This is a genomic window from Methylovulum miyakonense HT12 (assembly GCF_000384075.1).
Taxonomy (GTDB): Bacteria; Pseudomonadota; Gammaproteobacteria; order Methylococcales; family Methylomonadaceae; genus Methylovulum; species Methylovulum miyakonense.
In genome coordinates this window covers 1,271,713-2,194,458 of record NZ_KB913025.1, presented here as the reverse complement: position 1 = coordinate 2,194,458, position 922,746 = coordinate 1,271,713, and the positions used below count along the sequence as shown (strand labels likewise).

Genomic DNA, 922,746 nt, shown 5'->3' with positions numbered 1-922,746 from the left:
TTGCTGCTCGGCAATTTTACCCAGATAGTAACTCGCTTGCGCTTGCCACTCGGGCTCCTTCAGTAACTGGGTAAAAACGTCTTCCGCGTCATCCAGATTGTCCTTTTGCAAATACACCAAACCTAAGGCCATACGGCTGTCATTTTCTTTGGGGTTCGCCTTTAGGATAGCCTGATAAATCCCGACCGCTTCATCATACGCCTTGGCCTTAATCAGAACCTGTGCCAATAATTTTTTAATTTTATTATCTTCAGGAAACCTAAGCGCCGCTGTTTTTAACACCTCTTTAGCTTTGTTAAAGTCACCCGAATACATGGCCAACTGGGCTTGCAGCATCAACGCCCTATCCCAGCCCGGCTGTATCCGCAATGCTTGCCCGACCTTGGCCTCCGCCAACTCTGGCCTGTTCATCTGTGTCGCCAGCAAGGCCTGGACAAAATAGACCGTCGCCTGGCCAGGATTCTGGCTTGAAACATCATCCAACACGTCAAAAATCAGCGTGGCCTTATTGTCCTTCTGCAGCACGGTGGCCAATTCGAGTACGGATTTTTCAAAACCCGCCGGATCATTTTTTAACAATGACCCGATATGGCTGGCCGCCGCTGCTTTATCCCCGGCTTTTAAGGCGGCCAATGCGGCGAATTTCCTTGCCGTGATATTATTGGCATCCTGCCGTAACCATATTTTTACCGCCTCGTTAAGCTTGCCCCCGTCTTTTAGGTACATCGCAATCATGGCTGCCCGCTCGGCAAACCGCGGATCATGGACCCGTTTTGCCGCTTCCATATAGCCTTCCAAAGCAATATCATATTGGCCTCGTTGGCCTGCGAGCTCGGCAGTCAACAACATAAACAGCACGTCGGGATCAATTGATGTGGCGGCTTCTTTCGCCTTGCTTTTCTGCTTGACGTCAGCGGGCTTGACAGAGACGGGTGATGTGTCGGGTTGCTGCGGCTTTTCCGGCGAACCGGCACAGCCGTAAAGCAAAACCAGCGTTATTACTGCGGGTAGTCTAATAATCGGTTTAAGAATTAACACTCACAATCCTATTTTAGGTCTCAAAGATAGTCTTAATAGATTAGCAGAAAAAGCTGTTGATTTAGAGAGCTCATTACGCCATTTTCATTAAGCTATTCTATTTCTTGGCATACAGCGGGATAATATAAAGCTATTTTGAATAAAAGCCACTCGTGAAAGGCAAGCCAAACTTGCCTGGACCCCAATAATTCCCTTAATCTAACCGCCAACATCCATTGACTGCACATACCATGACACTACTTGCCGTAGGGATCAATTACCAAACAGCCCCGGTTTCGATCCGTGAAAGGCTGTCATTCCCTACCGAAGTTTTGCAGCCCGCATTACAGGAATTGCACCACATCAAGGAGATCAGCGAAGCGGCAATATTGTCCACCTGCAACCGCACGGAATTCTATTACGCCGCATCCACCACCAACCAGCAAATCCTGATTGACTGGGTTGCGCGAAACAAACACCTCAATGCCGCCGACTTTACGCCCTACCTTTACAGCCATACTGACAGCGGATCCATCCGCCACATGTTCCGGGTAGCTTGTGGCCTAGATTCCATGATTTTAGGCGAACCGCAAATCCTCGGGCAAATGAAAACCGCCTATCAAGCGGCATACGATGCTGGCACCCTAGGCAAACATCTGGGCAAATTGTTCCAACACACGTTTACCGCCGCCAAAAAAGTCCGCACCGACACCGCCATCGGCTCCAGCCCCGTTTCAGTCGCCTTTGCGGCGGTGCAGCTTGCCCAACAAATTTTTGACAAACTTAGCCAACAAACGGCATTGCTGATCGGCGCGGGCGAAACCATAGAACTGGCGGCTAGGCACCTTACCCAGCAAGGCATAGGCCGCCTGATTATCGCCAACCGCACTTACGACAAAGCCCATAGCTTGGCGGCACAATTCAATGGTTATGCGATCGCTTTGTCAGAATTGCCCAACCATCTGGCCGAAGCCGATATTGTCATTTCCTCAACGGCCAGCTCCTTGCCCATACTGGGTAAAGGCAGGGTTGAAAGCGCGTTAAAAATACGCAAGCATAAACCCATGTTCATGGTCGACTTGGCCGTGCCGCGTGACATCGAGGCCGAAGTCGAACAACTGCCTGATGTTTACTTGTACACCGTAGATGATTTACAAAACACCATAGACCAGAACATGAACTCGCGCCGGCTGGCCGCCCAACAGGCGGAAGAGATTATCGACACCCAAGTCGAGCATTTTTTGGCTTGGCTGCGTGCCCAAGGGGCGCAATCGACTATCCGCGACTATCGCCTGTCGGCAGAACAAATCCGTGATGAAACCTTACAAAAAGCCTTGCTGGCCTTACAAAACGGCGCATCCGCCGAAGACACCCTGAACCGGCTCGCCCATACGCTCACCAACAAACTGATACACACGCCCAGCACCCAAATCAGGGCCGCCGCTGAAAACGAGCGCCATGATTTAATTGCCGCTGCCCGCGAAATTTTTAAACTAAGCAACCCCCAATGAAAAAATCCATACAAACCAAGCTCGAAAACCTGTGTGAACGCTACGATGAAATCGCCGCCTTACTTTCCGAACCCGAAGTGCAAAGCAACCAAAACCGTTTCCGCTCCTTAAGCCAAGAATATTCGCAAATCAATCCCTTGGTGGAGTGCTATAAACGCTATGAACAAGCCCTGGAAGCGCTTGCCTCGGCCAAAGAAATGACCCATGACAACGACCCGGAACTGCGTGAACTGGCCAAAGAAGAAGTGAGGGATGCGGAAGACCGGCTGGAAGCGCTTGACCATGAGCTGCAATTATTGCTGCTGCCTAAAGACCCCAACGATAACCGCAACATTTTCTTGGAAATACGCGCCGGGACTGGCGGCGACGAAGCCGCGATATTCTCCGGCGATTTGTCACGGATGTACCAACGCTATACTGAAAGGAAAGGCTGGCAAACCGAGATCATTAGCGAAAGCCCCGGCGACCATGGCGGTTACAAAGAAGTCATTTTGCGCATCTCGGGCCGCGACGTTTATTCGCAACTGAAATTTGAATCGGGGGCGCACCGTGTCCAACGCGTCCCCGAAACCGAATCCCAAGGCCGCATCCACACATCGGCGTGCACGGTCGCCATCATGCCGGAAGTCGAAGAAGTCGACGCCATCGACATCAATCCGGCGGATTTGAAAGTCGACACCTACCGTTCTTCGGGTGCAGGTGGCCAGCACATCAACAAAACCGAATCGGCGATACGCATCACCCATATCCCGACGGGCGTGGTGGTTGAATGCCAAGACGAACGTTCGCAACACAAAAACCGCGCCCGGGCCATGTCATTGCTGGCTTCACGGCTATTGTCCGCCGAACAGGAGAAACACCAGGCCGAGCAATCGCTAACGCGCAAGCTCCAAGTCGGCAGCGGCGACCGTTCCGAACGCATCCGCACTTACAATTACCCGCAAGGCCGCCTCACTGACCACCGTATCAACCTGACCCTGTACAAACTTGACGACATCATGCAAGGCGGATTGGAGCAAGTCATCCAACCGCTGATCAGCGAACATCAAGCGGAATTGCTCACGCAATTGGGCGATGATTAATTTCTCCACATACTGGGCGGGACGGGGTTTGCAGCCCATGCCGTTAAGTTAAGCATGCAGGCTGGGATGGAGCGATAGCGTAATCCCAGCAAATAGGTGTTGCAAAGTGCTGGGATTCCTTACGTCATCCCAACCTACGCACTTCCATGCGCCCACATTAAGTTTTTGTGGACGGCACCCACTTGTCAAACACCAAACACCCCATGCCCACTATCAAATCCCTCCTTGCACAAGCCGCTGATAGCCTTGCCACCATCAGCAGTTCGCCTACATTAGATGCGGAAGTTTTGCTTTGCCAAGTGCTTGGCAAAGCCCGCCCTTACCTGCGTGCTTGGTGCGACCAAGCGGTCAGCGAAGCACAGCTTCAAGAATTCCAACAGTTATGGCAACAACGCCTGCAAGGCCGACCCATCGCTTACCTGACTGGCCAGCGCGAATTCTGGTCACGCGACTTCCTGGTAACACCCGACGTCCTGATCCCTCGCCCGGACACCGAATTATTGATTGAACTCGGCCTAAAACTGATACCCCCAGGTGCGGAGTGGAACATTATCGACCTCGGCACGGGTTCGGGAATTATCGCCATCACCATTGCCGCCGAACGGCCCAATGCCCGGCTGACCGCAGTCGACCGCAGCCTAGAGGCTCTCCAAGTCGCCCGACAAAACGCCGGACGCCACCACATCCAAAATATCCAATTTCATCAAAGCGACTGGTTCAGGCAAGTGCCTGCGCAACGCTTCCAACTCGTCATCAGCAACCCGCCCTATATCGCAGAACATGACTGGCACTTACAACATGGCGACGTACGCTTTGAACCCCAATCGGCGCTCATTGCCGGTGACCAAGGGCTAAGCGACATTAAGGCCATCGCTGAAACCGCCAAAAATTGGCTGGTGGCCGGTGGTTGGCTGCTAATCGAACATGGCTATGACCAAGAAACCGCTGTCCAGGCAATTTTTACCGCCTCGGGCTACCAACAAGTGCAAACAGAACGGGATTTATCAGGGCAACCTAGGGTGACGTGCGGGCAATTGCAAACCTGATAGGCGTAGCTGTAGGCTTTCCTAAGAACGTGTTTTAAAAGCGGCTACGCGGCTCGGTTGCGGCGTTGCGTGGTGCCCGAAACCCTCATGAGGGAGGGTTTATTTGATAGTGGGCCATCACTCCATTTGAAAGCAATCCACCTGCAAGGCGGGCCTATCAACCACTACCGCCCCGCAAAGCATGTCTCCCCCTGACTTTGCCACCAATTCCAAACCCACTATCCCCCATCCCTCGACCGCACCATAAGCGTCCGGCAGGCGTAAGAATTGGCCAGGCTGTTGGGGGTTAACCACACACTGGTTTAGGCCCAGGGCAATACCACGCCCGGTGGCTTTGACAAAAGCCTCTTTTATTGTCCAAAATTGGTAAAAGGCGGATTGTTTCTGGTTGTCCGGCAAGCCATGCCAATATTCGGCTTCCTCTTCGGCGAAACATTTATCCACCAAAGCGGCAAGGTTGGCGCGGGGCCGACAGCGTTCAATATCAACCCCAAGCTGGCAGTCCCGGGCGATGGCGATGGCCAAATAGTTGGCGGCATGGGAAATATTGAAAACCAGCTGCGGATGGTCGGGCAAGTACGGTTTGCCTTCCCCGGTGCGGGCAATGCGCAATTGTGCGGGATGTTGCTGGAGGGCGTCCGCAAGCAGCATCCGCAATCGCCCGCGCACTTCGATATGGCGCAACCTCATCAGCGGATTGGACAGGGACTCCGCGCGGGCCAATTCATCAGCGGACAACAGCGGCACATAATGCCGGCTTAGCGCATCATCGTCCGCCAGTTGGCCATGCCATAAGCCGATGGTGTTTTTAGCTTCGGGCAATGGCGGTTTTTCCACGGCTGCTTGGGCGGCATTGGGATAGCCAGTTTTTATTTGAATTCAAAGGCATTCAGCAAATCCCCGGTGTTCTCCCTAACGCCAGGCAATGCTTCCAAGCCATAACGCCGGGTGATGAATTTGATGATGGAGGTGGTGTCGTAAAGGCTATGGTCGACAAAGCCGCGTTTGGCGAACGGCGAGATGATGATCGCCGGAATGCGTGAACCAGGCCCCCAACGGTCACCTTTGGGGGGCGGGACATGATCCCAAAAACCGCCATTTTCATCGTAGGTGACGATGATGGCCATATCCCGCCATTGCCGGCTATGGCGCAGGCGTTCCAGCAAACCGGCAATATGTTGGTCACCGCTCAGTACATTGGTATAACCGGGATGCTCGTTCACCCCCCCAGCAGGTTTGTAGAATGACACTGGCGGCAAGGTGCCGTTAGCAATCGCTTGCAGGAAATCCTCACCATCTTTTAAATGTTGCCCGCGGTCTTGCGTGCCAGGTGCAAAACGTGCGTAATAATTGAATGGTTGGTGATGGGGCTGGAAATTCAACGCGCCAGGAGCTTCGGCATAAATCACGCTACGTTTCCCTTGCGCCCCATCAATGACCGCCTTGTCCCAACCACCGGCATACCACGCCCAGCCAATGCCTTTGGCGGACAAGGTGTCGCCTATGGTTTTCGCGGTTTGGGGCGGCAAATGGTAACGGGCTCCGGCCAAGCGCGTGTCGCCACCTTTGACGGGCGGCACACCCGATGGCTGGTACGCCGGTTGCACGCTATTGACACTGTAACCATCCGGCGTGAACGCGCCGTCAAAGAATGCGGGCGGGGCTTGCAGGGCCGAAGCTTTTGCTCCGGGCTTGTGTTGCAACCGCCCCTTCCCGTCCAGTTGGGCACGAAGTTCCTGCGGCGCGTTGTTGTCTTGTGGCGTACAAGCACAGACCAGCCACTGGTGGTTTAAATACGAACCGCCAAACGCCCCCATGAAAAAATTGTCCGCCAGCACATAATCCTTAGCCCATTGCCATAATGGGAGCTTAGCCCCATTGTAATACCCCATGGCCAAACCGCCCGCATCGGAAATGGCGGCAAAACGGTTGTTAAGCCCGCCGTTGATTTGTTCGATGTGCTGGTAATAGCGGTGGACAAGGTCGCGGGTCTGCACGGACAGCGGTAAATTGACTGGCGGGCTGTCAATTTGGAAAGGTTGGTTGGGCAATTTAGCGTCAATCAGAGGCGTGTGTTTGCTGGCCCAAATCGGCGGCAAGTGTTTGAACGGCTTGCCGTCCAAATCCATTTGCGTGTATTGCGCGGCACTGGCTTGCTTGACCCCGTCCGCCCTTGGAAACAACCCGTAAAGGTTATCAAAGCTGCGGTTTTCCGCGTAGATGACGACAATATGCCCGATGGCTTGGAGCGGACCGGGCGTTTTGCCGGTAGTTTCAGCCATTGCGTGGTGTATGGAACAAAAACAGGCCAGCAACCCGACTGCATAAATGGAAGGCGTTTTATTCATAGAGATAAGCACCAGGGCGGGATTGCAGAAAGTTATCGGGTCAGTTTTAAATATTTCTGATACAACGCTTCTTGGCTTTCAACGTGCAGGGCGTCTTTGTCGATACATTCGACCGGGCACACTTCCACGCATTGCGGGGTGTCATGATGGCCGACACATTCAGTGCATAAGGCCGGATTGATGACGTAAATGTCCTCTCCTTGGGAAATCGCCCCGTTCGGGCATTCGGGCTCGCAAACATCGCAATTGATGCAAGCGTCATGGATAATAAGGGCCATGTTTACTCCTGGGAAAATTTTTCGATTAAGGTTTGCCGGACCAGCTCAGGGACAAAGCTGGACACGTCGCCATGAAGCTGGGCAATTTCCCTAATCATGCTGGAAGAGATAAATTCATATTGTTCGGCAGGCGTCAGGAACATAGTTTCCAGTTGCGGAGCCAAACGCCGGTTCATGCCAGCAAGCTGGAATTCATATTCAAAATCGGAAACCGCCCGCAGCCCCCTTAGGATCACATTCGCGCCTTGTTCCCGTGCGCAGTCCACCAATAAGTTGTCAAAGCCTATCACTTCGACATTGGGGAATTCCGGCGTGACGGCTTTTGCCAAAGCCACTCGTTCGGCAAGCGAAAATAATGGGGCTTTGCTGCGGTTGACGGCCACAGCGACGATCACTTTATGGTAAAGCCTTGACGCCCTGGCGATTAAGTCCAAGTGCCCGTTAGTGATTGGATCAAACGTACCTGGATAAATGGCGATAATTTGCATAATTTCTGGTTTAAAATAACGGCATTAGGCCGAAACACAGGGTAAACTCTTATTATAACTGTATTTGCCGATAAGGGCGCGTCCGGCAGTACCACACATTACGCCTTTGTTAAAAAAGAAGTTATTGGCACGGTTTGTCATTTAACTTTAATCTTTCCGTCATTAAGCTGACATTTTCCTTAATTATTCTTTCAAGCTGAAACCCTTGGACACATGGATAATTATGAGAAAAGACACTGCAGAAGTACTCATCAAGCCAGCGAAACGCTTGGAATGTTTTGTCGCCAATTCAGAAGCATTAATTAAAGAAGCGCAAAAATTACGCTATCGTGTTTTTGCCAAAGAAATGGGTGCGAAACTGAAATCGGAATCGGAAGGGCTGGATTACGATGACGTTGACCCATACTGTGACCATCTGGTGGTTTTTGACAATGCCACCCAAAAAGTTGTCGGTTACACGCGCTTGCTGACCCAGTACCAGGCGGAAAAATTGGGGCGCTTTTATTCCCAAAGTGAATTTAAGCTGGATCAAGTATTGGCATTGCCCGGACGTTTTCTGGAAATCGGCAGGACTTGCGTCGACCCTGACTTTCGCGGCAGCGCAGTCCTCACCACCCTATGGTCGTCGTTGGTGGAATACGCCTTAAAAGGCCAATTCAATTATCTTCTGGGCTGTGCCAGCATCACCCCTGGCCCTAGCGGTTTTGCGGTTGATGCCGTTTATCGGAATATTGACCCAAAAAATATCGCCCCCTTATCATTGGACGTGGCACCCACTATCCCCGTCCCCTACAGCTTGCGGTGCAACCGCGATGAATCCGGTATCCCGCCTTTACTAAAAGCTTATTTGCGTTTCGGGGCATTAATTTGCGGTGAACCTTGTTGGGATGAAGACTTCAATTGCATGGACCTGTTCGTGTTGTTGCCTTTAGACCAATTACAAGAACGTTACAGCAAACACTACATGCGGGATTACCAGGCGAGCAATGAAATCGAAAAGTCGGCTGTATTATAGGTTACTGCTTGTCGCCCTGCTGGCAGTTGCCGGTTGCTTTATCGCCGGAGTCATTTTCCCTTCGGTCAATCTGCTATGTACGGTGAAAACGGCCAGAAACCATCGCGATGCCCTAAAAAAACGCTGGTTATGCTGGTTTAGCAGCATCGTGAACTTAAATGTGATCAAGGAAGGCGATTTTTCCGGGCAACCCGGGCTGATTGTCAGCAACCACGTTTCTTGGCTGGACATTATTTTAATCGGGCAATACCTGCCTGCTTATTTCGTCGCTAAAAGTGACATTGCCAGCTGGCCGGTCTTCGGTTTCATGTCCAGGCAAGCAGGTACGGTATTTATCCGGCGCGGTGAAAAAAAGCACATTTTCGAAACTGCCGAAAAAATGGTCTGGCTGTTAAAGCAAAACCGCAACATTATTGTTTTCCCTGAAGGCACCACCACCCGGGGTGAGGAGGTCCTGCATTTCCACGCCTCCCTGTTCCAACCCGCCTTGCTGACCAAGGCAACGATCTTTCCGGTCGCCATCCAATATCTGGGGGACGCCAAACACCTTGCCCCTTTTGTTGATGATGATGACCTGCTGCCCCATCTTATCAATATGCTGAGCTTGGACAGGATAGACGTGCGCTTAAGCGTTTTGCCCATGATTGACGGCACGGGCAAAAGCCGCCACGCCGTTAGCCATGAAGCCCGCGAACTGATTCTCTCGCGTATCTCCCCTGATGTTGCGGACATTGCCAAGTCCGCCCATTCTTAACACGCCGTATCTATGGTACCGTTACGCTTTTCTCGCCTAGAAAAGCGTACCCATGCTTGCTTCACCAACCTCTAACACCGCCATGACTGGCTTTAAATTCCCTGAACTTGAGCAACTCGAACGCCTGATCGGGCAATTTGGTGCACGCGCCCGTACTGAAGTGATAGACCGCATCCGTTACAAACACCTGGAATTCCCCATTTACAGCCTGACGCTAGGGACCACCAAACCCGATGTGCCCGTGCTGGCATTTTTTGGGGGCGTGCATGGGCTTGAGAAAATTGGCTCGGAAGTGATTTTGTCCTATTTGCAAACAATTTTGCAATTGCTGGATTGGGATGAAGAATTGTTGCACCGGCTTGAACATTCCCGGCTGGTGTTTGTGCCTATCGTCAATCCGGTCGGTGTCTATCTGGGGCGGCGGTCCAATGGCAATTGTGTGGATTTGATGCGCAATTCCCCGGTAGAAGGTGAAGGCATAGGAGCAAAGAAAATTTACAGCGGCCAACGGATGACGCGCTACTTACCTTGGTTTCGTGGGGATTTGGACAAAATGGAAAAGGAATCATTGGCCTTGTGCAAAGTTGTCGGCGACCAGTTGTTCAGTTCGCCTTTGTCCATAGCCCTAGATTTGCATTCTGGTTTTGGTATCAAAGACCGTTTGTGGTTCCCTTACGCCTCCAGGCAAACCCCTTTTACTTACATCCCCCAAGCACTGGCGCTTAAGGAATTGTTTGACCGTTGTTACCAAAACCACGTTTATAAAATTGAGCCGATGTCACAGGAATACGTCATCAACGGTGATTTATGGGATTTCCTGTTTGACCAATTTGTCAGCCAATTTGGCGAAAAAAAATTGTTTTTGCCCCTGACCTTAGAAATGGGGTCTTGGTTATGGTTACGCAAAAACCCCATGCACTTGTTTTATCGGCACGGCTTGTTCCACCCCATGTTGCCCCACCGCCAACAACGCGTATTGCGCCGCCATTTCGTGCTGTTTGATTTTTTGCACCGTAGCTTGCTTTATCCGTCACTTTGGGCACGGCTCACGCCAGAACAAAAAACCGCAAACCAGCACAAGGCCGAGGCTTTATGGTATGGGCAGTAAACATGGGCGACATTGGGTTTTACTGCGGGGCTTGGCACGCGAATCTGCACATTGGGGTGATTTCGTCCCCCAGCTTAAAGCACAATTCCCGTCGTCCACGGTAACCACGCTGGATTTGCCAGGGACCGGGCGTTTTTTTCAACAAACCAGCCCTAACCGCATCCCCGCGATCACCGAACACGTCCGTTCCCAGGCGCAAGCCCTGGGCTTGCTGGAACAACCCGTCACCTTACTGGCTGTGTCGCTAGGCGCGATGGTAGCGTGGGAATGGCTGCAACATTATCCCGATGATGTTTGCTCGGCGGTGCTAATGAACACCAGTTTCGCCAATTTAAGCCCGTTTTACCAACGCTTGCGCTGGCAATGTTACGGCACCTTTTGCCCATTGCTTTGGTGCCGGGATGCCTATCGGCGCGAATTAGGGGTTGTGCAATTGGTGAGCAACCGGAAAGCCGGTTATCAGCAAACAGCCCAGGAATGGGCGCACATCCAGCATACAAGGCCATTGAGCGTAAAGAACACCTTAAACCAACTCATAGCAGCGGCAAGTTACCGCCCGGCCCGTACCCCACCCAAACCGCCCGTGCTCTTGCTTAATGCCAAAGGTGACCGTTTAGTGTCGCCTTTTTGTTCGGAAGCGATCCAAAAACGGTATTCATTAGAACTGCACACCCACCCTTGGGCCGGGCATGATTTAACGCTGGACGACGGGGATTGGGTGATTGCACAATTGCGGCAATGGCTCCTGTGCAACTAACCTTTGGCCAAACCCGTGGCTGGCCTTGCGGCTAAATTGTCGGGTATACCGGTCTCCCCAACACTGATAAGACTAGGGCCAATCTGCAGGGGATTGGCTGGCGGCAAGCCCGAAATCAGATATAAAGCGGAGCCATCCGCCGCCAATAATAGCCACTATGCGCCCGCTCGTCCCAAAGGATCAATTGGTGTGGAATGCCTTTTTTCGTTAACGTTGAACTCAGTTGTTGGTTGTTTTCCAAGAACGGGTCTTCATTACCGATGACCAGAATAATATCCATTGCCTTCAATTTGCTTAACAAATCGTCCCGTTCCAAATTAGGCAGAAAGTGTGACGGGGTATGGAAATACACGTCATCGTTGTAAAAACCATCCAGCAAATCATTAAAGGATTCGACATTTAAGGTCAGGTCATAACGGCCTGAAAACGCCACCAGTTTTTTAAACAAATCCGGATGGCGGAACGCAATCGTGGCGGCATGGAACGCCCCTAAACTCAGGCCATGTGAGATGATACACTCATGGGGGTTCTTGCTGTTCATAAAGGGGATGACTTCTTCCAGCACGTATTCCTCAAAAGCGATATGGCGTTTGATCCGCCCCGAGGGATGCGCCCACCAACAATAAAAACTCTCCGCATACACCACATCAATACAGTACAGCTGCAACCAGCCTTGGTCGATTTTGTGCTGCAATGCCTTCACCATACCCAACTTTTCATATTCGTCAAACCGGCCGTCACGGGTTGGGAAAACCAACACCTTTGCACCCGCATGACCAAAGACCAGTAACTCCATATCGCGTTGTAACTTATCACTCCACATCTTGTGATACTCGCGGTTCATCGCACAACTCCTGATTAATTGTGTTGGGTTATGTGGTTAAAATCTATTTTGCTAGTGGTGCAAAAAATGCTTCCAGCTCATCGACTAGCTGGCGCTGCTGATGTGCTTGGTTAGGATAGTCGTAGTGCCCTGCTTCCAAGACAAACAACTGTTTTTCTCCAGGCAAGGCGTTATAAACCGCAAATTGTCCAGGTGGGGCCACGCATGGGTCAAAGGCTGCGCAGGCACAATGCACAGGGATGTTGATGTATTGGGCTGCTGTCGCCGCATCATAATACTTCAATACTTTCAGGGTCTGCTTTTTGTGTTCCCGGTAATATTGCTGCACACTGTTGGCGCTGCCTTGTGAAGGCAGCCTTAAACGCATAGGTTGGTCACCGAATGTCGGCACATTAAAATGCGCCCTGGCAATACGCGGCTCGACCGCTAAGGCAAGCGCCCCAATACCTCCAGCAAAACTGATGCCTAAATACCCCAGATGCCCGCTTAAATATGGAAATAAATCCAGCAACGCACTAACCGCCAGCCATATATCCTCAACACAACCACCCAGCACATACCGGCCCACATCTTCAATATGATGCCGCACATGCCAAAAAGGGTCGGCTGAAATGTCAGCTTCCCTACTCAAACCTAACCCCCGAAAACAGGGGAACAGCAAAGCCGCATCATGAAAAGGCAGGTGAAAATCCGGCGCATCGCGCCCCCCATAACCATGGCCGATGACAAAGCCCCGTTTGACGACACCGTATTTTGGCAACAACAACCAACAACGGATTTCCCGTTGGTCGGTTGACGTGTAGCGGATATTAAAAACCTGCCAGCCAGATTTATCTGAGCTTAAGAAAGTTGCCTTTGGCAAAGGCGCCACCCGCAACGCTTGTTGGTACCGTTGTTGCCAGTACAGCAAAAAATCTTTGGGCGCTTTAGGTGCGCCCACTTCTAACAAGCGCCCCAAGGAATAACCATAACTGGGGTCAAAACCATATTCGTTGTTGCTGATCACGTTACAACTGTCGTCTGACATGCACTTCCTCAATGACATATTTATACATTTTGTCCATGACAGAAATATTGACAGGGACAAAAGATTTTAAGGACAAACCCAATGGAAAGCCTGGCTGATACAAGCACTGGCTTATAATAGCGGCAATAGAGGGACAGGGCATAGGTGGCAGGGAGATGGCCGGGGTATTGGCAGCAGCAAGCAAAGCCAGTTTGGTGGAACACCAGACAACCTTAGGTTTTGCCCCACCCTGCCATGCTGAAACCATTTAGCGCAGAATACGCAGCGCGCCATAAAGCAACACCGCAACATTGACACGGCTTACCCACACCCTATTTCGCTTAGCGTGCGCCGGGTTTTTTGGCCATTATGCCGGAGTATCCGGCTTAGCACTAGGTACGCGCCGTTTACCGATATTTTTCTTGTCCCGATGGCGGATTTTCACTTTCACTGCCGGTTTTTTTGTCTCTTCATCTTTCTTCTTTTTAGCCCCTACCGCTTTACCGGACGATTTGACTTTTTTCGGGCCCGTATAGCTGCCTTGCAGTTCTTTGATGGTGCGGGGGGTAAACGCTTGTTTCAAAAACCGTTGGATGCCGGACATCAGGTTCCATTCGGTGCTTTTGACCAATGCAATGGCAACGCCCTGTTCATCAGCGCGGCCTGTGCGCCCTATACGGTGGATGTAGTCGATGCCGTTCCTTGGGACATCAAGGTTGACGACGAGGTTGATCCCTTTGACGTCCAAGCCACGTGCCGCCAAATCGGTGGAAACCAAAATATTAACGATGCCGTCGCGGAATAAGTTCATCACGCGTTTGCGTTCGTAATGTTCCATTTCGCCGTGCAGCACGCCGACACGCAGGCCTTGGTTACGCAAAGGGTTTTCCAGCCCAATGGCCTTATTGCGGGTGTTGGTGAACACCAAGGCCTTATCGTAAGTGTCATTGAGCAACAGCCACGCCAATAGGCGTTGTTTATGGTCGTCATCATCGGCCAGGACAATTTGCTGCTCAATGTTGCTATGCCCGTCATGCAGGGTGTTGAGGGCAATGACCTGATGCTGTTTTAAAATCCGGTCGGCGATTTTTATCACGCCGTAATGGGTCAAGGTCGCTGAAAATAGCAACGTTTGCCGGTCAGGGTTACAACGGGCGGCAATCGCCAACACATCGTCACTAAAGCCCATGTCGAGCATCCGGTCGGCTTCGTCGAGTATCAGCACTTCCAGATGGGTGAAATCGGAGGATTGCTGCCTGATCTGTTCCTGCAAGCGGCCAGGGGTGGCGATGATGACATCGGCATTTCTGCGCAACACGCCTTGTTGCTGTTTAAAATCTTCGCCGCCAGTAATCAGGCCAATCTTTAGCCCGGTGAATTCGGCGAGTTGTAGGCATTGTTGGTAAATTTGGCTGGCAAGTTCGCGGGTTGGTGTCAAGATCAGGGCGCGGGTGCCAAATAGGGAAGTGGGTTTGTTGAGCAGGTTCTGGAAAGTCGGCAATAAAAACGCGGCGGTTTTGCCGCTACCGGTTTCAGCACTGACCAGCAAGTCTTTTCCCGCCAGTGCAGGGGTTATGGCATGTTGCTGCACCGGGGTAGGCTGGCTGAAACCCATTTTGGCAATGGCGTCCTGTAAGGCTTTATCCAGGGCTAACTGGGCAAAAGCGGGTGGGTTTTCGATTGTATTTGCGTGCATGAATGGAATAATTGGTGCAGGATGGAATGAAACACGGGCAAGGTTTCTTTGCCGTCATTATAAACGCTTTAGCCAGTAAGCCTCGCTTAATTGTCCGATTGCCAATCGGCCTTAAAATGTTAAGCTTAGGCGACAATCACAATAAAGGGCAATATCATGATTCCAATTCGAGACACCGCACCCTGTTATGCCAAACCGTTGGTCACTTGGGGGATGATCGTGCTGTGTGTGGTGATTTTTGTCACCATGTACTTTATGCCGGAGGCTGAAAGTTATCGGCTGATCAACCAGTTTGGGATGGTGCCGATGCGTTATGCGCACGGTTGGTCTAGTTATAACGGGATAGCATTTGACGGTTATTTCTCGTTTATCAGTAATTTGTTCATCCATTCCAGTTGGACTCACTTGCTGATGAACATGTGGTTTTTATGGATATTTGCCGATAATGTCGAAGACCGCATGGGACGATGGCGGTTTTTGTTGTTTTATCTGATCTGCGGGGTATTTGCGACGGCCTTGCAATGGTATTTTGACCCGAACCTGACGATCCCGGTGGTTGGTGCGTCGGGGGCGATTGCGGGCGTATTGGCGGCTTACTTTTTCTTGTATCCTCTGGAACGCGTAATCGTTTGGATACCCTTGTTTTTCTTGCCTATAGTCATCCACGTCCCGGCCATTTCATTTTTGGGTTTATGGATATTGTTGCAATTGCACAATGCCACCACCTCGCTGGTGTTTGACAATGTCACCGTCGATGTCGCGTGGTGGGCGCATTTGGGCGGCTTTATCGCAGGCTCGGTTTTATACCGTTTCTTTTTGCGTAAGGATTATTTTGACGGGCGTTGAACAGACTCCCTACCCCATAAACCACAAAGCCCTCGGAGATACAAATGACAGCTTCGTGCTTTTCGTGGCTATGTGAAATTATGATTTTTTGAATAGCCGCCATTCATTTGCGCTTTTGTTTTTTTAACAATTTTTTAGCGGCTTTTTCAGCACGGATGATTTCCAATTCTGCCAGTTCTTCAACCATCATTTCAGGTGTTTCCATCGTCATCCGACCTAAAGTGCCCGCTCGGAATTCCGAGATGACGATTTTGGCGACCCGATCATTATCAACCATTCCACCCGCACGTAAACAGCCACGTTGTTTACCTATCAACTCCAATAACTCCGCTTCCCGCCCAGGCAGTTGCGCTAACTGGAAACGTGTTTTAAGCTCATCGGGGTAGTGTTCCAATAAAAACTCGGCAAGAAAAGCGGCTATGTCATCATGTTGTATCGCGGTGTCCTTTATCGCACCCGTAGTCGCCAAACGGTAACCGCTGTTTTTATTGTCAAGGTTAGGCCAAAGCATCCCCGGGCTATCCATCAGGATGATGCCATTGCCAATGTCTATCCGTTGTAGGAATTTGGTGATGGCCGGCTCATTACCCGTTTTGGCAATGGTGCGCCCGGCAAGGATGTTGATTATCGTTGATTTGCCTACGTTGGGTATGCCCATAATCAAAGCATGCAGCAACTGCCCTTCTTTTATATTGACCATTTTGTGGCATAAAGCAGGCAGTTGGCGGATACGCTCCGGTTGGTCGGCGGTGAGCGCCAACGTTTTGACACCTTGCTCCTGTTCCAGATATGTTTGCCACTGTTGCGTCCGCTCAGGGTCGGCAAGGTCGCTTTTGTTCAGGACTTTAATGCACGGCTTGTCACCGCGCAAACGGGCAAGCATGGGATTTTGGCTGCTAAAGGGAATCCGTGCGTCGAGAATTTCGATAATCAGATCAATTTCGGAAAGGATGGCTTTGATTTCTTTACCGGCCTTGTGCATATGGCCGGGATACCACTGAATGAGCATGTTGTTTTTAAACTTTGGAAAGATGGCTACAAGCTGACAAGATAACAGATATGGCTTTAATTCGCTGGACAATCACTTTATCATGACCGTTTATTAGTATTAATTTGAACGTTATGGAAAAAAACACCGTATCCAGCAGTTTTTATGCTTATTTGACACGCTTAAGATGGATTAAGCGATGGGGGTTAAAGCGCAATGCCCATGAAGAAAATGTCATGGAACATAGTTGGGAAGTGTCGGTGATTGCGCATGCTTTGGCGTTGATAAAAAACCGTTATTTTAACGGCACTGTTGACGCCAACGCGGTGGCAACGGCGGCTTTGTACCACGACATCACCGAGGTGATTACTGGCGATTTGCCAACGCCCATCAAATATCACTCTGAAGAAATCCGCAATGCATATAAGGAAATTGAAAAACAAGCTGAAATTGAGTTATTGAACTTATTGCCTTCAGCAATTCGCGCAGATTTTGAAGGGCTCATTTGCCATGACAAAATCCCCGAAGAACATTTACAAATTATCAAATCTGCCGATAAAATTTCGGCTTATCTTAAATGCCAAGCTGAATTAAAAGCTGGAAACTTGGAATTCGAAGTCGCCGCCACACAGTTGGCATTAAAAATAGCCGAATCGAAACAGGAAGAAGTGATTTTCTTTATGCAGGCTTTTGCGCCTAGTTGTGGGTTAACTTTGGATGGCTTGATGAAAACTTATTGAATTTGCCTTTCCATTGGCAAGCCCTGAATTTTTCTCAAAAAAAAGCCGATGTTTTACATCGGCTTTTTTGTAGTGCATCCTTGTTATTACAGACTGTTAACAGCGTTCAAATCCTGAAATGCTTGCTCTAGGCGGGCGACCATACTGACTTCACCAGCACGTTGCCAAACCCGTGGGTCATAATACTTTTTGTTTGGCTTGTCGGCCCCATCTGGGTTACCGATTTGGCCTTGCAAATAACCTTCATTTTTTAGGTAATATTGCCTAATACCGTCCCAAGCAGCCCATTGGGTATCCGTATCAATGTTCATTTTGATCACGCCATAGCTGATGGATTCGCTAATTTCTTCTGGAGTCGAACCTGAACCACCATGGAAAACAAAATTCAATGTATTTGCCGGAACACCGTATTTTTCGGAAACATACTTTTGAGAGTTATCCAAAATTTTGGGGGTCAATTTAACGTTACCTGGCGAATAAACACCGTGTACGTTACCAAATGAAGCGGCAATGGTGAAACGGTGGCTGATTTTGCTCAGATGTTCGTAAGCATAAGCAACATCTTCTGGCTGTGTGTACAACATGGAATGATCCATGCCGCTGTTGTCAACACCGTCTTCTTCACCACCTGTTACACCTAATTCAATTTCCAGAGTCATACCCATTTTGGACATGCGTTCCAAATACTTGCCGCATATTTCGATGTTTTCTTCCAAGCTTTCTTCTGACAAATCCAACATATGTGAACTGAACAGCGGCTTACCTGTTTGGGCGAAATGCTTTTCACCCGCATCCAATAAACCATCAATCCAAGGCAACAAATTCTTAGCGGCATGATCAGTATGTAAAATCACTGGCACACCATAAGCTTCGGCAAGACCATGCACATGTTGGGCACCAGAAATCGCGCCTAAAATAGCAGTTTTTTGGCCTTCCAATTTAAGCCCTTTACCCGCAACATATTGCGCACCACCGTTAGAAAATTGGATGATGACGGCTGATTTAACTTTAGCAGCAGCTTCTAATACGGCGTTGATTGAACCCGTACTGATTACATTAACGGCTGGCAACGCGAATTTATTTTCTTTAGCAATTGCGAATATTTTTTGCACATCATCACCAGTCACCACACCTGGCTTGACGACATCTAAAATTTTTTGTGACATTTAAGTAAGTGTCCTAAATATTGATAAATAATACCGAAGGGATAAAACCTGCCCGGACATGGGATCAAGCCCAGGCATAGCATCAAATTTTTTAACCTTCTAAAGTCGCCAAACGCTCAGCCAACAGTTTTTCCAATGACTCTAATGCAACAGTAAAGCCGTTGATGCCTTCTGCCAACTTATCAGTTGCCATACGGTTTTCCTTATGCATCGCATCGAACACTTCTTTGGTCACATCGATCTTTTGGATGGATAATGTCGCAGCGTGATCGGGATCTAATTTGCGTGGCAAATCACCTTCCGTCGCTTGCAATTCAGCCAACAAGGATGGTGCGATAGTCAACAAATCAGAACCAGCCAATTCGGTAATTTCACCAATATTACGGAAGCTTGCGCCCATAACTTCAGTTTTATAACCAAATTTTTTATAGTAGTTGTAAATTTCTGTCACAGACAAAACACCTGGATCTTCTGCGGCCGGATAAGAATCACGACCAGTATCTTTCTTGTACCAATCAAGGATACGGCCAACAAAAGGGGAAATCAAAGTGATGCCGTTTTCTGCGCAAGCAATCGCTTGGTGCAAACCAAACAATAAAGTCAGGTTACAGTGGATACCTTCTTTTTCCAATACGGCTGCAGCTTGGATCCCTTCCCAAGTAGCGGCAATTTTAATTAAAACGCGCTCACGCGAAATGCCAGCAGCTTCGTACTGCGCAATCAGCTCACGGCCTTTGGCGATAGTTGCATCAGTGTCAAAAGACAGGCGTGCGTCAACTTCTGTAGAAACTCGACCCGGGATGATCTCAAGGATTTTAAGGCCGAAAGATACCGCCAAACGGTCAAACGCCAGAGATACAACTTGGGCTGGAGCCGAATCAGCGCCTAAAGCTTCTCTCGCACCTTTCAAAGTGCCATCAACAATATCTTGATATTGGGGCATTTGTGCAGCCGCAGTGATCAAAGAGGGGTTTGTTGTCGCATCCTGAGGTTTAAAAGTTTCAATCGCTTGAATGTCTCCGGTATCTGCTACAACAACAGTAACCTCTCTAAGTTGTTCAAGTAAATTTTTTGCCATAAACAGTGCCTTCTTATAATAGTAAAAATTTTTTAAATAGCCGGATTGAGGGGATAGTTCGTTGCATCATCATTTAAATCCGACGACACAAACAATAAACAGCATCTGAGATGCTGTTTATTCGTTCCACACATCAAAAATTTGGATCTTAAAAAACTAAGCGCGATTTCTCATATATTTATCGACACCCGTTTCAATAACTTCAATTTTTTGTTTGTTTGCCAAGGTTTGTCTCGCCATGTATTTAGTCACCCGGCTAATTTTTGGCAGACTTTCTTGGTTTTGTAAATATTTGGCAACACCTGTCAATTCAGGCTTTACGACAGCTGGTTTTTCCATTTTAGCAAGCAAAGCTTGCTTCTTCATATACTTAGCAACCCTGCTCAACTGCGGCAAACTTTCCTGCTGTTTCAGATATTTCTCCACACCCGTTAGTTCAATATGCGCTACAACCGGCTTTGCCTGCTTGGCGGCAATAGCTTGTTTAGCCATATATTTAGCCACTTTAGTCGCTTTAGGTAAACTATCTTGGTTTTTCAAATATTTTGCCACGCCACTAAGGACAGGCTTTTCTTTTTGGTTGCTCAAATACTTGGCGACGCCTGTAACTTGCGGTTTACTGGCTGTTTTGGGCGCATTTTTTTCAGCCAGTGATTTTTTCAGCATATACCGGGCGACACCACTGACCGGATTTTGCCGAGTTTTTTCTACATATTTAGCAACGCCCGTAATCACTTGAGTATTTCTTTGATCTTCGAGTGACTCCGCTTCTTCTTTACTCGCCTCTAAAATCTGTCTCTGATTTTCCAAATACCTTGCAACACCAGTCAAACCACTCGCATCGCAAGAATAGGTCGGCAATACTATATGAGTTTCCTCATGCGTCTCATCATGTCTTTTCATAAAAAAGAATAAGCCAGCCACTGCGGGAGGGAGAAAGCCACTCAAGTAATTTTGGTCCATTGCTTATCCCCGGTTACGCATATATTTTTCAACGCCAGTCGCTGCGCCAGCCGCAGTCGATTTGGCGACCGAAACTTGTTTGGCAATATATTTAGCAACACCAGTAGAAGGCAAAGCACCTGCTGATTTGACTTGTTTTTCCAAATACCTGGAAACGCCTGTTCCAGAAACCTTATTTAAATACCTGGATACCCCGGTCAAACCACTTTTTGAAACAGGAACCGTTTTACTTTCCGGTTTTTTAGCGCCACACTTAAACTGGCTCTTAAACAGAAAAGCCCCCACCAATCCCAACGCTATCAAACCGATCAAGTAGTTTGATTGAGATTCTGCTTTTGCTGTCGTAGCAACACTGCTATTCTCAATTGCAACACTAGCATCGTTTTCGTTAGTGACCTTTTCAGAACTGGCTGCGCTTGAAGAAACACTAGGTTTATAGTTAGGGTCACTATAAACAACTTGCGGGCTAAAGTTAGCAGCAGGATATTTCGGATCCACTTCTGAAGAACCTTGCTCCACTTTTGTATCTAATTTGGCCGTTTGGTTATTTTTAGCTATATAGTCGTTATCCTGGAAAACGACTTGAGGCTGAAAATCCGCCGCAGGGTATTTCTCATCTGCCCCTGCTATCGGGCTAGCAATCAATAAGGTTGCAAACAAACCATTTATAAGATTATTTTTTTTCACGTTGTTCACCTTTAAGTCGGAAGAAATAGAGAGAAATCGGTTTACCTAACAAATTGCCTATTTATACAAGTAATCTTTTCTCTCCATAATTAATCAATGCAAATATCCTAAAATTTTAGTCTTGGAGTACCGCTTCTACATTCAGAATTACATTTTCAACAGTAAAACCGAACTCCTTAAATAGTTGCCCTGCTGGAGCTGATTCACCAAAATGATCAATACCAACAATTCTTCCATTAGTGCCTACATATTTCCACCAACCTTCGGTCACACCCGCTTCAACGGCTATGCGATTAGTGATTGTTGAAGGCAATACCGACTCTTTATAGGCAACATCTTGGGCATCAAAAATATTTGTTGACGGCATAGAGACAACACGAATATTTTTGCCGCTGGCTTTTAATTGTTCCGCTGCTTTCACAGCAAGCTCAACTTCTGAACCTGTCGCGATGATGATGGCATCCGGAGCGCCTTCGCTTTCGACTAGAACATAGCCACCACGTGATATAGCACTAATTTGCTCGTCACTACGGGGGACATGCGCTAAGTTTTGACGTGAGAACACCAGAACTGAAGGGCCATCTTTGCGTTCAACCGCCGCCCGCCAAGCAACAGCAGTTTCAACCGCATCACAAGGACGCCAAACGTGCATACCTGGGATTAACCTCAGGGTAGCTGTTTGCTCGATAGGTTGATGGGTCGGGCCGTCTTCTCCTAAACCAATAGAATCGTGGGTATAAACAAAGATAGAGCGGATCTTCATTAAAGATGCCATTCTAACCGCATTACGGGCATATTCGGAGAACATCAGGAAGGTCGCGCCAAAAGGAATAAGGCCGCCATGCAAAGCGACACCATTCATAATTGCGGACATGCCAAACTCACGGACACCGTAATTGACGTAGTTTGCATCTGGCTTATCGGCACGCATGGGCTTATAGCCTGACCACTCGGTCATGTTAGAACACCCTAAATCAGCTGAACCACCAAATATTTCTGGCAATAGCTTCGCGTAGCCCTCAATAGTAGCTAACGACGACAATCTCGTTGCAGTCGTTTTGCCTTCTGCATTGACCGAACTGACGAACGCGTCAGCCCCTTCAGTCCAGCTCGAAGGCAAATCACCCTTCATACGGCGTTCGTATTCTGCAGCCAATTCTGGATAAGCTTCTTTATAGGCCTGGAATTTTCCGCTCCACGCTTGTTCTGCTTTAGCACCTTTTTCTTTAGCATCCCAGCCAGCATAGATTTTTGATGGAACCTCAAACGCGCCATGATCCCAGCCCAATGCCGCTTTGGTCAGATTAATTTCCGCTTCGCCTAAAGGTGCCCCATGGCACGCATGGGAACCTGCTTTGTTCGGTGAACCAAAACCTATTGTCGTTTTACAGCAAATCAATGTGGGTTTGTCTGTAATAGCTTTTGCCATTTCTATTGCTTTATGGATTGCATAAGAATCATGTCCATCAACATCGGCAATGACATGCCAGCCATAAGATTCGAAACGCATTGGCGTATTATCGGTAAACCAGCCATCTACATGACCGTCGATGGAAATACCATTATCGTCCCAAAAAGCAATGAGCTTACCTAAACCCAAAGTACCTGCTAATGAGCAAGCTTCGTGGGAAATGCCCTCCATCAAACAACCATCGCCCATAAACACATAGGTGTTATGGTTTACAATAATATGTCCATCTTTATTGAATTGGGCTGCTAATGCTTTTTCAGCAATGGCCATGCCGACCGCATTAGTGATACCTTGCCCTAAAGGGCCGGTCGTAGTTTCTATACCAGGTGCATAACCATACTCAGGATGCCCAGGTGTTTTTGAATGTAGTTGGCGAAAACGTTTCAACTCTTCGAGGGGCAGATCATATCCTGTCAGGTGCAACAGCGAATAAATCAACATTGAGCCATGACCATTTGAGAGAACAAAACGATCACGATTTGACCATTTGGGATTGGTCGGATTATGGGACATGAAGTCATTCCAGAGAACTTCGGCGATATCCGCCATTCCCATTGGTGCCCCTGGATGTCCAGAGTTTGCTTTTTGTACAGCATCCATGCTTAAAGCGCGTATGGCGTTCGCTAATTCTCGGCGCGAAGTCATATAGTTCTCCTTCCTATTTTTTAATTACTGACCATTGACAACTATCATTTGTATGAGTTTGTCAGAAAATATTTTATTGTTGCCATACAAATAAACCAGGAACGGATTATTTCAATAACCCGTTCCCTTGATATTATTCTAAATTGGCGTGCCTTTCTCTCATTATCTCTTCAGGAATACCTTTCTCATGAATCACATGAGAGATCGTTGACTCCAAAAACAACAATGTAGACAGCTCAAAAACGGTACCCATTGGCATGCCATACACCTTTCCATATTGCTCTGACCGACCAATTTGAAATACGGCATCTGACATATCACCAATTGTAGATTCGCTTTTCGCAGAGATTAACACAATGTTGGCACCTACTTTTTTGGCACTCTTTGTAAAGGCGATTAATTGTTCAGTTTCACCCGAACCGGAAATTATAATTAACAAATCCCCAGCTTTTATACTTGGTGTAACAATTTCACCAACGACACTTACATCGTAACCAGCATGCACCAATCTCATAGCAAAGAAATTGCCTACAAGCTTTGAACGCCCAGCACCCGCTATAAATATACGCTTGGCACTGTCAAGTAATTGCGTCAACTTTACATCATATGTGTCATCTGTTACTTCAAGAATGCTAGCAATCTTTTCAATAACAAGTTGCTGATGCATTTTTATACCTCAGTTGCATCAACCAGTTCACGAATTTCGCGAGCAGCTTCAGCAGGAGATGGTGCACCGTATATAGCCGCGCCAACAACGATAATGTTAGCACCTGATTTAACAACGTCTTGGACAGTTGCAGCTTTGATGCCGCCAGCTACTGAAATCCTGACGTTCAAGCCCAATCTGGCGATGTCATTCAAATCAGAAAATGGAGTGTGGCCAGCAGCTTGTGCATCCAAGCCAGTGTGAATACCCATGATGTGGGCACCTGCTTCAGCAGTTGCACGGGCACAGGCCACTTTGTCTTCGACATTGATCAAATCGATTTGTGCTTCAGCACCAAAAGCGTTAGCGGCTTTGATAACGCCCGCACAAGTTGCAAGACCAGATACACCCAGAACTGTACAAATATCTGCACCAGCAGCATAAAATGGAGTCGCTTCGTATTCACCAGCATCCATGGTTTTAAGGTCAACCAAAATTAACTTATCTGGGAATTTTGCTCTCAGCGTTTTAACCAGATTGACTCCGTTGTGTTTGATGCATGGAGTTCCGATTTCAAAAATGTCAACGTGTGGAGCTACTTGCTCTGCAAGTGCAACTGTTGCGTCGAAATCTAATGAATCCAATGCCATCTGAATTAATGGTCTAGCCATGATATGTGCTCCGAAGGGTTATTAATATTATAGTTGGTTGCATAATTGTTTTGCGGACGTAACTGTAAAGTAGAAAGGGGACTTGTGTCAATGCCCAATGCTCAATGCGCAACAGCCATCACTATCCGTCAAATACAACCGTTTAAAAATATCATAAAAAATCAGATTGTTATAACGAAATCAATCTCACCCTCCCTAGCAGGCTCTTAATTGCCTGGATGCTTTAGCAAATTCACAATTTCCTCCTGATACACTAAGTACGTTTGACCCGGCACCAATATCTTAAAATCCACTGGAGAATTTTGGCGCCCCCGTTTACTGATGCCAAGTCACCGTAAACCTTTTATACTAGGCCGGACTTTTGAAAGCCTCTACTTGAGAACCGTATGGAACCATTTACAAATATTCGCGCACTCATCATCGACATGGATGGTGTTTTATGGCATGGCAACCAGGCCATAACTGGGCTAACCGATTTCTTTCAGACACTCCGCTCACAAAACATCCGCTTTATCCTTGCCACTAACAATGCCAGCCTTACCCCTACACAATACGTCAGTAAACTTGCAAAAATGGGGGTGACGGTTACTGAAGACGAAATCCTTACCTCTGGCATAGCCACCGCGCTATATTTGAGCCAACATGAAAATCCGGCAACAACGAAAGTGTATGTCCTTGGTGAAGAAGGGGCGAGTGAACCGCTAAGCAAGCTTGGCTTTACCTTGACGGGACTGTATGAAATCAATAGCAGCAAAACGCCTAACCAAGGCGCCGACATCGTGGTTTGTGGCAAAGACCAAACGCTCACTTGGGATAAGTTGGCAACCGCGACCCTAAACATCCGCGCAGGGGCTAAATTTATCGGCACCAATGCCGACACCACGTTACCGACTGAACACGGCATCACCCACGGCAACGGTGCGATCTTAGCGGCATTGCAAGTAGCAACTGGCGTAGAACCCACCATCATCGGCAAACCTGAACCCATCATCTATCAACAAGCCATGGCTTTGCTGGGCACGGACGCCTCTGAGACCATTGCCATTGGTGACCGCTTGGAAACAGATATTCTCGGTGCAGTGCGCACGGGCATCCGTAGCCTAATGGTCCTAACCGGCGTATCCACGGAAGAAGACCTCAAAAACTCAGATTACCAACCTACCTGGGTGATGACGGATATCCGCGACGTCACAGCCGCCTTGAAAAACCTAGCCCATTAATAAACCCCGGTTGCCACGCCATGAAAAAATTCATTAATTCAGTTGACACCCTACTTGAAGAAAGCCTGAGTGGTTTCGCAAAAGCCCATGCGGATATTGTGCAACTTAACCGCCAACCGTATTTTGTTAAGCGCAAGCAGATAACGCCTTCAGGTAAAGTGGCATTAATTTCTGGCGGAGGCTCAGGGCACGAACCTTTGCATATTGGCTTTGTTGGCACGGGCATGCTGGACGCCGCTTGCCCAGGCCAAGTCTTCACCTCCCCTACCCCCGACCAAATGTTGGCGGCGGCGCAAGCGGTGGAAAACGGCGGGGGCGTACTTTTTATCGTCAAAAATTACGCAGGCGATGTGATGAATTTTGAAATTGCCGCTGAAATGCTGGAATGTGCCAATGCATCAATCCTTATTGATGATGATGTTTCCCTACCCAAAAACCACAGTACCGGCAGGCGAGGCGTGGCAGGCACGCTGATAGTCGAAAAAATAGTAGGGGCGGCGGCGGAGCGGGGTGCGGATTTGGCGAGCTGCAAGGCTTTAGGTGAAAGGGTAACCCGCGCCACGGCCTCTATGGGGGTTGCGCTTAGCAGCTGCACCGTACCCGCTTTAGGGTACCCCACTTTTGCCATCAACGACGACCAAATGGAAATGGGCGTTGGCATCCATGGTGAGCGGGGTCATGTCACCCTGCCATTAACCAATGCCAAGGAAATTGTTGCGCAGTTGGTTAACGCCATAAAAGAAGAACTGGCGCCCCAAAAAGGCCAAACCGCCCTGTTGCATGTCAACGGCTTCGGCTCAACGCCATTATCGGAATTGTATTTGATGTACGAACTGGCCGCGCAGCAATGGGAAAATCATGGTGTAAAAATAGCCCGTTCCCTAGTCGGCAACTACACCACCTCGCTGGACATGGCGGGTTGCTCAATCACACTCAGCCTAATGGACGACGAATTATTGGCGTTGTGGGACGCCCCCGTGCATACAGCCAACTTACGCTGGGGTTGCTGACAACACTGTGCAAATGGCGCAAATTACCAGTTGGGATGTTTTCGCACCCGCATCAATATGCCCGCGGGTGCGTTCTTCCAAATATGAAGCACGCCCTTTGGTCGCCAACATATCGCGGGTAGACTCCATACCCGCAATGGCGACTTTGCCAGTGTCCTCCAATACATCCGCCATAGCCGGCGGATTACCGGCAACCTGGAGCAAATAGCCCGCCACTGGAACCAAGACATCCAGCATCGTCTTATCACCCGCATCAGATTTCCCGCGCAATTTCACGGACTCCACACCCTGCCCAAAAGCAGTGGCGAAGCCTTTCAAATTTAATGGTTGCCCCTTAGCGGCTTTCGCCATCGCCACAAACAACGTCCCCAGTAAAGACCCTGAAGCCCCACCTACCGTGGACATCAAAATCATCCCTATTTTTTGCCAAGCTTCGGCCCATTCAAGTTGGCTTAACCCGTCGCGTTGCGCCATCAAGGCCTGGATGCCGCGCTGTAAATTAACCACATGGTCGCCATCACCAATCGCCTGGTCCAGCTCGGTCACCGCGTCGGCATTTTGGTTAATGGCATCGGCAACCGCTTCGATTAATTGCGGCAATAGTGCTGGGGAATAAGTCATGGCAACCCTCGGTTTTGGCGTGCAAGCAACCCACAAGAAATATTGAACAAACCAACCGGGACATCGATTTCATAACGCAATCTGGATGCGGTATGGATGCCAGTTGGCAATATATTGCAGGGCCTCGTCCCCTGCACTTTAATGCGCCTTAACAAAGCGGGGCGTCTTCACTGGCAGTGACCCGCCCCGCTTAGCAGGCTAACTTTTCCAAAATAAACAGGCTACTTGTCTATCTTAAGCGCCAAAAATGCAGGGCTGCCCCGGCGCTGTATCAGCACCGCAACCGATTTGCCTACAGACAGATTTTTTACCGCATGCTCAAAATCATCAAGCGTACGGATGACCGTATTTTGGATCCGTAATATCACATCGCCCCGCTGGATACCGGCATCTTTAGCGGCGCCTTTGCCAACCTCCTCAACCACCACACCACCGGCCGGCATTTGCAAGGCTTCCTTTTGTTCGTCGGTCAAGGCATTGACGGTGACCCCGATTTTGTTCATCGGTTTGGTTTCGGCCTTCGCTTCCGCCAACTTTTCTGGCTGGTCGGGCAACAAGCCGATTTTGAAACTGACGCTCTTAGTTTCACCTTGACGGATGATTTTCAAGGTCGCTGTACTATCAATCGCGGACATCCCGACCAATGGTGGTAAATCACCGGAGTTATCAATGGCCTGCCCGTTAAACTCGACAATCACATCGCCCAATTGCAAATCGGATTTTTCTGCAGGGCTGCCAGGCATCACCTTGGAAACCAATGCACCTTGCGGTTTCTTCATGCCGAACGACTCCGCCAACTCACGCGTGACATCTTGGATTTGCACGCCCAACCAACCATGCGACACCTTGCCTTTGGTTTTGATTTGGTCGACGACATTCATGACCACATCAATGGGAATGGCAAAAGACAGCCCCATAAATCCGCCCGTACGGCTATAAATTTGTGAATTGATACCGATAACCTTGCCATCCATGTTAAACAACGGCCCGCCAGAGTTGCCCGGGTTGATGGCGACATCGGTTTGGATAAACGGCACATAGTTGCCGCCTGGCAAGCTACGGCCTTTGGCGCTGACGATACCTGCCGTGACGGATTGCTCAAAACCAAACGGCGAACCGATGGCCAACACCCATTCGCCGACTTGTAATTTTTCTGGTTCACCAATGGCGACGGCAGGCAATTGGGTGGCCGCAACCTTAAGCAAGGCGACATCAGTACGTGGGTCGGAACCAATAAGCTTAGCCACCAATTCACGCCGGTCTGAAAATTTGACCACAATTTCATCGGCATCCTTGACCACATGATGGTTGGTAAGGACATAGCCATCCGGCGAAATGATAAAACCCGAACCTAAGGACTGGGTGTCGCCGGAATCGTAACCGTCACCGTTGCCTTCCGGATTATTGTAAAAATGCTTGAACAGCTCTTCCATTTCTGGCGGCATACCTTCCGGTAGCTGTGGTTTGGCTGCGCCGTCAGGGCTGGGTTTGGCTTTTTGTGTCGTGCTGATATTGACAACGGCAACGCCATTGGTCTTGACCATTTCTGTAAAATCCGGCAGTTGGGCCAATACATTTTGGCTCACCAATACCCCCAAAAACATACACAAACTCACGATTCTGAGCATATTATCTCCATTTCAGGCAATTAAAATTAAGTGGTCAATCAAAAAGTTTTAACACAGGATGGGATACGGTTGAAAAACCGTTCCGACTACGGGCGTTTACGCAATACCAAGTTAGCTATGGCCGGATGGCGCCTGGCCTTTACCGCACCCGCAGCTTAGCATTATCAGCAATCAGCCGGATGGTCTCAGAGGGAACCTCACCCATCACGGTCAATTGGAAATCACCCAGCGAATGGCTGAAGAAGTTGACTGCATCTACTGATTGCACACCATTTGTGTCATTGTTTACTAGTGGCTGGGCGCTATTTTTGTGTTCCATATAAACGGAAACGGAAGCAAGGCCATCACTTAATAATAAATGGTCAACAGGTTGCTCAGATTCATGCATCGGTTTACGGTCGAAGAACACTTCCTTGAAACCCTTAGGAATGGCTGCCATCACAAAGGCGGCCTGTGCTGACGAACCCGAAGGGCTTTTTTGAGATGGCAGGGCACCGTCGGCAAGTGGCTTCATATCAATAAAGGGTAGCGCATCCTTGACGTCAAGCTCGGTGAACACCAGCTCTTCGAGCACGGCACCCTCCAAATCATAAACGACAACCTTAAGCGGCAAAAACCATTGCCGGCCCAACCACACTTTTCGCGCATATCTCAGATTGTCTTTTGGTTTTATGGCAATGACATAAGCGGGTAACATGGCGACATTTTCTTCGCCCACCATCTCGATACCGTAAGCGGCATCTAATTGGTTTATGTCATTCGGCATATCAATCAGAAACGAGCGTTCAAACGGGCGTTGGTCAATGACAAGCTGTTGGGTAGCCTTATAGAGGCAGCTAACTTCCCCCGTTTCCCGCACCACCTCGCGTAGCGGGGAATTCAGGGACAGCAGATGTTCCTGTTCGCGCCCACGGTTAGCCGCATGGGAATATTTCATAGGCTCCAATTTGCCGTCGCGTAGAAATGCCACGGTACCTTGATAATTCAGTGTCTGCATGGCATGTGCCATTTTTGCCAGGGCTTGCTTGCCATCCACCGCCTGCCAGGCTGGGCGTGCTTTGGTGTTAGTGGGGAGGGCGTTTTCTGCCGATACAGTGACCGTTAAAAAAACGGGAAGGATAAGAAAAAACCACTTTACCACAATCATTTTTGGTTATAAGTCGTTACGCGGGTCATGGATTGGAGGTTCGGATTATTGACATAGACACTGCCGTTATGTGCCTGAAGATAATCATTGATACGCGCATTCAGGGGTTGTTCCTCTGGATTTGGTTTTTTGGCTTCAACGGGGGAATTCGGTAACGCTTTTGGGGGTTGCTGTTGGGCGACTTGTAGGCTGGCCGGGGCTGTTCCATAAATATGCGGCAGGGAACGCACGGCAACCACCGACACCACCGCGAGCGATGCCGCTAACGCCAACCATTGATAACCTCGGTTCATCGGCTTTTTGGATGGCAATAAATAGATGGGTTCGTGCTCCAATTGGGCAGCTATTTTTGCCGAAAAATCGGCTCCCAAAGTTATAAATTGGTCAGATTTCATCGCATGGCTGATAGCTTCAAAGCGGCCCATTTTCTGTGCCAAACTTGTATCGGAGCGCATTTTTTGCAATAAATCCAAGGCCTCGTCATAGTGCAGTTCATTATCAAGAAATTGGGAAATTTTCTGATTTAACTCTTCTTTCATCAAAAGTCACCGTGTGTAAGCAAGGGGTTTAATTTATTATCAATAGCTTCTCGCGCCCTGAAAATGCGTGACCTGACCGTCCCAACGGGACAATCCATCGCTTCAGCAATTTCTTCATAACTCATGCCTTCAAATTCACGCAGCATAATGGCCGTGCGCATTTCTTCAGGCAGGTTATCAATGGCAAGTTTGATTGCTTTAATGATTTCTTCGTTTAACAACAATCTTTCGGGTGTATCGGTGCCTTGCAATTGAGGGGCATTTTCCATTGCTTCAGCGTCTTGGATATCAACTTCATATTGGCTACTGCGTCTGGAACGCGACACCAGATAATTTTTTGCGGTGTTGATGGCAATCCGATACAGCCAAGTGTAAAAGGTGGAATCACCGCGAAAACTGCCTATTGCACGATAGGCTTTGATGAACGCTTCTTGGGCGACATCTTGCGCCTCACTAGGGTCTTTAAGATACCGGTTAACTAATTGGACAATTTTATGTTGATATTTGACAACTAAAAGGTCGTAAGCTTTTTTATCGCCTTGTTGTACACGCACGACCAACTCTTCATCGAGTTGTTCGCTAGTCCTCTTTTGACTGTTCACTACGGCTCTTTAATGTTGGGATAGACAGGATTAATCTGAATAAGTTCTTTTGTGACAAAATTGTGTTATCACTTTAAAAGAAGGTATTATCGCTAATCTGCGATAACTAAGCCACTCCCATGAGCTGGCTAATCCTACCTTTTATTTTGTTTTATGCTGCCTTATTCAAAAAGTTTTGCAAGATGTTTTGATGTTTTAATTATTGGTAGTGGCGGGGCTGGACTGAGTTTGGCCCTTAAACTCGCAGGCCATGGCACCCAAGTTGCCGTGTTGTCGAAGTTCGCGTTGACCGCAGGCAGCACTTATTACGCACAAGGCGGCATTTCTGCCGTTTTTGATGCCGAAGATTCCATTGAGTCGCATATCGAAGACACCCTTGATGCAGGTGCGGGTTTATGCAACCCTGAAATCGTCAGACTGACGGTCACCCATGGCAAAAGTTCCATAGAGTGGTTACGCCAGCAAGGGGTCGCCTTTACCGAAGACGTTACCCCGACGGGCGAAAAAATCCTGCATCTCAACCGCGAAGGCGGGCACTCCCACCGCCGCATTGTCCACACGGCGGACGCCACCGGTAAGGCGGTGTCATTGTCGCTGATTGAGCGTGCCCAGGAACATGAAAACATCCATTTATTTGAACACCATAATGTGGTCGAACTGATCACCGGAAACGCGGACAATAACATCGGCAAAAAAATTATTGGCGCTTATGTCTTGGATTCACAACAACAAACCGTGAAGACTTTCACCGCGAAAGTGGTGGTGTTGGCGACGGGCGGAGCCAGCAAGGTGTATTTGTACAGCACCAATCCGCAAAGCGCGACCGGGGACGGCATTGCCCTGGCTTGGCGGGCAGGCTGCCGGGTCAGCAATATGGAGTTCATGCAGTTCCACCCGACCTGCCTGTTCCACCCCAAAGCCCAATCCTTTTTGATCAGCGAGGCGGTCAGGGGCGAAGGGGGCAAATTAATTTTGCCGGATGGCTCGCCGTTTATGCATAATTTCGACCCACGGGCCGAATTGGCTCCGCGTGACATTGTCGCCAGGGCCATAGACCACGAAATCAAAAAACGCGGGATTGATTGTGTCTATTTGGATATCAGCCATAAATCTGAAGAATTCATCCTGAAGCATTTCCCAACCATCCATAAAAAATGCCTAAAATTTGGCATAGACATCACCAAACAGCCTATCCCTGTCGTGCCCTCCGCCCATTACACCTGCGGTGGCGTGTTGACCGACAGCTACGCCCGTACCGACATAGGCAACCTCTACGCAATTGGCGAAGTCGCCAGCACGGGTTTGCATGGCGCAAACCGCATGGCGAGCAATTCCCTGTTGGAGTGCCTGGTGTTTGCCGACCGGGCCAGCCAGGACATTTTGGCAAAATTAGACAGCATCCCCTTCCCCCCTAGCGTGCCGGACTGGGATGATTCGCAAGTCAGCGACTCTGATGAAGAAGTCGTAGTCTCCCATAACTGGGACGAATTGCGCCATTTTATGTGGGATTATGTGGGTATCGTCAGGACTGACAAACGCTTATCCCGCGCCATGAGCCGCGTTGAATTGCTAAAACAAGAAATCAATGAATATTACCGCTATTTCCGCGTCACCAGCGACTTGCTGGAATTGCGCAACCTGGTGATAGTTGCCGAATTGATCATACGCTGCGCTATGCAACGTAAAGAAAGCCGGGGATTACATTACACCTTGGATTATCCGGATACGGACAACAGCAAACCGCCACAAAATACAATTTTGATACCTTAGCGGGGCATTGATGGCTATATAATTCGGCTATTTCGGGTGTATACTTCGCCCACTCCTACACTATAAAAATTAAAAAATACGGGGATCTTCTGATGACTGAAAAGACCACTAGCAAATACCTGCTCAACTTAGAAAAACAATTCGCCCATGACAATCCGGTCTTGCTCCAAGCCTTAAAAGTCTTTCAAGAAGTCGACCAACTCGAATATGAGCTAGGCCTTATCCAAGCAGATGAAACGACTGCCAGCAAACATTCCTGGTGGCCTATCGTCAGCCTGGTTGGCGGCAATTCCAACGCCAAATCCCGCTTTATCAACAGCTATCTGGGCACAGGCCAGTTGGTGTCGGGATTGCAAACCTCCAGCCACAAATTCACCCTCCTGATGCATGGCAACCAAGCCAATTCCAGCACCTTACCCGGCACAGCCCTGGACGTCGACCCGCGCTACCCGTTTTACAAGATCAGCAGCAAGATCGAACAGCAACAGGAAGGCGAAGGCGGCCGCATCAATTCTTATCTGGAGCTAATAACACTACAAAGCGATCATTTAAAAGGCAAGTTGTTCATTGACGCGCCGAACGTCGCCACCGCAATGGCGACGCCAGTCATTTCAATGCTGACAAAGCATACCATCGAGACCTCTGATTTGGTTTGTGTGTTCAGCGACATATTTGATACCGATAACGAGTTGGCCAAAGAGCTTATCGGCCTGCTCGTCCTGTATCAGGACACCAATAAATTCGTGTACCTGATCGACGAGCCAACCGCCAACTTAAGCACCACCAACAACAATGCCATCATTTCCTTATGGCAACGCAAATTATCCGAACTTGGCCTTAACACCGGACAATTTATCGTATTGACCAACCAACAAAATTCGGCAAACCCTTCAGGATCAGGCTATTTTGCCGAAATTGACCACCGGATGGCCAATGTCGCCCATGGGCGTTCGTACCGTGTCTTAGACGCCTTGGAAAAAAATATCAATGACATCCAGGACGTGGTGATACCTGAAATCCAGAAAGGCATTTCCGCATGGAAAGACCGCGTCAACATGTCAACCCTGGTCATACTTAGCTTTATTGGCTCCCTGGCGGTATTAGCTGAAATCCAAATGGGGATTTTGGAATTTCTAATAGACCCGATTATCGGCCCCATCATTGCCGTGGTGTTGTTTGTCGTCATGATCCCCTTACACCTGATTGGCAGCAAATTGCAGGCAAAGTTAATTAGCCTCAGACTGGTGGCCCGGCAAAAAGAGCTGCATTTGATGGAAAATTTGAGCAATTTATTTGAAAAGAACCTGACATTTGGACGTATGCTGTTGCCCGCCAAAGACCCGGTCGGTTGGAATAAAAAGACCAAAGCCCATTTGCTGCAACTGCGCGAAAAAACTGAGGAACTGGTGCAATCCTTGAACGACAATTTCAGCAACTATCAGGAACCCGCCAAGAATAACCAACCAGCAAGTTTTAAAGAGTTTCCATAACACGCCTGGCCACTATCACCATAACAAGGGCGAAATTATTCTATAGCAGCAAATCAACGGCATTCATTGCTAAAAACTAACTATGGAAACTTTAAAACATTATCTGCCGCTATGCTGGTTTAGATCAAACCCCATCGAGCTAGTAAGATCCGTCAGTTTTTTAAAACAAAACATCATCTTTTACTTTGTCGTAGAATTCTTTTTGCAAGCGAACATGACTGATGACCCGGTAGAGTCATTTTATGAAGTCAGCTTCGAAACGCTTTTGACCTTGTTGTTTATCTGGGTCATGCTCGCCCTTAACCGTTCCCTATACGGTTTCATCCAGGTCGCGAGCGCTATCCTTTTTTGTTCCAATGCCGTTTCATTTCTAGTGATACCCGTCCTGATCTGGTTGACCATGAGTGAAAACACCATCAGCTATTACCTTGTCGGCATATTGCTGGCCTGGGATTTTACGTTAACCACTTACGTCATCAAACGGGTGTTGGTACTTAATGTCGCCGCCAGTGCAGTTGTCTCGCTGTGTTACGCCGCATTTACTTATTTTGGCGCGTATACACTAGGGCAGCTCATCCAATAAGCGGCTTCCCATACAGTTAAAAAACCATTCAACCCCCACAAAACGCGAAGCCCATAGCGCGCCGTCACCCCCCCATAACCTCGTGGGCTTCTTGTTAAAATGGACAAACTTAAGCAAGTCCTTCCTAGTGCCCAGTCATTGATTTTTTGTCGGGCCAGTCTAAACGCCTTTTTTATGGCCTGTGCCAACATCCGTAGCGGTCAGGCGGGCAACCGCCCGCCCCTACGAAAATTATACTGACAATTCAACATTGACTGAGTATTAGACTGTTTCCCATCGCCTGCAAAAACGCCGCGTTTTCCTCAGGCGTCCCGACCGTGACCCGCAAACAATCGGCCAACAAACCGCCTTGTGGGTTCAGGTTTTTGATTAAGACGCCTTGCGCTTTCAGCGAAGTAAAAATAGCATCCGCCTGCCCTGGCTTAGTTCTGAACAAAATAAAGTTTGCGGCGCTAGGGTAAGCGACGAGGCCATCCATCGCATTGAGCCCTGCCAAAAGCGCTTCCCGTTCCGCACAGATCCGTTGGGTTTGGGAGTCAAACAAGGCCTTATGGCGCAAGGCAAAATCTGCGGTAAGCTGCGTCAAGCTATTGATGTTATAAGGCAAACGTATTTTATTAAGCTCTCCTATCCACTCCGGCTTGCCCACCAGATACCCCAAACGCAGGCCCGCCAACCCCAACTTGGATACGGTACGCATCACCAATAAGTTGTCATATTCCGCCAGCCTGCCCATAAAACTGGCGTTGGCAAAAGGCGCGTAAGCTTCGTCTATCACCACCAAACCGTTGGCCGTTTTGATGATGCCGTCAATCGCCTCACCACTAAACAAATTGCCGGTCGGGTTATTCGGGTAGGCAATAAAAATCACCGAAGGCTGGTGCCCAGCAATCACCGCGAGCATCGCAGGCAAATCCAGCCCAAAACCCTCCGCCAATAACGGGACGGCATGGTAGCGCAAACCTAAGCTGTCACTTAATTGCTTGTACATGACAAACCCCGGGGCAGGGGCCAACACGCTCGCGGTCGGTGGCAAGGCCATCAGCAGCATCTGGATGATTTCATCGGACCCGTTACCCAGCAACACCTCAAACTGTTCGGGGATAGCCTCCAACTCCCTTAGGGCCCGCACCAATTGGCGCCCTTCCGGGTCAGGGTAGCGGTTTAAGGGACAATCCTTAAGCGTGTCCAACCAACTGGATTGTATATCCAAAGGCCAGCCATAAGGGTTTTCCATCGCATCCAATTTGATCATCCCGGCTGCGTCGGCCACTTTATAAGCGGATAGGGCTAAAACTTCTTTGCGGAAAATTGAGGCAGGTAAATCGCTAGGTATCATGGGCGGATAATTTTTAAGTAAGGTGCAAGTTTGGCATCGCGGCCATTAGATCCATAAACTAGAGCGATAAAAACTTGGCGATTGTAACGTGGGGGTTTTATGAGTGGCATGATAACCGAATCGGTATTGAAACGCACAAAAAAGCCCGGCCTTGCGGCAAGGCCGGGCTTGGTATGCCTTGCACCTTAGTGCAAGGCTTTCTTCCTAGAGCCTAGGCCATCCAAAGGGAATCCGTCCCAGCCAAGCTGCCCAAGTTTGTCACCTGGAAACCGGCGGCGCTGGCATCGTCTGCGGAGACATTGAAATAAACATCGGTCATGTCAGCCGCCGAACCGTCGGCAAGCGTCACGTTGCTGCGCTCCAGGTGCAAATTGCCTTGGCCGTCAATGAAGGGCAGTTCAATGAAGCTGGCCTTCAAACTAACCACACCGGCCTCTGCCAAATTGACCAGCTCCCCCGCATCAGTTTGATGGTTGCCGTTGGCGTCTTGCCAAATCCTCAAATTAGCAAAATCTGCATCATTAAGGTTTACCAAGCCATCGCCATTGCTGTCGAAGCTACCCAGTTTGGCAAAACCATCACCTTTGTTTTGGCCACCAAACAGTTCCGAAATGCTGTCAATCTTGCCATTACCGTTGTTGTCGATGGCCAAAAAACCATCTTGGCTGGACAGCCAGCCAGATTGGATTGCCGTGCCATTGCCGAACCAGTCAAAGCTGCCTGTAGATGCCGAGCGGGCAACGGTGTGGACGCCATCACCATTCAAGTCAATGACAATCGGCGTGATCCCGGCATCACGGGTCATGTCGTTTTGGCCTGACACTAGCGTGAATGCGCTGGTTTTTGTGACATTGGTTGTCGATATGGCGTTTCCGGCAACATCAGAATCGACGCTGTCGTTGCTGCCAGTATCTTTGACCGCCCATTTCCAACCGTTCATATTGTACCAAGCACCATAGTTGTAATGCATGACATTGGTCTTATCGAACTGCAAGACATAAGTGCCAGGATCTAAGTTGGCGAATAAATAATTGCCGGAGCTATTGGTGGTCGTCGTAGCCAGCACATTCGTTCCGGTGGCGTCCATCAGCTTGACAGTAATGTTGCCAATACCTGGCTCGCTAGCATCTTGGATATTGTTATGGTTCATATCGTCCCACACCTTATCGCCTACCGAACACTTGCTATAGTAACCCGCATCCAGCGTGGTGTTGTTCTCGCCCGAACCCAGCGTGACCACTTGGCTCTTAGCGGTGACGGTGTTGGCATCCGAATCGCTGGCATCATTGCCGATGTTGGCCTTAGTGAAAACGCTACCCGTTGGTTTACTGAACAACACTTGGTACTGCATACCAGGGGTCAAACCTGTAAACGAATAGATGCCATTGGTGCCTGTGGTGGTCGTGGCCGTGGTGTCGCCCACCCCATTGATGACACCATCAGCTCCGCCACCAATCAAGGTGACCAACAAGCCTGAAGTTCCGGTTTCACCGCTGTCTTGCTGGCCGTTACCATTCTTGTCCAACCAAATCCGGTCACCCAAACAGGCGGCAGTGTAATAACCCGCATCAAGTGTGGTGTTGTTCTCGCCCGAACTCAGCGTGACCACTTGGCTCTTACCGGTGGCGGTGTTGGCATCGGAATCGCTGGCATCATTGCCGATGTTGGTTTTAGTGAAAATGCTACCAGCTGGCTTGCTGAACAGAACTTGATACTGCGTACTTGCCGCCAATCCCGTAAATGCGTAGATACCATCCGCACCCGTAGTAGTAGTGGCCATGGTGTCGCCCACGCCGTTGATGACCCCGTCGGCTCCGCCGCCAATCAAAGTGACCAACAAGCCTGATGTACCAGTTTCGCCAGCGTCTTGCTGGCCGTTACCGTTTTTGTCCAACCAAATCCGGTCACCCAGGCTGGCGGTGGCCGCTTGCACTATACCGGCATCAAGCGTCACATTGTTCTCGCCTGAACTGAGCGTGACCACTTGGCTCTTGCCAGTGGCAACATCCGCATCGGAATCACTGGCATCATTGCCAATGTTCGCACTTGTGTACGAACTGCCAGTGGGTTTGCTGAACTGCACTTGGTATTCCACACCCGGGGTCAGGGCGGTGAACTGGTAGAAACCGTCCGTGCCAGTTGTCGTCGTGGCGGTGGTGTCGCCGACGCCGTTGATGACGCCATCCGCACCGCCACCGATCAGGGTGACCAGCAGGCCGCTGACGCCCGTGGCGCCGTCATCCTGTTGCCCGTTGGCGTTGGTGTCCAGCCAAATCCGGTCACCTAATGCCGCAGTACGATAAAGGCCGGCATCCAAAGAAAGGTTCACTTCACCATCAGTAATCGTTACAGCGGCAGTCGTCTTTGTGGTGGCGTCAATATCACTATCGCTAGCATCATTCCCGCCCTTATCTTTTGACGTGACCAAATAGCTGCTTGGCGTTACCACGGTTACGCTATAAACACCCGCCACCACATCAAAAAGATAGTTACCATTAACGTCGGTTGTTGTCGTTTTAAGGACATTGCCAAAATTGTCATTCAATTGCACAGTGACGCCGGCAATACCATTTTCCCCGGTGTCTTGTGTGCCATTGGCGTTGGTATCCTCCCAAACCTTGTCACCTAAAACCGCAAAGCTACCCACCGAATAGTGGGCGGCATCGCTATCCGTGACACTTGGCCCTCCAGCAACAACCGAAGTGCCGGTCACCGTGCCAATATTACTAATTTCACCCGTCGTTCCCGCCACTGTTTCAGTCGCGGTATAAATCCAGGTTTCATTCAGATCAAGCAAACCATCGTGGTCAACATCCCCCCCCACAAAAGTCACGTTTGCAAGACGGTCATCAGTAACCACAACATTACCTATCGCACTGTCCCCCGTATTGGTGACAATATAAGTAAAGACAGCCTTATCGCCAGCACCAATGGTAGGCCCGCTTCCAGGCAAATCGGCATCCATATCGGCGCCGTTAATCACGGTCGTGGACGAGGTCGCCAAATCCGTCAGGTCGGCACCCAATTCATTTTGTGTTGCGAATAGGTCCTTGGTTGTCTCGAACGTGCCATTGGCAAAAGCGGCCTGGGTCATTGCAATAACTTGGGCGGCACTATAAGCGTAATCTACGTAAGCATCCGAGGCATTCAGCAATGCCGCTGCCGAGTGGCGTAACAAGGCGCTTTCGCCACCACCGTTCATACCCAACGCTTCAAGCAATGTTGGATTGCTTCCTGAAACATTGACCCCAAAAATCGCTTCATAGCTAGCGTCAGGGCTAAAACCTGTTTCAGGCCACCCTGTCAACGGCGCCGGGCCATAACTGGAATGGTTTTTCCAGAAACCGGGGGTCAAACCTTCTCCGCCACCAGGATTTTCAACAGTAGATTGGCTATGCACCCATTTTTCAATGTCGATCCCTACCTTAAAGAACCCGGCATCAATTGTTTGGTTAAATTCCCCAGATGCTAAAGTGATTTCATCCGATAGAACCCCATCAGAATCAATCGCCGGATTAACGCCTTGTTGACGTGGGCTGGTACCGTTAAAACCGTCTGGTGTAGAAAATGCGACTTGGTATTGTGTGCCTGGCGTCAAACCATCAAATAAATACGATCCGTCCAAACCTGTCGTAGTGGTTGAAACGGTATTGTCGGCCAAAGTACTAAGCAAACCATCAGCCCCGCCGCCAGCCAGTGTGACGGTTACGCCGCCAATACCGGTTTCACTAGCGTCCTGGATACCATCAACATCTTTGTCGTACCAGACATAGTCGCCCAGGCTGGCGGTCTGGTAGAAGCCCGCGTCGGCGGTGGTGTTGTTCTCGCCGGGAGCCAGCTGGTAGCAGCCGGTCAGTCCGGTCACGCCGTCCGCATCGGAATCGAGCGCGTCATTGCCGGCGTTGGCGGTGCTCAGCACGGAGCCATCGGCAGCGATAAATTTGACGAGGTAGTCACCAGGGACTAGGCCGGTGAAGCTGTAGGCGCCATCACTGCCAGTGGTCACGCTCGCCAGGGCGGCGCCAGAGGGGGCATCGTTGACGCAGGCGTAGAGTTCGACGGTGACGCCGGCCTTGCCGGTTTCGCCGCTGTCTTGGACGCCGTTGGCGTTGCTGTCTTCCCAGACATAGTCGCCGATGCTGGCAAGCTTGACCACGCCCGCATCCCAGCCCAGGTCGTTCTCGCCGGACACCAGGGTGGTGGTGACGGTCACGCCGGACGCGTTGGCGTCGCTATCGGCGCCGTCGTTGCCGCCTTGGTCCTGTTGGGCAAAGGTGTAGCCGTCGGGCTTGATGAACTTGACGCTGTAGTCGCCAGGGACGAGGTTGCTGAACAGGTAGTAACCCGCATTGCCGCCGCCGTCGTTGGCGGTCACGGTGCTGCCGACCAAGGCGCCCGCGCCGTTGTACAGCTCGACGGTGACGCCGTTCAGGCCGCTTGCCGCGCCGTCGTCTTGCAGGCCGTTGTGGTCGCCGTCCACCCAGACGTAGTCGCCCAGGCTGGCAGTGCTGTAGAAACCCGCGTCGGCGCTGGTCTCGTTTTCGCCAGGGCTGAGCTGGTAGCAGCCGGTCAGTCCGGTCACGCCGTCCGCATCGGAATCGAGCGCGTCATTGCCGGCGTTGGCGGTGCTGAGCACGGAGCCGTCGGCGGCAATGAATTTGACGAGGTAGTCTCCAGGGACGAGGCTGGTGAAGCTGTAGGCGCCATCACTGCCAGTGGTCACGCTCGCCAGGGCGGCACCGGATGGAGCATCGTTGACGCAGGCGTAGAGTTCGACGGTGACGCCGGCCTTGCCGGTTTCGCCGCTGTCTTGCACGCCGTTGGCGTTGCTGTCTTCCCAGACATAGTCGCCGATGCTGGCAAGCTTGACCACGCCCGCATCCCAGCCCAAGTCGTTCTCGCCGGACACCAGGGTGGTGGTGACGGTCACGCCGGACGCGTTGGCGTCACTGTCGGCGCCGTCGTTGCCGCCTTGGTCCTGTTGGGCGAAGGTGTAGCCGTCAGGCTTGATGAACTTGACGCTGTAGTCGCCAGGGACGAGGCCGGTGAACAGGTAGTAACCTGCATTGCCGCCGCCGTCGTTGGCGGTCACGGTGTTGCCGACCAAGGCGCCCGCGCCGTTGTACAGCTCGACGGTGACGCCGTTCAGGCCGCTTGCCGCGCCGTCGTCTTGCAGGCCGTTGTGGTCGCCGTCCACCCAGACGTAGTCGCCCAAGCTGGCAGTGCTGTAGAAGCCCGCGTCCAGGGTGGCGTTATTCTCGCCGGAGCCGAGCGTGACGACCTGGCTTTTGCCGGATGCGTCCGCGTCGGAGTCGGTCGCGTCGTTGCCGATGTTGGTGCCGGTATACACGGCCCCGGTTGGTTTGCTGAAGTGGACTTGGTACTCCATGCCCGGGGTCAAACCAGTGAACTGGTAGTAACCGTCCGCTCCGGTCGTCGTCGTGGCGGTGGAATCGCCGACGCCGTTGATAACACCGTCCGCGCCGCCACCGACTAAGGTGACCAACAGGCCGCTGACACCGGTGGCGCCGTCATCCTGCTGCCCGTTGGCATTGGTGTCCAGCCAAATCCGGTCACCCAGGCTGGCCAGCCGCACAAGGCCAGCATCCCAGCCCAGGTCGTTCTCGCCGGACACCAGGGTGGTGGTGACGGTCACGCCGGACGCGTTGGCGTCGCTGTCGGCGGCGTCGTTGCCGCCTTGGTCCTGTTGGGCGAAGGTGTAGCCGTCGGGCTTGATAAACTTGACGCTGTAGTCGCCGGGAACGAGGCCGGTGAACAGGTAGTAACCCGCATTGCCGCCGCCGTCGTTGGCGGTCACGGTGCTGCCGACCAAGGCGCCCGCGCCGTTGTACAGCTCGACGGTGACGCCGTTCAGGCCGCTTGCCGCGCCGTCGTCTTGCAGGCCGTTGTGGTCGCCGTCCACCCAGACGTAGTCGCCCAGACTGGCCAGCCGCACAAAGCCTGCGTCCCAACTCAGGTCGTTCTCGCCGGACACCAGGGTGGTGGTGACAGTCCAACCGAAGCTATCGGCATCGCTATCGGTGTTCGTCCCTGTACCTTTTGTAGTAAAGGCGTAACCGCTAGGTAAAATGAACTTAACCCGGTAATCGCCGGGGCTGAGGTTTTGGAACAGGTAGTAGCCAGTGCTGTTGGTGACGGTGCTGGCGACCCAACCCGTGCTGTTATAAAGTTCGACGGTGACGCCGGCGAAGCCGCTGGCGGCGCCATCATTTTGTTGTCCGTCGTTATTATTGTCGAGCCAAACATAGTCGCCTAAAGAGGCCGGTTGAGGTATGACAGCCATGATTATTCCTTTCTTCTTGGGTTTGGAAGCATTAAGTTTATTGTTGTTTTTTTCGAAAAAATGAAATTTGCCAGAACATCAAGAAAGAATATTTGTGATGCACATCACAAAAAACTTTTTTGGCATTTTACACACAAACAAAAACGACACAACAAATTTTTTCCTAACTAAAAAGCCGTCAAAAAACCTGACAATCCATAAAAGAATATAGTTTATTTATTTTAAATCAATAATTTAAATTTAACGCACCGATATTCTCAAACCAGGACATTATCCCTTGAAAATAAGGGCATGGCAGTTGTTGGCCCATTATCCCGTGGATTCCAGGGCATATTTGGTAATATTTGACGCATTAATTGCGCTACCGGCTAAAAAGTTGGCGCCGTCAGATAAACGCCCTGGCTAGGTATTGACAAGGGATTGGTGAAGGGGCGGAGATGTTTTTCCTACCGCTCAAATGGAAGGGATGGGGCATGGGTAAGCAACCGGAGAGGATAAAAGCGTAAGGCAAAAACGGTTGCCCTAAAACGGGGCCAGACTATTGCGGGCAGCCTCCCTGAGGAACAGAAGACCGCAGGATAGGATGGCACAACGAAAAAACGCCAGCCGTTATCACTAACTGGCTGGCGTTTTCAAAGCGTTTTTGGCATTTAGCTGGACTGGGTGCCGATCCAATGCCCAATCAGTGACAAACTAAACGCTAGTCCCGCCTACGGTCAAACCATCAATTTTCAACGTGGGTTGGCCGACCCCAACGGGCACGCTTTGCCCGTCCTTGCCGCAAGTGCCGACGCCGCTGTCCAGTTCCAAATCGTTCCCGACCATAGACACTTTGGTCAAGACATCGGGGCCGTTGCCAATTAAGGTCGCACCGCGCACGGGACGGGTGATTTTGCCGTCTTCGATCAAATACGCTTCGCTGGCGGAAAACACAAACTTGCCGGACGTGATGTCCACTTGCCCGCCTGCGAAATTTTTTGCATACAAGCCTTTTTTCACCGACTTGATGATTTCTTCCGGGTCATGCGAGCCCGGCAGCATGTAGGTGTTGGTCATGCGCGGCATCGGCAGGCTGGCGTAAGATTCGCGGCGCCCGTTGCCCGTAGGTTTTACGCCCATCAGGCGGGCATTGAGCTTGTCTTGCATATAGCCCTTGAGGATGCCGTTTTCAATCAGCACGGTCTGCTCGGTGGGCGTGCCTTCGTCGTCTATGCTCAACGAACCCCGCCGTCCCGCCAACATGCCGTCATCGACCACCGTGCATAGTTCCGAAGCGACCCGCTCGCCGACACGCCCGCTAAAAGCGGATGTGCCTTTGCGGTTGAAATCCCCTTCCAAACCATGGCCTATGGCTTCATGCAACAGGATGCCGGGCCAACCCGGGCCTAAGACCACGGTCATATTGCCCGCCGGGGCTTCGCCCGCTTCCAAGTTGACCAAGGCCAAACGCACGGCTTCGCGCCCATAGCCAACGGCCCGGTCCTGTTCGAGAAAATACGGGTAACCGGCCCGTCCGCCGCCGCCCATGCTGCCTTGTTCACGGCGGCCGTTTTCGACCACAATGACCGTGACGTTCATGCGCACCAAAGGCCGGATGTCCGCCGCCAGAGTGCCATCCTGGTTGGCGACCAGGACGCTTTCATGGACGCCCACTAGGCTGACGATGACTTCTTCAATGCGGCTATCCAATTTGCGGGTCTCGCTTTCAACCCTTTGCAGCAGGGCAATTTTCTCCGGATCGGATAGGGATTTTAAAGGGTTGGCAAATGGATAACGGCGCACCGGATTGGCGGCGAGCTTCAAGTTGACTTGCGCATCCTGGCCTTGTTTGAGGATGGCGTTGACGTTGGTCGCCGCTTCCAGCAACACGGGCAATTCCAGGCGGTCACTGTAGGCGAAGCCGGTTTTTTCGCCCGCCACGGCGCGTACCCCTGCGCCCTGTTCGATGTTATGGCTGCCTTCTTTGATAATCCCGCCTTCCATCACCCACGACTCGGAGTGGGTGGATTGGAAATAAATGTCAGCGGCATCAACAGGCACGCTGAGCAAACGGCTCATGATCTTTTCAATATCACTGTCCTGTAAACCGACAGGGGTCAGGATGGCTTGTTTGGCAAGGTTTAGTAAATTCATAGGTGATCCGCGCCTGATCTTGTGATCAAAATCCGGCGATTAGTGTTAAGGATGTTAAGGGATTCTAGGCCTATCCCCACGCGCCGCGTCCCTGCCATTAATGACCTGAAGGCCATTACGCCCTTTAGCTTGTGTACAAGGGTGGGCCGGGAGCATGGACAAGCATCCAGAAATGCCCGCAGGTTTTAAATGCCCTCCGGGGCACAAGGACTTGCAAGGCCTTATTCTGTTATACCGTCAACAAATCATCACGCAAGGTTTCAAACAATTGGTACAACAACGCTTCCGCGTCATCATCGGCTTCCCGGTCAATGTTGTTGGATTCCAGCGAGCTGCTTTGTTCGGAAGCACTGGCTTTTTTAATGCTGACACGGGTCTCTTGGCCGTTTGGTTCAACCGTCAGCACATAAATGACTTGTTTTTCTTCTTTCGAGAGGAGCGAATTGACCACGCCAAACAAAGATTTGGGGTTGTAGGAGACAAAATACAAACCCTTATCTTTCTCCTCATCGGTGATTTTGATTTCGCTTTGGGTCAAGGCCAGTTTCAGTGTGTTCCAGGCCTCACCAAAAGTTTGTTTAATGTTAATCGCAGGCGGCTTTGAAGCCGTCAAATAAACATCATCTTCCAAACCTTTTTTATGTTTTTTCTTCGTGATGACGCTGTCATCTTCCAAAATGGCCGCATCGGTAGGCGACGCATGCGTCACCAATACGGGCGGACGTTCCAGCATTTCCGTATTCCGGTAACGGGGGTCGTCACCGCCACAAGCGGTCAAAGCTAAGGCCAGTAAAAAACTTCTAACAATTTTCATATCACTCACAGTTAAAACGCCGATGATTCAAAACGGGGAATGCGCCGCGCACTTGATCGAGGCGGTTAGGGTCGATCCCGGCAATGGCAAAACCCTGGCCTTGTTCAACGCAAGCCAACACTTGGCCCCACGGGTCGATAACCATGCTATGCCCGAAGGTCTTACGCCCGTTGCCATGGACGCCGCCTTGATTGGGCGCGATGACATAACACAAGTTCTCGATAGCCCTCGCCCTCAGCAAGACTTCCCAATGCGCCGCCCCCGTTTCAGCGGTGAACGCCGCCGGAAACACCAAAATATCCACACCTTGTTGGCTCATGGTGCGGAAAAACTCCGGGAAGCGCAAATCATAACAAACCGCCAAGCCGATGCGGCCAAATGGGGTGTCGACAATCACCCGCCCCTGCCCTGCTTCAATGGAAGCGGATTCACGGTAAACCTCGTCTGTCCCGGGCACGCTGACATCAAACAAATGGACTTTGTCATAACGGGCGACCCGCCCGCCGTTATCGTCGTAAACCAGACAGGCCGCCCTGACTTTGTCATCGGCATCGCCCGCAACCGGTATCGTGCCGGCTATGACCCAGACGGACCACTGTTTCGCCACCGCCGCCAGGAAATCCTGGATCGGCCCGGTGCCATCAACCTCTTTAACCTTTAGCTTGTCCAGCTCATGCAGCCCCATCAAGGCAAAATTTTCGGGCAACACCACCAGTTTCGCACCGGCTTTTGCCGCGTCGGCTATCAATTGCCCTGCGGCAAGCAGATTGGTCTCGACATCGGGACTGGAAACCATCTGGATAGCTGCACATAAATTCATACTTGCCCTCTTTGTTTATTGTTTGTTTGGGTTGTTGTTATCGGCTTGCCCTAGCCACGAAAAATCAGTCAATCCGCTCCATATTTTCGGGACGACACCATCATTGTCATGCTGTGGTATCACCTGCACCGACGCCCACTGGCCTTTGAGCTGATACTGTGATCCTAGCAAAAAGCCGTCTTGGTCATCGCCTGTTAAGGTGTGCATGACCAAGCTGGTGAGTTTGTCGACAATTGTACCAGCAATGGGCAGCGCATCGGCACTTTTGGGGATGACATTGGCTTGCTGGTCTAGGGTTTTACTGATGAAATCCGTTGTTCCGGTTATCGTGATCCGGGCGGGGATCGCATCCACCCGTAAGTCGCGGGTCATGGCCTTGCCGTCGCTTAGGGTGAAATGGCCTTTAATGGAATTAAACGCCAAGCCTTCTTCGTAAAGGTCACGGAAATCCAGTTGTAAGCGTTTGACCCATTGTTCCATCGCCAAAATGCCCAGGACGCGTCCAAACCCAGGCTCGATGCTTAAAATCCGCCCTTCGCTAAAACTGAGGTCGACGTCACCCTTCACCCCGGCCATTGAAAATTGATGGGGGGCGCCGCGCCAGTGCCCGGAAAAATCAACGGTGGCGTCGGTGTCGGCCAAGTCGTGGCTAATGTCGAGTTGCGCGAGCGTCCGTCCGGCATTGGGCATTTCCAAATGGCCACGCAATTGGGTCTGCGGCTGTTGGTTTTTAACCGTCCAATCACCTGACAACTGTAATTTCTGCGCCGCCCCGTCCAATTGCATGGTTTTAATGGCCATACCATCCGGCACATGTTCGGTTTCTAAGGTCAGTTTCCCCAAATCCAGCGATTGCCATAAGGTCTTTTCACTGCCCATCACCAACGAAGGGAGCGACTGGGGGAGCAATGGGGTTTCCGGATCATTGCCTTGGCCATGCAGGTGTTTGATGACGGACAAATCCAGTAATGACATATCCAAACGCACCGTGCTCTCCGGGGTGGCCACCATTGGCGCATGCAGTTCGCCGACCGCAAAGACGCTATTGAGATGCCCCAACCACTGCTTGCCGTCCGGTTTCAAGGTCAGGTCAAATGCGCCCAATGGCGTGTGCGCCCAAGAGGCGTGCCCGCTATGGAGATTGATTTCCCTGATGGCGGGCCCGCCGTTTTGTCCCTGCCCTCCCGCTGTCCAACTCAAGGCGTCTTTTAAATCCAATTGCTTACGGTTAATTTCCAGCTTAAGTCCAGGCTGCCGTTGCGCTATGGCTTCCCCCTCCCCAAATAGGATGTGCCCCGACACGATGCGCTGTGTGGCGGTTTCAAATTGCAAAGCCGCTTTCAGCTCATTGCCATAATTGACGGCAATCGGCATGGACAGCTTATCGTTCAAACCAAAAACAACCTTGAAGGCTTGCTGCCCATCGCGGGGTTTGCTCAACAATCCAGGCAAGGCCAATTCGACACCTGCCAAATCCGATTCAATCACCAAATCTGACGGCTTATCATCCAAAGGCAAACGGAAGGTCAAATGGTAATCCAGCCCGCCATCGGCGATGTCTGTATGGGGCAAATTAAATTGCCTTTCAAGATCAACAAGCTTGGCGTGCCCCTCGGCTTGCAAGGTCGTCTGGCCGTCCTTGCTGGCAATTTTAATCTGCACCGGATGCTTTAACGCGACCGCTTTTATCGTATCGCTGTAAATCCCGTGTTCATTAAACTTCAATAGGCCCTGGATGCGGTTCACCGGCAAATCCAGCGCCAAGACTTTTAAGCTGGCCTGGTCCAAGGTCGCTTCGCCATCGACTTCGGGGAGCACGCCATAAGCCAACGGCACCACCAAATCCAAACTGACTTGCGTCGCCCCTTTAGTGCTGATGGCATCGGCGACCATACCGATACGGTCACGTAAGGGGGTGTTTTTTAAGAATTCCAAGGCGTCGGTGATTTCCCCGTCCACTAGCCCTTGCACCAGCAATTTTGGGCTCACGCCTACCGCCGGATTAATCACCGTCACCTTGCTGGCTTTTAGATGGTTGCTGGAGCCTTCATCAGCGGACACGACCATCCGGCCCTGTAAAAACCTCAGCTTACCCTTAATGTCCGTGATCTGCGGCCAACTGGGGGCGTAATCCAATTGCAAATGTTCGACATCCATCAAGGCCTCGAAAAAACCGCCCCCCATAGGCTCGCGCGATTCGGCCGCCAGCGCGTCCGCCTCTGGCGGCAACGCTTGGACAGCCGGTTTTTGTGGTGGTTTTGTCGTTTCACCGGCTTCGAAATCGCGGACATGGCTTGCCAACGGCTGTCCCAATTTGCTGATGTAGACCAACTGGCCATTGTGGATTTGCCCTTGCACAAAAGCCCTGTCCAGCCAAGCAATATCTGCTGGCCTCATCACGCCGACCGGGAAATAATGCTTTAACTGGCTGGCGTCATCACACTCCAGTGCAGTCTGCAAATCCAAAAAGGGCGGCCCGAGATGTTTGGGGACTATGAATTGCACACGGCTGAGGGTTTGCACCCCCAGTAAATCCATCGCCATGCCCTGGCTGAAGAGCTCCCAAGCCGTATCCTGTTGCCGCCATTGCAAATGGCCTTGTAGGCGTTTGATGGGCAATGCCTCACGAAACAATGACGGCAATGTGAGATGGGCATTGTGGGTGGCCAATGCCACCCTGCCGGTTTTATGGGTGCCTTGGATATGCCCGCTGAGATTATCAACGCCAGGGATGCTGGCAACCGGCGCTATGCTAAGGTTGTTGAAATCGCCATTGATGGCGGCGGTACCGTCTTTGATATTGGCCAACAGCGACAGTTTACCCAGTGTCCCTTTTGCGTAACCTGGAATGGGCACAGCCAATTTGCCCTCCGGTGCGAAAAATTGCACCGTGCGCAAAGCGTGTTGGACATCAAGCAACCCGATGTAAGCCGCGATTTTTTGCACCTCATAGTTATTATCCGGCTGTTGGCCGGATAACCTGAACACCCCATCCGCTGGGTGCTTGCCGTCCGTTTTTATAGACAAATGGGTGACATCCAATTGCCAGTCACGGTTGCTTGGGTCTTGCCGCCACGCGAAAGCGGTTTGTATCGAGTCTAATGCGAATTGCCCCTGATCCTGCCGGGACAGCTTTAAGTCGTGCAGGCCCACCTCGCCCATCACCGCCGCCAGCTGTGAATGTTGCAAACGGCTCCAGACCCGAAGGTTCGCATAGCCGGATGCCACCATGAAACCATGTGTTTTTGCCAAGCCGTTAAAGGGTCGGGAAGCAACCTTGATTTGCCTTGCTTCTATAAACGCCTTGCCCGCCACTGCACCCGCTGTAAACGGGTCACCGGTAAAATCAACTGAACCCAGCAACGCTTGGCCGTAATAGTCAGGCAATTTGGCCAAAAAATTAACCCGGTGCTGCTGGCCGTCATTGATGACCGCCAAGTCAACGGCTTGCAGGGTGATGGGGTGTTGTTGGTTGGGATGTTCATTCCAGACCACTTCGCTTTGCAAAATCTCAAACTTACGGCCTTGCCATAACCAGTTGGGTTGCTCCCCGCCCGCCCGCAAACCCACGATGGCGAAGCTGCCATCGTCTTTGCGGTAAACCGAGAATTTCGCCCCGACCAAGGTCAACCAAGCCGATGACAACAGGTCATGGCTGGCCAACATCCCTAGCAAATTTAAACCGATGCGGACTTCCCGCAGCGCTACTGGCGATTCTTTGGAGGGCGCTTGCGGGCGCACCGCAATATCGGCCAACACCAGCTCAGGGTTGAAGCCGCGCATTTTAGCCCTCAGCTGGCCGATACTGACCGGTGAGCCGACCAGTTCACTGATGTGCTCCGCCAAATAGGCTTTGTAGCTGTCTATCCCGGACAAGACCAGACGCAAGCCCGTCAGGCCCACCGCAACAGTGAGCAACGTCCAAAAAACAAGATGCCGCGATACCCGCGTAATGTGGTGGATCATTTCAAAAGGCGCTTAACCTGTGAGGCGTTTTTGTCCACAGTGCCGATAGCCGCACATCCAAAATTTACAGCAACACGACATCGTATTGCTCCTGATTATATTGCGACTCCGCCCGAAACTTGATTTGCACGCCCAGGAACGTTTCCAGCTCGGCAAGCATATTGGCCTCTTCATCCAGCAACATTTCCACAACGGCGTTTGAAGCCAACACCAGCAAGGTCTGCACTTTGTATTGCCTGACTTCACGGATAATTTCACGGAAAATTTCCAGGCACATGGATTCCGGTGTTTTTAGCACCCCGCGCCCGCCACAAGCGCTGCAAGGTTCGCAAAGGATATGCTCAAGGCTTTCGCGGGTGCGTTTGCGGGTCATTTCCACCAACCCCAGCACCGACACTTCGGTGATTTTGGTTTTGGCACGGTCTTTTTCCAGATGCCGCTCCAAAGCCTGCAGCACTTGCTTTTTATGCTCTTCGCTTTTCATGTCGATAAAATCAATGATGATGATACCGCCCAGATTGCGCAGGCGCAGTTGCCGCGCGATGGCTTGCGCCGCTTCCAAATTGGTTTTGAAAATGGTCTCTTCCAGGTTGCGACCGCCGACATAGCCCCCGGTATTGACATCGACCGTGGTCATCGCTTCGGTTTGGTCAAACACCAGATGCCCGCCGGATTTTAGTTTGACCTTGCGTTCCAAAGCTTTTTTGATTTCGTCTTCGACGCTGTAAATGTCAAATACCGGGCATTCCCCGCTGTAATGCTCCAATACGGGGACGATTTCAGGGACAAAAATCTGGGCAAAATCAACCATGAGATGGAAGGTTTCGCGCGAATCCACCCGCACCCGGTCTATACCTTCCTTATATAAATCACGCAAGGTGCGGACACTGAGCGGCAGGTCTTTATGGATAAACTCCTTGGGCTTGGCGGTGCTGATCTTGGCGGAAATGGATTCCCACAATTTCAGCAGGAACATCATATCGGCAACCAGGACGGGTTCTTCGGCACACTCGGCGGCCGTCCGGGCGATAAAGCCGCCGCAATTGTGCTCTTTCCTGAAACCATCAAGGCAAGCCCTTAAACGCACCCGCTCGGATTCGCACTCGATACGTTGGGACACCCCCGAATTTTGCGAATAAGGCATGTACACCTGGTAACGCGAAGGGATGGCTATTTCCGTCGTCAAGCGTGCGCCCTTGGTGCCAAGCGGGTCTTTCACCACCTGGACGACAATAGGCTGGCCTTCATGCAGATAATGTTCGATATTTTCCGAACCTTTTTTTTCCAGTTCTTTGCTGCATAAATCCGACAGATGCAGGAACGCCGCCCGGTCCAGGCCAATATCGACAAACGCGGCTTGCATGCCCGGTAAAACCCGGCAGACTTCGCCTTTATAAATGTTGCCGACCAAGCCGCGTTCACGGCTGCGTTCAATGATCAGTTCCTGCAACACGCCATTCTCTATCACCGCCACCCGGGTTTCCGGCGGCGTCACATTGATTAAAATCTCTTCACTCATTAGAAAATTGTTATACCTTGTTGGGCTAAAAGTTGGGCGGTTTCAAACAACGGCAAACCGACGACACCGGAAAAGCTGCCTTTGATGGACTCGACAAAAACGCCGCCCCGGCCTTGTATGGCATAGGCCCCGGCTTTGTCTTGAGGTTCCCCGCTTTCCCAGTAAGCCACTATTTCTGCGTCCGTCAAACAGCGGAACGTCACGTCGGTGATGCTCACCGCCTCGCCATGTTGCCGCCCCCGCAAAGACACCGACGTGAAAACCTGATGGCGGTTGCCGGACAATAACCGCAACATCGCCAACGCGTCTTCCTTATCTTTAGGCTTGCCCATAATCACATCCCGCAACACCACCGTGGTGTCGGCGGCCAAGACCGGAAACGCCGCACCGTACCGGGCCATACCGGCCGCAGATTTTTCCGCGGCCATACGCCGGACATACGCCAACGGGGCTTCATTGGGCAAAGGGGTTTCGTCTATATCAACAGGGCAAACTTGGTAATTGACGCTAATTTGGTCTAAGAGTTCGCGGCGGCGCGGGGAAGCGGAGGCTAAAATAAGCTGTATCGTCATTAGCGATGGTAAGGATGGTTGTTTAGCAGGCTCCAGGCGCGATAAAGCTGTTCGGCAACGATAATGCGCACCAAAGGATGCGGAAACGTCAGTTTTGACAGGCTCCAGGATTCATGCGCCTTTTGCTTGGCTGCTTCGGCCAGGCCTTCCGGCCCGCCCACCAGCAAGGCCACCGACTGGCCGCCAGCCAGCCAGCGGTTCATGGCGTCAGCCAGTTCAGGTGTCGTCCACGGCTTACCAGGAATGTCCAAGGTGACAACATGCGCACCGGATGGGATCGCGGCAACCATGCGTTCGCCTTCGTCACGGACTATCCGCGCCACATCGCTGTTTTTGGTGCGCTTGCCAGGGGCGACCTCCTTCAACACCAGTTCGCATTCGCGCGGCAAGCGTTTGGCATATTCATCGTAGCCCGCCAGCACCCAGCTTGGCATACGGTTTCCGACAGAAATTAGATTTATTTGCATGGGTGTGCAGGATACAGGCTAGCCATGGTGGATGCAATGCGGGGGGCTAAACGTTAGGGTAATTTTGTGATGATAGCCTTTCGTTCGTCCCCAAGCCGGAGATTGGGGACGAACACAAAATAGCACGCCCCTTTGGTGTTGGCGCAGCGGTAGCTGGGCATGATTTAAGCTGTTTGTGGTTTTGGAAGGTAGGGTGGGCAATGCTTTTCTGCCCACCATTCGCCGCCTAATCGGTGGGCAGAAAAGCATTGCCCACCCGGCTACACGGCTTTATCAATCATTTTAAAATTAGACATTTTTACCTCAATTCCAAATTTCCAATAAAAAAGCCCCGATTGTAAAAACAACCGGGGCTTTCCATTTTTAAAGCAAAGCGCTTAAAGCCAAAGGCTTCAAGACAACATGATTACATCATGCCGCCCATACCACCCATTCCGCCCATGCCACCCATATCGTGACCGCCACCTAAACCGCCTTTGTCTTCGCTAGGGGCATCAGCGATCATGACTTCGGTGGTCAGCATCAGGCCAGCGACAGAGGCTGCGTTTTGCAGTGCGGTGCGGGTCACTTTCGCAGGGTCTAAGATACCCATTTCGATCATGTCGCCGTAGATGCCAGTGGCGGCGTTGTAGCCGAAGCTGCCAGTGCCTTTTTTGACTTCGTTGAAGACCACGGATGGCTCGTCGCCAGCGTTAGAAACGATTTGACGCAGTGGCTCTTCCATCGCGCGGCGCAGGATGTTGATGCCGACGGTTTGGTCGTGGTTTGCACCTTCCAAACCTTCCAAAGCCGACAAAGCGCGGACCAGGGCGGTACCGCCGCCAGCAACGACGCCTTCCTCAACCGCAGCGCGGGTTGAATGCAATGCATCTTCAACGCGGGCTTTCTTTTCTTTCATTTCGATTTCAGTAGCCGCACCGACTTTAATCACGGCAACACCGCCGGCCAATTTGGCCAAACGTTCTTGCAGTTTTTCTTTGTCGTAGTCAGAAGTGGCGTCTTCAGCTTGGGCGCGGATTTGTGCAACACGGGCTTTGATTTGTTCTTCTGAACCGGCACCATCAATGATAGTGGTGTTTTCTTTGCTGATTTGGACTTTTTTCGCAGTTCCTAATTGGTCTAATTCGGCTTTTTCCAAGCTCAAACCGACTTCTTCGGAAATGACAGTACCGCCAGTCAATACCGCGATGTCTTCCAACATGGCTTTACGGCGGTCGCCGAAACCTGGGGCTTTTACCGCGCAGACTTTCAGGATGCCGCGCATGGTGTTGACCACCAAAGTTGCTAAGGCTTCGCCTTCAACGTCTTCAGCGATAATCAATAAGGGACGGCCTGATTTGGCAACGCCTTCCAATACTGGCAACATTTCGCGGATGTTGGAGATTTTTTTGTCGTAAATCAGGATCATCGGGTCTTCCAACTCGACGCTCATGTTTTCTTGTTTGTTGATGAAGTAAGGCGACAAATAGCCACGGTCGAATTGCATCCCTTCAACGACGTCTAAGGAGTTGTCCAGACCTGAACCTTCTTCAACGGTGATGACGCCTTCTTTACCGACTTTTTCCATTGCTTCAGCAATGATTTCGCCAACAGATGAATCTGAGTTGGCAGAAATAGTGCCCACTTGGGCAATGGCTTTGTTGTCAGCGCAAGGAATGGCCGAAGCAACAACCGCTTCAACCACTTTGGTCACGGCTAAATCAATACCGCGTTTCAAGTCCATTGGGTTCATGCCAGCGGCAACGGCTTTCAGGCCTTCGTTGACGATGGATTGAGCCAATACGGTGGCGGTGGTGGTACCGTCGCCAGCCACGTCAGAAGTTTTTGAAGAAACTTCTTTGACCATTTGTGCGCCCATGTTTTCGAATTTGTCTTTCAATTCGATTTCTTTTGCAACCGATACACCATCTTTGGTGATGGTGGGTGCGCCGAAGCTTTTGTCTAAAATTGCGTTACGGCCTTTAGGGCCTAAAGTCACTTTAACTGCGTTTGCCAGGATGTTTACACCACGCGCCATACGGACACGAGCGTCATCACCAAATAATACGTCTTTTGCTGCCATTTTTTTATCCTAAATTCGTTTGTGTGTGATTGGTTTCTAAAAGGGGAAGGGATTAACCCAAGATGCCCATGATGTCTTCTTCACGCATCACGATGACTTCTTCACCGTCAACTTTCACTTCGTTGCCTGCGTATTTGCCGAACAATACTTTGTCGCCGACTTTTACTTCCAATGCGCGGAGTGTGCCGTTGTCTAAAGGTTTGCCTGCGCCAACTGCCAAAATTACGCCTTGGCTGGGTTTTTCAGCAGCAGAACCTGGCAATACGATGCCACTAGCGGTTTTGGTTTCTTCTTCAACACGTTTGACAATGACTCTGTCGTGTAACGGACGTATATTCATCTAACTCTCCTAAGATTAAAGACAAGGTTTAAAAAATTTTTGGCACTCGCCAGTAATGAGTGCTAATGATAATGAGCTTTTGCAGTGTGTCAAGTTCTTTGGCATCATCTTCCATCACCCGAACATAATTACCCTGACTTATGAATGACAACCAACTATTACGTTATAGCCGTCAAATCATGCTGCCGAAAATTGAAGTGGATGGGCAACAAAAACTCCTTGCCGCCAAGGTATTAATCGTCGGCGCCGGGGGGTTAGGCTCACCTGCATCAATTTATTTGGCTGCTGCCGGTATCGGCAATATCACTATTTATGACGATGATGTGGTGGATTTATCCAATTTACAAAGACAGATTGCTCATCACACACCTGATATAGGGATGGATAAAGCAATTTCAAGCCAGCAAACCCTGAATAAATTAAACCCTGACGTAAATGTAAACGCGGTCAAGCAACGGTTGGCAGGGGAGCAGCTTGATGTGGAAGTGGAAAAAGCCGATGTGGTCGTGGATTGCAGTGACAATTTCGCTACCCGTTTCGCCATTAACACGGCGTGCGTCAGGCACAAGACACCACTTGTTTCGGGTGCCGCAATCCGGTTTGAAGGCCAAGTGTCCGTATTTACCCCAGGACGTGACAATAGCCCTTGCTATAACTGCTTATACCAAAGCGACGGGGAAGAATTGGTCAATTGTGCGACTAATGGCGTGGTTGCCCCGATTACTGGCATAGTTGGCAGTATTCAGGCATTGGAAGCCATGAAGCTGATCCTGGGCATCGGCGAAACCCTAGTGGGCAAATTATTGCTGATAGATGGTTTGTCGATGGAAATCAATTCGATGAATTTGAAAAAGAACCCGACCTGCCCTAGCTGCGGGGGGATGGGGGTAACTTGAAAAACGGGGGCTTGGCAAATTCAAGCCCCCATCCTGATCATGTCCGTGTTATTTTTTCGATAAACGGGTTTTAAAAAAATGAATGGCCGTCTCCGCCAAATCATTCACAAAAGACGGGCTGTCACCATGCGGCTCGGTTTCACCAAAAGGCTTGCCATTCTTTTGCGTATACTTATAGATAAAGTAGCCTAACGGCGCGAACGCCAACGCGGCAATAACCAACATAAAAAAAAACAACTCACTTACTCCACCCATGATTCCTCCTCATAGTTTAAAATCAATTTCTCTTATTATTTTTAGGTGAATCGAGATAATACACTTATTTTTTAAGCAAAAAAACATCCTATCAGGACATCTTCTATGGGTGGGCGCCATCCCTTAGCTCCAGTGCCTAAATGATGGGCAAACTCAAATTTATTTATCGCAAAATTTCCTGTAGCAGCGGGGCAAATGCGGCCATTTTGTTCGGAAGTGTGACCTTATCCTAGCTGGCAACACGTAATAACCCATCCAAAAAATTAGCCACCGCTTGTTTCCTAATATTTTGGGTTTCGCGGCGGTTCACAGATAGATAGGCCGCTGATGCCTCAAACTTTGTGCCCCCTCCCCAGCAGAGCTGGTGATAAATTATCCATAAATACCATGTTAAAGTTTCATCCTGAGGTTTGAGTGCCTATAATCTACTTATAATTCCAAACTTAGGAGCAATGTCCATGCAGCAAGAAGCATTATTAGGTTTAAAAAAAATCGCATTTCTTTCTTTGCTTCCTGACGATGCCATAGAGTCACTGGCGTTGAAAGCCAAATGTTGCACATTCCCCAAACATACCATCATCATTACTGAAAAAGACGAAACCGATTCGCTCTACATTATAGTTTCTGGAAAAGTGAGGATTTTCACTAGTGATAATACGGGGCGGGAAGTGACTTTGATGACCCAGGATTCGGGATCTTATTTTGGCGAACTGGCTTTATTGGGCAACGAGCCGCGTTCGGCGTCGGTGATAACCTTAGAAAAAACGGTTTGTGGCATTATTTCCAAAACCGATTTTAAAGTCTGGCTGACTGAGCATCCTGATGTGACCCTAAACTTATTGAATGATATGTCAGAGAAAATCAGGCAACTCACCCAATCAGTAAAAAACCTCGCGCTGTCCAATGTCCATGAGCGGACCGTACAGGTCTTGTATAAATTAGCCTGTAAAGATCAAAATGGTAATTTGATCATCTATGACCGCCCCACCCAACTGGAACTCGCCAGCATGATCGGCGCATCCCGTGAAATGATCAATAAAGTCCTGAGGGAGCTAGAAAGGAAAGGCCATGTCGAAATCCATGATAAAACCATGCACCTTAAAATTCCGCCCCCCGTCAGGTTGTAATTCAGTCCGCTTCATGGCCTTCGTCCTCATGGTTTTCGCCACCAACCCCGTCGCCTACCTCACCGGCAAAATCAAATAGGGTTTTAAGGTAGCGGTATAACAGGCGCGAAGACTTTGGAGGCTTACCTGTTTCCGCTTCTTTTTGCGCATTGCGGATCAATTGCCTTAAGTGCTGCCGGTCTGCCTGGGGATATTCATCCAGCAACTCGCCCAAAGCTTCATTCGTTTCCGCCAGCAAATGGTCACGCCAACGCTCAACAATGTGATGCTCCCTAACCCCGTGGGCGCTTTTGTTTTCTATGCGGGCAAGTTTTTCCATAAAACCTTCGACATCAATTTTATGGAGTTGCCCGGCGATATATTTCAATAGCCGTTTCCTGGCGCCCTTATGCGGCATCCCTGACACTTCTGTCACTGCCTTATGGATGTTTTCAGGCAATTCCAAAGTGCCCAATTGCGTTGGCGACAATTCTGCCATTTTTTCAGCCAAGTCAAAAAGTGCCGATATTTCTTTTTTTATCTTCGTCTTGTTCGGGCGGACCGCATAATAAACAATTTCGCCATCATCGTCATATTCGTACTCGTAATCGTATTCTTCATTCATAACAAACCAAAAAGTAACCCAACTGCCAGCCTGTGCCAGCTAAAAACGCCCTACTTTATCACAGTCTATTTATCCGCCACCCCTTTAATCACCTCCCATGCGGCGATTTTTTGCGGCACGGTCAATGAGGCGTATGCCGGGCTGGTCGACGGCAAACGTTGGTAATGCAGATGGAGGAAATGTTCTTGTAAGGCGGGCAACACATGCAGGCGGTACATTTTTTCCGCCATGCCGCCGTTAAAATAGACCCTGGAAATGCCTGGATGGCGCGTGTAAAAACCATCAAAATCATTTATTTGAATGCTCTTCATGTCAATATTGGCATCAAGGCTGCCGGGGCGATAACAACTTCGCAAAACATCCCAAAGCGCAATATGGTTTGCCAACAAAAGTTGTTGGCGCTGCGGATAACCCAATCCGCCGCCCCCACCAAGCAACGCCCCCATGATGGGCCAAAAGGCATTTCTGGAATGGGCATAATATTCTTGCGCCTGTAATGACGCGACACTGGGCATTGACCCTAAAATCAGTACGGAGGCCTTATCATCGGCAATCGGCCCAAACCCATCATTCATCATCAACACCTTCCGGTTTATAAATTTTCATTTTTGCAGATTTAAATTTGCGATAATACCGGGTCATTATTTTTACAGGATATTAGTCTCGCCATGTGGTTTAAAAATCTTAGCATTTTTCGTCTTACTGAAGCCTTTACATTATCGCCCGAAGAACTGGAGCAAAAACTCGCCGCCCTATCATTCCGCCCATGCGGCCCCCATGAGGAATCATCTTTCGGCTGGACTTCGCCAATAGGCAAAAATGGGCAGCAGTTGGTGCATAGCAGCAACGGTTTTATGATGCTGTGCGGTAAAAAAGAAGAACGGGTACTGCCATCGTCAGTCCTGAATGAAATGGTTCAAGAAAAAATTCTGGATACAGAGGAAAAACAGGGACGGAAACTAAGCAAAAAGGAGCGTACAGCGGTTAAAGACGAACTGATTTTTGAATTATTACCCAAAGCTTTTACTTTTTCCCGAAGAAGCTATGCCTACATAGATCCCAAAGGCGGCTGGATTATTGCCGATGCGGCTTCGTCGAAAAGCGCCGAAGACCTATTGAGCCTGTTGCGCAAAGCCTTGGGTTCACTGCCCGCCGTCCCGCCCAATACGCTCAACAAACCCATCGCCACCATGACGCAATGGTTAAACACACAGCAAACACCCGATGATTTAACGATTGAAGATGAATGTGAATTGCGCTCGCCAGAAGAAGCGGGGGCGACTATCCGCTGCAAACGCCATGATTTGGCGTTGCCGGAAATCAAAAACCATCTCGATACAGGCAAAGAGGTGATTAAACTGGCGGTCAATTGGGCCGACCGCCTCGCGTTTATTGTTGACGAACATCTTGCCATTAAACGCTTACGTTTTTTGGATTTGGTCCAAGATCAAGTCGCCGAGATCGAAACCGACAGCGACGCCGAAAAGTTCGACGCCGATTTTTCAATCATGTCACTGGAGCTTAGCCATTTTCTTCCCCGGTTAATGGAATTGTTCGGCGGTGAACAGCAAACGTAAAAATACGGCATAAAAAAAGCCCGATGGATAACCATCGGGCTTTTTTATTAGTTCAATAATTAATGACTTATTTCATCATTGATTTTTTGAACATGCTGTCCAATTTGCTGCTAGTTTCTTGGGCATATTGGGCGGCACGGTTAGCAGCAGACTCAGCAGCAGCAGCTCTTGATGCAGCATCGTTAGCGGCACTTTGTGCACTTGCAGCGTCAGAAGAAGCTTGTGCAACAGAAGTTTTCAAGCTGTCAATTTGTGATTGCAGATTGTCAATATCTGAGCTGCTTGCGCAACCAACAACCATGCTAACAGCCAATGCTATCATTGATAATTTCACTACTCTTTTCATATCATTTTCCTAAATTTAAAGTTATTACAACAAAAAAAACTTACACCTGAGTGTAATTTTATCACCGATTACTGCATTTTCCAGCTTTATTTTATCTTTACTACTGTTCCTGTATCGACAAGCTGGCTTAAATGATCAATCTGACCATTAGTCAGAGCGATACAGCCGTGCGTCCAATCAAAGGATTTATGGACTCTTTCATCCGCACGCCCCAGTCCGTGGATACCAATTTGCCCTCCTAAAGGCGTGTTTTGCGGCGGTATTTGATTATTTACGTGTGCAGACACAATTCGATAATAAGTAGGCTCGTCGATGATATGGTGTGCAAATGCTTTTTGTGCATCGTCAACCGAGGGATAGGTTAAACCAAAAAAGCGGCGAAAAGAAGATTTTTCACCTATCCAGCCTATTTTGTAACTCCCATGGGGGGTAATATTGTCACCCCGATGCGACTTCAATCCAGCCCCCCCCCGACCAATGGCTATGCTCTCCAGCGTTTCGATGGTTTGCTCGCCTTTTTTGACTTCGATTTTACGGGCTTTAGTATCCACCAGCAACCAAACGTCATTACTTGCAGAGACCGCGACGGAAAAAAAACTACAACACAGTATTGAAAATATTCGTAACATATAACTTCTACTAACGTTTACACTCGAAAAAAAAATTTTAGTGTACTTAAGACACCAGGCAACAACCGAAAAGGGTTCATTATGAAAATAGAAACGATCACAACGCATCCCTATAGTGACCAAAATCCCGGGACATCAGGGCTACGAAAAAAAGTAAAGGTCTTTCAACAGCCGGGATATTTGGAAAATTTTGTACAGTCAATCTTTGACTCTTTAGAAGGTTTCGCCGGAAAAACCCTAGTACTAGGCGGCGATGGACGTTATTTTAACCGGGCCGCCATACAAATCATCATAAAAATTGCTGCGGCCAATGGTTTTGGAGAATTGATTATAGGCCAAGGGGGGTTATTATCAACACCTGCGGCATCAAATATTATCAGAAAATATCAGGCCTTTGGCGGCTTAATTTTGTCGGCAAGCCACAATCCAGGCGGCCCTGACGAAGATTTTGGCATTAAATACAACGTCGGGAACGGTGGCCCCGCCCCGGAAAAAGACACCTTGGCATTTTATCAGCGTAGCCAATCTATTAACAATTATAAAACAATAATCATAGATGACATTGATTTGGATAATATTGGCGAACAACACATTGGCGACCTGAAAATCAATATCATTGATCCGGTCAGCGACTACGCCGAACTGATGCAAAGCATTTTTGACTTCCCCTTGCTTAGACAAAGCATTAGCGCCGGCTACATCACTTTGCTGTTTGATGCGATGCACGCCATCACCGGCCCCTATGCCAAACGCATCCTAGTGGACATGCTCGGCGCCCCGGCGGAATCGGTCATTAACGCCCAACCGTTGGAAGATTTTGGCGGCCATCATCCTGACCCCAACCTCGCCCATGCGCATGAACTGGCTGAAATCATGTTCAGCGACCACGCCCCAACATTTGGGGCCGCCTCGGATGGTGACGGTGACCGCAACATGATTACTGGCAGCCAAATTTTCGTCACCCCCAGTGACAGCCTTGCCATTATGGCGGCGAACGCACACTTGATCCCCGCTTACGCCCAAGGCTTAAGCGGCGTCGCCCGTTCCATGCCGACTAGCCAGGCGGTTGACCGGGTGGCGGCAAGTTATGGTATCCCGTGCTACGAAACCCCAACGGGCTGGAAATTTTTTGGCAATCTTTTGGACGCTGGCAAAATCACCCTATGCGGCGAAGAAAGCTTTGGCACAGGTTCCGACCATGTCCGCGAAAAGGATGGCTTATGGGCGGTTCTGTTTTGGCTAAACTTAATTGCCAGAAGACGGCAACCCGTGGCTGACATTGTCCACGGACACTGGCAAAAATTTGGCAGGGACATCTATTGCCGCCATGATTACGAAGCCGTGGAAACACCGATTGCCAACGCCCTTGTTGAGCATCTGCGCGAGCAATTGCCGAAACTGCCGGGTCAGGAATTCGGCGAATATACGGTCAAATTTGCCGATGAATTTTGTTACGAAGATTCTGTAGATGGCAGCATCAGCCGCAACCAAGGCATACGGGTAGGTTTCACCAACGGCTCGAGGATAGTGTTCCGTTTGTCCGGCACCGGCACGGTAGGCGCCACCTTAAGGATCTATATCGAGCGCTTTGAACCCGACGCAAGCCGTCAAGACCAAGACGCGCAAGTGGCTTTGGCGGAATTGATCGGACTGGCCGAACAGTTTTGCGAAGTGAAAAAACGGACCGGCAGGGACGCACCTAACGTTATAACCTGATACGGCACTGTGGGGCATAGGGTAGAGGCGTAGCATCCCCTACCCTAAACGCCACAATACTTATAACTTGGCAGCCCAAACTACGGAAACACCAACCGCCCCATCAAGACAATGGTTTTTTAACCAGCATCCGCATTTACGTAAGTTAGGCAAATAGCTTTTCAACTTTTTCCGCAGCCTCCCATGAAATCCAGATTACGGTACAACTTTATCTATTTAATGTATTGTTTATACGAATTGCGTTACGGCAAAATTTTGCTAAACAATTACGGCTATTTCCCAACAGCCATAACCGAAGAAAATGCCCACCAACTGCAATTTTATGTTGAATTAATGAAAGCGGGCGGGGTGCCCCGTACCGAAGCTTTAAACTTATGTGAAATAGGTTGCGGGCAAGGGCATGGCAGTATGTACTTATTGCGCAACTACTTGGATGACGGATGCCATTTTAACGGCTTGGACGCATCCGAAGCCGCGATTTTTTATTGCAAACGCAAACACCGTAAACTAAAAAACGCCGTATTTAAGGTTAACCGGCAGGGCATGCCCTTTGCCAACGATACGTTTGACGTCATTTTGAGCGTGGAAACTGGCGTGCCGCGTTTCAACGACCAATTGCGGGAAATCTACCGTAGCTTAAAACCTTCCGGGTCATTCATTTTTTATGAAACCTATGACATGGAGAATAACCCGGCCACGGACGCCCAACTCAGCCGTAACGGGTTCATTATCATAAAAAAAATTAATGTCACCCCGAATATCGTTGAATCATTGATACACGATAACGAAAGGAAATTAAAGCTTCTGCGCAAATTATGGTTTTTGCCCAAAAGAGTGATGGCTTATTTAAACAACTATAGCTGTATGGTGGGATCGAAAAGGTTTGAACGCTATTACAGTAACCGTCGGAACGGTTTCATTTATGTCTTGGGCAAATTGCCCGAATTGGTCATCGGCCACATTGAAATGTGGGATGGGCAATATTTAAAGGGCTGGGCATATTGTTCCAACCAGAACGGGCCTGCGGATTTGCGTATCCTCGTCAATGGAATGGTGGCGACCGAAACTGTCGCTGGCTTATCGCGTAGTGATGTGGCCGCTGTCTATGGCCCCAAAGGCTTAAATAGCGGCTTTGCCGCCCCATTAGACTTGACCCAGGGTGTAACTTATAGCGTACGGGTCATTTACCCGGAAACTGGCCAAGAAATTTCCAACAGCCCTTTCACGATAAATGCCTAGGAAAACCTGCCGTCCGTATGACCCCTTCGCCTATCCCTGTAGGGTCTTGTCGAAGCACGGGTGGCAGAGCCATAAAATCAAAAACACAAAAATCGTCTTCAAAAAACATCACCATGGCGGCCCCTATGGGCAAACGGACGTAAGGTGCTGAAAACAGCATTAACCCGCCGACTCAAAATGATGGACAACATTATGCAAATAGCTGATCAACAACACGCCCGCCGCGATCAAAGCAATTTGCTCCAATGAGGCTTTCATATCGGTTTTTTTATGCAGTGACGGGATCAAATCCGCCACGGCAATATAAATGAAGCTGGATGCCGCCAAGGCCAGAAAATACGGCAAACTGTCGTGTAAATTTTCCAGGCTATAATACGCCAACACGCCACCCAAAACGGTGGTCAAGCTCGCCAAGATATTGTAAAAAAGGGCTTTGCTTTTGGAATAGCCGCTTTCCAACAAAATGGCAAAATCCCCTACCTCCTGCGGGATCTCGTGCGCCGCCACCGCAAGGCTAGACACTATGCCCAATTGCACATCGGTCAAGAACGCCGCCGCGATTAAAATGCCATCAACAAAGTTGTGGATACCGTCACCTAAAATGATCAGCACGCCTGCCGATTTTGCGCCATGCCCATGATGATGGCCGTGGCCATCATCATGATGCGGCTCTTCATCACCATGCGCTTCACAACTGCCGTAATGGCAATGCCGCCAAATCAATAATTTTTCCAGCACAAAAAAGCCCAATATCCCCGCCAAAATCGTGGCCGACAAGGGTTGGAACATTGCCGGACTAACTTCCGCAAAAGCTTGCGGGATCAGGCCGTAAAAGGCCACGGTCAATAACGCACCAATCGCAAAGCTAATGCCATGCGGCAATACCGCCGCCCTCTGTTTATCGGGCAACAGCAGGAAGACCGCTGCCGCCAATACGCTTAACAAACCGCCGATGGCGGTAAATATGACAATCAATAACAATAAATTCACTACTGTCAGGTTCTCCAAATGAGTGTCGCCATGCGTCCAGTGGCTGGGTCACGGCGATAAGAAAAAAAGCGTTCCTGCTCAGCGACCGTACAAAAACCACCACCATAAACCTGGGCAATACCCAATCCCGCAAGCTCCAGACGCGCCAGCTGATAAATGTCGGCCAACCATTTGCCGTTTCCCCGCGCCTTAAAGGCAAGACAGTAGCTATCGGATTTTGCAGTGAACGCCTCACGCACTTCCGCACCGACTTCAAAACTTGAAGACCCTATCGCAGGCCCCAACCAAACCAGCACATCATGGGTTCTCATGGCAGCGAGGGTGTTACCGATAATGCCTGCCAATAATCCGCGCCATCCCGCATGGATGGCGGCAATTTTCTGCCCATCACGGGAGCACACCAGCACGGGCAAACAGTCGGCGGTCATCACGGCACAAACAATCCCGGCTTGGTCGGTAAAACTGGCATCGGCAGGCTCGGGCAAATCCACGCTGGCGGCATCAACAACCCGGTCACTATGGATTTGTGCCAACCATTTCGGCTCGCCGGGCAAATTCAGCATGGCCTTAACCAGACTGCGGTTTTGCCTGACCGCCTCCTCTTGGTCACCAACATGCAAGGCAAGATTCAAGCTTTCATAAGGGGCAAGGCTCGAACCGCCGCCACGCAAGGTAGTTGCGGCAAATACGTTGTCCGGAGCTGGCCAATCGGGAGCCAACCAAGAGCTATTCTTGTTCATTGTCGGCCAAAGCCTCCAGCAGCTCGACCATATCATCCGGCAATGCTTGCTCCCATTCCATATACTCGTCAGTCACAGGATGCACCAAACCCAATTTCGCCGCATGCAACGCTTGCCGCTTGAAGCCGCGCAAGGCATTTTCCAGCCGTTCACTGCAATCGGGGGGCATCTGGAAACGTCCGCCATAAACCTGATCGCCCACCAAAGGAAAGCGGATATGCGCCATATGCACCCTGATCTGATGGGTACGGCCAGTTTCCAGCTTCACCTGAACCAAGGTATGGCGGGTGAAGCGTTTCACCACCCGATAATGCGTCACCGCAAACTTGCCGGATTCCCTGACCACATAACGCAAACGGTCTGACGGATGCCGGCCTATCGGCTCATCGACCGTGCCGCCAGCCGTCATACGCCCACGCGTAATCGCCAGATATTCGCGATGGATTTCCCGCTCTTGTAATTGCCCGGTCAGGCTATTGTGCGCCTGCAAGGTTTTGGCAATCATCAACAAACCGCTCGTATCTTTGTCGATACGATGGACAATGCCCGCACGCGGCAGGGTGTCCAAGCCCGGCTCGTGGTGCAACAAGGCGTTCACTAAAGTGCCACGCCAATTGCCTATCGCCGGATGCACCACCAAGCCCGCCGGTTTATTGACGATCAGCAAACTATCATCTTCATAAACAATGTCGAGCGGGATATTTTCCGGCTCCGAAGTGATCACCACTTCCGCTTCTGCATCCAAGGTGATTTCCTCGCCACCTTCCAGTTTATCTTTTGCCTTAAGTATCAATCCATTAACTTGCACACGACCAGATTTAATCCAACTTTGTAACTTACTTCGCGAATATTCGGCAAACAATTCCGCCAATATCTGATCAAGGCGCATGCCCGCCATTTCGTATGGCACTTCTGCCGTTAATTTTGTCATAACAAATCTTCTGAATAACCTTTTGTTAAGTTATACTCACGGATTACCTAGACTACTCCACACTATCGCAGCCAATCCAGCGAGAAAAACCCCCAATATTACAACGTGTCGTTAGAACTATGCGATTAATTTTAATAAAATTTTTTATCATCTTCAGTTTAGGGCTATCCTTACAAGGATGCGGGGTATTCGGAGATTCGGCCGATGAGGCCAATCCAGAAAATGAATATGCGGGCTGGAATACTGAGAAATTCCGCACCGAAGCCCAAAAAATGGTGGATGCCGGAAATTACGAAAAGGCCATTAAGCTATACGAAGCCTTGGAATCCCGTTACCCTTTCGGTGAATCATCCGCACAAACCCAGTTGGATATAGCCTACGCTTATTTTAAAAATGCCGAACCCGAATCGGCAATCGCTGCCGCCGACCGATTCATTAAGATGAATCCGCGCAACCCCCATGTCGATTACGCGTATTATTTAAAAGGCTTGGTAAATTATAACCGTGATATAGGTTTTATTGACCGGTTTTTACCAACGGACACCTCGCAACGGGATCCAGGCAGTGCCCGCGAAGCCTACCGTAATTTTGAAGAACTCATCCGCCGTTACCCAGGCAGCCGATATTTGGCTGACGCCAGATTACGGATGATAGCGCTTAAGAATAATCTGGCGATGCACGACGTGCATGTGGCACGCTATTACATGAAAAGGAAAGCCTATATCGCCGCAGCCAACCGCGCTTCCGGTGTCGTTGAAAATTACCAGCGGACACCTGCCGTGCCTTATGCCTTGCAAGTTTTAATGGAAGCCTACACCGAGCTGGGCATGAAAGAACTTGCCGATGACACGAAGCGGGTTTATGAACAAAATTATCCAGACGGCCCGCCTGTGCCTGAATTCAAAAACATGACTTTCTCCCACAGGCTTTGGGATTTTATTGGTTTTGACAAATAACCGCCAACGAAACAAAAAAGGCAAGAAATGTTAAATCTCTTGCCTTTATTTTTTAGCTATAAAAAACCAATTTCTTGTTATTTAAGGGTAGCCATGATTTTGCTGACAATTTTCGCTGGCAGTGGGATATAACCGTCTTTTATGACTACTTTTTGCCCTGCTTTAGACAACACCATTTTAATGAATTCGTTTTCTAACGGCGGCAAGGGTTCGTTAGGTTTCTTGTTGACGTAAACAAATAAATAACGGGTCAATGGATAGCTGCCGTTAATTGCGTTCTCTGGAGTTGCTTCAACAAAAGGCTGCCCGGCTTTTTTAGCCAAAGGCACCATTTTGACCCCGGATGTGCTGTAACCCATGCCGGAATAACCGATACCATTTGCGGATGATGTCACAGACTGCACAACCGAAGCAGATCCTGGCTGTTCGTTGACGTTGCTTTTGAAATCACCTTTGCAAAGCGCATGCTCCTTAAAGTAGCCGTAGGTTCCAGAAACTGAGTTGCGCCCATAGAGCTGGATAGTTTTTGTGGCCCAGGCCGCCACTCCGGCATCGCCCCAGTTTTCAATATCCTTTTCATCCCCACATTTGTGGGTGCTGGAAAAAATGGCATCCACTTGTTCAATCGACAGGCCTTTGATAGGGTTGTCTTTGTTGACCAATACCGCTAAGGCATCTATTGCGACGGGGACGGCGGTCGGTTTGTAACCGAACTTATCTTCAAACGCTTCCAGCTCATCCTCCTTCATTTCCCTGCTCATTGGCCCTAAATTGGCTGTGCCTTCCGTCAAAGCCGGAGGTGCTGTCGAAGAGCCCGCCGCTTGGATCTGAATATTGACATTAGGGTATTCACGATTGAATTCTTCTGCCCAAAGGGTCATTAAATTTGCCAATGTGTCAGAACCGACACTGGATAAGTTACCGGAAATCCCAGTGGCTTTCTTATATTCAGGTAACCCGTCGTCAACTGACTGCACGGCATTCGCCGTAGCGCTAGCCAATGTAAAACACGCAAAGCCCATCGCAATCACCAAGGACTTCGTTTTAAAAAATACTGTCATCATCAACTCTCAAAAGTAATATAAATGTGGAATACAGGCACAAGCATAGAGACTTAATATGACAAAATTATGACAACTTTTTTGCCAATAACAACAAAATACAAATATATAATAATCAATTAGTTAAATAACAGAAATAGAAAACATCAACCACTAAACTATATATGTTAATTTATTTAAAAATCAATAAATTATAAATAATTCCTTTATTTTTGAAATTTATTGCCGATCAGAAAAAAATATATCTTACTGTTATTATTGAATAATATTTTTCATAGGCAGACCCACCCACAAAATGTCATAAAACTGTAATATATTAGTAACATTAATGTCATATTTACCCCATATTCTTGCTCAAATTTTTTGATAACCACCAAGAGCAAAACATGACATTATCTAAACTAACTTTGGCTGTAGTTACTGCATTAGGTGTCGGCGCATCTTTTCAAGCAAAAGCACTGGATCTGTATATGGATAACAAAACCAAACAACTTTACGCAGAACCGGGAGCCAACCGCACTAAGTTAGGCTCATTCATCAAAGTCGAAGACAACGCCCCTCCCGCAACAGATAAAGCCGCATTAGACGAGATGCGTCAGGATTTGGAGAAAAAGACCAACGAAATTGAAGTCCTGAAAGAACACGTCTTTGAACAGAAAAAAGATGCGGCAGAAGTCAAACTAGGTGAAAAAGGCTTGGAATTTGAAAGCAAGGACGGCAATTTTAAAGCCGCCATTAATGGCCGTATGCAAGTTGATTCGCAGGTTAACGTGGATGGCAACAACCCCGCACCCAATGCGGCGACCGCTACCACCAACCAATTGGCCGACAGCACGAATATACGCCGCGCCCGTTTAGGTATTGAAGGGACTTTTTTCAGAAATTACGACTATAAGTTTGAATATGACTTTAGCCGTGGCAATGGTACGGTGGCGGCTGGCATTACTGATGCGTACATCAACTGGAAACTGTTTGAGCCTTTCGGGGTCAAGGTCGGCCAGTTTAAAGAACCTTTTAGCTTGGAAGAAGCCACAAGCAACCGCTTCTTGACATTTATTGAGCGTAATATGTCGATCAATACTTTTTCTGACAACCCCAACGCCTATAAAGTGGGTCTTGGCGCCAATTACAACCATGAGCGGTTTGCATTGATGGGGGCCGTGCAAACTGAACCTGTGGGCGGCGGCTGGGCTTACAACACCTCAGTCAATAGCAATAATACCAACACATCAGGTACAAACAGCGTAGGCAATGGCAACAACAACCGCAACAATGGCAGCGGGGACACGGGCTGGGATGTAACCGGACGCATAGTGGGCCGCCCTTGGCTACATAGTGAAAGGAAATTCCTACATGTTGGCGCTTCTGGGTCTTACCGCTCGGTGAACAATAATTACTTGGGCGATGGCAGCTTTAGCAACGGCGGCATGAATTTCACATCGACCCCAAATGCCAATGTAGACCGCACCGCAATATTGAATACCGGCAATTTGACTAACGTCAAACTGGGCACGGAAGTCGACGACATCACGCGCTTTGCCTTGGAGTCGGCCTTGGTCTACCGTTCATTTTCAGCCCAAGCGGAATATTTGCAAACCAATATTTCAGGAAAAGGCTACGGGAGCGGGGAAACCTTAGATGGCTATTACGGTTATGTCAGTTATTTCCTGACTGGTGAATCTCGCGCATATAAAGCAAAAACGGGGGCATGGGATAGGATCAAACCTACCCATAATTTCGATATGAAAAATGGTTGGGGAGCCTGGGAATTGGCTCTAGGTTATGATTACTTAAATTTAACCGATAAGCTAATCAAAGGCGGTGAAGCCGAAACCATTAAAGCGGCTTTAAACTGGTATCCCAATTCACACATGCGTCTGATGGCTAATTTTGTGCACGTTTTGGATATTAATACGGCAAGCACGAGCAACTCAAGATCTGCCGCATTTAATGGCGCTGACCTTGACATGCTGGAAGTACGGGGACAGGTGGATTGGTAAAAATGAGGGGATACAAAACATCTTTTTGTGCCCCCCAATGGACACTAGAACAGAAACTGTTTTAAAGCCTTTTGTAGACCGGATTCGCTTCGCGGTCTACAGCCCCGACAATCCAGCCGGGAAACGGCGGTTTCAAGCAGAACAGCTGTATATAACCGCCACCTAAAGGAGGCCTAGCCTTTCATTTTTTGTTCCAGCTCTTGTTGGCTCAAATGCCTGACAGCCTCACCTTTGACCATAAAAACCAAATGTTCACAGATATAACAAGCATGGTCGCCAATGCGCTCCATAGCCCGGACTGTCCATAATACATTTAAAGTCCGCGTGATGTTTCTTGGGTCTTCCATCATGTGGGTGATCAACTGCCTGACAATGCTGGCGTATTCGCGGTCTACATTCTCATCTTTGCCCGTTATCATAGTGATGTCGTCAATGGACATCCTCGCAAAAGCGTCCAATGCGCCATGCAGCATCTCTTTGACCAAATCAGCCATGTGCTGAAGTTCGTAATACTGGTCATTCCTACCTTCCGTGTCAGAAAGCTGGATCGCCATTTTTGCGATCCTTTCAGCCAAATCACCAACAATTTCCAATTCGTTGATGACCTTAATGACGGTCAATAATAACCGCAAGTCAAAAGCGGTAGGCTGCCGTAATGCCAAAATCTGTGTGCATTCAATATCCACTTCCATTTCCATGGCATCGACTTGGTTATCTTGTTTGATAACCAATTCGGCCATTTCCATGTCATTGGTGGTGAATGCCTGAATGGCCAACTCTATCTGTTGCTCAACCAATCCCCCCATCGTCAAGACTTTATTGCGTATGTCTTCAAGTTCCCTATTGAATTGTCCGGATATATGATGGCCGATTTTGCTATTATCCATAGTTATGCTCCTGATTAACCGTAGCGACCGGTAATGTAATCTTCGGTCTGCTTCTTTTTGGGGTTAGTGAACAATTCACTGGTAGTGCCCATCTCGATCAATTCCCCCATATACATAAACGCCGTATAATCAGAAACACGGGCGGCTTGCTGCATATTATGGGTAACGATGACAATCGTATATTTTTCTTTCAATTCGTTAATCAACTCTTCAATTTTGAGCGTTGAGATCGGATCCAGAGCAGAAGCGGGTTCATCCAATAACAAAACCTCCGGTTCGATTGCTATCGCCCTGGCTATGACCAAACGTTGCTGCTGGCCACCCGACATCCCTAAGGCGTTGTCATTAAGGCGGTCTTTCATTTCATCCCAAAGCGCCGCACCCCGCAAGGCATTTTCGACGGTTTCTTCCAATATCCGCTTATCGTTAATACCTTGAATACGCAAACCATAAGCAACGTTTTCAAATATGGACTTTGGAAATGGATTGGGTTTTTGGAACACCATGCCAACCCGTCTGCGCAATGCCGCAACATTGACGCTTTTGTCGTAGATATTCTCATTATCCAGCAAAATTTTGCCTTCTATCGTCACATGGTCGACCAAATCGTTCATGCGGTTAATACAGCGTAACAGGGTCGACTTACCGCAACCACTGGGGCCGATGTAAGCCGTGACTTTTTTCTTGGGCATTTCCATGTTAATGCCATGCAACGCCTGTTTTTCACCGTAAAAAAGCTTTAAGTTTTCTACCCTAATACTGACATCATGTGTTTCATTATGTTTGACACGATTGTTCAAAACTGAATTGATGTCAATCGCATGAGTGCGTACTTCTTGTGCTGTCATTTTTTAACCTTCCAATGCTCGGTATTTTTCACGGAGATGATTTCTAATGAGGATCGCTGACAAATTGAGCCCCAAAATCACCACGACCAGTAATAATGATGTTGCATAGACCAAAGGCCGTGCCGCTTCCACATTAGGGCTTTGAAAACCGACATCATAGATATGAAAGCCCAAATGCATAAATTTTCTGTCCAAATGTAAGAACGGAAAGTTGCCGTCAAGGGGCAGGGTCGGAGCCATCTTTACAACACCAACCAGCATCAGCGGCGCAACTTCGCCCGCTGCACGCGCCACGGCCAAAATCAACCCTGTCATCATAGCCGGGCTAGCCATCGGCAAAACCGTCAACCATAAAGTTTCAATTTTTGTTGCGCCCAACGCCAAGCTACCTTCGCGGATAGATTTGGGGATACGCGCCAAGCCCTCTTCCGTTGAGACAATAACAACCGGTAATGTCAATAAAGCCAATGTGATTGAGGCCCATAGCAAACCTGGCGTACCAAAAACGGGGGCGGGGGCGGCTTCCGGAAAAAACAACTGGTCTATGTTGCCGCCAAGTATGTAGACAAAAAACCCAAGGCCGAATACCCCGTATACAATTGATGGGACACCCGCCAAATTGTTGACGGCAATTCTGATCACGCGGGTTATAAAACCTTGCTTGGCGTATTCACGTAAATAAACGGCGGCGATGACACCGAACGGCGTGACAATGACCGACATCATCATCACCATCATAACTGTGCCAAAAATAGCCGGAAAAATACCGCCTTCAGTGTTTGCTTCACGCGGGTCATCAGCGAGGAACTCCACTAATTTGCTCCCATAATGCGCTATCTTAGCAAAGAGGCCCATATTATTAGGTTGGTAAATCCTGACCACCTTGGACAAGGATATGTCAACTTCATTACCACCATCTGTTTTTAACGCTAGGCTATCTTGCCTGATTTTTTGATACAAGGCCTGCAATTTTGCCTGGTAGGATTTATATCGCTCTTCATAAGTTGCAGTTTCAATGGTCAAGCTTTTTTGTGCCCCGGCGTCCAGGCTATTTGTTAATTGCAAACTTTTTTGCTTCAGCCTCAAGCGCTCCAATTGATAATTTACCGCACCAATCTCTTTTTTCTCGATATACGTAATTTCTTTAAAAACAGCCAACGTAGACTCAAGTTTTTGCAGGGCAACAGCGACGGCGTTTTCACCCGAAGCCACCACTTTGCCATTTTCTTTTACACTGACCAGTTGCCCATAAAAATTGCCCCATTCACGCCGCTCTATGACCAATATTGCCATAGGCGTTTCCTGTTGCTTGATTTTACGCGCTTGTATCCAACGGAAGTCAGTCCCTGTCACGTCCCGGTTACCGGTCTTGATCAAATACTGCACCAGGGCATCTTCGTTATCAGCCATAACGTGTCCGGTGGCTTTTGCCATAGCGGCGGGCGTGACACTGCTGTCGACTTGTTCGCCAATGATCGTCTCCAATCGCCCTTCATCATTCTGATAGCTAAATTGGATAACCTCCGATGGCCAAAAGTGGCCGATACCACGCACGGTAATCAATCCCAGCACGGAAATAATCATAATCAGACAAATACTGACTGCGGCGGCATTCAGCCATATCCAAGGCGCCCCTGTTTTGAACCATTCTTTAATCATAATGAACTATATTTTTCGCGTAATCGCTGACGGACAACTTCCGCGAGCGTATTAAAAACAAAGGTGAAGGCAAACAATACCAAAGCCGTCAAAAACAGCACCCGATAATGGGTGCTGTCAACTTCGGATTCTGGCATTTCTACGGCGATGTTAGCCGCCAATGTCCGCATACCCTGGAAAATGCTCAAATCCATCACAGGTGTATTGCCAGTCGACATTAACACGATCATAGTTTCACCCACCGCCCGTCCGAAACCAATCATGACCGCAGAAAATATGCCTGGGCTAGCGGTGAGCAACACCACTCTGGATAAAGTTTGCCAAGGGGTTGCCCCCAATGCCAGGGAACCAACGGTCAAATGTTTAGGGACACTGAAAATGGCGTCTTCAGCAATGGAAAATATCGTCGGAATAACCGCAAACCCCATAGCGACACCCACCACCAAAGCATTCCGTTGATCGTAACCAATGCCAAGTTCGTCTTTAAACCATTCCCGTAAACTACCGTGAAAAAGAGCGGCTTCAAGAGGGACGCTGATGGAAAAAGCCAACATACCGGCCATCAATATGAGGGGGATTAACAATACGGCATCTGAGCCGTCAGGGATTTTTTCAAGGATAGATCTTGGCACAAACTGCCAAAAATAAGCAAATAGCATGATCGCCAACGGGACAACCAAAAACAACGAGAAAAATCCCGCCAAATGCTCTTCAATAAACGGCGCCAACCAAAGGCCCGCCAAAAACCCCAAAATCACTGTCGGCAGCGCGCCCATCAATTCAATGATAGGTTTTACATACTGGCGCATCTGTGGGTTCATAAAATAAGCGGTATAAATTGCCCCCATCAAAGCCAGTGGCATTGCCACCAGCATGGCGTAAAACGCCGCCTTTAATGTTCCGAAAACTAACGGGATCAAGCTGTATTTTGGTTCGAAATCATTGTTTGATGCGGAGGATTGCCAAATATAATCGGGCTTTGGATAACTTTCGTACCATACCTTCTGCCACAAAGCTTTTAATGAAACCTCAGGATGTTCGTTCTCAACCGCCCAGAAATAAATTTTGTCATCTGGCGACTGCATCAACAAAGCATTGGCGCGCGGGGACATCGCAACATCCGTTAAAGAATCGGCGACATGCTCCTTAATCAGCTCTTTCTCTGCCGTTGAATGGTATATGCCAATATTACCGGCAGCGTCTACCGTTAAAAAGCCTTTACGGCGTTGTTCAGATTTTAGGGCAACGATTGCTTTATCTGAAACCTTGAAAACCCTTATTTTTTGCATGGACGAATGGTTGGAACTGTCCCTTACCATGCTCCATTGCGAGACTAAGCCAGTGGAATCACCCATCATGAGCGAAAGGTCACCGTTTAAAAAGGCTATGCTGGTAATTTTCTGTCCCGCTCCGACCACATTCTGTGCTTGTTTAAGGACAGGGGTGCTTTTGTCGCTAATATCATAAAAGTCCAAACGGCCTTGGCTACCAAGCAAATAAAGGTAGCTACCATCTTTGTCGATCAAAATATCCTGGACACCCGTGTCGGGCGGGTTTAATACCGCGTCGCTACGGGTCAGCGTGGCTTCATCCGCAAACAAAGCCTGTTCTTTCTGGAAACTACTTAGGAGAATTTTAGCCGCGGTTTTAGCAACAACAGTCGTCGAGCCGTCGCTGACCTGGGCGGCAATTGTTTCCAATGCCGCATGGCCGTCATCAAGCACCAACGGCTGTTCCCCCATGGGATAAGCCAATGACGGGGTAATGACTTTTTGATTGTTTACATAAGTGACTTTATATTGGTGCTTAACAAGAACCGCACGCCCGTCAGACAACCCATAAATGACCACCCCTTCATTGAGCGGGGTGGCTTGTGCAAAACTGGTGATTTGGCTCCCTGCAGGAATCGCCACCGTTTGGTTGGTAATCGTCTTACCGGTCGCCACGTCAAAAAAGACGATATGCCCGGTCTCCGTAAAGCGGGCGGCAACTTGATTTTGCTCCTCCATGTCCAGCAACAAGGTCTTGCCTAATGTTTTTTCAGGGAGCGCATATTGGCTGACCGGCTCGGCGGTGGCGGACAAAAACAGCGGGAACACCACATACAGCAAATAAAAGAAAATCATGACAACAGCAACAATAACCCCCATACCGCCGGCTATCACACCATATCGCGCCAAGTTATCTTTTATTAAACGCCATTGCTGGTAATAGGAGCCGGATGATTTTTGCATAACGGAGGTGGGAATATTTGTGTTTATTTCAGACATGTTATGACGATTATAGGAACAAAATGTGACAATGATATAACAAACGGCATAAAAAAATGGCTGGCGCTTTGTCAAACAAAGCCCAGCCGCCTTTTTCCATTAGCCCTTATTTTAAAACAACCTAAAGCTATTGTCTTTGAAATCGTAAGCTTAATTATATGCCAGATCTTTCAATTATTTTAATGTTGCCAAAACCTTTTTGATCACTTTGGCAGGTAAAGGGATATAACCGTCCTTTATAACAACTTCCTGGCCCGTTTTCGATAACACCATCTTTATAAATTCATTTTCTAATGGCGCCAAGGGTTGGTTAGGTTTTTTGTTGACATAAACATACAAATAACGGGCTAGCGGGTATTTGCCAGCCAAGGCGTTTTCCGGTGTGGCGGCGACAAATGCCTTAGTGCCTTTTTTCGCCAACGGTACGGCTTTAATGCCTGAAGTGACATAGCCTAGGCCGGCATAACCGATGCCGTTGACCGAAGTGGTCACTGATTGGACGACCGAGGCTGAACCTGGCTGCTCGTTCACGTTATTTTTGAAGTCACCTTTACATAAAGCGTGTTCCTTAAAGTAACCATAAGTCCCGGACACTGAATTACGCCCATACAACTGGATGCTTTTACCTTTCCAGCTAGCCACCCCCGCGTCGCTCCAAGTAGCAATATCGGTGCCGTGGCCACATTTACGGGTTGATGAAAAAATGGCATCCACTTGATCCATCGACAACCCTTTAATGGGATTATCTTTGTTGACAAAAACCGCCAAGGCATCAACGGCGACTGGAATGGCGGTCGGCTTATAACCATATTTGCCTTCGAAAGCCTCAAGCTCGTCATCTTTCATTTCACGGCTCATAGGCCCGAGGTTTGACGTGCCTTCCGTCAACGCAGGTGGTGCGGTAGACGATCCTGCGGCTTGGATTTGGATATTGACATTAGGGTAGAGGCGGTTGAACGCTTCCGCCCACAATGTCATTTGGTTCGCCAAAGTGTCAGAACCCACACTGGACAAATTGCCCGAAACACCACTGGCTTTTTGGTATTCTGGAACACCCGCATCAACCGATTGGACAGCATTGACGGCACTGGCAAACAGCGCCGATACGAAACCCATCGCCAAAACCAGCGACCTTGCCTTAAAAGATAAATTCATTATCGACTCTCTAGTAAATTAATATGCATTAACACTTTATATAAATACCTGTGCAGCATATTGACTTTATATGACAAGAATATGACCATCAAACGCTTACTTTCAACTTAATGAGCTTGCGTGGGTCATCGCAAGCAACTGCGCACAATTGGCGGGCAAGTGGCTCCAGTCCGCGGGCATATGCAACCTCACTAGCGCGGCGGTAGGCATCATCGGCCCGGCACTAGCGGGCAAGTGGCCAATACCAACAAGATAAGCCAAAAGATCTTCAAAATCCGGGTTATGCCCCACTAACAGCACACACCCCGGCGATACCGGAATATCCGCCAACACTTTTTTTAAGCCGACAATGCCTTGGAAATACAATCGCCCGTCTTGTTGTAATGACGGTTTTTTCAAACCCAGCGTATCCGCAATAATGCCCGCAGTACCTAAAGCCCGCTTGGCTGGTGAGGAAATCAAAATATCCGGGCACAGCCCTTCTTGTTTAAGCCATAAGCCCATGCGCTTGACATCCCGCTCACCTTTGGCGGTCAAACAACGGTCAAAGTCTGCAATATCACCGTTGTGTTCGGCCTTACCATGCCGTAATAGCCATAATTCCCTATTCATGACATCCCCCGTTCCGCATTCAACAACTCAATCAAGGCATGTGTGGATGGCCTGACCCCGCGCCAAAGATAAAACGCGGCGGCGGCCTGTTCGACCAACATACCCAAGCCATCAAGGCTATAGAACGCGCCATTTTCCCTACCCCAACGGACAAAAGCGGTAGGTTGGTCGCCATAGGCAAGGTCGTAACACACCCCTTGCGTGGCCAGCACCCCCTGAGGCAAAGGCGGCAACTCCCCGCTTAGGCTCGCCGAAGTCGCATTAAGGATTATGTCGAAAGCCTGTCCGCCTAAATCGGCGTAGCCGCAGCCGCTGATTACCCCAATATCTTGAAACTCCGCCGCCAACTCAACCGCTTTTTCAACAGTACGGTTGGCAATCACCACGGTTTGGGGCGAATACCCTAGCAATGGCGCGATGATGCCGCGGCTTGCCCCGCCCGCCCCCAGCAATAAAATCCGGCTGCCTTTCAAATTAAAGGCATGGTTATCAAGCAAATCCGTCACCAAACCACAGCCGTCAGTATTGTCGCCCAGTACCGAACCATCCGCTTCCAATTTCAGTGTGTTGACGGCTTTTGCGCGTTGTGCGCGTATTGTTTTTGTGTCCGCGAACGCAAACGCCAGTTCTTTTAACGGCACGGTACAATTTAAACCTAAGCCACCTTGGGCAAAAAAGGCCTTGACACTGCCAACAAATTGCTCGGGTGCGACTTCCTCAGCCGTGTAGCTAAGTTGCTGCCCGGTCTGTCCGGCAAAAAACTGGTGGATACGAGGGGATTTGCTGTGCCCGATAGGTTGACCGAAGACGGCATAACGGTCGGTCATGATCCATCCCTGAGCCATTGGGCGACGGCTTTGGCAAAGTAGGTCAAAACCGCATCGCTGCCCGCCCGTTTAAAGGCAAGCAAGGATTCCATCACCACGGCTTTTTCGTCCAGCCAGCCATTCATCGCCGCGGCCTTTATCATGGCGTATTCGCCACTGACCTGATAGGCAAAGGTAGGTACGCCATAGGTTTCTTTTACGCGGCGGATGATGTCCAGATACGGCATCCCGGGCTTGACCATGACCATATCCGCGCCTTCTTGCAAGTCCAATTCAATTTCACGCAGGGCTTCGTCAGTATTGGCGGGATCCATTTGGTAGCTGTATTTGTTGCTTTTGCCCAGATTGCCCGCCGAACCAACGGCATCCCGGAACGGCCCGTAAAAAGCTGAAGCATATTTGGCGGAGTACGCCAAAATCAGGGTATTGATAAACCCCCCAGCTTCCAAAGCTTCCCGGATCGCGCCAATACGCCCGTCCATCATATCGGACGGGGCGACGATATCCGCCCCCGCCTCAGCATGGGATAACGCTTGCTTGACCAGCACGGCGACGGTTTCATCGTTGGCGACATAGCCGCTACCATCCAACAGGCCATCTTGCCCGTGGACGGTAAAGGGGTCGAGAGCGACGTCGGTGATGATGCCCAACCCAGGTACAGCCTGCTTTAAGGCGCGGACACTTCGCTGCACCAACCCGTCGGGATTATAAGCTTCCGCCGCGTCCAGGGATTTTTTGTCAACGTCAATCACCGGAAATAAAGCGATGGCCGGTATGCCCAAACCATAAATTTCCTGAGCTTCTTGCAGCAACACGTCCAGCGACAAACGCTCCACCCCTGGCATGGACGCGACACTTTCACGCAGGCCATTGCCTTCACGGACAAACAGGGGATAAATAAGGTCATCCGTGCATATCCGGTGCTCGCGCATCAAGCGTCTGGAAAAATCGTGATAACGCATTCTTCTCATACGGGTGGGAATTGTAATGTTATTATAGGCCATCTGATCAGCTGCTCTTCGGGTTGATAATATTTTCAAGAAACTAAATTCGTTTTAAATTGACTTAAGTTTTCACGCTGTATTTTAGAGGATTTTATGAAGGCTAAACACACTATATTATTTACGTTATTGGCATTATTGTTGACGGTTGCCCCCCTGGACAGATTGATGGCGGCGGATTTGTTGCCTCCGCAACAGGCGATAGAAACGGCTTCCGCACAATTACAATCCCAAATGCAGGAAAAAGGCTTCACCAAGGATTTTGCCAAAATCAACCAATTTGTAAACCAAGTCATTTACCCTCGTGTCGATTTTGACCGTATTGCCGCATTAGTGCTGGGCAAATTATGGAAAACGGCCAGCGTTGACGAACGCGCCCGTTTCAAACAAGAATTCCAAACCTTATTGGTGAGGACTTATTCCCGCGCTTTTGTTGAGTTTAAAGAATGGACCGTGCGCTTCTTGCCGCTGGACATGGAATCTGGTGCGACCAAAGTGGTCGTCAAAACGGAAGTGTTGCAACCTGGCATGCAGCCTATCGCCATTGATTACCGCATGGCGTTGCATGAAGGCCAATGGAAAGCCTATGACATCATGATTGAAGGCGTAAGCTTGGTCACCAACTACCGCACCACCTTCAATAACGAAATGCAAACCAAAGGCTCGTTGAATGCCGTCATCGACAGCTTGGCAAAACGCAATATCGAAGCATTGTCTGCAAAACCCGAAAAAAATTCCTGATTACGTAGCGCCTAAAACTTTCAGGGCCATACGCCCTGAAAGTTTGAACAATCCCGCCATAGTTAACCGTCATGCCAGACTATCAAGCCTTATTCCATGACCTGCAAGAAGCCAAAGCCGAAGCTTGGGCCGCGGCACTGGCGCAGCAACTACCCGATGCATTCGATGCCAGCAAGCATGGGGATCTGGTAAAGTGGCAAAACGTCATCAATGCAATTCCTGAATTGCCGCATAGCCATATCCGACTCAATGCCGATGCCATCCAAATAGGCTGCGCCGGGGATTTGACATTATGGCAACGGCAAGAACTGGAAAAACAGCTAAAAGCCTTGCACCCTTGGCGTAAAGGCCCCTATCAACTGTTTGACATTTATATTGACACCGAATGGCGTTCCGATTGGAAATGGCGGCGCTTACAAGACCATATCACGCCGCTCGCCTATCGCCGCGTCCTAGATGTCGGTTGCGGCAATGGTTATCACTGCTGGCGGATGCTGGGGGCGGGTGCGAAAATGGTGGTTGGCATAGACCCGATGCTGCTGAATGTCATGCAATTCCAAGTGGTCAAAAAATTGCACGGTACCGCCCCGGTTTATGTCCTGCCCTTGGGCATAGAAGACCTCCCCCCCAACCTGCAACTGTTTGACAGCGTTTTTTCCATGGGGGTGCTGTATCACCGCCGATCACCCATCGAGCACCTGCTCGAACTGAAAGCCTGCCTACAAAAAGGTGGTGAATTGGTCTTGGAAACGCTGGTGATAGACGGCGGCTTGGGTGACACCTTGTTACCCAAAGACCGCTATGCAAAAATGCGCAACGTCTGGTTTTTGCCCAGTTGCGACACCTTGGTGAGCTGGCTGCAACGTTGTGGCTTTATTAATGTCCGTGTGGTGGATGTCACCGTCACCAGCACCGATGAACAACGCAGCACCGAATGGATGCGCTTCCATTCATTGCAAGACTTCCTTGACCCGGACAATCCGCAATTGACCATTGAGGGGCTGCCCGCCCCTAAACGGGCGATTGTTATTGCCAACAACATTTAGACTTGCCCCCTACCCTGCAACCAAACCAACTGATATAGGAGCCACCATGTATCCCAGCCTAGGCTATGCAGCCCACACCCACACTTCACCTTTGGTGCCATTCCAGTTCAAACGCCGCGAACTGCTACCTACCGATGTCCATATCGACATACTCTACTGCGGCGTTTGCCATTCGGACATCCACCAAGTCCGTAACGAATGGGGCAATGCCTCCTTCCCGATGGTGCCAGGACACGAAATTGTCGGCAAAGTCATCAATATCGGCAGTGCCGTGACCCGGTTTAAAGCCGGTGATACGGTCGGCGTTGGCTGCCTAGTCGGCTCCTGCCGCACTTGCCCGGAATGCCAAGAGGATTTGGAGCAATATTGCGACCATCCGGTGTTCACTTACAACAGCCCTGACCCGCACAGTGGCGGAAACACTTATGGCGGCTATTCCGACAACATCGTTGTTGACCAACATTTTGTCTTAAAAATTGCCGCCAACCTCAATCTGGCCGCCACCGCCCCCCTGTTATGTGCAGGCATAACCACCTATTCGCCATTGATGCACTGGCAAGTTGGGGCTGGCGATAAAGTCGGCGTCGTCGGTTTAGGGGGTTTGGGGCACATGGCCGTCAAATTCGCCCATGCGCTGGGCGCGGAAGTGGTGCTGTTCACAACTTCGCCGGACAAAATCGCCGATGCCAAACGCCTAGGGGCGGACAGCGTGGTGATTTCAAAAAACCCTGAAGAAATGGCCCGCCATTCGTTGAGCTTTGATTTTATCCTCAACACCGTCGCCGCACCGCATAACCTCGATGCTTACACGGCCTTGCTCAAACGCGATGGCACTTTATGCCTAGTCGGTGTGCCTGACCAACCACATCCCTCGCCCTCTGTCGGCAATTTGATTTTCAAACGCCGTAATATCGCAGGCTCTTTAATTGGCGGCTTAAAAGAAACCCAAGAAATGCTGGATTTCTGCGCCAAGCACAACATCACTTCTGACATAGAAATGATCCCCATCCAACAAATTAACGAAGCCTATCAGCGGGTTTTGAAAAGCGATGTGAAATACCGGTTTGTGATTGATTTACAAAGCCTAAAAGCAGGATAAACGCATTTATCCCTAAGCCACGCACACTGCCGCGCCGCATGGCTGTCCGCTTAAAAAAGAGGCGTACAAAATTCTATTTTGTACGCCCTACCCATCGTAAAACCCGCTAGTCCAATAGCAAGCCATCCACCCGCTGAAAACCACGCGGCAAATGTGAGCCCCGATTCGCCCGTTTGCCCGAATACTGCGCTATATCGGCAGGCTTGAGTGTCAGGAACTGCTTGCCTGACACCACTTTCAAGGCTGAACCTACAGGCAGGACAAGGGCCGCAACCAAGCGGTCCTTACCGCTTTGCACCTCGCTTGTGGTCAGTTGCACCAGCTTATTGCCCTTGCCGCGCGCCAACGCCGGCAAATCCGCCACGGGAAAAATCAACAGCCGCCCTTGTAAAGTGGCCACGGCCAGCAAATCCGAATCATTCTGGACAAAAGCGGGTTTCAGTAACCTTGCCTTATCCGCCAAGGTTATCACGGCTTTTCCGGCCTTGTTTTTAGTCAACAACTCTTTTAATTGCACTTTAAAACCTAGGCCAAAATCGCTGGCCAACACGATCCAGTCATCTGGATTGCCTGCCAACAAATGCGTGAACAACGCGCCTGCCGACGGATTCAGCCTTGCCGTCAGGGGTTCGCCTTGGGTACGGGCGGACGGCAAATCATGCGTAGAGGTGCTGTAAACCTTGCCTGTGGAATCAAAAATATAGATTGGCTGGGTGGAGCGGCATTTAATAGCGTCAAGGAAGCTGTCACCGGAACGGTAACCTAAGGCCGCCACGTCAATATCATGGCCTTTTGCCGCCCGGATCCAGCCTTTTTCCGACAAGATCACCGTCAATGGCTCATTGCTGATCAGGGCGACGGCATCCAAGGCTTGTGCCGCTTCGCGTTCGACGATGGGCGAGCGGCGGTCGTCGCCGTATTTCTCGGCATCGCCTTGCAATTCTTTTTTGATGAGGCGGTTCAGTAAGCGTTCGGAGCCTAAGGTTTTTTCCAGACTGTCGCGCTCTTTCGCCAGTTCATCTTGTTCGCCGCGAATTTTCATCTCTTCCAATTTCGCCAAATGCCGCAGCTTCAATTCCAAAATCGCTTCGGCTTGCACATCGCTGAGGCCAAAACGTGCCATCAGCACGGGTTTGGGTTTGTCTTCGTTGCGGATAATAGCGATGACTTCGTCAATATTCAGGTAGGCTATCAATAAACCATCAAGGATATGCAGGCGCGCCAGCACTTTATCCAACCTAAATTGCAAACGGCGGCGCACGGTTTGGGTACGGAACGACAACCATTCGACGAGGATTCCATACAAGTTTTTCACTTGCGGCCTGCCGTCCAAGCCGATCATATTCAGGTTGATGCGGTAACTTTTTTCCAAATCGGTGGTGGCGAACAGATGCGACATGACCGCATCCACATCCAAGCCGCGTTTGGTTTTCGGGATGATCAGCAAGCGCGTGGGGTTTTCATGGTCGGACTCGTCACGCAAATCCTCAATCATCGGCAATTTTTTCGCCAGCATTTGTGCGGCGATCTGTTCCATCAATTTGTTGCCGGAGACTTGATGCGGCAAAGCGGTGATGACGATCACGCCATCTTCCAGCTCGTATTTGGCACGCATCTTCACCGAACCGCCACCCGTGTTGTAGATTTTTTGGATGTCTTCCGCCGAGGTGATGATTTCGGCCGAAGTCGGATAATCCGGGCCTTTGATGTGCTGGAACACCATTTCCGGCGGGCTATCGGGATCATCCAGCAAGGCGATGCAAGCGTTTGCCACTTCGCGCAGGTTATGCGGCGGGATGTCGGTCGCCATGCCCACGGCAATGCCCATCGTGCCGTTGAGCAGGATATTGGGTAACCTGGCGGGCAACAACGATGGCTCTTTCAAGGTGCCGTCAAAATTGTCCGTCCATTCCACCGTGCCTTGTTCCAATTCGCTGAGCAAGGTGTTCGCGTAGGCGGTCAGGCGTGATTCGGTGTAACGCATGGCGGCGAAGGATTTCGGATCATCGGGCGAGCCCCAGTTGCCCTGCCCGTCGATCAGCGGATAGCGGTAAGAAAAATCCTGCGCCATCAGCACCATCGCCTCGTAACACGCCGAGTCGCCGTGCGGATGGTATTTACCCAACACATCCCCGACAGTACGCGCGGACTTTTTGTATTTGGCGGCGGCGTTCAGCCCCAGCTCGGACATGGCGTACACAATACGCCGCTGCACGGGTTTCAGGCCGTCCGCCAAACTTGGCAGGGCCCGGTCAAGGATCACGTACATGGAATAATCCAAATACGCCTTCTCGGCAAAGTCCTTTAACGGCAGTTGTTCAAAATTCTCTTGTAAGGCCACTTATTCGTCATCCCCGCTGTCATTCATTAACGCCCGGCTTCTTTCCAAGCTTTCCTGGCGTAATTTTTTGCGCATTTCCGCCGCCGCATACAGGCGCCTTTCCTCTTCGGTTTCTAGCTCCAACCTGGGCACTTCCACCGACTTGCCATGCTCATCAATAGCGACCATCGTGAAATAACATGAGGTGGTATGCCTTTTTTCATAAGTGCGCAAATGCTCGGCCACCACTTTCACGCCAATTTCCATTGACGAACGCCCGACATGGTTGACCCGCGCATTAAACGTCACCAACTCGCCGACATTGACGTGCTGTTTGAAGAATACCTGGTCTAACGCCGCCGTAACGACATATTGCTTGCAATATTTCGCGGCACAGGCATAAGCCACCTGATCCAACAGCTTCAACAAAGAACCGCCGTGGACATTGCCGGAAAAATTCGCCATGTCCGGCGTCATCAACACCGTCATGGTTAAGGTTTTCTCTTGTTTGCTCATTCTGCGTGACTTTAATTTATATAAAAACCGTATTTTACCTGACGCATCCGCCCAAGGGCGGGATTAATGCCTGATTTACGAAAACCTTTGTCCGGCCCCCAAATTCTAGTGAATAATACCAGGAGGAAATTTTACTTTTTTATTAGCCAGCCGTTATGCCCAAACCTACCAGACACGCGGCACTAGACGCCGAAAGCCACGCGCGGTTGTTTTTGCAACTGGCCCACACCGAGAAAGCGGGCTTTCCGGCAGCGGAGGCTTTTGGCATGATCGCCAAAAACGACACCACCTTACGCAAGCGCCTCGACACAATGCCGGCACGGTTAAAATCGGGCCAGAAAATAGCGGATGCGGGATTCAAGGCAGGCCTTTTTGACGATAACCATAGGGTTTTGATTGCTGCGGCAGAAAATAGCGGCAAACTGGCCGAACTCTACAAAAAACTGGCGGATTATTACAGCGGCGTCGCGAAACGCCAGCAAAAAATGCGCTCACGCCTGTATTTGCCAGCGTTCATATTGGCCATGGCTTTTTTTGTCCAACCGCTCCCCCAATTAGTGGCCGCAAAAATCAGTTTGGGCAGGTACCTTTATGAAAGCGCCGGCCAACTGCTGACCATGGCGATAGGCATTACGCTGCTGATAAAACTGCCCCGTATTTTGGCTTCAATGAACCTCATGGCGGAATGGCACCACTTGCAATTACGGGTGCCGCCCATTGCAAAGTGGGTCACTGACCGCCAGCTAAACACCTTTTTCTTCATGCTGGCAATGCTGCTGGACGCGGGGCAGCCCTTCACAACGGCATTACCGCAAGCCATCGCCAGCATCAAAAACACACCGCTCAGAAAACAATTTGCCCCAGCCTTGGCCATGATGGAAACCGGTTCGAGTGTTGCCGAAACGTTGGCAAGCGTGGCGCTAATGAAAGCCAACACCTTGCAAATCATCAAGAGCGGCGAACACAGCGGCCAACTGGCCGGAACCTTACTGCATTTTACCGAAATAGACGCCGAAAACCTGGCGTTGCAAGACGAAGCGTTCGCCGAATGGTTGCCCAGGCTGGTCTATACCGCCATCGGCTTATGGATGGCCGCCAGCATCCTGGCGCAAGGCCTGCCGCATTTGGCTTAAACTGATTTCCTGGTCTGCGTCCGCCACAAATTGACAATTTCTTCGACATCCAGATCCATCGCACCTGCCCGCCAGTTAGTATAATAATCAACGTCGTTACTTTTAGGTTCGGGGTTGGGCCGGTAAATTTGCACCCGTGTTGGCAATGGCGCGGCTTCGCCTAACACCAATGCCTCGCCACGGCCCAAGGAACTTAACACATCCGCCATATCGCCTTCCGCTTCCGGCATCAGGCCTTTGATATAAGCCTGGTCGTCAGGGTTGGAGGTGCGCATACAAATAAACGAGCTGCATTGCGCGAGCATGGTTTCTGACAGCTCCGTCGGGCGTTGGCTGACCACACCAATAGAAACCCCATATTTACGGCCTTCTTTAGCGATCCGTTCCATCACTTTTTTAGTGCCGTCAAACGGGCCGCCTTTTTCCCTGGGGATATAGGCATGCGCCTCTTCGCAGATAAGGGTGATCGGAAATTCCCGCCGTTGCGGGTTCCAGTAATTGAACTCATACACCAAGCGCCCCACTTGCGCCGAAATCGCGGGCCTGATGTCGGTTGGCACCGAACTTAAATCGACAATGTTGATATTCGCCTTATGCTCGCCTAGACCGACAAAATGGCGCAACAAAGAGACCATGCTTTCGGAGGTATTGCGTATTTTGGGTTTGAGCAAAAAGTCATAGCGGACATCATTAAAACGGCTTTGCATCCTGATCAGGAATTCATCAAATTGCCCGAATAACGCGCCTTGGACTTTACCAAATTCCCGCCGCTCTTCGTTCGCCGACTTGAAATGCATGTACAGTTCCGCCAACGAAAAATAAATCGGCGTATCGACCGACACCGTCGGCAAACCGATTTTTTGCGCCTCCTTGCGTTTCAGTTGTTGGATCACCTCACGCATATACGACATTTGCATAGTCGCACTTTTATCTTCCCTATCCACAAACAAATCCACCAACTCGGAATAGCTCATCATCCAATACGGCATTTCCAATTCCGTGGCTTCCACATAATTGACCTGGTGGCTGGGAAACGCCGACTTGACTATCCCATGTGGCGTTTTCCAGGCGTATTCACCGTGTAAATCCAGCATGATCATATGGCAATTAGGCATCGCCTTGATCGTGCTTTGGATCAGGCTGGCCACCGTCCAGGATTTACCGGCCCCCGATTGCCCGATAATGGCAAAATGGCGGCCAAAAAACGCTTTTGGGTCTAAACTGACCTGATAATCCTTGTGCGAAGACAATTGCCCGATATAAAACTCGTATTGCCTAAACCTTGCGAAAATCGCATTGATTTCCTTGACCCCCACCGCAAACACTTTCGCGCCCGGAGTCGGGTAATGGCGGACGCCGCGCACAAACGTCCCGTCACCTTGAAGTTCACCGACCGGAATCAACGAAATATAACGGTCGGTCAAGCGCTCATCCTGCTTGTCAAAACGATCCTGTTCCCAGGTTTTAAACACCAGCGCCATCACCGAAATATTAGCCTGGCTGACCACCACGTAGGAACCGACATGCCCGGCGAGGATTTCTTCCTCATCAATTTTGATCAACGGCAAATTGGTGGTGTATTCATCTGTGACCCTGGCATCCATGCCATTACCACGCACTTCAGTTAAATATGCCACTAAATGATTGGATTGTAATTCGGTCATTGGTAATTCAGCTACTATCAAGAGGGGAAAATGAAAAAGCTTATCAGCTTAACCCAATTTCGGGTCGGGTTGAAGCATATCTCTATTTGCTTGTGATTTTTTTCACAAGAAGAAGCTAATTTGTGGGGAAACTGTCTGTATGATGCAGGCTATCCAAGCCGTCCGTAACGCTTTGTGGCGCCACCTATCATGGTTGAAACGCTGGGGACGAAGTTGCTGGAGCTGGAACGAGGTTGTTAATAGTTGGGGCGGGGTTGCAAAACAAGGGTGCCCCGCTCAGGAATTTTAAATTCCCCCTAACGTTTCAAAATAGCCATGGCTACTAAAACGTTACGGGTAGCGAGGTGGCCCGTATGCAGCGATAGCGAAATACAGGGTCTCGAAACTGCACAATGCCCAATTTCAAACACCCGTACCGAATCAACCCGATTAAATACAGCATGGCGGAGTTGGCAAATCCCGTAATCCGGCTTCGCTCCTTACGTGTTACTCGCTTCACTGGATCTTATCCACCCATTCGTACAACTCGGTCAACGTCGGGTCGCATTTGCAGCAACTGCCGCCGCAGTTGGCCTCCAAAGATAATTTGCGCACTTTGCCTTTGCTGATCCATTTGCCTAACATGCCACGTATTGCGTCCGGCTCGACCCCGAAATGGGTCACCAAGTCCTTTAAGGCAACACGGTGCTGTTCCTGCAAAAATTCCCGCATTTCTATGATCATTTCAACACCTCCTGTTGCTGGTTTTTATCCGTATGCCTGCCTGTTAGCCACAACCCCAACCATACCAGCGCAAAAGCCATCAGCAGGCCGTTGATCCAGACTAATGAATAAAAGGGATGCCGGGCGTATGTCATGGTTTGGTAGAAAACCGTGGCCGTCAAATAGGCAATGCCTGTCGTCCAGCAGACGACGAAAATCGTCCACGCCATATTGGTTTCACGGTAGATCGCGGCGGTGGCCGTGACACACGGGGCGTAGAGCAGGATAAACAAAAGATAGGCGAATGCGCCCGCCTTGCCGTCAAAACTGCGCTGCATGGCGGCAAAGGTGGCGGTCTTGACTTCTTGCTCAGTGGCGGCGGCGTTCAAATCGTTGACGTTGCCGATATTCAAACCTAGCGGGTCTAAGGCGTTGTCTGCGACATCACGCAGGTTTTTAGGGATGGTCAGTAGCGCATCCATCAAGGCTTGTTGGAGATTAAACTCGGCTTGTGGTACGGCGGGATTCGTGTCACCGCCAAGTTGGCTATACAGAGCATCTAGCGTGCCAACTACGGCTTCTTTCGCCAGCACGCCCGTGAAAATGCCGACGGTGGCGGGCCAGTTGTTGTCGCTGATGCCCATCGGTTTAAAGGCAGGGGTCAAGCTACGCCCGATTTCACTTAACACCGATTTGTCGCTGTTTTCACGCCCGAAGGTGCCGTCCGTGCCGACGGCATTTAAAAAATTCAGCACCAACACCATTGGCACGATGACTTTCCCGGCATTAAATAAGAAGGATTTGAGCCTGTCCCAAGTCCTGATGCAGACGCCGTTGATGGTCGGCAAATGGTAGGCGGGCAGCTCCATAATGAATGGCGTGGTTTCGCCTTTGAACATGGTGTGGCGCATAATGAGGCCGGTGATGACCGCCACGGCAATGCCTAGCAAGTACAAACCAAAAACTAGGTTTTGCCCGCCGACCGGGAAAAAAGCGGCGGCAAATAACGCGTACACGGGCAAACGCGCCCCGCAGGACATGAACGGGTTCATTAAGTTGGTGAGGATACGGTCGCGCTGGTTTTCTAAAGTGCGCGTCGCCATAATCGCAGGGACATTGCAGCCAAAACCGACGATCATCGGCACGAAGGATTTTCCCGGCAAGCCCATCATGCGCATGAACCGGTCCATGACAAACGCCGCACGAGCCATGTAGCCGGAATCTTCAAGCGCGGACAGGAACAGGAACAGGAAACCGACAATCGGGATGAAGGTGGCGACGACTTGGATGCCGCTGCCTATGCCTTTGGTTATAAGGACGGCCAGCCATTCGGGGACTGGCCAGCTGGCCAACAATACGCCCAAACCATCGACGAGCACTGCGCCAAACGCTTGGTCGAAAAAGTCAATGAACGCGCTGCCAATGTTGATGGTGAACATGAACATAGCGTACATCACCAGCAAGAACACCGGAATGCCCAGGAAACGGTTCAGCACGAAGCGGTCTATCACTTCGGTGGTGTGGCGGCTGACTTCGTTGATTTTACAAACGGCAAGCTGGGTCAGACGGTTGACAAAGCCATAACGGGCATCGGCGGCGAGGATGTCGATTTCATCATCGCTTTCTTCTTCGACACGCCTTTGTAATCCTGACACTTTTGGCAAAATCGCCGCCCCGCCGATTTGTTTGGCTAGCGTGTCATCTTCAAGCAGACGCAGGGCTAACCAGCGCACATCGCAGGGGTAACCCGCCGCTATTTCTTGCAAATCGCCCGACAATTCGCTGACGGCCTGTTCCAAAGTTGGGCAATAGTTAATGACAACGGTTGGCACGGGTTGGGATTGCGCGGCTTTGTTGATCGCGGCTTTTAAAGCTGTTATGCCATGTTTGGCCGATGCCGTAATAGGGATGACTGGGCAGCCAAGTTCAGCGGACAGCGTGTCAATGTCAATTTTTATGCCCCGCTGTTTGACGGCATCCATCATGTTCAGCACCAATACCATCGGCACCCGCATTTCTATCAATTGCGAGGTCAGGTAGAGATTGCGTTCGATATTGGATGCGTCAATGATGTTGATGACCAGATCGGCTTGCCTGGAAGCGACATAATCGCGGGCCACTTTTTCATCTAAAGAGACTTGGTCATCAGCGGCTTCCAATGAATACGTGCCGGGCAAATCCACCAGCTCAATAGTTTTGCCATCATGGGAATATTCACCGGATTTTTTTTCCACGGTGACACCTGGCCAATTGCCGACATGTTGCCTGGCGCCCGTCAACGCATTGAACAAAGTTGTTTTGCCACAATTAGGATTGCCGACCACACCTACAGTAAAATCAGGGTGCATTACAGCTTCTCTATCAGCAGGATCGCCGCTTCGTCCTTACGTAAGGTTAAGGAAAAACCACGTAATTTGATTTCGACCGGGTCACCCATAGGCGCGAAGCGGGTGACACTGAACGGGGTCCCTGGGGTCAACCCCATAGCCAACAGGCGTTTACGGTAAGCTTTGCCGGATTGTTCAAAACCGACTATTTTGCCTAAATCACCAACATGAAGATTTTTTAAATTGAGGGCCATAAAAGCATCCATGATTGTGCATAAAAATTAAACAGAATGAAGATTAATCAATAATCATTCTCATTAATAATGAATATATCACACAATCGGATTCAGTCAAAAGGCATTTCAAAACACCATGAAACTGATAGGGCTAGGCATGATGCAAGCATCTACCAGGGATAGCTAATAGCCAGGAACTGAACGGGAGGAAACCGGGTTTTAAGCGATAATCGCTGGGGGGATGGGGGTATTGCTCAAGACAAATCAACGCAGCCATAGCGAATGGCCGCTGCTAACCTGCGTTGATTCTTTTTCTAGTCAACGATGTTACATTTTTCCCGCGAGGCGTCTACGCGGTCGCGTAGTTCTTTGCCGGGCTTAAAATGAGGCACGTATTTTTTTGACAAGGTTACAGATTCACCCGTTTTAGGGTTGCGCCCAACACGAGGGGGACGCATGTGCAGGGAAAAACTGCCGAACCCTCTGATCTCGATTCTTTCACCAGTAGACAATGCCTCATTCATTTTTTCAATGATACATTTCACTGCCAACTCGACATCCTTCAAAGCAAGATGTGGCTGTTGTTTAGCTAGGGCTTCAATTAATTCGGATTTTGTCACATTCTATCCTATGTTTAAATCCACACCCGCACATCCGATGGTCGAAACACCACCAACATGAATCTGCAAGTGGACTGTCCTCTCCGTCAGCGACGAGGCTACCAAAAACGATGGCACCACTACAGCACCGTCACCTGTCAATAATTCTTCTTAAAGAGAGAAGTTTGTTTCAGTAAGATTACAATTAAAATGATCGGCAAAAGGTATGCTTTTACAGCATACCTTCCGTGATAATTTTATTTTTCTATTTGCTTAAAGATATCCGCAAAAGTCGGTGAACCGCTTGATTGCTGTGAATGGTCTTTAATGGTATGAGTTTCTTCGTCCTGATCTTTCGCTTTTATGGACAAAGAAATAGATTTGCTCTTTTTGTCAACACCTATGAATTTTGCTTCCAAGGTATCGCCTTCCTTCAGCAAAGTGCGGGCATCTTCTACACGGTCACGTTGAATTTCAGAAGCACGGAGGTAACCTTCAACATGATCCGCCAATGTCACCACAGCACCTTTGGCATCAACTTCTTTAATCGTGCCTTTCACCAAGCTGCCTTTCTCGTGGGTCGCAAGGAAATTTTGGAAAGGGTCTTGCTCCAATTGTTTAATACCTAAAGAGATACGTTCACGCTCAGAATCGACCGCAAGAATAACCGTTTCCAGCTCATCGCCTTTCTTGAATTCACGGACTGACGCTTCCCCGCCTTCTGCCCAAGAAATGTCGGACATATGCACCAGACCATCAATACCGCCATCCAGGCCGATGAAAATGCCGAAATCAGTGATGGATTTGATTTTACCGGAGATTTTGTCGCCTTTGTTATGGGTTGCCGCAAATTCATCCCAAGGGTTGGTTTTGCATTGTTTCATGCCCAAAGAAATACGGCGGCGTTCTTCGTCGATTTCCAAGACCATAATTTCAACTTCATCGCCCAATTGCACCAGTTTAGATGGGTTGACGTTTTTGTTGGTCCAATCCATTTCAGAAACGTGCACCAAACCTTCAACGCCTTCTTCGATTTCAACGAAACAACCGTAGTCAGTCAAGTTGTTGACCTTACCGAACACGCGGGTTCCGGCAGGGTAACGGCGGGCGATGTTTTGCCATGGGTCTTCGTTCATTTGTTTCATGCCCAACGACACACGGTTTTTATCTTTGTCGTATTTCAGAACCTTCACTTTAATTTCTTGGCCGATTTCCACACACTCGGAAGGGTGGCGGACGCGTCTCCAGGCCATGTCGGTGATGTGCAACAGGCCGTCAATGCCGCCCAAATCAATGAACGCGCCGTAATCGGTCAAATTTTTGACAACACCAGTAACAATTGCGCCTTCTTCCAAGGTTTTCAGCAATTCTTCCCTTTCTGCGCTGTATTCCTTTTCAACCACGGCACGGCGTGACAAGACCACGTTATTACGTTTTTGGTCAATTTTGATGACTTTGAAATCAAGGTCACGGTTTTCTAAGAAAGTGGTGTCACGGATAGGGCGGACATCCACTAATGAACCCGGCAAGAACGCCCGTAATGCGCCAACGGCAACAGTGAAACCGCCACGGACTTTACCTGTGATACGACCAACAATTGTCGCTTCTTTTTCAAATGCGGTTTCAAGTTCGAACCAAGCTTTGTTTTTCTTAGCTTTATCTCGGGAAAGAAGGGTAGCACCTAAACCGTCTTCAAATAAATCCAATGCGACTTCGATTTCATCACCAATAGCAACTTCCAATTCGCCATCGTTGTTTAGAAATTGCCATTTTGGGATGACACCTTCTGATTTTGAATGGGTGCTGACGATGACCATATCGTTTTCGATGTCAATTACAGTACCTATCAACATGGCACCAGGACTCATTTTGGTCTTGGTTAAACTTTCTTCAAGTAATGCTGCAAAGCTTTCGCTCATTTTCTATTCCCAAGCTGGTCGGAACAACCTAGCCTTATTTTGTATGTGAAGTTAAAAAAACTGGACAAATTCAGTATCTGGCTTACCCTCATTGGATAAAGTCGAGCACCTTATTAATCACAGCGTCAATTGTCATATCAGAAGAATCAATAAAAAGCGCACCGCTCGCCATTCTAAGTGGCGCGGTTGCCCGCTCCCTATCACGACGATCACGCTCTTCTATCTCTTTTGTTAAGCTTGCTAGATTAGCATCAATTCCTTTTTCTTTCAACTGTTTATATCGGCGCTCCGCCCTTTTTTCACTACTTGCCGTCAAAAACACTTTTTTCTCGGCATTGGGGAAAACCACTGTCCCCATATCCCTGCCGTCAGCAACCAAACCAGGTGCTTGCCTAAAATCCTGTTGCTTTTGTAGCAACACTTCCCTAACTTCTGGCAAGGCAGCAATAATAGATGCGGCATTGCCCGTTGACTCTAACCCTAGCTGCGCAGTTATATCTTCTTTGTCTAATTTGACGACTAAACCCTCGTCGCATTCAAACTCTAAGACCATCGCTTTGGCTATCTTAACGATCATGGCAACATCATCGACACGGACATCCTGTTTAGCCAAGGCAATCGCCAAGGAGCGGTAAATCGAGCCGCTATCCAAATAATGCCAGCCCAATTGTTTCGCCAACAAACGGCTGACCGTGCCTTTACCTGCACCGCTGGGACCATCTATGGTCAATACCGGAGTGCCCATGCCTATTCCTCGGTGCAAACCAAAGCTAAACCTAAGTCTTTCACCAAATCTTTAAATTCAGGGAAAGAAGTATTGACGTTAGCGCAATCTAAAACCGTAATCGGCGCATTGGCACGCAATCCGGCTATAGAAAACGACATCGCGATACGGTGGTCGCCATGTGAAGTCACCACGCCACCGCCGATAGGCCTACCGCCGTTGATGACCATGCCATCCGGTGTTGGCTGGGCATCGACACCCAAAATTTGCAAACCATCCGCCATCACTTGAATACGGTCAGATTCTTTCACGCGCAATTCTTCCGCACCGCTCAAACGGGTTTGGCCTTCCGCACAAGCGGCGGCGACAAACAGCACGGGGAATTCGTCAATCGCCAACGGCACTAAATGTTCTGGAATATCAATACCTTTTAATGGGCTGTAAACCACATGCAAATCAGCGACGGGTTCACCGCCCACTTCACGCGGGTCCAGCACCTCAATATTCGCACCCATCAAACGCAAAATGTCGATAACGCCCGTACGGGTCGGATTGATGCCAACGTGTTTCAAGGTCACATCAGAACCAGGGGCAATTGACGCACCGACCAAGAAAAATGCCGCCGATGAAATATCGCTAGGCACGTCAATGTCCATGGCTTTCAAACTGCCTTCGGAAGAAATGACCGCCGTGCTGCCTTCGCGTTTGACCGGATACGAAAAACCCGCCAACATCCGCTCGGTGTGGTCGCGGGTGGGTGCAGGTTCGGTCACGCGGGTTTCGCCTTGTGCATACATACCCGCCAACAACAAACAGGATTTGACCTGGGCACTGGCAATCGGCATGGTGTAATCAATGGCTTGCAACTGTCCGGCTTTGCCTGTGATATGCAAAGGTGCGGTGCCGTTTTCTGTGGTTTTAATGTCCGCGCCCATCGTTGCCAACGGATCGGTGACCCGTTTCATAGGGCGGCCAGACAAGGATTTATCACCCGTCAACACGCAATTGAACGGCTGGCCTGCCAACAAACCGCTCAGCAAACGCATAGACGTGCCGGAATTGCCCAGATACAGCTCATTTTTGGGTTCTTTCAAACCATGCTTGCCAACACCATGGATGGTCACGCAACCATTAGTCGGGCCTTCAATTTCCACCCCCATATCCCGAAACGCCTGCAAAGTCGCCAACGCGTCTTCAGCTTCCAAAAAGCCCGTGACATGGGTGACACCGTCTGCCAAAGAGCCGAGCATAATCGAGCGGTGCGACATGGATTTATCACCAGGGACACGGGTTTCACCGTGCAGTTTGCCGCCGGGTTGGATATGGAAAGTTATTGATTTTGACATGGTTTTATATGGTTAAATGAAAAAAGTTTGTTAAAAATTAAAGTTTTTACTTCTTAGTTATATCGCATTTTCATAGCTTATTTTTGCGGAAAAATTTTCACATGGAATCCATTCAATTGTAACAATATCACCATCTTTAATATCTGATATGTCTTGGTCTATTTTCGGCAAAACGGATTCCATACTTATCTTCTTATTGGGCAATGTTATTTTTGTGCCAAATAGCTCTATTTGTTCTCTTGTACTTTCTATGAATTCAATAAGAACGGGTTGTTTCATATCCATTAAGAATTCAACATTTTTTGCTTCAGAATCTGCAATTAATTCACAAGTTGCATTTTTAGATAATTTCGTATCAAACTGATTTCCTTGAAAAACTTCCACAACATCTGCCAAATATTCATGTTCCTCGGCTGTAAAACTGACTTTTGATGAATATTGCAATTTTACACCAGTGAATCTCGATACGACCTGGACTCGCTCAATGTACTTAAGAAAACCATAAAATACTTCCATGCTAGAATCGTCAAACTTCTTTTCCTTTGCAACCAATAATCTCTCACCATTAATTTCCAAAGTAGTGTTTAATTTCCATCCAACTATTAGCTTTGAAAAGAAAGATGAGATTTTATTAAAGTAAGGCAAGGAGCAAATATCAATACCTTCCCAACCTTCAGTTAATAACGAAAATTCAATACTTCCATTCAGATTTGAATTCAACGGCATCCTACTTAAGGAAACGTTAAAAAGCCCGTTACAAGCACTGCCTTTAAAAGTAAAAGATTTATTTCCTAATCTAATTTCCCCAACTACATCATCAAATGTTTCGACATTGCCCGTTAATTGTTCTGTAATCCATAATTTCTGTACCGATTGGATTGTTTTACTTGGGGCAATTATTAAACTTCCATCCTCAAATTGAGCAGAAAAATCATCAAAAAATGGAAGTTTTTCAAATTGAATTGCACGAGAATTTACTTCTAACTCTTCTCCATGCTCTAATAAATTGTTAAATTTCCCAAAAAAATCATCTGCATATGTTTTTTCAACATTCAAATTAAATGGAACATTTTGCTTTGCAAAAAACATAAAATGTGTTCCATTTTCAGTGTGAGCAGTTTTAACTTCAAATCTAGGATCAATTGCCTCTAATGATTTTGCAGACGCTTGATGAATATTTGATATGGCATCAGTTATAAAACGTTTTGGAAAACCAGTTAATGCCATTGCTGTAGTATCAATAGCATCTTCTTTTCTTGGGAGTTTTTTGCCCTGCTCTAATTTCGCATTTTCTTCTGCGTGAGATTTCCACTCCAATAGAAGCTGTACGGGATAGGTTTCTTCATCTCGGTCAATTTTTATCGAGCAATTTGCACACAACCAAATGGCATTATCAATTGATTTGCGCTGTTTGTCCGTCATTTCAAGCTTATAGCGCGCTCCGCCTTTTGATGCCGCACATATATGTGCAGCAACTCCAGTGTTATTCACTCCGTCATTCGATTGATTTGAAGGGGCGTGAGTTGGAACTCGGCAATCAGGATTTGAGCAACGCAAAGCCACCCTTTCGCGTAACTTTCTAATAGTGGCTTGAGGGAAATTATCTCTGGGGCATTTAATCTAAATCTTTATTGCAACTGGTTTTGTTGCTTATCAAACTGCTCCAAAAACCGCTGCCGCGCCGTTTTAGCATAAGCAAAAGTAGCAAACAATTGCGAATAATCATCAGCCGCCAATAAATCATGCAACTTTGCCAATTCCATTTGAAGCTGGTCAATTAAAGGCAAAATCTCTTGTTTATTGGCTTCGCAAATTGCAGTCCACATACCTGGATCACTAGAAGCAATACGGGTAAAGTCCTTAAACCCACCCGCCGCGTATTTAAAGATTTCACTTTGCTCGTCTTTATGACCAAGCATATCGACCAGCGCGAAGGCTAGGATATGCGGCAAATGGCTGGTGGCCGCCAAGATTTGGTCATGATGGGTAGCCTCCATAACGGAAACCGCCGAACCCAAGCCTTGCCAAAACCGCTGGATTTTACGTAAAGCCTCGGTATCCGTCGTTTCCACAGGCGTAATGATCAATCGCTTATTGGCAAACAGGCCATCCACCGCAGCCAGCACACCGCTTTGCTCGGCCCCGGCAATCGGGTGGGCGGGGACAAAATTGTCCGGCACTTGCCCAAATACGGCTTGGGCGGCGGCCAGCACGCTACCTTTGGTGCTGCCGACATCGGTATAAACCGTGTTGGCCGACCAGTACGGTTGCAATAACCTCAACACATCAGCAGTGCTCGCTACAGGAGTGGCAATAATCACCAGGTCAGCATCGGCGACCGCTACGGCAATATCCAGATAATACGCATCAATCACTCCTATTTGCCGGGCGGTTTGCAAGTTTTGCACATCGTCTTCACGCCCAAAGCCAACAATCACCGTAGCCAAATTCTGCAAACGCGCCGTTTTGGCGATAGACCCGCCAATTAAGCCTACGCCTATAATGCAAAGCTTGTTGAACATATCAGTCCAGAACTTCGCTTAACGCCTGTAAAAACAGCGTATTTTCAGCTGGCGTGCCGATGCTGATACGAAGGAAACCGGGCATTTCATAATTTGCCACAGGCCGGACAATGACGCCTTTGCGCAACAAGGCTTCATATACAGGCATCCCTTCACGCTTGACGTCCACTGACACGAAATTGCCCGCTGACGGTATCCACGGCAAACCCAAGGCTTTAAAACCATCGGTCAACTGTTGCATCCCTAGGCGGTTGTTACTGATGGTATTGTGTAAATGTTCTTCATCCGCCAAGGCCGCTTCCGCAGCCGCAAGCGCCAAGCTGTTGTTGTTAAACGGTTGGCGGACGCGATTCAAAATATCGGCGATTTCAGGGCAAGACAGGCTATAACCAACCCGCAAGCCAGCCAAGCCGTAGGCTTTGGAGAATGTGCGGGTGATGATCAAGTTAGGGAATTTTTTCAGCCAGTCTATAGAGTTGATGGCGGCAGATTGGCTGACGAATTCAAAATAGGCCTCATCCAAGACGCAAATCACGGTATCCGGCAATGCGCCGATAAACTGCTCCAATTCCGCTTGCGCCAATAACGTTCCGGTCGGATTGTTAGGGTTGGCGATAAACACCAAGCGGGTTTTCGCTGTGACCGCCTGCGCCATACCGGCTAAGTCATGGCCATACTCTTTGGCTGGCACGACCACCGCCGTCGCCCCCACCGCCTGCGTCACCAACGGGTAAACGGCAAACGCATGTTGCGAGAACACCACTTCTAACTCGGGGATCAAAAATGCCCGTGCCACCAATTCCAGCAATTCGTTAGAGCCATTGCCCAAGGTGATTTGGCTGGCATCCAGCGCATATTTCGTCGCCAAAGCCTGTTTTAAATGGAAGCCGCTGCCATCAGGATATAAGGCCAATTCGGGCAAGGCTTTTTGGATCGCCGCTATTGCTTGCTTGCCTGGGCCTAAGGGGTTTTCGTTGGAAGCCAGTTTGATGATTTGCGTCAAACCCAATTCGCGTTCCAGCTCTTCGATAGGCTTGCCGGCTTTGTAAGGGATTAATTTTTGCACGCCTGTTACGGCGAGCTGGTAAATGTTTGTGTTATTCATGGGAATAATAAAGTATCGGTCATTGTTTGCGCCCGTCAATTTAAAGGGCAAGTGTTAATGAATCTGGGATAAATGGCTTGTATGTCGCCGCTTCCAATCGAGCAAGGTGGCGACTACCTTATTTTGATTAGGGAATGGGCCTGAATAAAAACCTACGGACACATCACCCGTTTCGCATTGCTGTTTATCAGCACGGACATATTCATATCTATTTTTTCTTTTATTTTCACCAACAATGACATATCCAAAAAACTGGTTAACTTCTTCAAGTGAAGCATTCACATCTAAAACCGCGCTTTTTGAATAACCGTCAGAATCGCTAATGGTGGCAACCCAAATTTTGGAAATATTCTCCCACGGCACAAAAAGCCACCTATTTTGTGGCTGTTTAACGCCAATGGCCCAAACAACCCGGTTTGAATCACTCAAATACATACCCAGGTGATCAGCCAAAAACAAAGGGTTTGACGCCCAAAAACCCAATCCTCTGGAATGGAATACCCCCAAAAAAATGACAGGTATCAGGACACAAAACAATAGGGACACCCACAATGGCATCATTTGCCAATTCGCAAAAACAACCTTCGCCATGAAAACGCCCAAGCCCAAAAAAACGATCCTTAGCAAATTAATGAACCATTTGGGTATGCAGGGTGCGTAGTGTTCCCATTGGAGCCCGGGCATTTCAGGGAGCATCTTGTTCACAGTTAAGTTGAACGCCGTTTACTTTAAAAAAATTTCTTGCAAATCAATTGATAGCTCTGGAAACAACAAAGGACTGACCCTATCTTGCGGTGAGAGCATTTTAACCAATTGATATTTTTCTTCGGATTCGTCCAGCACAAATTGCGACACGGTGGCTTCATAAGGATAAACCAGCCAATATTCTTTTACGCCCGCTTCTTGGTAGAGCTGGAACTTGGTTTGGGTGTCTTTTTGCGCGGTGCTTTTGGACAAGATTTCGATAATCCAATCGGGGGCGCCTAGGCAACCCCGACTATCCAATTTAGCGTTATCGCAGATGATGCATAAATCCGGCTGCACGACGGTGTAAATATCCGCATTTGCCATCAATGATTTCTTGCGGTCATATAAACGCACATCAAACGGCGCATGAAACACTTGGCAAGATTTGCCTTTCAAATAAAAACCGATCTCCACCAACAAATTTTTTGAAATGCTTTGATGGTTAAAACTCGGCTCAGGACTCATCAGCGATATTTTGCCACGCAACAATTCCACGGTTTCGTCAAACCGCCACGTCAAATAATCGGCATAGGTGTAGGTTTGTTCCAAATCCAAATCAGACAATTGGGTGATTTTCGCCATATCAGAACACCGCTTTCGGATAAGAACCTAATATTTTCAGCATATTGACTTGGCCTTGCAAAGCCGCCAACGCACCAGCGACTTGCGGGTCATCGGCGTGGCCTTGGACATCAATAAAGAACACATAATCCCACAAACCTTGGTGCGAAGGCCGGGATTCAATGTTCACCATATCCACGCCAAACCTCGCAAACGGCTCGAGTGTGCGGTGCAACGCGCCCGGTTTGTTGCCAGTGGACACCACCAAGGACGTTTTGTCCTTGCCTGTCGATGTTGACGTTTGCTGGCCAATAATAATGAAGCGCGTGGTGTTGTTGGCAATGTCTTCGATATTTTTTTCAATGACAGGCAATTGATAAACATCGGCGGCGGCGATACCGGCAATCGCGGCAAATTGCTTATCGCTCGCCGCCAACCGCGCGGCTTCGGCGTTGCTGCTGACGGCGACACGCTGGGGGTTTGGCAAATATTTATCCAACCATTGCCGACATTGCGCCAGGGATTGCTGATGCGAATACACCGTAGTGATGTCCGCCAAATTTTCTGCCAAACCTAACAGGTTTTGATGGACACGGATTTCCACTTCCCCGCAAATTTTTAACGGCGATGCCAGCAACCTATCCAAAGTGTGGCTAATCACGCCTTCGGTGGAATTTTCCACTGGCACAACGCCGAACTGGCACAACCCCGTTTCGACCGCGTTAAAAATCTCGCTAATCGTCGCCGCTGGCACGGTTTTGACGGCATGACCAAAATGCTTAAATGCCGCTTGTTGGGTAAACGTGCCTTCTGGCCCCAAAAACGCCACTTCCAAGGGCTTTTCTAAGGCCAAACACGCAGACATGATTTCTCGGAAAAAGCGGATGACAGTATCATTTGATAACGGCCCTTCGTTCAATTCTTGGATACGCCGCAACACCAGTGATTCACGGTCTGGCCTGTAAAACGTCCCGACTTCACCTTGGGCGATTTTGGTTTTGGCAACTTCCATCGCACACTTGGCCCGCTCATTTAACAAACGCAAAACTTCCGCGTCGAGAGCATCGATTTTTTCCCTTAATTCGGCAAGCGGGGTAACGGTCGTCATAACAAATCCTTTAATGCGTACGTTCAAATTCAGCCATGAACGCAATCAAGGCATCAACACCCGCTTCTGGCATAGCGTTGTAAATACTCGCCCGCATCCCACCGACTGAGCGGTGGCCTTTCAATTCGTACAAACCATTGGCTTCTGCTGCGCTGATAAACGCTTTATCTAAGTTTTCATCCGCCAAAATAAACGGCACATTCATGCGCGAGCGGTAAGGCGTGGCAACGGGGTTACGGTACAAAGCCGATTGGTCTATGGCTTGATACAGCTTCGCAGCTTTGGCAATGTTACGTTGTTCCATCGCGGCAACTCCGCCCTGCCCTTGCAGCCATTTCAACACCAAGCCCACCAAGTACCAGTTATACGTCGCTGGCGTGTTGAGCATGGATTGATTTTTCGCTTGCTCGGCATAATTAAACACGGCGGGCGTAGTTTTAGGCGCATGTCCGATCAAATCATCGCGGACAATGACGATAGTGACACCGGATGGCCCCATGTTTTTTTGCGTACCAGCGTAAATCAAACCGTATTGGCTGACATCAATTGGTCGCGACAAAATATTGGAAGACATATCTGACACCAGCGGCAAGCCTTTGCTGTCCGGCACGTCAGAAAACTCCACACCGTGGATGGTTTCATTGGACGTGTAATGCAAATACGCCGCATCAGTATCAATAACCCAACCGGCAACATCCGGCACATGCGTGTATTTTTCGGCTTCGGAACTGGCGGTCAGCACGACATCGCAGTAATTTTTGGCATCGCTAATGGCTTTTTCTGACCAAGCACCCGTTTTGATATAACAGGCTTTAGTTTTGCCATTTAATAAATTTTGCGGGATAAACGAAAATTGCCCCGACGCGCCGCCTTGCAAAAACAACACCTTATAATTGGCAGGAATTGCCATCAAGCTACGCAAATCGCTTTCCAGCTCTTCGGCGATGATGGCGAAATGCTTGCCGCGATGGCTCATTTCCATCACCGACATGCCGCTATCGTGCCATTCCAGCATTTCTTGTTGGGCTTGCGCCAAAACCGCTTCCGGTAAGGTGGAAGGGCCGGCGCTGAAATTGTAAACTCTGGACATTATTCTTCTCCTGATGGCTGTTCATCATCGGTGTCGGCGACGGTATTTTCGCCCGTTAAATCATCGTCCTCGATACTGCCATCATCATCCCCGGCCAAGCCCGCAATCCGGTCAACCCCAATCACTTTTTCGCCTTTGTCCAAACGGATGATGGTGACGCCTTGGGTGTTACGTCCGACCACAGAAATTTCATCGACACGGGTACGCACCAGTGTGCCGCCGTCGCTAATCAGCATGATTTCGTCGTTATCGTTGACCAACACCGCACCGACCACCGCGCCGTTGCGCTCGGAGGTTTGGATGGCGATCAAGCCTTGGCCGCCGCGTTTGTGGCAGGTGAACTCTTCGAGCTTGGTGCGTTTGCCATAGCCATTTTCGGTGATGTTCAGCACCGTGCCTTCGGTGGCGATAATCAAGGAAATGACTTTATGGCCTTCTTGAAGACGCATCCCGCGCACACCGGAAGCGGTACGCCCCATCGAGCGCACGTCGGTTTCGTTAAAACACACGGCTTTGCCGGAGCTACAGAACAATAAGGCATTTTGCTGGCCGTCAGTGACCGCAACACCCACCAAGGTATCTTCTTCGCGCAAGTCAATGGCGATTTTGCCAGTGCTACGTTGGCGTTCAAATTCGTTGAGCGGGGTCTTTTTGACAGTGCCCGCCGAAGTCGCCATGAAAATGAATTTATTTTCTGAAAATTCCTGGATCGGCAACAGCGCGTTGATTTTTTCGCCGTCTTCCAAAGGCAACAGGTTGACAAACGGCTTGCCACGCGCGGCGCGGCTGGCGACAGGCAATTGGTAAACTTTCAGCCAATAGACTTTGCCCAGCGACGAGAAGCACAAAATCGTATCGTGGGTGTTGGCGACGATCAACTTGTCGATGTAATCGGTTTCTTTCATCGCCGTTGCCGACTTACCACGACCGCCACGGCGCTGGGCCTTGTAATCGGTCAAGGGTTGGGATTTGACATAACCTTCATGCGACATGGTCACGACCATATCTTCAACGGTGATCAAATCGCCATCGGACAAATCCAATTGGTTTTGGACAATTTCGGTACGGCGCGGATCGGCGTATTGGGCATTAATCTCCGCCAATTCTTCACGGATGATTTCCATCAAACGGCTGTCATTGCTGAGGATGTACAAATATCCGTCTATTTGGGTGAGCAATTCTTTGTATTCGGCAACGATTTTGTCTTGCTCAAGTCCGGTCAAACGGTGCAGGCGCAAATCCAAAATCGCTTGGGCTTGGATTTCAGAAAGCTGGTAAATGCCGCCATGAATACCAAAGGCTTCCGGTAAATCATCGGGCCTGGAGCGGCTGGCATCGGCCCGTTCCAACAAAGAACCGACCAAACCTGCATCCCACACTTTCGCCAACAAGCCGTTTTTGGCTTCCTCGCGGCTGGCGGAAGTTTTAATCAGCTCGATCATTTCGTCGATATTCGCCAACGCGACCGCCAAGCCTTCCAAGACATGGGCGCGTTCGCGGGCTTTACGGAGCAAATAAATCGTGCGGCGGGTGATGATTTCGCGGCGGTGGTCAATGAACGCGGCGATGATCTCTTTCAAGCTCATGCAATGCGGGCGGCCATCCAACAAGGCCACCATATTGATACCGAACACGGTTTCAAACTGGGTTTGCTTGTAGAGGTTGTTCAGCACCACATCGGGCATTTCATTGCGCTTTAGCTCGATGACCATGCGCATTCCGTCTTTATCGGATTCATCGCGTAAACCGGAAATGCCGTCGATTTTGCCTTCTTTCACCAATTCGGCGATTTTTTCCAGCAACCGTGCTTTATTGACCTGATACGGCAATTCGGTGACGATAATCGCTTGACGGCTACTGTCGCCAATATCTTCAAAATGGCAACGGGCGCGTAAATAGATTTTGCCGCGTCCGGTGGTGTAAGCACTGTAAATGCCGGACGCGCCATTAATGATCGCGGCGGTCGGGAAATCCGGGCCCGGAATCAACTGCATCAGCTCCATCACGGTGATTTCTGGATTGTCACAAAACGCCAGACAAGCACTGATGACTTCACCCAAATTATGGGGCGGGATATTGGTCGCCATACCAACAGCAATGCCGGATGAACCGTTGACCAATAAGGTCGGCAAACGGGTCGGCAATACCTGCGGTTCGGATTCGGATTCGTCGTAGTTGGGGATGAAATTGACGGTTTCCTTGTCAATGTCCGCCAATAATTCATGGGCTATTTTCGCCATGCGCACTTCGGTGTAACGCATCGCGGCGGGCGCGTCGCCATCGACAGAACCAAAGTTACCCTGCCCGTCGATGAGCATATAACGCATCGAAAACGGCTGGGCCATGCGCACCATCGTGTCATACACGGCCGTGTCACCATGCGGGTGGTATTTACCGATGACATCCCCGACGATACGTGCGGATTTCTTATAAGGTTTGTTCCAGTCATTGCCCAATTCGCTCATCGCGTAAAGCACACGCCTATGGACAGGCTTTAGGCCATCACGGACATCAGGAAGGGCACGGCCCACGATCACGCTCATGGCGTAATCGAGATAAGACTGTTTCATCTCGTCTTCGAGATTGACAGCAATAATTTCTTTAGCGAAGTTTGACATTGATCCCTATATAAACATAAACGCCGGATAACGGATGATACCGACCAGTTTCTTAACGGCTTTGTAATTGGATACCACATCCTCCCGTTGAATCCTTAACAGGGTGCGGACATCAGGTAACAAGCCGGATATTATAGCAAACCGCAAGCAGTGAGTCGAAGCCGTTGTCGCAGCAATTTAACCAGGCCTATAATGGCCGCTATCCTTAAAAATTTGCCAAGCCACCACTTCCCATGACTATCTTATTATTTCCCTTACGCGGCGTGCCTGACGATGAAGCTGATGAAGTGCGGGAACTGCTGGCTGACCAAGACATAGATTTTTATGAAACCTCGGCGGGAAACTGGGGAATTTCGATGCCCGCCTTATGGCTGAGGGATCACGGGCAATTGCAGCAAGCGCGGGAATTGCTGGCACACTACCAACAACAACGGTTTTCGGCCGCGCGGGAAGTTTATTTGCAAAGCCAACAGCTTGGCAAACGCCCAAGCCTATTAACGGCGTTCCGCAAAAAACCGGTACAACACCTCCTTTATTGGTCCGGCAGCTTGCTGGTTGTTTATGTGTCCATCAAGCTATTGTTTGAACTAGGCTTGTAAACCCAAGCGCATAACCGCCCCGACCAACAGACACCAGGACACAAAATGCCCAAACTTAGCTTCATTTCCGATGCCGCACTCACCACAGCGGTCAAACGCCTGCTGGATATTGCCATCCAAGCCCGCACCAAAGCCGATAAGGATTTTGAGCGCAATGTCATCGACCCGTTTGCCGTGTTATTTGAAATGTCCGGCTTTAAGGCCGACGAAGCCGCATGGCTGGCGGGCGAAAAAAACCGCCAGGCGCAAAAATCCCTGCAAAATCATGTCGGCACCTTCCATCAGGCCATTTTAGGGATGATGCAGGGCTGGCAAGATTTGGGGACGGGTAGTGTGGTCGATGCCGTTTGCCCGGAAAAGAAAATCATCGCCGAAATCAAAAACAAGCACAACACCGTCAAAGGCTCTGACAAAGTCAAAGTCTATGACCAAATGGAAACGCTGGTGATGACCAAAGGGCACCAATACAAAGACTTCACGGCCTATTATGTCGAAATCATCCCCAAATCCGGCCTCCGTTATGACAAAGAATTTACCCCGCCGGACAGCGCCAAAGGCCAACCACGCCGCGCCAACCCTTTGATCCGCCAAATTGACGGCTATAGCTTTTACGCCTTGGCGACAGGTGTGCCGGATGCCTTGGAACAATTGTTCACCGCGCTGCCGGACGTGATAGAAGCCTGTTCAGATTACCGTTTTGCCGACCGGGCATTCGCCAATGCATTTTTCCATAAGGCGTTTGGATGATAACGGGGGATTGTTTTGGTTTTTTCACCCGAAAAAACCAAGGTCATCTTCCTGTGTGCCCATTGCTTCGTGGCAAAAATGGACACTATAGGTCGCTAAACTCATCATAAACCGGCATCTCAAAATACTCCGCGCCACTATGCAACCACGCCACCAAGTGTTGCAAAGTCGCCTCCCTTTGCCTTTTCTTCAAACCACACTCCCAAACAATCGCCGCCCGCCAGCCCAACACTTTTAACTGGTAAAGCACTTTTTGGTCACGCGCGACATTACGGGCGAATTTCCGCTCCCAAAAATCCGTCCTGGATTTTGGCAGATGCGACGCCTTGCAGCCTTCGTGCTGGTGCCAAAAACAACCGTTGATAAAAATGACCGCATGGTATTTCCGCAACACCAAATCCGGCGAGCCAGGCAAGGTCTTATTGTGCAAGCGGAACCGGAAACCCTGCTGATGCAATGCCGAACGCACCCATTTCTCCGGCTTAGTATTTTTGCTACGGATAGCCGCCATCGTCCGCGAACGCGCCACCGGGTCAATGCGGTCAGTCATAGCCAATCTGTTTTATAGCCAAGACCCTTACCCTTGTTTATAATGGTAACCATGTATAAGGTTGTTAAAGGTTGTTTATGTATTCCGTAGCACAAATCGCTGATATGTTAGGCGTTTCCAAAGAAACCTTGCGCCGTTGGGATAATAGCGGAAAACTGCCCTCCTTACGCAACCCGATGAACAATTACCGGTTTTATGATAAAGAACAACTCCGGCAATTTGAGGAACTGCATTTCATTTTCGATGATACCCAACGCCCCGACATCACCGCCGCTTATCCTTATCAATCCATCGAACTGTTCGCGGGCGCGGGCGGCCTGGCGATAGGCTTAGAGCGGGCGGGGCTGGACACCGTACTGCTCAACGAACTCGACAAGAACGCCTGCGACACCTTAAAAGCCAACCGCCCGCAATGGAATGTGCAGTGTGGCGATATTGCCCAGTTGGATTTTACCCCTTATTTAGACCAAATAGATGTGCTGACCGGCGGCTTCCCCTGCCAAGCGTTCAGCTATGCGGGCAAGAAAATGGGCTTTGAAGATGCGCGTGGCACCTTGTTTTATGAATTCGCCCGCGCCGTGAAAGAAACCCGGCCCAAGCTGTTTATGGCGGAAAACGTGCGCGGCTTGTTGAACCACGACGATGGCAAAACGCTGGCAAACATCCGCTCGGTCATAGACGAATTGGGCTATACCTTGCTGGAGCCGCATTTGATGAAAGCCATTTTCTACCGCGTCCCCCAAAAACGCGAACGCTTGTTATTAGTCGGCATCCGTAATGATCTGGTAGGTTTGGCGGAATTCCACTGGCCTAGGCCTTACCAAAAAGTCTATACGCTCAAGGATGCGCTGAAAGCAGGCGAATTGTTCCCTTGCGACGTGCCCGCATCCGCCGGGCAAGGCTACCCCGCGAAAAAAGCGGCCATCATGGCGCAAGTGCCGCCAGGTGGCTATTGGCGGGATTTGCCGGAGGATTTGCAAAAAATTTATATGCAAAAAAGCTATTTCCTCAGCGGCGGCAAAACCGGCATGGCGCGGCGTATGCATTGGGACGAGCCTTGCCTGACCCTGACCTGCGCCCCGGCACAAAAACAGACCGAACGCTGCCATCCTGAAGAAACCCGCCCGTTTACGGTGCGCGAGTACGCCCGCATCCAAACCTTCCCCGATGACTGGCAATTCATGGGCGCGTTGACTTCGCAATACAAACAAATCGGCAACGCCGTACCCGCCAACATGGCCTACGAATTGGGTTTGTCGGTGGTGGATTTCCTCAACCGCCTGTGTGCGACGGGGAAAGCAACGCCAGCAGGTGCGCCGGAGCAGCAGGAAGTGCCGTTTGCTTAAGCGGATGTGCGCAATAACCAAACCCACAAACAACATCAATGGGCTAAACCATGCAAATCTGGGTTGACGCGGACGCTTGCCCGAAAGCGATCAAGGACATTTTGTTCCGGGCGGCGGAACGCTTAGCCATCACCACCACCCTGGTCGCCAACCATAAACTGGCAACGCCACCCTCACGCCATATCAAATTCCTGCAAGTGAACGCGGGCTTTGATGTCGCCGACAATGAAATCGTCAAACGTTTGGCTGTAGGTGATTTAGTCATTACCGGGGATATTCCCTTAGCCAATGAGGTGCTGGACAAAGGCGGCCACGCCATCAATCCACGCGGGGAGCTGTACACCGTGGAAACCATCAAGGAACGCTTGAATATGCGGGATTTTATGGACAACTTACGCTCCAGCGGCATCAACACTGGCGGCCCGGCGGCACTAAGCCCGCGTGACATCCAAGCGTTTGCAAACCAATTGGATAAGTTTCTGGTGCGTAAGCGATAACTTGATTTGAAAATTTTTTGTCCACGAAAGACACGAAAAGCACGAAAAGCACGAAAAATGAACGAGGGGAAAATCTTTCCTTGATGAACAAATCCACACATCCTTTTCGTGCCGCCTAATGCGCCTACTGTTGGCTTTCGTGGACAACAACTACAACAAGCCATGCTCGGCAAACGAATACGGCAAACCGTCACCGATAATAAAATGATCCAGCACACGAATATCAAATAAGGCTAAGGCTTGTTTTAATTTATCGGTGATGTGCTGGTCGGCTTGGCTGGGTTCGGCGATACCGGAGGGATGGTTGTGGGCAAAAATGATGGCGGCGGCGTTGTGGTGCAAGGCGCGTTTGGCGATTTCCCTGGGATAAACGCTAGCCCCGTCTATCGTGCCACGAAACAGCTCTTCAAATTGGATGACACGATGCTGGTTGTCCAAAAACAAACAGGCGAACACCTCATAAGTATAGCCACGCAACTGGGCGCTTAGATAAGCACGGGTAATGTCCGGGCTAGTCAGGGCATTGCCACGCTGCAAAATTTCTTGAAAATGCCGTTTTGCCATTTCCAACACCGCTTGGAGCTGGGCATATTTGGCAGAACCTAAACCATTAGCTTTGCAAAAACGGGCTTGGTCGGCATCCAACAAGGCTTTCAAAGAGCCAAAATCGGCGAGCAAATCCCTCGCTAAATCCACCGCCGATTTGCCAGGCGTGCCTGTACGCAGAAAAATCGCTAGTAACTCCGCGTCAGTCAACGCGCCAGCCCCACGTTGCAGGAGCTTTTCACGGGGGCGGTCTTCTTCATCCCAGTCTTTAATGGCCATGCTGTTTGCCTATGAAAGTAAAATCTTAATCATAGGAGAATTTATACAATTAACCATTCGATAGCTGCATCAGAGCGGCGCCCTACCCTAAAATCCAGGAAGCCCATCAAAAACAGGCCAAAAAATTTGTTGCAGTTTTGACAGGGTGGACATTTTTCCTAAAATCGTATCTAGTAGCTGCATGGGGATCTTTTCTTAGTGTCCGTGAGCCAGGAACATCATTCTCCTTTGAATAAGGTCTCCTCCATTTTTTCAAAAACTGTCCGAACTATTGCCGCCCTTATGCTAAAAAAATTGGCCATTGTCATTCCACTGATTTGCGCAATGGCTGTTAAGGCATTGGCCGAGTTAAAACCGCAATCGCTGATGGATGTATATGAACAGGCTTTGGCGCATGACCCCGCTCTGGCGGCGGCTTTAAGCGCAAACCAAGCGGCGCAGGAATTGATCGAACAAGGCAAGGCCTTATACCGGCCGGTAGTTAATTTCAATGCCGGAGTCAATGCGTCCCGTACGGAAATTGCCTTTAACAATCTGGCTTCGCCCTTCAAAGGCGGCGTGCAAACGTTTGAAGGCTACAACTATGGCGTTGAAGCGCGCCAACCCATTTACCGCAAGCAAAATCTCGTGCAAATGGGCCAAGCCCAAACCCAAGCAAGCCAAGCCGACAAGCAATTAAACTTAAGCCAACAAGACTTGATAGTGCGCACCACCCAAACTTATTTCGATGTGCTGATCGCACAAGATAAGATTGATTTGATTAACGCACAGAAAGCGGCGATCTTAAGCCAGCTCGATCAGGCCAAAGCCAATTTCGACGCAGGGCTCAGCACCATTACCGATGTCAACGAAGCCCAAGCCCGTTACGATCTGATCGTGGCGCAAGCAATGGCGGCCATTAACGGGCTCCAGATTGCCGAACGGGCGCTGCAAGCGATTACCGGAGCAATCCCCCAAAAGTTGGCGATGGTAAAACCGGATCTCAAACCCCATAGCCTGGAACAAGGCATGGAAAAATGGCTGGCGGTGGCGGTGCAAAACAATTTGAACCTACAAATCCATCAGGATACCGTCACCTATTCGGAACAGGAAATTGACCGGGCCAAAGCCGGCCATTTACCGACTGTAGATGCGGTGGCGAGTTATAACGACACCTATACCAATGGCGGTCAGTTCGGTTTTGGAAATGACCTTAAAAATGGCACCATAGGCTTACAGCTACAGATTCCGTTGTACCAAGGCGGCGCCACCAGTTCACGCGTCAGGCAAGCCATACTAAATAAACAAAAGGCCTTAGATGATGTGGCGCTTGCCCGCCGTCAGACCGAGTTGGAAACCCAGAGCGCCTATTTAAATCTGAACACCAGTATCGCGCAGGTAAGCGCTTACGAACAGGCCGTCACCAGCAGCCAAAGCCAAGTAGCCTCGACCGGAAAGGGCTACGATGTCGGCATACGGACTAGCATCGACGTGCTCAATGCCCAACAACAACTGTTTTCAGCCAAACGTGATTTGCTGCAAGCACGTTACGATTACCTAGTAAATATCATCCGTTTAAAAGCGGCGGCGGGCGTGGTGACAGAAAGCGATCTGGCGGATATTAACCAGCAATTGGTGCGTTAAATTAAATTAGGCTATCACCCACTTCGGATTGTGCCAATGAGAAAACCTTACCTGATAACCGCCTTGATCCTTGCCGGACTGGTGGCGGGTTATTTTTATAAGCAGCAGCCAAAACCCATCGAGATTGATGTGTATACCGTCGCTAAGGGCGAGGTCAAATCGACGGTGTCCAATACGCGGGTCGGCACGGTCAAGGCGTGCCGGCGGGCGTTCCTGGCTCCGGCGACGGGTGGCCAGGTGGCGAAACTGCATGTTAAAGAAGGCGACCAAGTCCAGCAAAACCAATTGTTGCTGGAAGTGTGGAATAAGGATTTAAAAGACCAGGTCAAACTACAGCAAGCGCAAATCCGCGCGAACCAAGCTTCCGCCGAACAGGCTTGCCAGCTTGGCGCCAGTGCGGGCCGTGAAGCGGAACGGATCAACAAACTGTTTCAGCGCGACCGTTTTGTTTCCGAAGAAATGGTCGATAACAAAGTCTCCACCGCCAAGTCCAAGCAAGCCGCCTGCAACGCCGCACGCGAAAATATCAAGGTCAGCGAACGGAGCCTGGAAGCGGCGCAAGCGGCGGTTGAACGCACCCTGCTCACCGCCCCGTTTGACGGCACGGTGGCGGAGATCAATGCCGAACTCGGCGAGTATGTCACCCCTTCACCACCAGGAATCCCTACCTTGCCTGCAATTGACCTGATGGATGTCAGTTGCCTGTATGTATCCGCCCCGATTGATGAGGTCGATGCGCCGCAGATAAAAACCGGCATGACTGCTTGCGTCTCGCTGGATGCGTTCCCTGAAAAACGCTGTTCCGGTACAGTGTCACGGATTGCCCCGTATGTATTGGAAAAAGAAAAACAGGCGCGTACGGTCGAAGTGGAAGTAAAGCTGACCGACCCGAAAGACCTGAAAGAATTGCTGCCGGGTTACAGCGCCGATATTGAAGTCTTGCTGACCAGCAAAGCGCAAGCGATCCGCATTCCGGCAGAAGCCGTCATGGAAAATAACCGGGTATTGCTGATAAAAGCAGACGGTTTATTGGAAGAGCGCAGCTTTAAACCCGGCTTAAGCAACTGGAATACGATAGAGGTCATATCCGGTTTGGCTGTCGGCGACAAAATCGTCAAATCCATCGGTCAAGACGGCGTGAAGGCAGGTGCTTATGTCCAGGAACGCCGATGATCCGGTTGGAGCATATCCATCGGTATTTCCAAGTCGGCGAGCATACCGTCCACGCCCTGAACGACATTAACCTCACAATAAACAAAGGCGAATACGTTTCGGTGATGGGGCCGTCAGGTTCCGGCAAATCCACGTTGTTAAATATTGTCGCCTTGCTTGACCGGCCTTCTTCGGGGCGGTATGTACTGAATGATATTGATGTGATCCAACGCAGCGACGACGAGCTGGCTAGGATACGTCGGGAAAATATCGGTTTCGTGTTCCAGTTTTTCCACGTCATCCCCCGTTTGACCGCCGCCGAAAACGTCGAAATGCCGATGATATTGGCAGGCATCAACCCCAAGGAACGCAAACAACGGGTGCTGGAAGCACTGGCTGCCGTGAGCTTGCAAGACCGCATCCACCATAAACCGAACCAACTGTCCGGCGGGCAACTGCAACGGGTGGCGATTGCCCGTGCGATGATTATGCGCCCTGAAGTGGTGTTGGCCGATGAACCTACCGGCAACCTTGATAGTAAAGCCGGTTTGGAAATTATGGAATTATTGGAAAACTTGAATCGACAAGGCGTGACCTTGATTATGATTACCCACGATCAGGTATTGGGTAGCCGTGCGCTACGGCGGATTAGGATTGTTGATGGGCAAATCGAATAATGATAGGCGGAATAGCGTTCCAGATTTTTCGCTATTCGGTATTGATAGGTTTGCTTCTTGTTAGCCCTCTATAAAATTTAAGGTGGCTGAATGCCTCCATTCGACCATAACAAGACATTCAAAGCTTTGGCCGTAATAACAAATATATGCTATGTGGCGGCCATTCATTAGCAGCTCATAACAGGCCGTTGATTTACTATGATTTACAGCGGCTATCTTCTATAGATGGTGAAATGATATTGTTTAATTTACTATATATTGTGTTTTTCAACAGCCTGTTAATGTTATGTAATAGATTTAAGACCCGATTCAAAAAGCTTAGCTTCAAGTTCACGTCTTATAACAAGCCCTTTAGCATCCGGATTATTTTCCCAAATACGTTTCATACTACGAATTCTATCTGGAATGTTCTCGAATTTTCGATTTCTCATAAGATTACGAATGTCTAACATTTCTTTACGCCGGTTATTTTGTTTATCAAGATCTGTCCCGCGATTAAAGACTAGAGACACAAGTGCTCCTAAACAATCAGCACTAAGTTCGTCGCAGTGTGGAAAAGTTTTTTCAGTTTGATACGTTACAAATGGAATATAATCAATAAATTGACCGTATGCAGCATCCCAGGAAACCTTGACAACATCGGCTACTGTAGGTAACGAATCTTTAGCTTCATTTCCTTTTTTTTTCAATACCTTCTCAAGAGTGCTTAAAGCTGGTTGTTCAAGCCGATTGCACCAATCTCGGTAAAAGACATTTTTATCTGCATATCCTAAGTCGTATCCTATCCCAATTGTTACGCCAGAATTGGACTTTGGCCAGATAGGGGTTTGATAATATTTTTCATATCTATTTTTACCACCGACCTCAAGTTTTACGATCATATCTATTGCAGTTTCCGATATTTTTCTTGTGGATTTCTGTCCTGTGCCAATGCCTTTTGTTTGGATTATATGTCCTTCTCTAAATTGCCACGAATTTTCTAATAGTTCATCATCATTATTTTCAAATTGACTCAGTAATTGTTCGAAATTGGTACTAGCAAAAACGCTTGTGTATTTTAAAATAAAAGGGGCCATCATAGATAACTTCAAAAACTCTCGTCTTTTCATCACTTAACACTCCAAAATTTATATATAATAATGATTACTTATTTTTTTACCTTACCAACTACTCATTCACTTCGTATAAAAACCACCAAACGTATGGATATGTTAAAATGCTACTTTGTCTCTAAACATTTCCTAATGCCGTGATCCATAGGATTACATTTAGAAAACATACTTTCATCAACTTGGAAATCAACCTTAGGAAGTGGTGACTCATTATTCACATCGAAAACTATACAAGTATTTTTCAGTTGTTCTATTTTAATATTAGTATTTGTAAAATCTGCGCGAGTAACATCGGCACCTGTTAGGTCTGCGCCATCAAACCTGGAATACTTAAAATTGGCTTCAGCTAAAGTAGAGCAAAATAAACTTGCGTTAGAAAAGTCTGATGATGAAAAGTTAGCATGATATAAATTAGACCATTCTACAGATGCATACGGCAGTATGGCGTTATTGGCGGAGGTGTTAGAAAAATCTGCAGAATATAGCGTGACACTATTCAAAGCTTTTCCTTTTTTTACTAATTTTTCTAAAGCTTCACGAGCACCAGCTCCTCTTGTGGTTAGTAATATCATTTCATACAAATCCGAATTGCTATCCGAGGAAGCTTGAGATGGTGGAGTAATATTTTTACATCCTCCGAAACAATACTCTCCATAATATGATGAGTTCATCCATGGTACTTGAGTTTCATTTTTATTAGAAACGTCTCTACCCACCCACTTTAACATTTTCTCAACATCTACTCCTGAATTAAAGTTTTTAAGCAAAGCCCAAGTATATAAACTATTATCTTGTTCTGGAAGATCATCAACAGTATATCCAGGGGCTGTGGCATAAGAAATTATTATCCCAGAACGAGCAATCACAGGAGCAAGACCTGTAGATATAGAGCTAAGACCTTTTGTTCCTTTCGATGGTCTGTCACGACATGCATCTAAAAAAATAATATTAAATAAATTTTGGGCCTCTTGCATCGATTCCAATATTTTGCTCAACTCAAACCCCTTTAATCTTAAATCATTTTTATTTGCGATTTTTACCCCAACAGGAATGAGATAATTTTCATTTTCCAATTGAGCTCCATGTCCCGAGTAATAAACGACACCTACAGTGTCTGGTTTCAATTTTTCCGTAAATTTAGCAACGGCTTCAGCTAATTCCTGGTATGTTGTGTTTTTATAAAAAAAAATTTCTCTGGGATTGATTTTTTCTAATGCAGCCTTAAAGCCATCGGCATCTTTTTCTGGATTAGTAAGCTCGTTTAATGGACTAGTATACTTATTATTGCCAATTATTAAAGCTACTACGTTTTTTTGATCATCGTTAACATCAGAGCTTTCATCACCAATAGTCTTTTCACATATGCAAAAATTTAATAAGAAAAAAATTGCGATAACAAAATATTTTTTTAATAAGGATGGCATTATTCTTGACTCCAAATCAGAGTTACCAAGTTTTTATGGGTAGTCTTTAAAAATATCCAGTCTACATTTTTATCTTGAGCGAAGCCATCAAATAATTAGATAGTCATTCACCAATTACAAAATTTGTCTTACCACAACAAGTTTTTTAGCTTAAGGAATTTCTTATTCCCCAGCATAATTAATCTAAAAGGCATAAGTTATTTAAGTCGTTTAAAAAGGCTATGTCACCGTTAATTGTGGAAGCCTTAAATGACGCGGCTTTCAGCGAAAGCCGCAATCCGCATTAAATAAGGCTTTGCGCCGAACATAAAATTTTTTCAACAACTAACGGTGACATAGCCTTTAAAAAACGTGAAATCAGTAGCTAATGACAGCTATTGAATAAAACAACACCAACGACAGCAACGGGTCGTTTTCTGGCGATCAACTTTACTCTTGATTGGATAATTGCCATTGTTTAAATGTTAAGGTTTGTTTGGACTAGAGAAATTGAACAACTTGTAAGTTTTCTTGCATAAAGATTGAGCAAAACAAGCTAGCCTATTCAGAATGCAAAGCCTGCAAAGGTTCCAAACGGGCCGCCCTAATTGCCGGTATCACGCCTGAAATGATGCCAATCAGTAAAGACAGGATGAAAGCGGCGGCGATGTAACTCCAGGCCAATTCGGTCGGCAGTGCCGGCACTAGCTTGCTGATTAACCCAACGATGCCAATACCTGCCAAAACTCCGATCATCCCGCCCACCGCGCTTAAGCTTAAGGCTTCGAACAAGAATAACTTGAAGATGATGCTCCGTTCCGCGCCTATTGCCCGCAACAAGCCAATCTCGGACACCCGCTCCGATACGGCTATGGTCATAATGGTGATGATGCCGACCGACCCGACCAACAGCGAGATTCCGCCTAAAGCCGCCACCGCCATTGTCAAAATGCTCAGGATGGAATCCATGCTCGCCAACATCTGGTTTTGGGTGATTAAGGTAAAATCTTCAAGCCCATGCCGTGCGATGAGCAACTGCTTAATGCTTTTGAGTACCGAGTCAACCGATACGTTATTGCCATACAGCAAATCAATTTCCATCAAGCTTTCCCTATCAAACAAAGCCAAGGCTTTTGCCGCAGGGATGTAGACTGTATCATCCATATCATAGCCCAGCATTTGGCCTTTTTTTTCCATCACGCCCAATACACGGTATCGGTCTGTGCCAATGCGTATGCGTTTGCCCAAGGGGCTGGTTTGCCCGAACAACTCGCTTGCCAGCTTATCGCCCAGCACGGCGAAAGCGCGGGGATGGGTGTCTTCACCCGAAGGCAAAAATTGGCCTAATTGGGTGCGGATTTGCCAGACTTGGGGGACGGCGGCACCTGCACCGATGACGTTGGTGCGCCGTTGCTTGGTGTCCGTTTCAACCCGCGCATTGCCTTGTACCACTGGCACAACGGCAAGAATTCCGCCTAATTTGCCCAAGCTGGCTGCATCTGCCATGGATAAGGGACGTACTGTGCTGATGGTCGCCCCGGATAACCCAAAAGTGGATTTTTTCCCTGGATGGATGCCAATGATATTCGTCCCAAACTGGGTGAATTCAGCGATCACAAAGCTGTGCAGGCCACGGCCTAAGGAGGTCAGGATAATGACGGCGGCGATCCCGATGATTAATCCTAACGAAGTTAGTGCCGACCGTAATTTATAAGAAATGATCGTCCGGAATGACAGGAGCAATATGTCAAGGAAACTCATGGTCATCGTTTCGCCAACGCGACTATAGGGTCAAGCCTTGCCGCTTTGCGGGCGGGCAGTACGCCAAACAATAAGCCAGTCAGGATTGAAACGCTGATAGCGGACACTAATCCCCAATGAGGAAGGGCAACAGGAAATTTCGGATAAACCAGCTGTATCGCTGCTATGACCAGTTGACCGAATAATAAACCGACCAACGCGCCGACCAATGATAACAGCACAGCCTCCGCCAGAAAAAGCCACTGTACCTGGGCTTGTGATGCGCCCAATGCCTTGAGCAAGCCGATTTCGGCAGTCCGTTGCGTGACACTGACCAGCATGACATTCATGACCAGCACGCCCGCGACAACCAGGCTGATACCGCCGATACAGGCCACGGCGATAGTCAGCGCGGTGAGGATTTTATTGAAGGCATTGACCACGCTGTCTTGGGTGATGACGGTGATGTCTTCCTCGCCTTCATGGCGAAGTTTGATGGTCTTTTTAACTTCATCCACCGTTTTTAGCATCGCGTCCCTGGATCGGGTTTCGATCAAAACCCGGAACAGGGACCGGGTATCAAACAAGGCTTGGGCGGAAGCAACCGGAATAATCACCATCTCGTCAAAATCAACGCCTATGGATTCGCCTTCGGAAGCCAGCACGCCGATAACCCGAAACCGCCTGTCATTTATGCGTAGCCATTGGCCCAATGCCGGCGTGTTGGCAAATAATTGTTCACGAATCATTTGCCCGATGACACAAACGGACAGGGCGTTACCAGCCTCGGTTTTTGGCAAAAAACTGCCTTGCGCCATGGTCAGATGCCGCACCCGCAATAACGCATCCGTGGAACCAAACACATTGGTTTCCCGCTCCAAACCCGCAAAGGTGACCGGAGCGGCCCCTATGGTTAGCGGCGCCACCGCCGCGACATAAGGGATGTGCGCCAATGCCCCGGCATCTTCCAGGGTCAAATCCCTGGGCGTTTCACCGAATAGCGGCGGGGAGCCGCCCGTTGTTTCAGTGCGTCCAGGCAATACGATAACCAGATGCGTACCCAAGGCTTCAAACTCATGCACGATATAACTACGGGCGCTTTCGCTGAGCGCGATCAACACGGTCACGGAAGTCACGCCTATGCCCATCGCCAAGATAATCAGCAATGTCCGCAACCACTGGGATTTTATGGAAATAATGGCTTGTTGGAAGATGTCCCGTAGGAGCATTTCAGTCTCCGAAAACTATTGGGCATTAATTCCTTTCTGATGTTTGTCCCGCCTGCGCCCCAATCCTTTCCTACATTGCAAGAGAACGATACTGATGGCCCATTTATTTCCTTGGCGGTTGGATGCCTTTCAAAACATCGTTGTCCGCTCAGTCTTTGATTGGGCTGGGGGCAAGCACCACTCTCGACCCGTTGGTCTCGGCAGGGCTAACAACACCCGCCGCTTCCATATTTTCAATCAAGGTCGCGGCGCGGTTATAACCGACCTTAAACCGCCGTTGGACGCTGGAAATGGAAGCTTTGCGCGATTCGGTGACAAACTGCACGGCCTCGTCATACAAAGGGTCGTTCTCACCGCTGCTATCGCCGCTGCCGCCACTTAAGCCGGCACTAAAGCCATCGTTGCTGTCGCTGACTTCTTTGGTGATGTCGTCAAGATAATTGGCAGGCGCCGTCTGTTTTAAAAACTCCACCACGCGGTGCACTTCATGGTCATCGACAAACGCGCCATGGGCGCGGATAGGGATGCTCGTGCCGGAGGGTAGGAACAGCATGTCGCCGTTACCCAGCAAGGTCTCGGCACCGCCTTGGTCGAGGATGGTGCGCGAGTCGATGCGGGAAGAAACTTGGAAAGAAATACGTGTCGGCACGTTGGCTTTGATCAAGCCTGTCAAGACATCAACAGAAGGCCGTTGCGTGGCGAGGATCAAATGGATGCCTGCGGCGCGGGCTTTTTGCGCAAGGCGGGCGATAAGCTCTTCGACTTTTTTGCCGACGATCATCATCATGTCCGCCAACTCGTCGATGATGATGACGATGCTAGGCAACGTGGCCAAGACCGGATATTCTTCCTCGAAATCATCGGCAAAGGATTGTCCGGGCTGAAACATCGGGTCGCGGATGAATTCGCCACGGGCGGCGGCATCTTCAATTAGCTGGTTAAAACCCGCCAAGTTCCTGACCCCGACTTTCGACATCAGCTTATAACGCCGCTCCATTTCCCCAACCGCCCAGCGCAGGGCGTTGCTGGCCTCTTTCATGTCGGTGACCACGGGGGTCAACAAATGCGGAATATCGGCGTAAACCGACAGCTCCAGCATTTTCGGGTCTATCATGATCAGGCGCACTTGGGCGGGCGTGGCTTTGTACAGCAAGCTTAAGATCATGGTGTTGATCGCCACCGATTTTCCCGAACCAGTAGTCCCCGCCACCAGCGCATGCGGCATTTTGCCCAAATCGGCAACCAGCGGCGTGCCCGCAATATCCTTGCCCATCGCCAACGTCAGCAACGATTTGGCATGGGTGAAATTGTTGGACACCAACAGTTCGCGCAAACTGACCATTTCCCGCTCCCGATTAGGGATTTCCAAACCCACGACGGATTTGCCAGGGATAATTTCGACGATACGCACGCTAGTGACCAGCAAGGCCCTAGCCAAATCTTTGGACAAGGTGCTGATGCGGCTGACTTTGACCCCGGCGGCCGGTTGCAGCTCGAAACGGGTGATGACCGGCCCCGGATGGAAACCAACCACCGCAACGGTGACATTAAAATCGGCCAAAATTTCTTCCACGCGCCGGGACATGGCTTCCAAGTCGCTTTGGGAATAACTCACCACATGCGACTCACGTTGGTCCAGCAAATCTAGTCCAGGCAAAATGCCGTCATTCATCGAATAAACTGGAACCGATGGTTTTTGCGCAAATTTGCTGATTTTTTCCGATTTCTGCGTAACGTTTTCAACAAACTTTTCGAACGGACGGGAAGGCTCAAGCAGTATGGCGTCGGGTGTTTTTTCAACCGTTTTTTTAACGGGTTTGCTTACCGGTGGCAGGAACATGGTTTGCACCGGCAAAGCGGCAGGCAACTTGGGCGGCTTGACTTGCAATTTGGAGAGGTAGCGGAAGGCGGCCTGGGCTAAGGAAAAGGTTTGCTTGCCTACCCAATCAACCAAAGCCACCCAAGAAACTTCCGTCGCAAGGGTAATGCCCGCCAATAACAGGACGATCAAAAACAGCGTCGCCCCAGAGTTGCCCAGCAAATTGTAGGCGACATCCCCCGTCTCCTCGCCCAAAATCCCGCCCGTGTCACGCGGCAATTCAATATGGACCCGGAGCATATACAGGTGCAACAAAGCCGTACCCGCCGTCAGGAAAGCCACCATCCCCAAGGCGCGGATAAGCGTTTTTTCCCGGCTACGCTTTATCGGCTTAAAGAACAGGTAACTCTGCCAAGCGATCAATGCCGGAAACAAATACGCCGTCAAACCAAAAAAACTCAAGCTAATATCAGCCAACCAAGCCCCGATAACACCGCAGGCATTGGTGACGGTGGGTTTGGTGCCGCTGTGTGTCCAGCCCGCATCTTCAAGGCTAAAGGTAACGAGTGAAATTAAAAAAAACAAAGCGCAGGCAAAAAAACTCAAGACCGCAACTTCGCGTAAGCCACGAAACGTTTTTTCTTCCATTACAGCAGACATAAATAGATTGGATAGGTGATACCCCGCTAAGGGGCTACTTTATAAAGATCCGCAGCATCCGTCTAAATGCGTAGGCAAGGGCTAAAACTCATGCACTTAAATTATGCACACACCGTTGTTTACCCTTCCGGGCTTTATTGGGAGCGGGGTCGCGATGTTAAAAAATTTCTTCGTTATGATTATAGATGAATACGGTTCCATTTTGCATTAATAACAGCCGTGATGGGCCGCGTTTGTTTACATGCCTGCTACGGATGACCAAAATCAACAATAACATTGTCGAAACACGCATTCAGCTGCATAATTTAAAGATTATCCTTTTCTTGTAGAGATTTGTTCATGAGTAATTCAAAACACTGTCGGCTTTTGATTTTAGGCTCTGGCCCTGCCGGTTACACTGCGGCGGTCTATGCCGCCCGCGCAAATTTAAAACCAGTGATGATTACGGGTATGCAGCAGGGAGGGCAATTGACCACGACAACTGATGTCGATAACTGGCCTGGGGATATTGAAGGCCTGCAAGGCCCTGATTTGATGGAACGGATGCGTTTGCATGCCGAACGGTTCGACACTGAAATCATTTTCGACCATATCCACACCGCCGATTTGTCGGCGAAACCCTTTACCTTAACCGGAGATTCCGGGGTTTACACTTGTGACGCGTTGATTATCGCCACCGGGGCTTCGGCACGTTATTTAGGGCTGGATTCGGAAGAGGCATTTAAAGGCCGCGGAGTTTCCGCCTGTGCGACTTGCGATGGCTTCTTCTATCGCAACAAGCCGGTGGCGGTGATCGGCGGCGGCAACACCGCCGTTGAGGAAGCCTTGTATCTTGCCAATATCGCATCAAAAGTTACGGTCGTGCATCGCCGCGACAAATTCAGGTCTGAAAAAATCCTTTCTGACAAATTATTGGAAAAAGCCAAAAACGGCAATGTCGAGATCGCATGGAACCATACCTTAGACGAGGTGCTGGGGGATGACATGGGCGTGACCGGATTACGGATAAAAAATATCGAAGACGGCTCAAGCAAGGATCTGGACGTGCATGGTGTGTTCATCGCTATTGGCCACACGCCTAATACGGGAATTTTTGAAGGCCAGTTGGAGATGGACCATGGCTACATCAAAGTCCGTAGCGGCATCCAAGGCAACGTGACGGCAACCAGTGTTGAAGGGGTCTTTGCCGCCGGGGACGTGATGGATTCGGTTTACAAACAGGCCATCACATCGGCGGGTGCGGGCTGCATGGCGGCCTTGGATGCCGAGAAATATTTGGATGAATTAGCGGGTTGAATGCTGTAAATGCATTCTCATGGCAGGCAAAATCAGTGTTTATCGCTGGCGTAAATTGCGTATTGGATAGATGAAACTGACGATACTGAACCCTAAAAATCCTGACCAAGCATTTCCGTCGGTCAAAAAAGCCTTAAAAGAGCCGGATGGCTTACTGGCTATCGGCGGCTGTTTGTCAAAAAACCGTTTGATAAATGCATACCGCCAGGGGATTTTTCCTTGGTATAACCCTGGCGAGCCGATTTTGTGGTGGTCGCCTGACCCGCGGCTAGTGTTGTACCCTGAAAAGCTTTTCATTTCCCGCAGCCTGCGTAAGACTTTGCGGCAGAGCAACTATTCAGTCACGATTGACCAAGCTTTCGATCAAGTGATCAATAGCTGCGCCGAACCTAGGCCTGGGCAATCCGGCACCTGGATAACAAATGACATTAAACAAGCTTACGGCGAGCTATTCCGTTTAGGGATAGCCCATTCTGCCGAAACTTGGGTTGAAGGCAAATTGGTAGGCGGGCTATATGGCATCGCCTTAGGACAAGTTTTTTTCGGCGAATCCATGTTCCATACCCAAACCGATGCCTCTAAGGTCGCGTTTGCAACCCTGGTGGACAAGCTTAAGTCTTGGGGCTACCGGCTCATTGACTGCCAAGTGCATTCGCAGCATTTGGTGAGCTTAGGTGCTGAAGAAATTTCGCGTGACGATTTTGGGCAACTGTTAGGCCAATATTGCGAAATGACGGCCAGCCCTTCTGCTTGGAAACCAGCATGAAAACGCTGCCATTATTTCTGACCGAAGAACATCCATGCAGTTATCTTGAGGGTGAACTGGCCCGCTCGGTGTTTGTACACCCGTCTTGCACCATGACCACCCTGTTATATGGGCGGCTTATGGAACAAGGCTTCCGCCGTAGCGGCGATGATGTGTACAAGCCGTATTGCCAACATTGCTCCGCTTGTATTCCGGTCAGATTAGCGGTTTTTGAGTTTAAGCAAAACCGTAGCCAGAAGCGCTGCTGGGAAAAAAACCGCGCTACCCAGGTACAAATCAAGCCTGCCGTTTTTGAGCAGGCGCATTATGAAATGTATTTACGGTATCAGACGATTCGGCATACGGACGGTGATATGGCCAGATCCAGCCCTGATGATTATCTCGGTTTCTTAAGCAGTTCCTGGTGCAATACCCAATTTGTGGAATTCTCAATTAACGGGCGATTGGCAGGCATTGCCGTTGTCGACCTATTCGATAACGCATGGTCTGCCGTTTACACGTTCTTTGAGCCGGAATTTTCCGGATACGGCCTAGGTGTTTATGCGGTTTTATGGCAAATTGAACAAGCCAAGTCCGAACACCGCGAATTTTTATACTTAGGCTATTGGATTCAGGCGTGCAAAAAAATGGCGTATAAAAGCAATTATCAGCCCCTGCAATTATTGCTTAATAAACAATGGACTGAAAAATATGCTTGAATTGAACACCTATTTTAGTGCCACACACTTCTATTGTTAAAAGGCGGCTTATGTTATGATGGGCGTTTTAAAATTTACAGGTAATACCCATGGCTAAAGAAGACCAAATTGAAATGGAAGGCAAAGTGATAGATACGCTTCCTAATACGATGTTCCGTGTGCAACTTGAAAACGGCCACATTGTGACCGCACATATTTCCGGAAAAATGCGTAAGCACTATATCCGCATTTTGACTGGCGATAGCGTTAAAGTTGAAATGACACCTTACGATTTATCAAAAGGCCGTATTTCATTCCGTATGCGCTAATCCCAAAGGAATGGGACTAGCGCATAGCCCATGCCAACTAGCTATCTTCAGAGACCACCAGCTCCTTGCCTTCTATGGCAAAGCCCAGTTCGTTGTTTTTCATATAAACCGTCACATGCCCGCCGTTTGCCAGTTTCCCAAACAGCAAATCATTCGCCAAAGGCTTTTTAATTTTTTCCTGTATTAACCTCGCCATTGGCCTGGCGCCCATTTTGGGGTCGCAACCATTCTCAGCCAACCATAACCGCGCCTCAGTTTCCAGCGTTAAGGTAACCTGCTTATCCGCCAGTAAAGCTTCCAGTTCAAAGATAAATTTATCGACAACATGACCGACTATGGAAATGTCCAGCGGCTTGAATTGGATGACCGCATCTAGCCGGTTACGGAATTCCGGCGAAAAAGACTTTTCAATCACTTTCATGCTATCGGTCGCATGGTCTTGGTGGGTAAAACCGATCGACGCACGGCTACCTTCTTCCGCACCCGCATTCGTCGTCATAACCAGGATGATGTTACGGAAATCGGCTTTGCGTCCGTTGTTATCGGTTAATGAGCCATGATCCATGACCTGCAACAACAAGTTAAACACATCAGGATGGGCTTTTTCCAATTCGTCTAGCAACAGCACCGCATGGGGGTGTTTGGTCACCTGTTCGGTAAGCAAACCACCTTGATCGAAACCGACATAACCCGGAGGCGCACCTATCAACCTGGAGACCGTGTGCCGCTCCATATACTCCGACATATCCAAGCGGATCAATTCAACGCCCAACACTTTTGCCAACTGCCGCGTCACTTCGGTTTTACCCACACCTGTCGGCCCGGCAAATAAGAACGAACCAATAGTTTTTTGGGTATCGCGCAAACCCGCCCGGGATAACTTGATCGCCGATGCGAGTGCGGAAATCGCTTCGTCCTGCCCAAAAACCAGCATCTTGAGGTTTTTTTCCAAATTCGCCAGTTTATCCACATCGTTTGAAGACACGGATTTTGCCGGAACCCTAGCGATTTTAGAGACGATTTCTTCAATTTCCGCAACATCAATCAATTGCTTGCGTTCGGCTTCTGCCGTCATGCGCTGTTTGGCGCCCGCTTCATCAATCACATCAATGGCCTTGTCAGGCAAATGGCGGTCAGTGATATAGCGGTCGGACAATTCGGCAGCCAAACGCAATGCATCGGGTGAGTATTTCACGTCATGATGTTCTTCAAAACGTGATTTAAGACCTTTTAAAATCAAAATGGTATCGGCAACCGAAGGTTCCAAAATATCCACTTTCTGGAAACGGCGGGCGAGCGCATGGTCTTTTTCGAACACGCCGCGGTACTCCTGATAAGTCGTTGAACCTATGCAACGCAAATGCCCGGAAGCCAAAGCGGGCTTGATTAAGTTGGACGCATCCATGACACCACCCGATGCCGAACCGGCACCAATAATGGTATGGATTTCATCAATGAACAGAATCGAGTTGGGCTCTTTTTTAAGCTGGTTCATTAACGCTTTCAGGCGTTTTTCAAAATCACCGCGGTATTTGGTGCCAGCCACCAAGGCCCCCAAATCCAACGAATAAATCACGCTTTTTAACAATACTTCCGGGACATCTTCTTCAACGATCTTCTTGGCCAATCCTTCGGCGATGGCGGTTTTACCGACACCCGCTTCACCGACTAGCAAAGGGTTGTTTTTCCGGCGGCGGCACAATGTCTGGATGGTACGCTCAAGCTCAAGTTCCCGGCCAATCAAAGGGTCAATCCGGCCTTTTAAGGCCTCTTCATTAAGATTGGTGGCATACCTGTCCAACGGGCTACCGGATTCGGTATCCGAGCCACCATTATCAGCGTTTTGTTCGCCGTTGCTTTCGTTGCTGTTCTGGTCGAGCTTGGAAATCCCGTGCGAAAGGTAATTCACCACATCCAGGCGTGATATATCCTGCTTGTTTAACAAATAAATCGCATGGGAATCCTGCTCACTAAAAAGCGCAACGAACAGATTGGCGCCAGTCACTTCTTTTTTATCAGAAGCCTGGACATGGAAAACCGCCCGCTGCAACACGCGTTGGAAGCCCAGCGTCGGCTGGGTGTCGCGCTGTATGCCTGGAGGGATCAACGAGATCGTTTCGTCAATAAACTTGGTCAATTGGCTGCGCAATAAAGGCATATTACAACCACAAGCCCGCATGACCGCTTCAGCGGACGCATTATCCAGTAGCCCCAACAATAAGTGTTCAACCGTGATAAATTCATGGCGTTTATCATGGGCATTTTTAAACGCGGTATTTAACGTAATTTCAAGTTCTTTGCTTAACATAAACGCTCCACTTACACTATTTCCATCGAGCACAGCAACGGATGTTGATGCTCGCGTGCATATTCATTGACAATAGTTACTTTAGTTTCAGCAACATCCTTAGTATACGTCCCACAAACGCCAACGCCTTGCGTATGTATTTGCAGCATGACCTGTGTTGCCAACTCTTCGGACATACCAAAAAAATCCATCAGCACTTCAACGACAAAATCCATAGGCGTAAAGTCATCGTTCAACAAAATGACCCTATATAATGGCGGCTTTTGTAATTTTGGCTTGGCTTCCTGAACCGCCAAGCCATCATCGCTATCTTCAAACGGATTTAAATCGGACATAACAAACAGATAAATTAACTCTCTATATGCATTAACATAATGCTAAGTGTAGAGTATTTCAAGCCCGTACACACAACAAATTATCCTGACCCGTTAGACAATAGGGAAGTTGCACCTACAATAAACCAGCTTTAACAACATTCTGCAGCCAAAGCGGGTAAAATACCCCGCTTTACAATTTAGGAGGCCATTGATGGTTTGGAAACCTCACGTTACTGTCGCCGCAATTATCGAACAAAACGGACGTTTTTTGCTGGTTGAAGAAGAAACCGACAACGGCCTGCAATTTAACCAGCCTGCCGGGCATTTTGAAGAAAACGAAGACCTGATTGCCGCCGTCAAGCGTGAAGTGCAGGAAGAGACCGCCTGGCAATTTGAACCGGCACATATCGTGTCCATCCAACTTTGGCGTAGAACCCCCAAAGCCGCGACTTTCCTCAGGGTCTGTTTTGCCGGCTCCTGCCATAGCCATAATCCTGAACAAGCGTTGGACACGGGCATCGTCGGGACACATTGGCTGACCCGTGATGAAATCGCCACGCAACAACACCGCCTGCGCAGCCCTTTAGTGCTGATCGGCATAGACGAATATCTGCAAGGGGAGCGTTACCCCTTAGCTTTATTAAAATCATTTCTCGATCTGGATCATGAGTAAAAACATCATCGTCGGCATGTCCGGCGGCGTCGATTCTTCCGTCACCGCCCTGCTGTTATTGGAACAAGGCCACAACGTCAGCGGCTTGTTCATGAAAAACTGGGAAGAAGACGACGGCACCGAATACTGCACCGCCATGCAGGACCTGGCGGACGCGCAACAAGTTTGCGACAAGCTTGGCATACCCTTAAAAACCGTCAACTTCGCCGCCGAATACTGGGACGAAGTGTTTGAGGTTTTTTTGTCCGAATTCGCCGCAGGGCGCACCCCCAACCCCGACATCCTGTGCAACAAACACGTCAAATTTAAGGCGTTTTTGAATTACGCGATTGAAGACCTGGGCGCGGACCATATCGCCACTGGCCATTATGCCCGTGTCGCCGAACGAGACGGCTCATTCCAATTACTGAAAGGCCTAGACCCCAACAAGGAACAAAGTTACTTCTTGTACGCCATGGGGCAAAAAGCCCTATCAAAAACACTGTTCCCCATCGGGCATTTGCACAAACCGGAAATCCGCGCCTTAGCCAAAAAAGCCGGTTTCGACAACCACAAGAAAAAAGACAGCACCGGCATTTGCTTCATCGGCGAGCGCAAATTTAAAGAATTCCTGCAACGCTACCTACCCACCCAACCAGGTGAAATGCGCACACCAGAAGGGCAAACCATCGGCAAACATCACGGCTTGATGTACTACACCTTTGGGCAACGGCAAGGCTTAGGGATAGGCGGCGTAAAAGACGCACCGGATGAGCCGTGGTATGTCCTGGAAAAAGATTTGGAGAACAATGTGCTGATCGTCGGGCAAGGCCATGACCATCCGCTGATGCTGCACAACACCCTAGAAGCAGGGCAACTGGATTGGTGCAGTGGCAAACCTTTGCTTGAACCGCTACGCTGCGCCGCCAAAACCCGCTACCGCCAACCCGACCAAACTTGTTATCTGGAACCGTTACCGGACGGGCGTTGTAAAGTGACGTTTGATGAACCACAACGGGCGATTACGCCAGGGCAGTCGGTGGTGTTTTATGCTGGCGAGGTTTGTTTGGGTGGCGGGATTATTGAATCAAGAACGGACAATTAATGCCTGGTTCTAAAATCCAATCAAAACGGTCAGGGGGGGGCTTTTATAACTTTCCGCTTTATAAGCAATTAAAAATAGGGTACTTTTTAGAAAAAAGTTGGAGCCGTTAGGAAGCGCATCGCCCTATTGTTCAATGCGCTTCTTTTACCAGCTTACAATATTGGTTTTGGTTTATTTGGCGCAGTAAACTCTTGCAACTCTTGGCGAATAAATCCCAATCGTTACCATTTCAAAGAAGCCATCTAAAAAAGTTTCTTCCGCTTCGACTTTTGCAATGTTACTTGCGCCACCACAAATTTCGGCAGCGCTCGTAATGCGCGTTTGGCCCACGCCACGGACAAAAAATGGCTGCCTAATTTCTTTTGTCGGCACTGATGGTGCAACTGCATTTTGATTAATTTGAAAACTTTGAGTGGCGCAACCTGTACTGACTAAAGCTATTGCCATAAATAATGTTATTTGTTTCATTGAAGTCACCTCTGGTAAATGGGGGGGGATTAACCTGGCACAACTAACAAACTGAGTTTTCACTCTAGCACAATTCGATTTTAACAAAAACCTTTTTCTTTCAATTTTTCTAAGCAGAAAAATATAAAACATTTCATGTATAAAACCCAATTGGCAGGTGTGGCCTACGATTTTAGATCCTTGCGCAATTTGATGGCTAAGGCCTCCCCCGCCCGTTCCGGCGATTATCTGGCTGGCGTCGCGGCGGCCAATAATCTGGAGCGGGTGGCGGCGCAGTGGGTGTTGGCGGATGTGCCGCTGAAACAATTCCTCACCGAAGCCTTAGTGCCTTACGAAAGCGACGAGGTGACGCGGCTGATTATCGACAGCCATGACCGGCAAGCCTTCGCTCCCGTCAGCCATTTGACCGTCGGCGATTTCCGCAACTGGTTGTTGTCGGATCAAACAAATACGGAAACATTGGCCGCCATCGCCGCTGGCCTCACGCCGGAAATGGTCGCCGCCGTGTCGAAAATCATGCGAGTCCAAGATTTGATTTTGGTGGCGAAAAAATGCCACGTCGTCACCCGCTTCCGTGGCACGATAGGTTTGGCAGACCGCCTGTCAACCCGTCTGCAACCCAATCATCCCACCGACCATCCCGCGGGTATCGCCGCCAGTATTTTAGATGGCTTGCTGTATGGCTGCGGCGATGCGGTGATCGGCATCAATCCCGCAACCGACAACCTGGAAGCTACGACGCGCTTGTTGCACCTGCTTAACGATGTCATCGAACGTTATCAAATCCCCACCCAAGCCTGTGTGTTGGCGCATGTCACCACCACCATGAAGGCGATGGAACAAGGTGCACCTGTGGATTTGGTGTTCCAATCCATCGCCGGAACCCAAAAGGCAAATGATAGTTTCGGTGTCAATTTAGCGATGTTGCAAGAAGCCCAGGCAATGGCTTTGAATCTAAACAGAGGTACGGTCGGCGACAACTGCATGTATTTCGAAACCGGACAAGGCAGTGCCTTATCCGCCAACGCCCACGAAGGCTTAGACCAGCAAACCTGCGAAGCGCGGGCGTATGCGGTGGCGCGGCAATTCAAGCCTTTGCTGGTCAACACGGTGGTCGGCTTTATCGGCCCGGAATATTTATACGACGGCAAACAAATCATCCGCGCTGGCTTGGAAGACCATTTTTGCGGCAAATTGCTCGGCCTGCCGATGGGCTGCGATGTCTGTTACACCAACCACGCCGAAGCTGACCAAGATGATATGGACATATTGCTGACGCAGTTTGCCGTGGCTGGCGGCACGTTCATCATGGGGGTGCCAGGCGCGGATGATGTCATGTTGAATTACCAATCGACCTCCTTCCATGATGCCTTGTATGTGCGGCAAGTTTTAGGTTTGCGTCCTGCGCCGGAGTTTGAGCAATGGCTGCAACAGCATCAGATATTTAATGCGGATAACCAATTGATGCGGCAAGGAATTCCTGCGCTATTTGGCGGTACGGGCATTTTGCCTGCGAACGGTTCAAAATAAGGGTGCCAAAAACAAGTTTTTGGCCCCCATTTCAACACTGACAATTTCTACTCCCAGCCAGCCATGAGCGACCCACTGCAAATCACTCCAGACCCTTGGCAATCCTTAAACCAATTCACCGCCGCGCGTATTGCCTTAGGCCGCGCGGGGATGAGTTTGCCGACCCAGGCCTGTTTGGACTTCCAACTCGCCCATGCCTTGGCGCGGGATGCGGTGAATATCCCGCTGGATTTTACCGAACTTGCCGGACGTTTGGCAGCAAACGGCATTGACTCTTTAACTTTACAAAGCCAAGCGGAAAACCAACGCTTGTATTTACAACGGCCTGATTTGGGGAGATTGTTAAGCCCCTCTTCGCAAAAATGCTTAAAAAACCACGCGTTATCACCCGCCGATGCCGTTGTAGTGGTTGCCGATGGTTTGTCATCCACCGCCATCGCCCATCACGCCGGGCCATTTTTAAACTTATTGCTGCCGGAACTGCAAAACAACAACTACCAAATCCCGCCCGTTTGCCTAGTCAAGCACGGGCGTGTCGCCGTTGGCGATGCGATTGCCGAAGCTTTCACGGCACGGTTGTGCATAGTCCTAATCGGCGAACGCCCTGGCCTAAGCTCGCCGGACAGCATGGGCATTTATTTCACCTACCAGGCCAAATCTGGCCTCAGCACCGATGCCGACCGCAATTGCATTTCCAATATCCATCACAATGGCTTAAGTTATGCCCAAGCATTAAAAAAACTGCTCTTTTTAATCGCCGAAGCGGAAAAATTGGAATTGTCAGGGGTAAACCTAAAAGATGAAACGACCGAAACAGAATTAGAGAACTTGCCGCCATTACGTAATTTTCTCCTAGCTCACCGATAGCGCAAGGGCTTTTCCGTCCATTGCCTAAGCCATCCCAACGATTTACCTGTAACACTAACCAATGCCCCCTACCCTACGCTATCTCAACCAACAGCCCTACACCGATACTTGGCAAGCCATGCAAGAGTTCACCGTGCAGCGCAACGCCGATACCCCCGATGAATTTTGGATAGTCGAACATCCGCCCGTTTACACCTTAGGCTTAAGCGGCAAGCGCGAGCATTTGCTAAACACGGCCGACATCCCCGTCGTGCACAGCGACAGGGGTGGACAAGTCACTTACCACGGCCCTGGGCAGCTCGTGATTTACACCTTGCTGGACATTAAACGCTTGCAAATCAACATCCGCGAACTAGTCAGCTTGCTAGAAAACGCCATGATCGCGACCTTGGCGGATGTCGGCATCACCGCTAATGCCAAAGCCGATGCCCCCGGCGTTTACGTGCAAGGCAAAAAAATCGGTTCGATTGGTTTGCGTATTAAAAACCATTGCAGTTATCATGGCCTAAGTCTAAACAACGCTATGGATTTGCGCCCGTTTTCGCACATCAACCCGTGCGGCTATTCCGGTTTGCAAATGACCCAACTGGCAGATTGTGGTGTCGCCATTGACACGAATGATTTAGCCGCCCTAGTTATCGAACACATCACCGCAGCCTTACCGTCATGAATTATCAAGCCCCCTCACGCGCCACCCCCGAATCCCACCAACGTAGCGCGGAAAAACTGGCGCGTATCCCGATTAAAGTCGAGCAACCGGAAACCGTCTTGCGCAAACCCGATTGGATACGCATCAAAGTCACCGCTAACGAAGAAATCACCCGCGTCAAACAATTGCTGCGCGAACATAAACTGCACACCGTCTGCGAAGAAGCCGCCTGTCCGAATTTGTCAGAATGCTTCCAACACGGCACAGCGACCTTCATGATCATGGGCGATTTATGCACCCGCCGCTGCCCGTTTTGCGATGTCGCCCACGGCAAACCCTTGCCCTTAGATGCCAACGAACCACAACACTTAGCCGATGCGATAGCCGCAATGGCCTTGAAATACGTCGTCATCACCTCGGTGGACCGCGACGATTTACGCGACGGTGGCGCCGGGCATTTCGCCGAGTGCATCAGCCAAATCCGCACCCTGACCCCGACAACCAAAATCGAAATCCTCGTCCCCGATTTTCGCGGACGCGTCGAAAAAGCCATCAATATCCTGGTGCAACAACCTTGCGACGTGTTCAACCACAACCTGGAAACCGTGCCACGCCTATACAAACAAGCGCGGCCTGGTTCGGATTACCAAGGCTCTTTGGATTTATTGCGCCAACACCATGAGGCATTGCCGCATGTCCCGACCAAATCCGGCCTGATGATGGGCTTGGGCGAAGAGACCGAAGAAGTGATTGAAGTGATGAAAGATTTACGCGCGCACGGCTGCTCGATGCTGACCTTGGGGCAATACCTGCAACCTAGCAAGGCGCATTTGCCCGTGCAACGCTATGTCACGCCAGAAGAGTTTGCCGACTATGGCAGGGTGGCCAAGGAATTGGGCTTTAAACAAGTGGCTAGCGCACCGCTAGTTAGGTCTTCTTACCATGCGGATTTGCAGGCTAAGGGCGTGATTGAATAAGTGGTTATTCGTGCACTCCGCAAGGCGGATAGTTGTGCATAAAGGGATGACCTAAACGGCATCACAGAAATCAATGCCGCTTGCGGATATTGGCTTCGTCCCTTTCAAATTTCATAAATAGTTTTCTAGCTCGCGTAGGACGCATTTGCGATAGAGACTGTGAAAGTATTGCAAAATGCTCTAAGAATTAATGATTGTCCACATAAAACACGAAACAATTAAATAATAACTTTCAATAACTTATATTTAATCTGGTTTTACACTTTCGTGTTTTTTCGTGATTTTCGTGGACATAAAATAATTCTTTCACAGTCTCGATAGCTTATGCGCCGGATGTTTGAATGCCAATATTCGCTATGCCGGGCTTAGTTGCGCGAGGTTTACGGAAAGGTTCTGAATGATGTTGATACCAATTATTCGATTGTTGCACCGAGTCGATTCTTAAAATAATTTAAAAATTCATTTTGTTTATTTGGGTCAAGCGATAAGACACCTTTTGTTGAAACAAAAACCTCATAACCTCTAATTCTCAATTCATACACAGCGAACAAATCGCAAATGTCCGCGCATACTCCAGTAACTTCTATTTGCGTAGGTTTCATTTTTTCTAAAATATCTTCTAATTGAGTGTTTAAGAAAATACTCAGCGTTTTCTTCTTTAGAACAAGAGATTCTTTTATAAATGGCTTTAGACTATCCACTATCTCAGCCTCGAAAGTGCCTTTCAGGCAATGTGGCGGATAAGGCCTTCCAATTTCTGGGTCGTCCAAAGAATGTTCATCACAAACAAAAATTATTTTACCGTTTTCATTCCGTATTTTAGTAATTCGGGATGCAATGTAACTTTCAATTTCTATCGTTGAATTAGGTAATGAAAGAGGATAACCTTCCCTGCAAAAGCCGTTAAGCATATCAATCACTATCAGTATATTCATTTACACGTTCTCACTTTAAATTGATCCCATCACAATTATCGGATCACCTTCATTACTGCTTAATACCTAAAAACCAAAATTGATACCATCAGGTTTTTTACTTGACAGTTGTAGCAGATCATCAAAAGCATTTTGAGCCACTTCAAAAGCGACACCATGCTTTTGTTGATTTAGCTTATTTTTACTTCCATCCCATTAAAATTGCATGAGTTTTTCGTTGTAACTGATTGTTTAAAAAGTATACCACATTAAAAAATCGCTTCTGGTTTTAGGCTGTTCGGCGTAGGGTGGGCTGATGCCGAACGGTAACCATCTTAGCGTATATAAAATCATTCCCCTGTTGTGATGGCCTCTAAATCATCCGCCACGCCCGCCCAATTCAACGGATAAACCCCCTCAGCCACATAGCGGTGAAAAGTCGAATAAGACCAATCGGCAACCTGTTTGCAATAGCCGTGTTTAACGGGGTTGTAATGGAGGTAATCGGCGTGACGGTTAAAGTCGGATTCGTCACGGATTTGATGTTCCCAAAAGCGACGTTGCCATAGCGTGGATTCCCGATGCTTGCGTTTGGAACTGTTGAGCCAATCGGCGCGGCGGTAATGTTCCCGACACTGGATGCTGACTTGGCGTTTAATCAAGCTCCAACGGCTGGAAAAATCGGCATCGCCTTCGGGCAATGTCCACATGCAATGCAAGTGGTCGGGCAGCAACACCCACGCATTAATGGTGAACGGTTTTTGTTTGCGCACAGAGTTGATCGCTTCCCGCAAAGCCACCCGCACGGTTTCATCACACAAAATCGGCTGGCGGCGGAAAGTCACAACCGTAAAAAAATAACACGCCCCTTGGGTGTTGGTGCGGCGGTAATTGGACATGGTTTAAGCGGTTTTTGGATTGTGGTTTGTAGTATTGGTAGGGTGGGCAACGCTTTTCTGGCCACCTTTTGCGGCATGATTGGTGGGCAGAAAAGCGCTGCCCACCCTACGAATCTTCGCACATTACGAGCTAACTGGAATTAGTTCATGATAAATAAAATCCATAAACTTGGATGCAGTATGCCGTTGATTTTCTATATCGTCACCAACCCAAATATGATGCGTTGGATTTAAAACTTCTCTCCATTCGTGGGATGCCCGTGCAGTAATGTCTGAGATTGCTCCAATTTCTTTAAGCTTATCAATTCTGTCAGAAAGATTATGCTCGTTAACTCCTATTAATTGCTTAGCAAAGCGAAGATTAATTTCATTTTCAAGGAAAACCCTCAAGTCACCTGCATTATGGGTGTTGTTAGTGCGATTGATAAAACAAAAAATGTTCTGTGTTACTTTTTCATGACTTGTTTTAATAAAACGTTCGATTTCTGTGGTTTGGATTTCAGAAGAGCTTCCATTTCGCTCAATTGAAAGCAACTTAATCGGCTTATTATTTCTATAGGTATTTAAAAAATAAGTAACACCTTGCTCAAAATGACTAAGCAAAATAATTTGCCTGACCTCATCTGATAGATTGACGATTTCTTTATACACCATTGTTATTCGATGATTGTCAAATGAGGTGACTGGATCATCCAAAACCACTATGCTTTTTTTCTTTTCATCCACGCTCAATCCATCTAAGTTAGCCCAAAACACAGCAAGTGCTAAAGATCGTCTATCGGATTCACTAAAAACGCGGTCTAAATTTTTATCGGAAATTTTATGCCCATGAAATTTAACTTTTAAGTAATAAATAGGTTTGTCGCCATTGGTGTCCAAACCTTTTTCAAGTTGAAAATCATCGCTACCAAACAAAGGGAAAAATTTATTGAGGCGATCAAAAAAATGTTCAAGAAATTGGCTTTGTTCAATTGCCAATTCTTCTTCTAGTCGAGGTATTTCTTCCTTTAACTGTTTGACTGTATTATCTAAAGTTAAATAATTTGCACATTGTTCTGATAATTCAATTCGTTTTAGTTTTCTTGTTTCGGTCTTGCCATTCAGTGTTATTTGTGAAAGTAGCGTGGTGATTCCGGTATTATTTGAAGAAGCTTTAAATGATTGAAAAATTGAATTAATTTGGGCAATTAGGTGGTTGTATTCAGCAACCTTTTCCGTGATAGCTTTATAAAATAACAATAAGTTATCAAATTCCAAAACCTCTACAGGCTTGTGTGGGGAAGCTAGTTTAATTTTAATTGCCGTATCAATATATTCAATTAAATCAGCAATCTGTCGCGCCCATTGTGAAAGGTCTTCTCCTAACCTTGTTTCCAAATTAGCTATTTGATTTTGCAGAAGCATAAACGTCTGATTATCTTCCAGTAACTCTGGGTAGCTCATCAACGCAACTTTATTACCTTCAATAACAATTTTTAAATTATTGATTCTATCTTTAACTAATTCCGCTTTGCTGTTTTTCAAATCTAGCTGGATCCGCTGGTCATGTTCGTCATACGCGGTATCAAAACTTTGTCGATAAATCTCTAATAAAGCTAGAGCTTCAATACTCAGCGTTTGCCCACAGAATTGGCATGTTTCTGAATTATTTTGGGTTAAGCCTTGCCGTATCCAATTTTCAGTATTTTCCGGTGATTTAAAATTGCTTCTAATATGCTCAGCAAGTTTTTGCTGAGCTTGTTGATGGTGTGATTCCAACGAGGTCATAAGTGAGTCGTTTAGAATAGTTTTTGCTTTTGAAAAATCATCTTTCCATTCAAGAAGCCTACATTCTTTGCGTTGCTCAATTACAGTGGCATTTTTATGCTGCCTGTTTAATTTTTCATACTCAACACGTAATTCATTAATTTTTTGATTGAGAAATTCTTTTGATTCAATTGGAGATAAATTGAGAAACCCCTCCAAATCTTCTATATCCTTAAATGCTGCTTCCAGTAAATCTTTACGTTTTCGGGTGGAATCACGTTTTTGCTTATTTTTATTTTCAATTTCTTGTCTTTTTGCCACACCATGTACGCCAAGAACAAATGAACTGAAATTATCTTTGGTTTCTCTGGAAAATTGCCGTCCTGCAAAAAGGTTTTTGTGGTAGAAACCTTCGTCAAATATTTTTAGCTTAAATCCAGCAGGAACTGAAGAAAGCCAAGTGCCACTTTGATATTTAATTATTTGTTCACCCTGAAACTCATCAGCCGAAAATGAAATTTCGGCTTTTTGTGATTGTTCATCGTTAGGTATTGTTTTCCTTTGTTTTATTCCATCTGTATTTCCACTTTCCAAACTTGATAACAAATCACCCAGCGTTGATTTACCATAAGTATTTCTGCCATATATCAAGGTAATTTCTTTGAATTCAGCTTTGCTTGGTTCGCAAAATTTAAACCGACCAATATTTTGAATTTTCTTTATTCTTTTAAGCATTGTAAGTAACCATAAGATTTAAAAATATATTGAACTTCAACTTAATTGGTAGGGTGGGCAACGCTTTTCTGCCCACCGATCATGTCGCAAATGGTGGGCAGAAATGCGTTGCCCACCCTACAACTACAACTCGTCATCAAGCCCCAAAACCTTCATCTCCAAGCCCTCAATCTCCTGCAAAGATTTCCCCGCTATCCCCTGCAAGTCGCCATACATGCCGACGGTGGCGTTCATTACCCGCTCGATTTGCGTTTGGCGTTTTGCCCATTGCTTCATGATGGCTTTGCGTTCTTTGTCTAGGTCTTCTTGCATGGTGGAGAAGGCTTCGACGATGGCTTCGACGCGTTGTTTGAAGCGCGGGCCGGTGAGGTATTGGTAGACCAGTTCGGTTTTGCCGTGTTGGCCAACGGCTGCGAGGCGGGCAAGGCCGATTTGTTGCAGGGTGTGGCGCAGGATGGTGGCGACGGGGAGCGCGGCGCGGGGGCTGGTGACCCAGATGCCGTCGATTTCTTCGAAGTTTTCCACGCCTTTGGGCAGGGCGTGGCTGACTAGCACGGCGATGTCGGCTTTGGCGTTGCGCTGGTCTTCGCGCAGTTTCACCAGCCAGCCGTCGCTCCAGTTTTTGGTGCGTTTGGTTTCCCATAAAATCGTGCCGCTGGTTTGCCCGGTGGGGCTGATGACGCGTTGCAGGGCATCGCCGCCGAATTCGCCTTTGGCGACGGGTTCGATGCTGTCGTAGGGGAATTTGGCGCGGAGCATGGCTTCCAGCTCCATTTCTTGGACTTCGCCTTGCAGTTGTTGCGAGCCTTGTTCGGCTTTGCGTTTGAGTTCTTCGATTTTTTGCTTCATGGCCGCGATGGTTTGTTCGCGCTCCAGCACTTTGAGGTTAAGGCTGTCTTCGGCTTCGCGTTTGGCTTGGGCGCGGACTTCGCCTAGGCCGTCTTGGATGCGTTTGGCGACGGTCAATTCCAGTTCACGCTTGGCGTCGTCGAGTTCGCGTTGTTTTTTGATGAGTTCGGCTTGGGCTTGTTGGGCTTCGGCAAGTTTGGCGTCGCGGGCTTTGAGTACGTCGTTGAGTTCTGCCAGTTCGCGGGTTTTGCTGTCGATTTCGTTGGCGGCGGCTTGTTTGGCTTTTTGGCTTTCTTCGCGGATGATGCGCTGGCGTTCGCTTTGCAGTTGCGCGGCGACTTGTTGGGCGATTTGTTCGTCTAGCGTGCGTTTGGCATCTTGCAGTTGTTTTTGTTGTTCGCGCAGGCCTTGTTCGCGCTGGGCGATGTCTTGGTCTTTTTGCGCCAGTTGTTGTTCGTAGTGCTGGCGGGTGGCGGCGATCAGCGGTGCGGCTAGTGATTCGGTGAGGCGGATTTCGGTGGCGCAGTGGGGGCAGTGGATGGTGGGTTCGGTCATGTGGCGGTTCTTAGGTTGATGGGGTTTGCCTAAGATCATACACCAGCGGCCATGGAGGTTTTTTAAAAAATCCGCCTAAACCCCATTACCCAAAAACTGAAAACCTGCCCGCCTAGGGTTCAGTTAACCGCTCACTCTATCAACATGCGGTTTAACGCGCTGTTGCTGTCCACCATCAAACGCGTGTCCATGTCTTGGCAATTGCATTGGCCGATCAAGTTGTCGAGTTGTTGGAGTTGCCCGGTATGCCCTTCAGCAAAAGCGGCCAAGGTTTGCAAAACCTCATCCTCCAGCAACCCAAAGGCTTGCCCGATACCTTTGTCCAAGCCTTTCGACGCGCTTTTTTGCAATGAGGGCTGGGCTTTTTTCAGGATAAAAAACGGCACTAACCAAGTGATGGCGATCAATAGGGTGCTGTGCACCGCAAAATCCACCCCCAAATAATGGGTGCTGGTCTGGTTGCTGTGATAAAACCCCATAAACACCTGATAGCCCACCCAGCCCATCGCCGCCAACGGCAGGGTAATTTCCGCCAGGCGCATGGCCTTTAAAAAGCCCCGGTGCAGCAGATGTCCTGGGTTTGCCAACGCCTGGCGGACGCCCAGTTCGGTTTGGGCTTGCAGGGTTTTACCGGCTTTGCCGCGCAGTTCGGCGAGCGCCGTTTTCAAGGGCGCGACGGGCAAGGATTGTTGCGCGACATCCAGGATAAACGTATCCAACGCGTCATCAAAGCGGGCTTGCGCCCAGTGATCCCATAATTCGACGCGGCGGGCTTGCGGGCTGGCCAGCAGGTCAGGCGCGTGTTCGGCGTAATAACTGGCGGCGTTTTTAATGGGCCAGCTAAAGCCTTGCCGCAACACGGCACAGGCTTGTTGCCATTGCTGAAGCCAAAGGTTTTGCAAGTCGGCCAAGGTGGTTTGCGCCGCGAGCCCGGTGCGCACGTTTTCCAGCTGTTGTTGCAGGGCCTTTTTGCGTTGGACTTGCCCGCGCTGTTGCAATTGCTGCACGGTGTGGCCATGCGCCAGGTTCATTATGGTTTCTTCCAGCGCGGCGAATTCATCCTCCTGCCATTCGTCCGTACAAATGGTCTTGAAAATGATCGGCTCAAAAAATCCGGCCTTGTGCAGTTGCTGTTTGAAATCGTCATATTGCTCAGGCTGGCCCCTATCCCATTGGTTGAGGACAAATAGCCAGGCATGTTTTGCACCCTCGGTCAGCAGGATTTGCCAAGCTTTTTCATCACGGTAACGTTCGGGGCTGACCACATAAACCAGCACGTCGATATGCGGCAACCATTGCAACACCAGTTGTTTGTTGCCTTGTTCGGTGCTGTCAAAATCCGGCATGTCGATCCAGATAATCTGCTTTTTGGATTCTTCCTCGTGTTGGGCGATTTTGATGTGGGTGATCGGCAAATGCTCAGGCAATTGTTGGATGGCGACGCTGTGATGGTGGAACAAGGTGACTTCGCGTGAAGTTGGCCGCTCCACGCCGACACGGGCGATGGGCTTGCCCGCCAGGCGGTTCAACAAGGAGCTTTTGCCCACCCCGCTGCCGCCCATGAAAGCGACGATCAAAGGCCGCGCCTCTTGTTGGCTAAACAGGCTATCCGGTGTTTTGGTGTCCAGTTCGGCCAGCGACCCGGCGGTGGCGTGGCTAATCCAACCCGCCGCACTGGCTTGTTCGGCCCACTGCTGGGTGCGCCCTACTACTTCAGAGTAATCGTAAACCATGGCGTTTCTCTGTCAGTTGCTGCTCGATGGCCTGTAGTTGTCCAGGCGAAATATTGAAATGGGTGGTGTTTGCCAATTGGCCGGGCAAGGCGTTAAGTGCTTGGCTTAAACAACCAACAAACAAGGCTTGGTTGACGGCGGTAAACTGTTGCTGCTTGAGGTGGGTTTCGACTTTGTGCATATAACTGCCGATGGCGCTTTCGGCAAGCAGCGACGTGACGGTGAGCATGGCGGGGGCGATCACCAAATCATGCACGCCTATGCCGCCCGTGTGCAAGGTCAGGGCGATCACCGCCGCATCGGCGGTCACGCGGGTGGCGCGTAGGCTGTTCAGCACCATCGGTTGTTCCTGCAATTTATGGTACAGGCGCTGCGCACTTTCTTCCACGTCTTGCTGGAAATCCAAATGGTAATTTTTTACCGCCCCGGCAAATTGCTGCAAAATTTCCGGTTTTTGGCGGCGTAATAAAGTGCTAAGGGCTTGCCACCAATCGCTCTGTTGGCTTTGCCCGGTTTTGTCAAGCAACTGGTCGGCCAATTGGATTAAGGCATGTTCGGCGAGTTGGTTCAGCAGCTTGACTTCTTGGCTGCTGTCGGTGATATGCAAACGTTTGCGCCCCAGCTTCATCATTTGGCGCATAGGCCAAGTCAGGGCCTTACGTACGCCGGTCATGAATCCGGCAAGGCCTGGGATTTCCAGTAAGGTCAACAATTCCGCCATTGCTTGGTGGAAAGTTTCGTAATGGTGCGGATGGTTGAGGTAATCGTGCCGGTAGGTGTCGATAGCTTGTTTTAACAAACCGTCCAGCAGGGTTTGCCAGTCGTCAAATAATTGGTGTTCTTCGCGCACGGGTTCCAGCCATGCTTGCCAATGTTTTTGCAACAAAGCCTGTTCCATCCGCGCATGTTTTGGGTGGCTGACTTTTTTTGCCAGCTGCGCGATAGCGTTTTGGTATTCGCCGGGCCATTGTGGGGAACCCGTGGCTTTTTGATAATACAAAGGGACGACTTCAGGGAAGGCATCGCTACGGGCGTGTTGCCATTTTTCTTTTAACGACGGGACCAATACCGTTTCCGAACCTTCGGTGAGCTTGTTCAGGCAAATCAACGTCGGCTGGTTTAATGCCTCCACTTCCGCCATCATCTCCCAGACCGATTGGTCGGCGTATTTTTCTTTGCTGACCACCAAGACCAGCACATCCGCCAGCGCGATAGCCCTTAACACGCCTTCGCGGTAAGTCTCCGAATCAATGGAATCAAAATCAGGGGTATCCCATAACACGCAAGCGGGCAAATACGGCGATTGGCCTGTGGTTTCACTTAAGGCGTAGCAATCAAAGCGTTGCTTGCCCAGTTGCTCAGGCGGCAAGCACTGGAAACGTCCAAAATAGCGTTGCAAGCCTTGGCAATCGCCACGCTTGACATCATGGCAAAAACCTTGCGGATGCACCGTATACCCCGCCAATGGGCTGACTCCCGCCGACGCCTGGTTCAGCAACACATTCACCAGCGAGCTTTTACCGGCTTGCGTGGGCCCCACCACCGCCACTTGCAACACCTGCTTGTCTTTGGACGCCAGCAACTTGCCTTTGCGGACGAAAGCTTCCGCCAAGGTCAATTGGTCAATCCGTAGCTGGTAATCCAAGTTACCGGAAGGCTTGTGGGCTTGGGCCAGTATGGCTTGATAACGCTGTTTTAATAATTGGATAAATTCCAGCATAGTTGTTTAGCACAGGGTTATAATAACTGACCATCTTACTTTGTTTAAGCGATGCCAAAAAATCAATATACTTGAATGCCTTGGGGGTTTTTCAGGCTTGCACTTGCAACCTAAGCGCCCCATCTTAAGTATCCAATACAATAAAACCGGTAAGCTAAATCTTCCCGTCGGCATTGCTTTCTGTAATCTGGCGTTTATAACAACGACTCCGTATATAAAATATCATCCGCTAAAATATAACAACATCCCTACAATAACAAAAAAGCCGTCATAAACATTGAGGACATCTTTATGAAAAAACTTCCGCTTCTGCTCATCGCATTAAGTTGCACCGCTTTGCTTGCCTGTAGTAAAGGCCAGGAAATCAACGCACAAAACATTAAAACCGCTTACCGTTCAGTCAAAGTATTAAAAGAACGCCTGCCTGCGGAAAGCCGCATCGAATTTGAAGTGTCTTTTTGGACTATCCGCGATGCCAACAGGGACGACAGCAAATTCCTTGATATTGTTGATGGCAAAAAACCCCAAGAAATCATAGAACTGGGCAAAGAAGTCTATGAGCAACGCAAAAATGCGGGTTATAAAGGTTATGAACAGTATTCCAGCTGGGGCGAAATGATCACCAAATTTGGCCGTGAAAGGATTGACCAGGACAACCGAAAAGGCAACAAAAAAGAAGTGGTCAGGGACAAAGCGAACGACATCCTTTATAAGCTCTAAGCCTCATCGGCCGGGCAACACTTTTTGGTCAAGCGATTTTTGCCGGGCCAGAATACCGACGAACTGGTTGGCCTCGGCAATAACCTGCTCCATGGCCTGAAGCAACTGCGAAATGTCCAAACTTATGCCAATAAACTCATTTTGCAGTGCGGCAATCGCCCGGGCATTGAGATTATGCTTAAGGTACAACACTTGATCTTTAAACGCCGCCAACACAGGCTGGATTCTGCTTTCAGCCTTGTGCATCCCTTTAATCAGCCGGGCATAATGCTGCCTGGCTAGTTTTAACTGCTGTTTGCTGCTGTTGCGCAATGTCCGGCTGCTGTATTCGTTAAGTTCCTTTTCCCATTCCTTAAACAAAGCTTCGCTCACTTCCTCTATCCCTCGGATACGCTGGCTCACCGCCTCCGATTTGGCACGGCAAAACTGGTATTGCCGGTTCAGCAAATGGTATTTATGCTCCAACGCCGTGTCCTGGACAGCCACCAGGCTATTGAAACGCTCCAACGCATCCGCAAACGCATCGCGGGTATCCTGCAAACTGCCACAGGCCTGCTCAACCTGGGCAACCACAATCGTCCGCTTGTGTTCACCAATGGATTCACGGGCATGATAGAAAACCGTCTGTAAGCGTTTGGTAAAAAACTTTTTGACCACCCGTATCGACAGGGTGAGCAAATCATTTGAGGCATTTTTATATTCGGCCATTGAACTGCTGGGCGTTAATGATTGTTATGGGAAAATTTGCCTGGTCGGCAAAGCCTTTAAATGCCTTATCAACAATCCCTTGCTTGGCTAAATCCTGCCAATCCATGCGCGTGCCGATGGCGGCGGATTTTACCAGCACCAACGCTTCAGCGGAAAGCCTTGTGGCCAACCAAGCGGCAAGGCTGTCCGAGGTAATATCCCAACTGGCGGCGACGCCAGCTTGGTCAAGTTCGTCCACATCAGGTGACCAAATGGCTACATTTGGCGAAGCGGGCAATTTCAAAATCGCGTCAACGGAATGCGCCAGGACAAACTCATGCTTAAGGCCATGGAACATCAAAGCCATTTGCCGCATCGCCATAATCGCCATCGCGTGGGCCGTTTTGTCATCAAATTGCCAGACTTGTTGGCTTAGGCGTACTTGGTCGGCAAAGCCACCGCCACCCGGCACAATCACCACCGCCCTGCCCTGATAATTTTTCCCGATGGTGTCCAGGCAAGCCAGCAATTGCCGTGACTGCGCCAAACTGCCGCCGATCTTAATCACTATCATCGGGCTTCCTTAACTGTTGTAAGACTCTCAACAAGGCAGCCGCCTTGTCGAAACATTCCTGATATTCCTCGGCCAACACCGAATCATTGACGATGCCGCCACCCGCCCAAAAGCGTATAGTCTCGCCGGATTGTACCAGCGTCCTAATGGCGATATTGCTGTCCATATTGCCGTCAAAGCCGATATAGGCGATGGATCCACAATAAACACCACGGCGGTTGGGCTCCAGTTCTTCTATCACTTCCATGCTGCGGATTTTCGGTGCGCCCGTGATGGAACCGCCAGGGAAACAGCTCCTTAACAAATCCAGCGCGTGTTGGCCTTCGGCGAGTTCGCCCGTCACGGTGCTGACCAAATGATGCACGGTCGCGTAGCTTTCCACCGCAAACAATTTCGGCACTTTCACGGAGCCTTTTTTACAGGTCTTACCGATGTCATTGCGCAGCAAATCGACAATCATCAGGTTTTCGGCGCGGTCTTTCTGGCTGTTTTCCAATAAAGTGATTTGCCCCGCATCCTCGGCGGCGTCCGCTTTGCGCGGCCGCGTGCCTTTAATCGGCTTCGTTTCCACTTTACCGTTTTGCAATTTTAAAAAACGCTCCGGCGAACTGCTTAAAATCCGCACTTCGGGGAAGTTTAAATAGGCGCTGAACGGGGCGGCATTGACTTGCCGCAATAGCTGGTAAGCCGTCCACGGATCGCCCACGCAAGCGGCCGAAAAACGCTGGGTGAGGTTGACTTGATAGCAATCGCCTTCCAACAAATATTGTTTGATGCGCTGGAAGGCCTGGGCATAATAAGCCCTGTCCATATTCGGTTGGATTTCGCCCAGCACCGCAAAAGGGCGATGGGGCTGCGTTTCCGGCAACCTGCTAAAACGGGCGATTAACCGTTGGCAAGCTTGCGCATCCAGGCCTTGCGTGACCAGCGTGCTTTGTCGCTGCTGATGGTCAACAATCACCGCCCAGTGGTAAATCCCCACCGCCATTTCGGCAATCTGCTCGGCATCTTCGGCAATGACAGGCAGTTGTTCCAAACGACGCGCCAGATCATAAGAAAAATACCCAATCGCCCCGCCATTAAACGGCAAGCCGCTGATATTGACGGCACGTCCCGCAAAATCCTGTAGCTTTTGTTTGACCAACAAAAATGGGTCAGCTTGGCTTTGAATGACTTCGCTAGCCGAGGTAATGGTAGTGGTCCCGCCATGCGTGACCAAGGTACACAAAGGTTCGGCGGCGATAATATCATAGCGGCCTTGTTGGCTAGACGGATGCCCGCTATCGAGAAACACCGCCCAAGGCTGGTCTGCCCACGCTGAAAACAGCGCGGCACTGTCCGCAAAATACGGCAATAGGTAAGTAGTTGGATGAGGTACCGGCATTAAAAAGACGTGTAATGGGAGGGACGGACTAAGCTTGCGGAGATGGGTAAGGCGTTAGGCTATGGCAAGATTAATTCGGGAACGGACTTGAATGTGGCGGTATTGTAACATTATTTCTTGGCAAACAGGCCGGGGCGGATCGCCGCGACGGCTTTTTCCTATTCTGGCGTATGCCCATGATAATCCAGCTTGCCTAGCAAACGTTGGTCCAGCAATTGGCTATCCAAATCCAATCGCTTAAAAATCACGCTGACGGGTAATTTCTTTAACTCTTCGATTGGGCCAAAGCGTAAGCTGAACAACTTGTTTTGTTTGGCTTTAGGATAATTGCCCATAATCACCGCACAACGCCCGTCTATCAACCTTCGGGCTTTACGCAATTCCGCCGCGACATCGTCGCTTAATGCCGTGTTGATAGGATTGGCGGGAATAACGACAGGCGCAACTTCCACGCCCCTAGCCCGATCACGCAAGGCCGCCAGCTTGCTGCTTTGCGCGGGTGACACCAATAAACGGGCTTCTTGGACGGTGACTTTGGTGCGGTTTGACGGGGGATTTTCGGACATGGTTAGGGATTGTAGATTTTGAGTAGTGAATATGACGTATTTTATCAAGCAATCGGGGAATCTGATTTTTAGGCTATCACATTTCCAAATAACAAAATGAACCACACCAAAAGGCCAAGTTGCCGCGTGAAAGCGTTTTGGCTAGTTTGTCGGATGTGCATTAATCGTCAGAATGACAGATTTTTGATTAGCGTCATCGGCTTTCGTTTAAATCCACTTCGTCCAATTCCTTATCTTCCGTGCTTGGTAAATCCATGTGCGGCGAGAACAGCCGATACAAAACGGGCACCAGCAACACCGTCATCACCGTCGCGCTGAACAAGCCCCAGACTATCACGGTCGCCAATGGCCTTTGCACGTCCGAACCCAAGCCTGTTGCCAATGAGGCAGGAACCAAGCCAAGTATCGCCACCAAAGAAGCGACCAAAATAGGCCGGACGCAGCGGACAGCCCCTTCGACAATGGCTTGCTCCATGGCTACACCTGCAAGGCGCAGTTCGGTGATGGTGCGCACAATCAACACGCCGTTCATAATCGACACGCCGAACACGGCGGCAAAACCGACACCGGAAGAAACGTTCAAATTCATGTCGCGCAAATACAAGGCGGTGATGCCGCCGACAAAGGCGAAGGGTATCGCCAGCAACAAGACTAGCGATGCCCTGATGGAACCGAAGGTGACTAACAACAAGATAAAAATCACCCCGATGCTGGCGGGGACGAGGATTTTGAAATGCTCCGCCGCCCGTGCCAGATTTTCAAACATGCCCAACCAAGCGACACGATAGCCGTCCGGCACGGTGATTTCTTGGGCGAACATGCGCTGGGCATCGGCGACGAAACTGCCTTGGTCACGCCCGACGATGTCAGTCCTCACGGTCAAGCGGCGGCGGCCGTCGTCCCTGGCAATCAGGGTTTGCCCGTCAATGATGTCGATATGGGCGACTTGCGCCAAGGGAATCGGGATGCCTTCGGCGTTGTATACGGGCAAGCGTCCGATGGCGGCGGGCGAGCGCAGATGTTCTTTGGCAAAACGGGCGACAATATCAATGCGCCGCTCGCCTTCAAACAGGTTGCCTATCGGTGAGCCGCCGATGGCGACATCAATTAGCCGCGTCACGTCCTCGACGCTGACATTGTAACGGGCGCACAAGGAACGTTCGGGGCTGATGACCAACTGCGGCTGCGGGCCTTCTTGCTCGATGCTGACATCGGTCGCCCCTGGCACTTTGCTGAGCAGCTCTTTAGTCTTCCTTGCCAAGCCCAGCAACACATTGGAATCCGCACCGGAAAATTCGACCGCGAGATTGGCGGAAGTGCCGTTGGCGTCTTCGGTGACGCTATCAATGATCGGTTGGGTAAAGTTGAAGCGGGTGGTCGGAAATTCGGAGCGGAAACTATTACCCAAGGCCGCCACCAATTCCTGCTTACGCTGGAATTGCACCCACTCGTCACGCGGTTTGGGGCTGACCAACATTTCCAAACGGCTGGGCGGAAATGGGTCGGTGCCGCTGTCACTGCGCCCTGCCTGCACCACTATGAAAGCCACGTCAGGAAACTTCAGTGCGATTTCGCGCAAGCGTTGCCCGAATTTTGAACTCTGTTGCAAAGAGGTGCCTTCGGGGAAGTTGGCGCGTACCCAAACCACGCCTTCGTCCATGTACGGCAAAAATTCGCTGCCCAGTTTCGGCAAGATCAACACCAACACGCCGACCAATACCGCCACCGCCGCCCCCACCGCTTGCCAGCGCCAATGCAACAGGCGTTTGAGCAAAGCCGAATAACGCGGATACAGCCAGGTCAGCAACGGGTTTTCCCAATCGGTGTAGCCTTTTCTGAACACAAAACTGGCAAAGGTGGGGACGATGAACAAGGCGTAAATCATCGCGCCGACCAAAGCGAACAAAATGGTCAAGGCCATCGGGCGGAATAACAGGCCTTCGATATGCGTCAAGGTCAGTAAAGGCAAAAACGCCCCGACAATCATCAGGATGGAAAAAAACACCGGACGTTCGACTTGCAATGACGCTTGCAATACGGTTTTGGTGACACCTGTCTTTTCCTGTTTGAGCTTGGCATCATGCAGTTTATGGGCGATGTTCTCCGCCATAATGACCGAGCCATCGACGATGATGCCAAAATCTATCGCACCAATCGACAACAAGCCAATCGGGATACCGAAGGCTTTCATCATCACCAATGCGAACAACAGCGAAAACGGGATGGTCAAAGCCACCAACATCGCCAAGGAAGGCCGTCCCAGAAAAACCAGCAATACTAGCGTGACCAACGACACGCCCAGCAACACACTATGGCCTACCGTGTGCAAGGTGTTGTCCACCAATTGCTCGCGGTCATAAAACGGCGCGACACTGACACCTTCGGGCAAATCGACATCATTGAGCCCGTCCAGCACGGTTTTGACGTTTTTCAAGGTGTCCGAAGTGTTTTCGCCACGGCGCATCAGGACGATGCCTTCAATGGTTTCGTCGGTTTGGTCTTTGCTTAAAATCCCCGCCGGAATTTTGGCATCCACTTCGACATCGGCGACATCATGGACGTAAACCGGTGTGCCACCGAAGGATTTGATGAAAATATCGCCGATTTCAGAAACGCTTTGCAAGGAGCCTTTGCCTCGGATCACAAACGACATGCTGCCGCGTGACAAAACACTGCCGCCCGCACTTTCGTTGTTGGTTTGGATGGCGTCGACCACATCATTCAGCGACAAGCCAAAACGCTGCAATTGCGAGGGGTTCATCAGCACGGCATATTGCTTTTCATAACCGCCAAAGTTGGAGACATCGGCAACCCCGGCGGCACGCAACAAATGCGGGATGACAATCCAGTCGTTGATCGAACGCAGCTCAGTCAGGTCATAGCGGCCATCGGACACCAATTCATAACGCAAAATTTCCCCATAAGCCGTTGCCAAAGGCCCCAGTTCGGCGGACGCGCCAGCGGGCAAATCGACGTTCGCCAATTTTTCTTGGACACGCTGCCTGGCCCAGTAGCTTTCCGAACCTTCCTCAAAAGTCAACTGCACCACCGACAAGCCGAAAATCGTCCGTGAACGGATGGTCTGCACTTTGGGGACATTGCGCATTTCAATTTCCATCGGCACGGTCACTTGCCGTTCCACTTCCTCCGGTGCGCGGCCCGGATAGACGGTGATGATCTGCACCATCTGCGAAGAAATATCGGGATAAGCATCAATCTGCATGTTCAGGAACGACCACAAACCCAGTAGGATCACCGCGACCGTACCGCCCAACACCATTAGACGGTGGTGCATGGCCTGACCAAGTAACTGCGGGATCATGGTTTGGTTCCAAAATGCGGACGTTGGCCGCCAACTTCTTCATTTTGCAAGGCTTGCACCAACATCGGTTTTAACAAAATGGCGCCATTGCCAATGATGCGTTCGCCTTCACGCAAGCCTTTGAGGATTTCAATACGGTCATCAATGCTTTCACCCACATCCACTTGGGTGATACGCCATAAGCCATCCTGCGCACCGATCAAGACATAATCGGCATTGCCGCTGTGCAACACGCCGTCGGTGGGGATCATCACCGCATCACGCGGGTCGGTGCCCAAGCCAATTTCCGCATACATCCCGGGCTTGAATTGATCCGCCTTGTCATTCAGTTCAAAAAACACCCGCAAGGTGTGGCGTTCCGCAGACAGGGTCGGTGCCAGACTACGCACTTTACCGGCAAACACCTGGTCGGGCAGGCCGTAAAAACGCGCGGCACACGCTTGCCCGACCGACACCAAACTGATGCGCAGCTCCGGCACATCCGCCATGACCAAAGACACACCTGGAGCGGAGCTTTCCAACAGCAAGGGATCGACACCTTCCTGCAACAATTTGCGTTCCAAGGCGGCGCGGCTACGGCTGGCGACCGTCAATGCGGTTTCCGCTTCATACACGTCTTTTTGCCCGCCTAATTGCACTTCCATCAGTGTGGCTTCGGCGGCGGTCAAATCCCGTATCGCCTCAGTCCCCGTGGCGACCAATTTCCTGAGCCTATCCACCGCCAATTTTTGCGAGTGGTATTGTGCCGAAGTCAGTTCGCGGATTTTTTCCAAACGCTTGGCATTAAAGTCCTTTTCCACCTGCGCCCGCTGCCAGTCGGCATAAACGCCCGACAATTCAATGCTGTTGAACTGCCAACGGTCTTCCTTGGGGGCTGAACCAATGGGCAGACGCGCAACCACCGCCCCCGTGACCACCAGCAGCGGCGTGTTGATGCGTTCTTTTTTGACCGTGGTGATGTTGAATTTTTGCTCCAGCAAACTGCCGGACTTGACGCGGATCAGGCGCGTACCCGCCAATTCGACCACAGGGGCGGAAGCGACATTCTCGGTTTTGGTTTCTGCCCATGAGGCAAGGCTAAACAGCAGGAAAAAAAAGCTTAACCCTGTGCAATGGCGGCGAAAAGAAGGTGGCGTCATCATTGTAATATTTGTTTGCCCATCGCGGCATTGAGTTGATATAGGGAGTGCCAATAACTGGAACGTCCGCTGATATGGACACGGTAAGTCTCCAAATACGTGCGCTGCGCATCCAAGACTTCAATCAAGGTCTTGCCGCCAAGCTCATACGCTTGGGTGATTTTGTCACGGACGTTTTTGGCCGCATCCAATTGCCCGGGGTCATCATTGCTTAAAAATTGGTAAGCGGACGTGAAGGTTTGCACGGCCTGGTCTATTTCTGCGCGCAAATCAACCAACTGGGCTTGTAGGTTTAGCTGGGTTTGGCTGTAAACCGATTTTGCCTTGCCGATATTGCCTTGGTTGCGGTCAAAAATAGGCACACTGACATTCATCCCCGCCATCCATGAGTTGGCATCGGGGAAACCAATGGCCTGCTCTTGGAATTGCCGGGTATAGCCGACCATCGGCGTGACGTTTGGATACGCTTGGCTTTCCGCCAGTTTGATGTCGGCATTGGCCTTATCCAATTGCTTGCGCAAGGAAGCCAAATCAGGGCGGTTTGCTTCCGCCCATTTAAACGCCGTTTCTGTATTGATCGGTTTGACCAAGGATTTGACTTCCAAACTACCTTTGACGTTAACCGGCACAGCATCGGCAATACCCAACAAGGCCCGGAAACGGTTCAAGGCCGCCGCCAATTCCAGCTCACGCGCATGGACATCACGGCGGCCGCTAAAAATGGACAAACGGATGCGGTCGGTTTCAATCGTGCCGACCCCGCCAAACGCCACGCGGTTGCGGATGATATTTTCCATCCTGGCGAGGTTGTCTTGGTTTTCATGCGCCAATTCCAGCATGGCCTGCATTTCCAGCACATCATAAAAAGCTGAAATGGCCGCGGCGATCCTAAGCCTAACGGTATTGGCGAAGTCGGCTTCGGCGACATCCACGCCCTGTTCGCCCGACACCATCGCCGCCGCCCGCTTGCCAAACAAAAACCAGTCGATGGGCATGGCGACGTTAAAATCAAATTGCGGCGGGCCACCTTGCCGGGTCACGGTAAACGTCTGCGTCAACGGCAATAGCTGGATATCCGTGTTGACTTGCGGGTTAGGCAGCAAGCCAGCCGTCAGCAAATCCGCTTGCGCTTGGTTGATGTTTTCAAACGCGGCACTGATGCGTGGGTCAGCTTGCAATACCGTCTGCACCGCTTGGTTTAAGGTGAACTCCTGGGTTTGGCTTGGCGTTTTGACAGGCGGTGTTGGCGCGGGATTGGCTTCTGCCACTACCGGATGGATGGCGGGCAAACCGGCCCCCTGCATGTACAGGGGTAAGGTTGCAGGGCGGTAAGTTTGCGGTGCACAACCGCCCAATATCAGAACAGCAAAAGCGAAGGATTTAAAAACAAAGGTATTCATCGACAAGCCCATCATTACGGTCCGATATTCGGTTCCCAATCAGCAATTCTCATTATGACACTCAGCAGGGGTGACGCAAGGAACCCCAGCAGGGTGGCTGGTGGTGCTGGGATTGCGCTACCGCTTCATCCCGGCCTGCGACACGGGCGTTTTGATAACTGGAGGGTGATCTATCCCCGGAAAAATCCAACTGACCGCCCCCCAAAGCCTGAAATAGGGTAGCTTGAGGTCATAATGAGAATTGCTGGTTCCCCATCGCCTAAGCCAAACAGATTAAAAGCAAACATCGGAGTCCAAAACCAGTGGCCAGCCATTTTTATGATAACGGATAACCTCATCGCGTAGGAGGTTTGTACTCCGATAAGCTATTCCGCTTAAAACGGAATGTCGTCATCATAAGGCTCGTCAAAATTATCATGGCTAGCCGCTTGTGGTTGCGGCGCGTTTGAACGTTGCGAGGTGGTGGAACTGGGGTAGCCCTGTGCGGGCGCAGCACCTTCGTTGCGTTTGCCGACCAAATCCAAAATATTGGCGTTCAGTTCCAGTGTCGTGCGCATGGTGCCATCATTGGCTTTGTATTCGCTCATGGAAAGCTCCCCAGACACAAACACTTGCTGGCCTTTTTTAAGGTAGTTCTGCAAACTGCCCTCGGCGCGTTTGCCGAACAGGGCGACGCGTATCCATAGGGTTTGTTGCTTGTCGCCAAAGCCGATGTTGTTGGCGACGTTGACGTTCAACACCGCCAAGCCGGCGGGGGTGTATCTGACCTCGGCATCACGGCCTACGGTTCCGGTAAAGCTAAAGACATTGCTCATAAAAATCTCTGGTCATTTAAAAAGGGAATTGTGCGGGTTAGGGCTGCAAATAATTTGCCGCACCGCCTAAGCCAGGAAGCAAAGGCCGGATTGGCATCCTAGTAGCCAGCCAACATTGAAACATCAGATTGGGTTGCCGGAACGGCTTTTTGCCCGTCCCGAATAGCTATCAGCATATCGGAAGTAAGGGCGGGGCGGCAACCGCATCCCGCCCTAAAGTATTTGGAACCTGAAATGGCTGGCAGATAAGCGCATTATTCGGCCAGCTCATTTTTATAACGTATCGAGGAATACACCGACAAGCCAATCAACACCGCGCCGATCAGGCCCGTGACAACCTCAGGAATTTCATGTGTCATGCTGACCAACATGATCGCCGCCAAGCTGCCGATGGCATAGTGGGCGCCGTGTTCCAAAAACACATATTCATCCAAAGTGCCTTGGCGCACTAGAAATACGGTCAGGCTCCGCACAAACATCGCGCCTATCGCCAAGCCCAACATGATGATAACGACATCTTGGGTAATCGCAAACGCGCCGATCACGCCGTCAAAGGAGAATGACGCATCCAACACTTCCAGATATAAAAAGCTCATGACGCTGCCTTTTTTCAGCACGTCCGCCAATTCCTCGCCTTCTTCCTCGTCTTCGAACAAGGCCGACAAGCTATCGACGATAACAAACAGGATGACACCGTAAATGCCGGCAACCAAGGCTTCATGGCGGATAGCTTCAGGTAACCAGTATTGGCTCCCCAACAATAAACCCAAGGCCAGAATAATTTCAATCGACTCCAGTTTGCCAAAGCCAGCCATTTTTTGCTCGATATAACCCAGCCAATGCAGCTCCTTGCCTTCATCAAAAATAAAGGAGAAAAATACCATCAGCAGGAACATGCCGCCGAACGCCGCTATTTGCACATGCGATTCGGTCAAATGTTGGGCGTAGGTTACAGGGTCATGCAAGGCCATTTGCGTGACCCCGATAAAATCTATGCCTGTCGCCATTGCCACGATGGTGATAGGGAACAACAGGCGCATCCCGAACACGGCGATCAGGATACCCCAAGTCAGGAAGTATTGCTGCCAGCGTTCGTCCATGCGCTTAAGGATGGACGCATTGACCACCGCGTTATCAAATGACAAACTGACTTCCAGCACACCCAAGATCATGGCGATGGCCGCGCCAGTCAAGCCACCCGCCATACCGCCAGCCAGGCTTCCCCAATAAAAGGCAATCGCCAAGCTAACGGCGGTGACAATAATAGAAAGTCGAAAATGTTGCATAAAATGATCCTTAACGTAATGATTTAACCCGCAACTATAAGTGCATTTATATTTTAATCAATAGCCGCTGGGTAAATGACAACAAATTTAGATGATGGAACATCCAGGAAAAGCCCGAAAGGTTTTATTGTGCATAATTCTTCGTCCGGCTTGTATTTGCAGCATTGCATGCCCCTTTTGTTTTTCGTGCTTTTCGTGAAAATTGGCGGCATACCATCAAGCAAAATAGTGGCAGATGCTCTACAATATTTCTTTCGTTACCGGCTCAATGAGGCGCAAGATGACTGTTTTGACCGTAAAAACATCGGCTGATGCCCATATCATCAGCCTACCCGAAACCATCATGGCACAAGTCGGTTGGCAAAAAGGGGCGTTAATTGATATGTCGATTGAAAACGGCCATATTGTGTTGGCACCCAAACAAACCGGATTGACCTTGAAAACCTTGCTTGCGGGTAGCCCAACGGAAAAGCTCGGTTTATTAGAGGAAGATACAGATTGGCTATCAGCGTCGGCGGTCGGCAGGGAGAACCGCGGTTGAGCGGGTATATTCCAGAGCGAGGCGACATCGTTTGGCTGGATTTTAATCCCAGCAGCGGCATTGAAATTATTAAACGGCGACCCGCTTTTGTCATTTCCCAACAGCTGTTCAATGGACATACGCACTTAGCGGTTGTCGCCCCCATTACCAGCACTATCCGTGGCATCCAGTTGGAAGTGGTGTTGCCAGAATCGCTATCAATTAGAGGTTCGGTGCTGGTACATCAGTTAAAATCCCTCGATTTTCAGGCACGCAACCTACGCCTGATTGAAAAAGCGCCCCAAGAGATCATTGAAAAAGTGACCGAACGGGCCAGACTAATTGTTTCTTAAAAAAATAGATATAGGAATGACTGAGCAGACACCTTTCCACACCGCCGCACAACAACTGATTGCCGCCGGACGTTTTATCGACAGCAAAGGCTGGGTCCCCGCCACCAGTGGCAATTTTTCGGTGCGCTTGCCGGATGGCACGATAGCCATCACCGTGTCCGGCAAACATAAAGGCCATTTGCACCCCGATGACATTATGCTGATTGACGCCGACGCCAATTCATTGGACGGCAAAAAGCCTTCGGCGGAAACGGGCTTGCACACGGGCATTTACCGGCGTTTCCCGGACATCAACGCCGTCCTGCACCCGCATCCTTTAAATACCGTGCTGGTTTCCAAACTGTTTGGCACGGAAATCGTGCTGGAGAACTACGAATTGCTGAAGGCATTCCGCGGCATCAACACCCACGAAAGCCGCATCGTCGTGCCGATTTTCGCCAATGACCAGGATATTCCGCGCTTGGCCACGCAGGCCGATGCCTATTTGGACACCCATCCCGATTGTCATGCTTACATCATCGCCGGGCATGGGCTGTACACCTGGGGGACATCGGTTGAAGAAACGCTACGCTACTTGGAAGCCCTGGATTTTTTATTTGCTTGTGAACTGCACTTACACGGAGCCCAAAAATGAGTTTATTGACTGTTTATGACGACAACCAAGCCCAACAAGGCGAGCGTTACAGCGATTTTGCCGCCATAGAAAACCAACTTAAAGCCATCAATGTCGTGCTTGAACGCTGGACGGCAAACTGCACTTTCGCCGCCGATGCCGACCAGGCCACGATTTTAGCGGCTTATGCCGAACCTATCGCCCGCTTGCAACAGCAATATGGTTTCCAATCGGTCGATGTCATCAGCCTTAACGCCGACCATCCCGACAAAGCCGCCTTACGGCAAAAATTCCTGGCGGAACACACGCACGATGATTTTGAAGTGCGCTTTTTTGTCGAAGGCTGCGGTCTGTTTTATCTGCATGTCGGGGACAAGGTCTATGTGGTGTTGTGTGAACGGGGCGATCTGATCAGCGTCCCTGCCCACACCAAGCACTGGTTTGACCTGGGCGAAAACCCTTGTTTAAAAGCCATCCGCCTGTTCACCACGCCCGACGGCTGGGTCGCTAATTTCACGGGCAGCGGCATCGGCGCATCTTTCCCTACCCTAGCCCAAACCCTCGCCGGATTATCATGATTAAAGCCATCATCACCGATATTGAAGGCACAACCTCATCATTGGCCTTCGTCAAAGATGTGCTGTTCCCTTATGCGCGGGCGCATTTGGCAGGATTTGTCCGCCAACATGCCGAAGAGGCCACCGTCAAGGCCTTGCTGGCGGACACTTGCGCGGCGGCGGACGTGGCGTTTGGCGTGGAAACGGCGATTGCCCAGTTGCTGCAATGGCTGGATGAAGATAAAAAAATCACGCCCCTGAAAGCCTTACAAGGCTTGGTTTGGGAAGCCGGTTACCGGCAAGGCGATTTCCAGGGGCATATCTACGCCGATGCCGCCGGGCAATTACAAAACTGGAAGCAGCAGGGCATTGATTTATACGTGTATTCGTCCGGCTCGGTCCAGGCGCAAAAACTGCTGTTCGCGCACACGGATTATGGCGATTTGACCCCGTTATTTTCCGGCTATTTTGATACCCTGATCGGCGGCAAACGCGAGACGGAATCCTACCAAAACATCATCGCCCGCATCCCTTTTTTGCCTAGGCAAGTGCTGTTTCTATCGGATATTAAAGAAGAGCTGGATGCCGCCAAAGCGGCGGGGCTGGCAACGGTTTGGCTAGTCCGCGAAGGCGGGCTTGACGCCCAAGCGGAACATCGGCAAGTGGCTAGCTTTGCCGAGATTTCTATTGCGCAAATTGGCGGCACCCCTTAGTCATCATCGTCATGGTGATGGCCATAGCCATAACCACCACCATAAGGGCGTTGATAATAACGCGGGTAGCCGTAAACCTTCCGCTCAATGATCACCGGGGATGGTGCACGGTAATAGCCATTGCCCACCACAACCCGGCGATACGTCGGCGCAGAGCCGGGATAAGCGCCGTACGGGTTGGGATATACGGCGCAGGCACTTAACATGCCTAACAACGCAGCGATTATAGTGATTCTGATTAATGCCACCATGACACACCCCTAAAGATAAAAAAGTTTAGGGCATCATAGTGGCATTAAACTGAATAAGGCATTAACCTACAGCCAGCCGCCCGGCGTGGCGTTATTGAAGTTTTTACGCTGATTTACTTGACCTTGAAAATTAAGGAAAAGCCCGCGATATTGATCACGTCACGCACGTTGTCACGCAGGCCCGCTACTGTCAGCACATTGCGCTTGTTTTTAGCCAGCAACAGCAACACCCTAAGGCCCGCGCTGCTAAGGTATTCAAGGCCGGCGCAGTCAAGTGTCACCGGGCCTTTATGGTTTTCCAGCAGCGTTTCCAATTCGCTTTGGGCGGCGGGCGAGGTAATCGAATCCAGCCGTCCAACCAGCGAAACCACTACGCCGTTGCCTGAGGTGTCTAGGGAAATGTCCATGTTTAAGTTTTCTGTAGGTTGGTGTGGGCGTAGCCATTAACTTGGCAAGCCGAAGAAAGTTTATGCCCCATCACGGCCATGGCGGCTGGTGAACATCTCCAGGCCGCCTTGTGGGGGGAACTCCGCCAGATTGAGCCAAAAACGTGTGCCATAATATTGGGATGTACGGTGGACGCTAGGGAAAATACGGTCCAGCAAGCGCCAGATGGGGATAAACGCACGGGCAAGATGGCCTAAATAACGCCACTTTGTTTTCGGAAGGTCCAGCTGCTTGCCCAATACCTCCCCCATCATGGCATAGGACAGCCCCCTGCAAAGCGAATGCATCAAACCGCCCGCCCGGCCTTCCAACCCCAAAACATCCGGCACTGCCGCCAATAAGGCGGAGACCAATTGCCGCGAATCCTCATCCGGTTCCGGTTCCTGCGCCAAAACCAATTCCAGAAAATGCGCCGCTTCCGCATAAGTGGCGAATTGCAATTCAGAATCCACGCCTATCAGATAAGCCGAGTAACGCCATAATTGGATGATGCCCTCCTCTTCTTCACGATCCATATGGAAACCCAGCTTCCGCAGCCCTTCAATCCACTTCATCGACAGCAAGGCGTTCATTGCCGCCATGTAAACTTGGCTGATGGGCAACCCCAGCTGTTCCGCATCCCAATGCCCTGAACGCAGCAGCCCCGCGCGGACATGCGCGTGCATCAGGCGCACCCGCATCGTCACCTTAAAGCCATCGGCGCCGCGTTGGAGATTGTTGGGTAGGCAGGTTTCAATGACAAAGCGGGCGGTTTCCCGGCCCCGCCTGGGGGCGCGCCCTTTCAGTTCGCCCGAAGAGGCCAAGGGCTTGTTGCCTAGCGACAAGGAATAAAACAACGGCGTCGCATAACAACACAGCGAAAAAACGCCTAAGACCCCCGCTTTCAAAAACACCTGCGATGCCTGGTTCATGACTTTCCAGTTGACCCAATAAGGCACATGGTCTGCCTGCCGGAACAAGGCTTTCCAGCTTTCTGGCGCATCGGGCACAGCGTCTATGCCTTCTTCCAGGATTTGGTGCAACAAACGTTCAATACCGCTTTTAGGCAGATGCGCCAAGTCGGCCACGGCGGCGTCTGCGAGCGGGTCACCCATCCGCCGGAAACGTTGCAGGCGCACGGCTTCGCTAAGCTCGGTGGCGGGTTGTTGGAAAGTTGTCATCCGAGCAATCTCCTAAGCCAAACTAATTTGGCGTCTCCTGGTGGGTAGCGCAAGTGGTTGTCCCAGCGCGTCGACTGGCGTAGCACGGCGCGGGCATGGGTGAAAGTGTCAAAGCCATGGCGGCCATGGTAACGCCCGATCCCGCTGTGCGCCATGCCACCGAACGGCAACGCCGGCACACCGGCTTGCATCAGGTGGTCGTTGACACAAACACTGCCTGAACGCGTCCTTTGCAACACGAGGGCCTCGGTATCCCGCCGCCGGGTATGCAAATACATCGCCAAGGGCACGGGCTGCGATTGCAAGGTGTCCAACAGCACGGACAGGTCATCATAAGGCAACACCGGCAGGATGGGGCCAAAAATCTCTTCCCGCATCACCGCCGCATTAGGGACAATATCCACCAACAAGGTCGGCCCGATACGGCGCGCATCGGTGTCATAACGGCCGCCGTGCGCCACGCGCCCTTCTTCTAAATAGCCCAACAGGCGCGCAAAATGCCGGACGTTGACTATCTGCGCCAAATCCGGGCTCAACCAGGGCTGTCCACCGTAAAAATCGCCAACCACTTTCGCCATCTCCAGCAACAGCGCCTCATAGACATCGCGGTGCACATACACATGGTCGGGAGCCAGGCAAGTCTGCCCGGCATTGAAAAATTTGCCCCAGACGATGCGCCGCGCCGCCAAGGCCAAGGGTGCGCTCTCATCGACGATACACGGGTTTTTGCCGCCTAACTCAAGCACACAAGGGATGCCTTTCGCCGCCGCCTTCAGCGCGACTTGCCTGCCAATCTCCGCGCCGCCCGTGAAGAAAAAGAAATCAAACGGCTGTTCCAGCAAGCTACGGGCGGTGTCGGCGCCACCGTTCACCACAGACACCAGTCCGGGCTCAAACAGCCGGGCGATCGCCTGTAACAGCACGGCGGATGCGGGGGCCAGTTCGGAAGGTTTGATGACCACGGTGTTGCCCGCCGCCAACGCCGCCACCAAGGGCATCAATGCCAATTGCAAAGGGTAATTCCATGGCACTAAAACCAGCACCGTGCCAAAAGGCACTTTCCTGATCCAGGAACGCGCGGGCCATAACCACCAAGGCGTAGCCACCGCTTCATCGCGTGCCCAAGCGTCCAGTTTTTTCAGGGACAGGCGCAGCTCCTCCTTGACGCAAAAAATTTCCGACATGTAAGCTTCCATGGCAGGCTTGCCCAAGTCCTGGCGCAAAGCGTCGAACATCAGGCCTTCATTTTCCTCGATGATGCGCAACAAATCCCGTAATGCGGCCTTCCGGAAACGGGTTGGCCGGGTTTTGCCTGAAGCGGACAGGCTTTGCGCGTTCCGGCAAAGCCCGGCGATTTCCTCGGGCGATAATATGGCGCCCCCCCCGCCCCCGGTTTGCCCTAGGCTAATGCGGTAGGATTTTTGCGCACGGCTACGGCGTAAGGACATGCCCAAAGCCACCGCGACCGCCGCCGCCATCAGGACAAACACCAGCCATGCATTTTGCAAGGGGGCGTTGCCGTCGCTGCCAGCAACCCCCAACACCACAGCCGCCGCCGCAGTCCCCAATGATTGGCCAATGAAAGTGGTCGTCCACAACAGCCCGGACACCACCGCGTGATGTTCGCGTGCCACCGAGTGCATGGTGGCCTTGGCGTTGGGTGAACCGAACATGGCGGCACCCAGGCCCATCACCGCCTGGGCCAGCACGACATAACCCAAGACACGGGCATCAGGTTTCGCCACGCCGTCCGGCAACAGCAGGTGTAGCGACACGCCCAAACACAGGCAGGCCAAGCCTATGGAAATGAGCTTACGTGCTTGCCAACGGTCGGCCCAATGCCCCGACAAAGGCCCGGCGATGGCGAACACGGTGACATTCGCCAGCAGCAACATGCCCGCCGCCGCTGGCGACAAGCCTAAATTGCGTTGCAAATAAAACGGCAAAGTAAAAGCCACGCCCGCCCCTGCCATCCGCATGATGATGCGCATGACCGAGCCACGGAAAATCTCCGGGACTTTGAACAGCCAAAGCGGCAAGATCGGGTCAGCCGCCTGGCGTTCGGCACGGACAAAGAGGGCAAACAACAACACCGACAAGGCCGCCAATTTCAAGGACAAGCCCCATTCAACGGCCACTAGGGATTCGACCCCCAGTAACAGGCTGGTCAGCCCGCCCAACAAGAAAATGGCGCCTTGCCAATCCACCGCTTGCCGTCGCCGTTGTTGCGGCCGGCCCAACGCGGCCGGGTCGAAAACCACGGCCCCAGCCGCCAGGGCAACCAAACCGACCGGGAAGTTAATCAGAAAAATCCATTGCCATGTTGCGATATGCAGGATCAGTGCGCCTAAGGACAGGCCTGCGGCGACGCCTAAAGAAAAAACCGTCGCGCCCAAACCCAAGGCCAGCCCGTGCTGCTCTTTTGGGAACACCGAGGTGATGATGGCGTTGCCGCTGGACAGCAGGAACGCCGTCCCCACCGCCGTGAACACACGCAAAGTGACCAGCAGCGGAAAATTGGTGACCAGGCCGCTCGCCAAGGAAGCCGCGGTAAAAATGGCGAAACCGATCAGGTAGGCGTTTTTACGGCCTATCGAATCCGCGCATTTTCCGGCCAATGCCAAGGTGGACGCGCAAGTGATGCCGTAAGCGACGCTCACCCACTGGATGTCGGCGATGCTTTTGCCCAAATCCGCGGCCATGGTCGGCAAGGCCAGGACCACAATGGTCGCGTCGATGGAACACAGCAAGACACCTAGCTCCACCACCGCCAGCACTAGCCATTTGTTGCGGGCGATTTTCATTCTGCTGTCCTGGCGACAATTTCATGCGCGGGTTCGGGCTGCAAAGTCAGCAAGGCGGGTTTGAACTGGCCATGCCGTGCCCCTTGGGTTATCGCGTCGTTGACATACCGGCCAAACCAACCCGCTTGCATCAGGCACACTGTCGATGGCAACAGTTGTTTTTCGTTTATCCATTTGGCGTAGTAGGCGTTGGCGGCTTGTAATGACTGTTCCAGTTCGTCCGCTAATTTGTCCAAGGAATCCACCGGAACGCCCCCTGACAGCTCCAGATAAAAACGGTAACGCATCTGTTGCGGGTCGGCTTGGACACGGAAATGGGCAATGTGCAGCCCTGTCGCTTTTTGCGCCTTGTCCACCGCTTCCAGCAGATGCGCCACGTCCATTTTTTCCCCGGCGAGGTTGGCGTTGTCGCTGCCCTTACGGACAAACTCCAGCATGGGCGTGGCGTTGAATTTTCCGGTGACCCTAACCACGTCATTGATGTTGTAACGGTACAGACCCGCCAGCGTGGTGATGACCAGCACATATTCCGCCCCGACTTCCAATTCCCACGCCGCCAACACGGGAGGGTCGTCCTGGTCGGCATCCGCCACCGGGATGAACTCATAGACATTGCTGGCCACGGTCAGCGGCCCGTAAGGCACGTTATCTTGGATAGGCAGGGTGAACACGCCCTCGCTCGCCGCCAGGCCGACGTCCCGCAAAGCCAGTGACGGGCTGAACCAATCAGGGATCCGCCGTGCCGCCACGCCTACCGTGGAGCCCAACCAGCACCCGAACACCGCGCAATTAGGCCAGTAATCCATCGGGCGCAAACGTCCTGAATTTTGTGCCGCCAAAGCCGCCAAACGGCGGGCGGCTTGCGCGTCAGGCCGACAGAGGCCGAGCAAATCTTCACGCACTCCGGGCGGCAATAGCAAAGCTTCGCTTAACGTCCCCTCATGGATGTCGCGCAACAGCTCGTCTTGCCTGCGTTCCGCCGTTTCCAGCATGGCGAGGACGGTCGCCGGGTTGGTGGAAAACAGGAAGCTCACATCTTGGGAAACCGCCATGCGCATGGCGGCGTATTGTTTGGACTCAGGGTCGGCGATGCGGGCGATGGCATAAGGCAGGGCGTAGCGTTGGCGCAAGGGTTTGGGGCTTTGCAGGAACACCCGCCCCGATAATGAGCCGTATTCTATCCCGCCGGACGTGTTGCCGCCGGAAGCCGCATACACCACCGAAACGGTCTTGCCCGACATCAGCCCCGGATGGGCCCGGGTGGCTAAAGCCCCCCAGGTCATCCGCAAGCGTCCGGTGTCTTGTAGCCATTGGCGGGTGACCGGAATCAGTTTCTGCTTGCCGGAGGTGCCGCTGCTTTGGTTGAAAAAAACCACCGGGTCACGCGTCAAGACGGCTGGCTCCCCGGCTTCAATCCGATCCACCCAAGCCGATAAGCCTTTAAACGTACGGATAGGGACGGATTGCTGATACTCGGCCAAGGATTTTATTGAGGAAAAGCCGTGGCTGCGGCCAAACGCCGTATCGGCATTGGCATGGAGGATGTTAGCCAGCAACCGCCGCTGCACGGCTTCGGGGTTACGGGACGCCCGTTCGAAATTACGCCACAACCACGCCCCATACCAAGCTGCGAGTGTTTGCATCATGTGCGTTTCCTGATAAAACCTGGGCAACTATTGGCCGGACGCAAACTCATGGTCGATTTATACGGCAAAGGCCCGTCAAAAGCGGGTTCAAACCGCCAGCGTTGCAGGAACGAAGCCAAGACAATATTGGCTTCCATCCAAGCGAACTGTTGGCCAATGCAGACCCGCGAGCCGGCACCGAAAGGGTAATAGGCCATTTTAGGCAGGCCACCGCGCTGTTCGGGCCAACGCTCCAGCTTAAATTGCTCGGGATCAGGGAAATAGCGCGGGTCATGATGGTTGACATACGGCGAAACCACAACGGTGGCGTTTTCAGGGATCAAATAATCGCCGATTTGGACGTCCGCCGTGGCGCGGCGCGGTAATAACCAGCCTGCCGGATACAGGCGTATCGCCTCGCTAAAGGCCGCTGTTGCCCGCCCCAGGGCGAGTGACTCGGCAAAACCCGCAGGCCGTCCGCCTAACAGGCCCGCCATTTCATCCACCACACACTGTTCCGCGTCAGGATGGCGTGCGAGCAGGTAAATGCAGGTCGTCAGTGAGGACGCTATCGTGTCGAACCCCGCCACCAACAGTGTGATCACTTGGTCGCGGACTTCTTGGTCGGACAAGCCTTTGCCATCGCCTTCCTCATCCAGCGCCAACACCAACATGGACAGCAAGTCACCCCGGTCTTCGGTATCTTGCCGCCTGGAGGCGATGATGCCATCGACCATCGTGTGCAACAAACGGATAGCCTCCCATTTTTCCTTCTCGGCCTGCCCGGTCCAACGTCGCCACAAGGCCGCAACCGAGTAGGATTTTACGGCGTCCATATAACGTGAGGACAGCCGCATCGCCTGAATAACCGCCGGCCTTTCGGCATCCAAGTTTTCGTCGAACATACAGGCCGTGGCAATCCTAAAGGCGACATCCTCAATGAAAGGCAGCAAGTCGATGGCTTGCCCGTCTTGAAGGCTGGCGCAGGCTTTTTCCGCCTCTTCCTGCATGGTTTGTGCGTAGGCTTCGATACGCTGGCGGTGGAACGCCGATTGCAGCAGCCGGCGTTGGCGCTTATGCACCTCCCCTTCGCTGGTCACCAAGCCATTACCCAACCAAGGGCGGATCCTTTCGAAGCCCAGCCCTTTGACAAATAACTTGTCCTGCGTCACCAACACCTCGCGCACCAATTCCGGGTCACTGACGAAATAAAGGTCAATGCCCCGCAAACGGAATTTGCAAATGTCACCGTATTTCTGCGCCGTCCGCAACAGGAATTCCCTTGCATTTTTGCTCCAGGACAATTCATTTTCGAAAGGGAACCTACTGCAAGGCCCGGTGGGAATGGGTTTCATCATGGCGGCACCAAAATCCAATTGGAAAAGCAAGGATTGTAATTGAATTCCGCCGTTTCGAAAATGGGGACGCGTGCCTCTCCGCCAGCCACTAAAACCCGGTAAATTTTTATAAGCCTGCCCCGCAATCTGGACGCTTGGCGAACACTCCCAGGTGGCGGGCCCATCTAAATCCGTAGGGGCGGACCGGTTATCCGCCTTTTTTATGGCCTGTGCCAACATCCGCAGCGATCAGGCGGGCAACCGCCCGCCCCTACGAAAATCATACTGGCAATTCAACATTGACTGGGCACTAGGTTTACACTACGTCCAGCCCAGCCAATCCGGGCATTTGGCCCATTACCCAAGCCCATGTATCGGCAATGACCCTTGCTAAAGATATTTCCTGTACATGCCGTATTAGGATTAAATGCCCGGACACAGGGTATCCGGCGGATTTTCAGCGATACGGTTCTACCCCCTAAACAGCCACTCAATGCTATAATGCCAGCCACTCCTGTTTAACTTCACAAAGGCCCCCTTTTACATGCTCCCAGCCATCCGTATCAGTCTGCTTGCTTTGCTGGTGCTGCTCCAATTGCTTACGCCCCTAGTCCATGCACATGCAGGACGGGCCGCATTTGCAGATCTGGACACCGGGTTTGGCAAACTGCACATCCCGGGGCTGGAAACATTAAGCCATGCGCCAGATGGCCTTGATGGTTATGTGCAAGCGGCTTTATCCGCCCCTTCCGAAGGGGTGCTGGTGGATGTCGATAGCGGCATGAAGCCCGTCCAACGGGATGTTTTGCCGGATCATGCCGTCGCATATTATCTGCATACGGCTTGGTGGGCGTTTAGCGTTTATCTTGCCGGGTCTGATGAAGTAAAGTGGCTCCCCCATCCGGCAACACCGATAGCCCGCGGTTCTCTCTTCACCCCCCATGCTCCCCGCGCCCCACCTTTTTCCTTCCCGTTTGCTTGGACACACTAGTACTCAGTCAATGTTGAATTGCCAGTATGATTTTCGTAGGGGCGGGCGGTTGCCCGCCTGATCGCTACGGATGTTGGCATAGGCCATAAACAAGGCGGACAACCGCCCGCCCCTACGGATTGACTGACCCGACAAAAAATCAATGACTGGGCACTAGGTTTGCGTTGTAAACCTTAGCAGCGTTTTTTTTCGTAACGGCTAACGTTTTCGAAGATAATTGGTTTACCCCGCCACCGCCCCCTTAGCCAGCTAACACACGGCTTGAGCCGCACTGAGACGACTTTATGACTGATATGACCCCCCACCCCCGCTACGGGTTTAGGCCTGTTTGCCTAGCCGCCCTTTTGGGGACGCTACCACTGGGGCTTGCCGCCTTTGCCTGCATGGCCGCCGACGAAGTTGCCGCCCCCCAAGAACACACCCTCGTCCCCCATCAGGACCCGATCATCGTGGACCCCCATTTAAGCTTAGGCAAGCTGGTTGAGTTGACGATGGAAAAGTACCCCGACACCCATTGGCTAAACGCCTTGGAAGAAGAAGCCACGGCGATTACGCAACGCGGCAAAAGCTGGGTTGCAGGCGCGCCACAAGCGAGCTTGCGCTTTCAGGAAGCAACCAGCGGCACCCTGCATTATATTGACGCGCAAGTGCAAGTGCCGTTGTGGAATGTGGGGCAACGGGAGGCGGAACGGAAAACGGGTACGAAAGCCGAAATGAGCGCGGAAATGCAGATGCAGGCAACCCGTTTGCGTATCGCCGGATTAGTCCGTGCCGCTTTGTGGGACATATCCCTGCAAAAAATCCGTTATGAACAGGCGCAAGCGGAAATTGCGGTTTTTGAGCAGCTATTGGCAAAGATCAAACGCCGTGTGGAGCTGGGCGATTTGCCCCGTGCCGATGAATTGCTGGCACAAACCGAACTGTTGCAAAAACGTACGCTGCTGACGATGGCGGAAGCGGAACTGATGCACTCGCGCAAACGCTATTCCAGCTTGACACAAACCACAAAAATGCCTGGCGCCTTTGCCGAGAAACTGGTGGGGTTGCGGGAAATCCAACAAAACCATCCCGCCTTGCAAGCCATCAACAGCCAAATCGACCGTAAGCAAGCGGAGCTAAACGCGGTGAAACTGATCGGGTCGGGGCAAAGCAACGTGGCGATTGGCGTCAATAGCGACAGCTTAACCAACGACCCGCGCAGTAACAAAACCGAGAGTTTCAACATCGGCGTCAACGTGCCGTTTGGCGGCAGCGCGCATATCCAGCCGCATATCGCCGCGCTGAATGTGGAACTGAACCGCCTGATTGCCGAGCGGGAATTGTTGTACCGCAATCTGGAGCAGCTCCATCACGAGGCCGAGCATAATCTGGAGGTTAACCGGGTGGCATTGGGCATCGCCAATGAATTGAAACAAGTCGCCGAACAGCATTTGACCATGACCCAAACGGCATTTTCGGTAGGGGAAATTGATTTGATTGATTTGCTGAAAATCCAATCACGCACCCAACAAGCCATTTTGAACGCCAAAGAACGCGCCGTGATGTTGGAACGTGACCAGGCATTTTATAACCAAGCCGTAGGAGCCATGCCATGATTACGCCCTTAAACCACACAATTCCCACACACCTATGCACAAAGCCGGAACAACTTTGCAAGCCGTTCCGTAATGTTTTAGATAATTTGTTGGTGGCCGCACTTTTGATGGTGTTGCCGCCATGCCTTTCTCCAGCCCACGCGCTGGACAATGCCATCAAAATTTCTACGGAACATAGCAATAACTTGGGCGTGGCCCTAGGCAAGCCGTCCCCTGCCTCACAAATTCCGGTGCTCTATGCGCCTGCCAAGGTTGTGGTGCCTCCGGCGCATGAATATATCGTCAGCGCCTCGCAAGCGGGCCTGATCACCAAACTGACGGCGGCAATCGGCGATAACGTCAAGCAAGGCGACGTGCTGGCCGAACTCAACAGTTCGGACTTGCTATCCCTGCAACAGCTTTATCTCAAAGCCGCCAGCGATTTGGCCTTAAGTGAAATCAGTTTCCAGCGCGACAAAAAATTGTTTAATGAAGGCGTGACCCCTGAACGCCGCTGGCAAGAAACCCGTAGCCAGTACAATTCAGCAAACTTTGTCGCCCATGAACACCGCCAATTACTGGAAATTGCCGGCATGACCCGAAGCGAGATAGACCGCCTGACAAAAACCCACCGTTTATCCAGTCTGCTGTATATCCACTCACCCATCACGGGCGTGGTATTGGAACGGATGGCGGTCGCCGGGGCGCGTATTGACAGTTTCGCGCCCCTGTACCGTATCGCCAATCTGGAAGAACTTTGGCTGGAGATCAACATCCCGCAAGAGCGTATCGGGCAAATCAAAATCGGCGACAAGGTCTTATTGGAAAAACCCGTCACCGAAACCCAGGAACTGGAACAGCGCAAAACCACCCAAGCCTTGCCGGTAACCGCAAAAATCACCCTGCTAGGCCAAGCGGTCAACCCTGAAAACCAAACTATCCTGGCGCGGGCGGTGATTAAAGGCGGGCAAGCGGATGTGCGTCCTGGCCAGCGCATCAACACGCAGATTATCCAACCCCATAGCACCCAAGCCTTTACTGTGCCGAACACGGCGATTGCCCAACAAGAAGGCAAGGCGTTTGTGTTTGTCCAAACCAACGATGGGTTTGAAGCCAGGCCCGTCACCGTCATCGGCAAACAGAATGACGAATCCACCATCAGCGGCGGGCTCACGGGCGAAGAAACCATCGCCGTCAAAGGCGCGGTCGCGCTCAAAGCCAATTGGTTGGGCTTGGGGAGTGGCGAATAATGGGACATTTGATCAGTTTTGCCTTAAGCCAGCGGCTACTGATGATGATCGTCGTGCTGATGCTGACGGGCGGCGGTTATTACGCCTTCCAGCAAATCCCGATTGACGCTTTCCCCGAAGTGTCACCTACCCAGGTGAAAATCATCGTCAAAGCCCCCGGCATGACCCCCGAAGAAATCGAAGCGCGTATCACCGCGCCGATTGAGGTTGAGTTGCTGGGCATCCCGCACCAAACCATGTTGCGCTCGGTCGCCAAATACGCGTTGACCGACATCACCGTCGATTTCACCGAGGGCACCGACATTTACTGGGCGCGCCAGCAAATCGCCGAACGCCTGAACACCTTGTGGGGCTCCTTGCCCGCCGACGTCCAGGGCGGCATTGCGCCCATGACCACGCCGTTGGGTGAAATGTTTATGTTCAGCATTGAAGGCGGCGGTTTAAGCCTGATGGAACGGCGTAATTTGCTGGATTGGGTGATCCGCCCTGCCCTGCGCACCGTACCCGGGGTCGCCGATGTCAACTCGCTAGGCGGCATGGTCAGGAGTTTTGAAGTCATCCCCGACAACACCCGTTTGTCGGCGCGTGGCATCAATATGGACAAACTGGTCCAAACCCTGAAAAACAATAACCGCAACGATGGTGCAGGCCGGCTCAGTGACGGTGAAGAAGCCCTGATCGTCCGCGCCGAAGGCCGCTTGAAAACGCTGGACGATGTGCGCAGCTTGGTCGTTGACAACAGAAACGGGATTCCGGTGACGGTTGGCGACATTGCCGAGATCAAAATTGGCGCGTTAACCCGTTATGGCGCGGTCAGCAAAAACGGTGACGGCGAATCTGTGACGGGCTTGGTGCTCAGCTTGCGCGGCGCCAATGCGCGGCAAACCATTGTCGGCATTGAAGAAAAACTCGCGCAAATCAGCAAGGCCTTCCCTAAAGGCGTTGAAGCCAAAGTGTTTTACAACCGTGGCAATCTGGTCGATAAGGCCGTGGACACCGTATTGCATGCCTTACTGGAAGCCATCGCGTTGGTCGTGGTGCTGTTGCTGCTGTTTTTAGGCAATTTACGCGCGGCCTTGGTCGTCGCCTTGGCCTTGCCGTTGGCGGCGCTGTTCACCTTCATCCTGATGAACTCCATGGGCATGTCCGCCAACCTGATGAGCTTGGGGGGGCTTGCGATTGCCATCGGCATGTTGGTCGATGCCGCCGTGGTGGTCACGGAAAACCTCATCACCCATCTGGCGCACACCCAAACCGCACAACGTTTGCCACGCCTGCATGTCATTTACCGCGCCACCCGCGAAGTCGCCGCGTCGGTCACGTCAGGCATTTTGATCATCATCATCGTGTTCTTGCCCTTGTTGACCCTGCAAGGCTTGGAAGGCAAGCTGTTTACGCCTGTCGCCCTGACCATCGTGTTCGCCTTGAGCGGCTCCTTAATCTTGTCGCTGACCGTGATCCCGGTGATCGCCTCCTATCTCTTGAAAGAAGTGTCCCATGAGGAACCGTGGCTACCGAGGCATTTGCAGGCGCTTTATAAGCCCACATTGGTTTGGTGCCTGGACAACAGCAAAAAAGTTTTTGTTGGCGCGGGCGTGCTGATGGCGGCAACGGTGGTCGTGTTCATGCAAATCGGCAGCACCTTTATGCCGACCATGGATGAAGGCGACATCATCGTGCAACTGGAAAAACTGCCGTCCATCACCTTGGCGCAATCGGTGATGCTGGATGGCCAGGTACAAAAGAACTTGCTGAAAAATGTCCCCGAAATTGCCACAGTGGTTTCGCGGGTCGGTTCTGATGAACTGGGCCTAGACCCGATGGGGCTAAACGAAACCGACACCTTTTTGGTGCTGAAACCCAAAGAGCAATGGCATACCCCTGATAAAGAGCATCTGATCGAAGACATCCGCAAGGTCATGATGCAAACCCCCGGCATCGCTTTTGGTTTCACCCAGCCGATAGAAATGCGTGTTTCGGAGATGCTCACCGGGACACGCGGCGATGTCGCCGTGAAATTGTTCGGCCCCGATTTGGCGGTACTCAACGAAAAAGGCATCGAAATCGCCGAAACCCTCAGGCACATCAACGGTTCCAGTGATGTCTTCGTCAAACAAAACGCCGGGATGCAGTTCCTGCAACTGACGATCAACAAATCCGCCGCCGGACGTTTGGGGCTGGACAGCGACAGCATCGAGACCTTGTTGCGCGCCCAAATCGAAGGCCTGAACCTGGGCATTATCCAGGAAGGCATCAAGCGTACCCCGTTGATTTTACGGGGCAGCAGCAACACGTCCAATTTTGACAATTTGCAAATCACCTTGCCCAATGGCGGGCATGTCCCGGTCACGGCGATTGCGCAACTGAAAAAAGTCGAAGGCGTGGTGGCGATAGGCCGCGAACACGGGCAACGCTTTACCGTGGTGCGCAGCAATGTCCAAGGCCGGGATTTGGTGGGCTTTGTCGAAGAGGCCAAAAAAGCCGTCGCCGGGCAGGTGGCGTTGCCGATAGGCTACACCTTAGAATTTGGCGGCCAGTTTGAAAACCAGCAACGCGCCGCCGCCACCTTGTCCGTGGTAGTCCCCGTATCGCTAGGCCTGATCTTTTTGCTGCTGTTTTCCACGTTTGGCTCGGTGCGCCAGGCCACCTTGGTGTTGTCCAACATTCCGCTGGCGATGGTTGGCGGCGTGTTCGCCTTGTGGGTGTCGGGGGAATATTTGTCCGTCCCCGCCTCGGTCGGCTTCATCGCCCTATTGGGGATCGCCGTGCTCAATGGCGTGGTGATGGTCAGCTATTTCAACCAATTGCTCGCCACGGGCATGGACATTGCCAAAGTCGTGCTGGTCGGTTCCTCCCGCCGTTTGCGGCCGGTGCTGATGACCGCCAGCATCGCCGCCTTCGGTTTGATCCCCTTGCTGTTCGCCACCGGCCCCGGGTCGGAAATCCAACGCCCCTTGGCGATAGTCGTCATCGGCGGGCTGGTGTCCTCAACATTCCTCACCTTATTTTTACTGCCGATACTCTTCCGGTTATTTGGCCAGGACAAAGCAGAGCTAGCCAACCCAAACGAGGCAACCGTATGACCCACAGTGAATATCTACTCACGCTTAACGTCCCGCCCAGCCTTGAAGAAGCCGTGGTCGACAGCCTGTTGACGCTGGAAGCCGAACACGGTTTCAGCAGCCTGCCGGTCAACGCCCATCACCATGAAAACCAAGGCTTGTCATTGGCCGAGCAAGTCAGCGGGCGGCAGAAGAGGATCCGTTTCCAGATGTATGTCGACGCGCAAGGTTTGGCGGAGTTATTGACGCTGCTGAAAGCGGAGTTTTCTGGTGCGGGGATCCAATATTGGGTGTTGCCCGTAATCGAAAAAGGGGTGATTTAACTTTCAAGGGCCCGTGGGGTAGTGCTTAGTGCCCCACAGGCCCCAGTGCCCAGTCAATAATTTTTAGTCGGGCCAATCTAAACCCGGGGCGGACGGTTGTCCGCCTTTTTTAGGGCCTGTGCCAAAGTCCGCGGCGATCAGGCGGGCAACCGTCCGCCCCTACGAAAATAAGTCTGGCAATTCAACATTGACCGAGCCCTAGGCACTACATTTTTAGGGTTGTTTGTCTTCTAAAACCGGGAGCTTGGGATAGGCCTCCATCTTCGCCTCTTGCCTGGACAAATAGGGCCAATTCAAGCCTTGGACATCCACCTCGTCCTTAGAGACGATGATATTGCCGACGACCCTTAGCGGTATGGGTTCTTTTGCAGGTTTGTCCAACAAGGCATTTTGCCCGTCACGTTCAAGGATAATGACGTTTTTCTTGAGCGTAATGGAATTCAGGCCATATTTTATCCCTTCCAAGCCATAGCCTATCGCCGTGGCGTTGACGCTTTGCGGGCCTTTTTCCAGAACCGAATCGACGACCAGCAATTCCCCGCCGTTTGGGACATCTATCAGGCGGCTATCATCGGCATCCAGCGAGGCAAGCACAGAATTTTTGATGATGGTTTTGCTGGCGCGTGATTTGATCTCATGCCCTTCGGACACCGAAGCCAGGAACAGGCTATTTTCGACCAGCAATTCCCCGCCCTCCCCGACATAGACCCCATGCGCCCTGCCATATTTGCCCAGTTTCTCAAAACGGCTATTGGAAATATGCAGATATTGGTTGTTATTGGCCAAGATGCCCTGTTCGGAATCGTGGAAATACACATGGTCCACCGTCAGGCTACCCCCTTCGGAACGGATGCAAGCACCATTTAGGTCATCAACGGCGATGTTTTTGCATTCAATATTGCTGATAGTGATCTGCTTGCCCTTGGTCACAATGGCCGCCTTGCCTTCGGCTGTGGCGCCATCGAAGGCCACCCGTCCCGAACCGATGATGGTGACATTGTTGGCGGTGACCACCAAAGGCTCCCGATAAGTCCCTGAACCTATCACCAGCAGCTGGCCATCATGGAGGTTCGCCATCGCGTCGCTTAGAGAATTGGACAGGATGCCATCGACGCTGGCCTGTCCGGCGGCAACCGGCTCAAAATGCGGCAATGGCCGCCATTCCCCAAAATTACCCGCTATGTCGTTGGCCAATTGTTCTTTTAGTTGGCCCTGCTTGTTTATAGGCGGATTGCGGGACAAACCCGATTGCAACACTTTTTCCGCCCTTTCATAAACCAAATGGATAAGGGTCACGTCGTAAACATAAAGGCCGATGAGCAGCACATTCAGGCATAGGCCGGAACAAATCAGGTAATCAGCGGCAATAACTTTTATTAGCCTGGTTATTTTCACGATGGACGCCCCCTTAACAAACAACCGTTGCCGTACTAAAAACTAAACCACCCGAATAATCAAGGCAATTTCCTCACATGGGGCTGGGCCCATGCGCTAGGTGTCCGCAGCAAAGCCAAAAACAGCAGCAAAAAAAACAACAGCGTCAAACGGGGCGCATCAAAGGGGCTGTCTACCCAACCAACGACCATAAAACCGCTGAAAGCGGCCAAAGTGATAGCCGCAAACAAATCCTGCCGCCGTAGCTTTCGGTAGCAAGTGAAAAGCCCGTTGGCAAATAACAACACAAACGCGCCCGCCCCCAGCCAGCCTTGGTCAAACAACAGATGCACCCAAAAATTAAAGATATGCCAAGGGTTATGTTTTTCAGTGGCAAAAAACCAAAAATCACCGCCTTTAGAAAAATCACCGTTTGCCACCGCGTTATCCCCGTTTTTATCCAACAATTGCACATTATCGACATCCAGTAATTTACCTGTGGCGTCGCCGTTAAAAAATGCCAACTGGACAGGGCGCTTCAACCAACCGCCAACGACGGGCCCGCCGACATTCCCGCTGTTAAGGGCTTGCTCGACATGCCCCCACCCTGGCTTAGCGGTCACCGTGTCCACTGAGCTGCAGCTGATGGAATACTGTACGGATTTTTCACAAAGCGACGCATTTAAAGTCAAGTGGGCGGTTTCACCCCTGACATCCATCACTAAACGGTAGTCCGTATGGGCTTCGACAGCCACATACTGCCCCATGAACAAGGCATCCCCCCCCCGTAAACGTAAATAATGATTGCCGTTTTCGGTGGCGGTCTCATAAGTGCCAGGACGGATGTTTTCTGTATTCAGCCAAAAAAAAGTCCGGGGATAACTGCCCAAACCCATACCGAACATCCCCGTGCCCAGGTCATCATCCATCATCGCAAGGGCGTCGCGCCAATGGTATTCACGGCTATCACGGTCTTGCCCGACGGCCTCAAGGCGTTGTTGGAACAGGCTACCACGCAAGACCGGCAAGGCCATCAGCACAGCCGCCACCAACAAGGGCACAAGCAACAACAGGCTTTTTGTAAACCGGAAGCGTTTCCGGTAACAAACCAGCAAGGCAAGCAATAACACCACAAAAGCTATGGCAAAACCGATCAAGCCGCCGCGCGAGAAGGTCGCCAACAAGGCATAAAAACCGCCAATAAACAAACCAACACCGGCGCAAATGTTAATGGGCTTAGGCCTTGGTTCCACAAACAAGACTGCGATAAACGGCAAGGCCAGCATTAAATACGATTCAAAATGCCCGCCACCCACATGCATCGTCGAAAACAAACCGTTAATGCGGTAGTCGCTGGCAAAATCCAACAAGCTGACAAAAACCATCCGTTCGATAACCGTAAACAAGGACACGCCAGCCAATCCTAAGAGCACCCCGTAAGCGAAATAATGGGGCGCGTATGGGTAACGCCGTAGCGTGAGCTGCAACAATGGCAGCAACAGCAAACTCCAGAAAAACCCTTTGGCGACGCGCAAGCTATTGTAGTGGCTGTAATAACTGCTGAAGGCATTGGCGTCGATTGCTGGCAAAGGCAACAATCCCTTAAACAAACTCACCGTATAAAACAAGGTGAACGCCACCAACAAAAAAAGGCTTGCAACGGACAATAACGTCCGCGTCCGTGCTTTGGGTTTTTGCCAATAATAAAACGCCAACGTCGCCAGGATCAGCAAATCGAACTCATCAAAAAAAAACCGGCCTGTCCATGGGGTAAAATCCATGACGGGCAACAAGGCCGGGACGACGATTAACCAAGCATAAGGGAAACGCCTAAGCAACAAGGTGTAAGCGATGAAAGCCACCCCCAAAGCGGCAGCAACGGCGGCGATAGGGTAGCCGGACAATTTGACGGCAATCACCCCCCACAACAAAAATGACAGTACCCGCCAATGTTTGTTGGTTTCTTCAGCAGGCAGAACCGTGTCAACTGGCTTTTCTGGAACCGCAACCAAAGGCTCGGCAAAGATCGTTGGCATTACCGTTTTATCGTGGGCCAACCATTGCGGCAAACGATTCAATAACTCATAGCAAACCGCTGCCGCAATAAAAGCCAACCACACATCACTAGGGTCAGCGTGCTTATCCGCTAAAAACAATTTCCCTGCCTCAACCACAAGGGCAAATACGGCCGCCAGCAAGCCCACATAAGCCCAATGCGGGGCATAACTTCCCTCTTCACGGTCCTGCTTAAAAAAAACTACCCAGCACAAAACACCCACCGGCAAATACAAGCCTATGTTGCTTAACAGGCTGACAAAGGCAACGCTTTCAGACGTGTAGTAAAAATAATACAGCGGTAAAAAATGCGTCTCTGATAATTTTTGCAAGGCTTCCTGGGACGATAGCCAGCCACCTGCGAACCAACCGTTAACCGATAGCACCAATAATAAATACGGCACGATGGCCATCCCTACGCCACGCCGTAACTGCCGCATAATGTCGCCAAAATCGTGTTGTTTGGCCCAAGCGAACAGGCTCGCCCCTGCACCCATGCCAACCATGCGGGTCAGCACAGAAAGGCCTTGGGCATTGCCGGATATTAAAAAAACTTGGGTTATTTCAATAATGAGGCCTAGAAAAAACCCGACCAACACCACCACGGCCAAGGGATTGCGCAAATACGGGATGCAACAAAACAGTATGCCTAACGGCATCAGCACCAGCATTTCCACCCATAATTTCACCCCGCAACGCAAGGGCTCCGAGGCACAGGCATCAAACGGCAAAACCACCGCATCATTGCCTTGCTCCAGCTTCACGGACAATTCATCAAAAGACGTGACAAAATCATAAGGGAACAGGCTGAGTGCGATATAAACCAGCAAATAAAAAACCATCGCCGCCTGCGCCGACACCAAACTACCGCGCAACATTTGCGCATAGAGTTTGGCAAAATACGCCCCGAAAAATTGCCAGCCCAAAACGCCTGTTACAGAACCTAAGGTTTCCGCAACCAAATCATTCAAAGAAACGGTGCGTTGCGGGAAATATAATTGAGTGAATTCAATGCCCACCGCCGTCGCCAAACAAAACAGCAACACCAATACCGACAAAAAAGCGCGGACTATCGGGTAACGTATCGCGCCAAAGGATGCGGAAGCGGCAAATGCCAAAGGGATGTAAAGGACAATATTCGCTATCCAGTCGGCTCTGGATTCTGCGCCTAGGGTGAGGTTTTGGATATTAGTGAATTGGCTTAACGCCGTTTCGAAAGGAATGTATTTAAATTCAAGCGGGACAAGGCTACCGTAAATGACAAACAACCAGTAAGCGAAGGTGACGAAGAAAAGGCGACGGTTCATAGGAATATTTGCAATATTTTGTAGAAATTACGCGAATTAATCCTTAATAGCCCAAAAACAATCTGACATAAAAAACCCTTGCGCACATAATTGTGTGGCAAGGGTTTTAAAAAACACCTTTAGCTTAATCAGGTTAAGGACAGACCCGAGTTGTCCCCGTAGTATTAACATAATTAAATGTGCCTACACTAACATTACTGGCATTACAAAAATCAGAGACCCCTGCGTTGATGAAAACTTTGAAAGGCCCAAATGAGCCGCCATCAAAATAATTATATGAAATCGCGGCATTAGTCGTACCATCATTAGATACAGACCACGTACCAACCTGAACCCTTGGATCTACCGGATGGCCGTTACCTAGTTTGTAGTCCCACAATTCACCATTAGCATGATGTTCCTCTTGCGTGCCTTGCCCAACCAAACTACAAGCCGTCCGGCCTAAGGCAGCGTTATTGTTCGTCGCCGCAGCAACTAAGTTCTGCACCTGTGTCCAGCCCCCACCAACACTACAAGCGGCTATTGCCTCGCCAGCCAGGGCATTTGCCAATAAAAATGCCCCCGCAAAAATCATATGTTTCATCATCGCCTTTCCTCGCCTAGTAATCAGTAAAATTAATAATGCTATGTATTGTAACAAAAAACAAATGACTAACCACTACGGCTATTTTATCCACAGCAACTTTTATAGTTGGACACTCCCGTTTACTTTAACAAAAATCGGATAACTTACAGGCAATCTTCCCTATTGCAACGATTCAATTTCTGCCCATAAACATGCCGCCACTGATTTCATATATAATGTCGCTTTTAAACCAGCCCTATTTTTAATCCCCCTGTACATGCCGAAAAAAAAATCTGCGACTTTGTTTGAAGACGCGCTTGCCGAACTCGAACAGCTGGTCAACCGCCTAGAACAAGGCGACATTGCCTTGGAAGAATCATTAAAGTCTTTTGAGCGTGGCGTCGCCCTGACCCGCACCTGCCAACAGGCATTGCAAGAAGCGGAACAAAAAGTCCAGATCCTGATAGAAAAAAACGGCACTCAATCCCTGGAGCCCTTTACCGATGAGCCAAGCGTTAAAAGAATACCTTAGTTTTTGCCAACACCGTGTCGAGCACGCGCTGGAACAACGCTTGCCAAGCGCACGCATTTTGCCGCAAAAGCTCCATCAAGCCATGCGTTATTGTGTGTTGGATGGCGGTAAACGGACACGCCCGTTATTGACATACGCCACCGGACAGACCTTAGGCATTGCTCCGGCAGCCTTGGATGGCGCGGCGTGTGCGGTTGAGTTTATCCATGTCTATTCCTTAATCCATGATGACCTGCCAGCGATGGATGATGACGCTTTGCGCCGTGGCAAACCAACCTGCCATATCGAATTTGATGAAGCGACGGCCATTTTGACCGGTGATGCCTTGCAAGCTTTGGCCTTTGAAATTCTGGCCCATGACCCTAGCATTGTCGCCAGCGATGCCAACCGTTTGAAAATGATCACCGCATTGGCAAAAGCCAGCGGTTCGCAAGGCATGGTCGGCGGCCAGGCGATAGACCTGGATTCGGTCGGCACTATGCTGAGTTTGCCTGAACTGGAAAACATGCATATCCACAAGACAGGGGCATTGATCCGGGCCAGCGTCACCCTGGCGACCTTGTCAAAAAGTGATTTGGATCCGGCAGTGGCGATCAAGCTTGACCACTATGCCAAATGTATCGGCCTGTCTTTCCAAGTGAAAGACGATATTTTGGACGAAGAAAGTGACACGGCGACCTTGGGCAAGACACAAGGCAAAGACAAGGACAACAACAAACCGACATACCCCGCATTATTGGGCATGGCGGGCGCCAAACAAAAAGCCAGGGAGCTGCATGAAATGGCTCTGGACAATTTAAGCATTTTTGGGGACGAAGCGAATTTATTGCGCGATTTGTCGCTTTATATTATTGAGCGTAGCCACTAGGAAAAATACCGGTTCCGCTGACGTGCAAATAAGTACATTATGGCCAATTGCCGTATACATAAATGAGTTCGCGCCCAGCCACCCCCAACCCTGAAAGCCGTAAAAACCGCTAATATCCCTTGTCAGGAAAGCAATAGGCACAAACTCCTGGCAAGGGAATAAAACCAACAACCGTAATACGATTATTTAACTTTAAATATCGTGAATTGAAACTATACTAACCCTAATGATTTGCTTTATATACCTGACGGCAATCTTGCCAAACGGTTTAGCAATTCTTGGGTAAATTGAAAACAAAATGGTGATGGGTTAAATCCGTGCTTTTTAGGGGGTACAAACCTAGCTTTGCGCCCCACCCCATTAAATGAAGCCACGCATTAACGCACTGCCGTTTTCTGCCATATCCCTGCAGGAAAAAAAGTGCAGGTTTGTTGGTGGCAAATAAAATTAACCAGACAACCTTCCATCCACTAATGCACAACAGAAAATCACTGCCCGGCTTTACTCTGGTTGAATTAATGGTAACGCTAGCGGTTGCCTCAATCCTTGTTGGCATCGCCACCCCCAGCTTCCAGACCATGATCAGCAATAGCCGGTTAACGGGCGCAACTAATGAGTTAATCGGCGCATTAAGTTTTGCCAGGAGCGAGGCGGTCAAGCGGGGGATTCAAGTCACCATCTTACGGAAAGACTCTAATTCGGCGGTTTGGGAATCCGGTTGGGATATTTTTGTCGATGCCGATGGTGACAACACCTTTATCCCTGATGTGGCCACACAATGCTTGCCCAACCAAGACTGTCTATTGCGGAGCCACGAAGCATTGCCAGCGGGTTACACGCTGAGAACGGGCAATAGTTACGATGACCGGGCGACTTATTTACCCAATGGCCTCAGTTGGACTCCGATAGGCGACACTTTTACTTTATGTGATGGCTCACATGATGACAACCAATCCCGTAGAATTGTCATAAGCCCAATGGGTCGGGCAAGAATCGACCCATTGGCAGCTCCGCCTGGAACTTGTCCATAATATTTCAATAATATGCACTATGTATAAAGACACCGGATTCACCCTAGTCGAAGTACTGATAGCCATGCTTCTGCTCGCAGGCGGGTTGCTTGGCATGGCGGCCTTACAGGCCACCAGCCTTGGCAATAACCAAGATGCTTACAATCGTAGCCAAGCCACAGAATTCGCCTATGACATTGCGGACAGAATGCGCGCCAACTCCCTTGGAATAGCCACTTACACAACTATCGCACCAGAATCAGCGGTAGAAAATGCTGATTGCCTCATCACGACCGGATGCAGTCCGGCGGACATGGCCCAAACCGACCTTGCCCAATGGAACGCCATGGTGTCCACCCTACCCCTCGGCCAAGGAACCATCGCTATTGCCGGGGGAGTGTACACCATCACCATCATTTGGGACGAAAACCATGATGGTGCTGTTGATGCCAATGACCACAGTTTCCAAACAAGTTTCCAGTTATGAAAAATAAACCTTTGCAAACTGGCATGACCCTCATAGAAATCATGGTTTCCCTGCTGATTGGGGCGTTTTTGCTAGGCGGAGTCTTGCAAACCTTTGTCGGCAGCAAACGGACCAACCAAATGTTGGAAGCACTTTCCAGAATGCAGGAAAATGGCCGGTATGCATTAGATTTTCTTGCCAATGACCTTCGTATGGCTGGATTTATAGGCTGCAACAGGCCAACGTCGCCAATTAACGACATATTGAATATGCCCGCGGCACCAGGAGATTTTTTATACCGTTTTGACAGGGCCATTGAAGGCTTTGAGGCCACCTCGGCAACGGATTGGACACCTGTAATCAATGCCGCAATCACGTCGCCAGTCGGTGGCTCGGATGTCATCACCATACGCCGTGCGGATAACATAAACGCCTTTACGATAGCATCCCATCCGACAGGGGCTTCTCCCATTACCTTAGATGGGACGGCCACCACCGCCAATTTGCAAGCCGCTGGTTTTTTGGACTCCCTCGGCGCCAACAATTGCGCCCTTGCCGTGGCGTCCACTTGCTCGGTTGCTAAGGTATTCCAGATCGCCGCCATAGCGGGAAACAACCTTTCCCATGCTGTCGGTGGCTGTGGTATCGGAAACTCCACGGCTGACTTGGGCGCGCCCTTTCAAGGCGGTCAAGTCTACCCCATCCACACCATCAGTTACTTCATACGGACAAACCCAAATGGCCAGCCCTCGCTTTATCAACGGATTGATGGAAATAATGCCGCAGAATTAGTGGAAGGCATAGAACAAATGCAAGTATGGTACGGAGTGGACACCCCTGACCCCAGCGTTGAAGCCGCTGACGGGACCGCCAACTATTATGTGACCGCAGATCAATTGGACACGGGGAAAAACAAAATCATCAGCGTCCGCATCAGCTTATTGGCAGTGTCACTTGAAAGCGTGGCTTCAGGCCCCGTGCAATTCATCTACAACGGCAACCGCACCCAAACCACTGACGGCCTGTTAAGACGGGTTTTTACCTCAACCATTTCCATCCGCAACCGATGACCCGTTTATTGGAAGGCGAGAAATATGTGCAAACCTTATAAATATCAATCCGGCGCAGTTCTGATCATCAGTTTGGTGATGCTATTGTTGCTGACCTTAATCGGCATTTCCGGCACCCAGAACAGTTCCCTGGAAGAGAAGATGGCCGGTAACCTGCGCGATAAAAGCTTAGCCTTCCAAACGGCTGAATCCGCCTTGATAGTGGCGGAAAACAGCCTGAACTCGCCGGCATTGCCCCCAACTTTTGATGATGCAGGTACGGGCGGGTTTTATTCCGAGACATCGACCATCCCAACCCAATCAGCACTTTCGACTGACCTTTTTTGGACAACTAACCCCGTACGCACATCCACTATCACCGGATTAGCCAGCGGCATCGCCAGACCCCTTTATATCATTCAAAGGTTACCAGCTTGTTTGGATCCCGCTGGCTGCCCGCCCGCAGCCCTTACAACACTTTATAGGATCACGGTCAGGGCCACAGGCGGCTCCCTCAATGCGGTGGTTATTTTACAATCAACATACTTGCCTTCTTAATTCACATTACCTAAGGCTTTTAAGGGCATGACCTGAATAGTTCACCAAAACCATTCCGAATAATGCCCACTAACGACAGCAGCAATCCAATGATTGGAGATTTGCAATGAACACTTTTAACCATATAAGTCATCTAATCCCAAGCACTTGGTTGCACAGGCTGGCACTGAGTTTACTGATAGGGTTTTCAGCCAATGCGGCCCGTGCAGATATTGCGTCATCCCCACTATTCCTTTCCACCAGCGTCCCTCCAATCGTGATGTTGGTCTTGGGGCGGGACCATAGGCTTTATTACGAAGCCTATAATGATGCATCGGACCTAGACGATGACGGTTTGGTTGATGTGGGATATAAGCCAGGAATTGATTATTACGGATATTTTGACTCGCACCGTTGCTATGACTACAACACCTCTTCCGGAGGCTATTTTGAACCCAAAGATGCCACCCTGGATAAAACCTGTTCAAGCGTGGCGGGCTCCGGGGCTTGGAGCGGTGATTTTTTAAATTATGTGACGACGGCCCGGATTGATGCCCTGCGCAAAGTGCTCTATGGGGGATACAGGAGCACGGACACGACTTCACAGACAATGCTAAAACGCTCTTTCATACCGCAAGATGCCCATTCATGGGGGAAAGAATATAACCCTGTCAACAATCCCGGTTACCATATTTCAGACTATACCCCGCTCAACGAACCGGCATTGGGAACCAGCCATCTCTTTGCCAACACATCGCTGAGCTATACCGGACAACCATTGATGCGGATACTTAACGATAGCCAGTACCGGATATGGGAATGGGTGTCTATTGAACGCCCTGTCGCAGGGTCAAAATGCTTGGATGGAAGCTCCGGGCCTGATTGTGTAACAGCGGGCGGTGATTCATGGCCTATCGTACCGAGCGGCGTTTTGAACAACTTGGTGCGCACCACCTACGACCTTTCGGGTTCAGGCGGAACCAATGGCCATCCCAATAACCACACTGATTTTAACAATTGGATCAGCACCTATGCGGTAACGGCCCGGAAGTTTGGCAGCGGTTCGATGTCCACCTTAAATGGCAATGACAACAACCCTTACGGCCCTGATGATTACTACATGACCGTAGTAAAAGGGACCATTACCGTACCCACTACGGGCAGTTATACGTTTTCTGTGGATGGCGATGATGCGGTAGAAGTCATTATTAACGGCACAGTCGTGGCCGGATGGTACGGCGGGCATGGAACCTGTGGCTGTAACACCCATACTGGCTCAATTTCTTTAACCGCGAATACCCCTTATACCATTGAGTACCGCCACGAAGAACAAACAGGAGGGGACAGCTTTGTCTTAAATTGGAAAAAAACATTACCTGCATCTAATATGACTGACTATAGCGTCAACGTCCTAAGCTGCGTACCCGGTAAATTAGAAGCCAATTGCAAAGCCTATAACAACGGGTCTACCACGACTTATAAACCAACCGGTTTATTGCACACTTATGGTGAAAATGACTCAATGGAATTTGGTTTGTTATCAGGGTCATACAAGAAAAATATCTCAGGTGGCATGCTCAGAAAAAATATATCGTCGTTCAAAAACGAAGTGGATTCCAATACAGGCATATTTACCAATGTAAACGGTATCGTAAGCACTATCAATAAATTACGTGTCACTACATTTAACTATGCATGCCCTTATTGCTACGCATCGGGTTGGATAGAAACTCGCCCGATCAATGAGGGGGAAGCGGCCGAATGGGGCGAGCCCATAGCCGAAATGATGTATGAGAGCCTGCGCTATTTCGCTGGAAAAGCCATTCCAACACCCGCCTATTCAATAAATACAAACGATGATCCAGACTTTTCTCTTGGATTGCCTGCGCCCACCTGGCTTGACCCTTACCAATCAGCAGCTTCTGGAGGTGGTGGCTACCTGAGTTGTGCGAAACCAATAGACTTGGTAATTGGGGACATTAATGTTTCTTACGATACCGACCAATTGCCTGGCAGTTTTTTCAATTCATTTTCTGGTGACTTGGGGGGGCTTGATGTGTCTACTATGGCAGACACGATTTGGGCGGGCGAATCAGAAGCAAGCTCTGTATTTATTGGCCAATCAGGTTCTATTAGCAACGGCACGCCCGACCCAAAACCGGTAAGCAGTTTTAAAAATATCCGGGGATTGGCACCTGAAGAGCCAACTAAAATGGGCGGTTATTATGCGGGCAGTATCGCCCTGTTCGGCACGGGCAACGATTTGAACCCCGCAACGAAAGACCAAAAGGTCAACACATTGGCGGTGGCCTTAGCTTCTACTTTGCCCCGTATTGAAATTCCAATTAATGGCAAAATAGTGACCATCGTGCCTTTTGCGAAATCAGTCGGCGGTTCTTTTGGCATTGACCCTGCAGCCAGTTTTCAACCAACCAACCAAATTGTTGATTTTTATGTTGAAACAATTGTTAATACCTCTGAAGACAATAGCAATAGCTCGGTAAATGGTGGCCGCCCTTATGCCGTATTCCGAATAAACTACGAGGACTCGGAGCAAGCCGCAGATCATGATATGGACGCGATCGTCCAGTACACCATCTATGTTGATGCCTCAAACCAGCTCGTCATCAACCTTAATTGCACTTATGCGGCGGGTAGCATTATCCAACACATGGGATACGTTATATCCGGCACAACGCATGATGGCGTTTATTTGGAAGTCCGCGATAAAGATACGGCTGCCGGCACTGACCCGGATTATTTCCTAGATACTCCGCCCGGCCAATTACCTGGTGGCGCTTGGGTTGACCATACAGATTTGCCTTTGAGCACAACCAGGACGTTTACAGTTGGGTCTGCTGCGTCTGCAAGCTTTATCAAACATGACCCGCTTTGGTATGCTGCAAAATGGGGGGTAAATGATAATAATGAAAACGGCATTCTTGATAATGAAGAATGGGATAGCAATAACGATGGTGTACCCGATGGTTATTTTTTAGTGACAAATGCGGGTAAGCTGCCGGAACAACTGGGTAAAGCCTTTGCCAAGGCACTCAATATTGTAAGCTCCGCTTCCGCAGTGGCCGCCAACTCCACACGCTTGGACAGCGGCTCCAAAATCTATCAGGCTAAATTCAACACAACTGACTGGAGTGGTCAATTGATAGCCTACAGCGTTAATATTGCCAATGGGGCGTTATCGCCCGATTGGGATGCGGCCGATTTGTTGCCTGCCGCTGCAAGCCGTAACATTCTCACACTTGCCCCATCAGCCGCAGCCGGTTCACGTGGCATCCCTTTTTTATGGAACAGCCTCGAAGCTTCACAACAGAATTACTTGGACACCTTGTTAGGTGTTAACGACAGTAATGGGGAATTACGTGTTGACTGGTTGCGTGGGGATGATAGCAATGAGCAAAAACGCGCTGGAGGCATTTTTAGGAACAGAACCAAATTCCTGGGAGACATTGTCAATTCCGACCCTATCTTCGTGGGTAGCCAGGATTATGGTTATGCTGCACTACCCGGATCTGAAGGCAGCCAATATACTGCATTTAGGACGTCCAGCACTTATTTAAATCGGCGGCCCATGCTTTATGTGGGAGCCAATGACGGTATGTTGCATGGCTTCGATGCCAATAGCGCAGCAAATAGCGGCAAAGAGGTGTTCGCTTACATCCCCAATGCCGTATTCCCACAATTAAGCAAATTGACATCACCTAACTATGTCCACCAATATTATGTCGACGGCTTATCTGGAGTGGGCGATGTATTTTTTAGCTCGGCTTGGCATACCCTTTTGGCAGGCACTACAGGTGCTGGAGGCAGGGCTGTATTTGCACTGGACGTCACAAATCCGGACGCGTTTGATTCCAGCAGTGTCTTGTGGGAGTTTACCAACGCCAATGATGCCGATTTGGGATATACCTTCGCGCAACCGGCAGTGGTCAGGCTGCAAGATGGCCATTGGGCGGTGATTGTTGCCAATGGCTATAACAGTGATAACGGTCTTGCTGTACTGTTCGTTCTGGATGCCCAAACCGGTACAGTGCTGCAAAAAATAAATACTGGCGTTGGCACTACCGCCAACAAAAATGGCTTATCGTCACCTATTGCCGTGGACACCAACAATGACCACAGTGTGGATACCGTTTACGCAGGCGATTTATACGGTAATTTATGGAAATTTGACCTATCCGGCAATGCCGGAAGCTGGACAGTGCCTGCTAGCCCATTCTTTGTAGCATGTACAACAACAGGCGGCTCTAGCTGTAGCACAGCGGATCGCCAACCTATCACGGGCAAACCTAACGTAGGTGCGGCAGGCGGGACTGGGACTGATCAAAATGGTGTTGGCCGTATGGTCTACTTTGGCACGGGCAAATACTTTGAGACGAGTGACAACATTGTTAATGCAAGCCCCCAAATGCAATCGTTTTATGGCTTATGGGATCAAGGCTCGGCAATCACTGACCGGAACATGTTGCAAGAGCAGACTGTCGATTTTGAAGGGTCGGCACAAACCGTAAGTGGCGATACAACTATACATCCCATCCGGGTGGTGTCTAAAACCCCCGTGTGTTATGCACCTACCAGCGTTGGTTGCACAACCAGCTCGTCATTAAAAACTGGCTGGGCATTAAATTTGATCAGCCCCATTAAAGGGGCGCAAGGCGAACGGGTGGTTAGTTTCCCTCTCATCCGCCGGGGCTTGGTAATTTTTTCAACCCTAATTCCTAGTGCCGATCCATGTGAATCTGGTGGTAGTTCATGGTTAATGGAAATCGATGCGCTTAATGGCGGTGAATTCAACGGAGCGCCTTTTGACACCAATGGGAACGGCGGCAGTGGTGGTGGCGGTGGTGGCGGCGGCGGTGGTGGCGGCGGCGGTGGCGGCGGCGGTGGCGGCGGCGGTGGCGGCGTTGACAATAATGATAAAGTAGTCGTGAATGGTGTCGAACACTTTGCAGCGGGTATCGACCTGGAAGTCGGGATTGTTAAAACGCCTGCCGTAATTGAAGCTACAGCCGTTGATTACAAATATGTCAGCGGCTCCACGGGAGCTATTGGCAAGGCGGTTGACTTTGGTGGCGGTGGCGGTGGCGGTGGCGGTGGTAACAATGGCCGCCGATCCTGGCAGCAACTCAAATAACAAGCAAAACCATCTAATCGCTTGTTATAGGTTGTGAAGCAAAGCGAGACGGGGCTACGGGCCCCGTTGATAACGTAGCAAATATTAAGCACTATCCAAACACTACGGAACGGGTTGCCTATGAAACTAATCTCTTCATACCCCTCCGTCACTAAAAAGTATAGAGTTATATACGCCTACCCAATCGAAATCTCACAATTGGCATTTACCGGAAACGAATACAGTTAAAAATTATGAATGTAGCAAAAAAAAACCAGGGGTTTACACTTGTTGAGCTGATGATTTCAGTGGCCATTGTCGGCATCCTTGCCGGTATTGCCTATCCGAGCTACCAAGAAAATGTCAGAAAATCACACCGGGCCGATGCCCAAGCCGTTTTGATGAATTTGGTAAACATCATGGAGCGTAGGTTTACAGAAACCAATGACTATACCCTGGTGCCCGCGCAAGACCCGACGCCCTATTACAATATAGTCATTAACGCGACTGCAACAACTTATACCTTGCAAGCAGTGCCTATTGATGCTGACACTTGCGGCACATTACAAATAGACAATCTGGGCAATAAATCACCTGCCGGATGCTGGTGATTATGCGGTAGGTGATGCCGTTCAGTGGATAGCATCTGTTGAATGCGCTAAGCGGGATGGTCTACGAAACCCAACGTGATTCCGGCTTGCCCTGCCGCATACAAGGGTTTCCGTTGGCAAGGGTTACCAAGGCATCCCTGCGCTGTGAATGCCCACAATCCCTTTCTGCCTGCAGTCTGCGGCTTACCTCGCACAAGCGCAGGCTACGGTAAAAGGCAAGTTAGGGCATGTGGTTGACCCCAATCACTTACGAGACTGTGAAAGAATTATTTTATGTCCACGAAAATCACGAAAGTGTAAAACCAGATTAAATATAAGTTATTGAAAGTTATTGTTTAATTGTTTCGTGTTTTTTGTGGACAATCATTAATTCTTAGAGCATTTTGCAATACTTTCACAGTCCCTTACGTTTAGCCCTCTTGTTAATTGGCCAAAACGTGCGGGACATTTCCCCTACTACGCCGCTAATGCCCCATTCCAACCTGAATTGAGGCCAGCCTTAACCTATTCACCCACAAAACGCCCTGACCCTGTCCAAGATCCCCCGCACATCCAGCCCGCACACCGCCAGCAGCTCCTCCCGGGTGCCCTGTTCGACGAAGCAGTCGGGCAGGCCGATGGCCAGCACGGGCTTGCCGAGCTTTTGGCCGTGCAGGAACAGGGCAACGTTGCTGCCCGCGCCGCCGGAGAGGACGTTCTCTTCGAGGGTGACGAGGTAGTCATGGCTGTTCGCCAGTTCGAGGATGAGGGCTTCGTCCAGCGGCTTGACGAAGCGCATGTTGGCGACGGTGGCGTCCAGTGCTTCGGCGGCCTCCAGCGCGGGGGCGACCAGGCTGCCCCAGGCCAGGAAGGCGATCTTGTGGCCTGGGCGCCTGATTTCGCCTTTGCCGATGGGCAAGGTGTCCAGGTTGCCCTGGACGGGGACACCGGGGCCTTTGCCGCGCGGGTAGCGCACGGCGGCGGGGCCTTGATGCAGGAAGCCGGTGCTGAGCATTTGCCGGCATTCGTTTTCATCCGCCGGGGCCATGACGACCATGTTGGGGATGCAGGCGAGGTAGCTGTGGTCGAAGCTGCCGGCATGGGTGGGGCCGTCGGGGCCGACGAGGCCAGCACGGTCTAATGCAAACAGGACGTCGAGGTTTTGCAGGGCGACGTCATGGATGAGCTGGTCGTAGCCGCGTTGCAGGAAGGTGGAGTAGATGGCGACGACGGGTTTGGCGCCTTCGCAGGCTTGCCCGGCGGCCAAGGTGACGGCGTGCTGTTCGGCGATGGCGACGTCGAAGTAGCGGTCAGGGTATTGCTTCGAGAATTTGACCAGGCCGGAACCTTCGCGCATGGCGGGGGTGATGCCGAGCAGGCGCTGGTCTTGTGCCGCCATGTCACACAGCCAGTTGCCGAAGACTTCGGTGTAGGTGGGGTGCGGCGAGGGGGTGGATTTGGGCAATCGGTCTTGGCTGGGGTCGAAGGCGGGCACGCCGTGGTAGGCCAAGGGGTCTTTTTCGGCGGGCGGGTAGCCTTTGCCTTTTTGGGTGACGATGTGCAGGAACCTTGGGCCTTGGATGTGCTTGAGGCTTTCGAGGGTGGAGACGAGCATGTCGACGTCGTGGCCGTCGATGGGGCCGATGTAGTTGAAGCCGAGTTCTTCAAAGAGGGTGCCGGGGACGATCATGCCTTTGACGTGCTCTTCGGTGCGCCTGGCCAGTTCCCAGACGGTGGGCATTTTGCTGAGGACTTTTTTGCTTTCCTCGCGGACGGAAGAATATAAACGGCTGGTGAGGATCTTGGACAGGTAGTTGTTCATCGCGCCGACGTTGGGGGAGATGGACATGTCGTTGTCGTTGAGGATGACCAGCAGGTTGGCGTCCAAGGAGCCGGCGTGGTTCATGGCTTCGAAGGCCATGCCGCCGGTGATGCTGCCGTCGCCGATGATGGCGACCATCTGGCGGTTCTCGCCTTTGAGGCGGGAGGCGATGGCCATCCCCAGGGCGGCGCTGATGGAGGTGCTGGAATGGCCGACCCCGAAGGCGTCGTATTCGCTCTCGGCGCGGTTGGGGAAGGCGCAGACGCCGTCACGGCTGCGGATGCTGGTCATCCGCTCTTTGCGCCCCGTCAATATCTTATGCGGGTAGGCCTGGTGGCCGACGTCCCAGACCAGTTTGTCGGACGGGGTGTCGAACACATAGTGCAAGGCCACGGTCAGTTCCACCGTCCCCAGCCCCGCCGAGAAATGCCCCCCGGACACACTCACCGACCGGGTCAGGAACTCCCGCAGCTCCTTCGCCAGCGGCTTCAGCAGCTCTTTGGGCAACCGCCGCACGTCGGCGGGGGTATTGATGTCGTCTAGTAGGGGGTAGTTTGATCTAGTCATAATTAATAAAGGGGTTCGCGATAAAACATCAGAATGATACCAATCTGAAACAAGGCGGCGACGGAAATGAAACCGGCAATGGTTTTACCAGGATTATCGAGTTTTAATTCCAACCAGCGGCCACATGCCAATATTAGCGAAAAAATCCCCATAGTGGTATGGCCGACCTGGATAAGGAAAGCGCTTTTAGCTTGAAAACCAACATGCGAATGGGTAAGGAGCATCAAGCCGCCAAACGCTGACAAGACCGGGAAAACGTAAGGCAGTTTGCTCTGCGGGTCTTGATTTTTTCTGGCCATGAGTTCAAACACGCCCAACACAAACACCAGCAATGTGGCAATCCGGTGCTGTAACACTTCGCCATTATTAAAGGTGCTTTCCCAAAAACCTACCGGCCCCAGCGGCCAAGTTTCCGCATCACTACGGAAAAACAGAAAAATGCCTAACCCGACAAAACCTAATGGCCAATATTTGCTCAGTGCCAACACCTTATTCTCTCTGGCGAATTTCAAGTACGACAACATGGCAAAAAAGCTCATGGTGGTGATGAAAATACCGGCAATATTATGGTTATAATTTGACCATTCCGTAGCGGCCAACGAAGGGACTTGGCCGACAATCGCAACGCGTCCGGCTTCACCTGCTATCAGCGCCGTATGCGTAGGTGAACTGGTCTGGGGCATTTGCGGGCTAAACGTATTTAAAACTTCTTGCCAAGTCGCCGTCAACGTTGGGATGTCGATTGCCGGAGGCTGTGACGCCAAACTCGCTGCCGTGAACAGCAGGATCATCAATATTAAAGCTTCCGCTTCTATATAGTAAGGCACGCTCCTAGTGAGGGCGTCACCGTTCCCATATTGTAGGTACCGGGCAACAGCCGTTTTATTTAACCAAGCAAAACCCAGGGCCAATGCCAACAAAACAACCTTCACCATGAGCAAATTCCCGTAACCGGTGCCGATCAACCCATCCCAAGAATCAATATACTGCAAGGCAATCGGCAACCCCGAAACAAGGATCATCCCGACTGCGGAGAGGCCAAATAAGGAAAAGCGTTTCAGCAATAACGGCCACAGATTGGCCGGCACTTTTTGGCCGCTACGTAAAAACCATAGGTTGATCAGTTGGAAAACCCCTCCAATCCAAGCTGCCGCCGCCAACTGGTGGCCAACAGTCAAAGACATCAGCATAACCTGGTTATCAAACCGCCCCGCCGCGTGCACCAACCAAGCGCCGGAAACAATCATCGGAATGGCGGCAAACCCGGAGTTTACCCAGCATTGTTTGGAAAATGGATGTTTCGCCAAATAACGGTAACAATAAACGGCAAAAAACAGGGTCAGGAGGGTGCGGACGATGCCGCCAATAAACTGCGTGGTTTGCGCAAATTCCGGAAACGGCCATTGTTCCAACACCGCTGTCATTAACCAAATTTTAAGGACTATTTTAAAAGCTTGGGCAAGTGCAAGGAAAAACGCGCCTTTGTAAATCAAAGCAACGGCAGTATCCAGCAAGGCTGAATTGTACTGATAGCCATCCCGCGCCTGCCAGGGCCTCAGGACAAACAACCCCCACAATAAACCGCCAATAGCCAAGGCAAAGCAAATCAGGTCAAAACCACCAATTAAAGAATCCAGAAAATCAGCTATACCAGCCATGATAAACCCTATTTAGCAACCGTAAAGTGGAGGACATCTTCAGTCAAGTGCCCGTCCGCCGCGAAAACCTTTAACCTAAGCGCATAATCGCCAGGCTCCAGGGAAGGCACGTTGATAAGGATCTGCCCTTGCTTATGGCCTTCGGCAATCGTCAACAAAGTATGTTTGTCGCCTTTACTGACTAAAAAAATTTGTGATAATCCTCGCTCAATTTTGGAATTGAAGCTCAATTCCACTTGCGTCGCTTGATGGGCATGAATGGGCGTGGTCTTTAGCGAATCTTCGGTCACTACGGCGTGGGCGAAAGCCTGACCTACCCAAGTTATTGATAATAAAGCGATCATCAATCTTATTTTCATGTTAGCTCCCTTTTTTTCCTTTCAGTGCATGGCTAGCCAAGTTTTTGCCTAAATCCCAGATTGATCCGGGGACTTGATGGGTATCCGCAATGGTTTTGTCAAAAGACGTGACAATATGGTCGCGGTCTTGTTGCGTCAGGTTAAGCGGCGGCAGGAGCTTGACAACATTCATGCCGTGCCCCGCCACCTGTGTCAGGATATGATGTTCCTTAAACAACGGGATCGTGATCATCTGGCAGAACAAGCCTTTGTTTGCCGCTTCCAGCATCGCCCACGCGGCCTTCAGGGTCAAACTTTTCGGAGACTTGAATTCAATGGCGATCATCATGCCCTTGCCACGCGCTTCCTTTAAAAATTCATATTTGCCGCTCATCGCGTTCAGGCTATTGATAATGTCGGTGCCGACCTTAGCGCAATTGTCGACCAATTTTTCTTCGGCAAGCACATGTAAAGTCGCAAGGCCCGCCGCCATGGCCATATTGTTTTTGGAAAACGTCGAACCATGCACGACCGCCCTGTCCATGCGGTTGTAAACCGTGTCCATGATTTTTTGCGTGATCGCCACAGCCCCCACGGGGACAAACCCACCAGACAAGGCTTTCGCCATACAAATCATATCGGGGCTGACATTCCAATGGTCGACCGCCCAGAATTTGCCCGTACGCCCTAAGCCCGTCTGGACTTCATCGGCGACAAACAAGGTTCCGTATTGCTTGCATAAGCGTTCGACTTCTGGCAGGTAGTTGTCATCCGGCAGGTTAACGCCTTTGCCTTGAATCGGTTCAACGATGAATGCGGCGACATCTTTTTGGCTTAATGCGGCTTCCAATGCGCCCAAGTCATTGAAGGGGATTGCGCTACAACCGGGCAGTAACGGGCCGAAGCCTTCACGGAAAATGTTTTCACCGTTTAACGACAATGAACCCATCGTTAGGCCGTGATAGCCATGTTCGCAAAAAACGATCTTTTCGCGTTTGGTCGTATAACGGGCAAATTTAATCGCCGCTTCCACGGCTTCGGTGCCTGAATTACAGAAAAAAATCTTGTTAAGGTTTTCGGGGGTGGTTTTCACGATTTCCTGCCCGAGCAAACCGCTAAGCACGGACACATCCAGTTGCACGAGGTTGGGCAATTCTAGCGTTAAGGTTTCTTGCAAGGCGCTGATAACGGTAGGGTGGTTCCTGCCGATGGCAAAAACGCCGAAACCACTGAGCAAGTCCAAATACTCGGTGCCATTTTGGTCATAAAGATATTGTCCGACCGCCCTTTGGTAATGGCGGTCATAACCTATGGTTTTTAAAACCCTAACCATTTGATTGTTCAAATACTGCTCGTGCAGGTCGAATTTATCGGTGCTATGTTGCGCGAAGAGCTCGGCGATGCTGAAAGTCATTAAATACCTCGAAATTAAGATTACGTCAGATGGGATTGTTAATTCGTCAGCGCGGTTCGAGATTTATTTGCGCTGTTGGTTCCAAGAGGCGTGACCGTGATTGTGCCTGTCATGTTGTGGGATTGGTTCGCTAGCCCAAGCCGCTAAACGGCCTGCTTTTGATTAAAAGCACTCTAGTTGAAGCACTAGCGTTTGCCCGTTTTGGTTTACCGTAAAACACTGGGGGAGTGATAAAACTCACTAATATTGTTGAGGTGTTGCGAGACGGCTTTAAGTGTTTTTTTAGCCGCATTAAACTGCAAACCTAATTTAATGAGCTTTGGCAATTCAAAAGGATGTAGTGCCAAAAATAACAACAGGCGGCTTAAAACAATGTCGCCCTGGTCATTTTCGGCATATTCAATGGCATGTGGTAAATCCATTGTCACGGGATCAACAATCGCGCGGATAGCCAGAAAAGGGACTGCATTGCATTTTGCTATCTTAGCTACCGCAATGCTTTCCATATCTAAAGCTATCGCCCCGGTTATCGACTGCATCTGGAGCTTTTCCTTACTGGACGATACGATAGCCAAACTTTCGGCTAAGCGTCCGGTATGGACAGTCACCGATTGCGCCAATAATGCTTTGCTATAGCGATGCCAGTCACTGTCAATGTCAATTTCAACATCTTGGCTATCAACTAAGGTGTCGGCCAGGGTCAGATCCCCAGATTTCAGCGTTGCGCTCAAGGCGGCGGCACAACCCCAGCTGATCAGCTGGGTCGCCCCTTTCGTGATCAGTAGTTTGGCTGCCGATTGCGCATTTTTAGAGCCTGTCCCTGAATAAGCGACCAATAATTTGTTGGCAATAAAAACGCAATGCCCCTTGTCAATGCGTTTTGATGTCAGCGTCGCCAATTCCTCAGGAAGCGCGACCACAATGCCGGAGATCATTTTTTAGCCAGCTCGTTACGGTATCTTGCCAACGCCCATAACGGGAAAAACTTATCATAGCCATGGTATTTCAAATAAAACACTTTGGGGAACCCAGGGGCGGTAAAACACTTGTCATTCCACATACCATCGGCTTGTTGATGGCGCAAAATAAAATCAATGCCCGCCTTAACTTCGGGGCTGCGCGCCTCGCCTGCGGCCATCAAGCCCAATAAGGCCCAAGCCGTTTGGAACGCCGTGCTGAAACGGTATTTGCCACTATAGCTAAGGTCATGGTAGCTGAAATTATCCTCTCCCCAACCGCCGTCCGCACGTTGCACGCTTTTTAAATATGCGGCGGCTTTAGTGTACATGGCGTCGGTTTTTGGCAAGCCAGTCTGTTCCAAGCCTAACAATACCGACCAAGTGCCGTAGATGTAATTGGTTCCCCAACGCCCAAACCATGAACCATCCGCCTCTTGCTCGGTACGCAGATAAGCGACCGCGCGTTCCAAAGCAGGGACGTATTCTTCATGGTCTTTGGCAACCCGCGCCATCAGCATCGCACAACGCGCACTGACATCAGCGGTGGGCGGATCCAGCAAGGCACCGTGGTCGGCAAAGGGGATTTCGTTCAAATAGTAGTAGGTGTTATCGACATCGAACGCACCATAGCCGCCATTCTGGGATTGCATACCGACGATCCAGCGGGTCGCGCGGTGGATGGATTCATCCAGCTCCGGCAATTGCGAATCCGCCATCGCAAACCCGACAATAGCCGTGTCATCGACATCGGGATAATGCGGGTTGGCAAATTGGAAGGCCCAGCCGCCGCCTTCCAAATCCGGTTTGGCAATACGCCAATCACCGGGTTCGTCTTTCAACTGCTTGGATTTCAACCATTCATAAGCGCGGGTCAATGCCGGATTAACAGCATCCCCAGAACCGCCTTTCACCTTATCCGCTTCCTGTATCGCCAAAGCCGCCAAAGCCGTATCCCAAACTGGCGACAGGCAAGGCTGGCAATAGGCGTCGTATTCGTTGACCACCAGCAATTTGTCGATCGCTTTACGCGCGGTCACCACCAGTTCATGATCCTTCGGATAACCCAATAACAACAAGGCTTCGTAAGAATTGACCATGGCCGGGAAAATCCCCCCCAAACCATCTTCACCGTTCATGCGTTCGACAAACCAGTCCCTGGCTTTTTCAATGGCGCGTTTGTGCATGGCCTTTGGAATCAAAGGACGTGTTATCCGGCCCAGTTGGTCCAAACCTAAAAATATTTTATTCAACAAAGTCCGTTCAGGGAAATAATGCCATTCTTTGTCCGGATGTGTGATGAACAACTCCAGGATATTGACATCATTAGGGTTTTTAGCGGCAGCCTTTAAGGTGCACAGGATAAACAACGGCACCATCACTGTCCGTGACCAATAAGACACTTTATCCAGATGGAACGGGAACCACTTGGGGAACAGCATGATTTCGACCGGGATATACGGCACCCCACGCCAAGGCAGCTGTTTGAACATGGCAAGGGCGATGCGCGTGAACACATTGGCTTTTGCCGCACCGCCTTGGCTGAGGATGTAATGCCTCAAACGCACCATATGCGGCGCATCCATGGCGTCCCCGGCCATTTTTAACGCGTAATAGACTTTGACGCTGCCGCTGAGGTCGCCGACACCGCCCGTAAACAGCGGGTAACTGCCGTCTTCCGATTGCCGTGAACGCAAATAATTGGCGATTTTGGCTTGCAGGACTTCATCAATTTCGCCGATATAATGCATCATCATGATGTATTCGGACGGGATCGTGCAATCGGCTTCCAATTCAAACACCCAATAACCGTCCTTATCCTGAAGGCCGAGCAGCGTTTCTTGGGCTTGGCTAATCGCCTTGTTCAGGTCATAAGCGTTGGAATGGATCGCATTGGACGCGCTAGGCGCATGGCTATGGTCGAGGTAATGGGTAGCATCAGTAAACATAAATATTGTCCTTAAAAATCTAGGTTAGCTTTTAGAGGAGGGCATTGGGTATGACCAGTCCGGCGTGGCAAGCCCACGGCTGGCCAGGTTGAACAGTAATTTGAGCAGCATATTGCTACGGCCTAAAGCCTTAGTGGCAACAATCGTCGCTTTGACGCTGTTGCGGGTAATTTTCACTTGATCGGAATGGTTGAAATTTAGGTTTTGCTTAATTTTGCACAAAGTAAGCACTGCCATCCCTATCGCCCAAAGGCAAAAATTGCGCATACCAGTTTCATGGGCCGGTATCAACAGCGTGTATTCCAAAGCATTGCGCAAATGCCCATGGGCAATGCCGACCAAGTGCTCCAGCCCTTTTCTAAACAAGGCCGAATCAGTGCCGGGGTTTAGGGTTTTAAGGTCAAAACCGGTTTCAGTAAAAATATCCTGTGGCAACCAACAAACGCCGCGCCCGGCATCATCCCAAATATCTTTCAAAATATTGGTCATTTGCAAACCTTGCCCGAATGATACCGATAGCTTGAGCATGGCCTCACGGTGCCGGGCAATGTCCGGTGAATAATGGCAAAAAAGCCGCGTCAACATTTCGCCCACACAACCGGCGACGTAATAACAATAGCGGTCCATATCTGCGAGCGTGGCAAGGCCATTATGTAAATTCTGGGCTTGAAAAATCGGCATGCCTTCGGCCATGGTCTTTACACAGCCCGTCAATGCCGCGACTTGCTCGGCATCAAAGGTATGGGTGATTTGGATGACCCTAGGCAAAACATGGATCAAAGCATGCTCAGCCGCAATCGTTTGGCTGGAAAGCAAGGGGGAAAGCTCAACAGCGAACGGCTCGGAATTTTCCCCGGTTTTGACCACTTCAATGAATTCGCTACAAAAATGGTGTTTTTGCCCGGCGGTCAGTGAAACCTCGTCTTCTATGGTGTCAACGATACGGCATAGCAAATAGGCGTTCGCGACCGCACGGTAAAGTTGGGCAGGCAGTTGCGGGATCGTAAGCGCGAAAGTCCTGGACACGCCTTCAAGCAATACCGCCTGAAAATCATCATCCGAAAGCTGATAAAGCAATTTTGGGTTATCCAGAGATATTCGAGGTGTGCCCATAATTTTACAATTTAACCGTGTTCATTTATGTATAGTCGCTTGGCAACAATAATAGACTGTTTGTTGGTATTTTGCAAAGTAATGTTGTTTTATTACAAACACCCTGATTTAGAAGGCATTGCAAGCCATTTATTGGGAGAAAAAACAGCCATTTATGCAGGACTGTTGTATTTATGCGAAATCCCACTAAAATCTTCCCTATTACAGGAGCTCCTGGAATATTTACCGCAAACACTGGAGTCATTAGCTAAAAGATAGTATTCTAGTCAGTAATAGCTAAGCAATTGTATTATATAAAGCCGCAATCTAATTTGAAGATTTTTTCAGACAAACCCAGCTAGAGGGTTGTTTTTCAGTCACTAGCGTTTTATTGTTGCTTTATTGCCACACGCTTAATATTTTTCACACTTTAGAGCCAGGCCGGTAGCCCGTCATTAAGCTATTGCCAACCATAACAATTTTGGAGGATTTACAATGGGTGTTCCATTACGTCAGCAATTAACCGTTGGCAGCTACCTTATCAAACAAAAACTCAAAGGCGTCAAAAAGTACCCTCTGGTGCTGATGCTGGAGCCTTTATTCCGTTGCAACCTGGCGTGTGCCGGTTGCGGAAAAATCGATTATCCAGATGACATCCTCGACAAACGCCTGTCATTCGAAGAATGCATGCAAGCCGTTGATGAATGCAACGCGCCCATGGTGTCAATTCCTGGCGGGGAGCCGCTGATCCATAAGGAAATGCCGCAAATCGTTGCCGGCATTATCGCACGCAAAAAATACGTTTATCTGTGCACCAACGCACTATTGCTGAAAAAACGCATCGACGATTATACACCATCGCCTTACCTGACCTTTTCCATCCATCTGGACGGCATGCAGGAACGGCACGACACGTCGGTATGCCAAGAAGGCGTTTTCGACCGTGCTGTTGAAGCGATTAAACTGGCTTTAGGCAAAGGTTTCCGGGTCACCATCAACTGCACGCTGTTCCAAGGTGAAAATGCCGAAGAAGTGGCTGAATTTTTAGATTATGCCATGGAACTCGGCGTCGAAGGCGTCACCATCGCACCCGGCTTCAGCTATGAACGCGCCCCGCAGCAGGACGTGTTCATTAAAGGCCGTGATGTCAAAGAATTGTTCCGGGGCATTTTCAAAATCGGCAAAAACCGTAAATGGAAACTTAACCACTCCTCGCTTTATCTTGATTTCCTTGCCGGAAACCAAAAATACGAGTGCACCCCTTGGGGCAACCCCACGCGCAATGTGTTTGGCTGGCAAAAGCCTTGCTACCTGTTGGCTGACGAAGGCAATGCGGCAACTTTTCAGGAGCTTCTCGACACCACACCTTGGGACAAATACGGCAACAGCACCAACCCCAAATGCGCAAGCTGCATGGCGCATTGCGGCTATGAAGCAACGGCTGTTGAAGACATGCTGAAGCACCCGTTAAAAGGCTTGCTGACGGCTATCCGTGGCCCCAAAACAGAAGGTGACATGGTTCCCGAACCGTTGCCACTGCCTTTGGCAGAAACCCAAACACCACGCTTAGCTGGCATCCCAATCAGAGTGGAAATGGCCGATTAACCGCCCACATAGGCCGATGCAAATAGGCTATCGGCCTATGCGATAATCGACAAACTTAACATAACACTATGATTTAGGAGATCCGCGGTGACCGTGTTTAAAATACATTCGTTCAACAAAATAAGGTGCTTGGCAACACTCGTGATGCTGCTGTTAGGCGCGTCGCAAGCTTTTGCCGAAGAAGCCAGCAGCGCCAGACAGATTGTCGACAAATTCCAGGCGCAATTGATCGCAGTCATGAAAGAAGGCAAGCAATTAGGCTACTCAGGACGCTACGACAAACTACAAGACGCCGTCTCGAACAGCCATGATTTGACAAAAATCGCCCGCATCGTCGTTGGCAAAGAATGGGAAAAACTATCCGAAACGCAGCAGCAGCAGCTGGTTGATGTGTTTAGCAAGCTCAGCATCGCTTCCTATGCGCATAATTTTAAGGAATTTACTGGCGAAGCCTTTATTTTTGATTCAGAAGAAGAAACCACAAGAGGCGGTGTCGTCGTCCATGCCCGCCTGACCATCCCTGACGAAAAGGATGTCAAATTTGATTATATGCTGAAAGAAAAAGGCAATAGTTGGCGGATCATCAATATTATTGCCAATGGTGTCAGCGATTTGGCGTTGAAAAGATCGGAGTACACCAGTATTTTGCAACGCGAAGGGTTTGATGCTTTAATAGCAAAAATTAACGAAAAAATTGATAACTATTCAAAATTATAGGTTTTACAAGCAATGAAAGGACACCCTAACGTTGAGCTTCACGCCACCATTAAACAAACCCTTCCCTACTTGCTAATGGGGATATTCGCGTTAAGTGGCTGCGCATCAAGCAACACGGGAGGCCAGCAAAGCGTCTACAGCAAAGCGGACCCTTATGAGCCTATCAACCGCAAGATCTATAATTTCAACGACAAGGTTGACGATTATATTGCCGAACCTATTTCCAATGTTTATAAGGCAATAACCCCCCAATTCTTGCAAACGGGCGTGTTTAACTTTTTTAATAACTTGGATAATATCAACGTCATTTTGAATGACGTTTTGCAAGGCAAGCTTCATCAAGGCGCTGAAGATACCGGGCGTTTTGCCATGAACTCAACCTTGGGGCTGCTCGGCGTGTTCGATGTCGCGAAATCGGTTGGCCTGCAACAAAACAACGAAGATTTTGAGCAGACACTTGCCGTATGGGGCATACCACGCGGCCATTATCTGGTCATCCCTTTCCTTGGGCCTTTGACCGCACGCGGCATTCCCGGCGCCGTGTTTGACACCGCCGCCAACCCGTCATCATATGTCGGGGCGCCCGTACAGCTAGTTTCGCTGCTCAACAAGCGGGCGAACGCCGAGGGCGCCCTAAAATTTATTGACGAAGCCGCCCTAGACCCCTACGTCTTTACCCGTGAATCCTTTTTACAGTGGCGCGCCAGCCTCGCTAATGACGGCAAATCTGTAGAACCGGCAGACTTTGAAGATGAACTTGGCACCGAGGAAGATTCATCATCCCCAAAAGCTCCAAACGTCCTGAAACTAAACTTTAGCTTCAATAGCGGGCAGTTCAAACAAGCTTCCCGGTCTTTTAGCAGCACTTCCGCATCATTTGAAAATACCGCCGAATCTTTTAAAAAATCCAGCGAAAAGCTGGATGATTTGAAGATACGTCACTAAGGAGAAAGCCACAGGGAAGTGGCCTTAAAAACGTATCAAAGAGTGGACTTCATAATCGTACAACTTGTCCCGCCCTTCCAAGAAATCCAGCTCCACCACAAACGCACACGCTTCAACTGTCGCGCCCAATTTTTCCACTAATTCGCAACTGGCTTTTGCCGTACCCCCCGTCGCCAACAAATCATCAATCAGCAATACCCGGTCATTCATGCCAAACGCATCGCTATGCACTTCAAGCGTTGCGGAACCATATTCCAAATCATAAGCAACGTGTTGCACATCATAAGGCAGCTTACCCGGTTTCCTCAACGGCACAAAAGGCAGCCCCAACTCCCACGCAACCAGCGACCCAAAAATAAACCCCCGTGCCTCCATGCCTGCAACCGCCGTTATATCCCGGCCCAGAAACGGATGCAACAGCTGGTATACCGCCAACCTTAAAGCGGCCGGATCTTTGACCAACGGCGTAATATCCTTAAAAACAATCCCTGGCTTAGGGAAGTCAGGGATGTCGCGGATTTTGCTTCTCAGTCTATGCACACTCATCTCCAGTAATTAATAAAACTTTTACAACGGTCACCCACAAAACGCCCTGACCCTGTCCAAGATCCCCCGCACATCCAGCCCGCACACCGCCAGCAGCTCCTCCCGGGTGCCCTGTTCGACGAAGCAGTCGGGCAGGCCGATGGCCAGCACGGGCTTGCCGAGCTTTTGGCCGTGCAGGAACAGGGCAACGTTGCTGCCCGCGCCGCCGGAGAGGACGTTCTCTTCGAGGGTGACGAGGGTGTCGTGGCTGTTCGCCAGTTCGAGGATGAGGGCTTCGTCCAGCGGCTTGACGAAGCGCATGTTGGCGACGGTGGCGTCGAGCTGTTCGGCGGCCTTGAGGGCGGGGGCGACCAGGCTGCCCCAGGCCAGGAAGGCGATCTTGTGGCCTTGGCGCCTGATTTCGCCTTTGCCGATGGGCAAGGTGTCCAGGTTGTCCTGGACGGGGACGCCGGGGCCTTTGCCGCGCGGGTAGCGCACGGCGGCGGGGCCTTCATGCAGGAAGCCGGTGCTGAGCATTTGCCGGCATTCGTTTTCATCCGCCGGGGCCATGACGACCATGTTGGGGATGCAGGCAAGATAGCTGTGGTCGAAGCTGCCGGCATGGGTGGGGCCGTCGGGGCCGACGAGGCCGGCGCGGTCTAATGCAAACAGGACGTCGAGGTTTTGCAGGGCGACGTCATGGATGAGCTGGTCGTAGCCGCGTTGCAAAAAGGTGGAGTAGATGGCGACGACGGGTTTGGCGCCTTCGCAGGCTTGCCCGGCGGCAAGGGTGACGGCGTGCTGTTCGGCGATGGCGACGTCGAAGTAGCGGTCGGGGTATTGCTGGGAGAATTTGACCAGGCCGGAACCTTCGCGCATGGCGGGGGTGATGCCGAGCAGGCGTTGGTCTTGTGCCGCCATGTCGCACAGCCAGTTGCCGAAGACTTCGGTGTAGCTGGGGTGGGGCGAGGGGGTGGATTTGGGCAATCGGTCTTGGCTGGGGTCGAAGGCGGGCACGCCGTGGTAGGCGAGCGGGTCTTTTTCGGCGGGCGGGTAGCCTTTGCCTTTTTGGGTGACGATGTGCAGGAACCGGGGGCCTTGGATGTGCTTGAGGCTTTCCAGGGTGCTGACAAGCATGTCGACGTCGTGGCCGTCGATGGGGCCGATGTAGTTGAAGCCGAGTTCTTCAAAGAGGGTGCCGGGGACGATCATGCCTTTGACGTGCTCTTCGGTGCGCCTGGCCAGTTCCCAGACGGTGGGCATTTTGCTGAGGACTTTTTTGCTTTCTTCGCGGACGGAAGAATATAAACGGCTGGTGAGGATCTTGGACAGGTAGTTGTTCATCGCGCCGACGTTGGGGGAGATGGACATGTCGTTGTCGTTGAGGATGACCAAGAGGTTGGCGTCCAGGGAGCCGGCGTGGTTCATGGCTTCGAAGGCCATGCCGCCGGTGATGCTGCCGTCGCCGATGATGGCGACCATCTGGCGGTTCTCGCCGTTGAGGCGGGAGGCGATGGCCATCCCCAGGGCGGCGCTGATGGAGGTGCTGGAATGGCCGACCCCGAACGCGTCGTACTCGCTCTCGGCGCGGTTGGGGAAGGCGCAGACGCCGTCACGGCTGCGGATGCTGGTCATCCGCTCTTTGCGCCCGGTCAATATCTTATGCGGGTAGGCCTGGTGGCCGACGTCCCAGACCAGTTTGTCGGACGGGGTGTCGAACACATAGTGCAAGGCCACGGTCAGTTCCACCGTCCCCAGCCCCGCCGAGAAATGCCCCCCGGACACGCTCACCGACTGGGTCAGGAACTCCCGCAGCTCCTTCGCCAGCGGCTTCAGCAGCTCTTTGGGCAACCGCCGCACGTCGGCGGGGGTATTGATGTCGTCTAGTAGGGGAAAACTGGCGGGCTTATTCATGTATTCGGGGCTTCCTTTGAAATCGATGCAGAAATTTAGCAAGGATGTGATTATCCAGATTAATTTCTGAGTGATCAAGTTGGGTATTAAAAATCCCCTGCAAAATTAGAAAGGGATGCCCATTAATACAACACTTATTTCAAATGCCGGTTTTTCAACAACACATAATGCGCCGCTGAATATTCCAAAAACTCCCGTTCCGATTCTGTCAATGGGCGCGCCTGTTTCGCTGGCGACCCCACGTACAAAAAACCGCCCGCCAAATGTTTGCCTGGCGGGACCAATGCCCCCGCCCCCAACATGACATAATCCTCCAGCACCGCGCCATCCATAATGACCGCACCGATGCCCACCAGACAATAATCCCCTACCGTGCAAGCATGGACGACCGCGCGATGCCCAATCGTCACACCTTTGCCTATGGTCAGGGGATAACCTTGCGGCGAGAATTTTCCGGCATGGGAGACATGCAGCACCGCGCCGTCTTGGACATTCGTCCCCTCCCCTATCCAAATCCGCTCGACATCGCCACGTATCACCGTGGTAGGCCATACCGACACATCATCGCCCAAGGTGACATCACCGATCACCACCGCACTTTCATCAATGTAAACGGATACGCCCAACTGCGGATATTTGTCCTCAAACGCTCTTACTGGCACACAACCCCCTTTGCTTATGCTAAATTGGCATCATTTATAAACTGGCTATTTTGGCACGGCTAGCCGCTAAACCCTAGCCATACGCCCTGGCAACCCCAACATTAACTATGCTCGCAACCTTAGTCCGCTTTTCCTTACGCTTCCATGGCATCGTCATTGCCCTCGCCTTGCTCATCCTCGTCTACGGCGGTTACCGTTTTGCTGAAGCGGGTTTGGACATTTTTCCTGAGTTCTCGCCCAAACGGGTGATTATCCAAACCGAGGCATCGGGCTTTGCTGCCGAGCAAGTGGAAGTGCTGGTGACACGGACGATAGAAACGGCAATCAGCGGCTTGGCGGGGATGGAATCGGTGCGTTCGGAATCCATCCAAGGTTTGTCGGTGATCACTGCGACCTTCCGTGAAGACACCGATATTTACCGCAACCGCCAACTGGTCAGCGAACGCCTCGCCACCTTGACCACACAACTACCCGCTGGCATCACGCCTATCGCCATCCCCTTATCGTCATCATCGGCGACGGTGTTGACACTGGGCCTGAATTCCGGCCATAAAGACCTGATGGCTTTGCGCAGTTTGGTGGATTGGACCGTCGTGCCGCGTTTGCTGGCGGTGCCTGGGGTGGCTGATGTCAATGTTTTTGGTGGCGAGATTGCGCAATTGCAAATCCAAACCGATCCGGTGCAATTGCAACGCTTTAACCTGACCTTGGACGAAATCATCCAAGCGACAACCTTCGCCACCCAACATCTGGGCAGCGGTTTTATCGAAAACAGCAACCAACGCTTGACCTTGCAAGTGGCGGGAATGCCGCTGACACCGGAGCAATTCGCGAATATCCCGATTCCGCGCGTAGGTTCCGGGCGCAGCTTGGTCTTGGGCGAAATCGCCAAAATCCGTTACGCACCGGAACCACCGATAGGCGCGGCACAAATCAAAGGCAAGACGGGGATTGTGCTGATGGTCATCGGGCAATACGGCGCGAACACGCTGACCGTGTCGCGGCAAGTCGAGCAAGCCTTGCAGGAATTGCAACCCGTGTTCAAGCATGAGGAAGTCACGTTTTATGAACATCTGTTCCGCCCCGCCGATTACATCGAGCGCTCGCTAGCCAATTTATCAGGGCATTTGCTGATTGGCGGCTTGTTTGTACTGGTGGTTTTATATTTGTTTTTGTTTAACGTCCGCACGGCATTGATTGCCGCCGTGGCGATTCCGGTGTCCTTGGCGGGTGCGGTATTGGTATTACTGGCTTTGGATGTGCGCCTGAACATCATGGTGTTGGGGGGTTTGGCAATTGCCTTGGGTGAAGTAGTAGATGATGCGATCATCGACACGGAAAACATTTTCCGGCGTTTGCGGGAGTTTCGCGCGGGACAAGTAGGATGGGCTGACGAAGGAAGCCCGTCGTTAAATAACATAAACAACGTTACCCTCAGGGGCATAAATGGGCTTCCCTTCGTTCAGCCCAACCTACAAACTAAACCATTATCAACGATCGCTACAATCATCTACCAAGCTTCACTAGAAGTGCGTAGCTCCGTAGTCTACGCCAGTTTTATCGTCGCTCTGGTGTTTGTACCGTTATTAACGCTCGACGGTGTCGCTGGACGTTTGTTCGCACCCTTGGGTTATGCGTACATTCTGGCGATACTTGCCTCTTTGCTAGTCGCCCTCACCCTCACTCCGGCCTTGTGTTATGCGTTACTTGGCAACAGTGCAAATACCGCAGAAGAGCCGCCGCTGATCAAACGCCTAAAACCGCTGTACCAACGCGTGTTGCTCGCCGTCAACCAGCATTTCAAAACCATCATGGCAATCAGCTTCATCGGTTGCGCGATTGGTTTCACCGCCTTCTCGCAATTGCATAGCCAATTCTTACCGGAACTGCGCGAAGGCCATTACATGGTGCATACCACCAGCATTCCCGGCACATCGCTGCAAGAATCCTTGCGTATCGGCAGCCGTTTGACCGAGCAGTTCTTACAAATCCCTGGCGTTGAATCGGTATCGCAATGGGCGGGACGGGCGCAACGCGGTGCGGACACTTATGGCAGCCATTACAGTGAATACGAAGTGCGCTTGAAACCGCTGTCCGGCGCGGAACAGCAGAGCATCATGGATAGCTTGCGGGAGATTTTGGCAAGTTTCCCAGGCATTGCTTTCGAAGCCAACACCTTCTTAACCGAGCGCATTGATGAAACCCTGTCCGGCTATACGGCGGCGGTCGTGGTCAATTTGTACGGCAATGATTTGGATGTGTTGGACAGCAAAGCCCAAACCATCGCCGACATCATGCGCGGCATGGAAGGTGCGGCGGATGTCCAATTGCGCTCGCCGCCCGCCACGCCCTTGTTGCAAGTCCGCCTTAACCTCGACCAACTGGCGTTTTACGGCTTGCTGCCCGCCACCGTGGCGGAAACCTTGCAAGCCGCTTACGAAACCCGTGTTGTCGGCAAAAATGTCTTGGGCAACAAAGTCCTGAACGTCGCCGTCACCGTCACTCCGGAACTGCGCCAGCAACCCGAATCCATCGCCGAATTGCCTTTACGCGCCAAAGACGGCAGTTTCATCAAACTGCGCCAAGTCGCCGATATCCGCCACACCACCAGCCGCTATTCCATCCTGCACCAAAACGCAAGGCGGCGGCAAACCGTGACCTGCAATGTCTTGAACCGTGATTTGGACGCGTTCATGCAGGAACTGAAAACCCGTGTCCTGCAAAACATCCCCATCAGCAAAGACAGCTATCCCGAATTCACCGGGGCCGCCGTCGAACAAGCCAAAGCGCGGCAGGCCCTAATCATCCATTCTTTGTTGGCCGGTACGGGCGTGTTGATGTTCATCTATCTGGCAATCGGTAGCGTGCGTCTGATGTTGTTGACGTTATGTAATCTGCCGTTTGCGCTGATCGGCGGCGTGGCGGCGGTGTTGCTCACCCACGCCAGCTTGTCGGTCGGCTCGGTGGTCGGCTTCGTGACACTGTTTGGCATCACCGTGCGCAACAGCATCATGCTCTTGTCGCACTACCGTTATTTGGTCGAGGTGGAAGGCCGGGCGTGGGATTTGGACACGGCTTTGCTAGGCGCACAAGAACGCCTGCCGTCGATCCTGATGACCGCGCTAGTCACCGCCTTGGCGATGTTCCCGATTGCCTTTAACAGCGACAACCCAGGCCGCGAGATCATGGGGCCGATGGCGGCGATCATCGTCGGCGGCTTGGCTTCTTCCACGGTATTGAATTTGTTGTTATTGCCGGGGATTCTGTTGCGGTATGGGCGGTTTGGCAAAGAAGCGTAACTTATCGGGAAGTTTTTTGACCTAACGGCCTAAGCCCGTAGTATATTTACCCCCATCATAAATAAAGAACATTTATATCAGGGCCATAACCCATGAAAAACACCCCGCTTGCCCCAACACAGCTCTACAAGCCTTGCAACATCGGACACTTAACATTTGATTCCACCACCGAACTGGAAGACATAGAAATCACGGTCGGCCAGGAACGTGCCATGGACGCCATCAAATTTGGTATCCGCATCCATAAAAACGGCTACAACATTTTTGCCATGGCCCCCGCCGGCACCGGAACGTTAACCGCGGTGCGGCAATTGGTCGAACACGAAGCCAGCCGGCAGGCTATCCCTTCGGACTGGTGCTATGTCCATAACTTCCGGCAACCGGCAACCCCCCTGGCGATCCAACTCCAAGCAGGGCAAGGCAAAACCTTTAAGGCGGATATGGAGGAATTGATTGATGAATTAAGCGTTGCGATACCCATTGCGTTTGAGGGTGACGGATACCGCTCCCGGGCCGGTGAGATTGAAAGCCAATCCCGGCAACGCGAAATCAATGAATTCAGCGAATTGCGCGATAGTGCGGCTAACGCCCATATCATGCTCTCGGAAACCCCCACGGGCTATTCCTTCACACCCGCCACTGAAGAAAACCAAGAAATTAGCCCGGAAGAATTCAACAAACTGGATAAGGACAAACAACATGAAATACAGCAAGCCATCATCGGCTTGCAGGAACGTTTAACGCAATTGCTAAAAAAATTCCCCACCTGGCGCAAAGAAGCCAAACGCAAGCTGCAAGCCCTTAACCGCGAAACCGCCGAACTTGCCGTCAACCATTCCATAGACGAGCTGATTGAAAAATATGCCAAGCAGCCCGCCGTGTTGGCTTATTTGCAAGCCGTGCAGAAAAACATTATCGACCATGTCGGGGATTTCATACCGCATGGCGAAAAAATGTTCCCTTTTATGGAAATGCCGCAAGAATCCGACCCGTTTAAACGTTATCGCGTTAACTTGATGGTGGATTTAAGCGATAAAAAATCCGCACCCGTAATTTACGAAGACCATCCCAATTACAGCAACCTGCTGGGCCGCATCGACCATCAGGCGTACATGGGCTCATTGGTCACTGATTTCACGATGATCAAACCAGGGGACTTACATAAGGCCAATGGCGGTTACCTTATCCTGGATGCCCGCAAGCTATTGTTCCAGCCGTATGCCTGGGAAACCTTGAAAAGGACTTTGCAAGCCGGGGAAATCCGCGTTGAATCCCTGGAACGTGCGCTTAGCCTGATCAGCACCTCGTCGCTGGAACCCCAGCCCATCCCGCTGAACGTAAAAATCATCCTTTGCGGTGACCCGTTGATTTACTATTTATTGAGCGAGTATGACCCGGACTTCCACGACCTTTTTAAAGTCGCCGCCGATTTTGACCGCGCCGTTGCACGGGAAGATGCCAGCCTGAATTATGCGCGTTTGCTGGCGACCATTGCCCGCAACGAAAAATTACGCCCGCTCAGCCAAAACGCCGTCGCCAGGGTGATAGAGCATAGTTCCAGGATGACGGGCGATGCCGAAAAGCTGTTGATCCATCTGCGCAGCATCAAAGACTTATTGACTGAAGCCGATTATTGGGCGGCGGATAATGGCCATCCCCACATAACCAATAGCGATGTGCAACAGGCGATAGACCATAAAATCCACCGCCTGGACAAAATCCGCGAAAAGCTCTACGAAAATATCCACCGTGGCACAGTGTTGATTGACACCGAAGGCAAAGTGACCGGGCAAATCAATGCGCTTTCGGTGTTGCAATTGGGCGAATTTAGTTTTGGCCAGCCTTCCCGCATCACCGCGACCACCCGCTTAGGCAGCGGTAAAGTGGTTGATATTGAACGCGAAACCGAATTGGGCGGCGCCATCCATTCAAAAGGCGTATTGATACTGTCAAGCTTCATTGCCGCCCGGTATTCCCGTACCAGCCCCTTCTCCATCGCCGCCAGTTTGGTGTTCGAGCAATCTTATGGTTTTGTCGAGGGCGACAGCGCGTCGCTGGCTGAACTGTGCGCCATCTTATCGTCGATCGCCCAGGTTCCGTTAAGGCAAGACCTCGCCATCACCGGCTCGGTCAACCAACTCGGGCATGTGCAGCCGATAGGCGGCGTCAATGAAAAAATCGAGGGCTTCTTCGATATTTGCGTGAAAAAAGGCCTGACCGGAACCCAGGGCGTCATCATCCCTGAAACCAACATCAAACACCTGATGTTGCGCTGGGATGTCGTCCATGCCGCCGAAAACCACCAGTTCAACATCTATGCCGTGGCGACCGTAGACGAGGCGTTGGAATTGTTGACCGGGATGGAAGCGGGTATCGCCAATGAGCAAGGCATTTATCCGCCGGAATCATTTAATGGCCAGATAGCAGCGCAATTGCAGCACTTTACGATGCTTAAAAAGGATTTTGATAAAAAATCGGAGCTGTAGGCTTGCATACGCTGGTTTAGCCCACTTGGCAACCCGCTTTGGCTCCGCGTAATAGTCCGGCGGCTTTGGCGGGGAAGTTGGCTACCGGATGGGGCATTCCGCGCCGTCCGCAAAGTTTATTGCCGCACCCAAGATGGCGGCACCATTGAAACGTTAGGGACGGGGTTTCAAACCCCATCCCGCTCAGAGACCCCGTCCCGCCCAGTTTCAAACCCAGCCCCTCCCAGAAGCCCCTTGCTACAGGGAAAAATCCGTTGCCGCCAAGCTGGCGACCCCGGTGACTTGAATGGAGAACTCGGCCGCATTGTCCGCATCAGTGCTGCCGTATAGGATATGGTTCACATCGTCGAAGCGCAGTTGCTTGCTTGCATTGACGTTACTGAAAGCGGCTGTGCCGATAAAGGTAAACGCGTCATTGGTGCCTGAAGTCGCGCTATTGGCATCTATGGTGGATAGGTCGATTTTGTCCAGTTCGCCGCTTTTGAAATCGGCGATGATGTCACGGTTGCTGTTGAGCGGGCCGCTCTCGGCAACCGCGTCGAAATCAAACCGGTCCGCCCCTAAGCCCCCTGTCAGCGTATCTTTTCCGGTGCCACCGGCCAGCACGTCGTTGCCGCCACCGCCGCCCAAAATATCGTTGCCAGCCAGGCCTTTCAAGACATTATTGACGCCATTACCGGATAAGGTGTCGTTAAAATCGCTGCCCAACAAGTTTTCAATCGTCGCCAAGGTGTCGGAACCGGCATTGACGGTGTTTTGCGCCACGGTAAGGGCAATGTCCACTTTGACACCTGCCGTGGCGCTATCGTAATAAGCCCAATCAATGCCGTCGCCCCCGATAAGGGTGTCGTTACCCGCATCGCCCCGCAGCACATCGTTGCCGCTTTTGCCGTCCAGCTTATCGTCGCCTTGGTTCCCGAACAGGACATTGTTTGCGCTGTTGCCGGTCATGGTGTTGGCCAGTATGTTGCCAGTCCCTTTAGTTGCCGCCGTACCGGTGAGCAACAAGTTTTCAATATTGGCACCGAGACTGAAGGTCACTGCCGAGCGCACGGTATCCGTGCCTTGGCCAGCCAGTTCGACGGCTATGTCGGCGGCATTGTCAACAACATAGACATCGTTCCCTGAACCTCCCGCCAGCAAATCCGCCCCTTTGCCGCCATCCAACAAGTTGCCGGCGGCATTTCCGGTGATGCCATTCGCCAGGGCGTTTCCGCTGCCGTTGATTGCGCCTGCGCCGGTCAGCACCAATTTTTCGACGTTAGCCCCAAGCGTGTGGGTAATGCCGGAGTAGACCGTATCCGTCCCTCCATTAGCCTGCTCGGTGACGGCATCGCCTATGTTGTCGATCACATAGGTGTCGTTGCCCAAACCTCCGGCCATCGTGTCGGCACCTTTGCCGCCATCCAGAAAGTCATTGCCGTCACCGCCATTTAAGTTGTCGTTGCCATCGGTGCCATACAACTTTAAATTTTCGGCCTGGCTAGACAACACCTTAAGCGTGTAGCTTCCCGTATCAGTGATAAACCCTGATGCCCCCAGATAATAGGTATTGCTGCTGAGCGCCGTGTATTCGATTTTAGCGTTTAGCGTGTCGCCATCATCATTAACCCTGATGACGGCCCCCGACGGGCTTAACAGTTGCAAGTAAGGGTCCGCTAAGGTGCCATCATCACTGGGCGCACCGTTAAGCTCAAAGACATAGTGGGTGCCCGCCTGTAAATTGATGCTAAACCAGTCGCTGTCGCCAGGGGCTTGGATCAGCCCTGTCACTGAATGGCCCGCACTAATGCTCCCGGCAGTCGAGGTGTTTGCTAAGAAATCGTCGACAATCGCCGTAGCGGCACTGGTTTTGCTTTCTTGCATACCCTGCCCATCGGTGTAGCTGGCTTTGACCCGTATGGCTTTACCTAGGTCGTCCTGGGTCAGGACATAGCTGCTATTCGTGGCGCCACCGATGAGCTCGTTGCCGCGTAACCACTGGTATTTGATGGCGCCTAGGTTGTCGCTGTCGGCGAGGTCATTGCTGGCGTTCAAGGTTTGCCCCAGGATGGCCTGGCCAGTGATTTGTACACTGCCTGTAGGCAAATGGTTGGTGATGATGCCGATCGTGGAAATATCATCTTTTGGCGAAAAATTGTCGTCCGTCAAATTGTTGGCATTGATATTTTGTAAGCGGACGTTAGTCTGCCAACCATAATTGGTGGCGGCGCCATCCCTATCCCATTGCAGCAGCGTGTCCGCGCCTTCTTGCACTAACCGGAAATAGCCTAGGCTGCTTTGGAACGGGTTGCCGCCGGAGTAACCCACGCTTTGGGACAAAAGGCCATTGACTTTCAGGATGTCACCGCCCGCACCTACCGTAAAATCCGTAGCCACCAATTTGCTGGCCGAATAATAGAGCAAGTCATAAGTGTCCTGGCCTGCACCGCCAGTCACTTTAGTCAGGGAATTGGCGTTATAGCTATAAACGCTTATCTGGTCATCACCAGCCCCTGCATCGATGATATTTATCGAGGCCGCATAATCGCCTTCATAATCGCCAAGGAAATCGTTGCCATCACCGCCAGTCAAGGTGTCGTTGCCGCTATCGCCGTAAAGCGTGTCGTTACCCGCGGTACCGGTCAGCTTGTCGTTACCGGCTTCACCATAAAGATAATTGCCCGTGGTGTCGGTTGTTTCCCCGCCGATCAAAACGTCATTGCCTTGCCCGCCGTATAAATAGTCATATCCGGCACCGCCATCAAGGAGGTCATTAGCGCTATAACCGTATAAACTGTCATCGCCCTCCAAGCCTGACAACTTATCATTGAGCACGCTCCCTTTTAGGGTATCGCCGTTTGCAGTCCCGGTCAGCGTCAGGCCTACCGTGCTGCCATCCATCGGCACGAGTGGCGTAAAGTTTCCGGCGGCCAATGCCGCATTATTGACATTTTTTAACCGGACGAGTGTCTGCCAACCATAGCCTGTTGCCGCCCCATCCCTGTCCCACTGCAATAAACTGTCTGCGCCGTTTTGTAACAGGCGCAAATAACCTTGGCCGGCATCAAATGGGTTACCCCCGGAATAGCCTATGCTATTGGCCAAGATCGCGTCTATATCCAGGATATCGCCCCCGGCACCGGTATCAAAATCCGTGACAACCACCTCCCCATACGAGTTGGGCGATAATTGGTAAGTGTCCTGTCCGGTGCCGCCCGTCACGGTCGTCACCGAGCCGGCATTGTAAGAATACACCCTGATCAGGTCATCGCCCGCCCCGGCATTGATGGTATTGGTGGTCAGCGCCGAGTCATATTCTTCGTCATAGAGATAGTCATTGCCATCGCCGCCTTTCAGCTGGTCACTGCCGGCCCCACCGTAAAGGTAGTCCGAACCGGCAGTCCCCGTCAGCTTGTCATTACCGGCGTCGCCTTGGAGGTTATTCCCGACCATATCGGAGGCATCGCCGCCAATCAGGATGTCATTGCCTAGGCCACCGTACAAAACGTCGTAATCGGCACCGCCATCCAGCAAATCATTGCCGCCATAGCCATATAACGTGTCGTTGCCCGCCAGCCCGCTTAAGGTATCGTCCACGACACCGCCTTTTAGTGTGTCGCCACCCGCCGTCCCGGTAAGGGTTATGCCCACCGAACTGCCATCGGGCGGTGCGGACGGGTTAAAGTTTTCCGCCGTCAAAGCGGTCGTGGTGGTGTTTTTCAAACGGATCACCGTCTGCCAGTTATAGTTGGTTGCCGAACCATCCTTGTCCCATTGCAACAGGGTGTCCGCACCCTCTTGCAACAACCTCAAGTAACTGAGCGAGCCATTGAAGGGGTTGCCTCCCACATAACCCGTGCTTTGATTTAGTAAACCGTCAATATTCAGCACATCACCACCAGCGCCCGTAGCGAAATCGGTGGCGACCAATTGGCCTTTTGAATAATACAGCAGGTCATAAAAATCTTGCCCGGAACCGCCCGTTACCGTAGTCACCGAACTGGCGTTGTAGCTATAAACACTGATCAGGTCATTGCCCGCCCCGGCATTGATGGTGTTGGTTGTCAGCGCCGAATCGCTTTCGGAATCGTACAGCCTATCGTCGCCGCCACCGCCATTCAGGGTATCGTTGTCGGCACCGCCGTACAGGGTGTCGTTACCGGCAGTGCCGGTCAAGGTGTCGTCGCCAGCTTCGCCTTGGAGATAATCCCCCGTGGTGTCGGCTGCATTGCCACCTTTCAAAATGTCGTTACCGAAACCGCCGTACAAATAATCATAGCCAGCACCGCCATCCAGCTGGTCGTTACCACCGAAGCCGTACAGGGTGTCGCTGCCGTCCAGCCCCGATATAGTGTCGTCATTTTCAGTCCCGTTCAAGGTGTCGTTGCCTGCCGTCCCGTCGATTACCGCCAGCAGCTGGTCAAAACTGTCAGTGGCGCTGATGGCGGTGGTTTCGATCACGCCTGTTGAGGCTTCCAAAAGCCAATCGCCCCCTAGGCCGCTGGCTCCTGTCAAGTCATCAGACGCAGCCACGTCCGCCCCTGTCAACTGGCCAATTGCCAATACGCCATGATCGCCCCCAGTAGGCACGCGCTCGCCCTCCTGCTGGCTCCTGTCAAGTCATCAGACGCAGCCACGTCCGCCCCTGTCAACTGGGCCAATTGCCCGATAAAAGCTTGTCCGTCACTGCCTTGGGCGATATTGCACCCGTACAACAACAGGTCGCCGTCGCTGCCCAACGATGCGCCTATGGCGGCTAATTCAGCGGCATAGCTGGCGCTGTTGCCGGTATCCAGATGGGCCGTCCCTAAATTGAGTTGCCCGCTGGCGCCATGCCCAATGACGTGGATCGCATCCAGTCCCGAACGCCCTTTTAAAACGTCCGCCATCTGCTTCAAACCGTCTTCCGTTGGCTTAAGGTAGAAAATTTCGGCATTGGCCGGTATGCCATCCAACAATGCCTGGATGTCGCTTAGGCCGGAATCAATGAAAACAACTTGGGAGGCTGTCAATGCGTTTGCTTGGGACATGGCTCTTGCTCCGATAACAATTAGTTTTAGTGGGGGCACAAGGTAAAAACCTTGATCATTTTATTTTTTACTGGGTGCAAGACTTACATGTGGCTAAGTTTGCTGCGTCGTCGGATGGCGAAATTACCTGTATTGGCCAATAAATAAAAGTAAATAATTACTTGTTTTTATAGAGGTACGGTAATTTTTCATAGCCGGTAAACATCGCCATTCCGGCAACGGCCACTTCGCCTTAAAAAGCTCACAAACACTGTACGCCTGCTTGGCCGTAATGGGCGGACCAGGGGCTGGCGGATCCGGAATGGCAATGGCCAACGCCGCCTTTATGCCTGAACGGCTAACGCCTTTGTGATGTAACTATGTCACAAGGCCTTTGCTTCTTTGAGGCTATACTCGGACAGCCCAGACCCACATGAACCTCATCTGAAAAGCCTCCGCCCCTACCAAAACCACAACTTATTGGAGAAAAAATCATGGCCACCACCGTTTTCCCTTTCCGGCACCGGACCCTCGTATTGGCTTTGACCCTAGCCATCAGCGGCGTAGCCCATGCGGCAACCCTGAATGTCACCGGTGACTGCACCTTAGTGGCGGCTATCAACAACGCCAACAGCGATACCGACACCGATGGCATAGGTTTTGGCTGTAAAGCCGGCAATGGCGCGGATACCCTCAATCTCGGCATCAACACCCTTTACACGTTAACGGCAGCGGCTAACAGCCAAACCGGGCTACCCTTGATCAGCTCCGCCATTACCGTGAATGGCAACGGCTCCACGGTCATCCGCTCCACCGCCCCCAACACCGCTTATTTCCGCCTAGTCCGGGTGACCGCTGGCGGCACCTTGAAATTAAATAAGCTGACCTTAACGGGTGGCAGGTTGTTTGACGCAGACTTCGTCAACGGCGGGGGCATCTTAAACAATGGCAATATGACGCTAAACGATTGCATTGTTTCCGATAACCGGATGGCCGGGTTTGGCGGCGGCATCTCAAATACCGGCACGATGACGCTGAACAATTCGGTTGTTTCCAACAACGGAACTCCCTACTTCGGACTGAACGGTGCTGGCGGGAGCGGCATTTCAAATGACGGGACATTGACATTGAACAACAGCAGGGTTTCCGGCAACGGGTATGCCGACGCTTTCAATCTCTATACCTCACAAGGTGGCGGCATCCTGAACAGAAGGGTGATGGCCATCAATAACAGCACCATTTCGGATAACACCGCCTATAAGGATGGCGGCATCAGCAATAGTGGGAAATTGGCACTGAACAAAAGCACCGTTTCAGGCAACCATTCGACCCAAAACACCCCGTTCAATGGCGCAGGCATTACCAATAGCGGGAACATGACGCTGGACAATAGCGCCGTCACCAATAATTTCACTAGAAACTACTACGGGGAAGGCGGGGTCGGCGGCATTGTCAACAGCGGAAAAATGACCTTAAGCCGTAGTGTTGTTAAAAACAACAAAGGGATACATAACAGCGGAATCAGGAATTCTGCGAGCGGGAGCATGAAATTGGAGAGCAGTTCCGTTTCATCCAACTTTTCTTTTGGTGGCCCCGCCATTGTCAACCTTGGCAATCTGATAGCGGTTGATAGCGCTTTTTCACACAATAGTGGCGAATACTCAGGTAATGGCGGCATCACCAATATTGGCACGATGACCATCAGCAACAGCCGCATCTCGAACAACCATGGCGGAGTCATTGCGGGTAATGGCGGGATCAGCAATACGGGCAAACTCACCATCAGCGACAGCACCATTTCTGGAAACACCAATACCATCAGCCAAGGTGGCGGGATCAGCAACCTCTCCACCGGGACAGCCACCTTAACCAATAGCATTGTTTCCAACAATAATGCTAACGGCGGGGGCGGCATTGCCAACGCGGGCACCATGACGCTGGCCAAAAACCTTATTTCCGGGAATAAGGCCCTCTACAAAAGCAACGGATACGGCTATGCCTATCCTGGCGGTGGCGGCATTTATAACAAGGGCACGATCACGGTGGCCAACTCGACACTTTCGGGCAACAGCACCGACAAATACCTAGGCGGCGGCATTGCCAACAAAGGGGTCATGTCACTCAGCCATATTACGCTTACCGACAATGCCACCACCGTAGCGGCGGGCGGCGGTGGCATCAAAAATTATCTGGGGGCCGAACTGACGCTCAGCAACAGCGTGGTCGCCAATAGCAAAACTGGCGGGGATTGCCATAACGAAGGCGTCCTGAACCTGACAGGCAAAAACCTGATCGAAGATGGCGGTTGCGGGGCTCCCTTAGGCGGCGACCCTAAACTCGCCCTGTTGCTCGATAATGGCGGCCCCACGGCAACCCATGCCTTATTGCCAGGCAGCCCTGCGATTGACGCCGCCGACAAAACCCTTTGCGCCCCCAGCGACCAACGCAATATCAGGCGTCCGGTATTGGCAAGCCCCGAAGCCTGTGACCTCGGCGCATTCGAGCGGCAACCACGGACACCGGCTAGCGTGTCGCCTATCGTAGGTTTTTTTGACCAGCAGGCGGCCAATGGCGCCATCCTAGGCACGGGCCTCAAAACCATCGCCAAAAGCCGTTTGGAAGCCCTGCGCAACCAGCTGCTGGTTGCGGGGTATTATTTTAACCGCGATAAAACCACAGAAGCATGCGCCCAACTTGCGGAATCGCTTAAACGCATAGACACCAAAAACGCCCCGGATGCAAACGATTACGTGACCGGCACCGCCACCGGGGAATTGGCCAATCAAATTAACGCCTTGCGTACTGACAAGCAGTGCCAATAGATGCCGGGGCCGGTTTAACTGAATCCTTGGTTGCCCTTCCTTGTCAGCCTTACGGGCCACATACTAAAAATTACGGTACTGCGGGAACCCGTACCGTAAACTTTGGTAATGGTACAATTAACGCCTACGTACCCATTTATATTACCCACGGTTAGTTTATGCCCCCATTACAAAAATTATCCCCTGCGCTACTGTTAACGTCAGTTTTCATCGCCCACAGCAATCCGGTCCTGGCAGACCACGGCTCCTTAGGTTTTGGTATAGGCACGGCCTCGCCGATCATCACCCAACCCGGCATCACCCTACCCGCCAACATGTGGGCGGCAGGCATCATCACGCAATTTTCCAGTTTTGACCGCGCGTCTGATGACAAATTGTTGGCCTTAAAAAACAGCGGCAACGAAGATGTCCATAGTGTCGATACGTTCTTACAGCCTTCAGTCTTCATCGCCAACGGCATTACCGACGATTTGACTTTCGGCATTAAAATCCCCTATGTGTTGCGCTCAGGCGTCAGGTCACCCGCTGAAAACAGCGTGACTACGCTGGGCGATGCCAACGGTTTTGGTGACATCTCAATGTTTGGCCAATACCGCTTTTTCCATAGCGCCGATAATTTAAACCACGCTGCACTGACTATCGGGTTAAAAACACCCACGGGTGAAACGACCATAAAAACCCAGCAAGGCGATGTGTTCGAAGCCCACCACCAACCTGGCAGCGGTTCTTGGAACCCTTCGGCGGGGGTGTCGTTTACCCGCGTCATGGGTTCGTTCTCGTTTGACACCAACGTGCTGTACACGGTGGCGACAGAAGGCACCCAAGCCACCGACCTAGGCGATAATTTCGGTTATAACTTCGCCTTCTCTTATGCCTTTGGTGCTCCTGCGCGTAACGCCTTTTTCTCCGCCAGCAACAACGCCCCATGGACGGCGGTGCTGGAGCTGAACGGCGAATGGCAGGATTATCAAAAAGCGGCGGGCTTGCAAGACCCCAACTCAGGGGGGCATACCGTGTTCATTTCACCCGGCCTACGCTATGCGGGCGGCAAACATTGGAACACGGCCCTTTCAGTCGGAGCCCCCATTGTCACCGAGTTAAACGGCTACCAAACGCCACCAGACTACCGCATCACTTACCGCTTCGTGGTGGCGTTTTAACATGGCGTTGCAGCCACCTAAACAAGCGCTTGCCGGACACCGCAGTTTATTGCTTATTGCGGTGCTGGCGATAACCGCTTGCAGCACTAGCCATCAGCACCCGCCCAACGCAGGGGCGGCAGACTATCAGCACTATCCCGCTGGCGGCGGGCTGTTTGTGTCGGCGACCTTCGCACCCGACGGCAAGCTGTGGCGGGTCGTGCCGGAAAAACAGCACGTTTATGTTGATTACTCCACGGATTTGGGCAAGAGCTTCAGCCCGCCAGTGCCTGTCAACCCGGAGCCCCAAACCATTAAGGCCAGTGGCGAAAATCGGCCGGACATTGCCGTTGACGGCACAGGGCGGATTTATGTCCTGTACGCCGCCGAAGGCACCCAACCCAGTGCCGTTTATGCCAGTGTGTCCAACGATAACGGGCAAAGCTTCGCCCCCCCCATGCCCGTGAGCGACAAAGCATCTGAAGCCAACACTTACCAAGGGCAATTGGCAACCAGCCCTGCGGGCCAGGTTTACGCATTTTGGCATGATGAACGTGACCGCACAGACTGGAAACAAGCAGGCAATGCGATTTACTTGACAACAGGCAACAGCCAGGCGGGCTTCCGGCCTATCGCGGAAAAACTCGCTGATACGCTATGTGATTGTTGCCGTATCGCCTCGGCATTTGACACCGACGGCCAACCCGTGTGGTTGGCGAGGTTTATTTATCAAGGCCGCATCCGCGACCATGGTTTGATCAAAGCCCATAAAAACTGGCGGGTGACCTTTGATGATTGGGAGATTGAAGCCTGCCCCGAACAGGGGCCGGCACTGGCGATCAGCGATGACGGCCGCTACCATATCGCCTGGTTCACCCAAGGCACAGCCCGCCAAGGTGTGTTTTATGCGTTTTCCGGCGATAAAGGCGGGCATTTTTCCACGCCATTGCCGTTTGGAAACCCTGAAAAATTGCCTGCCCATCCTGATGTCATCGCCTTAGGCCAACAGGTCGCATTGGCTTGGACAGAGTTTGACGGTAACCAAACCCAGCTCATGCTGATGCAATCCCGCGATGGCGGACAAACGTGGCAAGCCGCCAAGGCCATTGCCAGCAGCACCGCCGAAACGGATTTCCCGCTGTTACTGCAACACCGGCAACGGCTGTTTGTGTCATGGAACAGCAAAAATGAAGGGTATCGTTTGATCCCCGTCCAGTAATCCTTATAACAATAATAATTGACTATGCCACGAACCTACCTTGCCCGTTTATTGGGCTTACTTCTCGCCTTATCCAACCAACCCGCACCCGCCGCATCCACCGTTACCGGCTCCACCAGCACTCCGCAAACCCAAGCCTTCATCTCCGGCAGTTACAAACAAATCTTGGCAAACAACACCAAGCAACCGTTTTTATTGGCGATCTGGTCAATCAACTGCGTTTCGTGCATGAAAGACATGGCCTTGCTGCGCGACATCCACAAACAAAAGCCCGCGCTAAAGATCATCTTGCTGGCGGCGGATGATTTATCCGCCAGCGCACAAATCCATGGCATTTTTGAAAAACTGCAACTGACCGACCTTGAAAACTGGGTGTTCGCCGATGACAATGACCGCAAGCTCCGCTTTGAGATTGATCCGAAATGGTACGGGGAAATCCCCAGAACCTACTTTTTTGACGCCGCCCAACAACGGACTGGCGTCAGCGGGGTTTTGCCTAAAGCAAAATACGACGCAATGATCGGGAAGATTTTGAATTAGGCGGGGTGGCAAATCATATTTTGTATGGGCCCGACGATGACTGTAGCCCATCAAACCAACATGGCGGTTTATGGCTTGCATCAACCAGACCCAATTAAGCCATCAATCCATTGTCCAAAAAGTGCCGGATGGCAGGCCTTCCGGCGAACCGGTGTGCTGGTGGCCACTTAAAGCCCCTAACAAAGCATCAATATGTGCAATCGCTTGCCGTTCATGGTCACCCCAGTGGCTGATATTCCCTGCACAATAATGCTGGCGCAAGTTGGCTTGTGTCGCCGGATCATCCGTTTGGGTCAACGGCAAGACATTTTTCCAGGCCGCGTCGGAAACGCATAATTGCTGTTTGGCCTGTAAATTGGCGGCCAAAAAATGCTTGACCGCGGGTTTATGCGCTGCCGCCCAGCTTTGCTTAAACACATACCCTAAGGCCGGTTCGTTTCCGTTAATCCCCAACGCATTTAAAATACCCTTCCCGTCAATAACTTGACGATAACCTTCAGCTTCCAGTCGGGCGGCAAAATGCCAGTAGGTCAGCACGGCGTCAAGCCGGTTTTGGCGGAGTTTTTCGCTGAGCAGCCCCGGTGCGCCCAAGGTTTTTTCCACCGACGCGTCCAAGTCCAGATGTTGTTGTTTCCCCAAGGCTTGCAGCAACAACCAGTTTTTATCCCATTCACCGCCTGCGATGCCCAGCCGTTTGCCGGGCAAATCCTTAATGCTACGGATAGGGCTGCCTTTAGGGACGACCAAGGCGCCTGAGGTGCTGGAATACGGATAAAACGTATAATCAGCGCCGCTAGCCCGCTGCCGCGCCACCCACAGCCAATCCGAAACAATCATGTCCACGTCACCCGCCTGCAAGGCCGCCTTGCCCGCTTCGGGATTGGCGATCTCTTTGACGACCACGTCAAAATCAGTCTCCAGGGTTTGTAACACCGCCAACTCCCAAGCGACCGTGCCCGTGGCTTGGACACCGATGCGGACAGGCGTTTTTTCTGTGGCAAAAGCCAAGCTGGTCAGTAACGAAAGCACGATCAGCAAGCCGTTAATTTTCATAAAATTTTCCTATTCTGTAAGTAATTGTTTCCGCCCGTTCCCAAGCTCCAGCTTGGGAACGGGCGTAACCCTCCATAAACACACGCCACCAACAGCAACGCGGCCAATGCCGCTTGCCAGCGCACATCCACGGCAGTGGTTTTCTGCACGGCAAACTCTGGAATTTGCAAGGCTGTCGCCAAGGCCTCCACATCCGTCATCCGATGATAATGCAAGCCGGCTTCCGTGCTTAAGGCTTGCAAATAACCTTCCTGCAAGGCCGACAAATGCTCGCTGCCCACCGCCGCCTCACTGCCGAAGGGCGCATTGCGGGCGTTATAACCTTGAATTTTTTCCGGGTTCAAATCCGCTTCGCCAAAGGTCGAGCGGTGCGGCACGTCATTGGGACGGTAAAAACCATCCGGCTCGCCTTTATGGTTGAATTTCGGGATAGGCACGGCCTGCAAACCACCTGCACCGATAACCATGCCCTGCACTTTGCCTTTGACGGCGGCAAAATCGCTACGGTAACGCGGGTTGACGGGCGGGGCTTCTTGCCCGTCGGTGATGAAGACAACGTGGGTGTCGAGTTTTTCCAACATCTGCAAGGTGTTCAACAAACCGCTGGCGATACGGCTATCCGCCGCCCAAGCCATGCGCCAATCGACGTTTGCCAAGGCCGCGTCGATGTCGTTAAAACCCTGGCAGACTTCTATCGGCTCGAACAATAAGGTCGAGCGGCGTTCCGTAAACAAGCCCAAGCCAACTTTCGATTGGCAGGGCAGTTTTGCCAACAGGCCGCGCAAGCTGTGTTTGACGTATGCCAAACGGCTGACCGCCTGCCCGTCCAATTGATAATCGGCGGCGTTCATGCTGCGGGTGATGTCGATGATGAAGGTGTAGTTATAGATAGGGCGCGGCTGGTTTTGGGTTGGACGGACAAAAACCATTAGCATGGCAATCAAGGCTAGGCTTAATAGCCAGAAGCGGTAGTTTTTTAAGTAGTTTGAGAACATAGATACGCTCGTTCCCAAGCTCCAGCTTGGGAATGCAGTGTGGGAAGCTCTGGCTTCCTGTCATGAAATTCTCGAAGCTGGAGCTTCGGCTACCGCGTTCCCAAGCTGGAGCTTGGGAACGCGCTGAAATTTTCACCTAGTTTTTTTCGTGATTTTCGTGTTTTTCGTGGACAAATTCCTTAGCTTGAGCGTGTGGGCAATAACCCCCCATTTTGCTTTGTTGTATTAAGGCAAGCCCCTAGGAAACCCCGGCACGGTCGTCCACAACTGTGATTTCTGGTTGACCGGACTCTCATCTTCACTGCTGATCTTGTCCATTTCCGGCAACAAGCGCATGGCGACTTCCAGATTATATTTAGCCTCCCAAAACTGGCTGTCCAAGGCCAAGGCTTGGCGGTAAGCTTGTTTCGCCAAGGCCAGCAAAGGCATGGCTTCATTAACCGCCATCGCTTCGGTTTTGAGCACGGCCAGGTGCAGATAAATATTGCCCAAGTTATAGCGGATTTTCGCCTGCAAGGCCGGATCGGGCGCATCTAAAATCAGGTTCAAGGTCGCCAAGGCTTCGTCATAACGCTGCTGCTTTTTCAACAACATCGCCCGCGCCAAGCGCAATTCTGGCGCGGCAGTGACGATTTTATCCAACGGCACGTCTTTCCCCGCCGTCATATCGGTAATGGCCTGATTGCTTTGATTGATGCCGACCAGCATCCAGATTTGCACCAGCATTGCCGCCGTACCCAAAAGCAACACGCCCCATAACACCCATGCTTTGCTCATCGTTTCACCTCAAAAAATTTCACAGCCAGCAACATCGCCAATAAGCCTGTCGCCCATAAATAACAATCGCCCGACAAATCGCGTTTAGGGATGCGCTCCAAGTAATGCAGCGGTGCGTGTTCCAAACGGTTAATGTCGGCTATAGCTTGCTGCATGGCATCGGGGCTTTCGGCTTGGTAAGCTTGATAGGGAATATTCAGGCTGGAGAAAAACAAATGCAGGTAACGCTCCGGCATCGCCCCGGCGTTATCGTCGCGTGGGTCTTGCGGTTTCTCAAAAATGCCGGGGCTATTGGCGGTGCGTAAAAACAGCCAGTACAAGCGGATGTTTTGCCGTTTGAAAGCCAAACGCAGTTGCAATTCGCTGTCCGGGTCTATCGCCGCCGCACCATCGGACACCAGCAACACAATCCGCGAACCGCTCAAGGGCTGGTCTTTGAACATATCCAAGGCCATACCCAAGCCTTTGCTGACATGGGTGTACGCCAAAGCGGGCGTGGCGGTGGCGTTGATCGCCGCCTGTATCGCCGCTTTGTTGTCAGTCAGCGGCAACACGAACAACGGCGCGGTGCTGTATTCGGCAATGCCCAGCAAATCGTGCGGGCGTTGCCGGACAAAATCGCTTAACAACCGCCGCGCCGCCGTGGCTTTGGATTCGTCCGCGCCATCCGGGGTTTTGCCCGCGAAGGTGTTGTCCATGCTGTTGCTGCGGTCTAACAGCAAGACGATGTTCGCGCCATAACCGATGCGCTCGCGGCTTTGTCCGGTTTGATGCAGACCCGCCAAGCCCAACACCAACGCGGCAATCGCCGCCATCGCGCCCCCCCGCAACAACACGGAAATGGCTTGCGACACCGGGTCGATGGGCAGCATCACCAACCACGGGTAAGCACTGGGCTGGATGCCGTTATTGAACAACGGCAACACCGCCAGCACCAAAGCCGCTAGCCACCACGGCGTATCCATAGCCAATGTCATCGCCAGCCCCGTTCTTTATCCAAACAGGCCGCGCACAGCTTCCGTAAACTCGCCAATGTGTTGGTTTGGTTTGGCGCGGCATCGCTGAAAAAATGCTGGTTAGAGGTTTGGAAAAACCACCGCAGTTGCGCGTCAGCGGTTTGATAAGACGGATGGCGTTGGTAGAAATCCGCCAACTGATGTTGGAACAACGGCGCACCATTGACGGCGTTCAAGGCTTGGTGGAATACGGTCAAGGCTTCGGCTATTTGCGCATCCGGCAATCCGGCAAGCTTTTTCGCCGCCCGCTTAAACACGCGGCGTTTCGGCAAGCCCGGCAGATAGCCGTAGTAATACGCCAAACCGCCCGCACTGCCCAGCGTGACGGCAAACGCCGCCCACAAACCGTAAACCACGCCCGCATCATCGAGCAACGGTGGCGCGGCATCGGGGCGCATATATTGCCCCGATTCGTCTTTTCTAATCGACAACTCGCGCAACGGCGATAAGGTGAAATGCCAAGCGGGTACGGTTTGGCTGGCGTTATTGCCGCCTTGCGCCAAAGGCAAGTCAAAACTGGGGATAGTCAGCATCTTCACTTCCAGCGGCGCGTAAAAGGCTTGATAGACCAGATCAATTTCATAGCGGAAGCCGCCGCTGATTTTACTTTCAAAAACCTCGACCTTGTTTACATTCAGCCATCGGTTGACCGCGCCGCGCTTGGGCAAGCCGCCGCGTTGCAGTTGCACGCCGTTGCGGGTCTCGAGAATGATTTTGTGGCGGATTTCATCGCCGTTGAGATAGCCGAACGGGCGCGGGGTTAAAAATTCAAAATCGCTAACCGGTGTATCCGGCGCATTGCTGCACGCCAGCAAGCACAGCGATAAGCCGACTAATACACAGCTTTTGAAACCATTCGGATAATGATCCTTTAACAAATATAGTCCACGAACGGCACGAATACCCACTGGGGCACAAGAAACACGAAATGACCGCAACACACCATGTTGGTAATTTCGTATCCCGTTGAATATTTTCGTGATTTTCGTGTTTTTCGTGGACGATTGCTGTTTCATGCCACCCTCTGCAAAAAATAAGCTTGAAGCTGCGCGGCCTGGAAATGGTCTTGCAAAAACACCGGTTCACAGCCAAAACGGCGGAAAAAATTTTGCAGATGCCGCCGCCGTTTCTGGAAATTTTGCACGATCTTGCGCCGCAAGGCCGGACGCATGAATAGCGTGCGCGTGGCGCGGCTTTCGCTGTCCTGAAAACTGGCCAAGCCCCATTCCGGCAGGTTTTCATAATCGCCCGTTTGCCAGACGACTAGCGGAATGACATCGTGCTGGCGCAACTGCGGCAAGATAGGCGCAAGGCTAGCCAAATCAAAATGAAAATCCGACAACAAAAACACTAATGACGGACGATTTGGCAAATGCGGCAAAAGCGCTTGCCAAGTTGGGTTTTGCGGCGTGAAACGGGCGGTTTGCAGTTGCTTGCTAAAAGCTTGGAGTGCGCCGCGTTGTTGGCAATGGCTTAGCTGATAACGGGGCGTGGTTTCACCGCCACAGGCGATAAAACTAAAACGGTCGCCATAGCTAAAAGCCGATCCGGCAATGGAATCCAGACTAGCCAGTAACAAAGCCTTGTTTTGGCCCATCGACGCGGACAAATCCGCCAGCAACAACACGTCAATCAGGCTATGTTGCTGGTAAACCCGCACCCGGTATTGCCCGAACACATCCAACACACTCGCCCGCAAATCAATGCGCCGTGGATCGGGATGGGCAATGAACGGCTCGTGTTGTTTGAACAAATGCCCGCTACTGACCCTGCGCCCGACATGTGCGCCCGGATAAACCCGGCTGCTGGGCATGGACAAACGGTATTGGAAGATTGGGGTTGGGTTCATGGTTTGTTTGTTTTCGCTCGTTCCCAAGCTCCAGCTTGGGAATGCCGTTGCCGAAGCTCTAGCTTCGTATGTTCATAATGTCGGGAAGCTAGAGCTTCCGAGACTGTGTTCCCATTTATGCCCAGCGGGTAAGCCGGAGCTTGGGAACAAGATGGAAGTTGAATTTCGTGTTTTTTCGTGCTTCTTGTGCCCCAGAGGGTATTCGTGGACAAGCATTCATTGCTGGTTAACCACCAAAAACACCACCAAGCCCGTAAACACGCCATACGCAGTCCAGGTGTATTTGCCCAATTTTTCAAATAGCCATTGCAACGCGGCGCTGTCCGGTTGGGAGACGGTTTGCGCGGCGCACCACCACAAGCTATTGAGCAAAGGCAAGAACACTAAAACTAAAAAACCGGGCGCATCAAAAAACAAATTGCTCCACGCGGCGGGATACGCGCCATCCGCCAGCCGCAAGATAATTTGCGCCAATAAAATGCCCCAAGCCGTCGCACCTAAGGTAAAGGCCAAGAGGAATAAGCGGTTATTAACAAGACATAAATACTGTGCGGGCTTGGCTAAAACCGGAATGCGTCTGGACAAATACACGACAAGCAAGCTCAGGCACAACAGCAATAAGCTGGTGTCGCTGAGCAAGTCCCAAAATTTCGGGCTGATGGCCTCGTTAACCGCACCGACATAATAGGCGGCGTAGGGCGCGGGTTCTTGGTTGTCCAAGCCTTCGGCAATCAATACGGCAAACAGACCTAAGCCTGCGTAAGCGGCAATCGCTAAACGTAAGGCGGTGAGCTCGAAGGCTAAGTTTATGGCATTTTTTGTAGTGGTATCCATGGTGGTTTTCTTATTTTTATGTTCATTTCTACGCGTAGGGTGGGCAGTGCTGTTCTGCCCACCTCGGATGTTAATAAATGGTGGGCAGAACAACATTGCCCACCCTACATTTACGGCGCGGCAATTTGCGCCAATATCCCTGTTATCAATTGCGGCATCAGCTCGTCTTTCCGGTAAGCGTACAACGGGCTGAAAAATATCCGGTGCGCCATCGTCACGGCGTACACGGCCTGCAAATCTTCCGGCAATAAGTTATCGCGGCCTTCCAGCCAGGCGCGGGTTTTCGCGGCGCGGATAAAATAGCTCATGCCGCGCGGGCTGGCCCCGGCTTGGATCAGTTCCGCCATGTCCACATCAGCCAAGCGGATGCCGAATTTGGCGGGATTATGCGAGGCTTGCCACAAGGCCAAGGCGTAGGCTTTGAGTTTGTCGCTGCTGTGGATGTGCGCTTGGATGCCGGCGGCGACGTCATTAAGCTGGTAATAGGCGATCTGCCCGCTGCCCATTTCCTGCACCAAGCGGTCGGTGTCGTGGTAGCGCGGGTTGAACATCAGCTCTTGCAACACCGCTCCGTCAGTGGGCGTGTCGAGGCTGATTTCAAACATAAAACGGTCTTTGGCGGCGGCGGGCAATTCAAAAGTCTCTTCCCGCTCGACGCGGTTGCGGTCGGCAAAGACTTGCAGATGCGGCAAATGGTAGGTTTGGTTGAATGCGCCGACGCTGCGTTCCGCCATCGCCCGTAATAATAAGGAATGGACTTGCGGGCGGGCGCGGTTGATTTCGTTAAAAAAGAAGGTCGCCAAGCGTTCGCGGTGGCTGAGCAAAGGCCCTGGGTCTACCCGGGGTTTGCCGCTAGCATCTAAATAGGTGTAATAAATCAGGTCGGCTGGCATCAGGTCTATCGTGCCTTCGATGCGCTGGTAATCACCGCCCAAACCGTGGGCGATGGCGCGTAGCAAGGTGGTTTTGCCGACACCGACATTGCCTTCCAGCAGGACATGCCCCCGTGCAAACACCGCCAACAGCAAATGGCGCACAGCGGCGGTTTGGCCGATGACGATTTGGTTGAGCTGGTGTTCAAAGCGCAGGGCTTGGTCGCGGCTGGTGATTAAGTCGGTCATGGTTTTCTGTAAAAAAATCCGGCAAGGAGACTTGCCGGAATTGAGGGGGAATTAGTCTAAAAAATTGCCGGATTCGCTCGTTCCCAAGCTTTAGCTTGGGAACTCAAGTCTCAGAAGCTCTAGCTTCGAGAAAGGCAGGAAGCTAGAGCTTCCAATCCTGCATTCCCAAGCTAGAGCTTGGGAACGAGCGCAACCCGTAGGATGTGCTGAACGAAGGGAAGCGCATCATTGGGCGTAACTGATGGGCTTCCTTTCGTCAGCCCATCCTACTTCTAAAAAACCGCCAAACTTAATTGGCGATTTCATCCACGTCATAAACAAACTTGCCGGTTTTAACGAAATTCAGGCGGCGTTTCTCGTTACGCGCTTCCATTTCCTTAACCGATTGGGCTTGTTTATTCAGTTCGTTGACATCATGCTTGGGATCGTATTTGCTGCCTGCGACTTTGTCGGGATAGCCGGGTTTCGGCTCCCAGCACACGCCGGGTTCTTTGCAGTTGGTGCCATCGTAAGCCGATGCTGATGCGGACAATCCGGCGGCAACCACCGCCAAGCTGAGTAATGCTAATTTTTTCATCGTGTTATCCTCGTTATTGGTTTAACCATTTGGCCTTTTTCGGATCACCCGTGTAGATGTCGCGGATAAAGGCCATGATTTGCAACATTTCATCGGTGTTAAAGTTGACGTACTGCGGCCCCATCATGCCGTTGGCACCGCCGAACAACAGTTCAAACAAGCCTTGGTCGGTGGCGTTGCGCGGGTAGGTCCAATAATCGTCCGCCAGACCGGGGCCGAGCTTGCCTTCCGCCTCATGGCCGTGGCAACCGGAGCAGCCCGTCATGTAGAGGCTTTTGCCTTTTTCCACGATGTCCTTGTTGCCGTTGTAAGGGTTTTTGCCGTCCTGCATAAACTGCTTGAAGGCATCGGTGTTGCCGCCTTTTTTGGCGAAACTCAAATCCAAGGCTTCGCCAGTGATGGCGTTATGCAGGCTGATGTCGGCCTGGGCGGTGCTGAAAAATAGTGCGAACGACGCACATAGGGTGAGGGTTGATAATTTCATGCGCTGGTTTTTTCCTTAATGGGTTGCGGCGACGGCAACGGCTTCCGCGTCCAGCAAGGGTATGCCTTCGGCTTCGAGCAACTGCCGGATTTCCGGTTGTTTCGCTTTAATGACGTGGTTCAGTTGCGCCAGCAGGGCTTCGTTGCCTTTACGCACCGCCATCGAGGTGCTGTAGTGATGGCCAACCTTCTCGCCATCGGCACGCTTATTGGTGTCAGGAATAACGGTCATCGTCAACGGCGTGACAGCAGCTTTGACATAACGCCCCGCCGCCGGCCCCCACAACGCCGCCACTTCGGCATGGCCGGAGGACACTTCGCTGACCAGTTTTGCGGTGTCGTATTTGACGTATTGGTTGCGCCTGGATTTAAAACCGGCCAGCTCCTGTGAATAATTGAACAGGTCGTTATAGCGCCCGATGGCGCGTAGCATCACTTCGGCGGGCGAACCCGGCACAAAGGCGATGCGCCGGGCTTTTTGCAAAGCTTCGCTATCCCAATTTTCGATGTCCAATTGCTCGCTCTGGCGGGTGATGAACACATAGCCGGAACGGTAATACGGCACACTGGTGGACACGCGCGGGTCGCCCGTGTCCACGCCGATCACGGCATCGCACAAACCTTTGTCCAAGGTGTCGCGCAGGTAATAGCGCGGGTCACTCCAATAGACGTACTCGACTTTTTTGTGCAATGCTTCCCCGACTAACTGGGCGAGTTTGTTTTCAAAACCTTCGCCGTTGTTGTTGGAGTACGGCATTTCATCTTCGGCGGCACAGATTTTTAAGGTGCTGTCGTCGGCGTAGGCGGTGGATAGGCTTAAGCCCAGGCAGACAACGGCGAATAAGTGTTTTTTTGTTAATGGCATGTTTTATTTCCAATTTTTGGCAGTGAAGCGAATCTGTGGTTTCTTCGTAGGGTGGGCAACGCTGTTCTGCCCACCTTAGAGCGAATAAATCGGTGGGCAAAACAACGTGCCCACCCTACAGATGCGTTCTACACTACAGCGCAAACACCATCACACCGCCGCCCATTTGCGTGTAATGCGCCAATTCTTTAAACGCACCCACCGCACCTAAGCCCGCTGTCGGGTCTTTCAGGTCAAACACCAAACCTACGCCGGGCCAGCCACCGACCCCGTAATAAATCGCCACATATTGCTTGCCGTTATGCAGGTAAGTGATAGGGTGGCCGATAACGCCGGAAGGCAGTTTGAATTTCCACAGCTCTTCACCGGTTTTGGAATTCAGGGCTTTGATGTAACCATCCAAGGTACCGTAAAACACCAAGTCCCCGGCGGTGGCGGTCGTGCCGCCCCAGACCGCGAATTTCTCTTTCACTTCCCATTCAAACTCGCCAGTGACGGAGTTCATGGCCTTGACTTGGCCTAACGTGCCTTTCGGGCCTGGGTACATGTTCAAGGTCGCGCCGACGAAGAACTGGCCTGCGCGGTACGGCAGCATGAACGGTTCCCAATCCATACAGATGTGGTTGATGCCCATGAAGAACAGCTTTTTCGCAGGGTCGTAAGATTCGATACCTTGGTTGTGGTAGCCCATCGCGGATGGGCAAATGCCTTTGGCCTCGTGATCCATGTGCGTCGAATATTCAGGGTCACGGACTGGCAAGCCGGTTTTCAGGTCGACTTTCTTCACCCAGTTAACGGTGTCGTCAATCTTGAAGGCATTGACCAGATCGCCGTTTTCACGGTTTAGCGTGTACACCAAGCCGTTACGGTCGGGATGGGTCAGCAACTTGGTTTTCTTGCCATCGACCACTTGTTCGGATAGCCCCATGTAATTGACGCCCGCATAGTCCCATTCGTCATGCGGGGTTTTTTGGTAGCCAAATTTCGCTTCGCCCGTGTTGACATCACGCCCCCAGATGGTCATCGTCCATTTGTTGTCACCAGGGCGCATGGTTTCGTTCCACGGCGCCGGGTTGCCGGAACCGTAATAGAGCATGTCCAGGTCAGGGTCAAAGGCGTACCAGCCCCAGTTGGTACCGCCGCCGATTTTCCACGCGTCGCCTTCCCAGGTTTTTAGCCCCAAACCAAACTGCCCGTAATGCGGGTTGGCCTTATTGAAATCTTTCGCCAATTTGATGTCTTCATCCGGGCCGGTGGCGTAAACGCGCCAGGCCTGCTTGCCGTCCTTGATGTTGTAGGCGGTGGCGTAACCGCGCACGCCCAATTCCGCGCCGGAGCTGCCGACGATGACCTTGTCCTTGACGACAAACGGCGCGACCGTTAACGTTGAACCCATGGCAATGTCGGAGTTTTCCATTTTCCAAAGCAGTTCACCGGTCTTGGCATTCAAGGCAACGATATGCCCGTCCAATTGGTTTTGGAAAATGGTCGCCGGATAACCGTTGCCTTCCGGTGCGTAGGCCAAGCCGCGGTTAACCACGTCACAACAGGCCACGGCGCGGGCCGCCGGGTTTTGTTTAGGTTTGAATTCCCAGAGGATTTTGCCCGGCTCGTTCAAGTCGATGGCGAAAATATTGTTCGGGTACGGGGTGTGGACATACATGATGCCGTTGACGACCAAGGGGCCGCCTTCGTGGCCGTTCAACACGCCCGTGGAAAATGACCAGACCGGTTTGAGGTTTTTGACGTTGGTGATATTGATGTCGTACAGCTCGCTAAAATGGGTCGCGCTGTAATCTTTGGTCTGCATCACCCAGCTGGTGTTTTGGCGTGACAGCTTGTCCAGCTCCTTATTCGCCTGCGCGGGTTGCGCCAACGCCAAGAGTATGCCCGCCGCCAATGCAGTGCGTCCTGCATAACCGGCCATTTTCAAAATCCGCATGATTCCTCCAGAATGTTATTTGGTGTGTGTTCAATAGGGCCTAGCCGTGTGTCCCGAAAGTGCTTGGCTTGCTTGATCGAGCAATGGTTGCTTAGGACACCCGGCTATGCTGGACAGGAATGATACGGGAGGAGGCAGGCAGGCCGTTACGGAATAAGCCTCTAAAACAGCCGGGAAAATGGCGGCAAAATTGCGTGAAATATTCCTGTTAATAATTGTCCACGAAAGACACGAAAAGCACGAAAAACGCCGTACATTAACTTAATGGCAGATTTTTACGCTGGTTACCAATGCGGCTTGGTAACCAGCATCAACGCCCTCACGCTTTTTTTCGTGCTTTTCGTGGACAATCTTTTCCAATCAAAACCAAAAAAGGAAATCCTCCTATAGTCCCGGTATCGCAAACACGGCATCATGGGCGTTTTATCGGGAAGGAGGATAAGGTGTCACAAAAAGTCAATGTCTTGTTGGTCGATGACCATGCGGTGGTCAGGGCGGGTTATAAAACCTATCTGTCCTTATCGGAAAACATCGGGCAAATTTACGAAGCCGACCGGGGCGAAACCGCCTGCCAGTTATATAACCAGCATCAACCCGACTTGGTCGTGCTGGACTTGTCGATGCCCGGCATTGGCGGTTTTGAGACTATCCGGCGGCTCATCAGCCGCGATCCCCACGCCAAAATCTTGGTGTTCAGCATCCACAACGAACTGGTCTACGTCACCCGCGCCTTAAAGGCCGGGGCGAAAGGCTATATCACCAAAAACAGCGTCCCCGAAACGTTGATAACCGCCGTCGGCAGAATCGCCCAAGGGGGTACGTTTGTTGACCCTGAACTTGCCCAACAACTGGCAGCCACCATGACTTCAGGCTTGGATGATTCGGAAAAGATAAAATTATTGTCGCCACGCGAATTTGACGTGTTTTGCCTATTGGCAAACGGCTACACCACGCACAAGGCGGCGGAGAAATTGTGTTTAAGCTATAAAACCGTGTGCAACCACGGCACGGCGATTAAGGAAAAGTTGGGGGTGGCGACGATTGCCGAGTTGACGCTGTTGGCGACTAGGCAGGGTTTGATTGGGGCGCAGGATACGCTGCAATAATTGACGTAAAAGGTGGGCAAAACAGCCCACCCCACCCTACCGCTTAGCCTGGTTATTTCTCGACTTGGGCTTTAAGCCCTGCCAAGCCATCCTTAAAAAACCCATTCATCGCTTTCACCGCCGCCTCGTCATTCAGATTTTCGGGTGGCGTATTGCCCGTGTCGCCGCGATAAAAACGGCTTTTTAACACCACGGTGCTATGGCCGGCATCGCTGCCAGGGCTGACTTGTAAGGTCACGGAATAGGAACTCGCCGGAAAGGCTTGGACGTTTTCGGTTTTCAGGCGGTAGCTGTATTCGTGGTCTTTATCGCTGTAAAAATCCAATTCTTCAAGCAATTGCCCGCCGTTTTGCAGCGTGATAGTGCGTGTGCCGCCGGATTCGTGCTTGCCATCGCCTGTGCTGTGTTTGACATCGGGATGCCAGTTGGCGATGCCGTCAAATTGCTTTACTGCCTCCCACGCCGTGGCGACGGGCGCGTTAATAGTGACGCTTTCCTTAGCTTTTTGGGGAGTCGGCCCGTGGGCTAGAGCAAGGACAGGGAATATCAAGAAACTGGCAAACACAAAAGCGACGGGCTTCATAAACAAATTCCTAGAAAAAGGCTTATTATTGATAAACCATGGTAAATCCGCTTGGGGGATATTCCTGATCTTGATTGGAAGAATTCCTGTTTTCACGTCCGTTCCCAAGCCGGAGCTTCATTGCCCACAGTGAAGGATTTTTCCGTTCGTCCTGAGCTTGTCGAAGGATGAATGGAAAAATCCGACTCCCGCAACACAGCCGTTCATGCTTCGACAAGCTCAGCACGAACGGCTGTGTTGCTTAACTGTGGGCAGTGAAGCCGGAGCTTACCCTCTGGGGCAGTGTGGGAACGGGCGTAAAACCTACAACTCAAACCGGTATTCAATCCCCGCCCAATAAGCGCGGGGCGCGCCGGGGCCGATGAGCGTGGTGTTGAGCCAGTCATTGGAATTGTAATTCCAGCCGCTAGAACCAACCGCGCCTTTTTCGGAAGGCGAAAAGGGGTTGATGCCTAAGCGTCCTGCCGTGGCGTATTGGGTATCGAAGACATTGTTGACCATACCAAACACCGAAAAACCTTTCGTTAGGTCGTAACGGCTTTTCAGGTTGAAAATGACATAACCAGGCACAGTCCCCGCATCGGTAAATTGCCGCAGGCGGATCAGTTCCATGCCCGTACCGGTGCTGTTGGGGCGTTCGATATAGTCATACGCGCCTTGGCTATGCCCGTTGTTTTCATTGCCGCGCACAAACGACGAAGAATGTGCCACCATGCCGACACCGAACTCCCACTTTTGGGTAAGATGCAGGTTGGCGTTAACATTGAGGTTATGTAGCGGGATGCCCGGCATTCGGTCACCGGGTTGGATTTGGATCATATCCTGGATGGCTTCCAATGGCCTGCCCGATTCATCGTATTTGGGTTCCAGGGGCGTACTGACGGCGGCGCTGCTATTGTGCGGGCTGACCATGAACAAATTAGATTGGAAAGTCGCTTCGGTCAGGCCGTAATTGGCGCGGAAATCGACGATGCCGACTTTGCCGGAAAAGCCCAATTCCAAGCCTTGCCTGCGGGTGTCGCCGATAGTGTCAAAAAAACTGCGGCTGGCAGTGATGCCGACCAGATAAATATCATCGCGCAAATCGGTGCGGTACAAGCTGGTGTTCCATTCCCAATCCCCAAAGACTTTGCCGCGCATCCCCACTTCATAAGAATTGGCAAAAATTTGCGGCAAATACGGGTCACCGGATAGTGATGTTGGCAAGGTGCAGGCCCCACCAATCGAAGCGACACTTTTCGGGACTTTGGGTGAATTCGGGTCGCCTGGGGTCTGCGGCACCAGCGTACCGTCATAAGCGCAACCCAATTCAACACTGGACGGGGTTCTGGTGCCTTGGCTCCAGTTAAAAAAAACATTCAAGTCTTTCGCCGCCATTTGGCTGTCTTTGAATGGTAAGTAACTGATGCCCAAAGAGGGATTGAAGGCATTGTATTCAAATTGCTCCGCAGTCGGCGTTTCGCTGTATTTGCCCAAACCGTAATACGGGTCTTGTGACAGCAACACGTCCTTATCCCAATTCGCCCGTAAATTGTAGTTAGGCGTATCCCCACACGAAGCCGGATCGGTGCCTTGGCAAACAATCACCGTAGGGCGGTAGGTGTTGAGGTCAACAATATCATGCAGATTTTCAAACCCCGCCCGCGTCCTCGCCCTGAGCTTATTGCTCACTTGGGTATGGTTAAATCGCCCCGAAACGCTCAGATGCAGGTTATTTTTTGGCGAAAAGGTCTCGCTAAAATAGCCGCTGAAGGTGTTGGATTTACCGACAAAAGAATTGTTGTGGATGTCCTCCCGCGCCGCGACAAACAACGGTGCTATCGCTTTGGGGGCGAGGTAGACGCGGTGTGATGCGTCCATCAAGCCTAGGCGTTGGCTGGTGTCAAAATCAGAATCTGACAGATCAGCCGAGCCGCCGACCATGAATTTATGCTGTTCGCTATCCCAGTTTAATTGCATAGATGCGCCATCGGTCATTTGTTCAATAGCGGTGCTGCCCAACACGCCAACCGGCGTGCCTTTCACCCAACCTTTGGACGACAGGCCGGGGCGTTGGTTTTTCGGATCACCCGCTGCACCATTACGCGGCCCGGAATTTTTCCCGACGGGGACATAATTGACTTGATCGCAATCAGCTTCCATCGGCGGCACTAAGGTCACATAATCCTGATTGCGGGCGTTCAATGGTTTGTTAATAGTGCCAGGATCAATCAGGCCATCAAAATTCCTATCCAAACCATAGTCCGGTACGCCATCTTTATTGGCATCCTGGTAACGGCAAACCGGTTGCCCAGTGCGTGTGCCGTTGGCGCGTAGCGGATTGGCCCAGCCACTGTCCATGTCTTGAAAATCTTCATAAATATCGCCTGCAACAGATTTCCGGTTGCTGTCACGGCGGTAGATTTGTCCGGTCAGGCTGAGATGGCCGTTAAAGTAAAACTCACCACCTAAGCTGTATTGCTGCAAATCGTTTTCGGTGCTGTCCGGCGAGCTGAACACGGCGGTGGGGTCTTGCCGGTATAACTCAGTCGGAACCAGGCCATTGCCCAGCAATTGGTTGCCCGCCAGCAAAGTGCTGGCTTTTAAAGAAAACTGTTCGCCACGCCAATCAACACGGGCAAAACCTTGTTTGACTTGTGACGGCGAATTCATCCGCCAGCCTTCTTCGTCAAATCCGGTAAACGCCAAAAATCCACCCAACACGCCATTATTCCATCCCGCCGACACCTCGCCTTTTTTTCTATCCCAAGAACCGCCTTGGAAACTGAGGTTAACGCCAGGGTCTTCAAAACCATTTTTGGTCCGTAGTGACAACGCCCCACCCAAAGTATTGAGGCCAAACAGCGGATTGGAACCCGGAAACACATCCATGCCCGACAACGCGTTCATCGGGATCAAATCCCAATTGACAATATCGCCAAACGGCTCGTTAACCCTGACACCATCGAGAAACACCGACAAGCCTTGCGGCGTGCCGATTTGCGGCGAAGCCGAAAAACCCCGGTAGCTGATGTCCATTTGGAAAGGGTTGCCTTGATAGTCGTTGACATTCACCGATTGCAAACGGGAATTCATCAGATCTCCCAAACTGGTCGCCATGGAATCTTTAATGTCTTGGCTGGTGATGGATTGGACGTTGCCGGGAATTTGTTCTTTGCTTAACTGCAGGCCTTCGCCGGGGCCAAGCTTGGTGTATTTCTGGCCTTCAACAATCACAGTGTCCAACTCGACAGGCGTGTTGTTGCTGGCTTCGGCAAAACAAAGCCGGGCTGGCACTAGCAGCACCAGGAAAAATGCGAGGCGCAAATCCGCCTTGTCGGGCAGGCGATAAACAAGGTTGGGGGTCTGTGGCATAACAACGGCAGCGAAAGGAAACGGGGTCAGGATTTTTGCCCGTTCATGACGGGCAAGGCGGCCGCCATCTTAGAAGCTATCGAAAGCATACGGTGTGGGAAAAATTCCTTAATCTTTCAGGAATTTTTCTTAATGTGTTGGCAGGCATATTCCGCGTGTTTTTTTTTCTATAGAATCCGCCGGAATGTTGGTCCGGCGCGGGAAGCCGGAATATTTTTGGCATGTTGGACACCCGCCCCATTGCCACGAGCACGGGCCATTGAATTACGGATTTAGGTTATCTACTGAAGGCGTGGCAGGCACTCCGCTCCCGTCACACGCGTCCCCAAGCTCCGGCTTCACCGCCGTTAAACTAATAAATAAGTGTTAATATTCATGTTGTTATGATTTTTTAGTATATCAATCGTGGTCGGGTTAGCGATAGCGTAACCCGACGCAATCAGCACCCAAAGTGTCGGGTTACGCTATCGCTAACCCGACCTACAAATTCATAACATATTGTTTTAATTAAATTAAGAACCCGATTTAATGGCAGTGGCGCACCACAGGGGGATGACGGCAAACGTCACTTAAGGCATGGGTAAGAAAAATTGGACACAAAGCGGCTATGGCTAAATTCACCTTGTTAATCACGGCACTGCCCTTGATAGGCTGCCTTGCTTTAGGCTCGACTTATCTGGCCTTGTCTTGGGACAAACCATCAAAAAAGCCTATCCGTCCAACCATCCCGGCACAAAACCGAAAAATTGCCCGGCGTATTCCGCGGCGATTGGGGGGAAACGCCGGTTTACGCGGCGAATGACCGGGTCAATTTCGAAGGCGCGGCTTATCTCAGCTTATTGGACGAAAACCAAAACCAGCCGCCACCCTTAAGCCCTGCCTATTGGCGTATGGTGAAAACAGCGGAGCTTAAAAACCCAGAGGATTGTTTGTCGATCGGCCCTGATGCGCACTTGGATGCCTGTGATTTCACCCAGGAGAACAGCCTGAAAGATAGGGACTTGCAGGGTGCGGACTTATCCCAAGCACGGCTGGGTGGCGATTTGGGTTCGGCGAATCTGAGCGGGGCGAACTTAAGCGGCGCGGCGGTGATAGGGGCGTTGCGCATCAGCCCCAACACCCAAATGGAGCGCGCCAATTTGTCGGGCTTGCAATCGGACGGCAACAACCCGCTGATCGCCGAAGCGGCGACTATGGATAAGGTCAATTTCAGCAACGCCAACCTTTATGGCGCGAAGCTAAAAGCCGCCAACCTCACTGGCGCAAGCTTGACAGGGGCCATACTCACAGGTGCGGATATGCGTTCAAGCCGCATGGAAGGGGCGGATTTGACAGAAGCCAACTTGAGCAAGGCCAATTTTTCGGCGGCGAACCTGCATGAAGCCAATCTGGCGGGCGCCAACCTCGCTGGAACTAATTTGTCAGGCGCAGACCTGCGTGGTGCCAATCTGACAGATGCCCAAGGCACGGCAAGCGCATTGATCGACGGCAACACCCGTTTCATCTCCGCAACCTGCCCTGACGGGGTGGTTGTGGACGGGATGCAAACCACAAGCTGTGTAGGCCACGGGTTCTAGCGCCATCACTTTTTATCAGTGAAGGGCCGTTAATTTGTCTACAGCACGGATTTAGCTGACGGACAAATGCCTGTCCACAATTCAACCATCCACTTAGGTAAACTTATGCAAAAGACGATTCTCTTCAGCACCTTGCTCGGTAGTTTATTGCTGGACACCGTACCGGCCATGGCAGCCGGATTTGTTAATTTACGGCCCGCCGGCAGCACTGTCCCTGGCGGCATATCCGCTTATGCCAGTTGTAACCTCACCGGAAATTTTGGTTCCAACCCCAATGGTTCCACCCCGCCCACTTTTTCCCCTAACGGCGGTGGCAACAACACCTGCGCGGTCCCTAAAGCCACCCCGCCTTTAGCGGGCTATGGCTTAACCGCCAATACCGTCCGCAACATCGTAATGAATAACGCCTATACCCTTAAGCAACCCATCATCGTTGGCACAGTCACTGACCGGGTTTGGCGGAACGGCACAAACTGCATTTATGCCGCCAAAATCAGGATGGACAACGTCGATTATGACCGCAGGCCCGTCAGCCCTGGCGTCCAATATTTCGAAATGAATGACTTCCTCCGCGCTGGCTTTAAAAACCGTGGGCCGGTGGCCGTTGCCTACCATTTCACAACAACCGGTGGCGGCGCATCAGACGACGTGCTGTATCGGGCAGGCCTGACGTTCACATCGGTAGTCCATAAACCTGGGGATAAGGCTAGGCCACTGACCAGTGTTGCGCCACTCAGCCAAAATTGGGTGGATTTCACTACGGACGTCAATTTTCATGACGATGATGGTTCATCGGTTAGGGATTCTTCATGGTTATTGGTTATAAGCACTTGCACCACTGCGGCGCCCACGGCATTGTCAGGTTCTTTACGGCTCCGCCAAATGGGGCAGGAAGATCAACCCTTGATTGAAATCAAAATGGACGGCTACGCCCCGGCAGGTGCAAATATAGCCCGGTAAAGCCAAGGGCAGGTTTGTTGCCCAAAATAATTTTGGGCAACTGCAAGCAACATAGCTTATTTTCCAATCCTCATAAAGCCCCGTCACCAAGCGGGATAAGCCTTCAAGCCCTTGCTACCCCGTCCCCTCATTTCCCCACCGCACCTAACACCATCGCTATATGCGCCAATTCGGCAACGGTGGAGACATTTAATTTATTCTTAATATGGGTACCGTAATTGGCAACCGTTTTGTAACCCAAGCACAATTCTTCAGCGATTTTATGCGCGGTCAAACCTTTTGCCAGCAATAGGAAAATGTCAAATTCCCTAGGCGATAGGGTCTCGACAATGGAACGGTAATGGTCAACCTGAACGGAAGGGGACGCTTTGAGCAAGCCTTGCTCAATATAAATTTCCCCATCGGCAATTTTATGGATGGCTTCCACCAAAATATGCGGCGCGCTGCTTTTCGTGATATAGCCTTTCGCGCCAGCCGCCAGGGCCCGGTTGACGTAGACGCTTTCATCATGGACGCTAAACACCAGCACCTTGGCGTTTTCATCACGCAAGCAAACCCGCCGCAAGGTTTCCAAGCCACCGATACCGGGCATAGACAGATCCAGCACAATGACATCGGGATGGGTTTCCTGGCACAGTTGGAAAACCGCCTCGCCGCGCTCAGCTTCGGCAACGACTTCCACTGTCTCCACGGCCGACAATAGCAAGCGGAAACCGGCACGGACAATCGCGTGGTCATCGACCAAAAGGATTTTTATCGGGCCTTTCATAACAAGGGGATAGCCGCGCTAATGCGTAGCCCCTGTCCAGGGGCGGTAAAGATGGCAAATTCGCCGCCTAAGCTTTTGATACGCTCCCGCATGCCCAACAAGCCAAAACCAGTCTTGATGCTAACGGGCACGCAACCCAGGCCATTATCGGTGACTTCCAATTGCAAACACTGGTTGCCGTCAATACCGAGGCGGATAGTCGCTTCGCTGGCATTGGCATGGCGGACGATGTTCGTAATACCTTCTTGTACCACCCGGAACAATTGGATACTCATTTTGGCATCCAATTGGTCAACTTCGTCAGGACATAGCAACATGATGGACAAATCCGGTTGCCGGCTGGCCCAATGGTTGAGCAAATCTTCCAACGACGCTTTCAAACCCAGCTCCGCCAATACCAAGGGATGCAAATTACGCATCATGGACCTGACCACAGCAATGAGGTGGTCACAAACACCAATGACCGTATCGGTGATTTGCCCGACATCGGCTTGTGGCTTTTTGGCAGTGACCGCCATCACTTTGATGGCGGTCAACGATTGCCCCAATTCATCATGCAGCTCCTGCGACAAATGTTGCCGTTCCGCTTCTTGGATTTGTAAGGAATGTAGGGTCAAGGCACTATTTTCTTTATGGGCGGCGTCCAGGACATCCGTCATGTGGTTGATGGCTTTGGCGATGTGGTCATATTCCTGGGTGGCAAATTCCGGCAATTTTTGCTGGTATTGGCCCTGCTCTATGGCTTTTAAGCTATCGACAATGACGGCAATGGCTTTAAACGCTTTGTTGAACACTAAATTGACCGCCAAAAAAGTCAGCACCGCCATAAAACCCAAGGAGATAAAAAAGGCCTGGCTTTCTTTCCAAGCCTCGCTAATTTCATCCAAAGGGTCGGCTTGTATGAACAGGGTGATATGTTGGCCATCGGCGGTGAGCAATTGTTGTTCAATGGACGGATAGTCGGCTGAAACCAGATCCACAAACCACTGCGGTGGCGCATCGGCTGCTTTGGCCAGCTGTTGTCCGGCAGTAAATTTGACCATTTCGCCGCCCGCTTTCTTTAAGTGGATTTGCAAATGGCGGGTTTGCTCAAGCGACACAAAACGCGGCAACCAGGCGCTCACATCAAAGGCGGTTTGCCGCGCTTGCGGAAAGTTAAGTTGGATCAATTGCGCGGCAAGGTTTAAGGACGAATCAATTTCTTTACTGACCGCACCGCGCGCTTGCCAAACCGCGACCGACCCGCCTAACACTAGGATAATCAAACTGGCCAAGACAATACGCAGGTTGATCTGGAAACGTAAGCTCATGGTCAGCCCTCCCCGCTTTTGACAACCGTCCAGTGGATAAAACCCATGGCTTGCCGCACTGGAACCGTGGAAGGTGCAAGCATGGCTAAAGCCAACGTCGCCGTCAATAGCAACGCCGAGGCGGTAAAGTTTTGGTAATGGAACAATTTCAAGGCCGTACCAAAGGATTTCTTCATGCGTTTATTGCTAAGGTCGACACTGAACAATTCATCCAACAACAAATGGACAACAAAACCCAAACTGATAAAAAAACCATCCAGCCAAGCTTGGATGATTGTCCAGTGTAAAATATAGAAGCTGATACACGTTGCCAACAAGCCAAAAAACACAGCGGCCAATAAGGAATGGAAGACCCCACGATGTTCGGTGAAACGGTTGAACAATCCAAACACGCCATACCGCACCATTAAATAAGCGACAGCCGCCACCCCAAGCACCCAATACGATTCATGCCGTCCATAAAAGGCCTTTGCCGCCGTTATTGCGCTGATTATCGCCAGCACATTGAACAACAAACGTATTGGTTTAGAATTATCGGCATCAATATCTGGCAACATGCCGCCAATTGTACCTAAAAGCACCAACCACACAGTTTGGTCAGCCGTAATCAATTTCAGGTCCGCTGCAAAGCCAGCCGCCGCTGTGCTGGCGGCAACAGCGACCGCAACATGGGTTTTAAAATTTGCCATACTTTATTCACAAAAAATCACAACAACCATAATAATCATTGGTTGCTAAAACGTAGGCAATTATACTAGACGGCGAACTGTCACATTTTTTAATCTTTCCATTCCCTAATGGCTAGCCCGCTAATGAGCATTCCTTTAACCTGTTTTAAAGCCTACGACATCCGTGGCAGAATCCCGGATGAACTTAATCCGGACATCGCTTACCGCATTGGCCGGGCTTATGCCGAAAAAATCCAGCCAAAATCCGTGATCGTCGGCCGTGACATCCGCTTATCCAGCGACGAAATGGCGGCGGCGGTCAGCCGCGGCCTAATGGACGCGGGTGCCGATGTGTACGACATTGGTTTATGCGGCACTGAAGAAGTGTATTTTGCAACCTTTGCCTATCAGGACGCGGGCAAAATGATGGACGGCGGCATTATGGTCACCGCCAGCCATAACCCTAAAGATTACAATGGCATGAAACTGGTGCGCGAGCATAGCAAGCCAGTGAGCGGCGACACTGGCCTGGATGACATTAAACAATTGGCGGAAACAAATGAATTTGCCGCCCCCAGCGGGGCACGCGGCCAACTGAAACACATTACGATAGGTGAGGCATACACCCGGCATCTGCTGGGTTATTTAGGGGCCGAACCTTTAAAGCCGTTAAAAATCGTCGTCAATGCCGGCAACGGTGCCGCAGGCCATGTCATTGATTGGCTGGAGGCGTCATTACCCACCCTCACCTTTATAAAAATCCACCACGAACCAAACGGCCATTTCCCTAACGGCATCCCCAACCCCTTATTGCCCGAAAACCGCGCCAGCACCATCGCCGCCATCCACGCACACAAAGCCGACTTGGGCATCGCTTGGGACGGTGATTTTGACCGCTGCTTTTTATTTGACGAAACCGGCCGTTTTATCGAAGGTTATTACATCGTCGGATTGCTCGCCGCCGCTTTTTTGAAACTGAATCCCGGCGCGAAAATCGTCCACGACCCCCGCCTGACCTGGAATACCGTGGACATTGTCAACAACCTATCCGGTATCGCCATCCAAAGCAAAACCGGACATGCGTTCATTAAAGAGCGGATGCGTAGCGAAGATGCCGTGTACGGCGGGGAAATGAGCGCACACCATTATTTCCGCGATTTTGCTTACTGCGACAGCGGTATGATCCCTTGGCTGTTAGTCGTCGCCCTAATGGGCGACAGTGGCAAACCCTTATCCCAACTGCTGGATGAACGGATGCGCTTGTTCCCCGCCAGCGGCGAAATCAACCGGGTCATTGCCGACCCGGCCGCTGTGCTCGCAAAAGTCCGGCAACATTACCAACACGAAGCCCTGGAAATTGACTTTACTGATGGCTTAAGCATGGAATTTGCCGGGTGGCGGTTTAACTTACGTTGCTCGAACACCGAACCGTTAGTGCGTTTGAACGTTGAAGCCCGTGGCGATGAAACGCTGATGCAGGCGAAAACCGCAGAACTATTGGCTTTACTGGCCGAATAGACGAAGGCCTTGCTGTCCGTAACTCCGGCAAGATAGGGCCATGGCTTTAACTTGAAAGCCTTATTACCCAATAATTGGCACCAAACAGAGGAACCATCATGAGTATCCTGGATGAAATAAGACAAAAAGCGGCGGAAAAAAAAACAGGCTGAATATGAGCAAAGCCTGATTGATAAGCGGCTGGAAGAAACCTACCAGAAAATACTTTTGCCCAAAATGCAGTTCCTATATGACAACCTAAAGGAACTGGTCGAATATTTAAACTTCCTTGAAGAACCGATACCCGTCACCCATTATTGCCGCCACTATCCGCAATTTGGCACCCTATACCAGCAAAACTATAAAATCAATACCGATGGCCGTATGGGGATGGCTGATTACCACCGCTTGATGCAGATCAATGTCAGCTTCTATTGTGAAGCCGAAGGCAACTTTAGCTACACCTTATCGTCCAGAGGATTAATTGACCGGGAATACGCTTTCCTGTTTGACCGGGGCTTACGTTTCCAGCAGAAAAATTACCGCTCCGACAGGGCGCAGTTTGTCGTCGAACGGAAAATTCCGGTGCGTTTTCAGATTTTGCTGGACTATCCTTCATCAAAACTGAAAGTCAATATCTACAATCATGAGAATTTCCTGACATTTCATAAAAGTTTTGCTATCGAGCAACTTGATGATGAGTTCCTGGATTCGTTCCTCAGTTATTTTATGCGCAGGGACAACCGCTTTATCCGCACCACCATTTCAGAAGAAGAAAGGGCGGCAATATTGGATAATATCGCCCTCTTCCACAAAAATGAACAACGGCATACGCAACCCGACCTCTTCAACACCACTTTTGAACAGGACGAGAAACAGGCCTCTGATCCGGTAAGAAGAATATTTAGCAGGTTCAATAAATTATAAAAACACACCTTCGGGGGGTATCGGACAGGGGCGGCCGCCTAAAGGACAGGCGCCACCAACCCCCGCCTTCTGTTTCAGCTGGCCCATACCACCGGCTTATCTAAAATCTCCAGACACCAAGGCGGGGATGCCATCCGCCATCCGCATAGGACAAGATCCCAATATCCCGGCTTAAGCCATACGGCCAAGTATTGCCTTATCCGAAAAGCCCAGTATACCGTTTACATGGGGGCAATAAGCCATGGCCAGCGACGGCAGCGTCTTATTGGTTTTCATGTTACTGCATCTTAAGCGGAATTTATGTAATATTGTCGCCCACTTTAAAATCCACTGAACGACTGAGCCCCTAATGAATAAAGCGATAGTGTTAACAGGTATCACCACCACCGGAACCCCCCATCTCGGCAATTATGTCGGCGCGATACGCCCCGCCATTGCCGCCAGCAAAAATGCCGATGCCCTGCCATTTTACTTTTTGGCGGACTACCATGCGCTGATCAAGTGCCAAGAACCTGAACGGGTCAGGCAATCCAGTTTGGAAATTGCCGCAACTTGGCTGGCATTAGGCCTCGACACCGCTAATGCCGTGTTTTACCGCCAGTCAGATGTGCCGGAAATCCTAGAATTGTCGTGGATGCTAACATGTGTGGCATCCAAAGGTTTAATGAACCGCGCCCATGCCTACAAAGCGGCGGTGGCTGAAAATGAACAAAGTGGCGAAAAAGACCCTGATAAAGGCATTACGATGGGCTTGTTCAGCTATCCGATTTTAATGGCGGCGGATATTTTGATGTTCAACGCCAATAAAGTGCCGGTCGGAAAAGACCAAATCCAACATATTGAAATGGCGCGGGACATGGCCGCACGTTTCAACCATATTTATGGGGAACATTTTGTCTTGCCCGAAGCCTTGCTGGAAGAACATGGCGCGACCTTATCCGGCCTGGACGGAAGGAAAATGAGCAAAAGCTACAACAACACCATCCCGCTGTTCGAGCCTGAGAAAAAATTGCGCAAGCTGATCAACAAAATCAAGACCAATTCGTTGGAACCCGGTGAACCCAAAGACACTGAGGGCTGTACCTTGTTCAGCATTTATCAGGCCTTCGCCTCCCCCCATGAAGTCGCGCATATCCGCCAGCGCTACGCTGAAGGCATAGGCTGGGGCGAAATGAAGCAAGTGCTTTTTGAACATATCAACAACCACATCGCACCGGCAAGGGAGCGTTATGAAGCGTTGTTACAAGCGCCGGAACATATTGAAACACAATTGCAAGAAGGCGCAGAAAAGGCCCGTGACATCAGCATACCTTTTATGCAAAAACTCCGTAAATCGGTAGGCATTTCTAGGATTTCATCGTGAAAACCAGCAAAAAAAAGCTCAAATTCACTGACTTGCTTCAGGAATCACTATGGTTTGTCAAACTGCGGCCAGTGGCATGGTTCGGCTATTGCCTATTCGTAGGCGCCGTACTGGTGTTGGGTAAAATCTCTTTGGCGGCCGGTATTTTTGCCGCCGTGTCGTGTTTGTTTGTCGGTGTCGGGATTGCCAAATATATCGACATGAAAACAACATCGGAACACCCGGTCGGGTTTTACTGGGCGATTAACAAAAGCTTGCCGCTGGCCGTGCTGGCGGCAAGCAGCATTGTCGCCTGCTGGTTTGTGTTTATGCTGGTCGCCAGCCTGATTTCTGGCGAATATTACAAAATCGGCGAATTCTTTTTCCACTGGGAATTGACGCCACACAACCTACATCGGGAAACGGCCCGGGAAGTCTTCAGTTGGATCTATTCTTACGCCAACGTCACGTTGATTTTTGTGCTATTGATGTTGACGACATTTGCCGGCTGGTTTAGCCATCCGTTAATGCTGTTTAAAAATGCCCGCTGGAGCGAAGCTAAGGAACAAAGCGACCGGACTGTGGCCAAGAACCAAAGCGCACTTTATAAAATGCTCGGCTTTGTGTTTTTTGAAGCGGTTTTGTGCACCACCATCACACCTTTGTTGACCCCGGTTTTATACATGCTGGTGTCCACATTGATGTATGTGTCTTACAAAAGTGTTTTTGAAACTGACGACCAAGCTTAACGACCTGGCCAATAGGAAGGGCAACCGTTGGCCTTAAGCAAAAGCCGTAAAGGAAACATTATTATTGATGGGCCATCTCAAATTCGCGCTTTGCCCTTATATATTTGTTGGCGCACTCCACCATTATGTTCTCCTTATACGGTGAATAACATTGCTCAGGCTTGCGATAAAACGCCTTGAAAGCGGCTTCCTTCTTTGCTTTTTCCGCTTCCTCAGTTCTCCTGGCCAATCTTATCGCTTCAAGCTTCCTTTCTTTATCTATTTCTATCCGCGCCTTTTCCCTCAGCATTTTTAATTCCATTTCGTTATAAACATTAGACCTTTCCTTTATGTCCCCGTTTGCAACATTTACCGTCAGCGTAGGCCTGCCTTCAATAGCCCCCATTCTTTTAACAGGGTCGAACAAGTAACTGGTTGCGCCTAAGCCAACAAACAACAACCCTGCCCCAATGGCAAACCCTGCAACAATTCGCCAGATAAGGCCACTGTAACTATAGCTGCTCTTCCCATAGTTACGGTCATCGTAACCCAGTTGGGTTATTTCACTGTCCATGCTTTCAATATTCCACTGACGTTCATCTGCCACATCCTTGTTCCGTTTGTCATCGTTGTATATGCCCATAACTAAGCCTTTACGAATCTAGCTTTAAATAGGCTCCAATTGTATTCACTACTCCCTACAAATAATATGAAGTATTTCACATTCCGGATATTATTCAGCTTCTTTTTATAAGTTGTCCCTTATAAGCCAATATTTTAAAGGCATACTGGTGGCGCAACAGGCATTCATTTGCCAAGCAGAAACAGGTTGGCCAACCCGAGGACAATAAAAAAACCCATAGAATCGGTGATTGAAGTCAGGATGACGCTAGTCCCGACCGCCGGATCCTTACCAAACCGATACCTGACCAAAGGGATGCTGAGCCCGACGATGACCGCCACTAACAGGTTGATGAACATCGCGGTGGCCATGACCCCTGACAACGCCAAGTTCCGGTATAGAAAAAACCCCAGCAAGCCCATAATCAGGCCGATAAACGTGCCATTAAGCAACGCCAGGGTCAGTTCTTTTCTGATCAGCCGTTGCACATTGGCGGGGGTGATTTGCCCCAAGGCCAAGGAGCGGATGATCAACATGCTGGTTTGGTTGCCGGTATTGCCGCCCATGGCCGCGACGATAGGCATGAGCGAAGCGAGGGCCACCAGCTGCAAAATGACATCTTCGAACAAGCCGATGATGCGGGTGGACGCGAAAGCGGTGACGACATTAATCAACAGCCAGCCCCAGCGGTTTTTGGCGCTCTTCCAGACACTGGAAAACAAGTCCTCCTCTTCGGTGACCCCGGCCTGGCTCAACAAATCCTCATCGGATTTCTCACGGATAAAATCCATGATGCTGTCAACGCACAAACGCCCTTGCAGTTCGCCATTTTTATCGACCACGGGCGCGGAAATCAGATCGTAACGTTCAAAGGCGCGGGATGCCTCGTTGGTGTCCTGATCCGTCTGGAACACGACAAAGTCGGTGACCATCACTTGCGCAACATGTAACGACGGCGAGTGCGTCAGTAAACGCTGTAACGGCAGGATGCCTTTGACCTGGTTATGTTGGTCAACGACAAACAGTTTGTCGGTATGGCTGGGCAACTTACCCAATTTACGGATATACGACAAAATGGCTTTCAAGCTCATATCATCGCGGATGGTGATCATGCCAAAATCCATTAATGCGCCGACTTGGTTGTCCTGGTAGGACAAAATTGCATTCAAATGCATGCGTTCGGTGCTGTTCAGCGAACGCAAAATCCTGAGCATCGCCCGTTTGGGCAAATCAGCGGCCAGATCAGCCAACTCGTCGGCATCCATATTGCCGGCGACTGACGCCAACTCTTCCGCTTCCATGCCTGAAATCAAGGTTTGCCGGACAGCATCCGAAACTTCCAGCAACACTTGGCCATCATGGTCTGTCTTAATGGCATCCCAAGCCGTTTCGCGTTGGTCTAGCGGCAGGGATTCTAAGATAAAGGCAATATCGGCGGGGTGCAGCAGGGCGAATTTTTCTTGGAGCCTGGTCTGATGTTGCTTATGCAACACCGCTTCCACCAGTTCATGGTTGGTGGCCGGGCCCCTTTGCACCAGCGACTTTTCCAGTTGTTGTTTGGCCAGTAAGGTGATGACTTCTTGTAGTTGGTGCTGCAAAAACTGTGCAGTGTGGACTTTTTCAGAGGCTTCCATTGTGTAAATCCGGGGTCTTAAGGGATGCGCCGCGCCAACATCCTGTCATCAAATACCGCTTGTCTATAAAGCCGCTCTCATGGGCTAACTGGATCTAACCGCTAATGCTGATCCGAGCCAAAATCTCTTGCCAGAGTTCATTATAAGCCATCGCTGACGGACCCGTTTTGCTATAAGCCCCCAGAGGCTTACGTTCCAATCCCATGCGCTCAATTTCGCTGGAATACGGGATGACGGTTGTCAAGGTGTTGGGGGCAGTATCCAACAAATGCCGCATCATGTCCTTGTGCATTTTTTTGCGCCTGTCGACCATAGAAAAAAATGGCAACACGGTCAATTTTTCAAGTTCGTGGGCCGTCATAAAGGCTTGCAACTGCTCCAGGGTACGCAATGACAAAGTGGTTGGGATAACCGGGGACAATAAGACATCGGCGGCGGCAAAGATGGCCTCGGATAGCAAGGAAATATTGGGGGGGCAATCCAGAAAAATAAAGTCGTAGCTTTCGGCCAACGGTTTTAGGTGTTTTTTCAGTTGCCGGGTAGGTTTTTTTTTGGAATCCAACAACAAATCCAGATTGCGGAAGGCAAAATCTGATGGCAATAAGTCCAGGTTTTCAAAATCGGTGGCTTTAATCAGATTCTCTAGCTCACCATCGCCTGCAATCAGTTGTTTGCTGCTGCCTTTATGCTTTGGTTTAATGCGGAAGTAATAACTGCTTGCCGCTTGCGGGTCAAGATCCCAAACTAAGGTGCGGTAACCGGCACGGGCGGCGATAAAGGCCAGATTAACCGCGCTTGACGTTTTGCCGACACCACCTTTGATACTGTAAACCGCCAATACTTTCATTATGTATTTCCATTGATTGATTGGGCCACATAGCCATCATTGTCGGACAGAAAGGGTTCCTGAAGCCATATCGCCAACCATGATGGCCATTGGTTACGGATAGTTGCAGACCTACCTGGCCTGCGCTTAGCGGGCCGGTTTATAAATCATCCAACTCATTTTTCAGGTGCTGTGGACAAACTGGCACGGTAGGCTTGTATCAAGGCAAGAAAAGCTAAAAAATCATAGAGTGTATGGATAATGATAGGCGTCAGCAGGTTCCTTTCGCCATTGTAGTCCATCGCCAACCCCAGATAGATCCCGACCAATGTCGCGAGGATGGAATACAGTGGCGTCACCGAATGGACGACACCAAACAGCAGGTTGCTGATCAGCAACCCTGCCATCAATCCCCAGGAGGCTTCTAGCCACGGCTGGAGGACACCGCGGAACAGGATTTCTTCGGAGATCCCGGCCACCGCCGCCAGGATAAATAAATTGCCCCAATCATAACGGTGCAGACAAGGGCCTAACGTCCGAAGCAGGAACTGTCGGATCTGGGCGACCGAATGCCTTTCCACCCGTTCCATAGCCAGAAACATCAGGAACAATGGCACCGTGCCGACCACCCCATACAATAGGCTGGCTTTAGCCAAATGGATGTTGGTGAACGGGTCAATATGGGTAAGCCAGCCTAACAGCATCGCAACTAAAATCAGCGAAGCCTCGAAATAACAGGCTTTTTTAAAAAAATCATCGAACTTGAACGGGGCTGTATTCATTGGCATGGCTGGAAAAAATTGAAAGGGGGGCATTCTAAACTACGCGTCAACCGCGTTAATAATGGCGAAAAATCCCACTACGGCTTTGCTTTCAAGCCGGAAAACACTAAAACAGATGGCATTCTAACAAATTTACCAATTAAATTTTACTTGCATCTTCGCCTTCGGGGCAAAACCAGCGGACAATCCTGCTCGCCTTTGGGAAAAAGCCAAGCACTATCTCCCCGCAAAACTATTATTTGCCTGTATAATGGCGGATTAGATTTTAGAAATGAACGGGTTATGTACAAATACGAGGGCTTGCTGGTCTACGAAAGCCATGACGATGACGGCATCTTAGAAGTTGTCGAACTGGATGGCGTCAGGTCACTGCATTTTGGCTCGCATCCTAGGCAAAGCAGCATGTTATTGAAAGCCCCTGGGCGCTTGGCACTGGAATATGTCCGGGCCATGACCAGTTGGCTATTGTTCAAAGAAACCCTGGCTGAAGATGGCCTGATTATCGGCCTGGGCGGCGGCTCCATCACCAAGCATTTGCTGCAGCACTTCCCCGACTGCCGTTTGACCGTCGTGGAAAGCCGCAAGGGGGTTGTCAAAATTGCCCGTAGCCATTTTGGTTTGCCGCTAGACCCGCGCCTAAAAATCATTGTCGACGACGGCGGCCACTATGTACGCAACCGCGCCGAGACCCACCGCGAACGCTATGGCCTGCTGGTTGTTGACGCCTTCGACCATGAGGGCATGGCGGCATCCATCAGCAACCAGGCATTTTTTGATGCTTGCCAGGCCATGTTAAAAGACGACGGCATTTTGGTCATCAATTTGTGGGGCGGCACCAGCAACCCGGCGTTCCAATCAGCGGCCTTATGGCTAGGCCGTGCCTTTGGCTGGAAACTGCTGTTCCTGCCAGTGACCGGACGCGGCAACATCATCGGCTTGGCCTTCAATTCCTCCCTGCCGGCAGTGACAACGACCAAAAGCTTACGTGCCCGCGCCGCCGCGCTTGAGCAACAATTCGACATCGACTTTCCGGCGTTTTTGCGTGACTTAAAAAAACATAACGCCAGCACCCTTAAACAAGTGATAAAAACATGACCGATACCCCATTACCTCCCGCCCCCTATCTATTTGGCCACCGCAAATACTGGGCGCAACGCTTTGGCACCGCGCCGGAACTGCCGATGACCCGCCTCGAGATGGACGCGCTAGGCTGGGACAGTTGCGACATTATTTTGGTGACGGGCGATGCTTATATCGACCATCCCAGCTTTGGCATGGCCTTGATCGGGCGTTTGCTGGAAGCGCAGGGCTTCCGGGTCGGCATACTCTCGCAACCGGATTGGACGAGCGCGGCGGATTTTAAAAAATTGGGCCGCCCCAACCTATTTTTTGGCGTGACTGGCGGCAATATGGACTCGATGGTCAACCGCTACACCTCCGACAAAAAAATCCGCTCCAACGATGCCTACACGCCAGACGGGGCCGCCGGCAAACGCCCTGACCGCGCCGTCAATGTCTATTCGCACCGCTGCCGCGAGGCGTTTAAGGACGTGCCCGTCATCATCGGCGGCATAGAAGCCAGCTTGCGCCGTATCGCCCATTACGATTACTGGTCGGACACGGTGCGCAAATCGGTGCTGCTGGATTCCAAAGCCGATTTGCTGGTATACGGCAATGCCGAGCGGCAGATTGTCGAAATCGCCCACCGTTTGGCAAATGGCGAACACATCAGCGAACTCAAGGGCATACGCGGTACGGCGCATTTCGTCAAACAAATCCCCGAAGGCTTTGCCGCTAAAGATTCCACCGACATCGACAAACCCGGCGCATTAATGCCGCCCGCCAACCCCTACCAGGAAGAACCCGCGTGCGATTTGAAGCCAGCGGATACGGGTAATAGTTTGCTGGAGGCGGGCGAAAAGGCCATCCGCTTCGACAAGCTATTGCTCCGCAACCAACGCGCCAAAACCGTATTGCGCTTGCCCGCGTACGAAGCCGTCAAAGACGACCCTATCCTGTACGCCCATGCCTCGCGGGTGATGCACGCGGAAACCAACCCAGGCAATGCGCGGCCCTTAATCCAGCAACACGGCAACCGCCAAGTCTGGCTCAACCCGCCACCGATCCCGCTGACCACCAAAGAAATGGACGGCGTGTTCGATTTGCCGTATTCGCGTTTGCCGCATAAAGCTTATGGTGGCGCCAATGTCCCCGCGTTTGAAATGATCCAGCATTCGGTCAATATCATGCGCGGCTGTTTCGGCGGCTGCACATTCTGCTCAATCACCGAGCACGAAGGCCGCATTATCCAAAGCCGCTCGGAAGATTCCATCATCAAGGAAATCGAAGCCATCCGCGACACCTCGCCGAAATTCACCGGGCATATTTCCGATTTGGGCGGCCCGACGGCGAACATGTACCGCTTGGCCTGTAAAGATGAAAAAATCGAGGCGGCCTGCCGCAAGCCTTCTTGTGTCTATCCGGGCATCTGCCCTAACCTCAACACCGACCACACGCCGCTCATCAAACTCTACCGCCGTGCACGGGCTTTGCCGGGCATCAAAAAAATATTCATTGCCTCCGGCTTGCGTTACGATTTGGCGGTGGAATCGCCAGAATATGTCAAGGAATTGGTCACCCACCATGTTGGCGGCTACCTGAAAATTGCGCCTGAACACACTGAGCAAGGGCCGTTGTCACGCATGATGAAGCCGGGCATGGGCACCTATGACCGTTTCAAGGAAATGTTCGATAAATATTCCAAGGAAGCGGGCAAGGAACAGTACCTGATCCCTTACTTCATCGCCGCCCATCCGGGCACGACGGATGAAGACATGCTCAACCTGGCGATTTGGCTGAAGCGCAATGGCTTCCGCGCCGACCAAGTGCAGGCGTTTTTGCCCTCGCCGATGGCGACCGCGACGGCGATGTACCATTCCGGCAAAGACACGCTGCACAAAGTCAGCCACAAAGCCCCCGACATTTACATCCCGAAAAGTGTCAAACAGCGCCGCTTGCACAAGGCATTTTTACGTTACCACGACCCCAAAAATTGGCCGCTGTTACGTGATGCCTTAAAAGAAATGGGCAGGGCGGATTTGATAGGCAACGGCAAACACCATCTTATCCCCTCGTTCCAACCCAAGGGCACGATGCCTGTGGCAGGCAAAACCCAAGTGTTCAAAACCAAATATACGGGGCTGGATACGCAAAAAGCGGGTAAAGGCAAAGCTTATGCGGGCAGGAGCAAAGCGAGATGACACGTTTAAAGCCAAGGCAGGCATTGTAAACGCCCAACAGGCTTTAGCCCGGCGGCGCACTATACAATCAATTTGAGGACGCTGTATCATGCGCGCGGCCCATTTACCTTTGAACGAGTCCTTATGAAGAAACTATTTAACAAAAGCTTTATCACCAATTTCATCGCCCTACTGATTATCCTGACAGGCTATATCTGCCCCGTACAGCAACAATTCGTCAAATCCGTCGGTTTTTTTGCCTTATCGGGTGCGATAACCAACTGGCTGGCCATTTACATGTTGTTTGAGAAAGTGCCTTTTTTGTACGGATCAGGCGTGATCCCCGAACGTTTTGAAGAGTTTAAGCTATCCATCAAGCAATTGATGATGGAACAGTTTTTTACCGGGCACCATATCGAACAGTTTATTGAAGCCGAAGAACAACAAGGCGGCACGCTGCTGAATCTGGAGCCTTTATTAAACGCGGTCAATTATGACCAGATTTATGAAGGCCTGGTCTCGTCGATTATGGAATCTTCTTTTGGCGGCATGTTATTGATGATGGGCGGTGCTGAAGCTTTGGCCCCCTTAAAAGAACCGTTCAGCGAAAAAATGCGTGTCACTTTGACTGACATGGTGCATTCGGAAGTGTTCAAGGGCGCGTTACAGCAGGGCTTGGACGCACATAAAATCAGCACGGACATCGTGGCAAAAATTGAAAGCGTGATAGATAAACGCCTGGCTGAACTGACGCCACAAATGGTGAAAGAGATGGTGGAGGCGATTATCCATGAACATTTGGGTTGGCTGGTAGTCTGGGGCGGCGTGTTTGGCGGCGTCTTAGGCGCATTGTTCGGGTTCGCCTAATGGCCGCCGTCGATCTCGCGTTTGAAGTTTTTGGTGAAGTTACCGGGCAACCGCCACTGCTTATCCTGCACGGTTTTTTTGCATCTTCCAGGAATTGGCGGCAGATTGCCGGCAAATTGGCGGAAAAGCATCAGGTTTACTTGCTCGATATGCGTAACCACGGCATGTCCGTGCATCATCCCGTGATGAATTATCCGGTGATGGCGGAGGATGTGTTGCGGTTTATCGGCCAGCAAGGCCTGTCAATGGTCAATTTGCTCGGCCATAGCATGGGCGGAAAAATCGCCATGTGGTTCGCCCTGCACTTCCCTGATTATGTGGACAAGCTAATCGTTGTCGATATTGCCCCCGTCAGCTACGCGCATAGTTTCGTGCCTTTGATCAGCGCGTTAAAATCCCTGCCCCTTGCTGAAATCACCAACCGCAAGCAAGCGGAAACACATCTAGCCGGAGACATACCGGATTTGAGCTACCGGCAGTTCTTATTGCAAAACCTTATCCTCAAAGACGGGGCGTATGGCTGGCGGGTTAATTTGGATATATTTTCCCGCACCGCAGACAATATCGCCGCATTTCCGGAAACCCAGCACTTGCAGCCCTATTCGGGCAAGACATTGTTTCTGGCGGGCGCAGATTCCAATTATGTGCAAGCGGCGCAAATCTCCGCGCTTTTTCCAAAAGCCAGTTTCACCGCAATCGCCAATGCCGGACATTGGCTGCATGTGCAGCAACCTGAAGCCTTTCTGGGTGAAGTCGAATTGTTTTTATAATCCGCCCGTGTTGGGCGGTATTTGCGGACGGTTTGATCTATGTCAAAACCATCCAGTGTGGAGGGTGGCACAATAGCCTCACCCCGAAAACGGGTTTATTCTGTCGTCATCACCCATCTGCGAGAAAATTTATGAAAGTTATCAGTTCTTTAGTTTTGTTAGTTATTGCTGTAGCCACTTTGACCGCTTGCGAATCTGGTAAAGGCCCGGAAAAACCAGCTAGCGCGGCTTCAAGCCAAATCGCGAAATAAAGCAGTGGTCTAAACGTGGGGAGGTAAGCCTCGCCTTCCCTCGTTTAGGCGATTGTGTGCCGATGCGTGACGCACGGTTCGACAATGGTCGTTAACAAAGGCAAGTCGATAATTTCGACGCCGCGCTGTTTCACGATGATGATGCCTTGCTTGCTAAGTTCCGCAAGTTGGCGGCTGACGGTTTCAATCGTAAGCCCGAGGAAGTTGGCAATATCTTGCCTGCGCATGCTCAAATTGAAGGTGGTGCCTGAAAAACCCAATGCGCCATATCGCCTTGACAGCATCAGTAAAAATGTCGCCACCCGCTCTTTGGCGGTGCGGTGTCCCAATAAGACAATCTTGTCATGGTCGGAAGCGATTTCTTTGCCCAAAATCCGCATCATTTGTATCTGTAACCCGGGTATTTCACTGCACAACTCATTCAGCCGTGACAGCGGCACTTCACAGACCGAACCCGTTTCCAAGGCAATTGTCGAGCAACTATAACGGCCCGATTGCAAAGCATCCAAGCCCATGATTTCGCCAGGCAAATAAAACCCGATAGTTTGTTCAAGCCCGTCCGCATTTAAAATAAAACTGCGGAACGACCCGGACTTGACCGCATACAAATGCAGGCATTCGGCACTTTGCAAATACAAATAACCGTCGGTTTGCAATACCCGCTGGTTTTTGACTATCGTCGCAAGCTGCTGGACTTCATTACGTTGCAACCCAAAAGGCAAGCATAACTCTGATAACCTACAATCTGGGCATGAAGCTTTGGTCGGGGCAAATCCCATTAGTTTACCTATCCGTATTGTCGGCAAAGCTGACAGTGTAGCAGAAGATGGCCATCACAAAGTAAATGTTCAGCCCCTGCGAGTTAAGGCTAAAATAGGCCTTTGCCATAACATACCGGACTATGAACCATTCACCCGCTATCTCCGCCACCCGTGCTTGGCTGCAAACCATCATCATCGGCTATTCCTTATGCCCGTTTGCCAAACGGGAACTAGAGCGCAACAGCATCCGCTATTACGAAGAGGCGGAGACCGGCATCGAAAAATGCCTGCTCAACTTGATCGCAGAGTGCGCCCGCTTGGATAACGACGGCAGCATCACCACAACGCTTTTAATATACCGCCACGGCTTCACCGCCTTTGACGGGTATCTGGATTTTCTCGACCTTGCCGAATCGTTATTGCTTGCCCAAGGTTACGAAGGGGTTTACCAGATCGCCAGCTTCCATCCCGATTATTGTTTTGCCGGGGCGGAGCCCGACGATCCGGCCAATTACACCAACCGCTCACCCTATCCGATGTTGCACCTTTTAAGGGAAAGCAGTATAGATTTTGCCGTCAGCAACCACCCTGACGTGGAAGGGATCCCCCAACGCAATATCGGCTTGACCCGCCAACTGGGATTGGAAAAAATGCAGGCATTGCTGGCGGCATGCCACCAACATGAATAAAATAACCGCAGGACTGGACCGGCTTTCACAGGGGCAACCGGCCTGTTTACGGCCAGTGGCGTTTAATTTTCTTACTAGATTGGTGAAACTCTAGTAATATCCAAGAGTCCTTTACACCGTCAATTACCTTAGGAGACTATCATTATGAAAGTAGATACCGTGTTATCGCGCCCAGAAGCAGGCGTTTTGGCAACCAACAAACTGTTAAGAAACACTTATTTGTTGTTGTCGATGACTTTGCTGTTCAGTGCCATGACCGCTGGCGCATCCATGTATCTGAACCTTCCCCATCCGGGGATGATTTTGACGCTGGTCGGTTTTTATGGCCTGCTGTTTGCCATCACTAAATTCCGTAACAGCGCGGTGGGCATTGTGTTGGTGTTTGCGTTGACCGGATTTATGGGGCTGACGTTGGGGCCTATCCTGTCCATGTACATCAAAGCCTTTACGAATGGCCATGAACTGATCATGATGGCCTTGGGTGGCACGGGCGCCATTTTCTTGGGGCTGTCCGGCTATGCGCTGACAACCCGCAAGGATTTCAGCTTTATGGGCGGTTTTTTGATGGTGGGCATACTGGTGGCGTTTTTGGCCGGTATCGGGGCCATTGTTTTCGCCATCCCCGCTTTGTCATTGGCGGTTTCGGCGATGTTCATCCTGCTGATGTCAGGCATGATCCTGTTCCAAACCAGCCTGATGGTCAACGGCGGCCAAACCAATTATATTATGGCGACTGTTGACTTATATGTTTCCATTTACAACTTATTCCTGAGCTTGTTGCAAATACTGGGCATTTTCGGTAGCGACGACTAAACCGTAAAAAGCGGGCGCGGCCCATAAAATCGCGCCCGCTTACCTTTTTAACGGAATTGCCACGTTGACCGGTAAGAAGTTTCCGTATCAAAATCCTGCCAGATATAATCCGGCGTCACAATCGGCTTGGTCGGGATAATAAACGTGGCCAAATCATAAGCCCCGCTCAATGTGCGTCCCATCATATGCACAAGCCCCGTAACCAATCCCGCAGTCGCCGCATAAGCGACACCCTCTTTGCGGTTGGCGATCATGATGGTTTTGGGGATTTCCGCAATGCCCGTCACACTATTAGCAATGCCATTGCCAATTTTCCCGCCTAACCGGGCCGGATAACTGGAAGCGCTGGCGTTGTATGATATCAGCAGCGTTAATATCAAGGTTGTTTTCAAAATTAGTTTCATCAATTACTCCAAAAATAAAAATTAAATCGTTTGCGGCCTATTCAGTCTTTTACCCAACCGTCGCGTAAAGTGACGGTACGGTTGAATACTAGCCCCCCATTTATGCCATCAACAGCATCAAGGCAAAAATAGCCAGTGCGTTCAAACTGGTAACGTTGGACGGTCGTTGCCTGTGCCAAACTGGCTTCAACACGGCAAGCGGTCAGGGTTTCCAAGGAATGGGGGTTTAACGCGTCCAAAAAATTGGCTTCATTATCAGGCTGCGGTACGGTAAACAAGCGGTTATACAAACGTACTTCAGCGGGTAGCGCATGGGCTTCGGACACCCAGTGGATGACGCCTTTCACTTTACGGCCTTCGGGGTTTTTGCCTAAAGTGCCCGGATCATAGCTACAGTGGATTTCAATGACCTCCCCTGCTTCGTTTTTAATCACGGAATCGCAACGGATAACATAAGAACCCCGTAAGCGCACTTCTTCACTGACGACCAGACGCTTGTACTTGGGCGGCGGGTTTTCAGAAAAGTCATCTTGCTCAATCAAAATCACTTTAGAAAACGGCACGGTGCGCTTGCCTAGCTCGGGCCGTTGCGGATGGTTACTAACTTCCAGGTTTTCGACCTGGCCATCAGGATAGTTAGTGATGACAACCCGCAATGGTTCCAAAACAGCCATGACCCGCAAGGCATTTTCGTTCAAATCTTCACGGATGCAGTATTCCAATACCCCCATTTCGATCCAGGAATTCTGTTTGGTCAGGCCGATACGCTCACAAAAATCGCGGATCGCCTTCGGGGTCACCCCGGCCCGGCGCAAGCCCGCCAATGTCGGCATACGCGGGTCGTCCCAACCATTGACATGTTTTTCGGTGACCAATAAATTCAGCTTACGCTTGCTGACAATGGTGTATTCGAGCTGTAAGCGGGCGAATTCGATTTGTTGCGGATGGCTGGGTGTTTGCAGTTGGTCAAGCACCCAGTCATACAAAGGGCGATGGTCTTCAAACTCTAGCGTACAAAGGGAATGGGTGATATTTTCCAGCGCATCGGAAATGCAGTGCGTGTAATCGTACATCGGATAAATGCACCACGCATCGCCAGTGCGTTGGTGGTGGACGCGCCGGATACGGTATATCGCCGGGTCGCGCATATTGATATTGGGCGAAGCCATGTCAATTTTAGCCCGTAACACATATTGCCCCTCGTCAAATTCACCTGCCCGCATGCGCCTGAACAAATTCAAATTTTCAGCAATCGGACGGTTGCGGTCAGGGCTTTCTTTACCCGCTTCGGTGAGCGTGCCCCGGTAAGCACGGATTTCTTCGGCGGACAGGCTATCGACATACGCCAAACCTCGTTCAACCAGCTGTATCGCGTAATCATAGAGTTGCTCAAAATAATCCGACGCATGGCGCAGCTCGCTCCAACTGAAACCCAACCATTGCACATCACGCATGATGGATTGGACATATTCGTCGCTTTCCTTTTCTGGATTAGTGTCATCGAAACGCAAGTTGCAAGTGCCGTTGTTTTCAAGCGCCATACCAAAATTCAGGCAAATGGATTTGGCATGGCCAATATGCAGGTAACCATTGGGTTCTGGCGGAAAACGGGTGGCGACCCGGCCATTGTGTTTGTTAGTGTTTAGATCGTTGGCAATAATCTGGCGGATAAAATTGGCTGGCAATGGGGTATCGTTTGTGGACATGAATTCTATAATGAGTTATTGAAATAATTCAAAAACTTGTAATTGATGGTTAAAGGGAGTGAGCGTTCAGGAAAAGCCTGCGAAACAGAGCATCAATACTACTGGAATTAGTAAAACCAGTAAAGCACCAAGGCCTTTTGTTAAGGTTGCCAGGAAGCTAAGCCGGAATGCCTACTTCCAAGCCTAGCCCGAAATGGGAGGGGGAATAAAAACTCCCCGGCACAGGCCGTGCCAGGGACAAGATGGGGAATTGTTTTGTTACATGAGAGGGGGGGAGTATTAATGGGTAGGGGCATATCGGTTGAATAACATGGCCAGCATTTCACACTCATCTTGGGTGGGCTTGATCCAACCGGGCACCCCCAAATCAGCCAAGACTTGCCGCCCTTGGCTATCTTGGTTCATATCCAACAAGACTTCCGCCAAAACATCCCCGATTTCAGCGTAGTCGGGCGCGACACAAAACATATGGAAGGCAAAGGCGGTTTCACTTTGGTCTATTTCACGGAGCATTTTCCGGGTCAAACTGGACAGGCCTTTGTAAGTGTCACTAAGCATAAACAAAATATCAGCCGAGCCTTTCAATAACATTTGCAACGCTTTAATGTCATGGCCGGAAAACACATATTCCATATCCGCCAAAGAGCTTTCACTTTCTTCCAATAAAAACCGGCCAAGCAGATAAACAAAGTTGTCTTGGGCGGCGGTGACAATTTTGCCGCCTTTAAACTCTTTTAGATCCAGCCGGCTGTCATCGTTACGGACTAGCAGGGTGACTTCATCGGTTTGGTCAATCGGCCTTAGCAAAGGTTTATAGCCGTGCTCCAGCATAAGGTGGGTGGCTTCAAACGGCTTGGTAAAAACAATATTGGTTTCTTCAATTTTTTTCCGCCGCTCAATCATCGCGCCGTGGCTGAGTTCGAGATGGACTTCCCGCCCTAAATGGCGTTGCAAATAGGTATTGAAAAAATACCAGCCATTCATTTGTTGGCTGCTTTGCGCACTGACCCAGAGGCTAAGCTTGTCCCCGTTGTTTTGGATGCCCGCGGAGATTGGCTTATTGACGGCCTTTGGCGCTAGGGAAGCGGCTGTCGGGGTGGTATTGCCTACGGCGGCGTTAGGCTTCGAATCCGCCGGCGTTTGCTCATCGGAAAGGAAACGGGTCAAGCCAGTCATTTTGAACAACACACCGATCATACGGTTAGTGTTGGTCACGCGGACAGAAATATGGCATTCTTGCCAATGTTGGAAGAGCTTGAGCAATTGCGCCAACCCCATGGAATTGACGCGTTGGACCTGCGTAAAATCGAGCGTGACGGAACTGTTTGCCGGCACGACATACAAGGTTTCCAAGGCATGGACTGCATTGACATCAATCATACCATTTAAAAAAAACTGCTGGTTTAGGGAGCTTCCGGAAGGCTGCGGCCGAATTTCCAGGCTTTCCGAGACCGCGGTATTGGCTATGACGGGGCTGGAATGGATGGCCTGGACTGGCGCGGCAGAGGCTGTTTGGATGGATGACGAGGCGGCTTCATGGGCCAGTTCTTCCACCAAAAAACGGGTTAACCCCGTCATTTTGAAAAGTATGCCAATCATCCGGTTGACATGGGTGATGCGGATCTGGTTGCTACGGTTTTGCCAAAGTTCGAACAGTTTAAGGAGCTGTGCCAAACCCATCGAATTGACCCGGTCGACTTGGGAAAAGTCCAGCTCGACCGAACAGTTTGGAGGCAAAATATATAGGGTTTTTAAGGTGTCGACCGCTTCAACATCCACTGTACCAATAAGGAAGAATTGCTGCGCCAGTTTCTCAGGCGATGGTTGCGGCTGAATTTTTAACTTAGACTGGTTCATGGTTAATAGCCTCTAATAATTCAGTATGATAAAGGAATTGGAAACCTTTATCCGATTCCGGGTTAAATGGGTTGATCAAGTCCAAAAACGCGCAGACTTGAGTTTGCTGGTTAGGAAAAACCCGCAATTGTAAATAATCGGACATCCGCCAAATGAGGTACAGGCCGCCGCCGCCTAGGCCAGAGTCCAGGCCAAAACCTTCAATATGCCAAGTCAGGCGGTTTAAAAACACATTGGGGGTCAATGTGCCCCAAGTGTCCGTTAATGAAATCCCTAAAAGGCTGCCTTGGATAGTCAAATCCAAACGTAACTTCTCATCCGCATCCAGTTCCCGCGAAGTGCCCTTTGGGTATAAGGCCCGCCCTTTTGCATCACGGGGCGCGGCGCACAGGCCGTTTTCAATGAGTTCGTCCAGCAAAAAAACGGCGGCATCAATACGTTCCTGGTTAGGGATCCCCAATTCCTGTAGCCAAGCATCCACTTCAGCAATAATAAAGGCCTTATCTTCAGTATGGGTAAGCTCAAATTCCCTACGTTGGTCAGGATACCGCAAGAGCATTGCCAAATCATCCGGGCATTTTTTTTGGTGCTGGTTCAATAAGGTTTCCCAACCCAACAGCTGGTTGATCGGGTGGTCTTGTTGAAGGACTCGCCGGACACCTTGTGTGGACAAACTGGGGATCAGGTCGGAAAAATGGTTTTTTGCCAGGAACACTAGCTCTTGCCGGTTAATGATTGGGGGAATCAGCCTGGGGTCAGAACGGTAATCGGCATCAAATATAAACTTATGGCCCAGTTCATGAGGCTTTGGGGCCGGTGCGCTTTCGGCACTGGTGGTGCCGTAGGTTTTTTCCAGATAGTCTATAGAGAACAGGGTCAGGTCATCATAAAAAACACTGCGTTGCAAATAGCTTGTCAGGGCATGCAGGACTTGGCCATGGAGTGTCGCCATATCACTATCGGCATAATTGACCAACAAGGCTTCCAGGCGCTCATAACCAAAACATTCGTTCTTCGAGTCCTCTTCTTCAACGATGCTGTCCGTGTATAAAAATAGACGGTCACCCAAATCCATTTCTGTAATTTCCTGATCGTACTCGGTATCGGCGTTTTTTCCTAACGGCAAACCACCGATTTCCAATGAGTCCAGGCGGCCCAGCATAGCCCGATATAAATAAGCGAATTGATGGCCGGCATTAGCATAACGCAATTCGCCAGTTTGGGTGTCCAGGCATAATGCAAACATCGTCATCAACAAAGATTGGTGGGCGGTGTTAAAAATGATGTTGCTCAGCCGGGCGAGGATTTTATGTGGCTCTTTGACTTGTTCCGATTCGAGAAAGTTGACAGCCGCTTTGGCGGCGCACACGATGGTTCCGGCGGCGATCCCGTGACCGCTGACATCACCGACCAACATGACCACCCAACGGTTATCAACGAGATAGTAATCATAAAAATCACCTCCCACTTCACTGGATGTCATCATGGTCGACAGCCCCCTAACACCTGGCAACCTAATATCCGCAGGACGCAGCAAGTTCTGTTGCAGGGTGGCGGCATTGGCAACCTCATCATTTAACCGCGCGCTTAATTGTTGCATGGTTTCAATCAGGTTGCCTTGTGATTGCGACATCCTCAGCATCATGTCCGCTATTTTCACCACCCCGACGATTTCGGTTTCACCAATGACAGGCAACGCTTCGTATTGGATGCCGGGGTCGCGGTTCAAGAAATCGGCGATGACCCGGTCAATCCGGTCATGGGTATGCACAAGCATGGGGGCAACAAAAATCTCGGCGTTGCTTTCCAGTAAGGTGTAAAGCGTTTTCCGTGCATAGAGTTCACGCGCAAACGCTTTGGTCATCAGATTCAGGTAATTACGCCGTGAAATGATGCCAAAAAATTGCTTATCGTCATTCAATACCGGTAGCGCAGACAGGGTGGGATTGTCCAGAAACAAACCCAACACATCAAGCACCATCATATCCAACATGATAGGTTTGACTGGCAGCGTCAATTCAAGGACGCTGGGAGCGGTAAACTCAACGGAACCATTGGTGTTGCGTTTGTTATGTGGAAATTCGATCATAATTAAACTGAAATGAGCTATACAACAAAAAAATGTGAATTATTCACCTATCATTTTAGAAAAGGAACATGACAGCTTAATTACACTTGGTGTTTTACAGGATGATTAATTCAGAAATAATTATTTATAATTCAATAAATTATTGAATTAAGCCCGGTTTTTTAGAACCGAGCCACAAAATTTGAACCCAATTGGGCTTTATTGTTGGCGCATTAAGAGCCCGCATCACGGTCACTTTTTTCAAGGTGCTGTAAGCGTTCTTCCAGCCATTTCACTTTTTTCAATAATTCCGGCAACTTAGCCAGAGCCACCTGTTCCTTGTAGGCAACACGCTTGTCTTTGGCGGGGCTGCCAAAGACCTGTGTTTTTGCCGGCACATCCCCCGCCACGCCGGCCCTGGCCATCACCACGGCACCTTGGCCTATATTGACATGGTCGGCGACCCCGGCACTGCCTGCGAGTATGGCGTAATCGCCTATCTTGCAGGAACCCGACACACCGACTTGGCCGCACATGATCACATGGCGGCCTATTTTGTTGTTGTGGCCGATTTGCACCAGGTTATCTATTTTGCTACCCATGCCCAACGTTGTGCTGCCCAAAGCCCCGCGGTCAACACAGGTGTTGGCCCCGATTTCGACATTGTCTTCAATGATGACATTGCCGACTTGGGGGACTTTGACATGCCGGTTATCCCTGAATTTATAACCAAAACCATCGGCACCAATGATGGCGCCGGAATGGATAATGACGTTATCGCCGATGACGACATCATCATAAATCACCGCGTAAGGATAAATCCGGCAGTTTTTGCCAATTTTGACACGGCTGCCGATATAGCTTCCCGCCAAAATGGCGGTGCCGTCGCCAATGCAAGCCTGCCCGCCGATAACGGCATAAGGGCCGACAAAGACACCGCCGCCCAAGCTGACATCATTTTCCAATACGGCTTGCGGGGCGATCCCGGGCAAATAAGCGCGCTCGGGATGCAATAGCCCAATGGCCTTGATAAAGCTCAGCTCAGGGTCTTTGGTAATCAACAATGCCATGGATTGTGGCACATCGGCAACGGCGAAATCCTCGGCAACAAAACAGGCCGAAGCGGCTGAACCTTTTATATATTTGGCGTAGCGGCCGCTTATCAATTGCGTCACTTGGCCTGTGGCCGCCGAGCCTATATCGGCAACCGCATCAATCAGCACTGAACTGTCGCCACCCTGGATCCGGGCATTACACGCATCAGCAAGTTCTTTTAAAGTCATTGGCATAATGGTCTCTTTGGTAAATTAAATGTTGTGGCAAATAGTAAAGCCCCTGGGAGCCAAATTGAAACGTAGGTGGCGAGGTAAACACGGGTTCGCTTAACAGGCCATAAAAACTATAGGGCCTATGTGCCGTAGATTGCCTGCTTTGGTAGATGGCTGGTTATTGGCGTTGCCAATGCCCTGACTTCCCGCCGTCCTTTTCCATCAATTGGACAGCCTGGATGGACATACCACGGTCGACCGCCTTACACATGTCATAAATCGTCAATAAAGCGCATGTTGTGGCGGTCAAGGCTTCCATTTCCACGCCCGTCTGGCCATTGGTCTTTACGGTGGCTTGGCAACGGATATGGTTTTTTTCCAGGTCGTGGCTAAATGCGATGTCCACATGGGTAATCGGCAAGGGATGGCACAACGGGATTAGCTCGGCGGTTTTTTTGCTGCCCATAATCCCGGCAATCCTGGCTATCGCCAGCACATCGCCTTTTTTATGGCCGCCGTCAATGATTAGCTTCAGGGTTTCCGGCTGCATTTGGATAAAGCCTTCGGTGACGGCCACGCGCTGGGTGATGGCTTTGCCGCCAACATCCACCATGTGCGCTTCGCCTGCCTGATTAAAATGGGTGAGCTGCATGATTAGAAGGTAAAATTAGTGGTCTGAAAAATTAGCGGGAACTGTTGATCCGGACAGCCATTATCCTTATTTTTGTATGTGTGAACCAATATGTCTATAAAAGTACGTTATTTTGCCAGCCTGAAAGAAGACCTGGGGCGCTCCGAAGATATTCTTGAAACGGCAAGCCTGTTGACTGTACGCCAAATTTGGCAGTGCGCCAACCCCCAGCAGACCCTGCCCAACCCGATCCTGGTTGCCGTCAATAAAGACTATGCCGACTTGGAAAGCCTTGTCAATGACGGCGATGAAGTGGCCTTTTTTCCGCCTGTCACCGGAGGCTGATGATGACGGTTATCGTAACGGGTTGTGGCTTTGACCCTTGGCAAGAAATCCAAAACTACCAGCAAACCACGGGAATACTGGACGGGCAAGTCGGCGCGACCAATGTGTTTATCGGCACCCTACGTGATTTTAATGACGGCACTGCGGTCAAGGGCATGACGCTGGAGCATTATCCCGGCATGACCGAGCGGCAACTGGAAATCATCATTAGCGAAGCGGCGCGGCAATGGCCGGTGATAGACGCCTTAGTGATCCATCGTGTCGGTGATATTTTGCCGAATGAGCCTATTGTCCTGGTTGCCGTTTGGACATCACACCGTGGCGATGCTTTCGATGCCAGCCGCCACATCATGGAAGCGTTAAAATCAAAAGCCCCGTTCTGGAAAAAGGAACGGCTTGTTTCCGCAGACAGCCGCTGGGTTAAAGAAAACACCAATGGCTATAAACCTGCGCAGTAACCCCCTTTCGCGAATGAAACCAGAACCTACCGCACTTCCTAAAATAGCTTAATCGTGGTAGCGGGAAAGCCTATCATTTGCCCCAAAACGGCCAATGGCATAACTGGATATCCTCACCAAATTGAACAGATTTTCTAACCATCAGTGACCACTAAATTCCAAATATCGCTGACCATTAAAATCAAACCGACCGGGATATAATTATCCAGGAGCAGACGCACGTGACTGTGGATTCGTGTCACGTTAGCGGTTGCCGACCCAGTTCCGACGTTCTGCTATATTGGTCGAATGACTGTTAAGCATCAAGGAACGGACATTCGATTTCAGCTATAAACCAGCGCCTTCGACGAATTGCAAATTTTAATCGACCGCTATGAAGAATAATTCGTAATCAAGGTCGTGGGTTCAACCCCCATCATTGTCTTCATATAAAACAAATAGTTACCAGTTTTTTTGAGTGATAGACTTTTTGTGTAGACGTAATGTAGACGCTGTGCAGCAATTATAGCTAGGTAGATATGTGCGGACATAAACTTAGCTCCTCGCCTTCAACAGTTAGGTAGTCTATAATCATTCGATTGCAGAGTGTAATTGTAAAGATAAATTCAGAGTGGGTTTTTCTATCTCTAGTTAGTAGCTTGTATCGAGAAGTTCATTCGTATTGCTTATGTTATGCTTATCCATTGATCTATCTTTAGATAAAGATTGATATGCTTTATGCAAACATCCTAAAATTTTATGTTCTTTATTTTTGATGAAATGCTTTTATTACTATATTAAGGACCTGATGTGAGCAATTTCCGCATTCCTGAAAAGTACCGACAAGAGTTGCTTGAAATAGCAAAGCTTCCTGACTCAGCGATTGCTGAGTTCATTTCTGTTTTAGAGGCTGTTCCGCCCGCAATCAAGCACCAAGATGCAGTGATGCGCGCATTAAACAATACAACACAGATTCCTCCGGGGGACGCACGCAAAATAGTTACTCTCTTATTGTCTGTTTATTCAGTATTAGCGTATTCCGGTAAATCCGTAGATGATTTTATGGAAGAGCTTATTGAATCGTTAGATGAGGTGCAGGATGAAGAGGCTGTTGCTCCTACTGCCGAGGAAAAAAAATTACTGAGAGATAAGCTCACGAAACTATTAAGTGTTCCTTCGATAAGTTTGATATCGAAGGCAACAGGATTGATGTTTGAGTGTGACAATATTCTTAAACATGCTCGCGTGTTAACAGATATACGGCCCGTTTTTGGGTATGGCGACGATGACTCTATTCTTGGGAGCGTGATTGTCCAAACTTTAAAACTCGAATATGTTAAGGACGACGATGAGGGAAAAGAATTCTTTGTTAATCTTGATAATGAGGATGTTGATAATTTGATAGCAATGTTACAACGCGCAAAACGCAAGGCTGATCAAAGTAAAAAACTTTTAAAAGATGCTAATGTTCCCTATATTCCAATGGTGCAACAATGAGTGCAACAGCAGAACAAGCTTATAAGACATATTTTGGTGGCAACAAAGACTGGTTTACGGATACAAATAAAAATCCGGCTCGATATAACATTGTTGATGACCCTAACCCTTTAATGATAGAGGGTTCCTGGCACAATTGGACGCCTGTTAATAACCAATTCACACACCTTTTTCCAAAAAAGATAGGGCGTATTCAGACTGTAAAGGTATACGTAGGCAAGGCTAAACCAGTTTCTCAGCAACAAAATATCGGTGTGCAGTTTGCTGAACTGGCGTCCGCATGGAAAAATTCTGTGCAAATAATATCGGATTGGAATTTCATGATTCTCCATCCAAGTTATCAAAGAATAATAGGGCTTGGCCCAGATGTAATACCATTCATTCTAAAAGAGTTGGAGCAAAATGGTGGTCATTGGTTCTGGGCGCTTCAAGCGTTAACAGGGGAAAATCCTGTCGCGGACGAAGATGCTGGCAGGGTACGTAAGATGACGGAAGCTTGGTTGAACTGGGGCAGAGAAAAGGGTTACATCTGATCGAATATGGCCAGTCTTGAACAACGATTGAAAAACGACTTTCCAAATCTTCAGGTAAACAATCACAAGGTTACTAGTCCGCAGACAAGCGAATACAATTGCATTGCTTGGGCAGCAGGTGATGATGAGCGTTGGTGGTGGCCCGCCCCGCATCCGATGGCATATTGGCCGCCAGGGTTTCCGCGAACTGAGACAATAGAAAACTTTATTGCTGTCTTTGCAACTTTTGGATATGAGATTAGTGATAACAGTCTTCAAGAACCGGGGTTTGAAAAGGTAGTGCTTTATGCTAATAATGATGGGAAACCAACGCATATGGCGCGTCAGCTTGAAAGTGGAGCGTGGACAAGCAAGCTTGGCCAGGATCATGATATTGAGCATGAAGCGCTAGATACAATCTCTGGCCCAATATATGGTGTCGCGGTAAAGATATTTCGCCGCGCCAAGAAATAATAAGGTTTTATATTAGCCTTTCCGGCCTTTCCTCTTAAGCGTACAGTTAATTATTGACAAAACTCCAAGGCAACTTTGGCTAAAGGATGGTGTAATTGGTTGTATGCCGCTTAGAAACGATAGTTATAAAGTATTAACCAGCCATTCATTAGAATCCACCCCATCTCTGCTCCTAGCCGTTACCGTCCAACCACTCCCCACAATTGCCAACGGCCGCTTTCGTCTGGTAATAATTAAATTTTAACCTAAACCTCATTAGTTCTTGTGGGCAAAAAGATTTCTTTCGGCGGCGGGAATGAAATAGGTTGGTCAACGCTGATAAGAAGGCTGTCCATTTGAGCTGATAAAACTCAATAACCTCAGCATTATTTTTCGTACCGGTAGGCTTCTAACCGTTCCACGCGATTTTAATTGCCGCCATAAACGCCCGAAACTAACCGATAAAATGCCGTTGGCCTGAGCAAGATGATGCCAGAAGCGATGACTGGCGTTACAGGAACCGGCGCGATGTCGAGGATGAACAATCCCAATAAACACAGGAAACACTTTATCCGCGTTTGTTTGGTTTGCCCTTCGGTCTTGGCCGGGCAGTCCGGTAACGGTTCAGGCAGATCGGCATACATATCCGTCACCAACTCCCAAAACCAACGCGGCCTCATCGCCACGACAGCCATACCGATCAAACAGCCGGGGGAAACCGGCCCGAAACCGATGACGGCAAAAACGGCAGACCGCAAGGCATTTAATTTGTGCTGGATTCATAACCAAAGGATCGGTTGATAAGGTGGCCGCCAGTCTAGCAGTTTTGCCTATGGCTTACCAAAGCCCAGGTATCCAGGATGAAAGCGTTGTCACGCTGATGCAACAGTACAGGGAATGCCGGCCTTGGAATCACCCGGAGCACGGACAACTGAAACGGGGAGAAATATAAATGCCCATCGGAACCATAGCATGGGTATGGCTACAAAACATGCCAAGACGGCAAGGCTGGATGCCAACGCCAACCAGATGTTCCAAGTACGGCCTTTACGTTTTTAGGGTTGGTAATGCCCTATAAGCGAAACGAATGCAGCATATACCATTGCTCAAGATTAGCCATAAGCCAGGTTTCCAGCTGATGGTCAAGATTGGCAAACGCTTCCTCAAAAGCATCATCCCCGGCAGCGACAGCCATTGGCGGGCCCAACCTGATGGAATAGCGTGATGGAGCTTCCCGGCGTGTCCAGACAGGGATAATGGCGGCGTTATAACGCTGGGCCAAACGCACGGCAAAGGATAGGTTGCTGTGTCCGGTTTGTGGTTTCCTCCCGAAACTGGGGACATTGACTTGGTTTTTTTTCACTTCATCAATGGCTATCCACAATGCGCCCTTATCGGCCAGATGCTTGCAAATCAGGCGCATAGAGGAGGGCCCGCTGATAATGAGCTTGATGGCGCCACCCATGCGTTCACGGGCGGCGTCGGCGATCCTGCTGGCAAAGCGGTTCCTTACCGGCTTATACAAGCCCATGACATCAAAGCCGTAACCGATCACATAGTTCCCGCAAATTTCCCAATTGCCCGTATGGGCAAAAACAAAAATGACGGCTTGTTTGTGGCCTATGAACGGCTGCAAATAGTCGCCATTAATTATCGAAACCCTATTTTGGGCATAAATCTTATCCAGCAAAGAATACTCGGACATGGATTGGCCTATGTTTTGCCACATCCGGGTGAGCATCTTTTCCCGCTCGGCCACCCCCAAATCGGGGCGCAGGATCGCCAAATTATCCCTGGCGCGTCCATCCGGGATTTTAAAGCGGTATTTTGCCGCCAACGGCCCCAAAAATGCGCCGACGCTGGCGTTTACGCTGACTGGCAGATAACGCAAGACATAATGGCTGAAATAGTCCAGCCCCCCCCAAAACGGGTCGCTGAGCCAGTAGCGCAGCCACTGTTTGCGCCAGGCCTTATCATTGAAAAACCGTAAAAAATTCGTTCTCATCGGCTGGTGATGCGCATCGGCAAATTATCTTTAGGGCGCAACGTCAGACGGCATTCATGGGTCACTTGATGCCCTTCCGGTACCTGCAAACGGAAATGTTTCGCCAAGATAGCCAAGCACAACGTCGTTTCCACCAGCCCGAAAAACTTTGCCACACACACCCTAGGGCCTACGCTAAAAGGGATGTAGATAAACTTATCGGGTTTTACCGGCGCATCATCCAGAAAACGTTCGGGGATGAAATGGTCGGGCTTGTCCCAATAAGCCTTATGCCGGTGCAACAGCCAGGGCACCACCAACATGATAGAACCGGCGGGGATATGGCGTTTACGGATAATGTCATCATCACTGGCTTCGCGTGACAAGATAGGCACGGGAGGGTACAGGCGCATGGTTTCTTCGAGCACGGCGCGGGTATAGCTTAACTTAGAGAAATCGGCGAATGTCGGCGAACCGGAAGCCAAAACCGTGTCGATTTCCTGGTGCAAACGCCGCTCGACGTCAGGGCATTGGGAAATCAAATACCACGCCCATGCCAAGGTGTTGGCGGTGGTCTCATGGCCCGCCATAAACAGCACGATCAATTCATTACGGATTTGTTTTTTGGTCAAGGCGGCCTGGGCCTCTTTTTTATCCTGTATGCGTAAAAACTGCCCCAGCAGGGTATCTTTATTGTCGCTTTTAATGCCTTCGGCAATGACCTTGTCGACGATATCGTGGATGGCTTTGGCGGCCTTGGCGGCTTTAGCCGCCCGCCCCCTGCCTAAGCCTGGAATCCAGCTGGGCAAACCAAAAAACGTGTTCACATCCATTTGTTCAATTGCCGCCTGATACTCCGCAAAACTTTGCACCACTTGCGCCGCCTGCCCTGCACCGAGCTGGTTGCCAAATAGGGTACGGCAAATAATCTCAGCCGTTAACTGCCCCATTTCCGGCAAAACCTGGATGATTTCGCCTTGCTTAAAATTAGCCCATGACCTTACCCGCTCTTCCGTGGCCTTGATCATGACTTCGCTGTATTTGGCGACTTGTTCGGCACTGAAAAGCGGGGTCTCCAGGCTCCTGTGTTTCTGCCAAGTGTCACCGTCACTGATAAACAGGCCATCACCCAACAACGGTTCCAGCGCCTTGCGCATCAACGGGCTCTTTTTTTCATAATTGGCATGGTTCGTTAAAAACACATGACGGACAATATCAGGATGGTTGGCAATAAAGATAGAACGGTTAATGATCTTGATGGACATAAACTGCCGGTTGAACGAATCTTCCGTCCAGATAGACAGCAGGTCACGGCGGGCGTATTTTAGCGTATCAAGCGCCCCCAGCGTTTTCTGGTGCCGGATTGGAAAAGGGGGAATAAAATCAGTCATACTTAATCTGGTTAAAAAAGACGGATGATCACATTGGGTTTGCTTAGGGCTGCTGCGTTTGCATAACCGTTTTGTAAAAAAACGGCCTACCCTTAGCCATAACCAGAGTATATCGTAAGTTACAGCCCGCTATCTAATCATGTGCCTTACCCCGCCCCATTACTGCACTAGGCAACGGCTGTGCGGCAAAATGGAACAGATAATCGCCACGGCTTGCTTTCGGCTCAAGCGTTCGCCATGCCATAGCCCGTAACCCAGCCTGGTGGCCTGTTACGGTGCCAAACAGCAATAACGCCCCAAGCGCGGTAGGCAAATGGATATAAGCATCAGCGCACTGGCCATGATCCGGGCCGTCGTAAAACTCGCCGCATCCATGACCGCGTGTTTCAGCGCTAAACGGCACAGCAAGGAGTTGCCAGCAATAGCCATCATGGCAAGGAACGCCAGGAAGTAGGCGCGTTTAATCAACACCAGGCACGTCCCACAAATTGATTGCGTGGTTTCCATAAGGACATTTATTTACCAACACCAGACACATTCAAGCCGATAATCCCGACCAAAACAAAGCCAATATAGACATATTGCATGAATTGATAGCGCTCCTGGAAAAGCCAGTACCCCAACATGGCGACAATCAAAATTCCGGCCCCCGCCCATGTGGTATTGGCAATAGTCATATCCATACCTTTTAACGCCATTGCAAAAGCAACCATCGCGATGTTGAAAAAAAGCAATCCGCCAAGCAGATATTGCCAATGTCCAACCCCGTCTGATTTATTCAGCAAAGCGACGCCGATTGACTCCAAGACAATGGTGCAGAACAAATAAAAGTAACTCACCTAATTCCCCATAAATATGATTTGACCCTAATAACTCTCCACAAAACGTTGTAAAACACGTAAATCGTTGCCTGCCTTATCGGCACTGACACCCAACTCTTCAAGCGGGGCATTCAGGCGATTGATCCAGACGGTAGGATAGCCAAACCATTTTGCTCCGGCGGCATCCCAGCCACCGAACCCGGCAAACACGCCAATCCCTAAGCCAGAGACAAAGGCCACGCCTCCGCCTACACTCACGAATTGTAAAAATTTTCTTCTGCCGATTAAGTGGGCCATCGCCTTATCCCTATAAAAATTACCTGATGCCAATCGCCACTGGGCTGTTATAAACAACTTTTTGTTGGAAGCATGCCGTCCGTTAATTTTCCAAGCATCGGCCCATTAATAATCGGACAATGTCTTAGGTGGCAGCGCCGCCCGCAAGGCATTCAAGACGGCCAAAACATCAATAATTTCTTGCGCCACCGCGCCCGTGACCGGGCTCAGGTAGCCCAACCCGGCAAACACCATGCCGACTAGGCTCAAGGCCATGCCACCCACCGCGCTTTGCAAGGCAATTTTGCGCATCCTCGCGCCGATGTGGAACAGCTCATCCACTTTGAGCAAAGAACTGTCCATGATCACCGCATCCGCCGCTTCGCCCGTGATGTCACTGTTTTGCCCGAAGGCGATGCCGATGGTCGCGGCGGTCAGCGCGGGCGCGTCATTGATGCCGTCACCCAGAAACACGGTCTTGGCCTTTTGCGTTTCCTCACGGACCAAGGCCAGTTTTTGCTCAGGGCTTTGGCTGAAATAAACGTGCTTGATACCGACTTTTTGGGCCAAATAGCGCACTTCGGATTCCCTATCGCCGGACACCAGCATCACTTTGTCAAACAAGTGGTTGGGTTGCAAATGGTTGATGAACGATGAACTGTCGCTACGCACTTCATCACGGAACTGGAAAGTCGCCGCGTATTGCCCGTCAAGCAAGATGACACATTCCAAACCGCCGCCGGGCGCAGGCAACTCGGCGAGCAAGTCGGGATGCTGTCCGCTAAAGTTTTTGCGGCTCGTGACTTGCACCTGCTGGCCGCTGACCGTGCCTTGCAGGCCCGCACCAGGCAATTCGCAGATGTCCGTCACCTTGAGCAAGGCCAAGCTGGCCGCTTCGGCGGCCTTGAGGATGCTGCCCGCCAAAGGATGCTTGGAATAGCGTTCCAAACTGGCGACCAAGGCCAACACGTCTTGTTGGTTATGGTTTTTGCTGGCCACCACCGCCGTCAACGCAGGCCGCCCATAGGTGAGCGTGCCCGTTTTATCAAAAATGGCGGTACGGCAAGTGCCAATGGTTTCCAGGATCGCCGGATTTTTGATGATGATTTCCCGCCGCGCCGCCAAGGAAATCGAGCTGATAATGGTCACCGGGATACCGATCAGCAAGGGGCAAGGCGTGGCAATGACCAACACCGCCAAAAAACGGATGACTTCGCCGCTATAACCCCAAGCGGCCAATGCCAGAAAAACCGCCAGCGGCGTATACCACGCGCCCAATTGGTCGCCTAACCGGCGGAGATTGGGGCGGTGTTGGTCGGATTCGCGCATGACGGCCATGATTTTGGCGTAACGGGAATCGACCACCAGCTTGTCGGCGCGGATCACCAACAAAGAATCACCGTTAATGGCACCGGACAACACCCTCGAACCACTGATTTTCGACATCAGATATGGCTCCCCGGTCAGGAACGATTCGTCCATGGTGCTGGCCCCTTCCAGCACCGTGCCATCCACCGGACAAATCTCGTGCGGCAACACCGACAAAGTGTCGCCGATGACGACCTGGTCGGTGGCAATGTCCACCAGCAAACCGTCGGCTTTCCGATGCGCGATGGACGGCATCCGGTTGGCCAATGCTTCCAGTACCGACGAGGCCTTGCGCACCGCATAAGCCTCCAGCACCGAGCCACCCGACAGCATCAGCACCACCAACGCCCCTGCCAAATATTCATGCAAGGCCATGGCCGTGACGATGGCGACCCCGGCCAACAAATCAGCGCCCATATTGCCTTGCAAAAGCTTGCTGGCCAGCTGGTAAATCTGGGGGACACCGCCCAATAGCAAAACCGCAAGCAAAGGCAATTCAAGCAAGGTGACGGACAAGCCGAAGCCCCCTTGATGGATTTCCACCGCATCCACCAAAAATGAAGCATGCTCCACCCAGGTATAGGTTTGCTGCTTAATATCAACACCATACCGGAGCAGCAGGTAAGTGGCGATACCTAACAGGCTTAAAATGACAATGTCCTTTTCAAGCCGGGAAGAAGGTAACGATGAGGATTTTGATGCGTTCATGGCGGCTATTCGTCTAATGTTCTTTTACTGCCATGCACCATGGCTTTTGCCAGGTTTTCCTTATGTATAAAACTTTCAACGGCGACCCCGGCAATATGCAAGACGACCAAGACCACCGTCAAATTGGCAAACAGCTCATGCAATTCTTCCCAAAGGTCTTCATTCGCGGGGCCTATGGAGGCTAATGGCCCCGCGCCTTGGTCGGCCCCGTACACGGCAAACCCGGTCAAAACGGTCATAAGCAAACTGGCCAGCAACAACACAATCATTGCCGCACCCGCAGGGTTGTGCCCCAAATAACGCTTAGGCTTTAAGGCCACCACGTCTTTAATATAGGCGATGGATGCCATCGGGCTGCATAAAAAACTGGCGAACCGGGCGTATCGGTTACCGATAAATCCCCAAACCAGACGGAACACGAGCAGGCCAAACACCAGATAGCCGGCCCAGACATGGATATCCAGCAATTCATCTTCGGTCAGGTAAGCGACAAAAAAGCCGATGACCAGCAACCAGTGAAAAACCCTTAAAGGCAAATCCCAAACTTTAGTTAATGTCGGTATGTTCATAGTCAACCCTCATATAAGAATGTGTTTAAAGCAATTTCCAACGGAACCATTTCCATAAGATAAGTAAGTTTTTTGCTTACTATACCCGCACCAAGCGGTAAAAAATATGTTTGGCAATTTCCGCCGTGGCGATATAGGACGCTACGATCAGGCCCAGCAAGCCCAAAAGCGTGGGGGACAAGGGCTGGAACCCTATTAACGTTGCCAGTGGCGTGTACGGCAAAGCCAAGGTCAAGGCGACGACCGCCAGCGTCGCCACCCATAAATATTTTCCGGGCCTGCTTTTGAAAAACGGCTTGCGGCTGCGCACGACAAACACGATCAGCGCGGCGGACACCACCGACTCCAAAAACCAGCCCGTGCGGAACTGCTCGATTGGCACGTCCAACCACAACAGCAAGCCAAAGGTCATATAATCAAAGACCGAGCTGACAATCCCAAAGGTGACCATAAACTTGCGGATGAAGGCGATATCCCAGCGGCGCGGCTGCGAGACCATTTCCTCATCAAGATTATCGGAGGCGATAGTCATTTCAGGGAAATCGGTCAACAAATTGGTCAGCAAAATCTGCTTGGGCAACAGCGGCAGGAACGGCAAAAACAGCGACGCGCCCGCCATGCTGAACATATTGCCGAAATTGGAGCTGGTCGCCATGAACACATATTTTAAGGTGTTGGCGAAGGTGATGCGGCCTTCCTTGACACCGCCGACCAACACTTGCAGGTTCTTTTCCAACAACACGATTTGTGCCGTGTCCTTGGCGACATCGGCGGCGCTATCGACCGAAATGCCGACATCGGCGGCATGTAAGGCCGACACATCGTTGATGCCATCACCCATGTAACCCACGACGAAGCCCGCTTTTTTCAGCGCGATGATGATGCGCTCTTTCTGGTTGGGTTCGATTTCGGCGAATAGATTGACTTCGGCGACGCGGCTCATCAAGGCCGGCCCGCTCATTTGGGCAATTTCCGGGCCGGTAAGGATGTGGCTGCCACCCAGCCCCAATTGTTTGCTGACAGTTTCCGCCACCAGCCAGTTGTCGCCCGTGATGATTTTCAGCGTCACACCCAGCTGCCGCAATTGCCCGATAGTCTCGAGGCAATCGGCTTTCGGCGGATCGAAAAACGTCAGGAAACCTAAAAAGCGCAAGCCGGTTTCGTCGTGGTTGCCTATGCCCGTTTGCAAAGCGTCCATGGGTTTATAAGCCAACCCCAAGGTGCGCAAACCCTGGCGGCTATAATCCTGGAATTTTTGCTGGATACTGTCTTGCACATCGGCAATCGCCACCAGGCTGCCGTCGGGGTTTTCCAAGTGGCTGCACACGGCGAGGATATTAGTTAAGGCGCCTTTGCTGATCAACAATGTCGTTCCTTGATCTACCACCAGCATGCTCAAGCGCTTGCGGTAAAAATCGTAAGGGATTTCGTCCAATTTCCGGCTGTTGCCTAGGTCAAAGCTTTTATATTCCCTGATGGCCGTGTCAATGGGATTGTTAAAGCCAGCTTCATAAACGGCGTTCAGGTACATATAACGGCAAATGCGTTCAGAGCTGTTGCCTAGCACATCGAAAGCCCCCTGCACCTGCACTTTGCCTTCGGTCAATGTCCCGGTTTTGTCCGAACACAACACATTCATGCTGCCCAGGTTTTCGATGGAAGCCAATTGCTTGACGATGACTTTCTGCGCCGCCATACGCCTGGCCCCGTGGGCGAGATTGACGCTGATGATGGCGGGCAACAGTTGCGGCGTCAGCCCCACCGCCAAGGCCAGCGCAAACAGGAAGGAATCCATCACCGGCTTATGCAAATAGACGTTGACGGCGAAAATGATCATCACCAGTATCAGGGTCACTTCCATCAGCAAATAACCAAAGCGCCTGACGCCGCGTTCAAATTCGGTTTCCGGCGCCTTAAGTTTGAGCCGCCCTGAAAGCTTGCCAAATTCGGTGGCCTGTCCGGTTGCGGCAACCAAGGCATCCGCGCTGCCGCTCTCGACATGTGTCCCCATCCACACCGCATTGTTGCGTTGCGCCAATGGCGTATCGGCTGCCAACACCCCAGGGATTTTTTCCGCCGGATAACTTTCGCCAGTCAACGCGGCCTCATCGACAAACAAATTGGCCGTTTTCAACAACAAGCAATCCGCCGGCACAATATCGCCCGCATTGAGCACAATCACATCGCCGACCACCAACTCGTCGGCGGGCAATTCCGTTTCCACCCCGTCCCGCATCACCGCGACTTTGATCTCGACAATCGCGAGCAATTGTTCCACCGCATCGGCCGCGCCTTTTTCCTGCCAAAAACCCAGCAAACCGCTGATCAGGACTATCGTCAGGATAATGCTGGCATCGACATGGTCATGCAAATAAAACGAAATGCCCGTCGCAAACAACAATAGCAGAATGATGGAGCTTTTAAACTGCGCCAGCAGCAAGCCCCAAGAACCCGTTTGTTTTTTGCCGTTCAGCCGGTTAGCGCCATCGCGTTTTAAGCGTGCAATGGCTTCACGCTGCGATAAGCCCTGCCCTGTGCTGTTAAGCTGTGCGAGGCATTCCTTAATGGGCTGGTGCCAAAAAGGCTTGGGGCTTGTGGATTTATCTGTCTGGAGATTCATTGTTGCCCTTATTTAGTTTAGCGATTGGCCATCACCGTTCCTGTGCCATCCATTAGGTGCCCATAGTTGATTTTATAAACATCCTTACCCACTTGCCTTGTTGGGAAGGGGATGTGGCTTTATCCGGCAGCCCTTTAGACCTTACTTACTGATGTTACGCAGATATTTTCTGCGGTTCGAAGTAAATATGAAGAGTCGCTATTGCGACGGTTTATTTAATCGGGTTCTCGCACCCGAAAGCGAGATACTTTCTTTTGCTCCGCCAAAAGAAAGTATCCAAAGAAAAGGCGGCCCGGTTGCCGCTGATGTCTTGCGCTCCTCGCATTTGTCGGGGGGAGGCAGAATGGGCTTCCTGCCCATCTGCCTCCGTGCGGCATCCTTGCCGCACCCCTTTATGCCCTATGGGTATTCGGGCTATTCCCGTCAAATACTGCGGTGCTCGACGCGGCAAACGGGATAAAAACCACGTTACTGCGTAACGTCAATTACTTAAAAACTACGCACAACGCTTTTAAAGCACACCCTTAACTTTAAAAGTTTACAAATAAAACTCAAGCTCCCGGATCTTTTCCTCCAACCGTTTCAAAACCCCTTTCCCGTCCCTCACCCCGTCCATAGCTTCAAAAACGGATGGGCCGCCCCCCAACAATTCCCAACGCGCCAGTTTATTTTTTAACTGCTGTTGTCCGTTAACGCTGAAGTGGTAGCGGCCTAATAACTCATTTAGCCCTTGCGGCCCAGTGACCGCCAAGGATGCGGACAATTTATCCACTTGCCCTAGCACTTGCACAATAACCCCGATATGGGCGGCCAGCATTTCGCTGGCGGCTTGCGCGGTGACTTGCGCAGCCGAATGGTTTTCGTTGTCGGAAACGACCTTTAAAGCCTGTATCAGTTCGCCGGTGGTAAAACGCGCGGCGGTTTCATAAAACGCGGACGCCTCCATATCGCACAGTTCGTCATGGCGATAGGCCAACTGCGGCTTCGCGTAGGTCTGGATGCTGGTGGCCGCACAGGGCGGTTTGAAGACTATCGGCGGATAGTGGCATTTCTGGCTATCGGCATCGGTGATTTTATTGGCCAAAAACACGCTGCCCAAAGGATGATACTTGTGCCCTGCTATACCGGCATTCAGCATCACGGGATAAGCCGGTTCCGCAAACAAGGCCTGGGTGTAGGCAATGCCCGCCGCCATTGCGCTTTTGCCGATTCCGGTTACAGTAAGGCAGATGTTTTCACGTCTGAAAACGGCAAAGGCTTGGACACGCAAGTCTTTTTTCAGGCGGAAATGCCCGATCAGTGGCTGGGCTTCACAAGGCAAAGCCGTGTATATAAAAATGGGTTGCTGCATGTGATGTGGTGTTTGTTGGCCATGAGGTTAACCATCCTGGAGGAATGGCAAAAATGTTCACAACGACCTTACCGATTATTTTTACTTATACGCATCTTTTCAATGTGTTTGAATTGGCGGTGTTTCTCTGCGCCATTTTTGGTTTGGTGTACGTTTACACGCCCGAACCACAACAAACCTTGCAAGACCGGGCAAAAAAAGACTGGTATAAGTTTTTGCAATCGGCTTGGCTTGGCGAATTGGCATTATGGCGGGCGTTCTGGCCATTTTTCCTGTTCATTAATGCCGTCCTGTTTTACGCCGATTACCGGATCGCCAATGTGACGTACACCATAGCCAGTTGGAAAACCGTGCATGGCATGGTGTTCTTACCGATTATCTGGTGGACGGTGTCGGTTTGGCGTTGCTCAACCCATACCCGCTACAAAATCAACGGCGCGGCGGCACGCACCCTAACCATGTTCCTGTTCTTGGAACTGGCATTGCGTTTTTTCATCAGCAGCCAATTGCCTAGCACCCTGTTCGATTGCCGTTTGTTGATCATGCAATATGGCGATTGCCTATGAACCCGGTGTTGATGCCCTGTCCGTTAGCTGCTGATGGACGGATACTGGCGTTACTTTAAAACAATAATATGTATTTAATTAGTAAACAATTACAACTATATTAAAATAATTTGTTACAATTTGACGCATAATTGCACCTCATTGATACACTTCCGTCGCTTCCACCCATCCTTTTATTAACGGCATAAGCCCTAAGGCTAAGAAAAACCTTAGATAAATCAAGCCATTTCCTTGGAAAAGCCATATAAACAAGGCAAATCCCAAGCTATGGCATATCCTTTGCTGCATTAAAACCAAACACTTCATTCAAGCACACCAATCAGGATGGCTTGCCCGACGTACACGGCTTGCTGCCTGCGTCATACGCCTGTCACCCGATCCTTTTATGCTGCCCCTGTCTTGAATGACCGCATCCGTCTTAATGGAGGAAATGCCAATGTTAGATTTAATGACTTTCTTGGACGATTATAACTGGCCTACCGCTTTGTCAGCCGAAGGCGCCTTTGCCATCCTGCTGGTTTTTTTCGGCCTTTTTTCCTGGCTAGAACGTCTCTTCCCACATAAAAAGTGGCCTGAACGCCTGCTGCGCAAATCATTGATGACGAACATCAGCCTATTTGCCGTCAATAACACGCTGATGTCAATCTTGTCAGTATCGGCGTTATTCCTGCTCGCCCAACAACACGCCCAACAAGGCCTGTTGCATTCAATAGAAAACCCTGCCTACCAGTTTTTCGTTTCGTTGTTGGCGTTGGATTTATTGTTATATGTTTGGCACAGGCTGTGCCATCGTTTTGATGCCCTATGGCTGTTCCATCGGGTGCATCACAATGACCCTTATTTAAACACATCGACAGCGTTTAGGATCCACATGCTGGAACTGTTGGTCACCAACCTGTTGAAAGCCGCATACGTCGTTTTACTTGGCGTTGACCAGCTTATGATGCTAGTCAACGAGATAGTGGTCATGCTATTTACGTTGTTCCACCACACCAATATTGCTTTTGCCGGCGAAAAACTGCTTAGTAAAGCGCTTATTGTGCCTTTTTTACACCGGGCCCACCACTCCACCGAACGTCATGAGCATGACAGCAATTACGGCGCGGTGTTTTCCATTTGGGATAGGGTGTTCGGCACACTGAATGAACGCAAACCATTGGCAATCGGCATTAACGGCAACTCACCACAGGAGCTGATCAATTTGCTAAAACTGGGCTTTAACTTACCAACGCCAACATCTAAAGGGCACCCCATCCCTGCCGAGTTAGAATACATGATTGCCGAAGCGGCTTATTACCGTGCTGAAAAACGCAATTTTTCCCCTGGTTATGAATTGCTGGATTGGCTGGAAGCCAAAAATGACATTTTCAGGCAACTCCATAGCGATGGCGCCACCAACCAGAAACCACAGGCAAAATACGGTTTGCTCGTATTGGGCTAACCCTAACGACCAACTCATGGCATGGCTTTGGCTAAAACCCGAGGCCATGCCTTGCCCCGCCTCCCTAAGCATCAATACTGCCGGCTAATCGTGGGAGCCGGATAGCCAAGCCTCCGTATAAGCACATCCTTAACCCGCTTACCAAGACTTACCCTTGGGGCATGCCAAATTTCCTGCGATTATCACCGCCTTTTTATTACAACGGTAATCCAGCGCATAAGCAAAAACTGTAATAAGATAGCCTTTGTTTTAACCTTCTTGGAGGCCAGCCTAATGCGCCGTCTTATACTGATGATTCTTATGACTTTCCCTTTATCCACGCTGGCTGTGGATGAAGCCCCGCCCAAGCTTGAAAACCTTCCGGACGTCCCGGAACCTCCCGAACAAGTGCAAAATGGCGAAAATATGGAACCGGAAATCACCATTTTGCGTAGCGGCAAAAAAATCATCCAGGAATATCGCCGGGGTGGGCGGATTTACATGGTCAAAATCGTCCCTGACATTGGCCCGGCGTATTACTTCCTCGACACCAATGGCGATGGCTTGTTTGATGCCCGTAATAGCGACCCGGACAGGGGCAGCCATGTCAACATGTGGAAAATATTGGAATGGGATTAATAGGCCTGAGCATGCCTGCTGGTTTGCGCTAGCCCCCTCCGGCAAACGGCCACATTGACAGCCCCCAGATGCCCGGCTAAGCTTTTTAGCAACCCATCCCCTTAGCCAAGGCCATCCAATTTTCCTGATACGCCCGAATAAAATTAGACCTCCATGCACAACGCCATCAACCAACTCCTAGCTTCAGCAAACCAGATCATCCTCGGCAAAGACCATAAGATCCGCTTGGCGGTCTGCTGCCTATTGGCACGCGGACATTTGCTGATTGAAGATATTCCTGGTGTGGGCAAAACCACCTTGGCGCACACCTTAGCAAAACTGCTGGGCTTGCATTATCAACGCATCCAATTCACTAGCGACATATTGCCTGCCGACATCCTCGGCACGTCCGTGTTTGATAGCGCCAACAACAGCTTCAAATTCCATCCGGGCCCCGTTTTTAACCAAATGGTCTTGGCCGATGAAGTCAACCGCGCCACGCCCAAAGCCCAAAGCGCCTTGCTGGAGGCCATGGAAGAGCAACAAGTGACGGTGGAAGGCAAAACCTATCCTTTGCCCAATCCATTTTTCGTTATCGCCACCCAAAACCCGTCGCACCAGATCGGCACTTTTCCCCTGCCGGAATCCCAGCTTGACCGTTTTTTGATGCGCATTGAATTGGGTTATCCCGACTATGCCGCCGAACGCGCTTTACTGGCCGGGCAAAACCGCCAGCATTTGCTGGAATCGCTGGATGTGCAATTGCCGCCGCAACAACTGCATGCCATCCAACAAGCCGTGACCAACATCCATGTCTCGCCTGCCTTGCTGGATTATTGCCAAGCCCTGATCAGCTATACCCGCACATCGCCCGAATACACTTATGGCCTATCGCCAAGAGGCGGCCTGGCCTTATTACGTGCCGCCAAAGCCTGGGCTTATATCAACCAACGCGACGCCGTTATCCCGGAAGATGTGCAAGCCGTTCTTGCCGCCGTTGCCGGACACCGTTTGCGGGCAGGCAACAACCACTCCGAAGCCATCGTCGCACCGCTATTAGAAAAGGTGGCCATCCATTGACCAGCCTAACCGAGCGCGTCAAAGCCCACCGTTTTTTTGCCGGGGAAAAAGCCACCGAAAACCAACCGATGCCCTTGACACACCGGCGCATTTTTATTCTGCCGACCCAGCGCGGCCTTGGTTTTGCCGTCCTTATCATCTTATTGTTTCTGATCGCCTTCGTTTATAACAACAACCTGGCGTATTTATTGACCTTCCTGATCGCCAGTATTTTTTTTATCACCATTACGCACAGCTTTAAGTCGTTGAGCGGGCTGATTGTCCAACCAGGCCAAAGCAAACCCGTATTTGCAGGGACTGCCGCAGGCTTTGATATTCATCTCGACAACCCCAACAGCACCCCGCGCCAGCATTTACAGATCACCCTTGAAAGCACCGAAAGCCTGACCCTGGCCGCACAAAGCAAAACCACGGTCACCCTGTATTCGGCAACACACAAGCGCGGTTGGCATGAGGCCGGAAAAGTGACCATTGCCAGCTCTTATCCTTTGGGTTTGTTCCGCGCTTGGTCACCCATACGCTTTAACCTGAAGGTGCTGGTTTATCCCAAACCCGCCACGCAAAGCAGCCCCTTCCCTGAGTCTTCAGCGGGTGAAATCCAGCAAGGCTTTAGCAAAAAAGGCGCGGATGATTTTTATGGCATGCAGGAATATCAGCCGGGCGACCCCATCAAGCATATCCACTGGAAGGCCTATGCAAAAGGTCTGGGGCTGTACAGCAAACAATACGGCGGTGGCAATTCCGCACAAATCTGGTTAGATTACGGGCAAACCAGTGGCAATGACACGGAAGCCCGCCTAAGCCAGTTGTGCCGCTGGGTCATTGAAGCGGATCAGGCCGGGCTGAGTTATGGCTTTATCTTGCCTGGATTGAGATTGCCGCCAGACAGCGGGGTGGCGCATACGCAAAAATGCTTGGAAGCGTTGGCGTTGTTTTAACCCTTTGCCTTTATGGCGCCGCCTATTTTTAGCTGTTCCCATGCCCAAACTTGCGGGTTAGCAAACACAATGGCCAACCAAATACTTACACCTACAACCCCAAAGACCCCGCAATGACAGCAAGCCCCAACCAAAACGTGCTGATTTTTTTACTCACGTCCATCGCGCTGATTGTCCTTCCGCATTTCTACCATCTGCCCATCAGTATTTTCGGCTTTTTTTACCTGCTGTTAGGTTGGCGCTTGGCAGGTTTATGGAAACCTGCCTGGCTGCCGAACCGCTGGCTGGTGTTTCTGTTGACCATCATCGGGCTAAGTTTGATTTATTTGCAGCACCAGGGCATTTTCGGGCGTGATGCGGGGACGCACCTGTTCATTATCGCGCTGGGCTTGAAACTGATGGAAATCAAAACCGAGCGCGACCTGTACCTGATCACTTTTCTGGCGTTTATCGTCGCCGCATCACAGTTTTTATACGAACAAAGCCTGTTGATGGCGGGCTATATTTTGATGGTGTGCTGCACCCTGATCGCCACACTGGTCAGCATCAACAGCCGCAACCCTGAACCTTGGCTGGCATTAAAAACCGCAAGCACCATAATCCTGCAAGCCTTACCCTTAGCCATTGTCTTATTCATCCTGTTTCCCCGTGTCGAAGCCCCACGCTGGATGCTGCTCAATGACCGCCAACAAGCCCGCATGGGCTTGAGCGACAGCATGGAACCCGGCTCCATTTCCGAACTCGGCGTATCCACGGAACTGGCTTTCCGCGTGAAATTTACCGGGGCGATGCCGCCACCCGCACAACGCTATTGGCGCGGGCCCGTGTTGACGCAAACGGATGGCAAACGCTGGATCCCATCGCCGCACCATGGCCTTGAAGCGTACATGGATAAACCCGTGACCACCGGGACGCCTTATCAATACACCTTATTGATGGAACCGCAGAATAAAAATTGGGTGTTCGCGCTTGATTTGCCCATTGAATTTACCGAACCACTGGAACGCAACGCCAATTACCAATTAATCACTTCCGCCAACCCCGATAAACGCTCGGAATATAAAATCACGTCGTTTCCGCATTACAATACGGGCTACATCACCCGTGTCGAATACAAAGACGCGACGCAATTGCCGGACACACCGTCCGCTGAAATAAACGCCTTGGTCACCCAATTGCACGGTTTCGACCAACCGCCCGAACAATTCATCAAAGCCCTGCTAAGCCATTTCCGCACCGAAGACTTCCATTACACACTAACCCCGCCAGTGATGGAAGATAAACCCATAGAAACGTTTTTGTTCAAAACCCGCTACGGTTTTTGTAGCCATTACGCATCCGCTTTCGTTTACCTGATGCGGGTTGCACATATCCCCGCCCGTGTCGTGACAGGCTATCAAGGCGGGGAATTCAACCCTGTCGGCCAGTTTCTGGAAATCCACCAATACGATGCCCATGCGTGGACGGAAGTGTGGCTGGAAGGCAAAGGTTGGATGCGCATCGACCCGACCGCCGCCGTCGCCCCTGAACGCATCGAGAAAAACATTAATGTTGACGCTTTGGCGACTGGCGAAACCATCCAATTTGCTACTGAAGGAGGCAATCAGAATGCCTTTGCCTGGTTAACACAAGCGCGGCAGTTGTGGAGCAATGTCGATTACAACTGGCAACGCTGGGTCATCAACTACAACCGCAGCAACCAGCAAAAATTCCTGGCAAACTTCGGAATCGGCGACATCAAAACCATGATGTACTGGATGATAGCCATCCTCAGCGGCATTAGCGCAATACTCAGTTTTTTCCTGCTCTATCAAAAACCCAAAACCACCGACCAAGCTTTGCGGCATTACCAGCGGTTCTGCCGCCACCTCGCCAAGCACGGGCTCATCCGGAACCCAAGCGAAGGCGAAACGGCTTTCGCCGAACGCATAAAAGCCACCCTGCCCCAACTTGCCCAACCCGCCCAACACATCACGGATATTTTTATCCGCTTGCGATATGGCAGGGCTAGCCATGATGAAGATTTAAGGCTGTTAGGAAAAAGCGTTAAGGAATTCACACAAGAAAACCCGCTCAAAAAACACTGAAAAGGCATCCCGCCCCAATGCCCTAGCTCTGCCGTAAGGAAACGGTTATGTGTTTAGCCCCGCCAATAGCGCCTTGATCTCCGGCACACAAGAGCCGCAATTCGTCCCCGCCTTTAAACACTTGCCAACCTCCTGTGGGGTTTTCAAGGCCAATTCCTTTATCGCATCACAAATTGTTTTTTCCCCGACATTAAAACAGGCGCAGACTATCGCGCCGACATCGGCAACGCCTATCGGCGGTTTTCCGGTCAGCAGCGCGAGCCGTTCTTGTTGGCCCAAGCCATCCTTCGCAAACAGGCTGGCCAGCCAATTGCGTTCGGGCAGGTTGATATGGGAAGCGATAAACACAATGCTGTCCAAATGCCCGTCATTAAAGCGGGCGGCACGGTAGTTGCCGTTGTGGCTATCTTGGTATTCCTGCCATTGCACTTCCCCGCCATCACCCAGTTGGGTTGTTGCCCAATCCTGCCAGGTTTCCGGCAATTGCCGGCCTGCCAATTCGTAGCGGTAAAACTGCTCGCCTTTGACCTTCACCCAATAATCAGAGCCAGTGATCGCCAGTTCCCGCCGCGACAAAATGAACCCGTACCAAGCCATAGGGCAAGGCCTGATGCGCACGGGCGTGTGCTTGCATTCCGGCTGTTTGGAAACCGGGTCGACCACCGGGTTCACTAACGCGCCCATACGCCCGTCGCTGGCGTATTGCCCTGTCCAGTGCATCGGCACGAACACATTGCCACGTATTTGGCTGTCGGTGATTTGCACCCGCGCCGTCATACTGCCCCAGCGGGTTTCGAGGCTTGCCAAACTGTTTTGTGGCAATTGGTAGGCGGCCGCATCGTCAGGATGCACTTCCACAAACGGCTCCGGCTTATGCTGGTTGAGTTTGCTGGCGAGGGCGGTGCGGGTCATGGTGTGCCATTGGTCGCGCAAACGCCCGGTGTTCAAAATCAGCGGATAATCGGCGTCCGGCAGGTTGACGGGCGGCCTGGGGGTGATGGCGATAAATTGGGCTTTGCCGGAGGGGGTGAAATAGCGTCCATCGCTAAACAGCCGCGCCGTGCCGTGCGGGTGTTGCGCATTCACAGGCCATTGCACGGGTTGGAAACTGTCGTATCCGGCCAGGCTAAGGTCGGCAAAGGCGGAAATGTCAAAATCGCGGCCGCCATTATTTTCAAAACCGGACAAAGCCGCGTGCTCGCGGAAAATCTCCACCGGATGTTGGAACGCGAACGCCTCGGCATAGCCCATGCGCCGGGCGACTTGGCAGATGATCCACCAATCGGGCTTGGCGTTGCCCGCACCATTGAACAGGCTGCGTTGGCGGGAAATGCGCCGTTCGGAGTTGGTCACCGTGCCGTTTTTCTCGCTCCAGCCTTGCGCGGGCAACAGCACATGCGCGAAGGCGGCGGTGTCGGTGTTGGCGATGCAATCGGACACCACGACAAAATCACAGTTTTGCAGGGCTTGTTTGACCTTGTCGGCATTGGGCAAGCTGACCACCGGATTGGTGCCCATAATCCACACGGCTTTGACCTTGCCCTCATAAACCGCATCAAACAAAGCCACAGCCGGCAAGCCGCCTTGTTCCGGGATATTGCCGGTTTGCCAAAAACGCGCCACGCGGTCAATATCGCCTGGGGTGGCGAAATCCATGTGCGCCGCCAGTTGGTGCGATAAGCCGCCGACTTCACGCCCGCCCATGGCGTTAGGCTGCCCGGTCAGGGAAAACGGCCCCATGCCCGGTTTGCCGATGCGCCCGGTCGCCAAATGGCAGTTGATGATGCTGTTCACCTTATCTGTACCGCTGGTCGATTGGTTGACGCCTTGGCTGTACAAGCTCATGGCTTTTTCGGTGCTGGTGAACCAGTCGTAAAATTGCTGCACATCGGTGGCGGAGAGTCGGCAGTATTCGGCGACTTGTTGCACATCGCCCGCTAGGCTTGCTGCGATGAGGGCGGCTTCAAAGCCTTCGGTGTGGTTGTCGATGAAGTCGGAGTCAATGTAGGTTGGGGTGAGTGTGCGAACCCCAACAGAGGACGTATTATTGTCGGGGTTCGCACACTCACCCTTTATGCCTCCAAGGGTGCAACCTACCAAATAATTCAACAAGCCATTAAACAAAATCGTGTCACTGCCCGCCGCCAACGGCAAATGCAAATCGGCAATATCGCAAGTGGAGGTGCGGCGCGGGTCGATGACGACGATTTTCAAGTTGGGGTTGGCTTCCTTGGCGGCGCGGATGCGCTGGAAACTGACCGGATGGCACCACGCGGTGTTCGAGCCGATCAGGACGATCAAATCCGCCAATTCATAATCTTCATAACAGCCGGGTACGGCATCCGCCCCAAACGCACGTTTATGCCCCGCCACCGACGACGACATGCACAAACGGCTGTTGGTGTCGATATTGGCGTTGCCGATAAAGCCCTTCATCAGCTTGTTGGCGACGTAATAATCTTCCGTCAACAACTGCCCCGAACCGTAAATGGCGACGCTATCCTTGCCGTGTGAGGCCATCGTGTCCAGCAAGGTGTTGGCGACCAAATCCAGCGCGTCTTCCCAACTGGCTGGTTGGCCGTGGATATGCGGTTCCAGCAAACGGCCTTGTAACTCAACCGTCTCGCCCAACGCCGAACCCTTGGAACATAACCTGCCAAAATTGGCGGGATGGGTTTTGTCGCCTTTAATCTGGACTTGGCGGTTTTCGGCACCGACCGTGGCGGTAACGCCGCAGCCTACGCCGCAGTAAGGGCAAGTGGTTTGGATGGTTTGGGTCATAGGTGGGGTTTTATTGGTTGGGGCTTTGTTTCAGAAGCCATGCTCATTTCCAAGTATCGTAGGATGGGCTGTACCCAAAGGGCATAAAAGGTACGAAGCCCATCAATCCTAGCAGTCGATGATGGGCTTCCTTGCGTCAGCCCATCCTACCGTACTCCAATCCTGTTCCTGCGCTTGGGGTTGCTCGCGTCCATCGGACATAAAATCGTCAGAAAATTGGCTCATAGAAGCAAACCACGATTCCCAGCTGGTTTTGGCAACAATTTTGGCGGGTTTTTCAGTTAAAAAGGTGACAGCTACCGCAACGGCTTGGTCGGTTGTTACATTTTCTTCCAAGGTGATGTGACCATTTTCGTAAATTCCTTTGATGGCGAGTAGGGACATGGTGATGCTCCGAGAATTGGTGTGTTGATTGGGTCGTTTTCATTGTTGTCACGCAGAATGAGCTATTTTGAGTAAGGTTTCGTTATTGGGCAGAAGTTTTACCACTCTCTGTTCAAGTGCCTCTACATTCAAAATATTGGCCCCTACTGTATAGGCGTAAGCCGCGCTGGCAAAATATTGGCACCTAATGTATAGGCGTAAGCCGCGCTGGGCTGAAATTGGATTTCCACATCATCAAATACTCCAATTTTTGAAATCGTTTTTGTGGTCACAAGAAGCTCATTTATTCCATTGTTCTTTGCATAACTTATAACACCTTTTAACAGCCTTGAATCCGAACAAGGCTGGTCTGACCATTTCACTTCCACACACCAAACTGATTTTAGTGTGGCAAAATCAAGCCAAACAATATCCACTTCACCTGTGTTCCATCGGGCATAATGTAAGTTATCAATATTGTCACTATGAGACCATTGGCTAAAAATGGCGGTCTCTGTCAATGCGCCCATTGCTTGATGTCCGTCATCAACCGGACCAAACAATGCCGCCCGCATTGATGGATTAGTCAAATACACTTTAAATGTGGTTGCCCGCTTAAATGTTTTTGATGAAAAATCAACACGGTTGACTATTTTTATCAAGAATGCCGCTTCCAAATATTCGATATATTTTTTTATCGTATTCTTAGATACACCGGATGATTTCGATAAGTTGTCTAAGGTAATTTCATTGCCCGTGTTGTACGCGATAGTGGTAAACAATTTGTTCAACTCTTGAACATCGCTGATTCCATAGAGGCTAGGTAAGTCCCTCAGCAACACTTTGTCAATGATGTCACTTTTGATGTATCTGGCACTGTCATGTTGGATGAGGTTTGAAAACACCGCTTCAGGGTAACCGCCAAAATTTAAGTAATTAATAAATTCTTTATTCAATTCGATGATATTTTTGGTATTCCAGAAACCTTGTTGAGTAGAAGGGGTGATTAATTCATCAGTTTTGTCAATAAACGCCAGATACTCTGCAAATGTTAGCGGCGGCAATAAAAAATCGGTAAAACGCCCTGCTCCTGATTCACGGCTTTTGAGTTTCAACGCGGCGGCTGCCGAGCCTGTGGCGATGAATTTATAAGCCGGGTACGAATCGACCAGCGATTTTAAATGCACTTCCCAACCTGCCAGATACTGTATTTCATCAAAGATGATGAATAAGTTGCCATCCCTTTTATGTCCGAATTCACTTTGGAACAGATTGACGATTTTTTCCAAAGAAAGCCCCGTGTATAAAGGGGTTTCCAATGACACATATAAAATTTGCGTGGGCGCAACCCCTCCGTTGAGCAATCCGTCTACTGTGTGGTAAATCATCACCGTTTTGCCCACCCGCCTTGGCCCCATCAGCACAGCAGCCCGGTTGATGGACGATTCCTTAACTAGCTTAAAAAAGGACTCGAAGTAAAAGCGTCGTGGGTAATCTTGATAACGCTTTTCTATACCGCCTGTTTCCCACCAAGGATTATCAAAATGCAGGCGGTTTTTTATTTCTGTTTGCGAGATGGTTAGCATTTTTCTTCCATTAAGATCAATTGATTTATCTTAATGATAATTTTTTGTCAATTAAAGTCAATTAATTGATCTTAACTTACTGTTTGCTTCTCAGATCGAAGCTAGGGCTTCTGATACTTGGGTTTCAAAACCGGATTTTGGGAGTCAGCGTAAACAGCTAACAGGGTTCAAAATAATTAAAGCTAAACAATGCTCCGCGTATCCCGGCGGTCAGCCAACCGCATCAAAACCCCACCAACAAAAAATCCACCGCACCAACAATTTCATCCCGATAGCTGCCAAGATTACCAATAGCTTTGCCCAATTCCTTTCTCGGTATACCAGCAAGCTGCGGGGTAAGCAGCAAGTAACTTTCCCCGTCAATTTCCAAACAAGGCGTAAGCCGCGTCATGCCGCGTGTCGGTATTCCGGCTGGACATAGTGGGATAACCACGGTGCTTGCCAGATCGCCCAGCAAATCGCTTTGCACATCTAACAAGTAAGGAACCAAGCCCTTGGTTTTGGGATTGCGGTTTTCGTGCAAGTCGAATTGAGGCATCAGAAACTCCGCAAATCATCGGCGAACGTGCCATGTTCCTCAACGTAACGGTTGTATTCAGTGATTGCTGCTTGGTTCTCGGCAAGCCATGCGGCACCTTGTTTTTGCCGGACCAGCTCGACCAGTTTTTGCTCCAGTGCGGCGGACAGATTAATGTCCAGTTCTTTGGCTTTTTTTAGCAAATCGCTGTTGACGGTGACATTAGTGGGTTTTTTAGTGGCGGATAAATCATATAAGGCTTGCATGGTGAATTTCCTGTGAGTTAATTATGCGGGTTATTTATGCGCATAATTATATCTGGTTTTTCCCAAAAATCATCCCTTCCCGCATCCCGGCAATATCCTCACCTTTTTCCAACAACTCCTGATACCAAGACCCATCCGCCGTATCGCCATACAAAACCGCGCCAACCAACTTGCCCGCCTTAATCACCAGCTTTTTATAAATCCCCAAGGCCGCGTCGGTGAAATGGATGGTTTCACTGTGCGCATCACCCAAAAAATCACCCACTGAAAATAAATTGATGCCTGTCACTTTTAACTTGGTGGACGTGGGCAGGGTGATGTATTGCGCCACGCCGTGGGCGCTGAGATGGTTGGCGCAAACTTTCGCCTGTTCAAACAAGGGGGCGACCAAACCAAACGTGTCGCCGCGGTGCTGGATGCATTCGCCGACCGCGTAAATGCTGGGATCGTAGCTTTGCAAGGTGTCGTTGACGACGATGCCGCGTTCACAATACAGGCCGGATGCTTGCGCCAGCGCAATGTTGGGGCGCACGCCGACGGTGGTGACGAACAAATCGCAGGGTAATTGGCTACCGTCGGCAAAGGTCACGGAACGGACATGCCCGTTGTCATCGCCCAATAAAGCTTGGGTTTTGGCCGCCATTTTGAACTGGATGCCGCGTTGTTCCAAAGCCGCTTGCAAGAGCTTGGCGGCGGGTTTGTCCAGTTGCCGATTGAGCAGGATGCCATTGTTATGGATCACGGTCACGTCCATGCCGCGTTGCGCCAGGCCGTTGGCCGCTTCGAGACCCAGCAAGCCGCCGCCCAACACCACGGCCTTATTATGGCTTCGGCTATAGGCCAGCATGGTTTCAACATCAACAATGTCACGGAAACTGACCACGCCATCCAAACCGTTGCCGGGGATGTCCGGTCTGACGGCGTTCGATCCGGTGGCGATCAATAGGCGGTCATAGGCGGCGACCGTGCCGTCTTGAGCGTGGACTTGTTTGCGGGTGCGGTCTATGCGCACCACGGCTTTATGCTCCCCGGCATGTAGGCAAATGCCATTGTCGGCGTACCATTCGCGGTCATTGATGACGATGTCGGCGAGTTTTTTTTCGCCGCACAGCACCGATGACAGCAAGATACGGTTGTAATTGCCGTGGGGTTCGGCACCGAAGACTGTGATGTTGTATTTGTCCGGCGCGGCGGCGAGCAACTCTTCCACGGTGCGTATCCCCGCCATGCCGTTACCGATGACGACCAAGCGTTTTTTCACGTCAGTTCCCTTCAGTCCAAGTCAGGGATGGTCATCATCCCTTCCGCCACCAGCACCGCTTCACCGCCGACCCGGATCGTCAGGTTCTCCAAGCGCTTATGGTCCATTTCCAAATGCAGGACACTACGGCGGTTTTTGTCTTCGCCACGGTCTACAGAAAAGGTGTAAGTCCCTTTCTGCATGAAATCGAAAGAACACAAATAAGCCGCAAACGCGGGCATGGCGCTACCGACGGGCGGGTCTTCGTGGATGCCGATACGCGAACCGAGCAGACGGGTGTGGAAATTAGCATCTGGATGTAGGGTTTTGGGCGAGAACAGCAAAATTTCTTGGGCGGCGGTTTGCGGTGCGCTGGATTGGCTCCATGTGAGGTAATTAAACCGCGCTTTCCTGACGGTTTCGTAATTGAACACGGGGACGATCAAATACGGGAAACCGCAGGACACCAGCCGCGCCGAGTATTTTTTGGTGTCAAACTCGGATGGCTGTAGCGATAAAAAACCCGCCAGCTCTTCCGTGGTCGGCGCGAAGCGGTCAACAACTGGCGCTAGCTTGCGGGTAAATTGCACCAATGTCGGTTTGCCGTCTTGGGCGGAAATGTTCACTTCGACATCCCCGGCATTTTGCTCGAACACCAAGGGGGTGACTGCGCCCGTCAGTTCAATGTCACCGATGTCCGCCAACACATACGCCGTGGCGATTATCGGATGCCCGGCAAAATCAATTTCCCGTTGCGGCGAGAACACCCGCATCACCCGTTTGCCCGTGAGCTTGTCGCGTTTCTTGACGAACACGGTTTCTGACAAATTCAGCTCGCAGGCAATCTTCTGCATTTGCTGCCGGCTCAAGGCATCCGCATAAGGGAAAACCGCTATTTGCGCACCGCTAAATATCTGCCGCGTAAAGACATCGGCGATGTAATAGTGATATTTCATGATGCTTGCCCCGTGATGCCGACATAGACCCGATGGTTGTCTATCCGCACGGGATAAACGCGTATTTGCACCGTGCCGTCTTCCAGGCAAACACCGGTTTCCAAATTAAAATGCTGCTTATACAAAGGCGATGCGACCATGGCTTGCCCGCCAATATCGCCAATCAGCCCGCGCGACAGCACATTGGCCTGCCCGAAAGGGTCGAAGTTTTGCACCGCATACACAGACCCGGTGGCGGGCATGTAAAACAGGGCGACTTGCTGGCCTTGAACCAGTACGCACACGCCGGAATTAGGTTGCAGGTCTTCCACTGCGCAGGCATCAAACCAAACCATCACGCCACCTCCACGAGCTTAAAGTGTTTGCGCTCGTCGGCATTAGCTGGGCGGATCTGCCCGCGCTCCTCAACGAACACCACATTGTCGTCGGCTTGGTCGCTGTTGATAAAGTGGCGGAAGCGTTTCAGCTTGTCTTCGTTTTCTATCGTGGTCTTCCATTCACATTGGTAGGTGTCGACGACACGGGCCATTTGTTGCTCCAGTTCGTCGCACAACCCCAGTTTGTCAGCTATCACGACTGATTTGAGATAATCCAAACCGCCTTCCATGTTTTCCATCCATACCGAGGTGCGTTGCAGGCGGTCGGCGGTGCGGACATAAAAAATCAGGAAGCGGTCGATGTATTTGATTAAAGTTTCCTTGTCCAAGCCCGTCGCGAACAAATCCGCATGGCGGGGTTTCATGCCGCCATTGCCGCAGACGTACAAGCTCCAGCCGTTTTCGGTGGCGATCACCCCGACATCCTTGCCTTGCGCCTCCGCGCATTCACGGGTGCAGCCGGATACGGCGAACTTGATTTTGTGCGGGGAACGCAAGCCTTTGTAACGGTTTTCCAACTCTATCGCGAGGCCGACCGAATCATCAACGCCGTAGCGGCACCAAGTGCTGCCGACACAGGATTTCACGGTGCGCAAGGATTTGCCGTACGCGTGGCCGGTTTCAAACCCGGCGGCTATCAGCTCTTTCCAGATCGCGGGCAATTGCTCCAATCTCGCACCGAACAAATCAATGCGCTGGCCGCCCGTGATTTTGGTGTAGAGATGGTATTTTTTGCCCACTTGGCCCATCGCAATCAGCATGTCGGGGCTGATTTCGCCGCCCGGGATGCGCGGCACGACCGAGTAAGTGCCGTCCTTTTGCATGTTGGCCAGGAAAGTGTCGTTGGTGTCCTGCAAGCCCAAATGCTCTTGCTTGAGGATGTAATCGTTCCAATGCGAGGCCAAAATCGAGCCGACCGCAGGTTTGCAAATCTCGCAGCCGTGGCCTTTGCCATGCTTTGCCAGCAATTCGTCAAAAGTCCTGATTTCGCCGATGCGGACGAGGTTGTACAAATCCTGGCGCGTGTAGGCGAAATGCTCGCAGAGGTCGGTGTTGACTTCGTAGCCGTGTTTGGCAAGCTCGCAGTTCAACACCGATTTGAGCAAGGGCACACAACCGCCGCAGCCCGTTCCGGCTTTGGTTTCGGCTTTCAGGGCGTTCACTGTGGTGCAGCCCGCCTCAATCGCCGAACAAATGGCGCCTTTGCTGACCTCGTAACAGGAACAGATCTGAGCGGTGGCGGGTAGAGCATCCGGCCCCAAGCCAGCCGGTTCACCGGACAGACGCGGCAAGATCAGCGAATCGGGGTTCTCTGGTAATTCGATACCGTTTTGGCAATACTGCAATAGCGTGCCGTATTCGTTGGCGTCACCGACCAGCACCGCACCCAGCAAACGTTTGTTGTCTTCGCTGACAACCAAACGCTTGTACACCTCGCTCGCGCCGTTTTGATAAGTGAAAACCATCGCACCTTGGGTACGGGCGTGTGCATCGCCGATACTGGCGACGTCCACGCCCATCAGTTTCAGCTTGGTGCTCATGTCCGCGCCCGTGAAGCTGGCTTCGCCGCCCGTCAACCCGGCGATGACGGTACGCGCCATCGCATAGCCGGGCGCGACTAGCCCGAAAATCATGCCGTTCCACAAGGCGCATTCGCCGATGGCGTAAATGTCCGGGTCAGAGGTTTGGCATTGGTTGTTGATGACGATGCCGCCGCGTTGGCCGATTTCCAAACCACAGCTACGGGCAATATCGTCACGCGGACGGATACCTGCCGAAAACAACACGACATCGGTTTCCAATTCCTCGCCATCGGCAAAACACATTTTGTTGACGCAAGTGTCGCCGTCCACGATTTGGCTGGTATTTTTGTTGGTATGCACGGTCACGCCCAAGGCTTCGATTTTGCGCCGCAGCACCGCGCCGCCCGCTTCGTCAATCTGCACCGCCATCAGACGCGGGGCGAATTCGACAACGTGCGTTTCCAAACCCAAATCTTTCAGCGCCTTAGCCGCTTCCAAACCCAGCAGGCCGCCGCCGACCACCGTGCCGATTTTGCCGGTTTTTGCCGCCGCCGTCATCGCTTCCAAGTCTTCTATGGTGCGGTAAACCAAGCAGTTTTTGCGCTCATGCCCAGGCACGGGCGGCACGAATGGGTAGGATCCGGTCGCCAGCACCAGTTTGTCATATTGCACCGCCACACCCTTTGCCGAAGTGACGGTTTTCGCTTCGCGGTCTATCGTCACGGCGCGGTCGCCCAGATGGATCGTGATGCCGTGATTTGCAAAAAAGCCATCTTCAACGAGCGATAAGTCCTCGGCGGTTTTGCCGGAGAAAAATTCCGACAAATGCACACGGTCGTATGCCGGGCGCGGTTCTTCGCAAAAAGTCACAATGTTATATTGGCCGTTCGCAGCGGCAACCAGCCCCGCCAGAAAATTTTGGCCGACCATACCGTTACCGATGACCACTAATGTTTGTTTCATAACAACCTCGATGGGTTTAACAAATTCGGGCAAAAAAAAAGGTGTCTTCGCGCATAAGCTTGGCTTACGCGCAAAAGACACCTTTGTCTGGTTGGTTCAACTTCGAACCGTAATTGATGGCTCCTGCTTTGGAGTTTGCAAACGATATAGCAATTGCCGTGCCTGACCCTTTCGAATACAGACGGGCAATACCAAAGCCTTTGTAAACAATGGCTTTAAGGTTAGCGTAATCCGAAGGAAGAAGTGGATGCTGGTATGCCGGATTCGGATTTTTGCACTAAAAAAGTGCAATCCGTGTGGTTTCCGTGCGAAATTGGGGAGCTTATGGGGAGCGGTTGAATTTAATGGCGCGCAGGTTTTTAGGCGGGGCGTGAAATGCAGACCTAGTGCCCGTCATTGATTTTTTGTCGGGCCAATCTAAACCCGGGCGGACGGTTGTCCGCCTTTTTTATGGCTTGCCAACATCCGCAGCAATCAGGCTAGCAACCGCCCGCTCCTACGAAAATAAGTCTGGCAACTCAGCATTGGCTGAGCACTAGGTTTGTGCTCCCGTTTGATTTTTAAAATACCGGAAAACGTTGGCGGCGGGTATACATTAAAACCATAGCCTTTTTAAATCTTGGCAATGACGGAAGCCACTGGCTCTTCCTGCGGATTAGGCCGGTCCAGATCGGAATAGCCCCCTTCCTCAACCCAAACCCAGTCGTTAAGCCCTAAGGCCAAGAAGCGTTCATGGATGCGCCGGTCATATTTCCAGCGCACGTAGCGGACATGGCGCTGGATGTCCTGGTTCCTGACCCGCTGCGTGTTGGCCCCGCCTTCGATATATTGCAAATACCCCAGCACCGGAACCCTCACCATGGCCGTATGCAGGAAGGTGCGGACCAGCAACTCAAAATCGTCGGCGACATGCAGGAAACGGTTATGGCCACCGATTGCCGTATAACAATCACGGGTCCAGGCGCGGACATGGTTGGGCGCGGCGACCAGGTGGCGGATGGTTTTCGGGTTGATGTTCGGGGCGTTGACAACTTTCAAGCAATGCCCGCGGTACCATTCGTCCCGGTAGCTGCCATAACCAAACCCCCAACCTTCGCCGTAAACCAATGGCTTTAATTGGCTATCAACTTCACTGAAATCCGAGTAAAAAAAGCCCGCGTCAGGATGGTTGCGGTAAGCCGTGACTAGGGCTTGCAAAATGCTTGGCGTCAGCTCGTCATCATGGTCTAGCTCGACCAGCAAATCACCTCGGGACAGGGCGCAGGCCATGTATTTGACCTCGCCGATAATGCCGGAATGTTGGTCAGGTTTGAACGGGCGGATGCGGTGGTCTTGGGCGGCGTAGGTTTGGACCATACGGTAAGTCTCGCCGTCATCGTCGCTGTCATCAACGACGATCCATTCCCAATTGGGGTAAGTTTGCCCCAGCAAGGAACGGAACGCCCGTTCGAAACGTGGCCCCGTTTTGTAAGTGGGCGTGAACACCGAGACCAAAGGCTGTTCGTCGCGTTTGTCCAAGCACATGGACAGGTAGCAATAAAAAGCCTGGCTACCCACTTTCGCCAGATCATGGGTATCGGGGTAATGCAGCCAGCGGCGGCGGATTTCAAACGGCGCGGCCATCAGTTTGGGGAAAGCGTGTAGATCGCCAAAACTGACAATGACGTGCGGCGCATGTTCGATGAGGACTTTTTCCAGTTGGCTGTCATCGCTGAAACAATGGCAACTTAAGGCCGTGGTTTCGTTGGCGGTTTCCACAGGGGCGGAACGCAATTCCAGGCCAGTTGCCCCAAAGATGCAGACGGTAGGGAGTTTGTTGCTCATGTGTCCAGTGTTTCGTAGTGGGGATTACGGAGATGCCCAAGAGCCGTCCATGTCCCTTGGCAATTCATCAGCAGGGCGGACGACTGCCGCCAGCTATTTTTGCCCAGTCTACCAAGTATTTGGCCCCTAACAAAACGGGCCGCGCAGCCGTTCCAGTTCGGCGTAAGGCGCATCTAGCCAACGTGCCGCCATGGCTTGCAAGGCGGCATCGGCACTGGCCTGCTTTTCAGCGGTATCTGACTGGAAAACGCGTTGGGGATTTTTGGCATCACGGGCTGTAGCAAGGCCTATGGCGCCGCTATCGGCGGCAGTCAAGTTGAGCTTGAAATGGGCGTTGATACGGCTGCCGATGGCATCGGGCAATTCCGTGTAATTGACCAGCATCCCGCCAGGGTATTGCCGGATGGCGCGGGCGGCGGTTTCCAGGATATGCGCCAGCACCCACGCGCCATGTTCCAATGGCCGGGTCAGCAATGCCTCAGGCGGGCACCAGCCGTGCTTGGCTAAAAAACCGGGGATCATGTACAAGGCGGGGATGCGTGATTGCGACACCAGCACTTCCAATGGATTGCGGTACAGAAACAGCCACGGCACCCCAGGAAAGGCGCCCAGGATACGGTCAATATGGCAAATATGCCAACAGTCGGTTTTTATGAACAGCCGCTGGTCATGTGCGCGGCGCGGCTGGCCTAGTGCGGCGACAAGGCCACGTAGCACCGCGCCGCCTGCATCAAGGCCATAGCCAGGTGACGCGACCAGCCATTGCAGCAAAGTGTCCAGCGCCGGAGGTTCGGACAGCACCACGCTGTCAGGCAAGGCGGTTAAGGCTTGGGCGGTCAAGGTCGAGCCACAACGGCTGAGATGGAAAACGATGCCGCGTAACGGCAAACCTGGATGGGAACCGGCACGTTGCGCCAGCACATCCAAGCCCGTGCGTTGCCGGAACAATTGGTTGAAAGGCCGCCGTGCCAAGGTTTGCAAAGTGTCTTGGCAGAAGGGGTCGGTGAAGCGTTCCTGACCCATATAGCCCCAATGGACATAGCCCCGCTGCAAATATAAGGGAACCCAAGCGTCCAATGGGTCATCCGTTATCATGGCAAATCCCTTTCAATCCAGCCGCGTTGGTTTTGCCGCATCATATCCCGCAATTCATGGGTGTTGAGCGTGCGCCCGAAACTATGGGCGAACGCTGTTAAGGTGGCGACAAATTCATCTGGATCAGTGAGGGCAAACAGATGTCCATGGAAATCCGGGTCGTTTTGTACCTGGTGAAACAACCATTCTATGTTGGCGGGTGCGGCCATGTTTGCCGGAACCGTCTCCCCAGCCTTCAAAATCTCCAATAACCAATCATTGACCCGGCAATCCAACACCAAATGGACGCGCTCGGTGTCGCCGCGATTGGCGAAGAAATGCGGCAAGCCAAAATCGGCATACCAACATTCCCCCGCCGCCCAGTGGTAAGGCACCCCATCAATACGGCATTCCACCCCAGGATTGGTGGACACCACCAGATGCAGGCGCACTTCACCAACATCCAGCCCTAAACCATAGTCGCGGTGTTCCTTGATAATCGCACCAGGGGCTAGCCGCAACAGGCGCACCGACAATAAGGGGCAAGCAAATTGGTTTAAGGCTGCTTGGAAATGGGCACAGCGACCCAGCAATAACGTGTCTTGCCAGTTATCGGCGGTCGGGTCGGAATAAATTGCGTTGTGGCTGCCCGGTACGGCGCGTAATGCCACCCCGCTCCAATCGCCTTGATAAATCGCGTTATTAAAGTGCGCTTGCCAGTCTGCCTTAGCAACGGTTGCCAAATCTGCTTGCAGTTTTTGCGCATCGAAACCGAGCGGTAAACGCAGGGGGGTCGCTATTGGGGTCATGTTCATTCGGTAGCCTGCTGTAAAGTTTTGCCGCTCAAGGCCGCCATTCCATTAGGCAGCGTATCCCCTTATCTTCAATGACAGTAAAACCCAGCCTAAGATAAAGCTCTTGCGCACGGTTGGATTGCCCCACATGTAAACGTACCGGCTTATTTAGCGTGGCCGCGTCAGCCAGCATGTTTTTTAGCAGCAAACCACCTATCCCGTGCCCTTGACATTCAGGCAATAAAGCGATGTCAATCAATAGCCAAGCCATTTCGCCCCGGTGCAGATAGAAGCGTCCGACCGGCTGGTTTGCCAGCTTGACGATAAGAAAGTCGGCAGTAGGGTAATAGGTGCGGTAGTGGTGGCGTTGTAAATCAAATTGTTGGTTGATGAAAGCCGCTTTTTGTCCGTTTGTCCAAGGGGCTACGGCGAGTCCGGCTATCCGGCCCGAAGCGTGGAGGTTGCGCAGGAAAGCGTCGTCCGCCGCCGTCTCTGGATGAAGGCTTATGTCTGAAAGTAGGAAGTCCATACGCGTGATGAAGGCCGTAGCAAAGGGTAGGCTGCGAGTCCCTAGCTATCCCTGTTTGTCGGGCAATTTCAATTGAAAATGATCTGGTAAAACGCTTTGTCCGGCTCGAGCCCCCAAGGCGGTGCAACCCGTTCAATATAAACATCGCTCAAAAAGGTTGCCCCATCGACTTCGATAGTAAAAGTCCCTAAATGGAAGCTTGCTGTCAAATCCCCTGTGAGTAGCACGGAAAATGGGGTACGGATATCTTGTGGACGTTGTAATTTGGGGGTTTCGGTGACCGAGTCGATTACCAGGTCGAAACTTAAGCCATCAGGATGGGAGAGCCGGCAAGCCTTACCGATATGAGGATTGAAGTTTTGGGCGCAAACAGTGTCAAGCATAATAAAAAGCCAAATAGTCAAGTTTTTGTAAGTTATTGCCCAATCTACGGAGAATATCCTCAGATTGGGCAAATGGCCAGGATCAATTCCGGCTGGGGAATACTCCGTATAGGGAAATAATGTAGTTTACCGCCAAATAAGGGTTCATGATGTCCACGGGTATGTTGCCGCCGTTTGATGTCCCGATAGAGCCATTAGCCACAGAGGGGCCTATTGTCTGGTCTGTCGTATAAATGACATCTGAGCTCTGGGCAAAGATAGCATTGTTGGGGGATTCCGAAGTTGCCGGCACGGTTGTGGCTAGCAACGTATGGTTGTGTATTGGCATTTGGCTTGTGGTGAGCGTCACACTCTCAACACCGGCTCTTTCGCCTATAACTTGGTTAGACAGCCCTGGCCCTTGGCCTGCGCCAATAGGGACCCGTCCACGCAAATCGGGCAAGGCGAAAGTGTTTTGGCCGTCACCACCATAGGTTGTGCCGATAATGGCAAAAAGCACGTCATATTCTGAAATGGACAACAGGCGTCCGTCGCAGAACGCCCAGCCTCTAGGGGCATAAGTGCCACCAAAAATGATGATTTCGCCGACGTAAGGTTCAGCCATGATAAGTTCCTCGTAGGTTGGGTTGGTATTGGCAGGGTTAGTTGCGTGCAGGGAAAACACCTTGCAAAGCAATAATATAATTGATGCTCAGGAAAGGGTTCATAATACCAAGCGGGAAACCTGACCCTGTTATCCCGATCGCATTGTTGCCCATGGCTTGGTTAGGGACAACTCCTGGCGCATACATTCCCACATTCGCTTCGCTGCCTAACAAAGTGCCTTCAGGAGTATCCGAGTCGGCGGGATTGGCACCGGCCTGCAACGGATGGTTATGTGAGGGTATATTGCTGGTTAGCAGGGTGACATTAGATGACCCGCCAACTTGGCCTTCAACATAATCCGATAACCCAGGGCCTTGCCCCATGCCGATGGCGACACTGCCTTGTAAGTTGGGCAATCCGAAATTCGTTGTGCCATTGCCGCCGTACATCGTGCCCAGTATAGAAAAGAGGGCGGTGTATTGTGAAATGGGCAATAGTTGCCCTTGGCAGAAAGCCCAGCCCCTAGGGGCGAAATTTCCTGCAAAGATACTGATTTGGCCGATAAAAGGTTGGCTCATAAGAATCCTCGTATGTGATGGTGTGGGTGGTGGCAACGTTTCAGTTACGCGAAGGGAATATGCCTCTGACGGCAATAATGTAGCTCAGCGCCAAGTAGGGGTTGCGGATGCTGACCGGTTGGCTTCCCCCCGCCGTGCCAACCGAGCCAGGCGCCATAGTCGTATTGGGGATGCCTCCCGTGGCATAAAGATTGGCGCCTGAGTTCGCACCAAACGCACTGGCGTCGGCGGAAGTTGACGACGCGGCGGCGTCTGTGCCGGACAATGCATGGGTATGGGGGGGTAAACTAGAAATTAATATCGTGACATGCTCGCTTCCGCTTGCTTCGCCTTCCACATATCCCGACCCGTTACCCAACACGGCACGCCCGCGCAAATCGGGCAAAGCAAAAGTTTGGATGCCATTCCCGCCATAGGTGGTGCCAAGAATGGAAAAAAGGGCTTGGTTTTGGGCGATGCCCAGCAATTGCCCGGCACAAAGCATCCAGCCCTTCGGTGCGAAATTACCGGAGAAAAGACTGATTTGGCCGATAAAAGGATTTAGCATAATGGCTTCCTCATAAGTGGGTTGCGCCACCGGAAAAGGGTTTTAGGTGAACTTGCCGCCCGGCGGCTTGCGGCAAGTTCTTGAAGTGGTTTTGTAAGCAATCTGGCAGGCTCTTCCCTTGACGAATACGGCCAAGCCCGTCCATCGGGATTGTAGGGCATGATTGCTTATGCCCTGCCCCTTAAGGCCAAAGGCTTTAGGAACATTGGAATGAGATCAGCACACGGACAGATGCTGCCGGTGCGGTTCCGCTGGCGCGCCAGAATATTCTGTCACTCGAATTAAGGGTCGTACCGGAGGTAGCCGTGCAGCTTTGATCGGCAGCCGCGTTGGTGAAAGTACATTGAGTTGAGGACGCAGAGCCATTCACAAACAATGTGAAGACCGTATTTGTTAATGCGCCCTTGGTGAATCCTTTTAAATTGGACGTTGTGCAACCCACAGGCATGAGCACTTCAAAATTATCTGGTGAACCAGAGCTTAGGAAGGCGTTGGATGCACTGATGACCCCTCCATTCATTGTGGTGGCATAGTTGGTTTGCGTGCCAATATTTGCAAAAAAACTCAGTGTAGGGGTGCTAGATGCAGTCCCATTTGCTGCGAGAGTCACCCGGCCTTTCGCATCGACCGTAATGTTGGCGTTCGTGTAGGCGCCAGCCGTCACACCGGAAGCGGACAGCCGTGCCGCATCCAAAGTGCCGGAGCTGATGTTGCTGGCGTTCAGGCCAGTCAAGCTGCCGCCGTTGCCTGTTGGCGTTAGGTAGTCGGTACCTGCGGTTGCTGCCGCGACATTTGCGCCATTCCCTTTTAACAAGGCGTTAAAGCCGGTAGCCGTCGTCCCTGATAAGGTATTCGGGCCGGCAGCGCCTTGCGGGCCTTGTGAGCCATCAGACCCGTTAGTTCCATTCGTTCCATCAGCGCCCTGCGGGCCTTGGAAACCTTGCGGGCCCTGGAAGCCTTGCGCGCCGTCCGCGCCTTGCAGACCTTGCGGCCCCTGGAAGCCTTGCGCGCCGTCAGCGCCTTGCAGACCTTGCGGCCCCTGGAAGCCTTGCGCGCCGTCAGCACCTTGGAAACCTTGCGGCCCCTGGAAGCCTTGCGCGCCGTCCGCACCTTGCAGACCTTGCGGCCCCTGGAAGCCTTGCGCGCCGTCAGCGCCTTGCAGACCTTGCGGCCCCTGGAAGCCTTGCGCGCCGTCAGCACCTTGGAAACCTTGCGGCCCCTGGAAGCCTTGCGCGCCGTCCGCACCTTGCAGACCTTGCGGCCCCTGGAAGCCTTGCGCGCCGTCAGCGCCTTGCAGACCTTGCGGCCCCTGGAAGCCTTGCGCGCCATCCGCACCTTGGAAACCCTGCGGGCCCTGGAAGCCTTGCGCGCCTTGCGGCCCTTGGAAGCCTTGTACACCAGCAGCACCTTGCGGGCCTTGCGGGCCGGTTCCACCCACTAAGGTTATATCCAGATGGGCGGCATGGCTAGTGTCGGTGTTCTCCTTGCTGTCAATGACCACTTCACCCGCCGTGGTTTCGAGCATGATTGAGCGGGGATCGCTTACGTTGTCCACCCACGTTTTGATGATGTCGGTGACATCCACCTCATACCAAAAATTGCCGGGGGCATTGGTAGCGGGCGTGAAAGGTATGGGGGTCGGGCCGACAGACGGGGCGGTCGCTCCAGTAACCGCCAATTCTTGCCAGGCACTGGAGTTACGGCTAATGGTCAGCAAACCATTGTCGCTGTTGCTCCTGATCCAAATGTGCAGGGTGGCTTTCTCTATATCGGCGGAAGACGTCACGCTGGCGGGAAGGTAACTCGCCAAAGATTTGAATTTCAGCAAAGCTTTTTTGGTGGAGCTATTGGCGGCAAGTGTGGCGGCATGCCCAAAATTCGAATTGATGGACCCTGCTTCCGTTGAAATGTACGAGTCGGCACGGATAGGCACTTCCACCGCCAACAAGGGGGGCGACAGCAAGGCGCATAGGCCGGATAGGTAAAAAGGTTTTAAACGGAAGTTCATGGATGGCTCCTTATCAATATCAATAGCGGACGGATGGGATGGACAAATTGTCAGTGGTTACTACAGGGATATTCATTAACTGGGGGCGGTGGCCCTTTGGGCTGCTTAAGGGTAAACCGGATCTTGCCGCATTGTCATGGGATCTAAGTAAGGGCATATCCGGTTTGAATAAAGCGGGTAGCAATGGCTTATGCCAATGATTAAAGACGTAAGAAGAAGTCTAGCAATTCCAGACTAAAATACGAGGTAACTTTTCACACTTTTGAAAAAAAATGGACTTATTTTTTGCGTCTTGTGAAATGCGGCGTTTTTCCCTTATTGACGGGGAGGGGGATAAATGCTGGGCTTAGAAACAGTGGCTTAACAATCGGGGATTGATGCGCCTGTTATTTTAAGGCTTCCGCTATGCCTTGCAGGAAAGGGTTGCAACCCGTCCCGGCATGTTCCGATTAATTTGCGGGCCGGCGTTCGGCCTACCGCTACGCCACACCGTCCATGCCCCCGCTTTTCGTGGTTTTTGTGGTTAGGAATGGAGACAACGCCCCCTGTTGGCTAATTGATTTCCAAAATCAGCATGGAGATGTCATCTTCAAAACCATCGCCTCCCCGCCATGAACGGATTTGCCCATCCAGCTCACGGATGACGTCACGCATTGCCAGTTCACGGGTTTGCTCAACAAACAGGCGCAAGCGTTCAATTCCGAACATTTCCCCCGTGGGTGATTCGCATTCGGTAATGCCATCGGAATATAAAAACAGGCGGTCACCGGAATGGTAATTGAGCAGCAAGGAGCCATAACTGGCTTGCCCGATAATGCCTACCGGAAGGCCGCCATTGATTATAAATTCTGCGGGTTTGTGCGCTTGCAGATACAAAGGATGGGGATGCCCGGCCTGGCATAATTCGATGGTCTGGGCGAGCGTGTCAATCACGCCGTAAACCATCGTAAAATAAAGTATGTTGGCGGTATTGGTCTGAAATTGCTGGTTCAGGTTAGCGACCACGGAATGTGCGGGCCTGACCAGCAAAGTGCCGGGGTCTTCCGGCACGCTGTATGTCAAATGCCCGGTATTGGTGTCTGGCGACAGTATCCGGCTTAGGGTGAACGACTGCATGGCGGCGGCTATGCCATGTCCGGCCACGTCTAAAATATAAAAGGCGACATGATGCTCATCCAGCGGGAAAAAATTGAAAATGTCACCGGACAAATACGTCGAAGGATGGAACAGCCAATCAATTGTTGCGCCCTGGCCTTGCGCCGCCGCGCTGGGCAACAGGCTGCGCTGCATGGTGGCGGCCATTTTCAGGTCACGGTTGATGAGCTCATGGGCGGCTAGCAGTTTGTCGCTGGTTTCGGTCAAGCGCAGGTTGTTCTCTTGCAGCTTTCTCTCCAAATCCAAGACCCGTTGCCCGGCGCGTATGCGGGCGAGCAATTCATCAAGCTGGATAGGCTTACGTATGAAATCATCGGCGCCCGCATCCATGCCTTGGACTATGGATTGGGCATCATCAAGATACGTCACCAAGATGATATAGGTGTAGCAGGGCAAATTTAAAGCGCGTACCTGCTGGCAAAGCTCTATGCCGTTGCCGCCGGGCATAATCCAGTCCGTGATGACAAATTGGATTTTGTCTTCCAAAATAATCCTGATCGCCGCGTCAATATTGTCGACCGCCACCACTTCGTAGCCCCATTTCTTTAGGCTGCGCTCCATCATCAGGCGGGTGAGCAAATTATCTTCAACGATCAGGATACGCATCATCCGGCAAACCGTTTACTGGCAAGGAGGCCGGGCATTTTTGACTTGCCGCAGCTGGCCGGTTAAATCGGCCACGGCTTTGGCCAGCGCATCCGTCAGTTTTTGGGTATTGGCGGTTTGGTCGCCACGCGCCGTTTTTTCTAGGAAACCCGCACACTCTTTGGCGGCATCGGCGCAAAAATGCATTAAAGTGCCTTTTATCGCGTGTGCGGCATTTGCCACCGCCAGATGGTCACCTTCAGCCTGCGCCCTGCTTAACTCACGCAGTTGCTTGGGGGCTTCGGTTAGAAACAGGCCTATCATGTCGTACAACAAGCCTTCATCGCCATCCAATTGCTTAAGGGCCTGGCTTTTATTCCAAACTGGCACGCCCTTATCACCCACGGCCTTTTCATCGTAAGGGGCGGCATCGCCGCTGGCTTGTGCGCCTAACCATCTCGCCAGCACATCCATTAACTGTCCGGAAACAATCGGTTTGGCCAAATAATCATCCATGCCGGCAACCAAACATTTTTCCCGCTCACCTTCCAAGGCGTTTGCCGTAAGCGCAATCACGGTTTGGCGGGGCATTGCCTCGCGCCTTTCCAGCAAGCGCAGTTCACGGGTCGCGGCATAGCCATCCATAACCGGCATTTGGCAATCCATTAAGATTAAATCGTAACTGTTTTGCCCGGCCTTATTCAGGGCGATTTGGCCATTCTCGGCAACGTCGGGGACAATGCCGAAGGTGTTAAGCTTGGCAATAATGACCTTTTGGTTGATCTTGTTATCTTCAACCACCAATACTTTTTTGCCATGATAACTGGGCAACTGGATTGGTGGCCCGACGGGTTTCGCCAGTGCCTCCACACACTTTAAGGCATGGACAACCACATCAAATAGCTGCGATTGCCGGACGGGCTTTAACAGGCGTTGCACAATCGCGGTGTTTTGATAATCATCAAGGTCAAACAGGTCACCCGAGGAAATTAATACAATCGGGATTTTGGCCAAGGTGGGGATTTGCGCCAAACATTTTGCCAGTGTCAAACCATCCATGATGGGCATTTGCACATCCAGCAAAATTAAATCATAGATCACGCCATGCAGCGCCGACGTCTGCAACTGCATCAGGGCGGCACTGCCATTATCCACTTCAGTGACCGCCAGCCCCCAACTGCTCAGATAGTTGGTCAGGATATTACGGTTAGTCGCATTATCATCAACCACCAAGGTGCGTTTGTCGGCAAGGTCGCAGCTAAGCTCTATGGGCTCGAGGGATTCGGTGTATTCCAGCGGCAGGACAAACCAAAAGCAAGTGCCCGCCCCTAAGGCGCTTTCCATACCAATACGCCCCCCCATCAGCTCGACCAATCTCTTGCTGATGGAAAGCCCTAGGCCAGACCCGCCAAAGCGGCGTGAGGTGGCGCTTTCAGCTTGCGAGAAAGGTTTGAATAACTGCCGCTGGGTGTCTTGGGAAATGCCGATGCCGGTATCGTGGACTTCAAAACGCAGTTCGTCCTGGTTTGCGGTGAGGGGCGAGCGGGTGACGTTGACAAAAATTTCGCCACGTTCGGTAAATTTTACGGCATTGCCGATCAAATTGGTCAGCACTTGGCGGATACGCATAGGGTCGCCCCGCCAGCGTAGGGGCATAGGCACGGGCAAGGAACAGTTTAACTCCAGGCCTTTCGCATAAGCGCGGACCGCCAGCAAGGCGCAAATATCGTCAACCAAATCCACCAAGTTAAAATCGACTTGCTCAACGGCGAATTTTCCGGCTTCCAGCTTGGAAAAATCGAGAATATCATTGATGATGTCCAGCAGGGCTTCCGCCGAACTATGCGCGGTCTCAACCCAGTCCAGTTGCGTGGACGTCAATTTGGTGTCGCGCAGCAAGTCCAACATGCCCAGCACACCATTCATCGGTGTGCGTATCTCGTGGCTCATATTGGCCAAAAACTCGCTTTTCACCAATGAAGCCTGCATCGCCAAATCACGGGCGGTTTCCAACGCGGTTTTGGCTTCTTCTTGGCGCACCGCCAAAGCGACCATTTCGCCTACCGACTTCAGCATGGCAAGGCGGCCCTCGGTTTGCAACGGATAAGGGTCGGTACACAAGAACAACACACCCAGCACACTGCCGCCTGACGCCAACGGCACAAGATAATGGCCGTGCGCCTGCATATCGAGCAAGTCATGGTCATGGCTTGCGGGGCAATAGCAATCATCAGCGACCTCTATTTCACCTGAGGCCAACACCCTTCCTGCCAAGGAAGCCGGGTTATGGATATTGCTTTCCTGGCCGATGTATTCCTCACTTAAAGCCCCGCTTAGCACGAACAAGCTCAAGCCGCCGTCATCATTATTGCGTAAAAACACCCCGCCTTTCTGTTTTAAACCGGACGATTTTAGGCTAAACAGGATGTCCAGCACTTGTTTGAGGCGGGCGTCCAGCGGGACGGATTGTTGCAGCACTTCGGACACGTTCAATAACACCACGCTATCGGTAATATCGCGCTGGATTTGGACGTAACCGGAAAACGAGCCATCTTTATTGCGGACAGGGGAAATACCGACATCCGCGTTGTAAAAACTGCCGTCCTTGTGTTTGTTGACTATTTCACCTTGCCAATGCTCGCCATTCATGAGCGTTTGCGACATTAGCCCATAAAATGCCTGGTCATGGACGCCTGACTTTAAAAGGTCGGTGGGCTTGCGCCCCAAGGCTTCTTGGAAACTGTACCCCGTCAGTGTGGTGAACGCCGGGTTTATCCACTCAATGCGGTCTTCACGGTCGGTGATGATAATGGCGTTGGAGGTGGCCTCTAAAGCGGCGACCAATAACTGGTTGCGGGTTTCCACGTCGGCCCGGTGCAAAACATAGCGCATGGTCCGCACCAAACTTTCATAGCCGGCCTCATCCTTGGCAATGTGCCCCTTAGCGCCCGCTTTTACGGCGGTTTGGGTAAAATGGAGATCCTCATCATCGGCCAGCACGACAATGGGCACCGAACCAATGGCTTGTTTAATTGAGCGTATGGCCGGCAAGCCTTGCGCATCCGGCAACGACAAATCCAAAAGGACAATATCGAAATGGAATTCGGCTATTTTTTCCAAGGCCTGGGCTAAGGACACCACCCAAGTGACTTCGAAGCGCATATCCCTAGCCCGCGAATCCACGGTTCTTTGGGGGGCTTCTTCCGGCCCCCCCGCCCTGATGACCTCAAACGGTATTTCCTTAAATTGCCGCAAACAAATGTGCATGCGCTGGGCATCTTCCGGGGTGTCTTCCACTAACAGCACACAAACAGGTTTTGAACGGCTCATGCGTTTTCCTGGTTACGGATGGCCGGCATGGGCCAATGCCTCACGGGGCCCCGAATGCCTCTAAAGCCGCTGGCCGGGCCGGCAATATTTCAAAAATGGTATGCAAACGGGTCAACTCGATCAACGCCTGCACCACGGGGCTGGTGACTAAAACCAAACGCCCCGGCTTTAATTGCATGGCCTTAAACGCCGAAATAAGCACCGCGCAGGCACTGGAATCAATAAAAGACACCTGATCCATGTCAATGACCAGCTTGCCTTGACCATCATCAATTAAGGCTTTCAAGCGCTCGCGCACTTCCGGTGCGTCGGCCATGACAAAACGGCCTGATAACGCCACGATGTCAATGTCGCCATGTTTTTGTTCGTTCATAACCATAGTAAAGGGCTCCTATAAAATAGTTGGTTGCTTTAAAACTGTTTAAGCAAGGTCAGGATATTACGGTGCGCATTGGGTTTAGCCGTGGCGACGCTTTCATGATTTTCTCCAGGAAACAATACGCGCTCCCGTTCGACGCCCTCAATAATTTTGTAAAAATAGCTGTCGACGCTGGCATTGATGATCCACCAGCCCCGCCCGCCTTCCGCCTCGAAATCGGGCAAAACTGGTTCGGGCAGGGCCGCCATTGAATCACCGTTGTCGATGATCTCAATCCGTAATTGCCTATCTTGCCGATACCAGCACACGGTGATCTCATGCCCGGGTTGGTTATGGTAAGCATGGATAACCACATTATTCAAGGCCTCAACCGTTGCGCACTGCACATCAAGCGCACATTTTTCATTGCCGGTCGCGTACAGGCAAAGCGCATGGAGGGCTTCGCTTAACAGTGAAACCTGTTGGGCAGTGCTGGCTATTTTTAGTGTGACGGAATCCGCCACGTTAGCTGCCGCAAGCATCCTGAACGCCCCTTCCCGTTCAGGAAAACCAAGCTTTGCGGGAGAACAGCGCCTGCCAAGCTTGTATCAGATAGCGGAAATCATGCCGGATGCTGAAATTCGCCCAATAAAATGAATCGCTCATTAGTTTTTCTTCATCAGGCGCATCGGCCGGGATGGCCAATTGCGTCGGCCCCAGCAAACCGGCCGGGGCTTGATCGGCGAATTTCTCCCACTCTTCAGTGCGTTGCAAAGCGGCTTCGACAGTCACCGGTAACGCCCCGACCAAACGCAAATCACCGCCGACAACCGCGAGCACGCGCGGCAAATAACGCAATACAGGGACGCTGACATTGCAGGCCCAAGCGGTAAATTCCGCCCGTTGCGGCAGGCCAAAATCGTCCAGTTTAATTTTGTTGCCGCGCAATAGCTGTTTGGAAAAGGGCGCCACGGGCCTTTGCAGCAGCACCAGCAAGCCTGCCAACCCCCACAACGGCAGGCTAAGCAGCAGCAGCACTAATCCGGCCAGGCGGTTATAAACCTCACCCAGGCCTTTGTTGATGGGGCTAACCGTCAAATCGGCAAGCAAAAAAGTATCGGTGATTTTTAAAACCGCCCCGTTATCCACGCGGATCAGCTCATTGCCGCGCACAATCGCATTGCGCAATTCGACCAGTTCACCGATATAGCTGTGCGGCAGGATCACGGTGTTTTCAATACTGGCCCGGCGGTCGATGATCACGTTATCGCCTATCACCACCTCCCCGTTAAATTCCACGGAAGGGTGCAGGCTACAGTAGGCGCCAATCAAGGCAACGCCTTGTTTGACATTTTGCGGATACGCCTCGGAGTTGCGGCCTTGGGTCATGCCTAAAGCAGTTTGCAGCCCCGGCAACAGCAGGGAAATCCTCCCTGCGGCGGCATCTAAATTAGCTTGGTGGAAATTTTTCAGGGAGTCGAGTTTGGCGACGGCACCTTCCAAATCAATTTGGGCTGAAGGCTGGCGTGTTTCCACCCAACCCAGGTTATCGAAGGCCGCATGACGGAGGTCGCGGCACAGCATCACAAAAGCATTTTCACCACTGAACCGGGCCTGCACGCCCGGCACGTCAAGCGTTTCCGCTTGTGCCAAAAACGAGTTTATCAATCCGCTACGCACGACATCGCCACGCAATATTAAAAACGGCACGGAAGGCGGATTTTGCAAACCCGCCAACACTTGCGACGGCGATTCTTCGCCGCGGCTGGTACTGTAGGTCAGGCGCATGCCCCAGCGTTCGCCTGAGCCAAAGGCTTCTTTGACGGCTTCGGCGTGCGGTGACACAACGATATGCGCTTGCCGTAAACCCGCTTGCACCAAGGCTTCCAGCGTATGTTCCAGGACGGATTTGCCTGCCAACGGCAAGAGGGGGACGCAGGTGCTGCCGGTCAGCGGCAGCAATTCCTGGCCTTTCCGGTCGGCTAAAATGATGGCGTCCATCAGTACGCCCCCCTGCTCAACAATACGGCGGGAATGGTTTGCAGCAACAATTTAATGTCCATCCAGACCGACTGCGATTGGATGTACTGCACATCGAGCTGCACTTGCTGCGGGAACGGGATATTGGAACGCCCCGAAACCTGCCAAATGCAAGTGATGCCCGGGATCACTTCGAGCCGTCGCCGGTCTTCCAAGGAGTATTGGTTGACTTCGGACGGCAAGGCGGGGCGGGGGCCGACCAAGGACATGTCGCCTTTCAGCACATTCCACAGTTGCGGCAATTCATCAATCGAGGCTTTGCGGATGAACTTGCCGACCGGAAAAATGCGCGGGTCGTTTTTCATCTTGAAAATCACCCCGCCCGTCATTTCATTTTGCGCCATGATTTCTTTCAGGCGTTCGCCGGCATCCAGATACATGGAACGGAATTTCCACATCGTGAACAACTTGCCCCAACGGCCGACACGGGTTTGTTTATAAAACACCGGCCCGGGCGAGCTTTTGTAGATCAACGCCATAATCACCAGAAACAGCGGCGTGAGTAGGAACATCAAAATGAGGGACGCAATGATGTCGATCAGGCGTTTGACAAAATAAGTGCCGCCGATGACACCGCGCCATAACCAACGTTTAAACTGCATGCGCAGGGAAATCCGGCCTTTCAGGTAAGGCAAGCGGCTGTAGCGGCGCAGCAATTCGTTGCGCAATTCCTCGTCATTCATAGATTATCCTTGCTGGCGTTGCCGCCAAACGCGATAGAGAAACACAGGGTTGCCTATCAAATAGCGCCGCCACATACGCCCAGGCTCCTGGATCAAGCGCCACGACCATTCCATACCGATTTCCCGTAACCACACGGGGGCACGGGGGATACGGCCGGAATAATAATCAAACAAACCGCCAATCCCCATACAGACGGCCGGGCTTAACTGGCTTCTATGGCGGGCCAGCCATAATTCCTGCTTGGGCACGCCGAAACCCACCAACAACACTGACGCGCCAGAACGGTTGATGGTATCAATAACCTGCGGCTCTTGCCCATCGGTAAAATAACCGTCTTGAACCCCAGCAATTTGCAAATGGGGGAAGCGTTGTTGCATCGCTGCCGCAGCCTGTCCGGCAACGCCTGGCAAACCGCCCAGTAAAAACACGCTATAGCCCCCTTCCGCCGCACGCCCGCACAAGCGAGGAAACAAATCCGTACCGTTGACGTTGGCCAACAGGTTTTGGTTAAGCAAACGGCAGCCGATTTTAATGCCGATACCGTCCGGCAAGACCCGGTCAGCGTCTTGTAGGATTTGGCGGTAAGCATCGTGGGTGTAGGCGATGTTCAGGCAAGCCGGGTTGACGAAGGCGAGCAAGGTTTTTTGCCGGTTGCGGACGCGCATATCTATCCAATCCAAGGCTTCCGCCATGGTGGTGTTGACGATATTGACGCCCCAAAAATGCAGCATGGGCGGGGTGGGCCTAGGCTTGCTCCCGCCTAATAACAAACCAATGGCGGCACGCAGGCACAGGCCAAAATAATTTTTGGCAGAAAGGCTGACAAAAAACGTCAGATTAGTGGCGAATTCGTCATCATAAGCCAAGCCAATTTTTTGCTTGAGGCTATACGCGGACACCACCCCAGGCCGGCAGGCAAAATACTGGCTGGCATCAACAGGAAGCTTTGCGGCTTCACTGGCCGCCAAAGCCCGGACTCCCGCCCAGGCCAGATCGCCGCGCAAGACATTCAGCAAGACCGCCAAGCCTTTTCCGCCTGCTTCACCCGCGAAACTTAAACGGTCAAACGGGTGTTGCCGGTAACCGAGTTGGGGCTCGCGGTTAAAAACCGTTTGGGTTTGCCTATACGCCAGCACGGCGCGGTACAGCAATAACGGCGACAGCACTATTAACAACAGGCCACTGCTCAACACATCGAACAAACGCATCATGGGGAATCCTATCACCCAGGCTGTTTACGTGGTTTTATCACGGCGGGCACACCGACCGCCAATGAATTCGCCGGAACATCCTGCAACACCACCGCATTCGCCCCAATGGCGACATCATCGCCAATAGTGATGGCGCCTAAAATTTTAGCACCCGCACCGATGTCCACACGGTTCCCGATGACGGGCGCACCTGCAATCCCCGTGTGCTTAAGGCCGATGGTCACGCCGTTACGGATCACCACATCATCGCCCAATACGGTGTCGCCGCTGATGATAATGCCCCCAAAATGTTCGATGACCAGCCGCCGCCCCACTTGCGCTTCACAGGGCAAATCTATGCCTGTCAAAATTTGTGACAGTAATTTCAATATCTTATATAAAATAGATAGCGGCAACCGTAACCAACGTTGCCGGACGCCATAACGCCAGCGCCCAAAACGGTACACCAACATGACCCAAAGGCCTTGGCGGCTTAAGTCGCCTTCGTAAGTCCGCCAATCTTCACGGATATTTGCAAACATCTGCTTCACCAAGGTTGGGGAGGGGAAACCAGCCCGCCTTCCGTTTCTTGCCAGGCTTGCTCCCAAAGTTGCACGATATGCCTTGATTCGGCCGCTTTATCAGGCGCGCGTTTGGCATTGCGCCAAGCCCTAAGTTTATGCCAAGTTTGCTCCAAGCCCTTGACCAATCGGCTATAAAGAAGGCCATGCCATTTGCGGTAGTACAACAGTTGGCTACGCATACGCCATAGCGTCAGTTGTTTGCCGGAACTGGAAAAGGCCATTTCATCCACCGTTTCCGATGACGCGCCGCCAATATGGGTGATCACCATGTCCGGCCAATAATACACTTGGAAACCTGCTTCATAGATGCGCCGGCACAAATCAACTTCTTCGTAATACAGAAAAAAACGCGCGTCGAAAAGCCTGATTTCCGTCAGCAAACTGCGGCGCACAATCGCAAACGCCCCGGGCACCCAATCCACGACGGTTTCTTGTTGCGGATCCGCCCAAGAGCGGTCAAACCGCCCAAAAAATCGGGATTTCGGGAAACGGTCCGCCAATCCGGACAACACCAAGGCTTCATTTAACAATGACGGGAACTGCCGGGCCGAGGGTTGCCATTCGCCACGCGGGCCTTGCAACAAACCGCCCCCCATGCCGACTTCGAGATTTTTTTCCATGTGCTTGTAGGCCCGTTGCAAGGTGTCCGTCGGGATCACCGCGTCAGGGTTCAGCAACACGACATAGCTGCCTTTCGCCACCGTCAACGCGAGATTATTGGCATGGCCAAAACCAAGATTGCTGGTGTTTGCAAACAACCGGATTTCGGGGTACTCCGTACGGACAATTTCCGCCGTGCCATCGCGTGAGTCGTTATCAACCACGATAATTTCAAAATCACTTAAGGTCTGAACCCGCAAGCTGTCCAGACACGAGCGCAACAGCGGGGCACTGTTATAAGTAACGATAAAAACAGATATAGCAATCATAGGTTTTCCCTATCTGTACGTTGCCACTGCGCATCATGGCGGGCATTGCGCCACAACTTGGGCATTAAGGTGAGTTTCCACAGGATATAAAAAGGGACGGCCGCCAGCGCTTTAATATTGGTAAGCCCGTCGCCAGCACCCTTAATTGCCAGCAAAACATGCGCCATCACCAGTAATAATCCGGCAATCGCATAATATTGCAAAAAAGCCCACGGCATTAACAAGGTCATCAATAGCAATAACACATGGTAAGCCAGCGGCAACAACAGCAACTCGGCCAAAGGCTCAAGCATCCGTATACGGCCACGCAACACGCTAAAAAATAAGGCAGGGATATGCTCGGCCATCAACCGGAACCGCCCGCCTTCCCAACGGCTGCGCTGCACGGCGGCATTATCGCCCTGATTGGGTGCATCAGAGAGGACGGCCACCGTATCGAGAAAATGCACCTGAAAACCCGCCGCGACCAGACGCAGGTGGTATTCCATGTCTTCCGCAATTGACCCCGCTTCATAAGGCACGGCTTCCAATACCGCCCGGCTCAGGGCAAAACCATTGCCCAAGATGCCTACCGACACATTGAGCTTTTCACGCCCTAGCAAACGCAATTCATTAAAAGCCAACCACGCGATATACAGCAACCGGGCACGGCGTGACGCTTCCGGATTGGCGATACGGTAGCGGCATTGCAGTGCGTCCAAACCTTGCGCGAAAGCATGTTGGAATTCACTGACCATTCCAGTATCGACACGGCTGTCCGCGTCAACCACGATAAAGCCATCAAAACCTTCGGGTAACAGCGTCTTAAAGGCATAATCCAACGCGTAACCTTTGCCCCGTCGCCCCTCATTCTGCCGGACCAAAACCCGTGCCCCAGCTTCGGCAGCGATGGCGGCGGTGTCATCCTGGCAATTATCGGCGATGACGATCAGTTCACAGCCTATGGCCTGTTTGAGGCTGGCGTTCAAATTGGCCACACAAGCACCAATGCCGCTGGCCTCATTATGCGCCGGCATGACAACGGCCAACCTGGGCAGTGAAACTTCAGGATGGATGCGGGACACTTGCAAGCGCTTTTTTAAGAAGGCGGCCGCCAACGTCAAGGCCAACAATTCCAAAGTACCGGGCAACGTCAACAACAGCACCGCCACTTGTATCAATAAGATGAGCGCCCCAAACATAAATCCTCCGCCAATTTTTTAAGTTATTTGTTGCTATCATTATAGCTATGACTTCTTTAACTTGTTGGAATCATCTATAAATGGCATAACAACCCATGAAATACGGGTTTTGAATAGCCTGAGCCTGCTAAACCTGGGTGACACCGGTGATGGGATCCCACCGATACGGCTTTGACAACGGCCTAAAACCCGTTAACTTGTAAGCTGGGACATAACAATAATAACAACACGAGGCATCACCATGAACCGAAACAACAGCACCTGGATTATGGCATTAATGTTGGTTAGCGGCACTTGCTGGGCGTATGGCAGTGGCGGCAGCACAAAAGCCTGTGCCAAACCCAAATTTACCGATTTCATCCCTGCCGAGAACTCCGAAGTCGCCCCTAATACAGGCTTTTCTTTCACCGCATCAAAAAACACGTTCCCGGACAGCATTGCCGTGACCGTAAAAGACTTGCCCGCAAGCATTAAGGTGAACCCTGGGAATGAAGGCCTTGTTCAAGTCTCCGGCACCCTTCCCCCTGCGTTACACGGCACTTATGCGAGGATTGCCGTCACTGGCGAAGGCCAAAACAAATGCAAAGGCGCTGCTGGCTGGTTAGTAAAAATTGGCGGGGCTGGGAAGTAATTACGAGGGGCCATCTGCGGGACAGGCCGGATAAGGACTGTTTGATCCCGCAGGATTTACCTCCGGTTTATTTTTATTTGCCGGGACTTATAGTTTCTACCGTAATGTTCCCACGGCGGACGCATTTTGCATAAGTGGCGTCCGGAGTTGCCGAGCCGCTGGCCTCTTTCATGCAGGCATGGGAAATTTTCAGATATTCATCGGCCTCTACCTGGGCGGCCGAATGGCCTGCCTGCTCCATGCACTGGCCAAAAAAACCCGCGTCGTTCCCAATGGGGACATCAACAACCGTCATGCTCCGGCCCGTGGGCACTTTGATGGATTCTTTCCGGGCTGAAGAACGCAAACAATCTGACGCATCGGAGAAATAACCCACATCATCGCCTTCTTGTTTGGACAGATAACCTGAACAGCTTTGCAATAGCAACGCCGATAAAATAACAGTGAATTTAAGCATGACCGCCCTCGTTATTATCAAATTGATTTCAGGGAACATTATAGCCGTTGGAAAACCCTTTAAGAAACTGATGATAGGGGCTAGTCTTGGGGTGCTATAATGGGCCTGCCTACATCACAGGCAACATTTAAACCATCGGCCTTATTGTTCAGCGGCGCGCTAGCCTAACACTTTATGGATGGCAATATGAAAAACGAGCAAAATCCAGCAAGTTTTAACAGGTTTTTTTGGGGGCTAGGCGTGTTCGCGCTTTCTGCCAGCACAGTCACCCTTGTTACAGACCCCTATCTCATGGCGGATATTGGCCTCATTATTTTAGGGATATACCTGATGTTTACAGGCTTGGCCAACCGCAAACCATAATGGCTTAGCTTTATGCCTAAGCCCGGCTTTTGGCCATAGGTATCCACAAAATCCTTATACGCTAAAACATAAGCCTTATTGCTTGTGCAGGCACTTATGCTGTTAGGCAAAAGCCATTGGGTCCACGGACAACACCGGTTTATGCCGGCCCTGCTTTATGGCTCCCATCACACAACGGCTGGTTTTTGGTTGCCTTGCATCCGCAAAAATAGACCGTTTTGGATTCCGTGGCATCGTATCTTAGCGGGGTAAACGCTGAACCTTTGTGCGAACCATCGCAAAACGGCTGCGTGCCACTCTGTCCGCAGCTGCACCAAAAATACGCCGCGCCTTCTTCAACTTCAATCGCAAACGGGGTATCGGACGCCCTTACAGGATCGCTCATGTTAACACCTCTGTAATTAATTGATTATTTTAATGTATCGCAAACAGCATAACCGTTTTGTAAAGACCGGGCTATCACTTTTTCATACGGGCTAACTCGGCTGCAACTGCTTTTCAGTAAGCGGGGGATAATCCGGGGCACCCCGTATAAACCGACGATACACGGACGGAGGTTCTTGGGCGGTTTCCAGCAGGCCTTTGGCTTGCCCGCCCCCCCCCTGGCCAACATCAGCAGGGCATCTTTTTTTCAGGCTTATGTTTTAGTCTTGCAGGGAAATATTGCCCCCCTAAATTCCGCTCCCTTTACCTTAACACCCACCCAGTAAAGCAAGACCAACAACACAGTTTTGAAAAAATAACGCCCCCTTGGCAAGCCCATTGAACCTTTCCTTGGACGGTGGGGATTCAGGCCATGCAGGAAATTTTTCCTGTACTTGATAAGGAGCACTGTATGTTAAACCACCATTTTCAGAAAACCAGCTTATCTTTGCTGGTAACAACGCTATTTTTGGCATCCCCCCAGATCTTGAATGCGGATCAGACCCCCCGACCGACTGGCTACGGAATCCATAACTTAGTCTCCAATGTCCCCGGCAAGGCACTTCACGACGACCCCAGCCTCATTAATGCTTGGGGGCTTGCCTTTAATCCTGACGGGGTTGTTTGGGTCACCGCTAACGGCACCGGAAAATCCACTTTGTATAACGGCAACGGCGAAAAACAAGGCCTGGAAGTGGCTATTCCAGGGCCCGCCAATGGTGAGCCAGCCAAACCTACGGGCATCGTGTTCTTTGGTGGCGGCAGGGACTTTAAAATCAATGGCAATCCCAGCCGTTTCATTTGCGCAACGGAAGCGGGCTCGATAGCAGGCTGGGCTCCCGTGCCACTGGCGCCCCCGCCAACCATCGCAACCGAGGTGGTGAATAATGCGGCAAGACATGCCATCTACAAGGGCTTGGCGTTGGCTGCAGATGGTGAGCGCTATTTGCTTTACGCCACCGACTTCCATAATGCCAAAGTGGATGTGTTTGATGGCACATTTCAACCTGTGTCACTGGGTGCCAAAGCATTCAAGGACAGCACCATCCCGCCTGGTTTCGCTCCTTTTGGGATCCAGGCCATCAATGGCGTCATCTTTGTGACCTATGCCAAGCAAGACGGAAACCAAGAGGATGAGGTCGACGGGGCGGGCTTTGGTTATGTCAATGCGTATGATACGGGCGGCCATTTGCTGCACCGCATCGCGGCAAGGGGCAAACTAAATGCGCCATGGGGCTTGGCTTTGGCTCCCGATAATTTCGGCAAGTTCAGCAACCATCTTCTGGTGGGTAATTTTGGCGATGGCACCGTGGTCGCCTATGACCTTAATAAACGCCCTCAAGATCCGGGGAAAATCCTGGGCCGGACGAATGGTAGCCCCATTCGTATCCCAGGCCTATGGGGCATTGCTTTCGGCAATGGCCTACAAAAGCAAGCGACCAATGACTTGTTTTTCGCCGCCGGGCCCAATCACGAAGCTAATGGGCTGTATGGCAAAATTGAAGCAATCCCGTGATCATGGGAGAAAAAACGCCCCTATTATAAACATCTAACCTATTGCCGCCGTGACCCTATATTTATTATCGATGCATTAACAATATGTTAACAATGTAGCCGTTAATCTGGCACTGGTTAAAAAGTTGGGCCAAGACAACCCCTAAGGCCAGGTGTTTATCCCCAGAAAGCGGTGATATTTGGCATAAAAACCATATTTTTATGTGCATATTGCTTTTATTGACTATTTTTAGCGGCGGCATTTTCACCAGAACATGCTCAGTTTTGGCTCCATAAATCACAACTTGAAGATTTTTAATGCCAAACCAACCTAACAGGAAATTCCAAAATGATTAAAAAACTTACCGGATTAAGCCTTGTGCTGCTGGCCCAACTATCCGACCCTTGTGCAGCGGCAATCAGCAATCCTATCGCATTTGTCACGGAAGTCCCGATACCGGGGGATTTTTGTGCGTTGACATCAACCTTCTGCAACCATCAAGGCGGTATCGATAGCACGGGGCGCGGCGGCGACTTATGGATACGTTATCCCGACGGCACCCTGAAAAACCTGACCGAAGCCGCCGGTTTCGGGCAAGCCGGGCTACAAGGTGAGCAGAGCATCCAGGTGCGCGACCCTTCAGTGCATTGGGACGGCAAAAAAATTATTTTCAGTATGGTCATCGGCGCACCCGCACATTTCCAAGTCAAGACCTTCAATTGGCAGCTCTATGAAATTACCGGCTTAGGAAAAAACGAGACCCCGGTCATTACTAAAGTGCTTAAGCAGCCCGCTGGTTATAACAATGTCAGCCCGGTTTATGGTACGGACAACAATATTATTTTTACCTCCGACCGCCCCCGCAATGGTTTGGACCACTTGTATCCACAACTGGATGAATATGAGGACGCCCCCACCGTATCCGGTTTGTGGAAATTAAACCCGTCAACGGGCGTGGTGTTCCCGCTGTCGCATGCGCCTTCCGGTGATTTTAGCCCGATAGTCGATAGCTTTGGCCGGGTCATTTTTACCCGCTGGGACCATATGCAACAAGACCAACAGGCCGCCGCCGACAGGCGTGGCGGCAATTTCGGAACCTTTAACTATTCCAGTGAATCGGCAACGGCAAAAATTTTAAACAGCCGCACAGAAGTGTTTCCGGAGCCAATAAGGGGCGACGAGGTTTCCTTGGCGGGGACCAATTTGAATGGCCTTGTCTTTAACCAATTCTTTCCCTGGCAAGTCAATGAAGACGGGACTGAGATGGAAACCGTCAACCATGTCGGGCGCCACGAGTTGGGCGGCTCTTTTGTCGAGGCGGTGTTCACTGACGACCCTGACCTGACCTTCCAGATCAACAGCTTAAACCAAAACAAAATCGAGAATTTTTTCCAAATCAAACAAGACCCGACCAACCCCAATTTTTTGGTTGGCGTCAATGCGCCTGAATTCGGCACCCATGCCGCCGGACAAATTGTCCGTTTGACCAATGTCAGCCCGACGCATAATGCCGATGAGATGCGCATAGATTATCTGACCGACCCCTCCACCTTTATCCCCACCGGTGAGGGCGAAACGCCGCTGCCAGAAAATTCCGGCCATTACCGCGACCCTTCCGTACTTTCCGATGGCACTTTGATCGCGGCGCACACCCCTGAGACGCGGCGGGACAAAAACGAAGGCACCACATCGGCGGACAATGCCGATTCCTTCCCAAAATCCCGTTACGATTTCCGCTTGCGCACCTTAAAGCAACTGCCCAATGGCACTTGGACGGCCGACCAGCCCTTGACCAATGGCATCACCAAGGAAATCAGCTACTTCAGCCCGGATACCTTAAGGCATTACTCCACCCAGTTATGGGAGCTGCAACCGGTGGAAGTCAAACCGCGTACCCGTCCCGCACGTCGCGTCGCGTCAGCATTAAGCGCACCCGAGAAGCAAATCTTGCAGGAAGAAGGTGTCAGCGAAGCCAGTTTACGCCAGTACCTAAGCAGCAAGCGCTTGGCTTTAGCGATTATGCGCAATGTCACGCAACGTGACCACAGCGACAAGCAACAGCCCTATAACTTGGCGGTGGCGGGTTCGGCGACCCAAACCTTGGGCAACCAGGGAAAACTCTATGAAGTCGCACATTTCCAAGCTTTCCAGGCCGACCAAATCCGCGGCTTGGGTCTAACAGGTTCCTCCACTACACCAAAACCGGGCCGCCGTATTCTGGGCGTGCCTGTGCACAACGTAACGGCGGTAACGGCAAACCCGCCCTTAAGCGCAGGCGCCCCCAAAGGTAGCGTGAAAATCGCCAATGACGGTTCGGTCGCCATGCTGTTGCCGACCCGCCGTGCTTTAAGCTGGCAAATCACCGACCCCGCCGGGAAATTTGTCGTCAGGGAACGTAACTGGCTCACCTTGCAGCCAGGTGAAATCCGCACCTGCCCTGCCTGCCATGCGCCGAATACAGCGGATCAGGCCGGACATCCGGCGGCAAGCAACCCGCCGGAAGCATTAAGGCAACTGCTGATCTTTTTGAAAGCTAAGGGCAGTTTGTAACAGGACATGGGTTCTGCCGAAAAAATAGCCGCATGGACCGGTTATTTAATTGGCAGAACCCATGATATGGAAATGCATGTTTAAGCAGCGGGTCTTAGATCGTGTTTTAAAAGTGTCGCGGACGGTCCGATTGCAACAGCTGCATGGATGCTACCCTTTAGGGCATCAAGGAGGTAGGGCAATGCAGCAATCGAGCCGCGTAGCCGCTTTTAAAACATGTCCTTAACGCTGGAAGCCAGCAAGCAAATCACTTCGACGGGCACTGCCCACTCCCCCATAAGATACCGGAAAACAGCCCAGCGGCAAACGCGCTGTACCGCGCATACCCCCCCCCAAAAAAAACTGGCCGGCCTCACCGTGCCAGCACTGGCGCCAGCTATCCATGCATTGAGGCCATTAACCAAACCCGGCATCAACACGCCGGCGCAACTGGTACTAAATGGCAATACCAAAAATCAGCAAGCGTTTAACAAAGGCAAAGGTTATGCCGACAATCTGGATACCTCGGAATGGTTAAAATTGCCTTGCCAATGCTTTTTGAAGATATGGTTTGGATGGCCTAGTGGGTTTTGTCAGACCAGCCCCGTCCCTTGAACACGTCCACCCAATGGCGATTTGTATGGCCCGGAAGCTAAGGGTGGCTTCCGGCCTTATGACAAGCCATTTCCATCGCCTGGATGGAAGTAACAAAACCTAGTGCCCAGACAATTTTGAATTGCCGGTATTTGCAGCGGAGACCCACCTGCGGGCTTTGGGTTTCTGTGAGGCCTATAAAAAGGGAGGGCAGCCGTCCTCCCCTACTGGTGTTTAGATTTACCCGACAAAAAATATCGGCCGGGCAGTCGGTTCATCCCCCAATTCCAAGCGGATTTGCTAATGCCACATCCCTGCACGTCCGCTTGCCCCCACCATCACCAGCAAGACTGTTGCCGACTGAAGCCAATCTACACCCCCGTCACCTTCCCCACCCAGCACCTTCCCGGACTTTTACTGGCGGCTGCCATCATTGTTGGGCTTTGCCAACTTAACGCGCTAACTGTCAAGGTATTTTCGGAACGGTTTATGGGTGTGGCTTCCAAACTAAACCGGCACCGGATCAACCTGACCTCACGCTTCGCTGGCAATCGCTTGATGCAGAGATTTCCAGTTATCGCCCCAAGCCAAAAGGGGCCGGAGCATTAAAAAGCCCTCACGGCCCGCACATGGAAGGGGAACAGTTTATCGATGTTGCCTTGGTCGCCGAAAAGGAAGGACTGGACCCAAACAAGGTCAGCGCTATCCTCAGACGAACTCCAATAAGTCGCCCTGCTGTCAAACCTCCCGACATTCGTTAACGGTGCGGGGGCGGCGGGCCCGATGGTGCGGTACATCAAATCCAATTCGTCCTTTGAAGGCAAATACCAACCCGTGTAGGGCCCGTCCACCAGGTCGGCACAGAGCTTGGCCGCATAATTGCCTGCCCCCTGGGCCTTAATGATCTTATGGGTGTTGGCCAACCCCGTACCGATGGCAGTCCCTGTGGCGCCAGTGGCAATAAAGGAACCGTTATACCATGGGATACCGATGCTCTGGTCTTTCCGCGCGGCAACCAGGCCGTGTTCGCCCGTGCGGTCAATATAAAAAATAATGCCGCCTTGGTAGCGGTTACCGATTACCCTGACCATATCCTGAAAACGCACTTGGGCCGACACGTTCAATTGCTCAGCCGCGCCCAAATTGTCGGCGACCGCCGTGACATAACCTTTGTCTTTAATAAGCACCCATTGCGTACTCGTAGCGTGGTTTAAGGTCAGCGGCACCCAACTATTTTGATGCAAGGTCTGGTCAACCGTCACTTCAAAGCACGGGTAGCTGGCATCGGAACTGACGCAGCTTGTGCCGCCCGGTTTTTTGCCATTAGGGTATACGCGGTAGAGAGCCTCTTTAGCCGTGCCAGTTTTCGGCACGAACACATGCACTATAAAAGTCGACGAGAACGGCGCCAACCACTTGACCTCGGAAGCGCTACCGCCTTGCAAGGCGACCATGCCGCTCACTAGCTTACCCGTTGGCGTGGCCGCCTGCGCCACCGTCAAACCCATTATGGCTAAAGCCAGGGTTAAGGCCCATTGTTTAAACATTGATCCCATTAGTTTGTCTCCAAAAATGTCGTTTAAATACAGAATCGCCATCAGTATGGCCGATAATATCCTCCCCAATAATAGGGGTTAGGGAAATAGCCCGGATAGGGATAGCCCAATCCCCCGTAAGCGCCATAACCAGGGTAATAATTGCGTCCCCCTTCATAGTTGAGCCACAAATGGATGGCGCTGGCTGAAACCTGTGGCAGGCGGATAGTTTTTTTGCCGATGGTACGCGCCATATCCCCCGTCAATGTCCCTGCGACGGTTATTTCCCTACCTTAATGCCTCTGATTAAAATACAGGCTCAAAAAGCCAGCTGATTTTTACCCCGCCACGGCACTTTCCTGCAACCCACAAAAAACTATCTGCGCAACCTGAATTACGTCCAAGGGGGAAAAGGTTCAATCTATTTTCCAAGGGGGCGTTATTTTTCGGCAGCGGCTGGAATCTGTAAGACTGTCCAAAAAGCGGGCGGAGCCAGGGATGGCATCCCCCAAGCTTCAGGGCTGGCCTATCGCCTTAGCGTTTATCTGGAGGAAAACCGCCCAAGTGAATTTGTCACTGAAATCAGGGCTTCACAAGGTTAAAATGAAAAGCTGTTAACCGGACATCAAAAAACCATGTGGATTAACCTTCCCAGACCTAAGCCCACCCCAATGGCTACCGGCCGCCGCCCCATGCCATGCCGCCTTTGGCTGTGCCTGCTGCTGGTGTGCCCGCCGGCCTGGGCTGATTGGCATGGCAAGCTCAGTGTCCTCAGCGAATATGTCTATCGTGGCTACAGCAAAAGCTGGGGCAATCCGGTGGTGCAAGGCCAACTTGGCTACCAAGATGCTTCCGGTTGGTTTGCGGGCGCCGCCGTATCGCAAGCCAGTTTTGATGGCCGCGATTATCCCGAGCATACTGATTTGGAAGCCAAACCTTTTTTAGGTGTGCATTGGCCTCTAGGCACTGACTGGCGGGCTGAGTTGTCCGCTTATGGTTATATTTATGACGGCGAAGTGTTTTCCAAACCCGCTGATTTCGTCGAATTTTCCGCCGCCATGCATTACCAGGACTGGTTAAGCGGCAAAATATCCGTCGCCCCCGACGCTTACCAACGCCAAGCCACCGTTGATTATGAGCTCAACTATCGCCACGACCTGACCGACACCGTGCAGTTTTCGGCGGGATTGGGGATGTACCAGGCCGACCGGTTGCTGGGCAAAAATTACCTTTACTGGAATTTGGGCGCATCTTGGTTTTTGGATGCCCATTTGGTGTTTGATTGCCGCTATGTCGATGTCCAGCTCAATGGCGATTATGCCGCCGGATCACGTCCCGACGCATTCCATCCCAAATTGTTGGGTAGCCAACTTTTGCTGACCTTAAGCGCTGGGTTTTAACATTTTTTAGCGGGTGCTGAACTTTTTCCGGTGAACTGGGAATTCAGTGTTCAAGCAAAACTGGAGCACCCTAACCTTATGTTGCACATCGTCCCCACCCAAACCAAGCCTATATTAACCGGACAGGTAGATACCGCCATGGATGAATACGCCTTGTTGCAGCGCATCATCGAAGGCGACATGCTGGCCTTTGAAGCGTTTTATAAACTCTATTACCCAAAGCTGTTTGGCTTTATCCAGCGCATGACCCGCCAGCCTGAAACCGTCGAAGAGTTGATCCAAGAAACTTTATTGGTGGTTTGGGAAAAACCGCGGCACTATAACCATAAAAGCAAACTATCCACTTGGGTGTTTGGCATTGCCTATAACAAGGCATTAAAATCATTGGCCAAACATGCCCGTACTAACGATGCCGATCTTGATGACGTGCTGGAAACACTACGGGACCCCTCTCCAAACCCGGCACAACACCTTGAAAATGCGGATTGGTTGGGCCGTGCGCTGGCCGCGCTGCCACCCGACCAACGGGCGGTTATCGAGCTGACTTTTTACCACGGCCTGCCTTACCAGGACATCGCCGTTATCCTTGATTGCCCTGAAAACACTGTAAAAACGCGGATGTTCCATGCGCGTAAGAGATTGCAGGCATTTGCCGAAACCCAAGGGAACTGAGATCATGAACACAACGACCGAGCCCGAATCTGGAACTGATTTGCATGAAGCAACCCAACTGTTGTTGCCTTGGTATATGAAGGATGCCTTGGACGCTGACGAGCGGCAACAGGTTGAACGGCATGTACGGACGTGCCTGTCATGCCGGCGGGAGTTGCTGGCCATCAACAAGCTGGCGGCGGCAGTGGTGCAGTCAACTGATCTTGATGTGGCCGCCCATGCCTCTTTCGCCAATATCCGTGACAAATTACAAATCCCCGCACCCAAAGCCCCCCTCCTGCCAGTTCGCCCCACCGCCGACAAGGACGGCAGCGAAGGCTTGGGAAGTTACACAAAGAAGACCTTGGCCAAACGGCTATCGCCTTACCTCGGCCAACCCGGCAAACCGCTTGCGTTGGCCGCGACAGTGCTGCTGGCGATGCTGCCGTTGGCCCTGCAAGACCGTGGCACTAGCCCAACTAGCGGTTATTACACCTTATCGGACAACAAACCGACACCAGCGCCCGGAGTCAGGCTGCATGTGGTGTTCGCCAAAGATTTGCCGGAAAGCCATATTAACCAAATGCTGGCGAGCATCCATGGCCAACGGGTTGGCGGGCCCAATAGCGTAGGGGCCTACACCATACAATTGGACACCACCACCGGCCAGCCCGATGCCGCGGCGGCGATTGCGTTCTTGCATCAGCACAAAGAAGTCCTCTTCGCCGAACCCGCCCTGGAGCCGTAACACCACCATGAAACTGTCCACCCAGATCCTATTGCTTTGCCTGTCCGGACTGCTGGCCGCCTGTGCAGGCACTACCGGCCTGTCCCGCCTCGGCGACAGCGCGGTCAACGAAGACCGCCGCCTGTTGGTGACTTTCGCCGACCGCAGCATAGCCCGCAATCTGCAAGGCAACCAGCAAGACAATTACCAGGTTGTGGAACAATACCGTAATTCCAGTTGGGGCGGCCGCAAAGCCAATGAGCTGGCTGACCGCCATCGTCTGAAGCTTGTCATCCAATGGCCGGTGACCGAATTGGGCGTAAGCTGCGTATTGTATGAAGTGCCGGAGGGGCGGCCCCTATCCCAAGCCATACAGGCCTTGCGCCAAGACCCTTCGATCAGCACGGTGCAGGCCCTGCACCGTTTTGAGGTGCTCGGCCAACCCCCCGCTTTGGTATCTGGCAACGACCCTTACCGGCATTTGCAGGCAGGTTTCCAGGCCCTAGGCATCGCCGACTTGCACCCCGTCACTACCGGACGCGGTATCCGCATCGCCTTGATCGACGCGGGCGTGGACCTTGACCACCCTGACCTTAAAGGGCAAATCAAATATTTTGAAAATGTCGCGGCGGAACCGGCAGACCATAATCTGGCCGACATCCATGGCACGGCGGTGGCGGGGGTGCTGGCGGCGCATCCTGGCAATGGCATAGGCATCACCGGTATCGCCCCTGAGGCGGAAATATTGGCCTTCCGGGCCTGCTGGCCAAGCAAGCCGGATGCGCTGGCGGCACATTGCAACAGCTTTACCCTGGCGCTAGCGCTCAATCAGGCATTGAAGATGGATAGCCGCATTATCAACCTGAGCCTTAGCGGCCCCGATGACCCTTTGCTACGGCAATTGCTGGAAAAAGCCCTGGCCAAAGGCACGCTCGTCATCGCCGCAGTACCTAAGAAAGGCCAAGTTGACGGCTTCCCCGCCAACTTGTCAGGCGTGGTCGCAGTCGGCGAGGACAGCAGCGGCCATCCCGGCATCATCGCCCCCGGCAAGGACATCCTCACCACCGTGCCGCACCAAGCTTACGATTTCATGACCGGCAGTTCTTTCGCCGCACCGCATGTCGCCGGTGTCGCGGCGTTGTTGTTGCAGTTGCATCCTGAGTGGCGGACTGCCGACATCATGCGCCTGTTGCGTAGCGGTTCCAACACCTTGACGGCCCATCTGCCCAAAGCGGCGGCCGCAGGAAAAAAACCGGATGGCTTCTAGGCTCGGCTGATGTGGCGCCTCGGAAAAGCTAAGGACGTGTTTTAAAGCGTCGCGGGCGGTCCGGCGCAACCAGGCCATGTAGCCCCTTCAAAACACATTCTGGCAGGCTGGCATCATCCCGCTAGCCCGTAGGTTGGGTTAGCGATAGCGTAACCCAACGCATCATGGGTTGTTGGGGTTCGTTGCCTCACCCCAACCTACAGGCTATTACGAGCCGCTAATAAACTCAATTTTCAAATGAGTGATTTTTCGGCTGGTTTTTTTGCGGGAGATGTTGACTTGGATATTGGCTTTTTCCAGCAGTTCGGCTTTAACTACATTTAAAACCTGACGCTCAAAGATCACCCACGCATAAGAATCGGGAACACCGAGCATTTGCCGTAATTCTTCAACCGAAACTGTCAACCATCCGGCGAATACACCACCCGTGTCCTCTTTCTTTTGCGCCCATGACACCAACAGTTCATATAAAACACGTTCTGACAGGCGGCGGCATCCCGCTAAGGAAGAGCGGCATATATCCCATAGCCATGGGTTTTATATTTGGGCAATCGTTTGAAACAAACCCGATTTACTTGGCTGGCACCCTAGCCTTCAAGCATCCTTGTAAAAACAACGACGTGGTCTGCCGTGCCCAAACATCAATTTCCGCTTCGTCGGGCGTTGGCGCCAAACCTAGCTGGAGTTTTTGGAAGCGTTCGCTACGGAATGCGCCTAAGAATTGGTCGGCGAGGATGTGCGGATCTACCGCAACAAAATACCCCGCTTGCTGCTGGCGTGCGAAAAATTGCGCCAAATGGAGCAAGGTGCGTTGCGGCCCTTGTTCATAAAACTGCGTGGCAAGGTCCGGGAAGCGCAACGCTTCACCTAACAGTATGGCGCGGATGCGCACCGCATCGGGCCGGGTGATAGCCTGCAGATATTGCTTCGCAAAATTGGCCAGCGCCTCATCCGGCTGGTTTTCCAAGACATTATCCTCCGACAAAACGGTGACAAAACGGTCACTACAACGCTTGATGACCGCACCAAACAACCCCGCCTTGCCCCCGAATTGGGAGTAAATGGTGCGCATGGACACACGGGCCTCTTTAGCAACGGTTTCCAAACAAAAATTCCCATAACCATGTTCAAGAAAAAGCTTGAAGGCGGTATCCAGTAAACGGTCACGGCTCAGGGATTCTTCGCCCTTACGTGGTCGTCCGCATTTAATCATGTTGTATTACCCACTGATGTTACGCAGACATTTTCTGCGACTTGAAAATAAATAATGATGAGTCGCTAGCGCGACAGTTTTTTAATCGGGTTCTCGCACCCGAAAGCGAGATACTTTCTTTTGCTCCGCCCCGGCAACTGCTCCTGCGTTGCCCTACCTCCTGCATCCGTGCAGTCGAAAAGAAAGTATCCAAAGAAAAGGCGGCCCGATTGCCGCTTCCTCCTTGCGCTCCTCGGTTTTGTCGGGGGTCAGCAGAGAGGGCTTCCTGCCCTTTTATGCCCTGTGGGTACCTGCCGACGCGCGGCATCCTTGCCGCGCCCCCTTCGGGCTGTTCCCGACAAAACCTGCGGTGCTCGGCGCGGCAAACGGGAGCGAAAACACGTTACTGCGTAACGTCAGTTACCCACTAAACGGATTGGATTGAATTGAATTAGGGCTAGATCATAACTTAAATTAAATGATAATATATTTTACCATTTAATTTTAATTGACGCCGGAACGTAAACAGGATGAACAAAAACATAGCTAAACTGGCTGCCATCCATCTCCCCCGCCTTTTCCACGGGGGACTTGAAGCCGTCAGTGTTGTCTGGTTGCTGATGTCCGTGTTTTGGAAAACCCCAACGCAACAGGCGCGGCCAGGATTGTTGGCCGCCGCCACGCTCATGGCGATAGCTGGCTGCGGCCAACAAACCGGCCTTGGCGCCAAACCCGCCCAAGCCCCGCCGCCCAATGTCAAAATTGCCCAAGCCTTGCACCAGGAAGTCACGGAATGGGACGAATTCACCGGCCATATCGAAGCGGTCGAGTCGGTGGACGTGCGTGCACGGGTCGGCGGCTATTTGGAGAAAGTGAACTTCAAGGCCGGGGCCAAGGTAAAAAAAGGCGACCTGCTGTTTTTGATCGACCCTAAGCCGTTCAAGGCGCAATTAAACTATGACGAAGCCGAGCTGGAACGGGCCAAATCCCGCCGGGACCTCGCTAAAAATGACCAGGAGCGCGCCGAGCGCCTGTTCCGCGCCAAAGCCATTTCCGAAGAGGAATACGACGCCCGCAGCACGGGCTTGTATGAGGCGGTTGCCGCCGTCAAGTCTGCGGAAGCCAAAGTTTATTCGGCACGGCTTAACCTGGAGTTCACGCAGGTACGCGCGCCGATAGACGGGCGGGTAGGCCGCGAACTGGTCACCGAAGGCAACTTGGTCAGCGGTGGCGGGGCTGACGCGACGCGCCTGACGTTTATCGTTTCCACCGACCCGGTTTATGTTTATGTCGATGCGGATGAACGTTCGGTGCTGAAATACCGGCGGCTCGCCCAACAAGGCGGGTCGGGCGGCCCCGGCGGATCGGGCGCCGGACAAACGCCCGCGCAACTGGCGGTTGCCGACGAGGCGGACTTTCCCCATCAGGGCGCACTCGATTACCTATCCCCGCGTGAAGATGCCGCCACCGGCACGGTGGCCTTGCGTGGCGTGTTCGCCAACCCCGACAACTTATTAAGCCCCGGCTTTTTTGCCCGTATGCGTGTGCGCGGCAGCCTGCCCTACCCCGCCCTGTTGCTGCCTGACCGCGCCATTGCCACAGACCAGGCCCAACGGTTTGTCTGGATAGCCAACCAGGACAACCAAGTGGAATACCGCAAGGTGGTCTTGGGTGCCCATATCGGCCAGTCGCGGGTCATCGCCGAAGGCTTGGAACCGGGAGACTGGGTGGTTATTGAAGGCTTGCAAAAGCTCAAACCCGGCATCAAGGTCAATCCTGAACGGATTGCGGTCACTGAAAACAAGGCGGGGAAATAGGCCATGAACCGGTTCGCCCATTTTTTTATCGACAAACCCATTTTTGCCTCGGTCTTGTCCATCCTGATCGTCCTGGTCGGCGGCCTGGCGCTGATCGGCTTGCCCATCACCCAATACCCCGAAATCGCCCCGCCCACCGTGGTCATCACGGCGACTTATGCGGGCGCCAACGCCAAAGTCGTGGCGGAAACGGTGGCGACACCGATCGAGCAGGAAGTCAACGGCGTCGAAGACATGCTGTACATGTCCTCGCAATCGACCAACAGCGGCAATATGGCGTTGACGATCACTTTCAAGCCCGGCACCAACCTTGATAAGGCGCAGGTGCTGGTGCAAAACCGTGTCGCGCTCGCCGAACCGAAACTGCCGGAGGAAGTCCGGCGGCAAGGCATCAGCGTCAAGAAACGCAGCCCGGATTTGAGCTTAGTCGTCAACCTGGTTTCCCCCGATAAACGTTACGACAGCGTTTATATGAGCAATTATGCCCTGCTGCAAATCAAGGACACCTTGGCGCGGCTGCCCGGCGTCGGCGATATTCTGGTGTTCGGCGCGCGCGACTACAGCATGCGCCTGTGGCTGAACCCTGAACAAATCGCCGCCCGCAACCTGACCGCCAGCGACGTGGTCAGCGCCATCCGCGAACAGAACATCCAGGTTGCCGCCGGCGTGGTCGGCCAACAGCCCAGCAAGGAAAATGCGGATTTCCAGTACACCGTCAGCACAATGGGACGGTTGATGGAGGCCGAACAGTTCGCCGGCATCGTCATCAAAAAAGGCAAGGACGGGCAGGTGACTTACCTCAAGGACGTCGCCCGCATCGAACTGGGCGCCAAGGATTACAACTCCGGGCTGTTCCTGGACGGCGAGCCTACCGTCGGCCTCGCCATCTTCCAGTTGCCCGGCTCCAACGCGCTGGACACCAAAAAGGCCGTGGTGGAGGCGATGGAAAAACTGAAAACGCGCTTCCCTAAAGGCCTGGATTACAACATGGTCTATGACACCGTGGTGTTCGTGCAGCAATCCATCGACGCGGTGGTCAAGACGCTGTTTGAAGCCCTGTTGCTGGTGGTGATTGTCGTTGTGGTGTTCCTGCAAAACTGGCGGGCGACGGTGATCCCGCTGCTCGCCGTGCCGGTATCGCTGATCGGCACTTTCGCGGTGATGGCGGCGATGGGTTTGTCGTTGAACACCTTGTCGTTATTTGGCTTGGTGCTGGCCATCGGCATCGTCGTCGATGACGCCATCGTCGTCGTCGAGAACGTCGAGCGCCATATCGCGCAAGGCTTGTCGGCGCGGGAAGCGACCCGCTTGGCGATGGACGAGGTGGTCGGCCCGATTGTCGCCACCGCCTTGGTGTTGGTCGCCGTGTTCGTACCGACGGCGTTCATCACCGGTGTTTCCGGGGCGTTTTACAAACAGTTTGCGTTGACCATCGCCGTGTCCACGGTGATCTCGGCATTCAATTCGCTGACCTTAAGCCCGGCCTTGTGCGCCCTGATGCTGGACAACGCGCACGGCAAGAAAGATAAGTTCACGCGGCTGCTAGACAGCCTGCTGGGCTGGTTCTTTAACGCGTTCAACCGGTTTTTCGACCGTTTCAGTGCCGGTTACTCGCGCCTGGTCGGCCGGATGATCCGTATGACGGCGGTGGTGCTGGTGTTGTATCTGGGGCTTAACGGGCTTAACTTCCTGGCTTTTGAAAAAGTCCCGGCCGGATTCATCCCGCAGCAAGACCAAGGCTACCTGATCCTGTTTGCGCAACTGCCCGACGCGGCTTCGCTGGCGCGGACCCAAGCCGTCGTCCAACAAGCGAGCAAGATCGTCCTGGACACCGAAGGCGTCAAGCACATCAACGCCTACGCGGGGTTTTCGATTTTGAGCGGCTCCAGCCATTCCAATGTCGCGACGATGTTCGCGCGGCTTAATGATTTTGATAAACGCGCCGGACACCCCGAACTGCATGCCGACGCCGTCATCAAAAAGCTCCAGCAGCGCCTCGCCCAGGTCGAGGATGCCCGTATCGCCGTGTTTGCGCCACCCCCGATCCGGGGCATGAGTTCGGTGGGCGGCTTCAAGCTGCAAATCCAAGACCGCACCAATGCCGGTATTGACGCGCTCAAGGACACCAATGCGGAACTGATCGCCAAAGGCAACCAGCTGCCCGGCCTCGTGGGCTTGTTCACGACGTTCCGGGCCAGCGTGCCGCAATTGTTCGTGGACGTGGACCGCACACGGGTCAAGTCCATGGGCGTGCCGCTGAAAGACGTGTTCGACACCTTGCAAATTTATCTGGGCTCGATGTATGTCAATGACTTCAACCAATTTGGCCGGACTTACCAGGTGGTGGCGCAGGCCGATTCGGATTTCCGCATGAAACCGGAAGACATCGCCGAGCTGAAGACACGTAACCAGCAAGGCGGCATGGTGCCCTTAGGTTCGCTGGTGAATGTACAGAACATTGCCGGGCCGGACAATATCACCCGTTACAACATGTACCCGGCCGCAGAAATCAATGGCGGCACCTTGCCTGGCGTCAGTTCCGGCCAGGCCATTGAGATGATGGGCAAGCTGATGGACGGCGAATTGCCACCGGGGTTCGCTTTCGAATGGACCGAGCTTAGCCTGCAACAGGTTTTGGCGGGGAATGTCGCCCTGCTGGTGTTCCCGCTCAGCGTCATTTTCGTGTTCCTGGCGCTGGCGGCCCAATACGAAAGCTGGTCATTACCGTTCGCGGTGATCCTGATCGTGCCGATGTGCATCCTGTCGTCGATGGCGGGCGTCTGGTTAAGCGATATGGACAACAACATCTTCACCCAAATTGGTTTCATCGTTTTAGTGGGGCTGGCCTGTAAGAACGCGATCCTGATTGTCGAATTCGCGAAGCAACGCCAGGAAAGCGGCCTCAGCCGTTTCGACGCCGCCGTGGAAGCGTCAAAAATCCGCTTGCGCCCCATTTTGATGACCTCGTTCGCGTTCATCATGGGCGTGTTCCCGCTAGTGGTTGCCGAAGGTGCGGGCGCGGAATCGCGGCGGTTATTAGGCACCGCCGTATTCAGCGGCATGATCGGCGTGACCTTGTTCGGCTTGTTGTTGACGCCCGTCTTTTATGTGGCGGTGCAAGCCGTGGCGCAACGCTTACGTCCGTCGCAGCCTAAATCCGGCACTTTGCCGTCCTATCCATCGCCTGCCAATCCAGAACTATGAAAAAGCAAGACCTTGCCTTAGCCATTACCCACAACCCGTATAGAATTTTCGGGCTGGCGGCGCTGTGCGTGATGTTACTGGACGCTTGCGCGGTCGGCCCTGACTACCAGACGCCAAAAACTGATACGCCAGACCGTTTCGCCCGCGCCGCACATACAGAGTTCTCGGCACGGGATGTTGAACGGGACTGGTGGACGCTGTTCAAGGATAAGGCATTGAACGTGCTGGTCGGGCAGGCCGTACAACATAATTACGACCTCCAGACCGCCCGCGCCAACCTGCGCGAAGCACGGGCGATGTACTTGGAAGCCGGCTTGAATTTGGCACCGACGGTGACGTCCCATGGCAATTACACCGAGCAAAAACGCAGCATCAGCGCGTTGAACAACCGTAATTTCGTGCCGCGCGAGCTGAAACTCTATAACGCAGGCTTCGATGCGTTTTGGGAACTCGACCTGTTCGGCCGTGTGCGCCGTGATGTGGAAGCAAGCAGTGATGAGGCCGATGCGCAGGAAGCCAGCCTGCGCGACCTTGGCGTTAGCGTGATCGCCGAGGTCGCCAGGAATTATTTCGAATTACGGGGCTTGCAGAACCAGTTGGCGGTGGCCCAGAAAAATATCGCAAACCAAGCGGAAACCTTCAAAATTACCCGCGTAAAACTCGATATTGGCCGGGGCACCGAGTTGGACACCGCGAGGGCCAGGGCGCAGCTCGATTCCACGCGGGCCAGTGTCCCGCTGTTGCAGTCCGCCATCGACCAGGCCATCCATAGGCTAGGCGTGCTCACCGGGCAGTTGCCGGGGGCGTTGGCCAGCCAGTTGTCGCAGCCATTGCCGTTGCCCGAAATCCCCAAGACCATCCATATCGGCAGCCCCGCAGAATTGCTGCGGCGCCGTCCCGACATCCGCATCGCCGAACGGGCCTTGGCCGCCTCTACCGCACGTATCGGCATTGCCACCGCCGACCTATTCCCGCGCGTGTCGTTTGTGGGTTCCATCGCACTGGAAGGCAGCACCCTATCAAGCTTTACGGGCGCAGGTTCGGACAGCTATTCAGTGGGTCCCAAAATCAGTTGGGCGGCCTTGGATTTAGGCCGGGTCTATGCCCGTATCAAGGCGGCCGACGCCCACGCCGAAGCCAGCCTTGCCCAATACCGGCAAACGGTATTGGGCGCCTTGGAGGAAACCGAAAACGCACTGGTGAATTACAACCAGCAGCGGGCGCGGCATGCATTGCTGACCTCGGCGGCAGAGGCCAGCGAAAAGGCCAGCAAACTCGCCCATTTGCGCTACCAGGAAGGGGTGACCGATTTCCTGACGGTGCTGGATAGTGAATTGCGCCTGTTGCAAGACCAAAACCAATTGGCCCAAAGCGAGACCAACACGGCGACCGCGCTGGTAGCGCTATACAAAGCCTTGGGCGGCGGTTGGGAAGCTGCCAGCGCATCGGAGGGAAACAACTGACGGGATGCAAATGCACCGGACGATTTAAGTTAACCTGGAGCGTAGAGCGGCTAGGTTTTGGCAAGAGGTTGCCACAACGTCAAAGCAGGGGGACGGCGAACCTGTCCGGCCTAGCAGAAACCCTTCAATTCCACGGCACAACGTCCACAGACGGTGTGGCTAAATGCATCAGAGGAATCAAAATGGCGTGGCGTGGATTGGTTGGGCTGGACGGAATACAAACCTAGGCAAGTATCCATCATCACCCATCCAAGTGGTTTTGGACGGCAAACCCACTGACTTGGCTGGCTCCGAACCTTGAAAAGTTATTCCCCGGCCACCGACATTTTCTCAAGCAATATCGACCCGGTGCGGATATTGCCACGATAATCGACATCATTGCCGATGGCGACAATCTGCTTGAACATGTCTTTCAAATTGCCCGCGATGGTGATTTCTTCGACCGGGTATTGGATCACGCCGTTTTCCACCCAGAAACCCGCCGCGCCGCGAGAATAATCGCCCGTGACCATGTTCACGCCCTGCCCCATCAGTTCCGTGACCAACAAGCCTGTGCCCAATTGTTGGAGCATGGCGTTGAAATCATGCCCGCCGGGGGTGATGGTCAGGTTATGCACGCCGCCGGAATTGCCCGTGCTTTGCAAGCCCAGTTTCCGCGCCGAATAAGTGCCCAACACATAGCCTTGCAACACGCCGCCGCTGACCAAATCACGGGCTTGGGTGGCCACGCCTTCGCCATCATAAGCCGCACTGCCCAACGCACCCGGCAAATAAGGCTGTTCGTGGATATGGACAAAGTCAGGGAAAATTGGCGCGCCCAGCGCGTCCAATAAAAACGACGATTTACGGTATAAGTTGCCGCCGCTGATCGAGCCGATGAACGAACCTAGCAAACTGGTGGCTATTTCCGCGCTATATAAGACAGGGCATTGCCGGGTGCTTAATGACCGCGCCCCCAAACGGCGCACGGTGCGCTCGCCCGCTTTGGTGCCGACGCTGACCGCCGATTCCAGCAAACTTGCGTTGCGGGCGACGGTGTACCAATAATCGCGCTGCATACTGTCGCCACGCTGCGCCAACACCGAACAGCTTAAGGAATGGCGGGTGGAGGCATAACCTTGCAAAAAGCCCAACGTGTTGCCCAACACGCGGATGCCTTGGTGGGTGTTGACCGACGCGCCTTCGGAATTGCTGATTTCAGGATGGTAGCCACGCGCCGCGTCTTCGCATTCAATCGCCAAGGCAATGGCTTGTTCGGCACTGAGTTGCCACGGATGGTAGACATCCAAATCCGGGAATTGCGTTTGCAGCAAGGCTTTGTCCGGCAAGCCCGCATATTCGTCTTCGCTGGTGTAACGGGCGATGCTGCACGCCGCGCTGACAGTTTCTTTAATCGCTTCGGGCGATAAATCGGTGGTGCTGGCCGAACCTTTGCGTTGCCCAAAATAGACGGTGATGCCTAAGCCTTGGTCGCAATGGTGTTCGATGGTCTCGACATCGCCCAAGCGCACCGACACCGACAGGCCATTTTCTTGGCTCAAGCCCGCTTCGGCGGCGGTCGCGCCTTGGCGAGTGGCTTCATCCAACAAGTTTTGGACAAGGTTTTTTAATTCGTTGATTTGTTCTTGTGGTTGCACAGGTTGTCCTTATTCGACAAGTAAGTTGCGTGAAGTACGCACCGCGTACCGTGGGCATTAAAGCACAAAACCACGAAGCACCAGCAAGCCACATTTGACAGGATATGTTTCGTGGCCTTCGTGTCTTTCGTGGTTTTGTCTGTTATTTAGTGTGTTTGGCTTCGTATTTTTAAACAGGGTAACGGGCATCATGGCAAATGCAAGCGGCGTTGCACAAGGTGGGCAGAAAAGCGTTGCCCACCCTACGGATGCCCTTACTTAATCCGATATTCCGCCGAACGGGCATGGGCGGTCAGGCTCTCGCCCCGCGCCAATATCGAGGCGATTTTACCGAGCTTATCCGCACCGGATTCCGAGCAGTTAATCAAACTGGTGCGTTTTTGGAAATCGTACACACCCAGCGGCGAGGAAAAACGCGCCGTGCTGGAAGTCGGCAAGACATGGTTGGGGCCGGCGCAATAATCACCCAAGGCTTCGGCGGTGTAACGGCCCATAAAAATCGCCCCGGCGTGGCGGATTTTTTCGCACAAACTCTCAGGGTTGGCCACCGACAATTCCAAATGTTCCGGCGCGATACTATTGGCGACTTCTGCGGCTTCATCAAGGTTGGCGACGTGGATCAATGCGCCGCGTGTGCTTAAAGAAGCGCGGATAATGTCGGCGCGCTCCATGGTCGGCAGCAGTTTATGGATGCTGGCTTCAACGGCGGCGAGAAAATCCGCGTCATCGCTCAACAAAATCGACTGGGCATTTTCGTCATGCTCGGCTTGCGAGAACAAATCCATCGCAATCCAATCGGGGTTGGTAAGGCCGTCACAAATCACCAAAATTTCTGATGGCCCGGCGATCATGTCAATCCCGACTTGCCCGAACACCAGCTTTTTCGCCGTGGCGACATAGATATTGCCAGGACCGACGATTTTGGCGACTTTCGGGATGGTCGCCGTGCCATACGCCAAAGCCGCCACCGCTTGTGCACCGCCGATGCTAAACACCCGGTCTACGCCAGCGATGTAAGCCGCCGCCAAAACCAATTCGTTGGTCTCGCCATTCGGTGTAGGCACCACCATAATCAAATCCGCCACACCTGCGACTTTGGCAGGGATCGCGTTCATCAACACCGAAGACGGATAAGCCGCCTTACCGCCCGGCACATATAAACCCACGCTATCCAGCGGCGTGATTTTTTGCCCCAACACCGTACCGTCCGCTTCTTCATATTGCCACGATTGCATTTTTTGATGCTCGGCATAGGCGCGGATACGCTCGGCGGCGGTTTGCAACGCTTGGGCTTGGTCGGCTGGCAGATTTTCCCATGCGGCTTTCAAAGTCGCTTTGGGTAATTCCAGTTCGTTGGCATTGCTGATGCTGCGGTGATCGAAGCGGTTGGTGTAGTTGATGACGGCTTCATCGCCATTCTTGCGGACATCGGCGAGGATGGCTAAGACCCGTTCTTGGATGTCCAGGTCGTCGGTTTCGTCCCAGGCTAACAGTTGGGTTAATTGTTGGTTGAAGTCTGGGGATTGGGTGGTGAGTTTTTTAATAGCTAAGAGAGGCATGATATTAATTGAATAGCGTTATTAATGTTCAAATGTGTTAAATACTAGGATTTTGAGTTGGCATCATGCTTTCAATAGTTGCTTCCAAATCTGTAATCATTTTATCTGTTTGAGATAGTACATTTTTATTGTGCTCTCTTCTTGTTTCTGATTTAAGAGGTGCTGAAAGCATTTGATAGTATTTATAGACTTTTTGTACATTGCTTTTACCCCAAAACTCATCAATAAGATTTTGAATTACAGCTTCTATTTCGTAACCTTTTTTTAAAAGAAGCAATCTTTCTATCCTTTGCAAGAGTTTATCTTGTGAACAGAAAAACCAGATGGTATCGTCAGGCTGGTTTTTAGATCGCTTCCGTAACTCAGCTAGATAAGTCAAATCCCATGCAGCATTTTTTATATTTTTTATTAGAGTAGGAAAATCTTTAGTATTGATATTTTTTATCATTTTTCCTGGTTTTTTTGGGCTAAGAAATAATAAAGCAAACATTAATGGGCCAGTCGAAGAACGAAAATCATGAATAACCCAATCAAAGAATTTTCTTATTTGGTCAGTTTTTTCTAGGTCGTTATGTTTTGATAATTCGACAATTTTCAATAGCTGCACATATGACAACTTCCAATCATTAAGCTGTTTTTTAAAATTGGATTCTTCTGGATTTTTGAGATTACCTTCTATTGTTTTTCTTGCATCCTCAATCTCTGCATCGCTAAAGCGATTTGCTCTACCTAAAGCTAACTTTGCATAAGCACTTGCATCAACATGATCTGCAACTCTGAAATAATACAAATCGTTTATGGCATTTTCATGAGTATTTTGTGAAGCTCTTTCGTAAAGAGGCACATTTGCCTCTATGTTAAATTTCCCCAATATAAAAAAACACATAGCGGCACAGCAAAATCGATAAGCTTTAATTTCTTCTTCATTTCCTCTAATTTCACAACCTTTGGCAAGATAAACTAAACGGGTAAAAATATTATTGTCCAACAACACGTTTAGCTTCCCACTTTTCCAACACATGTAATGTTCTAGGGAATAAATATCATCAAACTTCAAGTATGCCGTAGGAATGAGAGGATCATTTTCTTTTACTATTACTTTTATCCGCTCAAAATCATCTCGCGGAAAACCCAATTCAAATAGAGTAGATTCAACAATATGATTCCTTGCTCTTTTTTCTACAAGTGACCTTATCCGTTCAAAAGCAACTCGCAGAAAAGCAAATCTTAATAAAATAAACTCCAGCATGTGATACTTGCTAGTCAGTTAGATTGACTTTAGCTGCCAATTTTCTATCGAGCGTCAGCAATTCAATTTTCAGAGCTTGAGCAGTTGCTGCAATAATCGAATCAGGCAATTTGGTTTTATGGACACGCCGAAAAGCGATAGCCAATTTTTCAATTTTTTCACTAATGTTTAGATATAGCATTCGATCCAATAAGCTATTAATAGACGCTATTTCTGATTCCGTGATAGCAGGAAAACTTAGCAATTCCATTTTTGTGATGGAGCTATAGGCACATTCGTTAATATTTATGTTTTTATCTGCCAAAAGTGCCAGTACCGCAGGCGTTTTTTGATACATGCCGATAATGACATTGGTGTCGAGCAAGTATTTAATTCCACTCATTGCGCATTTCGTTTTGAATGGCTAAGGGATCATTTTTAAACGATGGCAAATCCGGCAACTCATTAACAATATCAATTAACAGCTCGGATTTTTTACTTGATGCGGCGTAGCTGTTCAGTAACTTCCTAATCAATTGTTCAGGTTGAAGGTGTTCATAACTCGCCAGCTTGTTAAGCACCAATGCTGTTTCATCTTCAAGTTCTATAGTCACCATAACAATTCACCTCATATTAATGCTTTACCGTTTCGCCAGCGTCTGCTCAAACTGCGCCAACAACTCCGCAATCGCAGCATTCTTCATTTTCATCGCCGCTTTGTTGACCACCAGCCTAGAACTAATATTCATAATCAATTCACGCGGCTCCAGGTCATTGGCTTTTAAGGTGTTGCCAGTATCGACCAAGTCCACGATGCAATCCGCCAAACCGACCAGCGGGGCGAGTTCCATCGAGCCGTAAAGCTTGATGATTTCCGCTTGTATGCCTAGGCTGGCGAAATAGCGTTGTGCGGTTTTGACGTATTTGGTGGCGACACGCACACGTCCGGTGATGGGCGGCGCGTCTTTGTGGGCGGCGGTCATCAGGCGGCAACGGGCGATGTTCAAATCCAGCGGTTCATACAAAGCTTCCGTGCCGTGTTCGAGCAACACGTCTTTTCCGGCAATCCCTAAGTCCGCCGCGCCGTATTCGACGAAGGTGGGCACGTCGGTGGCGCGGATGATGACCAGTTGCACATCGGGGCGCGTGGTTTGCAGGATGAGTTTGCGGCATTTGTCGGGGTCATCGGTCGGCACGATGCCCGCTTCCGCCAAGAACGGCAGGGCTTCTTCGTAAATGCGGCCTTTGGATACGGCTATCGTCAACATGCGGCCACCTTTATTTGGCAACGCGGCGGATGGTGGCGCCGAGTTGGGTCAGTTTTTCTTCGATGTGGTCATAGCCACGGTCGATATGGTAAATGCGGTCAACGAGGGTGCTGCCTTCGGCGACCAGGCCCGCGATCACCAAGCTGGCGGATGCCCGCAGATCAGTCGCCATGACGGGCGCTCCGGTCAGGCGTTTGACACCAGTACAAATCGCGGTGTTGGATTCCAGCTTGATGTCCGCGCCCATGCGGTGCAGTTCTTGGACGTGCATGAAACGGTTTTCAAAAATGGTTTCTGTGATCACGCCCACGCCTTCGGCTATGGTGTTCATGGCGATGAATTGCGCCTGCATGTCGGTGGGGAAGGCGGGATACGGCGCGGTGCGCAAGGACACGGCCTTGGGTTTCTTGCCGTGCATGTCCAATTGTATCCAATCTTTGCCTGTGGTGATTTCCGCTCCGGCTTCAATCAACTTATCTAATACCGCATCAAGAATATCTGGGCGGGTTTTTTTCAATTTGACTTTGCCACCTGTAATAGCGGCTGCAACCAAATAAGTTCCGGTTTCGATACGGTCAGGCAAGATGTCGTAATGGATGCCGGTTTCGCCGAGCTTCTCAACACCTTCGATAGTCAGCACATCAGTGCCTATACCCGTGATTTTCGCGCCCATTTTATTGAGGAAATGCGCCAAGTCAGTGACTTCCGGTTCTTTAGCGGCATTTTCGATAATGGTGATGCCTTCCGCCAAGGTCGCGGCCATCAGCAGGTTTTCGGTGCCGGTCACGGTCACTTGTTCAAGCACCAAGCGGCAGCCTTTCAGGCGTTTGGCTTTGGCGTGGATATAGCCGTTTTCAACAATAATTTCCGCGCCCATTTTCATCATGCCATTCAAATGGATGTCAACGGGGCGTGTGCCAATGGCGCAACCACCGGGCAAGGAAACATGGGCTTCGCCAAAGCGGGTCAATAAGGGGCCCAACACCAGAATCGAGGCCCGCATGGTCTTGACCAGTTCGTAAGGGGCGTCGTAGCTGTTGATGGTGCTGCTATCGACTTCGATGTTCATTTTTTCATCGACGAGCAAATGCACGCCCATACGCCCCAACAATTCCATCGTGGTAGTGATGTCATGCAGATGCGGGATGTTGCCGATGCTGACCGGAGCTTCAGAAAGCAACGTCGCCGCCAAAATGGGCAAGGCCGCATTTTTTGCGCCCGAAATGCGTAGTTGCCCAGAAAGCTGTGCGCCACCGGTAATGATTAATTTATCCATGCTATTGATTTTCCAACTAAAGGGTAACAGTAGGTTGGATCAGCCTTAGGGCTGACCATTAAAATAAGGGGTTTGGTCCAATCCGCTAAGCTTGGCGATATTGAGTAGCTGCTTGGGGATGTTGCTGAATTTTAGGAACGTCCTGTTGCTTTGCGCCTGCCTGATGAATTCAATCATCAGCGCAAGCCCGGCGCTATCGGTATTACGGACACGGCTTAAGTCAATAGTGACTGTTTTTGCCGAGGCTAAAAAAGCGCAGGACTTTAGGGTGTCCTTGGCGATTGTCGTAAAAGTCAGGTCGCCATCTATGACAAAACAACCCGCCTCTTCTTCAATAATTTGCAGCTTACTCACTTTTCTCTTCCGATGCGGCTTTAAACAAAAACTGTCCGATGGCCTTTTCTAGGATGATGGCGGGTTGGGTAATGTCGATACTGCCATTATTTTTCAAAAACGTGTCGGAACCGCCGGGATCCAAACTGACATATTGTTCACCCAACAGGCCTGCGGTGAAAACGCTGGCGGTGGTGTCGTCAGGCAAGGTGTCGTACTGCGCTTCGATCTGCATGACCACCACCGACTGGTACGTCTTCGGATCAAAACTGATGCTGCTGACTTGGCCAATCTTGACGCCTGCCGCCGATACCGGCGACTTAACTTTTAAACCGCCAGAATTCTCAAACCGGGCGGTCACCGTATACGTCTCTTTTTGGGTGAAAGAACTTAAGTTACTGACTTGAAAGCTCAGAAAAAACAGTCCGGCAATACCCGCTGCGACGAAAAGTCCAACAAGGGTGTCCTGAGTGCTAGTATGCTGCATGTTAATTGTCTCCAAACATGAGAGCGGTAAGAATAAAATCAAGGCCTAAGATACTGAAAGCGGAATTGACCACGGTACGGGTGGTGGCGCGGCTGACCCCTTCGGAGGTGGGGATGGCATCATAACCTTCAAACAAGGCAATCCATGAAGTCACCCAGCCGAAGACAAAACTTTTGATCACGCCATTGATGATGTCATCCTGGAAATCAATGCTGGCCTGCATTTGTGACCAGTAAGCGCCTTCATCCACGCCCAACAAACCGGAACCGATCAGCTGCCCGCCAATCACACCAATCGCGCTGAACAACGCCGTCAACAAAGGCATGGACAGACAACCCGCCAAAAACCGCGGGGAAATGATGCGTTTGACCGGATCGACCGCCATCATTTCCATGCCGGACAATTGTTCGGTGGCTTTCATCAGGCCAATTTCAGCCGTCAATGCCGAGCCGGCCCGCCCCGCGAACAACAATGCCGACACCACCGGCCCCAATTCGCGCACCAAAGAAGCCGCGACCATCACGCCCAAGGTGGCCTCAGCGCCAAAATCAGACAAGATGTAATAGCCCTGCAAGCCCAACACCATGCCGACAAACAAACCGGAAATGGTGATGATCAAAAACGACAACACCCCCACTGAATACAATTGGTTCAGCAATAAGCGCGGACGTAATAAGACACTGGGGATACCGGATAGGGTTTGCAACAAAAAGAAAGTCCCCCGTCCCAATTTGGTGAAACTGGAACGGGTGCTTTTACCCAAATTCTGTAAAAATTGAATCATCGTTAGGGAGCGGCTTTACAGTCGATGTTATGTTGGCCCTGTTGGCTAAACCACAAGATTTTTCTTGATTTTGCCCATGCTTACAAATATTAGGGATTGGCAAGTTGGACGGAGGCATAGCTTTTGACCGCGATGGCACTATACCGAAAAATATTAGCGGATTGGTCAGGCATTAGGGATAGTGGGCGTGTACAGTGGCATGGATAGCTTATAAACATGTGCCGGATAGTCCGTTATCGCATGTTAGCGGCGAATTATACATTATTTCATAACAAAGATAGGCTTAACATGCCTTCATATAACTTACTTAAGCAAGTCCACCCGGCGTCAGAACGCGTTTTAAAAGCGGCAACGCGGCCCGATGGCGGCGTTGGGCGGCACCCGCTTTCCTCATGTACATCCAGCACATTCCGGTTTCTGCGCTCCGTGCGCCCGAACCGCCCGCGACGCTGTTAAGACACATCCCCAAAATCCCGAAGCGGGCCTGTGCGGCCCAACCCTCCCAGGATAAACAGTGTGACCAGCCGCGAGGGGATTGGCTTTCAGGCCTTTACAAATTGACAGGCTTCCTAAGCACAGATTATAGTCAGCCCATGTTTTCATCAAAAAAATGCGGTTTCTGCTGAAAAACTTGGCACACCTTATGAGTTCCCTTATTGGCCAATTCTTTCCTGCTTCATGGGAGGGCTATTTTGAATTTGCACCCCCTTGTCGTTGACCTTGACGGGACATTGATCCTGACCGATATGCTCCACGAATCGGCATTGAGGGCATTGCGCGACAAACCTTTCGACACTTTGCGCATCCCTTACTGGTTATTGCAAGGCAAGGCCGTGCTCAAACGCCATTTGGCCAACAACACCCATTTTGACCCCAGTTCCTTGCCCTATAACCATGAGTTATTGGATTGGTTAAAGCAACAGCGGGCGGAAGGCCGGAAATTGATCTTATGCACGGCGTCTGACCTTGCCATCGCCACCTCAATAGCAACCTATCTCGGTATTTTTGACGACGTGATGGCTAGCGATGGGGACACTAACTTGGCAGGCAAACAAAAAGCCGAAGCCCTTGCACAACGTTTTGGCCTCGCCGGCTTTGATTATGCGGGCAACTCCCATGCCGACTTAAAAGTTTGGCAATGCTCCCGCAACGCGGTGACCGTCAATGCCACCGCCAACTTGGCCGGACAAGCGGCGGCTTGTTGCAAGATAGAACGCGATTTCCCTCCGCCCGCCTTGAAACTTGCGGATTTCCGCCGGATGCTGCGCATCCACCAGTGGCTGAAAAACCTGCTGCTTTTTGTCCCGCTCATTGCCGCGCACCAACTATCCCATCCGGCGCATTGGCTGGCGCTCTTGCTGGCCTTTTCCTCTTTCAGCCTATGCGCTTCTTCGGTTTATATCGCCAATGACTTGCTGGATTTGGAAAGCGACCGCCAACATCCGCGCAAATGCAAAAGGCCTTTCGCGTCAGGGCTAATTCCCGTCTGGGCAGGCGTGCTGTTGGCGCCAGCGTTGTTGGCGGTCAGTTTAGGGCTAGGGCAATATGTGGGGGGGAGTTTTTTACCATGGCTGATGTTCTATTTTGTGGTCACCTGCGCTTATTCTTGGTGGCTCAAGCGGGCCATCATCGTCGACTGCCTCACCCTGGCGATGCTTTATACCCTGCGCATCATCGCGGGTGCCGCTGCGGCCAATATGGCGCTGTCCTTCTGGTTACTGGCATTTTCAGTCTTCCTGTTTTTGTCGCTGGCCTTTGTCAAACGGTATGCCGAATTACAAGTCCAACTGCTGGCCGGCAAACACAAAGTGCATGGACGCGGTTATAACACATCAGATGCGCCCATAGTGCAAATGATGGGCATCACCTCCGGTTATGCCGCGGCCCTGGTGTTGGCCCTTTACCTGAACAGCAACGCGGTCGCGCTGCTCTATAAAACCCCTGAATTTATATGGGGCGCCGTCCCGTTGGTGTTGTTCTGGATAAGCTGGATGTGGATGCAGGCGCACCGGGGCAATATGCATGACGACCCTTTGGTGTTTGCCATTAAAGACAGGGCTAGCTTGATTGCAGGCCTTGCCTTTGCCGCAGTCTTGGTGATGGGGGCGGTGGCTTAAATGGCGGCCATTTCTTCATGGGGAAGGCTGGGACGCTGGGAACATGAAGTCCAGGCATTGACCGGCCAGGAGCACATTATCCGGCAACTGAAAAATGGCCGGCCCGGCATCGCCCATGGGATGGGGCGCAGTTATGGCGACGTCTGCCTGAACCCGAACGGCATTTTATGGGACACCACCAAACTCGACCACTTTATCCGTTTTGATGAAAACACGGGGCGCTTGCACTGTGAAGCGGGCGTGTTGTTGCGTGACATCCAGCGGCTGTTCATCCCCAGAGGTTGGATTTTGCCTGTCACACCCGGCACCCAGTTCATTACCGTCGGCGGCGCGATTGCCAACGACGTCCACGGCAAAAACCATCATGTGTCGGGATCCTTTGGCGACCACATCCGCCAGTTGACATTAATCCGTAGCGACAGCCCCCCCATTAGCTGCGGGCCCGGTCTTGAGCCCGATTGGTTTGCCGCCACGGTTGGCGGCTTTGGCTTGACCGGCATCATCACCGAAGCCGAAATCCAATTACGCCGGGTTCCCGGCCCTTGGTTGGCCACCGAAACCCTGCCTTATAACAGCTTGGCCGAATTTTTTAGTTTGGCGGATGCGTCAGAAACGGGTTGGGAACACACGGTTTCCTGGCTGGATTGCCTGCACAGCAAAAGCGTGCGCGGGTTGTTCATGCGCGGCAACCCCACCCCGCTTGCCTTAAGCCACGGGCCATCAAGCCGCAAACTGGCCATGCCTTTTGTCCCTCCCGTATCGCTAGTCAACCCACTGTCGCTCCCGGTGCTCAACACGGGCTATTTCCACCTCAAAAAACGGGACAGCGGCCAGCGGCTTGTGCAATACGAAGCTTTTTTTTATCCGCTGGATAATTTGCTGGATTGGAACCGGATGTACGGCCCCAAAGGTTTCTTCCAATACCAAAGCGTCGTCCCGCGTCCGGTTGGTTTTGATGCCGTACAAGCGATGCTAAAAGAAATCGCCAAAAGCGGTGAAGGTTCCTTCTTAGCCGTCCTGAAAACATTTGGTGACCGTAAGCCTGTGGGCATGATGAGTTTCCCGCAACCGGGCGTGACCCTGGCCTTAGATTTCCCTAACCAAGGGCAACGGACACACAAGCTCTTTGGGAAGCTGGACGCGATTGTCAGGGAAGCGGGCGGGCGGATTTATCTCGCCAAAGATGCCCGGATGCCCCGCGACCTTTTTATCGCCGGCTATCCGCGCCTATCAGAATTTTTGCAATACCGCGACCCTGGCATGAGCTCGGCTTTGTCGCGGCGTTTAATTGGAGAATAACCGTGCCGGACACCATCAAAAGCATTGCCATAATAGGGGCCACCTCGGCGATTGCCGAACATTGCGCCCGCTTGTGGGTTAAAGATTCAGCAGTGAACCTGGTTTTGGTTGGCCGCAACCTCGCCAAAACGGAAAAGGTCGCCGCCGATTTGCGGGTACGCAGCCCACAATCCACGATCCGTTCGCTTGCAGGCGATTTTATTGACCCTTTAGCCATCCGGCAGCTGGTTGCAAACATCACTAGCGAAGGCAGCCCCGACATTGTGCTGATTGCGCACGGCTCCTTGCCCGACCAAATCCAATGCCAGCAGGATTTGTCCGCCAACCACGAAGCCCTGGCCATAAACGGCGTTTCCCCCGTGTTATTTGCCGAAGCGTTTATCAGCCCCATGCAGCAGGCCAACCACGGCACCTTGGCGATCATTGGCTCAGTGGCGGGGGATCGTGGGCGCAAATCCAATTATGTTTACGGTGCCGCCAAGGGCTTGGTGACGCGCTACGCCCAAGGGCTCCAACACCGCCTGGCAAAAACCCAAGTCAAGGTGGTGCTGGTCAAACCTGGCCCCACCGATACGCCCATGACGGCACAGCTCAAACAACAAGGCGGCAAGCTCGCCAATGTGGAAGATGTCGCCCAAGCCATTGTTAAAGGCATAGGGCAAGGCAAGCCCGTGGTTTACACACCCGCCAAATGGGCTTTGATCATGATGGCCATCCGGCATTTGCCAAGGATGCTCTTTAATAAATTGGACATTTAGCATGTTGGCATGGAAAAGGCCCCGCCAACACTTACACCGCCATCCGTTGGCCACCCTTACCTTGGGGCTTGTGTCCCTCATTACGGTCATTGCCCTATTTGTCCCGTTATCCCCGGACATGCCCTTATCCTACCTTGACGATTCATGGGCATTTGGCATCAACCAAGCGATACACCAAGGGCTTTGGATGGGTAAGGATATCGTCTTCACTTATGGCCCTTATGCGTCCATTTTCACCAAATCCTACCATCCATCCACTGATTTGATGATGGTCAGCGGCGGCGCCTATCTGGCCTTGTCCTATTGGCTAATGTTTGTGCTTTTGATGAAGGGCGCCCGCTATTTATGGGGCTCCGTATTTTTGCTTAGCCTCCCTACGTTGTTGTTTTCTGCGAACCACCTGACTTCATTGTTTCTACGGGACACCTTGCTGTTCAGTTTCCCTTTGCTGCTGGGATTGCTCACTTTCAAAATGGCCATTACCGGACAAGCCCCGCCAATCAAAAGCAAATTGGCACCCTTTCATATGGCATTGCTGTTTGCGCCTTTAGGGCTGCTCCCGTTAATAAAAGGCAGCATAATGATGCTCTGCTGCGCCGTTATTGTTTTATGCGCCGTACTTTTCATGGCCCATAAAGAAAAGTTATTGGCGGCCACCTGCCTAGCCACCCCGATGCTGTCAATGTTTTTGTTTTGGATCGCCTCAGGACATCCGGCCAACGTTTTAGCCGATTACTTGATTGGTATGGCCCCCGTCGTTTCCGGCTACAGCGGGGCAATGTCCATAGAGGGCGATAGCGATGAAGTGACCCTTTATTTGTTGGCCGCTAGCGCCTTGTTGTTAATCATTGCCATCAAAATGGAAGCGGCACCCGTGGCAAAACTATTTTTATTTTGCCTTTACTTTATGTTTTTATTTATTGCATTCAAAGCGGGGTTTGTACGCCATGATGGCCACGCCCTTATTTCCGGCACCTCCCTGTTAATCGCGGCAATACTGCTGGCCTTGGTCGCTAGCGGCCAACACACTATCCTGCCAAGCGTGCTTTTGGCTTTGTTTACTTGGTGCTACATTGATAGCTCCCACCTCAACACATCGACCGGACGCCTCCTGCAAAATACCGCATCAACCTACTCGTCAATGTGGTACGGCATAAACAATAGGCTGGGAACCCCAAATGGGCTCCGACTTGAATTCGATAGGGCGATCGACACACTCCAAAAACAAGCCTCCTTCCCTGTTTTACAAGGCACTACCGACATCTACTCTTACAACCAAGCATTGTTGGTCGCATCAGGAAACACTTGGTCACCACGCCCCATCTTCCAAAGCTATGCGGCTTACACTCCCGTGCTGGCGGAGAAAAACCGGAACCATCTCCTCGGCACACAAGCCCCGGACAATATCATTTTCAAGGTGGAACCGATTGACGGGAGGATGGCCTCCATGGAAGACGGGGCCAGTTGGCCGGTCATGATGGCCCATTACCAGCCTACCCACATGCAAAATGGCTTTCTCTTTCTCCAGAAAAAAGCAAACATCGCTAAGGTTGTAAACTTCCTGGCACTAACAAAGGAAAAACATAAGCTGGGTGAGAGGGTGGGCCTCCCCGATTCTGAACAGGCCTTATTCGCCAAAATTGAAGTTTTGCCAACCTTCTTAGGGCAAATGGCCCGTATCCTTTACAAGCCCAGCCCATTGCAAATCTCACTTGAACTGGATAACGGCCAGGTAAAACAGTTCCGCTTGATTGCAGGCATGGCGGAAGCCGGTTTTGTCATCTCGCCCTTAATCGAAAATACGGCTGGTTTCGGGGCCTTATTCACCCAACAAAGCTTGTTGGAAAGTGAAAAAGTCAAGGCCATGACCATTACGGCACTTGGGGGAAATGTTGAATTTTGGCAAAGCCAATACACCCTGGCCATTAGCCAAATCCAACCACCCCCATTACCCCCCCCTGAAAAAAGACCCTAACCATGGATAACCATATCATCCCTAGCAGGGCAAGCCCCGCGGGCCAAACCCAGCCTAACGGTAAGCCCTGGCGACGCAGCCCAAGCCGCAGGGAAACCCTACATAGCATTTTATTATAATATTTTCAGTAACTTACAATTTTTTACCTTTAACCACCTAGACCTATGGACAAGAAAGCACTGCCCTTAAAAGAAACGGCCTTACTATTGGCCTTTGGGACATTAGCCATTCTGATGATCGGCTTGGCTATTATTGGCGGCTTGCGGGCTTATTCCCCGGTCCCCTTTTGGGATATGTGGGATGGCTATCTCGGGTTCTTTTTAAATGTGGCTGACAGGGACGCTGGCGCATGGTGGTTCCAGCACAATGAGCACCGCATCTTCTTGGCGCGCCTATTGTTTTGGGCTGACATCAAATGGTTTGGTGGCGCCAGTTGGTTCCTTATCGCCACCAACTATCTCTTAGTGGGCGTTAACGTGCTGGTGTTTTGGCGAATGCTACGTGATGCGGCTGCAACAAAGGCCCCGGCTATTGCCGAGGTTTTACTAGGCCTTGCATTAACGGCCTGGCTATTCCTTTGGATCCAAAAAGAAAATTTGACTTGGGCCTTCCAAAGCCAATTTATTTTGGCCCAACTACTGCCGTTATGTGCATTGTATTGGCTCCATAAGTCAGTTGCGGGAACCTATGCCAACCGCCAGTTTCTCGTAGCGTGTGGCTTTGGTTTGGCCTCGGTAGGCACCATGGCCAATGGCATGCTTGCCTTGCCTCTCATGATGGTTTATTCGTTAATCACAAGGCAGGGAGCCGCAAGGGTTTGCGTACTAGCCAGCCTTTCTGCGGTTTCGCTTTATTTTTACTTACAGGGCTATAAAACACCGGGACATCATGGCTCCTTGACGCAAGCCTTAAAGGAAAACCCGCTTGGCTTAGTTAAGTACGTCCTGCTTTACCTGGGCAGCCCTTTTTATTACCTTTTGGGAAAAGGGGCCTATGCTTGGAACTTAACCTTTGGCCTAACATATTTGTCCGGATTTAGCCTTATTGGCTGCTCGGCATGGTTAGCGGTTAAATTATCACGCCAGCCCTGCAAAGCCACCTTAACCTTGGCCCTATTATTTTTTATCCTCTACATAGGGGGCACCGCTGTGGGCACCGCCGGTGGCCGGCTCATTTTCGGCGAGGAACAAGCCCTGAGCAGCCGCTATACGACGCCTGTATTAATGGCATGGTCCGCCCTGTTTGTAATTTTTTCGCCCGCCATTTTGTCAGCGATAAAAAAACGTGGCATAAAAATCCTGCTTCCGGTCGCAGCGCTGGGAATGCTGATGATCCCATTACAACTCCAAGCATTGCACCCGCAAGATGACATAAAATTCACAAAAAAAATCGCCGCCCTTGCACTTGAGCTTCAGGTGAAAGACCCATTACATATTAAAAGTGTTTTTCCCAATATTGAGAATGCCTTAGCCTTTGCAGCAAAGGCTTCTTCCAAAAACATCTCCATCTTTGGCATGTACCCCTACCTTGATGCCAGGGAACAGTTGGGCATGGCCGTCCAACAACCTAAGCTACCTGCTTGTCTAGGCGGGTTAGATGCCGTGGACACTATTACTGGCGAAGACCAGTTTGTACGGATCCATGGCTGGATGTTTAATCCAAAAGATAAGACTTACCCTAATGCTATCCGTGTCCTCAGCGATCAGGGTAAAATCATCGGATATGCGCTCACCGGCCAGTCGAAACCCGAAATTGCCGGTACGCTTGGCAACGCCGCGCTACTGTCAGGATACCAAGGTTACCTGTTGAAAGCCCAAACTGGTACATCACTTACCCTACTGGGTGAAAGCCCCCCCTGCCAGATGCAAGTGGCCGTCCCTATGCCCCTAAGCAATAAAGCCGCCGAAGGGCCGTGCCCCAGATGTACAGGCAACAGTAATTAATGCCGGATATTTTATGAACACTAAAAACCCAAAAATCGTCCTCCCCGGCGGTGCCGGCTTAGTCGGCCAGAACCTGATCGCCCGTTTGAAAGCCAAAGGCTATACCCGGATTGTCGTGCTTGACAAACACCGCCCCAATCTTGAGGTGCTGAAACGGGTACAACCGGATATTGTTGCTGAATATGCCGATTTGAACCAACAAGGCGACTGGGCCAGGCATTTTGTGGGTGCCGAGGTGGTGGTGATGTTGCAAGCGCAAATCGGCGGCAACCATTTGCAAGACTTCGTCGACAACAACCTTAATGCCACCCGGCATATCCTCGAAGCCATCAAAACCAACAACGTCCCTTACCTTGTCCATATCAGCTCTTCGGTTGTCGAATCGGTCGCCAATGACTTCTACACCAACACCAAGAAAGACCAGGAACGCATGGTGCTTAACAGCGGCATCCCTTGCCCGATCTTGCGCCCGACCTTGATGTTCGGATGGTTTGACCGCAAACACCTGGGCTGGCTATCGCGCTTTATGCAAAAAGTACCGGTTTTCCCTATCCCAGGCGATGGCCGTTATATGCGCCAGCCGCTTTACGTCGGGGATTTTTGCAATATTATTATCAGCTGCATTGAAAACAGGATCGCCGATGGCGTTTTCAATATTTCCGGGCATGAAAAAATAGATTACATCGACATCATCCGTGAAATAAAACGCGCCACGGGAGCCCGTACGTTGATCACAAAAATCCCCTACCCTTTATTTTACGGCTTGCTGTGGGTTTGGGGCCTATTCGACCCAAAACCGCCGTTCACGACCCAGCAATTGGTGGCGTTGACCGCCAAAGACGAATTTGAAGTCATTGACTGGCCCGGTATTTTTGGCGTGCCTTACACGCCCTTTGCCAAAGCCATTGATGAAACCTTTAATGACCCGACTTATAGCCAAACCGTTTTGGAGTTCTGACCATGGGGCAACGCATCGCCGTGTTGGGGGCGGGGCCTATGGGCCTCGCGGCCGCTTATCAATTGGCGAAGGATGGGCATCAGCCAGTCATTTTTGAAGCAGATGACCGCGTGGGCGGAATGACCGCAACATTTGATTTTTCGGGCTTGAGCATCGAACGCTATTACCATTTCCACTGCACGTCTGACACCGATTTCCTTGCAATCATTGACGAACTGGGGTTAGCCGGAAAAATGCGCTGGGTAGAAACCAAAATGGGCTACTGGTTCCAGAACCGCCTGCAACCATGGGGCAATCCGGTCGCCCTATTGAAATTCCGGGGCTTAAGCCCAATCGCCAAATTCCGCTATGGCCTACATGCCTTCTTATGCGTCCAGCGTAAGGACTGGAAACCACTGGACGGTATCGAGGCGAGTGGCTGGATCAAAAAGTGGGTCGGCGCAGAAGCCTATGAAATCCTCTGGCGCAGGCTGTTTGATTATAAGTTTTATGATTACGCTGACAACTTGTCGGCGGCATGGATTTGGAGCCGTATACGCAGGATTGGCCAGTCCCGCTATAATTTGTTCCACGAAAAACTGGGTTATCTGGAAGGGGGTTCAGAAACCTTGTTGCAAGCCATGCGTGGGGCGATTGAAGCGCGTGGCGGTGAAGTCCGCCTTAAATCTAAGGCCAATAAGGTGGTGATTTCTGAAGGCAAAGTGCTGGGCGTTGAGGTGGAGGGGCGCTTCGAGGCTTTTGACAAAGTCATCAGCACCATCCCATTGCCTTATGTCCCACAGTTAATGCCCGATTTGCCGCCGGACATCTTGCGGCGCTTCCAATCCGTAAACAATATTGCCGTGGTCTGCGTCATCGTCAAGCTACGCCAAGCCTTGACCGAAAACTTTTGGCTGAATATCAATGACCCGGATATGGACATCCCTGGCTTGGTGGAATACACGAATTTGCGCCCGTTAGGCCAGCATATCGTTTATGTGCCCTTTTACATGCCCGGCGGACATGCAAAATTTGCCGATCCGGACCAAGTGTTTCTGGACAAGGTGCGCGGCTACTTGCAGAAAATAAACCCGAGGTTGTGCGCTGAAGATTTTATCGAGCTACGCGCCAGCCGCTACCGGTTTGCGCAACCGGTTTGCGAACCTGGCCACCTGGATAAACTGCCCCCCGTCGCCTTGCCAATCAGGGGCTTATGGGTGGCGGACACGTCATATTATTACCCCGAAGACCGTGGCATATCTGAAAGCATTGGCTTCGGTCAGAAAATAGCCCTACAGGCGGTGCGGTGATCAAACATTTTTTTACCAAGCAGTTCCTGATATTTCTGGCGGTAGGCGGCCTCGCGGCGGCGCTTAATTGGCTGTCCCGTTTTTTCTTGAGCCTATGGCTGCCTTTCTCGTGGGCGGTCATTAATGCCTATGCCATTGGCATGGGCGCAGCTTTTATAATGAACAGCATTTTTGTGTTCCCACATTCCAAAAAAGCAAGGCATGCACAGGCCCGCGATTTTATTTTGGTGAACCTATCGTTTTTACCCTTAGTCTGGCTGGCTTCCATACAAATTAATATTGGCTTGAAAACCGTTGGAATGACGGCCCATTCAGAAGAATTGGCACATGCCATAGCCATTGCACTACCTATGCTGGCCACTTTTCTGATCTATAAGTTTTTTGCATTTAAGGAGAAGGATATGGACAGCAATGACCTGTCCGAGTTGTATAAAATCCGCTTTACCGACGACCAGTTGCCACGCAAAAACGCGATATGGAAAATAATCTGCCGGAGTTTCCTCCAAGCTTATATCAAGCCATCCGACACCGTTGTCGATGTGGCCTGCGGTTATGGTGAATTCCTAAATAACATTTCGGCACAGAACAAAATCGCCGTGGACTTGAACGCTGACGCAGCGGGCTTTCTCGGTGATGACGTGGAATTCCACCAGTGCAAAGCCACAGAGTTGGGTTCGGTCATATCAAAGCAAGCGGATGTCGTTTTCACCTCCAATTTTTTGGAGCATTTGCCTGATAAAAAAACCTTGGACAGCTTCCTTGAACAAGTGATGTCCGCCCTAAAACCGGGCGGGAAATATCTTATCCTAGGCCCCAATTTACGCTATCTGCCGGGGCAATATTGGGACTTTTATGACCACCATTTGGGGCTGACCCATTTGTCGCTCAGTGAGGCCTTGCGCCTAAAAGGCTTCACAATACACACCTGCATAGACCGCTTTTTGCCCTTCACCACGCAAGGCGCCCTGCCAACACACCCTTGGCTAGTTTGGGCTTACCTAAAGCTCCCCTTTGCTTGGAAACTCTTCGGCAAGCAGTTTTTTATCGTTGCCCAAAAGCCCCTCTAACTTCAGTTGGCGAGGCTTGGCTGGCGCCATCCGGGGCAAGCGCCTAGCCATTGGCTTAGCCATACCGGAGAACAGGCCTTAACTGTCGGGTTATCCCATGAATCCCCTACGTTTTAAAGCGGGGGATTATGAAAAACCTTCTCAAAAACACGACTTCATGGCCACACCAATCTCAGTCGGCGAGCTCACCACTTCAATCCCCGCCGCTTTCAAGGCGGCAATCTTGCCTGCCGCAGTGCCTTTGCCACCCGTGACTATCGCGCCCGCATGCCCCATACGTTTGCCCGCAGGGGCGGTTTGTCCGGCGATATAGGCCACTACGGGTTTGGTGACGTGGGCTTTGATATAGTCGGCGGCATCTTCCTCTTCGCCGCCGCCGATTTCCCCGACCATGACGATGCCTTGGGTTTGATCATCGGCTTGGAAGCGGCTGAGGACATCGACAAAGTTCATACCATGCACAGGGTCGCCGCCAATACCTACGCAGGTGCTTTGCCCTAAGCCTTGGGCGGTGGTTTGGTGGACGGATTCGTAAGTCAAGGTGCCGGAACGCGAAACGATGCCGATGGAGCCCGGCAAGTGGATTTTGGCGGGCATGATGCCAATTTTGCATTCGCCAGGGGTGATGATGCCAGGGCAGTTGGGCCCGACCAGCAACGCGCCCGTACCCGCCATCGCGGCTTTGACGCGTAACATTTGCAAGATGGGGATACCTTCGGTGATGCAGACAATGAGCTTAATGCCCGCATCGACGGCTTCCAAAATCGCATCGGCGGCGTAAAAAGGTGGCACATAGATGACGCTGGCGGTTGCGCCTGTCGTGTCCACGGCGGCCTGGACGGTATTGAACACGGGCAAACCCAAGTGGGTTTCTCCGCCACGTTCAGGGGTCACGCCGCCGACCAGTTGCGTGCCGTAGTCCAAGGCCTGTTGGGAATGGAACGTGCCTTGCTTGCCAGTGAACCCTTGGCAAATCACCTTGGTGCCTTTGTTAACTAAAATGCTCATGCTACGGCCTCCGCCAGTGCCACAACCTGTTCCGCGGCGTGCGCCAAGTCATCGGCGGCGTAAATGCCCAACCCGGTGTCGCTTAACAAAGCCCGGCCTTCTTCGACATTGGTGCCTTCCAAGCGCACCACGACCGGTACGGCAACATGGACTTGTTTGATGGCTTCCAAGATACCTAGCGCAATCACGTCACATTTGACAATACCGCCGAAAATGTTCACAAGCACGGCTTTGACATTGCCGTCCGACAAAATCAATTTGAAGGCTTCGCAGACTTTTTCGACATTGGTGCCACCGCCGACATCAAGGAAATTGGCGGGCAAACCACCTTTCAGTTTCACCAAATCCATGGTCGCCATCGCCAAACCCGCCCCATTGACCATGCAGCCGATATTGCCATCCAAGGTGATGTAATTCAGGCCAAATTGCTGGGCTTCGTTTTCTTTGTCGTCTTCTTGCGCGGAGTCTTTCATCGCCAGAATGTCGGGATGCAGGGCGACAGCGTTGTCATCGAAATTGATTTTGGCGTCCAAAGCCAGCAAGTCGCCACCGTCGGTTTCAATCAACGGGTTGATTTCAATTTGGCTGGCATCTTTGGCAAGGAACAAGCTGTACATGCCTTGCATGATAGCGGCTATGGCTTTGTGTTGTGTTCCGGACAAACCCAATGCGTAAGCGACTTTGCGGCATTGGTAGCCTTGCAAACCGGCGGCCGGGTGCACGGAAACAGTGAGGATTTTTTCGGGGGCATCATGGGCGACAGCTTCAATGTCCATGCCCCCGGCGGCCGAAGCGATAAAAATCAGCCGCTCGGTGCCACGATCCAGCACCAAGCTCAAATACAATTCGCGTTTGATCGGGTACGTTTTTTCAACCAATACGGAATGGACCGGCAAGCCGACGGCATCGGTTTGGGCTGTCACCAGGCGCGTGCCCAGCATGGCGCGGGTAAATCCCGCCACTTCTCCGGAAGTTTTTGCCAGTTTGACGCCGCCCACTTTACCGCGCCCGCCCGCATGGACTTGGGCTTTGACTACCCAACCTTCACCGCCCAAGCTTTGGGCAATAGCCCCGGCCTGTTCCGGCATAGTTGCCTGCTTACCTTCTGGAATGGGGATATGGTAATGCTGGAACAACTGTTTGGCCTGGTATTCATGGATATTCATTGCTTGCTCCGATGACTGAAAATAATTGATGGTTCACCCGCGTTATTATTTAGAATGCTAGCGAAATATTGGAAGCCCCCATAACCCGATGCCAGTAGCGCTTGGCAAGCGCCACTTAACTGTTATGATTGGCGACAGGCCGTTATTCTAGCCAAGTCTCTATAAAACGCTATTGATAATAAGCAAATGACCACAAATACACCAGAAAGACTCTATCCCTGCCCCTTTTCCCAAGGGTATAGCATCCCGGCAAAGCAAGCATGGACGCTGTTAAAGGTTTATTTGATCTATCGCCTGATCCTTTCAACCCTGTTTATCGCCTTACTTTACCAACCCAATGATTCACTCTTATCGGGTGGTTATGTCACTGAATTGTATATTTACAGTAGCCAAATCTATTGGGCGTTGACGATATTTTGTCTGGTCTGCGTTTTTTGGCGATTAACGCCCTATACCGTCCAAACACAATTACTTGTTTTTACCGACATTATTTTACTCACGCTATTGATGCATGCTTGCGGGGGCATTAAAAGTGGCCTGGGCATTTTGATCGCGGTCTCCATCGCGTCGGGAGGCTTATTGATTGGCGGCATTTGCGCCGTGCTGTTCGCGGCGATAGCCAGCTTAGCCGTCCTTGCCGAACGGATATTTACCGACCAGTTTCACAGCATAGACGCCGGCTCCTACACCTACACAGGCATGTTGGGTGCGGCGTTCTTTGCCATCACCCTATTGTCTTATGTCCTTGCCAAACGCAGTGAAGACATTTTGCAAGTGGCTGAGCAACAGCAAAAAACGATTGTTAACCTTGAAGACCTTAATCAGTATATTATCCAGAACCTGCAATCAGGCATCATCATTACCGATCAGCAACAATCCATCCTTATGGCCAACCAAGCCGCATTAAGGCTGAGCAATAGCACCGGGTCACCCGCTTACCTGAGTGACATTTCGCCACAATTGGCACAGCTATTTAGGTGCTGGCTGCACAATTCCGGACACGACGTGGCCTCCATCAGCATTCCTGAGCAATCTGAAATCAATTGCCGCTTCATGTTGCTATCGGCCCACTATGACAATTTTTACATGGTCATGGTTGAAGATACGGCCCTATATAACCAGAGGGTCCAACAGGGGAAACTGGCTTCCTTAGGCCGGCTGACCGCCAGCATCGCCCATGAAATCCGCAACCCCCTTTCGGCGGTCAACCACGCCGGGCAATTACTGGCTGAATCAGCCAACCTGTCAAGCGAAGACCTCCGCTTGACCACGATTATCCAAGCCCAATCTAGCCGCATTAACGGGATCATTGAAGATATTTTGCGGCTCTCAAAACGCCACGATTCCAAGCGTGAGCGCATCGAGTTAACGTCTTGGCTGGATCTCTATCTAAAAAACTTTTTGTCGTTACACAAAAAGCATTCAGAAACGTTCGTGCTGACCCATCATGATGCGGCACTCCATGCGTTTATTGACCCGAACCATTTGAGGCAAATCCTGAACAATTTGTGTGAAAATGCGTTGAAATATGGAAACCCCGAAAAAGGCAAAATACAGATCCAATCATTTCTGCTCCATGATTCGCCCTGCATTGAAGTCATTGATAATGGCCACGGCATTAGCCATCAACACCTTAAAAATCTTTTCGAGCCCTTTTTCACCACATCATCAAGCGGCACGGGCTTAGGTTTGTATATTTCTAAAGAGTTAGCTGACCTCAACCAAGCAAAATTAAGCTATTATTTAACACCCAATAGGCAAAGTTGTTTTCGGCTTTGTGTGCTTAATGCAGAAAAAAACCTGATAGAAATATGAAAAAACCATTGGCATTAATTGTTGACGACGAACCTGATATTCTGGAATTGCTCGAAATCACCCTTAACAGGATGGGCATTGAAACCCAACCTGCCGAAACACTTGCCCAAGCACGCGTGCTGTTAAAACAACACGCTTTTGATATTTGTCTGACAGACATGCGTTTGCCTGACGGTGACGGCTTGGAATTGCTTGACCAAATACATGCTATGCCGGCACCCATGCCGTGCGCGGTCATTACTGCGCATGGCAATATGGATACGGCTATTTTGGCGATGAAAAAAGGCGCTTTTGATTTTGTATCCAAGCCGTTAGATTTAACGCAACTCAGGCAATTGATCAAAAGCGCACTAAAACTTTCGGACACCAACACCGAAAAAAACCAGCAGATGCGCTATCTTTTGTTAGGTGAATCGGCAGTCATGCGTGAAATTCGTGCGAAAATCACCAAACTCGCGCGTAGCCAAGCGCCCGTTTATATCAGCGGCGAATCAGGTTCTGGCAAAGAATTGGTTGCCCGGCTGATCCACCAGCAAAGCTCACGTTGCGACCAGCCCTTCATTGCCATAAATTGCGGCGCAATTCCCCACGAACTGATTGAAAGCGAATTCTTTGGCCATAAAAAAGGCAGTTTCACGGGTGCGGTCTGCGATAAAAAAGGGCTGTTTCAAGCGGCTGAAGGGGGCACTTTATTTCTTGATGAAGTCGCCGACTTGCCGCTTCCATTACAAGTCAAATTGTTGCGGGCCATCCAGGAGAAAAAAATCCGTCCTGTAGGGGACCATCAGGAAATTCCGGTAGATATTCGCTTGCTCAGCGCCACTCACCGTAATCTTACCAGCATGGTCCAGGAAGGCAGTTTCAGGCAAGATTTGTATTATCGCATTAATGTCATCGACCTTTATATCCCGCCATTACGTGAACGTAATGGCGACATAACCATACTCACGGAACACATTCTGGCAAAGCTTACCAGCAATAATAGCCCTTGCTTAACGCCCTCCGCGCTAACGGCCTTACAACAATATCACTTTCCAGGCAATGTCCGTGAACTGGAAAACATATTAGAAAGGTCATTGGCCTTATACAACGGGAAAAATATCGAAGTCGATGACTTAAACCTACCCATTGACAACCGGCACTTGCCCGCACAGGCAGATTATGATCCGGCCATGGGCTCTCTGGAAGATTATTTGGAGGATATTGAAAGGAAAGCAATTTCCCTGGCCTTGGAAGAAAACAAATGGAACAAAACAGCCGCCGCAAAACAACTCGGCTTATCCTTTCGCTCCTTTCGCTATCGCCTAAAAAAGCTCAACCTAGACCATTAGGCCCGGTACTTGCCCATTTCCATAAAAGCCACTAATGCTGTTTTGATCGCAGTTTCAGCGGCGGCATCCAGTTCGTTATTTTTATAAACTTTGTCCAACAAACCTTCAGTCACTAACGCTTCTTTTATCCAGCGCTTGGTGAAGCGATAATTAGCGGTCACCGTCGCCACTTCCCCAGTAATGGGATCACGAACACTACCTTTGGCGGCCACCACTGGTTTCTCTGTTACCACTGGCGCTTTCACGGCATTTTTTCTAATTGTCACAGGCCTCTCTTTTCTCTCAACAATAATCTCAGGTTTTGCTTGTTTGACTTCAGCCTGTATTTGTATCTCTGGCTTCGGTGAAGCCAGAGATGTTTTCTGCCCATTGATGATGCTATAAACAACATATGCAACATAAATAGTAGTTAAAATGAACAATATTTCGGTCATAGTGGCTTCTCCCCTTTCATTAAATTATTATTTTTTTAGTAAAAACACAGTCAAAGCAAATTTTTGAGTTGCCTTTTAATCCTTGCTTTGAATATACCAGAAGCAAGCATTCTAGTTAATCTTTATATCACAAAAACAGCAGCTTGATTTCCTTGGCATCTTTAGTCATGCCTAAAATTCATTTGAACGGCTTATGCTAATTATCAATTGCCACACAAACCCTCAAAACTGGAAGCTCATAATAATTAAATAAGAATCATTTGCATCTCTACAATTATTTGCAATATAATCCATTAAAAATTGATTAACCATTAAAGGGTCTCCCATGAAACTTAAGCACACGCTCTTATTTACCGCACTCGCAGCCTTAAACAACCCAGCCAATGCCTTGGAAAAACCTAAGACAATGGAGGAAATGTGGAAAATTATCGAAGCCCAGCAACAGCAAATCGATGCCATGAAATCTCAATTGCAAACAGGATCAACGGCACAACCACAAACCACCACAACTGCAGCGGCAAAAAACACCATGCAAACACTGGAGCGTAAAACGGATGTGCTTAGCCAAGAGGTTGAAAAATTACGGACTAACCTAACGATTCCTGAAGAAACCAAATACAAGAGCGCCTACGGCTTAGGCCCTGCGGCCTCCAAGGTTTACCAAGTTGGTAAAGGCTTGTCGATAGGCGGTTATGGTGAAGCCATTTATCAGGACTATGTGGGAGATAAAAAGGAAGAGGATAAAAACAATGCGGATTTGGAGCGCGTCGTGCTATACGCCGGTTACAAATTTACTGACCGTATCTTGTTCAACAGTGAGATTGAATTTGAACACGCAAGCTCAGGCGAGGGCGATGAATTAAAAGGTGAAGTGGGTGTGGAGTTCGCCGCATTGGACTTTTTCATAGACCCGTTAGCCAATATCCGCACGGGGTTGGTGTTAATGCCCATGGGCTTTATCAACCAGATCCACGAGCCGCCGTTTTTCTATGGTAACCACCGGCCAGAAGTCGAGCAACGCATCATCCCCAGTACATGGCGGGAAATGGGCGTAGGTTTGTTTGGGCAAATCACCCCTAGCTTGACTTACACCACCTATCTGGTGAATGGCTTGGATGCCTCAGGATTCCAATCCAGCGGCATTAAAGAAGGGCGCGGGGGAGGGAGCCAAGCGAAATCCGAAGATTTCGGCTATGTCGGACGCATGGACTACACCCCTACCGCCCTGCCGGGCATGACTTTGGGCGGTTCGGTTTTTGTCGGCAATTCAGGCCAAAACCAAAGCTTTGCCGGACAAAAAGCCGATGTGTTCACCCAACTCTATGAAGGGCATGTGCAATGGAAATACCGCGGCCTGGAATTCCGCACGCTTGGTTCCTGGGGGCATATTGATAACGCCGACATCCTCAGCGCGGCGGCGGGACAAACCATCGGCTCATCCAATTACGGCTGGTATAGCGAAGTGGGTTACGACATTTTCCCTTTATTCAGGCCAGATACCCTCCAATACCTAGCTCCGTTTTTCCGTTATGAAAGGTTCGACACTATCGCCACCGCACCAACAGGCTATAGCGATGACGGCACTCAAGACCAACGGATTTACCAATTCGGGTTGCAATACAAGCCTATCCCGAACGTTGTCATCAAAGCCGATTACCGCAATCGCACGGCTAGACAAGGCACAGTACCGGATGACTTTAACCTGGGCTTTGGCTTCATTTTCTAACAACGGCCCATCGCTAGAGGCCATGACTAAATGCCAATAAAGGGGGAATGTGTTTGGATAACTGCACAGGGGACGTGCGGTTTTGCTAGAATAGCATCCACATTCCTCTTTATCCGCAAGAGTAACAGTCATGAACGACGACGAATTAAAACAGCTGGTTGCCTGCTCCGCTATCCCGCAACAGGAAACAGCGTGCTTCCCCAACTCCGGGATCTACATCATCCGTATCTATGAGGGCACGTTCAGCTTAACTACCCTAGCCGACGTTAACGCCACCGCACTTTAAACCAAAGAACCCGACATGAAACGCCCAGCCATTACCCTAACCCTGCTCATCGCACTCGCCAGCGCGTCCAGTTCCGCCACCATTTTCTACAGCAAAAACGAAGCGATGGAACTGGCCTTCGGCAAAACTGCCACAGTCGAAAACCTCTCCCTATTCCCTGATGGACAGGAAACCGCCGCCATCCAAGCCCTTGCGAAAACCCAGCTGGAATCCGGCATGTTCACGTTCTACGTCGGTAAAGAAAACGGCAAAACCACTGCTTACGCCGCCATTGAAACCAGCACCGTGCGCACCAAACCGGAAACCCTGATGGTCATCCTCACCCCCGAAGGTGAACTGCGCAACGTTTACACCTTGGCTTTCCACGAACCGCCCGAATACCAACCCTCGGCCCAATGGTATGAAAAACTTGTCAAAAAACCGCTGGCGGAGATGGAATTGAACAAAGGCGTGGACGGCGTCTCCGGCGCGACCCTCAGCACCCGCTCAGCCCTGACTAGCATCCGCAAAGTCATGGCGGTTTACCAAATCATGATCAAACAAAAGGCCCATTGATGCGTTACTTTGTCACTGGCGAACAACAGCGCAAAGCCTTACTGAACGCCCTCGTACTGATGTTTTTAGGCTATATCGTCCTGCTTTGGCTCAGCAACGGCCTGATGTATTTCCACCGCATGGACTTGACGCCCGAATCGGTCATAGCCTATTACCTTGGCTCGGAAGAAACCTTCACCCAACCGCGCAGCTACCAAGGCATGCTGGAAGTCTCCCACTTCCACCTGTTTTCGATGGGGATGCTGGTGCTGACGCTCACCCACCTCATGCTCATGACCGAATTTTCATACCGCCTGAAAATTTGGATCAGCGGCCTCACCTACCTTTCCGCCATCGCCGACGAAGCTGGCGGCTGGCTAGTCCGTTTCGTCCACCCCCACTTCGCTTACTTTAAAATCGCCGCTTTCCTGCTGCTGGAATTGTCCCTGGCAACCTTACTGATCGTGGTGGTGGTGTCTCTGGTTCGGGCGAGGATACGGTTACGGTCTGGTGATTCACCAGGCAACGTAGGCCCTCTTCCATAACGGCCTGTTATTTGAGCGGATCTAAACACGCCATATAATAGTTTATTAAACAATGTCTTAAGTTTTAAACAAAGTGAAGCGGGTAACTTATTTTTGAAAAATCAGCACCAACTGATTTTGATAAACAAACGAAGACACGAGCTTATAATCGTCAGCCGCCATGTTGTCACAGACAGCTTCGATTGCGTTTTCCAGATTGGCGGCTTGCGCCAAATCTATGCGTTCTAATTTAGTCATTGTCAATTCCCCCAGCCATTAATATTGTGCTACGCCGATGCCTTCCAGCTTCCTCCCAGTCAGTCGCAAACCAGGTCTTCGCCTTGCGCCTTAAGTACCGCGCATACGGCTTTTATTTGCCCGGCACTGGTATTGCGGTCAATGGCAAATTTGCCGTATGTCGTATAGCCTGGATCCACTGAACCTGCGGCCTTATCATATTTTTGTATCGCCAAGCTATCTTTCATGGCTTTATATTGATTGTACTTTTTTGACATGGGCTGCTTTTTTTGGGCTAACACCAAATCAAGGGCCGGAATAGATTTGATTGCCGTAAGCGCCTGCACCGCCTCAGGGTCAGCCGTGCCATCGGCATTTTTTGCAAACATCACGGCGGCCCCCTCTTGCTGGACGGCAATGTCACCGACAGCAAGCCGCTGATAAATGCCCGAACTTTCACCAAGATCAAAAATCCCGCCATAGCGCAATTCCATCAAGACATTGGCGGTATCGCCGGCCCCGTTACCAACCGAACCTGTAGAATCCTTACCGCCATTACGGTTGGTGGGCACAAACGCGAGCTCTGCGCGATTGTAGCCAAGCTTGCCTTGGGGCATTTGGGTTGCCGGATTTTGCGACACTTCGACACCTATGACCGTCCCCGTGGAAGCCAACACGGAATAGCTGCGTTCGGCACAGCCAGTTGGCAATAGGGCCATTGCCGCTAAACCCGCCAACCGGACAGCGGTTGTGAATTGGTTTTGTTTATCCATTGCGAATTCCTCATGGTTGTTTTAATTCGGCTTTAGGCGCATTGATAATAACCCCACCGCCTGGCCGTTGGTTTATCTCCACCCGCACATCTTTGGCATGGTCGGGTATCGCCACGACGCTACCCGACGTATAGCCAACACCCAATTTCATACCCGGCTGGTCAGATAGATTGATCCCCAAAGCATGGGACTGGATCGCCAAAATTGCGGTTTCATCCCCCTCTTTCGGTACGGTCACTAACCCTATCCCCAAAATCAGATAGTGCACAGAGCCTTTTCCGTCAACAGGCACCGTCATACAACAGCCAAACGAACTACAACCTGGCACCGCAACCATCATTGCCATCGCCAACAAACTTACGCTAACCAAATGGGTATGGGTGGACATTTGCTTATCCAGAAATTAAACGGGCTTCAATTTCAAAAAATCCTGCGAGACCCAGCCATCGATCACGCCATCGCCTTGCAGATCAACGGCCGCCCAACCGTCTTTTTCCTTGACCACGAAAACTTCGGTATTGGTGGGCAACACTTTGGAAATATCGAAGTTGGTGCCGGGGCCAGAGCGCATGCGCAAGCCTTCGCGGGCGGTGACCAGATAGGAAACACGCGGGTCGTCAGCGTGGATGCTTTGCGGCATATCGGTACTGGTTAAAAACGGATCATCGCTGTCTATTTTCAGCCACAACACACCTTCAGCCGCCCGGCGCTTGACCAGCCCAGGCAGGGAGATTTTCTGGCCTGTTTTAGGATCGGTCGCCTTGACCCATTTCGCCAACTCGCTAGGCACGCAATCATAATCGCCTGTGTTAAGGCGTTTCAGTAAGGTGCTTGCGGTCAGGTTGCCGATACCGGCATTGAACACAAAACTGGCTAAGGCGGCAAACTGGTTATCGTTTAGTTTGACTTTCACACATTTTTCGACTTTGCCACCCGAATCCGCCAAATCTTGAGCCAGTAGCTGTTCCGCCTCATCTTCGCTAATTTTTGCCCCGGGCTTTACGCCGCCGGTATGGCCATAACCAATAGTCCAAACACCTGCCGGACACCGGTAGGCATCCAAACGTAAGCCTTCGAAATTTTTAACCAGATTTAAACCCTCTTCATTAATTTGCCTTGACATGATTCATTCCCCTCGGTGGTTGATAAAGGTTTTCAGCAAAAAACGTCTCATTTCATAAGGGCTACCCCACACCTGGCATGGGGTCACCCGTACCGCTTTGTTGCGGTTTTGTTAAGGCCTGGCTAGAAGCGGGTTGCGGCTTCAGGGTTGACCTAAAATTCATAAACTTATTAAGGACATCAAACCAAAACGGCGCCCCCAATGAAACCGCGATGGCGGTGATGAACAGGCCGAAAATTTTTTCTAGCCATGCCAAAGGAGTTCGGGGGAAAACCCTTGGGTCATCTAAATCTTGCCAACTGATAGGCAAACCCATCTGGTTTAATTCAGCCAAACGGGCCATCTGCAAGTTAAAACATTTATTAGGGTTATCGGGCTGGGAATGGCAAACCAGCTTGTCAGTTGCTTGCGTTTTAATTGCCGATATGTCCGCTTCAATCTGCTGGGCTTGATCCGGGTTACTTGCCGATTTGGCGGTTCCAAGCGCCTGCTGCTTGTCGGCCAACAAACGGTCTTTATAGAATTGGTCAGCCGCATTGACCATCTGTTCGCGCAATGTGCCGTTGGCCATCAGGCTTTTGGCAATCGTAATCGTGTCGACATTGCCCAGCACGGCAATTAGCAGCGCAATCATGATGGCGATTTGTTGCGCGTGTTTTTTGTACCAGCCACTGACCCTTTCCCCCATCGCCGAATACCAGTCTTCAATATTGTTAAGCGCGGCATGGATGTCGCCTTCGGCCTTATTGACCATTAGCGTCAGGGAGTTTTTGAGATGTTCCGGAAGTGTTGCCGACGCATTGATTTGGCTGATAAGCGTCGCCGTGTCCAGTGCCTTGCCTGCCAAAATTTGATCGACAAACGCCAGCGCGAAGGTCTTGGGCGTGATATATGACGGGAGATTTTTGGGTAACTGTAATTGTGGCGGCGGGGTGTTTGTTGCTGGTGCAGCTGCGCCAGTGTCTTGGCCTCCGGCAGGGGCCGGATTGGCTATCGCCGATGTTTTTGCAGGTTGTTGCTTCAATGCCAAATCCCCCTGGTACAAACCATAAATCATCGGGCTTTGGTAAAACGCCTTGAGTAAGGCAAAGCTACTGTCATGGTCAATATTGCCGCCAAACAACCCGTACAAACCTTCACAGAGCTTTTTGCCCCGGCTACGGTTGAACAGGTTTTCCACCGCTTCCGTTAATGCGGAACAAATCAGGCTTAACAGCAAATAAACAAACACCAGACCGATAGCGACCTCTAAAATACCCGACATGTTTTGCATAAAATCCCCCGCCAATAGCTTTTGAACTGTTGGCACAGGCTAGCGCGAATATTTTCAAATGGCTATCAAGTAACTCACATCGGCTATGTCATTTTTTCACTAATTTCATGTATAACGGGTTTGTGCTTGTAATTAAAGGGTTTTTACTAGGGATCAGTTAGGAATTTGTAGATTATGGAAACATTTTTTCTTGTTAAAGCACTGAATCACCCTATCAAACAAACGGACAAAAATTAGGTAGCCACCAAAACCAGCAAAGACATTGCAAAGTCAAGGGATTGCCGTCCAACATTTCTACAGGGCGTCGGCAATTATTTTGGGAGGGTGCACACAAGCTTGTACGCCTACGCCTTAAGACGCAATGGCCAGCCGTTTTTTAGGGGCCCAATACTCAGTCAATGTTGAATTGTCGGTATTATTTTCGTAGGGGCGAGCGGTTGCCCGCCTGATCGCTACGGATATTGGCACAGGCCATAAAAAAGGCGGACAACCGTCCGCCCCTTGTACGGGTTTAGACTGGCCCGACAAAAAATCAATGACTGGGCACTAGCCTGTAGCAAGGGCAGAATGGCTTGCCACCCTAGTGCTAAGCATTGCAGCCCGGCGAAGTGACCTAAACCCGCCATTTGCGTGCCAAGAGGCAGTGGGGGGCGGGGCGGCAGGCGGTTGTAATGGATAGATGGCCGGATCCCCCCGCCAATTACCTGCTTATCCGTTCAAAAACGAAAGGTGGATCTCGCTACCGTAGCGGCGGATGATGTCCTGCTTAGCCGCACGATGCGCCTCCACTTTACCGTTATGGCCTGATTTCCCGACCAAATGCCGGGCCAGCTCATCAGAAATCACATCCATAAAAAGCTCCGCCAGCAGCAGTCTGGCTGCGTCCCGAAAATGCCCCCGCCCGTCCACATACAATTGCACGGTGGGCGCCCCGGTATTGATGAGGATTTTCCTCTCCGCAGGGCTATAAACCGCGCGTTCCAGTTCGTTGTTCAGGTTGCGGAATTCATAGCCCACAAACATATCGGCCCCGTGATCCCTAGGCAAGGCCTTTTTTGCGGCATGGCCGGAATAGCTGTGGCTATGCTTGTAAGCGTTATCCGCCACGACAATTTCACACCAAGCCCAATACGCCCCCGCCCGCGCATTGATCTCCGCATGCCCCCCTGCCGCATCGCCCACGACCGTCCATTCTAGCCGCCGGGTATCACCCAGTTCATGGACGGGGATTGTCGCCAGTGCGGGTTCGATGCGCATGGAATCAGGCAGCACATAGTCGAAGGCCAAGGCCTCTGCACCGGAAAACTGCCCAGGGTCAAGCAATAGAGCGACACGGAAAGGATGCTTGGTTTTGCGGTAATAAAACGGCGTGGAAAAACGCAGTGCCGCCGGAGCTTCCGCCTCACCTGCCGCCAAATCCAATGTTGGCGGCAATTGGATACCCAAGTCTTGGACTGCCGCCTGGCTCATGCGTTGGAGCAGGTGACCGATCATATGGCTAGTCCGGCCTGACGTTGTCGCATGTTCCAAATGTTTCAGTTTTTCCTGTTCCGCCAACACATAGGGCGCGATCATGTTGCTGACGGCTTTGGAAAACGCTTCCACAAAGGGATCCTTATGGTTCAGCCCTTCCCTTTCATCGCTGATAATCGCCATGCCCAATCCTAATTTTTCGATCAAGGCCTCGCAACGTACTGTGCCGAACAGGTATTCCGTTCCCACTTGGTTTTCATATTCAAACAATTGGCAGTCCAAGACCACCATACCCGAGAGGATGACCAGCCCATTTGTCCGCTCATCGCCCTTTAGCACCAGCTCCACATCTTGGGCGCGTTTCAGGGTTAGGATAAAGGGATATTCTTCCTGCTGATACACAAAGCGGCCTGATTCATCCGGCCCCAGCAACAGCACGGCGGGCGGCTCTTCATAACGCACCAGCCCGTTGTATTCCGTTTCTTTGCCTTGCTGGACATTGAGCAGCCCCACATTGCGCCGCACCAGCATATCGCGCAGATAAATGTTATTGGCGACCGCCAACACGACAGAGCGGTAATGGGATATATTGACCAAGGGGTTTTCAATGACAATGGTCACTTGGGTGCCGCTGCCGGCAATACCCAAGCGGCTATAATCGCCGGTTTCCGCCAGACGGTCGCCGCCCCAGTCTTCATAGAGGTAGCCGCCATTTTCATCGCGGAACAAATCAATACGGGAAAACCGTCCGGCATGGACGGTCTCTATCCAGCCATGCCCTAGCCCATAAATGGCCTGCTTCAAGCCACGCCCGAAATAACCGCGCCCGCCACCTTCGCCACGGGCCAATGGGCTATGGGCACCGCCATACGTCAAAATAGAACAGACCTGCCAGAAAGGCATCCCTTCGGCTTGGTCGGCAACCATCAGCAACGCCCCCACCTGATGCCGCTCGTATGTGATGCGGATGTTGCCGCTCACCGGCGTCCCGGCCTTTTCCAGCCGGACATAGCTGTCATCAGAATTGGTGATCAGCTCGACCAAGGCTTTTTCTATAGAAGCAAAGCGGCGGGAATCAATATCAATGACCCGTTGGTCTACGGGCAGCGCTGTTTGTGCCATACCATCCATCTCCTTAAGCTTATGGGTTTGGGCCTTGCTCCGAAAGCCTCCGGTAGGGATGTTTAGAATATGGCCTTTGTCACCGGACAGCTTACGGGTAAGCAAGCGCTGATATTGCCATGTGCGTTAGGATTTATCCACAACCATCGGTTATCGGATGACGTTTTTAGTAAAACGGAGGGTAGTTGGCCAAAACCCGTGTCGTTTGAAGCACAAACCTAGGTTCTGTTGACGTTTTGATAAAAAATTAATGCTTTATTTTCATTATGTTAGGAAATTAACTTTGATTTTATCATGTCATTCCGGCATGGATTGCCGGAATCCAGTGGCCAAGGATGGCTTCCCGGCCATCTGGATGCCGCCATTCCTTGGCGGCATGACGATAACCTTTTGATTTTTTCTTAATGAAACGTCAACAGAACCTAGTGCTAAGTCTTGTTTTGACGGGTAAACGTAAATCCGTTCGTCCTGAGCTTGTCGAAGGATGGGCGGATTTACGTTGGGAGCATGTAGCCTTTCTCCATTCATCCTTCGACAAGCTCAGGACGAACGGAGAAAGGCTACACGCTCAAATTATTTACACGACATATTAATACTGACTAAGTACTAGGTTTGCGCCGCGTCCAAAACATCGGACGTCTACCGGTGCCCACATCAGTGGCGGGGAAAAATCAAAAGGGAATCCAATCCTCACTAGGGCATAGCCCGTCGTTTAAATTGGATTCCCCCAGTCAAGCCTTTAGCAATGGCGCTTAATGATGGTTTTGCTCAAAGATGTCGGTGATAAATCCGGCATGCCCTGCTGAAGCGGCGTTCCGGTAGATGGTTTCATAAAACCGCATATCACGGGCATCCCCGTCATTGGCTATGCCATTACCTAAGTACAAGGACAACACCGCACCCGGATGGTTAAACCACAAAATATCATCGCCATCACTGCGGGTGTCATGCAAGTCCCAGAAAGTGCGTGCAACCCAAACCTCGTTTTCCCAGCCATTGGTGCAGTTGGGCGGGGTATTGCGTTGCTCGGCATCCCAACCTAAAGTCCACCGGCTAGCGGTAAACCCGCCTTCGGCGACATTACGGTTCGGATAACCGACCCACGCGGCGACAAAGTTGGCAAAACCTTCCCGTAACGCCATCCCCAAACGGGTAGGGTAACAAGTGTTCAGGCTATGGGAGCCGCCTGAGCCGGCCGGCCTTTTGTTTTCCCAGAACTTGTTGTTCAGGACATGACCCATTTCATGGCTGACCACATCGCCTTGCACGCCGTGCTCGGCAATCAACCAGAGGTCATTGCCCGATGCGCAGCTCCAAGGGCTGGAACCGCCACAATTATTCCACGTGTTGGGGAAAAAGAAGCGGATCGGTGTGGCCGGGACAGGGTTGATCTCGGCATCCCAATATAACCGTGACCACATGGTCATGGCGTTATCCACCAACTCACCCACACCGTTGTATTCGCCACCATCGGTATCGGCATAACGGTGGCCGACATTAAACGAAGTGCTGGTGACCGTCCAAACGGGATCGTACCACCAGTATTTATTGTTGCTCTGATTTTGCGGTGCGTAATAGCTGTTGTAGGAACGGTAGTAAACATTAATTTGCTGGCCGGTCAGAAAACCGGCGGCATCAGGCACATTCACCGTCCAACTGCCATTGGTTTCCACCCAGGACTCGCCTAGCTTGGTCGAGGAGCCGGCGCGGAAAACTTCCACCCGGAAACCGAATCCTGAATGCAGGCTATGGTCGGTTGTCCACTTGGTCGAAAAACGCCCCGTTAAGGTATGGCTAAACCCAAGCAACGATTGTGTGACCGGGGAACTCGCGGCCTTGACAGGGTTTTCCGGGTAACAGATTTGCTGGCCTTCCCCTGCTGAACCCCGGGCCACTGCATTCGCCATCGCCGTCCTAATGCTTTCCAGCTTATCAAAACCCGTATTGCCAGGAATCACCGCTTTGCGGCGGAACGATTCCAGGTTGACCGGCATAATGCTGGCCACCTTCACATAATCGCCAGTGCCTTTGCCGCCTTTCAGCAGGCTGCGCGGCGGTATGCCATAAATGGCCCCATAATCCCCCATGACCCAATTGCCTCTGGACATGCGGTAATGTACCGATAACGGCACGCTAGCGGACGGTGGCTGGTTTCTGTAACGCCGGGCCAGTTCTTCTGTCGAAAGATTAAGCTTCACATCCGCCGCCGGTACATTATAAATATCCATATCAATGCGCGGGCTCAACCCTTCATTGGCCAAACGTAAGAAATCGACTTCAAATAATACTTGCTGGGGTGCCGTGGAATTGGGGCTGACCAATAGCGCGTCGGCTTGTGGGCAAATACGCCAGCGCGGGCCAGGGGTTTTCCAATCAGGGTTATAACTGGGCGACGTGTCCTTGCCGGCCATATAGGCGTCAAAATTTAACATGGGCTTTCCGACAACGTCAGGATCTTCCCCGCAGTTGCGGAACAAGACTAGCAACGGGCCCAGTTGCCTTAAGTCCCATGGACTGAATTGCACCAGCAAACGCGTATCACCGCCCGGCGTGTTGCCGGCTTGGGCCACCCCTTCCTTGCCAGCTTCCAAAATTTGCCAAGTCACTGCCGCCGGTTGGTCTGCATGGGTTATCGGGCTAGATGCCAATAAGCCTGCTGTCAGCAAGGCAATCGGCAAATGGCGTGTTCTTCTATTAAAGACTCGCATAAACCACCTCTTATCGTTATTGTAGTTATTCGATTGGCCATTGACGGTTATAAAAACGGCGATAACCACTAGGGCCGGGTCAATTATAGACACTTATGCCTGCCAAGGAATGTTTTTCTTGACAAAATATGCACACTTGAGATAGCTATTGGTACTGGTCTTGCATTCTGATCCGCCCTCACTGCCATTAAATTAATATATAAACATTAATATTCAAGCGGTTACTATTATATTTTGTGATGGACTCCAATCGTAGGGCGGGTTACGACTGCATGGATGCATACCCTCTAGGGCATGGCAGCAACAGCAGGCGCTTGGAAAAAAGCTTAACGGGTTTCATTACCAAACCGTATAGTTCTGGAAAGCTTATGGTTATGTGATTAGGGATAAGCTCTGTTGCAAATCAGGCAATCCCGCTTGGTTAATAAAAGGAAAAAACATGGCCACTACAAAAAACAAAATTTTCCGGAGCCTGATGGCTATTGGATTGCTTGCCGTCACAGGTGCCACCCTAAGCCACGCTGGTGAAGCCAAGCACGATGATGGCAAAAACTTGCAGATGTTTAGCCAAGCCAAAATTTCTTTGGCTGAAGCGATAAAGGCCGCGGAACAAAAAACGGGCGGCAAAGCCTTGGAAGCCGAGTTGGATGATGAAGCCAAAACCCTCCAGTTTGAGGTTGAAATTGTCAAAGATGGCAAAATCCATGAGGTCATGGTCGATGGCAACACAGGGCAGGTGCTGAAAGCGGCGTTGGATGATGAGGATGAAAGTGCTGAAGACGAAAAATGACAACCCGCGCCAGCCAGTGTTGGGACAATGAAGCTAGCCGTTATTGAAGACGATAAGGAAACCCGGGCTTATGTCGCCAATGGCCTCAAGGAAATCGGTTTCGTGGTGGATTCGGCGGGCGATGGCCTGGAAGGTTTGCTGTTAGCCAAAGAAGGCCATTACGATGCCCTGATCATTGACCGGATGTTGCCCCATCTTGATGGGCTGACACTGGTCAAAACCTTGCGCAGCAGTGGCTGTAACGTACCGGTTTTATTCCTGACGACGATGTGTGGCATTGATGACCGCGTTGAAGGCCTGAATGCCGGGGCGGACGATTATTTGGTCAAACCGTTTGCGTTCAGTGAGTTGGCGGCAAGGGTCAACGCATTGTTGCGGCGGCCTAGGACAACCGTAGATTTAAAAACCTTACAAGTACAGGATCTTGAAATTGACCTGTTAAAACGGCTGGTCAAACGTAGCGGGCATCTTATTGAACTGCAACCCACCGAATTCCGTTTGCTGGAATACCTGTCCCGCCATGCCGGGCAAGTGGTGACCCGCACCATGCTGCTGGAAAATGTTTGGGATTTTCATTTTGACCCCAAAACCAATATGGTCGAAACCCATATCAGCCGTTTGCGCAGCAAGCTAAACGCGGGTGGCAAAGCCGATTTGATCCTAACCGTGCGCGGTGCAGGCTATATCATCCATGAAACTGGCTAAGTTCATCCGCACCTCCAGTTTTAAGCTATCAGCCTTATATCTGGGCTTGTTTTTGTGCTCGTTTGTAGCCATTGGTGTCAGCGTGTATTTTTTAACTATCCACTCGCTGGAGTTCCAACTCAAAAACAGCGTGGAAACGGAAGCGAAGCGCTTAGAAGCCGAATACGCCGTTGGCGGCATGGATGAGTTGCTAGAAGAGATTGCCGAAGATGAACATGCGGCTTTGGATAGTTATGGCGTCATGGGCCAGCAAGGGGATTTTTTGGCGGGTAGCCTGAAACATTTCCAAGCTAAGGCCGGATGGCAGAAACTGGCAGTAGGATCCGGCCCGCTATTTTACGTTTTTGTTATCGCATTACCCAACCAACATTGGCTGGCGGTCGGCCATTCCGGGGAAGCCATACAAAAAACCGGGACGGCGGTTATTGAAGCGTTTTTGTCGGGCATCCTGTTGGTGCTTGTGCTCGGCGTGGGCGGCGGCTTTTATCTAAGCCATGCCTTTTTGAGAAAAATCCAGGCGATCACCTCGGCAACCGAGGCCATCATTTCAGGCGATTTACAACATCGTTTGCCCGTCGCGGACAATCGCGATGAACTGGACCACTTGGCGGTATTGCTCAACCAGATGTTGGATAAGATCGGCGCGTTGCTGGATAACGTCCAACAGGTGTCCAACGACATCGCCCATGATTTAAGGACGCCCATCAGCCGTTTGCAATTCCGCTTGGAAGACGCGCTAAAAAAACCGCTGACAGCCAGCCAATATCAGGAACACATCGCCAGTGCCCGTGCCGAAACCGAAACGATACTGGCGACGTTTTCCGCCTTGCTCAGAATCGCGCAGATTGAAACGGGCACACGGCGTAGCGGCTTTCAGCCCGTCAACCTCAGCAAAATTGTGTTGTCCGTAACTGACGCACTGTCCCCGGTGGCGGAAGAACAAGGCAAAACCATCCATGCCGAAATAACCCCGGATTTGACCCTGGCTGGCGACAAGGAATTGCTGACACAGCTAATTTTTAACTTGCTGGATAACGCCATCGTCCACACCCCGGCCGATACCAGGATCGACATCAACTTACATTTATCCGGCCACCAGCTAGAGCTGGTGGTCGCCGACAACGGCCCGGGCATTGCCGCAGCCTACCGCCCCAAGGTGTTGCAGCGTTTTTATCGGCTGGAACAAAGCCGCACCACACCCGGCAATGGCTTAGGCCTGAGCATCGCCGCCGCTATTGTCGAACTCCACGATGGCAAACTGGACTTGCTGGATAACAGCCCGGGGCTTAAGTTGGTGCTGGTGTTCACCCCTTACAACAGGCACTGAAGCATTTGGGCAGGGCCGGCAATGCTTTTGCGCCTGTATGCCCTTGGATGCACCTGATGACGGGCCTATGCTGTTGGCGCCGTAACCGGTGGGCAAAACCGCCTGCCCACCCTACCCTACTGTTGGCGTTGTAAACGGCGGGCAAAGCCTGCCCGCCCTACCCATCTTTTCCACACAGGCTCATTATGCACTTACTGGCACGGTTGACACTTCTAGCGACACTGGCAAGTTGCGCCCATTATCAGGGGCGCCCGCTGAATCCCTTGGTATCGGCAAGCCAGCTGGAAACGCGCGGCTTGGACAATGGCCAGCTCCAACAATTTATCGGCGGCGCAAACTTCCCTAAAAACAGCCCTTGGAATTTGGACAAGCTAACGCTGGCGGCGATGTTTTACCACCCCGATTTGGCCCTCGCCCGCAGCCAAGCGGAGTCGGCGGCGGCCGCCACCATCACCGCCGCACAACGCCCTAACCCCAGCATTAGCCTGACCCCGACCTGGGTCAGTAACCTGGCTTCCGCTTCGCCGTGGCTGTTTGCCAGCCTGCTGAGCATCCCGATAGAAACCGCAGGCAAACGCGGTTACCGTATCGACAAAAGCCAGCATCTGGCTGACGCAACCAATTTACGGGTCGCCGATGCCGCTTGGCTAGTGCGCGGACGGTTGCGCTTGGCGATGCTGGATGTGTATGCGGCGCAAGAAACGGTGCGTTTGTTGCGCCAACAACTCCAGCTTGAACAGGCGGTAGACCAAGTATTGCAACAACAGCAAGCCGCCGGGGAAATTTCTGATACCGATTTGTTCGCCGCCCAACTGGGTATGCAGCAAGCCCGACTCGCGCTCACCGCCGCAGAAAAAAAACTCGCCGACACCAAGACCCTGTTGGCTGCGGCCATCGGGATCCCGGTGGCGGCTTTGGCGGGCATTGAGCTGGATTTTAGCGAATTCAAGCAAGCGCCTGACGTGGCTAAGTTTGCCTTTAGCCAATTGCAGGCCACCGCGCTACGCGAACGCCCTGATGTGTTGGCTAGCTTAGCCGACTATGCCGCCGCGCAATCGGCCTTACAATTGGAGATCGCCAACCAGTATCCAAATTTCCAAGCCAATCCCGGCTACATCTTTAATACTGGCGAACACCGCTGGTCTTTAGGTGCAGGCGCTATCCAGCTGCCGGTATTCAACCACAACGAAGGGCCGATTGCGGAAATGGCCGCCAAACGCCAAGAGGCGGCGCAACGTTTTGAAGCCTTGCAATTGCGCATCATCGGCGAGATTGACCGTGCCCAAGCCGGTGCCTTGGCAATACGCCCGCGCTGGGATGCCGCCGAACAAGCCGTAAAGAACCGGTTAGCCAATGTACGTTCGGCGCGTGAATTGTTGCAGGCCGGTGAAGTGGATGCCCATGCCGTCGCCGTCGCGGAATTGGGACAAGCCGTCGCCGAACGGGCGCGCTTGGACGTGCTGGTGGAAAGCCAGCAAGCACAGGCGATGCTGGAAACGGCCTTGCGCCAACCTATCACGCCCGCACTAGCGGCGGCGATGTCCGCACCCGCACCCAGGAAAAAATGACCATGAACCTAAAAATCGCCACCGTCTGCGTGTGTCTGCTGTGCGTAAACCTTGCCCAAGCAGAAGAACCTGAAATAACCACTGAAGTCGCCGTGCAAACCGGCAAAATCACCCAAACGACCTTACAGCGCTATGTCCTCGCTTACGGCGTGGTGGAACCTGAACCGGCCAGCCACGGCAGACCGGCTGCCAGCACGAAAATTGCCGCGCCCGTCGCCGGCATCATCAATCAAGTGTTTTGCGAAGAAGGCCAACAGGTAAAAAAAGATGTGCCCTTGTTTACCTTAGATAGCCGCACCGCCGATGACCAAATCGCCAAAGCCAAAGTCGCGTTAGATTTCGCGCAAAAGAACTTTGCCCGGAAACAGCAATTAAGTCCAGGCGAAACCATCTCCCGTAAATTATATGATGACGCGCAACAGTTGCTGGAAACGGCGCATGCCGATTTACAAACCGCCAAAACCCAACGCGCTTTGTTAAATATCACCGCACCCTTGTCCGGCACGGTAACCGCCGTGCATTTTAGGGTCGGCGAAACCATCAGCCCAAGCAGCGTGTTGGCGGATTTGGTTGACTTGCATCGTTTGGTTGTTGTCCTGCATGTGCCTAGTTTTGAAGCGGCCGATTTGCGTTTGGGGCAAGCGGTGGCCATCAATACGGGCAATACGGGCAGCCCACAAACAGGAAGGCTTAGCTTCATCAGCCCGCAAATTGACCCGTTGACCGACACGGTATTGGCACGCGCCACGCCGGACGCTGACGGTTGCCCAGACCATTGTTTACGGCCCGGGCAATTCGTCCATACCGGCATTTCCGTTGAAGCCCGGCAAAACCGCTTGGCGGTTCCCGTTGAAAGCGTAGTCATGGCCGATAACGCCGCAAACATAGCCATTGTCGAAGGCGACCGCGCCAAGCAGCGCCCGGTCGCCGTTGGTTTACGCGACGGCGACCTTGTTGAAGTCTCCGGCGACGGCTTGCAGGCAGGTATGACGGTAGTGACGCAAGGGGCTTATGGCTTGCCGCCGGAAACGCGCATCCGGGTGCTAAAATGACACTATCCTTTGCGGTACGCCACAACAAGGCGATTTTTTTCCTTTGCATCGCGCTGTGCCTGGCTGGCGCTTACGCCGCGCTGGGTATGCCGTCGTCGATATTTCCGCAAACCGATTTTCCGCGTGTGGTCATCCTCATCGACAACGGCGTGATGCCCGCCAACGAAATGATGGCGACCATCACCCGTCCGGTTGAAGAAGCAGTCAAAGACATCCCGGGCGTGACCACCGTGCGCTCAAAAACCGGACGCGGCACGGCGGAAGTCAATGTGTTTTTTGATTGGCAAACCGACATGGTGCAAGCGGAATTGTTTGTGCAAGGGCGCTTGGCGGTGGTGCAGAAAGCCTTGCCCGCCACGGCGGGCACGGCGGTTTGGCGGCTGACCTTCGCCGCGTTCCCGGTGCTGGGCTTAAGTTTGACGGGCAATAAATATTCACAAACCCAACTCTGGGAAACCGCGCGTTATAACTTGCAACCGCACTTGCTGCGCATCCCTAACGTGGCGCGGGTCGGCATCGTCGGCGGACGGGCGCCGGAATACCATGTCATCGTCGATCCCTTGCGTTTGCAGGCAGCCAACCTGAGCTTGGCGCAAATCACCGATGCGTTGAACCGCAACAACCAAGTCACCCCGGCCGGCATGTTGGAAGAAAATTACCAACTGTATTTGACGGTGGTGGACGGGCGCTTGCAGACCATAGCCGATATTGAAAACATGGCCGTCACCGCCGTTGCCGCCGCGCCTAATACGATGACGGCGCCCGCCGCCCTCGGCCATCCGCTGCGGATCAAAGATTTCGCCCGGGTCGAACGCGCACCCGAACCGGTTTTTAACATCGTCACCGCCAGAGGCGAAAAAGCCGTGTTGCTGAATGTTTACAGCCAACCCAACGGCAGCACCTTGGACATCGCCAAGCAACTGAAAGACGAATTGGCGGCGTTAAGCAAAACCCTACCGCCCGGTATGCAGGTGGAAGTTTTTTACGACCAATCCCTGTTGGTCGGCGATTCGATACAAAGCGTTTGGGAAGCGATTGTTTTGGGGCTGATATTGTCGGTCATCATCCTGTATCTGTTCTTGAAAAACTGGGGCGCGACCTTGATTGCCGCCACGGTGATCCCGGCTACAGTATTGATGACCCTGCTGGCGGTGCGGGTGCTGGGACTGAGTTTTAACCTGATGACGCTGGGCGGGATTGCCGCCGCCATTGGCTTGATAATTGACGACGCTATCGTGGTGGTCGAAGCCATCCATACCAAAATAACCCAGGGGACGCCGCGCCTGGTTGCGGTGCAACAAGCCCTGGCGGAAATCTTCAGGCCGTTGTTAGCATCAACGTTAACGCCTGTGGTGGTGTTCATCCCGCTGGCGTTCCTTGATGGCGTGGCGGGCAATTTCTTCCGCGCTTTGTCGCTGACCATGGTGGTGTCGCTGCTGACTTCTTTGATGTTGGCGGTCACGTTAATCCCCGCCTTAGCCGCTTCCTGGCTACCGGTGAACCTGCATAACCAGGATGAACCTAAGCAAGCAAACTGGCTGGATCGCCTGATGGATTTTTATGGGCAAGCGTTGCTTATCGCGTTGCAACAAGCTTGGAAAGTCTTGTTAGGCTGTTGCGTGATTTTGGCCTTGGGCATTTGGCTGTACGGACGCTTGGCCAGCGAATTTTTGCCGTTTATGGACGAAGGCGCATTCGTGCTGGATTACCACACGCCGTGGGGGACGAATTTAAGCGAAACTGACCGCCAGCTCAAACAAGCCGAAAAATTGCTGCATGAGCTGCCGGAATTGGACAGCTATTCACGGCGCACCGGAGCGCAACTGGGACTGGCCATTTCCCAAGCGCACGGCGGTGATTTTTTGGTCAAACTCAAAGCCGACCGCAGCCGCACGACCGAGGAGGTCATCGCTGGCCTGCGCCAACAATTGCTTGAACAAGTGCCGGGGACAGAATGGGAATTTGCCGGTATTCTCAACGATTTGATCGGTGATTTGACCTGGTCGCCGCGCCCGATTGAAATCAAGCTGTTTTCCACCGACATAGCGTGGCTCAAGCAAAAAGCCCCGCAAATAGAAGCCGAGCTGGCCAAGATCACGGGCGTTGTCGATACCTTTGATGGCCTGGAAACCACCGGCCCGTCGCTAAGCCTGCGGGTGCGTTCGTTGGATGCGCTGCGTTTCGGCCTAAGCACCAACGATGTGGCCTTGGCGGTCAGCACCGCCATGCTGGGGCAAAAAGCGTCTTATGTGCTGGAAGGTGACCGCGTCGTCAATATCCGCGTCAGGATGGACACTGATGCCAGCAAGCAAATCGCCGACTTGCGCGAATTGCCGTTGCGTTCGGTGGATGGCAGGACGGTGAAATTGTCGCAAGTCGCCGATGTCGTCACCGAACCCGGGCAATTGCAACTGCACCGTGAAGATTTACGGCAACTGGTCGCCGTTTCCGCACGGTTGGAAAACCGCGATTTGGGCAGCGCCATTGCCGAAATCAAAGCCAAACTCGGCAATGACCCGACCCTGCCGCCCGGGGCTCTGGAATTTGGCGGGCTGTACAAGCAACAACAGGAATCCTTCCATAATTTGCTGATCGTGATGTTGGCCGCCGTATTCTTGGTGTTTACGGTGTTGCTGGTTGAATTCGGGACGTTTTATGAACCTATCGCCATTGTTTTTGGTTCGGTCTTGGCTTTGTGCGGCACGGTGCTGGCTTGGTACCTGACCGGAACCTCGGTGAATATCGTGTCTTTGCTGGGGGCGATCATCGGTATCGGCGTGGTGGCTAAAAACGGCATCCTGATGCTGGATTCGGTACGTCACTTTACCGACCAAGGCGACACGCTGGCGCAAGCCCTGATGGCTTCCGGGCGGCGGCGTTTGCGTCCGGTGCTGATGACGTCCTTAGCCGCAGGCTTGGGCTTGTTACCGCTGGCGTATGGCATAGGCGCGGGTTCCGATATGTTGAAACCCCTGGCTGTCGCGGTCATTGGCGCGCTGGCACTTTCCGTACTGCTGTCCCTAGTCGCCACGCCGACGGTTTATGTTGTGCTGCGGACGTACCTGGGCAACACCCCATAACCATAAATGACTTGCCAAAACCTTTTAACATTTATCACCATGGACGCCATCGTGTGCAACGGCAATGGGTTTTGACACGGGATAAAACCGTGACACATCACTCGATGTTTTGGATTTGCTCACGCATTTGTTCAATCAGCACTTTCAATTCAATGGCGATTTGCGTCATTTCCTTATCCGCTGATTTGGAGCCTAAGGTGTTGGCTTCGCGGTTGAGTTCCTGCATCAGGAAATCCAGACGGCGGCCTACGGGTTCGGGTTGTTTGAGGACGCGGAGGACTTCGCTGATATGGGTGTCTAACCGGTCCAGCTCTTCGGTGATGTCGAGCTTTTGGGTCAGAATCACCAATTCTTGTTCCAGACGGTCAAAATCCGGTTGCGCGACCAGTTCGACGACGCGGTCTTTCAGGCGGTTGCGGATCAGGCGCAGGACTTCGGGCATGCGGCCACTGGCGGAGACGACAAAGCCTTGCATCTTGATGCAACGTTCTTCGATCAAGGTTTTCAGTTGTGCGCCTTCGCGCTGGCGGACTTCCAAGAAGATCGCCAAGGTTTGCTTGAGCAGTTTTTTGATGCCCGCATCCATGGCCTCACGGTCAATATCAGGTTCCTGCTGGATGCCCGGGAACGCCAGGATGTCGAGTGCGGAATAGGCCAAGGCGGCAGGCATCAGCTGTTCTATCTGCTCGGTCGCCGCCAGCAAAGAGCCTACGGCCTGTAGGTTGACGCTAAAACCGGCCCCATCGCTGGCCTTTTTATAATTGATGGCGCATTCGATTTTGCCACGGCTGATTTTTTCGGCGATCAGGCCGCGCAAATCGGTTTCGATGGCGCGCAGGCGTTCCGGCAGCTTGATATTGATGTCGCAATAGCGATGGTTCACCGAGCGCAATTCGCAGTTGATGGTCAAATTGCCTATTTCCGCCTCCTGGCTGGCATAAGCCGTCATACTTTTTATCATTTTTTCACCTGTGGTTGGGATTTCGTTAGGCACATATTACCGTAAGCCCTTTTCAGACAGAAACTATACTATGATCGCCAGGAAATTAGCAGACATGCCTGTTGGCTTGCAACCCCGGCCATTCCCACCGGCTCCCATGGGGCACACCGGCAAACTGGCTAAATCCAAGGATCAGTGCAAAAATTACCCGATTTGATTGCCAGGACCTTTTGACCGACGATGCCCCTTTCCCCCCAACTAGGCCATAGCACCAACTTGATTGGTGTGGCGACCGCTTGTATCGCCAGCCCCGCCTTTAACGAAACCCCCAAGCCCTTGCATATTGCCGGCACCCGCGAATCCGCCCCAGGTTTGTTTGACCAATTGGCGAAGCAGCCGGATTACGCGGCTTGCGGGCGGATTTTCCAAGATTATATGTGCGTCGTGTTTGGCTTTGAAACCGAGCAACGGCTAGGGACAGACCGTTGGGGAAGGCGGCGTTACCGCAACAGCTACTTAAGGTTGATCCAAGATTGGGGATTGGATTCCAACAACGCCCAAGGTGCGGTGTTCAAAGGCTGGGTTGAAAGCCGGTTTGGGCTGTACCCGACTTTCCATAAACACCGGCTCGCCAGTTTTGCGGGCAAGGATTGGGTCAGCTATATCGAAGAAAAAATGAACAGCCGCTACCATAACAATTGCATTTACATGCAACTGGACTTGCTTTATGAATATTGCCAGTGGGCCATCGAACATTACCAATATCCCGCCGCCACCCACAAAACCCTTTATCGCGGCGTCAATACGCTGGAGGGTTGGCAAGCCCAGGATACTGGCAAGCAGCAGGGTATCGTCCGTTTTAATAGCCTCGTCTCGTTTACCGACCGCCCCAGCATAGCCAGCGAGTTTGGCGCGTATATCCTCGAAGCGGAAGTGCCGATGGTGAAACTGGTTTTTTTTAATGGCTTGCTGCCGCACCACGCTTTGCATGGCGAAGCGGAATATTTGGTGATCGGCGGCGATTATCGCGTCACAGTGCAACGCTGAGGAGACAACGAGATGACAGGACAGCGATGGGAGCGTGCCTTGGGGGCGTATTTGGGCCTTGCCTGTGGCGACGCCTTAGGCGCGACAGTGGAGTTCATGTCGCCTAAGCAAATCCAAAAACGCCACGGTGTGCACAGCGAGATTACCGGCGGTGGTTGGCTAGGCCTGGAAGCGGGCCAAGTCACCGATGACACGCAAATGTCGCTCGCCTTAGGTGACGCGATTATTGGCCATCAGGGTTGGAATATCCGTGCGGTCGCCGATAATTTTGTCGCCTGGCTGGACAGCCATCCGCCGGACGTGGGCGACACCTGTAGGCGCGGCATCAACCGCTATCGGGCAAGCGGCGAACTTCACGGCCTCTCAAGTGCCGACGAGGCGGGCAACGGCGCGTGCATGCGCAACCTGCCCGTGGTGCTGGCAACGCTAAACCGGCCGGACCTATTTGCCGACTGGAGCCTGCAACAAAGCCATATCACCCATCATAACCCTTTGTCCGATGCGGCGACTTTGGCGCTGGGGCGGATGGCCGGACAGTTGATCAACGGCTTAGATATGGCCGCCTGCCAGCAGGAAGCCGACAGTTTGCTTAGCCAACACGGCGAATTTGCCTACCATACCTATCCCGGCAAAGCCTCGGCTTATATTGTCCATACCGTGCAGACGGTATTGCATTATTTTTTTAGCACCGGCAGTTTTGAAGCCTGCCTGGTCGCCACCGTCAACCAAGGCGGCGATGCCGACACCACAGGCGCGTTGGCGGGCATGTTGGCGGGGGCGAAATACGGTGCCGGGCAAATTCCCGGACGTTGGTTGGCAAAATTGGACAGGCAGGTGGTGAAACAAATACACCAACAAACGGAAAGCCTGCTTAGTTTGGCAGGATGTTTGTAATGCTTAGGAATGAGCGGCACCTATCGGCAAGATGACAACTGCGCGTCCTTTACCTACAAGGGGCACTAGTGTTCAGTCAGCCTTGTTTTGTCGGGACTTAGTTTTATAGAAGTCACGCATTGAAAAAAAGCAATATAAAATCAATAAATTATAAAAAATTATTGTGTAGGTTGGGGTGACGCGAGGAACCCCAACATTTGCCGCTTCGATGTGTTGGGGTTCCTATCGTCACCCCAACCTACATAAAATTGCTTTGTTTTTAATGAGTTGTCGACAATTAAATGATGGTTGCATGAATTGTGCTTACCCAGCCCCCCGCAAAAATGCAAATAAAAGCCCTGTCAATGCGTAACTTCTATTTTAGTTCATGGCCAGACCTGGCAGATCTTTGTTATACCCGTCAAAATCAGGTTGACTAGGTGCTGGAAAGGACGGGCAGTCGTAGTGTCCGAAAAATGACATTGATTAACTTGTTTCATACTCATTCCTTAGCCATTTGTGTCGGGTTACGTTATCTCGCTACGCTCAACAAGCGAACCCGACGTAACTTGCTGCTGCCTTTGCAAGCCGCAAAATTTCCCTAATCCGGCTCAAATTGACAGGCGTTTGGAAAAAATATCGGGGCATCAAATTAAAATTAACGCCCATTTACATCAGAATTACCGCCAATTCCGGTATACTGTGCGGTTTTCATTTTGGCGGAACAAAATATATGAGACCCAGCGGACGCAATCCCGATCAACTAAGAGAGATAACATTCACCTGCGGCTACACCAAACATGCAGAAGGTTCCGTGTTAGTTGAATTTGGCGATACCCGTGTGATATGCACCGCCAGTGTTGACCGTAGTGTCCCGCGTTTTTTGAAAGGCAAAGGCGAAGGATGGATTACGGCCGAATATGGCATGTTGCCGCGCTCCACGCACAGCCGGATGGGGCGCGAGGCCGCTAACGGCAGGCAGGGCGGGCGGACACAAGAAATCCAACGTTTGATAGGCCGTTCCTTACGCGCGGCGGTGGATTTGAAGGCCTTGGGCGAACACACGCTGACAATAGATTGCGATGTGTTGCAAGCCGACGGCGGCACCCGCACGGCGGCGATTACGGGCGGTTTCCTGGCGTTATCGTTGGCGGTGAAAACCATGATGAAACGCAAATTGATCAAGTCCAACCCGCTATACGGCCAAGTCGCTTCCGTGTCGGTCGGCATTTTCAATGGTATCCCGGTGTTGGATTTGGATTACGCCGAAGACAGCAACGCCGAAACCGATATGAATGTGGTCATGAACGACGCGGGGGCGTTTATCGAAGTGCAAGGCACGGCGGAAGGCCATGCGTTCAGGAAAGACGAACTGGACGCCATGCTGGTTTTGGCCGGCAACGGCATTAGCCAATTGATGGCGAAACAACGTGAGGTGCTGGAGGCCTACCGTTAATGTGGGCGGCGGGGCGGCAAATTGTTTTAGCCAGCGGCAATGCCGGAAAAATCAGGGAAATCCAAGCGATCCTGACGGATCAGGTGATAGTGCCGCAAACGGCGTTTAATGTCGTCGAATGTGAAGAAACCGGCTCCACGTTTATCGAGAACGCCATCCTAAAAGCGCGTAACGCGGCCGCACAATCTGCTTTGCCAGCCATTGCCGATGATTCGGGGATTATGGTCGACGCCCTACACGGTGCGCCTGGGGTCAGGTCGGCGCGGTATGCGGGCGATCAGGCCACTGACGGGGACAATGTAAAGAAGCTGCTCGCCGCGTTGGCGGGTGTGCCTGACGGGCAACGCACGGCACGGTTTGTCTGCGTCATCGCCCTGCTTCAACACGCCGACGACCCCTGCCCGCTCATCGCCCAAGGCGTTTGGGAAGGGCGGATATTGCATCAGCCGATAGGCGAAGGCGGATTCGGCTATGACCCGGTGTTTTGGGTTGAAACGCACCAGTGCTCATCCGCACAACTGCCCGCCGACCTGAAAAATGCCCTAAGCCACCGGGGACAGGCCTTGCGGCAGTTGTTGGCGTTGACCAGATAACGCCCAAACAGCTTGTAGGCGTTGTGCCGCAACGCCTACGACCCGTTTTATAAAACTTCAAATTGACCACAAAATTTGATAACCCCGTCTTCATGGCGCAGCAGCTTCCTTAAGCCCAGCGCCGAAAACTGCGGGTCTTTATGCAAGGTTTTCTCGTAAGCGTCTTCTATTTTTACCGCCTTGGGAACAGCGTCAAAATCCAGCTCCGAACTTAACGTGCCTTGGGCAATTTGCCACAAACGCCCTGCAAAAGTCCGCTTGAGGCTGAAAATTTCCGACTTTCCTGCAACGTCCCCCAAAGCCGTTATAAAGCTTTTCCGGGCCAGTGTGACGGGGATTTTCACTTCGGTGCCCGCCAAATCAACCTGTCGCAGTGAAAAACTAAACAACGCCTCATCAAAATAAACCATTGCCGGATTCACCGACAAACGGAACAACGTATCCTGATGGTTTTCAATGAAAATGTCCTGACCGTTTAAGAGCGCCGCCAACTGCCTTAACTCAGTTTGCAACACCGGATGATGGCGGACATCGACCCAACCATAAGCTAGAAAAGCGACATTTTCCGCAACTGTGGCAAACCCGAACCCGCGCCCATGCGCCGCCAAACCCAACAATAAAGCCGTCTGCCTTGGCGTTAGCACCACATCCAAGGTTTTCTCCTTACCCAGCACACCCGCCAACACAGGTTTTTCGGCATCAACCAGCAAAGTCAAACCATATTTAGGCTTGTCAACCAAATACCCCGCGCCAAAACTGTCCGGCAACGCCGACAAGGCGCTTTCAAACGCCAAGCTGTCATTATCAAAATCCGCCAGCAAAGCATGGAGATAGGGCAAATCCCCCGCCGACTTTCCTGGCAACATGTCTTTTGGGCTAAACCAAACCAACCGTTCATCTTGCCGGACTTGCCGTTGCAGGAACAAATAACCTTCCAGTGTCAACTCAATATTGAACACCTCAAAATGATAATCCGTCAGGGCGTGGTTAGGCGCGGAACCTTGCACTTGCCGATAAGTCCGCAAGCGTCGCCAAGGCTTAAACTGATAATGCCGCCCAAATTCCAGGCCAGTTTCCTCGTGAAGCTCCCGTTGCAGCGTGGTCGGCAAAGCCGCCTTCATGACTGGGGAATTGGCGGTTTGCAAAGCGGCGAGCAAATCAGGCATTTGCCAAGCACCCGCCACATCACGCTGGTTCAACCGCCCGCCCACCAAACCATAATCACCCGCTTGCGTGTCAAAACGTTTGCGGGTGTCTTCACGTTGGTACAACAAAATCTTGCCGTCCAATTTAATGACGCTCCAGGCCACATAAATGGTGCGGACAGGTTGCGCCGCTTGTTGCGCGTGATGTTCCACGCGGCGGGTTTCAATCGCGTGGAGCACATCGCGTTGCTGGTTTTTCTTGGCATCGGCGATGCCTTGCGTGTTCCAAAAATGGGCGGCAAAAAACCGCGAATCGGGATCACCCCACGCCGTCAGCAACGACAACGCCAACAACTGCGCCGGAAACGACACCCAACACCATTCGCCTTTTTGCAAATAATCCGTATCTAACACCGCCAAGGTATCGAGCAAGGTTTCAACTAAGGCAACCGCCGTTTCGGCAACGGCACAATCAAGCTGGGGTGTTTGGCACAGCGCATCAACTAAGGCCGTGCGCGGGACGGCGTAAAAATCGCCTTCTTCTTCAGCATAACGGGGCAGATGGGGGATCAGGGATTGGATTAAACAACTATCGGCAATGTTCATGTTTTATGATTTCCTAAGGAATGAATGCCAAGCAATAACACACAAATTAATCTGAGCCATGTAAACCCCAATCCATATCATCCTGGATAAAGCGTTGTTCCTTTAATTCCATCAAACACTGCTCTGGCGTTAAGGCCCTAATAGGTGAATGCTGATAATCCTTGATATTACGGCTAACAATCACATCGGCATCACAAGCCATTACAGACGCGCATTGCATAGCATCTTCAAAATCATTGAGAGGTAGGGTGGGCACATGCTGTTCGTGCCCACGCGAAACAAATCCACAATGTAAACGGTGGGCAAAACCGCCTGCCCACCCTACTTGGCTGTCTCTAGTGTGTGTTATTGCAACCTATATGCTACTCAAACTTTTTCGGCAAATTATCAAAAAGACTCGAGTTTGGTATTTTTCCCGATAAGTTATAAATTTCTACGTTGCCATTGTGATTGCAAGTCCACACTTCTTTTGCGCCTTGTTGCAGATAAAGGTTTATTTTTTCAGTGATTTCTTGTTTTGAATTCGATGGCGATAAAATTTCCACGCATAATTCAGGTGCAGATTGATAAGGTGTTGCCAAGCCGTTTTTTGAGAAAAAATCATTGGTTCCCCAAGCCACATCGGCGACTTTTACCCCTTTAGGCGTATCAATGGAACATTCGGTGATGACTTTACCTATTTTGTTGCCGCGTAAAAAAAAGGCGATTTCAACTTGTAAAAATCCGTGTTGATTGGAAGCAGGTGACATCACGATTTGTCCGTATTCATTGAGTTCGATTTTGTAAGGTAAATTGCTTAAGCTTTTGTCGTTTAACACGTCTGACCATTGCATTTTTTATACCTCGGTATTTTTTAAGGAAAACTACGGTTGTAGATATGCCGCGCTAATTCAAGCAAAAAATCCGATTTTTTATAATCGAAGAAGCCAAATTGATAATTTAATGCTTTATACCCACCGAGTTTATTAGTATCTAAATTTTTATCCTCATCGGTAGGTAAACTCACAAAACCATTTGAGGTTAAAAACCAAAATGTCTGGTAAAGCCCATTAATCAAAAATGCTATATCTTCTGGTGATTTTTCGGATTTACTTTTTTGGAATTGGTTAAGCGCATCGTGATAGTTTATGGCTTCCCAACGCTTACCTGATTTATGCAGCAATGCCGCGTAATTTGGAATCAACGGCATTTTTCTATCACGATAATCTTTGCCAGCCTTATCTTTCATTTCATTGGCTGTGATAGGAGTACTGAACAAACTCAACAAATGACTTTCATAAGCCAATAATTGATCGCCCAAATCAAACATTGCCCGCATATTGACGATAAACAAATAAGCCACGTCTTCGGCGGTTAATTTTTCAAACACTTTACTGTGTGCCAACCAATTACGGGTCATTTTCATGATCCAAGAAAATGCGAACAACTCGTTTTGCCTGTCCAACAGTTTAGGTTCAGCCGCCTCCCATTCATGAGCCAGAGTTCTGACAAACAACTTGTACAACGAAGCAGTGTTTGCTGGCTCGCGTAAGGGCAAAAAATTGGCGATTACATCCAAATAATCGCGTATATCGTCAATAATGCGTGGTTGTTTTTCGGGTTCTTTTTGTTTTTCAGATTCTTTGATAAATTCTTGAAAACGCAACTGGTTTTCAGGCAGTGCTTTCAGAAATTGGCAACCCTCAATAATCCCCCGCCGCAACCGTGAATAAGGATTTTCATAACGGCTTTTAACCCAGTCTTGAACATACTGATCAGATTTTTGATAAATCTGCGGTGATGCTATTTTGGCAGTTGCAAAAGCAGCCAAAATGGTTTTGTTGTTTTCGGCGTGATTGGAGCAAAACAAAATGTGCTGTTTAGGAAAACCTAACTCCATCACTAGCTTGGTATAAAGATAAAATCCGGCTCTTGCTTTTAATTCGGCGCATTTCTTTTCAAGCAATAACTCATCTTCGGCTTCATCCGGCAATTTTTGATAGCCTTCAAATGTTTTCAGCAACTCGAGAATTTCACCGTTAATGCCATCACCGGAGTGGGCAGGCAAATCAATGTCTAAAATGACATAATCAATTTTCTTCTCCAAATCAGCGGCAATAACACCCCAGCCATCCTGAAAACTCAATTCAATAAAAACACCCTTATTTTTCAAGTTCTTTTTTAAAACCCGTTTATCATCAAAAAACAAACTGTCATCAAACACACTACCAAATACGTTGCTCGCAGTTACTTTAGGCGAGTTTTCAAAGTCTTCCACCCATAAAAAATAACTCATTATTTACGCCTTAAAATCAAAAATAATGTAGGTTGGGTTAGCGATAGCGTAACCCAACAATACGGCTGCATACATGTTGGGTTACGCTATCGCTAACCCAACCTACGAATTTGAAACTAAAAGTTCGTCAGGAATACCAAACTCTAGCACAAAATCATCTTGTGGTTTGGGCTTGGTAAATTGACCACCGATTTTACGCGCCAGTGCCGATAAAAACGTATGGCCTTTGCCACTGCCCTTGATGACATCACGTTCGCGGCGAATACTTGGATTGCGGCAGCTTAAGATTTGCTTGCCGTCCCGTTCTGACCATTCCAAAACCACGGCTTGGCGGGTTTCAGAAGAATAGTATTTGAAGGCGTTGACCAATATCTCATTCAGCAAGATGGTCAAAAGTGATTCAGTGACGGCGTATTCCTTAAACTGAATATCATCACGGTCAAAGCCGATCAGTTCCAATTTAAAAAAATGCTGTTCCAACCACGCCAAGCGTTCTGCTAAGGGCGCAGATTGGCTGAGTAAAGCCGCAAAATCCTGCTCCCATTCGGCTTGTAAGGCTTGCTCCAATTCAAAATGCTCGTCATACCATTCTTTGTCAGTGACGGAGGCGGCGACTTTTCCGTGGGCTTTGGCATAAGCCAGATAGTGCTGGTGGATTTTTTCCGTGCCTGAGACCGACAACAAATGCAGCAAGATCATGTTCAGGGTTTTGCTTAACACCGTGTTTAAATGGGCATTGCCTTGGCAATCGGCTTTGATTTTTTCGGTCAGGATTTTCTCATCAGTGGAGATAATGCTGAATATATCCAATAAACCGCGCATGGTTTGGGCGGCTTCGGCGTATAACTTGGGATTGTTGTCGTGGCTGGTGTTGTAGATAATCGCGTCCAAGGGGCTGCGGAATTTGTGCGCGAACATGGACATCATGTCTTCTAGCTCTTTTTCTTGTTGAACTATTTTTTTCTCTAAACTTTCACAGCCTTCTGTATAATTTTTGGAAAGTACAACCAAAGAATGAAATAAATCACTGGCTACAGTTACAAATTCGTCAATAGGTTCTGGATTGTTTTCATCATATCCAGACCCATATATAAGTGGTAGATGCTGATCTATTGCGTCGTTAAAAATGTCTTGCATTTTTTCAATGCGCTTTAAAACAACCTCCTTAGATTTACTGAAATCTGCAATATCTCTCCACATCAGAAGCATGTTGGTTCGTTTAGAAACGGCACCTTTCACTCCTGCAATGGCAGCTTTTTCATAGCACCCTAGCGCACTTTTATTATCTTGATCGACACCTCGGCCTTCACGGAATAAATCGCCCAACAATTCAAACGCTTCACCAAATCCTTGATGGCTGGATTTTTCTGCCCATTTGAAAGCCAAGTCATCACTTTGCTCTGTGCCTTTTCCTTCAAAATAACAGCGGGCTACAGCATATTGAGACCCCATATTGCCTTGTTCCGCCGCTTTTTCAAACCACATAAAAGCCAATTCATCATTTATTTCCTTATTATTTTCAGCCGCTTCAAGAGCTGAGAAGATTTTGGGATCAATAGAGGGGCCACCAATTGAGTCTAATAGGTAATCCTGATAAAGCTTGTCCTTAAACTCCCAGCCTTCTTTTGTTTCTGTTGGCGAGTAATACAGGCCTAACGCAAATTGAGCTTGTGCATCTCCTGCGTTGGCTTGTTGTTGCAGTTCGGAAATTGAGAAGGTGTTTTGTTCGGTCATGATTTCGTCCTTTGGTTTTGTGCTTTTTTGTTCAGTTCGTGTGCTTAGGGCAATCATCGGATGCTTGATTGCCTTGGCTTTGGTGTTGTGCTTGTTTGCCAAGATAACACGCTGGTTGGTCAATTTTACCGATAACATCCCTTTGAGGGATGTTATCGGTCTCAGCTTATCACCGTTCAATACATTCGATTTTCAACGGCGTATCCAAGGCTTTGGCAATTTCTTGCAATACCGTGGTCGCTGTGACTTTGTTGACGTGGGTGGTGATATACCAGCCATCACAACGCGCTTGCGTTTGGTAGTCATTAGTCGGGGTTCTGGCGATCAGCGGAATCGAGGTGACTTTCTTATCCAATTTCGCCACCCGCTCCAGGCCGAACACTTTCAAGGTTTCCACAAAAGTTTCGGCGAGGGTGTGTTGCTGGATGACTTTTCCCGCCACGGTGACGCGTAAACGCCCGCCTTGTGTCCGGGTGCGGCGTTTGTCTTTTTTGTGAAAGCCCTTTTTTTCCACCGTTAACGCAGGGTATTGGGCGTGGAAGTGAGTCACAGCGGCTTTGATGTCGGCCTCTAACACTTGCAATTTTTTGCAGGCTTCCATGCTGTCGGTCACTTGCGAAAAATCACCGCTTAACATCGCTTCCTGCCCGACAATTTTCAAATCATCGGCGGCGTAGTGCAGTGCGGCGAACAAATCGGTGACTTTGCTGGTGACGGTTTCTGGCAATCTTTTCATCTCTGCATTCTCCATGATTGGTGTTGGGTTCGTTGGCTTAGTGTCCCGTTAGGATCACTATGCCGCCGTGAATTTTATTTTCTCTGCAACTATAAATTTAGATTAACGTTTATTTATTGAGGCCGTTCCCACAACATGGTGTGTAGTATCGGGTAAAACGCTGGGGATGTAATCGGAGAACTGTAGGAGTTTTTTTAAATCCTGCCGCACCCCGGCACGGAAATTTTGCCTTGCCCATGCGCCCGACAAAACTAACGCTTAACGGGAACAGGCAAATACGTTAAATTAGCCCGCATGACACTAGAAACAAGCCACCTCCACACCATCGCCGGACAGTTCGCCCCATCAATCAGCGCCATCACGCCGCTGGGCAATGGCCTGATCAATGACACCTTTCTGGTGACAAGCAACGGGGCCACGCCATTTGTCTTACAACGCATCAACCGGCAAGTGTTCCCTGAGCCGGCCCTGATCACCGCAAATTTGTTGGTGCTGAACCGGCATATCCAACAACAGGCGGATGTGCGGCTACACCTGCCGGAGATTTTACGCACGGCGACCGGGCAGGAAAATTATCAGGACGGGCAGGGCAATAGCTGGCGGGCGCAGAGTTTTATTACCGACACGGAAAGTTTGGAAACCTTGCGTTCGTTGGACGACGCGGCACAAGTCGGCTACGCGCTGGGGCATTTCCACCGTTTGGCCAGCACCCTTGACCCCGCAACACTGCATGACACCTTGCCCGGGTTCCATATCACACCGGATTACTTAAGCCATTACCAAACGGTCGCCCGGCAAACCACCGTGATTGACCCGTTTTGCGCAGCATTCATCAACGGCTTCCAACATCATGCCGACACCCTGGAAGCCGCCAAACGGCAAGGCCGCTTGCCATTACGGGTGATCCATGGCGACCCTAAGCTGAACAATTTTTTGTTTGCAAAAGGCGGCAACACCATCGTCAGCCTGATTGACCTCGATACCGTCAAACCAGGGCTGGTGCATTATGACATCGGTGATTGCCTGCGTTCGTGCTGCCATAATGAGGCAAGCAATAGCTTTAATCTGGAGATATGCGCGGCGATTTTACAAAGCTATCTCAGCGAAACCCGCGTGTTTTTTACCCACGAAGATTACGCTTATTTATATCCCGCCATCCAATTGTTGCCGTTTGAATTGGGTTTGCGGTTTTACACCGATTATCTGCAAGGCAACCGTTATTTTAAGGTCACCAGCCCCGAACAAAACCTACACCGCGCCAGGGCGCAGTTCCAGCTTTGCGCCTCGGTCATGGCGCAACGGGCGGGCATTGAGGCGTTGATTAGGCAAGTTGGTAATGCGGGGCTTGGGGAAGCAAGCTAAACCACAAGCATCCCAAGCCTTAAGTAGGTGTGCAAAAGTTTTTTAACATTAGATTCTTGTAACACCCGTGCCAACAGCTGGAACGGGTTTGTACCAACAGTAGGCGCATTAAGTGACCCGTTCCGTAACATTTACAGTGCTTATAGGTATTTTGAAACGTTAAGGACGGGGTTGGGGAACCAAGCCAAACCACAAGTATCCCAAGCCTTATTTTTCGCCACGTCAATTAGGAGCATCATTGCCTTCAAACCAATCCCCCGCCGAACAGCGTAACCAGATGACTGGCTTCGCGCTGGTGTTATTGGGCGCCTTCGGCTTTTCCGCCAAGGCGATTTTAATCAAGCTGGCCTATGCCGCCGATGTGCAAATCGACGCGATCACCTTGATGGCCTTGCGCATGTTGTTTTCGTTGCCGTTTTTCCTGGTCGTGGCGTTTTGGAATAACGCCGCCTCAGTGGCCGCCCCGATGACAGGCAGGCAATGGCTGCTTGCCATTGCCTTGGGGCTGACGGGTTATTACATCGCCAGTTATCTGGATTTCCTGGGCCTGCAAACCATTTCGGCAGGCCTGGAACGGGTCATCCTCTTTTTGTACCCGACTTTTGTCGTGCTGCTTTCCGCGCTGTTCCATAAACGCAAAATCTCCTTGCGGGTAGGGCTTGCTTTGGTTTTAAGTTATACGGGGATGTTGTTGGTGTTTATGGAGCAATTATCGCTGGCATCGGCAAACATATTGCTGGGTTCTGCGTTAGTGTTGGCCAGTGCGGTGACGTTTGCGATATTTACCATGGGCAGCGGGGTGATGACGCATAGCATAGGCTCCACCCGTTTTACCGCTTACACCATGACGGTTGCCAGCATGGCGACGCTGGCGCATTTTGGTTTAAGGCACGGGACTGAAATCAAGCACCTATCAACCGGGGTGTATGTGCTGGCGTTGGTCATGGCGGTTTTCTCGACGGTTTTGCCGTCATTTTTTATGAACGCCGGCATCCGCCGGATCGGCGCAAGCTCGGCCTCGATTATCAGCACCACCGGGCCCATCGCCACGTTGGCCCTGGCCTTTTTTATTTTGGACGAGGCCATCACCGGAACCCAATTGGCAGGCACTTTTTTGGTGCTGGCGGGCGTTTATGTAGTCAGCAAAAAATAATCCGTTAAACTGATAGTGAATTATTTCCTTTACTTTGGCTTGCTGATTTTCTAAAGTCCAAACCACTGTCGCCTAAGCGGCCGGGGCCGCCTTACCCAGCTTAGGCCGGGATTTAACTATCCGACCAAAATCCGCCGCACATCAAAGCGGATATTTTGCAGACCATAGCCTGGTAAGCCAGGCCTTTTACGCACCCGAAGATGATAAAAAACGATGATTAACTTTACCAAAATGCAAGGGCTAGGCAATGACTTTGTCGTCATTGACGCCATTTCCCAAGCGATTGATTTAACGCCTGAACATATCCGCTTTATGTCAGACCGCCACTTTGGCATCGGCTTTGACCAGTTGCTTTTGGTGGAACTGCCAGAAAGTGAAAATGCGGATTTCAAGTACCGGATTTTTAATGCGGACGGCAGCGAAGTGGCCCAATGCGGCAATGGCGCACGGTGCTTCGCCCGTTTTGTACGTGACAAAGGCTTATCCGATAAAGACAGCATTTGCGTTGACACCGATTCCGGACAATTGACCTTGTCTTTTGATCATGACCTGATCACCGTCAACATGGGCGTCCCCCGCCATGCACCAGAACAAATCCCTTTGCTGGCCGAACAAGAATCAAAATTTTATACAGTGTCGATAAACGATACTGAAAAAGCCTTCGGGGCGGTGTCCATGGGCAATCCCCATGCGGTCATCCAAGTGAATGACATCAAAAATGCGCAAGTCAAGGACATTGGCGCGACCCTGGAAAGCCACCCTTTTTTCCCCGAACGGGCAAATATCGGGTTTATGCAGGTGCTTGACCGCCACCATATCAAGCTGCGCGTTTATGAACGCGGGGCAGGGGAAACGCTAGCTTGCGGCAGTGGCGCGTGTGCCGCTGTGGTGGTCGGCATCGAACAGCATTTGCTTGACCAGGAAGTGACCGTCGAGTTGCCCGGAGGCACGTTAAACATTTCCTGGGCAGGGCGCGGGGAACCCGTGATGATGACAGGCGAGGCGGTGTCGGTTTTTGACGGACGTATCAGCTTGGCTGACGAACCCTATCTCTCCGAATTATCGGAAATACAGGTGGAACGGTACTTACAAAGACATCCTGAGTTTTTTAACGAGCATTTAAATTTGCTGGAACAAATCCAGATACCCCACCCTAGCGGCAACGCGATTTCGCTCATTTCCAAACAATTGGAAATATTCAGAAGCCGCCATCATGAAATGGAAAGCCAATTGACAGAACTTATCGACATTGCCCGCGATAACGACACCTCCATTTTGCGCATGCACAAGCTTTCCCTCGCGCTCCTGGATGCCTCTACGCTAACCGCCGCAATCAGGAACCTTGACATTGTCTTGTCGGAATATTTTTTGACAGATTTTGTCGCCGTGCGGATCATCAGGGAAGAACCTTGTCCGGAAATGGCCGAAATATTCATTGCCCCCCACAGCGAACAGCTGCAGCCCTTCATTAAGGAATTGTCCACGCACCAGCCCGGTTGCGGGCGGCCTACTTTAGCGCAAGCCCGGGTTTTGTTTGGCGATGCGGTCGCCGCCGATGTCAAATCCTGCGCTATTATCCCGATGATTTTCACTGAGCTGGAAGGTATCCTAGCCATCGGTAGCCGCGAAGCGGACCGGTTTGTCGAAGGGATGGGGCACATGTTTTTGACACAGATGAGCGAATTGGTCGGGACGCGCTTTATCGCTTTGTTAAAACAACCTTGATATGCACGGTGACACCGCGCAAAGGCTGGAGGATTTTTTCACGCAACTGGAAGTGGAAAAACGCGCGTCCCCCCACACCGTCAAAAGCTATCGGCGCGACATCGCCCATTTAAAGCGTTATTGCGCCAGCAAAGCCATTGCCGATTGGCGGGATGTGCAAGCCGCCGACATCCGCGCCCATATCGCCAGCCGCCACCGGCAAGGCGTTGGCAGCAAGAGCTTGCAGCGGGAACTCTCCGCCATCCGCAGCTTTTACCATTATCTGATGCAAAACAAGCATACGGACAGCAACCCCGCCCAACACGTCAAAGCCCCGAAACAGGCGCGTAAGCTACCTAAAACCCTGGATGTTGACCAAGTCAAAGGCTTGTTGGAAGCGGGGACCAGTTCGGTGCTGGAAATACGCGACCTGGCTATGTTTGAATTGTTTTATTCCTCCGGTTTACGCCTTAGCGAATTATCGGCACTGGATATGGCTGACCTTGACCTGGCCGGCCAATCGCTGAAAGTGCGGTCAGGCAAAGGTGGTAAAGACAGGCTATTGCCTATTGGCAGCAAAGCGGTTGCCGCCATAAACAACTGGTTGCCGCACCGTTCGGCACAAGCCAAGGCATCAGACACCGCGCTGTTCATTTCCTCACGCGGCAGCCGTTTGGGCCAACGCAGCATCGAGCTGAGATTAAAGCTATGGTGCCAAAAAAAAGGTGTGGCTGAAGCCGTGCACCCCCACATGTTAAGGCACTCTTTCGCTAGCCACCTGCTTGAAGCCAGCCAAGATTTGCGCGGGGTGCAAGAGTTGCTGGGACACAGCAATATTGGCACCACCCAAATTTATACCCATCTGGACTTCCAGCATCTTGCTGATATTTATGATAAAGCCCACCCCAGAGCCAAAAAAAAACCGCAATAATGGCGCACCCGATAGGCAAAAAATAAAAAAACCTGCTACCATGTCCCCTATTTTTAACATAAGAAAGGGCTTTCATTTTTGGGTGGTCCGATTAAGGCCGGAAGGCCTTTCAACACTATAAATGTAAATCGGAAGCCAAAAAAGCAATCGGTTTTAATGCGCATACTTCTGCAAAGGTACTGAAAAATGGCGGCAAATGAAACAACGCAAGATGTAAAATCTAAAGGGATACTGTGGGGCTTTGGTGTATTTAGTGCTATTGTTTTGGTTGTTCTGATAGTTTTAGGTGCTTGGTGGGGAAGTGAGCCTGGGCAATTCAATATCATGGATGAAGCGGAAAAACGCGCGAAAGAAACCCACGACACCGACAACATGCCCGTCGGTTATGTCTACACCAATACCCTAGCCCATATCGCCGAGGTGCTGCTGCATAAACCTGGCGGCTACATCACCAATGACGTAGGCCCTCCGGGCGTATTGCTTGACAACGTCCCGAGTTGGGAATTTGGGGCGTTAGTGATGTTGCGTGATGCGACTTCCGCGCTACGTAACCACTTTGCCAGGGACCAATCGCAATCCGCCGAAGACCCTGACCTGGCGACCGCCGAACCTTATTTCTACTTTGAAAACGATTCTTGGGCACTGCCTTCCACCGAAGCCGAATATGAAAAAGGCATTGAAGCGCTGCACAAATACATGACCCGTTTGCAACATTACGGCGGCAATGTCAAACAGGCCCAGTTTTATTCGCGTGCCGACAACCTGTGGCAATATACCGAGGTTGTCATCAAACGTTTGGGCGGCCTTTCCACCCGGTTGACCGCAAACAGCTCCGGCACCAATTTTGGCCCCGGGCTTACCCAAGAAGAAAAAGATCTGGCTAACCAACAAGGGACGCCAGTGGCAAGGATTCCTTGGATGGAAATTGATAACGTCTTTTACGAAGCGCGTGGGGCAAGCTGGGCCTTATTGCATATCTTGCGGGCGGTAAAACATGATTTCAAAGACATCCTCTTGGATAAACGGGCCATGCGTACCGTTGACATTATGATCAAATCGCTAGAAAACTCCTTGGAACCGATCCTAAGCCCGATGATTTTGGACGGAGGCGGTTACGGTTTGTTCGCCAATTATTCACTGACCATGGCGAACTATATCGCCCGTGCCAACGCCGCCGCGTTGGATTTACGTGACATCATGAACAGAGGTTAAGAATGATGGATGAAGACATTAACACCAATTTAAAACAACTTAGCACATGGAAACGCATTTTTTTCATGCTGATTTTCTCGGTGATCGGTGAGCTGATCAGATTGCTGCTGTGGGCGGTCATCGCCCTGCAAGTCGCCTCTACGCTACTAACGGGCAAACCCAACCAAAACATACTGAATTTCGGGCGTAGCCTGTCTTTATACACTTACCACATACTGTTGTTTTTGACCTTTTCCACAGAAGTCATCCCTTTCCCATTCTCTGATTGGAATCAGACGATCGGCCTCCAGCCCACCGAAATTGAGCAACCTGCAGAAAAAGGATAAACCACGCTTTTTCCCATCAAAAGACGGTCTCCCCTGACCGTCTTACCCCGCCCCTTCCTGCATCCCCTGTTGTTTTTGACAAAACAAATCCATTCACCCGCCTAAGTTGGCATATAATCCTCCGACGTATTTGTAACTGGATTGGCATCCGATCCGTAAAAAAGGGGGCTTGCATGCCCCTAATAAAGCCCTGCCCGAAGGAAACGAAAGTGCATTGTAAACACCCGGTTTGATAGCCATGAAACGTGCCCTGCCAGCCTTCAAGCATTTTTTATCCCTCCCCCGCTTTTTTATAGCCAGCTCCAAGCTTTTTCTATTGTCTGCGCTGGCGGGCATTTTAGGTTCGATATTGTGCCTGACCCCGCTGGGCTTATATCTGGAAGAAGAATTCGGTTTGGCCTGGTTATTCGCCGCCCGGGGGGCAATAGCACACCCCGAAGACGTGGTGATCATTAGCGCGGACATAACCTCGGCAGAAATTTTACATTTGCCTGACGACCCCAAAAACTGGCCCCGTGAATATTACGCCCGTTTGATCAACCAGCTTAACCTTCAACAGCCCAGCATTATTGCCTTAAACATCGTTTTCAACGAAAACCGCGGCGAACAAGGCGACCGTCAATTGGCTGAAGCGATTGCACAAAACCACAATGTCATACTCAGCAATTACCTCAAGCATAAAATAATACCCATGTCCGGCTCGGCCGATGCCGTCAGCTTTGAAAGCGTCATCGAATCCATCGACACCATCACCTCCGCCGCGCTGGGCACTGCGCCCTTCCTGATCCCCAAAACCTCTTCCACCGTCAAACAATTCTGGATGAACAAAACCAGTGCCGGCGACCTCCGGACATTTCCAGACCTTGTCTTCCAATGCCATATTTTTAAGGCGGCCTACCCTGAAATCATAACCTTACTGCAATCAGTCAACCCGACTTTGGCGGCAAAATTGCCTGATAGCTTTACCGAACTGGCCAGTGGGCATGGCGTCATCGAAACAATGGAACGTATCCATTCGGCCTTCACCAAACTGAATAGTGTCGAAGGGAAACTCGAACAATTAATCGCCGCCGCCCAGTTCCCTGCCAAACAGCAACATTTGCTAAGCTCCTGGCTCAAGGTAATGGATGGCCAAAAAAGTTTGTACTTAAACCACTACGGCAACATCGGGGCGATTAAGACCATTCCGTTTTATCAGGCATTTGAGCACTTACCGCCAGAAACATTGCGGGGCAAAGTCGTCATGGTCGGTTTATCCGAAAACATAGAACCGGAAAAAAACCTTGGGTTTTACACTTTCTTTTCAGACGCTAACGGACAAACCAGCAGCCCCATTGAAATCGCCGCCACAGCAGTAGCCAATTTGATCGACAATACCTGGCTAAAGCCATTGGATGTCGCCCAGCAACTGTTAATGCTATTAGCCTGGGGCGTCCTCTTGACCGCCGTATGTTTGGCCTGCCCTTTCCGTCCCGCCATGGCCTTGGTCATGCTTTTGAGCGGCGCTTATGTTTACTCCGCTTATTATGGATTCACCACGGCACAAATTTGGCTGCCGCTGATTATCCCTATCGGCATACAAATGCCGATGATTGTCACCGCTGCGGCTATCATGCACTTTCGGCAAACCCATCAGGCAAAATTCAAGATGCAACTGGTTTTAAGGCATCTGTTACCCAAAGAAATCGTCGACAACATCCCAAACCAACCCGAAAACAGGGTGATGGCCACCAGCGGGAAGCTCATGCAGGGCGTTTGCATGGCGACGGACATCAACGATTACACCAAACTTTCAGAAACCACCCAACCATCTATCCTGATTGAATTAATGAACGCCTATTATTCGGCCATATTTCCGCTGGTTAACGACCACGGCGGATACATCACCGACTTGGCCGGCGATGGCATGTATGCCGTCTGGCTGAATCCCGAAAACAGGAAACAGATGCACATCAATGCCTGCCAAGCGGCACTGGCCATAAAAAGCACTATCCAGCATTTTAACCAGACCCAACACCTCCCGTTAATCACCCGCTTTGGCTTGGCGTGCGGCGAAATCAGCATAGGCCATACGGGCGCACCCGGCCGCTATGTGTACCGCGCCATAGGCGATCCGGTGAATACCGCCTCACGGATTGAAGGGCTTAACAAATACTTGGGCACACAGATTTTGGTTACCGCAGAAGTGGTTGATGACTTGACTGGCTTTTTTTTACGGGACCTAGGCTTATTTAAGCTAAAAGGCAAAGCGAAATCCGTCCATGTTTTTGAGCTGATGATGACGATGGGACAAGCCGATGCCCGTACCCATGCGCTAGCTAGCGCATTCGCCAACGCATTGATGTGTTTTCAGGCCAAACAATGGGCAACAGCGCTCGCCACTTTCATTGCCATCAGTAAAGATTTCCCCGAAGACGGGCCAACACTGTTTTTTATCCGCCATTTACAATCCTTAACAGCATTGCCGGAAACGGCAACCCATGAAACGCCTGCATTAATCGACATAAGCCCCATTACCTTTTAGTTGTAATCCTAGGGGTAATATGATTCAATCTCGAACAATGCGGTAGTGGTAATGGGCTTCGGGGGAAGCTTAGGCTGCGCTCTTTAGATGGCAAAAAAACAATAATTAATATGTTCAAAATAATTAACCGTTATTCTTTAGTCGCGTTTTTGTTGGCGCCTTACGGTGCACAAGCCTCTTTGCATTGCGACCGTTCAGTGGCCCAAATACTATCCGCCCAAGGCCAGGTTGACGCACAACGCGCGGAAGAAAATACGTGGTTGGAAGTCCGGCAACAAGACGAATTTTGCCCGGGCGACAAAATCCGCACCGCCAAACGCAGCCGCGCCACTTTACGCTTGAGCAACGAATCGGTCATCACCCTCGAGCAAACCACCACATTATTCTTCCCCGAACCTGCGGCGAACGCCCCTGAATGGTTAGTGGGCATCTTAAATGGCGTCAGTTTTTTCCGTAGCCGCCAGCCCCAGCAACTGCATATAAAAACGCCGTTCATCAACGCCGTCCATGAAGGGACGGAGTTTTTAGTCCGCGTTGACGACCAACACACCGAAATCACCGTCTTTGACGGCCAAGTCGCCGCCCAAAACCAGGCCGGCCACATCACAATAAAACCCGGACACGTCGGCGTTGCACCCAAAGGCCAAGCGCCATTCACCCAGCGCTTAGTTATGAAACCGGAAGACGCCGTGCAATGGGCCTTATATTACCCGCCCGTCATTGATTATAAAAAAATGGCTGCATGGCAACGCGTTTCGCCAACTTTTCAAGGCAACAATAGCCACCAATTATTGGACTCGCTGGATACCGTGCCAATGGCGCTGCAAGACAGCTACTACCTATTATTAAAAGCGTCCTTGCTATTAAACGTGGGCCGCGTCGATGAGGCAGAAGAACAAATAGGCCGGCTCCTGAAAATCGACAAAAACAATAGCGATGCGCTGGCCCTACAGGCGGTCATTGCCGTCACCAAAAACCGCCAAGACAGCGCCTTGGCATTGGCGCAGCAAGCGGTGGCCAACAACCCCCGGTCAAGCACGGCAAAACTTGCCTTGTCTTACGCCTATCAAGCCCTATTCAAACTTGACGACGCGCTCAACGCCGCGTACGAAGCCACCCAGCTGACACCAGACAACGCCCTGGCCTGGACAAGGATGGCCGAGCTCCAACTATCAATGGGCAACCGTGATGACGCTGTAAAATCGGCGGAAAAGGCCAAGGCAGCCAACCCCACTTTAGGCAGGACACAAACCGTGCTCGGCTTTGCCTACCTGGCCCGAACCGACATACCCGTTGCGAAACAAGCCTTTAACCAAGCCGTTGCGTTGGACGCATCAGATCCGCTAGCCTGGTTGGGCCAAGCGTTAACGGACATCCGCACAGGCGAGCTCGCAGAAGGCGCCCGAAAACTGGAAACCGCCGCCAACCTCGACCCCAACAACGCGATCATCCGCAGCTATTTAGGCAAAGCCCATTACGAACTTAAAAACCCCACTTACGCAGAAACCGAATTCAAAATAGCCAAAGCCAGCGATCCCAAAGACCCGACCCCGTGGTTTTACGACGCCATCCTCAAGCAAACCACCAACCGCCCTGTCGAGGCCTTGCACGACATGCAGCAAGCGGTGGCCTTAAATGACAACCGCGCCGTTTACCGCTCGCGCTTATTACTGGATAAGGATGCCGCCGTACGCGGGACGGGTCTGGGCAGGATTTACAACGACCTGGGATTCAATGACGTCGCCAGCCGCCAAGCCAGCAAATCCCTCGCCCTAGACCCTGGCAATTATTCGGCGCACCGCTTGCTGGCTGACAGTTCCGCCAACCAGCCCCGCCAAGAAACCACCCGCTCCAGCGCCTTACTGCAATCGCAACTGTTCCAATCCGTCAACCTCAACCCCATCCAACCGCGCTTGGCTTATACCGATTTGAATATCCCCAAAAGTGTCGGGCCGGCGGACATAGGCTTTAACGAATACAATAAAGCCTTCGAACGGGACAATTTCCGCATCACCAACACCACCACTTATGGCTCCAACAACACCGTAGGCAACGAGGCCGTCGTGTCAGGGCTAATCAACAAATTCGCCTACAGCTTGGGCCAATTGCATTACGATACCGACGGCTACCGCGCCAATAATGGTGTCAAACACGACCTTTACAATGCGTTTGCCCAGTATGAAATTTCGCCGAAATGGAACGTACAGGCGGAATATCGGCGGCGTGACACCGAGACCGGGGATTTGGAACTGGTAGGCCGTGCGGACAATATCCTTACCCCCAACTATCAGCGCAAACTCGGCCAAGACACCTATCGGCTAGGCTTGAAATTCTCCCCGGCCACCCATTCTGATTGGGTCACCTCATTCATTTACGCCAACCGTGACGAATTTCAAGACCTTAGTAGGGATTATGAACTCATTTCTGATACCCGCAATTCAGGTTACCAACTGGAAACGGCTTATGTGTACCGCCAAGAACGCTTTAATGTCATTACCGGGGCGGCACGTTATGCCTTTGACGTGGAAAATAACCTGTCTACAGGCCTTGCTTTCTTATGCCAGCACATAAAATGTGGCACCGACCAGAGCCAAGCCATCCAAAATACCGGTTATTCCTACGCGAATATCAAACTCTTGGACAGCCTGACCGCCACCTTAGGCTTGAGTTACGACAGCTACCTTGAAACTCAAGGAGGTAAAACAAGCGTAGACCGCCCCAACCCCAAATTCGGTTTGCTTTGGCAAGCCAATGAGAAATTGCTGTTCCGCCTGGCGGTTTTCGACACGGTAAAGTCGCCCATCGTGGTCAACCAAGTCATCCAACCACTACAAGTGGCGGGGTTTAACCAATTTTTTGATGATATCAATGGCACTAAAGCCACGCAATATGGCATCGGTTTGGATTACCGCGTCAACCCAAATTGGTACACGGGCATAGAGCTGTTCAAACGCGAATTGGCTTTACCGTACCTTGATTTTAACCAAACCAATTTTGAACAAAGGCATGAAGACCTCTACCGCTTCTATGTCAACTGGACGATCAATAACAATTGGATAGCCAATTCCGGCTTCCGGCATGAAAGCTTTAATGGCGACAACATCCTCACTGTCAAAACGGTCAACACCTCGTATTTGCCCACCAGCCTACGGTTTTTCCACCCCAGCGGTTTTTTTGCCGAGGTACGCGGCACTTATGTCAACCAGCAAGTGGAGCGCCCTGTGAATCCGCAAGAAGATGAATTCGCCACCGATTTTTATTTGGTCGACGCCTCAATCGGTTATCGCTTACCCAAACAATATGGGATGCTCAGTTTGGAAGCCAACAACTTACTGGACAACCGCTTCAAATTCAGAGACCGCACTTTTCAGATTAACGAAAAACGTGTGTCTGATATAACCCCTGTGCAAACTTTGTTTGCCCGCTTCACTTTTAACTTTTAACCAAGTTTTTTAACCTAAACCAGGAGATTAAACATGATAATCAACGCCCTAAGCCCAGAAGCCACTAAAGAAATTCTTGGCGACAACCTCTCATTTTTGGTGGCATTTTCTTCAACCGGAGAACCCGTGGTTTTTACCCCTTCCGGCACAAAAGCCGTAGAAAAGGCTTTTCCAATGCATCATCCAGAGACTGATATTTTAAGTATCAATAGCCTGACGGCAGTCCGCACCGCCGCAAAATGCTATGTTTACATCAACGGTGTAATATATTGCGTACCTTGCTAATAAAAACAACGACTATCTGATCCGACTGGCAATTATCGGCCTAATTAAACCGTATCATTTCCCCAATTGCCAAGGTACAACACAATAAGGGTAGTACTTATAGCACAACCATTCAGTATGGACTGCGGAATAAAAACGACACGGATACAGGCAATTCGAAAAAACAGTTCCAGCAAACGCCCGTATGCGGCTATCGCTACATACGGGCCACCGCTAAGAAATGCCCCTGCAAATCTTGCGAAAAAAAAAGGTTCATCGTATACTCTGGCTTGGCTTATTTGATCAAGCTAACGAACATCATTATAAAACTTTTGGAGGTTATGATTATGAAATGGGAAACACCAAGCTTTACCGACCTGCGTTTCGGTTTTGAAGTAACAATGTACATCTACAACCGTTAATCTTAACGGACGATTAAAAACGAAGGGGTTCACACGAACCCCTTTTTTTTGCCTGATTTTCCTGGCTTACTGTTGATGCCGCTCCCCTGGCTCCGGCTTGGTGGCCAGCACAACAATGCATCAAAATTGCCCTTTGAATTTTTCGTTTTTTCCGTGCTTTTCGCGGACAATACCCCCATTTTAACGCTTCACCCTTTGGTCATACACAATGAAAATTAGAGTCTTAGGTTCAGGTGCAGGCGGCGGTTTCCCGCAATGGAACTGCAACTGCCATAACTGCCACCGCATCCGCCACAACGAAATGAACGGCACGGCGCGCACCCAATCATCCATCGCGGTCAGCACCGACAACCGCAACTGGCTGTTGTTCAACACCTCACCGGACATCCGCGCACAACTGGAAGCCTTCCCCGCCATCCAGCCTAAAAACGGCATACGCGACACGGGTATCAAAGCCATCATGCTGATCGACAGCCAAATCGACCACACCACGGGTATGCTGATGCTACGCGAAGGCAAGCCGCTGGACGTCTACTGCACGGAAATGGTCAGGCAAGATTTGACCAGCGGTTTCCCGCTGTTCAACATGCTTAAGGATTACTGCACCGTCAACCACCATCCGGTGCCAACCGATGGCGGCAGCTTTACCATCCCTGGCATAGACGACCTGCGCTTTTACACCCAAGCCCTAAAAAGCAAGGCGCCGCCCTACTCCCCACACCGCTACGACCCGCATGATGGCGACAATATCGGCGTCATCATCGAGCAAATCTCCACGGGCAAAAAAGCCTTTTATTCGCCAGGCTTGGGTGAAATAGAACCGCATGTGATGGCGGCGATGCAAGCTGTGGATTGCGTCATGGTGGACGGCACATTTTGGACGGATGACGAGATGGCCGCGCAAGGCATCAGCCAAAAACGCGCACGGGAGATCGGCCATTTACCGCAATCCGGCGAAGGCGGGATGATCGAAGTGCTGAATGGTATCGGCAAAAAACGCAAAATTTTGATACACATCAACAACACCAACCCCATTTTGGATGATGATTCTACCGAACGGCATACCCTAACGGCGGCGGGCATTGAAGTGGCTTATGACGGGATGGAAATTGATTTATAAAAGCGTTACCCTGGATGCTTAAATACGCCATACGCAACCCTAAAGATCAAGGAAATTTCATGTATTACCTAGTCGAAACCGATAAATCATTCGAGCAAGCGGCAACAGACCTTGCGGCAGCGGTTGCCCGCCATCATTTTGGGGTATTGCATGTCCACGATTTGGGAAACACGCTTCGGAGCAAAGGCATTGCCTTTGCTGAAGACTGCAAAATATTTGAAGTCTGCAATCCCGGACAAGCCGCAAAAGTGTTGTCCACCGATATGCGCTTAAATATGGCGCTGCCGTGCCGCATCTCCGTCTATACCGAGCAAGGCAAAACCATGATAGGCCTTATCAAGCCAGGGCAAATGCTTTCGGCGCTATCCCAAGATGTTGCGTTAGCCCAAGTTGCCAAAGAAGTTGAGGAAAAAATTATCCAAATGGTCGACGAAGCAAAATAAATAACGGCCAAACAAACCCTATAAGCCAATATCAATAAAAATAATAAGGAGACAACGATGAGTTGTGCAGACGATAAAGCCTGGACCCGCGAAGAATTTGAGGCCGCCCTGCGCGGCATGGAAAAGTATTACCACATCCACCATCCTTACCATATCCTGATGAATGAAGGGAAGCTAAGCAAAGAACAACTGCAAGGCTGGGTGGCCAACCGGTTTTATTATCAGGTGTCGATTCCGCTGAAAGACGCCAACATCCTCGCCAACTGCCCTGACCGCGAAACCCGTTCGCAATGGATACAGCGCATTTTGGATCATGATGGGCATCCGGGCGACCCTGGGGGCATTGAGGCGTGGATACAATTGGGCATTGCGGTGGGCTTAAGCCGTGAAGAGGTCACGTCATTAAAACACGTCTTGCCGGGTGTGCGCTTCGCCGTAGACGCCTATGTCAATTTCGCCCGCCGCGCCGAATGGCACGAGGCCGCCAGCTCGTCTTTAACGGAATTGTTCGCGCCGAAAATCCATCAACAACGCCTGGACAATTGGCCTGAACATTACCCTTGGGTGGATTTGGAAGGCTACACCTACTTCCGCAAGCGTTTGACCGAAGCCCGCCGCGATGTCGAACACGGCTTGGCGATTACCCTGGATTGGTACAAAACCCGTGAACAACAAGACCGGATGGTGCAAATCTTGAAGTTTAAGCTGGATGTGCTGTGGGCGATGGCGGATGCGATGTATATGGCATACGTCCACAATATGCCGCCGTATTTTAATATCGGGCAGTGACCACTGGTGCGCAGTCAATGTTGAATTGTCAGTGTTATTTTCGTAGGGGCGGGCGGTTGCCCGCCTGATCGCTGCGGATTTCGGTACAGGCCATAAACAAGGCGGACAACTGTCCGGATTTAGATTGGTCCGACAAAAAATCAGTGACTAAGCACTAGTGGTGGACGCCGCCAGTGGGTTGGGAGTACAAACCTAGGTTTGTGCTCCATCCAATCCAACCCGGCCGTAGAGCTGGCGTGCCGCCAACCGCGTGGCCCTGCGGCACGTAAACGTAATAAAGGCAATGTCCAGACAATAAAAAAGGCCGGATTTGTGAAAATCCGGCCTTTTTTAAATGAATCCTGTTATTCGCCGAGAACCAAAGCTTTTACTCTTGCATTCAGTCGGCTTTTGCTGCGCGCAGCTTTATTCTTATGGATAAGGCCTTTAGTGACGGCAGAATCAATAATCGGCACGGCCGTTTTGAATGCCGCTTGCGCTTGTTCTTTGTCGCCCGCCCTTACTGCGGCAAGCACTTTTTTGATGAAAGTACGCAAGTTGCTGCGTTGCCCTGCGTTGCGAACACGGCTTTTTTCCGCTTGTTTCGCGCGCTTTTTAGCTTGTGGTGTATTAGCCATGGTGTCTCGGTTATTTCGGTTGAGTAAAATAGCCGTGTATTATCTTTTTAAATGATATTATTGTCAAACTTTTTAGCGAGTTACGGAACTACGGATTGAGTAGGCAGCTTTTTAAATCTACCGCCATCGTCAGCATACTGACATTGCTTTCCCGGTTATTGGGATTTGTCCGCGACATGTTAATTGCGCGGCTGTTTGGCGTGGATGTGGCGACCGATGCGTTTTTTGTCGCATTCAAGATCCCCAATTTCCTGCGCCGTCTGTTCACCGAAGGCGCGTTTGCCCATGCCTTCATCCCGGTATTGGCGGAATATCAGGCACAAGATGACCCCGCCGCCGTCCGCCAATTTCTCGGCAAAGCCGCCGGATTATGGGCATTTGTGCTGTTGGCATTGACCATCGTCGGCGTACTGGCCGCACCCATCCTGATAATCCTGCTCGCCCCAGGTTTTGATTGGCAGGGCACCCGGCACGAGTTGGCGGTGCAAATGCTGCAAATCACTTTCCCATATTTGCTGTTTATCGCGCTGGTGGCGTTTGCGGGCGGTATTTTAAACGCCTACCAACAATTTGTAGTGCCGGCGTTGACCCCTGCCCTGCTCAATATCAGCATGATAGCGGCGGCGATTTGGCTCGCACCTTTGTTGGACGAACCTGTCACCGCCTTGGCGTGGGGCGTGTTGATGGCCGGTATCGCCCAACTGTTGCTGCAAACCCCCGCCTTGTTGAAGCTCGGTTTGCTCCCGCGTTTGCAGCTAGATTTTCATGACGCCGGCGTAAAACGGCTGTTCAAACGCATTGTGCCAGCGATTTTCAGCGTCTCGGTCACACAAATCAATTTATTGCTGGACACCCTGATCGCCTCGTTTTTGACGGTTGGCAGCGTGTCGTGGCTGTATTATTCGGATAGGCTGGTGGAATTTCCTCAAGGCCTATTGGGTTTGGCCTTGGGTACCGTGATTTTGCCGCAACTGGCTAAACATCATGCCCAAGATGACCCTAGTGCGTTTTCAAACTCCCTTGATTGGGGATTACGCTTAGTTTTGCTGACAGGCATTCCTGCAACCATCGGGCTGATCCTGCTCGCCGAACCGATGCTGGCGACGATGTTCCAATACGATGAATTCACCCACACCGACGTGCAACTGGCGGGGCAAAGCCTGAAAGCCTACGCGCTGGGTTTGCTGGGCTTTTTGATGATCAAGGTGCTGGTGCCTGGCTTCACAGCGAGGCAGGACATGTCCACACCGCTACGGTACGGCATCATCGCGATGCTGGTTAGCTTGGCAGGAAATGTCTTAGCCCTGCCCTTTGCCCATGCGGGTTTGGCCTTAGCAACCTCCTTAGGTGCGATCATCAATGCCTTGCTGCTGCTCATTAAGCTGCATCAAAAGCGCGTCTACCAACCCGCACGGGGCTGGCGGCTGTTCCTGCTCCGGGTATTGCTGGCGAGTACGGCAATGTCCGCCAGCCTTTATTACTTAGTGGATGTGGAAGCGTGGCAGGATTGGCACACTAGCGAACGGATTTTACAGTTGCTCAAATTTATTGCCATCGGCATGGTTATCTATGCCACGGCATTGTTAATCACTGGCTTAAGACTGCGGCATTTAAGCGTCCCACATGATAAGATAAACAATTTTTTATCATCATAAAGACTGCCGTTCACGTGACCCCAAAATTACTTCACTGGACACTATGCGTTGATGGATGCCACCAGCCAAGGCGTGAATCGGAACATGCAATTAATTAGAGGATTGGCACACTTAAAACCGTTTGTGGATGGCTGTGTGCTGACGATAGGCAATTTTGACGGCTTGCATTTAGGCCACCGCGCGGTTATCAAAAAACTGGTGGCGCGTGGCGAAACCCTGGGGCTACCCGTAGTCATCATGATTTTTGAACCACAACCGCTGGAATATTTTTTAAAGGACAATGAGCCGTCACGCCTCAGTGCCTTGCGCGATAAAGTCATCCGCTTCAGCGGGTTGCCCGTGGATTATTTGCTGATTGCGCGTTTTAACCGCCAATTCGCCAATGTCGATGCCGAGCAATTTGTGGATGAGATTTTGCTGGAAAAACTCAACATCAAACATTTGGTGATCGGCGATGATTTTCATTTTGGCAAAGCCCGTCGCGGTAATTTTGCTTTGTTGAAAGAAAAAGGCCAGAAACACGGCTTTAGCGTGGAAGACACTGGCTCGTATGTGGTCGAAGGTTACCGTGTCAGCAGCACCTTAATCCGCGACGCACTGGCGGCGGGCGATTTGGCGCAAGCGGAACGCTTGTTAGGACACAGTTACTCGATTTGCGGGCGTGTCGCTCACGGCGACAAACGGGGACGCACCCTAGGTTATCCAACCGCCAACATCAAACTGTTCCGCAAAAATACGCCCGTCAACGGCGTGTTCGCCGTCACCATGACGGGTATTGATGACCAAGCGGTCTACGGCATCGCCAACGTCGGCACTCGTCCTACCGTTGACGGTAGCTCCAAAGTGATACTAGAAACGCATTTGTTTAATTTTGACCGCGAGATATACGGGCGGTATGTGGAAGTGCATTTCAAACAGAAAATCCGCGATGAAATGCGGTTTGCGTCGGTGGAAGCATTAAAAGCGCAGATTATTGATGATGTAAAAGTGGCTAAGGCGTTTTTTGCGGACGTTCCGTAATTTTATCATCCCAACTAGACGAGACAGGCTATGGCCATTGATTATCACAACATCATTACCTTAGAACCCGGCAAACTCGGAGGCAAACCGTGCATCCGAGGTTTGCGGATAACCGTTTATGACGTGCTGTCCTGGCTAGCGGAAGGAATGGGCCATGAAGAAATCATCGCCGATTTCCCTGAGCTGACCCATGACGACATAACCGCTTGCTTATTATTCGCGGCAGACAGGGAACTGAATTCGGTTCTAATCAGCGCCTCATGAAATTGCTGCTTGACGAAAACCTATCAAGACGGATAGTGCCGTTTATTCAGGACAGCTACCCTAACTCGACCCAAGTGGCATTAATCAGCCTTGAGCAAGTAAGCGACAAAACTATTGGTGAATATGCCATTTTCCATGATTATGTCATCGCCACCAAGGATGCAGATTTTTACGAAATGAACCTAGTCTTTGGGCAATCGCCAAAAATAATATGGCTAAAAATGGGCAACCAATCTAAATCACCCATTATTAAAACCTTGTTAGATAATTGCGGCGCCATTGAGCGGACATTAATTCGTGACAACAAAGATTGTATTGAAATTCTGTAACTTGCGTCTGCCACTTGGATGGCTTATCCACTTTCAACGTTTGGAGAAGGAAATGATCGCATTAAGACAATTTAAACGAGTGCCTAACGACCATAAAATCGTGATTGAATCCCCTGAAAACATTGAAGAAAACCAACTGATGGAAGTCATTCTGTTATGTAAAGAATCACGTCAAAAAGATAAAGCCCACAAAATCGAACAATTAAAAAATAGTCAGACTGACCGGATTTTTTTAGATGACATGCAATTGATTAACAATGATTTTAGGCACTTGGATAACGAGGCAACAAATGCAACAATCTTCCTCTATTAATGACATATTAAGCCATATTTCCACTTTATCGCTGGATGAACAAAGTTATATTGCCGAGGTTGTTCATCATCGCATTCATGAACAACAAAGAAACCAGCTTAGCAAACGAATTAAGGAAGCTGAATTCAATTATACAGATGGCAACGTGACAATCGGAACTATCGATGATTTGTTCGGTGCATTAGAAGATGATTGAGCTAATTTGGGATGAAGCGTTTGTCCGGTCAGTAAAAAAATGGCAAAAGAAACATCCCGAACTAATCAGCCGCTTCAAAGACCGTTTACGATTATTTACAGAACAACCATTTCATCCCTCATTAAAAACACATAGCTTGAGCGGTCATTTAAAAGGTTGCTCATCGTTCAGTATCAATTATGAGTACCGACTGATATTTAAATTTGTTACCGATGATAAAGTTCTGCTAATTGACATTGGCACTCATGATGATGTGTATTAAAAAATTATAAAAAGACAAGAGCTCATAAAAAATGGATTACAAAAAAACCCTAAACCTCCCCAATACCGGTTTCCCGATGAAAGGCAATCTGGCCCAGCGCGAGCCGGAGCAATTGAAAAAATGGCAGCAACTGGAGCTGTACAAAAAAATCCGCGCTAACCGTGCGGGCAAGCCTTTGTTTGTCTTACACGATGGCCCTCCGTACGCGAACGGCGAAATCCATATCGGTCATGCCGTTAATAAAGTCTTGAAAGATTTTATCCTCAAATCCAAAACCCTGAGCGGTTTCGACGCGCCTTATGTGCCGGGCTGGGATTGCCACGGACTGCCGATTGAATTGCAAGTCGAGAAAAAAGTCGGCAAAGCAGGGGCGAAAGTCTCCCCTGCCGTATTCCGCAAAGCCTGCCGCGAATATGCAGGCAAGCAAGTCGCCATCCAAAAAGAAGCTTTTGTCCGCTTAGGGATTTTCGGCGATTGGGAAAATCCTTATCTGACCATGGATTTTAAATTTGAAGCCGACATCGTGCGTTCGCTCGGACACATCAGCGCGAAAGGCCATATCGCCAAAGGTGCAAAGCCTGTGCATTGGTGTACCGATTGCGGCTCGGCCTTGGCCGAAGCGGAAGTCGAATACGAGGACAAACATTCGCCTGCTATTGATGTGCGTTTTACCGCCGTTGACGAAGCCGCGTTTTTAGCCTGTTGCCAACATGTGGACGGACACGAAGGACACGGCCCGGTGTCGGTGGTGATTTGGACGACCACGCCGTGGACATTGCCCGCCAACCAAGGCGTAGCCTTAAACGCCGATCTCAACTATGACTTAGTGCAATGCCCGACCGAACGTTTGCTGGTCGCCAAAGCCTTGCTGAAAGATGTCATGTTGCGTTATGGCATAGACGATTATCACGTCATTGCCGATTGCCAAGGTGCGGACTTGGAGCATCAACTACTGCAACATCCGTTTTACGACCGCCAAGTGCCCATTATCCTAGGCGACCACGTCACCACCGACGCGGGTACGGGCGCCGTACACACCGCGCCAGGCCACGGTCAGGAAGACTATGTGGTCGGACGTAAATACGGATTGCCTATCGACAATCCGGTCGGCAACGATGGCGTGTATCTGCCTAGCACCGAATTGTTCGCTGGCAAGCATGTTTTTAACGCTAATGCCGAAGTCGTCGAACTGTTACAAGAGCTCGGCAAATTAGTCCACCACCACGCCATCCTGCACAGCTACCCGCACTGCTGGCGGCACCACACCCCCATCATCTTCCGCGCCACGCCGCAATGGTTTATTTCCATGGAACAAAACCATTTGCGCGAGCTGGCCTTGAGCGAAGTGCAAAAAGTGCAATGGATTCCTGATTGGGGCCAAGCGCGTATCGAAAGCATGATGAATGGTCGCCCCGACTGGTGCATCTCCCGTCAACGTACTTGGGGTGTGCCAATCACCTTTTTCATCCACAAAGAAACCGGCGAATTGCACCCACGCACAGCAGAATTGATTGAGCAAGTCGCGTTACGGATTGAAGAAAAAGGCATAGATGCTTGGTTTGAATTGGATGCGGCAGAATTGCTCGGCGATGAAGCTAAAAATTACGATAAAACCACCGACACCCTAGATGTTTGGTTTGATTCTGGCGTCACCCACGCGGCAGTTTTGGAGCGACGTAGCGAACTGCAATTTCCGGCAGATTTGTATTTGGAAGGCTCTGATCAACATCGCGGCTGGTTCCAATCGTCATTATTGGCCTCGGTCGCCATGAACGATGTCGCGCCATACAAAGCCGTGTTGACTCATGGTTTCACGGTCGATGCCAAGGGCGAGAAAATGTCCAAATCCAAGGGCAACGTCATTCCGCCACAAAACGTCATGAAAAATCTCGGCGCGGACGTCTTGCGTTTATGGATTGCTTCCACCGATTATCGCGGCGAAATGCGCGTGTCCGATGAAATCCTCGAACGCACATCCGACGGCTACCGCCGCTTGCGCAACACCGCGCGTTTCTTGCTTTCCAACTTAGCCGATTTTGACCCTGCCCAAGATTTAATCGCTACGGATGATTTGCTGGCCTTAGACCGCTGGATGCTTGACCGCGCCTATCTCTTGCAAGAAGAAGTCAAAGCCGCTTACGAAACTTACCAATTCCAGCACGTTTTCCAAAAAGTCCATCATTTTTGCGTGATCGACTTGGGCGGCTTCTATTTGGACATCATCAAAGACCGCCAATACACCGCCAAAACCGATGGCCTAGCGCGGCGTTCAGCGCAAACCGCAATGTACCATGTCGCCGAAGCTTTGACCCGTTGGCTCGCGCCGATCACCAGCTACACCGCCGAAGAAATCTGGCACTTCTTGCCCGGACAACACAGCGAATCGGTGTTCTTGGAAACCTGGTACGAAGGTTTGGCGACGCTGGACGACAGCGCAACCATGAACCGTGAATTCTGGCAAAAAATCATGGCGATCCGTCCTGATGTCAGCAAAGAACTAGAGAAAAGCCGCGCCAAAGGTGACATTGGTTCTTCTTTGAATACCGAAATTGATTTGTATTGCAATGAAGCCTACCTTGCCGATTTGCAAGCCTTGGAAGATGAATTGCGCTTTGTATTCATCGTGTCTAATGCAAGCGTTTTCCCAGAAAGTGCCGCACCAGAAGACGCGGTAGCCAGTGAAATTGACGGCGTAAAAATCAAAATCCGCGTGTCCGAACACGGCAAATGCGTTCGTTGCTGGCATCAACGCCCCGATGTCGGCAGCCACGCCGAACACCCAGAATTATGCGGACGCTGTATCGAAAACGTTGCAGGTGACGGCGAGGCCAGACGCTATGCTTAAATGGTTATGGTTGTCGGTGCTGGCATTGGTCTTAGATCAAGCCAGCAAACTCGCCATCTCCGGCACAATGCAATTGTACGAATCCATTGCTTTGATACCGTCGTTTAACTTGACATACGTCCACAACACAGGCGCATCGTTCAGCTTCTTAAGCGAAGCGGGCGGCTGGCAACGCTGGCTGTTCGCGGCTTTGGCACTCATTGTCAGTGCAGCCTTGGGCGTGTGGTTGGCGCGTTTGCAAAAACATGAAACCCTGTTGGCAGTAGCTTTATCGCTAGTTTTAGGCGGCGCTATCGGCAATTTGATAGACCGCTTGGCCTACGGCTACGTCATCGACTTTTTTGATTTTTATGTCGGGACGTGGCACTTCGCGGTGTTTAATGTCGCCGATGCCGCCATTAGTGTGGGCGTGGGGTTGATGTTGTTGGAATCGTTTGGCGTGGGCAAGACGAAAGAAAACGAATTGGGTGGGGCGGGTTAGCTATATAACGTAACCCGACATGCCGTTTGCTTTTGTCGGGTTACGCTACCGCTAACCCGACCTACGAAACTACACAGCTTTTTAGGAAACTTCCATGATGAAAAACTTGAAATATGTTATCTATCGTGACGGGGATTATTACGTTTCCCAGTCCCTAAACATCGAAGTCGCTAGTTTTGGCACAACCATTGATGAAGCCTTAGCCAATTTGAAAGAAGCCGTGGCCTTATATTTAGAAGACGACCAAACAGCCAATGATTTTCACGAAGTCAGTGAATTTATGCTGGGTGAGTTCGCACTACATGCCTAAATTACTTTCATCAAAGGAAATTGTAACCGTGCTACTGGCACAGGGTTTTGTAAAAATAAGCCAAAAAGGTAGCCATCAAAAATACGTTAAGGCCAATCGGGTAGTCATTGTACCTAGCCCTAAAAATGAAATCCCAATGGGCACGCTACAATCTATCATTAAGCAGTCCGGTTTGACACGCGCAGATTTTGATCTTTGAAACGCCATAAATTCTTTGCACTCATCCCACACAACCAATCAACTTTTAAGTGGACACTATGCGATCATTAAAAAAACAACTAGCCCTACTTTCGTTCATCGCCATATTTTCGGTAAGCCCTACCGTTTTTGCCGAAGCCACCGAATCCCATGATGCCCATCACGCCCAAAACAGCATCGACTGGCCCGGTGTTTATTATGGCTTTACGCCTTGCGCCGATTGCAAAGGCATTAAGACTTCGCTGGCATTAAACAGTAACGGGACGTACATTTTGATGACCCAATTCGTCGGTAAATCGGAGCGGGAATTTGTCGAGAAAGGTAAATTTACCTGGAGCGACGAAAGCAACACGATTGATTTAACACCTAAAAAGGGCACAACCATCCGTCATTATTTTGTCGGCGAAAACGCACTGACCCAGTTGGATGAAAACGGCAACCGTTTCACTGGCAAAAACGCTGAAGGCTATACTTTGCGTAGAAATGCAATGACGGAACCTAGCCAGCCGCATACAGGACATTAACATTGGCGGGTTAGCTTATTGTGTCAAAACAAGCTGACCCGACTCCTTAGCTTGAAAAGTCGATACCCACCCGCCAAGCCTTGCGTTTTACGTTATAATCATCCTCTTTTTAACTCAACCCAACAAAGCCCACCGTGTCGAGTCTAAACTACGATTTATCTACTTTTCAAGGACTTATCCTTGCGCTGCAATCCTATTGGTCAGACCAAGGTTGCATCTTACTGCAACCCCTAGACCAAGAAGTCGGCGCAGGCACATTCCATCCCGCCACATTCTTACGCGCCATCGGCCCCGAGCCTTGGAACGCCGCCTACGTGCAGCCATCGCGCCGCCCTACTGACGGACGTTTTGGCGAAAACCCCAACCGTTTGCAGCATTACTACCAATACCAAGTCATGCTCAAACCTTCGCCGGACAACATCCAAGAACTGTATTTAGGTTCGTTGACCGCGCTGGGTTTTGATCTGCTCGAACACGACATCCGTTTCGTCGAAGACAATTGGGAATCCCCCACGCTAGGTGCCTGGGGCTTGGGCTGGGAAGTCTGGCTGAATGGCATGGAAGTCACGCAATTTACTTACTTCCAACAAGTCGGCGGTTTGGAATGCCGTCCCGTCACCGGCGAAATCACTTACGGCTTAGAACGCTTGGCGATGTATTTGCAAGGCGTAAAAAGCGTGTACGACTTGGTCTGGACGCGCACCCCGCACGGTGTCGTCACTTATGGCGACGTGTTCCACCAAAACGAAGTGGAAATGTCATCGTTCAACTTCGACCACGCTAACGTGCCGTTTTTGTTTTCCTGCTTCGACACTTACGAGCAAGAATGCCAAAAATTGATCGAACTGGGCTTGCCGCTGCCCGCCTATGAAATGGTCTTAAAAGCCTCGCACACCTTCAACCTGCTCGATGCCCGCCACGCCATTTCCGTCACCGAACGCCAACGTTACATTTTGCGGGTAAGGACTTTATCGCGTGCCGTGGCAGAGGCTTATTATGCGCGGCGTGAGTCTTTGGGTTTTCCGATGTGCAATTCAACTACTGAATAAATATGGCAAACTTCTTCTTCAACTCGGTTCGGATTACTAATTTCAAATCGCTTAAGGATGTGACCTTAAGCGATTGCAAGCGCATTAATTTGCTGATTGGTAAGCCGAATGTGGGGAAGTCGAATATTTTGGAGGCACTGGGGCTATTTGGTTTAGGTCATTTTCGTCTGAATCAAAACGAAAAACTCACCCAATTTATTCGTTTTGAAGATGTGCCCGAGCTGTTTTTTGATGCAGATGTCAATGCTGTTCCTTCGGTAGATATAAATCTTTTTAGATTTGGAATCGGGAATCATTATAAGAGTTGCCGGATTAAATATATCAATCCATATACTGAAAATATGGATAGCCCGTATTTTGTACATAAAAAAATATTAGCCCAATTATCAAGTAACGAATCTAATGAAGATGCTTCATCCAATGAAAATTTTCTGCTTGCTATCCAGTTTTTTGGTGACAACTTTAGAAATGATGATGCCAAACCATATGATGAGCTAATGGTGAATAACAACTTAAATCTAACAACCATTAGTGGAGAAATTTTCCCAGTCAGACAATATAAATTTTTAGCTAGCGCCTATTCAGGAGAGAGAAGCATCCCTGTTCTTATACCTCCATTTGGCTCAAATATTCTCCAAGTTATCCAAACAAACAAAAAATTAAGAGAAGATTTATCGCGCATTTTTGCTGAATACGGATTGAAACCTCTAATCGATAAAACCAGCCACTCACTCAGATTGATGAAGGTTTTATCTGAAGATAGCATCATTTCATTCCCAATTAGTTCGATTGCAGATACGCTTCAACGGTTGATATTTTTTAAAGCAGCTATTGCTTCCAATGAAAATTCGATCCTGCTTTTTGAAGAACCCGAAACTCATTGCTTCCCGCCTTATATCACCCATATTGCCAGAGAAATAATCGACTCTGAAAGCAACCAGTTTTTTATTGCCACGCACAGCCCTTATATTCTCGATACCTTTTTAGAAAAAGATCGCGATGATTTGGCTATTTATATGGCGGATTTTAAAGACGGGCAGACCGTAATTAAACGTTTAACGGATGCTGAATTAAATGATGTTTATGAGTATGGCTTAGACTTATTTTTTAATGCCGAGCTATTCACGGATGAAATCTAATATCAATTTATGCGTGATGCCCGAGTGTTATCTCGATACAAACTTGGTTGAAACGATTGTTCCGCCTGAAAGAATCGGCAGCACTCGTGGCTATAACCATAAACATAGTTGCAACAAAGTCGTTGACGAAATGTTGGGTAAATTAAACGACAATTTTGCATTGGGAATTGTCGATCAAGACAGAAGGCCGTTGTCGAGAACAAAAGAATTTGAATTAATTGCTGACAAGAATGGATTGAAACTTTATAAGCACCAAAAAAAACATCACTACTTAATTTTTCACCCGCCTCTTGAGCAATGGATACTAAATGAAGCACAACAGGTTGGTATTGCCCTAAATAATTCCCGATATAATTTGCCGACCACTTTGAAGGAATTAGTTGATGATAAAAGTGAATCTAGCAAACATGACTATCGGTTTACCCTTTTATTTCAAGACTTAAAAACACAAAATGCAATTGGCATCAATCTATTAGCCAAATGGATTGAGCATCTGAAAGCAAATCCTTATAACGCCGACAAAACCACGTTACAAAACCTGTAGCAACAATTAATTAAAAAGGTCGCCCTGTGACAGAAACACAACACTTACTTTTCGAATTAGGCTCTGAAGAATTGCCGCCTAAAACCCTGTTAAAACTCAGCAACGCCTTGCTGGACGGCATCGTCGCAGGTTTAAAAGTTGCTGATTTACACTTTACCGCCAGCAAAGCCTTAGCTACGCCGCGCCGTTTGGCAGTGTTGATTGAAAACTTGCAAACCGCCCAACCCGACAAAACCGTCGAAAAACGCGGCCCGGCGATTCAGGCGGCGTTTGCCCCGGATGGTTCGCCTAGCAAAGCGGCATTGGGTTTTGCGAGCAGTTGCGGCACGACCTTTGAGCAGTTGGAACGCCTGAAAACCGATAAAGGCGAGTGGTTGAGCTATAACCAAGCCGTCAAAGGCCAAACTACCGCAGAAATCATCCCCGATATTATCCGTGCTGCGATTGCCGCGTTGCCGATTGCCAAACGGATGCGCTGGGGCAGTTTCGCCACCGAATTTGTCCGGCCTGTGCATTGGGCTGTGTTATTGTTTGGCGATAAAGTCATCGAAACCGAAATTCTCGGCCTGACCACGGGTAACAGCACGCTAGGCCACCGTTTCCACGCGCCGCAAGCCATTTGCTTGGGCAAGCCGGACGATTACCAAGCTGCGTTGTTCGAACAGGGCAAAGTGATTGCCGATATTGAACAGCGCAAAGCCATCATCCGTGAAAAAGCCGAGCAAGCCGCCGCGAAAGTTGGCGGTATCGCGCATATCGAAGAAGATTTGTTGGAAGAAATCGCCGCGTTAAACGAATGGCCTGTGCCGGTGACAGGCAACTTTGACCCGCGCTTTTTGGCTTTGCCCGCCGAAGTACTGATTACCACCATGCAAACCAACCAGAAATATTTTCCGGTGAAAAATGCCGATGGCGGATTGTTGGCGCACTTCATCACCTTCAGCAACATTGAAAGCAAACGGCCTGAATCCATCCAACATGGCAACGAGCGCGTGGTCACGCCACGCTTGGCGGATGCGGAATTTTTCTGGAATCAAGACCGCAAACAAACCTTGGCGGATCGTGTGGATAGTCTGAAAACCATCGTGTTCCAAGAAAAGCTGGGTACGGTTTATGAAAAATCCGTGCGCGTCAGCAAACTTGCCGCGCGCATCGCCACGCAGTTGGAAGCTAACGTCGAACACGCCACCCGCGCCGCCTTGCTGGCAAAAACCGATTTGATGACCAATATGGTCGGCGAATTCGGCAATTTACAAGGCTTGATGGGACGCTATTACGCGCTGGTCGAAGGCGAAGCGGCGGAAGTCGCTTGGGCTTTGGAAGAGCAATATTTCCCCAAACAATCAGGCAGCGAAACCGCACCTAGCACCATTGGGCAAGTGTTGGCGATTGCTGAAAAATTGGACACCTTGACCGGGATTTTCAGTGCGGGATTGATCCCTACAGGCGACAAAGACCCGTATGCCTTACGCCGTGCGGCTTTAGGCACGTTGCGGACGATGATCGAAAATAATCTGAGCCTGAACATTCCTGAATTGTGCGCGTTTGCTTTAGAACAATTCCCGCACAGCTTCGATAAAGCCGCCACCCACACGGCTGTGGTCGAGTTTATTTTTGACCGTTTGAAAGGCTACTGTTTGGACAAAGGCTATAACGCGGACGAGTTTGATGCCGTGATGACTTTAGCTCCCACCGACCCGTTGGATTTTATGCAGCGCATCGCGGCGGTGAAAGCCTTCCGCCAACTGCCCGAAGCCGACAGCTTGGCGGCGGCAAACAAACGTATCCGCAATATCCTGAAAAAATCCGACACCGCACCTGCAACTACCGTTGGCGTGTTGGTGGAGCCGACGGAAATGGAACTGCTCGCCGCCGCCCTGCAATCAGCACAGGACATCCAACCGTTATTGGCACAACACGATTATCAGGCGACTTTGAACCGTTTGGCAGGATTGCGTGTAGTGGTCGATGCGTTTTTTGATAACGTCATGGTCATGACCGATGACGCGGGACTGCGCGCCAGCCGTTTGGCTTTATTGAATCTGTTGTCCGAGCAGTTTTTGACTTGCGCGGATTTGGCTAAATTACAGTCGTGATAACAGAACAATTAAAAAACTGTCCACGAAAAACACGAACAGCACGAAAAATTTATTTGAACAATGCTCGTCTTTACTTTCGTGTTTTTTGTGCTGTTCGTGGACAATAAATGACTACGGCTAATCAAGCTTTCGTCCTCCTCGACCGCGACGGGGTGATTAACGAAGATTCGGACGCATTCATCAAATCGCCCGATGAATGGCTACCCATAGATGGCAGCCTGGAAGCCATTGCCTTGCTGAACAATCATGGTTACCAAGTCGCTGTCATCACCAACCAATCGGGTGTGGCACGGGGGTTGTTTGATTTGGCGATTCTGGAAAAAATCCACGCGAAAATGCACCGATTGGTTGCCGGACACGGCGGCAAGATCACCGCCGTGTATTTTTGCCCGCATGGCACAGACAGCACCTGCAACTGCCGCAAACCCAAGCCGGGCTTGCTCTTGCAATGCGCGACGGATCATCACATAAAGCTGTCCGAAACCGTCATGATTGGCGATTCTTACCGCGACCTGCAAGCCGCTATCGCCGCCGGGGCTAAGCCTGTGTTGGTGAAAACGGGCAAAGGCGAAAAAACTTTAGCTGAACACCCTAACCTTAACATCCCTATTTTTGACTCCCTTTATGACGCAGCAAGCCACCTTACCCGAACCGCGCCTTAAAACTTATGTGGGTTCGACCTTGTTATTCATCGGTATTTTTTCCACCGCCACCTTAGCCGGCATTTTGATTTTATTGGCGACGGTGTTCCCGTTTAACGTCCGTTACCAAATTTCCAAGGCTTGGTGCGCGTTAGTGGTGTCAATGGCGAAATGGTTTTGTGGCGTGGGCTATGAAATCGAAGGTTTAGAAAACTTGGACATCGGGCAAACTGCGATTGTCTTGTGTAACCATCAATCGGCCTGGGAAACCTTGGCCTTACGTTGGATTTTGCCACCCACCCAAACAGCTTTGCTAAAACGCTCCTTAACTTGGTTTCCGTTATGGGGTTGGGCTTTATCAACCTTAAAACCCATCGCCATAGACCGGAAAAGCCAGCGGGCGGCACTCAAAATCCTGCTAAAAAAGGGCAAGGCTTGCCTACACGAAGGGCTATGGGTGGTGGTTTTTCCTGAAGGCACACGTTCGGCGGCCGGCGAAGTCCAAAAATTTAGTGTGGGCGGGGCATTGCTGGCGGAAAAAACGGGTTATCCCGTGATCCCTGTCGCCCATAATGCCGGAAACGTCTGGCCGCGTTACAGTTTTTTAAAATATCCCGGCACTATCAGGGTCAAAATCGGCCCGGTTATCCCAACCCAAGGCCGTAAAGCCCAAGACATCAATAACGACGCGGCGGCGTGGATTGCCCAGGCGGTGCAGGATTTAAACAAAGCTGACGGTAAACCAGCATGAACAAAAGTTGCGGGTATAATGTCCCACGGACTCTTAAAAAATAACTACAACGGTATAAATTTACATGAAAAAACGACTGCTTATTGCGTTAACGCCATTTCTGTTGACGGCGTGCGCTGATAAAGACCAATACCAAGCGGCGGTATTGGCACACATTGAAAAAGACCAGAAATTACAAGAAGAACAACACCTGAAAGATTATAAGATTGAAGCGGCGCGGTTGGCCAAATGTGTCGTTGACACCAGCGGCAACAAAATGCCAGGGATATTCCCTTTTGACCCGACCCGGCTGACGGCGTACCGCCATTACACCAAAATGCTGACGCTGTCCGCGTCACCAGACCCTAAGAAAACATTGGAAGAATTGCGCACGGATTTTGGCTCAGGAAAAGCCTTGGCGGAAGCGAATTCGAATTTTACTGAGAGTATGTTGGAATGTTATTCAGCGATGGTTTCGGAAACCGAGCCTGACGCAAAATAAGCCGGACCAGAAAGGCGGGCACTGATTGTGCCCACCCTGACGGAAGGTTTTACTTGATAGAGTTTACCCTTTAACTTGCGCAAAAAGTCACGGGCACAAGCCCGTGCCACTAAGCCTTCTCTTTTCCCGCCGGTTTAATCAGGCGGATCCCCAATTCTTTCAATTGCTCATCTGAGACAACCGCAGGCGCACTGACTAGCGGGCAAGCCGCCGATTGGGTTTTTGGGAAGGCGATCACATCACGGATGGAGTGCGATCCGGTCATCAGCATCACCAACCGATCCAAACCAAACGCCAAGCCACCGTGCGGTGGCGCGCCGTACTTCAGGGCATCCAACAAGAAGCCGAATTTTTCTTGCGCTTCCTCTTCACCAATGCCCAAAATGCCGAACACGGTTTGTTGCATGGCCGGGCGGTTGATACGGATGGAGCCGCCGCCGACTTCCGTGCCGTTCAACACCAAATCGTAAGCGCGTGACAAGGCCGCGCCAGGGTTTGCCACCAAGTCTTCCACCGAGCAGCTTGGTGCGGTGAACGGATGGTGGATGGCGTTGTAGCGGCCTGATTTTTCATCCCAATCGAACATCGGGAAGTCCACCACCCAAACGGGTTGCCATTCGCCTTCGATCAAGTTCAGGTCGTGACCCAGTTTAACGCGCAACGCGCCCATCGCTTCGTTGACGATGCTGGTTTTGTCCGCGCCGAAGAACAGCAAGTCGCCGTTTTGTGCGCCGGTTTTCGCCATGATGCTCGCCCACGCTTCGGCGGGGGCGAATTTGACGATAGGGGATTGCAAGCCTTCCAAGCCTGCCGCCAAATCGTTGACTTTGATGTAAGCCAAACCTTTCGCGCCGTAAATGCCGACGTATTTGGTCAATTCGTCGATGTCCTTACGGCTGAGCTTCTCGCCAGCTCCTGGTACACGCATGGCGACAACGCGGCCTTTCGGGTCATTGGCGGGGCCTGAGAAGACTTTAAATTCCACGTCTTTCAAATCCTCGGCGACATCCACCAATTCCAGCGGGATGCGTAAATCGGGGCGGTCGATACCAAAACGCGACATGGCTTCTTGATAAGTCATGCGCGGGAATTCGGCGGGTAACGCCACGTTGATGACTTTGGCGAACAACTGGCGGATCATTTCTTCCATGATGGCCATGATTTGGTCTTCGGTCATGAACGAGGTTTCAATATCCAACTGGGTGAATTCGGGTTGGCGGTCGGCACGCAAGTCTTCGTCACGGAAACAACGCACGACTTGGTAATAGCGGTCCATGCCCGCGACCATCAAAATCTGTTTATACAACTGTGGCGATTGCGGTAACGCGAAAAACGAATTTACGTGGGTGCGGCTAGGCACGATGTAATCGCGCGCGCCTTCGGGCGTGGCTTTGGTCAGGTACGGCGTTTCGATTTCGAAAAATTCGTTGTCATCCAAGAAATTACGCAACACACGCGTGACGTCGCGGCGCACTTTCATTTTTTCCTGCATGGCGACGCGGCGCAGGTCGATGTAACGGTAACGCAGGCGTAGTTCTTCGTTGACTTCGATCTCGCTTTCGATGGGGAACGGTGGCGTTTCCGACTCGTTCAACACTTCGATTTCCTTCGCCAATATCTCAATCGCGCCGGAACGCATATTGGCGTTGACCGTGCCGCCCGGACGGTGGCGGACGATACCGCTGATTTTTAACACATATTCGCTGCGCACATGTTCGGCGGCGGCGAAAGCGGCTTCCGTGTCAGGGTCAATGACCACTTGCACCAGTCCGGCGCGGTCGCGCAAGTCAATAAAAATGACGCCGCCGTGGTCGCGCCGCCTGTGTACCCAACCGCAGATGGTTACGGTTTCGCCTAACTGTTGTGTGTCTAATTCCCCGCACTTGTGGGTACGCATGATGCTTTCCTGTTTGTTCTTATGGGTTTGGTGATAAATGGAGATTTAAATGTAGGTCGGGTTAGCGATAGCGTAACCCGACCTACGGCTTTTAATGGCTTTTGCAGCCGCCTGCCGCAGGGCAGCTGTGGGCAGCGGGTGCGGCTGGAGCGGATGATTCGCCCGCCACATTTTTTTTGGCACCGCTTTTAAAATCGGTCTCATACCAGCCGCCGCCTTTCAAACGGAAGCCTGCGGCGGAGATTTTTTTCATCAGTTCAGGTTGGCTGCAAGCGGGGCAAATTTTAAGCGGCTCGGCACTGAGTTTTTGCAACGCTTCATGTTCATGACCACAAGCTTGGCATTGGTATTCGTAAATTGGCATTAACCACTCTCCTAACGAGTAAAGTTTTGTGTATCTATGAGTACGGTTCGGACTTTATTTCTATAATCGTCTGAACAATGTTTCTTATTTGTTGGCTTGATAGATGTAAAACCTAACTTAAATCTTTCTTGAGCCAAAATACATGGTGAAATTTCAGTTTTTGTATTTGGAAAATAACGCGCCACTTTTATTCCTCCTTAGATGCCCGTTTAATTAGGCCTAAAGTTATTTTTTCAAGGCAGTTACTATAGAATACCGTGCATTTTACAGGCTCACTGCGAACAATGAAAACAATAACCCTAACCCGCCCCGATGATTGGCATATCCACGTCCGCAATGGCGCGGTTTTGAAAACCGTGTTGCCGCATACCGCGAGGCAATTCGCGCGGGCAATTATCATGCCCAACCTAAAGCCGCCCGTGACCACGGTCGCCCAAGCTTTGGTTTATCGCGAGGAAATTCTCCAAGCAATCCCTGATGGCATGGATTTTACGCCGCTAATGACCTTGTACCTGACGGCCGCAACCAGCACGGAAGAAATAAAAAAAGCCGCCGAATGCAGTTTTGTCCACGCGGTAAAATTATACCCTGCGGGCGCGACCACCAATTCCGATGCGGGGGTCGGCAATATCCCTGCCATTTACCCCTTGTTAGCCGCGCTGGAACGTTATGGGCTGCCGTTATTGGTGCATGGGGAGGTCACGGATGAAGGCTGTGATATTTTTGACCGTGAGCGGGTGTTCATCGAACGGCATTTGAGCGATATTGCCAAAAACTTTCCGGCCTTACGCATAGTATTGGAGCATGTTACCACGTCAGAAGCGGTACAGTTTGTCGAATCCGCCAATACAAATATCGCGGCGACAATCACGCCGCAACATCTGTTATTTAACCGCAACGCGCTTTTGGCAGGCGGCATCAGGCCCCATCATTATTGCTTGCCTATCCTGAAGCGCGAGCAACACCGTTTGGCCTTAGTGGCGGCGGCAACCAGCGGCAACCCAAAATTCTTTTTAGGCACGGACAGCGCACCTCACCTGACCGCCTTAAAAGAAACGGCGTGCGGTTGCGCAGGGTGTTTCAGCGCACCCGCCGCCTTGGAACTGTATGCGGAAGCGTTTGAAAAAGTCGGCGCACTGGATAAACTGGAGGGTTTTGCGAGTTTTTACGGTGCGGATTTTTACCGCTTACCGAGAAATTCCGGCTCGGTGACTTTGGCAAAATCCGAGTGGCAAATCCCGGCGGTTTGCGGCGAAGACGATGTCGCGATCACCCCATTAAAAGCGGGCGAAACCTTAAGCTGGAAACTACTTTAAGCCAGCCAAGCCCATGAATAGATTTTTTTATTGTGCCCATTTCGCGTACCATGCCCCATCACGGCATTTATCTAGGATCTGACACCCATTCATGGACACACCCGCCATCATCCCTTTGGACAAACGTTTCCGCGGTTACCTGCCTGTTGTCGTCGACATTGAAACGGCGGGGTTCAACCCGAAAAAAAACGCCATGCTGGAAATTGCGGCGGTGATTGTCGAACTCAATAGCGAAGGCAATCTGGCGATAACCGAACGTTATTCAACGCACGTCATCCCGTTTAAAAATTCGGAATTGGACGAAGCCGCCCTAAAATTCAACGGCATCGACCCGCACCACCCTTTCCGCATGGCAGTGGAAGAACATGATGCCTTGGAGCTGCTGTTTAAGCCTATCCGGCACGCGGTCAAACGCAACCACTGCACCCGCGCCATTTTGGTCGGACATAACCCGGCGTTTGACATTGGCTTTTTAAACGCGGCCATCACCCGCACCCATATCAAGCGCAGCCCTTTCCACCCGTTCAGCACCTTTGACACGGCAACCTTAGGGGGATTGGCTTACCAACAAACCGTATTGGCAAAAATCGCCCAAGCCGCAGGTATAGAATGGGATAACGACAAAGCCCATTCGGCCTTATACGATGCCGAAAAAACGGCGGAATTGTTTTGCATGATAGTGAACCGTTGGAAACAACTCGCGGCTCTGGACGCGGGATAAACACAACCCCAAACGCTTCCAATCGCTTGGCAACACATCGTATTGATTGAATTTTATGAAATTTCAATTGACTTGAAAAAACCATAAACATATAATGGCGGACTGATTTTTTAACAGATTAATGCTTGACGGAGCTTACAAAAATGTATGCGGTAATTCAAACAGGTGGTAAACAGTACCGCGTTGAAGAAGGTACAACCTTAAAAATAGAAAAACTGGAATTGGGTGAAGGCGACAGCGTCGAATTCGACAAAGTCCTGATGATCCAGTCCGGTGATTCCGTAAAAGTTGGCTTACCTTTTATCGAAGGCGGTAAAGTGACTGCAACAGTCATGTCACAAGGCCGACACAAAAAAATTAAAATCATCAAATTCAGAAGACGTAAGCACCACATGAAACATCAAGGTCATCGTCAATATTACACAGAAGTCCAGATCACTGGCATTTCTGCTTAATCAGGAGTTTAAAAAATGGCTCATAAGAAAGCTGGTGGTAGTACCCGTAACGGCCGCGATTCGAACGCCCAACGTTTGGGTGTCAAAATGTATGGCGGAGAGTCAGCAACCGCAGGTAATATCCTTGTCCGTCAACGTGGCACGCATTTTCATGCGGGCGACAACGTCGGCTTAGGCAAAGACCATACCTTGTTTGCAACGGCCGATGGCAAAGTCGTGTTCCAGGTTAAAGGCCCTAAAAACCGTAAATTTGTCAGCATCGTCACCGCTTAAAACGGTTGGCTGGTTGGCTTGAGCATGGCTCGCCAAACAGCCAAGCGTTTTGGTCAAGCTGCGTCACCCTGAATATTGGTAAATAAAGCAAAATTACCTTAAAACCCAAAGGTGGTGCTTGTGGCATTGACAGTTGAGTTTGAAGAAAATAATCTGTTTGTCATCCACACTTCAGGTGTGCTAGTCCATAGCGAAGCGGATGTCATAAAAAAGCAAGTTGCCGCCTTCATAAAACGGCATGGACGCGCCAAAGCCTTGATCATTATTGACGAAGGCTTTCTAAGCATTTCAAACTTTGCCAGTTGGGATGACGATGAAGACGATGAGTTCATCCAAAAGCACATCGACAGGCTTGCTTTCGTGGGTGACATGCGATGGCGGGACAGTGCGCTGCTGTTTCTTCTGAATGGTTTTGTGCCCTTCACTATGGAATACTTCAAACCCGGCCAAGAGACCTTTGCCAGGGCTTGGCTCAATAGCTAATCGGCAACGCCTTGAATTTTATGTGCATGCCATTCCTATCGGTAGTGGCAAGCCCCTTGGCCACCATGGTCTTCCTTATTGATGGTCAAGTTGAAAAAATGGGACGCAAAGCCTTGCTTCCCCATCCTAAAAGCTCCGCTGTTTGCATAGCGGGGCTTTTTTTGTTTTTACAGTCTGGTTTAAGTGGTGCGGGCAATTATGAAATTTGTTGATGAAGCAGAAATTCGCGTTGAAGCGGGCGATGGCGGCAATGGTGCGGTCGGTTTCCGGCGCGAAAAATACATCCCGATGGGTGGCCCCGATGGCGGCGATGGCGGCGATGGCGGCAGTGTTTACCTAATCGCCGTTGAAAACATCAATACCCTAGTCGATTTCCGTTACCACGCCGTGCATAGGGCCCAACAAGGCCAAAAAGGCATGGGCAACAAATGCACCGGCAAAAAAGGCGATGATTGCTATGTCGCAGTGCCACTGGGAACCCAAGTCTCTGATGCGGGCACAGACGAAGTGATCGGGGATTTGACCCGCCTAGGCCAAACCCTGCTGGTCGCCCAAGGCGGTTTTCATGGGCTCGGCAACACCCGCTTTAAAAGTAGCATCAACCGCGCGCCGCAAAAAGCCAGCAAAGGCACGCCTGGCGAACACCGCCAATTGCGTTTGGAGCTGACATTAATCGCCGATGTCGGCTTGCTCGGCATGCCTAACGCGGGCAAATCCAGCCTGATACGCTCCGTGTCTTCCGCCACCCCCAAAGTCGCCGACTACCCCTTCACCACCCTGCACCCCAACCTCGGTGTAGTCCGTATTGACGACATGCGTAGCTTCGTCATCGCCGACATTCCAGGCGTGATCGAAGGCGCGGCGGAAGGCGCTGGCCTAGGCCTGCAATTCCTCAAACATCTCTCACGCACCGGGCTGTTGCTGCACCTAGTGGACGTCGCCCCTTATGACAGCACCGAATCCCCTGTGGAATCGGCGCAAAAAATTATCCGCGAAGTGGAAAAATGGAGCGACGGCCTTGCCCATAAACCGCGTTGGCTAGTCTTAAACAAAATCGACCGCTTGCCCGAAGACGAAGTGGACGCACACTGCCAAGCGATTATCGACGGGCTGCAATGGACCGCCCCCGTCTTTAAAACCGCCGCAATTAATGGGGCAGGCACACGGGAACTGATGTTTGCTATCATGGATTTTTTGGAGCAACAAAAACGGGGTGATGATGGGCAGGAGTAATTTTGCAAGCGTCAAACGGGTGGTCGTCAAAATCGGCAGCTCTTTATTAACCAAAGGCGGGCAGGGCCTGGATAAAACCGCCATCGCCGCTTGGGTCAAACAAATGGCGGGCTTGCGGCACCAAGGCATTGACGTGATTCTGGTTTCTTCCGGGTCGGTCGCTGAAGGCATGAGCCGCCTTGGCTTAAAAAGCCGCCCGAAACCCCTACATGAATTGCAAGCCGCCGCCGCGGTCGGGCAAATGGGTTTGGTGCGGACATTTGACGATAACTTCCAATCCCATCGCTTACATGCGGCGCAAGTGCTCTTGACCCATGAAGACTTGTCAGACCGGCAACGCTACTTGAATGCCCGCAGCACATTATTGACCTTACTGGACTTTGGCGTGATCCCCGTCATCAACGAAAACGATACGGTTGCGACTGAAGAAATCCGTTTTGGGGATAACGACACGCTGGCGGCCCTAGTCGCCAACTTGGTCGAAGCCGAATTGCTGATTATCCTGACTGACCAGCAAGGCTTGTTCACTGGCGACCCCAGCCTGTACCCAGATGCCACCTTGATCCCCGAAATCAGCGTCAATGACGACAGGCTGGAAAAAATGGCGGGGGATAGCCGTAGCGGCTTGGGTCGCGGCGGCATGTCGACCAAAGTGCGGGCGGCGCGGCTGGCCTCTCGTTCCGGGGCGGCGACGGTGATCGCCTGGGGTGGCGCGGCGGAAGTCATTAGTACAGTGATTGGCGGCACGCCAATCGGCACTTATTTTGTGCCTGATATTGAACCCTTAGCCGCCCGCAAACGCTGGCTGGCGGGGCAACTGCAAATCCGGGGACAATTGGTGTTAGATGCCGGCGCAGTCAAGGTCTTGCAACGCGACGGCAAAAGCCTGTTGCCGGTCGGCATCAAAACCGTGTCAGGCCAGTTTGAACGGGGCGAACTGGTCTCCTGTGTCGATGAAAACGGCGTGGAAATCGCGCGGGGCTTGATTAACTACGGCATCAACGATGCCCGCCTGATCGCGGGCAAAAGCAGCTCGGAATTCGAAAAAATCTTGGGCTATGCGGATGACGACGAAATGATCCACCGTGACAATATGGTGCTGATTTAAGGGCAACGCCAACTAAAATATGCCTCCAACCCAGCCAATAAGGCTACCGACATAACCCACAAGGGACGTTGGGCGCCTTATCAGAAAAAAATTTTTAAAACTTGGCATTCCGCTTTATCTTTGTAATGAGAATTGTTATTATTTACGCAACAAGATTTCACCCAGGAGATAAACCCAATGTATGTATGTGTCTGTAAGGCCGTCACCGACAAGCAAATAACAACGGCCATCAACAATGGCGTTTGCACCCGCCGCCAATTGTTTGAATGTTTTGGCGTCGGAAGTGATTGCGGCAAATGTAACAAACATGTCAAAGAATTGCTTGACCAAAACCGTCCTAGCAATCCTATAATGGCACAAGCTGTGAACCAGCCTTTCCTCAACGCCGCTTAAACATTATAGGTATCCGCCATGAAAGGTGACGCAAAAGTTATTGAATTCCTCAATAAAGCCCTGACCAATGAACTGACCGCCATCAACCAGTATTTTTTACATGCCCGCATGTACAAAAACTGGGGTTTCCATAAGCTCAACGAAAAGGAATACCACGAGTCCATTGATGAAATGAAACACGCGGATTTGCTGATCGAACGGATTTTGTTTCTGGAAGGCCTGCCTAACCTGCAAAGCCTGGACAAATTGATGATCGGTGAAAACCCGCAAGAGATGCTCGAATGCGACCTTAAGCTGGAACTCATAGCCATCCCCTTGCTACGTGAGGCCATCAATTATTGCGAAACAGTGAAGGACTACATTTCCCGCGAGATCTTGGAACGTATCCTCGAAAACGAAGAGGAGCATGTGGATTGGCTGGAAACCCAGTTTGAACTGATCTCCCAAGTCGGCATACAAAATTACCTGCAATCACAAATGTAAGCTGGTTTAAACTGCCCGTCCCCTAAGCCTTTCCCACTAAGCACGGCAGTTTGGTATCATAGCCCTCTTTTTTTGTCCTGGATTTACGGTCCAGCCTACAATTTAAGGAACACCATGCCTAACATCGTTGTTTGCGCACTCTATAAATTTGTCACCCTAGAGAATTTCCAAGCCTTACGCCAACCCTTGCTTGAGGTGATGGAAGACCAGCACATACGCGGAACATTGCTGCTGGCGAACGAAGGCATCAACGGCACAATCGCCGGAAGCCGCGCTGCCATAGACCATTTGCTTGACTGGCTACGCCAAGACGCCCGATTGGCCGATATCGATTTTAAAGAATCTTATACCACCACCCTGCCCTTTAACCGCCCCAAAGTTAAACTGAAAAAAGAAATCGTCACACTCGGCGTGGAAGGCATCGACCCTAAGCGCGTGGTCGGCACTTACGTCAACCCTAAAGACTGGAACCAATTGATTTCCGACCCGGACGTGTTGCTCATCGACACCCGCAACGGTTACGAATACCAAGTGGGCACGTTCAAAAACGCCGTCAACCCGAACACCGACAGCTTCCGGCAGTTCCCGGAATTCGTCAAAACCCATCTCGACCCCAAGCAACACAAAAAAGTCGCCATGTTCTGCACGGGCGGCATACGTTGCGAAAAATCCACTGCTTACCTAAAAGAACAGGGCTTTGACGAGGTGTACCACCTCAAAGGCGGCATTTTAAAGTATTTGGAAGAAGTGCCTGTTGATGAAACCTTATGGCAAGGCGAATGTTTCGTTTTTGACGAGCGCGTCACCGTCAACCACCATCTGGAAAAAGGCGAATACGACCAATGCAATGCCTGCCGCTTACCTATCACCGAAGCGGACAAAGCCAGTGAAAAATACCAGCAAGGGGTGAGCTGCCCGCATTGTTACGGCAAAGTCTCGGCCGACCAAAAAGCCCGTTTTTCCGAACGTGAAAAGCAAATGGAACTCGCGAGAAAACGCGGAGAAGTCCATATCGGCGCGGATGCCGCCAAAGCCCTGGTCGCCAAACGCGAAGCCAAAATGCGCCGTTTGCAGGCCATTAAAGCACCGCAAGCGGCGGAATTGGCCTAGCCATGGACAAATGCGCTTGGGCCTTGGCTAGCCCGCTTGAAGAACTCTACCACGATGAAGAATGGGGCGTGCCCGTGCACGACGACCGCTTGTTGTTTGAATTCCTGATCCTGGAAGGGGCGCAGGCAGGGCTAAGTTGGTCGACTATCCTGAAAAAACGCGATGGCTATCGGCAAGCTTTCGACAACTTCGATGCCGCGCGTATCGCCAATTATGACGCGGTAAAAGTGCAGGACTTGCTCGCAAATCCCGGCATCATCCGCAACCGCCTGAAAGTCCAATCCGCCATCACCAACGCCCAAGCTTTTTTGGCGGTGCAAGCCGAGTCCGGCAGTTTTGATGCTTACATCTGGAAATTTGTCGGCCACCAGCCTATTCAGAATAGGCGGCTAAGCATGGCAGACGTTCCGGCAACCACCGCCCAATCCGATGCGATGAGCAAGGATCTGAAAAAGCGTGGCTTCAAATTTGTCGGCAGCACGATTTGCTATGCGTTTATGCAGGCAACGGGGATGGTCAATGACCATGTGGCCGGGTGTTTTCGGCATGAAGCCGTAAAAACATAAGCTAAGGACACGATCATAGGCCGAAATAGTCCCCTGATTCGTATAGACGGACTAAAATACGCGCATTTTGAAACAGACTGATCTGACGGGGGCAGCAATGCGCTATTTACACACGATGGTACGCGTCCATAATCTGGACGAATCCCTGGACTTTTACTGCAATAAACTGGGCTTGCTGGAGCATCACCGCATGGACAGCGAGGCCGGGCGGTTTACGCTGGTTTACTTGCACGCACCGCTGGATGCCGGGCAGGCAAAGGCGACAGACGCACCGTTATTGGAATTGACTTACAACTGGGATACCGAAGTTTATACAGGCGGGCGCAACTTCGGACATTTGGCGTTTGAGGTGGGCAACATTTACCAAACTTGCCAAAAACTCATGGATGCAGGGGTGCTGATCAACCGCCCGCCGCGTGACGGGCACATGGCATTTGTCCGTTCACCCGACGCGATTTCAATTGAACTGTTGCAAAAAGGCGCGGCGCTTGCTCCGCAGGAGCCTTGGCTTTCCATGCCGAATACCGGTAGCTGGTAATTCCTACGTTTTCTGATGGCACCTTAAAACGTCAAAGACGGAGCTACAAACTCCGTCCTGCCCTACCGGGCACGAAACCCACAAAGAAAAACTTCGTGTTTTTCGTGCCTCGTGGACACCGCTATTAAATCGCCTGCTTAATCCGTTCCAAAGCATTTTCCAGATTCGCCATGCTAGTGGCGATGGAAATACGGATATGGCCTGGAGTCCCAAACGGTGAGCCTGGGACTAAGGCGACACCCGCTTTTTCGATCAGATATTCGGCAAATTCCAGGTCATCATTGATGCCGTCCAAACGGGCAATCAGTTTTTCGACATTCGGGAAAACGTAAAACGTGCCGTCGGTTTCCAGACACTCAATGCCGTCGATGGCGTTCAATTCCGCAACCACAAAATCATGGCGTTTTTTAAATTCCACACACATGTGGTCGATAAAACTTTGGTCACCGGTCAAAGCCGCTTCGGCGGCGACTTGCGAGATGGAAGTCGGATTGGAGGTGCTTTGTGATTGGATGGTGCACATCGCCTCGATCAAATCGGCGGGCCCTGCGGCATAACCAATACGCCAGCCCGTCATCGAATAAGCTTTGGAAACGCCGTTCATCACCACGGTACGGCCATACAGCTCAGGATGCGCATTCAGGATATTGACAAACGTGCCTTGTTTCCACAGCACATGCTCGTACATATCATCGGTAGCGATGATTATGTTGGGGAATTCTTTCAGAACATCGCCTAACGCAGCCAGCTCTGCCAACGAATAGGCAACGCCAGATGGGTTGGACGGGCTATTGATAAAAATCAGACGGGTTCTGTCGGTGATTGCCGCGCGTAATTGCTCCGGGGTAATTTTAAAATGTTGCGCTTGGGTGGTTTCGATAATGACAGGCACACCATCCGCCAATAACACCATATCAGGATACGACACCCAGAATGGCGCCGGGATGATCACTTCATCACCCGCATTCAGCAAGGCTTGCGTCAAATTGAACGAGCTTTGTTTACCGCCACAAGACACCAAAATTTGTTTGGGCAGATAATCCAAACCGTTATCCGTTTTGAATTTGGCGATGATCGCTTTTTTCAGGCTGGGAGTACCGTCAACAGCCGTATATTTGGTGAAGCCATTTTCAATGGCTTTGACCGCCGCCGCCTTGATATGGTCGGGGGTATCGAAATCCGGCTCGCCAGCACCCAGGCCAATAATATCGCGGCCTGCCGCCCGCATGGCGGCGGCCCGCGCGGTGATTGCCAAAGTAGGGGAAGGTTTGACGGCTTGGACTCGATGGGAAAGTGAGATGCTCATAATATTAGGTTGTATATTCTGAATTTAAAATGCCCGCGATTATACACCAAGGGCAGATGCTTGCTAAGCAACAAGCTCCCATACGGGTACAAAAAATTACTGGCCAAAATATAGCCTTCGAAATTTTGCTAGGGCAAACACCGCGATCCAGCCGCCTGTGCCGCCCCCTGGTATATACGTCCTTTAGGTTATGATATGATCCGCACGATTGTTAGTATTTATCTGGTTTTGTAAAGGCTGTTGTTTTTTTAATCCATAATTAAATGTAGGGCAAGTAATGAGCAAAAGTGATCCTAAAATAAGAAGTTTGTTTTTATCATGTGATGGCTTTTTAAATTCAGCAGTTGTGCAAAAAAAACTGATCAGCGAAGGTGGCGGTGTTGATTTATTGATTGATGATGTGTTTGAAAAATCGCTGGATGCGTTTGAAGCAAAAGAACAGCCCTTGTTATTGCATATCAATCAAATATGCGATTCCGGATTTGAACTCAAACCCACGTATTGGAAGTTTGACGCTTCCTTGGCCGGCGCCGCCAGCATGGGAATTGACTTCCAAGAGAATTGGTCTTTGTACAACGGCCATACGTTACACATCCACCAAAAACCCGGTATCGAAAACAGTTTGGATCTGGTGTACCACGATCCTGTTGTCGGGGAATTCATTCCGGTTAATGCCAATGACTATTACCAGCTAACCGGGCATTTTGGCTTACATCGCTGCACCGCCTTATACATAGTCGAGTTTTACGATGACAAACACAAGATTGTCACGCGCCATGAATCGGCAATCCCCGAAGTCAAACTCGGCGGTAAATTATTGGAAGATTATTTAGCGCTCTCCGTACGGATACAAATACCTAAAAAAGCCGCGTTTGCCCGTTTGCTGGTCAGAAAATTCCCATCAAAAGCCAGGGAAAACGATAGCTTTTTATTTTTCACGCGGCCTGCCTTCACATTGGTTTCAGCCAATGAACCTGCGCCGCTAAAATGGGAAAAATCGCAAATTGATTTGGAAGGCTGGCAAACTTTGCGTAAATATGACCACACCCAATTTGCCTATATCGAATTTCCGCTCCCAGAAAAAACCTACGACGGGCAACCCCATGTCGTCTCTTTGATTGACCGTGGCACTGGCCTGCCTGCACAAGGCTCGCCGAAGACCTTCGTTTACGAGACCGACATTTATGGCAAAGTCGAAAACCTTGACGGCTCCCGGGTCATGGGCTGGATTTCCCAGGCGGATATGTTGGTTGAATTATTTGTGGATGGCCAATTGACCGCTGACACAACGTCCGCAAAAACCGCCCAAGACACCGACAAATTCAGTTTCAGCATGGCCTTGCCCGTGCAGTTATTGGATGGCCGCCCCCACCTCCTTGAAGTGAAGGCCCGCCCTTCCGGCAAAATAATTGGCGAACTGGCCGAAATCACCCCTTACCACCAAACACCCTGGCACATCCTGCAACAATTTGCCGGCAAACCGCTGCCCGCCAAACTGTCCCCGGCCGCCGCCTATCGTTATGACTCCATGCGTGCCTCCTTAGTGGCATTATCGGAAGCCGCCCAACATAAAAAAGGCGCTGAATTAAGCCAGCATATCGAACACATCAAGGTCTTAGGCCGTTTACATGAACAATTGGTGGCAGGATTTGAAAAAATCCGCCACTTTGAACATTTGGAGTTTCCGCAGCATGAAAAACCGGATGTCAGTATCGTAGTCCCTGTCCACAATAAATTTTCCGTCACTTACTATTGTTTAGTCGCCCTGTTATTTGCGTATAACAAGGCCAGCTTTGAAGTGATCCTCGTGGATGACGGCTCTAGCGATGAAACCGTGGATATTCTTGACACCGTAGACGGCATCCGGCTGCTACGCAATGAAACGTCGCAAGGGTTTATCCGCAGCTGTAACCGTGGCGCCAGTGCCGCCAAAGGCCAGTATATCGTGATGCTGAATAACGACACCGAACCCACGGCGCACTGGCTGGACGAACTGATCTTTACTTTCGAACAATTCGACAAAGTCGGTTTGGCCGGGGCGAAACTCCTTTATCCTGATGGCAAATTGCAAGAAGCCGGCGGCATCGTCTGGGGCAACGGCAACCCATGGAATTATGGGCGTGGCGGCAACCCGCATGAACCACGCTTCAGCTACACCCGCCAGGCAGATTATTTGTCCGGCGCGGCGATCATGCTGACAAGCTCATTGTGGAACGAAATTGGTGGTTTCAGTGAAGAATACTGCCCGGCGTATTTCGAAGACACCGACTTGGCCTTCAAGGTGCGGGCGGCAGGCTATAAGACGCTGTTTGCCCCCTTGTCTGTCGTTTACCACTTCGAAGGCGTCAGCAGCGGCACGAGCGTCTTAACGGGCACCAAACGCTATCAGGAAATCAACCGCCCTAAGTTCAAACAAAAATGGATCCATCACTGCCGTTTTAATGGCGAAGAAGGCAAGAATGTTGACCTTAACAAAGATAGGGGCATCAGTTACCGCGCCCTAGTCATTGATTACCAAACCCCCCGGCCCGATATTGACGCGGGCAGTTATGCCTCCATCCAGGAAATGCGCCTGTTGCAATCCTTGGGGTTCAAAGTCACGTTCGTCCCCGAAAACTTCGCCTACATGGGGCAGTACACCGAATCCCTCCAACGGCTAGGCATTGAAATTGTTTACGCGCCGTTTGAACATAATATGCAGACGTTTCTTGAAAAACGTGGCAGTGAATTTGACGTTGTCTATATCACCCGTTATTACGTCGCCAAAAACCACCTGCATTGGGTGCGCCAATACGCGCCCCAAGCCAAGGTGTTGTTCTGCAATGCGGACTTGCATTTCCTCCGCGAAGTCCGTGAGGCCATTGAACGCAATGACCCGGATTTGATGGGCCGCGCTAGCCTGATGAGGGAGGAAGAACTGGGGGTGATGCGTGACGTTGATGTCACCTTGTCTTACAACCCCATAGAACATGCCGTTGTGTTGTCGCATAATTTAAACAACACCAAAATCGTCACCTGCCCTTGGGTTGTTGATATAACGGAGGGCACTCCTGGTTTTGCCGACCGCCAAGACATCGCCTTTTTGGGCGGGTTTGGGCACCCGCCCAACAAAGCCGCCGTGCTGTTTTTCATTGACCAGGTCATGCCCATTTTGCGTTACCAGCTACCTGACGCGAAATTCCGCATCTACGGAAGCAACATCCCGGAAGAGCTGAAAAAACTGGCTTGCAGCGACGTGGTTGTTGAAGGGTACATTGAAAATGTCGCGGACATCTACGACACCTGCCGGGTTTTTGTCGCACCCTTGTTGACAGGGGCCGGCATAAAAGGCAAGGTCATTGACGGGCTAGCCCACGGGACACCGTCCGTATTGACCCCTATCGCCGCTGAAGGCACGCCCCTGCGCGATGGCCTGGAAGTGATGATTGCCGAAACGCCACAGGAATGGGCAGATGCGGTAACCCTGCTTTATACCGAACAGGACGTATGGGAAAACATGTCCAAAGCCTCCCGTCTTTTTGCCGCCCAAAACTATTCGTTTGGAAATGGCCGGAAATTGATGCTAAAAGCCTTGGAAGCCGTCGATGTTTTTGCCTCCACTGAAAACCAGGCTTTATTCGTTAAAAACACTAGGACACCTGCCAAATAATATTTGTAGCAATCGCACCCTTGCTTTTTTAGGAGGGGAGGCATTGCTTGCGGCAAATTTTTGTTGTTTGGGGCAATCACAGCCATAAATGAGGCCACCCATTTTTATGGCCTCTAATTTAAACCAGCAACACCCTTAACCCTCTATTGGCTTTACTTGCTCGCCGTAGCATTTTTAAAAATATTGTAACGATTGCTTTAGATAGGGAAGCACGGCCTTTCCATTGGTTGGATGCACCTGCCTGAAAGATAATTCATTACGATAATTCAAGAAAAATTTTTGGATCACATAAGAATGATGACAAACAAATACCTTTTCATATGCGGGGCTCCCCGTTCTGGAACAACGGCGTTGTGGCGGTTAATAGCGAGCGATGAACGGATCATCATCGGTGTAGAAAGATATGGCAACCTATTTTTTAAAGCACCGTTGACACCTGAGCTTTTCACCAGCGACCGGTTTTGCAATATCCAACCCGGCGACACTTTTTATAATGACCTGACCACCTTCAACCCCTATTACAAAAATGTTGCCGGACGTTTTTCAAATGCAAGCTATGTCGGGGATAAAATCCCTCTCCTTTATAACCACCTTGATCGCTTATTCGAGCAAATCCCTGATGCCAAAGTCATTATTCTACTGAGGAATATCATTGACATTGCCTCATCGTACGAGTCAAGGGCAAACAATATCGACGACTTGTCATGGCGGCGGGACAAACGCACCGCTTCCGCCATCCATGATTGGCGCGCCTCCATCAATGTGTTAAAACGCTATATTGCCGATGAGCGCGTATTGCCTTTGATATACGAGGATTTTTTCGTCAATGACGGCAAACTGGACATGCTCTATAAATTCCTTGAAATGGAACCAACGGAACAAGTCATTAACGCCTACCAGTCCATGCTTCAGGGAAGCGCCAATTTAGAAAATAACAGGAAGCGGCATTTGCCGCTCGACAGTGTCCGTTTAATTTGCGAGACAGCACCTTTCGGCCTTTACAGGCAAGTCCTTGAAGAAATAAAAACATCGCAAATCCCGGCATCATAAGCGGTATGCATAAAAAGCCCCGTGACCGGCATAGCTGCGTGCAACTTAAAAATCTGCTTGAATTTTAGGGATATAAGCTTGCTTTAAAGCCAAAGTGGCGCGGAAATCACTTAAAAATCCATTGGCATTTCAAACACCGGCCACCCTAGGCCATACCTGAAGGGTGGCGCACATCACTTTTGAATCAATGAAAAAAAATACGCTGATTTTGCATATTGGTACTGCGAAGACGGGCACCACCTCGATACAAGACTTCTTGACACTGAACCGGCCTAAATTAAAAGAAGCCGGGGTATTGTATGCGACATCTTTTGGCCCGGCGAAACTGGTCGCCTTTACTGAAGGCGAACCATGGACATTTGCCAAACCAAAATTCGGGATTGATTCGACCGAAAAGCAGGATAACTTCCGTAGCCATCTGGAACAAAAATTCCGGGACGAGCTAAATGACGATGGTTGCCGCCAAGCCATCATTTCTAACGAACTGCTGCATGCCCGCATTTCAAATCCCGAACAGATCCGGTCATTAAAAACGATGCTGGACAAATATTTTTTGTCGATCAAAGTCATCGTCTATTTTAGGCGGCAAGACCTTATGGCCGTTTCCAGGTATTCCACCGCATTAATCGCAGGTTATCTCCCGTCCGGGCACTTTAATAACCCGGATAAACATTATTATGACTTTTTTGCTATCTACCAAAAGTGGGCCAACTGTTTTGGCACGGAAAACGTCAAAGCGAGGATTTTTTCCAAGGAACATTTTATCAATGGCAACCTGATCGACGATTTCTGCGCAGTTGCCAACATCCCCGAAAATTGCGGCCTGGTAATACCCGAACGGAAAAACGAAGCTTTTTCTTTAGACCTGGAATGCCTGGTGTTTGAATTAAACCTAAGGCTTAAAGAGGGCGAGCTAAACATGACGCCCGCCACAAAAGGGAAATTAATCGAGACATTGCGCAAACAATTTAAAGGTAGCGTCCGTTATCCGTCCAGGCAATCAGCCATGAATTTCCACCAATTGTTTGCGCCGTCCAACACCGCATTGCAAAAGCAATTGGGGGCGGCAATGCCGCCCTTATTCAATGATGATTTCTCTATGTATCCTGAACGGGAAGATATTGGACTGTTACAAGAAAGACGCTTATGGGCAAAAAAGGCACTGGATGATGTGCTAGCCACCCACTATGAAAAAAGTGAATAAGGAATAAAGGCCACGCCACTGCCCGTGATTAAAGAGGCTGGCAATTGCACTTGGCAGCTGAATCTCCGCATGTTCAAAACCATTAGTTAAGTAGGGCACAAACAGATTATGGAAGCCGTTCAAAAAAACAATGCCTTGATCGTACCGCAAACATTCCAAAGGGATTTTGAGCATGGGAAGGATAATTTTGTCCACGGTGTGGTGCGGGACGGGACGGATCCGGTTTATTTTTCCCACATGCGCTCTGGCCGTCCGTTACTTAATGAACAATTGCAGTCTATTGAACTAGCTAAACAACCCGCAAGGCTAGCTGGCAAATGGCTATATCTTGGCGGCATACATCCCCATTTTGGGCATTTCCTCTCTGAATGTATCCATAGGATATGGGCGTGGAAAGAATATCGGGACCAATGCCGCGGTGTTTTGTTCCTGCCCAATATTAAGGAATATGAATTGGGCCGGCATCTGGCGGGCTATGCAAAGGAAATATTCGGTTTATTGGGGCTGGAAGAAAGCGCTATCCGGTATATCACCGAATTGACGGAAGTCGACGAACTCATCGTTCCTGAACCGGGTTCACAACTTGGAAAGCCGGCATTAAATGAATACCTGGAATTTTTATCCACGCTGCAATTAGGCAAGCGTTTTGCCAATCAACCGCTTCCTGAGGGGTTTTCCCCAAAAGTCTTTGTTTCCAGAAAAAATTACCGTAATCACCGCTCCGTTGCAGGCCTGGACGCGCTGGAAACGGGTTTGCAACAGAATGGTTATTATATTTTTTATCCAGAAAAGCATTCCATTCCGGTCCAACTGAAAGTTTATCTCGAAGCCGAAAAAATTATTTTTGAAGAAGGCTCCGCCATCCATTTACTTGAACTATTGGATAAAATTGAAGCGGATGTTTTAGTGATTAACCGTCGTGAAAATGCGCAATTGTTCACCAACATTATCCGTCCCCGTGCTACGCATTATGTGAATTACAACCAGTTCACCTTTTTGCCGCGCCTTTCAGACAAATACGACAATGCCTTACCCGTCACCGATATGAAAAACCTGTTTGAATTCATGGCGTTGCATGACTTCATTTCCCCATCAATGGCGATTGCCCCCAATTGGACGGACAATGCCAAAAAAGATATGTTAAACCACTTACTACAGCACGCAAATTCATCCATGCCTGAACTTAACGGGAAGGTTGTCGAATATCTCCAAAGCGTCAATGTTTTTTTAAAATCCGTAAGTACCCTCAGGAAATGAAATTGTCCTTATTCATTTTTCAAGGGCATTGATAAACCGGAGCCGCCAGATAATGGAAATCGTCCAAAAAAATAAGGCATTGATAGTGCCGCAAACCATACAGCATGATTTTGGTAGCGGGCCAACAAGTTTTGCCCATGGTGTGGTGCGTGGCCAAGATGACCCGGCCTATTTTTCACACATGCGCAGTGGCCGTCCCTTACTTAACGAGGCATTGCAATCTGCGCAGTTAACCCAACAACCTGCAAAATTAGCAGGTAAATGGTTGTATCTGGGCGGATTACATACACATTTCGGACATTTCCTTTCTGAATGCATCCATAGGGCATGGGCTTGGGGGCTTTACCGTGACCAATGCCGCGGCGCCCTGTTCCTGCCTAATGTGAAGGAATATGAATTGGACCGCCATTTGCCAGGCTATGCAAAAGATATACTCGGTTTGTTCGGGCTTGATGAAAGCAACATACGTTATATAACCGAACTCACCGAAGTGGATGAACTCGTCATCCCGGAACCGGGTTCCCAACTTTTCAAACCCGTATCCACTGAATACCTGCGCTATTTATCCACACTACAACTGGGTGAGCGTTTAGCAAACCAGCCACTGCCTGATAATTTCTCCCCCAAAGTATTCGTTTCACGAAAAAACTTCCGTATGAGGGCTATTGCGGGATTGCATGCCTTGGAACCTTCTTTACAAAACGAAGGTTATTTCATTTTTTATCCGGAAATGCATCCTGTTTTAACCCAACTCAAGGTGTATAGCCAAGCAGAAAAGATTATTGTCGAAGAGGGTTCGGCCATCCATTTACTTGAACTTTTCAACAGAATTGACGCTGATGTAGTAGTGATCAGCCGTCGTCCGGAAACTAAGCAGTTCAATAATATTGTCCGCGCCAGGACTACGCATTTTGTGAATTACAACCAAGTTATCTTGTTGCCTAGCCTATCAGGCGATGTTGCCAATAACCTGCCCATCACGGATATAAGGAAACTGGCTGATTTTTTAATCGAACATGGTTTTGCGTCGCCATCATTGGCAGTTGACCCAGATTGGACTGGCAACGTTAAAATAGATATTTTCAATTTCTTACTAAAACACGCAGAACCATCCGCGCCTATCTTTAAGGAGAAGGTGATTGATTATCTCCGTAGCGTCAATAAATTTTTTAAGCATGTGGAAGCTTATGACAAATAAGTCCGCCACATAGATAGCCATCTACCCCATGCCATTTTCCCTTACTATTTCATAGCCTTAACCACAGGGCGTGTCCATTTGGCACCTAACGTGCCCGGCCAGGGTTTAGTCGCTACCGCAGGCTGTGGCTTCTTGATAGTTCAAAACTTCCGACATTACAAGCCTACTCAACAACCACCAGCTCAAGCTGGTGGGTTGAAGATCGGCGGACTAAACCGCCGACTAAAGAGAATACGTCTAAAGCCGGTGGATTTAAACCACGGCTACCGCACATGCGTGCGGGCTAAAGCCGCCATATGGAATTAAAACGTCAACCTTACCCCAACCCAACCCGCCCGTGGCGCACCCGGGGAGACAAAGCGGCCATCGTTGAAATTTGGAAAAATATCCGTCGCATTGCCATACATGCCAAACGAGCTATAACGCTCGTCCGCCAGATTATCGAGCTTGCCGAACACGGTGAAATATTTCGTGGCTTTATATTCCGCCGTGGCGTTCAACAGCCAATAACCCGCCAAAGGTTTGGCGATATTGGCCTCATCGCCGCGAAAAACTTGGTTACCGTTGAAAATACCATTCACGCCCACCGAGACTTTCTGCCACAAATCCACGCCTAATGCCCATTTGAACAAATGCTCGGGAATGCCAGGGATATGGTCACCGGAAGTCACCATCGCAATTTGTCCTTGCTCCAGCGGATTTTGGACACCAAAACTGTCCAAAAAAGTGGCGTCCAAATACGTGTAATTAGTGGAAAAATGCCAGTCATCAATGTCACTGAACACCTGCGGATAAGTCACGCTAGCCCCCGTTTCCAATCCTTGGCGCAAGGTCTTGCCGACATTGCTGAAATAGCCTTGGTTATTAAAATTACTGGAAAAATCACGGCGGAAGATAATGTCGTCCTCATTCGTGGTATGGAAATACCCCAAATTCCACTGCCCGTCGCCCTTGCCTATCAAACCTTTTAGATGGCCTTTTAACCCTGCCTCGAAGGTATTGGAGACGACTTGCTTTAACTCCGGGTCGCTGACGAAGGAATTGGGCAGTTTGCAAGGTGCTTCGGGATCGGCGCAGCTCAGCTCCATCGGCGTGGGGGCGCGGGACGATTCGCTGTAACTGCCGTACACCGCGACACTGGGCAAGGCTTGGTAAGTCAAACCTGCGGACGGGTTGAAACGTTCAAACACATGCTGGCCATTGAGGTTTCTATCCGCATTGATATAGCCATCAATCATCGCCAGATCAATATGGTTAAAGCGTCCGGCGACATTGGCGGTCAATTTATCGGTGATGGAAAAACTGTCGGTGGCATAAACGCCCACGGTATCGGAATGCGTATGTAGCCGAACCCTCGATCCGTCCACATAAATGCCGCTGCCGATAGTTCCCCGGTCATTGGTCAGTGAAGCCAATTCCGTGTCCGAGCCAAAATGCACATCGGCATTGTCATAGCTGGTGCCGACCACCAGGCTGTTTTCATGGGCGAACAGGGTCTGGGCAAACATCGCCTGAACCGTGCCGCCGCGTGTGTACATATTGGTGAAACTGGTGTTGTTGGTCGCGCCCGCTACGCTATCGCTGAAATTGACCACATTGCCATTGGTGTCTGTCACTTCTGCACCATCACCATCGCACAACAAAGTCCCGTCCGTTTCACACGCGCCATAATCGCTGTTGTCACCATTAAACGAGCGCATCCGGTTTTGCCGGAAATACACATTACCCGTCAGTTCGACATGATCATTCAGCGCATAATTGCCGGACAATTCGGTAAAAAACAGCCGCGTGACAGTTTGGTCCGGGTGCGTGAACACGGCATGGCGGTCTTGTGCCAATAATTGCACAGGCACTGCGCCATTGCCGCGCAAATCATTGTCATTGGCGGCGACGGTCAAATCCAAACCGCCCCGATCACCTTGCCAGCTTAACGTGCCTAAAGCCTGTTTGGCATCCGATGGCGAAAAATCGCGCCAGCCTTGTTCCTCGAAACTGCGCAAATCGACAAAATAACCCAATTTGCCGTTATTGCCGCCGCTGTTGATTTCTTCGACATGGCGGTCAAACGACCCGCCGTACACTTCCACCTGATGCCCCGGCGCGGTAAAGCCAGTCTTGGTTTTCATGACGATGGCCCCGCCCAAACTGTTCAGGCCATAGACCGGATTGGAACCGCCGTGCAAAGTGGTCGATTCTATCGCACCAGGCGGGATCAAATCCCAATTCACCGAATCGCCAAACGGTTCGTTAAACCGTACGCCGTTGACATACACCGACAAGCCCTGCGGCAAACCCAACAGCGGCGAGGCGACAAAGCCCCGGTAATACACATCCGGCTGCAAGGGGTTGTTCTGCGCTTCGTTGATATGCACGCCACCCAGATAGCGGTTGATATATTCCGCCAACGACAGGCTTTGGGATTTTTGCAATTGTTCCGAACTCACGGTTTGCACGGCGGCGGGGATTTTGTCGATGGCCACACCGCCCGCCGTTTGCATGGGCGTCACCCCAACCACTTCCACGGTATCCAAATCGACGGGTTGCCGGGTTTCAGTAGCCGCAACACTGGCTACCGCCCATCCGCATAAGCCCAAGCTTAAGAAAATCTTTTTCATCGTGTTGTTATGTTAATCGTTAGCAAATCCCAGCATCTTAACCAATTGCAAGGGCAAACTATAGATAGGCGCCAGAAATAGGAATTTTTCCTGACCGCCAATCACCAGCCAAGCCCTCCAAACAAGCATAGCATGCCCACTGAGTTGCTTTTACCCACCATGACTGGCAGAATTCCAGAAATCCCTTAGCCCCATCAACCCTTATGCCCAACCAAAACCTAAGCAAACACTTCCAATCCGGATACCTCCGGGACTTGCTAGCCCTAACCGCCGGTGGCCTGTTCACCTTGGCTTTCTCCCCTTTTGACCATGCCGCCCTCGCCCCGCTGGCGCTCATCCTGCTATTCGCTGGCTGGCGGTACGCGACCCCGTTGCGCGGGCTGTGGCGCGGCTACCTGTTCGGTTTAGGCTCATTCGGCACGGGCGTGTCGTGGGTGTATGTCAGCATCCACGATTACGGACACGCAAGCGCCTTGGCGGCAGGGACGTTGACCGCGTTATTTTGCGCATTCTGGAGCTTGTTCCCGGCCTTGGCGGGTTGGCTAGCGGTGCTGTGCCGCGCCAACCGTAGTTTGCTGGGTTTGCCCTTGATCTGGGTGTTGGTGGAATATTTCCGTGGCGTGCTGTTGCTGAACGGATTCCCGTGGTTGCTGGGTGCATACTCGCAACTGCACACGCCGTTGGCGGGCTACATCCCCCTAGTCGGCGCGTATGGCACAGGCTTGCTGCTGGCCTTATCCGCCACTTTGGTCGTAGCGATGCTGCACCAACCCGAACAACGGCGGTGGCAAGGCGGAGGGTTAATCATGATCTGGTTAGTCGGCGGGGTGTTGCAAACCGTTACATGGACTCAGTCGATAGGCAAACCCTTGAGCGTCGCACTGATCCAAGGCAACATTCCGCAAGACCAAAAATGGTTGCCGGAAAACCAGCTGAAAACTATGACGATGTACAAAGACCTGACCGCCCGACACTGGGGGACGGACATCATCGTCTGGCCGGAATCGGCAATCCCGGCGTACTTGTCCGAAGTGGAAGGATTTTATCTCTTCCCTTTGCAAACTGAAGCCGGGCAGCACCACAGCGATTTGATCGTCAGCCTGCCCGTGGAAGGCGATAACGCCCACGAGATGTACAACTCGGTGCTGACACTGGGCCGGCTTCGCGGCATTTTCAGCAAAAACCACTTGCTGCCGTTTGGCGAATACATGCCCTGGCAACCCGTGTCCGGCTACATCCTCAACAAACTCGACATCCGCCTGGGCAACTTCACCCCAGGCGGCGACGCGCAACCCTTGCTAAAAGCGGGTGGCTACCCGTTCATCACCTCCATCTGTTACGAAGATGCCTTCGGCGATGCCAACATCGTCGGCTTGCCGGAAGCCGCCTATCTGGTCAACGTCACCAACGACGCGTGGTTCGGCAATTCCATCGAACCGCACCAGCATCTGCAAATCGCGCAAATGCGGGCGATAGAAACCGGACGCTTTATGCTCCGCACCACCAACACCGGCATGACGGCGGTGATCGCCCCCGATGGCAGTTTAGCCGCCAAAGCCGAACCGTTTACCACCACGGTTTTGACCAGCAGCATCACGCCCATGGGCGGCATGACACCGTATGCCAGAATGGGCGATTGGCCTGTGGTGCTGGGATTGTTGATGGGTTTTTTGGTTTGGTTGGTTTATTGGCGGGTGGCTGTTAAAGCGGTTGAGTTGAAATAAGCGCAACCCGATGCTTTTGCTAAGCGACACAAGAGGATGTGCCGACGATGGAGATACTTAAGCGGTGTTCTGTGTTTCGGGGAATGAAATGGCGGGTAATTGTGAATTTCATGTAGGGTGGGCAACGCTGTTCTGCCCCCCCTACCCAGCTAAAATCATACCGCACTCATCCCTGCCAGCCCTTCAAGCAATTCTTCCCTACCGATATTGATCACGGCAATTTCATTCTGTTTGCACGCTGACATAAATTCATAAACATCCAAATCAGCCAGTTCAGCGCGCAGGTGCTAGCCAACACCCAGCATAAATTCGTCATCACCACCAACTTCGACCTCATGGTGGAAGATGCGATTTTGCCACCCGGCAATCTGCCATAACGGTAGCGCTAGTTGATTGATAAACTAATGAACCCTCCACCCTTCACTACGGGTGAACAAAAAACCAACACCTAGCGTTATAATCTGTGCTTTTCCACACCATCGTTTTTCCAATGGTGGCCAACCAATAATAAGGCGGCATGAGAATGGCGATTGAAATTGAACATAAATTTTTGCTGGCGAACGACGATTGGCGGGAATGTGTCCATAGTTCGCTAATATACCGGCAGGGGTATTTAAGCTCGGAACCGACCACGTCGATTCGGGTCAGGATCAGCGCAGAACACGCTTGGCTGAATATAAAAAGTGCTATCATAGGGACGCACCGGCATGAATACGAATATGAAATTCCCTTGGCGGATGCCCATGAAATCATTACCAATTTATGCCGGAAACCGATCATTGAGAAAACCCGGCATTTGGTGTTGGATGACGGCAACCTGTGGGAAATTGACGAATTCGCCGGAGCCAACCACGGCCTGATCGTGGCGGAAATTGAGCTATCTGAAATTGGCAAGGCCTTCCGCAAACCCGCTTGGCTGGGTGCTGAGGTCACGGAGGATTTACGTTATTACAATAATAATCTGGTCGCCCATCCTTATTCAGAATGGCACGATAAGGTTTAAGCCGCGTTACTTAACACTTTGGAGGCATCACTCATGAAACACGCTATCCAAGCAGTAAAAAAGATCATTTTGCCTTTGGCTTTGTTAATGGCCAGCCACGTCCAGGCCGATCCGGTTACCGACGCGCTCAACGCGCTTGAATCGGAATGGGCAAAAATTTATTACCAAGTGCCGAAGCAACAGCAAGGCCATGCCTATTCGCAGTTGTTGGGAAAGGCGGTGGAATTGTGCAAAAAATATCCCAAGGAAGCCGGGGCGATTTTTTGGCAAGCGGTCATCAAAGCCAGTTATGCCGACCACCAAGACCCTGTTTCGGCATTGAGCGCGGTGCATGACGTGCGCGATTTATTAAACCAAGCCATCGGGATCAACCCCAAAGCCATGGGCGGCTCGGCGTATGTCGTGCTGGGCACGCTGTACCACATGACCCCATCCTGGCCTATCGCGTTTGGTGATGACGACGAAGCGGAAAAGCTGTTCAAAACCGCACTGGCCATCAGCCCGGACGGCATAGACAGCAATTTTTATTACGGGCAGTTTTTGCAGGACAAGGGCAATAAGGAAGAGGCCTTGCGTTATTTCCAACGCGCCAGCATCGCACCCGTGCGGCCTGAACAAGTGTTTGCCGACACCCGGTTGGAGGCAGAAGCGAAACGGGCGTTAAAAAATGCGGGCGGCGGCCCGATAAGCGGCAAAAAGGCCATGTTTTCTAGCCTAAATACGGCGGCACAGACAAAATAATCTTAAAGAAGTTGATGTTATGTTAACTCGGTGTTCTAAGGGCGCGGCGTTTCTGCTAAGATAGTCGCTTTTATTAAAATCTACTCTGGTAATCATTATGGCTTTTGTAGTCACTGAAAATTGTATTAAATGTAAATTTACTGACTGTGTGGATGTCTGCCCGGTCGATTGTTTCCATGCTGGCCCTAACTTTCTGGTTATTGATCCTGATGAATGTATAGACTGCACCTTATGCGAACCAGAATGCCCTGCCAACGCCATTTTCGCGGAAGACGAAGTGCCTGAAGGCCAAGAGCAATTCATCCAATTGAATGCTGAATTGTCTAAAATCTGGCCTAGCATCACTGAAGTCCAGCCTGCGGCCCCTGATGCGGACGAATGGAACGGTAAGGAAGGCAAATTGGATTTGTTGGAAAGATAAGAGGTTTTTGATAAAAATCATACTACTGGCGATAGCACATCGTTAGTAGAATGGTTTTTTAGGGCGCCTAACCAGGCTATCTGGGCAGATTATCCGCTGCTTCATTCCCTTTGCTTAGCCGGCTATTTTCCATAATCGCCATAATGCCAAAAGCCAGATGCGACAGTCCGGTGTATAAAAAGAACAACGGCAGACTGGCGTCAATCCCGACAGCGTTCACTTCCCCGTAAAATTGGATTGACTCAATCATGAGAACCAGAAAAAAGCCCACCAAGGTCATGGCCTGATAGTTTTTGACCAGCCAGCAATACGCAAAAACGACCAACTCAATCAGGCCTAAATAGACAATCATCATACGCAGGTTGTTATCCAGGGCACCATACAACTCCCCATTAAAGCTAAACACACTGTAACGGTCTGAAATAGAAAGAAAACAAAAAGAGACCAGGACAAGCACGGAAACATAAAAATTTATTTCCACCAGATATTTGCAGAATCGGCTAAGGTTGGGCATCGTTTTTATCCTGCGGAATAAAAAATTAAAAAAAAACCCTCCCGCAGACATCTTAGGAGGGCTTATAGAGGAGGACGGAAGTCTAACTTAATCTATCAAACCAGACCAAGAAAGCAATACAAAATTCGGCCACTTTATGCTGTGCCAGTTGCACTTACAAGCCTCACAACCATCAGGCCTTGGTTACCAACTTACAAGCGGAAAGCAAATTGTCAACTTACAACTGTACAAAACATGTACAAAACGAATTTGCCAATATTGAATAAACCCATAAATTGGCCTTATTAAGCAAACTTGTTTTTCAAAGTAACTACGGATCAACCAAAAGGAACGGCCATGAAAATACTGATAACTGGCGGAACGGGATTCATCGGTTCAATGCTGGCACGGAGCTTGTACGATCAAAATTACGACATCACGGTGCTTAGCCGCAACCCGGAAAAGGTCAGCCAAATTGGCAGGTCTGGCATCCATGCACTGGGCGATTTAAGGCAACTGAAACCCAACCAAAGCTATCAGGCCATTATCAATCTTGCTGGCGCACCCATTTTCGATAGCCGTTGGACAGCGGCGCGCAAACAGCTCATCAGAAACAGCCGCATCGCCCTGACGGAAGAATTGGTCAATTGGATCGGGCGCATGGAGGTGAAGCCGGAATTGCTGATCAGCGGCTCGGCCATCGGTTATTACGGCAACCAAGGGGACACTGAATTGACCGAAGATTCGGCGGTACGCGCCGATTTCCCACAACAGCTTTGCCAAGACTGGGAACAGGCTGCGGCTCAGGCCGGGCAATTCGGGGTCAGGGTTTGCCTGATACGGACGGGGTTGGTGATTGCCCAAGGCGGGGGATTGCTGCAACGGATGTTGTTGCCATTCCGTTTAGGCTTAGGCGGGCGTTTAGGGGACGGCCAACAATGGATGTCTTGGATACATCGGCAGGATTGGATAGCGATTGCGCAAACCATGATCAGGGACACGACCATGCGGGGCGCTTACAATGCCACGGCACCTAATCCGGTCACCAACAATGAATTTACCCAGACCCTAGCCGCCTGCCTGCATCGTCCCGCCCTGCTGCCCTTGCCGGCAAGCCTATTAAAAATGCTGCTAGGTGAAATGTCAGGCTTGGTTCTTGGCAGCCAGCGTGTCCTGCCTAAGCGCCTGTTAGATAATGGCTTTAGCTTCGGATACCCCGATCTTGCCAGCGCCTTGCAGCAATCTTTATCCCATGGCTAAACGGATTATCAATCCCGCCAAATGAGTGTCCAGCAAATGGACGGCATTGCAGCCGGAGATAAAGAGAAACATTTTTGGGTCACAAGCCTTGTCAAAGATGGCCAGGAAGCCATCATTGCCTGCATACTTGAAGCGGTGATAAACCGCCACGAATATCAGATAGACTGGCGTTTACTGGAGGACACGTCAGTTTGGCAACCAGGATGGCATTAATAAGAAAACGAAGTGCTTAAGCCATAAGCGCTATCAATGCCGGTGGCGGCGGTATATTTAAAGCCTAGCTTAAACTCCGTGCCTGCCCACTTATCTTTGGCCGTTTTCATTAACCTGGCCTTATCCATCTTCAACACCGTATCCGCGGCGGCAAGAATATCAAGCTTAAATTTTGATTTAGATGCCGTCCTCAGGCCTATATCAAAACCAATTTCTTGCTGGTTATCAATTGCCAAGGTGGCCCCTGACAAACGTACGTCGGCAAACGTGATGTCCGCCATCAACGTGCGCCCAAACAGTTTGTAATTAAAGTCCTTCACCAATTGGGCGCCGTTCCGGTAAATGCTGTTTGATATGGTCGGGATTTCGATAAGGTTGCCGTTCACCCGCACATCGGTGTATGCGGTAATTGACGTGACGGCGTAATAATTGTATTGGTTTTGTATGACCAGCGAAAAGCCGCCCCCTAATGGCATGCCGGCATTGCTCTGGATCCCTCCAGAATAAATGATGCTAGTCTCGACATTATTCTGCTCCGAGCCAATCGCCCCGATGCGGAAAAGCGGCACCACATCCCATTTGACCTTGCCGGTATTGACATACGTTGAAACGGGGATACGCAATCCGGTGCCCAAAGAGCCGCTGTAGGATGAAACGCCTTCGGTATCAATATAAGTCAGCGGCACATTGAACAGCAACGCCCAGCCATTTGCCAATTCCTTGTTATAATTTACCGGGAAGCTGTAAACATCGGCTGTTTTGCCATTGGCGTGATAACTGGCAAACCCCGTCAGGACACTCAAATGGCTGCCCCTCTCCTCGCCAAGCAGTTCTTTCAGGACATTCGAACTCAAACCCGAACCATCAATAGCGCTATCTAAGGCAGGCATCCTGGGAAGGTATCCTGACACCCCGCCAATAGTCGATAGCGGTGATTGCGCGTTGATTTTTTGGAAAATCTTTGGGGCATTGTCTTTTGACCAAGCTTCGAACAATTTGAGGCTATCCTCGCGTGTGGCCGCTGCAAACGTTTCGTGGATACCCAAAGACGCCGAGTCGATGCTGATGGCATTGGAGTTATTGGCAGAACTGACCACTATTTGGTTGCCCTGAATATCCGCTGTGGAAACAACCCCGGGCCGCTCGCCCCCCTCATTGTAAACAGGGTTGTTGAGGATTTGCTGGTCTATGACATCGCTAAACTCTTTTTCTGACGAAAAAACATAAGTCTCCGAGATCCGATGGCCATCCGGATAAGTGATCAATACTTGAGAGGTAACGGGGCTAAAATCTGCGCCATACGCAGGGCCATAAACAAAGCTGATTGATAGGGCCATCCACAGGGGCCTGAAAGGTTTTATTTTTATTTTCTTGGCAAAGGCTTGCATAACCATCCCCTCTTACGTTGCTTAACACAGATAACCAGGGGTACTTTGCAGGATCACTATAAAAAAGTAAACGATAACCACGGACAGCGGGCTGTAAAAATCCAATTGCCCCCGTTCATCTGCTTAAAGGATACCGTCTAAGGCCTTAAATACTTGAATTTGATTAAATTCCTTACCAATTAAGGGGAAATTGATCCGCTGAATATTTATGGTCGCCACTTGCACAATTACATCCCTTCCATTATTGTTTAAAGGATTATAAATTGTGAAATAACACACATATTGGTTAATGTCCCCTCTATGTAAGCAATCTCCGTACAACCTGAATCCCGCTTTATTTTAAGTCTTTCACTGTTAACAATGAGCTTACTTTTATGAAAAAAATTACCGTATCCCTCGTTTTGTCCCTTTTGCCCTACTGCGCATTTTCTGACGTCTTCCAAGCGGACATCACCGTCACCAATAGCCCGATAGACACACAAAAAAAATCGTTTGGTTTTAATAACGCGGAGAATTTTTTCGACCAATTGACCCGAAATGGCATTAAGCAGGATTTTAACAATTATTCCGACACCTCAGGGGTTAAGGCGGTGACTGACTATCAAGGGGTGCTTTTAAATATCAATTTGCCACAAAACAGCAGCACCAATGAACTGATACTGTCGATACCCAAATTAAATTTTACCAAAACCTTCACCGGCCCTAGCCGGAGCAACACCACCCAGCAATTGAAAAACTACCTAAAAAGCGACATCGATGGCACCGCCACCCACATCGTCGAATACCAAGTTGGCAACACGCCCAATTCACCCTTAACCGGAAACCCTAGCAGTTTAGGCGGCCAAATGGTTGCCATTGGTTTCAACAACGCAACCAACATCCCCACCACCAACCTGCCTTATAGTTCTCCGGACACGTCCAGCAGCCCTGTCAGTGACCATAACAGTACCGGTGGCTCCCATTCATCCTCGTCATCAGCCAACCCCGTAATAGTCGGTGTCGCCGGTGGCACTTACACCCAAAAAGGCCTAGACATTTCGGTTTTCAACGTGCCTATCAGCAAAGCCTTTAACATTGATTCAGATGACCCGCGCAAAAAATTACTCCTCAATGGCCAATTCAACTATATTACCGTAGGCCAGGCGGCATCTTATCAAGGCGCGGTGGGCATAGGTTATATGCACCCGATCACCGACCATTGGTACCTGATCCCCAGTATCAATTATGGGGCTATCGGCTCCCAAGACCTTGCCAGCTTAGGGCAGATTTTCTCCACATCGCTGTCCAGCAACTATCAATTCCGGCTGCCTGGCTATGATATGGCCTTGGTCAATATGTTCGGATACTACAAAACCTTGCCGCTTAACATTAGCGGCGTGATCAGTTCCAATCCCGACATTAACAACTATGTGTTCAAAAATGGCATCTTTGCCAGTAAAGTGGTGCCTTTCTTGTTTGGCCAGGATGTAAGGGTCAAAGGGTTCTTCACTGACACTGAATTTACCGGCTCTAAGGTCTTCATCCGCCAGTATAACGAAGTGGGCCTCGAACTCAGCTCGGTCAGAAAAGTGGGCTGGCTGGATAAAATAAGCTTTGGCCTGGCGGATTCTTTGGCATTAAGCGCGAAATACATCTTTAGCATTCAAGATCCCAATAATTTTGAAGGCTATGAAATTGGCGTGGGCTACGACTTTTAAACCCTGCCCATTTAACCACCGTTGCGCCAGAGACACCTGTTGTGCGCGGCTTAATGCCAAGGCCTGGTGGCAGACAAAAACTGGCCGGCTTTGCTTTAGGGTTTAATAACTGGGAAGGCCTGGAATTTTAGCGACGGCGGGAGGGGGAGTTATTGCTGGCCAAGCACGCATTTAAATGGCGGCGTATAGCCAACTTTCGTCCCCGGTTCTATTCAAGCCGAAATGTTCCATCTTTTTATAGAGCGTGGTCCGGGTGATGCCCAAGGTTTTTGCGGTCAGGGAAATATTGCCGCCACAATTTTTTAGCGCCGTTTTGATTCCGTGCAATTCCCAGTCTGACAATCTCATCACTTGGGTATTGTTCTGCGTTGCGGGCAGCCGGACGCGGGCGACATCAAGCAAATTCTGTTGTTTTAATTCGGCAATAAAATCAAGCGGCAAATCTTGAGTGGTGATAAACCGGTTACTGGCGGTATACAGTGTTGCCCTGATGACATTGATCAGTTGCCGGATATTGCCGGGCCAAGGGTGCAGTTCAAACAAACTGATGACTTCCGGGCAAATGGCAAACCGGGTTTCAGATGCCATCGCATTGATTTCCCGTTGCAGGATATGGTGGATGATGGCCCTTTTGTCGACACGTTCACGCAAGGGCTGCAAGTGGATTTGCGCGCCGTTCAGGCGATAGTAGAGGTCGCGGCGGAAGCGTCCGGCTTCAACGGCTTCCAGTAATTGGACATTGGTTGCCGCGATCACTTGCACATCCACCCGGATAGGCTTATTGCCACCAACCGGGGTGAATTCTGATGTTTCCAACACCCTAAGCAAGGTTGATTGTAAATCAAAGCTCATGTCGCCAATTTCATCAAGAAACAAGATGCCCGTATCGGCCAACATGAATTTGCCCGGTTTTCCGGTGCTTTTCGCGCCCGTGAAACTGCCCGACTCGTAACCAAAAAGTTCGCTTTCTATCAGGTCATGGGGGATGGATGCGCAATTGATAGCAATCAACGGGGCGTTTTTTCGGGGGCCGGCGTTTTTAATCAGCATCACAAAATGGTCTTTGCCCACCCCTGACTCGCCAGTAATCAAAATAGGGATTTTATGTTGCTGCAACTTGACGGCTTTTTGGATCAATCCGCCCAGGGCTTCTGAGACGCTAGGATTGGCCAAGGTGTCGGGGGGTTTGGGGGCGGCTTTAAGGGGGATTTGTTCTAGCACCCGTTGTTGCGCCAACGTATTTTTGGCTAAAGGCAAATCCGTGTTGACCAATACGCAGATGAGGTGCAAAAAAGCAAACAAGGACTTCATGCTTTCCTGATGATGGCTGCTGACCAAACCGATGACCGCCAATAATTGCCCGGCATCGTCAAGCAAGGGATAGCCCACGGTCGTATAGGGGTGCAAAACACTGAGATAATGTTCCATGCCTTGAAAGGCAATGGGCTTTTTCAATTCCGCCGCCGTCCCGATACCGTTATTGCCCAACACCGCTTCCAACCAGTTACCGCCCCTTGTGCTTGCCCGTGACAGGAAGGATCCCGTTGGCTGCCGCTCCCCCAACGAGTATAGCAAGCTGCCATCAGCGGCGGTCAACAGCATCATGACCCCCGCCTCCTCCAAAAAAACATGGAAGTTATGGTCAAGCTGCTTGATCAAGGCTTCTATCTTCTGCGACGGGGCATCTAACTTTTCTGTTTGGTTGACAATGGGGCAGTTATCCCACATGGCGTAATTGCCTAACGGTAACCGGTAATCTTCAAGGCAGCGATGCCATGACTCAATGACTTCAAGCCGCACCCAATCACTTTGGTCGGGTACGGAGCGGGTCTGGGTCATCCATTGCCATGCTTGTATGGGCCGAAAAAGCTGGTATTCGCTGGTTTGTCTCAGCAACAATGACTCTTGTGCCAAATGGTCTTGTTGGTGGATATGCAGATCAATAAACATTCAGTTCTCTTGAATAGTGGTATCGCCAGTCAGCCCAAGATAACAAAATCAAAAAATGAGACAATGCGGCATAGTGTCGCATTGCCTTAATCCCATCAAGGAATTGGAATGCCCCTTAAGAATAAGGGGGGGGTAGGAGGTTGGTTTTTAAAACAGGCCTGGCGCTTGCTTGAGGGTTGCAGAATTTCCGCTGGCACGCGTGGCCATTAAGTCAGTACCCAAAAGGCTTTTAAGTTCATTGGCTCCCCCCTGCGTGGCAAGTGCAAAAGCTTAAAAGGCTTCTGAACGATGGCTTATGCCACGCGTTGGCCTCACTGCCATTAAGTTAAAGAATTGTGTTCTTTATTTCAATAAGATAGAGAATGCTATCGAGTTAAGATCGTAGTAAGTTAATCCGTTCGTGGTGAGCCCTTCGATACCTCAGGGCGAACGGTTAATCCTCGCTTGGCTTTATGAAGCAATAACATGCTAATTAATAATTATTTTTCATTAACTTAATGGCAGTGACGCGTTGGCCTCCATGCCCATTTGCACACCAAGGCAAATGGGTTTTAGCCAGATGCCGGCATACCAGGTTATGGCGTTAGAACAGGAAACCTGGCCGGTCAAGGCCAAAACATAACGTCCTGATGGCACATGCTTACACCCTAGGGTCTTCGCGGGTGGCCGCCGCCCATTCCGGGGAATAGCCCGCCATGAGCGATAAGTCAGGCACTTCCATCACCACGGTTTCGCTGGTGATTAATGTCCCCACCACGCTGACGGCATTGCGTAAGGCCAAACGCATGACCTTGACCGGATCAATGATGCCGATCTCCAAAAAGTTACCGTAACGGTGGTTTTCTGTATCCAAGGTGATATGGTCGTCACCCAGCGTGTCGAGCTGGTTGAGGACTGCCTCGTTATTTAAACCGGCGTTTTGGATAAGGGTCAGTAACGGTGCGGCGAGCGCTTGCTGTAGGATACGAAACCCCTGTTGCTGCCCGACATTTTCCGCGATGGCTTTTTCAATGGCCTCCCGGCAATGGTACAAGGCCACCCCGCCGCCCGGCAGAACCCCTTCTTCCAACGCCGCTTTCGCGGACAAATAGGCGTTTTCAAGGCGCACCATGCGTTCTTTCATTTCAAAATCCGTGTTGCCACCGACACTGAACGTGCCCGTTTTGCCGGATAACAGCGCAAGGCGGTCCTGCAACTCATCAAAATCATGTTTATTACCGGTCGCCGAACCGGCACCCGGTTTTTTGGCCAGAATCAGCCCGGCTTCCTGGCGCAAGGTTTCGGACAACTGCGCGATGGCGGCCGGGTCACCCACCGCGCCGATGATGGTCGTGCTGCTTTCCGTAATGACCGCCCGTTGGGCTTGGCCCAGTTGCTCCAAGCCGACATGCTCAAGCCGGAGGCTTAAGCCATGCCCGTCAAGTATCGCCTGACCGCCCGTCAGTAAAGCCAAATCTTTCAGGCGGTTAATGCGCTGATCACCAAAGCCTGGCGGCTTGACCGCCACCACCTTAAAAATGCCGCGTATGTGGTTCAGCAACAATCCCGTCAGCGCCTTATCAACCACGTCTTCGGCTACCACCAACAGCGGGCGGCCTTGTGCCTTGACTTGTTCCAGAATCGGGACAAGCTCCATCAGGTCGTTAATTTCCCTGTCATAAAATAAAATATAAGGGTTCTCCAACACCGCTTCGGCACGGGTTTTGTCGGTGATGAAATAAGGCGACAAATAGCCTTGCCCGTACTGTACGCCATCGACAATGGCCAATTCATCAGCCAAACCATTGCCCAGCAAGAACGTCAGCTCCCTTTGCAAACCTAGTTCGTCGAAGGCTTGGGCCAGCAGCTTTCCGGCTTTGGTCTCATTTTTGCTGGCAACTAAGGCAATTTTCTCCACCCAATCGCTAGTCACGCCTGTCACCGCCCGCTCAAGCAAATTTTTTTCCACGACGGCCAAGGCCACATCCAAACCTTTTTTTAACTGCATCGGATGGAACCCCGCCGCCACGCTTTTTAAGCAACCTTGGGCCAAGACTTGGGCCAGCACTATGGCGGTGGTGGTGCCATCGCCCACTTGCCGTGACATCGCCCCGGCCACATCCCGCAACATCCGGCCGCCCAAATCGGCGATACGGTCTTGGATAAGCACCGCGTTCGCTACGGTGACGCCATCCCGGGTAAATACCGGCATAATGCCATCGGTACGGTGTTGTATCATCACTGTGGAGCCGACACGGCCATAGGTCACCGCCACAGCGCGGGCGACTTGGTTGATGCCTGCCATCAATCGGACGCGTATTTCCGGGTTATAAATAATTTCTTTGCTCATGATGGTTTCCGTTTAAGGATGGGCCGGGAGGCCATTTTCATTAAGGTTTGTCCGACTTCCACCCGGGTGTTATGCGCGCGTTTTGACCGCGATAAGATTCGGATCAGTTGTATATCCCAGTAATCCATACTTTTTTTAAACTCCACTTCTTCCTCGGCAGACAATTCCAGCCGCCAATACTCCAGCAACTCTTCGACACGCCCGGCCCCAATCTTGCCCATTAATTGGCTTTCTTCAATGGCCAGTTGCCGGATCGTGTCATCAAGCTGTTTTACCATGTCATGGAGAAATTCCTGATCTGCCTCATTCATAGCGGCCTCCAAAATGTTTAATGGGCACCTTACTGGCCGCTGGGCAAAAACTTTTCCAGATAAATGCGTTCTTTCGGGATACCCAGGTCGGCACAAACGGCAAACGTCGCGTCCACCATGCCTGGCGGGCCGCAGAGGTAAAGGTCGGGTTTTGCGCCTGTTTCCACCAAATCCCTGCGTAAAATGTCCACGACGCTGCCCTTCTCGCAGTGCCAATCATCCGAACATTTCCACACGCAGTTCCTCAGTTCCAGCGTCGGCATTTGCGCGGCCAATTGCTCCAGTTCATCCAAATGGAAAATCTCGGCTTCGGTGTTGACGCCAAAATAAATCACGCATTTTTGCGGTTCGCCCCATTCCTTCATGTGCCTGACCATGGATAAGATCGGTGCCAGCCCGGTGCCGCCCGCGACAAAATAACGCGGTGTGAAACCATTTTCTTTCAGGCCAAAAACGCCTGACGGGCCTTTGGCTTTGAGCCTTTGCCCGACTTTGGCCTCTTTTTTCAAAAACTCGGAGAATTTGCCGCCATCCACGATGCGTATCAAAAACTCCAAATCGCCCTGGCTGTTGCTGATATTGGCAGGCGAATAAGAGCGGGTGGTTTCTGTACCCGGGATTTCCAAATCAAAAAATTGCCCGGCTTCAAATTTGATCGTTTTATCATCACCCGTGCGCCGTAATTGGAACTTGACGACATTGATGGAAATTTGCTCTAGCCCGACCACTTCGGCTTCAAAATCCATGCCTTCCGGTGAAAAGGAAATACGTTCGTAAGTGTACGGGACTTCCACTTCGATGTCGGTGGTCGGGTAACAGCGGCATAACAACACCATGCCCTCTTCCTCTTCTTGTGACGGCAGCGCCTGGGCGCTGACTTTGCCGATGACATAATCGCCTTCGGAACAATACCCCTTACAGGTGGCGCAACCGCCCTCCCGGCAGGAGGACATCAGGTAAATGTCTTGGCGGACTGCGGCGGTGATGACATCTTCATCCGATCGGCAATCGAACGTGATGGATTCATGATCTTCGGTCACAATGGTGACTTGATGGGTGCTGGTCATTGCTTAAAACTCCTGGATTGTGCGGTTTTCCCTCTTAATGGGGAACTATTAAGTCATTGGGCGTGTAGCTGGGAGACGTTAAAAAAACTCAAAACATGCCGGACGGCACGTCTGGACGCATCCAGCGTCAACGAACAACCTTCCTGCACCATTTTGTTGTCGCGGTAGATCCGCCACCGCCACATAAACTCCAAATCTTCGCTGTAGACGGTGTACGTCCCGGACGTGTGTATGGCGATGGCTTCCGGGGAAAGGTCTGGCGGGTCGCCGACAGGGGCTGATGCTTCATCAAAAAGTACGGTCATGGCATGTGTACGGGTAAAAGGGTTGGAAAAACAAAAGGCAACCCGTAAAGATTGCCTTTTGCCCAGGTCAGCGGCTTACTGCAAGGTGACGACCCTGACACCACGCGCTTTGCGCAATTCTTCCAGCGGCAAGGCGTAGTAATCGGTGTTACGGAGCTCCATTAACTTCGTGCCTAACTGCCGGTCCGTGTCCAAAAAGACATTGACGGGCATGACGGGCGGCTTGCAGGCCAAGCGGAAGTTGATATGGATGCGCTCGGCCTCATACATGTCTTCGCACGCGGCCATGGCGGCCAAGGCGTCATTGGCCACTTTTTGCGCGTCGGTGCCGCAGGTGCACACATTCAGCAATTGGTGGTCACTGAACTCAGCCTGTTTCAATACCGCCACTTTTTCTTCGATTTTCAGCTCGATCCACAACCAATCCAGTTCTAAAGAAAAATCGGTCTTAAAGACACTGACATGTTGGGCCCGGAAATCTTTTAAGAACGCGTGGCCTTGCGCCAGGGTTTTCAGCCCGGCGATTTTATTGGCCCATTCTGCGCGTTTAGGGTTATCGTGAATATTTGGCATGGTTATCTCCTATGCGGTTTGCAAGTCTTGCAACTTGACATCAAGACCCATCAGTTCTGAGGTGATGGTAAAGGTTTCGCCCAGTGTATAGGCGCGGCCTATGGTGGAGGACACATCCACCAACAGGTCATAGACACTGAAATGCTTGCCCAACAATTCAGATACTTCCGTGCAATCGATTTCAATTTTTCCGGTCGCTTTCAGCCACCAGTAACCGGCGCGGTCTTCCACGATCAACGTGGGGTTGTCGGCCTTGCGGTCACCCAACAAAATTTCATGGACCACCGAATTGATTTCATCGGATTTTTTTAACACCAAAACCACTTCGTTGCTTTCATGGACGGTTTGGTTTTCTTCGGAAAAGTATTCATCAGCAAAGGCTTTGCCTGTTTTTGCCATGATACCTGCGCCGTAGGCATTTGAACTTGTAGTCATAATGGTTCCTTATTTAAGACCCGTTAACACGGTTTTAATGAGTGCGGCGGTATCGGCTTTGTAGCCAATCGGATCGGCGAAATCGTGTTTCCAATCGTCAAACACCCGGTTCAACGCGGCCTCAATCGCTGGTTTGTCGGTAACACCTTTAATTTCAGGTATTTTTGAGAAAATGCCCATGAAACCTTTCAACGCCGTGATAGTGCGTGGCAACCATTTATTCGCCCAAACGTGCATCAGACGGGTGTTGTATGCGCCAAATTGCCCGTCAGCCGCCAAACAAGTGTGGAACATGTCGGTGGTGATGCCTTTGGTTTGCGAGAAATACAACTGCATTTGGTTGATGAAGAACGGTGTCAAAGTGTCACCGTAATAAGATGACAAGCGTGAGAAAAACTCACGGCGCACAAACTGGCCGAACAAGGGGTCATAGATCATGTGGCCTGAAAACAGGATTTCGTTCCAGTCATAGGTTTCTTGCCAAATTTGTTGCACGACTTCGCGTGAACCTTTAAAAATGGTGCCTTTCGTCCATTCGTTTTTAGGGATGTCGGTGGATTCGGGGAAACCAGGGACCAGTTTCGCCAAAAACGTCCTCTCCATTTGGATCATTTGCGCGTTATCGACTTTGTCCAAGCCGATCATCGCGCTGCTCATCCGCAAGGTGTCGCCCAGGCAATCACGCACCACCGAAGAGTGGGCGTTGAACAGGCCATATTCGCTAAAACCGAATGCACCCAGATAATCGCCTAACACTTCGTCGCGCCAGATAGGGTCCATCGAACGGACATGACCGTCAGCCGAATAGGCTTTCAAAAAACGGTCGGTATAACGCCATTCTTCGGCCTTGTCCTTGACATACAGCGCATGCCAGCGGAATGCAGGGTCGCGGTGTTTGAGCCAATCTGAACTGCGCATTTCCGTGGACTCGTTGCTCCAGGAAGGGCGGCCACCGTGGAATTTTTGCGTCCAATCACCCCAATCCAAACCGCCAGGGATCCAGTCCGGGGTCGGTTGGGTGTAGCAGCACAACACTTCATATTCATTGATCCGCTTACCGCGCGGGGTCATGAAGTAATTCATCTTACGCTGGGTTTCTAAAGGCTGGTCAGGGATAGCCGCTAAAATGGTTGCTGCTAAAGCGGGGTCGGTCAGACCCCGTCTGCCGCCGGATACTTCAATTGACATAAGCCATGTCTCCATAAATTTGAAATGCCCTCCGCCCGTCAAGGGCAAGAGGGTGAAAGGTTAGTGCAATTACAGTGCTTTCAATGGGTCTGAAAATACGCAATTGATTTTCTTGATGTCATCCAATGTCCACAGCCTGCCATCTTTGTTGGTGTGGGGCTGGCTGATCAAGGTCTTGCCGTCGCTACGCACACCATGCCCTTCGGCAATCACCTCCGATAACTCACGGCCTTCGTATTGTTCCCAAATGTTTTGGCATTCATAACGCTCCGGTTCGGACAACCACATGCGCTCGCCCCATTGGTCACTGAACGAATGCTTTTTGCCGTTGAACTCAAGCACGCGCAAGGTGCTGGCGCCTTTGCAATAGCTTGGGCAGAACGGCACTTGGGAAACGCGGTCGATGTAGATGGGGTGGTTGTTTTCGATGAACCATTGCAAGGGCAAGAAGCCGCTGTTGGGGTCTTCACAACCACGCGCTTTCCATTCTTCATAGACTTTGCCGTACATGTCGTACCAACCGGGGTAGTTGGCTTCATACCATTCGGCTTCTTCAGCAGTCGGCAGCGTCAGGCGGAAAAACCCGGTGGGCCACAAGGCATAGGCAATCATGAACAAATCATGGTGCGCCCAGTAAGCGTCTTTTTTGGCATCACGCAAACTGGCGGGCGATTGCACGCCGTATTTGCCCAAACGGCCAATCCAGATGCCACCCCAATCTTCGTACACCCAACGGTTCCAGGTTTTCACCCAAGGCTCGACTTTAAAATGGCTGCCGTACTCGAACATCATGCCCAGCACGGGCGTGAAGTATTTTTGTTGGGTCCAGAAGGCGTTGTTCAGGTCGGTGTTCAAATATTTTGAAGCCGCCGCGTCGTTAGCAATGGAAACGACCGTTTGGTAGCCGTTCGCCATATGGCGCAACTCATCGGTTTCAATGGACAAGAACACGGTCGGGGTCATTTCATCGCCGTTGGCGGAAGCCCATTCGGTCACGGCCACGATCAAAGGGTTGGTAAAGCAGGCCTCACCGACCAACTGCAAGTTGATGGAACATTCCACCGCATCACCGGAAATGAAACCGTCCGAAAACACCCGTTTCATGCCTTTCCACAAGGGGCCAATGGCGCGGGTGCGGCGGGCATCGTTATGTCCGGCGGCGTCTTGGCCTTGTTTGGCGAAGTAATAGTTGATGTAGCCGCATTGGTTAGTATGGCGGATTTCATCTAACACTTGGCCTAAGTAACCATTCTTTTGCTCAGGCGCAGTGGCCGAATCCCATAACATGCCGGTCGCGGCAATCGCGTTGTATTCGCCCACCTCCAAAAAGTTAGAAATCACTTTCATGGACTCATTCCATTTTGGATGCACACGGTTAGCGGCGTCAACGCGGGTCAACACGTCTTGCAAACTGCCGAATTGGCGTTCGTCCTTAACCGACTCCATCCGCGCATATTCTTTAGCGATCAGCTTGAATTGCTCTTTGGTGTCATTCGCCATTTTGTATTTAGTCGAATACTTGGTGCGGTTTTTTTCAAAATCCCAAGTAAAGCTTTGCATCCATCTGTGGACTTCTTGCGCCCCTACGCTAACAGGTGCGCGGTTGACCGCTAACGCATCTGTCGCTGCTTTTGTTGCTGCACTGATAGCCATACTGACTACTCCTGATGTTATTGTTGTGGACAAAAGTTAAATAGGCCACCGTCACGGGGCAATCACAGGAACTGACACATCTTAATGAAGGTTTCTGATGGCTGGACGATGACCTGAATTGCCTAGAGCAAGCCCCATGCCAGCCCTTTATTTTCTTAAAATAACCTTATAAAACAAATGGATGACTATTTTTTATGGCAGAACGGAAAAACTTGCCAAGCGTCCAATAACTGGACACTGTACAGTTTATAAACGTACAGTTTGTAATGGTTACCGTAAGGGGACAAGGGATGGCCAGTGGGGTTAAACGCTAGGCTGCGACAAGCTGCCGCGCGGCAAAATGCCATATTCCCTTTGGCGAAGACGGGGACTAGAATCTGCCCACTCTTAACGCAACAGCACCTCCTAAAAGGGTTTAAGAGTTTTTGTGCGGTTAATTTGCATTAACCGCATTTTTTTTGCCTAGGGGTTTGTGACGCCGTTGCTTGGGACATTTTGTCGCGCGGCAACATGCCGCATATTTAATTTCCTTTAGGCAAGCTAGAATCAAGCCAGTCACCGTTTCACGTTTTGCGCCCAGATTATTAACCGAGGAACACATTCATGTTGAAGCAACCGGATTTTTTGACTTTTCGCCAGCTTGATCTGGAAAACAAGCTAATTTTGCCGACCCAAAAACTGTTTAGCCAAGTCAGTTTCCAGCTTAACAGCTTGCACCAGGATATTCGTAGCGCGTTGGTTGATGCCCATCGTTTTGTCGCGGCCGCCGCCAAACAGGTCTACGAGCAACCTTTGCCTACCTTGACCGCTTGGTATGAACAAGCCGCCAGTGGCAGCAGGGTTTTATATGCCCAAACCCAAAGTGCGGTGTTGCCCATTTATCAGGATTGGCAAGTCAAGCTGGGGGCGGGTAAGGAGCAGGCGGGGCAATATTGGCAAGCCTTTTGGGAAAACCCCGAACAAGTGACGGTGGCTGCTTTTGAACCGGTAACCCGCTATGTGGCGGGGGTTGCCGATCAATCAGGACGGTATTGGCAAGCCTTCATGGAAGACCCTGAAGCCTTTATGGCCACGGCCTTCGCGCCCATAACAGCTTACCTAAGCTCATTCAGCGATGAGGCGGAAGCGGTTTTGACCGGCAGTTACTATGCTTTGGCAGATTTCTTTAGTTTGTTGATGGCGCAACCCTCAGCGACGGTCCAGGCACTGTATCGCAATACCCTGTCATCCCTGTTGGAGGTTTATTTTGATCTGGTTTCGTCGCTATTGGTTTTAGCTTGAGGGTGGGGCGGGGGCTTTTGAATGATGATGGCTAAAGCTTCAAATGCCTTGGCTTTGGAGCACAATCCTAGTGCCCAGTCAATGTCGAATTGTCAGTATTATTTTCGTAGGGGCGGGCGGTTGCTCACCTGATCGCTACGGATGTTGGCACAGAGCGGACAACCGTCCGCCCCTACGGATTTAGATTGACCTGACAAAAAATCAGTGACCGGGCACTAGGTTTGTGCTCCAATATTCACAGGCTTATTTATCTAACAACTTGATTTTTATAACCTATATCTTAAGTTTTGCGGGGATGAGCCGAAAGGCCTTAAAACACATATAAGGCCAAGACCAAATGCCGGGGGTTTTACCGGCAAAGCGGGCAGCCTCCATTTTTGGACGCTTATCCCCCTATTTTCCATAGGTCACACATCCGCCAAATTCCCCTTGGTCTCCAACCACGCTTTCCTATCTTGTGAGCGTTTCTTCGCCAGCAACAAATCCAACTGCCCGCTGGTTTCGTCATTTTCGGCCACCGTCAATTGCACCAGACGCCGCGTGTCGGGGTTCATCGTGGTTTCCCGTAATTGTGACGGGTTCATCTCGCCCAAGCCTTTAAAACGTTGGACATTGATTGTACCCTTCAATTTTTCCGCCTTGATCCTGTCCAAAACGCCCAAACGTTCGGATTCATCCAGCGCATAAAACACCCGTTTGCCGACATCAATCCGGTACAAAGGCGGCATCGCGACAAACACATGCCCGGCTTTAACCAAAGGCTGGAAATGCTGGTAAAACAAGGCGCAAATCAAAGTGGCGATATGGTTGCCGTCAGAATCGGCATCGGCGAGGATGCAGACTTTGCCGTAACGCAGGTTCTGCAAATCATCCGAGCCGGGTTCAATGCCCAAGGCCACGGCAATGTCATGCACCTCTTGCGAGGCCATGACTTGGGTGGATTCCACTTCCCAAGTGTTCAAAATTTTCCCGCGCAAGGGCATGATCGCCTGGAAGTCGCGCTCACGGGCTTGCTTGGCAGAGCCACCCGCCGAATCCCCTTCGACCAAGAACAATTCGGTACGGGCTATATCCTGCGCCGAGCAATCCGCCAATTTGCCTGGCAAAGCGGGCCCTGCGGTGATTTTTTTACGGATGATTTTTTTATTCGAGCGCAGGCGTTTTTGGGCACTGGCGATAATCACTTCGGCGATTTTTTCACCTTCCGCCGGATGTTGGTTCAGCCATAAACTGAAGGTATCTTTCGCCACGCCGGAGACAAACGCGACACACTCGCGCGAGCTTAGGCGCTCCTTGGTTTGCCCTGAAAACTGCGGGTCTTCCAGTTTCACCGACAAGACAAAATGGCAATTTTCCCAGACATCTTCCGGTGCGACTTTCACGCCGCGCGGCAGGATATTGCGCAAATCGCAAAATTCGCGCATCGCTTCGGTCAAGCCAGCGCGTAAACCGTTGACGTGGGTGCCGCCTTGTGCGGTTGGTACGAGGTTGACGTAACTTTCCGCCAACACTTCCGAATCGTTTTCCACCGCCCATACCACGCCCCATTCTACGGCTTCGTGGTTGGCGGCACTGTTGCCCATAAACGGTTGTTCGGGGAAAAACTCCACTTGCCCGATCCTGTCCAGCAGGTAATCTTTTAAGCCGTCTTGGTAATACCACTCGACATGCTCTTCGGTCGCCTCAATTTTTAAAATCACTTTCAGGCCAGGGCATAACACCGCCTTGGCGCGTAAATTGTGTTTTAACCGCGAAACGGACACTTTGCTGGAATCAAAATATTTTTCATTCGGCCAAAACTTGACCGCCGTGCCCGTATTGTTTTTACCGACCGTACCAATTTCCGCCAACTCGCTTTGCTTTTCGCCGTCGGCAAACGTCATGCGGTAGACTTTGCCGTTACGTTTGACTTCCACTTCCAATTTCGCCGACAAGGCATTCACCACCGACACGCCTACGCCATGCAAGCCGCCGGAAAATTGGTAGTTTTTATTGGAGAATTTCCCGCCCGCATGGAGCTGGGTCAAAATCACTTCCACCCCAGGCATTCCCTGTTCAGGATGTATATCCACAGGCATCCCGCGACCATTATCAGACACCGACACACCGCCGTCTTTCAACAAAACCACTTCAATGCTGGTGGCGTGTCCTGCCATTGCCTCATCGACACTGTTATCCACCACTTCCTGTACCAAATGGTTGGGGCGGGTGGTGTCGGTGTACATGCCAGGGCGTTTGCGCACTGGTTCCAAACCGCTCAACACTTCAATCGCGGCGGCGTTATAGTCGTTACTCATCGTGGGTTGTTTCTCAAACTAAAATTCAATAATCATTAGGCCTGACTGGCCTGTTCTCAAAAACTATCAAGCATCCGCTAGCATTCAACGGATCTTAATGCAAAATCAATAACGCTTTGGCCCAACCAAATTCCTCGGGTTTGCATGTTATTGATAGCTTCAGCCATAGAAAATTTATGCCCTTCTTTGTGGGCACGAATACCTGATGATATAAGTCCCGCAACAAATTCAAATCACCTAATGCAGCCGAAAGCGCCAGTAAAGGGCTGGTATTAATGACCAGATTTTTTGCATTAGGCATTGTTTACATCAGCCATTAATTCGTCATCATCAAGATTGATTATGGCAACGCCAAAATGATGTAACTTCAATAAAAAAGTAACCCTGTCCATGCCGATCAATTGTGCCGCCATGCCCGATGACAATTTTTTCATTTCAAATAACTTGACCGCCATCGCCAATTTGGCCTCTTGCTCAAATTCGGCCCGGTTTTTTTGCACGGCATCTAGCAAGCTGGATTGATAGACGATATTGAATTGATTTAACATTTTTATCTTTCACTTGTTGATTAATTATGGCTGTCTATTATTAACAACCGCGCTAAATGGGAAGGTCTAACTCAGTAGATTTCGTCAATGCTTACATCCTATCATCAAATATTTCTATCCGTATGTCCTAGGCACAATTATGCTGGTTTTGTAGGCATCAACGCCAGCGGCAACGTCAGCACAAACAAAGCCCCCTGCGTACATTCTGCCAAAGCCATTTCCCCGTTATACGCTTTAAGGAGCGATAGGCTGATTTGCAAACCTAAACCCGTGCCGCCAGAATTCCGGCGCGTGGTAAAAAACGGCGTGAAAATCTTGTTACGGTTGGCGGGGGAAATGCCTGAGCCATTATCTTGTAAATTGACGGTCAAAACAGGGCCTTGGCGTTGTGCGTAGATAGCCAAATCGGTTGCGCCATGTTGCAAGCTGTTTTCCAATAAATTCGACAGCACCATTTCCAAAGCATCAGGGGCGATTGCCAAGGGCGTGTCAGGGAGATTTTCGGCATGTATCAGTAAGCCACGTTCCTGAAAACGGTTGTGCAGACTGGTGATGACCTTTGCCAATACGCACTGTTGGCGGCTGGGTTCTAGCGCATCCGCCCGTGCCAATTCCAACAAGCGGTTGACCAATTGTTTCAGGCGTTGGGTGTCCGCCAATAAATTGCTGACAAAGCGTTGTTGGTCGGCGATGGGCATGGTGTCGGCATGGTCTTGCAACAATTCCAATGCCCCTTGCATGGAAGTCAGCGGGGTTTTGAACTCATGGGACACATGGGTGGCGAAGCGTTGGATGTAATCGCTACGTTCGGTTAAGGCTTGCGACATTGCCGCAAAACTGGCGGACAGTTGGGCAATTTCATAAGTGACGGGATTTTTCAGCGGCTCCAATTGTTTCTGCTCGCCTTGTTTGACCCGTTCGGTTTGCCGGATCAACTCCCGGATAGGCCGCGCTATACTCGCCGACACCAGCATGGCCAGCAACACCACCAGCGACAATAAACACAGCGAGACGATGACAACAGTCCCTTTGGCGGCAAACAAATGCTTGAGGATGTTGTTGGGTGTCCGTGACAAATACACCACGCCTTGCAAATAACGCTGTTCTAAAGGCTGCGTGTTGGTCAGCTGCACGGTTTCAATGATAGGGAAAGCGACAAACACGCGGATATTGGTGCCACGGCTCATCGAATATAAAGGTGGCGGCGGCTCGTCCGAAAGCCGCTGGCGTATGGCGCTAGCATACTGGCCTTGCAGGGCTTGTTGCACTTCCGGCACGGACGCGAAGGTCAAACCCACTTCTTCGCGTCCGGCGATGACCACGCCGTTAACATCCAATAAGCGCAGCCCCGATAACATGAAATGCTGGGTATCGCGCATCACGGGTTGCATCAGTTCGCCAACCTTACGCGCCAAATCATCAGCGGCAAGTGGCGGAAATTGCGCATCGGGGCGTGGTGGTTGGATGGGATTGATCAGGCTAAGCGTCGGCACAATTGGTTCATAAGGATAGACGGGGGGCGGCAGGGTTGCCAACAACACGCCATATGTGGACTTATCTTTGTGTAGATTACGCACCAATTGCCGGACGCTTGCCGACAAAACCGCCGCTTGCGCGATCAGCTCGCGCTCAGTCTGTTGCACCAGCTCATTTTCATAAATGCGGAAAAAATACAACCCGCCCAACGGCAAAGCCAGCACGGTGAACATCACCAGCAATAAGATGCTACGTAAGCGGAACAGGCGGCGCGGTAAGGCCATCAGTGGCAAACCGCCAGTTTATAACCTACGCCATGCACGGTTTCGATAATCGCGGCGCAGCCTAAATCGGCAAATTTCTGGCGGATATGACGGATATGGCTGTCGATGGTGCGGTCGGAGACATACACCGCATTGCTATACGCACTGTTCATAATCTGCTCGCGGCTAAACACGCGGCTAGGTTGGCGTATCATCAATAGCAACATGGCGAATTCGGTGGCGGTCAGGTTGACGGTTTGGCCTTCCCAACTTGCCGTGTGCTGTTCAGGGCAGATGAGCAATTTGCCGTGTTGCAACACACTTTCACTGGAGCAAAGTTTGGTGATGGCTTGCGTGCGTTTTAAAATCACATTGATCCGCGCCACCAACTCACGCGGGCTGAACGGTTTGGTGACATAATCATCGCCGCCAATTTCCAGCCCTAAAATGCGGTCAATTTCATCATCGCGCGACGACAAAAACAAAATCGGCGTTTCCGAGGTTTTGCGGATTTCCCGGCACACTTCCAAGCCGTCAAATTCCGGCATATTGATGTCCAGCACGATCAAATCAAAAGCTTGGGCAGAAAAAATATCCAACACCTGCCGCCCGTCTTCCGCCAACGCCACCTGCATCCCCGCTTTTTCCAACGCGAAACTGATTACGTCACGGATATGTTGGTCATCATCAGCGATTAGTATTTTTTTACTCATAATCCTTGATTGTTTAGAGGTGGTGATTTTGTTCACGGAAGGCGCGATTCGTTGAACATGATAAATACGTAGTCAATGTAGGATGGGCTGACGACAGGAAGCCCATCAAACTAGGCAATCTCATGATGGGCTTCCTAACGTCAGTCCATCCTACTTTTACGTTCGTTCCCAAGCGCCAGAGTAAGAAGCATACCGTAGGGTGCAATAGGCGATAGCCGTATTGCACCGCATGTTGGCCTTCAATCATCCGACGCATTACGCTATCGCTAATGCGTCCTACGCGGGCTGGTGCCATTCCCACGCCGGAGCGTGGGAATGATGTAAAATGCGCCATACGAACTTAAGCGTTCCATCGTTTGATATTTATATATAATCGGTTTCTTATGCCTTACTATCGTCGGGCGTTTATATGCCGGATAAAGAAAAATAATTTTTTAATATAAACAAATATTTATCTAGGTTTAATAATGGGCGCAACTCACCAATATCTTTCTTTTCAGAGGTTCGGTTTGCCTCTAAAGGCTGTTCACATTCAATGCCTAGATAAGGATAAAAAGCCAATTAAGAACGCCTACGCAAGTGGATTTGTGCGCCAAGAAGCTGGAGGAAAATTTCTCTACACCTGTTGGCATGTCGTTACTGGTTTCGATATGCACAACCTACGAATTGGGAACAACTTACCGAATCGAAAATCGTTATTGGTAACTCTTCAGGCTGCTGATGTACGCCAACCTGGAGTTATTGCGATCGGTGGTAATCAATCTTTCATTATGCCACTTTACGACGAGACCCAAACTCCCTGTTTACCTCTTTGGATTCAAGATAAGCAAGATATTCCACAGGCTGATCTCAATGCAATAAATCTTCGTGTGCCTTTTTGGCATGATGCAGTAAAACTTCAATTGCCGGATGATCATTTTGTAGGCGACATACAGACCATTGAGGAAAGCAAATGCTTGAGGAATATGATAATTCCGGGCGACAAAGTTTATATCGTTGGTTTTCCTTATGGCTACAGTGCACTTGGTATGGATCAGCCAACCCCGATTTTGTTAACGCGTTTTGTTTCAGCAATCCGAGTAGCAGGTCGCCAGTCTGAAATTCTGTTGGATGGTGCTGGTGCTCCGGGGATGTCGGGCGGGCCAGTATTTGTTGAAACCCCTACGGATATACTTCTTGTAGGGCCGTACACAGGACTTATATACCCTGACCATATCATTGAAAAAAATGAAAAAGTAACAGCTCTAGGTACATGTTGTAATATGGCTATTTTGGGAGATAAGTTCGGAGAATAGCCAGTAGCCAGTATGGAGCGTCTATAACACGAACGATGCGCCTTCTATCGTCGGAAGGTCTTATTTTGTCGCCAATCAACCCGTAAGACGTATACAGTAGGGTGCAATAGACGTCAGCCGTATTGCACCACATGTTGGCCTTTAATCATCCGGCGCATTACGCTATCGCTAATGCGCCCTACGCGGGCTAGCTATGATCCGCCCCAGCCAAATATACCCCAGGATCAACATAAAACATCGTCAACAACGCTTGCGGCTTATCCGCCTGATATTGCCCAAGCAAAGGCAACAAGCTGCGGATAGCAAAATGTAAATGCGGTGGCTTACCATGCGCGTTGCCCGTGCTGCCGACGCTGCCTAAAACCTCGCCCGTCGCCAGCCATTGTCCAAAATGGCTAACCGTATCGTGCAAGTGGGCATAATAATAAAACCGCCATTCTGCGCCTAGCACTAACACCACGTTGCCGCCGATGTCGTTGTAGCCTGTGTAAACCACCAAGCCTGGGCTAGCGGCAACGACGGGTCTGCCTTCCTTGGCAAAAATGTCGATGCCTTTATGCACACCCGAACGACCCCACGGTGAATGCCAGAATGAGCGAAGATTCCAATCGGTAGAGCTAGCACCCGCCACCGGAATCTCATGGCCTTCCGGTAACAACCAGCCCGCTGATACTAACAAAGCGACTAGCACAATGACCTTGCTCATTTGGGCGTAACCAATTCAGCATCTTGCTCAGATTGGCGCGTCAACGCGTACCAATCAAAATGCCGTGTCGCCAGCATCAGCACCGCCAACACCACAAAGGTCAAGACACTGCCCATCAACAACGCGCTTTCTTCCGATTGCAAAATCACATATAACACGGTGTACAACACCGACAAGCCCAAACCCAATAACAAGCCCAGCTTGCCGCTACGCAAAATACCGCCAAAATACACCGTCAACAATAAAGTACAAGCCGTGGCTCCCGCACTGTAAGCATATAAGAACAAAATATGCTCGGATAAGGAAATCAGCAACAAATAAAACACCAACAAGGCCATGCCGACCAACAAATATTGGATAGGATGGATACGCAATTGCTTTAACAGCTCAAACAAAATCAAAGCCACAAAGGTCAGCACAATCAACAGCACCGCGTATTTGATGCTGCGTTCGGCTTGTTGGTAAATATCCACGGGCTGCACCAACTCAAAACCCACGGTTGGCCCAAGCAGGCTACTGCATTCATGTTTCGAGCAACGTTCCAACGCGCCCGCGACATTCAAAGAAAACGACGAAGCCCGCCAGCGTGCGGTAAAGCCTTTATCCGTGATGTCATGCGTTTCCGGCAACAAACCGCCAGTAAAGCTAGGATGCGGCCAATTGGCGGAGGTTTGCACATCGGTGTTTTCCGCGACCAAGGCAAAATGCAGGCCTTGCATCCCGTGCAAGTCCAGTGTAAAGGCAAACGGCAGCCGCACGGCTTCACCACTAGGCAATTCCGGCAATGGCGCGTTCATGCCTTGCTCAGTCCCCGGCAAATGGCTGGACGGTTGGAAAGCAATTTTCCCGCCATTCCACAGCAAATCCGGCTGGGTGGCAATGCCGCGCTGGTCGCTGACCAGCACCGACAACTCCGGTTTTTCCCAACGGATTTTGCAGTCCTTACGGCTAGCCAGCAAGGTTGATAGGGCTTGGGTGCTAAACTCGCCCGTCACCTCAATCCGGCTATTGTAAACAGGCACTGCATAAATCCCCCGATAGCGTAGCGAGTTCTCCAAGGAGCTGCGTACCGTCAATTGTTTGGGGATGATGTACAAGGTCTCGCGGACGGTCGTCTCCTTAACGATTTCCTGCTCGCCTTTGCCCTCAGTAAACACCTTTTCCATGCTGTTACAGGTCAGCAGATACGGAACCACCAACACCGGGGCGGCCAAGGTCTGCCGCCCAGGCCAACTGCGTTCAACGGTATCAAAGGCTTGGTAACGCCAAGTGGTGCGTTCATGCACCAAGTCCAACATAAATCCCTGGGGCAGCAGCAAGGCCAAGATCAAGGCAACAATCGTGGCCAATTTAAAATAAAAACGGTTCTTCATAAGCGTATCTCCAATGGATTGACATCGGAAAATACTGTAATCAAACGCTATGCAGACAGGATGTTGCAGATATGGAATTTTTCTACGGAATTGTGCAGGTTAGGTGCAGATGAATGTTCGGCCCGGTTAGCCCATGCCATTAAAGGCCCACAAACGGATTAACTAGCTTTACCAATAACAGCAGTCGATGTGCGGGGGCTGAAATGGTAAACTTTGCGGCTTGTTAATCCTAGCCAACCCACGCCGATGACCGAAGAGATCCAGATTCCCCGTAAAATCGCCAACCAACTGCTGCATCTTGCCCAGCTTTCACCTGAACAGGAAGTGTGTGGCTTGATAGGCGGCATTTCCGGCACGCCTAGCCATTGTTATCCCATCCGTAATATCGCCACGCTGCCGGCACAACGTTTTTTGCTTGAGCCTTCGGAGCAAATCGCCGCGTTAAGCACGATGCGTGACCAAGGCGAAAGCTTGTTCGGCATTTACCATTCCCACCCGCACGCCCCCGCAACGCCTTCGGCGACGGATTTGGAACTGGCCGCTTATCCAGAGGCCTTGTATGTAATTATTTCTTTGGATACCAAAGGGATTTTGGAAATGCGCGGGTTTTATCTGAATGATGGGCAAAGCCGCGAAGTGTCTATGGTGTTGAATGAAGAGTAATCTAGCTCCTCTGGGCAAACAAATGTCGGGTTACGCTATCGCTAACCCGACCTACGCATGTGCAACCTATTGATTCATTAAACTTAATGGTAGTGATGCCAAAGCCTGGGTGCGACGAAATATTTTCCTTGTTACATCCGTTTATTTTTACACCCCGCATTCTGTAATGACCACAAGCCCAACACCCGCCCCATCGCACACCCCCATGATGCAGCAATACTTCCGCATCAAGGCCAATTACCCCGACACCCTGCTGTTTTACCGCATGGGGGATTTTTACGAGCTATTTTTCGACGACGCCAAACAAGCGGCGCAACTACTGAACATCACCCTCACCAGCCGTGGCAACTCGGCAGGCGAGCCAATTGCAATGGCGGGCATCCCCTACCATGCGGCGGAAAATTATCTGGCGCGGTTGTTAAAAAGCGGCATTTCGGTGGCGATTTGTGAACAAATTGGCGATCCGGCGGCCAGCAAAGGCCCGGTGGAGCGCAAGGTCGTGCGCGTCGTCACGCCGGGCACGGTCACCGATGAAGCCTTGCTGGAAGACCGTAAAGACAACCTGTTGGTCGCCGTAAGCCAAATCCAACAGACCTACGGCATCGCTAGCCTGGACTTGAGCAACGGGCGTTTCATCTTGCAGGAAGTCCACGCCCAAGACCAGCTCATCAGCGAAATCGCCCGCCTGAACCCGGCGGAATTGCTGTTTAGCGAAGACTGGACAGCCCCTGCCCCGCTCAAACAACGTGGCGGACTTTGCAAACGTCCACCGTGGCATTTTGACACCGCCAGCAGCCGCCAATGGGTGCTACGTCAATTCAACACGCTGGATTTGAAGGGCTACGGTTGCGACACTATGCACACCGCCATTGCCGCCGCCGGAGCCTTGTTGCAATATGTGAAGGACACCCAGCAAAGCGCGTTGCCGCATATCCAAGGCATCCGCATCGAACAAACCGACGACTGCATCATGCTTGATGCCGCCAGCCGCCGCAATTTGGAGCTGGACTCGCACCCGACCGGGCAACTGCAATACACGCTGTTTGGGGTACTGGACAAAACCGCCACGGCGATGGGCAGCCGCTGTTTGCGCCGCTGGCTGAACCGGCCTTTGCGCGACCATGCCGTGCTGGACAACCGTTACGCCTGCGTCGGCAGTTTGCTGATGGTTCGACAAGCTCACCATGAACGGAGCCGATTGGTTACCGTTCATCCTGAGCTTGTCGAAGGATTTAACCAGCCGCTTTATAAAAGCGTGCAAACTTTGTTACGCCAAGTCGGCGATATTGAGCGCGTCAGTTCGCGCATCGCCTTAAAATCAGCGAGGCCGCGTGATTTGCTGGTGTTGCGCAACACCTTGGCCGTGCTACCCCAGCTACAAATGGTGCTGGCGGACAGTGACAACCCGCAACTGACGCAACTGCGCAGGCAAATTGGCGAACATCCCGACATTTTGGCCCTATTGCAAAAAGCCCTGGTCGACAACCCGCCCGTGCTGATCCGCGACGGCGGCGTGTTGGCGGCGGGTTTTGACACCGAATTGGACGAATTGCGCAACCTCAGCCAAAACGCCGACCAATTCTTGTTGGATATGGAAACGCGGGAAAAAGCCGCCACGGGCATCAGCAATTTAAAAGTCAATTACAACCGTGTGCACGGCTATTACATCGAAATTTCCAATCTGCACAGCGACAAAATCCCCGCCCATTACACCCGCAAACAAACCTTAAAAGGCGTGGAACGGTACATCACCGAGGAACTGAAAGCCTTTGAAAACAAAGTGCTGAGTGCGCGGGAAAAATCCCTGGCCTGGGAAAAAGCCTTGTACGACGGCTTGCTGAGCACCATCGCTGAATCGCTAGTCCCGCTGCAACAGTGCGCCGCCGCCTTGGCGGAATTGGATGTGCTGGTCAACTTCGCCGAACGCGCCGAAACGCTGGACTTGTCGCCACCGGAACTCACCGAAAAACCCGGCATCCGCATCACCGCAGGCCGCCATCTGGTGGTGGAACAAGTCTCGGATATTCCCTTTGTCGCCAATGACTTGGTGTTCTCGCCGCAACGGCGCATGTTGGTCATCACCGGCCCGAACATGGGCGGTAAATCCACGTATATGCGCCAAGCGGCTTTGATTGTGTTGATCGCCCACATCGGTTGTTATGTGCCTGCCAAAGCCTTGGTGTGCGGGCCTATTGATAAGATTTTTACCCGCATCGGCGCGTCGGATGATTTGTCCGGCGGACGCTCGACATTTATGGTGGAAATGTCGGAAACCGCCAACATCCTGCATAACGCCACCGCGAAAAGCTTGGTGCTGATGGACGAAATAGGACGCGGCACCAGCACTTTCGATGGCCTATCGTTGGCCTGGGCTTGCGCCGATTATCTGGCGAAAGAATGCAAAGCCTTCACCCTGTTCGCCACGCATTATTTTGAATTGACCACGCTCGCGGAAGAGCAAAAAACCATCCACAACGTGCATCTGGACGCAATGGAGCATCAGGACAAAATCATTTTTTTACATGCGGCGAAAGAAGGCGCGGCCAGCCAAAGCTACGGCCTGCAAGTCGCCGCCTTGGCGGGTGTGCCCCGGCAGGTGATTGAAAAAGCCAAAACCAAATTGCAGCATCTGGAAAATTTGGTCTATGCCGAGCAACAAAAAGAATCAGGCGTGAACCAATTGGATTTGTTCTCCGCGCCCGAATGCCATCCGGCGGTGTCGTTGTTGGAGGAAGTGAAGCCGGATGAGTTAAGCCCTAGGTTGGCTTTGGATTTGGTTTATCGCTTGAAGGGGTTGTTATAAAATCAATGTAAATTATTCAGCTTGGGCCCAAATAGTTACAACACGGATACCATCAAGTTTCCCCTAATAATCATCCGGCAACCGCGCCACCAACTCATCCCATTGGATCACAATCTCCGGCAACGCCGCCACTGGCGTTTCGCCGGACAACTCATAAATATCCGGTTTACCGTATTCCGCCCCATCCAAGCGATAAACCGTCAATAAACGGTCAACCGGATGCACCAGCCAATATTCCTTTACGCCCTGCCGTTCATAAAGTGCGCGTTTGCGGATTTGGTCGTGGCTGGCGGTGGACGGCGACAACACTTCCACCAACCAATCCGGCGCACCGCGCACCCCACGCCTGTCCAACTTACTGTTGTCACACACCACCAACACATCCGGCTGCACAACCGTATCAACCTGTTCATTGGCTTCATCGTGCTTCGGTAAGCGCACATCCACAGGCGCGATAAACGCGCGGCAGGGTTTGCCTTTCAACGCCAACCGCGCTTGTAGATAAATCTCCCCCGCCACATCCTGATGCACTAAATCCAGTGTCGGTGACATCACATAAGCCTGACCGTCGATCAATTCATAACGCACATCATCAGACCAAGCCAGATAATCATCGTAGCAGTAATATTGGGAGTCTTTTAATGCCAAGCCCATTTTTATGCCCTCGGATGGTTGGTGAACAAATTCTGTTTGGCAAAAAGGATAGCACAGAATGGATGTTTGGGAGGCTGGCGGAAATTTTGCGATTATTTTTTCAAAGGCGTGAGTTCGTTGAAATGAAACAATGGCTGAATCCGACCTACAAACCATCCAATTCTTCATTAATAAAAGCGTTAAGCATTGAAATATCCATAAAATGCCCAGTGGCAAATCCCCATGCCATTGCCCTAAGCACCTCTATCATTGGAGGTATTTTATTGAACTTTATAAACAATTTACACAAGAACATTGCTAATTTGCGTTCGGCAATGCTTACATCATCACATTGCATGGAAACGTAGCAACAGGCGTTGAAAACTTTTTCGGCATAGCCGTTATTGCTAGGGTTATGGATTCTTAACCCTCTCAGAATATGCCCATCCAAATAAGCCTTTCCTAACACAGGAACAAGCAATTCAGTCAACATGGTAACGGCTGATCCAGTATTGGAAAACGCCTTTGGGTGCAGATAAATCAATTTGGCTAAAGCGTAATGGGCATGTTCGTCATCTGAAATGCTGAGTAATCTCAAATCATTAGCACTTAAGGCATAGGGGATGATTTGCTCGGCATATAAATATAAACCGTCTTTCTTTTGTTCAAAGGCCAATAAACTTCCAAGCTCAATAAGCAGCTTAAAAGCGTTTACTTGCTTGTATCCAGATTCATGAATTGTGAAATGTGCAAAAATTTCATCAATACATAACCAAGGAATGTTGTTAGCAATGGATAAGCACATGCTTGAATAAACTGAAATATCAACCATCTCGACCAGAGAAAGCATGAATAGCGGCATATCGACTAAATTGGGCTTAGTCACTTCAACTTTATTAAGAATCAGGCGAAATGCTTTTACAAGCTCTTGAAAATAAATATTCATGTTGTCTGATGATTGCCGCCATATTCCCACATTCTCCCGTGGATCAACTGGCAAATATCCGTCTGTCAACCAATTTTCGATAACCATCCTCGTTTCATCAGTGATAGCAAATTTAATCGAAAAATGGTTAATCCCATTAGCCAACCCTGTAATGGCAAGGTACGTTATCGCATAAACATCCAATATGATTTCAGCCGTATCTTCTTCGCCAAAATTGGGTAAAGAACACGGGGCAGGCTTTTTTGTTAATAATTGTTGTAAGGCGGCTTTGACAGGATTATTGCGGTCTAAGAAGTGGCCTTTACAAATAAAGGGGATTGCAGAATTGCTGAAAATATCGTCATTTCTATTTTTGGGTAATTTACGCTCAAGCAAAGCAAGTAATTCCCCTGGTTCAGGATCATTTGGCACACTAAACATGTAGAAACCATCGCTACCGTTATTTTGCGTGTGTCGCAACCGTAAAGAAATTTGAAAAGCCGCAACATAAGGTGGTAATCGTTCAAGCAAAGTTAAATCGTACATCCCATGTTGTTTCGTTTCACTTACTTTCATTTGGTAAAGCGCTTTCCCCAAATCAGAATTAATATCCAATAAGGCAGGGTGATTGGAGTTATTTTGCCTAACTAAGAGTTGCGTTAGCTCTTCGTTATCCTTTTTGAATCTTATCCCTACAATAGAATCACCAACATTTTCATCAGTCGGATCTTTCGTAATGTGGGCAAAAAGTAGATTATTTACAAAGTCTGTTATCTCGGTCGCACAGGTATTGGGGTCTTTAATAAACCAAGAAATCATTATTTTTTCGGCTCTAGCGAAACCTCCTGTTTTAGCGAACTCGATTAATATAGAAATTGCTCTATTCGACTTTTTGGCTAAAAGTTCATTTGGGATGCTTTTTAATACCAGAGCCAATTCATTGTCAGATATTCCATTTTTTCTATGTAAGATAACCAAAGAATGCCAAACATCTAATACATTGCGATCAAGTTTTAAAGCTTCTTCAATGGAGTTGATGGCATTGGGATAATCATTATGTAGCTCAAATAGACGGGATTGAACCCGCCAAACGAAAGCATTTTTTTCCGCTTGGTTGATATTTGAAAGCACGGAGGCAAGCGTTGCCATTTGTTGGCTAACGAGCAAAGTATTTAAATAAGATTCTACGATGGGAGAAGCCCATAAATCAGCGGGCGGTAATATGGGGCTGATTAAATCACAGGCAATCATCGAAAGCTTTGGATGATTTCCCAAATGTTCAGCTATTTTGAGCAAAGAAATGGGATGGAGGTTAGGTAGCATTTGTTTGTGCTTTTCAATGATTTCTTCAGCAAAAAGCTTAATTTTTTTAAGTCCTTCTCTTTGATCTGGATGTTTTTTATTGGGTAGCGCAAAAAGAAGCAGTATGAGATAGTTAAAATCCGCAACAATATCTTCTACACCGATGATTTTTCCTCCAGAATCAATCCATTGTTTCAGAATTTTAGAATCAGAAAAGTGGTAAGCAATTATAAAATCGTCGTTAGAGATTTCTTGTTTAGCAAAAACTTCATTTAATAATTGGTTGCGATAAATTTTATCGTTTTGTGCTTTTCTACATTTTGACTCAAGATCATCCGTTTCTAATTCGTTTGGATTATTGAGCCGACGAAGAATAGTAGCTACTTCAGGGAGGACCTTTTCAATTTCATCAACATATTTCCAACAAATATCATCTAACTGCTGATGCTCGTTGCGTATGTTATGCCAATACGCCGCCGCAATATTCAGTAATCGTGGATCAGAGCCTTTCGATTCATTTATCAATAAAACCACTTCATCAATTAGCTTGATGATTTCTGCTCTTAGGCTAGCAGTGACTATCCAGTAATGTTTGTTGGCAAGTTTTATTTCGAGATTACAAGCCGTTGCAACAAGCCATAATACTTTACTATTGAAGGAGGGGAATATTTCGTTTAAGCGATTGGCAACAGTTAAGGAAAACTCAAACAATTGCGTCCGAAGTGCGCCGCGAATTAAGCCAATAAGCTGGCTTTCATCCAAATCAAGCCGATTTTTTTCATAGGTTTGTTCCAATTCTTTGGAAGTTGCAACGCACTCATAAAACACTTCTTGGGAATATGAGAGCGACGTGTCGTCTTTTAAGTAACGCTCCCTTGCGTCTTCAATCCGGTTATTTTTTACATCCAACCGGATTAACGTAGCTAAGCATAGATCACGGATGGTGGTATCGGTTGAGCTTTTGAATGTTGAAAGTATAGAGCTATGTATTTTGGGTGTTTCGTTATCTTCGAGTAAATTCAGCTGAATAGAAAGCATGTCAAGAATAGCTTCACTATTTGAATCTAGCCCAGTTGCCTTAATAGTTTCCAAACGGATTTTTGCAACATCCTGTTTTCTTTCGCGGATGCTGGAAAGTATCAGTTCAATAGGTTTGCGAAGTGCTTCTGGTGCGAGTTTCTGATAGATGGTTATGTATTTATCTCTACCGACATTATCACCTTCGCCTGTAGCATTTTGATAAACAGGGGGATTGCTTCTTGACATCAAATCCATAACTTACTTTCCTCTATGGATTATTTTGTCCCTACCCACGTTGTCGCCACTACCTGAATGATGTTGAATAATCGTGTTGCTTTCTGAGGATGGTTTTATGTTTTCAATAAGCTGATTTAATTCAGCTGAAGCAGTAATTTTTCTTTCAATTGCGGTTTCGCTCATTTCATCGGTCAATTCGAGTTTGTTCAACTCGTAAGTCATAGCTGCCAGTTCAATATCACTGATTACCCAGCCTCTTAGGCGTTGCTTAAGATCATCGACACCCAACATTGCACCGCACTTTATTATGTCGTAGGTAATACCGGATAAAACCGTGGATGTTAAAAATTCAGCATTTAAGATTTCCATACAATTCTCATTTGAAAACATTTGATTAATGTAAAGCTTTAGTATGGGTGCATCACCACATATTACAAGTTGAGCGGGACGGGGTTTCGTAACCTCGTCCTTAATGTTTAGATATTCTGATAATTTATTGAAACATTATGGAACGGGTAGCAAAACCGTTCCAGCTTAGGAACCATATAGAAACTATACCTTAATCGGTCAAGTTTTCGGTTTTTTTCAGCAAGCCCGTAAGGAGCGATGAAAGGTTCTTGAGCGGGACGGGGTTCGTAACCCTGCCTTTAGCGTGATAATACGGTGGGCAGAACCACGTTGCCCACCCTACAATCGGGTGCTTATATCCATCTATACAATAAAGCCGCTTAGCTTAGATGCTACTTTAATCCGCCGCTTTTCTTCGCCATTTCTTGAGTTTAAATTCATTCTAAGCAACTTAATCCCCAGCTAAATTGACAATCTAGCCGCTATCAGCGATTATCTTCAGGCTATGCTTCTTCCGAGGCTTTGATACTAAAAACGCCCGGCAAAAACCGCCCATTATCACAAGCAAGTCCAAGATGACCCATGTTTTTGCTGGCAAATAATTATTTAAAATTGAGGGGTTAAACTGTGCATGATTTATTAAATTTCACACTGGGTTTCAGTGGGATTATGCCTTATGTGGTGATTTTCCTAATCTTGCTGGCCTGTGGACTGGGCTTGCCGATTCCTGAGGACATCACCTTGTTTGTGGCGGGGATGTTGGCTTATTACGGCATGGTCAACGTTTGGGCGATGATCATCGTCTGTATGGCGGGGGTGCTGATCGGGGACAGCAGCATTTTTATGTTGGGGGCCAAGTACGGGCGGGAAATCACTAAAAAACCTTTTTTCAGTAAATTCTTAACGCCGGAACGGCTTGAGACCGTTAAGGTGAAACTGCATGACCATGGCAATAAAGTAATTTTTGCTTCCCGCTTTATGCCGGGCTTGCGTGCCCCTACGTTTTTCTGTGCGGGGACCTTACATTTGCCGTTAAAGATTTTCTTGTTATACGATGGCTTGGCGGCTTTAATCAGTGTGCCGGGCATTGTCTGGGTGGTGTACCACTTTGGCCATTTAGCCGATAAAGTGTTCAGCACTATCACCGATGTTGAGCATATGATTATTTTTGCAATCGCCGCCGCCGCCGCATTTGCCGGCGTGAAATGGTATCTCCACCATAAAAGGTCCACGCAAGCCTAACCACCAAAACAAAAAAGGGACAGCCTAGGCTGTCCCTTTTGCCTGCGGGTTTAACCGCTTAATGCACTTTCTTCTCAGTTTCCAAAGCCTCAACCAATTCTTTGGCGGGTAAGTAGCCAGGATAGATATTGCCTTTTTCAGTCACGATCATCGGTGTGCCTTTGACATCAAAATCGGCAGCCAACGCCATGTGTTCGTCGACAGGGTTATCACATGTCTTAGTCGCTACAGCTTGGTCTTTTTTGGCGGCGGTCAAAGCGGCGTTACGGTCTTTGGCGCACCAAACCGAAACCGCTTTGTTATACGACTCTGAACCTTTGCCTGCCCGTGGGAAGAACAAATAGCGGATGGTGATGCCTTGCGCCATATACTGGTCAATTTCAGAATGGAGCTTGCGGCAATAGCCGCAATCAATGTCGGTGAAAATGGACACGGTATATTTATTGATTTTGGGCTTGAAGATGATCATTTTATCTTCCCCGATTTTGTCGAGCGCGGCCAGACGGCTGGTAGCCAGTTTGCGCTCAGTCAGGTCGGTGCGGGATTCGATATCGATCAAACGCCCTTGGAACAAATATTTGCCGTCTTCTGTGGCATACAAGATGTTAGAACCCACCACGACTTCATAAATGCCTTTCACTTCCGATGGTTTTACGGAATCAATCTTGACATCAGGCATGGACTTGCCGATGCTTTGCTTGATGGCATTTTCATCGGCATGGGCAACGGCCAAGGTCAAGGCCGTTACTGATAACGCGGCAATCTTAAGTAGTTTTTTCATGGTTCTCTCGAAGGTTACGAAGTGTTGTAGGTGGTTTTCGGACAGCTCAAACGGGCATTTGTTCAGTGGCCTGGCGGGTCACCCGTTTTAGTTTTAATGGAATACCCGTTGCACATCCAATACCATTGCCAAGGCCATAACTGACAACAGCAAGGCGATACCAATTTGTTGGAAGGCCAATTGGATTTTTTCCGGGACAGGCCTACGCCACGCGGCTTCGATAGCGAAAAACAACAAATGCCCGCCGTCCAACACGGGTATTGGCAAAAGGTTCAACACACCTAAGCTAACGCTGACCAGACCTAAGAATTTGATGAAATGCACTAGCCCCATACTGGCGGATTGCCCGGCAAACTGGGCTATGCTGAGAGGCCCGCTCAAATTTTCGACGGAAGCCTTGCCGATGAGCATCTTGCCCATCATTTTTAAGGTGGTGACGGCGTAATAATAGGTGGTTTCAAACGCCACCGGAATCGCCGCCACGGGCGACAAGACATAATCGACTTTGATAGACGCCAGCAAACCTTCCGGTATAAAAACCGACGCGCCGATTTTGCCTTCTTTTTCTTGGCTTTCGGGACTGGCAGCAACGGCCTTGGGTATGATGGTCACGGGCATCGAAGCGCCCGCACGTTCCAGGACAATGCTAACGGGCTTTTCAGGATGTTTTTTGACAATCTCCACCCATTGCATCCAGTCACTAACCGCAACACCATCGGCACTAACGACCAAATCACCGGTTTTTAAGCCTGCGGCCAAGGCGGCGCTATCAGGCAAGACATTGCCGATGATGGGTTTCAGTTTCGGCGACCAAGGTTTGAAGCCCAACCGCTGATAGAGTTTTTCGGCGTTATCCGCCTCACCTTCGCCCAAGCTGATGGTCCTTTGATGCTGGCTTTGGTCTTGGCCTTTTACTTCAATGTGGATGGTTTGTTCGCCATCCAAGGCCGCCGCCATGATCTGGCTCATGGCTTCCGTCCATGTGGGTGTGGTTTTGCCGTTGACTGTCAGGATCTCTTCGCCTTCTGCAAATCCGGCTTGCGCCGCCAAGGTGCCTTGTCCTGGCAGGCCAACTATTGGCCTGATGTCTTCTTCGCCGATCACTAAGACCGCCCAAAACAACACCACCGCCAGCACCAGGTTAAAAATGGGGCCGGCGGCAACGATCGCAGTCCTCGCCCATACCGGCTGGCGGTTAAAGGCAAACGGCAAATCTTCAGGTTTGACTTCGCCTTCGCGTTCATCGGCCATTTTGACATAGCCGCCTAAAGGCAAGGCCGAGAGCGCATATTCGGTGGAATCCGGGGATTTTTGGTAAGACCAAAAAACCTTGCCGAAACCGACCGAGAACCTAAGCACTTTTACGCCGACTTTCCGCGCCACCCAGAAATGCCCAAACTCATGGATGGACACGAGCAGGCCAATGGCCAGCAGGAAATAAAACAGCGTATGCAGTGTGTCCATTAGCTATCCAATCCGGCGAGGAGTTGTTTGGAAACGGCCCGGGCTTGTTGGTCGGCTTCGAGGATAACGTCCAACGTGTCGGCAGGGCGGACAGGGATGGCTTTCATGCAGCGCTCGATGACCACGGCAATGTCGGTGTAGCGGATTTGCCCGTCCAAGAAAGCCTCCACGGCAATTTCATTGGCGGCATTTAATACCGTGGGCATGATGCCACCCGCATGGATGGCCTCGTAGGCAAGGCGCAAGCAAGGGAAACGGTTAAAATCGGGGGCTTCAAAATCCATCCGCGCGACTTTAAAGATGTCCAAAGGCTCCGCGCCGGATTCAAAGCGTTCCGGTGAAGCCAAGGCATGGGCGATGGGGATGCGCATATCCGGGTTGCCCATCTGCGCCAACACCGTGCCATCGACATAATCGACCATGGAATGGATGACGCTTTGCGGATGGATGACGATTTGGATTTGTTCGGGCTGCATATTGAACAGCAGGCAGGCTTCGATCATTTCCAAGCCCTTGTTCATCATCGTGGCCGAATCGACGGAGATTTTCTTGCCCATGTCCCAGTTGGGATGCGCGACGGCTTGGGCGGGGGTGACTGCCGGCAGGTCTGCCAGTGGCGTGGTGCGAAACGGGCCGCCGGATGCGGTCAATAGAATGCGCCGTGCTTGCGGGCTATGCTGGCCGGTTTTATAGGCGGCGGGCATGCATTGGAAAATTGCGTTATGTTCGCTGTCGATAGGCAGCAATTGTGCGCCGGATTCGGTGACGGCCTGCATGAAAATGTCACCGGACATCACCAAGGCTTCTTTGTTCGCCAACAACACGGTCTTGCCCGCTTGGGCGGCGGCGAGCGAAGGCAATAAGCCCGCAGCGCCAACAATGGCCGCCATCACCGAATCGACATTGGGCAAGGTCGCCACTTGTTCCAAGGCTTTGGCGCCGGACAGGATTTTAATGTCGGAGACTATCGACGCCTTAATTTTTTCCCGGAACGCCTGCACCCGTTTTTCGTCAACGACCACGGCATATTCAGGATGGTGTTCCAGGCACTGCTCAAACAAAGCATCGGTGTTGGTGTTGGCGGTCAAGGCCACCACCTTGTACAACGCAGGATGCCGTGCCACGACATCCAAGGTGCTGACCCCAATCGAACCGGTCGCACCTAAGATACAAATGCCTTTGGTTTTGCTCATGAGACGCTCCGGTAAATCAAAAACACGCCCGCATAAAAGAATGGCGCGGCGGCAACGATGCTGTCTATCCTATCCAATATGCCGCCATGGCCGGGCAGTATCGAACCGCTGTCCTTAACGCCGCGTTGGCGTTTGACGACGCTGAAAAACAGGTCACCGTAAATTGAAATCAACACTGTCAACGCCGACAGCAACACAAAGTCAGCGGAGATCATCATCGGGAACAGGTAAATCAGGCACAAAATGCCCCCGCACAGGGCACCAGAAGCCAACGCGCCATACATGCCTTGTACGGTTTTGCCAGGGCTGATTTCAGGTGATAACTTGACCGTGCCATATTTTTTACCGACGAAATAGGCGGCGACATCGGCAGTCCAAATCAGCAGCAAGAAATACATCGTCATTTCCGGGCCATAAAATGACCGCAAACGGGACATGAACATCCAGGTGGCCAACAAAATAAACCAGCCAATGAATACCTTATAACGCATTTTTAGCTGTAGCTTTAAAATCCCACCAGGCGAATTGCGGATCATGACCATCATCAATATCCAGAACAAAACGGGCGCCACCACCAGCCATTCCAAGGCACCGGAGTAAGTCCTAATATCCGTCCAATCCAAAATGGTTGCCGCCACTTCCAGCAATTGCGTCCAAAATTGGATGCCTAGCATAGGGATTACCATCAACACCAGAAAAAGCCCACGCTTAATTGGCGAACGGATGCCAATCAAACTACACCATTCCCATCCGCCTATCAGCGCGATTATAGCCATAAGCAATGAGAAATATTCAATGGGCAATAAGAAAACGCCAAGGGCGATCAACGATGCCAAAATGGATGCTGTGATTATTCGCTGTAGTAACATGGTAGGTACTTAAGATAAGTTATAAGGTGACTGATTTATTGAGGATCTGCTCTCCGGTATGGCCAAACCGGCGTTGCCGGCTTTTGAAACTGACAATAGCCGCTTCCAGCGATTGTTCGTCAAAATCCGGCCAGAGCGTGGGCGTGAAATACATTTCGGTGTAGGCCAGTTGCCAAAGCATAAAATTGCTCACCCTTTGTTCACCACCGGTGCGGATATATAAATCGGGTTCGGGCAGGTCGGTGGTCGAGAGATGTTGGGCGATCAGTTCTTCGGTAATGGCTTGCTGTGGCAGCCCGCCCGTCGCCATTTTGTCCAAAATTTGCTGGCAAGCCTGGCACATGTCCCAACGGCCACCGTAGTTGGCGGCAATGACCAACGTTAGCGCATCATTGCCTTGGGTTTGGGCTTCGCCTTCCGCCATTTTGCTCTGCAAACTTTCGGAAAAAGCGCTGCGGTCCCCAATAAACCGTAAGCGGATATTATTGCGGTCGAGCTTGTTAATTTCGGTTTGGAGCGTTGCCAAAAACAAGCCCATCAACATTGAAACTTCATCTTCAGGGCGACGCCAGTTTTCACTGCTAAAGGCAAACAAGGTCAACACTTCAACTTTCTGCAAGGCACAATATTCAACAATTTTCCTGACCGCCTTGACGCCAGCCTGATGACCGAAAGCGCGGGGCATAAAACGTTTTTGTGCCCAACGCCCGTTTCCATCCATGATAATAGCAATATGGCGTGGGTTAGTTGCCATTAACGGGTTAAGCTCATCATCGGACATAGCTTTAATCTCGATTTAGATGGACAGCAAATCGGCTTCTTTTGCTTCCAGTAATTTTTCTACATCTTTGACGAATTGGTCGGTCAGCTTTTGAATTTTGTCTTCGCCTGAGCGGGCTTCATCTTCGGAAATCAATTTTTCTTTCAACGCTTTTTGGATGTCCGAATTGGCATCACGGCGGATATTCCTAATCGCGACACGGCCATTTTCGGCTTCATGCTTAACGACCTTGACCAAGCTGCGGCGGCGCTCTTCAGTCAAAGACGGCAACGGCACCCGGATGACCATGCCGTTGGTGCTCGGGTTCAAGCCCAGATCTGATTTTAAAATAGCTTTTTCAATCGCTTGCACCATCCCCTTTTCCCAGGGCGTGATAGTCAATGTGCGGGCATCCTCAACCGCGACATTGGCGACTTGCGACACGGAAGAATCAGTGCCGTAGTAGGAAACGGTCACTTGATCCAACAGGCTGGGATGCGCCCGGCCAGTCCGTATTTTGGAAAACTCATGTTTAAGGGCGTCTATGCTCTTACCCATGCGGATTGCCGCATCTTTTTGAATATCGTTAATCATTGGTTATGTTCCTCATTGAATAAGTGAACCGATCTCTTCGCCAGTCATTAGCCTCATAATCGCTCCTTGCTCAAAAATATTCATGACCCGCATGGGCATGTTATTTTCTTTGCACAACACTAATGCCGTCGTGTCCATGACATTTAGACGCTGGTCTAGCGCCTCGTCATAACTTAAGCGCGGATAGAACACTGCATTTTTATCTTTTTCAGGGTCAGCCGAATAAACCCCTTTAACCTTAGTCGCCTTGATCATCAATTGCGCATTGATTTCTATCGCCCTAAGGCTGGCGGCGGAATCGGTCGTAAAAAACGGGTTGCCCGTACCGGCCCCAAAAATCACCACACGGCCTTTTTCCAAATGCCTGACGGCACGGCGGCGGATGTAATCTTCGCAGACCTGGTTAATTTTGAGTGCGGACATGACCCGCACCGGCTGGCCTAAATGCTCGATGGCATCCTGCATGGCCAAGGCGTTGATGACGGTCGCCAGCATCCCCATTTGGTCACCTGTGACCCGGTCTAGGCCTTGGGAAGCCTTTTCCGCACCGCGCAAAATGTTGCCGCCGCCGATGACCAAGCCGACTTGGACGCCACAATCGCACAATTCTTTAATTTCGGTTGCCAGCCGCTGGACAATCCCGGCATCTATACTGCCGCCAGCTTCGCTCATTAACGCTTCACCACTTAATTTCAGCAAGATTCTTTGGCAAATCAATTGGGTCATAATTTTATCGGGGGTCAGCTTTAGGATTACAACGGTTTAGGTCGCGGTTTGCCCCAATACCGCAATATTGGGGCTTTAGCATTAACTGCCGCGGACTTGCGCCATCACTTCTTCGGCAAAATTTTCTTCTTTTTTCTCTATGCCTTCACCAACGATAAAATGGCTGAAACGGATGACTTTATTGCCTTTTGAAGCAACCAGCTTACCGACAGTGATTTTGTCGTCCTTAATGAAAGGCTGGCCTTCCAGGGTGACTTCAGCCAAATATTTGCTGATCCTGCCCACAACCATTTTTTCAATGATTTCGACAGGTTTGCCGCTTTCAGCCGCTTGCGCCATGAAAATTTCCTTTTCTTTGGCAATCGTGTCTGCTGGCACTTGGCTTTCGGAGACGCACATCGGCTTGCTCGCCGCAATGTGCATGGCAACATCTTTGCCTAATTCAGGGTCGGTCACCGCCAATTCAACGATGACACCGATTTTGCTGCCATGTAAGTAACAAGCGGTGCCGCCAGTGGCCGTGTTAAACTTTTCAAAACGTCTAACGGTGATGTTTTCGCCTAATTTAGCAATTAAGCCACGGCGCATTTCGTCAACGGTCACGCCATCTTCCAATGGCATCGCCATTAATTGCTCTTCAGTTTGAATATCCGCATTCAATAAGCCATCGGTCACACTTTTAACAAAGCTTACGAAATCATCGGCTTTGGCGACAAAGTCAGTTTCGCAGTTAATATCAACAATAGCGACAGTTTTACCGTCTTCACTGGTTTGAACGCCGATGATCCCTTCGGCGGCAATACGGCCAGATTTTTTGTCCGCTTTCGCCAAACCAGATTTGCGCATATTTTCAATCGCCAATTCCATGTCGCCATTGGCTTCGACCAAGGCTTTTTTACACTCCATCATGCCTGAGCTGGTCCGTTCCCGCAGTTCTTTAACCATTGCCGCACTAATATTGATACCCATTATATTTTCCTCGCCTGTTTTTAAAATGGTATTGTCACTATAAAAACGCCCCCGTTAAGGAGGCGTCGTTTGGCCTAAGCCAACCATTTCTACAGTTTACACTGTAAAAACAGCCCAATCATTTATTCGGTCACTGTCGCCGTATTTGCTTCTTCAACAAAGTCATCGGCTTTTGCAGACAAACCCAAGGTCGCTGTTTTGGCTTCCAATACCGCCGCACTGACGCTTTCGCAATAGAGCTTAACCGCACGGATCGAATCGTCATTGCCTGGGATAACATAATCCACTTTATCTGGCGAATTGTTTGAATCAACCACGCCAACGACAGGGATGCCCAATTTTTTGGCTTCGCTGATGGCATTTTTTTCGTAGCCGACATCCAAGATGAAAATCACATCAGGAACGCCTTTCATGTCCTTGATACCGCCCAAACTGCGTTCCAATTTTTCCAGTTCGCGTTCCATCCCTAAGGCTTCTTTTTTGCCGAAACGTTGGTACAGGGTACCGTCCGCTTTCATGGCTTCCAATTCTTTCAGGCGGTTGATTGATTTTTTGATGGTTTTGAAGTTGGTCATCATGCCACCCAACCAGCGGTGGTTGACATAAGGCATACCACAACGCGCCGCTTCTTCCGCAACCACTTTACGGGCCGCTTTTTTGGTGCCGACGAACAAGATCGTGCCTTTGTTTGCCGCCATTTGACCCAGATAGTTCATTGCGTCGTTAAATAAAGGAAGCGTTTTTTCCAAATCAATGATATGGATTTTGTTACGCGAACCGAACAGGTAGTTAGCCATTTTGGGGTTCCAGTAACGGGTTTGGTGTCCAAAGTGGACGCCCGCTTCAAGCATTTGACGCATAGATACTGCTGCCATTTATTTCTCCTAAAATTAAAATTTCGGGACACTTGCCCCGAGTTGGGTTACGCCTCCACTTATCCCGTCTGGAAACCAGCCTGCACGCAGCAGTCCGGCACCCTACCAAACGTGACGACAAATGTGAGTATTGGTACAAAAATGAACTTATCTTTATACCATAATTAGCTTTATACAACAAGACGGTTTCTGTTAAACTCTTCAGTTCTTTTACCTTTTGACACTAAGGCATTTGCCAACACCGTGGCGGGAAACATTGAATTGACTATGAGCATCATTATAAAAAACGACAGTGAAATCGAAAAAATGCGCGTGGCGGGGCGGCTCGCCGCCGAAGTGTTGGAAATGCTCGAACCCTATGTCGTCCCTGGCGTCAGCACCAATGAGCTAGACCAAATTTGCCACGATTATATAGTCAATGTCCAGGACGCCATCCCTGCCCCACTGAATTATAAAGGCTTCCCCAAGTCGATTTGCACCTCCATCAACCAGACCGTTTGCCACGGCATACCGAACGATAAGAAACTGAAATCCGGCGACATAGTCAACATTGACATCACCGTGATCAAGGACAACTACCACGGCGACACCAGCAAAATGTTCTGTGTCGGGGAAGCCAGCCCCCATGCGAAACGGCTCGTCAAAATCACCCAAGAATCCATGTACCGTGGCATTGAACAAGTCAAACCCGGCGCACGGCTGGGCGACATTGGCCACGCCATCCAAAAACATGCCGAATCCAACCGTTATTCAGTCGTCCGGGAATTCTGCGGGCACGGCATCGGCAAAAAGTTCCACGAAGACCCGCAAGTCCTGCATTACGGCAAAACCGGCACTGGCGAAATACTGGACGCAGGCATGATCATCACCATCGAACCCATGATCAATCTCGGCAAACGCCATGTCAAAGTCCTCGCCGATGGCTGGACAGCGGTCACCAAAGACCATAGCCTGTCAGCACAATGGGAACATACCGTGCTGGTCACACCTACCGGTCATGAAATTTTGACCCTACGCCAAGAAGAACGGTGAGCCCATTGTACGCCGAACTCTTCAACGCCCCGGATTACCTGCATCAGTTCAAACTCTTGCTGAAACAAAAGGATGCGGAGCTCAAGGAAAAATTTGACCCGCAATGCTCGGTTTATCCGTTGATCAAGGAACGCTCCGATTTTATTGACAACTTGTTGGGCAGTGGCTGGGGGTATTTTTTGGGCAAGCTCGCCGCAAAACCAAGCTTGGTCGCCGTAGGCGGTTATGGCCGCCGGGAATTGTTCCCTTATTCGGATATTGATATTGTCGTGCTCCTGGATTCGGAGGACATCTCCCTATACCAGCAAGCCTTGGCAAATTTTTCCACATTCCTCTGGGACATTGGCCTAAAACCCGGGCAAAGCGTACGCACGGTTGCCGAATGCGTGGCCGAGGCCAAAAAAGACCAGACCATCATGACCAGCTTGACGGAAATCCGTTTGATTACCGGCTGCCCGACCCTGTTTGACGATTTGAAAGAACAGACCTCGCCCGACCATATCTGGCCGTCAGACTTATTTTTCCAGGCCAAAATGGCCGAACAGCAGCAACGTTACGCAAAAGCGCACAATACCGCTTATAACTTGGAACCCAACATCAAAGAAGGCCCTGGCGGTTTGCGTGACATGCAAGTCATCGCCTGGGTGTTCAAACGCCACTACCATTCCTCGACACTCAAGGAACTGATCAAATACGGCTTTATGCCGGAGTCGGAATATAACGAACTGATTGCCGCCCGCGAAGTGCTGTGGCGTATCCGTTATGCTTTGCACCTGTTGACACGGCGCGGTGAAGACCGCCTGATTTTTGACTACCAGCGTGACCTCGCCCAGCAATTTGGCTTTAGCGGCGATGACCAGCAATATAACCAAGACGTCGAACGCTTCATGCAGTTTTATTTCAAAACCGTACAAGGGCTGGAGCGCTTGAACGAAATGCTGTTGCAGCTCTTTAACGAGCGCTTTGTCTGTGGCGAAACTGGCTGTAGGCCTATCGACATCAGCGAGGATTTTGTCTCCATCAATGGCTACTTGGAAGCCGTTGACGAAGAGGCTTTCACCCGTAAGCCGCTATTGCTGCTCGAAATATTTTTAATCCTGCAAAAAAACACCGAAGTCTGCGGCATCCGCGCCACCACCATCCGCCTGATCCGCAAAAACCTCGATTTGATTGACGACGCTTTCCGCACCAATAAAGCCGCCAACCAACTGTTTATTGAGTTATTGCGGCAACCTCGCGGCATCACCACGCAACTCCGGCGCATGAACCGCTACGGTGTGCTGGCGGCTTATTTACCCAGTTTTGCCAACATCGTCGCCAGGATGCAGTACGATTTGTTCCACATCTACACGGTGGACGAACATACGCTGTTTGTCATCCGCAACTTGCGCCGTTTTTCAATTGAAGCACATTATAACGAGCTACCGTTTTGCCATAATGTCTTCCTGCAAATCCCCAAACCGGAATTGCTCTATCTTGCCGCCCTGTTCCATGACATCGCCAAAGGCCGCAATGGTGACCACTCGGCTATCGGCGAAGAAATTGCCCAGCAATTTTGCGTCCAACACGGGCTTTCTAGCCATGATTGCAAACTGATGTCCTGGCTGGTCCGCAACCACCTAATCATGTCGATGACCGCACAGCGCAAGGACATTAGTGATGCCGACGTCATCCATGAGTTTGCGCAAGTGGTCGGCAGCGTCGAATACTTGAATTACCTTTACTTGCTGACCGTAGCCGACATCCGCGCCACCAACCCGGAACTTTGGAATTCGTGGAAAGACGTGTTGCTAAAAGAGCTTTACAACAAAACCCATGGCGTCTTGCGCAAAGGCTTGCAAAATCCGGTGACACTGGCAGAACGCCTGCTGGAAAATAAAAATGAAGCCAAAGACGAGTTGCGGCAACTGGGGTTGTGTGAAAACACCATAGACGGCGTGTGGCGAAACTTAAGCGACGATTATTTTCTGCGTTACTCCGCCGATGAAATCGCCTGGCACACCCGCGCCATCGCCAACGCCACCGAAGACGACCTGCCGCTAGTGCTCCTGGAACCGCAAACCCAGCGCGGCAGCGCGGAAGTGTTTGTTTACACCCAAAACGCCGGCCCCATCTTTTCGCTTTGCACCGCCACACTGGACCAGCTGGGTCTGACCATATTGGACGCGCGCATCATGACCACGCTGAATGACTATATCCTCAACAGCTTTCAAGTGCTTGAACAATCCGGCCAACCCATCCACGACCATTACCGTGAAGAACATATCCGCACCGCCCTACAAAACAATTTACGCCAGCAACTTATTAAAAAACACAAAAACCTGCACCGCCAGTCACGGCAAGCAAAACATTTCCCTATCCCGACCAGCGTCCAATTCCTTGACGACCCGCTGGGCCGCCACACCATCATCGAACTGGTCACCACAGACCGCGCCGGCTTGCTTTCGCAAATCGGCCAAGCCTTCATCAACCAGCAAATCAGCCTGCATAGCGCGAAAATCACCACTATCGGCAGCCGCGCCGAAGATATGTTTTATGTGACCGACCAGCAAAACCAACCCATCACCGATGCCTTAAGGCAGCAGCAAATACACGACGAAATGCTGGCCATGTTGGATTTTGAACATTAAAAAACCACAAATGCCGCTGCCACGCCCTTACTAAATGCCAAACTGTAACCGTAATCCGATTGTAAGCAGTATCGGTAATATTTTACAATTCAAACGGGTATAATAAGTTTCACGGGTGGTTATGCCTTTGCTTTAGCGCTAAGGGCAACAACCGCCCTTACGTCAATCTATAAAAATAATATTTGGAGGATGGTATGTTTAAAATTCGTTTATTGGTTTCCGCACTCGCCTTAGCCAGTTCAATCTCAGTGGCTTCCGCATGGGAAACCCTACCGACAGAAGCGCCAGCACCTGCTGACAACCCCACCACGGCGGAAAAAGTCGCCCTAGGCCAAATGCTCTATCATGACCCGCGCCTATCTTCAACAGGGACAGTGTCCTGTTCATCTTGCCACAACACCATGCTAGGGGGCGAAGACAACCGCCCTAATTCAATGGGCGTTAACGGCCAAACTGGCGGACGTAGCGCTCCGACGGTCTGGAACGCCGCATTCAATAAAGTCCAATTTTGGGATGGCCGCGCCGCCAGCCTGGAAGAACAAGCCGCCGGCCCTGTCACCAACCCTATTGAAATGGGGATGAAAAGCTGGGATGACGTCGTTGCCCGCCTAAAAACCATCGAAGGCTATAACCAAGCCTTTGAACAAGTATTCGGTAAAGATTCCATCTCCAAGGAAAACGCCACCAAAGCCATTGCCGCTTATGAGCGCACCCTGATCACGCCCAACAGCGTTTACGACAAATACGTTGAGGGCAACAAAGCCCTGTTGACCGTACAACAAGTGCGCGGCATGGAAAAAATGGCCGAGCTCGGCTGCACAAGCTGCCACAGCGGCCCGGCTTTCAATGGCGGTGGCATGTTCCAAAAATTCCCCGTTATAGGCAATGACTATTTTGAAGCGCAATTCCACCTCAAAAAAGACAAGGGCTTGGCGGAAGTCACCAAAAACGAAGCCGATGAGCATTTGTTCAAAGTGCCGACGTTACGCAATATTGCCTTGACTGCGCCGTACTTCCATAACGGCTCTGTCAAAACGTTAGAACAAGCCGTCCTGGTGATGGGCAAAGTGCAGCTCGGCAAAGAACTGTCAAAAGAAGAAATTGCCGACATTGTCGCCTTCTTGAACGCCTTGACCGGTGAGTTCCCTAAACAAACCATGCCGACCCTCCCGGGCACCCCAGGCAAAACCTTCAATTAAGGCAACGTGGATAGCGACGTGCCCGGCACGCCGCTATCCACAAGTCAAAAACCGCCAGTAATTGAACAAAAGTTTTCAGGCAAAAGGTGGGCACTAAGCTTGCCCCCCCCCGTCCAGATCTTTAGGCGGCTGGAAACGTTGGCCTTGGCACTATCATCCCTTCAGATGCGCAGGCAGCATTCCCCGCCAATCCAAATAAGAAATCACTAATGGCCGGCTTCGCGGCCAGGCTGCCTATCGGCAATTGTAAGATGTGATAATGGGCCGGACCGGAATTTGGCATCGCTATCCAAACCCAATCCGACCCAAAATACTTTCGACGGCACCCAGCCAATATGGCCGGCTTCTGGGGACGACCGGAGGTTGAAGGCCACCGGACACCAGGCCCGGGACACCCTCAGCCCCAAAACTACACAGGCCTATGCTTCGTCCAATTCTTCGGCAAGCTTGGCATTTTTGCCATAATGCGGGGCAATGCTGACCAACAACGTGGCCAAGGTCGCAATATACGGCACGGCCTGGACGGAAAGGATGGATATCCACAACCTGCCGCTCAGGTTGTCAAAATGCTCCAACGAAGCCATCGCCAGTATGGCGACACCTAATAGCAGCAGCAAAATCACTTCTTGCCTGATGACCATCAACCCTGCGAACAACGGCCCTTGTTTTTCGTACTTGGGGGTACGCATGAACGGCTTGCCGGACGTGAGCAAACCTTGCCAAGTGCCCCTGGCGACCGTATGGGTCAGTGACAAGCCCGTCAAGGCCGCACCTAAGGATTGCCAGAACGAACACGGGACACGCGCCTGATATAACCACAACCCGCGCAAGACCTTAAATGTGAACAGGCCGATGGTCGGCAACAAGAAGGCGTTGATCGGCAATTCGCTATGGATAGGGTCGTAGACGATGATCGCGGTCAACAGCAAGCTGGTGACAGTGAACACCAAGGCCAGCGCGTCCGAAAACCAGGGCAACCAACCCGCGACAAAGTAATAGCGTTGTGCGGAAGTGAGCGGGGATTTCTTGGTCGGCAAGAAACTGCGCCAATGGGCTTTGATGATCTGCATCGCGCCATACACCCAACGGAAACGCTGGGTCATATAACCGGAGAAGGTGTCCGGCATCAGGCCGCGCCCGAACGAGTCTTTGACGTAGACAGAATCATAACCGGCTTCATACAGGCGCAGACCCAATTCGCTGTCCTCACAAATGCACCATTCCGACCATTTGCCAACTTCCAGCAACGCCGACTTGCGGATCATGGTCATCGTGCCATGTTGGATGATGGCGTTGTATTCGTTACGTTGCACCATGCCGATGTTGAAAAATCCGGCATATTCCCAATAGCAAATGTCTTTGAACGTGCTTTGGTGGCGGTCACGGTAATCTTGTGGCGATTGCACAAAACCGACATTCTCATTATCGAAATACGGCACCATGCAGTTCAGCCAATCCGGCGACAAAATATAATCGCTGTCGATGACGGCGATAATTTCCGCATCGGCCGCAGTTTGCTCCAACGCGTGGTTGATCGCGCCCGCCTTAAAGCCAGGCCAATTTTCCAAATGGAAGAACCGGAACATCGGCCCCAGCCGTTCACAGTCATCCCGCACCGGCTCCCACACGGCCGGGTCTTTGGTGTTGTTGTCCATCACCAGCACTTCCAGGTTGGGGTAATCGACTTTTGCCAAGGCTTCCAAAGTCTTGCGCACCATCAGCGGCGGCTCGTTGTGGATAGGCAAATGCAGGGAGACTTTCGGGTATTTAAATTCCGGTGACGGGGTTAACGGCTGGAAAGTGCGGGCGGTTTTGCGGTGCCAGATCACTTCGGCAATTTCCAGCGATTCGATCAGCAAAATAATCGCCGCCAGCACCTGCATCAAAATCAGCACCACCCAAAAAATAATGGTCAGCGGCGTTTGGTATTGTTGTGCGCCTATCGACAGCGACCAGAAAATGGTCGATACCGCCAAGTTGGTGATCAGGCCAAAGAACACCATGCCCGGCAATTTCATGCTCCGGCGGGTCAGCAGGAACAAGGCCATCAACGCCGCGCTCAGAATCGCCGCGCCTGTAGCCCAATTGCCCCAGCTTGGCAAAGTCAGGACATCGCCGTCCATCGGATATTTCGCTTGCCTATCGGCATTAAAAATCCCCCAGTACGCACCCGCCGAACCTTCGATGGATTGTTTCCAAGGTTGGTCAAAGGCCTCAACGATATAATAAGTGATGTGTTCCTGGTCCGCGCGGTTTAAAAATTCACGCAAGACCTTAGCTTGATTGGAGACTGAAGCGGTGGCGTGGCGGGCGGGTTGGCCATCAGAAGGCCAGCCTAGCTCAGTGATGATGACGGGTTTATTGGGATAGGCTTTTTGGACATCATGATAGCGGTCAAAAATATAATCCACCGCATCCTCGGCGGCAATGCCTTCCCAATACGGCAGGATATGCACGGCGATAAAATCAACTTCTGCGGCAAGTTTCGGGTGTTTCAACCATTCCGCCCAGGTTTCAGAGGTGCTGACAGGCCGCCAGTTGCGTTTTTTGACTTCGCGGATGTATTCAATCAGGGCATCCTCAGGAATATCGGCCCGCAACATGACCTCGTTGCCGACCATCACCCGGATAATTTTGGGGTTGTCCTGGCGGCTGACATTGATCAGCGTTTCCAATTCTTGACGGTTTTTTTCCAAATTCCCGTCTATCCATGCCCCCATGGTCACATTCAAATTATGTTTGGCGGCAATTTCTGGGATTTTGTGCTGGCCACGCAACATACTGTAAGTACGGATGGCGTGGACTTTGTTTTCCAGCAAGGCCAAATCTTTGTCGATGTCCTCCTCATTGACGAACTTATTGTCACGGGGGTCATCGGTTTTGCGGGTGGGGTCGTAAGTCAAGCCCATCGTGGTTTTCGTCCACGTTTGTAACTGCAAGGGGTTGTTGACAAAACTCCAAATGCTGAAATTAATCATAACCAGCAAGGTAAGAGCCAATACAGTAGCTATTTTTGTTTTCATCGAAGGATGCGGAAATGTTTGTTTGTTGGGGATTTCTGAAACTGGCGGCTATCAAGGCCTAAGTTTGCCACAAAAAGTTAAAAAACCTTTGCGTCCAGTATTTTACACGGGATGCAAAGCTAACAATAAATTATTTAAACCACCGTCAGGAACCTTTTGCGGTTATTAAAACCACGCCAACTAATCGCTTAATTAGTTGATTAGAAACAAATTTTTATTCTAAACTAGCCTGTCAAAAATGGCCTTAAGGGGGGTATCCCCCATTAAGGATTATCCATACCGCAAGCCAGAGGCCTGAATTGTTTAGGGTCACCGTATCTTACAGCAAGCCTAATTGCATCGGTTTGGCATTCGGGAACACGGCTTGCAGTTGTTTGGCGGACAGCCCGAATTGGGTTTGGAATAAGCCACCCAATATATTACGGTAATCATTCAATACCGGATAATCACGGTCTTGAAACAAGTTTTTTTGTTCGACATGAAGCTGCTCGCCCAGCACTCGCTTGCCTTTTATGCCGCCGCCCAACACCCAATACACCGTGCCATGCCCGTGATCCGTGCCACGATTGCCGTTTTCCCTAAATGTACGGCCAAATTCGGAAATGACCACGACCACGGTTTTTTGCCATACCGGCCCCATCGCATTGGCAAAAACTGACAGCCCGTTACCTAAGTTGCCCATTTTATTGGCAAGCTGCCCTTCCGCACCACCTTCGTTGAAATGGGTGTCCCATCCCCCGACATCAACAAAACCAATATTGAATTTTTCCCGCATAAGCGTCGCCATACGTTGCGCTTCGGCTTCAAAACCTTTGGACTGGATCGCCCCCCGGTTAGCTTGCACCATTTCCTGCGCCAAATCCTGGGAAACTTCCTCACGCAATTGCATGCCTTCCTGGACATATTCATTCAGGGCATGGCCACGATACATCTCGGCAATTATCGCCTCTTGCCTATCTGCAAACACGGGCTTGCCTGGTTTTTTAAGGGAGACGTTAGGAATCGCCGCATTGCCTTTGCAAATGATGGGCAGGTCATTCGTGAAAGCGACGCCATGGCTGCCTGATAAAACGCCGGCCAAGCGGTTAAGGAAACCGGAACGGTAATCCCTTGCACTTAAGGGTTGGCCGAATTCAATACTGTCTTGGGTTTCAAAATGGCTGCGTGACAAATCATCGGTTCCGGCGAAAGGGATGAACGCGGCTTGGCCTTTTTGGAACAAAGGCCAAAGGCTATTTTTTAATGACGGATGCAATCCCCAATTGGCATCAACTGGCAGTGCCGCATGGGGGTTGGCCGGATCGGGCTTGGCTATCGCAAGGGTTGGCCGTGACTGGTAATAAAAATCGCTGCCATGGGGAACCAAAATATTTGCGGCGTCATAGCCACCGCGTAAAAACACCAGTAAAAAGCGCGAGTCGCTAGCCGGTGCGGCAAAAAAACCGGAGCGGCAGGATAACAGTCCGGCGGCGGCCACCAGTGACTTTAAAAAAATACGACGTTCCATAAAAGCCTCCTAACGGTAAATGAATTCTGGCGATGACAGCAAAAAAGTATTCCACTCTGATCGGGACACTGTTTTTTTCAAGGCGCTTTTAGTTTGCTCCGACAAACCCGGCTCTATTGACTGGGTATACAGCGGGTTCACCAACACGGGGGCGGTTAAGCTTTTCGGGTCGACATCGCTGCCAATTAACTTGGCTTTCCCTCCACCAATATTTTTGGCTATCTCAAAGCGCTGGGTCAGTTGCTGGGGGCTGAGCCAGTCTTTTTCAGTCATTCCATAACCATCAGGCGTAGGATGGGCATAAAGGGGCTCGCCCAATTCGTTCAACCAATGTATCGCAGGCTGCATATTGGCGACCGCTTGCCCATCATAAGCAAAGCGCAAAGCCGAGACGACATAGTGCAAGGGATCTTTAGCCTTACGGCCTAACGAATCGGTAAACGCCTTGGAGCCAAACATCACCCGCAGCGTCGCCGAAATGTCACCCTCCGTTGCCAGAAAGGTTTTACTCATGTCCGCCACCAAATCCGCAGGCGGGACGTCCGCAACAAAATAAGTCGCCAACTTGGTGCTGATAAACCGTGCGGTGGATGGGTGGCGGACTAACATATCGACCACCTGCTCAACCTCGGCGAACCCGTCACCGGCAATTTTTTTGCCCAGAAAAACCTTGTCGCCGAAATCATGGCGGTTGGGGTTAAATTCAAAACCACCGTCATGCCGGTAGTATGAGGCATACTTTTTATTAAGGTTGGGTTGTTTATCAGACCAGTTGATGCCGACACCGGTCAGGATACGTGACAATTCCTGCACATCTTTCTGGGCATAACCGCCATCCACGCCCAAAGTGTGCAATTCCATCAGTTCACGGGCGTAGTTTTCATTAATCTTCTTGGCCGCATTTTGGGCATTATCCAGATAAACCAGCATCGCCGGATGGCGTAGGGTCGCCATCACCAAATCCCGGAATTTGCCGAGGACATACGGGCGGATGGCATGTTCTTCAAAGTCCGGGATCAGCATTTTAGCGCCCGGGCCTTTTTCCTTGGTCACATTGAAATGGTTAAACCAAAACCAAGTCAATTGCTCTTTTAATTGCGCGGGGGAATACATCGCCCGCAGCAACAGCCGCTGCATGGATTCTGTTAAATATTGGTTAAGCCCCTGGTTAAGGATTTTTTTCGGTTCTTGTTGCTGTTCGATAGGCAACTTACTGATTCTTTTGTGTTCTTCTTGAAAAGTAATAACCGACGTTTTCACGGGCTCCACCGATATACGCATCTGGGCGATAATTTCCATAACCCTGGCAGGCAGACGGTCATCAACCGTATTTTGCAGCTGCCGGTTCAAATAAGCCGCCCGGCCCTCAGCGGCGTAAGCGGCCAAGCTTGCGCTATCCACGCCGTAAGTCACGCGGTTAAGCCATTTGACATCTTCGCCCGTCAGCGGCGCAGCGGCGATATTTAGCGGCAGATAACACACTATCGCCATGTAAACTATTTTTGACAGCTTTATCATAAAGGCCTCATCAGATGGGTTTATCGCCATATCTTGTTTACAAGCCACACATTTTTTATTTATCAAACATCCACATTCCGCCAGTCAGCCGAAAAGACAACAATGGCCTACTGATAAAAAAAGTGCGTGCAACCCAAGTCAAGACGGAAAATATTTCTTAATTTTGTACCACAACGAACGTTCACTAATCTCCAACAATTGTGCGGCCTTAGCCTTATTGTCACCGGTACTGGCCAAAGCCTGTTGTATCAATTGTTTTTCCAGTTGCTCGACTTGCCGGTTCAGCCCCGCACAAGCAATGGGTTGGTCAACCCATAACGGTTGTGGCGGTGTGCTGTCTTCGAGCACATCACTAGGCAAATGTTCAATGCCAATCATTTTGCCCCCACTCAAGACAATCGCGCGCTCCATCATGTTTTCCAATTCCCGTACATTGCCAGGCCAACTGTAAGCGGTCAGGCAAGCTTCGGCATCCGCCTCGATGCCGTTAAAACTAAAACCAAAATCGCGGGCGTGTTTTTCCAGAAAAAAATGCGCCAACGGCAGTATATCTTCGCGCCGCTCACGTAGCGGGGGAAGCGCGATGGTGAACACATTCAGACGGTAAAACAAATCTTCACGCAGCTTATGGTCAACAATTGCCTGGCGCGGGTTGCGGTTGGACGCGGCGATCACCCGGACATCAACCGAAATGGTGCGGTTGCTGCCCAAGCGTTCCAGTGTACGTTCCTGCAACACCCGCAGTAGTTTGGCCTGTAAGTTGATGTCCATTTCGGTGATCTCATCCAGGAATAAAGTCCCCCCGTCCGCCAATTCAAATTTGCCGATGCGCTCCTTATTCGCACCGGTAAACGCACCCTTGCTATAACCAAACAATTCGCTTTCCAAAATCTCCGCCGGAATCGCCGCGCAATTGATGGAGACAAACAGGGCCTTAGCCCGTGATGACGCATTGTGTATGGCGCGGGCGACCAGCTCTTTGCCGGTGCCGGTTTCGCCTTGGATCAACACGCCGGTTTTCGTCGCGGCCACTTGCTCAATTTGCTTATAAACTTGTTGCATGGCCTGGCTGGTGCCGATAAACCCCCGCCAACCCTGATCGACTTGCTGCCGCAAATAACGGTTTTCACGTTGCACCTTACCTAACCTTAAGGCGCGTTGCACCGCCGCTTCTACGGCGTCCAGTTCAAATGGCCGGACGATATAATCGCTAGCACCGTATTTCATCGCATCCACCGCGCTTTCCACCGTGCCATAAGCCGTCACGACAATGACCGGAATATCGTTGTTTTTTTCACGCAATTGCCGCAACAAGCCGATACCGTCCAGATTTGGCATCCGCAAGTCAGTGATCACCAAGTCGGCGGTGCGCTCGGTGAGGATGTCAAAGGCTTCACGGCCATCCGCCGCCTGCAAGACGCAATAATCCATTTGTGTCAGCATGATTTCCAACACACGGCGCATTTTCGGTTCGTCATCGACGACCAGAATGGTTTGTTTGGGCATTAATTAAGGTTCCTGATGAATAATCGGTAAAACAACATGGAAACACGCGCCTCCCAAAGGGCTGTCGGTAACAAAAATTTTACCTTGATGCGCCAGCACAATTTGCTGGACGACGGTCAAACCCAAGCCGACACCTTCCTTACGCAAGGTAAAAAATGGCTCGAACACTTTGTTTTTGTTGATATCGCTGATACCAGCACCGTCATCGTTGACACAAATTTCCAAGGTGTGGGCATGGGCCGTTGTGCTCACTTCGACATGCCCGCCAAGATTAACGTGTTGTAGGGCGTTCAATAATAAATTTAAAAGCACTTGAATGATGTGATCTTTATCACAATCCAGAAATGAATTTTTGGCATTCAGTCCGGTAATAATCCGCACCCGCCGGGCTTCCGCGTGGCTTTGCACCAATTCCAGCGTATGGCCGATAATGCCATGAAGGTCATGCCGGGTGAATTGCGGGGGCCGGGGCTTGGCGCATTCCAGCATGGTCGTCACCAATCCGTTCAGGCGTTGGGTTTCGCTTAAAATGAACCCGGCCACTTCCTGCCCAATGTCACTGAGGCCAGGCTCACGTTGCAAGATTTGCGCGGAAGAGCGCAAAATGCCGAGCGGCGTCCTGACTTCATGCGCCATGCTCGCCGCCATTTCGCCAATCACCGCGAGTTTGGCAACCCGCACCAAATCTTGCCGCGATTGCTCCAAGTGGTCGATCATCAACGAAAACTGGGTGCTTAACTCGGTGATTTCCCGGCTGGATTTGACCAATGGCGGGGTCACTGGCTTGCCCTGCATAAAGTCACGGGTAAATTGCGCCAACTGCACAATAGGCCGGGCGATTTTCGCCGACATCCAAAACGACACGATAATCCCCAGCAACACCGTCAAACTTAAAAACACCAGTATCGCCGCCCATAAATTCCACACAGGGGCCAGCGCATTTTTGCTGGGTTGCAAAATCAACACGCGCCAGCCAAAGCCATTAAACGAGCGGTAACCTTGTGCGTTGGCGTAACCGACCAGCACTTCTTCATCGTTAAGGAAGCCAGCGGTGGTGGTCAGCGAACCGGTGCTCCCAGTCATTTGCAGTAAAAGCTCCGGCAAATGGGCAAATTGTACAGGCCGGCCACGAAGGATGGAGGACGTGGCGATAATCTTGCCCGCGCCATCAATCAGCAAGGCATACGAGGGTGAGTCCTTAGGGCTAAAGGGCAACGGCGCATCCAATAGGCGGGACATCTCCCGCCAATCAAAGCTGGCGTACAAGCGCCCCAAATCACCCGAACCGAACGCATCGGGGATAGGAATCGAGAAATACAATTGTTCCTGCCGGGTATCGAGATAATCCAACGAATGGGTATGGTCTTTATGGGTGACGCTCAACCACGGCTCCGTATGCGGATAACGCTGGCCTATGCGCTTTTTGTCATTCGCCGAGACAATCTCATCTTGCTGGTTGACAACAAAAATTTGTTCATAAATGCCGCCATAGCCGCTGTGCAATTCGTTAAGGACATGCGCCAGGCGTTTGTCGACATCGCCGACACGGATTTCCTGCATGACTTCCAATTGGCTCCACATGGCCATATTTTCAAAACGCTCAAACAATGTGGTGTCAATTTGCTGCATAATAGTGGTGGCTTGGGACTGGAGCTTGTTGTCAATTTCCAGCCGTAAAATTTCCCGAAGGTGCACGAAAATCATTGCGGTGATCAATAATGCCGATGCTAGACTGATGAGCAAATAAGACATCAACAAGGTATAGCGGATTGTCATTCGTAGTCTCTATTAAGTTAACGCAAAAGCAATATGGTCAAGTTTTTACATCCGGGCATCACATTGTTGCTGCTGATGCTGTGGCAAAGCACATGGCATGCCAGCTGGGCGGACACCAGTATACCGCCATCGTACCACTGGGGACGCGGAATAAGCTGGCCGGATGCCGACTTCAACCTGGGCGGCTATGTCAATGTCTCGTACCAACATCCTGAAAAACCAGCCAATCAACTCAAACTGGATGAGCTAAGCCTGTTCTTGACGTGGTCACCCCATCACCGCATCCGTTTTTTTTCCGAAATCGAAGTGGATGATTGGCTGTCCACCCGGCAATCCGACAGCTTCAGCCACGCCTTAAGGGCGGAGCGTTTGTATGTCGACCTTTTAGCATCGGAAACAACGACGGTGCGGCTGGGCAAATTCCTGACCCCCATAGGCCGCTGGAACATCATCCATGCCGCGCCGTTAATCTGGACAACCACCCGCCCCCTGGTCACCGACGAAACGTTATTTAGCCCCCATCTAAATGGCATTATGCTAACCCAACGCTTCCAGCTCAACGAGCATAATCTGGATGTGTCCATTTATTCTGACCATTCGGCCAGGCTTGATATTTTCGATAGCAGCACCACTGGCTTTGGTTCCGCTTTCGGCGGGCGTGTCAATTTTGAACTGTCAGAAACTAGCCAGATCGGCCTGTCTTTTATTGATTTCAATACGGAAGTGTCGCCTAACGCGGACCGGAATGATTTGCTGGGGGTGGATTTTCTGTGGAAAAAGGATAGTTACGAAGTTTCGGCAGAGGCGATTTACCGCCATGCCAGCGATAGCCAAGGGCAGGAGCAGGGATTTTACTTACAAGGCATCGCGCCATTAGCAGGGCATGTTTTTGCAATTGGCCGCTATGAATATCTGAATGGCACCCATCACTTCATCACCACGGACACCCATGTCGGTGTCGCAGGTTTGGCCTGGAGACCCTTTGTGCCGCTAGTGTTCAAGGTCGAATACCGCTTTGGCGCACAAAACGAGCCTATAGCGCCTAGCGGTTTTTTTACTTCCATCTCCATGTTCTTTTAATCATGATGAACATGCGGACATTAGTTTTATGGGCACTGATGGCATGCCCGCCAGCCTATGCGGATGATATTTTGGTCATCACCGGAACGGGCACGCCATTCACCAACGCCACCAGCAAACGCTTGGAAAACATCTTTTTGCGTAAGACCCTGTTGAATGAAGACGGCATCCGTTGGATCCCCCTGAACCTAAATCCAGACAACCCCATCCGGCAGGCGTTTTCAGACACCCTATTCCACCGCCACATAGACGCATTGGAATCTTACTGGAACGAACAGTACTTTCAGGGCATCACCCCGCCGTATGTGGTCGCCTCCGTAGAAGCCATGCTGCGTTTTGTCACGGGCACACGTGGCGCCATCGGCTATATCTTGCCCTGCCATTTGGATGAGAGGGTGCAGGTGGTTTTTAAACTGCCCACCCCATACACACTAAAACCCTATTGCCAAAAACCGGCCCAATAAAAAGGCTTCACCCTGCAATAACTGTAATCCCCCAAAAAATTCACCTGCAAAATTTGTAGCGTCAGCCGCCAAAGTATTTTTAACACCAAAATATTTTATTTTTTTCTATATAAAACAAATTGTTATTACACAAATATCGGATGGCACGGTTAGTGCTTTTAATAAAATTAGCGGGGACTGACCCGCCTGCAACACACCCCATCCCAAAATAATTGGAGCAATAACAATGAGCAACAAAACTAACTTATTAGACGACAGCAACGATGGCACTGACAACTATCACGGTGGCATAGGCGATGACGACCACACTGGCGGCCTAGGCAATGACCATATTGATGGTGGCGAAGGCAACGACCACCTCAATGGCGGCGAAGGCAATGATGACCTGGTCGGCGGCTTGGGCAACGACCATCTTGATGGCGGCAATGGCGATGACCGCCTCAATGGTGGTGAAGGCAATGATGGCCTGGTTGGCGGCTTGGGCATCGACCATCTTGATGGCGGCAATGGCGACGACCGCCTCAATGGCGGTGAAGGCAATGATGACTTGGTCGGCGGCTTGGGTAAGGATATTATCTACGGCGGCAATGGCGACGATTCGATCAATGGCGGCCAAGATAATGACAGCCTGTTTGGCGGCTTTGGGATTGATAATCTCCATGGCGGCATTGGCGATGATGTCATTGGAGGCGGCGACAGCAATGACACCCTGTCCGGCGACGCAGGCATTGACAAACTCTATGGCGGTTCTGGCGACGATACCTTAGTTGGCGGTGACAACAATGACACCCTGTCCGGCGATGCAGGCATTGACAAACTCTATGGCGGTTCTGGCGACGATGCATTGTTTGGCGGTGACAACAATGACACCCTGTCCGGCGATGCCGGCATTGACAAGCTCTATGGCGGCATTGGCGATGATGCCTTAGTTGGCGGTGACAACAATGACACCCTGTCCGGCGACGCAGGCACAGACAGGCTCTATGGCGGCACTGGCGATGATGCCTTGCTCGGCGGTTTAGGCAATGACACCTTATTCGGCGAGGCGGGTGCTGACAGGCTCTATGCTGGCGTTGGTGACGACACGCTCTTTGGCGGTGACAGCAATGACACGCTATTTGGTGAGGCCGGGGCGGACAAACTTTTTGGCGGAGCCGGCAACGATGCCATTTTCGGTGGTGACGACAATGACATCTTGGCGGGCAGCTTAGGTGACGATATCCTGCAAGGCGGCAACGGCAATGACCTGTTGATAAGCGATTCCGGCCATGACCAGCTGGCCGGAGGGGCTGGGTCGGACACCTTCAAATTTGCCAATGAGGCCGTTTACCTTGAAGACATCATCAAGGACTTCATTCATGGCCAGGATAAAATTGACTTGTCGGCGATAGACTCCCATACATCGACACCCGGTATTAACGAAGCCTTTAATTTTATTGGCGGCCAAGCATTTAGCAACACCAACGCTACGGGACAATTGCATTTTGACGCCGTCACCCATGTCTTGTCAGGCAGTACGGATGCCGATGCCCAAGCTGAGTTTTCTATCCAGCTGACGGGTGTTAGCAACCTTTCCGCCACCGATATTATTTTGTAATCTTAACAAAAGCCCTAAAGGCGATGCCTGTCACCTTTAGGGTTAACCGCTTAAAGACCACCAAAAATTTATTTCTACATAAACACAACCCTGCAATATTTGTTAAATATAATCTAACAATTCTTGCGGGGTTTTTTGTTTTAAAAAAACCCGCTGACTTAAAAATCCATCTTTAAACAATCTATAAATCAATGGATTAAACATAACCAATAGCACGGCACGTTTGTTGCTGAAACCAACTTATCAATTTTTAACCATTAGGCAAAGCTATGCAAAATTTTCTTCACCTCCCCCGCAAATCGAAACCGTTTCTGGCGGCTTGGGCCCTGCTCGTGTTAACCACGGCCATCAGTTTTACTGACGCCCAAGCCGTGCCGAGTTTTACCCGGCAGACTGGCGCGGCCTGTAGCCAGTGCCATACCCAATCCTTTGGCCCCAATCTGACTCCCTTTGGGCGGGATTTTAAACTCGGTGGCTATACAATGACGGGCGGCAGTGGCGCCAATGCAAACTTACCGCCCATCAGCGCGATGATAGAAGGCTCGTTGACACACACCGATAAAGACCAAGACCCTGCAAATTTTGACCAAGCAGGCTATGACAAAAACGATAACTTCACATTTGACCAAGCCTCTTTGTTTTACGCAGGGAAGGTTTACGGAAAAGTCGGCGCGTTCAGCCAATTCACTTACGATGGCTATGCCGATGGCGTGGCGTGGGATAACGCGGACATCCGGTACTCGGACCAAACTGAACTCATGGACAAACCCATCACTTACGGCATTTCCTTAAACAACAGCCCGACCGTGCAAGATTTGTGGAACACGACTGCCGCGTGGGGATTCCCTTACAATGGCTCGGCCTTACAGCCAGGCATAGCGACCGCCGCATTGATTGACGGCGCCTTGGGGACGTCACAAGTTGGCGGGGCGACCGCTTACACCATGATCGACAACTTGCTGTATCTGGAAGCAGGGGCTTACGATTCTTTCTCAAATGACTTACAAGGCGCATTGGCAGGGGCGGTTCCGGGCGGCTATATCAAGCTGGACGGCCCGGCACCTTACTGGCGCACCGCTTTGCAATACGACACCAAAGGCCATTTTTTCGCAGTAGGCCATTACGGCATGAGCGCGGATGTGTTGTTGCCGAACACCTTGGGTGATGCCAGCAATGGGGCTGACCATTACACGGATATCGCTTTTGATGCCACCTACCAATACATGGCAAATCCAAAACATATCTTTGAAGTCAAAACGACGTTTATCCACGAAAACCAAAACCTTTCGGTCAGCCGTAATGGTGGCACAGGCAACACGGAATTAGACACCTTTAAGTTCAACGGCGCTTACACGTTCGACCAAACTTACGGTGTGACCTTTGCCTATAACAAGCTTTACGGGTCGCGTAATGGCAACGTTTACCCTGATTCAGTCTCTTTTAAACCCAATAGCGAATACTACACGGCTGAATTGGTTTATGTGCCTTTCGGCAAATCCGGTTCGGCTTGGGCACCTTGGCTCAACTTGCGCACCAGCTTGCAATATATTGGCTACTCGCAATTTGATGGCGCCACTCAATTCGTCAACGGCAACAATACCTTTATGCTAAATGGCTGGTTGGCGTTTTAAGGGATAGCAGGACAAACTGGCCAAACCACGAAGGGCACAAGCATTTACCTTTGCCGCCCTTCGTGCGCCCCATCCCTCCGTGGCCATCTCCCTTAAATTGACCTGTAATATCTATTTTACTGAACCTATCAGCAGCGCCAAGGAACAAACCGTAACCAGCATTACCAAAGCCTTCAACATCCATCCCACGCCAAAACAATTAACTTAAGCTGTCCGGACTTACCCAAATTTTGATGGGTTACGTTAATCGCTTTGAATATCCCATAACTTTTTCTTCCACACCTTTCAGGCAAACACCATGGCTCCCGAACGCTTTAGACGTTTTAAAGACATTTCCGTCAGCGAACGTATTTTAAACACCGTATTCCTGCTCACCATAGGCCTCGGCTATCTGGCGGCCCTGGCCAACCTCTATTACACCCATCAGGGACTGGACGGGAAGGCCGGGCTGTCGGTGGAAGACGTCGTCATCAGTTATCACGGCTCCAATACCCAAACACGTTTAGGCACGGCGATTAAAGGCATTATGAAACCCAACCTGAGGTATTCGTCAGACCAGGATGTCATTATGGAATGGATCAATTCCGGCGCGGACGAACCCGGCTATATCGAAAAAATCGCCCCGATCTTAAACCGCGATTGCATCATCTGCCACACGCCCAGCGTCAACCCTTCCTTGCCCGATTTGACCCATTACAAAGGCGTGGCGGAAGTCGCCCACGGCGGCGGCGCGACCATCCCGACCTTAGTGCGCGTCTCGCATATCCATTTATTCGGCATCGCCTTCATCCTGTTTTTCATCGGCAAAATTTTTCTGCTATGTGAAATCAACGTTTATATCAAACGCATCGCCGTGGTCATCCCGTTTGCCGCGATGTTGCTGGACATAGTGTCATGGTTCATCACCAAGTCCACCCCGTCTTTTGCCTATGTCGTGGTCATCAGCGGGGCCTTGATGGGCATTTCAATGGGGATGCAAATCTTGGTCAGCATTTATCAGATGTGGTTTTATTCAAGGCAGCAAAACCAGGGTTGCTAGCCGCTATGTGATGTGGTTTATTAAGGCAGGGAAGCCTGGATGGTACGGAAAAAGGTTTGACCGCCAGATTTATAGGGACGACTTTAGGGCCTTTACGGGAACCGGCCTTTAACGGGGATGGTAGACATGGAGGAATAGCAACGCATACGGTTGTTAAGACGAAGCCAAAAACCCAAACTAAAGCTTTTCCCGAAAGACAAAATAAACCGCACCGCACAACAGCAACCCGGCCCACAAATAATCCAATTTTAGCGGTTCTTTTAAATAAAAAACAGCAAACGGCACGAACACCGAAATGCTGATGACTTCCTGCAAGATTTTAAGCTGGCCCACATTCATGACCGTATAGCCGATGCGGTTCGCCGGAACCTGGAGCAGGTATTCAAACAAGGCAATGCCCCAACTGATTAATGCGGCGATTATCCAAGGCCTGTTGTTCAATTCTTTCAAATGCGCGTACCACGCAAACGTCATGAAGACATTGCTGCAACAGAGCAAGAGTATGGCTGTCAGCGTTGCATTCACAAAAATGTCCGGTCAAAAACAGGCATCAACAAAATATAGTGCCGCTACCGCGGCCTTAATAACCGCGTTGCACGGAAAACTTTGCCAATAAGGTCAGGGCTTCTTTATATTCGGAATCCGGTAAACAACCCAAAGCATCAATGGCTTTTTGCGCTTCTTCATCGGCGCGTTGCTCGGTATAGGTGATGGCTTGGGTACGCTGGACGATTGCATAAACTGCGTTAAACGCGTCACGTTCGCCGTTTTTAATCGCCTCAACGATAATAGCGGCTTCGCTGTCGGTACCGTTTTGGATGGCGTAAATCAGCGGCAATGTGGGCTTGCCTTCCGCCAGGTCATCACCGAGGTTTTTGCCCAAATCTTCTTGGTTAGCCTTGTAATCCAAGGCGTCGTCGATCAATTGGAAGGCAATGCCCAGGTGTTGGCCATAGCGGGCCAAGTTTTCCTCCACCTCAGCGGAAACGCCCGCAAGGACACCGCCCAAACGGGTGGCGGCACTGAACAAGATGGCGGTTTTTCTGGCGATGACCTCAAGATATTTGGCTTCTGTGGTTTCAGGGTTATTGCAATTTAACAGCTGCAACACTTCACCTTCGGCTATCGCCGTCGTGGTTTTGGAAAGTATTTCCATGACGCGCATATTGCCCGTCCGCACCATCATTTCAAAAGCACGCGAATACAGATAATCCCCGACCAAGACGCTGGCGGCATTGCCCCACACGGCATTGGCGGATTCTTTGCCACGCCGTAAATCCGATTCATCGACGACATCATCATGCAGCAAGGTGGCGGTATGGATAAACTCAATGACGGCGGCAAGGATCAAGTGATTGTCGCTGGCGCCCCCCAAAGCCTTAGCCGCCAATAACAACAGCATCGGCCGCAGGCGTTTGCCGCCGTTGCCGACAATGTAATGCCCCATCTGGTTAATCAACACGACATCGGAGCTTAGCTCATTGACAATAAGTTGATCAACCGCTTTGGCTTCGGCCTCCGTTAAGTTTTTGATGGAATCAAAGTCTATAGGGGTCGATACGTTCGAAGAAGGGTGTGCGTTCGCTGCCATTATTGATTGCTACAAGTGTAAAGTTTGGATGTGTTTCAGGGTGTTAGCCGTGAAACTATAAGTTAACGGGGCATTATAACCCATTAGTAAATTAATTGAGTATGTCAAGTTAACCCGGTTCTTTTTAAAGCAAAGTAGGCTGGGGTGACGCAAGGAACCCCAGCAGAGTGGCTTGTGGTGCAGGGATTGCGCTACCGCTTCATCCCAGCCTACGATACTGACCGGCCCCAAAGCCTGAAATAAGGTAGCTTGAGGTCATAATGAGAATTGCTGGTTAACCCGATTATTTTCAAAGTATTTTTATTGCTGGATTTGGGCGCAAAGGGCATAAACACCTTTAGGCAGAAAAAGCCTGTTCGAACCAAACCAAGATGACAACCAACGGGTTTATGGCCAAGTGCTTTTCTATCCTCCATGGTTTGTATGATTTGAACCCTTAAAGCCAACTTTACGCCCACAAAAAAGCCTGACAAGGCAAACATTTGCCTTGTCAGGCTATACGGGCAAACTTAGCTTACTGGGCGACACCGCCGACGCTGGACAGCATGGGGACAAGCTCGCCTTTTTTATACAAATCCACAACAATGTCGCAACCGCCAACCAATTCGCCATTGACATACAATTGCGGATAAGTCGGCCAGTTTGAATACTCTTTAAGGGCTTCGCGCAATTCTGGATCCTCAAAAATGTTGACGTACATATATTTCGCCTGGCACAAGTCCAGCACTTGCACGGTTTGTCCGGAAAATCCGCACTGGGGGAAATCAGGGGTACCTTTCATGTACAAAACCACCGGATTATTCTCAAGCTGATCTTTAATTCTTTCTATCACGTTCATAGTAGACATCGCTCACTGATTAAATAAATACAAATACCTAGGGATTTTATCAACATTGCGCCCGTTAAAAAAGCAATTATTAAAATGCAAGTCTTGCTTAGGGGTAAATTGAAACCTATAATCGACCATTTTTTTATCGGGCGGCACACCCCCTTGTTTTATTGGTAGACAGACCTTATGAGCAGCCACATTATGCCAACTTACGGACGTTTAGCGGTCACTTTTGAGCGCGGCGAAGGCGCTTGGCTTTGGGATGACCAAGGCAAGCGTTATCTGGACGCGCTATCCGGCATTGCCGTTTGCAACTTAGGCCACGCGCACCCGGCGGTGCATCAGGCCCTTTGTGAACAAAGCGGCAAGCTGGTGCATACGTCCAACATTTACCGCATCGCCCTGCAAGAACAATTGGCTAACCGCCTGATTGAAAAAAGCGGCATGGACAATGTTTTTTTCAGCAATTCCGGCGCGGAAGCGAACGAAGCGGCAATCAAGTTGGCGCGCAAATACGGCCATGGTTTGGGGGTTGAAAATCCGGCCATCATCGTCATGGAAAAAAGTTTCCACGGGCGGACGCTGGCAACACTCAGCGCGACCGGCAACCCAAAAGTCCAGCAAGGCTTCGGGCCCTTGGTCGAAGGCTTTATCCGGGTGCCCTACAATGACATCGGCGCGGTGGAAGCGGCCATCAGCGGGCACGGCAACATTGTCGCCATATTGGCCGAACCGATCCAAGGCGAAGGCGGCGTGAATATCCCCGCAGCGGACTACCTCAACCAACTGCGTAGCCTGTGTGACCAGCACAACCTGTTATTGATGCTGGATGAAATCCAAACAGGCATAGGCAGGACAGGGAAATTTTTCGCCTACCAACACAACGGCATCTTGCCGGATGTCTGCACCGTGGCCAAAGCCTTGGGCAATGGCGTGCCGATTGGCGCCTGCCTAGCGAGGGGCAAAGCCGCCGAGGTGCTGACCGCCGGAACCCATGGCTCGACGTTTGGCGGCAACCCCTTGGCGTGTAGCGCGGCCTTGGCGGTATTGGCGACCCTGGACGCCGACGGTTTGCTGGCGGCGGCGGCCAGCAAAGGCGCGGCGATTTGTGCGGGCTTTACCGGCCATTTGCAAGGTAACCCGCATATCGTGGATATTCGCCATAAAGGCATGATGATCGGCATCGAGCTCGACACGCCCTGCACCGGACTGGTCGGCCAAGCCTTGGAGGCCGGGTTGTTGATTAATGTCACCTACGAAAAAAACATCCGCCTGTTACCGCCATTAATTATGGACGAACTGCAAATCCAGCAGCTTGTTGGCACCTTATCATCACTCATCTCCGCGTTTACCGCACAGTTGTAGGTAGCACCTTCATGACCCTTAGACACTTTACCAGCTTGCTCGATGTTTCCAGTGCCGAATTGCGCACCTTAATCCATCGCGCCATCGAACTCAAAAACCACCGCGACATTGATTACCAACCGCTAAAGGGCCGCGTCTTGGCGATGATTTTTGAAAAATCATCGACCCGTACCCGCATTTCCTTTGAAGCGGGCATGGCGCATTTTGGCGGCAGCGCATTGTTCTTGTCACCGCGTGACACCCAATTGGGGCGCGGCGAACCCTTGCGCGACAGCGCCAAAGTCATCTCCAGCATGGTCGATTGCATCATGCTGCGCACTGACAAACACGACACCGTCGCCACTTTTGCCGAACACTCCAGCGTCCCCGTCATTAACGGCCTGACTGACGAACAACACCCTTGCCAATTGCTCGCCGACATCCAGACGTTCTTTGAATTGCGCGGCGACCTCCAAGGCAAAACCGTGGCATGGATCGGTGACGGCAACAATATGTGCCATTCCTATATCCATGCGGCCATGCTCTTGGATTTTACCCTGCACATCGCTTGCCCGGCCGGTTACTGCCCATCCCCCGCCATTGTCGCCGCGGCGGGCGGGCGCGTGAAATTTTTTGCCGGCACGGTGGCCGCCGCCCAAGATGCCGATTTGGTCGTCACGGATGTTTGGGCCAGCATGGGCCACGAAGAAGAACAAAGGCAACGCCAAATTGCGTTTAAAGACTATCAGGTCAACAACGCGGTCATGTCAGCCGCAAAAACCGACGCCTTATTTATGCACTGCCTGCCTGCCCATCGCGGCGAGGAAGTCAGCGGCGACGTTATCGACGGCCCGCAAAGCGTAGTCTTCCAGGAAGCGGAAAACCGCTTGCATGCCCAAAAAGCCTTACTGGAATTTCTCCTCTGCCGGAAATAACGTTAAAATCAGTCCATTAGATGGCTAACTGTAGGGATTTCTGTGAAAAAAATACTAACTTCGCTTGTTATCATAGCGCTCTCGGCTGGTATAGCGCGGGCTGAAACAGTTTATGTCACGGACAACTTGAATTTATCGCTCAGAAGTGCACCGGACAACGAGGCGAGGGTGGTCAAATTATTGCCGACCGGTACGCAACTGACCGTCATCGGTGAAAAAACCAAATCTGGCTTCACGCCAGTACGCACAAGCGACGGTGCCGAAGGTTTCATCCAAACGCGCCAGACCATGAAAGAGCCACCTGCACGGGACGTGATAGAAACCAATAACAAGACCCTGAGATCCTTACAATCCGAAAACCTTTCCTTAAAAGCCGAGTTAAAAATTGTCAAAGACTCGATCACGCCAGGCACATCCCTGGAAAAATCCTTAGCCTTAGAACGGGACAGGTTAAGCCTGGAATTGGGCGAACTCAAACAAGCGGCGGCAGGCGTCGTCCAGCTTAAAAACGAGCGTGACGAACTTCAGGAACGCGTGGTCAATGCAGAACGCAAACTGGAGCAGCTTGAGCGGGAAAATGCCGGGCTTAAAAACACCAGCGAGCAAGATTGGTTTTTATATGGCGGCATCCTGGTCTTTTTCAGTGTGATCCTAGGGTTTATCCTGCCCAAGCTGGGCTGGCGGCGTAAAAGCAGCTGGGATATGTACTAACGCTTATCAGGCCAGCCCTAAGCGCGTCTCACCTAGCCCCCAACCCAGCCCTGACTGGACTTTCAAAGCACGCAGGGCTGGGCTACAGGCGCCTCCCTTTACCCTTCGGCAGGTCTGGACGGAAGCGAAAAACAGCGACAAGCCTTGATTAACACTCCCCCTCACCCCAATTCCACCAACTCTAAAACCAAAAGGAATCCTTACATGTCCCACACAGGCGATAAAACCACCCGTACTTTTTCCTCCCAAGTCGTAGACGGCATGGAACGCGCGCCTAGCCGCGCCATGTTGCACGCAGTTGGATTTTCCAACGAAGATTTCCTTAAGCCGCAAATTGGCATCGCTTCGACCTGGAGCATGGTCACGCCCTGCAATATGCACATCAACAAACTGGCCGATGATGCGGCCAACGGTGTCAACCAAGCCAACGGCAAGGCCGTCATTTTCAACACCATCACCATTTCCGACGGCATCTCGATGGGCACCGAAGGCATGAAATACTCGTTGGTCTCGCGCGAAGTCATCGCCGATTCCATTGAAACCGTGGTCGGTTGCCAAGGCTTTGACGGCGTGGTCGCCATCGGCGGTTGCGACAAAAACATGCCGGGGTGCATGATCGCCATTTCGCGTTTGGACCGTCCAGCAATATTTGTTTACGGCGGCACCATCTTGCCGGGTTGCCACAAAGATAAAAAGCTCGATGTCGTGTCCGTGTTCGAAGCCGTCGGCGCCCGTGCCAACAACAAAATCGACGATGCCGAACTCGCCGAAATCGAAGCCAAAGCCATCCCGGGCGCAGGCTCTTGTGGCGGCATGTACACCGCCAACACCATGGCTTCGGCAATTGAAGCCTTAGGCATGAGCTTACCCAACAGCTCCGCGCAAGCCGCCGTCTCCAACGACAAACGCCTGGACTGCGAACGCGCGGGTGCGGCGGTCATGAACCTGATCGAAAAAAACATTAAGCCCAGCGACATCATGACCAAGGAAGCGTTTGAAAACGCCATCACCGTCGCCATCGCGCTAGGCGGCTCCACCAACGCCGTGCTACATATCTTGGCCATGGCCAATGCCGCCAAGGTGGACATCAGCCTGGACGACTTCACCCGCATCGGCAAACGCGTGCCGATGCTGGCCGATTTAAAACCCAGCGGACGTTACTCGATGGCGGAACTGGTCGAAATTGGTGGCATCCAGCCCTTGATGAAGGTGTTGCTGGACGCCGGCCTGTTGCACGGCGATTGCCTGACCGTCACTGGCCTTACCCTGGCGGAAAACCTCGCCGAAGTCGCCCCTTACCCAGACGGTCAGGACATGATCCACGACCTCGCCCACCCGATCAAAAAAGACAGCCATTTGGTCGTGCTCTATGGCAACCTCGCCCCCGAAGGCGCGGTGGCGAAAATCACCGGTAAGGAAGGCTTACGTTTTATCGGCACGGCGAAAGTGTTTGATGCCGAAGAACAAGCCCTGCACAGCATTTTGCACGGCGACATCGTCAAAGGCGATGTCATCGTCATCCGCTACGAAGGCCCCAAAGGCGGCCCTGGCATGCGCGAAATGCTCTCCCCGACTTCCGCCATCATGGGAAAAGGTTTGGGCAAGGAAGTCGCATTGATCACCGACGGACGCTTCTCCGGCGGCACCCACGGTTTCGTGGTCGGCCACATCACCCCCGAAGCCTACGTCGGCGGCCCCTTAGCCTTAGTCGAAAACGGCGACACCATCGCTATTGACGCCGAAAACAACGCCTTGACCTTGCATATCAACGAACATGAAATGGCGCGGCGGATGGAGAAGTGGCAACAACCTGCCCCGAAATATATCCGTGGCGTGTTGGCGAAATATGCCAAGTTGGTGAATTCGGCTTCGTTGGGGGCGGTTACGGATAATTGATTGCTGGCTTGGCGGGATTAGTCAAGGATTGTAGGATGGGCTGACGCAAGGAAGCCCATCATGGGGTGTTGCCGAATTTGATGGGCTTCCTTGCGTCAGCCCATCCTACATTTCAATTTTTACCCAACATCAACTTATCGGAAAATCCATGACTGACTACCGCCGTGCTTATGTGCCTGGGGCTTCGTGGTTTTTTACCGTCAATCTTGCCGAACGCCATAACAATCCGTTGTTGGTTGAACACATCGGCCCACTACGCGCGGCTTTCCGTTATGTAAAACAACGCCATCCTTACCATATGGATGCGGTGGTGATTTTGCCGGATCATATCCATTGTATTTGGACGTTGCCGCCGGACGATGCGGATTTTTCCACGCGCTGGAATTTGCTGAAAGGCCATTTCTCACGGGCGATTGCCAAAGGTGAGCCAATTTCAGCCAGCCGTATCGGACGAAGGGAACGTGGTAATGGCAACGGCGATTTTGGGAACATTTGCTGCGTGATCAAGACGATTGGAATCGGCATGTCGATTACATCCATTGGAATCCGGTCAAACATGGCTGGGTAGAGCGCGTGACTGATTGGCCCCATTCCAGTTTCCATCAATTTGCCGGACAAGGAGTTTATCAGGACAATTGGGCTTTTGTGGGTGAATTTGATTTTGCTGCCGGGGAGTGTGATGGGCTTCCTGTCGTCAGCCCATCCTACAAAATATAACGTGAGAGGAGTTAAAAACGGTTTGATGGCAACAAAACCCCAATCTTTTTATTTTTCACCCTCCAACACATTACGAATGGCCTTCCGAATATGATCTGGACATTTAAAATAAAATTAGCGTTTACCCCCTTTACTGAACAGTCTTGGGCGGCAGAAATTGAAATTGATAGCTCGGCAACGCTTGAGGAATTGCATCTTGCCATTCAAGATGCGGTGGAATTTGAGAATGACCACCTATATGAATTTTACATTTCTAAAACAGAAAGCAGTTATCACCCTAGCGCAATTCGTTTTGACGATGAAGAAGAGGGCTTTTATTCTTCTGTTACCTTAGAAAACGTATACCCCTTGGAAACAGGCAAAAGCCTGTATTACTTATTTGATTATGGCGATAATTGGTTATTTAAAATCACCAAAAGCAGGAAAAAACCACACGGGCCACAGCAAGGTATCAGCTATCCTCACCGCATTAGCGAGATAGGCGAAAGGCCTGTGCAATATCCCGACTTTGATGAATAAGTAAAGAAATTTAAGCCGCGCAACTGATGCCCATCGTTCCCCGGCACCCCCAATTAATGTTAAGGAAGCCCGCAGGAAGATAACGGCTGGGCTTCGATGCCATACCCAGTATCCCGCTATCGCCACATACGGGCACCGCAATTTGTATGAACCATCCCACACAAACAATGACCCCACCCAACGAATTCGTCAACTGGTTCCGTTCCTCATCCCCCTACATCCACGCCCACCGTAACAAGACCTTTGTTATCTCGTTTGGCGGCGAAGCGGTGTTGGCGGCTGATTTTGAACACCATGTCCATGATTTTGCCTTGCTCAACAGCTTAGGCATCCGGCTGGTGCTGGTGCATGGCATCCGTCCGCAAATCGACCAGCGGCTGCACAACTCCGCGCCGCCGCGTTTCCACAATCATTTGCGCATTACTGACGATTTGGCCTTGCAGGCCGTGAAGGAAGCGGCGGGGCTGGTGCGCGTTGAAATTGAAGCGTTGCTGTCGCTAGGCTTGGCGAATTCGCCGATGGCGGGGGCGAAAATCAAAGTCGCGTCGGGCAATTTTGTCACCGCCAAGCCCTTGGGCGTGATTGACGGCATAGATTATTGCCACACCGGTGAAGTGCGCCGGATTGATAGCGAGGCCATCCACCAGCAGTTGGATCAAGACAATGTCGTGCTGATTTCGCCGATTGGTTATTCGCCCAGCGGGGAGATTTTTAATTTGTCCGCCGAGCAAGTGGCGACGGCTGTGGCCATCGCGCTAAAAGCGGAAAAGCTGGTTTTGCTGACTGAACAAAGCTGTTGCCATCCCGACAGCGGGAAACCCATCCAACAAATGACGACAGCGGAAATATCGGCCTTCCTTGACAAGCACCCTAACCTTCATGAAACCATGAGCCAGCCCCTCAAAGCCGCAATCCATGCTTGTAATTCGGGTATTGCCCGGGTACATTTAATCGACCGGACACAAAACGGGGCATTGTTGCTGGAGCTGTTCACCCGCGACGGCATCGGCACCTTGATCAGCTCCAACCCGTTCGAAGATCTGCGCCCGGCCAGCCTTCACGACATCGGCGGCATCTTGGAACTGATCAAACCTCTGGAACAACAAGGCGTCTTGGCGAAACGTTCGCGTGAAAAAATTGAGATGGAGATCGCAGATTATTTTATCATTGAGCGCGATGGCCTGATTATCGGCTGCATTGCCTTACACGCGGATCTGCAACGGCATTTTGGCGTGATCGCCTGCCTTGCCGTGCATCCCGATTATCGGCGTTCGGCGCGGGCGAACCGTCTGCTGGACTACGCATCCCGCAAGGCCAAACAGCTAAACTTGAAAAAGATTTTTGTGTTATCGACACAAACGGTACACTGGTTTATTGAACGAGGTTTTTTATCGTCAGATATAACGAATCTCCCCGAGCCGCTTAAGGCCCTTTACAATCCGCAAAGAAATTCGAAGATTCTTTGTAAAGACATTGAATAGCCCTGACGATGACATCAGCTTCCGAATGCCTGTCAATATTGCAGTTATCCGATACCCATATCCTCGCTAGCCCTGGCGCAACCTTGCTGGGCATTGATACCGCCTATTATTTTCGGGCGGTCTTAGCGCAAGCACTCGCCCAGCGACAGGCCTTCGATTTGATCATGCTGACAGGTGACTTGGCGCAAGAGCCCGCGACCCAAAGCTACCGGTACATTTTAAAGCACATCAGCAGCTACGGGATCCCGTGTGTTTGCCTGCCCGGCAACCACGATGATTACGCCCTGATGCAAAAAGTCCTGAGCACCCCTTTGGTTAATTGCCGTAAACAGGTGTTTTTAAAGGGTTGGCAAATCATTAGCTTGAACAGCCAAATAATCGGTGAAGAAGGCGGGTATTTATCCGCCGGAGAACTGTGCTTCCTGGAAGGGTGCTTAAGCCAACATCCCGGCCAAAACACCCTGGTTGCCGTGCACCACCATCCCCTGGCGACAGGCAGCGTCTGGATGGATACGATGATGATCGAGAACAGCGATGAGTTTTTGGCGGTGGTCAAACGCCATCCACAAATTAAAATCATCATCAATGGGCATATCCACCAGGCTATGGACAGGCAATTGCAATCCATCCGCATACTCGGTACCCCGTCAACTTGCTTCCAGTTTAAACCCAAGAGCGTGGAATTCGCACTGGATGACACCTCACCCGCTTACCGGCACCTGCAACTGCATGCCGATGGACGCATCTCCTCACAAGTCATCCGCCTTAGCGAAGCGCTCGCTGGCTTGGAAACCACCACCACAGGCTACTAAAGGCCAAAGGCCTTTGCCGGGCCACTACCGGCCATAACGGTTAAAAATCCCAAAGCCATAGACCGCAGCCAAGAGGCTTGTCCAAACATTCTTATCGTAAAAATGCTTGAAGAAGCCTCCTGCTTCGGATGTTTGGCCTTACGGCGGTATTGGGTCTTGTCGCAATAGGCTTGGGCCTTATTAAACTGATGGGCGAATTTGGCAACTGGATTTTGCAATGGAATATCTTCCAATTGACGTTGATTTTTACGTTTTTTCATAGATTACCTCTTATAATATAAAACATTATTGGGCTGCGCCGTTTGGCGCACAGGACAGAGTAAAGTATTAGCCATGAAATTCAAAAAAAATTTTGATGTGATTGTGGTCGGTGGTGGCCACGCGGGCACAGAAGCCGCATTGGCCGCGGCGCGGACGGGGGCGAAGACCTTGTTGCTGACGCAAAACATTGACACCTTGGGGCAGATGAGCTGCAACCCCGCGATAGGCGGTATCGGCAAAGGCCATTTGGTCAAAGAAATAGACGCGCTGGGCGGGATTATGGCGCAGGCCATAGACGTGGGCGGCATCCAGTTCCGCACCTTAAACGCCAGCAAAGGCCCTGCGGTACGGGCGACCCGCGCGCAAGCCGACCGCAAGTTGTATAAACAAGCGATCCGGACTGTTTTGGAAAACCAGCCTAATTTGGCGTTATTCCAACAAACCGTCGCCGACTTGATTGTTGAAAACAACCGCGTCGCGGGCGTGAAAACGCAAATGGGCTTGGATTTTAAAGCCAAGGCGGTGGTATTGACGACCGGCACATTTTTAGGAGGCAAAATCCATATCGGCTTGGAAAATTACAGCGGCGGACGTGCGGGCGACCCGGCGTCGATTGCCTTAGCCGAGCGTTTGCGCGAGTTGCCGTTCCGCATCGACCGCTTAAAAACCGGCACGCCGCCGCGTATAGACGGGCGCACAATAGATTTCAGCCAGCTACAAGAACAGCATGGCGACACGCCCGTGCCCGTGTTTTCCTTCATGGGCACGCGCGAACAGCATCCCCGGCAAATCCCTTGCCATATCACCCGCACTACAGAAAAAACCCACGATATTATCCGTGCGGGCTTAGACCGCTCACCTTTGTATTCCGGCGTGATCGAAGGCATAGGCCCGCGTTATTGCCCGTCGATAGAAGATAAGGTCGTGCGTTTTGCCGACCGTGATTCCCACCAGATTTTTGTCGAGCCGGAAGGCTTGGACACGCACGAAATATACCCGAACGGCATTTCCACCAGTTTGCCGTTTGACGTGCAATATGAATTCGTGCGCTCGATGCCAGGCTTTGAGAATGCCGAAATCATCCGTCCCGGTTATGCGATTGAATATGACTTTTTCGACCCCCGCGACTTGAGAATGTCCTTGGAAACCAAACACATGGATGGTTTGTTTTTCGCAGGGCAAGTCAACGGCACGACGGGCTACGAAGAAGCGGCGGCACAAGGCCTGATTGCAGGCATGAATGCGGCGCGGCAAGTGCTGGGCTTGGAAAGCTGGTGTCCGGCACGGGATGAGGCTTATATCGGCGTGATGATTGATGACCTGATCACACGCGGCACCCAAGAGCCGTACCGCATGTTCACCAGCCGCGCCGAATACCGTTTGCTGTTGCGGGAAGATAACGCCGACTTGCGTCTGACCGAAAAGGGGCGTGAATTGGGCTTGGTGGATGACGCACGTTGGCAAGCGTTTGCCAGCAAACGTGAAGCGGTCACCCGTTTACAGGACACCCTGAAAAAGACCTGGATAAGGGCAGAAAGCGAAGAAGCCTTACAAGTGGAGGCATACTGGGGCAAGCCCTTGTTAAAAGAAGCCAACTTGATGGAATTGTTGCGCCGCCCTGAAGTTGACGTTTTGCAATTGCTGGACTTTTTGCCTGATGGCGGGGAAATCCCTGAAGCGGTCAGCGAACAAGCGGAAATACAGGCAAAATACGCAGGCTATATCGTCAGGCAACAATCCGAAATTGACAAATCCTTGCGCTATGACCATCTGAAACTACCGGAAGGCTTGGATTATCAAGGCATCCCTGGCTTATCGAATGAAGTCAGTGAGAAACTTAGGAGGCAACGCCCTGAAACACTGGGCCAAGCATCACGGATCCAAGGCATCACCCCGGCGGCAATTTCCCTGTTGCTGGTCTATTTAAAGAAGAAATCGGCCTAATGGACAATTGCGAAACAGAACTGCGGGCAGGTTTAAACGAGCTGGGCCTGCCCCTAGAAGCATCCACTATCCAAGCCTTGCTGGCTTTTATTGCCCTGATTGAAAAATGGAACAAAGCTTACAACCTTACCGCCATCCGAAAAAAAGAGGGAATGGTCGGGCTGCATTTGCTGGATAGCTTGGCAATACTGCCGCATTTGCATGGCAAGCGCATTATTGATATTGGCACAGGCGCGGGGCTACCCGGCATTCCGCTGGCAATTTGTTGCCCTGAACGCGAGTTCACCTTGCTCGATAGCAATGCAAAAAAAACCCGCTTCGTGCAACAAGCCGTCTTGGAACTCAAACTTAAAAATGTTACTGTCTGCCACCAGCGCGTGGAAGACTACCGGCCCGCCCAAGGTTTTGACTCCATCCTCACGCGGGCCTTTGCCAGCTTACCGGATATTATTGATATGACAGCACATTTACTGGCGGAACACGGGGTTTTATTAGCCATGAAAGGCCAACAAGCACTGGCGGAATCGGCGCAAACCACCGCCCAAACAACGCTTATTCCGATCAACGTGCCTGGCATTGCCGCCGAAAGATTCCTGATACGGGTAGAAAACGCTAGACCAACAGAGGTAAGCCAGTGGGAAAAATAATTGCCGTAACCAATCAAAAGGGCGGCGTAGGAAAAACAACGACCAGCGTCAATTTAGCCGCTTCATTGGCGGCGGCCAACCGGCGCGTCTTGCTGGTGGATTTGGATCCGCAAGGCAATGCGGCAATGGGCTGTGGCGTTGATAAAGAAAACATCAGCTATTCCAGCTATGATGTGCTGATGGAAGACGTGCCGGTACTGGCGGCCGTTTTGGAGCGGCCTGAGCTAGGCTTTTCGGTCATCCCTGGCAATGCCGACCTAACCGCTGCCGAAGTGCAGCTCATGAACGCTGACCGGAAAGAATTACGGCTACGTGATGCCTTAGCCCAGGTCACCTCAGCGTATGATTACATTTTAATTGACTGCCCACCGTCGTTAAATATGTTGACCTTAAACGCCATGGTTGCGGCCAATAGCTTGTTGATCCCGGTGCAATGCGAATATTACGCGCTGGAGGGGCTGTCCGCCTTGATGACAACCCTGAAAAATATCCAGAACACCGTCAACACCGGGCTGTACCTGGAAGGGATTTTACGCACCATGTTTGATGACCGGAATCGCTTGACCAAAGATGTGTCCGAACAATTGCTCCGTTATTTTGGCGAGCAAGTGTTCCGGACGTGCATCCCCAGAAACATCCGTCTGGCTGAAGCACCCAGCCACGGCCTGCCGATACTGGCCTATGACAAAACCTCGCGCGGCGCCACAGCTTATACAGCCTTAGCCGAAGAAATGATCAACAATGAAAAAAACTAACCACATGACTGATAGAAAACGCGGACTGGGCAGGGGCCTTGAAGTGCTCCTGGCGGATACGCAACCTTTGGACGCCGCACAATCAACATCGGCCAAACCGGCGGCAGCCACCAGCACTTCGGAAGTGGCGCAAACGGCGAGAGGCACGCTACATGACGAACGGCTGCAACTGTTAAAAGAAGCCGAAGCGCTCAGGATACTGATGCTTGAATTTGAACTGATCATGCGCGCCGATTTGCATTGATCACCCTACATGGGCCGGTTCCCGGTTCCATCTAATCGCCTTTATTAAGAACACACAAGTAGCAAGCGATGGCTTTACAAAAACGTGGATTAGGTCGTGGGCTAGATGCTTTATTGGGTGAAGTTGCCAGCAAAGATGCCGGCAAAGAAGCGGAAGATAAAGGCATTGCCGCGGCAAAAAATCAAACCCAACAATTGCCGATAGAATATCTGCAACGCGGCAAATATCAGCCGCGCAAAGACATGAACCCTGAGAAATTGCAGGAACTGGCGGATTCAATCCGGGCGCAAGGCATTATCCAGCCCATCGTTGTGCGCCAACTGGATCTGGAAAAATATGAGATTGTCGCTGGGGAACGCCGCTGGCGTGCCGCGCAATTGGCTGGTTTACAAGAAGTCCCGGTGCTGGTCAGGGAAATCGACGACCGCGCGGCCATGGCGATTGCGTTGATTGAAAACATCCAACGCGAAGACCTCAACCCCTTGGAAGAGGCCGATGCCTTACGCAAACTGCTCGACGAATTTGGCATGACCCATCAGCAAATCGCCGATGCCGTGGGCAGGTCACGCGCCGCCGTCACCAATTTGCTGCGCCTGATCGAACTGAACCCCGAGGTCAAAAAGCTGCTGGTCAACCGGCAATTGGAAATGGGCCATGCCCGCGCCTTATTGTCACTCAATGACAGCCAACAACTCACCATCGCCCAAAAAATCGTCAAAGACGGCCTGTCCGTCCGCGCCGCCGAGCAATTGGTCAAACAATGCCACGCCGAACCCAAAACGCCCGTCGAAAAACACATAGATAACGACACCTTACGTTTGCAGAATGAACTGACCGCCAAACTGGGCGCAAAAGTCGTCATCGACCACAAAGAAAACGGCGGCGGCAAAGTGGTTATCACCTACACCAGCTTGGACGAGTTGGATGGGATTATTGGGCAGATAAAATAATTAATGGTTTGCCCGTCTTACACTATCGCTTTATACAAGCTAATTGCTTGGCTTCCCAACCATGATAGAAAAAACTTTCAAATTTGCATGGATTATCGGCATTGCTTTGTTGCTGCTCTCCTCTAAGACATATGCTACGGGAGATAAAGATTTCTTTGATAGCTTGAAAAACACTTTATACAGTATATCCAACGGCAATGATGATTCCGTCGAATTTACCAACATACCCCAAATTTCTTGCCTACTAGAACAATCTATAGGGCAGGAAAATGTGCAAGCCTTATCCAACCGCCTTTTTAAGGAGACGCCCAGTCTTTTATTGAAGGCTTTAAATGAAGGAGGCGCCATTTTCATCTCTGGCTTTATAGCCCACGTTGCTGATGCTGAGCAAGCTGGTGTATGGATGTCAAAAGATGGCAGGTTTGTGGCAGTCCTCCTAAACGGTGGTGTAAAGCTTGAGGTTTTTGCTAATGATCCCGATTTGGCCGAACACCCACCAAAAGAAATAAAAGGATTATTGGATGAAATAGCGGCTCTTCAGCCTAATAATCAGGCCTTCCAACATCCTGTCCCATCCTTAATTCCTTCGAAATTTGTTTTTCCTAAAGCGTGTCTGGCTGAAGGAGTCACTAAAACCGTGGCAAAATGGACGGCAGCCCATTTAGGAAAAGCCTGCAACGAACATTCAACTTTCATCGATACTCTCGCTGTAGTTCATCCCCTTAAAGAAAAAGCTTTTTTATTCAAAGAACCGATCACCTGTAGTGCCGATTTATGCCCCCAAAAGCAGAATACCTACTTGATCGCGGGAGACTATGTTGAAATAGCTGGCGATAACCAAAATGGATTTGCCTGTATTCGTTATCAAGGCAAAAAATCCACTACGCTAGGCTGGATATCCAAAACGGAATTGCAAGTTTTTGATCGGCGTGAATTGCCGGGTTTTGACGAAACTGGCTATATTGATAAAGTGGAAGATACTCAATGGATGAAATCCATGTTAAAGCTCTCCAAAATTTGGGCGGGGCAGTTGCCCTCTTTAAATGACTGGAAAGGAAAGTGGGTGAGTAACGGCGATTCGCTTTATTACAAAGGAAACTTAACCATCAAAACCCAAGGTAAGTTTTTATATGCGGAGATGGACAAAATGACTGGCTATAATATTGGCAGTTTAGAAGCCCCCCTCCATACCGAAGGACGTCAGGCTTACGCTATAGACAATGAGGTGTTATGTGGTGCGTTTTTCATTCATTTCAATAATGCAATTTATGTCTTAGATAATGGATATTGTGGTGGGCTTGGTGTATCACTTAATGGCGCCTATTTCAGAAAATAGGCCACAAGCAAGTAGCCCGTATGAAGTGATAGCGCAATACGGGATTCAATACCGCATCCTATCCGTATCAAGACCATGCTTGAAAACTTCTTGCTATATTTATGTAATGAAATACGGCATGTCGCTATGTTCCCCGTATTGCACTATCGCCCCATACGGGCTACCCATCATTAAAATAGACGATTGTTAATAGTAGAGCCACCATGCCAACCCTACTCCACCACCTGCTCACCGAAACCCAAACCATCAGCCCCGATGCCGTAGCTATCGTCCATAAAAAAGCCTCATGGACTTACACCCAACTTAACAACCTTGTCCAGCAACAAGCCCGCGCCCTGCAAGCCCTGAATTTGCAGCCGCAGCAACGGGTTGCGGTGTATCTGCCGAAACAAATCGAAACCGTCAGCAGTTTTTTGGCGGTTAGCCTAGCGGGCGGCGTGTTCGTCCCCGTCAATCCGGTGCTAAAGGCGGCGCAAGTCGGCTATATCCTGGGCAACTGTAACGTCAATATCCTGGTCACCTCAAAAAACCGCTTGCCGGGGCTTGCCGGGATATTGGCGGAATGCCCGGATTTGCATACCGTCGTCATCACCGAAGCGGAAGATACGGGCTACGAAGCCGTTGCGGGCAAAAGCGTTATAAGCTGGCAGCGGTTTATGGCGAATGCGGCAAACACCTTACCAACACCGCCAACCATAGACACCGACATGGCGGCGATACTGTATACGTCCGGCAGCACGGGCAAACCCAAAGGCGTGGTGATTTCACACCGGAACTTGATTGCAGGCGCGGTCAGCGTCAGCGACTATTTGTCGATCACCGCCGCCGACCGTTTGCTGGCGGTGTTGCCGTTCAGTTTTGACTACGGCCTCAACCAACTCACCACGGCTTTGCTGAAAGGCGCGGCCTGCGTGTTGTTGGATTATCTGTTGCCACGGGATGTTGTCGTTGCCTTGGCAACTTACCAGATCACGGGGCTGGCCGCCGTGCCGCCGCTGTGGGCGCAATTGGCGAACGTCACTTGGCCTGAGGGCATCAACGGGCATTTGCGCTACCTGACCAATTCCGGCGGCAAAATGCCCAGAGCCATCCTGACCAACATCCGCGCCAAAGTGCCGGACAGCCGTTTTTTCCTGATGTATGGCCTGACCGAAGCGTTCCGATCCACTTATTTGCCGCCGGAACAAATCGACCTGCGCCCTGATTCCATCGGCAAGGCCATCCCGAATGCGGAAATTTTAGTGGTGCGCGAAGACGGCAGTTTGTGCGACGCGCACGAGGCCGGCGAGCTGGTGCACCGCGGTTCGCTGGTGGCGATGGGGTATTGGAATGACCCCGCCACCACTTCGGCGCGTTTCAAACCCGCGCCGGGGCAGTTGCCGCAATTGCCCTTGACCGAAATCGCCGTGTGGTCTGGGGACACCGTGACTAGGGATGAAGAAGGTTATTTGTATTTTGTCGGGCGTAAGGACGATATGATTAAAACGTCCGGCTACCGCGTCAGCCCCACCGAAATTGAAGAAGTGGTGTATGCCTCAGGGCTAGTCAAGGAAGCCGCCGCGCTGGGCATAGAGCACGGCAGTTTAGGGCAAGCGGTGGTTGTGGTAGTCAGTGTGGAAGCGCCCGAAAACTTTGATGGGCAATCTGTTATCACCGCCTGCAAAGAGCAGCTGCCCAATTTTATGGTACCTGCAAAAATTCTGGTATTGCCGGTTTTACCGAAAAACCCCAATGGTAAAATTGACCGCAAAGCCCTCACGGAACAATTCGCCACACTTTTCCAAACCAATCCATGAACACAAGCAGCCCCCAACACACACCCATGACGCAATTCGCCGTTGCCAACAACGAATTGCTAATCGGAGGCATTCCGTTATCGCGCCTAGCCCAACGGGTCGGCAGCACCCCCTTTTATGCCTATGACCGGCAAGTGATGGCCCAACGTGTGCACGGGCTACGCCAACACATGCCGCCGGATTTGAAAATCCATTACGCGATGAAGGCCAACCCTATGCCTGCGGTAGTCCAGCACATGGCCAGTATTGTCGATGGTTTTGACCTGGCTTCTGCCGGGGAAATGAAAGTGGCGCTCGACACCACCATGCCCCCCGAAAACATCAGCATGGCGGGCCCAGGCAAACGTCCGGCGGAACTGCGGCAAGCGATTGCGGCGGGCATTACCATCCATATTGAGTCTTCTCACGAATTGGAAACCATCGCGCAACTGTCCCAACAAACGGGCCATCAAGCCCATGTCGCTGTCCGTATCAATCCCGCGTTTGAACTGAAAGCCTCCGGCATGAAAATGGGCGGCGGCTCCAAACCATTCGGCATTGACGAAGAATTGCTGCCCGACGCATTAAACCGCATCAAAGAGCTGGAGCTGGACTTCAAAGGCTTCCATATCTACAGCGGGTCACAAAACCTTAAAGCCGAAGCGATTATCGAGGCACAGCAAAAAAGCATCGCCTTAGCCATGCAATTATCCAAGCATTGCCCTAACCCCATCAAAAAACTCAATATTGGCGGGGGCTACGGCATCCCCTATTTTCCCGGAGAGGCCCGCTTGGACACCCAAGCCATTGGTGACGCACTTGCCGGGCCCATGGCTGAATTCAAGTCCGCCAACCCGGAAGCGGAAATCATCATAGAATTAGGGCGTTATTTGGTGGGCGAAGCGGGTGTTTATGTCTGTGAAGTGATTGATAAAAAAATCTCCCGTGGCCAAACCTACTTGGTGGCCAATGGCGGCCTGCACCATCACCTTGCCGCTTCCGGTAACTTCGGGCAAGTCATACGCAAAAATTACCCCATTGCCATCGGCAATAAAATGCACAGCGATGCGCAAGAAATTGTCAATATCGTCGGCCCTTTATGCACGCCGCTTGACATTCTCGCCGATAAAATGCTGCTGCCCGTCGCCGAAATCGGTGATTTGATCGTAGTTTACCAATCCGGCGCATACGGCTACACCGCTAGCCCCAGGGATTTTTTAAGCCAGCCTAAAACGGAAGAAGTTTTGGTATAGCTAAAGGCCTATGGGCTAAAATCCATCACTTTTTTTAGAAATACCCTAAAATGCCCCAAACACAAGCGAGTTAATTTATGCTACAAGTCGCCAAAAACATTTACCAATACCGCGAACTGATTTCTGAACTTGCCTGGAAAAACATCATCGTCCGCTACAAGCAATCCTATCTTGGCATTGTGTGGGCCGTGCTAAAGCCCTTGATGCTGATGCTGATATTTACCTTGGTCAGAAGTTTTGTCGGCATCGAAACCGGGGACATCCCTTATCCCGTCCTCACTTTTGCCGCGCTAATCCCTTGGGTCTTTTTTCAGGAATCGACATCCGAAGGCGTCATCAGCGTGACCAGCAACGCCCCGCTGATCAAAAAAATCTATTTCCCCCGGGAAGTCTTCCCCTTGACAGCCATGGCGACCAAACTGGTGGAGCTGGTCATCAGCTTGGCAATCCTGGCCATTATGATGGCTTATTACCATTTGCTGCCCAGCATTTATGCCTTATGGATACCCGCCATCATCGCGTACGCGATGATAGTCGCACTGACCATCAGTTTTTTCGGGGCGGCACTGAATGTTTATTACCGCGACATTGCGCAGGCCTTGCCGGTAGGGCTGTCCCTTTTAATGTACGGCTCCCCGGTGATGTACCCCCTTGCCTTAGTCCATAAGAAACTGATTGTCGAACAAGCCGCAGGCGAATGGTCAAACACGCTATACACAATTTATACCCTCAACCCATTGGCGGGCATCATCGACAGTTTCCAACGCGTCCTATTCAAAAATTTACCACCTGATTTTAATGCCCTTTATCCTGGCGCCATTTTGATAGTGGCTATCCTGCCTTTTAGCTATCTATTTTTTAAACGCGCAGAAAACTGGTTTGCCGACGTCATTTGATAGGCCACATTCCGTCTTTTTATTGCCTTAACCATCCGTTAACCCCTACAGCAATCATGTCCATCATAGAAGTTAAGCACCTGACCAAAGAATACCAGCTTGGTCATATCGCCAGCCTAAAAGAAACCGCATTGAACGGGTTAAGGCTCCTGACCGGGAAAGGCACGCACAAAAAAGAGCCATTTAAAGCCCTTGATGATGTCCATTTTTCTATCGAAGAAGGCGAAGTCGTCGGGATCATTGGCCACAATGGCGCAGGCAAAAGCACCTTGCTGAAACATCTGGCCAATATCAGCAAACCCACTAAAGGGCAAGTGATTGTCCGTGGCAACGTCGCCCCATTGATCGAGGTAGGCGCAGGCGTCAGCCCGGAGCTGACCGGCCGGGAAAACATTTTCTTAAATGCGGCGATCTTAGGCATACCCAAGAAAACCATCATGCAGAAACTTGATGAAATCATTGATTTTGCGGAAATAGAAGAATTTATTGACACCCCCGTCAAACGCTATAGCTCCGGCATGACCGTTAAGTTAGGCTTTTCGATTGCCACGAGCATGGATGCCGACATTTTGATTGTTGATGAGGTGTTGGCGGTAGGCGACCTTGCTTTCCAACGCAAATGTTTTGACCGGATGGAAAGCCTGATCAAAAAGCAAGGAAAAACAGTCCTGTTAGTGAGCCACAATATCCGGCAAGTTGAGCACTTATGTAGCCGGGTGTTATTGATGGACCATGGGCACTTGTTAATGGACGGCGACCCCAAAACCGTCTGCAACCAGTTCTATTCGCTTAGCGAACGGCAAATCAAAAATACCCAGGACAGCAACAGCAAATTACGGCAAAACGTTTTGTCCTCCAATGACATTGACTTAGTGTCTATCGAAGCCTTTGACGGGCAAGGGCTTGCAACATCGTCGGTACAATATTTTGAAGACGTTGAATTCCGGCTAACCTTCAACGTGAAAAATCGGTTGCCAAAACCCGTATTTGGTTTTGGTTTCCATACCACCGACATGCTCTACCTTGCCACCATGCAAAGCATTAACGCCCTTGAGTGCGAAGAATTAATGCCAGGCACCCATCAAGTCCAGTTTAAGGTAAGCCGCTTCCCCTTCTTGCCAGGCATCTACTCGATCAGGATCGGGGTGGTATTGGGGGAATTTTTCCATCCTGTCTTTTATGCCGAAAATTTGTTCCCCATACAAGTCACCGCACCCAATATTAGCCGCTCAATAAACTCCGGCTCCAACGAAGGCTTCATAGGGCTAGACGTGACGTGGAGCCTCATATCATAAAGCGCCCCCCAAACAACCTGATTTTCTTGTCGAACGGTACCGCAGCGGGGACGCTCCGTTTGGTGGGGCAAACGGGAGCCAAACACGTTACCGCATAACCTCAGTAACCCTCATAACAACACCCGAAACTTAGGCGGACAGATGATGGAAGGGAATTACAATGTGCACCAAGATGACCGTACCAACCGTCATCCGCAGCTTGTTGTCTATTCGTTAGATACAGAAGAGCGTGCTTGCGCGATTATCCGGATTATCGCCCCGTTTCTGGCAAAGGGTTGGGATGTCACCTGGGCCGTCAAAAAAACCGGGGCAGGTTTTTCAACTGACTTGGAGGCCTTGGGACAAGCGGACCTTGTTATTATCCAACGCCATTTCCCGGCGGTCTTCACTGAACAGGCCTTAAAGAAAATCATTGCCCAAAACGTGCCCATTGTTTATGACTTGGATGATATGTTTTTGGACATCTCCCCTTCCCACCCCCATTACAAAGCCTTAAATGAAAGGGCCCCTTATATCAAATGGATGTTGAATGAAGCCGATGCCATAACGGTATCCACCTTAACATTACAAAAATCCCTAGGCAAACACACCCGCCGCCCCATTCATGTCCAGCCCAACTTAGTGGATTGGAGCTGGTTTTATGCCCGACCAAGGCCACATACCGCGCCATTCAACCTATTGGTTTCAGGCACCCCGACCCATCAAAGCGATTGGCAAATTATTGAAGAACCTTTGGCAGAAATACTTAACACTTACACACAAGTGAAAGCGATATTTTTTGGGGAATTGCCCGCAAGGTTTGCCAACCACCCTTCGGTACGGCTGATTGGCTTCCTGCCCGGTTACCGGGAATACGCCGACCAGCTAAAAGGTTTGGATGTCCACCTCGCCCTAGTCCCTCTGGAAGACACGCCCTTTAACCACTGCAAAAGCAACATAAAATGGCTGGAATATTCGGCGGCAGGCATCCCTGGCATTTACAGCGACATCACCCCTTATCGGGACTCTATCACGCACGGCAAAACCGGTTTGCTGGTGGCAAACACCTCCGAGGATTGGTTTACGGCCATAAGCGGGCTATTGGCAAACCCTAACCTTGCGCTTGCGCTAGTTGAAAATGCCCAAACTGAAGCCTATCGGAAATATGCCATCGAAATGGCAGGCGAAGGCTTTATCGCTTTGTTTGGGCAATACCTACATGGCAAGCATGATCACCCATTTTTGTCAGGCCTGCCGAGCCTTCCCGTCCGCTTGAAAAAGCGGATGGCCTGGCGTTTAGCAGACTTTCTGGACAAATACGTCCTCTGGCGCTTCAACAAGTAATCCAGCCTATGCACGACCTAAAACAACATCTAACACAGGCATTTTTATTGCCGTTTAGGGCGGCAATATGAACAATATCACTGCCCGCGCACAACCCAGCGTCGCCGTTTTTTCACCTGATAAAGAAACTCACGCGTGCGCCGTCATTCGGATTATTGCACCGTTGTTGGCCCAAAACTGGCAGGTCATTTGGGCGGCGAACCAAAACCACTTATCCCCTTGGTACGATCTTGATGCGGCCCGGCGTGCGGATTTAATTATTATCCAAAGGCACTTCCCGTCGGTGTCCACCGCAAAAATATTACGGAAAATAATAGGCCTTAAGATCCCTTTGGTTTATGACCTTGATGATATGTTTCTCGATGTCCCGGCCTCCCATCCAAATTACCAGCGATTAAAAGGGCATTCGCCTTATATAAAATGGATATTGAATGAAGCCGACTTGATTACCGTTTCCACCGAAGGCTTGCAAAACTCACTTCAGAAGCACACCCCCCGCCCAATACGGGTAAAACCCAATCTTGTGGACTGGGGCTTGTTTGCCGCGCAACCCAGGCCAGCCAATGACCAATTCAATTTTCTAATATCCGGGACCCCAACGCATAGGAAAGACTGGGCGCTCATCGAAGAGCCGCTCCTAGAAGTTTTGCACAAGCACCCTAACGTAAACGCCGTGTTTTTTGGGGAATTGCCAAAAAGGTTTTCTAATTGCGCCTCGGCCCGGTTCATTGATTTTCAGCGGGACTATCAGCGTTATGCCTCATCCTTAAAAAAACTCGATGTCCACGCCGCGCTAACCCCGCTTGAAGACACGCCCTTTAACCGCTGCAAAAGCAATATAAAATGGCTGGAATATTCGGCGGCAGGAATAGCGGGAATTTTTAGCGATATGGCGCCGTACAGCTCATCCGTCAGGAATGGCGAAACCGGGCTGTTGGTAAAGGACTCGGCTGACGCCTGGTTGATGTCCATGGAACACTTATTGGCCAACCCTAGTGCAACATCAGCGATGGTTGAAAACGCACGGCAAGAAGTGTTTGGGCGATATTCCGTTGAAAACGGATCTGGCCAGTTCGTTGAAGCGTTTCAGGGATTGCTAGGGCAACCCCATGAGCCCAGCTTGCTTTCTGAATTACCCAAGTTTGCCAACCGCCTCCAGGCGCGTACCCACGAAGTTTTGGACATATCCGCATTTCTGGATAAATATGTTTTATGGCGGTTTAACCGTAAATAGCAGGAAGCATCCATGCCGCCCCTTCAGGCTGTTCCCGACAAAACTTGCGGTGCCCGGCGGCGAATGGGGACAAAAACGGGTTACTGCGTAACGTCAGTTAACATAATTTAATGGGTGATAATTAATGCATAAGCCGCTAGTTTCTATTTGTATACCTACTTATAATGGTGAAACGTTTATCCGGCAGGCCATTGAATCTGCGCTACAGCAAACTTATAGGCCCTTAGAAATCATTGTTTCCGATGATGCTTCCACTGACAATACGCTGGCTATTATTACCGGCTTACTGGCCGAAAAAACGGACATCCCTATAACGGTCTTCCACCACACGCCTTGCGGGATAGGGGCCAATTGGAATTACTCCATTGCCCAGGCTAAAGGTGAATTTATCAAGTTCCTGTTCCAGGATGATTTGTTAAAGCCCGAGTGCATAAAGTCAATGATGGACTTGCTTGAAACAGACCAAGAAATAGGCATGGTTTTTTGTAAAAGGGAAATCCTGATTGAAGGGGATCATGGCAAGCATAAAGACTGGCTGGCGCAATATAAGGATTTACAATCCGGGTGGACAACAATTGCCCCCATCCAACACGGGAGAGCCTTATTAAAGGACATAAAATTTTTATCCCATCCCAATAACAAAGTCGGTGAACCTACCGTGGTTTTATTAAGGAAATCCGTTTTCGATAAAATTGGCTATTTCAACACCGACCTAAAGCAAGCCTTGGATTATGAGTTTTGGTACCGGGTATTCAAGCACTTCAAAGTGGGCTACCTAAACGCTGAATTGGCGGCTTTCCGGTTGCATGAGCATCAAGCCACGGCCAAAAACAATAAAACCGCCATTTCAGATTATCAAGACTACCCTAAGCTGGTATACAAACACTTGTTTTGGTGCCTGCACCGGTCATTAAAAAAAGAATTGTTCCTTGAATATAATTTGTTGGGTAGGTTTTTAAAGAAACTGACCCATCAAGGCTAAAAGCCACCTTATACCACCCACTAACTTATTGATCATACGCTTAAAGCCAGATGAAAATATACGCAGTCGTCGTCACCTATAATGGCGCCCCTTGGATTGAAAAATGCCTTGATAGCCTGGCCCGCAGCAGCATTCCTGTCACCACATTAGCGATTGATAATGCCTCGGCCGATGGCACCCCCGGACAAATCAAAACCCGCTTCCCTGGCGTTGAGTTAATTGAGACGGGGTCAAACCTAGGTTTTGGCAAAGCCAATAACCTAGGGCTGTTAAAGGCCTTGGAAAACGATGCCGATTATGTGTTCCTTTTGAACCAAGATGCTTGGATAGAGCCCGACACCATTGCAAAATTAATCGAGGTTAGCCAGCAAAGGCCTGAGTTTGGCATCCTAAGCCCGCTGCACATGAACGGGGCCGGTACGGCTTTAGACCTCAATTTTTCTTATTATGTAAGCCCAGGGGCCTGCCCTAAACTCATTTCGGATTGGGTCACCGACAACCTTAAACCCATTTATGAAACCCAATTTGTCAATGCGGCGGCTTGGCTGATAAGCCGCCAGTGCTTAACCAAAGTAGGCGGATTTGACCCCATTTTCCCCCACTACGGTGAGGATGATGATTACTTGAACCGCACCTTATACCATGGCCTAAAAATTGGCATAGTCCCCCACACAAAAATATATCACGACCGTATGGGTGACGCTTTCGGCCAATTGGATTGGGACACTAACCGCCTATTCATTAACAATATTGTCCGGCTTAAAACCTATCCCAATTCATTTATGTTTAACCTTGTGACCGTTGTCAAAGAGCAACTGGACATCCTTAGCTATCTGCTGTTGCTAAGGGACTTCAGCAAATTTATCCCTAGACTGGAAGCATTGGTCAAAGCCTTATTGATGATACGCCGTATCAAAAAGGCAAAAGACTATTTTGCAGTAGAGGGGGCCGCCATTTTGACTACGGAAAAAAAATAACCGCCCAACCCCTACCGCCTTTCTAAATCCCAAAATATTTGTGGCCACAACAGGGGAAACCCACCTTAGCCCCGCACCTCACAACATATTTTCATGAGCAGCAAAAATGACCACCAAAACTCCTGCAATCAGCATCGTAGTACCTGTTTTTAACCTTGAAGACTATGTCACTGTCGCGCTTGACTCCATACTCGCCCAAGAAAATTACAGTAACTTTGAAATCCTCGTCATTGACGACCATTCAACTGACAACACCCTCGCTGTCATTAACGGGTACGCCCAAAAAGACGCCCGGATTAAGGTGCTGGCAAACCAGCGCAAGAAAGGCGTTGCCGGCGCCAGAAACACCGGCTTTGACCATGCGCAGGGCGACTGGATTGCTTTTTTGGATGCCGATGACACCTGGGAAACCAACAACCTCTCCTCTTTAAGTTCCGCATTAAACGAATACCCTAATGCGGACATCATCATTTCTGACCGATATGAAATTGTTAACCAAGGCGACAAGGAATTGCTGAGCGAAACGGATCCGGTCTGGCATAAATATTTTAATGCGGCCAATAAAACAGGCGGCCTATTGCGGCTTGATAATCCAATCCGCATCTTTTTTGAAGAGGGCGTGCTAATGCGCACGGGCACTTGTTTGATCAGAAAAGCGCTGGTCGGGCGAGTTGGCTATTGTGATGAAGAACTAAAGGCCGCCGTTGACATGTCTTGGTTTTTCAAATTGGCGGCGCATGTCGATTATATGGTCTATGTGCCCAGACCCTTGATGACGTACTTACATAGGTCAGGGAGCTTGACCCGCACCATCCCTTTTGGTTTTTACGGTGTCATTGCTTATAAAAAAATGCTCCAATCGCCTGAATTTAAGCTTTATAAAAACCACATTAGGCAACAAGTCGCCTTATGGTCACTCGATAAAACGTATTTCTACCGAAAAAATAACAACAAGCTAAAAGCAATCCATGCCGCTTTTGAAGCCGTTTTGTTTGATTTTACCAAACCCGAACACTGGAAAAACCTATTAGCATCCCTTTTGCTGCGTTAAGGATGGCCGGATTGTGACTATGACCCACGAAGTGCTCGTTTACGTTAGCGTCCTAAACTGGAACAAGGCATCAACGACCTTGGCCTGCCTTGAACATTTGTTTAAGGCAAAGTTACCCCCCCATTTAACGATGAAGGTCTTTGTTGTCGATAACGGCTCAAGGCAAGAGGACTGGGGCCATTTATCAGAAAATATCAACAACCCGCTGGCCACCGTTATCCGTTTAGAGCAAAACCTAGGTTTCTGTGGCGGGCACAACATTGTCATGCAGCGTGCGATTGATGATGCGGCTGATTATGTTTGGCTGGTCAACAACGATGGCGTCCCTTTACCCGAAACCCTGGCCAACCTAGCCAGCCTGGCCGGGCGCACCCCCTCTTGTGGCGCGGTTTCCCCCTTAATCGTCGGGCTTGATGACAAAGACCGGATAGACTTTTGTGGGGCTTACCATGATTGGAAAAAGCTGATGCCGACTTATTTTGACAACGTGGAGGAAGTTGGCAACGCCATGGCAATGCCTGGCACGGAGCTCTGGTTGGTGGGTGCGGCCGTTCTATTTAAGGTTAAGGCCATTAAACAGATTGGCTTGCTTGACGAAACGTTTTTTGCTTACTATGAAGATAACGATATAAGCGCAAGGTTGCTGGCGGCCGGATGGCGGAACATCGTCGATGCCAATGCCCGGTTCCAACATGAAATACCTAACACGCGCCCCCCGTATTTTTATTATTTAATGGCAAGAAACGCATGTTTCTTTTGGTCAAGGCACACGCCAAAGCCTTACCGGCGTTTTATGTGGTTACGGCTACTTGAGAGGGCGGTGTTTTCAGCGAATAAGCTGTTATATGGCGGGGAGGCTAAAAATAAAGCGGACGCCTGTCTCTTGGGCGGGCTAGATGGCTTGCTGGGCCACGGCGGTGCGCCTGACCTCAACCGGAAAGTGCCTTGGTTTATGGTATTGCTTAGAAAAATGCTATGGTTTTACCACATCCGCCATATCAACCATGACGATATCCCAATCAATAGCGGCGCGGAAACCCCGTAATGGCCAGACGGGACAAAGCGATTGTGTAACCCGCCGGACTTGGCAAATTGTTAACCTAGGATACTTATGACCCCCCCTCAGTTTCGTGTTCTTGTCCTGGATGCGGACATGATCTCGTGTTTGAGCATCGTCCGTTCGTTGGCCAAACATCATATCGTTTGTGATATTGCCGCCAGCGCAGGCCTAAGAAAACCCCTTACGGAGTATTCGCGCCATGTCAATAAGGTTTTTGAACACCCTGACCCCTTGACGGAAGCGGAAGCCTTTATTGACTTTATCGGCCGGCACTTGCAACAGCACGCTTATGATTTGGTCATCCCCGTTACCGAACGCAGCTTAGTGCCGTTAGCCACCACCGATAAATTGGCGCAATGGACGCCCATTTTGGCCATCGCCCCCAGGGCCAGCTTAAACAAGGTATTGGACAAACATGAAACCATGAAGCTGGCGGTGCAGTGCGGGGTTTCGGTACCGTCCAGTTATGCCGTTGATTCCGTTGACGGCATCCATGGCTTATTGCCTAAATTAAATTTTCCGGTTGTGTTAAAGCCAGGCAGATCTATCCCGAATGGCGGCACCCGCAAGCAATTGAGCGTCGCTTACGCCTTTAGCGAAACCGAATTGCTGGGCTTAGGTGCGGAGTTGCTCGCACATGGCCAGTTATTGCTCCAAGAATATAGCCAAGGCGTGGGCACGGGCATTGAACTCTTGGCCGACCACGGCGAAATTGTTTATGCCTTCCAGCATCAACGTTTGCATGAAGTGCCATTGACCGGGGGGGGCAGTTGTTTCCGTAAAAGCGTTGCCTTGGAGCCTGTCTTGTTGGCGGCGGCAGGGCGTTTAATCAAAGCCCTGCAATGGCACGGCGTGGCGATGGTCGAGTTTAAATGGCAGGCGGATACCGGGCAGTACGCGCTGATGGAAATTAACGGGCGTTTTTGGGGGTCGCTGCCCTTGGCTTGTGCGGCTGGCGCAGATTTTCCATGGCTGTTATTTCAGTTATGGGTCATGAAGCAACGCCCGCCATCGGCGCATTACCAGGACAATATGTATTGCCGCAAACTGGGGAATGACATTTACTGGTATGAACAAGTCATCAGGCGCTCGGAGGAGCCACGCCTGTTTGCTTACCCCGGCACATGGCAACTGCTAAAGGATGCCTTGTGGGCATTGCACCCCACGCGCCATGCATTTGATGTGCAACAATGGCGCGACCCGCTGCCCGGGCTAATGGACCTGATACAAATCGCCAGGGACTACCACCAACGTTTTTCAGGTTTGCTTTACCTTAAATGGCAGCATAAGAAACATCGCTCGACCGCCATGCAAAAACGCCTCGCCAAACAGCTCAAGCTAGCCAACAAAGTGCTGTTCCTCTGTTATGGGAACATAAACCGAAGCGCGGCGGCACAAGTCCTGGCTGAAAAATTGCTGGCAAACGGCAAGCTGGGCTTCAATTCAGCAGGGTTCCATGGGGTCGCGGGGCGTCCGGCTGACGCCAATATGGTGAAAATTGCTGCCGGGCAGGGTTTTGACATGTCCCATTGCCAGTCCAAAACCGTTGACAAAACGATGGTTTCGCAAGTTGACCTTATTTTTGTAATGGAAGTGCAGCAGCTTGAACGGTTAAAAAAGGAGTTTCCAGAAACCGCCCGGAAAACTTTTTTATTGGGCACATTGACGGCCGAGCAGCCGGACAACGTGGAAATTGCGGATCCGTACGATAAAGATTTCGCCGTGTATGAAACGTGTTTCAAGAGGCTGGCCTCGGCCATCCGCCGACTGGGTCAAATGGCCTGAGGTCATTTGACCCAAAACAGCAGATACATCCACGCCAAATAGGCCGACCATTTTAAGGTGGGGTATGCCGCCAATGCGCATCGGGCATAAAAAAGGGCGCGTTTCTTTTTGCCTTCCGCCTGTAATCCCACGCCTATCACTTTGTATAGATAAGACAAGCTGATGCGTGCGTACTTTAACGCCAGCGGGTGGCTGCAAACCATCAATAAATGTTGGTAAACGTTAGCTTCCAATAAGCATTTGTCCTGTTGCGCCAGGCCGTTTGACACGGAAAGGCCTAAACGTTTGGCCGGCGCATTATGGACGGCGCATATGTCCGGCCTGAACAATATGGTGTCCGCCGCATCGCAAATGCGCACAAACAGGTCGATGTCTTCCGCGTAACAGGTTTGCTCCCAAAACCCGCCTATGTTGTCCAGCAAGGCCTTGCTGGCAATCGTGATGTTCAGATGGGCATAATCCGGATAAAACAATATTTGTTTATGTGACACCCTATAGACCCCGGCATCGGAAAGTTTTTGCCCGGGTGTTAATGAGCACCGGACATTAGGCATCATATTCTCAACAAGGGTATTGCCTTCAGGATCTAGGATACGCATACCCGTAAAGTAGGCTTGGGCGTTATATTGCCTCATCGCCGAAACGGCGGCCTCTAAATGGTCTTCCCTGCACCAGTAATCATCATCGTCACAAAAAGCAATAAATTCGCCTTTTGCTAAAGCAATCCCCTTATTCCTGATCACTGACGCGCCAGAGCCATGGCTATCAGGGGCGTTGATTTCATGCCACTGCACCCGGCTGCCGTAGTATGGCATGAGGCGTTTTAAAATTTGGCGGTTTTCCAGGCTAGAACCGTCATCCATCACCAACACCTCATAGTGCGGGTAACTTTGCGCTTGTATGCCGTTTAGGCATATTTCCAATAATGCGCCACGGTTGCGGGTGGGTACAACAATACTGATGACAGGTTTAGAATTCATAAAAACTCTTGATTTAACCAAGAAAGCGCATCATCGACGAGTTTGTCCCTATCCTGTGAACGGGAAAAGGTGTGGTCCGCATCAGGATGGTCGAGCCGTGTCACTGTTTTGCTTGCCAACACCCGTTGCCATTGTGGGGACAAGGAAACCAATTCATCAAATTCCTTACCTATCATGCTATAACCGCTCATGAACAATAAGGTTTTGCCCGGAAAACGCGTCAAGCCTTCCCGCATTTTTTCCTGATAGGTCGGCAAATTATCAAACTCCCGTATCACCGCCGTAGGCTGCGTGCCATTGAGCTGTTTGGCATTACGCCATAACACCATCAACGAGCCGATGGCCGTAATAGGATTAAATTGCATCGTACCCAACTTCAGCCAAAAACTTTTCTGCATGACGCGCATTAAATAATAATGCCTCATATAGGCCCTGGCCTGTGTTGCCACATGACGCACCCAAGGATTTTGCATAATCAAGGCTGACACACGGGGATCCCGCCAAGCGTACATCATCACGGCGGAAGCGGCATTACACTCGGCCCAGAGGACGACGTTTTCCAGGCCAGGCACCAATTCCATGAGCTTATCAATTGCCGTTTTGATATCGTCATTGATGCCTTCAAAGCCGACAAACTCCCCTGCGCTATCACCAAAGCCACGGTAGTCAAAACGCAACACAGGATAACCTTCGCCAGCAAGGCGGCGGCTCCATAAAATGATTTGCCTTGCACATCCGACCCGATATTGCGGGCCACCCGCCACCACCACCACCACTCCGGTTTTCTTGGCGTGTTCTGGCTGATGGAAAATGCCTATTTGGGCGGCCTCTTCACAAAGGATGGTTAAGGGGATTTCTTCTGCTTTCATGTGGAAATACTGACTCAACGGAATATGGCGGTTGTCTTATCCAACAAATCGGGGGTCAATCCCCGTTCATATAATTGCCAGAACGCAACCCCGGTAAAAGGATGCACGGCGACTGGGGAACCTAGTTGCCGCCACTTGCTTAACACTTTTTGGCTAGCCATGCCCGGCTCGGTTTGCCCATCCATTAATGCTTCAAACCAATCCACCTTAAGCGTCTCCGGGAGCCGCCCAATATCCATTAGGCTTTTGCTGTCAATGGCCAAGGCCAATTGCGGGTTGATTTCATAGCCCGCAACTTCCAGGTTCTGGCCCTGTTGTAACTGCTCACGCATCTGCTGGGTCGTTTCCCTAGCCCCCCCCCTATCCATCAACATGGCCAGCCGTATCCTGAAGAATTGGTTCAACAACACCTTGCCCTCAAGGACGGGTTGCCATAACAACAAGCGCGTATAGCGGCCGGGATTTTCTTCGGCCATTTCAGCCGCCAGGATAGCACCGAGCCGTAAACCCCAAAGGCCTATATGTTGGTAACCTTGGCGGGACAGCCATGCACAGGCCGTTTCGGCATCTTGCCGCCATTGCTCCCAGCGCGTTTCACCGAAATCCCCTTCGCTATCGCCAGTGCCATAATAATCGAGCAACAAACAGCCGACACCAAGTTCCGCAAGCATTCTCGCCTGCATCGCAACCATCACCCGGCAACGGTTAAGCTCTTCACCAAATGACGGCAAAAAAACCAGAACTTCAGCCTGTTCGTCTTTAGGGGGCACAAACAGGCAAAACAGCTTGCCTTGAGTCCCCTGCAAAAAAAAGGGGGCCAGCTGAACCGCGAGGTAACTAGGGCTCATACCTTAGACTCAACAAATGCGGTGAGGCTACCAAAAGTGGAAAATAAGTCGGCACTAATTTCGTCATCTTCAATCACGCAACCCACATTTTCTTCAATAGCCGTTATGATGTTCACAACCCCCATCGAATCCAGCTCAGGCAAGGCTCCCAATAAGGGAGTATCCGCATTGAAACTATCCACAACATCACCTAATTGAAGATGTTGCCGTAGGATATTTTTTACCAGTTTTTCGATTGCCATGATGTTTTACTCAAGTGTCAAATTCATTGTTATTTTTAATTTATCGTAATAGGCCGTACAACTGCAAGCTTTTCCAATTGCGCAGGCCGTCACTACAGGCGGTTTTTATTGGGGTTTGGCCGGTTGGGAAACCTGCTCTTTCAGCAAAATGACAATAGCGACCAGATGCCAAGGCAAATCCAGATATGGCAAACTTAAAAAAGCGCCGCCAGATAAGTAGGCAAGGATGCTCAGCCTAAGCATTTTTGCCAAATCAGATATCCATTGGGCGCTTTGATTATTTTTACAAAGTTTGACGATTTGTGAGCAATATAGCCAAGCCAAATAAAATATTAGCAGGAACAGGAACAAGCCTATCCAACCATGTTCGCCCAAGACATGAAAGTAAATGCTGTGGGCCACATACGCAGGCATCGACTCTTGAAAGCCTTCCAAGTATTGCAGGTAAGTGTATTTTGTCCACAATAGGAACCCGCCGCCAAACAAATTATGGTTGGCCACATTGAAAGCGAGCGTCCAAGCGCGGATCCGCCCCAATGCCGATTCGTCATGATCATAAGTATCAATGGTATTCATCCTTTGATACCAGGATTCAGGAAGGAACGCCGCCAATAATGCGACAAAAACAACCAATGCCAAAGCCACAGGTATTTTTTTATTGCTTTGCAACCAGAAATACCCGCCTACGGCACTGATGGCCAAAAAAGCCCCCCTGGATTGCGAACCTATCGCGGCAAAGACCATGGTCACAATACACAACGACATCAATTGTTTTTGCCAATTTTTGTCAAGTTGGTTACGCATATAGGCCATTAATGGCGTCACCATCAATTCGGCAACCGCTAAGGCATTATTTTCTTCTATAAATGACTCCGGAGGGCCATAAACCCGATAGCCGCCACCACTGGCTATGGTAAATATTCCGCCTTTAACCCCAAAATAGCCTATGGACAGGATAATCACCCAAAGCAATTGATGGATACGCTCTTTGTTATTGAACATGATGAGCGTCAAGATGATAGGGATTTGAATCTTGAGCACCCTAAAATAATAATCCCCCGCAAGTTCGCTGTTGAAAGCAAATAAGGTTGTGATGCCCATCCAAGCTATAAAAACGATAATCAACACGACCAGCTTATCTTTCGGCAAAGTTTTCCGTTCTTTGGAGAACAAATAAGCGACACTGGTCAAAAGGCCGATTATGTAAGATAAAGGGAGGTTATACGCAAAGCCAAAACATAAGCGATGGGGGTTCATATAGCCCAGCCATGACCAGACCAGAATTCCTATATGGGGCCTCTTTAGCGTATAGCAGGCACCGACAAAAAATAATAATGTGACTAAAATATCCCTCATAGGTTTACTTTTGCCAATGTCCTGATTTTACTAACAACTCCTTAAGTTTTTGCTTGGGATAATTTTTCGCATAGATGGCCTTGGCCATTTCCAAAGCTTCAGGGTATTTTTTTAGCTCAAACAAAAATAAACCGTAGCTGTGCTTAACCGCAAGTTCATCGGGGGCAATCCCAAGCGCTTTTTTATAAGCCGCCTCAGCTTCAGGGATATGGCGGGTTTTCTTCAGATAGGAAGCATAAAGCATATAACTGACAATATCATTGGGTGAAAAACGAAGCGCCCTTTGCAAATAACACTCGACCGGGGAATTTAAGGCATCCTTCCGTTTTTTTTCGATGTCATACTTATAAATCAATTGATAATTTATTATTGAATTTAATGCCTTATGATGATTTGGAAAAGCTTTTAACGTATAGTCGAGGTCGTCCCTGAGGTAACCCGTGTTCCCTTTGACCAACATTTGCACATCCTTGGTGAAGTGATATTCCTCAACAATCGGCAGATTGAGCGCCCTATGCTTAGCATTAGTGTAATCATAGGGGCCATAGGCCTGGTGCCCCCCATCGCAGGATTCACCAGAAAACGACACCCCAACCCAAGGGGCCGCCATTGAGTCGGCCTTAGCATTGTTAACACTGACAAAAATTAAAAAACAAAGCCAAGGTAGGCACTTAACGTAATAATTGCGCGGGATCATTGTCGGGCTCACAGAAAATAATAAGGGACTTTGTCACAACCATCCGAATTTGGCAATGACGGGACGTTGGTTTTCACAATACCCAAAAAACTGATTTTTGACCCAAAGGCCGCCAGAAATCACCGGCTATCACCGCACCCCGCCAACAAAAAACCAGTCCGGATAATGGCCAATGGCTGATCGGGTTTGATCGGCTTAACATTGATTGGCTTTTGTACAATAGACATCTTTCCTAAATAATACAGATTAAATAAACCCCAATAAGGTTAAAATGGGCAACCTTCCTGATGCCGCCCAAAAGCCATGAAAACCTATGCCCAGCTGCCCACCGACAACCCCGAAGAATTCAAACGGCTGGTCGGGCTGTCAAAGGAAAATTTCCAGCATCTCAACGGCAAGCTGTGCGCTTACATCAGCGAACAAAAAAACCTCAGCCCGCTGACACGGCGAGGCCGGAAGGACAGTAAACTGGCAGCGGAAGACCGCCTGCTACTGACACTTTATTACCTCCGCCACTATCCGACCTTGATAAACTTAGGGGCGGTCTTTGGCATCAGCGAGTCGTATTGCCATAAAGTGTATTCGCGCACTGCCAGGCAGTTGGTCAAAATTGAAAGGCTCCCCAAGCGCAAGGCGCTGTTGGAAGACCCTGCCGCCACCTTGGCCGTTGACGTGTCGGAACAGCCCATCGAACGCCCCGTCAAAGGCCAGAAAGCCTTCTACTCAGGAAAAAAAACGCCACACGGTTAAGGCCCAGTTGGTCATCTGCGCGTTGACGCTGGCCATCCTGTCCGTAGTGGTGGGCAAAGGGCGGCAACACGACTTTGCCGTCTTCAAAGGCTGCCGCCTGTTGCTGCACCCTAAAGCCAACCTGTTGGCGGATTCGGGATACCAAGGGATGCACGGCCATCACCGGAATTCGACTTTGCCTATCAAAAAGCAAAAAGGCAAGCCTCTTTCTGCCGAAGACAAAGCCCACAATAAAATCCTTTCAAAACAGCGGGTTTTCATTGAGCATGTCAACCGCCGATGCAAGATTTTCAGGATCGTCAAGGACGTTTATCGGGGAAAACACAAAAACTACTCCCTGACCTGGAATTTGGTGGCTGCATTGGTCAACTTGAGATATGCCTGTATTTAGGAAAGATGTCTAATACATGCTTGCCATTCTAAACATAAATTTTACCGGATTTTGATCCCACGGCGTAAACCTAGGCAATTGCCATAAATCCCCGCATTGGCCGGCAACGCCGGCATGTGTTGAAAAGGCCGCCAAATATTGGCTTTGTTTAACCATATCCCTATGTTCAAGCAGATAATCTTCGCCCAATTTGCCGTTAGGGTATGCAAAATAACGCAATGGGGCATCCAACAACTGTTCTAAACTTTTTTTGTTCCCGCAAACCTCTTCCCGGGCAGCTTCGCCATCCAATTTGGCTAAAATCGGATGGGTCACCGTATGCCCGCCTATTTCCATACCATGTCCATGCAATTCTATCAACTGGCTGGAGGTCAGCATTAAGTCATTAGGCAATTGCGCGACTTGCCCGCCGATAAATTGGGCATATGCCAAACGTCGCGAAGGCTCCAGATGCTTTAATTTTTTTAGGACCGCACTGGCAGCCGCGGCTTTTTGGGCAGGCGTGGCAATAGCGAATGTCCCCAAACCAATGCCGCCCAGATCGAGTGCCGTTTGGGGCATAAGCCTTACCGCTTCGACAATAGTGTCGTTCCACATACGCCCGCCGTCGAGATAGCCGGAGGCGATAAAAAATGTCGCGTTCAAACCATGCTGCTTAAGGATAGGCACGGCATTGTAAAGGTTGTCCGCATACCCATCATCAAAGGTGATGGCGACCGCCCGGGATGGCAAAGTGCCGTCCTGCAAACGCCCCAAGGCTTCATCCAGCGGCAACACATTAAAATAATCCGCCAATAATTGCATCTGCCAAGCAAAAGCCTTTTTATCCACTTCACCGGGGCGCATAAAATCAGGTTGGTCAAGTACCCGATGATAAATCAGGGTGAACAGTTTTTTTTGCCCTCCCAAACCGGAAGTAAGGGTGGCAAAGCGCTTTAACCCATTAAGTAAAAATGATTGCATGATTTAAATCCTTAAGACGCACAGCTTGAAATAATTGTTGCCATTATATGCCCAGAAAAAGTGTCAGGTGTTAATGATGGGCATGTTCCGGGTTTATGGGGAATATGGCTAAGGGCAAACTCTTTAAAACACCGGGAACAATCACATTTTGGGGCGGTGAAATTATTTGGGCTTGGATTTACGCCGCCCATTTTTCAATAGCCTTTCCCTGCATGGCGCCTATTGCATTGCAGATTACGGGGCTAGTACTCAGTCAATCTTGAATGGTCGGCATTATTTTCGTAGGGGGCGAGCGGTTGCTCGCCTGATCGCGGCGGGTTTCAGTACGGCCCCTAAAAAAGGCGGGCAACCGTCCGCCCCGGGGTTATTGACCCGACAAAAAAATCATTGGCTGAGCACTAGCCCAAAGCCAAGCTCTTTGCGTTCAATCCAAGCTATACAACGGTATCGCGGCAATGCTCCCGTCTATTTTTTCTGACAAATCCTGATAAATTGGGCTACTGGTGGAAATGTAACGGCTTTTAAACTCGCTGGCGTTCATGTGTTCAGGCAAATTAGTCGGGTCAGGCATGATGTCACGGTAATCCTTAATTTCCGAAACGGCTTTTTGCAGTTTCCGGGCTTTTTCGGGTGATGCCGTAGCGAGTTCACCAAAACGGGTGCCGGCTTTATCGGCGGCCAAGTCGACAAAACTGAAACCACTGCCCGCTTCGGCGTCACTGAGCTCTTTTTCCTCACCAACCACTTTAGAAAGTTGGCCGTTCATTGAGGCGGTAAGCGCCGCCGAACCAATAAAATGCTGCGCCAAATCATTCCTTTTATACATATAGACCGGGTAGTAGTGGCCCGCCACTGTTTTTGAGGAAAGGAACCGATGGGTCTGGTGCTTGTTGACGTAGTCGTTAATCACAAAAATCGCGATTTTGTTTTCTTCAATCGCATTGCCCAAATTTGAACGTTGATACGCCATGGCAAACAAAGGCTTTAACAAATCCGCTAGGGATAACAGCCACTTATGGTCGTGTTGGCTGACCACTTCCGCCAGTTTCTTTTGATAGCCATTAAAAACCGTGTCGTCGGAGACAGGCGTGAGCAATTGGCGGGCCTGTATCAGTGTTTCCATGTCGGAAAAATATTGCAGGGTTATTTTTTCCGGGGCTATTTTTACGGCTTTGATCTGGCGGGTGGCTAGCAGGAAGTAATTGTTCAACGATGAATGCCTGATGCCGTAATCAATAAGGTGGCTGGCCAAACTTGAAGGCAGCAACAATTTGCCCGCCTTAAATTTGGTGATGGTAGGCAATGGGTTGCCATCGACATTGCCTAAGCGCAACGTGATGTTCAGGTATTTACCGAGGGAGTTTTCCGGCAATGTGGCGGTGACGATAAACTTGAGCTTATTGTCTTTCAGGGAAATGTCGACGGCGCTTTTGCTGTAACGGTTTAACAAGTAGTTGGCGGCAAGGTTGAGGTCTTCCTTACTCAGTTCCAAGGTGCCGATCTCGTCAGGCTTAGTTTTTGAACCTTCACGGAGTATTTTTTGTGCCCGCAGCACATCTTTATGGCTTAACGACCACCCCAATTTAACATCGGGGTGGTCACTGACAGCAAACAATACAATGGCCACACACATCAAAACCAATGCGCCAAGGCAGTAAGCCGGTAAGCGTAATATGTGCTTGATCATGCCAGCGGTCAGGAAAACATCAGGGTAAAGCCCTCATCCCTTAGGTAATCGGCCTCCTGTGTCAAATCCGTATAAGTCAACGGCGATTGCGCCAACCAATCCTTAGGGAAGGCCAGCACCATTTTGCTTTTACTTAGGCTGATTTTAAACGCTGGCAGGTCATCATCATGGCGGTTACGCCGCAACAGCACGGCCAACCTTAAGATAAGGGTGATATAAGGTGCGCATTGGTTCCAAGGCGCGGGCAAATTTAAAAAACGGGAGAAGGAAAACTTGCGGCGGTGTGAGCGGATAATGGTCGCCAACAAGATTTGGTCTTGCTTGGAAAACCCCGCCAAGTCACCATTCTCAATAATGTAAGCACTGTGTTTGTGGTATTGGCTGTGGGCAATGTCTTGGCCAATTTCGTGCAGGTCGGCCGCCCAATCAATAAATTGCCGGCAATCTTCATCGCTGGCAAACGCCATTTGCGTGGTGGCGTTTTCAAGGATGTAATGGACGGTTTGTTTGATCCGTGCCGCATGCCGCTGGTCAGTATGGTAACGTTCTGCGATCAACTGCGTGGTCGCGGCGCGGATATCTTGGTCATAGATACGCCCCAATAAGTCTTGGATCAGGCCTTCCCTTAGCGCGCCGTCGGAGAGGGTCATCTGGTCAATGTTCAAACTTTTGAAAGTGGCATAAGCAATGGCAAGGCCGCCTGGAAACACCGGTAGGCGTTCAGTGTCCAGCTCCGGCAGATTGAGCTCATTGATATGCGTGCATTGGTTGAGATGGCTGACCAGCAGATCAAGCCCGGCACGGGTAATGCCGTTGTTGCTCCAATTTTTCAGCTCCAACACCCTAGCTATTGACCGTAAGCTCCCCGACGCGCCTATGGCCTCGTCCCAGTTGCCACGCTCAAATTTGGTTTCCAAAGGCTCCAATTGCTGCTGGGCAAACAGCACGGCTTTTGTGAACGCTTCTTTGGACAATTTGCCATCGGGGAAGAACCAGTTGCTGACGGAAACGCAACCCATGTGCAAGCTTTCTTTGTTGTGTGGCGTCTCGCCGCTACCAATAATGTATTCAGTGCTGCCGCCGCCAATGTCCATGACTAGCCGTAAATTGCCCTGGGCAGCCAAACTGAAGGCGACGCCTTGGTAAATCAAACGCGCCTCTTCAATGCCCGAAATGATATGGATAGGATGGTTCAACGCCTGTTCCGCTTTGACCAGAAATTGCTGGGCATTTTTGGCGGCACGCAAGGTATTGGTGCCGACGATACGGACGCTTTCAGGGGGGAAGTTGCGGATACGTTGGCCAAACCGCTCCAAACATGCCAAGGCCCGTTGCTGGGTCGCGGCATCAAGGACATTATTCTTATCCAACCCCGAAGCCAATCTGACCATTTCTTTTAGTTGGTCCAAGGTGATGAGTTTGCCATTGTTTAAGCTGCAAACAATCATGTGGAAACTGTTAGAACCGAGGTCTACAGCGGCAACAATTTCAGGTGGTTTCTTTTGCACAGGTTTTCCAGTTTTGTCTACGGGGCTTGTTAATTTCTGCTAAAATCACGCGGATTTAGCAGCCCATTTCAACGGCATTTGCCAGATACACCAGCTAATTTAACTTATTTGCCAGTTTCCGTTAAGCGTTAGTTTTATCATGTTGCCACAGGAGCAGTCCGCAGGCCAATCATTTAAAACAGTAAAATCTATTGATGAAAGCATTATCCATTCGAAATCTTAGAAAAACCTATAACAACGGCCATGAGGCCTTAAAAGGCATCGACCTGGATGTTGAAGCAGGCGATTTTTTCGCCTTGCTAGGCCCTAATGGGGCGGGCAAATCCACGGCGATAGGCATCATCAGCTCGCTGGTGAATGCCAGCAGCGGTTCGGTCAGTATTTTTGGCCACGATTTAAAAAAAGAAAGGTCCCAAGCCAAAAGTTGTATAGGCCTTGTGCCGCAAGAAATAAATTTTAACCAGTTCGATACGGTTAAAAGCATCCTGCTCAACCAGGCGGGGTATTACGGCACGCCCCGGCAGTTGGCGCTCCAACGCACGGAGCAATGCCTTAAACAAATGGATTTATGGGACAAGCGCGACACCATTTCACGGCGCTTGTCGGGCGGCATGAAACGCCGCGTAATGATTGCGCGGGCGATGGTGCATGCCCCCAAGCTGCTGATCCTTGACGAACCCACTGCGGGGGTGGATATAGAAATCCGCCGCTCCATGTGGAAAATGATGGAAGAGGTCAACCAGCAAGGCACGACCATTATCTTGACCACGCATTATTTGGAAGAAGCCGAAAGCCTATGCCGCAATATTGCGATCATTGACCAAGGGTGCATCGTCGAAAATTCGGATATGAAATCGTTGCTGGCACGGCTGAATGTCGACCATTTTGTCCTGGATTTGGCGGAACCGCTAGCGGCCGCCCCGGTTTTTGACGGTTTTAAAATCGACTTGATGGACGACAAGATCCTTGAAGTTGCAGTGCCCAAGGAAAGCGGCCTTAACGAGCTGTTCAAACAACTCAGCGGGCAGGACATCCGCGTGTTGAGCTTGAAAAATAAAACCAACCGCCTCGAACAGTTATTTATGGATTTAGTTGACGCCAAAACCACCGGGGAGGCCGCATGAACAATTGGATTCCTTTCCGCACGATCATTATCAAAGAAATTTATCGCTTTGTGCGGATTTGGCCCCAGACCTTGTTGCCGCCCGCCATCACCACCACATTGTATTTTCTGATTTTTGGCAAGCTAATGGGCGACCGCATCGGCAGCATCAACGGCTCACCCTATATGGACTATATCGTGCCCGGAGTGATTTTGATGTCGGTCATCAGCCACGCCTACGCCAATGTCGTGTCATCTTTTTATTCGACCAAATTCCAGCGCAACATTGAAGAACTCATTGTCGCGCCAGTGCCGAATTGGGTGATCTTGGCCGGCTACGTCAGTGGCGGCGTCATGCGTGGCCTGTTGGTCGGCTGCGTGGTGGGCCTGATTGCCATGCTGTTTGCCGATTTGACTATCCACAGCATATGGATCAGCGTGTCGATGGCTTTTTTGACCGCGACGTTGTTTGCCTTGGCGGGCTTTATCAACGCCGTGATGGCGGAAAGCTTTGATGACATTTCAATTATCCCTAACTTTGTCTTGACGCCATTAAGCTATCTCGGCGGCGTGTTCTATTCCGTCAATATGCTGCCGGGCATCTGGCAAACAATTTCCATGGGCAACCCGATTTTGTATATGGTCAATGCCTTCAGATACGGCTTTATCGGGGTATCAGACATTGATGTCCAGCTGTCGTTTTTAATGACGGGCGGTTTTATTGCCGTGTTGGCGATATTCAGCCTATACCTTTTATATAAAGGCACCGGCATCAAGCAGTGACGCTAAATTTCATGCTTTGATGGTGTTTTGTTTAACTTTAATACTTAGAATTTAATGGAACCATTTATCTCAGGACAACGCTGGATCAGCAACACCGAGTCAGAATTGGGATTAGGCCTGATTATTGATGTCAGCTTCAACCGTGTCACCGTACTTTATTTGGCGTCCGGTGAGCGGCGCATATATGCCCGTGATAATGCCCCCTTAACCAGGGTCATTTTTTCCGTAGGCGACACCATTGAATCGGTGGACGAAGAAAAACTGCATGTGACGCAGTTGCTTGAAAATAATGGCCTGATAACTTATGTCGGTAAAAACAGTGAGGGTATGGAAACTGCGCTTGAAGAAGTGGAGCTCAACCACCGGATCCAGTTCAACAAACCCCAAGACCGCTTGTTCATTGGCCAGATTGACCCTAACCAATGGTTTTCCTTACGCTATGAAACCTGGCAAAGGTTGCAGCAGCATCAACAATCCCCGGTCAAAGGCTTGCTGGGAAGCCGCGCATCGCTAATCCCGCATCAATTGTTCATTGCCCATGAATCCGCCAACCGCATTGCCCCAAGGATTATGCTTGCGGATGAAGTCGGTTTGGGGAAAACCATCGAAGCGGGCTTGATTTTGCATTACCGTTTGATCAACGGGCTCAGCCAGCGGGTTTTGATTATCGTCCCGGAAAGCCTGTTGCACCAATGGCTGGTGGAAATGCTTAGGCGCTTTAACCTACGCTTTAGTTTGTTTGATGAAGCTCGTTGCTTGGGCGAATTAGGCGATGACGGCATGGATGCAGACAACCTCATGGAACTCCCGCAAACACCAACCAGTAACGGCAACCCCTTTGTCAACGAACAACTGGTGCTGTGCAGCCAACAGTTTTTTGCACGCTTTCCGGCCCGGCAAAAACAAGCCCTGCAAGCTGGCTGGGATATGGTGATCGTTGATGAGGCCCATCATCTGGAATGGAACGAACAAGCCGCCAGCCCCGAATATCTGTTTGTCGAACAACTCGCAATGGCCACCCCCAGCTTAATCCTGTTGACGGCGACCCCCGAACAGCTCGGCAAAGAAAGCCATTTCGCCCGCCTAAGGTTGCTGGATCCTGACCGTTTTTACAACTTCCCTGCTTTCCTCGAAGAAGAGAAGCAATTTGAGCCCGTTGCCAATGCGGCAAAAAGCTTGTTGGCCGATAAACCCCTGGCTGACGATGATGCCAAACTGCTGGACACCTTACTTAAGGATGACCATGTAGGGAGCCTCTTGGGCAACCTCAATGACCCTGAAAAATCAGCGGCCGCCCGCGAGGCCTTGATAAAGGTGTTGCTCGACCATCACGGCACGGGCCGGATCCTGTTCCGCAATTCCAGGCAAACCGTACAAGGCTTTCCCGAACGGGAGCGCCATGGCTACGCCTTAAACGGGCAAGAAAACTCCCTTGATTTACAACACGACCCCCGCTATCTCTGGCTAGTTGAAAAACTGACGGCTTCGGCATCCCCTTTACGCGACCAAAAAGCCCTGCTAATTTGTAAACAACCGCAAACCGCGATTGATCTTGAACTGGCCCTAAGGACCCGTGCCGGTATTGCATCGGCGGTGTTCCATGAAGGCATGTCCATTATCGAACGTGACCGCGCGGCAGCCTATTTTGCCGACCAGGAAAGTGCCGCCCGCTTGTTGATCTGTTCTGAGATAGGCAGCGAAGGCCGTAACTTCCAGTTCGTGCATCACCTGATACTTTGGGACTTGCCTACCAACCCGGATTTATTGCAACAACGCATTGGCCGTCTTGACCGGATCGGCCAACAGCATGTCATCCAGATCCACATCCCGTACTTGGAAAATACCGCGCAAGCGGTGCTGTTCCGGTGGTATGACGAAGGCATGAATGCGTTCAAGATCAATTGTTCCGCCGCACGCCCCGTCGCCGATTTGCTGCACGATGATTTGGCGGACTTATTGCGCCAACCCAACGATGCCGAAATTGACGCCTTGGTCGCCAAAACCAAAAGCCTTGGCAAGGACATTGAAGCGCAACTGCATAATGGCCGCGACCAGCTGCTGGAACTCAATTCTTACCGTAAAGAGCCCGCCGAACAATTGGTTGCACAAATAAAAGGCTACGAAAAGGAAGGTTCCTTATGGCCTTATATGGAAACCCTATTTGAATGCTATGGCGTGGATACCGAATTCCATTCGGTGGATTGCTATATCATCCGTCCAAGCGACCATCTCAGGATAGCGCATTTCCCAGGACTGGACGAAGACGGAATGACTGTCACCGTCAGCCGTAGCTCTGCGCTGGCACGTGAGGATATGCAGTTTTTGACCTGGGAACATCCTATGGTCATAGCCGCAATGGACTTGGTTTTGTCCAGCGAAACAGGCAATGCGGTGGTGAGCGTAGTCAAACACCGCACTTTAAGGCCCGGACAATTTTTGCTGGAATGCCTGTTTATCGTTGAATGCAGCGCGCCCGCCGGACTGCAAATCGGCCGCTTTTTACCGCACACCCCAATCAGGATATTGGTGGACCAGCACCAACAGGATTTGACGGACGTGATCGGACATCAGGAATTGCCAGATACTGGCAAGGCGTTTGACAAACATAAGATCGCCGCATTCCTGAACAGCCAGCGGGCGCCACTGGGCAAACTGTTGGGCAATGCCGAAGAGCTCGCGCGAAACAAAATGCAACAGCTGGCCGCCGACGCAAACACATTGATGCTAGAATCCATGTCAGCGGAAATCAAACGCATGGTCAGGCTAAAGGATGTCAATCCCAGCATCAGGGCTGAAGAAATTGAGCAACTAAAAGATTTGGCCATACTTGCGCACGAAAGCATCCAGGCCGCACAACTCAGATTGGACGCCGTTAGGTTTGTGATTGCCAGTTGACAAAAAGGCTAGGCAGTGGGGGTTGGCGGGCTTTGGGTTTTAGCACCCAACCCCCTCAAGCGGGCGTGATCCGGACAGCGCCGGAGCCTGAAATGTACTCGGAGCCACCGCACGGAGGGTAGCTGCGTTTGGGCGCTAAGCTATTCGCCCTTACGGGGAACCAAATCAATATCGTGAATGGTTTCCTCACCAATGGTCTTTGTAAAAATGTAGTAGCCAGGGGCGTTTACAATCATGGCCGCGGTGGTATCTGAAATGTCCAGGTGATAACTTCCCATCGCGTCAGTCGCGGTGGTTTTGTCACCAATAGTCACCGTGGCGGAAGAGATGGGGTTGCCGGTTGGTTTGTCTCGGACAACCCCTTTAATTGGGATTGAAGAACATCCCGTTATCAACGTCAGCATTGCAAATAAAGCAACAGTTGTGGTTATTTTTCTCACAGCGATTTTCCTTTTATTAGGACAGGTCTTTACGGTTTGTTAAACACAAACCTCATTAAATTCGGTATGGCCGCACAAATCAGGCGGAAGCTTCTTCCTTCACGCTGTAATGGCTTTCTATATACCGTTGCACAATCTCCTGAAACTCTTCTGCTATCCGATCGCCTTTTAAAGTCACGGTTTTTTCGCCGTCTTCATAAACAGGTGCGACGGGCGTTTCGCCTGTCCCTGGCAAACTGATGCCGATATTGGCGCTCTTGCTTTCACCTGGGCCATTAACCACACAGCCCATCACCGCCACCTCCATCGTCTCGACACCTGGGTATTGGGTACGCCAGACGGGCATTTGGTCACGCAAATAGCCTTGGATATCCATGGCCAGTTTTTGGAAATAATCGCTGGTCGTCCGGCCGCAACCCGGACAGGATATGACCATGGGCGTAAACGAGCGGAAGCCCATGGTTTGTAAGATTTCTTGCCCGACGATAACTTCTTGGGTTCTGGAAGTCCCGGGTTCTGGAGTCAGCGAAATACGGATGGTGTCGCCTATACCCTGTTGCATCAGCACGGAAAGGGCGGCAGCCGAAGAGACGATGCCTTTGGAACCCATTCCCGCCTCAGTCAAACCCAGATGCAGGGCATAATCGCAGCGGCTGGACAAATCCTGATAGATTGAAATCAACTCTTGGACGTTACTGATTTTACAGGACAGGATAATTTTATTTTTGCCCAAACCCAATTCTTCGGCCTTCGCCGCACTTTCCAAAGCGGACAGGACAATGGCCCTGCGGGTAATCGCGGCAAGCGGCTCAGGGTTAGCTAAGCCCCTATTCTCATCCAGCAAACGTGTCAGTACCGCTTGATCAAGGCTGCCCCCATTGACGCCAATCCTGACAGGTTTGTCATATTGGCAGGCAAATTCAATCATTTGCTGGAATTGGGGATCGCGGCTGCGTCCACGGCCTACGTTACCGGGATTAATACGGTATTTATCCAATGCCTGGGCGCAATCTGGAAATTTTTCCAGCAATTTATGCCCGTTGAAATGGAAATCACCAACGATGGGGACTGAATATCCTTTTTTGTCTAATTGCTCACGGATCGGGGCCACCGCTTTAGCAGCCTCTTCGGTATTGACGGTAATCCGGACTAATTCAGAACCTGCGGTTGATAATTCGATAATTTGGTTAACCGTAGAATTAATATCTGCCGTATCAGTGTTCGTCATCGACTGCACGACAATCGGGGCACCGCCACCGACCTTGACATTGCCGACCAAAACTTGATGGGTAATTTTTCTTAAGCTCATTGACATACGCTAAATCTTCTTAGGAAATTAGTAGGATTAGCAAAATTATACGCGATAGCGGCAGTTGAGGCGATGCACTTAACAGCATCATAGCCAATTGCCTATATTTTTATTGCCACCCGTTATTTTTGGACGGGGGCGGGAACCGCTTGCGGGACAGGGACTGGAGCTGTTGCAGGGGATTCCATGGCTTTAACGGGCGCTGTCTTAGCTTCTTTTTCTGCTTTTTCGCGACGGTTCCCTTCCCCCCACAACGTCAAGGAAATCATCACCAGCACAGTGGTGATCACCACCACAAGAAACCGATCGGGTTTACTTAGAAAAAATAAAGGCCACTTGGGTTTGATCATTCCAATAATAAAGAAAAGGATTGTCCACAAGGCCAAGTCAAAAGCGGCTGTTATCATTATATTTACCTGTTAAGCTTTGGTTGAAAGAAGTACAGTATTACCTGTGTTAAATTTTTTGCAACACAGCGGCCGCAATGCCGTTATTTTAATCGTTACTCTGGCAATGTTCAGAATGATTTGTCATTCCGGGCCTATAATTTATTGCATCACGCTGGATCATCTGGCGCATCTGCGCCAATCGCCCGCAAGGGCATTTAATTATCAACAATCGGAGGCGTTATGAGTGGTTTTGGTATTTTTGTCTTAGTGTTGTTTATATTTGCCATTTTGCTCGTCCTGATGAGCGTCATATCCGTCCCCCAGGGCACGGAATACACTGTGGAACGGTTTGGAAAATACACCAACACGTTAACGCCAGGGTTAAATATCATCTTCCCGGTCATTGACCGTGTCGGCAGAAAAATGATCATGATGGAACAGGTAATGGACGTGCCTTCACAGGAAGTCATTACCAAAGATAACGCAATGGTCACCGTAGATGGCGTGGTTTTTTATCAGGTGATGGACGCCGCGAAAGCGGCCTACGAAGTAAGTAAGCTAGACTGGGCAATTTTGAATTTAGTGATGACCAATATCCGGACCGTCATGGGTTCTATGGATTTGGACGAGTTATTGTCGCGCCGTGACGACATTAACGCCCGCCTATTGACGGTTGTTGACGACGCGACTACGCCTTGGGGCATTAAAGTCACCCGTATAGAAATCAAGGACATTGCCCCACCGAAAGACTTGGTCGAGGCGATGGGGCGCCAAATGAAGGCTGAACGCCTAAAACGCGCATCAATCCTTGAAGCGGAAGGCTTAAGGCAATCAGAAATCCTACGCGCAGAAGGCGCGCAGCAAGCCGCTATCCTTGATGCGGAAGGCCGTAAGGAAGCCGCTTACCGTGACGCAGATGCACGGGAACGTTTGGCTCAGGCAGAAGCAAGGGCGACCCTCATGGTTTCAGAAGCCATTAGCAAAGGCGACATCAACGCCATCAACTATTTTGTTGCACAAAAATACATAGAAGCGTTAAAAGAGATAGGCGTAGCCACTAATAGTAAGCTGATTTTTATGCCATTGGACTCTTCCAGTGTCATCGGTGCATTGGGTGGGATCGGCGAATTGGCAAAAGAAGCCTTGAACAAAAGCCCCCAAGCTGGTGAATAATATGGAAAATATTATCTTTGTTTTTTGGTATTGGTGGATACTGGCAATTATTTTTCTAGTTATTGAAATGCTAGTGTCAGGCTTTTTCTTCTTATGGATGTCCGCATCTGCGTTGGCCACAGGCATCCTAGTTTGGCTCATCCCTTCATTCACCATAGAGGTGCAATTTTTTGTTTTTTCCTTATTGTCGATTATCGCCATAGCAAGCTGGAAAATATTCGCCAAGAAAAACATGATTGCATCAGACAAACCTTTGCTCAATAAACGCGGCGCCCAATATGTCGGCCGGGTTTTTGAGCTTTACGAGGCGGTCGAAAACGGCCGGGGCAAGATCAAGGTTGACGATTCCATCTGGAAGGTGTGTGGCGAGGACTGCGGCATCGGCACCAAAGTGAAGGTGGTGGCGGTGGACGGCACCGTTTTCCGGGTCGCCCCGGTTGGCGGAAAGGGCCCGCAGGCCGGCGCCGGCCTATGACGGCTTTGCCGCCCAGGGCCCGGGGCAGAAACGGCGGGCAAAAAAAAGCCCGCCCCCGGTTGAGGGGGCGGGCTTCCTGGGTTGGGCGCTTGGCGATTCCCTACTTTCGCATGGCAAACCGCCACACTATCATCGGCGCTAAGCGGTTTCACTTCCGAGTTCGGGATGGGGTCGGGTGGTTCACGCTCGCTATGGTCACCAAGCAATTCGGTGTGCCCGGCGCTCGCCGGGCGGTGCGCGCCCCCTCCCGGGGGCGCGCGCGGAAACCTGTAAAGTCCATGTGTCGCCCGGGGCGGCGTCAGCCGCCCCGGGCCTTGGCCTGGCCACCAGGCCGATTGGGTGTTATAGGGTCAAGCCTCACGGGCAATTAGTACACGTTAGCTGCACGCATTGCTGCGCTTCCACACCGTGCCTATCAACGTCGTAGTCTCCGACGGCCCTTCAGGGGGCTCATGGCCCCGGGGAGGTCTCATCTTGGGAGGGGCTTCCCGCTTAGATGCTTTCAGCGGTTATCCTGTCCGCACATAGCTACCGGGCAATGCCATTGGCATGACAACCCGAACACCAGCGGTGCGTCCACTCCGGTCCTCTCGTACTAGGAGCAGCTTCCCTCAAACCTCCAACGCCCACGGCAGATAGGGACCGAACTGTCTCACGACGTTCTGAACCCAGCTCGCGTACCACTTTAAATGGCGAACAGCCATACCCTTGGGACCTGCTTCAGCCCCAGGATGTGATGAGCCGACATCGAGGTGCCAAACACCGCCGTCGATATGAACTCTTGGGCGGTATCAGCCTGTTATCCCCGGAGTACCTTTTATCCGTTGAGCGATGGCCCTTCCATACAGAACCACCGGATCACTATGACCTACTTTCGTACCTGCTCGACTTGTCCGTCTCGCAGTCAAGCACCCTTATGCCATTGCACTCATCGCCTGATTTCCGACCAGGCTGAGGGTACCTTCGTGCTCCTCCGTTACTCTTTGGGAGGAGACCGCCCCAGTCAAACTACCCACCAGACACTGTCCCCAGCCCAGATAATGGGCCCAGGTTAGAACTCCGAACAAACCAGGGTGGTATTTCAAGGTCGGCTCCACNGGCGCTGGCGCGCCCGCTTCGATGCCTCCCACCTATCCTACACAAATCGGTTCAAAGTCCAGTGTCAAGCTATAGTAAAGGTTCACGGGGTCTTTCCGTCTAGCCGCGGGTACACTGCATCTTCACAGCGATTTCAATTTCACTGAGTCTCGGCTGGAGACAGTGTGGCCATCGTTACGCCATTCGTGCAGGTCGGAACTTACCCGACAAGGAATTTCGCTACCTTAGGACCGTTATAGTTACGGCCGCCGTTTACCGGGGCTTCGATCAAGAGCTTCGCTTGCGCTGACCCCATCAATTAACCTTCCGGCACCGGGCAGGCGTCACACCCTATACTTCCTCTTTCGAGTTTGCAGAGTGCTATGTTTTTGCTAAACAGTCGCAGCCACCAATTTTTTGCAACCTTGTCCGGCTCCACCCGCGGGGGGCTTCACCTACTTAAGGCATACCTTATCCCGAAGTTACGGTATCATTTTGCCTAGTTCCTTCAGCCGAGTTCTCTCAAGCGCCTTAGAATTCTCATCCCACCCACCTGTGTCGGTTTACGGTACGGCCACCCGTGGCCTGAAGCTTAGAGGTTTTTCTTGGAAGCATGGCATCCATCACTTCGCCCGCAAGCGGGCCCGTCATCACGCCTCAGGATAGGGTTCCCCGGATTTGCCTAAGGAACCTCCCTACACGCTTAAACCGGCACTTCCAACCGCCGGCTGATGTAGCCTTCTCCGTCACCCCGTCGCAGCCACGGCCGGTACGGGAATATTAACCCGTTTTCCATCGACTACGCCTTTCGGCCTCGCCTTAGGTACCGACTCACCCTGCGTCGATTAGCGTTGCGCAGGAAACCTTGGGTTTTCGGCGAGGGGGTTTTTCACCCCCTTTATCGTTACTCATGTCAGCATTCGCACTTCCGATACCTCCAGCCAACTTCCCAGTTGACCTTCGCAGGCGTACGGAACGCTCCTCTACCGCCACACCAAAAGTGTGACCCGTAGCTTCGGTACTAGGCTTAGCCCCGGTAAATCTTCCGCGCAGGCCGACTCGACCAGTGAGCTATTACGCTTTCTTTAAAGGATGGCTGCTTCTAAGCCAACCTCCTGGCTGTCTGTGCCTTCCCACATCGTTTCCCACTGAGCCTAGATTTTGGGACCTTAGCTGACGGTCTGGGCTGTGTCCCTTTTCACGACGGACCTTATCACCCGCCGTGTGTCTCCCGCACTTGCACTTGTTGGTATTCGGAGTTTGCATCGGGTTGGTAAACCTAGACGGCCCCCTAGCCGAAACAGTGCTCTACCCCCAACAGTGATATGCGAGGCGCTACCTAAATAGCTTTCGAGGAGAACCAGCTATCTCCGAGCTTGATTAGCCTTTCACTCCGATCCACAACTCATCCCCGTATTTTTCAACAGACGTGGGTTCGGCCCTCCAGTCAGTATTACCTGACCTTCAGCCTGGTCATGGATAGATCGCCCGGTTTCGGGTCTAATCCCAGCGACTGAACGCCCTGTTCAGACTCGCTTTCGCTACGCCTCCCCTATTCGGTTAAGCTTGCCACTGAGATTAACTCGCTGACCCATTATACAAAAGGTACGCAGTCACCGGACAAAGCCGGCTCCCACTGCTTGTACGCATACGGTTTCAGGGTCTATTTCACTCCGCTCTCCGCGGTTCTTTTCGCCTTTCCCTCACGGTACTGGTTCACTATCGGTCAGTCAGGAGTATTTAGCCTTGGAGGATGGTCCCCCCATGTTCAGACAAGGTTTCACGTGCCTCGCCTTACTCGTTTTCACTGGCACAGGTTTTCGTGTACGGGGCTATCACCCTGTGTCGCCGGACTTTCCAGACCGTTCCACTAACACTGTGCCAACTTAAGGGCTGTTCCCCGTTCGCTCGCCGCTACTAAGGGAATCTCGGTTGATTTCTTTTCCTCCGGGTACTTAGATGTTTCAGTTCTCCGGGTTCGCTTCAGGCAGCTATGTATTCACTGCAAGATACCCTTGCGGGTGGGTTTCCCCATTCGGAAATCCGCGGATCAAAGTTTGTTTGCAAACTCCCCGCGGCTTATCGCATGCTACAACGTCCTTCATCGCCTCTGACTGCCTAGGCATCCACCGTATGCGCTTATTCACTTGACTCTATAACCCCAATCGGCCTGCCCCGCGCCCCGGCTCGCGCCGGCGCACGGGCGTCCTGTCGGGGCCTTGTGGCCACTTGACGCTTACATGTCGCTAGGATGCGCGCCGCGCCCGGCTCGCCGGCCGCGCTCGCGCATCGTTCCAATCTTTCGATTGCTTTACAGATTTCCGCATTGTTAAAGAGCTATTGATTGTGCATCAATTCTATAGGGCCTCGGCCCCGCGACGGGGAAAAAACCTATAGAATTGGCGCCCATGCCCGGATGCCCGGGCCTTCCCGCCTGGCCTTGCGGCCGCGTCCTGGATGGTGGAGCCAAGGAGGATCGAACTCCTGACCTCCTGCGTGCAAGGCAGGCGCTCTCCCAGCTGAGCTATGGCCCCAGGTCTGTACCAAGTCCCCGGCCCGTCCGCGCCGTTTCGCAGGGGCGCCGCGCCGCCGGGATGGCCGGCGCCGGGCGGCCGCTCCAAAAGTGGTGGGCCTGGGAGGATTTGAACCTCCGACCTCACCCTTATCAGGGGTGCGCTCTAACCAACTGAGCTACAGGCCCGGGCTCGTGTGGTGGTGGCCGAAACAATGTGTTGTGGGCGCTCGCGGCGCGTTTGCGTCTTTGTAAGGAGGTGATCCAGCCCCAGGTTCCCCTAGGGCTACCTTGTTACGACTTCACCCCAGTCACGAACCACAAAGTGGCAAGCGCCCCCCCGAAGGTTAGACTACCTGCTTCTTTTGCAGCCCGCTCCCATGGTGTGACGGGCGGTGTGTACAAGGCCCGGGAACGTATTCACCGCGGCATTCTGATCCGCGATTACTAGCGATTCCGACTTCACGGGGTCGAGTTGCAGACCCCGATCCGGACTAGGACCGGCTTTGTGGGATTGGCTTACCCTTGCGGGTTCGCAGCCCTCTGTACCGGCCATTGTAGCACGTGTGTAGCCCTACCCATAAGGGCCATGATGACTTGACGTCGTCCCCACCTTCCTCCGGTTTATCACCGGCAGTCTCCCTAGAGTTCCCGGCATGACCCGCTGGCAACTAAGGATAAGGGTTGCGCTCGTTACGGGACTTAACCCAACATCTCACGACACGAGCTGACGACAGCCATGCAGCACCTGTCTCAGTGTTCCCGAAGGCACTAAGGCATCTCTGCCGAATCCACTGGATGTCAAGGGTAGGTAAGGTTCTTCGCGTTGCATCGAATTAAACCACATGCTCCACCGCTTGTGCGGGCCCCCGTCAATTCATTTGAGTTTTAACCTTGCGGCCGTACTCCCCAGGCGGCCGACTTATCGCGTTAGCTGCGCCACTTACCCCATAATTGGGGCCAACGGCTAGTCGGCATCGTTTACGGCGTGGACTACCAGGGTATCTAATCCTGTTTGCTACCCACGCTTTCGTACCTCAGCGTCAGTTTTGGGCCAGTAAGTCGCCTTCGCCACTGGTGTTCCTTCAGATCTCTACGCATTTCACCGCTACACCTGAAATTCCACTTACCTCTCCCAAACTCTAGCCCGCCAGTTTCAAATGCCGTTCCCAGGTTGAGCCCGGGGCTTTCACATCTGACTTGACGGGCCGCCTACGCACGCTTTACGCCCAGTAATTCCGATTAACGCTTGCACCCTCCGTATTACCGCGGCTGCTGGCACGGAGTTAGCCGGTGCTTTTTCTATGGGTAATGTCAGTCTGCCGGGTGTTCGCCGGCAGGGGTTCCTCCCCATTAAAAGTGCTTTACAACCCTCAGGCCTTCTTCACACACGCGGTATTGCTGGATCAGGCTTGCGCCCATTGTCCAATATTCCCCACTGCTGCCTCCCGTAGGAGTCTGGGCCGTGTCTCAGTCCCAGTGTGGCTGATCATCCTCTCAGACCAGCTATGGATCGTCGCCTTGGTAGGCCTTTACCCCACCAACTAGCTAATCCAACATAGGCCCATCCCATAGCGCGAGGCCCGAAGGTCCCCCGCTTTCCCCCTTGGGGCGTATGCGGTATTAGCGTGGGTTTCCCCACGTTGTCCCCCACTACGGGGCAGGTTCCTATGCGTTACTCACCCGTCCGCCGCTCTCGCCCGAAGGCTACTCGCCCGACTTGCATGTGTTAAGCATACCGCCAGCGTTCAATCTGAGCCATGATCAAACTCTTCAGTTTCAATCAGTTTTGCCGCTTAATGAGACAAGCGGCCAATCTTGGCCCGGCAAAACGCCCAGCGCAATCTTCGATTGGCGCGTGGCCTTGTGCCGGTTGTTTGCATACACAAACCGCCGCCGCAAGCGCCCACACACATTGTTTCGGTCCACCTTGTTAAAGAGCGTTGGCGCTTCACGCCAGCTGAGTCGGACTATTATACAGATCCAAAACAACCTGTCAAACTTTTTTTTCAGCCCCGGGAACCTTGCCCCGGGGCGGCACGGCCAAAACCCGCCGCCGCGCCGGGCGGCCTCCGCCGCCCCGAACTTCCCGCTTACCGTGAAGAGCCGACTATTATACCCAGAATAATCCATCCGTCAAACAGTTTCTGAATTTATTTTAAATATACCTACCCAGCTAACAAGAACCATATTGCAACTTATTGTTTATAATAAATTATACCAATGCGCTTATTTTTATCTTAGCGAATTTACGCTTGCCCACCTGATAGACGTGTTCAGTATTGATAGCAATCTCAAGCTTAGCATCAGAGACTTTTTCACCATCTATTTTCACTGCGCCTTGGTTTATCATGCGTATCGCTTCGGAGGTACTTGCCGTTAAGCCTGCATCCCTTAATATATTGCTGATGGCATAGCCATCACCAGCAACCGTCAATTCCATTTTTTCTATATCATCAGGTATCGCACCACGCTGGAACCTTGCCTCAAAGTTTTCCAACGCCTTAACGGCGGCGGCCTCATTATGGAACCTAGTAATGATTTCTTGCGCTAATTTGACTTTATAATTGCGCGGGTTTGCCCCTTCCTTGCATTCTTGCGCCCATTGGTTGATTTCCGCCATAGGCCGGAAACTGAGCAACTCAAAATAACGCCACATCAATTCGTCGGAGATGGACATGAGCTTGCCGAACATATCGTCCGCCGTATCGGCAATACCGACATAGTTGTTTAAGGATTTGGACATTTTTTGGACGCCGTCCAGGCCTTCGAGAATCGGCATGGTGAGGATGATTTGCGGTTTTTGCCCGTAAATTTCCTGCAAATGCCGCCCCATCAACAAATTGAATTTTTGGTCAGTGCCGCCCAATTCGACATCGGCTTTCATCGCCACCGAATCATAACCTTGAATCAAAGGGTACAAAAATTCATGGATGGCAATCGGCTGGCCACCTTTAAAACGTTTGCTGAAATCATCACGTTCCAACATCCGTGCCACGGTATGCTTGGCGGCCAATTGGATCAGTTCCGCTGGCGACATGGCGTTCATCCACGTCGAGTTGAACATCACCTGCGTCTTGTCAGGGTCGAGGATTTTGAAAATCTGCTCCTGGTAAGTTTGGGCATTGGCCAACACGGCTTCGCGGGTCAATGGCTTACGGGTGACATTTTTGCCGGTCGGATCACCTATCATGCCCGTAAAGTCACCAATCAAAAACAAAACCTCATGGCCCAAATCTTGGAATTGCTTGAGCTTGTTGATCAGCACCGTGTGCCCTAAGTGCAAATCCGGCGCAGTCGGGTCAAAACCCGCCTTAATCCTTAACGGCCTGCCTTCTTCCAGTTTTTTGACCAGTTCCGCTTCCACCAGAACTTCGTCCGCCCCTCTTAAAATTGTCGCCAATACATCCGCTTGCACAATTATTCTCCAAACTTATCTTAAAAAAATGTCGGCATTATAAAGTCATAAAACCCTATCCAGCCAGAAACCTTATCGCCACCAAAATCCGATGCTTGCCGATTGATAGGATTTGTCCACGAAAGACACGAAAAGCACGAAAAAACACCAACAAGGCGATGCGGAAAAGTCATGTTTGTACAACCCATCAAATCATAGATGGCCAAAATTTTAAGTTTCGTGCCTTTTGTGCTTTTCGTGGGCATTAGTTTTCCATCTGGAATTTTTCCACCAAGCCCGTCACCCGCGCCACTTTTTGGGCAATGGTTTGCGCCAACACGTCGACCCCGCTGACCAGCTTCACCCTCCGCTTCGTCCGCGTAATCGCCGTGTACAGCAATTCTTTGGTCAACACCGGATTCATCACCTCCGGCAACACAATCAGCACCTCGTCAAATTCCGAACCTTGGCTTTTATGGATGGTCATGGCAAACACCGTTTCACAATGCGGCACGCGGGCGGGCAGATATTTTTTGACACTGCCATCGGGGCGTTGGAAAAACACCATCAACTTACCTTGTTGCTCCTGATCCGGCAGGCAAATGCCAATGTCGCCATTATAGAGATGCAAGGCCGCGTTGTTTTGCGTCACCATCACGGGCCGGCCGACATACCACAAACCGGAGAGTTGGATTAAGCGTTGTCCGACCAACTTTTGCTCCACACCGTGGTTAAGGTCGGCGACACTGTTTTTACCTTGGCGGTTGGCGCACAACACCTGGAAGCGGCTGAATTCGGCGAATATTTCCGTAAACCCCGCGCCTTTTTGCAACAAACGCAAATAGCCGCTATGCCGTAGCGCCGCATAGGCGATCAAATCTTCTTCCAACAACCCGCAGGCTGCATCGCCTTGCCGCAACACCCGCCACACCACCTCGGTTTGCTGCTGGTTGACCGCATCCGCCAAAGCCTTAATCACGCCGCCAAAACGGTGCGTGGTTTGCAATTCCAAGGCCTGATCCGGCAAAGCGGCGACTAAATCCGCCAACACCGCACCCGATTCCACCGATGCCAACTGGTCTTTATCGCCCAGCAAAATCAAACGGGCATTGGGTTTCAAGGCATCCACCAACTTAGCCATCAAAGCCAAATCGACCATAGACGCTTCATCAACCACCACCAAATCATAAATCAGCGGTTGCCCCGCATGATGGCGGAAATACGGTGACGGTGGCCTCGCTCCCAACAAGCGGTGCAAGGTCGTCACGGTTTCGGGGATATGTTTTTTGATGTCCTCAGGACAAGGCAAATCCGCCTTGCGTTGCCCGATAGATTCTTGCAGACGCATCGCCGCCTTGCCTGTCGGTGCCGCCAAGGCAACCAACAACGGCTGCACCGCCAACTCCTGCAACACCGCGAGGATTTTCACCACCGTCGTGGTTTTGCCCGTGCCTGGCCCGCCCGTGATAATGCTGAACGGCTGCTTGACCGCCACTTCTGCGGCTTCGCGCTGCCAATCCCTGGCTTCCGAAGTTTTAGAAAAATACCTATCGAGCAAGCCATCCAGATTGTCCAGCTGCCGTATTGGCGGGCCATCCATCATCGCCTTAAGTTGCTCCGCCAAATGTTGCTCATAGTCCCAATAACGCTGCAAATACAAACGGCCCTGCTCAACCACCAGCGGCAAGCCACCTACCCCATCGGCAAGCCCCGAAGCCAATAGCAACGCCTGTTCTTCCTGTTCAATGGCGATACAGTTATGGCCTTGGTTTTGTTCGTAAGACAAACGCATCAGCACTTGCTCAAAGCGTTGCTTGGCTTGCCCGTCCAAACGGCTGCGTTGGCTAAGGAAACGGGCGAAAGCGGTGTCGAGACGGGTAAACCGTGCTTCTTCCATCATTACCGCCCTCCCAACAAGCGGGCCAATGCCTCAACCCGCGCCATATCCGGCCTATCCTCATAAACCCCGCTCATCGCCACCTCAGCTTGCATCCCCCGCACGAACAAATAACGCACACCGCCAAAGTGGTTTTCAAAATCATAATCCGGCACACGGGTTTGCAGGTAACGGTGCAAAACAACGGTATAGAGCCAGTATTGCAAACCGTAGTTATGTTCGCGCATCGCTTCGGTCAAGGTGGCGGGCGCATAATCAGGTAGGGCGTTGGTTTTATAGTCCATGACATAAAAACGGCCTTGATAGGTGCAGACCAAGTCAATGAATCCGGTCAAAAAACCACACATCTGCTTGCTGCCCAAAGGTTGGTAAGCGGGCGAGCCATCTAGGATGCGGTTGATGTGGCTGGCATCCATATCCTGCATGGACAGGTAAAACGGCATTTCTTTTAAGGCTTGCGTTTCCGGAATGTTCATCAGGCAGAACGCCGGCTCACCTATAGACAAAGGTGTGCTGACCACGGCTTGCAGCAAGTCTTCCAGCAGATTCGGCGCAGGCACAACCAAGCCGTAACGCAAACACGCTTGGTCGCGTTGCACGCTGATGTCCACACGCTGTGCCAAGTCGGCGAAGCGGTTGTTTTCCAGCAAATCATGGACGACGTTGCCAGTATGCGCCCCGCGTGGCAGTTCGGTGGCGGATTTTTCGGCCAGTTCGGCGGCGGGTTCGCGGGCTTTGTCTTGTGGCAACTCTGGCGTGTCGGCGTGGCTAAGCGCGGACAAGGCGGTGTAGCTGCTCATCTGCCAGCGCGTGTACAACGAGCGTTGCAAAGTACGGGCTTGCAGCGTTGTGGGGGTGACGGAATTTGGGCGCAGCGGCGTAATGCCTTGCGCGTCTGCCAAATCCAATAAACGGTAAGCAAAGGTATCGGGGGCGGCGGTTGCCAAATCACGTAACACGGCTTGTTGCCGGGCAAAATCGGCGGCAGCAAAATCTAATAACCACGCCATTGCCGACTCGTTGGGGTCCGCTTCGGAACGCACGTTTGCCCAAGCCACATAGCAACGGTATTTGGCGCGGGTCACGGCGACATAAAACACCCGCAAATCTTCGGCGAGCTCTTCGTATAAGGCTTGTCCCCGGTGTTGCTCAAACAGACCGGAACCTAAATCCACCCGCAGCTGCCCGTCGACATGGCAAGTGAGCAAGTTTTTCTCGCTGTACAGCCTGTCACTGCGTTGCCACAAATACGGGCAGAACACCACTGGGTATTCCAAGCCTTTCGAGCGGTGCATGGTGACGATCTTCACGGCATCTTCATCACTTTCCAGCCGCAATTGTTCGTTTTCGTCACCACCCGCCCCGGCAATGGCGGCGCGTAGCCAATCCAAGGTTTTGGTGACCCCCAGATGTTCATCCAGCACGGCTTGTTGCAGCAATTCCAGCAAATGGTGCAAGTTGGTGAGCTGCCGCTCCGCCATGACCGTTTGTGAGATATGCAGACGGATTTGCTCGCGCTCCAACACATTCATCAACATCGCCATCAAGCCTGAGCTTTGCCAATCTTGGTAATAACCCGCGAACCGCGACAGCCATTGGTCAAGCTCGGTTTCATTTTGGCTAAGCTGGTACAAGGCTTGCCCGTCCAAACCTAGCCAGCTTAAGGTCAGGGCTTGTTTGAGCAAAGCCGTGTCGCCTGGATTGGCGAGGGCTTCCAACAAAATATACAAATCGGCGGCTTCTTGGCTGGCGAACACCGATTCGGTGCTGTTGATGACCGATGGCACGCCCACGCTGCGCAACAAAGTTTGGTAATCGCGGGCTTGGTGGTTAGTCCTGACCAAAATGGCGATGTCTTTGGCCTGTATCGGGGTATTGCCGGGTTGGAAGCGGACGCTTTCCGTGAGCAAGGCCACGACTTCTTGGATGACGAAATACTGGATGGCTTGCGCCGCTTTGCCTGCTGTCCAGTAACCGGATTTGCTATCACTTTCGGGCACTTGCCAGATCACCATCGGCGCAATGGCGGCATTGTCCCAATGCAAGGCGGTGCTGCCGTCCGCCCTGCCCGCCCCGACCGGATGGAAATGCAGGTCGTTGAGCAAAAACGCCTGTTCGCGTTGGAACAAGGTGTTGACGGCGGCGACCAAACGCGGATGCGACCGCCAGTTTTTGCCCAGCGTGTACGGGTGTTCGGCTTGTTGTTGGGCGGCCAGGTACGAGTAAATGTCCGCGCCGCGAAATTTGTAAATGGCCTGTTTCGGGTCGCCAATCAGGTACAGGAACGGGCGGGGTTCTGCGCCATCTTGTGCGGTGGTGGCAAAAATCGACGAAAAAATCAGCCATTGGCTGTCATCGGTGTCCTGAAACTCATCAATCAACGCGGCTTGGTAAGTCTGCCGCAACGCGCCGACCAGCAACGCGCCTTGTTCGGTTTGCAGGGCTTCGGCGAGGCGGCTGATCAAATCATCAAACGACATCACATTCATTTGCAACAAACGCTTGTCCAATTCCACACACAAGATTGCCAACAACAAACGCCGGAACAAAACCGGGATTTGCGCGTAAGCGGCGGCTAAGCTATCGAAAACCTGGGTGTTGATGTTGAGCTTCGCCAGATAGTCGAGTTTGCGCTCCAAACCCGATTGGGTTTTGGTGGCGCGGAATTTGCCGCCGTGCAAAGCGCCGAGCAAGCCGTCCTTGCTTAACAACTCAAAGGTTCCGGCACTGGGGATGTCAAAACTATGGCCTTGTAACCAAACCGACAAGGCCAGGCAATGCCCTTCAAACATAATCCGGTAATTATCTTTGAACTTTTCTTCGGCAAATGCCTGGCGCACCTGGCCCGCCGTTGTGTCCAAAACAGCTTGGGCCTGTTCCGCCAAGTGTTTGAATGCCGCCAGGGCTTCATCAAGGCCACAACTGTCAGGATAAATTTGTATCCGCGTGCTGGCGCTTAATCCCGCACTAGGGAATGCGGCGAGGCTGCCGAGCAAGGCGTCCGGCGTTTTGAATTGCGCGGTCAGCACCGCCACATCCCAGAGCGGGCGCGCCATCTGTTGCCGCCAAAAATCATCGGCGCAGGCTTGTTTAATGTTCGCCAAATCGCCCGTCAGTTCCGCATCGAACAACTGCCCGCTTTCCAGGGCGTAATGATGCAGGACGGTCTGGCAAAAACCGTGTATGGTGAAGATGCCCGCCTGGTCGATGTCCAGCAAGGCCAGCACCAAACGTTGTTTGGCATCTTCAGGCGCCACGTCAATCTGGCCTAGCCAAGCAGCGACCGCAGGATCGGCGTTGGGATCGCCCGACACCGCCCGCTTGGCTTCCGCCAAACGGCTACGGATGCGCTCTTTTAGCTCTTCGGTCGCCGCTTTGGTGAAGGTGACCACCAGCAAATTTTTGATATTGACATTGTTTTCCACAACAAAACGCAACACCAGCATGGCGATCGCATACGTTTTGCCTGTCCCGGCACTGGCTTCTATCAGGTTTACGCCAGGGCGTAAGGGCGTTGTGATGGGGTCGAAATGTTCAGTGGGCATAGATGAATCTGCTTTTCGATACGTCTTCGCAATCATTAGGGTTATATTAATATCATATAGCTAACCAAACGTTCCGTTGAATTTCAAATGACTGGTCATAAGCGGCTTAAGCATGGGCAGCTTTATCTGGCCTCTAAACAAAAGAGTTGTTGTGGAGAAAAAATGAAATCCCCTTTGAAAAACCATCCCCAAACCTTTGCGCTCATCGCCTTGTTGGCTAGCTCCGGCAACCTGTATGCTGTAAATGCTTGGAATTATCAACAGGAAACTGACCGGTTAAGCAACCAAACTTACAGCTTCACGTCATCACCGTTGCCACGCCGTGACCTTTATGATGACATCAGATTAGAGATTGTTTGCAAGGACAAACAGTTGCGGGTCAACATCAATACCGAAAGCCTGATCGCCTCCCAAGGCAGGGCGTTTGATTTTAGTTATCAAATCGACCAAAACACGCCTGTACCACTGCAAATGAAAACCTTCCCTGATTCCAAACGCAAAGGTTATACGGAGGATCATGCCCAGCGTATTATTGATGATATTTTAATGGGGAAAGAAACCATTTTCGTCCGGGTCACCACAATGACCCGAAAGGTATTGTCTGGGGCAATTTCGCTGGAAGGCGCCACAAAACCGATCCAGCAAGTTTTGGAAGATTGCCGTATTAATCTTGCGGACCCAGCTACAGCGGAAAACGCAGGGGATACGGCTTATGATTTAAAGGCTTTCGAAGAAGGGTTTAACCGTCTGCCTGCGGAACAACAAAAACAAGTGTTAAACCAAATCAAAAAGCTGATGACGGAAATGGAAGGGAAGCGATGACAAGCCCAAGAACCAGCAATTAGCCTATTTAAACGGCCATAGTGCGGGAAAATAGACTAAAGCAAACGGTTTTTACGTGGCCAATAGCCAATGGCGCCAATTGCAAACAATGCCAGGGTACTTGGTTCAGGAAGATAGCCAGCACCAATCCCCACATCATCCTGAGTTTCATAGCCATAACCATACACACTGACCTCGAAGGAGGACAAATCGTCCTTGTTGTAAGCCTTAACCCCAATTTGCGCCCAGCCGTAATGAAGGGATCCATCAGCAAAATCGAACGCAAAGCCCAGATAACCCAGAAAGCCCTGATCCAAGCCTGGCCATGTGCTAGAGTCCGCACCCCCGTTAGCCCAATATCCGAAATTTCCTGTGCGCACACCTTCAAATACATCAAAATAATTGGAAGCCGCCACGGTACCGCAACCACATGAATCAAAACTTGATGCCGCATCAATCACGCTGCCCAAAGAAAAGGCTATGTTTGCGTTAATAGTTGAATCTGAACTTTTGTACTCACCCTGGTCTCATTGGGACAGGGGGTGGAACAATGAAGACAAAAGCCTATTGCGAGTGGTTGGAAGGGGTGGGCCGCCTCACCCGAAAGCAACGGACAGCCGTGCTCGTCCAGCTGAATGCGGCGGAATCCCGTGAAGCCATCGTCAGTGAATTGGAGAGCGGACACCTGCGCCCGTGCCCGCATTGCCAGAGCGGGCGACTGGGCCGCTGGGGCAGGCAATCGGGGTTACAGCGGTTCCGCTGCCGGGACTGCGGAAAATGTTTTAATGCTTTAACGGGCACCCCGCTTGCGCGGTTGCGGCATAAAGAGCGCTGGTTCGATTATAGCCAAGCCTTGATTGAAGGGCTCACCGTCCGTAAAGCCGCCGAGCGTTGTGGCGTGGCTAAAACCACGAGCTTTCGCTGGCGGCACCGTTTTCTCACCGAGGTGGCCGGGCTGAAGGCGACTGGCTTGACCGGCATTGTCGAAGCGGACGAAACCTATTTTCCGTTGTCATTCAAAGGCTCACGACAGTTACCAAGGCCGCCGCACCGCCGTGGCCATGCGGCCCATCAACGCGGGACGGGGGACGGTCAAGTGCCGGTATTGGTGCTACGTGACCGTCATGGTACCACCACCGACTTCAAACTGACGGCGGCCACGCAAGCCGAAGAGGCGCCCATTATTGGCCGCGTCGTCGNAGCGGACGCCGTGCTATGCACCGATGGCGGCGCAAGTCTCAAAGGCGCGGCGCGTCAGGCGGGTATTGCGCATCGTGCATTGAACCTATCGGCGGGGATTCGTGTGCTGGCCGGGGTTTACCACATCCAAAATGTCAATGCGTATGACAGCCGCCTCAAAACTTGGATGCGGCGGTTCCATGGGGTCGCCACCAAATACCTTGATAACTATCTGGGCTGGCGGCGCGGACTGGAGCGATGGGGCGAACAAATCACCCCCGGCGTCATCCTGCAAGCCGCTGTGGGGCGTTGCGTACCTTTCCAACTATTAACGCAAACATAGCCAAAGAAAAAGGCAAGGTGAAATTATCCGCAAATAGCCCGCCCGTATAGACATTGGCGACCCCGTATGTGGCATAAATCAAAACATCGGTATCCGTTTGCCCATCGTCAAAACTAGTGTCAGATAGATGGTCGATGTGCAAATCATCGAAGCCATCGTTATCAACGTCAAACCCTACCACATCATTATTGACAACTATAGGTGAGGACAAAACCGTGGAAACGATGCTGGCCTCGGCATTTAAATTAAAAAAACCGCCGAGCAAAGACACGCCAACAACAAGCATGAAGCGGGATAGAGTTGCCATCCTAATTTCTCCAAAAAGGGTTGTTATGATTAATTCTATGGACACAACCTCAACCCAATTATAACGGCCTTCAGTTTGCCACCCGTTAAGTGGATGGCTTATAAATACAAAGGTAAACATTAAAGTCTAACCTGATGCAGCCCTCCGCCCAACAATGCTTTTCGGCTAGATTACCAAAAAAGCAATTTAAAACCAATTTCTTATAGTTTATCTTGAAAAAAAGCCGCTGCCTGCCCCCCTACCTTTCTTCCGGGCTAGGCAATGTTGAGTTAATAACCCTATAAAACCCACATCAAGGATTGTCCAATCCCTTTGCCGTATTGGCACCGGCCATCTGGGGCGGACACACCGCCGGCATAGCCCATAAATCGGCGGCAAGGTGTGTCATTTTTATGCCCTAAATCACAACCCTGTCATAAAACGGCAACACAGCCGACACAATAACGACTTAATGGCTAAGTAAAGTAGTGAGTGGACTTAAGTCCACCAACACTTTTATCAACCTGATCATTGGGGGAATATCATGCGTTACCTTAAAACTTTGTTGGCAGCGGCAGCGGTTGTCGCCACCTTGTCACCACTGGCAACATTTGCCGACGAAAGGGTCCAGTTAGGGCCAAGACCATTTTTCTTAGTTGAAGACATGGCCCCTAGCGCACTGAAAAAAGCTTTAAAACAATGCGCTAACGGCCCTTTCTACAAAACCAGGTTTTCAATAGGCCACCGCGGCGCCGCATTACAATTTCCCGAAGAAACCAAACAATCCATTGAGGCCGGCGCCAAAATGGGCGCAGGCATCTTGGAATGTGACGTGACCTTCACCAAAGATAAAGAATTGGTTTGCCGCCACTCGCAATGTGACCTGCACACAACCACCAACATCATGGAAACACCGTTAGCGGCAAAATGTTCAGTGCCTGCCGATATGGGCAGCGCCACCCCTTTCGCAAATGTCCAATGCTGCACCAGCGACATCACCTTAGCCGAATTTAAGACCTTGAAAGGCAAAATGGACGGCGCAAATGCCAAAGCCAAAACAGTGGCCGACTACCTAAAAGGCACACCAAGCTTCCGTACCGACACTTATGCCGGCAATGGCACGGTATTAAGCCATAAAGAATTCATCACCTTGGCGAAAAGGCTGAGGGTTTCCATGACCCCCGAATTGAAAGAAGCGCTTGTGCCCATGCCATTCGATGGCATGACGCAAGAAATGTATGCCCAAAAAATGCTTGATGAATACAAGGAAGCCGGTGTCGACCCTAGAAACGTTTGGGCACAATCTTTTAACGTCAATGACATACTCTACTGGATCGCCAATGAACCTGAATTCGGCAAACACGCGGTTTCGCTGGAAGATTTAAACACACCTGAAGATGTGGTGGCGGCGACGGCAAGAATACCTGGTTTGGTTGCGCAAGGCGTGAAAATCGTCGCCCCACCGACTTGGGCACTGGTAACGCTTAACGCAAAAAACAAAATCGTCCCATCCGATTATGCAAAAGCGCTCAAAGCGGCCGGCTTAAAAATCATCACTTGGACACTGGAACGCTCTGGCCTGTTGAAAGACGGCGGCGGCTATTACTACCAATCCGTCACTAACGGGATCAAAACTGACGGTGACACCATGGTGATGCTGGATGTGCTCGCTAAAGACGTGGGCGTCATCGGTGTTTTCTCTGACTGGTCCGCCACGGTCACTTACTATGCGAACTGTATGGGCTTGAAATAATCCCCTCTCTGCAGGCGGTCGCTGGTGCAATGCCAGCAACCCCTGCTTTTTTTGCCTATCCTTTCCACCTCCGCCATGGCCAACCCAAACCGCCAAATCTAGCCTGCCGAACCCTATCCCGCAGTAAACTTACTTTCAAAAGCGCAATGCTTTATCATGGGCGCATCACATTAGCGAGTTAACACCCATGAATTCTGTGCCTGAACAACCTACTGACCGTCGTATCTCCTTGATTTTGCTGTTCGCGGTGACTTTGTTCACTAGCGCGTCACTGATGTTTGTGCTGCAGCCTCTGTTCGGCAAGCTGTTGTTGCCCTTGCTGGGCGGTTCGCCCTCAGTGTGGAACACCTGCATGGTGTTTTACCAAACCATCTTGTTCTTGGGTTATTTGTACGCCCATACGCTCTCGACCCGCTTCAATGCGACCCAGCAAATCGCCGTCCATGCCGGGATTATTTTGTTAAGCGTGTTTGCCTTGCCTGTCGGTTTGCCGGAAACCATTTCCCCACCGACCGAAAGCGACCCGACTTTTTGGCTGTTATCGACCTTAGGCTTGGCGATTGGCTTGCCGTTTTTTGTCTTGTCCACCACCGCGCCGCTGATCCAAAAATGGTTCGCGCAAATCGGCCACCATTCCAGCCACGACCCGTACTTTTTATATGCCGCCAGCAACACGGGCAGCTTATTGGCCTTATTGAGCTATCCGTTTGTTTTAGAACCCAATATCGGCCTCACCGCCCAGCAAACCGATTGGAGCGTCGGCTATGCGATTTTGGGTGTGCTGATTGCTGCTTGCGCGGCGGTGCTATGGAAAAGCCACACCGCCACGGCGCAGCAAACCAACACGGAAACCGCCGGCAAAATCCCCTACACCACACAATTGCATTGGCTGGCCTTGGCTTTAGTCCCTTCTAGCTTGTTGCTGGGCTTGACCAATTTCATCAGCACCGACATTGCCTCCGTACCGTTGTTGTGGGTCATCCCGCTGACCGTTTACTTGCTGTCGTTCATCATCGTGTTTTCGAAATGGAATGATGCCATCCATCCGTGGATGGTGCGTATCCAGCCAATTTTCCTTGTGCCGTTCATCGCTTATGCCTTCATCAATCCGGCGGATTTGCCGTATTGGATGTATTTGATTTTGCACGTTATCGCGTTTTTCTTCGCGATTATGGTCTGCCACGGCGAACTGGCGAAATTGCGTCCAAATACCCAGCATCTGACCCGCTATTATTTGATCATGTCCTTCGCGGGCATGTTGGGCGGCATGTTCAATACTTTTGTCGCGCCGTTCATTTTCAACGGCATTTACGAATACCCGATCATGATAGGCGCGGCCTTGTTGTTGCGCCCTGGTTTGGTCATCAAGAAACGCGTGTTATGGCAACTGCTGCCACCTGCCCTGCTGGTGGCTATCGGTTTGGTGTTGTATGTCAGTGTCGGCAATTTATTGGATTATTTCGATGCCATCGCTATCAGCCTGATGGTGTTGACGTTGGTGATTTTCTTCTTCCGCAAACAACCTGCACTATTTGCCTTATCCGCTGGCGCGATTATTTTCTTGGCGTTGGGCGTACATGGCTTGTCATCGCGCACCCTGTTCCAAGACCGCACTTTCTTTGGTGTCCTCGCCGTGCGCGAAAGCACGTTGACCGATGAACAAGGCCAACCGGAAACCTATCGGGAACTGTTCCACGGCACCACCAAACACGGCGCACAACGTCTCGCCGCCAATTTAAGCACCATCCCGCTGACTTATTACAGCCGTCCTGGGCCGATGGGGCAATTATTTAAAGCGTACGATAATGTTGACCAGAACTGGCGCATCGGCAGCGTGGGTTTAGGTGCGGGGGCCTTGGCGTGTTACAGCAAACCAGGGCAACAGTGGACGCTGTATGAGATTGACCCGCTAGTCGTCGAAATCGCCAGTGACCCGCACTGGTTCACTTACCTAAGCCAATGCAACAAAACCGCGCTTGTGAGCATCGGCGACGCGCGCTTATCACTGGTGAAAGAACCCGACCACAGTTTTGATTTGCTGGTCATGGACGCATTCAGCTCCGATGCCGTACCGACGCATTTGCTCACCGAAGAGGCGATGAAGCTGTATTTCCAAAAACTCAAACTGGGCGGCATCTTGGCCTTCCACATCACCAACCGCCATTTATCGCTGAAAAAAGTCCTGTCCATCCACGCCGAAAACCTGCATCTGGCGGCATTGATTGAAGAATTTATACCACAAGAAGAACAGCCGTTAGTCGTGGCGACCGATTGGGTGGTGTTGGCGAACCGAGCGGAAACCTTGGAGCCGTTAAAAGCTAGCCTGTTAGGCGATTGGCAAAAAATGCCGCTGTATTTTGATATGAAGCCGTGGACGGATGACTTTACCAATATTGTGGATATTTGGAAGTGGTAACAAATTGCCGGAATGGGTTTGTTACCCATTCCGTAACTTTTAAGCTTTTACGAATAAGTTGGAAAAGTCAGGACGAGGTTGCAAACCTCGTCCTGCACAGAAATTTTGGGTGGCTACTTAACATTCCTATCCGCTTTACAAATTGATATAGAATCACCAATAATAGACAGGAAATAAGCCGTTAATTAACTGTTTAAGGAATCCCCATGATAAGTACCAATCATATTTTTTCGCTGACAGATTTTCAAAGAAACACAAAAGCCCATATCCAACGGCTTAAAGAAAGCGGGAAACCCGAAGTGCTTACGGTAAATGGACAAGCCGAACTGGTCGTGCAAGATGCCAGTTCTTATCAAGCACTGATAGATAAATTAGAAGCGATTGAAGGTATCAGGCAGGGGTTAGCGTCAATGCAACGCGGCGAAGGCCGTCCTATCGAAGATTTTTTCTCGATATTCGAGCAAAAACAAGGCATTGATAAAAAATGAAACGCTATGCCGTCATTATCATGCCGGAAGCCGAAAACAATTTGCAAGACGCTTACTCCTTTATTGCCCAAGATTCCCCACGAAACGCCTTACAGTGGTATTTGCAAATGCGGGATGCCATCCAAACCTTAGAAACGCTACCTTTACGTTGCCCACTTGCTCCTGAAGACAATGTTTTTGAAGAAGAAATACGCCAACTGATTGTCGGGAATTATCGCCTCCTGTATAGCGTTCGAGACCCCAAAGTCTATATTTTGCATATCCGTCATAGCGCAAGGCGTTGGCTTTCGCCAGAATAGTGTTTAGACTCTTCACTAATAATTTGAGAGGGAGGTAAGTTTTCCCGTCAAGCTATAATCCAAATTTATGAATCTTGAACGCCCTATCAATATCGAATTATCAGTAGACAAAACCAATAAGTCTATTCGGAAAATCACACCTCAATATACCCATGAAATGGAAGCTGTAATAGCAAACTTCCCAAAAACCCGCTATTACGGCAGTAAAAGGCGTTTGTTGGGTTGGATTTATCAAGAATTGAAAGACTTACCGTTTAATACCGTCTTAGATGGTTTTGGAGGTACCGCGAGTGTGGCGTTACTATTCAAAGCAATGGGTAAACAAGTCAATTTTCACGATGCGTTACTTTGTAACACCATAGCCGCCAAAGCTTTATTGGCAAATAAATTCCCTTTTTCAGAAATTGATGAACCCTATTCATTTATCAATCAAATAAAACCAACTAATGGATTTATCAGTAAATCCTTTTCAGGAATGTACTATACGGATGAAGAAAACGATTGGCTCGATGGTGCAGTACAAGCTATAAACAAAGTTGATAATCAAATCAAACGTAGCTTTTATTTTTACTGTTTATTTCAAGCATGTTTAAAAAAACGTCCATTTAATTTATTTCATCGGGCTAATTTAAACTTGCGGCTTAATCAAAATGTTACCCGCTCATTTGGTAACTGGGTCACTTGGGAAAAGCCATTTTCTGACTTGATGAAAGAGAGCCTGAAAGAAATACAAAAAGCGATAACACCAACCAAACAACCTGCTAACATACTAACGCATGGGGATGTTTCTAGATTAACTATAGGTTATGATCTTGTTTATCTTGATCCGCCTTACGTCGCACTGAAAGGAAATGGCGAAGACTATCTAAAACGATATCACTTTTTAGAGGGATTATGCGATTACAACCATTGGGATAAAGCAATAAATAAAACGTCTTCAATCAAAGCAATTAAATCTATTCCTCACATTAATGAGTGGCAAAACAGGCGCGAATTTTGTGAGCGACTTTTTGATTTGATTCAAAAGCATAATCAATCCATTGTAGTACTTTCTTATTTGTCTGGTGCATATCCATCAGAGGAAATCATCACATCAGAACTTAGAAAAAACTTCAAATATGTGAGGGTCTTAAAAAAAGACTTTTGCCATGCTTTAGCGAAGCAAAAAAAAGTTGAATTATTGTTTATTGGGAGTAATAAATGAAAGTTTTTAAAAAAATATCTACCGTAAGTTATAGCTTCGCAATTTTTTCATTTTTGATTTTTGTTATTGCCTTACTGCTAATTCTATTTTCACTTGATTTTTTGACGGGGCCAAAATGGTCATCAATAATACCTGGACTATTGACTGGTTTTATTATTGCGCTATTTCAAGCATTTTTATCATGGTTCGAGATTAAAAAAATAGATGAATATGACGAGTTAAAAATCAAAAAAATTCTTCCTGACCGTAAAAGCTCAGAATATTACGGGGCTCTAATTTCTAAGGCAGAAAAGGAAATAAAAGTATTGGGAGTTACAGCCCAAAGATTTCTTGAGGATTTTGCTAGTCAAAATCCCAAAGCTGCTGAAAATGAAAAAGTTTTATTAAAGGCGTTAGAAAAAAAAGTTAAGGTTCAAATTTTAGTTGCAAACAAAGAACTATTATCTGGTGAAGACAAAACAAAAGCCAAGTCAGCAGAGCCTAGGCTTAAAAAGTTATCTTCTGATTCAAGAACAAACGAGTTTTTCGAATACGCATGTTATACCCATGCGCCAGCTCATAGCATAGTAATAATTGATGAAGAATGTATAGTTGGACCAATATTTCCTAATGTTAGCAGTAGATATACCCCAGCGATTCATTTAAAACGTGATAGCCAATTCGCAAAGTATTACATCGAATACTTTGAAAGTGAGTGGGAAGAATGGAAAAACAATCAAGCGAAAATCCCAGATTAAAAATATCTATTTATTCTCGCCTCCATTTGACATTGCTCTCCATGCACAACAGTGAATACCGAATAAATGGCGGCTTAGGATTCGCGATAGCTGATCCGCATTGCAACGTAAGTGTTTTAAGTGCGAATAATTTTATCATTAACGATAAACGTACTTATCCGCTTGATAATGACGGGCAGAGTAAGTTGGCAAATCTTTTACTGATAGAGAAAAATAATTTTAATTTTCCTAACGCCGCTGAAATTACCATTTCTGGCAATATGCGCCCCCATTCTGGCTTTGGTACGGGTACGGCTATCAGTTTAGCCTGTCTTGAAGCCCTGCATTTACTCAGCAAATCAAAGCCGACACCTGCTGATTTGATTAAGGCATCTGGTCGGGGTGGAACATCTGGCATCGGCATTCATAATTATTTCTCTGGTGGGTTTGTTTTTGATTTAGGGCGAAAAGCCAGTAACCAATCCCACGCGCCATCCCATACCATTAAGAATTCAGAACCACCATTATTGCTAGAGCAACGGCCTATGCCAGATTGGGAAATTGGCATTTGCATTCCATCAAACATTCCTCATAAATCACAAGCTGAAGAAAGGGAATTTTTTCAACGGACATGCCCATTATCGGCAGAAGCGGTTTACGCCACCACTTATCACGCCCTTTTTGGTTTGTATGCGGCAATTCGGGAAGCGGACAAGACGGCTTTTTGTAAGGTTTTACGAACAATACAAGATTGTGACTGGAAGAAAGCCGAACGCTTGGAATATGGACAGGCACTCATGGATATCGAAGAGGCTCTTTACGTCAACGGTGCAGAGGCCGTGGGCATGTCCAGTTTAGGGCCTAGTTTGTTTTTTCTAGCCGATAACGTGGCAGAAATTATCAAGCAAATGCGGATTGCCAGACCTGATTGTGAATGGTTGCTCACCCATCCTGTTAATCATGGCCGAGTATTACATGATGTTTGAAATCGTTTTTTTTACTTCCAGTAAAATCAAGCTGTCCCATGCTAGGCATCTTTGCCGCGACTACAATGTAAAAGTGACAAGTTTTCGGGAAAAAACCTTTCATGCCAATTATATAGAACCACGGATTTATGACCGAGAAGAGCTATTAAAGCAAAGTTATGAAGATGCCTTACAGCGATGGCAAAAGGCCGTATCCAAAGGTGAAAACAGGTTGTTTTTTATAGAGGATACGTCTGTAACCATTGATGCGCTAAGTATAGAGCGTGAAACACCGGGCTTGGACGTAAAATATTGGATGGAAGAAACGGATTTCGCAAACTTAGATCAACAATTAAAAGCGTTGGGCAATAATCGTAAAGCTACTGTCCGCTCTGACGTGGTTTTGCATTTGTCGCCGGAATTGCGAAAAGCTACCGAAGACAAAAATTATCTTTGTTTTGTCAGCAGCGTTTCTGGACAGGTTGTTGATGTTGAACAATCGTTTGACACCAACCCCATGTATCCATGGCTGGATAACAAAACCTTTAATAAATGGTTTATGCCCGATGGCTGTTCGTTACCAGTAAGCCTATTAGCCATTGAGGAAGCGGATAAACATGACTTCCGAGCCAACGCTTTTCAGCAAATGCTTGCCTTTCTGGAACAACACAAGATCATCACTCGCCGCACCACGCCAGTGGTTCAAAGTAGTTTAGATTCCGAAGAATCGCTATTTATCATTTGCGGGCCAACGTGTTCCGGTAAATCAACTTTAGCTGAACATCTTGCGGATAATTACGGTTATTACCACATTGAAGCCAGTGATTTTATGTATTTGAGTTATTACCAACGCCACGGAGTAGCTTCTTCTGTCAGTATTGGTGATTTTGCCGAACAGGCATTGCACGACCAACCAGAAATAGTGGCAGATCAAATATTAGAAAATATCGAGAAAAACCAAATTGCACCAATAGTGGTTACGGGGTTTCGCTCACCACTGGAAGTCGAATGGTTTAGGCATTATTACGCTGGCAGTTATCGGATTGTTATCGTTTATATAATGGCAGATGCGGAACTACGCTTTAAGCGGGCTTTATTAAGACAACGTGAAGACCAACTAGATTCTCGTGAGAAATTTGATAAACGTGATGCACAACAAGCCTCAATGGGATTACTTGAATTAGAAGAGCGATTTAAATCTGATTTAATAGAAAATAATGGTTCTCTTGAGGAACTTTTCTCATATTTTGAAAAAAATTACCTTAAAAATCACCAAAAAAATCCTATTAATAATCAAACAGAGCAACTTAAAGGCCGGAAATTAGAAAACTTAATTCTAATGACCTTGGCAAAGCAATTGCCAAATCGAGGTTATTTTACAACTACAGAAATTGCCCATTTGATGAATCAATTTTTGGAAGATCAGCCTAAAAGCAAAAATAATATCAGCCGATATTTCAACCAGAGGTTTTACCCTTATTTTGAAATCAAGGTAATTGATGGAAAAAGAAAATATCGGCTTTCTAATACTGGGCATGGAAAAGCACGTATTTTATTAAAAAATAAGCCTATCAATCTCCATCCTCCAACCGCCGAATCTCCCGCAACATAAACCCATAAAGCCCTTCCACTTTCTCACGCGCCCACGGGGTTTTGCGTAAAAATTTGAGGCTGGAGGTGATGCTGGGGTCGTGGCTGAAACAGCGTATCGGAATACGTTCCACCAGTTCCTCCCAGCCGTAATTCGCCACTAGCTCGGTGACGATGGTTTCTAGGGTGATGCCGTGCAAGGGATTGTGGCGTTGCTTTAATTGGTGTGATGGGTTGTTCGGTTGAATTGGCGCTATCGTTGGTCATTTTGTTTGTTTTTGTTGGTATGGGGTTAAAGGGATGGAATTTATTCAAGCATCTGCACCTCATTCCGACTGGGATTGCCGGAATGACGGTGCTGCAAAATTGTGTAGTTACTAGCGGCCAAGCTTTTTCTATCCTGCGCTTTATCGCAAACCGAATTGTTTTCCCTTTTGCCCACGGCAATAACAAAAACAATCACATATTGGTCATCAACTTCATAAACCAGCCGATACCCTGCCGAACGCAGTTTAATTTTATAAGCACAATCAAATCCGCTTAAACGGTTTGCAGGGATGTGAGGATTTACCAAACATTTGCTTAACTTGTTTTTAAATTGCGATTTGACGCTCAATACCTTCGCCAAAAATCAGGCCGCCATGTCATGAATTCTCCCGATTTCTGCGGCCTGGAAAATCCGGTCGTCTATTAAAAAACCATCCGACTTTATGCCCAGTGAATTGATAATCCGGCGCGTATATTTACGCGCCCTGAACACGGTTTTCAAGTCCAGTATGCTGTCGTTGTCCAGCCCCTTGATTTGGGGCAATAAAAGCTGCGAACAGGTCACCATGAACAATGAAAAGTTGGCGGCGTTGCCAACCTGGCCTTCCTTGATATTCATAAAATCTTCCAGCCCCCAATATTGCTTGGCATCCCTGAAATTGAACTCAATCTGGAAGCGCAACTGGTAATAATCCACCAGCTTGTCGTAGGCCAGCTCCAAATCATCAGAAAACAGCAACACCTTGGCTGACTTGCCTGTGGTGAGGTTGGTTTTGACAATGACCACCACGTTCAGCAAATCTGGGAAATGCTGGTGCCGTACCTGGACTTGGTAAAAACAGGTCTCGCTATTTTTTTCTACCGTTTTCAGGCAACAATCCTGATCCGTCAGCTTCTCCACGGTCACACGGTCACCGTACTTTTTGGGTGCGCCTCTTCCGGCATAGGGCCCGGTGTACTGAAAATACAGCTGGGAGTCATGGCGCAACTTTGAAATCAAATGCAAACCTTTCTGTTGGACCAACTGTAATCCCGCATTATTGCCCAAAGCCCCGTCATACAAGAAATAGCCAGGCCTTATGTCGCAACCCAATAACAATAAGGCTTGCTGGATGCAGCCTTGCAGTTGTAACTGAAAAGCTGAAAACCCGACTTCAGTGCGGTTCTTGTTCTTGCTGCCTTTGGGTCTGCCAGCTTTTTTCCGCACGGCTTTCGGGGCGGTTTCCTTGACTTCATCACGCACCAACTGCTCGGCAACCAAGGGATAAGACTTACGTGTCCCGACGTTTACCAAAGACAGGTTCAAAAAACACAAGCCGGCAACCGGTTGTTTTTGCAACGAAGAATAAAACTTTGCCAAACCGTGGGTCCGCTTCCCAGACTTGGTGACCACCACTTCATCACCTGCAATAAGCCATACGCCGCCAGTACCCTTGCTATTGAGATATTGCTTGATTAATGCCCGGCGTAATTTTGACCAGTCGTAGGTGCCGTTGAAAAAACGTTGGATAGTCCGGTAACTGCCACCTTTTTCCGCCCACCGCGACATGCCCAGCATCGTTACGCGTCCTGTCATTGCTAAGGTCGCCTCGATTATCAAGGTAAGCTTTCTAAATTCGCACGGGCTTAATAGTGGACGAAGCAATTCAAGGGTTGTTATGATTTCGATCATGGCCAGGTTTAGCGGACTATGGTGGTGTAGGAACCCTATAGTCTACTTTTTCTGGCCTTCAATTTGTTAAGCTCCGCAACTCAACTCACCCTATCCGTTTGGCGAAGGTATTGGACGCTATTATCCAATTGATCCCATTCTTTTTTCGCAGTGGGCAGAAACTTCAATCTATAAGTCATCAAGCATCACGTCAATTGCCAAATGTTTCTCAGCTTGCCGCTCTTGGAATATTTTGCCTAACTCGTAATCTTCCAATTTCTCAAGCAATTGCTGATAGACATCCGCAGGGACAAGGTAAGCTGTAGGCAAATTATGGTTAAGGATCGCAATGGCCTCGCCTTGCGCCTGCTTAAGCAAAGCGGTGGGGTTTTTCTTGAGTTCGGAAATACTTGCGCTGAATGGGGCTAATATGGCTTGCATGATGATACCTGAGTGCTAAATTAAGTGCTTATATTAGCCCTTTATTTGAAAGAAACAACTTGAGGGATTGATAGATTGTGCGTTTGATATCCAGCTACGTAACTTTTTAGTATCTTTCGTTAAAATGAAACGTTAAGAGACGAAGCTGTAAATCCGTTCTGCACAAAAGCACGTAATGCAAACCTTAATTGGCGGACAGGGATAAGCTTCGCGGATCCCTGCATTTATGCGGGATTATGCCAAGATAACTTATATCATCCTGTGCCTACCGTATTGAGTATAAACAATACGGCACTTTTCAGAAAAATTGCATTTTTTAATAGAAAAACCGAATACCGTGCAAAAACCATCAAGAAAAAACTCAAATAAAACATATATTTTTCAGAGTTAGTGAAAATATCACGTTTTTTCAGGTAATCGATAATATTTTGAGCGGGGCTTAAATGCTACTATCACCAAGCGGTTTTTATATCGTCAACCATTCCTATATCACCTGCCTAGAAACAGCCATATTGATAAAGTATTGGCCATTCAAAATATACCTTCAGGAGATAACAAATGTTTTCGAAAAACAAAATAGAACAACTTCAACTAGCCCTTCAATCCTTAGAACTTTATGAAGGAAAAATTGACGGGATCATTGGCCCACAAACATTAACTGCAATACATAAATTTGAGGCGCTTGCATTTGAAAAAACCACCATTGATAAACCAGAACCAGATGAACCTGCGGCAAAACCAACTTTAGTACAGCATATTATCGAGGGGCAAGGTGCAGATATTGAGGAGGCCCTTATCTTCACATTAAAAAACGAAGGCGGATATACAGACCATCCTTTGGATAAAGGCGGCCCGACCAATAAAGGCATAACTATTGGAAGGCTTTCCGAATATCTTGGCAGGGAAGCCACAAAAGACGAAGTAAAAAACCTTGATTATGAAACGATAAAACTTATTTATAAAAAATACTATTGGGACGTGATGAACCTCGACAAGGTCATAGACCAAAGTATCGCCACCGCACTCTTTGACATGGGGGTTTTGTGTGGCACGGGCACTGCGGCAAGGCTTTGTCAAGAAGCATTGGGTGTCGCTCAGACAAAAAAAATGGATTCCATAACACTTGACGCCATTAATGCGACGACTGACGAGGACTTCATCCCTAAGTTTGCCGAGAAAAATACCCAGCGGTTTGAAGCGATTGTACAGAACAATCCCACTCAAAAAGTCTTTTTGAAAGGTTGGAAAAATCGCGCCAATCGGCTGTTATCCCTTATCAATAACGATGATGTAGATGTTGCTGTTCCTAGCCCTGCACCCGGAACGTCTCTTGGAGAGGGGCTTTATGACCTTGCCGACACAGTGGGAGTACCGCATGAAGACATAAAAAAAATGCTTGATTGGCAAACGAAGAATAATCCGGCAGCCAATCCTAGATATTGGGTCGTTTTCAAAATAAAGGAGCACTCAAAAAATAAAAGAATGCATATTTTTGATCGTGTGGATAAGAAGGTGCAAAGCATCCATGCCGTACATGGAAAAAATAGTGACCCAAACCACGACGGCATCGCAACGGATTTTTCAAATGAACCCAATTCACTTAAGAGTTCATTAGGGCTTTATAAAACGCTTGGCACATACACAATGGCGAAACATGGCAGAGCATTAAGGCTTGATGGGCTTGAAGCCTCCAATGACAATGCCCTACGGCGTGGCATCGTTTTTCATGGCGTTTCCTATGCAGGGGATGACTATGTAAAACGCAATGGTAGATGCGGCAGGTCTTTTGGATGTCCGGCTGTTGAAGACAATATTGTCCAAGATTTGATTGATAAGCTAAAGGGTGGATCGCTCTTGTTAATCTCATGACCTGAGTTTTACACTTTGTAGTTTTTTCTGCCGTAATCCAATGCTTAGCCGAACAAGTCTTTGTTACACATAAAATGATAAAAATCATAATGTTATCTTTCAAAATGACGACAACTATTTATGCAATTAAGCACTAGAGGCTGGGATTCCTTACGCCATCCCAGCCTCTACCCCCTCCTAAAAATGGAAGGCTTGCGAGAACGGCAAGCCATTAGTCCCTATCCCCCAACCGCCGAATCTCCCGCAACATAAACCCATAAAGCCCTTCCACTTTTTCACGCGCCCACGGGGTCTTGCGTAAAAACTTGAGGCTGGAGGTGATGCCGGGGTCGTGGCTGAAACAGCGTATCGGGATGCGTTTTGCCAGTTCCTCCCAGCCGTAATGCGCCACTAGCTCAGTGACGATGGTTTCTAGGGTGATGCCGTGTAAGGGGTTGCGGGGTTGTTTTAGTGGCGCGGAAGAAGATGGCTTGCTTGGCTTATCGCTATCGTTAGTCATGTTGTTGGTTTTTATTTGGTTTGGGTTTAAAGGGTTATCCGAGGCATTGTAAACTTTTATATAGCTATACCAGAGCGTTATCACTATAATGGCAAGGCTAGTAGAAGGTCAGTGGTAACGCTGGCAATTCTTTTACGCTTTGCATGTCTTCAGCACTTTTCCAAAAATCCCCTCGCTTTTTGCCTTCGTGCCCTGTGCAAATACAATCCCGTTTATACATGACCGGGATTTTATCTTTGGGTATTGGGGTTTGAAACAGCCAAAAAACTCGATAAGCAGATTAACAAAGCCAATAGTTTCGGCCTTATTCCTGCATTTTGGTTACCCGGCAGGTGATTTATTATGTAGGGGATATGCTTGGGGCTTGCAAGCAATTCATGTATGCACCGCATAACGCGGTTATTTTCCCAACCCGTCCCGCCCTGCGGGATTGTGGCAAAACCGGCGCAGTCCGGCCCATCACTCACCCCTGAATTTAGGATATGTCTTTTGAAACGAATTTTTGTAGGAAACTTACCTAGCGACGCCACTGAAACAAGCGTTCAAGCTTTATTTTCCCAATACGGCAAAGTCCGCTCCATTGAATTGGTTTCGGATATTTTTAGCGGCAGATGCCGTGGCTTTGCCTTTATCGGCATGGAAGGGCATGAAGCCCGTGCGGCAATTTTGGCACTCGACGGCAATCTGTATTGCGGCAAGCCGTTGAAAGTGAAATTTGAAGAACCGGCTGCCAAAAGAGGCCGTCGGCATTAAGTGTTTTGGCTGCGCCATGGCGTAGCGGATGATTGCCACGAAGAAACGGTGGCTGGAGCCAACATCTACCAGCTCCGGAGCTTCGTGGTTAAGCTTTATTTTAAAGGCCTGCCTTTGGCGTCTTTATTGATGTGCCCTGCAATCAGCAGAAAACCTTCTATAAACCCCCATGCCAAGGCGATTGGCAAAAACCCTGTCAAACCCAATACCAAGGTGATGGCAATTTGGCGCAAAGCCAACCAGTATTGCCCCAGATAAAGCCGGTGTCCCCCTAAAGACCCCAATAACATCGCCAATGCCGCTGCCAGATATTTGTATTTGACGGCTTTGGGCGTTTCCAAATACGCGCCGACTAAGCCAATGTTTTTTGCAGCGGTATCGTCTTGATCAAACTTAACATCATCGCCTGGTTCCGGCGGCTCTTGCGCCGTCCAGTCATCAATATAAAATGAAAAAAACTTTTCCTCACTTTTTATGACGCCAGTTTTGGTTTCCGGATCATAACTTTCAATATGGCCAATCATTTTCCCTACCTTTGTTATTATAATTTTATCAATTTCAATTCATTATATTGCTTAGCCCGTCGGCAAGCGCACCGCCAGGACATCGCATTTGGCGTGATGCAGTATGCTGTTGGCGGTCGACCCCAACAACAGGCTTAAGCCGTGCCGCCCGTGCGAGCCGACAACGATTAAATCAACGCTTTGCTCTTCGGCGACACGGATAATTTCCAGTTTGGCGCTACCCAATTCCAGCCAGACCTGATCCTTGGCTATTGCCAGCTTTTCTGCAAGTTTGGCTAATTTGGCTTTGGCGATGTCCACCAATTGGTTGGTGAAGTCAATTTGAAACGGCATTTCGCCGCCGTAGCCCGTATCGACAATGGGGATATTGTCAACAACATGGATGACGCTTAATTTTGCCTGGTAAACCGCCGCCAACTCCTGGGCCCGCTCAATAACGACTTCATCTTGCTCAAAAAAATCGACTGCCAATAAAATGTGCTGGTACCTTGCCATAATCGCCTCTCTTTAATTAACGTTGGGTGCTTCTGGGAACAGCAAAGCCATTACTTTATAAGATGCCAGCAAATATAACAACGCCACCCCTAAACTAAAACTTAAATGCTGCCCTAAGGCGTGCCGCAAAATATGCCCGATAACCGCCCAATGCCAGATAATCAAACCTGCCATCAATAAAAATGCGCCCAGCCCCCCTTGCCCCACCATCATGGTCGCCATCACTGGCAAGGCGAAAAAGCTGATCAGCGCGTCCGTGCCCAGCAAAGCCGATAGGGTTTGTTGGTACCGTGGCAATTTCCCGAAGCAAAAAAGGGTAAACGCACAAAAACACATTTCCAAGATAGGGCCGGTGGCGGCTTGCAACGCTGACTTAAAGCCAGTATTGCCCATGTGCAGGATCAAAAAGCTGACCAGGACATTAAAGAAAACCAATAGGTACAGCAAAAAGGCCTGGCGGGGCAAATCCTGGGGGCCTTTCCTAAACAGACAAATATCAAACAGCCTCTTTATGATCTCGAACATGAGCCTTTTTCCTGTCTCTGCCTACAAAAACCGGGTGGTGCAATTAAAATGGTTTGACAACCGCCAAAATCACAATCCCTAATAAAAAGAACACTGGCACTTCGTTCATCCACCGATAAAAAACATGGGAATGCCGGTTCCGGTCATGTTTAAAAGCCAATAGCCAAACGCCACAATACCCATGATAAACAACCAGCAACACCAGCAAGGCCAATTTGGCATGTAGCCAGCCGCTGCTGGCATACGCGGCCCAGGCATAATCAGCCAACATCCAGACCCCGAAAACCCAAGTCGCAACCATACCGGGGGTCATGATGCCGAAATACAGTTTACGCTCCATCACCTTAAAGCGCTCATTGCTGATGGCATCATCGCTCATGGCGTGGTAGACAAATAGGCGCGGCAGATAAAACAGGCCTGCGAACCAGGTCACCATAAAGATTAAATGTAGGGCTTTTAACCAAAGCATAATTATCCTTTCAAAAAGGTTTCAATGGCGTTTTTCAGCGCTGGGTTATCAGCCAAGCCCGTGTACTGCAAGGCGATACGCCCATCCGGGGCGACCAGAAACGTCGTCGGGGTCAAGGCCACTTGGCCAAAAGCCCGCGCATAGCTGGCTTTTAAGTCCAACACGACCGGATAAGGCAATTGCCGAGCCTCGCTCATGGCAACCACATGGCTGGGCGGGTCATAGTACATGGCCACCGCAATCAGCTCCAGGCCGCGTGCATGGTAATCCTCGTACAATTCAATAAGATGTGGGATTTCTTTAATGCAGCCGGGGCAATCGGTCGCCCAAAACGTCACAACGACAGGTTTGCCGCGCAAGGCTTTAAGGTCAATTTGCTTGCCGGTAATGGTGGTCAAGGCCAAATCAGGGGCCACGGCCAGCGGGCGCGGCATTTCAGCCACAACCAGCCAGACCAGGGCAATTGCCAAGCAGAACCCCATCAATTTACGTGCAGCCGCCATCATGGGTTATCCCGAAAAGTTTTCAAAAGGTTTAAGCCGTCCAGGACGGCCACTATCATTCAGCCAACATGCCAACGTAATTCTCAAAGTAACTCAGTATTTGCCGTTTTTGATGGCTCAAAGGCGACAAGATGCCTTTGTCCACGTAAGCGTCCAAATTCAGCAAGCGCTCATATTCTTCATCCAACTGGCCGGATTTATAAAGCGCGTACCAGCGTTTCACATGCCAGGCATGGATCGGCTTGCTACCAAAGCACTGTTCCAGATTTTCCAGGCCTTCGCCATTATTGATGATTTTCCGGCAAAATTGCTCGTATCCACGCACCGGAAAATGCAGCACTTCAATGTCACAAGACGGCTGTTTGGTGTAATTTTGCCAATACTTGGGGAGCACATCATGGTTGCCCTGCACCACTTCCAAATAGCCCTGGCGGGTGGTGTAAATGACCTTGTTCGGATAACGGTACAATAAAAACGAACGCCAATTCACTTCATCCATCACTTTATGGGCGGATTTGGTTATCGGGCTGCTGACTTCATAAATGACATCCGCAGGGAAGCATTCCTCACCGCCCTTATTGGCGATCAGCATATTCCTGACCGGAACCGACAACACATCCACATGATGGTTGGCGCATAATTCGGTTTTTAAGGAGCCGCTACCGGGATGCCAAATCTCATCGGCATCGGCATGGAAAATCATGTCCGCCGCAAACGCCGAATAAGCCAAGGCCCCCATCGTGTTCACCCACGCGCGTTGCTGAAAAATGCGGCTGGGCTCATGGATCAGATGCACCACGCCTTGCTTGGCATATTCTTCGAGAATCTCCGTGGTGCCATCGCTAGACCCGTTGTCGGTCGCAACAATAAAATCAACGCCATGGTCGAGATGGAAGCGCAGGTTGCCTTCGATGACATCGGCTTCATTCCTGACCAGCAAGGTCATCACCAAGCGTTTATTGGCAATGCGGGAAGTCGCTTTCGCAGAGCATTCCATAAACATCGGGCGTTCTTGGAAATTGACGGCAAACTGGCCTAGCATCCCCCAAAAACTTAACATGCAAGCCCTATCTGCAACCTGCCGATATGCTCGGCCACTTGTGTGATGCTAGCAGCCGGAAGCCCGTGGTTGCGGGTTGCCAGCACCAAACAGGGTTTTCCGGCACGACGGATTTCGGCCAGGTTATCGTGCAAAATCATATTATCAAATGCTCCCTGCCAATTAATGGCACCGCTTTCCAAATATTGGCCATCAGGCAACACGTAAATAGGCGCGGCTTGAGGGTCAAAAATCACCACTTTCTCCATTTCATTGCCGCTCGGCAAACGCAAGACAAATCCCAGCAATTGCCCTGGATTGGCGTGCAGCAAATCACATAAGAAATTGGGCCGTTTCATATCGCGTAATGCGGTTTTATGTTCGTGATAAAACGGATGCCCTTTTCCAGGAAGGCCGTAATCTATGCGGTCGCCGTGAAAAATTTCGCCATAACAGCAAACGTTTGGCAAAGCGTTCAATGCCCGCCTTAGCGGCTCAAGCTTAGCCTCCTGATAACAGATCAGGGCAAAATAAGGCCGCTTGTTCCATTCCAGATCACCGTACCAAGCATCTTGTTGCCGGCCGATGATCCGGCGTCCTGGAAGGCCCCGCCATTGTACGGCGATGAAACGGTCATAGTCGCCCAATTGTTTTGCCAAGGCCTTCATTGGCTTGACTGGAGCGGCGGCATTGTCGATAAAGCCATCCAATTGGTCACGCAAACCCGACGCTTCCGTAGACAATTTACGGGCAAAAAAATAATCTTGCCGGGTAAGGAAACCGAAATGGTCATTGTAAAACACCAGTGGCCGCCCCTGATGGCTGAAATGGTAAAACGTCACCCCGCTGCCGGCAATCCGTTCACTAGGCACTAAGGCGGCGACCAGGGTTTGGAAAAACAGCTCGTCTGGCGCCCAGGTGGTTTTAAAAAAATGACGGATCGCTTTGCGGCGGCTTATCCGTAAAATTTGTTGCAAGGTCGGCCACGTCAATGCCCACCACTGCGAACCCAGATGGGCCCTAAGCTTATCGGGAAGCCGGCGCCGAATCCCTAACTTTTTCTGTAAGGACACCATAAAACTGAATAGCTTGGGATATTCGCGCCAATTCAAGTAGTGATATTGCTGGTAACGTTCATGGACCAGCCCTTTGACCACCCAGGCGTCACGCTCCAGGTCAACACATTCGATATATTCGCGTCCCCCGCCCTGGGCCAGGAACGCTTTCAGTTTGTGGATAGGTTTGAGAGGATAATCGGCGCCACTGAGCAGCACCACATAATCCACCACCGCGCCCGATTGCTCCAATTCTTCCAACGCGGCCAAGGTGGCCTGCACCATAGACCACCGCCCCCATTCCACCGCGACACGGCGGGCAAAACGCAGGCGGGGCAAGGCGCTGGCATCAACCCTATCTTGCGCGGCGGACTGAATATCCAAGGGATTGTTTTTGTCCCAATGCACCACCACCAGATTATCGTCCGCCAGCAAACGTTTTATTAGCCGGAACAGGTTATCGGCATCATCATGCGCCAAAATAACAAACGCTAATCTCATGCTCAAAACCATCGCCCAATGTTCATAAGCCCTAAATCAACACATTGCTGCCAACCCTGAAAACGTACCGACGCTTCAGTCCATAAACGGGTTTTTTTGTTTAACCCGGAAAGGTAGCGGTTATATTCAAACGAGCCGGCATAATGCTGTTTGCGCTCCAGTTCTTCTTCGGCCTTTTCCCGCAATAACGCCAAGTATTTAAAATGCAGCAGACAGCCCGTGGGCGCCAGGGTATCGGCAAAATGCGGGTTGTTAAGCCGGTTCGGCCAAACAATATGCGTCGACGCAATGTACGCATAATACCAGCGCCATTTGACCAATACGGTTTTGTTCAGGGCGGGGGACAAATGCGGCTGGTCGGCAAAAAACTCCCGCCGCCGTACCCCGCCACGTATCCACCATTCGCCGTAATGGGGGCGCTTGTCCTGGTAATAGCCCGTCCCGTCAAACCACGGGCAAACTTCCAACGGGTCTTGGCCAGCATGGTAAAGCGCGTCGTCCACGTCGCCTTCACTGTACATGTCCAACATCAGGGTAAAAAATGACTGCTTGCCTTCCTGCCCAAGGTAGCGGGCCAATTCGTGCAATGACCTGCTGTGGCTATAGGGATAGACCAGGAATTCATCGGGATCCAAGGTCAAGCACCAATGCCCTGTGCCATATTTGCCGAGCAAAAAGTTCAGCCAATGCACACCAAACTTTGCCGCCTTATAACTGGCGCCGGTATGCCAGACCGAGCAATCCTGGGCCGCACCAATAACCGCCATAAAACCATCATCGGAAGCATTGTCCACAAACAAAAAATGGTCAACGCCGAGCTTCCGGTAATAATCCAAAAAATAAGGGATGCGTACCGCCTCATTACGCAACACGACGAATGCAAGCATATCACCGGCTTTAATGTGCGCGGTACAGTCGCGCACGGCCGTCAGGTCGTGGCCATGCCGACGGGCGGTAAGACGGAGGGATATGGCTTTGTAAAAAAAGCGGACGAGTTTTTGCAAAAAAACAACCAACTTACCCATTAAATCGCCTTAACAAAATCGTCAGCAAAATAATCTCGCAGGAATTGGTATTGCGGTTGGAACAGCCCGTTGAAATAGGCGATAACCCCTTCATGTATGGCATAAGCACGGGTGGCATGGACTTTTTCATCCATCGAATTGTAGCCGTCCCATCGCCCTACGCCCACAAAGCTTTCTATTTCCCGCAATACCGCCTGTGGCTGTTGGGCGATGTGCTGGAAAGGGATGAACAGTATGCCTGACGGCCCGAATTGGCTTACCCAACGCGGGATATAATCGGCATAATCCCCCCTATTGGTAATTTCCGGGGAGGCCGCCAATTCCAGCCATTTTTCTTCCGGCGCGCCATCATCCACCCCCCGCCGTTGGGCATTCATACGCAACTGTGACAACGCCCTCCTGACCGGATCGCGGATAATCCAGATAATCTTCACCTCGCCCAACAGGCGTTTGACGTGGGCGATACCGGCATCGCCAATCGCGCAATATTCGGGGGTAATGTCCCCTAAAACCCTGCCCTTGGCAGCCGGGCGGTCAAAAGCCTGCCCATACCAGGCTTCCGTGAACATAGGCTCGGACGCCATGCCGGCAAGGTAAGCGACATACTTAAAATCAATCGCTTTGGCGTGGTTAAGCTGATGTTTGATCAGCTTCCGGGCACCTTGCTGTATATGCCAACGGGTCCAGGAACGGTTGTCCGGGCAATACAAATGGTCAAAATAATGCAGCTCTTTGATCGGCGGGAGCCAAATGCCCGGATGCTGGCGTAATTGCCCATAAAGCCAGGATGTAGCGGCTTTTTGGGCGCCGATACAGAGAAAAGAAGGTAATTGGTTCATGCAAACGCAGTCGTTAAAGGAAGGTCGTCCAAAAATTTACACTATAGGGTTACGTGGCGCTTTGGCAAGCCATTGAGCCACGGGCAACGCCCAAAGGAAGCATCGGGCGCCAGACTTATCGGCCAGGGACATTGACGATGAACCGGCCTGCCAATTGTTCAAGCTCATCCCCATATTTTGCATCCAATTGCCCCCTGATCAAACTATCGGGGATCATGATGGGGGCGTCCGGCGGCTCAAAAACCATCCTGTCGCTCAATAAATTCACCAGCCGTTTCAGTTCCACCGCCGACAGGTTGCCTTGGCTACGCATCACCACCTCCAGGCCTTTTTGGGTCAAAGACGGCCTCACCGGGGCTTGTTTGCGGATCATGTCAGGCGTGACCTGAATACCCAACAAAGTGCCTAAAATTTGGCCTACGTTAGCCCGGAACGACTCGTAAGGCCAAAGCTTCAAAGGCCCCAATGCGGCTTCAACCGTTTGCACCACCCCCAGCCAGGAATTGCCGGACAAATCCAAATTATCCATAAACCGCCCAAATGGCTTGATGTGCCCGCCCCTAAGCGTTTCCGCATAAGCCGACGGATAAAACTCCTGGTAATTGCGGATCGCCATAAAGGCTTGCACGTCGCAACCTTCAAATACCGCCGCCAGGCAGTGCATTTTCATTTTTAAAGCCGGATACAAAACACCTGTTTGGGTTAACGGCCCCATCACGCCTAACAAATTTTCTTCAGAAAGCACCAATAACCGGGTGGACGCAAAATCAAAACCTGAGGATTCAATGTCGGCCTTGATGATGCCACGGATTTTATCGGCCAATTCCGATGCAGAAGCAAAGGATGACGCTTGGCTAGCCCTGACCAGCTTCAAAAAGCAAGGCGAAAAGCGTTTACGTAGGGTGTCCAACGGGATATAGGCCACCTGGTTGCCACGCAACAGAGCCGTATTCTGCATCAGCCAATTTTGGATAAACGTCGTTGCGGTTTTATGCGCCCCCAAATGGATATGCACACGGAAAGGGAAGGTCATAATGATGGCCATTAAACGGGTAAAATCACGCAATCAGGTTAATTGCAAACCACAAACCGGCCCGTAAACACGCCCATTCATCCATACAGGATTTTTCCAATTGTAAGCGGGTGGCAGGATGGCCGGATCAGGCCAAGCAAACCCAAAATCCGGCAATTTTATGCTATTTGTGAAGAAATTAACATTTATTGATGGTGAACCTTGAGGTTTTTGTGCCGCAATTCAATGCGCCTTTTAAAAACCCGGCCAAGGCCCTGTCGGAACGCCGGAAAGGCTTGCCATCACAAGCCCATATTGCGCAACAGGGTGTCCGCAAAACGTCCGGGATTGGCCGCATAAAAGGTATTGATGAAACTGGATTTTTTATCCAGGCCAGCATCTGTGGATAAGCTAATGCCAACATTTTCGCCTGATTCGTACTTTCCGACGTTACCGCAAAGTTCATCAATAATGATATAGCTGGAATAAAGCTTTTCCCCTAAGTTAATGCCTGAAATAATTTTGCCACCGGGGCAACAGAGCAAGGTATGGAAAGCCGAACCCACCGAACCCATAATATACTTTCTGCGGGACAGCTCCCTTACTTGTTCAGCTAAACCGACTGTTTCCGGGTGCCATATATCAACGCCTTTTTGGCGCAAGCTTTCTTCAATCGCCACTTCATTGATAATTCTGGATACGCCACCAACCAACTTAGATTTTGATAAATATACTGGCGTCAAATTAGTGTTGTTAATTTCAGAAAGATTACCGGCTAAGGTATTGCCGACATGTTGCATGGATTGGCGGAAAATAGGCCGGCCCTGCAAACGTATTTCAAATGCCGGGGCGGCAACAAAGACGTTCTTGATCCTGCACGGTTGTTGATAAGCGACAAAATCCTGGGGAGACAAAGAAAAGCAAGCAAAAATTTCTTTGATAAACGGTTTTTCCAGCACTGCCGGAGACCTGTTTTTGCTGCAATACAAATACCGCCCTGCGAATGCAGGCGGGAGATAAAGCAAGGGCCAAAGCCTTGATGTTGATTCAAGCAAAAAATGGCCAAAATGATCCTTCACATCACCAATAAAAAAATACGGCTTATCGCTTTGTATTTGCGGGAGACGTCCAACATCAATATCCTGATTGGCCAGGGGCTTTGACAGCCAAATCTGCCGGTCCCTGCGGCTAACAGCTTGGGGTATCGGTTTAAGGTTATTGTCGAACAACCCGCCCGGATGGTTTTTGCCTGGAGGCACATAAATGGCGTCAGGGACAAACGCCATTTCAAGAAGCTTGTTTTCTGTTTGGGTCTGGCCGGTGATTTGCATAATAAAGTGATCCGCAAAAACGGGAAAGTGACGTAAGCTGAAACCTATGGAGCAAGCGCCCATAAAAAAGGCTGGAGATGATCCAGCCTTTTGTCACCGCTTATTGTTGATGCAAGCTGCTATTAATGCAACAAACCTTGCAACAAGCCATTTAATTTATGCACAAACGCCGCCGGATCATCCAACTGGCCGCCTTCGCTCAAAATGGCTTGGTCAAACAGGATGTGCGTCAAATCGCCAAAACGGGTGTCATCTTGTTCGTTTTTCAAACGCGCAATCAAAGCATGGCCAGGGTTGATTTCAAGGATAGGCTTGCGGCCCATGCCCATACCGCCCATCAGTTGGCCCGCGTCTTTCATGATGCGCTCCATGTTCAGGCTCATGCCATAAACATCGGCGACCAAACACGCTGGGGATTCGGTCAGACGGTGGCTTAAACGCACTTCGCTGACTTTGTCGCCCAACACCTCTTTGATTTGTTTCAGGACCGATTCGAAATCGTGGGCCACTTCTTCTTGGGCTTTTTTATCTTCTTCACTGTCCAACGCGCCTAAATCCAAATCGCCTTTGGCAACCGACTGCAAATGCTTGTCGTCAAAATCGCTTAAGTTAGTCACCAGCCATTCGTCGACACGGTCGGACAACAACAGGACTTCTATGCCTTTTTTACGGAAAATTTCCAGATGCGGGCTGTTTTTTGCCGCCGCAAAACTATCCGCCGTGACGTAATAGATTTTGTCCTGGCCTTCCTTCATACGGCTGACGTAATCTTCCAGGCTCACATCTTGGGCGCTAGAGTCATTGTGCGTGGAGGCAAAGCGCAACAATTTGGCGATACGGTCTTTGTTGGCGTGGTCTTCAATCACGCCTTCCTTCATGACTTGGCCAAAATCACCCCAGAATTTAGCATATTTTTCGGCGTCGTTCTTCGCCAACCCTTCCAACATCCCCAACACTTTTTTCACCGCACCGGATTTGATGGTGCTGATTTGCTTGCTTTGTTGCAGGATTTCACGCGATACGTTCAGCGGCAAAGAGTTTGCATCAATGATGCCCCGGATAAAACGCAAATAACGCGGCATCAATTGCTCGGCATCGTCGGTGATAAAGACTTTGCGGATATATAGCTTCACGCCATGTTTGGCATCCCTGTCCCACAAGTCAAACGGCGCACGCGCCGGCACGTACAGCAACAAGGTGTATTCGTTAGTGCCTTCGACTTTGCTGTGGACGTGCGTCAATGGGTCTTGGTAATCGTGCCCGACGTGTTTGTAGAACTGGTTGTAGTCGTCATCAGAAATTTCTGAACGCGACTTAGTCCATAACGCCGACGCGCTGTTGATAGTCTCTTCAACAATTTCCGGCACCACTTTTTCTTTAGGCTCTTCGCCCTCTTCCGGCTCATCGTCGTAACTAGGCGCGACTTCTTTGTCCATGACAATAGGCAAAGAAATATGGTCAGAGAATTTACGGATGATGGAGCGGATACGGTAACCGTCTAAAAACTCGCTTTCAGCTTCTTTCAGATGCAGGACAATTTCGGTGCCGCGTCCGGCTTTTTCCACGGTTTCAATCGTGTAATCGCCTTCGCCCGCCGATTCCCAACGGGTGGCTTGGTCGGCGGGTTGTCCGGCTTTGCGGGTGGTCAGAGTCACTTTGTCAGCAACGATAAACGCCGAGTAAAAACCCACGCCGAATTGCCCGATCAGTTCGCTGTCTTTGGCTTGGTCGCCCGTCAACGCGTCAAAAAATTGTTTGGTGCCGGATTTGGCAATCGTGCCGATATGCTCCTGCACTTCTTCGCGGGTCATGCCGATACCGTTGTCGATAATGGTGATCGTGCCTTTCTCTTTATCAAATTCCAAACGGATTTTTAACTCGCTGTCGCCTTCGTACAGGCTTTCGTCGGACAATGCCAGAAAACGCAACTTGTCGGCGGCATCGGACGCGTTGGAAACCAACTCGCGCAGAAAAATTTCCTTGTTACTGTACAAGGAATGGATCATCAAATGTAACAGGTGCTTGACTTCGGTTTGGAAGCCCAAGGTTTCTTTTTTTGTTTCAACAGTCATGTGGTAATTCCCGATGGTAAAGTGTTAACAACCCCGATTTGGGGACGGCGGGAAATTTTTCAAGTGAAGGGATTTTTGTAGGGCGGGCAAACAGTGCTGCCCACCATTTACCTGAGAGCTTATGTGTCGGTTAACCGAAAGCTCTAATATTTATAATGGTGGGCAAAACAGCATTGCCCACCCTACGCAAACGCTGCCTTAACCCCACAAATCCGCCAAGGAAAAAGTCACCGCATCGAACAAAGGCACAGCAACCGCATCATCATCCTTGAGCATAGCAATCAACACCCAGCGGCCTTGTTGCAATTCAAACGCTTCTAAGGTTTGCGCCAACGGGTCAACTATCCAAACATATGGCACACCATAACGGGCATAAATCGGCAATTTCACCACCCGGTCTTTTTTCACGGTAGGGCGAGAGGATTTAACACCCCCAATCAGGGGCCACCTCAAAGCGATGGCCTTCGGGAACGCTAGCCATACGCTCACGCCGCCAACCCGCCAAATCCGGCACGGCCACTTCCACATCACGGATGAAATGTACTTCGGGTTCGGGTTCGGGAATTATCCATCAGCCGCCTGAGCCACCGCATCCGAAGTGGAATGGCCCTGAGACGTTAACTCCCAAAGCACTTTCTGCCAAACCATGCCTTCCAGAAGGGCGAGGCATTGCATGAAGCTCCCCATTCAAAACCTCTCCGGTGACATGCTCCGGCAAAGCCATCAATTGTTCGTAAAGGCTAGGTTTTAAAATGGCATTCATTGGCTTTTCTTAATAATAAATGGCGGCAAGCGTTGAGGTTAATGTTCCATAACTTGCAAATGGTTGCAATGGGGCATTTTTTAGTTTGCAACAACCACCATAAAACTACGCCAACATTTCCTTATTGCATCCTACGGAATGCCGCTTACGGATTGGCTATTTGGTTTGCGGGGCCACACTGATAAACGCCTGATCGTTTCGGATATCACATTTGAGCAAGTAGATTTGGCCTGCTTGTAGCGTCAGCGTTTTCTTGGGCCTATGGCTCGAAAACCCTTTAAAGCAATAGACTTGAACTTCATATTCTCCGGGCAAGACATGAATTTCGCTGGGGTAGTCCGTAAAACCGGGCAACCCAAATTTCTTCTGTTCGCCTGGGCCGTTGGATTCAATCTTTGTATAGCCGGTAATGGTCGCGTGATATTCATCACCAAAGGGAGTTCCCACATAACTTTGGAGCACAGCAATGTCGGTTACGCCCTTACTATCACCCGCATATTGTTTGGCTGGTGTCATAAAGCCACATGAACAGAGCATGGACGCAGCAATAAATGGGATAACATTTTTCATAGATTGGCCTTGTCATTGCCTAATATAAAGTTGATGGACGGGGTGTGCCGGTTTTTGCTCTGCTGAAGGGTGGACACAACCGCTTCCCTTGCCTTCAACCCTTCGTAGATGTTGCCATAGACGCGTTCGGCATTACTTAAAAGCACTCTGGATAATAAAGCCGAAGTGAGGGGTCGGATTACTTACAATGATGTGCTCCCCAGTCGATTTTTTAATGACATACCCATCAAATATTTTTTTCGGGCCACCCTGCAAGTTGCCATACACCTTGACTTTCTCATCAATAGAAATAGCTAGCTTTTTATTGTCCGCCAACTTGGCCCTGACACGGATTGAACCGGAATTATCAGCCAGGATAAATCCACTTTCATCAAGTTGCGTGATATTTCCCTCGATCGTACTTACTGGCGGCAATCCCAAGTTATTGATGGGTGTAGTACTAGCGCACCCACTCATCATTAAAACAACCAAAGCCAACAGCGGCGGATAGATAATTTTCATTGCGATTTCTCCTTTTTCATTAATGTGACTAACGTTTTAAGCGGGCTGCAAATTACAGCTTGCTGCAATTTGTCAGCTTGACCGACTGGTCGGGCGTATTGCGGCGAGCGAAGGCACTGACCGACAAAGCACCACCAACGGCGGGCTAGCGTGACTGAGCAGGGATAAAGTTTTGTATGCGACAGGCCGCCGCCGCGATGCTTGACTAATGCGACGGCACCAAACGGTGCGCGGACTTTGCAGACATTGCTTTGATGCCAGCAAGCGGATGGATACTTTGAGTCCGCCACCTGGCTCCAAGAAACATCGTGTTCAATTATCCGGCCGTTCCGGTGAACCGAGTGTGAACTGGCGAGCTGAACTTAGCGAAGCACAGCCCGCGTAAAGCGCATTAGCGGTAATGCGCCGGATGTTTGTCCGTTCCCAAGCTTTGGCTTGGTAATGCAGGACGGGAAGCTCTAGCTTCCCAAGCGGGAGCTTGGGAACCAGCCTCAAATCCTAACAAATTAAGTTTCCAAAGTTATTTTACCCATCGCATATTGATGCACCAGTGAGCTAATCAAAGCCTCATATTGCAATCCTTGGCTGACAGATTTGGCTTTGATCCGCTCCAAATCACTTTCCAACAATTGGATGCTTATAGTTGCCTTTTTGCTCATTTGGGCGCGGGCAATTTGTGCATATCGGTCTATTTCGGTATCGACATCATCAACACTTACAGGATAGCCGCTTTCAACATAGTCGATAATCGCTTGTTCTTCTGCCGAAAAAATTGTTGTCATGCCAACCCCTCCGATACTACTTTCATTTTCAGCTCACAATTTCGGCTTAACCTTCACATAAACCGCCACCAGCACCGCGCTGAACACCAACAAACCTAGCACCAATTGATGGGAATATTCGGCAATCAACTCTTGGTTATGGCCGATAAAATAGCCGATCACGGTCAATATCGACACCCAAATAAACGCGCCCAGCAAGGTATAGGTGGCAAATTTCGCGTGGTTCATACCCGCCAAACCCGCAGGGATGGAAATCAAATGCCGGATGACGGGCAACAAGCGGCCTATGAAGGTGGAAATTTCGCCATGCTCGGCAAAATACCTTTCCACGCGCAGGAAGGTTTCCTCGCTAATCAGGACATAATGGCCGTATTTCAGCAAAAATGGTCTGCCCAAATAATGCGCCGCAAAATAATTGACATAAGCCCCGAACAAACTGCCCGACGTCCCGCTTAAAATCACCAAAGCCATATTCATCTTGCCCTCATGCACCAAATAACCTGCTGGCGGCATGATAATCTCACTGGGGATGGGGATCACCGAACTCTCCATCGCCATCAGCAAAAAAATACCGATATACCCCATACTGCCAATCGTCCCGACCAGCCAGTTGATGACTTCATGTAACATATTGTTTTCTCTTTTGTTAAAAATAAATGCACAGGCCTGCACAAGCAGCCCGCTTGGGAATGCCCAAACCTTATCAGAGAATAAGGGTTCGCCACATTAAATTTTTTCTCCCCCCTCCATTTGCAATTGAATCCTTGAAAGCCTTGCGCATTTCCCCGATACTTACGGCTCTTTAAACCCAGCGTAGCGGAATTTGCATGGACATCATTTTTTTAGGCGGCCTTGAAATTGACACCCTCATCGGTATCTATGATTGGGAACGCCAACAACGGCAAACCGTAATTTTGGATATAGAAATGGCATTCGACATCCAAAAGGCGGCGGCAACCGATGACATCCAGTACGCATTGGATTATAAAACCGTTTCAGACCGGATTATCAGCTTTGTCAAAGCCAGCGAATGCTTGTTGGTTGAACGCTTGATTTCTGAAATAGCCGAACTTATCCGTAACGAATTTAAGGTGCCTTGGGTCAAAATCACCCTGAACAAAAAAGGCGCGATAGGCAGCGGGATTGATGTCGGCATCACCATAGAACGGGGGGATAAAACCGCGTGACCCGTGGTTTTATCAGCATCGGCAGCAATGTCGAACGGGAACAACATATTTCTGCCGGCCTGAAGTCCCTCGAGCAGACGTTTGGCAAGTTAGTGCTTTCCAGCGTTTATGAATCCGAACCCGTCGGCTTTTCTGGCAATGCCTTTTATAATTTAGTGGCGGGGTTTGATTCTGGCCTGGATGTCAAAACCATCGCCCGACTGTTGCGGCAACTGGAGTTTGCCCACGGGCGGGCAACCGACAGCAAAAAATTCTCGTCCCGCACCTTGGATCTGGATTTGCTTTTGTTTGGCGATTGGGTTGTCAATGAGGGCGGTTTGCAGATACCACGGGCGGATATCGAGCGTTATGCTTTTGTCCTTGAACCGCTAGCGGAAATCGCACCCGATTTGAAGCATCCGGTGTTGCAGTTAAGCTATGCGCAGTTATGGGCAAACATGCCCAAGGATGGGATACGGCAATGCCGGGTCAATTTTCCACCCCAACAACCGGCACCGTAAGTGATGGCCGCCGCTTGCTTACCGATAAAATTAAGGTACAGTGTTTCGGGCGCCCTAACCAACTGTCCAAACAGACTTGATAAACAGGAAGAAAGCATGTCACTTAAACAGATGATTTATCCGCAGCCTGCTGTAAAACCAGCCCATTTGCCAGATTCCCTCACCTAAACCCTATGGCCCATTCCCCCGCCAGCACCTTAATGATCGGAATCATCGGCGGTGGCGTAGCGGGCATGTCGTGTGCGTTATGGTTAAAGCACCTGGGTTACGCACCCGTCATCATTGAACAAAACGCCAAGCTGGGCGGGCAATTGCTAAAGCTGGACCGGATCAACCGCTGGGTATTGGGCTCTTACCAGCAAACCAGTGTGGGGCTTGCCGAAACTTACGCCAACCATATCACCCAAGAAGCGGTTGATATTCTCTATGAAGCCCGTTTGCTTGCGGTCACAGCCTCACCCACGGGTTTTGATGCCGTTATCGGACAGGCTGGCGACACCCGCCCATTACAATTGCGGGCAATAGTGATCGCCACGGGAGTCCGGTGGGTGGGCCTTGAAGTTTTTGGCCATATCCCTGGTTTCCAGGCATTGTCTGACGCCGGGCTTATTTCATTCCCCCCCCTTTCCCACTTAGACAAACTGCCGGAATTAAAAGGCAAAGCCGTCGCGGTGATCGGCGGTGGCGATAATGCGCATTTCACCGCGAAAGATGCCGCCTTGGCGGGCGCACAAGTGCATCTGCTGGTGCGCACCCGCCCCAAAGCCCGCCCCGCCATACGCAGGGAAATTGAAGGCCTGATCGCCCAAGGCCGCGTGATCGAACATACTGGAACCCAAGTGGCGGCTGTCCGGCAAACCCCAGAGGGGGTCGAAGTCACTTTGCACGATGGCGGCACCCTCCAGGTTGGCAGGGTTTTCGTCCGTGCGGGCTTTACCGCCAACTGCGGGTTTCTCGATACGTTTGCCGCGCTTTCCGGCATAGCTAAGGAAGCGGGCTATATCAAGACGGATGCCGCCAAACGCACATCTATCCCCTGGGTGTATGCGATTGGCGATGTCGCGAATGCCAAGTACCAGTCGGTGGTCAACGCCATCGCCGAGGGGGCGCTGGCCGCACAGGATTTGAGCGAACGGGTATAAACAAATGACAGCAAACCCTATAAGGACAACGCCCCTGGTTTGGGTAGTGGACAGCGCGTATACGGGCGAGCTTCACGCGCGCATCGGCTTGGCGGAGCGTTTGGGGTTTGGTTATGGGCTAATCCCAATACCGGACGATGACCCCATCGCTTATGGGCAGATGTTACAACAGCGTTATCGGCAAGAAGGCAATGGCTACTGCCCGCCTTTGCTGGTCATCAGCGGCACGGGCGAAGAGACCACGGAACAAATCGCCAATTTACGGCACTGGTTTCCCGGACAATTGCTCACCATTTACCTGGCGTCGATTTTGCCCGACGAACGCCACCCCCGCCTTGCCGAATATGATTTGATCGCCTCGCCGCAACTCTCCGGCGACAACATCATCACCCTGGTTGGCGTCCCCCACCAGTTGACCCGCGAAAACCTCACCCTCGCTTACCAGCAACACGCCAATTACTTCGGCACCCTGCCCAAACCGATTATTGGCGTACTGGTTGGCGGCAACACCCGTTATTGTGACGGCTTCACCGAAACCCATGCGCGGTATTTGGCAGAACGGGTCGCCAAAACCGGCAATGCCTTAGGGGGCAGCCTAGTCATCACCAACAGCCGCCGGACACCCGCCCCGGCGCTCGCCGTTTTTTTGGACGGGCTTTCCGGTTTAAACCCGCATTTTTTCGACTGGCAACAACTGGACAGCACGTTTTACCACGCCCTGCTCGCCCACGCCGACCTCTTCATCGTCACTGGCGACTCTTTGTCCATGTGTTCAGAAGCGGCATTTACGGGTAAGCCCTTGCTGGTTGACCTCAGCAACACCGCCACCGAATGTTACCATCGGCAAATTGTCGGCGGCTTGATTGAGCATGGCGCGGCAAGGTTGCTCACCGATACCTTTGAGCCTTGGAGCTATACGCCGCCAGACCCTACCGGGGCGGTGGTGAATGAAATATATCATCGTTTTTTGGAAGATTTAAATTAAACGCCTGGTCGCGGGGGCACACGGAAGGGACAATATTTTTTGCTTATAAAACCGTGAATACAGAAAAACCAGCCTGGGCGTGGACCGGAAAACGGGTTTGTACCAACAGTAGGCGCATTAAGCGATGCAGGAGCAGCGTAGCGGTGTGCCTAGGCGACCCGTTCCGTAACGTTTTAAGCCCCTTAAGTCATGTTGAAGCGTGAACGATGGGGTTATAAACCTCGTCCTATTCCCTGCATGGTGGGCCATGGCAATTCCTCCTTGATTGGAAGCCCCCAAGCCGCCGCCTCCAAATTGAAAGCAAGTTTTTATGTAATACGCTGATACGGCTAGAAAAAACGTCTTTTCATAAACTAAAAGCCCCCGGATTTTAAACCACTGCCTCGGATTTAAATCCAACCCGGCCTTTAGGCTAATAAGCAAGCAGCCTTTATAATGGTCGGCCTCACCCACATTAGCTTGTTTGCCGATTGAATGCTCCCTGTAACCCTTGCCGCAGCACACCCTAACCATCGCTGGCCCGTCCGGGCGACGGTGGTAGCTTGCCTTATTTCCATCGCCTTACACTCTGGCATTTGGCACGCTTGGCAAGGCATGTCGGCTCCCCCCTTACCCGAAGCAAAGCCGCCAGTGGTTATCGAAGTCGCCCTGACCAGTGCGCCTAGCCCACAACCGCCTGCGGCGACGCCTGCACAGCCATCCCAAACACCCCCTGTCGCCGCCAAACCGCCCGCAAAAGCTGCGGAAAAAGCCAAGCCTATTGCCAAGCCCAAACCTAAACCCGTTGCCAAACCGCCCGAACCTAAAAAAGCCCGGCCAACCACGGAACCTAAGCCTAAGGAAACTCCGGTCACTGAAACCGCTCCAGCGTTCAACCCGCCGCCTGTGTTCACGCCCGCACCTGCCCAAGCCAGCCCCAAGCCGGCGCCCGCCGCAGCACCGCCAGCGCTGGTTAAGGCGGCGTACTCCGCACCTGGCTTAAAAAACCCGCCCACCCGTTATCCCAAAATTGCGCAAATGCGCCAATGGGAAGGCACGGTCACCCTGGAAGTGCGGGTATTGGCCAGCGGCTCGGCAGGGGAGGTTAAAATTGTCAGCAGCAGCGGCCACGAAATCCTTGATGAATCGGCGGTTGAGCAAGTCAAGTCCTGGCGGTTCATCCCTGCGCACAAAGGCGACAAATCCGTTGACGACTGGGTCAGGGTGCCTATTTCATTCAAATTTAAACGTTAAAGGAAACTACATGATACAAATATCTTCCGCCAATATCGTCCAAATCACGTTATGGATACTCATCGGTTTTTCCGTGCTGACCTGGACGATCATTTTCTTAAAAAGCTGGATGATTTGGACGATTAACCGCAGCAACCGCGCTTATGCCGAACAATTTTGGGCGGCGAACACTTTACAAACGGCGGCGCAGCTTGAACAAACCAGCAGCGCCTTAGGGCGGATTGCCGGAGCGGGCTTCCATGCCTTGAGCGATGTCCATAACAATGTCCCGTCCATGCTGGAACTGAGCGGCGACCTCCAATCGGTTTTAGAACGCTCCTTACGCCAGCAAATCAGCAAAGAACGCAAAACCTTGGAGCAATGGCTGTCCATGCTCGCCAGCATCGGCAGCACCTCCCCGTTTGTCGGGCTGTTCGGGACGGTCTGGGGAATCATGCACGCCCTGCAAACCATCAGCCAAGCAAAATCGGCGAGCCTCGATGTGGTCGCCGGCCCGATCGGCGAGGCCTTGATCGCCACCGCCATCGGCATCGCCGCCGCGATTCCGGCGGTGTTGGCCTACAACTTTTTCATCCGCAGCATCAAATTGACGGAAGCGGAACTGGAATACTTCGCCACCGATTTCCTCAACTTGGCTGTCAAAGCAGGCCTGAAAACAACCCAGGAGAATAGCCATGGCCTTTAAAACCGATTCCTCCTCCGACCGTGAGGCGATGAGCGAAATCAACGTCACCCCGCTGGTGGACGTGATGCTGGTGTTGCTGGTGGTGTTCATCGTCACCGCGCCATTATTGACGCAAGCCGTGCATGTGGACTTGCCCAAAACCGAAAAGACCGACCCGGCACCGGAAAAACACCTGGCAACCATCGCCATTGATGCCCATGGCAACCTCACCGTCAATGACAAACCGCAAGTGTTGGCGGCCTTAGATCAGCAACTGCGCGGGCTGCACGCCGCCGATCCGGAACTAACCGTACAACTGCAAGCCGATGCCGCCGTACCTTACGGTAAAGTCGCCGAAGCCATGGCGGTGGCGCATAAGGCGGGGATCAATAAGCTGGCTTTTATCACTAGGGAATAAATGTTTAGAAGCGCCGTACCGATTACCTAACACGGCCACCCGAACAAATGCCCATTGGACTTGATTACCCGTTTTGATTGAACCCGCCAAAGCCGTTATAAAATCGGCGATGGCGACACGGGGATAGCGGTGAGTGTAAAGCCCCTGCCCGACATAACGGTGAAAAGTTGAATAAGGCCAATCCGATACGTTTTTGACCAAACCATGCTTGACCGGATTGATGTGGCAATAATCAAATGGCCGACAAATCAATCTAATAACGTGAGTTTCTTGAAAGGCGCGGCAATAACCGCCAAAGCTAAACCACATCCAACATTAACGGGTGTCCCGATGTTGTCGGGTTACCCTGTCGTGCGGCAATTGCTCCTGCCTTGCCCTGTCCCTGCATCCATACAGCCGTAACCCAATCAATTTACTTGGCCGTAGGGCGCATTAGCGATAGCGTAATGCGCCGGATGGGTGAAGGGCAACATGCGGTGCAATACGGCTATCGCCTATTGCACCCTACTGTGTGCGCCTTACGAGTTTGCTCATCGTTTCCCGCTGTTTTCGCTTCATGCGTTTGTAAAAAGAGGTGAAGGCAGTTCCCGCCATGATGCAGCACAGACTAAGATAGAGATAGAATCGATCCGGAAGGGCTTGCGGGTAAAAGACTCGGAAGACAGATGCGGCGGAGGGAACGAGAAGCAGCATCCCCCAGAAAATGGCGATGAAACGGCAGGCACTCATAAATTTTTCGTCATGCCATAGTTCCTGCGGCACCTCCTCTCGTGCAAGTTCAACTGTGAACGGTTTGCCGATCAATATCGTGAACCAGATGATGCCCGTCAGAAGGCTGTTTGCGATTACCCCCATGTTTTCGGCCAGCCAAATCCACTTGAATCCGTACAACGATACTGCGGAAAAAAGGAAGAAGGCCGTGGTGGCCCACTGCAAAACAAAACCCTTGCGCAGAGCCTTCCATCCGATGGCAACGGATGCAACCAGACAGATCACGACGGATCTTTGCAGTGCATCCCAGCCGTTGGATGGTAGAACCAGAAACAGAATCCAGGGCAAGAATCCAAGAACGAAGCTCGCAAGCTCCTGTAATTCTTTCAGCATCTCACACTTCCTTAATATATCTAGCAGCGAACGATGCGGTTCCCTTCGTTCGCCGCATCCTACGGATCTGAACTCGACTTTTCCTCATCTTCGTTGCCTAACGTTACAGGGGCGCGCCGCTAACGAAAGCTAAGCGAAACCACTTACCTTGAATTTAAATGGGTGTTTCAAAACCGCCAACTGGCGGTGCGTCCCTTTGCAGGGCAAGCGCATATAAAATGAATAAAATATCAATGACTTATATTTTAACGTCGTATAGATGTGGTGGATTTTCTGCCAGGCACAACGCTATTGGATCAGGTCGGCTTGAGTTTGGCGCTATCTGACGCGTTAGAACGCAAAGTCGATGTTGTCAGCGAAAAGGCCTTAAATAAACACTTGTCCCAACACATCCTCCAAGAAACCGTACCCTTGTGAAAGACCGCTTTGTCTTCATTGCCGCAGCCCTAGAAAGCATCGGGTTAATCCAATCTTATACCGCTGGCTACGATTTACCGCAGTTTTTGGCAGACAGAAAAACCCAAGCAGTCATCCGCAATCTGGAAATCATCGGCCAGGCCGTAGGGCGCATTAGCGATAGCGTAATGCGCCGGATGAGTGAAGGGCAACATGCGGTGCAATACGGCTATCGCCTATTGCACCATACAGTGTGCGCCTTACGAGTTGTATCCCGATGCCCAACGTATTCCAAAGCTTACAGCCGTAGGGCGCATTAGCGATAGCGTAATGCGCCGGATGGGTGAAGGGCAACTGCGGTGCAATACGGCTATCGCCTATTGCACCCTACAGTGCGCCTTACGAGTTATTATCTGCCAAAAAACTTAGTTTATATCTTGATCTTGCCAAAAACTCGAAGCATCTTCATATAATTGCCTATCGAAAAATTCTTCTGTTTTTTTCATTATAGGATCAAGCTCTCTTGATATTGCTGGAATATAAGCTTCTTCAGGATACGGCAAGCCTAAATTAAATCTTTTGATCATCAACAGATATGCGGGGAGACAATTATAAAATTCTTCGAATGTGCCTATTTCCTTATCTTGAAAAGCATGGATTGCATTCCGCTTATTTTGGATACTTAATACGTATTCATTCCATTCTTTAGACCATAGGTCCCTCTTGTCGAAAAATACTCTAAGTCTTTCTAAAGCCAATGAATCTGGGTCTTGTAGTTTTTCTCTTTTGTCTCTGTACGCGTGTAAATCATCGCAATAGTCTTCGTAGTAGGCACACAAAAATAATTTTAGTGTACCTTCAATTAAAGCTCCGAGATTCGCCCATGCCAGTATTAATCTACCATTTTTGCTTGGCTTTTCTTCTTGTTCAAGCCATATTGCTAGGGTATGGGAAAGCGCAACTTGATTATCAAGTCTTGATTTACTCATTAATTCAGCAGCGGTATAAGGCGCCCATCCATGAGAGTTAGACCAAAATTCTGCTAACCATCTATTAACTCGAACGATTTCATTTTGTACCTTAATGAGTTCGCTTTGGTTTATATACATTTAAAGCCCAACGTTAAGTAGACACCTAAAAAGGTGCCATGAATTACACACAAAACGGCGCATGATATTTACACGCCCCTTGATTTTTCAAGAATATACGCCTTGATTTTTTTGTTATCAACCCATCCGGGCAAATAAGCCCCACACCGAAAAATCCCCCTGCTAAAAATTCGGATGACGTTACGCAGCTGCCGCCCATCAGGTTATCGGGCCAGTCCCAACGCTAATGTTGCTAACCAAATTTAAAGCCCGTAAACGCATGGTAAAACTGCTTAGCCGTCCTGCCGCTTTTTGAATCTCGCATGACAGTTTGTATGTAACCCTAGCCTGGATGATCTGCTTATTGAAGGTTTCAAGATTGCCATAACCTGTGCGGTCGTTTTCTGAAGCACCAGCCGCGCATATAAAGACGTTGAATAGCGTCTGCGCTGTAAAAGCTTGAATCGCACGACGATTACTCACGAAATTCACCACCCTCTTGCTTACTCCATCTGTGCTGAATAGTTACCGTAACGTGCCGCACCGTTGAGCCTTGCCCGTTTATAAAGCGCCTGTTGCGCGGCCTGTAGGTTTTCCGGCTTGCCTCGCCAAGCTTCCAGCACGGGCTGTTGCAAAGCCCGCCCGTAAGAAAAACTCAATTGCCAAGGCGCGTTACCGGCCAGCGCATTCATGGCGTTCAGGTTAGCCGTGGCTTCTTCGGGGGTTTGGCCTCCCGAAAGGAAGTTAATCCCAGGAACGGCGGCAGGCACTGAACGGCGCATGGCCGCCAGGGTTTTCTCGGCGATTTCTTCCGGGCTAGCCCTATTGGGCGCGTCTTTGCCAGGGACGACCATGCTAGGTTTGAGCACGGTATATTCCAGCTCCACACGATGCCTGTGCAAGGCATGGAACACCGCATGCTGGACCAGCTCGATGACTTCAAGGCAACGTTCTATGCTATGGTCACCGTCCAGCAGCACTTCCGGCTCGACGATAGGCACTAAGCCCAACGATTGGCAAATCGCCGCATAACGCGCCAGCACTTCGGCATTGCTTGTTATGCCGGCCTGGGTGGGGTTATGCGGGCTGATGGAATACACTTCACGCCATTTGGCAAAACGGGCGCCCTGCCCCTTATAACCCGCCAGCCGTTCAGCCAATCCGTCCAAACCCTGCGTGACCACATCGCCCGGTGCATTTATCAGCGGCGTAAAGCCTTTATCGACCTTAATCCCAGGCACTATGCCCTGCCCGGCCGCCACCTCCGGCAGGCTTTTGCCGTCAGACGTGGTTTGCCCTAACGTTTCTTCAAACAGGATCACGCCGCTGATAAACTCGCCTAAACCGGGTGTCGTCAGCAGCAGGGAACGGTAAGCGCAACGGTTGGCTTCGGTGGATTCGACGTTAATCGCTTTAAAGCGTTTGACAATGGTTGGCGCGCTTTCATCAGCCGCCAATATGCCCTTACCTGTGACCACCAAATCCGTGATAGTGGCTTGCAATTCAGTTTTTATAGACATAAAAATCTCCGTTTATGGTTGTTGTTATAGAGATGCTTGACCCGCCTTTGTAAAAACTGACGGATATATCTGAAAATCACTGGTACTGGAAAACTATTCCATCGCTATGCTGCCTTCAATGCAATGGCTCAAACCGATGGCCTCGATCTCCAACGTCATTTTGACAGTAATGGCTTCGTTGCCTTGTAATTTTCCGGATGCCATCGCCTTATCCACCGCATGTTCGATTTCACGTTGTGACGTGACACCGACATTTTTAAGATATTTCCTGATTTCCATATTCAATGTCTCTTCATTCATATCGACCTCCATCGTCCCGCAGGGACGCTAAAATTAAGGAATCCGCCATTGTTTTGATAATGTAAATGTAGGTCTCAGGGTATGCCTCCTGAGGATGGGCAATAACAGCCGTTTGGCCATTTTTGCGGCCCCCCAAGTTCCCTTCTATGGAACCTTCGCTGTCAGTAACGGCCATGCCCACCTTTCCAGCCATGATAGCCACCCCAGCCACCTCCCCAACCATGATTACCGCCCCAGCCATACCCGCCGCCTCCCCAACCATGATGGCCGCCCCAGCCATATCCACCAGGTCTCCAGCTATAATACCCCCCCCAACCATAACGCCTGCCCCAACCGAAATTATCATAAAGCTGATATCCATACGGCTGATAACCATATTGGTAGCCGCTATAAACGCCATACCCGTCATAGGCAACGTAAGGGCTGTAAGGATAAACGGCACAACTTTGTAGTATGGCTGCAAACACCAAAACGGCGCACGGCCAAATTAATCGTTTCATATCAACATCCCCTTGAAGGACTTAATCATTCAATTATCGTTGTTTCGATTAGCGGCGGTATAAATAATTCAATATAACTTGCCAGCAGACAGTTATATTGGCCAGGGTGCCCATGGAAACCGTCACCATCCCTTTTGGCAAGCCGGATAGACCCCCATCTTCCCGCGACCGGCAAATACCCCGTATATATGCCCCCAATGGCCGGTTCAAAGCCTTGCCCTAACTATCGGGTTGGTTTGTCACGTTTCAGGCAATCCGCCTATTTTTTTGTTGCGTTTGTTGTGTAATCGACATTTGCCTCATTTTCCACACCCCCTCCCGGCATTATTTCTCTTACAAATACAAAGGTTTTTTGGCGGACGATAATCCGGTATGGATGTTGCTTTTGCAATGCCCAGCAGCGTTGCTAAGGGCACTACGCCAGGCGTTGCTTTTAACAATAAGAACAATGCAAGCGTTTCCAAACAGCCATAAGACGACCCAAGGGCATCGCTTGGAAACACGGAGAAAAGTATCCCGTAGCATTTGCCGGCTGTACGTTTTTCAAGCAGCCATACCAACAACGCCAGGAGATCGAATGAATGAAACCTTTTACGATGTCATGCGCAGGCAAGGCATCACGCGCCGCAGTTTTCTCAAGTTCTGCAGCCTGACCGCTGCATCGTTAGGGCTTGCTCCGTCTTTCGCGCCGAAAATCGCCCATGCGATGGAAACCAAGCCGCGCATTCCGGTGTTGTGGCTGCATGGCCTGGAATGCACTTGCTGCTCGGAATCCTTTATCCGCTCCGGCCATCCTCTGGCGAAAGACGTGATTTTGTCGATGCTGTCGCTGGATTACGACGACACCATCATGGCGGCGGCAGGCCACAACGCCGAAGCCATCGTCGATGAAATTGTCGAGAAATACAAAGGCAATTACATCCTGGCCGTCGAAGGCAATGCGCCTTTGGCCGAGGACGGCATGTACTGCATCATCGGCGGCAAGCCGTTTGTCGAACAGCTTAAATACGCCGCCGAAAGCTGCAAGGCGATTATTTCCTGGGGCTCGTGCGCATCCTGGGGTTGCGTACAGGCCGCCAAGCCCAACCCGACCCAGGCGACGCCGACCCATAAAATACCCGGCCTAGCCGATAAACCTATCATCAAAGTGCCTGGCTGTCCGCCGATCGCCGAAGTGATGACGGCGGTGGTTGCGTATTTGTTGACCTTCGACAAACTGCCGACGCTGGACAAACAAGGCCGTCCGCAGATGTTCTACAGCCAACGCATCCACGATAAATGCTATAGAAGGCCGCATTTCGACGCCGGCCAGTTCGTCGAACACTGGGACGACGAAGCCGCACGCCAAGGCCACTGCCTGTACAAAATGGGCTGCAAAGGGCCGACCACGTACAACGCCTGTTCGACGGTGCGCTGGAATGAAGGCTTGTCGTTCCCGATCCAGTCCGGCCACGGCTGTATCGGCTGCTCCGAAGACGGTTTCTGGGATAAAGGCAGCTTCTACGAGCGCCTCACCGATATTAACCAGTTCGGCATCGAAGCCAACGCCGATGCCGTCGGCGGTACTGCTGCGGCCGTAGTTGGGCTAGGCGTCGCCGCCCATGCCGGGTTGACCGCGCTAAACCGTTCCAAAAAAGCCGATGACAAACAACCAGGAGCGCAGCAATAATGACAGTCACTAACACCCCTAACGGTTTTCATCTGAATGACGCCGGCCGCCGCGTCGTCGTCGATCCGGTCACGCGCATCGAAGGCCACATGCGTTGTGAAGTTAATATCGACGACGACAATATCATCCGCAATGCCGTCTCCAGCGGCACCATGTGGCGCGGCCTGGAAGTGATCCTGAAAGGCCGTGATCCCCGCGATGCCTGGGCGTTCGTGCAGCGCATCTGCGGCGTCTGCACCGGCACCCATGCGTTGACCTCGGTGCGCGCGGTCGAGGATGCGCTAAAAATACAGATTCCTGAAAACGCCAATTCGATACGCAACCTGATGCAGCTCAGCCTGCAAGTGCAAGACCATCTGGTGCATTTTTACCATTTGCATGCGCTGGATTGGGTCAACCCGGTCAACGCGCTGAAAGCCGATCCTGCCGCGACTTCGGCCTTGCAGCAATCGATTTCGCCGCATAATCCCAAATCCTCGCCCGGTTATTTCCGCGACACGCAAAACCGTTTGCTGAAGTTTGTCGAATCCGGCCAGCTCGGCCCGTTCAAGAACGGCTACTGGACGAATCCCGCTTATTTGTTGTCGCCGGAAGCGGACTTGATGGCGGTGACGCATTACCTGGAAGCCCTGGATTTCCAGAAAGACATCATGAAAATACGCACGATCTTCGGCGGCAAGGATCCGCATCCGAACTGGCTGGTCGGCGGCGTGCCGTGCGCGATCAATATCGACGGCGTCGGCGCTGTCGGCGCGGTCAATATGGAGCGGCTGAACCTGGTCTCATCCATCATCGACCGCACGATTACTTTTATCGACCAGGTGTACATCCCCGATTTGCTGGCGATTGCGCAGTTCTATAAAGGCTGGATGTATGGCGGCGGCCTGTCCGGGACTAGCCTGTTGTCTTACGGCGACATCCCCGACAACGCCAACGACTATTCGGCGTCAAATTTACTGATGCCGCGCGGTGCGATCATCAACGGCGATTTGACCAAAGTGCACGAAGTCGATTTGGCCGATCCCGAGCAAATCAAGGAATTCATCCCGCACTCCTGGTACAAATATCCTGACGAATCGCTGGGCCTGCATCCGTGGGACGGCGTCACCGAACCCAATTACAAACTGGGGCCGAACACGAAAGGCGACCGCACGCATATCCAGGAACTGGACGAAGACGCCAAATATTCATGGATCAAGGCGCCGCGCTGGCGCGGCCATGCGATGGAAGTCGGCCCATTGGCGCGTTATGTCATCGGTTATGCGCAAGGCAACAAGGAAATCACCGAGCAGATCAACTTTGTGTTGAAAACGCTGGACGTGCCAGTCACGGCCTTGTTCTCGACCTTGGGCCGGACGGCGGCACGCGGCCTCGAAGCGCAATGGGCGGCCGGTAAAATGCGCTACTTCATGGACAAGATGATGGCGAATATCAAGTCAGGGGACCTCGCGACCGCGAACGTGGCGAAATGGGATCCGGAAACTTGGCCGAGCAGCGTCAAAGGCGTGGGTTTTACCGAAGCACCGCGCGGCGCGTTGGGGCATTGGCTGAAAATCGAAAACACCAAAATCGCCAATTACCAATGCGTGGTGCCGACCACCTGGAACGGTTCTCCGCGCGACGAGCAAGGCAATATCGGCGCGTTCGAGGCGGCGTTGATGAACACCAAGGTGGAGCGTCCCGAGGAACCGGTGGAAATCCTGCGCACCTTGCACAGTTTCGACCCGTGTCTGGCGTGTTCTACGCATATCATCAGCCCGGATGGGACGGAATTGACGCAGGTTAAGGTGCGTTAGGCGTACCATCACGACATTTTGTTGAGTCGTTTTTCGTGCTATGTTCATGTTGTGCGTAACATTACACACACGCTATTGTTCAGGAAAAACACCCAAAGCAACCCATCAAAATGGAGTGGATTATGCGGCAAATCATTACGATAGACGATGCCTTGTTAAAAAGTGCAAGTTACTGTTTAGCAACGGATGACATTAATGAAGTGGTCACTATTGCGCTACATGAACTCATTAAAAATCATCCCGTTACTAATCATAGGCGCCGCCAACCCCCCGCCTCTATTGCAGGTAAAGGAAAAATAGTAGCGGACTTGGTTGCACCTTGTGTCGATAGCGAGGATTTTGAGTGTCTGAAATGATCGTGTTAGACACTCATATTTGGGTTTGGTGGTTAAACGATAAAGAGCGCTATTTATCAACACAGCAAATAGACACGATAGAGCAAGCTGAACGGGTTGCTGTTTCAGTTGTATCCTGTTTTGAAGTCGCTCAAATCGTTAAAAAAGGACGTTTGTTGTTGCCTTTGCCCGTTAATGCCTGGTTACAAGAAGCCTTACAACCCGCAGGTGTTGAGCTGTTGCCTTTATCCGTAACCATTGCTTGTCGGGCAGTCGATTTAACGCCTGTCCACAAAGACCCCTTTGACCGTTTGATTATTGCGACAGCTTTAGACTATTACTGTCAGTTAATGAGCGTTGACAGCAATTTTAAACATTATCCCGAGTTACAAAATCATTTGATTTAGGAGTTACCATGATTAAACATTTTTCATCCGCCGCTTTATTGCTGGCATTGGCGTTAACCGCCACGACGGCTTCGGCGCACACAGGCGCACACGACATTGACGGCTTTATCAGCGGCTTAAGCCATCCCTTTTTAAGTTTAGACCATTTATTAGTCATGCTCGGTGTCGGTTTATGGGCAAGCCGTTTAACCCCGCTCAATGCCGGCTTCACCATCGCCGCATTTTTAAGTTTTATGGTTTGCGGTGCGGGGCTGGCTTTATCAGGTTTAACTATTCAAGGCGTAGAAACCGGCATCCTGGCTTCGGTGCTGATCGTAGGCTTATTGCTCAGTGTGTCGCGTCGCTTACCAAGCCTGCTGGTTATTGGCTTATTAGCCGGTTTCGCTGTGTTGCACGGTTTCGCGCACGGTTTGGAAATGCCTTTAGCCGCCGCACCCGTTGATTACGCGGTAGGCTTCCTGCTTGCGACGGCCAGCCTGCACGGTATTGGTTTAGGCTTAGGCGCGATGCTGAGCTATCACCGGTTTGGCTTGCGTATGTCGGGCTACATCACCAGCGGTCTGGGTTTGTATTTATTATTCAACGCTTAACGGAGTAACCGCGCATGAGCAGCAACGCCCTTCCAACCCCCGCCGTTTACGTCTACGAAAAACCGGTACGGCTATGGCACGGCCTGAATGCCCTGGCCATCATCGCGTTGACGGTCACCGGCTATTTAATCGCCTCGCCGCTGCCATCGGTGGGCGGCGAAGCGTCCGACCATTTCCTGATGGGCTATATCCGCTTTGTGCATTTCGCCGCCGGTTACCTGTTGGCGATAGGCTTGCTGTTCCGGGCGTACTGGGCGTATGCGGGCAACGGGCATGCCCGGCAACTTTTCGCGCCGCCGCTGTTGAGCCGGAGCTTCTGGCAAGGCGTAGGCCATGAAATCCTGTGGTACGCTTTTTTGGTCAAGGAACCGCGCAAGTACACCGGCCATAACCCGTTGGCATTGCTGGCGATGCACTTCGCCTTTGTTTGGGGTTCGCTGTTTATGATAGTCACTGGCTTTGCCTTGTACGGCGAAGGCACGGGGCAAGGCAGTTGGCAATACAGCCTGTTCAGTTCCTGGGTGCTGCCGCTGTTTGGCGATAGCCAAAGCTTGCACAGCTGGCATCACCTAGTCATGTGGCTGATCGTATGCTTTGTGCTGATCCATGTCTATGTCGCCGTGCGTGAAGACAAACTGTCACGGCAAAGCATTTTATCGACGATGGTGACCGGCTGGCGCACGTTTAAAGACGACAAGCCGCTGGACGATGTCCATTGACCTAAAACGGCATTTTGTCCACGAAAAACACGAAAATTTTTAAAGAGATTTCGTGCTTTTCGTGGACAACATTTTTCTAAGGATTAACGATGAATATTTTGCTGTTGGGCATAGGCAATGTGCTGTGGGCCGATGAAGGTTTCGGTGTCCGCGTCATCGAGCATTTGCAAAAAAACTACCGTTTCCCCGATACGGTCAAGGTGATGGATGGCGGCACGCAAGGCGTTTACTTGGTCGAACATGTACAGGCGGCGGATGTGTTGGTGGTCTTCGATGCGGTCGATTACGGCTTGCCGCCAGGCACATTGAAACGCATCGCCAATGATGATGTGCCGAGTTTTCTCGGTGCCAAGAAAATGAGCCTGCACCAGACCGGTTTTCAGGAAGTGTTGGCGATGGCGCAAATGTTGGGTAGCGACCCACAGTATTTGCTGTTGATAGGCGTGCAACCGGAGGAACTGGACGACTATGGCGGCAGCTTGCGCCCTTGCGTCAAGGCACAAATCCAACCGGCGATTGATATGGCGCTGACCTATCTGCACGCTTTCGGCATTAATGCGGATTTTACCGGTGCCGATGCTACTTTGACCGACCCGGTGCTTAATATGCAACGCTACGAACAGGAGCGGCCCACCGCCGACGAAGCCTGCCGCATCGGCGACGAACGCATTTTGCAATCCGGCGTATTCGCCGTGCAACCGCCGCCGCAATCGGGCGGCCAGCCCAGTTTGCAAGTCGATGTCGATTACCGGGGCAAATACTGATGTGTATCGGCCTTCCCATGCAAATTATCGGGCAGCGCGGCGAAATGGCCGTCTGCCTCTATCGTGGCCTAGAAAACCTGATTGACATGATGCTGGTCGGCGAGCAGCCCGTCGGCACTTGGTTGCTGGTGTTCCTGGACACCGCCCGTGAAGTGCTCAGCGAGGAAAAAGCCCGGCAAATTACTGATGCCTTGGAAGCCATGCGTCTGGCGATGCAGGGCGAAACCCAAATAGACCATCTGTTCGCCGATTTAGTGGACAGGGAACCGACCTTACCGGAGTTTTTGCAATCATGACTTCACCTTTGATAGACCAACTGCAGTCCCGCCACGGCTTGCCGTTGCTGGATGCGGACAACTACGACCCTTTTGTTTACGGTAACGGAACCGTCGTGCTGTTTTTTTGTAACGACCCCGTGCATTTCCCCGAAAGCAACGATGTCGCGGTGATCTTGCCGGAATTGCTGAAAGCCTTCAGCGGTAGGCTGCAAGCGGCGGTTATCGGCAAAGCTATCGAGCGCGAATTACAGGCGCGGTTTCGCTTCACCCGTTGGCCCTCGTTGGTGTTTTTGCGCGGCGGCGAGTATTTAGGCGTCATCAGCGGCATCCGCGATTGGCAGGATTTTATGCAGGAAACCGTACGCATACTCGCCGCCACACCCAGCCAACCGCCTGGCTTTGATTTGGATAAAGTCTGCGGGGCGGCGCATTGAATATCGTTTGTTCATCCTATCCCCGTTTCCATGTGCCGTGTCACCGCTGTTAAGGATATTCGCTCGTTCCCAAGCTCCGGCTTGGGAATGCGGTAGCAGAAGCTCTAGCTTCGCGTATCCCACATGGGCATCAATATCTACGCAAGTGACTGGAAGCTAGAGCTTCCAAGGCCGCATTCCCAAGCCGGAGCTTGGGAACGAGCGTGAAAAGGGGCGCATGGCACGCCTTTCTTGTAACCCTAAAATAAACCACGACCATCATGAGTTCTATTTCACTCCCTATTTTCGGACTAGGCAGCCAACCGCCTGAACAAGACGGCGCAACGTTGGATTATCTGCAAATGCCGCAGGACATGGCGACTTACGCCATGCCGCAGATTTCGGCGGATTTGAATGCACACGATTTGGCACAGGCGAAAGCCGTCTTGCTGCAATTGCAACAGGATTTGGCGGCCTTTCCGGCAGTGTCCAAACCCAACGACCTGACGCAACTGGACGCGGACAACCGCAAGTTCATTGACGAACTGTTGGGCGAAGGCGAGGTCAGCGTTATCGGTTCCGGCGGGCAAGTCCGCATCCAGGAATCGGTGCTGGCCGGGGTTTGGCGGTCGCAAACGCTCAATGCCCAGCGGCAAATTGTTGATGAGGTGTTGGAAGTCGGCATTATCCCGCAACAAATCATGCAATTGGCGTTTGACGGTGCGGCTAGCCACATCGACACGGCTTGGGCGGCGTTGCCCGAAGGCGTGATGAACGCCCCGCCGCTATTGGCAGAACTCAACGCCAAAATTGCCGCATACCCAGCAACCCATGAGGCGCATAGCATCAATTTGAGCCTGTTGCCGCAAACCGAGCAGGATTTGGCATTTCTGGAGCAACGCTTGGGTAAAGGCACGGTGGCGATATTGTCCCGGGGCTACGGAACAAACCGCATCACCGCCACTGGCACAAAGAGGGTCTGGTGGGTGCAATATTTTAACTCCCAAGACACCCTGATCCTTAACACCTTGGAAGTCAGCGACGTGCCCAGCGTGGCCTGCGCTTCGCCGGAAGACATTGCCGACAGTTGCCAACGTTTGCAGGAAATATTGAAGGTGTATCTGTGAACGGGTCGTTTTTTGCCGGGGCTTATGGTGGCGACGTATCACGGTTGCCGCCGGAAACCCGGCTGGAGTGCAAGATTTGCTGGTATGTGTACGACCCGTCACTCGGCGACGAAGTCTGGCAAATACCGTCCGGCACGGCGTTTTCGCAGTTACCGGAACATTGGGGCTGCCCGCAGTGCGGCGGCAAAAAACAGGACTTTTTGTTGCTGGACGATTGAGCATGTTGTGGCGGGAGAGCGGGCAAATCCGGCTCGCGCTGGAAACGGCATTCAACGATATTTTGGACGCCCGGATGGGCGGGCTGCCGATAGCCAACACCGCGCTGTCGGTACAAGCTATCGGTTTCAACCGCTTTAACGAAGATTGGCTGGGCGTGTTGCTGACACCTTGGTGCATGAATCTGTTGCTATTGCCGGGTTCGGACAGCACTTGGTGCGGGCAAGCGTCCGGTACCAGCATCGAGCGGAGCTTCCCCTATGGCACGTTTGAATTTACCTTGGGCAGTGAAACGCTGTTGGGGATGTACGCGCAATGTTCTTTGTTTTCGCCGATGTTCCAGTTCGCGGATCAAGCCGCCGCGCTGGCGGCAGCACAAGCGGCATTGCAAGGCTTGCTGGCCACCCCGGAACCGCGTGGCATCAGCCGCCGCGATTTATTACGCGGGACTATCGGCAAACATTGAACGATGCCCGCTGGTTCTTTAACTATTGAGCTATACCATCGCTCAGGTCAGGCAATGGATGCGCACATCACCTCTACCCGCCCTGACGCGGCAACACGGGTGTTGCTAGGTAAAACCCCGGAACAAGTGCTCGCCACCGTGCCATTGCTGTTCACACTGTGCGGCAATGCCCAAGCCTACGCCGCGTTGCTGGCTTGCCGTACCGCGCTGGGCATGGCTTCCGAACCCAAAGCCGATACCGCCCGCGAACTGCTGGTGCAACTGGAAACCCTGCGCGAACATGCGTGGCGGATTTTGTTGGACTGGCCTAGTTTTATCGGCCTTGCCCCCGATAAAACCCACTTGGCGGCCTTGCTTAAATTCGACGCGCAATTCAAGCAACTGTTATTTCAGGATGGCATGGCGTTCAGGTTGGATAGCCATCTTGCCCCCGATATGGCACGGCTAAGCGGGCTGGTGGCGGAATTGTCGGCATTAACCGACACCGCGATTTTTAACGGACGGCAAGCCGATTTTCAGGCACTGGATACCGAAGCGCAGTTGCAGGCTTGGCTATTGCAAAACCCGGCAATATCCGCCCGCTTGCTGGATTTTTTATATCGCCAAAACTGGGAAGCCATCGGACAAAACCCCGTCGCCTGTTTGCCGGAACTGGATGGCCAGGCATTAAACCAACGCATGCAGCAGGAAGGTTTGACGGCTTTTGTGAGGACACCCCATTGGCAAGGCCGCTGTTTTGAAACGACATTGTTGAACCGCCAATTGGCACGGCCATTAATCAGCGAATTGCAAGACCAGTACGGCAATGGCCTGATTGTCCGCATCCTGGGCCGCTTGTCGGAAGTCGCCGGCATACCCTCCCGGTTAAACCACCTTTTGGCGCGGATAAACGACGGCACAGGCTTGCCCATAACCAGCACCGCCAGCGATGGCTTGGCCCTGGCTCAAGTCCAGGCGGCACGAGGTCTGTTGATCCATCGCTTGGTGTTGCGGCAAGGAAGGGTGTACGATTACCGGATAGTCGCGCCCACCGAATGGAATTTCCATCCCGAAGGCGTGGTCGTGCAAGGCTTACGATGCTTACAAGCCCAAAATTCTGACAATCTGCGGCAACAAGCGCAACTGCTGGTTAATGCGATAGACCCCTGCGTCCAATACACTTTAAACCTGATTGAGCGTTAAAAAATATGTACGACAAATCTACCTGGAGCAACAAGCATTTATCGGCAGGGATAGCCATGCATGACAAATTTGCCGGGAGCAAATTTGCATTTACCCGAAGGGTGCATGGCAGGGATAGCCTGCATGACAAATCTGCCGGGAGCAGATTTGCATTTACCCGAAGGGTGCATGGCAGGGATAGCCATGCATGAACTGTCCCTTTGCGAAAGCATCTTGCAGGTATTGGAACAACAGGCACAAACCCAGCAATACCGCAAAGTCAAAACCGTATGGCTGGAAATCGGCGTGCTGGCCGGTGTCGAAGTTGAAGCCTTGCGCTTCAGTTTTGATGTTGTGACGCAAGGCTCGCTGGCTGAACAGGCCAAACTGGAAATCATCGACATGCCGGGCCAAGCTTGGTGTATGCCGTGCGGGCGTAATGTGGCAGTGCAGCAGCTATATGATCTATGCCCGCACTGCGGCAGCCATCAATTGCAAGTCAACAGCGGCGATCAAATGCGGATCAAAGAACTGGAGGTAGAATAATGTGTGGCATCTGCGGCTGCGGCGAGGGCCATCCCCACTCGCACGATCACGATCATGAACACCCGCATGATCATTCCCATGAACACGGACACGCCGCGGCGCACACCCATGCGCCGGGTTTAAGCCCCAAGCGGATGGTGCAAATCGAACAGGACATTCTGGCGAAGAATAACCGCTACGCCGCCGAAAACCGCCATTATTTCGGCGAACGCGGCATACTGGCGTTAAATCTGGTGTCCAGTCCCGGTTCCGGCAAGACCACGCTGCTGACCGAAACCATCGCCCGGCTGAAAGAAGACATCGCCATCACGGTGATCGAAGGCGACCAGCAAACCGCCCGCGACGCCGAGCGCATTCGCGCCACCGGCGTACCGGCATTGCAAATCAACACCGGCAAAGGTTGCCATCTCGATGCGCACCGCGTCGGCCATGCGCTGGAAAGCCTGCAACCGAAACACCAGAGCCTGCTGTTCATCGAAAACGTCGGCAATCTGGTTTGCCCATCGGCATTCGATCTGGGCGAAGCGCATAAGGTCGTAATCCTATCGGTCACCGAAGGCGAGGACAAGCCGGTCAAATACCCCGATATGTTCCATGCCGCCGACCTGATGATCCTGAACAAGACCGATTTGTTGCCGTACCTGGATTTCGACAGCGAGCAATGTATCCAGTATGCAAAACAGGTCAATCCGCGCATCAAAATTTTGCCGCTGTCGGCCAAAACCGGTGAGGGGATGGACAGCTGGCTGCGCTGGCTGAAGGCTGAGCTGGAGTTGCAGGGGATTGTTTATGCGTAGTGGCGAGCGAGAAAGAGGTTTTTGAAATGAACCGGAAACAGTTATTTGATCAAGCGTTAAACTTGCCGTTGGCAGACAGGGCGGCTTTGGTCGAGCAGTTATTAAGTAGCCTGGATCAGCCCGACCGGAGCATCGATGAATTATTAGCGATTGAAGCCGAACGCCGGATCGACGCATACGATAACGGCGAGCTGCGCTCAAGCCCAGCCGAACACGTTTTTAGCCGCTTGGAATCGAATTGAAGCTTAGTTTTCTTGAGGCCGCCGAGGCCGAATTGCAAACTGCGATGGACTACTATAACTTGCAAAAATCAGGTTTGGGGCAGGAGTTTCTTGCAGAAATAAAAGCGACGGTTGGCCGGATAGCCAACTTTCCTGAAGCCTGGCAGCCGCTGAGCCAACGCACCCGGCGCTGCCTGTCCCGCCGATTTCCATATAGCGTGATCTATCAAATACGCGACGATGAAATATTGATTATCGCCGTAAGCCACTCACATCAAAAACCGATGTATTGGCAGGATAGATTATGATTTCTCTTAAAATACAGTAAATTAAGGTGCTAATAGCCCCTACAACAAAAATCTAAATTATGTGCCTAGCCCTCCCCGCTCAAATCATCGCCATTAATCCCGCCAGCAACATGGCGACCGCCTCGGTCGGCAATGTCAAAGTCGAAGTGTCGCTGGCCCTGGTCGACGATGTCGCGCTCGGCGATTACGTCCTGGTGCATGTCGGTTATGCGCTGAATAAAATCGACGAGGACGAAGCCTTAAAAACCTTAGCCCTATTCGCCGAAGCCGGGTTAACGGGGCAAGCTTATGAAATACATTAGCGAATTCCGCGAGCAAGGCCTCGCGCAGCAACTGGCGAACGCGATTGCGCAAACCGTAAATCCCGGCCGCCATTACCGGCTGATGGAATTTTGCGGCGGCCATACCCATGCCATTTTCCGCTACGGCGTCCAGGACTTGATGCCCGCGAACGTCGAATTCATCCACGGCCCCGGCTGTCCGGTGTGCGTATTGCCGACCGGCCGCATCGACAATGCGATACAACTGGCCGGAAGCCAGGACGTCATTCTCTGCACCTATGCCGACTTGATGCGGGTGCCGGCTACCGGCCGCAACAGCTTGCTGAAAGCCAAAGCTGATGGCAGTGATATCCGCATGGTTTATTCGACGCAGGACGCGTTGAAAATTGCCAGGGAAAACCCCGGAAAACAGGTCGTGTTTTTCGCGATCGGCTTTGAAACCACGACGCCACCAACCGCCGTCATCATCCAGCAAGCCCAAGCCGAACGCTTGGCTAATTTCTCGGTGTTCTGCAACCACGTCCTGACCCCCGCCGCGATGCAAGCCATACTGGATGCGCCGCAGCCAGTATCGATAGACGCCTTCCTCGGCCCGTCCCACGTCAGCACGGTGATCGGCAGCCAGCCTTATGAAGTATTTGCTGAGCGCTACGCCAAACCGATAGTCATCGCCGGTTTTGAGCCGCTGGACGTGATGCAGTCGTCGCTGATGCTAATACGCCAGCTCAACGAAGGCCGCTGTGAGGTCGAAAACGAATACAGCCGCGCCGTCACCCGCGACGGCAATCTGAAGGCGCAGGCCTTGGTGCAGGCCGTGTTCGAGTTGCGCCCGCAATTTGAATGGCGCGGCTTAGGCTTGATCCCTAACAGCGCGTTGCAACTGAAACCTGAATATGCCGATTTCGATGCCGAACAACGCTTTAACATGCCCGCCATCCAAGCCTCCGATACCAAAGGCTGCGAATGCCCCGCCATCCTGCGCGGCGCCAAAAAACCGCAGGATTGCAAGTTATTGGGCACGGTGTGTACGCCTGAGAACCCGATGGGGTCTTGTATGGTGTCGTCGGAGGGGGCTTGCGCGGCGTATTGGTCGTATGGGCGGGTACGGCGGGCAGTGAAGTAGCTTGTTAATTATCAGCAATCATGCATAGCGTATTTCTGCAATTCCTCGAACAGGTAGCAAGATCTGGTGGCTACGAGCCAGCGCAAACTTGTACAACCTTCAATTTAGCCAAGAGTCCAGATGCAAAAGGAGTTCTACCTGGTGCAGTCTATGGTATCGTTGTTGCACTTAATGACGTTGAAGCTCGAATTCTTGAAGCGGAGGCTCGTGACAAAAAAAGCCTCAAAACTCCATTGAGCAAGATCAAGAAAATCAGCTTAGGCCAAGTAGATGCTATTCCCATTTATTGGGGGAAAGATGCTGCAGTAGGATTCCGTCTTTATCGACACATTCTCGATAAGAACCCAAAAACTGGTTGCTTGGGTGGGCGCTTTTATACCAGCCTTGCTACAACTGACCTACTGGTCGCGAGCTTGCCAGTCAACGATTTCGTTGCTTTTGAAAAGTATGTTGCAGATCAATATCCGCCGATGCTTTATAACGTTAAAGCTTCCAACATTGGTAGGTTTTCTTGAATGGAGGGTTGGTACCCAACCAGCCAACTCGACTCCGTTTTGCTATGGGAGCTATTTTTGTCGTTATCACATAAATTCCACTCGTACGTTATCACATGAATCCAAAGCGCATTCCATTTCTGTCCCGCCTCGACCTCACCCACGGCAAAGTCGACCTAAGCCACGGCGGTGGCGGCCGCGCGATGGCACAGCTTATCGACGAGCTGTTCATCAAACATTTCGATAACGACCTGCTGCGCCAACGCAATGACCAAGCCCTATTTGCCGTGCCTGCAGGACGGCTGGTCATCAGCACCGACGGGCATGTGATTTCGCCATTGTTTTTTCCGGGCGGCGACATCGGTTCGCTGGCGGTGCATGGCACGGTCAATGATGTCGCGATGTCCGGCGCGAAGCCGCTGTATTTGGCGGCGGGTTTTATTTTGGAAGAAGGCTTGCCGCTGGCCGATCTGGAAAAAATCGTCATCAGCATGGCCGCCGCCGCCCAAAGTGCCGGTACGCCTATCATCACTGGCGACACCAAAGTGGTGGAACGCGGCAAAGGCGATGGTGTGTTTATCACCACCACCGGCGTCGGTATCGTGCCGAAGGGCGTCAATATTTCGGGTAACCGCGCGCAACCGGGCTGTGCGATTTTGCTCAGCGGCCCGATTGGCGACCATGGCGTCGCGATTATGGCCGGGCGGGAAAACCTGCAATTCGGCACGACGCTTGTGTCCGATTCCGCCGCGCTCAATTCGCTGGTCGCCGCTATGGTCGCCGCCGCACCCGCCGACATCCACTGTTTGCGTGACCCGACCCGTGGCGGCTTGGCGACGGCGTTGAACGAACTGGCGCAGCAATCCGGCGTCGGGATGGTCATTGACGAGGCGCAGATACCGATAAAAGACGAAGTCAAAGCCGCTTGTGAAATTCTGGGTTTGGATCCTCTGTATGTCGCCAACGAAGGCAAACTGGTGTGCATTTGCAATGCGGTGGCTGCCGAACGCCTGCTCGCCGTCATGGGGCAACATCCGCTAGGCCGCGATGCCGCAATCATCGGAGAAGTGGTTGCCGACCACCACCACTTCGTGGAAATGCGCACGGCTTTCGGCGGCAGGCGCATCGTAGACTGGCCAGTCGGCGAACAGTTGCCGCGCATTTGCTGATGCCCGGCAGGGCGATCAGGATCCGTGGCATCGTGCAAGGCGTCGGCTTCAGGCCGATGGTCTGGCGGCTGGCAGGGCAACACCAGCTGGCCGGGGAAGTCTGGAACGACGGGCTGGGCGTGATGATCCATGTTTTCGGTAGCGATGCAGACCTGGATGCGTTCATCCGGCAAATCCCGCTGCACCAACCGCCGCTGGCCCGGCTGGACAGCCTGGAGGTGCAAATTTTGGACGGTTTGCCCCGCAGCGACGGGTTCCGCATCGTCGCCAGCCAGCACAATGGCATGGAAACGCCTGTCGCCGCCGACGCCGCCACTTGCCCCGATTGCCTTGCCGACATTGCCGACCCAAGTAACCGCCGTTACCGTTATCCCTTCACCCATTGCACGCATTGCGGGCCGCGCCTATCTATCATCCGGCGTGTGCCTTATGACCGCTGCCATACCAGCATGGCGGAATTTGCGCTGTGCCCGCAATGCCAGCAGGAATACGATGACCCCGCTGACCGCCGCTTCCACGCCCAAGCCAACTGCTGCCCGGACTGCGGCCCCCAGGTTTGGCTGGAAGACCAACATGGCCAGCGCTTGGATTGCACCGATCCGCTGGCACAAACCGCCGACTTGATCCGGCAGGGCCATATCATCGCGATCAAAGGCCTGGGCGGTTTCCATCTGGCCTGCGATGCTACAAATGCCGACGCCGTCAGCCGTTTACGTGGACGCAAACGCCGTTATGCCAAACCCTTCGCGTTGATGGCCCGGGATGCCGCCATGATTGCCCGTTATGCCAAGCTGGACGACGGAGAAACTCTCGCCTTGCAGGATAAAGCCGCGCCGATTGTGTTGCTGGCGGCGCACGGCGAAGCTTTGGCGCCGGGAGTTGCACCGGGCGATGACAAACTCGGTTTCATGCTGCCGTACACGCCGTTGCACACCCTACTGTTGCAGGATTTGGACGCGCCCATCGTGCTGACTTCCGGCAATAGCAGCGACGAGCCGCAATGCACGGACAACAACGAAGCACGGGAAAAATTGGCCGATATTGCCGATTACCTATTGCTGCATGACCGCGCCATCGCCAACCGCCTGGATGATTCGGTCGTCCGGCTAATGGGCGGCAGCCTCCGCTTGCTACGTAGGGCGCGTGGTTACAGCCCCGACGCGTTGCCCTTGCCACCCGGTTTCGGGCAAGCCAACAACATCTTGGCGATGGGCGCGGAGCTAAAAAACAGTTTCTGTTTGCTGAAAAACGGCCAGGCCATTGTTAGCCAGCACATCGGTGACCTGGAAAATGCCGCCGTCCAGCACGATTACCGCAAGGCCATTGATTTGTACCAGCAGCTGTATGATTTCCGGCCTGAAGTTATCGCCGTAGACAACCACCCTGGCTATTTGTCCACGCAATATGGGCAAACCCTGGCAGCCACAGGACAAGCAGTTTTAGTCCCCGTGCAGCACCATCACGCCCATTTGGCGGCCTGTCTGGCTGAACACGGTGCCCCGCTGGACGCACCGCCACTGTTGGCCGCCATCTTCGACGGCTTGGGCATGGGCGGTGACGGGGGCTTATGGGGTGGCGAATTTCTGCTGGGCGATTACCAAAGCTGCACCCGGCTCGGCCATTTCCAGCCCATCGCCTTGCCGGGCGGCACCCAGGCGATGCGCGAGCCTTGGCGCAATGCGTATGCGCAACTGCGGCATTATTTCGACTGGCCAACATTGCAACGGGATTATGCCGGGCTGGACATCATCAAGTTGCTGGCAAGCAAGCCGCTGGCCACGCTGGAAACGATGGTCGCCAAAAACCTCAACTCGCCGCCAAGCACTTCCTGTGGCCGTTGGTTCGACGCCTTTGCGGCCGCGCTTGGCTTGCACGGCGAAGCGGCCCATTATGAAGGCCAAGCGGCGATTGCCTTGGAAACCCTGGCGACCCCCTTATTTGCGGCCGGGCAACCCTATCTTCAAGCCTGGTCGATAGAGCGTTGCCAAGGCATGTCAGTGCTAAGCTGGCAAGGCCTATGGCAAGCGGTGCTGGATGAGCTTAAGCGCGGCACGGACAAAGCCCTTATCGCCGCCCGTATCCACCACAGCCTAGCCGCCGCGACTGCCGGGCTGCTGGAACAGCTCAGCCGCGAAACGGGGATTGGCCACATCGTGCTCAGCGGCGGCGTCTTCCAAAACCGCCTGTTGCTGGAAGCCGTGACCCGGCAATTGCAGTTGCACGGCCTTACCGTGCTGTCGCCACAACGCTACCCGATGAACGACGGCGGTTTGGCATTGGGGCAGGCGATGGTTGCCGCCGCTTTAAATGGATGAACCGTTTCTGCCGCAAAATGAATAGCCGGAACGGGTTTGTACCAACAGTAGGCGCATTAAGCGACCCGTTCCGTACGTTTACAGTGCCTATAGGTATTTTGAAACGTTAGGACGGGGTTTCAAACCCCGTCCTGCTTTGAATCTTCGTGTCCTTTGTGGTGGGTAACAAAAGGTTAAAAGATTTTTGGACGATTGCTTACTTGAGGTTTGTAGGCAACTGCCGGACGAGGATATGCAAAGGATGGACAACTTTGCCGCCCTCGGCACCCAAAAAAACCGCACACCCAAAATTGCTGCTGACCACCCAATCCGCCTGGGCGGCGGCTATCGCTTGCCGTTTTAGGCCGCGTAATTGCTTGGCATTGTCAGGACGGGTGAGCATGTAGCTTCCACCCGCACCGCAACACAGAGGGTTATCGGCTAAGGCGGCAACTTCCAACCCGGGGATTTTTGCCAGCAAGGCGTACACCGTTTGCTGGTTTTTCAAGACATTGCGTTGGCTGCAGGGCTCGTGCACCGCAACTTTTTCCGGCAAGGCTTGCAATGGCAAGCTTTCAGGCCAGTGGTCGAGCAAAAACGCCTGGATATCCTGCAACCGTTGCCTGAATAGCCCCGCCGCTCCAGTATCCTCATCTGGGTATCCGCTTAACATCGCCCCGCAACCAGTGGCGGTATGCAGCACGGCATCGGCTTCCAGCGCGTTGAAAACGGCCAGGTTTTTTGCTATCAAATCCGTGGCGGATTGCCCGTTGTGTTGGTGCACCGCACCGCAACAGGCTTGTTGTGGAGGCACCACCACCTCATAGCCAATCGCGTTCAGCAGCGTGATGGCGGCTTGCAAGGTGCCTTGGTCGAAATGCTCGGCGATACAGCCCGTGAACAAAGCGACTTGCCCGCGTTTTGTACCCATGGCCGGGTGCTGCGCCGCCAAGGGCTTTAACGCAGGTTGAAGCAATAAAGCGTCGGCCTCAGCCAAACGCAGTTTTTTCAATAAGCCAATCCGCCGCAAGGGCTTTTGCAAACCCGATTTTAAATACGCCGCCAGCAACGGCAGTAGCCCAAACCGCCAGCGTTTGTTTTCAATGAACCAAAACGCCAGTTTTCCCAGCCAGTCCGGCCCGGTGTGCAACTGCGCCCGGGCTTGGTCAAACAACTCGCCGTAAGCCATCTTGCTAGGGCACACGGCCTCGCAAGCGCGGCATTGCACGCAGTTGTCGAGATACTGGCGTTCATCCGGGGTAATGGCTTGGTTTTCAAGCAGGATTTTGCTGATGGTGCGGATACGGCTGCGCGGGGTTTCTTCGTTGGTTTGGAATAGGCGGAAGGTCGGGCAGCTGCTGACGCATTGCCCGCAGCGTAGGCAATCGCTGGCATCGGGGATATAAGGCCCGGTTATGGGCTGGTCGCTAGTCGGGCCAAAGCCCATGTCCATAAAATCGAACATGTCAGGACTCCATCACTTTCACATAAGCGCGGCGCAGCAATTCCATTTCCGCAGGTGGCCTGCCCCGCAGTTCCGGCAAGGTTTTTAGCTGGCAAGCGCGGCTTTGCAGCAATTTATGCGGCGGGTCCAGCAACATGAACCGCGCCATGTGGACGGTGACAATGCCGCCAGGCGTGTCGATCTGTTCGCTAAAACCGGATTCCGCTTGCAACAAATCATTGTCGAGCTGCAAAAGCTGGTTGATGGCGTTGACCAACACCGAAGGGTGCAGGCTAATTTTAGCTTCGGTGAATGCTTCTGGCTCCAAGGCGCTGGACAACACAGGCAATGGGTTTGGGAAACAGACACTGCCGTCACCGTTTTGGGCGAACAGGGTCAGGGCGCTGATGTCACCTTTGTAATAAAGCATCAAGCGGTGGTTTTTGAAGAGTCCGTCAGTCAGCATGGGCGATGGTTGCGGCATTAAGCCAAACGGTTGGTTGGGGTGCCGTGGCTATCCCATAGCAATTTATAACTGCTATCAAGCCGCGACAAACGGGCGTTGGCCTCTTCCAACAGCCGGTAGGCCGGATAACGGCCAGTGTTGCCCGTGTTGTACCAATTTTCCATTTCAGCCGTCAGACGTAGCCTTTCGGCGGCACAATCTGCGATTTGCCGCTTTAGCCAGGCCAGGCTGGTGGCCGGGGTCAGTTGGGCAATGCGGTAGCGGACGCCGTTTTGGAAAATCCTCACCCCGCCACCTTGGGCGGCGGTGTGGTACAAGGCATTGGCATCGGTGACTTCCACGCCCGCCAGATAATCAATGCCAAACTCGTGCAATTGCGGCAACCACGGCACAGTCGGCCCCATCAGCACGGTTTTGGCGTTACCGGACAATTCCGCCAGACGCGGGAAGGTTTTGTTGGGGATGGAACTGGCGGTCAGGAACACCCAATCGGCGTTAGGCAGCAGGAACTCGCTGGCCGCATCGGGCAAGTCGCCCGCCGTGGGTTGTTTTTCCAGCACCGTCAGCCGCATCTGGTTTTGGTAGCGTTCTATGCCAGGGTAATGGCCGATGACCACCACGTTTTTGCCCTGCAACTGCGGCAGGAAATGGTCGAACACGGCCAGGTTAGGGTGTTCCGGGTGATGCTCAAGCAGAACCGATTCGGGTAGCGGCCTACTGTTTAGGCAGCAATTGATCGCCGCCATCGCCACCGTGGCTTTATAAGGTTCCCAATCCAATATCCATGCCGCCAGGTCGGTGACGGGCTTGCCTGCCAACGTGCCCGACCAAGGCAAGGTGCGGGTGGCGACACCAGGGCTCATCGCCAAACCCGTGTGGCCTTGGCTGTCGTCTTGGCAGAGTGTCCAGACCAAGCCGATCATCAGCTTGTCGGCCTTAGTTTGGCTGCTGCAAGAATCTAGCAGGAGTTCGTAGAGGGGCTGGGGGTTGTGCATATCAAGCTCAACAGGCCATGGCGCGGCGCTTGGCGATTTCGCCATACAGCTTTTCCACCACGAGCCGGACTTGGTTTTTATCCCGTGCATCCAAACGCATGACCGGGCATGGAATGCCCTGTTCTTTCAGGTAACGGTGGTATTCGATCAAATACGTTTGGGTGTCGTTGTCATCGTAATGGGTGATGGCGATGATGGCAGGATGGTTTTTTAAATAATCACCATGCCGTCGCAGGAAATAGTCCATTTCCGCCAAAGGCTGTTGGTGGGCGTTGTCGATCATGACCACCATGCCAATGGCGCCTTGGCAGGCAATGGCCGCCATAAAATCAAAACGGCGCTGCCCGGGGGTGCCGTAAAGATGCACTTTGGTGTTGTGGACATGCAGCACACCGTATTCTATGCCCACCGTGGTGGTCGCCTTCCGGTGCAAGGCGTCATTTTCCGTTGCCTTGGCTTCTGTGCCTGACACGGGAACTTCGCTCACCGAGGCGATGGCGGTTGTCTTGCCCGAACCGACATTGCCGACAAACACTATTTTCAGGGAATCTGACGGGGACGCCATGCGCGGGACAGTTGCGTGTAGTGGTTTCATAAATTAGCCTCTAGCCTGTATGGAGTATCCAGGACATTCCCTGTCCCTTTTAATCCGCCGCCTAAGGCGGGGTAACTGGCGTGCAAGCCCTCAAGCGGTCTTTTTCTGTGCGTAAGCAAACCCCACCACCTCCAACCAGTCCTCAACATCGGCGTCAATAATCTCCAAACCGATTTTCTTGCAATAACGGACTTCCTTATCGGTGGGGCTTTTAATCAGCGCCCAACCTTTGCGCTCACCGGCATCCCGGATGATGTCGCCCATCACCATACGTTCGGAATCGCGGTTCAAACGCAACCCCAGAAACAGGTATTGCTTGCCTTTGCGGTAGTTTTTCAGGAATTCAGGGATGGCGAAGCCGCCCATCAGCTCGGTGATGTAATCGACATAATCGGCATCGGAAGCGACATAATTGGCTTCCGGCTTGGGTGTGCCCATCGGCTTGAACAGCACCGGGAAACGCGGATCGACTTGTTCTTGCGGGATTTCAAAATAACTGCCGCCATCAAAATGATAGATCCGGTAACGGAACTGGCTGGCGGTGATCCGCGCCACGCCCACTATCAGCGTGTGTTCCTCATCGGCATAGCTATCCTGCAATTGCGTGTCGCGGTTGACATCGATGACATAAGCTGGTTTCCAGTGCGCCAACCAGTCGTGGACGGCGGCGCGTGTCCATTCGGTTTCCCCGTAAGTTTTGGTGAGGAATTGGCTAAGGAAATTACGGCCCCGCTTCAGCTCCTGGTTCATCGCGGCCCGGGGAAATTCGTACATCAGCTTAGGCGCCATCGGCTGCCCGTTGTTCATCGCCAAAATCAGGCTATGGCTATCGGCAGGCATGTCCTGTCCGGTGAGTTTGTTTTTGGCATCGAACAATACACCCGGGCCTAGGTAAGGCACGATTTTATTGTCGTAAAGGCCCTCTAATATTTCAGAAAATACCGTGGCGGACATAGAAAACTCCTTGATGGATTAAATAGCTAATGCTTATGCAAAATCCAATCCAGTTTTTGGATATTTTTATATCTTTGATTATCAATGGATTATATAAGGAAAAAGGAGGACAGGCTTTGTCAGTTTCCTGACAATTTAAAGGGTTTACCTACGGATGTTTTGTGGCTTGTAATCGACAAACCCGTCTTCCACAAAATTGTACCAAAGCAATTTTTTTGACCCACGCAATAGGCGGAAACGGTCAACCACCGGGACGATGTCTGGATCACCAGGGCAGCCGTCGTCATGGATTTCACGGACGGCAATATCAATGGAGACTGTGTGAAAGTATTGCAAAATGCTCTAAGAATTAATGATTGCCCACAAAAAACACGAAACACTTAAATAATAATTTTCAATAACTTATATTTAATCTGGTTTTACACTTTCGTGTTTTTTCGTGATTTTCGTGGACATAAAATAATTCTTTCACAGTCTCAATAGCGCTTTCACTAACCTCCTCAACATCAAAACTGAGGCATTCTATTTTTGCCCAAGAACGATACAGCCCGTCATCCTTAACTTAAGGGGCCACTACCGTTAACGCTTGGTTTTCAGAAAGCGGGGCTTGGTCTTGGGCCTTTGTGATTATAAGGATGCAAGAACAGGAAGATGGCAATTGTGAAGGCGGGGTGTAAAAAATTTTCCATGCAAAACCTAGAAACAGGGATGTTCTAATGATGCGCCAACATGTGGGCCGCCTAGGCGCCAGTCGGCATAACGCCCCCGCCCCCCATAGCCAAGCACCAAAACCCCGCTTGGCAATAACCACACTGTAAGCAAGCTTACATCGGCAAAACAAAATTGTGGGAAAGGCAACGTCGCGCTTATCCAAAATGCATAAATAATAGCCATATAAATCATATAATTAAAAACATTTATGCAATTGGCACAGCCATTGCTTTATCGGTAATGTCATCAACCACAACATCCTAAACAGGAGAAGATCATGGCATTACGTCAATGTGCAATATACGGTAAAGGCGGTATCGGTAAATCAACTACCACACAAAATCTGGTTTCTGCTTTGGCAGAACTGGGTAACAAAGTGATGATCGTCGGCTGCGACCCTAAAGCGGATTCTACCCGTTTGATCTTACATGCGAAAGCACAAACCACCATCATGAGCTTGGCTGCGGAAGCAGGCAGCGTGGAAGATCTGGAATTGGAAGACGTGTTGAAAGTCGGTTACGGCGGCATCAAATGCGTTGAATCAGGCGGCCCTGAGCCAGGCGTCGGCTGTGCAGGTCGTGGTGTTATCACCGCGATTAACTTCCTCGAAGAAGAAGGGGCTTATGATGATGAACTTGACTTCGTTTTTTATGATGTACTTGGGGATGTTGTGTGTGGTGGTTTTGCCATGCCAATCCGTGAGAACAAGGCGCAAGAAATTTACATCGTTTGCTCGGGCGAAATGATGGCGATGTACGCCGCCAACAACATTGCCAAAGGTATCGTGAAATATGCGAACTCAGGCAGCGTCCGTTTGGCCGGTTTGATCTGCAACAGCCGTAACACTGCCCGTGAAGACGAACTGATCTCTGCGTTGGCTGCCAAAATCGGCACCACCATGATCCACTTCGTGCCACGCGACAACGTCGTGCAACGCGCAGAAATCCGCCGTATGACTGTTATCGAGTACGAACCCACTGCCAAACAAGCCGACGAATACCGTCAATTGGCTATGAAAATACGCGACAACCGTAACTTCATCATCCCAACACCGATCACTATGGACGAGTTGGAAGAGCTGATGATGGAATTCGGTATCTTGGAACAAGAAGATGAGTCAGTTATCGGCAAAACAGCTGCCGAAGAAGCAACCGCTTAATCTTGACCGCAGTGCGTAGGATGGGCTGACGCGAGGAAGCCCATCAATCCCAAAGGTTAGCGATGGGCTCCATACCTTTTATGCCCTAAAGGATACAGCCCATCCTACGTTTATATTCCTCAAACCATGCCTATGGGGGATTACCCATGGCATCCGTTAGGAGATTCACATGGCAGCTTTAACCAGAGAAGAGACCGAAGCGTTGATTCAGGAAGTTCTGGAAATTTATCCCGAACAGGCCAAAAAGGACCGCGCCAAACATTTGGCGGTCAACGACCAGTCACTCGAAAAATCCAATAAATGTATCACCTCCAACCGCAAATCTTTGCCTGGCGTGATGACCATCCGTGGTTGCGCGTATGCCGGTTCAAAGGGTGTGGTCTGGGGCCCGATCAAGGACATGATCCATATCAGCCACGGCCCGGTCGGCTGCGGCCAATATTCCCGCGCCGGTCGCCGTAACTATTACGTCGGTACCACAGGTGTCAACACCTTCGGCACCATGAATTTCACTTCTGATTTCACCGAAAAGGACATCGTGTTCGGCGGCGACAAAAAGCTGGCGAAAATCATCACCGAAATCGAAGGTTTGTTCCCGCTACATAAAGGCATCAGCATCCAATCCGAATGTCCGATTGGTTTGATCGGTGACGATATTGAAGCGGTCGCCAAGAAAGGCAACAAGGAAATCAACAAACCGGTTGTGCCAGTCCGTTGCGAAGGCTTCCGTGGCGTGTCGCAATCGTTAGGCCATCACATCGCTAACGACGCTATCCGCGATTGGGTCTTAGGCAACCGTGACGGCGACGACAGCTTCCCGACCACGCCTTACGACGTGGCCGTGATCGGCGACTACAACATCGGCGGCGATGCCTGGGCTTCGCGTACTTTGTTGGAAGAAATGGGTTTGCGCGTGGTCGCCCAATGGTCCGGCGACGGCACCATTGCAGAAATTGAAAACACGCCCAAAGTGAAGCTGAACCTGATCCATTGCTACCGTTCGATGAACTACATCGCCCGGCACATGGAAGAAAAGTACAAAATCCCCTGGATTGAGTACAACTTCTTCGGCCCGACCAAAATCGCCGAAAGCTTGCGCCGCATCGCTTCGCACTTTGATGACACCATCAAAGAAGGTGCGGAACGCGTCATCAAACGCTACGAAGCGGAATATGAAGCCGTTATCGCCAAATACAAACCTCGCCTGGAAGGCAAACGCGTGATGTTGTACATCGGCGGTTTGCGTCCACGCCACGTCATCGGTGCTTATGAAGATTTGGGCATGGAAGTGGTCGGTACCGGTTATGAGTTCGGCCACAACGACGATTATGACCGTACCATCAAAGAAATGGGCAACGCCACCTTGTTGTACGACGATGTCACCGGTTATGAGTTTGAAGAGTTCGTCAAGAAAGTCCAACCTGACTTGGTCGGCTCCGGCGTCAAAGAGAAATACATTTTCCAAAAAATGGGCGTGCCATTCCGGCAAATGCACTCTTGGGATTATTCCGGCCCCTACCACGGCTATGACGGCTTCGCCATCTTCGCCCGCGATATGGACATGACGATCAATAACCCTTGCTGGAAACAAGTGAAAGCACCGTGGAAAACCGATGCGAGTAGCGAAGCGGTGAAAGTCGCTGCGTAAGGAACGCAAAACCGTAGGTTGGGGTATACCCTAAAGGGCATGAAACGATAGGAACCCCAACAACAGGGGTACGGAAACGCCCATGTTGGGGTCCGTACCTTTTATGCCCTATGGGTACACCCCAACCTACATCCGATTCCTTGCATCGCGTAGGAATGCGGAACAACAAATTCTTCCCCCCATAACGTCGTCCACAGATTAGTGGCGCGTAGGAGATTACCATGAGCCAAGAAGTCGATAACATCCAACCCAGCTATCCTTTATTCAGAACTGACGAATATAAGGACAATCTGGCTAACAAACGCGCTGCTTATGAAGAACGCCATGAGCAAGAAAAAATTGATGAAGTGTTCCAATGGACGACCACCAAGGAATACCAAGAGCTGAACTTCAACCGTGAAGCCTTGACCGTCAACCCTGCCAAAGCTTGCCAACCCTTAGGCGCGGTTTTATGTGCCTTGGGTTTTGAAAAAACCATGCCCTACGTCCATGGTTCGCAAGGTTGTGTCGCGTACTTCCGTACTTACTTCAACCGTCATTTCAAAGAGCCGATCTCTTGTGTATCCGACTCAATGACAGAAGACGCGGCCGTTTTTGGCGGACAAAAAAACATGTTCGCCGGTTTGGAAAACGCCAAAGCCTTGTACCAACCCGACATCATCGCTGTATCAACAACATGTATGGCGGAAGTGATCGGTGACGACTTGAACGCGTTCATCAACAACGCCAAAAAAGCCGGCCATATCGAGCAAGATTACCCGACCCCATTCGCGCACACGCCAAGCTTCGTCGGTAGCCACACCACGGGTTGGGACAATATGTTCGAAGGCATGGCGAAGTATTTCACGCTCAACCACATGGAAGGCAAAGCCGTCGGCAGCAATGGCAAAATCAACCTGGTGCCAGGCTTTGAAACTTACTTGGGCAATTTCCGCGTCATGCACCGCATGATGAAAGAAATGGGCGTGGATTATTCCTTGTTGAGCGACCCTTCCGAAGTCCTTGACACCCCTGCCGATGGCACTTTCCGCATGTATTCCGGCGGCACGACCCAAGCGGAAGTCAAAGACGCGCCTAACGCCATCGACACCCTCCTGTTGCAACCTTGGCAATTGGAAAAAACCAAGAAATTCGTGCAAAACATCTGGCATCAACCAGCGACCGCCATCAACATCCCGATGGGCTTGGAATGGACTGACGAATTTTTGATGACCATCTCAAAACTGACTGGCAAAGAAATCCCTGCCTCATTGGAATTGGAGCGCGGACGTTTGGTGGACATGATCACTGACTCGCACGCTTGGCTGCATGGCAAAAAGTTTGCATTGTACGGTGATGCCGATTTCGTCATGGGTATGACCAAATTCTTGTTGGAACTGGGTGCAGAGCCATCAGACGTATTGTGCAACCACGCCAACAAACGTTGGCTGAAAGCAATGGAAAAAATCTGCGCGGCATCGCCTTATGGCAAAAACACCCAAATCCACATTGGCCGTGACTTGTGGCATTTCCGCTCCTTGATGTTCACCAACAAACCGGACTTCATGATCGGCAACTCCTACGGCAAATTCATCCAACGCGACACCTTCTACAAAGGCGAAGCGGACGAAGTGCCATTGATCCGTATCGGCTTCCCTATCTTTGACCGCCACCATCTGCACAGAATGACCACCTTAGGTTACGAAGGCGCGATTTACATGCTGACCACCTTGGTCAACGCAGTGCTGGAGCAGTTGGACAAAGAAACCAAAGGCATGGGCACCACGGATTACAACTACGATTTGATCCGTTAACTGTAGGTAAATGTAGGTCGGGTTAGCGATAGCGTAACCCGACATAACCTGCATTGAATGTTGGGTTACGTCTATCGCTCGGCAACTGCTCCATGCGTTGCCCTACCTTCTGCATCCATGCAGTCGTAACCCAACCTACTCATGCCTTGTCAAAAAATCCCAACGGAGAACCCCAATGCCTAGCGTCATGTTGAAAAAGAACCCGGAAGGCAAGTTGGTCTTCTACGTGCCGAAAAAAGACTTGGAAGAAGTCGCGGAATCCGTCGAATTTGACACCGCTGACAAATGGGGCGGTGAAGTCCTGCTGGCGGATGGTTCAAAATACTACTTTGAGCCCATTGCCATGCCCGACTTCCCCATCACCTTACGCGCAAAACGCTTAGATTCAGGAGAAGACTAATGGCCCTTTATATTGTTGAAGCAGACTGCATTTCCTGCGGTGACTGCGAACCCGTTTGCCCCACCCAATCCATCACCGAAGGCCCTGTGGTCTTCAAGATTGACAAACGCACTTGCACAGAGTGTGAAGGCGATTTTGACGTGCCGCAATGCGTCAAGGTCTGTCCGATAGACAACTGCATCTTACCGCTAGAGGCATAAGGCCATGAGCCAGAACGCGCTGTCACGGGAACTGGCCTTACGCATCGCCCTAGCCGCCCGCGCCCTACCCAACACCGATAGCAAACGGCTGCTCGCCGTATTGTCCGATTGTGTGGAGGCACCTATGACCGAAAGCAAAATCGCCACCATCGCTTTGGAGACCTTTCGCCAAGCCGATGGCGGCGCGCTTGCCCAAGTCGACAGCACGGTGTTGCAACAGGCTTTAAAGATCCTTAGCAACACCGCCCCGGAAAAAATCCTGCCTGCCACGCAAGCGTACCAAGACGGCGACCTGCCCAATTCGGTACGCATTGCCTGCGCCAGCGATGACGCCATCCATGTCAACGGGCATTTTGGGGCTTGTGCTTGGTTTATGGTCTACCAAGTCAATGCCGAGGAAGCGCGGCTGATCGGCATCCGCACCGCCGAAATCCCCGAAGGTTTGGTGGTGGACGACAAAAACGTCTACCGCGCCGAACAGATCCAGGATTGCAAAGTGCTCTATGTCGCATCGGTCGGTGGCCCGGCGGCGGCTAAAATCGTCCGGTTGGGTATCCATCCGATGAAACTGGACGAAGTGGCCAGCCTTGCCGGCATCATCAGCCAATTGCAAACCGTCATGGCCGGTTCACCGCCGCCGTGGTTGGCAAAAGCGATGGGCATTGATGCGGGTGAACGGTTTAAGTTTGGGCAGGAAGCGGTTGGGTGATTAGCGGTTAATCCGTAAGGCGGGCAAGCCACAGCAGGTGCTTTAGGCGATGCTGTCCTGCCCGCCTGCTACGGACACACATGGTGGGCAGGAGAGCTTGCCCACCCTACCAAAAAAAGGGGATTAGCATGATAACAACCGAACAACTCCAAGCCATCGCCGGAAAAATCCAAACCCTAGGTTTAGACGACGATACCGTGTCAACACTCAGGCAAGATTACCAACCCATCCATTTCACCTATTGCATGGATGACGACTTGCCCAACAATACCCCTGTGCTGGAACTGGAAAAATTCAATTTATATTTGATAGACGGCCGTGAGCACTGCTTATGCCTGACCACCGATTACCAAACGGCAACCGGCATCGTCGTTGCCGAAATTATCCCTGACTAAACAATGCCTATGCCCGGTCGAGAAAGCCCCGTTACCGTCCCTATCGCCGATTGCAGCCTTTGCCCGTTTCGCGGCAAAACCTTGCTGGCGGGCCGCTGCATGCCCGGCGACACCTGCATTTCCGCTGAAAGCGGACGGCAAATCGACCGGTTTTTGCGTGTCAACCCGGCTTACGCCGAACATTTCCTGCATGACCCTTTTTGGGAACGCCGGGCGATAGCCGTGCGTTATGCCCCGCAGAAAGCGTTGGCGGAACTGGTCAACGACGGGGATGAAGTGGTCAGGCGCGCCGTTGCCTACCGTTTGCCCCCATCGCAGTTGCCCGCGCTCATCAACGACAGTGACCGCGAAGTGCGGATGACGGTGGCTGACCGTATCGCGCCGGAAAATCTCGAACAATTGGCGGCGGATCCTGATTACATTGTGCGCCTGACCGTCGCCAGACGCTTACCGCAAGGGCGCTTGTTCCGGCTCATCCGTGACCGTGACGTACAAGTCAGGCAAGTGGTCGCCGAGCGCCTGCCGGAAGTCAGCTTAGGGTTGATGGCGCATGACGACGCCGCCGAAGTCCGGCGCATCGTCGCCGGGCGCATGGAACCTGACGATGCCGTTGCTTTATTGGCAGACCCTGATTGGGTGGTGCGCTATACCGCCGTGCAACGGGTGGCGCCCGAAGCGTTGGCCGCGTTGGCCGATGACCCGGAACCCGACGTACGGGCGGCGGTACGGGAACGCTTGTCCGGGCATCCCCATGTGCAAGCCCAAAATCCAACACCGGAAATATGATGATGGCGGAACCCCTTTTTCAGACGCACCCGGTCGCGTCCCCATTGGACGGGCAACAATTGGCAAAACTGTGCAAAAACACCTTGCCGGGCCAAAATGACGGGCAATTGTTGGCAAAAATCCAAGCCTTGATACCCGATTGTCCGGTGCGCCTAGCCCGCACGGGCAGCGAATGGTACCGTTTGGGCGGCATTGTCGATATGCACGGCAAGCGTATCGCCAGCGATTTGGTGGAATGGACGGAGCGCACCTTTATAGAATGCGGCAAGGACTTACAAACCCTGATCGACCACACCCGCGAGCAACAGCTGATCGCCACACGGCAAACCGGCAACACCTTATATTTTGTCATCCAAACTGGCCGCAAAGCGGAAGACTTCATCCAAGTGGACATCGACAAAATCCGCGAAATGTCTGACCGCCTATTGGTCAGCAATACCTGCCCGCCAGACGATTTGGAGGAGTTCATCGACCCCTTGTCCCCCGAATATGTCGACACCTTCGGCATCGGCACCGCCCGTTACGCGTATCGGCGTAAAACCGATGTGCCCGTGTTCATGGGCGAAATCAACAAATACCACCCCGACCAACATCCGGTGCAACGCTTTATGGATGACTGGAACCGCAGCAGCGCCCAGCAAAAAGCCCTGTTGTCCGATGATTGGATCGTGCGCCCGTTCCGTAACACCGGACGTTTCGGCGAACAGCAGATCAACGTGGAGATCATCAACACCCAGCCCAAAAACTTGCCACAACTGGAAGACCTGCGAGGCCAAAAAGGCGTGCAGCTACATAACCTGCTCACCCGTTTTGACCGTCAGGCAGGCTATCCCTTTGCGTGGTTTTTTTACATGCTTAAAAACAAATGGATACCCCCACAATGCGGGGTCGCCGTATTCAATGACATCAGCGGGGATTTTTCTTATCTACCCGAACGCGACGCCGCCGTCCTGAAAGATTGGATACAGTCGCCGTATGGCGTTTAAACATTTTTTCATCAACCGCTTTGCCCATCAAGCAAAGCACCTTTAAAAAGGAGCAACACCATGTCAATAGCACAAATCAAAGCCTTTTCCGAACAGGCCAAAACAGACCCTGAGCTAAAGGAAAAACTGCTGGCCGTACAGAAAATCAGGGAACTGATTGCCTTAGGCAAGGAATACAACTTCGAATTGGATGAAGTAGAACTTTATCCACCCAATGAGCCGCAATTTGTTGAAGAACAGCTTTCAGAAAGGATGGCAAAAGCATTGTTGAGGGTTTAACGCCTATCGGCCCGCCAGAATACTGGCAGGCACGCCAGGTCACTTCAACACAAACCACCTCATGGGTTTGAGAGCCTAAACCCATGAGGACGGGCAGCAATCAACCGCCCCCAAAACCCCGGCATTTCTGGCCATGCCCCATACCATCCCCCTAAGTTTAGTGGACAATAAACGCCTTAATCTGGCATCATGCCGAATCAACAAGCCCTGTATCCCTCAGGGTTGAGATTTTTTAGATAAGGTATAAGCAATGAGTAATCTCCCCCAATGCCCGGCATGTGGCTCAGAATTCACTTATGAAGACGGCAGTATGTACATCTGCCCCGAATGCGCCCATGAGTGGCCTAAGGAAGGCGCAACTGAAGAGAGCGGCGAGGGCCGCATCATTAAGGATGCAAACGGCAACGTGCTACAAGACGGGGATAGCGTCACCGTCATCAAAGACCTCAAGGTCAAAGGCTCATCATTAGTGGTCAAGGTCGGCACTAAAGTCAAAAATATCCGCCTGGTCGATGGTGACCACGATATTGACTGTAAAATCGACGGCATTGGCGCCATGAAACTTAAGTCAGAGTTTGTCAAAAAAATCTGACCCATCGCTGGAAACACAAAACCCATAATAGCCACGGCTTACTTGCCTGGATGATGGCTACGAAGCACCCGCTCCCGTAGCATCGGCAGCAAGCCGTGGACATTCCTGCCGCCACCACCCGCCCTTAGACGAGGCGTCCCCTTTTGGGATCCTACGCTTTTCTGCCCGCCATGCCAGCACCCCAGCCAAGCGACACAAATATGGTTGTCTATACCGTAATCACCAACAATTACGAAACCTTACGCAACCCTGATGTCATAGACCCAAGAATCACCTACATTTGTTTCACTGACCAACCCTTATGGTTAGCAGTGACCACTAACAACGATTCGGTCTGGCAAATCAAAAAAATCCCCGGCTCCAATTTAGACCCGGCACGAAAATCTCGGCAGGTCAAAATCCTCCCCCATTTGTTTATCGGGGAGCATGATTGCCGCTATAGCGTGTACATTGATGGCAATATCAACATCATCGGCGATATTTTTGAACTGCTGGCCGCCAACGCCGGTTATCAATATTTGGGTTTCAGGCATCCTTTTCGGGATTGCATTTATCAGGAACTGGAAACATGCATAGACATGCGCAAAGACGACCCCGAAATCATGGAACGGCAAATAGGGAAGTACCGGGGAGAAGGTTTCCCTGAACATTTCGGGTTGTTTGAAAATAATGTTTTGATCCGTAAGCACCATGATGCCGATGTGGTCAAACTGATGGAATCATGGTGGCGTGAAGTCAATGCCCATAGCCGCCGGGACCAATTGAGCCTGCCCTATGTCATTTGGCGGCAAAATTTTCACATACGGACGATGGGAAATGACAACGCCAGAGGGAACAGCCAGTATTTTTGTGCCCGGCCAGGCTGGCGGACAACCCCGACAGACCCGAAATGGAAAATTTTATGGGACAAATACCTTGGCTGGCGTATTCGCCGTTTGCTTGAAGAATAACGCCTTCGCCAGTAGGTTGCCGCTAGCAATGGCGGCCCCCGCGTGCAGAGCCCCGCCAAAAAACAGCTGGCCCTTAAGCCGATAAGGGGCGCCTGAACAACAACTTGCGCAACTCCTCAAAAACCAGCACCGACGCCGCAACGCCGGTGGCAATCAGCCAATCTGCCGGCTTTAAGGCCGTGGTATGGAATATCGCCTCGGCAGGGGGCCAATTGATGATCAACAATTGCAATAGCAGCACCGAACCTATCGCCAGCCAAAACCATCTGTTGGCGCAAAAATGGCTTGCAAACGTGCTGCCATGTTCTGAGCGGGCATTGAACACGTTGAAAATCTGGAACAACACGAAGGTGTTGAAGGCCCAGGTAGTGGCATAGCCGGATGTCCCCGTCTGCAAGCCATAATACAATATCCCCAGCGTGCCTACGGCCATCGTCAGCCCATAGCACAACAAATTGCCAAAACGCCGCCAAGACAATATCCGCGCCTCCGGGTCACGCGGCATCTTGTCCATGCTATGCGGGCTGATCGGGTCAACGCCTAACGACATCGCCGGCGGGCCGTCCATGATGATGTTGATCCACAATAACTGCACGGCGGTGAACGGCACAGGCATCCCCAACAACGGGGCGCTGATGACCGTCAGGATCGCGCCGATATTGGTGGACAACTGGAACCTGACGAACTTGATCATGTTATCGTAAATGCCGCGGCCTTCCTTGACGGCCTTGACAATCGTGGCGAAATTGTCATCGGCCAGGATCATGGCCGCCGCTTCCTGCGCGACATCCGTGCCGGAGATGCCCATCGCGATGCCCAAATCCGCATTTTTAAGGGCGGGCGCGTCGTTCACGCCGTCGCCCGTCATCGCGACAATATGCCCCGCCAATTTTAAGGCGTTGATGATACGAACCTTCTGCTCCGGTGAGGTGCGGGCGAAGACGGCAATGCCGTTGATGCACGCCGCCAGCACATCGTCATCCATGGCCGCCAATTCGGTGCCATTGACCACCTCGCCAACCAAACCCAGTTCTTTGGCAATCGCCGCGGCGGTGATGGTTTGGTCGCCCGTGATCATTTTCACGGCAATCCCGGCCTTTTGGCATAGCGCGATGGCCTGCTTGGCTTCAGCCCGTGGCGGGTCCATCAAACCCACTAAGGCGACAAACGTCAGTTTTTGGACATAGTGGAATAAATCCCCAGCTAATACCTGGGCTTCCTGCCCTAACTCAAGCCGGGCCACGGCAACGCCCAACACCCGTAGCCCGGTGCCCGCCATATCGGCGTTTTGCTGGTGCAGTGCCGTTTTGTCTATACCGGAGGGCTGGCCTTTTTCATCCAGCACCGAATCACATAGCGCCAGCAACACTTCCGGCGCCCCCTTGACGAAGACGGTGATGCCTTCGCCGTGCCTATGGAAGGTCGCCATGAATTTATGCTCGGCATCAAATGGGATTTCGGCCAGGCGCGGCCATTGCCCGCAGGCTTGCTGTTTATCCATCCCCCCTTTGGCCGCCAGCACCAGCAACGCGCCTTCCATCGGGTCGCCGATGATTTTATGTCCTTGTAATTCGCTGTCATTGCACAAGGCCAGCGGCAATAATAAATCCTGTAAATCAGGCAAAGCCGTTTTGGCATCGCTAGGCAAAATCTCGCCAACGGTTTGATAGCCTTCACCGCTGACGTGATAATTTTGGCCTTTGTAAAAAACCGCCCGCGCCGTCATTTGGTTGACGGTCAAGGTGCCGGTCTTGTCGGTGCAAATCACCGTGGTGCAGCCCAAGGTTTCCACCGCCGCCAAACGTTTGACTATCGCTTGCTGCTTGGCCATGCGGTGCATGCCCAAAGCCAGCGTCACCGTGACAACGGCGGGCAAGCCTTCGGGGATGGCGGCGACGGCCAGGGCAATCGCGGTGAAAGCGGCATCGGCCAAAGGCTCGCCGCGCCATAAAGCCCCAGCAAACACAATCGCCACGACCCCCAAGGCAATCAAGGCAAGGCGTTTGCCGACACTGCCCAACTGGATTTGCAAAGGCGTTTCGCCTTCTTCGGTTTGCGACAACAAATCCGCCAATTTGCCGATTTCGGTGCCCATGCCCGTGGCGGTGACGACCATTTCCGCCCGCCCACGGGTGACGGCGTTGTTCATATAGAGCATGTTGGTGCGTTCAGCCAACGGCACGGCTTTTGTGGCTAGCGCCTGTTCCTGTTTGTCCACGGGCAATGACTCGCCTGTCAACGAGGATTCATCCACCTCCAAAGTACGGGCAAGCACGACACGGCCATCCGCAGGGATTTTGTTGCCCGCTTCCAGGACCACAATATCGCCCGGCACCAGCTGCTCGGCGGGCAATTCAACAATTTTTCCGCCACGGCGGACTTTCGCTTGCAAGGTGAGCATTTTTTTCAGCGCGGACAACGACTGTTCCGCCTGAAACTCCTGATAAAACCCCAATAAGGCGTTGATGACGACCACCACCATAATGACCACCCCATCCATAATGTCGCCAATGGTCGCCGCCAAAATGGCCGCCGCAACCAGCACCACAATCAGGAAACTTTTGAATTGGGAGAGCAGCAAATGCCAGGCCGGACGCGGGGGCTTTTCTGCCAGACGGTTAAAACCAACGCGTTGCAAACGGCTTTCCGCTTCGGTTTGGCTTAAGCCTTGCGCCAAATCCGTAGCCTGTCCGTGCAGGGTTTCTTCAATGGACAAACTGTGCCAGTCGTGCCCGCCTACGGGGGCGACAGCAGCCGGGGCCGTTATGGGCCCGTCCGCCAGTAATTTTAACCAAGCCCGCCACACCGACAACAAGACCGACAAGATCACCGGCCCTAAAAACAAGCCCACCGGGCCGAATGCCGTCAAGCCGCCAAAAACCCCAAACATCACCACTAAAAACGGCACTTGGCTAGTGCCGCTAATGACCAGGGGCCGGATGACATTATCCACCGTGCTCACCGCAACGACCCCCCAGACCAACAGGCCGATTCCGGCAACCCACTGGTCGCTAAGCAGCAGCGAAACCCCTATCGGTATCCACACCGCCATCGCACCCATCGGCACTATCGCCAACAACGCCGTAATCACCCCAAACAGCACGGGGGCTTCAACACCAGCGACAACATAACCGATGCCCGCCAGAAAACCCTGCCCCATGGCCGCCAGCACCAAGCCGTAAACCACGGCACGGGTCGTATCACCCACGGCTTGCAGGTACACATTTTGGTATTCGCCCAGAAAATGGATGACCCCACGGCGTAACTGGCTGACCGCCGCGTCGCCATCACGGAAACAAAAGAACAAGGTCACCAGGGTAAAGCCAAAATTCATCACATACTGGCCTATGCCACCCAAAAATTGGGCAAAATGCCCCAGCCATTGTTTGGCGGATTCGGCAATTTGGGTGATTAGACCCGTCCGGTCATGGTTTAGGCGTTCCACCCACGGCTGTAAATAATTTTCCAGCCACGGTATTTTCTTGATGGCGGCCGGCAAATGGTAAGGCTGTTGGCCATAACTGCTGACCAAGGTTTGATAGGCCATCCTGACTTCATCCTGAAGCACCGCGACCAACCAGAAAATAATCGAAAAAATGACCGCCGTGATGATGGCCGTCATCACCCCGGCGCTGAGGTTGGCCTTGCCTTTAAGCTGATGGCGCAAGCGGCTGTATAGCGGCCACGTCACATAAGCGATGATAAAAGCCCAGACGATGCTGACCATAAACTCGTTGAGCACCCGGTAGCTCAACAGCAAAAGGGCCGTCAGAAAAACGGCGGGGATAAGATAGCGTGTGGGCGTTGTGCCTAAGAAATCATTCATAGAGAAAGTGAACCCGTAAATTGATGGGCCATCGTTAGGCCCAATACTGTTGGCGTATCATCGCAGCCAAATAATACCGCGCCATGAAATGACAAACCGATAAATTATGCTCGAATAAATCCCTTATTAGGATTAAGATCATTAGGATTTGCTTACCTTACCACTAAACCGTTTTCACCGATAACATCCGATGGCAGGATGCCATCGGTTTGTGGTCAGGGCGCGCAGTGTTTAACCCACAACGCCTAACTTGATGGCAAATGACCCAGGGCATGCAGGAGGGATGGTGACCCAAACCCTATTGGGTAATAAATACCCCACACACCGCCGCCGCCATTTGCCTGAGTTATTTTATGCCCGTCCGCCACGGTCATTGTTTTCGATTTGCAGATTTATAGCGCCGTATTTTTACCCATCGCCAGAGGTATTTTATGCAAGTACAGCAAACCGCAACCATCGACGGCAACCAAGCCGCCGCCGCCATCGCCCACAAGCTCAACGAAGTCATCGCCATTTACCCGATCACGCCCGCCTCGCCGATGGGCGAATGGGCGGATGAATGGTCGGCACGCGGGCAAGTGAACTTATGGGGGACGGTGCCGCAAGTCATCGAAATGCAAAGCGAAGCAGGCGCGGCGGGGGCGATACACGGCGCCTTGCAGGCCGGGGCGATGGCGACCACCTTCACGGCTTCGCAAGGCTTGTTGCTGATGCTGCCGAATATGTACAAAATCGCTGGCGAACTCACCTCCACGGTGTTCCATATCGCCGCCCGCTCGCTGGCCTGCCAAGCCTTGTCGATTTTTGGTGACCATAGCGACGTGATGTCGGCGCGGATGACAGGCTTTGCGATGCTGTGCTCGAATTCGCCGCAGGAAGTGCAGGATTTTGCCTTGATAGCCCAAGCCGCGACCCTAGCGGGGCGTATCCCGGTGATGCACTTTTTTGATGGTTTTAGGACTTCGCATGAAATCGCCAAAATCAACCTGCTTGATGATGCGATATTGACGGCAATGGTTGACGAAACCGCGCTGCACGCGCACCGCCAGCGCGGTTTGTCGCCAGACCATCCGGTGCTGCGTGGCACGGCGCAAAACCCCGATGTCTATTTCCAGGCGCGGGAAGCGGTGAACGGCTATTACCAGGCCATGCCGCAACTCGTCCAAGATGCGATGGACAAATTCGCTGGCTTGACAGGCCGCCAGTACCAATTGTTTGAATATGTCGGCCCGGCAAACGCCGGGCGCGTCATCGTGCTGATGGGTTCAGGTGCGGAAGCGGCGCAGGAAACGGTGGATTATCTGAACCGCAACGGCGAAGCGGTGGGGGTGCTGAAAGTGCGGCTGTTCCGCCCCTTCGCCGCCGATGCATTGATCGCCGCCCTGCCCGCCACCTGCCGGAAAATCGCCGTGCTGGACCGCACCAAAGAACCGGGCGCGGACGGCGAGCCGCTGTACAAAGATGTCGTCACCGCCATCGCGCAAAACCCTGGCAAATTCTCCGGCTTCCCGACCATCATCGGCGGGCGCTATGGTTTGTCATCCAAAGAATTCACGCCCGGCATGGTCAAGGCTATTTTTGACGAACTGAAACAAGCCCAACCGAAAAACCAGTTCACCATCGGCATCCATGATGATGTCACCCACACCAGTTTGGCCTGGGATGACAGCTACCGCACCGACGCCCGTAGCGGCACTTTCCAGGCCATGTTTTACGGTTTGGGCAGTGACGGCACGGTCGGCGCGAACAAAAACACCATCAAAATCATCGGCGAAGAAACGGACTTATATGCGCAAGGCTATTTTGTCTACGACTCGAAAAAATCCGGCGCGGTCACGGTATCGCATTTGCGTTTTGGCGCCAAACCCATCCGCTCCACTTACCTGATCGCCGACAACGACGCGCAATTTATCGGCTGCCACCAAACCATTTTCCTGGAACGCTACGAACTGCTGGAAAACGCGGCGGATAACGCCGTGTTTTTGCTGAACACGCCACAAACTGCCGATACGGTTTGGGAATCGCTGCCAGTACGGATGCAAACACAAATCCGCGCCAAAAATATCCGTTTTTATGTGATAGACGGTTACAAAGTCGCTGGCTTGTGCGGCATGGGCAAGCACATCAACACCATCATGCAAACCTGCTTTTTCGCCATTTCCGGCGTGTTGCCCAAGGCTGACGCGATTGCCGCGATCAAACATGCGGCGGAGAAAACTTACGGCAAAAAAGGCCAGCGCGTTGTTGAATTGAACTTCAAAGCCATAGATGAAACTTTGGCGAATTTGTACGAGGTTGATTGGCGTGCAAAAACGGTTTTGGATTCCGATTGCGCCATCGCTTCGCGCATCCCAACCACCGCCCCCGACTTCGTGCAACAAGTCACCGCCCAGATCATCGCCGGACACGGCGACCTGTTGCCCGTCAGCGCCATGCCCATCGACGGCACTTACCCTACCGGCACGGCGGCTTACGAAAAACGTAATTTGGCTTTGGAAATCCCGGTCTGGGAAACGGATTTATGCACCCAATGCGGCAAATGCGTGATGGTGTGCCCGCACGGCGTGATCCGCAGCAAAATCTACGAAACCGAATTGCTGGCCAACGCGCCAGCAACGTTCAAACATGCGGCAATGCTGGGCAAAGACTTTCCTGAGGGCTTGGCGATGAGCTATCAGGTGTCGTCAGAAGATTGCACGGGCTGCACGCTGTGCGTGGACATTTGCCCGATCCGCGACAAGTCCAACGCCAGCCGCAAGGCCCTGAACATGCAGCCGCAACCGCCGTTGCGTGAAAGCGAAAAGGTCAACTGGGAGTTCTTTTTGGGCATCCCCGAATATGACCGCCGCCTGCTGAAAACCAACACCATCAAAGGCTCGATGGTGTTGCAACCCTTGTTTGAATTTTCCGGTGCATGTGTGGGTTGTGGCGAAACACCGTATTTAAAGCTCGCCTCGCAATTGTTCGGCGACCGCATGGTCATCGCCAACGCCACCGGTTGCTCGTCCATTTACGGCGGCAATTTGCCGACCACACCGTGGACAAAAAATGCCGACGGGCGCGGCCCGGCGTGGAACAATTCGCTGTTTGAAGACAATGCCGAATTTGGTTTGGGCATCCGCGTCGCCATCGACAAAAAGACCGGTTATGCGCGGGAACTGCTTTTATCATTGCGGGACGCTATCGTTGTAGGATGGGCTGACGAAGGAAGCCCATCAATCGCGGACGAAGGGTTTCGTAGCTCGGCAACTGCTCCCTACGTTGCCCTACCTCCTGCATCCATGCAGTCGTCAGCCCATCCTACAGACTGGGTGGACGCTATTTTAGAAGCCGACCAATCCGATGAAGCGGGCATTTACGAACAACGCGAGCGGGTCGCGGAATTGAAACAATGCTTGGAGGCGATGACTGACAGCAAAGCCAAGACTTTGTTGGAACTTGCTGACAACCTGTGCAAAAAAAGCGTCTGGATCATCGGCGGCGACGGTTGGGCCTACGACATCGGTTTCGGCGGACTCGACCATGTGCTGGCCAGCGGGCGCAACGTCAATATCCTGGTGCTGGACACCGAAGTCTATTCCAACACCGGCGGGCAAACGTCCAAATCCACGCCGCTGGGCGCGGTGGCGAAATTCTCCGCGGGCGGCAAAGCCACGGCGAAAAAAGACTTGGCCTTGCTGGCGATGGACTACCCGAACGTCTACGTCGCCCATGTCGCTTATGCGGGCAAGGACACGCAAACCCTGAGCGCATTCTTGGAAGCCGAAGCCCACGACGGGCCGTCCATCATCATCGCCTACGCGCCGTGCATCGCGCATGGCGTGGATTTGTCCAACAACCACCGCCAACAAAATCTGGCGGTGAAAAGCGGGCATTGGCCGTTGTTCCGGTTTGACCCCGGCAAAATCCAGCAAGGCAAAAACCCCATGCACCTGGATTCCGCCGAACCGTCCATCCCCTACCGTGATTTCGTCATGAGCGAAACCCGTTTCAGCATGTTATGGCAAAGCCAACCGGAGGCGGCGGAAGCGTTTTTAAAACAGGCGCAGCAGGACGTCAGGCACCGCTACCATTACTACAAACAATTGTCGGAATTGAACTGGGATGAAAACACCTCGGTTTCGGCGGTTAAAGCACAGATAAAAACAGAGGCCAACCATGATTGATTTAACCACCGTTGACTTAAGCACAAACTACCTCGGCCTAACACTGGCCAACCCCCTGGTGCCATCCGCCTCGCCACTCAGCAAAGACCTAAGCAGCGCCTTGGGCCTGGAAGATGCCGGGGCAGCGGCTTTAGTCATGTACTCGCTATTTGAAGAAAAAATGGAATCCGAAGCCCAACAGCTGGAGCGTTTTTTTTACCAACAAGCGATAGGCCACGGCGAAGCCGACTCTTTCCATCCCTTGCCGGATAACGTGCGGACTTACCAAGACCAGTATCTGGAACATTTGCAAAAACTAAAAAGCCGCCTCAATATCCCCGTGATCGCCAGCCTGAACGGCACGTCGATAAGCGGCTGGCTGGATTACTCATCGGCCTTGCAAGAAGCCGGGGCGGACGCCTTGGAACTGAACATCTACCATCTCGCCGCAGACAGCGACGAAAACAGCGTGACTGTCGAAAACCGCTACACCAACATCCTGCAAGAACTTAAACGCAACATCAGCCTGCCGATTGCCCTGAAATTGTCCTCACAATTCAGCTCGCCGGTCAATTTTGCCAAACGTTTGGCGGCGGCGGGAGCCGACGGCTTAGTGCTGTTCAACCGCTTTTACCAGCCCGACATTGATTTGGAAACGTTGCACATCGTGCCGAAACTGGAGCTGTCCACGCCCGCCGAAGCTTTATTACGCATCCGCTGGACAGCATTGATGTACGGGCGGGTCAACACCTCGCTGGCGGTCACCGGCGGTTTCCACCACACACCGGAGATTTTAAAGGCCTTATTGGCGGGCGCGGACATTGTGCAACTGTGCAGCGTGTTACTCATGCACGGCCCGGAACGCCTGCGTGACTTGCTCACCGAGCTGGAAAACTGGCTGGTCGAGCATGAATACCAATCCATCCAGCAACTCAAAGGCAGCGTCAGCCAACAACATGCGATAGACCCCAGCGCGTATGAACGGGCGAATTATGTGCAGGTGTTGGATAATTATTCTTATCCGGCGGGGGTGTTGCGGTAATATTGTTAGCCTGATTTTTTTTGGAAATTAACATGCCGCGCTTTTTTGTGATGACTTTTGCCATTATGGGCATTTATCTGGTGCTTTGCTTAAGTCTGTACCTCGCCCAACGGTCTTTAATTTACTATCCAACACCCGGCGCTAACTCGTAACACGCATTTTGTAGGGTGCAATAGGCGATAGCCGTATTGCACCGTATGTTAACCTCAAACATCCGGCGCATTACGCTATCGCTAATGCGCCCTACACATAAAACTGTAACGCGAACGATGCGCCTCCTATCGTCGGCACATCCTACAATCTAATTATTCACCATCAACAACTTACCAATCTTACAAAACAATTCGCAATGACAACCCAAACACCTTACGGCGCAATGGGTGGTGAACAAGCCATTCTTAACTTGGTCGACCGCTTTTATTTTTACATGGATACCTTACCCGAAGCGGCAGGCATTCGTGCTATCCATCAGGCCGATCTTTCCTCCGCTAAAAACAAATTGTTCAAGTTTCTGTCAGGCTGGTTAGGTGGCCCTAATTTGTTTATTGAAGAATTCGGTCATCCTATGTTGCGTGCCCGCCATCTACCGTTTGCGATTGGCGAATCTGAACGCGACCAATGGATGTTGTGCATGAATAAGGCGATAGCCGATATACCGATGGATGCCACACTGGAAACTAATCTCCGCAATGCGTTGCAACAATTGGCAACGCATATGATTAATCAATAGCTTGGTAACCCAGCCACAAAATCAACCATCTACCTCAACCCCATTCTCCTCGCACCATTCCCGTATCGCCCGCTCTTGGGCATCGGCTTGATATTGATGCCATTGGTCTAACAAATCATGGTTGTCTAACAGCGATTTATACCTCGAATACGCGCCTTTTTTCCTAAATATGGCTTGCACCTCGCTTGCCGCATCCGGCAAAAATTCATACACAAATTCCATCACTAAATGTTTACCCAAATCCAGTTCGTGATTGCTGGGAATCTCCAAATAATTTTCACCGTCAATATCTTCCGGCAAATCTTCAAGACCGAAACCCTCTTCAGATTGCCAATAAATTTCACCACTGGTTTTATGCAAAAAGGCTTTATTTTCATAAGGCGAAGCACTGACAAAATCTATGGCGGCGATTAGGTCTGCTAATTTTATGTTCATGCGTATCCCTTTAGTAACTGGTAATATACCCGAAAGAAGTAAGTTTATTGATGGCTCCAAAACACTAAGCCGGAGGACGGGCAAAATACCGCCCAGCCCAAATCTCCCCAAAACAAAAACAACTGGAGAAACAAGATGATCACTAATAACTACATCCGCTGGTTCAACGAACTAAGCATAAATGACATCCCCCTAGTCGGCGGCAAAAACGCCTCACTAGGCGAAATGTACCAGGAACTCACGCCGCAAGGCATCCTCATCCCCAACGGTTTCGCCATCACCGCCGAGGCTTACCGTTATGTGCTGGACAAGGCCGATGGTTGGACAGGGTTGCATAAGGCTTTGGATGCGTTAAACCCCGACGATGTCAACGACCTGGCCAAACGCGCCCTGCAAGCCCGCGAGATTATCTACGCCGCGCCATTGCCTGATGATTTAATCAAGCAAATCCTCGCCGCCTACGCGCAATTGCAAGCCCAATATGGCGAGGACTTAAGCGTCGCGGTGCGCAGTTCGGCCACCGCCGAAGATTTGCCGACCGCCAGTTTCGCAGGCCAGCAAGACACTTACCTGAACATACGCGGCGAGCAAGCTTTGTTGGAATCGTGCAAACGCTGTTTTGCCAGCCTGTTCACCGACCGCGCCATCCACTACCGCATCGACCAAGGTTTCGACCATTTCAAACTGGCCTTGTCCATCGGTATCATGAAGATGGTGCGCTCGGATTTGGATGCCAGCGGCGTGATGTTCTCGCTGGACACCGAATCCGGTTTTAGCGATGTCGTGTTCATCACCGGGGCGTATGGCTTGGGTGAGAACGTCGTGCAAGGCGCGGTCGATCCTGATGAATTTTACGTCCACAAACCCACGTTCCGCCAAGGCCACCGCGCCGTGCTGAAACGCACCTTGGGCGCGAAAAAAATCAAGATGGTTTACAGCGACGGGCGCACCCGTGAGCCGACCCGCAATATCGTCACGTCTGAGGAAGAGCGCGGGCGTTTCTGCTTGGACGATGCCGACGTGCTGACCCTAGCCGATTACGCGCTGAAAATCGAGCAACATTACAGCGACAAGGCCGGACACGCCAAACCGATGGATATGGAATGGGCGAAAGACGGCCTCGACGGTAAGCTCTACATCGTCCAAGCGCGGCCTGAGACTGTGGTGTCGCAACTCAGCGGCATGGTCTTGGAACAGTATGTGCTGAAAGGCAAAGGCCAAGCCATTGTCACAGGCCACGCGGTGGGCAGCAAAATCGCCACGGGGACGGCGCGGATTATCGGGCATGTCAACCAACTCGGCAGTTTCAAGGCGGGCGATGTGCTGATAGCCGACATGACCACGCCCGATTGGGAACCGGTGATGAAAATCGCCTCCGCCATCGTCACCAACCGCGGTGGCAGGACATGCCACGCGGCGATCATTTCCCGCGAGCTGGGCGTTCCGGCGGTGATTGGTTGCGATAACGCCACGACCACGATTAAAGACGGCTCGCCCGTGACCGTGTCCTGTGCCGAAGGCGATAACGGCAAAGTCTATGAAGGCGTTTTGGATTTTGAAATACAGACCACAGACCTGTCCGGCCTAAAACGCCCAAAAACCAAGATCATGCTCAACATCGGCAACCCTGAACTGGCCTTCAAGACCAGCTTCTTGCCCAATGACGGCGTGGGTTTGGCGCGCATGGAGTTCATCATCACCGAATACATCAAGGCGCACCCGATGGCCTTGCTGCATCCTGAACGCGTCCAAGACGCCGATGAATTGGAGCAACTGACCGAACTGACGCGCAACCACCCTACCCCCGCCGATTTTTTCATCCAACGCCTATCCGAAGGCGTGGCGACGATTGGCGCCGCGTTTTATCCCAAACCTGTGGTCGTGCGCATGTCCGACTTCAAAACCAACGAATACGCCACGTTGTTGGGTGGAAAATGGTTTGAATTCAATGAAGAAAACCCGATGATAGGCTTCCGTGGCGCGTCCCGCTACAGCCATCCGGCGTATGCCGAAGGCTTTGCATTGGAATGCGCGGCAATGAAACGGGTGCGTGAGGATATGGGATTGACGAACGTGATCCTGATGATCCCGTTCTGCCGCCGTATCGACGAAGCCCAACGCGTGTTGGCGTATATGGCGGAACTGGGTTTGGAGCGTGGCAAAAATGGCTTGGAAATCTATGTGATGTGCGAAATTCCCAACAACGTCATCCTGATTGATGAGTTTTCCAAACTATTCGACGGTTTTTCCATCGGCTCCAACGACTTGACTCAATTGACCTTGGGTGTGGACCGCGATTCCGCCATTGTCGCCGCTGATTTTGACGAGCGCGATGCGGGGGTTAAGGAAATGATCCGCCTGGCCGTGACCGGGGCGCACCGCAACCATAGGCATTGCGGATTATGCGGGCAAGCCCCGTCGGATTACCCTGAAATGGCGGAATATCTGGTAAGTTGTGGTATTGATTCCATGAGCTTAAACCCGGACACGGTACTAAAAACCACCCAACTGGTATTGGAAACGGAACAGCGCTTAGGTAGGGCTTAGGTTTATACTTTTTTTCAAAATTAATACGAAAACATCATAAATGCCGCAATAATGGCGTGTACCCAATGGAATAAACAGGGCAAGGGCAAGCGCATATAAATAAATTAAACAATCAATAAGTTACAAAATTTCGGGTTTGCCGACACCAACCCAGCATCAAGACAAGAGTGCTGGAACGGGTTTGTAACCCGTTCCGTAACGTTTTTAGTGTCTATTAGGTGGCTCAAAACGTTAAGGATGGGGTTTCAAACCCCATCCCGCATTCATCTATACGACGTTAAAATATAAGTCATTGATATTTTATTCATTTTATATGCGCTTGCCCTGATGGAATAAAGACAAAACAGCATTGCCCACCATCACTTTGAAACTTAAAGCAGAGCAGCCTATGAAACCATTTATTCAGGATCTCGCCGCACAACACGGCCATCAAGCCACGCATTTGCTTGCTATGTTGCGGGCCGTGCAAGCCCGTTTCCACTACATCCCAGAACAGGCCATCGGGCAACTGGCCGGGCTATTGTCTATCCCGCGCACACAAATTATCGGCGTGGCCGAGTTTTACAGTTTTTTCCATTTACAGCCCAGAGGCCAGTATGAATTGCTGGTCAGCGATTCGGTCACCGACCACATGCTAGGCAAGCATCAGTTAATGGGCTATCTGGCTGAAAAATTAAAGGTTACAGTCGGCGGGGTGCGTGGCGATGGCATGGTCAGCCTGGACAATACCTCATGCACTGGCCTCTGCGACCAAGGCCCGGCGGGTTTGGTCAATGGCCGTGCGTTGACACGCTTGGACGTCACAAAAATTGACTTGATTGCCGGGTTGATCGACCAGCAAAAACCGCTGGAGCAATGGCCCGCCGAATTATTCCAGGTGGCCGATAACATTTATCAGCCCGGCCTATTGCTAGGCCAGCCCATCGCCTATGGCTCCGCCTTGGAGGCGACATTTAAACGCGGCTTGCAGGAAACGCTGGCGGAAATCACCCAATCCGGTTTGCGGGGTCGGGGCGGGGCAGGCTACACCACGGGCTGGAAATGGCATTTGTGTTATGAAGGGCCGGAAGAAGATGCGTTTTGCGATATAGACGCGCAAAAAAAACCGCAACGCTATGTCATCTGCAACGCCGATGAAGGGGAGCCCGGCACGTTTAAAGACCGCGTGTTGCTGAACCGCTATGCCGACCAGGTGTTTGAGGGCATGACGGTGTGCGCGTCCATCATCGGCGCGGAGCAAGGCTTTTTATATTTGCGCGGCGAATATTTGTTCTTGTACGACAAACTGCAAACGGTGTTGCAACAACGGCGCGACGCTGGTTTGCTGGGCACAAATATCTTAGGGCAAGGCTTTGATTTCGACATTGAAATCTGCCTGGGCGCAGGGGCTTACATTTGCGGCGAAGAATCGGCCCTGATCGAATCGCTGGAAGGCAAAATGGGCATACCGCGCAACCGCCCGCCGTATCCGGTCACCCAGGGTTATCTGGGCAAACCCACGGTGGTCAACAATGTCGAGACGTTTTTGGCGGCGGCGGCGATTGCCGTGCACGGCGGCGGCTGGTTCTCCGGCATCGGCACGGAAAAATCCAAAGGCACCAAAATCCTCAGCATCAGCGGCGATTGCGCCCGTCCGGGCATTTATGAGTACCCGTTCGGCACGACCATACAAACGATATTGGACGGTTGCGGCGCGGACGATGTGCTAGGTGTGCAAATCGGCGGGCCATCCGGCACCTTCATCTCCAACCAGGAATTCCACCGCAAACTGGCCTTTGAAGACCTGGCGACGGGCGGCTCGTTCATCATCTTCAACAACAGCCGCAATATCCTCGATATTGTGAATAACTTCACACATTTTTTCGCGCATGAAAGCTGCGGCTTTTGCACACCCTGCCGGGTTGGCACGTCCTTATTGAAAAAGCAGCTCGATAAAATTGTCGAAGGCCACGGCTCGGCGGGTGACGTGGTGGCTTTGGAAGAGCTGTGCCGTTTGGTCAAAAACCACAGCCATTGCGGACTAGGGCAAACTGCCGCCAACCCCATCATCACGACCTTGGAGCGTTACCCGGAGCTGTATCAGGCGCAATTGAAAAAAATCAGTTACGAGCCGGGGTTTGATTTGGATGCGGCTTTGGAAACGGCACGGCGCATGGCGAACCGTAACGATGCGGCGGCGCATTTGGCGCAAGTTGGAGAAGATCATGAGTAAAACCATCACCCTAGACGGCAAAACCATCCCGTTTGAAGACGGGCAAACCATCATGCAGGCGGCGACGGCGGCGGGCGTGTACATCCCGCATCTATGCCACCATCCTGAGTTCACACCGCATGGCAGTTGCAAACTGTGCACGGTCAAAGTCAACGGGCGCAACTGTTCCGCCTGCACCTTCCCCGCCGCCGAAGGCCAGGACGTGTTGAACAACACCCAAGAGCTGACCGACGACCGCAAAAAAATCACCCAAATGTTGTTTGTCGAAGGCAACCATTTTTGCCCGTCCTGCGAAAAATCCGGCAACTGCCAACTGCAAGCCGTGGCCTACCATTTGAACATGCTCGACGACCATTTCCCGCTGTTTTACCCGCACCGGGAAATGGACGCATCTCATCCCGATGTATTAATCGACCACAACCGCTGCATCTTCTGTACCCTGTGCGTGCGTGCCAGCCGCGAGCATGACGGCAAAGACGTGTTCGCCATCAGTGGGCGCGGCATCAACAAACATCTGATCGTCAATTCGGAAAGCGGCCAACTGAAAGACACCGATTTGGACATGCACGACAAAGCCGCGCACATCTGCCCGACCGGAGCGATCCTCATCAAACGCACTGGCTACCAGGTGCCGATAGGCCAACGCATTTACGACCACCACGAAATAGATGAAGTGAGCCTGTTAACGGAGCAACATCATGGCGAATAAAATCAGAGTCGCAACCACCTCGCTGGCGGGCTGCTTCGGCTGCCACATGTCGTTTTTAGACTTGGACGAACGCCTAGTCGCCCTCGCCGAACACGTCGAATTCGACCGCTCGCCGATCACCGACATCGAACACTGCTCCAACTGCGACATCGGCCTAATTGAAGGCGGCGTGTGCAATTCCGAAAACGTCCACACCCTGCGCGAATTTCGCAAGAACTGCAAAATCCTCGTGGCCGTCGGCGCGTGCGCGATCAACGGCGGCTTGCCCGCGATGCGCAACTTCATCCCGTTGGAAGAATGCCTGAGCGAAGCTTATCTGGACGGCATAGGTGTCGAAAACCCGCAAATCCCCAGTGACATCGAATTGCCGCTATTGCTGGACAAAGTCCGCCCGATCCATGAAGTCGTGAAAATAGATTATTACCTGCCCGGCTGCCCGCCATCGGCGGATGTGTTTTGGAAGTTTTTGACGGATTTGTTGGAAGGCAGGGAGCCGGAATTGGATTATGAATTGGTGCACTTTGATTGATAACAGACACAATCCGGTAGGGTGGGCAGGCTGTTTTGCCCACCTTTTATCACATCATCGTTACGCGTGGGCACAAAAGCATGTACCCACCCTACCAAGCCTAGATAATCGCGCCTAAATTTTTGTGTATAATTAACCATGAACAGCAAAGACGTCATCAAGCGATTAACCGACGAAGGCTGGCTTAATGTCGGCGGCAAAGGCGACCATTTAAAGTTCAAACACCCTGATAAACAAGGCCATGTCGTTGTGCCGCATCCGCGCAAAGACATGGCGATAGGCACATTAAGAAATATTTACCGGCAAGCCGGTTGGGAGTGGAAATAATGCTGTATCCCGTTTATGTCCATGTGGGCGATAAAACCCATGCACATGGCGTGACCGTCCCTGACTTCCCTGGCTGTTTCTCAGCAGCCGATGATTGGGAAGCGTTGCCCGCTATGATCCAAGAAGCCATTGAGTTGTATTGCGAAGGCGAAGACATGGACATCCCCGCCCCCACGCCATTAGAAAAAATCATCACTAATCCCAATTACCAAGGTGGCGCGTGGATGCTGGTGGATGTCGATACCTCCCGCTTATCCACCAAACCCATCCGTATCAATATTTCCTTGCCGGAAAATTTGGTACAAAGCATTGACCGTTATGCCAAGTCACATCACTTGACCCGTTCGGGATTTTTGGCGAAGGCGGCGTTGGCGGAGATACAGAAATTTGTTTCATTTGAATTATGAAAATAACAACAAAAATGATTGAGGCTGGTTACAAAGTATCAGTTGATGTGTATCAAGGGAAACTCGTTAAGAAAAAAGCAATTGATTATTTAGTAGATAAAATTGGAATGAATCGAAATTCAGCGTCTAGCTATATCCTCAATTTTAAGGCCATGATGGATGGCGAAAAATACGTTAGAACAAATAATAACGCAGAACAAACCGATTACCTTCTTACTCACATTTTCAGGGACTATGGCGTTATCAAATTAGGTAATGCGATTAAATCCGCAAATAAGCACATCGAATATTATGAAGGTCTTGGTAAAACAAAATTAAAAAGCATAAAAACCATAATCGCTCAACATGAGAAAATTCTTTCCTCGAACATGATACCAATTTATCCAGATGAGCTGGATAAAACTGAATCGTTATTTGAAGGCATTCCAAAAACTGTTCAAGTAAATTCTTATGAAAGAAATCAAGTTGCCAGAGCCAAATGTATTGAACATTATGGCGTTCAATGTGTAGTTTGCGGTTTTGATTTTGAAAAGGCGTACGGTGAAATTGGCAAAGGATTCATACATGTACATCATCTAACGCAACTGTCCGAAATTCGAGAAGGTTATGAGGTTGATCCAATAAATGATCTCAATCCTGTTTGCCCAAATTGCCATGCTATGCTGCATAAGAGAAACCCTCCTTATGCAATTGATGAGATTAAAGTTAAACGAAAAATTTAACGCTGGTTCCCAAGCTCCAGCTTGGAAATGCGGGCAACTTAACTTCAACTTGTTGCCCCCCTATTGCTATCGAACTGTTAGAGTAATGTCATGTTCCATCAAATTAAGGCTATAGAACCCAATGCCAAAAATCACAGCATCAAAATAACCTATAGCGATAACGCGATAATTACCGCCGATTTCAGCGATTTACTGGAAAAAGGCGTGATGACAAAGCTAAAAAATCCAGTTGTTTTTAACCAAGTGCAAATCGGTAATAAAGGGCGTTCCATTATTTGGCAAGAACAGGCTATTGATTTTTGCGCCGGCAGCTTACGGTTGAAGTTTTAATCCTTGTCTCCAAGCTGGACTTGGAGACAAGGATATTTTTTACAGGAAAAACCATGTACACACTCTATAAAATCAACGCTGACGAGTTAAACGAGAATTTTTTGGCCTCAGTAAAAGCACAATTTCAACACAAAAATATTGAAATTGCTATTTGCGAAACGGCAGAAACCGAGCAAGATGAAACCGATTATTTACTGGGCAATCCGGCAAATAAAGCCCGGTTATTGGCGGCACTGGATAATGTCAATAAAGGCCACTGCGTAACGGTTGATTTAGATGTTTTGTCATGAACATTGTTTTTGAACAAAGTGCTTTTGAAGATTTTACGGATTGGGCGAGCGGCGACAAAAAACTTTATAAGCGTTTGGTTAGCTTGATTAAGGAAACTGCACGTAATCCGTATACGGGTTTAGGTAAACCCGAAGCCTTAAAGCATGAATTACGGGGCTATTGGTCACGACGTATTAATGATGAGCATCGCTTGGTTTATAAAGTTGAAGCAGATAAGCTCATTATCGTAAGTTGCAAATATCATTATGAAAAATAAGTGCAAACGATGGGCATCCCTCCATTAGGTCCATCCTACAACCGATCCTTGCTACATAGCCCAAACCGAGAGCCATCATGTACGAACATTTAGAAACCGCCGCTAACCGTGACACGTTAAAACGTGTCGTTGTCGATCCTGTGTCGCGCGTGGAAGGCCACGGCAAGGTCACGTTATTGCTGGACGAAAACAACAAAGTCCAGCAAGCCCGTTTGCATATCGTGGAATTCCGTGGCTTTGAACGCTTCATCCAAGGCCGCCCGTATTGGGAATTGCCGGTGCTGGTGCAGCGGCTGTGCGGCATTTGCCCGGTCAGCCACCATTTGGCGGCGGCCAAAGCCATAGACCAACTGGTCGGCGTTGACCCGGAAAGTTTGCCCGTGTCGGCCGACAAACTGCGCCGCCTGCTGCATTTCGGGCAAGTGTTGCAATCCCATGCCCTGCATTTTTTCCATCTCTCCAGCCCTGATCTGTTGTTTGGCTTTGAAAGCGACATCGGCAAGCGCAACATCATCGCGGTGCTGACGGATTATCCTGACATTGGCCTGCAAGGCGTGAAGATGCGCAAATACGGGCAAGAGGTGATCCGTATGGTGTCCGGCAAACGGGTGCATGGCACGGGCGCGATTGCGGGCGGTATGAACAAAGCCCTGAGCAAGGAAGAGCGCGATTATCTGCTGGCGGATATTGACCAGATCATCCAATGGGCTGTTGATTCGGTGGCTTTGATTAAAAAAGTCCATTGCGCCAACCTGCCGTATTACGATGAGTTTGCGACCATCCGCAGCAATTATCTGGGCTTGGTGAAATCTGACGGCGCGTTGGAGTTGTACCACGGCGGCATCCGCGCCAAAAATGCCGCTGGCGAAACCATCACCGACCATTTCGATTATTGCTGCTATAACGACCTGATCCACGAAGAAGTGCGCTCGTGGACCTATATGAAATTCCCTTACCTGCTGTCGCAAGGCAAGGAAGATGGCTGGTACCGCGTCGGGCCCTTGGCGCGGGTGAACAACTGTGATTTTATCAACACGCCGTTGGCGGAAGCGGCGCGGGTCGAATTCAAAGCCCACGGCGGCGGCGCGGATTCCCTATCCGCTGCCGCACTCCCACCATCCCTGGCGGTCGAGGCGATGGTGCATAGCACGTTGGCCTTCCATTGGGCGCGGCTGATTGAAGTCTTGCACTGCGCGGAAAGCATCAAAGACTTGTTGCACGATGGTGATTTACTCAGCGGCGAGCTGGTCGCGCAAGGTGAGAAACGTTACGAAGGCATCGGCGTGATTGAAGCCCCGCGCGGCACCTTGTTCCACCATTACCAAGTCGATGAAAACGACATCGTCACCAAAGCCAACCTGATCGTGTCCACCACCAGCAACAACATGGCGATGAACGAATCGGTGCGCCAAGTCGCCGCCGAATACCTCTCCGGGCGCGAGTTGACCGAACCACTGCTCAACAACCTGGAAGTGGCGATACGTGCGTATGACCCGTGCCTGTCCTGCGCCACCCACGCGGTCGGCAAAATGCCGTTGCAATTGGAATTGCGCGATGTTGACGGCGTGTTGATCGACAAATTGGTCAAGCACAGCGACGGCGAGATTGAGCGTGCCTGAAACTAAGCCTGTTTTGGTCTTTGGCTATGGCAACCTTAGCCGTGGTGACGATGCTTTGGGGCCGTTGCTGTTGGAATACATCGAACGGCGTGAAAAACCGGTTTTGCGTGCCGTAGAGATACTCTCCGATTTCCAATTGCAAATCGAACATGCGCTGGATTTGGAAAACCGCGAGCTAGTGTTGTTTGTCGACGCATCGGTCGTGTGCGGCCATGCCTTTGATTTTGTCGAGCTCGCGCCCGCCAGGGATGACAGTTACACCACCCACGCCATGAGCCCGGCGGCGGTGTTGGCCGTTTATCAAAGCATAAAAAAACAAACTCCGCCCCCCTGTTTTTTGTTGAGCATCAAGGGGGAATCATTTGAATTGGGCGAGGGTTTGAGTGCAGCCGCTGAAACACATTTGGCGGCGGCATGTGAGTTTGCCGACGGTTTGCTGGATGGCTTGGATGTGGCCAAGTGGCGGCACCGGGCACAAGAAAAACCCCATTGACTTAGCCCCACCAACCTTTATCCGGAATAGGTTTGCTACCCGTTCCGTAACGTTTGACCTATCCACACGGGCTAAACGTTAAGGATAGGGTAACAAACCCAATGCCGTTAAGTTAAGGATTTTTCCGTTCGTCCTGAGCCCTTCGATACCTCAGGAGAGCCCTGTCGAAGGAAGAATGGAAAATCCGACACCCCTAAGTTAAACCGTTCGTGCTGAGCCTGTCGAAGCATGAACGGTTTAACTTAACGGCATTGGTAACAAACCTCGTCCCGCAAAAAACCATTCCCGCGAAAGTCCCCCACAATTTTAGGCATCTCATGGTACGCTATAAGCCTCCCTTCAATTTATCATTGAAGACCTACCACCATTATCCGGGCCCTTCACATGACCGATTGGACGCTAGAACGCGAAGCACAGCTTGCCTATTCCTATGAACGTTTTGCCCTAGCCAAAGATTTTGTGTTCCGAAAATGGTGCGAACAAGCTGCCGAACGTGGCGTCATCCCGCCTAACGACCTCTCCGGGGCTTGCAAATATGGCAGTTTGTTTATGAGCTGTGTGTTTGGCGGGGCTATCCATGGGCATTATGAACATCAGTACAATATTATCGACGGGCGTATCGTCGACCTCAGCCACGATGCGATGGATGTCGGCAGGATCACTAACCCCTACCTCCACGAACCCGACTACTTCGCCATCCCAGAAAAGCAGGCCTCGCTAAACGGTTGCTTGCCGCGTGTTGAAGGCTGGGTCACGCAATTTTTGGGGGAAATTGAAGACGCTAAAACGAGGTAAGATGGCCTGACGGGGAAAGCGTATGATGTACGCCCCCAAAGGCACAACCAGATGCCCCCCCTCAGTCCAATAGCAATTCCGGCCAATTTCTAAAAAAGAGGGGTCACATGTTTTTAGCCAGCAAATCCACAAACGCGTCAACCGGAAGGGGTTTGCTGAAATAATAGCCCTGAAATTCGTCACAACCTATCCCATGCAAGAACGCCTGCTGGTAGGTCGTTTCCACGCCTTCGGCCACCACCTTTATGCCCAAGCCGTGCCCAAGCGCGATGATGGCCTTAAGGATGGCGATATTGGTCGATTCAGTTTCCAGATTACCGACAAACACCTTGTCAATTTTCAGCCGGTCAACCGGAAAGTCCTTGAGATAGGCCATGCTGGAATAGCCGGTGCCGAAATCGTCAATCGCCAGCTTGATGCCAAGGGCTTTGAGGTCATGCAGCGTTTTGATGAAATAACTGGTGTCTTGGATCAGGCAGCTCTCGGTAATTTCCAATTCCAAGCATTGCGGGTCTAGCCCGGTGCTGTTGAGTGCCGACTCCACGATACTGACCAGATTATGTTGCCGGAACTGGCGCGGCGACACGTTGACGGCAATGGGGACAGGCCGCCCCATCAGCTTTTTAAATCCGCTGGCCGTGCGGCAGGCGGCCATCAGCACCCACAGGCCAATCTCTTCGATCTGCCCGGTTTCTTCAGCCACCGGAATAAAGTTCATAGGCGGGATCATGCTTTCACCGGGGGGCTGCCAACGGAGCAAGGCTTCGGCACCGCACACCTTGCCCGTTGCGAAGTCCACTTTGGGCTGGTAGTGCAGCAGGAATTCTTCGTTTTCTATGGCGCGGCGCAAGCGATATTCAATCTCCATCCGTTCCGTCAACACCTCATTGAGCTCGTGGGTGTAAAACTGGAAATTGTTGCGGCCCAACTGCTTGGCTTTGTACATCGCCGTGTCGGCATTTTTGAGCAAGGTGTTGGGGTCCGCCCCATCGCCAGGGTAGATGCCAATCCCGATACTGCAAGAAATGACAAAATCGCGCCCCTCAGCCATCCAAGGGGCGGACACGGCGGCAAGGATGCGCTGCATAGATTGCGTGATGTCATCAATTTTCTGGAGGCTGGTCAACAGCAGCACGAATTCATCCCCGCCTAAGCGTATCACCGTGTCAGATTCACGCACGCAAGCCGATAAGCGCCCCGCCATCGTCACCAAGAGCTCATCGCCGATATGGTGGCCCATGCTGTCATTGATATGCTTAAACTGGTCAAGGTCGATAAAGGCCACCGCCAACTTGCCGCCGTAACAATCCGTAAAGCCCATGCACTGCTGGAGCCTGTCAGCCAGCAAGGTGCGGTTGGGCAAGCCCGTCAGGCTATCATGGGTTGCCTGGAATTCTATCTGGCGCTCATAGTTTTTGCGCTCAGAAATGTCTTCCACCGTGCCTTCATAGTACAGCAGCTTACCGCTGGCATCACGGACTTCATGGGCGTTCTCCGAGATCCAGATAATATCGCCGTCCTTGCGGTAAACCAGAGCCTCGAAGTTTTGTACCTGCCCGCGCGCCTTCATCAACCCGGCAAATTCGGCACGTTTGCCGGAATCGACATAAAGCTGGTTTTGGATATCGCAAATGCTGCGCATCAGCTCGCTAGTCGAATCGTAACCATAGATCCGCGCCAAAGCCGGATTGACATTCAGGTACTGCCCGGAAGGGCTGGTCTGGTAGATCCCTTCAATGGCATTTTCAAAAATGGAACGGTAACGCTCCTCCGCCTCGTTCGCTAGCAGTTCGTTTTGCTTATGCTGGGTAATGTCCTTAATGAACCCTTCCAAAGCTTCCAGCCCGCCGTGTTCGTTGAAGATTGGCCCGCCACTTTCATGCACCCAGCGGATGCTGCCATCGGCATGGGTAATGCGGTAATCCACTTCGAAGTGTTCGCTGAGCAATATGGATTTTTCAATCCTCTTGCGCACCCACGCCCGGTCATCCACAAACGTCATCTCTTCATAAGTGATTTTTTTGTTAAACAGAAAATCTTCGGCGGCGTAACCCGTGAGCCCCAGACAGCCATCGCTGACAAACACCATCGTCCAATGCTCATCGGGCAGGCAACAATACACCATCCCCTTAAGGTTCCTCATCAGGGCGCCCAACATGCGCTCCTTATCCTCCAAAAAGTGACTCAGACTGGGGCTTACTTTTTTTTCTGTCATGAAATTACCTCAGCTTTACCGCATCAGAATGTGAAAAATTACCTAGCCGTAGTTTGCCGCATTTAATATGCAAAATTCATGCTTAATAATAGAATTTCTATAAAAACAAAATATTAGATACATCACAAAGGAAAATACCGCATTGAAATAGTGCGGAAACACCCTAATGCCCGGTCATTGATTTTTTGTCGGGCCAGCCTAAACCCGGGCGGACGGTTGTCCGCCTTGTTTATGGCCTGTGCCAACATCCGTAGCGATCAGGCGGGCAACCGCCCGCCCCTACGAAAATAATACTGACCATTCAACATTGACTGAGCACTAGAGCATCCGCCAAGCGGACACCTGTACTTTCGCCTATGCGGGATACGTGGATGATGGCGCCGGATAAGCCCAAAGACCTGCCACCCCCAAAATACCACGGCCAACGGCACAAAATAAACCACACCTTAGGCAATTTGGATACAGATGCCTAACCACCCACGATTAACCATTCGGGAAATGAAGCCGCCCCTTGCATCGTTTTTTTTCACGAAAATTTAATCAGGGATAACCCCAAAAATGCTACCCTTGGCCTATTTAATTCTTTCACAAAGGAGCCACCATGGGCCCACATTATTTAAGCCGTTTTTTCACCCCTAAAACCGTCGCCATTGTCGGCGCGTCCGAGCGCGAAGACAGCGTGGGTTACCGGCTATTGCTCAATATGCAGGAGGCCGGGTTCCAAGGCGGGTTGTATCCTGTCAATAACAAACGCGACACCTTGCTAGGCTTGAAGGCCTACCCTGATTTGACGTCAGTCCCCGAAGACTTGGATTTGGTGGTGGTCGCCACGCCCGCGCCCAGCGTGCCCGGCATAGTCCGCCAATGCGGCGAAAAAGGCGTCACTTCCATTATCATCATCACCGCAGGGTTTGGCGAATTGGGTGACGAGGGCAAACGCTTGCAGCAGGAAGTGCTGGACATTGCCCACCGTTACAGCATCCGCATCATCGGCCCTAATTGCTTAGGAGTCATCCGCCCTAACGGGCACTTGAACGCCACGTTTGGCGACGGTGTTGTCAAAGACGGTAGCTTGGCTTTGCTGTCGCAATCCGGCGCGGTGTGCACGGCAATTTTGGACTGGGCCAAATCCCAGGACATCGGTTTTTCCACCGTGGTGTCCATGGGCGGGGCGGCGGACATTGATTTTGGCGAGGTGCTGGATTATCTGGCGACCGACAGCAAAACCACAGGGATTTTGATGTATGTCGAAGGCATCCGCGATGCCCGCCGCTTCTTGAGCGGGCTGAAAGCCGCGGCACGCTTGAAACCCGTAATCCTGATCAAATCTGGCCGCCACGAAGCGGGCTGCAAGGCGGCGATGTCGCATACCGGGGCGATGGTCGGCGGTGACCATGTGTTTGATGCGGCGATTGCACGGGCCGGCGTGGTGCGGGCATATAGCATCACCGAACTGTTTTCGGCGGCGCGGATTTTGGCGAACAACTATGTCGTGAAGGACAACCGGCTGGCCATCATCACCAATGCGGGCGGCCCCGGTGTGATGGCGACCGACCGCGCCGAAGATGTCGGCGTGAAAATGGCGGGGCTTAGCGAAGCCAGCATCACCGCCTTAAACGCCGTGTTGCCGCCGCATTGGTCGCACGCCAACCCGGTCGATATTCTCGGCGACGCCACCTCCGAACGTTACCAACAAGCCTTGGACGTGTGCCTCGCCGATGACAACATCGACGGCATTTTGGTGATTTTGACCCCGCAAGCGATGACCAACCCCACCCAAGTCGCGCACAGCATTATCGACGGTGCAAAAGCCAGCAAAAAGCCGGTATTGGCGACCTGGACAGGCGGGGCGCGGGTGCAGGAAGGCCGCAACCTGTTCGCCAACAGCAATGTCGCGCACTTCAGTACGCCGGAAGTGGCGGTGGATGCGTTTTCCTTTCTGGCGCATTACATGCAAAACCAAATCCTCTTGAAACAAATCCCTATGCCGGGCGACGACTTGGCAACGCCGGATGTGGCGGGGGCGCGGTTGATCATCGAACGGGTACTGGCGGAAGGCCGCCAAGTGCTGACCGCACAGGAAGCGAAAGCGGTATTGGCGGCGTTCCATATCAAAGTGACGCAAACCATTAAAGTCTCCAACGCCAAAGACGCGATGATCGCCGCCGAGACCCTGGGGTTCCCGGTGGTGCTGAAAGTCAATATGGCCGAATTCAGCCATAAATCCGATATTGGCGGGGTGCGCCTGAACATCGGCAGCGTGCTGGACATATCGCGCCACTTCGTCGAAATGGAAACCGCCATTAAACAAAAGCATCCTGAAATCACAGAAGTCTGCATGACCGTCGAACCGATGTTCAAAGCGGTTAGCGGGCGGGAAATCATGATCGGCGTGGTCAGGGATCCGGTGTTCGGCCCGGCCATCAGCGTCGGTTTGGGCGGCACGATGGTGGAAATATTGAAGGACAGCGCGGTCGCCCTGCCGCCGTTGAACGCCTACATGGTCGAACAGATGCTGGCGAAAACCAAAGCCGCCAAATATTTGCGGGCCTTCCGGCAATTACCGCCCGCCGACACCCAAGCCTTGGTCGACGTGTTGCTGAATGTCTCGACCATGGTCAGCGAGTTGCCGGAGATCTTGGAGCTGGACATCAACCCGCTGATTGTCGACGAAAACGGCGCGGTTGCCGTCGATGCCCGTATCAAAGCCGAAGTCTCGCACCAACTGAACCGTTATGCGCACATGGCGATACATCCTTATCCGCATGAACTGGCCCAGCATCACCAACTGACCAACGGCACCAACATCACCATCCGCCCCATCCGCCCTGAAGACGCCGTGATGGAAAAGGATTTTGTCCACCGCTTGTCCGAAACAAGCAAACACTTCCGTTTCCGCCAAGCCCTGCATGAATTGACCCCGGAAATGGTCGTGCGCTTCACGCAAATTGATTATGACCGCGAAATGGCGTTTGTCGCCGTGACCGAGGATGCCAATATGCCTAACGAACTCGGCGTGGGGCGTTATATCAAAAATCCCGACGGCCATTCGGTCGAATTTGCCTTGGTGGTGGCGGACGATTGCCATTGTCTGGGAATAGGCACAAAGCTCATGAACGCCCTGATGCAAACCGCCAAAAACAAAGGCATCACGTTTTTTGAAGCGGAAGTGTTGGCTGTGAATAGCGGCATGTTATCGCTGCTGAAAAAACTGGGGTTTAGTGTCGAAACAGTGGCTGATACGCTTGATGTGGTAAGGGTGGTGAAGGATTTGCGGGTTTGATAAACAAAGCGGGCAATTGATAGGCATACGCTGGAACGGGTTTGTTGCCCGTTTCCTAACGTTTCAATGGGTTACCGGCATCTTAAAACGTTTAGGACGGGGTAACGAAAACCCGCCCCGCTCAGCATAAACAGCATGCCCGGCCTAACTATTGAATCAAATATGCGGCTAGACACGGCATTACAAGTTTTTTAAATTCAAACAATAAGGACACGCTTATGAACAAGAAAAATTACGGCAAGGGGATGGTGGATTCGCTAATCGCAGTGGATGCTGCGGCTAGCGAAGCAGCGGCAAATGACCCGATTTTGTACCCGGTGGAGATGAAAACTAGGTTGCTGGCGGATTCGGCGGTGAATACAGCACCCAGTTTTTCATTTAACGCCCAAGGCAAAGTGACCACCCACTTTGGTGCTTTTGATGACGGGGCTTACTCCATGGCCTTACAAAGCAATGGCAAAATAGTAGTGGCGGGGACAACAAGCTGGACTGGCAGCCATTCAGATTTTGCCTTAGTGCGCTATCTCAGTAATGGAAAATTGGACACCAGTTTTTCTGGAAATGGTAAAGTCACAACCGATTTTGGCTATTCTGATCGAATCCAATCAGTTGCTGTCCAAACTGACGGCAAAATCTTAGCGGTTAACGATAACGCTTTCATAACTCGTTACAATACCAACGGTTCTTTGGATGTCACTTTTGGCGGTGACAGAACCTCCACTCCCCTTGATTACATAGTAAGCACTTCCATGTCCCTACAAACCGACGGCAAAATACTTGTTGCGGGTTATTTCCATAATCATGGTGTCCATTTTGATTTTACAACTGACTTTGCTGTGGTGCGTTACAACAACGATGGTTCCTTGGACACCAACTTTGATGGTGACGGAATAGCCATTACTGATTTTGGAAATTCCTATGGCAAAGGCTATTCGGTTGCAGTGCAAACCGATGGCAAAATTCTAGTGGCGGGCAGTACCGCAGACCATTATTCATCCCGCGACCTAACCCAAAACTACACAAACGAATTCATTGCCTTAACCCGTTATAACGACAATGGTTCATTAGACACCAGCTTTGGCGACAACGGCAAAGTCGTTGCTAGTTTTGGAATCTTCAAACCTTCCAATATCGGTGAATATGGTCGGTCTATGGTTCTGCAAGAGGATGGTAAAATTCTCGTTGCCGGCTCATATTTCTACGAAGGCGATTACGATTTTGTCATCGCCCGCTTCAAAAGCGATGGCAGCATAGATGCTAGCTTTTTCGGCACTGGCTTTGGTGTTGGAGGCGAAACCCGAACCGACTTGAATTCTTCCAATGATTATGCCAACTCTGTGGCCTTACAAGCTGACGGCAAAATCCTCGTGGCAGGCACGAGTGAAAAAGACGGCCATCGTGATTTTGCCTTAGTGAGATACAACACCAACGGTATGCTGGACACCAGTTTTAACGGTAATGGCAAAGTAATAACGGATTTTGGTTCATTCGATGATAATGGATACGCGGTTAGCGTAAACGCCGACGGCAAAATTCTGGTGGTGGGCACTAGCAATAATGGCAAAGACGATGACATTGCCTTAGCGCGTTACAACTCGGATGGCAGCTTAGACACAAGCTTTGGCATCATCAACAGCCTTGACGGCCAGGCCAGTTATACCGAAGGCGGGTTGGCAGCCGTATTGGACAATTCTGTAAAAATCTACGATGCCGAACTTGCCAACAAAGGCCATTACAAGGATGCATCCATCACCTTAACCCGGCACAGTGGCGCAAACAGCCAAGATATATTTTCTGGTAGTGGTAACTTAAGCTTCAATGTCGGCAATGTGCTGTTATCCGGCGTGGCTATCGGCAGTGTCAGCAACAGCAACGGCATACTGAAAATCACCTTCAACAGCAATGCCACCCAAACGCGGGTCAATGCCGCATTATCGTCATTAGCCTACAAAAACACCTCCGACACCCCGCCCGCCTCAGTTCAAATCGACTGGACGTTCAGCGATGGCAACACGGGCGGACAAGGCACGGGTGGAGTGTTATCGGTGTTAGGTTCAACCTCCGTCCACATCACACCTGTCAACGATGCCCCCGTGGGTAACGTTTCAATCACGGGGCTAGCGACTCAAGGCCAAACCCTCACCGCCAGCAATACCTTAACCGATGCCGATGGTTTGGGGGCCATCACCTACACGTGGAAGACAGGCGCTACCGTCTTAGGCACGGGCAAAACCTATTTGCTAAAAGCCAGCGATGTGGCGCATACCCTGACCGTCACCGCCAGTTATACCGACCAGGGCGGCACTCACGAAAGCAAGGCCAGTGCCGCCAGCGGGGTGGTCGGCATTGTCAAAATCGGCACGGCGAATGCGGACACGCTGTCCGGCACGGCGGGGAATGATAGCTTTTACGGCGATGCAGGCAATGACACCTTGAATGGCGGCAACGGTAATGACCGTATCGACGGTGGCAGCGGCAACGATACGCTAGTCGGCGGGGCGGGCAATGATGTTTATATCGCCGATACCAGCGGCGACGTGGTGACCGAAGCCATCGGTGGCGGCATTGATTCCATTTACACTTCAGCCAGCCGTACTTTAGCGGCCAATGTCGAAAACCTGATTTTAATAGGCTCAACCGCCATCAATGGCACAGGCAACGGTTTGGCGAATATCCTGGTCGGCAATGCGGTGAATAATGTGTTGTCTAGCGGTGCTGGCAACGACACCTTAATCGGCGACTTGGGCAATGACACATTGACAGGCGGGGCAGGAAAAGATGCCTTCCGCTTCAACACGGCACTGGCCGCTAATATCGACAAAATCACTGATTTTGCCGTGGTTGATGACACGATACAGCTAGAAAATGGCATCTTCACCAAACTAACGGCCACAGGGGTTCTAAATATGGCTAACTTTAAGGTGGGGGCTACGGCAGCTGATGCCAATGATTTCATCGTTTACAACAAGAGCACGGGCGCATTATTTTATGATGCCGATGGGAACGGTGCAGGCACGGCGGTGCAGGTTGCGGCCTTGGGCGTGAATTTGGCTTTGACCCATGCGGATTTTATGGTGATTTAAGGCGGCCTAAACCTTTCGGGTTTCCCTGTGCTTTACGCCCTGGGGCAAAGGGCATTAAATCTTGGAAAAGCTTTTTGCCCAAACCGCGAACAACCATACGGCTATCCGGAATATCAATAACCGTATCAAAAGCGGGTATTTGGATATAATGTCCAGTCCGTTTAACCCACGCCCATACAGGTGCCACCATGACATTCCTAACCGACACGGCAAGCCGTTGCCAACACAGCCTGCAAACCCAATTCAACCGCCTGCAAGCCAGTACCCACTACCAACAGCTGATGGCTTTGCCGCCAAGCAAACGCTGGGCGACGGTGGCGGGATTGTTTTTGCTCTCGCAAATCGTGGTGTTCGGTGGCCTGTACCTGATTTTCGGCAAAATTGTCGTGATTGGCTTTTTCGCCAGCATCCTCGCCGGATTGGCGACTGGCCTGGGCGCATTGCCCGCGTTGTTTTTTAAAAAAATCTCCAATAACCTGTTCAACAGCATGCTAGGGGCGGCGGCCGGGGTGATGTTGGCGGCAACCGCGTTTTCGTTGCTGGTGCCGGGCATGAATTACGGCAATCTGATTTGGCCCGGTAACGGCATTTATGTGGTTTCTGCGGGCATGCTAATCGGCGCCTTGTTCCTGCATTACGCCGACCGCCAATTGCCACATGTGCATTTTGATTCGGTTTCCGACACCCAACTGAGGTCATTCAATAAAATCTGGCTGTTCATCATCGCCATCACCATCCACAATTTCCCTGAAGGCATGTCGGTCGGGGTTAGTTTTGGTTCAGGGGAAATGAAAAATGGCGTGGTGTTAGCCGTGGCGATTGCCTTGCAAAACATCCCCGAAGGTTTGGCGGTGGCCTTGCCTTTGGTTGGTTTAGGTTATAACCGCTGGCGGGCGGTAGGCATTGCCACCTTGACTGGCTTGGTAGAACCCGTTGGCGGCTTATTGGGCATTACGATGGTGACGGTTTTCCAACCTATCCTGCCGATAGCGATGGGCTTTGCGGCGGGGGCCATGTTGTTTGTGATCAGTGAAGAAATCATCCCGGAAACCCATTCCAATGGCCGTTCGCGCTATGCGACGTTTGCGTTGATGGTTGGGTTTATCATCATGATGATCCTGGATAACGCCTTAGGTTAATGCCAATCACGGCCACCGTTTTTTTAGCGCAAACCCAATAAAATCCGGTGGTGCGCAGCATTTTTGCACGCCACCACTTAGCCTGTATCCCCAAAGGCCATCATGGAAAATACCCTTAAACATTTACAAGACCTCTTCACCACACTCACAGCAAGCAACCTCCCCGACTTGGCGCAGGACGCCCTGCAACATGCAATATCACTGCTCACGATCAGCAACATCACCGAGCTAAGCACCACGTCAGCCACCAGTTTTGCCCTGATCGCCGCCGCAGAAATTGGCGATAAAAGCCAGTTGGTGTGCATGACCTTGGCGGCCAAGCATAAAGCCCTGCCGGTGCTGCTGGGAGCCATCGCGGCGTTTGTTTTGTTGAATAGCCTGGCCGTTGTGTTTGGGGCGGCGATTGCCAGTTGGTTACCGGCTTATATCGTCGCGGCAACGGTTGCCGTGCTGTTTGCCGCCTTTGGCCTACATGCTTTGCGGGTGGAAGAGGAAGATGAGGACACCGAGGTCAAGGTAATGAGCGGCCATGGGATTTTTCTGACGACCTTCCTGTTGATTACCCTCGCCGAGTTTGGTGACAAAACCCAGTTGGCCGTCGTCGCCTTAAGCAGCACCACAGCGCCTTTAGGGGTATGGCTAGGTTCAACTTTGGCCTTGGCGTCCACATCGGCGATGGGCATCATCGCTGGCAGGACGTTGTTACAAAAAATCCCGCTGGTGCTCTTGCACAAAATCAGCGGGGGCATTTTTTTAGTGCTGGCGGGGTTCGCCGCTTATCAGGCCTACAGCCATTATTTCACGGCATAAGCTATCGTTTTATTTCCCAGCCAATACGGTAGGCCTCAAGCCCCGCCTTGCCCGTATCCGGCATCTTGGAAACCAAATAAACCTTATCACCGACAATCAAGGGCATGGTCAATTGCCGCCCCGTGCCTTGCAGGGTTTGTTTGGCGACCATGGCCCCGTCTTTGGCGCGGATCCCGTAAAGCGTGCCGTGGGTTCCGATGTCAACCAGCCAAATAATTTCCTGCCCCCCCAAATGTGCCGTCAGCACGGGAAACGACGGATGGCTCCTGAACATTTTCAAGGCTTCGGGATGTTGGCTTTCGGGAAACTTCCAGAAGGGCTTGAATTTAGGCTGGCCATTTTCCAAAACAATTTTTAACGCGGTCACGCCGGACGGATGGGTCTGGTCGGCACTGAACGCGGGGATAACCACGACCGGGTCACCATCAACTTGGGTTTGCACGGGTTGCGTGACAATCATCCCCGCCCAGCTTAGCTTGCATAAATCGGTAGGCGAGCCACATAAGGGCGCGACTTGCAAACGGTCATATTGTGTCCCCAAATGCCCGGCATCCATCAGATAAGCCCCGCCATCTTTGCCAGCTTGCACCAAAACTTCACGGCCATCAGGCATAGCTATTTTGACTGGCGTGTTCGCGCCCAAGTCGTAATCCATCCACGCCAAACATTCCCAAAAATCTTTGTCGTCGCATTCATGGTAGGGCGGTTTTATCGGCGCGTTGCCTTTCGCCAAGCGCGGGATAAACAAATTTTTGCAGGAAGCCAGGCAGGCTTCGTCGGGTTTTACCGGGTTGAAATTGGCGCAAAGCTGCGCATCACAACCCGCATCAAATTGTAAGCCAGGCTTCACGCGCATGACGGCATTGGCATAATCATGGCGCAACAAATCCACTTGCCCGTTACCGGTGGGGATAAATAAATCCACGTCATCCTTGGTTTCGGTCACCAGCGGCCCGGACGGCACCCAGACCCCACCTCCGCAAACCATTTCTTGTGTACCGTACTCCATGGTTACCGGGCAATCGGCTTCGGCTGTGGTCAACAACACGTTTTTGATGGCTTTTTCCGCACCCTGTTGTTGCCAAGCATCCATATCAATTTCAAAGACCCAACCGTGGAAAGGCTGCACGTCAGCGGCATTGCCATACGCGGCATAAACATATCCTTGCCGGGTTCCGGGCCGGTTGATATGTTTCAACGCGGCATGGGAATAAGCGGTGGGCGGGTTAAATTTAACCGTGGCTTTGCCGTCTGCGGTTGCTTGTCCGGCAGTGACGGTCAAGACCGGAAAACGGTCATCGAAGCGATGGTTTTTTAAGTCAATCACGGCAAGTTGATGGCGGGTGCGCACACCTTGTTCCAGGCATTGGTACGAAACCACCAGTTTGTCACCGATCATGACAGGCGTGGCGATCAGCTGGACTTCCTGGCCTTCGTTTCTGGGGACTTTGAGTTTCCAGAGCAAGGTCCCGGTTCCGGCATCCAGCGCGGCGACCTCACCGTCAGACACCGGAACGATCAAGCGCGGTTGGCCATGCGACACATCCAACACTGGTGACGCAATAATACTGGCATTGAAGGTTAGGGAGGGGAAACGGGCGGTCGGGAAGATTTTTTCCAGTTTGAAAGCCCCCGCCTGAAGGGAGGCTGGGTTACTAAGGGTGCCACACGCCGATAAAACGCAGCAGGCAAAAAATATCAAGGCAGGGAAACAACGGCTCAGTGAAGGTTTCATGAAGTTCTGGGACAGAGGGCGGAAGTGCAAAGGAGGCTGGTTAGACAAAAAAGTTCAACGCGGTTGCCGTTTCCTGCCAGACAAGTTATTGTACGTTTTCGTTGTCCATTATTTAGGAGTCAAACATGAAGTTAAAAAATGGGTTGTTGCTGGCATTGCTTGCCAGTGCGTTACAGGGCTGCGTTTTAACTAAGGTCGCAACCGTGCCTATGCGGGTCGGTGGTGCTGTGGTTTCTATTGTGCCTGGCGTTGGCAACACCGCCCATGATGCGATTGATGAAGCCGCCGAGAAAGTCGATGACATCCCTATTTAAAATACTGATAAAACAGTAGGCGATACGACCAAACAGGATGTTGGGGCTTACCCAACATCCTTTAATGCAACCAGCCCTGCCCCGCCATCAGCCACAATAACAAGCCAGCAAATATCCCTGCCAACACATCATCCAGCATAATGCCCAACCCGCCGTGGATATTGCGGTCTAGCCAACGGATAGGCCAAGGTTTGAGGATGTCGAAAATGCGGAACAATATGAATCCCCAAAACACCGCCGCCCAGCTAAACGGCACCAGCCACAGGGTGATCAAGTAACCTGCGATTTCATCCCAGACGATGCCGCCAAAATCATGCTCGCCCAATTTGTCCGCGGCAACCCCGCATATCCAAATGCCGACAACCGTCACCAGCAACGTCAGGATGCTATAAACCAACAGGTTGCTTTGCGCAAACAGGCAATACACTGGGATGGCGGCGACCGTGCCAAACGTGCCAGGAGCTTTTTTTGCCAATCCCGAACCAAAACCGAAAGCCAGGAACAAAACCGGGTCTTTTAAAATCTGTCTGGGCGCCAGTTTGTTGGCACCGACCGCATCAAGAAAAATGTTCATAGCCTTTTGCCGTTAGGGGTTGAATGGCAGCCTCTTTGAGAATCCGCAAACCGGGGTTTGCGTCTATCACGCCAATTTTCCGGCAGCCACGGGGAACGAATGCCGCGTTTTTGGGGTTGACGGTAAAACACAGCTCGTAATCATCACCCGCCACCAAAGGCATTCGCCAATCACCCGTTTCTTGGATATACGCCAGCACCGGATCAGATAAGGGCAGGGATTCCCAATCCAAACACGCGCCGACCTGGCTCATTCTTAGGATATGCCCCAAATCGCCCGCCAAGCCATCGGAAAGGTCGATGCACGCCGTGGCGAAAGGGCGGATAGCCAAGCCCGTGCCAACACGGGGCAATGGTCGGTGGAACCGGTCTAAGGCCGCTTCCGGTTGCGCGCAGGCATAGCCTTGCAAGATTTTTAAACCTAGTCCCGCATCACCGATATGGCCGCTCAGATAAATGTCATCGCCGATTTGTGCGCCGGAACGTAACAAAGCTTGCCCGCGAGGGACTAAGCCCATCGCCTGCACCGTCAAGGTCAACGCGCCGGAGGTGGTGTCACCGCCGACCAGATCCACATCAAACTGCGCCGCCAAATCTAAAAAGCCCCGGGCAAATGCCGCCAGCCACACCTCATCAACATTCGGCAAAGTCAATGCCAAAGTCACGGACAACGGCTGTGCGCCCATGCTGGCAAGGTCGCTAAGGTTAACCGCCAGCAATTTATGCCCCAAGGCTTGGGGATCGGTTCCGGCAAAAAAATGCACGTTTTCGGCCATGGTGTCGGTGGTGACCGCCAATTGGTAGCCGTCGGGGATGTCCAACAATGCGCAATCATCACCTATGCCCAACACCGTGGAGCGGTGGGTGATGGTTTGCCGGGTAAAAAAACGTTGGATTAAACCGAATTCAGACAGTGGCATGGATAGCCTTATTGCGCAGCCTGTTGCTTGGCCTGCATTTCCACACCCCGTTTCTCGCGTGCAATCTTATCGAGTATGCCGTTGACATATTTATGGCTACCGTCCGCGCCAAAACATTTGGCCAGGTTGATGCTTTCGTTCAGCACGACTTTATAAGGCATGTTCAGGCGGTACAGCAATTCGTATGTGCCCAGGCGCAAAATCGCCCGTTCGACCGGGTCGATCAAGTCCACATCACGGTCGACAAATTCCGCCAAGGCTTGGTCAATTTCATCAAGATGCTCCGGCACTCCATGGAACAATTCCTTAAAATAGCTTTTCTGGGCGTCTTTCAGCCAATCTTCTTCACCAAATTGCTGCTCGATCAAGTTTAGGTTTTGTCCGGTCATTTGCCATTGGTACAAGGCCTGTACGGCGGCTTTCCGTGCATTGGTGCGGGCTTGGCTCATCAGATTTCCAAATTTTTAAACAGGCTGACCATTTCGATAGCAGACAAAGCCGCTTCCGCACCTTTATTGCCGGCTTTGGTGCCGGCGCGTTCTATCGCCTGTTCAATGGTGTCAACCGTCAACACACCAAAACTGACCGGCACATCATATTGCAAGGACACATGCGCCAGACCTTTCACGCATTCGCCCGCGACATATTCAAAATGTGGCGTGCCACCGCGTATCACGGCACCGACGGCGATAATCGCGTCATATTTTTTGCTGGCGGCAATGCGTTGCACCACCATCGGCAATTCAAACGCGCCGGGGGCTTTGACCAGATGGATGTCGTCCTTATTTACGCCATGCCGCACCAGCGCGTCTATCGCACCGCCTTCAAGCTGCTCAACAATAAAACTGTTAAAGCGTGAGGCGACGATACAAAATTTCCCGCCTTGTGCGGCAAAAATCCCTTCATACGTTTTTATTTTTGACATGATGTCCTCTACTGATAAATTTCAACCGACATGCTCGGCAACTTCCAAATCAAACCCCGATAGGGCGATGTATTTTTTCTGCGTCCCTAAAACTTTTAATTTATGCACTCCCAAATCCGCCAAAATCCGTGCTCCCGTACCTGTAGTGCGCCAATCAGGATCGCTGGCTTGCCCTGAATGGGCAATGCCGTTATCTTCCAATTGATAACTGTGGATCAGCTCGGCCAACGCTTTGTTGTTTTCGCTTTGGCGGATCACCACCAACACGCCGCGCCCTTCTTCGGCGATTTTTTGCATCGCCAAGCGGATCGGCATATTGCAATCGCTACGCTGGGATGAAAACACATCGTCCAGGAGGTTCCGTGCATGGACCCGCACCAGCACAGGTTCATCACCGGACACCGGCCCCATCACCAAAGCCAGATGCAGATTGTCGTCATTGCGGTCTTGGTAAGCATATAGCCGGAATTCACCGAACTCGGTAGGATAAGCGCATTCGCTGATACGTTCCAGCGTATTTTCATGCTGGATGCGGTAATGGATCAAATCGGCAATGGTACCGATCTTCAGGCCGTGCTGCCGGGCAAACGCTTCCAAATCAGGCCGACGCGCCATTGAGCCGTCTTCATTAAGGATTTCGACGATGACCGCCGCAGGCTCGGTACCTGCCAGACGCGCCAAATCGCAGCCCGCTTCGGTGTGTCCGGCACGGTTTAACACCCCACCGGATTTCGCCATCAGCGGGAAAATATGCCCGGGCTGCACCAGATCATCCGGCTTGGCAGCGGCGGCGACAGCGCATTGGATGGTGCGGGCGCGGTCGGCGGCGGAAATGCCGGTGGTCACGCCCGTCGCCGCTTCGATGGACACAGTGAAGTTGGTGGAATGCGGCGTTTTGTTTTCATTGACCATCAACGGCAAACGCAATTGCTGGCAACGCTCTGGCGTTAAGGTCAGGCAAATCAGGCCACGACCGTACCGCGCCATGAAATTGACGTCTTCAGGGCGGGTGAAGGAAGCCGCCATCACCAAGTCGCCTTCATTCTCGCGGTCTTCGTCATCCATGATGATGACCATTTTGCCTTGCCGTAAATCTTCGATGATTTCTTCAATAGTGTTCATAATTGTCCAAATAGTTGCAGGATGTGCCTGCAGGGCATAACCCAAAAAACCGCTGTATCCCAATCACAGCCGGACGGGGTTTGAACCCCAGTCCCTTACCTTTTCACATACTGATAATGAATAAAACGTTACGGAACAGGTAAAAAACCATTCCGGCCCAGTTCAACCTAAAAACCCGCTTCTTTTCAATAAATCCTCGGTGACCCCACCGCAAGGCTGCGCAGCCGCTTCGCCCTTCATCAACCGCTCCATATACCGCGCCAAAATATCCACTTCCAGATTCACCAAACTGCCCACCACCGCGTCATCCAAGGTCGTTTCCTGCAAGGTATGCGGGACAATGTTGACACCAAAAGTTGCGCCATCCACTTCGTTGACCGTCAAACTGATGCCGTTGATGCAAATCGAGCCTTTTTCGGCGATATATTTCGCCAGTTCGACAGGAACTTGCACGGTAAAGCGCACCGAACGCGCATCAGGTTTCCTGCCAATAATCTTGCCGATACCGTCAACATGCCCGCTGACGATATGCCCGCCCATGCGTGTGGAAGGCGTCAACGCCAGTTCCAGATTGACAGGCGTGCCAACCGTAACCCGGCTCAAGGTCGTCCGCTCCCAGGTCTCGTTGGAAACATCGGCGCAAAAATGCCGCGCCCCCAATTCGATGGCGGTCAGGCACACTCCGTTGACGGCAATGCTGTCACCCAGTTGCGTGCCAGTGAGCGGCAATTTGCCCGTATCGATCTTCAAACGGAAATCGCCGGATTTGCGCTCGATGGCAGAGATTTTGCCTATGGCTAATATGATGCCTGTGAACATGGATTCTTTAAATTAAAAAGGGTTAAAAATCAATATTTCTCGCGGATAAGGGCTTTGTTAAATTGATAATATGCAAAATTTCAACCTGTTTTTTCAACACGTTGATCCGATAAAAGGCGGTGTAACCTTTGTAGGAGAACTTCCGGATATCCGCCTTATAAACAGAACCACTTTCTGGAAAATATCCGAGTATTTTGGTGAACGCAGTAATTAATTCATTAACAAACCGTTGGCTTGTTTGTGGACTATCCAAGGCGATGAAATACGCAATATCTTCAAGCTCTTCATCCGCTTGAGGCATGATTTTCACTTCATACGCTTGCATTAGTTTTTCTGGTTTGCGGCAAGGCGTTGCTGAACCCGTTGGTTCAAATTATCAACATACGCATCATCAAGCGTAACTCCTAGGCCATTCTCGGCTTGCTCTATGCCTTGTTGAATCTTGCGCTCTAATACCAACTCGTTGATAGATGAATTTTTGCTTTTCAGAAATTCGACAAAATGCAAAACTTCCAATGCCAAAGATTCGGGGAATTCTTGTACGTTTTGATAAATTTGTTCTGCTGTGTTCATCATGCTTACCTAAATAGAATAATGCAGTTAATAATTCAAGAATCAATAGGTTATCGCCATCATGCTTTTTTATGATTTGAATGCGTTCCGGTATTTTGCCGTTTATGTCTAGCCAATATTTATAACGTTGTTAAACTGCCAGCTCAATATCCCGGACACCGATAAAAATATTCGCGGGTCCATTTTGCTGATCATCCTGTTCTTCCAAACAAAGCCCGATCGCCTCTCGAATATTGCTCCAGGCATCATCAATAGTTTTGCCATAACTTCGGCACGCTTGGAACAACGGGCAACTGACAATGTAGAAGCCATCGGCATCTTGTTCAATAACAATTGGAAAGTGTTTTTTTAATGGCATGATGAACCCCATTTACCAATTCGGTTGCAGCGTTAACTTCAAATCCCCACCCACCTGCCGGACATCCAACAGCTTCAATTCTTTCTTATCCGCCATTTTCAGAACCTCCGGCAAATGGAACAAGCCGCGTCCTTGATCGCCCATAATCGAAGGGGCCATGTAGATAATAATTTCATCCAGCAAATTTGCCGCCAATAATGCGCCATTCAACACCGCGCCTGCTTCGACTAGGACTTCATTTATCTGCTGGGCAGCCAAAAAGCGCATGACTTCGGGCAAATCCAAGCAGCCTTTATTATCCGGCAAACGATGCACTTCAAAACCTGCATCCTGCAAATCCCGCCGTTTTTCGGCATCGTCCGAGCAGGTCAGGATTAACGAACGCCCTGGCAGTTTCGCCATTTGTGCAGCTGGCGGCGTTTGCAAGCGGCTGTCTAAAATGACCCGTATCGGCTGCAAGACAGTAAAATCGACCCGCGCTGTCAAAGCCGGATCGTCCGCTAATACAGTGTTGACGCCCGTCAATATCGCCGAGCTTTCGGCGCGTAACCGATGGACATCGGCCCGTGCTTGCGGCGAGGTGATCCATTGGCTTTCACCGGAAGCCATCGCCGTGCGTCCGTCCAAGCTCATCGCCAATTTGCTGCGGACGAACGGGCGGTTTTCAGTCATGCGCTTGATGAAACCACGGTTTAAGGCGCGGGCATCGGCTTCGAGCACACCAACGGCAACCTCGATCCCGGCGGCTTGCAAGTTTGCCAAACCTCGCCCAGAAACCAAGGGATTCGGGTCTTGCATAGCGGCAACGACGCGGCGGACTCCGGCGTTAACCAGCGCGTCACAACACGGCGGAGTTTTGCCGTGGTGGCTACAGGGCTCCAGCGTGACATAGGCGGTCGCACCATGCGCGTCGGCTACGGTTTTTAGGGCTTCGACTTCGGCATGGCCATAGCCCGCCTGTTGGTGCCAGCCTTCGCCGATGATGTCGCCATCCCTGACCAAGACACAGCCGACGCGAGGGTTCGGGTCGGTGGTGTAGCGTCCGTTGCGTGCCAATTGCAAGGCCTTTGCCATGAACCGCGCATCATCGCGGGCGGTGTTGCTCATGGGTTTTTCTGTTGCAGGTCGGCGATCATTTGCGTGAATTCGCTGACATCTTGGAAACTGCGGTAAACCGAGGCGAAACGCACGAAGGCGACATGGTCGAGGCCGCTCAATTCCCTCATGACTTTTTCGCCCAGCTCCTGCGCGGAAATCTCCCGTTCGCCGATCACCATCAAGTCTTTTTTGATCCGGTTGACGGCGGCTTCAATCGCATCGCCATCCACGGGGCGTTTTTCCAAAGCCTTGAGCATCCCTGAACGGAGCTTCTTTTCGTCAAACGGTTCGCGGTTGCCATCACGCTTAATGACGCGCGGCATCGTCAATTCCGCCACTTCAAAGGTGGTGAAACGCTCTTTGCAAACATTGCATTCACGGCGCCGGCGGACTTGGTCGCCTTCATTCGCCAACCTAGAATCCAGTACGCGGGTATCTTGTGCGCCACAGAAAGGACATCGCATAATTTTTAGCCGTGATCCTTATTATTATTGACCGGAAAGCTCCGGCGGTAATTTTCAAAACCCGTTATTTTATAACATTTTTTGGGTGCTTATGGTTTTTATTGTCTTTGAATAGAGATTCTCCACGAAAGACACGAAAAGCACGAAAAAAAAGCGGAAAAGATCACAAACACTGGAACGGGGTTGATACCCGTTCCATAACGTTTTGTCATTTATGTATTGAAGCTTTTCGTGGTTTTCGTGTCTTTCGTGGACAAATATTATTTTCACCGAAAATGCCAATACCGCGCCCCGATCTGCCTAAAACTTTCCAGCACCCTGCCCGCTTTTTGATAAGCCAACGTGATGGCGCCGCTTTCCGCCGTATTCAGCCATGGCAGGCCCATTTCCCGATAACGTTGCAGGATTTTGGGGTGGGGATGGCCGAATTGATTGTGGAAACCGGCGGGGATCAAAACGGCATTTGGCAAAACGGTTTGCAGGAAAGAATAAGTCGAAGACGTTTTGCTGCCATGATGCGCGGCAACCAGCACATCGGCACGCAGTTGTTCACGGTAGGTTTTCAGCAGCCAGATTTCCGCCTCGGCTTCAATGTCGCCCGTCAACAACACCGAACCGTAAGCGGACGTGATTTTCACGACACAAGAATTGTTGTTGTCGGATACGAACGCAGTGGCTGGCGGCGACAACACGCTGAAACCGACCCCGTCCCATTGCCACGTTTGCCCGGCGACACAACGCACGGGGGCGTAACTGGCAAGCTGTTCCGGCACGCTGGTCAAGACTGTGTCCGCCGACATTTCACGTAACACCGAAGCCGCGCCGCCGATATGGTCATTGTCGCCGTGGCTGATAGTCAGGCCGTCCAAATGCGCCACGCCTTGCTGGCGCAAAAACGGCAAGACGATTTGTTGGCCGCTGTCGCTTTGCGGGGAATATTTCGCGCCTGTATCGTAAACCAGAGTATGCCCCGCCGTTTGCACCACCACCGCCAAGCCTTGCCCGACATCCAGCAAAGTCATTTTCAGCTCGCCATCTTGTAGTTTTTTGCCGTCAGGAAACAGCAAAGGCAACAGCATCACCAGACCCAGATACCGCGCCGGAATGCCACGCGGGGCCAACAACCACAGCAAACCCGGCAACGCCAACAATAACGCCCAACCAGACGGTTGCGGACGATTGATAATGGCGACCGGCAAATCGGCGAACCACGCCAAGGCCAGCATCAGGCCTTGCAAACCGTAATCCAACACCAGCATCAGACCATTTGCCAGCGGCTCATAAACCAACAGCAACAACGTCGCAATTAACGCCATCGGCACCAGCAAAAAACTGATCACAGGCACGGCAAACGCATTGGCCAACGGCGCGCACACCGACACTTGCTGGAAGAAAAACAACAATAGCGGCGCCAATCCTAAGGAGGTGTAGCCATTGATATACAGCATTTCCCGCCAAAAACCCAAGCGTCCCAAACGCCCGCTGACCGCATAGACAATCACCGCCACCGCGCCATACGACAACCAGAACCCCGGCGACAACACCGCCAACGGGTCATACACCAACACGGCGAATAAGGCTAACATTAACGCATGGAAAGGCCGCACAGGCCGTTGCCAAATAATCCCCAGCATGAGCACCGCCAGCATCACCACGGCGCGTTGCGTAGGCACCGAAAAACCCGCCAAGGCCGCATAAAATCCCCCCGCCGCCAACGCCACCACAGCCGCAACCCGTGGCGGAGACCATACCAACACACCCGTCCTCGCCCACAGTTTCAGCACCAGCCAATACACCAAACCTGCAACCAAGGCGATATGCGAACCGGAAATCACCACTAAATGCGTCGTCCCCGTTTTCCGGAAAATATCCCATTGCGCCGGGGTCAAATCATTGCCAAAGCCGATGGTGAGGGCTTTCAGCAAGGCGATGTGTCCGGGGTTGATGGGCAAGGCCGACAAGCGGTCATTAATAGCCTGGCGACTATGGCTAATAGAAAAGCGCGGGGCTTGCGCCAACAACACAGGCTTAGGATAAGGCCGGACAAAACCCGTCGCGCCTATGCCCTCGGTAAACAGCCAACGCTCATAATCAAAACCGCCAGGGTTCAGCGTTCCATGCGGTTGCTTGAGTTTGACGGTGAATACCCATTGTTGTCCGGCCTTAAGCGTGTGGTCGAAATCTTGCCAACTTAAACGGATCTTCGCTGGGATCTGCGCTGGAGCAGAGTTGACGGTAAGATCAAAACGGACGAGGTTATCGCTAATTTCCGGCAAATCGGCGATGGTTCCAGTGATGACGGTATCAATTCCCGCTAACGATGCGGGCAAACGGTCGTTTAAGTGCAGATTGGCAAACAGCGTTGCCCAGAGGATGCCTAAACAGAAAAAAGTGGCGGGATGGTAGCGGTGGTAAGTGGCGACACTAGCGGCTATTGAGCAGAGAATTAGCCAGTTAGGGGATGGCAAAACAGCGAATTGTTGCACCAGCAAAATTCCGGCAAGAAAGGCTGGGGCGATGAGGGTCATGGGATGGCGGGATTTCTGAAGTATTGATGTGATTTAGAAATGGCTTCCGTAGCGGCGAGCGGCGGCTCGCCGGAATACTTGTAATTTACCTACAACCCAAAAAGGGCGGACAACCGCCCGCCCCTACAACAAGCGCGCCAGAGATTCGGATCTTGCCACGCGTTAAAATCACTAAGCCCTATTAAGACCAAGGATTTAGGTTTTCAGGGCAATGACCGACCCTCACTAAGATTATAGAAGTTACGCATTGACAGCCAAGTTATAATATGAATTTTAAAATTCCCCAAGCAGCCGCCACCGGAAGGCCAAACCATGATCAGGACAATCACCCGCCCCAGCACCGCCCGTTGCACCTTGCCGATGTACATCAGCTTCCTGCTGGGCGAACCCAAATACGGCAGTTGCCGCCGTCTGGGTGAGGTGATGGAGATTTCCCACGATAGCGCAACCCGCTTCCTGCAACGGGAACGCTACGAGGGCAAGGATTTGTACAACGAATCCGCGCCGCTCCTGATCCTGAAAGGCGGCACGTTGAGCGTCGACGACAGCGTGCTGGACAAGCCGTATAGCCAATACCTGGCTTTCGTCGGCTACTTCTAGTCCGGCAAGCACAAGCGTTCCGTGAAGGGCATCAGCCTGGTCACGCTGTATTACACCGACACCAACGGGCAGCACCTGCCCGTCAACTTCCGCGTCTATGATTTATGCCCCAGAGGGTACAAATCGGAAGGCAAGACCAAAAACGACTACTTCCGCGACATGCTGGAAGAAGTCCTGGCCTGGGGGCTGGAGCCCGCTTTCGTGACCGGCGACAGCTGGTACAGCGGTGCGGACAACCTGAAGCGGGTGAAAAACCACCAGCGGGGTGGGCTGTTCGCCATCGAAAGCAACCGCACCGTGTCCGTGGACAAAGGCCAGTGGACGCAGGTGCAAAAGCTCGACATCCCCGATGACGGCCTGCTGGTCTGGCTCAAGGACTTCGGCAACGTGAAACTGTTCCGGACCTGGCTGAAAGACCAGCCACGCCATTATGCGGTTTTCTTGCCCGATGACGACCAGCTCGCCGCCGTCGGCCGGAAAACCTTCACCGAACAGCACGACAAGCACTGGCATATTGAGCAGTACCACCGCGCCATAAAGCAGGTCTGCAACATCGAACATTTCCAGGTGCGCAGCAAGAACGCCATCCGAAACCACCTGTTCGCCGCCCTATGCGGCTATGTCCAACTCCAGAAACTCAGTGCCATGTCCTTGATAGATAACTGTTATAGCGTCCAGCGTAACCTGTTCAACGGGGTCATTGCAGGGTTCATTGGTCGACTAATGCCTACCATGAGCCACTTGAGCCCAGATTTTCAGGCTGTCGTCAATGCGTAACTTCTAGATTATTAAAATTTGATATTTCGAGCTGATAGCGGCTTAGTTAAATTGACAATATGTAAAATTTCAATCTCCTGAATTGCTTTCAAACGCATAACTTCAGTCTCCAATCAAATGATTCCATATCGAACACTGTAGGCGATATAAACATATGGCACTACCGTTTAACTTTTGGATGCCTTAATCGAAATATATTCCTCCAATGTTATATCTAGCAACGCCAAATCATTACCATCCTTCGATGCATTGGAAGAAAACCATTCTTTAGCGCACTCATGCAATTGTGGAATGTCACTTTTCCATTGAAACATATCGTAAGGTGCAAATATAAAGCTGACACTTTCTATAATTAAGTCCAGTTCATCTTCTTCAACTTCAACTGGCATAATCATGTCATACATCCGAATAGGTTGATTAAGCGGAAATTCATTTATTAAGGATAGACGCTGTTTTGCTTTATCAACTAAAGGATGCCCATACTTAGCTTCATCTTCTTCACTTTGGCGCATGTCTATGGGATGTCTCTCTAACGCAAGAACAAAACACTTTCTTACGTCAACATTCATTTCAGAGAATGATAAAAGTCGCTCTGTTTCGATAATTTCTTGAGAGCAGCAGCTCCTGTATTCGAAGGTTCGTCCCCACTCCTTCCCGAAAGCTTCCTCATATTCATCGCGCTTGTCGAAGGTGTCCAATAATTTTCCGAGGTTGTGAATCTTGTCGACAACGGCTTGACAATCAGGACTGGCAGAGGCTGATTGAGCGGTAACATGGTGAATAAACCGTATATAGTCTTCAACTGCTGATCTAACTAAACCCTTGGGATTCCAATCATAACTAGATATTTTAATAATCATCTTTGGCTCGACATTGCAAAATGTTTTTTCTAGCACCATTCACTCGTTCCCAAGCTCCAGCTTGGGAATGCGGTTCTGGAAGCTTCGGCTTCCAGTATTCCCGAAGCTAGAACTTTTTAGAGTTGTATTCCCAAGCCAGAGCTTGGGAACCAGCGCAATTCCTCATTTATACACAGTTGAACGATGCCCTATCCCAACCACCAAAACCACTAATTCACTATCAACAATCTGGCAGATAACCCGGTAATCACCAACCCGATAACGCCACATTCCCTTGAATTTACCCGTTAAGGCTTTGCCAAGCTGACGCGGGTTTTCAAGGGCCAAGACATCGACTTTAAGAAACTTCAAAATCCTATTTCTATCTTGCTTATCCAGGTTTGATAATTCCTTAAGGGCGTATTTATCAAAGCTAACCGTCCATTTCATTTAGCATCCTTTCGGCATCCTCCAAAGAAATAAGCTTAGATTCACCACGCTCAAGCCTTTCTATTGCAGCTTCGGCAATACGGGCATCATGATAATCTTCTAAAAATGCGGTCAAAGCCATTTCAACGAGCTTGTTAACGGGTTTATGCTCAATTTCTGCCAATTGCAAAAAAGATTGTTCTAACTCTTCAGATACAGCAATCATAGTAAACACCTCCAAAAATGTTAGGTGACAGGTTCAATATAGACACCGCCTAGAAACAATTTTTAACCAACTTTGTAAATTAAAGCTCAGCAACATGAAATCTCGTACGAAATATTATCTGCACTACCATTATCACTGCGGCCTGGCTGGACAAGCCCCATTGTCCGAATCATCCCTTGTAGTGGCTTAGGTAAGACTGGTTCATTTAATTCCTGCCAGAAATAAGCATCAGGATATTTACCAGCATCTTCACTGCTATCGTAAAATTTCACCCTTTGCAATTTCCAACCAAAAACTCTCAAAAGAGCTTCTTGAGTCGCTTCCATATAAATCTTATGTCGAAGATCATTTTCTGAACACTGAATATAAGCGGTTAATATTTCAGCGGAAACATCCTCTGCCAATTCATTAAGCGTTCTACAAGCACCTTCTATTTCCTCATCATTGTTTAAAATAACAACAACTTCTGCTAAAGGTTTTGTTTCGCTCATGTTGCTTTAAATAGGTTGATGAAACGCTTTAACTACCCCCCCACAATCACCCCATCCTCCATATGCAACACCTTACCCATTTTCGCCGCCAGTTCATGGTCATGGGTGACGACCAAAAAGCTCACTTGCAGTTCTTGGTTTAGCTCCAGCATCAGTTGGTAGACCTGTTCGGCGGTTTTGCTGTCGAGGTTGCCGGTGGGCTCGTCCGCCAGAATCACGGCGGGTTTGTTGATTAACGCCCTTGCCACGGCGGCACGTTGGCGTTCGCCACCGGAGAGTTCGCCGGGTTTGTGGGCGATGCGGTGGCCTAGGCCGACGCGTTGCAACAAGGCGGTGGCGCGGTGTTTGGCCTCAGATACCGCTTCGCCTGCAATCAACAAAGGCATGGCGACATTTTCCAAGACGGTGAACTCACCTAGCAAATGGTGGGATTGGTAGATGAAACCTAGCGATTTGTTGCGCAGTTTGGCTTGTTGGCGGCTGCCGATTTTATTCAAATCCATGCCATCCAAAACCACATTGCCGCCTGTGGGTTTGTCCAATCCGCCTAGCAAATGCAACAAGGTGCTTTTGCCGGAACCGGAGGCGCCCATGATGGCGACCTGTTCGCCGATGCCGATGTGCAGGTTCACGCCTTTTAAGACCTCAACGTCCAACTCGCCTTGGGTATAGCGTTTGGTGAGGTTTTGGCAGGATAAAATCGGTTTATTCATAACGCAGCACCTCCGCCGGATTGACTTTCGACGCTTGCCAAGCGGGGTAAATGGTGGCGAGTAAGGACAGCAAAAACGCCATGCTGGCGATGACGTAAACATCCGTCCAGATCAGTTTCGAAGGCAGATCGCTGATGTAATAGACTTGTGCGGACAGGAATTTAATGCCAAAAGTGTTTTCAACAGTTTTGATGATGTCGGCGATATTCCACGCCAGCAACACGCCGCCAATGACGCCCAATACCGTACCGACCAAACCAATCACCGTACCCAGCACCATAAAAATGCCCATGACCGAACCGGCAGTCAGACCTTGGGTTTTTAAGATGGCGATGTCGCCGCGTTTATCAGTAACGACCATAATCAGCGTGGAGACGATGTTAAACGCCGCCACGGCGACCATCATCAATAAGATAATCGACATCACCCGCTTTTCCATTTTGATGGCTTGGAAGAAATTGTCGTGCGCTTTCGTCCAGTCGCTGACTTGGTAATCACCGTAAAACTTTTCCGCCAGTTCCTGGGTGATCTGCGGGGCGTCCAGCAGGTTATCAAGTTTGATGCGCACCGCCGACACCGCCCCGTCCATACGGAACAGTTTCGACGCATCGTCAATGTGCACAAAGGCCATGTTGCGGTCATATTCGTACATGCCGACATTGAAGGTGCCGACGACGGTGAAGCGGCGCATCCGTGGCACGACCCCGGCAGGCGTGGAATTGACTTGCGGGCTGATGACGGTGATTTTGTCGCCCGTCATCACGCCCAAATAATTGGCGAGCTCTTGGCCCAAAACAATGCCATATTGTCCGGCAACCAGATCGGACAATTTGCCGGAAGTCATTTTTTCGGCGACTTCCGACACTTTCGCTTCCGACTCCGGCAACACGCCCGTCAACACCGTGCCGCTGACGCGCCTGTCGGCGTTAATCATCACTTGGCCATTGATAAACGGAGCCACGCCTTGCACATGCGCCGTACCCGCGAGCTTTTGCTCCAGCTCTTGCCAGTTGTCGAGCTGACCGTAGCGTCCGGTCATGGTCGCATGGGCGGTCATGCTGAGCATCCGCGCACTGATTTGTTCGACAAAGCCGTTCATCACCGACAACACGGTGATCAGGGCCACGACGCTTAAGGCGATGCCCAACACCGAGGCCAAGGTGACGAAAGAAATGAATTGGGTGCGCCGTTCCGCCCGCGTGTAACGCAGGCCAATATAAAAAATCAAGGGTTTAAACATGAAGGATGTCGGTAAGGGGAGGGATCAATGTTTCCTGCACTGGGGGCAGAAACCGTATAAGTAAAGGCCGTGGTCGGTCAGTTCGTAACCAAGTCTGTCAGCAATTTCCTTTTGCCGGGCTTCAATGACATCGTCGCTAAATTCATCGACTTTGCCGCATTTCATGCACATGATGTGGTCATGGTGGTCGGCGGTCGACAATTCAAACACCGAGTTGCCACCTTCGAAATGATGGCGGGTCACTAGCCCTGCCGCCTCAAATTGGGTCAGCACACGATAAACGGTCGCCAAACCAATTTCTTCATTTTCGCTCAACAAAATCTTATACACTTTCTCGGCGGTCAAATGCCGTTCATTAATTTGTTTCTCTAAAATTTGCAGAATCTTGACACGGGGCAGTGTGACCTTTAAGCCCGCACTTCTTAAATCATGGGATTCCATTGTTAAGCTCCTAAACTAATTTTGTCGGCGGTAAGTGGGAATTGCGCCCATTGTAGCCTTTTTCAGGCGTTCAAGGCATGACAGTTTTATAGGATAATTGTTTAACATCCTGTATGATTTTGCCTTTTCACTCCATGTCGCCGGCCCAATGAGTAAACCGCTTTTTTCCGTTTGTCTGCTGTCTTTAACCCTCGCGTCCTGCTCCACCGTTTTGAACCATTTACCGGGAGTGTACACGCTGGAAATCCAGCAGGGGAATATTGTCGAGCAAGACATGATAGACCAGCTCAAACCGCACATGAATAAACGCCAAGTGCTGTACATCATGGGGTCGCCGATGCTGAAAGACGTGTTTCACCAGTCGCGGTGGGATTATATCTATTCCGATAAAGTCAGCGGACAAGATACCGTGCAAAAAAGGATTTCGCTGGTTTTTAGTGGCGATGAGCTTGCCGGTATCCAAGGCGATCTAAGGCCAGCCGCCGTGCCGGTTATCAAACCACCGCGCGAAACCACCGTGATTGTGCCTAAGCGGAATTTGGACAGGACTCTATGGGAAAAATTTACAGGCTTATTTGGGTTCATAACAGGCGACAGCCTCCAACAAAAAGATCCTGAGAATTTAAAGCCCAAGCCTAGTGACCCGGCTTATTAACGCTTCCCTGCACCTTAGGCAATAACCGCTAAGCCGCTTAAAACCCTAGCTTCTGTTGAACCACGAAAAGCTGTGCCGGCAAAATGTCATGCCCTTCGCGACAGATGGGCTTAAAACCAATTTGGCCGGATAGGTATTATTGGAAACATCCAACCAAGGGTTCTTCGGGGCAACCTTGGTTTGCCCCCGATAACCAAGCCACAAAGCAGGCCTTTTACCGCCCGCCCCCACACCCGCATCAAGATCAAAACCCCAAGCAAAACCACACCGTCAGCCGCCAAAACCTGCTTGGGGAAACACCAGGATTGCCTTGGCAACCCGTCACCGACCCCCGCTTCCTGAACGGCCAACGCGCCAGGCGACATCATACAAATTCAATTCTTACCCCCAAAACGCATCGACTTGACCATTGGCAACTAAGCATAAACTCATCGCCGCCAAGCCGGGGCATTGTTGTCTGTCGGGCAATGTTTTCAAACTACTACAGCAAATGGCCCATATTCCGCATTGATACCGGGTCGCACTTAGTTATCGTTCATGGATACCGCAAAAATGAAAGAAATGGCTGTGGCGGATGAGGTGTTTTAGCTGTTAGTCATCTTATTTTAAATGTTAGACAATTTCTGGAAATTAGGATAGCCTGCCGACCCAAAGCCCTATGAAATTAGACCTTCGCAACAGAAGGTGCCGTGAAATGGCCCAATGGGGAAACATCATGAAAACACCACCGGACTCGCCATTAATGCCGCTCAAGAATTGGCGCAATGAAAAGTTGGGCATCGCCTGCTAGCAGGATATTTGAAAAATGAAAATAATTCATGTGCTTACGACAACATTAAAATGGCTTTTTTTTGGTTGGAATTTTGCTCATTTATTGGCAAGTTAGGAATATTGACCCAGAAGGATCTTGCAAAGGATTTGAATATTTTTCTAAGTGCTGGGATGCGTGGGCTAACTACCATCAGGCCCTTAACTTCAAAAAGTTGCCTGCCGACCAAAAAATGATTGATAGCTTCAATCAGCACCGGCAGGATTTTGATGACGCCAAAGATCAGGCAATGTCTCAGACGAATTATGCGGGGTTTCTCAATAAACCAGCTTGGAAGGCACGGCATGGGATCGATTATTTTTATAACATGATTCCTTGGCCGCCAAGTGTTTATTCATCATCACGCACCGTTGAACCAGCCAGCAACCACGAATGGGCGTGGCGGTTTTATGTGGAGAGTACGATGTATATTGCAGGAGCCGGAAAAGAATGGCCTTGGGTCAACCGGCTGAAAGGTTACTTGTATTTCCCCTTGCCCGAACCGCGCATTGAACAGGGGAAACTGTTGGGGGCTATGCAGTTTGCCGACGGTCAGCGTCGGCCATGGCGTGTGCTGGAACAATTGGATGGTGATTGGCCGGAAGATTGGGCTTCTGGCGAATGTTTGCTGCGGCGCATTGAACCGCAGTGGTTTTTAATTTTATGCAAAGATCATGTTGGAGGATGAGTTATGCAATACAACGAAAATACATTTCAGTGGATTACCACTGAAAAAGCAGCCGGGTAGGGTGGGCAGGCTTTTTTGCCCACCGTTTGCATTGCGGATTTTTCGCGTGGGCACGAAAAGCGTGTGCCCACCCTACCCGGCTGAAGAGAAATGACATGACAGTTTCATCAAATTGTAATTTTAGCGAATACGGTACGGCACCTGATGGACTGGGTTTGCAACCGCCCGGACATTTTTTTGATGCCGCCACCATTTGAACCTTACCGGAAACATTGCGGATGGGGACATCCTCCATCCGGCTTAGGAGTATGATTTTGCAAGACATAATCCAGCCCCCTGATCCTTTCAAGGCCTTAAGTATTATATATTTATTTACAGCGTGTATTTTTACAATAGGCCGTATTTATTCTTTAATAAAAATTGCCTGGCTTCGTAAGAAAGGAATTTATCCGCTGAAAGGAATGGAAAGCCTTGAGTATGTGAAAAAGCTCTTGACGCAGGGTGAGTTTGCTTTGGCAATAAAATGCTACAGAAAAATATACGGCAACAATATTAGTCTAAAGGGGGCAAAAGAAAGCGTGTTAGCAATAAAATCTGAGTTAGAAAATAATAACTTATAAATCTTTAATTTTAGGAGTGTAAGCATGTCCGATTTTTCAACTTACTTTAACGAAAACATGACCGCTTTGGGTCTTCCCGTTCCCCCCTCTTTATACACCTCATTAGTGGCAGCACTTGCAACTACTGGCCCCTTAATAGCCCTTGTAGAGAAATACGGAACAACCGTTACCGTTGGCGAACTTATTCATGCGGGGCTGTTATCTGAGATACATGCGGGGCTTGGTGCTGTCGCTGTTTCCTATTATGCAGGTGCGGTCATCGGAAGTGCCGCAGTAGCCACCGGAAGGGTATTATCTGATGGAGCATCTCTTGCCGACGTTTTCTATGATGTTATAAATTTAGATAAACAGGCATTCAATTTCCACAATGATGGCTTGTTCAATGATTTCGAGTACAACCAAGTGATGAATTTGGCATCTAATTGGATGGTATCCGACCAGTCATCAACATTATTGCCCGGCTTCGAAGACTACAACTTCGGTCTAAATTTCAACACCCCCATCGGCGCCTTTTACGATAGCCAAAACCCGGCCACCGATAACAGCCTCTCCATCGCCGCCCGTACCCCGGTGCTTTTGGACAGCAACAACTATGGCCTGAATATTGGTTTGCTAACGGCGATGGACGATAACGCCGACGGCAAGCTGGCGGATGGCGAACTGGCCGGGCTTAAGGCTTGGTCTGACACCAACGAGAACGGCATGGCCGAGGCCTGGGAAGTCAAGACCCTGGCCGAGCGCGGCATCGCCGCCATCGCCGCCGCCGACTACGGTTTTTACACACGCGGCAGCAGCCTTAAAGTTCCTGCCGCCCCTTTGCCACCCACCACGGGCGATGATACGCCGCCAACATCTATTATCCAACCAGGAGTGCTGGGTCTGCCAACTGTGGAGAATAAAGTTGAAAGCGTACCGGCCAGCAATTACCGCACCTTAAGGGACAACGGCAATGCTTACTCGCTTTATGGGAGGATTTGGATTTGGGTTGATACCAATGACAACAGTATAAAGCTGACCAAAATTACCCAAGACGAGAAAAATATTGTCGGCACCGACGGCAAGGACACTTTTGACATCAGTTTCCTTGATGGCTCCCCTTTCGACGCCACCAAGGCCATCAATTTCCTGGGCGGCAACGGCGATGACACAGTGGGCGGCAGCACCCGCGCCGACAATATCTGGGGCGGCATCGGCAATGATACATTGCTCGGCTATGCGGGCGATGACAATCTTTACGGTGAAGACGGCAATGACCAACTGAACGGGCAGGACGGTGCCGACACTCTCGACGGGGGCATCGGCAATGATACGCTGTTCGGCGGCAATGGCATGGACGTGCTCAACGGTAGCGAAGGCAACGATTATTTGGATGCCGAAAACGACATCGATTATCTCTATGGGGGGAATGGGGTGGATACGCTTTATGGCGGGTCGGGTAATGATTATGTCGATGGTGGCAACCAGGACGATTCGTTGTTGGGCGAAGATGGCGATGACAGGTTGTTCGGTGGCGCAGGCTTAGACCAGCTACAAGGAGGCTATGGCAATGACCGGCTGGTGGGCGGCGTGGATAATGACCGTTTGTTTGGGCAAACGGGCAATGATATTTTGTGGGGCGGTGGCGGCAACGACTTTTTACAAGGTTTTACCGCTTCTAACGAGGCCAAGCAAACGCTCAATGCTGGCGAAATCGATGATGACCTCCTCTACGGTGAAGCCGGTGCGGATACCTTGTCGGGTGGTTTGGGCAATGACCGATTGGATGGCGGAGAGGGTGACGACTTCCTTTGGGGCGATGCTGGTAATGACACCTTGTACGGCAGTGCAGGAGCAGATCAGCTGGTGGGGGATGTTGGGGATGACATACTGGATGGCGGCGTGGGCGACGACACCTTTTTCGGCGATGCCGGGGCGGATAGCCTGTTCGGTGACTGGGGTGCTGATGAACTGCAAGGTGGCTATGGCAATGACCGCTTATCCGGCGAGACCCAAAACGACAAGCTGTTCGGCCAGACGGGCAACGACACCTTATGGGGCGGCGATGGCGATGACATTTTGGTGGGTTTCACGGCCAGCAATGAAAGCAAACAAAGCCTGTCAGGCACCGAAACCGACAATGACACCTTATACGGCGGTAACGGCAATGACAACCTGTTCGGCGACTTGGGCAACGACACCTTGGACGGCGGCAGCGGCAACGATTTTGTCGATGGTTGGCACGGCGATGACAAGGCCTTCGGCGGCGACGGCAACGACCAGTTGACAGGCGGCTATGGCAATGACCAACTGGTGGGCGAGGCGGGCGAAGACAATCTGTTCGGGCAAACCGGCAATGACAAGTTATGGGGAGGGGACGGCGATGATTTCCTGATGGGTTTCACGGCTTCCAACGAACCCAAAAAGACGTTGGCGGCGGGCGAAACCGATGACGATTGGCTGTATGGCGGCAACGGCAATGACGTTGCCATCGCCGGACTGGGCAATGATTGGTTGTTTGGCGAAGCGGGTGATGATGAGTTGCAGGGCGGAGCTGGCAATGACAAGCTCTATGGCGAAGATGGCAATGACAATCTGTTCGGCCAAGTCGGCAACGATGTGCTGTATGGCGGCAATGGCGATGACGTGCTGGTCGGTTTCACAGCCTATAATGAAGAAAAACAAAGCTTGATGGCGGATGAAACCGATGGCGATTGGCTCTATGGCGGCGCGGGTAAGGATTTTCTGTTGGGCGGCGAAGGCAGCGATTATTTGGACGGCGGCGCGGGTGCTGATGACATGCAAGGCGGTAATGGCAATGACATTTATATTGTCAACAGCGTCAACGACAGCATCGCGGAAGAGGCTGGGGCCGGTTACGACACGGTCATCAGCAGCAGCAATTACCTGCTCAACCAGAACATTGAAGAATTGCGGCTGTTGGATGGCCTTTGGATCCATGGCACGGGCAATAAACTGAACAACAAAATCATCGGCAATAATGCCGGAAACATTTTGGATGGTGTCACTGGTGCGGACACGATGATTGGTGCCGAAGGCAACGACACCTATTATGTCGATAATGTCGGCGACCAGGTTGTCGAATTGGCGGGCGAAGGGGTGGACCGGGTGCAAAGCACCATCAGCTACGCCTTGGATGCCAATACCGAAGACTTGGTGCTGTTGGATTTTTCCAAACCGGAATCGGGGAAGGTCGATAATACAGATGTGCTGGTGTACGGCTACCCCAAAATGAACGAACTGGATTACATCCAAGGCGATGCCGTTGACGGTTTCTTAGGCACTTGTTCTTTGACGGCCATCTCCAACCTGATGACCCAAGCGGGCAAACCGACTACAGAAAGTGATGTGATCCATTTCGCCATCAACAACAATTGGACTCTGAAAGACCCCAACTTGCCGAATTACGATCGTGGCGGCACGACTCCAGCCGAGCAACAGGCTATCTTATCCGCACTTGGGATGCGCAACGACTTGTTGTGGGGCTACAACGAGCAAGGCTTGGCCAACTTAGTCATGAGCGGGCGCGGCGTGATCCTAGGCGTCAATGCTGGCAAACTGTGGGGTGAACCTACTTACACGGGCAACGGCGCAGTCAACCACGCCATCACGATCACTGGCGTGGTTTATAACGACAGCGATACGACGGACAAAGGCCAACTGATGGGTTTTTATATCGCCGATTCGGGGCGGCACAAAGTCAATGACATGACCCGTTTTGTGCCTATCAGCCAATTCAAAGCAGCGGCCAACGTATCCGGAGCTTATTCGATTTATACTTTAGAACCCGTGAAACTCTGGGATGAGGACATCAATGGCTCAGGCAACAACGCCAACAATATCATCATCGGTAACCGGGGCGACAATGTCCTTAGCGGCTGGGGCGGCGATGATTCGCTGTCCGGCGGGGCGGGCAACGACACCTTGTTCGGCAATACGGGCACGGACAAGCTCAACGGCGGTGAAGGCGACGACACCTTTGTGGTGGATGTCACTGGCGATACGGTCATCGAAGCGGCCAATGAAGGCATTGATATGGTCAAATCTTCTGCAAGCTTTACCTTGTCCGCGAACGTGGAAAACCTCGCCTTGCTAGGTATCGAAGACATCAATGGCACGGGCAACACCCTATCAAACGAGATATCCGGGACTAGCGGCGACAATATCTTGAATGGCGGAATGGGCATTGACACACTAAAAGGCGGCTTGGGCAATGACATCTATGTCGTTGACCTCAGCCAAGATAGCGTCCTAGAAAATGCCGATTCCGGCATCGACCAAATCCAGTCCGGCGCGTCATATTCGCTGCCTATCAATGTCGAACACCTTTTCCTCACAGGCGATGCCGCCATTAACGGCATAGGCAATACGCAAGGCAACGCCCTCATTGGCAACAGTGCGGCCAATAGCTTGGATGGGGGGATTGGTTTTGATTTGCTGGTAGGTGGCCTAGGCAATGATAAATTGACAGGGGGGCCCGGCATGGACAGCTTCCGCTTTAACGCTTCGCCAACGGAAAATATTGACATCATCACTGACTTTACCGTAAATGACGACACCATCCAACTGGACAACGCCATTTTCGCCAAATTGGCAACCACAGGGACATTGGATAGCGCCCTATTTGTGAAAGCGGCGGCGGCCATCGGGGCGGATGATTATATCATTTACACCCCCACGACCGGGGCATTGGCCTATGATGCGGACGGAAATGGCGCGGGCGCCAAGGTGCAAATTGCACAATTGGGCATAAACCTTGCGCTGACCAATGCCGACTTTATGGTCATTTAGGTGATGGCCCATTTGCCGTATCAGGAACAGGTGAACACCAAACACCCGGCGCTTGGCGACGCGCCTTTCAGGCCTTAAACCTGAAAGGCGCTGGCGTTTTCAAGCCTCACATCAACGTCAAAATTTCCGCCAAGACTTTGCCGTTGGTCGCCAAAATTTGCTTAGGGAACACGCCCGGATTACCCTGGAAATCCGTGACCGTACCGCCCGCTTCCAGGACGACCAACGCGCCCGCGGCGACATCGTACAAATTCAATTCCTGCTCCCAAAACGCATCGACCTGGCCATCGGCAACCAGGCATAAATCCATCGCCGCCGAACCGAACCGCCTCTGCCCCGTCGTCCGTTGGGCAATGCGCCCAAACCGCTCCAGATTATTGTCGGTCAAATACGAACGCAAGCACGCGAATCCTGTCGCCACCATGGCATCCGCCAAACCGCTTTCGTCAGACACGTTAATGGCCACGCCGTTTTTAAACGCGCCCCGCCCTTTTGCCGCCGTGTAATAATCATCCAAAGCAGGGGCATAAACCGCACCCGCCATCAGCTCGCCATCAATTTCCAAAGCCACGCTGATTGCCCAAAAATACTGGCCTCTGGAAAACGAATGGGTACCGTCTATCGGATCAACGACCCAACGTGCGGACTGATCCGCCGATTGCCCGCCCTCTTCACCCCAAAAACCATACCGGGGGTATTTTTTCGTCAGTGTGGCCTGCAAATAGGCTTCCACCGCAAGATCGGCGGCGGTGACAAAATCACGCGGATTTTTTTTGTGGATTTCCGTATTCTTCAAATCTTTAAAATGCGCAAGGGCAATCTGCCCTGCTTCACGCACAATGGTTTCAAGTTCAACGAGGGAAATGGTCATGATCTGGGGTTCTCAAATTAAAAATGGAATTATACGGGATACAGGCACCTTGATGATGAATTTGAGGATGCCTGGCAGGACCCTATGGCTGGCCCGCCTTGGCGAATCAGGGGTGATGCGTCCGCAAGGTAAAGGTGACCGGCCCGTTATTGACCAAAGAAACCTGCATATCCGCGCCAAACTCGCCAAAGGCTACATTGGCGTAGGCCGCCTGCGCCAGGCCTTGCAAATACGCGAATAATTCGCGGCCTTGTTCCGGCGGTGCGGCGGGCGTAAAACTGGGGCGGCTGCCCTTTTGGGTATCGGCAACCAGGGTGAATTGGGGGACTAACAACAAACCACCGTTAATGTCCCGCAAACTCAAATTCATACGGTCATTGTCATCGGCAAAAATCCGGTAACTTAAAATACGCTCCAACAGCCTGTGCGCATCCTGGCGGGTATCCGGCTTTTCCACGCCAACCAAAGCCAAAATGCCCGTGCCGATTTCGCCGATGTCCTGATGGTTGACGGTCACTTTAGCGGCGGTGACGCGTTGGATGATAGTGATCATAAGATGGGTTATTAACTGATGTTACGCAGACTTTTTCTGCGAGTTGAAAATAAACAAAGTAGAGTCGCTATCGCGATGTTTTTTTAATCGGGTTCTCGCACCCGAAAGCGAGATACTTTCTTTTGCGCCGCCAAAAGAAAGTATCCAAAGAAAAGGCGGCCCGGTTGCCGCTGATGTCTTGCGCTCCTCGCATTGGTCGGGGGGCGGCAAAAGGGGCTTCCTGCCCCTTTGCCGCCGTGCGGCATCCATGCCGCACCCCTTCGGGCTAGTCCCGACCAATACTGCGGTGCTCGACACGGCAAACGGGATAAAAACTACGTTACTGCGTAACGTCAGTTATTAAATGATGTGCCTGTTGGGATAAGCCATGTTTTCACTGCTTGACTGCAATGATGGTGACCATGCGGTTGACCACTTCGTTAAACGTGACAGCCAAACCACATTCTACAATGGTTGCCACGATGTCTTTGGGTGCAAGGCGCACTTTATAATACGAGCCCACTTTTTGTTGCCAACCATTTGCCGTTTTGACATGTAAAAGGTCGGTGACGCGCACTTTGTCAGTTTCATAATCCAAGCAACAAGTCAGTATTTTGGTGTCATCGCTTTTTACCGGAATGAACCGGTTGTCGCCAACAAGTTCTGTTGAATAGTCACGGAAGGCCAATATCAGTTTTCCGTTATCGGCCAATATGCCACAACAGTTGATGATGAATTGCCTGGCGCTTTCGGAACTTTCAAGATGCGTGAGCGTGTCACCCCAGCAAATAATGGCTTCGGGCTGAGGGTCGGCATATTCCCTTACCCGGCGAATATCGTCATTAATGCCGGTGATCGCGAATTGCCGCTTGTTAAGTTCCAATTCTGCCAAGAGCTGCCGATTAAAATCAATGGCGATTACCGTATAGCCTAGCCGGGCTAGGGATACGCTTTGGATACCGTGCCCGGCGCCGAGATCCAAGGCCATCTTTGTGGAACGCGGAAAGAGCTGGTTAGCTTCTAAAAACAGTTGATGCTCTTGTTGCTTGGTCTCGAAATCACCAACCATCCACGAATAAAAATCGCCAAGATGGTGCTCGTAATGTTCTTTTACACCCATTATTTGTCCCGGTAATGTGTTCATTAAATCGAAGTCTAGTCCGCGCTCACGGCAAGACCCTTAAATACCGCCGCTGATCCATCAGGCAGCCCTACCCTTGACCTTGCCGGACGGGCCTACACCGCTTTGCCGCCATCTTACGGGTTTACTGGATACCGGCTGGATATGGCGATCCGATTCCAAGCGTTGATCGCTATGCCAAGCCATTCGACTGCGGCAATTTCCTCATGTGAGAGCACGGCAGCGGCTTCCGCGTAGACAGAGTCCGGTACCTGCCCCACCGAAATTAGCGTCACAGCTTCACAAAGCGCGAGGGCGGCCCGTTCTTTTTCATTAAAATATTGGGTTTCTCGCCAAGCGGGCAAAACACTAATACGGCCTATAGATTCGCCATTCGCCAATGCATCGCGTGTATGGAGCCTGATACAGAAAGCGCATTGGTTTATCTGGGACGCACGAAGACGCAATAGATGCGAGAAACCTTCAGCGATCCCTGCTGTTGTAGCGAGTGCATTTGCTTGGCGATCAAGACTGGCCACCGCTTGGTATAACTCCGGCGCCACTTTGCCTAAATTGATCCGACTTTCCATAACACTCTGTGGATGGGCTAATATTTACCGTAAAAGGCGCCAGCAACCCTATGCATGCTGCGCCACCATTAATTGTTCATCTCATCTTCGACGGTAGCGTGATGGTCTCCCCGGCAATCATAAAGCTGCCGTACCCCCGATGGTGGAGAGTGCGGGGCTCCCCGATATTCGGGTCAACCCAAGCATGGATAACTTCCAGGACGAAGAACGAATACTTCCGGGCCATCCCTGTGTCGGCGATCCGGCATTCGAGACTGGCGAAGCAGTCGTCGAGCAAGGGAGCGGAGACAGATTCCGCCGCGCTGCGCGAGAGCCCGAATTTGCTGAATTTGTCGACCTTGGCTCCGGTCGTGTTGCCGCAGCCCACAACCTTCTCCGCGATCTCCTCGGTCGGTATGTTCAGGACACACTCTTTGGACGCCAAAAGGAGCGTGTGCGAATGGCTCCGGTCACTGACGACACAGCCAACCAAGGGTGGCTCGAACTCCAGCATGGAGTGCCAAGACATCGTCATGACGTTGGCCTGTGACCCATGGGCGGTTGTCAATAAGAGAACAGGCCCAGGCTCCAGCAGGGCATACACATTGGGCAGAGGAAAGCGTTTTTTCGGCATGGGATGAATCCTTCGCGGATGGTTGCGCACGGGCGCCGCTATTTCAACGCCCGACAATAGCAAAAGACCCCTCTAAGCGACAAGGGGGAGCCGCCGAACCTTGATAAAGCCACACTTCAAAACCGCCGGACGGGGCAGGATCGGCCACCGCATTAACAGGCATCCAGGATGACGGCTGGCTATGGCTTGCTACCGTGCATCCCGGCCGTTGGGGCTACAAGCCGGCAATCATCTATTGCCAGTTGCCACCACCAACCCTGTATATCCAATCGTTGCGAAACTACGCCGCAAGCAATTGGATGAATAGCTTAATCCACATGGCGGCGACAATTGACGTGCCTGCCAAGAAAGCAAGCCTCCTGTGCTTTAAGCCGTTATAGGTGGTGTGAATGTAAGCGTGGGCATACCTAGCCCCAACAAAAAACCAAGCCAAACAAAGGAAAACAATGTCGGCGCTATTGGTGGCGAGAACAGATAAGCAGGCCACATAAAACAGGACGGGCATTTCAAAGAGGTTATCGTAATGTTGGGTTACCTTTGCCAGCCCATCGGGTAGCTTGGCCCCTCTATTTAGAAGAAAATACCCCGGATTTAAGCCCTCCTCCTTAACAGCCCTGATTCTGAGCCTGAGCATCCAGATACCGATTACAAAAGTGAGCAATACAACTGCAAACACAGGGTAGACGATTAAAGCCTGCTTCATATTTAATCCTCGACTATCAAAATGGCTTGTGGTTTTTTGGACTTCTAACGGCTTCTTTAGCTGAATAACGTTACGGTAAGGCGCGCGCCGCCTACAGGACTTAAACGGATCCACCGAACTTAAAATGGAACTTCAAAACCCCCAACGGGCGGCGCGTCCCTTTGACTGGCTTGTTGGGCTAGCCAGTATCATTAAAGCCTAACCATCACCAACCACATAGCCGCCTGAAAAATTGGGCCGCAAAAGGACGAAACCCAACCTTCACAGTTACCTTGCCATGCTGCTTATTTTAAGGGCTTAAGGGAAGCACGCCTACCGGCTAGGTACAAGCCTCCAATCATCATCAGCAATAGTGCTGAAGGTTCAGGTAGATTAGAACTGCTTAATTCCAGATTTCTAAAATCGACGGAATTACCAGATGGGCTAGGGGTAAAAACATAAAATCGAAAATCGATTGAAGAAAGGTTCTGAAATATAGACAGGCTGGAGAGGTCAATAGTTTGAAGACCCGGTGCCTGTTGTGTACCCGATGGAAGCAGGGTGGAAAATAGGTCGCTGGCAAAACCATCAACACTAGAGCGGATAAAGTAGCCACGAGGGTCGCTGTTGCCACCTTTGCCGACTTCGAACTGCAAAGTCCCCAAATTCAAATAGTTTCCACCACTGGCGGTTACGGCGATGCTAAAGAAGCTATTATTGGTTTCGGCGCTACCGTAACTTGTAGAACCTAATGAAGGATAAGCCTCGAGAACGTTGCCATAGCCATCATCTCCAATATATGAATTGCTTAAATTGCTACCATCATAAGAACTGCTTTGAACCCCAGTTCCCAATACGGAAGGATTTAAGTCTGTAGTGAAAGGATATTGCACGATTACGGCGGCCTCAACCGAGGACAGCCCGAACAAAAGTAAAGAACAAATTGCAAAAAAATTACGCATTAATTTTCTCCTAATAGAGAGGGTTGATTAAAATCGAAACAACTATAAAAGCCAAACTACAAAATTGCAACTGAAGCACAAAGGCCCAGGCAAAACTGAATAAGCCCCAACTACATGTTTGCGGTCACGCCAGCTCTAATTTTTGTAATCTTATCCCTATGCCATGAGCGGTCGCGTATCTCACCGGCCCGCCTGTCAATAAATGAAGGGATACCCAAGCCCGTAACGGTCAAAACGGCTATCAGGGTCAGTTTCCAAGTGCTCTATGGCAATTTCTGCAATCAAATCAAAGGGAATTTTCCTGTGTTTTTGCCCGGAACGTGACATGTCGAATATGGATATATGGCGCAATTTTGGATCAATATTGGCTATGCGTTTTGGGCTATAGATTAATATCCAGGCGCCTATTATGACAAAGGCGCTTCCAAGGGCCTCAATTAGCTTTTTCGTACCCGACGGCCCTAAATCCAATACCCCCGTGTCCGGGTTGTCACCAAACGCAATAAAGCTTAATCTTGGAAAGATTGGATTGCGGTACTTATTGCCCGTTGAAGACCGGCAGAATGGATCCAGCCAACAAAAGCGGCGTATTCACAATTCCCATGGTTATTGGCTATAAAAATATGGTTAACGCCTAATAGATTCGTCCAAATTCGAATGCTAGCCCCGTCAGCGAAAGAAAATACATTTTTTGCACGGGAAAAACCTTTCTCACTTGCATCGGTGATGCCCGGCACAGACCTGAAATGCGCTATCAGTTTTGAGGCCACGTTTTCTTCAGATACAGGGAACGGTTCTCTAGGCTGCGACCAAAACTCTTGAATCACTTTAACGACCGCAGGATGGGTTCTAAGCCCAGGATGATCCACGCCATCCAAGCATATAAAATGGGCATGTTTAAGTTTGGTGGACTCAATCGGGACAGTGCCATCACCCCCATCGGTGGTGTTCCCCGCAACAACCAAGGTGGGTATTTTAACGGCAAGCCGCTCGGCTAGAGCTCGGCGACTTTGGCCAAGATGCTTCGCCATACCGATGCCCCAACCAAAAGGGTCAACCATTCTTGCCAAGTCAGCACCACCAATAGGCGAACCCAACAAGACCAGAGATTCAAACCGCCCCCACCACTCTGGATGCCTTGATAATACTTCCACCCAAATGACACCACCCAGTGACGTGGCGATGATCCGCGCAGGGGTATCAGGATTTTGTTGCAACGCTTGTCCGGCAGCTTGCTCCACCTTGCGGATAAGGGGTTCAATTTCAAAATAAGTCTCGATGAATCCGAGAGTTGGGGCGATGACATAAGATTGGGGAGGGGCTACTTTATTGGCTAGTATTCCCATCGCCTTGTTATTGTCAGCCATCCCATGCTGCGAAAACAATATTAGTTTAATTTGATTTGTGGATGGCATAACTTGCGCTATTCGACTTTATGGGAGAACCTTTGGGTAGGACGGCCAGTTACCCAACCGCCGCCCTCCCGGTGATGGGGCGTTTCTTTGGCCATCACCAATCCATTAAAGAAAATAAGTCACCGTTAACAGTTAAGTCCATGCGGTAGCGGTCAATTTCACATACCTCAGCCGCACCTAGCCTACCCAGCCAATTTCTCATAACCACGTTATCGGCAAGGACGAAGCCTCTTAGCACCTCAATGCCTTTTATGCTTGCCATCCGATCAAGCACCGCAAGCAGAAGCGTTCCCAGACCCCGATGCTGATAACTGTCGATGACTACCACCCCAAATTCGGCTATCGCGGGCTGATTCTGAATACGGATAAACCGGGCTATCCCAATCCCCCGATGTTCGCTTCCATGGTGGACAAGCGCAATCCATGCAACATGATTGTGTTGATCGATTTCTGTAAAATCACGCAATTGGGCATCGGATAGCTTTAAGATCGGGGAAAAAAAGCGGAAGTTGCGCGATTTTATGGATAAGTGCAACATGCCTTTTTGTATTGTTTCTTTGTCGTCAGGCCGGACAGGCCTAAAATCGACCAACACCCCATCCCGCAATGGTAAGGTAAATTCTTTGAGGTTGTCGATACTGCTAAAATAGCTGCGATCCATTTTACAATCTGATTAGAAATAATCTTCAATAACAACGCCCTGAAAAAACCCCTAAAGCCAAGCAGGCGCCTAAAAATGCCCGTGATCACCACCATAGCATTACCAAGCACATGCCGGAACCGGCCCCCCAATTTAAGGCTTATGTTACCCATTAAAATTTCGGTTTGATAACGGGTGGTTGCCCATGGCCCTTTAAATTTTAATCAATTCCTAATCCACCCCTAATCAAGAATTCAGAAATATTCTATAGAATCTTCTGCAACTGAATTATTTCCTAATTTCAAGGGGTGCCAACATGTTTAGAATTACAATTTTTACCTTGTTTTGCCTGGCGTTTTCGCCACTTACCTCAGCCGATGGGGATGAGCACGAACATCATGGCCACCGGCATGGCCACCATTACTACAGACCGGTCGAACGGGTTTATTACGAGAGGGCGCCACAATACGCCCCCCCACCTCGTTACAACAGTTACGACCCGCGTTCCCACCAAGGTTTGGCTGGAGGTGTCATAGGTAGCGTTTTAGGCTACGAACTGGGCGCAGGCAATCCAATCGCATCAGGTCTTGGTGCCGCTGCCGGTTCATACGTAGGTAACGGGATGGCCAGATAGGCCTAAAAAAGCATCCAGTGTGTTTCTTTCCCGCTGATTTTCACCAACCGCCGGGTTGATCACGACAACTACATAAGCAGGCCGATAGCATACCTTCCCAACAAACCCGCAGTAGAAAATAAGCCCCGCCTTGGATAAGGGTAACGGCGATACCCTGGCATAGCTAATAATGGGGTTCCGATGTCGCCGGGTTAGGCCACCCGGCAATTGCCCTGTCCTTAGCCCTCCCCCTCTGCATCCACTCAACCGCAACCCGGCCCATTTGCCTATAAGAGCCGGATACTTGAATGCCCACCTGCACAATACGGCTATCACCTATTGTACCCTACGGAATGCGTCTTAAAAGTTGCCTAAGTTTCAACGTAAACGGGGCGGGGGCAGCGCATGCACCTCCGTTGAGGGCTCCCCGATGGATGCGAGGAAGTCTGACAACGCGCGCGTGGAGCCAGAGGTATAGAACGTCGTTGTGGAGGCGCCATTCTCAGGTGTGCGTGACGAGGACGCGAGGACGCGCGCGAGTTGCCGGGCAATGGCATCGGATGGTTCAACGACAGTAACGGACGGCCCAGCAACCCTCGCAATTTCGCCGATGATGAACGCATAGTGGGTGCAGCCTAGGACAATGGTGTCTGCGCCCGCCGCGAGGCCTGGGTGCAAATACTTCTCCAAGAGTTGCCGCGTCGCCTCATGATCGAATTGGCCGCGCTCAACCTGATTGGCGAGCCCCGGACACGGTTGCAGGATGACGCGCGTATCCACGCCGTATGTGTGGCAAAGACGGGCAACCGATTGGCTGCGGATCGTGTTGCTGGTAGCCAATACGAGCACCACTTTGGACTTCGTGACCAGCGTGGCGGGCTTGATAGCCGGTTCCATCGCGATGATGGGTAGCCCATAAGCGGCACGCAGGTGTCCTGACGCGACGACACTGGCCGTGTTGCAGGCGATCACCAGCGCCTTTGCGTGGTGCCCCACCAAAAAACCAGCAACTTCCCTAGCGCGGGCTTCAATGAACTGTGGCGACCGGTCACCGTATGGCGCGTTGGCGCTGTCTGCAACGTAAGCGAATGACTCGCCCGGCAGCTTCGCCCTCAGTGCCTGGAGCACCGACAGCCCACCGACGCCCGAGTCGTAGACGCCAATTGGTGCCAACTTCGCGATGGGGTTCACAATGAGTTTCCTTTGCTAGGCCTAATATTACGGTAAGGTGCGCACCGCTAACGAAGCCGCCGAACCTTGATAAAAAACTAAACTCCAAAACCACCAACAGGCGGCATCTCCCTTTGACTGACTTGTTGGACATGAAAGTGAGAACATTTGCCCCGTCCTAGAAAAATTGATAGTCCTGCACGGTGCAAACGGTAACGGAGAGAAACCGCGTAAGGCCAACAATAACTTACTAGCTCGAAATGGCTTTTGAATTTGATTGCCAAGAAATGTCAATTGTCCGATGCTGGCGCGCACAGTCCCGAAGATATAAATTGATGAGGATTTGATGGGGCACACCCGTGCCTTCAGACATTTCTTTGAAATGACCGACCACATCTTCGCCCAACCGGATAGTAACCGACTTCTTAAGTTTGCTGGATTCACAACTAAAGCCCAACATCAAGAAACGATGTTCGTCATCCGAATGGCCTTTATCATAAAACTGCGCCGCAAATTTGTCATAGAAAACAGACTTGGCTTCTTCGAAAGAAACACCATGCTTTTTCTGATTAGCCGCTGTCTTATGGTATCCCATTCGAACTTAATCATGGTTACATTGTAGGTACAACAGCCGCAGTGTCAAGAACCGCCCGACGCAGAGCTAAAGGGTGCCGGCGGCTCTTCGCCGCATCCCGCTTGAGCGCCTTGTTGGGCTTGGTTTTACCAGCGACGTACATAGCTTCGTTTGCCCATAAGCGCAATTGTTGCTGGAAAAACAACAAACTTTCAAAACCGCCACGAAAAAGCGCCCCCTTGAGCGCAATGTTAGCCAGTATTTTGCCTAGACATTTTAGCAAGGTAGTAAATGAACCCCGTTGCCAGACAAAGATGGATGATTGAATTTGGTACAATGCCAGAAAGTGCCGTTATTGTTCCTTCACGGTATGCGAGTATTTCGATCGGGAATAACCCGATCTGAATGGCTGCATTACCCATCAAGAAAGCGCGAAGCGTAGGGGAGTCTTCGTGATTTCTAACCATGAGGGCGGTCGCACCGACTGCTAGGAGAATAACTCCAACTTCTCGAACCCAAACCTCAGCCGCTGAACTTGATACGCCTTTGGTTGCCAGTAGCATTGCAGGTGCGAAGAGCGCGAAGGCGCCAACTGCCAAAGCTACCGTGGCTGCTAAAGTCAAAAATGTGGATCGTTTCATTGGTTCTCCTCAGTGAATTTGTAATGCTATATCATTCGGCTTGTATACGCTTGAAAAATGGCTTTTAGCCTAACGTTACGGGACGCGCCGCTCACGAAAGCGAAACAAAGCCGCCGAACCTTGATAAAAAACCAAACTTCAAAACCACTAACGGGCGGCATGTCCCTTTGACTGGCTTATTAGGCCAAAAGAGCGCATGGCATAGAGCTTAAACGCCAACCTCGCGGCTCAGTGCCTCAGTGATCCACTGGTTCAGGCTTTTGCCTTGTGCCGTAGCCGCACTAACAATATCAGCGTGCAAATGAGCCGGAATACGCACATTGAACTTACCGGAAAAGGCTTTGCGTGATTCCATGCCTTTTTCGCGGCATACATCCAGAAACACCTTGAGGGATACTTCTCCTTCGCGCTTAAGCCCTTCCACATCAGCCGCATAAAAATCGGCACTACCATTCAGATCGACAAACTCACCCCTAAACAGGGCAATATCGGGATCATAGGTAATGACCGCCTTATAACCTTGAATTTTCATTATGTTAATCATTAAGTTACCTCATTGTCATTTAGCCACTTGCGAATTGACACCACAGCTCCCTTATCGGTATTGGGCGAAGGATGTGGACGATGGAATACCCGCACTTCGCTAAACAGTACCACAGCGACCCGCGAACCTTCGCGTTCGCTAATATCAGCCCCCAGTTCCATAAACAGTGCTTCGACGTCGCGCCATTGGATATTGCCGCTAACTGGATGTGTAAAAATCGCTTCAAGAGTTTTTTGGTGTTTGCGCTTCATGGATGCATGGTACTAAATATCAGTACCAATATAAAGGCATTATTGGGTTGCGAAGATTCGCATTTCAAAGGGTAAAAGACAAGTGAGTAACAAATCTATGAGAATTGCCCAACGTTACGAGACTGTAAAAATATCCAAAATCCAGCGGATCTGTAAAGCGATTCTTAGCCGCATTTTTTAAATCGCGCCGGTTATTTGTCTGTGACAAGCCGTTTTTAGTGGAAAAAACGCTTGCCCCGTCTTTTTTTTACGCATATTTTGCATTTTTTAGGGCGTTTTCTGAACGCCGGGCGCAATGACCCCTGAGCGCACCCACACCGAGAATGTTCAGTACCCGGGTAAAGTTATAAGCCATGGCCATCAGGCTAAATTCCCCGCGGCATTTTGCCAGTCCGCGCATCAGGAAATGGTGCATGCCGGCACGGTGTTTGAGGGTGCCAAAAGGATGTTCAACCATGACCCCGCGCCGTTTCATGCGGTTGGGGTTTTGGTGCATGCGTTGCTGGTGGCGTTCGGCCACCGCCTCATGTTCCCAGCGGGTGATTTGCCGGGCGGCCGCTTTTTCGGCCAGGCACTGTTCGCGTAGCGGGCACTGGCTGCAATCAGAGGTTTTGCTTTGGTAGCGGCTGATCCATTTGTCGTTTTTTTGCAAAGGCTTGCCGCGTAAGGTCAACGGCTTGCCTTGCGGACAGGTGTGCCGGTCTTGTCCGGCATCGTAACTGAACCGGTCTCGGGTAAAACGGCCTTGTTAAGTACATGAAAGCACTTTATCGAGCAACTCTCAACTTTTCAATAACTGCAAGAATCTTTTGTGCAGCGGCTTTGGCCTTTTCAGCAGAATCACATTCACTTGACTGAATTCGTTCGACATGAACCCCTTCGAGTTGGAGCATTGATGTTCGTGCATGGGCTTCGGCAGGTGTTTCTTGGTGTACGGTGTCGCCATCCACTTCGACAACCATAGCTATTCCTCCGTGTATTAGGAAAAAGTCTGGTTCGATACGCCGATAATTTTCTCCGCCGCGTACAAAAACAGGTAGAGGAGCAAATGAAACGCCGAAAGCTTTCAGTGAGCGATAGAGATGAATTTCAGCTTGTGATCTGAATAATAAACCGTCAACACTCAATGGCGCGACGTTGTTGGAGCGAACGCGCCCTTGATTAGTAAGTTTCGCCCCTGTTAACCAAGCCGCTGCCTTTTCACGCCATTGCGGGTCTTCGATAACGGCAGGAATAATTTTTACTTGAGTAAGCTGATCGTTAGGAAATTGATCGAGAAAGACTTGCGCTTTATCGCAAATGGATTGTTCTATAAACCCCATTCCGTCCTGAAGTTGTGGATAGAGGCTTAACGGCACATGTAGATAAAGATGTGCCTCCGTTCCAATTGTCGTAGTGGGTTTCTACGAGGTCAGGTGCCGAGTATGTGAGTACAGCAACCTCCCTTGCTGCTCCTTCGGAGGCGAAAATTCGAGCCAACGTACCAAGAATGGATTTGGGATCAGCGAAGAATCGAGCTTGCATAGAGATTTTTGATTAGAAATAGGCTAACGTTACGGTAAGGGGCGCGCCGCTAACTAAGCCTAAACGAAGCCACCAAACCTTGATAAAAACCAACCTCCAAAACCGCCAACGGGCGGCGCGTCCCTTTAACCGACTTGTTGGGCCTATTCATCATCTTGGTGTGGAAACAAATTTTCTAATGATTCTGTTTTCTTAGAGAGCTTCTTTTCTTCCGAGCCGTGTCTGCGTTCGATTTTTTTAAGGTCTTCTGCGGCAGGAAGTTTTTCTGGAACGATACCACGACCAATGAGAACACCACGAATATCGCTGTTGTTTTTTATATGCTCACTTGTAATATCTTTTTCGCTTCTAATATTGTCGTCTTTGTTAATGTTAAAGTTCGTTATTTCCGTTGCAAAATCTTTTGCCTTGATAGTTATAGTAGGCAAGAAATCCGCTAGTGGCCTTCCTTGTGGAGCACCCAATCTTTCCTTCATTTGCTGTGTTGTGATACCGCCAAAAAGAGCTTGGTCTCCTTTACTTCTAATAACAGCAAAACTTTTATCGCTTCCGAGCCGCTCGTTAATGATCCCGGAAAGCTGTTTTTCAGATGCTGTTAATTTTTTTCTTGCTGTAAGCCGCTCTGTTTCTGCAAGACGTTTCTCAATAATCTCTTGTTTTCTGGTTTGTACTGCAAAATAAGTTTGGGCAAATGCTATAGGGTCTTTAGTTGGGTCGCCATTTTGGGCAATCAGATAGCAAGCGTATCTGGTTAGAGCAACATCATCAATTTCTCGTGCCGCCTTTGCCGATTTCTATCATCTTCCTGACATCAAGAAAATGATCCGTTATGTTATTTCCAGAGGTTTCGCAAGATTTTTTAGCTTTATCAATTACTTTTGCGAAATTTTCCCATTTTGTATAGCCTAGAATAGGCTGAAGTTCACGAGCAAGCCAAAACTCTAGCCCTGAATCTGGGTGTGTTCTAACTATTTCCTCAAAAGCAGCGTGAAGCGTAACGATAACTTCTTTTTTCATAAGTAAAAACAAATATTATTTAGATAAGCTGATAATAACATGTTGTTTATGATAAGACTGCCCAACGTTACGGTAAGGGGCGCGCCGCTAACGGAAGCGAAACGAAGCCACCAAACCTTGATAAAAACCAAAACTACAAAACCGCCAACGGGCGGCACGTCCCTTTGACCGACTTGTTGAGCTGAGAAAGAACCAGTCCATCAATCTGTACAAACTGCTATTGTGGGCGACCCTTCTTCAACATATGCTTTACAACCAAATTTACTATCAGTTTTCGCGCACTGGCCTAGAGCGTTGTCGGTTTTTGAGGTTGAATGCCTTGCAGCGAGACAGCCAAATTCACATTCAGACGAGCTTTTGCATGGTTTTCCGCCATCACGACTGGTATGAAGACATCCGCTAAATTTTAACATCCCCATTGGTAACCATTTACCGCCTTCAGCTAAACATTGAATCCTTTCTTTCTCGAAAAAGCAGTGTTCCAAACCTGACTGGTCTTTGCCCCAAGTCCCACCATCCGCTTTACAAAGAAGCTTCTGGCCTTCTTTAGAAGGAACCAATCGACATCGTTGTGTATTTGAAAACCACAAATTATTTTGGCTCTTGCAAACCTCTTGTGACCAAGTGACATGGCAATTGTAATACCAACTTTTACCAGTTACAGATTCCCAAATGCCATCGAGCTTGTCACAAGCTAGCTTAGAATCGACTGTTGTTGCATGAGCTACAAGCGGTAAATTGAGAGAAGATAACCATAGCAATATAAATATTAATTTTTTAACCATGCTTTTATTGCCATGTGCCCAACGTTACGGTAAGGGGCTGCCCGCGTGATTGCTTGCAGCGGAGCCGCTTACCTGTGAAAAAAACTGACTTTGCCAGCCGGAACGGCGGGCAGTCCCTTTGACTGGCTTGTTGCAACGTGACCCGTAAGCCGGCCTAGCACGACAGGGTGCAGCCTCTCAACTAGCCTTCGCGCCAGCCGTAGCCGATCACGGCATAGAAAGCACCCACCGGCATAGGCCGGCAGACTGAACGCAACACGACACCTCGCACATCCAGTCCACGCGGCCGTGCCAAAAAGGCGCGCAGTGTCATAGAAGCTTGACCAATAATGGACAGCACGTTATATCGACGCGTAGCCGTCGAGCTGTGCTGTGCGGCAAACAGCTTGAAGCGCCGGCCAGCCGCGACGCGTACGCGACTCTGCTACGGGTGCAAGTGAGCCCAGCGGCTGCCATTGACACAAACACGGACATCTGGCCCTGGCTTGGAACGGGAATCCACGTCTGTCTTTTTGGTTCGGCTAAGGCACGTGGACCGGTGCTGAAAGCCGACATCGTTGTGTATTTGAAAACCACAAATTATTTTGGCTCTTGCAAACCTCTTGTGACCAAGTGACATGGCAATTTGAATACCAACTTTTGCCAGTCGCCGCATCTTGGCAGAACCACAAATTTTTGCTCTTGCAAACCTCTTGTGACCAATGACATGGCAATTGTAATACCAACTTTTACCAGTTACAGATTCCAAATGCCATCGAGCTTGTCACAAGCTAGCTTAGAATCGACTGTTGTTGCATGAGCTACAAGCGGAAATTGAGAGAAGATAACCATAGCAATATATAATTTTTTGCAGCTTTATTGCCATGTGCCCAACGTTACGGTAGGGGCTGCCGCGTGATTGCTTGCAGCGGAGCCGCTTACCTGTGAAAAAAAACTGACTTTGCCAGCCGGAACGGCGGGCAGTCCCTTTGACTGGCTTGTTGGGCAATGAAGGTGACGCGCTTTGCCCCGCACCGGAAAAGCCTGCTGCACCGCAGTGCCGCACAACGACTAAAACACCAACACCGACAGCCCGCAACGCCCGGCAGAAAACCACCACCCAGCCACGCAAAACGGATGGCAACCCCGCAACCCGCCAGGCACAAAACCCCAAAACCAGCCTTGGCCGCTTGAAGCTGACCCCCAAAACCGACAGGCCGAAAGTGAAGGCGAAAAACCAAACAGGGCAACCGCGAGGCAAAAGCCAAGCTTGAACTTTGCCCAAAACCTAACCCAAACAAACTGCCAGAACCCAGGGAAACGGCACAGCCACCGATGCCGGACAACACCCCCGCAACGGCACTAGCCAGCCCAAGCCACAACCCCAACTACACGCAAAACAGAGACGGAAACGGCAGTGCCAACAACCCGCAGAATTCAGGGATGACGCTTAACCCAACCCGCAGTGTAACCAAGCAACGGCAACCGACAACCACCCACGGCCTACAAACCCGACAAACAAAAAGCCAACACACCCGAACCCAGACTGCCCAACGTTACGGTAAGGGGCGCGCCGCCAACGAAAGCGAAACGAAGCCGCCGAACCTTAATAAAAAAACAAAACTCCAAAACCGCCAACGGGCGGCGCGTCCCTTTGACCGACTTGTTGGGCTAAACAACGTAACCAGAGTAAAACGCATTAACGAGCCGAGCTAGGCTTTGAACGGTTAGATATCATGGAACATAAGTAGCCAGCCACCCCGAATCTGTTGGCGGTTGATTATTTATCCTGTCAATTTTGACAATCACTAAGTGTCTCCATCTCCCTGCAAGATATTGGCTTAGAATAAGATTTATTTCTTCAGGTGTGACTGCATCATCAGCCTCAAATAATGTTTCGTACATCATTAATCTCCTAAATAAGCGGTTTTTTAATTTATTTATCCACATAGTAATGAAGTGCATTGGTGTAGACCGGATCTCCTGCAAATTCTTGGGCGAGCCTCGTTAGTTCTTGTCTGGTTTTTTCATATTCCTTTTGCAACCCAATAATAACCATGTCGTTTGTTACTGGAATACCACCGTCTAATTGATAGTTTTGCGGGGCGGCAAATACCCTTTTTAGTAAATCGGCAGAGCCTTGAAGACTATCCCAATATGTCAATACCCAAGTTATATCAACGGAAGAGAAAGGGATTGGCTTGCCTTCGAGCGTTGTTGTGACAATGAGATTTGGAGTGTGCGGCACCGGTGCATTCGGTGTATCAAATATCGAAACCGGATACTGAGCCGGAATGATAGCTTTAGCAAGACCATCCAGTAAGCTTAAATGCTTGTGAGCTTCCTTTGTGTTACGTTTTTGCAGAACATTCACTACATTCGCCATAATTGCTACGTCCGCTCCGGTGCTGTTGCCGCCATCTTGGACTATTGCCTTGGCAGCCGCTTTTGCCTCAAGCGGCTTTAAATCAGTAGCGGCCCCTCCGGTGATAAAGGCCGTTTGAATCAGCACCGGATTGAAAAAATAATTGGCATCATTAGGAATAATGTTAAAACTGAAACTGCTCAGAGCTGAAACGATATCAGAGTATTTAGTTTTTTTCGGGGCAACCAATACCACACGCTGTTTTAAACCTAAGCTACCTTGAACGGGTTGTGACGAATCGGGGCGCGCTTCTACGTTCAGGGCAACTTTTTCTGTTTCATAAAAGTACATGGCATTGTTACAGCCCGTTAAAAAAGTAGCCAACCATAATGCCATTAAATGTGTCTTTATTGTTTGCATGTGCTGCCTCCTCCATGAATTGCCTGGTTGATCTGTTTTAGGGTATCTGGGCTTTTGGCAATATTTTTTGCGGCTTCACCGCTAGAGACAAACTGGTTGAATTGGACTTCGTCTAGTCCATTAGCATAAATGCAGCCGAATGTGGTTAATGTAGCAGCATCTTGACCACTTGCTATGCGTGGTACGATGGTATAAGTATCCCTATCGTAGCCAAACATAAAACGCCCAGTCCCTTCGGCGCTGGCTGCGACATCTATTCCAACGGAGACTTCATGGACATAAACCAAGTGTGTTGCTTCGCCGCAGCCACAAAGCAATAGGCTTATCCAGCCTAACGTTATCAGTATTTTCATACGCCCTTCCTTTTGTCATCGGGTAAAGGTAAAAAATTAAATCGTTCTATCGGATAGGATTGGAAACCTCCTCTTTCTCTTGGTCTTATCACTTGGCGGTTGAAGATTGTATGACAGCTGCTTTTACCGTGTTGCTATCTTGATAATAGTGGAAGATAAAAACACCGTCAAAATCCCTAGGCAATTGGACTATATGACGTGCTTCTATCCCTGCGGTAAAACCCATTTTATAGGGATTGGTGTGCAAGCTGAGGCCTTGGTTTTTTTCGCTCCAGGCAAACGGCCGCATGTCTTGTAACACAACTTGGTTAGCAGCCACTTCCTTATGAAACCCATAGCTTGCCGGATGCTGTAATAAGCTGTTAACCGTTAAATTCGCTGAGTTTTTTGGTTTTGGATAAACCATAAACCTTTGAGTATGACCGAAAGTTAAACTTCCATCCGTCGGGCTTGTACTCAAATAGCCGCCCCAGGATTCACGGGCCAACAAATAACATGAATCGTTTTCAAAATAACGAACACTAACCACACCCAAATCATTAACTGCACATCCGGTTAAGAAGAAAAACAATACTGCAATAAACCAAGTCCGCGCTGATGTCATAGAACTTACTTACTTAAATAACTAGAGGCCACTCATTGACAATGCAATTAAATTGTGTTTTTAATTTATGCGTCCAAAATAATATGTATTCATACTCCTCTAAACGCTCCTAACCAAGCCCAACGTTACGGTAAGGGGCTGCCCGCGGGATTGCTTACAGCGAAGCCGCTTACCTGTGAAAAAAACTGACTTTGCCAGCCAAAATGGCGGGCAGTCCCTTTGACCGACTTGTTGGGCATGTATAAAGGAGATTTAGATCAAAACCCGAAAAACCAGTCACACTGCACTGCCGCAAAACGACAGAGAAAGCAAATGAGTTCGTACGCAGAAGGTGCTTCCCCAGCGACCTAAGGGAGTAAACTTAAGCGAAGACCTATTCACGGCATATCTCGGAGCAATTTAGTTAACATTCTTTCCCTGCTCAAGTCCACTCGTTTTCCATAAGAATTCTTTTCTTTAACTGCAAGTAGCCAGTCGCTAACAAATTTTCTGTTCGAAGCCAAAAACTCTCGGTCACGGTTCCAAGTACTTTGATATTTACTGATTAGAGCTTTTAGCACCTCGTAATTGTTTGAGCATTCTGAACAAAGCGACGGCACATAATGAATGATTTTCTTATCCACTTCGAAAGCGACCTTCTGTTCTTCCGGTGTAAAGACGCAATGACGAGAGCATTTTTTACAGTGGTAATCAATGAATTCGCTGTAAGATTCCACGTTCAGGAACTGGCCTGAGTATTCCGACGACCTTCGGCTTGAGTTTGACCACTTGCTTTTGTCGATCAAAACTGACACACAGTTCCTCACAGTCAATCTGCGCCCAACGTTACGGTAAGGGGCTGCCCGCCCGATGGCTTTCAGGAGCCGCTTACCTTTGAAAACTAAAAACTTCGCCAGCCGGAATGGCGGGCAGTCCCTTTGACCGACTTGTTGGGCATGAGAATATTTAGGTTCGAACTGGAAAAGCCAGCTGCACCCAAACGCTGCACAATACCGGTATTATGTAGCAGACGCACAAAGCCACCCATAACATAACCCATTAAAATACAAGCCATTATACACCTAAACAGGAAAGTAAATGGCAGAAACCCACGTCATAAGCGCACTGGTGGCGAAGCGTTCCGAGCTTGCCGGAATGGTCGACCACCACAGGAAGGAAGTTGTCCGGCTCTTGCAGGACGTTAAGCTTCTGGACGCAACCATCAGGCTATTCGAGCCGGAATTCAGCACCGATTTAATCAAGGCCAAACGGCATCAAAAAAGAAACCTCTACTTTAAGCACGGCGAAGCCCACCGGATGGTATTGGATATATTGAGGGAGTCAAGCAAGCCATTAAGCACCAAGGAAATCGCCCAAGAGGCAAAGTCCCGTAAAGGATTAACGGAAGTCAACGAACGGGACTTTCAGGCCACGATATTAACGATACTGGGTAGGCAGAAAAAAAGCGGCCTAGTGGTGAATATAGGCAAGGATGACGCAGGAGGATGTGTTTGGGATATGGTTTAGACAGGGTGCTTGGATATTTCTATCAAGCATAAAAAAGCCCACTTTATGTGGGCTTTTTATTTTAGATCATAAACCTAAAGGCGCGTTATCTCTCTTTAAAATCAAGTCATTATTATCTTTATCAGATAAATTATTAAGATAACCTTTACCACTATTTAAATATTCTTTAGCTTCTTCATAAGTTAGCTCGGAACTGTCATTTTTTGAAAATGACAAACCCCAAAAAATTAACCCAAATACAAATAACAAAGCAAGAATTGGAATAATTATAATGGCTAAAAAAATAGCTAAAAGGATAGCTAATGGTATTGGGAAGTCTTTTTGAAACACAATACGAGAAGATTTTGACTGCTTGTCGTTCAAAGTTACAGTAACTTGAAGATGATACGCTATGATTTTTTCTTCAAAACTAAAATCATCGCAGCATGTTAGCGCGTTCATTTTATATTCCTCTTTCGCAAAATTTTCTTCTGGACAGGAGTTTTTTGCTTAATTTATATCCGAATGATTTATAAAAATCGACAAGATTATCAACAGGGTCAATTATCCTAATGGTCTTAGCTTTAATAAGTGTTGCGTATTCCAGTAATACAGAATTTATTATCGTAAATACATTGCCTCTAAGATGATGACTTTCATTCGGAGACCCTTCTATATAGTGTATGGATAATACTTCATTTCCCTTGCTTCTAGTACAAAGTGCCAGTCCACATAATGAATCATCACTCCAAACAGCAATTCCAATTAGGTATTTTCCGTAGTTTTTATTAAAACTACTATTTTTATATTCCCAATCCCATCCTCCATTTGGAGGCTGTCTTTTATTTATAACATCCCATGTTTCTTTCCATGCTATAAGAGATTTTTCATCTATCCTTGTTATCATTACTCCTTTTTTCAGTTTTTCAGTAAAAAAACTAGATGTTTTCTCTAAAACCGCGTCTAGCATGTCTGCCATTATGAATTTACTCCATACTTTAGTTATTATAAATATATTAGTATTTTCAATATTTAAGCAGACAATGGACGCCTGAGCCAAAGGCTCGGATATTTTACACTTTAATTTATATATGTAAATTAAAGTGTAAAATATTTTGTAGCAAAAAGTTGCAAGACTACCCATTTGATTTCAAGTATACACTTGAAATGATATATTACAATTTTTGTAAAAATGAATTTGAATAACGTTTTTTATCAAGCCGCCAATTTATCCACAACCTTATTCCCCTGCCAATACCCACACCAGTTCCGTGAAGTCGGCTTGGTGGCACAACGTCCGGTAATGTCCGCAAATATTTGTCCGGTTGACCAGCGGCGGGTATCTTCACGGTAGCCGCACTCGTTGGCGTAGGCATCCAAGTTTTGGTTGCCCATCTTATGCACTTGGCCTTTGTGCATACGGCGGAAGCGTGAGAAGTAAGATTCGGCTTGGTTGGTGCATTCGCCCCTGTCACCTTTGTAACGCTCCTGATGGTTGACGCGCTTCATGTCAAACTTGGCGTGTAAAGCGTCATAGCATTTGGCATCATCGGCGTGGATAGTGGCCTCGCCGTCAATATGGGTTTCCGCCAATTTCTTAATGTCGGCTTGGTTTTCCGATTTCACCACGAAGGTTTTGGTCTTTACCGCGCCTTCGCCTTTTTCCCCGCGTTCGCGGATCGTGATAATGCAACGCTTGTTAGGGTTTTGGTTCTCGACCAAGCGCAAGTCTTTACGGTCGGCCTTTTCGTTCTCAGGGCGGACATAACCGTTCACATAAGCCCCGTCAATCTCCACCTCGCCGCCCAATTTGGCGGTGTCGGCATCCATCAGGGATTCCTGTATCTTGTGCATCATCACAAACGCCGTCTTATATTGAACGTCCAAATCCCGCGACAATTGCAGGGCGGAAAAGCCTTTTGCGGTGTTGGTGTACAGTGCAACCGCGCCCAAGTAGATTTTCAAGGGCAGCTTGTGGTGTGCAAACAAAGTGCCGGAAGTGATGCTGAACGTATGGTTATAGCCCTTGCAACGCCATTGCTTGCGGGTCTTGATGAAGTAGTGCTTGTCAATCAGGCCGCAAGCCGGGCAAACCGGATCACCATCGCCCCAACGGGATTCCTTAAACAATTCAAACGCGGAAAACAATTCAAACGCGGAATCGTCGGTTAGGGTGAAGATTTGCACCAAGGACAGTGAACGGGCTTTTGCTGATAGTAGGAAGTGTTGTGCCATGTTGCTTACCCTCGTTAATCTCCAAATGTGGGGATATTTTAACATGTATGTAGATTGATGAAAACAAATATGGAGATTTATACTGCATTTGTGTAGAATTTTTTACACCAAAGAAAAATACGGAGAAAACCCAATGACAGAGCAAGCGGAACAAGACTGGAACAAAGTGGCAAGCAGTACCCTTAAAGCCGAATTGGCAAGGGCCAGCATAGGCTATGAGGAATTGACGGAACGCCTCGCGGTAATAGGGATAGAGGAAACTTACAAGGCAGTGGCGGCTAAAATCAACAGGGGATCATTCAGCTTTGCCTTTTTTGCCCAGTGCATGAAAGCACTTGGGGTTAGGGATGTGAGGTTAAATTAAGTGAATATAAACATTGCTAACCACCAATATTGAATAAGGATTAATCTAATGAGTGATAAAAAATATGAAAAATCATTGGGTCTTGATATGCCTATTGATGAGGCTATCAAACGGATAGCCGATGTTAAAAAGGAAGAGGTTAAAAATCAAGAACTAGAGGAAGACCACATTATTCAGGAAGGAGAATCTCAAGTAGCTTTATTTAAAGGAAAAAAAGTTAGGCAGGTCTTTCATGAGAATGAATGGTTTTTTTCAATAGTGGATGCCATAGAGGCCATTACTGAAACAGATCGCCCAAGTAAATATTGGTCTGACCTAAAATCTCAACTTACTGAAAAAGAAGGATTTAATGAACTTTCCGATAAAATCGGAAGGTTGAAAATGCCTTCACAAGACGGAAAAATGAGATTAACTGATGCCGTGAATGTAGAAACCCTTTTTAGAATAGTACAGTCTATTCCTTCTGCAAAAGCAGAGCCATTTAAAAGATGGTTATCTAAAGTTGGTTATGAGAGGATTCAAGAAATACAAAATCCAGAAATAGGAGTAAAGCGGGCTATATTACAATGGCAGGTACAAGGCCGTAGCGATGACTGGATTGATGCTAGAATTAGATCAATAGTTACCCGCAATGAACTTACGGGAGAATGGAAGAAAAGAGGCATTAAAGATCAAGAATATGGTCGTCTCACAAACGTAATATCAAGAAAAACATTTGGCATAGATGCTCAAGGCCACAAAAAACTTAAGGGATTGAAAAGCCAAAATCTACGCGATCACATGACTGACTTGGAGCTAATATTTACTATGCTTGGCGAAAAATCAAGGCTATGTCACCGTTAATTGTGGAAGCCTTAAATGACGCGGCTTTCAGCGAAAGCCGCAATCCGCATTAAATAAGGCTTTGCGCCGAACATAAAATTTTTTCAACAACTAACGGTGACATAGCCAAAATCAACGACTCAAATTGCCATATCAATTAATGCAAAAGGATTTGAGGAAAATAAAGAAGCTGCGGCTTCTGGCGGGAAAATAGCAGGGGATGCTAGACGTTCTCTTGAAAAAAAGTTGAAAAAAACTGTTATTAGTAAAGAGAATTTTTTAAAAGGCGGAAGTAGGGAAAATGATCCAGAATTGCTAACGAAAAAAAATAAAAAATAATCATCTAAAAAATGTAATTGATTTAGTTATGAAAACATTATTAATAATTTCATAGCTAAATCATGATTCCTTCCTTGTGCGTCTGCTACATAATACCGCACAATACGGAAACTCCAACATCGCCAGACTATGGCGGATTGCCTAGCGGCGAATCCGCCTTACGCGTTACTTTACCTTTTTTGCGATAAAAGGCGCTTGAAGTTGGAGAACTGTTTCAGTGTGATTGTCTCGAACCTGCGCATGGACGATATATTTGCCCAGTTTATCTTTTGGTTCTATGCGCAACTTTAAATACTGAACACTTAACCCTAAAGATCTTCCGCGAGGCGCTGGTTTTTCATGCCAAACTTCCATCGGAGGCGTGTCAGCATAAACCTTCCCGTCGGGCTGTAGCACACGAAAACGCATGGAAACGTTACAGTTTCCTTGCTTATCTGGCCTACATCCGCTGAAAATTATGAAGGCATTGATCGCTTCATTTACCTCAACTTTATCACTGGTCTTTACGTCTATAGTTTCGGACGGAGTTGCCCAACTTTTGAAGAGTTCGTTCTCGTCGCCTACAAAAATTAGCTGTGCACCGAAGTCACCAACTGATTTTTGACTGTCCGAGTCGGGTAGTGGCTCCCCTGCTTTGTTTATCCAACCAGCCGATGCGATGGCTGGAAATAGTAGAAGCAAAAAAATAATTGTTCGATGCATGGCGGATTGAACCCTCATCTGAAAGACGCCCAACGCCACGGTAAGCAGCCCGCGCCGTACGGGCTAAAAAAAAGCACACTGACAATTAACCTACCCAGACATTAAGCCGCGCCTTTGGGCGCGGGTCTGGCTTGACTGACTTGTTGGGCTGATAAGTACGACCAGCCACGCAAGAATGCAGGTAACGATTATAAAACTACACAAACGATGGTGTTGAATTTGATTCCAGTTTGGCAACAAAGCCACATTCAGTGCATTTATAATCTCGTGAACACATATGAGTGACAATATTATTATGAAAAGTACCGTTGAGGATAAACTTCTTGCTTTTACCGAAACAGTTTGTGCATACCCAATGCGGGGGTTCTCCGTTTGCCTCCGCTTCTTTAAGAGCGTAGGCGACAACTCCCATTCCTATTTGGGTCAGTTTATATCGTGTTTTTTCGCTTTCCCATGTTTCAAAGCGAGCGATTTCTTTTTTCAGATTGTCTACTTCTGCCAACATAGACGTATTTTGTTGAAGGAGCGAGAAATAGCCAGTATTTATGGAAGAAATTTCAGCTTGCAGGGCATTGAGCTTTTCCAAGCTAGCAAGCGTATCTCTGGCATCAAGGATAGCCTTGATAAGATTATTAGCATGAGTAAACGATGCAAGAACAGATGTAGTAATGGTAACGGGATCAGTCATGAAATTTACTCTTTAAAAATGGAAATCAGAAATTTAAGACAACATGTTTTAAGTGCGCCCAACGTTACGGTAAGGGGCTGCCCGCGTGATTGCTTACAGCGGAGCCGCCTGCCTGTGATAAAAAACTAACTTTGCCAGCCGGAACGGCGGGCAGTCCCTTTGACTGGCTTGTTGGGCTGACAGTATTGCCAAAACCGCCTCAAAAACAGAAATATATTTTTACTTATCGGATTTGAGATTTTCAGCCGCCGCCGCAAGACGTTCAAAAACTTCAAGTTGGCGAGTGAGAATTTGATTTTGCTGTTCTACCAGTTCTACACTTCTCACCTGAGGAGAACCTTTTTTGGTATTTTTCCGTATGAAGAATATCCATACGCTAATTAATAGGAGCATTGGCCCCCAACTGCTAAGTAAATTAATCCAAAAAGATGAATTTTGATTTGTTTTAGGTTTACGCACATAGCCCTGATCAGCGGATACCACGCGAACAGAGTTGGAAACATATGCGGTTTTTTCTTTATCCGCTACATCCCTAACTCTGAAAGCAACCTCTTGATCCTTTGGTATCTTTATTCCATAAAGCGGCTCGGTTGCCACATCGATCAATTTTTTTTGTCCATCGAAATATTTGACTTCGACCACGATATTTTCCGCGGGTAAATCGGATGTATTTTTCAAAGAGCCAATAGTTGTAACAATACTTTGACCATCGACCAGTGAATAATTAATTGTTATATCGGAGATAACAAGTTTTTCAACGGCAAAATCACTGTACTCTTCACATGCTGCACACAAAGGAATTGTGCAAGAAAAAAACACGATTACTGCTAAGTAAATTGATGCTTTCAATTTGTTTCTCCAAAGAGTAAGTAATTACACAAAAGTAACCCGGTATTCATCGCCGAATTTTGAAAGGATGTCCAATACGGCCTGTTTCAATGTCCCGTAACTGGCATAGCACGATAGGGGCAGCCATTCATACTTGATCTTGCGCCAGACGATTTCGATCAGGTTAAGCTCAGGGCTATAGGGCGGCAGATAATGCAACACGACACCTTGCGCCATCCAGTCGTCGCGGCGTGCCAAAAAGGCNCGGCTGGTGTGCATGGAAGCGTTGTCAATAATGACGACGCACGGTTTTTTATGGACGGCGTAGCCGTCGCCATAGTGTGCGGCAAACAGGTCGAAGGCCCCGGCCACCTGTTCAGTTTTGACGCTCCCTTCAACGGTGTGGAAAAAAGACCGGCTGTCCCGGGAAACAAACCCCAGGACATTGAGGCGCTGGCTATGGAAACAGGGGATTTCCAACGTCTGGCCTTTGGGTTGCCAGGCGTAAGGCACGGAGGACGCGGTGCTGAAGCCGGATTCGTCAAAATAGAACAGGCTGATTTTGTCTTCATCGTCCCATTTTTTCAGGGCGGTTTGGATGTCCTTGGCCTTGGCAAAGCCCTCGGCACAACGCCTGCTTTTTACGGAGCGCCTGCACCGCCGCCATGAATAACCGGTTTTTTTAAAATGCGCCTTAACGTCCCGGTCGCCGACTTTTTCCGGGTCCGGGCCTCCAGAAGGGCTTGGGCCTGCTTGATTTGGCGCGGTTCTTCGTCCAATTGGGCCCGGAACAGTGCGATTTCTTCGGGCGTGTAAATCGGTGGACGCCCGGAGCGCGGTAAATCCCCAAGCCCGCCGACACCTTGCGCGTTGAAGCGGTTGATCCACTGGCTGATAGGGTCACGGTCAACCTGGAAAATGGCTTGTAGCTGGTTTATCGTATGCCCGCTGCCGCTCAGCAACAAGGCGTGGGCGCGTCTTCGCACCTTAAAGTTTGGGTGGGTCTTGTAAAGCGCATCCAACTCTTGCTTGTCTGTGTCGCTGAGTGGCCGGACAAATTTTAAACGTGGCATGGGGGCGGTGGCTCAAAAAGCTTATATTTTATACCATAAAACTTATGTCAAATTACTTATGGAATGATTTGCCCAATGTTACGGTAAGGGGCTGCCCGCCCGATGGCTTTCAGCGGAGCCGCTTACCTTTGAAAACTAAAAACTTCGCCAGCCGGACCGGCGGGCAGTCCCTTTGACTGACTTGTTGGGCTTGACAGTGAGTACATTTGCCCCGCCTCGGAAAACTTGATGATTCCACAATAGACAAAAAAAACAGCGCAAAGCCAACAATAATAAGCCGGAAAAAAGTAAAGGTTATTTACTGGCTCGAAACGGCTTTTGAGTCTGATTGCCAAGAAATGTCAATTGTCCGATGTTGGCGCACACAGTCCCGAAGATATAAATTGATAAGGCTTTGATAAGGTACGCCAGTGCCTTCAGCCATTTCTTTGAAATAACCAACCACATCCTCGCCTAACCGAATAGTAACCGACTTCTTCAGTTTAGAAGCATAAGGGTTTTTTCGAGACTTCATTTGAGAAAGATCATATTCTGCTTTCATAGCACATTACCTTTGTAGTGGCTGCATTCGCGCTTGGTTGCTTTGCGGGCTGATATTATCCTGATTGTATTGCCTGATTCGCGCTCGCAGTGGCAGACAAGCAGCATTCTGGATTCACAACTAAAGCCAAGCATCAAGAAACGGTGTTCTTTTTCCGAATGCCCTTCATCATAAAACTGTACTGCAAATTCGTCATAGAAAACAGACTTGGCTTCTTCGAAAGAAACGCCATGTTTTTTCTGATTTGCCGTAGCCTTTGTTGTATCCCATTCGAACTTAATCATGGTTACATTGTATGTACAAAAGCCACTGTGTCAAGAACTGCCCAACGTTACGGTAAGGGGCTGCCCGCTTGATGGCCCACAGCGAAGCCGCTTACCTGTGAAAAAAACTGACTTTGCCAGCCGGAATGGCGGGCAGTCCCTTTGACTGGCTTGTTGGGCATAGGATAAAGGACATTTTGCCCCGAACCCGAACAACCCGCCACACCGCAGCGCCGCACAACGACTAAAACACCAACACCGACAGAAAACCACCACCCAGCCACGCAAAACGGATGGCAACCCCGCAAAGCCGGCAGGCACAAAACCCCAAAACCAGCCTTGGCCGCTTGAAGCTGACCCCCAAAACCGACAGGCCGAAAGTGAAGGCGAAAAACCAAACAGGGCAACCGCGAGGCAAAAGCCAAGCTTGAACTTTGCCCAAAACCTAACCCAAACAAACTGCCAGAACCTAGGGAAACGGCACAGCCACCGATGCCGGACAACACACCCGCCACGGCACTAGCCAGCCCAAGCCACAACCCCAACTACACGCAAAACAGAGACGGAAACGGCAGTGCCAACAACCCGCAGAATTTAGGGATGACGCTTAACCCAACCCGCAGTGTAACCAAGCAACGGCAACCGACAACCTGAAAACCGCCAACGGCCTACAAACCCGACAAACAAAAAGCCAACACACCCGACCCAGACTGCCCAACGTTACGGTAAGGGGCGCGCCGCTCACAGGAATTAAACGAAGCCGCCGAACCTTGATAAAAACCGGACTTTAAAACCGCCAACGGACGGCGCGTCCCTTTGACTTACTTATTAGGCCTGACAATACGACCAAAGCTCAACTACCACCTTACAAAAAATCACTCAGTGAGTTGCAAAGTATACGGTGCAATTGCTTATTACACCGTATGGATTACGCCTTACTGTGTTTAAAATTAGATTTTCTAGGCTGCTAGCGCAACCTAACCTATATCACTATGCTTGTAACGATGCAGCCAATTCTAAATCTCTGGCTAGTTGTTCTCCTGCTGCTTTAATGCAGCTTTTAACCTTTTCAGGTGAGTGGGTGAGTTTGTATACTTTGAGCTTCATGTTGCCAGCACGATCCACATAATCCAGTTGTTGATTTTTGATTGTTTCACAAAGATCATTAACGTCATGGACTAATTTCCCGAAATCCGCTTCCTCCACAAGCTTGCACTCGTCTTGGATTTTTCTTAGCAGCTGCCCTCTATCAACAGGAACCATATTTTCAACTTCAACAACGTAGTTTGCTAACCCTGTTTTAGCCAAGATTTGTGAACCACCTTTCAGATTACCTAAAACGCCCATATTTTTCTCCAAAAAAAGTGTGTATTTGGTTTTGAGCATGGCGAGTAGCCAAGACTCGCTATAAATAATGGGGCAAAAGAAACAAAACTCAAGGAGCAATAGGGCTCTTTTTGCCTAACTTCGAGCTAAGCACCGATTCCTCGGCGACCTGAACGGAAGGGGGATTTGGGGCTTGCCCGTTGGTTGAAAGGTGTGGGGCTGACCGGAATCGTGTGCTTTAGCGAGTTGTTATACCACGCGACAGGGCAGACCCCAATAAACAAAAATGCCGCCAAATTTTGCAAAACACCGGTGGGTGAAGCGAAGCCGCCTGAGGTCGCATCAACGCTTCCAGTTATGCACCTCAGGCGGCTTCGCTTCACTAATAGCATTTTTGGCGGAATTTTGCAATTTTTTGTTTAATATCAATAGGGAAGCTTGATCGTGGGGAATAACGTTAAGTAGACACCTTTTTAGGTGTATTGTAAAATTCAAATATAGGTGTATAACTCTTAGGCGCCTATATGTTTTTCAAGAATATATCCCATTCACTTTTTGTTAGCAACCTTTCTGTGCAAATAAGTTCTACATCAATAAATCCCCGTGCTAAAAATTCGGAGGACGTTACGTGGCCGCCGCCCATCAGGTTATCGGGCCTATCCCAACCCTGCGCCAACTTTGCTAATCAAATTTAAGACCCGCAAATGCAAGGTAAAACTGCTTAGCCGTCCTGCCGCTTTTTGAAGCGCGGCTGTGGGCAAAGTCCAAGGCCGCTTTATGCAGGCTTTCGCGCCCATCCGGGGCGTCGGGGAAAAAGCTGTCTACAATGGCCAGATAGGTTTGTGCGGTTTGCGGGTAAAAACCCAAAGACAAGCCGAAACGGTCTGAGAGCGAGGTTTTTTCTTCGACGGTGTCGGAATAATGCACTTCCCTATCGACCAGGTGGGAGTCTAGGTTGTCCTTCATCAGTTCCGGGAGCAAATGGCGGCGGTTGGAGGTGGCGTAGACCAGGACGTTTTCCGGCGGTAGTTCGATGGAGCCTTCCAGGACGCTTTTTAAGGATTTGTAGTGGCTGTCGCCGGATTCAAAAGATAGGTCGTCGCAATAAATGATAAAGCGTTGCGGCAGTTCGCGGATGTCATCGACAATTTCGGGCAAGTACACCAAGTCTTGTTTGTCCACCTCTATCAGCCGCAAGCCTTGGACTTTGTAGGCATTGAGCAAGGCTTTGATCAGCGAGGATTTGCCCGTGCCCCGCGCCCCCCAAAGCAGGGCGTTGTTGGCGGGCCGGTTGGCCAAAAAGCGTTGGGTGTTTGCCAGGAGCTGCTGCTTTTGCCCGTCGATGCCCAACAAATCATCCAGTTGGATAGGATCGATATGGCGCACGGGGCGGAGGTATTCTTTGCGTTGCCGCCATATTGCGGCGGGGGTTACATTCCAATCAATCATTATTATGGCCCGCTAAAGATAAAAAGTGGTTTGTGGATAACCATTGCCGGAACGGGTTTTTACCCGTTCCGTAACGTTTTAAGCACCTATAAGGCATGTTGAAATTAAGGACGGGGTTACAAAAAACCCGTCCAGCTTTGGAGCCGTCCTAGGTCATTTTTTAAACAACGTAATGGTCTGGGATTGGTCATCAATATGCACTTGATAACGCCCTAGAACGCTCATGCCCAATAAATGGTTTGCCCCCAACAGCTTGTCGGCGACAAAGGCGGCATCGACGTTGGTGAGGGTTTCCCCGGCGATTTTTAATTCCCGCAACACGCCGATTTTGGCCATGGCCGTGCCATTGGCGGTTTGCATGTTTTGGCGCGTCAGGTTGCTGTCGCTAAGGCCCAATTGGGCGATCATCGAATCGGGCAGCACCACCAAATCCGCCCCGGTGTCGACCATCATGTCTAGGGTTTGCCAGAGCCGCCCGTCACCCGACAAGGATACGGACACGATCAGGTGGCCACCTTCTTGGCGGGTAGGCAAGACGATGCGGTTGGTCACCCTCGGTTGTTTTTTATTGAGAAGGGTGACGCGCTCGATCTGGCCTTTGCTGTTGCGGCTGCTGATGTGGTTGTAGGCCGCCAGAATTTGGTCGAGTTGCTGCGCCAAGCTGCCGTGGGTGATGATTTTTTGGCCATTTTGGATGTTCTCAAAGCCGCTGATTTCAATGTGCATTTGCTCTTGTAACGCTTGGATTTGCCCGAATAAATCATCGGCATGCTCTGGAGTTTGGGCATGGGCGCCCAATCCCGCCAACACTAAGGCCAAAAGGCAAAGGGCTTTGCTGATGCCGAAGATTTTCATGGGTTCCGGGTCATAGGGCAATACGCCCGATCACGTCCATTTCTGCTTGCGTAAGTGCGGGCAAGTCATGGCTGGCGAGGTCGTCATGCATATTTTGCCAGTTGCTGGTGCCGGTGAGCGGGATCATGCCCAGTTGCATCGCAAAGCGGAACACCAGTTGCGGCACGGTGCAACCCAAGCGCCGGGCAATTTTGACGATGCCGGGTTTTTGCAATTCGCCGGCATTGGCGGTCAACAGCGAGAAACCCTGGTAGATGACATCGTGTTCTTGGCATAAGCTGCGGATCTTGGCATCCCACTGGGTGCGGGCATAACAGCGGTTTTGGACAAAAGCGGGCTTGATCTCCGCTTGGCTGATGAGCGCGTGCAGCTGACCGATGTTGACATTGGAAATGCCCAGCAACTTCACGGCACCGGTTTTATGTAGCCGTTCCATCTCGCGCCAGACTTCCCAATCGGCATCCCCCAGGCCTTGGCCTGTAGAAGGCCCATGCAAGATGTAAGAGTCCAAATAATCGGTGTGCAGGTGTTCCAATGAACTGGCAAACGATTGCTGCACTTGGGTGCTGAAATCCGCTTGGGGATCGTAAGGCAAGCGATCATCTTGGCTGGAAACGAAGGTGAATTTGCTTTGCAAAAACAGCTGCGGGCGTTGCAGCAATTTCTCGGTTATGGCCTGCTTGACCGCGTTGCCGACACCGGCTTCGAAGTAATGGCGGCGTTGGTTGGCGGTGTCTATGCCCAAAAACCCCGCTTTGATGGCGTTGTAGGTTAACGCTTCAGTTTGCGTTTCTTTCCAAGCCGTCCCGTAAAGGAAGCGTGGGATTCCAATGCCTTTGTGGCTAATCAGCCTGCTGGGCAGGTGTGCGGTATCGGTCATGCTGTTGCTCCGGTTCTTAAGGTCGGTTACCAACAGTGTCCCTGATTAAAAGCTGATTTGCAAACGGCCTGGATGATTTTTGGGGCCGCCATTGATGGTGCGGCGTGTGGTTTTGCCCGGCAAAATCAATCCGCCGAACCCCGTAAAAACAATAACGCGCCCACATCGCTGTAGGCTTCACCGTGCGTGCTGCCTGCGGGGGCCAGTTGATAGTCGCCTGCACGCAATAAAATATCCCCTAAAAACAGCTCGCCACTGAGCATCATGCATTCTTCATTTTGCGGATGCCCGTGGAGGGCGACAGTTGCCCCGGCTTCCATGCGCAACAGGCAAGACGCGAGCACGCCGTCGGAATACAGGTGTTTTCTGGAGACGCCGGCGGCGATAGTGTGCCAGCCGTCAACCTCATCGGCAAAAACCGTTTGTGATTCGGCCTTGCCGAAGGGCAGCAAGCCGCCTAATAATTCACGGGCTACGGCAGGCGCATTGCCAACAGAAGTCCCGCGCAAATACGCCAAGCCACCTTGCCGGGATTGTATGCGTTGATGATGGCTGCCGGAGGGCGCGGCATGGTAATCAAACACCCCCAGATCCAGGTCACCCACTTGCAAGCCGCCGCGCAGGACTATGCCTTCTTCCAGCCAGTTATGCTTATGTTCAGGCAACACCGCGCCAGGGGCGAAGTTTATCAATACGGAATTGCCTTGGTCGCCCTGCCACAACATTTTGAATTGGATGCCTTTTTTTAGGGTTTGCCAGACGCCGTTTTTGGCCCTGACCGTCAATAGGCTGCTGTGAGCCGCAACGCTACGCGCAATGCGTTCTTGCAAGCGGCCTGCCAACGATGGGTGTACACGCAATTCTGGCGTGACCGGCATAATATGTTCGGCCAGCAAACGGCCCAATTCGGTTTGTTCTACGGATGTGCCGGAAGGCTCTGAGGGGGCTGAGGGGTCTGTTTTGCTAGTCATAACGTTACAATCAATAGTCGGCAGCAATTGCCAATGTTTGTTTAAGGCCCAATAAGGCACGGCGTATATGCGATTTTACGGTTCCCAGCGGCAAATCCATGTGCCTGGCGATTTCATCATGGCTAAGGCCCCGGAAAAACGCCAACGCCACCAATTGCCTAGGCAACGGGTCGAGTTGCGCCAGCGCCTCGTGGACGCGGCTCCCCGCTTCCACCGCCAAAAGCAAATCCTGAGGGTTGCCATCTGCCATAAAACCGGCCTCGGACTCCTCTTCCCCACATTCCACCGTATCCAATTGGCGCAACGCGTCTAAAGCGCGGCTACGGGCAATCGTCATCACCCAAGCTAAAACACTACCGCGTTGGGCGTCAAAACGGGGGGCTTGCCGCCAAACTTGCCAAAAGGCATCTTCAGTCACTTCCTCGGCGAGTTGGGCATGCCGGGTGATCCTGAGGGCCAAACCATACACACGCCCCAGCAATTGTCCGTACAAGGCGGAAAACGCCTGCTGGTCCTGTTCAATAATCCGCTCGATTAACGCCAGTAAGTGCGGCTCGTCAAGGGCGGGCGGCGCAGGGGAAAATGCAGTCGCGACCTCATTAGGGGCATCCGCAAGGTCATTAGCCATCAGGTCATCTCGTTCAGTGCCGGATTTTCCGTTCATAGTTATCTTAGTTAACCTTTATACGCTTGGAATGAACAACCGGATGCAGATGCAGCAAAATAAGGCAATGACGGGCTACCTGAGGCATCAGGGTTTAGCGCACTGCTGGAGGAAGTAGGATACAGCTTGAGGGGAACCGGGACAGGCACGCTTGTGGCGCAAGTCTAGCCGGAAACGGGGAATCAGGGAAGGGTCACTTGGGGAAATAGGATAAAAATGCATCTCCCACCTGTGCCGATGCGCGCTTTCGTCCTTGAACCAATGGTTCAAGTGGGGACACGGCAGGCCAATCAGGCTTCTTGTCTAAAACAAGCATGCGCACCATGGCCAGGCATCAGCCCCCGGGGTTAATACAGGTTCAGGAAACACCCAGCACACTGTCAAACACGGCAGGAGATACAGGTTTATAGTTTAACGTGTTTAGGGACTTTCCAAAACGTTTTCTATTTTATTGCTGATTTTGGCAAGGCTTTCCTCCAAGCGTTGCTTGAGCATAGCATTTTGATTTTTCGCGACTTGCAGCTCATGGGCCAGATTTAGCGCGGCGATCACGGCTATGCGGTCGGCGCCGTTCACCTTGCCGGAGTCGCGCATTCTACGCATCTGCACATCCAGGTCTTGTGCGGATTGCAGCAAGTCGTCCTGGTCTTCAAGGTCGCAGGCAATCCGGTATTCTTTGCCCATAATGGTAATGGCGATTGAATGGGGTTTATTAATCATGTGGTTGCTCCATAGCTTTCAGACGGTTGATCATAGCCTCAACCCTAGCTCTAGCCAACGCAGTTTGGCCCATCAGCTGGGCTTTTTCTTCCAACAGCTCCTGCTGCCGAAGCCTCAACAAATGGTTGTCATTTTTTACGGCCTGATAATGCCCGATAAGCTGGTCGAGTTTTTCTTCAAGTTCTTGTAATGCTAAGGGTTGATCAATTAGTGATGATGTCATGACGGCGACTCAAGTGTTGCGGATTGCAGAGAACAAACTATTATCCAAGTTAACAATCAATGGTAGCATAAGCGGTATTTTTCTTTTAGCGTTAGTGCGATTTTTATGCGGGAATTATGCCTTACTCAACTGTAGATGCCTTATTAAAGCAAAACAACCCGGATCTTAGTGCCGCTGAAGCCCATGGTGTCGCTTCCGGCATATTGTGCGTCAATGGTCAAGCCTCTTCCGAATATTGGCTGGGCGAACTGCTGGACCATAACCAGCCCCTTAACAAAGAGGGCCGCCTGTTGTTAACCCGATTGTTTGAAGAAACCCGCCGCTTGCTTGCCAGCGATGCATTCGACTTCGCCTTATTATTGCCCGACGATGACGAATTGTTGTCCATACGCGTGACCGCTTTGAAGGCTTGGTGCCAGGGCTTCTTGTTCGGTACAGGATGCGGGCAATTGCGCAACACCTTAAGCGCGGACGCACAAGGCATACTCAAGGATATTGCCGAATTCACCAAACTGGAAACGGACGCGGAAGGCGAAGAAGATGAGGCCGCCTTTGTGGAAATATCCGAATATCTAAGATCGGCAGTGTTGTTGTTACAAGAAGAACTAGATGCTGACGGCAGCACTACCATTCACTAGGAGGTGGGCATGAAAGCGAACGAATTTAAAAAACGCCGTAAGCAACTGATGCAGCAGGTGGGGATCGGCAATATCGCCCTCATTTCCAGCGCATCCGTGCGTACCCGCAACCGCGATGTCGATTACCCGTTCCGGCAAGATAGCGATTTTTATTATCTGACCGGATTTAACGAGGCGGATGCTTTGGCGGTGTTTGTCCCAGGCCGTGAGGAAGGCGAATATATCCTGTTCTGCCGCGAATTTGACGAAACCAAAGCCCTCTGGGAAGGCGCACATGCCGGCCTCGAAGGCGCGACCCAACACTATTCCGCCGACGAAGCCTTTCCGATAGGCGAGGCGGACGAACGTTTGCCGGACTTACTGGCCGGCAAACGCAAGGTGTTTTATCCCATGGGCCAAAATGCCGATTTGGATGCCGGTGTCTTGGATTGGATCAACCAGCTACGCCAAAAAGCCCGCTCCGGGATCACCGCACCACATGAGTTGAGTGCGCTGGAGCAAATCCTCCATGAAATGCGCTTGTTCAAATCCGCCGCCGAACTCAAACTAATGCGCCATGCCGCCGAAGTGTCCGCGCAAGGCCACATCAAAGCCATGCAGGCCTGCCAAGCCGGACGCCACGAATACCAAATCGAAGCGGAACTGGTGTACCACTTCATGCAAGCGGGGCTTCGCGCCGTCGCCTACCCGTCCATTGTCGCGGGTGGCAAGAACGCTTGCACCTTGCATTACACCGGCAACACCGACATTTTGAAAAACGGTGACTTGCTGCTGATTGATGCGGGGGCGGAATGCGACCATTACGCGGCGGACATCACCCGCACTTTCCCCGTATCCGGCAAGTTTAGCGACGCACAACGCGAGCTTTACCAATTGGTTTTGGATGCCCAATACGCCGCCATCGGACAGGTCAAGCCCGGCGCCACCTGGATACAGCCGCACGATGCCGCCGTGGAAGTGCTGACCCGTGGGCTGGTCAAGTTAGGTTTGCTAAAGGGTAGCGTGAAAAAACTGATCAAAGATGAAAAATATAAGGCCTTTTACATGCACCGCACCGGGCATTGGCTGGGCATGGACGTGCATGATGTCGGCGATTATAAAATCAACGGCGAATGGCGCACGCTTGAGCCGGGCATGGTGCTGACCGTCGAACCGGGACTGTACATCCCCGCCGATTACAAAAAAGCCGATGCCAAATGGCGGGGCATAGGGATCCGCATCGAGGATGACGTGTTGGTTACGGAAGACGGCTGCGAAGTCTTGACCCATAGCGTCCCTAAAACCATCGCCGATATTGAAGCGCTCATGCAACAGGCCCATTGATGCAATACGATTATGATTTGCTTATCGCCGGTGGTGGCTTAGCGGGCAACTGCCTGGCATTGGCCTTAAAAGGCAGCGGCTTGCGCATCGCCATCATTGAAGCCAACACCCGCGCCCAACAGCAGGCCGCGCCTGCTGGCGACCGTGCCTTGGCGTTGGCGGCAGGTACGGTCAACGCCTTGGAAACCTTGGGCATTTGGCAAGGCATCGCCGACAAAGCCACCGCCATCAAACACATCCATATTTCTGACCGCGGGCACTTTGGCAAAGCCCGGCTATCGGCAGAAAAAAACCATGTCCCCGCTTTAGGCTACGTCATCACGGCCCGCGATATCGAAGGCCATCTTGCCGATTTGGCCGGACAGGGCCCCATTGACGTGATCGCTCCGGCACGGCTGGCCGGGCTGATGCCTGGCGGCGAAGCCATCAACGTTAGCCTCAAACAAGGCAACGATTCCATCAACCTCAGCGCAAAATTGCTGGTCGGCGCGGACGGCGGCATGTCCTCCGTGCGCGCCTTGTTGGATATACCGCAACACAGCACCGATTATCGGCAAACCGCCCTCGTCACCACGGTCAAATCTTCGCTCCCGCACCATAACACCGCCTACGAGCGTTTCACCGCCTCCGGGCCGCTGGCGTTATTGCCGCAGGGCACGCACCATAGTTCCGTGGTTTGGACGCGCACTACGGACGAAGCCGAAGCCCTGATGTTAGGCAGCGAAAAAGATTTCCTCAATGAATTGCAAGACTGTTTTGGATTTAGGTTAGGCGGACTGGCCTTGGCCGCCCCCAGACGGGCCTTCCCCTTATCGTTGATACGTGCCGAAACCATGCAACGTGACCGCGCCGTCATCATCGGTAACGCCGCCCACCAATTGCATCCGGTTGCCGGGCAAGGTTTCAACCTAGGTTTGCGTGATGTCATGCAACTCGCCGCCAACTTAACGGCCGTCGCACAAAACCAGCAAGACATCGGCAGCCGCGAAGTGCTGTCCGCTTATACCCAAGCACGCCTAAAAGACCACGCCCGTGTCATCGGCTTTACCGATAGTGTCGTTAAGATATTCTCAAATGACTGGCTGGCGATTGCCGCCGCAAGGAATCTGGGCTTGGCCGTGCTTGACCATATCCCGCCAGCCAAAGCGGCCTTGGCAAAACAGGCGATGGGCTTGGCTAATTGAATTGACCAGCGCGCGAGTTGATATTTATTGTCTTGCATTTTAGCCTTCATTGGCCGAAGGCATGGATACCAAAATTACCTATCCAAAAAAATGCATGCCAGCAGTGTTGGCTGCTGGCACGCAAATTTAAACAGGCCGGGCACCCAAGCTGCCCTAATCGGCTTCGCGGTTGTAAAAAACAACCTCGTAGCCCTTCCCTCTCCCCATTACTTGGTTTTCTTTTCTGATGCCGGTTTTGGCGGTACTGCCGCCGCGTCACCTAACAAAAGGTCCGCTTTGTTTTTTTCTATCGTTTTCTCGCCGATACCAGGCACATCCGCAAGCTCTTCAATGGTTTTGAACGGGCCTTTTTCAGTGCGGTATTTGACAATCGCCTCGGCCTTCTTCAAGCCTATGTTCGTTAGGGCATCTGCGATGGTTTTGGCATCAGCCGTGTTGATATTGACTGGTGCGGCAAACACCTGCAACGTAAAAGACATTAAACCCAACAAGGACAGCATGATCAGCTTTTTCATATTTCCTCCAATTGTGAATAAATTTAAGGACAAGCCTTAGGACGGGTGGGAATAGCCAAGATGGCCCAAACGTGCGGCCTCATCTGCCACCCGACCTAAAGTCTAGCCCCAGTCCCTTTTATTACAATCACGAAGGAATGGTAATATGTACATTGACAAAACCGTGGGCATTCGATAGAGGCCTACGCTAGCCCGGCTAATATAGGCGACCCCAGTTCCATGTTGCCGACTAAAAACCTGCTTGTTTGCAACACCAAAAGCCATTGGTCACACCAAATCACTGGCATAAATTTTATAAGCCGCCCCGGCCTGCTCCTTCACCAACTTTGGCACGAGATAACCCGGCAAGGTGGCCTGGACTTCACGCATGATACTCAAGGCTTCTGCCAAGCCCACTTCAAAATGGCCGGCACCTTGCGCCTTATCCAATAAATGCAGGTAATACGGGGTCACCCCATGCCTAAAGAGACGTTCGCTAAGCCCGCACAGCACCCCGGCTTCGTCATTGACACCTTTAAGCAAAACGGCTTGGTTAAATACGGCGATGCCGGTTTTTTTCAACCGGGCCAGTGCAGCCGCCACGCGCGGGTTCAGTTCATTGGCATGGTTGCAATGCACCACCATGACGATGGTTTTGCCGCTGCTTGCCAAAATGGCCAATAACTCATCGGTGATGCGTGCAGGCAAGACAATGGGCAAGCGGCTATGGATGCGGATGCGTTCAACATGGCCAATTTGGTTGAGTTGTTGGATCAGCCCGGCCAATTGGCTGTCGTTTAACATCAAAGGGTCACCGCCGCTTAAAATGACCTCAGTGATGCTGGGGTCGGCATTGATATAGTTAAGCGCGGCCTGTTGCTTTTGCCGGCTTAATTGCATGTCCGCGTAGGGGAAGTTCCGCCGGAAGCAATAGCGGCAATTGATTGCGCAAGTGCCGGTGTTGATTAACAATACCCTACCGTGGTATTTATGCAGCACGCCGATTTCGGCAACGGCAGGCAAGTCACCGACCGGGTCATCGCCAAAGCCAGGGATATTGAGCAATTCATCGGCGATGGGCAGCACTTGCCGCAATAAGGGGTCGTGGGGATTGCCTTTTTCGATGCTGGCGGCAAAACTTAACGGGACTTTCAGGGCAAATTTTTGGCTTGCCGCAACGGCAATGGGCAGCCCGTCCATTGATAGGTGCAGATACCCGCACAGGTCATCAAGCCGGGTGAATGCCCCGGCCAATTGTTGTTGCCAGTTAAGGGAAAAATGCTCGGTTTCATAGGATTCTTCGGTCATAGCCAAGGTATTAAAAGTTTCTCTGGAAGGTTGCCTCCATTATAATGGTCGGCTTTTATTTATTGTGTCTAATTATTGTACATACTTGAGGATAAAATGGCTGTTTATAGCACTAGTGAGTTTAGGTCCGGGCTGAAAGTCATGATCGACAATGATCCTTGCGCGATCATTGAAAATGAGTTTGTCAAACCCGGCAAAGGCCAAGCGTTTAACCGCGTTAAAATCAGGAACCTGAAAACAGGCCGCGTAATCGAGCGCACGTTCAAATCCGGCGAATCCCTAGAAGGGGCGGACGTTGTCGATGTGGAAATGCAGTACCTTTACAATGACGGTGAATTCCGCCATTTTATGGTCCAAGACACTTTTGAGCAGTACCAAGCCGACCCTAAAATTGTCGGTGACGCCGCCTTATGGCTGAAAGACCAGGATTTTTGCTTTGTCACTTTGTGGAATGACGCGCCATTGGCGGTCACGCCCGCCAATTTTGTCGAACTGGAAATTATCGAAACCGATCCGGGTGTCCGTGGCGATACCTCTGGCGGCGGCGGCAAACCGGCAAAATTGACTACAGGCGCGGTGGTCAGGGTGCCTTTATTTGTCCAACAGGGCGAAACCATTAAAGTTGACACCCGTACTGGCGAATATATTTCCCGCGTCAAAGAATAAGTGCAGGAAGACTGGCAACCCAGCTGTAACCTGGAATTTTTGCGCCTAAGGGCGCAGCTGGTGCATGGCATCCGGTGTTTTTTCTTGGAGCGGGGAGTGCTTGAAGTGGAAACGCCTTTGCTTGGCCACGGCATTGGCACCGACCCGCAATTGGCATTTTTTACAACCGAGTATTGCAGCTTACCGCTGCAACAGCGGCTTTTCTTGCAAACTTCCCCTGAATTTGCCATGAAGCGCTTGCTGGCGGCAGGTAGCGGTTCCATTTACCAAATTTGTAAAGCCTTCAGGAATGGCGAATCAGGGCGCTTCCATAACCCTGAATTTACGTTACTAGAATGGTATCGGGTCGGCTTCACCTTGCCAGAGCTGATGGATGAAGTGGATGAATTATTTGCCACGCTAGTTGCCGGACATCAACTGCAAGCGGCACAACGGATCAGTTATCAGGCCGTTTTTCACCAATATACCGGCTTAAACCCTTTACAGTTCTGTCATCAGGATTATTGTGCTTATGCGATGGCGAACGGCCTACCGGAAGCCGTGGCGCTGTGCGGCGAAAACCACCTGTTATGGCTGGATGTCATTTTCAGCCATAAAATCCAGCCCCAGTTAGGTGCCAACGGCCTGTGCATGGTTTACGGGTATCCCGCTTGCCAGCCCTCATTGGCAAGGGCCAGCGCAAACAACCCGCACACGGTTGACCGCGTGGAATTGTTTATGAACGGCATTGAGTTGGGCAATGGCTACTACGAATTGGCCGATGCCGCCGAACAGGAACGGCGCTTCAATAAGGAAATCCAGATACGCCAGGAACAAAACTTGGCTCCGGTCATCAAAGACCGACGTTTATTGGCCGCCTTAGTTTCGGGTTTGCCAGATTGTGCCGGTATCGCCATCGGTTTGGACCGGCTGCTCATGGTGTTGGGGCCGGCGGCCACCATCAATGAAACCCTTAGTTTCGCGATAGACAGGGCATAAGGCGGTTTCAATTGTTACTGTGTTATAATCCGACCCCATCTATCTTCAAATAATGATGTTTTACTTTTAGCTGTTGACATGAAATTAAATACTTTTTCTCGCTGGTTATTGCTAGGCTTGCTTGTATCCCAGGCGGTTAAAAGTGATGGTGAATTCATCGTCAGTGACATTAAGGTCAACGGCTTGCAACGCATCTCTCTCGGGACGGTTTATAACTATTTGCCCGTCAATGTCGGTGAAAGGTTTTCCCAGGAAAAAGTCGCCCCGGCCATCCGGGCCCTGTTCAAAACAGGTTTTTTCAAAGACATCTCTTTGGAACAAGTAGGCTCGACGCTGGTTGTAAACGTTGTTGAACGGCCATCAATAGCGAAAATCGTTTTTGAAGGTAATAAGGATTTGTCCAAAGATGACCTGAAAAAAGCCCTAGATAAAATAGGCTTGTCGGAAGGTAAGATTTTTGACCGGCAAGTGCTGGATAAAGTCGAACAAGAGTTAAACCGCCAATATCTGAGCCACGGCAAGTACGGCTTAAAGATCAAAACGGAAGTCAGCCCCTTGACCCGTAACCGGGTGGGTGTCCACATCAACATTTCCGAAGGCAAGGTTGCCAAAATCCAGCAGATCAATATCGTGGGCAACCAGGCTTTTGATGACAAAACCCTGTTGGACACCATTGAGCTAAGCACCTCCAACCTGTTATCGTTTTACACCAAGGACGACCAGTATTCCAAACAAAAACTCGCCGCCGACCTGGAAACGCTCCGTTCTTATTATCTCGACCGCGGCTACATCAATTTCGCGATTGAATCGACACAAGTCGCCATTACCCCTGATAAAAAAGGCATTTATATCACTATCAACGTCAAGGAAGGCGACGTTTACAGCCTGGAAAAAGTCAAGCTGGCCGGGAATTTAGTGGCCCCTCCCGATGAACTGGTCAAATTGGTCAGTATCGGCCCCGGTGAGATTTTTTCCAGAAAAAGCGCCACTGAAACCTCCAAGGCCATTTCTGACCGCCTAGGCAACGATGGCTATGCGTTTGCCAACGTCAATATGGTGCCGGAAATCAACGAAGCCAAAAAAACCGTTGAAATGACCTTTTTCGTCGATCCTGGCAAACGCGCCTATGTCCACCAGATCAATATGAGCGGCAACACCAAAACCCGTGACGAGGTGTTACGCCGTGAAATGCGGCAAATGGAGTCAAGCTGGGCCTCCAGCGCCAAAATTGAGCGCTCCAAAACACGGCTTGAACGGTTAGGGTATTTTGAATCGGTTAATGTGGAAACGCCACCAGTGGTCGGCACCAATGACCAGATCGACGTCAAATACTCCGTCGTTGAAAAAGCCTCCGGCAACCTTTCCGCAGGCATTGGCTTTTCACAAGTGCAAGGCATTGTTTTGAATGCCAATATATCCCAGGATAACGTGTTCGGTTCTGGCAAGCGCATCAATTTGGCATTTAACAACAGCAATTACCTGACCAGTTACCAACTGGGTTTTTTCAACCCTTACTTCACCACTGACGGGGTCAGTGTCGGTTACAACGCAGGCTACACCAAGCGTAATGCCGGGCAAATCAACATCGCCCGGTATTCAACCGAAGTCTTGAATGCCGGCATGGATTTCGGCATCCCATTAAATGAATTTGACCAGGTCCGTTTTGGTTTGGAAGGCAAGCATACGCAATTAAGCGAAACGACCTTGTCGTCCAAGCAAATTGGGGATTTTATAAAAAAAGAAGGCAGCAGCTTTCTGACCATATCCCCAACCTTAAACTGGACGCATGACACCCTCAACCGCGCCATTTTCCCCAGCAGCGGCGGCCAACAACGCTTATCAGGACTGATCACCGTACCTGGTAGCGACCTGGAATATTACAAGGTCAGTTACAAACACCAGCTTTATTTCCCGCTCGCCAAAGATTTCACTTTGCGGGTGCAAGCGGAAGCCGCGTACGGAAGCGGCTATGGCAAATCCAAGGACCTGCCATTTTTTGAAAACTACTATGGTGGCGGTACGGGTTCGGTACGTGGTTTCAGAAACAATACCCTAGGGCCACGGGATTCCAACGGCTTCCCCTTGGGGGGCTCGACCAAACTGATCGGGAATGCCGAACTGTTTTTCCCGGTGCCGTTCTTGTCCGAAGTCAAATCAGTACGTTTGGGCACTTTTATGGATGCCGGGACTATTTCCAACGGGTTTAATGTGGACAACCTAAAATATGCCGCCGGTTTGTCGGGCGAATGGTTATCCCCATTTGGCGCCTTATCCATAAGCGTGGCCCAACCTTTAAATGTAGGTGACACAACGTACATCAACAATGATGGCAATCCTGTTGTGATAAAAGACCAAAGCCAATTGTTCCAATTCAACTTCGGCCAGAATTTCTAGCCGGACACCTTTTGGTTTGCCTCCCTTATCCCCTATAATCTAAGCACCTTCCAGTAACAGAATTTACTATTTATTTAATTTGGAGATTGATTTAACAATGAAAAACAAAATTGGATTATTTTTAGGCATGTTGCTGGCTGCGAACGCCACTGCAAGCTTTGCCGATTTGAAAATCGGTTTCGTCAACATACCCGCCGTACTTGAGAAAGCCCCGCAGGCAGAAAAAGCCAAAAAGCGCCTGGAACAAGAGTTTTCACCACGCGACAGGCAATTGGTTTCCCAGCAAAAAGAGATCCAATCTAAAGAAGAGCGTATGACCAGAGATGGCAGCGTCATGGGTGATGCCGAACGTTCCAATCTGGAAAAGGACATCATCAATAAAAAACGCGATGCGAAACGCTCGCAGCAAGAATTCAGCGAAGACTTCAACGCCCGCAGGAATGAAGAACTCGGCAAATTACAACGCCGGATTGTGGAAGCCATCCGCGCCATCGCCAAAGACCAAAACTTTGATCTGTTGCTCACCGACGGGGTTATCTACGCGAGTGAAAAAATTGATGTGACCGCCCAAGTCCAACAAAAACTCGCCGCTATGCCTGAATAATTCAGCTATCGTCCGCATTTGCTCACTAACCCTAGATAAAGCACCTTACTATGTCTATCAAATTAGATATTTTACAAATACAAGAATTTTTACCACACCGCTACCCTTTTTTGCTGGTTGATAAGGTGGTCGAGTGTAAACCTGGGGTTAGCTTGACCGGCATAAAAAACGTCACTTATAACGAACCTTTTTTTCAGGGGCATTTTCCACAAAAACCGATTATGCCGGGGGTTCTGATCCTCGAAGCCCTGGCACAAGCGACCGGATTATTGGCTTCAGAAACGGCTGGCGACGAACTGGGCGGCATGATTTATTATCTGGTCGGTATTGATAAGGCCAAATTCAAACGCCCGGTAGTCCCCGGAGACCAATTGATGCTGAAAGTTAATTTTGTTAAAAGCAAGCGTAACATTTGGGCTTTTGAATGCGTCGCCGAAGTTGACGGTGAATTTGTCGCCAGCGCGGAAATCCGCTGTGCGGCTGTGGTGGATTAATTTTGATACATCCTACTGCAATCATCGATAGCGACGCAGAATTGGCTGAAGGCGTTTCAGTGGGCGCCTATTCGGTAATTGGCGCCGGCGTGAAAATTGGCGCCGGCACGGTTATAAGCTCCCATGTCGTGATCAAAGGCTACACTTCGATAGGGGAAGATAACCGTATCTATCAGTTTTCATCCATTGGCGAAGACCCGCAAGACAAGAAATATGCCGCAGAAGTCACCCGCCTGGAAATTGGTGATAGGAACACCATCCGTGAATTCACGTCCATGCACAGGGGGACCAAACAGGATCACAGCCTTACCCTTATTGGCAGCGACAACCTGTTTATGGCCTATACCCACGTCGCCCATGATTGTGTGATCGGTGACCATGTCATCATGGCGAACGGCGCCTCATTGGCCGGACATGTCCGCTTGAACAGCCATGCCATTTTGGGTGGTTTCACACTGGTGCACCAATTCACCCAGATAGGGCAATACAGTTTTGCCGCAATGGGCAGCGCCATCACCCAAGACATCCCGCCTTTTATCATGGTTGGCGGCAAACCTACCCAACCGCATGGCATCAACTCGGTAGGCATGGAACGTAACGGCATCTCGGCAGAAGACATCCGCCTAATCAGGAAAGCCTATAAACTCATCTACAAAATGAACTTGCGCCTGGAAGACGCCATAGAACAGATGGAAGACATGGCAGGCGACAGCAAGCAAGTCTCTGATATGGTAAGCTTTTTGCGCAACGTATCGCGCGGCATCCTGCGCTAGCCCGTTTGCAACCAAACGATAGCGGCCGGCTGATAGCCGGAGTGGACGAAGCAGGCCGCGGCCCTTTAGCCGGCCCCGTGTTCGCCGCCGCCGTCATCCTCGACCCCCAAAAACCGATACTTGGGCTGGCCGATTCGAAAACGCTAAGCGCCAGCAAACGCGAAAGCCTTGCCGCACTGGTCAAGCAAAACGCCCTCAGTTGGTTTATCGCCTCCGCCAGCGTCGAAGAAATAGACGCGCTGAACATTTTGCAAGCCACATTGCTAGCCATGCAACGCGCCGTGGATGGCCTATCCCTGCAACCAAATGAAGTCCTTGTGGATGGTAACCGGTTGCCCAAACTGACGATGCCCGCCCAAGCCATAGTCAAAGGCGACAGCAAAATACAGGCTATCAGCGCCGCCTCCATACTCGCCAAAGTCGAGCGGGACAAGCTTATGGACAGCTACCACCAGCTTTATCCCGATTATGCCTTCCATCAACATAAAGGCTACGGCACTGCGCAACATCTGGCTGAAATACAACAGTCCGGTTTCCTCGACATCCACCGGAAAACCTTCAACCCCCTAAAAACATGGCTGCTACAGGCTAACGCCTAATGGCGGTTCCGCCATTAAGGCGATTTGTTCACGCAATTCGACAATACGGTCTTGCCAATAACGCGGCATCGTAAACCACGGGAATGCCGCCGGAAACGCCGGATCGTCCCAGCGTTTGGCAATCCATGCGGAATAATGGATTAGCCGCAAGGTGCGGAGCGCTTCAATCAAGTGCAATTCACGATGGTCGAAATCAAAAAAAGTTTGGTAACCCGCCAGCAAATGGCGCAACTGCACCGTCATCTCTTCCCGCCCACCGGACAGCAACATCCACAAATCCTGTACCGCCGGCCCGCTCCGGCTATCGTCAAAATCCACAAAATGCGGCCCGTCATCCGTCCACAGGATGTTTCCTGGATAACAATCCCCGTGCAACCGTATCTGCCTGACTTGGCCGGCACGGACAAAACATTCCCGGACACTGTCCAACGCCTGCCCGCTGATTTCCTGATACGCATTGACGAACTCACCGGGCAGGCAATTATTGGCCAACAGATAGGTTCGTGGCTCCTCGCCAAAGCTATTGATGTCAAGTGCGGGACGGTTTTTAAATGGCTGCAAGGCGCCAGTCGCATGTATCCTGCCCAGCAACCTCCCCATCCATTCCAATTTTATCCTGCCTTCCAACTCAGGCACCCGTCCGCCTTGTTTTGGAAACACGGTAAAACGGAAACCCTCAATATGATGCAGGCTATTGTCCCCCGCAAATGCCAACGCTGGCACAACGGGCAATTCCGCTTGGGACAATTCCTGAACAAAGGCGTGCTCTTCCAAAATGGCCGCGTCCGTCCAGCGTCCGGGGCGGTAAAACTTGACCACCAACGCCGGTGAGCCGGTAATCCCCACCTGATAAACACGGTTTTCATAACTATTGAGCGCCAACATCCGCCCGTCGCAAGACAAACCGAGGGCATCCAATGCGTTGAGGATAATGTCGGGGGTTAATGCGGAAAAGGGGGCAAGCTGTGTGTTCATGGCACCTATGACATTCATATTGGATTGGTTTAAACCACCAGTGGCAGCGGGCGAGTTATACCATGCCCAGGCCAGAACACAATGGCTATCGTTTTTTTAAAGATACGCCAAGAGTTTGCCAAATGCCGCCTGCACATTATTGGGGATAGCCAATGCCTGGCTCATGGCCGATTATCGTGCAAGGGCGTTGTTTTGCTGAAAATTCGTAGCCATAAGCAAATAAACTACCCGTAAATTCAGTCAGCAGAGGATGGATTCGCTATAATGCTAGCCGTAGATAATCACATTTATTGGGGGATAGGGTTATGGCGGATGAAATCATTGCCAAACATAAAGTCGTCATTGTCGGTGGCGGTGCAGCAGGTCTTGAACTGGCGACCACATTAGGTTGCAAATTAGGCAAAAAAGGGCTGGCGGAAATCACCTTGATTGATGCCACGACCACGCATATCTGGAAGCCTTTGCTGCATGAAGTGGCGGCCGGGACTTTAGACGAATCGGAACAGGTGGAGTATATGGCGCAAGCGCACCGTAACCATTTCCGCTTCCGGCTGGGCAAAATGGAAGGCCTTGACCGCGCCAACCGGGAAATTTACGTGAGCCCGACTGTCAATGACAAAGGCGAAGAGCTGATCCCGCGCCGCACTTTTGCTTACGATACGTTGGTCATGTCCGTCGGCAGTGTCAGCAATACCTTCAACATCAAAGGCGTGGCAGAACACTGCCTGTTTCTGGACACCACCTCGCAAGCATTTAAGTTCCAAAAGCAACTGTTCGAGACCTACATCAAAAATTACATCGGCAAAGACCCGGCGATGGTCAAGCCCTTGTCCATCGCCATCGTCGGTGCTGGCGCAACTGGAGTGGAACTGGCGGCGCAATTGCACGAAGTGACCAATGTCCTGGCGATTTACGGGCTGAACGAAACCAGCAACGTCAAACTGACCATCATCGAGGCCGCCACACGCCTGCTGCCAGCTTTGCCTGACAAGCTGGCGTTGGCGACCCAACAACAATTGGTCAAGCTCGGTGTAGACCTGAAATTGGGCAGGCGCGTCACCGAAGTCACGCCGGAAGGCATCACCACGCACGATGGCGAATTCATCGAAGCCAATATCAAAGTATGGGCGGCGGGCATTAAAGCCCCGGATTGGATAAAGGGCTTGGATGGCTTAGAGACCAACCACATCAACCAGCTGGTGGTCGACAGCACCTTAAAGACCAGCGATGATGACATTTTTGCGATGGGCGACTGTGCCGCCTGTGCGTGGGCAGGCCACACTGGCAACGTGCCGCCCCGAGCCCAAGCCGCGCACCAACAGGCCACCGCCGTGGGCAAATCCATCATCAACCGCTTGCAAGGCGGCAAACCTGTGGAATTTGTCTATTACGATTATGGCTCCTTGGTGTCATTGGGCAAATACACCACGGTCGGCAATTTGATGGGCAACCTGATGGGGACGGTCAGCATTGGTGGCTTCATCGCCAAAATCGTCTATTTGTCCCTGTATAAAATGCACCAAATCGCCATCCACGGCTACTTCCGCACCGCCATGTTGACGCTGTCCAACGCCTTTAGACGCAGCGTCTACATCAAAATAAAAATGCACTAAACCCTTTTAATAACAACGACAAAAATAACAATATGTTTGAAATTGAATATGAGTTCCGCGAACAAGACCTGATCCATTTTAACGAATTGCAGTTCGCTAAAAATGACGAGATCCAACACAATATCAAAAAGAACCGGATTGTTGTGCCAGGGGTGATTTTTTTGATCGGTTTTTTTTACTATTTTTACTATAACGACGTGCAAACCACCGCTTATGTACTGGTGATCGCACTGTTGTGGGCTTTGCTGTCGCCTAAGATCATGATGCTGGACTTGCACCGGCAAATCTTGAAAAGCTACACGCCAAAAGAAAAAAACGACATGTTCGGCAAGTACACCTTGACAATAGACCCTGCCAACCCCAAATACCTGCTGGAAAAATCACCTAGTGGCAAAAACAAAATGGCCTGGAACGAATTGCTCCGGGTCGAATATGGCAAACGCTATGTCTACCTTTACCTTAACCTGACCACCGCATTGGTGATTCCGGTGGAAACGGTGAGCAAAGGCAATCTTGAGGAATTTGCCGAACAGGCTGAGAAGATGATTGAGCGGTTTGGTGGGTAAAATCCTGCCGCCTGTGATCCAAAGCCAAACAAAGCAAGTCGGGCTAGATGAAGATAAGCGTCCGGGCTTCCTTGATCCAGCCCTTAGGCCGGGATGCCACAAGAAATCCCGGCCTATCCCTGCTTGCCCTGCCCTAAAAACCCAAAGCCTTGCCGGGCTTTTTTAAAGCCGGCCCTTACAAAAAGACAACCCTTGCCGTACCACGCCACCTAAATTCCCCATGCCTATCCCCTACTGGCGGCTTTCAAGCTTTTACTGGTTTTATTTCGCCGCAATCGGCGCTTTTATCCCCTATTGGGGGCTATATCTTAAAAACGCAGGGTTTGACACCGTGCAAATTGGCGAGCTTTCGGCGGTGCTGGTGGCTTGCAAAATTGTCGCGCCGAATAGCTTAGGCTGGATTGCCGACCACACGGGCAAGAGCTTGCCGATTGTCCGCCTCGCCTCGTTCCTGGCCGTGCTGGGCTTTTGCGGTTTTTTATACGCCCGCAGTTATTGGGAATACGTTTCCGCAACGCTGATGTTCAGTTTTTTCTGGAGCACCGCCTTACCCCAGTTTGAAGCGGTGACATTGGCGCATTTGAAAACCGACGCGCACCGTTATAGCCAAATCCGGCTCTGGGGTTCGGTGGGGTTTATCGTCGCCGTATTGTCCGTAGGTTGGCTGATCGACAGGCAACCGATGGCGATATTGCCCGCCATCATGATCCTGCTCTTGCTGGGCATTAGTGTGGCGGCATTAAGCGTCCCCGAAGCGCGGGCCATTAGCCATGGCGCGGAACCGTTAAAGCTTTGGCGCATCCTGAAAAAACCCGAAGTCATCGCGTTTTTTACCGTCTGCATGTTATTGCAAACTGCCCATTCGCCTTATTATGTGTTTTATTCCATCGTCCTGAAACAACACCACTACCCTTCGACGATGATCGGCGGCCTGTGGGCCTTAGGCGTGATGTCCGAAATTGTGCTGTTCATTTTTATGCGCCGCTTGTTGGCACGGTTCCCGTTACGGGCATTGCTGCTGGCCAGCATCATCCTGGCCATCGTACGTTGGCTGCTGATCGCCTATCTCGCCGATTCCACCCTGTGGCTGCTGCTCGCACAATTGCTGCACGCAATGACCTTCGGCGGGACGCATGTCGCGTCCATCCATTTGGTGCACCGCTATTTCGGCAGCCAACACCAAGGCAAAGGCCAGGCCTTGTACAACAGCTTCAGCGCAGGCGTCGGCGGCATGGTTGGCAGCTATGCCAGCGGCTATTATTTTGACGCTATCGGAGCCACCGGGATTTACACCGCCGCCGCGTTTTGTTGCGCATTGGCCTTGCTGATTGCTTATATTTGGATAGGCAGGGATGATGGTAAAATATCGCCCTAAATCGAGGATAAAACGCTGGTTTTGTGGCAAAAACCCTAATAATGCCTATGCTTCCCGTATTGACCCCAAAAAAACCGGTTTTCAAGAATGTTAACCTTCACCTATCAGGACATCCCGTGTTTGAAATTATAAAAAGCGGTGGCTGGTTGATGCTGCCTCTCATTTTGTGCTCCATCATCGCCACGGCGATCATTGCCGAACGTTTCTGGTCATTACAGAGAAAGAAAGTGCTGCCCCCTGAATTGGTGCCGCAAGTTTGGCGTGTGGCGCGTGAAAAAAAGCTCGATGATTCCATTTTGTACCGTTTGAAGCAAAGCTCCTCATTGGGTTTTATTCTCGCGGCCGGGCTTGCCAACAGCCACCATGGGCGTGATGTCATGAAAGAATGCATCGAAGAAGCCGGGCGGCAAGTCGTGCACGATTTGGAACGTTTCCTAAACGCGTTAGGCACTATCGCCTCCATCGCCCCGCTGTTAGGTTTGCTGGGCACGGTGGTCGGGATGATCCAGGCTTTCACGGCCATCGTCAACCAGGGCATTGGTGACCCTACTGTCTTGGCCGCCGGCATTTCTGTGGCTTTGATCACGACCGCCGCCGGTTTGATCGTGGCTATCCCCAGCCTGATTTTCCACCGTTATTTTGAACGGCTGGTTGATGAATATGTCGTCAACATGGAAGCGGAAGCGTTAAAACTCATCGACATCCTACACGGTGACCGTGAGGCAAATGTATGAAATTCCAGCGCAAAAAAAGGCATGTCCCAGAAATTTCCATGACCTCGATGGTCGATGTGGTTTTGCTGTTGCTGTTCTTCTTTATGGTCAGCACCACGTTCAACAAACAAACCCAGGTTAAAATCAAATTGCCCAGCGCCAACGGCCCGGAAGCCGAAACGGAGGCCGACACCATCAGGCTGACCATTGATGCGAATGGCGTTTATTTTCTGGAAGATGCCGATGGCGTGATGCATGAGCTGCTCAACCAAAAGCGGGAAACCTTGTTCCAAGCCCTCCTAAAACGTAATACCAAAGCCGCCGCAACGCCTTTTATCATTGGCGCCGATGGCAAGGCCCCCCACCAATCCGTGATCACCGCCTTAGAGGCGGCGAGCGCCGCCGGATTCAGCCATATTAGCTTCGCCACAGAATCCAAACCCACCGCACCATGAAAAAAGCCCTGACGCGTTGCATCGAAAACATCTGGTACAAAGACCCAATCATCGGCACTTGGCTGATGCCCTTGGGTTTTCTGTTCAGTGACATCGCCCGGTTCCGGGCTTGGCTGTACCGTATGGGCTTATTAAAAACCCATGAACTACCCGTCCCAGTGATTGTCGTGGGCAACATCACGGTTGGCGGCACCGGCAAAACCCCGTTGATTATCTGGCTGGCGCACATGCTAAAAACGGCTGGCTTCCGTCCGGGCATCATCAGCCGTGGTTATGGCGGGCAAGCGCAGGAGCCGCAAACCGTGCAACCAGATAGCCCGGTCGCGCAAGTCGGTGATGAAGCGGTGCTGATCGCCAGGCAATCCGGCTGCCCGTTGGTGGTCGCGCCCAACCGGGTTGCCGCCGCCCGGCATTTGTTGGCGCACAACGATTGCAACATCATTTTGTCGGACGATGGCCTGCAACATTATGCCTTGGGGCGGACTATCGAAATCGCCGTGATTGATGGTGAGCGGCGTTTTGGCAATGGCTATTGCCTGCCCGCCGGGCCTTTGCGGGAGCCTATCCATCGCTTGCAAAGCGTGGATTTTGTCGTCGTCAACGGCGAAAAAGCGGAAGAACATGAACTTTCCATGTCCCTTCGTGGCGATTTGGCAATCAATCTGGACACAGGCGAAAGCAAACCCTTGTCCGAATTTTCCGGCCAAACATGCCATGCCATTGCCGGCATCGGCAACCCCGAACGCTTTTTCAAACAACTGTCCGCCGCCGGTCTGGCCTGTAAAACCCACCGTTTTCCCGACCATTACCAGTACCAAAACAGCGACATTATGTTTGCCGACCATCATCCAGTATTAATGACTGAAAAAGACGCGGTAAAATGCACCGCTTTCGCCACCCCACAGCATTGGTTTGTTCCTGTCCAGGCCTTGCCTGACGCTGATTTTGCCGTGCAACTTTTAAACCTACTCAAGAGCAAAACCCATGATAGATAAAAAATTACTCGATATCCTCGCCTGCCCGATTTGCAAAAGCCCATTGCGCTACAAAAAAGAACAACAGGAATTGATCTGCCGCGCCGACCGTTTAGCGTTCCCAATCCGGGACGATATTCCGGTCATGCTTGAAGATGAAGCCCGCACCTTAAGCCACGAAGAAACCGAAGCCTTATACCAATGAGCCAGCCGTTTAAAGTCGTCATCCCCGCCCGCTACGCGTCCACCCGCTTGCCAGGCAAACCCCTGCTGGACATCGCCGGCCTACCGATGATCGCCCATGTTTGCGCCCGTGCCAGCGAGGCGGGGGCTGAAGAGATCATCGTCGCCACCGACGACGGAAGGATCCTGCAAACCGTGCAGGATCTAGGTTTTACGGCGGTCATGACCCGAGCCGACCACCAAAGCGGCACGGAACGTATCGCCGAAGTCGCCCGGCAATGCGGCTGGGCGGACGGCACGGTCATCGTCAACTTGCAGGGTGACGAGCCGCTGATCCCGCCCGGCTACATCCGCGATGTCGCCACCGCGCTCGCCAGCCAACACCAAGCCGGAATCGCCACGCTCGCCGCCGCAGTCATCGGCCCCGAAGAAATCTTCAACCCCAACGCCGTCAAAGTCGTGCTGGACCAACACGGTTATGCCTTGTATTTCAGCCGCGCCCCTATCCCCTGGGAACGCGGCAGCTTTGCTTCTACTGGCGGCATACCGTCCGGAAAAATGCCTTACCTGCGCCATATCGGCATGTACGCCTACACCGTTGCCTTCTTGCAACGCTATTGTTTATGGCCGGCTTCCGTTTTGGAGACCGTTGAGTCGCTGGAACAACTTAGGATATTGTGGCAAGGCGAAAAGGTACGGGTGCAGGTGGTGGCCCAGACACCGCCAGCCAGTGTGGACACCCCCGAAGATTTGCTGCGTGTCGGGCGTATCTTGTCTGGTGCTGGGGTTTAAAACATTTATGGATCAGGGCGGTAGGCTAGCTTTAATAAAAACTGCCGGGCTAAAGTTGGGCTATTCCAGGGATTAATGGCTTTACCTTATAAATTTTCCAACTAAAAGGAAAACCCGTGCCGACTATGGCATAATGGCAAGATTTTTTATTTAACGCTTAACTATTGAGGACAACCATGAGTTTCTTTATTTCTGACGCATTGGCAGAAGCCGCCCCTGCCGCTGGCCAACCTGGTATTGAAGGGATGCTTTTCCCTTTAGGTATTTTGGTGTTTTTTTACTTTTTATTTTTACGTCCGCAATCAAAGCGCGCAAAAGAAAAAAAGGAAATGCTGGCTACCTTGAAAAAGGGCACAGAAGTGGTCACTTCCGGTGGCATTTTAGGGAAAGTCGTCGATTTTGATGAAAACTTCCTGAAAATTGAAATTTGCGACAACACCTTCATTCAAGTCCAGCGCCAAAGCGTCGAAAACATGATGCCCAAAGGGACTTATAAAGCGGTTGCCAAAAAAACATCCATAATAAAAGAATAAACCGCCTGCTTGACGGCAACACCGCCGGCGACGACTTCCGGCGCGGTTTAATGATTGGAAGGACAAAATGCAAAACAGTTACCCACTTTGGAAAAATGCCTTAATTCTGCTGGCTTTTCTGGTCGCCATTATTTACGCATTACCTAATCTATACGGTGAAGACCCTTCGGTGCAAGTGTCATCAAACCGCGCAACGCCTTTAGCGCAGCCTAAAGCTGACGAAATCCAAAATTTGGTTAAAAGCCTCAATGCACCGGTAAAAGACTTTGAATTCAAAGACGGCCATGTCTTGGTGCGTTTTACCAATACCGATGACCAACTAAAAACCGCCGATTTGCTCAGGGACAAAATGGGCAGTGATTACACGGTGGCGTTAAATTTGGCGCCAACCACACCTGGCTGGTTACGTGCATTGGGTGCCGACGCCATGTACCTAGGCTTGGATTTACGCGGTGGCGTGCACTTCTTGCTGGAAGTGGATATGGACGCCGCGGCAAAACAAGCGGAAGAACGCTATAACGATGATTTGCGCTTGGCCTTAAGGGGTGCGAATTTGCGCTACCAATCCGTTGCCAAAGATAACGGTTTCATCAAAATAAAGCTGAAAACGGCGGATGAAAAACCACAATTGCTGGCCCTGCTGAACAAAGACTTCCATTCACTGGAGGTGACCGAGCCGGAAGCCGCCGATGAAGTGTGGCTAAAAATTTCCGAACGCGAACTGAAAGAAACCAGCAAAAACGCCGTGGCGCAAAACATGACCACCTTGCGCAACCGCGTCAATGAATTGGGCGTCGCCGAACCGGTGATCCAGCAACAAGGTGAAAACCGCATCATGGTGCAATTGCCTGGCGTGCAAGACACGACCCGCGCCAAAGAAATCCTGGGAACCACCGCCACACTGGAATACCGCCTGGTCGATGTCGAGCATGATGTGCAAAAGGCCGTCGAAGGCCATCCGCCCGTCGGCAGCCGTTTGTATTACGAGAAAAATGGCCAGCCCATCTTATTGAACCGCCAAATTATTGTCACTGGCGACCAAATCGTCGACGCCTCTTCCGGTATTGACCAAGACGGCCGGCCTGCGGTGTTCATCTCCTTAAATGGTGTGGGCGCGGCGAAAATGGGCAAGCTGACCCAAGCCAATGTCGGCAAACCGATGGCGGTCGTGTTCATCGAATACAAAGTTGAAACCAAAGTGGTCAACGGCGAGAAAATCCGCCATAAGGAAAAAGTCGAAAAAGTCATTAGTGTCGCGACCATCCAAGGCGTGTTCAGCAAACGCTTCCAAACGACCGGTTTGGACAGCCCACAGGAAGCACGTAACTTGTCCCTGCTGTTAAGGGCGGGCGCGTTGGCGGCTCCGGTGGACATCGTCGAAGAACGCACCGTAGGCCCTAGCCTGGGCCAGGACAATATCGACAAGGGCTTTTTGTCGTTTGTCGTCGGCTTTGTCCTGGTAGTGCTATTCATGGCGGTTTATTACCGCTTGTTCGGACTGATCGCCAATTTCGCGCTGGCGTTTAACGTGGTCATTGTCGTCGCCATTTTATCCATGCTCCAGGCGACCCTGACTTTGCCTGGCATTGCCGGGATCATCCTCACGGTTGGTATGTCGGTTGATGCCAACGTATTGATTTTTGAGCGGGTTAAAGAAGAGATCAGGAACGGCAACTCACCCGCCGCAAGCATCTTCATCGGTTACGAAAAAGCGTTTGCGACCATTTTGGACTCCCATGTCACAAACTTGGTCGTTGCCGTGGTGTTGTTTGCCTTTGGCACCGGCTCGGTCAAGGGTTTCGCTGTGACCTTGATCATCGGTATCCTTTCTTCCATGTTCACCGCAATCACCGGCACCCGGATGGTCATCAACTGGATTTACGGCGACCGTAGGGTTGAAAAGTTGTCCATTTAGGTTTTTTGCAAATACCCGGGGCGGATGAAATGCCCCGGGCCCCTTCGTAGGGAGGGGGTTGCAATCCGACGTGTCCCATTTGGAAAAATTTAAAACATTAAATTATGAAAACAACCAATATAAACTTTATAGGCAACCGCAACATAGCCCTGATTTTTTCGGGGTTGTTGTCAATCATCTCGATTATCACGCTCTCCGTGCAGGGTTTGCAGATGGGCATTGACTTTACTGGCGGCACGCTCATTGAAGTCGGTTACCAAAAGCCTGCGGATTTGACTGTGTTACGCACGACACTTGATGAATCCGGTTTTGCCGATGCGACGGTGCAGAATTTTGGCACGGCCAAAGATGTGCTGATCCGTTTGAAGTTACAAGAAGGTGTGAGCAGTGCCGACTTAAGCACTAAGGTGCTGGAAGCGATCAACAAGCACACCGCTGAACCTGCAAGTTTACGGCGCGTGGAGTTTGTCGGCCCGCAAGTCGGTGACGATTTGGCTCAAGACGGCTTTTTGGCTTTGCTCTATTCAACCATCGGCATTTTGATTTATGTCGCGTGGAGGTTTGAATGGAAATTCTCCTTGGGTGCCGTCATCGCCACCCTGCATGATGTTATTGTCACGCTGGGTGTCTTTTCATTGTTAAAGATGGAATTTGATTTGACGGTATTGGCGGCAGTGTTGGCATTGATTGGTTATTCGCTGAACGACACCATTGTGGTCTATGACCGTATCAGGGAAAATTTTATCTTGATAAGGAATAAAACCACTGAAGAAATGATGAACATTTCTGTAAACGTGACTTTGAGCCGTACCATTATGACTTCGCTGACGGTTATCTTGGTTTTAGTTTCACTGTTCTTCTTAGGCGGCGAAGTGATACATGGTTTTGCTGTGGTGCTGTTGTTCGGGGTATTTTTCGGCACCTACTCATCCATTTTTATCGCCAGCCCGATGGCGTTGATTTTGGGGGTCAGCCCGCAAGACCTGATCCCCGATGTCAAGGAATCCCATCTGGATAATTTGCCGTAAGTTCACGATTAATCACATCCGTCATCTTAATCGGCTATAATTGGCAATCATTTTTAATCAATCCCTTGGAGCTTTAGAAACAATGGCAATCGAACGTACCTTCTCAATCATTAAACCAGATGCAGTGGCAAAAAACGTGATCGGCGAAATTTATAGCCGTTTTGAAAAAAACGGCCTGAAAATCGTTGCTGCAAAAATGCTGCATTTGACTAAAGGACAAGCGGAAGGTTTTTACGCAGAACACAGCGAACGCGGTTTTTTCAATGACCTCGTCGCTTTCATGATTTCAGGCCCGGTCATCATGCAAGTGTTGGAAGGTGAAAATGCCGTTCTAAAACACCGTGAAATCATGGGCGCAACCAACCCTAAAGACGCTGCCGCAGGCACTATCCGCGCCGACTTTGCGAACAGCATAGACGAAAATGCCGTGCATGGGTCAGACGCATTGGCAACGGCGGCTAGAGAAATTGCTTATTTCTTCTCAGATGATGAACTCTGTGCCAGAACCCGCTAAGGTTAAAAAAATCAATTTGCTCGATTTCGACAGAAAAGGCCTCGCGGCCTTTTTTGTCGGTTTAGGTGAAAAGCCATTCCGGGCAACGCAATTACTTAAATGGATTTATCAGGAAGGGGTCACTGACTTTGACTTGATGACCAACTTAAGCAAACCTTTGCGTAGCTATTTGGCGGAAAACTGCTGTCTTGAGACCCCCGAAATTGTCGTTGAACAACTCGCCAGTGATGGCGTGTACAAGTGGGTGTTGCAAACCCATTGCGGCAATCGCGTGGAAACGGTGTTCATCCCCGAAGAAGGGCGCGGGACTTTATGTGTCTCCTCCCAAATCGGGTGCGCCTTGGCATGCACTTTTTGTTCAACCGCACAGCAAGGCTTTAACCGCAATTTGGACACCTCCGAAATCATTGGCCAGGTCTATGTTGCACAAAACCGCTTAGGAAAGGACGCCAAAGTCACTAATGTGGTCATGATGGGCATGGGCGAGCCGCTGTTGAATTTTGACAATGTGGTCGCCGCGATGAACTTGATGATGGATGATTTTGCCTACGGCCTGTCCAAACGCCGGGTGACCATCAGCACTTCAGGCGTAGTCCCCGCCATGTACCGGTTGACTGAAGTTTGTGACGTCAGCCTGGCGGTGTCCTTACATGCGGTCAGGGATGAACTGCGTGATGAACTGGTGCCGATCAATAAAAAATACCCGCTTAAAGAGTTAATGGAAGCCTGCCGCGAAAACGCCAAATTGGCGCCACGCCGCACCGTGACTTTTGAATATGTGATGCTTGATGGCGTGAATGACTCGCTGGAAGACGCCCATGGTTTAGTTGAACTATTAAAAACCGTACCGGCAAAAATCAATTTGATCCCGTTCAACCCTTTCCCAAATTCGTCTTACCGCTGCTCCAGCAAAAACCGTATCCACCAATTTAAAACCTTGTTGAACGATGCGGGGATAGTCACAACCGTCCGCAAAACCCGTGGCGAAGATATAGACGCCGCTTGCGGCCAATTGGTTGGCCAAGTGAAAGACAAAAGCCGCCGCCACCTTAAACTTAAACTGGCAGGTGCTGAAAATGTGGCCTGATAGGTGCCGGACAGGCAGATATGCGCTTATCTTGGCATGCGCCCTAACCTTGGGCGCCTGTGCGACCACGGCCGAAAAAAACGAAAAAACGGACACCTATTTGCAATTGGGTGTGCGTTATATGAATATGAACCGCTTGGAAATTGCCAAAGAAAACTTGGAAAAAGCCTTAAACAACGATTCCGGCAACGTTAAGGTGCATAACGCCCTGGCGTTTTTATACGAGAAAATTGAAAAATACCCTATTGCCAAAGAGCATTACGAGACCGCCTTGAAACTGGCCCCCGAAGACTTGGGGGTGCTGAATAACTATGGCCGTTTTCTTTGTGAACATGGCGACCCTGTCCAAGGCATGGGTTTATTGGCTAAGGCGATTGCCAACCTGCTGAATGACCGGCAGTGGCTGGCATTGACCAATGCCGGTATTTGCGAGCTAAAACAGGGCCAAAAATCGCGTGCCAAAGCTTTTTTTAAGCAAGCGTTGCTGAGCAATCCGGAATATGCCCCGGCCTTGCTGGAAATGCAGATCATCAGTTATCAAAACCGCGAATACTGGCCTGCCAAAGCCTATTTGCAGCGTTATTTGGGCACCGCCCAACATACTTCCCAATCATTGTGGTACGGGATGCAAACGGAGCGTGCCTTAGGCAATAATGGCCTGGCACAGGAATATAAAAATCTGCTGCTGGAAAGGTTCCCCCTTTCCGATGAAGCAAAAAAAGTCGAGTCTACCCAACAATAGGCAGCAGTAACAGGCAACCTTAATTCAAGCATGGCAAACACGATACAAGCAATACGCGGGATGCACGATGTGCTTCCGGAACAAACCCCTCTTTGGCAACACGCAGAAACAATTATCCGGGAAGTCATGGCTTCATACGGTTATAGTGAAATCCGCTTACCCATTGTCGAAAAAACCGAACTGTTCAAACGCTCTATTGGTGAAGTCACCGATATTGTCGAAAAGGAAATGTATACCTTCGATGACCGTAATGGCGACTCCTTGACGCTGCGTCCAGAAGGTACGGCAGGATGCCTTAGGGCTTGCCTTGAGCATAGCCTGTTGAATGGCCAAACGCATAGGTTGTGGTACTACGGGCCGATGTACCGCCACGAACGCCCGCAAAAAGGCCGCTACCGCCAGTTCATCCAACTCGGCGTAGAAACCTACGGCATGGCGGCCCCTGACATTGACGCGGAATTGATTTTATTGATGGACCGTTTATGGAAAAGGCTGGGCATCCGCGACAAAGTCCGTTTACAACTAAATTCGCTGGGGACAATAGAAGAGCGCAAAGCTTACCGTGAAGAATTGGTGGCTTATTTCCAGCAACATCTGGACACGCTGGATGAAGATAGCCAGCGCCGTTTACATACCAACCCTTTGCGCATACTCGACACCAAAAACCCGGCGATGCAGGAAGTGGTTTCCAAGGCACCGGAACTAATGGCTTATTTGGGCGAGGACAGCCTCCAACATTTTAAGGCCATTACCGCCACATTGGATGACCTGGCCATCCCTTACGAAATCAACACGCGCTTGGTACGGGGGCTGGATTATTACAGCAAAACCGTTTTCGAATGGGTCACCGATGAATTAGGCTCCCAAGGCACGGTTTGTGCTGGCGGACGTTATGACAGCCTGATCGAACAATTGGGCGGCAAACCGAATTTCGCAGTGGGGTTTGCGATGGGCATGGAACGTTTGTTGGCGTTGATGGAAACGTTGGCAAGCATCCAACCCGCCAAACCTGTGGATGTTTATATGGTGAGGGTCGGCACCCAAGCGGAACGTGCGGGCTTGCGTTTTGCAGAAGCGCTGAGGGCCGCCATCCCTGCGTTGAAATTACAGATTAATATTGATGGTGGCAGCTTTAAAAGCCAGTTCAAAAAAGCTGACAAAAGCGGTGCGGATTATGCCGTCATCATCGGCGACGACGAAGCCGTGCGGGGCGAAATTAGCCTAAAACCTTTACGGGACGGCCAAGGCCAGCAATCCTTATCACAACAGCAAGCCATCGGATTTTTACGGGATTACCTGGCGGCCCGGCAGAAAGCCGTTGTTAACCCTTTAAACTAAGCGCATAAGAGATTCACCGTGGAAATTTACGAAACAGAAGAAGAACAAGTTGCGGCCCTTAAGGGCTGGTGGAAAGAAAACGGGCAGGCGACCTTGATAGGCTTGGGGCTAGGCATTGCCGTTATTTTAGGCTGGAATTACTGGCAAGATTACCGGCGTGAGCAAGCCGAGCAGGCCGCCGGATTATATGCCCAACTGCTGAAGGCCCAAGCCGCAAACCAAACCGAATCGGTGGCCAAACTATCGGAACAAATGGAAACCCGTTTTGGCAGCAGCGACTACACCTTATTCAGCCAGTTGGCGCTGGCAAAAATCAAGGTCGAACAAGGTGACCTGGCTTCAGCCAGGCAAATTCTTGAAAAAGTGTCCGCCACATCGAACAAAGAGTTGGCCAACATTGCCAAAGTCAGGTTAGTGCGCTTACTGATGGCCAACAAAGAATATGAACAAGGTTTAAAATTGATCAATGACATTGATCCGGCCAAGTCCGCCAGCTTTTCCGGCCAATACGACGAATTGGTGGGTGATTTGTATGTGGCTTTAGACCGTGTTGACCAGGCACGCACATCGTACCAAAACGCGCTGAGAAATGGCCATCAATCGCCATTGCTACAGTTAAAAATTGATGATTTGACCCCCCCTGAAAAGGTAGAAAGTAACAAATAATGCGCTTAATTACGCTGCTATTGCTATGTTTGGGCCTGGCGGGCTGTGCCGCATGGGACACTGTTGGCGAATCCTTTTCCGGGATAGCCGATTATTTTGGCGGTGGTGAAGATAATACCGATCCGCCCAACATTTTGGTCGAATACACCCCTGAAATCAAAATCGAAGTACGGTGGAAAGAATCGGTAGGGGTCGGCGCTGATGAACAAATGCTAAAACTGGTTCCCGCCATCGGAAGCGCGAGGGTCATCGCCGCTGACCGCGAAGGGCTGGTCCAGGCCAGGGATTTGAGCTCCGGGGACAAACTCTGGGAAGCCAAAACCGAATTGCCCTTCTCGGCAGGCCCCGGGGTGGGGAAAAACACCGCCATATTAGGGACTAGCGACGCCGAAGTGGTTGCCTTAAACGCCGATAGCGGCACGCAACTATGGAAAATCAAAGTCTCCAGCGAAGTGCTGGCGGTGCCTGTAGTATCTAATGGTATTGTCATCGTGCATACGGCGGATGGCAAAGTCATCGCCATCAATGAAACAAACGGGGCAAAACTGTGGAGCTATGAAGTCAATGTCCCCGCGTTGAGCATACGGGGTTCGGCAACCCCGGTGATCATTGAAGACAAAGTCATCAGCGGTTACGACAACGGCAAACTGATGGCCCTGCAGTTAAAGGATGGCAAATATATTTGGGAAAGCAGTGTCGCCATCCCTAAAGGCCGTTCCGAAGTGGAAAGGTTGGTTGATTTGGACACGGATCCGCTGGAAGCCGCTGGCACTGTATATGTCGCTGGCTTCCATGGTGGCGTCAGCGCCATTTCTGAAATTGACGGTGAAGTGGTCTGGCGTAATGAAAGCGTTTCTTCCTATACAGGCTTGAGCAATGATTGGCGGTACCTGTATTTGTCCGATATTGAAAGCGATGTTTGGCAATTGGATTTGCGCAGCGGCTCGTCGTTGTGGAGACAAAAAGACTTGCACCAACGGCGCACCACCGCCCCTGCGGTTTATGGCCATTATGTCGTCGTCGGTGATTTTGAAGGTTATGTGCACTGGTTAAGCACCACTGACGGCCATCAATTGGGCCGTGTGCAAGTCTCTGGCGGCCCTATCGAAGCCAAACCTGTGGTCGTGGACAATACCGTTTACGTTTATGCAAAAGACGGCACGCTTGCCGCCTTAACAGTCCAATAATTATGTTACCTGTCATCGCCTTGGTCGGACGGCCTAATGTCGGCAAATCCACCCTTTTCAATTACCTGACCCGTAGCCGTGAAGCTTTAGTGGCGGATTTTCCGGGGTTGACGCGTGACCGCCAATACGGGCGCATCAAGCACGGCATCCGCCCGTGCCTGGTCGTGGACACCGGCGGTATCGCCGATGATGCCGAAGGTATCGAGAGCTTTTCCAGAAAACAGGTGCAAATCGCCCTGGAAGAAGCCGATATTGTGCTGTTTATGGTCGATGCGCGTGAAGGCCTTAGTGCCTCAGATAAAGCCATCGCCGAAACGCTGAGAAAAATGTCCAAACCCATCATCTTAGTGACCAATAAGATTGACGGTTTGGACGCCAACCTCGCCACCAGTGAATTTTACTCGTTGGCCTTGGGCGAACCATCGCAAATTGCCGCCTCGCATGGGCGCGGCGTCCCTGAATTGCTGGAGCGCGTCAATAAGTTATTGCCCCCTGCCGCCGATTTGGTGGATGATGAAGGCGAGCGCAAAGGCGTGGGCATCGCTGTAGTCGGCCGCCCGAATGTCGGCAAATCAACCCTGGTCAACCGCCTGTTGGGTGAAGAACGGGTCATCGTTTATGACCAGCCTGGCACCACCCGCGATAGCATTTACATCCCTTTCGAGCGCAATGGCAAACAATTTACCCTGATTGACACCGCGGGGATGCGCCGCCGTTCAAAAATTGCCGAAACCATCGAAAAATTCAGCGTCATCAAATCCCTACAAGCGATTGAAAAAGCGCATGTGGTGATTTACCTGATTGATGCCAGCGAAGGGGTGACCGACCAAGACGCGCATTTGCTGGGTTTGGTCATTGAAGCCGGACGGGCGATGATTATCGGCCTGAACAAATGGGACGGCTTGGACGCCCACCAAAAGGAGACCATCAAACGGCAATTGGAAGTGAAATTGGGTTTTATGGAGTTTGCCGAAAAACACCCGATTTCCGCGCTGCATGGCAGCGGCGTCGGCAAGCTGTTTGATGTCGTCAACAGCCTCTACGATTCGGCGATGATCAATATGTCCACGCCCGTGTTGACACGCATCCTCAAGGAAGCGACCGACGCGCACCAGCCACCGATGATCAACAACCGCCGCATCAAATTGAAATACGCCCACCAAGGCGGACGCAACCCGCCTATCGTGATTATCCACGGTGTCCAAACCGATGCCCTGCCCGTTTCGTACAAACGCTATCTGACCAATTATTACCGCGAAAAGCTGAAATTGTCCGGCACACCGATACGCTTGGAATTCAAATCGGCGGCGAACCCGTTTAGCGGACAGAAAAAGAAACTCACCGATTGGCAAGTGGAAAGGCGTGAACGCTTAATAAAACGGGTTAAAAGTAAAAAATGAGCCTATCCAACCATGGCGTGGCGAACAATCATTAACCCATTGGCAACAACCATACTGATTCATGGCACGCATATCTTTTCAAGGCAAACCCATAAACACCCTAGGCGAGTTACCCTTGACGGGCAACAAGGCCCCCGATTTCAAACTCGTCAACGGTAAATTAAAGGAAGTCTCCTTAGCGGCTTTTGCAGGCAAAAGAAAATTGCTGAACATCGTGCCCAGCCTGGACACCCCGACTTGCGCGGCCTCGGCCAGGATGTTCAACCAGAAAGCCGCCAGCCTTGCGAATACCGTCGTGCTGCTCGTGTCCGCCGACCTGCCCTTTGCGCAATGCCGCTTTTGTACGACGGAAGGCCTGCAAAACGTGATGCCATTGTCGACATTCCGCTCAAATTTTGCCGATGATTATGGTGTCAGGCTGACCGACAGCATATTGTCAGGCCTGACTGCGAGGGCGGTGGTCGTGATTGATGAATACGATAAAATCATCTATACCGAACTGGCTAGCGAACTGGCGAACGAGCCGGATTATGAGGGCGCCCTACGTGCCTTGGCAATGGCTGGTTAACGGTGCAACTTTACGGTATCCCGCCAACCCGACCGGCTCAAATGAAGCTAGGCCAATTCCGGCCTCTGGGCGCCAAGCTGTTCTTGCCATTTGTGGCGCCGCCCCACCCATCCCGCCAATAACCAGAATCCCGCAATTTTCCGAAGTTATGTGACCGCATCCCTATGCGGAGGGGTTAACAGTAATTGGCTGGGCATCGGCCTCCAATTAAGCATTATCCTTAGCATTTCATAGCATGAAACTGTCACTTTAGTTTGTTTAGCCACCCGTTTTATGGATAATGTATTTCAAATAGATTAAGTTTTGTAAAAGGATTAAGCGATATGGCAGAATTAATGAGTAGTGGCATTGAATTGATGTTCGCGGGCATGGGTATCGTATTTTTGTTTCTGACGATGCTTGTGGTCGCGATCAATATGATGTCATCGCTGGTGCAGCGGTTTTTTCCTGAGGCACCCCCCACACCTGTGATAGCCCCTCCTACCTCAAACAGCGGCATAGAGAAAGCAACCGTAGCCGCTATTACCGCCGCAATACATCAGTATCGGAAGCCATAACATAAACGCCCAATATTGCAGACAGTTGTAGTTCATCCGTAACCCAAAGGGGCACGAACTACGTTCACCATTCAATCGGCCCTGGCGGTCAAATGATAAAAGACTCATAAAAAGGTATTCTAGGAGAAACACAGCATGGTCAAACATAAAACAACGCCCTTAAAGATTACTGAGGTTGTCTTGCGGGATGCGCATCAGTCGATCCTAGCCACCCGGTTGCGTATCGAAGATATGTTGCCAATTTGTGCAAGACTGGATGACATCGGTTACTGGTCCATTGAATCATGGGGTGGCGCCACATTTGATGCCTGCATCCGTTATTTGGGCGAAGACCCTTGGGAACGCTTGCGTTTATTGAAAGCGGCGATGCCAAAAACCCCGCAACAAATGCTGCTCCGCGGCCAAAATATTTTGGGTTATCGCCATTATGCCGATGACGTGGTCGACAAGTTTGTCGAACGTTGCGCCATCAATGGCATTGACGTGTTCCGCATCTTCGACGCCATGAATGACATGCGCAACATTGAACATGCGGTCAAAGCCGTCCTGACCACCGACGCCCATGCCCAAGGGACGATCTCCTATACCACCAGCCCCGTCCATACCATGGACATGTGGGTCAACCTCGGCAAACAGATCGAAGATATGGGCGCGCATTCCATCTGCATCAAGGACATGGCGGGCCTGCTCAAACCCTATGAGGCTTTCGAGCTGGTGACACGCCTGAAAAAAAGCACAAAAATCCCTATCCACCTCCACTCCCATGCAACGACTGGCTTGAGTGTCGCCAGCATATTGAAAGCCGCGGAAGCAGGCATTGACAATGTCGACACCGCCATTTCCTCGCTCAGTATGACTTATGGCCACAGTGCGACGGAAACCATAGTCGCCAGTTTGGAAGGCACAGGCCGCGACACCGGTTTGGACTTGATTAAGCTGGAAGAGATTGCGGCCTATTTCCGCGACATCCGCAAAAAATACGCACAGTATGAAGGCAGCCTAAAAGGCGTGGACAGCCGGATCTTAATTGCCCAAGTCCCTGGCGGGATGTTGACCAATATGGAAAGCCAGCTGAAGGAGCAGGGTGCATCGGATAAATTTGACGAAGTGATCCAAGAAATCCCCCGTGTCCGCGAAGACCTAGGATTCATCCCATTAGTCACACCCACTTCGCAAATCGTCGGCACCCAAGCCGTCATCAACGTCATCAATGGCGAACGCTATAAAACCATCACCAAAGAAACCGCAGGCGTTTTGAAAGGCGAATACGGCGTGACCCCCGCCCCCGTCAATAAAGAACTGCAAGACCGTGTCCTCAACGGTGCGCAGCCTATTACGTGCAGGCCCGCTGACCTAATAGATGCGGAAATGGATAAACTGATCGCCGAAGTGCAGGAAAAAGCCCAAGCCGAAGGCGTCAAGCTGGCTGAAAATATTGAAGAAGACGCTTTGATAAACGGCATGTTTGCACAAGTGGGTTGGAAGTTCTTGGCTAACCGCGGCAATCCGGCAGCTTTTGAGCCCGCCCCAAACCCTGAGGCGTTCGTGGCCGCCAATGCACCGAAAGCCGAACCTGAGCAAACCAAAGGCATTGAAACGTACACGGTCAATGTCGATGGCAGGAACTTTAATGTTGCCGTCGGCCCTGGCGGCTCCGCGCTGGCCATCCAATCTGCAGTTGAAGAAGCCCCCCACCTGGAATTGGCCGCCCATAACGGGGCGGTGGTTTATGCCCCTATGGCAGGCAATATCCTGAAGATCCTGGTCAGTGAAGGCAGTATTGTTGCGGAAGGGGAAATTGTTGTGATTATGGAAGCCATGAAAATGGAAACGGAAGTGCGCTCTAAATTTGCGGGTATAGTCAGTGCAGTCCATGTCAAAGAAGGCGGCGCAGTAGCCGGCGGCAATGCCCTGATTTCCTTATAACAATGTATAGCTGACGGATATTTATGGAAAATCTCATTTCACTTTGGCACAGTACGGGACTGTACAACTTTACGGGTGGCCAGGCCTTCATGATGCTGGTCGGTTTTTTGCTCCTGTATCTGGCCATAAAAAAAGGCTTTGAGCCCTTGCTGTTATTGCCGATAGGCTTTGGTGCGATTCTCAGCAATATCCCGGTCGCAGGCATTGCCGAAGAGGGCGGGCTTCTGTACTACCTGTATTTCGGCATTAAAGCGGGGATATTTCCGTTACTGATTTTTATGGGTGTAGGGGCGATGACCGATTTTGGCCCCATGCTTGCCAACCCTAAGACCCTGTTATTGGGTGCGGCGGCGCAATTTGGGATTTTCGCCTCATTGCTGGGGGCGCTGGCTTTAAATGCCATACCAGGATTGGAATTTTCCCTAAAAGATGCGGCGGCGATAGGCATTATCGGCGGCGCAGATGGCCCGACCGCCATTTATGTCGCCTCAAAACTAGCCCCCGATTTGCTCGGTGCGATTGCCGTTGCCGCTTATTCGTATATGGCTTTGGTCCCGTTGATCCAGCCGCCAATTATGCGGGCGTTGACTACCGAAGCGGAACGCCGGATAGAAATGAAGCAAATGCGTAACGTCAGCAAAACCGAAAAAATTGTTTTTCCGTTGATGTTGTTGTTTTTGTCCATTTTGCTGCTGCCGTCCGCCACGCCATTGATCGGTATGTTCGCGCTAGGCAATTTGATGAACACCTGTGGGGTTGTCGAACGCTTAAGCCAAACCGCGCAAAATGAGCTGATTAACATCGTGACCATTTTCTTAGGCTTGTCTGTCGGCTCCAAGCTCAGCGCCCATGCCTTTTTGCAAATAGAAACCCTAGGCATTTTAGCTTTAGGTGCGGTTGCCTTTGCTATCGGCACGGCATCCGGAGTGATTATGGCTAAAATCATGAACAAATTCAGCGATACGCCGATTAATCCCTTGATCGGCGCGGCAGGTGTTTCCGCCGTACCGATGGCGGCGCGGGTGGCGAACAAACTGGGGCTGGAAAGCAATCCGCACAACTTCCTGCTGATGCACGCGATGGGGCCAAATGTGGCGGGCGTGATTGGTTCAGCGGTTGCGGCCGGGGTTTTGTTGAGTTTGATTAAATAGCTAGCCATACTGGGTTATATATTTAAAAAGCCCAATATGCAGTAATTACGTTAACTAATTATTATCGGTTTATTTTTTTTATACACGCATTAGAATACATACGTTTTATAAAAACATTTGAGGTAATCTTATGGAATATATTAAAAATTTTCTTAAAGGAGCAGGGGAAGTTTTAGTTTTAGATACCGGTTCACAATATATTCGCCCGTCCCGTAAAGGCTTTTCTAATGACATGGCTTTGTTACAAGCCGATGCCAGACGCATTGCCTCTGGTTTAAATAAAGCTACCCAAAAGTATGGCAAACAAGCATACATCGGCGAAAGTAAATAGTGGCAAAGATGGGCATCAGCTATCTATCCAGCAGCAAGAAACTGATTGTCCAATATTGCCAGTGCCGCAATTGGAGCAGCTTCAAAAATTTAAACCTGAAGCGGTTGATTGGGTTATAAAGCAAACGCAGATAGAAGCTGAACACCGACGATCTGAAACCATAAAAATTAACCGATACACGTTCATAGAACGTATAGTAGGGCAATTATGCGCTTTCTTAATCGGTATTGCGGGTGTGGTAGGTGGCTCTTATGTTGCCATTAGCGGGCAACCAGAAGCAGGTGGCGTTATTGCTACCGCAGCATTAACAGGACTTGCGGTAGTGTTTCTGACTGGCCGCGCAAAAAGGAACGCACCTTAAAAAGTGTAGCTTCTATTTACCTAATCATTCTTGCCTGAGCAAGCCCAACGTTTTCTCCGGCAACATTCCCCCGTCTTTCCCTTCCAAATGCAACTGTGCATCTTCATGCACGGTGGTCATAAACGTCAACAACTGCATTTCATAGTGCATTTTCTGGGCAAAATCCTCACATTCCCACATCCTGTTCAACAATTGTTTGGCATGATGATGGATGCCAAACACCACCGCCTCCGGCAATGCCGGGTAGCTGGCCTTAATGCTGGTCTTGAGTTGCGCCAGTGCTTTGAGATACTGCTGATAATCTTTGATGTCTTGCTGGCAACGGGCTTTGTAAATGCCCAATTCAGATTCATGCCGGGTTTTTAACAAAGCAATGTCCTGCTCCAACTGCACGGTTTTCTTTTTCAGTTCGGCCTGTAAATCCTGTTCGGCGAGCAGTTGCGCGTGGCGGAGTTGGGTTTGCTGTGGATGGGTGGCGGTTTGCCAATGCAGATGCGCCTCTTTGACCGAATGCCAAATGTAGGTAAGTTGCAAAGCCCAGTTTTTCAGTAAAGTCATCGTGTACCTAGATTGGCTATTTTGAGTTGCAATGCCAACAAAGCATCGGCGTTTAATTCCTGGCGATAACTGTCAAGCTCTTGTTGCAATTGCCGATAAGCGGTTTTCGGCAGTTGCCGCTTCAATGCCGATAAATCGCGGCGGACAGCTTTGCTTAATGATTTGATGTGCCGGCGGTTATCGGCGACTAAAAGGCGTTCGCGTTTAGCGTCATTAGTGATGGCGACTTTCATTTTTCGCCAATAGAACCGTTGTTTAAGGTTTTCCTGATAATTGGCGGTAAACAGCAAACGCCGTAACTGCCGTTGCGGTGCGGAAAAATAGCCGGTTATCGCGCGGCACACCAATCTGCCCAGCATCACCAAGCCACCGCAAAGCAAAACCCCAAACCCCAGCAAAAGCAGGGTGATACCCAGCCGCGTGGCGAGTTCCGGCAATAACGGGATGTGCCGCCAGAGCAAAAGCTTGCCGATGAATAAGGCAAGGAAAGCACTGGCAACCAGCCCTAAGGCGATACGGATAATCAAAATAGTCGGGGGCGGCGGTTGAAAAACCTTATTGTAGCGAAACCAAGCCTACGATGGGTGATAAACCGTTATGGCTGCATTTGTTATCGTGCACAAAAATTCCTAACGAGGATAAATACTACTGACACCACGCTGTCAGTAGGGCTGCCATACCATAGCCGCTCGTCAACACTTATTGTACGGAGAGGAAACATGAACACGAATGTAGCAAGCTGGTTTGAAATTCCGGTGACCGATATGCAACGGGCCAAAAACTTTTACCAAAACCTGTTGGCAACCACGTTTAAAGACGAAACCATGGAGGCCTATCAATTGGCGATTTTCGCGGCGGATGAAGGGGCGGTCAGCGGCATGCTGGTACTGGGCGAACAGTACCAGCCCAGCCAGACGGGTGCCGTAGTGTACTTTAACGCCGGCGAAGACCTCAACGTGCCGCTGGACAGGGTTGTCCCCAACGGCGGCGGTATCCTTCTCCCCAAAACGCCTATCCATGATGGCGACTGCGGTTACTTCGCGCTGATTTTGGATAGCGAAGGCAACCGCGTTGGTTTATATTCACCGTCCTAACCCTTCTTGAGTTGTAGGCGGCCGATCCCTCGGCCGCCTTTCCAAAACACTACCATGCGCCGCGCCGACCGTCTCTTTCAAATTGTCCAAATCTTGCGTAACAAACGCTTGGTCACCGCCAAAACGCTTGCCGAGCGGCTGGAAGTGTCCGAGCGCACCATTTACCGCGATATTCAGGACCTTAGCCTATCCGGCGTTCCCGTTGAAGGGGAAGCCGGGGTCGGTTACCGGTTGCGCCATACCCTCGACATCCCCCCGATCATGTTCACCCCGGACGAAATCGAGGCCTTGGTGGTCGGTGCGCGGATGAGCAAAACCTGGGCAGGCAGCGAGCTAGGCCAATCAGCGCAATCGGCACTGGACAAGATCACTGCCGTGATTCCGGCCGGGTTCCGGCATAAGATAGAAGACAGCAAACTGTTTTCCTTACGCTTCAGCCAACGCCCGGACATTGATATTCATCTGGACATTTGCCGTAAAGCCATCGACAACAAACACCTGTTGCAAATGGCTTATTGCCGTGCTGACGGCGAACAAAGCCTACGCCGTATCCGGCCACTGGGCTTGTATTTTTGGGGAAACGTTTGGACTCTGGTCGGTTGGTGCGAGTTGCGCGACGATTTCCGCAATTTCCGTCTTGACCGGATCCAAAGCATCCAGCCGGAAAATCAGACATTCACAGACAGTGAAGGCCAAAGCTTGCAGGATTTTATCAAGCGCATGGCGTGTATGTGAGCCCGGACGCCAAACCCATCCAAGCAATAACTGCATAAACGGCCCTATCGGCTTTTGAAAAAAGCCGATAGAGCCGTTGGCAAAAAAATTACCGAAAAACAACGATGGGGTCAACCATGCCCAACACCCGCCTAAAATAACTAGGACGCGGCAACCCCGCCTGGCGGGACACTCTTTTTAAGTATTCGCGGCAGAACCGTAGCCAAGGTGTAGGTTTGGCGGTGATTCGCCCTGCAAGCTTAATCTGATGTGGGCTATAATGTCGGGAATTCACACAGGCAATAGATAAGCAATGGCCCAATTTCTCGAAGTTCATCATGAAAATCCGCAACTGCGTTTGATCCAACGTGCCGTAGCGGTCATCCAACAAGGTGGCGTCATCGCCTACCCCACCGATTCTTCTTACGCATTGGCCTGCCATATCGGTGACAAGCAGGCGATGGACAGTATCCGCCGCATCCGGCAATTGGATGACAAACATGATTTCACGTTGGTGTGCAAGGATTTGACGCAAGTTTCAATGTTCACCAAAATCGGCAATGATGCCTTCCGCTTGATCAAAGCCCTCACCCCAGGGCCGTTCACCTTCATTCTCGATGCCACCAAAGATGTCCCACGACGCCTGCAGCATCCTAAGAAAAAAACCATAGGCATCCGCATCCCTGACCATCCTATCGCGCAAATGCTGGTGAAGGAACTGGACGAAGCCCTTTTCAGCACGACGTTGACCCTGCCTGGTGATAGCGAAGCCCTGAGCGACCCTTATGAGATTAGGGAAAAGTTAGACCACGAGCTGGATTTGATTATTGATGCAGGTATAGTCAACTTTGAACCGACCACTATGATTGAATTCACCCGCACCGGCCCCGTCATCGTCAGGCAGGGCAAAGGTATCGCCACCATGCTGGCCCAATAGAGGAAACACTAAATATGATGGATGAACTGACCTTAGCCCAACGCATCATCGTCTGGGCTTTGCCTGTGATCTTTGCCATCACCGGACATGAAGCCGCGCACGGCTGGGTGGCAAAAAAATGCGGTGACAACACCGCGGATATGCTTGGGCGTTTGACCTTGAACCCGCTCAAACACATAGACCCGCTAGGCACATTGATTCTGCCGGGGCTTTTGTTGCTGACAGGCACGGGCTTTATTTTTGGCTGGGCCAAACCCGTGCCGGTCAACGGGCGGTATTTTAAAAAACCCATACGCGATATGGCGTTTGTCGCCGCCGCCGGGCCAGGCGCGAATTTGCTGATGGCGCTAGCCTGGGCCTTGTTGGCGCGGCTGGGCGTGACCATCGCTGTGGAAGCGGTTTCCATGCCGCTGATTTACATGGGCATCGCCGGCATTTCCATCAATATTTCATTGATGTTGATTAATTTACTACCCATCCCGCCCCTGGATGGTAGCCGCATCATGACCGCGTTGTTACCCTACCGATTGGCCATACAGTACAACCAACTTGAGCGTTACGGCTTTATCATTTTGCTGGTGTTGCTGTACACCGAAGTGCTGGGCGCCATATTGCAATATCCTTTGTATATCGCCCATAACTTGTTTTTCTCGTTAGCGGGATTGTAACCAGGGCTTGGGTAATTATAGGCCGGAATTGAAGCGTAACCCGACATTGCTTAGACTGCCCAGTTGCCTTACCGCCAACCGACATCACTGGACCGCCTAAGTTACGTCGGTTTATCAAACTGGCGTAAACCAACCCATAAACATGACCCAAGTAAGCACCGGAACAGAACCCGAATCCCCTTCGTTCGCCATCGTCAACGGCACGCCGCTTAACCAACTGCCGGATGACCTGTATATCCCACCCGACGCACTGGAAGTGTTTCTGGAACTGTTTGCCGGGCCATTGGATTTATTGCTGTATCTCATCAGAAAACAAAATATGGATATCGTCAACATCCCGATAGCCCAGATCACCCAGCAATACATGGTCTACATCCAACTGATGGGTGATATGAAAATTGAGCTGGCGGCGGATTATCTGGTGATGGCGGCATGGTTGGCGGAGATCAAATCACGGATGCTGTTGCCGCGCCCGCCGGAATCCGAAGAGGAGGAAGATGACCCGCGTGCGACGCTAATCCGTCGCTTGCAAGAATATGAAGTGATCAAACTCGCCGCTGACGGCCTGGAACAACTCCCGCGCATGGAGCGCGATTTTTTTAGCGTTGACGTGGACACGACCACGTTAGACGTGGAACAAACTTTTCCCGATGTACAATTGGGCGAGTTGCTGCTCGCCTTTAAAGCCGTGTTAAAACGCGCCGAACAACTTAGCCACCACGCCATAACCAAAGAAGCATTATCAGTCCGTGAACGCATGTCTACGATATTGGAAAGCCTTAAAGGCTCAGATAGCCGATTATTTACAGAATTATTTACCCGCCGCGAAGGCCGGCACGGCGTGGTGGTCTCCTTTCTTGCTATACTGGAACTCGGCAAAGAAGGGCTCATCGAAATCACCCAGCCCGAACCCTTCGCCGAGCTACGCGTTAGAGCCAGCCAAACCACCCGCGCCGATCATTGAAGCACCCAAGGCCAACGTGGAAATCCAGCGTATCGTTGAAGCTATTCTGTTTGCCGCCAAACGGCCGATGACTTGCAAGCAAGTGCGCGAGGTGTTCCCTGAATTGGAACAGCCGGATTTGGCGGAAATCCAAGCCGCGATTGATGCCATCATCGCCGATTACCAGCCGCGCGGCATTGAATTGGCGAAAATCGCCAGCGGTTACCGTTTTCAGGTGCGTTCGGATGTGTCGCGTTGGGTGTCGCGTTTGTTTGAAGAAAAACCGCCGAAATATTCCAAGGCGTTGATGGAGACCTTGGCGATTATCGCCTACCGCCAGCCTGTCACCCGTGGCGACATTGAAGACATCCGCGGGGTTAGCGTCAGCACTAACATGATCCAAACCTTGCTGGAGAGGGAATGGGTACGGATATTAGGCCATAAAGAAGTGCCGGGGCGCCCCGCCTTATACGGCACGACCAAACAATTTTTAGATTATTTTAATCTATCCACTTTAAATGAATTACCGACCTTGCAAGAATTGCAGGGTCTTGAGCTGTCAGCAGCGGAAACCACTTTGGCGGATACGCCAAGATTGGACAATCCGTCTGTTTGACTCAAACGCATCAAGCTAAGAAATTTTTCCACGAACGACACTAAATACACGAAAGTTATACGCTGAACGGTCAAGTTTTTGGTTTTTTTAGGTAGCGCACCCTCTATAGCCTCTGGGGAATAAATGCGTACTTTTAAAAAATATTTATAAAATCAATGTAAAAGGTACGCATAGCGTAACCTATAGTGAATTATAAAAGCTATGTCACCGTTAATTGTTGAAAATTTTTTACTTTCTGACAAAAGCCATATTTAATGCGGCTTGTGGTTTTCGCTCAAAGCCACGTTGTTTAAGCCTTCCATAATTAACGGTGACATAGCCATTATAAAAGCCTAAAACTTGACCGTTTGATGCAGATCTATTTTTTCGTGTTTTTTTTGTGATTTTCGTGGACAACTCTTATTTAGCTTGTCCCTCAGTTAAACCAACGTAGGTAAACCGTGAAAAACCAACCAGCAAACCGTGGCCCGCGCCGCTCGCGCCCTGACACCGCCGCCACCAACCCCATACCTAAAGCGCATACCAAAACCAGCAGCAAAGCCCCGCCGCCACATCCAGAATCGGGTGAACGCATCCAGAAAATCCTTGCCCGGGGCGGGGTAGCTTCGCGCCGCGAAATTGAACGCTGGATCACCGAAGGCCGCCTCAAAATCAACGGCATCACCGCCACCCTAGGCACACGCTTGCACACCGGTGACCGCCTGGAAATCAATGACCGGATTGTCAACTGGGAAAAATTTGCCGAACAACCCACCCGGGTGCTGCTTTACCATAAACCCACAGGTGAAGTCGTCACCCGCCGGGATCCGGAAGGCCGCCCCATCGTCTTCCGGCGTTTGCCGGAACTGGCCACAGGCCGCTGGATAGCCGTCGGACGCCTGGACATCAACACCTCCGGCTTATTGCTGTTGACCAACAACGGCGAACTGGCAAACCGCCTGATGCACCCCTCCACCGAAGTCGAGCGTGAATATGCCGTGCGCATCTTAGGCCATGTCTCCGAAGCGACCTTGGCAACCCTGCAAGAAGGTGTGCATCTCGAAGACGGTTTGGCAAAGTTTGACGAAATCCATCCCGCTGGCGGTGAAGGCGCCAACAAATGGTACAACGTCATCGTCACCGAAGGCCGTAACCGCTTGGTCAGACGCTTATGGGAATCGCAAAACGTCATCGTCAGCCGCCTCATGCGCGTCCGTTATGGGCCGGTGGTACTACCGGATTCATTACGCACGGGGGCTGTTTACGAGATCAATGACAAAGAGCTTCAGTTGTTGTTTGAATTCGCGGGGTTGGGGAAGGATGTGCCCGATGTGCCATTATAAAGCAACACGACCTTGGAACCCCATACCGGCAGCAGCAAATCGGAGAACCCGATACGACCCACGCCTTGTTATGGCCATGTCGGCCATGCTAGGGCATCAGATAATCCACGGCGACGCTACTCCGAAAATGTTTTTTGCGGTCTTGACAGGGCGGGCACTTTCCCCAAATCGTTTCTAATAGCGGCATGGAAATCTTTTTTCAGAGGCGGTGGATGTTGAAAACCGTGAATTCAAGTAATAAGTTCATACCCCACCAGTTATCCAGCATCGCTGCCGGATAACTCCCGGAACACCCCGTAAGGACTTTTGAAGCCCAGTGGCGCTTTCTGGAGTTATGCACAGCCCCCAACGCCTGTTGCGTGGTCACGTCCGACACCCCATTGTCCTGGGGGAAATATTGGCGCAACAACCCGTTGACATTTTCGTTCTGCCCCCGTGCCCACGAGTGGCAAGGCTTGGCGAAATAGTAGCGCAATGCCGTCTGCCTGTGTGCGGCAAATTCCTTGCCGTTATCAAAGGTGAGAGTATGCACCAACGCCTTGAACCCGTCCAACAAGGTAGTCTCTATATGACGCCGTGCCGAGATGGCCTTACATTTTGACTACGCTTCCGCCCTCGCTCCAACTCCGTCAAAACTCCTCTCCTACGGCTACGCTGGAGCCGTCGTATACTGCTACACTAGCGTTACGCTTCCTGTACTCCTTCAGGGCACACGATTACCCACAACTCCCAAAATCAGCGATGATATAACCTTTTCACTAATCATATGAGCTGGGTACAACAGGAATTGGGGGCCTAGAATTAGGCGACAAACGGCGGACGAAACGGTTGGTGTCACTGATGGAAAGCTTATCAAATTCACCCAGGGCGAGCATCCCGACGGCTTGTGAAGGCTGGGCGGAAACGAAGGCGGCTTACCGCCTGCTGTCAAACGGCGCCGTGGACGCGATGGAAGTGCTGGCCTGCCATGCCGGGAAAAGCGAACATAGGGCGCAAGGGCATCCGGTGGTCCTGTGCATCCAGGACACCACGGAACTGGATTTCACCAGCCAGCCCGGCATCGCCGGGCTGGGCCGCCTTAGTTATGAGGCGCAACACGGGATGTATGCCCACCTGACGCTGATGGCCACGCCGCAACGCCTGGCCTTGGGGGTGATGGACGCCTGGCTGTGGGCGCGGCCACCCAAAGACGCAAGCCCCGTCCCCAAGGAAAGCACCCGCTGGAAAGAAGGCTACGGCATTGTTGCCGACACCGCCGTGCGCGTGCCGGACAGCCGCTTTGTCCAGGTCGGCGACCGCGAGTCCGACATCCGCGAACTGATGGACGAGGCCAGGCGGCGCGGCTATGCGGCCGACTTTTTGTTGCGCGCCCGGCATAACCGCAACTTGGCCAAAAAGGGGGACGGGGCCGCCGAAAAGCTGTGGGACAAAGCCGCCCGACAACCGCCACTGGGGCAAATTGAATTTATGCTGGAGGCCAACGGCGACCGCAAAGCCCGCAAGGTTTGCCAGAGCCTGTATGCCCTGCGGGCCACCTTGCCCAAGCACAAAGGCGCGCCCGCATTGGAAGTGACGGCCATCCTGGCACGCGAGGACAACCCGCCGCCGGGCGAGAAGGCCGTCGAATGGCGGTTGCTGACCAACCGCGGGGCCGCCACCCTCGAGCAGGCGGCGGAACTGGTGGGGTGGTACCGCTGCCAGTGGCTGGTTGAAATCTTTTTCCGCATCCTAAAAAGTGGTTGCCGCGTTGAAGCCAGGCAACTGGCCAGCATGGAACGGCTGGAGCGGTTGCTGGCGGTCTACCTTATCCTTGCCTGGCGCATCCTCCATCTGGTGACGCTTGGCCAGGAATGCCCGGGGCTGCCGTGTGACGTGGGGTTCGACCCCGAAGAATGGCAGGCCGCCTGGATGGTGGCGCATCGGAAAAAGCCGCCGCCGGAACCGCCGCCGTTGGGCGAAATGGTGCGGCTGGTCGCCCGCCTGGGCGGTTTTTTAGGCCGCAAATCCGATGGCAACCCGGGGCCTAAGGCCATTTGGGAAGGCATGGAGAAAGTCCGGCATTATGCTGTCGGGATTGAAGTCGGCAAAGCGGTTTATGCCAATTGATATGAGTTGTGGGTAATCGTGTGCCTTCAGGAAAAGTGATTATAAGCGGATAATGTGCACACTCCCTTTTATTTATAAATGTTCAAGGCTAGAATAACCGAGAATGTGGGTTGATAAATAGTGTTTTCAATCTATTCTTGGACATACCTAGTACTCAGTCAAGTTTGTTTTGTCGGGTAAAGATTCATATTAGCTTAATATAATCAATTACTAACAACTGTTAAAACCCGACAAATTAAGATTGACTGAGTACTAGGTTCTGTTGACGTTTGTCGAATAGGTTAAGATTATCCGATTTGGATGGCATGAACCGAATAGAGCTGAGTGATGATGAGTGGGGCCGCTTATTGGCGTTCTTAAAACAATTGCCGTGCATCCATGTCGGCTGTCCCGAGCAATGCAAGCGGTTCGTTGGGGCTTGCCTGTGGATATTACGTTCGGGGGCGCAGTGGCGGGTTTTGCCGCCAACGTACGGCAAATGGAACACCATCTTCAAACGTTTCTCGCGCTGGTGCGCGAATGGGGCTTGGGAGAAACTCCTCGGATATTTTTCCGAAGCCGCTGATTTACAGGATGTTTCCATGGATGGGTCGGTAATCAGGGCACATGCCTGTGCGGCGGGGGCGGCAAACAGCTCCGCCAAGGAAGAGGCGTTGGGGGCGTTCCAAAGGTGGCTTTGGCTGCAAGATCCATGCGGTCTGTGATGCCTTGGGGCTACCGGTCAGATTCATCCTGACGGGCAGCCAAGGGGCGGAGTGCAGGCAGGCTATCCCCTTGTTGGAAAACCTCAGTGCCCGCGCCGTTTTGGCGGACAAGGCCTACGACACCAATGCCTTACGGGAGTGGTTGGAAACACGGGGGATAAAAGCCGTCATCCCGCCCAAATCGAACAGGAAAGAAGAAATTGACTGCGATTATTGCCATTATAAGGAGCGGCACGTCATCGAATGTATGTTCGGCAAGCTCAAGCACTACCGCAGGATTGCCACCAGATATGAGAAAAAAGCCATTAATTACAGGGGGATGTTGTCATTTGCCTCCGTGCTCTTATGGCTACGATGAAACGTCAACAGAACCTAGAATGACAATTCCTTACGATAAGATAATTCAGAAAGGCATCCAACTACTTTTGGGCATATCTAAATATGACAGTTCCTTACGATGAGATAATTCAAAAAGGTATCAAAGCCCGACAAAGCAACCATAGGCAAGAAGCTTTGAGACTGTTTAAAGAGGCGATTGAATTGGTGCCTAATCAATTTCGGGCATATCGTGAGGCAGGAGTGGAATGTAGGGGTTTAGGCTTGTTTAATGATGCTGAAGGATTTTTTAATCAAGCGCTTATATATCAACCGAATGATTTTGCAACGAAGATTCACCAAGCTGTATGCAACCGTATGCAAGGAAAACATGAGCTTTGCTTGCAACAAATAATGGAGGTTATTAACAAAAATATTATAAATGCCTGGATATGTAATGAGTTGGCGATTTCTTTGAAAGAACTAGGGCGGTTAGAAGAAGCAGGGCATAGATTCCAGCAAGCTTTGGCCATGGAGCCGAATAACTTATACATTTTATGGCAATTTGCGTTGTTTGCTAGACTGTTGGGCAATAGGCCACTTGCATTAGAGCAATTTGAATCCATTAATCAATATAACCCTTTACATATTGGCGCATACGTTGAAGCGGCGACAGAGCTACAAGCATTAGGTAGACAACGTGAAGCCGCAGAAAAATTGCGGCTTGCTTTTTTACAGTCAAAGAACCCAGTTTTTTTGGAAAAGTATTTGTTAGCTCTGTTTGAAGAAGACCCACCGTTAGCTGCGCGCGAATTATTTGCGAATGTCGGTGACCATTCTATTTCAACTGTTTTGATCCAAAACTTCTGTAGTTACATACTTTCTCTCCCACATGATGTTGGGCATTTAGACGCATTTCAAAACAATCAAGTTATTGCTTTCCTAAGCCAAGAAAATTTTACTGTACATCTTATCGTACTCAAAAACCGCAATTATGAGTCTTTTATTGCTTTGTTGTCTTATTTTGAGCCAATGATCTTGCTCCTAACTGACAAAAGCCAGCCATTAATCAACAATAAATTATTTTTATTACTCATTATTTTTTCTGCATATAAAAAAAATAGCGTTGTAATGAGTTATGTAATGGCGCAACTAGAACAGTATATAGCCCTCTTTTCTTTTAGCGAGTTATGCAAAGTAAGCGAATCGCTCGTACGATTAACAAGCCGTCAATTTGCTTTATCTTTGTTTTCAAAAGTATCAATAAGCCACCATTCGATTGATTGTTTATTAGCCAGTTTAATCATGCGAGGCTACTATCCTGAAGAAGCTTGTTTAGCTATATTTGATGATAAAGATATTTTGTTGGAAATATTGCCATTTTTTTGTTTATCAAAAAACGAAGCCCTTCTTAAGAATATTTTTACACATTTATTGCAGAGAAAAATATTCTCGCTAGCTGAAATTAAGGCACTTTATCCTGATACAGAGTTTGTTGAATCACTCAAAATAATTAATGAAACGCTGAAGCCAGTGTTTCAAAATAGTTATCAACCTGTTAAAAAAACCGAAAAGCTTAATGTTGCATTGTGTATTTCCGGACAATTACGCGGCTATAAAGATGCGTTTATTGCCATTAATAAATCAATTATCGGGCCTTTACAGCCAGATATTTTTATTCATACGTGGGCTGATGTTGGTTTTAAAGCACCATTTCCTAGCATACATGCAAATAGAGTTTTTCATGGCCAGTTTCTTCACGCATATCAGGATTTATTGTTTAGAAAAAATTATTCTTATAACGATATAAAAAAATTATTGCCGACACTGTTCAGATTATTGGACGAGAATACCTCTGTCACCCAGAAGCAACTCAAAGAATTTTACCAAACAGAATTCGTTGTTGTTGAAGATGATAAAGAAGGGCGTTTTGAAAAGTTAACAAACCAACAAAAAATGCGTTATAAAATTGATGCCTGCAATCAATTGATAAAGAAAACAGGTAAACACTATGATTTAGTCATTCGTTTGCGCCCTGACCTTGAATTGCATGCGGTAACGCCTATTGATTGGCGGTTGTTTGCAGAAAATTGTAATACTAGAAAAGAGATATTCGTCGATTGGTCTGATGGGTTAGGTGATTTTGTCGAGTATAGTAATGGAATTTACTCGATTGGAGATACCGTTGGAATTGGTTCCCAGGAGAGCATGGATTTTTATGCTAGAGCCTTAAAATTAAAAGATACATTTATTGACCAAGGCTTGGCCTATTTTTCTAAAGACTATGGGCATTTAATATTGGCCCATGGTTTATGGCTCGGTGGATACGCTATTAAAAAAATGCCATTGAAAAAAGGTAAATTAATAAATGTCAATCTTAAGCCCAAAGATGTTCTTAATGCTGTTCGCAATGACCTAAGCAATTTGGATAAAGAAATTGCCGATAGTTTTATTAAGGCGTTAGAGCAAGATATTATGGATCAAACATCAGGTTAAAATGGCAGTGGTAAGCATTGATGTTTTGCACACCTACTGCAGGATGTGCCGTGTAGGTAAAGTTGGTATCGCTGAGCAACAGCGCATCCGGAGGTATACATAAATCTGGTGTTCGGAGCGGGCTTTAGAGGTGGCGACCTCTGCTGAAATTAGACTTACAAGATCAAATGACAGCCAAAAAGAGGTACGCCATGAATATAGATAACGCAAACAGCTTGGGTGCTCCAAGCCTAATTCATGACCGTCTAACAGGGCTATTGAGACGGAGACCCGTGGATTAATTGAAAAAACGGTTGAGGTTGGGGCAGACTACTTATTATCATTACTTGAATCTTGGGCTTGGGCTTGGTTTTTCGCTGCAACCGACCAATGCAAATTGGTTTTCCTATAATCAAGTGGTTTTTTTAAGAAGTTTGGCCCGTTTTGTACGAGTGAAAGCCCATAAGAAATTGCTTCAATACTTACTGGTAAAGCAGAAAACTCATTAGGAATGGGTTCTTTATTAGCAATATAAGACCCTATAACCCTTGTAAATAAGGCCGGCCCAGAAATTGCCAGCGTATGTTGTAAAACATTCCCAATATTGTTCTCACAGGCTTGAATGATACTTTCCGATACTTTCTGAATTGCAAAACCGATAATTGGACAAAAGGGTATTGAGCCAATAAGCCAATTACAAATACCGACTATATTATGAATATCCCATTTAAAAACGGCAAGATCGCCTTTTATAGAAAATAACTCACTAAATTTCTCGGTTAAAACCATATCAGCATCCAAATAAAAACCGCCATATTGATACAAGTAACATAGCCTAAACAGATCACACTTCATTGCCGGATGGGGAGACAAATCATATGCCTTATAAACATCTTCTGAAAAATATTTTTTAAGGCATCTTCTTGCTTCAAAATCGTTCAGCAAAACATAATCAATATTGGCTGATTTACATAAAAAACGATTTCTATCAATTAGGGTTTGAACCTGATCTGGGGGATTATCGTTATCCCAATATTGAAAAATCCTTAAGGGAATGCTTGTGTCATTTATTGAGCTACTGCTGACTTCTTGAAAACGCTCAACTGCAACAATTGAATCTTTAACAGAAAGCAGGGGGATGTCTTGCTTGATGATGGAACCTGATGAAATCACGTTAAGTGCGTCCTTTAAAAATTCGATGCCATAGCTTTTATTCATGTGGACATAGTCATCTGCAGGGTGGGCAGTCGACAAACCTTCCGTCAGCCGAATTGAACCACTAGAAAAGTGCGGTTTTGTAAACAGGAAGTCTGTAATCGTATCTTCTGGTTGAAAAATCATAATGCCTTGAAGAGCCTGAAAGGCATTCTTTATACCGTCATAATATCCTTTTTGAATTGACTGGCAATAATTGCCAGCCAAAAAATCCCATTTTGATGGGTCATTTACACATTCCCGGCTTGGGAAAGGCGATGGCGAAATAAAAATAGGCAAATCAACGACACTACGAACCATGGCGGCTAATTTATACAGCAGGTTATGGCTTACAACATCCTGGCAAACCCTAGTGAAACAGGCCTGAGTCATCACTTGACGAGATGGATCTTCGATATTTTCTAATTTATGGGTCGCAAGCGCCAAAGAAAAAATACGGACATCACAGGCCAGCCCATATAATAGGACGGCATCAAAACCATTAAAATCAATTGATTCCAGACCACCAGACGTAAAGATAATATCCTGCTTTGTAAGCTCATCTGTCGGAAATAAACATCCATTTCTTATTTCCATATGCACCATCGCATTGGCTCTAGCACCAAAAAAAACCAGCTCATTCCGATTATTGTCCACAACTAATTCGTCCCACGCCAACTTAAGCGCAGCAAGGTGGGAGTTACCCATTACACAAACTTTCATTTGCATCACCCCTTAGAACTGAATGCTGAGAGCATTTCTTCTTCACATACAATATCCTCATTTTTTATAACCGGATATGTGCCTTCAGAAGCGGGTTTATTAGGAATGGCATTTATAATGTTCTGGTCACCCAAACATGAAAAAAAAGTTTTCATTACAAAATCCACACCTTCATCTGTGACATTTCTTAAATTTTCCTGATAGAACATTCCGCGGAATGGAAAGCTGGTAATCAGCTCATAAGATGGGAAGTAATCAATATCTGTACTAGAAGACACCATATCATCCGCAACCGCCCTTAACGTTGACTTTGAATAGGTAGTTGCAACCAATACGTGTTGATTAGCCGCTGTAGCAGTTAATGGGACTGGCGACACAGTCAAAAGTAATTTGATTGAAGGATTAACTTTCTTTATAAGATTGAAGGAATCATGCAAATCACGGAAAATTTGAGGATATCTATAATTGATAAACGAATGTTTTTTTTCGTCAAATTCCCCCACAACAGTTCCTGGACACATCGGGTATACATAACCATGCTCCCCATTTATCCACGCTTCAGTCAATCCTAAGGTGAAAATAAATAATGAAGATTGACAAAACACATTTCGAATTGCGGAAAGTGTATCGTTTCTAGAGGCTAGCATTTCTTCAAGGCTAAAAAACCCATTAGGTTCAATATTTGGCCTGAAAGGGTCATAGAAACGGCCACTACTTTCCCAGACTTCTTCAGGTATAGGCTCATTCATAATAGCCCAATTAAGCCATTGTTTTAAAAGAGCCGGGGTATATATGTTGCCAGTTCGGAATGAAAACACCCCGTAATTAAATAATTTTTGAGATGTTAACGATAGTCCTTTTGGAGCCCGTTCACCATCTAACCATGAATAGCCTCGAGCAATAAGTGCTTTACTAATGTGTTGAGCAAAACATGAACCTGAAGTTATTATTTTTTGCTTTTTATCCAAGGGAAATTTAGGCTTCCAAATATTCTGAATCTGAGTTGGTTCAACGTCAGCTATGGCTGTTCGCCAGAACGCTTCTTTCGGTAAACTTTCATATGGGTTCAATGCCTTTCTCCCCTTACCTCTTAAATAAAAAGACTATGTCACCGTTAATTGTGGAGCCTTAAACAACGGGCATTGAACTAAAACTATAATCCGTTTAAATAAGACTTCTCGAAGAAACGTAACAACCATCTACTAAATCAGGTGCTTTAGCACGGGACAAAAGACCAAAGTCCACCCGATTTGTATCACTCGCAGTCGAATTATTGCTTTAACCCTTTGATGCTAACACTAACTGGCTAAAAGCCAATGGCATTAACCTAAATATGAAAATAAAAATTTTTCAACAATTAATGTGACATAGCCAATAAAAATGACAATGGAGCTATCTGGTAGAGAATAAATTATGTGCAACAAACATCGCTACTGAGAGACAATCCGATATTGACAATATTAATGTCCCATCCGAAATATAGGCACCAGTTGAAACCTAACTATTTCATGTGAAATTGGATACATGATAACAGGCCGCTAGCGAGCGGACAGCCAATAGAAGACGCCTGGGCAAAGCTAGCCAGATTTATGGCTTTCCTCAAAAAGACGAGCCCACTGCATCACCCCGCTAGTTTTATAATTTAACCAAGACCCGTTAGGTGCTAACCATATCAAAAATTGCCACTTATAAGAAATCTATTTAATATTTTTATCAAAATAACCATAGTGCCTACCCCAACGCCCACAAAGTTTTTCAATCTTATTCAACTCTTCTGGTGTAAATAATTCACTGTGGTCATGCTCTTTAGGAGTGGTGGCAAACTCACTAAACCATTCCGCATCGAAATCTTCGTTAAGATAAGCCAGCATCTTTTCCAATTCAGGTAAAAAGTTGCTTGTAAAATCTTCGTATTTGACTTCATAAACCCGATCCCTATATGCCCTTTTTAACACATGAATAATAGCTGCGGCTTCGTTCCAATAATTACAAGCCCCTATAAGATTATCAATCTTAACCACTTTACCAATCCGTAAGCTAGACACCACATCTACGGGATTCCGTACAATATGCACTAGCTTTGAACCTGGAAAATCAGTTGCTATCATGGACGCACAATAAACATTTTGAGGCGTTTTATCGAACCAACGTTTTCCTTCAAGCTTATTATTTATAAGATATTTTTGCATGTATCTTTTTTGTAAGTCAGCTCGGGAAACGCTTTTATTAAAAATATCATTAAATTCATTTTCGCTGATACCATCCATCTCCCGATGTTTTCTTAATATGGCGTTGGTCGTGCTAGAAAGCAGCCTTGTCGATTGGGGAGTGCCAAAAGGTTCGCTCCATCTAAAAAAATGCGATTCCTCAGGGGAAACCAAATTCGGGTGGTTACGCAGTACATTTCTTAACAAAGTTGTCCCAGACCGGACACATCCAATAATAAAAAATGGGGGGGTTCGAACTTGCTTATCTTTTAGTTGATTTGTCATTTAAAGTTATATCGGTTGATTTAGTTATTGCTTGCGGTCTAAAAAAACGTTGATGTTTGAGCTGTTAATACGGAGTCCAGTTCACAAGGGTGAAAAATATCACTTTTAATTTTCCCCCATTTGTTATGAAAGATATGTTAGATCTTTAAATATCCATCAAAACATACATTCATTTTTAGGGTAATCTGCTTTGACTTTCTACATAAAGAATCAAGACAAAAAACATACGCCTCTTTATTGCAGATCAGCTAGAGCCTGAGTATAACTCCGCATTTTCTACCAGAAAGGACACGTTTTTAGGGTTTAGCATCACTTAAATAATTGGGGGGCAATTTTCTGTAATTGCATATCTAAGAAGTCTAAATCGCTTTCCATTTCTAAATCACAATACTTTTCAGTTTCCACTAGCCCTTGTTGATAAAGTATGCCCCAAATACCGCTTAAGTTTTGTAGCACGTTACCATTCAATCCTTTTACTTTTCCATACCGAATAAAACAATTATGAAACTCTGAATCAAATCCAGCCGCCTCGGAACAGATGATATAGTTTCCGTTCAACTCGGAAAGCCGCGAAAAATGCAATAATTTCGTGCCGTTATTTTTTGCGAACAATACGGTGTGGAAGGCTGAACCAGTGAAGCCCGCAACAACAGAGGCTTGTTCAAATAATTTGATTTGTTCAGCCAATGAAAAAGTTTCAGGATGCACTACAAAAAAACCTTCATTGCTTAATGCATCTTCAAATCTTTTTTCACCAGCAATTGCACCCTTTTTTAATAGGGAACGGCTTAGCCATACTTTGGCTGATCTTACGTTTGTGGTGCATTTTGCCGTTATGCGTTCGCCAAGAACCAACATCCCCTTCCTTTGTTCTGCTGCACAAAAATGCCGATTTATAAGGCCGGCTTCGGGAACAGTCAACTCATCAAACAGCAATGGCCCATCAATAAATTTTATACGGCTAAGATCGCCAGCTAAATGGCTTAAAACCGTCCGTTGCCAGTTAGGCAAGCTATCATAAGTGCCCGCTTCTTTTAAGCCTTGCATCCGGTAAAAATAAATATCCCCAGTGCTGTCATAGAGATACCATGTACGGGCAAGGCTTTCTAATAAAAAATGCCCGAAATGGTTGGTAAGCATGCCACCGTAAATTGCCTTATTTGCAACTCCCTTTGCCGTATTATGATCAATTTTCAGATCGTGTTCGTGCGCTTGAAAAAACACCGCAGATTTTCCTCTTCTGAGTAAGGAATCGATATGCGGTTTATCCGAGCTATCATAAATGCCGCCAATTGTTGACACGCCGTTTGGATAAAGTGACTTTTCATTTTTACGGATACGTCTTAAAGGGCTTACAAAGCAAGATGCAAACGTTGGAGCTGCTAATTTTTCTGGCGCACCCATGCTGGGCGGTTTTGTTTTTATGGTGCTTGTTGCCAAAGGCCTGCGAAATGCAGAAATGTCTGTTCGCCACGATACCGGCAAGTTTTCACCAAATGTATTCTCGGCCCAATCAAAAACATGGTGAAACTTGTCATAAATACGTTCACGCATTGCTTCAGTCAAAGCACTAGGAACGCCTTCTAAGACACGCTTTTCTGTATCTGGGTCAATGAAGTCAATGCCACAGAAACGGCATAATTGTGAAATAACGTTCGGGTCGAACAACTGTTCATAAAACTGGACAAATACACGTTCTTTTGGAAAAACTTTATAGACTGTCGATAACGTTTTTTCGTAATCGGTACACTCATAAAAATGCGGTTTCTCAAGAAAACTTTCAAAGTCATTAACGATATTGATTTGAGGATTTCCTTTTGCCCGCATACGCACAGCCGACCAAAATCTGTCTATCGGATTTCGTATTAAAAAAATCAGCCGCACATCATCTGCCAAACTTTTTATGGCCTGATAACCTGCCTGATCAAGTAACGCATATTCTGGAGTAACTTCGCAAAACACTGATTCGTTATTTGCAAGATCCTTAAAATAATTGCGATAACGCTCAATATCCCCGCCCATTTTGGCGCGGCTAGATAAGACTCTAAAGCGTTTAAAGCGACGGGTGTCTTTAAGGACATCCACCATTTCTATCTTATGCGACACATCTACGAAAGCTTTGATCAGTCGGCGTTCGAGCCCTGCACAAAGCTCAGGCCTGTAGAGGCTGTCAAAAAAATGCAGTTCTTTAATGGGGGACACAAATACATCAGGATGTCCAGAAAGATAATCCGCAAGCCAACTCGTTCCGGATTTCTGTGCCCCAATACCTATAACGTATCTGATATTACTCATCGTATTCATGCCTGTTTAGTGTATTTCAATTGTAGGATGTCAATTATGAAATCTAAGGTGACCATCAATTTCCAAGCCATATATAAAGTAACGTTGGAAATTTTTGGCTATTTTATGACCCAATGTTGGAGGAGTTTATTTCAGAAGACTTTATCAAAAAGATGCGCTGTCGTGGTTGCCAAACGAAAATTCCAAACCCTTGCCTTGGTAAAATAGGTTGTTACTGTTAGGTGCAGTTATTGCCTTAAAATTTTTGCTACTTGGATAATGTCTTATAAAAATTTAAATCGCTGCCCCATGACTCAGGCAACGCATCGCCATACTTTTGTTGCACCCATTCATAAAGTGGCCCAAACTTGGTCAAAATTTTAATTTTTATTTCAGGGTCAATTTCCTTTTGGACACCCTCATGCACCTTTTTGCCAAAATCAGGATCGACGTATGAAATACCGGAAAAATCACATATTCTTTTTAATGATTCCGGTAAAAACAGGTTTTCGTAGAACTCGACCAAAATATTTGAAGGTTCAAACACTTGATAAATTTTTTCGATGGTTTTTTGGTAATCTGTGCGTTCAACAAACTGGGGGTTAATTAAAAAATCATCAATTTCTTTAACCACATCTAAGTTTGGCTTCTTTTTGTTCCACATCCTTAAAGCAGACCAGAATCTATCTACAGGATTACGCATTAAAAATATAATTTTAACATCCCCTGAAAGGGATTTAATAGCTTCATAACCCATTGTATCCAGTAATGAATATTCGGGGGTTATCTCACAAAATATCTTTTCGGAATTAGCCCGCTTTATAAAATAATCTTGATACTCCAGGATATCCCCATTCATATTGACCCTATCTTTTAAAGCACCCAGCCTAATTCCCTTAGCGGTATTAGGAGCCGGATGTTCAATTTCTAAAGTTTTAAACGCGTTTAAAAATCGCCCGTCAAACCCTCGGCATAGATCTGGACGATATTTTACGTCAAAAAAATGCAGCTCTTTAATTGGCGACATCAATACTTCCGGATGGCGTGAAAAATAATCACCTAACCATGTTGTGCCCGCCTTTTGGGCGCCAATACCAATAACATATCTTTGTTCCATTTTTTCCCCGAAATTAGTTGAGGCATTACTGTTAATGTTAATGCAACGGTTGATTTATAAATCTATTTTTCCAAATCACCGGTAGAAAAATAATTCAAATTCCTCAAACCGCTTTTCTATCTGCCTTATTTGCGCTTTATTAAAAACTTCCAAATACTGAAAAGGGATATTCGATGAAATATAAGGTAATTTGGTGTGCTGATAACGGAGATTTTTTAACAACAGGTAGGAAAGGTCGAACTCTGCGCCGACATGGGCAAATAATTTTTCTAATGTTTGGCGGGTATCAAGGCAAAGCGATTCAAGAGACGTCGCTATGGCATTTGGGATATGGCCTTGGACGGTCTGCTCCAACTGTGCATAAATGATCCGTAAGTACCTTTTTTTCTTAGGGACGTATGATTCGAACCAGGTGGAGAAGTTATCAGCCTTATCACGACGAAAGTCGGAAGCCACTATGGCGCGGGGGTCTTTATAGGTCGCAATGAAAGGGCAATCAATTTTTTTTGTACAGCTGTTCAGTGCAGAAAAGTATCTGGGCGTTTTATCAAACATAATGGTCTTATTATGATCGACTACTGTAGAGAGTTGCCATAACCTGTCATAAAACTCATCGAAGGTGTCGCAATCACAAATCGTGTCCAAATCAGATTCTTTAATACGCCAACCAGAAATCAGATTAGTGGCGAAAGGCTCTAGTGTACGGAATTCACGGGGGGAATTGACCAGCAAAACGCCCGTTTCAAAGCCGGAATCAATAGTAGGTACTTGTCTAAAAATATCTGAAAGAAGTGTCGTGCCGCTATGCTCGATTCCACAAATTACAAAAGAAGGTTTCAAGATTATTCCTTATGGTTAGTTAATTAAGCAATGCCCTATAGACTCAACATAGGCATTCAAATTGCCATCGTTGATGTTGTAAACTGACAATTTGTCACTAATTTTAGATTGCTACGCTGGCGCATTTCGCCGGATTGTAACGAAACTGCCCCGATTATAGCAATGTTACTATCGCCTTTATTTTTCATAAATGGCTAAGAAGGCCATAAAAACACTTCTTAACAAATTGAAATTAAATGCTTTTATAAACCCTCTATTTAGATAATGGACGGCATATATTATCGGGCAACTGAGGGTGGAACAGGTTTGGGTGTTTTTTTCTTTACCTTCAAATAAACATCGGCCAATTCCCTAACCTGTTCTGACACGCGCCTGAGGGCGGGCGGATGGGCCTTGCCCTTGAAGACGGCGGGGGAGCGGTCGATCTGCACGAGGAGGCCGGACAGGGTCTCCTCGGTGGGTTCGATGACGAATCCTGACTTGCCCTCGATGACATCCTCGCCGATGCCGCCCATGTTGCTGGCGACGACCCAGCAGCCGCAGGCGGCGGCCTCGCGGGTGACCAGGCCGTAGCTTTCCGGCCAGGTGGAGGGCGCGAACAGCACGTCGATCTGGCGGTACAGCTCGGGCACGCGGGGCTGCGCCATGCGCCCGATGAAGGTCACCGGCACCCGCCCCCAATGGGTCTGGAGGCGGTAGCCTTCGTCCTGGGAATGGTCGACGATGAGCATTTCCAAGTGTTCCGGCTGCACCGCCTCGATGGCCGCCTTCAGCAGGAAGTAGCCCTTGTGCTCCGCCATGCCGCCGACATGGCCGCACACCACCTTGTCGGTGTGGCGGGTGTCCTTGGCCTGCCAAGGCAGGGTCTCGGAGATGCCGTTCTTGTTGACGCGGACCGTCGGGATTTCGTTCTTGCGGTAAATCTCCGCAAAACACTGGGACACCGTCAGCACCGCGTCCGCGCCGCGCAGCAAGTCCTTCAGGAACAGGATGCGCTCCACCGACTCCAGCTGGCTGATGTTGCCCGGCGGCGTGCAGGGCTGGTACGGGTCGGGGTGGCCTTCGGGGTAGACCACATGGTTGGCGTCGACCAGGAACTGGTAATCCGAAATCCACCAGGCGTCATGGACGGTGACGATGTATGGGATTTCCGCCTTGCGGGTCGCCTCCACCACCGACGCGGTCAGGCGTTGGATGCAATGGAAATGCACCAGCTCGGGCCGCTCCGCGGCCAGGAACTCCGCAAACAGCTCGCCCATCTTGTCGTCGCTGGGATGCCAGTCCATGTGCTCGCGCCATAAAATGCTCGAGCGGTAGACACGGGCGCCCTCATAGTTGTACACCGTCATCTGGTACGGCGGCTTCACGTCGGCGTCGGACGTGAACACGCTGAGGTCGAACTGGTTGTGGTAATCGCGCCGCAACAGCTCGAAATTGTCGGCGATGACGCGGGTCGCGCCGCCGATGGACTGCGGCGGGAAGAACACATTGACCAGCGCGACTTTCTTGCGTGGCGCCATTTCCGCCTGTGCCGCCGCCAACGCGTCGTCCAGCACCCCGGCGATGTTGTCCGCCAACGCCCCGACGCTGTACTCGGCACGCACCCGCACCTGGGCCTTTTCCGCCACCGTCTTGCGCAACAGCGGGTCGTCGACCAGGGCCTTCAAATGTTCATACCAATCCTCGGCGGTGGCGGCGATGAAGCCGTCCTCGCCGTCGTGGATCACGTCGCGGTAGTTGGCGGTCGCGCTGACCACCGACGGGATGCCCAGGCACGCCGCCTCGAACCATTTCAGCTCGCTCTTGCAGCCGTTGATTTCGTCATCATGCAACACCGCCAAATTGATGTCCGCCCGCTCCAGCATCGACCAATAGGCCTTGACGCTCTTCACGGGCGGCATCTGCTTGACACGGTCGCCGTGAGTTTCCAAGAACGCCTCCGGCAGCTTCAGGTAGCCCGCGATTTTCAGGCCGACCTGCGGATATTCGTCCAACAGGCGCCTGACCGCCGGCAAGGCCAGGTCCGTGAAGTCGCTGTTGTGCGCCATCGTGCCGCTGCCGTAGAAAATGTCCACCGTCTCCTGGTCGGGGTCGAATGGCTTGTGCCTGAACACGTTCAGCGCGTCCAGGCCGTTGCGGTGCAGGAAGCACTGGCCGCCGAACACCAGCGGGGCCAGCTTGTCCGCCAGGGCGCGCGTCGAGGCCAGGCCGAAACGGCAATACTGCGCGGCGGCGCGGAACGAAGCCATGCCCTTGATCAGCTGCAAATAAATGTTCAGGTCGAGATAACCGCCGTACGTCTCCAACGGCGGCGGGTAGGCCGCGTCGAACAGCAGGTCGTCGATCTCGTACAGCGACAGCTTGCCGGTCGCGTTGGCCTGCGCCATCGCCTTCAGCACCGCCGGCTCGGCGGGGACGCGGTAGAAAATGATGGTGTCATGGAAGGCCAGGTCGTTCTGCCCGTTGGCGAGCTCCGTCCAGGAAATGGTGGTGACGGCCTTGCCGGCGGCCTCCAGCTGCTCGGTCTTCTGCTCGATGCGGTAGCGCACGCACTGCGGGATATGGAAGTCGCCGACGATCAGCACCCGCTCCAGGTTGCACGGGCCCACCTGCGCCGCATTGGCCTCCGCACCGTAGTAGCGCAGGTAGGCGTTGTAGATGAGCTCGGCGGCCTCCATGACCGTCGCCACCAGGCCGTCACGGTCGCCCGTCACCGCCTGCGCCTCGATCAGGCCTTGGCGTGTCAACCAATACTCGTGGATCAGTCCGTCCAAACGATCACGGATGTCGCTAGATTCAGGGTTTTTTTCAAGACCCGCCATAAGTGTGAATAGGACATCCTTAGGGTGGGCAACATGCTTTTTGCAGTGCATCAGGTTAGGCACCATAGTCTTGCTGGGTTTGCCCTCGCTTGCGGCGGCCGCCTCGTAATGCGCTGCAGCTGTTTCGTAATCCCGTTGTTCAAAATAGGTGTTGCCCAGTAATTCTAGGGTTTCAGTCTGCCGTTCAAAGGTCAGGCTGATTTTTAGCAGGGTGCGGATAAGGGTAATGTCAGCCGCTGCTTTTACTAATTGTTGTTTGGCTTGCTCAAGGTAGTAACGGGCATTGATGACAGGATTACGGCTAATCCGTAAAGGGAAGCTAAGGTTGCCGGAGAGTAATTTATTGAGATCCTCGCCAGTGATTTCTATACCTGCTTCGGCATTGATTTGACAAAGGGTTTTAAATTTATCGGTTTCAGCGGCAATTTCTGGGCCAAATACGGCGGGATCAATTTCCTGGTTTTTGGCGTTGTTGGTTAACACGTAGTTATTGGCTAGGACATTAATTTTCCGGTCATTTTCAGTGGATTGCAGAAAAATGTCGATTAAGCCTTTGGGGATGAGGATTTTAAAACCGGATTGGGCATAATTATCACCAAATTTTCCGGCTATATCTAAGCGCTCCTGCCACTCCGGGGTGACAGGGGAAGAAACGCCATCAATAGATAAAGTAAGCTTTAAAGGTGTTTGTTCATGATTAATCGCCCAACCAAAGATGCAGAGGTTTTCTATGTTTTCTACATAACCGCTAACGCCTTGTAATTTTTTTTCGGTTTTTTTGTTTGTGGCTTGGGTTCTGGTCGTTTTTGCCTCCATTTTTAATGGTGGGACTTGATTATGCAAGATAGTGCCATTGGCGATGATGTCAATCCTCAAGCCGTTTTGCCGTGCGAAGATAAAGGTTTCGACCAACTCGGCGGGTAAATCAATTTTAAAACCTGAATTGATAAAATCGTCACCGAAAGCTTGAGCAATATCAACACGCATAAGCCAAGCAGGCGTTATCGGGTATTTGACATCGGCAATCAGTAAAACCAAATTGAGCCCGTTGCCCTCTTTGTCAAGAACCCAGCCAAAAATTTGGTTGTTTTCGATACGCTCGACGTAACCAATAATTGGGCTATCTTCTTTGGATTCGGACAACGCTTCGGTCGCAATTGAAAAATTTCCCGAAACCACTTGATTGCCGGTGACTGGAGCTTTTTCTATATCCTCAGGTTTTTTATCAGGCACTGAAGGGCTTGCTGCCTTTGCCTTGTCCGTTGTTAATGTTGCTAAATCAGCAGGTGTTTTAACAATTACTGCACTGCCGGGCAATTCCAATTCGGCTATTTCAAGAAGTTCCGTAACAATACTGGTGATCGCGGTTTCGCTAAATTGTGAAGAATCCCCATCGGCGGCTTGGCTAGCCAATGATTTACGGACAGGTTCAAGCTTGCTATGCAGGGTAATGCCATTGGCGGCGACTTCAATGAGGCCACCATTTTTATAAGCGGCTTCAAAATCGTCCGCTAGCCCTTGTGGTATATAAATTCTAAAGCCGGAGCGAAGAAATTCTTCTCCATAATGATCGGCAATATCACTACGTTCCAACCAATCGTAAGTAATCTGAAACGCTTCATTATTGATGCGTAGTGAAAGATTTAAGGGGGTATTATCAAAATCAAGCACCCAACCATGGATTTGCAAATTTTCTACAAACTCTACATAGCCTAAGATGCTAATTTCAGGAGAATCGGTGATTTTAATCTCAACGGCTTGCTCTACCGGGGCAGTGGCAAAAGTTATGGGGGGGAGTTCTTTTTCTGTTGCCCATTCCGTTACGGTTTCGGTTTTGATTTCTGGCAAAGCCTGAGGTTCGAAATCAAGGATCTGCTTTACTGCACTATCCAAGGCAATCGCTTCTTCAATGATGTTTTCAGATGGCTCAGGTGAACTTGACGTGACTTTTTTCATAGCTTGTTCCGTATTATTTTTCCGTAGGTGCAAATCATTGTGGTGACAAGGTCGGTAAGCAATTTTCCCGGAGTTTTTCAAATTGTTGGGTGATTTTTTCAGGCATGTCAACCCATGATAAGGGCATTAACCCTTCATCCATGCCAGATTCCCTGACACGCCGGGCAATGGCGCCAATATCAAAAGCGTAGATGGGCAGGCTGGCCTGTAATGCCAACGACAGTGTGTAGCTATACGTTTCAGGCCATATTGACGGCAACCAAACCACATGGGGGTTTAAGCCATTAAGCTTATCCAGGGCTTCATGTTCCAAATATTTACCGGTGACCACAACCCCGGCCTCCTTAATCAAGGCATCGTGCATGGTATAGCCCATCACGATAAATTCTATAGGCAGGCCTTGTTGCTGCACCCGCTTGGCACTCGCCAAAATGACATTAAAACCTTTAATCTTGCCGATGGCGCCAATAATGACCACCCGTAGTTTCTGGTTAGGTTCCAACTGTGGTTTTTTTACTTTGATGGCTTTTAAATCAATGTCTTCGTGGGGCAAAACTTCAAAATTGATGCTTGGAAGGTAACCCGCAAGACGATCCGCAACATCTTGGTCAGGGACAACGATGCGGTCAGCCAACGCCAAGGCTTTTCCATGCAAAGAGCGCCATTCACGGATATTCTTAGTGCCGAAATCTGAACCGCGTTCAAGCAAGCACCGGTTGCATCCCGCTTCATCGGGTTCACCACAATAGCGGCCATCTTCATCAATCAAATTAACCCGTGGGCAAATCACTTTATAATCATGCAAATTGATTTTCCACGACGCGCCTAATTCTTGGACAAGCTTATGCAGATGTAACGATGCATCGGGCATAAAATCGACCAGGCTATGGGTATGGATTTCGGTAATCCTTAGTTCCTTCAGGAGGGCGGCAAGCGTTGATATTTCTGACAATTCAAACGGATTGATATTAGGCAGCGAGCGGATAGCTGGATGGCCAATATTGACCTGGGTTGGACGTTTTGCCACGGGACGTAAGGTAAAAACGCCATGGCCTTGCTGGTTCAAATTGATAATGTCTTCCTGCATCCGCCGCTCAGAACCACCACCACGGCTATGGCAAACCAGCAGGACATTTTGTTCCCGGCACATGCGCTGCAACCTAACCGTATCGAGCCGGCAACGGCCTTCTTTTAGGGGATCCTGTTTCAGGAAAATATCAATGTCTTTCCTATAGCGCGGATATTTTTTGTCCAATGTCTTAAGGGCCGCTTGGACGCGCATGGCTTTTTCGCCCTGAAAAGACGCAGACCCCACATGCCGGACATAAATGTCGCTAGCAATAATATTGTGCCAACCTTTACGGATGGCACGCTGGCAAAAATCGTTTTCTTCGCCATAACCTTTACCAAAAGCTTTCTCATCAAATAGGCCGACGTTTTTTAAACAGTCCCGTCTGATATACATGCAAAACCCTACCCCTGTTGGCGCTTCTATTTCCTTGCCGGCATTGACTGCCGCTGCCAGCGCGTCAATTTCCGCGTAGCTTAACTCCAAAGGATAGGGGTTATCATGCAGGGAGTTCGGATAACTGCATATGGTGGCATTATTGGATAGCGGGGTGACCGTAGCAGTCTTGGGATTACGGTGCGCCGCCCTATGCAACCGGTCTAGCCAACCATCATAGACTTCGGTGTCGGCATTCAATAACACGATATGGCGGTCTTTATGCAAACGCATCCCTAGATTAACAGTTTGCACAAAACCAAGGTTTTGTTGGTTGATGATTAATGTGAATAACCCCATGCCCGCCAATTTCTGCAAATCTTGGCTTAGGTCTTCATCAGGGCTGGCGTCATTAATAACAACCAGTTCGAAAGGCAGGTCGTTAGACGATTCCAACGTGCTATGCAGGCAACGTAAGGTTTCAATCCGCCCTTTATAGACGGGTACGATCACATCAATGCCCGCGCCTGCGATACGGGCACGCGGCATAAACGCAGCCCAGGTCTCGTCATCCGGCAAGGTGAGCAGCGGCAACTCCCCTATTTCCATTTCTGGCAGCTCAACGGTTTCCTGTTCCGGCAAGGTGCTGCGCCCTTCCAAACGGCCATAAAACAAATAGTGCAAGAGGGGGTTCATCCGCGCCGCGACCACATCAGGGGAAGTACGCAAATAAAAGGAGCCATCGAATTGCGGGCAGGGGGACCGGCCTTCAGCGCCGCCCCACTTCAGGTAATGGATCAACGGATCATTCCCGCTACGCAGGACATCCTTGTTGTTGGATAGATAAAAATCAAGGTCAAACCAGGCACTGGGGGACGTTCTCCGATACCGTCCCACGTAACGGTAATGGAGCAAGGTGTTCACATATAAGCGCCTTGTAGGGCCTGACGCCTTTGTCCGGTAATAGACCGGATCAAAAAGCGCCATCGGCAAACGGCCTTCCTTATCCCCATACCTGACATAATGCTGCAAGCCTTTAATATTGCTGGCGGCAATATCACTATTTTTTTCAAGATAATAGGCATTGTCGAATAGATCGGCACCTTTGATGAGACGAATTAGCAAGGCGTGATAGATAGTCCGTAACCTCAACACCTTACAGCTTATTTTCAACATCCAAAGCAAGGACATGATGTATTCACCGCGCCATGCCCTTATTGTTTCCAGAATTGTCATGTGGTTACCTGGGTTTCATCCGGTGTCTTCATTGGCAGAACCGATAGCCTAAGAAAGGTATTTAATTATTGAAAATCCAATAATTTTTGGCGGCCGTTCATCTATGTCATCAAGCCCATAGTAAGTCATCCCCTCATTTTTAAGCTCCGCCTACTTCAAGAACACGCGGGCGCCGAGGCCCATCTGGTAGATCATGGTGGCGAACTCCTTGAAGACCTGGCGGTATTTGGGGTCGACGGCGGGCAGCACCATGATCTCGTCGCCGGGGCGGATGTCCGGTTCGCTGAACCAGCCGGAGCTGGCCTCGGTGTCCTCGAAGCTGCCGTCGCGGTGGGCGATGACGATGCGCGAGGTGTCGGCGCGCTGCGAGTAGCCGCCGGCGGTGGCGATGTAGTCCTCGATGTCCTTGTCGGCGGCGAGGGCGACGGTGTTGGGGAACATGACTTCGCCGCTGACCAGGACGAGGTTGTCGACGGCGGGGATGCGGATGACGTCGCCGTTCTCCAGCAGCAGCCGGTCGATGTGGTCGGCCTGGGCGAGCAGCACTTGCCCGCTGGGCTGGATGCTTTTGGCGCGGTCTATCCATTGCAGCATCATGGCGGCCTCTTCGGTGCGCAGCTGGGCCTCTTCCTGGGTGCCGGAGCGGGCGGTGAGGACGCTGGTCTCGAGGTGCTTGAGGGTGCTGTCGAGCATGTCCTTTTGCCGGGCGATGATGCTTTGCCGGAACAGTTGCAGGCTGTTTTTGTCGGCGCGGTCGTTGTAACGGACCTTGGCCATGAGCGTGCCCAGGCGGGTGCCGTAGGGGACGACGTATTCCTGGGCGCTGAGGTGTTCGCCTTCGACGCGCACGGTGATGGTGCCCTGCTTTTTGTCGGCGGTGAATTCGATGGTGTCGCCGCTGCGCAGGGGGACGCGGGCGGCGTCGGCGAGCGGGTAGTATTCGACGTTGGAGGGTTGCCGGTGTTGCGGGTGACGCGCACATGGGTGGCGGTGGCCATGGGTTTGGCGAGCCGGGCGAGGTCGGCGACGGTGGCGCCTTCGCTTGTTGAATTCGTAGGCGTTGGCGCGGTGGCGCTCGACGCGCCCTGGCGCGTTGACGACCATGCGTCCTCGTCGCTCGCTCGAGGCACCGAGGATGAGGCCGCTGCGCACGATGAGGGCCGCCGTGATGCTGCAGTGGACTGACCGCGTCGAGGATGGAGGCGTAGCGGGCGGGTGCTGCGTCGGCGCGGTTGACCGGTTGACCGGCTGCGCCTGGAGACGGGAAGCAGCCGCGTTCGACGTCGATGCCCGGCCTGGCCGGGTCGAGGTAGTGCAGCAGGCTGTCCATGCTGGTGCCGCTGTAGAGCCCGGGGCGGTTGACGAAGCCGCCGACGACGAGACGCCGCGCACGGGCTGGGCGGCGGCGAGGCTGGCGTAGCTGTAGACGTTGGGGCGGGAGACGCGGCGTACGGCGGAGTCGACGACGCGCTGGAGGTCCTGGTTGCGCACGCCCAAGACTTGCAGGGGGCCGACGTGGGGGACGAAGATGTTGCCTTGGGGGTCGACGGTGAGCGGCGCGTCGTATTCGAAGGCGCCCCAGAACCGGACTTGGATGTTGTCGCCGACGGCGACGGCGTAGTCGGGGTTGAGGTGGCGCCCTCTCGCCACCGCGCAACCGAGCCGGTGAAGAGGTTGGCGCCGAACACGTCGCTGGCGAGGTTGGGCGCTGTAGTCGTACTGTTGCGGCGCGGCTGGGTGGTGACCCTGGGCGCGGCGGGGCTGCCGGGCGGGACGGTGCCGGTCACGGGTGCGGCCCGCCGCTGGCGCGGCCTGGCGCGGCGGGACGGGCGGCGCGGGGCAGGCCGAGGGTCTGGAAGATGTCGAGGCCGTTGCCGGCGGCCAGGCCGGGGCCGGCAGGCCGGCGAGCAGCAGGGCGCAGGCGGCCAGGAGGCGGCGCAAGGGGCGGCGGGGCGGTTCAGGGTGATGGCGGTCATGGCGGTGTCAGTCCTTGTGGTCACGGATGATGGCGGCGAGCAGGTGGAGGATGCCGGCGGCGAGCAGGATCATCAGGAGGGAGACGGCGCTGTTGTAAAGGCGGCGCGGCTCCAGCGGGTATTCGGGCAGGGTCGGCGCTTGCAGGACGGACATTTTCTTGAGGGTCCGGGAGGCTTCGAAGCGGCCTTTTTCGAGGGCGGTCAGGGCGGTCTTGTAGAGGTCTTGGGTAAAGCCGGCCTCCATTTCCAGGCGCTGGTATTCTTCGACGGTGCTGTTGAGGGCCTTGCCTTGGGGGGCGGCCAGTTTGGCCTTTTCGCTGGCGATCTGTTTTTCCAGGGCGCCGATCTGCAGGTTGAGCTCGACGACGTTGGCGCTGTCCGGCATGAGGTAGCCGAGCATGGCGGCGCGGCTGGTCTGCAGGGTGCTCAGTTGGCCTTCCATGGCGTTGACGATGCCGGCGAGGTTTTCGGTGGTGCCCTGCGGGGACACCAGGCCGTGTTTGTTCTGGTAGTTGAGCAGGGCCTGGCGGGCGGCCATGGTGGCGCGGTTGATGTCGCCGATCTGCTGGCTCAGGAAGTCGACCTGGTCTTTGGCCAGGCTATGGGCGAGGGCGTTCATGAACCGTTCGCCGTCCCTGACCAGGGCGGCGGTGATGGCCTGGGCGGTCTGGGGGTCGTAGCCCTGGGCCTTGATGACGAGCACCCCGGCGTAGTCGTCGTATTCGACGCTGACCCGTTCGAGGTAGTAGTCGTAGAATTCTTCGACTTCCAGGATGTCGTTGTTCTTGGACCACAGCCGCGACAGCAGGTCGTGCCGGGGGTCGCTGTAATGGTCGCGCAGGTGCAGTTCGGCGTCGAGCTTCTTGAGCATGTCCAGGGACAGCAGGTAGTCGCGCATCAGCAGCTGGTCAGGCTGGTTGCCGGCGCTGACGTTGCCCAGCAGCGTCCCCAGGTCGAAGCTCTGCCCGCTGTTCATCTCGGTGCTCTGGATGATCACATGCGCCTCGGAGATGTAGCGGTCGGACGCGTACAGCCCCCAATACCCCACCGACAGGCAGCCGGCCACGATGGCCGTGCCGAGTATCCAATGCCCTTTGAAGGCGTCCCAGAGGGTTGTCGTGTGTGTTTTTTTCATTGGCCAATACTGTCTTTGTAAGCGTTTAGGGCATCATCCAGATCGTCAAACCAATGGACCCGACCCTTGTCTAGCCAGATCCCGGCCGTGCAAAATTGCTTTAAGGCGCCTGCCCCGTGCGCAGCCATGATTAAACTGGACTGCCCCATAAGGTTATTAAAGGCATCGACGGCTTTTTGCCTAAAACTGGCATCACCTGTAGAAGTCGCTTCATCGGAAATATAGATATCGAACTTAAACGCCAGGGACATCCCAAATTGGAGTCGCGATTTCATTCCGGAGGAATAAGTCCTTACGGGCTCATCAAAGTATTTGCCTAATTCAGCAAAGTCTTGGATATATGCGAGCCTTTCAGGAATATCATCCTCGTGCCCGTGAATACGGCAGATAAACTTGGCATTCTGCCGCCCAGTCAATGATGGCTGGAGCCCACCAAAGCCCATAGGCCATGACACTCGGCTGCGGTGCTCAATACGACCACGGTTCGGCTTGTCAACCCCGCCGATGAGCCGAAGCAAAGTTGATTTTCCTGCGCCATTCCCACCAACAATCCCAACGCTGACATTTTTCGGGATAACAAAGGAAACATCTTCTAATATCCATCTGCTAGGGCCGTGGGTGGTTTGGTAACGTTTGTAGATATTTTCGACAATAATCATTTGGTTAATATTTTTGATGCAAAGCGGACTTGTAAAGCTAACCCCAAAAATATGGCAACGAAGGCACATTGATAGAGATAGAGCAAATTCGTTCCCGTTACCACATGGTAATAAGAGGAGACACCTAAACGGGCAACTTCCAAGCCATGGACTAAAGGGTTATAGAGTATCCATGTCCGATAAGGCTCGGAAATACTATTGATTGGCAACATCGCGCCTGAAGTCATCATAATAGGCATATTGAGCATAGCGATAATTTTGCCCATCTCAGGGATTAACTCAACGGCGACTGAACACACCAAGCCAAAACCAAGCCCCATTAGCCAGAGCCCCAAAAATCCAGACAAAACCATACCTGCATCATCGGGTATCAGGTCAACATCAAATAAAAAGACCGCACCGGCACAGGTAATTAGAATGATGATCAACGCCAAAAAACCTTCTAGGAAAGCACGTACCAAAAGGGAATCAATCGGCTTAACCTGCCGATATGCAAACAGCGTCTTATTTGCACCAATCGCCCCTTGTACTTGGGAAGCCGTCCGTTTGTATACGGAAATGAAGGTTAAGCCTATGATCAGCCATGCCAACACATCTATCCCACTGAGGACCTTGACACGGATGACCGTGAAAATGACAAGCATCACGGTGGTATGCAAAATGGGTTCTAGCAGCAACCAAACCGCAGCTCCACGTGTTGCAGACAAGCGGGTAATCGTTTCGCGCAGAAATAAAGCCTTCCATACGGACAACGTAACAGCCAGGGGAGTTCTTGTGCGCACATTTGAGGAATTTGTCATCACGGATGCTATAAGTGCTTGATATTTTATTTGAATTACTTATGGGTATATTGAAAAAATGGGTTGCCAGATATTGCAGGTGACTGGCTCAAGATGTGTTTTTCAATGGATTCAAGTGAGATAACCGCAGAAGGCTTTAAATCAATATACAACAAGATGGTATTTGTTATTGTGTTGGAAGAGATAGCTTATCTGTTTCGGTTGTGAGTCTATCATGCTGCAAGCAACGTGATCAATAGCCCGCTCGGTAAGCTAAATTTTTCCTGTAAAACCTTAAGTTAGTATCCTGTAGTTATAGCGCTTATTTTGATTACCCAAATTAAAGGCCGTACCGGCCATTGGCACATTCCTTTTGAACTATAAACACCACGCCCTGATTGAAAAAACTGTCCATAGCATACTATTTAAACTCTAATTTGCGTGTGATTAATTACCGCGCGGGCGTAACCAAAATGAGGTGATGGCTTCCAGCTACATTGCACAAAAACCAAATCATCCGGCCCGCCAGAAACGGCTTATCCACAACCCCATGCCATAATCTATTCCAAATTGTAAGCTTCCTTACATACTTACCCTAAAAAAATCAAATAGGTTCAATCACATAGGCACTGGCACAAGGTTTGCTTTTAACTCTATAATTAAAGCCATTGGGTCAAAGCCATGAAATCGACAAAAGACATTGCGGCGTTGTTGGACGAACCCGCTTGCGAGCATAACAAAAAGGAAAAATCCGGTTGTGCCAAGCCTAAACCCGGTTCGGCGGCAGGCGGTTGCGCGTTTGACGGGGCGCAAATTGCCTTGTTGCCGATAGCCGATGTTGCCCACATCGTCCACGGCCCCATCGCCTGTGCGGGCAGTTCGTGGGACAACCGGGGAACCCGCTCATCCGGCGCGGAGTTGTACCGCATCGGCATGACCACCGACTTGACCGAACAGGACATCGTCATGGGCCGCGCCGAAAAGCGGCTGTTCCATGCCATCAAACAAGCCGTGGACACTTACGCACCGCCCGCCGTGTTTGTTTATAACACTTGCGTCCCGGCTTTGATTGGCGATGACATCAACGCCGTGTGCAAATCCGCGCAAGACCTATGGGGCGTTCCGGTGGTGCCGATTGATTGCGCCGGGTTTTATGGCACGAAAAACCTGGGCAACCGGATTGCCGGCGATGCGATGGTCAACCATGTCATCGGCACGCGCGACCCAGACCCGTTACCCGAAAACAGCCCGATCAAAATCCACGACGTGAATTTGGTGGGCGAATACAACATCGCGGGCGAATTCTGGCACGTCTTACCGTTGTTGGATGAACTGGGCTTGCGCGTGTTGTGCACCTTGTCCGGCGACGCCCGTTTCCGCGAAGTGCAGACCATGCACAAAGCCGAAGTGAATATGATGGTGTGCTCCAAAGCGATGGTGAATGTCGCCCGTAAATTGCAGCAAAAATACCAAACCCCATGGTTTGAAGGCAGTTTTTACGGCATCACCGACACCAGCTTGGCGTTGCGTGATTTCGCCAAAGCTTTAAATGATGACGATTTGACCGCCCGCACCGAAGCCCTCGTTGCCCGCGAAGAAGCCCGCATCCGTGCCGCATTGGAACCGTGGAAAGCACGGCTGAAGGGCAAACGCGTGCTATTGTTCACGGGCGGGGTAAAAAGTTGGTCGGTGATTTCCGCGTTGCAAGATTTGGGCATGGTCGTGGTCGCCACTGGCACCAACAAATCCACCGAAGAGGACAAAGCCCGCATCCGTGAACTGATGGGCGAAGAAACCCTGATGATCAACGACGGCAGCCCGAAAGCCCTCTTGAAAGTCGTCCACGATTACAAAGCCGACATCCTGATCGCCGGAGGCCGCAATATGTACACGGCCTTGAAAGCGAAAATCCCGTTTTTGGACATTAACCAAGAACGGGAATTTGGCTATGAAGGCTACCAGGGTATGCTGGAGCTGGTCAGGCAATTGGCCTTGACGATTGAAAGCCCGGTTTGGGAAGCCGTGCGGGCGCCCGCACCTTGGAAAGTCAAGGCCGCTTAAGTTTTAAGGCGCCGCAGCGCATGGGCTTTCCATATAGGGACATGCACCTGAAAATCCAGGTGCATGTCCACCTTAACTTTTTAGCTATTTTCAAAGTTTTATACTTGCCTTGCCCCTACACCCCCCTAGCCAACAAACCCCACCATCCGTAAGCGGGCGCACACCCGCACAATTTGCCATACCACGCGCTTCCATCCTTATCATGCCCCCGCGCAAATGCGGTCAACTGCGTCTGGCATCACGCAAACCCCTTCCCTCCAGCATTTAAAGGCGCTTATAAAGACGCCTAGCCCAGACCTTTTCAGGGTTTAAAAGCCAGAAAAGCCGCTTAAAACATGAGCTGATTTCCTGCATATCCTTAACCTCTAGCGCCAGCAACGCCCATTTCTTGCCATTCCCCAAAAACAGGGTATTAACTCATCAATATTTGTGATATTTTTCACACTAATTTGTGTAATTTTTCACATTTTTATTGATGATTGAGGGTGGGGGAGCTTTTATGGAAAGCCGGAAGATAAAAATTTTTAATGGGATGGAATTCGATGTGCCCAGGCACGTCGTCAGGATAGACATTATGGGCCCAAAAACCACGCATGGCTGGCAAGTCCGTTATGGCAAGCCGTGGAAGTTTTTTTCCGACCATTCGGTGAATGGCACGGGCGCAAAACAGGCTCTGGCCAACGCGATTGATGAGCTTAACCGGCGTATTGCCACTTTGTCCGCCCCAACCCGGTTGAGGCAGCAGGCCACCAACCGAAAATCGTCTGACTTGCCGTCAGGCATCTCCGGGCCCATCCAGCGCCTGCGCAAAGGCCGGAACACGCCCAGTTATTATTTACAGGTGACACTGCCTGTATTCGGCGGCAAATCCAAGAACACCCAAGTTTACATTGGTTCGGAAAACACCCTGACCGAAGAGCGCATCCAAATGGCCGTGCTCAAATCGATTGCCTTGCGCAAACAGTACATCGCCAAATTCCAACATTCCATGACGCTATCGAAACGCGAAAAAATGCTGGCAAGCCTTGCCGGATAACCCGGCCTTCTTATCTTATAGGGCCAGCAGGGAAAAACGGCCTTTTCCCTCTGGACTTTCATGCGAAGCGTAACCAGCTTAAAGGTTTTGGGCGGGAAACGACCCTCTTTGGCCTGTACCGAAACCCGAAACGATCAGGCGGGCCGCCGCCCGCCCCTACGAAAACAACGTAGGCCATCCAATAGTGGCCAGAGCCTTAGGTTTGCACCCCGCAACGGCTAAATCACCGCCACTACCGACAATTCCACATAAGCATTAAGTTTTTGTCGGGTTTACGACAAAAACCAAGCGCACAAGCCCTTGTAAATTCAACATATAAATTTTGGCATCATGTTTGCTTTAGCCATAACAAGCCCTGTCACGCAGGAATTGTTGACTAAACGCCGCACCGCTAGGTGGCAACATGACCGAAATCCTCAAACGCAATAAAGCCCTGTCTGTCAATCCGCTCAAAGCCAGCCAACCGACTGGCGGCACCTTGGCGACTTTAGGCTTCAACCGGGCCATGCCCATGCTGCACGGCTCGCAAGGCTGTACGGCGTTTGCCAAGGTCTTCTTCGTGCGCCATTTCCGCGAACCTATCCCCCTGCAAAGCACGGCGATGGATCAGGCCAGTTCGGTGTTGGGGGCGGATGAAAACGTCCGTGAAGGCATCCGCGTCATCGCCGAAAAGTCCCGCCCTGCGTTGATAACCATTTTGACAACGGGTCTGGCTGAAACGCAAGGCGCGGACGTGCACCGCAACGTGCGTGAATTCCGCGAAGCCAATCCCGAATACGCCGATGTGGCGGTGGTGGCGGTCAACACGCCAGATTTTACCGGCAGTGTCGAAACAGGTTATGCCGTGACCTTGACCGAAATCATCCGCGCCTTGGTGCCGGACGCCAAAGAGGCGGGGACGTTTCCCGGCAAAAGAAAAAGGCAAGTCAATGTATTGGTCAGCTACATGCTCACGCCCGGCGATTTGGAAGCCTTGCGCGACCTGTTTGAGCAATTCCAACTGCGCCCCGTGTTCGTGCCGGATTTATCAGACTCCTTGGATGGTTGCCTAACCGATGACGATTTTAGCCCCGTGACCATCGGCGGTACGCCCATCTCGGAAATGGCGACCTTAGGCGATGCTTTGGCCACCGTAGTCATCGGCACATCCTTACAAAAACCGGCGGAATTGTTGGAGCAAAAAACGGGCGTAAAAACTTACCTGCTCGAACACCTGTATGGCCTGAAAGCCAATGACGCGTTGGTCTGCGCCCTAACGGAAATCAGCGGCCATTCCGTGCCGGAGCGCATCGAACGGCAACGCCAGCAATTGCAGGATGCCATGCTCGACACCCATTTCATGCTGGGGCAACTGCGCGTCGCCATCGCCGCCGATGCCGATTTGCTCGCCGCGTTTGTCGCCTTGTTGCAGGAAATGGGCGCCGAGGTGGTGGTGGCGGTGACTTCGTGCAATACGCCGTCACTGGCCAAGATCCCGGTCACCAGCATCAAGATCGGCGATTTGGAAGACATGGAAATCATCGGGCGCGCCAACAAAGCCCAATTGGTGATCGGCAACTCCCACGCCGTGGATACCGCCGGGCGTTTGGGCGCCCCGATTTTGCGGGCGGGATTCCCGCTTTACGACATCATCGGTGGCTACCAAAAAACCTGGATAGGCTATCGCGGCACCCGCCAGACCCTGTTCGATTTGGCGAACTTGGTCATCAATTATTCGCATGAAGAAATCCCCGTTTACCATTCGATTTACGGGCAAAAACCCGCCAGCGAGCAGGCCCAGTCATGTCACTGACCCGCCGCCTGAACATCGTGCCAGACTCCGATGAGGAAAAATTTATGCAAACCGCCTTAAAAATCGCTTTCGCGACCACCGATATGGAAACTGTCAACCAACATTTTGGTTCGGCGAAATCCTTTGCCGTCTATGCCGTGGACATGGATAACTCGCACATGCTGGAAGCTGCCGAATTTGGTGCGTTGAACCAAGACGGCAACGAGGACAAATTGTCAGTGAAGCTGGATTTGCTGGACGGTTGCGCGGCGGTGTATTGCCAGGCCGTGGGCGGATCGGCGATCAACCAGCTCATTGCCCGCAACATCCAGCCCGTGAAAGTGCATGAAGGCAGCAAGATCAAGGATTTGATCACGGATTTGCAAAACGAGATCAAAGCCGGGCCATCCAGTTGGCTGGCGAAAGCGATCAACCAACACAAAGGCCCGGATCCTGAGCGCTTTAACAAAATGGCGGATGAGGGTTGGGATGAATAATCGTAATAATTGTAGGTTGGGGTGAGGTTAGGAACCCCAACAACCCTATGCAGCAGATGTTGTGCCCTCTGGGTACAACCTACATTGAAAAAATCTAAACGGAGACCACCATGACCACAGCCACCCTAGTCGTACCTGAAGACGATGCCAATTTGGCATCTGAAATCGTCAAAGATTACATCAAACAATTACGCGCCATCGACACTTACGACACCTATGCAGGCTGGTCGGAAGCGAAAATCATCGACCCTGTGGTGCTGACCAAAGAGCGCAAACAGAAAATCCCCGTGGTTGGCGATCCGGATGAAATCACCATCGCCCGCCTGAAAGCCTATTACAACTCCGTCGCCACCTTGTTGGAGAAAAAAACCGGGCTCATGGCAGCCCCGATAGTGCATTTAAGCCACGAAGGTTTTGGGCGCGCCCTCATCATGGTCGGCAAGCTGATCGTGGTCGATAAAATCCTACGCGATACCCACCGCTTCGGTTTTTCCAGCTTAGCGGATTTGGTCGAGAAAACCGACAAAGTCATCGAAAAAGCGATGGGCTTGATCGAAAAATACAACGCCGCTGCAACTGACTGAGGACTGCCGATATGAGTGAAGAAGACATCAGACAATTGGAAAAGGAAGTCAAAAAAACCAAACGCTTGGCCAGTGAACAGGCGATGGAATTGCATGATTTGATTGAAGACCGCCTGCCGGAAGCGTACGGCGAGCTGCTTGGCATTGCCAACGCCACTTATGTGGCTTGCAAAAATTGGGACAACGCCAACAAAAAACTGCTCGCCGCGCAAGCGGAACTGGCCTAAGGGGAGCTGCCATGGCTGAATTTGTCACGGGCGTCACCTACGGCGGCTCGGTATGGACTCCGTCCTACGTCACCGACATCAACGCCAAAACCTGCATAGGCTGCGGCCGCTGCTTTAAAGTTTGCCCACGCGATGTGTTTGATTTGGTGGAAAAATCTTCCATTATGGAAGCCGAAGGTTTTGATGACGATTATGGCGATTTTGAGGACGATGACGAGAATATGGTCATGACCATCAAAAACGCTTTGGATTGCATTGGTTGTGAAGCTTGTTCGAAAGTGTGTCCAAAAGATTGCTTCACCCACGAGCATAAAGTCGCTGCGTAATTGTAGGTTGGGGTGAGGAACGAACCCCAACAATATTGCCTTAAATGTTGGGGTTCCTATCGTCACCCCAACCTACATTAATTAGAGGAACCCGCCATGCCTAGACCTGATAAACACGTTTTTGTCTGCACCCAAAACCGTCCGCAAGGCCACCCCCGTGGCTCTTGCGCCAGTTCGGGTTGTGCTGAAGTCATGAATGAATTCATGAACGAGATCCAAGCCCGTAATCTGTTTGAGAAAATCGGCCTGACCAACACGGGTTGCATGGGGCCGTGCAATATGGGGCCGACTGTGTTGGTGTATCCCGAAGGCGTGATGTACGGCAACCTGAAAAAAGACGATGTCAAGACCATCATTGAGCAGCATTTGATCGGCGGCACACCAGTCGCCGCTTTGCAGATGCCCGCCGAGGTTTGGTAGTGGCGACAGTCAATTTTCTCGAAGAACGGGTGCTATTCAGCCCCACTGTCCCTGATGCCGTCAACCAACTGCTGCAAGCGGCGGTTGCCGCCAGCCATGCCGATCCGGTGCGGGCGGAAAAACTGTTTCTACAAGCACAAGCTTTGGATAAACATTGTCTGCAAGCTTATTTTGCCTTGTACAAATTCTATTTTTACCAAAAGCGTTTGGCAGAGGCCGAAAGCGTGGTGTTGGCAGGTTTGGCGGAAGCGGCACAACAAGGCGGTTTTCCGTGCGACTATCGCCAATTGGCGGAATCGCCCGACATGTGGGATTTGTATGCCAGTGAAACCACGCTGTTTTATCTGTATACCTTGAAAGCCTTGGCGTTTATTAGGCTGCGCCAAGGTTATGACCTAGATGCACAAAGGGTTTTGGCAAACCTTAAACAGCTAGACCCGAAAGACTTGTCCGGTGCATCGGTGATTATGGATCTGGCGGCGGGAGTGGCGGCATGAACGGTTTAGCCGGACAAATCGACGCAAAGCGTGAGGTAGGCGAAGCCGTTTGCCAACGTTTGCGGGCGGAAATCGACAAATTGGGTTTTGCGGCGGATGCCATCATACCTTATCCGCACTATGGCCAAGCGCATTTTGAATTAGTCAAAGACCCCTACACCGGGGCGGAAAACCTAGCTGCTTATTGGTTTAACGCCAGCAACAACCAACGCTTAGGCCGTTTGCAGTTTAACAGCGACGGCAGTTTTTATGCCGAATACGACGTGGTTAAACCCCATCCGAGCAAAAAGCAATGGTTTGTTGAAGGTGTCAGCGCATGGGGCAAGCCCGATGCCATGAAAGCCGAAGCCAAATTGTTACCACAATTGTAATGGTTGGGGTAAGGAACGAACCCCAACAAACTAACCCCTATCCCGTTGGGGATCGTTCCTCACCCCAACCTACTTAAATGGAGAATCCCATGTTACTAGCAGATTACCAAGCCAAAGGCTTACTCACTGTCACCCTCGTCAACGGCGAAACCAGCACCAAAGGCGTGTACGCGTATCGCGGCGATTTGGTGCTGAAAGAAGGCGAGAAGTGCGAAAGCTCATCTAATCCGAATGACCGCAAACCGCCAGAAGCCTTGCTGGTGCATTCCGCATTCATCGTTGAAAACGATAAAATCGTTTTCCTGAACGGCTTGTTGCCTAAACTGGAATTGTTGCCGATGTTTGTCGAAAAATATGGCGCAGATTTGGCGGTGGATTGCATTGCCATCCTTTACATCGAAAACATAGCCAAAGCCATGCAAGTCGAATTGTCAGGCGTGACCTACAAATTGCTACCCTTCAAGGAAGGTCTGGTATGGAATGAATTCTTGGAAGAGCTGTACATCGAAAAACACGAACTGAAAAACCAATCCGCCGAAGACAAAGTGGCCATCGCTTATGCCGCCGCCAAATCCTACAAAGCCAAAGGCGCGTTGGTGTCTTATGAAGAAGCCGCAGCCAATACGATTGTTGTAGTGAAAGAAGCGGCGGTTGGGGCGATTTAAGCATGAACGCGAGTTTCCAAGCCCCCGCCTCACTGCCATTAAGTTAAGGAATAAATATTAATATTCATGCGGTTACGGTTGTATTTTTGCGGTGCATATCAATCGTAGGTCGGGTTAACGTCAGCGTAACCCCACATTTGGGTGCTGATGCGTCGGGTTACGCTATCGCTTTTATGCCCTTTAGGTAAACCCGACCTACAAATTCGTTCGTAACTAATTGTTTTATTTTGATTAAAACCTTAACTTAATGGCAGTAAAGCTCCCGCTTGGGAACTCACGTCTCAAAAATTCTAGCTTCGATAATCATGGGAAGCTAGAGCTTCACGTCCTGCATTCCTAAGCCGGAGCTTGGGAACGGGCAACCCAGCTCATATGGCTATTTTCGTGAATTTCGTGTTTTTCGTGGACATTAAGGGGCTACCATGAAGCTACAAATAGAACGCCAGCATGTGGAAGCTTTGGTCAGTGAATTCCCACGCTTGGTAAACCTGCAAGACCAACTACGTTTTGGCAACAAGGCCGAAGTGCCGTTCCGCAACCTGTCCACTAGCGAAATCAATTATCTGCAACTGCTTTACCAAAAAGACAGTAGCTTGCAAGGCCAGGCCGCACAATTGTCGACATTGCAACAGGCAATGAACGATGACACTGTGCGTTTTGAGGAAGATGATCTGGAAATGCTCTTGCCCGCCATCGCCCGTTATCTGGTCAATAACGCGTTGCGTGGCTGGCTGTTCCATGCCAATGTCCAAGGCAAACCCATGGCCTATCTGGTCACACGCCTGGATTACACGCCTTCGGGCGAGGAAGAAACCGGACGCGTCACGCTGGAGCTGAAAGCTAACGCCAAAGGCAAGATCGCCATCAACACCGTGACCATCCGCGCCCGTGATATCGTGAATAAAACCGTCACGGAAATCTTCATGGACAAGGGCTATCTGAAAGAAACGCCTGAACTGATCGCCGCTTACGACGAAGCCGCCAGCCGCTATTTTGATTGGTGCGGACAATCCGGCGCCCAGTTCCTGGGGAAAGGCACCGGCTTTTTCGCCGAAGACCCGACCGCCACGCACCGCAACACCGATTGGGCGAAAAAAGATGTGGTGGTTTTGTCCACCGAAGGCGGCAACGCCCGTCTGGTCTGCGATGAAAGCATCTTGAGCGAGCGGGCGTTAACCGCCGATGCCAAAGGCGACATCCTCGCCAAATACCTGCGCAAAGCCGCCAAAAGCACCCGCTACGACAGCAAAATCGAGCTAGAAGCCGAAGCCTCGCAGGCGGAAATCCCCAAAGGCTTGTTCACCGACCTGCCAGTACACGGCTATTTGCTGATGTTCCACTTGGAGCTGCACCACCATTTATGGGTGCATGTGAATGACATCCAACCCTACCAATACCAGCCGGAACTCAAACAAAAGCTGATTTTGCGCGAAGAACAGATTGATTTGATCGACATTTTGACGGCGGAAATGGATGTGCTGATGGATGACATCGTGGCCGGAAAATCGGGCGGCACGACAGTGCTGTGTGCCGGGCCTGCGGGGGTCGGGAAAACGCTGACCGCCGAAGTGTATTCGGAAATCATCCGGCGGCCTTTGTACCGCGTGCATTCCGGGCAATTGGGCCTAAATGTCAGCGAAATGGAAAAAGCCCTGAAAGACGTGCTGACCCGCGCCCAGCGCTGGGGGGCGGTGATGCTGATCGACGAGGCCGATGTCTACATCAAACGCCGCGACAACAACATCACCATGAACGCCGTAGTCGGCGTGTTCTTGCGGGTGTTGGAATATTTCAACGGCCTGCTGTTTTTGACCACCAACCGCGTTGATGACATTGACGAAGCGATTGTGTCCCGCTGTATCGCCTTAATCAAATACTACCCGCCAGACAGTGAAGCGCGGGGCAAAATCTGGCAAGTGATGGTGGCGCAATTCGGCTTGGCGATTGATGTGGATTTAATCGCGCAATTAGTCGATATTTTCCCCGAAGCCACCGGACGCGATATTAAAGGCTTATCAAAACTGGTCGCCAAATATTGCCAACATAAAAACGCCTTGCCGACTTTGGAGGTGTTTAAGCGGTGTTCGGTGTTTCGGGGGATGGAATTGGCGGGTTGAATGTGAATTTAATGGTGGGTGGGCAACTCGGCTTTTTATAGGCATCTTTTTATATCATTTTCCATAAGTAGTGCCTTTGGCATCCTATTTTCTCGGATAGGATGCTTTTTTTTGTCCGATAGCCCTGCTGGCCCATGAAAACTAATGGGATCCGGTAGGTTGGCAAATAAATTGCTCAATAATCCAAAGGTAACCCGGCCTATTTTAAGCCCTTGAAAATAGGTCACTAAACGGCCTATCACAACAAAAATGGCAACAAACTCCATTTTATTGTTAGGTTTACTACAATCACATTCTGAGGAATGACCCACCAATGTCATTAACACGACTATGAAATTTAAAACCCTCTCCATTAGCGATTCAGAAACATTGATTAAAGAAGCCAAGCCCTTGATCTTGGATTGCCGGGATCTGAAAGATTACAAAGCCGGACATTTGGACGACGCCCTACATGTCCACGAAGGCCTGAAAGAATCCTTAATCAAACGCGGTGACAAGCAACGCAGCCTATTGATTTATTGTTATTACGGCCACGCCAGCGAACACCTTGCCGAATTTTTCAGTGATTTTGGTTTCAAACAGGTTTACAGCTTGGAAGGCGGCTATTCCAGCTGGAAAGAAAAGCATCAGGCGGCATGATGAAGCCAGAAATTTGGGATTGGTTACAAAATAACTATTTTTCGGTGACCCAACCAACACTCAAAAACAATGCGGGCATTTGGCCGTTAATCCTCGCCAGCCAGCAAGGCCGTGGCGATGTCGTCAATTTTTTGCTCGGCCAAAATGCCGCCGTGGATGTTGTTGACGAATACGGCAACAACGCCTTATGGGCGGCTTGTTATGCCGAAAACAGTGATTGCATCACCGCATTGCTAGGCGCGGGCATTAGCCTTAATTACCAAAACCCTGCATCCGGTGCGACCGCATTAATTTATGCCGCCTCAAGCGGCAGGGAAAACGTGGTCAGACAACTATTGGCGGCTGGCGCAGACCCAAGCCTGGCGACACACGATGACTTCAGCGCATTGGACTTAGCTTCCACCCGGACCATACTCAAAATATTATCCCCGCTTGTTAAATCAGGAGCTTAAAATGGACGCATTACCCCGTGACCTCGCCTTACGCATCGCCCTCGCCTCCCGCGTCCTACCCGGTGTAGACCTGCCCAAAATGTTGGGGATCTTACATGAACGCGTCGGCTCGCCTCTGAGTGATGAAAAGCTCAAATCCGTCACCGTCACCAACCTGAAAACAGGACTGGGCAGCTTGGACGGTGAAGAGGATGGCGAAGACATCGGCATCGGCCTTGCCAACATCAAACTGGCGGTACGCTATCTCTGGGGAGATGAAGCCGAAGACGAAGACTTGCCGGAAATCCAGCTTTATAAGGATGGCGACCTGCCCGAATCCATCCGCGTCGCCATCGGCTCCAACAGCGGCGCGTTGATCAACGGGCATTTTGGTTCCTGCATCCGTTTTTTGGTTTACCAATTGTCCGCACAGGATTATCGCTTGATAGACATCCGCTCCACTATCGAAGCGGACAGCGCGGAAGACCGCAACCTGTTCCGTGCCAATTTAATCAAAGACTGCCATGTCATGTTCGTGCAATCCATCGGCGGCCCGGCGGCGGCTAAAGTCATCCGTGCCGACATTTACCCGATCAAAGTGCCGGATGTCATAGAGGCGGTGGAGCAATTGAAGGAATTCCAGAAAGTGTTTGATGCGCCGCCGCCATGGTTTGCCAAGGCGTTGGGGCGTTCGGCGGAAGAAAGCGTTAGGTTTACGCATGATGCGGGGTGTTGAAAGCTGCCTCCATATACTAGCTCCGGAAATAGCCTCCCTGATTGCTAAGGCTGGCTATTTCCGGCTTTTATCTGCATATTTTTAGGCAATACCCCGTAATTTCACCAGAATTCTTGGGCATGGATGATAGCGGCAGACCGCCACAGCGTTAAGGATAGGCTTTTCAGGCAAAAACGGATGAGGCTTTTAACAAGAAACCATCACTAGCAATAATCACGGCGGATGCTTACCCGCTTTCCTAGTGATAGGGAATACGAAATTCCGTGGCTGATGACGGTTTAGCCTTTTCTCGATAATCTTAGCGAAGGCATGGCCACCACTAAAGCAAAACGGAACCAGCGCCTTAAGGTTAATGGTTTATCAAAATTTGAACGCTAATCCTCAGCCCCAAAACACTTAGGGTAATCAATACAAACCTCACACGAGGGCGCGCGGCAAACATAAATGCCTTCCGCCTCGCATAACTGTTTGTAGAGGAATTTTTTCCACTTCATATCCTTGTTGTTTTTGGCGGCAAGTTCGGGGAAGTTGTAGTGCAGCATCGCGCTGAGTTGCGGGCGCGACCACAACCCTAAATCCTGCCAAAGATGGTCGCTACCTAAAGAGCCGGCGACGATGATGGCTATCATCCAATCAGTTTCCGGCGTTTCCTTGCTATAAAGCTTGAGCAGGTTCACCAGGTCGTCTTTCTCCAGCATACGGCTATAGTCCAGCTTACTGCCCGACGGGGCTTGTTCCGGAAAGTTTACGCTAGGGAAATAATGGTTAGTCAAAACCTTAAAGTGTTGGGGCTCCAACCCCAGATAGTCAGGCAATACCCCCGCCCCATCGCACCAACTGGCCAACATGCAGGCCAGCCAATCATGGTTAGGCGTAATGATGGATTCTGGCATGAGCCGGTCATAGAAGCGTTCCCGGCTATCCTGGAGTTGGAGCGCGGCGGACATGGCTTAATATTCGACCAAAATGTCTTCGTCACGGACAATCATCTGGCAGGCCAAGCGCCAAGGCGGTGGCAAGTCATCGACGATCACTTGCTCCATCTCTTCTTTAGAGATTTTGCCGCATTGCCGTAACACGGCTTTTTCTTTTTCCGTTAAGGTCCCGCCCATGCGTTCAAGTTTTTTATCGACGCTGCTGACCTTAACCAGGCAAGTGCCGCATTCGCCATCTTCACACTCAAAATTAATGGGGATTTTGTTTTCGCGGGCAAGTTTTAACAGCGTTTGGGTGTGGCTACCAGCGACCGCATAGACGGTTTTGTCTTTATATTGGGGGTTTGAAAAAGTGATCAAGGCCATGGGTTTTGCTCCTGTGAAGTTTGGTTTAGACGGGCCGGACTTTAATGACACCGCCCAGCACTTGCGCTTGGCAAGCCAAGCGGTTGTGTTTGCCCGCCATGTTTTCGCGCAGGACTTTATCTTCCAGCACGGACGGTTCGGTCAGGTTGTTCCAGCCTTCGGTGACTTTCATAATGCAGGTTCCACAATCGCCTTCGCGGCAACCGTAAGTGATGCCGGAGCCGACTTTTTCGGAAATTTCGATGATCCGTGTGCCGGCGGGTGCGGAGACAGTGACGTTGATGTCTTCAAAGGTGATGGTAGCTTTCGCCATGATGTTGCTCCTGTTGGAGGGTTGTTAAAATTATGTTTGTTGTCCACGAAATACACGAAAGGCACGAAATTACATTCATCGTTCCCAGTTTCCGGCATGGAAACTATAAAAGGGAAGCCCATCAATAAACAGCGCACGATGGGCTTTCATTACGCCAGCCCATCCTACAAATTTTTTCGTCTATTTCGTGGACAAATATTCACTCGGCTCTACGCCAGATCCGCCATATCAATGACTTTGCTTTGCCGTTGCCCCACCAATTCCTGGGCCAGTTCACGCCCGAAATCATGGCATAAGGCGATCTCTTCCTCGGTCGGGATCAGCTTGATCCGCAGGCCTGGCACGGGTACGCGCAATTTCAGGCCGCGCAAACGGTCTTCCACCATCCGCACGGCTTCGCCGCTCCAGCCGTAAGATCCGAACACGCCGCCGAGCTTGGACTTTAAGTTGATGACCGCCAGCGACGACAGCAAATCCCAAACGGGCTTGACGGCATCGCCGTTAATGGTGGGGGTTCCGAAAACAATGCCATCCGCACCTTCGATCAAATCCACAAACGGTTCCAGCTCGCTGCCTTCCAAGTCATACAGCGACACCCGCACTTGCTCGATGACCATCGCGCCTTCGTAAATCGCTTCAGCCATGCGCTGGGTGTTGCCATAGGAGCTGATGTAAAAAATCAGCAGGGTTTTCTCACCGTCATGGTTTTCGTTTTGCAAAGCCGCTTGTGACAGTTCACGGTAACGCTTCACGTAACGCTGTGGGCGGTCACGCAACAACGGCCCGTGCGCGGGGGCAATTTTTTCCAGCGGCAACAGCGGCTCGATCAGATCCAAGGCACGGTTCACATAGTCCTTGAACGGGCGCATGATGTGTGCGTAGTAATATTCAAACGAGAAACGGAAATCGCCGACCTGGTCGTTGAACAAGCGGCTGTCGCAAAAATGGCAACCGAACACATCGCCGGAAAACAGCGTGTGTTCTTCCGGCAAGTAGGTGCATTGGGTATCGGGCCAATGCAGATAGGGCGTGTGCAAAAATTGCAGCGTCCTATCGCCTAGCGATACGCTGTCGCCCGTCAATACGGGCGTGAATGCCAAATCGTCTTGCTTCAGCAAGGCTTTGACCATGGTCTGCGCTTTTTGCGAGATGTATAGACGCGCTTGTGGGGCGCGGCGCATCAGCTCTGGCAGCGCGCCAGTGTGGTCAGGCTCCAGATGGTTCAAGACGATGACGCTGATCTCGTCATAGCGCGCCACGGTTTCCAAACGCGCGAAAAAATCGGCGGCGAAGCTTTCCTTCACCGTGTCGATGATCGCCACGCCAGTGCTGCCACGCACCAGATAGGCGTTGTAGCTGGTGCCGTTGGCGGTTTTTAAAATGATGTCGAAAGTGCGCAGATGCGGATCCAGCGCGCCTATCCAATGCACCCGCCCAGACAAGGCCACGGCTTGCGCGACGCCATCGTGAACCAGTAGCGGCGGCTTAACCATGACCGCAGCTTGCTTGGGCAAGCGTCTTAGGACAGCTTTCCAAATCCGCGCCGGTACGCTCCGTCAAGCCTATCCATTCATCCACTAACTGCGGGTCGAAACCCACGCGCAAATCCTCGCCCACTTGCAACAACGGGCGGCGGATCAGCAACGGGTTATCCACCATCAACGCCAAGGCGCGTTGCTCATCCAATTTTTCCGGCCTGATTTGGCCAATTTTTATCGCCGGTGCGCTGTAGTTAAACCAGTTGCGCACGGGCAGCGAACCAAAAAAAGCACGCAAACGGTCTGCGTGCCAAGCTTCGGATAATAAATTTTTAGCGATCACCTGGTGCCCCGCCGCCACCAGCAGCTCTTTTTGCCGCCGATTATTGATGCAGCCCGGTTTCTCGTAAAACACCACGGTAGCCATTGTTTGTCCTTAATGCGATTGCAGCTCGGCCATCGCTTCCGCCATTTTTTCCGGCGGGATGCCTGTCAATGAGCCAGGCGGGTTGATGGCTTCGCCTAATGAATTCAAAATTGCGCCCTCAATCGGGCAGATGCTCGCGCACTGGAACACCGGATAATCGCCTTCGCATTCCGTGCATTTGTTGGGATTGACCTTAAAATGCGGCTTGCTTTCGAAAATCGCCTTGCTAGGGCAAACGGGTTCGCAAGCAAAGCAGTTGACGCAGGATTCGATGATTGTTACTGCCATGTCGGACTCCAATGTAGGATGGGCTGAACTAAGGAAGCCCATCACAATGCCTGATTGATGGATGGGCTTCCTTGCGTCAGCTCATCCTAGGTTTTATGCGCTCGCCCGCAATGCTTCGGGCTTGGCGTCCAACTTGCCCGCCGCCGCCATTTCCTTGTACACCGCCAACACCGCGTCTTCAATGGGTTCCATCGCGTGTTCCCCATTGGGCATGATGCCGGCCTTTTCCAGCAAATCCCAAGGCTCGTAACCGACTTTGGAACACAACACCGCTTCGCAACCGGCCAAGGCGCGGACGGTTTGTTGCAGGACGCTTTCGCCATCGCCGCAAGTGCTGTCGCCGCCACAGTATTGGTCGGCCTTGCGGTGGCTGATGAAACGCACGCCGTCGGGGGAAGCTTCATAAATCAAGAACTCTTTGGCATGACCGAAGTGGACATTGATGAGCCCTTGTCCACTGGTCGCCACTGCCATGAGCACAGGGCGGGTTGCCAATTTAGGTTCGGCCTTGAACTGCTCGGCTTTCTGTGATTTTTCCAAACGCTTGCTGTCCATTTCCTCTTGGATGGCCTGATGGATGACTTTACGTTTTTCCATCGCCGCCGAATAGTCAATCTCCATCTCTTCAATCTTATCCAGCGTGAACTCATCGCCCCGGTCTTCGCCCAACAAGCCCACCGCATCGGCACGGCATTGGCGGCAATGGCGCATCATGTTCATGTCGCCGGAACAACTGTCTTGCAGGTCTTGCAGTTCATCTGGAGTCGGGCCGCGCTGGCCCATCACGCCGTAGAAGGTGCCGTGTTCGGCTTCGGCAATCAGCGGCATGACATTATGCAAAAATGCGCCTTTGGATTTGACCACGCGGCTGACTTCCGCCAAATGCTGGTCGTTGACCCCAGGGATCATCACCGAATTGACCTTGACCAATATGCCTTTGGCAATCAACATTTCCAGGCCTTTTTGTTGCTGGTCAATCAGGATTTTCGCGGCTTTTTTGCCCTTGATGCGTTTGTTGTTCCAGAATATCCACGGATAAATCTTCGCGCCGATTTCAGGGTCAACACAGTTGATGGTGATGGTGACATGGTCGATATTGTGTTTGGACAATTCTTCCACAGCATCGGGCAAAGCCAAGCCGTTGGTCGAGACGCAGAGCTTGATGTCCGGAGCCTCTTCGCTTAAACGGCGGAAGGTCTCGAAAGTGCGCTCAGGGTTGGCGAGCGGGTCGCCAGGGCCCGCGATACCCAACACGGTCATTTGCGGAATCGTCGCCGCGACCGCCATGGTTTTTTTCACGGCTTGGTCAGGGGTCAACAATTCGGACACCACGCCAGGACGTGATTCGTTGGCGCAATCGTATTTGCGGTTGCAGTAATGGCACTGGATATTACAAGCCGGAGCCACCGCAACGTGCATACGCGCAAAATAATGATGTGCGTCTTCCGAATAACACGGATGGTTCTGGACTTTTTCCCGGATCGAATCGGGCAGTGTGTCCATTTGGTTGTCGGTGGTACCGCAAGAGCTGGCAGAGCAGCCGCCTTTTGCCGCAGGGGCTTCATTTAATACGGGTAATTGCATGGTGATGGCCTCGGTTGTCTGTTTGAGATAGGTCAATGCACAGCCCGTGCCAATGGCAATTTATTTGATTATATTGTTGATTTATCTGCTTTTATTATTTTTTAAGCAAGGGCATTGTTATAAACATAACAGCCAACTTTTTAAGTTTTGTAATGAACAGGACAATGTTTTTGGCCGGTAACCGCAGCAATGGCAGCCTCTTTTCCGTAGGCAAAAAAATAGCCACCCATTGGGTGGCTATTTTCCTTACCGCAGATAATGGTAGTCCGGTTTACAAATAATCGAGTATCAGGAATAAAACAACGGTTAAGCCCAAACCGCAATGGATCACACCATTAACGCTCGCATAGAACTTCATTTTGCCGCCAGCAGGTAATTTTTGCAGTGCGCCCAGATGTTTGATCATGGGATACGCGCCGTTATATTCCAGCACCAAAATGACCAGCACGGCGGCAATAAACGCCAAGGCACTGAAACTATGCGGATAATGCGCCGAAGCCCCCATGAAAAACAACATAGGGATGGAGAACAACGTGTTGGTCCTTGATGCCAAACCCGCCGTTGCCGCCGCGCCTGCGGCTTCTGGAAAAGCTTCGCCGCCTTTGGCGACTTCTTCGGTCGAGGCGATCAAGATTTTTTGGTTTGGCCAGATAATTAACCAAACATTGGTAAACATAAAAATGGCGATCAACGCCCCCACGTAAATGTCCATGGACATGCCACCGCCACGGATGCCAAAAATGCCCAAACCTGTCAGCAAGGTCAGCACGGCACCCCAACGGAACCACCATAAAGCGCGTGGCACCAGTTTTTGTATGGCATCGGATTTTGCCCCTGCTTCGGCTTCCTTAAAGTATTCCATTTGCACAAAGTTGAAATAATAAAGCAACCCGATCCACGTCACGCCCGCCAAAAAATGTCCCCACCTCAATAACATTTCTATGCCGATGCTTGTTGTTACTATACCCATAACTCCACCTCATAATTTTTATAATTTTAATAAAATGCGCCTGCCGTTTGACAATCGCACCGAGAGCATTACAGGATAATTTTTTCATGTCAAGTTAAATCCATGGCCATCATGGACATCAGGAACAGCCGCTTAACAATTTGATTTTTAATATTTTTTAAAGCCTGGTTTTGTCCGGCACGGACGCCACCCGGCCCAGCACACAAGATGCCCAAAACGCCTTTGCCCCCCGGTTTATTGGCCTTTATTTTCAGCTTGTTTCACTTGGTTGCTTAATTCGGCACGTTGCTTTTCCAAAATCAGCAACTCAATTTCCTTACGCAAGTATTCCTCATCATTATGGGTCGCTTCAAAACGCTTTTGCCGTTCTTCAACCTGCGCCATCAGTTCAATCCCTTTCAGGTTGGCCTCGGTGTTGAGCTTATCCAGCAAAAGCTTTTCCTGCATTTTTAGCTTCATTTGTTGCTGCTGCTCTTGATGGTTCAATTCCAACTGCCACTCCAGTTCTTTTAGGCGTTGTTCCCGTTTGATGTTTTCAATGTGGACACGCTCCTTAACCCCGTCCCAGCTGGCCTGTTCCCGTTCGTAAGCCTTAAGCTCGTCCGCCAGCGCCTGCTCCTTTAAATAATTGTCATGGGTCAGTTTTTCTTGTAGGCCGTCTTTTTCGGCCAGGCGTTTTTTGGCAAGCAAGCTTTTTTCCAATTGCTGCACGGCCAGCCATTCCTGTTCTTTTAAAGACTGCTCGTATTTGATTTTTTCTTCATGCAAGCGTTTTTCGATTTCAAATTGCTCCAATTGCAATTTTTCCTTATCTCTTAATATCAGATGGAAACTTTGGGCGCTTTGTGAAGCCTTTGCCCGTTCAATTTCATCTTCCTGACGCAAATGTTGCAATTGCGTTTGCTTGAACAATAATTTTTGGTTTTCCAAGGCCTGTTCTTGGCGTAGCCTTTCTTGCTGCTGCTTTTCCCTAAATTCGAAATTCTTTTTTAAGACGTTAAGGTATAAAGATTCTTGGGCAAAACGGGAGTCTAGCCGCTTATCTTCGGAAAACTCTTCAAAAGTGGGTTTCAAGGAGCAAAAAGTCCGGCATTGCACATTTTTAAGGATGAGCAACTCGTTAACGGCTTTCGCGATTTGGTTTTCGGCGCCATTCAGGCCGGAGTCAATCCAAGCCCCGTCCGACAAAGCCTGTAAGCCCCTGTCAATGGCATCCCTGACCAAGCCTTCATAGGCGGTTTTGATATGCCCGTTGATGTCGCCAAGGACATCCCGGTTGGCCATCGCGTATTGTGCGGTGGCTTGGAACCGAATATCCAAAGTCGTTTCTATGCGGCAAAAACCATCATATAACTGCGAGTGGGCGACAATATTCCAAGTGGCGATCTCCAAAGGATAAAGCTTGTGGTAAAAGCGTTGCTTAAAATTCTCGGGCCTAAGATATAGCCTGTCGAAAAATCCCAAGCGGAAATGCACGATACGCCGTTCCGCATCAAAACCCGGATCCCATGCCCCATCGCCATCGCTAACCTGTTCCTGGCCAAACCCGGCAAGCCATTGGCTTAACTCTGTGTTTTCGCCATTCATAAGCCAGACCCCGACGGATTGTCATTCGCCGCTTTTAGGGCTTGGATTTTGTCCCCCATACGCTCGGCAATCAAAGGGTAGAGATTGGGGGCGAATTCAACAGTCCGGGCGTCGACTTTCCTTAAAAACCCCCGGCTGAGCAAGAAGCCCACGACAAACATCCGCGACCAATCGGAATAACGGCGGGCGCGCTCCAGCTCGGTCTTTTCGATGACCATTTCAAGTTCATCATTGCCGTTGATCCGGAACTCGGTGAATTGTTTCAGGCATTCAAACACCAGATCTTCTTCGCGTTCGGTCAAGGGCCCGGGGGCGGTAAATTCCAAACGGTAAGACAACAGGACGGTGAAAAAATCGACCATCGCCGCACACGCAAAAGCAAATAAAGAAAAGCCTTCCCACATCAAAAAAGAAGGTTTTATGTTTTCCTTAAACTGTGCATAAGTCATAAAAATAGGCATTTGCGGCCCGGTCTGCCCCATCCCCGCCGCCAAATGGTTAAAGCGCAGTTGCACTTCATTCAGCCCGTTGATGACGGCTTGATAGGTTGTGCTTTCATCACCCTCTCCACCAAGATGGCTTATGCCTTCTTCCACCTGCCGGATTTGCCCGTCAATCTCGGCAAAAGCTTTTTCCAGCTCGGACACCTGTTGTTTTTTGGTCTGATAAAGGTCGTTGTAATGCTTCCAAAAAGGCCCCTCGCCCACCAGATTTTTACTGAAGGTTATCTGGGGGTGCGTACCAAAATAGGCGGCGCTGACATCTTTGGACGCTTGTTCCAACTGTTCACGTTGTTGCGACAGCACTTTGGTCTTGACGACCAGAAGCTTGTCGAGATAACCGTTAATCTCCCCACGAAGCTGGTTTAAGCGGCTAATTTGTATGGTTTCATGTTCGGAAATCTCATAAAACTGAAAATACGAAAAGGAAATGGAGGCGGCAATAGCGATAAACAGTGAAATCCAGACGCTTAAATAGCGGGTGCGGTTCGCTTTCCAATGGATGTTGGCAATTTCCAAGGAGCAGATGACGATGATGGATTGGATGGCGGTGGTGATGATCAGGGCTATCCACGGCGTAATAAAATGCGACATGCCATAGTAAGTCGTAAACCCCGAAGCGACGCTAAGCATCAATACGATAGGGATGGACCAAATCCGCAAGAGGCTGACAAACAGCGTTTGGATACGATTGATCAAACCACCCAAGCTACCGGTATGGTTTTTATGGAGACGTCCGTTAGCCATTTGCCCCCCTAGCCCCAAGGCATGGGAAGGGTTACGGGACAAGCCAAGCCATGCTTTTGCAGATCGTTCATGAGACCAATATTCCCCTTACTTATTGTTTTTATCGGGTTAAGATATTATTTGTGCTTGTTATATCAATACCTTATGTTAAAGCGATTTATATCCGGTATTGGGCATTGTGGTCAAGATAAAAATCCGCTCCCGCTGCCTGCATTAGATAGCGAGGCGGCCCTCAAATTGAAATGCCTAGGGGACTTGGAGACGTCAGTTTGCAAAAGCACCAGGGCAAGCACATATAAAATCAATAAAATATCAATGGCTTAAATTTTAACGTTGTATAGATGAAGGCGGGATGGGGTTTGAAACCCCATCCGTAACGTTTTGGGCCACCTAAGAGGCACTAAAAACATTACGGAATGGGCAGCGGGGATAGGCGTCACGGCACATGACGCCATTTATCGGAAACCGTCCGCCCTGCACGATGCGCGGGCGTCCTTATCCATACTTTTGGTCTTCGGGCCTACCTTAGCCTAAGCCAAACTCTTACTGGCAATCTCATAAACATCTTTAGAAACCGCTTCGGTGGACATAATGCGCTCCAATTGCGCGGTCATCAAGGCTTGGCGGCCTGCATCGTAACGTCGCCAAGAGGTCAACGCGCTGATCATGCGTGAGGCGACTTGTGGGTTGAGCGTGTTCAAGGCAATGATCTGGTCAGCAAGGAATTGATAGCCTTGGCCATTGGCGGCATGGAAATGCAAGGGATTGGCCTGGCTGAACGCGCCGACCAAGGCCCGTACACGGTTGGGGGTGCCTAAATCAAAGGCCGGATGTGCCATGAGCGCTTGTACAGTGGCGAACGTGTCAGGAGCCGGACTGGACGCTTGCAAGGCGAACCATTTGTCGATGACCAAGGCTTCGTGTTGCCATTGTTGGTAAAAATCCGTAAGGCATTGCTTTCTGGCGTAGTGCGGATTGTTGACCATCACGCTTAAGGCCGCCATTTGGTCGGTCATGTTTTTGGCGGTCTTAAATTGTTGGTGCGCCCAGTTTTTGATCGCCAGATCATCCAAAGCACACAGATAACTTAGGCAGGTATTTTTGATGCGTCTGCGGCCTATCGCGCCCGCATCAAACTGGCCCGACTCATCGCGGTGGTTGTTCAGATACAGGGTTTGCAAGGCGTTTTGCAGGTTTTCGGCCAATGTGAGTTTGACGAATTCACGCGCTTTGTGGATGGCGACCACATCAATGACTTCCATTTGTTCCGCCAGATAAGTCTCGGACGGCAAGCTTAGCAACAGCGAGAAATACGACAAATCCTCCCACGGCTGGGCAAGCACTTGCCTAAAAGCGTCGATGATGATCGGGTCTAAACGCAACTCGCGGTTGTTTTGGACATCGGCAACCAGCCCGGTGATGACCTGCCCGACCAATTGCTGCCCTGCTTCCCAGCGGTTGAAGGTGTCGCTGTCATGGCTTAACAAAAACGCCAGCTCTTCAAGACTGCGTTCCATGACCAGTTTGACGGGTGCGGAGAAACCGCGCAACACCGAAATGGCAGGGGCGGCTGTTAAGCCTGTAAAGACAAAGTCTTGTTCGGCTTGGGTGAGTTCCAAAATCACTTCATCCGCAGCCGCACCGCCTTCTAATTGGCAGGGCGCGACTGAGCCGGCAGGGTAAATCAGCCCCACCTTAACCGGAATATGCAGCGGTTCTTTCACGGCTTGGCCCGGCGTGGGCGGGCAATGTTGCTTGATGGTCAACGTCAAGGTTTGCCCGGCGGCATTATAAGTATGGCTGATCGTCAACACCGGGGTTCCGGCTTGGCTGTACCAACGGCGGAATTGGCTTAAATCGACATTGTTCGCCGCTTCCATAGCCTTGACGAAATCCTCGCAAGTCACCGCTTGGCCGTCATGGCGGGCAAAATACAAGTCACTGCCTTTGCGGAAGCCTTCCGCACCCAGCAAGGTGTGGATCATGCGCACCACTTCCGCACCTTTTTCGTAGACCGTCAGCGTGTAAAAGTTATTGATTTCAATATACGCATCGGGGCGGATCGGATGCGCCAAGGGGCCGGCGTCTTCGGCGAACTGGCGGGTGCGCAGCATGTTGACATCTTCAATGCGTTTGACGGCTTTGGAGGTGCGGTCACCGGTGAACTCTTGGTCGCGGAACACCGTGAAGCCTTCTTTCAGGCTAAGCTGGAACCAGTCACGGCAGGTGATGCGGTTGCCGGTCCAGTTGTGGAAATATTCGTGGGCGATCACGCCTTCGATATGCTCATAATCGGAATCGGTGGCGGTGTCGGGTCGGGCCAGTACAAACTTGGTGTTGAACACGTTCAGGCCTTTGTTTTCCATAGCGCCCATATTGAAATGGCTGACCGCAACGATCATGTACAAATCCAAATCGTATTCGCAGCCGTAAACTTCTTCGTCCCAGCGCATGGCGTTTTGCAGCGACTGCATGGCGTGGGCGCATTTGTCCAGATCATGCGGCTCGACAAAAATCTGCAAGCTGATGTCACGGCCCGATTGGGTGGTGAATTTATCTTCGAGGCACTCCAATTGTCCGGCAACCAGCGCAAACAAATAACATGGCTTGCTGAACGGGTCTTCCCAGCTCACCCAATGTTGGTTGCCGGGCAATTCGCCTTGGGCAATTTTATTGCCATTGGAGAGCAGCACCGGATAGCGGCCTTTATCCGCCACCAGCGTGGTGGTGAATTTTGCCATCACGTCGGGACGGTCAAGGAAATAGGTGATTTTGCGGAACCCTTCGGCTTCGCATTGCGTGCATAACATGCCGTTGGACAGGTATAGCCCTTCCAGCGCCGTGTTGATTTTGGGGTTGATGGTGTTTTCTATCGTCAAGACAAACGGTTGCTGTTGCGGCACGTTGTAAACCGTCAAGGAATCCAAGGTCTTTTGATAATCCTTATCCGTCAGTTCCGTATCGTCATTCAGGACTATCCGTCGCAAAAGCAAATTTTCACCCGTCAGCACCAAATCCGTTTCCATCGACCTGCTCGCCGGATTACGGCTCAGGGTAAGGCGCGAAGTCACCAGCGTGTTTTCTTCGTCCAAAACAAAATTCAATGCAACGCTGTGGATAAGATATTCAGGGACGGTGTAATCTTTTAAATAAGTGGTTTGGGGGCTCGCGTCGCGCATTAGTGATACCTGCTGTGTTTCTTTGAAGTAGCGGAAGTGCCTGGTTGTGGTTTTTTTAGGGCGGATAATGCCAGCAATAGCCAAGCGACGAGAAAACAAATCCCACCAAAGGGCGTCACTATGCCAAGCGCTTTTTCATCCAGCACCGCCAATAGATATAAGCTACCCGAAAATATCAAAATGCCAACAAACATTAGCCATCCGGACCAAATTAATAATTTGGAACCGGGGCATTGTTGGCGGAGCAAACCGATGGCGACCAAACCCAGTGCGTGCCACATTTGGTAATTCACGCCCGTCTGATAGACGGCAAGGAGTTCGGGGCTGATGACGGCTTTTAAACCGTGCGCCCCGAAGGCGCCACAAGCGACGCCCAAGAACGCGCTAAATGCACCGAGGAATAAAAAAACAGAAGGCATTATCTTTCCTTTAAACGTGGCATCAGTTGCACCAGATTGCAGGGACGGGTGCGGTGGTCGAGCTGGTCTTTTATCAAGCCGTCCCAAGCCGTGCGGCAAGCACCTGAAGAACCGGGCAAGCAAAAGATATAGGTGCCGTTAGCCACCCCTGCAATCGCCCGTGATTGGATAGTTGAGGTTTTAATGTCCTGATATGAAAGCATCCTGAAGGTTTCGCCGAAACCGTCCAAGACCTTATCTAACAAAGGCAAAACCGCTTCAGGTGTGCCATCGCGCCCGGTCACGCCCGTACCGCCTGTGCTGATAATGACATTGACGCCGTCATCAACCACCCAATTGGAAACGGCGGCACGGATTTGATAGATGTTGTCCGGGACGATGGCCTTTTCGATGACCCTGTGGCCAGCCAGTATCGCCAGCTCCACCAAGGCCTTACCAGAGACGTCATCCTGCTCGGTGCGCGTGTCCGACACCACCAGGATTGCGATGTTTAACGGGATAAAATGTTTTTCGGAATCCATGCTCATTTGTTTCTCAAATCAGGCAATAACTAAATTTAAGGGGAAGCCCTATTGGCCGCCATTATCCACCCAAGGCTTAGGTAGCTTATGCATATTTTTAGTGCCGATCACAGGCCTGGCCTTGAAATTGGCGGGCTATCTTTACCTGGCGGGACGCCAGGCTTATAAATGGGCGCAAAACACAACGCGATCAAAACGGCAAACCAATGCCCTTCGGCATGGTCTAGGAAGGGGCTATTAAAAACGCTGGTGATCAACAAACAGAGCAATAACCCTTGCGCCAGCCATTTCTCAGGTTTGGCCAATTGTCTGGCACATTGGAACTGGCTCCAAAGAAACCCCACGTAAACCAGCACCCCCAACACGCCCAATTGGACGCCTATCATCAAAAATTCATTGTGGGGGTTGGTCGTCGCAAACTCCTTGTCACCAACAAGATGCTGGTATTCTTTCGTAAAGCTGCCGGTACCATAACCCAACAACGGTTTTCCGGACATCAGGATGAGGGAGTTTTTCCAAAAACCATAGCGCAAGCCCATAGAAGAATCGACCTGTTCAGGAACCGGTTTTAAATAGGCTTGGGTATTTTCAATGCCTTCTTTCAGGCGACTGGTTTTATCAGAGAAGTTAACGAACAACGCCAATAGCGAGGCGATCACCACAATTGCCAATAGACGGCCTTTGCCACTAAACCTTTGCCAGGCAAACAATAGCGCCAGTCCAATGATAACCAATTGCCCTGTACGCCCTTGGACGACAAAAAACAAATTATAAAGGCAAAACGCCATGGCAATTAGATACAACGGACGGTAACGCTGCTCCTGGAAAGCCTTATGGGCGCAGAAAAAAGCAAAAAAAGCGATAAAAATACTATGGGTAATGCGGCTTTTAAAGCACGGGTCACCAAGTTTATTCAGTTCAAGAACCCCCGCATCCATCAAGGACGAACCCAACAAAGTGGCAATGGATGCAATAATAAAGGCATTCCATAACCAATAACGGAAACGTTCCGTGCTTACAAAGCCCATTAACACGGGGATAAAAAACAACTCCCTGTATTTATTGACCATGGCCAGCCCCTCTTGAAGGGTCGCGCTGTTATACGTCAAACCCACAATAAAAGAACCAAACAGCAACAATGCCCATAAAGCCACGGGGCAGCACCTCAACACACGGGGCAATGCCATGAACCGGCCAGAAAATAGCCACTGTAAGCCAATGAAAACTGATAGAATTGTCGAAAGGCTTGTGGAAAAATAAATTGAAATAACAAACAAGGCAAACAGAAAATACTCGCTTTTAATTACTATACCTGTCTGCATTCAGCTTTAACCTTCAGATACCCAAGTGATGGCAACAATTGTGGTTGATTGTGGAAAAACGGTAAATTTTATAGCCGTAAGGCTCTCTATAAAAACCTAAGCCTTTATTGGAAAACTGCTTCCCGGCCAAGTTGGCGCTATATAATAATTCAATTCAATGACAATTGGCTTTTTTCAACGGCAAGTTAACCCACTTATTTAAATCGCATATTGCCCATGGCTGAAACAAGAAACAGAAGGCCGCCAGGTTTAGGTTGCAATGGCGGCCCCCGAAACCCATATCATCATGAAGGGCCATATGGTGCCGACCGAGGCTATCATGTTACCGGGGGCGTCACTTATGTCCAAGCTAACCCGCTCATAAACGCCCTTCCGTTTGAAGGCAATTATTTTGATAGTGCCCGCGCATCCGATTTTATCGGACAGACGCCCCGGCAATTGCTGCTACTGGATACGGGCAAAACTAGATTACCTTCTGTAGAGTTAACGGATGATGAAATTTGGCGGGGGGTTAAGCCTAATGGGACTTTTTATGCGGTAAGGACAAATTATCCTGCTACGTCGGCATTTCAAGTCCCGGCACATGCCAATCCCATCACCCAAGGGACACATGGATATTTTTGTGGCGACGCCCCCTTTGCCGCCAGGTACGGGTTTAAAGGAACATTTGAAAAGCCACACGTTGGAGCTGTTGCCCTTAAAACCACGCCCACCGCAGAAAAATCAACCGCCAAATCCCCCTGTAATTTAGAAGGACGGATGATTAATCCCCACCGTTTGGGCTATCTCCTTTGGGGACTAAAAGCTGAAAAGCCATTCTGGCTATCCACTAATAGCATTGCACTATGAACGCGATTTTAAATACCCCTTTAGTGTCGATAGTTATCGCAACTTATAATGGCGAACGTTTCTTAAACGAGCAACTTGACAGTGTCATCCAACAAACCTACAAAAATATTGAAATCATCGCTGTTGATGATTGCTCTACAGACAACACACTGTCAATACTTAACGATTATGCCGCCCGGCATGCCAATTTTACCGTTGTTAGGAACGGGCAAAACCTAGGCTACCAGAAGAACTTTGAAAAAGGTTTCTTGCTGGCGGCAGGTGATTATATTGCCCCTTGCGACCAGGACGATATTTGGTTGCCTAGCAAAATCGAAACCTTAATGGCAAGCATCGGTGACCATGCGATAGCTTATTGCAATTCTGCTTTTATAAACAGCTCGGGGGGGATTATCGGCAAAAGTATGAGCGACACCAAGACGCTTGCCGATTTCAACACGCCGATCATGTATACGGTGGGCGCGTCAGCACCGAGCCATGCCATGCTCATAAAAAAACAAGTTGCGCTCGAGGCGATGCCTTTCCCTACACTCATGTCCCACGACAATTGGTTGGGTTTTGTCGCCACTTTCAATAGTTCGCTCAAATTTGTCAATGAAGTATTGGTGCTGTACCGGCGGCATGAAAACAATGTCTATGGGGCGTTCCTTAAAAAAGACGCCAAAAAAAACAGGTTAAAAGCGACATCCCAACAACAGCTACAAAAGGCAAGGCAACGGATACAATTGTTCCATGACAAATGCCCAGACCATCTGATTGAGGAAAAGCAGTTTTTTAAAGACCTATGTAAAAGTTATCTCAATTATTCGCTTGCAAATAACCTGGCCCGCACCCGCCTTTTTTTTAAATACCGCAAAGAAATCCTGATGCATAAAAAGCGTAACGAGCTAAGGCGCTGGCTATACTGCTTAAAAGTTTTTTTTAAAATAATTTAAGCACCCTATCCGCCAATATTTTCAGCCGCATTGAACGGCAATTATGGACACCACTACAAATAACCCTTTAGTATCAGTCGTTTTGACAACCTATAACGGAGGACGTTTTTTACAAGACCAACTGGACAGCATATTACGGCAAACTTACAAAAATATTGAAATCATTGCCCTTGATGACGGATCCGCTGACAATACGGTAGCCTTACTCAACCAGTATGCCGCCAAACATAGCAATTTCACGGTGGTCATAAATGGGCAAAACTTAGGCCATGTCAAAAACTTTGAAAAAGGTTTTTTATTGGCCAACGGTGACTATATTGCACCCTGTGACCAAGATGATATCTGGCTGCCGACTAAAATCGAAGTTTTGGTCAAGCATATAGGCGACCACGCCATCGCGTATTGTGATTCTGAGCTTATAGATGGCGGGGGGCGATTGCTCGGAAAAAAAATGAGCGACATTAAAACCCTGACAGACTTTGATAGCCCCCTTATGTATATCGAAGTGGGCATATCAGCACTAGGGCATGCCATCCTCATGACAAAAAAACTGGCTCTGGCAGCGGTGCCCTTCCCCGTCATTTTTTCACATGACAATTGGCTAGGGTTTGTTGCCACACTTGATAGTTCGGTAAAATTTGTTGATGAAGTGCTGGTGCAGTATCGCCTTCATGACGCTAATTTAACCAACGCACTCGATAAGAAAACTAGAAAAAAACTGGCCGGAAAGAAAAGGACGAAACAAGAACACATAGCGAATGCCCGACAACGCTTGAAAACCCTGTATGATAAATGCCCCGGCCATTTGCCTGAAAAACAAGTCATTGACCAACTATACAAAAGCCATGAAAATTACTCATTAAGCAATAACTTTTTAAGAATGCGCCTATTTTTCCAACACCGTAATAAAATTTTGCTGCATAAAAAGTATCGTCATACTGAATTAAAACGGCGGCTCCACTGCGTTAAAGTTTTTTTTAAAATGATCTGATACTTTATGAAAGCACCCACTAATATCCTCATCAGCCGTACTGACAGCTTAGGTGACGTCGTCCTGACACTCCCTGTAGCCGCCGTCATAAAGCAACATTTTCCCGAGATGACGGTCGGCTTTATTGGCACCGCTTACACCAAAGCCATTATCGAATCTTGCCCGTATATTGACGTTTTTGTTGATAAAGAAGAATTCTTGAACCAGCCAGTCACTTTGGCTGGAGAACCGCCACAGTGCCTGTTACACATCCTGCCTAGGGCCGAAATCGCCAAACGGGCCAAAGAATTACAGATCCCTTTACGCATTGGCACGACTAACCGCTGGTTCCATTGGCTGACCTGCAACAAGCTGGTCAAACTAAGCCGGAACCGCTCGCATTTGCATGAGGCGCAATTAAACCTAAAGCTGCTGAAGCCATTTGGAATAGACCACGATTTTTCATTGCCGGAAATCGCAGAATTGACAGATATGAGCAACCTGTCTGTTTTGCCGCCACAATTCGCCACCTTATTGCAGGCCGACAAGTTCAAAATCATCCTGCACCCTAAATCGCGTGGCAGTGCCAGGGAGTGGGATCTGAACCATTATGTAAGCTTGATTAAGCTGCTGGACACCGAAAAGTTTCAAATTTTTATATCGGGCACGGCTAATGAAAAAGCCGGTTTACAACCTTTGCTGGAGGCCGTGGGTGAACGGGTCACCGACATCAGCGGCTTAATGACGCTCCCTGAGTTCATCCCTTTTATTGCCGCCTGTGACGGGCTGGTCGCCTGCAGCACCGGGCCTTTACATATCGCCGCCGCACTACAGAAACACGCCTTGGGCATTTACCAGCCTATGCGGCCCATCCATCCCGGACGCTGGCAACCGATAGGGGAACATGTGAAAGTTTTTGTGCTCAACAAAACCTGCAATGATTGCCGGGTGGACAAAACCTCCTGCCCTTGCACACAGGCGATCCAGCCTATTGAAATAAAAGCTTACTTGGACACGCTATATGATGATATTTTCGTCCATTAAAAACAGCTACCGGCAAAGCTCTCTGACCCAGTGCAATTTTCAGTGAAAACAGCCATTTCTTTTCAACGAATCTTAATTGCAAAAACTTCGCATCTTGGTGATTTGATAATCAGCCTGCCTATGGCGGGTATGATCAAGCAGCGCTACCCTGATAGTAAGGTTTTATTTTTAACCCATCCCAAAGCGGCCGATGCTGCCAAACGCTGCCTGGATGTCGATGAAGTTTATTCGATGCCGGAGAACTCCGGGCAATTAGCCGCGCTTTTAAAAAGCCTAAATATTGACGTTTTCATCCAGGCAAACACCTCAAAACAGCTCGGTTTGGCTGCGAAATCAGCAGGAATCCCCATCCGCATCGGGTCGATATACCGTCACTATAACTGGTGGCTTTGCACCCACAATGTCGCCATTTCGCGGGCGGATAAAGGCTTAAACAAACGCCTGCTCGATCTGGAATATTTAAAACCACTGGGCATCGGCGTTTGCAACGGACAGGCTTTAGTAAATATCGTCCGCTTTTCCCAAAAAGACCCGACCGGGCTCGCAGAAAAAATAGGGCTCGATTTTTCAAGGCACCGCATTATCCTGCACCCTTCTTTGATAACGTCCCAAGCCCACCAATGGCCTTTGGCCGCTTATGCCGAACTCGTCAGTTCATTTGACCGCGACCGGTTCCAGTGGATCGTTACTGGCACCTTAGCTGAAAAAGCCTATCTCCAACCCCTACTAAACCTTGTTGATTCAACGGGGGATGTCCTTGATGCGGTTGGACAGTTGACGCTGGATGAATTGATAACCTTTATGCCCGCATGCGATGGCTTGGTTGCGGGCAGCACTGGCCCGCTACACTTGGCGGCGGCATTGGGCTTGCATACGCTAGGGTTGTACCAATCTAAACCAACGGTTAATAAAAGATGGGCGCCTATTGGGCGTTCTGCAACCACGCTATACAGCTCGACTGATTGCCGTGGGGACAAAAGCCTTACTCCATGCCCCTGCATCCTGGCCATCAGCCCCCAACATGTCAAGGCACAGATTATCAGTTGGTTCGACGAAAGCGCCGAAGGCGGGGATTTATGAACCTTTCCGGCTTACAACAGGGATGGCTAGCGCTACGCACTTTACAATCTAGCCAACGCACACTGCCAATCACAGGGTTTTTCTGGGGATGCTGCTGGAAACCGCGTAATTAGCAGTTTATTGATACCTCACACCTCGGCCGAACTCAACCACAAATCATGCTTGTTGCACATGCTCAAGGCGTACAAGGTGCCGCTATAGGCATCCAAGGTGAATGTAGACACAGGAGTTTTATCTTCCAGAGGGTTAAACATTTTTTCGGCGATGAACTGATGGTTTTTGTCCAACAGCACATGCTTGACGATGTAATGCTCGTAGCCTTTCATCTCATGCGGGGTGACGACCTTGACGGTAATCTTGCCATCGGCCTTACTGGCTTCGATATGAGGCAAATGTGTTGCGGCCTTACCGCTCCACCGCCCTAAAGAATCCTTAGTGTAGTAGATGTCCGCAGTGGCGGCGGGGTGTTTTTCACTTTCGGCTTGCGCAATTGCAGGCACAACTAGACTGGTGGCCAAACCTGCTGCGCTTAATTGGATAAAATCACGACGTTTCATACCTTTTCCTTATTTTTGATGATGGGATTGTTAATTTTCGATGCAAGTCAATCGCTGCCCGCACCCTGATAAACATTTTTCCGGATTTTTTGGGATTTCAGATAATCACGCACCGTGCCTACTAGCCTCATGGCCTGCGGCGCACCACCCATGGCAACGGCATCAACTAAACAGTACCAAGCCGCAACCCCGCTAGGCGGGTTGCCTTGTGGCAAATGTAAGACAGGGTCAATTGCGGCCCATTTCCAAGTCCCAACCGCCGTGCCGATCAATTCCAGCCAAGTGGTGATAAAAAATGCCGCCAGATAGACCATCGGCGAACGGCCTTTGAAAAGGTAAGCCAAAAATACCACAAACAGCAACGCGCCAACATAGTCACCTTGCGCCGGTATGCCGCTGATGCCCCATAATGACCAAAGCCCACAGGCGACGACCACAAAAGCGGCGATTTGCCTGGCATGGTTAAGGAACAAACCGGAACGCGCCAAAGCGACGGCGGTCAGATAAACCATGCCGTGGCCTGGCGGCACATAGGCCGGCACGTTGCCAAAACGGTAGGTGTACCCCCCCATGAAAGGCGACGCAAAGTGCTCCCCGATGGTGGCGAACATGACAGCGATAAGGACTTGTACACGGACATCTTTAGTTTCGCCTAACAACAGCCCAATCAAAAATACCCAACCACAAACACCCAAGGCATTTTGTTTTGCCATATCGGCATTCGCATCACTGACCAGGCAAACGGCGACGCAAAAAAAAGTAAAGGCCGCAATGAAATAATCCCTTTTTTTATGTAGATAAACTTTATTCACTTCAGGAAAATGCCGTACCACAATCACCTCTGTTCTGTTAATTGAATGCCCATGCAATGGCCGCATATCTGCCCAGTTTTCCGAGCATGATCAGCAGGCACGCGGGCCAAAACGCCAGCCTTAACCAGCCGCCAGCAAAGCACAGCGCGTCGCCAATCACGGGAAGCCAGGAAAACAATAGCATCCATACACCTGTTTTTTTGACGATAGCCAACGCTTTTTGTTTGTTTGTTGGCAAAAGCGTGGCGGCGGGAAATTTTTTGGCCGCCAACGCGCCCAAACCCCAAGTTGTCATCGCCCCCAAGGTGTTACCGATTGTTGCGACGACAAGCAATTGCCCTATCGGATACTGGCCTTGATTGGCCAAATAGGCCAGAACCACTTCCGAACCACCAGGGGCAACGGTAGATGAAACAAAAGCGCTGACAAACAGCCCTGACAATCCCGTTAGGCTCCCCAGCATTTATTCCCCCACAGGCTATGCCGCCATTTACCCAAAAAAAACCCCGTGTTTTTTATGCACGGGGATTCTTCGACGATTTTATTTAACTTTTAGGCAAGATTTTGTTTTTATTGTTTAGCGCCAATTTTAATAAAGATGAAACCAACTTAACAACACGGTCAACCACCATGCTTATGCCTTCAAAAATTGTGGCGATAATTTCCGATGCTGTCATGCCCTTGAACTTACGCGCCAAGTAGGGCGCAAGCAACAAACCTAAGGCCAATCCAATAACGGTCGTACCGGTAATAAAGCCTTCTGGTTCTTGGGGGGCGGGCTTGCTGGCTGGCTTAACCGCTTCTGCAACTACAGGCGCCTCAAACGCTTTTTTGGCCTCGGCTTTCTCTTCTGCAGCGGCGGTGGCGAGCAACTCCGGCAAGCCGACATTGTAGTCATCGGCGACTACATTTGCTGTGATGCCTGGGATGCTCGGCAAGTCCCCGTCCCCTTTACCCACTTTAAGCTGGGCTTTCATGCCTTTTTCCATGTGCTGGGCAATATCGCAATGCACCAGATACGTTTTGTCGCCAGGGGGCAAAATCAGCGTGCCGGAGATCTTGGCGGGGCCAGAAATTTCCAGATGGAACATACCTTTAGGATAAAGATACTTAGGCAGGCCATGCATCATCCATTGATGGCGTATCTTATCTTCATTAACAAAATGCACGGTCAATTTTGTGCAAGGCTTAAAGTTAAATTCCTGGGTGTCAAAAGCGAACATCCGTCCAGGAAATTTTTCAGCATACTTATGACCGGCATGAACAGTGATTTCCTTAGTTTCGGAGATGCCATCGCAACCACCAGGCAACACATCCGCATTTTGTCCCATGACCATGCCACCAGCCATATCCATCAAATGACCATCACCATGGTTCATAAGCATGCCGTCATGCTCCTGATAATCTACAGCCGCCACGGATGCAGAAAAAAGAACCATAAGCAGGCCCGCCGAAAAGAATTTCACCATTCATTGTCTCCTTCTTATATTGAAAACCAACCCGATAAAAATCGCTTCAGCTGATATTTATCGGGCTGATAGCCCATACGCCGCTTAAACTTGGGCAAGCCGCTGCTATTTTTTAACTTTAACAATAATTTCGTCGATTTTACTTTTGAAGCCCGCATGTGATAGGTACAACACATATAAGCCAGCAAGGGCGAAAAACACATACAACAGGATGTTATTTTTGCTCACAGCGACGCCACCACCGGCTTTAAAGCTCATGTGCGCATCAAGCCTTTCACCTTGATCAGGAACCAGTGTAATATGGATCAAATATTTACCGGCTTCGGGCACACCGTTAGGCAAATCAAGATTGACTGTGCCGGCTTTATGTTTTGCCGCTGGCAGGAAGAACACGCGGGTGCCTTCTGGCTCTTTGGTCACTTCAAATTCGACCGTCATGTTCCTATAACGCATGTCCTGATAGTCGAACACTAATTGGGTGCGGGTGTTAGTTCCAGGAAGGCTGCCGCAAAACTCTTCGGCTGAATAGGCCACCGGTTGGTAAGCGGTGTAATGGATCCAATGCGAAGGCTCCAATTCAAATTTACATTGGTCAGTATCCGTACCCGCAGCCCCGCCATGCGCCCATAATGTAGCTGAAAAAAACAACCCTAACAGTACCAAACAACCTTTTTTAAAAATATGTGCAGTTTTCATAATGCCTTCCCGTCTTGATAAATAGTAATTATTATATAAACATTTATTGCTCTTTAACGCATGAGCCAACCAGAAATAACCTTACATTTGTTGTATTATTACCTGATCAACTATGAACTCTAGCATATCAAGCCCCGCAAATAAAGGCTTCGATAACAGCAAGCTTACCATTAAATATCCTATAAGCAAATCGCTATGCCGCCACAGTTGTGTTGCTATACTTTCTGCCTTTTCGTAGACTTAAGCCATTCTCATTTAAACGGAGCCTCCAGCACATGTCATCATTGACTACTTCAAAAGCTTGGTCTGCATTGCAAGACCATTATCAACGGATTCACAATTTTGCCCTACGCGATGCTTTTGAACAGGATCCCCAACGCCATAACAAATTCTCACTGACTTTCAACGACATCCTTTTTGATTACTCAAAAAACCGCATTAATGATGAGACCCTGCCGCTGCTGATTGATTTGGCAAAACATGTCGGGCTGGAAGCCAAAATCAACGCCATGTTCTCAGGCGAAGCCATCAACACCACTGAACGCCGCGCCGTCTTGCATACGGCTTTACGCAACCGTAGCAATAAACCTGTTTATGTTGACGGCAAAGACGTGATGCCGGATGTCAACCGGGTGTTGGCAAAAATGCGCGTATTTTGTGATGCCGTGCGCTCTGGCGGCTGGAAAGGCTACACTGGCAAAACCATCACCGACGTGGTCAATATTGGCATAGGCGGCTCCGGCCTTGGCCCAAAAATGGTCTCGATGACCTTGACCCCGTACAGCTCAAGCGCCTTAAAAGTCCATTATGTTTCTAATATAGACCAGACCGATATTGTCGAAAAACTGAAGCCGCTCGACCCTGAAACCACTTTGTTCATTATCGCTTCAAAAATATTTAACACCCAAGAAACGATGATGAACGCCAAATCCGCAAAAAACTGGTTTCTGGCAAAAGCACAAGACCCTAACGCCGTCGCCAAACATTTCGTGGCCATTTCCACCCACGCCGAAAACGTTGCCGCATTTGGCATAGATACCGAAAATATGTTCGAGTTTTGGGACTGGGTGGGCGGACGTTTCTCGCTGTGGTCAGCCGTGGGATTATCCATTGCCTTATATATCGGCATGGATAATTTTGAGGCTTTGCTCGTAGGCGCGCATGAGGTTGACCAACACTTCCGCACCACACCTTTTGAACAAAACATTCCGGTTATCATGGCCTTGCTGGGAGTTTGGTATAACAATTTTTTCGATGCCGATTCCCACGCCTTACTGCCCTATGACCAGTCCATGCGTTATTTCGCCGATTATTTCCAACAAGGCGACATGGAAAGCAACGGCAAAAGCATCACCATGGATGGCGAAAAAGTGGATTACAGCACCGGCCCGATTATCTGGGGACAGCCAGGCACAAACGGCCAACATGCGTTTTTCCAACTTATCCACCAAGGCACCAAATTGATCCCTTGTGATTTTTTGGTCGCCGCCAACAGCCATTATAACTTGCCGGAGCACCACGACATTCTGGTGTCCAATTTCCTCGCCCAACCGGAAGCCTTGATGAAAGGAAGGACTATCGAAGAAGTCAAACGGGAGTTGACGCCTGCCGAATGCGAAGACCACGTCTTGGTTGCATCAAAAGTCTTTGCAGGCAACAAACCCTCCAATTCATTTTTATGCAAAAAAATGACCCCCAAAACATTGGGCTCGTTACTGGCGTTTTACGAACATAAAATTTTTGTCCAGGGTATCATCTGGAACATCAATTCCTTTGACCAAATGGGCGTGGAATTAGGCAAAGTTTTGGCCAAAGCCATTTTGCCGGAACTGCAAAATGACGAAGTCATCAGCAGCCATGATAGCTCTACCAATGCTTTGATTAACGCATATAAACGTTTGAAATCTTCGTAATTGACCCGGAAACTGGCGCATTGCCGAAACGCCATGCGTCAGCGTCTAGCCCGAAAAAAATCCCGCAATAATTCCCCGCAAGCCTCCTCCAGCACCCCACCTTGCCAGTCGACGCGGTGGTTCAAAAATGCGGCGTCAGCCAAAGACAAAGCATGGCAGACGGCGCCGCGCTTAGGGTCAAACGCGCCGAACACCAGCCGCCCGATCCGCGCATGGCTGATCGCGCCCATGCACATGACGCAGGGCTCCAAGGTAACGTAAAGGGTTGCGCCCATCAGGCGGTAGTTTTGCAAGGTTAAGCCCGCTTCGCGTAAGGCTATGATTTCCGCGTGGGCGGTGGGGTCATGGCGGGCTATCGGGGTATTCCAACCTTCTGCGACACAGTGGCCTTCCTTGACCACCACCGCACCGACGGGCACTTCGCCTTGGTCTTGCGCACGTTGGGCCAAACGGATGGCATGGCGCATCCAAGCCTCATCGTCCTCCTTTGCAAATGGAGGGCGGGATAGGCTTATTCCCATTCAATGGTCGCAGGTGGCTTGCCGGAGATATCGTAAGTCACGCGGGAGATGCCCGCGACTTCGTTAATGATACGGCGGGAAATCAAATCCAAAAAGTCATAAGGCAAGTGCGCCCAACGCGCCGTCATAAAATCAATCGTCTCCACAGCACGGATGGCGACCACATAATCATAACGCCGGCCATCCCCCATGACCCCAACCGACTTGACGGGCAGGAACACCGCAAATGCCTGGCTGACTTTGTCGTACAGATCATGGCGGTACAGCTCTTCAATAAATATCGCATCGGCCTGACGCAGCAGATCCGCATATTCTTTTTTGACTTCGCCTAAAATCCGCACACCCAAACCAGGGCCCGGGAAGGGATGGCGGAAGACCATTTCAGCGGGCAAGCCCAATTCCAAACCAATTTTTCTGACTTCGTCCTTAAAAAGTTCGCGCAATGGCTCGACCAGTTTTAAGGCCATGTTGTCCGGCAAACCGCCGACATTGTGGTGGGATTTGATCAAATGCGCCTTGCCGCTTTTCGCCCCGGCCGATTCAATGACATCGGGGTAAATCGTGCCTTGGGCCAACCACCGGGCATCGGTCAATTTGGCCGCCTCCTCGTCGAAAATTTCAATAAACAAGTTACCGATGATTTTACGTTTTTGCTCAGGGTCGGCCACGCCCGCCAACGCCGCCAAATAACGCGCTTCGGCATTGACGCGGATGACTTTCACGCCCAAATGTTCGGCAAAAATGGCCATGACCTGGTCGCCTTCGTGCAAGCGCAACAGGCCCGTATCGACAAACACGCATGTGAGTTGCGTACCGATGGCGTTATGCAGCAGGGCCGCGACGACCGAGGAATCGACCCCGCCCGACAAACCCAAAATCACCGCATCGCTGCCAACTTTGGCACGGACGGCCTGGATGCTGTCATCAATGATATGGCCAGCTGTCCATAAGGCTTCACAGCCGCAAATGTCCAAGACAAAGCGCGACAGGATACGCCCGCCTTGTCTGGTGTGGGTAACTTCCGGATGGAACTGCAACGCGTAAAAACCTTTGTCTTCATGGGCGATGCCGGCTATGGGCGCCCCTTCGGAACTGGCGATCATGATAAACCCGTCAGGCAGTACGGTGACGCGGTCACCGTGGCTCATCCAGACATCCAGCAAACCATAGCCTTCAGGCGATAAATGGTCTTCAATGCCATTGAGCAATTTGGAATGCCCACGGGCACGGATTTGCGCATAACCAAATTCCCGGTGGCTGGAACTTTCAACTTTCCCGCCCAACTGTTCCGCCATGGTTTGCATACCATAGCAGATGCCCAGCACGGGCACTCCCAGTTCAAAAACGCAAGCCGGGGCACGGGGGGTATCGTCGCTAGTGACGGTTTCCGGGCCACCAGATAAGATAATGCCGTTGGGGGCGAAATTTTGCACTTCCGCAGCGCTACATTCGCAAGAATAAATTTCGCAATAAACGCCAATTTCACGGATGCGGCGGGCAATCAGCTGGGTATATTGGGAACCAAAATCCAGGATCAGGATTTTGTGGGCATGGATGTCGGTTGATGGTCTCGTCACGGTGGCACTCGTTTCGGTTGGATTAGGGAGGGGGCTGTTTGTAAATGTTCTGTAAATAAAAAGGGGTTCACAAGAACCCCCTCAATTAATTCGTGATGGTTACCACGCTAGCATCAAAAACCGGACAACCTGTATCTTGTTTTTACGCTAACTTGCGCCACGCGACTTAGCGGATGACGTGATGCCCACGACCGCCCATGCAATTATTATAGGCATTTTTATAACGCTCTTCCGCACTAAATCCTTGTTTGGCGGCGCCGCCCAAACCACCCGCCGCTGCGCCTATGGCCGCACCCATGCCAGGGTTTCCGGTAAAGGCACCAACCACTGCACCACCTGCACCGCCGACTAGACCACCTACACCCGCCCCTATCATCGTCTCTTTTGCAGTACCACCAGATGATTGGGAAGCCAGCTGCTTACACTCTGCCATATCTTGATTGATCCGGAAGGCATTGGGGTCATTGTAGGAGTCAACAGTGGGTGTCCAGCCAGTTTGGCTCGCACAACCTGAAAGTAACAGGACTCCAGCAAAAGCAATATTGATTGATAATTTTTTCATATAATTTCCTTTATCGTTAATTAAATAGCGGTTCCAGTTTATTTTAGTCATCGTGAATAAAACCTGAATTTTATCAGGTTATCCCTGCCATCATAAGCTGAACTTGGGAGATATTTTATCGGACACAGTTCATTTAGTTTCAAATTTGTCTACTATTGCCCAATATTGGCCACAAATTTTTTCTCATCCAATAAATTGGCGTTTTCATCGGTCAACTTGACCGTCCAACTGCCGACGGCCTTTTCATCCAGGGTTTTGTGCGTGCTAACCCGCCAGCGCTCGGCAGCAATCAGCAAGGGCTCTTTAGCAACCGAAACGCCGTCATGCAGCCATTCATGATAGATTGTTTTGCCGGCCATGTATCTCAATTCCGTAAAATAATATACCGTGACTGGCTTTGAAGGCCTAATAACCAAGGATCCGGCTATTTTATTGACGGGTTCTTTATCCGTGATGCCCGTAGTGACCACTGCCCGACGGACTCGTGGCGCATCTTTTGCCAATGGCCCAGAGGGCAGGGCATCGCTTAGCGCAGGCTGCCCGACACTGGTTTCAGGAGACGGCATATTTTTGACGCTTGCTACGGGCATTTCAATCTGGGCCGGGGCTCCAGGTGAAACTTGGGGGACGGCACTTTCCCCTTCTTTTTCCACAGCAACCTCTGCCACAACAGGCTGCCGGCCGTCACCACCGAACACATAAACCAGCAACACAATCAAACCAATACAGGCGCCAGCGGCCAAACCAATGCGCGGGACATTCCATACCGTGATCACTTGGGCGTTTGGCGATGAATCCTCATTTGCTTTCGAAGCAGTCGGATATCTGACTTTAATCACCAGATTTTTTTTCTCAGCCATAAAATCACCCACCGTCAGTTGTCAATTAAATATTCCAATACCGCACACCGTTTTTTACAGGAAACTATAGTGCAAACAATTCGCGCATTTTTTGGCCGGGACTATCCGCCCGCATAAACGCCTCGCCAACTAAAAAGCCGTAAATATTGTTGTCCAACATAAGCCGCACATCCTCCGGAGTGTGTATACCACTTTCTGTAATGATGATGCGGTCAGCCGGAATCCGTCCTTGCAAATCCAAGGTAGTTTGCAAAGAGGTTTCAAAAGTGCGCAGATTACGGTTATTGATGCCCAGCAAACGGGTATCCAATGTCAGCGCCCGCTCCAACTCCTCTGCATTATGGACTTCCACCAGCACATCCATGCCTAGCTTTGTTGCCGTATCTTCCAGTTCGTGCATCAGGCCGTCTTCAAGGGCCGCGACAATCAGCAAGATGCAATCGGCACCCAAAGCGCGGGCCTCGTAGATTTGGTAAGGGTCGACCATAAAATCTTTCCTTAACACGGGCAAGGGGCACCGCTCCCTGACCATTTGCAGATACACTTCAGAGCCTTGAAAAAACTCCTTATCGGTCAGCACCGACAAACAGGCCGCGCCATTCATCGCATAATCTTGGGCGATGCTGACAGGCTCAAAATGCTCACGGATAACACCTTTGCTGGGCGAAGCTTTCTTGATTTCAGCGATTATCGCCGGCTTTTTTGCAAGCACCTGACGGCCCAGGGCATCTGCAAACCCCCGCGGGCCAGCGACAGTCGCCGCCATATCTTCCAGATTGGCAACGGTCATGGACTGCTTGCGTTTGGCGATTTCAATGGCTTTTTGGTCAAGGATTTTTTGTAAAATATCGGGGGGGGCGCTCATCTTGCAGTTATCCTGGGGAGGTCAAGATCGTGCCAAAAGGCATGATCTGTTAAGAAGTGTAGGTAAAAATATGTCCACTCCGTATCAATCACGGGGACACCAAATTCATAAAAAACTACGGCCCAAATTTTAGGCCGAGGTAAGGATTCGGTCAAAACCGCTGGCTAAATTCAACCAGGGCCGCCATTTTCTCACGCGCCGCACCACTGGCAATGGCTTGCCGGGCTTGATCTATGCCCATAGAAATGGAAGTGGCAAGGTTGGCGGCATAAAGCGCGGCTCCGGCATTTAACAAGACAATGTCCCTTGCGGCGCTTGGTCGATTGTCCAGCACGCCTTTAACCATGGCCAAACTGGTTTCCGCATCAGTGACCGCCAAACCATCCAGGCTAGCGCGTTCCAAGCCAAATTGTTCCGGTGTGACGGTATAGGTGGACACTTGCCCGTCTTTCAGTTCAGCAACGCTTGATGCGGAGGCTATGCTCAGCTCATCCAAGCCGTCATCGGCATGGACAACCAACACATGCTGGCTACCGAGCTTTTGCAGCACTTGCGCCAAAGGCACCAGCCATTCCTTGCCAAACACCCCGACCAATTGGTTCGGCGCGGCGGCCGGATTGACTAGCGGCCCCAAGACATTAAACAGCGTCCTGACCCCCATTTCTTTGCGCACTTGACGGGTATGCTTCATCGCGCCGTGATAATTGGGCGCGAACAAAAACCCTACGCCTAAGGTGTTGACGCATTGCGCCACCTGGTCGGCGGTCAGGTGCAGGTTGACCCCCGCCGCTTCCAGCACATCGGCGCTGCCACAACGGCTGGATACCGAACGGTTGCCGTGCTTGGCGACTTGCGCGCCAGCGGCGGCGGCCACAAAGGCACAAGTGGTGGAAATGTTGAATGTATTTGCGCCATCACCACCCGTACCGCAGGTGTCGATGACATTTGCCCCGTTGACGGTGACCTTATCCGCCAACTCGCGCATCACTTCGGCGGCGGCGGCGATTTCATCAACGGTTTCGCCCTTGCAACGCAGGGCGACCAAAAAACCGCCCAGTTGCGCGTCGGTGACATTGCCGCGCATGATCTCGCCCATCACCCCGCGCATTTGCACGAGGCTAAGGTCTTGACGGTCCAATACCGTTTGCAGGGCTTCCCTAATGTCCATCTTACCTATCGTTTAAGGCGCAACCAGCGGTTTTGGGCGTGAAAAATTAGGCTCTTTAGGCGGCACGTTTTCTTGTAAGCAATGGTAAGCGGCGTTTTCGTATTTGATCCTTAACGACTGGGGATTTTCATGCTCGGTGAGAAATTTTTCCGCCTCTTGCGCCGTCAAATCCTTCATTAAAAACGTCGCTATGCAGGTGCATGGCCGCTCAAAACGCTTACCGTCGGCGTCATTGTTGCCCGAATTATGCATTTCCCTCGCCACACACTGCTTGGCAAATTCTTCCTCAAACTTTTGTTTTTCGGTGTTGGTGACTTTTGCCTCACCCGAATGGTCGAAAGGGTTGGGGTTATGGGTCGCTTTAGGCCGCGCCGCCTCAGTTTTTTCTTTGTCATCGGAACAACCCGGAGCCGATATGGCCAACACACCGCAGACTATCGCCGCAATAATCGTTTTTGGGGTCAATTTTATAGTTTTCATAAGGTATTAACGCATCGAATAAAGTTAAAGGACGCACTGCTTACTTACAGCCTATGCCTGTGGCTTAAACAGGAAAGCCCGAAACTTTATCATTTTATTCAGCTACATTCTACTTTCTTGCGCGTCCCCCTGCGGGCGGTATTTACAGATACGTTTTTTAAGGTTACTAAATACACTGGCTAACCGTATAATAGAGAGTTATTCAATTGTTTGTTAGGTGTGGTTTATGCAAATTATTCAGGAAGCGCTCACGTTTGATGATGTTTTATTGGTCCCTGCGCACTCAACTGTGCTGCCTCGTGACGTAGAACTGAAAACCCAACTGACCCGTGCCATCACGCTCAATATTCCGCTGGTTTCTGCGGCCATGGACACGGTCACCGAAGCCCGGTTGGCCATTGCGATGGCCCAGGAAGGGGGGATCGGCATCATCCACAAAAATATGACCGTCGAACAGCAAGCGCGTGAAGTGCGGCATGTAAAAAAATACGAAAGCGGGGTCATCAAAGACCCGATTACGGTATCCCCTGACACCAGCATACGCGACGTCATAAAACTGACCCGCGCAAAAAACATTTCCGGCGTTCCGGTTGTGGTCGGCGATGAATTGGTCGGCATTGTCACCAGCCGCGACCTGCGTTTTGAAACGCGCTTTGATGAGGCGGTCTCCAAAGTCATGACCCCAAAAGACCGGCTGATTACCGTCAACGAGCACGCAGACCCTAAAGAAGCGGTGGCTTTGCTCCATCAATACCGTATCGAAAAAGTGCTGGTCGTGGATAACGCCTTCCACTTACGGGGCATGATCACCGTCAAAGACATCCAAAAGGCCAAAGATTACCCGCAAGCTTGCAAAGACAGCCAGGAACGCTTGCGGGTCGGCGCGGCGGTCGGCACGGGCCCGGATACTGACGAAAGGGTTGCCGCCTTGGTTGCCGCTGGCGTTGATGTCATCATTGTCGATACTGCCCACGGGCATTCGCAAGGCGTTTTGGATAAAGTCCGCTGGGTCAAACAAAATTTCCCTGAAGTGCAAGTGATCGGCGGCAATATCGCCACCGCCGCCGCCGCTTTGGCATTGGTCGAAGCGGGCGCGGATGGCGTTAAAGTTGGTATCGGGCCGGGCTCCATCTGCACCACGCGCATTATCGCTGGCGTTGGTGTGCCGCAAATCACCGCCGTCAGCGATGTCGCCGACGCGCTGAAAGGCACGGGCGTGCCTTTGATTGCCGATGGGGGCATCCGTTATTCGGGAGACGTTGCCAAAGCTTTGGCGGCAGGGGCGTATGCGGTGATGTTGGGCAGCCTGTTTGCCGGTACGGAAGAAGCACCGGGCGAGGTGGAACTGTACCAAGGCCGTTCGTACAAATCCTACCGGGGAATGGGCTCCTTAGGGGCAATGTCACAACAGCAAGGCTCCAGTGACCGTTATTTCCAGGAATCCAATGCGGTCGAAAAGCTGGTGCCGGAAGGCATTGAGGGCCGTGTGCCCTATAAAGGGAGCTTACTGGCGGTCATCCATCAGTTATTGGGCGGCATCCGTGCCAGCATGGGCTATACTGGCAGCCAAAGCATCCAAATGATGCATGAAAAAGCCCAGTTTGTCCGCGTGACCAGTGCCGGCATGCGCGAAAGCCATGTCCATGATGTGACCATCACTAAAGAAGCACCGAATTACCGGGTAGAATGACCTTGCCTTCAACTTGCAAGGTGCCCTCAATCACCTTGCAAGTATGCCCCAGAATAGCAACAAGGCCCAAACTGCGTTACTATCCGCCCGAAGCTGCGCAACGCCTGTTTAACCCAGCAGCCAGCCTTCCAAACCAAGCCATAACCCCCTCCGGATAATAACCTAAAAGCTTATCCTTAAGTTCGCCGCCAGCCCTGCTTATGACACAGGCCATACACTATCCCGCGGCGCACAAACCGTATTTGTTTTAAGCCGTACCGTATGAATATAATGCACCCTGCGCTTAGCGTAACCTGGACGGGACGGACTTGAGCCCCCCATCCCGGCATTTACGCCCGGCTTATTTTACCAACCACCTGATCAAATCAGACTTTAGGGTACGCGACATGGGGATTCTCAGCCTATTGCTCTGGACTCCCGCTATTGGCTGCTTATTGCTGATATGGGTTCCCGGACAGAACAGTTATCAGATACGCTTAATCGCCAACTTGGTGACGATGGTTAGCGTAGCGCTCAGCGGCTGGATGCTGGCCCAGTACGATGCCCATGACCCCACCCTGCAGCTGGCCGAATATTTCGCCATCAACCCCGCATTTGGCAGCGCTTATTCGTTGGGCGTTGACGGCCTGTCCATGCCCTTGTTGGTGCTTTGCACCCTGTTGTCTTGGGTCGCCATGTTGGCCTCGCTCAACGTGTCCACCCATATCAAGGCCTACCATCTGTGCATGCTGTTGTTGGAATTCGGTATGCTGGGCGTATTCCTCGCCCAAGATTGGGTGCTGTTTTATATTTTCTGGGAGCTCACCTTAATCCCCTTATTCTTCCTGATTGGCCGTTGGGGCGGCAACCGCCGCCATGCCGCCAGCCTGAATTTCGTCTTCTATACCCTGGTTGGCTCCGTGTTCATGTTGATCAGCCTGCTGGCGATCAGCCAATACCATCTTGAACACAGCGGATCGTTGATCACCGCGATCCAGAATTCGGCCAGTACCATGCCCGTCCAACAGCAGGTGTGGGTGTTGCTGGGCTTCTTGATTGGCTTTGGCATCAAATTACCGATTTTCCCCGCGCACGGATGGCTACCCCTGGCGTTCGTCGAGGCGCCAGCGGGGGTGAGCATTTTGCTCTCTGGCGTGCTGTTGAAAATGGCCGCTTACGGGCTGCTTAGGGTGCTGATTATCCTACCGGAAGCGGCCCATATCTTACAGCCCGTACTGGTGTTGCTGGCACTGGCAGGCATGCTTTATGGCAGTTTGCTGGCTTGGCGGCAAAGCAACCTAAAAGCCATGGTCGCTTATGCCTCCATCAGCCAAATGGGCATCGTTTTTTTAGGTATCAGCAACCTGAACCAAGCGGGCATCAACAGCGCGATATTGCAAATGCTTGCCCACAGCCTCACCGCCGGGGCGTTGGTGTTGTTGTCCGAGCAATTATTCAAACGCACCCTCAGCCGTCAAATCCAGGATTATGGCGGCCTAATAAAACCCATGCCGCGCTGGTCCGGCCTAATGGTTGTCAGCTTATTTGCCGCCATGGGCTTGCCTGGAACCGTTGGTTTTATTGCCGAGCTTCAAACCCTGACGGCTTTTTACCAACAGTGGGGATGGTTATGGGTCTTTTTAGCCCTAAGCCTTCTGATCACCGCCGCTTATTCCATCCGGACCCTCGGCGTGTTGTTTATTAGCGCAACGCATGCGCCCCGCCTGCCACTCAACGATATACGCCTGCCAGAAGGCCTGGCGGCAGGTGCGTTGGTCGCCGCTATCGTGTTACTGGGCTTATTCCCAGCCACGTTGCTCGACTTGTCTGCCGGCACCGTTGCCCAGATGCACCGTTTGCTTAACTTTCAGGCATTGTAGGCCCAACCATGCCAGACCTTAGCGAAAAATCTGCCGAATATAGACACCATGTCATTGATATTGTTTATGGCCTTTCAAAAGCCCACGCCTTAGACCAGCACCCTTTTCAAGCGGGGCGGACTTGGGACGGGACGGAAGCGCGTTACCGCCAAAATTATCAACAATGGCGCATCACCGACAGCGACGTGTCCGCCGCCATCCGCCGCCACTTGGCTGCGCAGGCAGGACAACAGGTCTGTGGCCTCGAGCAGCAGGTTGTCACCTACCAAGACATCTACCGCATCGCGCTCTTATATGCTTTACCCGCCAGCGGTGACAGCCAAGTTATCCGCTGCCATGATGGAGGGCCGACGTCCGGGGCAACGCCACCGGAAAGTTTTTACCATCAGCTACGGAATGAGGTTTGCGGATCTGTAGGCGCCCATTCATTATGGGCGGGCCTAAGCCAAAAACTGGAATTGCCAACGGCCTTGCTGCCGACAGAAGCTGAATTGACGAAAGGCTTACTGGCTGAAAACGGCAATATCCACAATACCCTACGGCAGCTCGCCAGTGACGGGCTAAACAGGATGCAAGCCAATTTGGGTAGCCTGTACACCCTGCGGGGCTTGGTGCAGGCCTTGGGCGGCGTTGATATTCTCGAACAGGTCAATCCTCAATTGCAGCATATCTGTGCTTCATTGCTTGATATGGAACAGGGGGAGTGGTCGATAGACGCGCATCAAGGGCTAGGATTATATGGGCTATGGCGGAAATTGGCGCGCCAGGATGCAAGCCTTTTTTTACATCAGCTGCCGGATTGGCAGAACATTATTGCCGAACTGCCCGACGATGCGGCCACAACGGTTGCCCTGCAACTGCAAAGGTTCGACATCCCCATCGGGCAATGGGAAGCCTACCTGCAACGCCTAACATCGGAGCTTCCTGAATGGGCAAGGCCCCTTCCCTGTAACAATGCCTTGACACCTGCATTAACGGACTTTTTAGCGATACGGCTGACCCTAGACAGGCTTTGGCTCAATCAAGTTTGCCATGACATCTGGAAAATTGAGGCCAAAACCAGCTCCTTGCAAGGCTATTTCCGTAAGAACCTCTCGGAGTTCTGGGTACGCTTACAACTTTACCAAGGTTTGTTACCCGAATACCTGACCCAGCAGGCCGAAGCCCTAATCATCCGCTCCGGCTCTGAACGCCAATGCCGCACCGACTGGCAACAGCTCGCCGACCTGATCCTGACTAGGCAACGTAACTTAACGGAAGCCCAATGCCAAGAAAACAACATCTGGCGGCTGTACCGCCTATGCCAACACCTAGGGCTTAACGCCACCCATGTCCAGGCCTTGGACAAAACCGACTTACACGCCATGCTGTCAGTGCTGGACGGTTTTAAGACGGCTGAACATCAGGCGGTTTGGCTTTATGCCTACGAAAACCATGTTAGGCAGGCATTGCTTGCGGCCCTGGGTCAGGATCCAACGGCCAGCACCTCCGGATGGCCCAAGGTACACGTTGTTTGGGGCCATGATCCCGGCCTAAAAAACACCGTGGCCACCAACGGTTTTACGGCCATTAACCCTCCACAGCCCCCCCACAAGGCAAATGCCTTCCCGCGGGTACGCCCGTCGACCTATGCTTTCCATCAGCACCCTTTACTGGCTTATCTATGGACGTTCATCCATGCGCCGCTGGCCTTAGCCTATACCTTAACCAGAATTTTATTCCCCGGACCGCCAAGACAAGAACTCCCAGCGATCCCCAAAGCAACCATCGCCCCCAACGATCCCCTCCCGCACACTGCGGATGGGAGTGACGTCCCCGTAAAGGCCGTCGCTAATTTTCTACGGGCAGCTGGCTTAACCGGGCAATTCGCTGATTTCGTGGTTTTAGTGGGATCCGATCCGGCGCATACTGACCCAAATGGCCTGGACCCAAAGCTTAATTTCCAACAAATTGCAGCATTCGCCAATCAGCCCGAGACACGGATATTGCTGAGTTTACAAGGTATTGTCATCCCGGCAGGAACCCGGTTTATCGCCGCCTATTACGACCGTGCGGACGCCACCTTAGGCTGGCATGGCCTTGATGAAATGGCTCCGCGCCCAGACAAATGACCAGAGCCGCCTCCCATCACAAACATTTTCTGTATAAAAGTAGTTTTTAACAGAAACTTATGAATCCATGCCCCCATTTTCCTGACAGGATTAGGGCATCGTTGATATAGCCTGTCCATCAGGACATAAATTGGATTTTTTCTGGTAGCATAGCCACGCCGGGTTCAAACTCGCTCTCTTACTTACCAAACCATCCGGCAGACCAACTGTTTTTCATAAGACCTAGAATAAAGCCAATTGCCCATACCTTCAGGAATGCCCTATGACCGATAAACCACCCCATAATAGCCCCGAAGACAACGGCAACCTAACGCCAGAACAATACAGCATCTGCCGTTTAAAGGGCACGGAACCGCCATTTACCGGCAAATATGTCGATTGCAAAAAGGCCGGCATTTACCATTGTGTGTGCTGCGGCAACCCATTATTCACATCAGAGACCAAATACGATTCCGGATCGGGCTGGCCGAGTTTTTGGGACGTGCTGTCCGGCACCAGCATCTTAGAGCATGTTGACACCAGTTATGGGATGCGCCGGGTCGAAGTCACCTGCCAAAGCTGTGCGGCCCATTTAGGCCATGTCTTCACCGACGGCCCGGCTCCTACAGGCTTACGCTATTGCATCAATTCAGCATCGCTTGATTTACACGAAGCCCCATGAACACTGACCTACAAACCCAAAAATTGCTGGATTTTATTGATGCCAGCCCTAGCCCTTGGCATGCCGTAGAAAATATTGTCGGGCAACTCCACGCCTTTGGTTTTGAAGCCTTGGATGAAACCGCGCCCTGGGCATTGCAAGCTGGCGGGCGTCATTATGTTGTACGCGATGGCTCGTCCATCATTGCCTTTGTGTTAGGCCAACAACCGTTATCAGCTTCCGGCTTTAAGATCGTCGGCGCACATACTGATTCGCCGGGGCTGCGCATCAAACCCAACCCTGTCAATTGGTTGGATAGTTTTGTGCGCCTGGGCGTGGAAATCTATGGCGGGCCGATTTTGGCGACGTTTGCCGACCGTGACTTAAGCTTGGCGGGGCGTATCAGCCATAAGACACCGCAAGGGCAAATTGCCAATACCCTGGTGCGTTTTGACCAAGCCTTGCTCAGATTGCCCAATCTGGCTATCCACTTGAACCGGGGTGTCAATGATGATGGCCTAAAACTGCACAAACAAAATGAGCTGCCCCTGCTCTTAACGCGTTGGACAGAGGAGCAGCTGCCGCCGGATTATTTTTTTAAACTGCTGCAGGAACAAGCGGGCATTACTGGCCAACAAATCCTGGCTTGGGACTTGGCTGTTTATGACACCCAGCCAGGTGCCTTTTGGGGAATAAACCAGGAGTTTTACACGGACAGCCAATTGGACAATCTGGCATCCTGCCATGCGGCATTGGCCGCCTTACTTGACGGAGCAGTGCTTGATCATGAAAACACGCAAGTTTGTGCGTTTTTTGACCACGAAGAAATCGGCAGCGAAAGCCATAAAGGCGCGGCTGGCAGCTTCCTTTCCGATATCCTGAGCCGGATCGCCCTTGCCACCCAAACCGGACAACAAGCCTACCTCCAAGCACTTGCCCGGAGCATCATGGTCAGTGCCGACATGGCACATGCCTACCACCCCAATTTCCCGTTGGCTTATGAACCTGAACACAAGGTCATCGTCAATAACGGCCCGGTCATAAAAGTGAACGCCAACCGCCGTTACAGCAGCGAAAGCGGTTCAGAGGCCTTATTTGCCAATTGGTGCCAAGAATCCGGCGTCCCTTACCAATATTATTCGCACCGTTGCGACCTCCCTTGCGGAAGCACCATAGGCCCGATAGTATCAGCCAAGTTGGGCATACGTTGCGTGGATGTCGGCAATCCTATGTGGGCCATGCACAGCATTCGTGAAAGTGCGGGGGTACTAGACCACAATTACATGATTTCGGTGCTCAAAAGGTTTTTTTGTGACCCATAATGTGGCTATACTTAAGAACCTGCTTTAAAAGTGCCGCAGTTGGCTTGGACACCAGATGTGCGGGGCCGGAAACCCCCGTCGCGCATGAGGGTCCGGGCAACCCGCAACCTGGCAATCGGGTCGCGTAGCAGCTTTTAACACACCTTCCTAACAAATTATCTCATCAAGGTTGGCCATTGCATTATCTATCCTTCGATTACCTGTCCCGCCGCTGGGGTACGATAATAAACATCATAAAATGGCTATGGGTTGTCCTGTCTTTAGGCGGCCTGTTGTTTTCGGGGACGCTCTATGCGGGCGACATTGAATATAAAATAAAAGCCGGTTATCTCTATAACTTCACCAAGTTCGTTACCTGGCCCGAAGACACCTCAGCCACCTTTAACATATGCATTTTGGGCAATGACCCTTTTGGCGATTTAATTGACCCCATCGAACAGCGTACGGCCTTTGGCAAGCCGATCAAGCTTCTCAGGCTTGAAAATAACAGCACCCTGGCCAAGATCAGCAAATCGACCTTATGCCATATCCTGTTCATCAGTTCATCCATTGAGACGCCGCCTACGGTCAAGGATGCAAAAAATGTCTTGACCGTAGGCGAAAGCGAACATTTTGCCAGTAACGGCGGCATGATCGGCTTTGTCACCGAGGACAGCCGGATAAAATTACAAATCAACCGGCAAGCTTTTCAGCTCAGCGAGTTAAAAGTCAGTGCCAAATTATTGGAAGTCGCTGAAATCATCGAAGGTGGCAACCATGATTAACAAAATCCGCGACCTCTCCATACATAGCAAACTGCTCCTAACCGTCCTGTTTCCCAGCCTGATTTCCTTGTTGTTTGCTGGCGTGGTGTTGATCGTGCTGGAAACGGCGGAATTTAAAAAAGTCGTCGAAAATGACCTGACTACTCTGGCAACCGTGATAGGCAACCGGAGCGCCGCCGCACTAGCCTTCAGCGACCCTGAATTGGCCAAGGAAAACTTGGCCGCGCTGCATATCCAACCCGCCGTGGAAACGGCCTGCATCTATAACAAGCAAGGCCAAATTTTTGCCCAATTTTTAAAAAGTGCCCTGAACGCCAACTGGGTTTGCCCGCCATTAATTGAGGGGGAGTCCAGCCATTTCGACAACAGCCTATTATGGGTGAGGGTGCCGATCATCACCAAAGGGGATGTTGAGGGCAGCATCCTCGTATACGCCAACTTTGCCGAAGCCTACTCGCGGAAGATTAAGTTTACCCTCGTGGTCTTTTCCGTACTGGCCATCGGTTCGGTCCTTGCTTTCTTTTTGACGGCGCCATTCATAAAACTCATTGCCTTACCGGTAAAAAAACTGGTGACCACGGTTATCGCGATCAGCAATTCCAAAGATTATTCGTTAAGGGCGGAGAAACTTTATAACGATGAGCTGGGGGTCTTAGTCGACGCCTTCAATGACCTGATCATCCGCGTAGAAAACCAAAACCAGGCCATCACGCGGGCCAAAGACCGCTATTTGGCTTTGTACGATGACAACCCGACCATGATTTTCAACCTGACTGAAAACGGCATGATCATGTCCGTCAATCTGACGGGGGCCAATCATTTGGGCCTGAGCGTCAATGCCTTGGAAGAAAGCTCCGTTTTGGATTTTGTGCATCCGGCCGACATCTCCTTAATGCGCGAACTCATCTCACAGTGCCTGACCATGCCCTTGTCAGTCCACAAACAGGAACTGCGGCAAGTTTGTGATAATGGCCGTATTATTTGGGTCAGGGCCACCGCCCGTATGGTCGCTTTCGATGGCCAACAAAACAATTTGCTATTGGTTTGCGAAGATGTCACCGAGACCCATAACCTCAGCCTGCAAATTGCCTATCAAGCTAGCCATGACTCCTTAACCGGGCTGGCCAACCGCATTGAATTCGATAAAGCCATAAAACAGGCGATTACCTTAGCCAGTTCCAATAACTCGGAACACGCCCTGTGTTATTTGGATTTGGACCAATTTAAAATCGTCAATGACACTTCCGGGCACTTGGCCGGCGATGAGCTGCTCCGGCAATTGGGTGACTTGCTCAAAAAACAGTTGCGCCGCAATGACTTCATCGCGCGCTTAGGTGGCGACGAATTTGGCATACTCATGTATTACTGTTCGCTGGAGGAAGCCATTAACACCAGTGAAAAAATACGTAATGCCGTCACGGACTTCCATTTTGCCTGGGAAGGCAGGCGGTTTTCGGTCGGCGTCAGTATCGGCATCGCCTTAATCAAGGACACCAGCGCCAATGCGGTCAACCTGCTTAAAGAGGCCGATGCCGCCTGTTATGCGGCCAAAGATAAAGGCCGCAACCGCGTCCACGTATTTCGGCCTGATGATGAAGAATTGGCGCTGCGGCATGGCGAAATGCAATGGGTACAAAAAATCCATCAGGCTCTGGAACAAGACCTGTTTTGCCTCTACGGGCAACCGATAGCGGGCATTAACAAACCGGATACGAAACTCCATTTTGAAACCCTAGTCCGCTATAAGGACGCCAAAGGCAGCATCATTCCGCCAGGGGCGTTTTTACCCGCTGCCGAGCGCTACAATTTAGCCCCGGCCATGGACAGATGGGTCATCAAGAACCTCTTTGCTTGGATTGCCAATACCCCCAATTTTCTTGACCAACTCGAACTTTGCGCGGTCAACCTGTCTGGCCTATCCCTCTCAGATGAGAGCTTGTTTAACTTTATCATCGAACAATTTAAAACCTGGGACATTCCCACCCATAAAATCTGTTTCGAGATTACCGAAACCGCCGCGATCAGCAACTTGACCAGCGCCACCCGCTTTATCCACCAGCTCAGGGACAAGGGCTGCTCTTTCTCATTAGATGATTTTGGTAGCGGGCTGTCATCTTTTGCCTATTTGAAAAACTTGCCGGTCGATTTTTTGAAGATAGATGGTTTGTTCGTGAAGGATATTCTGGATGATAAGATCGATTTTGCCATGGTGAAGGCCATCAACGAAGTCGGGCAAATGATGGGCAAAAAAACCATTGCCGAGTTTGTCGAAAATGAACGTATATTTAACTTGCTTAAAGAGTTGGGAGTGGATTATGCTCAAGGCTACGGTATCGGCAAACCCGTCCCCTTGCATGATCTCAAGCTGATAATACCTTTTACCCGTGACCCTCAATGAACATCAAGGCCATTAACCCCGCTACCTTTTTAATGCTCTTCTGCTGCGCCTATACCAAGGCAGCCCTGGCTGATGCTGAAGTGGAAGATTATTTTGCGATGTCACCCGCAGAACTTGCCAATATCCCCGTCACCATCGCCACCGGCACCCCCCGGCCCATGTTCCAATCCGCCGCCATCACCAGTGTGATTACCGCTGACCAGATCAAATCCATGGGAGCCACCGAGCTGCATGAAGTGCTGGAAACAGTCCCGGGTGTCCATGCCAGCCTGACGGAAGGCGGTAATGACTATAACTACACGATACGGGGCATAAAAAACACCGCCAATTCGCAAGTGTTGATCCTGTTAAACGGTACGCGCATCACCACGCCCTTTATTGGCACGCTGATGACCGGCACAGAAATGCCAATTGAAGCCATCCAGCGCGTCGAAGTCATCCGCGGCCCCGGCTCCGCATTATACGGTGCCGATGCTTTTGCTGGCGTCATCAATATTATCACTAAAAAAGCGGGGGACATTAATGGTACCCGGGCAGGTGTGCGTGCTGGCAACTGGGATACCCAAAGCACTTGGGGGCAACATAGTGCTGAATTGGCAGGCTGGAACGTGGCCACTAGCCTGCAATACCAACATACCCAAGGCGATGGCGGGCGTATTATGAATGCCGACGCCCAAACGGCATTCGACAACGCACTTGGCACCAATGCCTCACATGCCCCAGGGGCTTTAAATTCACGCTATGAAACCTTGAATGGGCATCTCAACTTACAGCGCAAGCACTGGGACATCGGCTTTTGGGGATTTAATTCCATGGATGCCGGCACACGTGCCGGTGTTGCTAACGCCTTAGACCCCAAGGGCGTCGCTAACGGCGAACAATATTTAAGCGATGTGCGGTTTTCCACAGAGGACTGGCTCGAGGATTGGGAACTGACCGCCCATGCCAGTTACCTGCACACCGATTTTCTCGCGCAATTCCAGGCATTCCCCAATAACGCCAAATTGCCTATAGGCCCCAATGGCAACATCAACCTCTCCAATTTTTCACTGATAAGTTTCCCCGATGGGGTCAACGCCAATGTTGGGCGCTCAGAAAACATCCCGTCCATGGAATTGACGTCCATTTACCATGGCTTGGACCGGCATGTCTTCCGCCTGAACACGGGCTTTCGCTATGAGGAGATTTCGACGACGGAGAGTAAAAACATTGGTACAGGCGTGATAACGGACAATACCCAAACGGTAGTAAACGGACAGCTAACGAACCTGACCGGCACGCCTTTCGTCTACCTGGCTGATACCAACCGCTCAATTTGGTCATTGGTCGCCCAGGACGAATGGCAAATCGCCAAAAACTGGCAACTGACCTCAGGTGTGCGTTATGACAATTATTCTGATTTTGGCGGCACCTTAAACCCGCGTTTAGCCCTAGTTTGGGACATTAATGAACAGTTAACCGGAAAACTGCTTTATGGCAGAGCCTTTAGGGCACCTAATTTTTCTGAACAAGGCACGCAAAACAACCCCGTCGTACTGGGCAATAAACACCTGAAACCGGAAACCATCAACACCACTGAACTGGCTTTTGATTATCGTCCCCTGTTGTCACTGCACACAACGCTTAACGTGTATTATTATGAGATTAACAACCTTATATCCGCCGTGCCAGTGGCCAATGGCTTAAACCAATATCAAAACAACGGCAATCAAAATGGTTATGGCTCTGAATTTGAATGGGAATGGCAATGGAACCAGCAGTGGCAGATAAAAGGCAATTATGCGTGGCAACACGCGACCAATGCCGATACCAAGCAACGCATTACAGGCGTGCCAGAACATCATATCTATGTGGCCTTAGGCTGGCATTTTTCACCTCAATGGCAGCTACAGCCGCAACTTAACTGGATATCAGGGAGAACCCGTAGCCTAAATGACCAACGCCCACTGGATGATTATGAGACCGTTGACCTCACCCTACGCGGTAAAAAATTATTTAAGCACTTAAATCTTGCCGCTTCCTTACGAAATGCTTTTAATGAATACCCTCTTGAACCCGCAACCTTGCAACTGCCACAAAATTTGCCTCTGGCCGGCAGAAGCTTTTATTTTGAAGCCTCCATTGATTTTTAACCCTCCTTTTACTTAAAAAATTTATAATCCCCTTTTTCGCTTAACATTTCCCATAATTGATTGTTTTCATTTGCTATGCTCTCAACTAAATCCTTGATTTTAATGATGCACGGCCATCTCTCCCCGTGATAATCCAGCAACGGGCCTATTTTTATAAAATGAACCCCCGCCGATGACAAAAAACGGAACCAAGCAGGTTCCAAAGTCCCAAAAAGGTATTCAATATTATTTTCATAACAACTTCTTATTAAGCAGGTTATCAGCGCAAAACTCATATGGGGAAGCGCCCGCCGTTCTAGCAAAGAAAAATACCCCTGGCTTTCACAATAATCTTCGTTTATTGCCACCAAGGTATTGGGTTCATTCTTTCTTCTTTTGAACGCTTTTGATATGCAAAACCGGGAGGCTTCCGCCAAATTACTCCGGTTAATTTGCCGCATCAATTCGATATTGTCGATCTTACAATTCACCTCAATGGGGAACGGTTTTTCCGGGAAAACAAGATCAGGCAATATGAGCCGGGTTGTTGCAGCATAATCCCCGGATTTTCGATGGCGGATTAAATAATGGATGGCATGTTGGTCATATTCATCATATTCCATTTTGTCAGGATAGTCTTCGGGCTTATAACCAGCTATTTCAAGACAATAAACTTGATAACGTAACTTAAATACTTCTTGCTTAAGCTCATTGGATAGTGCGGGAACCATTTCAAAATACTGATTAAAAGCATCAATCATAGTTTACCTAATGGCTATCCACATCGGTAAAAACCCCAATCCAGGAGTCACACATCATCTTAGCGCCTTCAATGCAGGCAAGCGGGTCATCATCAAAATAACGTGAGCATACTTCGATAATTTCTTGGCCATGCACTAAATCCGCTTCCATGTGAATATCCACCCAACGCCTTTGTTTTTTGCTTAAATCTAGGCGTTCATAAAAAAGCTTGCCTTCAACCTGTAAATATTTGGCTATATTTTCGAATACATAAACCGCCCCTAAATAGGGATAAATGCTGTCCCCTAAACTTAACCAGTTGGCATGGAAATTTTTTACTGATTGCGGTATGTCTTCTGACACATCCCCGCCTAATTCCCGCAAATCTTCCCTAGCTAAAATATAATGCGCTTTTTCTTCCTTGAACATGTGCTTAAAATAATCTTTTAAGTATCCATCATGGGCTATATTGCCGGCGTGGCTGATCATCTCGCCGCTTCTCGCCGTGTAATGGTACATAATGTTTAAAAATTGCTTGTATTGGCCCAAATCGAAACCGTTAGCTTCTAAAAAAGGTTTGAACGTTTTAGCCGCTTTTTCAGCAAGTGTTTCAAGCTCCTGAATAGCATATACATCATGTGGCACTGTAATATTTTGCATAGATGACCCTATGTATTTGATGTTGAAATTTTATTTACTATTTATAGCAGGCGTTTTTAGGCAAGGCAGAGAATTTTATGAAGAGGCTATTTGGGGAATTTGCGCTGATGTGCCAAAACAAGGGCGGGCTCCAAGTTTTTAAAACCAATTTCCCCGCAGACGCGCCATAAACTGGATGGATAGTATGGAAATATTGCTTAATCTATTACAAACGCTTTGAGAGTAACGCACAATTTAACCGCTTGGCAAATTTTTTGAAAAAATAGCCCGCCGCACACTAACCAACCAACCCCCTATTCCCTAAAAAACTAAGGATAATCAATGTCTCTCCCTAAAGGCTACTTAGATGCCGATTCCCTCGATATATTCTCCAAGTTACTGAATTCCATTAAGCAGCGCAGCTATGACGCCATGCATATCCAACCCGGCCATAAGCTATTGGATCTGGGCTGTGGGCCGGGTACTGACACAATCCCGCTAGGCTTATTGGTTGGCAACCAGGGCCAAGTCATCGGCGCAGATTACGATTTGGCCATGTTGGCCGAAGCCAATGGACGGGCCGGTCAAGCGGAAGTCAGCGCATGGGTATCACATCAACAGGCGGACGCAGCATCACTGCCTTTTGACAACGGTTATTTCGACGCCTGCCGTAGCGACCGTCTCTTCCAACATTTACCAGACCCGGCGCAAACTTTGTCGGAAATGGCCAGGGTGACCAAATCCGGCGGCTGGATTGTTGCCATAGACACGGATTGGGGCAGCTTATCAATAGATGCTGATGAAATTGACATTGAGCGGCGCTATGCCCGATTTGTCGCCAGTTCCGCACTGCATAACGGTTATTCGGGCCGCACATTATTCCGCCACTTCAAACGCCAAGGCTTGACTGATATTTCTTTTCAAGCGTTTCCGATCACCGCCAACCGAAGCCTGTTGATCCGCCAAGCGACCCAGGCGGACAGGACTGAACAAGAAGCCATCACGGCCGGTACACTTTCCATTGAAGAAGTGCGGCGATGGCGCGGCTACCAAGAACAGGCGGACACTGAAGGGGTGTTTTTCGCCAGTGTCAATATAATGCTGGTCGCAGGCCGTAAACCTTAAGCACAAGCATTCCCTGCTCACCGATTTGCTGATCCTGTCAGGCAATCCCAACAGGGGGACGGGGCTACTTTTTGGCCCCCATACTTGACAGCATCAAAGAGTTATCTAAACTCACTAGCGGAACGTGCCCCTTACTTCTGTAACGCAGATAGATAAACTGCGATACCAAGCCACCCGAAGGAAGATACCAATGAAAAGCTTAACCTGTCACCAAGTTGCGGCAAAAACCTTAAGGCTAGGCACTTTGCTTGGTATTTTGCTCCCTGGCATAGCCCTGGCGGACCTTCCCGCAGACTGCTACGACCCTATGGCAACACCTGTTTATCCAAGCACGGCGGAGATCCCTTCGGTCACCCCGCAACCAACGGCAGTCCGGTTTTTGAATATGGCGACCTTCGGGGCGATGCCAAGGGATGTCAACCATCTCAGCAAAATGACATTACCGGAATGGATCAATGAGCAGTACAGGATGGATGCCTCTTGCCATCTTGCCACACTGAACCAAACTCAGAACAATAACCAACGCGAAAACCGTATGGAAATCTGGTTCCGTCATGCGGTGACCGCACCGGACCAATTACGCCAGCGCGTAGCTTTCGCCTTGTCAGAAATTTTTGTAGTCTCCGATGTCGGTTCAGGCATACCGACCAACGCGATGGCCGTTTACTACGACATTCTTGTCCGTAATGCCTTTGGCAATTTCCGCGATATTCTTGAGCGGGTGACCCTGTCACCGGCGATGGGACGCTATTTGTCCATGCTCCACAATCAAAAAGCCAACCGTAAGCTAGGTATCCGGGCCGACGAAAACTATGCACGGGAAGTGATGCAGCTATTTACCATCGGCCTGGTGCAACTAAGCCCTTCAGGCGTCCCGTTATTGCAGGGTGGAAACACAATCCCAACCTACTCGCAAACTGACGTTGAAAATTCAGCCAAGACCCTAACAGGCTGGTCATTCGGGAATTCCTGGTCATTTTTTGATGGTGATGATTGGCGTATCGGCATGAAACCGTTTGAAGGCTATCATGACCGAACCCTGAAAACGATCCTGGATAATATCGTTATCCCCGAAAAAGGTTTGGCGGCGGCTGATTTGAAAATCCTCTTGGACACCTTGTTTAACCATCCAAATGTAGGCCCCTTTATTGGCCGCCGCCTTATCCAACGGCTGGTGACCAGCAACCCCTCACCCGACTACATCCGGCGTGTCGCCCGCAAATTTGATGATAACGGCAAAGGGGTCCGGGGTGATATGAAAGCCGTGATTAAAGCGGTCTTGCTTGACCCTGAAGCATTGGAAGGAACCCAGGCCAACGTTAATTTTGGCAAATTGCGTGAACCGCTACTGGTGCTGACACATCTTTGGCGGGCTTTTGATGGTCATTCTGCGGATGGCACTATCCGTTACTATTACCCCGATTCATCTATTGGACAGGCTCCCTTATCGGCACCCAGTGTTTTTAATTTTTTCCGGCCTGATTTTGCCCCCAGCGGGACTATTAAAAACAGGGGATTTTTTGCCCCTGAATTCCAACTGGTCAATGATGCCAACAACACCCGTTTTTATAATGAGCTATTTGGCCTGATCAATTGGCGGTACAAGGGTAATCCCTATACAAACCCCTTCGACATACTGATCAACATCAATAACTTGAAAACCCGTGCAAGATCCCCTACAGACTTGGTCGCTTATCTAAACCTGATACTGACTGGCAATAAGCTGCCTGCTGATGTGAAAACTGTATTGATTAATTATGTCCGTTCCATTGCTTATATTTCGTATCCTGAAAAAGGCGTGAACCGTGCCCTAGAAGCGCTCTACTTAGTTATGAGCTCCCCACATTACCTCATCCAACGCTAATATTAGGAAGCCACCATGACTGCATCTAAACATTGGTCCCGCCGCGATTTTCTGCAATGTGCGGCGGCTACGGCAGCAGGCGCATGTAACCGTAAGTCCGCGTTAGGTTTTTTAGCCGGCATGCAAGCCGCAGCCACTGAAGCCGCAACCCCTGATTATCGGGCGTTAGTCTGTATTTTTCTTGCTGGTGGCAATGACGGCTTTAATGTGCTGGTCCCAACCGATACCGGCCCCTATCAAACCTACAAAGCCTCACGCGGTAACTTGGCTTTTGCCAGCGATAATTTGCTCAGTTTAAACCCTACCCCGTCCGGTCAAAACTATGCGGTTTCTAGCCGTGCACCGGGCTTGCAAAACCTATACAACAATGGCCGTCTGGCCTTTTTGACCAATGTCGGCACCTTGGTGCAACCTACAAGCAAAACTGATTACCAGGCGAATGTCCATTTGCCACCGCAACTTTTTTCACACAACGACCAATCCGACCAAGGCATGTCCTGTGAACTTGATGCGCTAGAAAAAATTGGCTGGGGTGGGCGCATGGCGGACCTTCTCACTAACCTTAACGGTACGAGCCGCTTACCCTTAGGCGTGTCCATCGCGGGTAACAACTTGTTTCAAGTGGGGAACAGCACAGTGCCTTACTATATGAGCCCGGGTGGTGTCAACAATTTTTATGTCACTTCCGGCGGTCTCCAAGACCCCCGGACCAAAGCTTTCAATAAAATGCTGGGCTTAACACTGACAAACGGGCGTTTACTGGAAAGGGAATTCGCCAAATCAGTCAAAAGCTCTATAGATTTAAGCCAGACCTTGATCACGGCTTTGGCAAACAGCTCAAGCGGCACTGGCATTTGGCCAGGCAGTTCCATAGCGCAGCAATTGCAAATGGTGGCCAGGGTCATCAGCGTCCGGCAAACCTTTGGCATAAAACGCCAGGTTTTTTATGTTGTCCAAGGCGGTTACGATACCCATGATGACCAAATCCAACGCCACGGCAATTTGATTTCCGAGTTGTCACAAGCGATGGCGGCTTTCCATGGGGCGATGGATGAGTTGGGCGTTGGCAATGATGTGACCAGCTTCACCTTGTCTGATTTCGGGCGCACCCTGACGTCAAACGGTGACGGGACTGACCATGCGTGGGGTAATGTGCAATGGGTCGCAGGCGGTTCGGTGGTGGGGGGGGATGTCTACGGCACCTTCCCCGATCAAACCTTGGATGGCCCTGACGATTCCGGTTATGGCCGCTTGATCCCCACCACCTCGATCGAACAATATGGGGCTACCTTAGCCCGCTGGTTTGGGGCTAGCGAGACACAACTGGAAACCATTTTCCCCCACCTTAGCCGCTTTGATACAGCCAACCTTGGCTTTATGGCTTAGGCGTGATTTTAATATTTTCCCAATAAAAGCGCTTTGGGCACGGCAAGCCGCGCCCCAAAAACGGGACAACCAAAATCTAACAAACTAAGGCGCCACCGTCCCGTTAATAAAATACTGGCCCAGGCTATCATATTTGGAATATGGGGTTACCGTATTACCAGTTCCCCGGATAGCTAAAAAGTATTGCCCGGCGGGGACGGCCTTAGCAATAACGGCTTTGGTTTCATTAATAGGGTCGCTTTTTTGGATCAGCTTACCATCCCACCTATGCAAAGTTGCCAAAACATCCAGATTAGCCCCACGATGGCCGCTATTGTAAAAAGCCCCCCAGGCCGGGGTTACCGTAATGTTAATGGTCCCGGCATTGGCATAAAAGGAAAAATAGTCCGCATCATTCAATCTGCCGATGACCCCTTTGTTGGATTTATCGGCATTATACGGGTCGGTTTCAGGGTTCGTCGCGGCAATTAAGCCATTTGCACCAATGACCAGCGGCGTGGCGGTGTCCAAGGTATTGCCATGGTCATCAGGGCGGTACCCCAAGTTAGTTTTTATAATCGAAATATCATCCTGTGTATTGTTGGCATCCAGATACTCCCCCTTGCTCCATTGGGTGACATTTTTTGAATAGCTGTTGCCCATAATGGGTGCCCAAGACACAAAACCAGTACCCTGCCCATCATAGTAACTATCGGACGGGGTGCCATCATGGGCCAACCCAAGGTTATGGCCCATTTCATGGGATGACGCTTCGGCAACGACAGGGGCGGACCCGCCACTTAAGTTGTTGTAATAAACCAAGGCGGGTGAAGCATAAGTATAAATTGGCGTCCCCCAATACCCGACGTACGCGACACCACCGGCACTGGAATAAGGCATGTCCACACCGTTTTTATCGACATTCCGGGTAATTAAAATGCGCCCGACAGTCGGCCCAAAAATTTTGGGTTCTTTAGTGGTCACATCAACATTAAACGGCATATAGTCTTCGGCGATACGATGCCATATCTCCGCAATACTGTTAAGTTCGCTGGCACTAAACGTTTCCGGCGAGCCATCCGTATCATAAGCTTGTGCCTGAAAAGTTGTTGCCGCCCCTTCATTCCAGGCGGTATTGCTCACATCCATGCCATTGAAGTCCAGGTAAATGATTCTCTTGGCGCCGGGACGGCTATGTAATGAAAACGCATCCCTAGCGCTGATCAAAGGCACTTGCATGTCTCCCTTGGCGATTGCTGTAGAAGGTTCCGCAGGCAACAGAAACCTGTCCACAAACAACACACGGCCATTATTGTCGGCATCCAAATAAGCAAGGTCTTTATCGGTAAATGAGAACTTCCGTAAGGCATCAATGGATTTTTTACGTTTTCTTGCTGGCAGCCGCTCAAGCTTGCTGCGTAAACGGCTCGCCGGCAAATCATGCAATTGCAAAGACCCGGACATTCCCAAACCGAAATGCCGGACATTCTGGGCCGACACGGTGATGGGTATTAATGCCATGGCAAGCAGCATGGCCTTAGCGTTTTCGATTCTGATCATAATAAGCTCAGGTAAGTGGGGCCATACTGGATAAGTAGGCGCTTTATGCGGGGATTTTTGTGTTCGATTATAACCAAATTTTTAACTGACGTTACGCAGTAACGTCTTTTTATTCCCGTTTGCCGCGCCGAGCACCGCAGATTTTGTCGGGATCAGCCCGCAGGGGCGCGGCAAGGAAGCCGCGCATCGGCAGAGGGGCAGGAAGCCCCTTTTCTGCCGATCCCCGACAAAATCGAGGAGCACAAGGCAAAAGCGGCAACCGGGACGCCTTTTCTTTGGATACTTTCTTTTCAACTGCAAGGATGCAGGAGGTAGGGCAACGCAGGAGCAGTTGCCGAGGCGGCGCAAAAGAAAGTATCCCGCTTGTCGGTGCGGAAACCGACTTTAAATAAACTGTCGCGATAGCGACTCTATACCTCATTTTTCAACAAGACAAAAATGACTGCGTAACATCAGTTTTTAACTACCCGTTTTACAAATAGCATAACCGGATTGGTATGGTTAACGGCGGATAGAAAAACCAGCATAAACTAAGCCGGCCCGCCATAAAGGCTGGCTGTGATATATGCACTTTCATTATTGGCTATCGCGTCAGTATAATGCCAGCAAATAACCCCCATCAGGTTATGCTATCCCTGGTTTCCAGTACACCGACTTCTACAACAACTAAGGAAAATATTATGATCCCTGTCATTTTGTCAGGCGGTTCGGGTACGCGGCTTTGGCCCTTATCCCGTGGACAATATCCTAAGCAATTCCTACCCCTGGTATCCAAGCAAACGATGGTGCAGGAAACCCTGCTCAGACTGGCCGGACTGCCTGGGTTAAAAGCACCGATTGCGGTTTGCAATGAAAACCACCGCTTCATGATGGCGGAGCAACTTTGGGAAATCGGCATAAAACCCGCCGCGATCATTCTGGAACCCGTCGGTAAAAATACCGCCCCCGCTGTCGCAATGGCGGCTTTGTCTGCAAGTTCCCCAGATGATGTCCTCTTGATATTGCCCGCCGACCATGTGATCAGCAATATCCCCCTCTTCCACCAAGCCGTCATCCAGGCGCAACAGCTGGCACAACAAGGCTTTATGGTCACCTTTGGCATTGTCGCCAGCGAACCGGAAACAGGTTACGGTTATATCAAACGGGCAAAAGCCCAGCAAGGCGCCGCCTTTGAAGTTGAATCCTTTGTTGAAAAACCCGATTTGGAAACCGCCACCGCTTATGTGCAAAGCGGCGATTATTTCTGGAATAGCGGCATGTTTGCCTTTACTGCGGGCAGCTTCCTCAGTGAACTGGAAAAGTATAATCCGGCCATGCTGGAGATATGCTGGAAAGCCCTGAATGCGGCCAAAACCGACCTCGACTTCACCCGGATAGACAAAGGTATTTTTAGCACCTGCCCATCCGATTCCATCGACTACGCCATCATGGAAAAAACCGACAAAGCGGTGGTGATCCCGCTGGATGCAGGCTGGAATGATGTCGGCTCGTGGTCGGCCTTATGGGATGTGACCGACAAAGACGGGTTTGGCAACGCCATCAGCGGCGATGTGCTGACCGTTGACAGCCGCAATTCTTTTATCTATGCCGAAAACAAACTGGTGGCCGCTATTGGCGTGGACAACCTGGTGATCATCGAAACCGATGATGCGGTCATGGTCGCCCCGAAAGACCGCGTCCAAGAAGTTAAAGATATTGTTGCGCAATTGAAAACCATGCAACGCAGCGAAGCCGATGTCCATCGCAAAGTCTACCGTCCCTGGGGGCATTACCAATCAGTTGACGAAGGCGCCCGCCATCAGACCAAACGCATGGTAGTCAAACCGGGGGGCAAACTGTCAGTGCAAAAACACCACCATCGCGCCGAACATTGGGTGGTGGTCAGGGGCACGGCTTTGGTCACACGCGGTGATGAAAAGCTTTTGCTCACTGAAAACGAGTCCACCTTCATCCCTTTGGGCATCGTCCATTGCTTGGAAAACCCCGGTGTCATCCCGCTAGAAATTGTTGAAGTGCAATCTGGAAGCTATCTAGGCGAAGATGATATTGTCCGTTTTGATGACGTTTACGGACGCATTTAACCCCTTACCCCCCGTAATATCTTAAGGAAAAAATAAATGAGTAAAATAATTACCAAAGCCGTTTTCCCTGTCGCCGGTTTAGGAACGCGCTTTCTGCCTGCAACTAAAGCCAGCCCTAAAGAAATGCTGCCGATAGTCGATAAACCGCTAATCCAATACGCGGTGGAAGAAGCCGTCGCGGCAGGCATCGACACCATGATTTTTATCACGGGCCGTAGCAAAAACGCCATCACCGACCATTTTGATAAGGCCTACGAATTAGAAAAGGAACTGGAAGCCAAAGGCAAAACCGAATTGCTGGCTTTGCTCCGCAACACCGTACCACCCCATGTTTCGTGCATTTTCATCCGCCAGGCCGAAGCGCTGGGCCTAGGCCATGCCGTTTATTGCGCACGCCCTGTCGTCGGTGACGAGCCTTTCGCAATCATATTGGCGGACGATCTGATTGAAGACGCAGACCGCGGCTGTATGGCGCAAATGGTTAAAGTCTACCAAGAAACCCATTGTTCGGTTCTGGGTGTTGAACGCATTAATCCCGCCGACACGGGCAGCTACGGGATAGTCAAAACGGGTGATTTTATCGGCGCCCATGGCATTGTTGAAACCATTGTCGAAAAACCAAAGCCCGAAGATGCCCCATCAAACTTGGCGGTCGTAGGCCGCTACATCTTAACCCCCGCCATTTTCGATAAAATCAAGACCACTGGCCGTGGTGCCGGTGGCGAAATCCAATTGACCGATGCGATTGCTGCGCTCATGAACGATGAACAAGTGTTGGCTTATGAATTTGAAGGCCATCGTTACGATTGCGGGTCTAAACTGGGCTTTTTGATCGCCACCGTCGAACACGGTTTACTGCATAAGGACTTGAAAGATGACTTTTTGGCTTATCTGAAAAATTTAGTCAAAACCCACAAAATTTAGGTTTAAAAACCAGTCTTTTTGACCTAGTCATGGCAAATGGGTGGCAACACGGTTCCGTGTTGCCACCCTTTAGAAACGGGGATAGCTTTATCATTGCGTACGCTTACCCGCATTGGCTTCAAAAAATCCAGCCCGGAAGGATGGTCACTAAGCTCTTGCAAATGGGCCAAATACCATCACCCTGCTGAATTCCTTGCATTTTTTGATTTTAACAAGATGCCGTCTATACTTAAAGCCACCCAATCCATTTAAGAAATTGCCATGAAAACAACAAACGATACGACACCGCATTATTTTGACATGATCTTCGAGGAACTAAAAAACGAAGATTCGGTTATGGGAAAAGCTTTTGGGAACCATGTGCATTGGGGTTATTGGCATGAACCGCAAACGGCCGATATTTCATTGACCGGTTTTTTAGCCGCCGCCAACGAACTTTCAGAACAACACTTCGCCCTCGCCGCCATCACTGACAACCTAAAAATACTCGACACGGGTTGTGGCTTTGGTGGTTCATTAGATTTACTCAACCAACAATACCAAAACCTTGAGTTGTACGGTGTCAATATAGATCCCCGCCAGATAGAACGGGCCCGGCAAAATGTAATCCCTAGGATAGGCTCGGGCAATACTGTCGATTTCAAAGTTGGCGACGCTTGCAAGCTTGACTATCCTGATGCCAGTTTTGATGTGGTGATCGCCATGGAATGTATTTTTAACTTCCCGTCGCGGCTTGATTATTTCAAAGAAGCCTACCGTGTCCTTAAACCCGGCGGACGGTTAGTTTTTTCAGATTTTATTGCCTACCGCCCTACGTTTATACTTTTCGCCCTGATGTGCCTGCCCTACATTAGCCTGCTGAAAAAACATTTTGGCGAGATTGCCGAACCAATAAGCGAGTCTGGCTATAAGCAATTGGCTGCTACCGAGGGCTTTTCATTATTAGAAATCCGCAACATTACCGCCGGGACATTGCCAACTTATAAATTTTTAGAAAAAATTACCGAGCCGAATAGCCAAGATGCCAAAGAGATGATTAAACTTTACCGTTTCCAGCATTTGGTCGCCCGCTTAGGCTTGCATCGTTACCAAATATTCGCCATGCAAAAATAACTGGCCATTCGAACCCGTATTTGCACCCTCACCAAACCGTCAATTCTGTCCACTACAAACAATAAACCCCGCCAAATTTGCTAACGCTTCTTGGTAAAAAAACGCCACAGCAAAGGGCTTCATCGGGTAATGGACAGAAATATCCCCCCCATCAAAATTACCCCTCTTAATGGCAGTGGACCAGCAAATCTTATGCAGGCGTTGTGGCCCTAACCAACCTCTGCACAATCAAACTGCCAACCATATCCCCTTGCACATTGACCATCGTACGGAAAGTGTCCAGCAAGCGGTCTATCGGCAACAAAATGGCGATGGCTTCGGCAGGCAAGCCCACCGATTGCAGCACCATGACCATGGTCACCATACCTGCGCTAGGGATGCCGGGCGCACCGATGGCAGCGATCATCGCAGTAAAAAACACGATCAGTTGCTGGACAAAATTGAGCTCCACCCCCGCCAGATTGGCGACGAACAATGCGGCGGCGGCTTCGTACAAGGCCGTCCCGTCCATGTTGACCGTCGCGCCTAACGGGACGACAAACCCGGCAATTTCCGGCTTGACATGCAAATGCTGTTCGGCACAACGTAACGTGACGGGCAAGGTGGCGGAGCTGGAACTGGTGGCGAAAGCGGTGACCAAAGCCTCACGCGCCCCCCGGAAAAAAGCCATCGGCTTGATACGGGTGACCGCGTACAGCATCAGCGGCAGCACCACTAACGAGTGCACCAGTGTCGTCCCTATCACCACCGCGACAAACTTGGCAAGGCCCGCCAACAATCCCATATCTTGCGTGGCGACCAATCGCGTCAGCAACGCCATAATGCCGAACGGGGCCAAATGCATAATCCAGCCGACCATGCGTAAAGTAATTTCCAAACCTTCCTGCAATAAAACCAGGATATTGCGGTAACGGTCACCGCCCTTGACCAGCGCGATACCCAGGAATAACGCAAAAACCACTATCGCCAAGACATTGCCGTCCGCCAGCGCGGCGAAGGGATTGACAAACAGCCCGTGGAAAAATTTGGCGATAAAATCCGTCAAGGTCATTTGCTTGGCATCAAAATTGTGCATGGCGCTATGGAACACATCCAGGCTTAAGCCTCTGCCAGGCTCAAACAGGTTGCACGCGGTAAGGCCTAAGATAATCGCCGCCGTCGTCGACAACCCAAAAAAACCTAAGGTAGAAAGCCAAACCTGGTGCATTTGCTGGTGCAGGCGCAAATTGGCAATCCCCACGGCAATGGACGTAAACACCAGGGGCACCAGAACCATTTTCAACAAATCAATAAACAAATTGCCAATCAGGCCGCTGACATAAAGCCCTGATTGCGCCAGTGCGGCATCAGGGCCGAGTTCGGCAAATAGCAAGCCAACCAGTATGCCGGCGGACACGCCGAGCAACATCTGTGTATTTAAAGACACCCGCATAACACCCCGCTTACGTTTAACCGCAAAAGTTTTGGCTGATGGTTGCATTTTGCAAAACCTTCACGGCGATTTTAACCGATTGGCGATAGGGCACCGTAAAAAGTTACCTGTTTACCAAACCAGCTTGGCTGCTGATTGCCAATAATCCGATCAGGCAACTAAATTGCCATCGTGTTTGAGGAAAGGGCTTAAATGCTTGCCCTAGCGTTTTTGTACTTTTGGGGATACTGGCGGGATTTGGGGATAAAGGCAATTTATCAGCCTATGCTGGTAAATAATCCAATCTTTTCAGGTAACTGCATCACAGCAATGAAGGTGTGACAAGCGTAAGCTATGAACTGTCCGAAGCATCCAGACAAACCTTTAAAATTTTAATAGATGCATCTTAACACCACACACCTTACACATTAACTAGAGAGAACGACCATGAAAACATTACGCAACACATTAAAAGCCCTGTTAGCCACCAGCGCAATCGCCACCGCCACCTGCGCATCAGCTTTGCCAGCAGGTTGGCTGGATTCCTTGCCCGCTTGGACCGCAACGGCATCCTCCTGCTCCGTCGATGAATCATCCGCCGGAAAATACGAATTCTGGCTATCGCAATTCCGCTACCTTGGCAGCAACGTCAGCGGTGCCGGTAGCAGCCCTTTCTTCCTGCCACAACCCATCACCGTGCGTTGCAATGTCACGCCTATCTATGATTACGTGCCGGCCAACCCCAACGTATTTGGCTCAACCGCTTCTTGGATAAGCCCAAGCTGGAATTCCCTGATTGTCGGCTACAAGGACACTGACGGCATCAGCACCAAAGCCCAAGTGAGCGCAGCCTTGAGGAAAGTCAGCCGGGCAACACTGGGCGAATCGACTGTCGCGACCTTCAACAGCAACCTGTCAGCCAGTGTCGTGGCGCATGAAGAAGTGAAACAATTCAACCATACCTTTGATTTCCAAAATTACGACTATTACGTTGAAATCAACCTGATCCGTGCCGACACCACCGTAACAACCCCGGTAGCTTACAGCGTCCGTTTGACGAATGGTTATGTCCCCGTCATACCTAAATAAGCTAGCGATACAACATTAACGCCGAAAAAAAACCGCCTTCGGGCGGTTTTTTTTCGGGGCAGCAAAGCGTGGTCACACAGCCTATAAGGTAGATGACCGATTTACTTAGCTTTTGCCAGCTGTTTTTCCAGTTTGGCGGCTAGCGCCGGATTTTCGTGCCGTAAATGTGTCAAGAAATGCCGCCTTAACATCGAATCTTTTGGCACCTGTAACTTGGCGACATTGGCTTCCGGGAAAAACGAAAAGAAACAAGCTGTAACAGCCAGTGTCAACAAGCACAACGCAATGATTTCAATCATATATATCTCAATTTTAGTAAAATAACGCCACAATTTTTAAGGCAATAAAAAACCCGCTAAGCCTTAAAGCTTGCGGGTTCTTGAATCTTATTAAAGCCCTTAAGCAACGCTTGGTACCGAGGAAAGGACTTGAACCTTCACGGGCTTGCGCCCACCAGCACCTGAAGCTGGCGTGTCTACCAATTTCACCACCTCGGCAGAGGATGCAGTAAAGCTAAGTGAGGGCGAACTATACTGATACCGTTGGTTTTTGTCAATGTGCTTGCTTGTAAATACGCCCTGCTAAGGTTTATGCCCGTTCAAATCTTTCTTATAAAGTTGGCTGCCGCCATCCATTTCACCTGTTTGCACGTACAACATAGGTTTGCCGTCACGCAGTTTTTTTGCCGCCAGCACTTGGCAAAAGGCGATTTTATGGTCGCCAGCATCGGCGTAATGGCTGACGCGGCAATCGAAATAGGCCAAGCCAGCGGATAAGACCGGTGCGCCAGTCCGGTCTTGTTGCCAGACAAAGCCTGCCATTTTGTCAGCCAAATCATTGCGCCCAAAATGTTCGGCGATAGCCATCTGTTGCTGGCTTAAGACATTGACGCTGCACACGCCGCCACTTTGCAGCAATTGGTAAGAATAGTTGTGCGGATTGATGCTGATCGCCAACAGTGGGGGGTTGAAAGAGACTTGCATCACCCAAGCGGCGGTAAAGGCATGGCGCTGTTCGCCGTCGCTGACGCCAATGACGTAGACGCCTGTGTTGATATGCTTTAACAGCTCGGGTAGGGTTTCATTCATAGGCTTGTGCCAATTGGATGCGCATCGACAAATCAACCGCTTGCAGGTTTTTGGTCAACGCGCCGATGGAAATGTAATCCACGCCAGTTTCGGCAATGGCCCGGATGTTCGCCAGGCTGATGTTACCGGAAGCTTCCAGCCCGACTGCACCGGCCGTTAGGGCGACGGCGCTGCGCAAGTCGTCCAACGTGAAATTATCGAGCATGATGCGCTCCGGTTTCGCCGCCAGCGCTTCAGTCAATTCCGCTAGCGATTCCACTTCGACTTCAACGGGAATGCCCGGATGCTGACGCGCGGCCTTTACGGCGTTGGCGATGGATCCGGCGGCGATGATATGGTTTTCTTTGATTAGCACGCCATCATGCAAACCGATCCGATGGTTATGGCAACCGCCACAGGCCACGGCGTATTTTTGCGCCTTTCTCAGCCCTGGTAAGGTCTTACGGGTATCCAGCACCTTGCAGCCTGTGCCCGCCACCGCATCGGCGTAGCGCCTGGAAACCGTGGCGGTGGCGGACAACGTTTGCAGCAGGTTCAAGGCGGTGCGCTCGCCTGTCAATAAAGCCCTGGCGTTGCCATCCAAAGAACATAACCGCGTACCGGCGATAGCCGTATCGCCTTCGGTAACCTGCCAAACGATGTTGACAGCAGGGTCAAGCGCGGCAAACACGGCGTTGAACCATTCCTGGCCACACACCACCATAGTTTCGCGGGTGATGACCTGGGCTTGGGCGCGGAGATTTTCTGGGATGATGGCGGCGGTGAGGTCGCCGGAACCGACATCTTCGTTAAGAAAATGTTGAATATCAGCTGTGCTTACGGAATTGGGCATGGTAGTTAATTTAAGGTGTCCAAAAAAATCAAATCAATCGGTCATAAACCCGTAGAATAACATGGTTAAAAAGTCATTACTAAGCAGAGTTCATGGGTTCGAAATTATCAGTCAATAACCACCGTGCCGACATTATCGGCCTAACTTACATCTATCCGGTGCTGTCCAGACGGGCGGGCGGCTTGTCCATCGGCATCAACTTCAATACCAACAATACCTGCAACTGGCGTTGCGTCTATTGCCAAGTCCCCAACCTGAGCATCGGCGCCGCCCCTGACATTGATTTTGAGTTGCTGGCGAAAGAACTAAGGCTCTTTCTTGACGACGTGCTGCACGGCGATTTTTATGACCGTTTTGAAGTGGACGCAGACAAACGGGTTATCAAAGATATTGCCATCGCCGGCAATGGTGAGCCGACCACCCTCAAAGAATTTGCACGGGCGGTCGGTTTGATCGGGCAAATCGCCACGGAAGCGGGGGTTTTCCCTAGCAGCGATTACGTGTTGATTTCCAATGGCAGCCTAATCCATTTGCCTAGAGTGCAGGAAGGCCTGCGGGTGCTAAATGAATATCATGGGCAAATTTGGTTTAAATTTGATAGCGCCACCGAGGAAGGCCGCAGGCTGGTCAATAACTCCACCCAGAGCTGCCAAGCGGCGGTGGAGAACCTGCTGATCGCCAGCCAGTTATGCCCGACCAAATTACAGACCTGTTTGTTTGATTTTGCCGGACGCGGCTTACCTGATACGGAAAAACAGGCCTACCTGGAAGTGTTAAAGCAGGTTTGGGAACATAGCAATGTACGCAGGATTATGTTGTACACGATTGCCAGACCCTCGGCACAACCGGAAGCGGAACAGTTGGCAAAGCTGCCTGCAGATATTTTGGAAGCGTTTGCGGGGGAAATCCGGGAATTGGGCTTTGAGGTGACGGTAAGCGTTTGAAAGTTTATCCCTATTTTCACAGCTAACATCCCATTAAAGGGTGTTAGCTGTTTTCCACTTGACCAACGTTGTTGGGACTAGCCTTTACACCACATCCAAATTTTCATCTTCATAAAGCCGCGCTTTCTTCCACCCTAAGAATTTTTCATCGTGGAATTCCAAATCATTGTCTATCGCATACTCATAACAGCTTCTAAACAGACGGGCGGTGCGGAAGGCGTGCAACTCATCATCGGCTGTGACTTTCTCGACATTGCCCACTTGGAAGGTTTTATTCCGGGCTTTGCCATTGCAAACCCAGAAAACCGTGTAGCATAAATAGCTTTTGTCTTTGCGGTGGTCGAATTTGATGGTTCTGGAAACACCGGTCAAGCCTGTTGTTGTTTTATTTTTAGGCGGCTTTAAGAACCGGGTTTTACTGCCCTTCAGCACGACCAACATCTGGTCGCGCCACGTGATGGCGGCTTGGAGTGATTTGTTCCGGTTGCCCCACAGCTTATGCGAAAAATAACGGCTACTTTCTTTGCCTCGCCTGACAATGCGGACTTGATACCCGAAAACATCGGGCTCAGTGATGTGTTTGTTTTTGTCCATGGAAATACCCTTCCCCAATAATTATAGTTTATTAGCGGCAAGGTTATGCCGCCTTTTTCTTATGCTTTTAAAAAATTGTTAACCAATCTGTAACGTTACTGTAACAAATTATCGCTAAAGGCTCCCCAAATGCAAGCAAAAATTTTCCGCACTAGACAATTCCTGAGCGATCTAGTGTAGAATAAGCCCCGACCCACTGCGACAGTGGCTGATGAACATAAATATAACTTTATTTTTCAATCCCTTGGAGACAATCAATGAGCGTATTAGTTGGTAAGCAAGCCCCTGATTTTACTGTTCCTGCCGTTTTAGGTGACGGTCAAATAGTCGATTCATTCAGCTTTTCTGAAAGCACTAGCGGCAAATATGCCGTGTTATTTTTCTACCCATTAGATTTCACGTTCGTTTGCCCAAGCGAGCTGATCGCATTTGACCACCGCATTGACGAATTCAAAAGCCGTGGCGTAGAAGTGGTCGGTGTTTCTATCGACTCACACTTCACCCACAACGCCTGGCGCAACACCCCAATCAACCAAGGCGGCATCGGCCCAGTCCGTTACACATTAGCGGCTGACCTGAAACACGAAATTTGCCAAGCTTATGACGTTGAAGCGGGTGCAGGCGTGGCTTACCGTGGTTCTTTCCTGATTGACAAAAGTGGCATGGTACGTCATCAAGTCGTCAACGACCTGCCATTAGGCCGTAACATTGATGAAATGTTGCGTATGATCGACGCATTGCAATTCCACGAAGAACATGGCGAAGTTTGCCCAGCGGGTTGGAACAAAGGCGATGCAGGCATGAACGCCAGCCCTGCTGGTGTTGCTGAATATTTGGACAAAAACGCTGACAAACTGTAAGCGTTTTTAGCTAAATCTAGCTGAAACGAAAAAGGCGCGTTGCTTTTGGCAACGCGCCTTTTTTATTGGCTTGAAAATAAGACGTTTTGCTACTGGCTAATGAGCTTCAACCCAGGCGGCAAAGCTTCGCCAAAAATTTGCTTTTCGTCCTTCTCATCCAGTTCTTTCACTTCCTCAACCAACGATACCCAAGACACAGGAGCTTTGCTGAGTTTAAGTTTTTCGATGATTTGCATCCGCAACGCATCATCAATATCTCGGCTACGGTCACCGCTCATCCGCGCAATCAAAGTCGCCGCAAAACCGATATGGGGGGATTTTTTCCAATCTTCTTGCAACATGCTTTGTAACCAATTAGCAACGGTTTCGGCGGGGATGACATTGTGGCTGCTACCATGAAAAGGAATCCGTGCCCCGATACGCCCGACCGCCCACCACGTTTGATCGGGTTCGCTGACTTTTTCCAGACGTTGCAATAGCCATTCGCCCAATTGGATTTTTTGCGCCACCGGCAATCGTTCGAGTACTGCGGCTAAGCGGACAATCTCTTCATAACCACGGGTTTTCAATTGCTTGGCAACGCCTGGCTGGCGAGCCGAAGCGGGATTGAGGTATTTGCTGATGTCGTTGAACAATTGCTCTTGCGCGGCGGCATTTAGGCCCCCGGCAATCCGCCGCCACAGCGTCCACCATTCGGTCCAATTTTGGATTTCATTCACAAACTGGATACCGTTCGGATAGTGTTTCCATAATTGCTCAACCCGCCAATCATCCAGCGGATAACCAAATCCGGGCCGCAAACAAAAACCGATCAAGCTCAACCATATCCGTTCGTGGTTATCAGAACGGCGGTGATATTTACTGCCTTCCAGCAACATCGTAAACAAACTTCTGAGCAAAGGGGTCGCCCATTCTGGACGCGGGCTACCGACGATTTTTTCCAAATCGGCCCGCAGGTTTTTTACCGATTTTGGATCAACTTGCTTGGATTTTGTGCCGTAAATGGTCTGGATTTTATCTTCCAAACGCTGCATTTTTTCCGCTGGTAAAGCCACATCCGCTGGCGTGGAAGCACGGCTTTTTTTGCGGATTTGGAATTCCACGTCCCAACGTTGCTGCGGGTTATCCACGGCGACACATTGGATTTTCAACGTGCCAACCTCGGTTTGCGTGACCGCCAATTGCACCACCACTTCGCTGGCCGCCGAACCACCATCGCTTTGCAAGGCCACGGCAAGCGGCGGCAGGGAATGGAAATCATCGCTGATGGCAGTGACATCGCCCGGCTTGAACCCGTTGTCGCCTGTAGTCGAAGCCAAATGGAAACGCACCGGAAGCCCCAAGCGCAAGGCAAACTGGCGGTCTTTTAAAATGACCTCGTCGCCTTCTTCACTGCCTTTCGGCAAGATGCACACGCCTTGTTGCTGGTCATCGGTATCGACCAACAAGAAATAGCTCCGCGCCGCGCCACCGCCGATCTTGAGTTTTTTCTCGCGTCGGGCCACGGCATAACTGACCGCGCCAAACGCCACCGCCAATTCAGGATGCTGGTTTTCCAGCAATACAGGAGCTTGTTCGCGCCACGAAGCCAGCAAAGCCAATAAACGTTGGGTAATCGGTTGGCTACGGAACACGCCACCGTTTAACAGCAATGCGTCCGGCACACACGCCTCGCCACCCAAGGCTTCTTGGGCGGCAAGTTTGTGTTGCTTTAAAAACGCTGCAATGTGTTTGCTGACGGCAGGTTCGGCGGCATAAGGCAAACCAAATTCCACCACGCCGCTGCGTTTGCGTTCGGGCAAATCTGCCAAACCGGAGAGCGGGAAAAAGCCATCCAAGGCGATCGTCCTGACTTCCTCGCGGGCCAAAATTGCCGAACGCGAACTACCAATCAACTTGGAACCGCCACCGAGTAAGGTCACATTGACTTGCTCCGGCGCATCTTCCGCCAGCAAGCGTTCTTTGGCGATCCGGCATTGTTCGATCAATTGCGAAAAGTCCGCCGCAGACAGGCGTTTGTCCGCCGCACCCAAACGGCTTTCCGCCAGATGCGCCAAAGCCAAGTCGATATTGTCGCCGCCTAACATCAAATGGTCGCCCACGCCGATACGGGTCAATTTAGGTTCATGGTCGCCTTGCTCGACTTTAATCAAGGTCAAATCGGTCGTGCCGCCGCCGACATCGCAGACCAGCAATAAATGCACATCTGCCAACGCTTGTTGGAGCTTGCCCGTATGGCGGCGTAACCAGTCGTAACACACGGCTTGCGGCTCTTCCAGCAAGCGCACTTGATGTAACCCTGCGATTTTCGCCGCTTCCAAAGTCAAGGAACGCGCCGCTTCATCAAATGACGCAGGCACGGTAATGACAATATCTTGCTGCTCCAAGGGCGCATCAGGGAATTGATGCCGCCACACGGTGCGGATATGCTGCAAATAACTGGCGCTGGCATCAATCGGCGAGACTTTGTTGATCTCCTCACCGCTGCCCCAGGGCAAAATTTCCGCGCTATGGTCAACGGAAGGATGCGACAACCAGCTTTTCGCGCTGGTGACAAAGCGGCCCTTGGTTTTCGCCCCTAACACCCGTGCCGCTTCGCCAATCACGGCGGCTTCGCCAGCGGGAGAAAAACTCACATCAGCGGCGGACAGTTCGCCCTCAGCGGGATGGTAGCGCACTGATGGCAACAACGGCCTTGCCGCCACCTGTCCTGGGGCAACCAATTGTTCGATAGGGAAAATTTGGATGTCGGCGGTTTTATGGTCGCCGTGGATTGGTGCATAAGCAACAACGGTATGGGTGGTCCCTAAGTCGATACCGACTAAAAATTTTGAAGCTGGATTTTGCACGGTTTGTAATTATTCTAATAGTGAAAGATGCTTTTAGGTTTATTACACAGCTACCGCAATTTTGCAAATTGGGATCGACGACAAAGCCGCAACGCGGCCTGTATTTTTCTAACGCCCCATACATACGGCTTTACCGTCTTGCTTGTGTATGGGCCTTGCTAAAAATAGCGGGCATTAATCCAGAAATGAGCGGCGACACTAGCGAAATAGCCTAATAAAATCACAGGCATCCAGCGCATGTGGGCGGTAAACGTGTAATAACCTTTAATATGGCCGAGCATCCCGACACCGGGCGCGGAACCGATTGCCAACAAACTGCCGCCGACACCTAAAGTTAAGGTCAGCAACAACCATTGGCCTGCGGGAAGATCCGGGTGCATGTTCAGCACGGCGAACATCAAGGTGCCGTTATCAACAAACGCCGAGGATAGGCCGATCATGATGTTGGCTAAGGTCGGGTTGATTTGCCCGAATAAAAACTGGGCAATCGCATCCAGATAGCCAATAAAACCAATGGCCCCGATAATCATCATCGCGCCGTAAAAAAACAACAGCGTATCCCAATCGACATTGCCGACATTTTTAAACACATCAAATGTCCGGTTGCTATTGGCTTTTGGCACTTCCAAATTGTAAAAGCGGTACACATGGGCAAAGTCACTTTCTTTCTCATTCGCTGTTTTATTCAGATAAAAATTAAAAAATTGCAGCAGCCCCAAGCCCGCCATCATGCCCGCCGCAGGAGGCAATTCGAGCAACACGTTTGCACTGACGGTGATCGTTAAAGTCAGTATGAACAGGAAAATAATGCGCTTACTGCCGCGTCGTAGCAGCACTTTTTCTTGAAGGGCTTCGGGGATTTCTTTGGGCACCCAAAAGTGCATGATGCAAGCTGGAACCAGGAAGTTGACCAGACAGGGAATGGCCAACGAGAAAAATTCAGTGAAATGCAGGATTTTGTGTTGCCAAACAAATAAGGTCGAAATACCGCCCAAAGGGCTGAAAGTACCACCTGCGTTGGTGGCGGAAACAATATGGACGCACGCTAAAGCAACAAACTCAGGTCTTTTCTTACCCACCGCCAGCGCAATTGACCCCATTAATAAGCCAATCGTCAGGCCATTAACCACCGTGGATAAAACAAAAGCCAAACCGCCAGTTATCCAAAACAACTTTCGGTAACTAAACCGCCTGCTTAACAAATACACTTGCAAGGCCTTGAAAATGCCGCGCTCTTCCATAGTATTGAGGTAGGTCATCGACACTAAAATAAACAACAGCAGCTCGATATATGCAAGCAAATTACTTTCAAAAGCCAAGGCCGCTGTTTTTGCTTCGCCATGCAAGGCATAGTAAATACAAATGACAAACCAGACTAAAGCCGAACCTAACACCATAGGTTTGGATTTGCGCAGCTCTGTCACTTCTTCTGACATGGCGGCGATATAAGCCGCTACCGTAACGAAAACAGATAGATATCCGATAACATGATGGGTCAAGTCCATAGTGGCGGCGGCGGACGTGCCACTGTCGGCAATTGCCATAACCGGCAAACAGAGTGCGGCTAGACCCAAAAGTATAAAATTCATGAAAATACCTGTCCCTAAAGAAGTGGGCAGATATTATAAAGGCTTGATAGCCCTTATTGTTAGCCACATCAACGATGGTTTGTGTTTTAAGCCTATAAGCATTTAGGCTTGGAAATGTCGTCTTAATGAATATGCACCTCACGCGACTTCACCGTATCGCTTCTGCGCAGAGTATAGTCATCGGCATCCGGCATTTTCGTCCCGTCACTGTTAAGCTGGACGAGTGTGCCTTCATCTTCAATATGGTATTGCCGGATGCTTAAGTCTTTTTTGGCCGTTAAAACAACGGTGCGCTTTGCTTCATCCCAAATATATTTGCCTTTTTCATAAAACTCCCGTGCCGATTCTTTTGCGGGCTGGGTCACTAACAGATAATTGTTGTTTTGTTTTAACGACAAGGTGGCTTTAATCCCATCGCAATCTTTGCAAGGAAGATAACCGTAAAAAACACCATGAAACTCCAAAGCCTTATCCACAGGCTTTAAATGCGCCGAGTGATCCATTTTTTGCTCGTAGTTCTTTACCCGCGCCTTAAGCAGCCGTTCTTGGGATGCGAAATCTGTTTCCGCCATTGCAAAGCCAGAAGCCGTCAGCAGGGTGCTAAAAAATATCAATGCCAGGTTTTGTTTTAATTGTTTTTTTTGTGCTTGCATATTAAGTGCCTCATTTGATGAGTCGGACGAGTTGTTGGGCAGGTGCATAAAATTGCCTCACCAAAGGTTATCAGCATTATCCCCAACGTCAACAGGCTGCTTATACTACGTCATTCACAAAGCACTGTGAATTGACTCTTGGCATAATACCGTTACGTTAGGCGGATAACTATTTTGCTATGCCAACGCAGACAGCGCTGATATTGGACTTTTCCGCACAAACCATCATAGATCATTCTCATTGCCTGATATTGCGTGGCTTTTAGCCCCAAGCCGCCATGACTAACTTAATGTAGCAAAACGGGAATTACCGCTCTAATGATATGGGAAAGACTTAGGGGCTTTATTGCGTTAAAATAGCAAGTTAGTCAATCTTTCCGTTTACCTTAGCGGCGTTTATTTTCGTCAATCGTGTGTTTTTTGAGGACATCTTATGCGTAAAAAACTTCTTACCTTTACCGGGGGCGCGGCGTTGCTCCTTAACGCTTCCTTGAGCCAGGCGATCACTGACTTGCCGCCGACGGCTAAAGTTGAGATGGGGCAACCGGAAGAAGTCTGTTCTAACTTTACGGCACCCGAGTGGCGCAAAGAACAAGTGATTGACGGCGTGACGATCCAAGCGTCCAATTTATGCAACCCTGACAATCCCGCCGACATTGCCGCGTTTGTCAAAGGCACGAATGGCATTTCCATGGACACGCTGATGCAGACCCAACTGGCGGCGGATGCCATCACGCTGTCGGATGATATGGACGGCGACGGCGACCCTGACAAAATCATTATCAAACTGGAAGTGGTCGAGCTGAACGGGCATTCGCCCGATGTCAAAAACCCTATTACAACTTTTGACATAGCGCCTGGCATCCAGCCCACTTTTTGGGTGTACGCGCCAAAAACCCGCGATATGTCGACGCTAAGCCTGTACGAACCGGAAGCCAACCCATTGTTGCGCGTCCCTTCGCCAGTGATCCGAGTAGAGCAAGATGACACGGTTTGGATTGTCTTGGAAAACACCCATTACCTGCCGCACTCCATCCATTTGCACGGTATCGACCATCCGTTTATGGACCATTCCGGTGGCGGTAATGACGGAGTCGGACAAACCAGTAATATGGACACGATGCCGGGCGATATTAAAACTTATGTGATCAAGCCGCGCCAACCTGGCACGATGTACTACCATTGCCATGTCCAGCCACACACGCATATCCCGATGGGCTTGCAGGGCATTTTTATCGTGGAAGAAAACCGTCCCAACAACTGGGTGCAAACCTTGAACGTCGGGGCCGGACAAGTGCGCCATCCTTCGGTTGCGGTCATGGAAAAATACAGCCGCGAATATGATTTGCATTACCAATCGGCGGACAAGGAACTGCATGAAGTCGTGGCCCGGTCTGCCAACGACCCGCGCCTGATCGCCAAGCACATGAATATGGAATACGACACCACGGATGCGACTGACGATTATTTCATGCTCAATGGCCGCTCCTTCCCCTACACCTTGCGCGAATCCCTGATTGAAATGGAGCAGGACAAAAAGGTCAAGTTGCGCGTGCTGAACGGCCACACCGAATCCTTTGCCCTGCACATCCACGGACACAAACCCACCATCACCCATTATGATGGTGTCGACAACGGCCCTAGCTCGTACATCCAGCGCGACGTGCATGGCATGGAGCCCGCCCAACGGATAGACTTGGAATTGAGCGGCGTTGACGATGGCTTGCACAGTTTTGGGCAAGGCATTTGGATGTTCCATGACCATGTCGAAAAATCCTTTACGACTAACGGCACTGGCGAAGGCGGCGACATCAGCTTGGTGGTTTACAAAGATTTTCTGGATGACCGGGGCATTCCTAAAGCCCACGGCATGAGCTTGGCCCCGTATTTTACCAAAGCGTTTTGGCAAGGCAATTACCCGATCTGGCAAGATTATGACGCATGGCGCAGCTTAGGTTTGCCGGATCTGAAAGCCGATTACAAACCTGGCAAAATCGCCGTGCAAGCTGCGCCTGTCAAAACCAGTGCTGACGGGACAACTGTCGGACAAAGCTCGGCTTTTAGCAAATTATTGCAAGGCCTGTTATTAGGTTTGTTAAGCTATGCGGCAATTGTCAAACGCCAGTTGATTATTGATTTTGCCCAAGGTTTAGTGCAAAAAGTCAGCGGAAAATAATTAGGTTTTGCAATTGGCGGCAAAGCATCCAAAGGCTTAAACCTTTGGATGCCCATCCTGACACAAAATAGCCAAAACCCATCATCGCCGCGTGCCTAAGGCGCCAAGCCCCAAAGCCGCTTATCAAACACAGCATCACGCCTGTCTTTATGAAAAAAAACAATACCGGATATTCGACACTAAACGGTGATGCCTCTGGCTTGGCCCAAAAAACTGTTTTGGTCTTGGGCATAGGCCGCGGCGGCACGTCGATGGTCGCTGGCGTATTGTCAAAACTTGGCATTTACATGGGCGATGGCTTATCTTCCCGCTATCAGGACACTGCCTTGCTTGATTGCCTGAAACGCAATGACAAAAAGCAAGCCAAAAAAATCATCAAAGAGCGGGATGGCAAGTATCCGGTTTGGGGTATAAAAAAACTGCGCTTATGGCGGTGGAACCGTTTGTTCCGACAACCCGTTTATGTCGTCATACTCCGCGACATCTTCGCCACCGCAAACCGCCGCATGAGCATTTTCAACATTTCGCTGTTATCGGAAATGTTTAAGGTGCTGGGCCTAAACTTTAAATTGCTGTTGTTCTTACGCTTCACCAAACGCCCGGTTTTCATCGCCTCGTATGAAAAAGCGTTGCTGTTCCCCGAAGATTTTGTGGCGGGGCTTGCAGAATTCTTAGGCCTTGATGACCCTACGCAGATCGCCGAAGCCGTGGAGTTCATCAAGCCGTCCCCGCCGACTTACACCAACACGCTGGTCAATTTCAAAGCCATCAAAAAAAACAAAGACTATGTCGGCTATATCGATGCGCTTGCAAGCAACCGTGTTTCCGGCTGGGCATTGTCAACTTTGCACCGTGACCCGGTGTCGTTGGAATTGCTGGTCAATGGCGTTTTGGTGCAAACCATCACGACCTATTTGTCACGCCCCGATGTGCCTAAGCGCAATAAACGCTTCCATGAACTATGTGGTTTTGAGTTCCGGCTTCCCGATGGCGTGCTGTTGGAAACAGGCGACCAGATTGATGTCCGGTTTGAAGGCCATCAGCAAAGCTTAAACAACTCGCCCCAAGAGTTTGTCTGATTTAGCCTTGCGGACAAGCCATGGACCAACATTCAAAGTGCCCCTGCGGTTCAAGCCTAACTTACGGACAGTGTTGTGCGCCCTGCCATACCGGCGAAAAACTCCCGCCCACAGCCGAAGCGTTGATGCGCTCGCGTTTTACCGCATTTTATTTACAGGATAACGCGTATTTGCTGGCGACTTGGGATGCCACGACGCGGCCCGCCAGTATCAGCTTTGCCAACGACCCGACCCGATGGACGCGGCTGGAAATTGTCGGCATCCAAAAAGGCAGGGCGACAGACAGTAAAGGCACCGTAAGTTTTAACGCTTATTTTGAGCAGGAGGGTGAAAAAGGTGTGATGGGCGAAACCAGCCGTTTCCGTAAGCTCGCAGGGCGTTGGTTTTATCTGGACGGGACGGTTAAGGATAGCGCTGAAAACGCCCTGGCCCCGGGCAGAAACGGGTTATGCCCTTGTGGTAGCGGCAAGAAGTTTAAGCGTTGTTGCATGAAATGATGTGGCAGGCAAAAAAGCCCAAGCCGTTTACCCACAACCACCAACCAACTTGAGCAACGCCTTGCCCAAGACCACAAACGGCAACAAATCCGCAGACGTTGCGTTGCTTACGTCTTGGTAAACCCGCCGATAATTTGCCAATTCCTGTTTGCCGGAAGTCATCTCAAAATAGTCCCCGCATTGGTAAATCCGACTGGCCAGCATTTGTCTGATGATTTTGCCTACGGTTTGCTTAAGGCCGGCTTTAGTGTCCGCCGCGACGATGCGCTCCCAAACATCGTGCAAAGGCACTTGCGCTAGCTTATCAAGCAAATGGCCCAAGCCTAAAAACCCGCAAACCTCATCGTACAATTCCAAAATTGTAGCCATTTTCTGGGTGTTGCCGGCCAATCCAACCATAAACGCGAAATCATCCAAACAAGCCAACATCGCCAGTTCTTCCGCCAATCCGGCAGGTACCCCTTTTTGTTGATAATCTTGGCGTTGCTGGACGAACAGCGGACTTTGGTGTTGTTTGAAATAGTCATGGTAATCCACCAAGTTGTGCCGGTAAGCCAACAAAGTCGCGGTGTCCGGGCGTAGCGTCCGGGCTTCGCCCAACACCCATAAACAGGCCATCAACAGGCTTTTTTCCAGTTGCAGAAAACACTGGTATTGCGTGTCGGCAGGGATGCGATTGTCCAGCGCGGCAATGGCGGCGCGTAAGGCGTCACCTTCAAAAACCCGGTCAAATGTCAGATAGCAACTGACGGCATCCAACACATTATCGGCTTCGGCGGCAAGGTTTAAAAAGCCACAGCCCGCTTGGTTGATGACTTTGTTGCTGATCATCGTCGCTTTAATTTCCTTGGCCAAAGGATGCCCACCCAAATGCGTAGGATATTGTTGGGCCAGTTGCCCAGGGAAATATGCCTGCAAATAACAGCCGCAACAATCATCGTGCAGCAATTCGGCTTGGTGTTGGATTTGCGTGGTCAGATAGCGTTTGCTTGCCGCCAGCAGCACCGCCCATTCGGGCCGGGTGATGGTTTGCGCCGGGCGCTGCAACAGCTCCTTGTTAGGCGGGAACGACTCAACGCGTTTATCAAGAAACCCCGCCGCTTCCAAGCGTTCGGCAAGATGGAGGTACGGCCCGATATTCCCCACCCCGCGCCGTTGCTCCAACGACAAGCACAAACTTTGGGCAATATTGTTCGCCAGCACCAAATGGCAAACAGCGTCGGTCATGTCAGCGAACAACGTTTGGTAATCGGCTATGACGGCTTTTTTCTGTAAGCCGGTAAGCAAGATTTTTAAATTGACTTCATGGTCGGAGGTGTCCACCCCTGCCGAATTGTCCACGGCGTCGGTGTTGATGCGCCCGCCACACAAGGCAAATTCAATCCGTGCTTTTTGCGTAAACCCCAGGTTTGCACCTTCACCGACGATGGTTGCCTGTAACTCTACGGCGTTGACACGGACATTATCATTGCTACGGTCACCAGCTTCTTCGTGCTTTTCGCCACTGGCCTTAACATAAGTGCCGATACCGCCTAGCCATAACAAATCGACCCGTGCCGTCAGTAACGCACGGATCAAGGTTTCACCATCCAGGGCTTTATAACGTAGGCCTAACCATTCTTTTACTTCAGGCGAGATAGGGATGTCCTTATCAGCCCGAAGATAGACGCCGCCGCCTTCGGAAATGAGGCCACGCCCGTAATCGTCCCAACTGGAGCCAGGCAAGTTGAACAGGCGTTTGCGCTCGTCATAAGCACGGCCGTCGCTAGGGGGGGTCGGGTCGATAAAGATATGCTGGCCACTGAATGCCGCCAGCAAACGGGTGCACGGCGACAATAGCATGCCGTTACCAAACACATCGCCGTCCATGCTGCCGATACCGACGACGCTAAAGGCTTCGTGTTGGATGTCTTTGCCCATTTCCCGGAAATGCCGTTTGACGCATTCCCATGCGCCCCGCGCCGTTATCCCCAAGGCCTTGTGGTCATAACCGTGCGAGCCGCCGCTGGCAAAGGCATCGCCCAGCCAGAACTGGTACTCGGCGGCAACCCCATTGGCAATATCGGAAAACGCCGCCGTGCCTTTGTCCGCCGCCACCACCAGGTACGGGTCGGGGTCGTCATACGTGACCAAATTTGGCGGCGCGACGATGTGGCCATCGACAAGATTGTCAGTCAAATCCAACAAACCGTGCATCAGTTTCAGGTACGCCTGTTTACCGGCGGCCCGAAAATCCAATTTGCCGCCATTCTTTTTCACGACAAATCCACCTTTTGCACCCGTCGGGATAATCAAGGCATTTTTGCTGATCTGGGTTTGCATCAGGCCCAAAATCTCCGTCCGGAAATCATCAGGACGGTCAGACCAGCGGATACCGCCGCGCGAAATTTTCCCACCGCGCAAATGGATGCCTTCCATATCGACAGCGTGCACATAAATCTCGACCTGCGGCTTGGGCAGGGGCATATCAATGACACCCAAGCTATTAATTTTTATGGCAATGAAATACTCGTCCAAGTCATGCCGGACATAAAAATTGCTGCGCATGGTCGCATCAATCAGGTTGAACAGCGTCCGTAAAATACGGTCGGCGTTCATGTCGGCAACCATTTTTAAGCTGTCCAACAAACGTAGGCGCAAAGGGAACAAAGCCTGTTCTTCCCGTATCATGGCGTCTTGCCACTCAGGATTGGGCCGGAACCGCGCCTCGAAATACTGGCACAGCCCTTTTGCCACCTCAGGATAGTTGATTAAGGCGTGATGGAAGCTGATCCGGCTAGTATGGTGGTCCAGCTGCAAAAAATAGTTACGGTAAGTGCGGAGCAAATCAATTTCTTGCCAAGGCAAGCCTGCCAGCACACACAGTTTGTTGAGCGTGTCATTTTCAATTTTGCCGTCCATCACCGCTTGCAAAACCGCCAACATCCGGCCGCGTAATTTCGGGAAGCTTTCGTGCAAGTCTTTGGCGGCGCTGATGGTGAAGCTTTTAATAAAAAATAAGCCGCCATCTGCCGTCAACACACGGAACTGCACTTGATCCAGCACCCGCAAACTGAGGTTTTCCAAGAGCGGGATGTATTCATCCAGAAACCGTTTTTGTCGGCTGTAAAAATGCAGGCGGAAATGGCCAATCTGTTGGCATGGCCTTAATAAACTGACGCTTTGCGCTTCTTCCGTACTTAGCTTTTCCAAATACAACATGTCTTGCAGCGCATAACGCGGGGACACCAAAGCCTGGTATTCACCGCTAAACAGCGTCTGGTAATGTAGGATGAGCGATTCGGCGCTTGCTTTGCCCAACGTCCGGGCCGCCAATTGCAGCAATTGTCCATTCCATGAAGTGTTCATAAGTATTTGATGATCTCCAGCACATTACCGTCCGCCTGCTGCGTGTAGGTGACCGAATCCATTAACGTCCTGATAAAAAACAAGCCCATGCCATTTTCTTTGGGGTGGTCAAAATCGGGTTTTGCCACGGCTTCCAAATTAAAACCCTGGCCGTGGTCATAGACTTTAATGGTCAGTTGCCGGTCTTCAATATGTATGCAAATCCTGACCGTGTTCTTGGCTTCATTGTCTTGGGCATGTTTGATGGCGTTGGCGGTCGCTTCCGTCAGCACCAGGTTAAGGTGATAGGCCAAGGCTTCCCGGTCACCGGAATAGCTGTCCAGTTCCTTGGCGATACGTTCACCGATGCTGCCGATGAGATCCAAATAGCGGGTTTGCGTGGGGATGATGACATCGACTTGCAGGATGGCTGGGCTCATGGCACGGCTCCACTTTATAGGGTTTAGGTTTGTGCTGCGGAAGCTTCATCCAAATCGGCATAAATCTCAAACACCCGATTCAAACGTGTGATTTCAAACATCGCCAATACAGGCTGCTGGATCTTGACCAAAACCAATTTGCCGGATTTGGCAACCGCCTGCTTATGTCCCGACAACAACGCCCCCAAGCCGGAACTGTCGATGAAACGCACTTGTTCCAATTGCACGACGATAGCCCCCCCGTGTTGTTCGATCAGTTGCAACAACTCGGCCTTCAAGTCCGCCGAATTGTGTGCATCAATGCGTTCATCTAGTATGGATAACACTTGGCAACCGTTAATTTGTTCCAGCTTAAAATTCATAGTGGTTTTCCTAAGGGTTTTGGTTGTTATACCACCGGCGTGGGCTTAAGCAAAGTTTGTGCAGGATGGCTAAATATCAGTTACCTTTTTAAAAATTCCCCGGCAATTGCAAACTAGCCTTTATTAACCCTATTGGCAATAATTTCCTCAACCACTGAAGAATCTGCAAGGGTTGATATATCGCCAAGATTATCCAGCTCGTTGCTAGCGATTTTGCGCAAAATGCGGCGCATAATTTTGCCGGAGCGTGTCTTTGGCAAACTAGGTGCCCATTGGACTGCATCTGGCGTGGCAATTGCACCGATTTCATTCCTGACCAGATTAACTAACTCCTTTTTAATTTGCTCGGTTGGGTTGACGCCCACATCCAGCGTCACAAAGGCATAAATGCCTTGGCCTTTGATGTCATGCGGAAAACCGACCACGGCGGATTCGGCGACGAATTCATGCAAATCCAACGCGCTTTCAATCTCCGCCGTACCCAACCTATGGCCGGAAACATTCAGGACATCATCCACCCGTCCGGTGATCCAATAATATCCGTCGGCATCACGCCGTGCCCCGTCCCCTGTGAAGTAATAACCCGGATAGGCCTTAAAATAGGTGTCGATAAAGCGTTGATGGTCGCCATAAATGGTTCGGGCCTGTCCGGGCCATGACCGGCTTAACACCAACACGCCTTCGGCAACCCCCTCCAGCAATTTCCCTCTACTGTCGATGATGGCGGGCTGCACTCCGAAAAACGGTAAAGTTGCTGAGCCCGGTTTTAAGGCGGTGACGCCCGGCAGCGGGGTGATCAGGATCCCGCCTGTTTCAGTTTGCCACCATGTGTCAACGATAGGGCAACGCCTTTCACCTACCGTATGGTAGTACCACTCCCATGCTTCCGAGTTGATCGGCTCACCGACACTGCCCAAAATCCTTAGGCTGCTGCGGTCAGTGCGCTCGACATAAGCATTGCCTTGCGCCATCAGGGCGCGTATCGCGGTCGGTGCGGTGTAGAAAATATTGACCCGATGTTTGTCGATGACTTGCCAAAAACGGTCGGCTTCAGGATAAGTCGGCACCCCTTCAAACATCAGTGTGGTCGCGCCATTACACAACGGCCCGTAAAGCACATACGAATGCCCGGTGATCCAACCGACATCGGCGGTGCACCAGTACACATCGCCATCGTGGTAATCAAAAATATATTTGTGCGTCATCGCCGCATACAGCAAATAGCCTCCTGTGCTGTGCTGCACACCTTTGGGTTTGCCCGTCGATCCGGATGTGTAGAGGATGAACAGCGGGTCTTCGGCATCCATGCTTTCTGGCTCACAATTTTCAGACGCTTGCGCCATCGCTTCGTGATACCAAACATCGCGCCCTGCCTGCCAAGCCACGGTTTGCCCGGTATTTTGGATGACGATGATTTTTTCCAGGCTTGGGCAATGGGCGGCGGCTTTATCGACAGTGGCCTTAATCGGGATGACCTTGCCGCCGCGATAACCTTCATCGGCACAAACCAAATAGTGGCATTGCCCGTCAAGGATGCGGTCTTTCAACGCTTCAGCGGAAAAACCGCCAAACACCACCGAATGCACCGCACCGATGCGCGTACAAGCGAGCATGACAACTGCCGCCTCAACGATCATTGGCAGGTAAATGCAAACATGGTCGCCTTTTTGTACGCCTTGGGCTTTGAGGACATTGGCGAATTTACAAACTAGCCGGTGCAATTCCTTATAGCTGATTTTTTTGTCCTGGGACGGATTGTCACCCTCCCAAATAATGGCGGTCTGGTCGCCGCGTGCTGCCAGATGCCGATCCAGGCAATTGGCGCTGACATTGAGCCTACCGCCTTCAAACCAGCGGATATAAGCCGTCGGATAATCATAATCCATGACCTTGTCCCAGCGCTTATCCCAAGTCAAAAAACGCTCCGCTTGCCCGTCCCAAAAGGCTTCCGGCTGGTCTATGGATTGCTGGTAAAGGGTTTGGTAAGTTTCGGCAGTGATGTGCGCCCGTGCCGCAATCTCAGGTTTGACGTGATAAAGATGTGGGTCTAGCATGATTTATTCCTAACTGGTTATTATGGCAGGACGGGGTTTATCCCTTGATCAACTTCGTAATTTCATCACCGCTTTGCAAACTGGCTCCCTTTACGAATAGCGCGGCACGGAACTGTCGCAATACAAAGACCATGCGTCAATGCCACCTTCCAGATTAGTGATGTCGGTAAAACCGGCTTCCACTAAAAAATTGGCGGCCCGTTTGCTGCGCATCCCATGATGGCAAAGCACGACAATCGCTTGGTTGGCATCCAGTTCATTGATCCGCGCAGGAATTTTGTTCAATGGGATCAAAACGCTGTTAGGGATATGGGCGTACTTGTATTCGTAATCTTCCCGGACATCGAGCAGCAACAACGGCTCGCCTTGTTCAAGTTTAGTTTTTAATTCAATCGCGGTGAGGGTCTTAACGGTCATGGTCTTTATCCTTTGTTTATGAATCGTTCCAAGCGTTGCATGGCAGCCGCCATTTTATCGGCTGTAGTGGTATAGGCAAAACGTAAATTGTGTTGGGCATTGTATGTCCCGAAATCTTTGCCAGGCGTTATCGCAACAGCTTCTTGCTCCAGAAAATCCAGCGCGAATTGGAAGCTATCATCAGTAAAGCGTGAGCAATCCGCATAAATGTAAAACGCCCCTTCAGGTTTGGCCGGGATGCCAAAGCCCAAATCCAACAAATGCGCATAAAGAAAATCGCGTCTTGCCGCCAGTTCGGCACGGCGGCGTTCCAGTTCTACTAGGGTTTCCCGATCAAACGCAGCCAAAGCCGCGTATTGCGAATGGGTGGACGTGGCGATAAAAATGTTTTGTGCAAGCTTTTCCGCCGCGCTGATAAAGCCGTCGGGCACGACCAGCCATCCGATACGCCAACCCGTCATACCGAAATATTTGGAAAAACTGTTGATGACAAACACCTCGTCGCTGTATTGCAATGCGGTTGTGGCATTTTGCCCATAAACCAAGCCATGGTAAATCTCATCGGAATAAAAACAGCCACCTAAAGCGTTGGTTGTTTGGACTACGGCTTGCAAGGCCTCTGGGGAAATCAAGGTTCCGGTCGGGTTGGACGGCGAGGCCACCAACACGCCTTTGCTATGGGAATGCCAATGTTGTTTGACCTGGTCAGCCGTCAATTGATACGAGGTACCGGCATCAACAGGTAAGGCGCGTGGCGTGGCACCGAACAAGCTGGCAAAATTGCTGTTACACGGGTAACACGGGTCGGCCATCAGCAATTCTTCACCGGGGTTCAAACTGATGCCTAAAGCCAGCAAAAACGCCCCGGATGCGCCGGGGGTGATAAAGATCCGTTCGGGCGCAACGGACACACCGTATTGGCTTTGATAAAACCGGGCGATTTTCCGCCGCAATTCCAACAAACCAGCTGCAGGGGTGTATTTTACTTCCCCTGTTTGCAGCAATCTGACACCCGCTTCGACTATGGCTTTCGGCGTAGGGAAATCCGGTTCGCCGATTTCCATGTGGATCACATCCCTGCCCTCAGACTCCAGTTGTTTCGCGCGTTGCAGCAAAGCCATCACATAAAATGGAGAAATGGCCAGCATCCGGTCTGCGGTTTTTTTGTCCATCGCTTGGGCTTATTTGGATAAGGTTGTGAAAAAATGCCGATGATACCAATAATTCTTGCTAACAGCCTGCTATTCTGCTAAAAATGCGCGGTTTTATTTAATCTTGTAGGAGTTAATGGATGGCTACTGGTTCTAACGTGGTTGCGTCGCCTTTTACCTTTAAGCCTTATGTACCAGCAGAAGGCGAAGAGTACATGAACGAAGCTCAATTGAAACATTTTGAGAGTATCTTAAAAAACTGGAAAGCCGAACTGATGCAGGGTGTGGACCGTACTGTAAACCACATGCAGGATGATGCCGCCAATTTTCCTGACCCTAACGACCGTGCCACGCAGGAGTCTGAATTCAGCCTTGAATTACGGACCCGTGACCGTGAACGCCGCTTAAGCAAGAAAATTGATGATGCCCTGAAAGAAATTGAATCCGGCGATTATGGTTATTGCGAGTCTTGCGGTATCGAAATCGGCATCCGCCGCCTCGAAGCACGCCCGACTGCAACACTGTGTATTGATTGTAAAACTCTGGACGAAATCCGCGAAAAACAAATGGGCTAAGCCCGTTTGCAAAATCGCTTGCCGTGCCAGATAAGCAAACTATCATTGGTCGGTTTGCACCTTCGCCAACCGGCCCTTTACACTTAGGTTCCCTCTACACCGCGCTTGCCAGTTTCTTGCAAGCCCGTTCCCAACAAGGCCGCTGGCTGTTGCGTTTAGACGATCTCGACACCCCGCGCAACCGACCTGGTTCGGTCACTTCCATCCTCAATACTTTGGACAGCCTAAGTTTGCATTGGGATGGTGAAGTTGCCTACCAAAGCCAACAATTGTCTGTTTATCGAGACATCCTCAATCAGCTCATACAAAACCAATACCTATACCGTTGCGACTGTAGCCGAAAGCTGCTCGCTTCTGACAGTTATTCGGGGCGTTGCCGAAATCGGGACATATCTCCAGACACCCCGCATGCCTTGCGCATTAAAACTGGCATACGGGAAATAGCTTTCGACGATTATCTGCAAGGGCCAATCAACGAACAGCTGAATGGCCCGCATAGCGATTTTATTGTCAAACGCAAAGACGGCATTATTGCTTACCAATTCGCCGTGGTTATTGACGATTACCTGCAGCAGGTCAACGAAATCGTGCGCGGTTGTGATTTGCTCACATCAACACCCAAGCAAATTTACCTGCAACAATTGCTAGGTTATCCCACACCACGCTATCTGCATGTTCCGGTGATTATCGACCACGATGGCTATAAGCTTAGCAAACAGACATTGGCGACCGCGGTGGACACCAGCATTCCGTCTGCGGTTATATTTGGTTTGTTGGTTCTGTTAAAACAACAGCCACCCTTGGAATTAAAAGCCGCTTCGGTTGGTGAATTATTGGCTTGGGGGATTAGCCATTGGAACCCTGCGGCATTAAGAAACCAACAATCACTTGCCATAGTTTAGGCCGTTATGTCATCACTCATTGGTCACGCTATCAGCGGTACAGCCATTTATCTCGCGCAAAAACACTACAATCCTACAACACGCTGGTTGTTGCCCGTGCTGGTTTTGCTTGCCATCTTTCCTGACCTAGATTATTTGGTTTTTCCACATTAACTTCCAGCCGCGCTTTAGCCATTCCTTATGGTTTTGCCTAAGCACCAGCATCATTGCATGGTTAGCAACTTGGCGTTTTCGAATTCCATTTATATTTTTTGCATTAGCCTCATGTTCGCATCTTATTTTAGACTTACTGGTTGGGGTACATCCTTTACCTATATTATGGCCTTTCAGCCATCACGAAATTATCTCACCGATTGGCATATTGCCCAGCGCCGGCCGCCTGAGCTTTAGCAATTATTATTTTTGGCGCAATCTTTTTATTGAATGCGGCATGTTGATTCCGCTGTTCAGTGTATTGGTCATGATAGCTCGGGGCGATTCTTTACAGACCCTGCCATTAAAAGCTTGGTTATTATTGCTTTTAGGGATACTCAGCCTATTATGGTCAATAAGCTTGACGCGCTAGCCTGGATGTTTACCTTATTGGATCAAGTTCTTTTGCCAAAACATCGCTTTACCCATTATCGGGTCAAGCTCATAACCTGCGAACCCACAAGCCTTATAAGCCGCTTGTGCGGTAATATTGCCCTCCAACACTTCTAACGTCAGTTTGCAACAACCTGAATTGATGGCGATTTCTTCCGCTTTTGCCAGCAATTGTTTGGCTATGCCGCGTCCCCGGTGATTTGCCGAAACGATCACATCGTGGATATTTAACAGCGGTTTACAGGCAAACGTCGAGAACCCTTCAAAACAAATTGCCATGCCTGCCGCATTATCGCCAAGCATAGCCATAATGACATATACCCCTTGGCGTTTTTTCAGTTCCGCAATCAAATTGGCCCGCACAAAAGCAGGCAATTGCGCACCACCCCCCATTGGGTCTTGGGCGTACTCATCCAACAGGGAGATAATGGCTTGGGCGTGTTTTGGCAGGGACAAATCAGCCAAAATGATTTTTATCATGTGCTATTTATTTTTAGGCTTTCGGAGGCACGTAGCCTGCTGGCATCTCATCATTGCCTTCAAACAAAAACTTATTGCGTTCTTCAGCCAAATAAGCACGGGCTTTAGGATCAAAACTCGCCAGTTTGTTTTCGTTGATGATCATAGTCTGTTTGCTTAACCAAGCTTGCCAAGCCGCTTTGGAGATTTTTTCATAAATCTCCTGGCCTTTTTCACCTGGGAAAGGTGGTGAATCCAAGCCTTCGGTTTCTATTCCGAGTTTTACGCACTTCACTAATCTTGTCATGATAAGAATCCTTGATGATTTTTTATATTAAGTTGTTGCAGGAGGGTTTTTACAGGTGCCGCCAACCCTAGTCCTGAAATTTGTGCGTTGTTATACCAGAGCGATTGATTGGCTTCCATCACATTATTTGTAAGGTTTTCGACATGGACAATCAACGGCGTGTAATCCAAATGGTAATGCGAAAAAGTATGGCGCTTGCTAGCCAAAGTGTATTGGCGTTTGATATGCAGGTTTCGGCTAATGCACCAGTCTTCAGCTTCCGCAAGGGTAGCAAATTCCGGAAAACTCCATAACCCACCCCATATCCCAGTCGGCGGTCTTTTTTCCAGCCAAATTTGCTGGTTTGCATCGTATAGCACCAACCAAATGCTTTGTCTGCTCGGTAAGGTTTTCGATGGTTTAGGCATTGGATAAACGGAGACTGTGCCATTTTTATTTGCTTGGCAAGCATCTGCCACCGGACATGACTGACATAATGGCTTGCTACGGGTACATAAGGTAGCCCCCAGATCCATGATAGCTTGGGTATAATCAGCAACGCGATAAATGGGCGTTAATTCCGCACTAGCAGCCCATAAGGCCTTGTTAACCCGTGAGTCGCCCGGCCATCCAGAAACGGCGTAGAAGCGTGCTAAAACCCGTTTTACATTGCCATCGAGGATAGGGTGGCTATTGTGGAACGCAATGCTCAAGACTGCCCCGGCAGTAGATTGCCCTATGCCTGGTAATGCCATCAAACCTTCTAACGTATTGGGAAAGTATCCCAATTCAACTATCCGTTGTGCGGCTTTATGCAAGTTGCGGGCACGGGCGTAATAGCCTAACCCAGCCCAATGTTTGAGCACCTCATCAATATCGGCTATTGCCAAATGCTCTAACGTCGGGAATTTTGTGGTGAACGCTAAAAAATACGGTATCACAGTGGTGACCTGAGTTTGTTGCAACATCGTCTCCGATAACCAGACGCGGTAAGGGCTGATGTCTTGCTGCCATGGCAAATTTTTACGCCCATATTGGTCAAACCAAGTCAGCAAACAATGTTGAAATTTAGCGGGAGTCATTGAAAAATTAGAGGAAGATGGTTGCTAAAATAGAGTACATTTATCATTGGTTATGGAATATCATGGGCGGGTACATAACTTATTATAAACGAGGTGAAAAATGTTGTTTTTAGCTAAAGCGGCGGGAATTGCCGTTATCGTCTGGTTTTATATGACCGCCAAAAAACATGGTCAATCCCCCATCAAATGGGTGATCATCGGCCTGATGGGTTATTGGATTGCCTGGTGGGCAATCAAATTGACCATACTCGCTCCTATCGTAGGGCTATTTGGCAAAAACTTTACCATGGTTTTTATTGTCACCCAAATTCCAGCCCTTTGCGCTATGGCTGCAGCATATTTGGTCAGAAAGAAATTATTGGCCGACTTGCCACCCAACTCAGAACAAAATTTGAAGTGATTTCAGGTATCACCCCTTAGCAATATCAAAAAAAACGGCTGGCATACTTTAAGTATGCCAGCCGTTTTTTTATCTGGAACCGTTTCGTTTACGCTAGCCTTCTATGCGCAAAATAAAATAACAGCGCACCAACCACTATCATCGGTGTAGACAGAATCTGTCCCATTGTTAGCCAATCAAATGCCAAATAGCCAAGATGTGCATCTGGCATCCGGTAAAACTCAACAAAAAAGCGGAAACAGCCATAAAAAAATACCGCGACACCCGTTGGCGCCATAATTGGGCGCGGTTTGCTAGTATAGACTTGTAAAATCACAAACAACAAAAAACCCTCCAAGAATGCTTCATATAATTGCGATGGATGCCTTGCCAAAGGGCCGCCATTAGGGAAAACCATCCCCCATGGCACATCAGTCGTCCTTCCCCAAAGTTCTGAATTAATAAAATTACCTAGGCGCCCTGCCCCTAAACCGATAGGAGCCAAAGGTGCGATTAGATCGATAAGCTGCATCATCGTGCAATTTTGTTTTTTAGCATAAAACCACATTGCCACAAACACACCCAACATACCACCATGGAAGGCCATGCCGCCTTCCCAAATTTTAAATAGCATAATTGGATTTTGGATAAAGTCGCCGAACTTGTAGAACAGCACATAGCCTATCCTGCCACCCAAGATAACCCCTAGTGCACCGTAAGTGACCAAGTCTTCAATAGCTTCCGGTTTAATTGGCGACCATGGGAGTTTTGCACTTCTTTGGCCTAAAAAATATACGGCAACAAAGCCAACCAAGTACATCAGTCCATACCAATGGACTTTCAATGGGCCAAGCTCAATCGCGATTGGGTTAATTTCCGGGTAGATAAGCATAATTACACATCCAAATTAGTGACATCCAAGGCATTCTTAACGATAAAATCGCGGCGTGGTTCCACGACATCACCCATCAAGGTAGTGAAAATTTCATCTGCGGCTATCGCATCTTCTATCCTGACTTGTAGCAAACGTCGGTTATTAGCATCTAATGTGGTTTCCCAAAGCTGTTCGGGGTTCATCTCTCCTAGACCTTTATACCTTTGGATATGCTGGCCTTTTTTGACTTCCCTCATCATCCAGTCAAAGGCTTGCTTAAAACTGCTGACAACCTGCTGACGTTCGCCCATTTTGATGTAGGAGCTATCATTAAACATATCCGCAGTATCTTGCGCATATTGCGCCATTTGTTTGTAGTCTTTGCTGTTAAAGAAAGTTGAAGGCAAAACAAATAATTTGCTGATGCCATGCAAACGTTTACTGATGACTGCCGAAAATTCATTGGCACTCTTATAATCCAATTCCACAGAAAAAACCGCGGTACCCAAACAATCATTTAATTGCTGGATAATTTTATCGAACCACACAATCAATTTTTGATGATCTTGCTTAAGATCTTCATCAACCACATCCATAGTAATGAGTTGTTCTAAAAAAGCTTCGTCATAACGTCTAAACAAGCGGTTAATATTACTGACAATTCCTACGTAATCTTTTGCCAATTTCTCTAAGCCTTGGCCTTGTATTGGCGGAGCCGTTTCATCAGTGAACAATTGCGCTTTGTCGAGTGCTAATTGGATCAGATATTCATTTAGGGCTACATCATCTTTAACGTAGTGTTCCTGCTTACCTTTTTTAACTTTATACAACGGAGGCTGGGCAATGTAGATATAGCCTTTTTCTATAATCTCAGGCAATTGACGGTAAAAGAAAGTCAGCAACAAAGTGCGGATATGTGAGCCATCAACATCGGCATCAGTCATGATAATGATGCGGTGATAACGTAGTTTAGCAAGATTATATTCATCTTTCCCAATACCACAGCCTAGAGCAGTGATTAAAGTGCCAACCTCTTCAGAAGAAATCATTTTATCGAAACGGGCTTTTTCAACATTTAGGATTTTACCCTTTAACGGTAAAATCGCTTGGGTGCGCCTATCCCTGCCCTGCTTTGCTGACCCCCCTGCTGAGTCCCCTTCGACGAGGAATAGTTCTGATAAGGCAGGATCTTTTTCCTGGCAATCAGCAAGTTTTCCTGGCAAACCTGCAATATCTAGCGTAGTTTTACGACGCGTCATTTCACGGGCTTTGCGAGCCGCTTCCCTCGCACGTGCGGCATCAATAATTTTACCGACAATGGCTTTGGCAATTTGCGGTTTTTCCAGCAAAAATTCCTGAAGCTTTTCATTCATGGTCGATTCCACCAATGGCTTTACTTCAGATGAAACCAATTTGTCTTTAGTTTGCGAGGAAAATTTCGGATCTGGAACCTTCACAGATAAAACTGCCGTTAAACCTTCACGGGCGTCATCACCCGTAGTAGTTACTTTCTCTTTCTTAGCTAACCCACTGGTTTCAATATATTGATTGACGGTACGTGTTAACGCCCCCCTAAATCCAGCCAAATGGCTACCACCGTCGCGTTGAGGAATATTATTGGTATAGCAAAAAACATTTTCTTGATACGAGTCATTCCATTGCATTGCAACTTCTACAGTCACCCCTTCTTTTTCAGCCTTAAAGTAAAAAACTTCAGGAAATAAAGGGATTTTATTTTTGTTGAGGTGTTCCACAAATGCACTAATACCGCCTTCAAATTCGAACACATCTTGTTTATCAGTGCGTTCATCTTCTAAGCTGATACGGACACCAGAGTTCAGGAAGGATAATTCACGCAAACGTTTCGCTAAAATATCGTAGTGGAACTCAACATCAGTAAACGTTTTATTGCTGGGTTTAAAATTAATCAAGGTACCAGAACCAGTTGCTGAACCAGCAGCCGCTAAAGGTGCAACAGGTTCACCCATCAAATATTGCTGTTTATATAACTGCCCATTTTTACGAATTTCAAGATTGAGTTCTTCTGACAATGCATTCACTACAGATACACCTACACCGTGCAGACCTCCGGAAACTTTGTAAGCATTATCATCAAATTTTCCGCCTGCATGTAATACGGTCATAATGACTTCGGCGGCAGATCTGCCCTCCTCCTCATGAATATCAACTGGAATACCGCGACCATCATCAGCAACAGTCACGGATCCATTTGCATGGATTATTACCCGAACTTCCTTACAATAGCCTGCCAATGCTTCATCTATCGAATTATCAACCACTTCAAAAACCATATGATGCAAACCGGAACCGTCATCTGTATCGCCGATATACATACCTGGTCGTTTTCTTACCGCATCCAATCCTTTCAAAACCTGAATATTGGTACTATCGTATTGATCGTTATTATTACTCATATGGTTTTTATTTTTCCTGTAGTTTGCCTAGATGTTCCACGTGGAACATTACATTGATTTTATAGTGCCATGTTCCACGTGGAACATTTTATAAGTTGGTATATGACTCAAATCCCCAAAATCAGTGGATGTATTAGCGGTGATAAAAACTTGACAGTTTAGGGTAGCTAAGAAATTTAGTAATTTACCTCGGTTATTAATATCTAATTCTGCAGCGAAATCATCAATTAACAAGCAACCTAAATAATATTGCTCATCAGTTAACAGTTGTACTTGTGCAAGTTTTAGGCTCAACACCAGTAATTTTAACTGTCCGCGGGAGACATAGTCTTTTGCAAGATATTGGTTAACCAACACTTGAAAGTCTCCCCTATGTGGGCCGCTATGAGTAAAACCATAGCGCAAGTCCTTTTCAATGTCATGATCCAAAGCATCTATTAGCGTTTTGGAGAAATCCCAACCTGATAATAAATTGATTGTTATATCTTCAATAACCAAAAAATTTTGGCTAATTGCAATAAACACAGATTGTAATTTTTCCAAATAACGGATCCGATAACTATGGACTATTGTACCGTAATACGCTAATTCTTGGTTCCAAACCGGAAGTTGTTCAAGCTGTTTAGTTTTTAATAAAGCATTACGTTGAGCCAGAGCCTTTTTAAAACACCTCCATGCCGGGAGAAAATTTTTTTCATCGTTAAAAATTCCCCAATCTAAAAATTCGCGTCGAAACTGCGCCCCCGCATCTAGCAATTCATAACTTTTAGGGTGGATCAGCTGTAATGGTAAAGCGTAAGCCAATTCGGAACGTAGTTGTTTAGATTCTTGATTGATGCGTATCGCTATTGATTTGCCATCAAGCTGGATACCTAACTGGTTAATGCCAGTATCAACCCGTTGGGTTTGAGCAGACACAATGATATGTTCGTGATTAAAATTGATCACAGACCTTATATTGCCAGAACGGAACGATCTTGCCCTGCCTAAAATATAAATAGCTTCAAGAAGAGAACTTTTACCACTAGCATTGTCACCCACTATCAGATTAATGGCAGGACAAGGCTGCATAGATGCGCTTTGGATATTTCTGACATGGTAAATATCCAATTTAATTAAGCTCATAAATTTATAAGCGCATCGGCATTACGATGAATTGGTAAGTACGGTCGTTCTGTTCATTGATGAAACAACTGCTAGCGTTGCTGGCAATAATTAATGCCGCACTTTCAGAATCTAAATTGGCAACTGCTTCCAATAAATATTGGGCATTGAATGAAATTGATAAGGAATCCCCATCATAATCAATTGCCAATTCTTCCTCCGCTTCATCCTGTTCCGGATTATGAGTGCTGATAGTTAACCGTTCAGCACTAATATCAAGCGTAATGCCTTTAAATTTTTCATTCGATAAAATTGCAACCCGGGTCAAAGCTTCACGAAACAATTGCTTATCTATACACAATGGATTGAAAAAATCTTGCTGAAATACTTTGCTGAAATCTGGATATTTTGCATCAACAAGTTTCGCTGAAAAAATAAGATCCTTAATATAAATCCTAATGTTATTGCTAGAAAACTCTACCTTAAGCTCAGTTTCAGAATCATCTAACAGGCGATTCAATTCCAAAACTCCTTTTCTCGGTAAAATAATCCGTGCCTCAAATCCAGTTGCCTGTTCAAGATGGTCTTCATAAACTGCTAAACGGTGACCATCAGAGGCCACTAATTTTAATTTACTATTAGAAATATTTAGCAATAGCCCATTTAAGTAATAACGCACATCCTGGTTAGCCATACAAAACAAAGTCTTGTCTAAAGCTTTTTTAAATTGTCCCGCATTGATTAGGAAGTGGTTTTCTAAAGCAGATTCGGCAAATTCAGGATAATTGTCTGCTGGTAAGGCACTTAAAGAAAAACGGCTACGATGTGAAGATATTTTGACTTTATCACCTTGCTGTTCGCATTTGATTTCCGCACCTTTTGGCAATAACCGGCAAATATCCAAAAGCTTTCTTGCTGGAACTGTAATCGATCCGGATTCTATTGGTTCGATCGCAATTTTAGCAATAATTTGAATCTCAAGATCTGTACCGGTCAAAATTAACTGATTGTCATTAACTACTATCAGGACGTTAGCTAAGATGGGTAGTGTTTGACGTTTTTCTATAACGCTTACAATTTGTTGTAAAGGTATGAGTAAAATTTCTCTATTAATAACAAATTTCATATTTCTTTATCTTATTAGTATTAAGGGGACAAAAAACTGTGGATAACTAGTTATTTTAATTTATTTTCAATAAGTTATTTATTTATAAACTAGCTGATATGGATGTTTGTTTATTGTGGATAACTTGGAGCTTAATAAAGATTGAAATTTTATGCACAAGGTTATCCCTAATATAAAGGTGGTTAGCCACAACGTTATCCACAATTCGTAAACTCTAAAAACATCTATATTCAATGGGGCATTCTTAGTTAATTCAGTAATAACAACTAAAAAAGGTATTTAAAGCCTCTTATTATTAGTCTAGTAAAAATCATGTATAAGTTTAATAAGTATTTTAAAAACAGTATGTTATTATTAAATTAAAGCTGTTATTTAATTGTGTGGGAATTGTGGATAACTAAAATATAACTTTTTCATTAAAATTGTCCCCAAGAATATGAACAAAAAGAGCATGGTTTATGCACAAAGTTATCCACAGGCTAATGGGACAATGACCGTAACAAATTAGAATAATCTTCAGCCATCTTATGGTCTGATTCTCTTAGCTCACTGATCCGCTTACATGCATTGATAACCGTTGTATGATCACGTCCACCAAAAGCATTGCCAATTTCCGGGAAGCTATGGGAGGTCAATTCTCGCGCCAATGTCATGGCAAGTTGCCGTGGTCTTGTGATTGTTTGCTTACGGTTTTTAGACACTAAATCAGAAATTCTAATTTTGTAATATTCAGCGACGGTTTTTTGGATGTTATCAATATTGACTAATTTGTCTTGTAAAGAAATCAAGTCGTGCAAAGCTTCTTTAGTAAATTCGGTAGTAATTTCTTTACCTGTAAATTGGGCGTTGGCAATGACTCTCCGTAAAGCGCCTTCCAAATCCCGGACGTTAGATGGAATCCGTTTAGCAATAAAAAACGCCACTTCTTGGGCTAGGTCAACACCTACTAATTGTGCTTTTTTCATTAAGATAGCCGCCCGCGTTTCCATATCGGGTGGCTCTATTGAAACAGGTAAGCCCCATCCAAAACGTGATTTTAAACGGTCTTCAAGTCCAACAATTTCCTTTGGGTATTTGTCACAAGTTAAAACCACTTGATGCTTTTTTTCTAATAAGGTATTGAATGTATGGAAAAATTCTTCTTGTGAGCGTTCTTTTCCGGCAAAAAATTGGATATCATCAATCAACAGTACATCAATGGCGCGATAAAATTGTTTAAATGCATCAATTGAATTTTGTTGTAATGCCTTGACCATATCCTGGACAAATTTTTCTGAATGCAGGTATACAATATTGGCAGAAGGGTTCTTTTGTAATACCGCGTTGCCGATAGCGTGCATCAAATGTGTTTTACCTAAGCCAGAACTACCGTAAATTAGCAAAGGGTTATAAGCCTTACCGCTATTTTCTGAAACTTGGATGGATGCCGCCCGTGCTAATTGGTTAGATTTACCTTCAACAAAATTTTCAAAAGTAAATGCTTTGTTTAGGAAAGTAAGGTTGGCCTTTTTAGTTTCGACAGGTTTGGCGACTTTTGTGATAGGAGGTGCTGAGGATTTTTTTGAACCAATTTCTAAGGTTAGCACTAAATTTCCATTAGAGAATTCATGAATGGATTCTTCAATTTTGGCAAAATGATGTTGTTTGACCCAATCTAATACGAAACGGTTAGGGGCAAGCAAAGTGATGTGCCCATCGCTTTCGACAGCTTGTAGTGGCCGAATCCAAGTACTGAAATCAGCATTAGCGATTTCATTTTCAAGTTTAGCAAGGCAGTTGTCCCAAATTGAACTCATTGAAGTAGATAAGGTATTGATTTGTGAAGTAAGAAAAACAGGGCTTTTGCCACTATACATTAATAAAACATGTCACTACAGAATTGACAGGTCAAGCTGTTTATTCTATCATCCAACGTCTTTTTTATCCGTTTTTGATAACACCATCCTAGTAGGCTTGAGCAACAATGAAAAGAACATACCAACCCAGCAAAATTAAACGCGCTAGAACCCACGGTTTCCGTTCCAGAATGGCGACTGTCGGTGGGCGTAACGTGTTAAACGCACGCAGAGCGAAAGGACGTCACAAGTTAAGCGTTTAGATTTTGGTTGTGTGACTAACAACGAATTCGGTTTCCCCCCACAGTGCCGGTTAAAAAAACCCGCTGAGTATAAAAAAGTTTTTGCTAAACCCGTAAAATCCAGTGATCAGTATTTTACCCTATTAGCGATAAGAAATGATTTGGATCATCCGCGGTTGGGTTTGGCGATAGCTAAAAAAAATGTCAAAAAAGCCGTACACAGAAATATCATTAAACGCACTGTTCGGGAAAATTTTAGGTTACAACAACAGTTAGGAAACATTGACATTGTTGTTTTGGCCCGCAGGGAAGCCGTCGATGCCCCGCTGGAACTATTAAGAAAGTCATTGGAAAGACACTGGATTAAGTTGGTAACCCGATGCGCTTCATACTCATAGCATTGATAAAGTTTTACCGATATTTCATTAGCCCCTTACTCGGGTCGCATTGTCGCTTTTATCCAAGCTGCTCCCAATATTCCTTAGAGGCACTACAGCGCTATGGTGCTGTCATTGGCTGCTATCTCACCCTGAAAAGATTATTAAAATGCCACCCCTTCCATGAAGGGGGCATTGATCCTGTTCCAGATAAATTGAGAAAATAAGAATGGATAATTTAAGATTTATACTAGTGGTCACTTTTGCGATGCTAGTGATATTGATGATGCAAGCTTGGCAGATTGATTATGGCCCTAAGCCGGAAGTTTCTGCCACAGTCACGACACCTAACCTGGAAAATAGCAAAGAAGATTTACCCTCAACTTCAGGCGTACAGGCAACTAGCGCAACCGCAAGCCCAATTGCCATCAATACCCAAACATCCGGCAAAATAATTAAAGTAAAAACGGATGTCATTGATCTTGAAATTGACTTGCAAGGCGGTACTATCCGTAGTTTGGATTTGCTCCAATATCCGGTCGAACAGGACAATACTGTTGTTAACAAGGCACGCAGTTTGGTAGGGATGGCTGTCGCGGAAAAAAACCACTCCCCTGTCAGGTTATTCAATCCTCTTCCTGAAAAACTGTTTGTCGCCCAAAGCGGGTTAATTGCTGATAATGGTGCTGGCGCTATCGCTAACCATTACACTTTTTTTAGCAGCAGCCAAGACAGCTATACCTTATCTTCCGGACAAGAGAGCTTGACCGTACCGATGACTTGGACAGATAACGCAGGCCTGACCGTCACCAAATCTTACACGTTCAAGCGTGGCAGTTATGAAATCACCTTAAACCAACATATCGACAATGCTTCAGGCAAAGCGCTGCCTATCCGCCAATACAGCCAATTGTTGCGGGTGCCTGACCATAGCAATCAGGGCAATATGCTTACTGGGGGTATGAGGGCTTACGACGGCGGTGTGATTTATACAGAAAAAGACAAGTACCAAAAAATTAGTTTTGATGACATGGTTGACAGTAATCTGGATGTCGCCACCAAAGGCGGTTGGACAGCAATGATCCAGCATTATTTTGCCTCTGCTTGGATACCACCTGTTAATCAGGAAAACCATTTTTATACTAAGAACCTTCATGATGAACGTTATGTGATTGGCTCTTACTCGCCTTTAATCACCGTTGATAACAACACCTCAGCTGAATTTACGTCGCGGCTTTTTGCCGGGCCTAAAGTCCAGCCTGTCATGGAAAAAATAGCCACAGGCCTTGAGCTGACCGTTGATTACAGCGTATTGACATTTATTGGCAAACCCATTTATTGGCTATTGAACCAAGTCCATAATTGGACTGGCAACTGGGGATTGGCAATCATTGGCGTAACGCTGTGTATCAAATTGCTGTTTTTCCCTTTGTCCCAATATAGCTTTAAATCCATGGCGAAGATGCGCAAAATCCAGCCACGTTTGAAGGAGCTGCAAGAACGTTTCAAAGATGACCGCCAACGTTTCAACACCGAAATGATGGCTTTGTACAAAAAAGAAAAAGCCAACCCGTTGGGTGGCTGTTTCCCAATGCTGATACAAATCCCTGTTTTTATGTGTTTGTATTGGGTGTTGAGCGAAACTGTTGAATTCCGGCAGACCCCTTTCGCACTGTGGATACAAGATTTGTCCGTACAGGATCCATTTTATGTCTTGCCGATCATCATGGGCATCACTATGAAAATCCAGCAAAGCCTGAATCCTGCGCCAATTGATCCTATCCAAGCTAAGGTCATGAAGATGTTCCCACTGGTCTTCACCGTCTTTTTCTTATTTTTCCCTGCCGGTTTGGTGCTTTATTGGGTTGTCAACAACACCTTGTCGATCATCCAACAATGGTATATCACCAAACAAATTGATGCCGAAGGCAACGGTTCTACTGGGCATTAATAGTGCCCGGCACCATCGCCGCCATTGCGACACCGCCAGGTAATGGCGGTGTCGGTATCATCCGCATTTCAGGAACCGCTGTTCTTGAGATAGCCCGACACCTTACCAGCAAGCCCCTTATTCCCCGCTACGCCAGTTATTGCGTATTTAGGGATGCAGACAATTCCATAATCGACTCCGGCATTAGCCTTTACTTTCCGGCTCCCGCTTCCTATACAGGCGAAGATGTCCTTGAACTACAAGGGCATGGTGGTGCCGTTGTCTTGGATATGTTGTTGCGGCGTGTGTTATCGCTAGGTGCACGTTTGGCGAAGCCTGGCGAATTCACCGAACGCGCCTTCCTAAACAATAAGCTAGATTTGGCGCAAGCCGAAGCGGTTGCCGATTTGATCGCCAGTAGCACTGAACAATCCGTACGTTCGGCTCAAAAATCCATGCAAGGCGTGTTTTCCCAGCAAATCAACCAATTGGTGGAGGAACTTACAGAATTGCGGATATATGTCGAGGCCGCCATCGACTTTGTTGATGAAGAAATCGACTTTTTAAGTGATGGTGTCGTCGAAAAGCGCTTAATCAACTTGTTGGGACGTATTGCCCAGATCCAAAAAACCGCCCAACAAGGCCGTTTGCTCCGCGAAGGGATGACCATTGTCCTTGCTGGCAAACCCAATGCCGGAAAATCTAGCCTGCTCAATGCCTTGGCCGGACATGAAGCCGCGATAGTCACCCCCATAGCCGGAACCACCCGCGATGTATTGAGGGAGCGCATCCAGCTTGACGGGATGCCCTTGCATATTATCGACACTGCTGGTTTACGCGACAGCGATAATATCGTCGAGCAAGAAGGCATACGCAGGGCGCGTGAAGAAATGCAAAAGGCCGACAAAATCTTGCTGTTGATAGATGTGTGCGATCCAGATTGCGAAACTTTGTTGGAAACCCTACCTCAAAATGTGGACATTACCCGTATCTACAACAAAATAGATTTGCTTAATCAATCCCCCGCTGTAAAGCAGGCCGGAAAGGATACGGAAATTTACTTATCGGTAAAATCAGGCATGGGCATGGATTTATTGGCCCGCCACCTGAAACAAAGCGTTGGTTTTAATGAAGCGACCGATAATGTCTTCATCGCCCGCCGCAGGCACTTGGAAGCCCTAGAGCGTGCTTACCAATCTGTCGGAACGGCCTTGGGTCAATTGCAAATCAACCAAGCTGGCGAACTGGTTGCTGAAGATTTAAGGATGGCGCAACAAAGCCTTGCCGAGATAACCGGACAATTCACATCCGATGATTTGTTGGGGAGGATTTTTTCCAGTTTTTGTATTGGCAAATAGCCGCTTTGAATTTTACTGGCCGATACACATAAAAAAGGCCGCATTGCGCGGCCTTTCTTGATACTTAGCTTCAAAAGCAAATGGTATTATCTGCCGTTGATTTTAAAACCAGTGATTTTGATTAGATCGTCAGTGAAATAATCATCGTTTTTACCGCAGTCACTGCCATCAACACACGCGCTATCAGCGCTATGTTGGATATGGACGTAAGCAGTCCTGCCATTACCAGTGAAGGCAAAGCCACTGGGTTCGGCGCTGCTGTCACGGACAGACAGGATTGCACAACCGTCAACTTTGGTGTTGCGGTCTTTTCCGTCACGTAAACAAGCCCACACATCACCGAAAGGATGGTCTTCGATGACATCATGTTTCCAGTGCCGGGTTGGAAATCAAGGTTATCCGGTTGGTTAAGATCGATATCACCTTCGAGACACGGTTGGCCATTTTTCAGTCAAAATTTTAGATAAGCTAAATTAAAGCTTCAAATTTCTTAACATGCCTGAATTACCCGAAGTTGAAACCACCTGCCGTGGCATTGCGCCCTATATCCAAGGCCAAACCATCACCCAAGTGCAAGTGCGTGATGCAAGGTTGCGTTGGCCTGTGGCGGATAATCTGGCCGCCATACTAACTGGCTTGGCGGTCAGCTCGGTGACGCGGCGCGGCAAATATATATTGTTGAATACCCCATCAGGGACACTGCTGGTGCATTTGGGCATGTCGGGCAGTTTGCGCATTGTGACTAGGGTGCAGCAGCCCGGTAAGCATGATCATGTTGATCTGGTGTTTGGTGAAGATACTGTCTTACGGTTTAACGACCCGCGCCGCTTCGGGGCGATGGTATGGACAGATCAGCCTATCAATGGGCATGTGTTATTGAAAGATTTGGGGCCGGAACCCCTGCTGGCGGATTTTAACGGGGATTTGCTTTATACACTTTCCAGGCAGCGCAAAATCCCGGTTAAATCTTTTATCATGGACAGCCATATCGTTGTCGGGGTCGGTAACATTTATGCCAATGAATCCTTGTATATGGCGGGCATTTTGCCGACGCGACGGGCGGGCAATATTGCTTGGGCACGCTATGAAAAATTGGCGGAATGTATCCGCGAGGTATTGCAAGACGCGATAGGGCAGGGGGGTACGACGTTGCGCAACTTTGTCAATGAAACAGGCAAGCCCGGCTATTTTAAACAACAACTTAGGGTGTATGGACGTGCCGGTTTACCCTGCGTGGCGTGCGGGCAGGCGCTCACGGAAGTGCGGTTGGCGAACCGTACTACGGTGTTTTGCCGGAATTGTCAGCGTTGAGCGCAGTTTTTCCAGACAAAAGCGTTATAAATCTATATGATATGCCGCTTTTTAATGACCCAAATAGGTTTTATCATGCAAGTTGCTGACAATATGGCTGTTTCTATCCACTACACGCTGACCAATGACGAAGGCGAAGTCATTGACAGTTCGGCGGGTGGGGAGCCGTTAGTTTATTTACACGGCGGTGGCAATATCATTTCCGGCCTTGAGCAAGCTTTGCATGGCAAAGCGGTGGGCGACAAGTTCAATGTCCGGATTGATGCTGAAAATGCTTACGGCGAGTTTATGGATGACCGCGTCCAGGTCATTTCACGGGCGATGTTTGAGGGCATTGATGAAATTGAAGTCGGCATGCAGTTTCATGCCGATGTCAGCGACGGCCCGGGCATTGTGACTGTCGTGAACGTTGATGGGGATGAAGTGACTATAGACGGCAACCATCCGCTGGCGGGAATGGCGTTGACATTTGATGTCGAGGTTTTGGAATTGCGCCCAGGAACCCGCGAAGAATTGGCCCATGGGCATATCCATGGTGCAGGTTGCGAGCATTAATTTAGCTTTGGGGGTAGGGACGCAAACTAAGCGCCCCTACCCTTTATAGACCCAGGGGATTATCAGGGTCTATCCCCTTCATAAACGGCAAACGCCTATCTTGGTCGGTCAGCTGGTAAATTTTCCCTAACCAGTTATTAAATACCGCTTTTGCGGTGTCGCGCCAAGTATTGTCCAGATGTCCCAGCACCAAATGTTCAGGAAATTTTTCTAGCGTCTCCGCAGTGTTCCGGACCGCACGGACATGCAGTTCGTAATCCCTAAAAATGGCTTGTGCCTCCGCGTTAAAATAATTCTCCGGAAACGGCGGGTACTCGTCAATTTCAGCCCGGTAAAAGCGCATGACTTCGCGTTTGTACTCTTTCAGCAAACTAATGTCGTCATATTCAGGGTGGCCTTGAAAAAACACTGTGCGGAAACCGTCTTCACTGACTGCCAAGTGCACGCCCGCCGTCTCACTCGCGGCCAAGACTTTAAGGCCTTTAGCTTCCATATCCGATTGAAAAATCTCATTAAACCGCGAATGCGGCACGTCGAAGCGGGTATTGATTTCAGCAACCAAAGGATGGGTGCGGTCAAGGACTTTATGCGGGAACACCCCCCAGCGTTTGGCGGGCAGGCGTGTCCGTGCGATGCCATAGCGGTATTGGATGACGGCATGGGTGGCCAAGCAGGAACATAACACGGAAGCGACATTTTCCCGCGCCCACGAGAACACTTCCGTCAGCGGTTGCCAAAATTCCTCTTCCGGCAAACTCGGGCGGGTGACGTTCGCGCCGCTGATAATCAGTGCGTCCAGGCCATCGTTGCGGATTTTGTCAAACGATTCATAGTACTTATCAATATGCGCCTGGGTTTCCGGGCTACGCTTTAGGCCTTCGATAGTGAACGGATGGATATGGAATTGCACAATCTGGTTGCATGCACCCACCAAACGGAAAAATTGCCGCTCCGTCGCTTCCAGTGCGGAATCCGGCATCATATTCAGCAAACCGATGTGCATTTCGCGGATGTCCTGATGTTTGGCGCGTTCGGCATCAACGATTTCTTCGCCTTCTTCGCGCAGCCGTTGGAAAGTGGGTAAATCAGTGTGTGCAACTAGGGGCATGTAAGCGGTACTCGTTTTTTCTTATTGTTGTCTGGCAATAGCATCGGCGATCAACCGGATGAAGTCGTCTTCAGTTTTGACCGTGGCGACATCGTTGGCATCCACGGTGTAACCGTACTGTGCCGCAATGGCTTCGTAGCGCGGCAAGCGGGATTTGAACAGTTCAGGGAACACCCAAGAAACAAATTCGTCCGGCGGCATGACATTGGTGCTGGGGTAATTGCGCAGAGCCAAAAATTCCGCCAATTTCTCGTCCAAAAACGCTTCGCGATAGTACAAGGGTTTCGGGTCAAATTTGGCACGCTCTATGATTGTTTGTTCAAGGCTAGGCGGAATTTTGATGTAGATGATCAAGGTATGTTTCGCCAAGGTTTCCAACACTTCCGGGCTGTCCAATTCACAGACGCTACCGCCCGCATCATTGATGAAATGCTTGTAGCCGTAGATGTCTTCGGCTTTATGGATAAACTCCGGCACATCGTTCATGGCGGCGATTTCCGCCTGATGGTGCAATTTTTGGCGGCGTTTGAATTCCGCCAACGACAAACCGCCCAATTCAGGGCTGCCTAGTTTGCCTAAAAAACTGGACACCGCGGCCAGATTGTCCACGGTGATTTTGCTGTTCATATAAATCGAATCCGAACGCAGCAAATCCCGCAAAAACGGCACGCTCATGGCATGCCGTTTGATGTTGTCAAGGATAGGCTCTTCCAAATATTTTGTGCCGATCCGGTAATCACCGGAGTAATGGAACCATTTGGTTTTGGGCAACTTGTTGGCTAATGTGGTTTTACCTGCACCGGACATCGCCAACAAGGTGATGCTTTTCGATTGCCAGTCCAGGAATTCCTGTGGAAGCATTTTCATCTGAGTGTTTCCCCATTAATCCAGATAGTCGTCAATGTCCATGTCTTCGGGGTTGGGTTTGTGTTCATCGGTGTCCGAATAGCCCAGGTCGTCGGTTTCAATGTCATCAAACGGTGCGCTCCAATCTTCCGGGTCTTCAATGTAATCAAAGGTGGAGTTATACCAGCTATCATGGTCATATTCGCCTATATCGCCGTTAAGGTATTGCACTTCAATGGAGTCGTCAGTATCTTCGATATTGACGACCTTAAATTTAAGGTTGTTTTCCAGGTCTTTGTACCAACTGCCAATAATGGGATCTGCTACGGTGG

At 50.6% G+C, this 922,746-nt stretch carries 852 protein-coding genes, 3 tRNA genes, 3 rRNA genes, 1 other RNA gene and 7 pseudogenes (2 of these 866 cut by a window edge); 417 read left to right on the top strand and 449 right to left on the bottom strand.

Going from position 1 to position 922,746, the window contains the following annotated elements; translation table 11 throughout:
• A protein-coding gene (locus tag METMI_RS0111190; protein ID WP_019866386.1) for a tetratricopeptide repeat protein crosses the window boundary here: on the bottom strand, positions 1-1,038 show its 5' portion. The gene continues 720 nt to the left of window position 1, outside the view; only the first 1,038 of its 1,758 coding nucleotides appear in the window; the start codon lies at positions 1,036-1,038; the stop codon falls past the left edge of the window.
• A 230-nt stretch (positions 1,039-1,268) separates the two neighbouring features.
• On the opposite strand from METMI_RS0111190, the gene hemA reads away from it, so the two are divergent.
• The 3 genes from hemA to prmC all read left to right on the top strand — a co-directional run bounded on the left by hemA (position 1,269) and on the right by prmC (position 4,656).
• Positions 1,269-2,528, top strand: a complete 1,260-nt coding sequence (hemA, locus tag METMI_RS0111185; RefSeq protein ID WP_019866385.1) for a glutamyl-tRNA reductase — start codon at positions 1,269-1,271, stop codon at positions 2,526-2,528.
• Positions 2,525-3,610 (top strand): peptide chain release factor 1, encoded by a 1,086-nt coding sequence (gene prfA, locus METMI_RS0111180; protein ID WP_019866384.1) that lies wholly within the window; start codon positions 2,525-2,527, stop codon positions 3,608-3,610. The genes hemA and prfA overlap by 4 nt, the downstream gene beginning before the upstream one ends.
• A 203-nt stretch (positions 3,611-3,813) precedes the next feature.
• Positions 3,814-4,656, top strand: a complete 843-nt coding sequence (gene prmC, locus METMI_RS0111175; RefSeq protein WP_019866383.1) for a peptide chain release factor N(5)-glutamine methyltransferase — start codon at positions 3,814-3,816, stop codon at positions 4,654-4,656.
• Positions 4,657-4,773: 117 nt separating this feature from the next.
• On the opposite strand, the gene METMI_RS0111170 is transcribed toward prmC, so the two are convergent.
• From METMI_RS0111170 to coaD, 4 genes are read right to left on the bottom strand one after another with little or no spacing between them, the layout of a single operon-like run.
• Complete coding sequence (locus METMI_RS0111170) at positions 4,774-5,493, bottom strand: 4'-phosphopantetheinyl transferase family protein (protein WP_019866382.1); 720 nt, start codon at positions 5,491-5,493, stop codon at positions 4,774-4,776.
• Between the two features lie 32 nt (positions 5,494-5,525).
• Positions 5,526-7,004, bottom strand: coding sequence for an acid phosphatase (acpA, locus tag METMI_RS0111165; protein ID WP_019866381.1), 1,479 nt, complete (start codon positions 7,002-7,004; stop codon positions 5,526-5,528).
• A gap of 32 nt (positions 7,005-7,036) precedes the next feature.
• Positions 7,037-7,282, bottom strand: a complete 246-nt coding sequence (locus METMI_RS0111160) for a YfhL family 4Fe-4S dicluster ferredoxin (RefSeq protein ID WP_019866380.1) — start codon at positions 7,280-7,282, stop codon at positions 7,037-7,039.
• Between the two features lie 2 nt (positions 7,283-7,284).
• Entirely contained in the window at positions 7,285-7,770 is a 486-nt protein-coding gene (gene coaD, locus METMI_RS0111155; RefSeq protein WP_019866379.1) for a pantetheine-phosphate adenylyltransferase, read from the bottom strand.
• A gap of 223 nt (positions 7,771-7,993) precedes the next feature.
• On the opposite strand from coaD, the gene METMI_RS0111150 reads away from it, so the two are divergent.
• The 4 genes from METMI_RS0111150 to METMI_RS0111135 all read left to right on the top strand — a co-directional run bounded on the left by METMI_RS0111150 (position 7,994) and on the right by METMI_RS0111135 (position 11,404).
• Positions 7,994-8,785, top strand: a complete 792-nt coding sequence (locus tag METMI_RS0111150; protein WP_019866378.1) for a GNAT family N-acetyltransferase — start codon at positions 7,994-7,996, stop codon at positions 8,783-8,785.
• The gene (locus METMI_RS0111145; protein ID WP_019866377.1) at positions 8,757-9,539 is read left to right on the top strand and encodes a lysophospholipid acyltransferase family protein; all 783 of its coding nucleotides are present in this window, start codon (positions 8,757-8,759) and stop codon (positions 9,537-9,539) included. The genes METMI_RS0111150 and METMI_RS0111145 overlap by 29 nt, the downstream gene beginning before the upstream one ends.
• Positions 9,540-9,621: 82 nt before the next feature.
• Positions 9,622-10,647 (top strand): M14 family zinc carboxypeptidase, encoded by a 1,026-nt coding sequence (locus METMI_RS0111140; RefSeq protein WP_019866376.1) that lies wholly within the window; start codon positions 9,622-9,624, stop codon positions 10,645-10,647.
• The gene (locus tag METMI_RS0111135; RefSeq protein WP_019866375.1) at positions 10,637-11,404 is read left to right on the top strand and encodes an alpha/beta fold hydrolase; all 768 of its coding nucleotides are present in this window, start codon (positions 10,637-10,639) and stop codon (positions 11,402-11,404) included. Before METMI_RS0111140 ends, METMI_RS0111135 begins: the two co-directional genes overlap by 11 nt.
• A 115-nt stretch (positions 11,405-11,519) precedes the next feature.
• Here METMI_RS0111135 and METMI_RS0111130 read toward each other — a convergent pair whose 3' ends face one another.
• The 3 genes from METMI_RS0111130 to METMI_RS0111115 form a co-directional block, all read right to left on the bottom strand.
• Positions 11,520-12,248, bottom strand: a complete 729-nt coding sequence (locus METMI_RS0111130; RefSeq protein WP_019866374.1) for an esterase family protein — start codon at positions 12,246-12,248, stop codon at positions 11,520-11,522.
• Positions 12,249-12,291: 43 nt separating this feature from the next.
• The gene (locus METMI_RS0111125; RefSeq protein WP_019866373.1) at positions 12,292-13,275 is read right to left on the bottom strand and encodes an acetylxylan esterase; all 984 of its coding nucleotides are present in this window, start codon (positions 13,273-13,275) and stop codon (positions 12,292-12,294) included.
• Positions 13,276-13,621: 346 nt separating this feature from the next.
• On the bottom strand, positions 13,622-14,950 hold the full coding sequence (locus METMI_RS0111115; protein WP_019866371.1) for a DEAD/DEAH box helicase: 1,329 nt from the start codon (positions 14,948-14,950) through the stop codon (positions 13,622-13,624).
• A 156-nt stretch (positions 14,951-15,106) separates the two neighbouring features.
• Here METMI_RS0111115 and METMI_RS0111110 point away from each other — a divergent pair, with 156 nt between their 5' ends.
• On the top strand, positions 15,107-15,796 hold the full coding sequence (locus tag METMI_RS0111110; RefSeq protein ID WP_019866370.1) for a rhomboid family intramembrane serine protease: 690 nt from the start codon (positions 15,107-15,109) through the stop codon (positions 15,794-15,796).
• A 103-nt stretch (positions 15,797-15,899) separates the two neighbouring features.
• On the opposite strand, the gene ylqF is transcribed toward METMI_RS0111110, so the two are convergent.
• Positions 15,900-16,805 (bottom strand): ribosome biogenesis GTPase YlqF, encoded by a 906-nt coding sequence (gene ylqF / locus METMI_RS0111105; RefSeq protein ID WP_029151630.1) that lies wholly within the window; start codon positions 16,803-16,805, stop codon positions 15,900-15,902.
• 113 nt (positions 16,806-16,918) lie between these two features.
• Here ylqF and yfbR point away from each other — a divergent pair, with 113 nt between their 5' ends.
• Positions 16,919-17,524: a 5'-deoxynucleotidase gene (gene yfbR / locus METMI_RS0111100; RefSeq protein ID WP_019866368.1), complete on the top strand. Its 606-nt coding sequence runs from the start codon at positions 16,919-16,921 to the stop codon at positions 17,522-17,524.
• 86 nt (positions 17,525-17,610) lie between these two features.
• Here the strand turns inward: yfbR and fbaA are convergent, their stop codons facing one another.
• From fbaA to hxlA, 7 genes are all read right to left on the bottom strand, one after another.
• On the bottom strand, positions 17,611-18,690 hold the full coding sequence (gene fbaA / locus METMI_RS0111095) for a class II fructose-bisphosphate aldolase (RefSeq protein ID WP_019866367.1): 1,080 nt from the start codon (positions 18,688-18,690) through the stop codon (positions 17,611-17,613).
• A 91-nt stretch (positions 18,691-18,781) separates the two neighbouring features.
• The gene (locus METMI_RS0111090) at positions 18,782-19,768 is read right to left on the bottom strand and encodes a transaldolase (protein ID WP_019866366.1); all 987 of its coding nucleotides are present in this window, start codon (positions 19,766-19,768) and stop codon (positions 18,782-18,784) included.
• 156 nt (positions 19,769-19,924) lie between these two features.
• Entirely contained in the window at positions 19,925-20,731 is an 807-nt protein-coding gene (locus METMI_RS0111085) for a hypothetical protein (RefSeq protein WP_019866365.1), read from the bottom strand.
• A 3-nt stretch (positions 20,732-20,734) separates the two neighbouring features.
• Positions 20,735-21,418, bottom strand: a complete 684-nt coding sequence (locus METMI_RS0111080) for a hypothetical protein (protein ID WP_019866364.1) — start codon at positions 21,416-21,418, stop codon at positions 20,735-20,737.
• Between the two features lie 115 nt (positions 21,419-21,533).
• Positions 21,534-23,534 carry a transketolase gene (gene tkt, locus METMI_RS0111075; RefSeq protein WP_029151629.1) on the bottom strand — a complete coding sequence of 667 codons (2,001 nt, stop codon included), beginning with the start codon at positions 23,532-23,534 and terminating at the stop codon, positions 21,534-21,536.
• A gap of 133 nt (positions 23,535-23,667) precedes the next feature.
• Positions 23,668-24,201 carry a 6-phospho-3-hexuloisomerase gene (hxlB, locus tag METMI_RS0111070; protein ID WP_019866362.1) on the bottom strand — a complete coding sequence of 178 codons (534 nt, stop codon included), beginning with the start codon at positions 24,199-24,201 and terminating at the stop codon, positions 23,668-23,670.
• A gap of 2 nt (positions 24,202-24,203) precedes the next feature.
• Complete coding sequence (gene hxlA / locus METMI_RS0111065) at positions 24,204-24,851, bottom strand: 3-hexulose-6-phosphate synthase (protein ID WP_019866361.1); 648 nt, start codon at positions 24,849-24,851, stop codon at positions 24,204-24,206.
• Positions 24,852-25,237: 386 nt separating this feature from the next.
• Here hxlA and METMI_RS0111060 point away from each other — a divergent pair, with 386 nt between their 5' ends.
• Positions 25,238-26,071 (top strand): HAD-IIA family hydrolase, encoded by an 834-nt coding sequence (locus METMI_RS0111060; RefSeq protein ID WP_019866360.1) that lies wholly within the window; start codon positions 25,238-25,240, stop codon positions 26,069-26,071.
• A gap of 20 nt (positions 26,072-26,091) precedes the next feature.
• The gene (dhaK, locus tag METMI_RS0111055) at positions 26,092-27,081 is read left to right on the top strand and encodes a dihydroxyacetone kinase subunit DhaK (protein WP_019866359.1); all 990 of its coding nucleotides are present in this window, start codon (positions 26,092-26,094) and stop codon (positions 27,079-27,081) included.
• On the opposite strand, the gene dhaL is transcribed toward dhaK, so the two are convergent.
• The 5 genes from dhaL to rpoE form a co-directional block, all read right to left on the bottom strand.
• A complete protein-coding gene (gene dhaL, locus METMI_RS0111050; protein ID WP_019866358.1) occupies positions 27,064-27,702 on the bottom strand; it encodes a dihydroxyacetone kinase subunit DhaL in 639 nt (212 codons plus the stop codon). The genes dhaK and dhaL overlap by 18 nt on opposite strands.
• 221 nt (positions 27,703-27,923) lie before the next feature.
• Positions 27,924-29,330 carry a DegQ family serine endoprotease gene (locus METMI_RS0111045; RefSeq protein ID WP_029151628.1) on the bottom strand — a complete coding sequence of 469 codons (1,407 nt, stop codon included), beginning with the start codon at positions 29,328-29,330 and terminating at the stop codon, positions 27,924-27,926.
• Between the two features lie 139 nt (positions 29,331-29,469).
• On the bottom strand, positions 29,470-30,477 hold the full coding sequence (locus METMI_RS0111040; protein WP_019866356.1) for a MucB/RseB C-terminal domain-containing protein: 1,008 nt from the start codon (positions 30,475-30,477) through the stop codon (positions 29,470-29,472).
• A complete protein-coding gene (locus METMI_RS0111035; protein ID WP_019866355.1) occupies positions 30,474-31,016 on the bottom strand; it encodes a sigma-E factor negative regulatory protein in 543 nt (180 codons plus the stop codon). Before METMI_RS0111035 ends, METMI_RS0111040 begins: the two co-directional genes overlap by 4 nt.
• Entirely contained in the window at positions 31,016-31,618 is a 603-nt protein-coding gene (rpoE, locus tag METMI_RS0111030; RefSeq protein WP_029151627.1) for an RNA polymerase sigma factor RpoE, read from the bottom strand. Before rpoE ends, METMI_RS0111035 begins: the two co-directional genes overlap by 1 nt.
• A gap of 153 nt (positions 31,619-31,771) precedes the next feature.
• Between rpoE and nadB the strand changes: the two genes are divergently transcribed.
• The 3 genes from nadB to METMI_RS0111015 all read left to right on the top strand — a co-directional run bounded on the left by nadB (position 31,772) and on the right by METMI_RS0111015 (position 35,461).
• On the top strand, positions 31,772-33,388 hold the full coding sequence (gene nadB, locus METMI_RS0111025; RefSeq protein WP_019866353.1) for an L-aspartate oxidase: 1,617 nt from the start codon (positions 31,772-31,774) through the stop codon (positions 33,386-33,388).
• A gap of 92 nt (positions 33,389-33,480) precedes the next feature.
• Positions 33,481-34,878 carry a P-loop NTPase family protein gene (locus METMI_RS0111020; RefSeq protein ID WP_019866352.1) on the top strand — a complete coding sequence of 466 codons (1,398 nt, stop codon included), beginning with the start codon at positions 33,481-33,483 and terminating at the stop codon, positions 34,876-34,878.
• Between the two features lie 214 nt (positions 34,879-35,092).
• A complete protein-coding gene (locus METMI_RS0111015; RefSeq protein WP_232215204.1) occupies positions 35,093-35,461 on the top strand; it encodes a hypothetical protein in 369 nt (122 codons plus the stop codon).
• A gap of 244 nt (positions 35,462-35,705) precedes the next feature.
• Here the strand turns inward: METMI_RS0111015 and hisC (METMI_RS0111010) are convergent, their stop codons facing one another.
• The 11 genes from hisC (METMI_RS0111010) to groES all read right to left on the bottom strand — a co-directional run bounded on the left by hisC (METMI_RS0111010) (position 35,706) and on the right by groES (position 55,797).
• Positions 35,706-36,800, bottom strand: a complete 1,095-nt coding sequence (gene hisC, locus METMI_RS0111010) for a histidinol-phosphate transaminase (protein ID WP_019866350.1) — start codon at positions 36,798-36,800, stop codon at positions 35,706-35,708.
• Positions 36,801-37,011: 211 nt separating this feature from the next.
• A complete protein-coding gene (locus METMI_RS25460; protein WP_019866349.1) occupies positions 37,012-43,104 on the bottom strand; it encodes an SdrD B-like domain-containing protein in 6,093 nt (2,030 codons plus the stop codon).
• A gap of 693 nt (positions 43,105-43,797) precedes the next feature.
• Positions 43,798-45,237 carry a metalloprotease TldD gene (gene tldD / locus METMI_RS0110995; protein WP_019866347.1) on the bottom strand — a complete coding sequence of 480 codons (1,440 nt, stop codon included), beginning with the start codon at positions 45,235-45,237 and terminating at the stop codon, positions 43,798-43,800.
• A 229-nt stretch (positions 45,238-45,466) separates the two neighbouring features.
• Positions 45,467-46,051, bottom strand: coding sequence for an outer membrane protein assembly factor BamC (gene bamC, locus METMI_RS0110990; protein ID WP_019866346.1), 585 nt, complete (start codon positions 46,049-46,051; stop codon positions 45,467-45,469).
• A 1-nt stretch (position 46,052) separates the two neighbouring features.
• Positions 46,053-46,871 (bottom strand): carbon-nitrogen hydrolase family protein, encoded by an 819-nt coding sequence (locus tag METMI_RS0110985; RefSeq protein ID WP_019866345.1) that lies wholly within the window; start codon positions 46,869-46,871, stop codon positions 46,053-46,055.
• Between the two features lie 15 nt (positions 46,872-46,886).
• A complete protein-coding gene (locus tag METMI_RS0110980) occupies positions 46,887-50,837 on the bottom strand; it encodes a YhdP family phospholipid transporter (RefSeq protein WP_019866344.1) in 3,951 nt (1,316 codons plus the stop codon).
• 64 nt (positions 50,838-50,901) lie between these two features.
• Complete coding sequence (gene rng / locus METMI_RS0110975) at positions 50,902-52,356, bottom strand: ribonuclease G (RefSeq protein ID WP_019866343.1); 1,455 nt, start codon at positions 52,354-52,356, stop codon at positions 50,902-50,904.
• Complete coding sequence (locus METMI_RS0110970; RefSeq protein WP_019866342.1) at positions 52,356-52,928, bottom strand: Maf family protein; 573 nt, start codon at positions 52,926-52,928, stop codon at positions 52,356-52,358. Before METMI_RS0110970 ends, rng begins: the two co-directional genes overlap by 1 nt.
• Entirely contained in the window at positions 52,928-53,395 is a 468-nt protein-coding gene (gene rlmH / locus METMI_RS0110965) for a 23S rRNA (pseudouridine(1915)-N(3))-methyltransferase RlmH (protein WP_029151626.1), read from the bottom strand. The genes METMI_RS0110970 and rlmH overlap by 1 nt, the downstream gene beginning before the upstream one ends.
• A 406-nt stretch (positions 53,396-53,801) precedes the next feature.
• Positions 53,802-55,457: a chaperonin GroEL gene (gene groL, locus METMI_RS0110960; RefSeq protein ID WP_019866340.1), complete on the bottom strand. Its 1,656-nt coding sequence runs from the start codon at positions 55,455-55,457 to the stop codon at positions 53,802-53,804.
• A 52-nt stretch (positions 55,458-55,509) separates the two neighbouring features.
• On the bottom strand, positions 55,510-55,797 hold the full coding sequence (groES, locus tag METMI_RS0110955) for a co-chaperone GroES (RefSeq protein WP_019866339.1): 288 nt from the start codon (positions 55,795-55,797) through the stop codon (positions 55,510-55,512).
• A gap of 140 nt (positions 55,798-55,937) precedes the next feature.
• Here groES and METMI_RS0110950 point away from each other — a divergent pair, with 140 nt between their 5' ends.
• A complete protein-coding gene (locus tag METMI_RS0110950; RefSeq protein ID WP_029151625.1) occupies positions 55,938-56,693 on the top strand; it encodes a HesA/MoeB/ThiF family protein in 756 nt (251 codons plus the stop codon).
• 48 nt (positions 56,694-56,741) lie between these two features.
• On the opposite strand, the gene METMI_RS0110945 is transcribed toward METMI_RS0110950, so the two are convergent.
• Entirely contained in the window at positions 56,742-56,948 is a 207-nt protein-coding gene (locus tag METMI_RS0110945) for a hypothetical protein (RefSeq protein ID WP_019866337.1), read from the bottom strand.
• A 458-nt stretch (positions 56,949-57,406) separates the two neighbouring features.
• Between METMI_RS0110945 and METMI_RS0110930 the strand changes: the two genes are divergently transcribed.
• Positions 57,407-58,075 (top strand): Crp/Fnr family transcriptional regulator, encoded by a 669-nt coding sequence (locus METMI_RS0110930; RefSeq protein ID WP_019866335.1) that lies wholly within the window; start codon positions 57,407-57,409, stop codon positions 58,073-58,075.
• Position 58,076: 1 nt separating this feature from the next.
• Here METMI_RS0110930 and yjgA read toward each other — a convergent pair whose 3' ends face one another.
• Positions 58,077-58,679: a ribosome biogenesis factor YjgA gene (yjgA, locus tag METMI_RS23715; RefSeq protein WP_019866334.1), complete on the bottom strand. Its 603-nt coding sequence runs from the start codon at positions 58,677-58,679 to the stop codon at positions 58,077-58,079.
• A gap of 65 nt (positions 58,680-58,744) precedes the next feature.
• Complete coding sequence (locus tag METMI_RS0110920) at positions 58,745-59,257, bottom strand: DNA-deoxyinosine glycosylase (protein ID WP_332248666.1); 513 nt, start codon at positions 59,255-59,257, stop codon at positions 58,745-58,747.
• A 90-nt stretch (positions 59,258-59,347) separates the two neighbouring features.
• Between METMI_RS0110920 and rdgC the strand changes: the two genes are divergently transcribed.
• Positions 59,348-60,256 (top strand): recombination-associated protein RdgC, encoded by a 909-nt coding sequence (rdgC, locus tag METMI_RS0110915; RefSeq protein ID WP_019866332.1) that lies wholly within the window; start codon positions 59,348-59,350, stop codon positions 60,254-60,256.
• A gap of 67 nt (positions 60,257-60,323) precedes the next feature.
• Here the strand turns inward: rdgC and METMI_RS0110910 are convergent, their stop codons facing one another.
• Entirely contained in the window at positions 60,324-60,602 is a 279-nt protein-coding gene (locus METMI_RS0110910) for an Lpp/OprI family alanine-zipper lipoprotein (RefSeq protein WP_019866331.1), read from the bottom strand.
• Positions 60,603-60,688: 86 nt separating this feature from the next.
• Positions 60,689-61,231 (bottom strand): L,D-transpeptidase family protein, encoded by a 543-nt coding sequence (locus tag METMI_RS0110905; RefSeq protein ID WP_019866330.1) that lies wholly within the window; start codon positions 61,229-61,231, stop codon positions 60,689-60,691.
• An 81-nt stretch (positions 61,232-61,312) separates the two neighbouring features.
• Between METMI_RS0110905 and METMI_RS0110900 the strand changes: the two genes are divergently transcribed.
• Together METMI_RS0110900 and METMI_RS0110895 are read left to right on the top strand one after the other, a co-directional pair.
• A complete protein-coding gene (locus tag METMI_RS0110900) occupies positions 61,313-62,947 on the top strand; it encodes an alpha-D-glucose phosphate-specific phosphoglucomutase (RefSeq protein ID WP_019866329.1) in 1,635 nt (544 codons plus the stop codon).
• 183 nt (positions 62,948-63,130) lie between these two features.
• Positions 63,131-64,186, top strand: a complete 1,056-nt coding sequence (locus METMI_RS0110895) for a class I SAM-dependent methyltransferase (RefSeq protein WP_019866328.1) — start codon at positions 63,131-63,133, stop codon at positions 64,184-64,186.
• Between the two features lie 159 nt (positions 64,187-64,345).
• Here METMI_RS0110895 and METMI_RS0110885 read toward each other — a convergent pair whose 3' ends face one another.
• Genes METMI_RS0110885 through rluD form a run of 3 tightly spaced genes read right to left on the bottom strand, consistent with a single transcriptional unit; the run spans position 64,346 to position 66,847 of the window.
• On the bottom strand, positions 64,346-65,176 hold the full coding sequence (locus METMI_RS0110885; protein WP_019866326.1) for a ZIP family metal transporter: 831 nt from the start codon (positions 65,174-65,176) through the stop codon (positions 64,346-64,348).
• 5 nt (positions 65,177-65,181) lie between these two features.
• A complete protein-coding gene (gene pgeF / locus METMI_RS0110880) occupies positions 65,182-65,916 on the bottom strand; it encodes a peptidoglycan editing factor PgeF (protein WP_019866325.1) in 735 nt (244 codons plus the stop codon).
• Positions 65,903-66,847, bottom strand: coding sequence for a 23S rRNA pseudouridine(1911/1915/1917) synthase RluD (gene rluD / locus METMI_RS0110875; protein ID WP_029151623.1), 945 nt, complete (start codon positions 66,845-66,847; stop codon positions 65,903-65,905). Before rluD ends, pgeF begins: the two co-directional genes overlap by 14 nt.
• 119 nt (positions 66,848-66,966) lie before the next feature.
• On the opposite strand from rluD, the gene METMI_RS0110870 reads away from it, so the two are divergent.
• A complete protein-coding gene (locus METMI_RS0110870; RefSeq protein WP_019866323.1) occupies positions 66,967-67,803 on the top strand; it encodes an outer membrane protein assembly factor BamD in 837 nt (278 codons plus the stop codon).
• A 77-nt stretch (positions 67,804-67,880) separates the two neighbouring features.
• Here the strand turns inward: METMI_RS0110870 and METMI_RS0110865 are convergent, their stop codons facing one another.
• A complete protein-coding gene (locus tag METMI_RS0110865) occupies positions 67,881-68,867 on the bottom strand; it encodes a PstS family phosphate ABC transporter substrate-binding protein (protein WP_019866322.1) in 987 nt (328 codons plus the stop codon).
• A 383-nt stretch (positions 68,868-69,250) separates the two neighbouring features.
• Between METMI_RS0110865 and METMI_RS0110860 the strand changes: the two genes are divergently transcribed.
• Positions 69,251-70,864, top strand: a complete 1,614-nt coding sequence (locus tag METMI_RS0110860; RefSeq protein ID WP_029151621.1) for an OprO/OprP family phosphate-selective porin — start codon at positions 69,251-69,253, stop codon at positions 70,862-70,864.
• A gap of 173 nt (positions 70,865-71,037) precedes the next feature.
• Here the strand turns inward: METMI_RS0110860 and phoU are convergent, their stop codons facing one another.
• The 8 genes from phoU to hemB all read right to left on the bottom strand — a co-directional run bounded on the left by phoU (position 71,038) and on the right by hemB (position 80,126).
• Positions 71,038-71,751: a phosphate signaling complex protein PhoU gene (phoU, locus tag METMI_RS0110855; protein ID WP_019866320.1), complete on the bottom strand. Its 714-nt coding sequence runs from the start codon at positions 71,749-71,751 to the stop codon at positions 71,038-71,040.
• Between the two features lie 14 nt (positions 71,752-71,765).
• Complete coding sequence (gene pstB, locus METMI_RS0110850) at positions 71,766-72,599, bottom strand: phosphate ABC transporter ATP-binding protein PstB (protein WP_019866319.1); 834 nt, start codon at positions 72,597-72,599, stop codon at positions 71,766-71,768.
• Positions 72,600-72,602: 3 nt separating this feature from the next.
• The gene (gene pstA / locus METMI_RS0110845; protein WP_019866318.1) at positions 72,603-74,258 is read right to left on the bottom strand and encodes a phosphate ABC transporter permease PstA; all 1,656 of its coding nucleotides are present in this window, start codon (positions 74,256-74,258) and stop codon (positions 72,603-72,605) included.
• Entirely contained in the window at positions 74,255-76,492 is a 2,238-nt protein-coding gene (locus METMI_RS0110840; protein ID WP_019866317.1) for an ABC transporter permease subunit, read from the bottom strand. Before METMI_RS0110840 ends, pstA begins: the two co-directional genes overlap by 4 nt.
• Positions 76,493-76,702: 210 nt before the next feature.
• Positions 76,703-77,683 (bottom strand): PstS family phosphate ABC transporter substrate-binding protein, encoded by a 981-nt coding sequence (locus METMI_RS0110835; protein WP_029151619.1) that lies wholly within the window; start codon positions 77,681-77,683, stop codon positions 76,703-76,705.
• Positions 77,684-77,785: 102 nt separating this feature from the next.
• Positions 77,786-78,295: a SixA phosphatase family protein gene (locus METMI_RS0110830; protein WP_019866314.1), complete on the bottom strand. Its 510-nt coding sequence runs from the start codon at positions 78,293-78,295 to the stop codon at positions 77,786-77,788.
• Positions 78,292-79,122, bottom strand: coding sequence for a shikimate dehydrogenase (gene aroE / locus METMI_RS0110825; protein ID WP_019866313.1), 831 nt, complete (start codon positions 79,120-79,122; stop codon positions 78,292-78,294). Before aroE ends, METMI_RS0110830 begins: the two co-directional genes overlap by 4 nt.
• Positions 79,119-80,126 carry a porphobilinogen synthase gene (gene hemB / locus METMI_RS0110820; protein WP_040572785.1) on the bottom strand — a complete coding sequence of 336 codons (1,008 nt, stop codon included), beginning with the start codon at positions 80,124-80,126 and terminating at the stop codon, positions 79,119-79,121. The genes aroE and hemB overlap by 4 nt, the downstream gene beginning before the upstream one ends.
• A gap of 93 nt (positions 80,127-80,219) precedes the next feature.
• On the opposite strand from hemB, the gene METMI_RS0110815 reads away from it, so the two are divergent.
• The 3 genes from METMI_RS0110815 (at position 80,220) to METMI_RS0110805 (ending at position 83,009) form a co-directional block, all read left to right on the top strand.
• A complete protein-coding gene (locus METMI_RS0110815; protein WP_019866311.1) occupies positions 80,220-80,864 on the top strand; it encodes an MlaC/ttg2D family ABC transporter substrate-binding protein in 645 nt (214 codons plus the stop codon).
• A 71-nt stretch (positions 80,865-80,935) separates the two neighbouring features.
• Positions 80,936-81,910 (top strand): tRNA 5-methoxyuridine(34)/uridine 5-oxyacetic acid(34) synthase CmoB, encoded by a 975-nt coding sequence (cmoB, locus tag METMI_RS0110810; RefSeq protein WP_019866310.1) that lies wholly within the window; start codon positions 80,936-80,938, stop codon positions 81,908-81,910.
• Between the two features lie 46 nt (positions 81,911-81,956).
• Positions 81,957-83,009 carry an NAD(P)-dependent alcohol dehydrogenase gene (locus tag METMI_RS0110805; protein ID WP_019866309.1) on the top strand — a complete coding sequence of 351 codons (1,053 nt, stop codon included), beginning with the start codon at positions 81,957-81,959 and terminating at the stop codon, positions 83,007-83,009.
• A 106-nt stretch (positions 83,010-83,115) separates the two neighbouring features.
• Here METMI_RS0110805 and parC read toward each other — a convergent pair whose 3' ends face one another.
• Together parC and METMI_RS0110795 are read right to left on the bottom strand one after the other, a co-directional pair.
• Complete coding sequence (gene parC, locus METMI_RS0110800; protein ID WP_019866308.1) at positions 83,116-85,350, bottom strand: DNA topoisomerase IV subunit A; 2,235 nt, start codon at positions 85,348-85,350, stop codon at positions 83,116-83,118.
• Complete coding sequence (locus tag METMI_RS0110795; RefSeq protein ID WP_019866307.1) at positions 85,351-85,845, bottom strand: acyl-CoA thioesterase; 495 nt, start codon at positions 85,843-85,845, stop codon at positions 85,351-85,353.
• Between the two features lie 155 nt (positions 85,846-86,000).
• Between METMI_RS0110795 and METMI_RS0110790 the strand changes: the two genes are divergently transcribed.
• Positions 86,001-86,978 carry a type II secretion system F family protein gene (locus METMI_RS0110790; protein ID WP_019866306.1) on the top strand — a complete coding sequence of 326 codons (978 nt, stop codon included), beginning with the start codon at positions 86,001-86,003 and terminating at the stop codon, positions 86,976-86,978.
• Here the strand turns inward: METMI_RS0110790 and METMI_RS0110785 are convergent.
• From METMI_RS0110785 to gyrA, 16 genes are all read right to left on the bottom strand, one after another.
• Positions 86,975-88,642, bottom strand: coding sequence for an ATP-binding protein (locus tag METMI_RS0110785; protein WP_019866305.1), 1,668 nt, complete (start codon positions 88,640-88,642; stop codon positions 86,975-86,977). The genes METMI_RS0110790 and METMI_RS0110785 overlap by 4 nt on opposite strands.
• 495 nt (positions 88,643-89,137) lie before the next feature.
• A complete protein-coding gene (locus tag METMI_RS0110780; RefSeq protein ID WP_019866304.1) occupies positions 89,138-89,365 on the bottom strand; it encodes a FeoC-like transcriptional regulator in 228 nt (75 codons plus the stop codon).
• Positions 89,362-91,692, bottom strand: a complete 2,331-nt coding sequence (gene feoB / locus METMI_RS0110775) for a Fe(2+) transporter permease subunit FeoB (RefSeq protein ID WP_019866303.1) — start codon at positions 91,690-91,692, stop codon at positions 89,362-89,364. The genes METMI_RS0110780 and feoB overlap by 4 nt, the downstream gene beginning before the upstream one ends.
• Positions 91,692-91,925: a FeoA family protein gene (locus tag METMI_RS0110770; protein ID WP_029151617.1), complete on the bottom strand. Its 234-nt coding sequence runs from the start codon at positions 91,923-91,925 to the stop codon at positions 91,692-91,694. The genes feoB and METMI_RS0110770 overlap by 1 nt, the downstream gene beginning before the upstream one ends.
• Positions 91,926-92,221: 296 nt before the next feature.
• Positions 92,222-92,527, bottom strand: a complete 306-nt coding sequence (locus METMI_RS0110765; RefSeq protein WP_019866301.1) for an integration host factor subunit beta — start codon at positions 92,525-92,527, stop codon at positions 92,222-92,224.
• 236 nt (positions 92,528-92,763) lie between these two features.
• On the bottom strand, positions 92,764-94,425 hold the full coding sequence (gene rpsA, locus METMI_RS0110760; protein ID WP_019866300.1) for a 30S ribosomal protein S1: 1,662 nt from the start codon (positions 94,423-94,425) through the stop codon (positions 92,764-92,766).
• Positions 94,426-94,513: 88 nt separating this feature from the next.
• A complete protein-coding gene (cmk, locus tag METMI_RS0110755) occupies positions 94,514-95,170 on the bottom strand; it encodes a (d)CMP kinase (RefSeq protein ID WP_019866299.1) in 657 nt (218 codons plus the stop codon).
• 2 nt (positions 95,171-95,172) lie between these two features.
• Positions 95,173-96,495, bottom strand: a complete 1,323-nt coding sequence (gene aroA / locus METMI_RS0110750) for a 3-phosphoshikimate 1-carboxyvinyltransferase (protein ID WP_019866298.1) — start codon at positions 96,493-96,495, stop codon at positions 95,173-95,175.
• 57 nt (positions 96,496-96,552) lie between these two features.
• On the bottom strand, positions 96,553-97,986 hold the full coding sequence (locus METMI_RS25455; RefSeq protein ID WP_156829819.1) for a hypothetical protein: 1,434 nt from the start codon (positions 97,984-97,986) through the stop codon (positions 96,553-96,555).
• A 137-nt stretch (positions 97,987-98,123) separates the two neighbouring features.
• Positions 98,124-99,017: a prephenate dehydrogenase gene (locus tag METMI_RS0110740; protein ID WP_019866296.1), complete on the bottom strand. Its 894-nt coding sequence runs from the start codon at positions 99,015-99,017 to the stop codon at positions 98,124-98,126.
• Position 99,018: 1 nt separating this feature from the next.
• A complete protein-coding gene (gene hisC / locus METMI_RS0110735) occupies positions 99,019-100,122 on the bottom strand; it encodes a histidinol-phosphate transaminase (RefSeq protein ID WP_019866295.1) in 1,104 nt (367 codons plus the stop codon).
• A gap of 54 nt (positions 100,123-100,176) precedes the next feature.
• Positions 100,177-100,713: a hypothetical protein gene (locus METMI_RS0110730; RefSeq protein ID WP_156829818.1), complete on the bottom strand. Its 537-nt coding sequence runs from the start codon at positions 100,711-100,713 to the stop codon at positions 100,177-100,179.
• Between the two features lie 132 nt (positions 100,714-100,845).
• Entirely contained in the window at positions 100,846-101,451 is a 606-nt protein-coding gene (locus tag METMI_RS0110725; protein WP_019866293.1) for a Uma2 family endonuclease, read from the bottom strand.
• 1 nt (position 101,452) lies between these two features.
• Positions 101,453-102,538, bottom strand: a complete 1,086-nt coding sequence (gene pheA / locus METMI_RS0110720; RefSeq protein WP_019866292.1) for a prephenate dehydratase — start codon at positions 102,536-102,538, stop codon at positions 101,453-101,455.
• A 10-nt stretch (positions 102,539-102,548) separates the two neighbouring features.
• On the bottom strand, positions 102,549-103,628 hold the full coding sequence (serC, locus tag METMI_RS0110715) for a 3-phosphoserine/phosphohydroxythreonine transaminase (RefSeq protein ID WP_019866291.1): 1,080 nt from the start codon (positions 103,626-103,628) through the stop codon (positions 102,549-102,551).
• The gene (gene gyrA, locus METMI_RS0110710) at positions 103,628-106,246 is read right to left on the bottom strand and encodes a DNA gyrase subunit A (protein ID WP_019866290.1); all 2,619 of its coding nucleotides are present in this window, start codon (positions 106,244-106,246) and stop codon (positions 103,628-103,630) included. Before gyrA ends, serC begins: the two co-directional genes overlap by 1 nt.
• A gap of 233 nt (positions 106,247-106,479) precedes the next feature.
• Here gyrA and METMI_RS0110705 point away from each other — a divergent pair, with 233 nt between their 5' ends.
• Together METMI_RS0110705 and METMI_RS0110700 are read left to right on the top strand one after the other, a co-directional pair.
• The gene (locus METMI_RS0110705) at positions 106,480-106,845 is read left to right on the top strand and encodes a DUF6164 family protein (RefSeq protein WP_019866289.1); all 366 of its coding nucleotides are present in this window, start codon (positions 106,480-106,482) and stop codon (positions 106,843-106,845) included.
• 45 nt (positions 106,846-106,890) lie between these two features.
• Positions 106,891-107,592 carry an Eco47II family restriction endonuclease gene (locus tag METMI_RS0110700; protein ID WP_019866288.1) on the top strand — a complete coding sequence of 234 codons (702 nt, stop codon included), beginning with the start codon at positions 106,891-106,893 and terminating at the stop codon, positions 107,590-107,592.
• An 85-nt stretch (positions 107,593-107,677) separates the two neighbouring features.
• Here the strand turns inward: METMI_RS0110700 and METMI_RS0110695 are convergent, their stop codons facing one another.
• A complete protein-coding gene (locus METMI_RS0110695) occupies positions 107,678-108,142 on the bottom strand; it encodes a very short patch repair endonuclease (protein WP_019866287.1) in 465 nt (154 codons plus the stop codon).
• 77 nt (positions 108,143-108,219) lie between these two features.
• Here METMI_RS0110695 and dcm point away from each other — a divergent pair, with 77 nt between their 5' ends.
• Both dcm and METMI_RS0110685 read left to right on the top strand, forming a co-directional pair.
• A complete protein-coding gene (gene dcm, locus METMI_RS0110690; RefSeq protein ID WP_019866286.1) occupies positions 108,220-109,488 on the top strand; it encodes a DNA (cytosine-5-)-methyltransferase in 1,269 nt (422 codons plus the stop codon).
• 50 nt (positions 109,489-109,538) lie between these two features.
• Positions 109,539-109,985 carry a YaiI/YqxD family protein gene (locus METMI_RS0110685; RefSeq protein ID WP_019866285.1) on the top strand — a complete coding sequence of 149 codons (447 nt, stop codon included), beginning with the start codon at positions 109,539-109,541 and terminating at the stop codon, positions 109,983-109,985.
• Positions 109,986-110,135: 150 nt separating this feature from the next.
• Here the strand turns inward: METMI_RS0110685 and radC are convergent, their stop codons facing one another.
• Complete coding sequence (gene radC, locus METMI_RS0110680) at positions 110,136-110,810, bottom strand: RadC family protein (RefSeq protein WP_019866284.1); 675 nt, start codon at positions 110,808-110,810, stop codon at positions 110,136-110,138.
• Positions 110,811-111,092: 282 nt separating this feature from the next.
• Between radC and METMI_RS0110675 the strand changes: the two genes are divergently transcribed.
• From METMI_RS0110675 to METMI_RS0110665, 3 genes are read left to right on the top strand one after another with little or no spacing between them, the layout of a single operon-like run.
• Positions 111,093-112,433, top strand: coding sequence for a TolC family outer membrane protein (locus METMI_RS0110675; RefSeq protein WP_019866283.1), 1,341 nt, complete (start codon positions 111,093-111,095; stop codon positions 112,431-112,433).
• 36 nt (positions 112,434-112,469) lie between these two features.
• Positions 112,470-113,606, top strand: a complete 1,137-nt coding sequence (locus METMI_RS0110670; RefSeq protein WP_019866282.1) for an efflux RND transporter periplasmic adaptor subunit — start codon at positions 112,470-112,472, stop codon at positions 113,604-113,606.
• Entirely contained in the window at positions 113,603-114,262 is a 660-nt protein-coding gene (locus tag METMI_RS0110665) for an ABC transporter ATP-binding protein (RefSeq protein WP_019866281.1), read from the top strand. The genes METMI_RS0110670 and METMI_RS0110665 overlap by 4 nt, the downstream gene beginning before the upstream one ends.
• Positions 114,263-114,546: 284 nt before the next feature.
• Here METMI_RS0110665 and METMI_RS0110660 read toward each other — a convergent pair whose 3' ends face one another.
• From METMI_RS0110660 to METMI_RS0110640, 5 genes are all read right to left on the bottom strand, one after another.
• On the bottom strand, positions 114,547-115,371 hold the full coding sequence (locus METMI_RS0110660) for a lysozyme family protein (protein ID WP_019866280.1): 825 nt from the start codon (positions 115,369-115,371) through the stop codon (positions 114,547-114,549).
• A 110-nt stretch (positions 115,372-115,481) separates the two neighbouring features.
• On the bottom strand, positions 115,482-116,798 hold the full coding sequence (locus tag METMI_RS25450) for a caspase family protein (RefSeq protein WP_019866279.1): 1,317 nt from the start codon (positions 116,796-116,798) through the stop codon (positions 115,482-115,484).
• Positions 116,799-117,338: 540 nt separating this feature from the next.
• Positions 117,339-118,538 (bottom strand): ABC transporter permease, encoded by a 1,200-nt coding sequence (locus METMI_RS0110650; RefSeq protein ID WP_029151616.1) that lies wholly within the window; start codon positions 118,536-118,538, stop codon positions 117,339-117,341.
• 2 nt (positions 118,539-118,540) lie between these two features.
• Entirely contained in the window at positions 118,541-119,746 is a 1,206-nt protein-coding gene (locus tag METMI_RS0110645; protein ID WP_019866277.1) for an ABC transporter permease, read from the bottom strand.
• 148 nt (positions 119,747-119,894) lie between these two features.
• Positions 119,895-122,225, bottom strand: a complete 2,331-nt coding sequence (locus tag METMI_RS0110640) for a DNA translocase FtsK (RefSeq protein ID WP_029151615.1) — start codon at positions 122,223-122,225, stop codon at positions 119,895-119,897.
• 339 nt (positions 122,226-122,564) lie between these two features.
• Between METMI_RS0110640 and trxB the strand changes: the two genes are divergently transcribed.
• The 4 genes from trxB to infA all read left to right on the top strand — a co-directional run bounded on the left by trxB (position 122,565) and on the right by infA (position 125,293).
• Positions 122,565-123,521 (top strand): thioredoxin-disulfide reductase, encoded by a 957-nt coding sequence (gene trxB, locus METMI_RS0110630; RefSeq protein WP_019866274.1) that lies wholly within the window; start codon positions 122,565-122,567, stop codon positions 123,519-123,521.
• A 70-nt stretch (positions 123,522-123,591) separates the two neighbouring features.
• Positions 123,592-124,287, top strand: coding sequence for a leucyl/phenylalanyl-tRNA--protein transferase (aat, locus tag METMI_RS0110625; protein WP_019866273.1), 696 nt, complete (start codon positions 123,592-123,594; stop codon positions 124,285-124,287).
• Positions 124,284-124,985, top strand: coding sequence for an arginyltransferase (locus METMI_RS0110620; protein ID WP_019866272.1), 702 nt, complete (start codon positions 124,284-124,286; stop codon positions 124,983-124,985). The genes aat and METMI_RS0110620 overlap by 4 nt, the downstream gene beginning before the upstream one ends.
• An 89-nt stretch (positions 124,986-125,074) precedes the next feature.
• Positions 125,075-125,293: a translation initiation factor IF-1 gene (infA, locus tag METMI_RS0110615; protein ID WP_019866271.1), complete on the top strand. Its 219-nt coding sequence runs from the start codon at positions 125,075-125,077 to the stop codon at positions 125,291-125,293.
• 37 nt (positions 125,294-125,330) lie between these two features.
• Here infA and clpA read toward each other — a convergent pair whose 3' ends face one another.
• Positions 125,331-127,601: an ATP-dependent Clp protease ATP-binding subunit ClpA gene (gene clpA, locus METMI_RS0110610; RefSeq protein WP_019866270.1), complete on the bottom strand. Its 2,271-nt coding sequence runs from the start codon at positions 127,599-127,601 to the stop codon at positions 125,331-125,333.
• Positions 127,602-127,612: 11 nt separating this feature from the next.
• A complete protein-coding gene (clpS, locus tag METMI_RS0110605; protein WP_019866269.1) occupies positions 127,613-127,936 on the bottom strand; it encodes an ATP-dependent Clp protease adapter ClpS in 324 nt (107 codons plus the stop codon).
• A gap of 193 nt (positions 127,937-128,129) precedes the next feature.
• Here clpS and METMI_RS0110600 point away from each other — a divergent pair, with 193 nt between their 5' ends.
• Both METMI_RS0110600 and mnmA read left to right on the top strand, forming a co-directional pair.
• Positions 128,130-128,591, top strand: coding sequence for an NUDIX hydrolase (locus tag METMI_RS0110600; protein WP_019866268.1), 462 nt, complete (start codon positions 128,130-128,132; stop codon positions 128,589-128,591).
• Positions 128,584-129,675: a tRNA 2-thiouridine(34) synthase MnmA gene (gene mnmA / locus METMI_RS0110595; RefSeq protein WP_019866267.1), complete on the top strand. Its 1,092-nt coding sequence runs from the start codon at positions 128,584-128,586 to the stop codon at positions 129,673-129,675. The genes METMI_RS0110600 and mnmA overlap by 8 nt, the downstream gene beginning before the upstream one ends.
• Positions 129,676-129,846: 171 nt before the next feature.
• Here mnmA and METMI_RS0110590 read toward each other — a convergent pair whose 3' ends face one another.
• Positions 129,847-130,143 (bottom strand): Bor family protein, encoded by a 297-nt coding sequence (locus METMI_RS0110590; RefSeq protein WP_019866266.1) that lies wholly within the window; start codon positions 130,141-130,143, stop codon positions 129,847-129,849.
• A gap of 135 nt (positions 130,144-130,278) precedes the next feature.
• On the opposite strand from METMI_RS0110590, the gene METMI_RS0110585 reads away from it, so the two are divergent.
• The 4 genes from METMI_RS0110585 (at position 130,279) to lipA (ending at position 134,166) form a co-directional block, all read left to right on the top strand.
• Positions 130,279-131,673 (top strand): ethanolamine ammonia-lyase subunit EutB, encoded by a 1,395-nt coding sequence (locus METMI_RS0110585; RefSeq protein WP_019866265.1) that lies wholly within the window; start codon positions 130,279-130,281, stop codon positions 131,671-131,673.
• Between the two features lie 63 nt (positions 131,674-131,736).
• On the top strand, positions 131,737-132,540 hold the full coding sequence (eutC, locus tag METMI_RS0110580) for an ethanolamine ammonia-lyase subunit EutC (protein WP_019866264.1): 804 nt from the start codon (positions 131,737-131,739) through the stop codon (positions 132,538-132,540).
• Positions 132,541-132,601: 61 nt separating this feature from the next.
• Positions 132,602-133,210, top strand: coding sequence for a lipoyl(octanoyl) transferase LipB (gene lipB, locus METMI_RS0110575; protein WP_019866263.1), 609 nt, complete (start codon positions 132,602-132,604; stop codon positions 133,208-133,210).
• Positions 133,207-134,166: a lipoyl synthase gene (gene lipA / locus METMI_RS0110570; protein WP_019866262.1), complete on the top strand. Its 960-nt coding sequence runs from the start codon at positions 133,207-133,209 to the stop codon at positions 134,164-134,166. Before lipB ends, lipA begins: the two co-directional genes overlap by 4 nt.
• Before the next feature lie 413 nt (positions 134,167-134,579).
• On the opposite strand, the gene METMI_RS23700 is transcribed toward lipA, so the two are convergent.
• The 6 genes from METMI_RS23700 to METMI_RS0110540 form a co-directional block, all read right to left on the bottom strand.
• Positions 134,580-135,101, bottom strand: coding sequence for a cysteine hydrolase family protein (locus tag METMI_RS23700; RefSeq protein WP_019866261.1), 522 nt, complete (start codon positions 135,099-135,101; stop codon positions 134,580-134,582).
• Between the two features lie 329 nt (positions 135,102-135,430).
• Entirely contained in the window at positions 135,431-135,979 is a 549-nt protein-coding gene (locus METMI_RS0110560; RefSeq protein WP_019866260.1) for an REP-associated tyrosine transposase, read from the bottom strand.
• A gap of 123 nt (positions 135,980-136,102) precedes the next feature.
• Entirely contained in the window at positions 136,103-138,460 is a 2,358-nt protein-coding gene (locus tag METMI_RS0110555) for an AAA family ATPase (protein ID WP_019866259.1), read from the bottom strand.
• A 123-nt stretch (positions 138,461-138,583) separates the two neighbouring features.
• A complete protein-coding gene (locus METMI_RS0110550; protein ID WP_029151614.1) occupies positions 138,584-139,864 on the bottom strand; it encodes a DUF2130 domain-containing protein in 1,281 nt (426 codons plus the stop codon).
• Between the two features lie 131 nt (positions 139,865-139,995).
• Positions 139,996-141,597 carry a GTPase gene (locus METMI_RS0110545; protein ID WP_019866257.1) on the bottom strand — a complete coding sequence of 534 codons (1,602 nt, stop codon included), beginning with the start codon at positions 141,595-141,597 and terminating at the stop codon, positions 139,996-139,998.
• Positions 141,578-143,317, bottom strand: coding sequence for a GTPase domain-containing protein (locus tag METMI_RS0110540; protein WP_019866256.1), 1,740 nt, complete (start codon positions 143,315-143,317; stop codon positions 141,578-141,580). Before METMI_RS0110540 ends, METMI_RS0110545 begins: the two co-directional genes overlap by 20 nt.
• 291 nt (positions 143,318-143,608) lie before the next feature.
• On the opposite strand from METMI_RS0110540, the gene METMI_RS0110535 reads away from it, so the two are divergent.
• Complete coding sequence (locus tag METMI_RS0110535) at positions 143,609-144,037, top strand: hypothetical protein (RefSeq protein WP_019866255.1); 429 nt, start codon at positions 143,609-143,611, stop codon at positions 144,035-144,037.
• Between the two features lie 3 nt (positions 144,038-144,040).
• Here the strand turns inward: METMI_RS0110535 and METMI_RS0110530 are convergent, their stop codons facing one another.
• From METMI_RS0110530 to METMI_RS0110490, 9 genes are all read right to left on the bottom strand, one after another.
• On the bottom strand, positions 144,041-144,745 hold the full coding sequence (locus METMI_RS0110530; RefSeq protein WP_019866254.1) for a DUF2959 domain-containing protein: 705 nt from the start codon (positions 144,743-144,745) through the stop codon (positions 144,041-144,043).
• The gene (locus METMI_RS0110525; protein ID WP_019866253.1) at positions 144,732-145,298 is read right to left on the bottom strand and encodes an amino acid kinase family protein; all 567 of its coding nucleotides are present in this window, start codon (positions 145,296-145,298) and stop codon (positions 144,732-144,734) included. The genes METMI_RS0110530 and METMI_RS0110525 overlap by 14 nt, the downstream gene beginning before the upstream one ends.
• Positions 145,285-146,682, bottom strand: coding sequence for an aminodeoxychorismate synthase component I (gene pabB, locus METMI_RS0110520; RefSeq protein WP_029151613.1), 1,398 nt, complete (start codon positions 146,680-146,682; stop codon positions 145,285-145,287). The genes METMI_RS0110525 and pabB overlap by 14 nt, the downstream gene beginning before the upstream one ends.
• A gap of 158 nt (positions 146,683-146,840) precedes the next feature.
• Positions 146,841-147,248: a hypothetical protein gene (locus METMI_RS0110515; RefSeq protein WP_019866251.1), complete on the bottom strand. Its 408-nt coding sequence runs from the start codon at positions 147,246-147,248 to the stop codon at positions 146,841-146,843.
• A 193-nt stretch (positions 147,249-147,441) separates the two neighbouring features.
• A complete protein-coding gene (locus tag METMI_RS0110510; protein ID WP_019866250.1) occupies positions 147,442-150,570 on the bottom strand; it encodes an efflux RND transporter permease subunit in 3,129 nt (1,042 codons plus the stop codon).
• A complete protein-coding gene (locus METMI_RS0110505) occupies positions 150,567-151,712 on the bottom strand; it encodes an efflux RND transporter periplasmic adaptor subunit (protein WP_019866249.1) in 1,146 nt (381 codons plus the stop codon). Before METMI_RS0110505 ends, METMI_RS0110510 begins: the two co-directional genes overlap by 4 nt.
• Positions 151,709-153,109, bottom strand: coding sequence for a TolC family protein (locus METMI_RS0110500; protein WP_040573023.1), 1,401 nt, complete (start codon positions 153,107-153,109; stop codon positions 151,709-151,711). The genes METMI_RS0110505 and METMI_RS0110500 overlap by 4 nt, the downstream gene beginning before the upstream one ends.
• A 374-nt stretch (positions 153,110-153,483) precedes the next feature.
• Positions 153,484-153,924, bottom strand: coding sequence for a single-stranded DNA-binding protein (locus METMI_RS0110495; RefSeq protein WP_019866247.1), 441 nt, complete (start codon positions 153,922-153,924; stop codon positions 153,484-153,486).
• Positions 153,925-154,178: 254 nt separating this feature from the next.
• The gene (locus METMI_RS0110490) at positions 154,179-155,210 is read right to left on the bottom strand and encodes a DUF475 domain-containing protein (RefSeq protein ID WP_019866246.1); all 1,032 of its coding nucleotides are present in this window, start codon (positions 155,208-155,210) and stop codon (positions 154,179-154,181) included.
• 75 nt (positions 155,211-155,285) lie between these two features.
• Between METMI_RS0110490 and METMI_RS27455 the strand changes: the two genes are divergently transcribed.
• The 6 genes from METMI_RS27455 to mtnC are packed head-to-tail and all read left to right on the top strand — an operon-like array spanning position 155,286 to position 157,966.
• Positions 155,286-155,522 carry a hypothetical protein gene (locus METMI_RS27455; RefSeq protein ID WP_019866245.1) on the top strand — a complete coding sequence of 79 codons (237 nt, stop codon included), beginning with the start codon at positions 155,286-155,288 and terminating at the stop codon, positions 155,520-155,522.
• Positions 155,491-155,751, top strand: coding sequence for an AbrB/MazE/SpoVT family DNA-binding domain-containing protein (locus METMI_RS23695; protein ID WP_019866244.1), 261 nt, complete (start codon positions 155,491-155,493; stop codon positions 155,749-155,751). The genes METMI_RS27455 and METMI_RS23695 overlap by 32 nt, the downstream gene beginning before the upstream one ends.
• Positions 155,748-156,083, top strand: a complete 336-nt coding sequence (locus METMI_RS0110475) for a type II toxin-antitoxin system PemK/MazF family toxin (protein ID WP_019866243.1) — start codon at positions 155,748-155,750, stop codon at positions 156,081-156,083. The genes METMI_RS23695 and METMI_RS0110475 overlap by 4 nt, the downstream gene beginning before the upstream one ends.
• 16 nt (positions 156,084-156,099) lie before the next feature.
• Complete coding sequence (locus METMI_RS0110470; RefSeq protein ID WP_019866242.1) at positions 156,100-156,717, top strand: methylthioribulose 1-phosphate dehydratase; 618 nt, start codon at positions 156,100-156,102, stop codon at positions 156,715-156,717.
• The gene (locus METMI_RS0110465) at positions 156,714-157,274 is read left to right on the top strand and encodes a 1,2-dihydroxy-3-keto-5-methylthiopentene dioxygenase (RefSeq protein WP_019866241.1); all 561 of its coding nucleotides are present in this window, start codon (positions 156,714-156,716) and stop codon (positions 157,272-157,274) included. Before METMI_RS0110470 ends, METMI_RS0110465 begins: the two co-directional genes overlap by 4 nt.
• Positions 157,271-157,966, top strand: coding sequence for an acireductone synthase (mtnC, locus tag METMI_RS0110460; protein ID WP_019866240.1), 696 nt, complete (start codon positions 157,271-157,273; stop codon positions 157,964-157,966). The genes METMI_RS0110465 and mtnC overlap by 4 nt, the downstream gene beginning before the upstream one ends.
• Here the strand turns inward: mtnC and METMI_RS0110455 are convergent.
• The 6 genes from METMI_RS0110455 to METMI_RS23680 form a co-directional block, all read right to left on the bottom strand.
• Complete coding sequence (locus METMI_RS0110455) at positions 157,963-158,217, bottom strand: hypothetical protein (protein ID WP_019866239.1); 255 nt, start codon at positions 158,215-158,217, stop codon at positions 157,963-157,965. The two genes, mtnC and METMI_RS0110455, sit on opposite strands and share 4 nt — an antisense overlap.
• Positions 158,218-158,330: 113 nt before the next feature.
• Entirely contained in the window at positions 158,331-158,624 is a 294-nt protein-coding gene (locus METMI_RS0110450; protein ID WP_019866238.1) for an STAS domain-containing protein, read from the bottom strand.
• A 60-nt stretch (positions 158,625-158,684) separates the two neighbouring features.
• Positions 158,685-159,824 carry an oxygenase MpaB family protein gene (locus METMI_RS23690; protein ID WP_019866237.1) on the bottom strand — a complete coding sequence of 380 codons (1,140 nt, stop codon included), beginning with the start codon at positions 159,822-159,824 and terminating at the stop codon, positions 158,685-158,687.
• Positions 159,821-162,628 carry an aldehyde dehydrogenase family protein gene (locus METMI_RS25445; protein WP_019866236.1) on the bottom strand — a complete coding sequence of 936 codons (2,808 nt, stop codon included), beginning with the start codon at positions 162,626-162,628 and terminating at the stop codon, positions 159,821-159,823. Before METMI_RS25445 ends, METMI_RS23690 begins: the two co-directional genes overlap by 4 nt.
• Entirely contained in the window at positions 162,625-164,274 is a 1,650-nt protein-coding gene (locus METMI_RS23685) for a GH3 auxin-responsive promoter family protein (protein ID WP_019866235.1), read from the bottom strand. Before METMI_RS23685 ends, METMI_RS25445 begins: the two co-directional genes overlap by 4 nt.
• On the bottom strand, positions 164,271-165,611 hold the full coding sequence (locus METMI_RS23680; RefSeq protein ID WP_198007909.1) for a cytochrome P450: 1,341 nt from the start codon (positions 165,609-165,611) through the stop codon (positions 164,271-164,273). Before METMI_RS23680 ends, METMI_RS23685 begins: the two co-directional genes overlap by 4 nt.
• Before the next feature lie 523 nt (positions 165,612-166,134).
• Between METMI_RS23680 and METMI_RS25440 the strand changes: the two genes are divergently transcribed.
• The 5 genes from METMI_RS25440 (at position 166,135) to METMI_RS0110405 (ending at position 172,790) form a co-directional block, all read left to right on the top strand.
• Positions 166,135-166,581, top strand: a complete 447-nt coding sequence (locus METMI_RS25440) for a hypothetical protein (protein ID WP_019866233.1) — start codon at positions 166,135-166,137, stop codon at positions 166,579-166,581.
• Between the two features lie 284 nt (positions 166,582-166,865).
• A complete protein-coding gene (locus METMI_RS0110420) occupies positions 166,866-168,176 on the top strand; it encodes a TolC family protein (RefSeq protein WP_232215203.1) in 1,311 nt (436 codons plus the stop codon).
• On the top strand, positions 168,173-169,405 hold the full coding sequence (locus METMI_RS0110415; protein WP_019866231.1) for an efflux RND transporter periplasmic adaptor subunit: 1,233 nt from the start codon (positions 168,173-168,175) through the stop codon (positions 169,403-169,405). Before METMI_RS0110420 ends, METMI_RS0110415 begins: the two co-directional genes overlap by 4 nt.
• Positions 169,405-172,488 (top strand): efflux RND transporter permease subunit, encoded by a 3,084-nt coding sequence (locus METMI_RS0110410; protein ID WP_019866230.1) that lies wholly within the window; start codon positions 169,405-169,407, stop codon positions 172,486-172,488. The genes METMI_RS0110415 and METMI_RS0110410 overlap by 1 nt, the downstream gene beginning before the upstream one ends.
• Positions 172,485-172,790: a DUF3240 family protein gene (locus METMI_RS0110405; RefSeq protein ID WP_019866229.1), complete on the top strand. Its 306-nt coding sequence runs from the start codon at positions 172,485-172,487 to the stop codon at positions 172,788-172,790. The genes METMI_RS0110410 and METMI_RS0110405 overlap by 4 nt, the downstream gene beginning before the upstream one ends.
• 213 nt (positions 172,791-173,003) lie before the next feature.
• On the opposite strand, the gene METMI_RS25435 is transcribed toward METMI_RS0110405, so the two are convergent.
• The 3 genes from METMI_RS25435 to METMI_RS25430 all read right to left on the bottom strand — a co-directional run bounded on the left by METMI_RS25435 (position 173,004) and on the right by METMI_RS25430 (position 178,112).
• Positions 173,004-174,185, bottom strand: a complete 1,182-nt coding sequence (locus tag METMI_RS25435; protein ID WP_156829817.1) for a right-handed parallel beta-helix repeat-containing protein — start codon at positions 174,183-174,185, stop codon at positions 173,004-173,006.
• A gap of 59 nt (positions 174,186-174,244) precedes the next feature.
• On the bottom strand, positions 174,245-177,526 hold the full coding sequence (locus METMI_RS0110395; protein WP_019866227.1) for a VanZ family protein: 3,282 nt from the start codon (positions 177,524-177,526) through the stop codon (positions 174,245-174,247).
• A gap of 133 nt (positions 177,527-177,659) precedes the next feature.
• Positions 177,660-178,112, bottom strand: coding sequence for a hypothetical protein (locus METMI_RS25430; RefSeq protein WP_019866226.1), 453 nt, complete (start codon positions 178,110-178,112; stop codon positions 177,660-177,662).
• 256 nt (positions 178,113-178,368) lie between these two features.
• Here METMI_RS25430 and xseB point away from each other — a divergent pair, with 256 nt between their 5' ends.
• From xseB to METMI_RS0110350, 8 genes are all read left to right on the top strand, one after another.
• Positions 178,369-178,623 carry an exodeoxyribonuclease VII small subunit gene (gene xseB, locus METMI_RS0110385; RefSeq protein ID WP_019866225.1) on the top strand — a complete coding sequence of 85 codons (255 nt, stop codon included), beginning with the start codon at positions 178,369-178,371 and terminating at the stop codon, positions 178,621-178,623.
• Positions 178,595-179,491, top strand: coding sequence for a (2E,6E)-farnesyl diphosphate synthase (gene ispA / locus METMI_RS0110380; protein WP_019866224.1), 897 nt, complete (start codon positions 178,595-178,597; stop codon positions 179,489-179,491). Before xseB ends, ispA begins: the two co-directional genes overlap by 29 nt.
• Before the next feature lie 473 nt (positions 179,492-179,964).
• Positions 179,965-180,522: a GspH/FimT family pseudopilin gene (locus METMI_RS0110375; protein ID WP_019866223.1), complete on the top strand. Its 558-nt coding sequence runs from the start codon at positions 179,965-179,967 to the stop codon at positions 180,520-180,522.
• A 19-nt stretch (positions 180,523-180,541) separates the two neighbouring features.
• Entirely contained in the window at positions 180,542-180,988 is a 447-nt protein-coding gene (gene pilV, locus METMI_RS0110370; RefSeq protein WP_019866222.1) for a type IV pilus modification protein PilV, read from the top strand.
• Positions 180,985-182,037, top strand: a complete 1,053-nt coding sequence (locus METMI_RS0110365; RefSeq protein WP_019866221.1) for a PilW family protein — start codon at positions 180,985-180,987, stop codon at positions 182,035-182,037. Before pilV ends, METMI_RS0110365 begins: the two co-directional genes overlap by 4 nt.
• Positions 182,038-182,061: 24 nt before the next feature.
• Positions 182,062-182,574: a pilus assembly PilX family protein gene (locus METMI_RS0110360; protein WP_019866220.1), complete on the top strand. Its 513-nt coding sequence runs from the start codon at positions 182,062-182,064 to the stop codon at positions 182,572-182,574.
• A 106-nt stretch (positions 182,575-182,680) separates the two neighbouring features.
• Complete coding sequence (locus tag METMI_RS23660; RefSeq protein WP_019866219.1) at positions 182,681-187,705, top strand: PilC/PilY family type IV pilus protein; 5,025 nt, start codon at positions 182,681-182,683, stop codon at positions 187,703-187,705.
• 233 nt (positions 187,706-187,938) lie between these two features.
• Positions 187,939-188,295, top strand: coding sequence for a type IV pilin protein (locus tag METMI_RS0110350; RefSeq protein ID WP_019866218.1), 357 nt, complete (start codon positions 187,939-187,941; stop codon positions 188,293-188,295).
• A 508-nt stretch (positions 188,296-188,803) separates the two neighbouring features.
• Here the strand turns inward: METMI_RS0110350 and dxs (METMI_RS0110345) are convergent.
• The 7 genes from dxs (METMI_RS0110345) to METMI_RS0110315 all read right to left on the bottom strand — a co-directional run bounded on the left by dxs (METMI_RS0110345) (position 188,804) and on the right by METMI_RS0110315 (position 198,091).
• A complete protein-coding gene (dxs, locus tag METMI_RS0110345) occupies positions 188,804-190,663 on the bottom strand; it encodes a 1-deoxy-D-xylulose-5-phosphate synthase (RefSeq protein ID WP_040572782.1) in 1,860 nt (619 codons plus the stop codon).
• Between the two features lie 2 nt (positions 190,664-190,665).
• Positions 190,666-192,321 (bottom strand): copper resistance D family protein, encoded by a 1,656-nt coding sequence (locus METMI_RS0110340; protein WP_019866216.1) that lies wholly within the window; start codon positions 192,319-192,321, stop codon positions 190,666-190,668.
• A gap of 8 nt (positions 192,322-192,329) precedes the next feature.
• Positions 192,330-192,680: a copper resistance CopC family protein gene (locus METMI_RS0110335; RefSeq protein WP_029151609.1), complete on the bottom strand. Its 351-nt coding sequence runs from the start codon at positions 192,678-192,680 to the stop codon at positions 192,330-192,332.
• Between the two features lies 1 nt (position 192,681).
• On the bottom strand, positions 192,682-194,073 hold the full coding sequence (locus METMI_RS0110330; protein WP_019866214.1) for an aspartate aminotransferase family protein: 1,392 nt from the start codon (positions 194,071-194,073) through the stop codon (positions 192,682-192,684).
• 206 nt (positions 194,074-194,279) lie between these two features.
• Positions 194,280-195,008 carry a phosphorylase family protein gene (locus tag METMI_RS0110325; RefSeq protein ID WP_019866213.1) on the bottom strand — a complete coding sequence of 243 codons (729 nt, stop codon included), beginning with the start codon at positions 195,006-195,008 and terminating at the stop codon, positions 194,280-194,282.
• The gene (gene shc / locus METMI_RS0110320) at positions 195,005-196,978 is read right to left on the bottom strand and encodes a squalene--hopene cyclase (RefSeq protein WP_019866212.1); all 1,974 of its coding nucleotides are present in this window, start codon (positions 196,976-196,978) and stop codon (positions 195,005-195,007) included. The genes METMI_RS0110325 and shc overlap by 4 nt, the downstream gene beginning before the upstream one ends.
• A 24-nt stretch (positions 196,979-197,002) precedes the next feature.
• The gene (locus tag METMI_RS0110315) at positions 197,003-198,091 is read right to left on the bottom strand and encodes a phytoene/squalene synthase family protein (protein WP_029151608.1); all 1,089 of its coding nucleotides are present in this window, start codon (positions 198,089-198,091) and stop codon (positions 197,003-197,005) included.
• Positions 198,092-198,565: 474 nt separating this feature from the next.
• Between METMI_RS0110315 and hpnH the strand changes: the two genes are divergently transcribed.
• The 3 genes from hpnH to METMI_RS0110295 all read left to right on the top strand — a co-directional run bounded on the left by hpnH (position 198,566) and on the right by METMI_RS0110295 (position 201,337).
• A complete protein-coding gene (gene hpnH, locus METMI_RS0110305; RefSeq protein ID WP_019866209.1) occupies positions 198,566-199,675 on the top strand; it encodes an adenosyl-hopene transferase HpnH in 1,110 nt (369 codons plus the stop codon).
• 144 nt (positions 199,676-199,819) lie between these two features.
• Positions 199,820-200,392, top strand: a complete 573-nt coding sequence (locus tag METMI_RS0110300) for an ABC transporter substrate-binding protein (protein ID WP_019866208.1) — start codon at positions 199,820-199,822, stop codon at positions 200,390-200,392.
• Positions 200,393-200,404: 12 nt separating this feature from the next.
• Entirely contained in the window at positions 200,405-201,337 is a 933-nt protein-coding gene (locus tag METMI_RS0110295; RefSeq protein ID WP_019866207.1) for an MlaA family lipoprotein, read from the top strand.
• A gap of 24 nt (positions 201,338-201,361) precedes the next feature.
• Here the strand turns inward: METMI_RS0110295 and METMI_RS0110290 are convergent, their stop codons facing one another.
• The 3 genes from METMI_RS0110290 to METMI_RS0110280 all read right to left on the bottom strand — a co-directional run bounded on the left by METMI_RS0110290 (position 201,362) and on the right by METMI_RS0110280 (position 204,438).
• Positions 201,362-201,877, bottom strand: coding sequence for an adenine phosphoribosyltransferase (locus tag METMI_RS0110290; protein WP_019866206.1), 516 nt, complete (start codon positions 201,875-201,877; stop codon positions 201,362-201,364).
• Positions 201,878-201,913: 36 nt separating this feature from the next.
• Positions 201,914-203,776, bottom strand: coding sequence for a 1-deoxy-D-xylulose-5-phosphate synthase (gene dxs, locus METMI_RS0110285; RefSeq protein ID WP_019866205.1), 1,863 nt, complete (start codon positions 203,774-203,776; stop codon positions 201,914-201,916).
• A gap of 134 nt (positions 203,777-203,910) precedes the next feature.
• The gene (locus METMI_RS0110280) at positions 203,911-204,438 is read right to left on the bottom strand and encodes a gamma carbonic anhydrase family protein (protein WP_029151605.1); all 528 of its coding nucleotides are present in this window, start codon (positions 204,436-204,438) and stop codon (positions 203,911-203,913) included.
• A gap of 107 nt (positions 204,439-204,545) precedes the next feature.
• On the opposite strand from METMI_RS0110280, the gene METMI_RS0110275 reads away from it, so the two are divergent.
• Entirely contained in the window at positions 204,546-207,737 is a 3,192-nt protein-coding gene (locus METMI_RS0110275) for an efflux RND transporter permease subunit (RefSeq protein WP_019866203.1), read from the top strand.
• A 92-nt stretch (positions 207,738-207,829) separates the two neighbouring features.
• Positions 207,830-210,223 (top strand): Lon protease family protein, encoded by a 2,394-nt coding sequence (locus tag METMI_RS0110270; protein ID WP_019866202.1) that lies wholly within the window; start codon positions 207,830-207,832, stop codon positions 210,221-210,223.
• Positions 210,224-210,460: 237 nt separating this feature from the next.
• Here METMI_RS0110270 and METMI_RS27450 read toward each other — a convergent pair whose 3' ends face one another.
• Both METMI_RS27450 and METMI_RS28145 read right to left on the bottom strand, forming a co-directional pair.
• Complete coding sequence (locus METMI_RS27450; RefSeq protein ID WP_083930251.1) at positions 210,461-214,795, bottom strand: beta strand repeat-containing protein; 4,335 nt, start codon at positions 214,793-214,795, stop codon at positions 210,461-210,463.
• The gene (locus tag METMI_RS28145) at positions 214,750-215,235 is read right to left on the bottom strand and encodes a DUF4347 domain-containing protein (protein WP_019866200.1); all 486 of its coding nucleotides are present in this window, start codon (positions 215,233-215,235) and stop codon (positions 214,750-214,752) included. The genes METMI_RS27450 and METMI_RS28145 overlap by 46 nt, the downstream gene beginning before the upstream one ends.
• Positions 215,236-215,708: 473 nt before the next feature.
• On the opposite strand from METMI_RS28145, the gene METMI_RS0110255 reads away from it, so the two are divergent.
• The 4 genes from METMI_RS0110255 to METMI_RS23655 all read left to right on the top strand — a co-directional run bounded on the left by METMI_RS0110255 (position 215,709) and on the right by METMI_RS23655 (position 220,934).
• Complete coding sequence (locus METMI_RS0110255) at positions 215,709-218,036, top strand: choice-of-anchor Q domain-containing protein (RefSeq protein WP_019866199.1); 2,328 nt, start codon at positions 215,709-215,711, stop codon at positions 218,034-218,036.
• A gap of 158 nt (positions 218,037-218,194) precedes the next feature.
• Positions 218,195-219,196, top strand: coding sequence for a transporter (locus METMI_RS0110250; protein ID WP_019866198.1), 1,002 nt, complete (start codon positions 218,195-218,197; stop codon positions 219,194-219,196).
• A gap of 1 nt (position 219,197) precedes the next feature.
• Positions 219,198-220,394, top strand: a complete 1,197-nt coding sequence (locus METMI_RS0110245; protein ID WP_019866197.1) for a sialidase family protein — start codon at positions 219,198-219,200, stop codon at positions 220,392-220,394.
• Between the two features lie 24 nt (positions 220,395-220,418).
• Positions 220,419-220,934, top strand: coding sequence for a TlpA family protein disulfide reductase (locus METMI_RS23655; RefSeq protein ID WP_019866196.1), 516 nt, complete (start codon positions 220,419-220,421; stop codon positions 220,932-220,934).
• 102 nt (positions 220,935-221,036) lie between these two features.
• On the opposite strand, the gene METMI_RS0110235 is transcribed toward METMI_RS23655, so the two are convergent.
• From METMI_RS0110235 to METMI_RS0110180, 12 genes are all read right to left on the bottom strand, one after another.
• Positions 221,037-221,987: an ABC transporter substrate-binding protein gene (locus METMI_RS0110235; protein WP_019866195.1), complete on the bottom strand. Its 951-nt coding sequence runs from the start codon at positions 221,985-221,987 to the stop codon at positions 221,037-221,039.
• Positions 221,984-222,982 carry a vWA domain-containing protein gene (locus METMI_RS0110230; RefSeq protein ID WP_019866194.1) on the bottom strand — a complete coding sequence of 333 codons (999 nt, stop codon included), beginning with the start codon at positions 222,980-222,982 and terminating at the stop codon, positions 221,984-221,986. Before METMI_RS0110230 ends, METMI_RS0110235 begins: the two co-directional genes overlap by 4 nt.
• A 225-nt stretch (positions 222,983-223,207) precedes the next feature.
• The gene (locus METMI_RS0110225) at positions 223,208-223,759 is read right to left on the bottom strand and encodes a hypothetical protein (RefSeq protein ID WP_019866193.1); all 552 of its coding nucleotides are present in this window, start codon (positions 223,757-223,759) and stop codon (positions 223,208-223,210) included.
• Positions 223,756-224,736, bottom strand: a complete 981-nt coding sequence (locus METMI_RS0110220) for a vWA domain-containing protein (RefSeq protein WP_019866192.1) — start codon at positions 224,734-224,736, stop codon at positions 223,756-223,758. The genes METMI_RS0110225 and METMI_RS0110220 overlap by 4 nt, the downstream gene beginning before the upstream one ends.
• Positions 224,733-225,653: a nonribosomal peptide synthetase MxaA gene (locus tag METMI_RS0110215; RefSeq protein WP_156829816.1), complete on the bottom strand. Its 921-nt coding sequence runs from the start codon at positions 225,651-225,653 to the stop codon at positions 224,733-224,735. The genes METMI_RS0110220 and METMI_RS0110215 overlap by 4 nt, the downstream gene beginning before the upstream one ends.
• Before the next feature lie 134 nt (positions 225,654-225,787).
• A complete protein-coding gene (locus tag METMI_RS0110210) occupies positions 225,788-226,624 on the bottom strand; it encodes a DUF58 domain-containing protein (RefSeq protein WP_019866190.1) in 837 nt (278 codons plus the stop codon).
• Positions 226,625-226,840: 216 nt separating this feature from the next.
• Entirely contained in the window at positions 226,841-227,458 is a 618-nt protein-coding gene (locus METMI_RS0110205) for a hypothetical protein (RefSeq protein WP_019866189.1), read from the bottom strand.
• 110 nt (positions 227,459-227,568) lie between these two features.
• Entirely contained in the window at positions 227,569-228,579 is a 1,011-nt protein-coding gene (locus METMI_RS0110200; RefSeq protein WP_019866188.1) for an AAA family ATPase, read from the bottom strand.
• Positions 228,580-228,868: 289 nt separating this feature from the next.
• A complete protein-coding gene (locus METMI_RS0110195; protein ID WP_019866187.1) occupies positions 228,869-229,156 on the bottom strand; it encodes a methanol dehydrogenase [cytochrome c] subunit in 288 nt (95 codons plus the stop codon).
• A gap of 13 nt (positions 229,157-229,169) precedes the next feature.
• Entirely contained in the window at positions 229,170-229,640 is a 471-nt protein-coding gene (gene moxG, locus METMI_RS0110190; protein ID WP_019866186.1) for a cytochrome c(L), periplasmic, read from the bottom strand.
• A 15-nt stretch (positions 229,641-229,655) separates the two neighbouring features.
• Positions 229,656-230,504, bottom strand: coding sequence for a methanol oxidation system protein MoxJ (gene moxJ / locus METMI_RS0110185; protein WP_019866185.1), 849 nt, complete (start codon positions 230,502-230,504; stop codon positions 229,656-229,658).
• Between the two features lie 133 nt (positions 230,505-230,637).
• On the bottom strand, positions 230,638-232,446 hold the full coding sequence (locus tag METMI_RS0110180) for a methanol/ethanol family PQQ-dependent dehydrogenase (RefSeq protein WP_019866184.1): 1,809 nt from the start codon (positions 232,444-232,446) through the stop codon (positions 230,638-230,640).
• Between the two features lie 443 nt (positions 232,447-232,889).
• Between METMI_RS0110180 and METMI_RS0110170 the strand changes: the two genes are divergently transcribed.
• Positions 232,890-233,552 (top strand): response regulator, encoded by a 663-nt coding sequence (locus METMI_RS0110170; protein ID WP_019866182.1) that lies wholly within the window; start codon positions 232,890-232,892, stop codon positions 233,550-233,552.
• Between the two features lie 52 nt (positions 233,553-233,604).
• Here the strand turns inward: METMI_RS0110170 and METMI_RS0110165 are convergent, their stop codons facing one another.
• Entirely contained in the window at positions 233,605-234,135 is a 531-nt protein-coding gene (locus tag METMI_RS0110165) for an SRPBCC family protein (protein WP_019866181.1), read from the bottom strand.
• A 303-nt stretch (positions 234,136-234,438) separates the two neighbouring features.
• Complete coding sequence (locus METMI_RS0110160) at positions 234,439-237,489, bottom strand: TonB-dependent receptor (RefSeq protein ID WP_019866180.1); 3,051 nt, start codon at positions 237,487-237,489, stop codon at positions 234,439-234,441.
• Between the two features lie 607 nt (positions 237,490-238,096).
• Here METMI_RS0110160 and METMI_RS27445 point away from each other — a divergent pair.
• The 3 genes from METMI_RS27445 (at position 238,097) to METMI_RS0110150 (ending at position 240,026) form a co-directional block, all read left to right on the top strand.
• Positions 238,097-238,291 carry a hypothetical protein gene (locus tag METMI_RS27445; RefSeq protein WP_198007908.1) on the top strand — a complete coding sequence of 65 codons (195 nt, stop codon included), beginning with the start codon at positions 238,097-238,099 and terminating at the stop codon, positions 238,289-238,291.
• A complete protein-coding gene (locus tag METMI_RS25425; protein ID WP_019866179.1) occupies positions 238,236-239,066 on the top strand; it encodes a pentapeptide repeat-containing protein in 831 nt (276 codons plus the stop codon). The genes METMI_RS27445 and METMI_RS25425 overlap by 56 nt, the downstream gene beginning before the upstream one ends.
• 105 nt (positions 239,067-239,171) lie before the next feature.
• Positions 239,172-240,026, top strand: coding sequence for a hypothetical protein (locus METMI_RS0110150; RefSeq protein ID WP_019866178.1), 855 nt, complete (start codon positions 239,172-239,174; stop codon positions 240,024-240,026).
• A 127-nt stretch (positions 240,027-240,153) separates the two neighbouring features.
• Here METMI_RS0110150 and METMI_RS0110145 read toward each other — a convergent pair whose 3' ends face one another.
• The 3 genes from METMI_RS0110145 to METMI_RS0110135 are packed head-to-tail and all read right to left on the bottom strand — an operon-like array spanning position 240,154 to position 242,794.
• On the bottom strand, positions 240,154-240,795 hold the full coding sequence (locus METMI_RS0110145; RefSeq protein WP_019866177.1) for a response regulator: 642 nt from the start codon (positions 240,793-240,795) through the stop codon (positions 240,154-240,156).
• Positions 240,792-242,105: a histidine kinase gene (locus METMI_RS0110140; RefSeq protein ID WP_019866176.1), complete on the bottom strand. Its 1,314-nt coding sequence runs from the start codon at positions 242,103-242,105 to the stop codon at positions 240,792-240,794. The genes METMI_RS0110145 and METMI_RS0110140 overlap by 4 nt, the downstream gene beginning before the upstream one ends.
• Positions 242,106-242,107: 2 nt before the next feature.
• Entirely contained in the window at positions 242,108-242,794 is a 687-nt protein-coding gene (locus tag METMI_RS0110135; RefSeq protein WP_019866175.1) for a metal-dependent hydrolase, read from the bottom strand.
• Positions 242,795-242,917: 123 nt separating this feature from the next.
• Between METMI_RS0110135 and METMI_RS0110130 the strand changes: the two genes are divergently transcribed.
• The 4 genes from METMI_RS0110130 (at position 242,918) to METMI_RS0110115 (ending at position 247,288) form a co-directional block, all read left to right on the top strand.
• On the top strand, positions 242,918-244,291 hold the full coding sequence (locus METMI_RS0110130; RefSeq protein ID WP_019866174.1) for a phosphohexomutase domain-containing protein: 1,374 nt from the start codon (positions 242,918-242,920) through the stop codon (positions 244,289-244,291).
• Between the two features lie 207 nt (positions 244,292-244,498).
• Entirely contained in the window at positions 244,499-245,197 is a 699-nt protein-coding gene (locus tag METMI_RS0110125) for a hypothetical protein (RefSeq protein ID WP_232215201.1), read from the top strand.
• 349 nt (positions 245,198-245,546) lie between these two features.
• On the top strand, positions 245,547-246,560 hold the full coding sequence (locus METMI_RS0110120) for a tryptophan--tRNA ligase (protein ID WP_019866172.1): 1,014 nt from the start codon (positions 245,547-245,549) through the stop codon (positions 246,558-246,560).
• Positions 246,557-247,288, top strand: a complete 732-nt coding sequence (locus METMI_RS0110115; RefSeq protein ID WP_019866171.1) for a hypothetical protein — start codon at positions 246,557-246,559, stop codon at positions 247,286-247,288. The genes METMI_RS0110120 and METMI_RS0110115 overlap by 4 nt, the downstream gene beginning before the upstream one ends.
• 61 nt (positions 247,289-247,349) lie before the next feature.
• Here METMI_RS0110115 and METMI_RS0110110 read toward each other — a convergent pair whose 3' ends face one another.
• From METMI_RS0110110 to METMI_RS0110095, 4 genes are all read right to left on the bottom strand, one after another.
• Positions 247,350-247,910, bottom strand: a complete 561-nt coding sequence (locus tag METMI_RS0110110; protein ID WP_019866170.1) for a hypothetical protein — start codon at positions 247,908-247,910, stop codon at positions 247,350-247,352.
• Between the two features lie 164 nt (positions 247,911-248,074).
• Entirely contained in the window at positions 248,075-249,523 is a 1,449-nt protein-coding gene (gene mgtE, locus METMI_RS0110105; protein WP_019866169.1) for a magnesium transporter, read from the bottom strand.
• Between the two features lie 94 nt (positions 249,524-249,617).
• A complete protein-coding gene (locus tag METMI_RS0110100) occupies positions 249,618-250,370 on the bottom strand; it encodes a ParA family protein (RefSeq protein ID WP_019866168.1) in 753 nt (250 codons plus the stop codon).
• Between the two features lie 155 nt (positions 250,371-250,525).
• Entirely contained in the window at positions 250,526-251,131 is a 606-nt protein-coding gene (locus tag METMI_RS0110095; protein WP_019866167.1) for a CPBP family intramembrane glutamic endopeptidase, read from the bottom strand.
• A 282-nt stretch (positions 251,132-251,413) separates the two neighbouring features.
• On the opposite strand from METMI_RS0110095, the gene METMI_RS0110090 reads away from it, so the two are divergent.
• The 4 genes from METMI_RS0110090 (at position 251,414) to METMI_RS0110075 (ending at position 256,007) form a co-directional block, all read left to right on the top strand.
• Positions 251,414-252,226, top strand: a complete 813-nt coding sequence (locus METMI_RS0110090; RefSeq protein WP_029151603.1) for a spermine/spermidine synthase domain-containing protein — start codon at positions 251,414-251,416, stop codon at positions 252,224-252,226.
• A complete protein-coding gene (locus METMI_RS0110085; protein WP_019866165.1) occupies positions 252,223-254,391 on the top strand; it encodes a YgiQ family radical SAM protein in 2,169 nt (722 codons plus the stop codon). Before METMI_RS0110090 ends, METMI_RS0110085 begins: the two co-directional genes overlap by 4 nt.
• A 123-nt stretch (positions 254,392-254,514) precedes the next feature.
• On the top strand, positions 254,515-255,237 hold the full coding sequence (locus METMI_RS0110080; protein ID WP_019866164.1) for a hypothetical protein: 723 nt from the start codon (positions 254,515-254,517) through the stop codon (positions 255,235-255,237).
• A complete protein-coding gene (locus tag METMI_RS0110075; RefSeq protein WP_019866163.1) occupies positions 255,237-256,007 on the top strand; it encodes an alpha/beta fold hydrolase in 771 nt (256 codons plus the stop codon). The genes METMI_RS0110080 and METMI_RS0110075 overlap by 1 nt, the downstream gene beginning before the upstream one ends.
• Positions 256,008-256,302: 295 nt before the next feature.
• On the opposite strand, the gene METMI_RS23645 is transcribed toward METMI_RS0110075, so the two are convergent.
• Positions 256,303-256,968, bottom strand: a complete 666-nt coding sequence (locus METMI_RS23645; protein ID WP_232215200.1) for a helix-turn-helix domain-containing protein — start codon at positions 256,966-256,968, stop codon at positions 256,303-256,305.
• 191 nt (positions 256,969-257,159) lie between these two features.
• On the opposite strand from METMI_RS23645, the gene METMI_RS0110060 reads away from it, so the two are divergent.
• Entirely contained in the window at positions 257,160-257,708 is a 549-nt protein-coding gene (locus METMI_RS0110060) for a DUF1415 domain-containing protein (protein ID WP_019866160.1), read from the top strand.
• Between the two features lie 144 nt (positions 257,709-257,852).
• Positions 257,853-258,521, top strand: coding sequence for a Bax inhibitor-1/YccA family protein (locus METMI_RS0110055; protein ID WP_019866159.1), 669 nt, complete (start codon positions 257,853-257,855; stop codon positions 258,519-258,521).
• A 47-nt stretch (positions 258,522-258,568) separates the two neighbouring features.
• Here the strand turns inward: METMI_RS0110055 and METMI_RS0110050 are convergent, their stop codons facing one another.
• From METMI_RS0110050 to moaC, 6 genes are all read right to left on the bottom strand, one after another.
• On the bottom strand, positions 258,569-258,925 hold the full coding sequence (locus METMI_RS0110050) for an exosortase system-associated protein, TIGR04073 family (RefSeq protein WP_019866158.1): 357 nt from the start codon (positions 258,923-258,925) through the stop codon (positions 258,569-258,571).
• Positions 258,926-258,966: 41 nt separating this feature from the next.
• Entirely contained in the window at positions 258,967-260,631 is a 1,665-nt protein-coding gene (locus METMI_RS0110045) for a glutamine--tRNA ligase/YqeY domain fusion protein (protein ID WP_019866157.1), read from the bottom strand.
• A gap of 279 nt (positions 260,632-260,910) precedes the next feature.
• The gene (locus METMI_RS0110040; protein ID WP_019866156.1) at positions 260,911-262,488 is read right to left on the bottom strand and encodes a PhnD/SsuA/transferrin family substrate-binding protein; all 1,578 of its coding nucleotides are present in this window, start codon (positions 262,486-262,488) and stop codon (positions 260,911-260,913) included.
• The gene (locus METMI_RS23640) at positions 262,475-264,577 is read right to left on the bottom strand and encodes a PP2C family protein-serine/threonine phosphatase (protein ID WP_019866155.1); all 2,103 of its coding nucleotides are present in this window, start codon (positions 264,575-264,577) and stop codon (positions 262,475-262,477) included. Before METMI_RS23640 ends, METMI_RS0110040 begins: the two co-directional genes overlap by 14 nt.
• Positions 264,578-264,789: 212 nt before the next feature.
• Positions 264,790-265,845 (bottom strand): UDP-3-O-(3-hydroxymyristoyl)glucosamine N-acyltransferase, encoded by a 1,056-nt coding sequence (gene lpxD / locus METMI_RS0110030; protein WP_029151601.1) that lies wholly within the window; start codon positions 265,843-265,845, stop codon positions 264,790-264,792.
• Between the two features lie 157 nt (positions 265,846-266,002).
• Entirely contained in the window at positions 266,003-266,479 is a 477-nt protein-coding gene (gene moaC, locus METMI_RS0110025) for a cyclic pyranopterin monophosphate synthase MoaC (RefSeq protein WP_029151600.1), read from the bottom strand.
• 87 nt (positions 266,480-266,566) lie between these two features.
• On the opposite strand from moaC, the gene METMI_RS0110020 reads away from it, so the two are divergent.
• The 5 genes from METMI_RS0110020 (at position 266,567) to METMI_RS0109995 (ending at position 269,720) form a co-directional block, all read left to right on the top strand.
• Positions 266,567-266,800, top strand: a complete 234-nt coding sequence (locus METMI_RS0110020) for a MoaD/ThiS family protein (protein WP_019866152.1) — start codon at positions 266,567-266,569, stop codon at positions 266,798-266,800.
• Between the two features lie 2 nt (positions 266,801-266,802).
• On the top strand, positions 266,803-267,258 hold the full coding sequence (locus tag METMI_RS0110015) for a molybdenum cofactor biosynthesis protein MoaE (protein ID WP_029151599.1): 456 nt from the start codon (positions 266,803-266,805) through the stop codon (positions 267,256-267,258).
• Between the two features lie 789 nt (positions 267,259-268,047).
• On the top strand, positions 268,048-268,734 hold the full coding sequence (locus tag METMI_RS0110005) for a hypothetical protein (RefSeq protein WP_019866150.1): 687 nt from the start codon (positions 268,048-268,050) through the stop codon (positions 268,732-268,734).
• Entirely contained in the window at positions 268,731-269,267 is a 537-nt protein-coding gene (locus tag METMI_RS0110000) for a hypothetical protein (RefSeq protein WP_019866149.1), read from the top strand. The genes METMI_RS0110005 and METMI_RS0110000 overlap by 4 nt, the downstream gene beginning before the upstream one ends.
• A 6-nt stretch (positions 269,268-269,273) precedes the next feature.
• Positions 269,274-269,720 carry a DUF7689 domain-containing protein gene (locus METMI_RS0109995; RefSeq protein ID WP_019866148.1) on the top strand — a complete coding sequence of 149 codons (447 nt, stop codon included), beginning with the start codon at positions 269,274-269,276 and terminating at the stop codon, positions 269,718-269,720.
• A 407-nt stretch (positions 269,721-270,127) separates the two neighbouring features.
• Here METMI_RS0109995 and METMI_RS0109990 read toward each other — a convergent pair whose 3' ends face one another.
• The 10 genes from METMI_RS0109990 to METMI_RS0109945 all read right to left on the bottom strand — a co-directional run bounded on the left by METMI_RS0109990 (position 270,128) and on the right by METMI_RS0109945 (position 280,787).
• Positions 270,128-270,457 (bottom strand): hypothetical protein, encoded by a 330-nt coding sequence (locus tag METMI_RS0109990; RefSeq protein ID WP_019866147.1) that lies wholly within the window; start codon positions 270,455-270,457, stop codon positions 270,128-270,130.
• Positions 270,458-270,771: 314 nt separating this feature from the next.
• On the bottom strand, positions 270,772-271,704 hold the full coding sequence (locus tag METMI_RS0109985; RefSeq protein WP_019866146.1) for a lysophospholipid acyltransferase family protein: 933 nt from the start codon (positions 271,702-271,704) through the stop codon (positions 270,772-270,774).
• A complete protein-coding gene (locus tag METMI_RS0109980; RefSeq protein ID WP_019866145.1) occupies positions 271,701-273,074 on the bottom strand; it encodes a cytochrome P450 in 1,374 nt (457 codons plus the stop codon). Before METMI_RS0109980 ends, METMI_RS0109985 begins: the two co-directional genes overlap by 4 nt.
• A gap of 270 nt (positions 273,075-273,344) precedes the next feature.
• Positions 273,345-273,581, bottom strand: a complete 237-nt coding sequence (locus METMI_RS0109975; protein ID WP_029151597.1) for a hypothetical protein — start codon at positions 273,579-273,581, stop codon at positions 273,345-273,347.
• Positions 273,582-273,589: 8 nt separating this feature from the next.
• Positions 273,590-273,913 (bottom strand): DMT family transporter, encoded by a 324-nt coding sequence (locus METMI_RS0109970; RefSeq protein ID WP_019866144.1) that lies wholly within the window; start codon positions 273,911-273,913, stop codon positions 273,590-273,592.
• A gap of 27 nt (positions 273,914-273,940) precedes the next feature.
• The gene (locus METMI_RS27830) at positions 273,941-274,192 is read right to left on the bottom strand and encodes a twin-arginine translocation signal domain-containing protein (RefSeq protein ID WP_019866143.1); all 252 of its coding nucleotides are present in this window, start codon (positions 274,190-274,192) and stop codon (positions 273,941-273,943) included.
• 105 nt (positions 274,193-274,297) lie between these two features.
• On the bottom strand, positions 274,298-276,247 hold the full coding sequence (locus tag METMI_RS0109960) for a heavy metal translocating P-type ATPase (protein WP_019866142.1): 1,950 nt from the start codon (positions 276,245-276,247) through the stop codon (positions 274,298-274,300).
• 5 nt (positions 276,248-276,252) lie between these two features.
• A complete protein-coding gene (locus METMI_RS0109955; RefSeq protein ID WP_019866141.1) occupies positions 276,253-276,816 on the bottom strand; it encodes a cytochrome b/b6 domain-containing protein in 564 nt (187 codons plus the stop codon).
• Between the two features lie 79 nt (positions 276,817-276,895).
• Positions 276,896-279,436, bottom strand: a complete 2,541-nt coding sequence (gene mgtA, locus METMI_RS0109950; protein ID WP_019866140.1) for a magnesium-translocating P-type ATPase — start codon at positions 279,434-279,436, stop codon at positions 276,896-276,898.
• Between the two features lie 538 nt (positions 279,437-279,974).
• The gene (locus tag METMI_RS0109945; protein ID WP_019866139.1) at positions 279,975-280,787 is read right to left on the bottom strand and encodes a nucleoside phosphorylase-I family protein; all 813 of its coding nucleotides are present in this window, start codon (positions 280,785-280,787) and stop codon (positions 279,975-279,977) included.
• Between the two features lie 53 nt (positions 280,788-280,840).
• Between METMI_RS0109945 and METMI_RS0109940 the strand changes: the two genes are divergently transcribed.
• The 6 genes from METMI_RS0109940 (at position 280,841) to METMI_RS0109910 (ending at position 287,496) form a co-directional block, all read left to right on the top strand.
• Positions 280,841-281,353, top strand: coding sequence for a hypothetical protein (locus METMI_RS0109940; protein ID WP_019866138.1), 513 nt, complete (start codon positions 280,841-280,843; stop codon positions 281,351-281,353).
• Positions 281,354-281,789: 436 nt separating this feature from the next.
• On the top strand, positions 281,790-282,794 hold the full coding sequence (locus tag METMI_RS0109930; RefSeq protein WP_019866136.1) for a sterol desaturase family protein: 1,005 nt from the start codon (positions 281,790-281,792) through the stop codon (positions 282,792-282,794).
• A gap of 300 nt (positions 282,795-283,094) precedes the next feature.
• Entirely contained in the window at positions 283,095-283,412 is a 318-nt protein-coding gene (locus tag METMI_RS0109925) for a DUF2782 domain-containing protein (RefSeq protein WP_019866135.1), read from the top strand.
• A 153-nt stretch (positions 283,413-283,565) separates the two neighbouring features.
• Positions 283,566-284,471: an AAA family ATPase gene (locus METMI_RS0109920; protein WP_019866134.1), complete on the top strand. Its 906-nt coding sequence runs from the start codon at positions 283,566-283,568 to the stop codon at positions 284,469-284,471.
• Positions 284,468-285,409, top strand: coding sequence for a DUF58 domain-containing protein (locus METMI_RS0109915; protein WP_019866133.1), 942 nt, complete (start codon positions 284,468-284,470; stop codon positions 285,407-285,409). Before METMI_RS0109920 ends, METMI_RS0109915 begins: the two co-directional genes overlap by 4 nt.
• A gap of 113 nt (positions 285,410-285,522) precedes the next feature.
• The gene (locus tag METMI_RS0109910) at positions 285,523-287,496 is read left to right on the top strand and encodes a transglutaminase TgpA family protein (protein ID WP_040573006.1); all 1,974 of its coding nucleotides are present in this window, start codon (positions 285,523-285,525) and stop codon (positions 287,494-287,496) included.
• Positions 287,497-287,541: 45 nt separating this feature from the next.
• Here METMI_RS0109910 and METMI_RS0109905 read toward each other — a convergent pair whose 3' ends face one another.
• The 28 genes from METMI_RS0109905 to METMI_RS0109770 form a co-directional block, all read right to left on the bottom strand.
• Positions 287,542-290,277 (bottom strand): nitrate reductase, encoded by a 2,736-nt coding sequence (locus METMI_RS0109905; RefSeq protein ID WP_019866131.1) that lies wholly within the window; start codon positions 290,275-290,277, stop codon positions 287,542-287,544.
• Between the two features lie 108 nt (positions 290,278-290,385).
• Positions 290,386-290,661, bottom strand: coding sequence for an antitoxin (locus METMI_RS23635; protein ID WP_019866130.1), 276 nt, complete (start codon positions 290,659-290,661; stop codon positions 290,386-290,388).
• Between the two features lie 143 nt (positions 290,662-290,804).
• Positions 290,805-292,226, bottom strand: a complete 1,422-nt coding sequence (locus METMI_RS0109895; RefSeq protein ID WP_019866129.1) for an ATP-binding protein — start codon at positions 292,224-292,226, stop codon at positions 290,805-290,807.
• Between the two features lie 223 nt (positions 292,227-292,449).
• Positions 292,450-292,764, bottom strand: coding sequence for a CcdB family protein (locus METMI_RS0109890; RefSeq protein ID WP_019866128.1), 315 nt, complete (start codon positions 292,762-292,764; stop codon positions 292,450-292,452).
• Complete coding sequence (locus METMI_RS0109885) at positions 292,764-293,009, bottom strand: type II toxin-antitoxin system CcdA family antitoxin (protein WP_019866127.1); 246 nt, start codon at positions 293,007-293,009, stop codon at positions 292,764-292,766. Before METMI_RS0109885 ends, METMI_RS0109890 begins: the two co-directional genes overlap by 1 nt.
• A gap of 46 nt (positions 293,010-293,055) precedes the next feature.
• On the bottom strand, positions 293,056-294,270 hold the full coding sequence (locus tag METMI_RS23630; protein ID WP_019866126.1) for an NAD(P)/FAD-dependent oxidoreductase: 1,215 nt from the start codon (positions 294,268-294,270) through the stop codon (positions 293,056-293,058).
• 11 nt (positions 294,271-294,281) lie between these two features.
• Positions 294,282-295,205: a PhzF family phenazine biosynthesis protein gene (locus METMI_RS0109875; RefSeq protein WP_019866125.1), complete on the bottom strand. Its 924-nt coding sequence runs from the start codon at positions 295,203-295,205 to the stop codon at positions 294,282-294,284.
• A complete protein-coding gene (nirD, locus tag METMI_RS0109870; protein ID WP_019866124.1) occupies positions 295,202-295,540 on the bottom strand; it encodes a nitrite reductase small subunit NirD in 339 nt (112 codons plus the stop codon). Before nirD ends, METMI_RS0109875 begins: the two co-directional genes overlap by 4 nt.
• Complete coding sequence (gene nirB, locus METMI_RS0109865) at positions 295,540-298,068, bottom strand: nitrite reductase large subunit NirB (protein ID WP_029151594.1); 2,529 nt, start codon at positions 298,066-298,068, stop codon at positions 295,540-295,542. The genes nirD and nirB overlap by 1 nt, the downstream gene beginning before the upstream one ends.
• A gap of 612 nt (positions 298,069-298,680) precedes the next feature.
• Positions 298,681-299,892, bottom strand: a complete 1,212-nt coding sequence (locus METMI_RS23625) for a glycosyltransferase (RefSeq protein ID WP_019866122.1) — start codon at positions 299,890-299,892, stop codon at positions 298,681-298,683.
• 126 nt (positions 299,893-300,018) lie between these two features.
• A complete protein-coding gene (locus tag METMI_RS0109855) occupies positions 300,019-300,987 on the bottom strand; it encodes a hypothetical protein (RefSeq protein WP_019866121.1) in 969 nt (322 codons plus the stop codon).
• Complete coding sequence (locus tag METMI_RS23620; RefSeq protein ID WP_019866120.1) at positions 300,984-301,781, bottom strand: aspartyl/asparaginyl beta-hydroxylase domain-containing protein; 798 nt, start codon at positions 301,779-301,781, stop codon at positions 300,984-300,986. Before METMI_RS23620 ends, METMI_RS0109855 begins: the two co-directional genes overlap by 4 nt.
• A 28-nt stretch (positions 301,782-301,809) precedes the next feature.
• Positions 301,810-302,289: a GNAT family N-acetyltransferase gene (locus tag METMI_RS0109845; RefSeq protein WP_019866119.1), complete on the bottom strand. Its 480-nt coding sequence runs from the start codon at positions 302,287-302,289 to the stop codon at positions 301,810-301,812.
• A gap of 68 nt (positions 302,290-302,357) precedes the next feature.
• A complete protein-coding gene (locus tag METMI_RS0109840) occupies positions 302,358-302,672 on the bottom strand; it encodes a DUF6916 family protein (protein ID WP_019866118.1) in 315 nt (104 codons plus the stop codon).
• An 82-nt stretch (positions 302,673-302,754) separates the two neighbouring features.
• Complete coding sequence (locus tag METMI_RS0109835; protein ID WP_019866117.1) at positions 302,755-303,276, bottom strand: phage tail protein; 522 nt, start codon at positions 303,274-303,276, stop codon at positions 302,755-302,757.
• Positions 303,277-303,313: 37 nt separating this feature from the next.
• Positions 303,314-303,835 (bottom strand): phage tail protein, encoded by a 522-nt coding sequence (locus METMI_RS0109830; protein ID WP_019866116.1) that lies wholly within the window; start codon positions 303,833-303,835, stop codon positions 303,314-303,316.
• 40 nt (positions 303,836-303,875) lie between these two features.
• Positions 303,876-304,382: a phage tail protein gene (locus METMI_RS0109825; protein WP_019866115.1), complete on the bottom strand. Its 507-nt coding sequence runs from the start codon at positions 304,380-304,382 to the stop codon at positions 303,876-303,878.
• 196 nt (positions 304,383-304,578) lie between these two features.
• Positions 304,579-306,390 (bottom strand): DNRLRE domain-containing protein, encoded by a 1,812-nt coding sequence (locus METMI_RS25420; RefSeq protein WP_019866114.1) that lies wholly within the window; start codon positions 306,388-306,390, stop codon positions 304,579-304,581.
• 552 nt (positions 306,391-306,942) lie between these two features.
• Entirely contained in the window at positions 306,943-308,154 is a 1,212-nt protein-coding gene (locus tag METMI_RS0109815; RefSeq protein WP_029151592.1) for a PP2C family protein-serine/threonine phosphatase, read from the bottom strand.
• Between the two features lie 12 nt (positions 308,155-308,166).
• Positions 308,167-311,460 (bottom strand): response regulator, encoded by a 3,294-nt coding sequence (locus METMI_RS23610; RefSeq protein WP_019866112.1) that lies wholly within the window; start codon positions 311,458-311,460, stop codon positions 308,167-308,169.
• Positions 311,461-311,500: 40 nt separating this feature from the next.
• Positions 311,501-311,839 carry an STAS domain-containing protein gene (locus METMI_RS23605; RefSeq protein WP_019866111.1) on the bottom strand — a complete coding sequence of 113 codons (339 nt, stop codon included), beginning with the start codon at positions 311,837-311,839 and terminating at the stop codon, positions 311,501-311,503.
• 32 nt (positions 311,840-311,871) lie between these two features.
• Positions 311,872-312,360 (bottom strand): ATP-binding protein, encoded by a 489-nt coding sequence (locus tag METMI_RS23600; protein WP_019866110.1) that lies wholly within the window; start codon positions 312,358-312,360, stop codon positions 311,872-311,874.
• Between the two features lie 19 nt (positions 312,361-312,379).
• Positions 312,380-313,819 carry a nucleotidyltransferase family protein gene (locus tag METMI_RS0109795; RefSeq protein WP_019866109.1) on the bottom strand — a complete coding sequence of 480 codons (1,440 nt, stop codon included), beginning with the start codon at positions 313,817-313,819 and terminating at the stop codon, positions 312,380-312,382.
• On the bottom strand, positions 313,819-314,541 hold the full coding sequence (locus tag METMI_RS0109790; RefSeq protein WP_019866108.1) for a sugar transferase: 723 nt from the start codon (positions 314,539-314,541) through the stop codon (positions 313,819-313,821). The genes METMI_RS0109795 and METMI_RS0109790 overlap by 1 nt, the downstream gene beginning before the upstream one ends.
• Positions 314,542-314,544: 3 nt before the next feature.
• Complete coding sequence (locus METMI_RS0109785) at positions 314,545-315,753, bottom strand: WecB/TagA/CpsF family glycosyltransferase (RefSeq protein ID WP_019866107.1); 1,209 nt, start codon at positions 315,751-315,753, stop codon at positions 314,545-314,547.
• 11 nt (positions 315,754-315,764) lie between these two features.
• Positions 315,765-316,274 (bottom strand): serine O-acetyltransferase, encoded by a 510-nt coding sequence (locus METMI_RS0109780; protein WP_019866106.1) that lies wholly within the window; start codon positions 316,272-316,274, stop codon positions 315,765-315,767.
• A 5-nt stretch (positions 316,275-316,279) separates the two neighbouring features.
• Positions 316,280-317,245, bottom strand: a complete 966-nt coding sequence (locus tag METMI_RS0109775) for a glycosyltransferase family 2 protein (RefSeq protein ID WP_019866105.1) — start codon at positions 317,243-317,245, stop codon at positions 316,280-316,282.
• Complete coding sequence (locus METMI_RS0109770; protein ID WP_019866104.1) at positions 317,242-318,426, bottom strand: glycosyltransferase family 2 protein; 1,185 nt, start codon at positions 318,424-318,426, stop codon at positions 317,242-317,244. The genes METMI_RS0109775 and METMI_RS0109770 overlap by 4 nt, the downstream gene beginning before the upstream one ends.
• A 241-nt stretch (positions 318,427-318,667) precedes the next feature.
• Here METMI_RS0109770 and METMI_RS0109765 point away from each other — a divergent pair, with 241 nt between their 5' ends.
• Positions 318,668-319,057, top strand: a complete 390-nt coding sequence (locus tag METMI_RS0109765) for a hypothetical protein (protein WP_019866103.1) — start codon at positions 318,668-318,670, stop codon at positions 319,055-319,057.
• A gap of 73 nt (positions 319,058-319,130) precedes the next feature.
• On the opposite strand, the gene METMI_RS0109760 is transcribed toward METMI_RS0109765, so the two are convergent.
• Positions 319,131-319,514: a hypothetical protein gene (locus METMI_RS0109760; RefSeq protein ID WP_156829814.1), complete on the bottom strand. Its 384-nt coding sequence runs from the start codon at positions 319,512-319,514 to the stop codon at positions 319,131-319,133.
• Positions 319,515-319,700: 186 nt separating this feature from the next.
• Between METMI_RS0109760 and METMI_RS0109755 the strand changes: the two genes are divergently transcribed.
• Positions 319,701-319,877, top strand: coding sequence for a hypothetical protein (locus tag METMI_RS0109755; protein WP_156829813.1), 177 nt, complete (start codon positions 319,701-319,703; stop codon positions 319,875-319,877).
• Between the two features lie 139 nt (positions 319,878-320,016).
• Here METMI_RS0109755 and METMI_RS28290 read toward each other — a convergent pair whose 3' ends face one another.
• The gene (locus tag METMI_RS28290) at positions 320,017-320,262 is read right to left on the bottom strand and encodes a CDGSH iron-sulfur domain-containing protein (RefSeq protein ID WP_019866100.1); all 246 of its coding nucleotides are present in this window, start codon (positions 320,260-320,262) and stop codon (positions 320,017-320,019) included.
• 450 nt (positions 320,263-320,712) lie between these two features.
• On the opposite strand from METMI_RS28290, the gene METMI_RS0109740 reads away from it, so the two are divergent.
• The 3 genes from METMI_RS0109740 to METMI_RS0109730 all read left to right on the top strand — a co-directional run bounded on the left by METMI_RS0109740 (position 320,713) and on the right by METMI_RS0109730 (position 324,939).
• Positions 320,713-321,816, top strand: a complete 1,104-nt coding sequence (locus METMI_RS0109740; RefSeq protein WP_019866098.1) for a TIGR03118 family protein — start codon at positions 320,713-320,715, stop codon at positions 321,814-321,816.
• A gap of 327 nt (positions 321,817-322,143) precedes the next feature.
• Positions 322,144-324,345, top strand: coding sequence for an HzsA-related protein (locus METMI_RS0109735; protein WP_019866097.1), 2,202 nt, complete (start codon positions 322,144-322,146; stop codon positions 324,343-324,345).
• Between the two features lie 216 nt (positions 324,346-324,561).
• Positions 324,562-324,939, top strand: a complete 378-nt coding sequence (locus tag METMI_RS0109730; RefSeq protein ID WP_019866096.1) for a hypothetical protein — start codon at positions 324,562-324,564, stop codon at positions 324,937-324,939.
• A 584-nt stretch (positions 324,940-325,523) separates the two neighbouring features.
• Here the strand turns inward: METMI_RS0109730 and METMI_RS0109725 are convergent.
• Together METMI_RS0109725 and METMI_RS0109720 are read right to left on the bottom strand one after the other, a co-directional pair.
• On the bottom strand, positions 325,524-326,474 hold the full coding sequence (locus METMI_RS0109725) for an Lcl C-terminal domain-containing protein (protein WP_198007905.1): 951 nt from the start codon (positions 326,472-326,474) through the stop codon (positions 325,524-325,526).
• 41 nt (positions 326,475-326,515) lie between these two features.
• The gene (locus METMI_RS0109720) at positions 326,516-326,737 is read right to left on the bottom strand and encodes a Slp family lipoprotein (RefSeq protein ID WP_269634486.1); all 222 of its coding nucleotides are present in this window, start codon (positions 326,735-326,737) and stop codon (positions 326,516-326,518) included.
• A gap of 408 nt (positions 326,738-327,145) precedes the next feature.
• On the opposite strand from METMI_RS0109720, the gene METMI_RS0109715 reads away from it, so the two are divergent.
• The 4 genes from METMI_RS0109715 (at position 327,146) to METMI_RS0109700 (ending at position 330,498) form a co-directional block, all read left to right on the top strand.
• Complete coding sequence (locus tag METMI_RS0109715; protein ID WP_198007904.1) at positions 327,146-327,853, top strand: TorF family putative porin; 708 nt, start codon at positions 327,146-327,148, stop codon at positions 327,851-327,853.
• 78 nt (positions 327,854-327,931) lie between these two features.
• Positions 327,932-328,525, top strand: a complete 594-nt coding sequence (locus METMI_RS0109710) for an RNA polymerase sigma factor (RefSeq protein WP_019866092.1) — start codon at positions 327,932-327,934, stop codon at positions 328,523-328,525.
• A 4-nt stretch (positions 328,526-328,529) separates the two neighbouring features.
• On the top strand, positions 328,530-329,252 hold the full coding sequence (locus tag METMI_RS0109705; RefSeq protein WP_019866091.1) for a zf-HC2 domain-containing protein: 723 nt from the start codon (positions 328,530-328,532) through the stop codon (positions 329,250-329,252).
• A gap of 7 nt (positions 329,253-329,259) precedes the next feature.
• Entirely contained in the window at positions 329,260-330,498 is a 1,239-nt protein-coding gene (locus METMI_RS0109700; protein ID WP_019866090.1) for a S8 family peptidase, read from the top strand.
• A 207-nt stretch (positions 330,499-330,705) separates the two neighbouring features.
• Here the strand turns inward: METMI_RS0109700 and METMI_RS0109695 are convergent, their stop codons facing one another.
• Positions 330,706-330,954, bottom strand: a complete 249-nt coding sequence (locus METMI_RS0109695; RefSeq protein ID WP_019866089.1) for a replication initiation protein — start codon at positions 330,952-330,954, stop codon at positions 330,706-330,708.
• Positions 330,955-331,069: 115 nt separating this feature from the next.
• Positions 331,070-331,711, bottom strand: coding sequence for a TetR/AcrR family transcriptional regulator (locus METMI_RS0109690; protein WP_019866088.1), 642 nt, complete (start codon positions 331,709-331,711; stop codon positions 331,070-331,072).
• Between the two features lie 509 nt (positions 331,712-332,220).
• Here METMI_RS0109690 and METMI_RS0109685 point away from each other — a divergent pair.
• From METMI_RS0109685 to METMI_RS0109675, 3 genes are read left to right on the top strand one after another with little or no spacing between them, the layout of a single operon-like run.
• Positions 332,221-333,507, top strand: a complete 1,287-nt coding sequence (locus METMI_RS0109685; RefSeq protein WP_019866087.1) for an efflux RND transporter periplasmic adaptor subunit — start codon at positions 332,221-332,223, stop codon at positions 333,505-333,507.
• A gap of 3 nt (positions 333,508-333,510) precedes the next feature.
• Positions 333,511-336,711 (top strand): efflux RND transporter permease subunit, encoded by a 3,201-nt coding sequence (locus METMI_RS0109680; protein ID WP_019866086.1) that lies wholly within the window; start codon positions 333,511-333,513, stop codon positions 336,709-336,711.
• Complete coding sequence (locus METMI_RS0109675; protein ID WP_019866085.1) at positions 336,708-338,174, top strand: efflux transporter outer membrane subunit; 1,467 nt, start codon at positions 336,708-336,710, stop codon at positions 338,172-338,174. The genes METMI_RS0109680 and METMI_RS0109675 overlap by 4 nt, the downstream gene beginning before the upstream one ends.
• A gap of 305 nt (positions 338,175-338,479) precedes the next feature.
• Here METMI_RS0109675 and pmbA read toward each other — a convergent pair whose 3' ends face one another.
• From pmbA to mlaE, 10 genes are all read right to left on the bottom strand, one after another.
• Positions 338,480-339,811 (bottom strand): metalloprotease PmbA, encoded by a 1,332-nt coding sequence (gene pmbA, locus METMI_RS0109670; RefSeq protein ID WP_019866084.1) that lies wholly within the window; start codon positions 339,809-339,811, stop codon positions 338,480-338,482.
• Between the two features lie 254 nt (positions 339,812-340,065).
• A complete protein-coding gene (gene hisD, locus METMI_RS0109665; protein WP_019866083.1) occupies positions 340,066-341,370 on the bottom strand; it encodes a histidinol dehydrogenase in 1,305 nt (434 codons plus the stop codon).
• Positions 341,371-341,407: 37 nt separating this feature from the next.
• Positions 341,408-342,619 carry a hypothetical protein gene (locus METMI_RS0109660; protein ID WP_019866082.1) on the bottom strand — a complete coding sequence of 404 codons (1,212 nt, stop codon included), beginning with the start codon at positions 342,617-342,619 and terminating at the stop codon, positions 341,408-341,410.
• A 10-nt stretch (positions 342,620-342,629) separates the two neighbouring features.
• Positions 342,630-343,001: a type II toxin-antitoxin system VapC family toxin gene (locus tag METMI_RS0109655; protein ID WP_019866081.1), complete on the bottom strand. Its 372-nt coding sequence runs from the start codon at positions 342,999-343,001 to the stop codon at positions 342,630-342,632.
• Positions 342,988-343,215 (bottom strand): hypothetical protein, encoded by a 228-nt coding sequence (locus METMI_RS0109650; protein WP_019866080.1) that lies wholly within the window; start codon positions 343,213-343,215, stop codon positions 342,988-342,990. Before METMI_RS0109650 ends, METMI_RS0109655 begins: the two co-directional genes overlap by 14 nt.
• A gap of 24 nt (positions 343,216-343,239) precedes the next feature.
• Complete coding sequence (hisG, locus tag METMI_RS0109645) at positions 343,240-343,866, bottom strand: ATP phosphoribosyltransferase (protein ID WP_019866079.1); 627 nt, start codon at positions 343,864-343,866, stop codon at positions 343,240-343,242.
• A gap of 10 nt (positions 343,867-343,876) precedes the next feature.
• Positions 343,877-345,142 (bottom strand): UDP-N-acetylglucosamine 1-carboxyvinyltransferase, encoded by a 1,266-nt coding sequence (gene murA, locus METMI_RS0109640; protein ID WP_019866078.1) that lies wholly within the window; start codon positions 345,140-345,142, stop codon positions 343,877-343,879.
• A 45-nt stretch (positions 345,143-345,187) separates the two neighbouring features.
• Positions 345,188-345,496: an STAS domain-containing protein gene (locus tag METMI_RS0109635; protein ID WP_019866077.1), complete on the bottom strand. Its 309-nt coding sequence runs from the start codon at positions 345,494-345,496 to the stop codon at positions 345,188-345,190.
• Positions 345,489-345,962, bottom strand: coding sequence for an outer membrane lipid asymmetry maintenance protein MlaD (mlaD, locus tag METMI_RS0109630; protein WP_019866076.1), 474 nt, complete (start codon positions 345,960-345,962; stop codon positions 345,489-345,491). Before mlaD ends, METMI_RS0109635 begins: the two co-directional genes overlap by 8 nt.
• Before the next feature lies 1 nt (position 345,963).
• Complete coding sequence (gene mlaE, locus METMI_RS0109625) at positions 345,964-346,746, bottom strand: lipid asymmetry maintenance ABC transporter permease subunit MlaE (protein ID WP_019866075.1); 783 nt, start codon at positions 346,744-346,746, stop codon at positions 345,964-345,966.
• A 692-nt stretch (positions 346,747-347,438) separates the two neighbouring features.
• Between mlaE and METMI_RS0109620 the strand changes: the two genes are divergently transcribed.
• The 8 genes from METMI_RS0109620 to METMI_RS27435 all read left to right on the top strand — a co-directional run bounded on the left by METMI_RS0109620 (position 347,439) and on the right by METMI_RS27435 (position 358,152).
• Positions 347,439-348,863, top strand: a complete 1,425-nt coding sequence (locus METMI_RS0109620; protein ID WP_019866074.1) for a UbiA family prenyltransferase — start codon at positions 347,439-347,441, stop codon at positions 348,861-348,863.
• A complete protein-coding gene (locus METMI_RS0109615) occupies positions 348,864-350,162 on the top strand; it encodes an FAD-binding oxidoreductase (protein WP_019866073.1) in 1,299 nt (432 codons plus the stop codon).
• A gap of 2 nt (positions 350,163-350,164) precedes the next feature.
• On the top strand, positions 350,165-350,920 hold the full coding sequence (locus METMI_RS0109610) for an SDR family NAD(P)-dependent oxidoreductase (protein ID WP_019866072.1): 756 nt from the start codon (positions 350,165-350,167) through the stop codon (positions 350,918-350,920).
• A 1-nt stretch (position 350,921) separates the two neighbouring features.
• On the top strand, positions 350,922-352,895 hold the full coding sequence (locus METMI_RS23595) for a hypothetical protein (RefSeq protein ID WP_019866071.1): 1,974 nt from the start codon (positions 350,922-350,924) through the stop codon (positions 352,893-352,895).
• Between the two features lie 164 nt (positions 352,896-353,059).
• Positions 353,060-354,838 carry a hypothetical protein gene (locus METMI_RS0109600; protein ID WP_019866070.1) on the top strand — a complete coding sequence of 593 codons (1,779 nt, stop codon included), beginning with the start codon at positions 353,060-353,062 and terminating at the stop codon, positions 354,836-354,838.
• Positions 354,839-354,851: 13 nt separating this feature from the next.
• The gene (locus METMI_RS0109595; RefSeq protein WP_019866069.1) at positions 354,852-355,796 is read left to right on the top strand and encodes an NAD-dependent epimerase/dehydratase family protein; all 945 of its coding nucleotides are present in this window, start codon (positions 354,852-354,854) and stop codon (positions 355,794-355,796) included.
• Positions 355,797-355,798: 2 nt separating this feature from the next.
• Positions 355,799-357,085 carry an NAD(P)/FAD-dependent oxidoreductase gene (locus METMI_RS0109590; RefSeq protein WP_019866068.1) on the top strand — a complete coding sequence of 429 codons (1,287 nt, stop codon included), beginning with the start codon at positions 355,799-355,801 and terminating at the stop codon, positions 357,083-357,085.
• Positions 357,082-358,152, top strand: a complete 1,071-nt coding sequence (locus METMI_RS27435) for a GtrA family protein (RefSeq protein WP_019866067.1) — start codon at positions 357,082-357,084, stop codon at positions 358,150-358,152. Before METMI_RS0109590 ends, METMI_RS27435 begins: the two co-directional genes overlap by 4 nt.
• Positions 358,153-358,293: 141 nt before the next feature.
• Here METMI_RS27435 and sucD read toward each other — a convergent pair whose 3' ends face one another.
• Positions 358,294-359,160 carry a succinate--CoA ligase subunit alpha gene (sucD, locus tag METMI_RS0109580; RefSeq protein WP_019866066.1) on the bottom strand — a complete coding sequence of 289 codons (867 nt, stop codon included), beginning with the start codon at positions 359,158-359,160 and terminating at the stop codon, positions 358,294-358,296.
• A complete protein-coding gene (gene sucC, locus METMI_RS0109575) occupies positions 359,157-360,326 on the bottom strand; it encodes an ADP-forming succinate--CoA ligase subunit beta (protein WP_019866065.1) in 1,170 nt (389 codons plus the stop codon). The genes sucD and sucC overlap by 4 nt, the downstream gene beginning before the upstream one ends.
• 186 nt (positions 360,327-360,512) lie before the next feature.
• Here sucC and METMI_RS0109570 point away from each other — a divergent pair, with 186 nt between their 5' ends.
• Both METMI_RS0109570 and METMI_RS0109565 read left to right on the top strand, forming a co-directional pair.
• Complete coding sequence (locus METMI_RS0109570; RefSeq protein ID WP_019866064.1) at positions 360,513-362,141, top strand: sensor histidine kinase; 1,629 nt, start codon at positions 360,513-360,515, stop codon at positions 362,139-362,141.
• Positions 362,138-363,472, top strand: coding sequence for a sigma-54-dependent transcriptional regulator (locus tag METMI_RS0109565; protein ID WP_019866063.1), 1,335 nt, complete (start codon positions 362,138-362,140; stop codon positions 363,470-363,472). Before METMI_RS0109570 ends, METMI_RS0109565 begins: the two co-directional genes overlap by 4 nt.
• On the opposite strand, the gene METMI_RS0109560 is transcribed toward METMI_RS0109565, so the two are convergent.
• Positions 363,469-363,906, bottom strand: coding sequence for a hypothetical protein (locus METMI_RS0109560; RefSeq protein WP_019866062.1), 438 nt, complete (start codon positions 363,904-363,906; stop codon positions 363,469-363,471). The genes METMI_RS0109565 and METMI_RS0109560 overlap by 4 nt on opposite strands.
• A 325-nt stretch (positions 363,907-364,231) precedes the next feature.
• Here METMI_RS0109560 and METMI_RS0109555 point away from each other — a divergent pair, with 325 nt between their 5' ends.
• From METMI_RS0109555 to METMI_RS0109540, 4 genes are all read left to right on the top strand, one after another.
• A complete protein-coding gene (locus METMI_RS0109555; protein WP_019866061.1) occupies positions 364,232-365,632 on the top strand; it encodes a hypothetical protein in 1,401 nt (466 codons plus the stop codon).
• Between the two features lie 130 nt (positions 365,633-365,762).
• Positions 365,763-365,918: a hypothetical protein gene (locus tag METMI_RS26855; protein WP_156829810.1), complete on the top strand. Its 156-nt coding sequence runs from the start codon at positions 365,763-365,765 to the stop codon at positions 365,916-365,918.
• A gap of 15 nt (positions 365,919-365,933) precedes the next feature.
• Complete coding sequence (locus METMI_RS0109545) at positions 365,934-366,473, top strand: FMN-binding protein (protein WP_019866060.1); 540 nt, start codon at positions 365,934-365,936, stop codon at positions 366,471-366,473.
• The gene (locus METMI_RS0109540) at positions 366,473-366,997 is read left to right on the top strand and encodes a hypothetical protein (protein WP_019866059.1); all 525 of its coding nucleotides are present in this window, start codon (positions 366,473-366,475) and stop codon (positions 366,995-366,997) included. The genes METMI_RS0109545 and METMI_RS0109540 overlap by 1 nt, the downstream gene beginning before the upstream one ends.
• An 87-nt stretch (positions 366,998-367,084) precedes the next feature.
• Here METMI_RS0109540 and METMI_RS27430 read toward each other — a convergent pair whose 3' ends face one another.
• The 7 genes from METMI_RS27430 to METMI_RS0109495 form a co-directional block, all read right to left on the bottom strand.
• The gene (locus METMI_RS27430; RefSeq protein ID WP_019866058.1) at positions 367,085-367,234 is read right to left on the bottom strand and encodes a hypothetical protein; all 150 of its coding nucleotides are present in this window, start codon (positions 367,232-367,234) and stop codon (positions 367,085-367,087) included.
• A gap of 59 nt (positions 367,235-367,293) precedes the next feature.
• A complete protein-coding gene (locus tag METMI_RS0109530; RefSeq protein ID WP_019866057.1) occupies positions 367,294-367,986 on the bottom strand; it encodes a hypothetical protein in 693 nt (230 codons plus the stop codon).
• A gap of 10 nt (positions 367,987-367,996) precedes the next feature.
• The gene (locus tag METMI_RS0109525) at positions 367,997-368,374 is read right to left on the bottom strand and encodes a hypothetical protein (RefSeq protein WP_019866056.1); all 378 of its coding nucleotides are present in this window, start codon (positions 368,372-368,374) and stop codon (positions 367,997-367,999) included.
• A gap of 15 nt (positions 368,375-368,389) precedes the next feature.
• Positions 368,390-369,109 (bottom strand): glycoside hydrolase family protein, encoded by a 720-nt coding sequence (locus METMI_RS23590; protein WP_019866055.1) that lies wholly within the window; start codon positions 369,107-369,109, stop codon positions 368,390-368,392.
• Positions 369,110-369,170: 61 nt separating this feature from the next.
• Positions 369,171-370,382 (bottom strand): hypothetical protein, encoded by a 1,212-nt coding sequence (locus METMI_RS0109515; protein ID WP_019866054.1) that lies wholly within the window; start codon positions 370,380-370,382, stop codon positions 369,171-369,173.
• A 708-nt stretch (positions 370,383-371,090) separates the two neighbouring features.
• Positions 371,091-372,977 (bottom strand): hypothetical protein, encoded by a 1,887-nt coding sequence (locus METMI_RS0109510; protein WP_019866053.1) that lies wholly within the window; start codon positions 372,975-372,977, stop codon positions 371,091-371,093.
• Positions 372,978-373,729: 752 nt separating this feature from the next.
• On the bottom strand, positions 373,730-375,685 hold the full coding sequence (locus METMI_RS0109495) for a hypothetical protein (protein ID WP_156829809.1): 1,956 nt from the start codon (positions 375,683-375,685) through the stop codon (positions 373,730-373,732).
• A gap of 439 nt (positions 375,686-376,124) precedes the next feature.
• Between METMI_RS0109495 and METMI_RS0109490 the strand changes: the two genes are divergently transcribed.
• The 6 genes from METMI_RS0109490 to METMI_RS0109465 all read left to right on the top strand — a co-directional run bounded on the left by METMI_RS0109490 (position 376,125) and on the right by METMI_RS0109465 (position 384,207).
• Entirely contained in the window at positions 376,125-376,475 is a 351-nt protein-coding gene (locus METMI_RS0109490) for a PepSY domain-containing protein (protein ID WP_019866048.1), read from the top strand.
• Between the two features lie 27 nt (positions 376,476-376,502).
• A complete protein-coding gene (locus METMI_RS0109485; protein ID WP_019866047.1) occupies positions 376,503-377,180 on the top strand; it encodes a response regulator transcription factor in 678 nt (225 codons plus the stop codon).
• Complete coding sequence (locus METMI_RS0109480) at positions 377,167-378,507, top strand: sensor histidine kinase (protein ID WP_019866046.1); 1,341 nt, start codon at positions 377,167-377,169, stop codon at positions 378,505-378,507. Before METMI_RS0109485 ends, METMI_RS0109480 begins: the two co-directional genes overlap by 14 nt.
• A gap of 185 nt (positions 378,508-378,692) precedes the next feature.
• Complete coding sequence (locus METMI_RS0109475) at positions 378,693-380,075, top strand: TolC family protein (protein WP_019866045.1); 1,383 nt, start codon at positions 378,693-378,695, stop codon at positions 380,073-380,075.
• Between the two features lie 2 nt (positions 380,076-380,077).
• On the top strand, positions 380,078-381,127 hold the full coding sequence (locus METMI_RS0109470) for an efflux RND transporter periplasmic adaptor subunit (RefSeq protein ID WP_029151588.1): 1,050 nt from the start codon (positions 380,078-380,080) through the stop codon (positions 381,125-381,127).
• Entirely contained in the window at positions 381,124-384,207 is a 3,084-nt protein-coding gene (locus METMI_RS0109465) for an efflux RND transporter permease subunit (protein ID WP_019866043.1), read from the top strand. Before METMI_RS0109470 ends, METMI_RS0109465 begins: the two co-directional genes overlap by 4 nt.
• Before the next feature lie 97 nt (positions 384,208-384,304).
• Here the strand turns inward: METMI_RS0109465 and METMI_RS0109460 are convergent, their stop codons facing one another.
• Positions 384,305-385,168, bottom strand: coding sequence for a YicC/YloC family endoribonuclease (locus METMI_RS0109460; protein WP_019866042.1), 864 nt, complete (start codon positions 385,166-385,168; stop codon positions 384,305-384,307).
• Between the two features lie 219 nt (positions 385,169-385,387).
• Here METMI_RS0109460 and METMI_RS0109455 point away from each other — a divergent pair, with 219 nt between their 5' ends.
• The 4 genes from METMI_RS0109455 to rdgB all read left to right on the top strand — a co-directional run bounded on the left by METMI_RS0109455 (position 385,388) and on the right by rdgB (position 389,116).
• Entirely contained in the window at positions 385,388-386,194 is an 807-nt protein-coding gene (locus METMI_RS0109455; protein WP_019866041.1) for an NAD(+)--dinitrogen-reductase ADP-D-ribosyltransferase, read from the top strand.
• A 12-nt stretch (positions 386,195-386,206) separates the two neighbouring features.
• On the top strand, positions 386,207-387,088 hold the full coding sequence (gene draG / locus METMI_RS0109450; RefSeq protein WP_019866040.1) for an ADP-ribosyl-[dinitrogen reductase] hydrolase: 882 nt from the start codon (positions 386,207-386,209) through the stop codon (positions 387,086-387,088).
• A 712-nt stretch (positions 387,089-387,800) separates the two neighbouring features.
• Positions 387,801-388,523 (top strand): ribonuclease PH, encoded by a 723-nt coding sequence (gene rph / locus METMI_RS0109445; protein WP_029151587.1) that lies wholly within the window; start codon positions 387,801-387,803, stop codon positions 388,521-388,523.
• Complete coding sequence (gene rdgB / locus METMI_RS0109440; RefSeq protein ID WP_019866038.1) at positions 388,523-389,116, top strand: RdgB/HAM1 family non-canonical purine NTP pyrophosphatase; 594 nt, start codon at positions 388,523-388,525, stop codon at positions 389,114-389,116. The genes rph and rdgB overlap by 1 nt, the downstream gene beginning before the upstream one ends.
• Before the next feature lie 47 nt (positions 389,117-389,163).
• Here the strand turns inward: rdgB and METMI_RS0109435 are convergent, their stop codons facing one another.
• From METMI_RS0109435 to METMI_RS0109410, 6 genes are all read right to left on the bottom strand, one after another.
• Positions 389,164-390,867 (bottom strand): NUDIX domain-containing protein, encoded by a 1,704-nt coding sequence (locus METMI_RS0109435; protein ID WP_019866037.1) that lies wholly within the window; start codon positions 390,865-390,867, stop codon positions 389,164-389,166.
• 46 nt (positions 390,868-390,913) lie between these two features.
• Positions 390,914-391,123, bottom strand: coding sequence for a PIN domain-containing protein (locus METMI_RS26850; protein WP_156829808.1), 210 nt, complete (start codon positions 391,121-391,123; stop codon positions 390,914-390,916).
• Positions 391,124-391,229: 106 nt separating this feature from the next.
• Positions 391,230-391,700 carry a Uma2 family endonuclease gene (locus METMI_RS0109425; protein WP_019866035.1) on the bottom strand — a complete coding sequence of 157 codons (471 nt, stop codon included), beginning with the start codon at positions 391,698-391,700 and terminating at the stop codon, positions 391,230-391,232.
• 20 nt (positions 391,701-391,720) lie between these two features.
• Positions 391,721-393,142: a hypothetical protein gene (locus tag METMI_RS0109420; protein WP_019866034.1), complete on the bottom strand. Its 1,422-nt coding sequence runs from the start codon at positions 393,140-393,142 to the stop codon at positions 391,721-391,723.
• A gap of 102 nt (positions 393,143-393,244) precedes the next feature.
• Positions 393,245-394,876 (bottom strand): tetratricopeptide repeat protein, encoded by a 1,632-nt coding sequence (locus METMI_RS0109415; RefSeq protein ID WP_198007903.1) that lies wholly within the window; start codon positions 394,874-394,876, stop codon positions 393,245-393,247.
• Between the two features lie 169 nt (positions 394,877-395,045).
• Entirely contained in the window at positions 395,046-395,612 is a 567-nt protein-coding gene (locus METMI_RS0109410) for a hypothetical protein (protein WP_019866032.1), read from the bottom strand.
• 294 nt (positions 395,613-395,906) lie between these two features.
• Here METMI_RS0109410 and METMI_RS0109405 point away from each other — a divergent pair, with 294 nt between their 5' ends.
• From METMI_RS0109405 to pqqC, 14 genes and pseudogenes are all read left to right on the top strand, one after another.
• Positions 395,907-396,974: a phosphotransferase enzyme family protein gene (locus METMI_RS0109405; protein ID WP_019866031.1), complete on the top strand. Its 1,068-nt coding sequence runs from the start codon at positions 395,907-395,909 to the stop codon at positions 396,972-396,974.
• A 238-nt stretch (positions 396,975-397,212) separates the two neighbouring features.
• On the top strand, positions 397,213-398,127 hold the full coding sequence (locus tag METMI_RS0109400; protein WP_019866030.1) for a DMT family transporter: 915 nt from the start codon (positions 397,213-397,215) through the stop codon (positions 398,125-398,127).
• A 213-nt stretch (positions 398,128-398,340) separates the two neighbouring features.
• A pseudogene (dapF, locus tag METMI_RS27825) lies at positions 398,341-399,162 on the top strand (diaminopimelate epimerase); the annotation flags it as partial.
• Positions 399,160-399,852 carry a DUF484 family protein gene (locus tag METMI_RS27820; RefSeq protein ID WP_232215300.1) on the top strand — a complete coding sequence of 231 codons (693 nt, stop codon included), beginning with the start codon at positions 399,160-399,162 and terminating at the stop codon, positions 399,850-399,852. The pseudogene dapF and the gene METMI_RS27820, both read left to right, overlap by 3 nt.
• Before the next feature lies 1 nt (position 399,853).
• Positions 399,854-400,762, top strand: a complete 909-nt coding sequence (gene xerC / locus METMI_RS0109390; protein ID WP_019866028.1) for a tyrosine recombinase XerC — start codon at positions 399,854-399,856, stop codon at positions 400,760-400,762.
• 186 nt (positions 400,763-400,948) lie between these two features.
• Positions 400,949-401,974 carry a DUF2333 family protein gene (locus METMI_RS0109385; protein WP_019866027.1) on the top strand — a complete coding sequence of 342 codons (1,026 nt, stop codon included), beginning with the start codon at positions 400,949-400,951 and terminating at the stop codon, positions 401,972-401,974.
• A gap of 5 nt (positions 401,975-401,979) precedes the next feature.
• A complete protein-coding gene (locus METMI_RS0109380; protein WP_019866026.1) occupies positions 401,980-402,300 on the top strand; it encodes a DUF4389 domain-containing protein in 321 nt (106 codons plus the stop codon).
• A gap of 238 nt (positions 402,301-402,538) precedes the next feature.
• Positions 402,539-404,824, top strand: a complete 2,286-nt coding sequence (locus tag METMI_RS0109375) for a CHASE2 domain-containing protein (protein ID WP_019866025.1) — start codon at positions 402,539-402,541, stop codon at positions 404,822-404,824.
• A 110-nt stretch (positions 404,825-404,934) separates the two neighbouring features.
• Entirely contained in the window at positions 404,935-408,267 is a 3,333-nt protein-coding gene (locus tag METMI_RS0109370) for a tetratricopeptide repeat protein (protein WP_019866024.1), read from the top strand.
• Between the two features lie 33 nt (positions 408,268-408,300).
• Positions 408,301-408,552 carry a hypothetical protein gene (locus METMI_RS0109365; RefSeq protein ID WP_019866023.1) on the top strand — a complete coding sequence of 84 codons (252 nt, stop codon included), beginning with the start codon at positions 408,301-408,303 and terminating at the stop codon, positions 408,550-408,552.
• A gap of 326 nt (positions 408,553-408,878) precedes the next feature.
• Positions 408,879-408,953 carry a pyrroloquinoline quinone precursor peptide PqqA gene (gene pqqA, locus METMI_RS26150; RefSeq protein WP_083930472.1) on the top strand — a complete coding sequence of 25 codons (75 nt, stop codon included), beginning with the start codon at positions 408,879-408,881 and terminating at the stop codon, positions 408,951-408,953.
• A gap of 208 nt (positions 408,954-409,161) precedes the next feature.
• Positions 409,162-410,073 carry a pyrroloquinoline quinone biosynthesis protein PqqB gene (pqqB, locus tag METMI_RS0109355; protein ID WP_019866021.1) on the top strand — a complete coding sequence of 304 codons (912 nt, stop codon included), beginning with the start codon at positions 409,162-409,164 and terminating at the stop codon, positions 410,071-410,073.
• A gap of 59 nt (positions 410,074-410,132) precedes the next feature.
• On the top strand, positions 410,133-410,516 hold the full coding sequence (locus METMI_RS0109350) for a DUF302 domain-containing protein (RefSeq protein WP_029151585.1): 384 nt from the start codon (positions 410,133-410,135) through the stop codon (positions 410,514-410,516).
• Between the two features lie 57 nt (positions 410,517-410,573).
• Positions 410,574-411,305: a pyrroloquinoline-quinone synthase PqqC gene (pqqC, locus tag METMI_RS0109345; RefSeq protein WP_019866019.1), complete on the top strand. Its 732-nt coding sequence runs from the start codon at positions 410,574-410,576 to the stop codon at positions 411,303-411,305.
• A gap of 344 nt (positions 411,306-411,649) precedes the next feature.
• Here pqqC and rpsT read toward each other — a convergent pair whose 3' ends face one another.
• Positions 411,650-411,922 carry a 30S ribosomal protein S20 gene (gene rpsT / locus METMI_RS0109340; protein WP_019866018.1) on the bottom strand — a complete coding sequence of 91 codons (273 nt, stop codon included), beginning with the start codon at positions 411,920-411,922 and terminating at the stop codon, positions 411,650-411,652.
• Between the two features lie 95 nt (positions 411,923-412,017).
• Here rpsT and murJ point away from each other — a divergent pair, with 95 nt between their 5' ends.
• The 19 genes from murJ to METMI_RS0109245 all read left to right on the top strand — a co-directional run bounded on the left by murJ (position 412,018) and on the right by METMI_RS0109245 (position 427,023).
• Positions 412,018-413,577 carry a murein biosynthesis integral membrane protein MurJ gene (gene murJ, locus METMI_RS0109335; protein WP_019866017.1) on the top strand — a complete coding sequence of 520 codons (1,560 nt, stop codon included), beginning with the start codon at positions 412,018-412,020 and terminating at the stop codon, positions 413,575-413,577.
• Between the two features lie 84 nt (positions 413,578-413,661).
• Positions 413,662-414,597 carry a bifunctional riboflavin kinase/FAD synthetase gene (ribF, locus tag METMI_RS0109330; RefSeq protein WP_029151584.1) on the top strand — a complete coding sequence of 312 codons (936 nt, stop codon included), beginning with the start codon at positions 413,662-413,664 and terminating at the stop codon, positions 414,595-414,597.
• Between the two features lie 30 nt (positions 414,598-414,627).
• Positions 414,628-414,861, top strand: a complete 234-nt coding sequence (locus METMI_RS0109325; RefSeq protein WP_019866015.1) for a DUF433 domain-containing protein — start codon at positions 414,628-414,630, stop codon at positions 414,859-414,861.
• Positions 414,858-415,190, top strand: coding sequence for a DUF5615 family PIN-like protein (locus METMI_RS0109320; protein ID WP_019866014.1), 333 nt, complete (start codon positions 414,858-414,860; stop codon positions 415,188-415,190). Before METMI_RS0109325 ends, METMI_RS0109320 begins: the two co-directional genes overlap by 4 nt.
• Before the next feature lie 52 nt (positions 415,191-415,242).
• Positions 415,243-415,503: a hypothetical protein gene (locus tag METMI_RS0109315; protein WP_019866013.1), complete on the top strand. Its 261-nt coding sequence runs from the start codon at positions 415,243-415,245 to the stop codon at positions 415,501-415,503.
• Positions 415,481-415,699 carry a hypothetical protein gene (locus tag METMI_RS0109310; RefSeq protein WP_019866012.1) on the top strand — a complete coding sequence of 73 codons (219 nt, stop codon included), beginning with the start codon at positions 415,481-415,483 and terminating at the stop codon, positions 415,697-415,699. The genes METMI_RS0109315 and METMI_RS0109310 overlap by 23 nt, the downstream gene beginning before the upstream one ends.
• Entirely contained in the window at positions 415,692-415,961 is a 270-nt protein-coding gene (locus tag METMI_RS0109305) for a type II toxin-antitoxin system RelE/ParE family toxin (RefSeq protein ID WP_019866011.1), read from the top strand. The genes METMI_RS0109310 and METMI_RS0109305 overlap by 8 nt, the downstream gene beginning before the upstream one ends.
• 31 nt (positions 415,962-415,992) lie before the next feature.
• Positions 415,993-418,806 (top strand): isoleucine--tRNA ligase, encoded by a 2,814-nt coding sequence (ileS, locus tag METMI_RS0109300; protein WP_019866010.1) that lies wholly within the window; start codon positions 415,993-415,995, stop codon positions 418,804-418,806.
• On the top strand, positions 418,799-419,287 hold the full coding sequence (gene lspA / locus METMI_RS0109295; RefSeq protein WP_019866009.1) for a signal peptidase II: 489 nt from the start codon (positions 418,799-418,801) through the stop codon (positions 419,285-419,287). The genes ileS and lspA overlap by 8 nt, the downstream gene beginning before the upstream one ends.
• Positions 419,288-419,381: 94 nt before the next feature.
• Positions 419,382-419,597 (top strand): type II toxin-antitoxin system HicB family antitoxin, encoded by a 216-nt coding sequence (locus METMI_RS0109290; RefSeq protein ID WP_019866008.1) that lies wholly within the window; start codon positions 419,382-419,384, stop codon positions 419,595-419,597.
• Complete coding sequence (locus tag METMI_RS0109285; protein WP_029151581.1) at positions 419,590-419,796, top strand: type II toxin-antitoxin system HicA family toxin; 207 nt, start codon at positions 419,590-419,592, stop codon at positions 419,794-419,796. The genes METMI_RS0109290 and METMI_RS0109285 overlap by 8 nt, the downstream gene beginning before the upstream one ends.
• Before the next feature lie 58 nt (positions 419,797-419,854).
• Positions 419,855-420,319, top strand: a complete 465-nt coding sequence (locus tag METMI_RS0109280; protein ID WP_019866006.1) for a copper resistance protein NlpE — start codon at positions 419,855-419,857, stop codon at positions 420,317-420,319.
• Between the two features lie 134 nt (positions 420,320-420,453).
• On the top strand, positions 420,454-421,368 hold the full coding sequence (gene glyQ / locus METMI_RS0109275; protein ID WP_019866005.1) for a glycine--tRNA ligase subunit alpha: 915 nt from the start codon (positions 420,454-420,456) through the stop codon (positions 421,366-421,368).
• A 2-nt stretch (positions 421,369-421,370) separates the two neighbouring features.
• Positions 421,371-422,507, top strand: a complete 1,137-nt coding sequence (locus tag METMI_RS0109270) for an AAA family ATPase (protein WP_019866004.1) — start codon at positions 421,371-421,373, stop codon at positions 422,505-422,507.
• Entirely contained in the window at positions 422,497-423,051 is a 555-nt protein-coding gene (locus tag METMI_RS0109265) for a hypothetical protein (protein WP_019866003.1), read from the top strand. Before METMI_RS0109270 ends, METMI_RS0109265 begins: the two co-directional genes overlap by 11 nt.
• Before the next feature lie 26 nt (positions 423,052-423,077).
• Positions 423,078-425,147, top strand: a complete 2,070-nt coding sequence (gene glyS, locus METMI_RS0109260; protein WP_019866002.1) for a glycine--tRNA ligase subunit beta — start codon at positions 423,078-423,080, stop codon at positions 425,145-425,147.
• Between the two features lie 110 nt (positions 425,148-425,257).
• The gene (gene gmhB, locus METMI_RS0109255) at positions 425,258-425,812 is read left to right on the top strand and encodes a D-glycero-beta-D-manno-heptose 1,7-bisphosphate 7-phosphatase (protein WP_019866001.1); all 555 of its coding nucleotides are present in this window, start codon (positions 425,258-425,260) and stop codon (positions 425,810-425,812) included.
• The gene (locus METMI_RS0109250; RefSeq protein ID WP_019866000.1) at positions 425,775-426,542 is read left to right on the top strand and encodes a lysophospholipid acyltransferase family protein; all 768 of its coding nucleotides are present in this window, start codon (positions 425,775-425,777) and stop codon (positions 426,540-426,542) included. Before gmhB ends, METMI_RS0109250 begins: the two co-directional genes overlap by 38 nt.
• A gap of 64 nt (positions 426,543-426,606) precedes the next feature.
• Entirely contained in the window at positions 426,607-427,023 is a 417-nt protein-coding gene (locus METMI_RS0109245) for a hypothetical protein (RefSeq protein WP_019865999.1), read from the top strand.
• A 109-nt stretch (positions 427,024-427,132) separates the two neighbouring features.
• Here METMI_RS0109245 and aspS read toward each other — a convergent pair whose 3' ends face one another.
• Both aspS and METMI_RS0109235 read right to left on the bottom strand, forming a co-directional pair.
• Entirely contained in the window at positions 427,133-428,920 is a 1,788-nt protein-coding gene (aspS, locus tag METMI_RS0109240; RefSeq protein WP_019865998.1) for an aspartate--tRNA ligase, read from the bottom strand.
• A gap of 91 nt (positions 428,921-429,011) precedes the next feature.
• Positions 429,012-429,284, bottom strand: coding sequence for an FmdB family zinc ribbon protein (locus METMI_RS0109235; protein WP_019865997.1), 273 nt, complete (start codon positions 429,282-429,284; stop codon positions 429,012-429,014).
• A 284-nt stretch (positions 429,285-429,568) separates the two neighbouring features.
• Between METMI_RS0109235 and pyrC the strand changes: the two genes are divergently transcribed.
• The 12 genes from pyrC (at position 429,569) to METMI_RS0109170 (ending at position 437,963) form a co-directional block, all read left to right on the top strand.
• The gene (gene pyrC / locus METMI_RS0109230; RefSeq protein ID WP_019865996.1) at positions 429,569-430,600 is read left to right on the top strand and encodes a dihydroorotase; all 1,032 of its coding nucleotides are present in this window, start codon (positions 429,569-429,571) and stop codon (positions 430,598-430,600) included.
• A gap of 91 nt (positions 430,601-430,691) precedes the next feature.
• Positions 430,692-431,321, top strand: a complete 630-nt coding sequence (gene rnt / locus METMI_RS0109225) for a ribonuclease T (RefSeq protein WP_019865995.1) — start codon at positions 430,692-430,694, stop codon at positions 431,319-431,321.
• Positions 431,322-431,464: 143 nt separating this feature from the next.
• Entirely contained in the window at positions 431,465-431,776 is a 312-nt protein-coding gene (gene rplU / locus METMI_RS0109220) for a 50S ribosomal protein L21 (protein ID WP_019865994.1), read from the top strand.
• 15 nt (positions 431,777-431,791) lie between these two features.
• Positions 431,792-432,049, top strand: a complete 258-nt coding sequence (gene rpmA, locus METMI_RS0109215) for a 50S ribosomal protein L27 (RefSeq protein WP_019865993.1) — start codon at positions 431,792-431,794, stop codon at positions 432,047-432,049.
• Between the two features lie 120 nt (positions 432,050-432,169).
• Positions 432,170-432,532, top strand: coding sequence for a SpoIIAA family protein (locus tag METMI_RS0109210; protein ID WP_198007902.1), 363 nt, complete (start codon positions 432,170-432,172; stop codon positions 432,530-432,532).
• A 198-nt stretch (positions 432,533-432,730) separates the two neighbouring features.
• Positions 432,731-433,765 carry an Obg family GTPase CgtA gene (gene cgtA / locus METMI_RS0109200; protein WP_019865990.1) on the top strand — a complete coding sequence of 345 codons (1,035 nt, stop codon included), beginning with the start codon at positions 432,731-432,733 and terminating at the stop codon, positions 433,763-433,765.
• Positions 433,749-434,873 carry a glutamate 5-kinase gene (gene proB, locus METMI_RS0109195; protein ID WP_040572780.1) on the top strand — a complete coding sequence of 375 codons (1,125 nt, stop codon included), beginning with the start codon at positions 433,749-433,751 and terminating at the stop codon, positions 434,871-434,873. The genes cgtA and proB overlap by 17 nt, the downstream gene beginning before the upstream one ends.
• A 177-nt stretch (positions 434,874-435,050) precedes the next feature.
• A complete protein-coding gene (locus METMI_RS0109190) occupies positions 435,051-435,266 on the top strand; it encodes a (2Fe-2S)-binding protein (RefSeq protein ID WP_019865988.1) in 216 nt (71 codons plus the stop codon).
• Positions 435,267-435,284: 18 nt separating this feature from the next.
• On the top strand, positions 435,285-435,749 hold the full coding sequence (gene bfr / locus METMI_RS0109185; protein ID WP_019865987.1) for a bacterioferritin: 465 nt from the start codon (positions 435,285-435,287) through the stop codon (positions 435,747-435,749).
• A 114-nt stretch (positions 435,750-435,863) separates the two neighbouring features.
• The gene (trhO, locus tag METMI_RS0109180; protein WP_019865986.1) at positions 435,864-436,859 is read left to right on the top strand and encodes an oxygen-dependent tRNA uridine(34) hydroxylase TrhO; all 996 of its coding nucleotides are present in this window, start codon (positions 435,864-435,866) and stop codon (positions 436,857-436,859) included.
• Between the two features lie 2 nt (positions 436,860-436,861).
• Positions 436,862-437,425, top strand: coding sequence for a DNA-3-methyladenine glycosylase I (locus tag METMI_RS0109175; protein ID WP_019865985.1), 564 nt, complete (start codon positions 436,862-436,864; stop codon positions 437,423-437,425).
• Positions 437,426-437,522: 97 nt separating this feature from the next.
• A complete protein-coding gene (locus tag METMI_RS0109170; protein WP_019865984.1) occupies positions 437,523-437,963 on the top strand; it encodes a VOC family protein in 441 nt (146 codons plus the stop codon).
• Positions 437,964-438,087: 124 nt separating this feature from the next.
• Here the strand turns inward: METMI_RS0109170 and METMI_RS0109165 are convergent, their stop codons facing one another.
• Entirely contained in the window at positions 438,088-439,269 is a 1,182-nt protein-coding gene (locus tag METMI_RS0109165) for a pyridoxal phosphate-dependent aminotransferase (RefSeq protein ID WP_019865983.1), read from the bottom strand.
• A gap of 346 nt (positions 439,270-439,615) precedes the next feature.
• Between METMI_RS0109165 and METMI_RS25415 the strand changes: the two genes are divergently transcribed.
• The 5 genes from METMI_RS25415 to METMI_RS0109140 all read left to right on the top strand — a co-directional run bounded on the left by METMI_RS25415 (position 439,616) and on the right by METMI_RS0109140 (position 447,627).
• On the top strand, positions 439,616-442,918 hold the full coding sequence (locus METMI_RS25415) for a glycosyltransferase (protein WP_198007901.1): 3,303 nt from the start codon (positions 439,616-439,618) through the stop codon (positions 442,916-442,918).
• A gap of 294 nt (positions 442,919-443,212) precedes the next feature.
• Entirely contained in the window at positions 443,213-443,968 is a 756-nt protein-coding gene (locus METMI_RS0109155) for a sulfotransferase family protein (protein WP_083930243.1), read from the top strand.
• A 187-nt stretch (positions 443,969-444,155) separates the two neighbouring features.
• Complete coding sequence (locus tag METMI_RS0109150) at positions 444,156-445,172, top strand: hypothetical protein (RefSeq protein WP_019865980.1); 1,017 nt, start codon at positions 444,156-444,158, stop codon at positions 445,170-445,172.
• A gap of 108 nt (positions 445,173-445,280) precedes the next feature.
• Positions 445,281-446,429 carry a glycosyltransferase 61 family protein gene (locus METMI_RS0109145; protein WP_019865979.1) on the top strand — a complete coding sequence of 383 codons (1,149 nt, stop codon included), beginning with the start codon at positions 445,281-445,283 and terminating at the stop codon, positions 446,427-446,429.
• Between the two features lie 52 nt (positions 446,430-446,481).
• A complete protein-coding gene (locus tag METMI_RS0109140) occupies positions 446,482-447,627 on the top strand; it encodes a glycosyltransferase family 61 protein (protein ID WP_019865978.1) in 1,146 nt (381 codons plus the stop codon).
• Between the two features lie 302 nt (positions 447,628-447,929).
• Here METMI_RS0109140 and METMI_RS0109135 read toward each other — a convergent pair whose 3' ends face one another.
• A complete protein-coding gene (locus tag METMI_RS0109135) occupies positions 447,930-450,242 on the bottom strand; it encodes a TonB-dependent receptor (RefSeq protein WP_019865977.1) in 2,313 nt (770 codons plus the stop codon).
• Between the two features lie 203 nt (positions 450,243-450,445).
• On the opposite strand from METMI_RS0109135, the gene lnt reads away from it, so the two are divergent.
• From lnt to fdxA, 4 genes are all read left to right on the top strand, one after another.
• The gene (lnt, locus tag METMI_RS0109125) at positions 450,446-451,966 is read left to right on the top strand and encodes an apolipoprotein N-acyltransferase (RefSeq protein ID WP_019865975.1); all 1,521 of its coding nucleotides are present in this window, start codon (positions 450,446-450,448) and stop codon (positions 451,964-451,966) included.
• A gap of 523 nt (positions 451,967-452,489) precedes the next feature.
• Entirely contained in the window at positions 452,490-452,969 is a 480-nt protein-coding gene (locus METMI_RS0109120) for a CYTH domain-containing protein (RefSeq protein WP_019865973.1), read from the top strand.
• Positions 452,970-453,002: 33 nt separating this feature from the next.
• Positions 453,003-453,710, top strand: a complete 708-nt coding sequence (locus METMI_RS0109115) for a tetratricopeptide repeat protein (protein ID WP_019865972.1) — start codon at positions 453,003-453,005, stop codon at positions 453,708-453,710.
• A gap of 97 nt (positions 453,711-453,807) precedes the next feature.
• Positions 453,808-454,131 carry a ferredoxin FdxA gene (gene fdxA, locus METMI_RS0109110; protein WP_019865971.1) on the top strand — a complete coding sequence of 108 codons (324 nt, stop codon included), beginning with the start codon at positions 453,808-453,810 and terminating at the stop codon, positions 454,129-454,131.
• Between the two features lie 76 nt (positions 454,132-454,207).
• On the opposite strand, the gene METMI_RS0109105 is transcribed toward fdxA, so the two are convergent.
• Positions 454,208-454,645 carry a hypothetical protein gene (locus METMI_RS0109105; protein ID WP_019865970.1) on the bottom strand — a complete coding sequence of 146 codons (438 nt, stop codon included), beginning with the start codon at positions 454,643-454,645 and terminating at the stop codon, positions 454,208-454,210.
• A gap of 336 nt (positions 454,646-454,981) precedes the next feature.
• Here METMI_RS0109105 and METMI_RS0109100 point away from each other — a divergent pair, with 336 nt between their 5' ends.
• Positions 454,982-455,884, top strand: a complete 903-nt coding sequence (locus tag METMI_RS0109100) for a TIGR01777 family oxidoreductase (RefSeq protein ID WP_019865969.1) — start codon at positions 454,982-454,984, stop codon at positions 455,882-455,884.
• Positions 455,885-455,905: 21 nt separating this feature from the next.
• Complete coding sequence (locus METMI_RS23565) at positions 455,906-456,097, top strand: TIGR02450 family Trp-rich protein (RefSeq protein WP_198007900.1); 192 nt, start codon at positions 455,906-455,908, stop codon at positions 456,095-456,097.
• On the opposite strand, the gene METMI_RS0109090 is transcribed toward METMI_RS23565, so the two are convergent.
• Positions 456,094-457,434: a hypothetical protein gene (locus METMI_RS0109090; protein WP_156829806.1), complete on the bottom strand. Its 1,341-nt coding sequence runs from the start codon at positions 457,432-457,434 to the stop codon at positions 456,094-456,096. The genes METMI_RS23565 and METMI_RS0109090 overlap by 4 nt on opposite strands.
• A gap of 425 nt (positions 457,435-457,859) precedes the next feature.
• Between METMI_RS0109090 and METMI_RS0109085 the strand changes: the two genes are divergently transcribed.
• The gene (locus METMI_RS0109085) at positions 457,860-459,182 is read left to right on the top strand and encodes a hypothetical protein (protein WP_019865967.1); all 1,323 of its coding nucleotides are present in this window, start codon (positions 457,860-457,862) and stop codon (positions 459,180-459,182) included.
• Between the two features lie 171 nt (positions 459,183-459,353).
• Here the strand turns inward: METMI_RS0109085 and METMI_RS0109080 are convergent, their stop codons facing one another.
• The 9 genes from METMI_RS0109080 to mmoX form a co-directional block, all read right to left on the bottom strand.
• Entirely contained in the window at positions 459,354-461,132 is a 1,779-nt protein-coding gene (locus tag METMI_RS0109080; RefSeq protein ID WP_019865966.1) for a sigma-54-dependent Fis family transcriptional regulator, read from the bottom strand.
• Positions 461,133-461,772: 640 nt separating this feature from the next.
• Positions 461,773-463,461 carry a chaperonin GroEL gene (gene groEL, locus METMI_RS0109075; protein WP_019865965.1) on the bottom strand — a complete coding sequence of 563 codons (1,689 nt, stop codon included), beginning with the start codon at positions 463,459-463,461 and terminating at the stop codon, positions 461,773-461,775.
• The gene (locus tag METMI_RS0109070; RefSeq protein ID WP_019865964.1) at positions 463,458-463,772 is read right to left on the bottom strand and encodes a hypothetical protein; all 315 of its coding nucleotides are present in this window, start codon (positions 463,770-463,772) and stop codon (positions 463,458-463,460) included. Before METMI_RS0109070 ends, groEL begins: the two co-directional genes overlap by 4 nt.
• Positions 463,773-463,801: 29 nt before the next feature.
• Positions 463,802-464,839, bottom strand: a complete 1,038-nt coding sequence (gene mmoC, locus METMI_RS0109065) for an aromatic/alkene monooxygenase hydroxylase FAD-binding subunit MmoC (protein WP_019865963.1) — start codon at positions 464,837-464,839, stop codon at positions 463,802-463,804.
• A gap of 53 nt (positions 464,840-464,892) precedes the next feature.
• A complete protein-coding gene (mmoD, locus tag METMI_RS23560) occupies positions 464,893-465,144 on the bottom strand; it encodes a soluble methane monooxygenase-binding protein MmoD (protein WP_019865962.1) in 252 nt (83 codons plus the stop codon).
• A gap of 75 nt (positions 465,145-465,219) precedes the next feature.
• Positions 465,220-465,717 carry an aromatic/alkene monooxygenase hydroxylase subunit gamma gene (mmoZ, locus tag METMI_RS0109055; protein WP_019865961.1) on the bottom strand — a complete coding sequence of 166 codons (498 nt, stop codon included), beginning with the start codon at positions 465,715-465,717 and terminating at the stop codon, positions 465,220-465,222.
• Between the two features lie 9 nt (positions 465,718-465,726).
• Positions 465,727-466,152: a methane monooxygenase regulator MmoB gene (mmoB, locus tag METMI_RS0109050; protein ID WP_019865960.1), complete on the bottom strand. Its 426-nt coding sequence runs from the start codon at positions 466,150-466,152 to the stop codon at positions 465,727-465,729.
• Between the two features lie 9 nt (positions 466,153-466,161).
• Positions 466,162-467,340: an aromatic/alkene monooxygenase hydroxylase subunit beta gene (gene mmoY / locus METMI_RS0109045; protein WP_019865959.1), complete on the bottom strand. Its 1,179-nt coding sequence runs from the start codon at positions 467,338-467,340 to the stop codon at positions 466,162-466,164.
• A gap of 69 nt (positions 467,341-467,409) precedes the next feature.
• The gene (gene mmoX / locus METMI_RS0109040) at positions 467,410-468,993 is read right to left on the bottom strand and encodes an aromatic/alkene monooxygenase hydroxylase subunit alpha (RefSeq protein WP_019865958.1); all 1,584 of its coding nucleotides are present in this window, start codon (positions 468,991-468,993) and stop codon (positions 467,410-467,412) included.
• A gap of 603 nt (positions 468,994-469,596) precedes the next feature.
• Between mmoX and METMI_RS0109030 the strand changes: the two genes are divergently transcribed.
• Positions 469,597-470,274, top strand: a complete 678-nt coding sequence (locus METMI_RS0109030) for a hypothetical protein (RefSeq protein ID WP_019865956.1) — start codon at positions 469,597-469,599, stop codon at positions 470,272-470,274.
• Positions 470,275-470,681: 407 nt separating this feature from the next.
• Here METMI_RS0109030 and parE read toward each other — a convergent pair whose 3' ends face one another.
• The 4 genes from parE to METMI_RS0109005 form a co-directional block, all read right to left on the bottom strand.
• Positions 470,682-472,571 carry a DNA topoisomerase IV subunit B gene (gene parE, locus METMI_RS0109025; protein ID WP_019865955.1) on the bottom strand — a complete coding sequence of 630 codons (1,890 nt, stop codon included), beginning with the start codon at positions 472,569-472,571 and terminating at the stop codon, positions 470,682-470,684.
• A 293-nt stretch (positions 472,572-472,864) separates the two neighbouring features.
• Positions 472,865-473,119, bottom strand: coding sequence for a UPF0175 family protein (locus METMI_RS0109015; RefSeq protein WP_019865953.1), 255 nt, complete (start codon positions 473,117-473,119; stop codon positions 472,865-472,867).
• Between the two features lie 137 nt (positions 473,120-473,256).
• Positions 473,257-474,879 (bottom strand): sensor histidine kinase, encoded by a 1,623-nt coding sequence (locus METMI_RS0109010; RefSeq protein ID WP_019865952.1) that lies wholly within the window; start codon positions 474,877-474,879, stop codon positions 473,257-473,259.
• The gene (locus tag METMI_RS0109005; protein WP_019865951.1) at positions 474,879-475,571 is read right to left on the bottom strand and encodes a response regulator transcription factor; all 693 of its coding nucleotides are present in this window, start codon (positions 475,569-475,571) and stop codon (positions 474,879-474,881) included. The genes METMI_RS0109010 and METMI_RS0109005 overlap by 1 nt, the downstream gene beginning before the upstream one ends.
• Before the next feature lie 467 nt (positions 475,572-476,038).
• Here METMI_RS0109005 and METMI_RS0109000 point away from each other — a divergent pair, with 467 nt between their 5' ends.
• The gene (locus METMI_RS0109000) at positions 476,039-476,866 is read left to right on the top strand and encodes a trypsin-like peptidase domain-containing protein (protein ID WP_019865950.1); all 828 of its coding nucleotides are present in this window, start codon (positions 476,039-476,041) and stop codon (positions 476,864-476,866) included.
• A 187-nt stretch (positions 476,867-477,053) separates the two neighbouring features.
• Here METMI_RS0109000 and METMI_RS0108995 read toward each other — a convergent pair whose 3' ends face one another.
• Positions 477,054-477,572, bottom strand: coding sequence for a M23 family metallopeptidase (locus METMI_RS0108995; RefSeq protein WP_019865949.1), 519 nt, complete (start codon positions 477,570-477,572; stop codon positions 477,054-477,056).
• Complete coding sequence (creD, locus tag METMI_RS0108990; protein ID WP_019865948.1) at positions 477,569-478,945, bottom strand: cell envelope integrity protein CreD; 1,377 nt, start codon at positions 478,943-478,945, stop codon at positions 477,569-477,571. Before creD ends, METMI_RS0108995 begins: the two co-directional genes overlap by 4 nt.
• 246 nt (positions 478,946-479,191) lie before the next feature.
• Here creD and METMI_RS0108985 point away from each other — a divergent pair, with 246 nt between their 5' ends.
• Both METMI_RS0108985 and mutS read left to right on the top strand, forming a co-directional pair.
• Positions 479,192-479,608, top strand: coding sequence for a Mov34/MPN/PAD-1 family protein (locus METMI_RS0108985; RefSeq protein WP_019865947.1), 417 nt, complete (start codon positions 479,192-479,194; stop codon positions 479,606-479,608).
• Positions 479,609-479,774: 166 nt separating this feature from the next.
• The gene (gene mutS, locus METMI_RS0108980) at positions 479,775-482,411 is read left to right on the top strand and encodes a DNA mismatch repair protein MutS (protein ID WP_029151578.1); all 2,637 of its coding nucleotides are present in this window, start codon (positions 479,775-479,777) and stop codon (positions 482,409-482,411) included.
• Between the two features lie 63 nt (positions 482,412-482,474).
• On the opposite strand, the gene METMI_RS0108975 is transcribed toward mutS, so the two are convergent.
• The 3 genes from METMI_RS0108975 to gapS6a all read right to left on the bottom strand — a co-directional run bounded on the left by METMI_RS0108975 (position 482,475) and on the right by gapS6a (position 486,897).
• Positions 482,475-483,065: a Uma2 family endonuclease gene (locus METMI_RS0108975; RefSeq protein ID WP_019865945.1), complete on the bottom strand. Its 591-nt coding sequence runs from the start codon at positions 483,063-483,065 to the stop codon at positions 482,475-482,477.
• Between the two features lie 145 nt (positions 483,066-483,210).
• Positions 483,211-486,546, bottom strand: coding sequence for a GapS6b family protein (gene gapS6b, locus METMI_RS0108970; RefSeq protein WP_019865944.1), 3,336 nt, complete (start codon positions 486,544-486,546; stop codon positions 483,211-483,213).
• A gap of 3 nt (positions 486,547-486,549) precedes the next feature.
• Positions 486,550-486,897: a GapS6a family protein gene (gene gapS6a / locus METMI_RS0108965; RefSeq protein ID WP_019865943.1), complete on the bottom strand. Its 348-nt coding sequence runs from the start codon at positions 486,895-486,897 to the stop codon at positions 486,550-486,552.
• A 606-nt stretch (positions 486,898-487,503) separates the two neighbouring features.
• Between gapS6a and METMI_RS0108960 the strand changes: the two genes are divergently transcribed.
• On the top strand, positions 487,504-488,118 hold the full coding sequence (locus tag METMI_RS0108960; RefSeq protein ID WP_019865942.1) for a DedA family protein: 615 nt from the start codon (positions 487,504-487,506) through the stop codon (positions 488,116-488,118).
• A 58-nt stretch (positions 488,119-488,176) separates the two neighbouring features.
• On the opposite strand, the gene METMI_RS0108955 is transcribed toward METMI_RS0108960, so the two are convergent.
• The 9 genes from METMI_RS0108955 to rpsB form a co-directional block, all read right to left on the bottom strand.
• Positions 488,177-488,899, bottom strand: a complete 723-nt coding sequence (locus tag METMI_RS0108955; RefSeq protein WP_019865941.1) for a disulfide isomerase DsbC N-terminal domain-containing protein — start codon at positions 488,897-488,899, stop codon at positions 488,177-488,179.
• Between the two features lie 93 nt (positions 488,900-488,992).
• Positions 488,993-490,363 carry an RIP metalloprotease RseP gene (gene rseP / locus METMI_RS0108950; protein WP_019865940.1) on the bottom strand — a complete coding sequence of 457 codons (1,371 nt, stop codon included), beginning with the start codon at positions 490,361-490,363 and terminating at the stop codon, positions 488,993-488,995.
• Positions 490,363-491,556: a 1-deoxy-D-xylulose-5-phosphate reductoisomerase gene (gene ispC / locus METMI_RS0108945; RefSeq protein WP_019865939.1), complete on the bottom strand. Its 1,194-nt coding sequence runs from the start codon at positions 491,554-491,556 to the stop codon at positions 490,363-490,365. Before ispC ends, rseP begins: the two co-directional genes overlap by 1 nt.
• Positions 491,553-492,425 (bottom strand): phosphatidate cytidylyltransferase, encoded by an 873-nt coding sequence (locus METMI_RS0108940; RefSeq protein ID WP_029151577.1) that lies wholly within the window; start codon positions 492,423-492,425, stop codon positions 491,553-491,555. The genes ispC and METMI_RS0108940 overlap by 4 nt, the downstream gene beginning before the upstream one ends.
• Positions 492,426-492,444: 19 nt before the next feature.
• Positions 492,445-493,206 carry an isoprenyl transferase gene (locus tag METMI_RS0108935; protein ID WP_019865937.1) on the bottom strand — a complete coding sequence of 254 codons (762 nt, stop codon included), beginning with the start codon at positions 493,204-493,206 and terminating at the stop codon, positions 492,445-492,447.
• A gap of 15 nt (positions 493,207-493,221) precedes the next feature.
• Positions 493,222-493,779, bottom strand: a complete 558-nt coding sequence (gene frr, locus METMI_RS0108930) for a ribosome recycling factor (RefSeq protein WP_019865936.1) — start codon at positions 493,777-493,779, stop codon at positions 493,222-493,224.
• A gap of 12 nt (positions 493,780-493,791) precedes the next feature.
• Positions 493,792-494,505 (bottom strand): UMP kinase, encoded by a 714-nt coding sequence (gene pyrH / locus METMI_RS0108925; protein ID WP_019865935.1) that lies wholly within the window; start codon positions 494,503-494,505, stop codon positions 493,792-493,794.
• A gap of 81 nt (positions 494,506-494,586) precedes the next feature.
• A complete protein-coding gene (tsf, locus tag METMI_RS0108920) occupies positions 494,587-495,474 on the bottom strand; it encodes a translation elongation factor Ts (protein WP_019865934.1) in 888 nt (295 codons plus the stop codon).
• Positions 495,475-495,596: 122 nt separating this feature from the next.
• Positions 495,597-496,349 (bottom strand): 30S ribosomal protein S2, encoded by a 753-nt coding sequence (gene rpsB, locus METMI_RS0108915; RefSeq protein ID WP_029151575.1) that lies wholly within the window; start codon positions 496,347-496,349, stop codon positions 495,597-495,599.
• 267 nt (positions 496,350-496,616) lie between these two features.
• On the opposite strand from rpsB, the gene map reads away from it, so the two are divergent.
• From map to METMI_RS0108900, 3 genes are all read left to right on the top strand, one after another.
• Positions 496,617-497,381 (top strand): type I methionyl aminopeptidase, encoded by a 765-nt coding sequence (gene map, locus METMI_RS0108910; RefSeq protein ID WP_019865932.1) that lies wholly within the window; start codon positions 496,617-496,619, stop codon positions 497,379-497,381.
• Positions 497,378-500,011, top strand: coding sequence for a [protein-PII] uridylyltransferase (gene glnD / locus METMI_RS0108905; RefSeq protein ID WP_019865931.1), 2,634 nt, complete (start codon positions 497,378-497,380; stop codon positions 500,009-500,011). The genes map and glnD overlap by 4 nt, the downstream gene beginning before the upstream one ends.
• A 194-nt stretch (positions 500,012-500,205) precedes the next feature.
• A complete protein-coding gene (locus METMI_RS0108900; RefSeq protein ID WP_019865930.1) occupies positions 500,206-501,210 on the top strand; it encodes a cytochrome-c peroxidase in 1,005 nt (334 codons plus the stop codon).
• Positions 501,211-501,629: 419 nt separating this feature from the next.
• On the opposite strand, the gene METMI_RS0108890 is transcribed toward METMI_RS0108900, so the two are convergent.
• The 5 genes from METMI_RS0108890 to METMI_RS0108870 form a co-directional block, all read right to left on the bottom strand.
• The gene (locus METMI_RS0108890; RefSeq protein ID WP_029151574.1) at positions 501,630-504,233 is read right to left on the bottom strand and encodes a glycosyltransferase; all 2,604 of its coding nucleotides are present in this window, start codon (positions 504,231-504,233) and stop codon (positions 501,630-501,632) included.
• Positions 504,234-504,552: 319 nt separating this feature from the next.
• Entirely contained in the window at positions 504,553-505,740 is a 1,188-nt protein-coding gene (locus METMI_RS0108885; protein ID WP_019865927.1) for a DUF1501 domain-containing protein, read from the bottom strand.
• Positions 505,741-505,749: 9 nt separating this feature from the next.
• A complete protein-coding gene (locus METMI_RS23550; protein WP_019865926.1) occupies positions 505,750-507,258 on the bottom strand; it encodes a DUF1800 domain-containing protein in 1,509 nt (502 codons plus the stop codon).
• Positions 507,259-507,396: 138 nt separating this feature from the next.
• Positions 507,397-508,764, bottom strand: a complete 1,368-nt coding sequence (locus METMI_RS0108875) for a sigma-54-dependent transcriptional regulator (RefSeq protein WP_019865925.1) — start codon at positions 508,762-508,764, stop codon at positions 507,397-507,399.
• Between the two features lie 3 nt (positions 508,765-508,767).
• Entirely contained in the window at positions 508,768-510,540 is a 1,773-nt protein-coding gene (locus METMI_RS0108870; protein ID WP_019865924.1) for a sensor histidine kinase, read from the bottom strand.
• Positions 510,541-510,573: 33 nt separating this feature from the next.
• Between METMI_RS0108870 and METMI_RS23545 the strand changes: the two genes are divergently transcribed.
• The 5 genes from METMI_RS23545 to METMI_RS0108835 all read left to right on the top strand — a co-directional run bounded on the left by METMI_RS23545 (position 510,574) and on the right by METMI_RS0108835 (position 516,351).
• Entirely contained in the window at positions 510,574-511,620 is a 1,047-nt protein-coding gene (locus METMI_RS23545) for a hypothetical protein (RefSeq protein ID WP_019865923.1), read from the top strand.
• A gap of 11 nt (positions 511,621-511,631) precedes the next feature.
• Complete coding sequence (locus METMI_RS23540) at positions 511,632-512,084, top strand: hypothetical protein (protein WP_156829804.1); 453 nt, start codon at positions 511,632-511,634, stop codon at positions 512,082-512,084.
• 226 nt (positions 512,085-512,310) lie between these two features.
• Positions 512,311-513,681, top strand: coding sequence for a calcium-binding protein (locus METMI_RS0108855; protein ID WP_019865921.1), 1,371 nt, complete (start codon positions 512,311-512,313; stop codon positions 513,679-513,681).
• Between the two features lie 269 nt (positions 513,682-513,950).
• Positions 513,951-515,312 carry a hypothetical protein gene (locus METMI_RS0108845; RefSeq protein WP_019865919.1) on the top strand — a complete coding sequence of 454 codons (1,362 nt, stop codon included), beginning with the start codon at positions 513,951-513,953 and terminating at the stop codon, positions 515,310-515,312.
• Positions 515,313-515,610: 298 nt separating this feature from the next.
• Complete coding sequence (locus METMI_RS0108835) at positions 515,611-516,351, top strand: hypothetical protein (RefSeq protein WP_019865917.1); 741 nt, start codon at positions 515,611-515,613, stop codon at positions 516,349-516,351.
• Between the two features lie 177 nt (positions 516,352-516,528).
• Here the strand turns inward: METMI_RS0108835 and METMI_RS0108830 are convergent, their stop codons facing one another.
• The 3 genes from METMI_RS0108830 to grxD all read right to left on the bottom strand — a co-directional run bounded on the left by METMI_RS0108830 (position 516,529) and on the right by grxD (position 518,780).
• Positions 516,529-516,876, bottom strand: a complete 348-nt coding sequence (locus tag METMI_RS0108830; protein WP_029151573.1) for a DMT family protein — start codon at positions 516,874-516,876, stop codon at positions 516,529-516,531.
• Between the two features lie 55 nt (positions 516,877-516,931).
• Complete coding sequence (gene ispB, locus METMI_RS0108825) at positions 516,932-517,942, bottom strand: octaprenyl diphosphate synthase (protein WP_019865915.1); 1,011 nt, start codon at positions 517,940-517,942, stop codon at positions 516,932-516,934.
• A gap of 514 nt (positions 517,943-518,456) precedes the next feature.
• Positions 518,457-518,780: a Grx4 family monothiol glutaredoxin gene (grxD, locus tag METMI_RS0108815; RefSeq protein WP_019865913.1), complete on the bottom strand. Its 324-nt coding sequence runs from the start codon at positions 518,778-518,780 to the stop codon at positions 518,457-518,459.
• Positions 518,781-518,957: 177 nt separating this feature from the next.
• Here grxD and METMI_RS0108805 point away from each other — a divergent pair, with 177 nt between their 5' ends.
• The 8 genes and pseudogenes from METMI_RS0108805 to cpdA all read left to right on the top strand — a co-directional run bounded on the left by METMI_RS0108805 (position 518,958) and on the right by cpdA (position 527,186).
• Positions 518,958-520,136, top strand: coding sequence for an aspartate aminotransferase family protein (locus METMI_RS0108805; protein WP_019865912.1), 1,179 nt, complete (start codon positions 518,958-518,960; stop codon positions 520,134-520,136).
• 11 nt (positions 520,137-520,147) lie between these two features.
• Positions 520,148-521,050 (top strand): ornithine carbamoyltransferase, encoded by a 903-nt coding sequence (argF, locus tag METMI_RS0108800; protein WP_019865911.1) that lies wholly within the window; start codon positions 520,148-520,150, stop codon positions 521,048-521,050.
• A 42-nt stretch (positions 521,051-521,092) separates the two neighbouring features.
• Positions 521,093-521,761 carry a TIGR04211 family SH3 domain-containing protein gene (locus METMI_RS0108795; protein WP_029151572.1) on the top strand — a complete coding sequence of 223 codons (669 nt, stop codon included), beginning with the start codon at positions 521,093-521,095 and terminating at the stop codon, positions 521,759-521,761.
• A 204-nt stretch (positions 521,762-521,965) separates the two neighbouring features.
• Positions 521,966-523,657 carry a dihydroxy-acid dehydratase gene (gene ilvD / locus METMI_RS0108790; protein WP_019865909.1) on the top strand — a complete coding sequence of 564 codons (1,692 nt, stop codon included), beginning with the start codon at positions 521,966-521,968 and terminating at the stop codon, positions 523,655-523,657.
• A 148-nt stretch (positions 523,658-523,805) separates the two neighbouring features.
• Positions 523,806-524,374: pseudogene (locus tag METMI_RS23535) on the top strand (REP-associated tyrosine transposase).
• 90 nt (positions 524,375-524,464) lie between these two features.
• The gene (locus tag METMI_RS23530) at positions 524,465-524,893 is read left to right on the top strand and encodes an IS1096 element passenger TnpR family protein (RefSeq protein ID WP_019865908.1); all 429 of its coding nucleotides are present in this window, start codon (positions 524,465-524,467) and stop codon (positions 524,891-524,893) included.
• 146 nt (positions 524,894-525,039) lie between these two features.
• Positions 525,040-526,374, top strand: a complete 1,335-nt coding sequence (argA, locus tag METMI_RS0108775; protein WP_019865907.1) for an amino-acid N-acetyltransferase — start codon at positions 525,040-525,042, stop codon at positions 526,372-526,374.
• Between the two features lie 8 nt (positions 526,375-526,382).
• Positions 526,383-527,186 (top strand): 3',5'-cyclic-AMP phosphodiesterase, encoded by an 804-nt coding sequence (gene cpdA, locus METMI_RS0108770; RefSeq protein WP_019865906.1) that lies wholly within the window; start codon positions 526,383-526,385, stop codon positions 527,184-527,186.
• Here cpdA and METMI_RS23525 read toward each other — a convergent pair.
• On the bottom strand, positions 527,183-527,446 hold the full coding sequence (locus METMI_RS23525; RefSeq protein ID WP_019865905.1) for a DUF7230 family protein: 264 nt from the start codon (positions 527,444-527,446) through the stop codon (positions 527,183-527,185). The genes cpdA and METMI_RS23525 overlap by 4 nt on opposite strands.
• Before the next feature lie 73 nt (positions 527,447-527,519).
• On the opposite strand from METMI_RS23525, the gene mnmG reads away from it, so the two are divergent.
• From mnmG to METMI_RS0108680, 17 genes are all read left to right on the top strand, one after another.
• The gene (gene mnmG / locus METMI_RS0108760) at positions 527,520-529,391 is read left to right on the top strand and encodes a tRNA uridine-5-carboxymethylaminomethyl(34) synthesis enzyme MnmG (protein WP_019865904.1); all 1,872 of its coding nucleotides are present in this window, start codon (positions 527,520-527,522) and stop codon (positions 529,389-529,391) included.
• Positions 529,391-530,038: a 16S rRNA (guanine(527)-N(7))-methyltransferase RsmG gene (gene rsmG / locus METMI_RS0108755; RefSeq protein ID WP_019865903.1), complete on the top strand. Its 648-nt coding sequence runs from the start codon at positions 529,391-529,393 to the stop codon at positions 530,036-530,038. Before mnmG ends, rsmG begins: the two co-directional genes overlap by 1 nt.
• A complete protein-coding gene (locus METMI_RS0108750; protein ID WP_019865902.1) occupies positions 530,026-530,793 on the top strand; it encodes a ParA family protein in 768 nt (255 codons plus the stop codon). The genes rsmG and METMI_RS0108750 overlap by 13 nt, the downstream gene beginning before the upstream one ends.
• Positions 530,780-531,037: a hypothetical protein gene (locus METMI_RS0108745; protein WP_019865901.1), complete on the top strand. Its 258-nt coding sequence runs from the start codon at positions 530,780-530,782 to the stop codon at positions 531,035-531,037. Before METMI_RS0108750 ends, METMI_RS0108745 begins: the two co-directional genes overlap by 14 nt.
• Positions 531,038-531,105: 68 nt before the next feature.
• The gene (locus METMI_RS0108740; protein WP_019865900.1) at positions 531,106-531,987 is read left to right on the top strand and encodes a ParB/RepB/Spo0J family partition protein; all 882 of its coding nucleotides are present in this window, start codon (positions 531,106-531,108) and stop codon (positions 531,985-531,987) included.
• A 61-nt stretch (positions 531,988-532,048) separates the two neighbouring features.
• Positions 532,049-533,323: a hypothetical protein gene (locus METMI_RS0108735; RefSeq protein WP_019865899.1), complete on the top strand. Its 1,275-nt coding sequence runs from the start codon at positions 532,049-532,051 to the stop codon at positions 533,321-533,323.
• 203 nt (positions 533,324-533,526) lie between these two features.
• Positions 533,527-535,119: an acyl-CoA ligase (AMP-forming), exosortase A system-associated gene (locus METMI_RS0108730; protein WP_019865898.1), complete on the top strand. Its 1,593-nt coding sequence runs from the start codon at positions 533,527-533,529 to the stop codon at positions 535,117-535,119.
• The gene (locus tag METMI_RS0108725) at positions 535,116-536,351 is read left to right on the top strand and encodes a pyridoxal-dependent decarboxylase, exosortase A system-associated (protein ID WP_019865897.1); all 1,236 of its coding nucleotides are present in this window, start codon (positions 535,116-535,118) and stop codon (positions 536,349-536,351) included. Before METMI_RS0108730 ends, METMI_RS0108725 begins: the two co-directional genes overlap by 4 nt.
• Before the next feature lie 77 nt (positions 536,352-536,428).
• Positions 536,429-537,247: an ABC transporter permease gene (locus tag METMI_RS0108720; RefSeq protein ID WP_019865896.1), complete on the top strand. Its 819-nt coding sequence runs from the start codon at positions 536,429-536,431 to the stop codon at positions 537,245-537,247.
• Positions 537,248-537,303: 56 nt separating this feature from the next.
• Complete coding sequence (locus METMI_RS0108715; protein ID WP_019865895.1) at positions 537,304-538,542, top strand: ABC transporter ATP-binding protein; 1,239 nt, start codon at positions 537,304-537,306, stop codon at positions 538,540-538,542.
• 141 nt (positions 538,543-538,683) lie between these two features.
• Positions 538,684-539,865, top strand: a complete 1,182-nt coding sequence (locus METMI_RS0108710; RefSeq protein ID WP_029151570.1) for a glycosyltransferase — start codon at positions 538,684-538,686, stop codon at positions 539,863-539,865.
• Between the two features lie 67 nt (positions 539,866-539,932).
• Positions 539,933-541,099, top strand: a complete 1,167-nt coding sequence (locus METMI_RS0108705) for a glycosyltransferase family protein (RefSeq protein WP_029151569.1) — start codon at positions 539,933-539,935, stop codon at positions 541,097-541,099.
• Between the two features lie 124 nt (positions 541,100-541,223).
• Positions 541,224-542,081: a glycosyltransferase family 2 protein gene (locus tag METMI_RS23520; RefSeq protein ID WP_019865894.1), complete on the top strand. Its 858-nt coding sequence runs from the start codon at positions 541,224-541,226 to the stop codon at positions 542,079-542,081.
• A gap of 50 nt (positions 542,082-542,131) precedes the next feature.
• Entirely contained in the window at positions 542,132-543,058 is a 927-nt protein-coding gene (locus METMI_RS23515) for a glycosyltransferase family 2 protein (protein ID WP_019865893.1), read from the top strand.
• A 106-nt stretch (positions 543,059-543,164) separates the two neighbouring features.
• On the top strand, positions 543,165-544,109 hold the full coding sequence (locus METMI_RS25410; RefSeq protein ID WP_019865892.1) for a glycosyltransferase family 2 protein: 945 nt from the start codon (positions 543,165-543,167) through the stop codon (positions 544,107-544,109).
• Positions 544,110-544,128: 19 nt separating this feature from the next.
• Positions 544,129-545,154 (top strand): glycosyltransferase family 2 protein, encoded by a 1,026-nt coding sequence (locus METMI_RS0108685; RefSeq protein WP_029151568.1) that lies wholly within the window; start codon positions 544,129-544,131, stop codon positions 545,152-545,154.
• Positions 545,155-545,220: 66 nt separating this feature from the next.
• Positions 545,221-546,954 carry an arsenate reductase/protein-tyrosine-phosphatase family protein gene (locus METMI_RS0108680; protein WP_083930238.1) on the top strand — a complete coding sequence of 578 codons (1,734 nt, stop codon included), beginning with the start codon at positions 545,221-545,223 and terminating at the stop codon, positions 546,952-546,954.
• A gap of 2 nt (positions 546,955-546,956) precedes the next feature.
• Here the strand turns inward: METMI_RS0108680 and METMI_RS0108675 are convergent, their stop codons facing one another.
• The 6 genes from METMI_RS0108675 to METMI_RS25405 all read right to left on the bottom strand — a co-directional run bounded on the left by METMI_RS0108675 (position 546,957) and on the right by METMI_RS25405 (position 551,859).
• On the bottom strand, positions 546,957-547,934 hold the full coding sequence (locus METMI_RS0108675; RefSeq protein ID WP_019865889.1) for a glycosyltransferase family 2 protein: 978 nt from the start codon (positions 547,932-547,934) through the stop codon (positions 546,957-546,959).
• Entirely contained in the window at positions 547,931-548,803 is an 873-nt protein-coding gene (locus METMI_RS0108670; RefSeq protein WP_019865888.1) for a hydrolase 1, exosortase A system-associated, read from the bottom strand. Before METMI_RS0108670 ends, METMI_RS0108675 begins: the two co-directional genes overlap by 4 nt.
• Before the next feature lie 14 nt (positions 548,804-548,817).
• Positions 548,818-549,651 carry a hydrolase 2, exosortase A system-associated gene (locus METMI_RS23505; RefSeq protein WP_019865887.1) on the bottom strand — a complete coding sequence of 278 codons (834 nt, stop codon included), beginning with the start codon at positions 549,649-549,651 and terminating at the stop codon, positions 548,818-548,820.
• Complete coding sequence (locus METMI_RS0108660; protein ID WP_019865886.1) at positions 549,648-549,893, bottom strand: acyl carrier protein; 246 nt, start codon at positions 549,891-549,893, stop codon at positions 549,648-549,650. Before METMI_RS0108660 ends, METMI_RS23505 begins: the two co-directional genes overlap by 4 nt.
• 105 nt (positions 549,894-549,998) lie before the next feature.
• Positions 549,999-551,249, bottom strand: a complete 1,251-nt coding sequence (locus tag METMI_RS23500) for a putative O-glycosylation ligase, exosortase A system-associated (protein ID WP_051102317.1) — start codon at positions 551,247-551,249, stop codon at positions 549,999-550,001.
• Positions 551,250-551,253: 4 nt separating this feature from the next.
• Positions 551,254-551,859 (bottom strand): hypothetical protein, encoded by a 606-nt coding sequence (locus METMI_RS25405; RefSeq protein ID WP_019865884.1) that lies wholly within the window; start codon positions 551,857-551,859, stop codon positions 551,254-551,256.
• A 390-nt stretch (positions 551,860-552,249) separates the two neighbouring features.
• Here METMI_RS25405 and METMI_RS27815 point away from each other — a divergent pair, with 390 nt between their 5' ends.
• Both METMI_RS27815 and METMI_RS27810 read left to right on the top strand, forming a co-directional pair.
• Entirely contained in the window at positions 552,250-552,696 is a 447-nt protein-coding gene (locus tag METMI_RS27815; RefSeq protein WP_019864420.1) for a transposase family protein, read from the top strand.
• A 7-nt stretch (positions 552,697-552,703) separates the two neighbouring features.
• Positions 552,704-553,087 (top strand): IS5/IS1182 family transposase, encoded by a 384-nt coding sequence (locus tag METMI_RS27810; RefSeq protein ID WP_019864421.1) that lies wholly within the window; start codon positions 552,704-552,706, stop codon positions 553,085-553,087.
• A 9-nt stretch (positions 553,088-553,096) separates the two neighbouring features.
• Here the strand turns inward: METMI_RS27810 and METMI_RS0108635 are convergent, their stop codons facing one another.
• The 3 genes from METMI_RS0108635 to ppx form a co-directional block, all read right to left on the bottom strand.
• Positions 553,097-554,050: a polysaccharide deacetylase family protein gene (locus METMI_RS0108635; RefSeq protein WP_019865882.1), complete on the bottom strand. Its 954-nt coding sequence runs from the start codon at positions 554,048-554,050 to the stop codon at positions 553,097-553,099.
• Positions 554,051-554,474: 424 nt separating this feature from the next.
• Complete coding sequence (locus tag METMI_RS0108630; protein ID WP_019865881.1) at positions 554,475-555,737, bottom strand: hypothetical protein; 1,263 nt, start codon at positions 555,735-555,737, stop codon at positions 554,475-554,477.
• 8 nt (positions 555,738-555,745) lie between these two features.
• A complete protein-coding gene (gene ppx / locus METMI_RS0108625) occupies positions 555,746-557,245 on the bottom strand; it encodes an exopolyphosphatase (protein WP_019865880.1) in 1,500 nt (499 codons plus the stop codon).
• Between the two features lie 194 nt (positions 557,246-557,439).
• On the opposite strand from ppx, the gene METMI_RS0108620 reads away from it, so the two are divergent.
• From METMI_RS0108620 to rapA, 3 genes are read left to right on the top strand one after another with little or no spacing between them, the layout of a single operon-like run.
• Positions 557,440-558,369 (top strand): ABC transporter ATP-binding protein, encoded by a 930-nt coding sequence (locus tag METMI_RS0108620; protein ID WP_019865879.1) that lies wholly within the window; start codon positions 557,440-557,442, stop codon positions 558,367-558,369.
• Positions 558,366-559,130, top strand: a complete 765-nt coding sequence (locus METMI_RS0108615) for an ABC transporter permease (RefSeq protein ID WP_019865878.1) — start codon at positions 558,366-558,368, stop codon at positions 559,128-559,130. Before METMI_RS0108620 ends, METMI_RS0108615 begins: the two co-directional genes overlap by 4 nt.
• A 54-nt stretch (positions 559,131-559,184) precedes the next feature.
• Positions 559,185-562,025 (top strand): RNA polymerase-associated protein RapA, encoded by a 2,841-nt coding sequence (gene rapA, locus METMI_RS0108610; RefSeq protein WP_019865877.1) that lies wholly within the window; start codon positions 559,185-559,187, stop codon positions 562,023-562,025.
• 140 nt (positions 562,026-562,165) lie between these two features.
• On the opposite strand, the gene METMI_RS0108605 is transcribed toward rapA, so the two are convergent.
• From METMI_RS0108605 to METMI_RS0108595, 3 genes are all read right to left on the bottom strand, one after another.
• Positions 562,166-562,465 (bottom strand): carboxypeptidase regulatory-like domain-containing protein, encoded by a 300-nt coding sequence (locus tag METMI_RS0108605; protein WP_019865876.1) that lies wholly within the window; start codon positions 562,463-562,465, stop codon positions 562,166-562,168.
• 79 nt (positions 562,466-562,544) lie between these two features.
• A complete protein-coding gene (gene ispG, locus METMI_RS0108600; protein ID WP_029151564.1) occupies positions 562,545-563,780 on the bottom strand; it encodes a flavodoxin-dependent (E)-4-hydroxy-3-methylbut-2-enyl-diphosphate synthase in 1,236 nt (411 codons plus the stop codon).
• A 116-nt stretch (positions 563,781-563,896) separates the two neighbouring features.
• Positions 563,897-564,181, bottom strand: coding sequence for a hypothetical protein (locus tag METMI_RS0108595; protein ID WP_019865874.1), 285 nt, complete (start codon positions 564,179-564,181; stop codon positions 563,897-563,899).
• A 222-nt stretch (positions 564,182-564,403) separates the two neighbouring features.
• Here METMI_RS0108595 and METMI_RS0108590 point away from each other — a divergent pair, with 222 nt between their 5' ends.
• Both METMI_RS0108590 and METMI_RS0108585 read left to right on the top strand, forming a co-directional pair.
• The gene (locus METMI_RS0108590; protein ID WP_019865873.1) at positions 564,404-565,336 is read left to right on the top strand and encodes an SPFH domain-containing protein; all 933 of its coding nucleotides are present in this window, start codon (positions 564,404-564,406) and stop codon (positions 565,334-565,336) included.
• A gap of 1 nt (position 565,337) precedes the next feature.
• Positions 565,338-565,811 (top strand): NfeD family protein, encoded by a 474-nt coding sequence (locus METMI_RS0108585; RefSeq protein ID WP_019865872.1) that lies wholly within the window; start codon positions 565,338-565,340, stop codon positions 565,809-565,811.
• An 87-nt stretch (positions 565,812-565,898) separates the two neighbouring features.
• Here the strand turns inward: METMI_RS0108585 and rrf are convergent.
• From rrf to recB, 8 genes are all read right to left on the bottom strand, one after another.
• Positions 565,899-566,014: ribosomal RNA gene (rrf, locus tag METMI_RS0108580) — 5S ribosomal RNA — on the bottom strand.
• Positions 566,015-566,157: 143 nt separating this feature from the next.
• Positions 566,158-569,041: ribosomal RNA gene (locus tag METMI_RS0108575) — 23S ribosomal RNA — on the bottom strand.
• Positions 569,042-569,346: 305 nt separating this feature from the next.
• A tRNA-Ala gene (locus METMI_RS0108570) sits at positions 569,347-569,422 on the bottom strand.
• 90 nt (positions 569,423-569,512) lie between these two features.
• Positions 569,513-569,589: transfer RNA gene (locus tag METMI_RS0108565), tRNA-Ile, on the bottom strand.
• 63 nt (positions 569,590-569,652) lie between these two features.
• Positions 569,653-571,180: ribosomal RNA gene (locus METMI_RS23485) — 16S ribosomal RNA — on the bottom strand.
• The 16S, 23S and 5S rRNA genes sit together here with 2 tRNA genes alongside, the layout of an rRNA operon.
• Positions 571,181-571,615: 435 nt before the next feature.
• Positions 571,616-572,818: a tyrosine--tRNA ligase gene (tyrS, locus tag METMI_RS0108550; protein WP_019865871.1), complete on the bottom strand. Its 1,203-nt coding sequence runs from the start codon at positions 572,816-572,818 to the stop codon at positions 571,616-571,618.
• Positions 572,819-573,062: 244 nt separating this feature from the next.
• Positions 573,063-574,697 carry an exodeoxyribonuclease V subunit alpha gene (gene recD, locus METMI_RS0108540; protein ID WP_019865869.1) on the bottom strand — a complete coding sequence of 545 codons (1,635 nt, stop codon included), beginning with the start codon at positions 574,695-574,697 and terminating at the stop codon, positions 573,063-573,065.
• Positions 574,697-578,239: an exodeoxyribonuclease V subunit beta gene (gene recB, locus METMI_RS0108535; protein ID WP_019865868.1), complete on the bottom strand. Its 3,543-nt coding sequence runs from the start codon at positions 578,237-578,239 to the stop codon at positions 574,697-574,699. Before recB ends, recD begins: the two co-directional genes overlap by 1 nt.
• A gap of 162 nt (positions 578,240-578,401) precedes the next feature.
• Between recB and METMI_RS0108530 the strand changes: the two genes are divergently transcribed.
• Entirely contained in the window at positions 578,402-579,061 is a 660-nt protein-coding gene (locus tag METMI_RS0108530; RefSeq protein WP_019865867.1) for a hypothetical protein, read from the top strand.
• 56 nt (positions 579,062-579,117) lie between these two features.
• Here the strand turns inward: METMI_RS0108530 and METMI_RS0108525 are convergent, their stop codons facing one another.
• Positions 579,118-579,522, bottom strand: coding sequence for a PEP-CTERM sorting domain-containing protein (locus METMI_RS0108525; protein WP_232215299.1), 405 nt, complete (start codon positions 579,520-579,522; stop codon positions 579,118-579,120).
• Between the two features lie 89 nt (positions 579,523-579,611).
• Here METMI_RS0108525 and METMI_RS0108520 point away from each other — a divergent pair, with 89 nt between their 5' ends.
• A complete protein-coding gene (locus METMI_RS0108520) occupies positions 579,612-580,583 on the top strand; it encodes an IS1595 family transposase (protein WP_019865865.1) in 972 nt (323 codons plus the stop codon).
• On the opposite strand, the gene METMI_RS0108515 is transcribed toward METMI_RS0108520, so the two are convergent.
• Positions 580,525-580,890 carry a hypothetical protein gene (locus METMI_RS0108515; RefSeq protein ID WP_156829803.1) on the bottom strand — a complete coding sequence of 122 codons (366 nt, stop codon included), beginning with the start codon at positions 580,888-580,890 and terminating at the stop codon, positions 580,525-580,527. The two genes, METMI_RS0108520 and METMI_RS0108515, sit on opposite strands and share 59 nt — an antisense overlap.
• A gap of 523 nt (positions 580,891-581,413) precedes the next feature.
• Between METMI_RS0108515 and METMI_RS0108510 the strand changes: the two genes are divergently transcribed.
• The 8 genes from METMI_RS0108510 to METMI_RS0108475 all read left to right on the top strand — a co-directional run bounded on the left by METMI_RS0108510 (position 581,414) and on the right by METMI_RS0108475 (position 590,322).
• Positions 581,414-582,622: a glycerophosphodiester phosphodiesterase family protein gene (locus tag METMI_RS0108510; protein WP_019865863.1), complete on the top strand. Its 1,209-nt coding sequence runs from the start codon at positions 581,414-581,416 to the stop codon at positions 582,620-582,622.
• A gap of 187 nt (positions 582,623-582,809) precedes the next feature.
• The gene (locus tag METMI_RS0108505) at positions 582,810-585,038 is read left to right on the top strand and encodes a fused MFS/spermidine synthase (RefSeq protein ID WP_019865862.1); all 2,229 of its coding nucleotides are present in this window, start codon (positions 582,810-582,812) and stop codon (positions 585,036-585,038) included.
• Positions 585,039-585,244: 206 nt separating this feature from the next.
• Complete coding sequence (locus METMI_RS0108500; protein WP_019865861.1) at positions 585,245-585,526, top strand: type II toxin-antitoxin system Phd/YefM family antitoxin; 282 nt, start codon at positions 585,245-585,247, stop codon at positions 585,524-585,526.
• A complete protein-coding gene (locus tag METMI_RS0108495; protein WP_019865860.1) occupies positions 585,523-585,825 on the top strand; it encodes a type II toxin-antitoxin system RelE/ParE family toxin in 303 nt (100 codons plus the stop codon). The genes METMI_RS0108500 and METMI_RS0108495 overlap by 4 nt, the downstream gene beginning before the upstream one ends.
• A gap of 67 nt (positions 585,826-585,892) precedes the next feature.
• Positions 585,893-587,029 carry a DNA adenine methylase gene (locus tag METMI_RS0108490; RefSeq protein ID WP_019865859.1) on the top strand — a complete coding sequence of 379 codons (1,137 nt, stop codon included), beginning with the start codon at positions 585,893-585,895 and terminating at the stop codon, positions 587,027-587,029.
• Positions 587,026-587,766: a hypothetical protein gene (locus METMI_RS0108485; RefSeq protein WP_019865858.1), complete on the top strand. Its 741-nt coding sequence runs from the start codon at positions 587,026-587,028 to the stop codon at positions 587,764-587,766. The genes METMI_RS0108490 and METMI_RS0108485 overlap by 4 nt, the downstream gene beginning before the upstream one ends.
• Positions 587,733-588,731, top strand: coding sequence for a beta-ribofuranosylaminobenzene 5'-phosphate synthase family protein (locus METMI_RS0108480; protein ID WP_040572778.1), 999 nt, complete (start codon positions 587,733-587,735; stop codon positions 588,729-588,731). The genes METMI_RS0108485 and METMI_RS0108480 overlap by 34 nt, the downstream gene beginning before the upstream one ends.
• A complete protein-coding gene (locus METMI_RS0108475; protein WP_019865856.1) occupies positions 588,721-590,322 on the top strand; it encodes a non-canonical purine NTP pyrophosphatase in 1,602 nt (533 codons plus the stop codon). The genes METMI_RS0108480 and METMI_RS0108475 overlap by 11 nt, the downstream gene beginning before the upstream one ends.
• On the opposite strand, the gene METMI_RS26145 is transcribed toward METMI_RS0108475, so the two are convergent.
• The 4 genes from METMI_RS26145 to METMI_RS0108460 form a co-directional block, all read right to left on the bottom strand.
• On the bottom strand, positions 590,282-590,500 hold the full coding sequence (locus METMI_RS26145; RefSeq protein ID WP_232215198.1) for a VF530 family protein: 219 nt from the start codon (positions 590,498-590,500) through the stop codon (positions 590,282-590,284). The two genes, METMI_RS0108475 and METMI_RS26145, sit on opposite strands and share 41 nt — an antisense overlap.
• Positions 590,501-590,607: 107 nt before the next feature.
• Complete coding sequence (locus tag METMI_RS23480) at positions 590,608-590,916, bottom strand: type II toxin-antitoxin system RelE family toxin (RefSeq protein WP_019865855.1); 309 nt, start codon at positions 590,914-590,916, stop codon at positions 590,608-590,610.
• Between the two features lie 15 nt (positions 590,917-590,931).
• A complete protein-coding gene (locus METMI_RS0108465; protein WP_029151561.1) occupies positions 590,932-592,239 on the bottom strand; it encodes a transposase in 1,308 nt (435 codons plus the stop codon).
• Positions 592,240-592,407: 168 nt separating this feature from the next.
• On the bottom strand, positions 592,408-592,659 hold the full coding sequence (locus tag METMI_RS0108460) for a type II toxin-antitoxin system Phd/YefM family antitoxin (RefSeq protein WP_019865853.1): 252 nt from the start codon (positions 592,657-592,659) through the stop codon (positions 592,408-592,410).
• A 558-nt stretch (positions 592,660-593,217) separates the two neighbouring features.
• Between METMI_RS0108460 and METMI_RS25390 the strand changes: the two genes are divergently transcribed.
• On the top strand, positions 593,218-594,528 hold the full coding sequence (locus METMI_RS25390) for a murein L,D-transpeptidase catalytic domain-containing protein (protein ID WP_019865852.1): 1,311 nt from the start codon (positions 593,218-593,220) through the stop codon (positions 594,526-594,528).
• 211 nt (positions 594,529-594,739) lie between these two features.
• Here the strand turns inward: METMI_RS25390 and METMI_RS0108450 are convergent, their stop codons facing one another.
• Positions 594,740-595,027, bottom strand: a complete 288-nt coding sequence (locus METMI_RS0108450; protein ID WP_029151560.1) for a VF530 family protein — start codon at positions 595,025-595,027, stop codon at positions 594,740-594,742.
• A 489-nt stretch (positions 595,028-595,516) separates the two neighbouring features.
• Between METMI_RS0108450 and METMI_RS0108445 the strand changes: the two genes are divergently transcribed.
• Positions 595,517-595,780 (top strand): RNA recognition motif domain-containing protein, encoded by a 264-nt coding sequence (locus tag METMI_RS0108445; protein ID WP_029151559.1) that lies wholly within the window; start codon positions 595,517-595,519, stop codon positions 595,778-595,780.
• A 95-nt stretch (positions 595,781-595,875) separates the two neighbouring features.
• On the opposite strand, the gene METMI_RS0108440 is transcribed toward METMI_RS0108445, so the two are convergent.
• From METMI_RS0108440 to METMI_RS0108360, 17 genes are all read right to left on the bottom strand, one after another.
• Positions 595,876-596,304 (bottom strand): NINE protein, encoded by a 429-nt coding sequence (locus METMI_RS0108440; RefSeq protein ID WP_019865849.1) that lies wholly within the window; start codon positions 596,302-596,304, stop codon positions 595,876-595,878.
• A 51-nt stretch (positions 596,305-596,355) separates the two neighbouring features.
• Positions 596,356-596,799, bottom strand: a complete 444-nt coding sequence (locus METMI_RS0108435) for a universal stress protein (protein ID WP_019865848.1) — start codon at positions 596,797-596,799, stop codon at positions 596,356-596,358.
• Positions 596,800-596,811: 12 nt separating this feature from the next.
• A complete protein-coding gene (locus METMI_RS0108430; protein ID WP_019865847.1) occupies positions 596,812-597,324 on the bottom strand; it encodes a hypothetical protein in 513 nt (170 codons plus the stop codon).
• Between the two features lie 43 nt (positions 597,325-597,367).
• Positions 597,368-597,793 carry a protoporphyrinogen oxidase HemJ gene (hemJ, locus tag METMI_RS0108425; RefSeq protein WP_019865846.1) on the bottom strand — a complete coding sequence of 142 codons (426 nt, stop codon included), beginning with the start codon at positions 597,791-597,793 and terminating at the stop codon, positions 597,368-597,370.
• A gap of 2 nt (positions 597,794-597,795) precedes the next feature.
• Positions 597,796-598,299 (bottom strand): peroxiredoxin family protein, encoded by a 504-nt coding sequence (locus tag METMI_RS0108420; protein WP_019865845.1) that lies wholly within the window; start codon positions 598,297-598,299, stop codon positions 597,796-597,798.
• A gap of 52 nt (positions 598,300-598,351) precedes the next feature.
• Positions 598,352-599,356: a glycosyltransferase family 2 protein gene (locus tag METMI_RS0108415; protein ID WP_019865844.1), complete on the bottom strand. Its 1,005-nt coding sequence runs from the start codon at positions 599,354-599,356 to the stop codon at positions 598,352-598,354.
• The gene (locus METMI_RS25385) at positions 599,350-600,891 is read right to left on the bottom strand and encodes a beta-1,6-N-acetylglucosaminyltransferase (protein WP_051102315.1); all 1,542 of its coding nucleotides are present in this window, start codon (positions 600,889-600,891) and stop codon (positions 599,350-599,352) included. The genes METMI_RS0108415 and METMI_RS25385 overlap by 7 nt, the downstream gene beginning before the upstream one ends.
• Positions 600,892-600,893: 2 nt before the next feature.
• Positions 600,894-601,916: a glycosyltransferase family 2 protein gene (locus METMI_RS0108405; protein WP_019865842.1), complete on the bottom strand. Its 1,023-nt coding sequence runs from the start codon at positions 601,914-601,916 to the stop codon at positions 600,894-600,896.
• A complete protein-coding gene (locus METMI_RS0108400) occupies positions 601,916-602,755 on the bottom strand; it encodes a sulfotransferase (protein WP_019865841.1) in 840 nt (279 codons plus the stop codon). Before METMI_RS0108400 ends, METMI_RS0108405 begins: the two co-directional genes overlap by 1 nt.
• Before the next feature lie 115 nt (positions 602,756-602,870).
• On the bottom strand, positions 602,871-603,788 hold the full coding sequence (locus METMI_RS0108395) for a hypothetical protein (protein ID WP_029151558.1): 918 nt from the start codon (positions 603,786-603,788) through the stop codon (positions 602,871-602,873).
• Between the two features lie 281 nt (positions 603,789-604,069).
• A complete protein-coding gene (locus METMI_RS0108390; protein WP_019865839.1) occupies positions 604,070-605,098 on the bottom strand; it encodes a glycosyltransferase family 61 protein in 1,029 nt (342 codons plus the stop codon).
• A 122-nt stretch (positions 605,099-605,220) separates the two neighbouring features.
• Positions 605,221-607,170 (bottom strand): molecular chaperone HtpG, encoded by a 1,950-nt coding sequence (gene htpG, locus METMI_RS0108385; RefSeq protein WP_019865838.1) that lies wholly within the window; start codon positions 607,168-607,170, stop codon positions 605,221-605,223.
• A 198-nt stretch (positions 607,171-607,368) separates the two neighbouring features.
• Positions 607,369-607,578 carry a Uma2 family endonuclease gene (locus METMI_RS28235; RefSeq protein ID WP_019865837.1) on the bottom strand — a complete coding sequence of 70 codons (210 nt, stop codon included), beginning with the start codon at positions 607,576-607,578 and terminating at the stop codon, positions 607,369-607,371.
• A 511-nt stretch (positions 607,579-608,089) separates the two neighbouring features.
• Positions 608,090-608,503, bottom strand: a complete 414-nt coding sequence (locus tag METMI_RS0108375; RefSeq protein WP_019865835.1) for a hypothetical protein — start codon at positions 608,501-608,503, stop codon at positions 608,090-608,092.
• Positions 608,504-608,635: 132 nt separating this feature from the next.
• Positions 608,636-609,004 (bottom strand): single stranded DNA-binding domain-containing protein, encoded by a 369-nt coding sequence (locus METMI_RS0108370; protein WP_019865834.1) that lies wholly within the window; start codon positions 609,002-609,004, stop codon positions 608,636-608,638.
• A 506-nt stretch (positions 609,005-609,510) separates the two neighbouring features.
• Positions 609,511-609,786, bottom strand: a complete 276-nt coding sequence (locus tag METMI_RS0108365; RefSeq protein ID WP_019865833.1) for a hypothetical protein — start codon at positions 609,784-609,786, stop codon at positions 609,511-609,513.
• Positions 609,787-609,819: 33 nt separating this feature from the next.
• A complete protein-coding gene (locus tag METMI_RS0108360) occupies positions 609,820-610,416 on the bottom strand; it encodes a DedA family protein (protein WP_019865832.1) in 597 nt (198 codons plus the stop codon).
• 197 nt (positions 610,417-610,613) lie between these two features.
• Between METMI_RS0108360 and folB the strand changes: the two genes are divergently transcribed.
• The 7 genes from folB to METMI_RS0108320 all read left to right on the top strand — a co-directional run bounded on the left by folB (position 610,614) and on the right by METMI_RS0108320 (position 615,915).
• Complete coding sequence (folB, locus tag METMI_RS0108355; protein ID WP_019865831.1) at positions 610,614-610,973, top strand: dihydroneopterin aldolase; 360 nt, start codon at positions 610,614-610,616, stop codon at positions 610,971-610,973.
• Complete coding sequence (folK, locus tag METMI_RS0108350) at positions 610,970-611,473, top strand: 2-amino-4-hydroxy-6-hydroxymethyldihydropteridine diphosphokinase (RefSeq protein ID WP_019865830.1); 504 nt, start codon at positions 610,970-610,972, stop codon at positions 611,471-611,473. Before folB ends, folK begins: the two co-directional genes overlap by 4 nt.
• Positions 611,474-611,673: 200 nt before the next feature.
• Positions 611,674-612,615 (top strand): NAD(P)/FAD-dependent oxidoreductase, encoded by a 942-nt coding sequence (locus METMI_RS0108345; RefSeq protein WP_232215196.1) that lies wholly within the window; start codon positions 611,674-611,676, stop codon positions 612,613-612,615.
• A 4-nt stretch (positions 612,616-612,619) separates the two neighbouring features.
• Positions 612,620-613,600, top strand: coding sequence for an ELM1/GtrOC1 family putative glycosyltransferase (locus tag METMI_RS0108340; RefSeq protein WP_083930224.1), 981 nt, complete (start codon positions 612,620-612,622; stop codon positions 613,598-613,600).
• 474 nt (positions 613,601-614,074) lie between these two features.
• Positions 614,075-614,833 (top strand): energy transducer TonB, encoded by a 759-nt coding sequence (locus METMI_RS23460; protein WP_083930222.1) that lies wholly within the window; start codon positions 614,075-614,077, stop codon positions 614,831-614,833.
• Between the two features lie 10 nt (positions 614,834-614,843).
• Complete coding sequence (locus METMI_RS0108325) at positions 614,844-615,518, top strand: MotA/TolQ/ExbB proton channel family protein (protein WP_019865825.1); 675 nt, start codon at positions 614,844-614,846, stop codon at positions 615,516-615,518.
• Complete coding sequence (locus tag METMI_RS0108320) at positions 615,508-615,915, top strand: ExbD/TolR family protein (protein ID WP_019865824.1); 408 nt, start codon at positions 615,508-615,510, stop codon at positions 615,913-615,915. Before METMI_RS0108325 ends, METMI_RS0108320 begins: the two co-directional genes overlap by 11 nt.
• Before the next feature lie 135 nt (positions 615,916-616,050).
• On the opposite strand, the pseudogene METMI_RS26140 reads toward METMI_RS0108320, so the two are convergent.
• Positions 616,051-616,152, bottom strand: a pseudogene (locus tag METMI_RS26140) (REP-associated tyrosine transposase); the annotation flags it as partial.
• A 267-nt stretch (positions 616,153-616,419) separates the two neighbouring features.
• Complete coding sequence (locus tag METMI_RS0108310) at positions 616,420-617,019, bottom strand: hypothetical protein (protein WP_019865822.1); 600 nt, start codon at positions 617,017-617,019, stop codon at positions 616,420-616,422.
• 264 nt (positions 617,020-617,283) lie between these two features.
• Here METMI_RS0108310 and METMI_RS23455 point away from each other — a divergent pair, with 264 nt between their 5' ends.
• Together METMI_RS23455 and METMI_RS23450 are read left to right on the top strand one after the other, a co-directional pair.
• Complete coding sequence (locus METMI_RS23455) at positions 617,284-617,436, top strand: nucleotidyltransferase family protein (protein WP_198007897.1); 153 nt, start codon at positions 617,284-617,286, stop codon at positions 617,434-617,436.
• Positions 617,433-617,735 carry a HepT-like ribonuclease domain-containing protein gene (locus METMI_RS23450; protein WP_019865820.1) on the top strand — a complete coding sequence of 101 codons (303 nt, stop codon included), beginning with the start codon at positions 617,433-617,435 and terminating at the stop codon, positions 617,733-617,735. Before METMI_RS23455 ends, METMI_RS23450 begins: the two co-directional genes overlap by 4 nt.
• 105 nt (positions 617,736-617,840) lie before the next feature.
• On the opposite strand, the gene METMI_RS23445 is transcribed toward METMI_RS23450, so the two are convergent.
• From METMI_RS23445 to METMI_RS26835, 4 genes are all read right to left on the bottom strand, one after another.
• Positions 617,841-618,524 (bottom strand): hypothetical protein, encoded by a 684-nt coding sequence (locus METMI_RS23445; RefSeq protein ID WP_019865819.1) that lies wholly within the window; start codon positions 618,522-618,524, stop codon positions 617,841-617,843.
• Positions 618,525-619,006: 482 nt separating this feature from the next.
• Positions 619,007-620,023 carry a class I fructose-bisphosphate aldolase gene (locus tag METMI_RS0108290; protein ID WP_019865818.1) on the bottom strand — a complete coding sequence of 339 codons (1,017 nt, stop codon included), beginning with the start codon at positions 620,021-620,023 and terminating at the stop codon, positions 619,007-619,009.
• A gap of 93 nt (positions 620,024-620,116) precedes the next feature.
• Positions 620,117-620,323, bottom strand: coding sequence for a DUF6494 family protein (locus tag METMI_RS0108285; protein WP_019865817.1), 207 nt, complete (start codon positions 620,321-620,323; stop codon positions 620,117-620,119).
• Positions 620,316-620,699, bottom strand: a complete 384-nt coding sequence (locus METMI_RS26835; RefSeq protein WP_156829801.1) for a hypothetical protein — start codon at positions 620,697-620,699, stop codon at positions 620,316-620,318. The genes METMI_RS0108285 and METMI_RS26835 overlap by 8 nt, the downstream gene beginning before the upstream one ends.
• A gap of 701 nt (positions 620,700-621,400) precedes the next feature.
• Here METMI_RS26835 and METMI_RS0108270 point away from each other — a divergent pair.
• From METMI_RS0108270 to hypF, 22 genes are all read left to right on the top strand, one after another.
• Positions 621,401-622,492 carry a hydrogenase small subunit gene (locus METMI_RS0108270; RefSeq protein ID WP_019865814.1) on the top strand — a complete coding sequence of 364 codons (1,092 nt, stop codon included), beginning with the start codon at positions 621,401-621,403 and terminating at the stop codon, positions 622,490-622,492.
• Entirely contained in the window at positions 622,492-624,288 is a 1,797-nt protein-coding gene (locus METMI_RS0108265) for a nickel-dependent hydrogenase large subunit (RefSeq protein WP_019865813.1), read from the top strand. Before METMI_RS0108270 ends, METMI_RS0108265 begins: the two co-directional genes overlap by 1 nt.
• A 122-nt stretch (positions 624,289-624,410) precedes the next feature.
• On the top strand, positions 624,411-624,644 hold the full coding sequence (locus tag METMI_RS23440) for a hypothetical protein (protein WP_156829800.1): 234 nt from the start codon (positions 624,411-624,413) through the stop codon (positions 624,642-624,644).
• Positions 624,641-625,030 (top strand): type II toxin-antitoxin system VapC family toxin, encoded by a 390-nt coding sequence (locus METMI_RS0108255; RefSeq protein WP_019865811.1) that lies wholly within the window; start codon positions 624,641-624,643, stop codon positions 625,028-625,030. The genes METMI_RS23440 and METMI_RS0108255 overlap by 4 nt, the downstream gene beginning before the upstream one ends.
• A gap of 8 nt (positions 625,031-625,038) precedes the next feature.
• The gene (locus METMI_RS0108250; RefSeq protein WP_019865810.1) at positions 625,039-625,620 is read left to right on the top strand and encodes a HupE/UreJ family protein; all 582 of its coding nucleotides are present in this window, start codon (positions 625,039-625,041) and stop codon (positions 625,618-625,620) included.
• Positions 625,621-625,634: 14 nt separating this feature from the next.
• Positions 625,635-626,339 carry a Ni/Fe-hydrogenase, b-type cytochrome subunit gene (gene cybH / locus METMI_RS0108245; RefSeq protein ID WP_019865809.1) on the top strand — a complete coding sequence of 235 codons (705 nt, stop codon included), beginning with the start codon at positions 625,635-625,637 and terminating at the stop codon, positions 626,337-626,339.
• An 89-nt stretch (positions 626,340-626,428) separates the two neighbouring features.
• Positions 626,429-627,103, top strand: a complete 675-nt coding sequence (locus METMI_RS0108240; RefSeq protein WP_019865808.1) for a HyaD/HybD family hydrogenase maturation endopeptidase — start codon at positions 626,429-626,431, stop codon at positions 627,101-627,103.
• Complete coding sequence (locus METMI_RS0108235; protein ID WP_029151554.1) at positions 627,103-627,399, top strand: HypC/HybG/HupF family hydrogenase formation chaperone; 297 nt, start codon at positions 627,103-627,105, stop codon at positions 627,397-627,399. The genes METMI_RS0108240 and METMI_RS0108235 overlap by 1 nt, the downstream gene beginning before the upstream one ends.
• Positions 627,396-627,815 carry a thioredoxin domain-containing protein gene (locus tag METMI_RS0108230; protein WP_019865806.1) on the top strand — a complete coding sequence of 140 codons (420 nt, stop codon included), beginning with the start codon at positions 627,396-627,398 and terminating at the stop codon, positions 627,813-627,815. The genes METMI_RS0108235 and METMI_RS0108230 overlap by 4 nt, the downstream gene beginning before the upstream one ends.
• Before the next feature lie 260 nt (positions 627,816-628,075).
• Positions 628,076-628,921 carry a hydrogenase expression/formation protein gene (locus METMI_RS0108225; RefSeq protein WP_019865805.1) on the top strand — a complete coding sequence of 282 codons (846 nt, stop codon included), beginning with the start codon at positions 628,076-628,078 and terminating at the stop codon, positions 628,919-628,921.
• Entirely contained in the window at positions 628,918-629,139 is a 222-nt protein-coding gene (locus tag METMI_RS0108220; protein WP_019865804.1) for a rubredoxin, read from the top strand. The genes METMI_RS0108225 and METMI_RS0108220 overlap by 4 nt, the downstream gene beginning before the upstream one ends.
• A gap of 2 nt (positions 629,140-629,141) precedes the next feature.
• A complete protein-coding gene (gene hybE, locus METMI_RS0108215) occupies positions 629,142-629,603 on the top strand; it encodes a [NiFe]-hydrogenase assembly chaperone HybE (protein ID WP_019865803.1) in 462 nt (153 codons plus the stop codon).
• Positions 629,604-629,657: 54 nt separating this feature from the next.
• Entirely contained in the window at positions 629,658-630,785 is a 1,128-nt protein-coding gene (locus METMI_RS0108210; protein ID WP_019865802.1) for a hypothetical protein, read from the top strand.
• A gap of 123 nt (positions 630,786-630,908) precedes the next feature.
• Positions 630,909-631,310, top strand: a complete 402-nt coding sequence (hypA, locus tag METMI_RS0108205) for a hydrogenase maturation nickel metallochaperone HypA (protein ID WP_456299004.1) — start codon at positions 630,909-630,911, stop codon at positions 631,308-631,310.
• On the top strand, positions 631,310-632,107 hold the full coding sequence (hypB, locus tag METMI_RS23435; protein WP_019865800.1) for a hydrogenase nickel incorporation protein HypB: 798 nt from the start codon (positions 631,310-631,312) through the stop codon (positions 632,105-632,107). Before hypA ends, hypB begins: the two co-directional genes overlap by 1 nt.
• 26 nt (positions 632,108-632,133) lie before the next feature.
• Positions 632,134-632,349, top strand: a complete 216-nt coding sequence (locus METMI_RS0108195) for an addiction module protein (RefSeq protein WP_019865799.1) — start codon at positions 632,134-632,136, stop codon at positions 632,347-632,349.
• A complete protein-coding gene (locus METMI_RS0108190) occupies positions 632,346-632,636 on the top strand; it encodes a type II toxin-antitoxin system RelE/ParE family toxin (protein ID WP_019865798.1) in 291 nt (96 codons plus the stop codon). Before METMI_RS0108195 ends, METMI_RS0108190 begins: the two co-directional genes overlap by 4 nt.
• Before the next feature lie 59 nt (positions 632,637-632,695).
• A complete protein-coding gene (locus METMI_RS0108185; protein WP_019865797.1) occupies positions 632,696-632,938 on the top strand; it encodes a HypC/HybG/HupF family hydrogenase formation chaperone in 243 nt (80 codons plus the stop codon).
• Positions 632,925-634,040 carry a hydrogenase formation protein HypD gene (gene hypD / locus METMI_RS0108180; RefSeq protein WP_019865796.1) on the top strand — a complete coding sequence of 372 codons (1,116 nt, stop codon included), beginning with the start codon at positions 632,925-632,927 and terminating at the stop codon, positions 634,038-634,040. The genes METMI_RS0108185 and hypD overlap by 14 nt, the downstream gene beginning before the upstream one ends.
• A 20-nt stretch (positions 634,041-634,060) precedes the next feature.
• A complete protein-coding gene (locus tag METMI_RS0108175; protein ID WP_019865795.1) occupies positions 634,061-634,555 on the top strand; it encodes a hypothetical protein in 495 nt (164 codons plus the stop codon).
• Positions 634,556-634,650: 95 nt separating this feature from the next.
• Entirely contained in the window at positions 634,651-635,703 is a 1,053-nt protein-coding gene (gene hypE / locus METMI_RS0108170; protein WP_019865794.1) for a hydrogenase expression/formation protein HypE, read from the top strand.
• The gene (gene hypF, locus METMI_RS0108165) at positions 635,703-638,018 is read left to right on the top strand and encodes a carbamoyltransferase HypF (RefSeq protein WP_019865793.1); all 2,316 of its coding nucleotides are present in this window, start codon (positions 635,703-635,705) and stop codon (positions 638,016-638,018) included. Before hypE ends, hypF begins: the two co-directional genes overlap by 1 nt.
• 196 nt (positions 638,019-638,214) lie before the next feature.
• Here the strand turns inward: hypF and METMI_RS0108160 are convergent, their stop codons facing one another.
• The 6 genes from METMI_RS0108160 to METMI_RS23425 form a co-directional block, all read right to left on the bottom strand.
• A complete protein-coding gene (locus METMI_RS0108160) occupies positions 638,215-639,462 on the bottom strand; it encodes a (Fe-S)-binding protein (protein WP_019865792.1) in 1,248 nt (415 codons plus the stop codon).
• A 1-nt stretch (position 639,463) separates the two neighbouring features.
• Positions 639,464-639,907, bottom strand: a complete 444-nt coding sequence (locus tag METMI_RS0108155) for a hypothetical protein (protein ID WP_029151551.1) — start codon at positions 639,905-639,907, stop codon at positions 639,464-639,466.
• 17 nt (positions 639,908-639,924) lie between these two features.
• Complete coding sequence (locus tag METMI_RS0108150; protein ID WP_019865790.1) at positions 639,925-640,947, bottom strand: Rossmann-like domain-containing protein; 1,023 nt, start codon at positions 640,945-640,947, stop codon at positions 639,925-639,927.
• A complete protein-coding gene (locus tag METMI_RS23430; protein ID WP_232215195.1) occupies positions 640,910-641,497 on the bottom strand; it encodes a GTP-binding protein in 588 nt (195 codons plus the stop codon). Before METMI_RS23430 ends, METMI_RS0108150 begins: the two co-directional genes overlap by 38 nt.
• A gap of 90 nt (positions 641,498-641,587) precedes the next feature.
• On the bottom strand, positions 641,588-642,451 hold the full coding sequence (locus METMI_RS0108140; RefSeq protein ID WP_019865788.1) for an SIR2 family protein: 864 nt from the start codon (positions 642,449-642,451) through the stop codon (positions 641,588-641,590).
• Positions 642,452-642,595: 144 nt separating this feature from the next.
• Positions 642,596-642,787, bottom strand: a complete 192-nt coding sequence (locus METMI_RS23425) for a hypothetical protein (protein ID WP_019865787.1) — start codon at positions 642,785-642,787, stop codon at positions 642,596-642,598.
• Positions 642,788-643,439: 652 nt separating this feature from the next.
• On the opposite strand from METMI_RS23425, the gene nifH reads away from it, so the two are divergent.
• The 12 genes from nifH to METMI_RS0108070 all read left to right on the top strand — a co-directional run bounded on the left by nifH (position 643,440) and on the right by METMI_RS0108070 (position 653,059).
• A complete protein-coding gene (gene nifH / locus METMI_RS0108125; protein WP_019865785.1) occupies positions 643,440-644,321 on the top strand; it encodes a nitrogenase iron protein in 882 nt (293 codons plus the stop codon).
• A 169-nt stretch (positions 644,322-644,490) separates the two neighbouring features.
• On the top strand, positions 644,491-645,969 hold the full coding sequence (nifD, locus tag METMI_RS0108120) for a nitrogenase molybdenum-iron protein alpha chain (protein ID WP_019865784.1): 1,479 nt from the start codon (positions 644,491-644,493) through the stop codon (positions 645,967-645,969).
• Positions 645,970-646,190: 221 nt separating this feature from the next.
• A complete protein-coding gene (nifK, locus tag METMI_RS0108115) occupies positions 646,191-647,762 on the top strand; it encodes a nitrogenase molybdenum-iron protein subunit beta (RefSeq protein WP_019865783.1) in 1,572 nt (523 codons plus the stop codon).
• 187 nt (positions 647,763-647,949) lie between these two features.
• Positions 647,950-648,162 (top strand): putative nitrogen fixation protein NifT, encoded by a 213-nt coding sequence (gene nifT, locus METMI_RS0108110; protein WP_232215194.1) that lies wholly within the window; start codon positions 647,950-647,952, stop codon positions 648,160-648,162.
• Entirely contained in the window at positions 648,162-648,362 is a 201-nt protein-coding gene (locus METMI_RS0108105; protein WP_019865781.1) for a 4Fe-4S dicluster domain-containing protein, read from the top strand. Before nifT ends, METMI_RS0108105 begins: the two co-directional genes overlap by 1 nt.
• 4 nt (positions 648,363-648,366) lie before the next feature.
• Positions 648,367-649,071, top strand: coding sequence for a NifB/NifX family molybdenum-iron cluster-binding protein (locus METMI_RS0108100; RefSeq protein ID WP_019865780.1), 705 nt, complete (start codon positions 648,367-648,369; stop codon positions 649,069-649,071).
• Between the two features lie 128 nt (positions 649,072-649,199).
• Complete coding sequence (locus METMI_RS0108095; RefSeq protein WP_019865779.1) at positions 649,200-649,466, top strand: DUF6129 family protein; 267 nt, start codon at positions 649,200-649,202, stop codon at positions 649,464-649,466.
• A 9-nt stretch (positions 649,467-649,475) separates the two neighbouring features.
• Positions 649,476-650,252: a 4Fe4S-binding leucine-rich repeat protein gene (locus METMI_RS0108090; protein ID WP_019865778.1), complete on the top strand. Its 777-nt coding sequence runs from the start codon at positions 649,476-649,478 to the stop codon at positions 650,250-650,252.
• Positions 650,249-651,238, top strand: coding sequence for a hypothetical protein (locus METMI_RS0108085; RefSeq protein ID WP_232215193.1), 990 nt, complete (start codon positions 650,249-650,251; stop codon positions 651,236-651,238). The genes METMI_RS0108090 and METMI_RS0108085 overlap by 4 nt, the downstream gene beginning before the upstream one ends.
• A 60-nt stretch (positions 651,239-651,298) precedes the next feature.
• Positions 651,299-651,517 (top strand): Nif11-like leader peptide family natural product precursor, encoded by a 219-nt coding sequence (locus tag METMI_RS0108080; RefSeq protein WP_019865776.1) that lies wholly within the window; start codon positions 651,299-651,301, stop codon positions 651,515-651,517.
• Positions 651,518-651,767: 250 nt separating this feature from the next.
• Positions 651,768-652,109, top strand: a complete 342-nt coding sequence (locus METMI_RS0108075; RefSeq protein WP_029151549.1) for a zinc ribbon domain-containing protein YjdM — start codon at positions 651,768-651,770, stop codon at positions 652,107-652,109.
• 200 nt (positions 652,110-652,309) lie between these two features.
• Positions 652,310-653,059, top strand: a complete 750-nt coding sequence (locus METMI_RS0108070) for a glycosyltransferase domain-containing protein (RefSeq protein ID WP_019865774.1) — start codon at positions 652,310-652,312, stop codon at positions 653,057-653,059.
• A gap of 73 nt (positions 653,060-653,132) precedes the next feature.
• Here the strand turns inward: METMI_RS0108070 and METMI_RS0108065 are convergent, their stop codons facing one another.
• Complete coding sequence (locus METMI_RS0108065) at positions 653,133-656,885, bottom strand: calcium-translocating P-type ATPase, PMCA-type (protein WP_019865773.1); 3,753 nt, start codon at positions 656,883-656,885, stop codon at positions 653,133-653,135.
• A 431-nt stretch (positions 656,886-657,316) separates the two neighbouring features.
• On the opposite strand from METMI_RS0108065, the gene nifJ reads away from it, so the two are divergent.
• The 3 genes from nifJ (at position 657,317) to METMI_RS0108050 (ending at position 662,802) form a co-directional block, all read left to right on the top strand.
• Entirely contained in the window at positions 657,317-661,051 is a 3,735-nt protein-coding gene (gene nifJ, locus METMI_RS0108060) for a pyruvate:ferredoxin (flavodoxin) oxidoreductase (protein WP_019865772.1), read from the top strand.
• Positions 661,044-662,072, top strand: a complete 1,029-nt coding sequence (locus tag METMI_RS0108055) for a dihydroorotate dehydrogenase-like protein (protein WP_019865771.1) — start codon at positions 661,044-661,046, stop codon at positions 662,070-662,072. Before nifJ ends, METMI_RS0108055 begins: the two co-directional genes overlap by 8 nt.
• 349 nt (positions 662,073-662,421) lie before the next feature.
• Positions 662,422-662,802, top strand: a complete 381-nt coding sequence (locus METMI_RS0108050; protein ID WP_029151548.1) for a group II truncated hemoglobin — start codon at positions 662,422-662,424, stop codon at positions 662,800-662,802.
• Positions 662,803-662,823: 21 nt separating this feature from the next.
• Here METMI_RS0108050 and METMI_RS0108045 read toward each other — a convergent pair whose 3' ends face one another.
• On the bottom strand, positions 662,824-663,237 hold the full coding sequence (locus METMI_RS0108045) for a UPF0158 family protein (RefSeq protein WP_019865769.1): 414 nt from the start codon (positions 663,235-663,237) through the stop codon (positions 662,824-662,826).
• 135 nt (positions 663,238-663,372) lie between these two features.
• On the opposite strand from METMI_RS0108045, the gene ppsA reads away from it, so the two are divergent.
• From ppsA to METMI_RS0107980, 13 genes are all read left to right on the top strand, one after another.
• The gene (gene ppsA / locus METMI_RS0108040) at positions 663,373-665,784 is read left to right on the top strand and encodes a phosphoenolpyruvate synthase (protein ID WP_019865768.1); all 2,412 of its coding nucleotides are present in this window, start codon (positions 663,373-663,375) and stop codon (positions 665,782-665,784) included.
• 388 nt (positions 665,785-666,172) lie between these two features.
• Positions 666,173-667,996 (top strand): NAD(P)H-dependent oxidoreductase subunit E, encoded by a 1,824-nt coding sequence (locus METMI_RS0108035; protein ID WP_019865767.1) that lies wholly within the window; start codon positions 666,173-666,175, stop codon positions 667,994-667,996.
• A complete protein-coding gene (locus tag METMI_RS0108030; RefSeq protein ID WP_019865766.1) occupies positions 667,989-668,705 on the top strand; it encodes a 2Fe-2S iron-sulfur cluster-binding protein in 717 nt (238 codons plus the stop codon). Before METMI_RS0108035 ends, METMI_RS0108030 begins: the two co-directional genes overlap by 8 nt.
• Positions 668,695-669,234, top strand: a complete 540-nt coding sequence (locus METMI_RS0108025; protein WP_019865765.1) for an NADH-quinone oxidoreductase subunit B family protein — start codon at positions 668,695-668,697, stop codon at positions 669,232-669,234. The genes METMI_RS0108030 and METMI_RS0108025 overlap by 11 nt, the downstream gene beginning before the upstream one ends.
• A 138-nt stretch (positions 669,235-669,372) precedes the next feature.
• Entirely contained in the window at positions 669,373-669,561 is a 189-nt protein-coding gene (locus METMI_RS0108020) for a type II toxin-antitoxin system HicA family toxin (protein ID WP_019865764.1), read from the top strand.
• Positions 669,561-669,968 (top strand): type II toxin-antitoxin system HicB family antitoxin, encoded by a 408-nt coding sequence (locus tag METMI_RS0108015; RefSeq protein WP_019865763.1) that lies wholly within the window; start codon positions 669,561-669,563, stop codon positions 669,966-669,968. The genes METMI_RS0108020 and METMI_RS0108015 overlap by 1 nt, the downstream gene beginning before the upstream one ends.
• Positions 669,965-670,690, top strand: a complete 726-nt coding sequence (locus tag METMI_RS0108010; RefSeq protein WP_019865762.1) for an HNH endonuclease — start codon at positions 669,965-669,967, stop codon at positions 670,688-670,690. The genes METMI_RS0108015 and METMI_RS0108010 overlap by 4 nt, the downstream gene beginning before the upstream one ends.
• A gap of 90 nt (positions 670,691-670,780) precedes the next feature.
• A complete protein-coding gene (locus METMI_RS0108005) occupies positions 670,781-671,020 on the top strand; it encodes a DUF2442 domain-containing protein (protein ID WP_019865761.1) in 240 nt (79 codons plus the stop codon).
• 53 nt (positions 671,021-671,073) lie between these two features.
• Positions 671,074-671,310: a hypothetical protein gene (locus METMI_RS0108000; protein WP_019865760.1), complete on the top strand. Its 237-nt coding sequence runs from the start codon at positions 671,074-671,076 to the stop codon at positions 671,308-671,310.
• The gene (locus METMI_RS0107995) at positions 671,307-671,567 is read left to right on the top strand and encodes a Txe/YoeB family addiction module toxin (protein WP_019865759.1); all 261 of its coding nucleotides are present in this window, start codon (positions 671,307-671,309) and stop codon (positions 671,565-671,567) included. The genes METMI_RS0108000 and METMI_RS0107995 overlap by 4 nt, the downstream gene beginning before the upstream one ends.
• Before the next feature lie 77 nt (positions 671,568-671,644).
• The gene (locus METMI_RS0107990; protein WP_019865758.1) at positions 671,645-673,186 is read left to right on the top strand and encodes a Ni/Fe hydrogenase subunit alpha; all 1,542 of its coding nucleotides are present in this window, start codon (positions 671,645-671,647) and stop codon (positions 673,184-673,186) included.
• A complete protein-coding gene (locus METMI_RS0107985) occupies positions 673,179-673,679 on the top strand; it encodes a hydrogenase maturation protease (protein ID WP_019865757.1) in 501 nt (166 codons plus the stop codon). The genes METMI_RS0107990 and METMI_RS0107985 overlap by 8 nt, the downstream gene beginning before the upstream one ends.
• Before the next feature lie 384 nt (positions 673,680-674,063).
• On the top strand, positions 674,064-674,474 hold the full coding sequence (locus METMI_RS0107980) for a hypothetical protein (RefSeq protein WP_019865756.1): 411 nt from the start codon (positions 674,064-674,066) through the stop codon (positions 674,472-674,474).
• Positions 674,475-674,577: 103 nt separating this feature from the next.
• Here METMI_RS0107980 and METMI_RS0107975 read toward each other — a convergent pair whose 3' ends face one another.
• Positions 674,578-676,689 (bottom strand): putative bifunctional diguanylate cyclase/phosphodiesterase, encoded by a 2,112-nt coding sequence (locus tag METMI_RS0107975; protein WP_029151546.1) that lies wholly within the window; start codon positions 676,687-676,689, stop codon positions 674,578-674,580.
• A gap of 601 nt (positions 676,690-677,290) precedes the next feature.
• Here METMI_RS0107975 and METMI_RS0107965 point away from each other — a divergent pair.
• The 4 genes from METMI_RS0107965 (at position 677,291) to METMI_RS0107945 (ending at position 685,004) form a co-directional block, all read left to right on the top strand.
• Positions 677,291-679,972, top strand: a complete 2,682-nt coding sequence (locus METMI_RS0107965; protein WP_019865753.1) for a bifunctional acetate--CoA ligase family protein/GNAT family N-acetyltransferase — start codon at positions 677,291-677,293, stop codon at positions 679,970-679,972.
• 218 nt (positions 679,973-680,190) lie between these two features.
• Positions 680,191-683,055 (top strand): hypothetical protein, encoded by a 2,865-nt coding sequence (locus tag METMI_RS28140; protein ID WP_019865752.1) that lies wholly within the window; start codon positions 680,191-680,193, stop codon positions 683,053-683,055.
• 188 nt (positions 683,056-683,243) lie between these two features.
• Positions 683,244-684,194 (top strand): ZIP family metal transporter, encoded by a 951-nt coding sequence (locus METMI_RS0107950; RefSeq protein ID WP_019865750.1) that lies wholly within the window; start codon positions 683,244-683,246, stop codon positions 684,192-684,194.
• Between the two features lie 102 nt (positions 684,195-684,296).
• Positions 684,297-685,004, top strand: a complete 708-nt coding sequence (locus METMI_RS0107945; protein WP_019865749.1) for a TMEM165/GDT1 family protein — start codon at positions 684,297-684,299, stop codon at positions 685,002-685,004.
• 1 nt (position 685,005) lies between these two features.
• On the opposite strand, the gene METMI_RS0107940 is transcribed toward METMI_RS0107945, so the two are convergent.
• Positions 685,006-686,739, bottom strand: a complete 1,734-nt coding sequence (locus tag METMI_RS0107940) for a PQQ-binding-like beta-propeller repeat protein (protein WP_019865748.1) — start codon at positions 686,737-686,739, stop codon at positions 685,006-685,008.
• A gap of 125 nt (positions 686,740-686,864) precedes the next feature.
• On the opposite strand from METMI_RS0107940, the gene METMI_RS0107935 reads away from it, so the two are divergent.
• On the top strand, positions 686,865-687,053 hold the full coding sequence (locus METMI_RS0107935) for a DUF6726 family protein (protein ID WP_019865747.1): 189 nt from the start codon (positions 686,865-686,867) through the stop codon (positions 687,051-687,053).
• Positions 687,054-687,114: 61 nt separating this feature from the next.
• On the opposite strand, the gene METMI_RS0107930 is transcribed toward METMI_RS0107935, so the two are convergent.
• From METMI_RS0107930 to METMI_RS0107870, 12 genes are all read right to left on the bottom strand, one after another.
• Positions 687,115-687,627, bottom strand: coding sequence for a phosphatidylglycerophosphatase A family protein (locus METMI_RS0107930; RefSeq protein WP_019865746.1), 513 nt, complete (start codon positions 687,625-687,627; stop codon positions 687,115-687,117).
• Entirely contained in the window at positions 687,611-688,546 is a 936-nt protein-coding gene (gene thiL / locus METMI_RS0107925; protein ID WP_019865745.1) for a thiamine-phosphate kinase, read from the bottom strand. Before thiL ends, METMI_RS0107930 begins: the two co-directional genes overlap by 17 nt.
• An 8-nt stretch (positions 688,547-688,554) precedes the next feature.
• Entirely contained in the window at positions 688,555-688,995 is a 441-nt protein-coding gene (gene nusB / locus METMI_RS0107920; RefSeq protein ID WP_019865744.1) for a transcription antitermination factor NusB, read from the bottom strand.
• Positions 688,995-689,471, bottom strand: a complete 477-nt coding sequence (gene ribH / locus METMI_RS0107915) for a 6,7-dimethyl-8-ribityllumazine synthase (protein ID WP_019865743.1) — start codon at positions 689,469-689,471, stop codon at positions 688,995-688,997. Before ribH ends, nusB begins: the two co-directional genes overlap by 1 nt.
• Positions 689,472-689,492: 21 nt before the next feature.
• Complete coding sequence (gene ribBA, locus METMI_RS0107910; RefSeq protein WP_019865742.1) at positions 689,493-690,593, bottom strand: bifunctional 3,4-dihydroxy-2-butanone-4-phosphate synthase/GTP cyclohydrolase II; 1,101 nt, start codon at positions 690,591-690,593, stop codon at positions 689,493-689,495.
• Positions 690,594-690,755: 162 nt separating this feature from the next.
• Positions 690,756-691,412 (bottom strand): riboflavin synthase, encoded by a 657-nt coding sequence (locus METMI_RS0107905; protein ID WP_019865741.1) that lies wholly within the window; start codon positions 691,410-691,412, stop codon positions 690,756-690,758.
• Positions 691,413-691,434: 22 nt separating this feature from the next.
• Positions 691,435-691,737 carry a type II toxin-antitoxin system RelE/ParE family toxin gene (locus METMI_RS0107900; RefSeq protein WP_019865740.1) on the bottom strand — a complete coding sequence of 101 codons (303 nt, stop codon included), beginning with the start codon at positions 691,735-691,737 and terminating at the stop codon, positions 691,435-691,437.
• Positions 691,737-691,988, bottom strand: a complete 252-nt coding sequence (locus METMI_RS23420; RefSeq protein WP_083930211.1) for a DUF2281 domain-containing protein — start codon at positions 691,986-691,988, stop codon at positions 691,737-691,739. The genes METMI_RS0107900 and METMI_RS23420 overlap by 1 nt, the downstream gene beginning before the upstream one ends.
• A 127-nt stretch (positions 691,989-692,115) precedes the next feature.
• Positions 692,116-692,343: a type II toxin-antitoxin system HicB family antitoxin gene (locus METMI_RS0107890; RefSeq protein WP_156829799.1), complete on the bottom strand. Its 228-nt coding sequence runs from the start codon at positions 692,341-692,343 to the stop codon at positions 692,116-692,118.
• 12 nt (positions 692,344-692,355) lie between these two features.
• Positions 692,356-693,450, bottom strand: coding sequence for a bifunctional diaminohydroxyphosphoribosylaminopyrimidine deaminase/5-amino-6-(5-phosphoribosylamino)uracil reductase RibD (gene ribD / locus METMI_RS0107885; protein ID WP_019865737.1), 1,095 nt, complete (start codon positions 693,448-693,450; stop codon positions 692,356-692,358).
• Positions 693,447-693,905 carry a transcriptional regulator NrdR gene (nrdR, locus tag METMI_RS0107880; RefSeq protein ID WP_029151544.1) on the bottom strand — a complete coding sequence of 153 codons (459 nt, stop codon included), beginning with the start codon at positions 693,903-693,905 and terminating at the stop codon, positions 693,447-693,449. The genes ribD and nrdR overlap by 4 nt, the downstream gene beginning before the upstream one ends.
• Positions 693,906-694,171: 266 nt before the next feature.
• A complete protein-coding gene (locus tag METMI_RS0107870) occupies positions 694,172-696,433 on the bottom strand; it encodes a DNA internalization-related competence protein ComEC/Rec2 (protein WP_019865734.1) in 2,262 nt (753 codons plus the stop codon).
• Between the two features lie 315 nt (positions 696,434-696,748).
• Here METMI_RS0107870 and METMI_RS0107860 point away from each other — a divergent pair.
• Positions 696,749-697,810: pseudogene (locus METMI_RS0107860) on the top strand (IS701 family transposase).
• Positions 697,811-697,977: 167 nt separating this feature from the next.
• Here the strand turns inward: METMI_RS0107860 and METMI_RS0107855 are convergent.
• The 7 genes from METMI_RS0107855 to fur form a co-directional block, all read right to left on the bottom strand.
• Positions 697,978-698,709, bottom strand: a complete 732-nt coding sequence (locus METMI_RS0107855) for a hypothetical protein (protein ID WP_019865731.1) — start codon at positions 698,707-698,709, stop codon at positions 697,978-697,980.
• A gap of 123 nt (positions 698,710-698,832) precedes the next feature.
• Complete coding sequence (locus METMI_RS0107850; protein ID WP_019865730.1) at positions 698,833-699,099, bottom strand: type II toxin-antitoxin system RelE family toxin; 267 nt, start codon at positions 699,097-699,099, stop codon at positions 698,833-698,835.
• On the bottom strand, positions 699,083-699,304 hold the full coding sequence (locus METMI_RS23415) for a hypothetical protein (RefSeq protein WP_019865729.1): 222 nt from the start codon (positions 699,302-699,304) through the stop codon (positions 699,083-699,085). The genes METMI_RS0107850 and METMI_RS23415 overlap by 17 nt, the downstream gene beginning before the upstream one ends.
• A gap of 86 nt (positions 699,305-699,390) precedes the next feature.
• On the bottom strand, positions 699,391-699,795 hold the full coding sequence (locus METMI_RS0107840; protein ID WP_019865728.1) for a hypothetical protein: 405 nt from the start codon (positions 699,793-699,795) through the stop codon (positions 699,391-699,393).
• Positions 699,796-699,827: 32 nt separating this feature from the next.
• Positions 699,828-700,508, bottom strand: coding sequence for a lipoprotein-releasing ABC transporter ATP-binding protein LolD (gene lolD, locus METMI_RS0107835; protein ID WP_019865727.1), 681 nt, complete (start codon positions 700,506-700,508; stop codon positions 699,828-699,830).
• Complete coding sequence (locus METMI_RS0107830) at positions 700,501-701,748, bottom strand: lipoprotein-releasing ABC transporter permease subunit (RefSeq protein ID WP_019865726.1); 1,248 nt, start codon at positions 701,746-701,748, stop codon at positions 700,501-700,503. Before METMI_RS0107830 ends, lolD begins: the two co-directional genes overlap by 8 nt.
• A 24-nt stretch (positions 701,749-701,772) precedes the next feature.
• Complete coding sequence (gene fur / locus METMI_RS0107825) at positions 701,773-702,189, bottom strand: ferric iron uptake transcriptional regulator (RefSeq protein WP_019865725.1); 417 nt, start codon at positions 702,187-702,189, stop codon at positions 701,773-701,775.
• 148 nt (positions 702,190-702,337) lie between these two features.
• Between fur and METMI_RS0107820 the strand changes: the two genes are divergently transcribed.
• From METMI_RS0107820 to METMI_RS25375, 4 genes are all read left to right on the top strand, one after another.
• A complete protein-coding gene (locus tag METMI_RS0107820) occupies positions 702,338-702,844 on the top strand; it encodes an outer membrane protein assembly factor BamE (RefSeq protein WP_029151542.1) in 507 nt (168 codons plus the stop codon).
• 851 nt (positions 702,845-703,695) lie between these two features.
• Positions 703,696-704,340 (top strand): hypothetical protein, encoded by a 645-nt coding sequence (locus METMI_RS0107810; RefSeq protein WP_019865722.1) that lies wholly within the window; start codon positions 703,696-703,698, stop codon positions 704,338-704,340.
• A 314-nt stretch (positions 704,341-704,654) separates the two neighbouring features.
• The gene (locus METMI_RS0107805) at positions 704,655-704,960 is read left to right on the top strand and encodes a hypothetical protein (protein ID WP_156829798.1); all 306 of its coding nucleotides are present in this window, start codon (positions 704,655-704,657) and stop codon (positions 704,958-704,960) included.
• Positions 704,961-704,984: 24 nt separating this feature from the next.
• Positions 704,985-709,748 (top strand): calcium-binding protein, encoded by a 4,764-nt coding sequence (locus METMI_RS25375; protein WP_083930208.1) that lies wholly within the window; start codon positions 704,985-704,987, stop codon positions 709,746-709,748.
• Positions 709,749-709,854: 106 nt separating this feature from the next.
• Here the strand turns inward: METMI_RS25375 and METMI_RS0107795 are convergent, their stop codons facing one another.
• Together METMI_RS0107795 and dtd are read right to left on the bottom strand one after the other, a co-directional pair.
• A complete protein-coding gene (locus tag METMI_RS0107795; RefSeq protein WP_019865719.1) occupies positions 709,855-710,619 on the bottom strand; it encodes an inositol monophosphatase family protein in 765 nt (254 codons plus the stop codon).
• A 106-nt stretch (positions 710,620-710,725) separates the two neighbouring features.
• Complete coding sequence (gene dtd, locus METMI_RS0107790; protein ID WP_019865718.1) at positions 710,726-711,172, bottom strand: D-aminoacyl-tRNA deacylase; 447 nt, start codon at positions 711,170-711,172, stop codon at positions 710,726-710,728.
• A 43-nt stretch (positions 711,173-711,215) separates the two neighbouring features.
• On the opposite strand from dtd, the gene METMI_RS26830 reads away from it, so the two are divergent.
• Entirely contained in the window at positions 711,216-711,515 is a 300-nt protein-coding gene (locus METMI_RS26830; protein WP_156829797.1) for a hypothetical protein, read from the top strand.
• A 30-nt stretch (positions 711,516-711,545) separates the two neighbouring features.
• Here METMI_RS26830 and METMI_RS0107785 read toward each other — a convergent pair whose 3' ends face one another.
• From METMI_RS0107785 to METMI_RS26825, 17 genes and pseudogenes are all read right to left on the bottom strand, one after another.
• Positions 711,546-712,271, bottom strand: a complete 726-nt coding sequence (locus METMI_RS0107785) for a class I SAM-dependent methyltransferase (RefSeq protein WP_019865717.1) — start codon at positions 712,269-712,271, stop codon at positions 711,546-711,548.
• Between the two features lie 137 nt (positions 712,272-712,408).
• The gene (locus tag METMI_RS0107780; protein WP_019865716.1) at positions 712,409-712,861 is read right to left on the bottom strand and encodes a carboxymuconolactone decarboxylase family protein; all 453 of its coding nucleotides are present in this window, start codon (positions 712,859-712,861) and stop codon (positions 712,409-712,411) included.
• Between the two features lie 76 nt (positions 712,862-712,937).
• On the bottom strand, positions 712,938-713,474 hold the full coding sequence (locus METMI_RS0107775; protein ID WP_019865715.1) for a flavin reductase family protein: 537 nt from the start codon (positions 713,472-713,474) through the stop codon (positions 712,938-712,940).
• Between the two features lie 280 nt (positions 713,475-713,754).
• Positions 713,755-714,177 carry an MAPEG family protein gene (locus tag METMI_RS0107770; RefSeq protein WP_019865714.1) on the bottom strand — a complete coding sequence of 141 codons (423 nt, stop codon included), beginning with the start codon at positions 714,175-714,177 and terminating at the stop codon, positions 713,755-713,757.
• A gap of 284 nt (positions 714,178-714,461) precedes the next feature.
• Positions 714,462-715,118, bottom strand: coding sequence for a PEP-CTERM sorting domain-containing protein (locus METMI_RS0107765; RefSeq protein WP_019865713.1), 657 nt, complete (start codon positions 715,116-715,118; stop codon positions 714,462-714,464).
• A gap of 509 nt (positions 715,119-715,627) precedes the next feature.
• On the bottom strand, positions 715,628-716,485 hold the full coding sequence (locus tag METMI_RS0107755; protein ID WP_198007896.1) for an alpha/beta fold hydrolase: 858 nt from the start codon (positions 716,483-716,485) through the stop codon (positions 715,628-715,630).
• Positions 716,486-716,627: 142 nt separating this feature from the next.
• Entirely contained in the window at positions 716,628-717,194 is a 567-nt protein-coding gene (locus tag METMI_RS0107750; RefSeq protein WP_019865710.1) for a GNAT family N-acetyltransferase, read from the bottom strand.
• Between the two features lie 970 nt (positions 717,195-718,164).
• Positions 718,165-718,977 (bottom strand): glutamate racemase, encoded by an 813-nt coding sequence (murI, locus tag METMI_RS0107745; protein WP_019865709.1) that lies wholly within the window; start codon positions 718,975-718,977, stop codon positions 718,165-718,167.
• Positions 718,978-719,206: 229 nt separating this feature from the next.
• Entirely contained in the window at positions 719,207-719,551 is a 345-nt protein-coding gene (locus METMI_RS26115; RefSeq protein WP_019865708.1) for a BrnT family toxin, read from the bottom strand.
• 230 nt (positions 719,552-719,781) lie between these two features.
• Entirely contained in the window at positions 719,782-720,171 is a 390-nt protein-coding gene (locus METMI_RS0107730; protein WP_019865707.1) for a hypothetical protein, read from the bottom strand.
• Between the two features lie 208 nt (positions 720,172-720,379).
• Positions 720,380-720,703 carry a type II toxin-antitoxin system HicB family antitoxin gene (locus METMI_RS0107725; RefSeq protein ID WP_232215192.1) on the bottom strand — a complete coding sequence of 108 codons (324 nt, stop codon included), beginning with the start codon at positions 720,701-720,703 and terminating at the stop codon, positions 720,380-720,382.
• A gap of 11 nt (positions 720,704-720,714) precedes the next feature.
• Positions 720,715-720,966: a type II toxin-antitoxin system HicA family toxin gene (locus METMI_RS26110; RefSeq protein WP_083930203.1), complete on the bottom strand. Its 252-nt coding sequence runs from the start codon at positions 720,964-720,966 to the stop codon at positions 720,715-720,717.
• A 247-nt stretch (positions 720,967-721,213) separates the two neighbouring features.
• Positions 721,214-721,648, bottom strand: a pseudogene (locus METMI_RS23400) (transposase); the annotation flags it as partial.
• Between the two features lie 85 nt (positions 721,649-721,733).
• Complete coding sequence (locus tag METMI_RS25370; protein ID WP_019865703.1) at positions 721,734-722,288, bottom strand: hypothetical protein; 555 nt, start codon at positions 722,286-722,288, stop codon at positions 721,734-721,736.
• A 345-nt stretch (positions 722,289-722,633) separates the two neighbouring features.
• Entirely contained in the window at positions 722,634-723,221 is a 588-nt protein-coding gene (locus tag METMI_RS23390; protein WP_232215297.1) for a hypothetical protein, read from the bottom strand.
• Between the two features lie 34 nt (positions 723,222-723,255).
• On the bottom strand, positions 723,256-723,507 hold the full coding sequence (locus METMI_RS27420) for a BRO family protein (protein WP_019865701.1): 252 nt from the start codon (positions 723,505-723,507) through the stop codon (positions 723,256-723,258).
• A 200-nt stretch (positions 723,508-723,707) separates the two neighbouring features.
• Positions 723,708-724,292, bottom strand: a complete 585-nt coding sequence (locus tag METMI_RS26825) for a hypothetical protein (RefSeq protein WP_156829796.1) — start codon at positions 724,290-724,292, stop codon at positions 723,708-723,710.
• A gap of 968 nt (positions 724,293-725,260) precedes the next feature.
• On the opposite strand from METMI_RS26825, the gene METMI_RS0107685 reads away from it, so the two are divergent.
• Positions 725,261-725,545 (top strand): hypothetical protein, encoded by a 285-nt coding sequence (locus METMI_RS0107685; protein ID WP_019865697.1) that lies wholly within the window; start codon positions 725,261-725,263, stop codon positions 725,543-725,545.
• Positions 725,546-726,207: 662 nt separating this feature from the next.
• On the opposite strand, the gene METMI_RS0107670 is transcribed toward METMI_RS0107685, so the two are convergent.
• The 3 genes from METMI_RS0107670 to METMI_RS26820 form a co-directional block, all read right to left on the bottom strand.
• Entirely contained in the window at positions 726,208-727,056 is an 849-nt protein-coding gene (locus tag METMI_RS0107670; RefSeq protein WP_019865694.1) for a hypothetical protein, read from the bottom strand.
• The gene (locus METMI_RS0107665) at positions 727,044-727,409 is read right to left on the bottom strand and encodes a hypothetical protein (RefSeq protein ID WP_019865693.1); all 366 of its coding nucleotides are present in this window, start codon (positions 727,407-727,409) and stop codon (positions 727,044-727,046) included. Before METMI_RS0107665 ends, METMI_RS0107670 begins: the two co-directional genes overlap by 13 nt.
• Positions 727,410-727,497: 88 nt before the next feature.
• On the bottom strand, positions 727,498-728,013 hold the full coding sequence (locus tag METMI_RS26820; RefSeq protein ID WP_156829795.1) for a hypothetical protein: 516 nt from the start codon (positions 728,011-728,013) through the stop codon (positions 727,498-727,500).
• 1,077 nt (positions 728,014-729,090) lie between these two features.
• Between METMI_RS26820 and METMI_RS0107645 the strand changes: the two genes are divergently transcribed.
• Complete coding sequence (locus tag METMI_RS0107645; RefSeq protein ID WP_019865689.1) at positions 729,091-729,519, top strand: hypothetical protein; 429 nt, start codon at positions 729,091-729,093, stop codon at positions 729,517-729,519.
• 66 nt (positions 729,520-729,585) lie between these two features.
• Here the strand turns inward: METMI_RS0107645 and METMI_RS0107640 are convergent, their stop codons facing one another.
• The 3 genes from METMI_RS0107640 to METMI_RS0107630 form a co-directional block, all read right to left on the bottom strand.
• Positions 729,586-729,960, bottom strand: a complete 375-nt coding sequence (locus METMI_RS0107640; protein WP_019865688.1) for a hypothetical protein — start codon at positions 729,958-729,960, stop codon at positions 729,586-729,588.
• Between the two features lies 1 nt (position 729,961).
• Positions 729,962-730,642: a hypothetical protein gene (locus METMI_RS0107635; RefSeq protein ID WP_019865687.1), complete on the bottom strand. Its 681-nt coding sequence runs from the start codon at positions 730,640-730,642 to the stop codon at positions 729,962-729,964.
• A 71-nt stretch (positions 730,643-730,713) separates the two neighbouring features.
• The gene (locus METMI_RS0107630; protein WP_019865686.1) at positions 730,714-731,733 is read right to left on the bottom strand and encodes an IS1595 family transposase; all 1,020 of its coding nucleotides are present in this window, start codon (positions 731,731-731,733) and stop codon (positions 730,714-730,716) included.
• A gap of 133 nt (positions 731,734-731,866) precedes the next feature.
• Here METMI_RS0107630 and METMI_RS0107625 point away from each other — a divergent pair, with 133 nt between their 5' ends.
• Together METMI_RS0107625 and METMI_RS23385 are read left to right on the top strand one after the other, a co-directional pair.
• Positions 731,867-732,097 carry a DUF6471 domain-containing protein gene (locus METMI_RS0107625; RefSeq protein ID WP_019865685.1) on the top strand — a complete coding sequence of 77 codons (231 nt, stop codon included), beginning with the start codon at positions 731,867-731,869 and terminating at the stop codon, positions 732,095-732,097.
• A gap of 48 nt (positions 732,098-732,145) precedes the next feature.
• Entirely contained in the window at positions 732,146-732,940 is a 795-nt protein-coding gene (locus tag METMI_RS23385) for a BRO-N domain-containing protein (RefSeq protein ID WP_019865684.1), read from the top strand.
• A gap of 483 nt (positions 732,941-733,423) precedes the next feature.
• Here the strand turns inward: METMI_RS23385 and METMI_RS25365 are convergent, their stop codons facing one another.
• The 7 genes and pseudogenes from METMI_RS25365 to METMI_RS0107585 form a co-directional block, all read right to left on the bottom strand.
• Entirely contained in the window at positions 733,424-733,960 is a 537-nt protein-coding gene (locus tag METMI_RS25365; protein ID WP_156829794.1) for a hypothetical protein, read from the bottom strand.
• A gap of 196 nt (positions 733,961-734,156) precedes the next feature.
• Positions 734,157-734,648 carry a hypothetical protein gene (locus METMI_RS0107610; protein ID WP_019865682.1) on the bottom strand — a complete coding sequence of 164 codons (492 nt, stop codon included), beginning with the start codon at positions 734,646-734,648 and terminating at the stop codon, positions 734,157-734,159.
• A gap of 219 nt (positions 734,649-734,867) precedes the next feature.
• Positions 734,868-735,497, bottom strand: a complete 630-nt coding sequence (locus tag METMI_RS0107605) for a hypothetical protein (RefSeq protein ID WP_019865681.1) — start codon at positions 735,495-735,497, stop codon at positions 734,868-734,870.
• A gap of 24 nt (positions 735,498-735,521) precedes the next feature.
• On the bottom strand, positions 735,522-736,256 hold the full coding sequence (locus tag METMI_RS26815; RefSeq protein WP_232215296.1) for an IS630 family transposase: 735 nt from the start codon (positions 736,254-736,256) through the stop codon (positions 735,522-735,524).
• Positions 736,172-736,549: pseudogene (locus tag METMI_RS27785) on the bottom strand (helix-turn-helix domain-containing protein); the annotation flags it as partial. The gene METMI_RS26815 and the pseudogene METMI_RS27785, both read right to left, overlap by 85 nt.
• Positions 736,550-736,847: 298 nt before the next feature.
• The gene (locus METMI_RS26100) at positions 736,848-737,090 is read right to left on the bottom strand and encodes a BrnA antitoxin family protein (RefSeq protein WP_019865679.1); all 243 of its coding nucleotides are present in this window, start codon (positions 737,088-737,090) and stop codon (positions 736,848-736,850) included.
• Positions 737,087-737,374 (bottom strand): BrnT family toxin, encoded by a 288-nt coding sequence (locus METMI_RS0107585; protein ID WP_019865678.1) that lies wholly within the window; start codon positions 737,372-737,374, stop codon positions 737,087-737,089. The genes METMI_RS26100 and METMI_RS0107585 overlap by 4 nt, the downstream gene beginning before the upstream one ends.
• 272 nt (positions 737,375-737,646) lie before the next feature.
• Between METMI_RS0107585 and METMI_RS26810 the strand changes: the two genes are divergently transcribed.
• Positions 737,647-737,784 carry a hypothetical protein gene (locus METMI_RS26810; protein WP_156829792.1) on the top strand — a complete coding sequence of 46 codons (138 nt, stop codon included), beginning with the start codon at positions 737,647-737,649 and terminating at the stop codon, positions 737,782-737,784.
• Positions 737,785-738,343: 559 nt separating this feature from the next.
• Here METMI_RS26810 and METMI_RS0107575 read toward each other — a convergent pair.
• From METMI_RS0107575 to METMI_RS0107530, 9 genes are all read right to left on the bottom strand, one after another.
• Positions 738,344-738,739, bottom strand: coding sequence for a hypothetical protein (locus METMI_RS0107575; protein ID WP_019865676.1), 396 nt, complete (start codon positions 738,737-738,739; stop codon positions 738,344-738,346).
• 621 nt (positions 738,740-739,360) lie between these two features.
• A complete protein-coding gene (locus tag METMI_RS0107565) occupies positions 739,361-740,128 on the bottom strand; it encodes an ATP-binding protein (RefSeq protein WP_019865674.1) in 768 nt (255 codons plus the stop codon).
• 153 nt (positions 740,129-740,281) lie between these two features.
• Positions 740,282-740,983, bottom strand: coding sequence for a retropepsin-like aspartic protease family protein (locus tag METMI_RS0107560; RefSeq protein ID WP_019865673.1), 702 nt, complete (start codon positions 740,981-740,983; stop codon positions 740,282-740,284).
• A gap of 10 nt (positions 740,984-740,993) precedes the next feature.
• Positions 740,994-741,863 (bottom strand): aldo/keto reductase family protein, encoded by an 870-nt coding sequence (locus METMI_RS0107555; protein WP_019865672.1) that lies wholly within the window; start codon positions 741,861-741,863, stop codon positions 740,994-740,996.
• Positions 741,864-741,988: 125 nt separating this feature from the next.
• The gene (locus METMI_RS0107545; RefSeq protein WP_019865671.1) at positions 741,989-742,834 is read right to left on the bottom strand and encodes a cupin domain-containing protein; all 846 of its coding nucleotides are present in this window, start codon (positions 742,832-742,834) and stop codon (positions 741,989-741,991) included.
• 10 nt (positions 742,835-742,844) lie between these two features.
• Positions 742,845-743,498, bottom strand: a complete 654-nt coding sequence (locus METMI_RS0107540) for a sigma-70 family RNA polymerase sigma factor (RefSeq protein ID WP_019865670.1) — start codon at positions 743,496-743,498, stop codon at positions 742,845-742,847.
• A gap of 218 nt (positions 743,499-743,716) precedes the next feature.
• Positions 743,717-743,897, bottom strand: a non-coding RNA gene (gene ssrS / locus METMI_RS26095) — 6S RNA.
• A gap of 21 nt (positions 743,898-743,918) precedes the next feature.
• Positions 743,919-744,218, bottom strand: a complete 300-nt coding sequence (locus METMI_RS0107535; RefSeq protein ID WP_019865669.1) for a cell division protein ZapA — start codon at positions 744,216-744,218, stop codon at positions 743,919-743,921.
• Complete coding sequence (locus tag METMI_RS0107530) at positions 744,211-744,441, bottom strand: TIGR02449 family protein (RefSeq protein WP_019865668.1); 231 nt, start codon at positions 744,439-744,441, stop codon at positions 744,211-744,213. The genes METMI_RS0107535 and METMI_RS0107530 overlap by 8 nt, the downstream gene beginning before the upstream one ends.
• A gap of 116 nt (positions 744,442-744,557) precedes the next feature.
• On the opposite strand from METMI_RS0107530, the gene METMI_RS0107525 reads away from it, so the two are divergent.
• The 3 genes from METMI_RS0107525 to ubiH are packed head-to-tail and all read left to right on the top strand — an operon-like array spanning position 744,558 to position 747,586.
• Positions 744,558-745,079, top strand: coding sequence for a UPF0149 family protein (locus METMI_RS0107525; protein ID WP_019865667.1), 522 nt, complete (start codon positions 744,558-744,560; stop codon positions 745,077-745,079).
• 9 nt (positions 745,080-745,088) lie between these two features.
• Entirely contained in the window at positions 745,089-746,402 is a 1,314-nt protein-coding gene (gene pepP / locus METMI_RS0107520) for a Xaa-Pro aminopeptidase (protein ID WP_019865666.1), read from the top strand.
• Entirely contained in the window at positions 746,402-747,586 is a 1,185-nt protein-coding gene (ubiH, locus tag METMI_RS0107515; RefSeq protein WP_019865665.1) for a 2-octaprenyl-6-methoxyphenyl hydroxylase, read from the top strand. Before pepP ends, ubiH begins: the two co-directional genes overlap by 1 nt.
• Before the next feature lie 206 nt (positions 747,587-747,792).
• Here ubiH and METMI_RS0107510 read toward each other — a convergent pair whose 3' ends face one another.
• Together METMI_RS0107510 and epmB are read right to left on the bottom strand one after the other, a co-directional pair.
• On the bottom strand, positions 747,793-748,101 hold the full coding sequence (locus METMI_RS0107510) for a ComEA family DNA-binding protein (protein WP_019865664.1): 309 nt from the start codon (positions 748,099-748,101) through the stop codon (positions 747,793-747,795).
• 267 nt (positions 748,102-748,368) lie between these two features.
• The gene (gene epmB, locus METMI_RS0107505; RefSeq protein ID WP_019865663.1) at positions 748,369-749,388 is read right to left on the bottom strand and encodes an EF-P beta-lysylation protein EpmB; all 1,020 of its coding nucleotides are present in this window, start codon (positions 749,386-749,388) and stop codon (positions 748,369-748,371) included.
• 96 nt (positions 749,389-749,484) lie between these two features.
• On the opposite strand from epmB, the gene efp reads away from it, so the two are divergent.
• From efp to rnhB, 7 genes are all read left to right on the top strand, one after another.
• Positions 749,485-750,054, top strand: coding sequence for an elongation factor P (gene efp, locus METMI_RS0107500; RefSeq protein ID WP_019865662.1), 570 nt, complete (start codon positions 749,485-749,487; stop codon positions 750,052-750,054).
• Entirely contained in the window at positions 750,055-751,032 is a 978-nt protein-coding gene (epmA, locus tag METMI_RS0107495; RefSeq protein WP_019865661.1) for an EF-P lysine aminoacylase EpmA, read from the top strand. It begins immediately after the preceding gene.
• A 78-nt stretch (positions 751,033-751,110) separates the two neighbouring features.
• Entirely contained in the window at positions 751,111-753,426 is a 2,316-nt protein-coding gene (bamA, locus tag METMI_RS0107490) for an outer membrane protein assembly factor BamA (protein ID WP_019865660.1), read from the top strand.
• A 97-nt stretch (positions 753,427-753,523) separates the two neighbouring features.
• The gene (locus METMI_RS0107485) at positions 753,524-754,030 is read left to right on the top strand and encodes an OmpH family outer membrane protein (protein ID WP_019865659.1); all 507 of its coding nucleotides are present in this window, start codon (positions 753,524-753,526) and stop codon (positions 754,028-754,030) included.
• 50 nt (positions 754,031-754,080) lie between these two features.
• A complete protein-coding gene (gene fabZ / locus METMI_RS0107480; protein WP_019865658.1) occupies positions 754,081-754,524 on the top strand; it encodes a 3-hydroxyacyl-ACP dehydratase FabZ in 444 nt (147 codons plus the stop codon).
• Between the two features lie 2 nt (positions 754,525-754,526).
• Positions 754,527-755,297 carry an acyl-ACP--UDP-N-acetylglucosamine O-acyltransferase gene (lpxA, locus tag METMI_RS0107475; RefSeq protein ID WP_019865657.1) on the top strand — a complete coding sequence of 257 codons (771 nt, stop codon included), beginning with the start codon at positions 754,527-754,529 and terminating at the stop codon, positions 755,295-755,297.
• 5 nt (positions 755,298-755,302) lie between these two features.
• Complete coding sequence (gene rnhB / locus METMI_RS0107470) at positions 755,303-755,896, top strand: ribonuclease HII (protein WP_019865656.1); 594 nt, start codon at positions 755,303-755,305, stop codon at positions 755,894-755,896.
• On the opposite strand, the gene METMI_RS0107465 is transcribed toward rnhB, so the two are convergent.
• Positions 755,879-756,871 carry a serine/threonine protein kinase gene (locus METMI_RS0107465; RefSeq protein ID WP_040572961.1) on the bottom strand — a complete coding sequence of 331 codons (993 nt, stop codon included), beginning with the start codon at positions 756,869-756,871 and terminating at the stop codon, positions 755,879-755,881. The two genes, rnhB and METMI_RS0107465, sit on opposite strands and share 18 nt — an antisense overlap.
• A 305-nt stretch (positions 756,872-757,176) precedes the next feature.
• Between METMI_RS0107465 and METMI_RS0107460 the strand changes: the two genes are divergently transcribed.
• From METMI_RS0107460 to METMI_RS26805, 24 genes are all read left to right on the top strand, one after another.
• Positions 757,177-758,484 (top strand): NAD(P)/FAD-dependent oxidoreductase, encoded by a 1,308-nt coding sequence (locus tag METMI_RS0107460; RefSeq protein WP_019865654.1) that lies wholly within the window; start codon positions 757,177-757,179, stop codon positions 758,482-758,484.
• Positions 758,485-758,516: 32 nt separating this feature from the next.
• The gene (locus METMI_RS0107455) at positions 758,517-759,050 is read left to right on the top strand and encodes a YcxB family protein (RefSeq protein WP_019865653.1); all 534 of its coding nucleotides are present in this window, start codon (positions 758,517-758,519) and stop codon (positions 759,048-759,050) included.
• A 220-nt stretch (positions 759,051-759,270) separates the two neighbouring features.
• Positions 759,271-760,425 carry an MFS transporter gene (locus METMI_RS0107445; RefSeq protein ID WP_019865651.1) on the top strand — a complete coding sequence of 385 codons (1,155 nt, stop codon included), beginning with the start codon at positions 759,271-759,273 and terminating at the stop codon, positions 760,423-760,425.
• Positions 760,426-760,541: 116 nt separating this feature from the next.
• Positions 760,542-761,159 carry a MotA/TolQ/ExbB proton channel family protein gene (locus METMI_RS0107440; protein WP_019865650.1) on the top strand — a complete coding sequence of 206 codons (618 nt, stop codon included), beginning with the start codon at positions 760,542-760,544 and terminating at the stop codon, positions 761,157-761,159.
• Positions 761,156-761,593: an ExbD/TolR family protein gene (locus METMI_RS0107435; protein ID WP_019865649.1), complete on the top strand. Its 438-nt coding sequence runs from the start codon at positions 761,156-761,158 to the stop codon at positions 761,591-761,593. The genes METMI_RS0107440 and METMI_RS0107435 overlap by 4 nt, the downstream gene beginning before the upstream one ends.
• Entirely contained in the window at positions 761,590-762,588 is a 999-nt protein-coding gene (lpxK, locus tag METMI_RS0107430) for a tetraacyldisaccharide 4'-kinase (protein WP_019865648.1), read from the top strand. Before METMI_RS0107435 ends, lpxK begins: the two co-directional genes overlap by 4 nt.
• A complete protein-coding gene (locus METMI_RS0107425; protein WP_019865647.1) occupies positions 762,578-762,772 on the top strand; it encodes a Trm112 family protein in 195 nt (64 codons plus the stop codon). The genes lpxK and METMI_RS0107425 overlap by 11 nt, the downstream gene beginning before the upstream one ends.
• A complete protein-coding gene (kdsB, locus tag METMI_RS0107420) occupies positions 762,769-763,542 on the top strand; it encodes a 3-deoxy-manno-octulosonate cytidylyltransferase (RefSeq protein WP_019865646.1) in 774 nt (257 codons plus the stop codon). Before METMI_RS0107425 ends, kdsB begins: the two co-directional genes overlap by 4 nt.
• A 176-nt stretch (positions 763,543-763,718) precedes the next feature.
• Positions 763,719-764,075, top strand: a complete 357-nt coding sequence (gene yajC, locus METMI_RS0107415) for a preprotein translocase subunit YajC (protein WP_019865645.1) — start codon at positions 763,719-763,721, stop codon at positions 764,073-764,075.
• Between the two features lie 67 nt (positions 764,076-764,142).
• The gene (secD, locus tag METMI_RS0107410) at positions 764,143-765,990 is read left to right on the top strand and encodes a protein translocase subunit SecD (RefSeq protein ID WP_019865644.1); all 1,848 of its coding nucleotides are present in this window, start codon (positions 764,143-764,145) and stop codon (positions 765,988-765,990) included.
• Positions 765,991-766,094: 104 nt separating this feature from the next.
• Entirely contained in the window at positions 766,095-767,018 is a 924-nt protein-coding gene (gene secF, locus METMI_RS0107405) for a protein translocase subunit SecF (protein WP_019865643.1), read from the top strand.
• A gap of 82 nt (positions 767,019-767,100) precedes the next feature.
• Complete coding sequence (ndk, locus tag METMI_RS0107400; protein ID WP_019865642.1) at positions 767,101-767,532, top strand: nucleoside-diphosphate kinase; 432 nt, start codon at positions 767,101-767,103, stop codon at positions 767,530-767,532.
• Complete coding sequence (gene rlmN, locus METMI_RS0107395; protein ID WP_029151537.1) at positions 767,507-768,619, top strand: 23S rRNA (adenine(2503)-C(2))-methyltransferase RlmN; 1,113 nt, start codon at positions 767,507-767,509, stop codon at positions 768,617-768,619. Before ndk ends, rlmN begins: the two co-directional genes overlap by 26 nt.
• Complete coding sequence (pilW, locus tag METMI_RS0107390) at positions 768,609-769,361, top strand: type IV pilus biogenesis/stability protein PilW (RefSeq protein ID WP_019865640.1); 753 nt, start codon at positions 768,609-768,611, stop codon at positions 769,359-769,361. Before rlmN ends, pilW begins: the two co-directional genes overlap by 11 nt.
• Before the next feature lie 30 nt (positions 769,362-769,391).
• On the top strand, positions 769,392-770,699 hold the full coding sequence (gene hisS, locus METMI_RS0107385) for a histidine--tRNA ligase (protein WP_019865639.1): 1,308 nt from the start codon (positions 769,392-769,394) through the stop codon (positions 770,697-770,699).
• An 18-nt stretch (positions 770,700-770,717) separates the two neighbouring features.
• On the top strand, positions 770,718-771,365 hold the full coding sequence (locus METMI_RS0107380) for a YfgM family protein (RefSeq protein ID WP_019865638.1): 648 nt from the start codon (positions 770,718-770,720) through the stop codon (positions 771,363-771,365).
• Positions 771,365-772,552 (top strand): outer membrane protein assembly factor BamB, encoded by a 1,188-nt coding sequence (gene bamB, locus METMI_RS0107375; RefSeq protein ID WP_019865637.1) that lies wholly within the window; start codon positions 771,365-771,367, stop codon positions 772,550-772,552. Before METMI_RS0107380 ends, bamB begins: the two co-directional genes overlap by 1 nt.
• Before the next feature lie 2 nt (positions 772,553-772,554).
• Entirely contained in the window at positions 772,555-773,952 is a 1,398-nt protein-coding gene (gene der, locus METMI_RS0107370; RefSeq protein WP_019865636.1) for a ribosome biogenesis GTPase Der, read from the top strand.
• 61 nt (positions 773,953-774,013) lie between these two features.
• Positions 774,014-774,520: a thiol peroxidase gene (tpx, locus tag METMI_RS0107365; protein WP_019865635.1), complete on the top strand. Its 507-nt coding sequence runs from the start codon at positions 774,014-774,016 to the stop codon at positions 774,518-774,520.
• Between the two features lie 323 nt (positions 774,521-774,843).
• Complete coding sequence (locus METMI_RS0107360) at positions 774,844-775,077, top strand: OadG family protein (protein ID WP_019865634.1); 234 nt, start codon at positions 774,844-774,846, stop codon at positions 775,075-775,077.
• Positions 775,078-775,212: 135 nt separating this feature from the next.
• Positions 775,213-777,003, top strand: coding sequence for a sodium-extruding oxaloacetate decarboxylase subunit alpha (gene oadA / locus METMI_RS0107355; RefSeq protein ID WP_019865633.1), 1,791 nt, complete (start codon positions 775,213-775,215; stop codon positions 777,001-777,003).
• Between the two features lie 23 nt (positions 777,004-777,026).
• Positions 777,027-778,154 (top strand): sodium ion-translocating decarboxylase subunit beta, encoded by a 1,128-nt coding sequence (locus METMI_RS0107350; protein WP_029151536.1) that lies wholly within the window; start codon positions 777,027-777,029, stop codon positions 778,152-778,154.
• Positions 778,155-778,284: 130 nt separating this feature from the next.
• Positions 778,285-778,485, top strand: coding sequence for a hypothetical protein (locus METMI_RS0107345; protein WP_019865631.1), 201 nt, complete (start codon positions 778,285-778,287; stop codon positions 778,483-778,485).
• On the top strand, positions 778,451-778,846 hold the full coding sequence (locus METMI_RS26805; RefSeq protein WP_156829791.1) for a hypothetical protein: 396 nt from the start codon (positions 778,451-778,453) through the stop codon (positions 778,844-778,846). Before METMI_RS0107345 ends, METMI_RS26805 begins: the two co-directional genes overlap by 35 nt.
• A 24-nt stretch (positions 778,847-778,870) precedes the next feature.
• Here the strand turns inward: METMI_RS26805 and METMI_RS0107335 are convergent, their stop codons facing one another.
• Complete coding sequence (locus METMI_RS0107335) at positions 778,871-779,404, bottom strand: hypothetical protein (RefSeq protein WP_019865629.1); 534 nt, start codon at positions 779,402-779,404, stop codon at positions 778,871-778,873.
• A complete protein-coding gene (locus METMI_RS0107330) occupies positions 779,401-779,931 on the bottom strand; it encodes a hypothetical protein (RefSeq protein ID WP_019865628.1) in 531 nt (176 codons plus the stop codon). The genes METMI_RS0107335 and METMI_RS0107330 overlap by 4 nt, the downstream gene beginning before the upstream one ends.
• A gap of 192 nt (positions 779,932-780,123) precedes the next feature.
• On the opposite strand from METMI_RS0107330, the gene METMI_RS0107325 reads away from it, so the two are divergent.
• The 7 genes from METMI_RS0107325 (at position 780,124) to rluB (ending at position 785,698) form a co-directional block, all read left to right on the top strand.
• On the top strand, positions 780,124-780,498 hold the full coding sequence (locus tag METMI_RS0107325) for a VOC family protein (protein WP_019865627.1): 375 nt from the start codon (positions 780,124-780,126) through the stop codon (positions 780,496-780,498).
• Positions 780,499-780,552: 54 nt separating this feature from the next.
• Positions 780,553-781,233, top strand: coding sequence for a helix-turn-helix transcriptional regulator (locus METMI_RS0107320; RefSeq protein ID WP_019865626.1), 681 nt, complete (start codon positions 780,553-780,555; stop codon positions 781,231-781,233).
• Positions 781,234-781,525: 292 nt separating this feature from the next.
• Positions 781,526-782,149, top strand: coding sequence for an L-threonylcarbamoyladenylate synthase (locus tag METMI_RS0107315; RefSeq protein WP_019865625.1), 624 nt, complete (start codon positions 781,526-781,528; stop codon positions 782,147-782,149).
• Between the two features lie 14 nt (positions 782,150-782,163).
• The gene (locus METMI_RS0107310; protein ID WP_019865624.1) at positions 782,164-782,817 is read left to right on the top strand and encodes a site-2 protease family protein; all 654 of its coding nucleotides are present in this window, start codon (positions 782,164-782,166) and stop codon (positions 782,815-782,817) included.
• A 142-nt stretch (positions 782,818-782,959) separates the two neighbouring features.
• Complete coding sequence (locus METMI_RS0107305) at positions 782,960-783,781, top strand: segregation and condensation protein A (RefSeq protein WP_019865623.1); 822 nt, start codon at positions 782,960-782,962, stop codon at positions 783,779-783,781.
• Positions 783,782-783,797: 16 nt separating this feature from the next.
• Positions 783,798-784,376, top strand: a complete 579-nt coding sequence (gene scpB / locus METMI_RS0107300; protein WP_019865622.1) for an SMC-Scp complex subunit ScpB — start codon at positions 783,798-783,800, stop codon at positions 784,374-784,376.
• A gap of 440 nt (positions 784,377-784,816) precedes the next feature.
• A complete protein-coding gene (gene rluB, locus METMI_RS23370; protein ID WP_019865621.1) occupies positions 784,817-785,698 on the top strand; it encodes a 23S rRNA pseudouridine(2605) synthase RluB in 882 nt (293 codons plus the stop codon).
• 199 nt (positions 785,699-785,897) lie between these two features.
• Here the strand turns inward: rluB and METMI_RS28135 are convergent, their stop codons facing one another.
• Positions 785,898-786,284, bottom strand: coding sequence for a hypothetical protein (locus tag METMI_RS28135; protein WP_156829790.1), 387 nt, complete (start codon positions 786,282-786,284; stop codon positions 785,898-785,900).
• 254 nt (positions 786,285-786,538) lie between these two features.
• On the opposite strand from METMI_RS28135, the gene METMI_RS0107285 reads away from it, so the two are divergent.
• The 3 genes and pseudogenes from METMI_RS0107285 (at position 786,539) to METMI_RS0107270 (ending at position 791,319) form a co-directional block, all read left to right on the top strand.
• Positions 786,539-787,804, top strand: coding sequence for an IS4 family transposase (locus tag METMI_RS0107285; RefSeq protein WP_019865620.1), 1,266 nt, complete (start codon positions 786,539-786,541; stop codon positions 787,802-787,804).
• Positions 787,805-788,109: 305 nt separating this feature from the next.
• Positions 788,110-788,866, top strand: a pseudogene (locus METMI_RS28395) (IS5 family transposase).
• 83 nt (positions 788,867-788,949) lie between these two features.
• On the top strand, positions 788,950-791,319 hold the full coding sequence (locus METMI_RS0107270) for a tetratricopeptide repeat protein (protein ID WP_019865618.1): 2,370 nt from the start codon (positions 788,950-788,952) through the stop codon (positions 791,317-791,319).
• A 309-nt stretch (positions 791,320-791,628) separates the two neighbouring features.
• Here METMI_RS0107270 and METMI_RS0107265 read toward each other — a convergent pair whose 3' ends face one another.
• The 12 genes from METMI_RS0107265 to METMI_RS0107205 form a co-directional block, all read right to left on the bottom strand.
• Entirely contained in the window at positions 791,629-793,215 is a 1,587-nt protein-coding gene (locus METMI_RS0107265) for a glycosyltransferase family 32 protein (protein WP_198007895.1), read from the bottom strand.
• Positions 793,216-793,220: 5 nt separating this feature from the next.
• Positions 793,221-794,285: a GSCFA domain-containing protein gene (locus tag METMI_RS0107260; RefSeq protein WP_019865616.1), complete on the bottom strand. Its 1,065-nt coding sequence runs from the start codon at positions 794,283-794,285 to the stop codon at positions 793,221-793,223.
• 627 nt (positions 794,286-794,912) lie between these two features.
• Positions 794,913-795,707, bottom strand: coding sequence for a sulfotransferase family protein (locus tag METMI_RS0107255; protein WP_083930201.1), 795 nt, complete (start codon positions 795,705-795,707; stop codon positions 794,913-794,915).
• Between the two features lie 309 nt (positions 795,708-796,016).
• On the bottom strand, positions 796,017-798,002 hold the full coding sequence (locus METMI_RS0107250; RefSeq protein WP_198007894.1) for a glycosyltransferase 61 family protein: 1,986 nt from the start codon (positions 798,000-798,002) through the stop codon (positions 796,017-796,019).
• A 256-nt stretch (positions 798,003-798,258) separates the two neighbouring features.
• On the bottom strand, positions 798,259-799,107 hold the full coding sequence (locus METMI_RS0107240; protein ID WP_019865612.1) for a sulfotransferase domain-containing protein: 849 nt from the start codon (positions 799,105-799,107) through the stop codon (positions 798,259-798,261).
• A 75-nt stretch (positions 799,108-799,182) separates the two neighbouring features.
• A complete protein-coding gene (locus METMI_RS0107235) occupies positions 799,183-799,947 on the bottom strand; it encodes a sulfotransferase (RefSeq protein WP_019865611.1) in 765 nt (254 codons plus the stop codon).
• 278 nt (positions 799,948-800,225) lie between these two features.
• Positions 800,226-804,725, bottom strand: coding sequence for a glycosyltransferase (locus tag METMI_RS25360; protein ID WP_019865610.1), 4,500 nt, complete (start codon positions 804,723-804,725; stop codon positions 800,226-800,228).
• 34 nt (positions 804,726-804,759) lie between these two features.
• Positions 804,760-807,405, bottom strand: a complete 2,646-nt coding sequence (locus METMI_RS0107225; protein WP_156829787.1) for a glycosyltransferase — start codon at positions 807,403-807,405, stop codon at positions 804,760-804,762.
• A 150-nt stretch (positions 807,406-807,555) separates the two neighbouring features.
• On the bottom strand, positions 807,556-809,055 hold the full coding sequence (locus METMI_RS26085) for a polysaccharide biosynthesis/export family protein (protein ID WP_198007893.1): 1,500 nt from the start codon (positions 809,053-809,055) through the stop codon (positions 807,556-807,558).
• A gap of 333 nt (positions 809,056-809,388) precedes the next feature.
• On the bottom strand, positions 809,389-810,516 hold the full coding sequence (locus tag METMI_RS0107215; protein WP_019865606.1) for a hypothetical protein: 1,128 nt from the start codon (positions 810,514-810,516) through the stop codon (positions 809,389-809,391).
• Positions 810,513-811,175, bottom strand: coding sequence for an ABC transporter ATP-binding protein (locus tag METMI_RS0107210; RefSeq protein WP_019865605.1), 663 nt, complete (start codon positions 811,173-811,175; stop codon positions 810,513-810,515). The genes METMI_RS0107215 and METMI_RS0107210 overlap by 4 nt, the downstream gene beginning before the upstream one ends.
• Positions 811,172-811,975: an ABC transporter permease gene (locus METMI_RS0107205; RefSeq protein ID WP_040572773.1), complete on the bottom strand. Its 804-nt coding sequence runs from the start codon at positions 811,973-811,975 to the stop codon at positions 811,172-811,174. Before METMI_RS0107205 ends, METMI_RS0107210 begins: the two co-directional genes overlap by 4 nt.
• Positions 811,976-812,635: 660 nt before the next feature.
• Here METMI_RS0107205 and nifE point away from each other — a divergent pair.
• From nifE to METMI_RS0107125, 15 genes are all read left to right on the top strand, one after another.
• Complete coding sequence (gene nifE / locus METMI_RS0107200) at positions 812,636-814,015, top strand: nitrogenase iron-molybdenum cofactor biosynthesis protein NifE (protein WP_019865603.1); 1,380 nt, start codon at positions 812,636-812,638, stop codon at positions 814,013-814,015.
• Positions 814,016-814,589: 574 nt separating this feature from the next.
• On the top strand, positions 814,590-815,051 hold the full coding sequence (locus METMI_RS0107195; protein WP_156829786.1) for a hypothetical protein: 462 nt from the start codon (positions 814,590-814,592) through the stop codon (positions 815,049-815,051).
• Between the two features lie 403 nt (positions 815,052-815,454).
• Positions 815,455-816,843, top strand: coding sequence for a nitrogenase iron-molybdenum cofactor biosynthesis protein NifN (nifN, locus tag METMI_RS0107190; RefSeq protein WP_019865601.1), 1,389 nt, complete (start codon positions 815,455-815,457; stop codon positions 816,841-816,843).
• A complete protein-coding gene (gene nifX, locus METMI_RS0107185) occupies positions 816,834-817,319 on the top strand; it encodes a nitrogen fixation protein NifX (RefSeq protein WP_019865600.1) in 486 nt (161 codons plus the stop codon). Before nifN ends, nifX begins: the two co-directional genes overlap by 10 nt.
• Positions 817,320-817,429: 110 nt before the next feature.
• A complete protein-coding gene (locus METMI_RS0107180) occupies positions 817,430-817,903 on the top strand; it encodes a NifX-associated nitrogen fixation protein (RefSeq protein ID WP_019865599.1) in 474 nt (157 codons plus the stop codon).
• Between the two features lie 11 nt (positions 817,904-817,914).
• Positions 817,915-818,130: a CCE_0567 family metalloprotein gene (locus METMI_RS0107175; RefSeq protein WP_019865598.1), complete on the top strand. Its 216-nt coding sequence runs from the start codon at positions 817,915-817,917 to the stop codon at positions 818,128-818,130.
• An 11-nt stretch (positions 818,131-818,141) separates the two neighbouring features.
• Positions 818,142-818,456, top strand: a complete 315-nt coding sequence (gene fdxB, locus METMI_RS0107170; protein ID WP_019865597.1) for a ferredoxin III, nif-specific — start codon at positions 818,142-818,144, stop codon at positions 818,454-818,456.
• Between the two features lie 96 nt (positions 818,457-818,552).
• The gene (locus METMI_RS0107165) at positions 818,553-818,876 is read left to right on the top strand and encodes a (2Fe-2S) ferredoxin domain-containing protein (RefSeq protein ID WP_019865596.1); all 324 of its coding nucleotides are present in this window, start codon (positions 818,553-818,555) and stop codon (positions 818,874-818,876) included.
• Positions 818,876-819,373 carry a hypothetical protein gene (locus tag METMI_RS0107160; protein WP_019865595.1) on the top strand — a complete coding sequence of 166 codons (498 nt, stop codon included), beginning with the start codon at positions 818,876-818,878 and terminating at the stop codon, positions 819,371-819,373. The genes METMI_RS0107165 and METMI_RS0107160 overlap by 1 nt, the downstream gene beginning before the upstream one ends.
• A complete protein-coding gene (locus tag METMI_RS0107155; protein WP_019865594.1) occupies positions 819,370-819,744 on the top strand; it encodes a hypothetical protein in 375 nt (124 codons plus the stop codon). Before METMI_RS0107160 ends, METMI_RS0107155 begins: the two co-directional genes overlap by 4 nt.
• Before the next feature lie 89 nt (positions 819,745-819,833).
• Complete coding sequence (locus METMI_RS0107150) at positions 819,834-820,409, top strand: hypothetical protein (protein WP_019865593.1); 576 nt, start codon at positions 819,834-819,836, stop codon at positions 820,407-820,409.
• Between the two features lie 422 nt (positions 820,410-820,831).
• On the top strand, positions 820,832-822,526 hold the full coding sequence (locus METMI_RS0107145) for an ATP-binding protein (RefSeq protein ID WP_019865592.1): 1,695 nt from the start codon (positions 820,832-820,834) through the stop codon (positions 822,524-822,526).
• A gap of 330 nt (positions 822,527-822,856) precedes the next feature.
• On the top strand, positions 822,857-823,165 hold the full coding sequence (locus METMI_RS0107135) for a rhodanese-like domain-containing protein (protein ID WP_019865590.1): 309 nt from the start codon (positions 822,857-822,859) through the stop codon (positions 823,163-823,165).
• On the top strand, positions 823,162-823,617 hold the full coding sequence (locus METMI_RS0107130; RefSeq protein WP_232215191.1) for an ankyrin repeat domain-containing protein: 456 nt from the start codon (positions 823,162-823,164) through the stop codon (positions 823,615-823,617). The genes METMI_RS0107135 and METMI_RS0107130 overlap by 4 nt, the downstream gene beginning before the upstream one ends.
• A 1-nt stretch (position 823,618) precedes the next feature.
• Positions 823,619-824,332 (top strand): dinitrogenase iron-molybdenum cofactor biosynthesis protein, encoded by a 714-nt coding sequence (locus METMI_RS0107125; protein ID WP_019865588.1) that lies wholly within the window; start codon positions 823,619-823,621, stop codon positions 824,330-824,332.
• Positions 824,333-824,706: 374 nt separating this feature from the next.
• Here METMI_RS0107125 and METMI_RS0107120 read toward each other — a convergent pair whose 3' ends face one another.
• From METMI_RS0107120 to METMI_RS0107040, 14 genes are all read right to left on the bottom strand, one after another.
• Positions 824,707-825,279 carry a nitrogen fixation protein NifQ gene (locus METMI_RS0107120; protein ID WP_019865587.1) on the bottom strand — a complete coding sequence of 191 codons (573 nt, stop codon included), beginning with the start codon at positions 825,277-825,279 and terminating at the stop codon, positions 824,707-824,709.
• A 3-nt stretch (positions 825,280-825,282) separates the two neighbouring features.
• Positions 825,283-825,633: a 2Fe-2S iron-sulfur cluster-binding protein gene (locus METMI_RS0107115; RefSeq protein ID WP_019865586.1), complete on the bottom strand. Its 351-nt coding sequence runs from the start codon at positions 825,631-825,633 to the stop codon at positions 825,283-825,285.
• A gap of 25 nt (positions 825,634-825,658) precedes the next feature.
• Positions 825,659-825,946: a 2Fe-2S iron-sulfur cluster-binding protein gene (locus tag METMI_RS0107110; protein ID WP_019865585.1), complete on the bottom strand. Its 288-nt coding sequence runs from the start codon at positions 825,944-825,946 to the stop codon at positions 825,659-825,661.
• Positions 825,947-826,155: 209 nt separating this feature from the next.
• A complete protein-coding gene (locus tag METMI_RS0107105) occupies positions 826,156-827,439 on the bottom strand; it encodes an FprA family A-type flavoprotein (RefSeq protein WP_019865584.1) in 1,284 nt (427 codons plus the stop codon).
• Complete coding sequence (locus tag METMI_RS0107100) at positions 827,432-827,851, bottom strand: ArsC/Spx/MgsR family protein (protein ID WP_019865583.1); 420 nt, start codon at positions 827,849-827,851, stop codon at positions 827,432-827,434. The genes METMI_RS0107105 and METMI_RS0107100 overlap by 8 nt, the downstream gene beginning before the upstream one ends.
• Before the next feature lie 9 nt (positions 827,852-827,860).
• Positions 827,861-828,139, bottom strand: coding sequence for a 4Fe-4S dicluster domain-containing protein (locus METMI_RS0107095; protein WP_019865582.1), 279 nt, complete (start codon positions 828,137-828,139; stop codon positions 827,861-827,863).
• Positions 828,140-828,232: 93 nt separating this feature from the next.
• Positions 828,233-829,723, bottom strand: a complete 1,491-nt coding sequence (gene nifB / locus METMI_RS0107090) for a nitrogenase cofactor biosynthesis protein NifB (protein ID WP_019865581.1) — start codon at positions 829,721-829,723, stop codon at positions 828,233-828,235.
• Positions 829,724-829,994: 271 nt separating this feature from the next.
• Positions 829,995-830,693, bottom strand: coding sequence for a urate hydroxylase PuuD (locus tag METMI_RS0107075; RefSeq protein WP_029151532.1), 699 nt, complete (start codon positions 830,691-830,693; stop codon positions 829,995-829,997).
• A gap of 234 nt (positions 830,694-830,927) precedes the next feature.
• Positions 830,928-832,280, bottom strand: coding sequence for a coiled-coil domain-containing protein (locus METMI_RS0107065; RefSeq protein ID WP_019865576.1), 1,353 nt, complete (start codon positions 832,278-832,280; stop codon positions 830,928-830,930).
• Complete coding sequence (locus tag METMI_RS0107060; RefSeq protein ID WP_019865575.1) at positions 832,277-833,527, bottom strand: hypothetical protein; 1,251 nt, start codon at positions 833,525-833,527, stop codon at positions 832,277-832,279. Before METMI_RS0107060 ends, METMI_RS0107065 begins: the two co-directional genes overlap by 4 nt.
• 530 nt (positions 833,528-834,057) lie before the next feature.
• Positions 834,058-836,706 (bottom strand): aminopeptidase N, encoded by a 2,649-nt coding sequence (pepN, locus tag METMI_RS0107055; RefSeq protein WP_019865574.1) that lies wholly within the window; start codon positions 836,704-836,706, stop codon positions 834,058-834,060.
• Positions 836,706-837,125, bottom strand: coding sequence for a DUF423 domain-containing protein (locus tag METMI_RS0107050; protein ID WP_019865573.1), 420 nt, complete (start codon positions 837,123-837,125; stop codon positions 836,706-836,708). Before METMI_RS0107050 ends, pepN begins: the two co-directional genes overlap by 1 nt.
• A complete protein-coding gene (gene moaB / locus METMI_RS0107045) occupies positions 837,125-837,652 on the bottom strand; it encodes a molybdenum cofactor biosynthesis protein B (protein WP_019865572.1) in 528 nt (175 codons plus the stop codon). The genes METMI_RS0107050 and moaB overlap by 1 nt, the downstream gene beginning before the upstream one ends.
• A gap of 101 nt (positions 837,653-837,753) precedes the next feature.
• Complete coding sequence (locus METMI_RS0107040) at positions 837,754-838,800, bottom strand: O-antigen ligase family protein (RefSeq protein ID WP_232215190.1); 1,047 nt, start codon at positions 838,798-838,800, stop codon at positions 837,754-837,756.
• Between the two features lie 378 nt (positions 838,801-839,178).
• Here METMI_RS0107040 and METMI_RS27765 point away from each other — a divergent pair, with 378 nt between their 5' ends.
• The 5 genes from METMI_RS27765 to METMI_RS0107015 all read left to right on the top strand — a co-directional run bounded on the left by METMI_RS27765 (position 839,179) and on the right by METMI_RS0107015 (position 843,846).
• A complete protein-coding gene (locus tag METMI_RS27765; protein ID WP_232215189.1) occupies positions 839,179-839,817 on the top strand; it encodes a hypothetical protein in 639 nt (212 codons plus the stop codon).
• Positions 839,814-840,752 carry a glycosyltransferase family 2 protein gene (locus METMI_RS23340; protein WP_019865569.1) on the top strand — a complete coding sequence of 313 codons (939 nt, stop codon included), beginning with the start codon at positions 839,814-839,816 and terminating at the stop codon, positions 840,750-840,752. Before METMI_RS27765 ends, METMI_RS23340 begins: the two co-directional genes overlap by 4 nt.
• Before the next feature lie 43 nt (positions 840,753-840,795).
• A complete protein-coding gene (locus tag METMI_RS23335) occupies positions 840,796-841,743 on the top strand; it encodes a glycosyltransferase family 2 protein (protein WP_019865568.1) in 948 nt (315 codons plus the stop codon).
• 6 nt (positions 841,744-841,749) lie between these two features.
• Positions 841,750-842,766: a glycosyltransferase family 9 protein gene (locus METMI_RS0107020; protein ID WP_019865567.1), complete on the top strand. Its 1,017-nt coding sequence runs from the start codon at positions 841,750-841,752 to the stop codon at positions 842,764-842,766.
• A gap of 129 nt (positions 842,767-842,895) precedes the next feature.
• Entirely contained in the window at positions 842,896-843,846 is a 951-nt protein-coding gene (locus METMI_RS0107015; RefSeq protein WP_232215188.1) for a glycosyltransferase family 9 protein, read from the top strand.
• A 128-nt stretch (positions 843,847-843,974) separates the two neighbouring features.
• Here METMI_RS0107015 and METMI_RS0107010 read toward each other — a convergent pair whose 3' ends face one another.
• The 5 genes from METMI_RS0107010 to METMI_RS0106990 form a co-directional block, all read right to left on the bottom strand.
• Positions 843,975-844,403 (bottom strand): desulfoferrodoxin family protein, encoded by a 429-nt coding sequence (locus METMI_RS0107010; RefSeq protein ID WP_019865565.1) that lies wholly within the window; start codon positions 844,401-844,403, stop codon positions 843,975-843,977.
• A gap of 47 nt (positions 844,404-844,450) precedes the next feature.
• On the bottom strand, positions 844,451-845,236 hold the full coding sequence (locus tag METMI_RS0107005) for a hypothetical protein (RefSeq protein WP_040572950.1): 786 nt from the start codon (positions 845,234-845,236) through the stop codon (positions 844,451-844,453).
• A gap of 16 nt (positions 845,237-845,252) precedes the next feature.
• A complete protein-coding gene (locus METMI_RS0107000) occupies positions 845,253-845,678 on the bottom strand; it encodes a YqaA family protein (RefSeq protein WP_019865563.1) in 426 nt (141 codons plus the stop codon).
• A gap of 82 nt (positions 845,679-845,760) precedes the next feature.
• Positions 845,761-846,684, bottom strand: a complete 924-nt coding sequence (locus tag METMI_RS0106995) for a cupredoxin domain-containing protein (protein ID WP_019865562.1) — start codon at positions 846,682-846,684, stop codon at positions 845,761-845,763.
• Between the two features lie 105 nt (positions 846,685-846,789).
• The gene (locus METMI_RS0106990) at positions 846,790-847,380 is read right to left on the bottom strand and encodes a hypothetical protein (protein ID WP_019865561.1); all 591 of its coding nucleotides are present in this window, start codon (positions 847,378-847,380) and stop codon (positions 846,790-846,792) included.
• Positions 847,381-847,655: 275 nt separating this feature from the next.
• On the opposite strand from METMI_RS0106990, the gene pgi reads away from it, so the two are divergent.
• A complete protein-coding gene (gene pgi, locus METMI_RS0106980; protein ID WP_019865559.1) occupies positions 847,656-849,293 on the top strand; it encodes a glucose-6-phosphate isomerase in 1,638 nt (545 codons plus the stop codon).
• A 38-nt stretch (positions 849,294-849,331) separates the two neighbouring features.
• Here the strand turns inward: pgi and tadA are convergent, their stop codons facing one another.
• The 7 genes from tadA to METMI_RS0106945 all read right to left on the bottom strand — a co-directional run bounded on the left by tadA (position 849,332) and on the right by METMI_RS0106945 (position 855,326).
• Positions 849,332-849,814 (bottom strand): tRNA adenosine(34) deaminase TadA, encoded by a 483-nt coding sequence (gene tadA, locus METMI_RS0106975; RefSeq protein ID WP_029151529.1) that lies wholly within the window; start codon positions 849,812-849,814, stop codon positions 849,332-849,334.
• The gene (guaA, locus tag METMI_RS0106970; protein ID WP_019865557.1) at positions 849,805-851,391 is read right to left on the bottom strand and encodes a glutamine-hydrolyzing GMP synthase; all 1,587 of its coding nucleotides are present in this window, start codon (positions 851,389-851,391) and stop codon (positions 849,805-849,807) included. Before guaA ends, tadA begins: the two co-directional genes overlap by 10 nt.
• Positions 851,392-851,557: 166 nt before the next feature.
• Positions 851,558-851,953 carry a glycine zipper family protein gene (locus METMI_RS0106965; protein WP_029151528.1) on the bottom strand — a complete coding sequence of 132 codons (396 nt, stop codon included), beginning with the start codon at positions 851,951-851,953 and terminating at the stop codon, positions 851,558-851,560.
• Positions 851,954-852,105: 152 nt separating this feature from the next.
• Positions 852,106-852,813, bottom strand: coding sequence for a DUF2914 domain-containing protein (locus tag METMI_RS0106960; RefSeq protein ID WP_019865555.1), 708 nt, complete (start codon positions 852,811-852,813; stop codon positions 852,106-852,108).
• Positions 852,814-852,877: 64 nt separating this feature from the next.
• A complete protein-coding gene (gene trpC, locus METMI_RS0106955; RefSeq protein ID WP_019865554.1) occupies positions 852,878-853,678 on the bottom strand; it encodes an indole-3-glycerol phosphate synthase TrpC in 801 nt (266 codons plus the stop codon).
• 151 nt (positions 853,679-853,829) lie between these two features.
• The gene (trpD, locus tag METMI_RS0106950; RefSeq protein WP_019865553.1) at positions 853,830-854,846 is read right to left on the bottom strand and encodes an anthranilate phosphoribosyltransferase; all 1,017 of its coding nucleotides are present in this window, start codon (positions 854,844-854,846) and stop codon (positions 853,830-853,832) included.
• A 12-nt stretch (positions 854,847-854,858) separates the two neighbouring features.
• The gene (locus METMI_RS0106945) at positions 854,859-855,326 is read right to left on the bottom strand and encodes a hypothetical protein (protein ID WP_019865552.1); all 468 of its coding nucleotides are present in this window, start codon (positions 855,324-855,326) and stop codon (positions 854,859-854,861) included.
• Between the two features lie 226 nt (positions 855,327-855,552).
• Here METMI_RS0106945 and guaB point away from each other — a divergent pair, with 226 nt between their 5' ends.
• The 8 genes from guaB to METMI_RS28130 all read left to right on the top strand — a co-directional run bounded on the left by guaB (position 855,553) and on the right by METMI_RS28130 (position 868,242).
• Positions 855,553-857,016, top strand: coding sequence for an IMP dehydrogenase (guaB, locus tag METMI_RS0106940; RefSeq protein WP_019865551.1), 1,464 nt, complete (start codon positions 855,553-855,555; stop codon positions 857,014-857,016).
• Between the two features lie 308 nt (positions 857,017-857,324).
• Positions 857,325-858,875, top strand: a complete 1,551-nt coding sequence (locus METMI_RS0106935) for a complex I subunit 4 family protein (protein WP_232215187.1) — start codon at positions 857,325-857,327, stop codon at positions 858,873-858,875.
• An 8-nt stretch (positions 858,876-858,883) separates the two neighbouring features.
• Complete coding sequence (locus METMI_RS25350; protein WP_019865549.1) at positions 858,884-860,986, top strand: putative inorganic carbon transporter subunit DabA; 2,103 nt, start codon at positions 858,884-858,886, stop codon at positions 860,984-860,986.
• 262 nt (positions 860,987-861,248) lie between these two features.
• The gene (gene msrB / locus METMI_RS0106925; RefSeq protein ID WP_019865548.1) at positions 861,249-861,647 is read left to right on the top strand and encodes a peptide-methionine (R)-S-oxide reductase MsrB; all 399 of its coding nucleotides are present in this window, start codon (positions 861,249-861,251) and stop codon (positions 861,645-861,647) included.
• On the top strand, positions 861,644-862,948 hold the full coding sequence (locus METMI_RS0106920) for a M18 family aminopeptidase (protein WP_019865547.1): 1,305 nt from the start codon (positions 861,644-861,646) through the stop codon (positions 862,946-862,948). Before msrB ends, METMI_RS0106920 begins: the two co-directional genes overlap by 4 nt.
• A gap of 176 nt (positions 862,949-863,124) precedes the next feature.
• A complete protein-coding gene (locus tag METMI_RS23325) occupies positions 863,125-863,712 on the top strand; it encodes a YfiR family protein (protein ID WP_019865546.1) in 588 nt (195 codons plus the stop codon).
• Positions 863,705-866,110: an EAL domain-containing protein gene (locus tag METMI_RS0106910; RefSeq protein WP_019865545.1), complete on the top strand. Its 2,406-nt coding sequence runs from the start codon at positions 863,705-863,707 to the stop codon at positions 866,108-866,110. Before METMI_RS23325 ends, METMI_RS0106910 begins: the two co-directional genes overlap by 8 nt.
• The gene (locus METMI_RS28130) at positions 866,107-868,242 is read left to right on the top strand and encodes a TonB-dependent receptor plug domain-containing protein (RefSeq protein WP_019865544.1); all 2,136 of its coding nucleotides are present in this window, start codon (positions 866,107-866,109) and stop codon (positions 868,240-868,242) included. The genes METMI_RS0106910 and METMI_RS28130 overlap by 4 nt, the downstream gene beginning before the upstream one ends.
• An 8-nt stretch (positions 868,243-868,250) precedes the next feature.
• Here the strand turns inward: METMI_RS28130 and METMI_RS0106900 are convergent, their stop codons facing one another.
• Positions 868,251-868,982 (bottom strand): PEP-CTERM/exosortase system-associated acyltransferase, encoded by a 732-nt coding sequence (locus METMI_RS0106900; RefSeq protein WP_019865543.1) that lies wholly within the window; start codon positions 868,980-868,982, stop codon positions 868,251-868,253.
• A 7-nt stretch (positions 868,983-868,989) separates the two neighbouring features.
• Positions 868,990-869,622 (bottom strand): iron-containing redox enzyme family protein, encoded by a 633-nt coding sequence (locus tag METMI_RS0106895; protein WP_019865542.1) that lies wholly within the window; start codon positions 869,620-869,622, stop codon positions 868,990-868,992.
• Between the two features lie 321 nt (positions 869,623-869,943).
• Here METMI_RS0106895 and METMI_RS25345 point away from each other — a divergent pair, with 321 nt between their 5' ends.
• From METMI_RS25345 to METMI_RS0106880, 3 genes are all read left to right on the top strand, one after another.
• A complete protein-coding gene (locus METMI_RS25345) occupies positions 869,944-870,726 on the top strand; it encodes a methyltransferase domain-containing protein (RefSeq protein WP_019865540.1) in 783 nt (260 codons plus the stop codon).
• Positions 870,727-870,916: 190 nt separating this feature from the next.
• Positions 870,917-872,590 (top strand): DUF1800 domain-containing protein, encoded by a 1,674-nt coding sequence (locus METMI_RS0106885; RefSeq protein ID WP_019865539.1) that lies wholly within the window; start codon positions 870,917-870,919, stop codon positions 872,588-872,590.
• A 15-nt stretch (positions 872,591-872,605) separates the two neighbouring features.
• On the top strand, positions 872,606-873,976 hold the full coding sequence (locus METMI_RS0106880; RefSeq protein ID WP_019865538.1) for a DUF1501 domain-containing protein: 1,371 nt from the start codon (positions 872,606-872,608) through the stop codon (positions 873,974-873,976).
• An 84-nt stretch (positions 873,977-874,060) separates the two neighbouring features.
• Here METMI_RS0106880 and METMI_RS23315 read toward each other — a convergent pair whose 3' ends face one another.
• Positions 874,061-875,515, bottom strand: coding sequence for a zinc-dependent metalloprotease family protein (locus METMI_RS23315; RefSeq protein WP_019865537.1), 1,455 nt, complete (start codon positions 875,513-875,515; stop codon positions 874,061-874,063).
• 680 nt (positions 875,516-876,195) lie between these two features.
• Here METMI_RS23315 and METMI_RS0106870 point away from each other — a divergent pair.
• The 3 genes from METMI_RS0106870 (at position 876,196) to METMI_RS0106855 (ending at position 879,633) form a co-directional block, all read left to right on the top strand.
• Positions 876,196-877,596 carry a mannose-1-phosphate guanylyltransferase/mannose-6-phosphate isomerase gene (locus METMI_RS0106870; protein WP_019865536.1) on the top strand — a complete coding sequence of 467 codons (1,401 nt, stop codon included), beginning with the start codon at positions 876,196-876,198 and terminating at the stop codon, positions 877,594-877,596.
• Between the two features lie 36 nt (positions 877,597-877,632).
• Positions 877,633-878,520 carry a UTP--glucose-1-phosphate uridylyltransferase GalU gene (galU, locus tag METMI_RS0106865; RefSeq protein WP_019865535.1) on the top strand — a complete coding sequence of 296 codons (888 nt, stop codon included), beginning with the start codon at positions 877,633-877,635 and terminating at the stop codon, positions 878,518-878,520.
• A 261-nt stretch (positions 878,521-878,781) separates the two neighbouring features.
• Positions 878,782-879,633 carry a class I SAM-dependent methyltransferase gene (locus METMI_RS0106855; protein ID WP_019865533.1) on the top strand — a complete coding sequence of 284 codons (852 nt, stop codon included), beginning with the start codon at positions 878,782-878,784 and terminating at the stop codon, positions 879,631-879,633.
• A gap of 190 nt (positions 879,634-879,823) precedes the next feature.
• Here the strand turns inward: METMI_RS0106855 and METMI_RS0106850 are convergent, their stop codons facing one another.
• Positions 879,824-881,065, bottom strand: coding sequence for a dicarboxylate/amino acid:cation symporter (locus METMI_RS0106850; protein WP_029151526.1), 1,242 nt, complete (start codon positions 881,063-881,065; stop codon positions 879,824-879,826).
• Between the two features lie 426 nt (positions 881,066-881,491).
• Between METMI_RS0106850 and METMI_RS0106840 the strand changes: the two genes are divergently transcribed.
• Positions 881,492-882,133, top strand: coding sequence for a hypothetical protein (locus tag METMI_RS0106840; RefSeq protein ID WP_019865529.1), 642 nt, complete (start codon positions 881,492-881,494; stop codon positions 882,131-882,133).
• 101 nt (positions 882,134-882,234) lie between these two features.
• Here the strand turns inward: METMI_RS0106840 and METMI_RS0106835 are convergent, their stop codons facing one another.
• The 4 genes from METMI_RS0106835 to nadC all read right to left on the bottom strand — a co-directional run bounded on the left by METMI_RS0106835 (position 882,235) and on the right by nadC (position 884,053).
• Positions 882,235-882,432 (bottom strand): hypothetical protein, encoded by a 198-nt coding sequence (locus METMI_RS0106835; RefSeq protein ID WP_019865528.1) that lies wholly within the window; start codon positions 882,430-882,432, stop codon positions 882,235-882,237.
• A 111-nt stretch (positions 882,433-882,543) separates the two neighbouring features.
• A tRNA-Leu gene (locus METMI_RS0106830) sits at positions 882,544-882,630 on the bottom strand.
• Between the two features lie 84 nt (positions 882,631-882,714).
• The gene (locus tag METMI_RS0106825; protein ID WP_019865527.1) at positions 882,715-883,221 is read right to left on the bottom strand and encodes a flavin reductase family protein; all 507 of its coding nucleotides are present in this window, start codon (positions 883,219-883,221) and stop codon (positions 882,715-882,717) included.
• Positions 883,214-884,053 carry a carboxylating nicotinate-nucleotide diphosphorylase gene (gene nadC / locus METMI_RS0106820; RefSeq protein WP_019865526.1) on the bottom strand — a complete coding sequence of 280 codons (840 nt, stop codon included), beginning with the start codon at positions 884,051-884,053 and terminating at the stop codon, positions 883,214-883,216. Before nadC ends, METMI_RS0106825 begins: the two co-directional genes overlap by 8 nt.
• Before the next feature lie 92 nt (positions 884,054-884,145).
• On the opposite strand from nadC, the gene METMI_RS0106815 reads away from it, so the two are divergent.
• Positions 884,146-884,997 carry a radical SAM protein gene (locus METMI_RS0106815; RefSeq protein WP_019865525.1) on the top strand — a complete coding sequence of 284 codons (852 nt, stop codon included), beginning with the start codon at positions 884,146-884,148 and terminating at the stop codon, positions 884,995-884,997.
• Positions 884,998-885,081: 84 nt separating this feature from the next.
• Here the strand turns inward: METMI_RS0106815 and METMI_RS0106810 are convergent, their stop codons facing one another.
• Entirely contained in the window at positions 885,082-885,591 is a 510-nt protein-coding gene (locus METMI_RS0106810; protein ID WP_019865524.1) for a hypothetical protein, read from the bottom strand.
• Positions 885,592-885,848: 257 nt separating this feature from the next.
• Here METMI_RS0106810 and METMI_RS0106805 point away from each other — a divergent pair, with 257 nt between their 5' ends.
• Positions 885,849-886,451, top strand: coding sequence for a peroxiredoxin (locus tag METMI_RS0106805; protein ID WP_019865523.1), 603 nt, complete (start codon positions 885,849-885,851; stop codon positions 886,449-886,451).
• An 89-nt stretch (positions 886,452-886,540) separates the two neighbouring features.
• On the opposite strand, the gene METMI_RS0106800 is transcribed toward METMI_RS0106805, so the two are convergent.
• The 3 genes from METMI_RS0106800 to METMI_RS0106785 form a co-directional block, all read right to left on the bottom strand.
• Positions 886,541-889,300 (bottom strand): Hsp70 family protein, encoded by a 2,760-nt coding sequence (locus METMI_RS0106800; protein ID WP_019865522.1) that lies wholly within the window; start codon positions 889,298-889,300, stop codon positions 886,541-886,543.
• 158 nt (positions 889,301-889,458) lie between these two features.
• Entirely contained in the window at positions 889,459-890,889 is a 1,431-nt protein-coding gene (nhaD, locus tag METMI_RS0106795; protein WP_019865521.1) for a sodium:proton antiporter NhaD, read from the bottom strand.
• 122 nt (positions 890,890-891,011) lie between these two features.
• Entirely contained in the window at positions 891,012-891,542 is a 531-nt protein-coding gene (locus METMI_RS0106785) for a copper resistance protein NlpE (RefSeq protein ID WP_019865519.1), read from the bottom strand.
• A gap of 433 nt (positions 891,543-891,975) precedes the next feature.
• On the opposite strand from METMI_RS0106785, the gene METMI_RS0106780 reads away from it, so the two are divergent.
• The 3 genes from METMI_RS0106780 to METMI_RS0106760 all read left to right on the top strand — a co-directional run bounded on the left by METMI_RS0106780 (position 891,976) and on the right by METMI_RS0106760 (position 895,294).
• The gene (locus METMI_RS0106780; RefSeq protein ID WP_019865518.1) at positions 891,976-893,718 is read left to right on the top strand and encodes a multicopper oxidase domain-containing protein; all 1,743 of its coding nucleotides are present in this window, start codon (positions 891,976-891,978) and stop codon (positions 893,716-893,718) included.
• 149 nt (positions 893,719-893,867) lie between these two features.
• Positions 893,868-894,797, top strand: a complete 930-nt coding sequence (locus METMI_RS25340) for a sulfotransferase family protein (protein WP_019865516.1) — start codon at positions 893,868-893,870, stop codon at positions 894,795-894,797.
• A gap of 20 nt (positions 894,798-894,817) precedes the next feature.
• Positions 894,818-895,294: a YchJ family protein gene (locus METMI_RS0106760; protein WP_029151523.1), complete on the top strand. Its 477-nt coding sequence runs from the start codon at positions 894,818-894,820 to the stop codon at positions 895,292-895,294.
• Positions 895,295-895,321: 27 nt separating this feature from the next.
• Here the strand turns inward: METMI_RS0106760 and METMI_RS0106755 are convergent, their stop codons facing one another.
• The 6 genes from METMI_RS0106755 to METMI_RS0106730 all read right to left on the bottom strand — a co-directional run bounded on the left by METMI_RS0106755 (position 895,322) and on the right by METMI_RS0106730 (position 903,066).
• A complete protein-coding gene (locus METMI_RS0106755; RefSeq protein WP_019865514.1) occupies positions 895,322-898,642 on the bottom strand; it encodes an NAD-glutamate dehydrogenase domain-containing protein in 3,321 nt (1,106 codons plus the stop codon).
• On the bottom strand, positions 898,639-899,061 hold the full coding sequence (locus tag METMI_RS0106750) for an ATP-binding protein (RefSeq protein WP_019865513.1): 423 nt from the start codon (positions 899,059-899,061) through the stop codon (positions 898,639-898,641). Before METMI_RS0106750 ends, METMI_RS0106755 begins: the two co-directional genes overlap by 4 nt.
• Positions 899,062-899,084: 23 nt before the next feature.
• On the bottom strand, positions 899,085-899,423 hold the full coding sequence (locus tag METMI_RS0106745) for an STAS domain-containing protein (protein ID WP_019865512.1): 339 nt from the start codon (positions 899,421-899,423) through the stop codon (positions 899,085-899,087).
• A 113-nt stretch (positions 899,424-899,536) separates the two neighbouring features.
• Positions 899,537-901,477, bottom strand: a complete 1,941-nt coding sequence (gene acs / locus METMI_RS0106740; protein ID WP_019865511.1) for an acetate--CoA ligase — start codon at positions 901,475-901,477, stop codon at positions 899,537-899,539.
• 90 nt (positions 901,478-901,567) lie between these two features.
• Positions 901,568-901,894: a rhodanese-like domain-containing protein gene (locus tag METMI_RS0106735; protein ID WP_019865510.1), complete on the bottom strand. Its 327-nt coding sequence runs from the start codon at positions 901,892-901,894 to the stop codon at positions 901,568-901,570.
• A 5-nt stretch (positions 901,895-901,899) separates the two neighbouring features.
• On the bottom strand, positions 901,900-903,066 hold the full coding sequence (locus METMI_RS0106730) for a pyridoxal phosphate-dependent aminotransferase (protein WP_019865509.1): 1,167 nt from the start codon (positions 903,064-903,066) through the stop codon (positions 901,900-901,902).
• 119 nt (positions 903,067-903,185) lie between these two features.
• Between METMI_RS0106730 and dksA the strand changes: the two genes are divergently transcribed.
• From dksA to METMI_RS27410, 3 genes are read left to right on the top strand one after another with little or no spacing between them, the layout of a single operon-like run.
• A complete protein-coding gene (gene dksA, locus METMI_RS0106725) occupies positions 903,186-903,620 on the top strand; it encodes an RNA polymerase-binding protein DksA (protein WP_029151522.1) in 435 nt (144 codons plus the stop codon).
• 23 nt (positions 903,621-903,643) lie between these two features.
• A complete protein-coding gene (gluQRS, locus tag METMI_RS0106720) occupies positions 903,644-904,522 on the top strand; it encodes a tRNA glutamyl-Q(34) synthetase GluQRS (RefSeq protein WP_019865507.1) in 879 nt (292 codons plus the stop codon).
• Positions 904,523-904,528: 6 nt separating this feature from the next.
• On the top strand, positions 904,529-904,675 hold the full coding sequence (locus tag METMI_RS27410; RefSeq protein ID WP_198007892.1) for a hypothetical protein: 147 nt from the start codon (positions 904,529-904,531) through the stop codon (positions 904,673-904,675).
• Between the two features lie 426 nt (positions 904,676-905,101).
• Here METMI_RS27410 and METMI_RS0106710 read toward each other — a convergent pair whose 3' ends face one another.
• The 3 genes from METMI_RS0106710 to mutY are packed head-to-tail and all read right to left on the bottom strand — an operon-like array spanning position 905,102 to position 906,934.
• The gene (locus tag METMI_RS0106710) at positions 905,102-905,587 is read right to left on the bottom strand and encodes a GNAT family N-acetyltransferase (protein ID WP_019865505.1); all 486 of its coding nucleotides are present in this window, start codon (positions 905,585-905,587) and stop codon (positions 905,102-905,104) included.
• Between the two features lie 13 nt (positions 905,588-905,600).
• On the bottom strand, positions 905,601-905,873 hold the full coding sequence (locus METMI_RS0106705; RefSeq protein ID WP_019865504.1) for an oxidative damage protection protein: 273 nt from the start codon (positions 905,871-905,873) through the stop codon (positions 905,601-905,603).
• Complete coding sequence (mutY, locus tag METMI_RS0106700; protein WP_019865503.1) at positions 905,870-906,934, bottom strand: A/G-specific adenine glycosylase; 1,065 nt, start codon at positions 906,932-906,934, stop codon at positions 905,870-905,872. Before mutY ends, METMI_RS0106705 begins: the two co-directional genes overlap by 4 nt.
• A gap of 100 nt (positions 906,935-907,034) precedes the next feature.
• Between mutY and METMI_RS0106695 the strand changes: the two genes are divergently transcribed.
• Positions 907,035-907,334, top strand: a complete 300-nt coding sequence (locus tag METMI_RS0106695; RefSeq protein WP_019865502.1) for a hypothetical protein — start codon at positions 907,035-907,037, stop codon at positions 907,332-907,334.
• Between the two features lie 88 nt (positions 907,335-907,422).
• Here METMI_RS0106695 and lgt read toward each other — a convergent pair whose 3' ends face one another.
• The 5 genes from lgt to dnaA form a co-directional block, all read right to left on the bottom strand.
• Positions 907,423-908,205 (bottom strand): prolipoprotein diacylglyceryl transferase, encoded by a 783-nt coding sequence (lgt, locus tag METMI_RS0106690; RefSeq protein ID WP_019865501.1) that lies wholly within the window; start codon positions 908,203-908,205, stop codon positions 907,423-907,425.
• A gap of 2 nt (positions 908,206-908,207) precedes the next feature.
• Positions 908,208-910,622: a DNA topoisomerase (ATP-hydrolyzing) subunit B gene (gyrB, locus tag METMI_RS0106685; protein ID WP_029151521.1), complete on the bottom strand. Its 2,415-nt coding sequence runs from the start codon at positions 910,620-910,622 to the stop codon at positions 908,208-908,210.
• Between the two features lie 48 nt (positions 910,623-910,670).
• Entirely contained in the window at positions 910,671-911,747 is a 1,077-nt protein-coding gene (recF, locus tag METMI_RS0106680) for a DNA replication/repair protein RecF (RefSeq protein WP_029151520.1), read from the bottom strand.
• Between the two features lie 4 nt (positions 911,748-911,751).
• Positions 911,752-912,852, bottom strand: a complete 1,101-nt coding sequence (gene dnaN / locus METMI_RS0106675; protein WP_029151519.1) for a DNA polymerase III subunit beta — start codon at positions 912,850-912,852, stop codon at positions 911,752-911,754.
• A gap of 479 nt (positions 912,853-913,331) precedes the next feature.
• Positions 913,332-914,648: a chromosomal replication initiator protein DnaA gene (gene dnaA / locus METMI_RS0106670; RefSeq protein ID WP_019865497.1), complete on the bottom strand. Its 1,317-nt coding sequence runs from the start codon at positions 914,646-914,648 to the stop codon at positions 913,332-913,334.
• A gap of 167 nt (positions 914,649-914,815) precedes the next feature.
• Between dnaA and rpmH the strand changes: the two genes are divergently transcribed.
• Genes rpmH through mnmE form a run of 5 tightly spaced genes read left to right on the top strand, consistent with a single transcriptional unit; the run spans position 914,816 to position 918,594 of the window.
• Positions 914,816-914,950, top strand: a complete 135-nt coding sequence (gene rpmH / locus METMI_RS26075) for a 50S ribosomal protein L34 (protein ID WP_083930190.1) — start codon at positions 914,816-914,818, stop codon at positions 914,948-914,950.
• A gap of 11 nt (positions 914,951-914,961) precedes the next feature.
• On the top strand, positions 914,962-915,327 hold the full coding sequence (gene rnpA, locus METMI_RS0106665; RefSeq protein ID WP_019865496.1) for a ribonuclease P protein component: 366 nt from the start codon (positions 914,962-914,964) through the stop codon (positions 915,325-915,327).
• The gene (gene yidD, locus METMI_RS26070; protein ID WP_083930187.1) at positions 915,309-915,533 is read left to right on the top strand and encodes a membrane protein insertion efficiency factor YidD; all 225 of its coding nucleotides are present in this window, start codon (positions 915,309-915,311) and stop codon (positions 915,531-915,533) included. Before rnpA ends, yidD begins: the two co-directional genes overlap by 19 nt.
• Positions 915,534-915,535: 2 nt before the next feature.
• Complete coding sequence (gene yidC / locus METMI_RS0106660) at positions 915,536-917,257, top strand: membrane protein insertase YidC (RefSeq protein WP_029151518.1); 1,722 nt, start codon at positions 915,536-915,538, stop codon at positions 917,255-917,257.
• Positions 917,258-917,259: 2 nt separating this feature from the next.
• On the top strand, positions 917,260-918,594 hold the full coding sequence (mnmE, locus tag METMI_RS0106655) for a tRNA uridine-5-carboxymethylaminomethyl(34) synthesis GTPase MnmE (protein ID WP_019865494.1): 1,335 nt from the start codon (positions 917,260-917,262) through the stop codon (positions 918,592-918,594).
• An 86-nt stretch (positions 918,595-918,680) separates the two neighbouring features.
• Here mnmE and METMI_RS0106650 read toward each other — a convergent pair whose 3' ends face one another.
• Positions 918,681-918,929 carry a hypothetical protein gene (locus METMI_RS0106650; protein ID WP_019865493.1) on the bottom strand — a complete coding sequence of 83 codons (249 nt, stop codon included), beginning with the start codon at positions 918,927-918,929 and terminating at the stop codon, positions 918,681-918,683.
• Between the two features lie 160 nt (positions 918,930-919,089).
• Here METMI_RS0106650 and mutM point away from each other — a divergent pair, with 160 nt between their 5' ends.
• Complete coding sequence (gene mutM / locus METMI_RS0106645) at positions 919,090-919,905, top strand: bifunctional DNA-formamidopyrimidine glycosylase/DNA-(apurinic or apyrimidinic site) lyase (RefSeq protein ID WP_019865492.1); 816 nt, start codon at positions 919,090-919,092, stop codon at positions 919,903-919,905.
• Between the two features lie 75 nt (positions 919,906-919,980).
• On the top strand, positions 919,981-920,460 hold the full coding sequence (locus tag METMI_RS0106640) for an FKBP-type peptidyl-prolyl cis-trans isomerase (protein ID WP_029151517.1): 480 nt from the start codon (positions 919,981-919,983) through the stop codon (positions 920,458-920,460).
• A gap of 43 nt (positions 920,461-920,503) precedes the next feature.
• Here METMI_RS0106640 and metA read toward each other — a convergent pair whose 3' ends face one another.
• The 3 genes in view from metA to METMI_RS0106625 are tightly spaced (at most 21 nt apart) and all read right to left on the bottom strand, a layout consistent with a single transcriptional unit that may run on beyond the window.
• Complete coding sequence (gene metA / locus METMI_RS0106635; protein WP_019865490.1) at positions 920,504-921,568, bottom strand: homoserine O-succinyltransferase MetA; 1,065 nt, start codon at positions 921,566-921,568, stop codon at positions 920,504-920,506.
• A 21-nt stretch (positions 921,569-921,589) separates the two neighbouring features.
• Complete coding sequence (locus tag METMI_RS0106630) at positions 921,590-922,435, bottom strand: hypothetical protein (protein WP_019865489.1); 846 nt, start codon at positions 922,433-922,435, stop codon at positions 921,590-921,592.
• Between the two features lie 15 nt (positions 922,436-922,450).
• Positions 922,451-922,746: the 3' portion of a DUF6763 family protein gene (locus METMI_RS0106625; RefSeq protein WP_019865488.1), read on the bottom strand. It continues 4 nt past the right edge of the window; the window shows 296 of its 300 coding nt (coding positions 5-300); its start codon lies beyond the right edge, outside the window; its stop codon occupies positions 922,451-922,453.

Bases quoted from the DNA above. Each gene is read 5' to 3' on its own strand.
- hemA (WP_019866385.1), top strand. From the start codon at position 1,269: ATGACACTACTTGCCGTAGGGATCAATTACCAAACAGCCCCGGTTTCG.
- prfA (WP_019866384.1), top strand. From the start codon at position 2,525: ATGAAAAAATCCATACAAACCAAGCTCGAAAACCTGTGTGAACGCTAC.
- prmC (WP_019866383.1), top strand. From the start codon at position 3,814: ATGCCCACTATCAAATCCCTCCTTGCACAAGCCGCTGATAGCCTTGCC.
- acpA (WP_019866381.1), bottom strand. From the start codon at position 7,004: ATGAATAAAACGCCTTCCATTTATGCAGTCGGGTTGCTGGCCTGTTTT.
- METMI_RS0111160 (WP_019866380.1), bottom strand. From the start codon at position 7,282: ATGGCCCTTATTATCCATGACGCTTGCATCAATTGCGATGTTTGCGAG.
- coaD (WP_019866379.1), bottom strand. From the start codon at position 7,770: ATGCAAATTATCGCCATTTATCCAGGTACGTTTGATCCAATCACTAAC.
- METMI_RS0111150 (WP_019866378.1), top strand. From the start codon at position 7,994: ATGAGAAAAGACACTGCAGAAGTACTCATCAAGCCAGCGAAACGCTTG.
- METMI_RS0111145 (WP_019866377.1), top strand. From the start codon at position 8,757: ATGAAATCGAAAAGTCGGCTGTATTATAGGTTACTGCTTGTCGCCCTG.
- METMI_RS0111140 (WP_019866376.1), top strand. From the start codon at position 9,622: ATGACTGGCTTTAAATTCCCTGAACTTGAGCAACTCGAACGCCTGATC.
- METMI_RS0111135 (WP_019866375.1), top strand. From the start codon at position 10,637: ATGGGCAGTAAACATGGGCGACATTGGGTTTTACTGCGGGGCTTGGCA.
- METMI_RS0111130 (WP_019866374.1), bottom strand. From the start codon at position 12,248: ATGAACCGCGAGTATCACAAGATGTGGAGTGATAAGTTACAACGCGAT.
- METMI_RS0111125 (WP_019866373.1), bottom strand. From the start codon at position 13,275: ATGTCAGACGACAGTTGTAACGTGATCAGCAACAACGAATATGGTTTT.
- METMI_RS0111115 (WP_019866371.1), bottom strand. From the start codon at position 14,950: ATGCACGCAAATACAATCGAAAACCCACCCGCTTTTGCCCAGTTAGCC.
- METMI_RS0111110 (WP_019866370.1), top strand. From the start codon at position 15,107: ATGATTCCAATTCGAGACACCGCACCCTGTTATGCCAAACCGTTGGTC.
- ylqF (WP_029151630.1), bottom strand. From the start codon at position 16,805: ATGCTCATTCAGTGGTATCCCGGCCATATGCACAAGGCCGGTAAAGAA.
- yfbR (WP_019866368.1), top strand. From the start codon at position 16,919: ATGGAAAAAAACACCGTATCCAGCAGTTTTTATGCTTATTTGACACGC.
- fbaA (WP_019866367.1), bottom strand. From the start codon at position 18,690: ATGTCACAAAAAATTTTAGATGTCGTCAAGCCAGGTGTGGTGACTGGT.
- METMI_RS0111090 (WP_019866366.1), bottom strand. From the start codon at position 19,768: ATGGCAAAAAATTTACTTGAACAACTTAGAGAGGTTACTGTTGTTGTA.
- METMI_RS0111085 (WP_019866365.1), bottom strand. From the start codon at position 20,731: ATGGACCAAAATTACTTGAGTGGCTTTCTCCCTCCCGCAGTGGCTGGC.
- tkt (WP_029151629.1), bottom strand. From the start codon at position 23,534: ATGACTTCGCGCCGAGAATTAGCGAACGCCATACGCGCTTTAAGCATG.
- hxlB (WP_019866362.1), bottom strand. From the start codon at position 24,201: ATGCATCAGCAACTTGTTATTGAAAAGATTGCTAGCATTCTTGAAGTA.
- hxlA (WP_019866361.1), bottom strand. From the start codon at position 24,851: ATGGCTAGACCATTAATTCAGATGGCATTGGATTCATTAGATTTCGAC.
- METMI_RS0111060 (WP_019866360.1), top strand. From the start codon at position 25,238: ATGGAACCATTTACAAATATTCGCGCACTCATCATCGACATGGATGGT.
- dhaK (WP_019866359.1), top strand. From the start codon at position 26,092: ATGAAAAAATTCATTAATTCAGTTGACACCCTACTTGAAGAAAGCCTG.
- dhaL (WP_019866358.1), bottom strand. From the start codon at position 27,702: ATGACTTATTCCCCAGCACTATTGCCGCAATTAATCGAAGCGGTTGCC.
- METMI_RS0111045 (WP_029151628.1), bottom strand. From the start codon at position 29,330: ATGCTCAGAATCGTGAGTTTGTGTATGTTTTTGGGGGTATTGGTGAGC.
- METMI_RS0111040 (WP_019866356.1), bottom strand. From the start codon at position 30,477: ATGATTGTGGTAAAGTGGTTTTTTCTTATCCTTCCCGTTTTTTTAACG.
- METMI_RS0111035 (WP_019866355.1), bottom strand. From the start codon at position 31,016: ATGAAAGAAGAGTTAAATCAGAAAATTTCCCAATTTCTTGATAATGAA.
- nadB (WP_019866353.1), top strand. From the start codon at position 31,772: ATGCTGCCTTATTCAAAAAGTTTTGCAAGATGTTTTGATGTTTTAATT.
- METMI_RS0111020 (WP_019866352.1), top strand. From the start codon at position 33,481: ATGACTGAAAAGACCACTAGCAAATACCTGCTCAACTTAGAAAAACAA.
- METMI_RS0111015 (WP_232215204.1), top strand. From the start codon at position 35,093: ATGACTGATGACCCGGTAGAGTCATTTTATGAAGTCAGCTTCGAAACG.
- hisC (WP_019866350.1), bottom strand. From the start codon at position 36,800: ATGATACCTAGCGATTTACCTGCCTCAATTTTCCGCAAAGAAGTTTTA.
- METMI_RS25460 (WP_019866349.1), bottom strand. From the start codon at position 43,104: ATGGCTGTCATACCTCAACCGGCCTCTTTAGGCGACTATGTTTGGCTC.
- tldD (WP_019866347.1), bottom strand. From the start codon at position 45,237: ATGAATTTACTAAACCTTGCCAAACAAGCCATCCTGACCCCTGTCGGT.
- bamC (WP_019866346.1), bottom strand. From the start codon at position 46,051: ATGAAAATTGTTAGAAGTTTTTTACTGGCCTTAGCTTTGACCGCTTGT.
- METMI_RS0110985 (WP_019866345.1), bottom strand. From the start codon at position 46,871: ATGAATTTATGTGCAGCTATCCAGATGGTTTCCAGTCCCGATGTCGAG.
- METMI_RS0110980 (WP_019866344.1), bottom strand. From the start codon at position 50,837: ATGATCCACCACATTACGCGGGTATCGCGGCATCTTGTTTTTTGGACG.
- rng (WP_019866343.1), bottom strand. From the start codon at position 52,356: ATGAGTGAAGAGATTTTAATCAATGTGACGCCGCCGGAAACCCGGGTG.
- METMI_RS0110970 (WP_019866342.1), bottom strand. From the start codon at position 52,928: ATGACGATACAGCTTATTTTAGCCTCCGCTTCCCCGCGCCGCCGCGAA.
- rlmH (WP_029151626.1), bottom strand. From the start codon at position 53,395: ATGCAAATAAATCTAATTTCTGTCGGAAACCGTATGCCAAGCTGGGTG.
- groL (WP_019866340.1), bottom strand. From the start codon at position 55,457: ATGGCAGCAAAAGACGTATTATTTGGTGATGACGCTCGTGTCCGTATG.
- groES (WP_019866339.1), bottom strand. From the start codon at position 55,797: ATGAATATACGTCCGTTACACGACAGAGTCATTGTCAAACGTGTTGAA.
- METMI_RS0110950 (WP_029151625.1), top strand. From the start codon at position 55,938: ATGAATGACAACCAACTATTACGTTATAGCCGTCAAATCATGCTGCCG.
- METMI_RS0110945 (WP_019866337.1), bottom strand. From the start codon at position 56,948: ATGGGTGGAGTAAGTGAGTTGTTTTTTTTTATGTTGGTTATTGCCGCG.
- METMI_RS0110930 (WP_019866335.1), top strand. From the start codon at position 57,407: ATGCAGCAAGAAGCATTATTAGGTTTAAAAAAAATCGCATTTCTTTCT.
- yjgA (WP_019866334.1), bottom strand. From the start codon at position 58,679: ATGAATGAAGAATACGATTACGAGTACGAATATGACGATGATGGCGAA.
- METMI_RS0110920 (WP_332248666.1), bottom strand. From the start codon at position 59,257: ATGATGAATGATGGGTTTGGGCCGATTGCCGATGATAAGGCCTCCGTA.
- rdgC (WP_019866332.1), top strand. From the start codon at position 59,348: ATGTGGTTTAAAAATCTTAGCATTTTTCGTCTTACTGAAGCCTTTACA.
- METMI_RS0110910 (WP_019866331.1), bottom strand. From the start codon at position 60,602: ATGAAAAGAGTAGTGAAATTATCAATGATAGCATTGGCTGTTAGCATG.
- METMI_RS0110905 (WP_019866330.1), bottom strand. From the start codon at position 61,231: ATGTTACGAATATTTTCAATACTGTGTTGTAGTTTTTTTTCCGTCGCG.
- METMI_RS0110900 (WP_019866329.1), top strand. From the start codon at position 61,313: ATGAAAATAGAAACGATCACAACGCATCCCTATAGTGACCAAAATCCC.
- METMI_RS0110895 (WP_019866328.1), top strand. From the start codon at position 63,131: ATGAAATCCAGATTACGGTACAACTTTATCTATTTAATGTATTGTTTA.
- pgeF (WP_019866325.1), bottom strand. From the start codon at position 65,916: ATGAACAAGAATAGCTCTTGGTTGGCTCCCGATTGGCCAGCTCCGGAC.
- rluD (WP_029151623.1), bottom strand. From the start codon at position 66,847: ATGACAAAATTAACGGCAGAAGTGCCATACGAAATGGCGGGCATGCGC.
- METMI_RS0110870 (WP_019866323.1), top strand. From the start codon at position 66,967: ATGCGATTAATTTTAATAAAATTTTTTATCATCTTCAGTTTAGGGCTA.
- METMI_RS0110865 (WP_019866322.1), bottom strand. From the start codon at position 68,867: ATGATGACAGTATTTTTTAAAACGAAGTCCTTGGTGATTGCGATGGGC.
- METMI_RS0110860 (WP_029151621.1), top strand. From the start codon at position 69,251: ATGACATTATCTAAACTAACTTTGGCTGTAGTTACTGCATTAGGTGTC.
- phoU (WP_019866320.1), bottom strand. From the start codon at position 71,751: ATGGATAATAGCAAAATCGGCCATCATATATCCGGACAATTCAATAGG.
- pstB (WP_019866319.1), bottom strand. From the start codon at position 72,599: ATGACAGCACAAGAAGTACGCACTCATGCGATTGACATCAATTCAGTT.
- pstA (WP_019866318.1), bottom strand. From the start codon at position 74,258: ATGATTAAAGAATGGTTCAAAACAGGGGCGCCTTGGATATGGCTGAAT.
- METMI_RS0110840 (WP_019866317.1), bottom strand. From the start codon at position 76,492: ATGCAAAAATCATCCGGCTCCTATTACCAGCAATGGCGTTTAATAAAA.
- METMI_RS0110835 (WP_029151619.1), bottom strand. From the start codon at position 77,683: ATGAATTTATCTTTTAAGGCAAGGTCGCTGGTTTTGGCGATGGGTTTC.
- METMI_RS0110830 (WP_019866314.1), bottom strand. From the start codon at position 78,295: ATGAATAGGGAATTATGGCTATTACGGCATGGTAAGGCCGAACACAAC.
- aroE (WP_019866313.1), bottom strand. From the start codon at position 79,122: ATGACCGACCGTTATGCCGTCTTCGGTCAACCTATCGGGCACAGCAAA.
- hemB (WP_040572785.1), bottom strand. From the start codon at position 80,126: ATGGCCTATAATAACATTACAATTCCCACCCGTATGAGAAGAATGCGT.
- METMI_RS0110815 (WP_019866311.1), top strand. From the start codon at position 80,220: ATGAAGGCTAAACACACTATATTATTTACGTTATTGGCATTATTGTTG.
- cmoB (WP_019866310.1), top strand. From the start codon at position 80,936: ATGCCAGACTATCAAGCCTTATTCCATGACCTGCAAGAAGCCAAAGCC.
- METMI_RS0110805 (WP_019866309.1), top strand. From the start codon at position 81,957: ATGTATCCCAGCCTAGGCTATGCAGCCCACACCCACACTTCACCTTTG.
- METMI_RS0110795 (WP_019866307.1), bottom strand. From the start codon at position 85,845: ATGAGCAAACAAGAGAAAACCTTAACCATGACGGTGTTGATGACGCCG.
- METMI_RS0110790 (WP_019866306.1), top strand. From the start codon at position 86,001: ATGCCCAAACCTACCAGACACGCGGCACTAGACGCCGAAAGCCACGCG.
- METMI_RS0110785 (WP_019866305.1), bottom strand. From the start codon at position 88,642: ATGACCGAATTACAATCCAATCATTTAGTGGCATATTTAACTGAAGTG.
- METMI_RS0110780 (WP_019866304.1), bottom strand. From the start codon at position 89,365: ATGATCATAGAAATGCGGGAATTTTTGCAGGAACAGCACCGTGTTGCC.
- feoB (WP_019866303.1), bottom strand. From the start codon at position 91,692: ATGCACCCTGATTTTACTGTAGGTGTGGTCGGCAATCCTAATTGTGGC.
- METMI_RS0110770 (WP_029151617.1), bottom strand. From the start codon at position 91,925: ATGGCCCTCAATTTAAAAAATCTTCATGTTGGTGATTTAGGCAAAATA.
- rpsA (WP_019866300.1), bottom strand. From the start codon at position 94,425: ATGAGCGAAAGCTTTGCAGCATTACTTGAAGAAAGTTTAACCAAGACC.
- cmk (WP_019866299.1), bottom strand. From the start codon at position 95,170: ATGGGCACTCCGGTATTGACCATAGATGGTCCCAGCGGTGCAGGTAAA.
- aroA (WP_019866298.1), bottom strand. From the start codon at position 96,495: ATGTCAAAATCAATAACTTTCCATATCCAACCCGGCGGCAAACTGCAC.
- METMI_RS0110740 (WP_019866296.1), bottom strand. From the start codon at position 99,017: ATGTTCAACAAGCTTTGCATTATAGGCGTAGGCTTAATTGGCGGGTCT.
- hisC (WP_019866295.1), bottom strand. From the start codon at position 100,122: ATGAATAACACAAACATTTACCAGCTCGCCGTAACAGGCGTGCAAAAA.
- METMI_RS0110730 (WP_156829818.1), bottom strand. From the start codon at position 100,713: ATGGCGAAGGTTGTTTTTGCGAATTGGCAAATGATGCCATTGTGGGTG.
- METMI_RS0110725 (WP_019866293.1), bottom strand. From the start codon at position 101,451: ATGGCGAAAATCACCCAATTGTCTGATTTGGATTTGGAACAAACCTAC.
- pheA (WP_019866292.1), bottom strand. From the start codon at position 102,538: ATGACGACCGTTACCCCGCTTGCCGAATTAAGGGAAAAAATCGATGCT.
- serC (WP_019866291.1), bottom strand. From the start codon at position 103,628: ATGTCCAGAGTTTACAATTTCAGCGCCGGCCCTTCCACCTTACCGGAA.
- gyrA (WP_019866290.1), bottom strand. From the start codon at position 106,246: ATGTCAAACTTCGCTAAAGAAATTATTGCTGTCAATCTCGAAGACGAG.
- METMI_RS0110705 (WP_019866289.1), top strand. From the start codon at position 106,480: ATGACTATCTTATTATTTCCCTTACGCGGCGTGCCTGACGATGAAGCT.
- METMI_RS0110700 (WP_019866288.1), top strand. From the start codon at position 106,891: ATGCCCAAACTTAGCTTCATTTCCGATGCCGCACTCACCACAGCGGTC.
- METMI_RS0110695 (WP_019866287.1), bottom strand. From the start codon at position 108,142: ATGACTGACCGCATTGACCCGGTGGCGCGTTCGCGGACGATGGCGGCT.
- dcm (WP_019866286.1), top strand. From the start codon at position 108,220: ATGTATTCCGTAGCACAAATCGCTGATATGTTAGGCGTTTCCAAAGAA.
- METMI_RS0110685 (WP_019866285.1), top strand. From the start codon at position 109,539: ATGCAAATCTGGGTTGACGCGGACGCTTGCCCGAAAGCGATCAAGGAC.
- radC (WP_019866284.1), bottom strand. From the start codon at position 110,810: ATGGCCATTAAAGACTGGGATGAAGAAGACCGCCCCCGTGAAAAGCTC.
- METMI_RS0110675 (WP_019866283.1), top strand. From the start codon at position 111,093: ATGCTAAAAAAATTGGCCATTGTCATTCCACTGATTTGCGCAATGGCT.
- METMI_RS0110670 (WP_019866282.1), top strand. From the start codon at position 112,470: ATGAGAAAACCTTACCTGATAACCGCCTTGATCCTTGCCGGACTGGTG.
- METMI_RS0110665 (WP_019866281.1), top strand. From the start codon at position 113,603: ATGATCCGGTTGGAGCATATCCATCGGTATTTCCAAGTCGGCGAGCAT.
- METMI_RS0110660 (WP_019866280.1), bottom strand. From the start codon at position 115,371: ATGAAAAGACGAGAGTTTTTGAAGTTATCTATGATGGCCCCTTTTATT.
- METMI_RS25450 (WP_019866279.1), bottom strand. From the start codon at position 116,798: ATGCCATCCTTATTAAAAAAATATTTTGTTATCGCAATTTTTTTCTTA.
- METMI_RS0110650 (WP_029151616.1), bottom strand. From the start codon at position 118,538: ATGAGTTTCCTTGACATATTGCTCCTGTCATTCCGGACGATCATTTCT.
- METMI_RS0110645 (WP_019866277.1), bottom strand. From the start codon at position 119,746: ATGCTCCTACGGGACATCTTCCAACAAGCCATTATTTCCATAAAATCC.
- METMI_RS0110640 (WP_029151615.1), bottom strand. From the start codon at position 122,225: ATGTCTGCTGTAATGGAAGAAAAAACGTTTCGTGGCTTACGCGAAGTT.
- trxB (WP_019866274.1), top strand. From the start codon at position 122,565: ATGAGTAATTCAAAACACTGTCGGCTTTTGATTTTAGGCTCTGGCCCT.
- aat (WP_019866273.1), top strand. From the start codon at position 123,592: ATGAAACTGACGATACTGAACCCTAAAAATCCTGACCAAGCATTTCCG.
- METMI_RS0110620 (WP_019866272.1), top strand. From the start codon at position 124,284: ATGAAAACGCTGCCATTATTTCTGACCGAAGAACATCCATGCAGTTAT.
- infA (WP_019866271.1), top strand. From the start codon at position 125,075: ATGGCTAAAGAAGACCAAATTGAAATGGAAGGCAAAGTGATAGATACG.
- clpA (WP_019866270.1), bottom strand. From the start codon at position 127,601: ATGTTAAGCAAAGAACTTGAAATTACGTTAAATACCGCGTTTAAAAAT.
- clpS (WP_019866269.1), bottom strand. From the start codon at position 127,936: ATGTCCGATTTAAATCCGTTTGAAGATAGCGATGATGGCTTGGCGGTT.
- METMI_RS0110600 (WP_019866268.1), top strand. From the start codon at position 128,130: ATGGTTTGGAAACCTCACGTTACTGTCGCCGCAATTATCGAACAAAAC.
- mnmA (WP_019866267.1), top strand. From the start codon at position 128,584: ATGAGTAAAAACATCATCGTCGGCATGTCCGGCGGCGTCGATTCTTCC.
- METMI_RS0110590 (WP_019866266.1), bottom strand. From the start codon at position 130,143: ATGAAACAAATAACATTATTTATGGCAATAGCTTTAGTCAGTACAGGT.
- METMI_RS0110585 (WP_019866265.1), top strand. From the start codon at position 130,279: ATGTATAAAACCCAATTGGCAGGTGTGGCCTACGATTTTAGATCCTTG.
- eutC (WP_019866264.1), top strand. From the start codon at position 131,737: ATGAGCGACCCACTGCAAATCACTCCAGACCCTTGGCAATCCTTAAAC.
- lipB (WP_019866263.1), top strand. From the start codon at position 132,602: ATGCCCCCTACCCTACGCTATCTCAACCAACAGCCCTACACCGATACT.
- lipA (WP_019866262.1), top strand. From the start codon at position 133,207: ATGAATTATCAAGCCCCCTCACGCGCCACCCCCGAATCCCACCAACGT.
- METMI_RS23700 (WP_019866261.1), bottom strand. From the start codon at position 135,101: ATGAATATACTGATAGTGATTGATATGCTTAACGGCTTTTGCAGGGAA.
- METMI_RS0110560 (WP_019866260.1), bottom strand. From the start codon at position 135,979: ATGTCCAATTACCGCCGCACCAACACCCAAGGGGCGTGTTATTTTTTT.
- METMI_RS0110555 (WP_019866259.1), bottom strand. From the start codon at position 138,460: ATGCTTAAAAGAATAAAGAAAATTCAAAATATTGGTCGGTTTAAATTT.
- METMI_RS0110550 (WP_029151614.1), bottom strand. From the start codon at position 139,864: ATGACCGAACCCACCATCCACTGCCCCCACTGCGCCACCGAAATCCGC.
- METMI_RS0110545 (WP_019866257.1), bottom strand. From the start codon at position 141,597: ATGGTTTACGATTACTCTGAAGTAGTAGGGCGCACCCAGCAGTGGGCC.
- METMI_RS0110540 (WP_019866256.1), bottom strand. From the start codon at position 143,317: ATGCTGGAATTTATCCAATTATTAAAACAGCGTTATCAAGCCATACTG.
- METMI_RS0110535 (WP_019866255.1), top strand. From the start codon at position 143,609: ATGAAAAAACTTCCGCTTCTGCTCATCGCATTAAGTTGCACCGCTTTG.
- METMI_RS0110530 (WP_019866254.1), bottom strand. From the start codon at position 144,745: ATGGCCGAATATAAAAATGCCTCAAATGATTTGCTCACCCTGTCGATA.
- METMI_RS0110525 (WP_019866253.1), bottom strand. From the start codon at position 145,298: ATGATAGTGATTAAGATCGGCGGCAGTTTGGCGCAGTCACGGCAATTG.
- pabB (WP_029151613.1), bottom strand. From the start codon at position 146,682: ATGCCGGTACCTCATCCAACTACTTACCTATTGCCGTATTTTGCGGAC.
- METMI_RS0110515 (WP_019866251.1), bottom strand. From the start codon at position 147,248: ATGTCCGAAAATCCCCCGTCAAACCGCACCAAAGTCACCGTCCAAGAA.
- METMI_RS0110510 (WP_019866250.1), bottom strand. From the start codon at position 150,570: ATGATCCCGCAGTTACTTGGTCAGGCCATGCACCACCGTCTAATGGTG.
- METMI_RS0110505 (WP_019866249.1), bottom strand. From the start codon at position 151,712: ATGATGACGCCACCTTCTTTTCGCCGCCATTGCACAGGGTTAAGCTTT.
- METMI_RS0110500 (WP_040573023.1), bottom strand. From the start codon at position 153,109: ATGAATACCTTTGTTTTTAAATCCTTCGCTTTTGCTGTTCTGATATTG.
- METMI_RS0110495 (WP_019866247.1), bottom strand. From the start codon at position 153,924: ATGAGCAATGTCTTTAGCTTTACCGGAACCGTAGGCCGTGATGCCGAG.
- METMI_RS0110490 (WP_019866246.1), bottom strand. From the start codon at position 155,210: ATGCAACATTTTCGACTTTCTATTATTGTCACCGCCGTTAGCTTGGCG.
- METMI_RS27455 (WP_019866245.1), top strand. From the start codon at position 155,286: ATGACAACAAATTTAGATGATGGAACATCCAGGAAAAGCCCGAAAGGT.
- METMI_RS23695 (WP_019866244.1), top strand. From the start codon at position 155,491: ATGACTGTTTTGACCGTAAAAACATCGGCTGATGCCCATATCATCAGC.
- METMI_RS0110470 (WP_019866242.1), top strand. From the start codon at position 156,100: ATGACTGAGCAGACACCTTTCCACACCGCCGCACAACAACTGATTGCC.
- METMI_RS0110465 (WP_019866241.1), top strand. From the start codon at position 156,714: ATGAGTTTATTGACTGTTTATGACGACAACCAAGCCCAACAAGGCGAG.
- mtnC (WP_019866240.1), top strand. From the start codon at position 157,271: ATGATTAAAGCCATCATCACCGATATTGAAGGCACAACCTCATCATTG.
- METMI_RS0110455 (WP_019866239.1), bottom strand. From the start codon at position 158,217: ATGGTGGCATTAATCAGAATCACTATAATCGCTGCGTTGTTAGGCATG.
- METMI_RS0110450 (WP_019866238.1), bottom strand. From the start codon at position 158,624: ATGGACATTTCCCTAGACACCTCAGGCAACGGCGTAGTGGTTTCGCTG.
- METMI_RS23690 (WP_019866237.1), bottom strand. From the start codon at position 159,824: ATGACAACTTTCCAACAACCCGCCACCGAGCTTAGCGAAGCCGTGCGC.
- METMI_RS25445 (WP_019866236.1), bottom strand. From the start codon at position 162,628: ATGAAAATCGCCCGCAACAAATGGCTAGTGCTGGCGGTGGTGGAGCTA.
- METMI_RS23685 (WP_019866235.1), bottom strand. From the start codon at position 164,274: ATGATGCAAACACTCGCAGCTTGGTATGGGGCGTGGTTGTGGCGTAAT.
- METMI_RS23680 (WP_198007909.1), bottom strand. From the start codon at position 165,611: ATGATGAAACCCATTCCCACCGGGCCTTGCAGTAGGTTCCCTTTCGAA.
- METMI_RS25440 (WP_019866233.1), top strand. From the start codon at position 166,135: ATGCTCCCAGCCATCCGTATCAGTCTGCTTGCTTTGCTGGTGCTGCTC.
- METMI_RS0110420 (WP_232215203.1), top strand. From the start codon at position 166,866: ATGACTGATATGACCCCCCACCCCCGCTACGGGTTTAGGCCTGTTTGC.
- METMI_RS0110415 (WP_019866231.1), top strand. From the start codon at position 168,173: ATGATTACGCCCTTAAACCACACAATTCCCACACACCTATGCACAAAG.
- METMI_RS0110410 (WP_019866230.1), top strand. From the start codon at position 169,405: ATGGGACATTTGATCAGTTTTGCCTTAAGCCAGCGGCTACTGATGATG.
- METMI_RS0110405 (WP_019866229.1), top strand. From the start codon at position 172,485: ATGACCCACAGTGAATATCTACTCACGCTTAACGTCCCGCCCAGCCTT.
- METMI_RS0110395 (WP_019866227.1), bottom strand. From the start codon at position 177,526: ATGAACCGTCGCCTTTTCTTCGTCACCTTCGCTTACTGGTTGTTTGTC.
- METMI_RS25430 (WP_019866226.1), bottom strand. From the start codon at position 178,112: ATGATGAAACATATGATTTTTGCGGGGGCATTTTTATTGGCAAATGCC.
- xseB (WP_019866225.1), top strand. From the start codon at position 178,369: ATGCCGAAAAAAAAATCTGCGACTTTGTTTGAAGACGCGCTTGCCGAA.
- ispA (WP_019866224.1), top strand. From the start codon at position 178,595: ATGAGCCAAGCGTTAAAAGAATACCTTAGTTTTTGCCAACACCGTGTC.
- METMI_RS0110375 (WP_019866223.1), top strand. From the start codon at position 179,965: ATGCACAACAGAAAATCACTGCCCGGCTTTACTCTGGTTGAATTAATG.
- pilV (WP_019866222.1), top strand. From the start codon at position 180,542: ATGTATAAAGACACCGGATTCACCCTAGTCGAAGTACTGATAGCCATG.
- METMI_RS0110365 (WP_019866221.1), top strand. From the start codon at position 180,985: ATGAAAAATAAACCTTTGCAAACTGGCATGACCCTCATAGAAATCATG.
- METMI_RS0110360 (WP_019866220.1), top strand. From the start codon at position 182,062: ATGTGCAAACCTTATAAATATCAATCCGGCGCAGTTCTGATCATCAGT.
- METMI_RS23660 (WP_019866219.1), top strand. From the start codon at position 182,681: ATGAACACTTTTAACCATATAAGTCATCTAATCCCAAGCACTTGGTTG.
- METMI_RS0110350 (WP_019866218.1), top strand. From the start codon at position 187,939: ATGAATGTAGCAAAAAAAAACCAGGGGTTTACACTTGTTGAGCTGATG.
- dxs (WP_040572782.1), bottom strand. From the start codon at position 190,663: ATGACTAGATCAAACTACCCCCTACTAGACGACATCAATACCCCCGCC.
- METMI_RS0110340 (WP_019866216.1), bottom strand. From the start codon at position 192,321: ATGGCTGGTATAGCTGATTTTCTGGATTCTTTAATTGGTGGTTTTGAC.
- METMI_RS0110335 (WP_029151609.1), bottom strand. From the start codon at position 192,680: ATGAAAATAAGATTGATGATCGCTTTATTATCAATAACTTGGGTAGGT.
- METMI_RS0110330 (WP_019866214.1), bottom strand. From the start codon at position 194,073: ATGACTTTCAGCATCGCCGAGCTCTTCGCGCAACATAGCACCGATAAA.
- METMI_RS0110325 (WP_019866213.1), bottom strand. From the start codon at position 195,008: ATGATCTCCGGCATTGTGGTCGCGCTTCCTGAGGAATTGGCGACGCTG.
- shc (WP_019866212.1), bottom strand. From the start codon at position 196,978: ATGTTTACTGATGCTACCCATTACCTCGACCATAGCCATGCGCCTAGC.
- METMI_RS0110315 (WP_029151608.1), bottom strand. From the start codon at position 198,091: ATGGGCACACCTCGAATATCTCTGGATAACCCAAAATTGCTTTATCAG.
- hpnH (WP_019866209.1), top strand. From the start codon at position 198,566: ATGGGTGTTCCATTACGTCAGCAATTAACCGTTGGCAGCTACCTTATC.
- METMI_RS0110300 (WP_019866208.1), top strand. From the start codon at position 199,820: ATGCTGCTGTTAGGCGCGTCGCAAGCTTTTGCCGAAGAAGCCAGCAGC.
- METMI_RS0110295 (WP_019866207.1), top strand. From the start codon at position 200,405: ATGAAAGGACACCCTAACGTTGAGCTTCACGCCACCATTAAACAAACC.
- dxs (WP_019866205.1), bottom strand. From the start codon at position 203,776: ATGAATAAGCCCGCCAGTTTTCCCCTACTAGACGACATCAATACCCCC.
- METMI_RS0110275 (WP_019866203.1), top strand. From the start codon at position 204,546: ATGCTCGCAACCTTAGTCCGCTTTTCCTTACGCTTCCATGGCATCGTC.
- METMI_RS0110270 (WP_019866202.1), top strand. From the start codon at position 207,830: ATGAAAAACACCCCGCTTGCCCCAACACAGCTCTACAAGCCTTGCAAC.
- METMI_RS28145 (WP_019866200.1), bottom strand. From the start codon at position 215,235: ATGTCCCAAGCAAACGCATTGACAGCCTCCCAAGTTGTTTTCATTGAT.
- METMI_RS0110255 (WP_019866199.1), top strand. From the start codon at position 215,709: ATGGCCACCACCGTTTTCCCTTTCCGGCACCGGACCCTCGTATTGGCT.
- METMI_RS0110250 (WP_019866198.1), top strand. From the start codon at position 218,195: ATGCCCCCATTACAAAAATTATCCCCTGCGCTACTGTTAACGTCAGTT.
- METMI_RS0110245 (WP_019866197.1), top strand. From the start codon at position 219,198: ATGGCGTTGCAGCCACCTAAACAAGCGCTTGCCGGACACCGCAGTTTA.
- METMI_RS23655 (WP_019866196.1), top strand. From the start codon at position 220,419: ATGCCACGAACCTACCTTGCCCGTTTATTGGGCTTACTTCTCGCCTTA.
- METMI_RS0110235 (WP_019866195.1), bottom strand. From the start codon at position 221,987: ATGAAAATTAACGGCTTGCTGATCGTGCTTTCGTTACTGACCAGCTTG.
- METMI_RS0110230 (WP_019866194.1), bottom strand. From the start codon at position 222,982: ATGTTCTCAAACTACTTAAAAAACTACCGCTTCTGGCTATTAAGCCTA.
- METMI_RS0110225 (WP_019866193.1), bottom strand. From the start codon at position 223,759: ATGAGCAAAGCATGGGTGTTATGGGGCGTGTTGCTTTTGGGTACGGCG.
- METMI_RS0110220 (WP_019866192.1), bottom strand. From the start codon at position 224,736: ATGACATTGGCTATGGATACGCCGTGGTGGCTAGCGGCTTTGGTGCTG.
- METMI_RS0110210 (WP_019866190.1), bottom strand. From the start codon at position 226,624: ATGAACCCAACCCCAATCTTCCAATACCGTTTGTCCATGCCCAGCAGC.
- METMI_RS0110205 (WP_019866189.1), bottom strand. From the start codon at position 227,458: ATGGATACCACTACAAAAAATGCCATAAACTTAGCCTTCGAGCTCACC.
- METMI_RS0110200 (WP_019866188.1), bottom strand. From the start codon at position 228,579: ATGACCGACTTAATCACCAGCCGCGACCAAGCCCTGCGCTTTGAACAC.
- METMI_RS0110195 (WP_019866187.1), bottom strand. From the start codon at position 229,156: ATGAAAAAATTAGCATTACTCAGCTTGGCGGTGGTTGCCGCCGGATTG.
- moxG (WP_019866186.1), bottom strand. From the start codon at position 229,640: ATGAAATTATCAACCCTCACCCTATGTGCGTCGTTCGCACTATTTTTC.
- moxJ (WP_019866185.1), bottom strand. From the start codon at position 230,504: ATGCCATTAACAAAAAAACACTTATTCGCCGTTGTCTGCCTGGGCTTA.
- METMI_RS0110180 (WP_019866184.1), bottom strand. From the start codon at position 232,446: ATGCGGATTTTGAAAATGGCCGGTTATGCAGGACGCACTGCATTGGCG.
- METMI_RS0110165 (WP_019866181.1), bottom strand. From the start codon at position 234,135: ATGAAGCCCGTCGCTTTTGTGTTTGCCAGTTTCTTGATATTCCCTGTC.
- METMI_RS0110160 (WP_019866180.1), bottom strand. From the start codon at position 237,489: ATGCCACAGACCCCCAACCTTGTTTATCGCCTGCCCGACAAGGCGGAT.
- METMI_RS27445 (WP_198007908.1), top strand. From the start codon at position 238,097: ATGGCTAAATTCACCTTGTTAATCACGGCACTGCCCTTGATAGGCTGC.
- METMI_RS0110150 (WP_019866178.1), top strand. From the start codon at position 239,172: ATGCAAAAGACGATTCTCTTCAGCACCTTGCTCGGTAGTTTATTGCTG.
- METMI_RS0110145 (WP_019866177.1), bottom strand. From the start codon at position 240,795: ATGAAAGGCCCGATAAAAATCCTTTTGGTCGATGACCACGCGATTGTC.
- METMI_RS0110140 (WP_019866176.1), bottom strand. From the start codon at position 242,105: ATGAGCTTACGTTTCCAGATCAACCTGCGTATTGTCTTGGCCAGTTTG.
- METMI_RS0110135 (WP_019866175.1), bottom strand. From the start codon at position 242,794: ATGGCAAATTTTAAAACCCATGTTGCGGTCGCTGTTGCCGCCAGCACA.
- METMI_RS0110130 (WP_019866174.1), top strand. From the start codon at position 242,918: ATGAGCATTCCTTTAACCTGTTTTAAAGCCTACGACATCCGTGGCAGA.
- METMI_RS0110120 (WP_019866172.1), top strand. From the start codon at position 245,547: ATGAATAAAGCGATAGTGTTAACAGGTATCACCACCACCGGAACCCCC.
- METMI_RS0110110 (WP_019866170.1), bottom strand. From the start codon at position 247,910: ATGGGCATATACAACGATGACAAACGGAACAAGGATGTGGCAGATGAA.
- mgtE (WP_019866169.1), bottom strand. From the start codon at position 249,523: ATGGAAGCCTCTGAAAAAGTCCACACTGCACAGTTTTTGCAGCACCAA.
- METMI_RS0110100 (WP_019866168.1), bottom strand. From the start codon at position 250,370: ATGAAAGTATTGGCGGTTTACAGTATCAAAGGTGGTGTCGGCAAAACG.
- METMI_RS0110095 (WP_019866167.1), bottom strand. From the start codon at position 251,131: ATGAATACAGCCCCGTTCAAGTTCGATGATTTTTTTAAAAAAGCCTGT.
- METMI_RS0110090 (WP_029151603.1), top strand. From the start codon at position 251,414: ATGTACAAATACGAGGGCTTGCTGGTCTACGAAAGCCATGACGATGAC.
- METMI_RS0110085 (WP_019866165.1), top strand. From the start codon at position 252,223: ATGACCGATACCCCATTACCTCCCGCCCCCTATCTATTTGGCCACCGC.
- METMI_RS0110080 (WP_019866164.1), top strand. From the start codon at position 254,515: ATGAAGAAACTATTTAACAAAAGCTTTATCACCAATTTCATCGCCCTA.
- METMI_RS0110075 (WP_019866163.1), top strand. From the start codon at position 255,237: ATGGCCGCCGTCGATCTCGCGTTTGAAGTTTTTGGTGAAGTTACCGGG.
- METMI_RS0110060 (WP_019866160.1), top strand. From the start codon at position 257,160: ATGAACCATTCACCCGCTATCTCCGCCACCCGTGCTTGGCTGCAAACC.
- METMI_RS0110055 (WP_019866159.1), top strand. From the start codon at position 257,853: ATGAAAGTAGATACCGTGTTATCGCGCCCAGAAGCAGGCGTTTTGGCA.
- METMI_RS0110050 (WP_019866158.1), bottom strand. From the start codon at position 258,925: ATGAAACTAATTTTGAAAACAACCTTGATATTAACGCTGCTGATATCA.
- METMI_RS0110045 (WP_019866157.1), bottom strand. From the start codon at position 260,631: ATGTCCACAAACGATACCCCATTGCCAGCCAATTTTATCCGCCAGATT.
- METMI_RS0110040 (WP_019866156.1), bottom strand. From the start codon at position 262,488: ATGAACCAGTCTAAGTTAAAAATTCAGCCGCAACCATCGCCTGAGAAA.
- METMI_RS23640 (WP_019866155.1), bottom strand. From the start codon at position 264,577: ATGATCGAATTTCCACATAACAAACGCAACACCAATGGTTCCGTTGAG.
- lpxD (WP_029151601.1), bottom strand. From the start codon at position 265,845: ATGCCAATGACTTTAAAAGAACTTGCTGATGCGTGTAATGCCCGGATC.
- METMI_RS0110020 (WP_019866152.1), top strand. From the start codon at position 266,567: ATGTCTATAAAAGTACGTTATTTTGCCAGCCTGAAAGAAGACCTGGGG.
- METMI_RS0110015 (WP_029151599.1), top strand. From the start codon at position 266,803: ATGACGGTTATCGTAACGGGTTGTGGCTTTGACCCTTGGCAAGAAATC.
- METMI_RS0110000 (WP_019866149.1), top strand. From the start codon at position 268,731: ATGAGTGCAACAGCAGAACAAGCTTATAAGACATATTTTGGTGGCAAC.
- METMI_RS0109995 (WP_019866148.1), top strand. From the start codon at position 269,274: ATGGCCAGTCTTGAACAACGATTGAAAAACGACTTTCCAAATCTTCAG.
- METMI_RS0109985 (WP_019866146.1), bottom strand. From the start codon at position 271,704: ATGAGAACGAATTTTTTACGGTTTTTCAATGATAAGGCCTGGCGCAAA.
- METMI_RS0109980 (WP_019866145.1), bottom strand. From the start codon at position 273,074: ATGACTGATTTTATTCCCCCTTTTCCAATCCGGCACCAGAAAACGCTG.
- METMI_RS0109975 (WP_029151597.1), bottom strand. From the start codon at position 273,581: ATGGAAACCACGCAATCAATTTGTGGGACGTGCCTGGTGTTGATTAAA.
- METMI_RS27830 (WP_019866143.1), bottom strand. From the start codon at position 274,192: ATGGCCCACTTAATCGGCAGAAGAAAATTTTTACAATTCGTGAGTGTA.
- METMI_RS0109960 (WP_019866142.1), bottom strand. From the start codon at position 276,247: ATGAACGCATCAAAATCCTCATCGTTACCTTCTTCCCGGCTTGAAAAG.
- METMI_RS0109955 (WP_019866141.1), bottom strand. From the start codon at position 276,816: ATGAACATACCGACATTAACTAAAGTTTGGGATTTGCCTTTAAGGGTT.
- mgtA (WP_019866140.1), bottom strand. From the start codon at position 279,436: ATGAATCTCCAGACAGATAAATCCACAAGCCCCAAGCCTTTTTGGCAC.
- METMI_RS0109945 (WP_019866139.1), bottom strand. From the start codon at position 280,787: ATGCAGCAACCCATTTTTATATACACGGCTTTGCCTTGTGAAGCCCAG.
- METMI_RS0109940 (WP_019866138.1), top strand. From the start codon at position 280,841: ATGTTCACAACGACCTTACCGATTATTTTTACTTATACGCATCTTTTC.
- METMI_RS0109930 (WP_019866136.1), top strand. From the start codon at position 281,790: ATGTTAGATTTAATGACTTTCTTGGACGATTATAACTGGCCTACCGCT.
- METMI_RS0109925 (WP_019866135.1), top strand. From the start codon at position 283,095: ATGACTTTCCCTTTATCCACGCTGGCTGTGGATGAAGCCCCGCCCAAG.
- METMI_RS0109920 (WP_019866134.1), top strand. From the start codon at position 283,566: ATGCACAACGCCATCAACCAACTCCTAGCTTCAGCAAACCAGATCATC.
- METMI_RS0109910 (WP_040573006.1), top strand. From the start codon at position 285,523: ATGACAGCAAGCCCCAACCAAAACGTGCTGATTTTTTTACTCACGTCC.
- METMI_RS0109905 (WP_019866131.1), bottom strand. From the start codon at position 290,277: ATGACCCAAACCATCCAAACCACTTGCCCTTACTGCGGCGTAGGCTGC.
- METMI_RS23635 (WP_019866130.1), bottom strand. From the start codon at position 290,661: ATGTCCCTACTCGCCATCAAAGGAATTTACGAAAATGGTCACATCACC.
- METMI_RS0109895 (WP_019866129.1), bottom strand. From the start codon at position 292,226: ATGCTAACCATCTCGCAAACAGAAATAAAAAACCGCCTGCATTTTGAT.
- METMI_RS0109890 (WP_019866128.1), bottom strand. From the start codon at position 292,764: ATGCCTCAATTCGACTTGCACGAAAACCGCAATCCCAAAACCAAGGGC.
- METMI_RS0109885 (WP_019866127.1), bottom strand. From the start codon at position 293,009: ATGCAAGCCTTATATGATTTATCCGCCACTAAAAAACCCACTAATGTC.
- METMI_RS0109875 (WP_019866125.1), bottom strand. From the start codon at position 295,205: ATGAAATATCACTATTACATCGCCGATGTCTTTACGCGGCAGATATTT.
- nirD (WP_019866124.1), bottom strand. From the start codon at position 295,540: ATGGTTTGGTTTGATGCCTGCGCAGTGGAAGACCTGCAACCTAATTCC.
- nirB (WP_029151594.1), bottom strand. From the start codon at position 298,068: ATGAAACAAACATTAGTGGTCATCGGTAACGGTATGGTCGGCCAAAAT.
- METMI_RS23625 (WP_019866122.1), bottom strand. From the start codon at position 299,892: ATGAGCAACAAACTCCCTACCGTCTGCATCTTTGGGGCAACTGGCCTG.
- METMI_RS0109855 (WP_019866121.1), bottom strand. From the start codon at position 300,987: ATGATAACGGATGACCCATTGGACGCTTGGGTTCCCTTATATTTGCAG.
- METMI_RS23620 (WP_019866120.1), bottom strand. From the start codon at position 301,781: ATGAACATGACCCCAATAGCGACCCCCCTGCGTTTACCGCTCGGTTTC.
- METMI_RS0109845 (WP_019866119.1), bottom strand. From the start codon at position 302,289: ATGGACTTCCTACTTTCAGACATAAGCCTTCATCCAGAGACGGCGGCG.
- METMI_RS0109840 (WP_019866118.1), bottom strand. From the start codon at position 302,672: ATGCTTGACACTGTTTGCGCCCAAAACTTCAATCCTCATATCGGTAAG.
- METMI_RS0109835 (WP_019866117.1), bottom strand. From the start codon at position 303,276: ATGGCTGAACCTTACGTCGGCGAAATCATCATTTTTGGTGGCACTTAT.
- METMI_RS0109830 (WP_019866116.1), bottom strand. From the start codon at position 303,835: ATGAGCCAACCTTTTATCGGCCAAATCAGTATCTTTGCAGGAAATTTC.
- METMI_RS0109825 (WP_019866115.1), bottom strand. From the start codon at position 304,382: ATGCTAAATCCTTTTATCGGCCAAATCAGTCTTTTCTCCGGTAATTTC.
- METMI_RS25420 (WP_019866114.1), bottom strand. From the start codon at position 306,390: ATGAACTTCCGTTTAAAACCTTTTTACCTATCCGGCCTATGCGCCTTG.
- METMI_RS0109815 (WP_029151592.1), bottom strand. From the start codon at position 308,154: ATGATGCGTATCCTGATCGTTGAAGATAATTTGCTCACCCGCCTGATG.
- METMI_RS23610 (WP_019866112.1), bottom strand. From the start codon at position 311,460: ATGAGCCGTTCAAAACCTGTTTGTGTGCTGTTAGTGGAAGACACCCCG.
- METMI_RS23605 (WP_019866111.1), bottom strand. From the start codon at position 311,839: ATGGTTATGAACGAACAAAAACATGGCGACATTGACATCGTGGCGTTA.
- METMI_RS23600 (WP_019866110.1), bottom strand. From the start codon at position 312,360: ATGCTTGCGGCAGCTAACGTGGCGGATTCCGTCACACTAAAAATAGCC.
- METMI_RS0109795 (WP_019866109.1), bottom strand. From the start codon at position 313,819: ATGGACGCCATCATTTTAGCCGACCGGAAAGGCCAGGAATTGCTGCCG.
- METMI_RS0109790 (WP_019866108.1), bottom strand. From the start codon at position 314,541: ATGAATGACGAGGAATTGCGCAACGAATTGCTGCGCCGCTACAGCCGC.
- METMI_RS0109785 (WP_019866107.1), bottom strand. From the start codon at position 315,753: ATGATGCGTTTGTTCGATGTGTTGAGCAGTGGCCTGTTGTTAATAGTG.
- METMI_RS0109780 (WP_019866106.1), bottom strand. From the start codon at position 316,274: ATGTTTGCAAATATCCGTGAAGATTGGCGGACTTACGAAGGCGACTTA.
- METMI_RS0109775 (WP_019866105.1), bottom strand. From the start codon at position 317,245: ATGATTGCTATATCTGTTTTTATCGTTACTTATAACAGTGCCCCGCTG.
- METMI_RS0109770 (WP_019866104.1), bottom strand. From the start codon at position 318,426: ATGTTTGGGGCGCTCATCTTATTGATACAAGTGGCGGTGCTGTTGTTG.
- METMI_RS0109765 (WP_019866103.1), top strand. From the start codon at position 318,668: ATGAACCGAAACAACAGCACCTGGATTATGGCATTAATGTTGGTTAGC.
- METMI_RS0109760 (WP_156829814.1), bottom strand. From the start codon at position 319,514: ATGCTTAAATTCACTGTTATTTTATCGGCGTTGCTATTGCAAAGCTGT.
- METMI_RS0109755 (WP_156829813.1), top strand. From the start codon at position 319,701: ATGAAAAACGAGCAAAATCCAGCAAGTTTTAACAGGTTTTTTTGGGGG.
- METMI_RS28290 (WP_019866100.1), bottom strand. From the start codon at position 320,262: ATGAGCGATCCTGTAAGGGCGTCCGATACCCCGTTTGCGATTGAAGTT.
- METMI_RS0109740 (WP_019866098.1), top strand. From the start codon at position 320,713: ATGTTAAACCACCATTTTCAGAAAACCAGCTTATCTTTGCTGGTAACA.
- METMI_RS0109735 (WP_019866097.1), top strand. From the start codon at position 322,144: ATGATTAAAAAACTTACCGGATTAAGCCTTGTGCTGCTGGCCCAACTA.
- METMI_RS0109730 (WP_019866096.1), top strand. From the start codon at position 324,562: ATGTCCTTAACGCTGGAAGCCAGCAAGCAAATCACTTCGACGGGCACT.
- METMI_RS0109725 (WP_198007905.1), bottom strand. From the start codon at position 326,474: ATGGGATCAATGTTTAAACAATGGGCCTTAACCCTGGCTTTAGCCATA.
- METMI_RS0109715 (WP_198007904.1), top strand. From the start codon at position 327,146: ATGCCATGCCGCCTTTGGCTGTGCCTGCTGCTGGTGTGCCCGCCGGCC.
- METMI_RS0109710 (WP_019866092.1), top strand. From the start codon at position 327,932: ATGTTGCACATCGTCCCCACCCAAACCAAGCCTATATTAACCGGACAG.
- METMI_RS0109705 (WP_019866091.1), top strand. From the start codon at position 328,530: ATGAACACAACGACCGAGCCCGAATCTGGAACTGATTTGCATGAAGCA.
- METMI_RS0109700 (WP_019866090.1), top strand. From the start codon at position 329,260: ATGAAACTGTCCACCCAGATCCTATTGCTTTGCCTGTCCGGACTGCTG.
- METMI_RS0109690 (WP_019866088.1), bottom strand. From the start codon at position 331,711: ATGATTAAATGCGGACGACCACGTAAGGGCGAAGAATCCCTGAGCCGT.
- METMI_RS0109685 (WP_019866087.1), top strand. From the start codon at position 332,221: ATGAACAAAAACATAGCTAAACTGGCTGCCATCCATCTCCCCCGCCTT.
- METMI_RS0109680 (WP_019866086.1), top strand. From the start codon at position 333,511: ATGAACCGGTTCGCCCATTTTTTTATCGACAAACCCATTTTTGCCTCG.
- METMI_RS0109675 (WP_019866085.1), top strand. From the start codon at position 336,708: ATGAAAAAGCAAGACCTTGCCTTAGCCATTACCCACAACCCGTATAGA.
- hisD (WP_019866083.1), bottom strand. From the start codon at position 341,370: ATGCCTCTCTTAGCTATTAAAAAACTCACCACCCAATCCCCAGACTTC.
- METMI_RS0109660 (WP_019866082.1), bottom strand. From the start codon at position 342,619: ATGCTGGAGTTTATTTTATTAAGATTTGCTTTTCTGCGAGTTGCTTTT.
- METMI_RS0109655 (WP_019866081.1), bottom strand. From the start codon at position 343,001: ATGAGTGGAATTAAATACTTGCTCGACACCAATGTCATTATCGGCATG.
- METMI_RS0109650 (WP_019866080.1), bottom strand. From the start codon at position 343,215: ATGGTGACTATAGAACTTGAAGATGAAACAGCATTGGTGCTTAACAAG.
- hisG (WP_019866079.1), bottom strand. From the start codon at position 343,866: ATGTTGACGATAGCCGTATCCAAAGGCCGCATTTACGAAGAAGCCCTG.
- murA (WP_019866078.1), bottom strand. From the start codon at position 345,142: ATGGATAAATTAATCATTACCGGTGGCGCACAGCTTTCTGGGCAACTA.
- mlaD (WP_019866076.1), bottom strand. From the start codon at position 345,962: ATGCAGCATACTAGCACTCAGGACACCCTTGTTGGACTTTTCGTCGCA.
- mlaE (WP_019866075.1), bottom strand. From the start codon at position 346,746: ATGATTCAATTTTTACAGAATTTGGGTAAAAGCACCCGTTCCAGTTTC.
- METMI_RS0109615 (WP_019866073.1), top strand. From the start codon at position 348,864: ATGGCGGCCATTTCTTCATGGGGAAGGCTGGGACGCTGGGAACATGAA.
- METMI_RS23595 (WP_019866071.1), top strand. From the start codon at position 350,922: ATGTTGGCATGGAAAAGGCCCCGCCAACACTTACACCGCCATCCGTTG.
- METMI_RS0109600 (WP_019866070.1), top strand. From the start codon at position 353,060: ATGGACAAGAAAGCACTGCCCTTAAAAGAAACGGCCTTACTATTGGCC.
- METMI_RS0109595 (WP_019866069.1), top strand. From the start codon at position 354,852: ATGAACACTAAAAACCCAAAAATCGTCCTCCCCGGCGGTGCCGGCTTA.
- METMI_RS0109590 (WP_019866068.1), top strand. From the start codon at position 355,799: ATGGGGCAACGCATCGCCGTGTTGGGGGCGGGGCCTATGGGCCTCGCG.
- sucD (WP_019866066.1), bottom strand. From the start codon at position 359,160: ATGAGCATTTTAGTTAACAAAGGCACCAAGGTGATTTGCCAAGGGTTC.
- sucC (WP_019866065.1), bottom strand. From the start codon at position 360,326: ATGAATATCCATGAATACCAGGCCAAACAGTTGTTCCAGCATTACCAT.
- METMI_RS0109570 (WP_019866064.1), top strand. From the start codon at position 360,513: ATGACCACAAATACACCAGAAAGACTCTATCCCTGCCCCTTTTCCCAA.
- METMI_RS0109565 (WP_019866063.1), top strand. From the start codon at position 362,138: ATGAAAAAACCATTGGCATTAATTGTTGACGACGAACCTGATATTCTG.
- METMI_RS0109560 (WP_019866062.1), bottom strand. From the start codon at position 363,906: ATGACCGAAATATTGTTCATTTTAACTACTATTTATGTTGCATATGTT.
- METMI_RS0109555 (WP_019866061.1), top strand. From the start codon at position 364,232: ATGAAACTTAAGCACACGCTCTTATTTACCGCACTCGCAGCCTTAAAC.
- METMI_RS26855 (WP_156829810.1), top strand. From the start codon at position 365,763: ATGAACGACGACGAATTAAAACAGCTGGTTGCCTGCTCCGCTATCCCG.
- METMI_RS0109545 (WP_019866060.1), top strand. From the start codon at position 365,934: ATGAAACGCCCAGCCATTACCCTAACCCTGCTCATCGCACTCGCCAGC.
- METMI_RS0109540 (WP_019866059.1), top strand. From the start codon at position 366,473: ATGCGTTACTTTGTCACTGGCGAACAACAGCGCAAAGCCTTACTGAAC.
- METMI_RS27430 (WP_019866058.1), bottom strand. From the start codon at position 367,234: ATGACTAAATTAGAACGCATAGATTTGGCGCAAGCCGCCAATCTGGAA.
- METMI_RS0109530 (WP_019866057.1), bottom strand. From the start codon at position 367,986: ATGGATAAACAAAACCAATTCACAACCGCTGTCCGGTTGGCGGGTTTA.
- METMI_RS0109525 (WP_019866056.1), bottom strand. From the start codon at position 368,374: ATGTCCACCCATACCCATTTGGTTAGCGTAAGTTTGTTGGCGATGGCA.
- METMI_RS23590 (WP_019866055.1), bottom strand. From the start codon at position 369,109: ATGTCAAGGCAAATTAATGAAGAGGGTTTAAATCTGGTTAAAAATTTC.
- METMI_RS0109515 (WP_019866054.1), bottom strand. From the start codon at position 370,382: ATGCAAAACATGTCGGGTATTTTAGAGGTCGCTATCGGTCTGGTGTTT.
- METMI_RS0109510 (WP_019866053.1), bottom strand. From the start codon at position 372,977: ATGGCACAAACAGCGCTGCCCGTAGACCAACGGGTCATTGATATTGAT.
- METMI_RS0109495 (WP_156829809.1), bottom strand. From the start codon at position 375,685: ATGCGAGTCTTTAATAGAAGAACACGCCATTTGCCGATTGCCTTGCTG.
- METMI_RS0109490 (WP_019866048.1), top strand. From the start codon at position 376,125: ATGGCCACTACAAAAAACAAAATTTTCCGGAGCCTGATGGCTATTGGA.
- METMI_RS0109485 (WP_019866047.1), top strand. From the start codon at position 376,503: ATGAAGCTAGCCGTTATTGAAGACGATAAGGAAACCCGGGCTTATGTC.
- METMI_RS0109480 (WP_019866046.1), top strand. From the start codon at position 377,167: ATGAAACTGGCTAAGTTCATCCGCACCTCCAGTTTTAAGCTATCAGCC.
- METMI_RS0109475 (WP_019866045.1), top strand. From the start codon at position 378,693: ATGCACTTACTGGCACGGTTGACACTTCTAGCGACACTGGCAAGTTGC.
- METMI_RS0109470 (WP_029151588.1), top strand. From the start codon at position 380,078: ATGAACCTAAAAATCGCCACCGTCTGCGTGTGTCTGCTGTGCGTAAAC.
- METMI_RS0109465 (WP_019866043.1), top strand. From the start codon at position 381,124: ATGACACTATCCTTTGCGGTACGCCACAACAAGGCGATTTTTTTCCTT.
- METMI_RS0109460 (WP_019866042.1), bottom strand. From the start codon at position 385,168: ATGATAAAAAGTATGACGGCTTATGCCAGCCAGGAGGCGGAAATAGGC.
- METMI_RS0109455 (WP_019866041.1), top strand. From the start codon at position 385,388: ATGCCCCTTTCCCCCCAACTAGGCCATAGCACCAACTTGATTGGTGTG.
- draG (WP_019866040.1), top strand. From the start codon at position 386,207: ATGACAGGACAGCGATGGGAGCGTGCCTTGGGGGCGTATTTGGGCCTT.
- rph (WP_029151587.1), top strand. From the start codon at position 387,801: ATGAGACCCAGCGGACGCAATCCCGATCAACTAAGAGAGATAACATTC.
- rdgB (WP_019866038.1), top strand. From the start codon at position 388,523: ATGTGGGCGGCGGGGCGGCAAATTGTTTTAGCCAGCGGCAATGCCGGA.
- METMI_RS0109435 (WP_019866037.1), bottom strand. From the start codon at position 390,867: ATGAACATTGCCGATAGTTGTTTAATCCAATCCCTGATCCCCCATCTG.
- METMI_RS0109425 (WP_019866035.1), bottom strand. From the start codon at position 391,700: ATGCAATGGTCAGACGTGTTAAACGACAAAAGCTTAAGCAATTTACCT.
- METMI_RS0109420 (WP_019866034.1), bottom strand. From the start codon at position 393,142: ATGAGTTATTTTTTATGGGTGGAAGACTTTGAAAACTCGCCTAAAGTA.
- METMI_RS0109415 (WP_198007903.1), bottom strand. From the start codon at position 394,876: ATGACCGAACAAAACACCTTCTCAATTTCCGAACTGCAACAACAAGCC.
- METMI_RS0109410 (WP_019866032.1), bottom strand. From the start codon at position 395,612: ATGAAAAGATTGCCAGAAACCGTCACCAGCAAAGTCACCGATTTGTTC.
- METMI_RS0109405 (WP_019866031.1), top strand. From the start codon at position 395,907: ATGACACTAGAAACAAGCCACCTCCACACCATCGCCGGACAGTTCGCC.
- xerC (WP_019866028.1), top strand. From the start codon at position 399,854: ATGCACGGTGACACCGCGCAAAGGCTGGAGGATTTTTTCACGCAACTG.
- METMI_RS0109385 (WP_019866027.1), top strand. From the start codon at position 400,949: ATGGCGGCAAATGAAACAACGCAAGATGTAAAATCTAAAGGGATACTG.
- METMI_RS0109380 (WP_019866026.1), top strand. From the start codon at position 401,980: ATGGATGAAGACATTAACACCAATTTAAAACAACTTAGCACATGGAAA.
- METMI_RS0109375 (WP_019866025.1), top strand. From the start codon at position 402,539: ATGAAACGTGCCCTGCCAGCCTTCAAGCATTTTTTATCCCTCCCCCGC.
- METMI_RS0109370 (WP_019866024.1), top strand. From the start codon at position 404,935: ATGTTCAAAATAATTAACCGTTATTCTTTAGTCGCGTTTTTGTTGGCG.
- METMI_RS0109365 (WP_019866023.1), top strand. From the start codon at position 408,301: ATGATAATCAACGCCCTAAGCCCAGAAGCCACTAAAGAAATTCTTGGC.
- pqqB (WP_019866021.1), top strand. From the start codon at position 409,162: ATGAAAATTAGAGTCTTAGGTTCAGGTGCAGGCGGCGGTTTCCCGCAA.
- METMI_RS0109350 (WP_029151585.1), top strand. From the start codon at position 410,133: ATGTATTACCTAGTCGAAACCGATAAATCATTCGAGCAAGCGGCAACA.
- pqqC (WP_019866019.1), top strand. From the start codon at position 410,574: ATGAGTTGTGCAGACGATAAAGCCTGGACCCGCGAAGAATTTGAGGCC.
- rpsT (WP_019866018.1), bottom strand. From the start codon at position 411,922: ATGGCTAATACACCACAAGCTAAAAAGCGCGCGAAACAAGCGGAAAAA.
- ribF (WP_029151584.1), top strand. From the start codon at position 413,662: ATGCAATTAATTAGAGGATTGGCACACTTAAAACCGTTTGTGGATGGC.
- METMI_RS0109325 (WP_019866015.1), top strand. From the start codon at position 414,628: ATGGCCATTGATTATCACAACATCATTACCTTAGAACCCGGCAAACTC.
- METMI_RS0109320 (WP_019866014.1), top strand. From the start codon at position 414,858: ATGAAATTGCTGCTTGACGAAAACCTATCAAGACGGATAGTGCCGTTT.
- METMI_RS0109315 (WP_019866013.1), top strand. From the start codon at position 415,243: ATGATCGCATTAAGACAATTTAAACGAGTGCCTAACGACCATAAAATC.
- METMI_RS0109310 (WP_019866012.1), top strand. From the start codon at position 415,481: ATGCAACAATCTTCCTCTATTAATGACATATTAAGCCATATTTCCACT.
- METMI_RS0109305 (WP_019866011.1), top strand. From the start codon at position 415,692: ATGATTGAGCTAATTTGGGATGAAGCGTTTGTCCGGTCAGTAAAAAAA.
- ileS (WP_019866010.1), top strand. From the start codon at position 415,993: ATGGATTACAAAAAAACCCTAAACCTCCCCAATACCGGTTTCCCGATG.
- lspA (WP_019866009.1), top strand. From the start codon at position 418,799: ATGCTTAAATGGTTATGGTTGTCGGTGCTGGCATTGGTCTTAGATCAA.
- METMI_RS0109290 (WP_019866008.1), top strand. From the start codon at position 419,382: ATGATGAAAAACTTGAAATATGTTATCTATCGTGACGGGGATTATTAC.
- METMI_RS0109285 (WP_029151581.1), top strand. From the start codon at position 419,590: ATGCCTAAATTACTTTCATCAAAGGAAATTGTAACCGTGCTACTGGCA.
- METMI_RS0109280 (WP_019866006.1), top strand. From the start codon at position 419,855: ATGCGATCATTAAAAAAACAACTAGCCCTACTTTCGTTCATCGCCATA.
- METMI_RS0109270 (WP_019866004.1), top strand. From the start codon at position 421,371: ATGGCAAACTTCTTCTTCAACTCGGTTCGGATTACTAATTTCAAATCG.
- METMI_RS0109265 (WP_019866003.1), top strand. From the start codon at position 422,497: ATGAAATCTAATATCAATTTATGCGTGATGCCCGAGTGTTATCTCGAT.
- gmhB (WP_019866001.1), top strand. From the start codon at position 425,258: ATGACTACGGCTAATCAAGCTTTCGTCCTCCTCGACCGCGACGGGGTG.
- METMI_RS0109250 (WP_019866000.1), top strand. From the start codon at position 425,775: ATGACGCAGCAAGCCACCTTACCCGAACCGCGCCTTAAAACTTATGTG.
- METMI_RS0109245 (WP_019865999.1), top strand. From the start codon at position 426,607: ATGAAAAAACGACTGCTTATTGCGTTAACGCCATTTCTGTTGACGGCG.
- aspS (WP_019865998.1), bottom strand. From the start codon at position 428,920: ATGCGTACCCACAAGTGCGGGGAATTAGACACACAACAGTTAGGCGAA.
- METMI_RS0109235 (WP_019865997.1), bottom strand. From the start codon at position 429,284: ATGCCAATTTACGAATACCAATGCCAAGCTTGTGGTCATGAACATGAA.
- pyrC (WP_019865996.1), top strand. From the start codon at position 429,569: ATGAAAACAATAACCCTAACCCGCCCCGATGATTGGCATATCCACGTC.
- rnt (WP_019865995.1), top strand. From the start codon at position 430,692: ATGGACACACCCGCCATCATCCCTTTGGACAAACGTTTCCGCGGTTAC.
- rplU (WP_019865994.1), top strand. From the start codon at position 431,465: ATGTATGCGGTAATTCAAACAGGTGGTAAACAGTACCGCGTTGAAGAA.
- rpmA (WP_019865993.1), top strand. From the start codon at position 431,792: ATGGCTCATAAGAAAGCTGGTGGTAGTACCCGTAACGGCCGCGATTCG.
- cgtA (WP_019865990.1), top strand. From the start codon at position 432,731: ATGAAATTTGTTGATGAAGCAGAAATTCGCGTTGAAGCGGGCGATGGC.
- proB (WP_040572780.1), top strand. From the start codon at position 433,749: ATGATGGGCAGGAGTAATTTTGCAAGCGTCAAACGGGTGGTCGTCAAA.
- METMI_RS0109190 (WP_019865988.1), top strand. From the start codon at position 435,051: ATGTATGTATGTGTCTGTAAGGCCGTCACCGACAAGCAAATAACAACG.
- bfr (WP_019865987.1), top strand. From the start codon at position 435,285: ATGAAAGGTGACGCAAAAGTTATTGAATTCCTCAATAAAGCCCTGACC.
- trhO (WP_019865986.1), top strand. From the start codon at position 435,864: ATGCCTAACATCGTTGTTTGCGCACTCTATAAATTTGTCACCCTAGAG.
- METMI_RS0109175 (WP_019865985.1), top strand. From the start codon at position 436,862: ATGGACAAATGCGCTTGGGCCTTGGCTAGCCCGCTTGAAGAACTCTAC.
- METMI_RS0109170 (WP_019865984.1), top strand. From the start codon at position 437,523: ATGCGCTATTTACACACGATGGTACGCGTCCATAATCTGGACGAATCC.
- METMI_RS0109165 (WP_019865983.1), bottom strand. From the start codon at position 439,269: ATGAGCATCTCACTTTCCCATCGAGTCCAAGCCGTCAAACCTTCCCCT.
- METMI_RS0109155 (WP_083930243.1), top strand. From the start codon at position 443,213: ATGATGACAAACAAATACCTTTTCATATGCGGGGCTCCCCGTTCTGGA.
- METMI_RS0109150 (WP_019865980.1), top strand. From the start codon at position 444,156: ATGAAAAAAAATACGCTGATTTTGCATATTGGTACTGCGAAGACGGGC.
- METMI_RS0109145 (WP_019865979.1), top strand. From the start codon at position 445,281: ATGGAAGCCGTTCAAAAAAACAATGCCTTGATCGTACCGCAAACATTC.
- METMI_RS0109140 (WP_019865978.1), top strand. From the start codon at position 446,482: ATGGAAATCGTCCAAAAAAATAAGGCATTGATAGTGCCGCAAACCATA.
- METMI_RS0109135 (WP_019865977.1), bottom strand. From the start codon at position 450,242: ATGAAAAAGATTTTCTTAAGCTTGGGCTTATGCGGATGGGCGGTAGCC.
- lnt (WP_019865975.1), top strand. From the start codon at position 450,446: ATGCCCAACCAAAACCTAAGCAAACACTTCCAATCCGGATACCTCCGG.
- METMI_RS0109120 (WP_019865973.1), top strand. From the start codon at position 452,490: ATGGCGATTGAAATTGAACATAAATTTTTGCTGGCGAACGACGATTGG.
- METMI_RS0109115 (WP_019865972.1), top strand. From the start codon at position 453,003: ATGAAACACGCTATCCAAGCAGTAAAAAAGATCATTTTGCCTTTGGCT.
- fdxA (WP_019865971.1), top strand. From the start codon at position 453,808: ATGGCTTTTGTAGTCACTGAAAATTGTATTAAATGTAAATTTACTGAC.
- METMI_RS0109105 (WP_019865970.1), bottom strand. From the start codon at position 454,645: ATGCCCAACCTTAGCCGATTCTGCAAATATCTGGTGGAAATAAATTTT.
- METMI_RS0109100 (WP_019865969.1), top strand. From the start codon at position 454,982: ATGAAAATACTGATAACTGGCGGAACGGGATTCATCGGTTCAATGCTG.
- METMI_RS23565 (WP_198007900.1), top strand. From the start codon at position 455,906: ATGAGTGTCCAGCAAATGGACGGCATTGCAGCCGGAGATAAAGAGAAA.
- METMI_RS0109090 (WP_156829806.1), bottom strand. From the start codon at position 457,434: ATGGCCCTATCAATCAGCTTTGTTTATGGCCCTGCGTATGGCGCAGAT.
- METMI_RS0109085 (WP_019865967.1), top strand. From the start codon at position 457,860: ATGAAAAAAATTACCGTATCCCTCGTTTTGTCCCTTTTGCCCTACTGC.
- METMI_RS0109080 (WP_019865966.1), bottom strand. From the start codon at position 461,132: ATGTTTATTGATCTGCATATCCACCAACAAGACCATTTGGCACAAGAG.
- groEL (WP_019865965.1), bottom strand. From the start codon at position 463,461: ATGAGCAAAGAAATTATTTATAACCCGGAAATACGCGTCCGATTGATG.
- METMI_RS0109070 (WP_019865964.1), bottom strand. From the start codon at position 463,772: ATGAATGAGGCAGATCAGGAATTTCTCCATGACATGGTAAAACAGCTT.
- mmoC (WP_019865963.1), bottom strand. From the start codon at position 464,839: ATGACCAGCACCCATCAAGTCACCATTGTGACCGAAGATCATGAATCC.
- mmoD (WP_019865962.1), bottom strand. From the start codon at position 465,144: ATGACCGTACTTTTTGATGAAGCATCAGCCCCTGTCGGCGACCCGCCA.
- mmoZ (WP_019865961.1), bottom strand. From the start codon at position 465,717: ATGCCAAATATTCACGATAACCCTAAACGCGCAGAATGGGCCAATAAA.
- mmoB (WP_019865960.1), bottom strand. From the start codon at position 466,152: ATGACTACAAGTTCAAATGCCTACGGCGCAGGTATCATGGCAAAAACA.
- mmoY (WP_019865959.1), bottom strand. From the start codon at position 467,340: ATGTCAATTGAAGTATCCGGCGGCAGACGGGGTCTGACCGACCCCGCT.
- mmoX (WP_019865958.1), bottom strand. From the start codon at position 468,993: ATGGCTATCAGTGCAGCAACAAAAGCAGCGACAGATGCGTTAGCGGTC.
- METMI_RS0109030 (WP_019865956.1), top strand. From the start codon at position 469,597: ATGTTGAAGCAACCGGATTTTTTGACTTTTCGCCAGCTTGATCTGGAA.
- parE (WP_019865955.1), bottom strand. From the start codon at position 472,571: ATGAGTAACGACTATAACGCCGCCGCGATTGAAGTGTTGAGCGGTTTG.
- METMI_RS0109015 (WP_019865953.1), bottom strand. From the start codon at position 473,119: ATGTTAAATCAATTCAATATCGTCTATCAATCCAGCTTGCTAGATGCC.
- METMI_RS0109010 (WP_019865952.1), bottom strand. From the start codon at position 474,879: ATGGCCTTACCGCGCCGCCTGTTCCGCTTACGTAGCATCTTATTGCTG.
- METMI_RS0109005 (WP_019865951.1), bottom strand. From the start codon at position 475,571: ATGAGTAAAAAAATACTAATCGCTGATGATGACCAACATATCCGTGAC.
- METMI_RS0109000 (WP_019865950.1), top strand. From the start codon at position 476,039: ATGGGCGCAACTCACCAATATCTTTCTTTTCAGAGGTTCGGTTTGCCT.
- METMI_RS0108995 (WP_019865949.1), bottom strand. From the start codon at position 477,572: ATGAGCAAGGTCATTGTGCTAGTCGCTTTGTTAGTATCAGCGGGCTGG.
- creD (WP_019865948.1), bottom strand. From the start codon at position 478,945: ATGAAGAACCGTTTTTATTTTAAATTGGCCACGATTGTTGCCTTGATC.
- METMI_RS0108985 (WP_019865947.1), top strand. From the start codon at position 479,192: ATGACCGAAGAGATCCAGATTCCCCGTAAAATCGCCAACCAACTGCTG.
- mutS (WP_029151578.1), top strand. From the start codon at position 479,775: ATGACCACAAGCCCAACACCCGCCCCATCGCACACCCCCATGATGCAG.
- METMI_RS0108975 (WP_019865945.1), bottom strand. From the start codon at position 483,065: ATGGGCTTGGCATTAAAAGACTCCCAATATTACTGCTACGATGATTAT.
- gapS6b (WP_019865944.1), bottom strand. From the start codon at position 486,546: ATGGATTTGATGTCAAGAAGCAATCCCCCTGTTTATCAAAATGCTACA.
- gapS6a (WP_019865943.1), bottom strand. From the start codon at position 486,897: ATGGAAATCTTAAATGCTGAATTTTTAACATCCACGGTTTTATCCGGT.
- METMI_RS0108955 (WP_019865941.1), bottom strand. From the start codon at position 488,899: ATGAAAAAACTACTTAAGATTGCCGCGTTATCAGTAACGGCCTTGACC.
- rseP (WP_019865940.1), bottom strand. From the start codon at position 490,363: ATGGACACACTGCATACGCTGTTTTATTTCCTGCTGGCCATTGGCCTG.
- ispC (WP_019865939.1), bottom strand. From the start codon at position 491,556: ATGAGCAAAACCAAAGGCATTTGTATCTTAGGTGCGACCGGTTCGATT.
- METMI_RS0108940 (WP_029151577.1), bottom strand. From the start codon at position 492,425: ATGTTACTACAGCGAATAATCACAGCATCCATTTTGGCATCGTTGATC.
- METMI_RS0108935 (WP_019865937.1), bottom strand. From the start codon at position 493,206: ATGTCCGATGATGAGCTTAACCCGTTAATGGCAACTAACCCACGCCAT.
- frr (WP_019865936.1), bottom strand. From the start codon at position 493,779: ATGATTAACGATATTCAAAAAGATGCGGCAATCCGCATGGGTAAGAGC.
- pyrH (WP_019865935.1), bottom strand. From the start codon at position 494,505: ATGACCCAATTGATTTGCCAAAGAATCTTGCTGAAATTAAGTGGTGAA.
- tsf (WP_019865934.1), bottom strand. From the start codon at position 495,474: ATGGGTATCAATATTAGTGCGGCAATGGTTAAAGAACTGCGGGAACGG.
- rpsB (WP_029151575.1), bottom strand. From the start codon at position 496,349: ATGGCAGCAGTATCTATGCGTCAAATGCTTGAAGCGGGCGTCCACTTT.
- map (WP_019865932.1), top strand. From the start codon at position 496,617: ATGAGCATCATTATAAAAAACGACAGTGAAATCGAAAAAATGCGCGTG.
- METMI_RS0108900 (WP_019865930.1), top strand. From the start codon at position 500,206: ATGTTTAAAATTCGTTTATTGGTTTCCGCACTCGCCTTAGCCAGTTCA.
- METMI_RS0108890 (WP_029151574.1), bottom strand. From the start codon at position 504,233: ATGAAAACAAAAATAGCTACTGTATTGGCTCTTACCTTGCTGGTTATG.
- METMI_RS0108885 (WP_019865927.1), bottom strand. From the start codon at position 505,740: ATGGAACGTCGTATTTTTTTAAAGTCACTGGTGGCCGCCGCCGGACTG.
- METMI_RS23550 (WP_019865926.1), bottom strand. From the start codon at position 507,258: ATGATAAAGCTGTCAAAAATAGTTTACATGGCGATAGTGTGTTATCTG.
- METMI_RS0108875 (WP_019865925.1), bottom strand. From the start codon at position 508,764: ATGCCCAAACAAACCATTCTGGTCGTCGATGACGAACCGAAAATGCGC.
- METMI_RS0108870 (WP_019865924.1), bottom strand. From the start codon at position 510,540: ATGACAATCCGCTATACCTTGTTGATGTCTTATTTGCTCATCAGTCTA.
- METMI_RS23545 (WP_019865923.1), top strand. From the start codon at position 510,574: ATGGTCAAGTTTTTACATCCGGGCATCACATTGTTGCTGCTGATGCTG.
- METMI_RS23540 (WP_156829804.1), top strand. From the start codon at position 511,632: ATGCGGACATTAGTTTTATGGGCACTGATGGCATGCCCGCCAGCCTAT.
- METMI_RS0108855 (WP_019865921.1), top strand. From the start codon at position 512,311: ATGAGCAACAAAACTAACTTATTAGACGACAGCAACGATGGCACTGAC.
- METMI_RS0108845 (WP_019865919.1), top strand. From the start codon at position 513,951: ATGCAAAATTTTCTTCACCTCCCCCGCAAATCGAAACCGTTTCTGGCG.
- METMI_RS0108835 (WP_019865917.1), top strand. From the start codon at position 515,611: ATGGCTCCCGAACGCTTTAGACGTTTTAAAGACATTTCCGTCAGCGAA.
- ispB (WP_019865915.1), bottom strand. From the start codon at position 517,942: ATGGCAGCGAACGCACACCCTTCTTCGAACGTATCGACCCCTATAGAC.
- grxD (WP_019865913.1), bottom strand. From the start codon at position 518,780: ATGAACGTGATAGAAAGAATTAAAGATCAGCTTGAGAATAATCCGGTG.
- METMI_RS0108805 (WP_019865912.1), top strand. From the start codon at position 518,958: ATGAGCAGCCACATTATGCCAACTTACGGACGTTTAGCGGTCACTTTT.
- argF (WP_019865911.1), top strand. From the start codon at position 520,148: ATGACCCTTAGACACTTTACCAGCTTGCTCGATGTTTCCAGTGCCGAA.
- ilvD (WP_019865909.1), top strand. From the start codon at position 521,966: ATGTCCCACACAGGCGATAAAACCACCCGTACTTTTTCCTCCCAAGTC.
- METMI_RS23530 (WP_019865908.1), top strand. From the start codon at position 524,465: ATGATCTGGACATTTAAAATAAAATTAGCGTTTACCCCCTTTACTGAA.
- argA (WP_019865907.1), top strand. From the start codon at position 525,040: ATGAACCATCCCACACAAACAATGACCCCACCCAACGAATTCGTCAAC.
- cpdA (WP_019865906.1), top strand. From the start codon at position 526,383: ATGACATCAGCTTCCGAATGCCTGTCAATATTGCAGTTATCCGATACC.
- METMI_RS23525 (WP_019865905.1), bottom strand. From the start codon at position 527,446: ATGAAAAAACGTAAAAATCAACGTCAATTGGAAGATATTCCATTGCAA.
- mnmG (WP_019865904.1), top strand. From the start codon at position 527,520: ATGAAATTCAAAAAAAATTTTGATGTGATTGTGGTCGGTGGTGGCCAC.
- rsmG (WP_019865903.1), top strand. From the start codon at position 529,391: ATGGACAATTGCGAAACAGAACTGCGGGCAGGTTTAAACGAGCTGGGC.
- METMI_RS0108745 (WP_019865901.1), top strand. From the start codon at position 530,780: ATGAAAAAAACTAACCACATGACTGATAGAAAACGCGGACTGGGCAGG.
- METMI_RS0108740 (WP_019865900.1), top strand. From the start codon at position 531,106: ATGGCTTTACAAAAACGTGGATTAGGTCGTGGGCTAGATGCTTTATTG.
- METMI_RS0108735 (WP_019865899.1), top strand. From the start codon at position 532,049: ATGATAGAAAAAACTTTCAAATTTGCATGGATTATCGGCATTGCTTTG.
- METMI_RS0108730 (WP_019865898.1), top strand. From the start codon at position 533,527: ATGCCAACCCTACTCCACCACCTGCTCACCGAAACCCAAACCATCAGC.
- METMI_RS0108725 (WP_019865897.1), top strand. From the start codon at position 535,116: ATGAACACAAGCAGCCCCCAACACACACCCATGACGCAATTCGCCGTT.
- METMI_RS0108720 (WP_019865896.1), top strand. From the start codon at position 536,429: ATGCTACAAGTCGCCAAAAACATTTACCAATACCGCGAACTGATTTCT.
- METMI_RS0108715 (WP_019865895.1), top strand. From the start codon at position 537,304: ATGTCCATCATAGAAGTTAAGCACCTGACCAAAGAATACCAGCTTGGT.
- METMI_RS0108710 (WP_029151570.1), top strand. From the start codon at position 538,684: ATGATGGAAGGGAATTACAATGTGCACCAAGATGACCGTACCAACCGT.
- METMI_RS0108705 (WP_029151569.1), top strand. From the start codon at position 539,933: ATGAACAATATCACTGCCCGCGCACAACCCAGCGTCGCCGTTTTTTCA.
- METMI_RS23520 (WP_019865894.1), top strand. From the start codon at position 541,224: ATGCATAAGCCGCTAGTTTCTATTTGTATACCTACTTATAATGGTGAA.
- METMI_RS23515 (WP_019865893.1), top strand. From the start codon at position 542,132: ATGAAAATATACGCAGTCGTCGTCACCTATAATGGCGCCCCTTGGATT.
- METMI_RS25410 (WP_019865892.1), top strand. From the start codon at position 543,165: ATGACCACCAAAACTCCTGCAATCAGCATCGTAGTACCTGTTTTTAAC.
- METMI_RS0108685 (WP_029151568.1), top strand. From the start codon at position 544,129: ATGACCCACGAAGTGCTCGTTTACGTTAGCGTCCTAAACTGGAACAAG.
- METMI_RS0108680 (WP_083930238.1), top strand. From the start codon at position 545,221: ATGACCCCCCCTCAGTTTCGTGTTCTTGTCCTGGATGCGGACATGATC.
- METMI_RS0108675 (WP_019865889.1), bottom strand. From the start codon at position 547,934: ATGAATTCTAAACCTGTCATCAGTATTGTTGTACCCACCCGCAACCGT.
- METMI_RS0108670 (WP_019865888.1), bottom strand. From the start codon at position 548,803: ATGAAAGCAGAAGAAATCCCCTTAACCATCCTTTGTGAAGAGGCCGCC.
- METMI_RS23505 (WP_019865887.1), bottom strand. From the start codon at position 549,651: ATGAGCCCTAGTTACCTCGCGGTTCAGCTGGCCCCCTTTTTTTTGCAG.
- METMI_RS0108660 (WP_019865886.1), bottom strand. From the start codon at position 549,893: ATGGCAATCGAAAAACTGGTAAAAAATATCCTACGGCAACATCTTCAA.
- METMI_RS23500 (WP_051102317.1), bottom strand. From the start codon at position 551,249: ATGAGGGATATTTTAGTCACATTATTATTTTTTGTCGGTGCCTGCTAT.
- METMI_RS25405 (WP_019865884.1), bottom strand. From the start codon at position 551,859: ATGGCGGCCCCTTGGGTTGGGGTGTCGTTTTCTGGTGAATCCTGCGAT.
- METMI_RS27815 (WP_019864420.1), top strand. From the start codon at position 552,250: ATGAAAACCTATGCCCAGCTGCCCACCGACAACCCCGAAGAATTCAAA.
- METMI_RS0108635 (WP_019865882.1), bottom strand. From the start codon at position 554,050: ATGCAATCATTTTTACTTAATGGGTTAAAGCGCTTTGCCACCCTTACT.
- METMI_RS0108630 (WP_019865881.1), bottom strand. From the start codon at position 555,737: ATGATCAAGCACATATTACGCTTACCGGCTTACTGCCTTGGCGCATTG.
- METMI_RS0108620 (WP_019865879.1), top strand. From the start codon at position 557,440: ATGAAAGCATTATCCATTCGAAATCTTAGAAAAACCTATAACAACGGC.
- METMI_RS0108615 (WP_019865878.1), top strand. From the start codon at position 558,366: ATGAACAATTGGATTCCTTTCCGCACGATCATTATCAAAGAAATTTAT.
- rapA (WP_019865877.1), top strand. From the start codon at position 559,185: ATGGAACCATTTATCTCAGGACAACGCTGGATCAGCAACACCGAGTCA.
- ispG (WP_029151564.1), bottom strand. From the start codon at position 563,780: ATGTCAATGAGCTTAAGAAAAATTACCCATCAAGTTTTGGTCGGCAAT.
- METMI_RS0108595 (WP_019865874.1), bottom strand. From the start codon at position 564,181: ATGATAACAGCCGCTTTTGACTTGGCCTTGTGGACAATCCTTTTCTTT.
- METMI_RS0108590 (WP_019865873.1), top strand. From the start codon at position 564,404: ATGAGTGGTTTTGGTATTTTTGTCTTAGTGTTGTTTATATTTGCCATT.
- METMI_RS0108585 (WP_019865872.1), top strand. From the start codon at position 565,338: ATGGAAAATATTATCTTTGTTTTTTGGTATTGGTGGATACTGGCAATT.
- recD (WP_019865869.1), bottom strand. From the start codon at position 574,697: ATGATGGAAGAAGCACGGTTTACCCGTCTCGACACCGCTTTCGCCCGT.
- recB (WP_019865868.1), bottom strand. From the start codon at position 578,239: ATGCCCACTGAACATTTCGACCCCATCACAACGCCCTTACGCCCTGGC.
- METMI_RS0108530 (WP_019865867.1), top strand. From the start codon at position 578,402: ATGAAATCCCCTTTGAAAAACCATCCCCAAACCTTTGCGCTCATCGCC.
- METMI_RS0108515 (WP_156829803.1), bottom strand. From the start codon at position 580,890: ATGGCAACTCTATCCCGCTTCATGCTTGTTGTTGGCGTGTCTTTGCTC.
- METMI_RS0108510 (WP_019865863.1), top strand. From the start codon at position 581,414: ATGCGTTACCTTAAAACTTTGTTGGCAGCGGCAGCGGTTGTCGCCACC.
- METMI_RS0108505 (WP_019865862.1), top strand. From the start codon at position 582,810: ATGAATTCTGTGCCTGAACAACCTACTGACCGTCGTATCTCCTTGATT.
- METMI_RS0108500 (WP_019865861.1), top strand. From the start codon at position 585,245: ATGATAAGTACCAATCATATTTTTTCGCTGACAGATTTTCAAAGAAAC.
- METMI_RS0108495 (WP_019865860.1), top strand. From the start codon at position 585,523: ATGAAACGCTATGCCGTCATTATCATGCCGGAAGCCGAAAACAATTTG.
- METMI_RS0108490 (WP_019865859.1), top strand. From the start codon at position 585,893: ATGAATCTTGAACGCCCTATCAATATCGAATTATCAGTAGACAAAACC.
- METMI_RS0108485 (WP_019865858.1), top strand. From the start codon at position 587,026: ATGAAAGTTTTTAAAAAAATATCTACCGTAAGTTATAGCTTCGCAATT.
- METMI_RS0108480 (WP_040572778.1), top strand. From the start codon at position 587,733: ATGGAAAAACAATCAAGCGAAAATCCCAGATTAAAAATATCTATTTAT.
- METMI_RS0108475 (WP_019865856.1), top strand. From the start codon at position 588,721: ATGATGTTTGAAATCGTTTTTTTTACTTCCAGTAAAATCAAGCTGTCC.
- METMI_RS0108465 (WP_029151561.1), bottom strand. From the start codon at position 592,239: ATGATCGAAATCATAACAACCCTTGAATTGCTTCGTCCACTATTAAGC.
- METMI_RS0108460 (WP_019865853.1), bottom strand. From the start codon at position 592,659: ATGCAAGCCATATTAGCCCCATTCAGCGCAAGTATTTCCGAACTCAAG.
- METMI_RS25390 (WP_019865852.1), top strand. From the start codon at position 593,218: ATGTTTTCGAAAAACAAAATAGAACAACTTCAACTAGCCCTTCAATCC.
- METMI_RS0108450 (WP_029151560.1), bottom strand. From the start codon at position 595,027: ATGACTAACGATAGCGATAAGCCAAGCAAGCCATCTTCTTCCGCGCCA.
- METMI_RS0108440 (WP_019865849.1), bottom strand. From the start codon at position 596,304: ATGATTGGCCATATTGAAAGTTATGATCCGGAAACCAAAACTGGCGTC.
- METMI_RS0108435 (WP_019865848.1), bottom strand. From the start codon at position 596,799: ATGGCAAGGTACCAGCACATTTTATTGGCAGTCGATTTTTTTGAGCAA.
- METMI_RS0108430 (WP_019865847.1), bottom strand. From the start codon at position 597,324: ATGTTCGAGATCATAAAGAGGCTGTTTGATATTTGTCTGTTTAGGAAA.
- hemJ (WP_019865846.1), bottom strand. From the start codon at position 597,793: ATGCTTTGGTTAAAAGCCCTACATTTAATCTTTATGGTGACCTGGTTC.
- METMI_RS0108420 (WP_019865845.1), bottom strand. From the start codon at position 598,299: ATGATGGCGGCTGCACGTAAATTGATGGGGTTCTGCTTGGCAATTGCC.
- METMI_RS0108415 (WP_019865844.1), bottom strand. From the start codon at position 599,356: ATGTTAAGTTTTTGGGGGATGCTAGGCCAGTTTGCCGTCAATTTCCAA.
- METMI_RS25385 (WP_051102315.1), bottom strand. From the start codon at position 600,891: ATGAGATTAGCGTTTGTTATTTTGGCGCATGATGATGCCGATAACCTG.
- METMI_RS0108405 (WP_019865842.1), bottom strand. From the start codon at position 601,916: ATGGGTAAGTTGGTTGTTTTTTTGCAAAAACTCGTCCGCTTTTTTTAC.
- METMI_RS0108400 (WP_019865841.1), bottom strand. From the start codon at position 602,755: ATGAACCAATTACCTTCTTTTCTCTGTATCGGCGCCCAAAAAGCCGCT.
- METMI_RS0108395 (WP_029151558.1), bottom strand. From the start codon at position 603,788: ATGACCTTCCCTTTCCGTGTGCATATCCATTTGGGGGCGCATAAAACC.
- METMI_RS0108390 (WP_019865839.1), bottom strand. From the start codon at position 605,098: ATGCAAATCACCGGCCAGACCCAAACAGAAAACAAGCTTCTTGAAATG.
- htpG (WP_019865838.1), bottom strand. From the start codon at position 607,170: ATGACTGTTGAAACAAAAAAAGAAACCTTGGGCTTCCAAACCGAAGTC.
- METMI_RS0108375 (WP_019865835.1), bottom strand. From the start codon at position 608,503: ATGAAAAATGTTATCCCATTTATTGCTGCGTCCATGCTCTGTTCATGT.
- METMI_RS0108370 (WP_019865834.1), bottom strand. From the start codon at position 609,004: ATGAAAATTATCTATCCGCCGCTGTTGGCTTTGGTTGTTTTAATGATG.
- METMI_RS0108365 (WP_019865833.1), bottom strand. From the start codon at position 609,786: ATGACAACAATTTTTTCGGCAGAAGAACAAGCGATTATCGACTATGTT.
- METMI_RS0108360 (WP_019865832.1), bottom strand. From the start codon at position 610,416: ATGTTACATGAAGTCATCAACTGGCTGGTCGGGACGATTGGCAGTATG.
- folB (WP_019865831.1), top strand. From the start codon at position 610,614: ATGGACATCATTTTTTTAGGCGGCCTTGAAATTGACACCCTCATCGGT.
- METMI_RS0108345 (WP_232215196.1), top strand. From the start codon at position 611,674: ATGATCGGAATCATCGGCGGTGGCGTAGCGGGCATGTCGTGTGCGTTA.
- METMI_RS0108340 (WP_083930224.1), top strand. From the start codon at position 612,620: ATGACAGCAAACCCTATAAGGACAACGCCCCTGGTTTGGGTAGTGGAC.
- METMI_RS23460 (WP_083930222.1), top strand. From the start codon at position 614,075: ATGCTCCCTGTAACCCTTGCCGCAGCACACCCTAACCATCGCTGGCCC.
- METMI_RS0108325 (WP_019865825.1), top strand. From the start codon at position 614,844: ATGATACAAATATCTTCCGCCAATATCGTCCAAATCACGTTATGGATA.
- METMI_RS0108320 (WP_019865824.1), top strand. From the start codon at position 615,508: ATGGCCTTTAAAACCGATTCCTCCTCCGACCGTGAGGCGATGAGCGAA.
- METMI_RS0108310 (WP_019865822.1), bottom strand. From the start codon at position 617,019: ATGCTGAAAGAATTACAGGAGCTTGCGAGCTTCGTTCTTGGATTCTTG.
- METMI_RS23445 (WP_019865819.1), bottom strand. From the start codon at position 618,524: ATGTATATAAACCAAAGCGAACTCATTAAGGTACAAAATGAAATCGTT.
- METMI_RS0108290 (WP_019865818.1), bottom strand. From the start codon at position 620,023: ATGTCTATAAAAACTGAATTGCAAGCCACTATCACGGATTTGGTGGTC.
- METMI_RS0108285 (WP_019865817.1), bottom strand. From the start codon at position 620,323: ATGAATGAAGAGACATTGAATATGGAAATCAGGAAATATCTTAAAAAT.
- METMI_RS26835 (WP_156829801.1), bottom strand. From the start codon at position 620,699: ATGGTTATCAGCCGTATGGATATCAGCTTTATGATAATTTCGGTTGGG.
- METMI_RS0108270 (WP_019865814.1), top strand. From the start codon at position 621,401: ATGAATGAAACCTTTTACGATGTCATGCGCAGGCAAGGCATCACGCGC.
- METMI_RS0108265 (WP_019865813.1), top strand. From the start codon at position 622,492: ATGACAGTCACTAACACCCCTAACGGTTTTCATCTGAATGACGCCGGC.
- METMI_RS23440 (WP_156829800.1), top strand. From the start codon at position 624,411: ATGCGGCAAATCATTACGATAGACGATGCCTTGTTAAAAAGTGCAAGT.
- METMI_RS0108255 (WP_019865811.1), top strand. From the start codon at position 624,641: ATGATCGTGTTAGACACTCATATTTGGGTTTGGTGGTTAAACGATAAA.
- METMI_RS0108250 (WP_019865810.1), top strand. From the start codon at position 625,039: ATGATTAAACATTTTTCATCCGCCGCTTTATTGCTGGCATTGGCGTTA.
- cybH (WP_019865809.1), top strand. From the start codon at position 625,635: ATGAGCAGCAACGCCCTTCCAACCCCCGCCGTTTACGTCTACGAAAAA.
- METMI_RS0108240 (WP_019865808.1), top strand. From the start codon at position 626,429: ATGAATATTTTGCTGTTGGGCATAGGCAATGTGCTGTGGGCCGATGAA.
- METMI_RS0108235 (WP_029151554.1), top strand. From the start codon at position 627,103: ATGTGTATCGGCCTTCCCATGCAAATTATCGGGCAGCGCGGCGAAATG.
- METMI_RS0108230 (WP_019865806.1), top strand. From the start codon at position 627,396: ATGACTTCACCTTTGATAGACCAACTGCAGTCCCGCCACGGCTTGCCG.
- METMI_RS0108225 (WP_019865805.1), top strand. From the start codon at position 628,076: ATGAGTTCTATTTCACTCCCTATTTTCGGACTAGGCAGCCAACCGCCT.
- hybE (WP_019865803.1), top strand. From the start codon at position 629,142: ATGTTGTGGCGGGAGAGCGGGCAAATCCGGCTCGCGCTGGAAACGGCA.
- METMI_RS0108210 (WP_019865802.1), top strand. From the start codon at position 629,658: ATGGATGCGCACATCACCTCTACCCGCCCTGACGCGGCAACACGGGTG.
- hypA (WP_456299004.1), top strand. From the start codon at position 630,909: ATGACAAATCTGCCGGGAGCAGATTTGCATTTACCCGAAGGGTGCATG.
- hypB (WP_019865800.1), top strand. From the start codon at position 631,310: ATGTGTGGCATCTGCGGCTGCGGCGAGGGCCATCCCCACTCGCACGAT.
- METMI_RS0108195 (WP_019865799.1), top strand. From the start codon at position 632,134: ATGAACCGGAAACAGTTATTTGATCAAGCGTTAAACTTGCCGTTGGCA.
- METMI_RS0108185 (WP_019865797.1), top strand. From the start codon at position 632,696: ATGTGCCTAGCCCTCCCCGCTCAAATCATCGCCATTAATCCCGCCAGC.
- hypD (WP_019865796.1), top strand. From the start codon at position 632,925: ATGAAATACATTAGCGAATTCCGCGAGCAAGGCCTCGCGCAGCAACTG.
- METMI_RS0108175 (WP_019865795.1), top strand. From the start codon at position 634,061: ATGCATAGCGTATTTCTGCAATTCCTCGAACAGGTAGCAAGATCTGGT.
- hypE (WP_019865794.1), top strand. From the start codon at position 634,651: ATGAATCCAAAGCGCATTCCATTTCTGTCCCGCCTCGACCTCACCCAC.
- hypF (WP_019865793.1), top strand. From the start codon at position 635,703: ATGCCCGGCAGGGCGATCAGGATCCGTGGCATCGTGCAAGGCGTCGGC.
- METMI_RS0108160 (WP_019865792.1), bottom strand. From the start codon at position 639,462: ATGTTCGATTTTATGGACATGGGCTTTGGCCCGACTAGCGACCAGCCC.
- METMI_RS0108155 (WP_029151551.1), bottom strand. From the start codon at position 639,907: ATGCTGACTGACGGACTCTTCAAAAACCACCGCTTGATGCTTTATTAC.
- METMI_RS0108150 (WP_019865790.1), bottom strand. From the start codon at position 640,947: ATGGCGAAATCGCCAAGCGCCGCGCCATGGCCTGTTGAGCTTGATATG.
- METMI_RS23430 (WP_232215195.1), bottom strand. From the start codon at position 641,497: ATGAAACCACTACACGCAACTGTCCCGCGCATGGCGTCCCCGTCAGAT.
- METMI_RS0108140 (WP_019865788.1), bottom strand. From the start codon at position 642,451: ATGTCCGCCACGGTATTTTCTGAAATATTAGAGGGCCTTTACGACAAT.
- nifH (WP_019865785.1), top strand. From the start codon at position 643,440: ATGGCATTACGTCAATGTGCAATATACGGTAAAGGCGGTATCGGTAAA.
- nifD (WP_019865784.1), top strand. From the start codon at position 644,491: ATGGCAGCTTTAACCAGAGAAGAGACCGAAGCGTTGATTCAGGAAGTT.
- nifK (WP_019865783.1), top strand. From the start codon at position 646,191: ATGAGCCAAGAAGTCGATAACATCCAACCCAGCTATCCTTTATTCAGA.
- nifT (WP_232215194.1), top strand. From the start codon at position 647,950: ATGTTGAAAAAGAACCCGGAAGGCAAGTTGGTCTTCTACGTGCCGAAA.
- METMI_RS0108105 (WP_019865781.1), top strand. From the start codon at position 648,162: ATGGCCCTTTATATTGTTGAAGCAGACTGCATTTCCTGCGGTGACTGC.
- METMI_RS0108100 (WP_019865780.1), top strand. From the start codon at position 648,367: ATGAGCCAGAACGCGCTGTCACGGGAACTGGCCTTACGCATCGCCCTA.
- METMI_RS0108095 (WP_019865779.1), top strand. From the start codon at position 649,200: ATGATAACAACCGAACAACTCCAAGCCATCGCCGGAAAAATCCAAACC.
- METMI_RS0108090 (WP_019865778.1), top strand. From the start codon at position 649,476: ATGCCCGGTCGAGAAAGCCCCGTTACCGTCCCTATCGCCGATTGCAGC.
- METMI_RS0108085 (WP_232215193.1), top strand. From the start codon at position 650,249: ATGATGATGGCGGAACCCCTTTTTCAGACGCACCCGGTCGCGTCCCCA.
- METMI_RS0108080 (WP_019865776.1), top strand. From the start codon at position 651,299: ATGTCAATAGCACAAATCAAAGCCTTTTCCGAACAGGCCAAAACAGAC.
- METMI_RS0108075 (WP_029151549.1), top strand. From the start codon at position 651,768: ATGAGTAATCTCCCCCAATGCCCGGCATGTGGCTCAGAATTCACTTAT.
- METMI_RS0108070 (WP_019865774.1), top strand. From the start codon at position 652,310: ATGGTTGTCTATACCGTAATCACCAACAATTACGAAACCTTACGCAAC.
- METMI_RS0108065 (WP_019865773.1), bottom strand. From the start codon at position 656,885: ATGAATGATTTCTTAGGCACAACGCCCACACGCTATCTTATCCCCGCC.
- nifJ (WP_019865772.1), top strand. From the start codon at position 657,317: ATGCAAGTACAGCAAACCGCAACCATCGACGGCAACCAAGCCGCCGCC.
- METMI_RS0108055 (WP_019865771.1), top strand. From the start codon at position 661,044: ATGATTGATTTAACCACCGTTGACTTAAGCACAAACTACCTCGGCCTA.
- METMI_RS0108050 (WP_029151548.1), top strand. From the start codon at position 662,422: ATGACAACCCAAACACCTTACGGCGCAATGGGTGGTGAACAAGCCATT.
- METMI_RS0108045 (WP_019865769.1), bottom strand. From the start codon at position 663,237: ATGAACATAAAATTAGCAGACCTAATCGCCGCCATAGATTTTGTCAGT.
- ppsA (WP_019865768.1), top strand. From the start codon at position 663,373: ATGATCACTAATAACTACATCCGCTGGTTCAACGAACTAAGCATAAAT.
- METMI_RS0108035 (WP_019865767.1), top strand. From the start codon at position 666,173: ATGAAACCATTTATTCAGGATCTCGCCGCACAACACGGCCATCAAGCC.
- METMI_RS0108030 (WP_019865766.1), top strand. From the start codon at position 667,989: ATGAGTAAAACCATCACCCTAGACGGCAAAACCATCCCGTTTGAAGAC.
- METMI_RS0108025 (WP_019865765.1), top strand. From the start codon at position 668,695: ATGGCGAATAAAATCAGAGTCGCAACCACCTCGCTGGCGGGCTGCTTC.
- METMI_RS0108020 (WP_019865764.1), top strand. From the start codon at position 669,373: ATGAACAGCAAAGACGTCATCAAGCGATTAACCGACGAAGGCTGGCTT.
- METMI_RS0108015 (WP_019865763.1), top strand. From the start codon at position 669,561: ATGCTGTATCCCGTTTATGTCCATGTGGGCGATAAAACCCATGCACAT.
- METMI_RS0108010 (WP_019865762.1), top strand. From the start codon at position 669,965: ATGAAAATAACAACAAAAATGATTGAGGCTGGTTACAAAGTATCAGTT.
- METMI_RS0108005 (WP_019865761.1), top strand. From the start codon at position 670,781: ATGTTCCATCAAATTAAGGCTATAGAACCCAATGCCAAAAATCACAGC.
- METMI_RS0108000 (WP_019865760.1), top strand. From the start codon at position 671,074: ATGTACACACTCTATAAAATCAACGCTGACGAGTTAAACGAGAATTTT.
- METMI_RS0107995 (WP_019865759.1), top strand. From the start codon at position 671,307: ATGAACATTGTTTTTGAACAAAGTGCTTTTGAAGATTTTACGGATTGG.
- METMI_RS0107990 (WP_019865758.1), top strand. From the start codon at position 671,645: ATGTACGAACATTTAGAAACCGCCGCTAACCGTGACACGTTAAAACGT.
- METMI_RS0107980 (WP_019865756.1), top strand. From the start codon at position 674,064: ATGACCGATTGGACGCTAGAACGCGAAGCACAGCTTGCCTATTCCTAT.
- METMI_RS0107975 (WP_029151546.1), bottom strand. From the start codon at position 676,689: ATGACAGAAAAAAAAGTAAGCCCCAGTCTGAGTCACTTTTTGGAGGAT.
- METMI_RS0107965 (WP_019865753.1), top strand. From the start codon at position 677,291: ATGGGCCCACATTATTTAAGCCGTTTTTTCACCCCTAAAACCGTCGCC.
- METMI_RS28140 (WP_019865752.1), top strand. From the start codon at position 680,191: ATGAACAAGAAAAATTACGGCAAGGGGATGGTGGATTCGCTAATCGCA.
- METMI_RS0107950 (WP_019865750.1), top strand. From the start codon at position 683,244: ATGACATTCCTAACCGACACGGCAAGCCGTTGCCAACACAGCCTGCAA.
- METMI_RS0107945 (WP_019865749.1), top strand. From the start codon at position 684,297: ATGGAAAATACCCTTAAACATTTACAAGACCTCTTCACCACACTCACA.
- METMI_RS0107940 (WP_019865748.1), bottom strand. From the start codon at position 686,739: ATGAAACCTTCACTGAGCCGTTGTTTCCCTGCCTTGATATTTTTTGCC.
- METMI_RS0107935 (WP_019865747.1), top strand. From the start codon at position 686,865: ATGAAGTTAAAAAATGGGTTGTTGCTGGCATTGCTTGCCAGTGCGTTA.
- METMI_RS0107930 (WP_019865746.1), bottom strand. From the start codon at position 687,627: ATGAACATTTTTCTTGATGCGGTCGGTGCCAACAAACTGGCGCCCAGA.
- thiL (WP_019865745.1), bottom strand. From the start codon at position 688,546: ATGCCACTGTCTGAATTCGGTTTAATCCAACGTTTTTTTACCCGGCAA.
- nusB (WP_019865744.1), bottom strand. From the start codon at position 688,995: ATGAGCCAAGCCCGCACCAATGCACGGAAAGCCGCCGTACAGGCCTTG.
- ribH (WP_019865743.1), bottom strand. From the start codon at position 689,471: ATGTCAAAAATAAAAACGTATGAAGGGATTTTTGCCGCACAAGGCGGG.
- ribBA (WP_019865742.1), bottom strand. From the start codon at position 690,593: ATGAACACTATTGAAGAAATCATCGAAGATTTACGGCAAGGCAAAATG.
- METMI_RS0107905 (WP_019865741.1), bottom strand. From the start codon at position 691,412: ATGTTCACAGGCATCATATTAGCCATAGGCAAAATCTCTGCCATCGAG.
- METMI_RS0107900 (WP_019865740.1), bottom strand. From the start codon at position 691,737: ATGCAAGCGTATGAAGTGAAAATCATGCCTCAAGCGGATGAAGAGCTT.
- METMI_RS23420 (WP_083930211.1), bottom strand. From the start codon at position 691,988: ATGATGAACACAGCAGAACAAATTTATCAAAACGTACAAGAATTCCCC.
- METMI_RS0107890 (WP_156829799.1), bottom strand. From the start codon at position 692,343: ATGCCATTAAAAAAACACTTTCCAATTGTTATTGAACAAGATGCCGAT.
- ribD (WP_019865737.1), bottom strand. From the start codon at position 693,450: ATGAGCAACACCGCCCGCGATGATGCGCGGTTCATGGCAAAGGCCTTG.
- nrdR (WP_029151544.1), bottom strand. From the start codon at position 693,905: ATGCGATGTCCTTTCTGTGGCGCACAAGATACCCGCGTACTGGATTCT.
- METMI_RS0107870 (WP_019865734.1), bottom strand. From the start codon at position 696,433: ATGACCCTCATCGCCCCAGCCTTTCTTGCCGGAATTTTGCTGGTGCAA.
- METMI_RS0107855 (WP_019865731.1), bottom strand. From the start codon at position 698,709: ATGGTGCTAGAAAAAACATTTTGCAATGTCGAGCCAAAGATGATTATT.
- METMI_RS0107850 (WP_019865730.1), bottom strand. From the start codon at position 699,099: ATGAAATGGACGGTTAGCTTTGATAAATACGCCCTTAAGGAATTATCA.
- METMI_RS23415 (WP_019865729.1), bottom strand. From the start codon at position 699,304: ATGATTGCTGTATCTGAAGAGTTAGAACAATCTTTTTTGCAATTGGCA.
- METMI_RS0107840 (WP_019865728.1), bottom strand. From the start codon at position 699,795: ATGAGCGAAACAAAACCTTTAGCAGAAGTTGTTGTTATTTTAAACAAT.
- lolD (WP_019865727.1), bottom strand. From the start codon at position 700,508: ATGAATAAACCGATTTTATCCTGCCAAAACCTCACCAAACGCTATACC.
- METMI_RS0107830 (WP_019865726.1), bottom strand. From the start codon at position 701,748: ATGTTTAAACCCTTGATTTTTTATATTGGCCTGCGTTACACGCGGGCG.
- fur (WP_019865725.1), bottom strand. From the start codon at position 702,189: ATGGAATCCCATGATTTAAGAAGTGCGGGCTTAAAGGTCACACTGCCC.
- METMI_RS0107820 (WP_029151542.1), top strand. From the start codon at position 702,338: ATGAGTAAACCGCTTTTTTCCGTTTGTCTGCTGTCTTTAACCCTCGCG.
- METMI_RS25375 (WP_083930208.1), top strand. From the start codon at position 704,985: ATGTCCGATTTTTCAACTTACTTTAACGAAAACATGACCGCTTTGGGT.
- METMI_RS0107795 (WP_019865719.1), bottom strand. From the start codon at position 710,619: ATGACCATTTCCCTCGTTGAACTTGAAACCATTGTGCGTGAAGCAGGG.
- dtd (WP_019865718.1), bottom strand. From the start codon at position 711,172: ATGATCACTATCATCCAACGCGTCACCGCCGCTAAAGTGACCGTCAAC.
- METMI_RS0107785 (WP_019865717.1), bottom strand. From the start codon at position 712,271: ATGGGTGTAAAAGAACATTACGAGCACCATCTTGGCGATTTTTATTCG.
- METMI_RS0107780 (WP_019865716.1), bottom strand. From the start codon at position 712,861: ATGGAAAGTCGGATCAATTTAGGCAAAGTGGCGCCGGAGTTATACCAA.
- METMI_RS0107775 (WP_019865715.1), bottom strand. From the start codon at position 713,474: ATGCCGAAAAAACGCTTTCCTCTGCCCAATGTGTATGCCCTGCTGGAG.
- METMI_RS0107770 (WP_019865714.1), bottom strand. From the start codon at position 714,177: ATGAAGCAGGCTTTAATCGTCTACCCTGTGTTTGCAGTTGTATTGCTC.
- METMI_RS0107765 (WP_019865713.1), bottom strand. From the start codon at position 715,118: ATGCGTAATTTTTTTGCAATTTGTTCTTTACTTTTGTTCGGGCTGTCC.
- METMI_RS0107755 (WP_198007896.1), bottom strand. From the start codon at position 716,485: ATGGCTGACAATAACAAGGCGATGGGAATACTAGCCAATAAAGTAGCC.
- METMI_RS0107750 (WP_019865710.1), bottom strand. From the start codon at position 717,194: ATGGATCGCAGCTATTTTAGCAGTATCGACAACCTCAAAGAATTTACC.
- METMI_RS26115 (WP_019865708.1), bottom strand. From the start codon at position 719,551: ATGGGATACCATAAGACAGCGGCTAATCAGAAAAAGCATGGTGTTTCT.
- METMI_RS0107730 (WP_019865707.1), bottom strand. From the start codon at position 720,171: ATGAAACGATCCACATTTTTGACTTTAGCAGCCACGGTAGCTTTGGCA.
- METMI_RS0107725 (WP_232215192.1), bottom strand. From the start codon at position 720,703: ATGAAAATTCAAGGTTATAAGGCGGTCATTACCTATGATCCCGATATT.
- METMI_RS26110 (WP_083930203.1), bottom strand. From the start codon at position 720,966: ATGAAGCGCAAACACCAAAAAACTCTTGAAGCGATTTTTACACATCCA.
- METMI_RS25370 (WP_019865703.1), bottom strand. From the start codon at position 722,288: ATGGGGTTTATAGAACAATCCATTTGCGATAAAGCGCAAGTCTTTCTC.
- METMI_RS27420 (WP_019865701.1), bottom strand. From the start codon at position 723,507: ATGAAAAAAGAAGTTATCGTTACGCTTCACGCTGCTTTTGAGGAAATA.
- METMI_RS26825 (WP_156829796.1), bottom strand. From the start codon at position 724,292: ATGGTTAAAAAATTAATATTTATATTGCTATGGTTATCTTCTCTCAAT.
- METMI_RS0107670 (WP_019865694.1), bottom strand. From the start codon at position 727,056: ATGCAAACAATAAAGACACATTTAATGGCATTATGGTTGGCTACTTTT.
- METMI_RS0107665 (WP_019865693.1), bottom strand. From the start codon at position 727,409: ATGAAAATACTGATAACGTTAGGCTGGATAAGCCTATTGCTTTGTGGC.
- METMI_RS26820 (WP_156829795.1), bottom strand. From the start codon at position 728,013: ATGACATCAGCGCGGACTTGGTTTATTGCAGTATTGTTTTTCTTCTTA.
- METMI_RS0107645 (WP_019865689.1), top strand. From the start codon at position 729,091: ATGGCAGAAACCCACGTCATAAGCGCACTGGTGGCGAAGCGTTCCGAG.
- METMI_RS0107640 (WP_019865688.1), bottom strand. From the start codon at position 729,960: ATGAACGCGCTAACATGCTGCGATGATTTTAGTTTTGAAGAAAAAATC.
- METMI_RS0107635 (WP_019865687.1), bottom strand. From the start codon at position 730,642: ATGGGTAGTCTTGCAACTTTTTGCTACAAAATATTTTACACTTTAATT.
- METMI_RS0107630 (WP_019865686.1), bottom strand. From the start codon at position 731,733: ATGGCACAACACTTCCTACTATCAGCAAAAGCCCGTTCACTGTCCTTG.
- METMI_RS0107625 (WP_019865685.1), top strand. From the start codon at position 731,867: ATGACAGAGCAAGCGGAACAAGACTGGAACAAAGTGGCAAGCAGTACC.
- METMI_RS23385 (WP_019865684.1), top strand. From the start codon at position 732,146: ATGAGTGATAAAAAATATGAAAAATCATTGGGTCTTGATATGCCTATT.
- METMI_RS25365 (WP_156829794.1), bottom strand. From the start codon at position 733,960: ATGCATCGAACAATTATTTTTTTGCTTCTACTATTTCCAGCCATCGCA.
- METMI_RS0107610 (WP_019865682.1), bottom strand. From the start codon at position 734,648: ATGACTGATCCCGTTACCATTACTACATCTGTTCTTGCATCGTTTACT.
- METMI_RS26100 (WP_019865679.1), bottom strand. From the start codon at position 737,090: ATGAAAGCAGAATATGATCTTTCTCAAATGAAGTCTCGAAAAAACCCT.
- METMI_RS0107585 (WP_019865678.1), bottom strand. From the start codon at position 737,374: ATGATTAAGTTCGAATGGGATACAACAAAGGCTACGGCAAATCAGAAA.
- METMI_RS26810 (WP_156829792.1), top strand. From the start codon at position 737,647: ATGGCAACCCCGCAAAGCCGGCAGGCACAAAACCCCAAAACCAGCCTT.
- METMI_RS0107575 (WP_019865676.1), bottom strand. From the start codon at position 738,739: ATGCTCAAAACCAAATACACACTTTTTTTGGAGAAAAATATGGGCGTT.
- METMI_RS0107565 (WP_019865674.1), bottom strand. From the start codon at position 740,128: ATGATTGATTGGAATGTAACCCCCGCCGCAATATGGCGGCAACGCAAA.
- METMI_RS0107560 (WP_019865673.1), bottom strand. From the start codon at position 740,983: ATGAAAATCTTCGGCATCAGCAAAGCCCTTTGCCTTTTGGCCTTAGTG.
- METMI_RS0107555 (WP_019865672.1), bottom strand. From the start codon at position 741,863: ATGACCGATACCGCACACCTGCCCAGCAGGCTGATTAGCCACAAAGGC.
- METMI_RS0107545 (WP_019865671.1), bottom strand. From the start codon at position 742,834: ATGACTAGCAAAACAGACCCCTCAGCCCCCTCAGAGCCTTCCGGCACA.
- METMI_RS0107540 (WP_019865670.1), bottom strand. From the start codon at position 743,498: ATGAACGGAAAATCCGGCACTGAACGAGATGACCTGATGGCTAATGAC.
- METMI_RS0107535 (WP_019865669.1), bottom strand. From the start codon at position 744,218: ATGATTAATAAACCCCATTCAATCGCCATTACCATTATGGGCAAAGAA.
- METMI_RS0107530 (WP_019865668.1), bottom strand. From the start codon at position 744,441: ATGACATCATCACTAATTGATCAACCCTTAGCATTACAAGAACTTGAA.
- METMI_RS0107525 (WP_019865667.1), top strand. From the start codon at position 744,558: ATGCCTTACTCAACTGTAGATGCCTTATTAAAGCAAAACAACCCGGAT.
- pepP (WP_019865666.1), top strand. From the start codon at position 745,089: ATGAAAGCGAACGAATTTAAAAAACGCCGTAAGCAACTGATGCAGCAG.
- ubiH (WP_019865665.1), top strand. From the start codon at position 746,402: ATGCAATACGATTATGATTTGCTTATCGCCGGTGGTGGCTTAGCGGGC.
- METMI_RS0107510 (WP_019865664.1), bottom strand. From the start codon at position 748,101: ATGAAAAAGCTGATCATGCTGTCCTTGTTGGGTTTAATGTCTTTTACG.
- epmB (WP_019865663.1), bottom strand. From the start codon at position 749,388: ATGACCGAAGAATCCTATGAAACCGAGCATTTTTCCCTTAACTGGCAA.
- efp (WP_019865662.1), top strand. From the start codon at position 749,485: ATGGCTGTTTATAGCACTAGTGAGTTTAGGTCCGGGCTGAAAGTCATG.
- bamA (WP_019865660.1), top strand. From the start codon at position 751,111: ATGAAATTAAATACTTTTTCTCGCTGGTTATTGCTAGGCTTGCTTGTA.
- METMI_RS0107485 (WP_019865659.1), top strand. From the start codon at position 753,524: ATGAAAAACAAAATTGGATTATTTTTAGGCATGTTGCTGGCTGCGAAC.
- fabZ (WP_019865658.1), top strand. From the start codon at position 754,081: ATGTCTATCAAATTAGATATTTTACAAATACAAGAATTTTTACCACAC.
- METMI_RS0107465 (WP_040572961.1), bottom strand. From the start codon at position 756,871: ATGAACACACAGCTTGCCCCCTTTTCCGCATTAACCCCCGACATTATC.
- METMI_RS0107460 (WP_019865654.1), top strand. From the start codon at position 757,177: ATGGCGGATGAAATCATTGCCAAACATAAAGTCGTCATTGTCGGTGGC.
- METMI_RS0107455 (WP_019865653.1), top strand. From the start codon at position 758,517: ATGTTTGAAATTGAATATGAGTTCCGCGAACAAGACCTGATCCATTTT.
- METMI_RS0107445 (WP_019865651.1), top strand. From the start codon at position 759,271: ATGCCTATCCCCTACTGGCGGCTTTCAAGCTTTTACTGGTTTTATTTC.
- METMI_RS0107435 (WP_019865649.1), top strand. From the start codon at position 761,156: ATGAAATTCCAGCGCAAAAAAAGGCATGTCCCAGAAATTTCCATGACC.
- lpxK (WP_019865648.1), top strand. From the start codon at position 761,590: ATGAAAAAAGCCCTGACGCGTTGCATCGAAAACATCTGGTACAAAGAC.
- METMI_RS0107425 (WP_019865647.1), top strand. From the start codon at position 762,578: ATGATAGATAAAAAATTACTCGATATCCTCGCCTGCCCGATTTGCAAA.
- kdsB (WP_019865646.1), top strand. From the start codon at position 762,769: ATGAGCCAGCCGTTTAAAGTCGTCATCCCCGCCCGCTACGCGTCCACC.
- yajC (WP_019865645.1), top strand. From the start codon at position 763,719: ATGAGTTTCTTTATTTCTGACGCATTGGCAGAAGCCGCCCCTGCCGCT.
- secD (WP_019865644.1), top strand. From the start codon at position 764,143: ATGCAAAACAGTTACCCACTTTGGAAAAATGCCTTAATTCTGCTGGCT.
- secF (WP_019865643.1), top strand. From the start codon at position 766,095: ATGAAAACAACCAATATAAACTTTATAGGCAACCGCAACATAGCCCTG.
- ndk (WP_019865642.1), top strand. From the start codon at position 767,101: ATGGCAATCGAACGTACCTTCTCAATCATTAAACCAGATGCAGTGGCA.
- rlmN (WP_029151537.1), top strand. From the start codon at position 767,507: ATGAACTCTGTGCCAGAACCCGCTAAGGTTAAAAAAATCAATTTGCTC.
- pilW (WP_019865640.1), top strand. From the start codon at position 768,609: ATGTGGCCTGATAGGTGCCGGACAGGCAGATATGCGCTTATCTTGGCA.
- hisS (WP_019865639.1), top strand. From the start codon at position 769,392: ATGGCAAACACGATACAAGCAATACGCGGGATGCACGATGTGCTTCCG.
- bamB (WP_019865637.1), top strand. From the start codon at position 771,365: ATGCGCTTAATTACGCTGCTATTGCTATGTTTGGGCCTGGCGGGCTGT.
- der (WP_019865636.1), top strand. From the start codon at position 772,555: ATGTTACCTGTCATCGCCTTGGTCGGACGGCCTAATGTCGGCAAATCC.
- tpx (WP_019865635.1), top strand. From the start codon at position 774,014: ATGGCACGCATATCTTTTCAAGGCAAACCCATAAACACCCTAGGCGAG.
- METMI_RS0107360 (WP_019865634.1), top strand. From the start codon at position 774,844: ATGGCAGAATTAATGAGTAGTGGCATTGAATTGATGTTCGCGGGCATG.
- oadA (WP_019865633.1), top strand. From the start codon at position 775,213: ATGGTCAAACATAAAACAACGCCCTTAAAGATTACTGAGGTTGTCTTG.
- METMI_RS0107350 (WP_029151536.1), top strand. From the start codon at position 777,027: ATGGAAAATCTCATTTCACTTTGGCACAGTACGGGACTGTACAACTTT.
- METMI_RS0107345 (WP_019865631.1), top strand. From the start codon at position 778,285: ATGGAATATATTAAAAATTTTCTTAAAGGAGCAGGGGAAGTTTTAGTT.
- METMI_RS26805 (WP_156829791.1), top strand. From the start codon at position 778,451: ATGGCAAACAAGCATACATCGGCGAAAGTAAATAGTGGCAAAGATGGG.
- METMI_RS0107335 (WP_019865629.1), bottom strand. From the start codon at position 779,404: ATGACTTTACTGAAAAACTGGGCTTTGCAACTTACCTACATTTGGCAT.
- METMI_RS0107325 (WP_019865627.1), top strand. From the start codon at position 780,124: ATGAACACGAATGTAGCAAGCTGGTTTGAAATTCCGGTGACCGATATG.
- METMI_RS0107320 (WP_019865626.1), top strand. From the start codon at position 780,553: ATGCGCCGCGCCGACCGTCTCTTTCAAATTGTCCAAATCTTGCGTAAC.
- METMI_RS0107315 (WP_019865625.1), top strand. From the start codon at position 781,526: ATGGCCCAATTTCTCGAAGTTCATCATGAAAATCCGCAACTGCGTTTG.
- METMI_RS0107310 (WP_019865624.1), top strand. From the start codon at position 782,164: ATGATGGATGAACTGACCTTAGCCCAACGCATCATCGTCTGGGCTTTG.
- METMI_RS0107305 (WP_019865623.1), top strand. From the start codon at position 782,960: ATGACCCAAGTAAGCACCGGAACAGAACCCGAATCCCCTTCGTTCGCC.
- METMI_RS0107285 (WP_019865620.1), top strand. From the start codon at position 786,539: ATGGAAAGCTTATCAAATTCACCCAGGGCGAGCATCCCGACGGCTTGT.
- METMI_RS0107270 (WP_019865618.1), top strand. From the start codon at position 788,950: ATGACAGTTCCTTACGATGAGATAATTCAAAAAGGTATCAAAGCCCGA.
- METMI_RS0107265 (WP_198007895.1), bottom strand. From the start codon at position 793,215: ATGAAAGTTTGTGTAATGGGTAACTCCCACCTTGCTGCGCTTAAGTTG.
- METMI_RS0107255 (WP_083930201.1), bottom strand. From the start codon at position 795,707: ATGACAAATCAACTAAAAGATAAGCAAGTTCGAACCCCCCCATTTTTT.
- METMI_RS0107250 (WP_198007894.1), bottom strand. From the start codon at position 798,002: ATGAGTAATATCAGATACGTTATAGGTATTGGGGCACAGAAATCCGGA.
- METMI_RS0107240 (WP_019865612.1), bottom strand. From the start codon at position 799,107: ATGGAACAAAGATATGTTATTGGTATTGGCGCCCAAAAGGCGGGCACA.
- METMI_RS25360 (WP_019865610.1), bottom strand. From the start codon at position 804,725: ATGAAAAAAGTCACGTCAAGTTCACCTGAGCCATCTGAAAACATCATT.
- METMI_RS0107225 (WP_156829787.1), bottom strand. From the start codon at position 807,405: ATGACAATTCTGGAAACAATAAGGGCATGGCGCGGTGAATACATCATG.
- METMI_RS0107215 (WP_019865606.1), bottom strand. From the start codon at position 810,516: ATGAAAAAAACACACACGACAACCCTCTGGGACGCCTTCAAAGGGCAT.
- METMI_RS0107210 (WP_019865605.1), bottom strand. From the start codon at position 811,175: ATGATTATTGTCGAAAATATCTACAAACGTTACCAAACCACCCACGGC.
- METMI_RS0107205 (WP_040572773.1), bottom strand. From the start codon at position 811,975: ATGACAAATTCCTCAAATGTGCGCACAAGAACTCCCCTGGCTGTTACG.
- nifE (WP_019865603.1), top strand. From the start codon at position 812,636: ATGAAATCGACAAAAGACATTGCGGCGTTGTTGGACGAACCCGCTTGC.
- METMI_RS0107195 (WP_156829786.1), top strand. From the start codon at position 814,590: ATGGGCCCAAAAACCACGCATGGCTGGCAAGTCCGTTATGGCAAGCCG.
- nifN (WP_019865601.1), top strand. From the start codon at position 815,455: ATGACCGAAATCCTCAAACGCAATAAAGCCCTGTCTGTCAATCCGCTC.
- nifX (WP_019865600.1), top strand. From the start codon at position 816,834: ATGTCACTGACCCGCCGCCTGAACATCGTGCCAGACTCCGATGAGGAA.
- METMI_RS0107180 (WP_019865599.1), top strand. From the start codon at position 817,430: ATGACCACAGCCACCCTAGTCGTACCTGAAGACGATGCCAATTTGGCA.
- METMI_RS0107175 (WP_019865598.1), top strand. From the start codon at position 817,915: ATGAGTGAAGAAGACATCAGACAATTGGAAAAGGAAGTCAAAAAAACC.
- fdxB (WP_019865597.1), top strand. From the start codon at position 818,142: ATGGCTGAATTTGTCACGGGCGTCACCTACGGCGGCTCGGTATGGACT.
- METMI_RS0107165 (WP_019865596.1), top strand. From the start codon at position 818,553: ATGCCTAGACCTGATAAACACGTTTTTGTCTGCACCCAAAACCGTCCG.
- METMI_RS0107155 (WP_019865594.1), top strand. From the start codon at position 819,370: ATGAACGGTTTAGCCGGACAAATCGACGCAAAGCGTGAGGTAGGCGAA.
- METMI_RS0107150 (WP_019865593.1), top strand. From the start codon at position 819,834: ATGTTACTAGCAGATTACCAAGCCAAAGGCTTACTCACTGTCACCCTC.
- METMI_RS0107145 (WP_019865592.1), top strand. From the start codon at position 820,832: ATGAAGCTACAAATAGAACGCCAGCATGTGGAAGCTTTGGTCAGTGAA.
- METMI_RS0107135 (WP_019865590.1), top strand. From the start codon at position 822,857: ATGAAATTTAAAACCCTCTCCATTAGCGATTCAGAAACATTGATTAAA.
- METMI_RS0107130 (WP_232215191.1), top strand. From the start codon at position 823,162: ATGATGAAGCCAGAAATTTGGGATTGGTTACAAAATAACTATTTTTCG.
- METMI_RS0107125 (WP_019865588.1), top strand. From the start codon at position 823,619: ATGGACGCATTACCCCGTGACCTCGCCTTACGCATCGCCCTCGCCTCC.
- METMI_RS0107120 (WP_019865587.1), bottom strand. From the start codon at position 825,279: ATGTCCGCCGCGCTCCAACTCCAGGATAGCCGGGAACGCTTCTATGAC.
- METMI_RS0107115 (WP_019865586.1), bottom strand. From the start codon at position 825,633: ATGGCCTTGATCACTTTTTCAAACCCCCAATATAAAGACAAAACCGTC.
- METMI_RS0107110 (WP_019865585.1), bottom strand. From the start codon at position 825,946: ATGGCGAAAGCTACCATCACCTTTGAAGACATCAACGTCACTGTCTCC.
- METMI_RS0107105 (WP_019865584.1), bottom strand. From the start codon at position 827,439: ATGGTTAAGCCGCCGCTACTGGTTCACGATGGCGTCGCGCAAGCCGTG.
- METMI_RS0107100 (WP_019865583.1), bottom strand. From the start codon at position 827,851: ATGGCTACCGTGGTGTTTTACGAGAAACCGGGCTGCATCAATAATCGG.
- METMI_RS0107095 (WP_019865582.1), bottom strand. From the start codon at position 828,139: ATGGCAGTAACAATCATCGAATCCTGCGTCAACTGCTTTGCTTGCGAA.
- nifB (WP_019865581.1), bottom strand. From the start codon at position 829,723: ATGCAATTACCCGTATTAAATGAAGCCCCTGCGGCAAAAGGCGGCTGC.
- METMI_RS0107075 (WP_029151532.1), bottom strand. From the start codon at position 830,693: ATGGGTATAGTAACAACAAGCATCGGCATAGAAATGTTATTGAGGTGG.
- METMI_RS0107065 (WP_019865576.1), bottom strand. From the start codon at position 832,280: ATGAATGGCGAAAACACAGAGTTAAGCCAATGGCTTGCCGGGTTTGGC.
- METMI_RS0107060 (WP_019865575.1), bottom strand. From the start codon at position 833,527: ATGGCTAACGGACGTCTCCATAAAAACCATACCGGTAGCTTGGGTGGT.
- pepN (WP_019865574.1), bottom strand. From the start codon at position 836,706: ATGCGCGACGCGAGCCCCCAAACCACTTATTTAAAAGATTACACCGTC.
- METMI_RS0107050 (WP_019865573.1), bottom strand. From the start codon at position 837,125: ATGCCTTCTGTTTTTTTATTCCTCGGTGCATTTAGCGCGTTCTTGGGC.
- moaB (WP_019865572.1), bottom strand. From the start codon at position 837,652: ATGAGCATGGATTCCGAAAAACATTTTATCCCGTTAAACATCGCAATC.
- METMI_RS23340 (WP_019865569.1), top strand. From the start codon at position 839,814: ATGAACGCGATTTTAAATACCCCTTTAGTGTCGATAGTTATCGCAACT.
- METMI_RS23335 (WP_019865568.1), top strand. From the start codon at position 840,796: ATGGACACCACTACAAATAACCCTTTAGTATCAGTCGTTTTGACAACC.
- METMI_RS0107020 (WP_019865567.1), top strand. From the start codon at position 841,750: ATGAAAGCACCCACTAATATCCTCATCAGCCGTACTGACAGCTTAGGT.
- METMI_RS0107015 (WP_232215188.1), top strand. From the start codon at position 842,896: ATGATCAAGCAGCGCTACCCTGATAGTAAGGTTTTATTTTTAACCCAT.
- METMI_RS0107010 (WP_019865565.1), bottom strand. From the start codon at position 844,403: ATGAAACGTCGTGATTTTATCCAATTAAGCGCAGCAGGTTTGGCCACC.
- METMI_RS0107000 (WP_019865563.1), bottom strand. From the start codon at position 845,678: ATGCTGGGGAGCCTAACGGGATTGTCAGGGCTGTTTGTCAGCGCTTTT.
- METMI_RS0106995 (WP_019865562.1), bottom strand. From the start codon at position 846,684: ATGGTGAAATTCTTTTCGGCGGGCCTGCTTATGGTTCTTTTTTCTGCA.
- METMI_RS0106990 (WP_019865561.1), bottom strand. From the start codon at position 847,380: ATGAAAACTGCACATATTTTTAAAAAAGGTTGTTTGGTACTGTTAGGG.
- pgi (WP_019865559.1), top strand. From the start codon at position 847,656: ATGTCATCATTGACTACTTCAAAAGCTTGGTCTGCATTGCAAGACCAT.
- tadA (WP_029151529.1), bottom strand. From the start codon at position 849,814: ATGGGAATAAGCCTATCCCGCCCTCCATTTGCAAAGGAGGACGATGAG.
- METMI_RS0106965 (WP_029151528.1), bottom strand. From the start codon at position 851,953: ATGAAAAAATTATCAATCAATATTGCTTTTGCTGGAGTCCTGTTACTT.
- METMI_RS0106960 (WP_019865555.1), bottom strand. From the start codon at position 852,813: ATGGCTGAGAAAAAAAATCTGGTGATTAAAGTCAGATATCCGACTGCT.
- trpC (WP_019865554.1), bottom strand. From the start codon at position 853,678: ATGAGCGCCCCCCCCGATATTTTACAAAAAATCCTTGACCAAAAAGCC.
- trpD (WP_019865553.1), bottom strand. From the start codon at position 854,846: ATGGACATTAGGGAAGCCCTGCAAACGGTATTGGACCGTCAAGACCTT.
- METMI_RS0106945 (WP_019865552.1), bottom strand. From the start codon at position 855,326: ATGAAAACTATAAAATTGACCCCAAAAACGATTATTGCGGCGATAGTC.
- guaB (WP_019865551.1), top strand. From the start codon at position 855,553: ATGCAAATTATTCAGGAAGCGCTCACGTTTGATGATGTTTTATTGGTC.
- METMI_RS25350 (WP_019865549.1), top strand. From the start codon at position 858,884: ATGCCAGACCTTAGCGAAAAATCTGCCGAATATAGACACCATGTCATT.
- msrB (WP_019865548.1), top strand. From the start codon at position 861,249: ATGACCGATAAACCACCCCATAATAGCCCCGAAGACAACGGCAACCTA.
- METMI_RS0106920 (WP_019865547.1), top strand. From the start codon at position 861,644: ATGAACACTGACCTACAAACCCAAAAATTGCTGGATTTTATTGATGCC.
- METMI_RS0106910 (WP_019865545.1), top strand. From the start codon at position 863,705: ATGATTAACAAAATCCGCGACCTCTCCATACATAGCAAACTGCTCCTA.
- METMI_RS28130 (WP_019865544.1), top strand. From the start codon at position 866,107: ATGAACATCAAGGCCATTAACCCCGCTACCTTTTTAATGCTCTTCTGC.
- METMI_RS0106900 (WP_019865543.1), bottom strand. From the start codon at position 868,982: ATGATTGATGCTTTTAATCAGTATTTTGAAATGGTTCCCGCACTATCC.
- METMI_RS0106895 (WP_019865542.1), bottom strand. From the start codon at position 869,622: ATGCAAAATATTACAGTGCCACATGATGTATATGCTATTCAGGAGCTT.
- METMI_RS25345 (WP_019865540.1), top strand. From the start codon at position 869,944: ATGTCTCTCCCTAAAGGCTACTTAGATGCCGATTCCCTCGATATATTC.
- METMI_RS0106885 (WP_019865539.1), top strand. From the start codon at position 870,917: ATGAAAAGCTTAACCTGTCACCAAGTTGCGGCAAAAACCTTAAGGCTA.
- METMI_RS0106880 (WP_019865538.1), top strand. From the start codon at position 872,606: ATGACTGCATCTAAACATTGGTCCCGCCGCGATTTTCTGCAATGTGCG.
- METMI_RS23315 (WP_019865537.1), bottom strand. From the start codon at position 875,515: ATGATCAGAATCGAAAACGCTAAGGCCATGCTGCTTGCCATGGCATTA.
- METMI_RS0106870 (WP_019865536.1), top strand. From the start codon at position 876,196: ATGATCCCTGTCATTTTGTCAGGCGGTTCGGGTACGCGGCTTTGGCCC.
- galU (WP_019865535.1), top strand. From the start codon at position 877,633: ATGAGTAAAATAATTACCAAAGCCGTTTTCCCTGTCGCCGGTTTAGGA.
- METMI_RS0106855 (WP_019865533.1), top strand. From the start codon at position 878,782: ATGAAAACAACAAACGATACGACACCGCATTATTTTGACATGATCTTC.
- METMI_RS0106850 (WP_029151526.1), bottom strand. From the start codon at position 881,065: ATGCGGGTGTCTTTAAATACACAGATGTTGCTCGGCGTGTCCGCCGGC.
- METMI_RS0106840 (WP_019865529.1), top strand. From the start codon at position 881,492: ATGAAAACATTACGCAACACATTAAAAGCCCTGTTAGCCACCAGCGCA.
- METMI_RS0106835 (WP_019865528.1), bottom strand. From the start codon at position 882,432: ATGATTGAAATCATTGCGTTGTGCTTGTTGACACTGGCTGTTACAGCT.
- METMI_RS0106825 (WP_019865527.1), bottom strand. From the start codon at position 883,221: ATGAATGAAACCCTACCCGAGCTGTTAAAGCATATCAACACAGGCGTC.
- nadC (WP_019865526.1), bottom strand. From the start codon at position 884,053: ATGCCCAATTCCGTAAGCACAGCTGATATTCAACATTTTCTTAACGAA.
- METMI_RS0106815 (WP_019865525.1), top strand. From the start codon at position 884,146: ATGGGTTCGAAATTATCAGTCAATAACCACCGTGCCGACATTATCGGC.
- METMI_RS0106810 (WP_019865524.1), bottom strand. From the start codon at position 885,591: ATGGACAAAAACAAACACATCACTGAGCCCGATGTTTTCGGGTATCAA.
- METMI_RS0106805 (WP_019865523.1), top strand. From the start codon at position 885,849: ATGAGCGTATTAGTTGGTAAGCAAGCCCCTGATTTTACTGTTCCTGCC.
- nhaD (WP_019865521.1), bottom strand. From the start codon at position 890,889: ATGAATTTTATACTTTTGGGTCTAGCCGCACTCTGTTTGCCGGTTATG.
- METMI_RS0106785 (WP_019865519.1), bottom strand. From the start codon at position 891,542: ATGCAAGCACAAAAAAAACAATTAAAACAAAACCTGGCATTGATATTT.
- METMI_RS0106780 (WP_019865518.1), top strand. From the start codon at position 891,976: ATGCGTAAAAAACTTCTTACCTTTACCGGGGGCGCGGCGTTGCTCCTT.
- METMI_RS25340 (WP_019865516.1), top strand. From the start codon at position 893,868: ATGAAAAAAAACAATACCGGATATTCGACACTAAACGGTGATGCCTCT.
- METMI_RS0106760 (WP_029151523.1), top strand. From the start codon at position 894,818: ATGGACCAACATTCAAAGTGCCCCTGCGGTTCAAGCCTAACTTACGGA.
- METMI_RS0106755 (WP_019865514.1), bottom strand. From the start codon at position 898,642: ATGAACACTTCATGGAATGGACAATTGCTGCAATTGGCGGCCCGGACG.
- METMI_RS0106750 (WP_019865513.1), bottom strand. From the start codon at position 899,061: ATGAGCCCAGCCATCCTGCAAGTCGATGTCATCATCCCCACGCAAACC.
- METMI_RS0106745 (WP_019865512.1), bottom strand. From the start codon at position 899,423: ATGAATTTTAAGCTGGAACAAATTAACGGTTGCCAAGTGTTATCCATA.
- acs (WP_019865511.1), bottom strand. From the start codon at position 901,477: ATGCTAGACCCACATCTTTATCACGTCAAACCTGAGATTGCGGCACGG.
- METMI_RS0106735 (WP_019865510.1), bottom strand. From the start codon at position 901,894: ATGACCGTTAAGACCCTCACCGCGATTGAATTAAAAACTAAACTTGAA.
- METMI_RS0106730 (WP_019865509.1), bottom strand. From the start codon at position 903,066: ATGGACAAAAAAACCGCAGACCGGATGCTGGCCATTTCTCCATTTTAT.
- dksA (WP_029151522.1), top strand. From the start codon at position 903,186: ATGGCTACTGGTTCTAACGTGGTTGCGTCGCCTTTTACCTTTAAGCCT.
- METMI_RS27410 (WP_198007892.1), top strand. From the start codon at position 904,529: ATGTCATCACTCATTGGTCACGCTATCAGCGGTACAGCCATTTATCTC.
- METMI_RS0106710 (WP_019865505.1), bottom strand. From the start codon at position 905,587: ATGATAAAAATCATTTTGGCTGATTTGTCCCTGCCAAAACACGCCCAA.
- METMI_RS0106705 (WP_019865504.1), bottom strand. From the start codon at position 905,873: ATGACAAGATTAGTGAAGTGCGTAAAACTCGGAATAGAAACCGAAGGC.
- mutY (WP_019865503.1), bottom strand. From the start codon at position 906,934: ATGACTCCCGCTAAATTTCAACATTGTTTGCTGACTTGGTTTGACCAA.
- METMI_RS0106695 (WP_019865502.1), top strand. From the start codon at position 907,035: ATGTTGTTTTTAGCTAAAGCGGCGGGAATTGCCGTTATCGTCTGGTTT.
- lgt (WP_019865501.1), bottom strand. From the start codon at position 908,205: ATGCTTATCTACCCGGAAATTAACCCAATCGCGATTGAGCTTGGCCCA.
- gyrB (WP_029151521.1), bottom strand. From the start codon at position 910,622: ATGAGTAATAATAACGATCAATACGATAGTACCAATATTCAGGTTTTG.
- recF (WP_029151520.1), bottom strand. From the start codon at position 911,747: ATGAGCTTAATTAAATTGGATATTTACCATGTCAGAAATATCCAAAGC.
- dnaN (WP_029151519.1), bottom strand. From the start codon at position 912,852: ATGAAATTTGTTATTAATAGAGAAATTTTACTCATACCTTTACAACAA.
- dnaA (WP_019865497.1), bottom strand. From the start codon at position 914,648: ATGAGTTCAATTTGGGACAACTGCCTTGCTAAACTTGAAAATGAAATC.
- rpmH (WP_083930190.1), top strand. From the start codon at position 914,816: ATGAAAAGAACATACCAACCCAGCAAAATTAAACGCGCTAGAACCCAC.
- yidD (WP_083930187.1), top strand. From the start codon at position 915,309: ATGCGCTTCATACTCATAGCATTGATAAAGTTTTACCGATATTTCATT.
- yidC (WP_029151518.1), top strand. From the start codon at position 915,536: ATGGATAATTTAAGATTTATACTAGTGGTCACTTTTGCGATGCTAGTG.
- mutM (WP_019865492.1), top strand. From the start codon at position 919,090: ATGCCTGAATTACCCGAAGTTGAAACCACCTGCCGTGGCATTGCGCCC.
- METMI_RS0106640 (WP_029151517.1), top strand. From the start codon at position 919,981: ATGCAAGTTGCTGACAATATGGCTGTTTCTATCCACTACACGCTGACC.
- metA (WP_019865490.1), bottom strand. From the start codon at position 921,568: ATGCCCCTAGTTGCACACACTGATTTACCCACTTTCCAACGGCTGCGC.
- METMI_RS0106630 (WP_019865489.1), bottom strand. From the start codon at position 922,435: ATGAAAATGCTTCCACAGGAATTCCTGGACTGGCAATCGAAAAGCATC.